Origin of the sequence: Jannaschia sp. R86511, from assembly GCF_042466345.1 — a bacterium.
Taxonomy (GTDB): Bacteria; Actinomycetota; Actinomycetes; order Actinomycetales; family JBBAYJ01; genus Aquipuribacter.
In genome coordinates, this window is sequence record NZ_JAXHCD010000001.1 from 2280422 (window position 1) to 3203167 (window position 922746).

At 74.4% G+C, this 922746-nt stretch carries 837 protein-coding genes, 13 tRNA genes, 1 other RNA gene, 6 pseudogenes and 4 riboswitches (2 of these 861 only partly in view); of the genes and pseudogenes, 436 read left to right on the top strand and 421 right to left on the bottom strand.

Going from position 1 to position 922746, the window contains the following annotated elements; genetic code table 11:
- Positions 1-779, bottom strand: the beginning of a protein-coding gene (locus SJY06_RS10765; RefSeq protein ID WP_380167389.1) for a biotin carboxylase N-terminal domain-containing protein. 1024 nt of this gene lie to the left of the window's left edge; only the first 779 of its 1803 coding nucleotides appear in the window; it begins with the start codon at positions 777-779; its stop codon lies off the left edge, out of view.
- Positions 780-1096: 317 nt separating this feature from the next.
- Here SJY06_RS10765 and SJY06_RS10770 point away from each other — a divergent pair, with 317 nt between their 5' ends.
- From SJY06_RS10770 to SJY06_RS10785, 4 genes and pseudogenes are all read left to right on the top strand, one after another.
- Positions 1097-2368, top strand: coding sequence for an extracellular solute-binding protein (locus SJY06_RS10770; protein ID WP_380167390.1), 1272 nt, complete (start codon positions 1097-1099; stop codon positions 2366-2368).
- Positions 2365-3312 carry a carbohydrate ABC transporter permease gene (locus tag SJY06_RS10775; protein ID WP_380167392.1) on the top strand — a complete coding sequence of 316 codons (948 nt, stop codon included), beginning with the start codon at positions 2365-2367 and terminating at the stop codon, positions 3310-3312. Before SJY06_RS10770 ends, SJY06_RS10775 begins: the two co-directional genes overlap by 4 nt.
- Before the next feature lie 4 nt (positions 3313-3316).
- A complete protein-coding gene (locus SJY06_RS10780; RefSeq protein WP_380167394.1) occupies positions 3317-4159 on the top strand; it encodes a carbohydrate ABC transporter permease in 843 nt (280 codons plus the stop codon).
- 12 nt (positions 4160-4171) lie between these two features.
- Positions 4172-5317, top strand: a pseudogene (locus tag SJY06_RS10785) (ABC transporter ATP-binding protein); the annotation flags it as partial.
- Between the two features lie 192 nt (positions 5318-5509).
- Here SJY06_RS10785 and SJY06_RS10790 read toward each other — a convergent pair.
- Genes SJY06_RS10790 through pta form a run of 4 tightly spaced genes read right to left on the bottom strand, consistent with a single transcriptional unit; the run spans position 5510 to position 9731 of the window.
- A complete protein-coding gene (locus SJY06_RS10790; protein WP_380167396.1) occupies positions 5510-5854 on the bottom strand; it encodes a winged helix-turn-helix domain-containing protein in 345 nt (114 codons plus the stop codon).
- The gene (locus tag SJY06_RS10795) at positions 5851-6354 is read right to left on the bottom strand and encodes a hypothetical protein (RefSeq protein WP_380167398.1); all 504 of its coding nucleotides are present in this window, start codon (positions 6352-6354) and stop codon (positions 5851-5853) included. The genes SJY06_RS10790 and SJY06_RS10795 overlap by 4 nt, the downstream gene beginning before the upstream one ends.
- 54 nt (positions 6355-6408) lie before the next feature.
- Complete coding sequence (locus SJY06_RS10800; RefSeq protein ID WP_380167400.1) at positions 6409-7623, bottom strand: acetate/propionate family kinase; 1215 nt, start codon at positions 7621-7623, stop codon at positions 6409-6411.
- Positions 7620-9731, bottom strand: a complete 2112-nt coding sequence (gene pta, locus SJY06_RS10805) for a phosphate acetyltransferase (protein WP_380167402.1) — start codon at positions 9729-9731, stop codon at positions 7620-7622. Before pta ends, SJY06_RS10800 begins: the two co-directional genes overlap by 4 nt.
- Positions 9732-9814: 83 nt before the next feature.
- On the opposite strand from pta, the gene SJY06_RS10810 reads away from it, so the two are divergent.
- From SJY06_RS10810 to SJY06_RS10820, 3 genes are all read left to right on the top strand, one after another.
- A complete protein-coding gene (locus SJY06_RS10810) occupies positions 9815-10993 on the top strand; it encodes an acyl-CoA dehydrogenase family protein (protein WP_380167404.1) in 1179 nt (392 codons plus the stop codon).
- Complete coding sequence (locus SJY06_RS10815; protein WP_380167406.1) at positions 10990-12546, top strand: acyl-CoA carboxylase subunit beta; 1557 nt, start codon at positions 10990-10992, stop codon at positions 12544-12546. Before SJY06_RS10810 ends, SJY06_RS10815 begins: the two co-directional genes overlap by 4 nt.
- Before the next feature lie 109 nt (positions 12547-12655).
- Positions 12656-13024 carry a VOC family protein gene (locus SJY06_RS10820; protein WP_380167408.1) on the top strand — a complete coding sequence of 123 codons (369 nt, stop codon included), beginning with the start codon at positions 12656-12658 and terminating at the stop codon, positions 13022-13024.
- Positions 13025-13079: 55 nt separating this feature from the next.
- On the opposite strand, the gene SJY06_RS10825 is transcribed toward SJY06_RS10820, so the two are convergent.
- From SJY06_RS10825 to SJY06_RS10855, 7 genes are all read right to left on the bottom strand, one after another.
- Positions 13080-14567 (bottom strand): DUF222 domain-containing protein, encoded by a 1488-nt coding sequence (locus SJY06_RS10825; RefSeq protein WP_380167410.1) that lies wholly within the window; start codon positions 14565-14567, stop codon positions 13080-13082.
- Between the two features lie 61 nt (positions 14568-14628).
- Entirely contained in the window at positions 14629-16779 is a 2151-nt protein-coding gene (locus SJY06_RS10830) for a methyl-accepting chemotaxis protein (RefSeq protein ID WP_380167412.1), read from the bottom strand.
- Positions 16780-16811: 32 nt separating this feature from the next.
- On the bottom strand, positions 16812-17453 hold the full coding sequence (locus tag SJY06_RS10835) for a Maf family protein (RefSeq protein ID WP_380167414.1): 642 nt from the start codon (positions 17451-17453) through the stop codon (positions 16812-16814).
- Positions 17450-19381, bottom strand: coding sequence for a DUF885 domain-containing protein (locus tag SJY06_RS10840; RefSeq protein ID WP_380167416.1), 1932 nt, complete (start codon positions 19379-19381; stop codon positions 17450-17452). Before SJY06_RS10840 ends, SJY06_RS10835 begins: the two co-directional genes overlap by 4 nt.
- Positions 19378-20106, bottom strand: a complete 729-nt coding sequence (locus SJY06_RS10845; RefSeq protein WP_380167418.1) for a PspA/IM30 family protein — start codon at positions 20104-20106, stop codon at positions 19378-19380. Before SJY06_RS10845 ends, SJY06_RS10840 begins: the two co-directional genes overlap by 4 nt.
- A gap of 62 nt (positions 20107-20168) precedes the next feature.
- Complete coding sequence (locus SJY06_RS10850) at positions 20169-22190, bottom strand: TPM domain-containing protein (RefSeq protein ID WP_380167420.1); 2022 nt, start codon at positions 22188-22190, stop codon at positions 20169-20171.
- A 97-nt stretch (positions 22191-22287) separates the two neighbouring features.
- Positions 22288-23868, bottom strand: coding sequence for an acyl-CoA carboxylase subunit beta (locus SJY06_RS10855; protein ID WP_380169697.1), 1581 nt, complete (start codon positions 23866-23868; stop codon positions 22288-22290).
- A gap of 112 nt (positions 23869-23980) precedes the next feature.
- Here SJY06_RS10855 and SJY06_RS10860 point away from each other — a divergent pair, with 112 nt between their 5' ends.
- From SJY06_RS10860 to SJY06_RS10885, 6 genes are all read left to right on the top strand, one after another.
- Positions 23981-24622 carry a TetR family transcriptional regulator gene (locus SJY06_RS10860; protein ID WP_380167422.1) on the top strand — a complete coding sequence of 214 codons (642 nt, stop codon included), beginning with the start codon at positions 23981-23983 and terminating at the stop codon, positions 24620-24622.
- A 51-nt stretch (positions 24623-24673) separates the two neighbouring features.
- Positions 24674-25399 (top strand): ABC transporter ATP-binding protein, encoded by a 726-nt coding sequence (locus SJY06_RS10865; protein WP_380167424.1) that lies wholly within the window; start codon positions 24674-24676, stop codon positions 25397-25399.
- Complete coding sequence (locus SJY06_RS10870) at positions 25399-26115, top strand: ABC transporter permease (protein ID WP_380167426.1); 717 nt, start codon at positions 25399-25401, stop codon at positions 26113-26115. The genes SJY06_RS10865 and SJY06_RS10870 overlap by 1 nt, the downstream gene beginning before the upstream one ends.
- A gap of 68 nt (positions 26116-26183) precedes the next feature.
- On the top strand, positions 26184-26999 hold the full coding sequence (locus SJY06_RS10875; RefSeq protein WP_380167428.1) for a biotin--[acetyl-CoA-carboxylase] ligase: 816 nt from the start codon (positions 26184-26186) through the stop codon (positions 26997-26999).
- Positions 26996-27985, top strand: a complete 990-nt coding sequence (locus SJY06_RS10880; protein ID WP_380167430.1) for an adenylate/guanylate cyclase domain-containing protein — start codon at positions 26996-26998, stop codon at positions 27983-27985. Before SJY06_RS10875 ends, SJY06_RS10880 begins: the two co-directional genes overlap by 4 nt.
- A gap of 80 nt (positions 27986-28065) precedes the next feature.
- Positions 28066-28884 (top strand): enoyl-CoA hydratase/isomerase family protein, encoded by an 819-nt coding sequence (locus SJY06_RS10885; protein ID WP_380167432.1) that lies wholly within the window; start codon positions 28066-28068, stop codon positions 28882-28884.
- Here SJY06_RS10885 and SJY06_RS10890 read toward each other — a convergent pair.
- Positions 28851-29417 (bottom strand): GtrA family protein, encoded by a 567-nt coding sequence (locus SJY06_RS10890; protein WP_380167434.1) that lies wholly within the window; start codon positions 29415-29417, stop codon positions 28851-28853. The genes SJY06_RS10885 and SJY06_RS10890 overlap by 34 nt on opposite strands.
- A gap of 63 nt (positions 29418-29480) precedes the next feature.
- On the opposite strand from SJY06_RS10890, the gene SJY06_RS10895 reads away from it, so the two are divergent.
- Together SJY06_RS10895 and purE are read left to right on the top strand one after the other, a co-directional pair.
- Positions 29481-30698, top strand: coding sequence for a 5-(carboxyamino)imidazole ribonucleotide synthase (locus SJY06_RS10895; RefSeq protein ID WP_380167436.1), 1218 nt, complete (start codon positions 29481-29483; stop codon positions 30696-30698).
- Positions 30695-31225, top strand: a complete 531-nt coding sequence (gene purE, locus SJY06_RS10900) for a 5-(carboxyamino)imidazole ribonucleotide mutase (RefSeq protein ID WP_380167438.1) — start codon at positions 30695-30697, stop codon at positions 31223-31225. The genes SJY06_RS10895 and purE overlap by 4 nt, the downstream gene beginning before the upstream one ends.
- A 15-nt stretch (positions 31226-31240) precedes the next feature.
- Here the strand turns inward: purE and SJY06_RS10905 are convergent, their stop codons facing one another.
- Positions 31241-32560, bottom strand: a complete 1320-nt coding sequence (locus SJY06_RS10905; protein ID WP_380167440.1) for an LCP family protein — start codon at positions 32558-32560, stop codon at positions 31241-31243.
- A gap of 73 nt (positions 32561-32633) precedes the next feature.
- Positions 32634-33974, bottom strand: a complete 1341-nt coding sequence (locus tag SJY06_RS10910; RefSeq protein WP_380167442.1) for a UDP-glucose dehydrogenase family protein — start codon at positions 33972-33974, stop codon at positions 32634-32636.
- Positions 33975-34136: 162 nt separating this feature from the next.
- Here SJY06_RS10910 and SJY06_RS10915 point away from each other — a divergent pair, with 162 nt between their 5' ends.
- The 3 genes from SJY06_RS10915 (at position 34137) to SJY06_RS10925 (ending at position 39843) form a co-directional block, all read left to right on the top strand.
- Entirely contained in the window at positions 34137-35285 is a 1149-nt protein-coding gene (locus SJY06_RS10915) for an acyl-CoA dehydrogenase family protein (protein WP_380167444.1), read from the top strand.
- A gap of 200 nt (positions 35286-35485) precedes the next feature.
- Positions 35486-37717 carry an N-acetylmuramoyl-L-alanine amidase gene (locus SJY06_RS10920; protein WP_380167446.1) on the top strand — a complete coding sequence of 744 codons (2232 nt, stop codon included), beginning with the start codon at positions 35486-35488 and terminating at the stop codon, positions 37715-37717.
- Between the two features lie 23 nt (positions 37718-37740).
- Entirely contained in the window at positions 37741-39843 is a 2103-nt protein-coding gene (locus SJY06_RS10925) for a SpoIID/LytB domain-containing protein (RefSeq protein ID WP_380167448.1), read from the top strand.
- A gap of 49 nt (positions 39844-39892) precedes the next feature.
- Here the strand turns inward: SJY06_RS10925 and rfbA are convergent, their stop codons facing one another.
- From rfbA to rffA, 3 genes are read right to left on the bottom strand one after another with little or no spacing between them, the layout of a single operon-like run.
- Positions 39893-40768, bottom strand: a complete 876-nt coding sequence (rfbA, locus tag SJY06_RS10930) for a glucose-1-phosphate thymidylyltransferase RfbA (RefSeq protein WP_380167450.1) — start codon at positions 40766-40768, stop codon at positions 39893-39895.
- An 11-nt stretch (positions 40769-40779) separates the two neighbouring features.
- Positions 40780-41619, bottom strand: a complete 840-nt coding sequence (locus SJY06_RS10935) for a GNAT family N-acetyltransferase (protein WP_380167452.1) — start codon at positions 41617-41619, stop codon at positions 40780-40782.
- The gene (gene rffA, locus SJY06_RS10940; RefSeq protein WP_380167454.1) at positions 41616-42782 is read right to left on the bottom strand and encodes a dTDP-4-amino-4,6-dideoxygalactose transaminase; all 1167 of its coding nucleotides are present in this window, start codon (positions 42780-42782) and stop codon (positions 41616-41618) included. The genes SJY06_RS10935 and rffA overlap by 4 nt, the downstream gene beginning before the upstream one ends.
- Positions 42783-42821: 39 nt before the next feature.
- Between rffA and SJY06_RS10945 the strand changes: the two genes are divergently transcribed.
- Both SJY06_RS10945 and SJY06_RS10950 read left to right on the top strand, forming a co-directional pair.
- Positions 42822-43259, top strand: a complete 438-nt coding sequence (locus tag SJY06_RS10945) for a GtrA family protein (RefSeq protein ID WP_380167456.1) — start codon at positions 42822-42824, stop codon at positions 43257-43259.
- Positions 43256-44278 (top strand): glycosyltransferase, encoded by a 1023-nt coding sequence (locus SJY06_RS10950; protein WP_380167458.1) that lies wholly within the window; start codon positions 43256-43258, stop codon positions 44276-44278. Before SJY06_RS10945 ends, SJY06_RS10950 begins: the two co-directional genes overlap by 4 nt.
- On the opposite strand, the gene SJY06_RS10955 is transcribed toward SJY06_RS10950, so the two are convergent.
- Complete coding sequence (locus tag SJY06_RS10955; RefSeq protein WP_380167460.1) at positions 44227-45996, bottom strand: hypothetical protein; 1770 nt, start codon at positions 45994-45996, stop codon at positions 44227-44229. The genes SJY06_RS10950 and SJY06_RS10955 overlap by 52 nt on opposite strands.
- A 93-nt stretch (positions 45997-46089) precedes the next feature.
- Between SJY06_RS10955 and SJY06_RS10960 the strand changes: the two genes are divergently transcribed.
- The 4 genes from SJY06_RS10960 to SJY06_RS10975 all read left to right on the top strand — a co-directional run bounded on the left by SJY06_RS10960 (position 46090) and on the right by SJY06_RS10975 (position 49715).
- Entirely contained in the window at positions 46090-47073 is a 984-nt protein-coding gene (locus SJY06_RS10960; protein WP_380167462.1) for a GDP-mannose 4,6-dehydratase, read from the top strand.
- Positions 47074-47081: 8 nt separating this feature from the next.
- Positions 47082-48041 carry a GDP-mannose 4,6-dehydratase gene (locus SJY06_RS10965; protein WP_380167464.1) on the top strand — a complete coding sequence of 320 codons (960 nt, stop codon included), beginning with the start codon at positions 47082-47084 and terminating at the stop codon, positions 48039-48041.
- A 93-nt stretch (positions 48042-48134) separates the two neighbouring features.
- A complete protein-coding gene (gene rfbB, locus SJY06_RS10970) occupies positions 48135-49124 on the top strand; it encodes a dTDP-glucose 4,6-dehydratase (RefSeq protein WP_380167466.1) in 990 nt (329 codons plus the stop codon).
- A gap of 3 nt (positions 49125-49127) precedes the next feature.
- Positions 49128-49715 carry a dTDP-4-dehydrorhamnose 3,5-epimerase family protein gene (locus tag SJY06_RS10975; RefSeq protein ID WP_380167468.1) on the top strand — a complete coding sequence of 196 codons (588 nt, stop codon included), beginning with the start codon at positions 49128-49130 and terminating at the stop codon, positions 49713-49715.
- Here the strand turns inward: SJY06_RS10975 and SJY06_RS10980 are convergent.
- The 6 genes from SJY06_RS10980 to SJY06_RS11005 all read right to left on the bottom strand — a co-directional run bounded on the left by SJY06_RS10980 (position 49670) and on the right by SJY06_RS11005 (position 55193).
- Positions 49670-50710: a lysylphosphatidylglycerol synthase domain-containing protein gene (locus tag SJY06_RS10980; protein ID WP_380167470.1), complete on the bottom strand. Its 1041-nt coding sequence runs from the start codon at positions 50708-50710 to the stop codon at positions 49670-49672. The genes SJY06_RS10975 and SJY06_RS10980 overlap by 46 nt on opposite strands.
- On the bottom strand, positions 50707-51471 hold the full coding sequence (locus tag SJY06_RS10985; RefSeq protein WP_380167472.1) for a class I SAM-dependent methyltransferase: 765 nt from the start codon (positions 51469-51471) through the stop codon (positions 50707-50709). The genes SJY06_RS10980 and SJY06_RS10985 overlap by 4 nt, the downstream gene beginning before the upstream one ends.
- 125 nt (positions 51472-51596) lie before the next feature.
- A complete protein-coding gene (gene galE / locus SJY06_RS10990; RefSeq protein WP_380167474.1) occupies positions 51597-52556 on the bottom strand; it encodes a UDP-glucose 4-epimerase GalE in 960 nt (319 codons plus the stop codon).
- A gap of 9 nt (positions 52557-52565) precedes the next feature.
- Entirely contained in the window at positions 52566-53222 is a 657-nt protein-coding gene (locus SJY06_RS10995; protein ID WP_380169698.1) for a 3-oxoacid CoA-transferase subunit B, read from the bottom strand.
- A gap of 41 nt (positions 53223-53263) precedes the next feature.
- Positions 53264-54052 carry a CoA transferase subunit A gene (locus tag SJY06_RS11000; RefSeq protein WP_380167476.1) on the bottom strand — a complete coding sequence of 263 codons (789 nt, stop codon included), beginning with the start codon at positions 54050-54052 and terminating at the stop codon, positions 53264-53266.
- A gap of 22 nt (positions 54053-54074) precedes the next feature.
- Positions 54075-55193, bottom strand: coding sequence for a glycosyltransferase family 4 protein (locus SJY06_RS11005; RefSeq protein ID WP_380167478.1), 1119 nt, complete (start codon positions 55191-55193; stop codon positions 54075-54077).
- Positions 55194-55266: 73 nt separating this feature from the next.
- Between SJY06_RS11005 and rfbD the strand changes: the two genes are divergently transcribed.
- Positions 55267-56121 (top strand): dTDP-4-dehydrorhamnose reductase, encoded by an 855-nt coding sequence (gene rfbD, locus SJY06_RS11010; protein ID WP_380167480.1) that lies wholly within the window; start codon positions 55267-55269, stop codon positions 56119-56121.
- Positions 56122-56132: 11 nt separating this feature from the next.
- Here the strand turns inward: rfbD and SJY06_RS11015 are convergent, their stop codons facing one another.
- Positions 56133-56849, bottom strand: coding sequence for a TIGR03089 family protein (locus tag SJY06_RS11015; RefSeq protein WP_380167482.1), 717 nt, complete (start codon positions 56847-56849; stop codon positions 56133-56135).
- Between the two features lie 108 nt (positions 56850-56957).
- Here SJY06_RS11015 and SJY06_RS11020 point away from each other — a divergent pair, with 108 nt between their 5' ends.
- From SJY06_RS11020 to SJY06_RS11030, 3 genes are read left to right on the top strand one after another with little or no spacing between them, the layout of a single operon-like run.
- The gene (locus SJY06_RS11020) at positions 56958-57986 is read left to right on the top strand and encodes a glycosyltransferase family 2 protein (protein ID WP_380167484.1); all 1029 of its coding nucleotides are present in this window, start codon (positions 56958-56960) and stop codon (positions 57984-57986) included.
- A gap of 41 nt (positions 57987-58027) precedes the next feature.
- On the top strand, positions 58028-59197 hold the full coding sequence (locus SJY06_RS11025) for a lysylphosphatidylglycerol synthase domain-containing protein (protein ID WP_380167486.1): 1170 nt from the start codon (positions 58028-58030) through the stop codon (positions 59195-59197).
- On the top strand, positions 59194-60165 hold the full coding sequence (locus SJY06_RS11030) for a DNA-3-methyladenine glycosylase family protein (protein WP_380167488.1): 972 nt from the start codon (positions 59194-59196) through the stop codon (positions 60163-60165). Before SJY06_RS11025 ends, SJY06_RS11030 begins: the two co-directional genes overlap by 4 nt.
- A gap of 9 nt (positions 60166-60174) precedes the next feature.
- Here the strand turns inward: SJY06_RS11030 and SJY06_RS11035 are convergent, their stop codons facing one another.
- Both SJY06_RS11035 and cofD read right to left on the bottom strand, forming a co-directional pair.
- The gene (locus SJY06_RS11035; RefSeq protein ID WP_380167490.1) at positions 60175-61311 is read right to left on the bottom strand and encodes a coenzyme F420-0:L-glutamate ligase; all 1137 of its coding nucleotides are present in this window, start codon (positions 61309-61311) and stop codon (positions 60175-60177) included.
- The gene (cofD, locus tag SJY06_RS11040; RefSeq protein ID WP_380167492.1) at positions 61308-62354 is read right to left on the bottom strand and encodes a 2-phospho-L-lactate transferase; all 1047 of its coding nucleotides are present in this window, start codon (positions 62352-62354) and stop codon (positions 61308-61310) included. Before cofD ends, SJY06_RS11035 begins: the two co-directional genes overlap by 4 nt.
- A 507-nt stretch (positions 62355-62861) precedes the next feature.
- Between cofD and SJY06_RS11045 the strand changes: the two genes are divergently transcribed.
- Both SJY06_RS11045 and SJY06_RS11050 read left to right on the top strand, forming a co-directional pair.
- Positions 62862-63104, top strand: a complete 243-nt coding sequence (locus SJY06_RS11045; protein WP_380169699.1) for a WhiB family transcriptional regulator — start codon at positions 62862-62864, stop codon at positions 63102-63104.
- Positions 63105-63150: 46 nt separating this feature from the next.
- Complete coding sequence (locus SJY06_RS11050) at positions 63151-68148, top strand: DUF5719 family protein (protein WP_380167494.1); 4998 nt, start codon at positions 63151-63153, stop codon at positions 68146-68148.
- Positions 68149-68186: 38 nt separating this feature from the next.
- On the opposite strand, the gene SJY06_RS11055 is transcribed toward SJY06_RS11050, so the two are convergent.
- Positions 68187-68603, bottom strand: a complete 417-nt coding sequence (locus SJY06_RS11055) for a metallopeptidase family protein (RefSeq protein WP_380167496.1) — start codon at positions 68601-68603, stop codon at positions 68187-68189.
- A gap of 613 nt (positions 68604-69216) precedes the next feature.
- Between SJY06_RS11055 and SJY06_RS11060 the strand changes: the two genes are divergently transcribed.
- The 5 genes from SJY06_RS11060 to SJY06_RS11080 all read left to right on the top strand — a co-directional run bounded on the left by SJY06_RS11060 (position 69217) and on the right by SJY06_RS11080 (position 73009).
- Positions 69217-69684, top strand: a complete 468-nt coding sequence (locus tag SJY06_RS11060) for a DUF3499 domain-containing protein (RefSeq protein ID WP_380167498.1) — start codon at positions 69217-69219, stop codon at positions 69682-69684.
- Between the two features lie 92 nt (positions 69685-69776).
- Positions 69777-70082: a hypothetical protein gene (locus SJY06_RS11065; RefSeq protein WP_380167500.1), complete on the top strand. Its 306-nt coding sequence runs from the start codon at positions 69777-69779 to the stop codon at positions 70080-70082.
- 31 nt (positions 70083-70113) lie between these two features.
- The gene (locus SJY06_RS11070) at positions 70114-71571 is read left to right on the top strand and encodes a phosphomannomutase/phosphoglucomutase (protein WP_380167502.1); all 1458 of its coding nucleotides are present in this window, start codon (positions 70114-70116) and stop codon (positions 71569-71571) included.
- Positions 71568-71831: a Trm112 family protein gene (locus SJY06_RS11075; protein ID WP_380167504.1), complete on the top strand. Its 264-nt coding sequence runs from the start codon at positions 71568-71570 to the stop codon at positions 71829-71831. Before SJY06_RS11070 ends, SJY06_RS11075 begins: the two co-directional genes overlap by 4 nt.
- Positions 71828-73009, top strand: a complete 1182-nt coding sequence (locus tag SJY06_RS11080; protein WP_380167506.1) for an SIS domain-containing protein — start codon at positions 71828-71830, stop codon at positions 73007-73009. The genes SJY06_RS11075 and SJY06_RS11080 overlap by 4 nt, the downstream gene beginning before the upstream one ends.
- A 42-nt stretch (positions 73010-73051) precedes the next feature.
- Here SJY06_RS11080 and SJY06_RS11085 read toward each other — a convergent pair whose 3' ends face one another.
- A complete protein-coding gene (locus SJY06_RS11085; protein ID WP_380167508.1) occupies positions 73052-74644 on the bottom strand; it encodes a DUF222 domain-containing protein in 1593 nt (530 codons plus the stop codon).
- 250 nt (positions 74645-74894) lie between these two features.
- Here SJY06_RS11085 and ahcY point away from each other — a divergent pair, with 250 nt between their 5' ends.
- Positions 74895-76409: an adenosylhomocysteinase gene (gene ahcY / locus SJY06_RS11090; RefSeq protein ID WP_380167510.1), complete on the top strand. Its 1515-nt coding sequence runs from the start codon at positions 74895-74897 to the stop codon at positions 76407-76409.
- Positions 76410-76539: 130 nt separating this feature from the next.
- Here ahcY and SJY06_RS11095 read toward each other — a convergent pair whose 3' ends face one another.
- Together SJY06_RS11095 and SJY06_RS11100 are read right to left on the bottom strand one after the other, a co-directional pair.
- Positions 76540-77115, bottom strand: coding sequence for a hypothetical protein (locus SJY06_RS11095; RefSeq protein ID WP_380167512.1), 576 nt, complete (start codon positions 77113-77115; stop codon positions 76540-76542).
- 346 nt (positions 77116-77461) lie between these two features.
- Positions 77462-78253 carry an RDD family protein gene (locus tag SJY06_RS11100; RefSeq protein WP_380169700.1) on the bottom strand — a complete coding sequence of 264 codons (792 nt, stop codon included), beginning with the start codon at positions 78251-78253 and terminating at the stop codon, positions 77462-77464.
- Between the two features lie 90 nt (positions 78254-78343).
- Here SJY06_RS11100 and SJY06_RS11105 point away from each other — a divergent pair, with 90 nt between their 5' ends.
- The gene (locus SJY06_RS11105; RefSeq protein ID WP_380167514.1) at positions 78344-79339 is read left to right on the top strand and encodes a stage II sporulation protein M; all 996 of its coding nucleotides are present in this window, start codon (positions 78344-78346) and stop codon (positions 79337-79339) included.
- A gap of 7 nt (positions 79340-79346) precedes the next feature.
- On the opposite strand, the gene SJY06_RS11110 is transcribed toward SJY06_RS11105, so the two are convergent.
- The 5 genes from SJY06_RS11110 to SJY06_RS11130 are packed head-to-tail and all read right to left on the bottom strand — an operon-like array spanning position 79347 to position 84714.
- Positions 79347-80639: a DUF58 domain-containing protein gene (locus tag SJY06_RS11110; RefSeq protein ID WP_380167516.1), complete on the bottom strand. Its 1293-nt coding sequence runs from the start codon at positions 80637-80639 to the stop codon at positions 79347-79349.
- 1 nt (position 80640) lies between these two features.
- The gene (locus tag SJY06_RS11115; protein ID WP_380167518.1) at positions 80641-81651 is read right to left on the bottom strand and encodes an AAA family ATPase; all 1011 of its coding nucleotides are present in this window, start codon (positions 81649-81651) and stop codon (positions 80641-80643) included.
- Entirely contained in the window at positions 81648-82934 is a 1287-nt protein-coding gene (locus SJY06_RS11120; protein WP_380167520.1) for a DUF4350 domain-containing protein, read from the bottom strand. Before SJY06_RS11120 ends, SJY06_RS11115 begins: the two co-directional genes overlap by 4 nt.
- On the bottom strand, positions 82931-83602 hold the full coding sequence (locus SJY06_RS11125) for a DUF4129 domain-containing protein (RefSeq protein WP_380167522.1): 672 nt from the start codon (positions 83600-83602) through the stop codon (positions 82931-82933). The genes SJY06_RS11120 and SJY06_RS11125 overlap by 4 nt, the downstream gene beginning before the upstream one ends.
- A complete protein-coding gene (locus SJY06_RS11130; RefSeq protein WP_380167524.1) occupies positions 83599-84714 on the bottom strand; it encodes a hypothetical protein in 1116 nt (371 codons plus the stop codon). Before SJY06_RS11130 ends, SJY06_RS11125 begins: the two co-directional genes overlap by 4 nt.
- A 134-nt stretch (positions 84715-84848) precedes the next feature.
- Here SJY06_RS11130 and mtrA point away from each other — a divergent pair.
- The 7 genes and pseudogenes from mtrA to secA form a co-directional block, all read left to right on the top strand.
- Positions 84849-85517: pseudogene (gene mtrA / locus SJY06_RS11135) on the top strand (MtrAB system response regulator MtrA); the annotation flags it as partial.
- Positions 85518-85666: 149 nt separating this feature from the next.
- Complete coding sequence (gene mtrB / locus SJY06_RS11140; protein WP_380169701.1) at positions 85667-87313, top strand: MtrAB system histidine kinase MtrB; 1647 nt, start codon at positions 85667-85669, stop codon at positions 87311-87313.
- Positions 87310-89184: an LpqB family beta-propeller domain-containing protein gene (locus tag SJY06_RS11145; protein ID WP_380167526.1), complete on the top strand. Its 1875-nt coding sequence runs from the start codon at positions 87310-87312 to the stop codon at positions 89182-89184. The genes mtrB and SJY06_RS11145 overlap by 4 nt, the downstream gene beginning before the upstream one ends.
- A gap of 100 nt (positions 89185-89284) precedes the next feature.
- Complete coding sequence (locus SJY06_RS11150; RefSeq protein WP_380167528.1) at positions 89285-89989, top strand: ComF family protein; 705 nt, start codon at positions 89285-89287, stop codon at positions 89987-89989.
- Positions 89990-90245: 256 nt separating this feature from the next.
- Complete coding sequence (gene hpf, locus SJY06_RS11155) at positions 90246-90974, top strand: ribosome hibernation-promoting factor, HPF/YfiA family (RefSeq protein ID WP_380167530.1); 729 nt, start codon at positions 90246-90248, stop codon at positions 90972-90974.
- 118 nt (positions 90975-91092) lie between these two features.
- Complete coding sequence (locus tag SJY06_RS11160; protein ID WP_380167532.1) at positions 91093-92364, top strand: winged helix-turn-helix domain-containing protein; 1272 nt, start codon at positions 91093-91095, stop codon at positions 92362-92364.
- 46 nt (positions 92365-92410) lie between these two features.
- Positions 92411-95332 carry a preprotein translocase subunit SecA gene (gene secA, locus SJY06_RS11165; protein WP_380167534.1) on the top strand — a complete coding sequence of 974 codons (2922 nt, stop codon included), beginning with the start codon at positions 92411-92413 and terminating at the stop codon, positions 95330-95332.
- A 54-nt stretch (positions 95333-95386) separates the two neighbouring features.
- On the opposite strand, the gene SJY06_RS11170 is transcribed toward secA, so the two are convergent.
- Both SJY06_RS11170 and SJY06_RS11175 read right to left on the bottom strand, forming a co-directional pair.
- The gene (locus SJY06_RS11170; protein ID WP_380167536.1) at positions 95387-95989 is read right to left on the bottom strand and encodes an Rv3235 family protein; all 603 of its coding nucleotides are present in this window, start codon (positions 95987-95989) and stop codon (positions 95387-95389) included.
- A gap of 119 nt (positions 95990-96108) precedes the next feature.
- Positions 96109-97077 (bottom strand): LysM peptidoglycan-binding domain-containing protein, encoded by a 969-nt coding sequence (locus tag SJY06_RS11175; protein ID WP_380167538.1) that lies wholly within the window; start codon positions 97075-97077, stop codon positions 96109-96111.
- 111 nt (positions 97078-97188) lie between these two features.
- On the opposite strand from SJY06_RS11175, the gene SJY06_RS11180 reads away from it, so the two are divergent.
- The gene (locus SJY06_RS11180) at positions 97189-97722 is read left to right on the top strand and encodes a hypothetical protein (RefSeq protein WP_380167540.1); all 534 of its coding nucleotides are present in this window, start codon (positions 97189-97191) and stop codon (positions 97720-97722) included.
- A 30-nt stretch (positions 97723-97752) separates the two neighbouring features.
- On the opposite strand, the gene SJY06_RS11185 is transcribed toward SJY06_RS11180, so the two are convergent.
- The gene (locus SJY06_RS11185) at positions 97753-97989 is read right to left on the bottom strand and encodes a helix-turn-helix domain-containing protein (RefSeq protein WP_380167542.1); all 237 of its coding nucleotides are present in this window, start codon (positions 97987-97989) and stop codon (positions 97753-97755) included.
- Positions 97990-98092: 103 nt separating this feature from the next.
- Here SJY06_RS11185 and SJY06_RS11190 point away from each other — a divergent pair, with 103 nt between their 5' ends.
- From SJY06_RS11190 to SJY06_RS11215, 6 genes are all read left to right on the top strand, one after another.
- Positions 98093-98752: a hypothetical protein gene (locus SJY06_RS11190; protein ID WP_380167544.1), complete on the top strand. Its 660-nt coding sequence runs from the start codon at positions 98093-98095 to the stop codon at positions 98750-98752.
- Entirely contained in the window at positions 98749-100374 is a 1626-nt protein-coding gene (locus SJY06_RS11195; protein ID WP_380167546.1) for a CpaE family protein, read from the top strand. Before SJY06_RS11190 ends, SJY06_RS11195 begins: the two co-directional genes overlap by 4 nt.
- Positions 100375-100405: 31 nt before the next feature.
- Complete coding sequence (locus SJY06_RS11200) at positions 100406-101836, top strand: wax ester/triacylglycerol synthase family O-acyltransferase (protein ID WP_380167548.1); 1431 nt, start codon at positions 100406-100408, stop codon at positions 101834-101836.
- Positions 101833-102960 (top strand): patatin-like phospholipase family protein, encoded by a 1128-nt coding sequence (locus SJY06_RS11205; protein WP_380167550.1) that lies wholly within the window; start codon positions 101833-101835, stop codon positions 102958-102960. Before SJY06_RS11200 ends, SJY06_RS11205 begins: the two co-directional genes overlap by 4 nt.
- Positions 102957-103442: a DUF6912 family protein gene (locus SJY06_RS11210; protein ID WP_380167552.1), complete on the top strand. Its 486-nt coding sequence runs from the start codon at positions 102957-102959 to the stop codon at positions 103440-103442. The genes SJY06_RS11205 and SJY06_RS11210 overlap by 4 nt, the downstream gene beginning before the upstream one ends.
- 71 nt (positions 103443-103513) lie before the next feature.
- Complete coding sequence (locus tag SJY06_RS11215) at positions 103514-105436, top strand: alpha-amylase family protein (protein WP_380167554.1); 1923 nt, start codon at positions 103514-103516, stop codon at positions 105434-105436.
- Here the strand turns inward: SJY06_RS11215 and SJY06_RS11220 are convergent.
- From SJY06_RS11220 to SJY06_RS11230, 3 genes are read right to left on the bottom strand one after another with little or no spacing between them, the layout of a single operon-like run.
- Positions 105406-106935, bottom strand: coding sequence for an SDR family oxidoreductase (locus tag SJY06_RS11220; RefSeq protein WP_380167556.1), 1530 nt, complete (start codon positions 106933-106935; stop codon positions 105406-105408). The two genes, SJY06_RS11215 and SJY06_RS11220, sit on opposite strands and share 31 nt — an antisense overlap.
- 56 nt (positions 106936-106991) lie before the next feature.
- Complete coding sequence (locus tag SJY06_RS11225; RefSeq protein ID WP_380167558.1) at positions 106992-108290, bottom strand: mechanosensitive ion channel domain-containing protein; 1299 nt, start codon at positions 108288-108290, stop codon at positions 106992-106994.
- Between the two features lie 22 nt (positions 108291-108312).
- Entirely contained in the window at positions 108313-110562 is a 2250-nt protein-coding gene (locus tag SJY06_RS11230) for a prolyl oligopeptidase family protein (RefSeq protein WP_380167561.1), read from the bottom strand.
- Between the two features lie 250 nt (positions 110563-110812).
- Here SJY06_RS11230 and malQ point away from each other — a divergent pair, with 250 nt between their 5' ends.
- Entirely contained in the window at positions 110813-112975 is a 2163-nt protein-coding gene (malQ, locus tag SJY06_RS11235; RefSeq protein ID WP_380167563.1) for a 4-alpha-glucanotransferase, read from the top strand.
- Positions 112976-112983: 8 nt separating this feature from the next.
- On the opposite strand, the gene pepN is transcribed toward malQ, so the two are convergent.
- A complete protein-coding gene (gene pepN, locus SJY06_RS11240; RefSeq protein ID WP_380167565.1) occupies positions 112984-115560 on the bottom strand; it encodes an aminopeptidase N in 2577 nt (858 codons plus the stop codon).
- A gap of 75 nt (positions 115561-115635) precedes the next feature.
- Here pepN and SJY06_RS11245 point away from each other — a divergent pair, with 75 nt between their 5' ends.
- On the top strand, positions 115636-116313 hold the full coding sequence (locus tag SJY06_RS11245) for a DsbA family protein (protein WP_380167567.1): 678 nt from the start codon (positions 115636-115638) through the stop codon (positions 116311-116313).
- 15 nt (positions 116314-116328) lie between these two features.
- On the opposite strand, the gene SJY06_RS11250 is transcribed toward SJY06_RS11245, so the two are convergent.
- Positions 116329-117132: a DUF429 domain-containing protein gene (locus SJY06_RS11250; protein ID WP_380167569.1), complete on the bottom strand. Its 804-nt coding sequence runs from the start codon at positions 117130-117132 to the stop codon at positions 116329-116331.
- Positions 117133-117141: 9 nt separating this feature from the next.
- On the opposite strand from SJY06_RS11250, the gene SJY06_RS11255 reads away from it, so the two are divergent.
- From SJY06_RS11255 to SJY06_RS11280, 6 genes are all read left to right on the top strand, one after another.
- Complete coding sequence (locus SJY06_RS11255; RefSeq protein WP_380167571.1) at positions 117142-117618, top strand: ribose-5-phosphate isomerase; 477 nt, start codon at positions 117142-117144, stop codon at positions 117616-117618.
- Positions 117618-118460 carry an Fpg/Nei family DNA glycosylase gene (locus SJY06_RS11260; RefSeq protein WP_380167573.1) on the top strand — a complete coding sequence of 281 codons (843 nt, stop codon included), beginning with the start codon at positions 117618-117620 and terminating at the stop codon, positions 118458-118460. Before SJY06_RS11255 ends, SJY06_RS11260 begins: the two co-directional genes overlap by 1 nt.
- Before the next feature lie 122 nt (positions 118461-118582).
- The gene (locus tag SJY06_RS11265; RefSeq protein ID WP_380167575.1) at positions 118583-119695 is read left to right on the top strand and encodes a PP2C family protein-serine/threonine phosphatase; all 1113 of its coding nucleotides are present in this window, start codon (positions 118583-118585) and stop codon (positions 119693-119695) included.
- A gap of 101 nt (positions 119696-119796) precedes the next feature.
- Positions 119797-119985, top strand: coding sequence for a hypothetical protein (locus SJY06_RS11270; RefSeq protein WP_380167577.1), 189 nt, complete (start codon positions 119797-119799; stop codon positions 119983-119985).
- A gap of 108 nt (positions 119986-120093) precedes the next feature.
- A complete protein-coding gene (locus SJY06_RS11275; RefSeq protein ID WP_380167579.1) occupies positions 120094-120312 on the top strand; it encodes a hypothetical protein in 219 nt (72 codons plus the stop codon).
- Between the two features lie 40 nt (positions 120313-120352).
- Positions 120353-121900 carry a hypothetical protein gene (locus tag SJY06_RS11280; RefSeq protein WP_380167581.1) on the top strand — a complete coding sequence of 516 codons (1548 nt, stop codon included), beginning with the start codon at positions 120353-120355 and terminating at the stop codon, positions 121898-121900.
- A 53-nt stretch (positions 121901-121953) separates the two neighbouring features.
- On the opposite strand, the gene SJY06_RS11285 is transcribed toward SJY06_RS11280, so the two are convergent.
- Positions 121954-122409 (bottom strand): hypothetical protein, encoded by a 456-nt coding sequence (locus SJY06_RS11285; RefSeq protein ID WP_380167583.1) that lies wholly within the window; start codon positions 122407-122409, stop codon positions 121954-121956.
- Positions 122410-122451: 42 nt separating this feature from the next.
- On the opposite strand from SJY06_RS11285, the gene SJY06_RS11290 reads away from it, so the two are divergent.
- The 7 genes from SJY06_RS11290 to SJY06_RS11320 all read left to right on the top strand — a co-directional run bounded on the left by SJY06_RS11290 (position 122452) and on the right by SJY06_RS11320 (position 129067).
- Positions 122452-122940 (top strand): hypothetical protein, encoded by a 489-nt coding sequence (locus SJY06_RS11290; protein ID WP_380167585.1) that lies wholly within the window; start codon positions 122452-122454, stop codon positions 122938-122940.
- Positions 122941-122979: 39 nt separating this feature from the next.
- On the top strand, positions 122980-123801 hold the full coding sequence (locus SJY06_RS11295; protein WP_380167587.1) for a L,D-transpeptidase: 822 nt from the start codon (positions 122980-122982) through the stop codon (positions 123799-123801).
- An 18-nt stretch (positions 123802-123819) separates the two neighbouring features.
- Complete coding sequence (locus tag SJY06_RS11300) at positions 123820-125535, top strand: RNA polymerase sigma factor (protein ID WP_380167589.1); 1716 nt, start codon at positions 123820-123822, stop codon at positions 125533-125535.
- Between the two features lie 25 nt (positions 125536-125560).
- A complete protein-coding gene (locus SJY06_RS11305; protein ID WP_380167591.1) occupies positions 125561-126475 on the top strand; it encodes a helix-turn-helix transcriptional regulator in 915 nt (304 codons plus the stop codon).
- A gap of 65 nt (positions 126476-126540) precedes the next feature.
- A complete protein-coding gene (locus SJY06_RS11310) occupies positions 126541-127050 on the top strand; it encodes a nuclear transport factor 2 family protein (RefSeq protein ID WP_380167593.1) in 510 nt (169 codons plus the stop codon).
- Between the two features lie 45 nt (positions 127051-127095).
- A complete protein-coding gene (locus SJY06_RS11315) occupies positions 127096-128322 on the top strand; it encodes an MFS transporter (RefSeq protein ID WP_380167595.1) in 1227 nt (408 codons plus the stop codon).
- Complete coding sequence (locus SJY06_RS11320) at positions 128315-129067, top strand: MerR family transcriptional regulator (protein WP_380167597.1); 753 nt, start codon at positions 128315-128317, stop codon at positions 129065-129067. Before SJY06_RS11315 ends, SJY06_RS11320 begins: the two co-directional genes overlap by 8 nt.
- 21 nt (positions 129068-129088) lie before the next feature.
- On the opposite strand, the gene SJY06_RS11325 is transcribed toward SJY06_RS11320, so the two are convergent.
- From SJY06_RS11325 to SJY06_RS11335, 3 genes are all read right to left on the bottom strand, one after another.
- On the bottom strand, positions 129089-130795 hold the full coding sequence (locus tag SJY06_RS11325) for a metallophosphoesterase family protein (protein WP_380167599.1): 1707 nt from the start codon (positions 130793-130795) through the stop codon (positions 129089-129091).
- Between the two features lie 69 nt (positions 130796-130864).
- A complete protein-coding gene (locus SJY06_RS11330) occupies positions 130865-131989 on the bottom strand; it encodes a DUF418 domain-containing protein (RefSeq protein WP_380167601.1) in 1125 nt (374 codons plus the stop codon).
- Between the two features lie 505 nt (positions 131990-132494).
- On the bottom strand, positions 132495-133025 hold the full coding sequence (locus SJY06_RS11335) for a hypothetical protein (protein ID WP_380167603.1): 531 nt from the start codon (positions 133023-133025) through the stop codon (positions 132495-132497).
- A 314-nt stretch (positions 133026-133339) separates the two neighbouring features.
- Between SJY06_RS11335 and SJY06_RS11340 the strand changes: the two genes are divergently transcribed.
- Entirely contained in the window at positions 133340-137572 is a 4233-nt protein-coding gene (locus tag SJY06_RS11340; protein ID WP_380167605.1) for a BTAD domain-containing putative transcriptional regulator, read from the top strand.
- A 1424-nt stretch (positions 137573-138996) separates the two neighbouring features.
- The gene (locus SJY06_RS11345; RefSeq protein WP_380167607.1) at positions 138997-139272 is read left to right on the top strand and encodes a hypothetical protein; all 276 of its coding nucleotides are present in this window, start codon (positions 138997-138999) and stop codon (positions 139270-139272) included.
- Positions 139273-139451: 179 nt separating this feature from the next.
- Here the strand turns inward: SJY06_RS11345 and SJY06_RS11350 are convergent, their stop codons facing one another.
- The 5 genes from SJY06_RS11350 to SJY06_RS11370 form a co-directional block, all read right to left on the bottom strand.
- Entirely contained in the window at positions 139452-139913 is a 462-nt protein-coding gene (locus SJY06_RS11350) for a hypothetical protein (protein ID WP_380167609.1), read from the bottom strand.
- A gap of 516 nt (positions 139914-140429) precedes the next feature.
- Positions 140430-140500: transfer RNA gene (locus tag SJY06_RS11355), tRNA-Gly, on the bottom strand.
- Positions 140501-140600: 100 nt separating this feature from the next.
- Positions 140601-140729, bottom strand: coding sequence for a hypothetical protein (locus SJY06_RS11360; protein ID WP_380167611.1), 129 nt, complete (start codon positions 140727-140729; stop codon positions 140601-140603).
- Positions 140730-140783: 54 nt separating this feature from the next.
- The gene (locus SJY06_RS11365; RefSeq protein ID WP_380167613.1) at positions 140784-142190 is read right to left on the bottom strand and encodes an ATP-binding protein; all 1407 of its coding nucleotides are present in this window, start codon (positions 142188-142190) and stop codon (positions 140784-140786) included.
- 82 nt (positions 142191-142272) lie between these two features.
- Positions 142273-142764 (bottom strand): DUF6789 family protein, encoded by a 492-nt coding sequence (locus tag SJY06_RS11370; RefSeq protein ID WP_380167615.1) that lies wholly within the window; start codon positions 142762-142764, stop codon positions 142273-142275.
- Between the two features lie 78 nt (positions 142765-142842).
- Here SJY06_RS11370 and SJY06_RS11375 point away from each other — a divergent pair, with 78 nt between their 5' ends.
- The 7 genes and pseudogenes from SJY06_RS11375 (at position 142843) to clpX (ending at position 148744) form a co-directional block, all read left to right on the top strand.
- Positions 142843-143583: a YqjF family protein gene (locus tag SJY06_RS11375; protein ID WP_380167617.1), complete on the top strand. Its 741-nt coding sequence runs from the start codon at positions 142843-142845 to the stop codon at positions 143581-143583.
- Complete coding sequence (locus SJY06_RS11380) at positions 143580-144068, top strand: nitroreductase/quinone reductase family protein (protein WP_380167619.1); 489 nt, start codon at positions 143580-143582, stop codon at positions 144066-144068. The genes SJY06_RS11375 and SJY06_RS11380 overlap by 4 nt, the downstream gene beginning before the upstream one ends.
- A gap of 71 nt (positions 144069-144139) precedes the next feature.
- Positions 144140-144213 (top strand) — tRNA-Pro (locus SJY06_RS11385).
- Between the two features lie 158 nt (positions 144214-144371).
- Positions 144372-145820, top strand: a complete 1449-nt coding sequence (gene tig, locus SJY06_RS11390) for a trigger factor (RefSeq protein ID WP_380167621.1) — start codon at positions 144372-144374, stop codon at positions 145818-145820.
- Between the two features lie 254 nt (positions 145821-146074).
- A complete protein-coding gene (locus tag SJY06_RS11395; RefSeq protein ID WP_380169702.1) occupies positions 146075-146629 on the top strand; it encodes an ATP-dependent Clp protease proteolytic subunit in 555 nt (184 codons plus the stop codon).
- Positions 146630-146679: 50 nt separating this feature from the next.
- Positions 146680-147333 (top strand): ATP-dependent Clp protease proteolytic subunit, encoded by a 654-nt coding sequence (locus SJY06_RS11400; protein WP_380167623.1) that lies wholly within the window; start codon positions 146680-146682, stop codon positions 147331-147333.
- A gap of 129 nt (positions 147334-147462) precedes the next feature.
- Positions 147463-148744 (top strand): annotated as a pseudogene (clpX, locus tag SJY06_RS11405) (ATP-dependent Clp protease ATP-binding subunit ClpX).
- 58 nt (positions 148745-148802) lie between these two features.
- Here clpX and SJY06_RS11410 read toward each other — a convergent pair.
- Positions 148803-149411 (bottom strand): hypothetical protein, encoded by a 609-nt coding sequence (locus SJY06_RS11410; RefSeq protein WP_380167625.1) that lies wholly within the window; start codon positions 149409-149411, stop codon positions 148803-148805.
- An 85-nt stretch (positions 149412-149496) separates the two neighbouring features.
- On the bottom strand, positions 149497-152088 hold the full coding sequence (gene valS / locus SJY06_RS11415; RefSeq protein WP_380167627.1) for a valine--tRNA ligase: 2592 nt from the start codon (positions 152086-152088) through the stop codon (positions 149497-149499).
- A gap of 136 nt (positions 152089-152224) precedes the next feature.
- Between valS and SJY06_RS11420 the strand changes: the two genes are divergently transcribed.
- Together SJY06_RS11420 and SJY06_RS11425 are read left to right on the top strand one after the other, a co-directional pair.
- Entirely contained in the window at positions 152225-152728 is a 504-nt protein-coding gene (locus SJY06_RS11420; RefSeq protein ID WP_380167629.1) for an OsmC family protein, read from the top strand.
- Between the two features lie 83 nt (positions 152729-152811).
- Positions 152812-154428 (top strand): multicopper oxidase family protein, encoded by a 1617-nt coding sequence (locus tag SJY06_RS11425; RefSeq protein ID WP_380167631.1) that lies wholly within the window; start codon positions 152812-152814, stop codon positions 154426-154428.
- On the opposite strand, the gene SJY06_RS11430 is transcribed toward SJY06_RS11425, so the two are convergent.
- On the bottom strand, positions 154399-155493 hold the full coding sequence (locus SJY06_RS11430) for a hypothetical protein (protein WP_380167633.1): 1095 nt from the start codon (positions 155491-155493) through the stop codon (positions 154399-154401). The two genes, SJY06_RS11425 and SJY06_RS11430, sit on opposite strands and share 30 nt — an antisense overlap.
- A gap of 342 nt (positions 155494-155835) precedes the next feature.
- Between SJY06_RS11430 and ileS the strand changes: the two genes are divergently transcribed.
- On the top strand, positions 155836-159003 hold the full coding sequence (gene ileS / locus SJY06_RS11435) for an isoleucine--tRNA ligase (RefSeq protein ID WP_380167635.1): 3168 nt from the start codon (positions 155836-155838) through the stop codon (positions 159001-159003).
- A gap of 12 nt (positions 159004-159015) precedes the next feature.
- Here the strand turns inward: ileS and SJY06_RS11440 are convergent, their stop codons facing one another.
- From SJY06_RS11440 to SJY06_RS11450, 3 genes are all read right to left on the bottom strand, one after another.
- Complete coding sequence (locus SJY06_RS11440; RefSeq protein ID WP_380169703.1) at positions 159016-159444, bottom strand: roadblock/LC7 domain-containing protein; 429 nt, start codon at positions 159442-159444, stop codon at positions 159016-159018.
- Positions 159441-159809: a roadblock/LC7 domain-containing protein gene (locus SJY06_RS11445; RefSeq protein ID WP_380167637.1), complete on the bottom strand. Its 369-nt coding sequence runs from the start codon at positions 159807-159809 to the stop codon at positions 159441-159443. The genes SJY06_RS11440 and SJY06_RS11445 overlap by 4 nt, the downstream gene beginning before the upstream one ends.
- 237 nt (positions 159810-160046) lie before the next feature.
- Complete coding sequence (locus SJY06_RS11450; protein ID WP_380167639.1) at positions 160047-160187, bottom strand: hypothetical protein; 141 nt, start codon at positions 160185-160187, stop codon at positions 160047-160049.
- A 164-nt stretch (positions 160188-160351) separates the two neighbouring features.
- On the opposite strand from SJY06_RS11450, the gene SJY06_RS11455 reads away from it, so the two are divergent.
- From SJY06_RS11455 to SJY06_RS11535, 17 genes are all read left to right on the top strand, one after another.
- The gene (locus SJY06_RS11455) at positions 160352-161689 is read left to right on the top strand and encodes a helix-turn-helix domain-containing protein (RefSeq protein ID WP_380167641.1); all 1338 of its coding nucleotides are present in this window, start codon (positions 160352-160354) and stop codon (positions 161687-161689) included.
- A gap of 153 nt (positions 161690-161842) precedes the next feature.
- The gene (locus SJY06_RS11460; RefSeq protein WP_380167643.1) at positions 161843-162505 is read left to right on the top strand and encodes a hypothetical protein; all 663 of its coding nucleotides are present in this window, start codon (positions 161843-161845) and stop codon (positions 162503-162505) included.
- Positions 162506-162515: 10 nt separating this feature from the next.
- Positions 162516-164225: a bifunctional folylpolyglutamate synthase/dihydrofolate synthase gene (locus tag SJY06_RS11465; RefSeq protein WP_380167645.1), complete on the top strand. Its 1710-nt coding sequence runs from the start codon at positions 162516-162518 to the stop codon at positions 164223-164225.
- Complete coding sequence (locus tag SJY06_RS11470) at positions 164218-164565, top strand: DUF4233 domain-containing protein (RefSeq protein ID WP_380167647.1); 348 nt, start codon at positions 164218-164220, stop codon at positions 164563-164565. Before SJY06_RS11465 ends, SJY06_RS11470 begins: the two co-directional genes overlap by 8 nt.
- Before the next feature lie 9 nt (positions 164566-164574).
- A complete protein-coding gene (gene ndk / locus SJY06_RS11475; RefSeq protein ID WP_380167649.1) occupies positions 164575-165018 on the top strand; it encodes a nucleoside-diphosphate kinase in 444 nt (147 codons plus the stop codon).
- A gap of 242 nt (positions 165019-165260) precedes the next feature.
- Positions 165261-168056, top strand: coding sequence for a ribonuclease E/G (locus tag SJY06_RS11480; RefSeq protein WP_380167651.1), 2796 nt, complete (start codon positions 165261-165263; stop codon positions 168054-168056).
- Positions 168057-168240: 184 nt separating this feature from the next.
- Positions 168241-168549 (top strand): 50S ribosomal protein L21, encoded by a 309-nt coding sequence (rplU, locus tag SJY06_RS11485; RefSeq protein WP_380167653.1) that lies wholly within the window; start codon positions 168241-168243, stop codon positions 168547-168549.
- A 6-nt stretch (positions 168550-168555) separates the two neighbouring features.
- On the top strand, positions 168556-168813 hold the full coding sequence (gene rpmA / locus SJY06_RS11490) for a 50S ribosomal protein L27 (RefSeq protein ID WP_380167655.1): 258 nt from the start codon (positions 168556-168558) through the stop codon (positions 168811-168813).
- Between the two features lie 119 nt (positions 168814-168932).
- Positions 168933-170471, top strand: coding sequence for a GTPase ObgE (gene obgE / locus SJY06_RS11495; RefSeq protein WP_380167657.1), 1539 nt, complete (start codon positions 168933-168935; stop codon positions 170469-170471).
- Positions 170468-171634 (top strand): glutamate 5-kinase, encoded by a 1167-nt coding sequence (gene proB / locus SJY06_RS11500; protein ID WP_380167659.1) that lies wholly within the window; start codon positions 170468-170470, stop codon positions 171632-171634. The genes obgE and proB overlap by 4 nt, the downstream gene beginning before the upstream one ends.
- A 4-nt stretch (positions 171635-171638) precedes the next feature.
- Positions 171639-173003: a glutamate-5-semialdehyde dehydrogenase gene (locus tag SJY06_RS11505; protein WP_380167661.1), complete on the top strand. Its 1365-nt coding sequence runs from the start codon at positions 171639-171641 to the stop codon at positions 173001-173003.
- Between the two features lie 100 nt (positions 173004-173103).
- Complete coding sequence (locus tag SJY06_RS11510) at positions 173104-173277, top strand: hypothetical protein (RefSeq protein ID WP_380167663.1); 174 nt, start codon at positions 173104-173106, stop codon at positions 173275-173277.
- Positions 173274-173930, top strand: coding sequence for a nicotinate-nucleotide adenylyltransferase (gene nadD / locus SJY06_RS11515; protein WP_380167665.1), 657 nt, complete (start codon positions 173274-173276; stop codon positions 173928-173930). The genes SJY06_RS11510 and nadD overlap by 4 nt, the downstream gene beginning before the upstream one ends.
- Complete coding sequence (locus SJY06_RS11520) at positions 173930-175888, top strand: LytR C-terminal domain-containing protein (RefSeq protein ID WP_380167667.1); 1959 nt, start codon at positions 173930-173932, stop codon at positions 175886-175888. Before nadD ends, SJY06_RS11520 begins: the two co-directional genes overlap by 1 nt.
- Positions 175885-176310 (top strand): ribosome silencing factor, encoded by a 426-nt coding sequence (gene rsfS, locus SJY06_RS11525; protein ID WP_380167669.1) that lies wholly within the window; start codon positions 175885-175887, stop codon positions 176308-176310. The genes SJY06_RS11520 and rsfS overlap by 4 nt, the downstream gene beginning before the upstream one ends.
- On the top strand, positions 176307-176987 hold the full coding sequence (locus tag SJY06_RS11530) for a histidine phosphatase family protein (protein WP_380167671.1): 681 nt from the start codon (positions 176307-176309) through the stop codon (positions 176985-176987). Before rsfS ends, SJY06_RS11530 begins: the two co-directional genes overlap by 4 nt.
- Before the next feature lie 57 nt (positions 176988-177044).
- A tRNA-Ala gene (locus tag SJY06_RS11535) sits at positions 177045-177117 on the top strand.
- 110 nt (positions 177118-177227) lie between these two features.
- Here the strand turns inward: SJY06_RS11535 and SJY06_RS11540 are convergent.
- Entirely contained in the window at positions 177228-177686 is a 459-nt protein-coding gene (locus SJY06_RS11540) for a DUF1990 family protein (RefSeq protein WP_380167673.1), read from the bottom strand.
- Between the two features lie 228 nt (positions 177687-177914).
- On the opposite strand from SJY06_RS11540, the gene leuS reads away from it, so the two are divergent.
- The 5 genes from leuS (at position 177915) to holA (ending at position 186288) form a co-directional block, all read left to right on the top strand.
- Complete coding sequence (gene leuS / locus SJY06_RS11545) at positions 177915-180440, top strand: leucine--tRNA ligase (protein WP_380167675.1); 2526 nt, start codon at positions 177915-177917, stop codon at positions 180438-180440.
- A 2-nt stretch (positions 180441-180442) separates the two neighbouring features.
- Complete coding sequence (locus SJY06_RS11550) at positions 180443-181312, top strand: DegV family protein (protein WP_380167677.1); 870 nt, start codon at positions 180443-180445, stop codon at positions 181310-181312.
- Between the two features lie 110 nt (positions 181313-181422).
- On the top strand, positions 181423-182535 hold the full coding sequence (locus SJY06_RS11555) for a helix-hairpin-helix domain-containing protein (protein WP_380167679.1): 1113 nt from the start codon (positions 181423-181425) through the stop codon (positions 182533-182535).
- Positions 182532-185240, top strand: a complete 2709-nt coding sequence (locus SJY06_RS11560; RefSeq protein ID WP_380167681.1) for a ComEC/Rec2 family competence protein — start codon at positions 182532-182534, stop codon at positions 185238-185240. The genes SJY06_RS11555 and SJY06_RS11560 overlap by 4 nt, the downstream gene beginning before the upstream one ends.
- Before the next feature lie 4 nt (positions 185241-185244).
- Positions 185245-186288, top strand: coding sequence for a DNA polymerase III subunit delta (holA, locus tag SJY06_RS11565; protein ID WP_380167683.1), 1044 nt, complete (start codon positions 185245-185247; stop codon positions 186286-186288).
- Positions 186289-186768: 480 nt separating this feature from the next.
- Here the strand turns inward: holA and rpsT are convergent, their stop codons facing one another.
- Complete coding sequence (rpsT, locus tag SJY06_RS11570; RefSeq protein WP_380167684.1) at positions 186769-187029, bottom strand: 30S ribosomal protein S20; 261 nt, start codon at positions 187027-187029, stop codon at positions 186769-186771.
- 201 nt (positions 187030-187230) lie between these two features.
- On the opposite strand from rpsT, the gene SJY06_RS11575 reads away from it, so the two are divergent.
- The 6 genes from SJY06_RS11575 (at position 187231) to hemW (ending at position 194531) form a co-directional block, all read left to right on the top strand.
- Positions 187231-188859, top strand: a complete 1629-nt coding sequence (locus tag SJY06_RS11575; protein WP_380167685.1) for a circularly permuted type 2 ATP-grasp protein — start codon at positions 187231-187233, stop codon at positions 188857-188859.
- Complete coding sequence (locus tag SJY06_RS11580) at positions 188853-189791, top strand: alpha-E domain-containing protein (RefSeq protein ID WP_380167686.1); 939 nt, start codon at positions 188853-188855, stop codon at positions 189789-189791. The genes SJY06_RS11575 and SJY06_RS11580 overlap by 7 nt, the downstream gene beginning before the upstream one ends.
- Entirely contained in the window at positions 189788-190714 is a 927-nt protein-coding gene (locus SJY06_RS11585; protein WP_380167687.1) for a transglutaminase domain-containing protein, read from the top strand. Before SJY06_RS11580 ends, SJY06_RS11585 begins: the two co-directional genes overlap by 4 nt.
- Positions 190715-190793: 79 nt before the next feature.
- On the top strand, positions 190794-192647 hold the full coding sequence (lepA, locus tag SJY06_RS11590; protein ID WP_380169704.1) for a translation elongation factor 4: 1854 nt from the start codon (positions 190794-190796) through the stop codon (positions 192645-192647).
- Positions 192644-193294, top strand: a complete 651-nt coding sequence (locus SJY06_RS11595) for an MOSC domain-containing protein (RefSeq protein WP_380167688.1) — start codon at positions 192644-192646, stop codon at positions 193292-193294. The genes lepA and SJY06_RS11595 overlap by 4 nt, the downstream gene beginning before the upstream one ends.
- Before the next feature lies 1 nt (position 193295).
- Positions 193296-194531 carry a radical SAM family heme chaperone HemW gene (gene hemW, locus SJY06_RS11600; RefSeq protein ID WP_380167689.1) on the top strand — a complete coding sequence of 412 codons (1236 nt, stop codon included), beginning with the start codon at positions 193296-193298 and terminating at the stop codon, positions 194529-194531.
- A 21-nt stretch (positions 194532-194552) separates the two neighbouring features.
- Here the strand turns inward: hemW and SJY06_RS11605 are convergent, their stop codons facing one another.
- Positions 194553-195125 (bottom strand): DUF4870 domain-containing protein, encoded by a 573-nt coding sequence (locus tag SJY06_RS11605; protein WP_380167690.1) that lies wholly within the window; start codon positions 195123-195125, stop codon positions 194553-194555.
- Positions 195126-195265: 140 nt separating this feature from the next.
- Positions 195266-195757 (bottom strand): DUF4870 domain-containing protein, encoded by a 492-nt coding sequence (locus SJY06_RS11610; protein WP_380167691.1) that lies wholly within the window; start codon positions 195755-195757, stop codon positions 195266-195268.
- 129 nt (positions 195758-195886) lie between these two features.
- Here SJY06_RS11610 and SJY06_RS11615 point away from each other — a divergent pair, with 129 nt between their 5' ends.
- The 6 genes from SJY06_RS11615 (at position 195887) to SJY06_RS11640 (ending at position 202740) form a co-directional block, all read left to right on the top strand.
- A complete protein-coding gene (locus SJY06_RS11615; protein WP_380167692.1) occupies positions 195887-196753 on the top strand; it encodes an NAD-dependent epimerase/dehydratase family protein in 867 nt (288 codons plus the stop codon).
- A gap of 120 nt (positions 196754-196873) precedes the next feature.
- Positions 196874-197899 carry a heat-inducible transcriptional repressor HrcA gene (gene hrcA / locus SJY06_RS11620; RefSeq protein ID WP_380167693.1) on the top strand — a complete coding sequence of 342 codons (1026 nt, stop codon included), beginning with the start codon at positions 196874-196876 and terminating at the stop codon, positions 197897-197899.
- Between the two features lie 36 nt (positions 197900-197935).
- Positions 197936-199057, top strand: coding sequence for a molecular chaperone DnaJ (gene dnaJ, locus SJY06_RS11625; protein ID WP_380167694.1), 1122 nt, complete (start codon positions 197936-197938; stop codon positions 199055-199057).
- A 57-nt stretch (positions 199058-199114) separates the two neighbouring features.
- Entirely contained in the window at positions 199115-200158 is a 1044-nt protein-coding gene (locus tag SJY06_RS11630; RefSeq protein WP_380167695.1) for an alcohol dehydrogenase catalytic domain-containing protein, read from the top strand.
- A 127-nt stretch (positions 200159-200285) separates the two neighbouring features.
- Positions 200286-202097: a DUF222 domain-containing protein gene (locus SJY06_RS11635; protein WP_380167696.1), complete on the top strand. Its 1812-nt coding sequence runs from the start codon at positions 200286-200288 to the stop codon at positions 202095-202097.
- 70 nt (positions 202098-202167) lie between these two features.
- Complete coding sequence (locus SJY06_RS11640) at positions 202168-202740, top strand: VOC family protein (protein ID WP_380167697.1); 573 nt, start codon at positions 202168-202170, stop codon at positions 202738-202740.
- On the opposite strand, the gene SJY06_RS11645 is transcribed toward SJY06_RS11640, so the two are convergent.
- Together SJY06_RS11645 and SJY06_RS11650 are read right to left on the bottom strand one after the other, a co-directional pair.
- Positions 202727-203272 (bottom strand): GerMN domain-containing protein, encoded by a 546-nt coding sequence (locus SJY06_RS11645; protein ID WP_380167698.1) that lies wholly within the window; start codon positions 203270-203272, stop codon positions 202727-202729. The genes SJY06_RS11640 and SJY06_RS11645 overlap by 14 nt on opposite strands.
- Positions 203262-203408, bottom strand: a complete 147-nt coding sequence (locus SJY06_RS11650) for a hypothetical protein (protein ID WP_380167699.1) — start codon at positions 203406-203408, stop codon at positions 203262-203264. The genes SJY06_RS11645 and SJY06_RS11650 overlap by 11 nt, the downstream gene beginning before the upstream one ends.
- 468 nt (positions 203409-203876) lie before the next feature.
- On the opposite strand from SJY06_RS11650, the gene SJY06_RS11655 reads away from it, so the two are divergent.
- From SJY06_RS11655 to era, 7 genes and pseudogenes are all read left to right on the top strand, one after another.
- Positions 203877-204218 (top strand): HIT domain-containing protein, encoded by a 342-nt coding sequence (locus SJY06_RS11655; protein ID WP_380167700.1) that lies wholly within the window; start codon positions 203877-203879, stop codon positions 204216-204218.
- 318 nt (positions 204219-204536) lie between these two features.
- Positions 204537-205001, top strand: a pseudogene (locus SJY06_RS11660) (PhoH family protein); the annotation flags it as partial.
- A 118-nt stretch (positions 205002-205119) separates the two neighbouring features.
- Positions 205120-205305 carry a PhoH family protein gene (locus tag SJY06_RS11665; RefSeq protein WP_380169705.1) on the top strand — a complete coding sequence of 62 codons (186 nt, stop codon included), beginning with the start codon at positions 205120-205122 and terminating at the stop codon, positions 205303-205305.
- A gap of 4 nt (positions 205306-205309) precedes the next feature.
- Entirely contained in the window at positions 205310-205786 is a 477-nt protein-coding gene (ybeY, locus tag SJY06_RS11670) for an rRNA maturation RNase YbeY (RefSeq protein WP_380167701.1), read from the top strand.
- Positions 205783-207162 (top strand): hemolysin family protein, encoded by a 1380-nt coding sequence (locus SJY06_RS11675; protein WP_380167702.1) that lies wholly within the window; start codon positions 205783-205785, stop codon positions 207160-207162. The genes ybeY and SJY06_RS11675 overlap by 4 nt, the downstream gene beginning before the upstream one ends.
- The gene (locus SJY06_RS11680; RefSeq protein WP_380167703.1) at positions 207149-207448 is read left to right on the top strand and encodes a hypothetical protein; all 300 of its coding nucleotides are present in this window, start codon (positions 207149-207151) and stop codon (positions 207446-207448) included. The genes SJY06_RS11675 and SJY06_RS11680 overlap by 14 nt, the downstream gene beginning before the upstream one ends.
- Positions 207445-208404: a GTPase Era gene (era, locus tag SJY06_RS11685; RefSeq protein ID WP_380167704.1), complete on the top strand. Its 960-nt coding sequence runs from the start codon at positions 207445-207447 to the stop codon at positions 208402-208404. The genes SJY06_RS11680 and era overlap by 4 nt, the downstream gene beginning before the upstream one ends.
- A gap of 6 nt (positions 208405-208410) precedes the next feature.
- Here era and SJY06_RS11690 read toward each other — a convergent pair whose 3' ends face one another.
- On the bottom strand, positions 208411-208887 hold the full coding sequence (locus tag SJY06_RS11690; protein WP_380167705.1) for a pyridoxamine 5'-phosphate oxidase family protein: 477 nt from the start codon (positions 208885-208887) through the stop codon (positions 208411-208413).
- 172 nt (positions 208888-209059) lie between these two features.
- Here SJY06_RS11690 and leuA point away from each other — a divergent pair, with 172 nt between their 5' ends.
- From leuA to SJY06_RS11730, 8 genes are all read left to right on the top strand, one after another.
- Entirely contained in the window at positions 209060-210799 is a 1740-nt protein-coding gene (gene leuA, locus SJY06_RS11695) for a 2-isopropylmalate synthase (protein ID WP_380167706.1), read from the top strand.
- 492 nt (positions 210800-211291) lie between these two features.
- Entirely contained in the window at positions 211292-212023 is a 732-nt protein-coding gene (gene recO, locus SJY06_RS11700) for a DNA repair protein RecO (protein WP_380167707.1), read from the top strand.
- A 50-nt stretch (positions 212024-212073) separates the two neighbouring features.
- A complete protein-coding gene (locus tag SJY06_RS11705; protein ID WP_380167708.1) occupies positions 212074-212820 on the top strand; it encodes an isoprenyl transferase in 747 nt (248 codons plus the stop codon).
- Between the two features lie 79 nt (positions 212821-212899).
- The gene (locus SJY06_RS11710; protein WP_380167709.1) at positions 212900-213925 is read left to right on the top strand and encodes a permease; all 1026 of its coding nucleotides are present in this window, start codon (positions 212900-212902) and stop codon (positions 213923-213925) included.
- Positions 213922-214674 carry a DUF1980 domain-containing protein gene (locus SJY06_RS11715; RefSeq protein ID WP_380167710.1) on the top strand — a complete coding sequence of 251 codons (753 nt, stop codon included), beginning with the start codon at positions 213922-213924 and terminating at the stop codon, positions 214672-214674. Before SJY06_RS11710 ends, SJY06_RS11715 begins: the two co-directional genes overlap by 4 nt.
- A gap of 157 nt (positions 214675-214831) precedes the next feature.
- Positions 214832-215698: a hypothetical protein gene (locus SJY06_RS11720; protein WP_380167711.1), complete on the top strand. Its 867-nt coding sequence runs from the start codon at positions 214832-214834 to the stop codon at positions 215696-215698.
- Positions 215655-216257 carry a hypothetical protein gene (locus tag SJY06_RS11725; protein ID WP_380167712.1) on the top strand — a complete coding sequence of 201 codons (603 nt, stop codon included), beginning with the start codon at positions 215655-215657 and terminating at the stop codon, positions 216255-216257. The genes SJY06_RS11720 and SJY06_RS11725 overlap by 44 nt, the downstream gene beginning before the upstream one ends.
- A gap of 67 nt (positions 216258-216324) precedes the next feature.
- Positions 216325-217239 carry a metal ABC transporter substrate-binding protein gene (locus SJY06_RS11730; protein ID WP_380167713.1) on the top strand — a complete coding sequence of 305 codons (915 nt, stop codon included), beginning with the start codon at positions 216325-216327 and terminating at the stop codon, positions 217237-217239.
- A gap of 12 nt (positions 217240-217251) precedes the next feature.
- On the opposite strand, the gene SJY06_RS11735 is transcribed toward SJY06_RS11730, so the two are convergent.
- The 5 genes from SJY06_RS11735 to SJY06_RS11755 are packed head-to-tail and all read right to left on the bottom strand — an operon-like array spanning position 217252 to position 220896.
- The gene (locus tag SJY06_RS11735) at positions 217252-217656 is read right to left on the bottom strand and encodes a Fur family transcriptional regulator (protein WP_380167714.1); all 405 of its coding nucleotides are present in this window, start codon (positions 217654-217656) and stop codon (positions 217252-217254) included.
- Between the two features lie 37 nt (positions 217657-217693).
- The gene (locus SJY06_RS11740) at positions 217694-218080 is read right to left on the bottom strand and encodes an ArsR/SmtB family transcription factor (RefSeq protein ID WP_380167715.1); all 387 of its coding nucleotides are present in this window, start codon (positions 218078-218080) and stop codon (positions 217694-217696) included.
- 7 nt (positions 218081-218087) lie between these two features.
- Positions 218088-219092 carry a metal ABC transporter permease gene (locus tag SJY06_RS11745; RefSeq protein WP_380167716.1) on the bottom strand — a complete coding sequence of 335 codons (1005 nt, stop codon included), beginning with the start codon at positions 219090-219092 and terminating at the stop codon, positions 218088-218090.
- Positions 219093-219094: 2 nt separating this feature from the next.
- On the bottom strand, positions 219095-219856 hold the full coding sequence (locus SJY06_RS11750; protein WP_380167717.1) for a metal ABC transporter ATP-binding protein: 762 nt from the start codon (positions 219854-219856) through the stop codon (positions 219095-219097).
- Positions 219847-220896, bottom strand: coding sequence for a metal ABC transporter substrate-binding protein (locus tag SJY06_RS11755; protein ID WP_380167718.1), 1050 nt, complete (start codon positions 220894-220896; stop codon positions 219847-219849). Before SJY06_RS11755 ends, SJY06_RS11750 begins: the two co-directional genes overlap by 10 nt.
- Before the next feature lie 117 nt (positions 220897-221013).
- Between SJY06_RS11755 and SJY06_RS11760 the strand changes: the two genes are divergently transcribed.
- The 3 genes from SJY06_RS11760 (at position 221014) to SJY06_RS11770 (ending at position 224369) form a co-directional block, all read left to right on the top strand.
- Complete coding sequence (locus tag SJY06_RS11760; protein WP_380167719.1) at positions 221014-221379, top strand: antibiotic biosynthesis monooxygenase; 366 nt, start codon at positions 221014-221016, stop codon at positions 221377-221379.
- A 40-nt stretch (positions 221380-221419) separates the two neighbouring features.
- Positions 221420-222895 carry a hypothetical protein gene (locus SJY06_RS11765; protein ID WP_380167720.1) on the top strand — a complete coding sequence of 492 codons (1476 nt, stop codon included), beginning with the start codon at positions 221420-221422 and terminating at the stop codon, positions 222893-222895.
- Positions 222896-222977: 82 nt separating this feature from the next.
- The gene (locus SJY06_RS11770) at positions 222978-224369 is read left to right on the top strand and encodes a glycine--tRNA ligase (RefSeq protein ID WP_380167721.1); all 1392 of its coding nucleotides are present in this window, start codon (positions 222978-222980) and stop codon (positions 224367-224369) included.
- A gap of 454 nt (positions 224370-224823) precedes the next feature.
- Here SJY06_RS11770 and SJY06_RS11775 read toward each other — a convergent pair whose 3' ends face one another.
- The 5 genes from SJY06_RS11775 to SJY06_RS11795 form a co-directional block, all read right to left on the bottom strand.
- Complete coding sequence (locus SJY06_RS11775) at positions 224824-225318, bottom strand: hypothetical protein (RefSeq protein ID WP_380167722.1); 495 nt, start codon at positions 225316-225318, stop codon at positions 224824-224826.
- Between the two features lie 704 nt (positions 225319-226022).
- Positions 226023-228047 carry a choline BCCT transporter BetT gene (gene betT / locus SJY06_RS11780; RefSeq protein ID WP_380167723.1) on the bottom strand — a complete coding sequence of 675 codons (2025 nt, stop codon included), beginning with the start codon at positions 228045-228047 and terminating at the stop codon, positions 226023-226025.
- Complete coding sequence (locus tag SJY06_RS11785) at positions 228044-229654, bottom strand: GMC family oxidoreductase (RefSeq protein WP_380167724.1); 1611 nt, start codon at positions 229652-229654, stop codon at positions 228044-228046. The genes betT and SJY06_RS11785 overlap by 4 nt, the downstream gene beginning before the upstream one ends.
- 58 nt (positions 229655-229712) lie before the next feature.
- A complete protein-coding gene (locus SJY06_RS11790) occupies positions 229713-231182 on the bottom strand; it encodes an aldehyde dehydrogenase family protein (protein ID WP_380167725.1) in 1470 nt (489 codons plus the stop codon).
- Between the two features lie 169 nt (positions 231183-231351).
- Entirely contained in the window at positions 231352-232251 is a 900-nt protein-coding gene (locus tag SJY06_RS11795) for an oxidoreductase (protein ID WP_380167726.1), read from the bottom strand.
- Between the two features lie 73 nt (positions 232252-232324).
- Between SJY06_RS11795 and SJY06_RS11800 the strand changes: the two genes are divergently transcribed.
- The 11 genes from SJY06_RS11800 to SJY06_RS11850 all read left to right on the top strand — a co-directional run bounded on the left by SJY06_RS11800 (position 232325) and on the right by SJY06_RS11850 (position 241547).
- The gene (locus SJY06_RS11800; RefSeq protein WP_380167727.1) at positions 232325-233086 is read left to right on the top strand and encodes an SDR family NAD(P)-dependent oxidoreductase; all 762 of its coding nucleotides are present in this window, start codon (positions 232325-232327) and stop codon (positions 233084-233086) included.
- 55 nt (positions 233087-233141) lie between these two features.
- The gene (dusB, locus tag SJY06_RS11805) at positions 233142-234317 is read left to right on the top strand and encodes a tRNA dihydrouridine synthase DusB (protein WP_380167728.1); all 1176 of its coding nucleotides are present in this window, start codon (positions 233142-233144) and stop codon (positions 234315-234317) included.
- Between the two features lie 52 nt (positions 234318-234369).
- A complete protein-coding gene (locus SJY06_RS11810; RefSeq protein ID WP_380167729.1) occupies positions 234370-235020 on the top strand; it encodes a YdcF family protein in 651 nt (216 codons plus the stop codon).
- Between the two features lie 10 nt (positions 235021-235030).
- On the top strand, positions 235031-236272 hold the full coding sequence (locus SJY06_RS11815; RefSeq protein ID WP_380167730.1) for a deoxyguanosinetriphosphate triphosphohydrolase: 1242 nt from the start codon (positions 235031-235033) through the stop codon (positions 236270-236272).
- Positions 236273-236379: 107 nt separating this feature from the next.
- Positions 236380-236820 (top strand): OsmC family protein, encoded by a 441-nt coding sequence (locus SJY06_RS11820; protein WP_380167731.1) that lies wholly within the window; start codon positions 236380-236382, stop codon positions 236818-236820.
- Positions 236821-236922: 102 nt separating this feature from the next.
- Positions 236923-238167, top strand: coding sequence for an NAD(P)/FAD-dependent oxidoreductase (locus SJY06_RS11825; protein WP_380167732.1), 1245 nt, complete (start codon positions 236923-236925; stop codon positions 238165-238167).
- A 69-nt stretch (positions 238168-238236) separates the two neighbouring features.
- A complete protein-coding gene (dnaG, locus tag SJY06_RS11830; RefSeq protein ID WP_380167733.1) occupies positions 238237-240123 on the top strand; it encodes a DNA primase in 1887 nt (628 codons plus the stop codon).
- Positions 240120-240653, top strand: a complete 534-nt coding sequence (locus SJY06_RS11835) for a hypothetical protein (RefSeq protein ID WP_380167734.1) — start codon at positions 240120-240122, stop codon at positions 240651-240653. Before dnaG ends, SJY06_RS11835 begins: the two co-directional genes overlap by 4 nt.
- A 70-nt stretch (positions 240654-240723) precedes the next feature.
- Positions 240724-240796, top strand: a tRNA-Asn gene (locus tag SJY06_RS11840).
- A gap of 122 nt (positions 240797-240918) precedes the next feature.
- A complete protein-coding gene (locus SJY06_RS11845) occupies positions 240919-241107 on the top strand; it encodes a hypothetical protein (protein ID WP_380167735.1) in 189 nt (62 codons plus the stop codon).
- A gap of 366 nt (positions 241108-241473) precedes the next feature.
- A tRNA-Ile gene (locus tag SJY06_RS11850) sits at positions 241474-241547 on the top strand.
- On the opposite strand, the gene SJY06_RS11855 is transcribed toward SJY06_RS11850, so the two are convergent.
- The 13 genes from SJY06_RS11855 to SJY06_RS11915 all read right to left on the bottom strand — a co-directional run bounded on the left by SJY06_RS11855 (position 241507) and on the right by SJY06_RS11915 (position 252080).
- Complete coding sequence (locus SJY06_RS11855) at positions 241507-242694, bottom strand: tyrosine-type recombinase/integrase (RefSeq protein ID WP_380169706.1); 1188 nt, start codon at positions 242692-242694, stop codon at positions 241507-241509. The two genes, SJY06_RS11850 and SJY06_RS11855, sit on opposite strands and share 41 nt — an antisense overlap.
- Complete coding sequence (locus SJY06_RS11860) at positions 242681-242917, bottom strand: helix-turn-helix transcriptional regulator (protein ID WP_380167736.1); 237 nt, start codon at positions 242915-242917, stop codon at positions 242681-242683. Before SJY06_RS11860 ends, SJY06_RS11855 begins: the two co-directional genes overlap by 14 nt.
- A 15-nt stretch (positions 242918-242932) precedes the next feature.
- Entirely contained in the window at positions 242933-244654 is a 1722-nt protein-coding gene (locus tag SJY06_RS11865) for a replication initiator (RefSeq protein ID WP_380167737.1), read from the bottom strand.
- Positions 244651-245019, bottom strand: coding sequence for a WhiB family transcriptional regulator (locus tag SJY06_RS11870; protein WP_380167738.1), 369 nt, complete (start codon positions 245017-245019; stop codon positions 244651-244653). The genes SJY06_RS11865 and SJY06_RS11870 overlap by 4 nt, the downstream gene beginning before the upstream one ends.
- Positions 245019-246011, bottom strand: a complete 993-nt coding sequence (locus SJY06_RS11875) for an FtsK/SpoIIIE domain-containing protein (protein ID WP_380167739.1) — start codon at positions 246009-246011, stop codon at positions 245019-245021. The genes SJY06_RS11870 and SJY06_RS11875 overlap by 1 nt, the downstream gene beginning before the upstream one ends.
- A gap of 744 nt (positions 246012-246755) precedes the next feature.
- Complete coding sequence (locus SJY06_RS11880) at positions 246756-247019, bottom strand: hypothetical protein (protein WP_380167740.1); 264 nt, start codon at positions 247017-247019, stop codon at positions 246756-246758.
- Entirely contained in the window at positions 247016-247354 is a 339-nt protein-coding gene (locus tag SJY06_RS11885; RefSeq protein ID WP_380167741.1) for a hypothetical protein, read from the bottom strand. Before SJY06_RS11885 ends, SJY06_RS11880 begins: the two co-directional genes overlap by 4 nt.
- 1 nt (position 247355) lies before the next feature.
- On the bottom strand, positions 247356-247757 hold the full coding sequence (locus SJY06_RS11890; protein WP_380167742.1) for a hypothetical protein: 402 nt from the start codon (positions 247755-247757) through the stop codon (positions 247356-247358).
- A 118-nt stretch (positions 247758-247875) separates the two neighbouring features.
- Entirely contained in the window at positions 247876-248421 is a 546-nt protein-coding gene (locus SJY06_RS11895) for a flavoprotein (protein WP_380167743.1), read from the bottom strand.
- Between the two features lie 5 nt (positions 248422-248426).
- Positions 248427-249635, bottom strand: coding sequence for a helix-turn-helix domain-containing protein (locus SJY06_RS11900; RefSeq protein ID WP_380167744.1), 1209 nt, complete (start codon positions 249633-249635; stop codon positions 248427-248429).
- 189 nt (positions 249636-249824) lie between these two features.
- A complete protein-coding gene (locus tag SJY06_RS11905; protein ID WP_380167745.1) occupies positions 249825-250697 on the bottom strand; it encodes a DUF4231 domain-containing protein in 873 nt (290 codons plus the stop codon).
- Between the two features lie 17 nt (positions 250698-250714).
- Positions 250715-251299 (bottom strand): TIR domain-containing protein, encoded by a 585-nt coding sequence (locus tag SJY06_RS11910; RefSeq protein ID WP_380167746.1) that lies wholly within the window; start codon positions 251297-251299, stop codon positions 250715-250717.
- A gap of 73 nt (positions 251300-251372) precedes the next feature.
- On the bottom strand, positions 251373-252080 hold the full coding sequence (locus SJY06_RS11915; protein WP_380167747.1) for a hypothetical protein: 708 nt from the start codon (positions 252078-252080) through the stop codon (positions 251373-251375).
- A 339-nt stretch (positions 252081-252419) separates the two neighbouring features.
- On the opposite strand from SJY06_RS11915, the gene SJY06_RS11920 reads away from it, so the two are divergent.
- Positions 252420-253448, top strand: coding sequence for a hypothetical protein (locus SJY06_RS11920; protein WP_380167748.1), 1029 nt, complete (start codon positions 252420-252422; stop codon positions 253446-253448).
- A 418-nt stretch (positions 253449-253866) separates the two neighbouring features.
- Positions 253867-255264: a hypothetical protein gene (locus tag SJY06_RS11925; protein WP_380167749.1), complete on the top strand. Its 1398-nt coding sequence runs from the start codon at positions 253867-253869 to the stop codon at positions 255262-255264.
- A 412-nt stretch (positions 255265-255676) separates the two neighbouring features.
- Here the strand turns inward: SJY06_RS11925 and SJY06_RS11930 are convergent, their stop codons facing one another.
- Positions 255677-256228, bottom strand: coding sequence for a hypothetical protein (locus tag SJY06_RS11930; protein WP_380167750.1), 552 nt, complete (start codon positions 256226-256228; stop codon positions 255677-255679).
- Positions 256206-258050 carry a glycoside hydrolase family 10 protein gene (locus tag SJY06_RS11935; protein WP_380167751.1) on the bottom strand — a complete coding sequence of 615 codons (1845 nt, stop codon included), beginning with the start codon at positions 258048-258050 and terminating at the stop codon, positions 256206-256208. Before SJY06_RS11935 ends, SJY06_RS11930 begins: the two co-directional genes overlap by 23 nt.
- Before the next feature lie 301 nt (positions 258051-258351).
- Here SJY06_RS11935 and SJY06_RS11940 point away from each other — a divergent pair, with 301 nt between their 5' ends.
- From SJY06_RS11940 to nagB, 11 genes are all read left to right on the top strand, one after another.
- The gene (locus tag SJY06_RS11940; RefSeq protein WP_380167752.1) at positions 258352-259632 is read left to right on the top strand and encodes an ABC transporter substrate-binding protein; all 1281 of its coding nucleotides are present in this window, start codon (positions 258352-258354) and stop codon (positions 259630-259632) included.
- 97 nt (positions 259633-259729) lie between these two features.
- Positions 259730-260605 (top strand): carbohydrate ABC transporter permease, encoded by an 876-nt coding sequence (locus tag SJY06_RS11945; protein ID WP_380167753.1) that lies wholly within the window; start codon positions 259730-259732, stop codon positions 260603-260605.
- Positions 260602-261516: a carbohydrate ABC transporter permease gene (locus SJY06_RS11950; RefSeq protein WP_380167754.1), complete on the top strand. Its 915-nt coding sequence runs from the start codon at positions 260602-260604 to the stop codon at positions 261514-261516. The genes SJY06_RS11945 and SJY06_RS11950 overlap by 4 nt, the downstream gene beginning before the upstream one ends.
- On the top strand, positions 261513-262268 hold the full coding sequence (locus tag SJY06_RS11955; RefSeq protein WP_380167755.1) for a GntR family transcriptional regulator: 756 nt from the start codon (positions 261513-261515) through the stop codon (positions 262266-262268). Before SJY06_RS11950 ends, SJY06_RS11955 begins: the two co-directional genes overlap by 4 nt.
- The gene (locus SJY06_RS11960) at positions 262265-263239 is read left to right on the top strand and encodes an ROK family protein (RefSeq protein WP_380167756.1); all 975 of its coding nucleotides are present in this window, start codon (positions 262265-262267) and stop codon (positions 263237-263239) included. Before SJY06_RS11955 ends, SJY06_RS11960 begins: the two co-directional genes overlap by 4 nt.
- Positions 263239-264726, top strand: a complete 1488-nt coding sequence (locus tag SJY06_RS11965; RefSeq protein WP_380167757.1) for a DUF4127 family protein — start codon at positions 263239-263241, stop codon at positions 264724-264726. The genes SJY06_RS11960 and SJY06_RS11965 overlap by 1 nt, the downstream gene beginning before the upstream one ends.
- On the top strand, positions 264723-266570 hold the full coding sequence (locus SJY06_RS11970) for an FAD-dependent oxidoreductase (RefSeq protein ID WP_380167758.1): 1848 nt from the start codon (positions 264723-264725) through the stop codon (positions 266568-266570). The genes SJY06_RS11965 and SJY06_RS11970 overlap by 4 nt, the downstream gene beginning before the upstream one ends.
- 165 nt (positions 266571-266735) lie before the next feature.
- Positions 266736-267281, top strand: a complete 546-nt coding sequence (locus SJY06_RS11975; protein ID WP_380167759.1) for a putative N-acetylmannosamine-6-phosphate 2-epimerase — start codon at positions 266736-266738, stop codon at positions 267279-267281.
- A gap of 35 nt (positions 267282-267316) precedes the next feature.
- The gene (locus SJY06_RS11980; protein WP_380167760.1) at positions 267317-270238 is read left to right on the top strand and encodes a hypothetical protein; all 2922 of its coding nucleotides are present in this window, start codon (positions 267317-267319) and stop codon (positions 270236-270238) included.
- 61 nt (positions 270239-270299) lie between these two features.
- The gene (locus SJY06_RS11985; protein WP_380167761.1) at positions 270300-271499 is read left to right on the top strand and encodes an N-acetylglucosamine-6-phosphate deacetylase; all 1200 of its coding nucleotides are present in this window, start codon (positions 270300-270302) and stop codon (positions 271497-271499) included.
- A complete protein-coding gene (gene nagB, locus SJY06_RS11990) occupies positions 271490-272275 on the top strand; it encodes a glucosamine-6-phosphate deaminase (RefSeq protein WP_380167762.1) in 786 nt (261 codons plus the stop codon). The genes SJY06_RS11985 and nagB overlap by 10 nt, the downstream gene beginning before the upstream one ends.
- Before the next feature lie 98 nt (positions 272276-272373).
- Here nagB and SJY06_RS11995 read toward each other — a convergent pair whose 3' ends face one another.
- On the bottom strand, positions 272374-272913 hold the full coding sequence (locus SJY06_RS11995) for a helix-turn-helix domain-containing protein (RefSeq protein ID WP_380167763.1): 540 nt from the start codon (positions 272911-272913) through the stop codon (positions 272374-272376).
- 89 nt (positions 272914-273002) lie between these two features.
- Between SJY06_RS11995 and SJY06_RS12000 the strand changes: the two genes are divergently transcribed.
- From SJY06_RS12000 to SJY06_RS12015, 4 genes are all read left to right on the top strand, one after another.
- Complete coding sequence (locus tag SJY06_RS12000; protein ID WP_380167764.1) at positions 273003-273356, top strand: hypothetical protein; 354 nt, start codon at positions 273003-273005, stop codon at positions 273354-273356.
- Entirely contained in the window at positions 273353-274336 is a 984-nt protein-coding gene (locus SJY06_RS12005; protein ID WP_380167765.1) for an alpha/beta hydrolase, read from the top strand. The genes SJY06_RS12000 and SJY06_RS12005 overlap by 4 nt, the downstream gene beginning before the upstream one ends.
- Positions 274337-274457: 121 nt before the next feature.
- Entirely contained in the window at positions 274458-276206 is a 1749-nt protein-coding gene (locus SJY06_RS12010) for a CocE/NonD family hydrolase (protein WP_380167766.1), read from the top strand.
- Between the two features lie 129 nt (positions 276207-276335).
- On the top strand, positions 276336-277277 hold the full coding sequence (locus SJY06_RS12015; protein ID WP_380167767.1) for a CPBP family intramembrane glutamic endopeptidase: 942 nt from the start codon (positions 276336-276338) through the stop codon (positions 277275-277277).
- 69 nt (positions 277278-277346) lie between these two features.
- Here SJY06_RS12015 and SJY06_RS12020 read toward each other — a convergent pair whose 3' ends face one another.
- Positions 277347-277676, bottom strand: coding sequence for a hypothetical protein (locus tag SJY06_RS12020; RefSeq protein WP_380167768.1), 330 nt, complete (start codon positions 277674-277676; stop codon positions 277347-277349).
- Between the two features lie 168 nt (positions 277677-277844).
- Here SJY06_RS12020 and SJY06_RS12025 point away from each other — a divergent pair, with 168 nt between their 5' ends.
- Positions 277845-278216, top strand: coding sequence for a hypothetical protein (locus SJY06_RS12025; protein WP_380167769.1), 372 nt, complete (start codon positions 277845-277847; stop codon positions 278214-278216).
- Positions 278217-278234: 18 nt separating this feature from the next.
- Here SJY06_RS12025 and SJY06_RS12030 read toward each other — a convergent pair whose 3' ends face one another.
- On the bottom strand, positions 278235-279890 hold the full coding sequence (locus SJY06_RS12030) for an alpha/beta hydrolase domain-containing protein (protein ID WP_380167770.1): 1656 nt from the start codon (positions 279888-279890) through the stop codon (positions 278235-278237).
- A gap of 203 nt (positions 279891-280093) precedes the next feature.
- Between SJY06_RS12030 and SJY06_RS12035 the strand changes: the two genes are divergently transcribed.
- The 4 genes from SJY06_RS12035 to SJY06_RS12050 all read left to right on the top strand — a co-directional run bounded on the left by SJY06_RS12035 (position 280094) and on the right by SJY06_RS12050 (position 282898).
- The gene (locus SJY06_RS12035; protein ID WP_380167771.1) at positions 280094-280669 is read left to right on the top strand and encodes a dihydrofolate reductase family protein; all 576 of its coding nucleotides are present in this window, start codon (positions 280094-280096) and stop codon (positions 280667-280669) included.
- An 87-nt stretch (positions 280670-280756) separates the two neighbouring features.
- Positions 280757-281623: an aldo/keto reductase gene (locus SJY06_RS12040; RefSeq protein ID WP_380167772.1), complete on the top strand. Its 867-nt coding sequence runs from the start codon at positions 280757-280759 to the stop codon at positions 281621-281623.
- An 85-nt stretch (positions 281624-281708) separates the two neighbouring features.
- Entirely contained in the window at positions 281709-282641 is a 933-nt protein-coding gene (locus SJY06_RS12045; RefSeq protein WP_380167773.1) for a trypsin-like serine peptidase, read from the top strand.
- Entirely contained in the window at positions 282641-282898 is a 258-nt protein-coding gene (locus SJY06_RS12050; RefSeq protein ID WP_380167774.1) for a carboxypeptidase-like regulatory domain-containing protein, read from the top strand. Before SJY06_RS12045 ends, SJY06_RS12050 begins: the two co-directional genes overlap by 1 nt.
- Positions 282899-282921: 23 nt before the next feature.
- Here SJY06_RS12050 and SJY06_RS12055 read toward each other — a convergent pair whose 3' ends face one another.
- The 5 genes from SJY06_RS12055 to SJY06_RS12075 all read right to left on the bottom strand — a co-directional run bounded on the left by SJY06_RS12055 (position 282922) and on the right by SJY06_RS12075 (position 289491).
- Positions 282922-284352, bottom strand: a complete 1431-nt coding sequence (locus SJY06_RS12055; protein ID WP_380167775.1) for a trypsin-like serine peptidase — start codon at positions 284350-284352, stop codon at positions 282922-282924.
- Between the two features lie 40 nt (positions 284353-284392).
- Positions 284393-287266 carry a response regulator gene (locus SJY06_RS12060; protein WP_380167776.1) on the bottom strand — a complete coding sequence of 958 codons (2874 nt, stop codon included), beginning with the start codon at positions 287264-287266 and terminating at the stop codon, positions 284393-284395.
- 7 nt (positions 287267-287273) lie between these two features.
- Positions 287274-287663: a response regulator gene (locus SJY06_RS12065; protein WP_380167777.1), complete on the bottom strand. Its 390-nt coding sequence runs from the start codon at positions 287661-287663 to the stop codon at positions 287274-287276.
- Between the two features lie 154 nt (positions 287664-287817).
- Positions 287818-288216 (bottom strand): hypothetical protein, encoded by a 399-nt coding sequence (locus tag SJY06_RS12070; protein WP_380167778.1) that lies wholly within the window; start codon positions 288214-288216, stop codon positions 287818-287820.
- 63 nt (positions 288217-288279) lie between these two features.
- A complete protein-coding gene (locus SJY06_RS12075; RefSeq protein WP_380167779.1) occupies positions 288280-289491 on the bottom strand; it encodes a trans-sulfuration enzyme family protein in 1212 nt (403 codons plus the stop codon).
- Between the two features lie 99 nt (positions 289492-289590).
- Between SJY06_RS12075 and SJY06_RS12080 the strand changes: the two genes are divergently transcribed.
- The 4 genes from SJY06_RS12080 (at position 289591) to SJY06_RS12095 (ending at position 292178) form a co-directional block, all read left to right on the top strand.
- Positions 289591-290133: an Lrp/AsnC family transcriptional regulator gene (locus SJY06_RS12080; RefSeq protein ID WP_380167780.1), complete on the top strand. Its 543-nt coding sequence runs from the start codon at positions 289591-289593 to the stop codon at positions 290131-290133.
- A gap of 88 nt (positions 290134-290221) precedes the next feature.
- Complete coding sequence (locus tag SJY06_RS12085; RefSeq protein WP_380167781.1) at positions 290222-290581, top strand: GntR family transcriptional regulator; 360 nt, start codon at positions 290222-290224, stop codon at positions 290579-290581.
- Positions 290578-291507 carry an ATP-binding cassette domain-containing protein gene (locus SJY06_RS12090; protein WP_380167782.1) on the top strand — a complete coding sequence of 310 codons (930 nt, stop codon included), beginning with the start codon at positions 290578-290580 and terminating at the stop codon, positions 291505-291507. The genes SJY06_RS12085 and SJY06_RS12090 overlap by 4 nt, the downstream gene beginning before the upstream one ends.
- The gene (locus tag SJY06_RS12095) at positions 291504-292178 is read left to right on the top strand and encodes a hypothetical protein (RefSeq protein ID WP_380167783.1); all 675 of its coding nucleotides are present in this window, start codon (positions 291504-291506) and stop codon (positions 292176-292178) included. Before SJY06_RS12090 ends, SJY06_RS12095 begins: the two co-directional genes overlap by 4 nt.
- Before the next feature lie 213 nt (positions 292179-292391).
- On the opposite strand, the gene SJY06_RS12100 is transcribed toward SJY06_RS12095, so the two are convergent.
- From SJY06_RS12100 to SJY06_RS12110, 3 genes are read right to left on the bottom strand one after another with little or no spacing between them, the layout of a single operon-like run.
- Entirely contained in the window at positions 292392-293060 is a 669-nt protein-coding gene (locus SJY06_RS12100) for a hypothetical protein (RefSeq protein WP_380167784.1), read from the bottom strand.
- A complete protein-coding gene (locus SJY06_RS12105) occupies positions 293057-294433 on the bottom strand; it encodes a hypothetical protein (RefSeq protein WP_380167785.1) in 1377 nt (458 codons plus the stop codon). Before SJY06_RS12105 ends, SJY06_RS12100 begins: the two co-directional genes overlap by 4 nt.
- A 47-nt stretch (positions 294434-294480) precedes the next feature.
- A complete protein-coding gene (locus tag SJY06_RS12110; RefSeq protein WP_380167786.1) occupies positions 294481-294906 on the bottom strand; it encodes a hypothetical protein in 426 nt (141 codons plus the stop codon).
- A 236-nt stretch (positions 294907-295142) separates the two neighbouring features.
- On the opposite strand from SJY06_RS12110, the gene SJY06_RS12115 reads away from it, so the two are divergent.
- Positions 295143-295637 carry a DUF3145 domain-containing protein gene (locus SJY06_RS12115; RefSeq protein WP_380167787.1) on the top strand — a complete coding sequence of 165 codons (495 nt, stop codon included), beginning with the start codon at positions 295143-295145 and terminating at the stop codon, positions 295635-295637.
- Between the two features lie 63 nt (positions 295638-295700).
- Here SJY06_RS12115 and SJY06_RS12120 read toward each other — a convergent pair whose 3' ends face one another.
- Complete coding sequence (locus SJY06_RS12120; protein WP_380167788.1) at positions 295701-296123, bottom strand: DUF6069 family protein; 423 nt, start codon at positions 296121-296123, stop codon at positions 295701-295703.
- Between the two features lie 106 nt (positions 296124-296229).
- Here SJY06_RS12120 and SJY06_RS12125 point away from each other — a divergent pair, with 106 nt between their 5' ends.
- The gene (locus tag SJY06_RS12125) at positions 296230-296760 is read left to right on the top strand and encodes a YbaK/EbsC family protein (protein ID WP_380167789.1); all 531 of its coding nucleotides are present in this window, start codon (positions 296230-296232) and stop codon (positions 296758-296760) included.
- 16 nt (positions 296761-296776) lie between these two features.
- On the opposite strand, the gene SJY06_RS12130 is transcribed toward SJY06_RS12125, so the two are convergent.
- The 7 genes from SJY06_RS12130 to SJY06_RS12160 all read right to left on the bottom strand — a co-directional run bounded on the left by SJY06_RS12130 (position 296777) and on the right by SJY06_RS12160 (position 304013).
- On the bottom strand, positions 296777-297358 hold the full coding sequence (locus tag SJY06_RS12130; RefSeq protein ID WP_380167790.1) for a GNAT family N-acetyltransferase: 582 nt from the start codon (positions 297356-297358) through the stop codon (positions 296777-296779).
- Positions 297359-297395: 37 nt separating this feature from the next.
- A complete protein-coding gene (locus tag SJY06_RS12135) occupies positions 297396-298814 on the bottom strand; it encodes an acyl-CoA carboxylase subunit beta (protein WP_380167791.1) in 1419 nt (472 codons plus the stop codon).
- Positions 298811-300058, bottom strand: a complete 1248-nt coding sequence (fabF, locus tag SJY06_RS12140) for a beta-ketoacyl-ACP synthase II (RefSeq protein ID WP_380167792.1) — start codon at positions 300056-300058, stop codon at positions 298811-298813. The genes SJY06_RS12135 and fabF overlap by 4 nt, the downstream gene beginning before the upstream one ends.
- A gap of 153 nt (positions 300059-300211) precedes the next feature.
- Positions 300212-300457: an acyl carrier protein gene (locus tag SJY06_RS12145; RefSeq protein WP_380167793.1), complete on the bottom strand. Its 246-nt coding sequence runs from the start codon at positions 300455-300457 to the stop codon at positions 300212-300214.
- A gap of 73 nt (positions 300458-300530) precedes the next feature.
- Complete coding sequence (locus tag SJY06_RS12150) at positions 300531-301550, bottom strand: beta-ketoacyl-ACP synthase III (RefSeq protein ID WP_380167794.1); 1020 nt, start codon at positions 301548-301550, stop codon at positions 300531-300533.
- Positions 301547-302746: an acyltransferase domain-containing protein gene (locus SJY06_RS12155; protein WP_380167795.1), complete on the bottom strand. Its 1200-nt coding sequence runs from the start codon at positions 302744-302746 to the stop codon at positions 301547-301549. The genes SJY06_RS12150 and SJY06_RS12155 overlap by 4 nt, the downstream gene beginning before the upstream one ends.
- Before the next feature lie 79 nt (positions 302747-302825).
- Positions 302826-304013, bottom strand: a complete 1188-nt coding sequence (locus tag SJY06_RS12160) for a PucR family transcriptional regulator (protein WP_380167796.1) — start codon at positions 304011-304013, stop codon at positions 302826-302828.
- 145 nt (positions 304014-304158) lie between these two features.
- Here SJY06_RS12160 and SJY06_RS12165 point away from each other — a divergent pair, with 145 nt between their 5' ends.
- Positions 304159-304872 carry a hypothetical protein gene (locus tag SJY06_RS12165; protein WP_380167797.1) on the top strand — a complete coding sequence of 238 codons (714 nt, stop codon included), beginning with the start codon at positions 304159-304161 and terminating at the stop codon, positions 304870-304872.
- 302 nt (positions 304873-305174) lie between these two features.
- Here SJY06_RS12165 and aceE read toward each other — a convergent pair whose 3' ends face one another.
- Entirely contained in the window at positions 305175-307907 is a 2733-nt protein-coding gene (aceE, locus tag SJY06_RS12170; protein ID WP_380169707.1) for a pyruvate dehydrogenase (acetyl-transferring), homodimeric type, read from the bottom strand.
- 236 nt (positions 307908-308143) lie between these two features.
- Here aceE and SJY06_RS12175 point away from each other — a divergent pair, with 236 nt between their 5' ends.
- From SJY06_RS12175 to SJY06_RS12210, 8 genes are all read left to right on the top strand, one after another.
- Positions 308144-308569, top strand: coding sequence for a DUF3052 domain-containing protein (locus tag SJY06_RS12175; protein WP_380167798.1), 426 nt, complete (start codon positions 308144-308146; stop codon positions 308567-308569).
- The gene (locus SJY06_RS12180; RefSeq protein WP_380167799.1) at positions 308566-309075 is read left to right on the top strand and encodes a peroxiredoxin; all 510 of its coding nucleotides are present in this window, start codon (positions 308566-308568) and stop codon (positions 309073-309075) included. Before SJY06_RS12175 ends, SJY06_RS12180 begins: the two co-directional genes overlap by 4 nt.
- Positions 309076-309132: 57 nt before the next feature.
- A tRNA-Val gene (locus tag SJY06_RS12185) sits at positions 309133-309206 on the top strand.
- 40 nt (positions 309207-309246) lie between these two features.
- A complete protein-coding gene (locus SJY06_RS12190) occupies positions 309247-310377 on the top strand; it encodes a Nif3-like dinuclear metal center hexameric protein (RefSeq protein ID WP_380167800.1) in 1131 nt (376 codons plus the stop codon).
- Positions 310378-310447: 70 nt separating this feature from the next.
- Complete coding sequence (locus SJY06_RS12195) at positions 310448-311188, top strand: zinc ribbon domain-containing protein (protein WP_380167801.1); 741 nt, start codon at positions 310448-310450, stop codon at positions 311186-311188.
- A complete protein-coding gene (locus SJY06_RS12200) occupies positions 311185-312405 on the top strand; it encodes a bifunctional RNase H/acid phosphatase (protein WP_380167802.1) in 1221 nt (406 codons plus the stop codon). Before SJY06_RS12195 ends, SJY06_RS12200 begins: the two co-directional genes overlap by 4 nt.
- A gap of 53 nt (positions 312406-312458) precedes the next feature.
- An RNA gene (rnpB, locus tag SJY06_RS12205) (RNase P RNA component class A) lies at positions 312459-312833 on the top strand.
- Between the two features lie 142 nt (positions 312834-312975).
- A complete protein-coding gene (locus tag SJY06_RS12210; protein ID WP_380167803.1) occupies positions 312976-313716 on the top strand; it encodes a hypothetical protein in 741 nt (246 codons plus the stop codon).
- Positions 313717-313752: 36 nt separating this feature from the next.
- On the opposite strand, the gene SJY06_RS12215 is transcribed toward SJY06_RS12210, so the two are convergent.
- Positions 313753-315648, bottom strand: a complete 1896-nt coding sequence (locus SJY06_RS12215; protein WP_380167804.1) for a Xaa-Pro dipeptidyl-peptidase — start codon at positions 315646-315648, stop codon at positions 313753-313755.
- Between the two features lie 145 nt (positions 315649-315793).
- Between SJY06_RS12215 and SJY06_RS12220 the strand changes: the two genes are divergently transcribed.
- Both SJY06_RS12220 and SJY06_RS12225 read left to right on the top strand, forming a co-directional pair.
- A complete protein-coding gene (locus SJY06_RS12220; RefSeq protein WP_380167805.1) occupies positions 315794-316126 on the top strand; it encodes a hypothetical protein in 333 nt (110 codons plus the stop codon).
- Between the two features lie 3 nt (positions 316127-316129).
- A complete protein-coding gene (locus SJY06_RS12225; RefSeq protein WP_380167806.1) occupies positions 316130-316999 on the top strand; it encodes a YihY/virulence factor BrkB family protein in 870 nt (289 codons plus the stop codon).
- Between the two features lie 18 nt (positions 317000-317017).
- On the opposite strand, the gene ppk2 is transcribed toward SJY06_RS12225, so the two are convergent.
- The 11 genes from ppk2 to SJY06_RS12280 all read right to left on the bottom strand — a co-directional run bounded on the left by ppk2 (position 317018) and on the right by SJY06_RS12280 (position 330033).
- Positions 317018-317821, bottom strand: a complete 804-nt coding sequence (gene ppk2, locus SJY06_RS12230; protein ID WP_380167807.1) for a polyphosphate kinase 2 — start codon at positions 317819-317821, stop codon at positions 317018-317020.
- Between the two features lie 9 nt (positions 317822-317830).
- A complete protein-coding gene (locus SJY06_RS12235) occupies positions 317831-319993 on the bottom strand; it encodes an acyltransferase family protein (RefSeq protein WP_380167808.1) in 2163 nt (720 codons plus the stop codon).
- Positions 319986-320636, bottom strand: coding sequence for a GNAT family N-acetyltransferase (locus SJY06_RS12240; protein WP_380167809.1), 651 nt, complete (start codon positions 320634-320636; stop codon positions 319986-319988). The genes SJY06_RS12235 and SJY06_RS12240 overlap by 8 nt, the downstream gene beginning before the upstream one ends.
- Before the next feature lie 44 nt (positions 320637-320680).
- Entirely contained in the window at positions 320681-322807 is a 2127-nt protein-coding gene (locus SJY06_RS12245; protein WP_380167810.1) for a M3 family metallopeptidase, read from the bottom strand.
- A gap of 55 nt (positions 322808-322862) precedes the next feature.
- Positions 322863-324995: a putative bifunctional diguanylate cyclase/phosphodiesterase gene (locus tag SJY06_RS12250; protein WP_380167811.1), complete on the bottom strand. Its 2133-nt coding sequence runs from the start codon at positions 324993-324995 to the stop codon at positions 322863-322865.
- Between the two features lie 81 nt (positions 324996-325076).
- Positions 325077-325352 (bottom strand): DUF3467 domain-containing protein, encoded by a 276-nt coding sequence (locus SJY06_RS12255; protein ID WP_380167812.1) that lies wholly within the window; start codon positions 325350-325352, stop codon positions 325077-325079.
- The gene (gene ppgK / locus SJY06_RS12260) at positions 325349-326131 is read right to left on the bottom strand and encodes a polyphosphate--glucose phosphotransferase (RefSeq protein ID WP_380167813.1); all 783 of its coding nucleotides are present in this window, start codon (positions 326129-326131) and stop codon (positions 325349-325351) included. The genes SJY06_RS12255 and ppgK overlap by 4 nt, the downstream gene beginning before the upstream one ends.
- A complete protein-coding gene (map, locus tag SJY06_RS12265) occupies positions 326128-327042 on the bottom strand; it encodes a type I methionyl aminopeptidase (RefSeq protein ID WP_380167814.1) in 915 nt (304 codons plus the stop codon). Before map ends, ppgK begins: the two co-directional genes overlap by 4 nt.
- Before the next feature lie 62 nt (positions 327043-327104).
- Entirely contained in the window at positions 327105-327299 is a 195-nt protein-coding gene (locus SJY06_RS12270; protein ID WP_380167815.1) for a hypothetical protein, read from the bottom strand.
- A gap of 51 nt (positions 327300-327350) precedes the next feature.
- Positions 327351-328184, bottom strand: a complete 834-nt coding sequence (panB, locus tag SJY06_RS12275) for a 3-methyl-2-oxobutanoate hydroxymethyltransferase (protein WP_380167816.1) — start codon at positions 328182-328184, stop codon at positions 327351-327353.
- 67 nt (positions 328185-328251) lie between these two features.
- Complete coding sequence (locus SJY06_RS12280) at positions 328252-330033, bottom strand: NAD+ synthase (protein WP_380167817.1); 1782 nt, start codon at positions 330031-330033, stop codon at positions 328252-328254.
- A gap of 96 nt (positions 330034-330129) precedes the next feature.
- On the opposite strand from SJY06_RS12280, the gene SJY06_RS12285 reads away from it, so the two are divergent.
- From SJY06_RS12285 to SJY06_RS12300, 4 genes are all read left to right on the top strand, one after another.
- Positions 330130-331476 carry a glutamine synthetase family protein gene (locus tag SJY06_RS12285; RefSeq protein WP_380167818.1) on the top strand — a complete coding sequence of 449 codons (1347 nt, stop codon included), beginning with the start codon at positions 330130-330132 and terminating at the stop codon, positions 331474-331476.
- Positions 331477-331531: 55 nt separating this feature from the next.
- Entirely contained in the window at positions 331532-334594 is a 3063-nt protein-coding gene (locus SJY06_RS12290) for a bifunctional [glutamine synthetase] adenylyltransferase/[glutamine synthetase]-adenylyl-L-tyrosine phosphorylase (RefSeq protein WP_380167819.1), read from the top strand.
- Between the two features lie 79 nt (positions 334595-334673).
- On the top strand, positions 334674-335192 hold the full coding sequence (locus SJY06_RS12295) for a DUF6194 family protein (protein ID WP_380167820.1): 519 nt from the start codon (positions 334674-334676) through the stop codon (positions 335190-335192).
- A complete protein-coding gene (locus SJY06_RS12300) occupies positions 335193-336035 on the top strand; it encodes a MerR family transcriptional regulator (protein WP_380167821.1) in 843 nt (280 codons plus the stop codon).
- Between the two features lie 343 nt (positions 336036-336378).
- Here SJY06_RS12300 and SJY06_RS12305 read toward each other — a convergent pair whose 3' ends face one another.
- The 3 genes from SJY06_RS12305 to SJY06_RS12315 form a co-directional block, all read right to left on the bottom strand.
- A complete protein-coding gene (locus SJY06_RS12305; protein WP_380167822.1) occupies positions 336379-337896 on the bottom strand; it encodes a M23 family metallopeptidase in 1518 nt (505 codons plus the stop codon).
- 262 nt (positions 337897-338158) lie between these two features.
- Positions 338159-338725 (bottom strand): dihydrofolate reductase family protein, encoded by a 567-nt coding sequence (locus SJY06_RS12310; protein ID WP_380167823.1) that lies wholly within the window; start codon positions 338723-338725, stop codon positions 338159-338161.
- 80 nt (positions 338726-338805) lie between these two features.
- Positions 338806-339231 (bottom strand): hypothetical protein, encoded by a 426-nt coding sequence (locus SJY06_RS12315; protein ID WP_380167824.1) that lies wholly within the window; start codon positions 339229-339231, stop codon positions 338806-338808.
- 125 nt (positions 339232-339356) lie between these two features.
- Between SJY06_RS12315 and SJY06_RS12320 the strand changes: the two genes are divergently transcribed.
- A complete protein-coding gene (locus SJY06_RS12320; protein ID WP_380167825.1) occupies positions 339357-339971 on the top strand; it encodes a helix-turn-helix domain-containing protein in 615 nt (204 codons plus the stop codon).
- Positions 339968-341263: an MFS transporter gene (locus tag SJY06_RS12325; protein WP_380167826.1), complete on the top strand. Its 1296-nt coding sequence runs from the start codon at positions 339968-339970 to the stop codon at positions 341261-341263. Before SJY06_RS12320 ends, SJY06_RS12325 begins: the two co-directional genes overlap by 4 nt.
- A gap of 58 nt (positions 341264-341321) precedes the next feature.
- Here SJY06_RS12325 and SJY06_RS12330 read toward each other — a convergent pair whose 3' ends face one another.
- On the bottom strand, positions 341322-341918 hold the full coding sequence (locus SJY06_RS12330) for a GNAT family N-acetyltransferase (RefSeq protein ID WP_380167827.1): 597 nt from the start codon (positions 341916-341918) through the stop codon (positions 341322-341324).
- Positions 341919-342087: 169 nt separating this feature from the next.
- Between SJY06_RS12330 and SJY06_RS12335 the strand changes: the two genes are divergently transcribed.
- Together SJY06_RS12335 and SJY06_RS12340 are read left to right on the top strand one after the other, a co-directional pair.
- Entirely contained in the window at positions 342088-342780 is a 693-nt protein-coding gene (locus tag SJY06_RS12335; protein WP_380167828.1) for a GH25 family lysozyme, read from the top strand.
- 91 nt (positions 342781-342871) lie between these two features.
- A complete protein-coding gene (locus SJY06_RS12340) occupies positions 342872-343264 on the top strand; it encodes a hypothetical protein (RefSeq protein WP_380167829.1) in 393 nt (130 codons plus the stop codon).
- Between the two features lie 18 nt (positions 343265-343282).
- Here the strand turns inward: SJY06_RS12340 and SJY06_RS12345 are convergent, their stop codons facing one another.
- Positions 343283-344104 carry a GNAT family N-acetyltransferase gene (locus tag SJY06_RS12345; RefSeq protein WP_380167830.1) on the bottom strand — a complete coding sequence of 274 codons (822 nt, stop codon included), beginning with the start codon at positions 344102-344104 and terminating at the stop codon, positions 343283-343285.
- Between the two features lie 24 nt (positions 344105-344128).
- Here SJY06_RS12345 and SJY06_RS12350 point away from each other — a divergent pair, with 24 nt between their 5' ends.
- Positions 344129-344536 (top strand): VOC family protein, encoded by a 408-nt coding sequence (locus SJY06_RS12350; RefSeq protein WP_380167831.1) that lies wholly within the window; start codon positions 344129-344131, stop codon positions 344534-344536.
- 18 nt (positions 344537-344554) lie between these two features.
- Here the strand turns inward: SJY06_RS12350 and SJY06_RS12355 are convergent, their stop codons facing one another.
- The 3 genes from SJY06_RS12355 to SJY06_RS12365 form a co-directional block, all read right to left on the bottom strand.
- Entirely contained in the window at positions 344555-345280 is a 726-nt protein-coding gene (locus SJY06_RS12355; protein ID WP_380167832.1) for a class I SAM-dependent methyltransferase, read from the bottom strand.
- A gap of 69 nt (positions 345281-345349) precedes the next feature.
- The gene (locus tag SJY06_RS12360) at positions 345350-345763 is read right to left on the bottom strand and encodes a four-helix bundle copper-binding protein (RefSeq protein ID WP_380167833.1); all 414 of its coding nucleotides are present in this window, start codon (positions 345761-345763) and stop codon (positions 345350-345352) included.
- 45 nt (positions 345764-345808) lie between these two features.
- Positions 345809-346717, bottom strand: a complete 909-nt coding sequence (locus SJY06_RS12365) for an oxidoreductase (protein ID WP_380167834.1) — start codon at positions 346715-346717, stop codon at positions 345809-345811.
- Between the two features lie 124 nt (positions 346718-346841).
- Between SJY06_RS12365 and SJY06_RS12370 the strand changes: the two genes are divergently transcribed.
- From SJY06_RS12370 to SJY06_RS12390, 5 genes are all read left to right on the top strand, one after another.
- A complete protein-coding gene (locus SJY06_RS12370) occupies positions 346842-347279 on the top strand; it encodes a winged helix-turn-helix transcriptional regulator (protein ID WP_380167835.1) in 438 nt (145 codons plus the stop codon).
- Positions 347276-347992, top strand: a complete 717-nt coding sequence (locus tag SJY06_RS12375) for an HAD family hydrolase (protein ID WP_380167836.1) — start codon at positions 347276-347278, stop codon at positions 347990-347992. The genes SJY06_RS12370 and SJY06_RS12375 overlap by 4 nt, the downstream gene beginning before the upstream one ends.
- An 83-nt stretch (positions 347993-348075) precedes the next feature.
- Positions 348076-348594, top strand: coding sequence for a DUF1697 domain-containing protein (locus SJY06_RS12380; protein WP_380167837.1), 519 nt, complete (start codon positions 348076-348078; stop codon positions 348592-348594).
- A gap of 105 nt (positions 348595-348699) precedes the next feature.
- A complete protein-coding gene (locus SJY06_RS12385; RefSeq protein WP_380167838.1) occupies positions 348700-350217 on the top strand; it encodes an alpha/beta hydrolase in 1518 nt (505 codons plus the stop codon).
- 41 nt (positions 350218-350258) lie between these two features.
- On the top strand, positions 350259-350855 hold the full coding sequence (locus tag SJY06_RS12390) for a shikimate kinase (RefSeq protein WP_380167839.1): 597 nt from the start codon (positions 350259-350261) through the stop codon (positions 350853-350855).
- A gap of 29 nt (positions 350856-350884) precedes the next feature.
- Here SJY06_RS12390 and SJY06_RS12395 read toward each other — a convergent pair whose 3' ends face one another.
- The 5 genes from SJY06_RS12395 to SJY06_RS12415 all read right to left on the bottom strand — a co-directional run bounded on the left by SJY06_RS12395 (position 350885) and on the right by SJY06_RS12415 (position 353005).
- Entirely contained in the window at positions 350885-351331 is a 447-nt protein-coding gene (locus tag SJY06_RS12395) for a YdeI/OmpD-associated family protein (protein WP_380167840.1), read from the bottom strand.
- A gap of 64 nt (positions 351332-351395) precedes the next feature.
- Positions 351396-351992, bottom strand: coding sequence for a GNAT family N-acetyltransferase (locus SJY06_RS12400; RefSeq protein WP_380167841.1), 597 nt, complete (start codon positions 351990-351992; stop codon positions 351396-351398).
- A gap of 320 nt (positions 351993-352312) precedes the next feature.
- A complete protein-coding gene (locus SJY06_RS12405) occupies positions 352313-352516 on the bottom strand; it encodes a DUF3105 domain-containing protein (RefSeq protein WP_380169708.1) in 204 nt (67 codons plus the stop codon).
- 3 nt (positions 352517-352519) lie between these two features.
- Positions 352520-352675 carry a hypothetical protein gene (locus SJY06_RS12410; RefSeq protein ID WP_380167842.1) on the bottom strand — a complete coding sequence of 52 codons (156 nt, stop codon included), beginning with the start codon at positions 352673-352675 and terminating at the stop codon, positions 352520-352522.
- 129 nt (positions 352676-352804) lie between these two features.
- Complete coding sequence (locus SJY06_RS12415) at positions 352805-353005, bottom strand: hypothetical protein (RefSeq protein ID WP_380167843.1); 201 nt, start codon at positions 353003-353005, stop codon at positions 352805-352807.
- Positions 353006-353166: 161 nt separating this feature from the next.
- On the opposite strand from SJY06_RS12415, the gene SJY06_RS12420 reads away from it, so the two are divergent.
- The 3 genes from SJY06_RS12420 (at position 353167) to SJY06_RS12430 (ending at position 355197) form a co-directional block, all read left to right on the top strand.
- Positions 353167-353925, top strand: coding sequence for a TipAS antibiotic-recognition domain-containing protein (locus SJY06_RS12420; RefSeq protein WP_380167844.1), 759 nt, complete (start codon positions 353167-353169; stop codon positions 353923-353925).
- 66 nt (positions 353926-353991) lie between these two features.
- Positions 353992-354198: a hypothetical protein gene (locus SJY06_RS12425; RefSeq protein WP_380167845.1), complete on the top strand. Its 207-nt coding sequence runs from the start codon at positions 353992-353994 to the stop codon at positions 354196-354198.
- Between the two features lie 141 nt (positions 354199-354339).
- Complete coding sequence (locus tag SJY06_RS12430) at positions 354340-355197, top strand: GNAT family N-acetyltransferase (RefSeq protein ID WP_380167846.1); 858 nt, start codon at positions 354340-354342, stop codon at positions 355195-355197.
- A gap of 89 nt (positions 355198-355286) precedes the next feature.
- On the opposite strand, the gene SJY06_RS12435 is transcribed toward SJY06_RS12430, so the two are convergent.
- Positions 355287-356492, bottom strand: coding sequence for an MFS transporter (locus SJY06_RS12435; RefSeq protein WP_380167847.1), 1206 nt, complete (start codon positions 356490-356492; stop codon positions 355287-355289).
- Between the two features lie 32 nt (positions 356493-356524).
- On the opposite strand from SJY06_RS12435, the gene SJY06_RS12440 reads away from it, so the two are divergent.
- From SJY06_RS12440 to SJY06_RS12450, 3 genes are all read left to right on the top strand, one after another.
- The gene (locus SJY06_RS12440) at positions 356525-357577 is read left to right on the top strand and encodes a LacI family DNA-binding transcriptional regulator (protein WP_380167848.1); all 1053 of its coding nucleotides are present in this window, start codon (positions 356525-356527) and stop codon (positions 357575-357577) included.
- A 186-nt stretch (positions 357578-357763) separates the two neighbouring features.
- The gene (locus SJY06_RS12445; protein WP_380167849.1) at positions 357764-358099 is read left to right on the top strand and encodes a DUF4287 domain-containing protein; all 336 of its coding nucleotides are present in this window, start codon (positions 357764-357766) and stop codon (positions 358097-358099) included.
- The gene (locus tag SJY06_RS12450) at positions 358096-358683 is read left to right on the top strand and encodes a GNAT family N-acetyltransferase (RefSeq protein ID WP_380167850.1); all 588 of its coding nucleotides are present in this window, start codon (positions 358096-358098) and stop codon (positions 358681-358683) included. Before SJY06_RS12445 ends, SJY06_RS12450 begins: the two co-directional genes overlap by 4 nt.
- 304 nt (positions 358684-358987) lie before the next feature.
- On the opposite strand, the gene SJY06_RS12455 is transcribed toward SJY06_RS12450, so the two are convergent.
- Positions 358988-359608 (bottom strand): hypothetical protein, encoded by a 621-nt coding sequence (locus tag SJY06_RS12455; protein WP_380167851.1) that lies wholly within the window; start codon positions 359606-359608, stop codon positions 358988-358990.
- A 64-nt stretch (positions 359609-359672) separates the two neighbouring features.
- Positions 359673-360920: an EAL domain-containing protein gene (locus SJY06_RS12460; protein ID WP_380167852.1), complete on the bottom strand. Its 1248-nt coding sequence runs from the start codon at positions 360918-360920 to the stop codon at positions 359673-359675.
- A 56-nt stretch (positions 360921-360976) separates the two neighbouring features.
- On the opposite strand from SJY06_RS12460, the gene SJY06_RS12465 reads away from it, so the two are divergent.
- Positions 360977-361378, top strand: a complete 402-nt coding sequence (locus SJY06_RS12465; RefSeq protein ID WP_380167853.1) for a YjbQ family protein — start codon at positions 360977-360979, stop codon at positions 361376-361378.
- Here the strand turns inward: SJY06_RS12465 and SJY06_RS12470 are convergent.
- The 7 genes from SJY06_RS12470 to hutH all read right to left on the bottom strand — a co-directional run bounded on the left by SJY06_RS12470 (position 361359) and on the right by hutH (position 371167).
- Complete coding sequence (locus SJY06_RS12470) at positions 361359-363056, bottom strand: long-chain-fatty-acid--CoA ligase (protein WP_380167854.1); 1698 nt, start codon at positions 363054-363056, stop codon at positions 361359-361361. The genes SJY06_RS12465 and SJY06_RS12470 overlap by 20 nt on opposite strands.
- A gap of 41 nt (positions 363057-363097) precedes the next feature.
- Positions 363098-364135, bottom strand: a complete 1038-nt coding sequence (locus SJY06_RS12475; protein WP_380167855.1) for a 1-aminocyclopropane-1-carboxylate deaminase — start codon at positions 364133-364135, stop codon at positions 363098-363100.
- Between the two features lie 88 nt (positions 364136-364223).
- Positions 364224-365378, bottom strand: a complete 1155-nt coding sequence (hutI, locus tag SJY06_RS12480) for an imidazolonepropionase (protein WP_380167856.1) — start codon at positions 365376-365378, stop codon at positions 364224-364226.
- Entirely contained in the window at positions 365375-366712 is a 1338-nt protein-coding gene (locus SJY06_RS12485; RefSeq protein WP_380167857.1) for a formimidoylglutamate deiminase, read from the bottom strand. The genes hutI and SJY06_RS12485 overlap by 4 nt, the downstream gene beginning before the upstream one ends.
- Positions 366709-367938, bottom strand: a complete 1230-nt coding sequence (locus tag SJY06_RS12490) for an allantoate amidohydrolase (protein WP_380167858.1) — start codon at positions 367936-367938, stop codon at positions 366709-366711. Before SJY06_RS12490 ends, SJY06_RS12485 begins: the two co-directional genes overlap by 4 nt.
- Before the next feature lie 3 nt (positions 367939-367941).
- Positions 367942-369597, bottom strand: a complete 1656-nt coding sequence (gene hutU, locus SJY06_RS12495) for a urocanate hydratase (protein WP_380167859.1) — start codon at positions 369595-369597, stop codon at positions 367942-367944.
- Between the two features lie 31 nt (positions 369598-369628).
- Positions 369629-371167 (bottom strand): histidine ammonia-lyase, encoded by a 1539-nt coding sequence (hutH, locus tag SJY06_RS12500; protein WP_380167860.1) that lies wholly within the window; start codon positions 371165-371167, stop codon positions 369629-369631.
- A gap of 91 nt (positions 371168-371258) precedes the next feature.
- On the opposite strand from hutH, the gene SJY06_RS12505 reads away from it, so the two are divergent.
- From SJY06_RS12505 to SJY06_RS12515, 3 genes are all read left to right on the top strand, one after another.
- Positions 371259-372077 carry an IclR family transcriptional regulator gene (locus SJY06_RS12505; protein WP_380167861.1) on the top strand — a complete coding sequence of 273 codons (819 nt, stop codon included), beginning with the start codon at positions 371259-371261 and terminating at the stop codon, positions 372075-372077.
- Positions 372078-372172: 95 nt separating this feature from the next.
- On the top strand, positions 372173-373555 hold the full coding sequence (locus SJY06_RS12510; protein WP_380167862.1) for a hemolysin family protein: 1383 nt from the start codon (positions 372173-372175) through the stop codon (positions 373553-373555).
- The gene (locus SJY06_RS12515; RefSeq protein WP_380167863.1) at positions 373552-374607 is read left to right on the top strand and encodes a hemolysin family protein; all 1056 of its coding nucleotides are present in this window, start codon (positions 373552-373554) and stop codon (positions 374605-374607) included. The genes SJY06_RS12510 and SJY06_RS12515 overlap by 4 nt, the downstream gene beginning before the upstream one ends.
- Here SJY06_RS12515 and SJY06_RS12520 read toward each other — a convergent pair.
- Entirely contained in the window at positions 374585-375415 is an 831-nt protein-coding gene (locus SJY06_RS12520; RefSeq protein WP_380167864.1) for a sulfurtransferase, read from the bottom strand. The two genes, SJY06_RS12515 and SJY06_RS12520, sit on opposite strands and share 23 nt — an antisense overlap.
- Positions 375416-375506: 91 nt before the next feature.
- Here SJY06_RS12520 and SJY06_RS12525 point away from each other — a divergent pair, with 91 nt between their 5' ends.
- The 4 genes from SJY06_RS12525 (at position 375507) to SJY06_RS12540 (ending at position 381999) form a co-directional block, all read left to right on the top strand.
- Complete coding sequence (locus tag SJY06_RS12525; RefSeq protein WP_380167865.1) at positions 375507-376124, top strand: TetR/AcrR family transcriptional regulator; 618 nt, start codon at positions 375507-375509, stop codon at positions 376122-376124.
- 52 nt (positions 376125-376176) lie between these two features.
- The gene (locus SJY06_RS12530; protein ID WP_380167866.1) at positions 376177-379002 is read left to right on the top strand and encodes an MMPL family transporter; all 2826 of its coding nucleotides are present in this window, start codon (positions 376177-376179) and stop codon (positions 379000-379002) included.
- Positions 378999-381254 carry a hypothetical protein gene (locus tag SJY06_RS12535; RefSeq protein WP_380167867.1) on the top strand — a complete coding sequence of 752 codons (2256 nt, stop codon included), beginning with the start codon at positions 378999-379001 and terminating at the stop codon, positions 381252-381254. The genes SJY06_RS12530 and SJY06_RS12535 overlap by 4 nt, the downstream gene beginning before the upstream one ends.
- A gap of 67 nt (positions 381255-381321) precedes the next feature.
- Positions 381322-381999 (top strand): DUF3105 domain-containing protein, encoded by a 678-nt coding sequence (locus tag SJY06_RS12540; RefSeq protein ID WP_380167868.1) that lies wholly within the window; start codon positions 381322-381324, stop codon positions 381997-381999.
- A gap of 31 nt (positions 382000-382030) precedes the next feature.
- On the opposite strand, the gene SJY06_RS12545 is transcribed toward SJY06_RS12540, so the two are convergent.
- Entirely contained in the window at positions 382031-382888 is an 858-nt protein-coding gene (locus tag SJY06_RS12545) for an IclR family transcriptional regulator (RefSeq protein WP_380167869.1), read from the bottom strand.
- 78 nt (positions 382889-382966) lie between these two features.
- Between SJY06_RS12545 and SJY06_RS12550 the strand changes: the two genes are divergently transcribed.
- The 4 genes from SJY06_RS12550 to SJY06_RS12565 all read left to right on the top strand — a co-directional run bounded on the left by SJY06_RS12550 (position 382967) and on the right by SJY06_RS12565 (position 387275).
- Positions 382967-383743, top strand: coding sequence for an SDR family oxidoreductase (locus tag SJY06_RS12550; RefSeq protein ID WP_380167870.1), 777 nt, complete (start codon positions 382967-382969; stop codon positions 383741-383743).
- A 73-nt stretch (positions 383744-383816) separates the two neighbouring features.
- Positions 383817-385358, top strand: a complete 1542-nt coding sequence (locus tag SJY06_RS12555; protein ID WP_380167871.1) for an FAD-binding oxidoreductase — start codon at positions 383817-383819, stop codon at positions 385356-385358.
- The gene (locus SJY06_RS12560) at positions 385355-386776 is read left to right on the top strand and encodes an FGGY-family carbohydrate kinase (protein ID WP_380167872.1); all 1422 of its coding nucleotides are present in this window, start codon (positions 385355-385357) and stop codon (positions 386774-386776) included. The genes SJY06_RS12555 and SJY06_RS12560 overlap by 4 nt, the downstream gene beginning before the upstream one ends.
- 19 nt (positions 386777-386795) lie before the next feature.
- Positions 386796-387275 carry an aminoacyl-tRNA deacylase gene (locus SJY06_RS12565; RefSeq protein WP_380167873.1) on the top strand — a complete coding sequence of 160 codons (480 nt, stop codon included), beginning with the start codon at positions 386796-386798 and terminating at the stop codon, positions 387273-387275.
- A gap of 125 nt (positions 387276-387400) precedes the next feature.
- On the opposite strand, the gene SJY06_RS12570 is transcribed toward SJY06_RS12565, so the two are convergent.
- Both SJY06_RS12570 and SJY06_RS12575 read right to left on the bottom strand, forming a co-directional pair.
- Entirely contained in the window at positions 387401-390505 is a 3105-nt protein-coding gene (locus SJY06_RS12570) for a DUF4157 domain-containing protein (protein WP_380167874.1), read from the bottom strand.
- Positions 390506-390741: 236 nt separating this feature from the next.
- Complete coding sequence (locus tag SJY06_RS12575; RefSeq protein WP_380167875.1) at positions 390742-391230, bottom strand: hypothetical protein; 489 nt, start codon at positions 391228-391230, stop codon at positions 390742-390744.
- 1134 nt (positions 391231-392364) lie between these two features.
- Here SJY06_RS12575 and SJY06_RS12580 point away from each other — a divergent pair.
- The 7 genes from SJY06_RS12580 (at position 392365) to SJY06_RS12610 (ending at position 398062) form a co-directional block, all read left to right on the top strand.
- Positions 392365-392865, top strand: coding sequence for a hypothetical protein (locus SJY06_RS12580; protein WP_380167876.1), 501 nt, complete (start codon positions 392365-392367; stop codon positions 392863-392865).
- Between the two features lie 66 nt (positions 392866-392931).
- A complete protein-coding gene (locus SJY06_RS12585; RefSeq protein WP_380167877.1) occupies positions 392932-393588 on the top strand; it encodes a DUF305 domain-containing protein in 657 nt (218 codons plus the stop codon).
- Between the two features lie 155 nt (positions 393589-393743).
- Positions 393744-394499, top strand: a complete 756-nt coding sequence (locus SJY06_RS12590; RefSeq protein ID WP_380167878.1) for a WD40/YVTN/BNR-like repeat-containing protein — start codon at positions 393744-393746, stop codon at positions 394497-394499.
- Positions 394500-394573: 74 nt separating this feature from the next.
- A complete protein-coding gene (locus SJY06_RS12595; RefSeq protein WP_380167879.1) occupies positions 394574-395113 on the top strand; it encodes a hypothetical protein in 540 nt (179 codons plus the stop codon).
- Positions 395110-395610 (top strand): hypothetical protein, encoded by a 501-nt coding sequence (locus SJY06_RS12600; RefSeq protein WP_380167880.1) that lies wholly within the window; start codon positions 395110-395112, stop codon positions 395608-395610. The genes SJY06_RS12595 and SJY06_RS12600 overlap by 4 nt, the downstream gene beginning before the upstream one ends.
- Positions 395607-396614: a prolipoprotein diacylglyceryl transferase gene (lgt, locus tag SJY06_RS12605; protein WP_380167881.1), complete on the top strand. Its 1008-nt coding sequence runs from the start codon at positions 395607-395609 to the stop codon at positions 396612-396614. The genes SJY06_RS12600 and lgt overlap by 4 nt, the downstream gene beginning before the upstream one ends.
- Before the next feature lie 146 nt (positions 396615-396760).
- A complete protein-coding gene (locus tag SJY06_RS12610; protein WP_380167882.1) occupies positions 396761-398062 on the top strand; it encodes an APC family permease in 1302 nt (433 codons plus the stop codon).
- Positions 398063-398128: 66 nt separating this feature from the next.
- Here the strand turns inward: SJY06_RS12610 and SJY06_RS12615 are convergent, their stop codons facing one another.
- From SJY06_RS12615 to SJY06_RS12625, 3 genes are all read right to left on the bottom strand, one after another.
- Positions 398129-398902 carry an SGNH/GDSL hydrolase family protein gene (locus SJY06_RS12615; RefSeq protein ID WP_380167883.1) on the bottom strand — a complete coding sequence of 258 codons (774 nt, stop codon included), beginning with the start codon at positions 398900-398902 and terminating at the stop codon, positions 398129-398131.
- A gap of 20 nt (positions 398903-398922) precedes the next feature.
- On the bottom strand, positions 398923-400962 hold the full coding sequence (locus SJY06_RS12620; RefSeq protein ID WP_380167884.1) for a heavy metal translocating P-type ATPase: 2040 nt from the start codon (positions 400960-400962) through the stop codon (positions 398923-398925).
- A gap of 297 nt (positions 400963-401259) precedes the next feature.
- Positions 401260-402096 carry a class I SAM-dependent methyltransferase gene (locus SJY06_RS12625; protein WP_380167885.1) on the bottom strand — a complete coding sequence of 279 codons (837 nt, stop codon included), beginning with the start codon at positions 402094-402096 and terminating at the stop codon, positions 401260-401262.
- 224 nt (positions 402097-402320) lie between these two features.
- Between SJY06_RS12625 and SJY06_RS12630 the strand changes: the two genes are divergently transcribed.
- Positions 402321-402896, top strand: coding sequence for a dihydrofolate reductase family protein (locus SJY06_RS12630; RefSeq protein WP_380167886.1), 576 nt, complete (start codon positions 402321-402323; stop codon positions 402894-402896).
- Between the two features lie 737 nt (positions 402897-403633).
- Here the strand turns inward: SJY06_RS12630 and SJY06_RS12635 are convergent.
- Positions 403634-404065, bottom strand: coding sequence for a hypothetical protein (locus SJY06_RS12635; RefSeq protein WP_380167887.1), 432 nt, complete (start codon positions 404063-404065; stop codon positions 403634-403636).
- Positions 404066-404408: 343 nt separating this feature from the next.
- On the opposite strand from SJY06_RS12635, the gene SJY06_RS12640 reads away from it, so the two are divergent.
- Positions 404409-404726, top strand: coding sequence for a helix-turn-helix transcriptional regulator (locus SJY06_RS12640; RefSeq protein ID WP_380167888.1), 318 nt, complete (start codon positions 404409-404411; stop codon positions 404724-404726).
- Between the two features lie 131 nt (positions 404727-404857).
- A complete protein-coding gene (locus tag SJY06_RS12645) occupies positions 404858-405082 on the top strand; it encodes a hypothetical protein (RefSeq protein ID WP_380167889.1) in 225 nt (74 codons plus the stop codon).
- A 23-nt stretch (positions 405083-405105) separates the two neighbouring features.
- Here the strand turns inward: SJY06_RS12645 and SJY06_RS12650 are convergent, their stop codons facing one another.
- A complete protein-coding gene (locus tag SJY06_RS12650) occupies positions 405106-405321 on the bottom strand; it encodes a hypothetical protein (RefSeq protein WP_380167890.1) in 216 nt (71 codons plus the stop codon).
- A gap of 98 nt (positions 405322-405419) precedes the next feature.
- On the opposite strand from SJY06_RS12650, the gene SJY06_RS12655 reads away from it, so the two are divergent.
- Positions 405420-406571: a tyrosine-type recombinase/integrase gene (locus tag SJY06_RS12655; protein WP_380167891.1), complete on the top strand. Its 1152-nt coding sequence runs from the start codon at positions 405420-405422 to the stop codon at positions 406569-406571.
- Between the two features lie 94 nt (positions 406572-406665).
- Here the strand turns inward: SJY06_RS12655 and glnA are convergent, their stop codons facing one another.
- Positions 406666-408090, bottom strand: coding sequence for a type I glutamate--ammonia ligase (gene glnA, locus SJY06_RS12660; protein WP_380167892.1), 1425 nt, complete (start codon positions 408088-408090; stop codon positions 406666-406668).
- A gap of 209 nt (positions 408091-408299) precedes the next feature.
- Between glnA and SJY06_RS12665 the strand changes: the two genes are divergently transcribed.
- The gene (locus SJY06_RS12665; RefSeq protein ID WP_380167893.1) at positions 408300-408755 is read left to right on the top strand and encodes an RDD family protein; all 456 of its coding nucleotides are present in this window, start codon (positions 408300-408302) and stop codon (positions 408753-408755) included.
- 19 nt (positions 408756-408774) lie between these two features.
- Here SJY06_RS12665 and SJY06_RS12670 read toward each other — a convergent pair whose 3' ends face one another.
- On the bottom strand, positions 408775-409497 hold the full coding sequence (locus tag SJY06_RS12670) for a DUF4191 domain-containing protein (RefSeq protein WP_380167894.1): 723 nt from the start codon (positions 409495-409497) through the stop codon (positions 408775-408777).
- A 40-nt stretch (positions 409498-409537) separates the two neighbouring features.
- Here SJY06_RS12670 and SJY06_RS12675 point away from each other — a divergent pair, with 40 nt between their 5' ends.
- Entirely contained in the window at positions 409538-410005 is a 468-nt protein-coding gene (locus SJY06_RS12675; protein ID WP_380167895.1) for a helix-turn-helix domain-containing protein, read from the top strand.
- The gene (locus SJY06_RS12680) at positions 410002-411093 is read left to right on the top strand and encodes a protein kinase (protein WP_380167896.1); all 1092 of its coding nucleotides are present in this window, start codon (positions 410002-410004) and stop codon (positions 411091-411093) included. Before SJY06_RS12675 ends, SJY06_RS12680 begins: the two co-directional genes overlap by 4 nt.
- 51 nt (positions 411094-411144) lie before the next feature.
- On the opposite strand, the gene SJY06_RS12685 is transcribed toward SJY06_RS12680, so the two are convergent.
- From SJY06_RS12685 to lipA, 3 genes are all read right to left on the bottom strand, one after another.
- Positions 411145-413106 carry a VWA domain-containing protein gene (locus SJY06_RS12685; protein ID WP_380167897.1) on the bottom strand — a complete coding sequence of 654 codons (1962 nt, stop codon included), beginning with the start codon at positions 413104-413106 and terminating at the stop codon, positions 411145-411147.
- 102 nt (positions 413107-413208) lie between these two features.
- Positions 413209-415197 carry a VWA domain-containing protein gene (locus tag SJY06_RS12690; protein WP_380167898.1) on the bottom strand — a complete coding sequence of 663 codons (1989 nt, stop codon included), beginning with the start codon at positions 415195-415197 and terminating at the stop codon, positions 413209-413211.
- Positions 415198-415293: 96 nt separating this feature from the next.
- Entirely contained in the window at positions 415294-416226 is a 933-nt protein-coding gene (gene lipA / locus SJY06_RS12695) for a lipoyl synthase (RefSeq protein WP_380167899.1), read from the bottom strand.
- 88 nt (positions 416227-416314) lie between these two features.
- On the opposite strand from lipA, the gene SJY06_RS12700 reads away from it, so the two are divergent.
- From SJY06_RS12700 to SJY06_RS12715, 4 genes are all read left to right on the top strand, one after another.
- Complete coding sequence (locus SJY06_RS12700) at positions 416315-417247, top strand: LLM class F420-dependent oxidoreductase (protein WP_380167900.1); 933 nt, start codon at positions 416315-416317, stop codon at positions 417245-417247.
- A complete protein-coding gene (locus tag SJY06_RS12705) occupies positions 417244-418251 on the top strand; it encodes a nucleoside hydrolase (protein ID WP_380167901.1) in 1008 nt (335 codons plus the stop codon). The genes SJY06_RS12700 and SJY06_RS12705 overlap by 4 nt, the downstream gene beginning before the upstream one ends.
- 115 nt (positions 418252-418366) lie before the next feature.
- The gene (locus SJY06_RS12710; RefSeq protein ID WP_380167902.1) at positions 418367-419290 is read left to right on the top strand and encodes an alpha/beta fold hydrolase; all 924 of its coding nucleotides are present in this window, start codon (positions 418367-418369) and stop codon (positions 419288-419290) included.
- Positions 419291-419465: 175 nt separating this feature from the next.
- Positions 419466-420566 (top strand): phosphatase PAP2 family protein, encoded by a 1101-nt coding sequence (locus tag SJY06_RS12715; RefSeq protein WP_380167903.1) that lies wholly within the window; start codon positions 419466-419468, stop codon positions 420564-420566.
- On the opposite strand, the gene lipB is transcribed toward SJY06_RS12715, so the two are convergent.
- Positions 420563-421231: a lipoyl(octanoyl) transferase LipB gene (lipB, locus tag SJY06_RS12720; RefSeq protein WP_380167904.1), complete on the bottom strand. Its 669-nt coding sequence runs from the start codon at positions 421229-421231 to the stop codon at positions 420563-420565. The genes SJY06_RS12715 and lipB overlap by 4 nt on opposite strands.
- On the bottom strand, positions 421228-421722 hold the full coding sequence (locus tag SJY06_RS12725) for a MarR family winged helix-turn-helix transcriptional regulator (protein WP_380167905.1): 495 nt from the start codon (positions 421720-421722) through the stop codon (positions 421228-421230). Before SJY06_RS12725 ends, lipB begins: the two co-directional genes overlap by 4 nt.
- A gap of 112 nt (positions 421723-421834) precedes the next feature.
- On the opposite strand from SJY06_RS12725, the gene SJY06_RS12730 reads away from it, so the two are divergent.
- Entirely contained in the window at positions 421835-424348 is a 2514-nt protein-coding gene (locus SJY06_RS12730; RefSeq protein ID WP_380167906.1) for an MMPL family transporter, read from the top strand.
- 51 nt (positions 424349-424399) lie between these two features.
- Here the strand turns inward: SJY06_RS12730 and SJY06_RS12735 are convergent, their stop codons facing one another.
- Genes SJY06_RS12735 through SJY06_RS12750 form a run of 4 tightly spaced genes read right to left on the bottom strand, consistent with a single transcriptional unit; the run spans position 424400 to position 428391 of the window.
- Complete coding sequence (locus SJY06_RS12735; RefSeq protein ID WP_380167907.1) at positions 424400-425170, bottom strand: adenosylcobinamide-GDP ribazoletransferase; 771 nt, start codon at positions 425168-425170, stop codon at positions 424400-424402.
- Positions 425170-426213 carry a nicotinate-nucleotide--dimethylbenzimidazole phosphoribosyltransferase gene (cobT, locus tag SJY06_RS12740; RefSeq protein WP_380167908.1) on the bottom strand — a complete coding sequence of 348 codons (1044 nt, stop codon included), beginning with the start codon at positions 426211-426213 and terminating at the stop codon, positions 425170-425172. The genes SJY06_RS12735 and cobT overlap by 1 nt, the downstream gene beginning before the upstream one ends.
- The gene (locus SJY06_RS12745) at positions 426210-426944 is read right to left on the bottom strand and encodes a Type 1 glutamine amidotransferase-like domain-containing protein (RefSeq protein WP_380167909.1); all 735 of its coding nucleotides are present in this window, start codon (positions 426942-426944) and stop codon (positions 426210-426212) included. The genes cobT and SJY06_RS12745 overlap by 4 nt, the downstream gene beginning before the upstream one ends.
- Positions 426934-428391, bottom strand: coding sequence for an FAD-dependent oxidoreductase (locus SJY06_RS12750; RefSeq protein ID WP_380167910.1), 1458 nt, complete (start codon positions 428389-428391; stop codon positions 426934-426936). Before SJY06_RS12750 ends, SJY06_RS12745 begins: the two co-directional genes overlap by 11 nt.
- Positions 428392-428461: 70 nt before the next feature.
- Between SJY06_RS12750 and SJY06_RS12755 the strand changes: the two genes are divergently transcribed.
- Positions 428462-429931 (top strand): protein kinase, encoded by a 1470-nt coding sequence (locus SJY06_RS12755; protein ID WP_380167911.1) that lies wholly within the window; start codon positions 428462-428464, stop codon positions 429929-429931.
- Positions 429932-429986: 55 nt separating this feature from the next.
- On the opposite strand, the gene SJY06_RS12760 is transcribed toward SJY06_RS12755, so the two are convergent.
- From SJY06_RS12760 to SJY06_RS12775, 4 genes are all read right to left on the bottom strand, one after another.
- A complete protein-coding gene (locus SJY06_RS12760; RefSeq protein WP_380167912.1) occupies positions 429987-430877 on the bottom strand; it encodes a TIGR01777 family oxidoreductase in 891 nt (296 codons plus the stop codon).
- A 4-nt stretch (positions 430878-430881) separates the two neighbouring features.
- Positions 430882-432921 (bottom strand): 2-oxoglutarate dehydrogenase, E2 component, dihydrolipoamide succinyltransferase, encoded by a 2040-nt coding sequence (gene sucB / locus SJY06_RS12765; RefSeq protein WP_380167913.1) that lies wholly within the window; start codon positions 432919-432921, stop codon positions 430882-430884.
- 83 nt (positions 432922-433004) lie between these two features.
- A complete protein-coding gene (gene lpdA, locus SJY06_RS12770; protein WP_380167914.1) occupies positions 433005-434384 on the bottom strand; it encodes a dihydrolipoyl dehydrogenase in 1380 nt (459 codons plus the stop codon).
- 81 nt (positions 434385-434465) lie between these two features.
- The gene (locus SJY06_RS12775; protein WP_380167915.1) at positions 434466-435986 is read right to left on the bottom strand and encodes a leucyl aminopeptidase; all 1521 of its coding nucleotides are present in this window, start codon (positions 435984-435986) and stop codon (positions 434466-434468) included.
- A 94-nt stretch (positions 435987-436080) separates the two neighbouring features.
- On the opposite strand from SJY06_RS12775, the gene gcvT reads away from it, so the two are divergent.
- Complete coding sequence (gene gcvT / locus SJY06_RS12780) at positions 436081-437235, top strand: glycine cleavage system aminomethyltransferase GcvT (protein ID WP_380167916.1); 1155 nt, start codon at positions 436081-436083, stop codon at positions 437233-437235.
- Between the two features lie 4 nt (positions 437236-437239).
- Here the strand turns inward: gcvT and SJY06_RS12785 are convergent, their stop codons facing one another.
- Positions 437240-438373 carry a nicotinate-nucleotide--dimethylbenzimidazole phosphoribosyltransferase gene (locus tag SJY06_RS12785; protein ID WP_380167917.1) on the bottom strand — a complete coding sequence of 378 codons (1134 nt, stop codon included), beginning with the start codon at positions 438371-438373 and terminating at the stop codon, positions 437240-437242.
- A 229-nt stretch (positions 438374-438602) separates the two neighbouring features.
- On the opposite strand from SJY06_RS12785, the gene SJY06_RS12790 reads away from it, so the two are divergent.
- Positions 438603-438818, top strand: a complete 216-nt coding sequence (locus SJY06_RS12790) for a hypothetical protein (RefSeq protein ID WP_380167918.1) — start codon at positions 438603-438605, stop codon at positions 438816-438818.
- Positions 438819-438909: 91 nt separating this feature from the next.
- Positions 438910-439140, top strand: a complete 231-nt coding sequence (locus SJY06_RS12795) for a hypothetical protein (RefSeq protein WP_380167919.1) — start codon at positions 438910-438912, stop codon at positions 439138-439140.
- Between the two features lie 69 nt (positions 439141-439209).
- Here SJY06_RS12795 and SJY06_RS12800 read toward each other — a convergent pair whose 3' ends face one another.
- Together SJY06_RS12800 and SJY06_RS12805 are read right to left on the bottom strand one after the other, a co-directional pair.
- On the bottom strand, positions 439210-440223 hold the full coding sequence (locus SJY06_RS12800) for an aldo/keto reductase family protein (protein ID WP_380167920.1): 1014 nt from the start codon (positions 440221-440223) through the stop codon (positions 439210-439212).
- Positions 440224-440268: 45 nt separating this feature from the next.
- Complete coding sequence (locus tag SJY06_RS12805) at positions 440269-440853, bottom strand: DUF3043 domain-containing protein (protein ID WP_380167921.1); 585 nt, start codon at positions 440851-440853, stop codon at positions 440269-440271.
- A 35-nt stretch (positions 440854-440888) separates the two neighbouring features.
- Between SJY06_RS12805 and SJY06_RS12810 the strand changes: the two genes are divergently transcribed.
- Positions 440889-442367, top strand: coding sequence for a dipeptidase (locus tag SJY06_RS12810; protein ID WP_380167922.1), 1479 nt, complete (start codon positions 440889-440891; stop codon positions 442365-442367).
- 33 nt (positions 442368-442400) lie between these two features.
- Here SJY06_RS12810 and nadA read toward each other — a convergent pair whose 3' ends face one another.
- Positions 442401-443609 (bottom strand): quinolinate synthase NadA, encoded by a 1209-nt coding sequence (gene nadA / locus SJY06_RS12815; protein ID WP_380167923.1) that lies wholly within the window; start codon positions 443607-443609, stop codon positions 442401-442403.
- A gap of 76 nt (positions 443610-443685) precedes the next feature.
- Between nadA and SJY06_RS12820 the strand changes: the two genes are divergently transcribed.
- From SJY06_RS12820 to aat, 3 genes are all read left to right on the top strand, one after another.
- Entirely contained in the window at positions 443686-444849 is a 1164-nt protein-coding gene (locus tag SJY06_RS12820; RefSeq protein WP_380167924.1) for a glycerate kinase, read from the top strand.
- A 145-nt stretch (positions 444850-444994) separates the two neighbouring features.
- Positions 444995-445393: a HesB/IscA family protein gene (locus SJY06_RS12825; protein WP_380167925.1), complete on the top strand. Its 399-nt coding sequence runs from the start codon at positions 444995-444997 to the stop codon at positions 445391-445393.
- Between the two features lie 116 nt (positions 445394-445509).
- Positions 445510-446088 (top strand): leucyl/phenylalanyl-tRNA--protein transferase, encoded by a 579-nt coding sequence (aat, locus tag SJY06_RS12830; RefSeq protein ID WP_380169709.1) that lies wholly within the window; start codon positions 445510-445512, stop codon positions 446086-446088.
- Here the strand turns inward: aat and SJY06_RS12835 are convergent.
- A complete protein-coding gene (locus tag SJY06_RS12835; protein WP_380167926.1) occupies positions 446036-446290 on the bottom strand; it encodes a sulfurtransferase TusA family protein in 255 nt (84 codons plus the stop codon). The two genes, aat and SJY06_RS12835, sit on opposite strands and share 53 nt — an antisense overlap.
- Positions 446291-446352: 62 nt before the next feature.
- On the bottom strand, positions 446353-447534 hold the full coding sequence (locus SJY06_RS12840) for an aminotransferase class V-fold PLP-dependent enzyme (protein ID WP_380167927.1): 1182 nt from the start codon (positions 447532-447534) through the stop codon (positions 446353-446355).
- A 131-nt stretch (positions 447535-447665) separates the two neighbouring features.
- Here SJY06_RS12840 and coxB point away from each other — a divergent pair, with 131 nt between their 5' ends.
- From coxB to SJY06_RS12855, 3 genes are read left to right on the top strand one after another with little or no spacing between them, the layout of a single operon-like run.
- Positions 447666-448610 (top strand): cytochrome c oxidase subunit II, encoded by a 945-nt coding sequence (coxB, locus tag SJY06_RS12845; RefSeq protein ID WP_380167928.1) that lies wholly within the window; start codon positions 447666-447668, stop codon positions 448608-448610.
- Entirely contained in the window at positions 448610-450382 is a 1773-nt protein-coding gene (ctaD, locus tag SJY06_RS12850) for a cytochrome c oxidase subunit I (protein ID WP_380167929.1), read from the top strand. Before coxB ends, ctaD begins: the two co-directional genes overlap by 1 nt.
- A gap of 1 nt (position 450383) precedes the next feature.
- On the top strand, positions 450384-450782 hold the full coding sequence (locus tag SJY06_RS12855) for a cytochrome c oxidase subunit 4 (RefSeq protein ID WP_380167930.1): 399 nt from the start codon (positions 450384-450386) through the stop codon (positions 450780-450782).
- A gap of 85 nt (positions 450783-450867) precedes the next feature.
- On the opposite strand, the gene SJY06_RS12860 is transcribed toward SJY06_RS12855, so the two are convergent.
- Complete coding sequence (locus SJY06_RS12860) at positions 450868-451557, bottom strand: HAD-IA family hydrolase (RefSeq protein ID WP_380167931.1); 690 nt, start codon at positions 451555-451557, stop codon at positions 450868-450870.
- An 89-nt stretch (positions 451558-451646) separates the two neighbouring features.
- Here SJY06_RS12860 and thyX point away from each other — a divergent pair, with 89 nt between their 5' ends.
- The 5 genes from thyX (at position 451647) to SJY06_RS12885 (ending at position 458893) form a co-directional block, all read left to right on the top strand.
- Positions 451647-452381, top strand: coding sequence for an FAD-dependent thymidylate synthase (gene thyX, locus SJY06_RS12865; RefSeq protein WP_380167932.1), 735 nt, complete (start codon positions 451647-451649; stop codon positions 452379-452381).
- Positions 452382-452585: 204 nt separating this feature from the next.
- The gene (gene dapA / locus SJY06_RS12870; RefSeq protein WP_380167933.1) at positions 452586-453473 is read left to right on the top strand and encodes a 4-hydroxy-tetrahydrodipicolinate synthase; all 888 of its coding nucleotides are present in this window, start codon (positions 452586-452588) and stop codon (positions 453471-453473) included.
- A 10-nt stretch (positions 453474-453483) separates the two neighbouring features.
- A complete protein-coding gene (locus tag SJY06_RS12875) occupies positions 453484-455169 on the top strand; it encodes a ribonuclease J (protein WP_380167934.1) in 1686 nt (561 codons plus the stop codon).
- Positions 455170-455232: 63 nt separating this feature from the next.
- Positions 455233-458130 carry a DNA translocase FtsK 4TM domain-containing protein gene (locus SJY06_RS12880; RefSeq protein ID WP_380167935.1) on the top strand — a complete coding sequence of 966 codons (2898 nt, stop codon included), beginning with the start codon at positions 455233-455235 and terminating at the stop codon, positions 458128-458130.
- Positions 458123-458893, top strand: a complete 771-nt coding sequence (locus tag SJY06_RS12885) for an NYN domain-containing protein (protein WP_380167936.1) — start codon at positions 458123-458125, stop codon at positions 458891-458893. Before SJY06_RS12880 ends, SJY06_RS12885 begins: the two co-directional genes overlap by 8 nt.
- 34 nt (positions 458894-458927) lie before the next feature.
- Here SJY06_RS12885 and SJY06_RS12890 read toward each other — a convergent pair whose 3' ends face one another.
- Complete coding sequence (locus SJY06_RS12890; RefSeq protein WP_380167937.1) at positions 458928-460448, bottom strand: CHAD domain-containing protein; 1521 nt, start codon at positions 460446-460448, stop codon at positions 458928-458930.
- Positions 460449-460550: 102 nt separating this feature from the next.
- Here SJY06_RS12890 and SJY06_RS12895 point away from each other — a divergent pair, with 102 nt between their 5' ends.
- From SJY06_RS12895 to SJY06_RS12905, 3 genes are all read left to right on the top strand, one after another.
- The gene (locus tag SJY06_RS12895) at positions 460551-462167 is read left to right on the top strand and encodes a MiaB/RimO family radical SAM methylthiotransferase (protein ID WP_380167938.1); all 1617 of its coding nucleotides are present in this window, start codon (positions 460551-460553) and stop codon (positions 462165-462167) included.
- Complete coding sequence (gene pgsA / locus SJY06_RS12900) at positions 462167-462757, top strand: CDP-diacylglycerol--glycerol-3-phosphate 3-phosphatidyltransferase (RefSeq protein WP_380167939.1); 591 nt, start codon at positions 462167-462169, stop codon at positions 462755-462757. Before SJY06_RS12895 ends, pgsA begins: the two co-directional genes overlap by 1 nt.
- A gap of 290 nt (positions 462758-463047) precedes the next feature.
- The gene (locus SJY06_RS12905; protein WP_380167940.1) at positions 463048-463422 is read left to right on the top strand and encodes a helix-turn-helix domain-containing protein; all 375 of its coding nucleotides are present in this window, start codon (positions 463048-463050) and stop codon (positions 463420-463422) included.
- An 81-nt stretch (positions 463423-463503) separates the two neighbouring features.
- Here the strand turns inward: SJY06_RS12905 and SJY06_RS12910 are convergent, their stop codons facing one another.
- Positions 463504-464376, bottom strand: a complete 873-nt coding sequence (locus SJY06_RS12910; RefSeq protein WP_380167941.1) for a DNA-formamidopyrimidine glycosylase family protein — start codon at positions 464374-464376, stop codon at positions 463504-463506.
- Positions 464376-469283: a DEAD/DEAH box helicase gene (locus SJY06_RS12915; protein ID WP_380167942.1), complete on the bottom strand. Its 4908-nt coding sequence runs from the start codon at positions 469281-469283 to the stop codon at positions 464376-464378. Before SJY06_RS12915 ends, SJY06_RS12910 begins: the two co-directional genes overlap by 1 nt.
- Before the next feature lie 55 nt (positions 469284-469338).
- On the opposite strand from SJY06_RS12915, the gene SJY06_RS12920 reads away from it, so the two are divergent.
- From SJY06_RS12920 to SJY06_RS12930, 3 genes are read left to right on the top strand one after another with little or no spacing between them, the layout of a single operon-like run.
- On the top strand, positions 469339-469590 hold the full coding sequence (locus tag SJY06_RS12920; RefSeq protein WP_380167943.1) for a DUF3046 domain-containing protein: 252 nt from the start codon (positions 469339-469341) through the stop codon (positions 469588-469590).
- Positions 469587-470696: an App1 family protein gene (locus tag SJY06_RS12925; RefSeq protein WP_380167944.1), complete on the top strand. Its 1110-nt coding sequence runs from the start codon at positions 469587-469589 to the stop codon at positions 470694-470696. The genes SJY06_RS12920 and SJY06_RS12925 overlap by 4 nt, the downstream gene beginning before the upstream one ends.
- Positions 470693-471679 carry an ABC transporter ATP-binding protein gene (locus SJY06_RS12930; RefSeq protein ID WP_380167945.1) on the top strand — a complete coding sequence of 329 codons (987 nt, stop codon included), beginning with the start codon at positions 470693-470695 and terminating at the stop codon, positions 471677-471679. The genes SJY06_RS12925 and SJY06_RS12930 overlap by 4 nt, the downstream gene beginning before the upstream one ends.
- A gap of 30 nt (positions 471680-471709) precedes the next feature.
- On the opposite strand, the gene SJY06_RS12935 is transcribed toward SJY06_RS12930, so the two are convergent.
- The gene (locus tag SJY06_RS12935) at positions 471710-472753 is read right to left on the bottom strand and encodes an ABC transporter substrate-binding protein (RefSeq protein ID WP_380167946.1); all 1044 of its coding nucleotides are present in this window, start codon (positions 472751-472753) and stop codon (positions 471710-471712) included.
- Between the two features lie 124 nt (positions 472754-472877).
- On the opposite strand from SJY06_RS12935, the gene SJY06_RS12940 reads away from it, so the two are divergent.
- The 4 genes from SJY06_RS12940 (at position 472878) to SJY06_RS12955 (ending at position 476452) form a co-directional block, all read left to right on the top strand.
- Entirely contained in the window at positions 472878-473702 is an 825-nt protein-coding gene (locus tag SJY06_RS12940; protein ID WP_380167947.1) for an ABC transporter permease, read from the top strand.
- Positions 473699-474562 carry an ABC transporter permease gene (locus tag SJY06_RS12945; protein ID WP_380167948.1) on the top strand — a complete coding sequence of 288 codons (864 nt, stop codon included), beginning with the start codon at positions 473699-473701 and terminating at the stop codon, positions 474560-474562. Before SJY06_RS12940 ends, SJY06_RS12945 begins: the two co-directional genes overlap by 4 nt.
- Before the next feature lie 241 nt (positions 474563-474803).
- On the top strand, positions 474804-475859 hold the full coding sequence (recA, locus tag SJY06_RS12950; RefSeq protein WP_380167949.1) for a recombinase RecA: 1056 nt from the start codon (positions 474804-474806) through the stop codon (positions 475857-475859).
- A 125-nt stretch (positions 475860-475984) separates the two neighbouring features.
- Positions 475985-476452, top strand: coding sequence for a regulatory protein RecX (locus SJY06_RS12955; RefSeq protein ID WP_380167950.1), 468 nt, complete (start codon positions 475985-475987; stop codon positions 476450-476452).
- A gap of 52 nt (positions 476453-476504) precedes the next feature.
- On the opposite strand, the gene SJY06_RS12960 is transcribed toward SJY06_RS12955, so the two are convergent.
- From SJY06_RS12960 to SJY06_RS12975, 4 genes are all read right to left on the bottom strand, one after another.
- Positions 476505-477428, bottom strand: a complete 924-nt coding sequence (locus tag SJY06_RS12960; protein WP_380167951.1) for an amino acid ABC transporter permease — start codon at positions 477426-477428, stop codon at positions 476505-476507.
- Entirely contained in the window at positions 477425-478075 is a 651-nt protein-coding gene (locus tag SJY06_RS12965; protein ID WP_380167952.1) for an amino acid ABC transporter permease, read from the bottom strand. The genes SJY06_RS12960 and SJY06_RS12965 overlap by 4 nt, the downstream gene beginning before the upstream one ends.
- An 87-nt stretch (positions 478076-478162) precedes the next feature.
- Positions 478163-479083, bottom strand: a complete 921-nt coding sequence (locus tag SJY06_RS12970) for a transporter substrate-binding domain-containing protein (protein WP_380167953.1) — start codon at positions 479081-479083, stop codon at positions 478163-478165.
- 80 nt (positions 479084-479163) lie between these two features.
- Entirely contained in the window at positions 479164-479883 is a 720-nt protein-coding gene (locus tag SJY06_RS12975; RefSeq protein ID WP_380169710.1) for an amino acid ABC transporter ATP-binding protein, read from the bottom strand.
- 226 nt (positions 479884-480109) lie between these two features.
- Here SJY06_RS12975 and SJY06_RS12980 point away from each other — a divergent pair, with 226 nt between their 5' ends.
- The 4 genes from SJY06_RS12980 (at position 480110) to SJY06_RS12995 (ending at position 486720) form a co-directional block, all read left to right on the top strand.
- Positions 480110-481528 (top strand): M28 family peptidase, encoded by a 1419-nt coding sequence (locus SJY06_RS12980; RefSeq protein WP_380167954.1) that lies wholly within the window; start codon positions 480110-480112, stop codon positions 481526-481528.
- Between the two features lie 67 nt (positions 481529-481595).
- Complete coding sequence (gene miaB / locus SJY06_RS12985; protein ID WP_380167955.1) at positions 481596-483113, top strand: tRNA (N6-isopentenyl adenosine(37)-C2)-methylthiotransferase MiaB; 1518 nt, start codon at positions 481596-481598, stop codon at positions 483111-483113.
- Between the two features lie 232 nt (positions 483114-483345).
- Positions 483346-483513 (top strand): hypothetical protein, encoded by a 168-nt coding sequence (locus SJY06_RS12990; RefSeq protein ID WP_380167956.1) that lies wholly within the window; start codon positions 483346-483348, stop codon positions 483511-483513.
- Positions 483514-483591: 78 nt separating this feature from the next.
- Positions 483592-486720, top strand: a complete 3129-nt coding sequence (locus SJY06_RS12995; protein ID WP_380167957.1) for an AAA family ATPase — start codon at positions 483592-483594, stop codon at positions 486718-486720.
- Positions 486721-486762: 42 nt separating this feature from the next.
- On the opposite strand, the gene SJY06_RS13000 is transcribed toward SJY06_RS12995, so the two are convergent.
- The gene (locus SJY06_RS13000) at positions 486763-488058 is read right to left on the bottom strand and encodes an endonuclease/exonuclease/phosphatase family protein (protein ID WP_380167958.1); all 1296 of its coding nucleotides are present in this window, start codon (positions 488056-488058) and stop codon (positions 486763-486765) included.
- Between the two features lie 94 nt (positions 488059-488152).
- Between SJY06_RS13000 and SJY06_RS13005 the strand changes: the two genes are divergently transcribed.
- From SJY06_RS13005 to dapF, 3 genes are read left to right on the top strand one after another with little or no spacing between them, the layout of a single operon-like run.
- On the top strand, positions 488153-488857 hold the full coding sequence (locus SJY06_RS13005; protein ID WP_380167959.1) for a hypothetical protein: 705 nt from the start codon (positions 488153-488155) through the stop codon (positions 488855-488857).
- Positions 488854-489783 (top strand): tRNA (adenosine(37)-N6)-dimethylallyltransferase MiaA, encoded by a 930-nt coding sequence (miaA, locus tag SJY06_RS13010; protein ID WP_380167960.1) that lies wholly within the window; start codon positions 488854-488856, stop codon positions 489781-489783. The genes SJY06_RS13005 and miaA overlap by 4 nt, the downstream gene beginning before the upstream one ends.
- Positions 489780-490703 (top strand): diaminopimelate epimerase, encoded by a 924-nt coding sequence (dapF, locus tag SJY06_RS13015; protein WP_380167961.1) that lies wholly within the window; start codon positions 489780-489782, stop codon positions 490701-490703. Before miaA ends, dapF begins: the two co-directional genes overlap by 4 nt.
- On the opposite strand, the gene SJY06_RS13020 is transcribed toward dapF, so the two are convergent.
- Positions 490693-491313, bottom strand: coding sequence for a class I SAM-dependent methyltransferase (locus SJY06_RS13020; RefSeq protein WP_380167962.1), 621 nt, complete (start codon positions 491311-491313; stop codon positions 490693-490695). The two genes, dapF and SJY06_RS13020, sit on opposite strands and share 11 nt — an antisense overlap.
- On the bottom strand, positions 491310-492437 hold the full coding sequence (locus SJY06_RS13025; RefSeq protein WP_380167963.1) for a calcium/sodium antiporter: 1128 nt from the start codon (positions 492435-492437) through the stop codon (positions 491310-491312). The genes SJY06_RS13020 and SJY06_RS13025 overlap by 4 nt, the downstream gene beginning before the upstream one ends.
- 114 nt (positions 492438-492551) lie before the next feature.
- Between SJY06_RS13025 and hflX the strand changes: the two genes are divergently transcribed.
- Complete coding sequence (gene hflX / locus SJY06_RS13030) at positions 492552-494024, top strand: GTPase HflX (RefSeq protein ID WP_380167964.1); 1473 nt, start codon at positions 492552-492554, stop codon at positions 494022-494024.
- A gap of 64 nt (positions 494025-494088) precedes the next feature.
- Positions 494089-496179 carry an ATP-dependent DNA helicase gene (locus tag SJY06_RS13035; RefSeq protein ID WP_380167965.1) on the top strand — a complete coding sequence of 697 codons (2091 nt, stop codon included), beginning with the start codon at positions 494089-494091 and terminating at the stop codon, positions 496177-496179.
- Between the two features lie 12 nt (positions 496180-496191).
- On the opposite strand, the gene SJY06_RS13040 is transcribed toward SJY06_RS13035, so the two are convergent.
- The 3 genes from SJY06_RS13040 to SJY06_RS13050 all read right to left on the bottom strand — a co-directional run bounded on the left by SJY06_RS13040 (position 496192) and on the right by SJY06_RS13050 (position 498517).
- Positions 496192-496584 (bottom strand): hypothetical protein, encoded by a 393-nt coding sequence (locus SJY06_RS13040; RefSeq protein ID WP_380167966.1) that lies wholly within the window; start codon positions 496582-496584, stop codon positions 496192-496194.
- Between the two features lie 54 nt (positions 496585-496638).
- Positions 496639-497496: an FHA domain-containing protein gene (locus SJY06_RS13045; protein WP_380167967.1), complete on the bottom strand. Its 858-nt coding sequence runs from the start codon at positions 497494-497496 to the stop codon at positions 496639-496641.
- A 112-nt stretch (positions 497497-497608) separates the two neighbouring features.
- Positions 497609-498517 (bottom strand): LysR family transcriptional regulator, encoded by a 909-nt coding sequence (locus SJY06_RS13050; protein WP_380167968.1) that lies wholly within the window; start codon positions 498515-498517, stop codon positions 497609-497611.
- Positions 498518-498611: 94 nt separating this feature from the next.
- Between SJY06_RS13050 and SJY06_RS13055 the strand changes: the two genes are divergently transcribed.
- Together SJY06_RS13055 and rlmC are read left to right on the top strand one after the other, a co-directional pair.
- Positions 498612-499673, top strand: a complete 1062-nt coding sequence (locus SJY06_RS13055; RefSeq protein WP_380167969.1) for an aminotransferase class V-fold PLP-dependent enzyme — start codon at positions 498612-498614, stop codon at positions 499671-499673.
- Between the two features lie 38 nt (positions 499674-499711).
- Positions 499712-500833, top strand: a complete 1122-nt coding sequence (gene rlmC / locus SJY06_RS13060) for a 23S rRNA (uracil(747)-C(5))-methyltransferase RlmC (RefSeq protein WP_380167970.1) — start codon at positions 499712-499714, stop codon at positions 500831-500833.
- 30 nt (positions 500834-500863) lie between these two features.
- Here the strand turns inward: rlmC and lexA are convergent, their stop codons facing one another.
- Positions 500864-501595: a transcriptional repressor LexA gene (lexA, locus tag SJY06_RS13065; protein ID WP_380167971.1), complete on the bottom strand. Its 732-nt coding sequence runs from the start codon at positions 501593-501595 to the stop codon at positions 500864-500866.
- A 271-nt stretch (positions 501596-501866) separates the two neighbouring features.
- Here lexA and SJY06_RS13070 point away from each other — a divergent pair, with 271 nt between their 5' ends.
- The 5 genes from SJY06_RS13070 (at position 501867) to SJY06_RS13090 (ending at position 507827) form a co-directional block, all read left to right on the top strand.
- Positions 501867-502361 carry a LysM peptidoglycan-binding domain-containing protein gene (locus SJY06_RS13070; RefSeq protein WP_380167972.1) on the top strand — a complete coding sequence of 165 codons (495 nt, stop codon included), beginning with the start codon at positions 501867-501869 and terminating at the stop codon, positions 502359-502361.
- A 289-nt stretch (positions 502362-502650) separates the two neighbouring features.
- Positions 502651-503112, top strand: a complete 462-nt coding sequence (gene nrdR / locus SJY06_RS13075; RefSeq protein ID WP_380167973.1) for a transcriptional regulator NrdR — start codon at positions 502651-502653, stop codon at positions 503110-503112.
- Between the two features lie 125 nt (positions 503113-503237).
- On the top strand, positions 503238-506105 hold the full coding sequence (locus SJY06_RS13080) for a vitamin B12-dependent ribonucleotide reductase (protein WP_380167974.1): 2868 nt from the start codon (positions 503238-503240) through the stop codon (positions 506103-506105).
- A 175-nt stretch (positions 506106-506280) separates the two neighbouring features.
- On the top strand, positions 506281-506673 hold the full coding sequence (locus tag SJY06_RS13085; RefSeq protein ID WP_380167975.1) for a VOC family protein: 393 nt from the start codon (positions 506281-506283) through the stop codon (positions 506671-506673).
- 110 nt (positions 506674-506783) lie between these two features.
- Positions 506784-507827: an NAD(P)-dependent alcohol dehydrogenase gene (locus tag SJY06_RS13090; RefSeq protein ID WP_380167976.1), complete on the top strand. Its 1044-nt coding sequence runs from the start codon at positions 506784-506786 to the stop codon at positions 507825-507827.
- A gap of 101 nt (positions 507828-507928) precedes the next feature.
- Here the strand turns inward: SJY06_RS13090 and SJY06_RS13095 are convergent, their stop codons facing one another.
- The 7 genes from SJY06_RS13095 to SJY06_RS13125 all read right to left on the bottom strand — a co-directional run bounded on the left by SJY06_RS13095 (position 507929) and on the right by SJY06_RS13125 (position 514265).
- Complete coding sequence (locus tag SJY06_RS13095) at positions 507929-508501, bottom strand: TIGR03086 family metal-binding protein (protein ID WP_380167977.1); 573 nt, start codon at positions 508499-508501, stop codon at positions 507929-507931.
- The gene (locus tag SJY06_RS13100; protein WP_380167978.1) at positions 508501-509004 is read right to left on the bottom strand and encodes an SRPBCC family protein; all 504 of its coding nucleotides are present in this window, start codon (positions 509002-509004) and stop codon (positions 508501-508503) included. Before SJY06_RS13100 ends, SJY06_RS13095 begins: the two co-directional genes overlap by 1 nt.
- Positions 509001-509372 carry an ArsR/SmtB family transcription factor gene (locus SJY06_RS13105; RefSeq protein WP_380167979.1) on the bottom strand — a complete coding sequence of 124 codons (372 nt, stop codon included), beginning with the start codon at positions 509370-509372 and terminating at the stop codon, positions 509001-509003. Before SJY06_RS13105 ends, SJY06_RS13100 begins: the two co-directional genes overlap by 4 nt.
- A 90-nt stretch (positions 509373-509462) precedes the next feature.
- Positions 509463-511541, bottom strand: a complete 2079-nt coding sequence (locus SJY06_RS13110) for a hypothetical protein (protein WP_380167980.1) — start codon at positions 511539-511541, stop codon at positions 509463-509465.
- A 112-nt stretch (positions 511542-511653) separates the two neighbouring features.
- Entirely contained in the window at positions 511654-512556 is a 903-nt protein-coding gene (locus SJY06_RS13115) for an oxygenase MpaB family protein (RefSeq protein WP_380167981.1), read from the bottom strand.
- A gap of 91 nt (positions 512557-512647) precedes the next feature.
- A complete protein-coding gene (locus SJY06_RS13120) occupies positions 512648-514063 on the bottom strand; it encodes a dicarboxylate/amino acid:cation symporter (protein ID WP_380167982.1) in 1416 nt (471 codons plus the stop codon).
- Positions 514064-514115: 52 nt separating this feature from the next.
- On the bottom strand, positions 514116-514265 hold the full coding sequence (locus SJY06_RS13125) for a putative leader peptide (protein ID WP_380167983.1): 150 nt from the start codon (positions 514263-514265) through the stop codon (positions 514116-514118).
- Between the two features lie 252 nt (positions 514266-514517).
- Between SJY06_RS13125 and SJY06_RS13130 the strand changes: the two genes are divergently transcribed.
- Entirely contained in the window at positions 514518-515264 is a 747-nt protein-coding gene (locus SJY06_RS13130) for a hypothetical protein (RefSeq protein WP_380167984.1), read from the top strand.
- Positions 515265-515273: 9 nt separating this feature from the next.
- On the opposite strand, the gene SJY06_RS13135 is transcribed toward SJY06_RS13130, so the two are convergent.
- Positions 515274-516092 carry an SDR family oxidoreductase gene (locus SJY06_RS13135; RefSeq protein ID WP_380167985.1) on the bottom strand — a complete coding sequence of 273 codons (819 nt, stop codon included), beginning with the start codon at positions 516090-516092 and terminating at the stop codon, positions 515274-515276.
- The gene (locus tag SJY06_RS13140; RefSeq protein ID WP_380167986.1) at positions 516089-516274 is read right to left on the bottom strand and encodes a PspC domain-containing protein; all 186 of its coding nucleotides are present in this window, start codon (positions 516272-516274) and stop codon (positions 516089-516091) included. The genes SJY06_RS13135 and SJY06_RS13140 overlap by 4 nt, the downstream gene beginning before the upstream one ends.
- A gap of 170 nt (positions 516275-516444) precedes the next feature.
- Between SJY06_RS13140 and SJY06_RS13145 the strand changes: the two genes are divergently transcribed.
- A complete protein-coding gene (locus SJY06_RS13145) occupies positions 516445-516831 on the top strand; it encodes an ATP-binding protein (RefSeq protein WP_380167987.1) in 387 nt (128 codons plus the stop codon).
- A gap of 92 nt (positions 516832-516923) precedes the next feature.
- Here SJY06_RS13145 and SJY06_RS13150 read toward each other — a convergent pair whose 3' ends face one another.
- The gene (locus tag SJY06_RS13150; protein WP_380167988.1) at positions 516924-518609 is read right to left on the bottom strand and encodes a ribonuclease J; all 1686 of its coding nucleotides are present in this window, start codon (positions 518607-518609) and stop codon (positions 516924-516926) included.
- Between the two features lie 128 nt (positions 518610-518737).
- Positions 518738-519427 carry an SDR family oxidoreductase gene (locus tag SJY06_RS13155; protein ID WP_380167989.1) on the bottom strand — a complete coding sequence of 230 codons (690 nt, stop codon included), beginning with the start codon at positions 519425-519427 and terminating at the stop codon, positions 518738-518740.
- 163 nt (positions 519428-519590) lie between these two features.
- Here SJY06_RS13155 and SJY06_RS13160 point away from each other — a divergent pair, with 163 nt between their 5' ends.
- Together SJY06_RS13160 and SJY06_RS13165 are read left to right on the top strand one after the other, a co-directional pair.
- Entirely contained in the window at positions 519591-520670 is a 1080-nt protein-coding gene (locus tag SJY06_RS13160) for a WD40/YVTN/BNR-like repeat-containing protein (protein ID WP_380167990.1), read from the top strand.
- The gene (locus SJY06_RS13165; RefSeq protein WP_380167991.1) at positions 520670-520996 is read left to right on the top strand and encodes a MoaD/ThiS family protein; all 327 of its coding nucleotides are present in this window, start codon (positions 520670-520672) and stop codon (positions 520994-520996) included. Before SJY06_RS13160 ends, SJY06_RS13165 begins: the two co-directional genes overlap by 1 nt.
- A 22-nt stretch (positions 520997-521018) precedes the next feature.
- On the opposite strand, the gene SJY06_RS13170 is transcribed toward SJY06_RS13165, so the two are convergent.
- The 5 genes from SJY06_RS13170 to SJY06_RS13190 form a co-directional block, all read right to left on the bottom strand.
- Positions 521019-523613, bottom strand: coding sequence for a M14 family zinc carboxypeptidase (locus tag SJY06_RS13170; protein ID WP_380167992.1), 2595 nt, complete (start codon positions 523611-523613; stop codon positions 521019-521021).
- Positions 523614-523761: 148 nt separating this feature from the next.
- A complete protein-coding gene (locus SJY06_RS13175) occupies positions 523762-525903 on the bottom strand; it encodes a peptidoglycan recognition protein (RefSeq protein ID WP_380167993.1) in 2142 nt (713 codons plus the stop codon).
- Between the two features lie 94 nt (positions 525904-525997).
- Entirely contained in the window at positions 525998-527011 is a 1014-nt protein-coding gene (locus SJY06_RS13180) for a YeiH family protein (protein WP_380167994.1), read from the bottom strand.
- On the bottom strand, positions 527008-528036 hold the full coding sequence (locus SJY06_RS13185; protein WP_380167995.1) for an alpha/beta hydrolase: 1029 nt from the start codon (positions 528034-528036) through the stop codon (positions 527008-527010). Before SJY06_RS13185 ends, SJY06_RS13180 begins: the two co-directional genes overlap by 4 nt.
- Positions 528037-528052: 16 nt before the next feature.
- Positions 528053-529261: a pyrophosphate--fructose-6-phosphate 1-phosphotransferase gene (locus tag SJY06_RS13190; protein ID WP_380167996.1), complete on the bottom strand. Its 1209-nt coding sequence runs from the start codon at positions 529259-529261 to the stop codon at positions 528053-528055.
- Between the two features lie 177 nt (positions 529262-529438).
- Between SJY06_RS13190 and SJY06_RS13195 the strand changes: the two genes are divergently transcribed.
- The 12 genes from SJY06_RS13195 to SJY06_RS13250 all read left to right on the top strand — a co-directional run bounded on the left by SJY06_RS13195 (position 529439) and on the right by SJY06_RS13250 (position 541668).
- Positions 529439-529675 carry a hypothetical protein gene (locus tag SJY06_RS13195; RefSeq protein ID WP_380167997.1) on the top strand — a complete coding sequence of 79 codons (237 nt, stop codon included), beginning with the start codon at positions 529439-529441 and terminating at the stop codon, positions 529673-529675.
- On the top strand, positions 529672-530103 hold the full coding sequence (locus SJY06_RS13200) for a hypothetical protein (RefSeq protein WP_380167998.1): 432 nt from the start codon (positions 529672-529674) through the stop codon (positions 530101-530103). The genes SJY06_RS13195 and SJY06_RS13200 overlap by 4 nt, the downstream gene beginning before the upstream one ends.
- 126 nt (positions 530104-530229) lie before the next feature.
- Positions 530230-531186 (top strand): proteasome assembly chaperone family protein, encoded by a 957-nt coding sequence (locus SJY06_RS13205; RefSeq protein WP_380167999.1) that lies wholly within the window; start codon positions 530230-530232, stop codon positions 531184-531186.
- Positions 531187-531188: 2 nt separating this feature from the next.
- Entirely contained in the window at positions 531189-531629 is a 441-nt protein-coding gene (locus SJY06_RS13210; protein ID WP_380168000.1) for a hypothetical protein, read from the top strand.
- 115 nt (positions 531630-531744) lie between these two features.
- Positions 531745-533946: a PAS domain-containing protein gene (locus SJY06_RS13215; protein ID WP_380168001.1), complete on the top strand. Its 2202-nt coding sequence runs from the start codon at positions 531745-531747 to the stop codon at positions 533944-533946.
- 46 nt (positions 533947-533992) lie between these two features.
- A complete protein-coding gene (locus SJY06_RS13220; protein ID WP_380168002.1) occupies positions 533993-535747 on the top strand; it encodes a DUF885 domain-containing protein in 1755 nt (584 codons plus the stop codon).
- Positions 535748-535872: 125 nt separating this feature from the next.
- Positions 535873-536220, top strand: a complete 348-nt coding sequence (locus SJY06_RS13225; RefSeq protein ID WP_380168003.1) for a YkvA family protein — start codon at positions 535873-535875, stop codon at positions 536218-536220.
- Between the two features lie 81 nt (positions 536221-536301).
- Positions 536302-537579, top strand: a complete 1278-nt coding sequence (locus SJY06_RS13230) for a DUF4192 domain-containing protein (RefSeq protein WP_380168004.1) — start codon at positions 536302-536304, stop codon at positions 537577-537579.
- Between the two features lie 128 nt (positions 537580-537707).
- Positions 537708-538403, top strand: a complete 696-nt coding sequence (locus SJY06_RS13235; protein WP_380168005.1) for an RNA polymerase sigma factor — start codon at positions 537708-537710, stop codon at positions 538401-538403.
- Positions 538388-538966 carry a hypothetical protein gene (locus SJY06_RS13240; protein ID WP_380168006.1) on the top strand — a complete coding sequence of 193 codons (579 nt, stop codon included), beginning with the start codon at positions 538388-538390 and terminating at the stop codon, positions 538964-538966. The genes SJY06_RS13235 and SJY06_RS13240 overlap by 16 nt, the downstream gene beginning before the upstream one ends.
- A gap of 86 nt (positions 538967-539052) precedes the next feature.
- A riboswitch (SAM riboswitch) is annotated at positions 539053-539165 on the top strand.
- A gap of 36 nt (positions 539166-539201) precedes the next feature.
- Positions 539202-540518 (top strand): bifunctional o-acetylhomoserine/o-acetylserine sulfhydrylase, encoded by a 1317-nt coding sequence (locus tag SJY06_RS13245; protein ID WP_380168007.1) that lies wholly within the window; start codon positions 539202-539204, stop codon positions 540516-540518.
- Between the two features lie 28 nt (positions 540519-540546).
- On the top strand, positions 540547-541668 hold the full coding sequence (locus SJY06_RS13250; protein WP_380168008.1) for a homoserine O-acetyltransferase: 1122 nt from the start codon (positions 540547-540549) through the stop codon (positions 541666-541668).
- Here the strand turns inward: SJY06_RS13250 and SJY06_RS13255 are convergent, their stop codons facing one another.
- Positions 541669-542148 (bottom strand): NUDIX domain-containing protein, encoded by a 480-nt coding sequence (locus SJY06_RS13255; protein ID WP_380168009.1) that lies wholly within the window; start codon positions 542146-542148, stop codon positions 541669-541671.
- A gap of 91 nt (positions 542149-542239) precedes the next feature.
- On the opposite strand from SJY06_RS13255, the gene SJY06_RS13260 reads away from it, so the two are divergent.
- The 6 genes from SJY06_RS13260 to SJY06_RS13285 all read left to right on the top strand — a co-directional run bounded on the left by SJY06_RS13260 (position 542240) and on the right by SJY06_RS13285 (position 548986).
- A complete protein-coding gene (locus SJY06_RS13260; RefSeq protein WP_380168010.1) occupies positions 542240-542623 on the top strand; it encodes a universal stress protein in 384 nt (127 codons plus the stop codon).
- Positions 542624-542625: 2 nt separating this feature from the next.
- The gene (locus tag SJY06_RS13265) at positions 542626-543225 is read left to right on the top strand and encodes an HhH-GPD-type base excision DNA repair protein (RefSeq protein ID WP_380168011.1); all 600 of its coding nucleotides are present in this window, start codon (positions 542626-542628) and stop codon (positions 543223-543225) included.
- Between the two features lie 265 nt (positions 543226-543490).
- A complete protein-coding gene (locus SJY06_RS13270) occupies positions 543491-545125 on the top strand; it encodes an RNA polymerase sigma factor (protein ID WP_380168012.1) in 1635 nt (544 codons plus the stop codon).
- A gap of 177 nt (positions 545126-545302) precedes the next feature.
- Complete coding sequence (locus SJY06_RS13275) at positions 545303-546460, top strand: hypothetical protein (RefSeq protein ID WP_380168013.1); 1158 nt, start codon at positions 545303-545305, stop codon at positions 546458-546460.
- 94 nt (positions 546461-546554) lie between these two features.
- The gene (locus SJY06_RS13280) at positions 546555-547763 is read left to right on the top strand and encodes a hypothetical protein (protein ID WP_380168014.1); all 1209 of its coding nucleotides are present in this window, start codon (positions 546555-546557) and stop codon (positions 547761-547763) included.
- A 74-nt stretch (positions 547764-547837) separates the two neighbouring features.
- Complete coding sequence (locus SJY06_RS13285) at positions 547838-548986, top strand: hypothetical protein (protein ID WP_380168015.1); 1149 nt, start codon at positions 547838-547840, stop codon at positions 548984-548986.
- A 41-nt stretch (positions 548987-549027) separates the two neighbouring features.
- On the opposite strand, the gene SJY06_RS13290 is transcribed toward SJY06_RS13285, so the two are convergent.
- Together SJY06_RS13290 and SJY06_RS13295 are read right to left on the bottom strand one after the other, a co-directional pair.
- Positions 549028-549522, bottom strand: a complete 495-nt coding sequence (locus SJY06_RS13290; protein ID WP_380168016.1) for a DUF456 domain-containing protein — start codon at positions 549520-549522, stop codon at positions 549028-549030.
- 101 nt (positions 549523-549623) lie between these two features.
- Positions 549624-549833: a hypothetical protein gene (locus tag SJY06_RS13295; protein WP_380168017.1), complete on the bottom strand. Its 210-nt coding sequence runs from the start codon at positions 549831-549833 to the stop codon at positions 549624-549626.
- 238 nt (positions 549834-550071) lie between these two features.
- On the opposite strand from SJY06_RS13295, the gene SJY06_RS13300 reads away from it, so the two are divergent.
- Genes SJY06_RS13300 through SJY06_RS13310 form a run of 3 tightly spaced genes read left to right on the top strand, consistent with a single transcriptional unit; the run spans position 550072 to position 553946 of the window.
- Positions 550072-552198, top strand: coding sequence for a type IIA DNA topoisomerase subunit B (locus SJY06_RS13300; RefSeq protein ID WP_380168018.1), 2127 nt, complete (start codon positions 550072-550074; stop codon positions 552196-552198).
- Positions 552199-552244: 46 nt separating this feature from the next.
- Positions 552245-552511, top strand: a complete 267-nt coding sequence (locus SJY06_RS13305) for a hypothetical protein (RefSeq protein ID WP_380168019.1) — start codon at positions 552245-552247, stop codon at positions 552509-552511.
- Positions 552512-552521: 10 nt separating this feature from the next.
- Entirely contained in the window at positions 552522-553946 is a 1425-nt protein-coding gene (locus tag SJY06_RS13310) for an AIPR family protein (protein WP_380168020.1), read from the top strand.
- 151 nt (positions 553947-554097) lie between these two features.
- Here SJY06_RS13310 and SJY06_RS13315 read toward each other — a convergent pair whose 3' ends face one another.
- Positions 554098-555021: an SMP-30/gluconolactonase/LRE family protein gene (locus tag SJY06_RS13315; RefSeq protein ID WP_380168021.1), complete on the bottom strand. Its 924-nt coding sequence runs from the start codon at positions 555019-555021 to the stop codon at positions 554098-554100.
- Between the two features lie 94 nt (positions 555022-555115).
- On the opposite strand from SJY06_RS13315, the gene SJY06_RS13320 reads away from it, so the two are divergent.
- Positions 555116-556138: a GNAT family N-acetyltransferase gene (locus SJY06_RS13320; protein WP_380168022.1), complete on the top strand. Its 1023-nt coding sequence runs from the start codon at positions 555116-555118 to the stop codon at positions 556136-556138.
- On the opposite strand, the gene SJY06_RS13325 is transcribed toward SJY06_RS13320, so the two are convergent.
- Positions 556123-557109, bottom strand: a complete 987-nt coding sequence (locus SJY06_RS13325; RefSeq protein WP_380168023.1) for a hypothetical protein — start codon at positions 557107-557109, stop codon at positions 556123-556125. The genes SJY06_RS13320 and SJY06_RS13325 overlap by 16 nt on opposite strands.
- Positions 557106-559628: a DNA topoisomerase (ATP-hydrolyzing) subunit A gene (locus SJY06_RS13330; protein ID WP_380168024.1), complete on the bottom strand. Its 2523-nt coding sequence runs from the start codon at positions 559626-559628 to the stop codon at positions 557106-557108. The genes SJY06_RS13325 and SJY06_RS13330 overlap by 4 nt, the downstream gene beginning before the upstream one ends.
- Before the next feature lie 86 nt (positions 559629-559714).
- Between SJY06_RS13330 and SJY06_RS13335 the strand changes: the two genes are divergently transcribed.
- From SJY06_RS13335 to SJY06_RS13350, 4 genes are all read left to right on the top strand, one after another.
- Positions 559715-562387: a GNAT family N-acetyltransferase gene (locus SJY06_RS13335; RefSeq protein WP_380168025.1), complete on the top strand. Its 2673-nt coding sequence runs from the start codon at positions 559715-559717 to the stop codon at positions 562385-562387.
- Between the two features lie 138 nt (positions 562388-562525).
- Positions 562526-563191: a DUF5998 family protein gene (locus tag SJY06_RS13340; RefSeq protein WP_380168026.1), complete on the top strand. Its 666-nt coding sequence runs from the start codon at positions 562526-562528 to the stop codon at positions 563189-563191.
- On the top strand, positions 563188-564414 hold the full coding sequence (locus SJY06_RS13345) for an alkaline phosphatase family protein (protein ID WP_380168027.1): 1227 nt from the start codon (positions 563188-563190) through the stop codon (positions 564412-564414). The genes SJY06_RS13340 and SJY06_RS13345 overlap by 4 nt, the downstream gene beginning before the upstream one ends.
- A 22-nt stretch (positions 564415-564436) precedes the next feature.
- Positions 564437-565156, top strand: a complete 720-nt coding sequence (locus SJY06_RS13350; protein ID WP_380168028.1) for a thymidine kinase — start codon at positions 564437-564439, stop codon at positions 565154-565156.
- A 48-nt stretch (positions 565157-565204) separates the two neighbouring features.
- On the opposite strand, the gene sepH is transcribed toward SJY06_RS13350, so the two are convergent.
- Entirely contained in the window at positions 565205-566437 is a 1233-nt protein-coding gene (gene sepH, locus SJY06_RS13355; RefSeq protein ID WP_380168029.1) for a septation protein SepH, read from the bottom strand.
- A 156-nt stretch (positions 566438-566593) separates the two neighbouring features.
- Here sepH and SJY06_RS13360 point away from each other — a divergent pair, with 156 nt between their 5' ends.
- From SJY06_RS13360 to SJY06_RS13370, 3 genes are all read left to right on the top strand, one after another.
- Positions 566594-567739, top strand: a complete 1146-nt coding sequence (locus SJY06_RS13360; protein ID WP_380168030.1) for a ferrochelatase — start codon at positions 566594-566596, stop codon at positions 567737-567739.
- Positions 567717-568529, top strand: a complete 813-nt coding sequence (locus SJY06_RS13365; RefSeq protein WP_380168031.1) for an inositol monophosphatase family protein — start codon at positions 567717-567719, stop codon at positions 568527-568529. Before SJY06_RS13360 ends, SJY06_RS13365 begins: the two co-directional genes overlap by 23 nt.
- A gap of 181 nt (positions 568530-568710) precedes the next feature.
- Positions 568711-569004, top strand: coding sequence for a DUF4193 domain-containing protein (locus SJY06_RS13370; protein ID WP_380169711.1), 294 nt, complete (start codon positions 568711-568713; stop codon positions 569002-569004).
- Positions 569005-569091: 87 nt separating this feature from the next.
- On the opposite strand, the gene SJY06_RS13375 is transcribed toward SJY06_RS13370, so the two are convergent.
- Entirely contained in the window at positions 569092-569571 is a 480-nt protein-coding gene (locus tag SJY06_RS13375; protein WP_380168032.1) for a DUF3093 domain-containing protein, read from the bottom strand.
- A gap of 37 nt (positions 569572-569608) precedes the next feature.
- Here SJY06_RS13375 and dut point away from each other — a divergent pair, with 37 nt between their 5' ends.
- Genes dut through SJY06_RS13395 form a run of 4 tightly spaced genes read left to right on the top strand, consistent with a single transcriptional unit; the run spans position 569609 to position 572088 of the window.
- A complete protein-coding gene (gene dut / locus SJY06_RS13380) occupies positions 569609-570193 on the top strand; it encodes a dUTP diphosphatase (protein WP_380168033.1) in 585 nt (194 codons plus the stop codon).
- Positions 570190-570942 (top strand): DUF3710 domain-containing protein, encoded by a 753-nt coding sequence (locus SJY06_RS13385; protein ID WP_380168034.1) that lies wholly within the window; start codon positions 570190-570192, stop codon positions 570940-570942. The genes dut and SJY06_RS13385 overlap by 4 nt, the downstream gene beginning before the upstream one ends.
- A 52-nt stretch (positions 570943-570994) precedes the next feature.
- Entirely contained in the window at positions 570995-571369 is a 375-nt protein-coding gene (locus SJY06_RS13390) for an OB-fold nucleic acid binding domain-containing protein (RefSeq protein ID WP_380168035.1), read from the top strand.
- The gene (locus SJY06_RS13395) at positions 571366-572088 is read left to right on the top strand and encodes a DUF3159 domain-containing protein (protein ID WP_380168036.1); all 723 of its coding nucleotides are present in this window, start codon (positions 571366-571368) and stop codon (positions 572086-572088) included. Before SJY06_RS13390 ends, SJY06_RS13395 begins: the two co-directional genes overlap by 4 nt.
- Here the strand turns inward: SJY06_RS13395 and SJY06_RS13400 are convergent.
- Both SJY06_RS13400 and SJY06_RS13405 read right to left on the bottom strand, forming a co-directional pair.
- Positions 572085-572777, bottom strand: a complete 693-nt coding sequence (locus SJY06_RS13400; protein WP_380168037.1) for a potassium channel family protein — start codon at positions 572775-572777, stop codon at positions 572085-572087. The genes SJY06_RS13395 and SJY06_RS13400 overlap by 4 nt on opposite strands.
- Positions 572777-573439 carry a potassium channel family protein gene (locus SJY06_RS13405; protein WP_380168038.1) on the bottom strand — a complete coding sequence of 221 codons (663 nt, stop codon included), beginning with the start codon at positions 573437-573439 and terminating at the stop codon, positions 572777-572779. The genes SJY06_RS13400 and SJY06_RS13405 overlap by 1 nt, the downstream gene beginning before the upstream one ends.
- 57 nt (positions 573440-573496) lie before the next feature.
- Between SJY06_RS13405 and SJY06_RS13410 the strand changes: the two genes are divergently transcribed.
- The 15 genes from SJY06_RS13410 to SJY06_RS13480 all read left to right on the top strand — a co-directional run bounded on the left by SJY06_RS13410 (position 573497) and on the right by SJY06_RS13480 (position 591844).
- A complete protein-coding gene (locus SJY06_RS13410; RefSeq protein ID WP_380168039.1) occupies positions 573497-575524 on the top strand; it encodes an APC family permease in 2028 nt (675 codons plus the stop codon).
- Positions 575521-576828, top strand: coding sequence for a class I SAM-dependent RNA methyltransferase (locus SJY06_RS13415; protein WP_380168040.1), 1308 nt, complete (start codon positions 575521-575523; stop codon positions 576826-576828). Before SJY06_RS13410 ends, SJY06_RS13415 begins: the two co-directional genes overlap by 4 nt.
- Positions 576829-576940: 112 nt before the next feature.
- Entirely contained in the window at positions 576941-579790 is a 2850-nt protein-coding gene (locus SJY06_RS13420) for an aconitate hydratase (protein ID WP_380168041.1), read from the top strand.
- A gap of 232 nt (positions 579791-580022) precedes the next feature.
- A complete protein-coding gene (locus SJY06_RS13425) occupies positions 580023-581156 on the top strand; it encodes a sugar ABC transporter substrate-binding protein (protein WP_380168042.1) in 1134 nt (377 codons plus the stop codon).
- A 115-nt stretch (positions 581157-581271) separates the two neighbouring features.
- Positions 581272-582054 (top strand): ATP-binding cassette domain-containing protein, encoded by a 783-nt coding sequence (locus tag SJY06_RS13430; protein WP_380168043.1) that lies wholly within the window; start codon positions 581272-581274, stop codon positions 582052-582054.
- The gene (locus SJY06_RS13435) at positions 582051-583313 is read left to right on the top strand and encodes a sugar ABC transporter permease (protein WP_380168044.1); all 1263 of its coding nucleotides are present in this window, start codon (positions 582051-582053) and stop codon (positions 583311-583313) included. Before SJY06_RS13430 ends, SJY06_RS13435 begins: the two co-directional genes overlap by 4 nt.
- Before the next feature lie 122 nt (positions 583314-583435).
- Positions 583436-583565: riboswitch (FMN riboswitch) on the top strand.
- A gap of 85 nt (positions 583566-583650) precedes the next feature.
- Positions 583651-584748, top strand: a complete 1098-nt coding sequence (gene ribD, locus SJY06_RS13440) for a bifunctional diaminohydroxyphosphoribosylaminopyrimidine deaminase/5-amino-6-(5-phosphoribosylamino)uracil reductase RibD (RefSeq protein ID WP_380168045.1) — start codon at positions 583651-583653, stop codon at positions 584746-584748.
- Positions 584748-585347, top strand: a complete 600-nt coding sequence (locus SJY06_RS13445; protein WP_380168046.1) for a riboflavin synthase — start codon at positions 584748-584750, stop codon at positions 585345-585347. Before ribD ends, SJY06_RS13445 begins: the two co-directional genes overlap by 1 nt.
- Complete coding sequence (ribA, locus tag SJY06_RS13450) at positions 585344-586744, top strand: GTP cyclohydrolase II (RefSeq protein WP_380168047.1); 1401 nt, start codon at positions 585344-585346, stop codon at positions 586742-586744. Before SJY06_RS13445 ends, ribA begins: the two co-directional genes overlap by 4 nt.
- Complete coding sequence (gene ribH, locus SJY06_RS13455; protein WP_380168048.1) at positions 586741-587250, top strand: 6,7-dimethyl-8-ribityllumazine synthase; 510 nt, start codon at positions 586741-586743, stop codon at positions 587248-587250. The genes ribA and ribH overlap by 4 nt, the downstream gene beginning before the upstream one ends.
- Positions 587251-587395: 145 nt before the next feature.
- Positions 587396-587563 (top strand): hypothetical protein, encoded by a 168-nt coding sequence (locus SJY06_RS13460; protein ID WP_380168049.1) that lies wholly within the window; start codon positions 587396-587398, stop codon positions 587561-587563.
- 88 nt (positions 587564-587651) lie between these two features.
- Entirely contained in the window at positions 587652-590192 is a 2541-nt protein-coding gene (locus SJY06_RS13465) for a bifunctional FO biosynthesis protein CofGH (RefSeq protein ID WP_380168050.1), read from the top strand.
- Positions 590193-590203: 11 nt separating this feature from the next.
- On the top strand, positions 590204-590467 hold the full coding sequence (locus SJY06_RS13470) for a phosphoribosyl-ATP diphosphatase (protein WP_380168051.1): 264 nt from the start codon (positions 590204-590206) through the stop codon (positions 590465-590467).
- Complete coding sequence (gene hisG / locus SJY06_RS13475) at positions 590467-591357, top strand: ATP phosphoribosyltransferase (RefSeq protein ID WP_380168052.1); 891 nt, start codon at positions 590467-590469, stop codon at positions 591355-591357. The genes SJY06_RS13470 and hisG overlap by 1 nt, the downstream gene beginning before the upstream one ends.
- 7 nt (positions 591358-591364) lie before the next feature.
- Positions 591365-591844: a PH domain-containing protein gene (locus SJY06_RS13480; RefSeq protein WP_380168053.1), complete on the top strand. Its 480-nt coding sequence runs from the start codon at positions 591365-591367 to the stop codon at positions 591842-591844.
- A gap of 91 nt (positions 591845-591935) precedes the next feature.
- Here the strand turns inward: SJY06_RS13480 and SJY06_RS13485 are convergent, their stop codons facing one another.
- Positions 591936-593147 carry an osmoprotectant NAGGN system M42 family peptidase gene (locus SJY06_RS13485; RefSeq protein WP_380168054.1) on the bottom strand — a complete coding sequence of 404 codons (1212 nt, stop codon included), beginning with the start codon at positions 593145-593147 and terminating at the stop codon, positions 591936-591938.
- Positions 593148-593259: 112 nt separating this feature from the next.
- Between SJY06_RS13485 and SJY06_RS13490 the strand changes: the two genes are divergently transcribed.
- Complete coding sequence (locus SJY06_RS13490) at positions 593260-593412, top strand: hypothetical protein (protein ID WP_380168055.1); 153 nt, start codon at positions 593260-593262, stop codon at positions 593410-593412.
- A gap of 21 nt (positions 593413-593433) precedes the next feature.
- On the opposite strand, the gene ngg is transcribed toward SJY06_RS13490, so the two are convergent.
- The 5 genes from ngg to SJY06_RS13515 all read right to left on the bottom strand — a co-directional run bounded on the left by ngg (position 593434) and on the right by SJY06_RS13515 (position 599649).
- Positions 593434-595212: an N-acetylglutaminylglutamine synthetase gene (gene ngg, locus SJY06_RS13495; protein ID WP_380169712.1), complete on the bottom strand. Its 1779-nt coding sequence runs from the start codon at positions 595210-595212 to the stop codon at positions 593434-593436.
- Between the two features lie 5 nt (positions 595213-595217).
- Positions 595218-597029, bottom strand: coding sequence for an N-acetylglutaminylglutamine amidotransferase (locus tag SJY06_RS13500; RefSeq protein ID WP_380168056.1), 1812 nt, complete (start codon positions 597027-597029; stop codon positions 595218-595220).
- A gap of 105 nt (positions 597030-597134) precedes the next feature.
- On the bottom strand, positions 597135-597698 hold the full coding sequence (locus SJY06_RS13505) for a hypothetical protein (protein WP_380168057.1): 564 nt from the start codon (positions 597696-597698) through the stop codon (positions 597135-597137).
- Between the two features lie 12 nt (positions 597699-597710).
- Entirely contained in the window at positions 597711-599000 is a 1290-nt protein-coding gene (locus tag SJY06_RS13510; RefSeq protein WP_380168058.1) for a GNAT family N-acetyltransferase, read from the bottom strand.
- A gap of 10 nt (positions 599001-599010) precedes the next feature.
- The gene (locus tag SJY06_RS13515; RefSeq protein ID WP_380168059.1) at positions 599011-599649 is read right to left on the bottom strand and encodes an AAA family ATPase; all 639 of its coding nucleotides are present in this window, start codon (positions 599647-599649) and stop codon (positions 599011-599013) included.
- Positions 599650-599739: 90 nt separating this feature from the next.
- Here SJY06_RS13515 and SJY06_RS13520 point away from each other — a divergent pair, with 90 nt between their 5' ends.
- A complete protein-coding gene (locus SJY06_RS13520) occupies positions 599740-600126 on the top strand; it encodes a hypothetical protein (RefSeq protein WP_380168060.1) in 387 nt (128 codons plus the stop codon).
- Positions 600127-600136: 10 nt separating this feature from the next.
- Here the strand turns inward: SJY06_RS13520 and SJY06_RS13525 are convergent, their stop codons facing one another.
- Positions 600137-600541, bottom strand: a complete 405-nt coding sequence (locus SJY06_RS13525) for a PPOX class F420-dependent oxidoreductase (RefSeq protein WP_380168061.1) — start codon at positions 600539-600541, stop codon at positions 600137-600139.
- Positions 600542-600561: 20 nt separating this feature from the next.
- Between SJY06_RS13525 and SJY06_RS13530 the strand changes: the two genes are divergently transcribed.
- The 7 genes from SJY06_RS13530 to argG all read left to right on the top strand — a co-directional run bounded on the left by SJY06_RS13530 (position 600562) and on the right by argG (position 607344).
- Entirely contained in the window at positions 600562-600981 is a 420-nt protein-coding gene (locus SJY06_RS13530) for a hypothetical protein (protein WP_380168062.1), read from the top strand.
- Positions 600978-602237, top strand: a complete 1260-nt coding sequence (locus SJY06_RS13535) for an MFS transporter (RefSeq protein ID WP_380168063.1) — start codon at positions 600978-600980, stop codon at positions 602235-602237. The genes SJY06_RS13530 and SJY06_RS13535 overlap by 4 nt, the downstream gene beginning before the upstream one ends.
- A gap of 40 nt (positions 602238-602277) precedes the next feature.
- Positions 602278-602706, top strand: coding sequence for an ArsR/SmtB family transcription factor (locus SJY06_RS13540; RefSeq protein ID WP_380168064.1), 429 nt, complete (start codon positions 602278-602280; stop codon positions 602704-602706).
- Positions 602703-603212 carry an SRPBCC domain-containing protein gene (locus tag SJY06_RS13545; RefSeq protein ID WP_380168065.1) on the top strand — a complete coding sequence of 170 codons (510 nt, stop codon included), beginning with the start codon at positions 602703-602705 and terminating at the stop codon, positions 603210-603212. The genes SJY06_RS13540 and SJY06_RS13545 overlap by 4 nt, the downstream gene beginning before the upstream one ends.
- Before the next feature lie 70 nt (positions 603213-603282).
- On the top strand, positions 603283-605250 hold the full coding sequence (locus SJY06_RS13550) for a family 43 glycosylhydrolase (protein WP_380168066.1): 1968 nt from the start codon (positions 603283-603285) through the stop codon (positions 605248-605250).
- On the top strand, positions 605247-605852 hold the full coding sequence (locus SJY06_RS13555; protein ID WP_380168067.1) for a DinB family protein: 606 nt from the start codon (positions 605247-605249) through the stop codon (positions 605850-605852). The genes SJY06_RS13550 and SJY06_RS13555 overlap by 4 nt, the downstream gene beginning before the upstream one ends.
- A gap of 43 nt (positions 605853-605895) precedes the next feature.
- On the top strand, positions 605896-607344 hold the full coding sequence (gene argG, locus SJY06_RS13560; protein WP_380168068.1) for an argininosuccinate synthase: 1449 nt from the start codon (positions 605896-605898) through the stop codon (positions 607342-607344).
- Positions 607345-607369: 25 nt separating this feature from the next.
- Here the strand turns inward: argG and SJY06_RS13565 are convergent, their stop codons facing one another.
- Positions 607370-607783, bottom strand: coding sequence for a hypothetical protein (locus tag SJY06_RS13565; protein WP_380168069.1), 414 nt, complete (start codon positions 607781-607783; stop codon positions 607370-607372).
- Between the two features lie 169 nt (positions 607784-607952).
- Between SJY06_RS13565 and SJY06_RS13570 the strand changes: the two genes are divergently transcribed.
- The 3 genes from SJY06_RS13570 (at position 607953) to SJY06_RS13580 (ending at position 609814) form a co-directional block, all read left to right on the top strand.
- Positions 607953-608282 (top strand): VOC family protein, encoded by a 330-nt coding sequence (locus SJY06_RS13570; RefSeq protein ID WP_380168070.1) that lies wholly within the window; start codon positions 607953-607955, stop codon positions 608280-608282.
- Between the two features lie 107 nt (positions 608283-608389).
- A complete protein-coding gene (locus SJY06_RS13575) occupies positions 608390-609028 on the top strand; it encodes a GyrI-like domain-containing protein (RefSeq protein ID WP_380168071.1) in 639 nt (212 codons plus the stop codon).
- A 363-nt stretch (positions 609029-609391) separates the two neighbouring features.
- Complete coding sequence (locus SJY06_RS13580; protein WP_380168072.1) at positions 609392-609814, top strand: hypothetical protein; 423 nt, start codon at positions 609392-609394, stop codon at positions 609812-609814.
- 189 nt (positions 609815-610003) lie between these two features.
- On the opposite strand, the gene SJY06_RS13585 is transcribed toward SJY06_RS13580, so the two are convergent.
- From SJY06_RS13585 to SJY06_RS13595, 3 genes are all read right to left on the bottom strand, one after another.
- Complete coding sequence (locus tag SJY06_RS13585; RefSeq protein ID WP_380168073.1) at positions 610004-610138, bottom strand: hypothetical protein; 135 nt, start codon at positions 610136-610138, stop codon at positions 610004-610006.
- A gap of 559 nt (positions 610139-610697) precedes the next feature.
- Positions 610698-611072, bottom strand: coding sequence for a DUF1801 domain-containing protein (locus SJY06_RS13590; RefSeq protein ID WP_380168074.1), 375 nt, complete (start codon positions 611070-611072; stop codon positions 610698-610700).
- Between the two features lie 78 nt (positions 611073-611150).
- The gene (locus SJY06_RS13595) at positions 611151-611534 is read right to left on the bottom strand and encodes a hypothetical protein (protein WP_380168075.1); all 384 of its coding nucleotides are present in this window, start codon (positions 611532-611534) and stop codon (positions 611151-611153) included.
- Between the two features lie 121 nt (positions 611535-611655).
- Here SJY06_RS13595 and SJY06_RS13600 point away from each other — a divergent pair, with 121 nt between their 5' ends.
- Positions 611656-612486 carry a hypothetical protein gene (locus tag SJY06_RS13600; protein ID WP_380168076.1) on the top strand — a complete coding sequence of 277 codons (831 nt, stop codon included), beginning with the start codon at positions 611656-611658 and terminating at the stop codon, positions 612484-612486.
- A gap of 189 nt (positions 612487-612675) precedes the next feature.
- On the opposite strand, the gene SJY06_RS13605 is transcribed toward SJY06_RS13600, so the two are convergent.
- Positions 612676-613743, bottom strand: a complete 1068-nt coding sequence (locus tag SJY06_RS13605; RefSeq protein ID WP_380168077.1) for an arginase family protein — start codon at positions 613741-613743, stop codon at positions 612676-612678.
- Positions 613715-614116, bottom strand: coding sequence for a hypothetical protein (locus SJY06_RS13610; RefSeq protein ID WP_380168078.1), 402 nt, complete (start codon positions 614114-614116; stop codon positions 613715-613717). The genes SJY06_RS13605 and SJY06_RS13610 overlap by 29 nt, the downstream gene beginning before the upstream one ends.
- Positions 614117-614469: 353 nt before the next feature.
- Here SJY06_RS13610 and SJY06_RS13615 point away from each other — a divergent pair, with 353 nt between their 5' ends.
- The 3 genes from SJY06_RS13615 to SJY06_RS13625 all read left to right on the top strand — a co-directional run bounded on the left by SJY06_RS13615 (position 614470) and on the right by SJY06_RS13625 (position 616794).
- Positions 614470-615219 carry a hypothetical protein gene (locus SJY06_RS13615; protein WP_380168079.1) on the top strand — a complete coding sequence of 250 codons (750 nt, stop codon included), beginning with the start codon at positions 614470-614472 and terminating at the stop codon, positions 615217-615219.
- A complete protein-coding gene (locus SJY06_RS13620; RefSeq protein WP_380168080.1) occupies positions 615216-616058 on the top strand; it encodes a N5-glutamine methyltransferase family protein in 843 nt (280 codons plus the stop codon). The genes SJY06_RS13615 and SJY06_RS13620 overlap by 4 nt, the downstream gene beginning before the upstream one ends.
- Before the next feature lie 118 nt (positions 616059-616176).
- Positions 616177-616794: an HAD family hydrolase gene (locus SJY06_RS13625; protein WP_380168081.1), complete on the top strand. Its 618-nt coding sequence runs from the start codon at positions 616177-616179 to the stop codon at positions 616792-616794.
- Positions 616795-616845: 51 nt separating this feature from the next.
- On the opposite strand, the gene SJY06_RS13630 is transcribed toward SJY06_RS13625, so the two are convergent.
- The 4 genes from SJY06_RS13630 to SJY06_RS13645 form a co-directional block, all read right to left on the bottom strand.
- The gene (locus SJY06_RS13630; RefSeq protein WP_380168082.1) at positions 616846-618396 is read right to left on the bottom strand and encodes an alpha/beta fold hydrolase; all 1551 of its coding nucleotides are present in this window, start codon (positions 618394-618396) and stop codon (positions 616846-616848) included.
- A 130-nt stretch (positions 618397-618526) separates the two neighbouring features.
- Complete coding sequence (locus SJY06_RS13635) at positions 618527-620911, bottom strand: ATP-binding cassette domain-containing protein (protein WP_380168083.1); 2385 nt, start codon at positions 620909-620911, stop codon at positions 618527-618529.
- A gap of 67 nt (positions 620912-620978) precedes the next feature.
- Entirely contained in the window at positions 620979-621389 is a 411-nt protein-coding gene (locus SJY06_RS13640) for a VOC family protein (protein ID WP_380168084.1), read from the bottom strand.
- A 5-nt stretch (positions 621390-621394) separates the two neighbouring features.
- Positions 621395-621856 (bottom strand): helix-turn-helix transcriptional regulator, encoded by a 462-nt coding sequence (locus SJY06_RS13645; RefSeq protein WP_380168085.1) that lies wholly within the window; start codon positions 621854-621856, stop codon positions 621395-621397.
- A gap of 114 nt (positions 621857-621970) precedes the next feature.
- Between SJY06_RS13645 and SJY06_RS13650 the strand changes: the two genes are divergently transcribed.
- Entirely contained in the window at positions 621971-622666 is a 696-nt protein-coding gene (locus SJY06_RS13650; RefSeq protein WP_380168086.1) for a class I SAM-dependent methyltransferase, read from the top strand.
- 4 nt (positions 622667-622670) lie between these two features.
- On the opposite strand, the gene SJY06_RS13655 is transcribed toward SJY06_RS13650, so the two are convergent.
- From SJY06_RS13655 to SJY06_RS13665, 3 genes are read right to left on the bottom strand one after another with little or no spacing between them, the layout of a single operon-like run.
- A complete protein-coding gene (locus SJY06_RS13655) occupies positions 622671-623363 on the bottom strand; it encodes a hypothetical protein (RefSeq protein WP_380168087.1) in 693 nt (230 codons plus the stop codon).
- Positions 623360-623980, bottom strand: a complete 621-nt coding sequence (locus SJY06_RS13660; RefSeq protein ID WP_380168088.1) for a hypothetical protein — start codon at positions 623978-623980, stop codon at positions 623360-623362. Before SJY06_RS13660 ends, SJY06_RS13655 begins: the two co-directional genes overlap by 4 nt.
- Positions 623973-624953, bottom strand: coding sequence for an aldo/keto reductase (locus SJY06_RS13665; protein WP_380168089.1), 981 nt, complete (start codon positions 624951-624953; stop codon positions 623973-623975). Before SJY06_RS13665 ends, SJY06_RS13660 begins: the two co-directional genes overlap by 8 nt.
- A gap of 107 nt (positions 624954-625060) precedes the next feature.
- Here SJY06_RS13665 and SJY06_RS13670 point away from each other — a divergent pair, with 107 nt between their 5' ends.
- The 4 genes from SJY06_RS13670 to SJY06_RS13685 all read left to right on the top strand — a co-directional run bounded on the left by SJY06_RS13670 (position 625061) and on the right by SJY06_RS13685 (position 628533).
- Complete coding sequence (locus SJY06_RS13670) at positions 625061-625804, top strand: SGNH/GDSL hydrolase family protein (protein WP_380168090.1); 744 nt, start codon at positions 625061-625063, stop codon at positions 625802-625804.
- Positions 625801-626613, top strand: a complete 813-nt coding sequence (locus SJY06_RS13675) for a glycerophosphodiester phosphodiesterase family protein (RefSeq protein ID WP_380168091.1) — start codon at positions 625801-625803, stop codon at positions 626611-626613. The genes SJY06_RS13670 and SJY06_RS13675 overlap by 4 nt, the downstream gene beginning before the upstream one ends.
- A 6-nt stretch (positions 626614-626619) precedes the next feature.
- Positions 626620-628029, top strand: coding sequence for an MFS transporter (locus tag SJY06_RS13680; RefSeq protein WP_380168092.1), 1410 nt, complete (start codon positions 626620-626622; stop codon positions 628027-628029).
- Between the two features lie 156 nt (positions 628030-628185).
- Positions 628186-628533 (top strand): RNA polymerase-binding protein RbpA, encoded by a 348-nt coding sequence (locus SJY06_RS13685; protein WP_380168093.1) that lies wholly within the window; start codon positions 628186-628188, stop codon positions 628531-628533.
- Between the two features lie 9 nt (positions 628534-628542).
- Here the strand turns inward: SJY06_RS13685 and SJY06_RS13690 are convergent, their stop codons facing one another.
- The 8 genes from SJY06_RS13690 to SJY06_RS13725 are packed head-to-tail and all read right to left on the bottom strand — an operon-like array spanning position 628543 to position 637540.
- The gene (locus SJY06_RS13690) at positions 628543-629313 is read right to left on the bottom strand and encodes a polyprenol monophosphomannose synthase (RefSeq protein WP_380168094.1); all 771 of its coding nucleotides are present in this window, start codon (positions 629311-629313) and stop codon (positions 628543-628545) included.
- Positions 629310-631004, bottom strand: coding sequence for an apolipoprotein N-acyltransferase (gene lnt, locus SJY06_RS13695; RefSeq protein ID WP_380168095.1), 1695 nt, complete (start codon positions 631002-631004; stop codon positions 629310-629312). Before lnt ends, SJY06_RS13690 begins: the two co-directional genes overlap by 4 nt.
- Positions 631001-631960, bottom strand: a complete 960-nt coding sequence (locus SJY06_RS13700) for a RimK family alpha-L-glutamate ligase (RefSeq protein ID WP_380168096.1) — start codon at positions 631958-631960, stop codon at positions 631001-631003. Before SJY06_RS13700 ends, lnt begins: the two co-directional genes overlap by 4 nt.
- On the bottom strand, positions 631957-632364 hold the full coding sequence (locus SJY06_RS13705; protein ID WP_380168097.1) for a hotdog domain-containing protein: 408 nt from the start codon (positions 632362-632364) through the stop codon (positions 631957-631959). The genes SJY06_RS13700 and SJY06_RS13705 overlap by 4 nt, the downstream gene beginning before the upstream one ends.
- Positions 632361-633212, bottom strand: a complete 852-nt coding sequence (locus SJY06_RS13710; protein WP_380168098.1) for an OAM dimerization domain-containing protein — start codon at positions 633210-633212, stop codon at positions 632361-632363. The genes SJY06_RS13705 and SJY06_RS13710 overlap by 4 nt, the downstream gene beginning before the upstream one ends.
- Positions 633209-634786 carry a lysine 5,6-aminomutase subunit alpha TIM-barrel domain-containing protein gene (locus SJY06_RS13715; RefSeq protein WP_380168099.1) on the bottom strand — a complete coding sequence of 526 codons (1578 nt, stop codon included), beginning with the start codon at positions 634784-634786 and terminating at the stop codon, positions 633209-633211. Before SJY06_RS13715 ends, SJY06_RS13710 begins: the two co-directional genes overlap by 4 nt.
- Before the next feature lie 10 nt (positions 634787-634796).
- A complete protein-coding gene (locus tag SJY06_RS13720; protein WP_380168100.1) occupies positions 634797-636458 on the bottom strand; it encodes an amidohydrolase in 1662 nt (553 codons plus the stop codon).
- Positions 636455-637540 (bottom strand): L-erythro-3,5-diaminohexanoate dehydrogenase, encoded by a 1086-nt coding sequence (locus SJY06_RS13725; protein WP_380168101.1) that lies wholly within the window; start codon positions 637538-637540, stop codon positions 636455-636457. Before SJY06_RS13725 ends, SJY06_RS13720 begins: the two co-directional genes overlap by 4 nt.
- Before the next feature lie 72 nt (positions 637541-637612).
- Here SJY06_RS13725 and SJY06_RS13730 point away from each other — a divergent pair, with 72 nt between their 5' ends.
- Both SJY06_RS13730 and SJY06_RS13735 read left to right on the top strand, forming a co-directional pair.
- Positions 637613-639025 carry a KamA family radical SAM protein gene (locus SJY06_RS13730; RefSeq protein WP_380168102.1) on the top strand — a complete coding sequence of 471 codons (1413 nt, stop codon included), beginning with the start codon at positions 637613-637615 and terminating at the stop codon, positions 639023-639025.
- Positions 639026-639074: 49 nt separating this feature from the next.
- Positions 639075-641270 (top strand): diguanylate cyclase domain-containing protein, encoded by a 2196-nt coding sequence (locus tag SJY06_RS13735; RefSeq protein WP_380168103.1) that lies wholly within the window; start codon positions 639075-639077, stop codon positions 641268-641270.
- Here SJY06_RS13735 and SJY06_RS13740 read toward each other — a convergent pair.
- Both SJY06_RS13740 and SJY06_RS13745 read right to left on the bottom strand, forming a co-directional pair.
- Positions 641243-641710 carry an Lrp/AsnC family transcriptional regulator gene (locus tag SJY06_RS13740; protein WP_380168104.1) on the bottom strand — a complete coding sequence of 156 codons (468 nt, stop codon included), beginning with the start codon at positions 641708-641710 and terminating at the stop codon, positions 641243-641245. The genes SJY06_RS13735 and SJY06_RS13740 overlap by 28 nt on opposite strands.
- Positions 641711-641800: 90 nt before the next feature.
- Positions 641801-643018 carry an acyl-CoA dehydrogenase family protein gene (locus SJY06_RS13745; protein ID WP_380168105.1) on the bottom strand — a complete coding sequence of 406 codons (1218 nt, stop codon included), beginning with the start codon at positions 643016-643018 and terminating at the stop codon, positions 641801-641803.
- A gap of 114 nt (positions 643019-643132) precedes the next feature.
- Between SJY06_RS13745 and SJY06_RS13750 the strand changes: the two genes are divergently transcribed.
- Positions 643133-644068 (top strand): 5'-3' exonuclease H3TH domain-containing protein, encoded by a 936-nt coding sequence (locus SJY06_RS13750; RefSeq protein WP_380168106.1) that lies wholly within the window; start codon positions 643133-643135, stop codon positions 644066-644068.
- Positions 644069-644125: 57 nt separating this feature from the next.
- Here SJY06_RS13750 and SJY06_RS13755 read toward each other — a convergent pair whose 3' ends face one another.
- The 26 genes from SJY06_RS13755 to SJY06_RS13880 all read right to left on the bottom strand — a co-directional run bounded on the left by SJY06_RS13755 (position 644126) and on the right by SJY06_RS13880 (position 672187).
- Positions 644126-644797 carry an ATP-binding cassette domain-containing protein gene (locus tag SJY06_RS13755; protein WP_380168107.1) on the bottom strand — a complete coding sequence of 224 codons (672 nt, stop codon included), beginning with the start codon at positions 644795-644797 and terminating at the stop codon, positions 644126-644128.
- Positions 644794-645624, bottom strand: a complete 831-nt coding sequence (locus SJY06_RS13760; protein WP_380168108.1) for an ABC transporter ATP-binding protein — start codon at positions 645622-645624, stop codon at positions 644794-644796. The genes SJY06_RS13755 and SJY06_RS13760 overlap by 4 nt, the downstream gene beginning before the upstream one ends.
- Positions 645611-648559 carry a hypothetical protein gene (locus SJY06_RS13765; protein WP_380168109.1) on the bottom strand — a complete coding sequence of 983 codons (2949 nt, stop codon included), beginning with the start codon at positions 648557-648559 and terminating at the stop codon, positions 645611-645613. Before SJY06_RS13765 ends, SJY06_RS13760 begins: the two co-directional genes overlap by 14 nt.
- Positions 648560-648619: 60 nt before the next feature.
- Positions 648620-649435 carry an energy-coupling factor transporter transmembrane component T family protein gene (locus SJY06_RS13770; protein ID WP_380168110.1) on the bottom strand — a complete coding sequence of 272 codons (816 nt, stop codon included), beginning with the start codon at positions 649433-649435 and terminating at the stop codon, positions 648620-648622.
- Positions 649432-651201 (bottom strand): ABC transporter ATP-binding protein, encoded by a 1770-nt coding sequence (locus SJY06_RS13775; RefSeq protein ID WP_380168111.1) that lies wholly within the window; start codon positions 651199-651201, stop codon positions 649432-649434. Before SJY06_RS13775 ends, SJY06_RS13770 begins: the two co-directional genes overlap by 4 nt.
- Positions 651194-651808 carry an ECF transporter S component gene (locus SJY06_RS13780; RefSeq protein WP_380168112.1) on the bottom strand — a complete coding sequence of 205 codons (615 nt, stop codon included), beginning with the start codon at positions 651806-651808 and terminating at the stop codon, positions 651194-651196. The genes SJY06_RS13775 and SJY06_RS13780 overlap by 8 nt, the downstream gene beginning before the upstream one ends.
- Positions 651805-652479: a YkoF family thiamine/hydroxymethylpyrimidine-binding protein gene (locus tag SJY06_RS13785; RefSeq protein WP_380168113.1), complete on the bottom strand. Its 675-nt coding sequence runs from the start codon at positions 652477-652479 to the stop codon at positions 651805-651807. The genes SJY06_RS13780 and SJY06_RS13785 overlap by 4 nt, the downstream gene beginning before the upstream one ends.
- 55 nt (positions 652480-652534) lie before the next feature.
- Positions 652535-652639, bottom strand: a riboswitch (TPP riboswitch).
- A 50-nt stretch (positions 652640-652689) separates the two neighbouring features.
- On the bottom strand, positions 652690-655476 hold the full coding sequence (locus SJY06_RS13790) for a DEAD/DEAH box helicase (protein WP_380168114.1): 2787 nt from the start codon (positions 655474-655476) through the stop codon (positions 652690-652692).
- 10 nt (positions 655477-655486) lie between these two features.
- Positions 655487-656491 (bottom strand): diacylglycerol kinase family protein, encoded by a 1005-nt coding sequence (locus SJY06_RS13795; protein WP_380168115.1) that lies wholly within the window; start codon positions 656489-656491, stop codon positions 655487-655489.
- A gap of 56 nt (positions 656492-656547) precedes the next feature.
- Positions 656548-657390 carry a twin-arginine translocase subunit TatC gene (gene tatC, locus SJY06_RS13800; RefSeq protein ID WP_380168116.1) on the bottom strand — a complete coding sequence of 281 codons (843 nt, stop codon included), beginning with the start codon at positions 657388-657390 and terminating at the stop codon, positions 656548-656550.
- A 35-nt stretch (positions 657391-657425) separates the two neighbouring features.
- Positions 657426-657734, bottom strand: a complete 309-nt coding sequence (gene tatA / locus SJY06_RS13805; RefSeq protein WP_380168117.1) for a Sec-independent protein translocase subunit TatA — start codon at positions 657732-657734, stop codon at positions 657426-657428.
- Positions 657735-657766: 32 nt separating this feature from the next.
- A complete protein-coding gene (locus SJY06_RS13810; RefSeq protein ID WP_380168118.1) occupies positions 657767-657946 on the bottom strand; it encodes a hypothetical protein in 180 nt (59 codons plus the stop codon).
- Between the two features lie 100 nt (positions 657947-658046).
- Positions 658047-658406: a hypothetical protein gene (locus SJY06_RS13815; RefSeq protein WP_380168119.1), complete on the bottom strand. Its 360-nt coding sequence runs from the start codon at positions 658404-658406 to the stop codon at positions 658047-658049.
- 129 nt (positions 658407-658535) lie between these two features.
- Entirely contained in the window at positions 658536-660617 is a 2082-nt protein-coding gene (locus SJY06_RS13820) for a helix-turn-helix transcriptional regulator (RefSeq protein ID WP_380168120.1), read from the bottom strand.
- 46 nt (positions 660618-660663) lie between these two features.
- On the bottom strand, positions 660664-661656 hold the full coding sequence (locus SJY06_RS13825; RefSeq protein ID WP_380168121.1) for an FKBP-type peptidyl-prolyl cis-trans isomerase: 993 nt from the start codon (positions 661654-661656) through the stop codon (positions 660664-660666).
- A gap of 136 nt (positions 661657-661792) precedes the next feature.
- Entirely contained in the window at positions 661793-663172 is a 1380-nt protein-coding gene (pafA, locus tag SJY06_RS13830; RefSeq protein WP_380168122.1) for a Pup--protein ligase, read from the bottom strand.
- Between the two features lie 22 nt (positions 663173-663194).
- On the bottom strand, positions 663195-663902 hold the full coding sequence (gene prcA / locus SJY06_RS13835; protein ID WP_380168123.1) for a proteasome subunit alpha: 708 nt from the start codon (positions 663900-663902) through the stop codon (positions 663195-663197).
- Positions 663899-664762, bottom strand: a complete 864-nt coding sequence (gene prcB / locus SJY06_RS13840) for a proteasome subunit beta (protein ID WP_380168124.1) — start codon at positions 664760-664762, stop codon at positions 663899-663901. Before prcB ends, prcA begins: the two co-directional genes overlap by 4 nt.
- Positions 664759-664956, bottom strand: a complete 198-nt coding sequence (locus tag SJY06_RS13845; RefSeq protein WP_380168125.1) for a ubiquitin-like protein Pup — start codon at positions 664954-664956, stop codon at positions 664759-664761. The genes prcB and SJY06_RS13845 overlap by 4 nt, the downstream gene beginning before the upstream one ends.
- Before the next feature lie 62 nt (positions 664957-665018).
- Positions 665019-666584 (bottom strand): depupylase/deamidase Dop, encoded by a 1566-nt coding sequence (gene dop, locus SJY06_RS13850; protein ID WP_380168126.1) that lies wholly within the window; start codon positions 666582-666584, stop codon positions 665019-665021.
- 71 nt (positions 666585-666655) lie between these two features.
- A complete protein-coding gene (locus SJY06_RS13855) occupies positions 666656-667177 on the bottom strand; it encodes a DUF421 domain-containing protein (protein WP_380168127.1) in 522 nt (173 codons plus the stop codon).
- Positions 667178-667413: 236 nt separating this feature from the next.
- Complete coding sequence (locus SJY06_RS13860) at positions 667414-667698, bottom strand: hypothetical protein (protein ID WP_380168128.1); 285 nt, start codon at positions 667696-667698, stop codon at positions 667414-667416.
- Between the two features lie 100 nt (positions 667699-667798).
- The gene (gene arc / locus SJY06_RS13865; protein ID WP_380168129.1) at positions 667799-669463 is read right to left on the bottom strand and encodes a proteasome ATPase; all 1665 of its coding nucleotides are present in this window, start codon (positions 669461-669463) and stop codon (positions 667799-667801) included.
- 84 nt (positions 669464-669547) lie between these two features.
- Positions 669548-670015, bottom strand: coding sequence for a group II truncated hemoglobin (locus SJY06_RS13870; protein ID WP_380168130.1), 468 nt, complete (start codon positions 670013-670015; stop codon positions 669548-669550).
- A gap of 52 nt (positions 670016-670067) precedes the next feature.
- Complete coding sequence (locus tag SJY06_RS13875) at positions 670068-670988, bottom strand: tRNA (adenine-N1)-methyltransferase (protein WP_380168131.1); 921 nt, start codon at positions 670986-670988, stop codon at positions 670068-670070.
- Positions 670985-672187, bottom strand: a complete 1203-nt coding sequence (locus tag SJY06_RS13880) for a site-2 protease family protein (protein ID WP_380168132.1) — start codon at positions 672185-672187, stop codon at positions 670985-670987. Before SJY06_RS13880 ends, SJY06_RS13875 begins: the two co-directional genes overlap by 4 nt.
- Positions 672188-672278: 91 nt before the next feature.
- Here SJY06_RS13880 and SJY06_RS13885 point away from each other — a divergent pair, with 91 nt between their 5' ends.
- From SJY06_RS13885 to SJY06_RS13900, 4 genes are all read left to right on the top strand, one after another.
- Positions 672279-673199 carry a RecB family exonuclease gene (locus SJY06_RS13885; RefSeq protein WP_380168133.1) on the top strand — a complete coding sequence of 307 codons (921 nt, stop codon included), beginning with the start codon at positions 672279-672281 and terminating at the stop codon, positions 673197-673199.
- 359 nt (positions 673200-673558) lie between these two features.
- Entirely contained in the window at positions 673559-674260 is a 702-nt protein-coding gene (locus SJY06_RS13890) for an ABC transporter ATP-binding protein (RefSeq protein ID WP_380169713.1), read from the top strand.
- A complete protein-coding gene (locus tag SJY06_RS13895; protein WP_380168134.1) occupies positions 674260-676761 on the top strand; it encodes an ABC transporter permease in 2502 nt (833 codons plus the stop codon). Before SJY06_RS13890 ends, SJY06_RS13895 begins: the two co-directional genes overlap by 1 nt.
- Positions 676762-676971: 210 nt before the next feature.
- Positions 676972-678120, top strand: coding sequence for an NAD(P)/FAD-dependent oxidoreductase (locus tag SJY06_RS13900; RefSeq protein ID WP_380168135.1), 1149 nt, complete (start codon positions 676972-676974; stop codon positions 678118-678120).
- Positions 678121-678202: 82 nt separating this feature from the next.
- On the opposite strand, the gene ppc is transcribed toward SJY06_RS13900, so the two are convergent.
- A complete protein-coding gene (gene ppc, locus SJY06_RS13905; protein WP_380168136.1) occupies positions 678203-681046 on the bottom strand; it encodes a phosphoenolpyruvate carboxylase in 2844 nt (947 codons plus the stop codon).
- A gap of 97 nt (positions 681047-681143) precedes the next feature.
- Between ppc and SJY06_RS13910 the strand changes: the two genes are divergently transcribed.
- From SJY06_RS13910 to SJY06_RS13920, 3 genes are all read left to right on the top strand, one after another.
- A complete protein-coding gene (locus tag SJY06_RS13910) occupies positions 681144-681392 on the top strand; it encodes an AbrB/MazE/SpoVT family DNA-binding domain-containing protein (RefSeq protein WP_380168137.1) in 249 nt (82 codons plus the stop codon).
- On the top strand, positions 681380-681793 hold the full coding sequence (locus SJY06_RS13915; protein ID WP_380168138.1) for a PIN domain-containing protein: 414 nt from the start codon (positions 681380-681382) through the stop codon (positions 681791-681793). Before SJY06_RS13910 ends, SJY06_RS13915 begins: the two co-directional genes overlap by 13 nt.
- Before the next feature lie 85 nt (positions 681794-681878).
- Positions 681879-682538: a class I SAM-dependent methyltransferase gene (locus SJY06_RS13920; protein WP_380168139.1), complete on the top strand. Its 660-nt coding sequence runs from the start codon at positions 681879-681881 to the stop codon at positions 682536-682538.
- A 167-nt stretch (positions 682539-682705) separates the two neighbouring features.
- Here SJY06_RS13920 and SJY06_RS13925 read toward each other — a convergent pair whose 3' ends face one another.
- The 8 genes and pseudogenes from SJY06_RS13925 to metH all read right to left on the bottom strand — a co-directional run bounded on the left by SJY06_RS13925 (position 682706) and on the right by metH (position 693040).
- Entirely contained in the window at positions 682706-683761 is a 1056-nt protein-coding gene (locus tag SJY06_RS13925) for an ABC transporter ATP-binding protein (protein WP_380168140.1), read from the bottom strand.
- A complete protein-coding gene (locus tag SJY06_RS13930; protein WP_380168141.1) occupies positions 683758-684822 on the bottom strand; it encodes an ABC transporter ATP-binding protein in 1065 nt (354 codons plus the stop codon). The genes SJY06_RS13925 and SJY06_RS13930 overlap by 4 nt, the downstream gene beginning before the upstream one ends.
- 5 nt (positions 684823-684827) lie before the next feature.
- Positions 684828-685826, bottom strand: coding sequence for an ABC transporter permease (locus SJY06_RS13935; protein ID WP_380168142.1), 999 nt, complete (start codon positions 685824-685826; stop codon positions 684828-684830).
- The gene (locus tag SJY06_RS13940; RefSeq protein WP_380168143.1) at positions 685819-686868 is read right to left on the bottom strand and encodes an ABC transporter permease; all 1050 of its coding nucleotides are present in this window, start codon (positions 686866-686868) and stop codon (positions 685819-685821) included. Before SJY06_RS13940 ends, SJY06_RS13935 begins: the two co-directional genes overlap by 8 nt.
- Positions 686869-686963: 95 nt before the next feature.
- Positions 686964-687410, bottom strand: a complete 447-nt coding sequence (locus SJY06_RS13945) for an ABC transporter substrate-binding protein (RefSeq protein ID WP_380169714.1) — start codon at positions 687408-687410, stop codon at positions 686964-686966.
- Positions 687411-687462: 52 nt separating this feature from the next.
- A pseudogene (locus tag SJY06_RS13950) lies at positions 687463-688656 on the bottom strand (ABC transporter substrate-binding protein); the annotation flags it as partial.
- A gap of 152 nt (positions 688657-688808) precedes the next feature.
- A complete protein-coding gene (locus SJY06_RS13955; RefSeq protein WP_380168144.1) occupies positions 688809-689504 on the bottom strand; it encodes an HAD family hydrolase in 696 nt (231 codons plus the stop codon).
- Between the two features lie 38 nt (positions 689505-689542).
- Positions 689543-693040, bottom strand: coding sequence for a methionine synthase (gene metH / locus SJY06_RS13960; protein WP_380168145.1), 3498 nt, complete (start codon positions 693038-693040; stop codon positions 689543-689545).
- 56 nt (positions 693041-693096) lie between these two features.
- Here metH and SJY06_RS13965 point away from each other — a divergent pair, with 56 nt between their 5' ends.
- Positions 693097-693966 carry a PAC2 family protein gene (locus tag SJY06_RS13965; protein ID WP_380168146.1) on the top strand — a complete coding sequence of 290 codons (870 nt, stop codon included), beginning with the start codon at positions 693097-693099 and terminating at the stop codon, positions 693964-693966.
- Between the two features lie 239 nt (positions 693967-694205).
- On the opposite strand, the gene mshC is transcribed toward SJY06_RS13965, so the two are convergent.
- Genes mshC through SJY06_RS13995 form a run of 6 tightly spaced genes read right to left on the bottom strand, consistent with a single transcriptional unit; the run spans position 694206 to position 699621 of the window.
- Positions 694206-695459 carry a cysteine--1-D-myo-inosityl 2-amino-2-deoxy-alpha-D-glucopyranoside ligase gene (mshC, locus tag SJY06_RS13970; protein WP_380168147.1) on the bottom strand — a complete coding sequence of 418 codons (1254 nt, stop codon included), beginning with the start codon at positions 695457-695459 and terminating at the stop codon, positions 694206-694208.
- 51 nt (positions 695460-695510) lie between these two features.
- Positions 695511-696386 (bottom strand): SCO1664 family protein, encoded by an 876-nt coding sequence (locus tag SJY06_RS13975; RefSeq protein WP_380168148.1) that lies wholly within the window; start codon positions 696384-696386, stop codon positions 695511-695513.
- Between the two features lie 10 nt (positions 696387-696396).
- Entirely contained in the window at positions 696397-696954 is a 558-nt protein-coding gene (locus tag SJY06_RS13980; protein WP_380168149.1) for a DUF3090 domain-containing protein, read from the bottom strand.
- 9 nt (positions 696955-696963) lie between these two features.
- A complete protein-coding gene (locus SJY06_RS13985) occupies positions 696964-697710 on the bottom strand; it encodes an MSMEG_4193 family putative phosphomutase (RefSeq protein ID WP_380168150.1) in 747 nt (248 codons plus the stop codon).
- 25 nt (positions 697711-697735) lie between these two features.
- Positions 697736-698554: an undecaprenyl-diphosphate phosphatase gene (locus SJY06_RS13990; protein WP_380168151.1), complete on the bottom strand. Its 819-nt coding sequence runs from the start codon at positions 698552-698554 to the stop codon at positions 697736-697738.
- Entirely contained in the window at positions 698551-699621 is a 1071-nt protein-coding gene (locus tag SJY06_RS13995) for an LLM class F420-dependent oxidoreductase (protein ID WP_380168152.1), read from the bottom strand. The genes SJY06_RS13990 and SJY06_RS13995 overlap by 4 nt, the downstream gene beginning before the upstream one ends.
- Before the next feature lie 34 nt (positions 699622-699655).
- On the opposite strand from SJY06_RS13995, the gene SJY06_RS14000 reads away from it, so the two are divergent.
- Positions 699656-700588 (top strand): aldo/keto reductase, encoded by a 933-nt coding sequence (locus tag SJY06_RS14000; protein ID WP_380168153.1) that lies wholly within the window; start codon positions 699656-699658, stop codon positions 700586-700588.
- Between the two features lie 22 nt (positions 700589-700610).
- On the opposite strand, the gene SJY06_RS14005 is transcribed toward SJY06_RS14000, so the two are convergent.
- The gene (locus SJY06_RS14005; protein WP_380168154.1) at positions 700611-700937 is read right to left on the bottom strand and encodes a DNA primase; all 327 of its coding nucleotides are present in this window, start codon (positions 700935-700937) and stop codon (positions 700611-700613) included.
- A 93-nt stretch (positions 700938-701030) separates the two neighbouring features.
- Here SJY06_RS14005 and SJY06_RS14010 point away from each other — a divergent pair, with 93 nt between their 5' ends.
- Complete coding sequence (locus tag SJY06_RS14010; protein WP_380168155.1) at positions 701031-701237, top strand: DUF5703 family protein; 207 nt, start codon at positions 701031-701033, stop codon at positions 701235-701237.
- Between the two features lie 42 nt (positions 701238-701279).
- Here the strand turns inward: SJY06_RS14010 and SJY06_RS14015 are convergent, their stop codons facing one another.
- Positions 701280-702593, bottom strand: a complete 1314-nt coding sequence (locus SJY06_RS14015; protein WP_380168156.1) for a M20/M25/M40 family metallo-hydrolase — start codon at positions 702591-702593, stop codon at positions 701280-701282.
- A gap of 49 nt (positions 702594-702642) precedes the next feature.
- Positions 702643-703428, bottom strand: coding sequence for a hypothetical protein (locus SJY06_RS14020; RefSeq protein ID WP_380168157.1), 786 nt, complete (start codon positions 703426-703428; stop codon positions 702643-702645).
- A 140-nt stretch (positions 703429-703568) separates the two neighbouring features.
- Here SJY06_RS14020 and SJY06_RS14025 point away from each other — a divergent pair.
- Positions 703569-703652 (top strand) — tRNA-Leu (locus SJY06_RS14025).
- Between the two features lie 89 nt (positions 703653-703741).
- Here SJY06_RS14025 and SJY06_RS14030 read toward each other — a convergent pair.
- Entirely contained in the window at positions 703742-704446 is a 705-nt protein-coding gene (locus SJY06_RS14030) for a GNAT family N-acetyltransferase (protein ID WP_380168158.1), read from the bottom strand.
- Positions 704447-704538: 92 nt separating this feature from the next.
- Between SJY06_RS14030 and SJY06_RS14035 the strand changes: the two genes are divergently transcribed.
- Positions 704539-704946, top strand: coding sequence for a PPOX class F420-dependent oxidoreductase (locus tag SJY06_RS14035; RefSeq protein ID WP_380168159.1), 408 nt, complete (start codon positions 704539-704541; stop codon positions 704944-704946).
- A 12-nt stretch (positions 704947-704958) separates the two neighbouring features.
- On the opposite strand, the gene SJY06_RS14040 is transcribed toward SJY06_RS14035, so the two are convergent.
- Positions 704959-705855: a LysR substrate-binding domain-containing protein gene (locus SJY06_RS14040; protein WP_380168160.1), complete on the bottom strand. Its 897-nt coding sequence runs from the start codon at positions 705853-705855 to the stop codon at positions 704959-704961.
- A gap of 75 nt (positions 705856-705930) precedes the next feature.
- Here SJY06_RS14040 and SJY06_RS14045 point away from each other — a divergent pair, with 75 nt between their 5' ends.
- On the top strand, positions 705931-706140 hold the full coding sequence (locus SJY06_RS14045) for a hypothetical protein (RefSeq protein WP_380168161.1): 210 nt from the start codon (positions 705931-705933) through the stop codon (positions 706138-706140).
- 30 nt (positions 706141-706170) lie between these two features.
- Here the strand turns inward: SJY06_RS14045 and SJY06_RS14050 are convergent, their stop codons facing one another.
- Positions 706171-707736, bottom strand: a complete 1566-nt coding sequence (locus SJY06_RS14050; RefSeq protein WP_380168162.1) for an AMP-binding protein — start codon at positions 707734-707736, stop codon at positions 706171-706173.
- Positions 707737-707868: 132 nt separating this feature from the next.
- Between SJY06_RS14050 and SJY06_RS14055 the strand changes: the two genes are divergently transcribed.
- Positions 707869-708528, top strand: coding sequence for a class I SAM-dependent methyltransferase (locus tag SJY06_RS14055; RefSeq protein WP_380168163.1), 660 nt, complete (start codon positions 707869-707871; stop codon positions 708526-708528).
- Complete coding sequence (locus SJY06_RS14060) at positions 708525-708911, top strand: SRPBCC family protein (protein WP_380168164.1); 387 nt, start codon at positions 708525-708527, stop codon at positions 708909-708911. The genes SJY06_RS14055 and SJY06_RS14060 overlap by 4 nt, the downstream gene beginning before the upstream one ends.
- Before the next feature lie 147 nt (positions 708912-709058).
- Here SJY06_RS14060 and SJY06_RS14065 read toward each other — a convergent pair whose 3' ends face one another.
- Genes SJY06_RS14065 through SJY06_RS14090 form a run of 6 tightly spaced genes read right to left on the bottom strand, consistent with a single transcriptional unit; the run spans position 709059 to position 714885 of the window.
- Positions 709059-709883: a TrmH family RNA methyltransferase gene (locus tag SJY06_RS14065; protein ID WP_380168165.1), complete on the bottom strand. Its 825-nt coding sequence runs from the start codon at positions 709881-709883 to the stop codon at positions 709059-709061.
- Positions 709884-709888: 5 nt separating this feature from the next.
- Positions 709889-710680 (bottom strand): sulfite exporter TauE/SafE family protein, encoded by a 792-nt coding sequence (locus tag SJY06_RS14070; protein WP_380168166.1) that lies wholly within the window; start codon positions 710678-710680, stop codon positions 709889-709891.
- 30 nt (positions 710681-710710) lie between these two features.
- The gene (locus SJY06_RS14075; RefSeq protein ID WP_380168167.1) at positions 710711-712300 is read right to left on the bottom strand and encodes a cryptochrome/photolyase family protein; all 1590 of its coding nucleotides are present in this window, start codon (positions 712298-712300) and stop codon (positions 710711-710713) included.
- Positions 712293-713537, bottom strand: a complete 1245-nt coding sequence (locus SJY06_RS14080) for an SPFH domain-containing protein (protein WP_380168168.1) — start codon at positions 713535-713537, stop codon at positions 712293-712295. The genes SJY06_RS14075 and SJY06_RS14080 overlap by 8 nt, the downstream gene beginning before the upstream one ends.
- A 2-nt stretch (positions 713538-713539) precedes the next feature.
- Positions 713540-714082 carry an NfeD family protein gene (locus SJY06_RS14085; RefSeq protein WP_380168169.1) on the bottom strand — a complete coding sequence of 181 codons (543 nt, stop codon included), beginning with the start codon at positions 714080-714082 and terminating at the stop codon, positions 713540-713542.
- Between the two features lie 14 nt (positions 714083-714096).
- Positions 714097-714885 carry an ABC transporter ATP-binding protein gene (locus SJY06_RS14090; protein WP_380168170.1) on the bottom strand — a complete coding sequence of 263 codons (789 nt, stop codon included), beginning with the start codon at positions 714883-714885 and terminating at the stop codon, positions 714097-714099.
- 35 nt (positions 714886-714920) lie between these two features.
- Here SJY06_RS14090 and SJY06_RS14095 point away from each other — a divergent pair, with 35 nt between their 5' ends.
- Positions 714921-715721, top strand: a complete 801-nt coding sequence (locus SJY06_RS14095) for a hypothetical protein (RefSeq protein ID WP_380168171.1) — start codon at positions 714921-714923, stop codon at positions 715719-715721.
- Positions 715722-715734: 13 nt separating this feature from the next.
- On the opposite strand, the gene SJY06_RS14100 is transcribed toward SJY06_RS14095, so the two are convergent.
- A complete protein-coding gene (locus SJY06_RS14100) occupies positions 715735-716673 on the bottom strand; it encodes an exopolyphosphatase (RefSeq protein WP_380168172.1) in 939 nt (312 codons plus the stop codon).
- 109 nt (positions 716674-716782) lie between these two features.
- Positions 716783-717991, bottom strand: coding sequence for a glycogen synthase (gene glgA / locus SJY06_RS14105; protein ID WP_380168173.1), 1209 nt, complete (start codon positions 717989-717991; stop codon positions 716783-716785).
- A gap of 36 nt (positions 717992-718027) precedes the next feature.
- On the opposite strand from glgA, the gene glgC reads away from it, so the two are divergent.
- Genes glgC through serB form a run of 3 tightly spaced genes read left to right on the top strand, consistent with a single transcriptional unit; the run spans position 718028 to position 721351 of the window.
- Positions 718028-719278 (top strand): glucose-1-phosphate adenylyltransferase, encoded by a 1251-nt coding sequence (gene glgC / locus SJY06_RS14110; RefSeq protein ID WP_380168174.1) that lies wholly within the window; start codon positions 718028-718030, stop codon positions 719276-719278.
- Complete coding sequence (locus SJY06_RS14115; protein ID WP_380168175.1) at positions 719275-720123, top strand: LLM class F420-dependent oxidoreductase; 849 nt, start codon at positions 719275-719277, stop codon at positions 720121-720123. The genes glgC and SJY06_RS14115 overlap by 4 nt, the downstream gene beginning before the upstream one ends.
- 25 nt (positions 720124-720148) lie before the next feature.
- Complete coding sequence (serB, locus tag SJY06_RS14120) at positions 720149-721351, top strand: phosphoserine phosphatase SerB (protein WP_380168176.1); 1203 nt, start codon at positions 720149-720151, stop codon at positions 721349-721351.
- Here serB and SJY06_RS14125 read toward each other — a convergent pair whose 3' ends face one another.
- Genes SJY06_RS14125 through fabG form a run of 3 tightly spaced genes read right to left on the bottom strand, consistent with a single transcriptional unit; the run spans position 721352 to position 723417 of the window.
- On the bottom strand, positions 721352-721888 hold the full coding sequence (locus SJY06_RS14125; RefSeq protein ID WP_380168177.1) for a SixA phosphatase family protein: 537 nt from the start codon (positions 721886-721888) through the stop codon (positions 721352-721354).
- 1 nt (position 721889) lies between these two features.
- Positions 721890-722657 carry an enoyl-ACP reductase FabI gene (gene fabI, locus SJY06_RS14130; protein WP_380168178.1) on the bottom strand — a complete coding sequence of 256 codons (768 nt, stop codon included), beginning with the start codon at positions 722655-722657 and terminating at the stop codon, positions 721890-721892.
- Between the two features lie 34 nt (positions 722658-722691).
- Positions 722692-723417, bottom strand: a complete 726-nt coding sequence (gene fabG / locus SJY06_RS14135) for a 3-oxoacyl-ACP reductase FabG (protein WP_380168179.1) — start codon at positions 723415-723417, stop codon at positions 722692-722694.
- A gap of 91 nt (positions 723418-723508) precedes the next feature.
- Here fabG and SJY06_RS14140 point away from each other — a divergent pair, with 91 nt between their 5' ends.
- From SJY06_RS14140 to SJY06_RS14170, 7 genes are all read left to right on the top strand, one after another.
- Positions 723509-724504, top strand: a complete 996-nt coding sequence (locus SJY06_RS14140; protein ID WP_380168180.1) for a zinc-binding alcohol dehydrogenase family protein — start codon at positions 723509-723511, stop codon at positions 724502-724504.
- 35 nt (positions 724505-724539) lie between these two features.
- Positions 724540-726036, top strand: coding sequence for a TldD/PmbA family protein (locus SJY06_RS14145; protein ID WP_380168181.1), 1497 nt, complete (start codon positions 724540-724542; stop codon positions 726034-726036).
- Positions 726033-727421 (top strand): metallopeptidase TldD-related protein, encoded by a 1389-nt coding sequence (locus SJY06_RS14150; protein ID WP_380168182.1) that lies wholly within the window; start codon positions 726033-726035, stop codon positions 727419-727421. The genes SJY06_RS14145 and SJY06_RS14150 overlap by 4 nt, the downstream gene beginning before the upstream one ends.
- A gap of 14 nt (positions 727422-727435) precedes the next feature.
- Positions 727436-727780, top strand: a complete 345-nt coding sequence (locus SJY06_RS14155; RefSeq protein WP_380168183.1) for a DUF3099 domain-containing protein — start codon at positions 727436-727438, stop codon at positions 727778-727780.
- 2 nt (positions 727781-727782) lie between these two features.
- Entirely contained in the window at positions 727783-728016 is a 234-nt protein-coding gene (locus tag SJY06_RS14160) for a hypothetical protein (protein ID WP_380168184.1), read from the top strand.
- The gene (locus SJY06_RS14165; protein ID WP_380168185.1) at positions 728013-728921 is read left to right on the top strand and encodes an SURF1 family protein; all 909 of its coding nucleotides are present in this window, start codon (positions 728013-728015) and stop codon (positions 728919-728921) included. Before SJY06_RS14160 ends, SJY06_RS14165 begins: the two co-directional genes overlap by 4 nt.
- Positions 728922-728987: 66 nt before the next feature.
- On the top strand, positions 728988-729728 hold the full coding sequence (locus SJY06_RS14170) for an SDR family oxidoreductase (protein WP_380168186.1): 741 nt from the start codon (positions 728988-728990) through the stop codon (positions 729726-729728).
- On the opposite strand, the gene SJY06_RS14175 is transcribed toward SJY06_RS14170, so the two are convergent.
- The 4 genes from SJY06_RS14175 to abc-f all read right to left on the bottom strand — a co-directional run bounded on the left by SJY06_RS14175 (position 729712) and on the right by abc-f (position 734401).
- A complete protein-coding gene (locus tag SJY06_RS14175) occupies positions 729712-731613 on the bottom strand; it encodes an ABC transporter ATP-binding protein (protein ID WP_380168187.1) in 1902 nt (633 codons plus the stop codon). The two genes, SJY06_RS14170 and SJY06_RS14175, sit on opposite strands and share 17 nt — an antisense overlap.
- Positions 731614-731621: 8 nt before the next feature.
- Positions 731622-732404 (bottom strand): enoyl-CoA hydratase/isomerase family protein, encoded by a 783-nt coding sequence (locus SJY06_RS14180; RefSeq protein WP_380168188.1) that lies wholly within the window; start codon positions 732402-732404, stop codon positions 731622-731624.
- 59 nt (positions 732405-732463) lie between these two features.
- Positions 732464-732685, bottom strand: coding sequence for a helix-turn-helix domain-containing protein (locus SJY06_RS14185; RefSeq protein WP_380168189.1), 222 nt, complete (start codon positions 732683-732685; stop codon positions 732464-732466).
- 117 nt (positions 732686-732802) lie between these two features.
- Positions 732803-734401 (bottom strand): ribosomal protection-like ABC-F family protein, encoded by a 1599-nt coding sequence (gene abc-f / locus SJY06_RS14190; protein ID WP_380168190.1) that lies wholly within the window; start codon positions 734399-734401, stop codon positions 732803-732805.
- Positions 734402-734509: 108 nt separating this feature from the next.
- Here abc-f and SJY06_RS14195 point away from each other — a divergent pair, with 108 nt between their 5' ends.
- The 3 genes from SJY06_RS14195 (at position 734510) to SJY06_RS14205 (ending at position 736606) form a co-directional block, all read left to right on the top strand.
- A complete protein-coding gene (locus SJY06_RS14195; protein ID WP_380168191.1) occupies positions 734510-735148 on the top strand; it encodes a biotin transporter BioY in 639 nt (212 codons plus the stop codon).
- A 92-nt stretch (positions 735149-735240) separates the two neighbouring features.
- Entirely contained in the window at positions 735241-735912 is a 672-nt protein-coding gene (locus tag SJY06_RS14200; protein WP_380168192.1) for an energy-coupling factor ABC transporter ATP-binding protein, read from the top strand.
- A 43-nt stretch (positions 735913-735955) separates the two neighbouring features.
- Entirely contained in the window at positions 735956-736606 is a 651-nt protein-coding gene (locus SJY06_RS14205) for a CbiQ family ECF transporter T component (RefSeq protein WP_380168193.1), read from the top strand.
- A 12-nt stretch (positions 736607-736618) separates the two neighbouring features.
- Here SJY06_RS14205 and SJY06_RS14210 read toward each other — a convergent pair whose 3' ends face one another.
- From SJY06_RS14210 to SJY06_RS14225, 4 genes are all read right to left on the bottom strand, one after another.
- Positions 736619-737455, bottom strand: a complete 837-nt coding sequence (locus tag SJY06_RS14210) for an FAD:protein FMN transferase (RefSeq protein WP_380168194.1) — start codon at positions 737453-737455, stop codon at positions 736619-736621.
- On the bottom strand, positions 737439-737984 hold the full coding sequence (locus SJY06_RS14215) for a DUF2231 domain-containing protein (protein ID WP_380168195.1): 546 nt from the start codon (positions 737982-737984) through the stop codon (positions 737439-737441). The genes SJY06_RS14210 and SJY06_RS14215 overlap by 17 nt, the downstream gene beginning before the upstream one ends.
- 99 nt (positions 737985-738083) lie before the next feature.
- Positions 738084-739319 carry a sensor histidine kinase gene (locus SJY06_RS14220; protein WP_380168196.1) on the bottom strand — a complete coding sequence of 412 codons (1236 nt, stop codon included), beginning with the start codon at positions 739317-739319 and terminating at the stop codon, positions 738084-738086.
- A gap of 19 nt (positions 739320-739338) precedes the next feature.
- The gene (locus SJY06_RS14225; RefSeq protein WP_380168197.1) at positions 739339-740037 is read right to left on the bottom strand and encodes a response regulator transcription factor; all 699 of its coding nucleotides are present in this window, start codon (positions 740035-740037) and stop codon (positions 739339-739341) included.
- Positions 740038-740194: 157 nt separating this feature from the next.
- On the opposite strand from SJY06_RS14225, the gene SJY06_RS14230 reads away from it, so the two are divergent.
- Together SJY06_RS14230 and SJY06_RS14235 are read left to right on the top strand one after the other, a co-directional pair.
- Positions 740195-741706 (top strand): ferric reductase-like transmembrane domain-containing protein, encoded by a 1512-nt coding sequence (locus SJY06_RS14230; RefSeq protein ID WP_380168198.1) that lies wholly within the window; start codon positions 740195-740197, stop codon positions 741704-741706.
- On the top strand, positions 741703-742332 hold the full coding sequence (locus tag SJY06_RS14235) for an FMN-binding protein (RefSeq protein ID WP_380168199.1): 630 nt from the start codon (positions 741703-741705) through the stop codon (positions 742330-742332). Before SJY06_RS14230 ends, SJY06_RS14235 begins: the two co-directional genes overlap by 4 nt.
- A gap of 85 nt (positions 742333-742417) precedes the next feature.
- Here the strand turns inward: SJY06_RS14235 and SJY06_RS14240 are convergent, their stop codons facing one another.
- From SJY06_RS14240 to SJY06_RS14265, 6 genes are read right to left on the bottom strand one after another with little or no spacing between them, the layout of a single operon-like run.
- Positions 742418-743089 (bottom strand): acVLRF1 family peptidyl-tRNA hydrolase, encoded by a 672-nt coding sequence (locus SJY06_RS14240; RefSeq protein WP_380168200.1) that lies wholly within the window; start codon positions 743087-743089, stop codon positions 742418-742420.
- A 21-nt stretch (positions 743090-743110) separates the two neighbouring features.
- A complete protein-coding gene (locus tag SJY06_RS14245) occupies positions 743111-743548 on the bottom strand; it encodes a metal-sulfur cluster assembly factor (RefSeq protein ID WP_380168201.1) in 438 nt (145 codons plus the stop codon).
- Positions 743549-743558: 10 nt separating this feature from the next.
- Complete coding sequence (sufC, locus tag SJY06_RS14250; RefSeq protein WP_380168202.1) at positions 743559-744317, bottom strand: Fe-S cluster assembly ATPase SufC; 759 nt, start codon at positions 744315-744317, stop codon at positions 743559-743561.
- Positions 744314-745597 carry a Fe-S cluster assembly protein SufD gene (gene sufD / locus SJY06_RS14255; protein ID WP_380168203.1) on the bottom strand — a complete coding sequence of 428 codons (1284 nt, stop codon included), beginning with the start codon at positions 745595-745597 and terminating at the stop codon, positions 744314-744316. The genes sufC and sufD overlap by 4 nt, the downstream gene beginning before the upstream one ends.
- Positions 745594-747030 carry a Fe-S cluster assembly protein SufB gene (gene sufB, locus SJY06_RS14260; RefSeq protein ID WP_380168204.1) on the bottom strand — a complete coding sequence of 479 codons (1437 nt, stop codon included), beginning with the start codon at positions 747028-747030 and terminating at the stop codon, positions 745594-745596. The genes sufD and sufB overlap by 4 nt, the downstream gene beginning before the upstream one ends.
- On the bottom strand, positions 747027-747866 hold the full coding sequence (locus SJY06_RS14265) for a helix-turn-helix transcriptional regulator (protein WP_380168205.1): 840 nt from the start codon (positions 747864-747866) through the stop codon (positions 747027-747029). The genes sufB and SJY06_RS14265 overlap by 4 nt, the downstream gene beginning before the upstream one ends.
- Before the next feature lie 63 nt (positions 747867-747929).
- On the opposite strand from SJY06_RS14265, the gene SJY06_RS14270 reads away from it, so the two are divergent.
- The 14 genes from SJY06_RS14270 (at position 747930) to pgl (ending at position 763691) form a co-directional block, all read left to right on the top strand.
- Positions 747930-748865 carry an ABC transporter ATP-binding protein gene (locus SJY06_RS14270; protein WP_380168206.1) on the top strand — a complete coding sequence of 312 codons (936 nt, stop codon included), beginning with the start codon at positions 747930-747932 and terminating at the stop codon, positions 748863-748865.
- A complete protein-coding gene (locus tag SJY06_RS14275) occupies positions 748862-749659 on the top strand; it encodes an ABC transporter permease (protein WP_380168207.1) in 798 nt (265 codons plus the stop codon). Before SJY06_RS14270 ends, SJY06_RS14275 begins: the two co-directional genes overlap by 4 nt.
- A gap of 172 nt (positions 749660-749831) precedes the next feature.
- On the top strand, positions 749832-750638 hold the full coding sequence (locus SJY06_RS14280; RefSeq protein ID WP_380168208.1) for a DUF4397 domain-containing protein: 807 nt from the start codon (positions 749832-749834) through the stop codon (positions 750636-750638).
- A 151-nt stretch (positions 750639-750789) separates the two neighbouring features.
- Positions 750790-751563, top strand: a complete 774-nt coding sequence (locus SJY06_RS14285) for a class F sortase (RefSeq protein WP_380168209.1) — start codon at positions 750790-750792, stop codon at positions 751561-751563.
- Positions 751564-751703: 140 nt separating this feature from the next.
- Positions 751704-752297 (top strand): RNA polymerase sigma factor, encoded by a 594-nt coding sequence (locus SJY06_RS14290; protein WP_380168210.1) that lies wholly within the window; start codon positions 751704-751706, stop codon positions 752295-752297.
- A complete protein-coding gene (locus tag SJY06_RS14295) occupies positions 752281-753321 on the top strand; it encodes a hypothetical protein (protein WP_380168211.1) in 1041 nt (346 codons plus the stop codon). The genes SJY06_RS14290 and SJY06_RS14295 overlap by 17 nt, the downstream gene beginning before the upstream one ends.
- 80 nt (positions 753322-753401) lie before the next feature.
- On the top strand, positions 753402-754343 hold the full coding sequence (locus SJY06_RS14300) for a heme A synthase (protein ID WP_380168212.1): 942 nt from the start codon (positions 753402-753404) through the stop codon (positions 754341-754343).
- Positions 754340-755263 carry a heme o synthase gene (locus SJY06_RS14305; RefSeq protein WP_380168213.1) on the top strand — a complete coding sequence of 308 codons (924 nt, stop codon included), beginning with the start codon at positions 754340-754342 and terminating at the stop codon, positions 755261-755263. Before SJY06_RS14300 ends, SJY06_RS14305 begins: the two co-directional genes overlap by 4 nt.
- A gap of 151 nt (positions 755264-755414) precedes the next feature.
- Positions 755415-757565 (top strand): transketolase, encoded by a 2151-nt coding sequence (tkt, locus tag SJY06_RS14310; protein ID WP_380168214.1) that lies wholly within the window; start codon positions 755415-755417, stop codon positions 757563-757565.
- 56 nt (positions 757566-757621) lie between these two features.
- Positions 757622-758773, top strand: coding sequence for a transaldolase (gene tal / locus SJY06_RS14315; protein WP_380168215.1), 1152 nt, complete (start codon positions 757622-757624; stop codon positions 758771-758773).
- Positions 758770-760455, top strand: a complete 1686-nt coding sequence (locus tag SJY06_RS14320; protein ID WP_380168216.1) for a glucose-6-phosphate isomerase — start codon at positions 758770-758772, stop codon at positions 760453-760455. The genes tal and SJY06_RS14320 overlap by 4 nt, the downstream gene beginning before the upstream one ends.
- On the top strand, positions 760452-761993 hold the full coding sequence (zwf, locus tag SJY06_RS14325; protein WP_380168217.1) for a glucose-6-phosphate dehydrogenase: 1542 nt from the start codon (positions 760452-760454) through the stop codon (positions 761991-761993). Before SJY06_RS14320 ends, zwf begins: the two co-directional genes overlap by 4 nt.
- 7 nt (positions 761994-762000) lie before the next feature.
- On the top strand, positions 762001-762912 hold the full coding sequence (gene opcA, locus SJY06_RS14330; protein WP_380168218.1) for a glucose-6-phosphate dehydrogenase assembly protein OpcA: 912 nt from the start codon (positions 762001-762003) through the stop codon (positions 762910-762912).
- The gene (gene pgl / locus SJY06_RS14335; protein WP_380168219.1) at positions 762909-763691 is read left to right on the top strand and encodes a 6-phosphogluconolactonase; all 783 of its coding nucleotides are present in this window, start codon (positions 762909-762911) and stop codon (positions 763689-763691) included. The genes opcA and pgl overlap by 4 nt, the downstream gene beginning before the upstream one ends.
- 89 nt (positions 763692-763780) lie before the next feature.
- Here the strand turns inward: pgl and SJY06_RS14340 are convergent, their stop codons facing one another.
- The 11 genes from SJY06_RS14340 to uvrA all read right to left on the bottom strand — a co-directional run bounded on the left by SJY06_RS14340 (position 763781) and on the right by uvrA (position 776800).
- Positions 763781-764131 (bottom strand): RNA polymerase-binding protein RbpA, encoded by a 351-nt coding sequence (locus SJY06_RS14340; protein ID WP_340291960.1) that lies wholly within the window; start codon positions 764129-764131, stop codon positions 763781-763783.
- 78 nt (positions 764132-764209) lie between these two features.
- Positions 764210-764458 (bottom strand): preprotein translocase subunit SecG, encoded by a 249-nt coding sequence (gene secG, locus SJY06_RS14345; RefSeq protein ID WP_380168220.1) that lies wholly within the window; start codon positions 764456-764458, stop codon positions 764210-764212.
- Between the two features lie 91 nt (positions 764459-764549).
- Positions 764550-765341, bottom strand: a complete 792-nt coding sequence (gene tpiA, locus SJY06_RS14350; protein ID WP_380168221.1) for a triose-phosphate isomerase — start codon at positions 765339-765341, stop codon at positions 764550-764552.
- A gap of 78 nt (positions 765342-765419) precedes the next feature.
- Entirely contained in the window at positions 765420-766643 is a 1224-nt protein-coding gene (locus SJY06_RS14355; protein ID WP_380168222.1) for a phosphoglycerate kinase, read from the bottom strand.
- Positions 766644-766648: 5 nt separating this feature from the next.
- A complete protein-coding gene (gap, locus tag SJY06_RS14360) occupies positions 766649-767644 on the bottom strand; it encodes a type I glyceraldehyde-3-phosphate dehydrogenase (RefSeq protein ID WP_380168223.1) in 996 nt (331 codons plus the stop codon).
- Between the two features lie 201 nt (positions 767645-767845).
- A complete protein-coding gene (whiA, locus tag SJY06_RS14365; RefSeq protein WP_380168224.1) occupies positions 767846-768826 on the bottom strand; it encodes a DNA-binding protein WhiA in 981 nt (326 codons plus the stop codon).
- A 160-nt stretch (positions 768827-768986) separates the two neighbouring features.
- Complete coding sequence (gene yvcK, locus SJY06_RS14370) at positions 768987-770003, bottom strand: uridine diphosphate-N-acetylglucosamine-binding protein YvcK (RefSeq protein ID WP_380168225.1); 1017 nt, start codon at positions 770001-770003, stop codon at positions 768987-768989.
- A 3-nt stretch (positions 770004-770006) separates the two neighbouring features.
- Positions 770007-770894 (bottom strand): RNase adapter RapZ, encoded by an 888-nt coding sequence (gene rapZ, locus SJY06_RS14375; protein WP_380168226.1) that lies wholly within the window; start codon positions 770892-770894, stop codon positions 770007-770009.
- A gap of 190 nt (positions 770895-771084) precedes the next feature.
- Positions 771085-773133: an excinuclease ABC subunit UvrC gene (gene uvrC, locus SJY06_RS14380; RefSeq protein WP_380168227.1), complete on the bottom strand. Its 2049-nt coding sequence runs from the start codon at positions 773131-773133 to the stop codon at positions 771085-771087.
- Between the two features lie 18 nt (positions 773134-773151).
- Positions 773152-773772, bottom strand: coding sequence for a ubiquinol-cytochrome c reductase iron-sulfur subunit (locus SJY06_RS14385; RefSeq protein ID WP_380168228.1), 621 nt, complete (start codon positions 773770-773772; stop codon positions 773152-773154).
- Positions 773773-773872: 100 nt separating this feature from the next.
- Positions 773873-776800 (bottom strand): excinuclease ABC subunit UvrA, encoded by a 2928-nt coding sequence (gene uvrA, locus SJY06_RS14390; RefSeq protein WP_380168229.1) that lies wholly within the window; start codon positions 776798-776800, stop codon positions 773873-773875.
- A 114-nt stretch (positions 776801-776914) separates the two neighbouring features.
- On the opposite strand from uvrA, the gene SJY06_RS14395 reads away from it, so the two are divergent.
- From SJY06_RS14395 to SJY06_RS14410, 4 genes are all read left to right on the top strand, one after another.
- Positions 776915-778732 carry an HD domain-containing phosphohydrolase gene (locus SJY06_RS14395; RefSeq protein ID WP_380168230.1) on the top strand — a complete coding sequence of 606 codons (1818 nt, stop codon included), beginning with the start codon at positions 776915-776917 and terminating at the stop codon, positions 778730-778732.
- A gap of 289 nt (positions 778733-779021) precedes the next feature.
- Positions 779022-780941, top strand: coding sequence for a glycoside hydrolase family 15 protein (locus SJY06_RS14400; RefSeq protein ID WP_380168231.1), 1920 nt, complete (start codon positions 779022-779024; stop codon positions 780939-780941).
- Entirely contained in the window at positions 780938-781660 is a 723-nt protein-coding gene (locus SJY06_RS14405; protein ID WP_380168232.1) for an MBL fold metallo-hydrolase, read from the top strand. Before SJY06_RS14400 ends, SJY06_RS14405 begins: the two co-directional genes overlap by 4 nt.
- Before the next feature lie 66 nt (positions 781661-781726).
- Entirely contained in the window at positions 781727-783142 is a 1416-nt protein-coding gene (locus SJY06_RS14410) for a pyridoxal phosphate-dependent decarboxylase family protein (RefSeq protein ID WP_380168233.1), read from the top strand.
- A gap of 7 nt (positions 783143-783149) precedes the next feature.
- Here the strand turns inward: SJY06_RS14410 and uvrB are convergent, their stop codons facing one another.
- From uvrB to rpsA, 5 genes are all read right to left on the bottom strand, one after another.
- A complete protein-coding gene (gene uvrB, locus SJY06_RS14415; RefSeq protein ID WP_380168234.1) occupies positions 783150-785243 on the bottom strand; it encodes an excinuclease ABC subunit UvrB in 2094 nt (697 codons plus the stop codon).
- 187 nt (positions 785244-785430) lie between these two features.
- Positions 785431-785868: an alternative ribosome rescue aminoacyl-tRNA hydrolase ArfB gene (gene arfB / locus SJY06_RS14420; RefSeq protein ID WP_380168235.1), complete on the bottom strand. Its 438-nt coding sequence runs from the start codon at positions 785866-785868 to the stop codon at positions 785431-785433.
- A gap of 155 nt (positions 785869-786023) precedes the next feature.
- Positions 786024-788264 (bottom strand): hypothetical protein, encoded by a 2241-nt coding sequence (locus tag SJY06_RS14425; protein WP_380168236.1) that lies wholly within the window; start codon positions 788262-788264, stop codon positions 786024-786026.
- Positions 788265-788355: 91 nt separating this feature from the next.
- A complete protein-coding gene (gene coaE, locus SJY06_RS14430) occupies positions 788356-789546 on the bottom strand; it encodes a dephospho-CoA kinase (RefSeq protein ID WP_380168237.1) in 1191 nt (396 codons plus the stop codon).
- A 108-nt stretch (positions 789547-789654) separates the two neighbouring features.
- On the bottom strand, positions 789655-791172 hold the full coding sequence (rpsA, locus tag SJY06_RS14435; RefSeq protein ID WP_380168238.1) for a 30S ribosomal protein S1: 1518 nt from the start codon (positions 791170-791172) through the stop codon (positions 789655-789657).
- Positions 791173-791289: 117 nt separating this feature from the next.
- Between rpsA and SJY06_RS14440 the strand changes: the two genes are divergently transcribed.
- Complete coding sequence (locus SJY06_RS14440) at positions 791290-792186, top strand: class I SAM-dependent methyltransferase (RefSeq protein WP_380168239.1); 897 nt, start codon at positions 791290-791292, stop codon at positions 792184-792186.
- A gap of 19 nt (positions 792187-792205) precedes the next feature.
- Here SJY06_RS14440 and SJY06_RS14445 read toward each other — a convergent pair whose 3' ends face one another.
- On the bottom strand, positions 792206-795094 hold the full coding sequence (locus SJY06_RS14445) for a DNA polymerase I (protein WP_380168240.1): 2889 nt from the start codon (positions 795092-795094) through the stop codon (positions 792206-792208).
- A gap of 24 nt (positions 795095-795118) precedes the next feature.
- On the opposite strand from SJY06_RS14445, the gene SJY06_RS14450 reads away from it, so the two are divergent.
- From SJY06_RS14450 to SJY06_RS14475, 6 genes are all read left to right on the top strand, one after another.
- Positions 795119-795559: a hotdog fold thioesterase gene (locus SJY06_RS14450; protein WP_380168241.1), complete on the top strand. Its 441-nt coding sequence runs from the start codon at positions 795119-795121 to the stop codon at positions 795557-795559.
- A 7-nt stretch (positions 795560-795566) separates the two neighbouring features.
- Entirely contained in the window at positions 795567-796370 is an 804-nt protein-coding gene (locus SJY06_RS14455) for a DUF554 family protein (RefSeq protein ID WP_380168242.1), read from the top strand.
- A 187-nt stretch (positions 796371-796557) separates the two neighbouring features.
- Positions 796558-797907, top strand: a complete 1350-nt coding sequence (locus SJY06_RS14460) for a hypothetical protein (protein WP_380168243.1) — start codon at positions 796558-796560, stop codon at positions 797905-797907.
- 13 nt (positions 797908-797920) lie between these two features.
- Positions 797921-798913: a branched-chain amino acid ABC transporter permease gene (locus tag SJY06_RS14465; protein WP_380168244.1), complete on the top strand. Its 993-nt coding sequence runs from the start codon at positions 797921-797923 to the stop codon at positions 798911-798913.
- The gene (locus SJY06_RS14470; protein ID WP_380168245.1) at positions 798903-799940 is read left to right on the top strand and encodes an ABC transporter ATP-binding protein; all 1038 of its coding nucleotides are present in this window, start codon (positions 798903-798905) and stop codon (positions 799938-799940) included. Before SJY06_RS14465 ends, SJY06_RS14470 begins: the two co-directional genes overlap by 11 nt.
- The gene (locus tag SJY06_RS14475; protein WP_380168246.1) at positions 799937-800734 is read left to right on the top strand and encodes an ABC transporter ATP-binding protein; all 798 of its coding nucleotides are present in this window, start codon (positions 799937-799939) and stop codon (positions 800732-800734) included. The genes SJY06_RS14470 and SJY06_RS14475 overlap by 4 nt, the downstream gene beginning before the upstream one ends.
- 429 nt (positions 800735-801163) lie before the next feature.
- Here SJY06_RS14475 and SJY06_RS14480 read toward each other — a convergent pair whose 3' ends face one another.
- Together SJY06_RS14480 and SJY06_RS14485 are read right to left on the bottom strand one after the other, a co-directional pair.
- A complete protein-coding gene (locus SJY06_RS14480; protein ID WP_380168247.1) occupies positions 801164-802342 on the bottom strand; it encodes an ABC transporter substrate-binding protein in 1179 nt (392 codons plus the stop codon).
- 323 nt (positions 802343-802665) lie between these two features.
- Complete coding sequence (locus SJY06_RS14485; RefSeq protein ID WP_380168248.1) at positions 802666-803355, bottom strand: ANTAR domain-containing response regulator; 690 nt, start codon at positions 803353-803355, stop codon at positions 802666-802668.
- 56 nt (positions 803356-803411) lie between these two features.
- On the opposite strand from SJY06_RS14485, the gene SJY06_RS14490 reads away from it, so the two are divergent.
- A tRNA-Leu gene (locus SJY06_RS14490) sits at positions 803412-803494 on the top strand.
- A gap of 115 nt (positions 803495-803609) precedes the next feature.
- On the opposite strand, the gene pyk is transcribed toward SJY06_RS14490, so the two are convergent.
- From pyk to SJY06_RS14555, 13 genes are all read right to left on the bottom strand, one after another.
- The gene (gene pyk / locus SJY06_RS14495; protein WP_380168249.1) at positions 803610-805052 is read right to left on the bottom strand and encodes a pyruvate kinase; all 1443 of its coding nucleotides are present in this window, start codon (positions 805050-805052) and stop codon (positions 803610-803612) included.
- A gap of 102 nt (positions 805053-805154) precedes the next feature.
- On the bottom strand, positions 805155-809714 hold the full coding sequence (gene gltB, locus SJY06_RS14500; RefSeq protein WP_380168250.1) for a glutamate synthase large subunit: 4560 nt from the start codon (positions 809712-809714) through the stop codon (positions 805155-805157).
- A gap of 184 nt (positions 809715-809898) precedes the next feature.
- Entirely contained in the window at positions 809899-810705 is an 807-nt protein-coding gene (gene trpA / locus SJY06_RS14505) for a tryptophan synthase subunit alpha (protein WP_380168251.1), read from the bottom strand.
- On the bottom strand, positions 810702-811883 hold the full coding sequence (trpB, locus tag SJY06_RS14510) for a tryptophan synthase subunit beta (RefSeq protein ID WP_380169715.1): 1182 nt from the start codon (positions 811881-811883) through the stop codon (positions 810702-810704). The genes trpA and trpB overlap by 4 nt, the downstream gene beginning before the upstream one ends.
- Positions 811884-811969: 86 nt before the next feature.
- Positions 811970-812782: an indole-3-glycerol phosphate synthase TrpC gene (gene trpC / locus SJY06_RS14515; protein WP_380168252.1), complete on the bottom strand. Its 813-nt coding sequence runs from the start codon at positions 812780-812782 to the stop codon at positions 811970-811972.
- Between the two features lie 117 nt (positions 812783-812899).
- Positions 812900-813091, bottom strand: a complete 192-nt coding sequence (locus tag SJY06_RS14520) for a hypothetical protein (RefSeq protein WP_380169750.1) — start codon at positions 813089-813091, stop codon at positions 812900-812902.
- A 344-nt stretch (positions 813092-813435) separates the two neighbouring features.
- Entirely contained in the window at positions 813436-813750 is a 315-nt protein-coding gene (locus SJY06_RS14525) for a CD225/dispanin family protein (RefSeq protein WP_380168253.1), read from the bottom strand.
- A 97-nt stretch (positions 813751-813847) separates the two neighbouring features.
- Positions 813848-814141, bottom strand: coding sequence for an HGxxPAAW family protein (locus SJY06_RS14530; RefSeq protein ID WP_380168254.1), 294 nt, complete (start codon positions 814139-814141; stop codon positions 813848-813850).
- Positions 814142-814304: 163 nt separating this feature from the next.
- A complete protein-coding gene (locus tag SJY06_RS14535; RefSeq protein ID WP_380168255.1) occupies positions 814305-814937 on the bottom strand; it encodes a Trp biosynthesis-associated membrane protein in 633 nt (210 codons plus the stop codon).
- Entirely contained in the window at positions 814934-816505 is a 1572-nt protein-coding gene (locus tag SJY06_RS14540; RefSeq protein WP_380168256.1) for an anthranilate synthase component I, read from the bottom strand. Before SJY06_RS14540 ends, SJY06_RS14535 begins: the two co-directional genes overlap by 4 nt.
- The gene (gene hisI / locus SJY06_RS14545) at positions 816502-816942 is read right to left on the bottom strand and encodes a phosphoribosyl-AMP cyclohydrolase (RefSeq protein WP_380168257.1); all 441 of its coding nucleotides are present in this window, start codon (positions 816940-816942) and stop codon (positions 816502-816504) included. Before hisI ends, SJY06_RS14540 begins: the two co-directional genes overlap by 4 nt.
- Entirely contained in the window at positions 816939-818831 is a 1893-nt protein-coding gene (locus SJY06_RS14550; RefSeq protein WP_380168258.1) for an ABC transporter ATP-binding protein, read from the bottom strand. Before SJY06_RS14550 ends, hisI begins: the two co-directional genes overlap by 4 nt.
- Positions 818828-820645, bottom strand: coding sequence for an ABC transporter ATP-binding protein (locus SJY06_RS14555; RefSeq protein ID WP_380168259.1), 1818 nt, complete (start codon positions 820643-820645; stop codon positions 818828-818830). Before SJY06_RS14555 ends, SJY06_RS14550 begins: the two co-directional genes overlap by 4 nt.
- A 65-nt stretch (positions 820646-820710) precedes the next feature.
- On the opposite strand from SJY06_RS14555, the gene SJY06_RS14560 reads away from it, so the two are divergent.
- The gene (locus SJY06_RS14560) at positions 820711-821361 is read left to right on the top strand and encodes a TIGR03085 family metal-binding protein (protein WP_380168260.1); all 651 of its coding nucleotides are present in this window, start codon (positions 820711-820713) and stop codon (positions 821359-821361) included.
- Here the strand turns inward: SJY06_RS14560 and hisF are convergent.
- Complete coding sequence (hisF, locus tag SJY06_RS14565; RefSeq protein WP_380168261.1) at positions 821327-822130, bottom strand: imidazole glycerol phosphate synthase subunit HisF; 804 nt, start codon at positions 822128-822130, stop codon at positions 821327-821329. The two genes, SJY06_RS14560 and hisF, sit on opposite strands and share 35 nt — an antisense overlap.
- Positions 822131-822236: 106 nt before the next feature.
- Here hisF and SJY06_RS14570 point away from each other — a divergent pair, with 106 nt between their 5' ends.
- Positions 822237-824162 carry a VWA domain-containing protein gene (locus tag SJY06_RS14570; protein ID WP_380168262.1) on the top strand — a complete coding sequence of 642 codons (1926 nt, stop codon included), beginning with the start codon at positions 822237-822239 and terminating at the stop codon, positions 824160-824162.
- Positions 824163-824198: 36 nt separating this feature from the next.
- On the opposite strand, the gene SJY06_RS14575 is transcribed toward SJY06_RS14570, so the two are convergent.
- The 5 genes from SJY06_RS14575 to gcvP all read right to left on the bottom strand — a co-directional run bounded on the left by SJY06_RS14575 (position 824199) and on the right by gcvP (position 833446).
- Positions 824199-827603, bottom strand: a complete 3405-nt coding sequence (locus SJY06_RS14575; RefSeq protein ID WP_380168263.1) for a pyruvate carboxylase — start codon at positions 827601-827603, stop codon at positions 824199-824201.
- Positions 827604-827681: 78 nt separating this feature from the next.
- Positions 827682-828941, bottom strand: coding sequence for an O-succinylhomoserine sulfhydrylase (locus SJY06_RS14580; protein WP_380168264.1), 1260 nt, complete (start codon positions 828939-828941; stop codon positions 827682-827684).
- A gap of 3 nt (positions 828942-828944) precedes the next feature.
- Positions 828945-829418 (bottom strand): PPOX class F420-dependent oxidoreductase, encoded by a 474-nt coding sequence (locus SJY06_RS14585; protein ID WP_380168265.1) that lies wholly within the window; start codon positions 829416-829418, stop codon positions 828945-828947.
- Positions 829415-830425 (bottom strand): hypothetical protein, encoded by a 1011-nt coding sequence (locus SJY06_RS14590; RefSeq protein WP_380168266.1) that lies wholly within the window; start codon positions 830423-830425, stop codon positions 829415-829417. Before SJY06_RS14590 ends, SJY06_RS14585 begins: the two co-directional genes overlap by 4 nt.
- A gap of 9 nt (positions 830426-830434) precedes the next feature.
- Positions 830435-833446 (bottom strand): aminomethyl-transferring glycine dehydrogenase, encoded by a 3012-nt coding sequence (gene gcvP, locus SJY06_RS14595; RefSeq protein WP_380168267.1) that lies wholly within the window; start codon positions 833444-833446, stop codon positions 830435-830437.
- Between the two features lie 80 nt (positions 833447-833526).
- A riboswitch (glycine riboswitch) is annotated at positions 833527-833632 on the bottom strand.
- A gap of 40 nt (positions 833633-833672) precedes the next feature.
- On the opposite strand from gcvP, the gene SJY06_RS14600 reads away from it, so the two are divergent.
- Positions 833673-834467, top strand: coding sequence for a ParA family protein (locus tag SJY06_RS14600; RefSeq protein WP_380168268.1), 795 nt, complete (start codon positions 833673-833675; stop codon positions 834465-834467).
- 13 nt (positions 834468-834480) lie between these two features.
- On the opposite strand, the gene SJY06_RS14605 is transcribed toward SJY06_RS14600, so the two are convergent.
- The 21 genes from SJY06_RS14605 to ald all read right to left on the bottom strand — a co-directional run bounded on the left by SJY06_RS14605 (position 834481) and on the right by ald (position 850533).
- A complete protein-coding gene (locus SJY06_RS14605; RefSeq protein ID WP_380168269.1) occupies positions 834481-835077 on the bottom strand; it encodes a MerR family transcriptional regulator in 597 nt (198 codons plus the stop codon).
- Positions 835078-835166: 89 nt separating this feature from the next.
- Entirely contained in the window at positions 835167-835772 is a 606-nt protein-coding gene (locus tag SJY06_RS14610; RefSeq protein ID WP_380168270.1) for a bifunctional nuclease family protein, read from the bottom strand.
- 82 nt (positions 835773-835854) lie between these two features.
- Positions 835855-836571, bottom strand: a complete 717-nt coding sequence (locus SJY06_RS14615; RefSeq protein ID WP_380168271.1) for a MerR family transcriptional regulator — start codon at positions 836569-836571, stop codon at positions 835855-835857.
- Positions 836568-837065 (bottom strand): FHA domain-containing protein, encoded by a 498-nt coding sequence (locus SJY06_RS14620; protein WP_380168272.1) that lies wholly within the window; start codon positions 837063-837065, stop codon positions 836568-836570. Before SJY06_RS14620 ends, SJY06_RS14615 begins: the two co-directional genes overlap by 4 nt.
- A gap of 79 nt (positions 837066-837144) precedes the next feature.
- Positions 837145-837528, bottom strand: coding sequence for a glycine cleavage system protein GcvH (gene gcvH, locus SJY06_RS14625; protein ID WP_380168273.1), 384 nt, complete (start codon positions 837526-837528; stop codon positions 837145-837147).
- Between the two features lie 76 nt (positions 837529-837604).
- Positions 837605-838363 (bottom strand): DUF881 domain-containing protein, encoded by a 759-nt coding sequence (locus SJY06_RS14630; protein WP_380168274.1) that lies wholly within the window; start codon positions 838361-838363, stop codon positions 837605-837607.
- A 30-nt stretch (positions 838364-838393) separates the two neighbouring features.
- On the bottom strand, positions 838394-838726 hold the full coding sequence (locus SJY06_RS14635; protein WP_380168275.1) for a small basic family protein: 333 nt from the start codon (positions 838724-838726) through the stop codon (positions 838394-838396).
- The gene (locus SJY06_RS14640; RefSeq protein WP_380168276.1) at positions 838723-839637 is read right to left on the bottom strand and encodes a DUF881 domain-containing protein; all 915 of its coding nucleotides are present in this window, start codon (positions 839635-839637) and stop codon (positions 838723-838725) included. Before SJY06_RS14640 ends, SJY06_RS14635 begins: the two co-directional genes overlap by 4 nt.
- Positions 839630-840211 carry a CDP-alcohol phosphatidyltransferase family protein gene (locus tag SJY06_RS14645; RefSeq protein ID WP_380168277.1) on the bottom strand — a complete coding sequence of 194 codons (582 nt, stop codon included), beginning with the start codon at positions 840209-840211 and terminating at the stop codon, positions 839630-839632. The genes SJY06_RS14640 and SJY06_RS14645 overlap by 8 nt, the downstream gene beginning before the upstream one ends.
- Before the next feature lie 92 nt (positions 840212-840303).
- A tRNA-Pro gene (locus SJY06_RS14650) sits at positions 840304-840377 on the bottom strand.
- A 45-nt stretch (positions 840378-840422) separates the two neighbouring features.
- Positions 840423-841964, bottom strand: coding sequence for a ribosome biogenesis GTPase Der (gene der / locus SJY06_RS14655; protein WP_380168278.1), 1542 nt, complete (start codon positions 841962-841964; stop codon positions 840423-840425).
- Positions 841961-842698 carry a lysophospholipid acyltransferase family protein gene (locus SJY06_RS14660; protein ID WP_380168279.1) on the bottom strand — a complete coding sequence of 246 codons (738 nt, stop codon included), beginning with the start codon at positions 842696-842698 and terminating at the stop codon, positions 841961-841963. The genes der and SJY06_RS14660 overlap by 4 nt, the downstream gene beginning before the upstream one ends.
- Positions 842695-843456 carry a (d)CMP kinase gene (cmk, locus tag SJY06_RS14665; RefSeq protein WP_380168280.1) on the bottom strand — a complete coding sequence of 254 codons (762 nt, stop codon included), beginning with the start codon at positions 843454-843456 and terminating at the stop codon, positions 842695-842697. The genes SJY06_RS14660 and cmk overlap by 4 nt, the downstream gene beginning before the upstream one ends.
- A gap of 81 nt (positions 843457-843537) precedes the next feature.
- Positions 843538-844761 carry a prephenate dehydrogenase gene (locus SJY06_RS14670; protein WP_380168281.1) on the bottom strand — a complete coding sequence of 408 codons (1224 nt, stop codon included), beginning with the start codon at positions 844759-844761 and terminating at the stop codon, positions 843538-843540.
- Positions 844758-845120 carry a chorismate mutase gene (aroH, locus tag SJY06_RS14675; RefSeq protein ID WP_380168282.1) on the bottom strand — a complete coding sequence of 121 codons (363 nt, stop codon included), beginning with the start codon at positions 845118-845120 and terminating at the stop codon, positions 844758-844760. Before aroH ends, SJY06_RS14670 begins: the two co-directional genes overlap by 4 nt.
- Before the next feature lie 35 nt (positions 845121-845155).
- Positions 845156-846049: a pseudouridine synthase gene (locus SJY06_RS14680; RefSeq protein ID WP_380168283.1), complete on the bottom strand. Its 894-nt coding sequence runs from the start codon at positions 846047-846049 to the stop codon at positions 845156-845158.
- Positions 846046-846630, bottom strand: a complete 585-nt coding sequence (scpB, locus tag SJY06_RS14685; RefSeq protein ID WP_380168284.1) for an SMC-Scp complex subunit ScpB — start codon at positions 846628-846630, stop codon at positions 846046-846048. The genes SJY06_RS14680 and scpB overlap by 4 nt, the downstream gene beginning before the upstream one ends.
- Positions 846627-847481, bottom strand: a complete 855-nt coding sequence (locus SJY06_RS14690) for a segregation and condensation protein A (protein WP_380168285.1) — start codon at positions 847479-847481, stop codon at positions 846627-846629. Before SJY06_RS14690 ends, scpB begins: the two co-directional genes overlap by 4 nt.
- 5 nt (positions 847482-847486) lie before the next feature.
- On the bottom strand, positions 847487-848323 hold the full coding sequence (locus tag SJY06_RS14695) for a ParA family protein (RefSeq protein ID WP_380169716.1): 837 nt from the start codon (positions 848321-848323) through the stop codon (positions 847487-847489).
- A gap of 94 nt (positions 848324-848417) precedes the next feature.
- Entirely contained in the window at positions 848418-849401 is a 984-nt protein-coding gene (locus tag SJY06_RS14700) for a site-specific tyrosine recombinase XerD (RefSeq protein WP_380168286.1), read from the bottom strand.
- A 1-nt stretch (position 849402) separates the two neighbouring features.
- Positions 849403-850533 (bottom strand): alanine dehydrogenase, encoded by a 1131-nt coding sequence (gene ald / locus SJY06_RS14705; protein WP_380168287.1) that lies wholly within the window; start codon positions 850531-850533, stop codon positions 849403-849405.
- A gap of 30 nt (positions 850534-850563) precedes the next feature.
- On the opposite strand from ald, the gene SJY06_RS14710 reads away from it, so the two are divergent.
- Entirely contained in the window at positions 850564-851301 is a 738-nt protein-coding gene (locus SJY06_RS14710) for a hypothetical protein (protein WP_380168288.1), read from the top strand.
- A 69-nt stretch (positions 851302-851370) separates the two neighbouring features.
- Here the strand turns inward: SJY06_RS14710 and hisS are convergent, their stop codons facing one another.
- The gene (gene hisS / locus SJY06_RS14715) at positions 851371-852720 is read right to left on the bottom strand and encodes a histidine--tRNA ligase (RefSeq protein ID WP_380168289.1); all 1350 of its coding nucleotides are present in this window, start codon (positions 852718-852720) and stop codon (positions 851371-851373) included.
- A complete protein-coding gene (locus tag SJY06_RS14720) occupies positions 852720-853439 on the bottom strand; it encodes an MBL fold metallo-hydrolase (RefSeq protein ID WP_380168290.1) in 720 nt (239 codons plus the stop codon). The genes hisS and SJY06_RS14720 overlap by 1 nt, the downstream gene beginning before the upstream one ends.
- 98 nt (positions 853440-853537) lie before the next feature.
- Between SJY06_RS14720 and SJY06_RS14725 the strand changes: the two genes are divergently transcribed.
- The 3 genes from SJY06_RS14725 to SJY06_RS14735 all read left to right on the top strand — a co-directional run bounded on the left by SJY06_RS14725 (position 853538) and on the right by SJY06_RS14735 (position 856983).
- A complete protein-coding gene (locus tag SJY06_RS14725; RefSeq protein ID WP_380168291.1) occupies positions 853538-854404 on the top strand; it encodes a peptidylprolyl isomerase in 867 nt (288 codons plus the stop codon).
- Complete coding sequence (locus SJY06_RS14730) at positions 854401-856221, top strand: DUF349 domain-containing protein (RefSeq protein WP_380168292.1); 1821 nt, start codon at positions 854401-854403, stop codon at positions 856219-856221. The genes SJY06_RS14725 and SJY06_RS14730 overlap by 4 nt, the downstream gene beginning before the upstream one ends.
- A gap of 177 nt (positions 856222-856398) precedes the next feature.
- Positions 856399-856983 carry a hypothetical protein gene (locus SJY06_RS14735; protein WP_380168293.1) on the top strand — a complete coding sequence of 195 codons (585 nt, stop codon included), beginning with the start codon at positions 856399-856401 and terminating at the stop codon, positions 856981-856983.
- Here the strand turns inward: SJY06_RS14735 and SJY06_RS14740 are convergent.
- The 10 genes from SJY06_RS14740 to pdxT form a co-directional block, all read right to left on the bottom strand.
- Entirely contained in the window at positions 856938-859325 is a 2388-nt protein-coding gene (locus SJY06_RS14740; RefSeq protein ID WP_380168294.1) for a RelA/SpoT family protein, read from the bottom strand. The genes SJY06_RS14735 and SJY06_RS14740 overlap by 46 nt on opposite strands.
- Before the next feature lie 185 nt (positions 859326-859510).
- Positions 859511-859855, bottom strand: a complete 345-nt coding sequence (locus SJY06_RS14745; protein WP_380168295.1) for a hypothetical protein — start codon at positions 859853-859855, stop codon at positions 859511-859513.
- A gap of 92 nt (positions 859856-859947) precedes the next feature.
- Positions 859948-861057, bottom strand: coding sequence for a protein translocase subunit SecF (secF, locus tag SJY06_RS14750; protein WP_380168296.1), 1110 nt, complete (start codon positions 861055-861057; stop codon positions 859948-859950).
- A complete protein-coding gene (gene secD, locus SJY06_RS14755) occupies positions 861054-863036 on the bottom strand; it encodes a protein translocase subunit SecD (protein WP_380168297.1) in 1983 nt (660 codons plus the stop codon). The genes secF and secD overlap by 4 nt, the downstream gene beginning before the upstream one ends.
- 7 nt (positions 863037-863043) lie before the next feature.
- Positions 863044-863409, bottom strand: a complete 366-nt coding sequence (yajC, locus tag SJY06_RS14760; protein WP_380168298.1) for a preprotein translocase subunit YajC — start codon at positions 863407-863409, stop codon at positions 863044-863046.
- 77 nt (positions 863410-863486) lie between these two features.
- Positions 863487-864539 (bottom strand): Holliday junction branch migration DNA helicase RuvB, encoded by a 1053-nt coding sequence (gene ruvB, locus SJY06_RS14765; RefSeq protein ID WP_380169717.1) that lies wholly within the window; start codon positions 864537-864539, stop codon positions 863487-863489.
- Between the two features lie 89 nt (positions 864540-864628).
- Positions 864629-865312, bottom strand: a complete 684-nt coding sequence (ruvA, locus tag SJY06_RS14770; RefSeq protein ID WP_380168299.1) for a Holliday junction branch migration protein RuvA — start codon at positions 865310-865312, stop codon at positions 864629-864631.
- A 51-nt stretch (positions 865313-865363) separates the two neighbouring features.
- Complete coding sequence (gene ruvC / locus SJY06_RS14775; RefSeq protein ID WP_380168300.1) at positions 865364-865885, bottom strand: crossover junction endodeoxyribonuclease RuvC; 522 nt, start codon at positions 865883-865885, stop codon at positions 865364-865366.
- Positions 865886-865946: 61 nt separating this feature from the next.
- Positions 865947-866714 (bottom strand): YebC/PmpR family DNA-binding transcriptional regulator, encoded by a 768-nt coding sequence (locus SJY06_RS14780; RefSeq protein ID WP_380168301.1) that lies wholly within the window; start codon positions 866712-866714, stop codon positions 865947-865949.
- A 29-nt stretch (positions 866715-866743) separates the two neighbouring features.
- Entirely contained in the window at positions 866744-867430 is a 687-nt protein-coding gene (pdxT, locus tag SJY06_RS14785; RefSeq protein ID WP_380168302.1) for a pyridoxal 5'-phosphate synthase glutaminase subunit PdxT, read from the bottom strand.
- On the opposite strand from pdxT, the gene SJY06_RS14790 reads away from it, so the two are divergent.
- The gene (locus SJY06_RS14790; RefSeq protein ID WP_380168303.1) at positions 867420-867854 is read left to right on the top strand and encodes a hypothetical protein; all 435 of its coding nucleotides are present in this window, start codon (positions 867420-867422) and stop codon (positions 867852-867854) included. The two genes, pdxT and SJY06_RS14790, sit on opposite strands and share 11 nt — an antisense overlap.
- Here SJY06_RS14790 and pdxS read toward each other — a convergent pair.
- From pdxS to thrS, 7 genes are all read right to left on the bottom strand, one after another.
- Positions 867802-868719 (bottom strand): pyridoxal 5'-phosphate synthase lyase subunit PdxS, encoded by a 918-nt coding sequence (pdxS, locus tag SJY06_RS14795; protein ID WP_380168304.1) that lies wholly within the window; start codon positions 868717-868719, stop codon positions 867802-867804. The genes SJY06_RS14790 and pdxS overlap by 53 nt on opposite strands.
- A gap of 72 nt (positions 868720-868791) precedes the next feature.
- Entirely contained in the window at positions 868792-869931 is a 1140-nt protein-coding gene (locus SJY06_RS14800) for a DUF3048 domain-containing protein (RefSeq protein ID WP_380168305.1), read from the bottom strand.
- A complete protein-coding gene (locus tag SJY06_RS14805; RefSeq protein ID WP_380168306.1) occupies positions 869889-871466 on the bottom strand; it encodes a glycosyltransferase family 4 protein in 1578 nt (525 codons plus the stop codon). Before SJY06_RS14805 ends, SJY06_RS14800 begins: the two co-directional genes overlap by 43 nt.
- A 48-nt stretch (positions 871467-871514) precedes the next feature.
- A complete protein-coding gene (locus SJY06_RS14810) occupies positions 871515-872474 on the bottom strand; it encodes a phosphatidylinositol mannoside acyltransferase (RefSeq protein ID WP_380168307.1) in 960 nt (319 codons plus the stop codon).
- The gene (locus SJY06_RS14815) at positions 872471-873067 is read right to left on the bottom strand and encodes a CDP-alcohol phosphatidyltransferase family protein (protein ID WP_380168308.1); all 597 of its coding nucleotides are present in this window, start codon (positions 873065-873067) and stop codon (positions 872471-872473) included. Before SJY06_RS14815 ends, SJY06_RS14810 begins: the two co-directional genes overlap by 4 nt.
- A gap of 48 nt (positions 873068-873115) precedes the next feature.
- A complete protein-coding gene (locus SJY06_RS14820; RefSeq protein WP_380168309.1) occupies positions 873116-873688 on the bottom strand; it encodes an HIT family protein in 573 nt (190 codons plus the stop codon).
- Positions 873685-875760, bottom strand: coding sequence for a threonine--tRNA ligase (gene thrS, locus SJY06_RS14825; RefSeq protein ID WP_380168310.1), 2076 nt, complete (start codon positions 875758-875760; stop codon positions 873685-873687). The genes SJY06_RS14820 and thrS overlap by 4 nt, the downstream gene beginning before the upstream one ends.
- A gap of 203 nt (positions 875761-875963) precedes the next feature.
- Between thrS and SJY06_RS14830 the strand changes: the two genes are divergently transcribed.
- Entirely contained in the window at positions 875964-877568 is a 1605-nt protein-coding gene (locus SJY06_RS14830) for an amidase family protein (protein WP_380168311.1), read from the top strand.
- 82 nt (positions 877569-877650) lie between these two features.
- Here SJY06_RS14830 and recQ read toward each other — a convergent pair whose 3' ends face one another.
- A complete protein-coding gene (gene recQ, locus SJY06_RS14835) occupies positions 877651-879504 on the bottom strand; it encodes a DNA helicase RecQ (RefSeq protein WP_380168312.1) in 1854 nt (617 codons plus the stop codon).
- A 99-nt stretch (positions 879505-879603) separates the two neighbouring features.
- On the opposite strand from recQ, the gene SJY06_RS14840 reads away from it, so the two are divergent.
- On the top strand, positions 879604-880353 hold the full coding sequence (locus SJY06_RS14840; RefSeq protein WP_380168313.1) for a hypothetical protein: 750 nt from the start codon (positions 879604-879606) through the stop codon (positions 880351-880353).
- A gap of 19 nt (positions 880354-880372) precedes the next feature.
- Here the strand turns inward: SJY06_RS14840 and SJY06_RS14845 are convergent, their stop codons facing one another.
- The 7 genes and pseudogenes from SJY06_RS14845 to SJY06_RS14875 form a co-directional block, all read right to left on the bottom strand.
- On the bottom strand, positions 880373-881842 hold the full coding sequence (locus SJY06_RS14845; RefSeq protein WP_380168314.1) for a GH1 family beta-glucosidase: 1470 nt from the start codon (positions 881840-881842) through the stop codon (positions 880373-880375).
- Positions 881839-884193, bottom strand: a complete 2355-nt coding sequence (yicI, locus tag SJY06_RS14850) for an alpha-xylosidase (protein ID WP_380168315.1) — start codon at positions 884191-884193, stop codon at positions 881839-881841. The genes SJY06_RS14845 and yicI overlap by 4 nt, the downstream gene beginning before the upstream one ends.
- Positions 884193-885095, bottom strand: coding sequence for a carbohydrate ABC transporter permease (locus SJY06_RS14855; protein WP_380168316.1), 903 nt, complete (start codon positions 885093-885095; stop codon positions 884193-884195). The genes yicI and SJY06_RS14855 overlap by 1 nt, the downstream gene beginning before the upstream one ends.
- The gene (locus tag SJY06_RS14860; protein ID WP_380168317.1) at positions 885092-886057 is read right to left on the bottom strand and encodes a carbohydrate ABC transporter permease; all 966 of its coding nucleotides are present in this window, start codon (positions 886055-886057) and stop codon (positions 885092-885094) included. Before SJY06_RS14860 ends, SJY06_RS14855 begins: the two co-directional genes overlap by 4 nt.
- A gap of 14 nt (positions 886058-886071) precedes the next feature.
- Positions 886072-887377: pseudogene (locus tag SJY06_RS14865) on the bottom strand (ABC transporter substrate-binding protein).
- Positions 887378-887497: 120 nt separating this feature from the next.
- Positions 887498-888511: a LacI family DNA-binding transcriptional regulator gene (locus SJY06_RS14870; protein ID WP_380168318.1), complete on the bottom strand. Its 1014-nt coding sequence runs from the start codon at positions 888509-888511 to the stop codon at positions 887498-887500.
- A 106-nt stretch (positions 888512-888617) separates the two neighbouring features.
- The gene (locus SJY06_RS14875; RefSeq protein ID WP_380168319.1) at positions 888618-890030 is read right to left on the bottom strand and encodes an EAL domain-containing protein; all 1413 of its coding nucleotides are present in this window, start codon (positions 890028-890030) and stop codon (positions 888618-888620) included.
- A gap of 396 nt (positions 890031-890426) precedes the next feature.
- Here SJY06_RS14875 and SJY06_RS14880 point away from each other — a divergent pair, with 396 nt between their 5' ends.
- The 7 genes from SJY06_RS14880 (at position 890427) to SJY06_RS14910 (ending at position 899389) form a co-directional block, all read left to right on the top strand.
- Positions 890427-890903, top strand: coding sequence for a hypothetical protein (locus tag SJY06_RS14880; RefSeq protein WP_380168320.1), 477 nt, complete (start codon positions 890427-890429; stop codon positions 890901-890903).
- Positions 890904-891281: 378 nt separating this feature from the next.
- Positions 891282-891647: a hypothetical protein gene (locus SJY06_RS14885; RefSeq protein WP_380168321.1), complete on the top strand. Its 366-nt coding sequence runs from the start codon at positions 891282-891284 to the stop codon at positions 891645-891647.
- Between the two features lie 400 nt (positions 891648-892047).
- Positions 892048-892473, top strand: coding sequence for a hypothetical protein (locus tag SJY06_RS14890; protein WP_380168322.1), 426 nt, complete (start codon positions 892048-892050; stop codon positions 892471-892473).
- A 97-nt stretch (positions 892474-892570) separates the two neighbouring features.
- Complete coding sequence (locus tag SJY06_RS14895) at positions 892571-892924, top strand: hypothetical protein (protein ID WP_380168323.1); 354 nt, start codon at positions 892571-892573, stop codon at positions 892922-892924.
- A 967-nt stretch (positions 892925-893891) separates the two neighbouring features.
- Positions 893892-894731, top strand: coding sequence for an Ltp family lipoprotein (locus SJY06_RS14900; RefSeq protein WP_380168324.1), 840 nt, complete (start codon positions 893892-893894; stop codon positions 894729-894731).
- A gap of 354 nt (positions 894732-895085) precedes the next feature.
- Entirely contained in the window at positions 895086-895769 is a 684-nt protein-coding gene (locus tag SJY06_RS14905) for a hypothetical protein (RefSeq protein ID WP_380168325.1), read from the top strand.
- 1478 nt (positions 895770-897247) lie between these two features.
- Positions 897248-899389: an AAA family ATPase gene (locus tag SJY06_RS14910; RefSeq protein ID WP_380168326.1), complete on the top strand. Its 2142-nt coding sequence runs from the start codon at positions 897248-897250 to the stop codon at positions 899387-899389.
- Positions 899390-899435: 46 nt separating this feature from the next.
- Here SJY06_RS14910 and SJY06_RS14915 read toward each other — a convergent pair whose 3' ends face one another.
- Positions 899436-900323: a DMT family transporter gene (locus SJY06_RS14915; RefSeq protein ID WP_380168327.1), complete on the bottom strand. Its 888-nt coding sequence runs from the start codon at positions 900321-900323 to the stop codon at positions 899436-899438.
- Positions 900320-901105 (bottom strand): GntR family transcriptional regulator, encoded by a 786-nt coding sequence (locus tag SJY06_RS14920; protein WP_380168328.1) that lies wholly within the window; start codon positions 901103-901105, stop codon positions 900320-900322. Before SJY06_RS14920 ends, SJY06_RS14915 begins: the two co-directional genes overlap by 4 nt.
- A 129-nt stretch (positions 901106-901234) precedes the next feature.
- Between SJY06_RS14920 and SJY06_RS14925 the strand changes: the two genes are divergently transcribed.
- From SJY06_RS14925 to SJY06_RS14955, 7 genes are read left to right on the top strand one after another with little or no spacing between them, the layout of a single operon-like run.
- Positions 901235-901645: a hypothetical protein gene (locus SJY06_RS14925; RefSeq protein WP_380168329.1), complete on the top strand. Its 411-nt coding sequence runs from the start codon at positions 901235-901237 to the stop codon at positions 901643-901645.
- Between the two features lies 1 nt (position 901646).
- Positions 901647-901949 carry a hypothetical protein gene (locus SJY06_RS14930; RefSeq protein WP_380168330.1) on the top strand — a complete coding sequence of 101 codons (303 nt, stop codon included), beginning with the start codon at positions 901647-901649 and terminating at the stop codon, positions 901947-901949.
- Positions 901949-903664 carry an FtsK/SpoIIIE domain-containing protein gene (locus SJY06_RS14935; protein ID WP_380168331.1) on the top strand — a complete coding sequence of 572 codons (1716 nt, stop codon included), beginning with the start codon at positions 901949-901951 and terminating at the stop codon, positions 903662-903664. The genes SJY06_RS14930 and SJY06_RS14935 overlap by 1 nt, the downstream gene beginning before the upstream one ends.
- Positions 903661-904029 carry a WhiB family transcriptional regulator gene (locus tag SJY06_RS14940; protein ID WP_380168332.1) on the top strand — a complete coding sequence of 123 codons (369 nt, stop codon included), beginning with the start codon at positions 903661-903663 and terminating at the stop codon, positions 904027-904029. Before SJY06_RS14935 ends, SJY06_RS14940 begins: the two co-directional genes overlap by 4 nt.
- Positions 904026-905744, top strand: coding sequence for a replication initiator (locus tag SJY06_RS14945; RefSeq protein WP_380168333.1), 1719 nt, complete (start codon positions 904026-904028; stop codon positions 905742-905744). Before SJY06_RS14940 ends, SJY06_RS14945 begins: the two co-directional genes overlap by 4 nt.
- A 32-nt stretch (positions 905745-905776) precedes the next feature.
- Positions 905777-905989, top strand: coding sequence for a helix-turn-helix domain-containing protein (locus tag SJY06_RS14950; protein WP_380168334.1), 213 nt, complete (start codon positions 905777-905779; stop codon positions 905987-905989).
- Positions 905989-907188: a tyrosine-type recombinase/integrase gene (locus SJY06_RS14955; protein WP_380168335.1), complete on the top strand. Its 1200-nt coding sequence runs from the start codon at positions 905989-905991 to the stop codon at positions 907186-907188. Before SJY06_RS14950 ends, SJY06_RS14955 begins: the two co-directional genes overlap by 1 nt.
- Positions 907189-907250: 62 nt before the next feature.
- On the opposite strand, the gene SJY06_RS14960 is transcribed toward SJY06_RS14955, so the two are convergent.
- Together SJY06_RS14960 and SJY06_RS14965 are read right to left on the bottom strand one after the other, a co-directional pair.
- Positions 907251-907325: transfer RNA gene (locus SJY06_RS14960), tRNA-Val, on the bottom strand.
- A 43-nt stretch (positions 907326-907368) separates the two neighbouring features.
- Positions 907369-907860: a TIGR02611 family protein gene (locus tag SJY06_RS14965; protein WP_380168336.1), complete on the bottom strand. Its 492-nt coding sequence runs from the start codon at positions 907858-907860 to the stop codon at positions 907369-907371.
- 178 nt (positions 907861-908038) lie between these two features.
- Between SJY06_RS14965 and SJY06_RS14970 the strand changes: the two genes are divergently transcribed.
- From SJY06_RS14970 to SJY06_RS14985, 4 genes are all read left to right on the top strand, one after another.
- The gene (locus tag SJY06_RS14970) at positions 908039-908461 is read left to right on the top strand and encodes an SsgA family sporulation/cell division regulator (protein ID WP_380168337.1); all 423 of its coding nucleotides are present in this window, start codon (positions 908039-908041) and stop codon (positions 908459-908461) included.
- A 102-nt stretch (positions 908462-908563) separates the two neighbouring features.
- Positions 908564-908635 (top strand) — tRNA-Gly (locus tag SJY06_RS14975).
- A 44-nt stretch (positions 908636-908679) separates the two neighbouring features.
- Positions 908680-908750: transfer RNA gene (locus tag SJY06_RS14980), tRNA-Cys, on the top strand.
- An 11-nt stretch (positions 908751-908761) separates the two neighbouring features.
- A tRNA-Val gene (locus SJY06_RS14985) sits at positions 908762-908833 on the top strand.
- Positions 908834-908902: 69 nt separating this feature from the next.
- Here the strand turns inward: SJY06_RS14985 and xerC are convergent.
- From xerC to SJY06_RS15020, 7 genes are all read right to left on the bottom strand, one after another.
- The gene (gene xerC, locus SJY06_RS14990) at positions 908903-909991 is read right to left on the bottom strand and encodes a tyrosine recombinase XerC (RefSeq protein WP_380168338.1); all 1089 of its coding nucleotides are present in this window, start codon (positions 909989-909991) and stop codon (positions 908903-908905) included.
- A 62-nt stretch (positions 909992-910053) separates the two neighbouring features.
- Complete coding sequence (locus SJY06_RS14995) at positions 910054-910290, bottom strand: excisionase family DNA-binding protein (protein ID WP_380168339.1); 237 nt, start codon at positions 910288-910290, stop codon at positions 910054-910056.
- A 463-nt stretch (positions 910291-910753) separates the two neighbouring features.
- Positions 910754-911512: a DDE-type integrase/transposase/recombinase gene (locus SJY06_RS15000; RefSeq protein ID WP_380168340.1), complete on the bottom strand. Its 759-nt coding sequence runs from the start codon at positions 911510-911512 to the stop codon at positions 910754-910756.
- Positions 911509-911811 carry a transposase gene (locus SJY06_RS15005; RefSeq protein WP_380168341.1) on the bottom strand — a complete coding sequence of 101 codons (303 nt, stop codon included), beginning with the start codon at positions 911809-911811 and terminating at the stop codon, positions 911509-911511. Before SJY06_RS15005 ends, SJY06_RS15000 begins: the two co-directional genes overlap by 4 nt.
- 291 nt (positions 911812-912102) lie before the next feature.
- Complete coding sequence (locus tag SJY06_RS15010; protein WP_380168342.1) at positions 912103-912582, bottom strand: hypothetical protein; 480 nt, start codon at positions 912580-912582, stop codon at positions 912103-912105.
- A 47-nt stretch (positions 912583-912629) separates the two neighbouring features.
- Positions 912630-916673 carry a hypothetical protein gene (locus tag SJY06_RS15015; protein ID WP_380168343.1) on the bottom strand — a complete coding sequence of 1348 codons (4044 nt, stop codon included), beginning with the start codon at positions 916671-916673 and terminating at the stop codon, positions 912630-912632.
- Positions 916674-916801: 128 nt separating this feature from the next.
- Positions 916802-918310 (bottom strand): penicillin-binding transpeptidase domain-containing protein, encoded by a 1509-nt coding sequence (locus SJY06_RS15020; RefSeq protein WP_380168344.1) that lies wholly within the window; start codon positions 918308-918310, stop codon positions 916802-916804.
- 120 nt (positions 918311-918430) lie between these two features.
- Here SJY06_RS15020 and SJY06_RS15025 point away from each other — a divergent pair, with 120 nt between their 5' ends.
- Together SJY06_RS15025 and SJY06_RS15030 are read left to right on the top strand one after the other, a co-directional pair.
- Positions 918431-918781 carry a hypothetical protein gene (locus tag SJY06_RS15025; RefSeq protein ID WP_380168345.1) on the top strand — a complete coding sequence of 117 codons (351 nt, stop codon included), beginning with the start codon at positions 918431-918433 and terminating at the stop codon, positions 918779-918781.
- Positions 918765-920225, top strand: coding sequence for a LysR family transcriptional regulator (locus SJY06_RS15030; protein ID WP_380168346.1), 1461 nt, complete (start codon positions 918765-918767; stop codon positions 920223-920225). Before SJY06_RS15025 ends, SJY06_RS15030 begins: the two co-directional genes overlap by 17 nt.
- Here the strand turns inward: SJY06_RS15030 and argJ are convergent.
- The 3 genes in view from argJ to SJY06_RS15045 are tightly spaced (each overlapping or abutting the next) and all read right to left on the bottom strand, a layout consistent with a single transcriptional unit that may run on beyond the window.
- The gene (gene argJ / locus SJY06_RS15035) at positions 920106-921275 is read right to left on the bottom strand and encodes a bifunctional glutamate N-acetyltransferase/amino-acid acetyltransferase ArgJ (RefSeq protein ID WP_380168347.1); all 1170 of its coding nucleotides are present in this window, start codon (positions 921273-921275) and stop codon (positions 920106-920108) included. The two genes, SJY06_RS15030 and argJ, sit on opposite strands and share 120 nt — an antisense overlap.
- Complete coding sequence (locus tag SJY06_RS15040; protein ID WP_380168348.1) at positions 921253-922203, bottom strand: GNAT family N-acetyltransferase; 951 nt, start codon at positions 922201-922203, stop codon at positions 921253-921255. The genes argJ and SJY06_RS15040 overlap by 23 nt, the downstream gene beginning before the upstream one ends.
- A protein-coding gene (locus SJY06_RS15045) for an ABC transporter substrate-binding protein (protein WP_380168349.1) crosses the window boundary here: on the bottom strand, positions 922200-922746 show its final stretch. The gene runs 1088 nt beyond the window's last position; the window shows 547 of its 1635 coding nt (coding positions 1089-1635); the start codon falls outside the window, past its right edge; its stop codon occupies positions 922200-922202. Before SJY06_RS15045 ends, SJY06_RS15040 begins: the two co-directional genes overlap by 4 nt.

The following is a 922746-nucleotide window of genomic DNA, read 5'->3' on the forward strand; positions in this document are numbered from 1 at the left end:
CTCAGGAACGGCGCCGGGGCCTCCTCGACCAGCTTCTGGTGCCGGCGCTGCAGCGAGCAGTCGCGGGTGGACACCACGACCACGCCGCCGTGGGCGTCGGCCAGGCACTGCGTCTCGACGTGGCGCGGTCGGTCCAGGTACCGCTCGACGAAGCACTCGCCGCGGCCGAACGCGCCGACGGCCTCGCGGGTGGCCGACTCGAACAGCTCGGGCACCTCCTCCAGGGTGCGGGCGACTTTGAGGCCGCGCCCGCCGCCCCCGAAGGCGGCCTTGATGGCCACGGGCAGGCCGTGCTCGCGGGCGAAGGCCACCACCTCCTCGGCGTCGGCCACCGGGTCGGCGGTGCCGGCCACCAGCGGGGCGCCCGCCCGGGCGGCGATGTGCCGGGCCGACACCTTGTCGCCGAGGTCGCGGATGGCCTGCGGCGGCGGGCCGATCCACACCAGCCCGGCGTCGATGACGGCCTGGGCGAACTCGGCGTTCTCCGCCAGGAACCCGTAGCCGGGGTGGACCGCGTCGGCGTCGGCCTTGGCCGCGACGGCGAGCAGCTTGTCGATGTCGAGGTACGTCTCGGCCGACGTCGAGCCACCCAGGGCGAAAGCCTCGTCGGCGACGCGGACGTGCAGCGCGTCCGCGTCCGGGTCGGCGTAGACCGCCACGGAGCGCAGGCCGTGGTCGGCGCAGGCCCGGGCCACGCGGACGGCGATCTCGCCCCGGTTGGCGATGAGGACGGTGCGCAGCGGACGGGGGGACTCGGAGGTGGACATCGTCGTAGACATCGCTGCGGAGCCTAGTCCTGAACGGGGCTGGTCCGGCTCCGGCACGAGCCCGTCAGGTGGGGGGGTCGCCCCGAGTTGCGGCGGTACGGCCCGGGGACGAAGGTGGCCGACCACCGGGGTGGGTGCCCGCGACGAGGCGACGTCCCCGCGCCGGTGCAGCGAAGACGTCCCGACGACGAGGTCGGGCGGGGAGGAGTCTGCGGATGGCTGTCGGCGACCCACGGCACAACGGTGCGCCACGACCGGCGGGTGAGCCGACGCCGGGCGGTGCGAGACGGTCGGGGCGACGACGACGGCGACGCGCCGCCCTGGGCGCGGTGGTCCTGCTGCCCGGGCTGCTCGTGGCCTGCGGCGACGGCGACGCCTCGTCGGCCACGACCCTGACCTGGTACACGATCCCCGACAACGGCGGGCAGGGTCAGGTCGCGGCGGCGTGCAGCGAGGCCTCCGGCGGGGCCTACTCGATCCGGACCGCGAGCCTGCCGAGCGACGCCGACGCCCAGCGCGAGCAGCTCATCCGCCGGCTGGCCGCCAACGACAGCTCGATCGACCTGATGAGCCTGGACCCGCCGTTCATCCCCGAGTTCTCCGAGGCCGGGTTCATCGCCGACCTGCCGGACGACCTGGCGGACACCCTCACCGAGGACGTCTTCGACGCCGCGGTCGAGAGCGCGACCTGGAAGGACCAGCTCGTCGCGGCGCCGATGTGGACCAACACGCAGCTGCTCTGGTACCGCACGTCGGTGGCCGAGGAGGCCCGGCTCGACCTGGATGCGCTGGAGGCGGGCGAGGTCACCTGGGAGCAGGTCATCACCGCCGCGGAGGACACCGGCACCACGATCTCGGTGCAGGCCAACCGCTACGAGGGCTACACGGTGTGGATCAACGCCCTGATCGAGGGCGCGGGCGGGCAGGTGCTCACCAACCCGGAGGCCGACGTCGACGACCTCGAGCTGGGGCTGGAGAGCGAGGCGGTGACCGCCGCCGCCCAGGTCATCCGCGACAGCGTGGACGCCGGCGTCGTCGGCCCGGCCGTGTCGACCTCGACGGAGGAGGAGGCGCTGGCCCTGTTCCAGCAGGACGCCAGCGGCTTCATGGTCAACTGGCCGTACGTCTACGAGGCGTTCAACGGCGCCGTCGAGTCGGGGGCGCTGGAGCAGGAGTTCCTCGACGACCTGGCGTGGACCACGTACCCCCGCACGGTGGAGGGCGAGGAGTCCGCACCGCCGTTCGGCGGTGGCGCGGTCGGCGTGGGCGCCTTCGCCGAGGACCCCGAGCTGGCCCTCGAGGCGCTGCAGTGCCTGGTCAGCCCCGAGAGCCAGCAGCTGCTGTGGTCGGTCAACGGCGTCCCGGCGGCGACGCGGTCGGTGTACGAGGACCCCGAGATCCAGGAGCAGTTCCCGGCCGCCGAGGCCATCGGCGAGTCGATGGAGAACGCCCGGCCGCGGCCCCTGACGCCGTACTACGGCGAGGTGTCGCAGTCCCTGCAGCGCACCTGGCACCCGCCGGGCGACATCGACCCGGCCTCGGCCCCGCAGGAGGCCGCCGACCTGATCCGGGGCGTGCTCGCGAAGGAGGACCTGCTGTGACCGCCGTGGAGACCCGCCCCGCGCCGACCGGTGCCGACGACGTCGTCGACAAGGGCCGGGCGCGGGCCAGCGACCGGGTGCGGGCCGAGCGACGGCTGGGCTGGATGCTCGCCGGGCCCGCGTTCTTCGTGATGCTGGCCGTCACCCTGTACCCGATCCTGCAGGCCACCTACGACTCGCTCTTCGACTACCGGCTCACCGACCCGGACAACCGGTCGTTCGTCGGCCTGCGCAACTACTGGGTCATCCTCACCGACCAGATCTGGTGGCAGGCCTTCGCCGTCACGGTCCTCATCACGGTGGTCACGGTGGTCGTCGAGCTGGTGCTCGGCTTCGCGCTCGCGATGGTCATGCACAAGGTGCTGACGCGGCTGCGGCCGTTCGTGCGGGCCGCGATCCTCATCCCCTACGCGATCATCACGGTGGTCTCGGCCTTCGCGTGGCAGTACGCGTTCGCCATCGAGACCGGGTTCGTCAACACCTGGCTCGGGCTGGGCAACGTGGACTGGTTCGGGGAGTTCGGCACGGCGATCGTCGTCATCTGCCTGTCGGAGATCTGGAAGACGACGCCGTTCATCTCGCTGCTGCTGCTGGCCGGGCTCGCCCAGGTGCCGGAGGACATGCAGGAGGCGGCCAAGGTCGACGGCGCCACCTGGTGGGAACGCTTCCGCCGGGTGACGGTGCCGGCCATGAAGGCCTCGATCATGGTGGCGCTGCTGTTCCGCACCCTCGACGCGTTCCGGGTCTTCGACAACATCTTCATCATGACCAACGGGGCCCAGGGCACCGCGTCGGTGTCGATCCTCGCCTACCGCCAGACCATCAGCCGGGTCGAGATCGGCCTGGGCAGCGCGGTCTCGGTCCTGCTGTTCCTGTCGGTGCTGCTGATCGCGATCGGGTTCATCAAGGGCTTCAAGGTCGACCTGGCCCGAGGGAAGGGGTGAGGAGATGACCAAGCTGTCCACCCGCGAGCGGGTGCTCTGGTACGTCGCGGCCGCGGTGATCATGCTGTACGCGCTGTTCCCCGTGGCCTGGATCGTGTCGCTGTCGCTCAAGGCGCCGAACGACCTGACCAACCAGCAGTTCCTGCCGACGGACGTGTCGTTCGAGAACTACGAGCAGATCCTGCTCGGCGACGCCCGCGACCTGTTCCTGCCGGCGCTGCGCAACTCCGTCGTGGTGGCGGGGCTGGCCACGCTGCTGGCGGTCGTGCTGGCCACGTTCTGCGCCTACGCCATCGCCCGGCTCGACTTCCCGGGCAAGAAGCTGATCCTCGCCTCGGCGCTGGGGGTGTCGATCTTCCCCGTCATCAGCCTGGTGACGCCGCTGTTCAACGTGTGGCGGACGATCGGGCTCTACGACACCATCCCCGGCCTGGTCATCCCGTACATGGCGCTGACCCTGCCGCTGTCGATCTGGGTGCTGTCCGCGTTCTTCCGCGAGATCCCGTGGGAGCTCGAGCAGGCCGCCCAGATGGACGGGGCGACGACGTGGCAGGCGTTCCGCCGCGTCATCGTGCCGCTGGCCGCGCCGGGGGTGTTCACCACCGCGATCATCGCGTTCTTCATCGCGTGGAACGACTTCGTCTTCGGCATCTCGCTGACGTCGACCAACGCGGCCCGACCCGTGCCCGCCGCCCTGGCGTTCTTCACGGGCGAGTCGCAGTTCGTCGAGCCGACCGGGGCGGTGTCCGCGGCCGCCGTCGTGGTGACCGTGCCCGTCGTCGTGCTCGTGCTCGTCTTCCAGCGCCGGATCGTGTCCGGCCTCACGTCCGGCGCCGTCAAGGGATAGGTAGGAGACACCATGGCTGAGATCACGCTCAACAAGATCGTCAAGGTCTACGGCGACGGGTTCAAGGCCGTCAGCGACGTCGACCTCGACATCCGCGACGGCGAGTTCGTCATCCTCGTGGGGCCGTCCGGGTCCGGGAAGTCCACGCTGCTGCGGATGATCGCCGGGCTGGAGGACATCACCGACGGCGACCTGACCATCGGTGGCCAGCGCGTCAACGACAAGGCCCCGCGCGAGCGCGGCCTGGCGATGGTGTTCCAGAACTACGCGCTGTACCCGCACCTGACGGTGTTCGAGAACATGGCCTTCCCGCTGCGCCTGGCGAAGCACAAGCGCAAGGAGGCCGACGTCAAGGCGGCGGTGGACAAGGCCGCGGCGCTGCTGGAGCTCACCGAGCACCTGGACCGCAAGCCGGCCAACCTGTCCGGCGGGCAGCGCCAGCGCGTCGCCATGGGCCGCGCCCTGGTCCGCGAGGCCAACGCGTTCCTGTTCGACGAGCCGCTGTCCAACCTCGACGCCAAGCTGCGCGGGCAGATGCGCACCGAGATCGCCCGCATCCAGCGCCAGCTGGGCACCACCACGGTGTACGTCACCCACGACCAGACCGAGGCGATGACCCTGGGCGACCGGGTCGCGGTCCTGCGCCGCGGCGTGCTGCAGCAGGTGGCCAGCCCGCGCGAGCTCTACGAGCAGCCGGTCAACCTGTTCGTGGCCGGGTTCATCGGCTCACCGCCGATGAACTTCCTGCCCGGCACCCTCGAGGGCCGCACGCTCAAGCTGCCCTTCTTCGACCTCGAGCTGTCCGAGGAGGTCGTGGCCAAGGTGCAGGGCCGGGACGTCCTCATCGCCGGGGTGCGGCCGGAGTACTTCGAGGACGCCTCGCAGGCCGAGCGCGAGGGCGGGGCCACGTTCTCCGCCGACGTCGACGTCACCGAGTGGCTCGGCGACGAGCTGTACGCCTACCTGCCCTTCGCCGCCGACGGGGCGGTCCGCGACCAGCTGGAGGAGCTCGACCGCGAGCTGGACGGCGAGGGGATGCGGACCCAGCTGGTGGTCGCCCTGGACGGGCAGAGCCGGATCCGGGACGGGCAGCGCGCCGACCTGTGGCTGGACACCTCGCGGATCCACGTCTTCGACCCCGAGACCGGCGAGAACCTGACGCGTGACGCCGAGGCCGCCAAGCGGCTGGGGGAGGAGTCGGAGCAGGCCCGGCAGGCGTCCCTGGAGCGGGAGCAGGAGCGGGCCGGCGGCGGGTCGTCCGGGCCGCGCGGGGCCTCCGGGCCGGCCGGCGCGGACAGCGTCGACCTGCGCGAGCAGGAGCGCAGCCGGGCCTGAGCCGGCGGGCTCGGCTCAGGGCCCGTCGGCGATGGCGGCGAGCGCGGCCCGGTGCCGGGCGAACGCCTCCCGGCCCGCGTCGGTGGCACGGACCCAGGTGCGTGCGCGCCGGCCCTCGGCCACCTTGTCGATGCGCAGGTAGCCCGCCTCGTCCAGCGAGGTCAGCTGCTTGCTGAGCACGGAGTCGCTGACCTGCAGCGCGTCCCGCACGTAGGCGAACGCCACCTTCTCCACCGACACCGCGACGGCCAGCACCGAGAACCGCACGCCGTGCAGGAGCAGCGGGTCCAGGTCGTGGCGCGGGTGCGGGGCGGTCGCCTCGTCCGTGCCCGGCGGGGTCTGGCCTCCGGCGCCGCTCACGCCAGCGACCGGTGGACGCGCAGCGCCGAGAGCAGCAGCGGCAGCGGCACCACCAGCGCCGCCAGCACCCAGGCCGCCACCGGCAGCCCCAGGCCCAGGCCGAGGAACAGCGCCGCGGCGTACAGCAGCCCGGTGCCGACCCAGCCCGGCACGTAGGTCCGACCCCGCAGCGCACCCTGCACCGGGCGGCGGGTCGCCCACACGACCATGACCACCACGAACACCGCCCAGGCGGCGATCAGAGCCAGCGTCCACCACAGGCTCTCGGCGCCGTCCTGCGGGCCCAGGCCCAGCAGCAGGGTCATGGCGCCGAACCCGACGCCGAAGACGGCCATGTAGCGGGCGTACCAACGGCCGGCGTGCCGGGTGCGGGAGGCCAGCTCGTCCGCCTGGCGCAGGGTGTCCCCGGCGTCGCGACTGGTCGTCGGGCTGGTGGTGGGACTCGTGGTGGGGTCCGTCTCGGGGCTGGTCTCGGTCGGGGTGCGTCGCTCGTCTCTCATGACCTCACCATGGCACATGGTTTCCAAATTGGAAACCATGTGCGCGACAGCCCGTCAGCCGGTGAGCAGCTCGACCGCCTGCCGGGCGATCTCACCCTCCTCGTCGGTGGGCACCACCAGCGCGGCCACCGCGCTGTCGTCCCGGCTCACCGGCTGCACCGGCGGCCCTGCGGGGGTGACAGCCCCGTTCCGGTCGACGTCCAGCCGGACACCGAGCACCTCGAGCCCGTCGAGGACGCTCGCGCGCATGTCGACGTCGTGCTCACCGACCCCGGCCGTCAGGACGACGGCGTCCAGCCCGCCCAGGGCCACGGCGTAGGCCCCGACGAAGGACCTGATCCGGTAGGCGTACAGCTCGAGCGCCCCGGCCGCGGCCGCGTCACCGGCCCGGGCCAGGCGACGCACGTCGCGCAGGTCGGACTCGCCCGTCAGCCCGAGCAGGCCGGAGGCCCGGTTGAGCTGCTCCTCGACCACGTCCCCGGTCAGGTCCGCCACCCGGTGCAGGTGCCCGGCCAGGGCCGGGTCCACGTCCCCGCTGCGCGTGCCCATGACCAGGCCCGCGAGGGGCGTCAGGCCCATCGAGGTGTCGATGCTGCGCCCGCCCAGCACCGCGCAGGCGCTGGCCCCGTTGCCCAGGTGCAGCACCACGACGCGGGAGGCGGCGGGGTCGACCCCGCGCTCACGCGTCAGCCACGCCGCCGCCGTGCGCGAGACGTAGGCGTGGGACGTGCCGTGGAAGCCGTAGCGGCGCACGCCGTGCTCCTCGCGCCAGCGCCTCGGCACGGCGTAGGTGCGGGCGACGTCGGGCAGGTCGGCGTGGAACGCGGTGTCGAACACCGCGACGTGCGGCACGTCGCCGAAGCGCTCCTGCGCCGCGCGGATGCCGGCGACGTTGACCGGGTTGTGCAGCGGGGCGAGCACCGACAGCCGCTCGACCTCCGCCAGCACGGCCTCGTCGACGACCACGGGGCCGGAGAACGACTCCCCGCCGTGCACCACCCGGTGCCCGACCGCCTGCAGGTCCGCACGGACGTCGGGGCCGTGCGCGGCGAACGCGTCGGCGACCGCGACCAGGGCCTGGGTGTGGTCGGCGGCGGCGACGGCCCCCTCGTGGCTGTCGCCGTCCACCACGTGCCGCAGCGTCGCGGCGCCCGAGCCGACGCGCTCGACGACACCGTGGGCCAGCACCGTGGCGGGGCCGTCGCCGTGCGGGTCGACGAGGGCGTACTTGACCGACGAGGAGCCGGCGTTGACGACCAGCACGCTCACGAGGACTCCTCGGTGGCCCGCACCTGCGCCTGCACCGCGGTCACCGCGACCGTGGTGGCGATGTCCTCGACCGTGGCGCCCCGGGACAGGTCGTTGACCGGCTTGTTGAGGCCCTGCAGGACGGGCCCAACGGCGGTCGCGCCGGCCGAGCGCTGCACGGCCTTGTAGGTGTTGTTGCCGGTGTTCAGGTCGGGGAAGACGAGGACGGTGGCGCGGCCGGCGACGTCGGAGCCCGGCAGCTTGCTCGCCGCCACCGCCGGGTCGACCGCGGCGTCGTACTGCAGCGGCCCCTCCACCAGCAGGTCGGGTCGCCGTTCGCGCACCAGCTCGGTGGCCTCCCGGACCCGGTCGACGTCGGCACCGCTGCCGGAGCTGCCGGTGGAGTACGACAGCATCGCGACGCGGGCCTGCACCCCGAAGGCCTCGGCGGTCCCGGCCGAGCTGATGGCGATGTCGGCCAGCTGCTCGGCGTCGGGGCTGGGGACGACGGCGCAGTCGCCGTAGACCAGCACCTTGTCGGGCAGCAGCATGAAGAACACGCTGGACACCACCGACGTGCCGGGCCGGGTGCGGATGATCTCGAACGCCGGGCGGATGGTGTGGGCCGTGGTGTGGGCCGCGCCGGACACCATGCCGTCGGCCTCGTCGAGGTGCACCATCAGCGTGCCGAAGTACGACACGTCGGCGACGGTGTCGTGGGCCATGGCCGGCGTGACGCCGCGGTGGGCCCGCAGCTCGGCGTAGACCTCCGCGTAGCGCTCGCGGCGCTCGTCGGTGGACGGGTCCACGACCTGGGCCTCGCCGATGTCCGCCCCCGCGGCGGTGGCCGCCGCCGCGACTTCGTCCACGTCGCCCAGCAGCACGACGTCGGCGACCCCGCGCCGCAGCACGGTGGCCGCGGCGCGGAGCACGCGCGGGTCGGTGCCCTCGGGCAGCACGATCCGACGGCGGTCGGACCGGGCCCGCTCGTACAGGTCGTGGGTGAACATCACGGGGGTCACGATGTCCGTCGGCGACAGCGCCAGCCGGTCCAGCCACGCCTCGGCCGGGACGTGCTCGCCGGCCAGGTGCAGGGCGGCCTCGATCTTGCGGTGCGAGCCCGCGCGCATCCGCCCGCGCAGCCCGGCGGCGACCGTGGCGACCTCGAAGGTCGAGCCCTGGGCCAGCACCACCGGGGGAGCGGGGCTGAACCCGGCCATCAGGCGGGCGGTCACCGGGTCGGGGGCGAACCCGCCGGTGAGCACCAGGCCGGACGGGCTGGGGAAGGTGTCGGCGCGGGCGGCGGCGAGCGTGCCGACCAGGACGTCGGAGCGGTCGCCGGGGACGATGACGACGGCCTGGTCGACGAGCCGCTCCAGCAGGTGCGGCAGGGTCATGGCGGCCACCATCACGTCGACCGCGGCCCGGTCCAGCTCCTCGTCGGCCCCGCTCAGCAGCCGCGCGCCGACCGCCTCGGCGATCTGGCGCAGGGTGGGGGCGGCCAGCAGCGGCAGCTCCGGCACGACCGCCACCGGCACGTCCAGGTCGCGCGAGGCGACCACGTCGTCGGCCACGGCCCGGACGGCGTCCAGGTCGTCGGGGTCGCAGCGGTTGGCGACGAGGCCGATGACCGGGGTGTGCCGGGCGAGCAACGAGTCCAGCGCGTGCTCGGCGGCGGCCCGCACGGCCTCCACCGGGCGCACGCCGTCGCGGTCGCGGCCGGTGACCACGGCCACGACCGGGGCGGCCAGGTCCTGGGCCAGGTCGATGTTGCGGGCCAGCTCGCTGGCCGCGCCGACGTCGGTGAAGTCGCTGCCGACCACCAGCACGGCGTCGTGCTCGGCCGCCAGGCGCCGGAAGCGGCCGACGATGGTGGCCCGCGTGGCGTCCGGGTCGGCGTGGTGCTCCTCGTAGGTCACGCCCACGCACTCCGACGCGGCCGGGCGCGCGCCCTCGGGCAGGCGCGAGAGCAGCAGGTCGACGATGAAGTCGCTCTCGCCGTCACGGGTCACGGGACGGAAGACCGCCGGGCGGGGGACCCGTCGGGCCATGGCGTCGAACAACGCCAGCGCCAGCGCGGACTTGCCGCTGTCGGCCTCGGTGCTCATCAGGAACAGGGCGCTGGACATGCCCCCACGCTAACGACGTGCGGGCCGGTTAGGCTCCCTGGCGGAGCGGCCACCACCCCTCGGCCGCCCAGGAGGAGCGACCGATGACGTTCGCGCTTGCGGATCACCACGAGGATCTGCGTGCTGTCGTCCGAGACTTCGCAGCGGCCGAGATCGCGCCGCACATCGCGAAGTGGGACGAGACCCACCACTTCCCCGCCCACCTCGTCCCCAAGATGGGCGAGCTGGGCCTGTTCTCGCTCGTCGTGCCCGAGGCCTACGGCGGCGCGGGCGGTGACTTCACCAGCCTGTGCGTGGCCATCGAGGAGCTCGGCTACGTCGACCAGTCCGCCGGCATCACGCTGAGCGCAGGGGTCGGCCTGGGCATCAACCCGATCCTCACGTACGGCACCGACGCCCAGCGCGAGCGGTGGCTGCCGGACCTGGTCGAGGGCCGCGCGCTGGCCGCGTTCGGCCTGACCGAGCCCGAGGCCGGCTCCGACGCCGGGGCCACCCGGACCAAGGCGCAGCTGGTCGACGGCGAGTGGGTCGTCGACGGGGCCAAGAGCTACATCACCAACTCCGGCACGGAGCTGACCAGCGTGGTCACCGTGACCGCGCGCACCGGCACCCGTGAGGACGGCAGCCCGGAGATCAGCGCCATCACGATCCCGGCCGGCACCGACGGCTTCGTGGTCGAGCAGGCCTACCGCAAGCTCGGCTGGAACTCCTCCGACACCCACGGCTTGGCCTTCAAGGGCTGCCGCGTGCCCGAGGACCACCTGCTCGGTGAGCGGGGCGCGGGGTTCAAGCAGTTCCTGGCCATCCTCGACGACGGCCGCATCGCCATCAGCGCGCTGGCACTGGGCTCGGCGCGGGCCTGCCTCGACCTCGCGACGGAGTACGCCAAGACGCGCGTCGCGTTCGGCTCGCCCATCGGGCGCAACCAGGGCGTGGCGTTCCCGCTCGCCGACCTGTCGGTGGCGGTCGAGGCCGGGCACCTGCTGACCTACCGGGCCGCGTGGCTCAAGGACGAGCAGGCCGCCGGTCGGGCGACGGCGAAGCAGGTCAAGGCCGCCGCGGCCAAGGCCAAGCTCCACACCTCGACCGTGGCCATGGACGCCGCGCGGGTCGCGACCCAGGTGTTCGGCGGCGCGGGCTTCATGGAGGAGTACCCGGTGGCCCGGTTCTACCGCGACGCCAAGATCCTCGAGATCGGGGAGGGCACCAGCGAGGTCCAGCGCCTCGTGCTGGCCCGCGGCCTCGGCCTGCCGGTGGCATGAGCGAGGGCTTCTCCGACTGGCTCGAGCAGGCCCAGCAGGCCACGGCCGCCCCCGACGACAAGGGGGCGGCCCGGCTCGCCGCTGCGGGCAAGCTGGCCGTGCGGGAGCGCGTCGACCTGCTGTGCGACCCGGGCTCGTTCGTCGAGGACGGCCGGCTGGCCAACGCGGTGACGACGGTGGCCAAGCGGGAGGCGGGCGGCAGCGGGCTGCCGGCCGACGGTGTGGTCACCGGCCGCGGCACCGTCGACGGCCGCCCCGTGGTGGTCGTGGCCAACGACCCGACCGTCAAGGCCGGCTCCTGGGGGGCGCGGACGGTCGAGAAGATGGTCCGCGCCACCGAGACCGCGCTGCGCGAGGAGCTGCCGATCGTCTGGCTGGTCGACTCCGCCGGCGCCCGGATCACCGACCAGGTCGAGCTGTTCCCGGGCCGGCGCGGCGCGGGGCGGATCTTCCACAACCAGGTGGCGCTGTCGGGGCGCGTGCCGCAGGTCTGCTGCCTGTTCGGTCCGTCCGCCGCGGGCGGGGCCTACGTGCCGTCGTTCTGCGACATCGTGATCATGGTCGAGGGGAACGCCAGCATGTACCTGGGCTCGCCCCGCATGGCCGAGATGGTCGTGGGCGAGAAGGTCGACCTGGAGCAGATGGGCGGCGCCCGGATGCACTGCACGGTGTCCGGCTGCGGCGACGTGCTGGCCTCCGACGACGCCGACGCCATCGAGCAGGCCCGGCTGTACCTGTCGTACCTGCCGCGCACCTGGCGCGAGGACCCGCCCACCTACACCGCCGAGCCGCCCGCGCGGGAGCTCCGCACCGGGGACGTGCCGGCGCGGGAGTCCGAGCCGTTCGACGTGCACGGCGTGATCGACGCCCTGGTCGACGGGGACAGCTTCTTCGAGGTGAAGGAGCTGTTCGCGCCGGAGCTCGTCGTGGGGTTCGGACGGCTCGACGGGCGCAGCGTCGGGATCGTGGCCAACAACTCCGCCGTCAAGGGCGGGGTGCTGTTCGGGGACAGCGCCGACAAGGCGGCGCGGTTCATCCTGCTGTGCGACGCGTTCAACGTGCCGCTGGTCTACCTGGCCGACGTGCCCGGGTTCATGATCGGCAGCGACGTGGAGCGCGCCGGCATCATCCGCCACGGCGCCAAGATGGTGGCCGCGGTGTCCGAGGCCACGGTGCCGCAGGTGAGCGTCGTGCTCCGCAAGGCCTACGGGGCGGGGCTCTACGCCATGGCCGGCCCCGGTTTCGCCCCCAACGCGTGCGTCGCGCTGCCCACGGCGGCCATCGCCGTGATGGGCCCGGAGGCCGCGGTCAACGCCGTCTACGCCAACCGGATCGCGGCCATCGAGGACGAGGCGGAGCGAGAGGCGTTCGTCGCGGCCCGCAGGGCGGAGTACCTGGCCGACGTCGACCTGCGCCGGCTCGCCTCCGACCTGGTGATCGATGCCGTGGTCGAGCCGGAGGACCTGCGGGACGACCTGGTGCGGCGGCTGGCCTACGGCTCACGGAGCCGGCGGGAGTTCTCGGACCGGCGCCACGCCGTCTGGCCCGTCTGAGGCGACCCCGGGGGCGAGCCGGGAGCCAGGCCGAGCCGGGAGCAGGCCGAGCGCGGCGCTGCGCCGGTCGTACGCCGGGTCGTGCGGTCCCTGGTCTGCCGGGTGACCGATGAGTACGACGGTCGGGAGCCGTCAGCACCGCATGACGTTCACGTACGTGCTCGCCGGTCAGGTCGTCACCGACCTGGCCTTGGCCGAGCCCTGGTACCGGTCGCTGTTCGACCGGGAGCCCGACGCCCGCCCCATGGCCGGGCTGCTGGAGTGGCACCTGTCCGGCGGGTCCGGGGTGCAGGTGTGGCAGGACCCCGACCGCGCCGGTCACTCGTCCGTGGTGCTGGGCAGCGACGACCTCGACACCGAGGCCCTGCGCCTCACCGCGGGGGGACTGGAGCACGGCGGACCCGAGCCGGGAGGCGGGGCCCGCCTGCTGCGACTCATGGACCCCGACGGCAACAGCGTCGTCCTCCTGGGGGAGTAGCCCCACCGACCCGCCGGGCCGACCAGCGCAGGACGATCGGACACGTCGCGTCCGCTCAGGCGGCGTGGCGGGTGCGTCGGGCTCGTTGGTGCCAGGCGGGGCGGGGTTGTCGACATCGGTCGACCCAACCGGGTGGGGTGGTCCACACCTGACCCTCGTGGTCCATGGTGACGGCCCAGGTGCCGGCGTGGACGGCGGTGTGGTGGGCGGGGCAGAGCAGGCAGAGGTTGCACAGGTCGGTGGGTCCGCCGTCGGCCCAGTGGGTGATGTGGTGGGCGTCGCAGGCCTGAGGCGGGGCGGTGCAGCCGGGGACGACGCAGCCGCCGTCGCGCACGGCCAGCGCGCGGCGTTGGGCGAGGCTGGCCAGACGCACTGTGCGGCCGAGTTGCAGAGGGGCCTCGGTGGGGGAGAGGACCAGGCGTTGCAGCACGGCGTCGCAGGCCAGGGTGCGGGCGGCCCAGGTCGGGACGGGGCCGCCGCCTTCGACCTCCGGCAGGCCGACGACCAGGGTCCGGTCGGTCGTCGTGGCCCGTCGGGTCCGCTGCTGCTCGAGCTGCTGGAGCTGGTCGAGGGTCATGGTGAGCACGACCCGGGGTCGTTCGCCGCGGTGCGGGTCCTGGACGCCGAGGGCGACCTGGACGAGGTGACCGAGCGCGTCGGCACGGCGCTGCCGGGGCTGACGGCGGTCCGGCTGTCCGGGGGCCTGGCAGTCCGCGCCCCAGCCATCGGCCTGCTCCCCGCGAAGCAGGCCGAGGTCCGGGTCCGCCGGGTCGGTCCCCGTCCGGTCGGTCCCCGCCTGAGGCGTGCCGGCGGCCTCGGGCGCGGACCAGCGTTGCAGGGCGGTGCGCAGGGCGGCACCGGCGACGGGATCGAGCTGGAACCGCCCGACCGTCATGCCGGTCGCGTCGGTGGCCAGGTCGAGGAAGCGGCGTTCGTGGGAGCGCTCGTCGTGGCGGTCCTCTCGGGCGGGGACCAGGCTGGCGAGCAGGTGCTTCGCGGCGACGTCGACGTCGGTGGGCGTCCCGGCCTCGGTGGCGAGCAGGAGGTAGTCGACGGCCCGTTCGGCGCAGCCGGGCTGCTGGAGCACGGTGGTAGGGATCTTCTCGAGGCAGCGGACGGCGGTGTCGACGTGAGCGCGCGAGACGTCGCCGCGGGCCAGCAGGACGGCGAACGGGTGCAGGGGTGTGTCGGGGGCGGTGGCGCGGGCTGCGGCGACGTCGCTGCGGGCCTGCCCGGCGCTGATGAGGCACGCGGTGCGCAGGAACCCTTCGGGGGTGGTCGCGACGGGGGAGGCCTCGGCGACACCGCGGGTGTCGACCTCGCGGACCAGACGCAGGTGGGCCTCGTCCAGGCCGGCGCGGACCCGGGCCAGGTCGCCGACCGCGGCCAGGACGGCGCGGTCGGTGCTCTGCCAGAGCGCGCCGTCGCCGAGCTGGGCCCGCAGCGTCGACACGGCGTCACGGACGGCGTCGACGGCCTGCAGCAGGGGCGTGCCGGAGACGTCGGTCTGCTCGTCCCCTGCCGCGCCGGCCCCCCAGGTCATGCCGGCAGTCTATCGAACACATGTTCGAACGACAACCCCCTGGACCGTCAGGACCAGGGTCCTACCGGCGCCCGTGGACCACGGCCTCCAGCTCGTCCGAGGTGGTGGTCATCCCCGCTGCGGCGCGCGCGACCTCGTCCGAGACCTGGGTGGTGCGCACGGCCAGGGCCGCGACCGCATCGACCTCGGCGGCGATCCGGTCCGAGGCGTGCGCGATCCGGGCCGCGGCCTCGGCCACGTGGGCCATGGCCGTCGACTGCTCGGCCAGGGCGGAGTCCACGGCCTTCTGGCTGTCGCTCAGCTCGTGCGTCCCCTCGGCCTGCTCGTGCGTGGCGGAGGTGATGACCTGCTGCAGGTCGCGGATGCGGCTGACGGTCTCCTGGATGCGGGCCATGGACTCCTTGGCCTCGGCCATCTCCGTACGCATGGCCTCGACGCTGCCCTGGATGCTGAGGCTCGCGGTGCCCGACTGCTCGGCGAGCTGCTTGACGTCGGTGGCCACCACGGCGAACCCGCGGCCGGCCTCCCCGGCGCGGGCGGCCTCGATGCCGGCGTTGAGCGCGAGCAGCTTGGTCTGCGCCGCTATGCCCGAGATGGCGTCGACGCTGACCGCGACCTGGTCCCCGGCGCGGTCGAGCCGGTCGACGACCTCGCTGGTGGCCCGCGCGGCGGCGTCGGCGGCCTCGGCGATGGTGCTGACCTCCACCGCGGACCGGCGCACCTGCTCGACGTTGCTGGACAGCCGCTGCACCACGTCGGCCAGCGGGGTGCGGGCCCGGGTGATCTCGGCGTTGGCGCTGGTCAGCTGCTCGACGGCCGCCGCGGTGGCCTCGGCGTCGCCACGGACCTCGCCCGCGGAGCCCGAGACGGACCGGGCCCGCTCCGCGGTGTCCCGAGAGGCCACGGCCAGGTCCCGGCTGGCGCCCGTCATGCCACCCGTGCGCCCACCCGTGCCGGTGGCGCCGTGCTCCTCGCCGTGGGCCAGCCGCCCGACGGCGCGGGCGGCCGCGGCGACCGGCCGGGTCGCCCGCCCGGCCAGGTGGGCCCCGACCCCGACGGCGACCAGGGCCGACACCAGGGCGGCCAGGGCGATGGCCCCGAACGTCTGTCGCTCCACGGCGGCCAGGCGCTCGGCGGTGGCGGCGAAGTCGTCGTGCGACACGACGCTGACCACGGCCCAGTCCCACGGCGCGTAGTACGAGTAGCCGACCGTCACGGTCTCGGTACCGCCGCCGGGCGCGTCACGCTCCAGGGTCACGACCTCGGCCTCGCCCTCGGTCAGCTCGGGGGCCCGCTCCAGCACCGGCGCCAACCACGGCTGCCCGTCGGCGTCGAGCTCCGCCTCCAGGGCCGACGTACCGACCGCCGCGGAGTCGGCCGCCAGGTCGTACACCCCGGCGCGGGTGCCGGCGGTGCCCACCACGAACGTCTCGCCCCGCTCGCCCAGGGCGGCCTGCAGCACCGCGTCGGACAGCTCGGGGACGGCCTGCTGCTGGATGCCGACGTACAGGGCGCCGACCACGACGCCGTCGGCGACGATCGGCTGGTAGGCCGACTCGAACCACGCGTTCACGACGAAGGCGTTGCCCAGGTAGGTCTCCTGCGCCAGCAGGGCCGCGACCACCGGGTTGGCGGTGCCGTCGGCGCCCGCGGCCGGGATGTACGTGCCGATGGCCCGGGTGTCCTCGGCCGTGCGGACGCTGGTGGCCACGCGCAGCATGTCGCCCTGCTCGTTCATGCGCTGGAACAGCGTCACGGTCGCCCCGGTCAGGGCGTTCACGTCGTCGATGACCGGGACCCGGTCGTCGAAGCTGGTGGTGGGGCGCAGCCAGGTGTCGCCGACCAGCACCTGCGGCAGGCTCACCGCGGTCTCCTCGCGCGACAGCTGGTCGATCGCGGTCCAAGCCACCGGGGTGGCGCCGGTCGACGTGCCGCCCGCGCGCGCCAGCTGGTCCTCCGCGACCCGCAGCGCGGTGGTGATCTCGCCGCTGGTCTTCTGCCCGACCGCGCTGACGGTGCCGTAGAGGGCCTCGGCGCTCGCGCGGGCGCGCTCGGTGATGAACGCCTCGCTCTCCTGCTGGGCCACGTCCGAGGCGCGCGCGGACTGCGTCACGGTCACGGTCGCGACGGCGCCGGTGGACACCGCCACCGCCACCAGGCAGATGACGACGACGCGGGCGCGCAGGGAACGACGACGGTCAGGAGCGGTCATACCCCCACGCATCGGCCGCTGCGGCCAGGACCTTAGTCCTGGTCGGCGACCTGCCACAGGTCGCTCCACCGGACGCCCACCTGGCCCAGCAGCCGGCGCAGCGTGGGCAGGCCCACGCCGACCACGGCGTGGGGGTCGCCCTCGACGCCCTCGACGAAGGCGCCGCCCAGCCCGTCCAGGGTGAACGCGCCCGCCACCTGCAGCGGCTCGCCCGTGGCGACGTAGGCGGCGACCTCGTGGTCGTCGAGGTCGGCGAAGCGGACCCCGGTGCTGCTCAGCTCGCCCACGCTGGCCCCGGTGCCCCCGTTCCCGGCCGTGCGGGTGTCGACGAGCCAGTGCCCCGTCCGCAGCACCCCGCTGCGCCCGCGCATCGCGCGCCACCGCTCGACGGCGTCCGCCGCGTCGCGCGGCCGGCCGTGGGCGACCCCGTCGAGGTCGAGCACCGAGTCGCAGCCCAGGACCAGGACGTCCTCGACGTGCCGGGCGACGTCCTCGGCCTTGGCCCGGGCCAGCAGCAGCGCGACCTCGGACGGGTCGCTGACGCCGTACGCCGCGACCACGGCGTCCTCGTCGACCTCGCTGACCCTGACCTGCGGTCGGACGCCCGCCGAGCGCAGGGTCGTCAGACGGGCGGGGGAGCGCGAGGCCAGCAGCAGCGCGGGGGCGGGGCTCATGCCAGCGCCCGGCGCAGCGTGTCCAGGCCCACCGAGCCCAGGTCGAGCGCGCGACGGTGCCACGCGGGCAGGTCGAAGGCGGCACCCTCGCGGGCCCGGGCCTCCTCGCGCAGCTGCAGCCACGTGCGCTCGCCGACCTTGTACGACGGGGCCTGACCCGGGTGGCCCAGGTAGCGGTCCAGCTCGAAGCGCAGCGTCGCCTCGGGCTCCGGCACGTTGCCCGTCAGGTAGGCCCACGCCTTGTCGTAGGTCCAGGCCCCGCCGCCAGCGGCCGCCGGCGCCTCGAAGCCGCAGTGGACGCCGATGTCGAGCACGACGCGCACCGAGCGCAGCAGCTGCGAGGCCACCAGTCCCAGCCGGTCGCCCGGGTCGTCGAGGAACCCCAGCTCGGCCATCAGCTGCTCGGCGTACAGCGCCCAGCCCTCGCCGTGGCCCGACACCCACACGCCCAGGCGGCGGTAGCGGTTCAGCGTGTCCGCCCGGAGCACGGTCTGGCCGAGCTGGAGGTGGTGGCCCGGGACGCCCTCGTGGTAGACGGTCGTGCGCTGCTGCCAGGTGCTGAACGAGGTCATCCCCTTGGGCACCGACCACCACATCGACCCGGCGCGGCTCAGGTCCTCGCTGGGGGCGGTGTAGTACACGACGCCGGTGCTGGTCGGGGCGATCCGGCAGTCCAGCGTGCGGATGGCGTCCGGCACGTCGAAGTGGGTCCCCGCGAGGGCGGTGACGGCCTCGTCCGAGGTCGCCTGCATCCAGTCGCGGAAGGCCTCCGCGCCGTGGACGAGCCGGGCGGGGTCGTGCTCGAGCAGCTCGACGGCCTCGTCGATCCCGGTGGCGCCCAGCCGGCGGGCCACCGCGGCCCCCTCGGCTCGCAGTCGCTCGACCTCGGAGATCCCCCAGGCGTAGGTCTCGCGCAGGTCGACCTCGGCGCCCAGGTAGTACTGCAGCCGCAGGGCGTACCGCTCCTCGCCCACGGCGTCCGCGTCGGTGGCCGCGGCCAGCAGGTCGGAGCGGAGCGCGTCGGCCAGCTCCGCGTAGGCGCCGGACGCTCCGAGGGCGGCCTCGTCCAGCTCGTCCAGCAGCTCCTCCGGCAGCGGCTCCGCCCCCGGCCCCGGGGCGACGCGGGCCCGGGTGGCGGTGGCCAGGAAGAACCCGTCGGGGCCGACGTTGTCGTCGCACTGCGCCGCGCAGGCCAGCACCTGGCGGCGGGCGGCGGGCCGGCCCTGCGCGGCGGAGTCCCGCAGCGCGGACAGGTAGCCGGTCACGGCCTCGGGCACGGCCCGCAGCCGCTCGGCGAGGACCGCCCAGTCCGCCTCGTCGGCGGTGGGCATCAGGTCGAAGACCTCGCGGATGCCCTGCACGGGGGAGCCGAGCACGTCCAGGGCGCGGGCGTGCTCACCGGTCTCGCCCATCCGGACCTGCACCTGCGCGCGCTCGCGGACGACGTCCGCGGTGACCACGTCGGTCGCGTCCGTGGGCTCGATGCCCTCCAGCCGGCGCAGCACGTCGCGGTACAGGCCCGTCCGCTCGGCCACCCCGGTCACGGAGTGGTCGGTCAGCCGGTGGTCGTGCCCGGCGAGCCCGGACTGGGTGGCGGACTCCGGGTCGAGGGCGGCCTGGGCGTCCAGGAGCTCCTCGGCGAGGATGTCGACGGGCGTCGGGCGGCGGGTCGGGTCACTCACCCGCGCAACGTAGCCGACGCCCCGCCCCAGCCCGCGGGCCGTCCGCCGCCGCCCCTGACCAGCGTCGCCGGGGCGCCCCAGAAGCCCTGGGGCGCGGGCCCCGCCCCCCGGGCCGGCGGCCTGCGCGGCGCCGGCCCGGGAGAGCAGCACGGTGACCAGCGCCGCCAGCTCGCGGTCGTCGGGTCGTCCGGAGACGACCTGGACCACGGGCGGCGGCACCTCGGTCGGGCCGGTGGGCTCGCTCACGCCCCGGCCGGGGGCTGGCCGGACTTGAGCGCGGCGAGCCGGGACTCGACCTCGATGGTGGTGCCGGCGTCCTCGAGCTCGGCGAACTGGTTGTCCAGGCTGGACGCGGCCAGCTCGGCGTTGCCCAGCGCGCGGGCCTCCTCGCGCCGGATCTTGTCCTCGAAGCGGCTCAGCTCGCTGGTCGGGTCGGCCAGGTTGATGCTCTTGATCGAGTCGTGCATCTGGTTCTGCGCCGAGGCGATCTTCTGCCGCGACACCAGCTGGTCGCGCTTGGACTTGAGCTCGGTGAGCTTGCCCTTCATGCCCTCCAGGCCGGTGCGCAGCTTGTCGACCACGGCCTGCTGGGAGGTGATCTGGGTGGACAGGCCGGACGCGTCGCCCTCGGCCTTGATCTGGCGCTCGATGGCGATCTTGGCCAGGTTGTCCAGGCGGTCGGCCTCGGACGCGTTGCCCTGGGTGCGCAGCTGGTCGGCGCGGCCGCTGGCGGCGATCGCCTTGCTGCCCCAGTCGCGCGCGGCCGCAGCGTCCTCGTCCCGGTCGGCCTCCATGAGCCGCAGGTTGCCGATGGTCTGGGCCACCGCCTGCTCGGCCTCGGTGATGTTCGCGGTGTAGTCGCGGATCATCTGGTCGAGCATCTTCTGCGGGTCCTCGGCGTTGTCGATGGCCGAGTTGATGTTGGCCCGGGCCAGCTGGGCGATGCGACCGAAGATGGACTGCTGGGACATGTGCTCTCCTCCGTTGGTGTGACTGGACCTGCCGTACCCGTTCCGGTTCCGGCCTGCTGCGCCTAGAAGTCGCCGCCGAAGCCGCCGCCGTCGCCGAACCCGCCGCCGCCGAAGCCCCCGCCGAAGCCGCCGCCGCCGAAGCCGCCACCGCCCCCTCCCCAGGAGCCGCCGCCCCCGCCGCCGCCCCCGCCCAGCACGCTGCCGAGCAGGACGCCCAGGGCCATGGTGCCGACGTCGACCCCGCCCTGGCGGCGCTGGCCGCCGGTGAACGGGCCGCGGTAGTCGTCGTCGGGGTCGGAGTACCGGTCGACCTCGCGGCGGGCGTCCAGCAGGGCCTGGTCGGCCTCGGCGTCCGCGGCGCGGGCGGCCTGCAGCGCGGCCACCGGGTCGCTGCCGCCCTGCTGCTCGGCCGTGGTCAGCAGGTTCCGGGCGTGCGCGGCGCGCGTGCGCGGGCCGTTGCCGACCGCCCCGCGGCGCGTGGCGATGAACCGCTCGACCTCCTCGACGTCCGCGCGGGCCGCGGCGACGGCGTGCTGCAGCGCGGCCGCGGCCTGGGCCCGGGTCCGGCCCGCCTCGGACGTGGCCTCCAGCGCCTTGTCGAGGCCGGCGTCGGCGGCCTCGACCCGGCGCAGCACGCCCAGCGGGTCACCGCCCTGACCGGCCGCGAGGTGGGCCTCGGCCTCGGCCACGGCGGCCCGGGCCCGACCGGCCGCACCGGCGAGGTCGTCGTTGCCGCCGCGGGCCAGCACGGCGTCGGCCTGGGCCAGGTCGGCGCGCAGGTCGGCGGCCGCACCGGGCAGCTGGACGACGGCCTCGTGGATGTGGCGCTCGATGTCCTGCACGGCCTGCGCCTGGTCCTCGGCGCGGGCCAGGGCGGCCTCCGCCTCGTGGGCGGCCAGCGCCCCCTCGCCGGCGGTGCCCGCGTCGATCTGCTCGCGCGCCTGCACCAGCCGCTGCTCGGCGAAGTCGACGAGCTCGCGGGCGTGGCGGACGTTGTCGCGCACCGGCTCCACGGCGGCCGCGGCGTAGCCGGTCGACAGCCCCACCAACGTGCGCTCGGCGGCGTCGATGCGGCTGCGGACCGTGCCGGTCCGGGTGCCGAGGGCGGGCAGCAGGGTGGGCAGGGAGCGCTCGAGGTCACGCAGCCGGGTCATGGACTCCGCCTGCGACTGCAGGGCCTCGTCGGCCTCCTGCGTGCGGCTCAGCACCGTGACGAGCAGACGGCGCCGCTCGACCTCCGGCACCTCGCCGGCGGTCAGGCGCTCGTCCAGCTGGTGACGGGCCTCGAACGCCTGCGTCAGCGACGCCTTGGCGGTGGCCAGCGCCTGCTGGAACTCCTCGGTGCCGTCCTCGCCGAACTGCGCGCGGGCGAAGGCGAGCTCCTGCTCGGACTCGCGCAGCGCCTCGTCGCCGGCCAGCAGGGCCGAGCCGGCCCGTTGCTCGAGCTCGGGCGTCGGCAGGGTCTCCCAGCCGGTCTGCCCCCGGCGCTCGGCCACCACGTGCGCCGGCAGGGCCGGCTTGCGCCGGTTGGCCACGGCCAGCAGGCCGAGGATCACCACCAGCCCGATGACGCCGATGACCACGAACACCAGGATGGTGCCCAACCCGCTACCTCCGTCGCTGTCGCTGTCGCTGTCCTGCTGGACCGTGCCGCCCGCGGTGCCGCCGTCGGCCTGCACCACCTCGATGAGCTGGTCGCCCGCCGCCTCCACCGCACCGTTCCAGTCCTCGTCCGACAGCGACGCGCGCGCCGCATCCGTGACGTCCTGGACCTCGGCCACGCTGATGTTCCCCGGCGGCTCGAACCAGAACCCGCGCTCACCCTGCTCGCCCACCGGCTGGACCGCCATCACGGCGTCCGAGGGGCCGAGGCCGGACAGCTCGCCGGTCTCCAGGACCCAGGCCTCGGGCTCCATGCCGTCGAAGTCGTCCACGAACACGACGTACAGGTCGACGCCGGCCTCGTCCGCGACGTCCGCGACGACGGCCTCGGCCGCCGGCACGTCGAGCAGGCCGGTGGAGTCCCGGACGGACTCCGTCAACGGCGTCGGTGGTTCCGCGGGGATCCCCCTGAGCGCACTCACGCGACCGATCCTCCCAGCACGACGAACCAACGTCGCTGGGGGTGCCTGTAGTGCCCGAGGGCGTCCCGAAGGCCCCGTCGACGTCCGGCGCGGACCGTCACAGCGGGATGTTGCCGTGCTTCTTGGGGGGCAGGGTCTCGCGCTTGGTGCGCAGCAGCCGCAGCGCCTTCGTGATCTCGACCCGGGTCGCCGACGGCTCGACCACGGCGTCCACGTAGCCCCGCTCGGCCGCGACGTAGGGGTTGGCCAGGGTGTCCTCGTACTCGGTGATCTTCTGCGCCCGGACGGCGTCGACGTCCTCGCCGTTCGCCGCAGCCTCGGCCAGCACGTTGCGGTAGAGGATGTTGGCCGCGCCCTGCGCGCCCATCACCGCGATCTGCGCCGTGGGCCAGGCCAGGTTGAGGTCCGCACCCAGGTGCTTGGAGCCCATGACGCAGTACGCCCCGCCGTAGGCCTTGCGCGTGATGACGGTAAGCAGCGGCACCGTGGCCTCGGCGTAGGCGTACAGCAGCTTGGCGCCGCGGCGGATGATGCCGTTCCACTCCTGGTCGGTGCCGGGCAGGAACCCGGGCACGTCGACGAAGGTCAGCACCGGCACGTTGAACGCGTCGCAGGTGCGCACGAACCGGGCCGCCTTCTCGCTGGCGTCGATGTCCAGCGTGCCGGCCAGCTGCATCGGCTGGTTGGCGACGATGCCGACCGGGTGCCCGTCGACCCGGGCGAAGCCGCACAGGATGTTGGGGGCGAACAGCGGCTGCGTCTCCAGGAAGTGCCCGTCGTCGACCACCGTCTCGATGACCGTGTGCATGTCGTAGGGCTGGTTGGCCGAGTCCGGCACCAGCGTGTCGAGCACCAGGTCCTCGTCGCGACGCTCCGTCGCGGCGGGGTCGTCGGCCGGCTCGGCCACCGGCGGGGTCTCGAGGTTGTTGGCCGGCAGGAACGACAGCAGGTCCTTGACGTACTCGATCGCGTCGTCCTCGTCGGTGCCCATGTAGTGGGCGTTGCCGGAGCGGCTGTTGTGGGTGCGCGCGCCCCCCAGCTCCTCCATGCCGACGTCCTCACCCGTGACGGTCTTGATCACGTCCGGGCCGGTGATGAACATGTGCGAGGTCTGGTCGACCATGACGGTGAAGTCGGTGATGGCGGGGGAGTAGACCGCCCCGCCGGCGCACGGGCCGAGCACCAGGCTGATCTGGGGCACGACGCCCGAGGCGTGGACGTTGCGGCGGAAGATCTCGGCGTACAGGCCCAGCGCGACGACGCCCTCCTGGATCCGGGCGCCGCCGGAGTCGTTGATGCCGACGACGGGGCAGCCGACCCGGGCGGCCAGGTCCATGACCTTGACGATCTTCTCGCCGAAGACCTGGCCGAGGCTGCCGCCGAACACGGTGAAGTCCTGGGCGAACACGCACACCTGACGCCCGTCGACCGTGCCGTAGCCGGTGACCACGCCGTCGCCGTAGGGCCGGTTGGCCTCCATTCCGAAGGTGGTGCTGCGGTGCCGCGCCAGCTCGTCCAGCTCGGTGAACGAGCCCGGGTCCAGCAGGGCGTCGATGCGCTCGCGGGCCGTCTTCTTGCCCTTGGCGTGCTGCTTGTCCACCGCCCGGGCCGAGCCGGCGTGGGTCGCCTCCTCCGTGCGTCGCCGCAGGTCGGCGAGCTTGCCCGCCGTGGTGTGGATGTCCGGGTCCCCGGTGGTCGCACCGGTGTCCGGACCCGTGGTCGGGACCGTGGTGGTGGCTTCGTCGCGCTGCACGAGGACGGAGCCTAGCGAGGGCTGGGACCATCGGGGCGTGAGCAGCAGGGCGCCCGGACGGCGCGGGCGACGCACGGACGGTTCGGACACCCGCGCGGAGATCGTCGCCGCCGCCGGGGAGGAGTTCGGCGAGAAGGGGTTCCACGGCGCGTCGCTGCGGGGCATCGCGCGGCGGGCGGGGGTCGACCCGGCGCTGGTCCACCACTACTTCGACGGCAAGGAGGACCTGTTCGTCGCGGTCGTGGGCCTGCCGGCCCGCCCGGCCGACGTCGTGGCCCGCGTGCTCGCCGCCGGACGGGAGGGCGCCGCGGAGCAGCTGGTGCTCACGCTGCTGTCGGTGTGGGGGGAGCTGGCGGCCCGGCGACGGCTGGTCGCTCTGCTCGCGGCCCTGACCGGCTCCGAGCTCACGCGCCGGACGCTGCGGGAGTTCGTCCTCGCCCAGCTGCTGCTCCCGATCGCCGAAGGGTTCGGCGTCGACCAGCCCCACCGTCGCGCCTCGCTGGTGGCCTCGCAGGTGGTCGGGCTGGGCGTGGCGCGGTACGTGGTCGCCATCGAGCCGCTGGCCGGTGCCCCGGTGTCCCAGGTCGTGGCCGACGTGGCGCCCACCGTTCACCGGTACCTGTTCGACCCCCTGCCGGAACCCACGGAACCTCCCCCCGACGTCGCCCCCGACGGGTGACACGCCCGCACGACCCTTGACCGGCAGCCTCACCAGGTCGATATTCATCACATGGTGAATGACTGGGCGGTGGAGGTGGCCGACCTCGGCGTCGAACGCGGTGGGGCCCGGGTGCTGGACGCGGTGTCGCTGCGGGTGCCGGCCGGGTCGGTCGTGGGGCTGCTGGGGCCGAGCGGGTGCGGCAAGACCACGCTCATGCGGGCCGTGGTCGGGGTGCAGCAGCGGGTCACGGGCACGCTGCGCGTCCTGGGCCGACCGGCCGGTGACCCGGAGCTGCGGCGCCGCGTCGGCTACGTCACGCAGGGGGCCAGCGTTTACCCCGACCTGACGGTGCGGCAGAACCTGCTGTACGCGGCCGCGGTCGCCGGGCTCGACCGGCGTCGGGCGGCCACGGCGGTGGAGCGCACCCTGGCGGAGGTCGACCTGCAGGCGCAGGCCGGCTCGCTCACCGCGCGGCTTTCCGGGGGCCAGCGCTCCCGGGTCGGGCTGGGCGCGGCGCTGCTGCCCGGCCCGGAGCTGCTGGTCCTCGACGAGCCCACCGTCGGCCTCGACCCCGTCCTGCGGCGTGAGCTGTGGCAGCTGTTCCACCGGCTGGCCGCGGCCGGCACCACGCTGCTGGTCTCCAGCCACGTCATGGACGAGGCCGACCGGTGCGACGACCTGGTCCTGCTGCGGGCGGGGCGGGTCGTCGCGCAGGACAGCCCCGCCGGGCTGCGGGAACGCACGGGCGCGGCCGACGTCGAGACGGCGTTCCTGGCCCTGGTCGGGGCGCTCTGATGCGCGCCACGGCGGTGCGGGTGCTGCGCCAGGTGCGCCACGACCCGCGCACGGTGGGGCTGGTGGTCGTCGTCCCGGCGGCCCTGGTGGCCCTGATGGCCTGGGTCTACTCCGGGACACCCGTGTTCGACCGGGTCGGTGCACCGATGCTCGCGCTCTTCCCGTTCACGGTGATGTTCCTGGTGACGAGCCTGACCACGCTGCGCGAGCGGCAGAGCGGCACGCTGGAGCGGCTGCTGACCACGCCGCTGAGCCGGGGCGCGCTCATCGGCGGATACGCGCTCGCCTTCGGCCTGCTCGCCGCCGTGCAGGCCGCGGCCGCTACCGCGGTGGCCCTGGCCGTGGGGCTCGACGTCGAGGGGTCGCTGCCGGCACTGCTCGGCGTGGCCGTGCTGGTCGCGGTGCTCGGCACCGCGCTGGGCCTGCTGGCCAGCGCTTTCGCCACCACCGAGCTGCAGGCGGTGCAGTTCATGCCGGCGTTCGTGCTGCCGCAGCTGCTGCTCTGCGGCCTGCTGCGGCCGCGGGAGGACCTGCCGACCGGGCTGCGCGAGCTGTCCTCGCTGCTGCCGCTGAGCCACGCCGTGGACGCGGTCACCACCCTGACGGCCGCCGGGGCGAGCGCGGCCCAGACGCTCGGCCCGGTCGCCGTGGTGCTCGGGTTCACCGTGGCGGCGCTCGCGGGCGGGTCGCTCACCCTGCGCCGCCGCACGCCCTGAACGACGGCCCGCGACCGGTCGACCCGTGGGCCGGCCGGAGCAGCGGAGGCGGCCGGTAGCGTGCCGCCATGGGCTGGCCGGTGCAGGTGGTGGACTCCACCGGCTCGACCAACGCCGACCTCGTGGCCCGCGCCGCGGCGGGGGAGCAGGGGCCCACGGTCCTGGTGGCCCGGGCGCAGACCGCCGGGCGCGGCCGGCTGGGCCGCTCCTGGCAGAGCCCGCCGGGGGCGTCGCTGGCGATGTCGGTGCTGTGGCGACCGGTGCCGCCCCGGACCGCGTGGACCTGGCTGCCCATGGTCGTCGGCCTCGGCGTGCTGGACGCGCTGGCGCAGCTGGGCGTGGACGCCGCCCGGCTCAAGTGGCCCAACGACGTGGTCGTGCCGGTCAGTCCCGGCCCTGACGACCCCGCGACCGGCCCCGGCGAGGGCACCCCCGACGGGGCCCTCACCGGCCTGGCCAAGCTCGCCGGCATCCTGCTGGAGGTCGCCCCGGGCCCGGCAGGACCCCAGGCGGTGGCCGGGGTCGGCGTCAACCTGCGTCCGGCCGCGACCGGTCCGGGCGTGCGGGCCGCGGCGCTCACGGACCTGCTGCCGGGTCGCCGGGACGGGGACGGTCCGGACCTCGATGCCGTGGCGCCCGTGCTGGCCGGGGCCCTACGGGGACGACTCGATCGCTGGGACCGGGCGGCGGACGCGGACGCGGGCCGGCTGCGGCAGGAGTACCGCGAGGCCTGCTCGACGCTGGGTCGTCGGGTGCGGGTGACGACCCCGTCCGGGGACGTCACGGGCGAGGCGGTCGACGTGGCCGAGGACGGCGCCCTGGTGCTGCGCGGGCCGGTGGGCCCGGTCCGGGTGTCGGCGGGCGACGTGGAGCACGTCCGGTGACGGCGGCCGGCCCCGACGGGCTGCCGCCGAGCAGCCCGTTCGACCCCGCGCCCGCCGCGGGACGGCTCACCCCGCGCGAGGCCGCCCGGGCGGCCGGGGTGTCGCAGCTGAGCGCGCGCAAGCTGTTCCGGGCCCTGGGCTACGCGGACTCCGAGGACCTGCCGGCGGTCGGCGACGCCGAGCTGCAGGCCCTGCGGCTGGCCTCGGGCCTGGTGCGCGACGGCGTGCTCGACGAGCAGACCGTCCTGGACCTGAGCCGGGCCGTGGGCCGGTCGATGGACCGGCTCGCCACCTGGCAGGTGGAGACGGTCGCCGAGCGCGTCGCCGGCGACCGGGCCGCCACGGTGGACCTGCTGCGGCGCGCGGCGCCGAACCTGGAGGCCCTGGTGGTCCTCGTCTGGCGCCGGCTGCTGGACGACGCCGTGGACCGGGTGCTCGTGCCCGCCGGCGAGGTGTTCGAGCGGGCGGTGGGCTTCGCCGACGTGGTCGGCTGGACCCAGGTGGTGCAGAGCCTGGACGAGCCCGAGCTCGCCGACCTGGTGCGACGCTTCGGCGACGTGGCCGGGGACGCGGTGGCCGACCACGGCGGGCGCATCATCAAGACCGTCGGCGACGAGGTGATGTTCTCCGCCCGCAGCCCGGCCGACGCGGCCCTGACCGCGTTGGACCTGACCACGGCCTTCGCCGACGACGCGCTGGTGCCCGGCGTCCGGGTCGGCTTCGCCCACGGCCAGGTGGTGGCACGGCTCGGGGACCTGTTCGGCACCACCGTCAACCTGGCCGCACGCGTGTCACGGCTGGCGGGTGCCGGCGAGGTGCTCACCGACGCCTCGACCGCTGCGTTCCTGACGGGGACGGAGGGCCTGCGGCTGCGCACGCTGGGCACCCGGCCCGTCCGCGGCGTCGGCACCGTCCCGCTGGTCGCGGTCGAGTCCTCCACCCGGCGCGAGGGCGGCACCGGGTACGCACCGGGCGAGCACGGCTGACCGGGCCCCGGAAGCACCAGCACCGGCACCAGAGGATGGGAACGACCCGCAGGAGCACGGTCGGGACGACCGACGAGCAGATGGAGGCAGCAGTGAACGAGCAGTGGGTCCGGTGCGTCGACGAGGACGCGGACGGGCACGTGGTGTCCCTGGTCCTGGACCGGCCGGAGGCGCGCAACGCCATCTCGAGGGCGCTCGCGCAGCAGGTCGCGACCGCGACCGCCGAGCTGGCCGTCCGGCCGGGGCTGCGGGCCGTGGTGCTGCGTTCCAGCCGGTCGGACGCCTTCTGCGTCGGGGCCGACCTGAAGGAGCGGGCCGGGGCCGGCACCGAGGACCTGCTGCAGGCCCGGGCCACCAACCGCGCCTGCTACCGCGGCGTGCTGGACCTGCCCGTGCCCGTGGTGGCGGCCGTCGCGGGCTACGCGCTGGGCGGCGGCTGCGAGCTGGCGCTGTCGTGCGACCTGCTCGTCGGCGACGCGACGGCCGTCGTCGGCCTGCCCGAGGTCGGCGTCGGCCTGCTCCCGGGCGGCGGGGGCACCCAGCTGGCCACCCGCCGGCTGGGTTCGGGCCGCGCGGCCGACCTGGTGCTCACGGGCCGTCGGGTCGAGGCCGAGGAGGCCTACCGGATGGGGCTGCTGGACCGGCTGGTCGCGGCGGGCACCGCCACCGAGGCGGCGCTGGAGCTGGCGCGCACGGTCGCGCAGCGCTCACCCTCGGCCGTCCGCGAGGCCAAGGCGGCCATGCGGGCGGGCTGGTCGCTGCCGCTGGCGGACGCGCTGGAGGTCGAGGACGCGGCCTGGCGGCGGGTGGTCGCCGGTCCCGACCGGGCCGAGGGGATCGCTGCGTTCGTGGCCAAGCGGCCGCCTCAGTGGCGCGACGCCGGCTCCGCGTCGTTCTGAGACCCGTCGGTCCGGGCGTCGGCGGGGCCGTCGCCGGGGTGGGGGTGGGCGACACCCTCGTTGAACACGTAGGTGCGGTACATGACGAAGCGGAAGATCGTGCCGAGCGCCAGCCCGACGACGTTCGCAGCGATGTTGTCGGCGACCGCCGACTCCAGGCCCAGCACGTAGCGCGAGACCCCGAGGGGCACCAGGGCCAGCGCCAGCCCGCCCACGTTGACCACCGCGAACAGCACCAGCTCGCGCGGCACGGCCGAGCGCCGGCGGCGGCGGAACGTCCAGTAGCGGTTGCCCAGCCAGGCCACCAGCGTGGCCACGGCGACCGAGATCACCTTGGCCGTCAGCGGCTTCTCCTCCAGCACGGGCGACTCGCCCACGTGCAGCAGCAGGTTGAACAGGCCCGTGTCGACGACGAACGCGACCGCGCCGACCACGCCGAACTTGAGCGCCTCGCGCACGACGAGGGCCATGAGGTCACGGAGCCGGCCGACGAGGCCGCGCCGGGGCCCGGGGGCCGGGGTGCTGGGGGTCACGGACTGCTCCTGGGAGGACGACGGGCTGAGGCGAACGGTACGGCACGGCGATATGGTGCGGATGTGTCCGCACTCGGCTTCCCCACGGTCGGCGTCGTCGGAGGCGGGCAGCTCGCCCGGATGATGGCACCCCCCGCGGTCGGGCTGGGGGTGAGGCTGCTCGTGCTGGCGGCCGACCCCGACGACAGCGCGTGCGCCGTGGCCCCGAGCCGCCCCGGCCGCCACGACGACCTGACCGCGCTGCTGGACCTGGCGGGCGCGTCCGACGTCGTCACCTTCGACCACGAGCACGTCCCGCAGGAGGCCCTGCAGCGGATGGTGGCCGACGGGGCCGTGGTCCGGCCCGCACCGGCGGCCCTGCGGCACGCGCAGGACAAGCTGCACATGCGCCGGGCGCTGACCGACCTGGGCCTGCCCGTGCCCGCCTGGGCGGAGGTCCACGACGTCGCGGCGCTGCGCGCGTTCGCCGCCGAGCACGGCGGGCGGGCGGTGCTCAAGACCCCCCGCGGTGGCTACGACGGCAAGGGCGTCCTGGTCGTCGGCAGCGGCAGCGGCAGCACCAGCAGTGACGGCGACGGCGCCGACGAAGGGGTCGAGGACCGCTGGGCGACCGCGGCGGCCTGGTTCGACCGCGCCGGCGGGACGCCGCTGCTGGCCGAGGAGCTGGTCCCGTTCGTCCGCGAGCTGGCGGTGCTGGTGGCCCGCAGCCCGTCCGGCCAGGTCGCGCTGTGGCCGGTGGCCCAGACGCTGCAGGTGGACGGGGTCTGCCGTGAGGTGGTCGCCCCCGCGCCCGGGCTGGACGAGGACCTGGCCGGCGCGGCCGCGACGACGGCCGCGACCATCGCCGGGGCGCTGGACGTCACGGGCGTGATGGCCGTGGAGGGCTTCGAGGTGGCCGTACCGGGCGGCACGCCCCGGTTCGTGGTCAACGAGCTGGCCATGCGGCCGCACAACTCGGGGCACTGGACCATCGACGGCTCGACGACCAGCCAGTTCGAGCAGCACCTGCGGGCCGTGCTGGACCTGCCGCTGGGTGACGTCCGGGCCCGGGCGCCGTGGACGGTGATGGTCAACGTGCTGGGTGGGGACCACCCGGACCTGTACGCCTCGTACCTGCACGTCATGGCCCACGACCCCGGCGTCAAGGTCCACCTGTACGGCAAGGCGGTCCGGCCGGGTCGCAAGGTGGGCCACGTGACCGTCCACGGCGACGACCTGGACGACCTGCTGGAGCGCGCCCGGCACGCGGCGGGCTACATCTGCGGGACGATCACGTCATGAGCGACAGCACCCCCGTGGTCGGGCTGGTCATGGGGTCGGACTCCGACTGGCGCGTCATGTCGGCCGCCGCCGACGCCCTCACCGAGTTCGGGGTCGCCCACGAGGTCGACGTCGTCTCCGCCCACCGGATGCCGCACGACATGGTCGCCTGGGGGGCCGAGGCCGCCGGGCGCGGGCTGCGGGTCGTCGTGGCCGGCGCCGGGGGAGCGGCCCACCTGCCGGGCATGCTGGCCTCGGTCACCGCGCTGCCGGTGATCGGCGTCCCGGTCCCGCTGGCGCACCTGGACGGGCTGGACTCGCTGCTGTCGATCGTGCAGATGCCGGCCGGGGTGCCCGTGGCCACCGTCGGGGTCGGCGCGGCGCGCAACGCGGGCCTGCTGGCGGTCCGGGTGCTGGCGGCCGGCGAGGGCCCGGAGGCCGCCCGGCTCCGCCGCGCCCTGACCGAGCACGCCGAGGGGCTGCGGGCCACCGCGGTCGACAAGGGCACCCGGCTCCGGGAGCAGGTGCGGCGGGACCGCGAGGCCTGAGCGGCCCGCGTCGGGTCAGCCCTCGAGCTCGGCGGTCCAGGTGTCGACGAGGTCCGCGACCGCGGCCGTGTCGTCCTCGCGCAGGGCGGCCCACAGCTGCTCCGAGCGCTCCGCGTCCCACTCCACCGCCGAACCGACCGACGTCGACAGGTTGGGGTCGCTGACCGGCACGGTCAGCTGCACCCCGTCCGAGGCCGTCACCGCACGCATGGCCAGCAGGAACCGGACCAGGCCCGTGGGGCCCGAGCCCTCGTCGACCGTCAGGGCCTGACCGCCGGCCTCGGCCGCGGGGAAGGAGCGCCGCGGGTCGAGCAGGACCGCGGGGGAGGCCGTGCGCTCGACGATGGCGCCGAGCAGCTGCCGCTGCCGCTGGACCCGGGCCAGGTCACCCGTGGCGTCGGTCTTGCGGGTGCGCACCAGGCCCAGTGCGTCCTGGCCGTCGAGCACCTGGGGCCCCGCGGGCAGGTCGATGTCGGCGAAGGAGTCCTCGATGGCCTCCGGCAGGTCGACCTCGACGCCGCCCAGGGCGTCGACGATGGACGAGAAGCCTCCGAAGCCGGTCTCGACGTAGCCGTCCACCCCCAGGCCGGTCGCGGCCTCCACGGTGTCGACGAGCAGCTCGGGCCCGCCGATGGCGTAGGAGGCGTTGAACTTGTTCATGCCGCTGCCCGGCACCTCGACGTAGCTGTCGCGCGGCAGGCTGACCATGACGGTCGGCCCGCCGCCGGACGGCGTGTGCAGCAGCAGGATGGTGTCGGTGCGGCTGCCGGTGGTGTCCGTCGTGGTGCGGCCCTCGTCGTCGGTCTCCTCGGCGCGGGAGTCGCTGCCGACCAGCAGGAACGTCGTCCCCGGGGTGCCGCCCGCGGTGTCCAGGCCGGGGATCTTGCCCACGTTGCTCCAGGCGGTCCAGCCCAGCGCCAGCGGGTAGGCCACCAGCAGGGCCACGAGCACCAGCACCACCGCCAGGACCCCGCGGCCGCGGCGGCGCCGCCGGGCCGGGCGGGGACCGCCCGCGGTCGGGGACCCGCCGCGCCCGCGGGGCGGGCCCTGCTCGCCGCCGGAGCGCCCGCGCCCGGGGCCCGACGGCGCTCCCGCGCCGCGGCCGGGCGTGTACGAGTCCTCGGCGCTGGAGCGCGCGGCCGGCTGCGGCCGGGTCGCCGCCGGGGCGGGCCGCCGCATCACCCGGGTCTCGTCGACCGCCGGGGCGACCGGGGCCGCGTCGGCGGGGCGGCCGAGCCGCGGTGCCGCCGGGCGGCCGGTCAAGGGAGAGCGCAACGGCGCCGGGCGCCGCATCTGGCGCGTCGGGTCGTCGTCACGGTATGGCGAGTCGGGCACCAGGACACGGTAGAGCGCCCCGGCGGGTGCTGGGGCCGTCGGCCCGCGCGAGTCGCTCAGGCCGGACGGGCGCTCAGGCCCGGGGCCGGCCCATGGCGCGGTAGGTCCAGCCCGCCGCGCGCCAGGCCGCGGGGTCCAGCGCGTTGCGCCCGTCCAGGATGCGCCGGTTGCGGACCTGCCGGCCGGTCTCCTCCGGGTCCAGGGCCAGGAACTGCTCCCACTCGGTCAGCATCAGCACCACGTCGGCGCCCTCGATGGTCTCGGCGACGTCCTCGCCGAAGCGCAGGTCGGGCCAGGCGCGGCGGGCGTTGTCCATCGCCTCGGGGTCGAAGACGGTGACGTGCGCGCCCTGCAGCCGCAGCTGCGCCGACACGCTCAGCGCGGGGGAGTCGCGGATGTCGTCGCTGTTGGGCTTGAAGGCCGCGCCGAGCACCGCGACCCGGCGGCCGAGCAGCGAGCCCTCGCACACCTCGCGGGTCATCTCGACCATGCGCTGCCGACGACGCATGTTGATGTCGTCGACCTCGCGCAGGAACGTCAGGGCCTGGTCCGCGCCGAGCTCGCCCGCCCGGGCCATGAACGCCCGGATGTCCTTGGGCAGGCAGCCGCCGCCGAAGCCGACCCCGGCGTTGAGGAACTTGCGCCCGATCCGGGCGTCGTGGCCGATCGCGTCGGCCAGGGCGACCACGTCGGCGTCGACCTTCTCGCACACCTCGGCCATGGCGTTGATGAACGAGATCTTGGTGGCCAGGAACGAGTTCGCCGCGACCTTGACCAGCTCGGCCGTCGCGTAGTCCGTCGTGACCAGCGGCGTGCCGGTGCCCAGGGGGGTGGCGTACACCTCGTCCAGCAGCGCCTTGGCGGTCGCGCCGGCCTCGCCCTCGGGCAGGCCGTAGACGAAGCGGTCGGGGGTGAGCGTGTCCTTGACCGCGAAGCCCTCGCGCAGGAACTCCGGGTTCCAGGCCAGCACCGTGGTGACGTCCGCGGGGGCCAGCTCGGCCACCCGCTCGGCCAGCCGCGCCGCGGTGCCGACCGGGACCGTCGACTTGCCGACGACCAGGGCCGGGGCGTCCGCGGTGCCGGTGAGGTGCGGGGCGAGAGAGTCGACGGCGGCGTCGACGTAGCGCAGGTCCGCGGCGTACTCGCCCTTGCGCTGCGGGGTGCCGACGCACACGAAGTGGACCTGCGCGCCGGCCACCTCGGACATGTCCGTGGTGAAGCGCAGCCGCCCCGTCGGCATGACCTTGGCCAGCAGCTCGGGCAGCCCGGGCTCGTAGAACGGCGCCTTGCCGTCGCGCAGCAGCGCCACCTTGGCCTCGTCGACGTCGACCCCGACCACGTCGTGGCCGAGCTCGGCCATGCAGGCGGCGTGGACGGCGCCGAGGTAGCCACATCCGATCACAGAGATACGCACGAGCGAGGACGCTACCGTCCAGCCGGACCGGCGACGGCGCCCCGGGTGAGACCACGGTGAGACCACGCTGAGACGGACCTCACACGACCGGGCGACGGTCGGTCGGCGTCGGCGGGTTACCGACCGGTAACGACCGCGTGACCACGGCGTAGCATCCCGGGCGTGAGCAACGACGCCTTCGCCCTGACCGACGACCAGCGCGACCTCGTCGAGGCGGTCCGCGCGGTGGCCACCGACAAGATCGCCCCCTTCGCCGCCGAGGTGGACCGGGACGCCCGGTTCCCGCAGGAGGCCAACGACGCGCTGGTCGCGGCCGACTTCCACGCCCCGCACGTGCCCGAGCAGTACGACGGGGTCGGCGCGGGCGCGCTGGAGGTCTGCCTGGTCATCGAGGAGGTCGCCCGCGTGTGCGCCTCGAGCTCCCTGATCCCGGCCGTCAACAAGCTGGGCTCGATGCCCGTCCTGCTCGGCGGGTCCGACGACATCAAGGCCCGGTACCTGCCGCGCCTGGCCGCCGGCGAGGGCTTCAGCTACGGCCTGAGCGAGCGCGAGGCGGGCTCCGACACCGCGTCCATGCGCACCCGGGCCCGCCCCGACGGCGACGACTGGGTGCTGGACGGGCAGAAGTCCTGGATCACCAACGCCGGGGTCAGCGAGTTCTACACCGTCATGGCCGTCACCGACCCGGACGCCGGCAGCAAGGGCATCAGCGCGTTCGTCGTGGAGAAGGGCGACGAGGGTCTGACCTTCGGCGCCAAGGAGAAGAAGCTCGGGATCAAGGGCTCGCCGACCCGCGAGATGGTCTTCGAGCGCTGCCGGATCCCCGGTGACCGGATGGTCGGCGAGCCCGGTGAGGGCCTCAAGATCGCCCTGCGGACCCTGGACCACACCCGCATCACCATCGGCGCCCAGGCCGTCGGCATCGCCCAGGGGGCCTTGGACTACGCCCGCGACTACGTCAAGGAGCGCAAGCAGTTCGGTCGGGCCGTCGCGGAGTTCCAGGGGATCCAGTTCATGCTCGCCGACATGGCCATGCAGCTGGAGGCCGCCCGCCAGCTGGTCTACGTGGCCGCCGCCAGGAGCGAGCGCGGCGACGCCGACCTGACGTTCTTCGGTGCCGCGGCCAAGTGCTTCGCGTCCGACGTCGCGATGGCCGTCACCACCGACGCGGTGCAGCTGCTGGGCGGGGCGGGGTACGTCAGCGACCACCCGGTGGAGCGGATGATGCGCGACGCCAAGATCACCCAGATCTACGAGGGCACGAACCAGATCCAGCGGCTGGTGATGGGGCGCCAGGTCCTCAGGGGCTGAGCCACCGATGCCCCCCGGGCGCTCAAGCGGACGGCGGGAGGCGCCGACAGTAGGTCACGTAACGGGGTGGGCCGGTACCTGTACGTGACCGTGTGACCTGTGTGACGATTCGGACAATTGCCCCACCGCTCGCCCCCGTCGCCCAGGCCGCGCCGTATCTGCCGAGGATGTTCATGAGCTTTGCCCGACGTGCCGTAGCAGTGACCGCAACCGTCTCGATGGTGGGGGCGGGCCTGATGTTCGACGTCGTGACGCCGCCGGGGGTCGAGGCCACCCCGGTCGAGCCCGTGGTCCAGACCCTGGCGCTGACCGGCGCGGCCGCGGCCGTGGCCGGCCCGGCCGAGGGCGCGACCGCCCCGGTCGAGCCGACCGCCGACGCGTCCCCGGACGGGAAGCCGGCCGAGCCGGAGCCTGTCGCGTCGGTGCCGGTGGCGTCCACGCCCGCCGAGACGCCCGCCCAGGCCCCGGAGGACGAGGCCCCCGCGGACGTCCCGGCCGAGCAGGACGCGGCGGACGAGGCCCCGGCCGAGCCGTCCGTGGCGCCGTCCGCCCCCGGGCTGTTCGCGCCGCCGGCCGAGGGCCGGCTGCTGACCGACGTGGTCGAGGCCGACCAGGACTTCTCGATGGTCGGGGTGACCTGGGACGCCGACGCCGAGGCCGGCACCGACGTCCGCGTCGAGGTGCGGGTCCGGGAGGGCGACGGCTGGTCGGACTGGGTCCTGCTCGAGCTCAACGACGCCGGGCCCGACGACGGCACCGAGGAGGCCGCCCTGGCGGCCGACGTCATCAGCACCGAGCCGCTCGTGACCGACACCGCCGACGCCGTGCAGGTGCGGGTGCAGGCCGACGGCGAGGTCCCCGACGACCTCAGCGCCGTGGTCATCGACCCCGGCACCTCGCCCGCCGACGCCGTCGAGACCTCGGACGCGCCGCTGAGCGCGGCCGACGCGAGCATCGCCCGGCCCGCCGTGGTCACCCGCGCCCAGTGGGGCGCCGTGGAGTCCCAGCGCCGCTGCAACCCGTCGTACTCCTCCCGCGTGGTCGCGGCCGGGGTGCACCACACCGCCGGCAGCAACACCTACTCGGCGTCCCAGGGGGCCGCGGTGGTCCGGGGCATCTACGCCTACCACACGGGCAGCCTGGGCTGGTGCGACATCGGCTACAACTTCCTCGTCGACAAGTACGGCAAGGTCTACGAGGGCCGCTACGGCGGCATGGACCGTGCGGTCCGGGGCGCCCACAGCGGCGGCTTCAACGACCGGACCTTCGGGGTCGCGGCGCTGGGCAACTACCAGACCGCGTCGGCCCCGACCGCCATGGTCAGCGCCATCGGGCGCATCATCGGCTGGAAGCTGGGCGTGCACGGTGCGTCCGCGACGGCCAAGGTCACCCTGACCTCGGCCGGTGGCGGCACCTCCCGCTACCCGAGCGGCCGCTCCGTCACGCAGGACGCGATCTTCGCCCACAGCGACGTCGGCTACACCGCGTGCCCCGGCACCAACCTGCGCGCCCGGCTGGGCACCATCCGCTCCACGGCCGCGCTGTGGACGGTCGGTGACATGAAGGGCAACCTCGTCACGCCGGTGCGCTACCCCGGTGCCCCCCGCACCGACCTGCTGACCTACGACCGCGGCAACGGGGCGAGGTTCGTCTTCGGCCAGCGCGGCAACGCCCTGCTGGACCCCAAGACCCGGTCCACCTGGTCGAAGGGCTGGACCCACCTGGTCGAGGCCGAGGTCGACGGCTCCTCCGGCACCGAGGTCGTGGCCTACGACCGCAGCACCGGTCGGGTCGTCGTCCTGGACGTCCGGGCCGACGGCAGCACCCCGACCCTGCTGACGACCCAGTGGTCGGCGGGCTGGACCGACGTGGTCGCCGTCGAGACCGACGGGACGACCCGCTCCGAGCTGGTCGTCTACAACCGCTCCACCGGTCGCCAGCTCGTGATCGAGATCGACCTGGGCCGCAAGCTGACCCGGACGCTGACCCAGAGCCAGTGGTCGAGGAGCTGGACGCACCTGTCGGGCATGACCGTCGGGGGCAAGCCGGGGTCGGCCATGTCTGTCTACAACCGCTCCACCGGGCGCCACCTGGTGCTGGGCGTGTCCGGCAACCGCTTCTCCCGCACGCTGTCGGAGTCGGCGTTCTCGCCGGGCTGGGACGTCGTGCGGCCGCTCGAGGTCGACACGACCAGCCGCTCGGAGCTGCTGACCTACAAGAGCTCGAACGGGCGCATGGTGCTGTCGGACCTGGGCTCCACCGGGCGGACCTCCACCATGACCATCTCGTCCTGGTCACCGGGGTGGACGGACATTATGGTGGTGTCGGTCGACGGCACCGCCGGTGACGAGGTCCTGACCTACAACGCCTCCTCGGGGCGCATGGTCACCACCGACCTCGACAGGGCTGGTCGGCCGCGAACGATCGGTTGAGGGTGATGCTGACGATGGCCCGGATGGCTCGTCGCTCGTCCACCCGCTCGGTGCTGCTGGCCGTGGCCCTGGGCCTGGCCGCGGCCGGCCTCGTCGGTCCGGCCGCGGCGCCCGCCGCGGCAGCGACCACGGACGTCGTGCTCGAGGGCGGCGGCTGGGGGCACGGCCGGGGCATGAGCCAGTGGGGCGCCCAGGGGCGCGCGCTGGCCGGCCGCAGCGCCGCCGACACCCTGGCCTTCTACTATCCGGGGACGACGCAGGCCGTGCGGCCGCGTGCCGACATCCGGGTCCAGGTCGGGGTGGCGCTGAGCACGGCCGAGCTGGCCGTGTCGGGCGGGGCGCAGCTGCGCCACGTCACCTCCGGGGCCACCGCCGGCGTGTCCGGCGACGGCGTCCGGTTCGCGCGGACGAGCACCGGGCGGACGCAGGTGCAGGTCCGCTCGGGGTCCGGCTGGCAGGTACTCGACGTCGCGGGCTTCCCGGCGACCGGGGTGACCGGCTCGGTGCTGCTCACCTCGCCCCAGCAGCTCGGCCTGCGGCTGTCCGGGGGGGCGGTGCAGCGCTACCGCGGCTCGATGACCCTGGTGCCCGTGTCGGGCAACCGGCTCGACGTGGTGAACACCCTGCCCCGGGAGCAGTACCTCTACAGCGTGGTCGCCGCGGAGATGCCGTCCTGGTTCGAGCCGGCCGCCCTGCAGGCGCAGGCCGTGGCCGCCCGGTCCTACGCCTGGTCGAACTGCTCCGCAGGGGCCACGCACTTCGACGTGCGCCCCACCACGACCTGCCAGGTCTACCGCGGCACCTCGCTGACCTCCGCGGGTGGGTCGGTCACCGCGTACGAGAGCACCCGCGTGCGGGCGGCGGTCGACGCGACCGCCGAGCGGGTGCTGCAGGTGGGCACGACGGTGGTGCGGACGGAGTTCAGCTCGAGCAACGGCGGCTGGACCGCCGGCGGCGACGGTCCCTCCCGCGCCGACGACTTCGACGGGCGTGACCCGCGCAACGCCAACCACCGCTGGACGCAGACCGTCCCGGCCGCGACCGTCGAGCGGGCCTGGCCCCGGATCGGCGACCTGCGGTCGATGAGGGTGCTGCGCGACGAGGGCGCCGGTCCGTTCGGGGGGCGGGTCGCCGAGCTGCGCGTGGTGGGCTCGGCGGGCACCGTCGACGTCAGCGGCGAGCAGGCCCGGACGGCCCTCGGGCTCAAGAGCACCCTGTTCGACGTCCAGGGGGCGCGAGCCTCCGACGTGCTGACCTACGACCAGCAGACGGGTCGTCGGGTGGTCTCCCGGGTGCAGCCGGGGGGCGCCGCGACCTACCTGGCCGGGGGCACCTGGCCCCGCGGCCTGGACGACGTGGTCTCGGTCGACCTGCCCGACGGGCGGGACGGTGTGCTCACCTACGACCGGGGGACGGGCGCGGCCACCCTCAGCGCCGTCGGCGAGGCCGGCACCCCCAGCCAGCTGTGGACCGCCACCTGGTCACCCGGCTGGGACACCGTGATCGCGGTCGAGGGCGACGGCACGGCGGGCAGCGAGGTGCTGACCTACCGCTCCGGCACGGGGCGGGCCGTGCTGTCCGACCTGCCCACGGCCGGCTCGTCGTCGGCCACGCTGTGGCAGGCCTCGTGGTCACCCGGCTGGGACACCATCATCGCGGCCGAGGGCGACGGTGACGCGGGCTCGGAGGTGCTGACCTACCGCTCGGTCAGCGGGCGCGCGGTGCTGTCCGACCTGCCGGTCGGCGGCGGGTCCTCCAGCACGGTCTGGATGCGGTCCTGGTCGCCCGGCTGGCGCACGGTGGCCGCGCTCGAGGGCGACGGCAGCCCCGGCAGCGAGGTCCTCACCTACCGGCCCGACACGGGGCGGGCCGTGCTGTCCGACCTGGAGACGGGCGGGTCGACGCGCACCCTGTGGCTGGCGGGCTGGTCGAAGGGCTGGGACCACGTGGTCCCGGTGGAGGCGGACGGCACGAACCTGGCCGAGGTCCTCACGTACGACGACCGGACCGGTCGCGCCGTGATCAGCGACCTGCCGGGGGCCGGTCAGTCGCCCGCCACGCTGTGGCTGGGGTCGTGGACCCCGGGCTGGGACAGCGTGGTCGACCTGCGGCCCACACGTCCCTGACCCACGCGGCCCTGACCCCGCGGACCTGACCCCGGCCCGCGGGCCGGGGTCAGGTCCGTCGCTCCTCGCGCAGCACCTGCAGCAGGTACTCGCCGTAGCCGCTCTTGGCCAGCGGCTCGGCGAGCGCCTCCAGCTCGGTGTCGGAGACCCAGCCCTCGCGCCAGGCGATCTCCTCGATGCAGCCGATCTTGTAGCCCTGCCGCGCCTCGACGACGTGGACGAACTCCGCCGCGTGGCGCAGGTCGGCGAACGTGCCGGTGTCCAGCCAGGCCGTGCCGCGGTCGAGCACCGTGACGCTCAGCGTGCCCCGGTCCAGGTAGGCCTGGTTGACGGCGGTGATCTCCAGCTCGCCCCGGGCGCTGGGCCGGACCTGGGACGCGATCTCGACGACGTCGTTGTCGTAGAAGTACAGACCCGGGACCGCGAAGCTGGTGGCCGGCTGCTCGGGCTTCTCCACGATGGAGCGCACCGTGCCGTCGGGCGAGAAGTCGACCACGGCGTAGGCCCGCGGGTCCTTGGCGTGGTAGGCGAAGACGTGCCCGCCCTCGACGTCGGTGCGCGACTTCAGCGCCCCGCCCAGGCCGCTGCCGTAGAAGATGTTGTCGCCGAGGATGAGCGCGACCTTCTCGCCGCCGATGAACTCCCGGCCGATGAGGAACGCCTGGGCCAGGCCCTCGGGGGCGGGCTGGGCCGCGTAGCTGATCGAGATGCCCAGCCGCGACCCGTCACCGAGCAGGTTGCGGAACTGCGCCTGCTCGTGGGGGGTGGTGATGACCAGGACCTCGCGGATGCCGGCCAGCATGAGCGTCGACAGCGGGTAGTAGATCATCGGCTTGTCGTAGACGGGCATCAGCTGCTTGCTCGCGGCCAGCGTCGCCGGGTAGAGCCTGCTGCCGGTCCCCCCGGCCAGGATGATCCCTCGCATGGTCGGCGAGCCTACCGGCGCGCGGGCAGCAGGCCCGGTGCCACGCAGTGGACCGTCTCCACCGCGGCGAACGGCTCGAAGCCGGCCCGGGCCCAGGCCCGCTGCACCCGGGTGTTGTGCGCCTGCGTGGAGATCACCACCCGCCCGAGGCCGGCGTCCACCGCCCGGTCGAGCACGCCCTGCAGCAGGTGCCCGTACAGGCCCTGGCCCTGCGAGCCGGGCACCAGCCCGGCCAGCAGGATCTCCAGGTGCTCGCCCGGGCGCCCGTCGGTCGAGGGGGCCGAACCCCGGCTGGTGGTCGCGAGACCCGCCACGCGGCCCGCGTGGCGCAGCAGGTGCACGTCGTCGCCGCCCTGGGCCACGGAGGCCTGCGCCCACTCCACGTACCCGGCCAGGGCCAGGTCGTCGGGCATCAGGGGGTCGACGCTGTAGTGGTTGCCGTAACCGGTGAACGACGCGGTCACGACGGCCTCGACCGTGCCGGGCAGGTCGGCGGCCGTGGCCGGGTCCAGCTGCGAGCCGGCGAGCACCTCGACGTCCTCGCGCGCAGCCGGGCCCGGGGCCCCTCGCCCGGCCACGTGCTCCCAGTAGACGAGCGTCCCGGCGGGCAGGGCCGTCCGCGGCCCCGTGGCCACGGCGGCGGCCAGGTCGGCCGCGTCGGCGGGCAGGCGCACCACGACCACGTCGGCCTCCGACGCGTCCAGCAGCGCCGCCACGTCCTCGGCCCGCCCGGGCCCGGCCGGAGCGGCCACCCCCACGGTGAGCCGTTCCACCGTCAGGCCGAACCGGGCGGACTCGGCCGGGCTGGCGGACAGGGTGGTCCCCCCGCCCGCGAGCCCCTCCCAGCTCACGTCAGGACGGCCCGGGCGGGCACCGCGGCGACCGTCCGGTAGGAGGTGACCAGGTCGACCACGCGCTGCACGTCCGCCTCCGTCATTCCGGGGTGCAGCGGCAGGCGGACCAGCGTCTCGGCGGCACGGTCGGTGACCGGACAGCCCGCGGCACCGGTGCGGCCCAGCGCGCGGCCGGCCGGCGAGGAGTGCAGCGGCTGGTAGTGGAAGGTCGCCGTGACGCCGTCGGCCTTGAGCGCCGAGATGAGCCCGCCCTGGTCCTCGTGGCTGGGCATCTGCAGGTAGAACAGGTGGGCCGGGTGCTTGACGCCGTCGGGCACGTGCATGAGCCGGACGCCGTTGTCGGCGGCCCAGCCCGGCAGCGCCTCGGCGTAGCCGTCCCAGACCCGGTGGCGCAGCGCCTGGATGCTGTCGAAGGCGTCCAGCTGGGCCAGCAGGAGCGCGGCCTGCAGCTCGCTCGGCAGGTAGCTGGAGCCGACGTCGACCCAGGTGTACTTGTCCACCTGACCACGCAGGAACTTGACCCGGTTGGTGCCCTTCTCGCGGATGATCTCCGCCCGCTCGGCGAACCGCTCGTCGTTGACCAGCAGGGCGCCGCCCTCGCCGCACTGGACGTTCTTGGTGTCGTGGAAGCTCTGCGCGGCCAGCGGGGCGAGGCTGCCGAGCAGCCGCCCGTCGACGCTGGCGCCCAGCCCGTGGGCGTTGTCCTCCACCACGACCACGTCGTCCCCGGCCGCGGCCCGGACGGCGGGCACGTCGACCGCCACGCCGCCGTAGTGCACGACGTACACCGCCCGGGTCCGGTCGGTGACGGCGGCGGCGACCTGCGCCGGGTCGACGTTGAGCGTCAGCGGGTCGACGTCGACGAACACCGGGGTCGCGCCCCGGATCGCCACGGCGGCGGCGGTGGAGGAGAACGTGAAGCTGGGCACGACGACCTCGTCGCCCGGCTGCAGGTCCAGCAGCAGGCCGGCCAGCTCCAGGGCGTGCGTGCAGGACGAGGTCAGCAGCGCCTTGCCCGTGCCGGTCAGGTCCCGCAGCCGCTGCGAGGCGGCGGCGGTGAAGGGGCCGTCCCCGTGCAGGTGCCCCGAGGCGAGCGCCCGGGTGAGGTTGTCCAGCTCGCCGGGAGCGGACCAGGGCTTGCTGAACCTTATGTCGGACATGTTGCCAGCGTGCCACAGCGGCCCCCGTACGCTGACGCCATGAGTGGTGAGACGGTGACGCGCCGTGGCGGGCCCGTCGTCGGCCGGGCCCGGGCGCTGCTGGGCACCCACCAGGTGCGGTACCTGCTCGTGGCCGGCACCACGACGCTGTTCTACCTGGGTGCGGTGGCCGCGGGCCTGGCCCTGGACCTGCCGTACATGCTGGCCATCGCCCTGGCGCACGCGGTCACCATCGCCCTGGCCTTCCCGGCCTACCGGACGCTGGTGTTCCGGTCCTCCCGCCGCTGGCAGGCCGACTTCTGGCGGTTCCTGTCGGTGTGGTCCAGCGGCATGGTCGCCGGTTTCGTCGCGACCCCGCTGCTGGTCGAGCTGGCCGGGGTCGACCCGTTCGTCGCGCAGGTCGTGGCCATCGTGGTGGTGGCCGTCGCGTCGTACCTGGGTCACCGGTTCTTCAGCTTCAGGAGGTCGCAGCCATGAGGCTGTCCGTGGTCGTGCCCTGCTACCGCTCCGTCGAGACCCTGGCCGGGCTGGTCGAGGGGGTGCACGCCGAGCTGGGTCGACCGGGCTCCGGGGTCGACGACTTCGAGCTGGTGCTGGTCGTGGACGGCAGCCCGGACTCGACGTTCGCGCTGGCCAACGACCTGGCGCGGCGCTTCCCCCGGGTCCGCGTGCTCATGCTGAGCCGCAACTACGGCCAGCACAACGCCCTGCTGGCCGGGATCGAGCGGGCGTCGTTCGAGGTGGTCGTGACCATGGACGACGACCTGCAGCACCGGCCGGACCAGATCACCCGGCTCGTCGAGCCGCTGCAGGACCCTCTGGTGGACCTGGTCTACGGCGTGGCCGTCACCGAGGAGCACGCCTTCTGGCGCTCGCTGGCCTCGCGGGCGGTCAAGCGCGGCCTGGCGCTGGCCGGGGTCGACAACGCCTCCGACGTGTCGGCGTTCCGGGCGTTCCGGACCGAGCTGCGCCACGGCTTCCCCGAGGCGGCCGACGCGTTCGCGTCGGTCGACGTGCTGCTGTCGTGGACCACGGTGGCGGTGACCCGGGTCGACGTCCAGATGGACCAGCGCGAGGCGGGGGAGTCGGCCTACGGGCTGCGCAAGCTCATGCGGCACACCCTGAACATGGTGACCGGCTACGGGACGCTGCCGCTGCGGCTGGTCACGGTTCTCGGGGTGGTCTGCGCCGTGCTGGGTGCCGTGCTGCTCGCGACCGTGCTGGTGGGCTACTTCGTCGGGTCGACCACCGTGAGCGGGTTCACCACGCTCGCCTCGATGATCGCGCTGTTCTCGGCCGCGCAGATGCTGTCGATCGGGGTGCTGGGGGAGTACGTCGGCCGGCTGCACTTCCGCAGCATGCACAAGCCGACCTACGTGGTCCGGCTCGACAGCACGGCCGACCCGGTGGCGGCCGAGGCGACCGCCCGGGCCATGCGGCAGCGCTACCCGTCGGCCCCCTCGTCCCTCGGGTCCTCGGTGCCCAGGGAGCAGTAGGGCTCGCCGAAGTACAGCCGGAACGACTCGTCGGCGCCGCGCAGCAGCGGGGTGCGGGTCGACGTCGCCGTGACGTCCCGGTGGGCGAGCGCGACCGTGTCGCAGCGGCGGATGTCGCCCGCGCGGGACAGGTCGCCGCGGGCGAGCTCGCCGTGCACGGCGACGACCGCTGCGCTGCCGGGCAGGTTGCGGGCGGTCCGGGTCGCGGCGACGTTGCTGGGGAAGGTGACGGCGACGAGCGTGCCCAGCACGACGGCGGAGGCGAGCACCAGCAGGCCGGCGCGGGCCGGGTGCAGCAGCACCAGGGCACGCACCGCGAGCAGGCCGGCCAGGGCCAGGCAGAACCAGGCGAGGACCGTGTGCCGGTAGGGCAGGCCGAGGCTGGCCACCAGCTCCTGGGCCTGGACCGACAGCGACATGATCCCGGCCGCCCCGAGCGCCACCAGCAGCACCACGACGGCCGCGCGCAGCAGCACCCCGACCTCACCGGTACCGCCCGGGCGGGGGTCGTCGCCCGCGACGGCCGCCGGGCCCGGGCGCAGGCGCCACAGCACGACCAGGCAGCCGGCCAGGAGCAGGCCCAGCAGCAGCGACGCGGGGCTGACCAGGGCCGGGACCACCGGGTCGTCGGACAGCGCCGTCATGTCCTCGAGCAGCTCGGTCCGCCCGAACACCGGCAGGCTGCCCAGCAGGTTGCGGAACCCGGTGACCAGGACGCCGGTGCCCAGGCTGGGGTCGGTGCCGACGTAGCACGGCTCCTGCTCGCCGGGGATGCCGTCGATCCGCTCGATCGTCCCCTGGCACGCGGCGGCGATGCCGGCGCGGATCGCCACCAGGACGACGACGAACGAGACCAGGAACGGGGTCAGGGTCAGGACCTTGGCCCGGACCTCGTCCCGCAGCCGGCCCCCCGCGGTGACCGGCATCAGCAGCAGCAGCACGACCCCCGCGGGCACGGCCACCACGTACAGCTCGTAGGTGGTGTTGAGCACGACGCCCAGCACGACGCCCACCAGCAGCGCGAGGAGCACCGCCCGTGCCCCGCCCCGGCCGACGGCACGGGCCAGGACGAGCAGCAGCGCCAGGGTCCCCAGCACGACCACCACGGCGCCCACCGTCAGCAGCGGGTAGGCGACCCAGCCGTTGCGGGCCGGCACCTGCGTCTGGGCCCCGGCGGCCGCCGCCGCCACCGTGCCGGCCAGCAGGAAGGTCCGGGTGCCGCGGGACAGCGGCTCCAGGCCCTCCGGCCCGCGTCGGCGCAGCGAGGACACGAACGCGTGGACGGCCGCCACCGCGGCCAGCAGGGTGAGCAGCTTGACCAGGGCGTGCCACACGGCCACGGGCACGCCGGTGGCCACGGCGAGGTCCAGGACGGTGACCGCCGCCAGCCGGCGCACCGCGAAGGCCAGCGGCGTGACCCGGCCGTTGGCCGGGTCCGCGTCCTGGGCCACCTGGGCGAGCACGGCCAGCAGCGAGCCGTCGAAGTCCGCGGCGGAGATCAGGTACCAGTACCGGTCGTCGGACTGAACCGGTGACGCCCACACCGGCAGCAGCGCCACCAGCACCGCGGTCACCAGCAGCACCCACACCCAGGCGCGGGTCAGCACGGACCTCCGGGGGGCGGGGGCGTCGGCCCCGGGCGGGGCCGCGGTGACGGCCTGGTCCTGGTGGCGGCGCGTCCCGTGCCGGCGACGTTCGGTGGCGACGGGACCGGGCATGCGGGCCAGCCTAGATGGCGGGCCCGCCCGTCTCGTCCCCCTCGTCCCGGTCGTGGGTCCGACACGGGGTGCGGCCCGTGGCAGGCTCTGCGCATGCCTCGCGCGCTCATCACGGGAATCACCGGTCAGGACGGGATGTACCTGTCGGAGCTGCTGCTCGGCAAGGGCTACGAGGTGTACGGGCTCGTCCGGGGCCAGAACAACCCCAAGGCCGCGACGCTGGCCGAGGAGCTGCCGGACGTGAAGCAGCTGACCGGCGACCTGACCGACCTGTCGAGCCTGCTGCGGGCGCTGTCGACCGCCTCGCCCGACGAGGTCTACAACCTCGGGGCCATCTCCTACGTGGCCTACTCCTGGCAGAACGCCCACCTGACCACCGAGGTCACCGCCCAGGGCGTGCTCAACGCCCTGGAGGCCGTGCGGCTGCACTGCGGCGACGACCTGTCGCAGGTGCGCTTCTACCAGGCGTCCAGCTCGGAGATGTTCGGCCGCGTGCAGGAGGTGCCGCAGCGCGAGACCACCCTGCTGTGGCCGCGCAGCCCGTACGGGGTGGCCAAGGTCTTCGGGCACTACATGACCATCAACTACCGCGAGTCCTACGGCATGCACGCCTCCAGCGGCATCCTGTTCAACCACGAGTCGCCGCGGCGCGGGCCCGAGTTCGTCACCCGCAAGGTGACCCAGGCGGTGGCCCGGATCGCGCTGGGCCAGCAGGACCGGATCACGCTGGGCAACCTCGAGGCGCGGCGGGACTGGGGCTTCGCCGGGGACTACGTCGAGGCGATGTGGCGGATGCTGCAGCAGGACGAGGCCGACGACTACGTCGTGGCCACGGGGGAGGCGCACTCCATCCGCGAGCTGCTCGACGTCGCCTTCGCCCACGTCGGGGTGGACGACTGGTCGGACAAGGTGGTCCAGGACCCCGCGTTCTTCCGGCCCGCCGAGGTGGACGAGCTGGTGGGCGACCCGGCCAAGGCCAAGGAGCGGTTGGGCTGGACCCCGACGGTCGGGTTCGCCGACCTGGTCCGGATGATGGTCGACAGCGACCTCGAGCAGCAGCGCCAGCTGCTGCCCTGAGGCTGCCGGTGACGGGCCGCGCCCTCATCACGGGGGTGACCGGGCAGGACGGCAGCTACCTGGCCGAGCGCCTGCTGGCGGACGGCTGGACGGTGCACGGCCTCGTGCACGGGGCCGGCGAGCGGGCCGTGGCCGGGGTGCACGTGCACCCCGGTGACGTGGCCGAGGCCGGCACGTTCGAGCGGCTGCTGCCCGAGGTGGCCCCCGACGTGGTCTTCCACCTGGCCGGGATGTCGTCGGTGGCGCAGTCGTGGCGCGAGGCCGCCCGGTGCGCGGAGGTGACGGGCACCGCCGTGGCCCGGCTGCTCGAGGCCTGCTTCGGCGACGGCTCGTCGCCCGGCCAGGGGCCCCGCGTCGTGCTGGCCTCCAGCGCCGAGGTGTTCGGGGCCGCGACCAGCTCGCCGCAGGACGAGACCACGCCGGTGCGGCCCACCTCGCCCTACGGCGCGGCCAAGGCCTTCGCGCTGCACCTGGGCGGGGTGTACCGGCAGGCGGGGCACCACGTCGGCGCGGCCATCCTGTACAACCACGAGTCGCCGCGGCGGCCGCACACGTTCGTCACGCGCAAGATCACCACCACGGTGGCCGGGATCGTCGCCGGCACCGCCTCGACGCTGCGGGTGGGCAACCTGGAGGCGCGGCGCGACTGGGGCTGGGCGCCGGACCACGTCGACGCGCTGGTGCGCATGGCCGCGGCCGACACGCCCGACGACTACGTGGTCGCCACCGGGGTGGGGCACAGCGTGCGCGAGCTGGTCGCGGCCGCGTTCGCGGCGGCGGGGGTCGAGGACTGGGAGCAGCTGGTCCAGGTGGACCCGGCCCTGGTGCGGCCCGTCGACGCCGTCGACCTCGTGGGCGACGCGCGCCGGATCCGGGACCGGCTCGGCTGGGCGCCCACGGTGCCGTTCGAGGAGGTCGTGGCCCGGATGGTGCGGGCCGACCTGCACGGCGGACCCGGCGGGGCCTGAGCGCCGGAGCCGCGGCCCGCGGCCGAACCGCCTCGGGGCGCGCACCGTCGCCACTAGGCTCACGGGCGTCGTCCCGAGTCCCAAGGAGTTCCCATGCGTCTGCTCGTCACCGGGGGTGCCGGCTTCATCGGCAGCCACTACGTCCGGACCGTCCTGCAGGGCGGGTACGACGGGTACGCGCCCGACGAGGTGGTGGTCCTGGACGCCCTCACCTACGCCGGTAACCGCGACAACCTGGCACCGGTGCTGGACGACCCGCGGCTGCGCCTGGCCGTGGCCGACATCCGCGACGCGGCCGCGGTGGACGGGCTCGTGGCCGGGGCGGACCACGTCGTGCACTTCGCCGCCGAGTCGCACGTGGACCGCTCGATCGGCGGGGCGGCGGACTTCGTCACGACCAACGTCGTCGGCACCCAGGTGCTGCTGGACGCCGCCCTGCGCCACGACGTCGCCCGCTTCGTCCACGTGTCCACCGACGAGGTCTACGGCTCGGTCGAGAGCGGCTCCTGGTCGGAGGAGGCGCCGCTGCAGCCCAACAGCCCGTACTCGGCGTCCAAGGCCGGCAGCGACCTGCTCGCCCGCGCCTTCCACCGCACCCACGGCCTGCCGGTCTGCATCACGCGCTGCAGCAACAACTACGGGCCGTACCAGTTCCCCGAGAAGGTCATCCCGCTGTTCGTCAGCAACCTGCTCGACGGCGGCACCGTGCCGCTGTACGGCGACGGGCTGAACGTCCGGGACTGGCTGCACGTGGACGACCACTGCCGCGGCATCCAGCTGGTGCTGCAGGACGGCCGGGCCGGTGAGGTCTACAACATCGGCGGCGGCACGGAGCTGACCAACCGGGAGCTGACCGAGCGGCTGCTGGCCGCGACCGGGCGGGAGTGGGACGCCGTCGTCCCGGTGGCCGACCGGCTCGGCCACGACCGCCGCTACTCCGTCGACATCGCCAAGGCCCGGGAGGAGCTGGGCTACCAGCCGCGGGTCCGTTTCGACGAGGGCCTGGCGGACACCGTGCGCTGGTACGAGCAGAACCGCGCCTGGTGGGAGCCGCTCAAGCAGCGCGCCGGGCTGGGGGTCTGAGCCGTGCAGGTGCGTGAGCTGGCCGTGCAGGGGGCCCTGGAGGTCACCCCGCGCCAGTTCGGCGACTCCCGCGGGCTGGTCCTCGAGTGGTTCCGCGACGACGTCTTCACCCGGGCCACCGGCCAGCGCTTCGACCTGCAGCAGGCCAACTGCTCGGTCTCGGCCGCGGGCGCGCTGCGCGGCATCCACTTCGCCGACGTGCCCCCCGGGCAGGCCAAGTACGTGACCTGCCTGTCCGGGTCGGTCATGGACGTCGTCGTCGACCTGCGGGTCGGCAGCCCGACGTTCGGCCGCTGGGACTCGGTGCTGCTGGACGACGTGGACCGGCGGGCCGCGTACCTGCCGGTCGGGGTCGGGCACGCGTTCCTGTCGCTGGCCGACGGCTCCACCGTGGCCTACCTCTGCTCGGCGCCCTACACGCCCGAGCGTGAGCACGGGGTGCACCCGCTGGACGCCGACGTCGGCATCCGGTGGCCCGAGGTCGGGCGGGACGGCACGCCGCTGACGCTGGAGCTGTCGGCCAAGGACCAGGTCGCGCCCACGCTTCAGGAGGCGCTGGACTCGGGGCTGCTGCCGCGCTGGACCGGCTGACCCGGCTGGCCCGGCGCGTCCGGCCCGGCCGGGGTCACCGCGCCCGCAGGACGGCGCAGCACCCCGGCGGACGCCGCGGCCAGGCCCAGGTCGGCCACCGTGAGCGCGACCCGGGAGACCAGGGCCACCGACAGCGCCTCCGACACCCCGACGACCGGGCCGAGCACAGCCACCAGCACCGCCTCGCGGGCGCCCACCCCGGCCGGTGCGGCGACGGCGAGGAACCCGACCACCCAGGCCAGCGCGTAGCCGCCGACCGCGGCGGGCAGCGTGCCCGCGGCGGCGCCCAGCGGCTGAAGCAGCACCCAGGTGGCGGTGCCGTAGCAGGCCCAGGCCAGCCCCATCAACGCCGCGGCCCGGCCGGTGGCCGACCAGCCCGGTGACGCCGTCGCCAGCGCGGGACGCCACCGGGCCAGCGCGCGCAGCAGCCGGCCCAGCACCGGGGGCAGCAGCACGACGAGCCCGGCCACGGCCACCGGCAGCACCAGCCAGGCCCACCGCGACGCCAGACCCGCCCCCACCCCGACGACCCCGACGACGACGCCGGTCACGGTGTGCAGCAGCAGGAACAGCGTCGCCGCCCCCACCATGGCCGGCCGCGCGACCCCGTAGCGACGGGCCAGCACCGCCTGGGCCAGCACGGGCCACAGCGACCCGGGCACGTACTTGCCCGCCTGCGTGACGTAGAAGACGCGGTGCGCCACCCAGGGCGACGGGCCGCCTCCCAGGGCGCGCAGCCAGACCCGCCAGCACTCACCCGTGGCCAGCACCCCCGCCGTGGTCAGCAGCAGGCACAGCAGCGCCGGTCCCCAGCCGATGGCGGTCAGGGCCTCCGACACCTCGTCCCACCGGTCGACCACCACGACGGTGCCGAGCACGAGCACGCCCACGCCGACCAGCACCGACAGCCAGGTGAGCAGCCGTGCCCGGGACCCGGGGCCGGCCGGGCCGCCGACGGTCGGGCCGTCGACGGCCGGTGGCCCGGGCGTGCTCACCCGCCCAGGGCGGCGGGCTCGCGCGACAGCAGCACGGTCTCGCGCGGGACCGGCTGGCACGGGGTCGCGCCCCGGGTCCGGCGGACCAGCCAGCCGCGCCGGGCGGCCTCGTCGACCGCGGGGGAGTAGCGGGTGCGCTGGGCGTCGTCCAGCAGCACCAGCCCGCCCGGGGCCACCCGGTCCAGCACGTGCAGCAGCACCTCGCCCCGGGCCCGGCCGTCGACCAGCACCAGGTCGAAGTCGCCCGGCACGTCGTCGATCGCCTTCACGTAGTCGGCGAAGTCCAGGCCCTGCCCGCTGGGCGCGCCCGAGGCGACCACCGGCGAGGTGCTCGTGGGCACCGCCGGCACGTGGACGGTCGGCGTGCAGCGCAGGCCCGGCGTCGTCGCCAGCAGCTCGCGCACCCGCTCGGCCCATTCGGCCTCGTGCTCCACCGCGTCGACCGAGCCGGCCCGCCGGGCCAGCCACAGCGTGCTGGCCCCGGAGCCGTACTCGAAGACCCGGCCGGCCCCGTCGTGGCGGGCCAGGAACGCGTCCACGGCGTCCACCGCCTGGTAGGTCCACCAGGGCAGGTCCATCCGGACCAGGTCCTCGGCGTTGTGCACCGCGAGCAGCGTCCGCAGGTGCGCGGAGACCGACCGCGGGTTGGCGGCCACCTGCCGGTCCCACATGTTCAGCAACCGCGTCCGGTCCAACCCGCGCCGGGCGCCGGTCATGACCCCCAGGTACACGTCGCGCAGCAGGCCCTGGTCCCTCGACATCCGTTCTCCGTCTCCGGCGGGCCCCGCGGCCCGCCCGTCGCAGGGTAGTCGCGCAGGGGCCGTGCCACGGCCACCGCTCGGCGACCCGTCGGTCCGGTGGCGGGCGCCCCCGGCCGTGGTGGGGCTCAGGCGCGGGCGGGCACCACGGAGGCGCAGATGTCGTCCAGGTCCCGGGCGGCGCGCCAGCCCAGGACCTCGCTGATGCGCTCGACCGAGGCGACCAGGCGGGGCGGGTCGCCGGCCCGGCGCGGCTCCACCACGGTGGGGACCGGGTGCCCCAGCGCCCGCGACAGCGAGGCGACGACGTCCAGGACGGACGCACCGTGCCCGGTGCCGACGTTCAGCACGTCGTAGGGGCGGTCGTCCTGCTCCAGGTAGCCCAGCGCCGCCACGTGGGCGTCGGCCAGGTCCGCGACGTGCACGTAGTCGCGCACGCAGGTGCCGTCGGGCGTCGGGTAGTCGTCGCCGAACACCGCGGCCGGCAGGCCCTCGGCGACGCGGGCCAGCAGGATCGGCACCAGGTTGGCCACCGACGTGTCGGCCAGCTCCGGCCGGCCGGTGCCCGCGACGTTGAAGTAGCGCAGGCTCACGGCACGCAGCCCCGTGGCGCGGGCGGCGGCCCGCACGAGCCACTCCCCGACGAGCTTGGTCTCGCCGTAGGGGTTGATCGGCGCGCAGGCCATGGCCTCGTCGACCACGTCGACGTCGGGCATGCCGTACGCGGCCGCCGACGACGAGAACACCAGCCGGTCCACGCCCGAGGACTGCATCGCGGTCAGCAGGTTGGCCAGCCCCGCGACGTTCTGGTGGTAGTAGCGGGTGGGCTGCTCCACGGACTCCCCGACGGCCTTGCGTGCGGCCAGGTGCACCACGGCCTGCACCTGGTGCTGGGCGAACGCGGCCCGCAGCACGCCGGGCGCCTCGTCGCGGGCCAGGTCGAGCTCGACCAGCGGGAACGCGTCGATCCGGGACCCCACCCCGGAGGACATGTCGTCCACGGCGAGGACGTGCACCCCGGTCTCGGCGAGCAGGTGGGCGACGTGGGACCCGATGTAGCCGGCTGCTCCGGTGACCGCGACTGTCATGGCAGGACGCTACTGCCGGGCACCGGTCCCGGCCCCGAGGTCGTCCGGCACCCGGACCAGGGTGCCCGTGGCGGCCAGCACGGCCTCCAGGGCCACCCCGGGGGCGAGCTCGCGCAGCACGAAGCCACCCGCGGGGTCGGCGCGGTCGACGTCCAGCACGGCCAGGTCGGTGATGACGCGGTCCACGACGCCGCGGCCGGTCAGCGGCAGCGTGCACTCGCCCACCAGCTTGGCGGAGCCGTCGCGGGCCACGTGCTCCATGATCACCACCACGCGACGGGCGCCGTGGACCAGGTCCATCGCCCCGCCCATGCCCTTGACCATCTTGCCGGGGACCAGCCAGTTGGCGATGTCCCCGGCCGGGGACACCTGCATGGCGCCCAGCAGGGCGATGTCGATCTTGCCGCCCCGGATCATCGCGAAGCTGGTCGCGGAGTCGAAGTAGCTCGCCCCGGGCAGGACCGTGACGGTCTCCTTGCCCGCGTTGATGAGGTCGGGGTCCACCTCCGCCTCGGCCGGGTAGGGGCCGACGCCGAGGATGCCGTTCTCGCTCTGCAGCACGACCTCCACCCCGGCGGGGACGTGGTTGGCGACCAGGGTTGGCAGGCCGATGCCCAGGTTGACGTAGTCGCCGTCGCTCAGCTCGCGCGCGGCGCGCGCCGCCATCTCCTCCCGGCTCAGGCCGGCGGGTCGCGTCCCCTGCTCGCTCACGAGGCCTCCTGTCGCAGCGTCCGGCGCTCGACGAGCTTGTCGGCCGCCTGGTCCGGACTGAGCACGACCACCCGGTGCACGAAGGCCCCCGGCAGGTGCACGGCATCCGGGTCGATCTCGCCGGGCTCCACCAGCTCCTCGACCTCGGCCACGCACAGCCGGCCGGACATGGCCACCAGCGGGTTGAAGTTGCGGGCCGAGGCGTGGAACTGCAGGTTGCCCAGCCGGTCGCCCCGGGCGGCCCGCACCAGGGCCACGTCGGCGACGATCGCGGTCTCCAGGACGTGGTCGACCGGCTCGGCGTCGGGGTCGGCCGTGGCGGGGAAGCGCTCCACCCGCTTGGCGGGCGAGGCCACCGCGACCGAGCCGTCGGCGGCGTAGCGCCAGGGCAGGCCGCCGTCGGCGACCACGGTGCCCACCCCGGTCCGGGTGAAGAACGCCGGGATGCCGGACCCGCCGGCCCGCAGCCGCTCGGCCAGCGTGCCCTGCGGGGTCAGCTCGACCTCGAGCTCGCCGGACAGGTACTGCCGGGCGAACTCCCTGTTCTCGCCGACGTAGCTGGCCACGACGCGGCGGACCCGGCCGGCCTCGAGCAGCAGCCCGAGCCCGGCGCCGTCCACGCCGCAGTTGTTCGACACGACCTCGAGGTCGCGGGTGCCGGCGTCGAGCACGGCCTGGATGAGGACCCGGGGGATGCCGCACAGGCCGAAGCCGCCCACGGCGACGGTGGCCCCGTCGCGCAGGTCGGCGACGGCGGTGCGCGCGTCGGGGACGACGATGTCCATGGTCACGAACCTAGCGCCGCGCTCACTTGTTGCGCGCGGCGTGCAGCTCGACCGCGGTGGTCCCGCCCGTGGCCACCTGCTGCAGCATGTCGTGCAGGGTCCGGGCGAAGCGCTGCGGCGAGTACAGCTCGCGGGCCGTGTCGCCGAACGTCTTGCCGGTGGCCTGCAGGGCGTCCAGGTCGGCGAGCACCTCGTCGAGTCGGGCCCGCCAGCGGGGGGCGTCCTGCGAGGTGACCAGCCAGCCGGTCTCGCCGTCGACGACGGCGTCGGGGATGCCCTCGATGTCGGCGGCCAGCACCGGCAGGTCCCGGACGGCGGCCTCGACGTTGACCAGGCCGAAGCCCTCCATGTCGCCGTAGACGTGGATGTTGGGCTGCACGAACAGGTCCGCGCCGCGCAGCAGCAGCTCGCGGTCGGCGCTGCTCACCCGGCCCAGCAGGCGCACGGAGTCCTGCAGGCCCTTGCTGCGGGCCACCCGGCGGATCCGGTCCTCGGCCGGGCCGGCCCCGGCCACCAGGTGGACCACGTCGCGCCGGGCGTGCGGCAGCACCTGCGCGACGAACCAGGCGACGCCCTTGCGCCGGACCAGGCGGCCCAGGGTGACGAGGACCGCGGTGCCGGGCCCCACCCCCAGCCGCTCGCGCAGCTCGGCCCGCGCCTGCTCGCGCGGCGCCATGTCGGGCGGCGGCTCCACCGACAGCCGCAGCACGGTCAGGTGGTCCTCCTCGACCCCGGCCGCCCGGACCGCGGTCGCGGTGGCGTTGCTGATGGCGATGATCAGCGGGGCCGCCCGCAGGTGCCGGACCACGATCTTGCGGTAGACCGAGGAGTCGAAGGTCACGTCCAGGCCCATGACCATGGTGGCGTGCGGCACGTGGAAGACCCGCAGCAGCTTGGTGGCCACGGCGTTCATCAGCGCGTCGCCCAGCAGGACCACGTCGGGGCGGTCGGTGCGGATCACGCGGGCCATCCGCCACAGGGTCAGCGGCAGCCACCACCACGACGCCCAGTCGCTGCGGACGTTGCGCAGCAGGGTGACGCGGGAGCCGCCGGCCAGCAGGGCGTCGTAGGTGTCCTTGGCCAGGGTCTCCATGCCGCCGGTCTGCGGCGGGAACTTGCGGGTGACGAACAGGACGTGCACGGGGTGAACCTACTGGGCGTCGCGGCCTGCGGTGCCACGGCACGCAGCCGACACCGGCGCTAGCCTGCGCGCCATGGACGTCCTCGTCACCGGCGCAGCCGGCATGCTCGGCACGGACCTGGTCACGGCGCTGCTCGAGGCCGACCACGAGGTGACCGGGCTGGACCGCTCCGACCTCGACGTCACCGACGCCGAGGCGGTCGCCACCGCGGTCTCCGGCCACGACGTGGTGGTCAACTGCGCGGCCTGGACGGCGGTCGACGACGCCGAGGCCCACGAGGCCGACGCCCTCGCGGTCAACGCGACCGCGGCGGGGACGCTGGCCCGCGCCTGCGCCGCCGCCGGCGTCCGGCTGGTGCACCTGTCCACCGACTACGCGGTCGGCGGGCACCCGGCCGGTACGCCCGTCCCCGCGGACGCGCCGCTCAGCCCGGTCGGCGCCTACGGGCGCACCAAGGCCGCCGGCGAGGAGGCGGTGCGGGCGTCGGGGGCCGACGCCCTCGTGCTGCGCACGGCCTGGCTGTACGGCGCCCACGGGTCGTGCTTCCCGCGGACGATGGCCCGCCTGGCCCGCGAGCGTGACGTCCTGCGGGTGGTCGACGACCAGCTCGGGCAGCCCACCTGGACCGTCGACGTGGCCGACCTCGTGGTGCGGCTGCTGGCCGCGGGGGCCCCGGCCGGGACCTACCACGCGACGTCGGCCGGCTGGACGTCCTGGTACGAGCTGGCGATGGAGGTGGTCCGCTCCGTGGGCCGCGACCCCGACATGGTCGAGCCCATCGCCAGCGAGGAGCTGGACCGGCCGGCGCCGCGCCCCGCCTGGTCGGTGCTGGCGCACGACTCGCTCAAGGCCGTCGGCGTCGCCCCGATCGGGCCGTGGCGGCTGCGCTGGGCCGAGGCCGCCGACGAGGTGCTGGCCGGCGTCTGAGACCGGCTGTCCTACCGGTCCACGTCCGGCTGGTCCACGTCCGGCTGGTCCACGTCCGGGTCCACGTTCTCCTGGGCCGCCACCCGCTGCAGCGCCTGCGGGTCCAGGCCGGTGTGCAGCACGACCGACCCGCCGCCCGCCCACACGGCCACGGCGTGCTGCGGCGGGCGCTCTGGGCCGAGCAGGACCCGGCGGGCGTCGGTGAGGGCCAGGCGCAGGACCGTGGCCGGTCCGGGGGCCGGCGGCTGGTCGGGCTGCGCCGACACCTCGGCGCCGTAGTCGACGGCCCCCGCGGGCAGGTCCCGCACCGGGCCGGGCAGCGCGGCCGCCGCGACCACGACCACGACGGCGCCGGCCCGGGCCTCGCGGTCTGCGTCGTCCTCGCGCACGACGACGACGTCCGGGGTCCTGTCGTCGTCGTCCGACGCCTCGTCCACCTGCGCCCCCAGGTACCAGGCGGCGAGCCGGAGCACGGGGGCGCGCCAGTCGGCGCCGAGGCGGACCGCCACCCGGGAGCCGGGGACCACGTCGGCCTCCTCCGCCAGCAGGTGGGCCGTCTTGGCCACCCACTGGGCCAGGACGCGACCGGTCAGCTCGACCCGGCTGCCGCCCTCGCCGTACCAGGTCAGGCGGGGCCGCGGGTCGGCCTGCAACGAGGCCACGAGGCGGGCCACGTCGACCGCGGCGGGGCCGGGGGACGAGGACGGGGGAGGGGCGCCGATCTGCACGGGGACCACGGTGGCACACCTCCGTCGACCACCCCGCGCCGCCCGCGCGGGGCCCGGTCGCGCGGGTGCGCCGGAGCACCCAGGTCCGGCGGATACCCTGAGCAGGCCATGAACGAAGCCAGCGCATCCACCGCAGCGGTGTCCCCGGGGGTCCTTCCCGTCACGGGCGACCCGGTCTCCGTCGCCCCCGACGCCCCCGGCCCCGTGCTGCGGCCGATGCGGGAGCCGCTCGTCACCGACGACCGGCCCCGGCTCACCGCGACCGTGGTGCTGCCCTGCTACAACGAGCAGGACCACGTCCTGGCCGAGGTCGACCGCATCACCCGGGCCATGGACGCCGACGGCATGTCCTACGAGCTGCTCGTCATCGACGACGCCTCCACCGACGCGACGCTGCAGGTCCTCAAGGACGCCCAGCACCTGTACCCCCGGATGCGGCTGATGCCGTTCCGCCGCAACGGCGGCGCGGGCACGGCGCGCCGCATCGGCACGCGCGAGGCCTACGGCGACATCGTGGTGTGGACCGACGCCGACATGACGTACCCCAACGAGCGCATCCCGGAGTTCGTCCGGATGCTGCTGGAGGACCCGACCTTCGACCACGTGGTCGGGGCCCGCCTCACCGAGGAGGGCACCCACAAGTGGGCCCGGATGCCCGCCAAGTGGGTCATCCGCAAGTTCGCCGAGGTGCTGACCAAGCAGAAGATCCCGGACCTCAACTCCGGCCTGCGCGCGTTCCGTCGCGACGTGTCGTTGCCCTACCTGCGCCTGCTGCCGCCCGGCTTCTCGTGCGTGACGACGCTGACGATCTCGTTCCTGTCCAACCAGCACGACATCCGCTACGAGCCCATCACGTACGGCAAGCGGGCCGGGGTGTCGAAGTTCAAGTTCTTCAAGGACGCCTACCGCTACATCCTGCAGATCCTGCGGATGGTCATGTACTTCGACCCGCTGCGGATCCTGCTGCCCATCTCGCTCACGCTGCTGCTGGTGGGCGGGGCCAAGCTGGTCTACGACCAGTTCCAGGCGCTGTTCTCCCTCGCCGACAACACGGTCCTGCTGCTCGTCACCGGTCTGCTCATCGGCATGATGGGGCTGCTCGCGGACCTCATCGTGAGGTCCAGGGACAGCTCCTGACCCGAGCGCACCCGGCCCCGCGGCCGGGAGGGGAGGACCGGGTGGGCCGAGCGCCGACCGCACGAGGCGCTTCGCTGGTCGAGCGCGGCCAGGCCCTGGTCCGCTCGCGCGGCTTCCGTTACGGGTTCCTGCTGCTGACCGTCGCGCTGGCGGCCCTCGCCCTCGCCCTGGACGGCGCCGAGTTCCTCGAGGGCGTGCGCCGGCTGGGCCCGGCCAGCCTGGTGCTCGCGCTGGTGTTCACCTCGGCCAACATCCTGCTGTCGGCGGCCGCCTGGCGCTCGGTCCTGGCCGACCTGGGCAGCCGGCTGTCGGTCCGGGCCACGGGGCACGTGTTCCTCGTCGGCCAGCTGGGCAAGTACCTGCCCGGCAGCCTGTGGCACGTCGTCGCCCAGGTCGAGCTCGCGGCCGACCAGGGCGTCTCGCGCCGGCGGTCCGCCTCGGCCACCGTGGTCCACGTCGTCATCGTGTTCGCCACGGCCCTGCTGCTCGGGGTGTCGGGGTTCGCCCTGGTGCCGGACCTGCTGCCCGGCGGCTACACGTGGCTGGCGCTGGGGGTGCTGCCGCTGCTGGTGCTGCTGTGGCCGCCCGTGCTCAACCGGGTGCTCGGGCGGGTGCTGGCGCTGGCCCGGCGGCCCTCGCTGGAGCACACCATCAGCTTCGCAGGGGCGTTCCGGACCACGGCCTGGGCGTTCGCGTCCTGGCTCGCCATCGGCGCCCAGACGCTCGTGCTGGTCTCGCGGGTCGGTGACATCGCGCTGTCGCCGCGGCTGGTCGTGCTGTCGGTGACGGCGTTCGCGCTCGCCTGGTGCGTCGGGTTCGTCACCTTCGTGAGCCCGGCCGGCGCGGGGGCCCGTGAGGCGGCGCTGGTGCTGATGCTCTCGGGGGTGATGTCTCCGGGCCGGGCCCTGCTGGTGGCCGTGGTGTCGCGCGTGCTGATGAGCGCGGCGGACCTGGGCCTGGCCGGGCTGGCCCTGCTGCTGGAACGGGGCCGGGTCCGTCGGCTGCGCGCCGCCCGCACGGACGGGACCGGCCCCGGTGCCGAACCGCCGGACGGGACGGCGCCGGACGGGACGGGGCCGGACGGGACGGGGCCGGACGGGACGGGGCCGGACGGGACGGGGCCGGACGGGACGGGGCCGGACGGGACGGGGCCGGACGGGACGGGGCCGGACGGGACGACGGGGGACGCCGCGGGGTCGGGCCGGCCGTGAGCGAGCGGGCGCGCACCTGGCGACCGGGACGGCCCGTCGACCTGCCGGGCACGCTCGGCACGCTGGTGCGGGGCCGGGGCGACCCCTGCCACCGCTGGGAGGGCCGGACCGGCCTCTGGCGGGCCACGCAGACCCCGGCCGGCCCGGGGCTGCTGCTGCTGCGCACCCGGGCCGCCGACGGCGAGGTCGACGCCCGCGCGTGGGGCCCGGGGGCCGACTGGCTGCTGGACGGGGTGCCCGAGCTGCTGGGCGGGCACGACGACGCGGACGGGACCGGCTGGGCCGGGTTCCGGCCCCGGCCGGAGCACCCCCTGCTGGTGGACGCCTGGCGGGCCCGGCCGGGTGTGCGCACCCCCCGCAGCCGGGCCGTGCTGGAGGCGCTGGTCGGCGCGGCCGTCGAGCAGGTCGTCACCGGCAAGGAGTCCCGGCGGTCGCTGCGTGACCTCGCCCTGCGGTTCGGCTCGCCCGCGCCCGGTGCGCCGGCCCAGGCGGGTGGGCCGGTCGAGGGGCTGCGCGTGCCGCCCACGCCGCAGCAGTGGCTGCGGGTGCCCAGCTGGGAGTGGCTGCGGGCGGGGGTCGAGGGCCGCCGCAGCGCCGTCGTGCTGCGGGCGGCCGGGGCCGCGGGCCGGCTGGAGGCGACGCTCGAGCGGGAGCCGGCACAGGTGGAGCCGCTGCTGCGGACCCTGCCCGGGGTGGGGCGCTGGAGCGCGGCGGAGGTGCGCCAGCGCGCCCACGGCGACCCGGACGCGTTCAGCTTCGACGACTACCACGTGGGCAAGAACGTGTCCTGGGCCCTGACCGGCGAGGTGCTCGACGAGGACGGCTGCGCCGAGGTCATCGCCTGCTACTCCGGTCACCGGTACCGGGTGCAGCGGCTGCTGGAGCTGGCGGGCGTCGCCCGACCGCGACGGGGCCCCCGGATGACCCTGCCGACGCACACGCCCTCGGCGACCTCCGGCCGGTCCTGAGCGCCCGGGTCAGACCGGGCGGACGACGAGCCTCACCTCGGGCGGGCGACCGTCGCGGCCGTCGCCACCGGCGTGGCCGTCGCGGCCGGGGTGACCGTGCTGTCCTTCGGGCAGCTGCTCCACCGTGGTCACCAGCCGCTCGGCCCGGGCGCAGACCGACACCCGCTCGGCCAGCCGGGCGGCGGCCACGACCGTGCCCGTGACCAGGACCCGGTCGCCGTCGGCCCGCAGCCCGACCGCGGCCAGGGCGGGCTCGTGCAGGCAGCCGCGCCGCACCACCTCCACCGCGCGGCGCAGCACGCCGACGGCGTCGTCCTCCGGCACGGCCGGCGCGGGCTCCACCCCGGGCGTGCCGGGCGGGCAGCCCAGCGCGGCACGGACCGACTCGACCGTGCCGGTCGCGAACCAGTCGGCGGCGTCGAAGCGGACCAGCGGGGCGGCCCCCGCACCGTGCTCCCGCATGACGAGGTCCCCGCAGCCGTGCACCAGGGCGGCCGGCACGCCGTCCGCCTTGCCCTTGACCAGCTCGGCCGCCCCGGCCAGCTCGTCGGCGACGGCGCGGACCGTGACCGACAGGGCCGCCCCGTCGGCGTCGACGCCGCCGCGCAGGTCGTCGGTCGGGCGCAGCCCGGCGCAGCCCAGGGCGAAGTCCGTCTGGCCCACGCGCCACGGCCGACCGGACGTGTCGGTCAGCAGCACCGCGGGGCTCGCGCCGCAGCGGGCGGCCACGGCCTCCCGCAGCCGGACGGCCTCGACGTCCGGGTCGTGCGGCAGCACCAGGACCCGGCCGTGCGCCTCGGGCCCGGTGTTGGAGGCGTCCACCCCGGCCGCGGCCATGACGGGCCCCGCGGCGGCCCGCACGATGCGGGTGACCCCGTTGGGGGTGCGTCGCTCGGCCACGACGGCGCGCGTCTCGGCCGCGACGGCCTCGTCGCGGTCCGGCCGCCACAACCCCATGGCCTTGGCCACCACCTTGCTGCTGACGACCAGGACGTCGTCGTCGACGGGTCCTCGGCCCGCCCGGCGGCAGGCGGCCACGAGCAGCCCCGCGAGGTCGTCCCCGGTCCGCACCTCGCCGAGGTCGTGCAGCGGGACGACCGTGACGGGACCGGAGCGACGCGGCGGCCGGGTCTGGCGCGCGCTCACGACCGACCCCGTGGCGGTGCGGCGGCGGGCTCCGACGCCAGGTCCAGCGCCAGGTCCAGCGCCGTCCCGGCCAGCCGGGCGGCCCCGGCCACGTCGCGCATCAGCAGGTCGGTGGCCACGACCCGAAGCCCGTCGGTCGTCGCCCCGTCGGTCGTCGCCCCGTCGGTCGTCGCCCCGTCGGTCGTCGACCCGTGCGCCCCGGGGGCGTCCACGTCGTCGACCAGCCAGCCGTCGAGCACGTCGGCCAGCAGCCCGGCGACCCCCGCGGCCGTGCAGGGGACGTCGAGGGCGGCCAGGCACTGCGCCGCCATGCCGCGCACGGTGCGCCCGCCGATCACCGGGCTGACCCCCACCACGGGGGCCCGCGTCCCGCGCAGCACGTCCCGGACCCCCGGGACCGACAGCACCGGGCCGAGCGACACCACCGGGTTGCTGGGCGGCAGCAGCACCACGTCCGCCTCGCGCAGCGCGTCCAGGACCCCGGGGGCGGGGCGGGCCCGGTCCAGGCCCACGAGCGGGAAGCCGTGCGCCGGCACCCCGGCCCGCATCCGGACCCACCACTCCTGCAGGTGCACCGCGCGCCGGTCGGGGTCCTCGACCAGGACGTGGGTCTCCACCGCCTGCTCGGTCATGGGCAGCAGCCGCACCCCGGGCTGCCAGCGCTGGCACAGCGCCTCGGTCACGGCGGCCAGGCCGTAGCCCGCCGCCAGCATCTGGGTGCGGACCAGGTGCGTGGCGATGTCGCGGTCGCCCAGGGTGAACCAGTCGGGGCCGACGCCGTAGCGGGCCAGCTCCTCGGCCACGGTGCCGGACTCGTCCCGCCGGCCCCAGCCCTGCTCCTCGTGCACGGCGTCGCCGAGGGTGTACATGACGGTGTCCAGGTCGGGGCACACGCGCAGGCCGTGCAGGGTGATGTCGTCACCGGTGTTGGCCACGACGGTCACCTCGTGGCGGGCGTCGGGGTCGCTGTCGTGCAGATGCCGCAGCAGGCCCCGCAGGAACCGGGCCCCGCCGACCCCGCCCGACAGGACGGCGATCCTCACGAGGTCGGCCCCCCGGGCCGGGGACCGTGGCAGGCAGTCGTCATGGAGGCATTGTGTCGTCTGGCGCGCCGTCGCGGAGCGCGTCGAGATGGGCACTATCCGTGACGAACCCGTCACGGATAGCACGGACCGGCTTGACTTCCGGCGGATGACACGCGTGTAATTTCACTGTCGTCGTTCTGTCCGGCTCGGTCCTCCGGCCGGCAGGACCCCGGCGGCCGGACGAGACACTGGGGCGAGGAGAACGTCATGGCACTGCCGCTGCACACCCGAACGACGGTCGAGGACCTGCCGGAGGACCTCCACCGTCGCACGCTGGACGACCTGGACGGTGCGCTGCGCGGGGCCGAGGGTCGCGCCACCCCGCCGGAGCTGGCGCCGCTGGACGACGAGCCCGACGAGGTCGACGACGAGCCCGACGGGCTGCTCGACGAGTCCTGGGGGGACCTGGCGGGGCTCGACCTGCCGCCGGGCGTGCTGGTCGAGGGCGGCGCCGTCGTCCTCCCGCTGCGGCCCGGCGGTCGCCCGCCGTCCCCGGACTGGAAGGACCGCGCCCTGTGCGCGGAGACCGACCCGGAGGCGTTCTTCCCGGAGAAGGGCGGCTCGACCCGCGAGGCCAAGCGGGTGTGCGTCTCCTGCGACGTCCGGGCCGAGTGCCTCGACTTCGCCCTCGGCAACGACGAGCGCTTCGGCATCTGGGGCGGCCTGTCCGAGCGGGAGCGCCGCCGGCTGAAGAAGCGCGTGGTCTGAGCGTGCCGTCCCGCCTCTGGGCGGTCGCGTCCGTCAGGCTCGGGGTGTGAGCGTCGACGTCGAGGCACCCACCGGCCCCGGAGCCCTGTCGGGCCCGGGGCCCCGTCCTGTCCGGGTGACGGCCGTGCTCGTGGTGCACGACGGCGCCGAGTGGCTGCCGCGCACCCTGGCCGCCCTGGCCGGGTCCCACCGCCGTCCCGACCTGGTGGTCGCCATCGACGCGGGGTCCACGGACCGCAGCGGCGTCCTGCTGGACACCGCGGTGGGTCCCACCCCCGGGCACGTGGTGGACGCGGTCGTGACCGGTGGGGCCCGGGCCGGCTTCGGGGAGTCCGTCGCGCACGGCCTGTCCGTGGCCGACGGCCTGGTCGCGGAGGCCGGTGGGGGCACCGGGACCGGACCCGACGGCACGCGGGCGCCCGAGGAGTGGGTGTGGCTGCTGCACGACGACAGCGCGCCGGAGCCCGAGGCCCTGGACGAGCTGCTCGCGGTGGTGCGGGCCTCGCCCACGCTGGCCGTGGCCGGCTGCAAGCAGCTGGAGTGGGACGACCGCAGCCGCCTGGTCGAGGTGGGCGCCACGGTGTCGCGTGGCGGTCGCCGGTTGACCGACGTCGCCGTCGGTGACATCGACCAGGGCCAGCACGACAGCCGTGGCGACGTCCTGCTGGTGTCCACCGCGGGCATGCTCGTGCGCCGCAGCGTCCTGGACCACGTGGGCGGCTTCGACGCGGCCATCCCGCTGGTGGGTGACGACGTCGACCTGTGCATGCGGGTCCGTCGGGCCGGGCACCGGGTGGCCGTCGTGCCGACCGCCGCGGTGCGTCACGTGGCGGCGCTGGAGCGGGGCCGCCGGCCGGCCGACGCCCTGCACGGGGTCCTCGCTCGGCGCGTCGGGCTGCGCCCGCCACGGGCGGGCGGTCGGGCCGGCGGGCTGGAGAGCGCCCGCCGCCGGCACTGGCTGCACGCCCGGCTGGTGCAGGCCCCGCTGCTGCTGCTGCCGCTGGTGTGGCTGTGGGTGCTGCTGGCCGCCCCGGCCCGGGCCGGCGTCTGGCTGCTGCGCGGCCGTCCCGGCCGGGCCTGGGCCGAGCTGGACGCCGCCGGCCGGCTGCTCGCCCGCGGCTGGCGGGTCACGTCCTCGCGCTGGCGCTCGCGCCGGGCGCGCGTGGTGCCGGCCTCGGCGCTGCGGCCGCTGCAGCGCTCGCGCGCGCAGATGCTGCGCGACGACCTCGACGCCTGGCGGGCCCGCCGCTCGCTGCGACGCGAGGACGACGCCGACGCCGAGTCCGGGGGCGTCCCGCTGGAGGCCGTGGAGTCCGGACCGGTCGACGAGGACCTCATCGACCTGGACCTGGGCGCCGGCGGCCCGGTTCGCCGGCTGCTGGGGCACCCGCTGACCTACCTCGTCCCGCTGCTGGCCCTGCTCGGCGCGGTGCCGGTGGTGCGGGAGCTGCTGCGCCCGGTGACGGTCGACGCCGCCGGGGCCGAGGTCACCGTGGCCGATCCCACCGCCGGGCTGAACGCGGCCGAGCTCGCGGCGCGCGCCCTGACCGGCTGGCGCGACGTCGGCCTCGGGGTCGTCGGCGTCGCGGACCCCGCCACCGCCGTGTGGGCGGGCCTGACCGCGCTCACGTCCGTGCTCACCCGGTTCGACCCGGGCCTGGCCACGCTGGGCGACGCCCGTTCCGCCGTCGTGCTGCTCGCCCCGCTGGCCGGGCTGGTGCTGGCCTACCCCGTGCTGCGTCGGCTGGTCCGGTCCCGCGCCGCGGCCGCGGCGGGGGCCACCGCCTGGGCCCTGCTGCCCGCCACGGGGCTGCTGGGGGCGCTGCACGCGGGCGACCTGGTCGTCCACGTCCTCCTCCCGGTGCTGCTGGCCGCACTGGCGGGGTGCCTGGGCCGTCGTCCCGTCCGCAGCGCGGCCGGGACCGGTCTGCTGTCCGCGGTCGTGGTGGCCCTGTCCCCGGCGACGTGGCCCGTGCTGGTGGTGGTCGCCGTCCTGCTGGGCGTCGTGGGCGGGGCCCGCAGCCTGGCGCCGTGGCGCGCCTGCCTGCCGCTGCTCGGGGTGGCGGCCCCGGCCCTGGTGTGGCTGCCCTGGCTGCCCTCGCTGCGCCGTGACCCGCGGGTGCTGCTGCTGGACCCGGCCGGGGTCGACCCGAGCGCGACGACGCTGCCCGCCCTGGGTGCCCTGCTGCGGCGGGCCGCCGATCCGACCGACCTGCTGGCCGGTCGGGTCCCGGTGCTGGCCGACCCGGTGCCGGTCGTGGCCCTCGGGCTGCTCGCGCTGCTCGTCGTGGCCGGCGTGGTCGCCCTGCTGCTCCTGGTCGCCTCCCTGGCCCGGGCCCGCGTGCCCGCGGCCTGGTGCGCCCTGGTCGTCGCGGCGGCGGCGGCCGTCACGGGGGTCGCCGCGGTGCTGGTCGAGCGGGCCACCGGGGCGCCCGCGTCCGTGCCCGCCTCGGCGGCCGTGCTGGCCCTGCTGGTCGTGGTCGGCCTGCTGGTGCGTGACCTGCACGACCCCGACCGGGCCGACCCGCGCCACGACGTCCGGGGCCGCCGGGTGCTGGCCGCCGGGACCCGGTTCGCCGGGCCGGTCGTCGCCGCCTCGCTGGTCGCCGCGTCGCTGGCCGTCGGGCTGCTCGTCGCCCCCGTCCAGGCGCCGGCCGGCCTGCCGGCCCCGGCCCTGGTCGGTGCCCAGTCGCCGCAGGCGACCCGGACGCTGCTGCTGGACGGGTCGGTGTCCGACCCCGAGTCGGTCGTGCGCTGGCAGGTCACCGCGGGGCAGCGCGGTCCGGGGCAGGCGTCGGTGGCCACCGACCTGGCCCGGCCCGACCAGCCCGTGCGGGCCGGGGAGCGACGCCTGGCCGACGCCGTGGCCTCGCTGCTGGGCGACGGTTCCGTCCCCGGGGACGAGGTGGCCGCCCGGCTGGCGCGCCTCGGCATCGGCTGGGTGGTCGTCGACGGCTCGGCCGACGTGGACACCGCGCTGGCCCAGCGGGCCGGGCTGGTGCGCACGTCGGTGGAGGACAGCCGGACCACCTGGCGGGTGGACAGCGCCGACGTCGGCGACGGCGTCGTGCCGGCCCGGGCGCGCCTGCTCGGCCCGGAGGGGGAGGAGCTCGGGCCGCTGGACCTGCGCGGTGCGCTGGGCAGCCGTCCGGCCGCGGCCTCGGACCCTGCGGTCGACCCCGCCACCGACCCTGCCATCGACCCTGCCACCGACCCGGCGACGGAGCCCGTCGATGCCGGGTCGCAGCAGGCGCCACCGGGCGTGGTCCGGGTGCCCGACGGCGGACCGGGGCGGTTGCTCGTGCTGGCCGACAACGCCCGCGCCGGCTGGAGCGCCACCGCGGCCGGCACCCAGCTCACCCCGACCGTGGTGAACGGCTGGGCGCAGGGCTTCCTGCTGCCCGCCGGTGCCTCGGACGTCGAGCTCACGGCTCCGATGTCGCCGCCGGCCACCACGACGGTGGCCGTCCTGGCCGTGCTGGCCCTGGCGCTGCTCCTGCTGTGGCCGGGCCGGCGGCCCAGCCGCCGGCTCGACGGGGGCCGACGGCCGGTCGTCCCGCCGCCGACGCGTTCCGCCCGGGTGCTGCGGCGCACGGCGAGGACCGCCGTCGCCGGGGTGGTGACCGTGGCGACCGTGGTCGTGCTGCTGGTCGCCGGCGGTGTGGGTGTGGGAGCCGGGCCGCTGCAGCTGGACCGCGACGTCCGGACCGTGCTGGCAGGTACCGCGCCCGGGACCGCGCTGGTGGACGACGCCGACGACCTGCTGACGTCGCTGCCGGTGCCGAGCGACCCGCTGGCCGTCTCGCCCGCGGTCACGCTGGCCTCGGCGGGCTCCGTGTCCAGCTGCGCCGCGCCCGGGGACGAGGACGCGGGCGCCCCCGCGGAGCCGGCCGCCGACGGCGGGGCCGCGGTGCGCGGCCTGACCGCCCGGGCGGTGGCCGAGGGCGACGGCCGTGGCCTGGGCCTGTCGGCGTGCCCCACCACGGCCACGTCGTCCTGGACGCTGCTGGGAGGCACCGGGGTCGGGCAGCAGGCCACGCTGCTGCTGGCCAACCCCGGCGAGACCGGTGCGGTGGTCGACGTGTCGGTGGGTGGGCCGGACGGTCCCGTCCAGACGCCATCGTCCACCGGGATCCTGGTCCCGCCGGGGGAGCGGACCGAGGTCCGCCTCGACGCGCTGGCCCCCGACCTGACGGCCGTGCTGGCCCGTGTGCAGGCCCGGCAGGGCAGCGTCGCCGTCACCGCCACCGACACCGCCCTGTCCGGCCTGGTGCCGCAGGGCGGGGACAGTCAGCCCGCCCAGGTCGTGCCGAGCACCGAGCTGGTCCTGCCGGGGGTGCTGGTGCCGCCCGACGGCGACGCGCGGCTGCTCGTCGGCGCGGTCGGTGACAGCCCGGCCGTGGTGCGGCTCCGGGCCGTGCCGGCCGGTGGTGGCGATCCCGTCGACGTGACGGCCGACGAGCTGCTCGTGGCCCCGGCCGGCGGGGTCGTCGAGGCGGACCTGTCCGGCCTGCCCGACGGCGGCTGGGCGGTCCACGTGTCCGCCGACGTGCCCGTCGTGGCCTCGGCGACGTGGACGCGGCAGCGGGACGGCGAGCCCGCCGAGGGCCTGACCGGGGTCCCGGTCGACCGTGCGTGGACCCAGGCCGTGCCGGCCGGTCCCGCGTGGACCAGCCCGGTTCGGCTGCCGCTGGCCGGCTTCGCCGAGGGCCCGCTGGCCTCCGCCGGCCTGGTGCTGAGCCTGCTGGCCGGGGACGACGAGACGGGGGAGGCCCGGCTGCAGCTGCTCGACGCCGAGGGTCAGGAGCTGAGCTCGGTGCCGGTGGAGCTCCCGGCCGACGGCCGCCCGGCCGCCGTCGACCTGACCGGCCTGCTGGAGCAGCCCGAGGCGGAGGGGGCCGACGCCCTCGTCGTCCGCTCGGCGACGGGCGTGCACATCGGGCTGCGGGCCACCGTCGCCGACGCCGACGGTCCGCTCACGGCGGGCACGACGGTGCCGGGGGCCCCGCCACCGGCCCTGACCGTCCGCCTGGTGCGCGACTGAAGCGAGGCGCCCCGGGACTTCGCGCCCGACCGGTCGGGTCAGTCGTCGGCGACGGAGGGGTCGATGTCCTCCGGCGACCGGGACAGCAGCGTGGCCACCTGCTCCACCACGACCTCGTGGACGAGCCGCGGCAGGTCCTCGTCGGCCCGTGCCTCGACCGGGCGCCGGTAGACGACGAGCCGCGCCCTGCGGTCGGCCTCGGCGGGGAAGACGCGGCCCAGCGGGGCGACGTCCTCCTCCCACGGTGACGGGTCGCTGGGCGGGACCAGCTCCACGGCCAGGTCGACCTGCGCCAGCGCCTCGCCCCAGCGGGGTTCCAGCCTCGCCACCGCCTCGAGGACGAGCGCGTCGAAGCGCTGCGACCTGGTCCGGGCCGCCGGCAGCGAGGCGGGCAGCAGCGGACCCCGCGGGCCGTGGCCCCGACGGTCACGGCGGCGCCCGCTGCCGGGCGTCACGCCCGCCCCGCCGGGGACGTCCTCGGGTCCTCACTCACGCGGGCCACGGTAGACCGACGAGCCTTGCCCGGCCCCGACGAGCACGGCCCGGCCCCGACGAGCACGGCCCGGCCCCGACGAGCCCGGCCCGGCCCCGACGAGCCCGGCCCAGCCCCGACGAGCCCGGCCCAGCCCCGACGGGCCCGGCCCAGCCCTCACCAGCCCGGCCCAGCCCCCACGGGCCCGGCCGACGACGGGCCCGGCCCCCCGTCACGGCTGGTCCGTGGCGCGCGGCGGCGTACCGACCAGCGACACGACACGCGGTCATGGCGGGCGAGACCGCGCATGGGGTCCTCCGGCGTCGCTGGTCGGTACGCCCGACGGCGCACGCCCGGCGCCCGACCGGCGTCCGCCCGACCGCCGTCCGCCCGACCGGCGTCCGCCCGACCGGCGTCCGCCCGACCGCCGTCCGCCCGACCGCCGTCCGCCCGACCGGCGGGCGACCGGCGGCGGGCGACCGGCGGCGGGCACGCCACCGCGGCGCCGCCTGTCGGCCCCTGACGGCCACGGCGTGCTCGCCGCCGTCGGCACGCCGCCGCCGCCCGTGGCGCCGGCCGGGGCTACGGTTGGCCCCGTGAGATCCGGACGACGCTGCTCCCGCTCCGGCTGCGGTGAGGACTCGGTGGCCACGCTCACCTACGTCTACTCGGACTCCACGGCCGTGCTGGGGCCGCTGGCCACGTACGCCGAGCCGCACTCCTACGACCTGTGCGAGCGCCACGCCGCCCGGCTCACGGCGCCACGGGGGTGGGAGGTCGTGCGCTTGGCCGTCGACGACCACGGCCCGGCCGGGCCGAGCGACGACGACCTGCTCGCCCTGGTCGAGGCCGTGCGCGAGGCGGCGCGTCCCCGTCCCGACCAGCGCGGCCGGGCGGCTGCGGTGCCCGGCGGGCCGGACGTCGACGACACCGGTCCGGACGGACGGGGCGAGGGAGCCGGCCGAACCGGTCGGCACGCCGGCCCGGGGCGCGAGCTGGGGCGCCGGGGGCACCTGAGGGTGCTCGGACCCACCGACGGGGCGCCTCCGACGGAAGGCCCCTGACCAGCGCTTTCCTCGCGACACGCCGATGGGCTCAAGGATTTCGGGCCTACGGCCGACACCTGGTGCAGCCCAGCAGCCACCGAGGAGTCCCCATGAACGCCACCGCCACCGCCACCAGCCGCACCGCCCGCCCCGCCGCCGGCGCCGTCGTCCCGCGCCAGCGTCGCCCCCGGGCCGACGAGCACCTGCCCCTGGGCTCGCTCACCCAGCGCGAGAACCGCGCCTCCGGGGGCTGCGTGTCCTGCGGCAGCACCCGGCTCACCCGGCTCACCATGAGCCTGGCCGACGGGGCCAGCGTCGACTTCGTCGCCTGCCACCACTGCGAGCACCGTCGCTGGGAAGAGGCCGGCGTGGACGTGCCCGTCGCCGACGTCCTCACCCGGACCGCGAAGCGCTGATCCGAGCGGCCGCACCCCTACTGTGAGGGGCGTGCAGCAGCCCTCCCCGCACCACCCCCTGCAGGACATCGTCAAGGCCTACGACATCCGCGGTCTGGTGGGTGAGCAGCTGGACGCCGGCACCTGCCGGGCGCTCGGCTCCGCCTTCGCCACCGAGGTGGTTCTGCCCGAGTCCGACGGCGAGCCGCGGCTGGCGGTCGGTCACGACATGCGGCCGTCCTCGCCCGAGCTCGCCGAGGCGTTCGCCCTCGGTGCGGCCGAGGCCGGGGCCGTGGTGGAGGTCGTCGGCCTCACCTCGACCGACCAGCTGTACCTGGTGTCCGGCTCGCGCGACGCCGCCGGCGTCATGTTCACCGCCAGCCACAACCCCGCCGCCTACAACGGGCTCAAGCTCTGCCGCCGGGGGGCGCGACCCGTCAGCCTTGACACCGGCCTGGCCCAGGTCCGGGACACCGCGGTGGCCCTGCTGCAGGGCCGGGCGGCGCCCGCCGTGGCGCCCGGGGGGTCGGTGTCGCGGCGGGACACGCTGGCCGAGTACGCCGCCCACCTGCGCGCCCTGGTGCCGCTGGACGGGATCCGGCCGCTGCGCGTCGTGGTCGACGCCGGCAACGGCATGGGCGGTCTGACCGTGCCGGCCGTGCTGGGTGAGGCGGCCGGTCTGCCGGCGCTGCCGGTGACGGTCGAGCCGCTGTACTTCGAGCTGGACGGCACCTTCCCCAACCACGACGCGAACCCGCTCGACCTGACGACCCTGGTCGACCTGCAGGCCGCGGTGCGCGCGTCGGGCGCCGACCTGGGGCTGGCCACCGACGGCGACGCCGACCGCTGCTTCGTCATCGACGAGCGCGGCGAGGTCGTCGACCCGAGCACCGTGACGGCCCTCGTGGCCGTCAACGAGGTCGCGCGGGCCCGCGCGGACGGCGAGGCCGCACCCACGGTCCTGTACAACCTCATCACCAGCCGCGCCGTGCCGGACGTGGTCACCGAGGCCGGCGGCCGGGCGGTGCGGACCCGCGTGGGCCACTCCTACATCAAGGCCGAGATGGCCGCGACGGACGCCGTGTTCGGCGGAGAGCACTCCGCGCACTTCTACTTCCGCGACTTCTACGGGGCGGACTCCGGCATGCTCGCGGCCCTGCACGTGCTGCAGGCGCTGGGGCGCACGCCGGTCGGGACCACGCTGTCGCAGCTGGTCGGCGGATACGCCCGCTACGCCCGCAGCGGCGAGGTCAACTCCACCGTGGGCGACGCCGCCCGGGCCACGGAGCGGGTCCTCGAGGCCGTCGCCGCCGGTCCCGAGCCCGTCGAGCTGGACCACCTGGACGGCGTGACCGTGTCCGCGGTCGACGGCTCGTGGTGGTTCAACCTGCGTCCCAGCAACACCGAGCCGTTGCTGCGGCTCAACGTGGAGGCGGTCGACGAGACGACCCTGGCCCGTGTGCGAGACCATGTCCTGTCGTTGGTCCGCTCGGAGGAGGCACCCGCATGACCGCACCCGTGGAGGCCTGGCTGCGTGAGGTGCTGCGCTGCCCCGCCTGCCGCAGCACGCTGCTGGACGTCCAGGACCCGGCGGGGGCCACGGCGCTGCGCTGCGCCGCCGACGTGGCGCCCGGCTGCGGCCGCACCTACCGCTACGACCGCGGCGTGCCCGTCCTGCTCGTCGACGAGGGCGTCCTGCCCGGGCCCGGCGGGTCGGTCCCGGGGGAGCCGGGCGCGGGCCTGCCGGCGCGGGACGACGTCCGGCCATGATCGACGAGGCGGTCCTCGACGACGCCGACGCGCTCGCGCGCGTCGACCGCGAGGGCTCGCTGCGGGTGCTGGCCAGCGCCGGGGCGCAGGTGCGCGCCGCGCTGTCCGCCGAGCACGACCTCGAACGGGTCCGTGACGACGGTCGGCCGCGCTCGGTCCTGGTCGCGGGCCTCGGTGGCAGCGCCGTCGTCGGGGACGTCGTGGCCGCGCTCGCGGGGGCCGGGTCCTCGGTGCCCGTCCAGCGCCGCAAGGGTGGCCCGCTGCCCGGCTGGGTGGGTCCGCTGGACCTGGTGCTGGCCGTGTCCATGTCCGGCCGGGCGCCGGAGCCGCTGCAGATCGCGGCGGAGGCGGCCCGGCGGGGAGCGCGGCTGGTGTCCGTGTGCCGGGAGGGCTCGCCGCTGGCCGACGTGACGGCCAGGGCCCGGGGGACGGTCCTGGCCGTGCCGCGCAACGGCGTCCCCGGGGTGCCGGCTGCGGGTTCCCGCACGGGTCTGTGGTCGCTGCTGGCGCCGGTGCTGCTGGCGTGCGGGGCGGCAGACGTCCTGGACCTCGACGCGCACGACCTCGGTCTGGCGGCGGACCGCCTGGACGAGGAGGCCGAGACCTGCCGGCCCGCCTCGCCCGGGTTCGTCAACCCGGCCAAGGTGCTGGCCCTCGAGCTCGACGGCGTGGTGCCGGTGGTGCTGAGCGACGGCGACGCCGCGGAGGCCGCCGCCGCGCGGGTGGTGTCGATGCTGGCCCGAACCGCCCGGGTGCCCGCGGTCCGCGGCACGCTGCCGGACGACGCCGGGGACGTGGTGTCGCTGTTCGACGGGCAGTTCGTCGGGGGCGCGGGCAGCGCCGGGGGACCGGGCGGGGGCGCGGGCGTCGACCCGATCTTCGCCGACCCGTTCCTCGACGGGCCGCCCGGCCCGCAGCTGCGTCTGCTGCTGCTGTCGGACACCGAGGACGTCCCGCACGCCGGCCCCGTCCGGGCCGTGGCCTCCCACGCGGGGGTCCGGGTCAGCGAGCTGGCGGCGCCCCCGGGGCGCCCGCTGCAGCGGCTGGCCACGCTGGTGGCCCGGACCGACTTCGCCGCCACCTACCTGGCCCTGGGGGGCAGCATCGACCCGTCGCGGTCGGTGCACCTCGCCGACCTGCGTGAGGTGTGGGCCTCCGGCGACGGCGCGACGCCTTAGCCGGACGGCGTCCCGACCCGCAGGCAGCTTTCCGGTGCGCGCTCAGGCGGCGTGGCGGGTTCGTCGGGCGCGTTGGTGCCAGGCTGGTCGGGGTTGTCGTCGGGGGTCGACGTGGCGCGGGGGTGTGATCCAGATCTGGCCTTCGTGGTCGGTGGTGAGGGTCCAGGTGCCGGTGTGGACGGCGGCGTGGTGGGCGGGGCAGAGCAGGCAGAGGTTGCACAGGTCGGTGGGTCCGCCGTCGGCCCAGTGGGTGAGGTGGTGGGCGTCGCAGACCTGGGGTGGGGCGGTGCAGCCGGGGATGACGCAGCCGCCGTCGCGGACGGCGAGGGCGCGGCGTTGGGAGAGGGAGGCGAGGCGGACGGTGCGGCCGAGCTGCAGGGGGGTGTCGGTGGGGGAGAGCACGAGGCGTTGCAGGACCGCGTCGCAGGCGAGCGTGCGTGCGGCCCAGGTGGGGATCGGGCCTGCGCCGTCGACCTCGGGCAGGCCGATGACGGTGGGGCCGCCGCCGGCGGCGCGGTTGCCGGTGGGGCCGCCGTCGTGGGCGCAGCCGTCGTGGTCGAGGTTGTCGTGGGTGTTGCCGTCGTGGGTACCGGGTCGGCGCGACTGCTCGAGCTGCTGGAGCTGGTCGAGGCTCATGGTGACGACGACGCGGGGCCGCTCGCCGCGGTGTGGAGCCTCGACGCCGAGGGCGACCTGGAGGAGGTGTCCGAGGGCGTCGGCGCGTCGTTGGCGGGGCTGGCGGCGGTCGGGTTGCCCCGCCGCCTTGCTGTCGCTGCCCCAGGCGTCGGTCTGCTCGCCGCGCAGCTGGCCGAGGTCCCCGGGCGTGTCTGTGGCGCCGTTCGTCGGGCGCCGGCCTGGAGCACCGGCGTCACCCTGGCTCGCGGTTGTGGTGGTGCTGCCGGCGGGGTCGGGGGCGGACCAGCGTTGCAGGGCGGTGCGTAGGGCGGCGCCGGCGACGGGGTCGAGCTGGAAGCGGCCGACGGTCATGCCGCTGGCGTCGGTGGCGAGGTCGAGGAAGCGTCGGTCGAAGGAGCGTTCGTCGTGGCGGTCCTCGCGGTCCGGGACGAGGCTGGCGAGCAGGTGCTTCGCGGCGACGTTCATGTCGGTCGGGGTGCCGCCGTCGGCGGCGAGCAGGAGGTAGGCGACGGCTTCGTCGGTGAAGCCGGGCTGCTGCTGGACCTTGGTGGGGATCGTGTCGAGGCAGACGACGGCGGCGTCGACGTGGGCGCGGGACACCTCGCCGCCGGCCAGCAGCGCGGCGAAGGGGTGCAGGGGGGCGTCGGGGGTGAGGGCGCGGGCGGCGGCGACGTCGGCGCGGGCACGGGCGGCGCTCATCAGGCAGGCCGTGCGGAGGAACCCCTCGGGTGTGGTCGCGACGGGGGAGGCCTCGGCGACGCCGCGGGTGTCGACCTCGCGGACCAGGCGCAGGTGGGCCTCCTCCAACGCGGCCCGGACCCGGGCGAGGTCGCCGACGGCGGTGAGGACCGTCCGGTCGCTGCTCTGCCAGACCACGTCGTCACCGAGCTGGGCCCGCAAGCCCGATACGGCGTCGCGGACGGCGTCGACGGCCTGCAGCAGGGGCGTGCCGGAGACGTCGGTCTGCTCGTCCCCTGCCTCGCCGGCCCCCAAGGTCATGCCGGCAGTCTATCGAACAGGTGTTCGAACAACAACCCCTCGACCGACCGTTGGGGTGCACTGTCGGGTCACGTGGCGCCCGCGCCCTCCCGGAACGACCAGGGCGGGTTAACCTGGGACCCGCACGGCGTCGGTGATGCCGAAGGGCCCAGAGGGGTCACGCCGGGGCGAGGAGACACCCGACCGCGCCGTGCGCGAGCGCCACGCGGTCCCTGACGTACGCGGTCAACCCGCGGGAAGGAACCACCCCATGTCCTCCATCACCCCTCCGGGCCGCGCCGCCGCGCTGGCCGCGAGCCACACCACCGCCGACGGCCGGGTCATCGACCACGCCGTCGCCGACCTGTCCCTGGCCGAGACCGGCCGCCACCAGCTGCGCCTGGCCGAGCACGAGATGCCCGGCCTGATGTCGCTGCGCGAGGAGTACGCCGGCAAGGCGCCCCTGGCCGGCGCGCGCATCACCGGCTCCCTGCACATGACCGTGCAGACCGCCGTCCTCATCGAGACCCTGGTCTCGCTCGGCGCCGACGTGCGCTGGGCCTCCTGCAACATCTTCTCCACCGACGACGCCGCGGCCGCCGCGATCGTGGTCGGCCCCGAGGGCACCCCCGAGGCGCCCACCGGCATCCCGGTCTACGCCTGGAAGGGCGAGACGCTGGAGGAGTACTGGTGGTGCACCGACGCCGTGCTGCGCTGGCCCGCGGACGGCAACGGCTCGACCGGCCCGAACATGATCCTCGACGACGGCGGCGACGCCACGATGCTGGTGCACAAGGGTGTCGAGTTCGAGGGCGCCGGGGCCGTGCCCGCGACCACCGAGGACGACAACGAGGAGTACGCGGTCGTCCTGGAGACGCTGCGCCGCACCCTCGCCGCCGAGCCGGGCCGCTGGACCGCCGTCGCCAAGGGCATCAAGGGCGTCACCGAGGAGACCACCACCGGTGTCCTGCGGCTGTACGACCGCATGCGCGACGGCACCCTGCTGTTCACCGCCATCAACGTCAACGACTCGGTGACCAAGTCCAAGTTCGACAACAAGTACGGCACCCGCCACTCGATCATCGACGGCATCAACCGGGCCACCGACGTGCTCATCGGCGGCAAGGTGGCCGTGGTCTGCGGCTACGGCGACGTCGGCAAGGGGTCCGCGGAGTCGCTGCGCGGCCAGGGCGCCCGGGTCATCGTCACCGAGATCGACCCCATCAACGCCCTGCAGGCCGCGATGGACGGCTACCAGGTCGCCACCCTCGACGAGGTCATCGGCTCCGCCGACATCGTCATCACGGCGACCGGCAACAAGGACGTCGTGACCGCCGAGCAGATCGGCCGGATGAAGAACAAGGCCATCCTCGGCAACATCGGCCACTTCGACAACGAGATCGACATGGCCGGCCTGGCGCGCACCCCCGGCGTCACCCGGACCGAGATCAAGCCGCAGGTGCACGAGTGGACGTTCCCCGACGGCACCAGCGTCATCGTGCTGTCCGAGGGCCGCCTGCTCAACCTGGGCAACGCCACCGGCCACCCCAGCTTCGTGATGAGCAACTCCTTCACCAACCAGGTGATGGCGCAGATCGAGCTGTTCACCCGCGGTGAGGAGTACCCCCTCGGCGTGCACGTGCTGCCGAAGGTCCTGGACGAGAAGGTCGCCCGGCTGCACCTTGACGCCCTCGGCGTCCGGCTCACCGAGCTGACCAAGTCCCAGGCCGAGTACCTGGGCGTGGACGTCGCCGGCCCCTACAAGACCGACGCCTACCGCTACTGACCCACCCCGCACCCCCGCGTCCCACCGCGTTCCGACGCAACGGCACCCTCCGTCGATCTGCTCGACGCAGGGTGCCGTTGTGTCGTCGGGGACCCGACTCAGGGTGCCGTCGTGCGCAACCGGCCCCGGGTCAGCCGGTGTAGCTGGCGCGGGCGGTGACCGGGGTGGCGGCGGGTGCGCTGGGGGCCACCACGGCCGGGGCCGGTGCGCCGGCGTCCTCGGCGAACCAGTCGCACGCGTCGGCAGCGGCCTGGACGAGACCGGCGTACTCGTCGAGCCCGAGCGCCCGCAGGTCGGCCAGGTGGTCGGCCAGGCTCTGCTCGGTCTCGAAGTCGCGCCCCAGGGCGGCCTCGATCAGCAGGTTCCGCTCTCCGCGGGCCTGGTCGAGCTCGAGCAGCAGGTCGTCGGCGGCCAGCTCGGCGGCCGTCAGCGCCTCCTGCGCCTCCTGCACGGCGGCGGCGTCGTCGTCGCGGGCCTGCTCCGCCTCGGCCAGGGCCTGCTCCGCCGCCTCGATCTCGTCGGCGTCCCCGCCGTCGCGGGCCGCGGCCAGCTCGTCCTCGGCGGTGGTCACAGCGGCCTCGGTCGCAGCCAGGTCCTCCTGGGCCGAGGCCAGGGCCGCGGCGAGGTCGGCCACGTCGGCCTCGCTCTCGGCCGACGACTCCTCCAGCCCGGTCACGGACGCCTCGGCGGCCTCCAGCAGCGGCACGACGGAGTCGACGCGGTAGGCGTCCTGGGCAGCGCGCGCGGAGGTGCAGTCCGCGGCGGTGGTGGACGCGCTCGGGAGGGCCCGCGGGGTGTGGTGCCGGCGACCGCGGGCAGCGCCGCCGCGGACACGAGCAGGCCGGCCGCGAGGGCGCCGAACAGGCCGGCACGACGTCGAGTGATCATGGTGTTCCCCCAGGTGAGAGTGTGGTTGTGGGGGTCCCGTGCGGACCCTTGGCCGAAGCGTGGCAGCAGGCGGGGTGCGCCGTCCGGCGAACGTCGTGCCCGGTTCTGTAACGATCTGGTACCGGCCGACGGTGCGGTCACCGAGCCACGGGGCCCGCGGGTCCTCAGACGCCGCGGGCGTGCTCCGCCATCGCCCGCAGCCGCTGCAGCTGGGCCTGCTCCGAGGCGATCCGGCGCCCGTCGCGGGCGCGGCGCTCGGCCAGCACCGCCGCGATGAAACGCTCCTGCGACGTGCCGGCGGGGGGCGGCGGCGACACCAGCGCCGACAGCTCACCGGCCAGCCGGTCGCCGAGCTGCGCGCGCGCCTGCGGCGACAGCCCGTCCAGGCGCGACAGGTAGGACCGGGCGGCCAGGCCGAGCGATCCCGGCACCTGGCCCAGGTCGGCCGTCGCGGCCCAGCCGGCCAGCTCCGGCGGCATCTGCACCATGGGCGAGCTCAGCAGCGCGGTCCGCTCGTTGACCACGTACGTGCCCGCCACCAGGTCGCCGAGCCGCTTGGCCCGGTGGGTGCCCAGCACGAACGGTGCGGACAGGGCCCCGAGGGCCAGGTAGATCTCGCCGAAGCCCACCAGGGCCCGCGCGATGGCGTGCCGGCTGCGGATCGGGCCGCCGTCGTCGCGCACCACCCGCAGCCCCAGGGCGAGCTTGCCCAGCGAGCGGCCGTGCGTGAGCGTCTCGACCGTGGCCGGCACCACCACCAGCGCGAGCACCACCAGACCGAGGGCCACGGCGGCGAACCCCGCCGCGTCGAGGGAGAAGACGAAGCTGCCGAACAGCCACAGCAGGCCGACCAGGACGACGACCTGCACGACGACGTCGATGATGATCCCCAGCAGCCGGGTGCCGAGCCCGGCGGGCGGCAGCTCCAGGACGACGGCGTCCCCGGTCACCAGCATGCTCACGGCAGCAGGCTATCCGGGTGGTGCGCGGGGTCGTCGTCCCGACGTGCCGACCGGACCCGGACGGCCCCGTACTAGGGTCGCGGGGTGGACGTCGACGCCTTCGTGCAGGCGCACTCGGGGGAGTGGGCGCGGTTGGAGCAGCTGCTGAAGCGCGGCCGGCTGGACGCGGCCGAGGCCGACGAGCTGGTGTCGCTCTACCAGCGGGTGGCCACCCACCTGTCGGTGGTGCGGTCCTCCGCCCCGGACCCGTCGCTGGTGGCTCGGCTGTCCACGCTGGTCAACCGGGCCCGGCAGGCCGTCGCGGGCTCGCGCGAACCGGTCTGGCGCGACGTGGCCCGCTTCTTCGTCGTCGAGTTCCCCGCCGCCCTGCACCGCGCCGGCCGGCTGACCGTCGCCGTCGCCGTCGCCTTCGTCCTGATCGGGGGCGTGTCGGGCTGGTGGGTGGCCGCCAACCCGGACGTGCAGGCCTCCCTCGCCTCCGACGCGGACATCCGGGCCCTGTGCGAGGTGCAGTTCGAGGCCTACTACTCCGAGAACCCGGCGGCGTCGTTCGCCGGCCAGGTCTGGACCAACAACGCCTGGATCGCCGCGCAGTCCATCGCGTTCGGCATCACGGGCATCTTCCCGGTGTACGTGTTCGTGACCAACGCCATCGGCGTCGGCTCGACCGGCGGCCTGATGGCCTCCTGCGACCGGCTCGACCTGTTCTTCGGCCTCATCACCCCCCACGGCCTGCTGGAGCTGACCGCGGTGTTCGTGGCGCTGGCGGCGGGGCTGCGCGTGTTCTGGGCCTGGGTCGACCCGGGCCCGCGCTCCCGCGTCGAGGCGCTGGGGCAGGAGGGGCGCGCCATGATCGGCATCGCCGTCGGCCTGGTGCCCGTGCTGCTGGTGTCGGGCGTCGTCGAGGCCTACGTGACGCCGTCGCCCCTGCCCACGTGGGCGCGCATCGCGGTGGGGGCCGTGGTGTGGGGGGCGTTCGTCGCCTACGTCGTGGTCCTGGGCGGGCGGGCCGTGCGCGCCGGCGAGACCGGGGACCTGCGCAAGGAGCTGCGCGGCGACCGGGACCTGGTCTCCGGCTGAGCCCGGATCAGAGCCGGCCGGCGGCCTTCATCGCCAGGTAGCGGTCGGCCAGGGCCGGCGGCAGCGAGTCGGGGTCGCCGCGCACGACCTCCACACCCAGCCGGTTGACCCAGCCCGTCACGGTCTCGGCCTCCAGCTGCGAGCGGGTGGCGGCCACGGCGTCGTACACGGCGGTCGCGTCACCGCGCCGGGACGCCATCTCGGTGAGCTCCGGGTCGGTCACCGACGCCACCACCACGGCGTGCCGACGGCTGATCTGGGCCAGCACGGGCAGCAGGCCGGAGTCGACGCTGCCCGCCTCCAGGGGGGTCAGCAGCACGACGAGGCTGCGGCGGCTCAACCGGCCCCGCACCTGCGCGGCGACCATCGACCAGTCGGACTCCACCAGGGCCGGGTCTACCGGGGCCATGACGTCGACCATGCGCTGCAGCAGGTCGCTGCGCGAGGCGCCCTCGACCCGCCCGACCACGCGGCGGTCGTGCAGCAGCAGGTCGACGCGGTCACCGGCGCGGGACGCGAGGGCGGCCAGCAGCAGGGCGGCGTCCATCGCGGCGTCCAGGCGGGGCTCGTCGCCGACCCGGGCCGCGGCCGTCCGGCCGGCGTCGACGACCAGCAGCACCCGCCGGTCGCGCTCCGGGCGCCAGGTGCGCACCACCACGGTCTGCCGCCGGGCGGTGGCCCGCCAGTCGATGGACCGGACGTCGTCGCCGTCCACGTACTCGCGCAACGAGTCGAACTCGGTGCCCTGCCCGCGCAGCTGCACGGCGGACTTGCCGTCGATCTCGCGCAGCTGGGCCAGCCGGCTGGGCAGGTGCCGACGGGACCGGAACGGGGGCAGCACGCGCAGCCGGCCGGGCAGGTCCAGGCTCCGCTGCCGGGCCGCGACCCCGAGGGGGCCGAGGCTGCGCACCGCCAGACCGGGGCTCAGCCGGTCCCCGCGCCGGGTGGGCACCAGGGCCGTGGTCACCCGCCGCCGCTCACCACCGGGCACTACGACGCGTTGCCGGGCCGGGCTGGCCCCGGCCGACGGCTGCCAGGCGTCGCGGACCACGGCCCGCAGCCGCCGGCGCCCGGGGTTGCCGATGACGACGCTGCTCTCGGTCGGCTCCTGCTGCCGGACGGAGCCCAGGGGCTCGCGCTCCAGCACCAGGGCGCGCGGGGAGGCCGCGAGCAGCAGGTCGAACCCCACGAGCAGCACGAGGACGCCGAGCCACCCGAGGAACGTGGTCCACCCCGGGACCAGCGCCACCGGCACCAGCCCCAGCAGCGCCACCACGACGGCCCGCCCGGTCACCGTCATGTCAGCGGGGCACCGGGGTCGAGGCCAGCACGGAGTCCAGCACCGACTCCACCGACACGCCCTCGAGCTCCGCCTCGGGCCGCAGCTGGACGCGGTGGCGCAGGGTGGCCCGGGCCATGGCCTTGACGTCGTCCGGGGTCACGTAGTCGCGCCCGGTCAGCCAGGCCCAGGCCCGCGCCGTGGACATGAGCGCCGTGGAGCCGCGGGGCGAGACGCCCAGCGACAGCGACGGGGAGGTGCGGGTGGCGCGGGCGATGTCGACCACGTAGGCCAGCACCTCACGGCCCACCTGCACCCGGGCCACGGCCTCCTGGCCGGCCTTGAGGTCCTCGGGCCCGGCCACCTGCTGCAGCCCGGCCGCGGCCAGGTCGCGCGGGTCGAAGCCGTGCGCGTGCCGGTGCAGCACCTCGACCTCCGCGTCGCGCTCCGGCAGGGGCATGGTGAGCTTGAGCAGGAACCGGTCCAGCTGGGCCTCGGGCAGGGAGTAGGTGCCCTCGTACTCCACCGGGTTCTGGGTCGCGGCCACGATGAACGGGTCCGGCAGCAGGCGCGCCTTGCCGTCGACGCTGACCTGCCGCTCCTCCATGGCCTCGAGCAGGGAGGCCTGCGTCTTGGGCGGCGTCCGGTTGATCTCGTCGGCCAGCAGGATGTTGGTGAACACCGGCCCCTCGCGGAAGCTGAACTCACCGGTGCGGCTGTCGTACACCAGCGACCCGGTGACGTCGCCGGGCATCAGGTCGGGGGTGAACTGCACCCGGCTGGTGTCCAGGCGCAGCGCGGCGGACAGCGCCCGGACCGTGAGGGTCTTGGCCACGCCGGGGACGCCCTCCAGCAGCACGTGGCCGCGGCACAGCAGGGCGATGACGAGGCCCGTGACGACGGCCTGCTGCCCCACGACCGCCTTGCCGACCTCGACGGGGACCCGCTGCAGGGCCTCGCGCGGGTCGGTGGGGGGTGCGGAGCCCCAGGACGCGGCTGCGTCGGTGCTCGGACGTTCCGGCTGTTCGCTCACCGGTGGGTCACCTCTCGTTCGAGTCGGTCAAGGTCGTCCGCCAGCCTGACCAGGCCGGCGTCGTCGGTGGGTGGGGGGCCGTCGAGCAGCAGCCCGACCGACACCGGGTCGCGGCCGCTGGCGGCCGCGGCCAGCCGGGCCACGGTGGCCGGGTCGGACACCGAGCCGGTGGACAGCCGGGCAGCCAGGCGCCGCGAGGTGGCCGCGCGCAGCACCTGGGCCCCGGCGACCCGGGCCCCGGCGGCGCGGTACAGCCGGGCCCGGCCCTCGGTGGTCTCGGCGGAGCGGACCACGGCGGGCAGCCGCTCGGGCACGAGCCGGCCCAGGCGACGGAACCGCCACAGCACGGCCACCGCGGTCACCAGCAGCAGCTGCCAGCCGGCCCAGCCGACCCAGCGGGGCAGCAGCTCGACCGCGGTGGGGGCGGGGCCGTCGCCGGCGTCCAGGGCGACGTCGAGGGGGTCGACGCGGTACCAGAGCAGCGTGTCCTGCCGGCCGAGGCTGCGCAGCGCCAGGGCGGCGTTGCCCTCCTCCGCCAGCCAGCGGTTGCTCAGCACGTCGGGCTGGCCGTGGACCACGACCCGGCGCTGCTCCTGGGCGTCGTCGACGACGGCGTAGGAGCCCGCGTCGGGGTTCGTGCCGCTGCCGGGCGGGTAGCAGACGGCCACCCGGGCCGTGGCCGACGGGGCCTCGCGCTCCACGCCGGGCACCGGCGCCGAACCGCTGGCCACGTACCGGCTGCCGCCGCCGCGCGCCTCCCCGGCCGCCACCGCGTCGGGGTCGTCGCAGCCCGGGGCGGCGGTGTAGGACCCGGCGGTCCCGCCGATGCTCAGCTCCGGGGCGAGCACCTGCAGCACCGGCAGCGACGGGTCCACCAGGACCAGGTCCGCGCCCGTGGCCCGCAGCCCCCGCAGCTGGTCGGGGGCCAAGAGGTCGGCCTGGAGCACCAGCAGCGTGGTGCCGGCGGTCGCGGTGTCGCGCACCTCCTGCAGGTCGGTCGGCTCCCGCACGTCGACGCCCTGCCGGCCGAGCACCTGGGCCACGGCCCGGGCTCCTTCCGGGGCGGGGTTGTCCGGCGCCAGCGGCTCCCCGCTGCCCCGCGGGGTCAGGGCGACGGTGAGGACGACGCCCAGCAGCACGACCAGGACCACGGCGACGAGGCCGCGGTTGCGCCGCCACCAAGGCCCCCAGCCACGCCGGGCGGCCGGGTCGGTGCCGGGCTCGGCGTCGTCGGGACCCTCGAAGGCCAGGTCGGTCCGCTCGTCCAGGCCCGGGCCGCTCACGAGCCCGACCCCCCGACCGCGAGCAGGCCCGCGGGTCGGGCCCGGCCGACGGCCTCGTCGGCCGCCACGCAGGCGTCGTAGCCCGCCTCGTCCCCGTCCCGTCCGCCGTACGTGACGTCGTCGAACACCCGCGCGGCCCGGGTCAGGGACTCGGCGGCGGGGGGCAGCAGGGCGCCGGCCTCGACGGCGACCTCGTCGGCCGTCCGGCCCGGGCGGCGGTCCAGCACCACCCGCTCCTCCAGGGCCCGGGCCGTGGCCCGGAACCGCTCCTGCACCGCGGCTCCCCACCGGCCGGCGGCCGCGGCCTGCTCGGCGGCGGAGCGGTGCTGCGCCGCGGTCAGCAGCGTGCTGCCGAACACCCCGCCCGGGGTCGGGCCGCGGCGCGCGGCGCGGCGGCGCACGGGCCCGGCCACCAGCAGGGCCAGCACGACCAGCAGGACGAGCAGGCCGAGTCCGATGACCAGGCCCAGGCCGCCGCCGGCGACCCCGGCCACGGTGAGCAGGTCGTCCAGCCGCTCCAGCAGCCAGGCGATGGCCTCCTGCAGCAGGTTGGGCTGGGCGGCGGCGTAGGCCTGGTCGGTCAGCTCCTCCACCGCCCACCGGCGGGCCGTGGCGCGGTCGGGGTCGACGACGGCCAGGGGGACGCCGGGCAGCAGGGCGGGGCTCACGCCTGCTCGGTGGCCAGGGTGCGTGCGAGCGCGACGTCCAGGCCCTCCAGGCGGATCCGGCGGTCCACGTAGAGCAGGGCGATGACGGCGGCCAGGAAGGGGATGGCCAGCACCAGGCCCACGGTGGTGCCCAGGCTGACCGACGCGGCGTAGATGCCCCCCGCCAGGACGGGGTCGCTCTCCAGCAGCACCAGGCCCACCGAGCCGGCGATGGCGAAGGGGGTCGCGAGCAGCTGCGACACCACCGAGGCGAGGATGCCGGTGAGCAGCAGCACCAGCAGCGTGCGCCAGAACGCCCCCTTGACCAGGGCGACCGAGCGCTTGACCGAGGCGATGATGCTGAGCCGCTCGACGACGATGAGGACCGGGACGAAGGTCAGCAGGACGTACAGCCAGGCCGCCAGCACGAGGCCGCCCAGGCCGAGCACCACGAGCGCCACGGCGCCGCCGGCGACCTCCTCCAGCACGAGCAGGACGATCCCCGGCGCCAGCGCGAGGGCGACGATCAGCGACCCGCCGATCGACTGCAGCAGCGACCAGCCGATGAGCGGCCAGACCCGGCCGCGTGCACGGCGCCACAGCTCGCCGACCCGCAGCCGCCGGTCCACCACGCTCTGGGTGACCGACAGGATGAGCATCCCGGTCAGCACGATGACGGCGATGCTCTGCAGGAAGCCGGTGGGGATGAGGGCCAGGAAGCTGCCCCCGACCGCCAGGGCCTGGTCGTCGGTCAGCTCGGCCGTCGGGTCCGTGAACGCCGACGTGCTGAACACGCCGACCAGGGGGAGCGAGACCAGGATGCTGGTGACGCCGAGGACCAGGGCCGACAGCCCGATCATGGCGCGCGGGTTGTGCCGGATGGCGCGGAAGGCACCGTCGAAGAAGTCGCCGAAGCCCAGCGGCTTGAGGGCGATGATGCCGCGGCGGGTGAGCACGCTGCCGTAGGGCTGCTGGTCCGGGCCCGTCATCTGCTGCCAGCCCTGGCCCGACCGCACACCCGGTCCGGCCGGCGCTGCGGCGGGCGGGCCCTGCGGCACGCCCCACCCCGTCGTCGCGCCGGTCTCGGGGGCGGACCAGCCGCTGCCGGTCCCGCCCGTCGGTGGTGTGCTCACAGCTGTCGTCCTCCCCGGTCGGCTCACCGGCGCACCCCGTCGGGCCGCACCAGGTGCGCCTCATCGTGCCACGTTCGGCCTGCGCCCCGGCCGCGCCTGGCCCGCGTGTGGCCCGGATGCCGCATGATGGGCGGATGCGAGGTCGAGTGCTGGTGGTCGACGACGATCCCGCCCTGTCGGAGATGCTGGGCATCGTGCTGCGGGGCGAGGGCCTCGACGCCGTGTTCTGCGCCGACGGCGCCAAGGCGCTGGAGGAGTTCCGGGCGCGCAAGCCGGACGTGGTCCTGCTCGACGTCATGCTGCCCGGTCTGGACGGCATAGCGGTGGCGCAGCAGATCCGGGCCGAGTCCGGCACGCCGATCGTCATGCTCACGGCGCGCTCGGACACCGTGGACGTCGTGCTGGGCCTGGAGTCCGGCGCCGACGACTACGTCGTCAAGCCGTTCAAGCCGAAGGAGCTGGTGGCCCGGGTCCGGGCCCGGCTGCGCCGGACGGACTCGGTGACGCCGGAGGTGCTGCGGATCGGGGAGCTCGTGGTCGACGTCCCCGGCCACAGCGTCACCCGGGCGGGCGAGCCGGTGTCGTTGACGCCGCTGGAGTTCGACCTGCTGGTCGCCCTGGCCCGCAAGCCGTGGCAGGTGTTCAGCCGTGAGGCCCTGCTCGAGCAGGTCTGGGGCTACCAGCACGCCGCCGACACGCGCCTGGTCAACGTCCACGTGCAGCGGCTGCGCGCCAAGATCGAGCGCGACCCGGAGAACCCGCGGTTCGTGCTCACGGTGCGCGGGGTCGGCTACCGCGCCGGTGCGGCCGACCCGGCGCCGGAGGACCCGGCACCGGCCGGCGAGCAGCCCGGTGGGTCCGTCGGGGCGGGCGGGTCGCCCGTCGACACGGGCCGGGGCACCTGAACCTCACGAGCCCCGCCGGCGCCCTCGCGAGGCAGTGGCGCCGGTCGCTGCACGTCCGGGTGGTGCTGCTGACGGTCGCCCTGGGGACCGTCGTCGTGGTGGGCCTGAGCCAGTTCGTGCTGCAGGACGTGGCCAGCGGCCTGTCGGAGCAGCGTCGGCAGTTCGCGCTCGTGGAGTCGCAGGCGCAGGTGGCCCGGACCCAGGAGCTGTTCGACCAGGCGTCGGCGCAGGACGCGGAGGCCGAGCAGCTGCTGGTCAACGACCTGCTGACCCGGCTGGAGGGCTCGGAGACGACGCGGCTGCGCGAGGTCGTGCTGCTGCGGGCCACCGGCAACCAGCGCGCGGTCAGCCTGCGGGAGACGTTCAGCGACGGTCTGCTGCCGAGCACCATCACCCCCGAGCTGCGCCAGGCCGTGGCCGAGGACCCGGCCCGCCAGCAGTCGCAGCCGGTCGAGGTCCGCTCGAACAACGAGACCGACGACGGCTCCCCGGCGATCGCGGTCGGCTCCCGCGTCGTGCTGCCGTTGTCGGGGGAGTACGACCTGTACCTGATCTACCGGATGGACCAGGAGCAGCGGAACCTGCTGGTGGTGGAGCGGGCGTTCCTGCTGGGCCAGCTGGTGCTGGTGCTGCTGGTCGCGGGGATCGCCTGGCTGGTCACGCGGCTGGTGGTCGAACCCGTCCGGGAGGCGGCCGGGACGGCTCAGCGGCTGTCCGCCGGGGCGCTGGACGAGCGGATGACCGAGCGCGGCGAGGACGACCTGGCCCTGCTGTCGCGCAGCTTCAACGCGATGGCCGACAGCCTGCAGCGGCAGATCGTGCAGCTGGAGGAGCTGTCACAGCTGCAGCAGCGGTTCGTCAGCGACGTCAGCCACGAGCTGCGGACCCCGCTGACCACCATCCGGATGGCCGCGGACCTGCTGCACGACCAGCGCCACCAGTTCGACCCCGACACCGCCCGCAGCGTCGAGCTCCTGCAGGGGCAGATCGACCGGTTCGAGTCGCTGCTGGCCGACCTGCTGGAGGTCAGCCGCTTCGACGCCGGAGCCGCGGAGCTCGACGTCGAGGCGGTCGACGTCGCGGCCGTGGTGCGTCAGGCCGTCGACGTCTGCGTCCCGCTCGCGCAGTCCCGCCAGGTCGGCCTGCGGACCGACGCCCCGCAGCAGCCGGTGATGGGCCAGGTGGACCGGCGGCGCGTGGCCCGGGTCGTCCGGAACCTGGTGTCCAACGCGGTCGAGCACGCCGAGGGCAGCGACGTGACCGTCACGGTGGCCGCCGACGCCCAGTCCGTGGCCGTCGGCGTCCGCGACCACGGCGTCGGCCTGGACCCGGCCGAGCTGGAGCGGGTGTTCGACCGGTTCTGGCGCGCCGACCCGGCCCGGGCCCGCACCAGCGGGGGCACCGGGCTCGGCCTGGCCATCTCGTTGGAGGACGCGCGGCTGCACGGCGGGCGGATCGACGTGTGGGGCAGCCCGGGGGAGGGCGCCCACTTCGTGCTCACCGTGCCCCGGCGGGACGGGGCCGATCCCGGCCTCGGCCCCATCCGGGCCCGGCCCGACGGCCTCGAGGCCGGCTCCACGGCGCAGCCGGTACCGGTCGACGAGGTCGCCCTCGGCCACCCCACGTCCATCCCCGTGCCCCCGGAGGACGTGCTCACCTCCGCCCCGCCCGCGTCCACGGAGGTGCTGCGATGACGCGCCGCGCGCTGCCCGCCCTGCTGGCCGCGCTGCTGCTGGCCCTGACCGGCTGCGTGTCCGTACCCACGTCCGGTCGGGTGGAGGCGGGCGGCGACGTCAACCAGCAGGGTGCCCGCTCGGCGCTGCGCGTCACCGCCGCCGGGCCCGCCGCCGGCGCCGACGAGCGGCAGCTGGTGGAGGGGTTCCTGGCCGCGGTCGCCGGTCTGGACGACTTCACCGTGGCGCGGGAGTTCCTCGCGCCCGAGGCCGCCGACTGGCGGCCCACCGAGCGGACCGTGGTCTACGAGGACCTGCCGACCTTCTCGCCCGCGGTGACCGACGGCGACGGCGCGACCGTGTCGGTACGGGCCGGCGTGGTCGCCCGGATCGACGAGTCCGGCCGCTACGTCGAGCAGCGCCCGGCCGTGGAGGAGCTGACCTTCCGGCTGACCCGGGTGGCCGGCGAGTGGCGCATCGCGGAGCTGCCGCCCGGCGTGCTGGTCAGCGAGGTGGACCGGGACCGGGTGCTGAGCCCGTTCGGGGTCTACTTCACCGACCCGACGCAGACCTACCTGGTGCCCGACGTGCGGTGGTTCCCGCAGCTCACGTCCTCGGCGACCTCGCTCACCCGGGCGCTGCTGGCCGGGCCCAGCGAGCCCTACCTCGGGGCGCTGCAGTCCGCGGCCCCGGCCGGGACCCGACTGGACCTGTCCAGCGTCCAGGTCGAGAACGGCGTGGCGACGGTCGACCTGACCGACGAGGTACGCCTGGCCGACCCGCAGGACCGCGCGGTCCTGCTGGCCCAGCTGCGGCAGACCCTGCGGGCCGTGCCGGGCGTGCAGAGCGTGCGGGTGACCGTCGACGGGGCCGAGCTCGACGAGCCCGAGCAGCCCGACGCGGTCGGCGTCCCCTCCCTGGTCGTCGACCCCGGGGTCGACACCCGGCCGCTGGTCCTGGCCGTGCCCCCCGAGGAGGACGGGGCCACGGGCGGGGCGTCGGGGGACCCCTCCGTCCCCGCGGACGGCGCGGACGGCGAGCCCGGGACCGAGGCGGGCGACGACGGCGCGGCGGACGCACCGGCGCTCGAGCTGGACCCTGCCGGCCGGCCGCTGGCCCCGGAGGCGGCGGCCGTGCTGGAGCTGGACCTGGACGGGGCCTCGGTCGTCCCCGGTACCGAGGCGCTGTCGGAGCAGGTCCGCACCGGGCTGGCCGTGTCGCACGACGGCGGGTCGGTGGCGGGTCTCGTCGCCGACCGCAGCGCCCTGTGGCTGCAGCAGCCGGGCTCCTCGGCGGTGGAGCTGGTGACCGGCCAGGGGCTGACCACGCCGTCGTTCGACCCGCCCGGCCTGTCCTGGGTGTGGACCGTGAGCCAGGGGGCCGGCGGCACCGCCGACGTGCCGCAGGTGCTGGCGGCCGCGGCGGACGTGGTCGAGGTGGAGGCCCGCTGGCTCAGCGCCGGGGACCGGGTGCGGGCGCTGCGGGTGAGCCGTGACGGCACCCGGGTCCTCGTGGTGCTGGCCCGGGCCGACGGGACGGTGGTGGTCCAGGTGCGGGGGATCCGCCGGGACACCGCGTCGCGCCCGCTGTCGCTGTCGCAGGCCTCCTTCGACGTCGCCCCCGAGCTGGCCGACGCGGTGGACGCCGCCTGGGTCAACGACGACCAGGTCGTCGTGCTGGGCCGCAGCGGCGAGGAGCCGCTGCGCCCGGTCGTCAGCCAGGTCGGCGGCCTGACCGAGCCCCTGGCCCCGACCCCGGGGGCGGTGACCGTCAGCGCGGCGCTGGGGGAGCGGACCGTGGTGGTGGGGACGGTCGAGGGCAGGGTCCTGCGTCGCTCGGGCAGCCTGTGGCTCGACGGGCCCGCGGGGGTCTCGCCCGCGCACGGCGGCTGAACGCACCACCCGGTACCGGCCGGCCTTCACCGGCGCGCGCGGTCGTCCACAGCCGGACGTGGCCCCGCCGGCGGGCCGGTCGGGGCCGCAGGCTGGGCGGGTGGTCGGGGACACGACAGGTCGACGCCGGCACCGCTGGAGCGGGCTGCTGGTCCCGCTCGCGTGCCCGGGATGCGACGCCTTCGACGAGGTGGTGTGCCGGGACTGCCGGGCGGGGCTGCTGCAGGGACCGCTGCTGCCGCGCGAGCTGGCCGACGGCACCACGGCCGTCGCGTCGGCGCCCTGGCGGGGCCCGGCCCGGCGGCTCGTGGTGGCCGCCAAGGAGTCCGGTCGGCACGACGTGGCCGCCGTGCTGGCCCGCGGCCTGGCCCGGGGGGTCGTCGAGGTCGTGTGGGGGCCCGCGGCCGGTGCCGCCGGGGTCACCGGACCGGTGCTGCTCGTCCCCCCGCCCGTGCGGCTGACGGCGGTGCTGCGTCGCGGCGCCCGCCCGACCGGGGACCTGGCCCACGGCGCCGCCCGGCTGCTGCGGGCGGCCGGGGCCGACGTGCGGGTGGCCGATGTCCTGCGGCACACCCGGTGGGTGCGCGACCAGGGCGACCTGGACCGCGACGGTCGGGCGGCCAACCTGGCCGGCGCCGTGCGGGTCGCCGCCTCGCGCGCGGCGGCGGCCGGGCTGGGCCCGGGGCGGGCGGTCGTGGTGGTCGACGACGTGCTGACGACCGGGGCCACGGTCCAGGCCTGCGCGCACGCCCTGCGGCAGGCCGGCGCGCAGGTGCTGGGCGCCGCGGTCGTGGCCGCCGTCTGAGCCGGACGGGTCGCACGGGGCCCGACACGCCCCCCCGACTTCACCCGACCGTCGCTCGGTACTAACGTTCCGTCATGGAGCAAGCCGCGGTCCCCAGGGGACCGCGGCTTTCTGCGTCCACGGCCCGGGGGGAGGTGGTCGACCGGTCCTGACGGCGTCGTCCGCACCCCTGCGGCGAGCGAGGACCACCCCCAGACCGGCACGGGCCGCGCGACGACCCGTGCGTCGCAACTGTCACCCGAACCCAGGAGGCTCCATGGACGTCACCGTGACCGCCCGGCACACCACAGTGCCCGACCGGTTCCGTCGTCACCTCGAGGAGAAGGTCGAGAAGGTCGAGCAGCTGTGCCCCGGATGCCACCGCATAGACGCGGTGGTCAGCGAGGAGAAGAACCCTCGCCAGACGTCGGCTGCGCACCGGATCGAGCTCACCGTCCACAGCAGGGGACCCGTGGTCAGGGGTGAGGCGAACGCGGGAGACCCGTACGCCGCGCTCGACCTGGCGCTGGCCAAGCTGTACGAACGGCTCAGGCGCGCGAGGGACCGTCGCAAGGTGCATCACGGTAGGCACGCCCCCGAGTCGCTGACCCACGCCAGCGCGCGCTGGGAGGGCATGGACCTGGAGGCGCCGCGGGAGCTGCTGCCCAGCGCCCCGGGCCTGAACGGGTCCGTCCCCTCCTCCGCCCCGTCGGCAGCGGCCGACGCGGACGCCGACGGTGCCGGCGAGGCCCCCGACCCGCTGGACGGCTCGCCGGTGGAGATCCGGGAGAAGGTGCACCCCGCGGTGCCGATGACGGTGGAGCAGGCCCTGTACGAGATGGAGCTCGTCGGGCACGACTTCTACCTGTTCGTCGACGCCGCGAACGGCAGCCCCAGCGCCATGTACCGGCGCAAGGGCTGGAGCTACGGGGTCATCCGGCTCAGCGACCACGAGGCCGCGGTGGACGACCGGGCCGCCGACGTCCCGGTGAGCGCGGGCAGCTGACCCGACGTCCGGCCGGGCCCTCGCCGGGTCCGGCCGGACGGCCGCGTCGCGCGCAAGGGCTCCCGCGACCCGGCCCCCTGCCACCCCGGTGTCGGGGCCAGGGGCCAGACTGCCGCCGGTGCGCCCCCAGCAGACCCTGTCCGCCTCCGCCGCCGTCCGGCTGGCCGTGTCGGCCACCGGCCTCGCGGGCCCGCCCGGCCCCGGCCCGCTGACCGACCGCGGCCACCTGCGCCGCCTGGTCGAGCGCCTCGGCGCGCTGCAGATCGACTCCGTCAACGTGGTGGCCCGGGCCCACCTGCTGCCCGTGCGCTCCCGGCTGGGCGGCTACGACCGGGCCGTGCTCGACGCGGCCACCTCGCGTCGCGGGGCGCGGCGACCGGTCGCCTGGGAGTACTGGGGCCACGAGGCGTCCTTCGTGGGGGCCGAGGCCCTCCAGGCGCTGCGGTGGCGGATGCACCGGGCCGAGGAGGGCGCCTGGGCGGGCATGGTCGAGGTGTCGCGCCGTCGGCCGGAGCTGACCGACGCGGTGGTGGGCGCGCTGGTCGACGGCCCGCTGACCGCCCGGCAGCTGCAGCAGCACCTCGAGCCCGGTCACACCCGGCGCACCGAGCACTGGGGCTGGAACTGGAGCGACGTCAAGCGGGCGGTGGAGTTCGCGTTCTGGTCCGGCCGCGTCACCAGCGCCGGCCGCACCGAGCAGTTCGAGCGCCGCTACGACCTGACCGAGCGGGTGTGGCCCGAGCAGGTGCTCGGCGCGCCGCGACCGTCGGAGCAGGAGGCGGCCCGGTCGCTGGTGGACCTGGCCGCCCGGGCGCAGGGCGTCGGCACGCTGGACGACCTGCGCGACCACTTCCGGCTGGGTCCGGCCGTGGCCCGCGGCGCCGTCGCGGACCTGGTCGAGGCCGGTCGGCTGCTCCCGGTGCACGTGCGGGGCTGGGGCGGCGACGCGACCGCCGTCAACGCCTGGCGCCACGTCGACGCCGTCGTGCCCCGGGCCGGCTCGGGCTGGGACCGGGCGGCCACGCTGCTGGCCCCGTTCGACCCGCTGGTGTGGCACCGGCCCCGGGTGGAACGGCTGTTCGGCTTCCGCTACCGGCTGGAGATCTACGTGCCGGCCGCCCGCCGGGTGCACGGCTACTACGTGCTGCCGTTCCTGCACCGCGGCCGGCTGGTGGCCCGGGTCGACCTCAAGGCCGACCGGGCCCGGGGTGTGCTGCGGGTGCGCTCGGCCTGGGCCGAGCCGGGGGCCGACGGTGACGACGTCCGGGCCCTGGCCGCCGAGTGCCACCGGCTGGCCCGGTGGTTGGGGGGCGACCGGGTCGAGGTCGAGCCGGTCGGTGACGCGGCGACGGTGCTGGCGGCCGCGGTGCGGGAGGGCCCGCCGGGCTGATCCCGGGTGTGAGACGTCCCCAGGGTCGGCGTCTACCATGCAGCGCGTGGGAATCATCGACCGGATGCTCAGGGTGGGCGAGGGCAAGATCGTCAAGCGCCTTGCCAAGACCGCCGACCAGGTCAACGCCATCGAGGACGACTTCGTCGCGATGAGCGATGCCGAGCTCCGGGAGGAGACCGACCGCTTCCGGGCCCGGCTGGCGGACGGCGAGACGCTCGACCGGCTGCTGCCGGAGGCGTTCGCCACCATCCGCGAGGGCGCGCGCCGCACGCTGGGCTTCCGGGCCTTCGACGTGCAGCTCATGGGCGGGGCCGCGCTGCACCTGGGCAACATCGCCGAGATGAAGACCGGTGAGGGCAAGACGCTGGCGGCCACGCTGCCGGCCTACCTCAACGCGCTGACCGGCAAGGGCGTGCACGTCGTCACCGTCAACGACTACCTGGCCCGCTACCAGAGCGACCTGATGGGCCGCGTGTTCCGGTTCGTCGGCATGGACACCGCGGTGATCCTCAACGGCCAGACCCCGGCCGAGCGGCGCACGGCGTACGCCGCGGACATCACCTACGGCACCAACAACGAGTTCGGCTTCGACTACCTGCGCGACAACATGGCGAGCAGCCTGCAGAACCTCGTCCAGCGCGACCACTACTTCGCCATCGTCGACGAGGTGGACTCCATCCTCATCGACGAGGCCCGCACGCCGCTGATCATCTCCGGCCCCGTCGAGCAGCCGCAGAAGTGGTACACCGAGTTCTCCCGCATCGCGAAGAAGATGGAGCGCGACGTCCACTACGAGGTGGACGAGAAGAAGCGCACCGTCGGCATCAGCGAGGAGGGCATCAGCCTCGTCGAGGACCACCTGGGCGTGGACAACCTGTACGAGGCGGAGAACACCCCGCTTATCGGGTTCCTCAACAACGCCGTCAAGGCCAAGGAGCTGTACCGCCGCGACAAGGACTACGTCGTGGTGGAGGGCGAGGTCAACATCGTCGACGAGCACACCGGGCGCATGCTCGCCGGGCGTCGCTACTCCGAGGGCATGCACCAGGCCATCGAGGCCAAGGAGGGCGTGGTCATCCAGCGGGAGAACCAGACGCTGGCCTCGATCACGCTGCAGAACTACTTCCGCATGTACGACAAGCTCGGCGGCATGACCGGTACGGCCCAGACCGAGGCCACCGAGTTCAGCCAGATCTACGGCATGGGCGTCGTGGAGATCCCGACGAACAAGCCGATGGTCCGCGCCGACCAGCCCGACCTGGTCTACAAGACCGAGGACGCCAAGTACACGGCGGTCATCGAGGACATCGTCGCGCGGCACGAGGCGGGCCAGCCGGTGCTGGTCGGCACCACCAGCGTCGAGAAGTCCGAGCGCCTGTCCAAGGAGCTGTCGCGGGTCGGCATCGACCACGAGGTCCTCAACGCCAAGCAGCACGCCCGGGAGGCGCAGGTCGTCGCCATGGCCGGGCGTCCCGGCGCGGTGACCGTGGCCACCAACATGGCCGGCCGCGGCACCGACATCATGCTGGGCGGCAACGCCGAGTTCATGGCGGTCACGGCGATGGCGGACCGCGGCCTGGACCCCAACGAGGACCCGGAGGCCTACGAGGCCGCCTGGCCGGAGGAGCTCAAGCGCGCCGAGGACGCCGTGCGGGCCGACGGCGAGAAGGTCCTGGCCGTCGGCGGGCTCTACGTGCTGGGCACCGAGCGGCACGAGTCCCGCCGCATCGACAACCAGCTGCGGGGCCGGTCCGGGCGCCAGGGCGACGACGGCGAGAGCCGGTTCTACCTCGCGCTGACCGACGACCTGATGCGGATGTTCAACTCCGGCCTGGTCGAGAACTTCCTCAACGCGGCCGGGATCCCCGACGACACCCCCATCGAGTCCAAGATGGTGTCGCGGTCGATCGCCAACGCGCAGCAGCAGGTCGAGAGCCGCAACTTCGAGATCCGCAAGAACGTCCTCAAGTACGACGACGTGCTCAACATGCAGCGCACCGTGATCTACAAGGAGCGTCGCCGGGTCCTGGAGCACGCGGACCTGGGCGACGAGGTGCGCCAATTCGCCGCGGACGTCGTCGAGGGCTACGTCCGCGCGGCGACCTTGGGCTCGCACTCGGAGGAGTGGGACCTGGAGCAGCTGTGGCAGCAGCTGCGCGCCCTGTACCCCGTCGGGGTGGAGGCCTTGGAGCTGGAGGCCGAGCACGGCAGCGCGCTGAGCACCGAGGTGCTGGTGCAGGAGCTCGTGGCCGACGTGCGCCTGGCCTACGACACCCGCGAGGAGGAGATGAGCCCCGCGCTGATGCGCCAGCTGGAGCGGCGGGTCGTGCTGGGCGTCATCGACCGCAAGTGGCGCGAGCACCTGTACGAGATGGACTACCTGCAGGACGGCATCGGCCTGCGCGCCATGGCCCAGCGCAACCCGCTCGTGGAGTACCAGCGCGAGGGCTACGACATGTTCCAGGCGATGACCGAGGGGATCAAGGAGGAGACCGTCCGTCTGGTCTTCGCCGCGCAGCTGACCGCTGCGGCCCCGCGGCCCCCGGCCGGCGTCGAGGTGGTCGGTGCCGGTGCGGCCGAGCCCGTCGCCGCGCCGGCCGGAGCCGCTGCGGCGGGGTCCGCACCGACCGGGGCGACCGCCGGTGCCTCGAGCGCCGGTGCGTCGGCCGCCGGTGCGTCGGCCGCCGGTGCCGGGGCGGCGGCGGGCGCGGCGGCCGACCCGCAGCCGGCCGCGGCCGACGGTGCGGCGCCTGGTTCGCCCGCCGAGGAGGCGGCCGCGTTCGAGGTGCCCGGCCTGGAGCAGAAGGTGGGCGACCTGAGCTACTCCGCGCCGACGCTGGACGGCGAGGGCGGCCAGTCCCGCTCCCGTGGTGGCCGGGGTTCCGGTGCGGGCGGGGACAGCGCCAACCGCGCCCAGCGCCGCGCGGCGGCCAAGCGCGATCAGAAGGACCGCGACCGGGGCTGAGCCCAGGTGCCGGCGGGCCCGGGGACGGCCCCGTGCCCGCCGGGGTCCGTCCGGTCAGCCGATGACCAGGGCGGTGAGGCGCCAGCGTGAGTCCTCGCCGTCGAGCCGGGCGGCGACGGCGCGGGCTCGTGGTCCGTCCAGCACCACCGCCGACACCTCGACGCCGCGCTCGCCGCAGGGGCTGAGGCGCAGCGACCGAACCACCGGACGGCGGGCCCCGCCCCTCGCCGTCATCTGCTCCAGGCGGGCCCGCTGGCGCAGGTGCGAGTAGACCTCGGGCGTGGTCCAGCGCAGCAGCTGGGTCGCCGGGCGGTGGCCGCGGACCACGTCGACCGCCGCCTGCACCAGCCGGCGGGCCAGCTGGTCGGGGCAGGGCAGGTCGCCGGCGGGGGTGGGGACGGGGTCCTCGAACGCGGGGTCGGCCGTCGCGCGGGGCAGGCCGTGCAGGACGAACGCCTGCTGCCCGGTCGCCCCGGCCGAGTCCAGGGCGTCGGTGGCCCGGCGGCGGCGGACCGGTGACGGCGTGGGACCCGCGTCATCGGCGGGGGACCAGGCCACCGGCTGCGGCTGCGGGAGCACACGCAGCCGCAGGGCCGGCGGTCGGGCGCGGCCGACGCCGGTGGCCGGGTCGCTGGTCCTGGTCGTGAGGACGGTCATGTCGTCTCCCGGTCGTGGGTGGTGGGGCTGCCCGCCCGGCACGGCACCGGCGGGTCGGGTCACGCGGTCGTCGGGTGCCACCGGTCGGACGGCGACGGGGGCCCGGAGGCGCTGCGGGGTCACGGGGCGGGCACCACGAGGCGCTGCCCGGGGAGCAGGTGGTCGGGGTCGTCGCCGACCGTCGACCGGTTGGCCTGCCACCACGCGGGCCAGGCGTCGGCCACCTCGGCGTCGGTCGCTCCCGGTCCCAGGTGCGCGGCCGCCAGGCTCCACAGGCTGTCGCCGGACCGGACGACCACCTCGCGCTCGGGGGTGAGGCGGTCGGGTTGGCCGGTCACCAGGGCCACCGTCGCGGGGTCGGTGACCTGCGGCGCGCGGAACGGCGTCGAGGTCGGGTGGGTCCGGTCGGGGGCCTCCGCGCCGGGGTCCTGGGTCGTGTCGTCACCCGTGTCGTCACCCGTGTCGCCACCCGTGCCGTCACCTGCGTCGTCGCTGCCGTCGTCTCCCGGGTGCCCGGCGTCCGGAGCGGCCGTCGCGGCGCCACCGGCCGCGGGCGGTCCGGGGTCGGCCAGCGCGGCCCAGCTGCCCGGCCGTGGTCCGTCGCCGGCGTCGGGACGGCCCGTGTCGGCCAGGCCCGTGTCGGCGGGGTCCGTGTCGGCGGGGCTCGCGTCGGCGGTGCTGGTGGCGACCACGGTCGCCTGGGGGGTCCCCACGGTCGCGGTGGCCGGCCCGGCCGAGAGCGCCGCCAGCACCATCGCAGCGACCGTGGTGGTGACGACGCCGCCCGCGCGCGAGCCGACGGACCGCGCCGGCCGCCGGACCGGTGCGGCCCCACCGGCGGCGACCGAGCGGGCCAGCCGCCAGCCCTCGGCCACCCCGGCCGCGGCGGCGGCCGCGGCCCACAGCAGGGCGGCGGAGGTCGCCGCGCAGACCAGCAGCAGCAGCGCTTCGCTCGCGTCGGTGCCCGCGCGGCCCGGGGCCAGCAGCGCGACCGCCTGCCACGCGGCGGCCACGGCGCCGCCACCGGGCAGGGTGACGACGGCCACCGACCCCAGCACCACGACCGGTCGTCCGGCTCGAACCCCCACGACATCCCCCTCACGTTGGTGTGTCTAGAGCATCTTTGATGTCGTTTGACGTTGTCAAGGCTTTTTGATGCTCCTGAAGGGGTCTGGCCTGCCGGCCCTTAGGGTGGGCCGATGCGGTGGGACGACCTGTTCGGGGACCTCGAGGCACAGCTGGCCGGCGAGGAGCGCGACGCCCTCGACGCCGAGGTGGCCGAACGCGTCCGCATCGAGCGGGGTGCGGTCACGCTCGCCGACCGCCTGCGGGCCCACGTCGGCGTCGCCCTGCGCCTGGACGTCGGACCGGTCGTGGTGCGGGGCCCGGTCCGTGAGGTGGGGGCCGACTTCGTCCTGGTCGACGACGAGGGCCTGGGGCAGAGCGTGGTGCCTCTGCCCGCCCTGGTGTCGGTGACCGGCCTCGGTCGCGCCGTCGCCCCGGCGCCGGGTGCGGTGCTGCGGCGCCTGGGTCTGACGGCCGCGCTGCGCGGCCTGGTCCGGGACCGGGCCGAGGTCAGGGTCGTCACCGACCGCGCCGAGCTGCGCGGCACGCCCTCGTTCGTCGCGGCCGACCACCTCGACCTGGTGCCGTTGAGCGCAGGCAGCCCGGAGGGGGCCGGCGTGGCCCAGGCGGTGCCGCTGTCGGCGGTGCGGGTGGTGCGGAGCCGCTGACCCCGGGCCGGTTCCGGGGCCGGCCGCTCGTCAGGCCGAGCCGACGTCCTGGCTGTCGGCCTCCTGCTGCTCGCGGGTGTGGCGCTCGGTCTCGGCGTAGGCCCGGTCGATGTAGGCCTCGAGCTCGCTGACCTCGACCCGCCACTGGCCGCGCCCGCCCACCTGGATCGCCCGGAGCTCACCGCGCCGGACCAGGGCGTAGGCCTGGGCGGCCGAGATGCTCAGGGTCTCCGCCACGTCGGTGAGGGGCATGAATCGAGCGACCATGGCCCCGATGGTGGCAGACCCCTCGGCTCCTCGGCCCCCCGTCGTCCACAGCCGTGCCGGAGGTCGTCCCGGTCCCGGCCTCGGCTTGCTAGCGTGCCCGGGCATGGGGGTGTCGACCGAGCCGACCGCGTACCCGACCGTGCCGGCACGCCGGGTCCGGCGGCCGTCCTGGCGGGACCCACGGCTGCTCGTGGGCCTGGTGCTGGTGCTGGGGGCCACGGCGCTGGGGGGTGTGCTCGTGGCGCAGGCCGACGACACGGTCCCCGTGCTCGCGGCCGGCTCGACCGTGGTCCGGGGCGACACGCTGGAGCAGGCCGACCTGCAGGTCGTTCGCGTCCGCCTCGGCGACGCCGGAGCCGCCTACGTCGCCGCTGCCGACGCCCTGCCCGCGGACTCGGTGGCGCTGCGGACCGTTCCGGCCGGTGAGCTGGTGCCCGCCTCGGCCGTGGGCCGGGCCGACGAGCTCGAGGCCCGCCCGGTCGCCCTGCCCTGGCAGGGGCCGCGCCCGGAGGGCCTCGTGCGGGGGGCTGCGGTGGACCTGTGGGTGGCGCCCCGCGAGGGCACGTCGGAGTTCGGCGAGCCGGACCTGCTGGTGGCCTCCGCCGACGTGTTCGCCGTGGTCGAGGGCTCCACCGGTCTCGGGGCCACCGGCGGGGCGCAGGTCCAGGTGATGCTGGAGCCTGACGGGGTGCGGGCGCTGCTGGCCGCGCTCGCCGCCGAGGACCGGATCGACCTGGTCCTCGTCCCCGGGCCCCGCGGGTGAACCCGCCCGCCGGCGGGCCGTCCCGGGGCGGGCCCGTCGCGGTGGTCTCGGCCGTGGCCGGCGCCACCGAGAGCGCCGTGGCCTCCGCCCTGTCGGGCCGTCGCGACCTGGTGCTGGTGCGCCGCTGCGCCGACGTGGCCGAGCTGCTGAGCGTCGTCGAGGCGGGGCTGGCGGGCGTGGCGGTGCTCAGCGAGTCGTTCCCCCAGCTGGACGCCGACGTGGTCGACCGGCTGCGCCACCACGGCTGCGCGGTCGTCGGGGTGGTCGACCCGCAGCGCGAGAGCTCGGAGCGGCTGCGGGCGTGGGGGGTCGTCGTCGTGGACGTGGACCCCGGTGCCGGGCCGGCGACCGGGACGTCGGAGCCCTCGGACGCCGCCCTGGCCCTGGCGCGGGCGGTGCTGACGGCGGGCCCACGCGCGGCGGGGCCGGCGGCCGGCCCGGGCTCGCCGGCCGGCCCGGGTTCCGGCGCCGCCGCGACCGGCCGGGCGACGACCGGAGGCGCGGGTGCCGCGGGCGGTCCAGGTCGTGCGGCAGGTGCGGGCGCCTCAGGGGGCGCGGACGGCGCGCAGGTCCCGCACGCCTCCGGCTACAGCTGGCCGGCGGGCACGCCTCGGCCCGCCCACGCCGGTCCCGGGGCCCCGCCGGGACCCGTGGACCCGGACGACCCGACGGCCGCCCGGTCGGCCGAGCCGGCGGACGTCGTCACCCGACGAGGCCGCCTGGTGGCCGTGTGGGGACCGGCCGGCGCGCCGGGCCGCACCACCGTCGCCGTGGGCGTCGCGGCCGAGCTGGCGGCCGCGGGCGCCGAGGTGCTGCTGGTGGACGCGGACACCTACGCGGCGTCGGTGGCCCAGGTGCTGGGGCTGCTGGACGAGTCGCCGGGGCTGGTCGCGGCGGTCCGCGCCGGCCTGGACGGTCGGCTCGACCCGGACCGGCTGGCCCGGCTGGCGCCGGTGGTCGCGCCGCGGTTGCGGGTGCTGACCGGGCTGACCCGCTCGGCGCGCTGGAGCGAGCTGCGCCCGGCCGGGCTGCAGGCCGTGTGGTCCAGCGCGCGCCGGCTGGTGGACCACGTGGTGGTGGACCTGGCCACGCCCCTGGAGGAGGACGACGAGCTGTCGTACGACACCGCGGCCCCGCGCCGCAACGGTGCGGCGCTGGACGTGCTGCGCGCGGCCGACGACGTGCTGGTCGTGGGCTCGGCCGACCCGGTGGGGCTGCAGCGGCTGGTGCGTGGGCTGCAGGACCTGGCCCTCGCCGTGCCCGGGGTGTCCCCGCAGGTGGTCGTCAACCGGGTCCGCTCCGACGCGGTCGGGCGCAACCCGCGGCTGCGGGTCCGGGAGGCCCTGGACCGCTTCGCGGGGGTCAGGGACCTGCGGCTGGTCCCCGACGACCGGCCGGCCACCGACCGCGCGCTGCTGGCGGGCCGGACGCTGCACGAGGCCGCGCCCGACAGCCCCGCCAGCCTTGCGCTGCGGGCCACCGCCGCCGGTCTGCCCCGGCCGGAGGGGCCCGACCCGGACCGGTCGGAGCACCCGGCCGGGGAGCCCGCCGCGGTCGGGGCGCAGCCGGTGGCGCTCGCGCCGGGCCGTCGGGTGCGGCGCCGTCGGGCTACCGGCGGGTAACCAGGGGGCGGGGGTGGGTAGCATCGCCACGATGTCCGACCGCCTGAGCGCTCTGGACGCCTCGTTCCTCTACGCCGAGGAACCGGGCGCCCCCCAGCACGTCGGCACCGTCATGGTCTTCGAGGGCCCGATCGACTACCCCCGGCTGCAGCGCCACCTGGCCGGGCGCATCGCGTTCGTGCCGCGGTACCGCAAGCGGGTGACCCAGGTGCCGGGCCGGCTGGCCAACCCGGTCTGGGTGGACGACCCCCGCTTCGACCTGGGCTTCCACGTCCGCCGCTCGGCCCTGCCGCGGCCGGGCAGCATGGACCAGCTCCGTGAGCTGGTCGCGCGGGTGCACCCGCGCGAGCTGGACCGCAGCCGCCCGCTGTGGGAGCTGTACGTGGTCGAGGGCCTGGAGAAGGACCGCTTCGCCCTGATCAGCAAGGCGCACCACGCCCTGGTCGACGGCGTGAACGGCCTCGACCTGGCCCAGGTGGTCCTGGACGGCTCGCCCGACGTCAGCGAGGCCCCGCCGGAGGCGTGGCGCCCCGGCCCGCAGCCGTCGGCCCTGGATCTGGTCACCGGGGCGGTGCTGGAGGCCGCGCAGCGTCCCGCCGAGGCGGTGTCGACGCTGCGGCGCCAGGCGGCCGACCTGCAGCACGCGGCCTCGCGCGTGGCGGGTTCGCTGGGCCGGCTGGCCGTGGCCCGGCGCGCGCCGGACAGCCCGCTGGACGTCGAGCTGTCCCAGCAGCGGCTGTTCGCCGTGGCCGAGGCGAAGCTGTCCGACTACCGCGCCGTCGCCCGCCGGCACGGCCGGCCGCGGCCGGGAGCCGTGGCCGCCGTGCGCCCGACGGTGAACGACGTCGTGCTGGCCGTCCTCGCCGGCGCCATGCGCACCTGGTTGCAGGCCCGGGGCCTGCCGGTCTCGCCGACCACGCGGATGCGGGCGCTCGTGCCGGTGAGCGTCCGCCCCAACGACGCGGACCCCGACGACGACGCGCTGACCATCGACGAGGTGTCCTACGGCACGTCGGTGGACGGCCAGCTGGTCGACCTGCCGGTGGGCGAGCCGAACCCCGTCATGCGGCTGCACCAGGTGGCCTACCAGCTCAGCCCGCACCGCGAGGGCGGTCGGGCCATCCCGGCCCGTGACCTGGCCGAGCTGGCCGGGTTCGCGCCGCCGACCCTGCACAGCCTCGGGGTGCGCGTGGCCGGAGGGCTGTCGCGGCGCTACTTCAACCTGCTGGTGACCAACGTGCCGGGCCCGCAGGAGCCGGTCTACTGCGCCGGGGCGCGGCTGGCGGCGACGTACCCGGTGATCCCGCTGTCCCAGGGCCACGCCCTGGCCGTCGGGGTCACCTCCTACGACGGGCGGGTCTTCGTCGGGTTCAACGCCGACCGGGACGCGCTCGCCGACGTCGCGGACCTGCCCACGTACCTGCACGAGGCCCTGGTCGAGCTCAAGGCGGCGGCGCAGTGACCGCCTCGCCGCCCGCCGGGTCGCCGGCGCGGACCAGCGGGGCCCGGCGGCGCGCCGCCGGGCGGGGCGGACCGGCCCGGGACCGGCCCCGCTGGGGTCTGGTGCTCGGCGGTGGTGGTGTGCTGGGCGGGGCCTGGATGGTCGGGGCGCTCAGCGCCTACGAGGAGGTGTCCGGGCGCGACTGCCGCGACGCCGACGTCCTGCTGGGCACCTCGGTCGGGGCGTTCGCCGCGGCCCTTCTCGGCAGCGGCGCCTCGGTGGCGGACTGGCGGGCCCACCAGGAGGGTCGGCGCGTCCGGCGGGGCCCGATGGCCGGGCTCGACTGGGACTACGACATCGACTCCGGCGGGGCCACCCCGCCGGTGCCCGGCCGGCGTCCCGGCTCGCCGCGGCTGGTCACGGGAAACCTGCGGCGGCTGCGCCGGCTGCCGCCCACGGCGGTCGTGTCCGCGCTGGTCCCCGAGGGGCGCGGGTCGCTGGCGCGCATCGGCGAGACCGTGGCCGGGCTCAGCGGGGGTCGAGGCTGGGTGCCGCACCCCGGCGTCCGCGTCGTGGCGCTGGACTACGACAGCGGCCACCGCACCGTCTTCACCGGTCCCCACGACGAGCCCGGCGCCGACGAGCACCGTCGCCACACCTCGGTGGCCGCCCCCGTGGACCGCGCCGTCATGGCCTCGTGCGCCATCCCGGGCTGGTACGCGCCGGTCACCATCGACGAGCACCGCTACGTGGACGGCGGGGCGTGGTCGAGCACCAACGTCGACCTGCTGGCCGGGGACCGGCTGGACGAGGTCGTCGTCGTCGCGCCCATGGTGTCGTTCGCGCCGGACCGGCCCCGGTCGTTCGCCCAGATCGTCGACCGGCAGTGGCGGGCCTGGGTGACGGCGCGCTGCCTGCGCGAGGTGGCGGCCGTGCACGCGGCGGGCACCGCGGTGACGGTGCTGGGCCCGGGGGCCGCCGACCTGGCTGCGCTGGGCACGAACGTCATGGACCCGCAGCGCCGCCTGGACGTGCTGCGCACGTCGCTGGTGACCAGCCGGGAGGCCCTGCTGGACCCGGAGACCATCCTGGCGGACCCGCCCGCCGACACGCCCACCGGTCCCGCGGAAGGGGTCCACGCATGAGGGTCTACCTCGCCACCACACCGGCCCGGGTGGCCGCGCTGCGCCGGGACGGCGTACCCGTCGGCACCGAGGCCTACGCGGCCACGCCGGCGCTCGCGCAGGCGCTCGACCTGCCCGCCCCGGGCGAGGAGGACGCCGACGACGACCTGGCCGAGGTGGCCGTGGCCACGGCGGCCGAGGCCTCCCTGCTCCTGCTCGCCGACGACGCCGCCGCGGGTGCCGACGGGCCGGCGCCCGTGCGGCGCGTGGTGCTGGCGGCCGACGCGCGGGCCCGCCCGCTCGGCGGTGACGCCCACCCGGCCACCGTGGTGCTGACCGCCCCGCTTCGCTTCGCCGCGGTGGACACCGTGATGGCCGACGACGACGTGGTCGCCGAGCGGGTGGGCCGCGCCGTGGCCTCGGTGGAGACCGACCACGAGCGGGCGGTCCGGCTGCTGGAGAACACGCCGCTCAGCTGGTTCCACCCCTCCGAGCTCGACTGAGCCCCGGCTCGCGGCCCGGTGACGGCCCGGGGCGGCCCCGACCCGGCCACCGGTCGCACTAGGGTCGAGCGGTGGCCGCACACCCCGTCCCGGACGCCCACGACGAGCTGTTCGAGCTGCGGCTCGAGCGCTGGCTGCCCGACTGCGAGGCCGGGCTGCGCGCCGTGTACGGCTCGGACGAGGTGCCCGACCTGCTGGCGGCGGTGGTCGGGGTGCTGCGCACCGCCCACGCGGCCCGCAGGCCCGCGCTGCGCGTGCACGACCAGCGCCGGCTGCTGCGACCGGACTGGTTCCAGCAGCCGGGCATGCTGGGCTACGCCGCGTACACCGAGCGGTTCGCCGGGGACCTGGCCGGGGTCGACGACGCGCTGGGCTACCTGGAGGAGCTGGGCGTCACCTACCTGCACCTGCTGCCGCTGCTCACCCCGCGCGAGGGCGACAGCGACGGCGGGTACGCCGTGGCCGACTACCGCCGGGTCCGCCCGGACCTGGGCCGCAACGAGGACCTGTCCCGGCTGGCCGACACCCTGCACGAGCGCGGCATGAGCCTGTGCGTCGACCTGGTGCTCAACCACGTGGCCCGGGAGCACGAGTGGGCCCGACGGGCCCGGGCCGGCGAGGAGCGCTACCGCCGCTTCTTCCGCCTGTTCGACGACCGCACCGGGCCCGACGCCTACGAGGCCACGCTGCCGGAGGTGTTCCCCGACTTCGCCCCGGGCAGCTTCACCTTCGACGACGAGCTCGACGCCTGGGTGTGGACGACGTTCAACTCCTTCCAGTGGGACGTCGACTGGTCCAACCCGGACGTGTTCGTCGCCTACCTCGAGGTGGTCTGCCACCTGGCCAACCTGGGGGTGGACGTGCTGCGCCTGGACGCCATCGCGTTCCTGTGGAAGCGCCTGGGCACGGCCTGCCAGAACGAGCCCGAGGTGCACGCCATCACCCAGGCGCTGCGCGCGGCGCTGCGGGTCGCGGCCCCGGCGGTCGTGCTCAAGGCCGAGGCCATCGTCGGCCCGCGCGACCTGGTGCCGTACCTGGGCACGGGCCGGCACCACGGCAAGGTGAGCGACCTCGCGTACCACAACAGCCTCATGGTGCAGGTGTGGTCGATGCTGGCCAGCCGCGACGTCCGGCTGACGGTGCACGCCCTGCGCCAGTTCGACCCCGTGCCGACGACGACGTCGTGGCTGACCTACGTCCGCTGCCACGACGACATCGGCTGGGCGGTCGACGACGGCGACGCGGCCGCCGTCGGGCTCGACGGGCACGCCCACCGGGGGTTCCTGTCCGACTTCTACTCCGGCGGCTTCCCGGGGTCGTTCGGCCGCGGGCTGGTCTTCCAGCACAACGAGGAGACCGGCGACCGCCGCATCTCCGGCACGGCGGCCAGCCTGGCGGGGCTGGACGCGGCCCTGTCGCTGCCCGAGGGCCCCGCGCGCTCGGCGGCGCTGGACGCCGTGGTCGACCGGCTGCTGCTGGCCCACGCCGTCGTCATGGGCTTCGGGGGGATCCCCGTGCTGTGGTCCGGTGACGAGCTCGCGCTGCGCAACGACCCGGGGTGGGCCGAGGAGCCGGGCCACGCCGGCGACAACCGCTGGGCCCACCGGCCCCGGCTGCCCTGGCGGCGCAACGACCTGGGGGAGTCGGCCGAGGACCGGCACGACCCCTCCACCGTGACCGGGCGGGTGTTCCAGGGCCTGCGGCGGCTGACCGCGGCGCGCCGGGGGGTCGCCCAGCTGCACGCCGCGACCGGCACCGAGGTCCTGGACCCGCCCGACCCGGGCGTGCTGGCGCTGCTGCGGCGCCACCCGGAGGGTCCGATGCTGGGGCTGTACAACGTCACCGAGCGGACGGTCCACGTCACGGGCTGGCTGCTGGGCCTGCACGGGCTGCACGACTGCGTCGACCGGGTGAGCGGCGAGCGGGTGCTCGTCGACGACGCGGGCCAGGTCGAGCTGGCCCCCTACGCGGTGCGCTGGCTCGTGGCCGGCTGAGCCGGCTCGGTCCGGTCCGCCTGGTCGCGCTCCAGCCGTTCCGCGGCCAGGGCGACGTTGGCCTGCATGCCGCCGAACACGAACGCGTGGAACGGGGTGACGCCCGCCCAGTAGGCGTGCCCCGCCAGGCCGCGGGGGTGGAACAGGGCGCGCTGGCGGAAGATCGTGCGACCGACCGGGTCCTGCTCGACGAGCAGCTCGAGCCAGGCCAGACCCGGGGCCTTCATCTCGGCCCGCAGCCGGAGCAGGCGCAGCGGGTGGACCTCCTCGACCCGCCACCAGTCCAGCGCGTCGCCCACGGCCACCCGGCTGGGGTCGCGGCGGCCGCGGCTCAGGCCCGGCCCGCCGGAGAACCGGTCCAACCAGCCCCGTACCGACCACGCCAGCGGCCAGGAGTACCAGCCGTTCTCGCCGCCGATGCCCTGGATCACGGTCCACAGCTGCTCCGGCGACGCGCGCACCGGGGTGGCCCGCTCGTCGACGTACAGCGACCCGCCGGCCCAGTCCGGGTCGCTCGGCAGCGGGTCGCTGGCCGCCCCCGGCACGCTGGCCGAGGACCAGCGGGTCGCCACGGCCGTCTCCTTGATGCGCTGCAGGGCCAGGCCGACGGCCCGGTCGAAGCCGATGCGACCCTCCGGCGGGTCGGGCACGTAGCGCTGGATGTCGTCCTCGCCGCACACCACCTCGTGCACCAGGCCGGCGACCAGGGGCCGGGCCAGGCCGTGGGGGACCGGGGTGACCAGACCCACCCAGTGCGCGCTCAGCCGGGGGGTCAGCACGTTAACGGGCAGGATGACCCGTCGGGGCAGCCCCGCCACCGCGGCGTAGCGCTGCATCATGTCGCGGTAGGTCAGCACGTCCGGCCCGCCGACGTCGAAGGATCGGTTGACCTGCGGCGGCAGGGCGGCCACCCCGACCAGGTAGCGCAGCACGTCGCGGATGGCGATGGGCTGGACCCGGTTGCGCAGCCAGCGCGGCGTCACCATCACCGGCAGCCGCTCGGTCAGGTAGCGGAGCATCTCGAACGACGCCGAGCCGGAGCCGATGATCACGGCGGCCCGCAGCACCGCCGTGGGCACGCCGGAGCCCAGCAGGATCTCGCCGACCTCGCGGCGGGACTCCAGGTGCGGCGCCAGGTCCTCGCCCTCCGGGTACAGCCCGCCGAGGTAGACGATCCGGCCCACGTCGTTCTCCCGCGCCGCGCGGGCGAACACCCGGGCGGCGGTCCGGTCGGTGCGCTCCGACCGGCGCCCCGAGCCCAGGGAGTGGATCAGGTAGTACGCCACGTCGACCCCCGCCAGGGCCTCACCGACCACGTCGGGGTCCAGGGCGTCGCCGCGGACCACCTCCACGCGCCCGGACCAGGCGTGGCCCCGCAGGCTCTCGGGGTGCCGGGTCAGCGTCCGCACCCGGTAGCCGGCGTCCAGCAGCTCCGGCACCAGCCGCCCGCCGATGTAGCCGGTCGCGCCGGTGACGAGGACGAGCGGGGGCGGGGTCATGCCCCCAGTGTCCGTTCGCGTCCCCGGGCGCGCACACCCGGGGTGGCCGGTCGCGGCTACCGGCGGCGGTCCGGGGCCGGCTCGTCCGAGGCGCCGAACGGCTCACCGGACCCCGGCTCGGGGGCGTCCTCGGCCGCGACGTGCGCCTCGCCGCGGGTGGACTGCGGCGCCGGCGGGATGTCGCTGCCGGGGCCGTCACCGGTCGTGGGCACCGGGCCGGTCGGGCGACGGGGCGGTCGGCCGGCAGGTGCGCTGCCCACCGGGGTGGCCTCGGGGACGTCGTCCTCCGACCCCGGCCCGTCGGTGCGCATCCAGACCGTCCGCTGCGGGAACGGGATCTCGATGCCCAGGGAGTCGAAGCGGTACTTGATCCGCCGGCGCATCTCGCGGGCCACCACCCACTGCTCCAGCGGCACGGTCTTGATGATCATGCGGACGGTGATGCCGTCCGCGGCCAGGGCCTCCACGCCCCACACCTCGGGCTCGTCGAGGAACTTGTCGCCCCAGTCGGGGTCGGAGCGCATGTCGTGGCCGAGCTCCTTGAGCGTCTCCATCACCTGGGTGAGGTCCTCGCCGTAGGCGACGTCCACGTCGAGGACGGCCCGGGACCAGCCCTGGCTCATGTTGCCGACCCGGACGACCTCGCCGTTGCGGACGTGCCAGACCGTGCCGTCGACGGCCCGCAGCCGGGTGGTGCGCAGCCCGACGGCCTCGACCACACCGGTCGCCTCGCCCATGTCGATGACGTCGCCGACGCCGTACTGGTCCTCGGCGATCATGAAGATGCCGGAGACGAAGTCCTGCACCAGGGTCTGGGCGCCGAAGCCGAGGGCGACCCCGATGATGCCGGCGCCGGCCACCAGGCCGGTGATGTTGACCCCGACGGTCGGCAGGATGACGAACACCGCGGCCGTGAACACCGCGATCGACACCACGGCCTGCAGGATCGAGCCGATGGCCTTGGCCCGCTGCACCTTGCGGGCCCGGCTGATCGGGTCGGTGGGCTCGAACAGGTCCAGCCGACCGCGCCGGGCCGGGTCGTCGGCCTTGATCCGGTCGACGAAGCGGCGGATGAGCCGGTGCAGCAGGTAGCGCACCACCAGCGCCACCAGGACGACGGCCAGGACGAACAGCGGGATGCTGATCAGGCCCGACACGAACCGGGCCTGCTCGATGTCGCCGATCACGTTGTTGAGCAGCCCGCACAGGGTCGCGTCCTGGGTGCCGCAGTTCTGGTCCGTGACGCCGGACCCGAGGTCGTCCAGGGCACCGCCGACCCCGCTGCTCGGGGTGTCGCTGGGCTCGGGCTCGGTGGTGGAGGTCAGGGGGTTCGCAAGCAGGTTCGCAGATGCCATCGCGGGTCAGGGTAGCGACGGATCATGAGTGCGACCTGGGTGTCCCGTCGGGCCAGACCAGGCCCGTGTGGTGGGCCAGGAACAGCAGCCCGTCGGTGGCCAGGCCGACGGTCCGGCTGAGCGACCGGGCGCCGTGACCGACGTCCGCCTCGCGACGCACCAGCACCGGTCGTTGCTCGAGCGGGCTGCTGGTCGCGTGCTGGAGCGCGGCCGCGAGCTTGCGCGCGTGCAGCGGGTCGACCCGGCTGTCGCCGTCGAAGACGGTGAACAGCACCGCGGGGTAGGCGGTGCCCGCGCGGACCTGGTGGTACGGCGAGTACGACAGGAGCCAGCCCAGCTCGGTCGGGTCGGCCGCGGTGCCGTACTCGTCGTTCCAGGTCACCCCCAGCCCGTGCTGCTCGTAGCGGACCATGTCCAGCAGCGGGGCGGAGCAGAGCACCGCGGCGTACGCCTGCGGCCGCTGGGTCAGGGCCGCGCCCACCAGCAGGCCGCCGTTGGAACCGCCCGACACCGCCAGCTGCTGCGGGGTGGTCCAGCCGTCGGCGACCAGCCGGTCGGCCGCGGCGTGGAAGTCGTCGAAGACGTTCTGCTTGCGGTCGCGGTAGCCGTCCCGGTGCCACTGCTCGCCCTCCTCGCCGCCGCCGCGCAGGTTGGCCACGACGTACACGCCGCCGGCCCGCACCCAGGTCAGCGTGGTGGCGGAGTAGCCCGGGTTGAGGCTGATGCCGAAGCCGCCGTAGCCGTACAGCACGGTCGGGGCCGGTGCGGCCGGGCGGCCGTCGAGCAGGCTGTCGGTGCGGGCCACGACCACCATGCGCACCGTGGTGCCGTCGGCGGAGCGGTACTCCACCTGCTGGGCCGTGACGTCGGGGCCCGCGGGCGGCTCGCCCGGCGGCAGCTCCCAGGTCCGCAGGCCCAGGGTGCGGCCGTCCAGCAGGAGCACGCGTCCCGGGGTGGTGTGGTCGGTGTAGGTGAACCAGGCCCGGTCGCGCTCGGTCAGCGGCGGCACCAGGGCGCCGACCGACCCGACCCCCGGCAGCGTGACGTCGCGCAGGTGGCGGCCGTCCAGCAGCCGGTGCACGGCGACCTCGCCCACGGCGTGCCGGGTGCGCGAGACCAGCAGCAGGGGCTCGGCCAGGTCGTCGTGGTCGAGGACGGCGACGTCGGCCAGCACGGCCTCGTCGTCCTCCCCGACCAGGTCCACCCAGTGCTCCGGCGTCGGGGTCGCCGGGTCGGCCACGCACAGCCGCCCCCGCGGGGCGTCCAGGTCGGTGTGCACGTACAGCCGCCCGTCGCGGCCCACCCAGGCGCCGTGCTCGGCGTCCAGTCCCACCGCCACGGCGCGCAGTTCCGGCCGCGCCGGCCCGGACGCGGTCAGGTCCGCCAGCCACACGTCGGTGCGGGGAGCCGTGCCGGCCGACGCCGACACCACGAGCCAGCGGCCGTCGTGGCTGGTGCCGACGCCGTAGTAGTTGGTCATGTCCAGGCCCTCGCCGAACACCTCGACGTCGGTGTCGACCCCGGCGCCGACCTCGTGCAGGTAGACGCGGCGGTGGTACTGCTTCTCGCCCTCCGGCAGCAGGTCGCCCGGCAGCCGGCGCACGTAGAAGAACCGGCGCGGGCCGTCGGCCGTGCCGGGCAGCCAGGCCACGGGCGAGTAGCGCGCCCGGTCGACGGGCCCGTCGACGTCCTGGCCGGTGTCGACGTCCATGACCCGCAGGACGCTCTCCTCCGAGCCGCCCTCGCTGACCTGGTAGGCCAGCAGGTCGCCCTCGCGCGACAGCGACCACGAGTCGAGCGTGGTCGCCCCGCTGGGGTCCAGCGCGGCCGGGTCGACCAGCACCCGCTCGGTGCGGGTGCCGTCCGCGGCGGTGCTGCGCAGCAGCAGGACGGCGTGCTCGGCGGCGGGCTCGCGCCGCACCAGGACCTGCTGCTCGACGTCACCGCGGCGGCGCACGGCCGGCACCCCCACCGAGCCCGTGGCCAGCAGGGACGTCACGCTCGCCGACACGTGGTCCCGGCCCGGCCAGCGGGCGGCGTGCGCTGCGAGCAGCTGGTCCTGCGCGGCCGCCCAGGCGGTCGTCGCGGGGGAGCCCGCGTCCTCCAGCCAGCGGTAGGGGTCGGCGACCGCGGTGCCGTGCAGGACGTCGACGACGTCGGTGCGCTCGGCGGCCGGGTAGCGGACCTGCGGGACGCCGGGCTCGGCGCCGTCGTCGGGGCCGGAGCCGGGGCCGGGGCGGTGGACGTGGGTGCTGCTGGTCTGCTCGGGCACCAGCCGAGGGTAGGCGTCCCGGCAGGCCGAGGCCGGAGGGCCTGTGGACCGCGACCCTGCCGGCCCCACCGGCCGTCGACCTCACCGACCTGGTCGAGCTGGTCCGGACCCTCGTGACCGCGGCGGGGACGCCCACCGCGGCGGGTCCAGGTCGTGACCCGGCGGTCGGGTCTGGAAGACTCGGTCCGGCGTACGACGGCCGTACGAGCAGCAGCGGGGCGGTCCGGCCGCCCGGGGACGGAGCACCCAGGTGGACGACGGGGCCCAGCAGGAGCACGGTCCGGACCCGGACCTGACCCGGCTCGCCGAGGCCTACGGGGTCGCCACGGACTACTGGGACTGGCAGGGCAACCACGTCACGGTGCCCCGCAGCACCGTGCTGGCGGTGCTGGCGGCCCTGGAGGTCGACGCGTCGACGCCGGAGCTGCTCCGCGAGGCGCTGCGCGACGCGGACCTGCGCGGCTGGCGCCACGCCGTGCCCGCGACCACGGTGACCCGCAGCGGCCGTGAGGCGACGGTGCTCGTGCACGTGCCCGACGGCTGGGCGGCCCGGCTGGTGGCCGACCTGGAGGACGGCGGCCAGGTCGTGCTGAGCCAGGTCGACCACGGCGTCGGGCCCCGCGAGGTCGACGGCGAGCGGCTGGGCGAGGCGGCCTTCGAGGTGCCGACGGACCTGCCGCTGGGCTGGCACGAGCTGCACCTGGTGGCCGAGGACCCGACCGGCGCGACCCCGGCGCGCGAGGACAGCGGCGTCCTGGTCGTCTCGCCCGACCGGCTCGAGCTGCCCGCGGCGCTGGCGGAGCACCGGCAGTGGGGCTTCATGACCATGCTGTTCCAGGTGCGCTCGGAGGACTCGTGGGCCTTCGGCGACCTGGCCGACCTGGGCGAGGTGGCCAGCTGGTCGGCGCGCGAGCACGGTGCGGGCTTCGTGCTGCTCAACCCGCTGCACGCGCCGGACCCGGTGCCGCCGGTGGAGGCCTCGCCCTACCTGCCGGCGACGCGACGCTTCATGAACCCGTCCTACCTGCGGGTGGAGGACGTGCGCGAGACCGCGTACCTGTCGGCCGCCGACCGCGCCGTGGTGGAGTGGCACGCGGAGGAGCTGCGCGAGCTCAACCGGGACGACGTCATGATCGACCGCGACCTGGTCTGGGAGGCCAAGCGCGCCGCGCTGGAGCGGGTGTTCGCGGTGCGGCGCTCGCCCGGGCGCGAGGCCGACTTCCAGGCGTTCCGGGAGCGCGAGGGGCAGGGCCTGGTCGACTGGGCCACCTGGTGCGCGCTGCGCGAGTTCTACGGCACGCCGTCGTCGCAGTGGCCGGCCCACGCCGGCAGCCCCTACACCGACGCGGTGGCCCAGCTGCGCGAGGAGCTGTCCGCGCGGGTGGACTTCCACTGCTGGCTGCAGTGGCAGATGGACATCCAGCTGGCCACCGCGCAGCGCACCGCCGTCGAGGCGGGCATGGGGCTGGGCATCGTCCACGACCTGGCCGTGGGGGTGCACCCCGACGGCGCCGACGCGTGGGCGCTGCAGCACGCCATGGCGCGGGGCGTCAGCGTGGGCGCACCGCCGGACGCGTTCAACCAGCAGGGCCAGGACTGGTCCCAGCCGCCCTGGCGGCCCGACGCCCTGGCCGAGGCGGGCTACGCACCGCTGCGCGACATGCTGCGGGCGGTGCTGCGGCACGGCGGCGGCATCCGGATCGACCACATCATCGGGCTCTTCCGGCTGTGGTGGATCCCGGCCGGGGCGGGCCCGGGGGCGGGCACCTACGTGCGCTTCGACCACGAGGCGATGATCGGCGTGCTGGCCCTGGAGGCCCACCGCGCCGGTGCCGTCGTGGTGGGCGAGGACCTGGGCAACGTCGAGCCCTGGGTGCGCGACTACCTGCTGGAGCGGGGCGTGCTGGGCACGTCCATCCTGTGGTTCGAGAAGGACGCCGACGGGGCGCCGCTCAAGCCGCAGCAGTGGCGTGAGCTGTGCCTGGCCACCGTGACCACCCACGACCTGCCGCCCACCGCCGGGTACCTGGCCGGTGAGCACATCGAGGTCCGGGAGCGGCTCGGCCTGCTGACCCGGGACGTGGACGAGGAGCGGGCGGCGGACACGGCCGACCGCGCCGCCTACCTGTCGATGCTGTCCGAGCTGGGGCTGCTGCCGGACCAGCCGCTGGAGCGGCAGACGGTGGAGGCGCTGCACCGGCTGCTGACCTGGACCCCGAGCATCCTGCTCGGCGTGGCGCTGCCCGACGCCGTCGGTGACCGCCGGGCCATCAACCAGCCCGGCACGTACCTGGAGTACCCCAACTGGCGCCTGCCCATGGCCGACGGCGTCGGGGTGCCGGTGCTGCTGGAGGACCTGGTCCGCTCCCCGCGGGCGGCCAGCCTCGGCCGGGTGCTGCGCGAAGGGGTCTGAGGGGGCCCTCAGCCCCCGGCGAGGTCCCGCTCGTGGGCCCGCAGGGCGCGGGCCGTGCCGTCCCGGTTCTCCAGCACCAGCCGCCGCAGCCCGGCCGGGGCGTCGGGGTTCCCGGCCAGCCACGCGTCGCCCCGGGCCAGCACGTCGGTGCTCACCAGGGCGGCCGGGTACATCCCGGTGACGAACTGCTGGGCCATCTCGTTGGTCCGCTCGTGCCACTGCGGCAGCAGGGAGTCGAAGTACCGGTCGACGAAACGCTCGAGCAGCTCCGGCTCCGGGGTCCGGGCGAACCCGGCGATGGTGGCCGCCGACACCGCGTTCGGCAGCTCGCCGGACAGCACCCGCGCCCACGCCTCCTCCTTGGCCTGCACGGTGGGCCGGGCGGCCAGCGCGCCGGCGGCCGCCCGCTGCCCGGAGGCGGTGTCGTCGCGGGCCAGCTCGGCCGCGACCAGCTCGTCGGCGCGCAGCGACCCGTCCTCGTCCGCCCCGGCCACGGCGCCCACCAGGTCCCAGCGCAGGTCGGTGTCCACCGTGAGGCCCGGCAGCTCGAGCACCCCGCCCAGCAGGCCGCGCACCACCTCGACGTGCTCGGCCCGGCGGACGAAGCCGCAGAACGCCCGCACGGCCTGCAGCTGGATGTCGCTGCCCGGGGGCGCCTGCCGGGCCAGGTCCCACAGCCCGTCGGCCACCCGCTCGGCGGTGGCGGCCCGGTTGGGCGGGGCCGTGTACAGCCGCGCGGCGACGGACAGCTGGCGCACCAGGGTCAGCACGACCGACGACTCGGTCTCGGCGGCCACGTTGCCCAGCACCAGGTCGACGAACCGGCCGGCGCCGGTCTCGGCGTCGCGCAGCATGTCCCACGCGCCACCCCACACGACGCTGCGGGCCATCGACGAGCCCAGCGCCGACAGGTGCGCCGTGGCCGTGGCCAGCGACACGGGGTCGAGGCGGACCTTGGCGTAGGCCAGGTCGTCGTCGTTCAGCAGCAGCAGCGCGGGGCGGGGACGCCCGGCCAGACCGGGCACGTCGGTCTGCTCGCCGTCCACGTCGAGCTCGAGCCGGTGGGTGCGCACGAGCGCGCCGTCGACCAGCTCGTAGCAGCCGACCGCGAGGCGGTGCGGGCGCAGCACGGGGTGCTCCGCGGGTGCGCTCTGCCGCAGCGTGACCCGCTCCATGGTGCCGTCGGCCGCCTCGTCGATCCGGGCCCCGAGCGTGGTGACGCCCGAGGTGAGCAGCCAGCGCTGCACCCAGTCGTCCAGGTCGCGGCCGCTGGCGGTCGACAGCTCGCTCAGCAGGTCCGAGAAGACGGTGTTGCCCCACGCGTGGGCGCGGAAGTAGGCGCGCAGCCCGGCGAAGAACTGCTCGCGCCCCACCCAGGCCACCAGCTGCTTGAGCACGCTGGCGCCCTTGGCGTAGGTGATGCCGTCGAAGTTGACCTCGACGTCCTCCAGGTCGCGGATGTCGGCGATGACCGGGTGCGTCGTGGGCAGCTGGTCCTGCCGGTAGGCCCAGGACTTCTCCATGGCGGAGAAGGTGGTCCAGGCCTGGTCCCAGCGGGTGGCCTCGGCGGTGGCCAGGGTGGAGGCGAACTCGGCGAACGACTCGTTGAGCCACAGGTCGTCCCACCAGCGCATGGTCACCAGGTCGCCGAACCACATGTGGGCCAGCTCGTGCAGCACGGTGACGGCGCGGCGCTCGTGGAAGGCCTCGGCGGTCTTGGACCGGAAGACGTAGGTCTCGGTGAACGTGACGCAGCCCGCGTTCTCCATCGCCCCGGCGTTGAACTCCGGCACGAACAGCTGGTCGTACTTCTCGAACGGGTAGGCCTGGTCGAACGCCTCCTCGTAGTAGGCGAAGCCGCGCCGCGTGGTGTCGAGGATCTCCTCGGCGTCCAGGTGCTCGGCCAGCGAGGCCCGGCAGAACACCCCCAGCGGCACCGTCCGGCCGTCGCGGCTCACGAGCTCGTCGCGCACGACGTGGTAGGGCCCGGCGACCAGCGCCGTGACGTAGGACGACAGCCGCGGCGTGGGGGCGAAGCGCCACGTGGCGGTGCCGTCGGCGGCGGGCTGCGGGGTCGGAGTGGGGGAGACCGAGGTCACCTGCCAGTGCGCGGGGGCCGTGACGGTGAAGGCGAACGTGGCCTTGAGGTCGGGCTGCTCGAGCACCGCCAGCACCCGGCGCGAGTCGGCGACCTCGAACTGCGTGTACAGGTAGGTCTCGGAGTCCACCGGGTCCACGAAGCGGTGCAGCCCCTCACCGGTGTTCATGTACGGGCAGCGGGCCTGCACGGTGACCTCGACGTCGCCCGCGGGCAGGTCGTGCAGCCACAGCCGGGAGTCGTGGTGCACGTGCGCGGGGTCCAGGGAGTACGCGCGGCCGGCGGCGCGGACCTCGACCCGCTCGACGTGGTCGGCCACCAGGTCGAGCCAGGTGGTCCCGGGCTCGCGCAGCCGGAAGCGGGCCACCGTGCGGGACGCGAAGTGCTCCTCGCCGAGGGTCAGGTCCAGGTCGACGTCGTAGCTGTGGGACTCGACGAGAGCGGCACGGGCCTGCGCCTCGTCGCGCGTGAGGTTGGTTCCGGGCACGGGACGATCCTGTCACGTCGTGACCGCGACGGGCGGGTGCGGAATGAGGGGCGGCAGCGCCCGGTTGCCCCGGACGTGACCACCGACGCGAGCAGCACCGACCGTAGCGACCGCAGCATCGACCCCGCCGCCGCCGGCGGCGGCCCGGCGAAGACCGCCGTGGCCGACTTCTGGTTCGACCCCGTGTGCCCGTGGGCCTGGATGACGTCCCGGTGGATGGGCGAGGTGGAGCAGGTCCGCGACGTGACCGTCCGCTGGCACGTGATGAGCCTGGCCGTGCTCAACGAGGGCCGGGACCTGTCCGAGGAGTACCGCGACATGATGACGCGGGCCTGGGGCCCGGTCCGCGTGGTCGTGGCCGCGCAGCAGGCCCACGGCGACGACGTGATCAAGGCGCTGTACGACGCCATCGGCACCCGCATCCACCCCGGCGGCCGCCAGGACTGGGACGCCGTCGTGGTCGAGGCGCTGGCCGAGGTGGGCCTGCCCGCCGGGCTCGCGGAGGCCGCGACCAGCAACGCCCACGACGACGCGCTGCGCGAGAGCCACGCCGCCGGCATCGGGCTGGTCGGTGAGGACGTCGGCACACCGGTCGTCGCCTTCGACGGCACGGCCTTCTTCGGCCCCGTCGTCACCCCGGCCCCCAAGGGCGAGGCCGCCGGTCGGCTGTGGGACGGCACGCTGCTCGTCGCCGCGACGCCCGGCTTCTACGAGCTCAAGCGCAGCCGCTCGCAGGGACCCGTCTTCGACTGAGCCGCCCGGTCGGGCTCAGACCACGATGACGGCGCGCCCGGGGGCGGGCGCGCCGTCGGACCACACCGCGTCGGTGCCGGCGCCCAGAACCTGCGCCTGGCCGTAGGCGTGGCGCAGGGCCGAGCAGGCCCCGGCCAGCGCGTCCAGGGCGTCGTCGACGGGCACGCGTTCGCGGGCCGAGGTCCCCACGGGCACCTCGGCCAGCGCCGTCAGCACGTCGAGGCCGGGCAGGGTGCGCTCCAGCAGCCGCACGCGCAGCGCCACCCCGGGCGCGGACAGCTTGGACGGCACCGGGCCCAGCCCGAAGTGGCGGGCCATCACGGCGTAGGAGGTCTCGGGGTGGACCTCGACGACCCGCTCGCCGGCGGGGCCGAGCGCGCGGACCGCGTCCTCGACCTCGAGCACCTTGGCCGCGATCATCCAGGACTGGGTCGACACGCCCCCTCCGCCGCTCGCCCGTGACGCCGCGTCGGCCTCCGCCCGGGACGCCAGGTCCAGGCCGCCGTGCGCGCGCAGCCGGGTCCGGGCGACGCGGAACGCCGCCACGGGGGCGGTGGTGAAGATGCTGCTGGCGCCCCGGCCGAGCCGCTCGCGCGCCGCCGCCTCGCAGGAGCGCAGCCCCCGCTCGACCAGCCCGACCGGCATGTCGACGCCCGCGGCGACGACGTCGGGCTCGGCCACCGGGGCCAGGACCTCCGCGGCGGGGCCCACCGTCCACGCCACCGCGGGGGCGCTGCCGCCGTCCGGGTCCAGCGTGAGCGTGGCGGCGACCCAGCGCTCGCGCACCCCGTCGACCCCGATGACGCGCACATCGGCCACAATGCCACCGTGCGCGTCCACATCGGTTCCGACCACGCAGGCTTCGAGCTCAAGACCCACCTGGCGACGACCCTGGCCGCCGACGGCCACGAGGTCGTCGACCACGGTCCGGTCGAGCTCGACCCGCTCGACGACTACCCGGCGTTCTGCCTGCGGGCCGCCCTGGCCGTGGCCGGTGACCCGGGCAGCCTGGGCGTCGTGGTCGGCGGCTCGGGCAACGGCGAGCAGATCGCGGCCAACAAGGTCCCGGGGGTGCGGGCCGTGCTGGCCTGGAGCCAGGACACGGCCCGGCTCGGCCGGCAGCACAACGACGCCAACGTCATCTCCGTCGGGGGCCGGATGCACGAGGCCGAGGAGGCCACCGGCTTCGTCCGCACGTTCCTGGCCGAGCCCTTCAGCGGCGACGAGCGCCACCAGCGCCGCATCGACCAGCTGACCCGCTGGGAGTCCGACGGCGAGCTGCCCCCGCTGCCCGACGGCAGCTGATGCCGGAGGGCCACACCGTCCACCGCCACGCCCGCCAGCTGGCGGCCCGCTTCGCCGGGGCCCCGGTGGCGCTGGCCAGCCCGCAGGGCCGGTTCAGCGCCGGGGCCGCGGCCCTGGACGGGCAGGTGCTGCGGTCGACGGAGGCGTGGGGCAAGCACCTGCTGCTGCGCTTCGACGCCCCGCCCGGGGCCGACCGCTGGGTGCACGTGCACCTGGGCCTGTTCGGCAAGTGGGCCATGGGCAGCGGCGAGCCGCCCGAGCCGCGGGGCGCGCTGCGGCTGCGCCTGGTCGGGCCCGGCACCGACACCGACACCGGCTCCGGCTCCGGCCCGGTGTGGGCGGAGCTGCGGGGCCCCACGGCGTGCGAGCTGCTGGACGACGTCGGCCGGGCGGCTCTGCTGGCGCGGCTGGGGCCGGACCCGCTGCGCCCGGACGCCGACCCCGGACGGGCCGCCGCGCGGCTGTCGCGCTCGCGGCAGGGAGTCGCGGCCCTGCTGATGGACCAGTCGGTGGTCGCGGGCGTGGGCAACGTGTACCGCGCCGAGGTGCTGTTCCGGGCCGGGCTCGCCCCCCGCACCCCGGGCTCGGCCGTCACGGCGCAGCAGTGGACGGCGGTCTGGGACGACCTCGTCGTGCTGATGCGGGCGGGTGCCCGCTCGGGCCGGATCATCACGACGGAGCGCGAGCACCGGGAACGGCGCAGCGGACCCGCCCGGCGCGAGGACGCCCACTACGTCTACCGGCGGCACGGCCGCCCGTGCCGGCTGTGCGGGACCACGGTCGAGGTCGCCGACCTCCTCGGGCGCCGGCTGTACTGGTGCCCGACCTGCCAGGCCGGCTGAGGTGCGCCGCCCGGGTGCAGACGGCCTGCACGTCGTGTGACCAGCACCGTTGACACCCGGGGGTGCGGTCGGGGTGGGGACGGTGTCGCCCTGCCCCGTCCGGACCCCTACGCTCAGCCACCATGGTCCGCTCCCGCTACGCGACGGTGCGGGGCTGGATGGGCGGGTGGCCGCGCAACCAGCCCGCCGTGCTCATCGTGTTCGCGGCGGCGGCGATCGTGTTCGCCCTGGCCAGCGGCATGTACACCCGGTGGGTGCCGGCCGCGTCGGCCGTGCTGCTCATCCTGCTCGCGGCCTACTTCATGCAGCTGCGGTACCTGCTCGTCTACTACCTGGTCCTGATCGGCTCGGTGGTGCTGTCCGCGGTGCTGCGCGACGACGACATCTCGCCGGGCGTGGTGCTGGTCCTGGTGCTCACGGCCGCGCTGCTGGCCTTCTTCGTCCGCACCCGCGAGGTGCTGGGCGTGCAGGGCAACACCGGCCAGGACATGCTCGTCGACCTGCGGGACCGGCTGCGTGCGCAGTCCCTGCCGGCGCGGATGCCCGAGGGCGTCCGCATGGAGGTGGCGCAGCGCTCGGCCAACGGCGAGGGCTTCTCGGGTGACTTCGTGCTCGCCTCGGTGCGCGAGCAGTCCGACGTCGCCCACCCGGTGGGGGGTCGCGCCCCGGACTGGCCGGGTGCGCTGGAGGTGGCCGTGGTCGACGTGTCCGGCAAGGGGCAGGCGGCGGGCACCCGGGCGCTGCTGCTGTCCGGCGGGCTGAGCGGCCTGATGTCGGGGTCGCGGGCGGAGGAGTTCCTGCCCGCGGCCAACGCCTACCTGCTGCGGCAGGAGTGGGCCGAGGGCTTCGCCACGGCCGTGCACCTGGTGCTGGACCCCTGCACCGGGGCCTTCACGGTCCGCAGCGCCGGGCACCCGCCGCCGGTGCAGCACCGGGCGGGCTCCGGCACCTGGCGGGTGCTGGCCACCAGCCCCGAGCCCGCGCTCGGCCTGCTGGTCAACGGCTCCTACGCCGAGGTGAGCGGTCGGCTCGACCGGGGGGACGCGCTCGTGGTCTACACCGACGGCGTGGTGGAGGCCCGGGGCCGGGACCTGAGCTACGGCGTGGACCGGCTGACGGGCCAGCTCGCCCGCCACGTGCGCAAGGGCTACCGGGGGGCGGCCGCGGCCGGGGTCGACGCGCCACGGGGCAACGGCGACGACGACCGCACGGTCGTGGTCCTCTGGCGCGACTGACGGCGCAGGCACCACGGCACGAGAGCACGACGGCGCACGGGACGACGGCACACGGGACGACGGCACACGACGCACGGGCGCGACCGGACAGGAGGACGACGGTGGGACGAGAGCGGACGGCGGGCGGCGGCTCGGTCGGGTTCTGGTACCGGGTGCGGTGGAACATCCGGTACGCCCTGCTGACGGTGGCCGGGCCCGCGCACCTGGACGAGGCCCACGACCCCCGGACGCGGATGCGCGCCGAGCGGGCCGAGCGCGAGCGGCGCGCGGGCGAGGGCCGCGGCTCCTGAGGGCGGGTGCGGCGGCCACCGGCCCGGGTGGTCCTGCTCGCCGGCCCGCCGCTGCCGGGCGCGACGCCCGGTTCCGACGCCGGTCGGCCGGTCGCTACCGTGGCTGTCGTGGCCGGGGGGAGGAGCACGCCGTGGTGGCAGCTGACGCGCACGTCGCGACAGGGCTTCGGGCTGACGGGCCTGATCGGTCTGGTCGCGGTCCTCAGCTGGCTGTGGCCGGCCGCCGACGGCCGGACCTTCGAGGTGGTGCTGGCGTGCTTCTGGACCGTCCTGGCCGTGGGCCTGCTGGCGTCGTCGCTGGCGCTGCGCCGGCGGGAGCAGGGCTGAGCGCCTGGTGGGCGCTGCGTGAGCACGCTGTGAGCACCCGGTGAGCAGCGCCGTGCTGCTGGCCGAGGACCCGCAGCCCGCCCCGGCCGGCGCAGGCCCGTCGCGGCACCCGCGGTCGCGGCGCCGGGGGTTCGTCGCGTGGGTCGCGGTCCTCGCCGGGCTGGCCGTCGTGGCCCGGCTGCCGCTGCTCGGCAGCCCGCCGAGCCGGGACGAGGCCGGGTACCTGATGATCGCCTCCCAGCTGGGCCCCGGGCTGTCGCTGTACGGCGACTACTGGGTGGACCGCCCGCCCCTGCTGCTCGCGTTCTTCGCCGTCGCGGACCGCCTCGGCGGGCCGGAGGGGCTCCGGGCGCTCGGCCTGCTGGTCGTCGCGACCGCCGTGGTGGCCGCCGCCGCGCTGGGCTGGCTCGTCGCCGCGGGACGTTCGCGCCCGCGCGCCGGGCTGGCGTGCGGCGGTACCGCCGCCGTGTTCCTGTCCACGCCCCTGTTCGGCACGGCCGAGGTCAACGGCGAGCTGATCGCGGCCCCGCTCGTGCTGGGCGGGGCGGCGCTGGTGCTCGCGGCGGTCCGCGCCCCGGCGTCGGGTCCGCGCGCGGCGCTGCTGGCCTCGGCCGGCGCCGCGGGGGCCGCCGCCGTCCTGGTCAAGCAGAACCAGTGGGACGTCGTGGTGCTCGTGGTCGCGCTGCTGCTGGTGGGGCGGCGCTCGCACCGGGTGCACCACCTGCGCCCCCGGGACCTGGGCCCCTTCACCGGCGGGTTCCTGCTCGCCGTGGTCGCGGCCGTCACCTGGGCGGCCCGGCTGGGGACGGACCCGCGCGGGCTGTGGGACGCGGTCGTGGTGTTCCGGGTGCAGGCGGCCGCGGTCATCGGCTCCTCGGCGAGCTCGGCGACCAGCGACCGGCTGGTCGACCTGGTCGTGGCCTTCCTGCTCAGCGGGGCGCCCCTGCTGCTTCTGCTGGCGGCCGTCGCGGCCCGCCGCCCCGCCGCCGAGGGCGCGGTGGACCTCCGCGTGCCCTTGCTGGCGGTGCTGGCCTGGGAGTCCTTCGCCGTGCTGGGCGGTGCGAGCTACTGGCCGCCGTACCTGATCTGCTTCACCACCGGGCTGGTGCTGGCCATGGCCGTGGTGCAGACCCGCGAGGGCTCGCGCCCCCGGGACCGGTGGGCGGCGCTGCTGCCCCTGGGCTGGGCCGCAGTCGCCGCCGTGGTGGCGTTGGTCACCGTGGTGGCCGACCCGCCCGCCCGGCCCCAGGACGCGGTCATCAGCTGGCTGCGGGCCAACGCGTCACCGGGCGACGACGCCGTGATCGCCTACGGCCACCCGGACATCCTGCACGGCGCGGGTCTCGCCAGCCCGTACCCGGACCTGTGGAGCCTGCCCGTGCGGGCCCGGGACCCCCGGCTGCAGGAGCTCAGCCGCCTGCTGAGCGGCCCGCGGGCGCCGGACTGGGTCCTGCTGACCGGGTCGTCGCTGGCGACCTGGGGCATCGACGACCGGGCCGGCACGCGGGCGCTGCGCGAGCACTACGTGGAGGAGACGGTCGTCGGCCGGTACACGGTGCTCCGGCTCCGGTCCGACCCCGACGAGTAGGCCGGCCCCGGTCCGCCGGCACCGGCAGCAGCCGCAGCGACCTGGTCCCCTGATCAGGGCGGCCGCCACACCGCCGCCCAGCGCGCGGCGCCGGCGGCCTGGTAGCCGGCGACCGCGGCGGTCCGGAACCCGTCCGCGACGGCCTCCTGCCAGGCCGCCCGGTACTGGGCCGAGGTCGGGCAGGAGGTGCTGCACGGTGGTGGCCTCGTACCACTCGACCGGCGTGCCCGTCGCCGCGGCGCCGGCCGCGATGTCGTCGTCGGACGGGGTGCCGGCCTCGGCGTCGGCGTAGCCGTAGCCGCGCGAGACGACGAGCCGGCCGTCCGGGCTGACGGCTGCGCCGAGGGCGGACCGGGCGGTGGGTGACGTGCTGGACATGAGGTGCCTCCTGCTGGTGCCGCGGCGTTCGCGGTCACACGGAGGGGACGCCGCCGGGCAGCGGTTCCTGACTGTCCCCGCCCGCCCTCGCAGAAAGTGTCAGGAACACCGGCCCGGACCGTCCTGACCATCGAGCCCGGCGCACGGCCGGGCCACCGACACCGGAGGACACCATGGACAGGACCAGCCACAGGACCGGCACCACCACCCTGGCGACCCGCCGCCCGACCGCCCTGGCCGCCGCGCTGCTGCTCACCCTGGCCGCGGCCGGGCTGACGTCGGGCGCGGCCGTGGCCGCGACCACGGCACCGACCGGCCCCGGCGACCTGGCCCCGGTCACCACGGCCCCGGACGACCCGTTCCCCACCGACCCCGACGACGACCCGGAGCCGCAGGTCCCGCCCGGGCCGGGCAACCTGGCCCCCTGCACGGGCCACGACGCCGAGGGCCAGGTGGTCGACAACTGCGAGCACCCGGAGCCCACGGGCGAGCCGAGCCGCGGTACGGAGGTGCCCACCGACCCGTGCCTGGACGAGCCCGGCACCGAGGAGCCGCCCGCGACGCTGCGGATCCCGCTGCCCGGTGGGGCCGACGTCGTCATCGACGCCGAACCGGCGGAGTGCGAGCCCCCCGACGACGACACCCCGTCGTTCACCGGCTGAGCGCCGACGTCGACCGACCGGCCCGAGGAGACGACCACCATGAGAACCCCCCTCGCCCTCGTCCTGGCGGGAGCCCTCGCCTCCACCCTCGCCCTGACGGCCTGCGGCAGCGACCGCGCGGCCGCACCCGCCCCCGTGCCCGCAGTCGCCGTCGCCTCGCCGGCCGGGACGAGCGGGCCCCCCGCGGGCCCCACGACTCCCGGGACCACCGGGGCTCCCGCGACCACCGGAGCCCCCGGGGCCTCCGACGCCGCCGAGCAACCCGCCCACGCCGTGGCGGTGGCCACCACGGCCGTGACCGTCCACCCGTCCCCGGACGGCACGACCCCCGGCCTGGAGGTCCCGGCGGAGACGTCCTACGGCAGCCGGCGCACCTTCCGGGTGCTGCAGGCCAGCCCGGACGGCCGCTGGCTGCAGGTCGTCGTCCCGGTCCGCGCCGACACCCGGCAGGGCTGGGTCCGCGCGGACGACGTGAGCATCGAGGCCGTCCGGCACCACATCGCCGTCGACCTGAGCGAGCGCACCCTGGTGCTCAGCGAGGACGGCGTCCCGGTGCTCACCGTGACGGTGGCGGTCGGCTCGCCGGAGAACCCGACGCCCACCGGTCGGTTCGCCGTCACCGACAAGCTCCGGGCGCCCGACGGCGGCGTCTACGGGCCGTACGCGTTCGGCCTGTCGGCCTGGTCGCCGACCCTGACCGAGTTCGCCGGCGGCGACGGCCAGATCGGCCTGCACGGCACCGACCGGCCCGACCTGCTGGGCCAGGCGGTGTCCCACGGCTGCATCCGGGTGCCCGACGACGTGGTCCGCGAGCTCGCCTCGGTCCTCCCGCTGGGCGTACCCGTGGACATCCGGGCCTGAGGGGATGAGTCTCGGACCATGCCGACGGACCAGCCCCCGGGCCCTGGTGCCGGTGGCCGCCGCGACGCCGACCTGGCGCTCGCGGCGGCCGCGGGGGACCGGGAGGCGCTCGGCGAGATCTACGACCGCTACGCCCCCCGGGTCCACGCGCTCGCGCTGCGGCTGCTGCGCGACCGGGACGCCACCGCCGACGTCACCCAGGACACGTTCCTGGCCGCCGCGCAACGGCTGGACGGCCTGCGCGAGCCCGCGAACCTTCGCGCCTGGTTGTTCGCCGTGGCCCGTCACGAGGTCGTGAACCACGTGCGCCGGGCGTCCCGGACCGTCCTGACCGACGCCGTCGAGGACCTCGAGACCGCGGCTCCCGCGGTGGAGGGCTACGAGCGGGTGCGGGGCGAGGAGCTGCGCGTGCTCATGGCCGACACCCGCGCGGGGCTGGACGACCGGGACCGTCTGGTGCTGGAGCTGGCCTACGGGGAGGAGCTGTCGGGGGCCGCCGTGGCCGCCGCCCTGGGCGTGCAGGAGGACAACGCCCACCAGCTGCTCAGCCGGGCCCGCCAGCGGCTGCGCGCCTCGCTGGGGGCGCTGCTGGTGGCTCGGCGCGGCCGGGACGGCTGCGCCGGGCTCGACGGGCTGCTCGCGGGTTGGGACGGCACGTTCTCGACGCTGTGGCGCAAGCGGGTCGTGCGGCACGTCCGCTCCTGCCCGGACTGCGAGGCCACGGAGCGGGCCGCGCTGTCCCCGGCCGCGCTGGCCACGGCGTTCCCGCTCGTGCTCCTGCCCGCGGACCTGCGGGACCGGGTGCTGGAGCGGTTCGACCTGGTCGGCTCCGGCGCCCCGGTGACCGGGGCCGGCGGGGCCTGGCCCGACGACGGCTGGCCGCCCGCCGGCGAGGCGGACCTGGCGGTGCTCGGCGCCCGGCCGGCGGGCCCCGACGGGGCCGACGGGGCCGAGGGGACCGACGGGATGTCGTCCGACCGCCCGTCCGGCGTCGCCGTCCCCCGCGCGACCGTGGTGACGGTCGTCGGTCTCGTGGTCGCCGCCCTGCTGCTGGGCGTCGGTCTGGCGGCCGGCACCGGTCTGCTCCGCCCCGCCCCGTCGTCGCCCGACCCGCTGCAGGCCGTCGCCCCCCCGGCCGTGGTGCCGACGTCGGTCGACGCACGGACCGGGCCGACGGTCGCGGACGTGGCCGTCCGCCGGCCCACCGCGACCCGGGCCGTCGGGACGCCCACGACGCCATCGCCGCCGCCGACGACGCCGACGCCGGACCCGGACCCGGACCCGGACCCGGACCCGGACCCGGTCCCGTCGGACCCGGTGACCCCGGTGCGCACGCCGGTGATCCCCACCCCGTCGCCGCCGGTCCCGAGCACGCCCGACGCCGATCCGGAGCCGGTGGAGGTCGTGCGGCTCGTCGTCCGTCCCGGTGGCGACGGGGCGGACGTGACGCTCGGCCCCGCACCGGGGTCGTCGGTGACCCTGTCGGTGGCGCAGACCGGCGGAGGGCCGCTCGAGGTGCGCGTCGTCCCCTCGGCCGGGCTGACGGCCGCCCCCGACGTCCTGCTCGTCCCCGCCGGTGGGCGGACGGAGGTGCAGGTGAGCCGGCTCACGGCGGGCCGGGGCGGTGGGGTGACCTTCCGCGCCCCCGGGGCCGACGAGGTCACCGTCCGCCTGGTCGCTCCCGTCACGCGGGCCCCGACCGGGCCTGCCACGCTCGCCCCGCCACCGGCGTGAGGTCCCTGGTCCCGGGTCGTGCCGGGTGGCCGCCGCGCTCATCATGGTCGACGAGACCGACGGGAGAGGGGGCGCCGTGGCGCGGGACGTCGAGCACGGGCCGGGTGCCTTCCTGCGGTCCCGGCGGGAGCGCCTCGACCCGGGCGTGCTGGGCCTGCCGAGCACCGGTCGGCGGCGCACGCCCGGTCTGCGGCGCGAGGAGGTCGCGGCCCGGGCCGGGATCAGCGTGGAGTGGTACACCCGCCTGGAGCAGGGGCGCGGTGGGTCGCCGTCGGCCGCCGTGCTCCAGGCCCTCGCGCGGGCGCTGCTGCTGACCCCCGCCGAGCACGAGCACCTGCTGCTCCTGTCGCGCGGCGACGATCCCGCCCCGTCCGCCGGGCCGCTGTCGCCGCAGTACGCGCGGCTGCTGGCCGGGCTGCCGCTCAGCCCGGCCTACGTGAAGTCCGCGGCCTGGGACGTGCTGGCCTGGAACGACGCCGCCCGCGCCGTGCTCACCGACTACCCGGCCCTGGCGCCGGGGGAGCGCAACGTGCTGCGCATCCTGTTCTGCACGCCCGCCGCCCGGTCGCTGCTGGTCGACTGGGAGCACGAGGCCCGGCTCGCGGTCGCGACGTTCCGGCTCGAGCTGAGCCGCTGGGGCGGGGAGCAGGCGCGGGCGACGGTCGAGCGGCTGCGGTCCGACTGCGCGGACTTCGCCCGGCTGTGGGACGACCGTGACGTCGGCACCCTGGGGCAGGGGACCAAGCACCTGCAGCACCCCGAGGCGGGCCGGCTGGCCCTCTGGTACTCCTCCTACGCCGTCGACGACGCACCCGGACTGGGTCTGGTGGTCTACACGCCCGAGACCGACGCGGACGCGGACCGGGTCCGGCGCCTGCTCGACGAGGACCACGGCGGGCCTGCCGGCAGCGGCACGGGGGTAGCGCCGGTACCCGGATGATCCCGGCCTGGTGGCGCGTGCCGCGCGTGGCGAGCCTGGTGCTCCCACGAGACCAGGAGGTCACCATGACCACGACCGGGCAGAGCACCGGGCAGAGCACCGGGCAGAGGACCGGGACGAGGAGTCCCGACGAGGCCACCGTCGAGCAGCAGGTGCTGGCGCGGATGGCGCAGTGGCGGGCGACGTTCGAGGCCAAGGACGTCGACGGCATGATGACCTTCTACGCCGACGGCGACGCCTTCAGCGCCTTCGACCTGATGCCCCCGCTGGAGTTCCGGGGCGGAGCGGGCTGGCGGGCCAACTGGGTGTCGTTCTTCGCCGCGTGGCAGGGCGTCCCCCACCTCGAGCTCACCGACGTCGAGGTCCACGGGGCCGGCGACCTCGCGGTCGTCCGGGCGATGGTGCGCCTGCACGGCACCATGTCCGGGCAGGCCACGGACCTGTGGGTGCGTCAGACCAACGTCTTCCGACACCTCGGCGGGCAGTGGCTGATGGTGCACGACCACGTGTCCGTGCCCACCGACTTCGCCACCGGTCGCAGCCTGACGGACCTGTCCCCGCACCCGGCCCGCTGAGCAGGGCTTGACCCCGACGCGACGTCGTGGTTTCGGATGGAGGGCATGGACAGATCCGTGCTCGTCTACCTCGCCTCGTACGCGCTCTCCTCCCTCGGCAACTCGATGGCCGCGGTCGTGCTGCCGCTGGTGGTGCTGAGCACCACGGGCAGCGCGCTGGACGCCGGCATCGTGGCGGCGGCCACCGCCGTCCCGGCCGTGCTGGCGGGGCTGCTGATGGGCGGTCTGATCGACCGCTACGACCGTCGGACCATGTCGGTCGTCACCGACCTGGTCGCGGCGGTCGCCATCGCCGCCCTGCCGGTGGTGGACCTGGTGACGGGGCTGTCGCTGGGCTGGTTCGTGCTGTTCGGCGTCCTGGCCTCCTTCGGCGACGTCCCCGGCATCACCGCCCGCGAGACGCTCGTGCCGGCGGTCCAGCGCCGCAGCGGCCTGCCCGCTGAGCGCATCATCGGGCTGCGGGAGAGCGTCGCCGCCGTCACGATGATGGTCGGCCCGGCCGCCGCGGCCTCGGTCGTCGTCCTGCTGGGCGGGCCGGGCGCGCTGTGGGTGACCGCGGGGTTGGCTCTGCTCGCCGCCCTGACCACGCTGCTGCTGCCGGCCGGGATCGGGCGGCGGCCTGAGTCCGCCCCGCGGCGCTCGGCGCGGCAGGGCGTGGGGGAGGCGGTGGCCGGCCTGGTGTGGCTGACGCGGCGCAGCCCGCTGGTCCTGTCGGTGACCCTGGTCAACCTGGCGCTGGTCGTCGTCCTGGTCGCCCTGCAGGGCCTGGTCCTGCCCGTGCACTTCACCCTGCTCGGCGAGGAGGGCCGGCTCGGTCTGGTCCTGACCTGCCTGGCGGCCGGGATGCTGGTGGGCTCCGGGACCTACGCGCTGGCGGCGGCCCGGCTGCGCCGACGGACGTGGCTGGCCGTGTCGCTGCTGGGGTCCCTGGTCGGGGTGGGGACCATCGGCGCCCTGCCGGGCGTCGCCTGGATCCTGGCGGGCGCGGCGGTCCTCGGGCTGTTCGGGGGTGCGCTCGGTGCCCTGTTCGGCGTCGTCATGATCGAGACCATCCCGGACGACCTTCGTGGTCGGGTGATGAGCGCGCAGAACGCCCTGGTCACGCTGGCGCCCGCGGTGGGCGTGCTGGGGGCCGGGGTGCTGGTCGAGCAGGTGTCGTTGGGTGCGGCCGGCGCCGTCGCCGCCGGGGTGTGGTTCGCTGCGGTGCTGGGGGCGGTGGCGCTGCGGCCGCTGCGCCGGATCGACGTCGCGCCGGAGGTGCAGCATGCGTAGCCAGCACGTGGCCGAGCTCGCCGGGGTCACCGTGCGGACGTTGCGGCACTACCACCAGATCGGCGTCCTGCCCGAGCCGGCCCGTGGGTCCAACGGCTACCGCAGCTACGACCTGGCCACCATCGCGCGGCTGCTGCGCATCCGGCGGCTGACCGAGCTGGGTGTCCCGCTGCACCAGGTCGAGCGGATGCTGGACACCACTCCGGACGAGGACCTGCTCGACGAGATCGACCGCCAGCTGCTCGCCGCCATCGAGCGGCTGCAGGGGCAGCGGCGCCAGATCTCGCGCCTGCGCCGGACCGGGGAGCGGGCCGACCTGCCCGAGGGCCTGGCCGAGCTGCTGTCCTTCGGTCCGACCGAGCAGGCCGCCGGCGTGCTGAGCCGGCTCGACCAGGACACGCTGCTGGTCATCGCGCGGGTCGTCGGGCCCGACAACCTGAACCAGCAGGCGCTGAGCGACCTCGCCGAGACGCTGCGGCCCTGGAAGGACGACCCCGGCCTGGTCGCCGCCTCGCAGGACTTCGACCGGCTCGCCCCCGCCGCGCCCCCGGCAGAGGTCGACCGCGTGGCGGACCGGCTGGTCGCCGTGCTCCGGCCGATGACCGCCCGGCTGGAGCAGACGCCCACCGGACGGGCCCTGGCGCGGGTCCCGGTGGGCCGCTGGCCGGACCCGGTCGAGGACGGTCGGCTGAACCCGGCCCAGGCCCGGGCCCTGGCGCGGGTGGTCGCGCAGCTCGGCGGGTAGGCGCGACCCACCGACCCCGGCCTAGCGCCCGTAGCGGCGGGCGAGGAACGGGCTGGGGATCTCGACCTCGCGGACGACCTCGTTGACCAGGTTGCCGCCGTCGGGACCGGCCACGCCGAAGTCCCGGGCCTGCACGACGAGCCGGTCGGGGTAGGCGTCGATCGTCAGCCCGCGGTTGACGTCCCGGGTGACGACCTCGCGGATGCCCACCGTGCTCTCACCGCGGGCGTCCCACTCCACGTGCATCGCGCCGGTGTTGACCGCCCAGAAGCCGTCGGGGTGCCCGCCGGCGGTGCGCCGCTGCACGGCCCAGTCGCCCAGCTCCAGCGGGTAGTGGGTGTGCCCGCTGAGCAGGACCACGTTGGGGTGGCGCCCGAGCAGCTCGGTGAGCTCGTCGTTGCGCTGGTGGTGCTCGGAGTACCAGGGGATCCAGCTGCCCGACACGGTGTCCCCGAGCGGGAAGTGGGTCGCGACCACGACCTGCCGGCGCTGCTGGGTCCAGTGCTGCAGCCGCTCCCGGAACCAGGCCATCTGCTCGTCGCCGATCGGGACGTCGGTGGGCCCGGCCGCGTCCTGCCCGAGCACCAGTACGGGGACGTCACCGCCGGACCCGCGCACGACGTACTCGCCCCACACCCGGTCGCGGTCGGCGAAGTCGAGGAAGCGCTGCTGCAGCACGGGCCAGCCGCCGGGGGCGTAGCGCTCGTGGTTGCCGATCGCGGCGATGGTCTGCGGCGGGCGGATGCCGGCCCGCTCGGCCATCACCTGGTCGACCTCGTCCCACTCCGGTTGCGCGCCGGAGTCGACCAGGTCGCCGACCATCAGCAGGGCGGCGGCGTCGGGCCGTGCCGCGTGCAGGTCGACCAGGCCGTGGGACAGGTCCCGGGGGTGGCCCTGGACGTCGCTGACCACCCACATCGACGTCGGGTCCCCGGTGACCGCCGGCTGGGCCCGCTGCAGGCGGACGTTGTCCACGGCCCAGTACCAGCTGTTGCGCTCCGCGGTGAAGCGCCAGCGGAACACGGCCCGACGGGCCCCTTCCGGCACGTCGAACGTGACGGCCTCGTGCGCGTTGGCGAGCCTGCCGTCGTAGTCGTCGGCGACCGTGGTGGAGTCGTAGGACACGAGCTCGACGTGCTCCCCGTCGCCGTCGAACTCGACGGTCACCGTCGCGCTCTGCCCGGCCCACTGCCGGTAGTGGCTGTCGAAGCCGAGCCGGAGGCTGCTCTGGCGGTGGACCCGGACCTGGGGCGAGACCAGGGTCGTGTCGTAGGTGTGGTCCGGGGCCGGCACGTCGTCGAACTCGTCGGAGTCCGCGACCGCGATGACGTCCTGGGCGCGGCCGAACCGGCCCCGCATCTGGTCCTCCGCGTCGGTCCAGAACTCCCGGGTGGTGAAGCTCCACCCGCGCCACTCCTCGACCCCGCCCCCGGCCAGCGACGCGTCGTTCTCCACCCGCCAGCCGGTCGGGCCCTCGTGCGTCCAGCCCACGGCACCCGGCGCGATGCCGGGGTCGGACACCCGGGGCCGGAGCGCGTCGCCGACGCCGTCGAAGCCCTCCCGCCACTCCACCGGCGGTGTCGCGGGGGAGGGGCCTGCGGCGGCGAGGGCCCCCGCGCCCGCGGTCGGCACCAGGCCTGCCGTGGCGACGAGGACCAGGGCCAGGAGCAGGACGGCCCGGGCACCTCGGTCAGGACGGCTGGGGCGGCTGGGACGCGTGGGACGCATGGCGGTACTCCTCGGGACGACGGCTGGCCCCGAGCCCACCGCTCCCGCGTGACCCCCCGGGGTACGCAGTCAGGCCGCCGGGTGAACACCGGTCGAACCGTCGCTGACCCGCTGCCGTTCGGCGGACGTCCGTCGCAGGGGCGGCAGCTGCGCCCACGTGGCGGCCCGCCACAGCCACTCCAGCGGTCCCTGGTGGTAGCGGCGCAGCCACAGCACGGCGAACACCCACTGCAGCGCGAGGACGGCCGCACCGACGAGGAGCAGCTGGGTCCAGGAGTCGCTGTTCCGCCAGTCCAGCAGGTGCCCGGCCAGGAGCATGACAGGGGTCGCGGCCACGTAGCAGGTCAACGCGGTCCGCCCCAGGGGGACGAAGAGCACCCCCAGCCCCCGCCGCAGCGGGGTGCGCAGGAGCAGCAGCACTCCGGTGACGTACACGCCGGCCAGGGTCAGCCCGGCGACGGCCGAGGCGGTGGTGAAGCCTGAGCCCGTCAGGTCGGCGAGCTGCCACGCCACGGCGGGCACCGAGGCCGCCGTGAAGGCTGCGAGGAGGACGAGGAGCACGACGGGGGCGCGGGGGGAGGTGTCCAGCTGCGGCACCACGCCGTAGCGCACCAGGGCCGAGCCGAGCAGGAACAGCGAGGGGGTCAGGACCGACCCGCCGCCGACCAGCAGCACCGTGACCGGCAGGAGCACCACCGCTGCCGCCGCCACCGCCCACCGCGGCAGCCAGCTGGACGGCAGCAGCACCACCAGCCCGACGACGGAGTAGACCGCCAGCGCCTCACCGGGGTGGACGAGCTGGTGCAGGACGCCGAGCGGCAGCAGCACCAGCAGACGACGCAGCAGCAGCCGCCGCGGTCGAGCCGTCCGGCGCGCCGCCGAGGCCAGGAGCAGCGAGAACCCCATCCCGAACAGCACGGAGAAGATGGGGAAGAACCGTTGCTGGACCAGCAGCTGCAACCACCCGCTGGGGTCGGACAGGTTGGGCGACGGGCGCGGCACGTCGTAGCCGAACGACGTCAGCGGCGCGATGTTGACCAGGAGGATCCCGCACAGGGCGAAGCCCCTCAGCACGTCCAGCGCGACGACCCGAGCCCCCCGGTCGGGGGTCGGGACGGCTTCTGCCGCCGGGGGAGGGCGGGTGGTCGCCGTGGTGCTCAGGTCGGTGGGCACGGGTGCCCTGCGGGTGTCCACGGCCGGCAGTGGACACCCGGCCCCCACGGCACACTCAAGCGGGTGCCTCCCGCGTGCAGCGCGGCTTCCGCGAGCTCGCCGCGGGATCCCTCGCCGTTCATCCACCTCAGCGGCTCGGGGCAGCGGTGCTGCGGAGCGGGTGACGGGAACGGAACCCGCACGACCAGCTCGGGAGTGTGGTCGGCGTCCGCTGGTTCTTCGCGGCTGTGGCCTGCATGGAGGCGGACCTGCAGCCCCGGGCTGCCGGATCCGTCGCGTCTACCACTCGGGTGGCGGACCAGACCGCGCCACCAGCGCCCGCGATCTGACGCGAGTCGCCGTCACCCTTCTGCCTCGCACCTACGGCAGACCCGACCCCGGCCCTCCCGCCTCGGGAGCCTCAGGTGGGCACTGACTCCGACCTGTCGTCGACCGAGCCGGGGCGGACGACGCAGAGGACCCTGGTTCCCCGACCGTGCCACCTGCAAGTCGCCCGCCTGGCGCTGCGTCGTCATCCCCACACGGGTCAGCCGGCGGCGGCGACCGCCTCGCAGACCGTGCTCACGAACAGGTCCTCGCTGAAGAAGGTCGACAGGGGGGCGTCGCTGTAGCGCGTCCTGACCGCGTCGACGGTCACCTGACCGGTGAACGTGGGCTCGGCGTCGGGTGGCTCGACCAGCGTGCCGACGACGAGGAACAGGGACCGCCCGGTGGCCGTCCGGATGTCCCAGATGGTCCCGGTGCTGATGACGGTGATCGTGGAGTCGTCGCCCGGGACCGCGAACGGCTCGGTGAACCGGACCCTGGAGGTGATGGTCGCGGCGTCGCGGCCGTCCGGGAAGCGACTGAGGTGGTCGACGTCGTGGCTGCGGAACCGGCGGTCGTAGTTCAGGTAGTCGAGGTCGTAGAACCTCGTGCTCCGACGGGACGACACGTAGCGGCCGTAGACCGGGACGTCGCACGGCCAGTCGGCCGGCTCCCACCCCGTGTCGACGAAGCGGTCACCCGTGCAGACGGGACCGGTTGCCCGGAGCCTGCAGTCCCACGGGGCGAACACCGAGTCGAGGGTCGTCGGTACGAGCTCGGTCTGGTCGACGGACCTGTGGTCGGACGCCGTCGCCGTCGGCGCGCCGGTGAAGGCGCGACGGACAGGGCGACGGACAGGGCGACGGACAGGGCGAGGGCGGAGGTGATGGCTGAGGTGCGAGCACGTGGGCTCATGGGGGTCTCCCTGGTCGGGGCCGGGTTGCCGGCGACGGACGACCACCCTGCCGAGGACCGGTATCCAGGCACCTTCCACCCGGTATCCGGTCGGTATCCGGTCGCGATCCGGGCCGTTGACCGCCGTCGCCCCTGGTCGGACACTCGACCATGAGCCTGCGGCTGCTCGGCCCGGTGATGCTCGACCCGACCGAGCCGTCCGAGGCCTCCCTGACGCCACGGCACCGTCTGGTCCTCACCGCACTCGCTGTGCGGCGGGGGCACGTCGTGCCTCCTGGCGAGATCGCCGAGGCGGTCTGGGCCGGCGTGCCACCGCCGTCGTGGTCCAAGCAGGTGCAGATCTGCGTGGTGCGGCTGCGCAAGGCGCTGGGTCACGATGCCATCGAGACGGCACAGGGCGGCTACCGGCTCGTCGCGGAGGTGCTCGGCCTCGACGTCGACGCCTTCGAGCAGCTCGTCCGACGCGGTCGGGAGCTGGCGCGCGACGGTCAGCCCGACCGGGCCGCGACCACGTTGGCGCGGGCCGTGGCGGTGTGGGGCGGCGACCCCTTCACCCTGCTCGGCGGCTGGCCGCCGGCCGTGGCGGAGTCCGCGAGGCTGCGGGAGCTCCACGCCGGCGCGCAGGAGGACCTGCTCGAGTGCCGTCTCGCCGTCGGCGAGCACCGCGAGGTGGCCGCGCAGGCCGAGGTCCTGGTCGCGCAGGAGCCGCTGCGGGAGCGGCGGTGGGCCCTCCTCGCCCTGGCCAGGTACCGCTGCGGCCGACAGGCCGAGGCCCTGGGCTCCCTGCAGCGGGCCAGGCGCCTGCTGCGCGACGAGCTCGGCATCGACCCGGGGGAGGAGCTGGTCCGCCTCGAGACGTCGATCCTGCACCAGGACCCCACCCTGCGACCGGTGCCCCGACCTCGGGTGGTGTCGCAGGACTGCCCGTACAAGGGCCTGTCCCACCACGACGTCGGCGACCCTCTCTTCGGGCGCGACGCCGACGTCGCCTCCTGCCTGGCACGGCTCCGCACCTCCCCGCTGGTCGTCGTCGCGGGGCCGTCCGGCTGCGGCAAGTCGTCGCTCGTCCGAGCCGGCGTCGTCCCCGCCCTCGTCCGCACCGGCCGCGACGTCGTGGTCGTCGTGCCGGGCCTGGACGGGACGTTCACCATCCCGGTCAGCGGGACCTCGGCCCCGGTGCTGGTCGTCGACCAGCTGGAGGAGGCCGTGGCGGGGACCTCCCCGCCCGCCGACACGCTCGCCCGGCTCGCGGCCTACGCCCTCGACGTCGCGCCCGTCGTCGTGACGGTCCGGGCGGACCGGCTCGCGGCGCTGACCGCCGACACCGCGTTCAGCCGCCTCGCGGAGCGAGGGCTCTACCTGCTGCCCCCGCTCGACGGGGACGCCCTGCGGGAGGTGGTCGAACGCCCGGCGGTCGACGCCGGTCTGCGGGTCGAGCCCGGCTTGGTCGAGCTCCTGGTCCGGGACGTGGAGGGGCAGCCGGGGGCCCTGCCGCTGCTCTCGCACGCCCTGGTGGAGACCTGGCAGCGCCGGGACGGGTCGGTGCTGACGATCGAGGGCTACCGGGCGAGCGGCGGTATCCGGGGGGCCGTGGCCCGTTCGGCCGACCGGCTCTTCGACGGTCTCTCCCCGCACCGGCGAGCCACCCTGCGCTGGCTCCTGCTCAGGCTGGTCGTACCGTCCCCGGACGGGGACCCCGTCCGCTGCCGCGTCGCGATGCGCAGCCTGAGGGGCGACGCCGACCTGGAGGTCGTGCTGGGGCTGCTGGTCCGGGCCCGGCTGCTCACCGTCGAGGACGACAGCGTGCAGATGTCCCACGAGTCGCTCGCCCGGGCGTGGCCGCGCCTGCGGGCCTGGCTCGAGGAGGAGGGGGCGGGGCGGCGCACCCTGCGCCACCTGACCGTCGCCGCGGAGGGCTGGGAGTCGCTCGGTCGACCGGTCACCGAGCTGTACCGCGGCGGCCGGTTGGAGACCGCGCTGGACTACTGCGAGTCGGCGGGACCGGTGCTGACGGCGGTGGAGACGCAGTTCCTGACCGCCTCACGCGAGCACGCCGGGTCCGAGCGCCGTGCCCTGGAGGGCCGGGTCCTCGAGGAGTCCCGACGCGCCCGGCGGCTGCGGGTGCTCCTGGTCAGCATGGCTGCCCTGCTGGTCGTGGCCCTCGTCTCGGGTGCGCTCGCGGTGGCGCAGGCCCGGGAAGCCCGCGACCAGCGGGACGTGGCCCGCGAGGCGCTGGACGAGGCGGCCCTGGAAGGGCTGGTCGCCGCGGCGCGTGAGCTCCGCGGCTCCGAGCGGGACGTCGCCGCCCTCCTGGCGGTGGAGGCGGTACGGCGGTGGCCCGACGACGCGAGGACCAGGAGCGCGCTGCTCGGGGTGTTCACCACCGATCCCGGGTTCCTGGGCCATCGCTACCTGCCAGGTGCTCGATGGGTGACGGGCGACGTGGTCCCCGGTTCGGTCACGGCGGTGGTGTCCGTCGACGGTGGGCCTCCGGCGCTCCTGGACCTGGACGGCGGGGGTCTCGACGCCCGGTTCGGGCGCTCGTCCGTAGGCGCCGGGACGACGGCGCGCATCCGGGTCAGCCGCGACGGTTCCCGTGTGGTCACGCTGGCCGTGCCGGACCCGGCCGACCCGTGCGACCTGCCCGCGGGCGCCCTGGCGGGTTGCGCCAGCATCACCGTCCACGACGTGGGGAGCGGTCGGCGCGTCATGGGACCCACGGTGGTCCCGTTCACGGCCGGCGACGTCGCCATCGACGACGACGGTTCGCGGGTCGCGGTCGCGGGCGGTGAGGCCGGGGACGTCGTGGTGCACCGGACCAGCGACGGCGCCCTCGTCGGCCGGTTGGCCGGGGTGCCGCAGCCGGTCGGTGACGACCGTTGGATCCGCAGCTCGGCGGCGGTCGCGTTCGGCCCTGACGGCCTCCTGCGGGTCGGTTCGCTCGCCGAGGTCCTGCGGGTGGTGGATCCGGTCACCCTGCAGGTCGTACGCAGCGTGGACGTGCCGGCGCGATCGACCAACCAGCACCTGGTCGTCCTGACCGACGAGGTGGTCGGCGCAGGGAACAACGGGCTGGTGGCCGTGGACGAGGACGGCGTCCGGTGGGCTCGCGACCTGCGCGAGACCCACCCCGACCCGTGCCCTGCGTTCGCGGTCTCGGCCGAGGCAGGGGCGCTGTGGTGCGGCAACAACTACGGGCAGGTCCAGCAGCACGACCTGCTGACGGGGGCTCCCACCTCGGTGGAGCTGGATCCCCAGCTCGGCCGTGTCGGGTCGCTCGCGGTCACCGCCGACGGCCGCGAGCTGGTGTCCTTCGGCGGGGAGGCCCCGGTGGTGTCCCGGTGGCGCCTGGACGGCAGCGGGCCCGTGACCTCCCTGACGGCCGAGGGGTACGCGCTCGCCGACGGCTACGACACCGACCACGGCTCGACCCTCGTGGTGGCCGCGCGCGACACCGTCACCACGAGCGCCGCGCAGTTCGCGGACTACGCCCTGTGGGACCCGGTCGCCGACCGGGAGGTCGACGCCCTGGACGAGGTGAGCGAGGCCGGCATCGAGGGCGTCGGATGGGCCGGGCGGGACACGCTCGTGGGCATGCGCGCGCAGCAGCAGCAGTTCGCCTGGTTCGACGTGGACAGCAGCCGGGTCGTCGCCGGCGAACGGATCGGGCCCGAGTGCGACCACGTCTGGGCGTCCGCCGACGGCGACCGTGCCTACTGCGGCCTGCTCGACGGCCAGGTCTGGACCATCGACGCCACGACGCGGCGCCGTGGCGGACCCGCCATCGACGCCGGCGGGGCCGCCAGCTCCGTCTCGGCCACGGCCGGTGGTCGGAGGGTCGTGGTCACGGCCCGCACCCAGGACGGCAGCGTGACCACGGTCCACGACGGCCGCACCGGCGCGCTCCTGGTCGGTCCGATGACCGGGGCCGACATCACGAGCGTGAGCCTGGACGGAGTCCTCGTCGGAGCGACCGGAGGAGAGGTGACACGCTACGACCTGGGCACGCTCGAGCCCCTGCAGGACCTCCCCGGGGCGCGGGGTGAGGTCAGCTCCCTCCAGTTCAGCGACGACAGCAGCGTCCTGATCGCCGCGTCCCACGACCAGACCGTGTCGGTCTACGACGTGCCCAGCGGCAGGCGACTGGGCGACCCCGTCCTGTCGTCGGCGCCGCTCAGCTTCTCCGCCTACCTCCGCCCGGACGGCAAGGCCCTCGCCGTCACCGACGAGCACGGCGTCGCGGTCTGGGACCTCGACCCCGCCCACCAGCTCGAGGCCGCCTGCAGGCTTGCAGGTCGCAACCTCACCGGGACGGAGTGGACCACGCATCTCGGCTCCCTGGGCCCCGTCCGCCCCACCTGCCCGGAGCTGCCGGCCCCCTGAGCCCAGCCGTGGACGACGGTGCCGAACCCGGCGGAGACGAGGCCGCCGGCCGGAGAGGCGCCACGAGCGCGAGAGCGGGTGACGGGAATCGAACCCGCACGACCAGCTTGGAAGCGAGGTCAGCGTCCGCCGACGCGTTGCGGCTGCAACCTGCACGCACGCTGATCTGCACCCCAGCGGAGCCGACTGCGCCTTGTTGCTCTTCAGACGGGGCGGTTGTGCCGTTCATCGGGCACGCAGCGGGCACGCGCTGAGGGTCGACGATGTGTGCCCCCGGCTGAGCGCCCACAGATCTGGCCGCGCACGGTCTCATCCCGCCCCGGGCCGGACTCGGGCGCCTCGTCGCTGTCACCGAACAGCTACCGGGTGCCCTACGGGAGTTCTGACCCGGGAGTGGAGTACGCGCCTGCCTATAGTGGAGAACTTCGTCCTCCGCGCCTGTCCCGTCATCCTGCCCATCAACCCGCGCGGAGCTCACGAATCTTCGCAGTGACATTGCCCTCCTGAGGTAGGTCCTGAACTACGTCGGTTCAGTCCTATCCGCCGCATGAAGCGGAGAGGTCAGTAACAGAGACTGGCGAGGGAGTAAAGTCATCCAAGGTTGACGTTCGCTGCAGTTCTCGACGTACTTTTGAGTCCACAAGATCCGGGCGTGTTTTATCGAGGGTGACGATACCTGACCACGTCTCTCTTCCCTCAGTCCAAACCCGAAGGCTGGCAGTCCGAGATGGCATATCAGTCGGATCTAATGTCACCAGCCACATGGCCGTTTCGTTATCCAGGCCGACTTGTATGGTGTTGGCCGCTGTGGACAACTCCGCACGCTCCTCTTCGTCTGGTGTTTTTCCGGTCCGAACCAGTACGAGTTCCGGGGGGTAGTCAGTCTCTCCGCATGTTGGCAAGAACAGCGTGACAGTGTTTGCTTGTTCGAAGCGATACGCGAGGGGCAGCGTGCCAGGGTCACTGGGAACGCAACTGGTCAGAAACAGCATCGTCGCAAGAGCTGCTCCGAGCGGCAGGGTCTTGGCGGCTAAGGTCACAGGAGGGAGGGTAAGGGTTGCCGGAGATGTAAGGCACCGGAAGTCATCATTACCTAGCCGCCGCAACCTGTCACGCCACTGGCAGTTCGGGTCGAATAGCCCCCCTGAATAAGCCCTGCCTCAATCTCAGAGGCATTTCCGCAGGGACTCAGGGGTGGCCAAGCAAGGGGGTACCGGACTAGCATTCCGACCGCCCCGATGTCGCGGCGCTGCTGTGAATGGATATCTTCGCGAAGAGAGAGTTTCCTGTCGACATCGATCCGTTCCAATTCCTTGAGGGGTGTTTTTGATATGAATGTGTCCCCATTGACTGTGCCACCCCTAGCGGCCATGGCGCTTGCAGATCCTGTGACACCTCCGCACGCCCGGGTTCCGTATTGGGTGATGGTCCCCGAGATCTGGTGCGAGATCGCCGCCCGCGTCGCCGACCTGACCGCCTGGCTACAGCTGCTCGGCTGCACCGACCCCGCCGATCAGACCGCGCATCCGGCCCGGCGCTGGGAACCGAAACGACTCCGCCTACGCCTGCTCGCCACCGCCGGTCGGCTCGCCGTCAGCGCCCGCCGCACCGTCCTGTACCTCGCGGCCAGCGACCATTGGACCGGCGTCGTCCTGGCCATCCTGACCCGGCTCCGAGCCCTCCCGGCACCCAGCGGCTGACCCCAGGGCCACCACCCACAGCCTTTTGACCAGGCCCGTCGACGGACCCGAGCCCATCCGAGCAGCATCGGGCCACTGTCCGACCCCTGTTTCAGAATTAGTGCTCAGCGAGGGCCACGACGCCCCGCTCCACCGTCACCCCTGGACCACGAAAGATCCGGGCTAGAGACCCCAGGAGTTCAGTCATCGCAAGCGTCAGCAAGTTCAGCAGACGATACCGGAGCAGGAGAGTAGTCGACACGCTCAGGTAGTCCTTCATAATCCCCTCGGGCGGTGACAAAGACGTCGACGGGACGGACCTGATCCAGGATAATCACTCCGAGCCAGGATACTTCTTCATTCTCAGAGAATACGCGCATTGTGGTTCTGTCTGGATTGATGATGTCCGAGGAAGCTAGGGGGATTCGCCAGAGCGGACGGTCGAAATCTCTTTGCACCTCAAAGTCGCCGTCTTCGACCGACATAAGGGTGGGTGGGCCGTCATTCGACGAAGCGCTATCGCGCAGTTCGAGCGAGTATGGTGGTGGCGGATGGTCCCCACAGGCCGGCAACAGGACCTCGACAGTGTTCTCCTCTGCAAAATTGTACGCCAAATCGAAGGGAACGGGGTCACCAGCAATGCAGCCGGTCAGACCAAACATCGTGCAGGCTCCCAGGCATGTGCGTAAGGCAATCCCGAGTGCTTTCCGTCCTGCGTCAATTGGGTTAGGCGTGCGTTGATGTGCGGGCGCGACGCTGGGCATCCTCGTTAGTAGCACTGTTCGTACCCTCCCTGCATGAGGCCTGCCTGTACTTCATAAGCGTGTCCGCACAAGCCGCGACGTTCTTCCTACATCCAGTATTGCAGAATCATCTGACCCGTTCCGAGGTCGCGGTACTGTTGTGTGTGAATATACTTATGCAAGAAGAGGTCGAAAGTCTTATCGTCCTCCGTGAGCGAGGGCAGACTCCGGTCTGAGATAGAGATCTCGCCAATGGCTGTCCCTCCTCTACCCATCGACCACGACGCAGGTCCGCGTACGTCACCGCAGACGATAGTCCCGTACTGTGAGCGGCCGCCCTCAACGAGCACGTCCGCTGGCCGATCGGGCACATAGCGGGCACGCGGACCGAGACGCCGGGGGAGGGGGAGGACCAAAAGGGGCCCTGACCTGCGGAGCGGGTGACGGGAATCGAACCCGCACGACCAGCTTGGAAGGCTGGAGTTCTACCATTGAACTACACCCGCGGACGGCCCGGCCGAGGTCGTCGCGACCCGGTGGACGTCGGCACCACCGTACCCGCCGACGCGCGGCCGGCGGAGCAAGGACGGCTCGGCCCCGTCCCGGTCAGGGCCGCGGCTGCAGCCAGCCGGTCGGCAGGTCCCCGCCGCCCTCCGGGGTCAGGCGGTCGCGTACCTGCAGCAGGACCGGGTCGCCGGCCAGCGGTCCGGCGACGACCGCCTGGCCCTGCGACAACGACGGGGCGAGCGCGACCAGGCCGGCCGGGACGTGGCTGAACGACTCCCGCAGCTAGGCGGCGTCATGCTCGCCGTTCAGGCGCATCAGGACCAGGTTGTCGCACTGGGACACCACGTCGGGGTGGACCTTGGCCGGACGCTGGGTGACCACAAGCAGGTGCAGCCCGTACTTGCGGCCCTCACCGGCCAGCCACACCAGGTGCCGGGTGGTCTCCGCGACGACCGGGTCGGGGCTGGTGGGCGGGCAGAAGGTGTGCGCCTCGTCCACCACCAGCAGGACGGGACGGCGGGTCGGTCGCCGGCGCAGCCGGCCCAGCAGCATCAGGGCGGCCACGGCGCGCTCCCGCGGCTCCGTCAGGCTGCCCAGGTCCAGCACGAGCGCCCGCCAGCCCTCGGTCAGGTCGGTGAGGGAGTCCTCGTCCGGAGCCGCCCACAGCGACCACCCCGCCAGGCCCAGGTTGTCGATGCGCAGGGCCAGGCGACGGCCCTCCTGGGTGGCGGTCGCCAGCGCGGCCTCCCGGACGTCACTGACCCCGTGACGGGGCGGCAGGTCCACCGCCACCCGGAGCAGGGCATGGTGCTCCTCCAGGTCGGCGACAGGGTCCAGCCCCAGCACGAGGGCCTGCTCGGACGGGGTCAGGTCGCCGAAGTGCCCGCGCAGGGCGGGGGCCCCGCCGTGCCGCGCGACGACGACCCGGGGCGCCTGGGAGGCGTGCCGGTCGCGGTCGGCCGAGTCCACGGCCGCGTCGTCGCGCAGCCGGCCCAGGTGGACGTGGTCGGAGTTCGGGTCGAGCACGAGCAGCGGCAGGTCGGTCTGCAGCAGCAGTCGCTCCAGGAGCACGCCCGTGGCGTACGTCTTGCCGGACCCGGACTGCCCGCAGAGGAAGGTGTGGCGCGTGACGCCCTTGGCGCGCAGGTGCGCCGTCCGTCCCGGCGCCGTCACCAGGCGGCCGAGGGCCAGCGTGGGCGCCTCGCCGCGGCGGGCGCCGAGGACCTGCTCGACGAGCTCCTCGGGCGCCACCGACAGGTCGGCGTCGGCGAAGCCCTCGTCCGGCGGCGAGGCCACGACCTCGCCCGCCACGACCTCGGCGAGCACCGCGCCGGACCCGACGACGACCCGCATGGGCAGGCCGACCTCGACGCCCTGCACCACCCCCGCCAGGTCGTCGCCCGGCGCCTCGCCGAGGGCGGCCCAGTCCAGCGTGAAGCGACCCACCTGGGCCGTCTGCTCGCGGCGTTCGTGCACCTGCCCCACGAACCGGCGGACCCCCGTGGGCGTCGTCGCGTCCACGACCACGTAGCCCCCGGTCGGCAGGTGGTCGTCGTGCGACGCGCGGAAGGCGAACGCCCGTCCGTCCACGGACCACGCCGTGGGGGCGAGCCGCATCCGCTCCACGAGGCGCCGGCGCAGCTGCTCCGCCGAGGGGAGCGGGGCGGGGACGGGCTCGGAGGTGGGCACGGTGACACCCCACCGCACGGGCCCGGACCACCGCCTCACCTGCGCCGGGTGAGGCCGCCGGCCCCGGGCCGAGGGGCCCGGCTCAGCCGCGGGGTCGCAGCCGGCGCAGCCCGGCGCCCAGCGCGGCGCCGTAGACCAGGTGGGCCGCGACCATGCTCACCGGCCGGTCGGGCCGGTCCCGGTCGGCGCGCGGCATGATCCCCAGGGCCGGGACCCAGCCCAGGTAGGCCGACGCCCACACCCCGACGGCGTAGGCCGCGCCGACCGCCTCGGACGGCACCCGGGCCGGCAGCCGTCGGTGCAGCAGGGCGAACGGCACGCCCGCCGCGGCGCCGAAGCCCAGGTGGGTCAGCGTCGTCAGGACCCGGCGGGTGGGCTCGGGCGGGTCCACGGTGCCGCTGGTGGTGCGGTCCACCCCGGCCAGCGCCGCGTCGGTGACCCGGCGCGGCGGTTGCGTCCCCAGCAGACCGGCCCGCTGCGCCGTCAGCATCAGCACGCTCATGGGCACGGTGGCACCGGCGCCCAGGGCGGCGCCGGCGGCCACGTCGACGAGGGCGCCCTTGAGCCGAGTCATGATCACGGGCTACCCGGCGGGCGGTACCCGAAACACCCCGCCGGGCCGGGGGCACGCCGACCCGGTTACGTTCGACCGGTGCAGCCCGTGCCCGTCAGCCGCCGAGCCCCCGCGCTGAGCGGGTCGACGCTGATGAACCAGCGCTGGCGCGACCTGGTGTTCCTGCACTGGCGGGTCCCGGTGGCCCACGCCGGGGCCCTGGTGCCGGTCGGCACCGAGCCGGACACCTTCGACGGCCACGCCTGGGTCGGGCTGATCCCGTTCCGCCTGCTCGACGCCGCGCCGGGCCGCCTGCCCGGGGTCCCGTGGCTGGGGTCGTTCGCGGAGACCAACGTGCGCACGTACACCGTGGACGCGCAGGGCCGCCGCGGCGTGGCCTTCTGCTCCCTGGAGGCGCAGCGCCTGGCCGTGGTGCTGGGCGCGCGCGTCGCGTTCGGTCTGCCCTACACCTGGGCCCGGATGAGCGCCCGCCGCGAGGGCGACGAGCTCGACTACCGCACCCGCCGACGCTGGCCCTCGCCCCGGGGTGCCGGTGGCTCGGTGCGGGTCCGCCTCGGCCCGCCGCTGCCGGGCCCGGACCCCCTGGCCGACTTCCTGACCGCCCGCTGGGGCCTGCACACCCGGGTGGGGGGTCGGCTGCGCTACGTCCCCAACGACCACGAGACCTGGCCGTTGCACCACGCCGAGCTGCTGCACCTGGACGACTCGCTGGTGGCGGCGGCCGGCCTGCCCGGTCTGGTCGACCGTGCCCCGGACTCCGTGCTCGCCTCGCCCGGGGTCAGCACGCGCTTCGGGTGGCCGTTCCGGGTGCCCGCGTGACGCCGACCGGGCCGACGGGGCCGACCGATCCGGACCCGAACCGGCGCCGCTGGGTCGACGCCGCCGAGCACGTCGCCACCTACCGGGCCACTGGCGGTGCGGTGGGCCACACCTGGGCCGACCGGCCGCACCTGCTGCTGGGCACGACGGGACGGCGCACGGGGCGCGAGCACACCGTCCCCCTGGTCTACGCCCGGCTGCCCGGCCCGGCCGGCCCCTCCCGCCTGGTGGTGGCGGCCAGCGCCGGGGGAGCGGAGCAGCACCCCGCCTGGTACCTCAACCTGGTGGCCCACCCCGGTGTCGACGTGCAGCTGTGGGACCGGCGCTGGCGCACCTCGGCCACGGTCGCCGAGGGCGCCGAGGAGGAGGCCGGCTGGCTCGCGATGACGACGACCTGGGACGGCTTCCGTCGCTACCGCGAGGCGACGACGCGACGGATCCCGCTGGTGCTGCTGCCGGCGGAGCCGCTCCGACCCCCGTCCTGACGGGCCGGGCGGGACCGCCGGACCCTGCGGAGCACTACCCTGACGAGGTCGGCCGGGCGTGCGGTCGGTGACGGGGTGTGGCGCAGTGTGGTAGCGCGTCCGCTTTGGGAGCGGAAGGCCCCCGGTTCGAATCCGGGTACCCCGACGGTAGGCACCACCGGGCGACGGCGCCCACGCGACCGCTGACGGGCCTGCCCGACCGGCGGCCCGGACAGCCCGTGCCCGGTGGTCGCGTACCCTGGCACGTCGCGCCTGCCGGGCGCGTCCCCGTCCGTCCGTCCCCGTCCGTGTGGAGCCCTGCCCGTGAAGAGCACCGTCGAGTCCCTCGCCCCGACCCGCGTCAAGCTGAGCGTCGAGGTCCCCTACGAGGAGCTCAAGCCGAGCATCGAGGCCGCCTACAAGACGATCGGGCAGCAGGTCCAGGTCCCCGGCTTCCGCAAGGGCAAGGTCCCCGCGCGCATCATCGACCAGCGGGTCGGCCGCGGCGCCGTGCTGCAGGAGGCCATCAACGACGCCCTGCCGTCGTTCTACCAGCAGGCCGTCACCGAGAACTCGGTCCGCGTCCTGGGCCGGCCCGAGGTCGACATCTCCGAGGTGCCCGACCCCACCGCCACCGACGGCGAGCTCAAGTTCACCGCCGAGGTCGACGTCCGCCCCGACATCACCGTCCCGGACCTGACCACGCTCGAGGTCACCGTCGACGACATCGAGGTCAGCGACGCCGAGGTCGACGAGCGCCTGGACGACCTGCGCACGCGCTTCGGCACGCTGGAGAGCGTCGACCGTCCCGCCGAGACCGGTGACTTCCTCACCATCGACCTGGTGGCCCGGGTGGACGGCGAGGAGATCGACTCCGCCAGCGGCGTCAGCTACGAGGTCGGCTCCGGGCAGATGCTCGAGGGGACCGACGAGGCCGTGGTCGGGCTGTCCGCCGACGAGGAGGCCATCTTCACCTCCACCCTGCGCGGCGGCGAGCAGGCCGGCGCCGACGCCGAGATCACCGTCAAGGTGTCGGCGGTCAAGCACCGCGTCCTGCCCGAGGCGGACGACGACTTCGCCCAGCTGGCCAGCGAGTTCGACACCGTCGAGGAGCTCCGCGCCGACCTGCGTTCGCAGGTCGAGGTCACCAAGCGCGTCGAGCAGGGCGTGCAGGCCCGCGAGAAGGTCATCGAGGCCCTGCTGGCCGCGGTCGAGGTCCCCGTCCCGACCGGGCTGGTCGACGAGGAGGTCCAGCGCCACCTCGAGGGCGAGGGCAAGGAGTCCGACGACCCGCACGGCGACGAGATCCGGCCCGACGCCGAGAAGGCGCTGCAGGGCCAGCTGCTGCTGGACACCATCGCCGAGGCCGAGAACGTCCAGGTCTCCCGCGAGGAGCTCATCCAGTTCCTCGTCTCCAGCTCGCGCCAGTACGGCATGGAGCCCAACGAGTTCGCCAAGGCCGTGGACGAGGCCGGCCAGGTGCCGGCCATGGTGCAGGAGGTCGGGCGCCGCAAGGCCCTGGCCATCGCCATGGAGCGGGCCACGGTCACCGACGCCTCGGGCAACACCGTCGACCTGGAGGAGAGCCTGTCGCGTCAGGCCGCCGGGGTCCCGGGCGTGCCGGAGACCGTGCAGGCCGAGCAGGCCGGCGCCGGGGACGACGCCAGCGGCGCCGACAGCCCGGACAGCCCCGACTCGCCCGACAGCCCGGACTCGCCGGACAGCCCCGACTCGCCCGACAGCCCCGCCGAGGCCGACGAGAAGAAGGCCTGACCCGGCCCTGCCGTAGCACCGTCGGCCGTGGCGCGGACCCCCGTCTGCCCACGGCCGACGTACCTGCGCTGACAGCGAAACGCCGTACAGCCGGGGAGTGGCGCGTCCGAGGACGGCGTTAGTGTCCGTACGCACTTGACGACGTGAGGAGCAACGACGTGACGGCCCAGTCCCACCTGACCAGCCCCGGCAACTCCGGGCTCGAGGTCCCGACGGCGAAGTCGCCCGGCGGCCAGTTCGGCCTCGACGACAACGTGTACCAGCGGCTGCTGTCGCAGCGGATCATCTTCCTCGGCTCCGAGGTCCGCGACGAGAACGCCAACGCCATCTGCGCGCAGCTGCTCCTGCTGGCCGCGGAGGACCCCGACAAGGACATCATGCTGTACATCAACAGCCCTGGTGGTTCCGTGTCGGCCGGCATGGCGCTGTACGACACCATGCAGTTCATCGAGCCGGACGTCGGCACGGTGGCGATGGGCCTGGCCGCCTCCATGGGCCAGTTCCTGCTCGCGGCCGGGGCCAAGGGCAAGCGCTACGCGCTGCCGCACAGCCGGATCATGATGCACCAGCCGCTCGGCGGCGTGGGCGGCACCGCCTCGGACATCAAGATCCAGGCCGAGCAGATCGTCCACATCAAGAAGCAGATGGCCGAGCTCATCGCCTTCCACACCGGGCAGGACGAGGCGACCATCACGCGGGACTCCGACCGCGACCGCTGGTTCACCGCCGACGAGGCGCTGGCCTACGGCCAGGTCGACCACGTGGTCCGTTCCGCGCGCGAGGTCCCCGGCGGGGGTGCTCCGGCATGACCTGGACCGACCCCGCCCGACCGTCGTCCATGATCCCCCAGGAGGGCCGCATGCCCCAGGTACCCGCCCCCAGCAGCCGCTACATCCTGCCCCAGTTCACCGAGCGCACCACCTACGGCTCCCGCACGCTCGACCCCTACGCCAAGCTGTTCGAGGACCGGATCATCTTCCTCGGCGTGCAGGTCGACGACGCGAGCGCCGACGACGTGATGGCGCAGCTGATCGTGCTGGAGTCCCAGGACCCCGACCGCGACATCATCTTCTACATCAACAGCCCCGGCGGCTCGTTCACGGCGCTGACGGCGATCTACGACACGATGCAGTACATCAAGCCGGACGTGCAGACGTACTGCCTCGGGCAGGCCGCCAGCGCGGCGGCCGTGCTGCTGGCCGCCGGCAGCCCCGGCAAGCGGTTCGCCCTGCCGAACGCGCGCGTGCTCATCCACCAGCCGGCCATGTCCGGCGGGGAGTACGGGCAGGCCTCCGACCTGGAGATCCAGGCCAACGAGGTCCAGCGCATGCGCACCTGGCTGGAGGAGACGGTCGCCCTGCACACGGGCAAGGAGGCCGAGGAGATCCGCAAGGACATCGAGCGCGACAAGATCCTCACCGCGCAGCAGGCGCTGGAGTACGGCCTGATCGACCAGGTGCTGGAGCCGCGCAAGCCCACGGCCAGCCGCGGTCTGCCCGCCGCCGGTCGCTGACCCTCGCCCGCGCGCCCGGGGGAATCGCACGATCCCGGGCGCGCCGGGTGGCGTGGGGGACTGCACCCCGGTGATGCTGGGGGGTAGCGTCATCGGAACGCACCGTCCGGTGCGCAACTGGAAGGACACGTGGTGGCACGACTCGGAGACGGCAGCGACCTCCTCAAGTGCTCCTTCTGCGGCAAGAGCCAGAAGCAGGTCAAGAAGCTCATCGCAGGGCCCGGGGTCTACATCTGCGACGAGTGCATCGACCTGTGCAACGAGATCATCGAGGAGGAGCTGGCCGACGCCGGCGACCTCGGTTCTGACCGAGCTGCCCAAGCCGCGCGAGATCTTCGAGTTCCTCGAGAACTACGTCGTCGGCCAGGAGCCCGCGAAGCGCGCCCTGTCGGTGGCGGTCTACAACCACTACAAGCGGGTCCAGGCCGGCGCCTCCGGACCCAAGCGCGACGACCAGGTCGAGATCGCCAAGTCCAACATCCTGCTGATCGGGCCGACCGGCTGCGGCAAGACGTACCTGGCGCAGACCTTGGCCCGCATGCTCAACGTCCCCTTCGCCATCGCGGACGCCACGGCCCTGACCGAGGCCGGCTACGTGGGCGAGGACGTGGAGAACATCCTCCTCAAGCTCATCCAGGCCGCCGACTACGACGTCAAGAAGGCCGAGACGGGCATCATCTACATCGACGAGGTCGACAAGATCGCCCGCAAGAGCGAGAACCCGTCGATCACGCGCGACGTGTCGGGCGAGGGCGTCCAGCAGGCGCTGCTCAAGATCCTCGAGGGCACGTCGGCGTCGGTGCCGCCGCAGGGCGGCCGCAAGCACCCGCACCAGGAGTTCATCCAGATCGACACCACCAACGTGCTGTTCATCGTGGGTGGGGCCTTCGCCGGCCTGGAGAAGATGGTCGAGCAGCGCGCCGGCAAGCGCGGGCTGGGCTTCGGCGCGGAGCTCGCCGACAAGGTCGACGAGACCCAGGCCATGCTCGACGTCATGCCCGAGGACCTGATCAAGTTCGGGCTGATCCCCGAGTTCATCGGCCGGCTCCCGGTGCTGGCGACCGTGACGCACCTGGACCAGGACGCCCTGGTGCAGATCCTCACCGGACCCAAGAACGCCCTCGTCAAGCAGTACCAGCGCATGTTCGAGATCGACAACGTCGAGCTGGAGTTCACCCCCGAGGCGCTCGAGGCGGTCGCCGACCAGGCCATCCTGCGCGGCACCGGGGCCCGTGGGCTGCGCGCCATCGTCGAGGAGGTCCTCATGCCCGTCATGTTCGACCTGCCGAGCCGCGACGACGTGGCCCGTGTGGTCATCACGCGCGAGGTCGTGCTGGAGAACGTGCTGCCGACCCTGGTCCCGCGCGAGGAGTCCCCGCGCAAGCGCGAGCGGCGCGACAAGAGCGCCTGAGCACGGCTGAGCCCGACCGCCTGACCCGTTCCCCGGCCCCGGTCGGGGCGAGGTTGTCTCAGCCCGCCTGGACGGCGTCCCGGACCCGGGCGGTGAGCGCGACGGGGTCGGCGACCTCGCCCGAGGTGATGACCAGCAGCGCCTCGTCGGACTGCACCGCGACGCAGGTCGCCGACGTCGCGGTCGCCGGGGTGCAGCTGATCAGCGCCTCACCGTCCGCGCTGGTCGACCGCGAGGCCGGCTCGGACCCCGCGGTGGCGCCGAGCACCTCCGCGGTCAGCCGTCCGGCGGTCACGTCGTCGAACGGCCGGCGCGGCGACAGCCGCAGCAGCACCAGCGACAGCCCGTCCCCGTCGTAGGCCCGGACCGCGACCCCGGCCACGGCGGGGTCGTCGCGCAGCCGCTCGGCCAGGGCGTCGGCGCCGTCCCGGGAGGGGCCGTCGGCGCGCGCGTCCAGGCCGGCCACCGACCCGGGCAGGTCCAGGGCGACCCCGCCCGGCGCCCCCAGCGAGGGCCCCCAGGGCGACAGCAGCGTGGCGACCAGGGCCACGACGCAGGCCGACGGCACCGCCAGCAGCAGCCAGGTCCGGACCGACCAGGTGCGGGCGGTGCCGCGGGCGCGGCCCGCCGCGGTCGACGCGGCCGCGGGCGGTGGGGCAGCGGCCACGTCGTCCTCCTGGCGCTCGGGCCGCCGCCCGGGCGGCGGCGGACCCTCGGCGCTCATCGGCCGGACCGCCCCCGCCCTTGAGCTCTCACCCCGCCGGGGCGAGCTCGACGTCACGGACGGCGAGCTCGTCGCCCCCCTCCTGCAACGACAGCTCGACCACCCGGCCCGCGCCGCGCAGGTCGTCGGCGGCGGCCCGCAGCAGCAGCAGCTCGGCCGACGGGGCCGTGACCACGGCCGAGGTGACCTCGGTGCGCTGGGACACCTTGGCCTCGCTCTTGGCCTTGCGGACCCCGGCCAGGGCGCGACCGACCACGGCGAGCATGCCCGGCTCCGCGTCACCGGCCAGCTGCCGCAGCGGCGCCGAGGTGGGCCACGGCTGGGCGTGGACCGAGCCCTCCTGCCACCAGGACCAGACCTCCTCGGTCGCGAAGGGCAGGAACGGCGCCAGCAGCCGCAGCTGCACCGACAGCGCCTCGCGGAGCGCCGCCACGGCCGAGGCGCGCGCGGCGTCGTCACCGCGGTAGGCCCGCTCCTTGACCAGCTCGACGTGGTCGTCGCAGAAGTCCCAGAAGAACTGCTCGGCCGCCTCCAGCGCGCGGGTGTAGTCGTAGGCCTCGAACGCGCTCGTCGCGGTGTCGACGACGTCGGCCAACCGGGACAGCAGGGCCCGGTCCAGCGGCTCGGCCACGTCGCTCGCGCTGGTGCCCTGCGCGTCGTTCATCAGCACGAACTTGCTGGCGTTGAGCACCTTCATGGCCAGGCGCCGGCCGACCTTCATCTGGCCCGGGTCGAAGGCGGTGTCGACGCCGGGGCGCCCGCTGGCGGCCCAGTAGCGGACCCCGTCGGAGCCGTGCTCCTCCAGCAGCCCCATCGGCGTCACGACGTTGCCCTTGGACTTGCTCATCTTCTTGCGGTCCGGGTCGAGGATCCAGCCCGACATGGCCGCGTGCGCCCAGGGCAGGCTGCCGTGCTCGGCGTCGGCCCGGACCACGGTGGAGAAGAGCCAGGTGCGGATGATGTCGTGGCCCTGCGGGCGCAGGTCCATCGGGAACACCCGGTCGAACAGGTCGGGGTCGCGCTCCCAGCCGCCGGCGATCTGCGGGCTGAGCGAGCTGGTGGCCCAGGTGTCCATCACGTCCGGGTCGGCCATGAACCCGCCCGGCACGCCGCGCTGCTCGGCGGTGAACCCCGCCGGGGCGTCGCTGGCGGGGTCGACGGGCAGGTCGGCCTCGTCGGGCAGGAGCGGGGCGTCGTAGACCGGGTCGCCCGCGTCGTCGAGGCGGTACCAGACGGGGAACGGGACGCCGAAGAAGCGCTGCCGGGACACCAGCCAGTCGCCGTTGAGCCCGCCGACCCAGTTCTCGTAGCGGTGGCGCATGTGGTCGGGGTGCCAGACCAGCTCCGAGCCGCGGGCCACGAGCCGGTCGCGCAGCGCGGCGTCGCGGCCGCCGTTGCGGATGTACCACTGCCGGCTGGCCACGATCTCCAGCGGCTTGTCGCCCTTCTCGTAGAACTTGACCGGGTGGGTGATGGCCCGGGGCTCGCCGACCAGGTGCTTGCCCTCGACCAGGGCCGCGACCAGCGCCTCGCGGGCGCTGTGGACCGTCTTGGTGGCCATCTGGGCGTACAGCGCCGTGCCGGCGGGCGAGGTGACCCACTCCGGGGTCTCGGCCAGGAACCGGCCGTCGCGCCCGATCAGGGCCCGCGTCGGCAGGTCCAGCTCCCGCCACCAGGTGACGTCGGTGGTGTCGCCGAAGGTGCAGATCATCGCGATGCCGGAGCCCTTGTCGGGCTCGGCGAGCGGGTGGGCGCGGACCGGGACCTCGACGCCGAACACCGGGGTGCGGACCGTGCTGCCGAACAGCGCCTGGTAGCGCTCGTCGTCGGGGTGCGCGACCAGGGCCACGCAGGACGGGATGAGCTCGGGGCGCGTGGTCTCGATGAACACCGGCTCGCCGCCGTCGGCGCGGGGGAAGCCGATCCGGTGGTACGCGCCGGGGCGCTCCCGGTCCTCGAGCTCGGCCTGGGCCACGGCGGTACGGAAGGTGACGTCCCACAGCGTCGGGGCCTCGGCCGCGTAGGCCTCGCCCCGGGCCAGCCCGCGCAGGAACGCGCGCTGGGAGGCGGCCTGGGCGTTGCGGTCGATGGTCTGGTAGGTCAGGTCCCAGTCCACGGACAGCCCGAGCCGTCGCCAGAGCGCCTCGAAGACCTTCTCGTCCTCGACGGTCAGCCGCTCGCACAGCTCGACGAAGTTGCGCCGCGACACGTTGACGAAGTCGCGGTCGTTCTTCGGGGCGGCCTCCGGCGGCGTGAAGGCCGGGTCGTAGGGCAGCGACGGGTCGCACCGGACGCCGTAGTAGTTCTGCACCCGGCGCTCGGTGGGCAGGCCGTTGTCGTCCCAGCCCATCGGGTAGAACACCGAGTACCCCTGCATCCGCTTGTAGCGGGCGATGCAGTCGGTGTGGGTGTAGCTGAACACGTGGCCCACGTGCAGCGAGCCGGACACGGTCGGCGGCGGGGTGTCGATGGCGTAGACCCGCTCGCGCGGGGTCGTCCGGTCGAAGGTGTAGGTGCCCTGCTCGGACCACACCGGGACCCAGCGCTCCTCCAGGCCGTCGACGGTGGGCCGGTCGGGGACACGGGAGACGGCGTCGGTCGCGGGGGAGGGCGTGGTCATGGGGCCATTGTGCCGAAGCGCGGCCGGGCGGCCGACCGGGATCCGGTCGCCGGGACCCCCGTGACCCGTGCCGGTCCCGACCTGGGCGAGACTGGGCCCCCGCGAAGCGGCCCCGCCGACCCAGGAGGACCCACCGATGGACGCCAGCACCCTGCGCGAGCTGCAGGCCCCCCTCAAGCAGCGCTACAAGGACGACCCCGCGACGGCGGCCACGCCGCTGCACGCCCGCGGCAGCACCGCCGACGACGGGGTGACGTTCACCGTCGACGGCTGGGGCAGCCCGGTGCGCGCCGGCCTGCACTCCGCCACGGGCGGCGACGGCAGCGACGCCTGCTCCGGCGACATGCTGCTGGAGGCGGTCCTGGGCTGCGCCGGCGTCACGCTGCGCAGCGTGGCCACGGCCATGGGGCTGGGCCTGCGCTCGGCGAGCGGCGAGGCCACGGGCAGCTTCGACGCGCGCGGCACGCTGGGCCTGGACCGTGAGGTGCCGGTCGGCGTCACCGACCTGCGGCTGGTGTTCACCGTCGACGCGGACGCCGACGACGCCCAGCTGGCCAAGCTGGCGCAGCTGACGGAGCGCTACTGCGTGGTGGCCAAGAGCCTGGCGACCCCGCCGGTCATCGAGGTGGTCCGCGCCTGACGTTGACTTTCGTCGTCGCAAGATCATAAGTTGCGATCCGGACCCCAGAAGCACGACGCCGTGCGGGGGATGGGAGAGCACCGGTGCTGGACCTGCCGTTCGACGACGACGATCGACGCCTCGACCGACGCCCGAGCCGCCGCCCGAGCCGCCGCCAGGTCATGGGCCTGGCCGCGGTCGGCGCGGCCGGCGCCCTGCTGGTCCCGGCCGCCCGCGCGGCCGTGGCCGGGGGCGGCGGACCGGGCGAGCCGCTGCGGGAGCCGCCGGTGCTCCGCAGCCGGGACGGCGCGCTGGACCTGACGCTGCGGGCCGCGCCCACCACCGCCACGGTGGCGGGCCGGACCTGGCACGTGCTCGGCTACGAGGCCGAGGTCAGCGGCGGGGACCACGGCGGGGACCACGGCGGGGACCACGGCGGGGACCACGGCGGCGCCCCGGTGCAGTGGCACCCGGGCGGCTTCCCCGGTCCCACCCTGGTCGTCTCCCCGGGCGACACCATGCGGGTCCGCTTCGTCAACGAGCTGGACCAGCCCACCAACATCCACACCCACGGGCTGCAAGTGTCGGGGGAGGGCGACGCCGACAACGTGTTCCGGATGGCCGAGCCCGGGGACGAGCTGCACTACCGGATCGACATCCGCCCCGACCACCACGCGGGCACCAACTGGTACCACCCGCACCTGCACGGCCGGGGGGCGGAGCAGCTGTTCGGCGGGCTGGCCGGGGCGCTGCTGGTGCAGTCCCCCAGGGAGGTGCGCGGGGTGCGGGGCGTCTCGCGTGACCGCGTCATGCTGCTGTCGTCCATCCAGGTCGACGCCGACGGCCAGGTGCTCGACCCGCTGGCGGCCCGGCAGAACCAGCACACCCGCCTGGTCAACGGCCAGCTGGAGCCCGTGGTCGACATCGCACCCGGCGAGACGCAGCGCTGGCGCCTGGTCAACACCTCGGTCAACGACGTGTACCGGCTGCGCCTGGACGGCCTCGACGTGGTCCGGGTGGGGGCCGACGGCAGCCCCTACCGCCGTCCGCAGCCGCTGACAGAGCTGGTGCTGGCCGCCGGGCAGCGGGCCGACCTGCTGGTCACCGGGCGTGGTGAGGGGACGTTCGCGTTCGAGACGCTGACCTTCGACGTCGGCTTCGGCGTGGTCCTGCCTGCGGCGCGCCTGGCCACGGTGCGGGTGCAGGGGCGCCGGGTCGTGCCCCGGCCGGTGGAGCTGCCCGCCCTGGTCGAGCCGTTCGACGACCTGCGCGGCCAGCGGGTCAACGTCCGTCGCGAGCTGTCGATGACGATGGCCGGGGGCTTCGGCTTCGACGGGTCGCCGTACACCGCGGGCCGGATCGACCAGGTGGTGCGCCTGGGCGACCTGGAGGAGTGGACGGTCCGCAACCCGACGGGCCTGGTCCACCCGTTCCACATCCACGTCAACCCGTTCATCGTCACCCACGTCGACGGGGTCCCGGTGGACCGGCCCTCCTACGAGGACAACGTGCTGATCAACAAGAACGGCGGCAGCGTCACGTTCCTCACCCGGTTCCGCGACTTCACCGGGCGGGCGGTGTACCACTGCCACTTCTCCACCCACCACGACCTCGGGATGATGGGCGTCGCGGAGATTCTCGGTCCGGGTGAGGAGCCGGGGACCTACGAGGGGTACGAGGACGAGTCCCACTCACCCGGCGCCCACCACGCCGGCGGCTGAGTAGTCCGGTCCGGCGTGGTCGGCCACCGCCTGCGCGCACGAGCGGGCCTGACCCCGCAGCGCCACCTCGGCCGGTGGTGACCCCGGGATGCCGAGGCAGGGGAACGGCCGCGTACCGAAGGACGTCAGGGCGGCCACCGGACGGCCGGTGGCGTCGAGGCCCACCGCTCCGGGGAAGCCGCCGTCTCCACCGGTGCCTAGCACGAGGGCGTCCCACACGGGGCCCGGCCGGTCGACGGGTCCCGCGGCGGCGGACGGCGCCGCCGTCGTCCGGTAGGCCCAGCAGTTGACGGTCCAGCGGTAGGACTCCTCGATCTCGGAGAACGACTCGTCCCAGGACCGGACCGCGGCGAGCCGCTCCACCGCGGCGGCACCGCCGACACCGCCGACACCGCCGTCGGTGCCGAAACCCAGCTCGAACCGTTCCTCCCACCGGACCGGCTCGACGCCCTCGACGAGGACCACCACCACGACCTCCACGCGGGACCACGGACCGTCCGGCCCCGTCCGCTGCGTGCTCACCCCCAGCACGCGGGCGGCGCCCGAGGCCGGCACGGCGAGGGTCGGCAGCGGCTCGACCTCCTCGACGTCCTCACCGATCGCGATGGTGTTTCCGTCCTGCCAGCCGAGACGGCCGTCCGACAGGTCGAGGTGGCCGAGCTCGACGACGGCCTGCCCGGTCATCCGGTCGACGTCCCGCTCGAGGTCGGTGATCGGGACCGGGGACAGCCACGTGCTCCCGGGGTCGACCTCGGCCCGCCCGCAGGGGTGCAGCTCGTACCCCGCGTAGTCCAGGTGCTCGCCCGGGACCGGCTCGGTGGGGGTCGGTGCCGCTGACGGGCTCGGCGTCGGGCTCGGGGCGGGCACGGGCGTCGGGCGCGCGGTGGGCGGGGCGAGGAGCGTCGCGTCGACCGGGGCCCCGACGGGGGACGGCACCGGGCCGGGCCACGGGCCGGGGGCCGTGAGGTCGGGCGCGAGCTGCGTCAGCCCGAGGCCGATGACCGTGACGTACGCGGCGGCAGCCACCCACGCCCGCCACTGGGGCGGCTCGTCCCCCGCAGCCACCCGTCGATCGTCCACCGCCCGTGGGACACGGGTGCCCCGGACGACCCCGGACCACCCCTGCGGCCCAGCGGCGGGGTACGGGATCCGACGGCGGCCGCCGTGGGGGCCTACACTCGTACGCGAAGGCGTCGATCCGGCCATCACCGGGGAGCCGTCGGGAGAAAGGGTGCCGTGAGCCGGCGGCACCGGAGTAGATCCGACCGGGTAGGCCCGTCACAGCCGTCACGAGAGGTCGTCGGGCCGGGACCACCGGTACGGCGGCAACCGAGGTGGTACCGCGGTGACCGGGCAGCCGGGCGTCGTCCTCGTCGCAGCAGACGTCGGCGACGAGAGGCACCCGCGATGAGCACCGAGGACACGAGCACCCGGCCCAACGGCTACCCGCGGCACGGCGGCGAGGTCCCCGCGAGCCCGCGCTTCCCCGAGATCGAGCAGCGGGTGCTGCGCTACTGGGACGACGACGGCACCTTCGCCGCCTCGGTGCAGGCCCGGGACGCCGGCACCGACGGCGACAACGAGTTCGTGTTCTACGACGGCCCGCCCTTCGCCAACGGTCTGCCCCACTACGGCCACCTGCTGACCGGGTACGTCAAGGACGTCGTGCCGCGCTTCCGCACCATGCAGGGCCGCCGGGTGGAGCGCCGGTTCGGCTGGGACTGCCACGGCCTGCCCGCCGAGGTCGAGGCCGAGAAGCAGCTCGGCATCAGCCACAAGTCCGAGATCCTCGACATGGGCCTGGCCCGGTTCAACGACGCCTGCCGTACGTCGGTGCTCAAGTACACCGACGAGTGGGAGTCCTACGTCACCCGCCAGGCCCGCTGGGTCGACTTCGACAACGACTACAAGACCCTCGACCTGGACTACATGGAGTCGGTCATGTGGGCGTTCAAGACGCTCCACGACAAGGGCCTGGTCTACGAGGGCTTCCGTGTGCTGGCGTACTGCTGGCGCTGCGAGACGCCGCTGTCCAACACCGAGACCCGGATGGACGACGTCTACCGGCAGCGGCAGGACCCGGCCGTCACGGTCGGCCTGCGCCTGGAGACCGGCGAGCTCGCGCTGGTCTGGACCACGACGCCGTGGACCCTGCCCAGCAACCTGGCCGCGGCGGTCAACCCCGCCGTGGACTACGTCGTGGTCGTGCCGCGCGAGGGCGACTGGGCCGGTGAGCGCCTGGTGCTGGCCGAGGCCCGCGTCGGCGCCTACGCCCGCGAGCTGGGCGAGTCCCCCGAGGTCGTCGAGCGGCTCAAGGGCACCGACCTGCTCGGCCGCCGCTACACCCCGCCGTTCGACTACTTCGCCGGTCACCCGAACGCCCACGTGGTGCTGGCCGCGGACTACGTCACCACCGAGGACGGGACCGGCCTGGTCCACATCGCCCCCGCGTTCGGCGAGGAGGACAAGGTCGTCACCGACGCCGCCGGCATCGAGGTCGTCGTCCCGGTCGACGCCAAGGGCGAGTTCACGGCCGAGGTCCGCGACTTCGTCGGGATGCACGTGTTCGAGGCCAACACGCCCATCACCCGGGCCCTGCGCGAGAAGCACCTGCTGGTGCGGCACGAGTCCTACGACCACCCGTACCCGCACTGCTGGCGCTGCGACAACCCGCTGATCTACCGGGCCGTCAGCAGCTGGTTCGTGCAGGTCACGGCGATCAAGGAGCGGATGGTCGAGCTCAACCAGGACATCACCTGGGTGCCCGACCACGTCAAGGACGGCTCGTTCGGGCAGTGGCTGGCCAACGCCCGCGACTGGTCGATCAGCCGCAACCGGTTCTGGGGCTCGCCCATCCCGGTGTGGGTCTCCGACGACCCCGCGTACCCGCGCACCGACGTCTACGGCTCCCTGGACGACATGGAGCGGGACTTCGGCGTGCGGCCCACCGACCTGCACCGGCCCTTCGTCGACGAGCTCACCCGGCCCAACCCCGACGACCCGACCGGGCGCTCCACCATGCGCCGGGTGCCCGAGGTGCTCGACTGCTGGTTCGAGTCCGGGTCGATGCCGTTCGCGCAGGTGCACTACCCGTTCGAGAACGCCGACTGGTTCGAGCACCACTACCCGGGCGACTTCATCGTCGAGTACAACGGCCAGGTCAGGGGCTGGTTCTACACCCTGCACGTGCTGGCGACCGCGCTGTTCGACCGGCCTGCGTTCCGCACCTGCCTGGTGCACGGCATCCTGCTGGGCGACGACGGTCGCAAGATGAGCAAGTCGCTGCGCAACTACCCCGACGTCAACGAGGTCTTCGACCGCGACGGCGCCGACGCCATGCGCTGGTTCCTGATGAGCAGCCCCGTGCTGCGCGGCGGCAACCTGGTCGTCACCGAGCAGGGCATCCGCGACACCGTCCGGCAGGTGCTGCTGCCGCTGTGGAGCACCTGGTACTTCCTGCAGCTGTACGCCGGCGCGGCCGGCGTGGTGGGGGAGCGGTCCACGGCCTCGACGCACGTGCTCGACCGGTACCTGCTGGCCACGGTCCGCCGGGCGGTCGCCCGGGTGACGGACGCGCTGGAGGCCAACGAGCTGGCCGTGGCCGCCGGGGCGTTCCGCGACACGCTGGACGCGGTGACCAACTGGTACGTGCGTCGCTCGCGCGACCGCTTCTGGGCGGCCGAGGCGCCGGAGGGCCGGGCCGCGGTCGACACCCTGCACACGGCCCTGGAGGTGCTGACCCGCCTCGGCGCGCCGCTGCTGCCGCTGCTGGGCGAGGAGATCTGGCGCGGCCTGACCGGGGGCCGCTCGGTCCACCTCGAGCCGTGGCCGACGGTGGCCGAGCTGCCGGCCGACGACGACCTCGTCGCGGCCATGGACACCGTGCGCGCTGCGGCGTCGACGGCGCTCAGCCTGCGCAAGGCCGCCGGGATCCGCGTCCGGCAGCCGCTGTCGCGGTTGACCCTGGTCCTGCCCGAGCCCGAGCCGGTGGCCGACCTGCTCCCCCTGCTGGCCGAGGAGCTCAACGTCCACGACGTGCGGCTGCTGTCGGTGGAGCGCGCCCACGAGGTCGGCGTGGACGTCGAGCAGCGGCTGACCGTCAACGCCCGCGCCGCCGGGCCGCGGCTGGGCCGGGCCGTGCAGCAGGTGATCGGCGCCGCCCGGGCCGGCGACTGGTCGGCGGACGCGGCGGGCGAGGTGCGCTGCGGCGGCGTGCCGCTGCAGCCGGGCGAGTTCGAGCTGAGCACCGAGGTCAGCGGGGCGGGCGACCACGACGCCGTCGCACCGCTGGCCGGCGGCGGGTTCGTCATGCTCGACACCACCGTCGACGAGGCCCTGGCGGCGGAGGGCTGGGCCCGCGACGTCGTCCGCCTGGTGCAGGAGGCCCGCCGCGAGGCGGACCTGCACGTGTCGGACCGGATCGAGCTGGGCCTGACCGTGGCCGCGGTCCGCGAGGAGGCCGCGACCCGGCACCGGGACCTGATCGCCCGGGAGACCCTCGCCACGCGCGTGGACGTCGTCGTCGGGGCGGACGTGTCGGCCGACGGTGCGGGGGTGCAGCTGCGGCGGGCCTGACCCGCGGCCGCCTCAGAGGTGCTGGGGGGCGCGGGGCCTGGTGATGCCGTTGCTCTCCACCGTCGCGAGCTCGTCCACCAGGCGCGAGGCGAGCCGGTCGAGCAGCACCGTGTTGACCGTGGGGTCGGTGACGACGGCCAGCAGGTGGGACTGGTCGATGCCGTACACGACGAGGCAGCCGTTGGCGCCCCGGACGTTCGTGGACACGAACGTGCCCAGGGACCCGGTGCTCGTGGCGAACTGCGCGACGCTCAGGACGGTGGACACGACGGCCGCCATGGCCTCGTCGTTGCCGTCCGGTCCCTCGTCCTCGAACGCCAGCCCGTCCGGCCCGGCGATCACGACCCGGCGCACCCCGGGGATGTCGCGCCGGAGCGCGTTCGCGGCGCGGGTCGCGTGGAACTGGTGCGGTGATGGGCCAGTCGGCCCGGACGCGCTCAGACGTCGAGCTGGCGCTCCAGCGTGGTCAGCTGACGACGGGCGAGCGCGAGGTTGGCCTGGTGGCGGTTGAGCACCAGGTACAGGAACAGCCCCTGGCCGTTGCTGCCCTGGATCATGCGGATCATATGGATCTGCGTGCCGAGGGTGATGAGGATGTCCTCGATGCCCTCCTGCAGGCCGAGCCGCTCCATGGTGCGGAGCTTGGCCTTGACGACGTCGGTGTTGCCGGCCGCAGCCACGTCCAGGTCGAGGGTGCCGCCCCCCACCTGGCCCAGGGACATGCCGCTCTCGTAGTCCACGAGCGCCGCGGCGGACGCGCCGTCGATCTCGAGGCATGCCTTCAGGGTCAGGTCGACGTTGCTCATGTGGGAAGGGTCCTTCCGTCGCAGGGCCGGACGGCGGTCCTCCGCGGTCCGTGCGTGTAACGACGGTGGGCATCGGCAGCAGGTGCCGGTCTGCTGAGCCCCCGGACGCAGGTCAGGCTCCCTGTCCCCCGTGCGGCGGAGACGGATACTGGTTGAAACCTCTACCAAATCGGTCGAACAGACGGTCCGGACGCCCGGCCGAGGCGTCCGGCCGGGCGTCCGCGGTCGCGGGCCGGCTCAGCTGGCGCAGCAGGACGGGCCGGGGCCGAAGGTCTCCCCGGCCGAGGTGGACGCGGCGGCCGTGGCGGTCCAGGCGCCGACCGCGACGGCGGCGGCGAGAGCGATGGCGGTCAGGGCGCGGACGGGCTTGGAGCTCATTGTCGCCTCTTTCGGTGATCGTCGGTGCTCGGACGGACACGGTGCGAAGTGGCCTGGTGGCGTTCGGGGGAAGCATGTCCTAGTCACAGGTCGGGGCGCTACTGTCACAGCACAATTGCCACTGCCGGGCGTCCGGCCGCGACTCACGAGCACCAGGAGGGGCCATGACCGACGAGGCGACGAACGACCTGGGTGAGCGGCTGCGCGCCGTCCGCGAGGACCGGCGCATCTCGCAGACCGAGCTCGCCGGCGACGACCTGTCGCCGAGCTACCTGTCCCTGATCGAGTCGGGCAAGCGGACGCCCAGCGACGCCGTCCTGGCCCGCCTGGCCGAGCGCCTGGACGTGTCGGCGCACTTCCTCCGCTACGGCAGCGCCGCCCCGGAGGAGCGGGTCCCCGAGCTCGAGCTGGAGCACGCCCGCCACGCCCTGGTCGTCAACGACCTGCCCGAGGCCGAGACCCGGGCCCGCGCCGTCATCGCCACCCGCGGCGCGCCGCGGCGGCTGCACGACGAGGCGCTGCTGGTGCTGGCCCTGGCCCAGGAGCGGGCCGGCGACCTGGAGGGGGCCTTCGGCACCCTGCTGCCGCTGCACACCCGCGCGGCGACGGGCGACGCCGCGGTGGCGGTCGCCCAGACCGGCATCCTGCTGCTGCGCTGCCTGAGCGAGGCGGGCGACCTCAACCAGGCCGCCGACACCGGGGCGACGGCCCTGGCGGCCTCCGGCCGGCTGGGGGCGACGGGGACCGACGACCACCTGCGGCTGGCGGCGACGCTCGTCGCGGTCCACATCGACCGCGGTGACCTGCTGTACGCCCAGCACCTGGCCGAGGAGATGCTGACCGACGCCGAGAAGATCGGCAGCCGGGTCGGGCAGGGCAGCCTGCACTGGAACGCGGCGATCGCGGCGGAGGAGAGCGGGCACGTCGAGCGGGCCCTGCACCACGCCCGCCGGGCGGTGGCGTTCCTGTCGGAGGGGCCGGACAACCGCGACTTCTACCGGCTCAAGCTGCTGCTGGCGTCGCTGCTGCTCATGTCGGAGCCGCCCCAGACCGACGAGGCCGTCCAGTCGCTCCAGGCGCTGCGCCAGCCCTTGGAGCAGCTCGGCAGCGAGGTCGACCTCGCCTACTGGCACCGGATCCGCGCCTCGGCGCACCTGCGGGCCGACGAGGCCGAGGACGCCCGCGAGGCGGCGCAGACCGCGCTGACCGTGCTGGGCGACACGCCGCGGATCGAGGCCTGCACGGCCCGCACCGTGCTCGGTGACGCGCTGGCCGCAGCGGGTGACCACGACGGGGCCGAGGCCGAGTACCGGCGCGCGGCCGACACCCTGGCCATGATGTCGGCCAGCCGGTACGCCGCGCAGGCGTGGCGAGACCTCGGCGACCGCCTGATGGACCTGGGACGCACCGAGGACGCGCTGCAGGCCTTCCAGCGCGCGTTCGACGCCATGGGGCTGCGGCGCTCCCTGGTCCGGGCCGAGGCGGCCACCGGGCGGGGCTGAGCACCCACCCGCTCCGACGCGACCGTCCGCCCCCTCGGGGTCGGGCGGTCGCGTCGCGTCCGGGCCGGGGCCCACCGGGCCGTGCCCCGAGCGGTCCGTGCGCCGCCCGGTGCGTGCGGGCCTACCGTGAGGGCCGACGTCGAGGAGGTGCGTGTGGCCGGCAAGCGGGAGCCCGCCGTGGTCTACCACCGTCCGCGTACACGCCGGCGGTGGCCACCGGTCGCGGTGGGCGTGGTCTCCTGCGGCCTGCTGCTGGCGGGCCAGCTCGCCGTGACCGACCTCGACGAGCGCGAGAGCACCGAGGCGGTGGACCGCGCCGCGGTGCAGAGCCCGTCGGCGCCCGCGCGGACCGCGGCGCCGTCGACCGAGCCGGCGCCGTCGACCGAGCCGGCGCCGTCGACCGAGCCGGTGCCGTCGACCGAGCCGGTGCCGTCGACCGAGCCGGCGCCGTCGACCGAGCCCACGCCGTCGACCGAGCCGGTGCCGCCCGAGCCGGTGCCGTCGACCGAGCGGGTGCCGGTCCCCGAGGTCACGGTGCCGTTCGCGGTGGGCGCCGTCCTCGACGAGCCGGCCCGCGAGGCCCTGGCGCCGGCGCTCGACGCCCTGCGCACCCCCGGCGCGGGGCCTGTCGTGGTGGTCGGGGCGGCCGAGCCCGGGGCCGACGGCGACCCCGCCACCGACCTCGCCCGCCGTCGCGCGGCCGTCGTGGCCGAGGCGCTGGTCGAGGGCGGAGCCCCTGCGGGCCTGGTCCGGGTGGCCGACGGCGCCGACCCGCGGGCGGACCGCGTCGTCGTCGTGGCCCCCGACGTCCCCTGATACTGGAGGGGTGACTGCAGTCCCCCCTGGCCCCCACCACCCCCGCTTCCTGCAGGTGCAGGCCGAGATCCTCGACCGGGCGCCGGAGCACACCCCGCAGCCCTCGCTGGAACGCGTCCGCTCGGTGCTGGAGGTGCTCGGCGACCCGCAGCGGAGCTACCCGGTCGTGCACGTGACCGGGACCAACGGCAAGACCTCCACCGCCCGCATGATCGACCGGCTGCTGCGCGAGCACGGCCTGCGCACCGGGCGGTTCACCTCGCCGCACCTGAGCCACGTCGGTGAGCGCATCACCGTCGACGGGCTGCGTCTGGACGACGAGCGGTTCGTCGCGGCCTGGGACGACGTGGCGCCCTACGTGCAGCTGGTGGACGAGCGGTCGCAGGCCGAGGGCGGGCCCCGGCTGTCGTTCTTCGAGGTGCTGACGGTCATGGCGTTCGCCGTCTTCGCCGACGCCCCGGTCGACGTGGCCGTGGTCGAGGTGGGCCTGGGCGGGCTGTGGGACTCGACCAACGTCGCCGACGCCGCCGTGGCGGTGGTGACGCCCGTGGCGCTGGACCACGAGCGCTGGCTCGGCCACGGTCTCGCCGCCATCGCCGAGCAGAAGTCCGGCATCGTCAAGGAGGGCTCCGTCCTGGTCACCGCCGAGCAGCCCCTGGAGGTCGCCGAGGTGCTCATGCGCCGGTCGGTGGCCACCGGGTCCGTGGTGGCCCGCGAGGGCATCGAGTTCGGCGTGCTGTCCCGCGACGTGGCCGTGGGCGGCCAGCGGCTCACCCTGAAGGGGCTCGTGGGCGGCGCCGAGGACGTCTACCTGCCGCTGCACGGGGCGCACCAGGCCCGCAACGCGGCCGTGGCGGCGGCCGCGGTCGAGGCGTTCCTGGGCTCGGGCGGGCACGCCGGCACGGGCCTGGACGCCGACCTGGTCCGCGACGCGTTCGCGCACGTCGACTCCCCGGGCCGGCTGGAGGCGGTGCGCCGGGGGCCGCTGGTCGTCGTGGACGCCGCGCACAACCCCGCCGGGGCGGCGGCCGCGGCCGACGGCCTGCGCGAGGCGTTCCCCGGCACCCGGCTGGTCGGTGTGGTCGGCGTGATGGCCGACAAGGACGCCGAGGCCATCCTCACCGAGCTCGAGCCCGTGCTGACCGAGGTGGTCGTCACGGCCCCCCGTACCCCGCGGGCCATGCCGGCGTCCGAGCTCGCGGACGTGGCGCTCGGCGTGTTCGGCGAGGGACGCGTGCACGAGCGACCCGACCTGGCCGACGCGGTGGACACGGCCCTGGCCGCCGCGGAGACCGGCACCAGCGGGGACGACGTGGCGGTCGGCGTGGTCGTGACGGGCTCGATCTACCTGGTCGCCGAGGCCCGCACGCTGCTGGGGGCCCAGGCGCCGGACTCGCTGGCGGTCGACACGACGAGCCGCGGCGTGTCCGCCGTGGCCGAGGACACGGCGCGCCGGGTGCTGGGCGAGGACGCCGAGGGCCTGGACGACGAGCTGGACGAGCTGGCCCGGCTCGGCGTGCGGGACGACCTGCACGACGAGCGGGACGAGCGCCCGGTCGCGGCCGACCCGTACGCGCCGCCGGAGGACAGCGCCCTGCTCGACGACCCGTGGCTGGTCCGCGAGGAGCACGACGACTACTGGGACGACGACACCGACACCGATGCGGCCGACGAAGGGGACGGCGACGGGTCGGACGGAGGGGCGGGGCCCCGTGCGTGACCCCAAGCGGGCCATGGCCGCGACGGTCCTGCTGTTCGAGGCCCTCGTCGTCCTCTTCGCCTCGCTGGTCGCCAAGGACCTGTCGGGGCTGAGCACGGCGCAGGCCGTCGGCGGCGGCGTGGTGCTGGCGGTGGTCCTGGTGCTGGCCTCGGGGCTGCTGGGTCGACCGGGCGGCTACTGGTTCGGGTCGCTGCTGCAGGTCGCGGTGGTGGCCACGGGCGTCTTCGTCCCGACCATGATCGGGGTCGGACTGCTGTTCGCCGGGCTGTGGGTCGCCGCGGTCGTCATCGGGACCCGGATCGAGCGGGAGCGTGCCGGGGGACCGGTGACGGGTGGTTAGGCTGCCCGCGTGAGCCAGCCGGAGACCACCGCCCCCGACCGCACCCTCGTGATCGTCAAGCCGGACGGCGTCAGGCGGGGCCTGACGGGCGAGGTGCTGCGCCGCGTCGAGGCCAAGGGGTACCGGGTCGTCGAGCTGCGGCTGCTCACCGCCCGGTCCGAGCAGCTGGCCGCGCACTACGCCGAGCACGAGGGCAAGCCGTTCTACGGCCCGCTGGTCGAGTTCATGTCCTCCGGGCCTCTGGTGGCCGCGGTCGTCGAGGGCCACGGCGTGGTCCAGGGCTTCCGCAGCCTGGCCGGGGCCACCGACCCGACGGCCGCCGCGCCCGGCACCATCCGGGGCGACCTGGGCCGCGACTGGGGGCTCAAGGTGCAGCAGAACATCGTCCACGGCAGCGACTCGGCGGCCTCCGCCGAGCGCGAGATCGACATCTGGTTCGGCGCCGGGGCCTGAGCCTGCGGTCCGGTGGCCCCGGACCGTGACATACTCGCCAGTCGGAGAGGCGCGCCCCGCATCGGGTCGCCCCACCGCGTCGCCCGTCCCGATCGGGCGCGACCCGTCCGGGCGTGAGTCGCCGGCAGGTCTGCGCCGACCAGGACCGAGGCGACGACCACGGACTTCCGTGCAGGCCCGCGGGTCGCACGACAACCGCTCCACCCGGGGATGCGAACGGGAGGGGTCGAAGAGGAGCACCAGTGCTCGAGGACGACCAGACCACGCCCCCCGGCGACGCGCAGGCCCCGACGGCTGCGGCCCGACCCCGTCGTCGTCGGGCCGCCACCCGCCCGGCCGGCCCGCCCGAGCCCGTCGCGGTCGAGCCGGCCCAGCCGGAGCCCGAGGCCGAGCCCGAGGCCGCAGCCAAACCGCAGCCCGAGCCCGACGCCGAGCCCGAGGCCACGAGCGAGGCCGTCGAGCCGACGTCGGAGGCCACCGGGCCGCTGTTCACCACCGCCGGCGCCGAGGCCGGCGCGGCCCCCGCCGGTGGTCGTCGACCGCGTCGCCGGGCGACCGCCGCCGCCGGCCCGCCCGCGGCCGACATCTTCACCGCGCCCGCGGTGCCCGACTTCGACGAGCTCCTGCCGCCGCCCGTGCGCCCGGCCGCCGAGGACGACGCCGCGGCTCCCCGCGCCCGCGGCGGCCGCACCCGCCGAGGGCGCAAGACGGCTGACGAGCCGGTCGACGGACCCGTGCTGCCTGACCTGCCCGTGATCGACCAGGCCACCGCGGACCCGGGTCCGACGGCGCCCGACGCGGCAGAGGCCGACGCCCCCGCGAAGCCCGCCCGCCGCTCCCGCAGCCGGGCCCGGGCCAAGGCGGCGCCGGACGAGGCGGCCGGCGAGGGCACCGCGAGCCAGGAGGGCACGCCCGGCGGGGCCCAGGCCGAGAGCGCCGGTCAGGGCGCCACCGACGAGGGCACCACCCGCAGGCGTACCGGTCGGCGCACCTCCGGCAGGAGCGCCGGCGACGAGCGCGCCACCGACGAGGCCACGACCGACGAGGCCACGACCGACCGGCTCTCCGACGACCGGGGCACGGGTGACCAGGACGCCACGGACCAGGACGCCACGGACCAGGACGCCACGGACCAGGACCGCGGTGACCGTCTCGACGGCAGCGACGACGACGGCGACCGGCCGCGTCGCGGCGGTCGTTCCCGCCGTCGCCGTGGCGGGCGCGGGCGCAGCTCGGCCGGCGACCAGGACAGCCAGGACAGCCAGGACAGCCAGGACAGCCAGGACCACCAGGACCAGGACGGCCGGGACAGCCAGGACGGCCGCGACAGCCAGGACGGCAGGGGCGAGCAGGACGCCCAGGACGACGACGACCGCGGTGACGACCAGGACGACCAGGACGGCGGCGAGGAGTCGGGTGGTTCGCGGTCCTCGCGCCGGCGCCGCCGGCGCCGTCGCCGCTCCGGCGGGGGTGACGCCGACCTGAGCGTCGACCCCGACGACCCGCCCGGCACCGTGGTCCGCATCCGCGAGTCCCGCGCCGACGAGGTGACCAAGCTCAAGGGCTCGACGCGGCTGGAGGCCAAGCGCCAGCGGCGCAAGGACGGCCGCAGCACGTCCCGCAAGCGCACCGTCATCACCGAGGCGGAGTTCCTGACCCGGCGCGAGAGCGTCGACCGGACCCTGCTGGTCCGCGAGGGCGACGACCGGACCGAGATCGCCGTGCTCGAGGACGGCGTGCTGGTCGAGCACCACGTCACCCGGGCCAGCCAGCAGTCGATGATCGGCAACGTGCACCTGGGCAAGGTGCAGAACGTGCTGCCGAGCATGGAGGCGGCCTTCGTCGACATCGGCCGCGGCCGCAACGCCGTGCTGTACGCCGGCGAGGTCAACTGGGACGCGTTCGGCATGACGGGCGGCTCCTCGCGCAAGATCGAGGACGCCCTCAAGCCGGGCGACCCCGTGCTGGCCCAGGTGTCCAAGGACCCGGTCGGGCACAAGGGTGCGCGGCTGACCGCGCAGATCTCCCTGCCCGGCCGCTACCTGGTCTACGTGCCGGGCTCGTCGATGACCGGCATCAGCCGCAAGCTGCCCGAGAACGAGCGCACCCGGCTCAAGAAGGTGCTGCGCCGCGTCGTCCCCGAGGACGCGGGCGTCATCGTGCGGACCGCCGCCGAGGGCGCCAGCGAGGCCGAGCTCGAGCGCGACGTCGCCCGGCTGAAGGCCCAGTGGGAGGACATCGAGGCCAAGTCCAAGGCCGTCCAGGCCCCGGCCCGGCTCTACAGCGAGCCCGACCTGGCCATCAAGGTCGTCCGGGACGTCTTCAACGAGGACTTCACCCGGCTGCTCGTCTCCGGCGACGACACCTGGGACACCCTGGACGGCTACGTCCGCCACGTCGCGCCCGACCTCGCCGAGCGGATGACCCGCTGGGCGCCCGAGCCCGGCGCCGAGCAGGACCTGTTCGTCCACCACCGCATCGACGAGCAGATCGCCAAGGCGCTCGACCGCAAGGTGTGGCTGCCCTCGGGCGGCTCGCTGGTGATCGACCGCACCGAGGCCATGACGGTCGTCGACGTCAACACCGGCAAGTACACCGGCAACGGCGGCAACCTCGAGGAGACCGTCACCCGCAACAACCTCGAGGCCGCCGAGGAGATCGTCCGCCAGCTCCGGCTGCGCGACATCGGCGGCATCATCGTCGTGGACTTCATCGACATGGTGCTGGAGAGCAACCGCAACCTCGTCCTGCGCCGGCTGGTGGAGTGCCTGGGCCGCGACCGCACCAAGCACCAGGTCGCGGAGGTGACCTCGCTCGGGCTGGTGCAGCTGACCCGCAAGCGCGTCGGCTCGGGCCTGCTGGAGTCCTTCAGCACCCCGTGCGAGCACTGCCAGGGCCGTGGCCTCGTCACGCACGCCGAGCCGCTCGGCGCCGGCAGCGAGGCCCCGGCGGCCCCCGGCGGCGGGTCCGGCGAGGGCGGCGGTCGCAGCGGTGGTCGCGGCGGTGGTCGCGGCCGCGGCGGCCGGCAGGGCGGCTGAGCCCCGGCCACCGCGCCCGGCGTCCTGCCGGTTTGGTCGCACGGCGTGAGCCGCGTACCCTAGGACGCTGGCCGGTGGCGCGTCCGTTGCTGCGCCACCCAAGCGGTCCGACCACCACCGTCCACGTACGGTGAGCCGGTCAGGGACGCTGGTCCACTCGGCCCGACAGAAAGAGAGTCACGACGTGTACGCGATCGTCCGCGCCGGTGGGCGCCAGGAGAAGGTCGCCGTCGGCGACGTCCTTGTCGTCGACCGCCTCACCGGTGCCCCCGGTGACGAAACCCGGTTCACCCCGGTCCTGCTCGTCGACGGCGCCACCGTCACCTCCGACGCCGACGCGCTGTCCAAGCTCGTCGTGGCGGGGAAGATCGTCGAGGACCTCAAGGGCCCCAAGATCAACATCCTCAAGTACAAGAACAAGACCGGCTACAAGAAGCGCCAGGGTCACCGCAGCCACCTGACCCGGGTCGAGATCACCAAGATCGGGAAGTGAGCTGACATGGCACACAAGAAGGGCGCGTCCTCGACCCGCAACGGTCGCGACTCCAACGCGCAGCGTCTCGGCGTCAAGCGCTTCGGCGGCCAGGTCGTCGGTGCGGGCGAGATCATCGTCCGCCAGCGCGGCACCCACTTCCACCCGGGCGACAACGTCGGCCGCGGTGGCGACGACACCCTGTTCGCCCTGCAGCCCGGCGCCGTGACGTTCGGCACCCGTCGTGGTCGTCGCACCGTCAGCATCACGCTGGCCGACGCCTGAGGCACCAGGTCTGACCCACGGCCGGGCGGTCAGCCCGGCTCCCAGCTCGACGACGCGCCGGCCGCCCCCGACGGGGGCGACCGGCGCGTCGCGTTCCACCCGAGGACCCGGAGGTTCCCGTGAGCCAGTTCGTCGACCGAGTGGTCCTGCACGTGACCGGCGGGGACGGCGGCAACGGCTGCGCCTCCGTGCACAGCGAGAAGTTCAAGCCGCTGGGCGGACCCGACGGCGGGGACGGCGGCCACGGCGGCGACGTGGTCCTGGTGGTCGACGACCAGGTCACCACCCTGCTGGAGTACCACCGCTCGCCGCACCGCGAGGCCGTCAAGGGCGGCGTCGGCAAGGGCGGTCACAAGAGCGGCGCCGACGGCGCGGACGTCGAGCTGCGCGTGCCCGACGGCACCGTCGTGTCCACCTCCTCCGGCGAGGTGCTCACCGACCTGCTCGGTCACGGCACCCGGTTCGTGGTCGCGGCCGGCGGGCGTGGCGGTCTGGGCAACGCCTCCCTGGCCAGCGCCCGGCGCAAGGCCCCCGGCTTCGCGCTGCTGGGGGAGCCCGGCGAGAGCCGCGACATCGTCCTGGAGCTCAAGACCGTCGCCGACGTGGCCCTGGTCGGCTACCCGAGCGCCGGCAAGTCCAGCCTGGTGGCGGCCATGTCGGCCGCCCGGCCCAAGATCGCCGACTACCCCTTCACCACCCTGACCCCCAACCTGGGCGTGATCGAGGCCGGGGACGTCCGCTACACCATGGCCGACGTGCCCGGGCTCATCGAGGGGGCCAGCGAGGGCCGTGGCCTGGGGCTGGAGTTCCTGCGCCACGTCGAGCGCTGCTCGGTCCTGGCCCACGTGCTGGACACCGCGACGCTGGAGCCGGACCGCGACCCCGTGCGCGACCTCGACGTCATCCTCACCGAGCTGGGCCGCTACCAGGCCGACGCAGAGACCATCCCGCTGTCGGAGCGCCCCGCCGTGGTCGTGCTCAACAAAATCGACACGACCGACGGGCGTGACATGGCGGAGTACGTCGCCCCGCAGCTGCGCGAGCGGGGCTACGAGGTCTTCGTCGTGTCGGCCGTGAGCCACGAGGGCCTGCGGGAGCTGTCCTTCGCCCTGGCCCGCTACGTCCGCGCCGACCGCGAGGCACGCGCTCGGCCCAGCGCCCCCCAGCGCGTCGTGCTGCGCCCCGTGGCCACCGACGACGCCGGCTTCCGGGTCACCGTCGAGCAGTTCGAGGGCCGGACCATCTACCGCGTCGCCGGCGGCCGCCCCGAGCGCTGGGTCCGGCAGACGGACTTCGCCAACGAGGAGGCCATCGGCTACCTGGCCGACCGGCTGGCCCGCGCCGGGGTCGAGGACGCGCTGTACAAGGCCGGTGCCCTGGCCGGCGCCGAGGTGGTCATCGGCTCCAGCGACGACGCGGTCGTCTTCGACTGGGAGCCCACGGTCGGGGTCGGGGCCCCGGTCGGCGGTCCCCGCGGCACGGACCTGCGGGTCACCGGCGAGGCCAAGCGGGCCAGCCGCGCCGAGCGCCGCCTCGAGCACGGCCGCCGGATGGACGCCAAGATCGCCGCACGCACCGAGCTGGCCGCCGAGCGCGCCTCCGGCCGGTGGACCGCCCCGGACGACGAGGTGGTCGAGGGCACGGACGGGCGCGGGTGAACCACGGCGCCGGGGTGGGCGACGTCGGGCGCGACCGGCTGCACGCGCTGCTGTCCGGGCCGGGGACGCTCGTCGTCAAGGTCGGCTCCTCCAGCCTGGCCACGGGCTCCGGGATCGACGGCGGGGCCATCGACGCCCTGGTCGACCGGCTCGCCGAACGGGCGGCGCTGGGGTCGGACCGTCGCCTCGTGGTGGTGACCAGCGGGGCCATCGCGGCCGGCCTGCCCGCCCTGGGCCTGGCCCGGCGTCCGGCGGACCTGGCCGGGCTGCAGGCCGCCGCCAGCGTGGGCCAGGGTCGGCTGCTGGCGCGCTGGTCGTCCTCCTTCGCCCGCCACGACCTCGTCACCGGCCAGGTGCTGCTCGACCTGGACGACCTCGTCCGGCGCAACCACTACCTGAACGCCCGCTCGACCCTGGCCCGGCTGCTGAGCCTGGGCGCCGTGCCGGTGGTCAACGAGAACGACACGGTGGCCACCGACGAGATCCGCTTCGGCGACAACGACCGGCTGGCCGCGTTCGTCGCGCACCTGGTCGGGGCCAGCGCCCTGGTGCTGCTGACCGACGTCGACGCCCTCTACGACCGCCCGCCGAGCCGCCCGGGCGCCCGCCGGATCGGGCTGGTGGCCGACGCCTCCCGGGTGGGGGCCGACCTCGGCAGCGCCGGCAGCGACGTCGGCACCGGCGGGATGCGGACCAAGGTCGACGCCGCCTCCATCGCCGCCGACGCCGCCGTGCCGACCCTGGTGACCGCCACGGCCCGGTTCTCCGACGCCATGGCCGGCGCCGACGTGGGCACCTGGTTCGCCGCCGCGGAGCGGGCCCTGCCCGCCCGGACGCTGTGGCTGTCGCACGTCGCCTCGCCCCGCGGCCGGCTGCTCCTGGACGCCGGGGCGGTCCAGGCCGTCCTGGGCCGGGGCGCCTCGCTGCTGCCCGCCGGCATCACGGCGGTCGAGGGCGTGTTCGACGTGGGGGCCGTGGTCGACCTGTGCCACCCGGACGGCCGTGCGGTCGCCCGGGGTCTGTGCGGCTACGCCGCGGCCGAGCTGCCCCAGCTGCTGGGTCGCTCCACCCACGAGCTGCGTGAGGTCCTGGGACCCGACTACGGCCGGGAGGTCGTCCACCGGGACGACCTCGTGGTGCTCGGGGCCGCCGCCGTACCCTGAGGTCATGGCCGACCTCCTCGACGAGACGCCCGCGACCCAGGTCCACGACGGGACTCGCACGCCGCCGGCCGCCGGTGGGGTCGTCGCCGGGGGGCGGCCGGAGCCGCAGGACCCGGTCGTCGAGGCCGTCCACGCGGTGGCCGCCGCCGCGCAGGAGGCCTCCCGGGCGCTCGTGACCGCGACGAGCGCGGTCAAGGACGCGGCCCTGCTGCGCATCGCCGACGACCTGGTCGCCGCCACGGACGCGGTCGTGGCCGCCAACGGCGAGGACCTGGCCCGGGCCCGTGAGCAGGGCGTGTCCACCTCGATGCAGGACCGGCTCCGCCTGGACGCCGACCGGGTCGCCGCCATCGCGGCGGCGGTGCGCGAGGTCGTGGCCCTGCCCGACCCGGTGGGTCAGGTGGTACGCGGCTCGACGCTGCCGAACGGGCTGCGGGTCCGGCAGGTGCGTCGCCCGCTGGGCGTCGTCGGCATGGTCTACGAGGCCCGGCCCAACGTGACGGTCGACGCCGCCGCGCTCGCGCTCAAGAGCGGGAACGCCGTCGTGCTGCGCGGCGGTTCCGCTGCGGCCGCCAGCAACGCGGCGATCGTCGAGGTCGTCCGGGGGGCGCTGACCGCGGTCGGTCTGCCGGCCGACCTGGTCGCGACCATCGACGCGCACGGCCGCGCGGGGGTGCGGGCCCTGCTGCGGGCGCGAGGGCTGGTCGACGTCGTCATCCCGCGCGGCGGGGCCGACCTGATCCGCACGGTCGTGGAGACCGCGACGGTGCCGACCATCGAGACGGGCACGGGCAACTGCCACGTCTACGTCGACGCCGCCGCCGACCTGGACGAGGCCCTCGCCATCTGCCTCAACGCCAAGGTGCAGCGGCCGAGCGTCTGCAACTCCGCCGAGACGGTCCTCGTGCACGCCGAGGTGGCCGACGAGTTCGTCCCGCGGCTGGTGCAGGCCATGCAGGCCGCCGACGTCGTCGTGCACGGCGACGCACGCACGCGGGGCCTGGCCGGCCCCGGCGTCCTCGAGGCCACGGACCACGACTGGGCCACGGAGTACATCGGCCTGGAGCTGGCGGTGGCGGTGGTCGACGACCTCGACGCGGCCCTGGCCCACATCCGGCGCTGGTCGACCCGGCACACCGAGGCCATCTGCACCCGCGACACCCGGGCCGCCGAGCGCTTCGTCGCCGAGGTGGACGCCGCCGGGGTCGCGGTCAACGCCTCCACCCGGTTCACCGACGGCGGCGAGCTCGGCCTGGGCGCCGAGATCGGCATCTCGACGCAGAAGCTGCACGCCCGGGGCCCGATGGGTCTGACCGAGCTGACCACGACGACCTGGGTGGTCACCGGCGACGGGCACGTCCGCACCTGAGCGGCGCGCGCCCCGCGCACGGCCGCCGCCCCGGCCACGTGCCAGACTGGGCCCCGGCACCACCCCCGTCGGACGGACGGGGGCCCGCGGAGGAGGTCACATGAGCAGCAGCATCGTCGCCGGCGTCCTGGCCGCGGCCGGCGAGACCGGCACCGAGATGGCGGAGGTCGAGCTGCCCATCCCGGCGATCGGCTTCGGGATCATCACCCTGGTGCTGTTCCTCGTGCTGCTGGGCATCACCTACTCGTTCAAGAACGTGGCCGCCCGACGGTGACGTCCGCGCCGACCCGGCGGCCCCGGCTCGGGGTCATGGGCGGCACCTTCGACCCGCTCCACCACGGTCACCTGGTGGCTGCCAGCGAGGTGGCGGCCCGCTTCGGCCTCGACGAGGTCGTCTTCGTGCCCACGGGCCAGCCCTGGCAGAAGGCCGACCGTGACGTCAGCCCCGCCGAGGACCGGTACCTGATGACGGTGGTGGCCACCGCGGCCGACCCCCGATTCACGGTGTCCCGCGTCGACGTCGACCGACCGGGGCCCACGTTCACGGCCGACACGCTCCGGGACCTGGCCGCGGCCCGGCCGGGGGCGGAGCTGTTCTTCATCACCGGGGCCGACGCGCTGGAGCAGATCGTGTCCTGGAAGGACGTCGCGGGGCTGTGGGAGCTGGCCCACTTCGTCGCGGTCAGCCGTCCCGGCCACACCCTGGACGTCTCGGGGCTGCCCGAGGGCGTCGTGAGCGTCGTCGAGATCCCCGCCCTGGCCATCAGCAGCTCCGACATCCGGCGCCGGGTCCACGAGGGCCGGCCCATCCGGTACCTGGTGCCGACGGGTGTGCTCCAGTACATCGCCAAGTCCGGCCTCTACCGTGACGAGGACGAGCCGCGGCCCGCGGGCTCGCTCGCCCACGCCCAGGCGGAGGTGTCCTGATGCCCGACGACCAGCCGGCCGTGCCCGACGCCGGTGACTCCGGCGTGCAGCGCGCCCTCGGCGAGCGCCGGCGCCGGCGGCTCGCCGAGCGGGCCGGCCAGGTGGACCTGGACGCCACCATGTCGCACTGGCCCGTGACGGAGCCGCCCTCGACGCCGCGACCGGTGGTGCGCCCCGCCCGCCCCGTCGTCGACGGTGCGGCCACGGCGCCCGTGCTGCCGCAGCCGGGCCAGACCGTGGTCGGCCCGCTGCTGGAGGCCCGCCGGGCCGGCAGCGGCGCCGACACCGTCGCGCCGGCCGGTGGTCGGCGGTCCCGGCGCCGGGCCACCGCCGCGGCCCCGGAGGGCCCCGCGACCACCGGGGCGGCGCGTGTGCTGCCGGGCGCGACGACCGGTGCCGGGCAGCGGCCCGCTGCCGCGTCGGGGGAGCCCGCGCCCGGCGCCGGGCCCCTCCCCGTCGACCCGCCCGCCCCCGTCGACCCGCAGGCCCCCGTCACCGAGCCCGCCGCCACCGCCCAGCCGTCCGGCGGGGCCCAGCCGCCCGCCGGGACGACCGGGCGCCCCCTGGACCGTCCGGCACCCGTGGACCCGTTCGAGCCCGGGTCGTCCGCACCGGCGGTCGCCCCCGCCGGGACCGAGGCGCCGGGCCGCCGCCGGGTCGCGACCGGTTCGCCCACCCCGGTGCCGACGCCGGTGCCCGAGGCCGGGCGCGAGCGCTCGGCCGCCACGGTGCTCGGGCGCCGCGGCCGAGCGGGCGGTGGCTGGCTGACGTGGCCCCCGGGCCGTCGCCAGGTCGTCGTGGCCGTCGCGGTGGTGGCGGTCGTCGCCCTCGTGGTCGCGCTGCTCGTCGGCCTGCTGGGAGGTGACGACGACGCCGGGGCCGCGCCGCAGGCCGACGGCGCCGATGCCCAGCGGACCGTGGCGATGGCGTTGGCGGACGCCGAGGGGGTGGTGACGTCGGCGGCCCTGCTGGGGGCGGACGCCGACCGGCTGTCGACGCTGCTGCTGCCCGGTGAGGTGCTGCTGACCGTGGCCGACGCGGGCGACCGCACGCTGGCCCAGGCCGCGGTGCTGGGACCTGAGGCGGTGCGCCGCGGGCTGGAGGACACGTTGCTGCTGCGCGTGGACACCGCGGTCCTGCTCGAGCCGCAGCAGCTGGCCACGCTGGTCGACGGCGTCGGGGGGGTCGTGGTCGACGTGGCGACGCAGGTGGTGACCGACTCCGTCGTGGTGGGGGCCGGGGAGGACCAGCGGCTGACGGGCGCCCAGGCCGTCGCCTACGCGGGTCTGCAGGTGGACGGTGAGCCGCCCGAGGCCGCCCTCGCCCGCTTCGGCGCCGTCCTGGGGGCGCTGGTCGCGGCGCTGCCGCCCGACGCCGAGGCCGCCGGTGAGGCGTTGGCGGCGGCCTCCGTCACGGCGGCGGGCGAGCCCGGCACGCTGGCCCCGGCCGTCGCGGCCGCCGCCGAGCGCGCGGCCGCCGGCAGCACCGAGGCCGTGGTGCTGCCCACCACCGAGCTGACGGCGGGGCAGGCCGACCAGCGCGGGGTCGCGGAGGACGAGGCCGCCGAGCTGCTGTCGAGCCGCTTCGCGGGGGCGGAGCTGCCCGTGGCCGCCGTCGGCGAGGTCAGGGTCGTGGTCCGCAACGGCGTCGGGCAGGAAGGGCTGGTCGGGCGGGCCCGCGACCTGCTCGTGGCCGCCGGGCTGCGCTACACCGGGGGCGGCAACGCCGCGTCGTTCGACGTCGCGGACAGCGTCGTGCTGGTCGCCTCCCAGGAGCAGGACGACCGTGAGCAGGGCGAGGCGGTGGCCCGTGCGCTCGGTCTGCCCGGTGACGCCCTGCAGGTCAACAACGAGGCCATGGTGGACACCGACGTCGTCGTGGTCCTCGGCCAGGACTTCACCGCCGCCACGGCGGAGGACGGCTCGACGCCACCCACCACCCCAGGAGACCTCCCATGACAGCCAGCGACCACGCAGTCCAGCTCGCCACCGCCGCCGCGGAGGCCGCCGCGGACAAGCTCGCCACCGACGTCGTCGCCCTCGACGTCAGCGGCCAGCTCGTCATCACCGACGTGTTCGTCGTCGCCTCCGCCCCCAACGACCGGCAGGTCCGCGCCATCGTCGACGGCGTCGAGGACCGGCTGCGGGAGCTCGGCGCCAAGCCGGTGCGCCGCGAGGGCGAGAAGGACGGCCGGTGGGTCCTGCTGGACTACGCCGAGATCGTCGTGCACGTGCAGCACAGCGAGGAGCGCGAGTACTACGCGCTGGAGCGGCTGTGGAAGGACTGCCCGGTCGTCCCGCTGCCCGAGCACGCCCGCGGCCGCCGCGCCGCCGACGCGCTGCGTGACGCCTCCGACGCCTCGGCGGACGACCGGGCGTGAGCGGCGAGGCCACCGGTCCGCTCGTCGTCCTCGTGCGCCACGGCGAGACCGCCTGGAACGTGGAGCACCGGTTCCAGGGTCAGCACGACACCGACCTGACCGACGCGGGCCGCGGCCAGGCCGTCGAGGCCGCCGCGGCCGTGGCGGACGCCGTGGCCGGTCGGTCGGTGCGGCTGGTCACCAGCGACCTGTCCCGGGCCCGGGAGACCGCGGCGGCGATCGGGGCGGCGCTGGGCGTGCCCGCGCGGTCGGACGCCCGGCTGCGGGAGGTGGCGGCGGGTCGCTGGCAGGGTCTGCTGCAGCCCGAGATCGAGGCGCTGGACCCCGAGGCCTTCGCCGCCTGGCGGGCGGGTGAGGACGTGGTCCTGGGCGGTGCGGAGCGACCCGGCGAGGCGGGGGAGCGGGTACGGCAGGCCGTGACCGAGCACGCCACCGACGCCGAGGGCGTGCTGGTCGTGGTCGGGCACGGGGCGAGCATCCGGGCCGGCCTGGCGGCCCTGCTCGGCCAGCCGGAGCTGCGGCGCGTGCTGGTGCCGCTGGGCAACACCGCGACCGCGCTGCTCAGCCCCGCGGCGGGTCCCGGGCGCACGTGGCGGCTGCACGGCTGGAACCTGCCGGCGGCCGCCCTGGCCGAGGTGCTGCACCGGCCGCGCACAGCCTCCGCAGCGGTCACATAGGCCCTCTGAGCAGCGGTTTCGTCGCTACGGCCGATTCCGTCTAGACTCTCCCACCGCGGGGCTGTGGCGCAGCTGGTAGCGCACCTCCATGGCATGGAGGGGGTCAGGGGTTCGAGTCCCCTCAGCTCCACCCGCACGGCAGGCGGTCCACCTCGGTGGGCCGCCTTCGTCGTTCTCAGGCGCCGGGTCCGACCGGCCGTCGACGGGTCAGCGACGGGTCAGCGACGGGTCAGCGACGGGTCAGCGGCGCGGGCCGAGCGCCCGCAGGTACCGGTCGGTCTGACGCCGCTGCAGGGCGGTCGTCACCGGCCCGCCCGCCCGGGCCAGCCGGCTCGCGGGCCGCGACTCGGCGTGGATCACGGCCCGGACGCCGCCGTCCGGGGCCAGGCTGACCCGGAAGTGCTCGACGCCGTCCTCCGGGTGCCCGGGCAGGGTCTCGTAGCTGAAGCCGCGCTCGGTCTCCTCGGCGACCACCCCGATCACCAGGCACGGCGCCGCGACCACCAGCGGTCCCAGCCGCAGCCGCAGCACCACCCGCGACCCCGGCACGGCGCGGTCGGTCTCGGCTGCCACCCGCAGACCGGCGTCCCGGTGCACCTGCCAGGTCATGAGCCGCTCGGCGGCCTCCTCGAACACCGCACGGCCCGAGCCCACGTCGATGCCTCGGGTCAGGGTCCGTCGTCCGTCGGTCGTGGCCATGTCCCCAGGGTGCCCCGGCCGGGCGGCGACGACCACGACCCACGCCGGACCCACCCGGGCCCCGGCCGCGCGGTATCGTGCACGGGTGCAGCACCGCGACCTCCTCCTCGCCGGGCCGCGCTGAGCAGACCGCCACGACCGGCGGACCAGCGCGGCGGCCCCTCCTCGTCGAGGGGCTTTTTCGTGCCCGGATCGTGGCCCGCACCACTCGACAGCAGGAGCAGACCGATGACGACGCAGGACGACACCACCACCGTGGACGCCACGGAGCCCGAGCGCTGGGACCCGCACGCGATCGAGGCCCGGTGGCTGCCGGTGTGGGACGAGGCCAAGCCGTTCGCGGCGGGCGCCTCCGGTGACGGCCGCCCCGGCAAGTACGTCCTCGACATGTTCCCCTACCCCTCCGGCGACCTGCACATGGGTCACGCGGAGGCGTACGCGCTGGGCGACGTGATCGCGCGGTACTGGGTCCAGCAGGGCTTCGATGTGCTGCACCCGATCGGCTGGGACGCCTTCGGCCTGCCGGCCGAGAACGCGGCCATCAAGCGCGGCGTCGACCCCGGCACCTGGACGCGCGAGAACATCGCCCAGCAGAAGGCCTCGATGCAGCGCTACGCCTGCAGCTTCGACTGGGACCGGGTGCTGGCGACCTGCGAGCCGGAGTACTACCGCTGGAACCAGTGGCTGTTCCTGCGCATGCACGAGCAGGGCCTGGCCTACCGCCGTCCCAGCCAGGTCAACTGGTGCCCGAAGGACCAGACGGTCCTGGCCAACGAGCAGGTCGTGCAGGGCCGGTGCGAGCGCTGCGGCACTGCGGTCACCAAGAAGAAGCTGACCCAGTGGTACCTGAAGATCACCGACTACGCCGACCGGCTGCTGGACGACATGGAGCAGCTGCAGGGCGCCTGGCCGGACAAGGTCCTGGCCATGCAGCGCAACTGGATCGGCCGCTCCAGCGGGGCCGACGTGCGCTTCGTCGTGGAGGGCCGGGACGAGCCCGTCACGGTGTACACGACCCGCCCGGACACCCTGCACGGGGCGACGTTCTTCGTCGTGGCCGTGGACTCCGACCTGGCCGAGGAGCTGGTCGCCGACGCCGCGCCCGACGTGCGCGAGGCCTTCACCACCTACCTGGAGCAGGTGCGGGGCACGACCGAGATCGAGCGGCTGTCCTCCGACCGGCCCAAGACCGGCGTGTTCCTGCACCGGTACGCCGTCAACCCCGTCAACGGGGAGCGGATGCCGGTCTGGGCCGCGGACTACGTGCTGGCCGACTACGGCCACGGCGCCGTGATGGCCGTGCCGGCCCACGACCAGCGGGACCTGGACTTCGCCCGCGCCCACGACCTGCCGGTGCGGGTGGTCGTGGACGTCCGCGACGAGGCCGGTGAGGCGCTGCCCGACCCCGCCACGAGCGGGGTCGCGACCGCCGGGGACGGCGTCCTGGTCAACTCCGGGTCGCTGGACGGCCTGCGCAAGGCCGAGGCCATTGAGCGGATCGGCGCGCAGCTGGAGGCCGACGGCCTGGGCGGTCCCACCGTCACCTACCGGCTGCGGGACTGGCTGATCTCGCGGCAGCGGTACTGGGGCACCCCGTTCCCGATCGTCCACTGCCCCGGCTGCGGCGAGGTCCGCGTGCCCGACGACCAGCTGCCGGTCGAGCTGCCCCCCTCGGAGGGGCTGGACCTGAGCCCCAAGGGCCGTTCGCCGCTGGCGGCGGCCACGGACTGGGTGAGCACCACGTGCCCGTCCTGCGGCGGGCCCGCCGAGCGGGACACCGACACCATGGACACGTTCGTGGACTCGTCCTGGTACTTCCTGCGGTTCCTGTCCCCGCAGCTGCAGAGCGCGCCGTTCGACCGGGCCGAGGCCGACCGGTGGATGCCCGTCGAGCAGTACGTCGGCGGCGTGACCCACGCGATCCTGCACCTGCTGTACGCGCGGTTCTTCACCAAGGTCCTGCACGACATGGACATGCTGACCCCGACCGAGCCGTTCACCCGGCTGCTGAACCAGGGCATGGTCCAGATGGACGGCTCGGCGATGAGCAAGTCCAAGGGCAACCTGGTGCGCCTGGGCGAGCAGCTGGACTCCCACGGCGTCGACGCGATCCGGCTGACCATGGTCTTCGCGGGCCCGCCGGAGGACGACGTGGACTGGGCCGACGTGTCGCCCGCCGGGTCCGCCCGGTTCCTGGCCCGGGCCTGGCGGCTGGCCCGGGACGTCACCTCCGAGGTCTCCTCGGACCCCGCCACGGGCTCGGAGGCGGTGCGCCGGGTCACCCACAAGGTGGTGGCCGACGCGGCCCAGCTGGTCGAGTCGCTGCGCTTCAACGTGGCGGTGGCCCGGACCATGGAGCTGGTCAACGCCCTGCGCAAGGCCGTCGACGACCCCGCCGTGGGTCCGGCCGACCCCGCCGTCCGCGAGGGCGTCGAGGCCGTGGCGGTGCTGCTGAGCCTGGTCGCGCCCTACACCGCGGAGGACATGTGGGCCACGCTGGGCCACGAGCCGTGCGTGGCGCGCGCCGGCTGGCCCGCGGTCGACGAGGCCCTGCTGGTGGAGGACACCGTGACCGCCGTCGTCCAGGTCAAGGGCAAGGTGCGGGACCGGCTGGAGGTGCCCCCCGACATCGGCGAGGACGAGCTGCGCGAGCTGGCCATGGCCAGCGAGAAGGTCATCGCCTCCATCGCCGGGGCCCCGGTGCGCCGGGTGATCGTCCGGGCCCCCGGTCTGGTGAACGTGGTCACGGGCTGAGGATGCCGAGGACGGCGGTCGTCACCGACTCCACCGCGCGGCCCGTGCCGCACGGGGTGTCGGTGGTCGACCTCGACGTCGTCGTCGACTCCCGGCCGGTGCCCGAGCCCGGCACCACCACGGCCGCCGTCCTGGCCGCCGTGCTGGCCGGCTCCGCCGTCGGCACCAGTCGGCCCTCGCCGGACGGGTTCGCCCGGGCCTACGCCGCCGCTGAGGCCGCGGGCGCCTCGGCCGTGGTGTCGGTGCACCTGTCGGGTGCGCTGTCGGGCACGGTGGAGGCGGCCCGGCTGGCCGCGGCGGGTGCGCCGCTGCGGGTGGAGGTCGTCGACACCGCGTCGGTCGGGGCCGTGCTGACCACGGCGGTCCGGTGTGCCGCCGCAGCCGCGCAGGACGGGGCGGACGCCGGGCGGCTGGTCACGCTGGTGCAGCAGGTCGCGTCCCGCTCGCGCACCTGGTTCTCGCCCGCGTCCGCCGAACAGCTGCAGCGGGGCGGACGCGGCGCCGGGTCCGTACGCGGCGAGGGCCGCCCGGGCCTGCAGGCTCGGCCGGTCCTGCTCGTCGACGAAGGACGGCTGGTCCCGGTGGACCGGACCCGCACCACCGCCCGGGCCCTGGACCGGCTGGCCGAGCTGGCCCAGGGGCGACTGGGCGAGGTGTGGTCCGACCCGTCCGCCGAGCTGCTGGAGCTGGTGGTCCAGCACGCCGGGGCGGAGCCGGCCGCGGCGGACCTGGTGGCACGCCTCACGGGCGCCCTGGACCCCGAACTGGTCCGGGTGCAGGAGCTGAGCCCCGTGCTGGCCGCGCACGTCGGCCCGGGGACGGTGGGACTCGCCGTGGTGGCCGGCCCCCGGCAGGCGCGCCCACGCCGCTGACCGGTCCGTCGACCGACGCCGCTGTGTCCACAGGTGGCGCGAGGGCACCCGGTCCACAGGGCACGGACGACCGTGGTGGGCCCAGGGGGCCGGCTGCCTAGCGTCGGGACGTGGGCAGGGGAGCAGGAGACGACGCCGAGCGGTTGCTGAGGCGGTTGCGCGGCCTGCCGGTGACGCCCACCGGTGGCTGGACGGACGGGGACCGGGACGGGGACCAGCCGGACCCGCGCCGGCCCGACCTGCACGGGGCGGACCCCGACCCCGACCCCGACCCGGACCCGTTCCCGGTGCCGCCGGCCGACGGTGGGCGCCGCCGGGGTGCCGGTCGCCACGCCGGCCGCGACGAGGCCAGGGCTCCCGGGTGGCGCCTGGTGGGGGTGCCGCCCGGCCTGGCGGTGCTGCTGCTGGTCGGGGCCGTGGTGGCCGTGGTGGTGCTGGGCCGGGGCGGAGGGGGCGAGGAGCTGGTGGTGGGTCCCGCGGGCGCCGAGGCCGTGGCGTCCTCGGGCGCCACGGACCCGGACCTCGGGGGTGAGGACCCGGGAGGCGCGGAGCTGGGGGGTGCGGACCTGGGGGGTGCTGGCCTCGCGGGTGCCGCAGAGGAGGGCGCCGGTGGCGGTCCGGGGGACGGTGCCGCGGCTGATGGTGCTCCGGTCGGCGGTGACCCGGCTGACGGTGCTCCGGAGGGCGGTGACCCGGCGGACGGCGCGGCACCCGTGCCGTCCGTGCCGGCCGCGCCGCAGGAGATCGTGGTGCACGTCGACGGGGCCGTCCTGCGCCCCGGCCTGGTGCGGCTGCCCGCCGGGGCCCGGGTCGCCGACGCCGTGACCGCGGCCGGCGGGGCGGGGGAGGACGCCGACACCCGCCTGGTCAACCTCGCACGGCCCCTGGCGGACGGTGAGCTCGTCGTCGTCCCCCGGCCGGGGGAGCAGGTGCCCGCGCCACCGGGTCCACCGGCGGCGGGCGGGCCGGGGGACGGGGCGGCCGGTGGCCCGGCCGCCGGGTCGCAGGACGCGGGCGGGACGGCCCCGGGGGCGCTGGTCGACCTGAACCGCGCCGACGTCGCCGCGCTGGACGCGCTGCCCGGTATCGGCCCGGCGCTGGCGGGACGCATCGTCGCCTTCCGGGAGGAGCAGGGCCCGTTCGTCAGCGTCGACGACGTGACGTCCGTCAGCGGGATCGGACCGGCGGTGCTGGCGGACATCCGCGACCTGGTCACGGTGTGAGGACCCGGGGCGCCGTCCACGACGTACGCCTGGTGCCGGCCGCGCTGCTCTGCTGGGCGGCCGCGTGGTGGGCCGTGGCTGCGGACCCGGCGGGCAGCCGTGCGGCGGCCCTGGCCCTGCTCGGCGTCGGCGCGGCCGCCGCCCTGGCGCTGGCGACCTGGTGGGCCTCGTCGGCCGGGTGGTTCCGGCGGTCGGCCCGGTCGGCCCGGTGGTTGGGGCCAGCCGCCGCGTCGCTCGTCCTGGCCACGGCCCTGCCGGCGGTGGTCCTGGGCCTGGCCTCGTGGCAGGCCGAGCGGCGGGCACCGGCCGCCCTCGTCGACGTCGCGGAGCGGTCGGGCTCGGTGCTGGTGGAGCTCGTGGTGGCCGGTGACCCCGTCGCGGGTTCGGGCGAGCAGGCCTGGCACCGGGAGCAGGTGCGGGTGCGCGTCGTGGTGACCTCGTTCCAGCCGCCGGGTCATGGCAGGGGCACGGGCACCCGGACCGGGACCGGGACCGGCGCCAGCGCCAGCACCGGGACCGGGACCGGCACCGGGACCGGTCACGCCGTCACCGTGCGGGTCCCGGCCTCGCTGAGCGGGGACCCGTCGTGGCAGGACGCCCGCTGGGGCGAACGGCTGCGGGTGCGGCTGTCGCTCGAGCCGGCCCCGGCGGGGGCGCCCTACACGTTCTTCGCCCGCCCCAGCGGTCCGGTCGAGCGGTTGTCCGGGCCCGCCTGGTGGTGGCAGTGGGCCGAGCAGCTGCGGGCGGGACTGGTCACGGCGGCCGGCGCCGACGGTGGGGCGGGTGACGGCGGGGCGGGTGCGGACGCCGCCGCCGGCGCGGGGCCGGCCGTGACCGACGGCGCCGCGCTGCTGCCGGGCTTGGTCGTCGGGGACACGAGCGCGCAGCCGGCCGACCTGGTGGCGGACATGCGGACGGCCGGTCTGACGCACCTGACCGCCGTCAGCGGGGCCAACGTCAGCATCGTCTGCGGCGGGGTCCTGCTCGTCTGCGTCCTGGGCCGTCTGGGCGTGCGTACCGGGGTCGTGCTGGCTGCCGTGGCCCTGCTGGGGCTCGTGGTCGTGGCCCGCCCGGAGCCCAGCGTGCTCCGGGCGGCGGTCATGGGGTCGGTCGGCCTGCTGGGGCTGCTGCTAGGCCGGCGCGGCGGCGGGGTGTCCGCACTGGCCCTCGCGGTCTTGGTCGTCCTGCTCGTCGACCCGTGGCTGTCCCGGGCACCCGGCTTCCGGCTCAGCGTCCTGGCCACCGGGGCGCTGGTGCTGTGCAGCCTGCCGTGGGCCCGTTCGCTCGGGCGGGTCCTGCCCCGGCCGATGGCATTCGTGCTGGCGGTGCCCGCGGCGGCCCAGGCCGCCGTCACCCCGTCGCTGGTCGGCCTCGAGCCGGTGCTCAGCCTCTACGCGCTGCCGGCGAACGTCCTGGCCGCCCCGGCCGTGGCCCCGGCCACCGTCATCGGCGTGGTGGCGGCGCTGCTGGCCCCCCTGCACCCGGCCCTGGCAGCGGTGGTCGCCACGCCTGCGCGCTGGTGCGCCGCCTGGATCGCCGTGGTGGCGCGCACGGCGGCCGACCTTCCCGCGGCGAGCCTGCCCTGGCCGTCGGGGGCGGCAGGGTCCGTGCTGGCCGGTCTCGCCACGCTCACCGCGCTCGTCCTGGCCGCGTGGCTGCTGCGCCGTCTGCCGGACCGACGGGCGGGGGCCGCGTGGGCGCCCTGGCCGGACGTCCGGTCCTGGCCCCGGGCGTGGACCGGTCGTGACGGCCCGCCCGACCCGGCCGGCCGCAGTCGCAGCCGTCGCTTCGTCACCGTCGCCCTGCCGGGCGTCACGGCCCTCGCGCTCGCCCTGGCCCTGCTGCTGCCCCCGGCCGGTGACCGGTGGCCCGGGGCCGGCTGGCAGGTGGTGGTGTGCGACGTCGGCCAGGGGGAGGCGCTGCTGGTCCGCGCCGGGCCCGCGGCCGCCGTCGTGGTCGACACCGGCCCGGCGCCAGAGCTCGTGGCCGGCTGCCTGCGCCGCAGCGGGGTCCGCGAGGTGCCCCTGCTCGTGCTCACGCACCTGCACGCCGACCACGTGGGCGGGCTCGACGGCGTGGCGGGGGTGGCGAGCGTCGGCACGGTCTGGTCCGCGGGCGCCGGCATGCCCGAACCGGCCGCGGACGCACTCAGCAACTGGTCCTCGCGCCACGGGGCCGTGCTGCGCCACCCGGTTCGCGGGGACGCCGCCACCGTCGGCGACGTGGACCTGCAGGTGCTGTCCCCGGTGGCCGGACGGGCACGGCCGGGTGACTCCCAGGACGTCAACGACGCCGGTCTCGTGGTGCGAGCGAGCACGGGCGGCCTGACGCTGCTGGCCGCGGGCGACGTCGGGTCGCCGGTCCAGCAGCGGCTGCTGGCCGCCCCCGAGGACCTGCGCGCCCACGTCACCACCGTCGCCCACCACGGCTCCGCCGACCAGCTGCCCGCGTTCTACGCGGCGGTCGGGGCCCGCGTCGGCGTGGCCAGCGCGGGACGTGGCAACGGCTACGGCCACCCCAGCCCGCGCGCCCTGTCCGTGGTCGGGGCGAGCGGCACGCTGGCGCTGTCGACCCTGCAGCACGGCGGCGTCGCCCTGCGGCTGGCCGCCCCCGACGTCCCCGACGCCCCCGACGCACCCGACGCCTCTGTGGCCGTCCGGACGAGCAGGGCGGGCGCCCGCCGTCGGGCGGCCGTGCCAGCATGAGCCCGTGGCGACCCGACGAACCGGCCGAGGCCGACCGGCAGCCCCCGCCGGACCCAGCGCCTTCGAGGTGGGCCCGTCCCCCGTGGTGCTGCTCGTCGGCACGGAGCAGGCCCTGGCGGACGTGGCCCTGCGACGCCTGATCGCGGCCGTGCGGGAGCAGACGCCCGACGTCGAGCGCCACGAGCTCGGTCCCGCCCGTTTCACGGTGGGCGAGGTAAGCGCCGCCGTGGCGCCGTCGCTGTTCGGGGGCCGCCGCCTGGTGGTGCTCGAGGGCCTGGAGGCGGCGGCGGGCGGCTACTCCGACGAGGTCACGGCCGTCGCCCACGAGCTCGCCGCCGAGCCCGACGACGAGCTGGTCCTCATCGGCCGGCACGGTGGTGGCAACGGTGGCAAGGCCGTCCTGGCCGCGCTGCAGAAGGTGCCCGGTGCCGTCACCGTCACGTGCGCCCCCGTGGCGGGCGACCGGGAGCGCAGCGAGCTGGTGGTGTCGCGGCTGCGGACCGCGGGGCGCCGGGCGGACCCCGACGCGGTCGAGGTGCTCGTGGAGGCGCTCGGCGGCGACCTCGCCGAGCTGATGGCGGTGACCGGGCAGCTCGCGGACACCGTGACGGGCCAGGTCGGCGTCGACGACGTCCGGGCGCTGGTCGGCGGCCGCCGGGAGGCCAGGGGTTTCGACATCGCCGACGCGGCGGTGGCGGGCCGGGCGGGGGAGGCCTTGTCCCTGCTGCGCCACGCCCTGTCGCAGCGGGTCGAGCCGGTGCTCGTGGTGGGCGCGCTCGGGTCCAAGCTGCGGTCGATGGCCAAGGTCGCCGGGGCGGGACGCGGCCCCGCCGCCGCGCTGGCCAAGGAGCTGTCGATGGCGCCCTGGCAGATCGACCGGGCCCGCCGCGACCTGCAGGGCTGGGACCCGGCCGGCCTGCGGACCGCGATCGTCGCGGTCGCCGACGCCGACGCGGCCGTCAAGGGCGAGGTGCCGGGGGTGGCCTCGGCCTACGCCCTCGAGCGGGCCGTGGTCGCCGTCACCGACGCCCGCGGCCGCCACCGCTGACGAGCCGTCCCGCCGGCCGTCCGGGCTGCGCCCGTCGGACCGGACGGCGACCGGACAGGCCCGCTCGAAAGGCCCCAAGCCGCCGGGGGAGTCGGCGTGCGGGACGAAACGCGACGCCTGGGGCCCGGTTGGCGTGCGGAACGTCCCACAACGGTGGGGGGCGATGGCGTGTGGGACGAAACGCAACGCCTGGGGCCCGGTTGGCGTGCGGAACGTCCCACAACGGTGGGGGCCGACGGCGTGGAACGGAACGCGACGGCGTGTGGGACGAAACGTGACGTCTGGGGCCCGATCCGCGCAGGGAACGTCCCACGACTGTGGGAGAGGCCGGCCGGAACGTCCCACACGGTGCCGCCCGGACGCGACGGAACCCCCGGGGGTGGTCCCGGGGGTTCCGGAGTGCGGACCGAGCGGCAGCGAGGACGGCTGGGCCGTCAGCCGGCCGACCAGGGCCCCGGCGCGGCGGCCGGGGCGGTCGGCTCAGACCGCCGAGGCGGCCGAGGCCAGCGCGGACTTGCGGTTCGCGGCCTGGTTCTTGTGGATGACGCCCTTGGAGGCCGCCTTGTCGAGCCCACGGGTGGCCTTGCGCAGGGCCTCCTCCGTGGCGGCCTTGTCGCCGGAGGCCGCGGCCTCCCGGAACTGGCGCACCAGGGTGCGCAGCTCCGACTTGGCTGCCTTGTTGCGCAGGCGGGCCTTCTCGTTGGTCTTGATGCGCTTGATCTGGGACTTGATGTTCGCCACGCGTGCTCACTCCGTGCTCGTCTGAGGCGCGTCGCCTCGCGCGACGCGGTCGTGCCTGTCTCTGGGCTGCTGCAGGTGCTCGGCCCTGCCGGCCCACGGCCAACCCCGCACGATACGTCACCGGGGCGCCGGGGCGGAAATGCGCCGTCACCGGGTGGTCGGCCCGCTGGCGTGGCGAGGCCCTCGCACTAGGGTCGGATCATGCAGCAGGGCGACGTGCAGCACCTTCCCGGGGTCTTCGACGGGTACTCCGCCAAGCCCACCGCCGGCCCCGCCTGGGACGAGATGATCGCCCCCGACGGCAGCGTGCGTCCGCCTGCCCGCGCCGTCCACGGCGCCGTGGCCTCGATGTCGGTCGACGACCTGCGGGCCCGGTCTGACTCCCTGGCCGCGACGTTTCTGGACCGGGGGGTGACCTTCGACCTGGCGGGGGAGGAGCGTCCGTTCCCGATCGACGTCGTGCCGCGGGTCCTGGCGGCGCACGAGTGGGCCACGGTCGAGGCCGGGGTCCGGCAGCGGGTGCGGGTGCTCGAGCGGTTCCTGGCCGACGTGTACGGGCCGATGCGGGCCGTGGCCGACGGCGTCGTGCCCCGGTACGTCATCACCTCCAGCTCGCACTTCCACCGCGAGGCCGCCGGTATCGACCCCGCCAACGGCGTGCGCGTCCACGTGTCGGGCATCGACCTGGTCCGCGACGCGGCGGGCCGGTTCTGCGTCCTGGAGGACAACGTCCGCGTGCCCAGCGGCGTGTCCTACGTGCTGGAGAACCGCCGGGCCATGACCCAGGCCCTGCCGGACCTGTTCGCCTCGATGCGGGTCCGCCCGGTCTCCGACTACCCCGAGCGGCTGCTGGCGGCCCTGCAGATGGCCGCCCCGGCCGGCGTCGACGACCCGACCGTGGTCGTGCTGACCCCGGGCGTCTACAACAGCGCCTACTTCGAGCACGCCCTGCTGGCCCGCTCCATGGGCGTGGAGCTGGTCGAGGGCCGTGACCTGGTCTGCTCCGGCAACCGGGTGCGCATGCTCACCACCGAGGGCGAGCGCCGGGTCGACGTCATCTACCGGCGGGTCGACGACGACTTCCTCGACCCCGTCCAGTTCCGCAGCGACTCGATGCTGGGCTGCGCCGGCCTGCTCAACGCCGCGCGGGCCGGCAGCGTGACCATCGCCAACGCCGTGGGCAACGGCGTGGCCGACGACAAGCTCGTCTACACCTACATGCCCGACCTGACCCGCTACTACCTGGGCGAGGACCCGGTCCTGGCCAACGTCGACACCTGGCGCTGCGAGGAGCCCGACCACCTGGCCGAGGTGCTCGACCGCCTCGACGAGCTCGTCGTCAAGCCGGTCGACGGCTCCGGTGGCAAGGGCATCGTCATCGGTCCGCAGGCCTCGGCCCCCCAGCTGGACGCGCTGCGGGAGCGGCTGCGGGCGGACCCCCGCGGCTGGATCGCCCAGCCGGTCGTCGCGCTGTCGACCGTGCCGACCCTGGTGGGCGAGGAGCTCGCCCCGCGTCACGTGGACCTGCGCCCGTTCGCGGTGCACGACGGCGAGGACGTCTGGGTGCTGCCGGGCGGGCTGACCCGGGTCGCGCTGCAGGAGTCGACGCTGGTGGTCAACTCCAGCCAGGGCGGCGGGTCCAAGGACACCTGGGTGCTGTCGGACCGCGCCGAGCGCGACACGACCGAGCTGGGCCGCCTCGGCGGCACCACCGAGCTGGAGATCGTGCGCTCGTCCCCGCCGGACGCGGGACCGGCCGGCGACGGCGACAACCGCCAGCAGGAGCAGCAGCAGCAGCAGACACCCACTATCGGGAGGCCGTCGTGCTGAGCCGGATCGCCGAGTCCCTGTTCTGGATCGGCCGCTACGTCGAGCGCGCCGACGACACCGCCCGCATCGTGGACGCCCAGGTCCAGCGCATCCTCGAGGACCCCTGGCTGGACGAGGCCGAGGCCTGCGGGTCGCTGATGGCCGTCATGGGCACGCCGACCGACCGGGTCGCGGGCCCCCTCAACCGCCGCGTGCTGCTGGACACGCTCGCCTACGACCCCGTCGCCCCGAGCTCCATCGCCGGGTCGCTGGCCGCGGCGCGCGAGAACGCCCGGCGGGCCCGCGAGGTCGTGTCCAGCGAGATGTGGGAGGTCCTCAACACCACCTACTACGCGATCCCGACCCGGGTCCGGGCCGCCTCGGCCCACCGGTTCGCGGGGTGGGTGCGGGAACGTGCCGCCGTGGTGACCGGCATCGCCGACTCCACGATGAGCCGTGACGCGGGCTACCAGTTCCTGGTGCTCGGGCGCAGCCTCGAGCGGGCCGACATGACCGCCCGCCTGCTGGCCACGACGGTCCTCGAGGCCGGCCCCACCTGGCAGACGATCCTGCACAGCTGCGGCGCGTACGAGGCGTTCCTGCGGACCTACCGGGGCGGTCGTTCCGGCGGGCGCTCGGACACCCAGGCGGCGGAGTTCCTGCTGCTGGACCGGCTGTTCCCGCGCTCGGTCGTCAACGCCCTGGCCACGGCCGAACGGTGCCTGGAGGACCTCGACCCCGACGCGGGCCGGGTCGGGTACGCCGACGACGCCCGCCGCACCCTGGCCTGGACCCGCGGGCAGCTGGAGTTCCGCAGCCCGGCCGAGCTGCTGGAGGACCTGCCGGTCGAGATGGAGCGGGTGCAGCAGGCCGTGTCCCGCGTCTCGGACGCGGTCAGCCGCCGGTACTTCCCGATGGGGGCCGGCGTCGAGTGGGTACCGGAGGCGATGTGAGCGACCAGACGCAGGGCCAGTCCCAGTCCCAGTTTCAGGGCCAGTCCCAGGGCATGGCGACGTCGCGCAGCGGTCGGTCGGTCAACCGGCTGCGCATCGTGCACACCACGAGCATCGAGTACGACCGGCCCGTCCGGACGTCCTACAACGAGCTGCGGATGACGCCCGCGACGCTGCCCGGCCAGACGGCGCTCGAGGCGCGGATGGAGGTGTCCCCGCGGGCGTCGGCCTTCCGGTACCGCGACTACTGGGGCAGCGAGGTCGTCGCCTTCGACACCCAGGTCCCGCACACCCGCCTCGACGTGGTGGCCAACAGCCTGGTCGAGGTCGAGCAGGCCGACGACGCCGTCCCCGCCGGCCTGACCTGGCAGGAGCTGGCCGACGACCAGGTCCGCGACGACCACGTGGAGTGGCTCGGGCCGCGCCCGGTCACCCGGCTCGGGCCGGACCTGGTCCAGGCCAGCCGCGAGGTCGCCGGCGGGCTGGAGCCGCACCAGGCGGCGCTGGCCGTGAGCGCCTGGGTCGGCGAGCACATGCAGTACGTGTCCGGCGTCACCGGGGTCAAGACCTCCGCGGAGGAGGCGTGGGCCGAGGGCCGGGGTGTCTGCCAGGACTTCGTCCACATCGCCCTGGGGGCGCTGCGGGGCCTGGGCATCCCCGCCCGGTACGTGTCGGGCTACCTGCACCCGGACCCCGGCGCCGAGGTGGGCCGCACGGTCACGGGGCAGAGCCACGCCTGGCTGGAGTGGTGGGTGGGACGGTGGTTCCCCTTCGACCCGACCAACGGCCGCACGGCCGGGCTGGACCACGTCGTGGTCGCCCACGGTCGGGACTACGGAGACGTGTCGCCGTTCCGGGGGGTCGTGTCGGGCGGGGCCGGGTCGCGGATGGACGTCCGGGTCGAGCTGACCCGCCAGCGGTAGCCGGCGCACCGGCCGGGGCCGCGGACGTGGGAAACTGCCACTGCCCCACGTCCCCCACGAGGTAGGTCGAGTGCCCCCGATTCCCGCGTCCCCGCTCCCGGTCGCCGCGACCCCGCCGTCGCAGCTGCGCAACTTCTGCATCATCGCGCACATCGACCACGGCAAGTCCACGCTGGCCGACCGCATGCTCCAGCTGACCGGTGTCGTCGAGGCCCGGCAGGCCCGGGCCCAGTACCTGGACCGGATGGACATCGAGCGCGAGCGCGGCATCACCATCAAGAGCCAGGCCGTTCGCATGCCGTGGCAGGTGGGTGACGACGTGGTCGCGCTCAACATGATCGACACGCCCGGCCACGTCGACTTCTCCTACGAGGTCTCGCGGTCCCTGGCGGCCTGCGAGGGCGCCGTGCTGCTGGTGGACGCCGCGCAGGGCATCGAGGCGCAGACCCTGGCCAACCTCTACATGGCCATGGAGAACGACCTCGAGATCATCCCGGTGCTCAACAAGATCGACCTGCCGGCGGCCCAGCCCGAGAAGTACGCCGCCGAGCTGGCCAAGCTCGTGGGCTGCGAGCCGGAGGAGGTGCTGCGGACCTCCGGCAAGACCGGCATGGGCGTGCAGGAGCTGCTGGACAGCATCGTCAAGCGGGTCCCGGCCCCGGTCGGCGACCCCGACGCACCGGCCCGCGCCATGATCTTCGACTCCGTCTACGACACCTACCGCGGGGTCGTCACCTACGTCCGGGTCATCGACGGCCGGCTCAGCCCGCGCGAGAAGATCCAGATGATGTCCACCCGGGCGGTGCACGACCTGCTCGAGATCGGCGTCATCTCGCCCGAGCCGCTGCCGGGCCAGGGGCTGGGGGTCGGCGAGGTCGGCTACCTGATCACCGGGGTCAAGGACGTCCGCCAGTCCAAGGTGGGCGACACCGTCACCAGCGCCGCCAAGGGCGCCACCGAGGCCCTGGGCGGCTACACCGACCCCAAGCCCATGGTGTTCTCGGGCCTGTTCCCGATCGACGGCTCCGACTACCCGGACCTGCGCGACGCCCTGGACAAGCTCAAGCTCAACGACGCGGCCCTGGTCTACGAGCCCGAGACGTCCGCGGCGCTCGGCTTCGGCTTCCGGATCGGGTTCCTCGGCCTGCTGCACCTGGAGATCGTCGCCGAGCGGCTCAGCCGCGAGTTCGACCTCGACCTCATCTCGACCGCCCCCAGCGTCATCTACACCGTGACCATGGAGGACGGCAGCCAGCAGGTCGTCATGAACCCCTCGGAGTTCCCGCACGGCAAGGTCAAGGAGATCGTCGAGCCGGTCATCAAGGCCACGATCATCACCCCGAGCGAGTACATCGGGACGATCATGGAGCTGGCGCAGTCGCGGCGGGGCACGCTCGAGGGCATGGACTACCTGTCCGAGGAGCGCGTCGAGATCCGGTACACCCTGCCGCTGGCCGAGATCGTGTTCGACTTCTTCGACGCGCTCAAGTCCCGCACCCGCGGCTACGCCTCGCTGGACTACGACCTGGCCGGGGAGCAGGCCGCGGACCTGGTCAAGGTCGACGTGCTGCTGCAGGGCGAGGTCGTCGACGCGTTCAGCGCCATCGTCCACCGCGACAAGGCCTACGCCTACGGCGTCAAGATGACCGAGCGGCTCAAGGAGCTCATCCCGCGCCAGCAGTTCGAGGTGCCGATCCAGGCCGCCATCGGCAGCCGGATCATCGCCCGGGAGTCCATCCGCGCCATCCGCAAGGACGTCCTGGCCAAGTGCTACGGCGGCGACATCTCCCGCAAGCGCAAGCTGTTGGAGAAGCAGAAGGAGGGCAAGAAGCGGATGAAGATGGTCGGCCGCGTCGAGGTCCCCCAGGAGGCGTTCATCGCCGCGCTGTCCTCCGAGGTCGGCGACAAGGCCAAGGCCGAGGCCAAGAAGTGACGCCCGGTCCCACCGGGACCGTCGAGGCCGTCAGCGTCACCTGGGCGGTCAAGGCGGACCTGCCCACCGACACCACGGGCATCGACAAGCGCGAGGTGCCCGTCGTGACGCTGACCCCCGCGGGAGTCGAGGGGGACCGGGTCCAGGACACCCGACACCACGGCGGCCGGGACAAGGCGGTGTACGCCTACGCCGGCGAGGACGCCGACCACTGGGCGGCCGAGCTGGGCCGGGACGTCCCGCCGGGCTGGTTCGGCGACAACCTGCGGCTGCGGGGCGTGGCGGTGTCCGAGGCGCTCATCGGTGAGCGGTGGCGCTTGGGCGACGACGTCCTGGTCGAGGTGACCCAGCCTCGCGTGCCGTGCATGACCTTCCAGCGGCACGTCGACGAGCCCCGCTGGGTCAAGCGGTTCGCCCAGGCCAACCGGGTCGGCGCCTACCTGAGGGTGCTCCAGCCCGGCCAGGTCCGGGCCGGCGACGCCGTCCGCGTCATGCACCGCCCGGCGCACGGCGTCAGCGCCGCCCGCTGGTTCGGCGAGCAGGACCCGGCCGACGCCCGACGGCTGCTGGACGCCCAGGAGCGCGACGGCCTGGAGCTGGCCCCGTCGCTGCTCGCGTACGTCGAGCGCGCGCTGACGCGGGCCTGACGTGCCGGGTCCGGCTCCGGAGGGCACGGCGACGGTGCCCGTCGACGGCTCCCTGCCCCCGCAGGTCCGCGACGGCGCGGCCGGGCGTCGGCTCGGCGTCTACGTCCACGTCCCGTTCTGCCGGGTGCGCTGCGGCTACTGCGACTTCACCACCTACACCGCCGAGGAGCTCGGCCCGCAGGCCGGCGCCAGCCGCGCCGGCTACCCCCGAGGCGTCGCCGACGAGCTGGCCCTGGCCGCCCGCGTCCTGGGCGACGCGGACCTGCCCGAGCGGGCCGTGTCCACCGTCTTCCTCGGCGGCGGCACCCCGACGCTGCTGCCGGCCACGGACGTCCTGGCCCTGGTGGGCTCCGTCCGCGACACGTTCGGCCTGGCCGACGACGCGGAGGTGACCACCGAGGCCAACCCCGACTCCGTCGACCGGGACTACCTGCTCGCCCTGGCCGAGGGCGGCGTCACCCGGGTGTCCTTCGGGGTGCAGTCGGCCGTGCCGCACGTGCTGGCCACCCTCGACCGCACCCACGACCCCGAGCGGGTGCCGCAGGTGGTGGCCTGGGCCCGCGAGGCCGGGCTCGGCGTCAGCGTCGACCTGATCTACGGCACACCGGGGGAGACCCTGGCCGACTGGCGCACCAGCCTGGACGCGGCCGTCGCGATGGCCCCCGACCACGTCTCGGCCTACGCCCTGGTCGTCGAGCCCGGCACCCGGCTGGCCGGCCGGGTCCGACGCGGCCAGGTCCCCTCGCCGGACGACGACGACCTGGCCGACAAGTACGAGCTGGCCGAGGACGTCCTGACGGCGGCAGGCTACGGCTGGTACGAGGTGAGCAACTGGGCGCGCGAGCCGTCCCACGCCTGCCGGCACAACCTGGGCTACTGGCGCGGGGACGACTGGTGGGGCGTCGGCCCCGGGGCCCACAGCCACGTCGGCGGGGTCCGCTGGTGGAACGTCCGGCACCCCGCGGCCTGGGCCGACGCCGTGCACGCCGGTCGCAGCCCCGCGCAGGGCCGCGAGGTGCTCGACGGGCCGACCCGGGCGCTGGAGGACGTGCTGCTGCGCAGCCGGCTGGCCGAGGGGATCGACCTGGCCACGCTGGCGCCGGCCACCCGCGCGCAGGTGCAGCGGCTGGTGGCGGACGGGCTGCTGGACGACGCAGCCGCCCGCGCGGGCCGGGTGGTCCCGACGCTGCGCGGACGGCTGCTGGCCGACGTGGTGGCGCGCGCCCTCACGGGGTGAGGTCGCGGCGCCCTCCCGACGTCACTTCACCAGGCGGATGGCGAACGGGTAGCGGTAGTTCTCGTGGCGGTTGGCCGCCAGGCCGGCGAGGATGCCGAAGACGATCTGGACCACCCACACGACGAACGGCAGGAAGAACAGGATCCCCAGGCTGACCGCGGTCAGGATGCTGGCCGCGATGGCCGCGATGACGATGGTGATCTGGAAGTTGAGCGCCTCGGCGCCCTGCTCCTTGAGGTACTGCGAGCGGTCCTTGTAGATCAGGTAGACGACGAGACCGGCGATGAAGCCGATCACGATGCCGCCCAGGTGGCCGAGCATGCCCCAGAGCTTCTCGTCCGCCTGGCTGACCGGGGCCTGCTGGTAGGCGCCGGGCTGGGGGGCGCCGGGCGGCGGGTAGGCGCCGGGCTGCTGGTAGCCGCCGGGCTGGCCGGGCTGCTGGTAACCGCCGGGCTGGTCGTACGACCCGGGCTGCGCGGGCTGGCTGTAGCCGCCCGGCTGGCTGTACGGGCCGGGCTGGGCGGGACCCGGCTCACCGGCCGGCTGACCGGACGGCGGCTGGTCGGGGTCTGCGGGGGTGTTCGGGTCAGTCATGTCTGGGTCCTTCGCAGAGGGACAGGGCGGGACGAACCTACTGGTAGCGGGGCCGGACCGGGTCGGTTCCGGGCGTCACGGACCCCGCGTGTCCGGGTCGAGGACCCCGTGACTGGCCGGCCGTCACCCCCGACCGGTCCTCAGCGGACGAACCGGATGGTCAGCGGGTAGCGGTACCACTGGCCGCGGGAGGACGCGATCGCCGCCAGGACGGTGAACACCGCCCCGACGACGACGAGGGCCCCGCCCGCTACGGCCCACAGCGGGACCAGCACGCCGAGCGTCACCACGCTGAGCAGCCCGCCCACCACGGTGACCCCCAGCCCGTACACCAGCAGCGACAGCTGGAAGCTCAGGGCCTCCGCGGTGTGGTGCCGGACGAACGGGCCGCGGTCCTTGAGGACGAGGAACAGGACCAGCGGCGCCAGGAACGGCAGCGCCACGAAGCTGCCCGCGATCCAGGACAGGTGCGTGACGGTCGACCAGGTGGTCTCGTCGGACGGGGTCATGGGCGCGGGGCCGGCACCACCGGGGTACGGCTGCCCGTAGGCGGGTGCGCCTCGCTCCGGGGCGGGACCCAGGGCCTCGGGTCCGGTGCTCGTCGGGCCGGTGGGGTAGGGCTGCTGCGTCATGCCCCGACGGTAGGCCCGCCCGAGGTCGCGGGTCAGTGGTGCTGCCTGCAGGATCGGGGATCGGGAGGGCCCGAGCGACGGGCCCCGGCGACCCGCCGGTGACGGCGGGGGTGGACGAGGAGGAACCAGATGGCACGTGTCGCGGTGACCGGTGGCAGCGGCAAGCTCGGACGCCACGTGGTGGCGGACCTCGTCCGGCACGGGCACGACGTGGTGGTGCTGGACCGGGTCGTCCCGGACGACCTGCCGCACGGGGGCGGCTCGGCCGTGGCGGTGCGGGTGGACCTGTCGGACCCGGGGCAGGTGCTCGGCGCGATGGCCGGCGTCGAGGAGCGCCACAGCGGCCTGGACGCCGTGGTCCACCTGGCCGCCGTGCCCGCGCCCGGTCTGACCACCAACTCCGCCACGTTCACCAACAACGTGCCCACCACGTGGGGGGTGTTCGAGGCGGCCCGGGTGCTGTCGGTGCCCCGGGTGGTGTGGGCGAGCAGCGAGACCGTGCTGGGCCTGCCGTTCCAGACCCCGCCGCCGTACGCCCCGGTCGACGAGGCCTACACCCCCCGCCCGGAGTCCACCTACTCCCTGGGCAAGACCCTGGAGGAGGAGATGGCCCGGCAGTTCGCCCGCTGGACCGGCACCACGTTCGTCGGGTTGCGCTTCTCCAACGTCATGGACGTGGCCGACTACGCCGGGTTCGAGGCCTTCCAGGACGACCCGTCGCTGCGCCGCTGGAACCTGTGGGGCTACATCGACGGCCGCGACGGCGCCCAGGCGGCCCGTCGGGCCCTGACCGCCGAGGTCAATGGCGCGGAGGTCTGCATCGTGGCCAACGCGGACACCGTCATGCGGCGGTCCTCGGTCGACCTCATGGCCGCCGAGTTCCCCGGGGTCGAGGTCCGGGGCGACCTGGGGGAGCACGGGACCCTGCTGTCCATCGACCGGGCCCGTGACCTGCTGGGCTACGTCCCGGAGCACTCCTGGCGCGAGCACGTCTGACCCGGTTCCCGGACCCGGCACCGCCCGGTCGGGGGCGGGCCCGGGCGGCCGGACGGACCGTCGGCGGCTAGGATTGGCAGTCGGACCCCGACAGTGCCAACGCCCCCGGGAGGTGACTCCGTGGCCGACGACCGCCGCCTGGAGGTCCTCCGCGCCATCGTGGAGGACTTCGTCACGACCAGGGAGCCCGTGGGCTCCAAGTCGCTGGTGGAGCGTCACGCGCTGGGCGTGAGCCCGGCCACCATCCGCAACGACATGGCGGTGCTGGAGGAGCAGGGCTACATCGCCCAGCCCCACACCAGCGCCGGCCGGATCCCCACCGACAAGGGGTACCGGATGTTCGTCGACCGGTTGAGCGAGGTCCGGCCGATGACCCCGCCGGAGCGCCGCGCCATCCGCGCGTTCCTCGACGGCGCGGTGGGCCTGGACGACGTCGTCGACCGCACGGTGCGCCTGCTCAGCCAGATCACCCGGCAGACCGCGGTGGTCCAGTACCCCTCGCTGTCGCGGGCCACCGTCCGCCACGTCGACCTCGTGCCGCTGCCGCCCGAGCGGGTGCTGCTGGTCCTCATCGTCTCCACCGGACGGGTCGAGCAGCGCCTGGTCGACGCGCCGGGCCACGACGGCGGCACGCTCGAGGAGCTCCGCAACCGCGTCAACGGGGCCGTCGTCGGGCGCCGGCTGGACCTGGCCGCCACCTCGGTGCGGGCCGTCCTCGACCACCCGCCGTACGCCGGCACCGACGGTGCGGCGGCGACCGCGGTCGCGGTCGTGGGTGCCCTGGCCGACCTGCTCGCCGAGGAGCGCGAGGATCGCATCGTCGTGGCCGGCACCAGCCACCTGGTCCGCCGCGGCACCGAGTTCCCCGGCGAGCTGTCCAGCGTCCTGGAGGCGCTGGAGGAGCAGGTCGTCCTGCTGCGGCTGATGCACGACATGGCCGAGGAGCACCCCGACATCGCGGTCCGGATCGGTCGCGAGACCGCGCACGAGAGCCTGGCCCAGACCGCGGTCGTGACCAGCGGCTACGGCAGCGGCGACGTCATCGCCCGGCTCGGCGTCCTGGGTCCGACGCGCATGGACTACCCCACCACGATCGCCGCCGTGCGGGCAGTCGCCCGCTACGCCTCGCGGGCTCTCGAGCAGTGAGCCCGGCACCCCAGACGACGGAAGGCACCGCCCCCTGTGACTGACCACTACGAGACCCTCGGGGTCTCCCGGGACGCATCCCCCGAGGACATCAAGAAGGCCTACCGCCGCCTAGCCCGCACCCTGCACCCCGACGTCAACAGCGGCGACGGGGCCGAGGAGCGCTTCAAGGAGGTCTCCCGCGCCTACGACGTGCTGAGCAGCCCCGAGAAGCGGTCGGCCTACGACGCCGGGGGCGACTCCGGCTTCGGCGGGCAGGGCGCCGGGTTCGGGTTCTCGGACATCTTCGAGACCTTCTTCGGCGGTGCCGGCGGCGGGGGCGGCGCCCGCGGGCCCGCCTCGCGCCAGCGCCGTGGCCAGGACGCCCTGGTCCGGCTGGAGATCGACCTGGAGGAGGCCGTCTTCGGCGGCACCCGGGAGATCCGGGTGGAGAGCGCCGAGGTCTGCACCCGCTGCCAGGGCACCTGCTGCGAGCCCGGGACCTCGCCCGAGACCTGCGACGTCTGCGCCGGCCGCGGTCAGGTCCAGCGCGTGGCCCGGTCGTTCCTCGGTCAGGTGATGACCACGAGCGCCTGCCCCCGCTGCGGCGGCTACGGCACCGTGCTGCCCGCCCCCTGCCACGAGTGCTCCGGCGAGGGCAGGGTCCGCACCCGCCGCACCCTGACCATCAAGGTGCCGCCGGGCGTCGACACCGGCACCCGGATCCAGCTGTCCGGCCAGGGCGAGGTCGGCCCCGGTGGTGGCCCCGCCGGCGACCTGTACGTCGAGGTCCAGGAGCGTCGCCACCCGCGGCTGCGGCGCGAGGGCGACGACCTGCACACCGTCCTCGAGGTCCCCATGACGGCCGCGGCCCTCGGCGCGACCATGAGCGTCCCCACCCTGGACGGCGACCGCGACGTCGAGCTGCAGCCCGGCACCCAGCACGGCCAGACCCTGACCCTCGGCGGGCTGGGCGCGGCTCACCTGCGCTCGCCCGGCCGGGGTGACCTGCACGTCCACGTGGACGTGCAGGTGCCCACCCGCCTGGACGAGGAGCAGCGGGACCTGCTGCAGCGGCTCGCCGTGGCCCGGGGCGAGCAGCACCCGACCGGACGCACCACCAACGGCAGCCCGCAGGGCCTGTTCGGCCGGCTCAAGGACCGCATCGTCAACGGCTGACGCCCGTCGGACGGCCCCTGGGGCCGTCGGGCCGCGCCGGCTGGCACGATCACGCCCGTGCGAGCCGTGGTGGTCGAGCAGTTCGAGCAGGAGCCGACGGTCCAGGTGGTCCCCGACCCCGACCCGCCGCCCGGCGGGGTGGTGGTCGCGGTCGAGGTCACGGGGTTGTGCCGCAGCGACTGGCACGCCTGGGCCGGCCACGACCCGGACGTCGTCCTGCCCCACGTGCCCGGCCACGAGCTGGCCGGGACCGTCGTCGCCCTGGGGACGGGGGTCGGGACGGTCCGGGTCGGGCAGCGGGTGACGACCCCGTTCGTCATGGCCTGCGGCACGTGCGACCCCTGCCGGGCCGGTCAGCAGCAGGTGTGCCTGCGCCAGCAGCAGCCCGGCTTCACCCGGTGGGGATCCTTCGCGGAGCAGGTGGTCGTCGAGCACGCCGCGGTCAACCTGGTCCCGCTGCCCGACGAGGTGGGCAGCGACGTCGCCGCGCTGCTGGGCTGCCGCTTCGCCACCGCATTCCGGGCCGTCCACGCCGTGGGCCGGTTGCGGGCGGGGGAGCGGGTCGCCGTGCACGGCTGCGGCGGGGTGGGGCTCTCGGCCGTCATGGTGGCCGTCGCGGCCGGGGCGCGGGTGGTGGCCGTCGACCCGTCCCCCGTGGCGCGGGAGCTCGCCCGGTCGATGGGCGCGGAGGTGGCGGTCGACCCCGGGGCGGACCCGTGGCAGCAGGTGGCCGAGCAGGTCAGGGACGCCAGCGGCGGCGGCGTCCACCTGTCCCTGGACGCCCTGGGCAGCGAGGCGACCTGCGCCGCCTCGCTGGCAGGGCTGCGGGTGCGGGGCCGTCACGTGCAGGTGGGCCTGCTGCCGTCGGTGCTGGGGGCCCCGCGGGTGCCGCTGCACCTGGTGGTGGGCGGTGAGCTGGAGCTGCTCGGCAGCCACGGCATGGCCGCCCACGACTACCCGCAGCTGCTGTCGTTGGTGACGGCAGGACTACTGCGTCCCGAGCGGCTGGTCACCCGCACCATCGGCCTCGACGAGGCGGGTGCCGCGCTGGCGGCGATGGGTGATGCGGCGGGGTCGGGTGTGACGCTCGTCCGGCCCTGAACGACGGGGACCTGGTCCCTCGGGTGGCGTCCCTCGCGGATGTCCACAGGCGACCCGGAAAGGGTTGAGCCGCGGGTGGCTGGCGGGTAGGATTCGAACACACGTTCGAGTTGGGGGAGTGGTGGGGATGCCGGTCAGCTCCGAGGCCGTCGGGCCTCGCCCCGCGCCGACGCCCGAGGGTGATGTCGTCGTCTGGCTCGGGCATGTGTCGGCCTCGCTGGAACAGGTGCACGACGACGTGGCTGCGGACGCCGTGCGGATCGACGTGATCCGTGGGTTGGAGGAGCTGAAGGCGGCGGCCGCGGCGGTGCAGGCGCGGTTGGCGGTGGACCTGGAGGCCAGTCAGCGGCGGGTGCAGGCCGAGGCGGGCGTGCCGGTGGCGCAGCGGGGTGCCGGGGTGGCGGCCCAGGTGGCGTTGGCACGGCGGGACTCCCCGCACCGGGGTGGGCGTCACCTGGGCCTGGCCAAGGCGCTGGTGCACGAGATGCCGCACGCCTTGGCGGCCTTGCAGTCGGGTCGGATCAGCGAGTGGCGGGCGACGATCCTGGTCCGGGAGACCGCCGTGCTGAGCGCGGCGAACCGGACGGCGGTGGACGCCGAGCTGGTCGGTGACGCGTCGCGGCTGCTGGTGCTGGAGCAGCTGGGTGACCGCGCACTGGTGGCGCGGGTGCGGCAGGTGGCCTACCGGTTGGACCCGTCCGGGGTGGTGGAGCGGGCCCGGCGGGCGGTGGCCGAGCGGTGCGTGAGCGTGCGGCCCGCTCCGGACACCATGGCCTACCTGAGCGCGTTGCTGCCCGCGCGGGACGCGATCGCCGCGCACGTGGCGCTGGGGCGGGTGGCGGAGCAGGCCCGCAACGGCGGTGACCCGCGGGGGCGGGGCCAGCTCATGGCCGACGCCCTCGTCGACCGGCTCACCGCGCCCCCTCCGGTTCAGGCATCCCCGGGGACCGTCACAGGTGCCGCGGGTGCAGCAGGTGGCACGGATGCAGCTGGCGCCCCGGGTGCCGGTGCCGCGGGTGGCACGCGTGCCGGTGCGACTGGTGCCGCTGGTGCCGCTGGTGCCGCGGGTCCGACCGGTTGGGCGGCCACGGTGGCCGCGACCACGTGGGACGCGCCCGCACCGGTGCCGCCCCCGTCCACGCCCCGCACCCGCCCGGGCGACGTCGCGGTGCGCCTGGTCATGACCGACCGGACCCTGCTGGACGGCGACGAACCCGCCCACCTGGACGGCTACGGCCCCGTGCCCGCGGCTTGGGCCCGCGCCCTGCTCGCCGACGCCCTCGACCCGCCCGACGCTGTCGACCCCACCGGAACCCGTGACGCCCTGTCCGTTGCCGACGGCCGATGCGCCGGTGGGGACGAGGCGGCCCGGGTGTTCATCACCCGGGTGCTCACCGACCGCCAGGGTGCGTTGGTCGGGATGGAGTCACGCGCCCGCCTGGCCCCACGGGGCCTGGCCGACCTGATCCGCGTCCGCGACGGCGGCACCTGCCGCACCCCCTGGTGCGACGCCCCCGTCCGCCACATCGACCACGTCCACCCCCACGCCGCCGGCGGACCCACGAACGAGCAGAACCTCCAGGGCCTCTGCGAACGGTGCAACCACATCCGCCAGGTCCTCGGCTGGCACTCCCACCCCGTACCCGGCACTCCAGACTCGGCCGAACCACCAGCGACCGCCAGCCGCGCCGGCCCGCCCGGATCCAGGCACACCGTCGTGACCACCACACCCACCGGTCATACCTACGTGTCCGTGGCGCCGCCGCTGCCCGGTACCGAGACGACGGTGCCGCCCGGTTCCGCGGCCGAGCCTTGCGCAGAGGGAGGCCTGTGCCCAGCGGGAGACCTGTGCCCGGCGGGAGACCTGTGCCCGGTCGACGACCCCGGCGCGAGCGTGGTGGAGGACTGGTTGCAGCGCTACCTGGCACTGGCCGTCTGATCCCGGCAGGCTCGGGTGGCACGGCAGCAGCTGGCACGGCAGCGGGTCACGGACGATCGGAGGACCGACGATGGTGAGCTGGGTCTGGCTGTTCCTCGACCTGCCTGACGGCCCCCGCGACGACCCGACAACGAGCGAGGTGGAAGTCGCTCTCGAGTTCTGGTGCGCGGTCACCGGCAGCACGGCCAGCCCGTGGCGAGGCGCGCACGGCGAGTTCACCACCCTCCAGCCGGCGCAGGGCGACCCCTGGGTCAAGGTCCAGCGGGTCGGTGGACCGGGCGGGATGCACCTGGACCTGGACGTCGACGAGCCCCTGACCGACGCGGCGGCCCGCGCGGTCGACCTCGGGGCCACCGTCGCCGCGCGCTCCGACGACGTCGTGGTCTGCGCGTCGCCGGGCGGCCTGTCCTTCTGCCTGACCCCCGCCCGCCGGGACGGTGGCCCCAGGCAGCAGGCGGGGCGAAACGGCGACCGGCTGCTCGACCAGGTCTGCCTCGACATCCCCGACGACCGCTACGACACGGAGGTGGACTTCTGGGCCCGGTTCACCGGGTGGGGCGTCGACCCGGGCCGGGTGCGGGGCGGGTCGCGCCACTGCGTCACGGACCGGGTCCCGGGCCAGGACCCCGTCAGCCGATGGTGACGACCTTGTCGTCGTAGGAGACCCACGTCGACCCGTCACCGTTCTCGTCCCGGTCGGCCACGACCAGCCGGTACGTACCCGGGTCCAGCCGCAGCTCCACCGCGTAGTCGCTGCGCAGCGGGCGCCCCTCGTCGTCCAGCCGTGCGCCCTCGCTGACCGCGACGAACGTCTCCTCGACGACCTCTCCGGTCTCCTCGTCCAGGGCCAGAACGTCGAGCTCTCCCTCGAAGCCGAACCCCACCCCCGAGAGGGTGACGGGCGAGCCGGCCGTGGCGCCGTCCGGCAGCGAGGTGATGGACGCCGATGTCCAGACCTGCTCATCCAGCTCGTACGCCGGCTCCAGCGTCACCGCGCCCCACACCTCGGCGCCGGCCTGCCCGTCCACGGTGATGGTCACCGGCGCCGGCCCGCCGTTGGACAGCACCGTGTTGACCACCTGCTGCACCCCCAGCTCCGCGTAGGCGCTGCCGACGCCCAGCTCGAACGCCGCCGCGGGCAGGTCGACCACCGTGCCGGACGCGTCACCGGACACCGTCGCGGTCGCCGGGGTGCGCCCGGAGGACCCGCTCTCCTCGTCCCAGAAACGCGTTGCCGTAGTCGGGGTCCTGCGGGGTGGTGGACAGCAGGGCGTCCAGCGCCGCCTGCACGGCCGTCTGCCCCTGGGGCACCTGCACCTGGCTGGGCTCCGGGTAAAGCGCGGGGTCCTGGACGGTGTCCTCGTGCTCGCCCGCGAACCAGAAGCGTCAGCACCTCGGTGGGACCGGTCGGCCCCGTGGGCCCGTCCGTCGGCTCCTCGGACGGTCCTGACGTCGGGTCCGCGGACCCCGGGGCCGACGGCTCGGCGGTGCCCGCGGTCGTCTCGCCGGGCGTCGCCGTCCCGGACGGCGGGGCGGCCGAGCCGGCGTCGTCGCCCAGCAGCACCCGGACCACGAGCAGCCACACCAGGACCAGGACCACCGCCACCGCCAGGGCGGCGGCCAGGACGCCGGGCCAGCGCCGTCGCGGGGCAGGGGTGGGGGTGGTGGTCATGACGGTGGTCCTCCCGTTCGCCGGCCTCGGACCCGCCATGATCCCCGTGGGCGGCCCGGTCGGCGGGACCTCGGCCGGGGTGTGGCGGCTCGGATACGGTCGTCCGCATGAGCGCCGAGTGCATCTTCTGTCGCATCGTCGCGGGCGAGGTCCCCGCCGACGTGGTCCACCGGGACGACGACGTGGTGGCGTTCCGCGACCTGTCGCCCAAGGCGGAGGTCCACGTCCTGGTGGTGCCTGTGAGGCACGTGCCCGACGTGGTGGCCCTGGGGGCGGCTGACCCGCAGCTGCTGGCCTCGCTCGTCCGGGTGGCCGGGGAGGTCGCGGCCGAGCAGGGCGACGGGCAGTTCCGCCTGGTGTTCAACACCGGTGCGGCCGCCGGGCAGACCGTCTTCCACGCCCACGGGCACGTCCTGGCCGGTGCGGGGGCCGCCGACGTCGGGCTCTGAGCCGACCGGGCGGTAACCTGGGACCTCTTCTCGAGGAAGGACCAGGCCCGCCAGCCCATGCCTGACATCACCGGCGCCACCGCCGAGGACCCCACCGGTCCCGCAGCCCAGACCCCCGGATTCGGCACCGGGGCCGCCACCCGCACCTACACGGTGCCGCAGGGCACCGACCCGGTCGCGCTCCTCGGGGCCCGCGACGAGCACCTGCGCACCCTGGAGCGGGGCCTGCCCCGCGTCGATGTCCTGGCCCGCGGCGACGAGGTCACCGTGTCCGGCCCGGCCTCCGACGTGGCCCTGGCCATGCGCCTGCTGGAGGAGATGGGCGGCGTGCTGGCCGGCGGCCAGCCGCTCAGCGCGGACGCGGTCGAGCGGTCCTTGCGCATCCTGCGCGACAGCGACGGCGGGGTCCGACCGGCCCAGGTCCTCACCGCGAACATCCTGTCCAACCGCGGCCGGACGATCCGACCCAAGACGCTGAACCAGAAGCGCTACGTCGACGCGATCGACGCCAACACGATCACGTTCGGCATCGGTCCCGCCGGTACGGGCAAGACGTACCTGGCCATGGCCAAGGCCGTCCAGGCGCTGCAGGCCAAGCTGGTCAACCGCATCGTGCTGACCCGGCCGGCCGTCGAGGCGGGCGAGCGGCTCGGGTTCCTGCCCGGGACGCTGACCGACAAGATCGACCCGTACCTGCGGCCCCTGTACGACGCGCTGCACGACATGGTCGACCCCGACTCGATCCCGCGCCTGATCACGGCCGGGACCATCGAGGTCGCCCCGCTGGCGTACATGCGCGGGCGGACCCTGAACGACGCCTACATCATCCTCGACGAGGCCCAGAAACACCTCACCCGAGCAGATGAAGATGTTCCTGACCCGGCTGGGCTTCGGCTCCAAGATGGTCGTCACCGGCGACATCACCCAGGTCGACCTGCCCGGCGGGACGTCATCGGGCCTGCGGGTCGTGCGCGACATCCTGGCCGGCGTCGGCGACGTGCACTTCGCCTACCTGGAGAGCACCGACGTCGTCCGGCACCGGCTCATCACCGACATCGTCGAGGCCTACGACCGGTACCAGGGCTGAGCGCGTGATCGACGTCGCCGACGAGTCCGGCACCACGGTCCCCGGTCTGACCGAGACCGAGATCGGTGAGTGCGCCCGGCACGTGCTCGACGCCATGCACGTGCACCCGCAGGCCGAGCTCGCGGTGCTGCTGGTGGACCCCGACACCATCGCCGTGCTGCACGAGAAGTGGCTCGACCTGCCCGGCCCGACCGACGTCATGAGTTTCCCGATGGACGAGCTGCGCCCCGGCAGCGAGGGCTCGCCGTCGGGCCCGGGGCTGGTCGGCGACGTCGTGGTCTGCCCGCAGGTCGCCACCACGCAGGCCGAGGCCGCAGGTCACAGCGCGGCCGAGGAGGTCCTGCTGCTGGTCGTCCACGGCGTGCTCCACCTGCTCGGCTACGACCACGCCGAGCCGGCGGAGGAGAAGGAGATGTTCGCCCTGCAGCGCGCCCTGCTGCTGGAGTTCCTGGCCCGGCCCCGGCCGGACGGGACCGCGTGAGCCCCGACACCCTGATCTGGCTCGTCGCGGGCCTGCTCCTGGTGCTGCTGGCCGGCTGGTTCGCCGCGGTCGAGGCGGCCCTGGCCCGGGTCACCCGCGGGCGGGCCGAGGCCCTGCAGGCCGAGGGCCGCAGCCGGGCGCCCGCGCTGCGGCGGCTGCTGGAGGACACCCCGGCCGCGGTGAACACGGCGACCTTCGGCCGGATCGTCAGCGAGACCGCCGCCGTGGCGGCCGTGGTCGTGGCCCTGACGCACCTGCTGGGACCCGACTGGGTGGTCGTCCTGCTGGCCGGGACCGTCCTGGCGGCCCTGCTGTTCGTCCTGGTCGGGGCGTCCGGACGGACCGTGGGCCAGCAGCACGCCGACGGCGTCGCCCTCGGCGCGGCGTCCACCCTGACCCGGTTGGGGCGGGTGACCGGTCTCCTGGTCCGGGGTCTGGTGCGCCTGGCCGACCTGCTCGTCCCGGGCCAGGGCCTGCCGGGTGGGCCGTTCGCGTCCGAGGCCGCCCTGATCGAGCTGGTCGAGCAGGCCGAGGCGGACGCCGTCATCGGCCGCGGCAAGAGCCTGATGCTGCAGCGCGTCGTCCACCTCGGCGACACCGCCGCCCGCGAGGTGCAGGTGCCGCGCACCGACATGGTCACGCTGGACTCCGGGTCCGGGCTGGAGCGGTCGCTGCGCCTGCACCTGGAGTCGGGCTTCAGCCGCATCCCCGTCACCGGGCGCGACGTCGACGACGTGCTCGGCGTGTCGTACCTCAAGGACGTCGCCGCCCGGCTGCAGGACCTGCGGGCACCGGGCGGGGGTGCGGTCGGGGCCGCCGACGTGGGCGCCGAGGCCGTGACCGCCGACGACGTGATGCGGCCCGCGGTGTTCGTGCCCGAGAGCACGCCGGCCGACGACCTGCTCAGCCGCATGCAGGCCGGCTCGGTCCACCTGGCCGTCGTGGTCGACGAGTACGGCGGCGTGTCCGGGCTGGTGACCATCGAGGACCTGCTCGAGGAGATCGTCGGCCAGATCTCCGACGAGTACGACGACGAGGAGCGCGACGTCGAGCTGCTCGGGCCCGGGCGGTACCGGCTGAGCGCCCGGACGCACCTGGCGGCCCTCAGCGAGATCACCGACCGCGACGTCGACGACGACGACGTGGACACGGTGGCGGGGCTGCTGGCCAAGCACCTGGGCCAGGTCCCGATCCGGGGCAGCAGCGTCGAGGTCGCCGGGCTGCGCATCACCGCCGACCGCCGCGGCCGGCGCAACCGGCTGCTGTCGGTGGTGGTGGACGTGCTGCTCGACCCGCACGACGATGACGACCGGGCCCAGCGGGCCGGGGCACGGACCGGGTACGACGACGAGAGGCGCACCGATGGACGCGACTGACCCCACGGACCTGCCGACGGAGAACGCCAAGCTGCTGGTGCTCGCCCGTTCCGCCGCCGCCCGGGTCTCGGGCGCCGGTGCGGCGGTGCGGGACGACATCGGGCGGACCTACCTGGCCGGCGCCGTCGCCGTCGGTCCGCTCCACCTCGGGGCGGTGGAGGCGGCCGTGGCCCAGGCCGTGGGCAGCGGGGCCACCCGGTTGGAGGCCGTCGCGGTCGTCGGTGACGAGGACCCGGACCCCGATCTGCTCAGCGCGCTCGGTGACCCCCTGGTGGTGCGAGGGTGAGCGGCGAAGGGACGGCGCCGGCGTACCGGTCGGGCTTCGCCTGCCTGGTCGGGCGGCCCAACGTCGGCAAGTCCACCCTGCTCAACGCCCTGGTGGGCGAGAAGGTCGCCATCACCAGCGACAAGCCGCAGACCACGCGCCGCAGCATCCGTGGCGTCGTCCGGCGGGAGACCCCCCAGGGCGGCCAGGCCGAGCTGGTCATGGTCGACACCCCCGGCGTGCACCGGCCCAAGACCCTGCTGGGGGAGCGGCTCAACGACCTGGTGCGCGACAGCATCGCGGAGGTCGACGTCGTCACCCTCTGCCTGCCCGCCGACGCGCAGGTGGGCCCGGGCGACCGGCGCCTGGCCGCGCAGGTGGCCGAGCAGGTCAACCGCGGCCGGACCAAGGTCGTCGTCGCCATCACGCGGACCGACCTCGGTCGCGGCGACGACACCCCGCAGCGCCTGCTCCAGGCCCAGCAGCTGGCCACGAACGTCGGCCTCGAGGTGGCGGACTTCGTGCCGACGTCGGGGGAGACCAACGACGGCATCGACACCCTGGCGGACGTCCTGGTCTCGCACTTGCCGGCCGGCCCGCCGCTGTTCCCCCTCGAGCAGGTGCACGACGTGCCGATCGAGGTGCTCATCGCCGAGCTGGTCCGCGAGGCCGCCCTGGACGGGGTGCGGGACGAGCTGCCCCACTCCCTGGCCGTGGTCACCGAGGAGATCGTCCCGCGCGAGGAGCGGCCCGAGTCCCGGCCGCTGACCGACGTCCGGGTCCTGGTCTACGTCGAGCGCGACAGCCAGAAGGCGATCGTCATCGGCAAGAAGGGCGAGCGGCTCAAGTACGTCGGCACCCGCGCCCGCCGCGGCATCGAGGGGGCCCTCGGCGTGCCCGTGCACCTCGACCTGCGGGTCAAGGTGGCCAAGGACTGGCAGCGCGACCCCAAGCAGCTGCGACGTCTCGGGTTCTGAGCCCTCTCAGGCCCGCACGGCCTGGGTGAGCCCGCGCCCGGGCCGCCACGACTCCACGACGATCGCGTCGCCGCCCTCGGACAACCTGATCGCCACGACCTCGGTCAGGTCGATCCGGAACAGCTCGAAAGGCCCCGGCGGGGGCTCCGGCCCGGACCCGGCGACCAGGGCCAGCGCCGCCGGGTCGGTCGTCTCGTGCGCGGTGCCGGACAGCCGGGCGTCCCCGGTCCAGCCGGGCACGTCGTCGGAGCCGGAGTGCACGGCGACCCGGGCGTCGCGGCGCAGGTCGGTGAACCGGCGGGCCCCGACCATCCCGGCGAGCCACAGGTCGTCGCCGGCGAACACCACCTCGGTGCCGCACAGGCGCGGCGAGCCGTCGGCCCGCAGCGTGGCCATCACCTTGTGCACGTGGGCGTCGAGCCGACCGCGCACCTCGCGCGCCAGGTCGGGCTGCTCCGCCGCGAACTCGCTCCAGCTGCTCACCGGGGCACTCCAGCACGAGGCACCGACAGCCATGCCCTCCGTGTACCGTGGCGGCGTGCGGATGAGCCTCCTCCTTGGTCGCCGCGCCGGGGCCCACTGACAGGTCGGCTGCCCTTGCGCGGAGGCTCTGCCCTGCCGGCCACCAGGCCCACCAACCAGGCGAGGAACTCCGATGTCCCCCACGATCCACCCCCAGCAGCCCTCCGGCATGCCCTTCGAGCGCTACGTGCCCTTCCACGAGCAGCTGCGCGTCGAGCTGCCGGACCGCACCTGGCCGGACAAGCGGCTGCAGGCCGCGCCGCGCTGGTGCGCCGTCGACCTGCGTGACGGCAACCAGGCCCTGATCGACCCGATGAACGTCGAGCGCAAGATGCGCATGTTCGACCTGCTGGTCCAGCTCGGCTACAAGGAGATCGAGGTCGGCTTCCCGTCGGCCAGCCAGACGGACTTCGACTTCGTCCGGGCCCTGGTCGAGACCAACCGGATCCCTGACGACGTGACGATCCAGGTCCTGACCCAGGCCCGCGAGCACCTGATCGCGCGGACCTACGAGTCCCTGGTCGGGGCGAAGCAGGCCATCGTCCACTTCTACAACTCGACCTCCACCCTGCAGCGGCGCGTGGTGTTCGGCATGGACATGGACGGCATCGCCGACATCGCCACGTCGGCCGCGCGGTTGTGCCGCAAGTACGCCGAGGACATGGGCGACACCCAGATCCGGTTCGAGTACTCGCCGGAGTCCTACACCGGGACCGAGCTGGAGTTCGCGGCCCGGGTCTGCAACGAGGTCGCGGAGGTGCTCGAGCCGACGCCCGAGAACCCGCTGATCGTCAACCTGCCGGCCACGGTCGAGATGGCCACGCCCAACGTCTACGCCGACTCCATCGAGTGGATGCACCGCAACCTGCGTGGGCGGGACTCCCTGGTGCTGAGCCTGCACCCGCACAACGACCGGGGGACCGGCGTCGCGGCCGCCGAGCTGGGGGTGCTGGCCGGGGCGGACCGGGTCGAGGGCTGCCTGTTCGGCAACGGGGAGCGCACCGGCAACGTCGACCTGGTGACCCTGGCGCTCAACCTGTTCAGCCAGGGCATCGACCCGATGGTCGACCTGTCGGACATCGACCACGTGCGTCGCACGGTCGAGCACTGCAACCAGCTGCCGGTGGCCGAGCGCCACCCCTACGGCGGGGACCTGGTCTTCACGGCCTTCTCCGGCTCGCACCAGGACGCGATCAAGAAGGGCTTCGACCACCTGGAGAAGGACGCCCGCGCCGCCGGCGTGCCGGTGGACGAGTTCGCCTGGGCCGTGCCGTACCTGCCGGTGGACCCCAAGGACCTGGGCCGCAGCTACGAGGCCGTCATCCGGGTCAACAGCCAGTCGGGCAAGGGCGGCGTCGCCTACCTGATGAAGACCGAGCACCACCTGGACCTGCCGCGTCGGCTGCAGATCGAGCTGAGTCACGCCGTGCAGCTGCAGGCGGACCTGGGCGGCGGCGAGATCACGCCCGGTGAGCTCTGGGACGTCTTCGCCGACGAGTACCTGCCGGCCGGGCAGGACTCCGGTCGCTGGGGCCGGTTCGAGCTGCGGTCCCTGGAGGCCAAGGGCAACGTCGACGAGGACGACACCCTGACGGTGCGGATGCGGGACGGTGACTCGGAGGTCTCGCTGACCGGCACCGGCAACGGCCCGATCGCCGCGTTCACCACCGCCCTGGAGCAGGTCGGGGTGGACGTGCGGGTGCTGGACTACGCCGAGCACGCCATGAGCGCCGGCGGCGACGCGACCGCGGCCGCCTACGTCGAGTGCGCCGTCGGCGGCCAGGTGCTGTGGGGGGTCGGGGTCGATCCCAACATCGTCACGGCCTCGCTCAAGGCCGTCGTGTCGGCCGTCAACCGGGCGCTGCGCGGATGAGCGTCCCCCCGGGCGGTCCGGCCGTCCCCCCAGGAGCGGGACAGGTGCCGCCGGGCTACGGCCTGCCGCCCGGGTACGGCCCGCCACCCGGGTACGGCCCGCCGCCCGGGTACGGCCCGCCGCCGGGATACGGGCCCCCGCCTCCGGGGTACGGGCCGCCGCCCGGGTACGGCCTGCCGCCGGGGTACGGGCCGCCGGCGCGACCGACCAGCGCCCTGGCCGTCGTCGCGATGGTGTGCGCAGTGATCCTGCCCCCGGTGGGCCTGCTGCTGGCCTGGCTGGCCCGGAAGGAGACCGACCCGGTCACGGGTACGCGTTCCGGTCGGGACCTGGCCACGGTCGCGCTTCTGGCTCAACCTGGCCTTCACGGCGCTGATGCTGGCGCTGATCGGGTCCTTCGTGCTGCAGCTGGTGGGCATGGCCGTGTCGTTCCTGCCCGTGCTCGTCGGTGCGTCCGCCGGCTAGGACGCCGGGGCAGGGCAGACTGTGCCCGTGGGTCTGTACCGGGACAGCGGAGTGGTGCTGCGCAGCCACCTGCTCGGTGAGGCCGACAAGATCGTCACCCTGCTGACGTACGACAACGGCCTGCTGCGCGCCGTGGCCAAGGGCGTGCGGCGCACCCGGTCCAAGTTCGGTGCACGGCTGGAGCCCATGTCGCACGTGGACCTCCAGCTGCACACCGGCCGGTCCCTGGACATCGTCACCCAGGCCGAGGCGCTGCACCCGTTCGCCCAGTACGTGGGCGCGGACTACGCTCGCTACACCGCCGGCACGGCCATCGTCGAGACCGCCATGCGCCTGCTGCCGGTCGAGCGGGAGCCGTCGCCGGCGCTGTACCACCTGCTGGTCGGCGGCCTGCACGCGCTCACCGTGACGCGCCGCGAGCCGGGGCTGGTGCTGGACGCGTTCGCGCTGCGCTCTCTGGCGGTGGCCGGGTACGGACCGGGCTTCGACTCCTGCACCCGCTGCGGGGCGCCGGGGCCGCACTCGGCGGTCGCGCTGGACGCCGGCGGCGTCGTCTGCCCGCTGTGCCGCACCCCGGGCGTGGCCCACGTGCCGCCGGAGTCCGTCGCGCTGCTGGGCCACCTGCTGAGCGGGGACTGGGAGGCCGCCGAGGCCAGCGAGGACTGGGCCCGCCGGCGGGCCAGCGGCGTCGTCACCTCGCTGCTGCAGTGGCACCTGGAGCAGGGCGTCCGTTCGCTGCGACTCGTGGAGCGCCCGTGAGCCCCGCACCACCGACGCCCCCGACCCCGCCGCCGCCGCACCCCAGCGGCGTGCGACCCCCCGCCATCCCCGCCGAGCTGGTCCCCGGCCACGTCGCCGTGGTGATGGACGGCAACGGCCGGTGGGCCAACAGCCGTGGTCTGCCGCGCACGAAGGGACACGAGGCGGGGGAGGCGGCCCTGCTCGACGTCGTGGCGGGGGCGATCGAGCTCGGCGTCGGCCACGTCTCGGCCTACGCGTTCAGCACCGAGAACTGGAAGCGCTCGCCGGAGGAGGTGGCGTTCCTCATGGGGTTCAACCGGGACGTCATCCGCCGTCGCCGCGACCAGATGCACGCCTGGGGGGTGCGGGTGCGGTGGGCCGGTCGACGGCCCCGGCTGTGGCGCAGCGTGGTCGACGAGCTGCAGCGGGCCGAGGAGCTGACGGCGGACAACTCCGTCTGCACCCTGACCATGTGCGTCAACTACGGCGGCCGGGCCGAGATCGTCGACGCGGTCGCCGCCATCGCCGCCGAGGTCAAGGCCGGTCGCCTCGACCCCCGCAAGATCGACGAGGACCTGCTGGCCAAGCACCTGGACGAACCCGACATGCCCGATGTGGACATGTTCTGGCGGGTGTCCGGTGAGCAGCGGACGAGCAACTTCCTGCTGTGGCAGTCCGCGTACGCGGAGATGGTGTTCACCGACGAGCTCTGGCCCGACGTGGACCGCCGCTCCCTGTGGGCCGCCTGCGAGACCTACGCCCGCCGCGACCGTCGGTGGGGCGCGGCCGTGGACCAGGTGGGCAGCGGGACCTGACGCCGAGCCGGGGCTCGTCCGCGACACGTGCGGACAACGGCACTACTCAGAACAGACCGTCGCGGCTACCGTCCCCTCCGTGACGACAGGTCAGGTGGACGACGACGTCCAGTCCGCCCCCAGCCGCTCCCGGAGGTGGCGCGACGGCCTGGGCGGCGACGGGATCATCGGGGCGGCCGCGGTCAGCCTGGCGTTCATCGTCGTGCTGCTGCTGCGCGAGCAGATCGCCGACCTGGTCGACCGGCCCGGGGTCACCACCTGGTCGACGGTCTTCGTGTCCCTGGTCATCCAGGCCGTGCCGTTCCTCGTGCTCGGCGTGCTGCTGTCGGCCCTGCTGGTGGTCTACGTCCCGCAGCCCTGGATCACGGCCGCCGTGCCCAAGCAGACCGGTCCCGCCATCGGCGTCGCCGGGCTCTCCGGGGCCGTGCTGCCCGGGTGCGAGTGCGCGTCGGTGCCGCTGGCCGCCGGGCTCGTCCGGCGCGGCGTGCCGCAGGCGGCGGCGCTGGCGTTCCTGCTGTCCGCGCCGGCCATCAACCCGGTGGTGCTGGTCGCGACGGCCGTGGCGTTCCCCGGACGGCCCGAGGTCGTGCTCGCCCGGTTCCTGGCCTCGCTGGGCGTGGCCGTGATCGTGGCTTCGGTGTGGGCCCGCTTCGGCAACGCCAAGCTGCTCAAGCTGCCCTTCCGGGCCGACGACAGCGACCAGCCCAAGTTCGTCCGGTTCCGGGCCGCGCTGCAGCACGACCTGCTGCACGCCGGCGGGTTCCTGGTCCTCGGTGGGGCCATCGCGGCCACCGTCAACACGGCCGTGCCCACCGACTGGATCGACGCGCTGGCCGACAACCTGCTGCTGGCCATCCTGTTCATGGGCCTGCTGGCCGTCGCGGTCAGCATCTGCTCCGAGGCGGACGCGTTCGTCGCGGCCAGCTTCGCGCCGCTGCCGCTGCCCGCGCTGCTGGCGTTCATGGTGGTGGGGCCCGCGGTCGACATCAAGCTCGTCGCCATGCAGACCGGGTGGTTCGGACGGGCGTTCACCGTCCGGTTCGCGCCGCTGACGTTCGCGGTGGCGCTGGTGGCCTCGTTGGTCGTGGGGGTGATCCTGCTGTGACTCGTGCGGTGGGTGCGGCGGTGATGATGATGCTGGGCGGGGCCTGCCTGCGCCTGGTGATCGGCGGGGGGTACGTCGACTACGTCAAGGAGGTCATGTACCTGCCGCTGCTGGCCAGCGGGGTGATCCTGTTCGGGCTCGGCCTGGTCGGGCTGCTGCGCGAGACCGCCCCGGGGGTGGTCGGGGGCCACGTCGGGCACGGCCACGGCCACGGCGAGCCCCGGGTCGCGTGGCTGCTGCTGGTCCCCGTGCTCGCCGTCTACCTCGTCCCGCCGCCCGCCCTGGGCGCCGACAGCATCGACCGCGGTGGTTCGCGGGTGACCGAGCCCATCTCGCCCTACGGCCCGCTGCCCGACGGCGACGTGGTCGAGCTGACCATGCGCGAGTTCGTCGAGCGCTCGGTCTACGACACCACCAACGCCCTGGAGGGGCGCACGGTGCGCCTGACCGGGTTCGCGGTACCCGCGGGCGAGGAGGCCCAGGGTGGTCCGTCCGCCGAGGACGTCCCGGTCGGGGACGGCGACGCGGCGTTCACGCTGGCCCGGGTGAGCATGTTCTGCTGCGCCGCCGACGGGTACGCGTTCACCACCGACATCAGCGGGACCGACGAGCAGCCGCCGCCGGACACCTGGGTCACGGTCACCGGGCAGATGGTGCCGTTCGAGGGCGAGGTCGACGTGTACAGCGTCCCGACCCTCGAGGTGGAGTCGTTGGAGTACATCGAGCGACCGGCCAACGTCTACGAGTAGACGCGTGGCGCCGGCGGCCGGCCGGCCGAGGGCCGGGCCTCTCCCGCGGTCGCCGCCGCAGTCGGTGGCCGCCGCAGCCGGTGGTGGCCGCCGTTCGTCCGGTCATGCAGATGTAGGCATTATGCGAATCATTCTCATCTGACCAACGTTCGGCGGCATGTCGAGCCCACCCAGTCCTGTTCGCCGTCCGTCCGTCCTCACGGTCTCCGCCCTCCTCGTGCCGTCCCTGCTGCTGGCCGCCTGCGGGACCGGCGACCCGGCCGACGACGCGTCGGTCGTCCCCGGTGCCGCCCCGGTCGCGGGCTCGCCCGCCCCGAGCCCGGAGCCGAGCCCGGAGCCGACCGTCGACCCCGACCCCTGGGGCGGCGCCGAGCCCGAGGCCACCGAGGCCGAGGCCAGCGCCCCCCGCCTCGCCGTCACCCACGCGGAGGGCATCCTCGTGCTCGACGCCTCCTCCCTGGAGACGGTCGCCGAGCTCGACCTCGAGGGGTTCACCCGCCTCAACCCGGCCGGCGACGGCCGCCACGTCGTGGTCTCGACCACCGGCGGGTTCGCCGTGCTCGACACCGGCACCTGGGCCCGCCCCCACGGTGACCACGACCACTACTACACGGCCGAACCGCGGCTGAGCAGCGTGATGTTCCCCGCCGAGGAGCCGGGCCACGTCGTGTCGCACGCCGGACGGACCGTGCTGTTCGACGACGGCACCGGCGGCATCGTGTCGATCGCCTCCGGTGACGTGGACGACCCGGACGCGTCGCGCGTCGAGAACGCCACGGCCGACCCGCACCACGGCGTGGCGGTCGAGCTGGCGGACGGGTCGATGGTGGTGACCGAGGGCACGGCCGACGCCCGGTCCACCGTGCGGGTCCTGGACCCGGACGGCGACGAGCTGGCCCGGACCGACGACTGCCCCGGGGTGCACGGCGAGGCCACGGCCGCGGACGAGGCCGTCGTGGTCGGCTGCGAGGACGGTTCTGGTGATGTGGACCGGCGGCGAGCTGACCAAGGTCACCAGCCCTGACCCCTACGGCCGCATCGGCAACCAGGCCGGGTCGGAGGCGTCGTCGGTCGTGCTGGGCGACTACAAGTCCGACCCCGACGCCGAGCTGGAGCGACCCACCCGGGTCTCCCTCACCGACACGGCCACCGGCGGTCTGCGCCTGGTCGACCTGCCCGCGTCGTACTCGTTCCGCTCGCTGGGCCGCGGCGACGCGGGGGAGGCGCTCGTGCTGGGGACCGACGGCGCCCTGCACGTCATCGACCCCTCGACCGGCGAGCTCACCCGTTCCGTCCCGGTCGTCGCGGCCTGGGAGGAGCCCGAGGAGTGGCAGCAGCCTCGTCCCACCCTGTTCGTGCACGACGGCACCGCCTACGTCTCCGAGCCCGCCACGGACCAGCTGCACGCCGTCGACGTGGAGACCGGCGAGGTCTTCGCCAGCGCGGACCTGGGGGTGACGCCCAACGAGGTCTCGGGGGCCTCCGGGGACGTCGAGGCCGGCAGCGAGGAGCTGTCCGAGGGTGAGGAGGGCCACGACCACGAGGACCACGACCACGTCGAGCCGTCGACGGACGATGCCTGAGTCGACCTCCACCGCAGGGGCGTCCGCTGTCGCGGGCGCCCCTGCGGCGTGCGGCCGGCGCGCCCCGGTGTCCCGACCGCCCCGCCTGGCCCCCGTCGTCGTGGCCCTGCTGGCGGGGCTCGGCCTCGCCGCCTGCTCGACCGGCACGCCACCGACGGCGGCCCCCGCCGCGCCGCCGGAGGAGCAGGTCGAGGTGCTCGCCTCGTTCTACCCGCTGCAGTACGTGGCCGAGCAGGTGGGCGGGGACGCCGTGGCCGTCAGCAACCTCACCCCGCCGGGCGCCGACGGGCACGACGTCGAGCTCACCCCTTCCCAGGTCGCCCGCCTGGGCGAGGTCGACCTGGTCGTGCACCTCTCGGGCGGTCTGCAGCCGGCCACGGACGACGCGTTGGAGGTGGTGCCGCCCGCGGCCCTGGTGGACGCGGCGGACGTCGTCGACCTGGCACCGACGCGTGGGTCTGACGGTGCTGCCGACCCCCACTTCTGGTTGGACCCGCTGCTGCTGGCCGACCTGGGGGACCGGGTGGCGGCGACGCTGGGCCAGGTCGACCCGGACCGGACCCGGGACTGGGACTGGCGGGCCGCCGACCTGCGGGCGCGGCTCGAGACGCTCGACGTCGAGCTGACCGAGGCCCTGGCCCCGTGCGACGGGGCGGCGCTCGTGGTCTCCCACGAGGCGTTCGGCTACCTGGCCGACCGGCACGGCATCGAGCAGGTCGGGCTCACCGGCATCGACCCCGAGGTGCCCCCCACCCCGGCCCGGCTGCGACGGGCGGTGGAGGTGGTCGAGGGTCGTGACGTCGGCACCGTCTTCTTCGAGCGCTCGGCCGGCCCGCGGGTGACCGAGGCGCTGGCCGACGACCTGGGGCTGGCGACCGGGGTGCTCGACCCGCTCGAGCAGCACCCCGGCGCCGGTGAGGACTACGAGAGCGTCATGCGGGCGAACCTGGTGGCGCTGACCGACGGGCTGTCGTGCGGGTGAGTCGGAGGCGCCTCAGCCGTCGGCGCAGCCCGGGCAGGTACCGGTGATCTCGACGGTGTGCACGGCGTCGACGAACCCGCTGTCCCGGGCGACGCCGGCGGCCCAGCGCTCGACCACGCGGGACTCGACCTCGACCGTCCGCCCGCACACCCGGCAGACCAGGTGGTGGTGGTGCCCCGTGCTGCAGCGGCGGTAGGTTACCTCGCCGTCCTCGCCCCGGCGCACGTCGACGGCGCCGTCCTCCGCCAGGGTCTGCAGCGACCGGTACACGGTGGCCAGGCCGATCCGGTCCCCGCCCGCGCGCAGCGCGGCGTGCAGGTCCTGGGCGCTGAGGAACTCGTCGGTCGCCTCCAGCGCAGCCGCCACCGCGGCCCGCTGGCGGGTGTGCCGTCGGACCGGCTGCGTCTCGGTGCTCACGACGACCAGCCTGCCATCACCGGGCGGACGGCCGTGCTCAGCGGGACGTCCCCGACTCGTGCTCGGCCTGCGCGTCGTCGTCGGCGGCGGGCTCGACCGGGGCCTCGCCGCTGTGCGACCGGGCGTCGGCCACGATGTGCGCCACGTGCTCGTCGGCCAGGACGTAGGCCACCTCACGACCGCGCCGGGTGCGGGTCACCAGGTCCGCGTCGCGCAGGATCCGCAGGTGCTGGGAGACCAGCGGCTGCGGCAGGCCGAGCGCGTCGACCAGCTCGTGGACGCACATCTCGCCGTCGGTCAGCAGGCTCACCAGGGCGATGCGTACCGGCGAGCTCAGGGCGCGGAACAGCTCGCTGACGTCCTCGTAGTCCTCGAGGACGTTGGTCGTCCTCGGCGGGCCGGCGTGGTCGCGTTCGTCGGTCATCGGTCCCTCAGTGCTCGTCGTAGCCCACGCCGTGACGCGTGAGGCGGGGGGAGTGGCGGTGCCCGTCGTGCACGTAGTCCACGTGGTCGCGGTGCACCACGGCCGGGTGGTCGCACCCGGCCTCGCCGTGCACGTGCTCACCGTGGTGCACGTGGTCGCCGTGCACCTCGTCGTGGTGGCGGCGTCGGTGCACGACCGCGCGGACCTGGTTCAGCACCGCCCTGACCACGGCCGTCACCACGAACGCGGCCACCGTGAGCAGGACGATGGTGCCGCCCGACGGCGTGTCGGCGTAGAAGCTGATGGTGGTGCCGGCCAGGGACGCGACCAGCCCGGTGGCGCAGGCGACGACCACGGTCTGGGCGAAGCTGCGGGCGACGAGCTGCGCGAGCGCCACGGGGACCACCATGAGGGCGCTGATCAGCAGCAGGCCCACCACGCGCATGCTCAGCACCACCGTGGCCGCGACGAGCACGGCCAGGACGATGTTGACCGCCAGCACCGGCAGCCCGGACGCGCGGGCGAACTCCTCGTCGTCGCTGACCGCGTACAGGGTCCGGCCCAGCACGGCCACCGTCACGACGACCAGCAGGGCGAGACCCGCGAACAGCACCAGGTCGTCCCCGGTCGTGGTGGTGATGGAGCCGAACAGGTAGGCAACGAGGCCGGCGGGACTGCCCTCCGGCGACAGGCTGACCAGGACCACGCCGGCGGCGATGCCGGCGTAGAACAGCATGGCGAGGGCCAGGTCGCCGCTGGTCCGGCCCGAGGCCCGCACCAGCTCCAGCGCGACCGCCGCCAGCACCGCCGCCACCAGGGCGACCCAGGTGGGGGAGCTGCCGGTCAGCAGGCCGATCGCGACGCCGGCCAGGGCGACGTGACCGATCCCGTCGCCGATCAGCGACAGCCGTCGCTGCACGACGAAGACACCGACGGCCGGGGCGACCGTGCCGACCATCAGGGCGGCCAGCAGCGCGCGGCGCATGAAGTCGTAGTCGAGCAGGGCCAGCACGGTCAGGTCCTCCGCAGGTCGACGGCGGGGACGCGGAGGTCGGAGACCACGGACCCGTCCTGGAGCGTGACGGCCCGGTCGGGCACGTCGACGAGCTCACCCAGGTCGTGGGTGACGATCAGCAGGGCGCGCCCGGTGGCCTTGACCTGCCCGAGCGTCTGGATGAGGGCCTCCGTGCTGACGCGGTCGACGCCGGCGGTCGGCTCGTCGAGCACGAGCAGCCGCGGACCGGACACGATGGCGCGGGCGATCAGCACCCGGCGCTGCTGGCCACCGGACAGCTCGGCGACACGGGAACGGGCCCGGTCGGCCAGACCGACCTCGTCCAGCGCGGCCAGCACGCGGTCGCGGTCCCCCCGCCGCGGTGGCCGCCAGAAGCCGCGGGAGGCCAGCAGCCCTGACCCGACGACCTCGGCCGCGGTGCTGGGCACGGCCCCGGACACGCTGTGGCGCTGCGGCACGTAGCCGACCAGGGACGCGGCCGCGGACGCGCCGTGCTCGACGTGCTCGCCCAGCACGTCGACGTGACCGCTCAGGATGTCCGCCAGGCCGAGGATGCCCCGGACCAGCGTGGACTTGCCGGAGCCGTTGGCCCCGAGCAGCGCGACGGCCTCACCGGGCGCGACGTCCAGGTCGGCGTGGTGGACCACCGGGCGACGGCCGTAGCCGATGGTGGCGTCACGCACCCACAGGGCAGGGGTCGCGGACGGGGCGATGACCTCGTCGGCGACCTCCGGCCGGGACCCGGTGCCGCTCAGGTGCACGCCTGCCCGGAACGGACGGCGTCGATGTTGGCGCGCATGACCTCAAGGTAGTCCTGGCCCGCCGACTCGTCGGTGAGCCCTTCGAGCGGGTCCAGGACCATGACGTCCACGCCGGCCTCGGCTGCCACGGTCTCGGCGATCGCCGCGGACACCAGGGTCTCGGTGTAGACGGTCCGGATGCCGCTGTCGGCGACGAAGTCGGAGATCTCCGCCTGGGCGCGGGCGTCGGGCTCCTGGTCCGGGGTGATGCCGTTGATGGACCGGATCTCGAAGCCGTACCGGTCGGCGAAGTACCCGAACGCGTCGTGGGCCGTGACGAGGGTTTCCACCTCGCAGGAGGCGAACGCGGTCTGCGCCTCCTCGTCCAGCGTGGTCAGCTCGGCCACCAGCGCATCGGCGTTGGCGGTGTAGGTGTCGGCGCCGTCGGGGTCGGCCTCGGACATGGCGGCGGCGACGTGCTGGGCGGCCTCGGCCATGTGGGTGGGGTCGGTCCAGAAGTGGGGGTCGGTCTCGCCGTGGTCGTGGTCGTCCTCGGCGGCACCCTCCTCGTCCGCGTGCTCGTCGTCGGCGTGCTCGTCCGCGTCCTCGTCGTGCGAGTGGTCGTGAGGCTCGGCGTCCTCGCCCAGCTCGCGGTCCGCGACGTCGGCCAGGTCGACGACGGGGACCTGGGTGCCGGCCAGCGCCTCGTCGACCGCCGGCTGGAACCCGCCGAGGGCCACGACGAGGTCGGACTCCGTCAGACCCACCAGCGACTGGGGGCTGAGCTCCAGGTCGTGGGCCTCCGCACCGGGCGGGGTGAGCCCGGTGACGTCCGCCCGGTCCCCGCCCACCTGCTGCGCCAGGAACTGCAGCGGGTAGAACGCGGCCACCACCGACAGCGCCGGAGCGGCCACGTCGCCTGCCCCGGTGGACTCGACCGCGGTCACCGGCGCCGCCGCAGGGCCGGCTCCGTCGCCGCCCGTCCCGCCGCCGCAGGCGGCCAGTACGAGGGCGGCGGCCAGCGCGGTACCGAGCAGGGCAGGTCGAGGAGCGGAGGTCATGCGGATCATTCTGAGAATCATTCGCCTCAAGGACAACTGCACCCGGCTGCATGCGTGCCCCGCCCCGTCCTCCGAAGCCCTCGAGCCGGTCGTCGGGCGGTCCGTTACCGTCGCCACGTGCTCGCGATCACCCGCTACCGCGTCCCCGTCGACCAGTCGGAGGGCTTCCGGGAGCGGGCCCGGACGGCGCTGGCCGCCCTGGCCGCGCGACCCGGCCACGAATGGGGCACAGTCGCCCGCTCCACCGACGACCCGACCACGTGGACCATGACGACCCGCTGGCAGAGCGTCGGGGCCTACCGGCGGGCGCTGGGTGCCTACGAGGTCAAGCTGCACGCCCACCCGTTGATGTACCTGGCCGTGGACGAGCCGAGCGCGTTCGAGGAGCTGCTGGTCAGCGACGCGTCGGGCCAGGTGGTCGAGCACAGCAGCGACCGGGCCCCGGACGCGGACACCTTCGACCTCGGTGACGCCCTGGGGTGAGGGGGCTCAGGTGCGGTCCGGTGCCGCCGATACTGCGGCGGTGACTCATGAGGGACCGCGCCCCGACACCCCGGTGACGACCCGCCACGGAGTGCCGCACGTCGTGGTGCCGGCGCCCGGGCCTGTGCGGGCCCGCCTGCTGTTCCGGGTCGGCATCGCCGACGAGCCGCTGTACCGACGTGGCATCACGCACCTGGTGGAGCACCTGACGATGCGTGCGGTGTTCCGGCGTCCGGTGCAGGTCGAGGCCCACGTGGGTGCCTGGTCGACGGCGTTCGAGGCCACCGGGGCCCTGGAGGCGGTGACGGCGTTCCTGGAGGACGTGTGGCGCACCCTGTCGGACCTGCCGCTGGACGCGCTGGACGTCGAGAGGGAGGTGCTGCGCCTCGAAGGCCGCGACCGCGGCGCGTCACCCGCCGTCGAGTCGGCCCACCACCGCTACGGTCTCACCGGTCCTGGCCTCGTGTACGCCGACGAGCTCGGGCTGCCGGGGCTGACCGCCGAGGACGTCCGGGCCTGGGTGGCGGAGCGGTTCGTTCGCGGGGCGGCGGTCGTCGCCGCCACCGCCGACGTCCGGCCCGACCTCTCGGGCGGTCTGCCCGACGGCCCGGCGAGAGACCTGACGGTGACCGTCCTGGCGCGTCCGGCCCGGGGCCCCGTGTGGGTCGGGGACACGGGTGGCACAGCCGTCAGCCTCCTCCTCCCGGTGCGCGACGGGCTCGATCTCGCGGTCGGTCGCCTGCTCCGGACGGCGGCGGAGCAGGTGGTCCGCCACGAGAAGGGCTTGGCCTACGAGGTGGGGATGGACGTCGTGGAGGTCGGTCCCGACCTCACGGAGGTCGCCGTGCACGCCGACTGCGACGAGGAGCGCCACGCCGAGGTGGCAGACCTGCTGGTGGGCGTGCTGCGGCGGTTCCGCGACCACGGGCCCAGCGAGGCGGACGTGGCGCTGGAGCGGGACACGACGGTCGCGGTGTGGCAGGACGCACCCGACGCGCTGGAGGTCGCCACCGAGTCGGCCGTGGCGCTGCTGCTCGGTCAGGAGCCGCGCTCCCTGGCCGTCCGGGTCCACGACGCGCAGCAGCTGACCGCCTCGGCGGTGCGGGACGTCGTGTCCCGGGCCTGGCCGTCGCTGCAGGTGCTGCTGCCCGTCGAGGAGGAGCCGGGCGTCGAGGGGGTGCACGAGTGCGTCCACACCGACGAGGCCCTGCCCGGGCGGGTGCACTGCGGCAACCCGTTGGCGTTCGCGCTGCCCGGCGCCCGGTTGCCTGCTTCGCCGTCGGTCACGGTGACTGCGGGGGAGCGGGGCCTGACGCTCCGGATGGACGACGAGGTCGTCAGCATCGCCTGGGAAGAGGTCGCGGCCGTGGTCGACGAGGGTGACGGGCTGCTGGTCATCAGCAGCCGGGGAGAGGCGATCTCGCTGCCGGACGGCACCTTCTGGCGCTCCGGCCGGCTGCGCCGGACGGTGGAGGACCGGGTCGATCGCTCCCGGTTCGTGCCGCGGCGGGCCTGACCCCGGACGCGTGCGCGACCTCGCACGCGGACGCCCTAGCCTGAGCGGGCTCGCCGACACCCCAGCCGGACGGAGAACCGACATGGCAAGCAAGGCCCCCAACCGCATCGACGACGTCGTCAGCCTCAGCAAGCGCCGCGGGTTCGTGTACCCCAGCGGCGAGATCTACGGCGGCACCCGCTCCGCCTGGGACTACGGCCCCCTCGGCGTCGAGCTCAAGGAGAACATCAAGCGCCAGTGGTGGCGCTACATGGTGACCAGCCGCGACGACGTCGTCGGCCTGGACTCCTCCGTCATCCTGCCCCGCCAGGTCTGGGTGGCCTCCGGCCACGTCGGGGCGTTCAGCGACCCGCTGACCGAGTGCACCAGCTGCCACAAGCGCTACCGCGCCGACCAGCTGCTGGAGGAGTTCGAGGAGAAGAAGGGCCGCGCGCCCGAGAACGGCCTCGCCGACATCGTCTGCGTCAACTGCGGGACCCGCGGTGCCTGGACGGAGCCGCGCGACTTCAACGGCCTGCTCAAGACCCACCTGGGCCCCGTCGAGGACGAGTCCGGCCTGCACTACCTGCGCCCGGAGACCGCCCAGGGCATCTTCGTGAACTTCGCCAACGTCATGGGCTCCGCGCGCAAGAAGCCGCCGTTCGGCATCGGCCAGATGGGCAAGAGCTTCCGCAATGAGATCACCCCCGGCAACTTCATCTTCCGCACCCGCGAGTTCGAGCAGATGGAGATGGAGTTCTTCGTCGTGCCCGGCACCGACGAGCAGTGGCACCAGTACTGGATCGACCACCGGACCGACTGGTACGTCGACCTGGGCATCAGCCGCGACAACCTGCGCCACTTCGAGCACCCGCAGGAGAAGCTGTCGCACTACTCCAAGCGGACCGTCGACATCGAGTACAAGTTCCACTTCGCGGGCAGCGAGTGGGGCGAGCTCGAGGGCATCGCCAACCGGACCGACTTCGACCTGAAGACGCACTCGGAGCACTCCGGGCAGGACCTGTCGTACTTCGACCAGACCACCAACGAGCGCTGGGTGCCGTACGTCATCGAGCCCGCGGCCGGCGTCGGCCGTCCGATGATGGCGTTCCTGCTCGAGGCCTACACCGAGGACGAGGCCCCCAACGCCAAGGGCGGGGTCGACAAGCGCCTGGTGCTCAAGCTCGACCGTCGCCTGGCCCCGGTCAAGGTCGCCGTGCTGCCGCTGTCGCGCAACACGGACCTGTCGCCCAAGGCCAAGGACCTCGCGGCGCAGCTGCGGAAGTCGTGGAACGTCGAGTTCGACGACGCCGGCGCGATCGGGCGCCGCTACCGCCGCCAGGACGAGATCGGCACGCCCTTCTGCATCACGGTCGACTTCGACACCCTCGAGGACCAGGCGGTGACCATCCGCGAGCGCGACACCATGACCCAGGAGCGGGTCGGCCTCGACGCCGTCGAGGGCTGGCTCGCCGCCCGCCTGATCGGCTGCTGAGCCACCCACCCATTCCGACGCAACGGCACACACCGTCGGCCTATCCGACGCAACGGCACTCTGCATCGCCTCGGTAGCGACGTGGTGTGCCGTTGCGTCGGGATAGTGACGGGCCAGGGGTGGGCGCAGGGCAGCGCGTCGAGCACCTCGGGGTGCGGCCACCGTCCGCTCAGCACGCGCGCCGTCAGCGCGTCGGTGCTGCCGGTGACATAGGGCGTCTCGTCAGGGTCGAGACCGGGCGCGGTCGCCGGTCCGGCGAGCAGGCCCCACGGCGGTACCTCGTCGGCGAGGTCACCCTCCGGGACGAGGTCCAGGTAGGTCGGGGCCCGAACCGGATGTCGCGGGTGTGCGCGACGAGCAGCCGGCCGCACGTGCGCAGGTGGCTGTCATGCTCGTCGCGACCCCGTTCTGCAGGGGGCGGGTCGAGATGATGGCTCGTGCAAGAAGGCGCAGGTCAGGCGGCCTGCGAACGCATGACAGCCAGGACGTCGGGACGAGGACGGGTGCGCGCCCACGCCAACGTGTCCAGCAGCTCGGCGACGATCTCGCGTGGTTGTTGACGGACCCGACTCGGGGTCCAGGGCACGGTGGTGATTCCGAAGCTGGCGAAGCGAGCCCGCTTGGCCTGCGTCCGCTCCCAACCCTGGGGGTCCAGGTGCCACTCGCGTGAGTCGATCTCCACGGCCACGCCCTCCTCGTCGAACCAGGCGTCGGGGCAGCCGACGAGCTCGCCGGCCGGGGTGACGACGTCGTGGTTCCAGAGCGCGAGGGGTGCGCCGCCCTGTTGCATCAGCATCCGGGCCTCGGCCTCGGCGACCGAACGGATGCCCCCGACGATCTCCTCGGCCACCACCCTGACGCGAGCGGTCCCGCGACGCTGAGCCAGGCGGACCTCCTGCAGCAGGTCGGCCTGCGCGCACAGCCGGCGTTGGACGGCCTCTGCCACCATGGCCTGCACGGCATCCAGCCGTGGGGTCCGCCGTGCGGCGTCGACGAGCGCCCTCGCGACGGGTGCGCACGGGAGCTCTCCGGCCGGTACGGCCCGGGGCAGCCGTCGGGTTCGCTCGCAGACGACGAACCCGACAGAGACCCGTCGCCGCTCCGCGGGCACGAGGACGTGAACCACCTCCCCGGCGGGAAGGCGACGCAGGCCCTGGCGTCTCAGGCTCTCCAGGCCGGTGAGGACGACCCGATCGCGACCCGCGTACAGCAGGGCCGCGAAAGCGCGTTCGTCCGCCGTCGGCGTCCCCCGGTGCAGCAGCACGACTCCGGGCAGGACCCGCGTCCAGTACCCGCCACGGGGCCGCGTGCGGTGGGCGATGGACGCCGACGACATCCCGACCTCGCTCAGCTGGGAGAGGGTGACACAGCGGTTCTGCGAGGCTGACAGCGCTTCCAGCGCCTCGGGGTTCGTCGCGGGTCGTCTCGGCATCCTTCACGGTCGGCGCGTCGTCCCCGGCGGCGGGGCAGCCGAGCGGCGATCTGGGGACGACGAGGGCGCAACGGGCCTGTGGACCACGCACGCAACGCTCGCCTCCGCGCCGTCTCCCGACGGTGTGTGCCGTTGCGTCAGCTTCATGACGACGCAACGGCACACACCGTCGGATAGGTCGACGGAGGGTGCCGTTGCGTCGAGTCGGGGGGCGGGGCGCGTCAGGCGCGGGCGGGGGGCTGGTCGCCCGTTTCCAGGGCGCCCTGGTACTGCTCGATGACGTCGTCGACGAGCTGGGCGTGGGTGTAGCCCATGACGTCGTAGCCGGTGTGCGAGCTGCCGTCGACGTCCAGGCGGGAGTAGGTGTCGCCCAGGCCCTCGGCCGGCCGCAGGTAGGCCGGCACCGGGGCCTGGTTCGGCTCGACGCGGTACCGGAAGTCCTCGCCGTCCTGGACCTCCGCCCGCAGCTCGACCGCGGGGCGGCCGCCGTCGTCGTGGCGGTGCGCGGAGGCGGTCACGCCGTCGTCGCGCAGCCCGGCGGCCACCTGCTCCAGCGCGGGGAAGCAGATCTCGTCGAGGTAGGCCTCGGCGGCCTGCTCGTCGGGGTAGGCCGCGGCCGGCTCGACCCGGCGCCGCCAGCTCTCGGAGCCGTGCCGGTCCGCCGCGCCCGGGCCCCGGATGGGCTGGTCGCCGGGCACGGTGCCGCGCAGCATCTCCGCCCGCAGCGCCTTGTACAGCCCGGCCATCACCAGCACCATGACGAACGCGAACGGCAGCCCCATGACGATCGTCGCGCTCTGCAGGGTGGGCACGCCGCCGACGAACAGCATGGCGATGGTCAGCAGGCCGGTCACGACGCCCCAGAAGATCCGGACGCCGGCGCCGGCGTCGTCCTCCGGCGTGGGCAGCCGGGACGACAGGTTGGCCATAACCAGGGCGCCGGAGTCGGCCGAGGTGACGTAGAACAGCAGCCCGATGACGGTGGCCAGCCCGGCGACGAACGTGAACGCCGGGTAGTCCATCAGCAGGGTGTAGAAGCCCCGCTCCGGCGTGTTCATGGCCAGCTCGCCGAAGGCCGCGTCACCGGAGCGGACCGCGTCGATGGCGCTGTTCCCGAAGATCGAGATCCACATCAGGATGTAGCTGAAGGGGATCACGAGCGTGCCGAGCACGAACTGCCGGATGGTGCGCCCGCGCGAGATCCGGGCCAGGAACAGCCCGACGAAGGACGCCCAGGCGATCCACCACGCCCAGAAGAACAGCGTCCAGTCCGCCAGCCAGTCCACGGGCGGGTCGAAGGCGAAGGTCTGCAGGGTGCGCCCGGGGAACGTGGACACGAAGTCGCCGACGTTGAGCACGAGCCCGTTGAGCAGGAACGCCGTCCGGCCCGTGAGCAGGATGAACCCGGCCAGGCCCAGCGCCAGCAGCACGTTGAGCTGCGACAGCCGCTTGATGCCCTTGTCGACGCCGCTGACCGCGGACACGATCGCCACGGCGACCGCGATGGCGACCAGGGCGATCTGGGTGCCTTGGCCCTCCGGCACGCCCAGCAGCAGGTACAGGCCGTAGTTGAGCTGCACGACCCCGATGCCCAGCGACGTCGCGACCCCGAAGATCGTGCCGAGCACGGCGGCGAGGTCGACGGCGTCACCGACGGGTCCGTGGATCCGCTTGCCGAAGATGGGGTAGAGCACCGACCGGACGGCCAGCGGCATGTTCATCCGGTAGGAGAAGTACGCCAGCGCGATGCCCATCAGGGCGTACATGCCCCAGCCGTTGATGCCGTAGTGGAACAGGGTCCAGGCCGTCGCCTCGCCGGCGGCCTCGACCGTGCTGCCCTCACCGGTCGGCGGCGCCAAGTACTGCGTGACGGGCTCGGCCACGGCGAAGAACATCAGGTCCGTGCCGATGCCGGCCGCGAACAGCATGGACGCCCAGGCGAAGGTGCTGAACTGCGGTGTCGAGTTCTGCGGGCCGAGCTTGACGTGGCCGTAGCGCGACAGCGCGAGGAACACCACGAAGACCAGCACCACGGTGGCCAGCAGGATGTAGAACCAGCCGAACCAGCCGCTGATCCAGCCGACCAGGGACCCGATGGTCCCGGCGGCGGCGTCGGGCACGACCATGGCCCAGAGCGCGACCAGGACGACCCCGACGGCGGAGCCGACGAAGACGGGCCGCTTGAGCCGGGGCCGGGGGGGACCGGCGCCGGCCATGGTGGCGGTGGTGGTGACCCCTTCGCTCATGCGTCCTCCTTCAGCAGGTCGGCGCACTTCTCGCCGATCGCCATCGTCGTGATGTTCGGGTTGACCGCGCCCAGGAACGGCATGACCGAGCCGTCGGCGATGCGCAGGCCGCGCACGCCCCGGACCCGCAGCCGCGGGTCGCACACCGCCATCGGGTCGCCGTCGGGGCCCATCCGGGCCGTGCAGGCGGGGTGGTAGACGGTGTTGTGGGTCTTGGTCACGTAGTCGGCGATCTCGTCGTCGGTGACCACGTCGGGCCCGGGGGCGAGCTCGGCGCCGGCCCAGCCGGCCATCGGGGACTGGGCGACGACCTCCCGGGCCAGCCGGATGCCGGCCGTCATGACGCGCATGTCGTGCCCGTCGGGGTCGGTGAAGTAGCGCGGGTCGACCTTGGGTCGGTCACGGAAGTCGCGCGAGCGCAGCCGGACCGTGCCGCGGCTGCGGCCCTGGGTGACGTTGGGCGTGAGGCAGAAGCCGTTGTCGGTGGTGGGGTAGCCCCAGCGCACGGTGTTCAGGTCGAACGGCACCGAGCCGTAGTGCATCATCAGGTCGGGCAGGTCCAGGCCGTCCTGGGTGGTGGCGAACAGCCCGATCTCCCAGAACTGGCTCGACGCGGTGACCATCGGCTGCTTCGCGTCCCACATCACCAGGCCCTCGACGTGGTCGTCGAGGTTCTCACCCACGCCGGGGGAGTCGACCAGGACGTCCAGGCCGTGCTCGCGCAGCTGCTCGGCCGGACCGATGCCGGACAGCATCAGCAGCTTGGGCGTGTCGATCGCGCCGGTGGACACGATGACCTCGCGACGGGCGGTGACCACGCCGTGGTGCACGAGGTCGGGGGCCATGTACTGCACGCCGGTGGCCCGCAGGGCGCCGTCGGTGTCGGGGGTGACGACGACCTTCTCTACCCAGTGCCCGGTGCGGATCTCCAGGTTGGGCCGCTGGTCGATGATCGGGTGCAGGTAGGCGTGCGAGGAGGACATCCGGTCCCCGGCCTCACCGGCGTTGATCTGGAACCAGCCCGCGCCGTTGCGGACGGTCGCTCCCTCGTTGAACTCCACCGTCGGCAGGCCCGCCTGGGCCGCGGCCTCGAGCAGAGCGACGCCGCAGGGGTCGACGGCGGGGACGGTGCGCATCCGGACCGGGCCGGTGCGACCGTGGTGCTCACCGGGTCCGGTGTTGCTCTCCAGGCGCCGGACCAGGGGGAGCACGTCGTCCGCGCCCCAGCCGGTGCAGCCCATCGCCTCCCAGGCGTCCAGGCCCTCGCGCGGCGGGTGGAACGCGATGCACGAGTTGTGCGACGAGCAGCCGCCCAGCACCTTGGCCCGGGCGTGGCGCAAGAGGCTGTTGCCGTGGGCCTGCGGCTCGACGGGGTAGTCCCAGTCGTAGCCGGAGTCCAGCAGGTGCATCCAGTCCGCCAGGACGAGGATGTTGTCGTCGCCCACGTCGCTGGGTCCGGCCTCCAGCAGGCAGACGGTGACGTCGGGGTCCTCGCTAAGGCGGGCCGCCACCACGCACCCGGCGGTGCCGCCGCCGGCGATGACGTAGTCGAACTCGTCGGTGGTGCGGACGGGGGTGGTGCCGGTCTCGGGGGCCGTTCCGGCCATCTGTCCTCCTGGGTGTCGTGGTGGTCGCTCGGCCCCCCGGCCCCTGCGGTCCGCGTCGTCAGCCGGTGAACTGCCCGACCGGTCCCGGCCGGGTGCTGCGCCAGACGTGCTTGGTCTCCAGGTACTCGTGCAGCCCGGCCGGGCCGAGCTCGCGGCCGTTGCCGGACATCCCCATCCCGCCCCACTCCGCCTGCGGCACGTAGGGCCCGAAGTCGTTGATCCAGACGGTGCCGTGCCGCATGGCCGCCGCCACCCGCTCGCCGCGCTCGACGTCGGCGGTCTGGACGCCCCCGGCCAGGCCGTAGGCGGTGTCGTTGGCCAGCTCGACCGCCTCGGCCTCGGTCGTGAACCGCTCGACGGTGAGGATGGGCCCGAAGGTCTCCTCCTGCACGATCCGCATCGACCGGTCGCAGCTGTCTAAGACCGTGGGGGAGTAGAAGAACCCGCGCTGCAGGTCGTCACCGTCGGGGCGCTTCCCGCCGGTGACCAGGCGCGCGCCCTCCGACAGGCCGAGCGCCACGTAGGCCTCCACCTTGTCGCGGTGCTCGGCGGAGACCAGCGGCCCCGACTCCACGCCCTCGTCGAAGCCGTTGCCCAGCCGGATCCGCCCGGCCCGCTCGGCGACCCCGGCGACGAGCGCGTCGGCGATCGAGTCCTCGACGATCAGCCGGGTGCCCGCGGAGCACACCTGCCCGGCGTGCAGGAACACCCCGGTGAGCACAACGTCGACGGCGGTGTCCAGGTCGACGTCGGCGAAGACGACCTGCGGGTTCTTGCCGCCCAGCTCGACCGTCGTCCGCTTCACGGTCTCGGCGGCGGTCCGGATGATCGCGCGGCCGGTGTCCAGGCCTCCCGTGAACGACACCAGGTCGACGGCCGGGTGCCCGGTCAGGACCGGCCCGACCGCGCCGCCGCCGCCCAGCAGCAGGTTGACCGACCCGGCCGGGTAGCCCGCCTCGGCCAGCAGCCGCACCAGGTGCACGGTGGACAGCGGGGTGACCTCGCTGGGCTTGAGCACGACGGTGTTGCCGGCCGCGAGCGCGGGCGCCACCTTCCAGCACATCTGCAGCAGCGGGTAGTTCCAGGGCGCGATGAGCGAGCAGACCCCGACCGGCTGGTGCACGACCTTGCTGACGACGTCGTCGCGGCCCACGTCGACCGTGCGGTCCAGGTCGACCAGCACCTGCTCGGCGTAGTAGCGGAACACCGCGGTCACGTCGTCGACGTCCACCCGGCTCTCCGGCAGCGTCTTGCCGGTGTCCTGGGTCTCGGTGCGGGCGATCTCCTCGCGGTCGCGCTGCAGCAGGTCCGCCGTGCGGGCCAGCAGCGCGGCGCGCTCGGCGACCGGGGTGGCGGGCCAGGTGCCGGCGTCGAAGCAGCGCCGGGCGGCCAGGACCGCGGCCTCGGCGTCGGCCTCGGCGGCCTCGTCCACGGTCCGCAAGACCCGGCCGTCGTAGGGGTTGACGACGTCACGGGTGCCGCCGGCGAGGGCGGCGCGCCAGGTGCCGTCGATGAACAGCTCGGGCATGAATGACCTCCACGGCGCGATGCCGCGATCTCGTGGGTTCTGTCAGCTCGTCCAAGATCACCGTATGGCAATGATCATGGAACGGCACGGCCGCAGACCGCCGCAGAGCCCGCTGAGAGCGTCGCCGCCGCTGGTCAGGCCCCAATCGAGAAAAAGTTCCCGGCCCGGCTCAGCCGAGGTCGAAGCGGGTGCCCGTCAGCTCCTCCGAGCGGGTCCAGAGCGCCTCGGCCGTGGCGCGGTCCCGGGCCGCGGGCGGCACGGTGGCCAGGGCGACCGTCCGGCCGCGCACCTCGCCGGGGCCCTTGGGGCCGTAGTACTCCCCGCCGGAGGCCGCCGTGGCGGTGGCGGCGTACAGCTGGGGCCGGGCGGACTGGTCGGGACCGGCCAGCAGCAGCTTGGACACGCGCTCGGCGACCCGGGGCAGCTGCATGGTCGACATCAGGTTGGTCCCGCTGACGCCCGGGTGGGCGGCCAGCGAGGCCGTGCCGGTCCCGGCGGCCCGCAGCCGCCGCTCCAGCTCGAACGCGAACAGCAGGTTGGCCAGCTTGCTCGCGCCGTAGGCGGGCTGGCGGTCGTAGGGCCGGCTCTGCCACTGCAGGTCGGCCAGGTCCACGGCGCCGGCGCGGGCGGCCAGGCTGGACACCGTCACCACCCGGGAGCCGGCGACCGGCAGCAGCAGCGGCAGCAGCCGGGCGGCCAGGGCGAAGTGGCCCAGGTGGTTGGTGCCGAGCTGCAGCTCGAAGCCGTCGGCGGTCTCCCGGCGCTCCGGCGGCATCATCACGCCGGCGTTCAGCAGCAGGACGTCCAGGCTGTCGGCGCGGCTGCGCACGTCGTCCGCCGCGGCGGCGACGCGGCCCAGATCGGCCAGGTCGAGCGGCACGACCTCCGCCTGCGCGGCGGGCACGGCCTCCCGGACCGTCGCCAGCGCCCGTTCGCCCTTCTCGGCGTCGCGGCTGGTCATGAGCACGCGGGCGCCGGCGCGGGCCAGCGCGGTGGCCGAGGCCAGGCCGAGGCCGTCGCTGGCTCCGGTCACCAGGACGGTGCGGCCGCGCATGTCGGGGATCTGCATGTCGCCCACGGTGGCACGTGCTGCCGCCCCCGGCACACGCAGGCCGTTCGCGGGCAGCCCTAGAGTGCTGCGGGTGAAGATCGACGACAGCGCTGTCCTGGTCACCGGTGCCGCCTCCGGGCTCGGCCTCGCCACCGCCCGCCGGCTCGCCGCCGACGGCGCGCGGGTCGTGCTGGTCGACCTGCCGGGGGAGCGGCTGGACGCCGCCGCCGCCGAGCTGGGCGAGGCGGGCACCGCCGTCGCCGCGGACGTCACCGACCCCGACCAGCTGGCGGCCGCCATGGCCGCCGCCGTCGAGCACGGTCCGCTGCGCGTGGCGGTCGCCTGCGCGGGCATCGCCCCGCCCACCAAGACCTTCGGCAAGCGGGGTGTCGCGCCGCTCGAGGGCTTCACCCAGGTGGTCATGGTCAACCTCGTCGGCACGTTCAACCTGTTCCGCCTGGCGGCGCAGGCCATGGCCGGCAACGAGCCCGTCGACGGCGACCGGGGCGTGCTCATCGGCACGGCGTCGGTGGCGGCGTTCGACGGCCAGGTCGGCCAGGCCGCCTACTCCGCGTCCAAGGGCGGGGTCGCGGCCATGACCCTGCCGGTCGCCCGTGACCTGGCCGAGCACGCCATCCGGGTCATGACCATCGCGCCGGGGATCATGGACACCCCGATGCTGGCCGGTCTGCCCGAGGCGGCCCGGGAGTCGCTCGGGCACCAGGTGCCCCACCCCGCGCGCCTCGGCCGGCCCGAGGAGTACGCCGACCTCGTCGCCCACGTCGTGGCCAACGGCCTGCTCAACGGCGAGACCATCCGCCTGGACGGCGCGATCCGGATGGCGCCGCGCTGAGCCACCCCTGACCCGACGGACCGCCGCACCTCTGCCCGGTCCGTACCCTGGGCCGGTGAGCACCACGACCCTGCGCCCCACGGCGCCCGCCGGCCTGCGCCTGGGCGAGCGTCGGCTGCAGGCGCCCGTCGTGCTGGCCCCCATGGCCGGCATCACCAACTCCGCGTTCCGCCGGCTGTGCCGCGAGCTGGGCGGCGGGGCCGGCCTGTACGTGTCGGAGATGGTCACCAGCCGCGCCCTGGTCGAGCGGACGCCGGAGTCGCTGCGGCTGACCGAGCACCACCCGGACGAGCCGGTCAAGAGCGTCCAGCTGTACGCCACCGACCCCGCGACGGCCGCCGCTGCGGTGCGGATGCTGCTGGCCGAGGACCGGGCCGAGCACGTGGACCTGAACTTCGGCTGCCCCGTGCCCAAGGTGACCCGCAAGGGCGGGGGCGCGGCGCTGCCGTGGAAGACCGACCTGTTCGCCGCGGTGGTCCGCTCCGTGGTGCGGGCCGCGGACGGGCAGGTGCCGGTCACGGTCAAGATGCGCAAGGGGATCGACGAGGACCACCTGACCTACCTCGAGGCCGGCCGGATCGCCGTCGACGAGGGCGCGGCCTGGGTGGCGCTGCACGGGCGCACCGCGGCGCAGCTGTACGCGCCGTCGGCCGACTGGGACGCCATCGCCCGGCTGCGCGACGCGCTGCCCGCCGAGGTGCCGGTCCTGGGCAACGGCGACATCTTCTCCGCCGAGGACGCCGTGGCCATGGTCGCCCGTACTGGCTGCGACGGCGTCGTGGTGGGCCGGGGCTGCCTGGGTCGACCCTGGCTGTTCGCCGACATCGCCGCCGCGCTGGCCGGCAGCGACCAACGCACCCGCCCCGGCCTGGCCCAGGTGCTGGCCGCGTTCCGCCGCCACGCCGAGCTGCTGGCCGAGAACATGGCCGACGAGGCCCGCGCCTGCCGCGACATCCGCAAGCACGTGTCCTGGTACCTCAAGGGCTACCCGGTCGGGCACGAGTCGCGGGTGCGGCTCGCGCTGGTCGACAGCCTGGCCGAGATCGACGAGGTGGTGGCCGGCCTGCCGCAGGACGCGCCGTACCCCGGCGAGGCGGCCGAGGGCCACCGCGGCCGGGCGGGCAGCGCGCGCCCGGTGTCGCTGCCCGAGGGCTGGCTCGACAGCCGCGACCTGGACGCCGAGACGGCCGCCCGGGTCGCGGCGGCCGAGGCGTCGGTCTCCGGTGGTTGAGCGCCCGCCGGGGCTCAGGGACCACCCAGGAGGGCCTGCCACCATGGCGCCCGTGACCCGACGCGCCCCCCGACGACGCCGGGCCCCCCGTCTCGTCGCGGGCCTGCTGGTGCTCACCCTGCTGGCGGTGCTCGCCCTGCCCGCCTTCGTGGCGCTGCGGGTGGTGCAGGTCGCCGGCCGGGACGAGCGGGTCCCCGCCGACGCTGTCGTCGTGCTCGGCGCCGCCCAGCTCGACGGCGAGCCCGGCGCGGTGCTCGAGGCCAGGCTGGAGCAGGCGTTGTCGCTGTACGAGGAGGGCCTGGCGCCGGTGGTGGTCACGACGGGCGGCAACCAGGAGGGCGACCGCACCACCGAGGCCGAGGCCGGTCGCGCCTGGCTGCTGGAGCGGGGTGTGCCCGAGGACGCGGTGGTGGCCGTCGCCGAGGGCGGGGACACCTACGACAGCCTGGTCCCCGTGGCGGCGCTGGCCCGGGACCGCGGCTGGGACGGGGTCCTGCTGGTCAGCGACCCCTGGCACGTCTACCGGACCCGCACCATGGCCGACACGCTCGCGCTGCCCGTGGCCGGCGCCAGCCCGACACGCAGCGGCCCCAGCACCGACGACTCCTCGCGCAAGGTGTCCTACGTCGTGCGGGAGACCGGCGGCGTGCTGGTGCACCAGGCCCGCGTCGTGCTGGACCGCGCCCGCGGCCTGGTCGGCTGAGGGGACCGCCGTGGACGCCGAGGGCTACGACGCGCACGCCAGCGCCCGCTGGGTGGACGAGCCGGCCAAGAACACGCGCCGCACCCCGTTCGCCCGCGACCGGGCCCGGGTGCTGCACGCCTCGGCGCTGCGCCGGCTGGCGGCCAAGACGCAGGTCGTCGGCCCCGACAGCGACGACTTCGTCCGCAACCGGCTGACCCACTCCCTCGAGGTCGCCCAGGTCGGCCGGGAGCTCGGGGCGGGCCTGGGCTGCGACCCCGACGTCGTGGACACCGCCTGCCTGGCGCACGACCTGGGCCACCCGCCGTTCGGGCACAACGGCGAGACCGTCCTGGACGCCGTGGCCGCCGACATCGGCGGGTTCGAGGGCAACGCGCAGACGCTGCGGGTGCTGACCCGGCTCGAGCCCAAGGTGGTCGACGCCGACGGGCGCAGCGCCGGTCTCAACCTGACGCGGGCCAGCCTGGACGCGACCACCAAGTACCCGTGGCTGCGCGGCGAGGGCCCGGCGGGGCCGGAGGCGACCAAGTTCGGCGTCTACGCCGAGGACCTGGACGTGTTCGCCTGGCTGCGCGAGGGCACGCAGCCGGGGCGCCGCAGCCTGGAGGCGCAGGTCATGGACCTGGCCGACGACATCGCGTACAGCGTCCACGACGTCGAGGACGGCGTGGTGGCCGGTCGGCTCGACCTGGGCGTGCTGGCCGACGCCGGCGCGCGGGACGAGGTGTCGGCCACGGCCACCCGCTGGTACCACCCCGACCTGCCGGACGGGGCGGTGCCCGCGGCGCTGGACCGCCTGCGGGCGCTCCCGGAGTGGGTCGAGGGCTTCGACGGCAGCCGTCGGGCGCTGGCGGCGCTGAAGACCATGACCAGCGGCCTGATCGGCCGGTTCGTGCGGGCCGCGGACGAGGCCACCCGGGCGCGTTCCGGCGACGGGCCGCTCACGCGCCACGGGGCGGACCTGGTCGTGCCGGACGGCACCCTGGCCGAGGTCGTCGCGCTCAAGGCCGTCGCCGCGCACTACGTGATGAGCGCCGACGAGCGGCTGCCGGTGTACGCCCAGCAGCAGGAGCTGCTCGCCGAGCTGGTCGACGCGCTGCTGGTGGCCGGCGGCGAGGTGCTCCAGCCGCCGTACGCCGCCGACCTGGCCGAGGCGGCCGACGACGACGCGGTGCTGCGGGTGGTGGTCGACCAGGTCGCCGCGCTCACCGACACCAGCGCCGTGGTCTGGCACCGCAGCCTCGTCGGCTGAGCGGCTCCCGCGAGCGGGAACGTCCAGCGCCTCGGCGTGGTTGGCGGGGTGGGGCCGCAACGGTCCCGAGGCGGTACGCCCGCCCCACCCGACACCACGGAGGACTCATGCCCACGCGCACCGCTCGCACCGCCTGGGACGGCGGCCTGCAGGACGGCTCCGGCCAGGTGGAGCTGTCGAGCTCCAAGGTCGGTACCTACCACGTCTCGTTCCCCAAGCGGGCGGCCGACGACGCCGGCGGCACCACGAGCCCCGAGGAGCTCGTCGCCGCGGCGCACTCCTCCTGCTACGCCATGCAGCTGTCCGCGCTGGTCGCCGAGGCCGGCGGCACGCCGAAGCACCTCGACGTCTCCGCCGACGTGAGCCTCGGCCCGGACCCCGCCGGCGGGTTCCGGCTCACCGGCATCACGCTGACCGTGCGCGGGCAGGTCGACGGCCTGGACGCGGACGGGTTCGCCGCCGCGGCGCAGAAGGCCAAGGAGGGCTGCCCCATCAGCAAGGCCCTCACCGGCGTGGAGATCACCCTGGACGCCGCCCTCGCCTCCTGAGCGGGCGGTACGCCGCCGGCCTGCACGTCGCGGGCGTGCAGGCCGGACCGGTCGTGAGCGACGACGGGGTGCAGGCCGCGGCCGGGCGTGCTCGACTGGGCCATGAGCGAACACGGGACCCGGTACGTCGTCGTCGGAGCCGGGCTGGCGGGGGCGTCAGCCGCCGCCGCGGTCCGCGAGTCGGACCCGGACGCGGTGATCACCGTGCTGGGCGAGGAGCCCCATCTGCCCTACGAGCGGCCGGGCCTGTCCAAGGACTACCTGCAGGGTGACAGCGACGCCGCGGGCCTGGCCGTGCACGACGCCGGGTTCTACGACGACCAGCGCATCACGGTGCGCCCGCAGGTGCGTGTCACCGAGCTCGACCGCGCCGCCCACGAGGTCGTGACCGCCGACGGCGAGCGGATCGGCTACGACCGGTTGCTGCTGGCCACCGGGTCCGCCCCCCGCCGGCTGCCCGTGCCCGGCGCGGACCTGGCCGGGGTGCTCACCCTGCGCACGCTGGAGGACTCAGACGCGGTCAAGGACGCCATCGCCGCCGGCGGGCCCCTGGTCGTCGTCGGGGCGGGCTGGATCGGTCTCGAGGTCGCCTCCGCGGCCCGGTCCGCCGGGGTCGACGTCACGGTGGTCCACGACGCGGCCGTGCCGCTGGAGCGCGTGCTGGGCGAGGCCGTCGGTCGCCGGTTCGCCGACCTGGTCACCGCCGCGGGGGTGACCCTGATCGGCCAGGCCGAGGTCGCCGGCCTCACCGGCACCGGGCACGTGGACGGCGTGCAGCTGGCCGACGGTCGCACCCTGCCCGCCGCGACGGTCGTGCTGGGGGTCGGCGTCAACCCCCGCACCGAGCTGGCCGAGGCGGCCGGGCTGCAGGTGGACGACGGGGTCGTCGTCGACGCGACGTTCCGCACCGCCGACGAGGCCGTCTTCGCGGTGGGTGACGTCGCGCGGGCGCACAACGAGTGGATCGGGGAGGCCGTCCGGCTGGAGCACTTCGCCGCGGCCAGCGACGGCGGGCCCGTGGCCGGTCGGGCCATGGCCGGCCGGGAGGGCGCCCGCTGGGCCGTCCCGCCGTTCTTCTGGAGCGACCAGTTCGGCGTGGGCCTGGAGTACCGGGGCTGGGCGGACCCGGCCCGGCACCACGTCGTCGTCCGCGCCGGCGCCCCGGCGTCGCAGACGGGCACGCCGTGGTTCGCGTTCTGGCACGAGGCGGGCCGGCTGGTGGCGGGCCTGCACGTCGACGGCTGGGACGACGCCGACACGGTCAAGGACCTCGTCAGCAGCCACGCCGTGGTCGACGTGGCCCGGCTGGCCGACCCGGGCGTGCCGCTGGCGGACGTGCGCGCCTAGCACCTGTGGACGACCGCGACCGGTGCACCGGCCGCGTCGACGAGCCCGGCCGGCGCCTAGACTCACCGGGTGGCTGGGCGGATCAAGGACGAGGACGTCGCCACGGTCAAGGAACGCGTCCACCTCGACGAGCTGGTCGGTGACCACGTCGCCCTGCGCCGGGCCGGGTCGGGGTCGCTGAAGGGCCTGTGCCCGTTCCACGACGAGAAGACGCCGTCGTTCCAGGTCCGCCCGCAGGTGGGCCTGTGGCACTGCTTCGGCTGCGACGAGGGCGGCGACGCGATCGCCTTCGTCATGAAGATCGACCACCTGGACTTCGCCGACGCCGTCGAGCGGCTGGCGGCCAAGGTGGGCCTGCAGCTGCGCTACGACGAGACGCCCGGCCGCGGCGGCGGCGCGCCCCGCCCGCCCGCGGGTCAGCGCCAGCGCCTGGTCGACGCCAACGCCGCGGCGGCCCAGTGGTACGCGGAGCAGCTGATGACCCCCGACGCCGCCGTCGGTCGGACCTTGCTGGCCGAGCGCGGCTTCGACCGGGCCGCGGCCGAGCACTTCGGCGTCGGGTTCAGCCCGCGCGGCGGCGAGGAGCTGCTGCGCCACCTGCGGGGCCGGGGGTTCACCGAGGACGAGCTGATGACGTCCGGGCTGGCCGGGCGCAACAGCTCCGGTCGGCTGTACGACCGGTTCCGCGGCCGGCTGATGTGGCCCATCCGCGACGTGACGGGTGACGTGGTCGGCTTCGGGGCGCGTCGGCTGTTCGACGACGACCGGATCGAGGCCAAGTACCTGAACACGGCCGAGACGCCGCTGTACAAGAAGTCCCAGGTCCTCTACGGCGTCGACCTGGCCAAGAAGGACATCGCCCGGGAGCGGCGCCTGGTCGTGGTCGAGGGCTACACCGACGTCATGGCCGCGCACCTGGCCGGGGTGACGACCGCGGTCGCGACCTGCGGCACGGCCTTCGGTGACGAGCACGCCCGCACGACCCGTCGGCTGATCGGCGACGTCAACGCCACCGGCGAGATCATCTTCACCTTCGACGGCGACTCCGCCGGCCAGAAGGCCGCCATGCGGGCGTTCGCGTCGGACCAGCAGTTCGTGGCCCGCACGTTCGTCGCGGTGGAGCCGTCCGGCAAGGACCCGTGCGAGCTGCGCCAGCTCGAGGGCGACGCCGCGGTCCGGGCGCTGGTCGACCGCCGGGTGCCGATGTTCGAGTTCGCCATCCGGTCGACCTTCGCCGCGTTCGACCTGGACACCGAGGAGGGGCGCCTGGCCGGGCTGGACGCGGCGGCGCCCATCGTGGCGGCCATCAAGGACCGGGAGCTGCGCTACCGGTACGCGGTCAACCTCGACCGCTGGTTGGGGTTCCTGGACGAGAAGTTCGTCGTCGGCCGGGTGTCCCGGGTCAGCCGCAACGGCGGCCCGCCCGGGGCAGGTGGACCGCCCGCGGGACCCACCCGGCGCCCGCAGACCCGCGTCGACGCCGACGACCCGGTCGCCACCACCGAGCGGTTCGCGCTGGCCTGCGCCCTGCAGGTGCCCGACCACGTCGGTGCCCAGGTGGACGCCCTCGGCGACGACGCGTTCACCGTGCCGGCCCACCGGGTGGTGCACGAGGCGATCATGGCCGTGGGCGGGGCCACGGGCCGGACCGGCTCGGAGCTGGTGGGCGCCGTGCGTGACGTCGCGCCCAGCGCCGTGGAGCAGCTGATCACGCGGCTGGCGGTCATGGACCTGCCGGCGGGGGAGAAGGAGCTGCCCCGCTTCGCGGTCGGGATGGTGGCCAAGGTCGCCGAGGTCGAGGCCAACCGTTCGGTCATGGACGCGATGAGACGGCTCAACCGGCTCTCGCGCGAGGACGACGTCGAGGCCTACCAGCAGGCCCAGACCGTGCTGGCGCAGGCGCAGGCCCGGCAGCGCTCGCTGCGCGACCGGGCGCAAGGAGGTACGGGACCATGAGGTTGCGAGCGGTGCGTCTGCCGGGCGCGGTGCAGCAGGCGGCCGACCTGCACGACGGTGAGCGGGTGCTGGCGGCGTCGGCGGTCGAGGGTGGCTGGACGTTCGCCACGACGCACGCCCTGCACGTGGTGACCACGCTGGCCGAGGGCGGGGCGCCCGACACCGCGCGGCGGGTGGCCTGGACCGATGTCCGCTCCGCGACCACGGTGCCGAGCGAGCGGCTGCTGGACGTCCGGCTGGTCGACGGCGCCCGGTGGAGCGTCCCGGTCGGCACCCGACCGGGACGGCTGCCGGAGACCGTGCGCGAGCGGGTGCAGAACAGCGTCGTCCACTCGCGCTTCGTCGAGGTGCGGCGGGGCAAGGGCGTGCACGTGGTGGCCCGGCGCACCCCGGAGGAGGACGTGTCGGTCCAGGTGGCCGTGGACGACGGGGTCGACGGGACCACGGAGGACGTCCAGGCCCAGGTGGAGCAGGTGCGGCGCGAGCTGCGGGCCGAGCTGCGGCTGGACGAGCGACGGCGCCCCTCCTGACTGGAGCACGTCCGGCACGGTGCTAATCTCGTTCCCGCCTTGCGTTGCTCGCAGCGCCGGGCACGTTCGATCCCGCCTAGCTCAATTGGCAGAGCATTCGGCTGTTAACCGGAGGGTTACTGGTTCGAGTCCAGTGGCGGGAGCACGACAGGACGGCCCCTTCACCTGCGGAGACGCGGGGGAGGGGCCGTCGTCGTCGGCGGTCCGGACGGGTGAACGGAGCGGGGGCCATGACACAGCGCGGTGCGGCACCTACCGTGTGCGTGTGCCCAGCCTGACCATGCACTTCAGCGGGGGTGACGTGCTCACCCTCAACCTGCTCCAGGACCGTGACGTCGAGGAGATGGCCGAACGGCTGCGCGCTCCCGGGCGCTGGGTCGCGCTGTCGCGCCAGCGCTACGTCCAGACGACGCAGATCGCCTACCTGGACATCCACCTGTCCACCGACGTCTGACGCCGCCCTGAGGCTCGAGCCGGCCGGGCCGCCCGCCGGCGCGGCGGTTCAGCGCTCGGCCGGGACCGGCTCCGCGGGGGTGACGGCGGTCGACAGGCTCGTCAGCTCGCGCGGCACGCCCGGGTCGTGGGCCTTCAGCCGGTGGAAGCAGTGGGGGCACGGCTGGTCGAACCACTGCGCGGGACTGGGCCACCCCTGCCGTGCGCCCCGGCCGGCAGCAGGATCGCAATACCGGCAGTCCGGGCAAGTCCTCACGTGCCGTGACGCTAGTCCTACGCGCGGTTCCGGTCGAGGGTCTGAGGGCCCAGTTGTGGATGGGTCCCCCGGGAGGGTCGGTAGGTTGGTTCGGACGGCTCGCGCCGTCGCGGGGCAGTAGCTCAGTCGGTTAGAGCAGCGGACTCATAATCCGTCGGTCGTGGGTTCAAGCCCCACCTGCCCTACAGGGTGTTTGTCCTGGTCAGAGGCTTGATCAACTTCGGATTCGACGGCCGTTGCGTCCGTTTTGGGGTCCTGGGGGCACATCGGGGGCACAAGCAGGTCCAGGCCGTCGGCCACCGCGTCGAGGTCCGCGTCGAACAGCGCGGCGTACACGTCGAGCGTCATGGCGGCCGAGGCGTGTCCCAGCATCCGCTGCACAGCCTTGACGTTGGCTCCCGCGGAGACCGCCAGCGAGGCCGCGGTGTGGCGAAGGTCGTGCGGGGTGACACCCGTGATGCCAGCCCGTTCGCACGCCGGGTCGAACACCCGCCGCCGCCAATTCCCGATCCGTACCGGCCCACCACGAGGCGAAGTCAGCAGCAGCTCGTCCGCCGCCCGCCCCTCGCAAGCAGCGGCTATAGCCGGGATGACGCTGGACGGGACCGGCACGGTGCGGGTCTGGTGCGTCTTGGGCGAGGAGAAGACCAGCCGGCCCCCGACCTCGGTCACCGACTCCGAGATTGTCAGCCGTCGGCGCGCCAGGTCGATCCGCCCCACCCGCAGCGCCGCGAGCTCACCGAACCGCAGCCCGGTCAGCGCCAGCAGCCGGATGCTCAGCCCGTCGGGGCCGGCGGCCTGGACCAGCTGCACCACCTGCTCGGGCGACAGGAACCGGGGGGTCGTCCGGCGCATCCGGGGGAGTGCGACCTTCAGAGCCGGGTTCCGGTGCAGCCGTCCGTCCCGGACCGCGACCTCGAGAACCAGCGACAGCACCCGGTATGCCTGCCGGACCGTGCCCGCGCCGTGGCCCGCGTCGCTCATGCCCGACACCCAGGCCGCGACGTCCGCGTGCCGGATGGACGACAGCGGCCGGCGACCCCACTTCGGTAGGACGTGCCGGCGCAGCAAGCCCGCGTACCGTTCCCGCGTGGTCGCCTTGAGGTGCCCGAGGCTGTCGAGCCACTGCGTCGACCAGGCCCCGAACGTGATTTGACCCGCTCGCGGGTCGAGGTAGTTCCCCGCGAGCAGGTCGTGCTGGACCGTCGTCAGGTACCGCTCGGCATCCACCCGGCGGCGAAAGGACTTCTTGCGCTGCACCCCGTCGAGGTCGCGGTAGCGGGCCTGCCAGGAAACCACCCCGTCACGGGCGCGCTTCTCAATGCTGGGCACCGTCGTCGCAGTCCTCGCGCAGCCACCGGGCGATCTCCGACGGCCGGTACCGGACGTGGTTGCCCACCCGCAGCCCCACCGGACCCATGCGACGGCTCCGCCACTGGTACAGCGTCCCCACCGGCACGCCGAGGTACGTCGACACCTCCGTGATGCTCCAGAGCCGTTCCGACAGCACCAGCACCTCGTCGGGCTTCTCGACAGTCGTTCTGCCTCGTCCCATGTCCTCGCCTCCTCCCTATGCAGCCTGACCGCTCGGCGGGTTGCTCTGCGGGTTGTCCACAGCCCTGCCCGGTGGCCCTGAGCCGCCGGTGGCGTCGAGCTGCTGTTTCGCGTGCTCGTACTGGGCGCGCCACCGGTTCCGCTCCTGGACGGCGGCGAGGATGGCGCCGGCGTAGTCGGCTTCGGGCATGGGGACGTCTTCCCAGGTGAACCGTGGGGAGCCGTCGTCGAGGACGTGCTCGACGCCGAGCCGGTCGACGTCGGGGGCGTCGATGCCGGCGGCGAGGAGGGTTTCGCGGACGACGGTGGCGCGGTCGGCGCGGTGCTCGGTGAGGGTCTTGCCGGACCACTGCTTGGAGACCTGGACGCGGCGGCCGCCGTAGCCGAGGTTGTCCCGCTCGTGCGCCCGCTTCTCACACGCGCCGGGTTCGAGGCCGGGTAGGCAGTCCTTGGGCTGGATGCCGTAGCGGAGCCAGTTGGCGCATTCCGGGGAGCACGGCAGCCAGCGGACTTCCTCGTGTAGCCGGTCGACGTGCGCCTCGTATGCGGCCCGGCGCGCAGCGGTACGGGCTCGGGCTCGCACGGCCAGGGGGTTCCACTCGTCTCCGTCGTCGAGGTCGGGGTCGTCGGGGGTGAAGGTGTCGGACAGGCTCTTGGTCAGGTACTTGGTCAGGTACCGGATCGTGCGGTCGGCGTCGTCGGACGTGCCGAGGATGCCCTTCACGTCGGCCTGAGCACCGAACCGCATCGTGTGGGCGGCCGGCTGGCCCGGATCGGCGTCGAGCTGGGCGTCGAGGTCGTTCATCGCCTGCTCCCACGTCGGCAGGGCCGTACCGGTCTGGGGGTCGCGGTAGGCGCCGTCGTCCCAGACGGGCAGCCCGGTGCGTTCGTCGTAGACGACGTGGTCGAAGGCGGGCGACCACACCTGCACGTACGTCGCCTTCGTCACCTGGCGCAGCACGTGGCGGGGGATGGCGCCGCGGATGGCGACGTGGATGTGGGGAGCGAGACGCTTCTGTGGCTCGATCGCGGCGAAGTACTGGACTCGGTAGCCCGCGCAGCGGCGGAGGTTCTGGACCCACCGCGCGAACAGCCGGGGCAGGTGGATCGCGTCGAGCGCGGCCCGCCGGTAGTCGTAGGACTCCGGGTCGACCGGCGTCCCCGTGCCGGGAGTGATGCGCCCGTAGGACGGCAGGGTCAGGGTGACGAACATGCTCGGCCTGTAGACCTGCCCGGCGTTGCCGGTGAACGCGCGACCGACGGTGCGGTCCTCCTGCGGGACCCGGGGCAGGTCGGCGGCATCGTCACGGCGGCGGGTCGACCGCACCCGACGCTCACTGTCCCCGGCGGGCAGCTGCGGGTCGTCGATCTCCTCACCCTCGTCAAGGACCGGGTCGTCCTGCCCGTCGGCGGGATCGGTGTCGGGTTCGTCGTCGCGGTGCCAGCCTTCGCGGCACTGTTGCTGCCGTAGCCGGCGGGCCTTGTCCGCACAGGGTGGGCAGACCCGTTCCCGGGTGGACTTGCACGGGATCGGCACCTTGGTCGTGTCGCCGGTCTCGTGATCGACGACCAGGCGCAGCAGGGGGCGGACGCAGACGCCGGCGTGCTCGGCCCACTCCCGCACCATCCGCGAGTCCACCCGCAGGCTCGGGTCATCCGCGACCCGCCGGTCACCGGTAGTCCATACACCCCCGGCGCGCTCGACCGTCGTGGCTCGGGTGAGGGTGGTGGCGCTCATGACGCCAGCGCCTTGCGGTGGACGTGGCGGGCTCTACGGGCCTGCGGTTCGTAGTTCGCGTCGACCTCGGTGTCGTCGAGCTCGGCCAGCAGCTCGATCAGGTCTCCCGTGTAGGCGCCGCCGCGAAACCCGCCGGCCCAGAACCCCGCGCTGGCGTGGGTGTCGTTGGCGTAGCGGCGGCAGTACCCCCGCACCGGGCAGGCGCGGCAGACGCGGGCCATGACCTCGCGGATCTCGTCCTCCACCCGGTGCGGGTCCTCCGTCCACGGCAGATCCGGCCGACGGGCGCACAGGGCTTGGGTCATCCAGCCGTGGTAGATCCCGGCCAGGGCCTGCGGGGTGACCGTGCGTGCAGCGGCACTCATTAGGGCACCGCCGTTCCGGTGCTGGCGCCTGTACGGCTGGTGGAGCCTGGCCGGCCGGGCGTAGCGTCATCAGTCGGGTCGGGTCCCCCCATCCGGCCCTGCTGCCCGTCTTCGCCTGGCTTGCCGGAGCGCCCTTCATTGCGACCGGTCCCCCCATCGGTCGAAGGGCCCGCGAAGACGGGCAGCCCCCTGTCAGCCCCACCGAGCGATGGCGCCGGGTAAGTGCGGCCCAGCTGATCGATCAGCTCGTCCGGCACGTAGGCCGCGCGGGCGCGTTGGGGGTCGGGGATGCCGTCGAGGCGGACGAAGCAGACCCCGGGGGTAGCGAGCGGGATGCGGTCGCAGGCTGCGCCGCGGTGCAGGGCGCCGTCGCCGAGGACCATGTCGACCTGGATCGGCTCGTCCAGGCGAAAGGCGACCCTGACGGCGTGCAGACCGCGCCAGCGCACGACCTCCTTGGACGGGTCGACGGTGGTAGTGATGACGGTGAACCCGACCGCCCGACCACGGGACAGCAGGGCACCAAGTGCGGCCTCAACCCGACGCGCGGTCTTGGAGTCCGCCAGCGCGGTCAAGGTGGCCAGCTCGTCCACGACTACGACCCGGTGGGGGCTGGCCACGGTGGGGGTGTGCTGCCGCGACGTCCCCGCCAGTGCCGCGGCGCGGTGGTCGAGCTCGTCTACGAGCTGGTCGAGGGTGTCGGCCATGTCGTCGATCCGGTCCACCACGTCCGCCAGCGGTCGGGCCGGGGTGGCTTCCATGCCGCCCTTCGGGTCCAGCCACGTCACCCGCACCAGCCCGGCGTGGATCGCGGTTGACAGGCCGGCGACGATCGCCCACAGCAGCGACGACTTCCCCGATCCGGTGGTGCCGGCGATCAGGACGTGGGCGCCACGCAGCTTCAGCCGCCACGAGGACCCGTCCTCGAGAACCCCGACCGACAGCCCCGCCAGCCCTGCGACCACGCCGGCCGGGTCCGTCAGGGTCGGCACGGCGCCGAGGACGAGGGGCCGGCAAAGGGTGTCGGCGCGGGTGATGTCCAACCACACCCACCCCGGCCCCGCCGGCCGCACCCGCACCGCCAGAAGCCCGCCACGCATGAGCGAGGGAGTCACAGGCCGACGCGACGGTGTCCGGGGTGATGCCGGCGGGTAGGGCGATGAGGAGGTGGTCAGTGGCGCCGCTAAACCGGACCCGCCGCAGGTGGGCCACCTCGACCGCCTGTCCCTGCTGGCGCAGCGCGCGGGGGGTGTCGGCCCACGCCAGGACGAGGGAGCCGACGACGCCGGGGTCCTGGCGGCGGTCGGTCACGTACAGCTGGTGCCGCAACGCCAGCGTCTGCCACGACGGGCCGTAGCGGTAGCGGCGACGCCACCAACATCCCCACCAGCGGCCCACCGTCCGGGCGTACGAACGCGGCGCCCGCCACCGCCACAACGAGAGCGTGGCCACGAGCAGCAGGACGGCGACGGCGAGGGCGGCGCGGTCCTGCCAGCGGGACGAGTCCCACCAGATGTAGACCCCGAACGCCAGCAGCCCGCCACCCACGAACGTGCGGAACGGGCGGCGCAGCACGTCGGCCAGGAGCAGCCGGAACACCCACCAGCCGTCCAGCACTAGGCGGACGGCTACGCGCCACGACCGCCCGGCCAACCTGCTGAGGTCGACACCCGGTCGCGCTCCACCGGTTGAGCCGTTCACCGGGCTCGTGGCGGGGGTGGTCGTCTGGCCGGTCATCAGTCGGTGTGGGTTGCTCGGGCGATGTCGAGCAGGTGCTCCCCGACACCCTCGATGAGCTTGAACGCCGACAGCAGGTCCGCGGACATGCCGTCGTCCGGGTAGTCCGAGACCCGACCCATCAGATACGCCACCGCATCCATGACCCGGGACACCTCGGCCGCGGACTTGATGACGTGGTCCCACACCTCCTCGCTCGTGCGGACCCCGAGGTGGCGGGCGAACTCCACCACGTCGGTACGGCCGACCGGCTGCGCGCTCACCGCGCACCACCCGACACGGACCCGGCAGTAGCGATCGCACCGACAGCGCCGTCGGTGGCGGCGCTGACCTGACGTCGTGCGGTGTCCAGAAGCGCGTGCAAAGCGGCCAGGGCCACCCACGCGCGGACCGCGGCCTCGGACAGCTCCGGACACGGCAGGTCGGCCAGCTCGGCGTCCAGCTGCCGCACCCGCTCAGCCAGCTCGTCCGCGTCCCGACAACACACACCCAGCCACCCGGCCAGGTCATCCGTCGAGCCGGCCCCGACCGCGTCGGCCCAGGCGACCGGGTCGACCCGGACCCCGAACGCCTGCGCCATCACCCCCGCCCCGGCCACCTCACGCCGCCTCAGACGACGACTGGCCCGGGCGGCGGACGCCCTGTCCGGCCACCGGGGCGGCAATGGCGTCAGCGAACCAGTTCTCCACGAGCCCACCCGTCTTCGGCGATCGCACCTCGACCCGCAGGCCGTCGAAGCCGATCGGGCCCAGGGCGGTCACGTTGGGCTGGTCCAGGGCCGGCACCGTCACCGACGCCACCACCGACGCCGTCCGGCCGTAGGTGGTCTGCTGGTACATCACCTCCACCCCCCACAGCGGCATCCCCGTCGCCTCGTCCCGCGCCTGCTGCTCCGACGGACGACGACCCCCACCCGGCGCCTCCACCCAGTCGAACCGGGCGTCCACCACCCCCGTCGCCACCATCGGCTGCTTGCTGCTGTCCACCGCATAAGCCGGCATGACCCGCTCCTCTCACTCGCGACCGATCTGGTCGAGTGAGACGGTGAGGCCGTTCGGCGGACATGCCCCGTATACGAGTACTACCCGCACGAAAGTGCGGGTGCGGGCGAGCGCCTGCTCAGTCCGTTGAAGGCTCGGACGACCAGCGCATTGCCCAGGAGGGTGCCGTGACGGCCCGGACGAGAACATCGACATCGAAGTCCTCCGCCAAGTCGAGACCAGTTCCCGAAAGCACAGGCTCGAACACATCGGTACCCGACTGCGGGTCGACGAAGGTCAGCCCACGCTCCCGAAGGCGCCTAACGTGCTCGGCTAGCGCGGGGTGACCGAACAAGTCCTCGTTGATCATGGGGACGGCGACGACCTGCGCTCTGGTGCCGACAGCTTCGCAGAGCAGCCCATGGGCGTAGGTGTCCGCGATCCCCAGGGCCATCTTCGCCGTGCTGTTGAACGTCAGGGGAGCAATGACCCAAGTGTCGGCACGACGGGGATCGGGTTGATGAGGGGACGGTTTCGGGATGTCCCACCCGGAGGCGTTGTCGGTCAGAACCACCGAGACCGTGTAACCAACGGCGGACAGAGCAGCGGCGATGTCCGGCCAACGATGGGCGAGCGGCGCAGCGCACACCACGAGAGTGCAGGACCCGGTCACCGCACCCGTCATGCAAGTCAGTGAAGCAGACCGGCTCGTCCAGCCAGATCTGCCAGGGCTCGGGTCTGACCCTTCGTGCCCCGAGCCAACATCTCCCGGACCATCTCCTGGGTGATCACGTTGAAACGGATGGCGCCCGGCGCGATCCGCTCTGCGTCTAGAAGGTGCAGGGTGGCCTCAGCATCGCGACGTCGCTGTGCGTTCGCCCAGGCCAGGTCGAGATGAACCTGCGCGCGCCGGCTGGCCAGAGCCAGCGGCAAACGTGACGCATCGACGTTCGCCGCCGCCTCGAGAGCACCCCTGGCGTCCCCTAATTCAGCTGAAACGCTAACCCGATGGATCGCGACGTTGGTGGGACCAAAAGCCGTGAAGCCGTAGTTGGCGTCCTGCCCCAGAAGATCCGCGAGAGCTGCAGACCGCGCCAGACGCGACTCCGCCTCAGGGCGGTCGGTTCGTCGGGCCGCGATGACCGCGCCGAGGAGCCACAGGGCGCCGACTGCCGACACCAGTGCGGGGTGGTCGGAGCGCAAGTCCCGGTCCGCGCGATCAGCCATCGCCATGACGACCCGTTCCGCGTCAGCGACACGGTCTCCCCGCAGCAGAGCCGCTGCGACCTGGTACATGGCGAGCGACACGGCCACCTGCGAACCCGTGACGACGGCGACGTTGACGCATCGGTCAGCCGCGACGGTGGCCAGTTCTCCGTCCCCGAGCTTGGTCACAAGTTTCGCAGCCAAGACATAGGCCTCGACGTAGACGAGGGCCGCTTCTCGATCCTCGGGAGGGCTGGCGGCGTGCAGCCGATCTACATCCGTGAGCAGCGATGGCAGGCCTGCTGCCACGTCGGTGTAGTCGGCGGCCTGGTAACTCGCATGAAGGTGGGCGACCGCAGTTCGAAGAGAACCGACCCGAATTGCGGCGCCAGGCGAAACACCGACAGCCGCCTGGTAGCTCGTGAACGCCCTTCGGACGTCATCGAGCGACGTACCTATGTCTGCGCCGTTGGGAGCGTGTCGCCAGGGCGTACCCGTCAAGGAGGCCACGTCGACACCGAGGACCCGCGACAAGTCGAGCAGCACGGTCATGCGATCGACGGAGCGAATACCGCGCTCGACCTGAGACAGCCAAGATTCCGAGCGGCCGACCAGTCCAGCCAACGCGGCCTGGCTCAGTCCGCGGCGACGCCTGTACGTGGCGATCCGACACCCGACGGTTCCTCCGACCATGAGCTAACGATGACACCGACGGCCGACAGTGTCACCGATCGCAGCCAGAGCTGTGCAGAACCGGGGCCTCCGGCGGCGGGGCCCCGACGTCAGGTGGGTAGCATTTATGCGACTGTGAGCGCAACAGAGGCGCCGGCCGATGCGTACTTGTACACCGATTGCTTGTGTCCGCGAGAGCGCCACTCGGCGTCAATTGGCCTGAAGACTCTGACGCCTGGCAAGCCACAGTGTGTGCTCACGTGAAAACGCGGCCTCGGCGTCGTGAACGCTTTGAGCCCAAATCTGTTCTGAGACATCTGCGCGCACAGCTCCAGAGACCAGTGCAACTTCGTGGCTGGTGACGGCGTAGGACTCCGAGAGTTGCGTGTAATTCTTTGCTTGCACCCAAGCCAAGAGACCCGCACTAGCAGCACCGAAAACACCCAGTAGGTCCACATCGATCATTCCATTGACCCGGGCTATACCCGCAGCGACCGCACTTAACTCGATGACAACGACCGCATACGACCACGCGCGAGACCGACGCTTATTCCACTTCGCTTTCCTTGCGTACCAGTCCACCTGATCGTCGATCCTTGCAAGTTGATAGTGACGACAGCGTTCGTCTCTACTTGCAGTTCGCAGCGAGCGCATCACGTCTGTGACTGCCCCCACGTCGGCGGACCTGGGCGCGGGCACGTCAAGATGTGGAACGGCGGCCCTGAGGATTTGACGTAGTTGACTGGTGAAAGCGCCCTCAGGGTCAGGATCCCCCGCGCGGAAAGCCTCTCCCGCGACTGCGTACTGCCAAGATAGCGATTTAATGGATTCGGCTGCTGCGCGGGCGTCGTACCATCGTTTTTCGGCAGTCTCACCCGCGCGAGATAGTCGAATCGCAACGGCAGCCACAAAGCAGAGGACCGCGAAGATTCCCGGAACACCCGACAAAGTCTGGACACCGAACGTGCCTGCTAGAGCCCCAAGCCCAAGGGCAAGCAGCTCGACTGCCTTGAAGGTGAAGAACCGCTTCTGTTGCTCGCCAGCGGCGCTGTCGACCGAAATGAACAGTCCTGGATACTGCAAGTCCCACCCCGACTCCTTCAAGGACGGACCTTTGTCTGGGACGCGATCGGAGAGTCGCGCTTATCGAAGGCGGCGTCGATCCAGGCGTTCGGCGCATTCACGAACTTGTCCCAGCTCGTCATCACGCAGTAGCGGTCTTCCTCCATGTGTGAGCATCGCCCGTTGGGCAGGTAGTAGTTGTAACTGAACTCGCGAATAGTCGTCGAGTCGTTGACTCGGACTAATGAATGAGACGCATTACAGCGCCAACACTCATAAGATCCCCCGTAGACCGTGTCGCTCATCGAGGGGAGAACCACGCCGAGAATACCGCTCTTGTAGTGCGCGGACGTGGTGTACAAGGAGGCTTGTAGTTCCTTCTTGATGAAGTACTGCTCCGTGACGCCGAGGTTTTCGTTGGACCTATTGCCAATAAGAAACACGGTAACAGTTGAGTCGTACAAGTAGTCCGATCGGATCTTGCTCATGATGTAATCTTGGTCAAGCGAGTCGATTGGCTCCTTCAGAGACTTGTCAACGTAATCAATCCCACCAATGTCACCAATGGCGTCCTTGAACGCCATGTCTTCAGCCTTGAATGAGATGAAAACCTTGTGTCCCATACCTTTACCTCCTACGAGTTGAACTGCGATGGTTTGCGTTCGCGTGGGGTGGCGCCCTTGCCTTGGCGCGCTACTACGTCGCAGTTTCTTGTGACTCCGCCTGGAAATACCTCATCCCCCGACGCTGACCCTCCGTGCGCAAGGTGTCACCCACTAGCGGCCGCACCACAACCTGCGCGAGCGACGTGCTGATACCAAGAGCGGTGGCGATATCACCAATCTTGAGTCCGTCGACCGGCGACGTGACATTCAGGACCTGCCGACGAAGGTCGACAATCTGATTTTCGGCTTCGTGGGTCCGGGGAATGGGGAGCTCTTGCCCGAGGAGCGTTGTCAAAACGTTTTCGAGCTCATGATACGACCCATATTGAAGTCTATCGATGCCTTGCAGATCGGATGGGACCTGCTGAGAATCAGTCTTGCTGGGGTCGATTGCAATGTAGGCCCGCTCGCCACGGCCAAGTGCCAGGCCCAACTCCAGTGTTACGTTAGCATTCCAGCCGGATATGTCGTAAATGCCGAACTGGGACTCTTCAATGTAACCCTGAATTTTGTCGAGGATATGTAACGTGGTGATCTGCTCGTCAGCAAACACAAATTTGACCTGAAATGCCCTGCTCAGATTAGTATATACGCGTCGATAGTCAGCGGCCGGGTACGCCCGATACGGATAGGCGACGAAGACTTGGCGGGGTTGCTTCTTTGACAAAGCGACCGCCTTGAAGCCGCCCGAACTTGCGGAGCCTCTAGGGTCACTACCAGATGATTGCAGCGGCGACATGACACTCCTCGATAGGGGCGGTCTGCAGGGCGGAGACCGACCGTAGCGCCCCAAGGGGATCGAAGTGTGACTATCAGTCCATGTTGGTCAAGCTATAGCGCTGACCTCCTGAGCCGGGCCCCGCGCCAGGGGCACCGACCGGTCTGCAGCCCTGCCACTCGGCTGCTCTTCGACGCCGCTGCTGCATTGACCTCTAGTGGATCAAGGCGCCGCGCTCCGCGCGGCGCGGGTCGGGCGGCTTGCGCGTGCGGCGCAGGCGCCGTTCGCGCCGCCCGACCCCCGCAGACCGACCGATCCACCTGTGCGCCCTGGGGGTCGCGCAAGTGTTAGATCGCTAGCGTGGACGAGGACTACGAACTCGCGGAAGCAAGGGCTGAGCTCCAAGCGGCGATAGGAGAGTTGCCGGCTGAGTTCGTGGCCCGGTTGCCCACTGACGCCCAGGGCGAACCAGTCCTGGAGATCGTCTGGGGCCTGTACCGGCATGAGCGGCTTGCTCCACGCGAAGTGTCATGGACGGAGTTGCGCACACTCAGTCGCGAAGAGGGGCATGCGGTAGCTGAGGCCCACGACGAGGTTTACAGGGCGACCCGTGGGATCGACGGCTACTTGGCCTTCGCGTGGGGCGACCTGCGGAACGCGCGGGACGAGGTGTTGAGGCAGATGCACCAAGACTCGAGGCCTCACGAATGGATGCCTCCCCTGATCAATTATCGCATCATCAACTTCAGCGCGGCCCTAAAGATGTACTACGAGTACACTGTCGCTCGCGTAAATCGAACCAAAGACACTGACCTCAAGACCAAGGTGTTAGCAGAGTTCTCCGACACTTACGACAGCAGCTTCCAGTACCGCCTAGCATTTTCTCTGCGTAACGCTCTGCAACACGGAGAGCCCAACCTGGTGAGCCTCACCATGACGACACGGGTCGCAGGAGATGGCGAGACGACGGAAGCCGAGGTGCAAGCCCACCTAAACAAGGACGCCTTCATCGCGACGAGGGCCAATGCAGCCGTACGGCGGGAGGTAGGTGACACTCGCTCCGAGATCGATCTCTTCGAGTGTGCGGAGAATGCCTACGCCCGCTTCGAAGACCTTCATAGTCGCTTAGTGCCAATGCTGCATCCGTCAGCTGCTGCGGCGGCTGCCCTGATTGCGCGCTACGTTCGAGAGAACAACGGGGAGCGACCCCATTTTCACGAGTACATCCGAGGCCTGCCCACGCGTGGCCTCTTGCAAACCAAAACTCTAGACACCGCGGGGTTCGAGTACGTGGCCAGCCAGGCTGGGCGGGAGGTCGCATCGAGCGAATCACCTGCAGTCGACGCCAGCTCAGCTCTCCCGACGTACTTTCCCGATCGTGCGGACTAGACCCGGCGAACACCGACTCAGCGCGCGCTCAAACGTCGGTCGTCTTTGCAGGTTGCCTTGATCGCGTCTTGTTGCGGGGCTCCGCCCCGGACCCCGACCTCGGCTCCGGGATGCGTGTAGGGCACCAGGGCGGTGATCCCGTCGCGTCGACCGTCCGAGGTCAGCCACCCCGGGGTCGGGTTGGCAAGGACCTACGGCCGCTGCGCGGTGACTACGTCATCCCTGCCAACCCGACCCCGGGGCAGCTAAACGACCGCCGGCCGACGCGACGGGATCACCACCCAGTCGATCGGTGGCGGGGGAGACCCCGGACCCCTCAGCGTGCGGCGGGCAGGAAAGGGTGGGTTGTCCAAAGTCGTCACCGTCCACCTAGGCCACCGGTAACGTGCGGTGACCGTCGATCACGTTGGGGTGGAGCATGTCGGAAGACACTTGGCACGATGCACGTCTAATCCCCACCTCGGGGATCAACGGAGCCGAGGAGCAGGAGCGACGCGCCACATCGGCCCTCCTCGCCGTCATGACCGCCGTCCGCGAGTTCGGCCGGACACTCACCAAGCCATACGGCGCTCCCGCCGGCACCGTGGGGACCTACATCGAGGTGCCCTTCCAGCACGGTGAGAAGCGGCTCTACCCGGACGGCCTGATCCGAGTCAGCCGCGGCTCCAAGACCTGGACCGCCCTCGTCGAGGTCAAGACCGCGGGCAACACCCTCGACGTCGAGCAGATCGAGAACTACCTCGACATCGCCAAGGACCAGGGATTCGACGCCGTCATCACCATCTCCAACGAGATCCCCGCCATCGTCGGGCAGCACCCCACGAAGGTCGACAAGCGGAAGCTACGCAAGGTCGACCTCCACCACCTGTCATGGACGCACGTGCTCGCTGAAGCCGTCATGCAGAAGGAGTTCCGCGGCGTCGCAGACCCGGACCAGGCCTGGATCCTGGGCGAGCTCATTCGCTACCTCGAGCACCCACGCTCCGGAGCGATGGAGTTCGAAGACATGAGCGACAGCTGGGTAAGCACCCGCGACGCCGTCACCGCGGGCACGCTCCGCAGGACCGACAAGGGCGTGCAGGAGGTCGCCGCCCGCTTCGACGCCCTCCTCCGGTTCGTGAGTCTCCAGCTGGGCCGTCAGCTCGGGACCGAGGTCACGCCGGTCCTCAGCCGCAAGGAGCTCGCCGAACCAGCACTACGGACCGAGGCCTTGGTCGACCAGCTGGTCCAGGACGGCCGGCTCAGCGGCTCCATCCGCATCCCCGACACCATCGGACCCCTCATCGTCACTGCCGACCTCCGAGCCAAAACGGTCACGTGTCACGTCGACATCGACGCGCCCCGAGAGGGTCGCCCCACCACCCGCGTCAACTGGCTCATCCGGCAGCTCAAGAATGCCCCCGAGGGCGTCCGCGTCGAGGCGACCGCCGCCCACTCCCGGGGACCAGGAGCCGCCGAGCTACTTCGAGTCGCCCGAGAGAACCCGGCCGCGCTCATCGCCGACCCCACCAAGGACCTTCGGTCGTTCCGCGTCGCCGACACGCACGCCATGGGCAGCAAGCGTGGCCGCGGCCGAGGCGCCTTCATCGACTCCGTTCTCGACAGCGTCGACACGTTCTACGCCGACGTCATCCAAAACCTCAAGGCATGGTCCGCAGCGCCGCCGAGACTGCGCGCAGAGCCGCCGCCCGCGAACCCCGACAGCCCGGCGGCACTGAACTCGACCGCCCTCTCGTCCCAGGACGACCCGGTCGTCGGACCAGAAGTGACGTGTTCCCAAGAAGCCGAGCAGGAGTCACCCAGCGAGCCCTCGTAGGGGGAGTCGGGCCGCCGGGGGCACATCCGGGGCACGAGAGACCTGAGATTGACGTCAGGAAGCGTCAAGGCCCGTCAGGCGTTCCTGCAGGTCAAGGGCACATTGGTGTCTCTTTCGCGGGGCGCAAGAACACGCTACCTCCGCCTCATAATCCGTCGGTCGTGGGTTCAAGCCCCACCTGCCCTACAGGACGTCACCGTCCGAGCCCGTGGGTCTCGGACGTGGGATCGAACCGGTGCCGCTTCCGTGTCAGGGGCATCGACGGGTCCGCCCACACCCGCGGTGCCAGGAGCGAGTGCACTCAGGTGAGGGCACACGGACGGCGGCTCGATCTGGAAAGCCTGGGCCCCCTCCGCCCAGGCGGTCACGGCCGGACCAGGACGACGCCTCGGTCCGGCCGTGACCGCGACGGTCAGCCGTTGAGCTCCGTGTGTCGGGCGACCCACCGGTCGAACATATCGAGGTCCCTGAGGAGACGCTCCTGCATCTCGGTCTGGATCGGCGCCTCCGTCACCATGTCGACTGCCTGCTCCAGCGAGGACCGGGCACGGTCGGTGCGGCCCAGCTCCAGAGACCTCTCGACCTGACGCAGCCGCGAGTCGAGCCGACCTGCCACTGCGGCCGAGACGCACGTCCCCTGGGCGGTGTCGACGTTCGCGCGCCAGGCGGCCGTTCCTGTCTGCACGGCAGCGAGAAGGTCGGCGTGGGGGACCGCTGCGGGCTCGCGGAACACGCCCTCACGGAGGGCCAGGGCCTGCCCGGCGGACAGCTGGTTCCATGCGAACAGGGCCGCGCCGTCGGACCGGGCGTCACGGACCGCGTCCACCTGCTCGACCACCACGTCAGGGGTGCTGCCGCGGAAGGGGCCGTACGTAGCGGTGTAGAGCAGGTTCCGGTCCCCGACGCGGTCGCGCATCAGGGCCGTCTCGCGGGCCACCGACTCACCCGAGGTGCCGAACGACATCCCGGTCAGGAAGTCGACGTAGCCGGCGTCGACCCACGCCCCCCAGTTTCTGGAACTTCTTCTCCAGGCCGTCCGACGGGTCGGGGAACACGGCCGCCGACAGCTGGGTGTCGGGAGCGACGTCCGTCTGCATCTCGCGGATCTCGGCCACGAAGGAAGTGACCTGCTCCTCGCGCCAGAGGGTCCAGGTGCGCCAGAGCGCATCGGTCGGGGTCAGCTCGTAGGGGTCGACGCCGTGCTCGTCCTGGAAGGCCTGGCGCGAGTAGTCGGAGTAGCTGTAGGCGGCGGTCTCCCACGGGGTGCTCACCGGGTACCGGATGTAGTCCAGGTGCAGTCCGTCCACCTCGTAGTCGGTGAGGATCTCCTGCAGGACGTCGCGGACGTAGGCGCGGGGCTCGGGCATCGCGGCGTCGACGAAGTAGTAGCCGGGCTCCTGGGAGGACGGCATCGGCGTGTCGGCGCCGACGTCCTCGCGCTCGACCGCGGCCCAGTCAGGGTTGGCGGTGAGGACCGGCCCGGCGCCGCCCTGGCCGTCACCGGACCCGACGTAGAAGGTGTGGATCCAGGCGTGGAGCTCGATGTCACGCTCCTCGGCCTCCTCGACCCAGATCTGGAGCGGGTCGAAGCCGACCATCTCGGGGCGCTGACCCTCGATTCCGTACGACTCGGCGGCCGCGCTCGGGAAGATGGTCCAGCCCTGCCAGACGGTCTCGAGCATCACGATGTTGAGGCCGGCCTCGTCGATCGCGTCCAGGGTGGCCTCGATGGCTTCCGGGGTCGTCTCGGTGGGACGGACCCAGACGCCACGGCCCTCTGCGGGTCGGGACTCGGCCGTGCGGTAGGAGGCCAGCTCGGCCGCGTCGCGGGCCTGCTCGGCCAGAGCCACTGCCGTGTCGGGGTCGTCCTCGGTCCGTGCCCTGGCGAGGAGGTCGCTGGCCTGCGCGGCGGCGTCATGAGCCTGGGGCAGCGGGGCGTCCAGGCAGCTTCGCTCGGCCCCGGCGATCTGTGCGAGTGCGGTCTCGAGGGCCTGCTCGGCCCCGAGGACGAAGGTCTGGGCGTCCACCGTCACGGTCACCACCGAGCCCTCTACCGTCACCCGGGCGCCGAGGACGGCGTTCGTGGACAGCCACGACCCTCGTCCCCCGTGCCCGGACAGCACGAAGCCCCCGTCCGGGACGGTGCGGTCGTTGCCGCCGCGAGCGGCGACCCGGCCGTCCACGACGTCGACCTCGAAGCCGAAGTCGTTGGTCCCGGTGCTCGTGCCCCAGGCGGACGTGTAGACGATGAGCTGCTCGGCCCCACGACAACCGGGGAAGCACTGGCCGCTGGCGGGGTCGACCCCAGCCGGGTTGCTGGCCGGCGTGGGGTCCGTCGCGTCCAGCGTGGAGCTCACGGTACGCAGCGTGAGCCCTTCGACGTCCACGACGTTACCCACGGCCAGCTCGTCACGCACCACGAGCCGCACGTCCGGGTCGCCGCCAGGAGACGCCGACACCACGTACCCGTCGTCGGGGATGGCGTTGTCCCCGGGACGATCACAGCTGTCGAACACGGTGCACACCGACGTGACCTCGTAACCCCCGTCCTCGACCGGCTCAAGGACGGCCTCGGCGCCGAACGCGTTTGTACGGGTGCTGGCCCCGAAGGCCGGGGTGTAGAGCGCCAGCATCCCCGCGGTCCGGCTGGACGGGTCCACCGCGTCGAAGGGCAGGACGTCGCCGTCCGCCGTGACCAACCGCGGGCCCGTGGGTGCCACGACCGCGTCGGTCAGGACGTCACCGGGGGTGGCGTCGGCCGCGACGGCGGAGGTGCCTGTGGTCATCAGGCCGGCCAGCAGCCCGAACCCGGCTAGGACGGCGGTTGCGGTTTGTCTCGATAGCACGACATGTCCTGTCTCTCGGCGTTGAGACGGCTCACAACAGCAGACTGGTCCGTACCTGTCAACGAATTGGCTGACCGTCGACTGGAGCAGACGCTGACTGGTACGGACCGATAGAAAGTCTAGGTGGGGCACCACTGTTGACACGAAGGTGGTCCGTACCAATACTGCCGGTGGTACGGACCACTACGAGGAGGTAGTCATGCAGGTTGTTCGCCGTTCGGCGCTTGCTGTCGCAGGTCTGGTGAGCGCGGGTCTCGCCCTGTCCGCGTGCGGGCTGGGCGGGGGGAGCGGCGGCACCGAGTCGCAGGCCGCCGGACCCGTCGAGGGCGACGTGGAGGGCAGCATCACCTTCGCGACCCTCCAGCTGCAGCCCACCTTCACCGAGTACATCGAGGGCGTGATCACGGACTTCGAGGAGGAGTACCCGGGCACCGACGTCGAGTGGATCGACGTCCCCTTCGAGGGCGCGCAGGAGAAGTTCGTCGCCGACGCGGCGGCCGGGACCCTCGCCGACGTCGTCAACCTGAACCCCAACTTCGCCCAGCCGCTGGTGGCCGACGGCGCCTTCGTCGACCTCGACGAGGCGGCACCCGAGGTGCAGGAGCTCTACGTCCCCGGAGCCTACGAGGCGTTCGCCGTCCCCGGCGAGGACGGTCACTTCGGCTTCCCCTGGTACCTGACCAGCGAGGTCACGATGTACAACCAGGCCCTGTTCGAGCAGGCGGGCCTGGATGCCGACAGCCCGCCGACCACGTTCGAGGAGATGTACGAGGAGGCGCGGACCCTCACCGAGGCCGGTGGGGGCAGCTTCTACGGCATCCACCCCGCCCTGGAGAACCGCGTCGCGACCGACCTGGCCAAGCTCGACGTCCCGCTCCTGAACGACGACCAGACCGAGTGGACGTTCAACACCCCCGAGGCCGTGGAGCACGTCGAGACGCTCGCCGCGCTGTACCAGGAGGGCGTCATGCCCCCCGACTCCATCACCCAGACCCACGCGCAGGAGATCGAGGCCTACCAGGCCGAGCAGATCGCCCTCTTCCCGTCCGGGCCCAACTTCCTGACCATCGTGCGGGAGAACGCTCCGGCGGTCGCCGACAGCACCGCCGTCGCACCGCAGATCACCGGCGAGCGTGGGGCGGCCAACATGGCCGTCATGGGACTGCTGGTCCCGCGCACCAGCGAGAACCAGGCCACCGCGCTGGAGTTCAGCCGGTTCATGACCAACGCCGAGAACCAGCTGGCGTTCTCGCAGATCGTCACCGTGCTGCCGAGCGTCACCGAGGCTCTGGAGGACCCCTACTTCACCGACACCTCCGACGGGACGGTGGACTCCCTCGCCCGGAGCATCTCCGCCGAGCAGATCGCCACGGCCGAGAACCTCGTGCCGGTCCAGTTCGACGACCGGGTCAAGAACGCCCTGGTCGGCCAGGTGCAGCTGGCGATGCAGGGTGAGATCACGGCCCAGGAGGCGCTGGACCAGGCGGTCGCCGAGGCCAACCAGATCACGTTCGGGAGCTGAGCAGCATCCGGGTGACCTGGGCGGCGTCCCCTGGACGCCGTCCAGGAGCCCGGGACACGCCCCGCACCTACGCCGCCCCCACCCAGCAGGAGGAGCTGTGACCGCACGTCGTTGGTTCACGCCGTGGTTGTTCGTCGCCCCTGGTCTGGCCGTGGCCGTCGTGTTCTACGTCGTGCCGTTCGTCAACACGATCGTCCTGAGCTTCACGAACGCCCGCCCGCTGGGTGGAGGGTCGTTCACCGGTCTCGAGAACTACGTCCGGCTCGCCGCGGACGAGACGTTCTGGCGGGCCGCCGGCAACACCGCGCTGTACGCGGTGGTCGTCGTCCCGCTCCTGGTGATCCTGCCTCTGCTGCTGGCCGTCCTCGTCCAGCCCCAGCTACCGGGGATCGGCGTGTTCCGCTCGATCTTCTACACCCCGGTCATCGCCAGCATGGTCGTCGTCGGCCTCATCTGGTCCTGGCTCCTGCGCAGCGACGGCCTCGTGAACTACGTCCTGCGATCGCTGCGCCTGATCACCGAGCCGCTGCCCTTCCTGACCGACTCCTGGCTCCTGCTCTTCAGCGCCATGTTCGTCACGGTGTGGAAGGGGCTCGGCTACTACATGGTCATCTACCTCGCGGCCCTGGCGAACGTCCCCCGGGAGCTGCACGAGGCCGCCGCAGTCGACGGGGCCGGCGCGGTCCGCCGGTTCGTGTCGGTGACCGTCCCGACCCTGCGTCCCACCATGCTGCTCATCGGCATCCTGTCGACCATCGCGGCCGCCAAGGTGTTCGCCGAGGTCTACGTGCTGAGCGGGGGCAGCGCCGGCCCGGGCGGCCGCGCGGCCACGATCGTCTACCAGATCCGTGAGGTCGGTCTCGGGCTCGGCGGCGAGATCGGCTACGCCTCCGCGATGAGCCTGGTCCTGTTCGTGGCGACCATAGGATTCACGCTCGCCTACGTGCGACTCAACCGGGAGTCCCAGTCATGAGCATCAACGCACCCGACCTGGCCCAGGCCGCCGCAGTCGAGCAGGTGAGCACCGGGACGAGGCGTCGCCGGCCGAGGACCGTGGGCGGGGAGCGGCTGTGGCCCGTCGGGCTGCGCTACGGCCTCCTGCTGGCGATGGTCGTGCTGATGGCGGGACCGTTCCTCTACCAGCTGTCGACCTCGCTCAAGGGTCCCGGGGAGAACATCTTCGCCTACCCGCCGGTGCTCGTCCCGCTGGAGCCGACACTGACCAACTTCGTCCGCGTCGCCGAGACCATCCCGGTGTGGCGGTACATCGGGAACTCGCTCGTGGTGGCCGGGATCTCCATGGTGACCAACGTGGCCTTCGGCGCGACGGCCGGCTATGCGCTCGCGCGGCTGAGGTTCAGGTTCAGCCGGCTCGTCCTGCTCGCGTTCGTCGCCACGATCATCATCCCGTTCGAGGTCATCCTCGTCTCGGTCTTCCTGACCGTGCGGGGCATGGGGCTGGTGGACACGCTCGCCGGTGTCATCGTGCCCACGGCGGTGACGGGGCTGTCCGTGCTCCTGCTCCGCAACGCGTTCGCCGCGTTGCCGCGTGAGGTGGAGGAGGCCGCTGTCATCGACGGCGCGACGGAGTGGCAGCGGTTCCGCCACATCGCCCTTCCCGCGGTGCGGGGGACGCTCACCGTCGTGGCCATCTTCAGCTTCATGTTCGCCTGGGACGAGTTCCTCTGGCCGCTCGTGGTCCTCAAGACCCCGGACAACTTCACCCTCACCGTCGGCATCCAGTACCTGTCGGGCACCTTCACCTCCGACCAGCGGGTCATCGCAGCAGGCACCATGATCGCGGTGCTCCCTCTGCTGGTCGGCTTCTTCGCCTTCCAACGGCACTTCTTCCGGGGCGTCGGGGAGGGGGCGGTGAAGGGATGAGCCAGGACCAGCTGGCGGCAGAGGTCCAGGGGCACCACGCGCCCAAGTACGAGGAGCTGCGGGCGGCGCTCGCCGACGACATCAACCGCCGTCTGCGACCGCACGAGGCCCTCCCGAGCGAGCGAGACCTGATGCGGGCCTACGGCGTGAGTCGGATGACCGTCCGGGAGGCCCTGACCCGCCTGGTCGACGACGGCCTGGTCTACCGGGTCCACGGGGCGGGCACGTTCGTGGCCGACCCCGCCACGATCTCGAAGTCGCTGCACCTCACGTCCTTCAGCGAGGACATCCGTGCCCGGGACATGACACCGGGCTCGAGGACGGTGAGCGCCGAGCGGGTGCCGGTCCCCGAGGTCGTCTCCACGCACCTCGGTCTGACGACCGGGCAGATGGTCGTGCACCTCGAGCGCGTCCGCACCGCGGACGGGGTCCCCATGGCGCTCGAGCACGTGTGGCTGCCCGCGGGTCTCTTCGTCGCGATTGTCGACGTCGACGACCTCGCCGCCGGATCGGTGTACGACCGGTTGGTGGAGGCCGGCGCCGCCCCGGAGCGGGCCGAGCAGTCCATCCGGGCCGGTGTGCTGCCGGCGCGTGAGGCGGCGCTGCTGGACGTGGCCCCCGGATCGCCGGCGCTCGTCGTGAGCCGCACCACCTACGACCTGCGCGGCCGCGCCGTCGAGCGGGCCGAGTCCTCCTACCGGGCCGACCGCTACGACTTCCAGCTGACCGTGCACCGGCGGCGGGGGACGTGACCCGCAGCGGACGGCAGGACGAGACGCGGGGGGTTCCGCGCACCGGTTTCGCGGTCGGTGTGGACGTCGGGGGCACGACCACCAGTGCCGTCCTCCTCGGTCCCGACCGGACGGTCCTGGCCAGGGTGCAGGCCCGCACACCGGCGGCCGACGGCGGACGGGCCGTGGTGACCTGCGTGGCCGACCTGGTCCGGCGCGTCGACCCCGGCGCCCAGGCAGACGTCCTCGGCGTGGGTGCCACGGGCGTGGTGGACGTCGAGGACGGTCGGGTGGCGGCAGCGACGTCGGCCATGCCGGGCTGGGTGGGGACCGTGCTGCCGGACCGGCTCCGCGAGTGCCTGCCGGAGCGACGTTGGCGCGATGTCGGCGCGCTGAACGACGTGCACGCGTTCGTGCTGGCCGAGGCCTGGCTGGGGGCCGGTGGCGGGGTGAGCGAAGTGCTCGGCGTCACGGTGGGCACCGGCGTGGGCGGGGGGTTCCTCGCGAGCGGCAGGCTGGTCCGCGGGGCCCGGGGCGTCGCGGGTCACCTGGGGCACGTGCCGGTCCCCGCGGCATCCGGTCGCCGCTGCCCCTGCGGGGCGCTCGGCCACGTCGAGGCCGTCAGTGCGGCCCCCGCGATGCTCGCCGAGTACCGACTTCTGGCGGGCGCGGGCGGCGAGCACGTCCCGGACCTCGCGGCGGTGGGCCGCCGAGCGGTCGACGGTGACGTGCTCGGTCGGGAGGTCCTGGCCCACGGCGGCCGGGCCCTGGGGGAGGCGCTGGCGGGCGTCGTGGCGGTGTGCGACCCGGCCGTCGTCGTGATCGGCGGCGGCGTTCTCGACGCCGGGGCCCTCTTCCTCGAGCCGTTGCAGGATGCGCTACGCGCCCACGCGCACCCCGTCGTCGCGACCGTCCCGGTCCGACGCGCCGCCCTGGGTCAGGACGCCGTGGGCGTCGGCGCTGCCCTCCACGTCCTGACGGGAGCCACCTGATGCTCGTCGGCTGCGTTCCCCTGGACGACCGTCCGGTCTCCACCCAGCTGCCCGCGCTGGTCTGCGCGGTCGCGGGGGCACGTCTGCTCCTGCCGCCCCCGGCCGGCAGGGGCGTGCAGCGCGTCCCCGGGGACGTGACCGTCACCTCGGACTGGCTCGACGGGTTGCGCTGCGACGCCCTGGTCGTGTCGCTGGAGGGTCTGACGAGTGGCGGCCTCATCGCGTCCAGGACGGGTGACGAGTCGCTCGCCGAGCTGCTCGACCGGCTCGCGCCCCTGCAGCGGGTGCGGCCGCCCGTGCACGCGGCGGTCGTCGTGCCCCGGACGCCCGACACCGACGACGCCGCCGAGGAGCCGGCGTACTGGGCCACGCACGGCCGCGCGCTGCACGCGCTGTCGGCCGCCCTGCACACGCGCGCCGGCGTGGCCGCGGCTCGGGCCGGGGTGCCCGCCGACGTCCGGCTCGACTGGCTGCGGCGGCGGTTGCGTCAGCACCTGCTCGCCCTGGCCGCCGTCGACCTCGTGGCCGACAGGTCCCTGGCGAGTCTCGTCGTCGGGGTCGACGACGCGGCCACGAGGAGCCTCTCGGTGCCCGACGCGACACACCTCGCGGAGCACGCGGACCGGTTGGAGGTCGGGGCCCGGGTGAGCGTGGGGCACGGCGCGGACGAGACCTCGACGGTGCTCTGCGCGCGGGCCGTGCTGGGCCTGTCCGGGTTGAGCGGTCCGCGCGTCGCGGTGGTGTGCGCCGATCCCGGTGGCCTCGCGCGGACGGCGGCCTATGAGAGCAGCCCGGTGCTGGACACGGCGTTCGAGCAGCTGCGCGCGGCCGGCGCGCACCCGCAGGAGGGTCCGGTCCTGGACCACCAGGACGCAGCGGACGTCGTCCTCGTCGTCCACCCGCCCGACGGAGCCGGGGACTGGGCCGTCCACCCACCGGGGCGCACCGACACCCAGGCGGCGGCAGCCACCGCCGACCTCGTCGCCGACCATCTGGCTGCAGGGCGACGGGTCGCCGTGGCCGACGTGGCCCAGCCCAACGGAGCCGACCCCGCCCTGGTCGCCGCGCTCGGTGGTCGGGGCCTGCTGGGTCGGCTCGACGGCTGGGCCGCCTGGAACACGGCGGGCAACTCGCTGGGCACCGTGGCCGCCCACCTGGTCGCCGGACACGTCGGCCGCGCGACGGGCACCTGGGACGGCGCCGCCCACCGTCGCCTGCTGGCTGCGCGTCTGGTCGAGGACTGGGCCTGGATGTGCGTGGTCCGGCACGAGGTCAGGGCTCGCACCGGGGGCGACCCCCACCTGCACGACCACGTGACCGCCGACCACCCCGCCCTGACCGGTGTGGCGGCCCGGCTGCAGGAGCTCCTCGCGGGCGTGGCGCCCGACCTGGGCTGGCACGTCGTCGACAGCTCGGTGCGACTGCCGTGGAACCGCACCTTCGAGGTGCACATCGACCTCGCGCCCACCCCCGGGGGACGCCCATGACCCGGCAGCCGACGGCGGAGGGGACGGAGCTCCGCTGCGACGTCCTCGTGGTGGGCGGTGGGCTCGGGGGCGTGGCGGCTGCGTTGGCCGCGACCGACCTCGGCGCAGCCGTCGTCCTGACCGAGGTGGAGGACCTCCTGGGCGGTCAGCTCACCACCCAGCTCGTGGCGTGCCCGGACGAGCACCCGCTGGTGGAGTCCGTCGGACGCACCCGCAGCTACGCACGGCTGCGGGACTCGGTGCGCCGGGCGCACCGAGGAGAGGCCAACCCCGGCGGAGGCTGGGTGAGCCGGCTCTGCGCCGGCCCGGCGGACTACCTGCGGGGGATCGAGGACCTGCTCGAGCCCGCCGTACGCGGCGGGCGCCTCGTCGTTCTCACCGGCCATCGCCCGGTCGCGCTGCTGCCTGCGGCGCGCCCCGTCGAGGCCGTCGCAGGAGCCCAGCTCGTCGACCATGAGGGTCGCTGCACGACCGTGCGGGCCGAGGTCACGCTCGACGCGACCGAGACGGGGGACCTGCTCGGCCTGGCCGGGGGCTGGGTCATAGGTTCCGAGGGCTCGCGCCCGCACGGCGAGGAGCACGCCGTCGGTCCCGAGCCCGACCCGCTGGCCGAGCAGGCGGTGACCTGGTGCGCCGCCGTTCGTCTGGAGCACCTCGCCCCCTGGTCGGACGACGAGGAGGCGGCAGCGACCGACTCCGCTGACCGGCGCTTCTCCCTGGACCTCGACGGCTGGGACGGGACGCGCCACGCGTACCGCTTCTTCACCGACGGTCCGGACGGCCGCCCGCCGTTCTGGTCCTACCGCCGCCTCGTCCGGGGGACCGGCGCCGCGGTGCCCGGCAGCGATGCCCGGATCGGTGACGTCATCTGCCTCAACTGGGCGGGCAACGACTACGCAGGCAGCGGTCTCGTCGCCGACCCGGACGACACCCGACGCCTCTCGCGTGAACTCACCCTCGACTTCGTCGAGTGGCTGCGCACCCGCTGCCCCCGCGACGACGGCGGTGTCGGCTACCCCGGCCTCACCCTCGCCCCGGACGTCGCGCTGAGCGAGGACGGCCTCGCGCTCGCCCCCTACGTCCGCGAGTCACGTCGGCTCGTGCGCCCCGACGCCCTCACGCTGCACGACCTGGCCCCCGTCCCCGGTTCGCAGCGGGCGCGTCTTCAATCCGATGCCGTCGCCCTGGTCTGGTACCACGCGGACCTGCACGCCCGGGTGGGCCATCCCGGTTCCGTGTACGCCCCGACGGCTCCTGCCCAGGTGCCCCTGCGGTCGCTGGTCCACCCGGGACGGGACGGTCTGCTCGCTGCGGGCAAGGGGATCGCGGCCACCCAGGTCGCGGCGGCCGCGACCAGGGTCCACCCGGCCGAGTGGGCGGTGGGCGAGGCCGCCGGCGCCTGCGCCGTCGTCGCGATCGCGCGAGGTGTGAGCCCTGGCGTCCTCGCCGGCGATGCACTCGGCGTGGTCCAGGTGCAGCGAGCGCTCCTCGAGCGAGGCTCGCCCGTGGCGTGGACGGCCGATGTCGCCGACGACGACCCCGATCACGACCTCCTCCAGCTGCTGCTGGTCCATGGCGGTTGTGCCGGTGCCCGACGGCTGAGTCTCGACCTGCGTCCCGACGACCCGCTGCATCCCGACGACCTCCGAGGGCTCCAACCTGCCGCGGTCGTGCTCGGCATCGATCCGGTCTCCGCGTCGAAGGCGCTCGAAGCCCTGGGCCCGACCGCCACGCCGCGGGAGGCGGCCGTGGCGCTCAGGCCGTACCTGCCCGACCAGCCGAGGCTGCCCGAGACCACCGATCACCAGCGCTCGCACGACACGGACCACGAGGAGACTGAATGACCGTGCACAACCGGGCCACCCGCGCAGGCGCCCGCGTCCTGGACGACCTGAGGGGAGGCCTCGTCGTCTCCTGCCAGGCGCGTGCCGGCGAGCCCCTGCATGGCCCCCAGCACATGAGGGCCATGGCTTCTGGCGGTCCTGGCCGGGGGAGCGGTCGGCGTCCGGGTGGAAGGTCTCGAGGACGTCAGCGCGGTCCGGGCGGCCGTCGCCGTGCCCGTCATCGGGTTGCGCAAGGTCGGCAACGACGGGGTCTACATCACCCCGTCGGTTGCCGACGCCCGGGCGGTGGCCCGGGCAGGCGCGGACCTGGTGGCCGTCGACGCCACCGACCGGGAACGACCGGACGGGTCCGGCCTGCAGCAGCTGGTGGCGGCCGTGCACGAGGAGGGCCGGTTGCTGCTGGCTGATGTCGCCACCTTCTCGCAGGGCGAGGCGGCCGTGGCAGCGGGCGCGGACGCAGTGAGCACGACCCTGTCCGGGTACGTCGGTCCGGGTGTCGTTCCGGACGGTCCCGACCTGGACCTGGTCGAGCAGCTGGCGTCGTTGGCGGTCCCCGTGCTCGCCGAAGGGCGGATCCGGACGCCGACCGAGGCCGGCGAGGCGCTCGACCGCGGGGCCTGGGCGGTGGTGGTCGGTTCGGCCATCACCCGCCCCACGGTGATCACCGAAGGGTTCAGCGCAGCCGTCGCCCGGACGTGGGCGGCCCGGTGAGCGGGTCGACCCGCCCGGTCCTGACGTGCCACGTCGTGACCCACGTCCACTGGGACCGTGAGTGGTACCGCCCCTTCGAGTCGTTCCGCGCTCGGCTGGTCGGCCTGGTGGAGACCGTGTGCGACCAGCTCGACAGCGGACGCATGGATCGGTTCCACCTGGACGGGCAGACCGCCACCGTGGCGGACGTCGTCGACGTCCGGCCCGACCTGGAGGTCAGGGTCGCAGGGCACGTGCGGGCCGGACGGCTGACGATCGGGCCGTGGCACGTGCTGGCCGACAACCAGCTCGTCAGCGCCGAGACCCTGGTGCGCAACCTCGAGCTCGGCGGCCGCTGGGTGCGTCGGCTGGGTGGCCAGACGGGGGTGGGGTACTCCCCGGACGCCTTCGGGCACCCGGCGGACCTGCCTCGGGTCCTCGCCGGGTTCGGGGCCGGCTCGGCGGTCGTCTGGCGCGGCGCGCCGCGCGACGCCCGGTTCCGTTGGCGTTCCCCGGACGGCAGCGAGGTGCTGACCGTCAACCAGGGCTACCACGAGGCGCAGGTCCTGTGGCGGGACAGCGACGCCGTCGCCGCGGCCTCGACCGGGGCAGCGGCAGCTCGCGAGGACGAGCAGCGCCCGCAGGACGGGGCGACCTGGGCCGGAGGTGGACGCGCGGGCCGACCCGACGAGGACTGGGTGACCGCGACCCTCGACCGTCTCGCCGACTTCGTCGAGCGCGAGCGGGGTCGCGCACCGCAGGGACCGCTGCTGCTGCTCGACGGAGGGGACCACATCCTCCCGCTCGACCCCGTCGGCCGGCTGGACGCCTTGCGCGCCGCCGCGCGCGAGCGTTGCGGCGTGGACCTCCTGGGCTCGGACCTGGACACGTTCGTCGACACCTTGGGTGACGGCCAGGAGCTGCCCGTCGTCGATGGCGAGCTCCGTCGACCCGGCGGCTGGCTGACCTTCGTGCTTGCGGGGACGCTGTCCACCCGTTCATGGCTCAAGCAGGCGAACGACGCCGCGCAGGCGGTGCTCGAGCGGTTCGTCGAGCCCGGGCTGGCCTCTGCGGCTCTCGCCGGACGGGCCGGCGCCACCGAGCTCGCCCAGCTCGACCGTGCCTGGGAGCTCGTCCTGCACAACGTCCCGCACGACTCGGTCTGCGGCTGCAGCGTCGACGAGGTGCACCGGGAGAACGCCACCCGGGCCGAACGCGTGCAGCAGATCGCGGCCGACCTGACCCGGCGGCAGCTGCTCGACGAAGGGGTCGACACCCGACTGCACGGGCTCCCCGAGACGGACCATGTCGATCTGCTCGTCCGAAACCCCCACGCCCGTCCTCACACCGGCCCGGTCGAGGTGGAGGTCGTCCTCGCCCCGGGGCAGCGCGTCGTCGCCCTGCTCGACCCCGACGGCCACGAACAGCCCGTCGACGTCGTGCCGGGGGCCGACGCCGGATCCGGGCCCCTGCACTTCGAGGCCGACGTCGACCTGCTGCCCGACTCCTACCCCGTCGACCGGGCCAGCGTCGCGTTCGTCGCGCGCGAGGTCCCGGCCCTGGGGTGGTCGGTGTACCGGCTCCGGTGCACGCCTGCGGTCGAAGACGCTGACGGACCCATGGCCTGTGCGCCCGTCCGCCCCGCGGTGCTCGACCGGGCCGACGACCTGGTCGACGTGGCCGACGGGCGACGCCTTGCCGTTGCGGACGACGGCTCGTTGCGAGTGGTGCGCGACGGCGTCGACCGACAGCACCTGCTGCGCCTGCTGGACGACGGCGACCGCGGCGACAGCTACACCCACGACCCGCTGCCCGACCCGCCCAGGCGCGCCCGGGTCCTGTCGCGCTCGGCCACCGTGAGCCGGGTACGCACCCGGGTGGTCGCCGAGGCCGTCCTCGAGCTGCCGGCAGGACTCGTGGCGGACCGGACCGCTCGAGACCGGCGCACGGTCACCTGCCCGGTCCGGATCACGGCCACGGCGTGGGCCGGTCTGCCGGGTGTTCAGGTGCGACTCGAGGTCGACAACCGGGCGGAGGACCACCGTCTGCGGGTGGTGACGCCCGCACCGGGGGCCACCAGCTGGTCGGGACTCAGCCACTGGTCCATGGTCCAGCGACCGATGGTCCCCGAGTACGGCCCGAGGCCCGAGGCTCGTGGCCACGAGGCGGCGTGCGGTGTCGCTCCCGTGCACGGTCTGCTCCTGGCCGGCCGCGGTGAGCAGGCGACGGCCGTGCTCGCGCGCGGCCTGCCCGAGGGGGCCGGGCTGCTCGAGGACGCCGTGACGGGTCCGGATCCGGTGCTGGCCGTCACGCTGCTGCGGGGGGTGGGATGGCTGTCGCGCCCCGACCTCCGCGTACGCACGGCGGCGGCAGGTCCGATGCTGGCCACCCCTGACGCGCAGGTCCAGGGCCCGCTGGTCGCGGACCTGGCGGTCCTGGTCGGTGACGAGACGCTCGCACCCGGCCCCGACGGGACCTGCCCCGACGACCTCGACCCAGGTGCCGCTCTCGTCCTGGCGGCCCAGGCCCACCGCACCCCGCTGGTCGCCCGTCAGCTGCGGTCGGGGACGAGGCCATCGCAGACACAAGGTCCGGGTCACGGCTGGCCCGCGCCCGAGCTCCGCGGCGCCCTGCTCTCGGCGTTCGCCCCTGTACCGAGCGCAGCGTCCGGGTCGACGGTGGCCGGGGCCGCGCGGCTGCGGATCTGGAACCCGACCCCGCTGACGGTCCGGGCCGACCTGATCGTGCCGTCAGGCACGCGGGTGGTCCCGGTCCGTCTCGACGGCACCGCGGAGACGAGCGAGCCGACGGAGCAGGTGGGGACGGCGGAGCGGGCGGAGACCGCGGACGTCGTCCCCGTCGACGGCCACGCACCCGAGGGGGAGCCGACCGACCGTGGGTCGACGGTCGTTGCTCCTGTCCTGGGGCCGTGGCAGGTCCGCACCTTCACGCTCGCGCGGGACGGGCGCGCGCCGTGACGAGCCCAGCGTCGTCGCTCCTGCCACGCAGGCCTCCGGGGACCGTCAGGAGCCCGACCCGATGCCGAGCCGACCGATGACCGCCCGCGACGGGGAGCTGGTCAGCTCCCCGCAGGTGCTGTTCCCGGACGACGTCCTCCGACCCGGCTGGGTGCGGTTGGAGGCCGGCGAGGTCGGCGAGGTGGGTTCCGGCCGACCACCAGGCACCGCAGACCTGGAGTGCGCCTATCTGACCCCTGGCTTCGTCGACGTCCACTGCCACGGCGGGGGAGGCCACAGCTTCGCCACCACCGACCCCGACGAGGCCGTGATGGCGGCGGCGGCCCACCGCGGGCACGGCAGCATCGCCGTCATGGCCTCCCTGGTCACGGCCTCCATCGACGAGCTCGAGACCCAGGTCGCGACGCTGGCGCCGCTCGCCCGCGACGGCGTGGTCGCCGGGATCCACCTCGAGGGCCCCTGGCTGAGCCCTGCGCACCGGGGCGCGCACGACCCTCACCTGCTTAAGGACCCGCTCCCTGCCGACATCGACCGGCTGCTGGCGGTCGCGGACGGTCAGCTGCGGATGGTGACTCTTGCCCCCGAGCTGCCGGGCGCGCACCTCGCCATCGAGCAGCTCACCCGTCAGGGGGTCGTGGTCGCGGTCGGCCACACGGACGCGGACCACGTCCAGCTGCGCGCCGCTGTCGATGCGGGCGCCCGGGTGGTCACGCACGTCTGCAACGCCATGCGTCCCATCCACCACCGGCAGCCCGGTCCCGTCGCCGCGGCGCTCAACGACCGTCGGGTCGCGGTCGAGCTGGTCGTCGACGGCGTCCACGTGCACCCGGAGACGGTCGCCCTCGTCACGCGCGCTGCGCTGGGGGAGGTCCTGCTGGTGACCGACGCGATGGCAGCGGCCGGGGCCGACGACGGGCCCTATCGGTTGGGGTCGCTCGACGTGGACGTGGTCGACGGCGTCGCCAGGCTCCGCGCCGGTGGCGCCATCGCGGGGAGCACGCTGACGATGGACCGCGCAGTTCGTACCGCCGTGTCCTGCGGCATGCCCCCCGAGCGCGCACTCGCCTCGGCGACGCGGCTGCCCGCCCACGCTGTCGGGCTGCCGCGGGCCGCGCTCGTCACGGGCGGGTCCGGTCCCGTGCTCGGGCTGGACGAGGAGTTCGAGCCGCTCTTCGTGTGGCCGTTCGCGCCAGGTGTGGGTCGACCCGGCGGCCCTCCGGGGGACGCCACCCTCGCCGAAGGAGCCCGACCGTGGAAGTAGTCATCCAGCCCACCGCCGACGCGCTCGCCGGACTGGCCGCGGCGGTCGTCGAAGGCCTCGCGCGCACCAAGCCCGACCTCGTCATCGGTCTCGCCACCGGCTCCAGCCCCTTGGCGGTCTACCGTGCGCTGGTCCGCGCGCACCGGTCCGGCACGGTGTCGTTCGACCAGGCACGGGCCTTCACGCTCGACGAGTACGTCGGCCTGCCGGACGACCACCCCGAGCGGTACCGCAACGTCATCAGGCGCGACTTCGCGGCTCACGTCGACTTCGCACCGGGGGCGGTGCAGGGACCCGCCGGCAACGCCGCCGACCTGCCGGGCGCCTGCGAGGCCTACGAGGCCGCCATCCGTCGCGCGGGCGGGGTGGACGTGCAGCTCCTGGGCATCGGGACGGACGGCCACATCGCGTTCAACGAGCCGGGCTCGTCCTTCGCGTCGCGCACCCGGATCAAGACGCTGACGGAACAGACGCGCCGCGACAACGCCCGCTTCTTCCAGGGACACGTCGACGCCGTCCCACGACACTGCATCACGCAGGGACTGGGCACCATCATGGAGGCCCGGCACGTCCTGCTGCTGGCCTGCGGCTCGGCCAAGGCCGAAGCGGTGCGTCAGCTCGTGGAGGGCCCCGTGAGCGCGATGTGGCCGGCCACCATCCTGCAGCATCACCCGCACACCACCGTCCTCCTGGACAAGGCCGCTGCGTCGCACCTGCAGCTGGCGGCCTACTACCGGCAGGTCTACGAAGCCAAGCCCGCGTGGCAAGGGCTGTGACGCAGCGCCATCGCCCGTGAGCACGAAGCCCGCCCCGGGTCGCAGCAGCCCCAGGGCACCCGCCGTTCACGGCGACCTCGACGAACGGGTCGAGGCCGTCAGCCCTTGAGCAGCACGGTGCTCAGCGCCCGACGCGAGCGCCCCGGACCAGGCGGTGTCGCGCGGTACCGCGCCAGCACCCCCCCGAGCTCGGCGAGCATCTCGTCGACCTCGTCGTCGGACAGGTGCATCACGGCCTGGCGGTAGCCGATGCGGTCCTGCTGCGGGTCCACCCTGCCGTCAGGGCGGTCGGTGTCGGCGAGGTAGCGGTCGAAGTCGCCGACCAGCCCGGCGACGAACGTGAGGAAGTGACGTCGGTGCTGCTCCGGGCTCAGGTCCCGCAGCTCGGCCGGGTCCACCGTGGCCGCCGCCGGCACCAGCCGGTAGGTGCGCTCCACCGCCCCGCGCACCGGACGTCGCTCGTTGACGACCTGGAGCACGCCGCCGTCGACCAGGGCCGCGACCTGGCGGTACAGCGTGGCCACGGGCACATCGGGCAGCAGCTCGCGCAGCTGCGTCGTCGTGAGGTCGCGATCCCCCAGCAGCGCCTGCACGACCCGCATGCGCACGGGGTGCAGCAGTAGTTCGGTCGACCGCATGAGCAGAAGCTATCAAGATTGACATCGTTATTAAAATTGATAACGTCGGCGACGTGACCGCCTTGCTCCTCTCTCATGACCGCCTGCTCGTGAGGCTCCCCCTGCGCACGAAGATCGCCGGGTTGCTTCCTGATGTGGCCGTGCCGCTGTGGTGCGTCCTGGGTGCGCGCGTGGTGCCCGACGGGCTGTCCGCGCTGCGTGGGCTCGGCTCGGTCCGAGCACCGGGGCTCGTGCTGCCGAGGCGTCGGGCGGTCGGGACATGGCGCGGGTCGCGCGGGCGGACCCTCGCCGACGTGCGGCGCGGTACCCCCGCCGTGCTCGTCGAGCTGCAGGAGCAGGACGGACAGCCCTGGCGGCGCCTTCTCGTCACCGTGGACGACCCGGCGGCCACCGCCGACGCCGTGACGCAGGCGGCGGACCGGGCCCACGGAGGACTCAGGTGAACGCGTGGTCCGGCAACGGTGACCGCGTCGCAGCCGGCCGGGCGCTCGACCTGGCCGTCGACCGGCCCGCCGGGCCCCTCGCCGGCACGCTGCTGACGCCCCAGGGGCCGGGGCCGTGGGCCACCGCCCTGCTGCTGCCGGGGTCCGGGCCGGTGGACCGGGACTCCGACGCCCGTCGGCTGCCGCTGGGTATCACCCGAGCGCTCGCTGAGGCGCTCGCCGCTGCCGGGGTGGCCAGCTACCGCTACGACAAGCGCGGCGTCGGCGCGAGCCCCGGTGACTGGCGCCGCCCCGGCCTGCACGACGGCGCCGACGACGCCCGGGCCGCCCTGCGTCTGCTCGCGAGCCGCCCCGAGGTGGATCCCGAGCGGCTGCTCCTCGTCGGGCACAGCGAGGGCGCGATCCTCGCCGCCGCGGTGGCGGCTGACAGCCAGGCGCGCGGCGGGCTCGCCGTCGCCGGGGTCTGCCTGCTCGGCCCCACCGCGCGCGCGGGCGAGGATGTCCTGCTCTGGCAGGCCGAACGGCTCGCACCCAGCCTGCCCGCACCGGTCCGGCTGGCCTACAAGGTCCTTCGCACCGACGTCGTCACGCAGGTACGCGCGAACCACGCTCGACTGAAGGCGACCACCTCCGACGTCGCCCGCCTCGGCGGTGTGCGGACCAACGCCCGCTGGCACCGCGAGTTCATGGCCCACGACCCCACCCGCGACCTCCGTCGCCTCACCTCGCCCGTCCTCGCCATCACCGGCAGCAAGGACCTGCAGACCCCGCCCGAGGACCTGAGAGCGCTCGGTGACCTCGTCCCCGGCCTCCTCGAGGCGCACCTCGTGCCCGACGTCAGTCACACCCTGCGCCACCAACCGGGCGAGCCGTCGCTGCGGCAGTACCGCACCGAGGTCGCAGCACCCGTCGACGACCGCGTCCTGAGCCTGGTCACGTGCTGGGCTCGGCGCGTCCTCGGCACCACGTCATCGCACTGACGGTTCGGGTGTGACCTGGATCACGTGCGGCCGCGGTTGAGTGTGTCCTTGGGGCCGGGTGTTGCCTCATGCCGGACACGCCCACGAGGCCACCAGCCCGACCACGCTCCTGGAGAACCACATGAGAAGCACGATGGCCGTCCTCGCCGCCTCAGCCCTCACGTCGGCCACCATGGCGACCGCCGCCGTCATCGGCCCCGCCGTCGCGGTGTCCCCTGAGGGGCGCGCGGCCGGCGGCGGCACGGAGCCCGTCACCCACGAGCAGAACGACCGCGTACCGCAGGGTGCGCGGTGGACCCAGCACTACTTCCCGTCATCCGACGACTCCGGCACCGAGCTGCACGCCGACGTCCTGCTGCCCGAGGACCTCGCCGACGGCGAGCAGGTCCCCGTCATCCTCTCCGTCGGTCCGTACTTCTCCCACGCCGGGCAGACGTTCCCCGAGGGCTTCGAGCAGACCGGTCCTTCCGCCCGGTTCGCCGACCTGATCGAGGGCGCCGACCTGTTCGAGCGCGGGTACGCCTTCGTCATGGTCGACTCGCGCGGCTTCGGCGGGTCCAGCGGCTGTCTGCAGTTCGCCGGTCCCGGTGACCAGGCGGACGTCCGGGCTGCCGTCGACTGGGCGGCCGCCCAGCCCTGGTCCACCGGCGCCGTCGGCATGTACGGCAAGTCCGCCGACGCGATCACGGGCCTCATCGGCAACAACGAGGACCAGGACGCGCTCAAGGCCGTCGTCGCGCAGGAGCCCATCTGGGACCTGTACCGCAACGTCCACTCCTACGGGGTCCCGCGCACCACCGCCGTGCAGATCCCGGGCAGCTACGGCGCCATCGCCCAGATCCCCCCGCTGCCGGACGACGACCCCCGATACCAGGCCAACGCCGCCTACGAGGCCGAGCACCCGGAGTGCACCACCCGAGAGGCGAGCGGCTACCTGATCGGCGACCCGGAGTCGGAGTTCTGGCGGGCCCGTGACATCGCCGCGCTCGCCGAGGGCAGCGACACCCCGCTGCTGTTCACCCAGGGCTTCCTGGAGTGGAACACCGAGGCCGAGGGCATGGAGGAGTTCCTGGCCCACCACGAGGGCCCGCAGCGCGCCTGGCTCGGCCAGTGGGACCACGTGCGAGGTAACGACCGGCTGGAGGACGGGACCCTGGCGATGGGCCGCGAGGGCTGGTTCGAGGAGACCATGTCCTTCTACGACGAGCACCTGAGGGGCATCACGCCGTCGGTGCAGTACCCGGTCTACGCCATCCAGGACAGCACTGGCTCCTGGCGGGCGCAGGACACCTGGCCGGTCGTCGGCCGCTCCGCCGTCGTGCGCCTGGGCGGCGGCAGGTACGTCGACGACGGTTACGCCGCCAGCGAGGCGAACCGCTACGTCACGAGGTCCGAGCCGCTCGAGCGCCCGACCCGGATCACGGGCACGCCGAGGGTGGCCCTGCGCGCCGAGGGGCGCGGCAACGTGATGGTGAGGCTGTTCGACGTCGACCCGGACGGAACGGCGGTCATGTTCGACGAGCAGGTGGGCGTGCTGCGGTCCGGTCAGACCCGGCTGGACCTGAAGTCGACCGACTGGACGTTGGCCGCCGGGCACACGCTGGCCGTCGAGATCGGCACGGTCCAGCCCGAGACGCAGGACCTGGACCCGCTGGGGTTCGGGCCCGGGAGCGACTGGATCGACTCGCCGTCCGGGGAGCAGGTCCGGGTCACCTCGGCTCGCCTCGACCTGGCCCTGGACAACCCCGCGGACGATGTCCCGACCGACGGCGCCCGCGCGCCCTACCTCGACGTCTACCTGGGGGTGCGGACCACGACCGACCTGCCGAGCGGACCCCCGGCCTTTCGGGTGCCGACCGTCATCCGCTGACGCGAGCGCGCAGCCGGGGCGTCGGCCTCGCCTCCACCCTGCTCGTCCTCGACGGGCTGTTCCCGGCCGTCCCGCACATCGTGCAGGAGATCCCCCAGGCCCCTCCCGTCACCGATCCCGAGGAGAACCGTGCCCGACGCCACCCAGGACCCGCTGCTGCACATCGACGAAACGGCCCGCTCATCCGGTGTGCCGGCCGCCGTCGAGTACCACCGCGTGTACGCGGGCGATCGACGCCGCATCCCACGCGGCCTGCTCGCCGTCGTGCTGCTGCTCGCCGGACTCGTCGGCTTCGCGCAGCTGTTCCTGTTCGTCGCGTCCCTCGTCGAGACGCACCTGCTGGGAGGAGAGGGGTCCGCCCCGCTCCAGCAGGCCGCAGGCACCCTGTCCCTCGCGCTGCTGATCCCCTACTCCATGCTGCTGCAGCGCTGGCTCTACGGACTGTCCGCCCGGTCGCTGCACTCCGTGGTCGGACGCTTCCGGTACGGGCTCCTGGCCCGGTCGCTGCTGGTCCACGGTCCGCTGCTGCTCGTCGCGGTCTCCGTCAGCTCGCTGCTGGAGGCCGGTGAGCAGGTCGCGTGGACGACCGCTGACCTGGTCGCGTACTTCGTGATCGGCATGCTGCTGACGCCCTTGGCCGCCGCCGGCGAGGAGTACGGGATCCGTGGCCTGATGTTCCGTGTGGTCGGCGGGTGGACCCGGGGTGCCCGTTCGGGCGCCGTGCTGGGCGTCGTCGTCACGACCGTCCTCTTCTCGCTGCTCCACGGCTCGCTCGACCCGTACATCCTCACCTCCTACCTCGTGCTGTTCGGGTCCATGGCCGTCATCACCTGGCGCACCGGTGGGCTCGAGGTCGCCGTCGCGCTCCACACGGTCTACAACGTCACGGGGCTCGTGCTCGCCACCACCCTGCACACCGACGTCAGCGGGGCGCTGAGCAGCCGGGCGGAGACCGCCGGCTCGATCACCTACCTCGTCCCGAGCGCGGCACTGGTCGTCATCACCACCGTCATCTGGTGGACGACGCGGAGCGCCGGCCCCGCACGCACCCCCTCGAGCCAGCTGTGCTGAGGCGCACCGGGTTCTCGGCCGCATCGTTCCGAGTCGGCAGGACGACCAGCGCGGTTCTCCGGTCGTCGGTCACAACCCACCTGCCTCACGGGAACCCGTCCGGGTGGTCGCCCGGACGCGAACCGGCCTGCGGCCGGGGACGAACGACTCGAGCACGCCCAGGAACGTCAGCGAGACCTCGACCACGAGGTCCTCGTCGTCCTGGACCTCGCACACGAGCACGGGGCTCCTCGCCCAGTCCATCCGACCCACGACCTCGTAGCGGCCCGCCGGCACCCTGACGGCCCAGGAGTACCCCGGCAGGAGGCCGACGACGTACTCACCGTCCAGAAGCACCTGGAGGTCACGGAAGAGGCCGCCGGAGTCTCCTCCCGGTCGTCGGAACGTCAGCATCGCCATCCGATCCCCCCTCGCGCCGGTGTCCGGGCGACCCGCCTCGCCCGCTCAGCAGTCTCACCGTCCGACCGGCGTGACGCCAGCGCCCGGGGCCCTGCAGGCCTCCTGACCAGCCTCGACACCGTCGTCGAGCCGTGTCATGGTGGCGGCACGACACGTCGGGGAGGACGCATGGCACTGCCGCCGTACTACGTCCCACGGGTGCCTGGGCTGCCCCAGGAGGGCCTGGGGCCGGTCCAGGTGCCGCCCGGGGAGCGGCGGCTGCGCCGAGCCGGCGCCGTGGGTCTGGCCGTCCTCGGCGTCCTGGTCGCGGTCGGCCTGCTGGCGGTCGGGCTGGGGTTGCTGCGAGAAGGGATCCTGGCCACCGCCCTGGCGGCCGGCTTCGGTGCCTTCCTCTCCGGCGGGCTCGTCGTCGACCTGCTCGCCGGCCTGCGCCGTCCCCGCCGTGCGCCCCAGGAGACCCCGGGCCTGCGCCCGGCGTCGTTCCTGTACCTGGCCGCCGCCCTGTGCATGGTGGCGGCGTTCGCCTTCCTGGCGACCTGACGCCCGGCCGGCCGGCGCTCAGCCCGTCGCCTCGATGACACCCACCACCGCGGCGGTCGAGCGCGCGACGGTGGCCCGGGCGTCCTCGTCGCCGCGCAGCTGGCGCTCGGCCACCGCGTCGGCCAGACGCATCCAGCGGGCCGCGGCGCGCAGGTTGCCGGCGTCGGCGGCGTCGGCGGCCTGCTCGACCCGCTCGACGAGCCGGTCGGCGGCGGGCCGGGCGAGGCGACCGTCGGCCGTGCGGGCCTCGACCAGCTCCACCACGTCGCTGTACCAGGCCGGGTCCTGCGCCAACCCGGCGTGCAGGTACCCGGCGGCGACGGCCCCCCGCGTGGCCGCGACGACCTGCGCGACGTAGGCGTCCTCGTCCGGGTACCAGGAGGCCAGGGTGGCGTCGTCGACCGGGACGGACCCCCCGTCCAGGAAGCAGAAGCCGAGACCGGTGTTCAGGCCGGAGTTGAGCCGCTGCGGCACGTCCTGCTGCGCCAGCCGGATGCCGCCGAGGCCCAGCCCGAGCTCGTCCCGGGCCACCGTGCCCCCGGTCAGCTGGATGGGCGGGGCCGACGGCGGCGCGGTCCCGTCGGCCAGCCACGCCGCGACGTGGTCGTACAGCGTCGACTGGACCATGTGCTGCGGGATCCGGGAGCCCGACGGGGCGGCGCAGGTCTGCGGCGTGCCCGGGTACCCGCCCGGCGCCGTCCCGACGTCGCGGATGCGGAGCCGGCCGTAGTCCGTGATCAGCTTCCAGTCGCCGTGCGAGGCGCCGGAGACCTCCCAGGTGCGCAGAACGTCGCTGTCCTGCTGCCGCTGGGCGGCGCCGAGCAGGTCGATGGCCACGTCGGTCTCGCTGTTGATCTTGAAGACGGGGGTCTCGAGGTCGGTCCGCATCGTGCCACCACCCCCGTGCAGGACGACGGCGTCCACGACGTCGGCCTGCGGGTCGACCGAGTTGACGTAGCTCCACAGCCGGCCCGCGGACTGCGAGTGCCCGGTCGCGACCACGCGCTGCGCGGACAACGGGCCCAGGGGAGCGGTCCCGGCCGGGTCGCGGACCGCCTGGACGGCCTGGGAGAAGATGTCCCACGACAGGGTGTCGTCGAGGACCGTGCCGCCGTCGGTGACGTCGAGCTCGCCGTAGCGGCCGGGGCTCCAGGCCCGCAGCCCGGTGGCCGAGTGCACGCCCGCCCGCTGGGCCGAGACCCCCACCCAGGCGTAGCCCTCCCGGACGAGGTGCTCGTGGGTCTGGAACCAGTCGACCTCCTGGTCCCACTGGTTCGACACGTTGTACCACTCGGCGACCACGGTGCCGTTGAAGTCCTCGGCCGCCACCGGACGGCGCACGACGATGCGGGTCGTGTAGTCGTGACCGGTGCTGCGCACGGTGGCGTCGACCCGCCCGTCGGCCGTGTAGCGGGTGGCCTCGCCGGAGACGAGGAACTCCTCCTCGACGTACCCCCGTCCGGCCAGGTCGTAGTCGGTGGCCAGGAACGGGTACCCGTGGGCCGGGTCGCCCGCCGGGGACGTCCACGGCACCGGGCCCGAGACCTCGGGGTCCGGCACGGCGGCCGACGCGGGACCAGGGCTGCTGACGAGCAGGGACGCCGTCAGCGCCAGGGTGAGCAGGACGGGGCGCACGGCCCCGCCCACCCGGGCTCGGGTCACGGTCGGGGTCATGGGCGGGCCTCTCCTCGTCGTCGACGGGTGCGCGGTCACGACGTCGAAGCGGGGCGGACGACGGCGGCCGGCTCGACCGTAGACCGGAGCGCCAATTTATGTCGAGGGTTGAAGAAAATTCGGTCCGGCGGTCTGTCACGCCCCGTCAGTAGGCTGCGACCTTCGTCGGAGGCGTCCGGCGACCGAGTTGGGAGGTCCGCGGCGTGGGACGACTGGTCTACACCGGCATCGGCTCGCTCGACGGCTTCGTGGCGGACGAGAGCGGGGACTTCGACTGGAGCGCCCCGGACGAGGAGGTCCACGCCCACCTGAACGCGCGGGACAGCCGCGTCGTGGCCGAGCTCTACGGCCGGCGGCTGTACGACGTCATGCACGTGTGGCAGACCTACGGCACGGGGCCGGACGCCACCGACGTCGAGCGGCAGTACGGCGAGCAGTGGCGCGGTCGGCCCAAGCGCGTCTGGTCCCGCAGCCTGGCCGCCGTCACGACGCCGCTCACCACGCTGCACCGCGACTTCGACGCCACGCAGGTGCGAGCCCTGGTCGAGCGGGCCGACGGCGACGTGAGCATCGGTGGTCCCGACCTCGCGGCCCAGGCGCTGCGGGCGGGCCTCGTGGCCGCCGTCGAGTACTACGCGTGCCCTGTCGTCGTCGGCGGTGGCACGCCCTGGCTGCCGTCCGGGCTGCGCCTGACTCTGCGCCTGGTCGAGCAGCACCGCTTCGGTAACGGCGTCGTGCACCTGTCCTACGACATCAGTCCTACGACATCAGTCCGCTGACACCACTCCGCTGACACCACTCCGCTGACACCGTGGGCTGACGCGTCAGCCCGTGCCGCTTGGGCGGGCCGGTGGTAGACCAGCGTCATGGAGACCCGACGACTCGGCCGCCTGGAGCACCGCAGCTCGGTGCTGGTCTACGGCGCTGCGGCGCTCAGCGACGTCACGCAGGACGTCGCCGACCGCGCGGTGCAGCAGCTGCTCGAGGCCGGCATCAACCACGTCGACGTGGCGGCCGACTACGGCGACGCGGAGGTCCGCCTCGGCGCCTGCATGGCCGAGCTCCGCCCGCGCGTCCTGCTGGCCACCAAGACCGGTCTGCGGGACGCCGAGCCGGCCCGGCGGCAGATCGAGGCGTCGCTGGAACGGCTGCGGACCGACCGGGTCGACCTGCTCCAGCTGCACGCGGTGGGCGACCTCGCCGAGCTCGACCTCGTGACCCGCCCCGGCGGGGCGCTGGCGGCCGCGGTGCAGGCGCAGGAGGAGGGGCTGGTGGGGGCCGTGGGGATCACCGGCCACGGTCCGCAGGCCGCCGCCACCCACCTGGAGGCGCTGCGCCGGTACCCCTTCGCCACCGTCCTGACGCCGCTCAACCCCTTGCTCTGGCGCGAGGCCGCGTTCCGGGACGCCTTCGGCGCGCTGCGGGACGAGGTCGCCCGGCAGGACGCCGGGCTCATGGTCATCAAGGCCGTCGCCCACCGGCCGTGGCCGTCCGGCGAGCAGGACGGGCAGGCGTTCACCACCTGGTACGAGCCCTTCGCCGACCCGGGCCGCGTCAAGGCCGCCGTGTCGTGGGTGCTCGACCAGCCGGGCGTCACCGCCCTGGCCACCCCGGGCGACGTCCGCCTGCTGGGCGACGTCGTGGCCGCCGAGCGGGACCGCTCGAGCGCGGCCGAGGCCGAGGCGGCGCTGGTCGACGTGGCGGGCTACGCGTCGCCGTTCGTCGACGCCTGACCCGGGCGGGCCGCCCGCTCGTATCGGCGGCCCCGCCCCCGCCTCCTGGCCTCGTCGGACCGACCCCACGAGTCCAGGAGCAGCCATGAGCGAGGACGCCACCCCCGACCCGCACACCCCCGTCGGCAACGAGCCGCCGGGCAGCGACCACGCCCTGCAGGAGGGCCCCTCCGAGCCGCCCGCCACCGGGGACGCGGCGGGGGTCGCGGACCCCACGGGTGACGTCGAGCAGGTGGCGGGCCTGGTCGTACCGCCGCCCGCCGTCGAGCGGGTGCAGGAGTCCGCCGCACCGGACACGGCCGCGCTGCAGGACGTCGCCGCCGCGTCGTTCGGGGCGGCGCGGGAGTCCGTGCTCGGGACGGACGACCGGGTCCGGGTCGAGGACACCGCCGCCTACCCGTGGCGCGTGCACGCGTCCCTGCTCATCACCGCCGCCGACGGCTCCAGCTGGGTGGGGACGGGTTGGTTCATCGGCCCGCGGACCCTGGTGACGGCCGGGCACTGCGTGTACATCACCGGCAGCAACGTCCCCGGGCGGGACGGCTGGGCCCGCAGCATCCAGGTCATGCCCGGTCGGCAGGGGAGCACGCTGCCCTACGGCAGCGTGACCAGCACGTCGTTCCGGTCCGTGCGGGGCTGGACCGTCGACGGCAGCGAGCACTTCGACTACGGCGCCATCGTGCTGCCGACGCCGCTGGGCAGCACCGTGGGCTGGTTCGGCTACGGCGTGTACTCCGACGCGCAGCTGCAGGACAGCACCGTCAACGTCTCGGGCTACCCGGGCGACAAGCCGGCCGGGACGCAGTGGTACCACGCCAACCGGGTCAGCGGCGTCAACGCGACCAAGGTGTTCTACACCGCCGACACCATGGGCGGGCAGAGCGGCAGCGCCGTCTACCAGCTGCGTGACGGCGCCCGGTACGCGGTGGCGGTCCACGCCTACGGCGGGGCCAGCGCCAACTCGGGCACCCGCATCAACCGGCAGGTCTTCGACAACCTGGGCCGCTGGCGGGCCTGATGGCGGAGCTGCTGCAGGGCACGGTCAGCGACGCCGGCGGCCCGGTGGCCCAGGCCGCGGTGTCGCTGCTGGGCGGACCCGGACCGCTGCCGGACATCGCCGCGCTCACCGACGCCGACGGCGGCTTCCGGCTGGGCGTGCCCGCCGCGGGCCGCTACACGGTGGTGTGCACCGCCCCTGACGGCCGCAGCGCCCGGCGCGAGGTGACGGTGCACGCCGGGCGGGGCGGGCAGGTCGACGTCGAGCTGCCGGGCTGAGCGGCCGTCGCGCCGCGGCTGCCTCAGGGCCGTGGCGCGACGCGGGTCACGGGCTCGACGGGGGTCGGCAGCTCGACGCGGGTCACCGGCTCGACGTCGGCCACGGGCTCGACCGACGCCAGGCGGACCACCGTCCCGGGCGGCGCGTCGACGTCGAGCCGCAGCCGCAGGGTCACCTCGACCGACGGCCCCTCGCCGGCGGCAGCCGCCGGGGTGGGGGTCGACGCCTGGTCGTCGGGGCGCACGGCGGTCATCGCCTCGCGCGGGTCGCCATGCCGCCGCCAGCCGGCCACGGCCGCGTCGCGGACCAGCGCCGGCGCCGCGGGCAGGTCGGCCGCGACGACCGCGGCCACCACGCGTGACACCCGGATGCCCTCGTTGGCCACCCAGACCCAGCCGGTCGGGTCCGCCGCCGCTACCGGTCGCCCCGTCGCATCGACCAGACGACCCTGCGCGTCCGTGGCCGGCACCGCGCTGTGGTGCAGGGCCACCACCTCCCAGAAGTCGTTGAGCACGGGAGAGCCCGACGAACCCTTGTCGGTGTCCGCCTCGTAGTGGAAGAAGGCGTCCAGGTCCTGGCCCTCCGGCAGGTCGACCAGCCGGTTGTCGCGGATGGCGACCTGCTTGGGTCCGCCCCCGGGGTGCTGGATGACGTTGACGGCCTCGCCGATGCGCACCTTGCCCTCCTCGCCGATCAGCGGCAGCACGGGGTACGCGGCCAGCGGTGACCCGGTGGTGGACGTCGGCGTCACCGCGACCAGCGCGAAGTCCAGCGTGCGGTGGGCCAGGAAGAACCGGTCGGGGTCCAGCGCGAACGCCTGGACCGGCCGCGTACCGCCGCCCGTCGGGTCCGTCCCGTCCAGCTCCAGTCGGCTCGACCGGGCCTCGCCCGGGGTGCGCAGCACGTGCTCGTTGGTCAGCATCAGGCCGGCAGCCACGAGGAACCCCGTGCCGTTGGCCGCGTCGCGCGTGACGACCCGCCCGACGGAGCGCGCCGCCGCGAGGCCCAGCTCGAGGAACTCCACCGACAGCAGGTCCCGGGTGGCCCCGATGACCCGCTCGACCAGGGCGTCGTCGACGTCCTGCCGCCGTAGCCCTGGCTCGGACGGCCCGGCCGGCTCGGACGGCCCGGCCGGTCCCGCCGGCCCCACGTCGTCGCGGTCGCCGTCGACCGGGTCGGCACCACGGTCCAGCGCGTCCAGCCACCGGCGATGACGCTCGACCCAGCGGGCCAGCCGCTCGGGGGAGTCGGCCCCCAGGTAGTTGCGACGCTCCAGCGCCCGGCGCTTGCGCTCCCGCGGCGCCGTCCGTTGCTGCCAGCGACGGGCGGCCGCGACCGCACGCCGGGCCTCGGCGTCGAGCCCCGGGGCAGCCGTCGCACCCGGCGCCTCGGGTGCCTCTGGGCCCTCTGGTGCATCAAGGGGACCGGACGGGGTGGTCGGGGCCTGGCTCACACGGCCAGGAGTGCCGCGGGAGGCGGCTGGTACGTCCCGCTCAGGACGTGGTGGTCCCTATGGCCACGGCCGGACGGTCGCCCAGCTCGTCGGCCAGCCGGACCAGCAGCGGTTCGAGCTCGGCCAGCTCCGCGCGGGCGGCGACGAGGGTCGCGGCCGCGACCGCCAGCCGGGAGCCCCGACCGCAGGCCTCCAGCTCGGCGCACAGCGCGCCCAGACCGTCGGCCCCGACGTTGAGCGAGGCGCCCTTGAGCGTGTGCGCGAGCCGTTCCACGTCTCCGTCCTGCCGGTCCCGCACCGCGTCCTGCAGCCGGTCGAGCAGCTCCGGGGCACGCGCCAGGTAGGAGCGCAGCAGGCCGGCGACCAGCTCGTCGTCCTCGTGCGAGGTGGGGTCGAGCAGGTCGGCCAGGCGGCGACGCAGCAGCACCTCGCGGCCGTCGGTCGCCTGGGGCGCCGACCGGGGAGCCGGCACCGCATCCGAGCCGGGGTGGTCGGTGCCCGCCGGTGCGTCCTGCGGCGCGGGCCGGTCGCGCTCGCCCAGCAAGTGGGCCGACGTCAGCACGGCGAGCAGGTCGGTGCTGCGCACCGGCTTGGACAGGTAGTCGTCCATGCCCGCGGCCGTGCAGGCGGCCCGGTCCTCGGTCATGGCGTTCGCGGTCACGGCCACCACGTACGGCTGCCGGTCGGCCGGCAGCTCGGCACGGATCCGTCGCGTGGCGCCGATCCCGTCCAGGCGGGGCATCTGCATGTCCATCAGCACCACGTCGTAGTGCTCGCGCGAGACCGCGGCCACCGCGGCCAGGCCGTCGTCGACGATGTCCACCGCGCAGCCGAGCCGGTCCAGCAGCAGCTGGGTGACGCGCTGGTTGGTGGCGTTGTCCTCCGCCAGCAGGATGCGCAGGTCGGCCACGGGGCCGGGGGCCTCCCCGCCACGGCGCCCGACGGCGCCCTCGACCGGCAGCGCCGCCGTCTGCGCCGGCGCCAGCACGTCCAGCAGCCGCCGGTGCAGCACCGCGGTGCGGGCCGGCTTGGTCAGCACGGCCGCGAACAGGTCCTCCTGGCCCGGGGCCGCGCGCCACGGCAGGCTGGTCAGCAGCACGGCCGGCAGATCGCGCCCGGCCGGCAGCGCCCGGATGCCCACGGCCAGCTGGACGCCGTCCATGACCGGCATCTGCAGGTCGAGGACGGCCACGTCGAAGCTCCGCCCCGCGGCCACCAGGGCCAGCGCCTCCTGCGGGGTCCCGACGTCGGTGCACGTCATGCCCCAGCCGGTCAGCTTGAGCCGCAGCACCCGGCGGTTGTTGGCGTTGTCGTCCACGACCAGCGCGGAGCGGCCGGACAGCAGCACCTCGGTGGTGGGCGCGTCGGGGGCTCGACGGTCGAGGCAGCCGTGCAGGCCCGCCCGCAGCACGAACGTGGAGCCGTGCGAGACCTCGCTGACCACGTCGATGTCCCCGCCCATGGCCCGGGCGAGGCGTCGGCTGATGGCCAGGCCCAGACCGGTGCCGCCGTAGCGGCGGGTGGTGGAGCTGTCGGCCTGGCTGAACGGCTGGAACAGCCGGTTCATCACGTCCTGCGACATGCCGATGCCCGTGTCGCGCACGGCCACCACCAGCACGAGCGGGCCGTGGACCCGGTCCGTGGTGTGGCGCACGGCGGCCGTGACGACGACCTCGCCCTCGTTGGTGAACTTGACGGCGTTGTTGAGCAGGTTGACCAGGATCTGCCGCAGCCGGGTGACGTCGCCGCGCACCAGCCGGGGGCAGTCCTCGGCCACGTCCAGGACCAGCTCGAGACCCTTGAGGCCCGCGGGCACCGCGACCAGGCGCAACGCGCTCTCGATGCAGTCGCGCAGGTCGAACGGGGTGTCGTCCAGGTCGAGACGGCCGGACTCGATCTTGGAGAAGTCGAGGATGTCGTTGATGACCACCAGCAGCGCGTCGCTGCTGTCGTGGACCGTCTGGGTGTAGTCGCGCTGCTCGGGGTCCAGGTCGGTGTCCAGCAGCAGCTCGGTCATGCCGATGACGGCGTTCATCGGGGTGCGGATCTCGTGGCTCATGGCGGCCAGGAACGCGGACTTCGCCTGCGTCGCCGACAGGGCCTGGTCGCGCGCGCTGGCGATGGTGGCGACCGACGCGTTGACCGCGGTGGCCATCTGGGCGATCTCCCGCGGGCCCGACACCACGGCCGGCGCGGTGAGGTCACCGTCGTCGATGCGCAGCGCGGCCGCCGTGACCCGCTCGACCGGCACGATGACCAGGCGCTCCACGGTGTAGCCGGCGACGGCGACCAGCAGGGCGCTGGCCAGGACCAGCTGGATGATGAGCGAGCGCGTGGCCGACGCCTCCTCGGCCGTGTCCGCGGTGCGCACGTCGAGCAGGCGGTGCTCCTCGGCCTGCATCTGGTCGAGCAGGTCGAGGATGCGGAAGGTCTGGCGAGTGCCGTTCCCGCTCGCCACCAGGTCCTGGGCCGCGGAGAACCCGTCGGTCCCACGGGTGTCCGCGGTGTCGCCGAGCGACGTCAGCCGCTCCTGGATCGGGGCCTCGAGGTCGGCCAGCAGGTCCTGCTGGCGGGGGTTGTCCGCGGTCAGCCGCTGCAGGGTGTCCAGCGTCTGGCCGATCGCCGGCCGGGCCATCTCGTAGCGCTGCAGGTAGCCGGCCTGGCCCGTCAGCAGGTAGCCGCGCTGGTCGGACTCGGCGGCGCTCAGCTGCGCGCGCACGGTGCCCAGCTCGTCGAGCACCTCGTAGGTGTGCAGGACCGGTTCGTACTGCCGGGACAGTTGGCCGAGCTGGACGAACGAGATGCCGCCCACCAGCAGCAGGCCCACCAGGGACAGCGCGAAGCCGACGGTCAGCAGGCTGCGGACGGTCAGCGGCAAACCGTCCTCGCCCCGGCCGGGGACGGTCCTTCTCACCGGCCGGTCACCAGGTGCCGGTGCCGACGGCCTCGAGCTCGAGCACCTTGTCGATCGTCGTCGCCAGGGCGGACAGCACGACCGGCTTGGTCAGGTAGGTGGCGCCCAGCGCCCGGCCCGCCTCGATGTCGGTCTCCAGCACCCGGCCGCTCAGGAACACCGCAGGCACGTCGGCCAGGTCGGGGTCCTGGCGGATGGTCGTCAGCAGCTCCAGTCCGCTGATGCCGGGCATCAGCACGTCGAGCACGACGACGTCGGGGGCGCCCTTCTCGGCCAGCACCGTGAGCGCCTCCTCGCCGGAGCCCGCGGACACGACACGGTGCCCGAGCCGGCGCAGCCGGTTCTCGACGAGGGCGCGGATGTCGACGTCGTCGTCCACCACGAGGATCTTGGCCATGGTCGTTACCTCCAGGAGCGGTCCACCCGGCAGGGGTCCGGGTCAGGGGTCGGGCGGCCCTCGACGGGTCGCGTCCTGGTGTTCGGCCGGTCGGGGGCCCGCCTTGAGCCGTCCGGGGGAACGTGTCACGCAGCGGTGGCCCACGAGGCCCCGTTCAGCCGGGGGTGGCGCGCACCAGCTGCCAGGCGGGTACCCAGGCCTCGACCAGCGTGGCCTCGCCCTCGACGGCCACGACGTAGGCGACCCGGCCCTGCCACGCCCCGGCCAGCTGGCGCCACTCCACCAGCAGCCCGGGGGCGCGCACGTCCGGGGTGGCGCCGTCCAGCACCCAGCAGTGCCGCTGCGGGGTACTGGTCCCGGTGGAGGCGACGTCGGCCCGGGCGCCTGCTGCGGCGGTGCCGGTTGCGGCGGTGCCGGTCGCGGCGGTGCCGGTCGCGGAGCTGGTCGCGGTGCCGACCGCGGCGCTGGGGTGCGGGCTCGTCCCGCTGCGGCCGCGGGTGCGCTCGGCCAGGCTGGGGGAGCGCTGGGGTCGTCTGTCCATCCCGCCGGCCATGCCGCCCAGGGTGACACAGTTCGAACACCTGTTCGACCGGATCGGGCGACCTGATCGGTGCCCTCAGGCCAGGGCGGTCTCCCGTCGGGCCGGCGGCCCGGTGCGGCTCGCACCGGCCAGCGCGCGGTCGAGGTCGGCGATCAGGTCCAGCGGGTCCTCCAGCCCGATCGACAGCCGGACCACGCCCTCCGCGGGCCGGGCGTGCTCGGCCACCGGGCGGTGGGTGAGGCCCGCCGGGTGCTGCACCAGCGAGTCGACCCCGCCCAGCGACACCGCGTGGGTGAACAGGCGCACCGCGGAGGTGAGCCGGGCCGCCTGGGCGTGGCCGCCGTGCAGGTCGACCGCCACCATGGCACCGGGTCCCCGCATCTGCCGGCCCACCAGGCCCGACGCGTCCAGTCCCGGGTAGAACACGCGTCGCACCGCGGGGTGCTCGCCCAGCCACGCCGCGACCTGCTGCGCACCGGCCTGCTGGGCCCGGACCCGCACCGGCAGGGTGGCCAGGCCGCGGTGCAGCAGGTACGCCCCCAGGGGGTGCAGGACGCCGCCGGTGACCGCCCGGACCCGGCGCAGCCCCTCGGCGCGCGCCTCGTCGCAGGCCACGACGCCGCCGACCACGTCGCCGTGCCCGCCCAGGTACTTGGTGGCGCTGTGCAGCACCAGGGCGGCGCCGTGGTCGAGCGGGTTCTGCAGCACCGGGGTGGCGAACGTGTTGTCCACCAGGACCGGGACGTCTCCTGCGGCGGCCACCAGGGCCCGCAGGTCGACCAGCTCCAGCGTCGGGTTGGCCGGCGTCTCCACCACCACCAGCGCGGTGTCGGGCCGCACCCGGGCCGCGACCTCCGTCGCGTCGCAGTAGGTGACCTCGGTGCCCAGCAGCCCGGAGGCCAGCAGGTGGTCGGTCCCGCCGTACAGCGGCCGCACCGCCAGCACGTGCCGCCGGCCGCTGTCGTGGCTCGTGGCCAGCAGGGTGGCGGCGAACGCCGCCATGCCGGAGGCGAACGCCACCGCGGCCTCGGCGCGCTCGAGCCGGGCCAGGGCCTGCTCGAAGCGGGCGACCGTCGGGTTCCACAGCCGGGCGTAGACGTTGCCGCCGGCCGCCGTGGGGCGGCCCCCGCCCGCCATCACCTCGTAGGACTCGCCGCCGGCCAGCAGGTCGGGCAGCGGGCTGGTGGAGGACAGGTCCAGGGGCAGCGCGTGCACGCCCAGTCCGTCGAGGTCGTCCCGGCCCGCGTGCACCGCGACCGAGTCCGGGTGCAGGTCGTCGTCGATCATGTCCGGCAGGCTGGTGGAGTCCGCAGCAGGAGGCAATATCCTCCGCAGGACCCGTCGGGCAACGCCGCTCACGGTGCAGGATCCACAGGAGGTGCTGTCGTGGCCGAGTCGTCACCGAAGGATCTGCAGCCGCCCCGGACGGGGCTGGACGGCACCGACCTGGCCCTGCTGGCCGAGCTGGTCGCCGACGGTCGGATCACCAACGCCGCCCTGGCGGGGCGGGTGGGGGTCGCGGAGTCCACCTGCGCCTACCGGGTGCGGGCGCTGCGGGCCGCCGGCGTGCTGCGGCAGGTGACGGCGCGCCTGGACCTGGCCGCGCTGGGCTGCCCGCTGCAGGCCGTGGTCAAGGTGAGGCTGGGCAGCCACGACCGCCAGCAGGTGAACGACCTGCACGACCACCTGGTGACGGTGCCCGGGGTGCTGACGGTGCTGCACACGGCGGGGGAGGACGACTTCCACCTGCACGTGGCGGTGGCCTCGCCCGAGCGGCTGCGCACCCTGGTGCTCGAGCACGTGACCAGCCACCCCGTGGTCCGGCAGGTCGAGACCCAGCTGGTCTTCGAGGCGCGGGAGGGCCCGGGGGTGCTGCCCCCGGCCGGCAGCGGGGCGCTGCGGCGTCGTGGTGGTCGCGCCGACGGCTAGGTCGGTGTCCCAGATCGGTGCTTGACAGCGGACCGACGGGCCTCCATGGTTAGTTACATGAGTAATGAACCAGGGAGGTGGGGCGGACGTGGACGCTGACCGCCCGATCTTCCGGCAGGTGGCCGCCCTGGTGGAGCAGTCGATCGTCGACGGCTCCCTGGCGGAGGACGCCCAGGCCCCCTCGACCAACGAGCTGGCGGCCTTCCACCGCATCAACCCGGCGACCGCGGCCAAGGGGCTGCACCAGCTCCTGGCCGACGGGATCCTGACCAAGAGACGAGGTATCGGCATGTTCGTCGTCCCCGGAGCCCGCGAGAAGGTGATCCAGCGCCGCCGCGACGAGTTCGTCGCCGACTACCTCCGCCCGCTCGTGGCCGAGGCGGAGACCCTCGGCATCGACCGGACCCAGCTGCACCGCATGCTGGACGACGTCGGCGGCGCCGCGTGAGCGCCCCCGCGGCCGAGCTGGTGGGGGTGTCGCGCTCCTTCGGCGGCACGCCCGCCCTGCAGGACGTGGACGTGGCGCTGCCGAGCGGGGCGATCGTCGGGCTGCTCGGGCGCAACGGCGCGGGCAAGACGACGATCATGCGCCTGCTCACCGGCCACGTCCGGCCCGGCTCCGGCCGCGTGCGGCTCGACGGCCGGGACCCGTGGGAGGACGCAGCCGTGCTGTCGCGCACCTGCTTCGTCCGCGAGGCCCAGAAGTACCCCGACGGCATCCGCGTCGCCCAGGTGCTGCGCAGCGCCTCCTACGTGCTGCCCGGCTGGGACGACGCCTACGCCCGCGAGCTGGCGGCCGACTTCGGCCTGCCGGGACGCCGCGCGGTGTCCAAGCTGTCCCGGGGCATGCTGTCCGCCGTCGGCGTCGTGGTCGGGCTGGCCTCCCGGGCGCCGGTGACGTTCTTCGACGAGCCCTACCTGGGCCTGGACGCCACGGCGCGCCAGCTGTTCTACGACCGGCTGCTCGCCGACTACGCCGAGCACCCGCGCACCGTGGTGCTGTCGACGCACCTGATCGACGAGGTCGCCGACCTGCTGGGCCACGTCGTGGTCGTCGACTCCGGCCGGGTGGTGCTCGACGAGGACGCCGAGGACCTGCGGGGGCGCGGCGCCGTGCTGGTCGGGCCCGAGCCGGCGGTGTCGTCGCTGCTGGCCGACCGGCCCGTGCTGGGCCGCGAGCGGCTCGGCGGCACCGTTCGGGTGGCCGTCGCGTGGCCGCTCACGGAGCCCGACCGCGCGGGCGCCGACCGGGCGGGCGTCGCGGTGGAGCCCCTGTCGCTGCAGCAGCTCGTGGTGCGGACCACCGCGCCCTCCCCCCGGGCGGGCGCCGTCGGCGCCGCCCGCACCGACCTGGTGGAAGGAGCACGACGATGACCGCCGTCCTGGACGTGGCCCGGCTGCAGCTGGGCGCCTGGCGCTGGCTCGTGTTCGGCTGGGTGATCCTCGCCCTGTCGTTCGGCATCAACCTGGCCATCGCCACCCTGGGCGACGCGTCGTTCACCAGCGGCGGCGTGGCCGTCGTCCCCATCTTCGGGACGGTGCTGGCCAGTGCGCTGGTGAGCCAGTGGTGGCCTTTCGCCGCCGGGCTCAGCGTCACCCGCACCCGGTTCCTGCAGGCCAACCTGCTCCTGGCCGTGGCGGTCGCGGCCGGCACCGGGCTGGTGCTGCTCGCCCTGACGGCGCTGGAGTCCGCCACGGACGGCTGGGGGCGGTCGCTGGTCTACTTCGGGGTCTTCACCGCGGCGGACGGGCCGGGGCAGGAGTGGGCCGCCCTGACGAGCCTGTACCTGCTGGCCTGGGCCGTCGGCGTGCTGTTCGCCGCCGTCCAGAAGCGCTGGGGCGGCACGGGGACGGCGGTGGGCATCGGCCTGGCCGTCGTGGTGCCGGGCGCCGTGGTGGCGCTCGCGACCGTGCTGGACTGGTGGCCGGCGATCGGCCGCTGGGTCGAGGCGCAGACCGTGACGGGGGCGGTGCTGGGCGGGGTGCTGCTGGCCGGGCTGCTGTTCGGCTCCGGGTGGCTGGTGCTGCGCCGCGCCGCCCCCTGACGGCACCCGGCCGCGCTCCGAGGCGTCCCCCGGCCAGGCGTCGGGGGCGTCCGGGTGGCACCGGCCGCCGGGGAACACGAGGCGCCCGGAGTCGGTTACGGTGGGCGTGGGTGTCGGGTCGCGAAAGCCCCGGGCTCCATTTAATGCCGCTTCGAGCGGCCACACGCCGAGAGGCGCTTCCGGCCCGGCACCCACCTACCGACCGGCCCTGGATCAGTCCAGGGCGTGACGCCGCCACCGGCGGGCGCAGGCCTCCAGGTCCTCGGCGGTCTGCACCAGGGCCGAGGCGGAGCGGGTCAGCCGCGTGGCGTCGAGCTCGGCGTCCAGCCGGTCGATCTCGTCCACCGGGGCCTCGACGGCCGTCGCGGTCGTGCCCGCGCCGTCGGCCAGCACGGCCCGGCCCACGGAGCAGACCCGGGCGAAGGCCGCCGCCCGCTCGAACGTCACGTCCAGGTCGCCGTCGCCGACCCCCCGCAGCACGGCGTCGACCATGGCCGAGACCTCGTCGGGCCCCGGCGGCTGGGCCACCCCGGCCACGACCTCGGCCACCGGCAGCCGGGTCCGGCCGGCGTCGAACTCGCGGGCCGCCTGGGACGGCGCCTGCCGTACCCCGGCCCGCAGGGCCACCAGCCGCCACAGGGCGCCGGGCAGGCTCACGGCCGAGGCCACGGCCCACAGCCGGGCCGCGGCGTCCAGGCCCTCGTCGGTGTCGACGGCCGCGACCATCCGCTCGCCCGCCGCGGGGTCGGACCCGTCCCGCAGCCGCGCCACGACCGCCTGGGCGCTCATGTGGGCCGCCTCCAGCCGCTCGGCGGGGTCCCGGTCGGGCATGGCGTTGGCCGCGGCCAGCGACAGCGACGCCGGCCGCCGGTGCTGGCTCACGAGGACCCCACCCGGGTGCGCCCGCCCAGCAGCTGGCGCGCCGCGGCGGCGACCACGTCGGCCGCCTGGGCCAGCCGGGTCCGCCCGTCCGGGGCGTGCGCGGTGGCGCTCAGGTACCCGCCGCGCCCGATGTGCGTGGCCCAGTCGTGCCGACGGACGACCACGGTGCCGGCGCGCTTGGCGCGGCTCCACGCCCCCACGCCCAGCGCGGTCCAGCGGGAGGGGAAGAGCAGGACGGGCAGCAGCTCGGCCGGGTCGCCCCACGACACCACGGCGTGCACCCGGCGGACCCCGCCGAGGTCGGCCGAGCCGTCGGCGAACGCGCCGAACGTCACGACGTCGACCGGCGCCCCGCCCAGGGAGCGGGCGACCTCGGAGGCGACCCGCAGGCCGGTCTGCGCGCCCCCGCTCAGCCCGACCAGGACCACGGGCACCCCGCTGCCGACCCGGTACCCCGCGGCGACCAGGTGCGCCACCACCTGCGTGGTGTGTTCCTCGGCCAGCCGGTCCCGGTACCGCGGGTCGACCGCGACCACGGCCTCCCAGACGCCCCGGGCCACGGTCCAGGCCGGGTCGGCCCGGTGCAGGGCCCGCCACAGCCGCCCCGTCACGGGACGCAGCCACGCGGGCTCCTGGGTGACGTCGTTGGGCATCAGCGACATGACGACGGTCCAGCGGGGCAGGCGCTCGGCCACGGCCCCGGCCATCGCCCGGCCCAGCGGGGTGGTGCGGCGCTCGCACCGGCCCACCCCGTCCAGGTAGACGACGTAGCCGTCGGGCCCGGCGCCGGTGTCACCCACGTCGGGGCCGACGACGTTGAGCCGGCTGGCGGGCGGCGCGGCGGCGGGGCGCGGCGGCGTCGGCAGCGCCGCGTCGAGCAGCCGCTCGACGGCGGTGCTGACCAGCCCGTGGACCAGCCCGAACGCCGCGACCCCGACCCCGGTGCGCACCGCCGCGGTGCGCACGGCGGCGCGGCCGGCGCCCGGGCTGCCCTCCCGGGCGCAGCGCCACGCGACCGAGGCCTCGAGGTAGGCGCCCAACGCGGGGCCGAGCAGCGGCAGCGGGACCAGGCCGGCGGCCGTCGCCGGGGCCACGGCCCGGGCCGTCCGCGCGGCCGGCACCCCGGTCAGGGCCGTCAGCACCGACCCGGCGGTCGCGGTGGCGAGCAGGCCGCCGGCGACCGACCCGGCCACGGCCAGCGCCGTGCGCGACGGGTCCACGGCGGGGGAGCGGAACGGCATGCCGGTCCGGCGCAGCACCTGCTGCCAGTCCACCGTGCCCAGGCCGTAGCCGAGCAGGGGCAGCAGCAGCGCCGCCGGGGGCCGGCGGGTCTGGTCGACGGGGTCGTGGTGGTCCTGGGTCGGGTGGGTCATCGGGGCACCTCCGCTCGGGCGTGCGAGCGAGTATCGCCCCAGCGGGGTCAGAACCGGAAAGGCTTGGGCGGCGCGTTGAGGGCGGCCCGCGGGCACTCCGCCAGCGTGAGGCCGCCGTAGCCCAGCGCCTCGTCGCTCAGCAGCTCGACCGACCAGCCGTTGCTCTGGCCGAACCGGGTGATCGTGACCCGGTACAGCGTGATCTCGTACTTGGTCGGTGTGCCGTAGGCGACCTGGATGTTGCCGATCAGCTCGGCGCCGGTCGAGGCCGGGGTGCCGTTCCAGGGCCGGTCGTAGCGCGACCACATGGTGGTGGTCGAGTGCCAGACCCCGCCGCTGGAGACGTCGCCGAGGCTCAGCTCGACGAGGATGGCCCGGGCCGCGCCCTCGGGGACGATGGCGGCGGGACGGATCACCTCGGTGATGACGCCCTCGTCGTAGGCCTGTGCCGCGAGCAGGTCGGCGCCGTCCATGCCTGTTCCTCCGTGGTCGTCCGGGCTGGTGGGTCCTCCCCGGTCCTGGGTCTGATCGGCAGGAGCGCCGCCGGACTTGACCTGCCCCGGGGAGAGACACGTCACAGCGGCGGCGCCGACCCGCAGCGGGCGGGGGTGGCCCCGGGCGACCGGGTAGGCCACACTGGTCCCCGTCAGGGCACCTGCTCCGCTCGAGGCCGTTGGGGAAGACGACCCTCGGATGTGGAGGAGAGACCATGGCAGTCGTCACTCGCGGTGTGCTGTACGTGCACTCCGCTGCACGCGCTCTGTGCCCGCACGTCGAATGGGCCGCCGGGCGCGCCCTGGGCGTGCGCGTGGACCTTCAGTGGACGCCCCAGCCGCTCGGCCCGGGGCTGTTCCGCACCGACCTGTCGTGGCAGGGGGAGCAGGGCACGGGCGCCCGGTTGGCCAGCGCCCTGCGGGGCTGGGCCGACCTGCGCTACGAGGTCACCGAGGAGCCGAGCCGCGGCAGCGACGGCGCCCGGTTCAGCCACGTGCCGGACCTGGGCCTGTTCCACGCGGTCGTCGACGTGCACGGCAACACCGTGGTCCCCGAGGACCGGGTCCGGGCCGCGCTGGCCGAGACCGACCCCGTCGAGGTCCGGCACCGGCTGTCCCTGGCGCTGGGCGAGGCCTGGGACCGTGAGCTCGAGCCCTTCCGCCACGCCGGCGACGACGCGCAGGTCCGCTGGCTGCACCGGGTCGGCTGAGGGGCGTCTGCCCGCGGCCGGGCCTGCCCCGGCCCCCGGTCCCGACGGCTCGTCCCGAGCCGGTCAGCGCCGCAGCGCGCGGACGGCCAGGAAGCTGATCGGGGCCAGGGTCAGGTGGCAGCCGGCCAGCGTCAGGGTGCTGACGGTGTCCAGGTCTGCGGGGACCGTCATGACGACGATCGTCACCACGGCCAGGAGCGGGGCCACGACCGCGGCCGTCGTGGTCACCCAGCGGTGCCGGGCCAGCAGGGCGACCACCACGAGCCCCACCCCGAGCGGGACGGCCGAGAACCCGGCGACCGTGACGGCACCGACCTCCGTCAGCTGCTCGGCCGCGGTGAACTCGAAGCTGCCGCCCGCGGCGCGCCCGACCGCGTACAGGACCAGGTTGGCCACGACGGCGACCGCGACGGCGGCAGCGACCACGACCGGGCGGGAGAGGCGGTGCGCGCTGACGTCGGTCCGGACGTCCTTGTGGTCAACCATGCGGTTGAGCATGACCCTCCCGCGGGCGGGGGTCAACCGGTCCGACCGGTCGTCTCCCGATCCGCGTCGGCACGACGCCGCGACCCGGACCGCCTAGCCTGCCGACATGCTCGGATCCCTCGTCACGACCCCGGCCGTCGACCGCCCGGAGCTGCTCGCGACCCCGGTGGCGGCCGCGGTGGCAGGGCTGCCGCGCGAGCAGGTGCTGGTGGCCGAGATCGACGCCGACCTGGCCGACACCGCGGCCTTCTGCGAGCACTACGGCGTCACCCTGGAGCAGTCGGCCAACTGCGTGGTGGTCGCCGGGCGCCGGGGCGACGTGACGACGCTCGCGGCGTGCGTGGTGCTGGCCACCACCCGCTGCGACGTCAACGGCGTGGTCCGCAGGCGTCTGGACGCCCGCAAGGCGTCGTTCGCGCCGACCGACGTGGCCACCGAGGCGACCGGGATGGCCTACGGCGGCATCACGCCGGTGGGCCTGCCGGCGGACTGGCCGGTCCTGCTCGTCGACGCGGCCGTGGTGGCACAGCCCTGGGTCGTGGTCGGCTCCGGGGTCCGGCACTCCAAGCTCGTCCTGCCCGGCGCCCTGCTGGCCCGGCTGCCGGGGGCGGAGGTCGTCGAGGGCCTGGCCGGCTGACCGTGCCCGTGACGGCCTAGGCCTGCGAGGCCAGCCACCGCTCGCGCGGCAGGCGGTAGAGCACGTGGGGTCGCACCGGGTGGCCCTCGGGGACCGCCGGGTGCTCGAAGTCGCCCTCGGGCTCGCGCAGCAGCCCGATCCGCTCCATCACCCGCCAGGACCGCTCGTTGCCGACGGCCGTGAACGACACGATCTCCGCGAGCCCGGCGTCCTCGAAGCCGAACCGCAGGGCCTCCCGGGCCGCCTCGCTGGCGAAGCCGTGGCCCCAGTGCGCGCGGGCCAGCCGCCAGCCGACCTCGACGGCCGGCGTGAACGGCGCGTCGAACTCGGCCGGCCACAGCCCGGTGTAGCCGATGAACTCCCCGGTGTCCTGCCGCTCCAGCGCCCACAGGCCCCAGCCGCGCTCGGCCCAGCGATGCAGGATGCGGTCGACGAACGCGTCGGACCGGGCCCGGTCGTGGACCTCGACGAAGTGCTCCATCACGACCGGGTCCGTGTTCAGCGCGAGGAACGGCTCCCGGTCGGCGTCGGTGAACGCCCGCATCACCAGCCGCTCCGTCCGCAGCACGGGGACCAGGGGCTGCGACGGCACGGACATCCGGCGAGGGTAGCCCCGCCGTCGGTCCCGTCCGGCCCTACAGCGGGATGTTGCCGTGCAGGCCGCGCGTCGCTGGGGCGGCCGCCACGGCGCCGGCGAGCGCCGAGCGGGTCCGGGCCGTGGCGATGACCTCGTCCACGACGCCGATCTCCATGGCCCGGGGGATGCCGCCGGCCAGCCGCTCGTGCTCCGCGGCCAGCTCGGCCTCGACCTGCGCGCGCGACTCGTCCGGCACCTCGGCCAGCCGCCGACGGTGCAGGATGCGGACCGCGGCGACGGCGCCCATGACCGCCACCTCGCCGGTGGGCCAGGCGAAGACCCGCGTGGCGCCCAGCGACCGCGAGTTCATGGCGATGTAGGCCCCGCCGTAGGCCTTGCGGATCACCAGCGTGACCCGCGGGACGGTGGCCTCGGCGAACGCGTGCAGCAGCTTGGCGCCGCGGCGCACGACGCCGTCCCACTCCTGGCCGACGCCCGGCAGGTAGCCCGGGACGTCCACCAGCACCAGCAGCGGGATGCCGAACGCGTCGCACATCCGCACGAAGCGCGCGGCCTTCTCGGCCGAGCTGGAGTCCAGGCAGCCGCCGAGCCGCATCGGGTTGTTGGCGATGACGCCGACCGTGCCGCCGCCCAGTCGGCCGAGGGTGGTGATGACGTTGGGCGCCCAGCGCGCGTGCAGCTCCAGCTGCTCGTGGTCCTCGTCGAGCAGGTCGGCGACGACGGGGTGCATGTCGTAGGCCCGCTTGGGGTTCTCCGGCAGGTGCCGGCCCAGGTCGCGGTCGGCGACGCCGTCGGGGCCCACCCGGCCGGGGGCGCCGAGCAGGGTCACGAGCTCGCGCCCGCGCAGGTAGGCGTCCTCGGTGGTCTCGGTGGTGACGTGGACGACGCCGGAGCGGCGCCCGTGCGGCTCGGGCCCGCCCAGGCGCAGCGCGTCGACCTTCTCGCCCGTCACGCTGCGGACGACGTCCGGGCCGGTGACGAACACGCGGCCGTCGGGGCCGAGCACCACGACGTCGGTCAGGGCCGGGCCGTAGGCGGCGCCGCCGGCGGCCGCGCCGATGACCACGCTGATCTGGGGGATCTTCCCCGAGGCGCGCGTCATGATCGCGAAGACCTCGCCGACTGCGTGCAGGCTGACCACGCCCTCGGCCAGGCGGGCGCCGCCGGAGTGCCACAGGCCCACGACGGGGACCTGGTCGGCCAGCGCGCGCTCGTAGGCGAGCAGGACGACCTTGCAGCCGGCCTCGCCCATCGCCCCGCCCATGGTGCGGGCGTCGGAGACGAAGACGACGGCGGGCGTGCCGTCGACGCGGACGGTGGCCGCGACCATGCCGGAATCGTCGGGCGGGGTGAGCAGCTCGACGCTGTCGGGGTCGGCGAAGGCCTGCAGCCGCAGCATCGGGTCTCGCGGGTCGACCTCGACGGTCAGGTCGCCCGTGCTGGTGGTGGCCGTCATGAGTGGCTCCGGAAGGTCAGGGCGACGTTGTGGCCGCCGAAGCCGAAGGAGTTGTTGAGGGCGACGACGGGTCGGGTGCCGTCACCGATGGTGGCCGCGGTGTCCCGGACCACCTGGAGGTCGACCTCGGGGTCGATCTCGGTGATGTTGATGCTGGGCGGGGCCAGCCGGTCGCGGACGGCGCAGATGCTGAACACGGCCTCGACCGCCCCGGCGGCGCCGAGCAGGTGGCCCGTCATGGACTTGGTCGCCGAGACCAGGATGTCGTCGGCGGCCGAGCCGAGGGCGCGCCGGATGGCCTTGGCCTCGGCCTTGTCGCCCACCGGGGTCGACGTGGCGTGGGCGTTGATGTGGTCGATGTCGCCGGGCTCCAGGCCGGACACCCGCAGGGCCTGCTCCACGGCCCGGGCGGCGCCCATGCCCTCGGGCTCGGGGGCGGCGATGTGGTGGGCGTCGGAGCTCATGCCGGCGCCGAGCACCTCGGCGTGGATCCGGGCGCCGCGCGCCTGCGCGTGCTCCAGGGACTCCAGCACCACGACCCCGGCGCCCTCGCCGAGCACGAAGCCGTCGCGGCCGACGTCGTAGGGCCGCGAGGCGGTGGCCGGGTCGTCGTTACGGGTCGACAGCGCCTGCATGGCGGCGAACGCAGCCACGGGCAGCGGGTGCACGACGGCCTCGGTGCCGCCGGCGACGACGATGTCGGCGCGGCCCAGGCGGATCATGTCGATGGCCATCGCGATGGCCTCGGCGCCCGACGCGCAGGCGCTGACCGGGGTGTGGGCGCCGGCGCGGGCCCCCACCTCGAGGCTGACGGTGGCGGCCGGGGCGTTCGGCATGAGCATCGGGATCGACAGCGGGAACACCTTGCGGGGACCGGAGGCCTTCATGGCGTCCCAGTTGTCCAGCAGGGTCCACAGCCCGCCGATGCCGCTGGCCAGGCACACGCCCAGGCGCGTCGGCTCCGGCTCGGGCGACCCGGCGTCGGCCCAGGCGTCGCGGGCGGCGATCAGCGCGTACTGCGAGCTCGGGTCGAGCCGGCGCAGCTGCACCTTGGTCAGCACGTCGGCGGCGGGGACGCTGAGCTGCGCGCCGAAGCGCACGGGCAGCTCGAAGTCGTCCACCCACGGCCCGTGCCAGGGGGCGGCACCGGAGGTGCCCTTGAGGGCGGCCTGCCAGGTGGCGGCCGCGTCCCCGCCGATGGGTGTGGTGGCGCCGAGGCCGGTGACGACGACGGTGGTGCTCATTGGCTCTCCCGGATCTCGTGCGGGGGCACCCGCGGGGTGGGGGGTGGCGCTGCGGGGCGGGCCCGACGCGGGTGGCGTCGTCGCCGGCTCCTGGGTGGGGCTGGTGGTGCGAGGGGGTGCCGGCCGGGCGCCTGGTGGGCGCCCGGCCGTCCCTCAGCCCTGGGCCTGGGCGATGTAGCTGACGGCGTCGCGCACGGTGGCGAGGTTCTTGACGTCCTCGTCGGGGATGCGGATGCCGAACTTCTCCTCGGCGTTCACGACGATCGTCATCATCGACAGCGAGTCGATGTCGAGGTCGTCGGTGAACGACTTGTCCATCTCGACGGCGTCGGCCGGCAGGCCGGTCTCCTCGTTGACGATCTCGGCGAGGCCGCTCAGGATCTCCTGCTCGCTTGCCATGGTGGTGCTCCTCTGCTGCTTCGTGGGTGGTGCGGGTCGGGTCTGGCGGGTCGTGCGTTCGGTGCCGGGCTGCTCAGGGCAGCTCGACGACCTGTGCGGCGTAGACGAGGCCTGCGCCGAAACCGATGAGCAGCGCGAGGCCGCCGTGGGGCGCGGTGCCGTCGCTCAGCATCCGCTCCATGGCCAGCGGCACCGAGGCCGCCGACGTGTTGCCCATGTGCTCGATGTCCCGGGCCACGGGCAGGTCCGGGGGCAGGCCGAGCTGCTTGACCATCGCGTCGATGATCCGCACGTTGGCCTGGTGGGGGATGAACGCGGCCAGGTCGGAGGCCCGGACCCCGGCGGCGTCCATGGCCTTCTGCGCCACGGGCGCCATCTGCCACACCGCCCAGCGGAACACCGTCTGCCCGGCCATGGCCAGCGACGGCCAGTCCCCGGAGATGGTGCGGCCGTCCTCGCTGCGCATCGCCGTCCACGGCTCGGTCTGGCTGATGACGTCGGCCTGGGCGCCGTCGCTGCCCCACAGGGTCGGGCCGATGCCCGGGCGGTCGGACGGGCCGACGACCACCGCGCCGGCGCCGTCGCCGAACAGGAACGCGGTCTTGCGGTCGCGCAGGTCGGTGAAGTCGGACAGCTTCTCGACGCCGACGACCAGCACGTGGCGGGCGGAGCCGGCGCGCACCATGTCCGAGGCGAGCCCGACGCCGTGGCAGAACCCGGCGCAGGCGGCCGACAGGTCGAACGCCGCGGCCGGGGTGGCCCCCAGCCGCTCGGCGAGGACCGCCGCGGCCGACGGCGTCTGCAGGTACCAGGTGACGGTGGACACCACGACGGCGTCGATGTCGGACGGGCTGACGCCGGCCATGGCGAGCGCGTCCTGGCAGGCGGGCAGAGCCAGGTCGACCACGGTCTGCTCGGGCCGGGCGAAGCGGCGGGTCGCGATGCCGCTGCGCTCCCGGATCCACTGGTCGGAGGAGTCGATCCAGGTGCAGACCTCGTCGTTGGTCACGACGCGCTCGGGCCGCATGGCGCCGACCCCCATGATGCGGGTGTGCGCGGCCCCGGTGGACTGCGTGATGGTCGCTGCGGTCATGGGCGGCCTCCTGCGGCCTGCGGGCTGGTCGGGTGCAGCCGGACCAGGGGCTGGCCGGGGGAGACGGGGTCGCCGTCGTGGACGATCCACTCCACGACGGTGCCGCCGTGGGGGGCCGTGACGTCGTAGGAGTCGCGCAGGCCCTCGACCCGGGCGACGACGTCCCCCGGCTCCACGTGGGCGCCCTCGGGCAGCGCGCCCATGCTGACGACGCCCTTGGCGGGGGCCACGACCAGGCGCCAGGTCGGGTTGAGCGCCACCGGGCTCGCCTGGCCGTGCTCGCGCACCAGCGCCCGGGCGGCGGGCAGGTCGTCCGGCGTCCGCAGCGCCACCACGTCGACGCCCTTGAGCGCCCGCTTGGCCAGGTTGGCCAGGGTGCCGGCGGGCGGGATCTCGACGATGCCGGTGACCCCGAGGTCGCGGAAGGTCTCCATGCACAGGTCCCAGCGCACCGGGCGGGCCACCTGCGACACGAGCCGGCCCAGCACCTCGCGGCCGTCGTGCACGACCGTGCCGTCGGCGTTGGACACCAGCCGGCTGCGCGGGTCGTGGGTGGTGATGGCGCGGGCGTGGCGGGCGAGCACGTCGACGGCCGGGGCCATGTGCTCGGTGTGGAACGCCCCGGCGACCTGGAGCGGGATGACCCGGGCCTTGGCGGGCGGGTCGGCGGTGAGGGCGGCCAGCTGCTCCATCGTGCCGGCGGCCACGACCTGCCCGGCGCCGTTGTTGTTGGCGGCGGTGAGGCCGTGGCGGGCCAGGACCTGCTCGACCTCGGCCGGGTCGCCCCCGACCACGGCGCTCATGCCCGTCGGGGTGACGGCGCTGGCCCGGGCCATGGCGTTGCCGCGCTCGCGCACGAACACCATGGCCTGCTCGGCCGTCATGACCCCGGCGGCGGAGGCCGCGGTGATCTCGCCGACGGAGTGCCCGGCGCCGGCGGCGGTCAGCCGGAACGCGTCGGAGGGGTGCGGGAACAGCTCCAGCAGCGACACCAGCCCGGCGCCGACGATGAGCGGCTGCGCGACGGCGGTGTCGCGGATGGTGTCGGCGTCCGATGTCGTGCCGTGCGCCACCAGGTCGACGGCGGCCACGGCCGACAGCCACGACAGCCGCTCCTCGAACCCCGGCAGCTCGAGCCACGGGGCGAGGAATCCGGGGGACTGGGACCCCTGGCCGGGGCAGACGACGATCAGCACGGGCCCCACACTGGACCAGTCCGGGCGTCGGACGCGGCTCCGTCCGGTACGAGGTTTGCCGTGTCGTCTTGTAGGAGTCCTACAACCGGGGTCCGCGCGGTGACTCGGCCAGGCGACCCAGCGCCAGGCCCAGCTGCAGGGTCCAGCGCTCCCGCGGGTCGGTGGCCAGCAGGCCGGTCAGCTGCTCGACCCGGTTGAGCCGGTAGCGGACCGTGTTGGCGTGCACGAACAGCAGCCGGGCGGCCGCCTCCAGCGCCCCGCCGGTGTCCACGTAGGCCTGCACGGTGTCGAGCAGGTCGTTGCCGGCCGCGAGCAGGGGGGTGTGCACGAGGTCCACCAGGGCGCGTCGCGCCGTGACGTCGCCGGACAGCACCCGTTCGGGCAGCAGGGCCGTGGCCAGCACCGGACGCGGGGCGCCGGGCCAGGCCCGGGCCGCGGTCGCCCCGGCCAGGGCGGCCCGGGCCGAGCGGGGCGCGGACGGCAGGCCGGTCCGGGTCGGACCGACCACGACGGGCCCGTCGCCGACGAGGTCGAGCATGTCGGTGACCACGGCGACGGCCTCCGCGGCGCCGCCCAGCACCAGCACGAGGCGGTCGTTCTGATGCCCGACGAGCAGCTCGACCCGGTGGGCCCGGGCGACCCGGCGCAGCGCCTGGGGCTCGGTCGTGCTGTCGCCCGTGGCCACCACCACGGTGGTCGGGGTGTCCAGCGGCCAGGACAGGGCCGAGGCCTGCGAGGCGAGCGCGTCCTCGGAGTCGCCGCGCACCAGCGAGTCGACCACGAGGGCCTCCAGCCGGGCGTCCCAGGCGCCGCGGGTCTCGGCCGCCCGGGCGTAGACCTCGGCCGCGGCGAAGGCGACCTCGCGGGCGTAGCGCAGCAGCAGCAGCCGGGCGCTGGGCAGGTCCGCCTCGGGCAGCGTGTCCTCCAGCAGCCGCTCGGAGGTGTCGATGGCGGTCCGGACCAGGGTGACCGTCTGGTGCAGGCTGATCAGCCGGGTCAGGTCGCGGGGGGCGGCGCCGAACAGGTCCACGCTGCGGACGCTGGGGCCCACCGGGGCGCCCGCCCGGCACCAGCGCACGAACCCCGACACGCCGGTCTGGGCCACCAGCCCGACGGACGAGCGGGCCTCGGGCGGCAGCCCGGGGAACCAGTCCAGCTCCTCGTCCATCCGGGCCAGCGCCCGGGACGAGATCGTCGCGCTGGCCCACTCCAGCGCCCGCAGCGAGTCCTCCGACAACGCCGTCGTGACGGTGGCGTCGCTGCTCATGGGCCAACGGTAGTCGCCGGCGCCGCGCCCGCCGCCGGGGCCGCCCGACCGGCCGCGCGGAGTCCCGCGTCGCCGGGTCCGGCCGCGAGCGGGGGCCGCGTGCCGGGGCCTTCGTTACTGTGGCCGGGAACCGAGGGGAGGCACCGTGCCTGGGATCAGAACGTGGCGTGACCGCCTACGACGCAAGGACGACCGGAGCCGGCCCGAGCTGGTGTCGCCGGTGATGCAGCCCGCGGGCGCCCGTGCCGGGGACGGCACCGCCCGGCAGGCCCACGAGCCGGAGCCGGTGTCCAGCGTCCACGAGTCCGTGGACGAGGAGCGGCTGCACGAGCTCCTCCGCGAGGACCCGAACAACGAGGGCCGGTTCAACGAGCTGGCCGGGGTGGTGCGTCGCCGCGCCGCCGAGGGCCACGCGGCCGGGGACCCCGTCCAGGCCCAGGAGAACGCCGTCTGGGCGCTGGCCGAGGAGCTGGCCCACGACCAGCGCGCCTGGTACCCGCTGGTCGAGCTGGCCCGGCTGTCGCTGGCCGACGACCGCGAGGCGGCCCTGCGCCGCCTCGGCATCGCCGCCGAGCGCGACCCGTCCGGCTCGGCGCTGTCCTACGGCCTGGACCTGCTGCGGGAGGCCGGCGACAACGACGGCGCCCTGTCGCTGGGCATGGGCCACTGGCGCCCGACCGATCACCCGCTGGCCGCCGGCCGCGCGATGGTCGCCGCGGCGGTGGACGCCCACCGCCTGGCCGAGGCCCGGCGCCACCTGGACGTCCTGGGCGAGCACCCCGACGCCACCGGCGTGGCGGCCATGCGCCGCGACATGGAGCGCGCCATCTCGCAGGCGGAGCGCGCCCGCCGCCCCTGAGCGACCGCCGTCCCTGAGCCCGCCCGCCGCTGAGCGGGTGGTTGTGGGTGCCGAGGCGCGTGCTGGCTGCCACATCGGCACCGACCGTGTCGTCGTGGTGGCCGGAACGCGTCCCTGGGCGCCGTAGCGGCACTCGCCGTGTCGTTGTGGCGGCCGGAACGCGTCCCTGGGGCCCCTAACGGCTCCGGCAGTGTCGTTGTGGTGGTCGGCGTCCGCCCCACGGCGCCGTCAGGGCCCCAGCAGCACGAACGCGCCCGGCGGTCAGGCCGCCGGGCGCGTTCTGCATTGCTGGGTGCGGTCGGTCAGGCGTCCCCGCCCGCGTTGCCGGTCGTGCCGGCGTTGACGTCGCTGATCGAGTACTTGTCGTAGGCCTGCTTGGCCAGGTCGCGGTCGACGGCGCCGGTCCGGCCGAGCGAGGCCAGGGCCTGCACCGCGACGGACGGACCGTCCACCTTGAAGAACCGGCGGGCCGCGGCGCGGGTGTCGGAGAACCCGAACCCGTCCGTGCCCAGCGAGACGAACCGGCCCTGCTCGCCCGGCACGTACTGGGCGATCTGGTCGGGCACGGCCCGCATGTAGTCCGACACCGCGACGACGGGGCCCTCGGCCTCGCCGAGCTTCTGGGTGACGAACGGCACGCGGCGCTCCTGGTCGGGGGCGTCGAAGGCGTCGCTGTCGGCGGCCATGGCGTCGCGGCGGAGCTCCGCCCACGACGTCACCGACCACACGTCGGCCACCACGCCCCAGTCGTCGGCCAGCAGCTGCTGGGCCTCCAGGGCCCACGGCACGCCGACGCCGGAGGCGAGCAGCTGCACCCGCGGGCCGTCGCCGGAGCCCGGGTGGGCCAGGTACATGCCCTTGATGACGCCCTCGACGTCCAGGCCCTCGGGCTCGGCCGGCTGCACGTAGGGCTCGTTGTACAGGGTGATGTAGTACATGACGTTCTCGCCCGTGCCGTCCGGGCCGCCCTCGCCGTACATGCGCTGCAGGCCGTCGCGGACGATGTGGCCGATCTCGTACACGTACGCCGGGTCGTAGGACACGATCGCCGGGTTGGTGGCCGCCAGCAGCGGGGAGTGCCCGTCGGCGTGCTGCAGCCCCTCGCCGGTCAGCGTGGTCCGCCCGGCCGTGGCCCCCAGGAAGAACCCGCGCGCCATCTGGTCCGCGGCCGCCCACATGGCGTCACCGGTGCGCTGGAAGCCGAACATCGAGTAGAAGATGTAGATCGGCACCATGGGCTCGCCGTGGGTGGAGTACGACGACCCGACCGCGGTGAACGCGGCCACCGAGCCGGCCTCGTTGATGCCGACGTGCAGGATCTGCCCGTCCTTGGCCTCCTTGTAGGACAGCATCAGGTCGCGGTCGACCGACACGTACTTCTGGCCCGACGGGTTGTAGATCTTGGCGGTCGGGAAGAACGAGTCCATGCCGAACGTGCGCGCCTCGTCGGGGATGATCGGCACGACCCGCTTGCCGAACTCCTTGTCGCGCATCAGGTCCCGCAGCACCCGGACGAAGCCCATGGTGGTGGCGACCTGCTGCTTGCCGGAGCCGCGCTTGGCCACGGCGTACGCCTCGTCGCCGGGCAGCGTGATGGCGCCGCGGCTGCCCTTGCGCGAGGGCAGCCCGCCACCCAGGCGGCGGCGACGCTCGCGCAGGTACTCCATGGTCTCGTCGTCGTCGGCGGGCTTGTAGTACGGCGGGTGGTACGGGTCGGCCTCGAGCTGGCTGTCCTCGACGGGGATGCGCAGCCCGTCGCGGAAGTTCTTGAGGTCGTCCAGGGCCAGCTTCTTCATCTGGTGGGTCGCGTTGCGCCCGGCGAAGTTGGTGCCGAGGCCCCAGCCCTTGACCGTCTTGGCCAGGATGACCGTGGGCTGGCCCGTGTGCTCGGTCGCGGCCTTGTAGGCGGCGAACACCTTGCGGTAGTCGTGCCCGCCGCGGCGCAGGTTCCAGATGTCGGCGTCGGACAGCGGCTGGGCCAGCTTCTTGGTCCGCGGGTCGCGGTTGAAGAAGTGCTCGCGGATGAACTCGCCGCTCTCGGCCCGGTAGGTCTGGTAGTCGCCGTCCAGGGTGTCGTTCATGAGCTTGACCAGCGCGCCGTCGCGGTCCGCGGCCAGCAGCGGGTCCCAGTCCCGGCCCCAGACGACCTTGATGACGTTCCAGCCCGCCCCGCGGAAGAACGACTCCAGCTCCTGGATGATCTTGCCGTTGCCCCGGACCGGGCCGTCGAGGCGCTGCAGGTTGCAGTTGATGACGAAGGTCAGGTTGTCGAGGTTCTCGGCCGCCGCGATCTGCAGGGCGCCGCGGCTCTCGGGCTCGTCCATCTCGCCGTCGCCCAGGAACGCCCAGGTGTGCTGCTGCGACGTGTCCTTGATCCCGCGGTTGTGCAGGTACTTGTCGAACTGCGCCTGCCAGATCGCGTTGATCGGGCCCAGGCCCATGGACACGGTCGGGAACTCCCAGAAGTCCGGCATCAGGCGCGGGTGCGGGTAGCTGGACAGCCCGCCCGTGGCCGACGACTTCTCCTGCCGGAAGCCGTCCATCTGCTCCTCGCTGAGGCGGCCCTCCAGGTAGGCCCGGGCGTAGATCCCCGGGCTGGCGTGGCCCTGGACGAAGATGTTGTCGCCGCCGCCCTCGTGGTCGCGGCCCTTCCAGAAGTGGTTGAAGCCCACCTCGTACAGCGTCGCCGACGACGCGTAGGTCGAGATGTGACCGCCCACGCCGATGCCGGGCGCCTGGGCCCGGTGCACCATGACGGCCGCGTTCCAGCGGATCCAGCGGCGGTAGCGGCGCTCGACCTCCTCGTCGCCCGGGAAGAGCGGCTCGGACTCCGGCGGGATGGTGTTGATGTAGTCCGTCGACATCAGGCTGGGTACGCCCAGGTGCTGCTCACGGGCGGACTGCAGCATCTGCAGCATCAGGTAGCGGGCGCGCTGCTTGCCGCCGGCCTCCACGGCCGCGGCGAGCGACTGGCGCCACTCCGCGGTCTCCTCGGGGTCGACGTCCGGCAGCTGGGCGAGCAGGCCGTCCAGCATCGGTGCGTCGTCGGCGTGTGCCACGTGTCCTCCAGCGGGTCCTCGGCAGGTGCGTTGCGTGGGCTGTCCGGGGGTCGCCCGGGTCCTGGGACCATCCTGGCCCCCTGAGGCCGACCGGCCAACACGAGGGTCTCTGCTTGCGCCGGTCGGCAGGGGTGGGGTGGACTGTCGTCCGCGACGTCGTGCACCGACGTCTACCGCAGGCCGAACCGGCCCATGACGAGGGAGCTCACTGCATGTCAGCCACCGCCGACAGACCGGCGGACACCGATCTGGCCCGCCGCTTGGGGATCACCGCGGGGCAGGTCGTCCAGGAGTTCGGGTGGGACGACGACGTCGACGAGGATCTGCGCCTGCAGGTCGAGTCGGTCTCGGGCGAGCCCTTGGAGGACGAGGACTCGATCGAGGTCGCGGACGTCGTCCTGGTCTGGTTCCGCGACGGTGACGGCGACCTCGTCGACACCCTCGTGGACGCCCTGACCAACCTCGGGGAGGGCGGCGCCGTCTGGCTGCTCACCCCCAAGCTCGGCCGGCCCGACCACGTCGAGCCCGGCGACATCGAGGAGGCAGCGCCCACCGCGGGCCTGCACGCCACCAGCAGCATCAGCGCGTGCCCGGACTGGTCCGGCACGCGGCTGGCCAGCCCGAAGGGACGCAAGTGACGGGTACCGGGGCACGGGCAGACATCGGCATCCCCACCGAGGGCGACCTGCCCGAGGTGGGCCGGCCGGCGCCGGAGTTCACGCTGAAGGACCAGCACGGCCAGGAGGTCAGCCTGGCCTCGCTGACCGGCGGGGGACAGGCGGTGCTGCTGGTCTTCTACCCGTTCGCGTTCTCGGGCACCTGCACCGGTGAGCTGTGCGAGATCCGCGACGACCTGTCGAGCTTCGCCAACGACGACGTTCAGGTGGTGGGGGTCTCCTGCGACCCGGGTCACGCGCTGCGGGCCTGGGGGGACGCCGAGGGCTACCGGTTCCCGCTGCTGAGCGACTTCTGGCCGCACGGCGAGACCGCGAAGGCGTACGGGGTGTTCATGCCCGGCCTCGGCTTCGCGGCGCGCGGCTCGTTCCTGGTCGACGCGACCGGCGTGCTGCGCTGGAGCCTGGTCCAGGGACCGGGCGAGGCGCGGGACCCGCAGGCCTACAAGACGGCGCTCGCCGCGCTCTGAGCGTGTCAGTCGCCGACGGGTCCGCGGACCCGTCGGCGGTATCGTTCCCGCGCACAGGGGCCTGTAGCTCAGTTGGTCAGAGCACCGCGCTTACACCGCGGGTGTCGTCGGTTCGAGCCCGGCCGGGCCCACGGCGTCGTCCCGGCGGCAGCTCGACTAGGGTTCTCTGACATGGCCGTCACTCTGCGCGACGTCGTCTCCGCCCTCGACGAGGCCTACCCCCGGCACCTGGCGGAGGACTGGGACGCGGTCGGCCTGGTCTGCGGCGACACCGAGGCGCCCGTGGCCTCGGTCCTGCTGACCGTCGACGTCACCGAGGCCGTGGTCGACGAGGCGCTGGCCGCCGGGGCGGACCTGCTGGTGGCCCACCACCCCCTGCTGCTGCGCGCCGTGCACGGCGTGGGCACCGACACCGTCAAGGGCCGGCTGCTGCACCGCCTGGTCACCGGTGGCTGCGGGCTGTTCACCGCCCACACGAACGCCGACGTCGCGGCGCCGGGGGTGTCGGACGCGCTGGCCCGCACCATCGGGCTGACCGGCCTGGTGCCGCTGGACGCCCGCGACGAGGACCCGGTGGACCAGGTCGTCGTCCAGGTGCCGCCGGCCTCCCGCGAGGCCGTGGTCGACGCCCTCGCCGCGGCCGGGGCCGGCCGGCTGGGCGACTACGCGCGCTGCGCATGGACGGCCACGGGCGTGGGCACCTTCGAGCCGGGTCCGGGCAGCACGCCCACGACGGGACGGGCGGGGGAGCGCAGCAGCGTCGAGGAGGACCAGGTCGCGATGGTCGCGCCGCGCGCGGACCGCGAGCGCGTCCTGGCCGCGCTGCGACGTGCCCACCCCTACGAGGAGCCTGCGTTCCAGGTGCTCGAGCTGGCGTCCTGGTCGGGCCCGCGCGGCCTGGGCCGGGTGGGTCGCCTGCCGCAGCCGATGGGCCTGCAGGCCTTCGCCGAGCACGTCGCCCGGGTGCTGCCGCGCACCAACGCGGGCATCCGGATCGCCGGCCCGGTCCACGCCCAGGTGGAGCGCGTCGCGGTCTGCGGCGGCTCGGGCGACTCGCTCATCGGGGCCGCGCGCGCCGCCGGCGCCGACGTGTTCGTCACCGCGGACCTGCGCCACCACCCCGCCTCCGACTGCCTCGAGGTCGGCGGGCCGTGGCTGGTGGACGTGCCGCACTGGGCCAGCGAGTGGCCCTGGCTCATGGGGGCCCGCGAGCGGATCCTGTCGGCGCTGGACCCGCTGGGCGAGCACCTGGACGTCGTCGTGTCGCGTACCGTGACCGACCCGTGGACCTCGCGCGCCTGAGGCGCCGGGCCACGGTCGCGGCCGGCACGCCACAACAGCAGAAGCGCCAGACCTCCCGAGGAGCCCACCCATGGTGACCGTCGACCCCGCCGACCAGCGCAGGCTGCTGGAGGTGCAGGCCCTCGACACCCGCCTGGACCAGGTGGCCCACACCCGCGAGACCCTGCCCGAGGCCGCCCGCGCCGCCGAGCTGCAGAGCCTCGTCGGCACGCTGCGCGACGACGTCGTCCTGCTGCAGACCAAGGTGTCCGACCTGGACCGCGAGGTCACCCGGGCCGAGAACGACGTCCAGGCCGTCCGGGCCCGCGCCGAGCGCGACCGCGCACGGCTCGAGTCCGGCCAGGGCAGCTCCAAGGACCTGATGGGCATCCAGCACGAGCTGGAGAGCCTCGCCCGGCGCCAGTCGGACCTGGAGGACGTCGAGCTCGAGGTGATGGAGCGGCGCGAGGAGCAGGCCGCGCTGCTGGCCGGCGTGGAGCAGCGGCTCGCCGCGGCCCGGACCGAGCTGGAGACCGTGACCGCCGCCCGCGACGCCCGCTTCGCCGAGCTCGACTCGCAGCGGACCGCGCTGGAGGACGACCGGAAGGCCGCGGCGACGGGCCTGGCCGAGCCCATGATGAAGGTCTACGAGCGGCTGCGCGGCCGGCTGGGCAGCGGCGCCGCCCTGCTCGAGGCGGGGCGCTGCGAGGGCTGCCGCATGCCGATCTCGCCGACCGAGGTGCACGCCCTGCTGGCCCGCCCGGCCGACGAGATGCTCCGCTGCCCCGAGTGCGAGCGCATCCTGGTGCGGCCCGCGAAGCCGGACGCGTGAGCCCGGCGGCGGGCGCGCGCAGGCTGGTCGTCGAGGCCGACGGCGGCTCCCGGGGCAACCCGGGCCCGTCCGGCTTCGGCGCGCTGGTCCGCGACCCGGCCGGGCGCGTCCTGGCCGAGGCGGGCGAGCGGTGCGGCGTGACGACCAACAACGTCGCCGAGTACTCCGGCCTGCTGGCCGGGCTGCGGATGGCCCACGCCATCGACCCCGACGCCCAGGTCGAGGTGCGGATGGACTCCAAGCTGGTCGTGGAGCAGATGTCCGGGCGGTGGAAGATCAAGGACCGTCGGCTGGCGGGCATCGCCAAGCAGGCCCACGACGCGTTCGACGCCGGCCGGGTCCGCTACACCTGGGTGCCGCGGGCCCAGAACGGCAAGGCCGACAAGCTCGCCAACGACGCCATGGACGGGGTCGAGCGCACCGTCGAGGACATGATCGCCATGGTTGCGTCCGACCCGGACCCGACCGACCCGGACGACACCACCGACCCCGTCGCCCCCGGTGACCCGGCCCCCGACCCCCGGCCGTCCCGCGCCGCCACGGCCGTGCCGCAGGGGGCCAGCCAGGGTGACCTGGGCGAGGCGACCACGGTCCTGGTGGTCCGCCACGGCCGGACCCGGCTGACGCAGGAGCGCCGCTTCTCGGGGATCCGCGGCGAGGACGCCCCGCTGACCGACGTCGGCCGGCTCGACGCCGTCGGGGCGGCGCCTTTCCTGGTCGACGTGCCGGTCGACGCGGTCGTCGTGTCGCCGCTGCTGCGGGCCCGGCAGACCGCCGAGCTGCTGGGCGGACGGCTGGGCTGGCCGACGCCGACCGTCGACGACCGCTGGGCCGAGGTCGCCTTCGGGCAGTGGGACGGCCTGACCGCGGCCGAGGTGGTGGCCCGCGACAAGGACCTGTTCGGGGCCTGGCTGACCCGCGCCGACGTCCGGCCGCCCGACGGGGAGTCGATGCTCGACCTGGAGGAGCGGGTGCACGACGGGCTCGCCGACCTGCTGCAGCAGCACCGCGGCGGCACCGTGGTCGTCGTCTGCCACATGACGCCGGTCCGCTCGGTGGTCCGACGCCTGCTGGGCGCGGGGGAGCAGGCGCTGTGGCGGCTGCGCGTGGCCCCGGGCAGCCTGACCACGACGCGGCACTGGGCCGACGGCGGCGCCGAGGTGGACGGCGTCGGCCTGTTCGTCCCGCCGGAGACGTCGGCCGGCACGCTGTTCTGAGGCGGCCGCGGGTCGCACTGCCGTAGTGCGGCAGGCACTAGCCTGACCGCGGACGAGTCGGCCGGGCGGCCACGTCGGGCCTCCGGGCCCGCCGAGGAAAGTCCGGGCTCCACAGGGCGAGGTGGTGGGTAACGCCCACCCGGGGTGACCCGCGGGACAGTGCCACAGAGAGAAGACCGCCTCCGGACCGGGTGACCGGGCCGGCGGTAAGGGTGAAAGGGTGGTGCAAGAGACCACCAGCGTGCCGGGTGACCGGTGCGGCTAGGTAAACCCCACCTGGAGCAAGGTCAGACAGGACGCGTTCGAGGGCGGCCCGCCCGAGCGTCCGGGTAGACCGCAGGAGGGCGTCGGCAACGGCGCTCGTAGATGGATGGTCGCCACCGCTGCTCGCAGCGGTACAGAACCCGGCTTACAGGCCGGCTCGTCCCCCCGATCCGGCGCCGAGATCCGTCGTCCGACGGCGACACACCGACGTGGGCCGTCGCCCGACGGATCTCGTTCGCGACGCAGCCGGGAGGTGCGGCGCGGTAGCGTCACGGCGACGGTCGGGGCGGTGGCGAGGGGGAGAGCATGGTGGGTGCTACGGGCGCGCGCGGACGGCGTGGGGCGCCGGTCCGGCGAGGGCTGGCGGTGGGGCTCGTGGTGGGCCTCGGGCTGCTCGGCTCGGGCTGCGGGGCGCTCGACCGGGCCCTGGTCGACGACGGTGACGAGGCCCTGGTCGACGACGGTGACGAGGCCCTGGTCGACGACGGTGACGAGGCCCTGGTCGCGGACGCGTCGGTGCGGGCGGCGGGACCCACGGTGGACCCGGCCGAGAGCACGGTGCGACCGGTCCGGTTCGTCTTCGCCGAGGAGTCGGGCCGGGCGCCCGTGGCGACGTCCTCCGACGCCGGGCGCTGCGGCTGGGAGGGGGAGGTGTGGCAGGCCGGCCTCGGCAACGGGGGAGTGACGCTGGGCAGTGACGACCTGGGACGCACCTGGTCGAGGCTCGCCGTCACCGCCTCGGCCGGGGCCGATCCGGTCGAGCCCGGCGCGGACGGCAGCCGGGAGCTGGACGCGGTCCTCGACGCTGGGTGGGAGCGCTACCCCGACGACGACGGGCTGGTCGAGCAGGGTGGGGTCCGGCAGGCGGGCCGCCTGCAGGTGGATGAGTCGGGGCTGTCGGCCCGGTTCGTGCCCGACGGACCGGGGACGATGACCACCCAGGGCGGGGCCGCGTCCGGGGGGACCGCGGCGAGCACGGAGCCCGCCCTGCCCGGTGACGTGCTCACCGTGACGTGCGGGGCGCCCCGCGACCCCGACGCCGGCTGAGCGGAGGGCCCGGCCGGCGTCGAGGGCGTCGGGCGGTCAGGGGGCCAGGGTGCCCCCGACCACCGGCAGCGTCAGCGTGCTGCTGCCGGGCTGCAGCGACAGCCGCGTGCCGGGGTCCGGTCGCAGCGTGAAGTCCCGGTCGGTGGAGAAGACCACCAGCCCGACCCGGTGCCCCGGCGCGAACACGTAGTCGTCCGGGTGCAGGTCCCAGCGCAGCCGGTAGTCGCGGCCCGGGGTGACGGCCGAGGTCCACCCCCGGCTCTGCCGGTTCTGCACGTCCATCCAGCCGCGGGTGACCATGGTGGCGGCGCCGGTGGGCGAGTAGTCGACCAGGTAGGCGGTCAGGTTGGCGGCGTCGTCGTTGTCGACGGAGCCGAACAGGTCGACCGACGGCGTGCCCGACAGGTGCACCGGGGCCGACAGCGGGTCGGTGGTGTAGCCGAGCCGGTTGTCATCGGCGGTGTCCGGTCCCGCGATCAGCGAGGTGCCGTTGCGGTTGCGGCCGTCGTCGGTGAACGACTGCTCGACCGAGCGGGCGCGGGTGCTGCCCAGACCGCCCGGGGCGGTGGCCGAGGTGGCGTTCAGGCTGAGCCGGACGTCCGCGCTGCCCGGCACCGGCCAGTCGGCGTAGGTGACGTTGCCGACCCCGGCGGCCTCGCGCTGCACGATGGCGCGCGGCTCGGTCATGATCCCGTTGTCCACTCCCCACAGCTCGTGGTCGAACCAGCGGTGCACGGTCTGCTGGTAGGTCCACCGCTGACCGTCGGCCAGCGTGTACGCCGCGGCGTTGCCGGGGGTGCCGTGCCCGCCGTTGTGCAGCCAGATCTTGCGCTCCACGCCGGCCTCGGCCAGGGCGTCCCACCAGCGGGACCACTGCAGCGGCTTGACGTTCCAGTCGTTGCGGCCGTCGACGACGAACACGCTCGCGGTGACGTCGTCGGCCCCGTCGAGGTGGTTGCGGTCGTCCCAGAAGTCGTTGTAGTCACCCGTCACGCGGTCCTGCTCGACCTCGATGCGGGCGATCTCGTCGGCGCACTCGCCCGTCGCCCGCGCCTCGCCGGCGACGAAGTCGGCCAGCACCTCGGCGTCCTCGCCCTGGTAGCCACCGGGGGCCACGACCAGGCCGTTCTCGCGGTAGTAGCCGTACCAGTCGCTGATGGCGACCACGGGGACGATGGTCTTGAGGTTGGGCACCTCGTCGCCGTAGGTGGCGAGCTGGTTGGGGATGGTGCCGTTGTAGCTGGCGCCGGTCATGCCGACCGCACCGTTGGTCCAGCCCGCCTCGACCTCGGCGCCGCCCTCGACCGCGTCGAAGGCCCGGGCCCGCCCGTCCAGCCAGTCCACGACGGCCTTGGCGCTGCGGGTCTCGGCGTCGTCGCCGGTGGTGGGGCAGCCGGTGGACTGGCCGGTGCCGATGCTCTGGGCCAGCACGACGCCGTAGCCGCGCGGCACGTAGTAGTTGTCCAGGGACCCCGGCAGGTCGACGGCCTTCGGCTGGGCCGACAGCACCGAGAAGGACTGCGACCGCAGCGCGGCCGCCGGCGTCGCGAACCGGGACTGCGGCAGCCGGGTCGGGTCGAGGTCGGTGTGGTACGGCGCATCGCCCCAGGTGCCGGAGCGGTAGGGGCTGGCCTCCAGCACGACGGGCACCTCGAGCCCGTCGGCGGTGGGGGCGGGCCGCGACAGGTCGACCAGGACCCGGTCCAGGACGCCGTCGGAGTCGGTGTCGAGGTCCGTCTCGACCCACACCCGCTCGGTGATGGCGGCGGCGAAGTCGTGGATGGGCTGGGTCAGCCCGTCGCGCACCTCGATCCCCGGCGGGTCCTGCGGGGCCGGGGTGGTGGCGGACGCGGCGCCCATGGGCAGGGTCAGGGCCAGCGCGGACGTGGTCGCGATCGCGACCGTGAGCGCGCGGCGGTGGGTGCGGGCCATCGGTTTCCCCTCGGAGGCGGCCTGGGTGTGGCCGGACCGGCGCAGCCAAGCAGCACAGTCAGGACCTGTCAACAGATCTGGTCGCGGTGCCGCTCCCGCGCGGGCCCCGGCGGCGGGGTGGGGCCCCGTCGCCTACGGTGGCGCCGTGCCCGACACCCGCTGCGACTTCTGCGACGCCTCGGACCCGGTGGGGGAGTACCCCGTGAGCGCCCCGGTCGCCACCACGTCGCCGGTCAGCGGCCGCACCGACGACCGTGGCGACCGGCCGTGGGCGGCGTGCCAGGCCTGCGCGGACCTGGTCGACGCCGACCGGTTCGGCGACCTGCTCGAGCGGAGCCTGGCGTTCGCCCCGGAACCGGCCGCCGACCGCTCCGACCCGCTCTACGGCTTCGCCAAGGCGTCGCTGCGCGAGCAGCGGGCCGACCTCTTCGCCCAGGTCGCCCTGGTCCACGGGCCCCGACGCCCGCTGACGCGCTGACCCGTGCGGGTCCTCCGGGAGCTGGCAGCACGGACCGCAGCCAACCGGCTGCTGGGCCTGGCCGCCGAGACGGCGTTCTTCGTCGTCCTCGGGGTGTTCCCGGCGCTGCTGGTGTCCGCCGGCCTGCTGGGCGTGCTGGACGTGGTGGTCGGGGCGGACCTGGCCGTGGAGGTGCAGCAGCGGGTGGTCACGGCGCTGCGCCTGGTCCTGACGGACGACGCCTCCGGGGCCGTGGCCTCGGTGGAGGACCTGTTCGAGGGCGGCCGGGGCCAGCTGCTCACCGTGGCCGGGATCGGGGGCGTGGTCACCCTTTCGACGGCGTTCGCCGTGCTGATCAACGCCCTCAACCTGTCCTACGCCACCACGGAGAGCCGGCCGTGGTGGCGCCGCCGGCTGCTGGGCCTCGGCCTGGCCCTGGGGACCCTGCTCATGCTGGTGCTGTCGCTGACGGTGCTGGTGGTCGGGCCGCTGTTCGGGCGGGGCGAGGGCCTGGCCGACCTGGTCGGCCTGGGCTCGACGTTCAGCTTCCTCTGGGACGTGGTCCGGCTGCCCGTGCTGGGGCTGGCGGTGGTCGCCTGGACCACGGTGCTGCTGCGCGCGGCCCCCAACGCCCGCACCCGGTGGCGCGACGCCCTGCCCGGGGCGGTGCTGACCACGTCGCTGTGGCTGCTGGGCAGCGCGGGCTTCCACCTGTACCTGGTGCTCGTCGCGGACGGCAACCCGATCCTGGGCGCGTTCGGCGGCGGCGTCATCGTGATGGTCTGGGTGTACCTGCTGAGCCTGTCCCTGCTTCTGGGTGGGCAGCTGAACTCGGTGCTGCTGAGCCGCCCCGCCGCCACCTCGGCGACCGCCGCGGCGGCCCGGGACCGCTGACCGGCGGCAGCGGCGCGGCTAGTGCAGCGTCGCGGCGTGGTCCGGCACGTACTTCTGGGTGTCGCGGGGCGGTCGCTCGTACCCGGTGGACGGCGGCCGGCCGGGCAGCTCCAGCCGGGGCGCCTCGGCGCCGTCGTGCGGGATGCTGCCCAGCAGGTGGCTGATCATGTTCAGCCGCGAGCGGCGCTTGTCGTCGGAGTCCACCACCCACCACGGCGCCTCCGGGATGTCGGTGTGGACCATCATCTGGTCCTTCGCGCGGGAGTAGTCCTCCCAGCGGGTGATCGACTCCAGGTCCATGCCCGACAGCTTCCACCGTCGCATCGGGTCCTCCAGCCGGGACCGGAACCGGGCCTCCTGCTCGCTGTCGCTCACCGAGAACCAGTACTTGCGCAGCAGGATGCCGTCCTCGACGAGCAGCCGCTCGAAGATGGGGCACTGGTGCAGGAACCGGCGGTACTCGTCGTCGGTGCAGAAGCCCATGACCCGCTCGACGCCGGCCCGGTTGTACCAGGACCGGTCGAACAGGACGATCTCGCCCGCGGCGGGCAGCTCGGCCACGTAGCGCTGGAAGTACCACTGGCCCCGCTCCCGGTCGTTGGGCGCGGGCAGCGCGGCGATCCGGGCCACCCGGGGGTTCAGGTACTGCGTGATCCGCTTGATGGTGCTGCCCTTGCCCGCGGCGTCCCGCCCCTCGAAGACCACCACCACCCGCTGGCCGGTGGTGCGGACCCACTCCTGCATGGTGACCAGCTCGGCCTGCAGCCGCAGCAGCTCGGTCTCGTAGACCTTGCGGGGGACACGGGCCGGGTGCTTCGCCATCGCAGGAGCCTAGGCCGCGCGGCCCGCCCTGCGAAGGGCGTTGGTCAGCCCGGCCTTGAGCAGCGGGGCCAGCTGCGTGGCGTAGGTCGCGCTGATGTGGTCCCCGTCGTGGTAGGCGAGGGTGTTGCCGATGATGGGCGGGCACACCTCGTCGCAGAACCAGGGCACGGGGTCGATGACCGTCGCGCCGGCCCGGGTCGCCGCCTGCGCGGTCAGGTCGCGCCGATCCTGGTCGGTCATGGCCTGCTCGAGCGGGGCGCTGCACGCCTGCACGTCGTCCAGGTTCTCGGCCAGGCAGCGGGGCACGTCGCCCCCGGGGATCGGGGTGTCCTGCAGCGACACCACGACCGCGCCGGTCCGCTCCCGCAGCGCCGTCGTCGACTCGCCGACGCCGTCGGCCCAGCGCCGGGCGAATTCGTCGCCGCGGGACGAGAACACCGCAGCGGACAGCACCACCAGGTCCGGCTGCTCGGCCTCGATGCGCGTCATGGCCGAGGCGCGCCACTGGTCGCACTCGGTGTACTCGCGGTTGAACGTGTTGTTGAACAGCGACACGTCGTACAGCGGGCAGCCGGCCTTGGTCATGACCACGAGCCGCCAGCGCTCCTGCTCGGCGATGCGCTGCACGGCCGGGTACCACTGGTAGGCGTGGGAGTCGCCGGTCAGCACGACCGTGCGGGTCGCGTCGGGCGGGTCGGCGAAGACGCACGAGCCGCCCGGTTCGCGGGACACGTCGACGTGCTCGGCGGCGACCATGCACGAGATGCCGTCCTCGCTGCGGGCGCGGGCGGTGTCGTCCTCCGCCCGGTCCAGGACGGGGCGCAGGTCGGCCGGTACCGTCCGCAGCCGCTGCGACTCCGCGACGGCGCGGCGGACCTCGGGCTCGCCGCCGCCGCCGGCCTGCACCGAGCCCACCATCGGCCCGTCGCCGCGCACCGGGGGCAGCAGGGCCGGGGTGGCCAGGCCCACGGCCGCCGCGACGGCCACGCAGGCCGCCCCGACCGCCAGCGAGCGGGGCGGGCTGGCGACCAGGGCGCGCTGCCGGCGGACGGGGTCCTCCAGCAGGGCGTAGGTCAGGGCGGCCAGCCCCAGCGACAGCGCGGCCAGGCCCAGCCGCAGCGCCAGCCCGGGGTCGTCCCCGACCAGCCGGGGCCCGAGCAGCAGCACCGGCCAGTGCCACAGGTACCAGCCGTAGGACAGCTTGCCCAGCGTCAGCAGCGGTCCGACGGACAGCGCCCGGCCCAGCACGCTCGAGCCACCGGTGCCCGCGGCGACGACGGCGGCCGTGCCCAGCACCGGCAGCAGCGCGGCCGTGCCGGGGAACGGCGTGGACCCGTCCAGCAGCACGCAGGCCAGCAGCACGGCGGCCAGGCCCGCGACGGCCAGCCCGGCGCGCATCAGCTGCGGCAGCCGGGCCAGGTGGACCGCGGCCATGGCCAGCAGGGCCCCCACCCCCAGCTCCCAGACCCGGGTCCAGGGCAGGAAGTAGGCCAGCGGCTGCGACTGGGCGGTCAGCAACACCCCGTAGACGAAGGACGCCGCGACGAGCACCCCGGTCACGACGGCCAGCACCGGCACGAGCGGCACCGCCGGCACCGACCCCGGCGCGGGCCGGGGGCCCGACCCGCGGGGGCGCAGCCGCAGGGCCAGGACCAGGGCCACCACCAGCACGGGCCAGACCAGGTAGAACTGCTCCTCCACCGCCAGGGACCAGTAGTGCTGGTAGGGCGTCGCGGCGTCGTCGCCCATGTAGTCGACGCCCTCGCGGGCCAGGTGCCAGTTCATGGCGAACAGGCCGCTCCACACCGCGTCCCGGGCCACGTCGCGCAGCTCCAGGGGGGACATCACCAGCCACGACACCGCCAGGGTGACGACCGACACCAGGGTGGCCAGCGGCAGCAGCCGGCGGGCCCGGCGGGCCCAGAACCGGCGCAGCGACACCGTGCCGGTGCGCCGGACCTCGTCCAGCAGCAGGCCCGTGATCAGGAAACCCGACAGGACGAAGAACACGTCGACCCCGACGAAACCGCCGTCCAGCCCGGGCAGGTCGGCGTGGTAGAGCACCACGGCCAGGACGGCGACGGCCCGCAGCCCCTCGACGTCCCCGCGGAAGCCCCGGCCGGCCGCGCGGGGGCGCGGGGTGGGGGCGGTGCGGGTGTCCGTGTCAGCCACGTCGGGGTAGGTACCCATCCAGGCGGGCGACCAAGCCCGCCCGCACCCGCGGCCAGTCCTCGGCCGTCACCGAGAACACGGCCGTGTCCCGCACGGTGCCGTCGGCCCGGCGCTGGTAGCGGCGCAGCACCCCCTCGGGCGTGGCCCCCAGGCGGGCGATGGCGCGCTGCGAGCGCAGGTTGCGGACGTCGGTCTTGAGCTGCACCCGACCGGCGCGCAGCGTGTCGAAGGCCAGGCCGAGCAGGGCGGCCTTGGTGGCGGGGTTGACCGGGCCGGCCCAGACGTCCGGGGCGTAGGCCGTCGCACCGACCTCCAGCCGCGCGTCGGGCACCGACACGTCCAGGTAGCTCGACGTGCCGACCACCCGGCCGTCGCGCGCGTCACGGACCACCCACGGGAACCAGCCCAGCCGGTCGCGGCGCTCGTGAACGGTGCGCACCAGGTCCTCGGCGTGGGCGGGCCGGCCCGGCACGTGGGCCCAGACCGCGTCGTGGTCGAGGGCGGCGAACAGCGCCTCGGCGTCCCGGTCGGCGTCGAAGGCCGTCAGGCTCACCCACGCGTCGCCGAGCCGGGTGCCCGCGGGGACCGGCCAGACCAGCGCGGGCCAGGCGACGTCGTCCGGGCGGGCGTCCGGGAACGGCACGAAGGGCGTCCCCGTCCCCGTCGCCGGCCCGGACGACGGTCCGGTCACCGCGGTCCGGCCGGGTCCGCGGGGGCCAGGGGGTCCACCGGCGCCACCGGGTCCACCAGCAGGCCGCGGCGACGCAGCAGCGGTTCCGGGCGCGGCTCCCGACCCCGGACGGCCACGAACGCGGCCATCGGGTCCACCGACCCGCCCCGGGACAGCAGCTCGCGGCGGAACGTGTCGCCGAGCTCGCGCCGCAGCCCGCCGTTCTCGGTGAACCAGTCCACCAGCTCGGCGTCCAGGACCTCGCTCCAGATGTAGCCGTAGTAGCCGGCGCTGTAGCCGCCGGCGAACACGTGCGCGAAGTAGGTGCTGCGGTACCGCGGCGGCACGCTCGGCACGTCGAGGCCCTGACCGGCCAGGACGTCGGCCTCGAAGGCCTCCACGTCGTCGGGGGCGATCTGCGCGCCCGCCGGCAGGGCGTGCCAGGCCAGGTCCAGCAGCGTGGCGCCGAGGTACTCCGTGGTCCGGAACCCCTCGCCGTAGGCCAGCGCCTGCTGCAGCGCGCCCAGCAGGTCCGCCGGCAGCGGCTCGCCCGTCTCGTGGTGGCGGGCGTAGTGCGGCAGCACCTCGGGGTGCCAGGCCCACATCTCGTTGACCTGCGAGGGGAACTCGACGTAGTCGCGCGGTACGGACGTGCCCGAGAAGCGCGGGTGGCGCACGTCGGACAGCAGGCCGTGCAGGGCGTGGCCGAACTCGTGGAACGCGGTGTCGACCTCGTCCGGGCTGAGCAGGGCGGGGCTGCCCTCGGGCGGGCGCGGCACGTTGAGGCAGACCGTGACCACGGGCTGCTGCTGCAGCAGGTGGGACTGGTCGACGAACGTCGTCATCCACGCCCCGCCGCGCTTGGTGGGCCGGGCGAACCAGTCGCACACGAACAGGCCCAGCCCGGACCCGTCGACGTCGTGCACCTCGAACACCCGCACGTCGCGGTGGTAGCCGGGCAGGTCGGGTCGCTCGGTGAAGGTCAGCCCGTACAGCAGCTCGGCCGCGCGCAGCACGCCGTCGCGCAGCACCCGGTCCAGCTCCAGGTACGGCCGCAGGTCGTCGGCGTCGACGCTGAACCGCTGCCGCCGCACCTGCTCGGAGTAGTAGGCGTGGTCCCAGGGCTGCAGCGGGCCCTCGTGGCCGTCGGCGTGCAGGGCGGCCTCGAGGTCGACGGCCTCGGCACGCGCGTTGGCGGCCGCGACCGGGGTCATGCCCTGCAGCACGGCGTCGACGGCGGCCACGCTGCCGGCGGTCTGGTCGTCCAGGACGTAGTCGGCGTGGGTCGCGAAGCCGAACAGGCCCGCCCGCTCGGCCCGCAGCGCGGCCATCCGGGTCAGCAGGGGCCGGGTGTCGGTGGCGCCGTGCAGGCCGCGCGTGGTGGCCGCCTCCAGCAGCCGGCGGCGCACGTCGCGGTCGGCCAGCGAGGCCAGGGCCGGCTGGGGGGTGGGCAGCACCAGGGTGATGAGCCAGCCGTCGACGCCGCGCTCGGCCGCGGCCGCCCGCGCCGCGGCGACGGCCGCCTCGCCCAGCCCGGCCAGCTCGGCCTCGTCGCTGAGGTGCAGCGCCGCCGCGTTGGAGGCGTCGGTGACCAGGGTGTCGAAGCGCTGCTGCAACGTGGACAGCTCGGTGTTGAGCTCGCGCAGCCGCTGCTTGCCGGGCTCGTCCAGCGCGGCGCCGGAGCGGACGAAGTCGCGGTGGTAGCGCTCGAGCAGCCGCAACGAGGCCGGGTCGAGCCCCAGGTCGTGGCGGCGGGCGTGCAGGTCGTCCACCTGGGCGAAGATGCGCCCGTCCAGCGGCAGCGCGTCGTGGTGGGCGGCCAGCAGGGGGGTGAACTCGGTGTCGACGGCGCGGATGCCGGCCGTGGCGTGCGCGCTGGTCAGCGGGTCCAGGTAGGAGCGGGCGCGGGTCAGCAGCGCCCCGCTGCGCTCCAGCGCCTCCACGGTGCCCGCGAAGGTGAACGGCGGGGCCTGGGTGGCCACGGCCTCCCACTCGGCGCGCTGCTGGGCCATGCCGGCCCGCAGCGCCGGGGCCACGTGCTCCTCGCGGATGCGGTCGAACGGGGGCAGCCCGTACGGCAGGTCGCTCGGGGCGGCGAACGGGTTGTCGGCGGGCAGCTGGTCGGGCGCGGTGGAGTCGGTCACGAGGGCCGAGCCTGTCACGGCCGGCCCGTCGGTGCAGGGCCGGTGCGGGGCCGGCTCAGTCCGCGGCGACCACCGCGGGACGGCCGAACAGCCAGCCCTGGCCCGCCTCGCAGCCCATCGCCCGCAGGGTCTCCGCCTGCTCGGCCGTCTCCACGCCCTCGGCGACCACGCGCAGCTCGTGGGCGTGGGCGAGCTCGATGATGGCTGCCACGATGGCGTCGGCGCGGCGCGTGGTGCCCAGCCGCCGCACGAACGACATGTCGATCTTGAGGAAGCTCAGCGGGAAGCGCGGCAGGTACGCCAGGGCGGAGTAGCCCGTGCCGAAGTCGTCGATGCCGACCTCGACGCCCAGCCCGACCAGCTGCTCGACGGCCTCCTCGACCATGCCGCTGTCGTGCAGCAGCGAAGTCTCGGTCAGCTCGACCGAGAACCGGTGCGCCGGGACGCCGGTAGCTTCCAGCACGGCCCGCACCCGGGCCGCGAAGTCCCCGTCCTCGATGGTGCGGCCCGACACGTTGACCGCCACGCGTCGCGGCAGCCGCGGCGTCCCGCCCGCCTCGGCGCGGCGGCAGTCGGCGGCCAGCAGCCGGGCCACCTCGCCCAGCACCCACAGGTCCAGCCCGACCACCAGGCCGGTGTCCTCGGCCATGCGCACCAGGTCACCGGTGTGCACGACCCCGCCCTCGCCGTCGTCCAGGCGCACCAGCGCCTCGGCGCCGACCACGGCGCCCCCGGCCAGCGCCACGACGGGCTGCAGCTCCACCCGCAGGCCGCCGTCGCGCAGGGCCGCCCGCAGCAGCGACTCCGAGCGGACCCGGGTCTCGTTGCGGCGGCGCAGCCGGTCGTCGAAGCGGACGACCCGGTTGCGGCCCACGTCCTTGGCCTCGTACAGGGCCAGGTCGGCCTCCTTGAGCAGGTCCCCGGTGCCCCCCGCGGCCGCCACGGTGGCCACGCCGACGCTGGTGGTCAGCACCACGCGCTCGCCCCCGGGCAGGTCGAAGGGGTCGCGCAGGGCCTGCACGACGGTCTCGGCGACGGTGCAGGGCTCCTCGGGGGCCAGGCCGGCCCCGGCGTGCACGACCACCACGAACTCGTCCCCGCCCAGGCGGGCCACGGTGTGGCGCGGGGAGACCGCCCCGCGCAGCCGACGGGCCACCTGCACCAGCAGCGCGTCGCCGACGGGGTGGCCCTGGCTGTCGTTGATCAGCTTGAACCGGTCGAGGTCGGTGAGCAGCAGGCCGGTGACGGCACCGTTGGCGGCGGGCAGCGGGGCCGACAGCTCCTGGTCCACGACCGTCCGGTTGGCCAGGCCGGTCAGGGCGTCGGTGTGCGCGATGCGCTCGAGCTCGCGTACGTGGCGGCGGCGCTCGGTGTCGTCGATGCAGTGCGCGATCGCGAACTGGGGGACGCCGGCCTCGTCGTCGACGACGGCCGTGGTCACCCAGGCGTGCACGGTGCTGCCGTCGCGGCGCAGGTACTGCCGGGAGTAGGAGCCGCCCCGGGACCGGCCGGCGGCCATCGCCGCGAACCGGGCGCGCGAGGCCCGGACCTCGGCCGCCGGGGTGCGTCCGGCCAGGCTGAGGCCGACCAGGTCGGCGGGGTCCTCCCAGCCCAGCAGGCGCGCGAACGCCTCGTTGGCGCGCATCAGCTCCCCGGCCCGGTCCTGCTGCAGCCAGATCATGGCCATGCCGTGGGGGGCGTGGTCGAACACGACCTGGAAGTGGGTCTCGCTGGCCTGCGACGCCCGCTGGGCCGCCTCGCGGTCCGACACGTCCAGGGTGGCCCCGCGCAGCCCGACGACGTCGCCGGCGGCGTCGCGCAGCGGGCCGGTCCAGGACTCCAGGTAGCGCAGCTCACCGGCGGGGGTGCGGATCCGGAAGACGTGGCGGTAGGGCGTGCCCTCGGTGAGCGCGCGCCGCTCCAGCGCCGAGCTGGCGGCGGTGTCGTCGGGGTGCAGCAGCGGGGCCCAGTCCGCCACCGTCGGCTCGTGGTCCAGGTGCTCGAGGCCGGCGAGGCGGCGCATGCCCTCCGACCAGCTCAGCCGGCCGGTCCCCACGTCCCACTCCCACCAGGCCAGCCCGGTCAGGGCGTAGGCCTCCTGCAGCCGGCGACGGTCCACGGCCGAGGCGGGGTCGCCGTCGGCGTGGTGGGTCGCCTGCCGGGGCAGGGTCGGGGGGCGCGGCAGCACGTGGGTCCTTCCGTCCGGGGAGGGGGCTGCCATGGTGATCGGCAGGGGGCCGCCTGGTCTGAGTCCCCCGGACGGGTGGGCTCAGGCGCCCTGGCCGTGCTCCTTCTCCCAGGCGGTGAGCGAGCGCTCCAGCGCCTTCATGATCTCGAAGACCTGGCTGGGGGGGATCCGCACCCGCGACACGACCCGGGCCGTGGTGCCCTCGGGGCTCATCGGGGCGACCAGCGCCGCGAAGTCGAGGGTGAAGATGTCCTTGCCGTGCCAGACCCGGACGAAGTCGGCGTAGTCGCCACCGGCCAGGTCGTCAGGCATGTTGACCCGGATCTGCCCGGGGCCGGGGGTGGGCTGCTCGCTCATGTCTGGTCCTTCGTGTCGCTCTCGGCCGCCATGACGGCGGCGCCGATGATCCCGGCCTCGTTGCGGAGCTCGGCGGGGACGATCGTCGTGCCCAGCTCCAGCAGGGGAAGGAACTTGTCGTGCTTCTTGCTGACGCCGCCGCCGACGATGATCAGGTCGGGCTGCAGCAGCAGCTCCAGCTGGGAGTAGTAGCGCTGGAGCCGCTTGGCCCAGTCCTTCCACGACAGGTCCTCGCGCTCGCGGGCGCTGTCCGCGGCCCGGGACTCGGCGTCCTCGCCGTCCAGCTCGAGGTGGCCGAACTCCGTGTTCGGGACCAGCACCCCGTCGACGAACAGCGCGCTGCCGATGCCGGTGCCGAGCGTGGTGACGACCACGACGCCGGACACGTCGCGCCCGGCGCCGAAGCGGACCTCGGCCAGTCCTGCCACGTCGGCGTCGTTGGCCAGGACGCAGGGCCGCTCGACGGCCGCGGTGAGCATGTCGCGGGCCGGGGCGCCGATCCAGTCCTCGTGGACGTTGGCCGCGGTCGTGGTGACGCCGTGGTGGACCACGGCGGGGAACCCGACCCCCACGGTGTCCACGGTGGGCGTGGGGCCGCTCAGGACCACCTTGGCCACGACGGCCGAGGCGACCAGGACGACCTCGTCGGGCTTGCCGCCCTCGGGGGTGGGGATGCGGACCCGCTCGGCGGCGAGCTCGCCGGCCTCGACGTCGACGACGGCGGCCTTGATGCCGGAGCCGCCGATGTCCAGGCCCACGGCCAGGCGCGCCGCGCTCACGCGAGCTGCCCGTCGGTGGGCACGGTCAGCAGCTCGGGGCCGGACTCGGTGATGAGCAGGGTGTGCTCGAACTGCGCGGTCCAGGACCCGTCCACGGTCACCGCCGTCCAGCCGTCGTCCCACATCCGGTGCTGCGAGGCGCCCAGGGTGATCATGGGCTCGACGGTGAACGTCATCCCCGGCTCGATGACGGTGTCGTAGTCCGGCGCTGCGTCGTAGTGGGGCACGACCAGGCCGGAGTGGAACGCGGTGCCGATGCCGTGCCCGGTGAACGCGGCGACGTCGCCGTAGCCGAACCGGGCGGCGTACTTCTCGATGACCCGGCCGATCACGTTGACCTGGCGACCGGGCAGGGCGGCCTTGATGCCGCGCATGGTCGCCTCGCGGGTGCGCTCGACCAGCAGGCGCACCTCCTCGCTGACCTCGCCCACGCAGAAGGTGGCGTTGGTGTCGCCGTGCACGGCGAGACCGTCGACGTCCAGGTAGGCGGTGATGTCGACGTTGACGATGTCCCCCTCGACCAGCACCTGGTCGTCGGGGACGCCGTGGCAGATGACCTCGTTGACCGACGTGCACAGCGACTTGGCGAACGGCGGGGCGCCGTGGCCCGGGTAGCCGAGCGTCGAGGGGTAGGCGCCGCGGTCGACGAGGAACTCGTGGCCGACGCGGTCCAGCTCGTCGGTGGTGACGCCCGGGGCCACGGCGCGGCCGACGGCCTGCAGCGCGTCGGCGGCCAGGCGGCCCGCCTCGCGCATGGCGGCGATGGTCGTGGCGTCCTTAACCTCGGGGCCGGTGTAGCGCTCGGCCCGGGGCCGGTCCACGTACTCCGGGCGACGGATGTGGGCGGGCACCGGGCGGCGCGGCCTCACCGCACCTGGCCGGACGGGCGGGCGTTCGGTCGTCGTCGGCATGCGGGGAGTCTAGGTGGACGGCCCGGAAGCGCCCGTTGCCGCCGACGACCGGGTGCTCGGGCTCAGCCCTGGGCGCCGCCCTTGTCCCACTTCTCGTCCTCGTCGTCCCAGGCCTCGCTGCGGGCCGCCGCGGTCTCCAGCGCCCGCGAGGCGGCCTCGGCGGTGGGGTAGGGGCCCATCCGGTTGGTGTAGTGCGACTGCGGGCCCTGCTCGACCTGCTTGGTCTCGGTGTTGAACCAGAACTGCGTGTCGCTCACGGGGGCTCCTCGTCTCGGTCGGGTCGGTCGGGTGCTGCGGGAGGCGGGCGGTCAGGCGCCGAAGCTGTGGGCCGCGTCGGGGTAGCTGCCGTCCTCGACCTCGCGGGCGAAGGCCGCCGCGGCGCCGCGCAGCACGCCGCGCAGGTCGGCGTACTGCTTGACGAACGACAGCCGGCCGTCGTCGTTCAGCCCGGCCATGTCCTGCCAGACCAGCACCTGCGCGTCGCAGTCCGACCCGGAGCCGATGCCGATGGTGGGCACGTCGACGGCCTCGTGGATGCGGGCGGCCACGGGCGCGGTGACCATCTCCAGCACCATGGCGAACGCGCCGGCCTCGGCCACGGCGGCGGCGTCGGCCAGGGTCCGCTCGGCGGCGGCGTCGTCGCGGCCGGCCACCCGGTAGCCGCCGATGGCGTGCTCGGCCTGCGGCGTGAACCCGATGTGCCCCATCACGGGGATGCCCGCGGCGACGACGGCCTCGATCCGGCTGCGGGTGCGGACGCCGCCCTCGAGCTTGACCGCGTGGGCGCCGGCCTTCATCAGGGCGACGGCCGACGCGACGGCCTGGGCGTCGGAGGCCTCGTACGCGCCGAACGGCAGGTCGGCGACCACGAGCGGGCGGCGGGTGGCGCGGGCGACGCCGGCGACCAGCGGCAGCATCTCCTCCAGGGTCACCGGCAGCGACGAGCCGTAGCCGTAGACCACGTTGGCGGCGGAGTCACCGACGAGCAGGACGGGGATGCCGGCCTCCTCGAGCACCGCGGCGGTGGTGGCGTCGTAGGCGGTGAGCATGGCCCAACGCCGACCCTCGGCCTTCCAGCGCAGCAGGTGGGGGACCCGCACCCGAGCCGGCCGCCTCGTCGCGTTCTCGTCGGTGACGCTCATGACGGCCATGCTGGCAGACCGGACCCCGTCGGCCGACCGGGCCCGGTCGCCGGGCCCGGCCACCCGGTCAGGCGTCGGGCTCCAGCCAGCGGCTGGTCACGGGCAGGCGCCGGTCGCGGCCGAACGCCTTGGGGCTGATCTTGGTGCCGGGCGGGTACTGCCGGCGCTTCCACTCCGCCCGGTCGACCAGGCGGACCACCTGGTCCACGACGTGGCTGTCGAAGCCACGCGAGCGCAGGTCGGCCCGGCCCAGGTCGCCCACCACGTAGCCGTCGACGACCGCGTCCAGCAGCTCGTAGTCCGGCAGGGAGTCGGAGTCGACCTGGCCGGGGGCCAGCTCCGCCGAGGGCGGCTTGTCGATGCTGCTGGGCGGGACCGGCTCGGTCTCGCCCCGGGACCGGGCGTGCTCGTTGCGCCAGCGGGCCAGGCGCCAGACCAGCGTCTTGGGCACGTCCTTGATCGGGCCGAACCCGCCGACCGCGTCGCCGTAGATGGTCGAGTACCCGGTCGCCAGCTCGCTCTTGTTGCCCGGCGCGAGCACCAGGTGGCCCTCGCTGTTGCTGATGCCCATGAGCACGACCCCGCGGACCCGGGACTGGACGTTCTCCTCGGCCAGGCCGGTCAGGTCCAGGGCGGTCACGAACGCGTCGACCATGGGCTGCACCGGCACCACCCGGTGGTGGGTGCCCTGCCGGGCCGCCAGGTCGGCCGCGTCGGCCAGGGAGTGCTCGGAGGAGTACCGGCTGGGCATGGCCACCGTGTGCACGGCGTCCGCGCCCAGCGCGTCCACGGCCAGCGTGGCGACCAGTGCGGAGTCGATGCCGCCCGACAGCCCCAGCACCACCGAGGCGAACCCGTTCTTGGTCGCGTAGCCGCGCAGCCCCAGGACCAGGGCGCGGTACACCTCCTCGCACTCGCCCAGCGGGACGGCGGGCGCGGGGCGCAGCGGGTCGACGGGGGAGCCGGACCGGGCCTCGGCCCCGCTCTCGTCCTCGACGGGCACCGTCACGCGGTCGTAGAGCCGTCCCGGGCCCGCCTCGTCCGCGCCCGCGGGCAGGTCGAGGTCGACCACCAGCACGTGCTCGACGAACTGCGGCGCCCGCGCCAGCAGCGAGCCGTCCGGGCCGACGACCATGGAGTCACCGTCGAACACCAGCTCGTCCTGGCCACCGACCAGGTTGACGTAGGCCACGGCGCAGCCGGTCTCGACGGCGCGGGAACGGCACAGCTCGTAGCGGACGTCGTCCTTGCCGCGCTCGTACGGGCTGGCGTTGACGACCAGCACCAGGCCCGGGTCGTGCTCGGCCGCCGCCAGCTGGGCCGTGACGCCGCCGTCGCGCCACAGGTCCTCGCAGACCAGCAGGGCGACGTCGACGCCGCGCACGTTGACCCGCTGCCCGTGGGTGCCGGGGGCGAAGATGCGCCGCTCGTCGAACACGCCGTAGGTGGGCAGGTGGTTCTTGGCGTACGAGGCGAGCACCCGCCCGCCGTGCAGCACGCCCGCGCAGTTCTGGCTGGCCAGCGGCGGCACCCCGGTGCGGTTGACGTCGCGGCCCGCCGCGTCCACGTCCTGGTCGAGGTAGCCGACCACCACCACCACGTCGCCGTGGCCGTCCTCGGCCAACCCGGCCGCCAGCGAGGCCAGCGCGGTCCGGGACGCCGCCACGAAGGCCGGGCGCAGGGCCAGGTCCTCCACCGGGTAGCCCGTCAGGGCCATCTCGGGCAGGGCCACCAGGTGGGCGCCCTGCTCGGCGGCCTCGGCCACGGCCGAGCGGATCCGGGCGACGTTGTGCGACAGGTCGCCGACGACGGTGTCCACCTGGGCGAGCGCGAGACGCAGTCGGGGCACACGGCCAGGCTAGCCACCGGGGCCCGCGTCCCCGCGACGGACCACCCTGCGGCGGGCGCGAGGGCCCCGGCAGCCCTCACGCACTACCGTGCAGCCATGGACCGTCAGCAGGAGTTCGTCCTCCGTACCGTCGAGGAACGAGACGTCCGGTTCGTCCGGCTCTGGTTCACCGACGTGCTCGGCTCGCTCAAGTCCGTCGCGGTCGCCCCGGCCGAGCTGGAGGCCGCGTTCACCGAGGGCATCGGCTTCGACGGCTCGACCATCGAGGGCCTGGCCCGGGTGGTGGAGTCCGACATGCTGGTCCGCCCGGACCCGTCGACCTTCGCGGTGCTGCCCTGGCGGGGCGGGCCGGACGGCCGGCAGGGCACGGCCCGGATGTTCTGCGACGTGCTCACCCCCGACGGCGAGCCGGCGGGGCAGGACCCGCGGTTCGTGCTCAAGCGGACGCTGGCCAAGGCCGCCGAGGCGGGGTTCGCGTTCTACACGCACCCCGAGATCGAGTTCTACCTGTTCGAGAAGGACCTGGACTCCCAGGGCGTGCCGATCCCGGTCGACCAGGCCGGCTACTTCGACCACGTACCGGCGGGCGTGGCCCACGACTTCCGGCGCGAGGCCATCACGATGCTGGAGGCGCTCGGCATCTCGGTCGAGTACTCCCACCACGAGAACGGCCCGGGCCAGAACGAGATCGACCTGCGCTACGCCGACGCGCTCAGCACGGCCGACAACATCATGACCTTCCGCACCGTGGTCAAGGAGGTCGCCTACAGCCAGGGCATGCAGGCGTCGTTCATGCCGCGCCCGCTGGCGGGGCTGCCCGGCTCCGGGATGCACACCCACCTGTCGCTGTTCTCGGGGGAGTCCAACGCGTTCCACGCCGACGGTGCGGAGTACCAGCTGTCGACCACGGGCCGCTCGTTCATCGCCGGCCTGCTGCGCCACGCCCGCGAGATCACGGCCGTCACCAACCAGTGGGTCAACTCCTACAAGCGGCTGTGGGGCGGCAGCGAGGCGCCGTCCTACGTCAGCTGGGGGCACAACAACCGCTCGGCGCTGGTCCGGGTGCCGATGTACAAGCCGAGCAAGGGCCAGTCCACGCGCGTGGAGTACCGCGCCCTGGACCCGGCGACCAACCCCTACCTGGCCTTCGCGCTCATGCTCGCCGCCGGGCTCAAGGGCGTGGAGGAGGGCCTGGAGCTGCCGCCGGGGGCCGAGGACGACGTCTGGAGCCTGACCGACGCCGAGCGCCGCGCGCTGGGCATCGAGCCGCTGCCGGGCAGCCTGGCCGAGGCCGTGGCGGTCATGGAGGGCTCGGAGCTGGTCGCGGAGACGCTCGGCGAGGGCGTGTTCGACTTCTTCCTGCGCAACAAGCGCGCCGAGTGGGACGACTACCGCCGGGAGATCACCCCGTTCGAGCGGCGTCGCTACCTGCCGCTGCTGTGAGCCGGGAGCCGACCCGCACCGCCACCACCCGGTTCGCCACGACCTGCGGGTCCGCATGAGCCCGACGTCGGACCGGGTGGCCGGCGAGCGTGTCGACGGGGGGCGCTCGGCGTCCTCGCGGGCCCGGGTGGCCCGGCAGGGGTTCACCGACGTGGACGTCGCCCTGCCGCGCCTGCTCGACCTGGCCCGCTCCGAGGCCGGCGCCCTGGCCCTGGCCGAGCTGCTGGGCGACACGGCCGATCCCGACGCGGCCCTGCTGGGCCTGGTGCGCCTGGTCGAGTGCGTCGACGAGGCCGACGACCTGCCCCACCGGCTGCGTGACGTCGTCGTGGACGACCGCGACCCGTGCGAGGGGCCGGGCCCGATCCGGCGGCTGGTGCGCGTGCTGGGCGCCAGCCGGGCCCTGACCGACCACGTCGTCCGACACCCGTCGTCGTGGCGGCGGGTGGCCCGCGACGGCCTGGCCGTGACGGCCGACCAGCGCCGCGACCTGCTGCTGCAGGCCGTCACCGACCACGAGGGCACGCCCGCCCGCGACGCGCTCAAGGTGGCCTACCGCGACCAGCTGCTGGCGGTCGCCGCGACGGACCTGTGCGCCGAGGACGCCGCCGCGGTGCTGCCCCGGGTGGGCGCGGCGCTGGCCGACCTGGCCGACGCGGCGCTGGCGGCGGCCTGCGCGCTGGCCGCGCGGGAGGTCCCCGGCGCCGACCAGGTGCGTCTGGCCGTCATCGCGCTGGGCAAGACGGGGGCGCAGGAGCTCAACTACATCAGCGACGTCGACGTTCTGTACGTGTGCGAGCCGGTCGAGGGCGCGGTCGACGACTCCCGCGCGCAGGCCGTCGGGTCCCGGCTGGCCGCCGCGATCGGGCAGATCTGCGGCGGGCGGACGCCCGAGGGGTCGTTGTGGCAGGTGGACGCGGCGCTGCGGCCCGAGGGCAAGGGCGGCCCACTCACCCGGTCCCTGGCCAGCCACCTCGCCTACTACGAGCGCTGGGCCGAGCCGTGGGAGTTCCAGGCCATGCTCAAGGCCCGGGTGGCCGCCGGCGACGCCGAGCTGGGGCGGGAGTGGCACGACGCGATCTGGCCGATGGTCTGGCAGGTGACCGAGCGCGACGGGTTCGTCGAGTCCTCCCGGGCCATGCGCCGCCGCGTGGTCGAGCACATCCCGGCCAAGGAGGCCGACCGGCAGCTCAAGCTGGGCCGCGGCGGGCTGCGCGACGTGGAGTTCAGCGTGCAGCTGCTGCAGCTGGTCCACGGCCGCATCGACACCCGGCTGCGGGCCCCCAGCACCCTGGTCGCGCTGGAGGCGCTGACCGCGCACGGCTACATCGGCCGCGACGACGGGGCCGAGCTGGACCGGGCCTACCGGTTCCTGCGGGTGCTGGAGCACCGGCTGCAGCTGCAGCGGATGGCCCGCACCCACGTGCTGCCCGACCGGCCCGAGGGCTGGCGCCGGCTGGCCCGGCTCGTGCTGCGGCCGGGTGCCGACACCGACGACCTGCGCACCGCCTGGCGCGAGACCGTCCGGGTCGTCACCCGGCTGCACGAGAAGCTGTTCTACCGGCCGCTGCTCACGGCGATCGCCTCGCTGTCGACCGACGAGGTGCGGCTCACCAGCTCGGCGGCCACCGAGCGGCTGCAGGCCCTCGGCTACCGGGACCCGGCCGGGGCGCTGCGGCACATGGAGGCGCTGTCGGGCGGGGTGAGCCGACGCGCGGCGATCCAGCGCACCCTGCTGCCGGCCATGCTCGGCATGTTCGCCGACGCGGCCGACCCCGACGCGGGGCTGCTGGCGTTCCGGCGCATCTCCGACGAGCTGGGCTCGACGCACTGGTACCTCAAGATGCTGCGCGACTCCGCCGGGGCGGCCGAGCGGTTCGCCCTGGTGCTGGCCTCCGGCCGGCTGGTGCCCGGGCTGATCGAGCGCGCCCCGAACACGACGGCGCTGTTCGACTCCGACGACCGGCTGGTGCCGCCCACCCACGAGTCGCTGCTGGCCGAGGCCCTGGCCGTCGCTCGGCGCAGCGCGGACGCCGAGGAGGCGGTCTGGGCGCTGCGGGCCATCCGGCGCCGCGAGGTCGTCCGGACCGGGATCGCCGACGTCACGGGGCTGATCGACGGCGAGACCGCCGGTCGGGCGCTGGCCACCAGCGCGGCCGTCGTCACCATCGTGGCGCTGCAGGCCGTGGCCCGGGACGTGGCCGCCGAGCGCGGGGAGACCGCCGACCTGACCGAGGCGATGGACCGGTTGCCGACCCGGCTGCTGGTGCTGGTGCTGGGCCGGCTGGCGGGCGGGGAGTCCAGCTACTCCAGCGACGTCGACGTGGTCCTGGTGCACGAGCCGCACGAGGGCGTCGACCGGGAGCAGGCCACCCAGGTGGCCCGCGACGTGGTGACGCGCGCCCGGGAGCTGCTGCGCCGCTCCGGCGCCGAGCCGCCCGTGGAGCTGGACGCCGGGCTGCGGCCGGAGGGTCGCAACGGCGAGCTCGTCCGGACGCTGGAGGCCATGCGGTCCTACTACGGCCGCTGGTCGGTGCCCTCGGAGCACCAGGCCCTGCTGCGGGCCAACGTGCTGGTGGGCGACGCCGGCCTGGCCGAGCGGTTCGCCGAGGTCATCGACCCGCTGCGCTACCCCGACGGCGGGCCCGGCAAGGACGCCGTGGTCGAGATCCGTCGCATCAAGGCGCGGATCGAGTCCGAGCGGCTGCCGCGCGGGGTCGACGCCCGCCGTCACATCAAGCTGGGGCGCGGCGGGCTCACCGACGTGGAGTGGACCCTGCAGCTGTTGCAGCTGCAGCACGCCCACGCCCACCCGCAGCTGCGGACGGCCTCGACGCTGGAGGCGCTGGCCGGGGCCCGCGAGGTAGGCCTGCTGGACGACGCCGACGCCGACACCCTGGAGGGGGCCTGGCGGATGGGGTCCCGGCTGCGTGACGCCCTGACGCTCTGGCGGGGCCGGGCCACCGAGGTGCTGCCCACCGACCGCGGCGACCTGGACGGCATCGCGCGGCTGATGGGCTACGGCCCGGGTCAGGCCTCGCACCTGGAGGACGACTGGCTGCGCACCGCCCGCCACGCCCGCGCGGTGGTGGAGCGGGTCTTCTTCGGCTGGGAGTGACGGGTCCGCCGTGCCGGGCCCGTCGTGCGCGCCGCTGCGGCTTGAACCTGACGTAGGGGAGGGTCCTAGCGTCCGGGGTGTGACGCAGCCAGAGGACGGGACCGGTCGGGACGACGAGCCGACGCAGCCGCAGGTGGACGACGTCCTCGCGTGGGTGCGGGCGCTGACGGGGGTGGTGGTGACCACGGCCCGCGAGGGCGACGGGTCCCCGCCGAGCGCCTGGGGCGACTCCTTCGTCAGCCACGACCCCGACGGGAGCGCGGACCAGGGCCGGTGGCAGCCGTTCGCGACCGTCGTGACGTCGGACTACCCGGGCTTCGACACCGCGTCCCGGCTGGACCGCCCGGGCGTCTACCGGGTCAACGTCGCCGCGGGACGCGAGCTGTTCGCCGAGCTGCTCGGCTACCCGCCGGCCGCGGCCGAGGCCCACCAGGACGAGGTGGACCACGCCGCCGCCGACGTGTGGCTGCCGCACCCGGTCTACGCCGCCCAGGGCTGGGTGTGCGTCGTGCGCCCCGGCCCGGTGACGACGCCGCGGCTGCGCCGCCTGCTCGAGCAGGCCCACGCCCGGGCCGCCGCCCGGTACCGCGAGGCCTAGGTGGTCGAGCAGGGCGCGGACGGTGACGGCGCGGCGGGCCACGGCGCGGCGGGCGCCGGCGCGGCCTGGACGGTCGGGCAGGTCGCGGCCGCTGCGGGGACGTCGGTACGGGCGCTGCACCACTACGACCGCCTCGGCCTGCTGCGACCGTCGGGACGCAGCCCGGGCGGGCACCGGTGGTACGGCCCGGAGGACCTGGTGCGGCTCAGGCGGGTGCTGTTCTACCGCGAGCTGGACCTGCCGCTGCCGGTGATCGCCCGCCTGCTCGACGACCCGGACGGCGTGGACCACCTGCGCCACCAGCACGCGCTGCTCCGCGCCCGGCTGGAGCGCACCCGCGCGCTGCTGCGGGCCGTCGAGGACGAGCTGGACGCCCGGCGGGCCGGCGTCTCGCTCACCCCGGAGCAGCAGCTGGCGGTCTTCGGCACCGACACGTTCGCCGAGCGCCTCGCGCGGGCCGACGTGCCCCCGCGCGACGGCGCCGCCCCGACGCCGGGTGAGTCGGACGTCGACGACGCCGAGCGGCTGGCCCGGCGCACGGCGGCCTACACCGAGGCGGACTGGCGACGCATCAGGGCCGAGGCCCACGCCGCCGTCGACGCCTTCGCCACCGCCCTGGCCGCCGGTGAGCCGCCGGACGGGCCCCGGGCCGCGGCCGCCGTGGAGCAGCACCGCCGCCACCTGGACGACTGGTTCTTCGACTGCGACCGGGCTCGGCACCTGCGCGTCGCCGACGGCTACCTGGCGGACCCCACCGCCGCGCAGCAGTGGGACGCCGTCGCCCTCGGCTTCGCCCGGTACGTGCACGCCGCGGTCGCGGCCGCCCTGGAGCAGGGCCGCTGAGGTCGCTGTTCCACTCAGCCTCAGCGTCCTGCGACTCGGGGGGCTCCGATCCATGAGGTGAAGTCCGTTGAGATGAGGACCTCGCACGAACCGCAGGTCCGCTACGTCTGACGGTCGGCACCTGCACCGGCATCGTGGCGTTCTCAGTGGCAGATGGACGTCCAGCCAGTACGTGCGTCCGCCATGCTCGGCAACGCCCCGGGCACGGGTTCTTCGCTGGCCTGGTCCACAAGTGCGGGCGGCGCCGCCGACGTCGACGACAGGACCCTTGACCAGCGCGCATGTCCGCCCCGAGCCGGCGGCTGGGTGCCGACCTGCAGTCGGCACCCAGCCGCCGGGCGGACTACTCCATCAGTCCCAGGTGGGAGAAGAAGACGGCCGCTTCGTAGCGCTGGACCTCGTCGCTCCACGAGACGTTGGGGCTCAGGACACCCCTTGCCACCGCCTTGCCGACGGCCGGTCGCGCCCAGGACGGGATACCCGTCGACCATGCACCGTTCGGCGCGGGTGCGCCGTCGCCGAGGAGTCCCAGCCTGTCGGCGACCACCGCGAAGTCCGCACGCTCCACGGTCGCGTCGCCTCGAGCGTTGGGCGAGAACAGCCCCTGAGCGACGGCGATACCCATGCTCGCCCTTGCCCACTCCGGCACGCCGCTGGACCAGGTCCCCGACGAGGCGGGCTCCAGCGACTCGTCCAGCAGGCCGGAGCGGCCGAGCATGACCGCGTACGTGTACCGGGTGACGTCATCGCCACCCGCGACACCGGGGGAGACCAAACCGCCGTACACGGCAGAACGCATCGTCGGGATGGCGTAGTCGGGCGTGCCCTCCAGCCACTTCCCCAGCACTCCGACGTGCCCGAGGATTATGGCGGCCTCGAACCGCTGGACGTGGTCGTCCCAGGGAACGGCGCCGGACATGGCACCCGACCGGACCGCGCGCCCCATCGCTTGCTCCGCGTGGGCGGGGACGCCTTGGCTCCACTCGCCGGGGGGCGCTGGGGCGGCGGTGCCGAGCAGCCCCAGCCGGTCGAGGAAGACGGCCAGGTCGGCCCTGGTCACGACTGTGTCTCCTGGGACCGACGACGAGAACAGGTAGGACGCGACAGCTGTCCCCATCTGGTCCTCGGCCCAGCCCGGGGTCCCGTTCGTCCACGGGCCGGAGGTGCTCGCCGTCGTGGCGGGCAGAAGGCCGAGCTTGTCCAGGGTCACGGCGATCTCGTAACGCCGCGTGTCGGCGTCGCCACGCACGCTCGTGGACCAGACGCCGAGGTCAGCAGCGAGGTCCATGGCATCCCTCCCGTAGGAGGGCACCCCTGTGAGGTGGTCGACGGCGGGGATCGCGGGGTCGGTTGCGCAGTTTCTGCTGACGAAGGCGGGGCCGTTGTACTTGAATATGTAGTTCACCCTCGAGCCGTCGAACGCGATGTGCTGCAGCACGCCGTCAAGACGCTGCTCGTAGTGGAGGTGGTAGGCGCCAGGCGAGCCCACGTCGTCGACGAAGCCTATGAGCTGTCCGGCACGGACGGACTGCCCCACCTGGACCTGGAGTCCGCTCATGTGCAGGTAGCGCGTGCTCCATCCCCCGGCGTGATCGATGTGAACGCTGCCGTAGGCCCCACCTCGTGACGTGACCGTGCCGGCGGCGCTGGCAACCACCTCCTCTCCCCGATCGTCCGAGCCGCTGCCCTTGTTGAAGTCGAGCGCGTAGTAGCTGGTCGTGCTCGACGGGTGCTGCGGCCTCGTTGCCCCGTTCCAGACCTCACCGCATGGGAAGGGCATCTGCAGCAACGGGTCGCTCTCGGCCGCTGTGGCTGGCGACACCACCAGTAGTCCTGTGACGGCCAAGGCGCCGGCCGTCATGGCGGCAGCCAGTTTCCGTGTTCTCACGATTGGTCCCTTCTCCGTTCTCGCGGCCTCCCCACGAGATGACGGGGCGCCGTGCTCACGCCGAGCGGCGTCGACCCCCGGCCTCAAGCTATGAGCCTGTCAGGCGGCTGTCAGACAATTGGGAAAGGCGTAGTCACGCATGAAGTCAGTTCACCTATTCGGCGCAACGTCGCGGGAACTGATGCCCGGTGACTCGGTCCGAGGTGTTCAAGCTCTGCGAGGTGGCCCCGGCCGCTCAGCCCCGGCCCGTGCGGTAGCGCAGGTAGAGGATGCCCGAGGCGAGTGCTCGGCTCTCGACGGGCTCGAGCCTCACCAGGCGCTGGTGCTGGGCGAAGTAGGGGCTCCCGCCGCCGACCAGCACGGGGTACACGCGGATCCGGTACTCGTCGATCAGTCCTAGGTCGGCCGCATGCGAGGCGAGCCGCGGACCGCCGATCGCGATGTCGCTGTCGCCGGGCTCGGCCCGCAGCCGTGCCACCTCGTCGGCCAGCCCGGCCGTGGCCAGCCGTGCGCCGGGTCCGGTCACGGACGTCAGGGTGGTCGAGAAGACGATCTTCGGGAGCGCGTTCCACAGGTCGGCGAACTCCTGCTGCGCAGGGGTGAGGCGGCGGTCGGCGGCGGACTCCCAGAAGAGCATGGCCTCGTAGAGGTGACGGCCGAGCAGGTGGACGCCGGCCCTGCGCACCTCGTCGGTGGCCAGCTCGAACACCTCGGGGTCCGGCTCGGACCAGTTGAAGTCCCCGTCCGGCCCGCTGATGTAGGCGTCCAGCGACATGCTCATCGAGTAGGTGACGTCACGCACGCGCTGCTCCTCGGGTCGAGTGGGGACGGGGCTGTTGGGGTCGACCACGCGGCGGTCGCCGAATCATCGCTCCGGGCGGCTCACGGCGGTGGGCTCACGACGACCGCCAGCGGAGCGGCCGAGTCCGCGGACAGCGTGGCCTCGCCCGGGACGGCGTCCGGCGGCACGGTCACGACGACGACGAACGCTCCGGCGCCGTCCACGTCGGCCACGGTCACCAGGTCCACGACCGCGCCGTCCTGCTCCCAGGTCAGCGTCACCGCGGGGAACGGCGTCCGGGACTCGCCCCGTCCCTGGTCGTCGCAGCCGTCGAGGAAGAGCTCGCCCCGCACCTGCACCTGCTGGCCCGGCCGCACGGTGGACTCGTCCAGCAGCAGGGCCGGCGAGTCGCACGCGTCGCCGACGCTGCCGCCGCAGCCACCCAGCAGCAGGGCGGCCGTCACGAGCGGGGCGACGGCGAGCACGCGACCGGTCGGCCCTCGTCGGCGTGGAGGGCGGGTCCTCATCGTTGCCTCCACGGTGGGGTGCGGCCCGTCATCCGGGCGGGGTCGGCGACCGTCGCCGACGAAGGCTCCCACTGACTTACGCAAAGAGTCTTTGCAAACTGGCTTTGCGGTTCTACGCTGACGAGGTGGACACGCCGTACAGCCGCATCAGCGGCAAGCCGGTCTCGGTCATCAGCACCTCCGACGCGCTGCGGGCCGTCGCGCACCCGCTGCGCATGAGACTCATCGCGCTGCTGCGTCGACACGGCCCGTCGACCGCGAGCCGGCTGGGCCGCGAGGTGGGGGAGTCCAGCGGGTCGACCAGCTACCACCTGCGCCAGCTGGCCCGCTACGGCCTGGTCGAGCTGGACCCGGAGCAGCCCAACCGGCGCGACAAGCTCTGGCGGGCAACCACCGACAGCACGGACGTCGACGTGCGGGACCTCGCTGAGGACCCCGCGGGCCGGGCGGCGCTGGGCCGGGTCGTCCGGATGCAGGTGGAACGGTTCGGTCGGCACGCCGCGGCCGCCACCCAGCTGCCCGGGGACGAGCTGGCGGTCTGGGGCCCGGTGATGGGCTCCAGCGACGCGACCACCCGGCTGACGCCGCAGATGCTGCAGGAGCTGCGCGACGACCTGCTCCGCGTGCTGTCGACGTGGGTCGACCGGGGGGACGCCCTGCCCGAGGACGACCCGGAGGCGCGGCGTGTCAGCGTGTACCTCGGCGCGGTCCCGATCCAGGACGACGGGACGGACTGGTGAGCGAGCGCCGCTACGTCCGAGCCTTCACCGCCCTGTCGGCGCTGCAGTACCTGCCGCTGGGCCTGGTCGTCCCCGTCGAGATCCTGATCATGCAGGCGCGGGGTCTGGGCGCCGGCGAGATCGGGATCGTGGTCGCCGTCATCGGCCTGACCACCGCGCTGCTGGAGCTGCCCACCGGCGGGCTGGCGGACGTGGTCGGTCGACGAACCGTGCTGGTGGCCGGCGCCGTGGTGACCCTGGGCTCGCTGCTGCTGTTCGCCACGGCCTCCGACCTGGGGCTGTTCCTGCTCGCGGGGGCCGCGTTCGCCGTCGGCAAGGCGCTGGAGTCCGGTCCGCTGGAGTCCTGGTTCGTCGACGCCGTGCACGACATCCACCCGCCGGGCGAGCGCCGCGACGCGACCCTGACCCTGGGGCTCGGCCGGGCCGGGACGGCGACCGGGTTGGCGCTGGCCGCCGGGGCCGTCGGCGGCGGGCTCGTCGCCGAGCTCGCCCGGCGGGGCGGCCTGCCCTCGGACGGCATCACCGCGCTCGTGGCCCTGTCGGTGCCGCTGCTGGTGGGTGCCCTGCTCCTGGTCGTCCACGTCGTCGCGCTCCTGGTCCTGATGGACCCCCACCCGTTCCCGCGGCAAGGGCTCGGAGCGGTCCTGCGTGGCGTCGGCCCGGCCGTCGCCGACGGCGGCCGGCTCGTCGTCGGCGACGGGGTGCTGCGCTGGTTCGGGCTGCGCTGGCTGCTCATCCCGGCCGGCTTCCTCGCCTTCGAGGTCGTCACCCCCGTCCGGCTGTCGGGCCTGCTGTCGGACCCGGCCACGGCCGCGGCCGTGCTCGGACCCCTGGTCGCGGTCTGCTTCGTCGCGCAGGGGCTGACCGCCGCCCTGGCCCCGGTGCTGCGTCGTCGCCTGGGTGGCCTGCTGGCGGCCGGCCTCGCCACGGCGTCCGCCGGCGCCTCGTTCGTCCTGGCGGGGGCCGGCGGGCTCGGTGTCCTCGTCGCCGCCCTCGTGGTCGCCCACCTGGTCATCGGTCCCGTCAACGCGCTCAACGGACCCTTCCTGCACGCCCGCGTCCCGAGCAACCGCCGGGCCACCATGCTCAGCTTCGAGTCCGTCGTGGCCAACCTGTCCGTGGCGGCGGGTGCGATCGCCCTCGGTTGGAGCGTCGACGTCGGCGGGACACCGGCCGCGTTCGTCGTCGCCGGGGTCCTGACCGCGCTGGCCGCGCTGCCGCTGCTCGGTGTCGCGGCGGTCCTGCGGCGCGAAGCCGCGACGGTGGGGCCGCGTCAGGCCGTGACCACCTGACCTCGGGCGCGCCACGGGCGACCGAGCGCTGCAGGGAGGCCCGCCCCGCAGAGGCCCGTCACCCGGCGGGATCGACCTGCCGCCGCATGACCCAGCGCCACTTGGCGATCCGGCGGTGCCGGACGAAGCCGAGGCTCTCGTAGAGGGACTCGGGCCCGGTGTGGAGGTACGCGCCCCGTTGGGGCTTCCGGTCGACGACCTGCTCCGGGTAGGCCTCGAGCAGGCCTCCGCCCGCGGCCGCGACCTCGGCCAGGACGGCGGTGACCGCCGCCCGGGCGACCCCACGGCCGCGGTGCCTGCTGCCGGTGAAGATGCACCCGATGCGCCAGGTGGGCAGCACGTCCAGCTCCGCGGCGTAGGCCTTGGGGTTCTTGATGCTGGGCAGCTCGTCGGGCGTGCCGTACTGGCACCAGCCGACGCAGTCGTCACCGTCGTAGACCAGCACCTGGCGGACGGCTCCGGCGTCGACCAGCGCGCGCTTGAGGTCCCGGTTGCCGTCGTAGCTGCCTGTGAACGGCTCGGCGTGGAAGCCCACGCACCAGCACCCGCCCCACACGCCCCGGTTCGCCTCGACCAGCGCGGCGAAGTCCGACCAGGTCTGCGGGGTCAGGGCCCGGGCCGAGTAGCCGTCGGACGCCGTCTCGGTGGCTGCCACGGGGACGATCCTGCGCCGCCGAACGCCGTTGCGCCAGGTCCGTCGCCGGATGCGCCCGGTGCCCGGGGCGGGGCCGCACGAGCCCGGGCGGACCCGCACGCTGCGTACCGCGTTCACGTAGCCTGCCCCGGTGCAGTGGTGGGGGACGGGGGTCCTGAGGTCCGGACGCGTGCGTGGTGTGCTGGGCGTAGCGCTGGCGGTGGCGATGCTGGCCGCCGCCGCGGCGGCGTGGTGGTTCCTCTGGTACCCGAACGACCGTCCGTCGCTGCGGGCGGGGGAGTCGTACGGCCTGGACGTCAGCAACCACCAGGGCCCCATCGACTGGCCGACCGTGGCCGCCGACGACGACGACCTCGCGTTCGCGTACATCAAGGCGACCGAGGGCGAGACCTTCGTCGACGCGCGGTTCGCCGAGAACTGGGCCGGGGCGGAGCAGGCCGGGCTGCAGCGGGGGGCCTACCACTTCTTCACCCTGTGCCGGCCGGGGCTGGAGCAGGCCGAGAACTTCCTGCGCACCGCGCCGCCGGTCGCCTCGGCGCTGCCGCCCGCGGTGGACCTGGAGCTGGCCGGCAACTGCAGCCGTCGCCCGAGCACCGCGGCGGTCGACGCCGAGCTCGACGCGTTCCTGGCCGAGGTGGAGGCCGCCTGGGGCCGCGACGTGCTGCTGTACGTCGGTGAGGACTGGGAGGACCGCTACCCCGTGCTGGAGCGCTCGCAGCGCCCCCGGTGGCTGGTCAGCCACGTCGGGCGCCCGGACACGACCTGGACGGTGTGGCAGTTCCTGTGGGTGGGCCGCGTGGACGGCATCGACGGCCGGGTCGACGTGAACGTGGCCCGGCTGGACGACCTCGACGCTCGCTGACCTGCTTGCGCCACGTCGCCGGGCGCGGGAGGGTCCAGGCATGTCAGCCGGAGCCGGTTCGCGCGTACGGACCTCGGCCAGGGCGGCCGCTGTGCTCCTCTTCTCGGTCGCCGGCTTCCAGGTCGCCGTGGCGGCCGGTGCGCCCTGGGGGCGGTGGACCCAGGGCGGCACCGCGCCCGGCGTGCTGCCGCAGCCGCAGCGGGTGGCCGCCGTGGCCTCGGCCGGCCTGCTCGTCACCTGGGGCGGGGCGCTGCTGGGGCGGGTCGGGGAAGGGCCGATGCGGGACGCCCACCCGCGACTGGTGGCCGGACTGTCCTACTCCGCCGCGGCCTACGCCGTCCTGGGCACGGTGGTGAACGCCCTGTCCCGCTCGCCGCACGAGCGCGCCCTGTGGACCCCCGTGAGCGCCGTCATCGCGGGGCTGTCGATCGTGACCGTCCGCGGCAGCCGCCGCGGGGGCTCGGCCGAGGCGCCGACCCGCTGACGGCCGGGCCTGCCTCGGTCAGGACCGCTGGACCACCCACTGCTCCTGCACCAGCACGAAGCCGCAGCGACCCAGGACGCGCGTCGACGTCGACCCGACCGAGGTCGTGGCTCCGACGAGGTCGCACCCGGCCTCGGCGGCCAGCCGGAGCCGGTGTCGGACCAGCGCGGTCTGGACACCGTTCCCCCGGGCCTGCGGGACGGTCGCGGCGGCACCGAGCCATCCGGTCCGGTACCCACCGGCCGCGACGACCGACAGGGACCCGCAGCCCACGGGCTCCCCGTCGAGCAGGGCCAGCAGCTGGGTCGTGCCGTTCGCGCGGCGGTCCGCGGCCATGAACTCGTCGCTGGCCGTACGACCAGCACCGCGGCCCAGCGCCTCGGCGGCCATCACGTCGGCGGCTCCAACCGCCCGTGCGGCGTCGTCACCCACCGCGACGACCTCGACCCCGGGGTTCGGCGCGGGGGACCGTGGCGCCGTCACGACGGCGGCGTCGGCCACGAGCACGGACCGGCACCAGACAGGGACGAAGCCCGCCGCGCCCAGGGCGGAGACGGTGGCGGCCGGCGCCCAGGACGACAGCTGGACCGCAGCGGGCAGACCGGCGTCCGCGTAGTGGCGCACGACGGTGCTGACGTCTTCGGCTCTCAGCTCGGCGAGGGTCACCCCCACCGCGCGGTTCACGTACCGTCCGCCGCCCGTGACCACCATCAGACCCCCGGCCAGCGGCACGGCCGTGGGGACGGGGTCCGTGGACCCGCCCGCGACCAGCGCGTCGACCAGCGCCTGGACCGTCGCGGTCTCGGCCGCTTCGAGCCGTGCGACCGTCTCGATGTCCATCCCCGCTCCTCCCTACACTGCGCCGTGACCTCACGATCCGCCGAGCGCGGCCTGCTGCACCACGTCGAGCTGTGGGTACCCGACCTCGCCGCCGCCCAGACCCCGTGGGGATGGCTGCTCACCGAGCTCGGCTACGAGCCGTTCCAGTCCTGGGCGCACGGCGTGAGCTACCGCCTCGGACCGGCCTACGTCGTGCTGGAGCAGTCGCCGGCGATGACCGGGGGACGCCACGAGCGCCGCCGTCCCGGCCTGAATCACCTCGCCTTCCACGGTGGCTCCCGCAGCCAGGTCGATGACCTCGCGAGCCGCTGCCCCGAGCACGGCTGGCAGCTCATGTTCGTCGACCGGCACCCGTTCGCGGGTGGTCCGGAGCACTACGCCGCCTACCTGCAGGACGGCGCGGGCTACGAGGTGGAGCTGGTCGCGGCCTGAGGACCGCCGCGCGTCTGCTCAGCCGGCATCGAGCACGAAGAAGAGGAAGCACACGAACGCGGTCCGGTCGGCCAGGTCTGGCGGCAGCAGCTCGCGCGGGGTGTCGGCGACGAAGGGGGGTTCGCTGACGACGGAGATCGTGAACCCGGCCCGGGTGAACGCGTCCGTCATCGCGTGCAGCGGGCGGTGCCAGTAGGTCAGGACCGCCTGCTGCCCCGCGAACTCGAACTCCTCGGAGTACCGGACGGTGTCGAAGTAGGTGCTGCCCCCGTAGTTGACGAGGTAGACGCTGGGGTGGGGCACCGACAGGACCAGCCGACCGCCTGGGCGCAGCACGCGGCGCAGCTCGGTGAGGGGTCCGACCCAGTCCTGCAGGTAGTGCAGGACCAGTGAGGCGACGACCAGGTCGAAGACGTCGTCGCCGAACGGCAGCGGGCGTCCGAGGTTCGCGACCTGGACGTCGGCGTCGGCGCCCAGTCGCTCCCGCGCCAGCTCGACCATCTGCCGGCTGGAGTCGAACCCGGCGACGACCGCGCCCCGCTCCCGCAGGGCCGCGGTCAGGGGACCGGAGCCGCAGCCGGCGTCCAGGACCCGCAGCCCCTCCACGTCACCGGCCAGCCCGAGCATGGCCGGCCGCTCGTAGAACGCGTTCAGCAGGTTGGACTCGTTGGCGCGCGAGTACGCCCGCGCGAAGGAGTCGTAGTCCCCGGCCGTGACCGGCTCACCCTCATCCGTACCGGACATGGGTGCCTGACTACCGGGACGGTGGGCGGGCGATGACGCGACACGCCGCGCCGCGCGGCCGAGGTCCTGTCACCCGATGGCGGCGAGCAGGTCCTCGCAGGCCTGCAGGCAGTCCTGGCAGGCCTGGGCGCACACCTTGCAGTGCTCGTGCACGTCGCCGTGCGAGGCGCACTCGTCGGCACAGGCCCGGCAGACGACGACGCACGCCTGCAGCACCGCGCGGGTGACGTCGGCGTCGTAGGCGGTCTGGCGGGACAGCACGCGCGCGGCGGCGGTGCACACGTCGGCGCAGTCCAGGTCCGTGCGGATGCACGTGCGCATGTCCTCGACGTGCTCCTCGGCCAGGCACGCGTCGGCGCACACGGTGCAGGCGGCGCTGCAGGCCAGGAGCAGGTCGACGACCCGGGCCAGCTGGGCCCGGTCGACGCCGGTCGTGGCGGGGTGGGAACGGATCATGGTCTGGACGGTCTGCATCGTCGGCATGCCGCAGGGGTACCCGCGCGCTCGCCGGGCAACCGCCGCGCGGGTCTATCGGCCGATGGTGTCCAGCTCGGCGACGTCGACGGCGGACAGCCGTACGCCCGCGCCCGTGATGTTGTCGTGCAGGTGGCTCACCGAGCTGGTGCCGGGGATGAGCAGGATGTTGGGGGACCGCTGCAGCAACCAGGCCAGGGCGACGGCCGTCGGAGTGGAGCCGACCCGCCGGGCCACGGCCGACAGGGCGGCCGACTGCAGCGGGGTGAACCCGCCGAGGGGGAAGAACGGCACGTAGGCGATGCCGTCGCGGGCCAGGTCGTCGACCAGGTCGTCGTCCTGCCGGACCGCGAGGTTGTACATGTTCTGCACGCAGACGATCGGCGCGATCGAGCGGGCCTCGGCGACCTGCGCGGCGGTGGCGTTGCTCAGGCCGAGACGCCGGACCAGGCCCTGCTGCTGCAGGTCGACGAGCGCGCCGAAGGCCTCGCCGACGCTCTCGGGGACGGGGCCGTCCGCGTCGCCGAGACGCAGGTTGACCAGGTCGAGGACGTCCACGTCGAGGGCGGCCAGGTTGTCGTGGACCTGCCGCCGGAGGTCGTCGGGGGTACGGGCCGCGGGCCAGCCGCCCTGGGCGTCCCGGGTGGCGCCGACCTTGGTGGCCACCAGCAGCGAGGCCGGGTAGGGGTGCAGGGCCCGCCGGATCAGGTCGTTGGTGACGCGCGGGCCGTAGGCGTCGCTGGTGTCGATGTGGGTGATGCCCGCGGCGACGGCCGCACGCAGGACGGCCACGGCGCCGTCGGGGTCGGCGGGCGGTCCCACCACCCCGGGCCCCGCGAGCTGCATCGCGCCGTAGCCGACGCGGCTGACGGTCGTGCCGGCCAGGTCCCAGGTCCCGCCGGGGAGCGTGGCCGTTGCGGCAGTCGTTGCCGTGGTCGTGGAACCGGTGGTCGGGGGAGTCATCGGGTCTGCTGCCTCTCGAGGGACGGTGGTGCGGCCGGTCGACCGCCCGTGAGAGTCTGCTCAGGCCGCTTTCCGACAGGAAGTAGGCACCTGAAAGTGCGTTACCCACCAGGAGGAGATGGCCATGGCCGTGACGGCCGCTCAGCGTCGGGCCCGGGCGAAGGTCGAGTACGACGCCTTCCTGGCGGTGTGCCCGAGCCGACAGCTCCTGGACCGGATCTCCGACAAGTGGGTCACCCTGGTGCTGTGCGCCCTCGGGGGCGACGGACCGGTGCAGCCGGCGGAGGGTCACGGCCGGCGGGTGCTGCGGTACTCGCAGCTGTCCCGACAGCTGGCTGGGGTCAGCCAGAAGATGCTCACCCAGACCCTGAGGACCCTCGAGCGCGACGGCCTGGTGACCCGCACTGTCACCCCCACCGTGCCGGTCACCGTCACCTACGAGCTGACCGAGCTCGGGGTGTCCCTGGCCGAGGCGGTCCGCACCATCAAGGCATGGGCGGAGAGCCACATGGACGACGTCCTCGCCCACCGCGCGGCCCACGACGAGGAGCCGACCGCGTGACGCCGCCGCACGCCACCGCTCGCCACGCACCCCGCTTCGCCGGCGTCCTGCTCGACTGGCGCGGCACCCTGGTGGTCGCGCCGACGTACGCCGGGCTGGTGGAGCGGGCGCTGCGCGGCCTGCAGCGGGCCTGCGACCCGGCCGCGGTCGAGGCCGTCCTGGTGCGGTTGCGCACGGCGGACGCCACCGAGGTGGAGTCCTCTGCGGTCGACGTCGACGCCGGGCTGCACCGCCGGGCTCATGCGGCGTGGTTCGCCGCGGCCGGCGTGGACGACGAGCTCGCCGCTGCGCTGTACGCCGCCGAGAGCGACGTCGCCGCCGACCCCTTCGCCGGTGACGTCGGACCGCTGCTGGAGACGTTGCACCGCAGCGGCGTCCGCGTCGGGGTCCTCAGCGACATCCACGTCGACCTGCGCCCCGTCTTCGCCGCCCGAACCCGGCGCGGCGGGGGTACCTGGGCCGACCTGGTCCACGCCTGGACGCTGTCCTACGAGGTCGGTGCGGCCAAGCCCGACCCGGTGGTCTTCGAGCACGCGCTGCAGCAGATGGGTCTGGCCGCGGCTGAGGTGCTGATGGTCGGTGACCGCGGCACCCACGACGGCGCCGCCGCCGCGGTCGGCATCACCACCCTGCTGCTGCCGCCGCTTCGCTCGACCGAGGAGCACCGGCTCCAGCGGGTCGTCGACCTGCTGCTGCCGGGGACCGACCTCTGACTGACGGTCACGGGTCGTCGGGCCTACCGTCGACCCCATGTACGCAATCTCGACACGCGCCCGCTGAGGGACCGGCCGGCGACGTGGAGCAGCGCTGCGCCGTCCTGCTGCGGGGCATCAACGTCGGCAAGGGCAACCGGCTGGCCATGACGGACCTGCGCGCCGTGCTGCAGGGTGTCGGCTGCCTGGACGTGAGCACGTACCTGAACAGCGGCAACGCCATCGTGACCGCCGACCCCGACGGGCTGGCCGAGCGGGTCGAGGCGGCCCTTCCGCTGGCTGTGCGGGTCGTGGTCTTCACCGCCGCCGAGCTCGCCGAGGCGGTCGACGGCTGCCCCTGGCCCGACCGTGCGGAGGCGTCCCCCAAGCTGGTGCACGTGGGCTACCTGGACCGGCAGCCGTCCCCGGCGGAGCTGGCGACGCTCGGGTCACGGCACGGTGGCGACGAGGTCGCAGCGGGCCCGCGGGTGCTCTACCTGTCGTACGAGAGCACCTCCGTGCGCTCGCCGCTGGAACGGGCTTTCGCCCGGGCGCGGCTCGATGTCGTCATGACCACCCGCAACTGGACGACGGCGACCAGGCTCGTGCAGCTGACCGGGTAGGCCCTGGGTCCTCGGGACGCGCGGGTTGACCCGGCCTCGACGGCACGGTTGAGGGTGGGCCGCGTTCGTCGACCGGCGGACGACCGGACGGACCACGGGAGAGACATGCTCCGCAGAACTGCCCTGACCCTGGCGGGACTGGCACCGGTGCTCGCGATCAGCGCCTGTGGCGGCGCGTCCGAGCCGCTCGCCGAGTTCCACGACCAGCAGGTCGACTTCGAGTCGTGCGCGCCCTACGCGATGAACGCGGCCGACGAGCAGACCTTCGCCGACGACCGCTTCGACTGCGCCCGGGTCGAGGTGCCGCTGGACTACGCGGACCCGGACGGCGAGCGTGGCAGCGTCGCGCTGCTGCGCGCCGAGGCGCGAGGCGACAAGATCGGGTCGCTGCTGATCAACCCGGGTGGCCCCGGGGTGTCGGGGATGAGCTTCGCGGCCGCCCTCGGTCCGGTCTGGGACAACACCGTCATCGGTGAGCGGTTCGACATCATCGGGTGGGACACCCGTGGGGTCGGTGCGTCCACCCCGCTCGTGCAGTGCCACACCGACGAGCAGCTGGACCGGAACGAGTCACCGTGGCCGTACCTGTTCTCGTTCACCAGCGAGCAGCAGGCCGACGACCTCGCCCAGCGTTGCGTCGACGGCACCGGTGGGGTGGCGGAGCTGACCAGTGTCGGCAGCGCCAACGTGGTGCAGGAGATGGACGTGCTGCGCGAGGTGCTGGGCGACGACCAGCTCAGCTACCTCGGGTACAGCTATGGCAGCGAGCTCGGCGCGATGTACGCCGAGACCTTCCCCGACAACGTCCGGGCCATCGTGCTGGACGGCGCGGTGCACCCCGAGCTGACCGAGCCGGAGTTCCGGCAGACCCAGTTCACGGCGTTCCAGGAGGTCTTCGACGGCATGGCCGCCTTGTGCGCGCAGGACGCCGACTGCCCGCTCGGGACCGACCCGGCTGGCGCCTCCGCCGCGTTCCAGGAGCTCATCGACCCCCTGCGTGAGGAGCCGCTGGCGGTCTCCCGTGGTCGCGAGCTGACCTACGAGGACGTGCTGCGGGTCGTGCCGACGTCGCTGTTCAACTCGAGCCACTGGCCGGCCGTCATCGAGGGCTTGGCGGACCTCGCCGAGGGCGACGGCACCGCGCTGCTGCAGCAGCGGGACAGCACGCTCGGACGCGGACCGGACGGCCGGTACGGCGGCGCGCTCAACGTCGACGCGAACCTGGCGATCCGGTGCATGGACAACCCACGCAGCCCCCAGGAGCAGGACGCGCTGCTCGAGCACGCCCGCGAGGCGGCCCCGTTCACGGCCCCGGGGTTCCCGGAGGGGTCCAGCGTGTACGAGTGCGCCGGCTGGCCGGAGCCGGTGAGCCGGGACCTGCCGTGGGTCACCGGGGACGTCGACCTGCCGCCCACGCTCACCGTGTCCTTGACCGGCGACCCGGGGACCCCGCACGACGGCGGCATCAGCATGGCCCGCGTGCTGGGTGGGAGCCTGGTGAGCGTCGAAGGCATCCAGCACGGCGTCTCGCTCTACTTCGGCAACACCTGCGTCGACGACGCCGTCACCGACTACCTGGTGGACCTTCAGACGCCGGCGGACGACCTGACCTGCACGCTGTAGGTCCCGGCTCGACGGATCGAGCGGTCTGCGACGCTGTCCGGGTGCCCGATGCCCCGGTCCTGGTCCTCGTCGGACCGGCAGCCGCGGGCAAGTCCACGCTGGGGACCCTGGTCGCCGCCCGGCTGGGTGTCCCGTTCGTCGATCTGGACGCGGTCGGGGACCAGTACTACGCCGAGGTCGGCTGGACGGTCGACAGGCTGGTCGCGCGAACCGGCCAGATCGGTCGGGTCCCGGCGGAGCGGGAGTGGGAGCCCGCGCGGGCGCACGCGGTGCGCCGCGTGCTGCAGGACCACCCCGGGGCGGTTGTGGCGCTGGGTGCCGGCCACACGAGCTACGACGACCCCACTCTTGCCCACGAGGTCGGTCGCGCGCTGTCGACCGTGCCGCACGTGCTCCTGGTCCGGCCTTCCGAGGACCGGACCGAGGCGCTCGCGGAGCTGCGCGAGCGAGCGATCGCCAGCAAGGGCACCGACTGGGTGGCCGGCGGGCACGACTTCCTTGCGCACTGGCTCGACGACCAGAACAGTCGGACGATGGCGACCGCCGTGGTGCTCACGGGCCGGGAGACACCCGAGCAGACGGCAGCCCGCATCGTGGACCTGGTCCGCAGTCACCACCCCGTGAGCGGTTCGAGGTGACCCGCCAAAGTGACGGGCCGGCGTGGTGCTCAGCCGGACGTGGGGGAGAGCAGTTCGAGGACCTTTCCGATGCGGCGCTCACGCGTGCTGTCGGTCTTCGCCTCGGCCACCTGCCGGGCCAGCTCCTTCCGTCTGGAGTAAGAGAGCGCCGCGAACCGGTCCGATAACCCCTCCCGGTCCAGCGCTGCGCTCAGCGGAGCCGGCACCTGCACCTCGCGGGGACCTTCGTCGAGCACGAGCGTGACGTCGACCGTGTCACCCGCCGCGAGGCCGGCCGCATCACGGTGGGCCTTGGACAGCGAGACGAGGCTCCGCCCGTTCATGGCCCCGACCGTGCTCCTGTAGTCGTAGCCGGCCACCGTGACGAGGACCGGTGGCCGCTTGCCGGCGCCGAGCTCGCGCAGGCTCGCCTCCGGCACCTCGATCCCGGTGTTGTTGCCGAACCCGAGGATGACTGTGCGGAAGCTGGTGCGCATCGTTCCTCCGTCGATCGTTTGCGTCACCCGTGGGACTGACAGCAGCCCAGGAAGTCATCGGTGGCTACGGAGTCGGACCCTCGCTCGGCTCGGGCGCTGCCGTCGTCGGCCAGCGCTCGCTCGTGATGCTGTAGACCACCTCGCCCTGATCCGCCCCGGGCAGGGGTTCGTCCCACGAGCGGTGCTCGGTGCGCACATGTCGCATGCCCAGCTTGGTCATCACGCGCCGGCTCGCTTCGTTGACCGCCATCGTCTCCGCCCGGACCTCGCCCAGACCCACGGTCCCGAACCCGTGGGCCAGGAGGGCTCGAGCTCCCTCGGTGGCGTATCCCTGCCGCCAGTGCCGACGCCCGATCCTCCAGCCCGCCTCGGCCCTCGTCGGCCGGTCCGGCACGGGCCGGTCCGGCGAGAGGGCCCACCAGCCGAGGAAGGCGTCGTCGGCAGTGGTCCATCCCACCCACCAGCCGAGACCCACCGCGTCCGCGCCGAGGTCGTCACAGACCGGCGCCCAGTGGTCCTGCGCCTCCTGGACGGTGCGGGCTCGGCCGATGATGTACCGAAGGACCTCGGCGTCGGTGTCCAGCTCGACCAACCGCGGCAGGTGCTGGCCGGTCATGGGCTCCAGCTGGATGCGCGAGGTGGTCAGCACCGGCCGGTTCATCCGGTCATTGTCGGTCTGGGGATGGCGGGTCGCCCGTTGCTACCGTCCCGGGATGAAACGGACTCTCCTCGGCGGTCTGGTCGGCGGTGTTCTGGGGGTTCTCCTGTCCCAGCTCCTGGTGGCACAGGGCCTGTGGCCCGACTCCACGCTGAGCCGAGTGCTACTCGTCGCTGCGGCTGGCGTGGTGATCATCGGCGTGGGGGCCATCAGTCGTCGGCGTCACGATCAGAGGGTGCCGATCGATGACCCCGACGCCGTCGAGGGGCCGCGGCAGCCGTAGGGGGTCGCCCCGCCGGCGGGTGCGGGTCGTCTCGCGGTGGTCAAGGGGTGGTGTCGATGCCGCCGGAGCACGGGGCGCCGGGCTCCTGGGTCTGCTCGCCCTGCAGGTGCCTGACGAGGAACTCCGGGAGCCGCCCGTCGTCGACGGAGTCGAGCTGCAGCTGCAGGCCCCACGCGTTGGCCACGACGGGGCGCGGCAGCCCAGCCATCGGTGAGACCAGCAGGTAGCTGTTCTCGGCGGCCAGGCCCTAGAGGTCGGTGACCTGCTCGGCGGTCTGCTCGCCGAGAGTCTCGAGGCCCTCTACGGCTCCGCCGGTCTTCTGCTCGAGCGTCGTCCGCGTGGCCTCGATCCGGGCGATGACATCGACGACGACGACGCCGATCAGGACCAGAGCCAGGGTCACGGCGATCCCGACGATCAGCAACGGCGTCCGCGCCCGCCCTCCTGAGCGGCCCGCAGCCTCGCCGCGCCGCCTCGTCGGTCGTCAGGGGTCGTCATGGCACGGGACGGGCTCCTCGTGTCGGTCCGAGTCTCACATGTGCTCGGTGTCCTGGAAGCTGCCTTCCGAAGTGGCCACGCCCAGGCCCGCCACGACGACCGCGACCGCTGCGAGGACCACGCCGAGCCAGACGACCCCGAAGCTGAGCGCCACCGCGGCACCGCCGGCGAGGACGGATGCACCCAGCCAGCAGCGCAGGATGTGGATGATCGCCGTCCCTTGCTCCCTCGTCATGTGGTCAGGATGCAGCATCGTCGGCTCCGGCAGAAGGCGGACCTGGTCGGGCATCTGAGATCCCGCCTTGCGGTTGACGCGGCGTCAGCTCCTACCGTCGTGCAGGCCGGTGGGATGGTCCTTCCGGCACCGTGGTGAACGGGAACGGACAGGGGTGGACCGTGGCGTGGACGACGGCCGAGGTGGCGCGGATGTCGGGGACGACGGCGCGCACGCTGCGGCACTACGACGCCGTCGGTCTGCTCGTGCCTGCCGGCACCGGGGCGGGCGGGGTCCGGCTCTACGAGCGGGAGCACCTGCTGCGCCTGCAGAGGATCCTCCTGCTCCGCGAGCTCGGGGTGCCCCTGGCCGTCGTCGGGCAGGTCCTCGCCGGTCAGCGCGACCAGGTCGCGGCCCTGCGCGCCCACGCCGACGAGCTCCAGGCCGAAGGGGGCCGTCTGGCCCGCCTCGCCGAGACGGCCCGTCGCACCGCGGCCCACCTGGAAGGAGAGGACGACATGACCGAGCAGCAGTTCTTCGAGGGGTTGGCCCGCGACCGCGACCGCTACGAGGAGGACCTCGTCGCCCAGCACGGCGAAGGCGTCCGGACCGCGTCCGCGCAGTCACGCGAGCGGACGGCCGGCTGGAGCCGGGCGGACTTCGAGCGCGCCGGGCAGGAGCACCGCGAGCTGGCCGAGCGCATGGGCGCGGCCAAGCGAGGGGGCGCGGCACCGGGCGACGAGGCCGTCCAGGTGCTCGTCGCCGAGCACCACGCCGCCGTGGCCGCGCACTGGACGCCGGACCGCACCGCCTACCGCGGGCTCGCGGACACCTACGTCGAGGACCAGCGGTTCCGCTCCTTCTACGACGACGTGGAGACGGGTCTCGCCGCCTGGCTACGGGACGCCATGGGCATCTGGGCCGACGCCCACCTCGCCTAGCACCGGGACGGCGGCACGGGGACCTGCCTGCCCCGTCCCGCCCGAGGTGACGCCTACGCTCCGAGGGTGCTCACCCGCCTCGCGACCGCGTCGAACGACATGTTGCTGCCGGCTTCGTACGACCTGCTGTGGTCCCTGGCGCTGGTCGTGATGGTGCTCTCTCCCGTCGTCCTCGCTCTCATCGGCTACGGCGTGGTCCGGCTGGCGGTGCGCCACGAGCTCGCCCGGCGGGACCGCAGCCGCGCGCGGACGTCGCTGTCGGTCCACGACTAGGGGTGAGAACCGCCGGTTCTAGACGCTGGTGACCTCGAGAAGGTCCTCGAGGCCGCTGAGGTCGGCGGCGTTGCGGGTGTAGAGCCGTGCGTCGTGGAGGGCGCTGGTGTCGCCGGGGTCCTGACGGGCACGCTTGTCGTCGTGGAGGTCCGCCGAGGTTCCCCGTCAGAGCTGCTCGACCGGTGCGCCTCCCTGCTCGTCGCCGACGCAGTGAGCACCAACGTCGTGGCCACGGTGGCCACCGCCGAGGCCGCCCGCGGAGAGGCGCTCTCGGCGTACCTGTGGCTCGAGCGCGACGGGGAGCCGACTGCGGTAGCCGTGGTCACGCCGGGCCTGCCCGTGGCGCTGTCACGCTGCGACGACGACGAAGCAGCAGCGTTCGCCGACGCGCTGCACGACTCCGGCGACGACGTGGTGGGCGCCGCGGGACCGGACGGCAGCGCCCGCGCGTTCGTGCGTCGCTGGACCGGGAGGACGGGAACCGTCGTGACCCGGGAGATGCGGCAGGGCGTCTACGTCTGCGACGAGATCCAGCGGCCAGCCGGGGTCCTGGGCGCGTCCAGGCTCGCGGCGTCCACCGACGCGGCCCTCGTCACCGGCTGGCTGCGGGACTTCGCCGTCGAGGCCGGCCTGGACCCGGCGCCGCCTCACCTGGTCACCACCATGCTCGCGGGGCGGCGTGCGCACCTGTGGACCGTCCCGGCGGCGCACGTCGCCGGTGCGAAGGTAGTCAGCGAGAACGTCGCCGACGACACGGTCGCGTTGCTCGCCGTGCGGACCTCGCGCGCAGGCATGGCTCGGGTGGGTCCGGTGTGGACCCCGCCGGACCAGCGGCGGAGGGGGTACGCCTCGGCGCTGACCGCGGAGGTCACCGCGCAGGTGCTCGCCCGCGGTCACCGCGCCATGCTCTTCACCGACCTCGACAACCCCACGTCGAACGGGATCTACCAGGCCATCGGCTACCGACGGGTCGGGGACGCGGCGATGCTGCGCTTCTGAGGTCCCGCGTGGCGGCCTGCCGCGGTCGCTGACTCTCGGCCCGGTGTCGGGGGCAGGTCGCGCCGGAGGAGGGTCGCCCGTCAGGACGTCTACGGCTTGCGCGTGGAGGTCACCGAGGCGCAGTGGCCTGTCCGGAGGACGAGGGGGGTGAGTGCCGCCATGACCGCGGTGAGCGCGGCGACGGCGATCATGGCGCCGCGCAGGCCCACGGCCTCGGAGGTGAGGCCGACGTAGGCGGGGCCGGCGAGGAAGCCGACGTAGGCGATGACGGTGATGGTGGCCGTGGCGCGGGCTCGGCGGTGCTCGGGGACGGTCCGGGAGGCCACGCCGAGCAGCGTCGGGAAGAGCACGGCCGTGCCGGCCGCGGCCAGGGCCAGCGCTGCCAGTGCCGTGGGCAGGGTCGGGGCCTGGGAGAGCAGCACGGCGCCGGTTGTGGCGGCCACGGCACCGGTGAGCACGAGAGCGCGGGCATGGCGGGGGTCCAGCCGAGCGACGGCAAAGCGGGTGGTGGCCACCACGGCGGCGAAGACGGCCGGTCCGAGGGCGCTGAGGCTGGAGGGGGCGGCGAGCTCGTCCTCCAGGTACACCGCGCTCCAGCTCTGGTGCGCGTTCTCGCTGGCGAAGGCCAGCGCCCCCAGGGCGCCGACCCCGACCAGCAGCGCGTACGGGGTCCCGGAGCCCCGAGCCAGCAAGGTCGGAGGTGCTGGCGAGAACGGCGTCGGGGTGGTCTCTGTCCGCGTGGGGGCGCCGAGGCTGCGCACGATCGCCCCACAGGTCACCGCGGCCGTGAGCAGCACCAGGCCGAAGGGCAGCAGCAGTGGCGCGCCGACTGCGCCCAGCGCGCCGGTGCCCAGGCTGGCGATGACCACGACGGCCGAGAAGGTCGCGTGCACGGGCGTGATCACCGGGCGAGCGGCAGCTTGTTCGACGCGACCGGCGAGGGAGTTCAGCGCCACGTCGGCTGCACCGCTGGTTGCACCCATGAGCGCCAGGCCGGCGCTGAGGGTGAGCAGACCGCCGCCGGCGGTCAAGGCTACGACGGTGCCGGCCAGGCCGAGCGACAGCAGGAGTGGTCCAGTCAGCCACAGCCCCCAGCGGTCCACGGCCCGCCCGGCGAGCAGCATCGCGGGCAGCGCGCCGGCGCCGACGAACAGGAGGGCGACGCCGAGCTCGGCGTCGGTGACACCGGCCTGTTCGCGTATCCGCGGGATGGCCGCGCCCCACACCCCCCAGAAGGCACCGAAGGTGGCGAAGCCCAGGAAAGGCGAGCGGGTCGAGGCGGGGCTCGTCTGCATCTGTGTAACGCTACACACGTACAGTGGGAGGCATGACAGCGAACCGACGACGCGTGACGTTGGATGCCGTCGCCGCCGCGGCCGGGGTCTCGCGAATGACGGCCTCCTACGCCTACAACCAGCCCACCCGCGTCGCCGCGACCACCCGCCAGCGGGTCCTCGCCGCGGCCGAGGAGCTCGGTTTTCTCGGCCCCGACCCATCCGGCCGGTTCCTGCGCCAGGGGGCGCTGCGGTCGCTGGGCCTGGTCCTGGGTGAGAGCTTGAGCTACGTCTTCGAGGACCCGCAGGCGACCAGGTTCGTCGCCGGTCTGGCGCAGGTCTGCACGAGCAACGGGTACGCACTCACGATCATCCCGACCACCGGTGGACCACAGGACGGCGAGCGGATCGCCGCGGCCGCCGTCGACGCCTTCGTGGTGTGGACCACCACGGCCGACGACCCCGTCCTGGACGCCGTGCGTGCCACCCACCGTCGCGCGGTCATCCACGGCGGACCACCGGTCGACGGGTTCACTCTCGTGGGCATCGACAACCGCGCTGCCGCGCGGGCCCTGGCCGCCGAGGTGTGGGCCACCTCCAGCGCGCCCGCGGTGCTCTCGTTCCCGCTGGACCGCGACCGCCGCGCCGGTGTCCACGTCGGCCTGGACCTGCAGCGGGTCGCCTACCCCGTCACCCTTGACCGGCTCGCCGGTTTCCGTGACGCGGCAGGCGACCTCGGCCTCGACTGGTCGACCGTGCCCGTCGCCGTCTGCTCCCTGAACCACGCCGGCCACGCCCGAGCGGCCATCACGGAGCTGCTCGCGGCCGGTCACCAGTTCGACGGTCTCGCCGCGATGAGCGACCAGCAGGCCCTCGGTGCCCGAGACGCCATCCTGGTCACCGGTCGAACCATCCCCGCCGACGTCACCCTCGGGGGTTTCGACGACTCACCCGAGGCAGCCGTCGCCGACCTGACGAGCGTCCACCAGTCGCTGCTCGATCAGGGCGCCCGTGCCGCCACCCTCGCCCTCCGCTACGCAGGAGCAGCCACCGGCACGGTCGACGACTGGCAGCTCAGCCGCCGCGCCAGTACCTCGGGCCGGTAGTCGGACAACCCTGGAATCGCGGAGGAGGCCTCGGACCACGCCGACGAAGGCTGCACGACCGACCCTGCGCTCCCTGGACAAGGGTCCGAACAGGCGTCGCCAAGTGGGAGCGACTCTGGGGGACGGCGGTTAGTCCTGGTGTCGGGATCGGTCGTAGTCGGTGAACCCATCTCCGTTGGAGGAGCGATGTCGTACCAGGCCTACCTCGACGCGGTCGAGGCCAAGACCGGCAAGGCGCCCCGTGAGCTGCTGGACCTAACGGCCGAGCGAGGATTCGGCCCCACCACCAAGGCCGGGGAGGTCGTCACCTGGCTGAAGGACGAGTACGGCATCGGACGCGGTCACGCGATGGCCTTTCACGGGGTGCTCAAGAACGGTCCCATGATCAGCGACGCCTACGTCGGCTCGGGCGGGAGCCACAGCGACCCCTCGACAGAGCTGCATCTGGACGGAGTCGCCGCGCGGAAGCCGATCAGGACGATCCCAGCTCCTCCGACCGGCACCGGGGGTGAGGTGGCGTGACGACCTCGCACGTGATCAGGCCGCTCACTCTTGAGACCTACCCGGCGTGGCTGGCGCTGGCCCAGAAGCACAACGGGGTCTGGGGTGGCTGCTGGTGCTCCTACTTCCACGGCGACACCGAGCGCACCGTCAAGAACGAGCACGACGGGCCGACCTTCAAGCAGCGGCTCGTGGCGGAGGGCGTCGCCCACGCGGCGCTGGTCTTCGACGGAGACCAGGCGATCGCGTGGTGCGAGTACGGCAGTCCGCTGGAGCTGCCGAACATCTACCACCGCAAGCAGTACGACGCGGGCGAGACCAGGCCGGCGCCGTGGCGCATCACCTGCTTCTTCGTCGACCGCGACCACCGGCGCTCGGGCGTGGCCCGGGAGGCGCTCGACGGTGCGCTGGCGCTCATCGCCCAGGCCGGCGGGGGCGAGGTGGTCTCGTTCCCGAACGAGCTGGTCCCGGACAAGAAGACGTCGTCCTCGTTCCTGCACAACGGCACGCGGGCGATGTTCGAGAAGGCGGGGTTCACGTTCGAGCGCCACATCGGCAAGCGCAAGACCGTCATGCGCAAGACGGTCATGCCGGCTCGCGGGTAGCGGCCGGCACCGCCCGTCCACCGCTGACGGTCGGATCCAGGTGCAGACGGTTCTCGACCAGCGTGGCCTCGGGCAGCACGGGCAACGGGACCCCGGGAGTCAGACCCCTCGGGTCGACGACGGCGAGTCCGTCGACCCACTCCGCTCGCGAGCCGTTCATCGCGGTCAGCCGGGCCCCCCAGCGGTCGAAGCCTTCCAGAGCTGGGGCATGGACGTAGCCGACCGCGGCTGGCCAGAACGCACAGGCCCACCGTTGATCGGCGCGCCACCGCAGCAGGTCTCGACGGAGCAGCGTCCCATCGCCTCAGGCGCCGCCGCCCGGGTCGCCTGGACGCACAGGCACCTCGTAGAGCGCGGCCCGGCGGGACATGACGCTGGGATAGCCGTAGTCGGCTGGTGAGAGCTCGCGACCGCCACCGCACGGATCGCTGACCCGCACGAGCCTGTTGGGCCACTCCAGGCTCGATTCGAGAACCAGGCACGCCTCGGTCGCCACCCGCAGGGCGGCCTCAACCTCGTCCGGTTGCAGGTGCACCGGCTGCGCCTTCGTGCGCAGTATCGTGTAGACGGACGTGCCCAGCTCCTCGATCGTGAAGACCACGAGGCCGCCGTTCGTGAGGCGGGGGACGCCCCACCGGTCGACCGCCGGATCTCCGACGTGGGCCGGTTTCCTGGCAGGCCGCCATTCGAGGCCGTCCAGCTCACTGGTCTCCCTGCGCACGGTACGGGCGTGCAGCGGCAGGGTTCTTCCGTTCCACCTGAGCAGGTACTGCTGCCCGCTCTGGTCGCGTCCGAGCCCGCCGGCGGCGGCGAGCACCTCGCCGGTCGCGATGTCCTCGACGTACAACCCCTCGACCAGCTCGACGCCCGGGCCGAAGAACGCGGCCACGTCCTGGGCCGACAACTCGTCGTGGAACTCGAACATGCTGCTCCGTTCGTCCGTGTCGAGGCCCGGTGGCCCGACCCCTCGCCGGCCTACCGGACGTGCGTCAGACCTCGACGGGCGCGACGGCGTCGACCGGCCCGGCCTGGGCGGGGATCAGCTCGGCGGGGGCGACGGCGGTGAACTGGTCCTCCAGCAGGTCGGCCGGCACGGCCCGGCCCCAGAACCAGCCCTGGCCGTAGCCCACGCGCAGGTCGTGCAGGGCGCGGGCGTCCTCGGCGGTCTCCACGCCCTCCGCGACCACGAGGGCGCCCAGGCCGGCGCCGAAGTCCACGAGCGAGCGCACCAGGCTGTGCAGCACCCGGTCGCCGGCCAGCCCGTCGACGATGCTGCGGTCGAGCTTGATGACGTCGGGCTCGGTCACCACGATGTGGCGCAGCGACGAGAAGCCCGCCCCCACGTCGTCGATGGCCAGGCGCATGCCCTCGGCGCGCAGCGGCGCCAGCGCGGCGCGCAACGTGTCGTAGTCCTCGACCTGGTCGTGCTCGGACAGCTCGAGCAGGATGCGGGGCAGCGGCAGCGCGGCCAGGAACGCGGCGGTGTCGGGGTGCAGCAGGGTGGCGGGCGAGACGTTCATCGACACGTAGCCGTCCACCCGGTCCAGCAGGCCGGCCGCGCGCTGCAGCGCCATCAGCTCCAGCCGGTCGCCGCGGCCCACGCTGTGGGCCTCGGCGAAGACCACGTCGGGGGCCTTGCCCCACTCCTGCGGGAACCGGCTGAGCGCCTCGGCGCCGACCCGGCGCCCGGTGACCACGTCGACGATGGGCTGCAGCAGCACCCGGGGACCGCCGGCGCGCTCGAGCGGGTCGAGGCGGGCGTCGATGTCCTCGCGGCGGGCGCGCTCACGCACCTCGGGCTCGATGACCACCGAGGCGGCGTGGGCCAGCACGTCCATCAGGCCCTTGTCCCGGTCGGCGAGGCCCTTGTCGGTGGTCAGCCCGGCCGCGCAGAACGTGCCGTACAGCGACCCGTCGCTGAGCACGACGGGCACCGAGACGTAGCTGCGGATGCGCGGGAACCTGGCCGCGGGCAGCTTCATGGCGTTGGGGTGGGCCTTGAGGTCGGGGATCACCGGCGGCAGGTCACCGTCGAGGATCGCCTGGCACAGGGTGGTCTCCTGCCGCTGCGTCACGCCCTCCTGGAACAGGAACGGCACGGACGACTCGACGACCTCCAGGTGCTGCGTGGTGCCGTCGAGGCGGGACAGGAACGCCACCGACAGGTGCAGCGACTCCTTGGCGGTGCGCAGCAGGTCGGCGATCTGCTCGTCGGTGTCGCTGCGCTTACGGCCCATGGGGTGCTCATCGGCAGGACCTGCCCGTCACCTGAGGCGGCGCTAGCGTGACGGGCGTGCTGTCCACCGAGCTCACCGTCCGCACCGGCTCGCAGGTCGTCACCGACCTGACCGACCGGGCCGCCCGCTTCTGCGCCGACGCCGGTGACGGCCTGCTGAACGTGTTCGTGCCGCACGCCACGGCCGGCGTCGCCCTGATCGAGACCGGCGCCGGCAGCGACGACGACCTGGTCGCCGCGCTGGCCGCCCTGCTGCCCGCCGACGACCGGTGGCGCCACCGCCACGGCTCCCACGGGCACGGCCGCGACCACGTCCTGCCCGCCTTCGTCGCCCCGTCCGTCACCGTGCCGGTGCTGGGCGGGGTCATGCAGCTGGGCGTGTGGCAGTCGGTCGTGCTCGTCGACACCAACGTCGACAACCCGGAGCGCCGGGTGCGGCTCAGCCTGCTGGCCGGCTGAGCAGCTCCTCGCGGACCTGGCGGCGCAGCACCTTGCCGATGACCGAGCGCGGCAGCTCGTCGACCACGACCACGCGCCGGGGCACCTTGTAGCCGGCCAGGTGCTCGCGGCCGGCGCTGCGGACCTGCTCGGGGTCCAGCTCGGCCCCCGCCTCGGCGACCACCGCGGCCACGACCTGCTCCCCGCCGTCGTCGGTGGGCAGGCCCACCACGGCGGCGTCGGCCACCCCGGGCACGCGCCGCAGCGCGTCCTCGACCTCCGAGGGGTAGACGTTGAACCCGCCCGTGATGATGAGCTCCTTGATCCGGTCGACCACGGTGACGAAGCCGTCGTCGGACATGACGACGACGTCACCGGTGCGCAGCCAGCCGTCGGGCAGCAGCACGGCCGCGGTCTCCGCGTCGCGCCCCCAGTAGCCGGAGAACACCTGCGGGCCGCGCACCAGCAGCTCGCCGGGCTCGCCCTGGGCCCGGTCGCGGGAGGTGTCCTCCGGGTCGACGATGCGGATCTCCGTGGACGGGAACGGCACCCCCACGGTGCCGGGACGCCGGGCCGCGGACACCGGGTTGCCCAGGGTGATGGGCGAGGTCTCCGTCATGCCGTAGCCCTCCACCAGCAGGCCGCCGCTGACCTGCTCCCAGTCGGTGACGACCGCCGGCGGCAGGGCCATCGCCCCGGAGATGCCGTACCGGACCGACGTCAGGTCGACCCCGCGCTCGCGGGCCCGGCGCGCCAGCGCGGCGTACACCGGGGGCACGGCGGGCAGGAACGTCGGCGCCCGACGACCGACGGCGTCCAGGACCTGGTCGGCGTCGAAGCGCGGGAACAGCACCAGGGTGGCGCCGATCGACACGGCGAACGTGAGGCACAGGGTGAGCCCGTAGGCGTGGAACAGCGGCAGCACGGCGTAGACCGTCTCCTGCCCGTCGCGCAGCCCGGGCACCCAGGCCCGGCCCTGGGTGGCGTTGGCCAGCAGGTTGCGGTGGGTGAGCACGGCGCCCTTGGGGGCGCCGGTCGTGCCGCCGGTGTACTGCAGCAGCGCGACGTCGTCACCGCCGGGTCGGGGGTGGCTCGCCGGCAGCGGCCGGGCGGCGGCGACCAGCCGGTCCCAGCCCGTCGTGGCCGGGGCCGGGGCCGTCATCGCCGCGCGGGTCGCGCGGGACCGGGCCAGGGGCAGGCGCAGCGCCAGCCGCTTGACCCGGGGCAGCGCCGTGGTCAGGTCGACCGACACCACGGTCTCGACCGCGGTGCGCGGCTGCGAGGCGAGCACGGCCGGGGCGGCCTTGTCCCAGGCCACGACCACCCGGGCGCCGTGGTCGGCCAGCTGCTGCTCGAGCTCCGCCGCGGTGTACAGCGGGTTGTGCTCCACGACGACGGCGCCCAGGCGCAGCACGGCGTAGAACGCCACGACGTGCTGCGGGCAGTTGGGCAGCACCAGGGCCACCCGGTCACCGACGCGCACGCCGAGCCCGGCCAGCGCCGCCGCGGCCCGGTCGACCCGGTCCAGGAGGTCGGTGAACGTGGTCCTCGCGCCGTAGAAGTCCAGGGCGACCGCCGGGCCGAAGCGCTCGGCCGAGCGCTGGAGCAGGTCGACGAGCGAGCCGTCGGGCACGGTGACGTCGGCCGGGACGTCCGGGGCGTAGCTGCTGAGCCAGGGCCGTCCCGAGGTCGCCGTCATGGCCGCGACCCTAACCTACGGTGCCGTAGGTTCCGGTCGGCTCAGGCGCTCGTCGGGTCGTCGCCCGACCCGGTGAACAGGGCGCTGTAGGCGTTGAGCGCGGGCTGCCCGCCCAGGTGGGCGTACAGCACGTTGGAGCCCGGCCCGATGTCGCCGCTGCGGACCAGGTCGATGAGCCCGGCCATCGACTTGCCCTCGTAGACGGGGTCGATGATGACGCCCTCGAGCCGGCCGAGCAGCCGGATGGCGTCCAGCGTGGACTGCACCGGGATGCCGTACAGGTCGCCGGCCCAGCCCTGCAGGACGGTGATCTCGTCGTCGCGCAGGTCCCGGCCCAGGTCGATCAGGTCGGCGGTGTGCCGGGCGATGCGCCCGACCTGCTCGCGGGTGGCGTCGATCTTCGCCGAGGCGTCGATGCCGATGACCCGGCGGGGGCGGTCCTGACCGGCGAACCCAGCGATCATGCCGGCGTGGGTGGACCCGGTGACTGAGCAGACCACGACCGTGTCGAAGAAGACGCCCAGCTCGGCCTCCTGCTGCTGCACCTCGTAGGCCCACTGCGCGAAGCCGAGCCCGCCGAGCGGGTGCTCCGACGCCCCGGCCGGGATGCCGTAGGGGACCCCGCCCCGGTCGCGGACGTCCTGCATGGCCTGCTCGTAGCTGTCCTTGATCCCGATGCCGAAGCCCGACGGGTCCAGGCGCACCTCGGCGCCCATGATGCGCGACAACATGATGTTGCCGACCCGGTCGTTGACGGAGTCGGGCCAGTCCACCCAGCGCTCCTGCACCAGCACGGCCTTGAGCCCCAGGTGCGCGGCGACGGCCGCGACCTGCCGGGTGTGGTTGGACTGGAAGCCGCCGATGCTCACCAGGGTGTCGGCGCCGGAGGCCAGCACGTCCGGGACGATGTACTCCAGCTTGCGGGTCTTGTTGCCGCCGTAGGCCAGGCCGCCGTTGCAGTCCTCCCGCTTGGCCCAGATGCTCGCCCCGCCCAGGTGCGCGCTCAGCCGTTCGAGGCGGTGGACCGGGCTGGGCCCGAAGGTGAGCGGGTGCCGAGGGTGGTCCTGCAGCGCGGTCATCGGTGTCTCCTCACGGGGGCGGGGGCGTGCGGGACAGCCTGGCCCACCCGGGGCGCGGCGCGGCGTGGCGCCCGGGGACCGGGACCGCTCACAGGTCGAGCGCGCGGGCGGTGGGCATGCCGGGGCGGTAGGCCAGGTGCACGTGGCTGGGCCCGTCGACGACGGTGACGTCGGCGCGCGCCCCCACGCCGAGGCGGCCGACGTCGTCGCGACGCAGCGAGGCGGCGGCCCCGGCCGTGGCCGCGTGCAGCGCCTCGGCCGGGCTCAGGCCGCACTCGCGCACGGCCAGGGCGATGACGAACGGTACCGAGCTGGTGGCGCAGGTGCCCGGGTTGCAGTCCGAGCCCAGGGCGAGCCGGACGCCCGCGTCCAGCAGCCGGCGTCCGTCGGGGTACGGCGTGCGGGTGGAGAACTCGACGCCCGGCAGCAGCGTCGCCACGGTGGCGGACCCGGCCAGGGCGGCCACGTCGTCACCGGTGAGGAACGTGCAGTGGTCGACGCTGGCCGCGCCCAGCTCCACCGCCAGGCGCACCCCGGGGCCGGGTGCGAGCTGGTTGCCGTGCACCCGCAGCCCGAGCCCGGCCGCCCGCCCGGCCAGCAGGACGGCGCGGGCCTCGTCGGCGTCGAAGGCGTGCGGGCTGGCCGGCTCGCAGAACACGTCGACCCAGCGGGCCAGCGGAGCGCAGGCGGTGAGCATGGCGCCGGTGACCAGGTCGAGGTAGTCGTCCCGGTCGGCGCCGGCCGGGACGACGTGCGCGCCCAGGAACGTCGTCTCGGTCGTCACCTCGCCCGCGAGCCGCAGGGCGCGGACCTCCGAGGCGACGTCCAGGCCGTACCCGCTCTTGACCTCCAGCGTCGTGGTGCCCGCGGCCCGGGCCTGCGCCACCCGCCGGGCCAGCAGGGCCCGGAGCTCGTCGTCGCCCGCCGCGGCCGTCGCGGCCACGGTGGCGGCGATGCCCCCGCCGTCGTAGCGCTGCCCGGCGGCCCGCGCCGCGAACTCCGCCGCCCGGTCCCCGGCGTGCACGAGGTGGGTGTGCGGGTCCACGAACCCGGGCACCACGGCGCGACCACCCAGGTCGCGCGCGCCGTCGCAGGACGGCGCGGACGCCGCCGGGCCGACCCAGGCGACCCGGCCGGCGTGGACCACCAGGGCCGCGTCGGCCAGCAGCCCCAGCGCCGAGCCGTCGCCCAGGCCGGGGTCGTTGGTGACCAGCTCGGTGATGCCGTGCAGCAGCGTGCTCATCCGCGGCCTCCGACGGGGCCGACGTCGAGCGCGGCGATCGCGTCGCCGAGCAGGCGGGCGACGTCACCCAGGACGTGCCGGCCGTCGGAGACGACGGTCCGGCCCTGGACGACGACGGTGTCGACGTCGCCGGCCCCGGCCACCAGCGGCACCTGCTCGGGCCGGCAGCCGGCGGTGCGGACGGTGTCCAGCCGCACGGCCACCAGGTCCGCGAGCGCCCCCACCGCCAGCCGGCCCGCCTCGGGCCAGCCGATCCGGTCGTGGCCGGTGGCGGTGGCCAGCAGCTCGGCCGGGGTGAAGCAGCCGCGGCGCCCGCCGGCCAGCCGCTCGTGCATCTCCACCCCGCGGGCCTCGCCCAGCAGGTCGGCCACGGCGTGCTGGTCGGAGCCGACCGACAGCGGTGAGCCCGCCCGCCGCAGCGCGAGGGCCGGACCGATCCCGTCGGCCAGGTCCTGCTCGGTGCTCGGGCACAGGCACACGCCGGTGCCGCCGGCGCCGAGCAGCCGGACGTCGGCGGCGTCCACGTGGGTGGCGTGCACGGCCGTCGTCGCGGGTCCGAGCACGCCCTCGGCGTCCAGCAGGGCCACGGGGGACAGGCCGTGCGCCTGCCGGCAGGCGGTGTTCTCGGCCGGCTGCTCCGACACGTGCACGTGCAGCGGACGGCCGGCGGCGACCTCGACCACCCGGCGCAGCGCCGGCCGCGGCACGGCGCGGACCGAGTGCGCGGCGACCCCGACCCGCGTGCCCGCCGACGGGCGCAGCGCGTCGACCCGCTCGGCCCAGGCGTCGACGTCGGCGTCGGCGAAGCGCCGCTGCGTGCCCGTCACCGGCTGCGGGCCGTCGACCCCGAGGCCGCCGGCCAGGTAGCAGGTGTCCAGCAGCGTGAGCCGCAGCCCGGCGTCGGCCGCCGCCTGCCGCAGCGCCTCGGCCATCGCGTTGGGCTCGGCGTAGGGCCGCCCGTCGGGGCCGTGGTGCAGGTAGTGGAACTCACCGACCCCGGTCACCCCGGCCAGCACCAGCTCGGCGTACGCCGCCCGGGCCAGGGCGAGGTAGGTGTCGGGGTCCAGCCGGTCGGCCACGGCGTAGGCCTGCTCGCGCCAGGTCCAGAACGACCCGCCCCCGGCGTGGGTGCGCCCGCGCAGGGCCCGGTGGAACGCGTGGCTGTGACCGTCGGCCAGCCCGGGCAGCACCACCCCGGGCAGCCGCACGGCGCCCGCGGGGGACCCGCCCGGGACCACCGCGCTGAACATCCCGCCCGTGACCTCCAGACGCACGTCGGTGGCCATGCCCCCGGGCAGCCAGGCGTGCTCGGCGAACCACGCCGACGTGCTCACCGGTGCTCCGCCGCGACCGGGGCCGCGCCGACGAGGTCGGTCAGGACCGCGGTCAGCGCCGCCACCCCGGCCAGGCAGTCGTCGCGCTCGGCGTGCTCGTGCGGGGAGTGCGACACCCCGGTCGGGTTGCGCACCAGCAGCATCGTCGTCGGCACGCCGGCCGCGGCCAGGACCCCCGCGTCGTGGCCCGCCCCCGTGCCCAGGACGGGGGCGTCGCCGAGCAGGGCGGCCGCGCGGGCCGTCAGGGCGGGGTCGAAGCGGGTGGCGGCCGTGAGCGACTCCGGCTCGGGCTCGACCCCGGCGGCCCGCGTCACGTCCGCCACCACGGCCTCGACCGCGGCGGCGTCCTCGCTGCGGACGTCGAGCCAGGCCCGGGCCGCCGAGGCGATCGCGTTGGTGCCGTTGGGGGTGACGTCGAGGCGCCCGACCGTGGCCAGGGCCCCGTGCCGCTCCGCGGCCGCCCGCGCCGTGAGGACCAGGTGGGCCAGGCGCAGCACGGCGTCGTCGCGGTCCGGCAGCGGCGTGGTGCCGGCGTGGTCGGCGCGCCCGGGCAGGTCGAAGCGCCAGCGCCCGTGCGGCCAGATCGACGCGCCCACCCCGACGGGCCGGTCGTGGTGCACCAGCCCCCGGCCCTGCTCCACGTGCAGCTCCACGAACGCCCCCACCCGGGACAGGGCGCGCGGGTCGGCACCGAGGGAGCCCGGGTCGTGCCCGGCGGCCTCGTAGGCCTCGGCCAGCGTGGTGCCCTCGTCGTCCCGCAGCGCCCGCGCCCGGTCGGGGTCCAGCGCCCCGGTCAGCAGCCGGGTGCCAGCACAGGCCACGCCGAAGCGGGCCCCCTCCTCGTCGGCGCTGACCAGCACCCCGACCGGTCGGGTCAGGGCCACCCCGGCCGCCCGCAGCGCGTCGAGCGCCGCCAGGGCCGACACCACCCCCAACGGGCCGTCGAACGGCCCGCCGGAGGGCACGGAGTCCAGGTGCGACCCGACGACGACCCCGGGGTCCCCGGTCCGGACCGCGGCGTCGGGGTCGCCCCACCAGGCCCACAGGTTGCCCGCGCGGTCCTGGTCCACGTCGAGCCCACGGGAGCCGGCCGCGGCGACGAACCACTCCCGCAGGTCGCTGTCGGTCCGGGTCCACGCGAACCGGTCGTACCCGCCGCGGCGGGAGCGGCCCAGCGGCGCCAGCTCGGCCCACATGGCGTCGAACGAGGCGGGGGAACCGCTCACGCCTCAGCCCTCCCGCATCGGCACGCGCACCCGCTGGGCCTCGGCGGTCCGGTCGGCGACGTCGTAGCCGGCGTCGACGTGACGGATGACGCCCATGGCCGGGTCGTTGGTCAGCACCCGGCGCAGCTTCTGCCCGGCCAGGTCCGTGCCGTCGGCCACGCAGACCTGACCGGCGTGCAGCGAGCGGCCGATGCCGACCCCGCCGCCGTGGTGCAGCGACACCCACGACGCGCCGCTGGCCGTGCTGACCAGCGCGTTGAGCAGCGGCCAGTCCGCGATCGCGTCGGAGCCGTCGGCCATGCCCTCGGTCTCGCGGAAGGGCGAGGCGACGCTGCCGCAGTCCAGGTGGTCCCGCCCGATGGCCAGCGGGGCGCTCAGCTCGCCCGAGGCGACCATGTCGTTGAACCGCTCGCCCGCGGCGGCGCGCTCGCCCAGGCCCAGCCAGCAGATCCGCGCGGGCAGGCCCTGGAACGCGATCCGCTCCTGCGCCCCGCGCAGCCAGGTGCGGAGCCGGTCGTCGTCCGGGAACAGGTCGAGCATCGCGGCGTCGGTGGCGGCGATGTCGGCCGGGTCGCCCGACAGCGCCGCCCAGCGGAACGGCCCCCGGCCCTCGCAGAACAGGGGACGGATGTACTCCGGCACGAAGCCCGGCACCTCGAAGGCCCGGGTGCAGCCGCCGAGGCGGGCCTCCTCGCGGATGGAGTTGCCGTAGTCGAACGCCTGGGCGCCGGCGTCGCGGAAGCCGACCATGGCCTCCACGTGGCGGGCCATCGACTCACGGGACCGGTCGGTGAACCCGTCGGGGTCCTTGGCGGCCAGGTCGGCCCAGTCGGCCAGGTCCACGCCGCTCGGCAGGTACGACAGCGGGTCGTGGGCGCTGGTCTGGTCGGTGACCACGTCGACGTCCACGCCGCGGCGCAGCAGCTCCGGCAGGATGTCGGCGCAGTTGCCGACCAGCCCGACCGACAGCGCCCGCCGCTCGCGGCGAGCGGCCAGGCAGCGGGTCAGCGCGTCGTCCAGGTCGTCGCCCACCTCGTCCAGGTAGCGGTGCTCGACGCGCCGGTGCAGCCGGCCGGGGTCGACGTCGACCACCAGGCAGACCCCGCCGTTGAGGGTCACCGCCAGCGGCTGCGCCCCGCCCATCCCGCCGCAGCCGCCCGTCACGGTCAGCGTCCCCGCCAGCGTCCCGCCGAAGTGCCGGTCGGCGACGGCGGCGAAGGTCTCGAACGTGCCCTGCACGATGCCCTGGGTGCCGATGTAGATCCACGAGCCGGCCGTCATCTGGCCGTACATCGTGAGCCCGAGCGCCTCCAGGCGGCGGAACTCCGGCCAGGTCGCCCACTGCGGGACCAGGTTGGAGTTGGCGATCAGCACGCGCGGGGCCCACTCGTGGGTCTGCATGACGCCCACGGGCTTGCCCGACTGCACCAGCAGCGTCTCGTCGTCGGCCAGCGTGGTCAGGGTGCGGACGATGCCGTCGTAGCTGGCCCAGTCCCGCGCGGCGCGGCCGGTGCCGCCGTAGACGACCAGGTCGTCCGGGCGCTCGGCCACCTCGGGGTCGAGGTTGTTCATGAGCATCCGCAGCGGCGCCTCGGTCTGCCAGGACCGGGCGGTCAGCGTGGTGCCGCGCGCGGCGCGGACGGGACGGGCTCCGATCACGGGGTGCCTCCGGGGTGGGGGGTGGTGGGGGTCATCGCAGGTCGCCCACGACCTGCTCGGCGTCACGGAGCACGGCCCCGGACCGGACGTGGGCGACTGCGGCCTCGATCTCGGGGGACAGGAACCGGTCCGGGCCCGGACCGGGCACGTGCGCCCGCAGCCCCGCCACCACCGCGGCGGTGGCCGGGGCGGGGGTGAGCGGGCCGCGCAGCTCCAGGGCCCGGCCGGCCACCAGCAGCTCGACACCGAGGACGCGGGTCAGCCCGTCCAGCGCGCGGCGCAGCGACCGGGCCGCCGACCACCCCATCGACACGTGGTCCTCCTGCATGGCGCTGGAGGGGATCGAGTCCACCGACGCCGGGGCCGCGAGCCGCTTGAGCTCGCTGACCACGGCGGCCTGCGTGTACTGGGCGATCATCAGCCCCGAGTCCACGCCGGGGTCGTCGGCCAGGAACGGCGGCAGGCCGTGGCTGCGGGCCGGGTCCAGCATCCGGTCGGTGCGCCGCTCGGCCATGCTCGCGACGTCGGCGACGACCACGGCCAGGAAGTCCAGGACGTAGCCGACCGGGGCGCCGTGGAAGCTGCCGTTGCTCTCGACCCGGCCGTCGTCGGTCAGGACGGGGTTGTCCACCGTGGCGGCCAGCTCGCGCCCGGCGACGGTCTCGGCGTGGGCGAGGGTGTCCCTGGCCGCCCCGTGGACCTGCGGGGCGCAGCGCAGCGAGTAGGCGTCCTGGACCCGGGTGCACGCCGGGCCGCGGTGGCTGGCCATCACGCCGGACCCGGCGAGCAGGGCGCGCAGGTTGGCGGCGCTGTCGGCGATCCCGGGGTGGGGGCGCAGCGCGGCCAGGTCCGCGGCGAAGGCGCTGTCGGTGCCCAGCAGCGCCTCCACCGACAGCGCGGCGGTCACGTCGGCCGTGCGCAGCAGGACGCGCAGGTCCTCGCACGCCAGCAGCAGCATGCCGAGCATGCCGTCGGTGCCGTTGAGCAGGGCCAGGCCCTCCTTCTCGCGCAGCTCCAGCGGCTCGATCCCGGCGGCGGCCAGCGCCTCGCCCGCCGGGAGCAGCCGGTCGTCGGCGTCGCGGACCTCGCCCTCGCCCATGGCCGCCAGGGCGCAGTGCGCCAGCGGGGCCAGGTCGCCGGAGCAGCCCAGCGACCCGTGCTCGCGGACCACCGCGGTCAGGCCGGCGTCCAGCAGCGCCGCGTAGGTCGTCGCCGTGACGGGACGGACCCCGGTGCGCCCGGTCGCCAGGGTGGCCAGGCGCAGCAGCATGAGCGCCCGGACCACCTCGCGCTCCACCTCGGGCCCGGTGCAGGCGGCGTGGGAGCGGACCAGGCTGCGCTGCAGCCGGCTGCGCTGCTCCACCGGGATGTGGAGGGTGGCCAGCGCGCCGAAGCCCGTGGAGATGCCGTAGTGCGGCTGCGGGTCGTCCGCGAGGGCCTCCACCACGGCCCGGCCCCGGGCCAGCGCGGCCAGGGCGTCGGGGCCGACCCGTACGCCGGCGCCGTGGCGGGCCACCGCGACGACCTCGCGGGCGGTGAGCGGGCCGGTGCCGACCTCGACGACGTCCATGCCCCCATGTCAGCGCTCCGCCGGGCCCGCCCGCCACGGTCGCGCGGCAGGTACCGTCCGGGATCACAGACACCGACGGACGGGGGAGCGCGTGGAGCGGGTGCAGGTGCCGGCCGGTGCGCAGGTGCCGGCCGCCGCGCAGGTCCTCGCGGTGCTGCGCTGGCTGGCCGGCCAGGCCGCACCCGTGCCGGCGGCGGCGGTCGCCCGCGCCCTGGACCTGCCGCGCTCGACGACCTACCACCTGCTGGCCGAGCTGGTCGGGCAGGGCTTCGTCGTGCACGTGGCCGAGCAGCGGCGCTACGCGCTGGGCGTGGCCGCCTACGAGATCGGTCACGGCTACACCCGGCAGGCGTCGCTGCAGCGGCTGGCCCGGGTGCCCATGGACGACCTGGTGGCCCGGACGGGGCACACGGCGCACCTGGCCGTGCTGGCCGGTCGCGAGGTCGTCTACGTCATCGAGGACCGGGCCCCGGGCCGGGCCCCGCTGGTCAGCGACGTCGGCGTGCGGCTGCCGGCGCACCTGACCGCGACGGGCCGGGCCCTGCTGGCGGCGCTGCCGGCCGCGCACGTGCGGGCGCTGTTCGGCGACCGGTCGGCCTTCGTGCTGCGGCACGAGGCGGGACCCACGTCGGCGTCGCAGCTGCGGGCGCTGCTGGCCGGCACCCGTCGGCGGGGCTGGGCGGAGGAGGCCGACGAGGTGACGCCGGGGTTCGCGTCGGTGGCCGCGGCGGTGCTCGACGCGGCCGGCCACCCGGTCGCGGCGGTGGCGGTCACGTTCCCGGCGGGCGAGGTCGACGGGCCCGCCCGGGCGGGCCTGGCCGCGGCCGTGACCGCCGTCGCGCGGCGGCTGAGCCGTCGGGTGGGTGGCGCGCCGCCCGTGGGTCGCAGAAGTCCCACCACGGGGGGATGAGCCGTACCATCGACCCTCATGGATCCTGCGTCACATAGCCATCCCCGCCCCGACGAGCGAAGTACCGGCGCGACGACGGGTGGGGCCATCATCTGATGGAGATCGCGCTCTCGCTCCTGCTCGGGTTCGTCGTCGTCCTGCTCATCACCGCCGCCACGGGCTACTTCGTGGCCCAGGAGTTCGCCTACGTCGCCGTGGACCGGTCGTCGCTGGCCGCCAAGGCCGCCGCCGGGGACACCACCGCCAAGCGGACGCTGTCCATCACGCGCCGCACCTCGTTCATGCTGTCCGGGGCCCAGCTGGGCATCACCGTGACGGCCCTGCTCGTCGGCTACGTGGCCGAGCCGCTCATCGGGCAGTCGCTCGGCACCATCCTGGGCGGCGTCGGCGTGCCGACCGGGATCGGCGTGGCCGTCGGCACCGTCCTGGCCCTGGTCGTCTCCACGCTGGTCCAGATGCTGTTCGGCGAGCTGTTCCCCAAGAACCTGGCCATCGCCCGGCCCGAGCCGGTGGCCCGCTGGCTGTCCCGCTCCACCGTCGCCTACCTGACGGTGTTCGGCTGGCTGATCTGGGTCTTCGACCAGGCCTCCAACCTGCTGCTGAAGGCCCTGCGGATCGAGCCCGTCCACGACGTCGAGCACTCGGCGACCGCCCGCGACCTCGAGCACATCGTCGAGGAGTCCCGCGAGAGCGGTGACCTGCCCGAGGAGCTGTCGCTGCTGCTGGACCGCATCCTCGACTTCCCGCACCAGGACGTCGAGCACGCCATGATCCCGCGGCACCGGGTCGACGTGGTCGGCACGGACGAGCCGCTGCACGAGGTCCGCGTGCGCATGAGCGCGGGACACTCGCGCTACCCCGTCCTGGACGACGAGGGCGAGGTCGTGGGTGTCGTGCACCTGGACGACGTGCTGGCCCACGGCGGCGCCCCGGGCACCGCCGGGCAGATCATGCGCGAGGCGCTGGTCCTGCCCACCCTGATGGCGCTGCCGGACGCCCTGCGCGAGCTGGGCCGGACCCGCAACCAGCTGGCCTGCGTGGTGGACGAGTACGGCGGCTTCGACGGCGTGCTGACCATGGAGGACGTGGCCGAGGAGCTGGTCGGGGAGATCACCGACGAGCACGACGACGAGGACGGCCCGAGCGGCGAGTCCTCCGACGACGGCCGCTGGCTGGTGGACGGCGAGGCCCACGTGGACGAGGTCGAGCGCCTGCTCGGCACCGACCTGCCGCAGGGCGACTACGAGACGCTGGCCGGCCTGGTCATCGCCACGCACGGCGGCCTGCCCGCCGTCGGCACGGTCCTGGACGTGGAGCTGCCGCCGGACCCCGCGGACCTGGTCAACGACGGCGACCCCGTGGCGCGGTACCTGCGCGCCGAGGTCGTCGAGGTCGAGCACCACGTGCCCGCGTCCGTCCGGTTGGAGCTGGTGCCGGTCGAGGAGCACGCCCCCGAGCCCGAGGAGGCCCGGCGATGACCGACAACCCGTGGCTGCTCGCCCTCATCACCGCCGCCATCATCGCCGCGAGCGCGTTCTTCGTGGCCGTCGAGTTCGCCCTGCTGGCGGCCCGCCGCAGCCGGCTGGAGGACGCCGCGCCCAACAGCGCGGCCGCCCGCGCGGCCCTGCGCTCCTCCTCCGAGCTGACGGTCCTGCTGGCCGGGTCGCAGCTGGGCATCACGGTGTGCGCCCTGGCGCTCGGTGCCATCACCAAGCCCGCCGTGCAGTACTCCCTCACCCCGTGGATCGCCTCCTTCGGCGGGCCCGACTGGATCGCGGGCGTGGCCGGGTTCGCCCTGGCCCTGGTCGTCGTCACGTTCCTGCACCTGGTCGTGGGCGAGATGGCGCCCAAGTCCTGGGCCATCGCCCACCCCGAGAAGTCCGCGATCATGCTGTCGATCCCGATGCGCGGGTTCATGTGGCTCACCCGGCCGCTGCTGACCGCCCTCAACGAGGCCGCCAACTGGTGCCTGCGCCGGGTGGGTGTGGACCCCGCCAACTCGGTGGCGACCGGTCACACGCCGGACTCGCTGCGCCAGCTGGTCGAGCACTCCGTCGACGCGGGCGTGCTGACCGAGGAGTACTCCACACAGCTGCGCGGGGCGCTGGAGCTGCAGGAGCTGCAGGTGCGCGACCTGCTCCGCCCGGACGCGCGGGCCACCTCGGTGCCGCCGGGGGCCACGGTGGCCGACGTCCAGGCCGCCACCCAGGCGTCCGGTCACCTGCGCATCCTGGTCGGCGACGAGCAGACCGTGGCGGGCGTGGTGCACGTGCGCGACACCCTGGCCATGGCGCCGGAGGAGCCGGTGACCGACCTGGTCCGGGAGCCGTTCGAGCTGCACCCGGACCTGCCGGTGCACGAGGCGCTGGCGCAGATGCGCGCGACCAGCACCCACCTCGCGGTGGTGCGGGAGGACGGTCGGCTGCTGGGCGTGGTGACGCTGGCCGACGTGCTTCGCCGGCTCGTGCCCCAGGTGGAGGTCCTCGCGGCCTCGCCGGCCGGGCGGCTCAGCGCGGCCGGTCGCCGGTGACCACGGGCCGGTCCGCCGCCGCGGTCCAGCCGGAGTAGGAGCCGGGCCACAGCCGGCCGGGCGGCAGGCCGGCGTGCTGGCGCACCAGCAGGGTGAAGCAGGCCGTCACCCCGGAGCCGCACGAGGCGACCACGTCGGCCGCCGCTCCCGCCCCGACGGCGTCGAACCCCGCCCGCAGCCGGTCGGGCGGGAGCAGGCGGCCGTCGGGGCCGAGCGCGGTGGTGGCCGGCAGGTTGACCGCGCCCGGCACGTGGCCGGGGCGGGGGTCGACCGGTTCGTGCTCACCGCGGTACCGGGCGGCCTCGCGGGCGTCCAGCAGCACCGACTCCGGGGCGGTGGCCGCCGTCAGGTCCACCAGCAGCCCGCCCGGCCAGGGCCGGACCTCGGGGGTCGTGCGGGCTCGGTGCACGGGGCCGTGCGCCCAGGGCCCGGGCCAGGCGTCGGTGCCGCCGTCCAGCAGCGACGCGCGCCGGCCGGTGACCCGCAGCAGCCACACCAGCCGGGCGGCGACGCGACCGCCGGCGTCGTCGTAGGCCACGACGTGGTCGTCGTCGGCGACGCCCGCGCGGGCCAGCCCTTCCGTGAAGCGCTCCGGGCTCGGCAGGGGGTGCCGGCCGTCGTCGGGGCCGCCCGACGGGCCGGTGAGCCACGCGTCCAGGTCCAGGAACACCGCGCCGGGCAGGTGGGCCCGGTCGTGCGCGTCGGCGCCCGAGCGCCCGTCCAGGTACCAGCGGACGTCCACGAGCACGGGCGCGGGGGACAGCGCGGCCAGGTCGGCCACGGCCACGACGGGCGGTGGTGGGGTCACGCCCCCGACGCTAGGCCGTCGTGACGCCGGGCGGGTGGTTCGGACCGGCGGATTTGCCACCCGGACCAGATCGGTCCACCCTGAGACCATCATGGTCGCAAACGACATCGGGACGGTCCGCGCCCCCAGCCGCACGGCCCGCCCGTCGGCCGACGAGATCGACGCCGCCATCCTGGACACGGCGGCCGAGGTGTTCGCCCGGCACGGTTTCGCCGGCACGTCGGTGCAGCAGGTGGCCGACGCCGTCGGCTACTCCAAGACCGGCCTGCTGCGGCGGTTCCCGTCCAAGCAGGCGCTCTACGACGCCGTCGTGGAGCACGTGAGCGACCAGCTCGGCGTCCTGCGCGAGCAGACCGTCGGGGCGCGTCGCCCGGGCGGCGGGGCGCAGATCGTCCGCACGGCCGCCTCGGCCGCCTTCGCCCACCCCGGCGCCGTCCTGCTCATGCTCGAGGCGATGCGCTCGGTCACCGACCTGCCGCACGCCGACCGGCTGGGCGAGCTGGCCCACCTGCTGGTCCAGGACCTGACCCTGGACCTCGCCGACGGCCGCGACCAGCTCCGCGCCGTGCTCGCCGTCCAGCTGGTGGCCAACGCCGCCCTGCTGACCATCACCCCGGAGGCCCAGGCCTTCGGGGTCACCCCCGCGCAGGTGCACGACCTCGCGGTCGAGCTCGCCAGCGACGTGCTCGGCGCCCCCGGCGCCCCCTGACCCTGCACGCCCCACCCGTCGCCCCCGGCGACCCGTTCCTCCGAGGACAGCCATGTCGTCGCTCCTGTACTCCTTCGGTCGCCTGGCCCACCGGCGCTGGCGTGCCGTGCTCCTGGTGTGGCTGCTCGTGCTCATCGGTGCCGGCACCGCCGCGCTGACCCTCAACCAGGGCACGAGCGACTCCTTCTCCATCCCGGGGACCGAGTCCCAGGAGGCCCTCGACCGGCTCGACGCGACGTTCCCGCAGGTCGCGGGCTCGTCGGTGCAGCTGGTCGCGCGGGCCGAGGGCGGTCTGGACGACGAGGCCGTGCTGGCCTCCGTCGCCGACGTCGTGGCCCAGGTGGAGGACCTCGACGAGGTGAGCGCGGTGCTCAGCCCGCTGGGCTCCGACGGCGGGCTCGGCCCGGACGCGCAGGTCTCCGACGACGGCGACACCCTGCTGGTCAACGCCCAGCTGGACGTGGGCCGGGACGACGTCACCGAGCAGCTGCGGGACGAGGTGTCGGCCATCGTGGCCGACGCCTCCGACGCGGACGTCACCTGGGTCGCGGGCGGGGACGCGTTCGCCGTGCAGACCGTGGCGCTCAGCTGGGTCGAGCTGGTCGGCCTGGCGGTGGCCGCGGTCGTGCTCACGCTCACCCTGGGCTCGCTGCTGGCCGCGGGCATGCCCATCGTCGTCGCCCTGGTGGGGGTGGGCGTGGCCATGGCCGTGGTGTTCGCCTCGACGGTGGTGGTCGAGCTGTCGAGCACGGCGCCGCTGCTGGCCGTCATGATCGGCATCGCGGTCGGCATCGACTACTCGCTGTTCGTGCTGGCCCGGCACCGGGACCAGCTGGGCGAGGGCATGGACCCCGAGGAGTCGACGGGACGGTCGGTGGCCACCGCCGGCTCCGCGGTCGTGTTCGCCGGCCTGACCGTCATGATCGCCCTGGCCGGGCTGTCGGTCGCGGGCATCCCGTTCCTGACCGTGATGGGGATCTCGGCCGCCCTCGCGGTCGCCGTCGCCGTGCTGGTCGCGCTGACGCTGCTGCCCGGGTTCATGGGTCTGGCCGGGCACCGCCTGGCGCCCCGGGCCCGGCGCTCCCGCCGACCGGCCCGCACCGCCGGCGGCCCGGCCGGCCGCTGGCTGGCCGTCGTCACCTGGCGGCCGCTGGTCACCGTCGTCGTCCTCACCGCCGGTCTGCTGGTCGCGGCGCTGCCCGCCCTGGACCTGCGCCTGGCCCTGCCGGACGCCGGCACCGCGGCCGCGGACACCCCGGCCCGCACCACCTACGACCTGCTGAGCGAGGAGTTCGGCGCCGGCTTCAACGGCCCGCTCATCGTCACCGGCGACATCGTGGCCAGCACCGACCCGCTCGGCCTGGTCGACGACGTCGCCGAGGAGATCCGCGCCCTGGACGGCGTGGCCGCGGTGCCGCTGGCGACGCCCAACCAGGGCGCCGACACGATGATCGTCCAGGTCGTGCCCGAGGGCGGCCCGGCCTCGGACGAGACCCGGCAGCTGGTCCAGGACATCCGCGACCTGCGCGAGCCGATCTCCGACGAGCTCGGCGTCGACATCGCCGTGACCGGGGCCACGGCCGTGGCCATCGACATCTCCGACCTGCTGCTGCGGGCGCTGCTGCCGTTCGTCCTGCTGGTCGTCGGGCTGTCGCTGGTGCTGCTGGCCATGGTGTTCCGATCGGTCTGGGTGCCGGTCACGGCGGCGGTGGGCTACCTGCTGTCCATCGGGGCGGCGCTCGGCGCGGTCGTCGCGGTCTACCAGTGGGGCTGGCTGGAGGGCCCGCTGCACACCGTCGCCCTGGGCCCGGTGATCAGCTTCATGCCGATCCTGCTGCTGGGCATCCTGTTCGGGCTGGCCATGGACTACCAGGTGTTCCTGGTGTCCCGGATGCGGGAGCACTGGGTGCACGGCGAGGACGCGCGCGACGCGGTCCGCACCGGGTTCACCTCGGCGGCCAAGGTCGTCGCGGCCGCCGCCGTCATCATGTTCGCCGTCTTCGCGGCCTTCGTGCCCGAGGGCGACGCCACCCTGCAGCCCATCGCCCTCGGCCTGGCGGTCGGCGTGTTCGTCGACGCGTTCGTGGTCCGGATGACCCTGATCCCGGCCGTCATGACGCTGCTGGGGGAGCGGGCCTGGTGGCTGCCCGCCTGGCTGGACCGGCTGCTGCCGAGCTTCGACGTCGAGGGCGAGGGCCTGACCCGCCAGCTCGCCCTGGCCGACTGGCCCGTCCCGGACGCGGGGCCGGGGGTCTACCTGGGCGAGGCCGAGGTCGCCGCGGGGGAGCGGGACGCCCTGCGCACCGGCCAGGCCCTGCTGCTGGGACCGGTGTCGGTTGTCGCGCCGCCCGGGCACCTGGTGCTGGCCGAGGGCGGTGACCGCACCGCCCGGACCGCCCTGGCCATGCTGCTGGCCGGGCGCACCGCGCCGAGCCACGGCGCGGTCAAGGTCGCCGGGGCCGTCCTGCCGCAGCAGGCGGTCCGCGCCCGCCGCGCCGTCGCCCTGGTCCGGGCGGTCGAGGAGGCCGACCTGCCGGGCGCCGTGCGTCGCGCGGTCGCCGGCCCCCGGCCCGCCACGGTGGTCGTGGTGGAGAACCTCGAGCGGGCCGACTCGCCCGAGGTCCGCCAGGAGGTGCTCGACCTGCTCGCCCAGGACTGCCTGACCCGGGGCGTCACGGCCGTGCTGACGGTCGCCTCGCACGAGGGCCGCTCCCTGGTCCTGCCGGTGGACGTGCCCGTCGTCCACCTCGACCTGGACGCCGTCGCGCCGTCCCAGGACGCCTGGGTCACCGACCAGGACCCCGCCCCGGGGCCCGACCCCGCCGGACCGGTCGACGACCACGCCTACGCCCAGACCGTCGGAGGGCCCCGCTCATGAGCCGCACCACCAGCTGGACCGCACCGTCCCGACGCCGCCGGGCCGCCGTCGTCGCAGGCCTGGGCCTGGTGCCCGCCCTGGTCGCGGGCGCCCTGGCCTGGGGCCTGTACGACCCCGTCGACGACCTGGACCGGATCGAGGCCGCGGTCGTCAGCCTCGACGAGCCCGTCGAGGTGGACGGCGACCTGGTGCCCCTGGGCCGGCAGGTCGTGGCCGCCCTGACCGCGGGCGTCGGCCTGGACGGCGAGCCGATCGACGTCGAGGGGGCCCCGACCGGGATCACCTGGACCCTGACCGACACCGACGGCGCCCAGGACGGCCTGACCACCGGTCGCTACGCCGCCGTGGTCACCATCCCGGAGGACTTCTCGGCCGCCGCCACGTCCCTGTCGGCCAAGGACCCCGACGACGCCGGCTCGGCCACCATCGACGTGGCCACGGCCGACGACGGCCCGGTCGCCGACAGCGCCGTCGCGGCGGCCGTGGGTGACGTCGTCGCCGCCACCCTGGGCGGGGAGCTGACCACCACCTACGTGGAGAACCTGTACGTCGGCTTCAGCGACGTCGCGGGGTCGCTGAGCGACGCCGCCGACGGGGCGACCGAGCTGCGGGACGGCTCCGGCCAGCTCGCCGACGGGCTGGCCGCCAGCGGCGACGGCGCGCAGGACCTGGCCACGGGTCTGGGCGAGCTGAGCAGCGGCACGTCGCAGCTGGCCGACGGCACGGGTGATCTGGCCGACGGGGCCGGCGCGGGCGCCGACGGGGCCGACGCCCTCGCCGACGGCCTCGCCCGGCTCAGCGAGGGCAGCCGCAGCCTGCCCGCGGACACCCGGTCGCTGGCCGACGGCGCCCAGGAGGTGGCCGGCGGCACGGGTGAGCTGGCCTCGCAGCTCGGCCTGCTCGCCGACGGCCTCGACGAGGCCGCCACCGGTGCGGCCGCCCTGCCCGAGGGCACGGGCACGCTGGCCGGGCTCGCGGGCCAGGTCGACGACGGCGTGGCGGGGCTGGCCGGCGGTACGGCCGGGGTGTCCGACCTGGCCGGGCAGTCCCTGGCCGCCTGCCAGGACGGCGGCGGCGAGGCGTGCACGACGCTGCTGCAGCAGCTGGTGGGCACGGCCGACGGGGTCGCGGGCGGCGCGGCGGACCTGACGGCCGCGTCGGCCGGTCTGGCCGGCGGGCTGGCCGAGCTGGACGAGCAGGCCGCCGAGGTGCCCGCCGGGATCCGGGAGGCCGCCGACGGGGCCCGCGCCGCCGCCGACGGCACGTCGCAGCTGGCCGATGGCGCGCAGCAGCTCGCCGACGGCAGCGACGCCCTGGCCGACGGGCTGCCCGCCCTGACCTCCGGGATCGCGGCCTCGGCTGACGGGGCGCGTGAGCTGGCCGACGGCACGTCGCAGCTGGCGGCGGGGGTGCGGGAGCTCGACTCGGCCGCGGGCCAGCTGGCCGACGGGGCCGGCAGCGCCGCGTCCGGGGCGGGCGAGCTCGCCGACGGCACCGCCCAGCTGGGCGAGGGCGCGACGGGCCTGACCGACGGGGCGGACCAGCTCGCGAGCGGGCTGGCCGAGGGCGCCGAGCAGGTGCCGACCTACGACGAGTCCCAGCGCCGGCGCCTGGCCGACGTGGTCGCGGCCCCGGTCGCCACCACCAGCGCCGACGTGAGCACGACCGGCCAGCGGGGCATCGCCTACCTCGCCGTCCTGGCCGCGGGTATCGGCGCGCTGGCCACGTTCCTGGTGCTGCGGGCCGTGCCCCGCCGGGCGGTGAGCAGCCGGTCCGGCTCGCTGCGGCTCGCGCTGCAGGCCTTCGCCCCCGCGGTGGCGGTGGTGCTGCTGCAGGCGGTCCTGGTGACGCTCGTGCTGGCCGTGACGCTCGACCTGACCTTGGGCCGGACGCTGGCCGTGGCCGGGGTGCTCCTGGTCGTCGGGCTGGCCCTGGCGGCCACCAACCAGGCGCTGGTCGCCTGGCTGGGCGGCGCGGGGCGGCTGGTGTCGGTGGCGGTGCTGGCGCTGAGCGTGCCCGCCGCCCTGGTCGGCACGGCCCCGGAGGTCGTCCGCGCCGTGGTCGGCTGGACGCCGTTGGCGGCGGCGACCGACGCGCTGCGGGCGGCCGTCCTGGCCGACGGGGCCGGCGGCGCCGTCGCGACGCTGCTGGTGTGGACCGTGGCCGCGCTGGCGCTCAGCGTGCTGGCGGTGCGGCGGGTGCGATCGGTGGGCCCGGCCCGGATCGGTCGGCTGTCCACCCGCCCGGCGTGAGGGCGGGCGCCTGCGCGACACTGCTGCCCGGGGCCGGCGGTCGGCCCCGGACGGCGGAGGAGACGGTGTGAGCACGGCGACGAGCGAGCAGGCCCCACGGGGCGTCACGACCTGGGGGCCGCTGCGCACCGTGTCGTTCATCCTCGTCACGTCGCTGGCGGGGGCCCTGCTGGTCGGCGGCGCCGCCTTCGCCGCGCTCACGTTCGTCGTCGGCCCCGGTGGCCTGGCCGGACCCGGTGGTCTGGCCGGGCTCGGTGGCACCGACGGGTCGGGCGTGCGGGCCGACGGGTCCATCGAGGGCGTCCGCACGTTCGAGGGCCTGACCAACCGGCACCAGGACGAGCCGGTCGACTACGCGCAGCACCCGCCGGTGGGCGGGGACCACCTGGCGGTCTGGCAGGACTGCGGGTTCTACGACGCGCCGGTCGTCACCGAGGCGGCCGTGCACTCGCTGGAGCACGGTGCGGTCTGGCTGACCTACGACCCCGACCTGGGCCCCGAGCAGGTCGAGCGGCTGCAGCAGCTGGCCGCGAGCAACCCCTACCTGCTGGTCTCACCCGTGCGGGACCTGCCCTCGCCGCTGGTGGCCAGCGCCTGGGGGCTGCAGCTGCAGCTCGACGACGTCGCCGACCCCCGGCTGCCGGCGTTCCTCGTCGCCTACCAGCAGGGGCCCCAGAACCCCGAGCCCGGGGCGCCGTGCTCCGGCGGGCTGGCCGGCACCGCGTCGCAGCTGTCCCAGGTCTGAGGCCGCCCCGGGCACCGGGCACCGGGCCCCGTCAGCCGCCGGGGGCGGGGGCGCCGAGCTGGGTCGACAACGTGGCCGCGCAGCGGGCGAGGTAGGAACCCAGCTCGTCGAGCCGCTCGCCCAGACGGGTCCGCGGCGCGCTGACGTTCAGGGCCGCGACGACCGAGCCGGTGGCGTCGCGGACCGGCGACGACGCGGCCACGACCCCGGTCTCCAGCTCCTCGTCCGAGACGGCCCAGCCCCGCCGCCGGACGCGGGCCAGCTCGGCGTGCAGGCTCAGCAGGTCACGCACCACCACGCGGGCGGGGTCCGGCGCCGCCGGGACCGAGAAGGCGCCGAGCGCGGGCGGGGTCGGGTGGTCGACGAGCCCGGCGTCCTGGCCGTGCGCCGCGTACCAGGAGTCGACCGACGCCCGGTCCCAGTCGCTGATCAGCACCCGTCCCGACGGGGTGAGCCAGGCGGCCGTCGTCGACCCGGCCCAGGCGAGCGTGCCCACCTGCTGAGGGCTGACCTCGCTGACGAGCGTCAGGACGTTGCCGCCGCGCAGCACGCACAGGTGGGTGGTCTCGCGCAGCTGGTGGACCATCTGCCGCAGCACCGGTCGCGCCTGGCGCGCCAGCGACGACTCGGCGGTCAGGGCCGCCAGGGCGTACAGCCGCGGGCCGAGGGAGTAGGTGAGCCGGTGCGGGTCGCGGCTCACCAGCCCCGCGTCGGCCAGCGTGGCCAGGGCGCGGGACACGGCCGCCTTGTCCCGGCCGAGGGCCGCCGCGACCCGCAGGACGCCCAGCCCGCCCTCGCCGGTGCGCTCGGCGTCGGCCAGCAGGTCGAGCACCGCCACGTCACGGGCGAGACCGGAGGTGTTGCGGCGGACCGTCGGCGGCTGCGGCATCGGGACAGCCTGGCACGCGCGTTGACATATGGACAACACGCGTTGCGTCGAATCACCCGGACCTGTCACGTTCCTGGGGTGGACATCACGGACTTCGGCCTCGACACGTTCTCGCTGGCCGGGCGCCGGGCCATGGTCACCGGGGGGAACACCGGCCTGGGCCGGGCCTTCACCGTCGCGCTCGCCCGGGCCGGGGCCGACGTCTACGTGCCCACGGTCGCCGACGACGACGGCGTCACCGAGCGCCTCGTCACCGGAGCCGGCCGCCGCTACGTGCAGGCGCGCCGCGACCTCGCCGCCCCGGGCGAGCCGGCCCGCGCGGTGGCCGACTGCGTTACCGCGCTCGGCGGGATCGACGTGCTCGTCAACTCCGCCGGCATCTGCCTGCTGGCCGACGTGGAGGACTTCGACCGGGACGCCTGGGACCCGATGGTGGCGCTCAACCTGACGGCCGCCTTCGAGACGGCGCACCACGCCGGTCGGCACATGACCGCCCAGGGCGCCGGCAAGATCATCAACGTCGCCTCGCTGTTCGCCTACCTCGGCGGGCGCCGCTCCCCGGCCTACGCGGCCACCAAGGCCGGGGTGGTCGGCTTCACCAAGGCCTACTGCGACGAGCTGGCCGGTCGGGGGGTCCAGGTCAACGCCATCGCCCCCGGGTACTTCGCCACCGCCATGACCGAGGCCGCCCGGGCCGACGTCGACGCCGACCGCCGGGTGGTCGAGCACATCCCGGCCGGCCGCTGGGGGGACCCGGGCGACCTGATGGGCGCCACGGTCTTCCTGGCCTCGCGCGCGTCGGACTACGTCAACGGCCACGTCCTCGTCGTCGACGGCGGCTACCTCGTCCGCTGAACCGCACCGTCCGCTGAACCGCACCGCTCGCTGAACCGCACCCCGCACCCTCCGACAGGAAGGCCCCACCCCCATGGTCAGCTCCCGATCCCGCCTCGACCGCGCCGAGGTCGTGGCCGCCGTGACGGCCCTGCTGCGCCCGGACCAGGTCGACACCGACGAGGCCCGGCTGCGGGCCAGCAGCGTGGACCGGTTCCGCAAGTACACCGCGGCGCACGGCATCTACGACGGCCCGTTGCCCGCGGCGGTGGTCTACCCCGAGTCCACCGAGGAGGTGTCCCGGCTGCTGGACCTGGCCCAGCGCGAACGCATCGCCGTCGTGCCCCGCACCGGCGGCACCAGCACCGAGGGCGGTCTGGAGACCGTCGTCGAGGACTCGCTGGTCGTGGACGGCTCGCGGCTGGACCGCGTCCTGGGCGTCGACGTCGACAACATGATGGTCACCGTCCAGTGCGGCGTCCCGCTGCAGGCGCTGGAGGACTCCCTGCGCGCCCAGGGCCTCACCACGGGCCACTCGCCGCAGTCCAAGCCGGTCGCGCAGCTGGGCGGTCTGGTCGCCACGCGCTCCATCGGCCAGTTCTCGACGCTGTACGGGGCGATCGAGGACATGGTGGTCGGCCTGGAGGCCGTGCTCCCCGGCGGCGACGTCGTGCGGGTCAAGAACGTCCCCCGCCGCGCGGCCGGGCCGGACGTCCGGCACGTGCTCATCGGCAACGAGGGGGCGCTGGCGTACGTCACCGAGGTCACCGTCAAGCTGTTCCGCCACCACCCCGGCACGACCAGGTACCGGGGGTTCCTGCTGCCGGACTTCGCCGACGGGGTGCGTCTGCTCCGGGAGGTCGTCACCACGGGCTACCGGCCGTCGGTGGCGCGGCTGTACTCCCCGGAGGACGCCCGCCAGCACTTCGCCGACCACCCGGGTGACATGAACCTGGTCGTCCTGAGCGCCGAGGGCCCCGAGCCCCTGGTGCACGCCACGACCGGGGCGATCGAGCAGATGGCGGCCGAGCTCGGCGCCCGGCCGCTGCCCGAGGAGCGCATCCGCAGCTGGTTCGAGGGTCTCAACTGGGGCCAGGACAAGATCGACGCCGAGCGGGCGAGCATGGTCGAGCACGCCCACCTGGGCTTCACGACCGAGGTGTCCGTCGACTGGTCCCGCACGGCCGAGCTGTACGAGGCCGTCATGACCCGGGTGCGGACGACGTTCCCGCGCGCGGCCGACCTGACCCTGCTCGGGGCCCACTCCTCGCACTCGTACCAGACGGGTACCAACCTGTACGTGGTCTACGACTACGAGATCCGCTGCGACCCCCGCGACGAGATCGACCTGTACCACCGGCCGATCAACGCCATCGTGGTGGAGGAGGCGCTGCGGCTGGGCGGCTCGATGGTGCACCACCACGGGGTCGGCAAGTACCGCACGCCCTGGGTTCAGCAGGAGCACGGTAGCGCCTACCGGCTGCTGGCCGGGCTCAAGCGCGAGCTCGACCCGCGCAACGTGATGAACCCCGGCTCGGTCTTCCCCGTCGACGCGGCCGGCGACGCCGTCCTGGACGTCCTGGACGCGGCGGACCTCCCGCCGGCCGACGGCCACCCGGCCCCGGCGGCGCCGTGACCGCCTACCTGCTGGCCGTCGACGGCGGCTCGCAGAGCACCAAGGTGTCGGTCGTCGACACGGCGGGGCGGGTGCACGCCACGGCCCAGGTGCCGCTGCGTCCCTACGAGCTCGGTCCCGGCGGGCGGGCCGTGCACCCCGACGACGACCTGTGGGACAGCCTGGTGCTGGCGTGCCGCCGCGCGCTGGCGGCCTTCGACGGCGACCCGGGCGACCTGGTGGCCGTCGGGCTGTGCGGGATCCGGTTCTGCCGGGCCCTGCTGCGCGCCGACGGCCGGCTCGCCGAACCCGTACTCAGCTGGATGGACGCCCGCGTCTCGCAGCCCATGGGCCCAATCGGCCCCGACGTCGCGACGGTGACCAGCGCCGGCGGGTACCTGGCCGTGCGGCTGACCGGTCGCCGGCGCGACAGCGCGGCGGCCTTCCGCGGCATGTGGCCCCTCGACCCGACCACCGGCCGCTGGTCGCCGGACCCGGCCGAGCACGAGCGGACCGGCATGCCCGCGCACCTGCTGCCGGAGCTCGTCGACCCCGCCGGCCTGCTCGGTCGGGTCACGGCCGAGGCGTCGGCGCAGACGGGTCTGCCGGTGGGCCTGCCCGTCCACGCCACCGCCAACGACAAGGCCGTCGAGGCGCTCGGCTGCGGCCTGCTCGAGGCCGGGCCGGTGCTGCTGTCGCTCGGGACCTACGTCGCGGCCATGACGGTGGGGGAGGGTCCTCGCCCCGACGACGACCGCTGCTGGGTCAACGCCGCGGCGGTCCCCGGTCGCTACCTGTACGAGAGCGCCGGGATCCGCCGCGGCATGTGGACGGTGTCGTGGCTGCGCCGGCTGGTGAGCGCGGCGGCCCCCGACGCGGTCGGGACCGAGGCCGTGCAGCAGTGGCTCGACGCGGGTGCGGCGGACGTGCCGCCCGGCTGCGGCGGCCTGGTGACGCTGCCGGACTGGTTGGCCCCGGGGCACGCCCCGCACCGGCGGGGCGCCGTCATCGGCTTGGACGGCTCGCACGGGCCGCACCACCTGCACCGCTCGGTCCTCGAGGGCATCGTCATGACGATGCGCGGGCACACCGAGGCGATGGAGCAGGCCCTGGGGCGTGCGCCCGGTCGACTGCTGGTGTCCGGCGGCGGGTCGCGTTCGGACCTGATGGCCCAGCTCGTGGCCGACGTGTTCGGCCGACCGGTGGAGCGGGCCGCGGTCGCCGACGCCGCCGGGCTCGGGGCGGCGGTCTGCGCCGCGGTGGGGCACGGGGTCCACGACGGGTTCGAGGCCGCGGTCGCGGCGATGTGCCGGGCGGGGGACCCGATCCAGCCGGACCCGGACGCGAGCGCCGCCTACGACGCGCTCGTGCCGGCCTACCTCGACCTGACCCGGCACACCGACCCGGTGATGGAGCAGCTGGCGGCGCTGCGAGCGTGACCGGACGTAGGGTCGGACGATGGACGCCCGGAGCGACGACGACACCCCCGCCCTGCGCGCCCTGGCCGGCTCCGGGCTGGCGTACACCGTCACCCGGCACGGCCCCGTGCGGTCGCTGGCCGAGGCGGCCGAGGCGCGCGGCGTGCCGCCCCACTCGCTCGTCAAGACCATGGTCGTCCGCCGCGCCGCGGGCGACCACCTGTTCGTCCTCGTCCCCGGCGACCGCGAGATCTCGTGGCCGAAGCTGCGCGCCCTGCTCGGGGTCAACCGGATCTCGATGCCCGACGCCGCCGCCGCACGCGATGTGACGGGCTACGAGCGGGGCACGATCACCCCGTTCGGCTCCGCCGCTGTCCTGCCCGTCCTGGCCGACGAGCGGCTGGTCGGGCGCACGGTGTCCATCGGCGCCGGAGCCCACGGCGTCGCCGTCACGGTGTCCGCCGACGACGTCGTCGCCCACCTGGGCGCCCAGGTCGCGGACGTCACCGACCCCGCCTGACCGCCCGCCCGTACCGACCAGCGACACCGGACGGGGCCCCGCCGGGCCACCGGCCCCCTGCCGGGCATCCGTTTCGCTGGTCGGTACGCGGTCACGCCGAGGTGAGGCGGCCCTGCTTAAGCCGGTCAGTGAGGGCGCGCCGGGTCGTCGATGTCGGGGGACCAGCTGATGCGGCGGATACCTGCCTTGGCGCCGTTGTAGTCGTCCGTCAGCGTATGGCGGTCGTGGAGCCAGAACTGCTTGCGCTCGACGAAGCCACCCTCGTCCTCGAAGAAGAGGTACAACGACCCGGAGCCCACACCGGTCGGCCCCTGGCCGTCGATGAACAACGTGTAGTTGAAGCCGACGAGGGCCGAGCGGTCGAGCCGGATGGAGTACACCCGGGCGCCGCTGTTGCCCACGACCACCCCGCTCAGGTCGGTGGAGCCGTTGACGGCGACCTGCTCACCCTGGAACAGCGACCCGCCCGTCGCGCGGGCCGTGCCCTGCACCTTGCCGGCGTCACCGGTCGAGAACTCGGCCGTGGCGGTCTGCCCCGGGATCAGCAGGTAGGTGTCGTGCTGGTTGAGGACCCACGGCCGGTTGTCCGGACCGCCCGCCGCGACGCGCTGGGCCACACCGCCCATGTCCTCCCAGTCCAGCTCCAGCCGCGTGCCCGTGGCCGGCCGGTCGGCCCCGCGCCCGTTCCAGACCATGACCCCGGTCCCGGTCGTGATCCAGACGCACGTCCGCGACCCGGTCCCGACCCCGATGTCCGTGGCCTTCCGACCCGCCGGCGTGGCGTCGACCCAGGTCGCCCCGTCGCCGACGGCGGGGTCGGGCCCGTTGCCGGGGACGAGCCTGAGCACGGAACCGGCCTCGTTGACGACCCAGGGGAGTCCGTCCGGGCCGACCGACACGGCGGTGGCCCCACCGGCGACGGGCTGCCACGAGTGGCTGCCGGTGCCCTGCACGCAGCGCATCAGCTGGTGCCCGCCGGGCACGGGTGCCTTGGCCAGCGCCCACACCGACCCGTCGGTGCCGGCGGCGATGTCGACCAGGCCCTCGACGCCGGACACGACGGCACGCTTGCCCTTCTGCCAGGCGACCTTCTGCTTCGGGGTGTAGAAGGAGTCGCCGGCCGCGTTCACGAGCCACGCGCCGCCGTCACCGTCCGCCGCGATCCGGACACCGGCCCCATCGGCGTCGACCCACCTCGCCCGGGTCAGCTGGTCCCGGTACCGGACCCGTCCGTTCCCCTGCGCGTCCAGCCGGTCGGCGTCCAGCGCCCACGCCACCCCGTCGGCCCCCACGGCCACGTCGAGGGCCTCCCCCTCGACCCCTGCCCATCTCCAGCCGCCGGTGCTGTCGATGGTGATGGGGGCCAGTCGGGTACGGAGGAAGCCGACCAGACGGTTCTTCACCCCGTCGAACACGGCACCCGCCTGCTGCTGGTAGCCGTAGGCCCACTCCTCCAGGCTCTGGCTGACGGCCGGGGACCCCGCGTCGTGCACCCGGCTGGGGAACCGTCGGGCGATGTCGGAGGCCGTGACGGTGGTCGTGCCCCCGGCCAGCAGCTCGGTGATGGACCGCTGCGAGAGCTGGGCGGTCGCGCTGGCGACCTGGTACCCGTCGCCACCCTTGATCATCGTGTTGTCCCCGTACAGCTGGAAGGCCTGCGGGTGGTCCTCCGACGACACCCACAGCGAGGAGGAGTTGAAGTGGTCGTGGACGGTGTTGCTGGCCAGCTGCACCACCCCGACGCTGAGGAACGCCAGCCACCGCTTGTACGAGCTGCCCAGCGGGCTGCCGTCCGCCCGGACGCCGGACACCGCCGTCCGTCGGGCCAGGGACCAGTGCTCCGACGCGGTCTGCGGGTCGCGCACCTCGCCCCGCCGGTTCGGGTCGTGGAACGCCGAGTACAGCGGCCGTCCGGCCAGGTCGGGCTGGTGGGCCAGCGTCATGAACTGCAAGAGGTCCCAGTCCGGCACCGAGGAGAACGTGCCGACCCAGTCCAGGTACCACTGCATCACCAGGGTCTTGTTGACCAGGTGACCGGCTGCGAACGAGTCGTGCAGGAAGTGGTCGGCGTACCCGTGGTTGATCCACGCGAGGTTGGTCAGCCGGTCCTTGCGGTGCCCGGTCGCGTGGGCGGCCTGGACCGCGAAGGCCCGGGCCTGCAGGTAGAACTGCTCCCAGCGGTACCAGGAGTGGGGCGCGAAGTGGCAGGCGTTGCGGGCCAGCAGCGAGGAGTAGGCGTTGATGCCCCGGGGGCCGAAGGTGGTGGTGAAGCCGTCCAGCCTGTAGGTCTCCCACAGCGCGTCGGCGGTGTCGGACCCCGTGGTGTCGGCGACGGAGCCGACGAAGCCGCCGAACACGAGGTCCTTGTCGAGCCACTGGTCCTCCAGCACCCAGCTGACCCAGGCGAAGCCCTCCTGCCGTACCTGCTGCAGCAGCGGCAGGAGCAGGTTCTTCGGCATGCTGTCCAGCTCGGCTGGCGAGGCCAGGTAGTCCGCCAGGGTGTTGAGCTCGCCGTAGGTCACCACCAGCCCGCTCACCCGCAAGGTCAGGGGGCGGATCTCGGGGAACCGCTCGGTGATGCTCGCGGCGCTGACGTCCGGGTCCGTCGACCAGAGCAGCAGGAAGTCCCTGACCCGGCGCAGGTAGTCCTTGCGGCCCTCGCCGCCGGCGGCGATCGCGGCGAAGTCGGCGGTGCGGACGTCACCCAGCATCCGGTGCTCCCAGGAGGAGTGCCGCTGCACCACCACCGGACCGGCGTCCGCGGGGCGTGCGGCCCGGTGGCGACGGGTACCAGCCGGCAGCGTTTCCGCGGTGAACGCCCGGGCCGCGGCGACGGCCTCGTCCTCAGCCCGCAGCCAGCCCTCGGGCTCGACCGGGTCGGGCCGGTCCGTGGACTGCTGTGGGTCAGCGGACTGCTGGAGCACGTGGGCGACCTCGTGCGCGAGCAGCTCGACCCCGGCGTCGGAGTCCGGGCGCGGTGCGCCTGCGCGCAGGTAGATGTCCGTGCCGGAGGTGAACGCGTCCGCGTCGAGCGTCCGGGCCAGCGAGTCGGCCTCGGCGTCCTCGTGCAGCCGGATCTGCCTCAGGTCGGCGCGGTACGCCCGCTCGAGCGCGGCCAGCAGCCCGTCGGGCAGGCGTCGTCCCTGGCCACGCCGCGCCCGGATGCGCCGGCCCGCGCACTCGGGGACGGGTCCGTCGGCTGATGGGTGGGGATGTGGTCGTGCGCTCATGGCGTTCCCTCCTGGACGCGGGGAGGGAGGAGGCGACGTCCGGCCAGGGGGTGCGTCGGACCGTGACGGCGGACCTCACCCTCCTGGGGCCTGGGCGGCCCGGTCGACCGAACCTAGTCAAGAAGGCAGGTCACGATCCGCGATACGACTCTGACTCACCCTGTGCGGGTGAGGGCGGGACGCCGCGGACGGACGCGGGTCCCGAGAGGACCTCCCTGCGTCGACGGAGGTTGCGGCTACGGCGTGCCCTGGCGTCTCGCCGGGCGGCCGGCCCTGCGTCGTTCGCGCCGTTCGCGCCGGGCGCGGAGGTGGTCGGCCCGTTCTCGGTGCAGGGCCTCGTCATGGTCGTTCCGCGAGGCCAGCATCCCGGTGGCCCCCCACAGGTCCCAGGCGTTGGCGGTGTTCAGGTGCCCGTACCGGGCGCGCCACGCCCTGCGCGCCGAGGGCCGGCTCAGCCTCACGCTGCGCCAGAGCCGGCGCCAGACGCGCGCTGTGGGGGCGAGGCTGAGCAGGTCCAAGGGGACGAGGGCGGTGAGCACGGCGAGCACCGGGGCGGCCGTACCGAGGGCGAGGACCTGTCGCCAGCTGTTGGGTCCGTCGATGACGGGGCCGAGGGCAACAGCGGACCAGATGAGCAGGACCACAACGACGATGCCGACGGAGTGCAGCGCCCACGACAGCAGAGCCCGCCGCAGTCGTGCCCCCTTGGATCTGCGTGCTCGCACCTCGGGGGCGTCCGCCCGGCGACGCTGCCGTTCGCGCTGCGGTTCCGCCGCTTCACCCGCGAGCCCGCGACCGGGTGGTCGTCGCATGGGGATGATGGTGCCGCAGGTGGGCAGGCTGCGCTGGTGCTTCCTCAGCGGCCAAGCGAACGTGCCTCACCCGGCGCCTGCGTACTCGACGCGCGTCAACCACGCCGAACTCGGTTCGAGCGGGGTGCTGGACGTCCCCGGGGTCGGCCAGGTCAGGCGCGCGGAGGCCTGCCGTGCAGACGGTCCCGATCATGTCGAGCCATGCGAAAGCGGGTCCCCCGGACGGGGACCCGCTCCGCGAACGCGCCGGTCAGCGCGTGGTTGCGGTCACGAGGACCGCAGTGGATCAGATGTCGTAGTACAGCTCGAACTGTTCTTGCGGAAACGGCCAGTCGTCGTCATTGACCGAAAGGCGGTCTGACCTGCGGAAACGTCTATCGTGGCTTGCGGTCCCCGGCGAGGGTTTTCCGACCTCTTGCGGACTGTCTGCGGACTGCGGTCGGGTATCGCGGGCAGCGCAGCCGCCGTGGACAGCTCGGCGTGGCGGTCCCCGGCGGCAGCACGTGACGCCCCTTCGTCGCGCATCTGGTCACCGATACCGTCAGGCACTCTGCCCATGACAACTCGGTGAGTGTGGGGGGCGGGATGGCCAGCGGTCATCACAATCCTGGCTAGCGGAGCTCAGCCACCGAGAGTTGCATCCCATGCAAGAACACTGGACCCACCGCGATTGACGTTGGGCTGGGGTCAGTCAGCACCCTCGACGGTCGACCAGCGGTCGACGGTAGGCGACTGCGGTCCGAGACGCCTCGGTCGCCGGCTCCGTGCACTGGACAGACAATTCCACCGCCGCGTCGTTCAGCGCACCTGAGCGGGACGGTCGGCCGGACGGGTCTGGCGGGGGACCGTAAGCCCTGGGTACTCCCCTCCCGCCTGGCGGCCTGGGCGACCCAGCCGGCGGTCGGCTACCGGAACAGCTCACGCCACAGGCTGGATGTCACCTACTCGTGCAGCAGTCCCTATGGCAGTGGCGTGGCCTTGAGCGGGGGGTCCGCTGCGGGCCCTCCGGTGCGGGTCTGCGCTTGTCGCTCCCCGTACCCTGATGGGGTGCAGTGCCGTGAGGTCCGTAGCGGGCAGGTGAGCCGGTGGGCCCACCTGGGCGTGCTGCTGGTCTTCGCCGCGGGCTTCTTCACGATGCACGGGTTCCTCGCGATATCGGCCCATGCGGACATCCACGGTCAGCAGCACCAGGTCGCCACAACCTTCCCCGCGAACACGGCCGCCCACACCGAGGTCCAACCCGGCCCTCAGACCGGTGGTGCGGAGTTCGGCCCGTCCGCGGCCATCGAGGCGCACGTTGGGGCGGGGAGCACCGATCTTGGGCATGCCCCGGACCGGCCGACGCCTGCGGAGCACCACGACCTGGCTGCGGGCTGTGTGGTCGCCCTGGTCGGGGTTGCCCTGGCCGGGGTTGCCCTGCTGCTCCTACGCCGTTCTACGACGGTCGAGCACCTACGCATCTGTGTCTGCGATGTGATGCAGGGCGTCAGCGTCCTGGCGTCGCGGTGGTCTCCACCACGCGTCGCTCTCTGCGTCATCCGGGTGTAGCCGGGCTCGGCGTCCGCGCCGGCACGGCCCTTTCACACACCCGTACATGACGACAGGAGTTCCACCATGACCACGCCGCGACGCGGCGCGGCAGCCTTTGCGGCTGCCGCGACCCTGACCCTCGTTCTCGCTGCCTGCGGGGACGACACCACCTCGGCCTCGGCCGGGGACGCCCCGACCGCGGCCACCGAGGTGGCCGAGGCCCACAACGACGCCGACATCGCCTTCGCGCAGGGCATGATCCCCCACCACCGGCAGGCGGTGATGATGTCCGAGCTGGCCGAGGACCGCACCGACAACCCCGACGTCCTCGAGCTGACGGAGGAGATCTCCGCCGCGCAGGAGCCGGAGATCCAGACCATGACCGCGTTCCTGGACGCATGGGGCGCCGACGCGCCGATGGGCGACGCCTCCGAGATGCCCATGGACGACATGGAGGGCATGGACCACAGCACCATGGACGCCGACGACATGGCCGGTATGGAGGGCATGTCCGGGATGATGACGCCGCAGCAGATGGCCGACCTCGAGGCCGCCCAGGGCGCCGAGTTCGACCAGATGTTCCTGACCATGATGATCGAGCACCACGAGGGTGCGGTCGAGATGGCGAACACCCAGCTCGACGAGGGCGAGAACCCCGACACCCGCGCCCTGGCCGAGGACATCATCACCGCCCAGGAGTCCGAGATCACTCGGATGCAGGACCTGCTCGACGCGTCATGACCCGCCGGCGGGTATCGCGCGTCCTGCGTGCGGTGGCCCCGTCGCTGCTGGGTTCGTTCGTCCTGCTGCTCGCCGGTTGTGCCGGCGGGCAGGAGGGCGGCGACCCGGCGGCGGGTTTCACCGATCCCGGGATGGGTCATGTCCACGGTCTCGGCGTGGACGCGACGTCGGGGGACGTCTTGGTGGCCACGCACACCGGCCTGTTCCGCCTGAGCCAGGACGAGCCGGACGAGTCGCCGGTTCGGGTCGCGGACCGGTGGCAGGACACGATGGGGTTCACCGTGGACGAGGGGCGCCTGCTGGGCAGCGGGCACCCCGACCTGCGCGAGGACCTCCCGGCCCACCTCGGTCTGATCGAGAGCACCGACGCGGGTCAGACGTGGACGTCGGTGTCGTTGCTGGGCGAGGCGGACCTGCACGCGCTCACCGCGGAAGGTTCGGACGTGTTCGGGTGGGACTCCGTGAGCGGTGCCGTCCTGGCCAGCGACGACGGCGGCAGCACCTGGCAGGACGGTCAGACGTTCGAGGCCGTCACCGACCTCGCCGTCGACACCGGGTCGACCCGCGGGACCGCGCTGCTGGCCACCACCGTGGAGGGCCTGCTCGCGAGCCCGGACCACGGGACCACGTTCACGCAGTTCGACCCGCAGCCGCCGGTCCTGCTGTCCCAGGTCGAGACCACGTCCGTAAGCCCGAGCAGACTGGTCGGGGCAGCCGTCGACGGCACGATCTGGCAACTCACCACGGACTCCTGGACCCGAGTCGGTGCGCTGCCCGCCGCGCCGGCCGCCTTCGCGGTCACCTCAGATGGCCGCTACCTCGCGGCCACCGAGGAGGAGGTCCTACGTTCCGACGACCAGGGACAGACCTGGGACCGGCTCGCTCTTCTGAGTGCCGGCGGCCCGTCGTGACGCGGCCGGGCTCACCCCGGTCCGGTGACCGGGTCCGGCCGCCGGCCGGGACAGCGGTACTGGTCGCCGGGTTCGTGACGTGCCTGCTGCTCGTCGGAGCGGTCCTGCTGGGCTCACGCGGTCCCGGCCCGCTGGACCAGCCGGACGCCGCACAGCAGCGGGACGGCCTGGTCCTGGACGGCCCGACCGTGGCAGCAGACGTTGCGGGCGTGCACCTGCGCGACGTACCGAACGTGCTGCTCTTCGTACGGGACGCACCCGATCCTGACGTGCTCGACACCTGGCGCCACTCCCTCCCAGCCGCCGTGCAGGTCACCGTCGTGGTCCAAGGCCCCCCGCGCGAGGACGACGCTCAGGGCCAGGACGACAGCAACCGCCGCCCCGAGGACCGCACCGAGGACCGTCCCGAGGACAGCCCCCGCCTGGTGGACGTGGTCGAGGACCCGCAGGAGTCGCTCGCCGCGGCGGTCCGACTGCCGCGGCCTGTCGACGAGGGCCCGGGGATCGGCTACGCGGTGGTCGACGCCGCCGGGGTGGTCCGCTACTCCACCCTGGACCCGTCATGGCCGGACAACGCGTTCGAGGTCACCACCATCCTGGAGTCCACCCCATGACCACCAACCTCCCGCCGGCCCTCCCGCCGGCCCTCCCGCCGGGCCTCCCGCCGGGCCCCCCGCCGGCCCTGCGGCCGCTGACCCTGGCCGTTCAGGCGGTCGTGCTCGTGGTGGCCGAGGTGGTCCTGTACCGGACCTACACCGGTCACGACGCGGCGTTCCACTGGTCCACGCACTTCCTCGTCGCGGTCATCGTCACCGTCGCCTGGCACGCGTTGCACCTGCGATGGCGCGCCCGGCCCGCCCCGGCCCAGCTGCTGAGCGTGCTCGGCTTCCACCTGGTCGCGATGGCCCCGGACCTGCTGTTCCGCGCCGGCGTGGCCCACGAGCGGTGGATGGACGTGTTCCTCGGCCACATCAGCAGCCACTACATCCCCGGCGGAGACCGCACCTGGCTGGCCCTGGCCGTCCTCGCCGTCCTGGCCTACACCTGGCAGCTGCGATCCGGGCTCACCCCCGCCCCGGCCTCCCGACCCACCGCTGGAGGGGCCAGGTGAGCGTCCTGCCCTTCGTGAGCGACCTGTCTCAGGTGGTCTCCGCAGCCTCCCCCGGGATCCCTAGCCCCTCGCAGGGCACCTGGTATCTGTGGGTCATCCCGGTCCGGCCCTACGCCCTGCTCATCCTCACCGGCATCGTGGTCGGCGGCTGGCTCGCGAACCGGCGCTGGATCGCCCGCGGCGGGCAGTCCGGCACCGTCGTCGACGTCCTGATGTGGGCCGTGCCGGGCGGCATCATCGGCGCCCGCGCCTACCACGTGCTGTCCCGGCTGCAGGACTACGTCGGAGCGGGCCGGGACCCCTGGGACATCCTCCGGATCTGGGAGGGCGGCCTAGCCATCTTCGGCGGCCTGATCGGCGGCGGCCTCGCCGCCTGGTACGCCTGCCACCGCCTCGGCATCCCCCTGCCCGCCTTCGCCGACGCCCTCGCCCCCGGCATCGCCATCGGTCAGGCCTTCGGCCGCTGGGGCAACTACGTCAACCAGGAGATCTACGGCCGACCCACCAGCCTTCCCTGGGGGCTGCGGATCGACCCCGAGAACCGGCCCGCCGCCTACCCCGACGCCGAGACGTTCCACCCGACGTTCCTGTACGAGTCGCTGTGGAGCCTGCTCACCGCGGCCGTGGTGATCTGGGCCGACCGGCGCTACCGCCTCGGGCACGGCCGGGCGTTCGCGCTGTACCTGGCCATGTACGGCACCGCACGGGCCGTCCTGGAGCTGCTGCGAGTCGACGAGGCCAACCTCGTCCTCGGGGTCCGCGTGAACCAGCTCACCGCCCTGCTCGTCGTCGTGCTGGCCGTGGGCTACATCCTCATCAGCAGCCGACGACGACCCGGACGCGAGACGCACGTCGAAGGCGGCACGGCCGCAGCCGCCGAGGACGTGGATGAGACGACACGCGCAAGCGAGTTCCCCAGGACAACCCCGACCCGAGCCCCGACGGGCACCTCCGCCGCCAACGGCCGCGGCTCGCCGCCCCGGCGACGACATCCGAGTCCGTAGGCAGGGAGCAGGACCTCGACACCCCGACATCCCCTCTCGGCCGAGACAGGGCGCCTGTCCAGCCAAGCTCGCGAGAAAGCGACCACCCCACCCGTACGCGTCGAGACCACGCACGCGACGACGAGATCCCTAGGAAAGGCCCGACGATGGTTCGCACGAACGACAAGATCTCTCTCACCGGGTCGATATCACTCGGTACCGGCGTGATGATCGGCGCGGGGATCTTCGCCCTGATCGGCCAGGTCGCCGGACTGGCCGGCGACTGGTTCCCGGTGGCGTTCCTGCTCGGAGCGATCGTGGCGGGAGTCAGCTCCTACTCCTACGTCCGCTACTCCAGCGTCAATCCTTCTTCCGGCGGCATCGCGATGCTGCTGAAGGACGCCTACGGTCCGGGCGTCGCCGCGGGGTCGTTCTCCCTGTTCATGTACGTGTCGATGGTGGTCGCCGAGAGCCTGCTCGCGCGCACGTTCGGCACCTACCTGCTGCGCCCGTTCGGGCTGCAGGACTCGCAGGTCCTCGTCCCCCTCCTGGGTGTGACGGCGATCGTCGCCGCGGCCGCGGTGAACCTCGTGGGCAACACCCTGGTGGAACGGTCGGCGACCACGACGGCGGTGCTGAAGATCGTCGGCATCGCGGTCCTGGCGATCGCCGGGCTGATCGGCGTCGCCTCGACCGGTGACGGGTTCGGCGCACAGGCGTCGGGCAGCGGGTTCGACGTGGTGGGGCTGCTCGCCGGGACCACGTTGTGCGTGCTGGCCTACAAGGGCTTCACCACCATCACCAACCAGGGTGACGACCTCCAGGACCCCAAGAAGAACATCGCACGATCCATCATCGGCTCCCTGCTCATCTGCACGGTGCTGTACCTGCTGATCACCGTCTCCGTCGAAGCCAGCATCGGAGCCGAGGGTGCGGTCGAGGCCCGCGACTACGCCCTCGCCCAGGCCGCGGAACCGCTCTTCGGCGCCTGGGGCGTCGGGATCACGGTCGCGGTCGCCGTCATCGCCACCCTGTCAGGGCTGCTCGCCAGCCTCTACTCCGTCTCGCGCCTGTACGCGATGCTGCAGGACATGGGGCAGGCGCCGTCGCTGCCGAAGACAATCACCCACCAGCCGATGGTCATCACCGCCGGCCTGGCCATCCTGGCCACCGCGTTCCTCGACCTCACCCAGATCGCGTCCATGGGTGCGTTCCTCTACCTCGCCATGGACATCGCCGTGCAGTGGGGCACCATCCGCCACCTCCGAGACAAGACCGGCGCGACGCCCTGGATACCGGGGCTCACGGTCGTGCTGGACCTCGCCATCCTCGTCCCCTTCACCGTCCTGAAGGTCCAGGACGACCCCTTGACGGTCGTCGTCGCCGCGGCCGTCGCCGCCACCATCGTCATCGCCCAGACCATCGCCACCAGGAGCCACGGGACACCCGCGCCGCAGGCCCACTCCTAGGCCACCCGCTGGTGACGGGCTGAGCGCAGGGGTGGGTGATCGGCTCGACGCGACGGCACTGGACGATCACCCGGCACCGTGTACCGGGCTCTGGTCGACCGGGGGTGAACCCGACGTGCTTATGGTGCGCCAGAACGCCCGGGCCCAGACGGCGTGGCCGTGGTCGTTCGGGTGGAACGCGTCGGCCGCGGTCTGCGTCAGCATCGCCGACCACCCCTGGCCACGGAGCTCGTCGTTCAGCGGCACCACGACCAGGCCCGCCTCGCGGGCGGCGTCCCGGATGATGCCGGCCGCCTCGGCGGAGTCGGTCTCCCAGTGTCCGTGCATGAAGTACGGCACGTCCGCGACGAACGTGCCCTCGGGCAGACCTGCGACGAGGCGGGCCACGTCGGCCTCGAACCGGGCGCGGTCATAGCCGATGACGTCGTTGCCGCCGATGGCCACCGTCACCAGATCCGGAACCAGGCCCGGGACCAGGTCCGGATCCAGGTCCGCGAGGCGGGGCAGCTGCCGTTCGGTGACGTCGGCCACCTTCGCCCCGGACACGCTGAGATTGATCACCAGCACCGGTTTCCCGCTGCCCTGGCGGAGCGTCTCGGCGAGCTGCCCGACGTAGCCGTTCCATGGTCGGCTCGCGCCGACACCCTGCGCGGCCGAATCACCCAGGGCCACGTAGACCAGACCCCCCACGTCCCCGCGGGGTCGCGACCAGTAGACGCGGGCCCGGTCCACGCCCCGCCGCACGCGCACCACCCGCCCCAGCCACACCATCAGCGCCACCCCGACCAACCCCGCAACGACCAGCCCGCCGATCGGCTCGCCGGCCGATCCGCTGGCCATCCCGCCGGTTGATGCTCGCCTCATGCGTCAGCGGGCTCTGCCGTCCGCGCCGCCACAGGTTCCTCATGCTCCAGACCCTCCAGCCGGACCCGGCGCAGCAGCTGCGCGTTCAGAGCGACCACGACGGTGGACGCGCTCATCAGGACGGCCCCCAGGGCCATGGGCAGCACGAACCCGACGGGGGCGAGGACGCCGGCCGCGAGCGGGATGGCGAGGATGTTGTAGCCGGCGGCCCACCACAGGTTCTGCATCATCTTCCGGTACGTCGCGGCCGACAGGGTCCGGATGGCGAGCACGGCCCGGGGGTCGTCGGAGGCCAGCACGATCCCGGCGGACTGCACCGCGACCGCGGTCCCGGCGCCGATGGCGATGCCGACGTCGGCACGCGACAGCGCGGGGGCGTCGTTGACCCCATCACCCACCATGGCCACGCTCAACCCGCGGGCCTGCAGCTCGGTGACCTTGGCGTCCTTGTCCTGCGGCAGGACCTCCGCGAACACCTCGTCGATGCCGAGCTCGCGCCCGACGGCCTCGGCGACGGAACGGGCATCGCCGGTCACCATCGCGACGGTGACCCCGCTGTCCTGCAGGGCCCGGACGGCCTCGCGGGACACGTCGCGCACCTCGTCCTCCAGCGCCACGGCCCCGACGACCGTCTCGTCGGCCACCACGTGCAGCACGGCGGCCCCACGCTCGGTCCAGGGCCGCGCCCAGGCGGCCAGCTCGTCGGGGACGTTGACGTCCAGCTCACGCAGCAGCGCCGGGCCCCCGACCGACACCGTGCGACCTCCCACGTCGGCCTGGACCCCGCGGCCGGTCAGCGACCGGAACCCGGTCGCGGTCGGCAGGGTTGCAGACGCCTCGACGGCGTGGGCGTGGATGGCCCGCGCGAGCGGGTGCTCGGAGTCCGCCTCGACCGCACCGGCCAGGCGCAGCACCTCGGTCTCGTCGTGCCCGGGGGCCGTGCCTACGGCCGCGACGACGTGCTGGCCGCGGGTCAGGGTTCCGGTCTTGTCGAACAGGACCGCGTCGATGGTCCGCATCCGCTCCAACGCGATCCGGTCGGTGACGAGGATCCCGGACCGCGAGGCCTTCGCGGTCGAGATGGCCGTCACCAGCGGGATCGCCAGCCCCAGGGCGTGGGGGCAGGCGATCACCAGGACCGTGACCGTGCGGTCGACGGCGAACGCCGGCTGACCCAGCAGCGTCCACACCAGCGCCGTCAGGACCCCCGAGGCCAAGGCCACGTAGAACAGCAGCGCGGCCGCCCGGTCCGCCAGGGCCTGGGCGCGGGAGCGGGACGACTGCGCCTGCTCGATCAGGCGCCGGATCCCCGCCAGGGAGGTGTCGTCGCCGGTGGCGGTCACGCGCACCCGCAGGCTGGAGTCGGCGACGACCGTGCCCGCGACCACTGTGTCGCCGGTGGACCGGCTGACCGGGGTGGACTCCCCGGTGATCATCGACTCGTCGACGTCCGCGGTGCCCTCGGCCACCACGCCGTCGGCAGGGACCCGGGCCCCGGGCCGGACCAGGACCAGGTCGTCGGTCTGCAGGTCGCTGCTGCGCACCGTCTCCGTGCTGCCGTCGGGCATGACCCGGTCCGCCTCGTCGGGCAGCAGATCCTCCAGCGCGGCCAGCGCGCCCTGGGCCTGGCCGATGGCCCGCATCTCGATCCAGTGCCCCAGCAGCATGATCGCGATCAGCAGCGCCAGCTCCCACCAGAGCTCCTGGTCGAACACCCCCAGCGCGGTGGCCATCGAGGCCACGTAGGCCACGGTGATGGCCAGGCTGATCAGCAGCATCATCCCGGGGGTGCGGGACCGCAGCTCGCTCGAGCCTCCGGTGAGGAACGGCCACCCGCCGTAGAAGAAGATCACCGACCCCAGGACCGGGCCGATCAGGTCCTGGCCCGGCACCTGCGGCGCGGCATACCCGAGCAGCATCTGCACGTGCTGCGACCAGACGACCACCGGCACCGCGAGGACCAGCGTCAACCAGAACCGGTCACGGAACTGCGCGGCATGGTCCCCGTGCCCACCGTGCCCGCCGCGTCCGTCCACCTCATGAGCCGAACTCGATTCGGCGTCGGGGGCGGTGTGCTCCTGATGAGCACTGGCGTCCTGTCCGTGCGAAGCAGGTTCGCTGTGCAGGTTAGTCACGATGTCTCCGTTCGCAGGTACCCCTAGGGGGTATGCACAGGCTAGTCCTCATCCGCTAGATCACAACCTCCACGCGGCGAGTCGCGCTAGGGCGACGAGACCTGCTGCGCCCCCGAAATACCCCACGCGTGCCGTCCCAGTAGAGGGCCGGCTAGCGGCCCCAGCGCATGCGGACCTCGTCGCCGACGCCGAAATCGGTCAACGGGACGCTGCGTTCGGGCCGTCCGGCAGGGGGGATGGTTCAGCGGGGACCCGGGCCACGGCGCATCTCGCGAGTGCCCCGAGCCTCAGCGGCCCGTCGGGCGAGCCGCACCGTTGGAACAGCGCCGCCCGTAGCCGCTCCCGGTCCTCGTCGTCCAGAGAGACGCAGTACGCGCCGGCGGGTCCGATGCCCGCAAGGAAACCGTTCCACAGCTCGTCGAAGGACGCGTACGTCGACGCGACGCTGAGCGTCGACTCGGCGACATCCTCCAGCGCTACGGAGGCAAAGAGTTCGGCGATCTCACCCGGTCGCCCGAACCTAAGCGTTCGGGCTTCGTCGGGAGCATGCGGGTCCACGCTGAGGGCGGCGTCCCAGAACGCGCGCAGCATCTCCATGCCGTCCGCGAAGTCCCAGACGCACGCGGCGACGGTTCCACCGGGTCGGGTGACGCGAGCCATCTCAGTGGCAGCCCGGCTCGGGTCGGACACGAAATGCAGCACCAACTGCGCCAACGCATGGTCGACGGTGTCGTCCGCGAAGGGGATCGCCTCGGCTCGGCCCAGCGTCACGACCACTCCCGGAAGCCTGGCCGCGCAGGCGTCGCGGAACGGCGGGGAGGGATCACATGCGTAGACGGCGTCAGGCCCGAGGCGCGACGCGAGGACTTCGGTGAGCGCCCCCGGACCACAGCCGAGGTCGAGCGCCGTGGCACCGGCTGCCACGCCCGCCTCGTCGGCAAACAGCTCGCCGAGCGGGACGGAGTAGCGACCCATGAACGAGTCGTACGCGGAGCCCGCGACGGAGAAGGTGCGAGCGCCCTCGACGTGGTCCATCGGCACCTCCATTAGGTCGTGACGAGACGCTACGCCCTTAGGGCCCCCGTCGTGGTGAGCAGCGCAGAGAACGACCCGGGGGTGGGCTGCCGGCCGCCCTTCCCGATCGCGGATCGCCCTCTGAACCGGTCCGGTTCCAGTCCTGATACACCGGAGTATCGCAACTCGACCGATGAGTCCGGCGTCTGCAGCCGGTCAGAGCCACAACTACCCACGGAGGACACATGGCACGCGAGCTCGTCTGGACCGGCTTCACTACTATCGACGGCAAGGTCGACTCACCCGGCGGCACCGAGGAGGGGCATCATGGCGGCGGCTGGGTCATGCAGACCGAGTTCCTCCCCGAAGCGTTCGCCCTCAAGGGCGAGGAGCTGGCCGAAACCTCGGCGCTGATGTTCGGCAGGCGCAGCTACGAGGCGTTCGCCCCCATTTGGAGCAAGTCCTCCGACCACGCCGCGTACCAGGAACTGCCCAAGTACGTCGTCTCCAGCGGCATCGCCAACGATGACCTCGCCGACAACTGGGGTCCGACCACGGTCCTGCGCTCCACCGACGAGGTCGCAGCGCTGAGGGAGGAGCAGGGTGGTGCGATCTTCATCCACGGCAGCGCCGAGCTGGCCCGCCGACTTGGCGAGGCGGGTCTGATCGATCGCTACCACCTTCTGGTCTTCCCCTACGTGCTCGGCGGGGGCAAGTCGCTGTTCCCCGAGGGCGGTCAGCGACAGTCGCTGCGGCTACTGGCGTCGGAGACCTATCCCAACGGCGTCATGAAGGCGGTCTACGAAGTGTCGCGTCCCTAACGGACGACTCTCGGGTCCGTCTGAGCCGCGAGCGGCACAGGCAATCGGCCGCAGAGCCCGCCCGTCACCGGCAACCGACCCTCTACCGGTGCGACCCCGCCAAAGGTCGCGCTGCGAGCCCTTGAATCGGCCGCGGCGCCGCACAAACCCCTCTTCCCGGCTGACGATCCGCCTGCGGGACGCCCTGCGCAGCACCCTCCTCGACCTCACGGCCGTCTGGAGCCTTGGGGGGCAGCGCCACCGGCGGGTTGGGCCGAGGAAGGTCGGGGCACGGGTCAGGAATCGCCGGTTCCGCGCGGCGGGTTTGAGCGAAGGGCCCATCCTCGCGGAGTTGGCACCCGCGTACAGGCGGAGCAAGAGTCAGCCGGACGACGCCAAGCCGAGCCGGCGACCGGTGAGCTCTTCACCCGCGGCGACCCCACTCTCAGGACTTCCTCGATGCCGCTCTCTCAGCACCATGAGAGGCCGCCACACGGCAGCGTTCCCCCTGTGCCGGATGCTCAAGATCATCTGGCACACACCTCTTGCATCTCCGGTTCGGTTCTGGCGGGCGAAATTCAGCGGACCCCCGAGGCGGCAACACGGTTGGGCTGACTGGCGTCGGCACCTTGGGTGGCCCACCCCGTCCCTCAGTTGAGCGCACCGCCGCGCCCTGAGGCAGGGGATGACTCCGGCAGGCGGGTTCGGGGTCGATGGAGGTAGGCCTCCGGCGATGGGGCGGCGCGCCCGCATGGCGCCTACATCGCCTGCTCGGCCGCCTCGAGCAGACGCTGGTTGATGGCGCCGGTGGCCACGCCGCAGGCGACGTGGAAGCTCCACCCCGGGGGTACCGGGATCGAGAGGGCAGCCCCCTTGAGGAGGTCGGCCAGTTCTCGTGCCGAGTTGCGGTCGTCGCCGAGGCGAACCGCCATGAACTGACCGCCGCTGACCCGGTACACCTCTACGTCCGGAGGGGCAGCGGTCTGCAGAGCCGTGGCCAGGCGGATGAGCAGCAGGTCTCCAGCGACGGGGCTGAAGTCCATGTTGAACCGCAACATGCTGGCCGGGTTGAGGAACACGGCCGTGCCGGGGCGGTCCCTGTGGCCCGCCACCCATGCGTCAAGGGCAGGCCTGCTACCCAGCAGGGTCATGCCGTCCAGGCCCCACGGGGGGCGCAGGTCAGCGCGCACCCGATCCCGCCTGCCGCAGCGGGCGCACCTAAGCGCAGACCAATGCTCCTGGGCGTTCCAGCCGTCAAACCGCCAGTCGTGCTTCGGGCAGTGCCGCTCCTCGGTCACGCCGAAGCATGGCAGTCCGAGCATGTACCCCGACGCTGCATCGCTGGGTCCTGGGCGGGGTCCGTCAGCCGTGTCGTCCTCGAGCCCGCCGGGGGAGCGGCGGCGGCGTCATCAGTCCGCCATCGGAGGGGACCGGCCGCAAATTGCTCCGGTCCGAGGTGATCGCCAAGGCGCTCGGATGGCCCTTCTCGAGTGACAGGCAGTGTCGGCCAACCACTCACGAGGAGACGAGCACATGGAGAACAACGCGGACGGCGAGCGCCAGCCGGCGCTCTGGGAGGGCGCTGACATCAGGCGAGACAGGACGCACGCGGGCATCCGCCCGTCGAGGGTGGCGGCGGCACCGGTACGCCCGGGAGCGTCGACGCCGAAGGACGTCGGCGACCTCTGGACCATCAACGAGGTCGCGAGCTACCTCGGGGTGCCCAAGCAGACCGTGTACTGCTGGCGCACGACCGGCTACGGGCCCCACGGCTTCCGCGTCGGCAAGCACCTGCGGTGGAGGGCCGCAACCGTGATCGCCTGGACCGTCGAGATGGAGCGCCAACAGTGATCGTCGAGCGCGCCTGCCCCAGGTGCGGCGCGGCCATCCACGACGTCGTGGATCCGCGCCCCGCCGGTCGGCCGCGGCGGTGGTGCTCGCCACGCTGCCGTCGGGCGGCGTCGGAGGAGCGACGCGCGGCAGTGAACGGGGCGATCGCGATCGAGTACGTCACGGTGGAGGCCGACCTGGACGAGCACGTGCGCGCGGTCCTCGACTCACCCACCGCCTGCCGTCGGGTGCTCCGCGACGTCCGGGAGCGGGCCGAGGCCGGCCTGCTCGAGGGCGCACGCTGGAGCAGCGTGCACTCTGAGATCGAGCGCTTCCGACCCCGAGCCACATCACCCATGAGGTGGCGACTGCGGTGACGAGGCAGGACGACCGGCAGCGACTACGCCACGACCGCATAGAACGCCGGCTCCACGCGCTGGAGAAGCGTGAGCGAGAGGCGGAACTGCTCGTCGCGCAGGTTCACGACGCCCTCGCCCAGCGTGCTGCCCTTACCGCGGAGATGGAGCGACGAGCGGGCCGCCTCCTGGTCGAGATCAAGGCGCTCGGGTGGCCGCCGGTCCGTGCCACCGCCCACCACTGCGGCGTCAGTGTCCACGAGCTGCTCCGCCTCCGTCGCCTGGCTGAGGCTGTGGACGAGCCGGATGGCCGTCCGGCTGGTCTGCCTACCCTGGACGGCCACGAAGCAGGTGAGTGATGGCCAGCATCAACAAGCGCCCGAACGGCACGTGGCGTGCCCGGTACCGCGACGACACCGGCCGCGAGCACGCCCGGCACTTCGGCCGTAGGGCCACCGCGCAGGCGTGGCTCGACGAGCAGACCGCCAAGCTCGTCGCCGGCACCCACGTCACGCCGCGGCAGGCGCGGACGACCGTGGGGGAGTGGTGCGACACCTGGCTCGAGGGCTACCGCGGTCACCGACCCACGACGGTGCGGCAGGCCGAGGTGCACATCGCCCGTATCCGCGCCGAGTTCGGCGGCAAGCGGCTGTCCGACATCCGCCCGTCGCACGTCCGGACCTGGTGCGCCGACCTCAGCGCCGAGGGCCTGGCCGACTCCTACGTGTACGCCCTCCACGCCCGGCTCGCCCAGCTCTTCGCCGACGCGGTGCACGACGGACTCGTGGCGAAGTCGCCGTGCTCACGGCGCACGTCCCCGGCGGCCGGCAAGCAGCGGGCGTACGTCGCCACCACCGAGCAGGTGTGGGCGCTGCACGACGCGGTGCCCGAGCACCTGCGCGCCGCAGTCCTGCTTGGCGCCTTCGCCGGCCTCCGCCTGGCCGAGGCGTGCGGCCTGCGGGTGAGCGACGTCGACTTCATGCGGGGCGTCGTCTCGCCCGCGGTGCAGTACCCGGCGGAGCCGCTGAAGAGCGAGACGTCGCGGGCGAGCATCCCTGTCGGGCAGTCGATGGCGCTCGAGCTCGCCGGGCACGTCGGACGTCATCCGTCAGCCCACGGGTCGCTGCTGATCGACCAGCTCGGTCGGCAGCTGGCGCCCTGGACGCTCGAGCGGGCAATTCGTCGGGCCCGGTCCAGCCACGTCGCCGGCCTCGGCACCGCCCACGCGAAGAAGTGCACCGGCTGCCTCGTGCCGGGCCTGCCGCCCGACTTCCGGTTCCACGACCTCCGGCACTACTTCGCGTCGCTGCTCATCGCCAGCGGTGCCGACGTGAAGGTCGTCCAGGCGCGTCTGCGGCACGCGAGCGCCAAGACGACGCTGGACACCTACGGCCACCTGTGGCCCGACTCCGAGGAGCGGACCGCGGCGGCCATCGACGCCGCCCTCGCCTCGCGGACCAGAACGTCGAACGGGGTACCGCCACCGACGACAAGGGTCCGCCGACGGTGACGTCGGCGGACCCTCGTGCGGACTTCTTGCGGACTCCCTGCGGACTGCAGGTGGGTGCAGCGCCTATAACCCCAGGTCAGACGGGGTGCAAGGATCAGATGTCGTAGTACAGCTCGAACTCGTGCGGGTGGGGCCGGCTCTGGATCGGCAGGACCTCGTTCTGCGTCTTCCAGTCGATCCACGTCTCGATGAGGTCGGGGGTGAACACGTCGCCCTCGGTCAGGAAGTCGTGGTCGGCCTCGAGGGCCTTGAGGACCTCGGGCAGCGTGGTCGGGACCTGCTGGATGTTGGCGTGCTCCTCCGGCGGGAGCTCGTACAGGTCCTTGTCGACCGGTGCCGGCGGCTCGATCCGGTTCTGGATGCCGTCGAGCCCGGCCATGAGCATCGCCGAGAAGGCCAGGTACGGGTTGCTCGAGGGGTCCGGCGCGCGGAACTCGATGCGCTTGGCCTTGGGCGAGGTGCCCGTGATGGGGATGCGGATGGCGGCGGAGCGGTTGCGGGCGGAGTACACCAGGTTGACCGGCGCCTCGAAGCCCGGCACCAGCCGGTGGTAGCTGTTGACGGTCGGGTTGGTGAACGCCAGCACCGCCGGGGCGTGGGCGAGCAGGCCGCCGATGTACCAGCGGGCCATGTCCGACAGGCCGCCGTAGCCGGCCTCGTCGTAGAACAGCGGCTCGCCGTCCTTCCACAGCGACTGGTGGGCGTGCATGCCCGAGCCGTTGTCGCCGAAGACGGGCTTCGGCATGAAGGTCGCGGTCTTGCCGTTCTTCCACGCGGTGTTCTTGACGACGTACTTGAACTTCATCAGGTCGTCGCCGGCGTGCAGCAGCGTGTTGAACTTGTAGTTGATCTCGGCCTGGCCGGCGGCGCCCACCTCGTGGTGCGCGCGCTCCATCTCCAACCCGACGGCCTGCAGCGTCTTGACCATCTCGTCACGCAGGTCGGCCTGGTGGTCGGTGGGGGAGACGGGGAAGTAGCCGCTCTTGTAGCGGGTCTTGTACCCCCGGTTGCCGCCCTCCTCCTGGCGCGCGGTGTTCCACTGCGCCTCGATGGAGTCGATCTCGTAGTAGCCGGTGTTGGGCTTGGTCTCGAAGCGCACGTCGTCGAAGACGTAGAACTCCGCCTCGGGGCCGAAGAACGCCGTGTCGGCGATGCCGGTGCCCTTGAGGTACAGCTCGGCCTTGGCGGCGACCTGGCGCGGGTCGCGGCTGTACGGCTCGGAGGTGAACGGGTCCACGATCGAGTGCGTGATGACCAGCGTCTTGGCCACGCGGTACGGGTCGATGTACGCGGTGGCCGGGTCCGGGATGAGCTTCATGTCGGACTCGTGGATGGCCTGGAAGCCGCGGATCGAGGAGCCGTCGAACATCTGCCCGTCCTCGAAGGCGGACATGTCGAACGCGGCCGCCGGCAGCGTGAAGTGCTGCATGACGCCGGGGAGGTCGATGAAGCGGACGTCGACGAACTCCACGCCCTCGTCGGCGATGTACTTCAGTACCTCTTCCGGGGAGCTGAACATCGGTTCTCCTGTCGCTCGGGGTGCTGGGCTCTTCACGCTGCCGCAGGGGCGGACGTGCGGTCGGTACCGCACGGTACGGAGCGGTGCGTCCGACGGCACGCTAGGCCGTGGCCGTGTCGGGTCGGTGTCTCGATTGTTTCGCCCATGTGACGACGCGGGCCGTCAGGTGACAGGAAGATGTCCGGCGGGGTGGCACGTACGCTCTGTGCGTGAGCGACGACAGCGGGAGGCCGGCCCTCGGCGGCTGGATGTACGGCCCCGGCGGGCCCCGGGAGCCCACCCAGGACTTCCCCGGCCAGCGGCTGGGACGCCCGCAGCACGGCCCCGGCTCCGTGGCCCCCATGATGCGCCGCGTGCTCGCGCTGGTCGTCGACTGGCTGCTGGCCGTCCTGGTGGGCGGCACGCTGCTGACCGGGCTGTCGTCGTTCGGCCCCCTGGTCGTCTTCGGCGTGGTGCAGGTGCTGCTGGTCGGCACGATCGGGTTCTCGGTCGGTCACCGGGTCATCGGCCTGGCCGTCACCCGCCTGGACAGCGGCCCGTTGGGGCCGCTGGGCGCGCTGGTCCGCACGGCGCTGCTGCTGCTGGTGATCCCCGCGCTGGTGATGGACGAGGACGGGCGCGGCCTGCACGACCGCGCCGCCGGCAGCGTGGTCGTCCGCCGCTGACGGATCCGCCGCTGACGGATCAGCGCCCGCGCATGGCCTTGCGGTCGGCCCGCGCCCGGAACGGGTCGATGCCCTTGGGCACCGGTGCGCGCAGGCCGCCCAGGGCCTGCATGCGCTTGACCACCGCGCTCACCTCGGCGCCGGTCAGGCTGCGGGGCAGGCGCATCATGCGGCGCGACACCTTGCGCAGCGGCGTCTGGTCCGGGCCGTTGCCCACGTAGAGCAGGTGCACCGGCACCCCGGAGGCCACCCGCGAGTGGCGCTTCTTCTCGTTCTCGCCCAGGCGCAGCGCGCGGGGCAGCGGGCCCTCGACCAGCAGCACGATGCCGGGCTTGCCGACGGCGCGGAACACCAGGTCGCCGCTGCGCGGGTCGGCCGCGACGGGCTCCTCCGACGTGGTCCAGCCGCGGCGCAGCTGCTGCATGACGATGGCGGTGCTGCCCTGGCGGCCGTCGACCTGGGCGAACAGGGCCCGGTCGGCCCGCCGGGTCAGGATGGCCAGGCCCACCAGCAGCGCCGCCATGAGCGTGGTGACGACACCCAGGATGCGGCTGAACACGCCGTCGGTCAGCAGGAACGTCAGCGCGAGCCCGACGGCCAGCACGAGCAGCGCGGAGCCGAACACCCACAGCGGGGCGGGCTTGTCGTACTGCGCGGTCAGCTTGTAGACCTGCGCGAACTGCTTGAGCCTGCCCTGCTTCTTGGGTGCGTCTGCTGCCGGTGCGGTGTCTTTGCGGGCCATGGGCACGAGGATACGGGGGCGGCCAACTACGGTTGCGCGCGTGGAGACCGACGTCGCGCGCACCCTGCAGCAGCAGCGGGACTGGTACGGGGCGCCGCTGGGCGAGGTGTTCGAGGGCCTGTGCGGGTCCCTCGGCGTGTCGCAGGCCGCGCTGGCCCGGCTGCTGGGGCTGTCCCCGGCCATGGTGTCGCAGCTGCGCAACGGGCAGCGCGCCAAGATCGCCAACCCGGCCGCCGCGCACCGGCTGTCCCGGCTGATCGACCTGGTCGCCCAGGTCGACGCGGGGGCCACGACCCCGCAGGAGGCCCTGGCCCAGGCCGAGGTCTCGCGCGAGGACACGACGGCGTTCGGCCGCCTCGACGAGCCCGCCGCCGCGGACCAGGACGCCGCGGCCCGCGCCCTGCGCGCCGCCGCCCCCGCCGACGTGCTGGTGCGCCTGGCCGAGACCGCCGACCCCGACGCTCCCGACCTGGCCCGGCTGCTGCGTCACGCCGCCCGCGACGCGTGAGCGGGTCCCACCCCGACCTGCCGGCCGGGACGTCGCTGCTGGCCGGCCGGTACGCGTTCGTCGACGTGCTGGGCAGCGGCGGCATGGGTGCGGTGTGGCGGGTCTGGGACGTCCGCGAGAGCCGCTACCGCGCCGCCAAGCTGCTGCGCCAGCAGCGGGCGGACCTGCTGCTGCGTTTCGTGGCCGAGCAGGGCACCCGGATCGAGCACCCGCACGTGCTGGCCCCGGAGTCGTGGGCCGCGGAGGACGACCGCGTCGTGTTCGCCATGCAGCTGGTGGACGGTGGCTCCGTGGCCGACCTGCTCGGCGACCACGGCGCCCTGCCGCTCGCGGTCACGGTCGAGCTCGTCGACCAGCTGCTGCAGGGGCTCGTCGCCGTCCACGACGCCGGCGTGGTCCACCGCGACGTCAAGCCCGCGAACCTGCTGCTGCGCGCCACCGGGCGCGGCCGGCCGCACCTGCTGCTGTCGGACTTCGGCATCGCCGTGCGCGAGGACCTGCCGCGGCTCACGTCCCGGGACGACCGGTTGCTCACGCTGGGGTACTCGGCGCCGGAGCTGGACCGGGGGGCGGACCCGCACACCAGCGCGGACGTGTGGTCCGCCGGTGTGGTCGCCCTGGAGCTGGCCACCGGGGTGCGGCCCGCGACCACCGCGGGCTCGTCGCCGACGCCCCCCGCCGGGGTGCTGCCGGCCGGTCTGCGGGACGTGGTCCTGGCCATGACCTCGGCGGCGCCCGAGGCGCGCCCCGGCGCCGCGGAGGCCCTGGACCGCTGGCGGGCGGCCACGTCCGCGCTCACCCTGCCGGCCCCCGTGGACGCCGGCGGGGAGCCGTTCGAGGTCTTGGCCCAGCTGCCGCCGCTGCCCGCGGCTTGGGGGACGGACGGCCCGGCGCCGGCGGGTCCGGTCGGGGGAGAAGGGGTGGCGCCCACCGAGGACATCCCCGGTGCCGGTCCGGCCGCGACGTCTACGGGCGTCGTGGCGGACCCGCCGTCGGGACCGCCGGCCTGGTGGCGACCGGCGGTCCTGAGCGTCGCCGCTGCGCTCGGGATGGTGCTGGTCGCCATCGCGGCCCTCGCCTGGGCCTGACCGGCCCGGCTTGACCGGCCCTGCCGCCCGGGGCGGCGTCGGCGGCGGCGGTCAGCCCTCGCCCGTCGGTCGCCGTCGCGTGGACACGACGCCGAAGGCCATCAGGCCCACCAGGACGATCAGCAGCAGGGCGGCCACGCCCACCAGCACGGGCAGCAGGGCACCCAGCCCGCTGTCGGCGGACGCGGCGGCCGCCTCCAGCTGGGCCGGCTCGCTGGGGTCGACGGCCGTCGGCTCGGCGGCGGGCGACGCCGACGCGGGTGTCGACGCCTGGGTCGACGACGACGGCTCGTCGACCTCGGAGGTCGTCGCGTAGTCCGGCCCCGCGGTCTCCTCTCCCAGCAGGTCGACGGTCAGCTGCACCGGTATCGTCCCGGCGAGCTCGTCGCTGCTGGTGCTGTCCCGCTGGACCGTCAGCTGCACGTAGTAGGTGCCCGGACGGGCCACGTGTCGCTGCTCGGGGTACACGGTCTCCCCGCGGTTGGTCCAGGCCACCGGGTGCGTCGTGCTCCACAGGGACCCGCCGTTCCGGTCGACGAACTCCAGCGGGCTGGAGCTGTCGCCGAAGGGAGCGACGCTCTTGCGGACCGGGTTGTAGACGGCGAGGTTCGTGATGGTCTGCCGGCCCAGGAGCTGGTCCAGCTCGGAGCCGTCGGCGGACTCCGGGAAGTCCGCCCGGACCGCGAGCTGCTGTCCCCAACCGACCTCGATCGCGTAGTAGGACGTCTCACCCTTGCGCAGCCCGTCCTCGTAGGCGCCGGGGGTCAGCAGGGGGGCGGTCGCGAAGTCACCGCTGCCCTGGACGGTGCCGCTGGGCTCGACGGGCTCCAGCGCCGGGTACACCTCGTCCCGGTCGGCCACGGGTGTCACCTCGGCGGGCGCGCCCCTGACGGCGTCCTCGGTCTGGATGAGCAGCTCCAGGGGGTGGTCGTCTCCCTCGCTGCCGGCAGACCTCCAGTCCACCTCGAGCAGGACGGTGCCCACCCCGTCGCAGCCGGCGTCGAGCCCGCCCCCCACCTCGTCGGACGGGCCGTGGAGCAGGGCACCGGTGAGCGGGGTGGGACCCACGGCTGTTCCTCCCTGCTCGAGGAAGCACCGGTCGCCCGTGAGGGGGTCGTAGGTCGCCATGATCAGGAAGCCGCTGACCCCTCCCCGCTCGGCGCCCGGGGCTCGGACGATGGTGGCCCCCACGTGGAGGCTCTGGCCGGGCGGGAGGTCGACGAGGTAGTGGTTGGTGCCGCTGACGGGGATGGTGTCCAGGTACTGCCCGGGGCCGACGGTCGGAGCCCCCTCGCTCGTGGGCGTGCCCTCGACGGGTTCGCCCGTGGTGACGTAGCCGCGGAACGAGCGCCGGGCGCTGGTGTCGAGGGCGGTGGTGAGCTCGGCGGCGTCGGTGGCGTCGACGTAGGTGCCGTTGCCGGCGTCGGCGATGCACTGCAGGACGTCGCGGGCGGCGTCGTCGACGAGGAGGCCGATGACGTCGATGCGGAGGTCGATGCCTTGGTCGGCGAGCTGGGCGGCGACGGGGCAGGGGTCGGGGTCGCAGGTGGGTTCGCCGTCGGAGACGAGGACGACGGACTGGGGGCCGGTGCCGGTGAAGTCGGTGGCGGCGGCGAGCAGGGCGGTGCCGATGGGGGTGTCGCCGCGGGGGGTGAGGTCGTCGACCTGGGTGGTGAGGGCGTCGCGGTCGACGGGTCCGACGGGTACGCGCAGGGTGGTGTCCTCGCAGGAGCCGGGGGCTTGGGAGTCGACGCCGTCGCCGTAGGTGCGTAGTCCGATGCGGGTGGTGTCGGGGGTGCTGGTGGCGAGGTCGGTGACGGCCTGCTTGGCGGCGTCCATGCGGGTCTGGCCGTTGCCGGCATCGGTCTCGGCCATGGAGCCGGAGGAGTCGAGCACCACCACCAGCTCCGGGGCCTCCGACGTGGCGGGTGAGGCGGCGGCGGTGACGGTCGAGGCGATGGTCAGCGCGACCGCAGCAGCGAGTGCGGTCGAGGTGGCGAAGAACCGAGACATGGTGTCCCCCTGGGTCGGACGGGCGTCGGAACGGTCATGAGGGCCGGGCGGCACGCGCCCCGGCGGCGCGGCGCGGCGCGTCCGGGCCGGGAGCGGCGCGGACTACGGGGAGGCCTGGGCCCGGCCCCGGCGTGTGGAGCGGGCGCCGTAGACGAACAGGGCGACCAGCGCGGCGGTGAGCAGCACGGCGATGACGACCAGCGTGACGACGAGCGGGCCGGTGTCCTGCGAGGCCGGGGCCGCGTCGTCGAGGGCGACGGGCGGTGACGCAGGCTCCGACGTCGGCGCGCTCGTCCCGGCCGGTGCGGGGTCGTCGGGCTCCGCCGTCGCGCTCGGCGCGGGGGCGGCCGCGGCCTGGTAGGCCGGTGCGTCCACGACCTCGCCCGTCACCCCGACGCTGAGCACGAAGGGGATGGCGACCCCGACCTCGTCCGGGTCCTGCGCCTCGGAGCGGCCCAGCGTGAAGGCGACGTAGTGCTCCCCGGCCAGCGAGGCCGCCGCGATCCTGTCGTCCACGGCCTCCGTGCGGTTGGCGAACAGCACCGGGACGGTGCCGGCGCCGACGTCGGAGGGCAGGCCGGGGACCACGAACGAGGTCGCGCTGGCCCCGGCGTCCGGGCGTGCGCCGATCACGGCGGCGCGCGCCGGGCCGAACAGCTCCATGCTCAGCCACGGGCCCCTGACGGAGTCGCCCAGGGCCTCGCCCTCCGCCGAGTCGCGGTCGATGGCCGCGATGTCCGCCCGCGCGCTGAGCTGCTGGCCCCAGCCGACGTCGACCTTGTAGAACAGCGTCTCGCCGGGGCGGATCGTGTCCTCGTACCCGCCGGGCCGTACCGGCTTGGCGGTCACGAACGACGCGCCGCCCTCGACCGGGCCGACGACCTCGCCCGCGGGCTCGGCGCTGACCGCGTCGGTGTCCTCGGCCACGGCCGTCCCGGGGTCGGCCCCCGGCGCCAGCGGGTCCTCGACCAGGACGAGCAGCTCCATCTCGGTGGGCGGGTCGCCCTCGGTGCCGGTCCACTCCACGGCCAGGACCACCGGCCCGCCGGCGTCGCAGGCCACGTCCCGCTCGCCGATGGCCTGGCCCACGTACGGGCCGTGCCGCAGGGCCGCGGTGACCGGTCCCTCGACGCCGCTCGTGCCCCCGGTGGAGAAGGCGTCGCTGCAGCGGGCCTCGCCGGCCGTGGTCTGCAGCTCCAGCTGCCCCCGCCCGGCCCGGATGTCGGCGCCGTCCCCGTCTCGCACCGCGGTGGCGGCCAGGTGGGCGGTGGCGCCGGCCGGGACGTCGACGACGTAGTGGCGGGTCTCGTCGGGCGCGAACGCGTCGCGGTACAGGCCGGGCTCCAGCTGAGGGGCGCCGGCCGGGGTGGCCGAGCCCTCGACCGGGGCGCCCTCCGCCTCGTACACGCGCGACGAGCGCTCGGCGGCGGTGTCGAGGGCGGTGGTGAGCTCGGCGGCGTCGGTGGCGTCGACGTAGGTGCCGTTGCCGGCGTCGGCGATGCACTGCAGGACGTCGCGGGCGGTGTCGTCGACGAGGAGGCCGATGACGTCGATGCGCAGGTCGATGCCTTGGTCGGCGAGCTGGGCGGCGACGGGGCAGGGGTCGGGGTCGCAGGTGGGTTCGCCGTCGGAGACGAGGACGACGGACTGGGGGCCGGTGCCGGTGAAGTCGGTGGCGGCGGCGAGCAGGGCGGTGCCGATGGGGGTGTCGCCGCGGGGGGTGAGGTCGTCGACCTGGGTGGTGAGGGCGTCGCGGTCGACGGGTCCGACGGGTACGCGCAGGGTGGTGTCCTCGCAGGAGCCGGGGGCTTGGGAGTCGACGCCGTCGCCGTAGGTGCGTAGTCCGATGCGGGTGGTGTCGGGGGTGCTGGTGGCGAGGTCGGTGACGGCCTGCTTGGCGGCGTCCATGCGGGTCTGGCCGTTGCCGGCGTCGGTCTCGGCCATGGAGCCGGAGGAGTCGAGCACGACCACCAGCTCCGGCGTCTCCGACGTCGCGGGGGCCGTGGCGGCCGCGGCCGGCGCCGCGAGCCCGGCGGCCAGCACGGCCAGGGCGAGGACGGGCACGAGGCCGGTCGGACGGGTTCGGGTCATCAGGTCCCCCACGTGTTTACGGATGCGAACGTTCGCTACTGTAAACACGTCCCGACCCGCCGCGCAAGCGGTTCGCGCGACCGGCCCCCGTACGTCTCAGCGGGCGGCCGAGCGAGCCGCCAGGGCCTCCCGGTACAACCGGCCCGCCCGGTAGCTGGAGCGCACCAGCGGACCGGACATGACCCCGGCGAAGCCGATCTCCTGGGCCTCGGCCTCGAGCTCGACGAACTCCTCGGGCTTCACCCAGCGCTCGACCGGGTGGTGACGGGGGGTGGGGCGCAGGTACTGGGTGATCGTGATCAGGTCGGTGCCCGCCTCGTGCAGGTCGACCAGGGCCTGGTGGACCTCCTCGCGGGTCTCGCCCATGCCCAGGATGAGGTTGGACTTGGTGACCAGGCCGGCGTCACGGCCCTGGGTGATGACGTCCAGCGAGCGCTCGTAGGTGAACGCGGGGCGGATGGCCTTGAAGATGCGGGGGACCGTCTCGACGTTGTGCGCGAAGACCTCGGGCGCGGCGTCGAACACCTGCTGCAGCAGCTCGGGCACGCCGTTGAAGTCGGGCACGAGGATCTCGACCCCGGTGCCGGGGTTCAGGTCGTGGATCTGCCGGATGGTCTCGGCGTACAGCCAGGCGCCCCCGTCGGGCTGGTCGTCCCGGGCGACGCCGGTGACGGTGGCGTAGCGCAGGCCCATCTTCTGCACGCTCTCGGCGACCCGGCGCGGCTCGTCGCGGTCCAGCGGCTCCGGCTTGCCCGTGTCGATCTGGCAGAAGTCGCAGCGCCGGGTGCACTGCCCGCCGCCGATGAGGAACGTGGCCTCCTTGTCCTCCCAGCACTCGAAGATGTTGGGGCAGCCCGCCTCCTGGCACACGGTGTGCAGTCCCTCGGACTTCACCAGCTTCTGCAGGGCCGTGTACTCCGGGCCCGTGCGCACCCTCGTCTTGATCCACGAGGGCTTCTTCTCGATCGGGACCGAGGCGTTGCGGGCCTCGATACGCAGCATCCGGCGGCCGTCAGGAGCGAGAGTCACGCGGACCACGGTACGCCCGGTGACCTGCGGGCACCGCACGGGTGGCTCGGCCTGCCGGGCACGGTGCCCGGGCCTAGGGTCGAGGCCCATGGAGCTCCGCGTCTTCACCGAACCGCAGCAGGGGGCGAGCTACGACGACCTGCTCGCCGTGGCCCGGACGGCGGAGGAGTGCGGATACGGCGCGTTCTTCCGCTCCGACCACTACATGCTGATGGGCGACGGCGGCGGCCTGCCGGGGCCCACGGACGCCTGGGTCACCCTGGCCGGCCTGGCCCGGGAGACCGCCACGATCCGGCTCGGCACGCTGGTCACCGCCGCGACGTTCCGCCACCCGGGCCCGCTGGCCATCGCCGTGGCCACGGTGGACGCGATGTCGGGCGGGCGGGTCGAGCTGGGGCTCGGGTCGGGCTGGTTCGAGCAGGAGCACCGGGCCTACGGCATCCCGTTCCCGGAGCTGGGGGAGCGCTTCGACCGCTACGAGGAGCAGCTGGCGATCGTCACGGGCCTGTGGTCCACGCCGGTCGGCGCCCGGTTCGGCTTCGAGGGCCGGCACCACACGCTGGTGGACTCCCCGGCCCTGCCCAAGCCCGTGCAGGACCACGTGCCCGTCCTCGTCGGGGGCACGGGGCGGCGACGCACGCCGCGCCTGGCTGCCACGTACGCCGACGAGTTCAACGTGCCGTTCGCCTCGACGCCGGACGCGGCCGCGCAGTTCGGCCGGGTCCGCGACGCCTGCGAGGCGGCGGACCGCGACCCCGCGAGCATGGTCTTCTCCGCGGCGCTGGCCACCTGCGTCGGCGCCGACGAGGCCGAGGTGTCGCGGCGCGCGGCGGCCATCGGCCGCGCCCCCGACGAGCTGCGCGAGAACGGTCTGGCGGGCACCCCCGCCGAGGTGCTGGACACCCTCGGCCGGTGGGCCGAGGCCGGGTGCGAGCGCGTCTACCTGCAGGTCATGGACCTGCACGACCTGGACCACCTGCGCCTGGTGGCCGACGAGGTCATGCCCCACCTGCCGTCGTGACGGCGGTCGGGCCCGGGCAGCCGGTCGTGCTGGACGTCGACACCGGCGTCGACGACGCGCTGGCCCTGCTGTACGCCCTGGCCTGCGACCGGCTCGACCTGCGGGCCGTGACCTGCGTCGGCGGCAACGCGCCGCTGCCGGAGGTGCTGGCCAACACCCTCGCCGTCATGACGGTCGGTGGCGGGGGCGACGTCCCCGTCCTGGCCGGTCACGCCCACCCGGCCACCGGCCCGCGCGCGGCCGCGGAGGCGTGGCACGGGGCCGACGGGTTGATGGGCTGCCGACCGGACCCGGCCGAGCCGCCCGGCCGCCCCGCGGGTGGGCCCCCGGCGGCGCCCTCGGACGCGCCCGCCGTCGCCCGGGCGTCGACCGAGCACGCCGTCGCCGGGCTGGCCGCGCTGCTGCGATCGGGCCAGGAGCCCGTCACGCTGGTCCCGCTGGGGCCGCACACCAACGTGGCCGACCTGCTGCTGCGCCACCCCGACGAGGCGGCCCGCCTGCGGGCGGTGCACTTCATGGGGGGCAGCGGGGTCGGCGGCAACGTCACCGCGGCGGCGGAGTTCAACGTCCACCACGACCCGGAGGCCACGGCCGTCGTGCTCGCGGCGCCCGTCCCCGTGAGCATGTACGGCCTGGACGTCTTCGAGCAGGTCCGCCTGCCGCGGGCCGACGTCGAGCGGCTGCGGGCCAGCGTCCGGCCCGCCCTGGCCCTGGCCGGTCGGCTGTGCGCGGCCTCCGCCGCCCGCAGCGGCACCGACGACGCCGGGCTGGGGGACGCCGGGGCCGTGGCGGCCCTCGTCCGGCCCGACCTGGTGGGGGCCGTCCGGCGTCCGGTGGCGGTCCAGGTGGGGGAGGGCCCGGGCCGCGGGGCGACCGTCGTCGACCGCCGGCCCCGGACCGGTGACGACCCGGACGGTGCCCACCTGGTCGACGTCGTCGAGACCGTGGACGGGCCCGCCCTCGCCCGGCACTGGCTCGACACCCTGCTCGCCGCGTACGGCTGAGCGGGGGGCCGGGCGCGCCGGCGCCGCCGCTGGGGCACACTCGGGCCCTGCCCGGCGGTCGACGCCGGGCCTGCTCCGGCGGTCCCTGCCGGTCGAGGAGCCCAGGAGGACGTCGATGAGGTCGTCCCGGCTGCGACGGCGCCTGCGTCCGCTGCTGCCGCTGGCCGCCGCCGGACTGGTGCTGTCCGCCCTGGCCACGACGCTGTGGTGGTTGGTGACTCGGCGCCGGCCCGTGGGCGCCGACGTCGTGGGGGCGATGTGGCACCGCGAGGCGTCGCCGGCCAACGACGCCGAGCCGGAGGCCGTGGTCGCGGCCGAGGCGGACCCGGGGCGGGAGGCACCGCACGAGCCGGTGCCGGTGGTCCTGCTCCACGGCCTGGGCATGTCCAGCCGGTCGATGTCCGCCCTGCTGCGGGCCCTGGGTCGGCACACCCGCGCCCTGGCCCCCGACCTGCCGGGCTACGGCCTGAGCCCCCAGCCCCGCGCGGGCATGCTCGGGATCGACGAGCTGGCCCGGGCCGTGCTGGCCTGGATGGACGAGGTCGAGCTCGACGAGGTCCTGCTGGTCGGCCACTCCCTGGGCGGTCAGGTGGCCGGCGAGGTGGCCCTGCGGGCGCCGCACCGGGTGCGCCGCCTGGTGGTGGTCGCGCCCACGGGTGACCCCGCGCGGCGCAGCGTCGGTCGGCTGGCGCTGCACCTGCTGCAGGACGCCCGGCTCGAGCCGCCGTCCCTGCTGCTGCTGGCCGTGGGTGACTACCTGCGGGCGGGCCCGGGGCAGATGGTGACCCTGATGGGCCGGGCCATCCGACGCGCCGTCGAGCGGCTCGACGTGACGGTGGAGGTCCCCCTGCTGGTCGTCCGCGGGGAGCGCGACCCGGTGGTGCGGCAGGAGTGGTGCGAGAGCGTGGTGGCCGGCACCGCGGGGTCGCGCCTGGTCGTCGTCCCCCGCGCCGCCCACGGGGTCGCCTTCAGCGCCCCGCCGGAGCTGGTCCGGGTGCTGCTGGACGAGCTGCGCCGTGCGGGTCCGACCGGTCGGTGACCGCAGCGGGCGGAGCCGGCGACCGGGGGACGGAACCTGTTGTCCATGTGTCGTTCGGCCCTCGTTCACTCGTGGTATCCGCACTGGTCAGCGCGTTGCGTTACGCGTCCGAGCCCGGAGGGCTGTACTTTTCGACACGATGGAGACGATTTTGGGGGAGCGTCAGGGCTCTCGCGTGCAGAGCCCGACGTGGCGCCGGCTGTACCTGGGCGGCGTCGTCGTCGCCCTGGCCTTCGGTGCCCTCACCCTCATCACGGCCGCGCTGGCCGATCTCCCGCTCCGGGACCCGGACGGGTTCCTCGGGCCGAGCTACGTCCGGCTGCCGCTGATCGGTCTGGCGATGGTCGCGCTGGACGTGGTGCCGCGCGTCGTGGCCCGGTTCGCCCGCGAACGGGACCTGGTCGCGGTCGTCCGGGACGTGCTGCGTGAGCGCCTGGCGCCGCGGCGGGTCGGGCTGATCTCGCTCGGCTTCGGCGTGTTCTACGTCTGCTACGTGTCCTACCGCAACCTCAAGAGCTTCCTGCCGTTCCTGCGCGACGAGCTGCACGACCCGTGGCTGGTCGAGTCGGACCGCTGGCTCGCCTTCGGCAGCCACCCGGGCGACATGCTCCACGAGCTGCTGGGCACCGGCGCCAGCGCGGGCCTGCTGTCGTTCGTCTACATGGCCTTCCTGCCTCTGGTGCCGCTGTCGCTGGCCGCGGCGCTGGTCTGGGGCGACAACGTCACGCGGGGCGCCTGGTACGCGCTGGCGCTCAGCCTGAACTGGGTGCTGGGCACCCTGACGTACTACCTCCTGCCGGCCCTCGGTCCCATCTACGTCGAGGCGTACCGGTTCACCGACCTGCCCGACACCGCGGTGGCGTCGCTGCAGGACGGGCTGTGGCGCAACCGGGTCGAGGTGATGGCGGACCCGTTCGCCACCTCGTCCGTGCACGGGGTCGCCGCCTTCGCCTCGCTGCACACCTCGATCACCCTGACCGCGGCGCTGCTGGTGACCATGACCCGCATGAACACGCTGGTGCAGTGGGTGACCTGGGGGTTCTTCGGCCTCACGGCCGTCGCGACCGTCTACTTCGGCTGGCACTACGTGCTCGACCTGTTCGCCGGTGCCCTGGTCGCCGTCGCGTCCGTGGCCCTGGCTCGGATGATGGTGGGCCGGGCCTCGGCGGCGTCCGCCGCGACCGGTCCGCCCCGGACGCGCGGACGGGCCGTGGACGCCTTCGGCGCCGACGGCACCGCGGTGAGCGCGACGACGGAGACCGGGGCGACCCGCTAGTCGCCGCGCGGCAGCGCCGCCAGGACCTCGCGCTCGACCAGGTCGAGCACGTCGGCGACGCGGACGGGCCGACCCAGCTCGGCCGTCAGCGACGTGACGCCCGCATCCGGGATGCCGCACGGCACGATCTGTGCGGCCCACGCCAGGTCGCAGTCGCAGTTGAGCGCGAAGCCGTGCATCGTCACGCCGCGGGCCACCCGGATGCCGATCGCCGCGACCTTGCGGTCCGTCCCGGACGGGCCGGCGGAGCCGTCGCCCCGGACCCAGACGCCCGAGCGGCCCTCGACGCGCTCGGTGGCCAGGCCCAGCTCGGCGCACACGGTGATGAGCGCACCTTCCAGCGCGCGGACGTAGGCGACCACGTCGATCGGGTCGGGCAGGCGCACCAGCGGGTAGCCCACCAGCTGGCCGGGACCGTGCCACGTGATGCGACCGCCCCGGTCCACGTCGACCACGGGCGTGCCGTCGGTGGGCCGGTCGTCCGGGTGCGTCCGCCGGCCCGCCGTGTACACGGCCTCGTGCTGCAGCAGCAGCAGCCGGCCCGCGCCGCCGTCGGCGACGAGCGCGTGCTCCTGCCGCTGCCGCTCCCAGCCGTCCAGGTAGGGCACCAGACCGGGCAGGCGGGTCACGGTGACCGGCTCGTGCTGCACCCCGGTGCCGCTCACGCCTGGTCCTCCCGCTCCAGCAGGGCCAGCAGGGCGGCGCGGAACGACGGCAGGTCGCAGTGCCGGGCGATGCGCTCGTCGACCAGCTCGAGGTCCAGCTGGGACTGCGCCACGGTGGTGAACGCCTCGCGGCCGCTGCCGGTCACGGACACGATGCGGCGGCGTCGGTCGGTGGCGTCCCGGGCGCGTTCGATGTGGCCCTGGCGCTCCAGCCGGTCCAGGGTCCGCGAGATGGTCTGGTCCTCGACCTTGGTCCGGCCGGCAATCTCGTGCTGGGACAGCGGCCCCGTCATCAGGTGGGCGATCACCCCGAAGCCCGCGTGGGTCAGGCCGTGGGCGGCCAGCCCCTCGTTCCAGCGCTGCTCGACCAGGCGTGCCGCGGTGGACAGCAGCCGCCCGGTGGCCCAGCGTCGGGGGTCGTCCCCGCTCTCGGCTGCGGTGTCCCGGGGCCGGGCGGTCGGCATCAGCTGCTCCGGTCGGCGTCGAACCACCCGGTCAACGGTAGTCCGTGGCTCCGGAGATGACGTGGGGGGTGCACGCGTCATACCCTACGCCTGCTGATGGTTCGTGTACGAACAACCAACGAGAACGAGGTAGGTCACCGTGCCCGTCGACCCCCACACCCACCGGGCCGAGCCCGTGCAGGACCGGGACCGGACCAGGGGCCGGCTGCGCTGGCTCCTGCCCGCCGTCCTGCTCGTCGTGTGGCTGGCCGTCGCGGCCGTGGGCGGGCCGTTCCAGGGCCGCCTGGCCGAGGTGCAGGAGAACGACGCCGCGGCGTTCCTGCCCGACGGCGTGGAGTCCACCGAGGTGAGCGAGCTCGCCGCCGGGTTCAGCGACGACGAGACGTTCCCCGCCTTCGTCGTCGTCGAGTCCGAGGACGGGCCGCTCACCCCGGAGCAGCTGGAGGGGGTCGCCGGCTTCGCCGCCTCGCTGCCCGACCTGACCGTGCCGGTCGGCACCGCCGAGCAGGACCTGCCCGACGTCGTGCTCGGAGACTTCCTCGTAGAGCCCGACCCGGCGGCGGCGCAGGGTCCCGGCGGCGGCGGTCCGGTGGCGGTCGTGCCCTCGGAGGACGGCGAGGCCGTCCTGCTGCTGCTGCCCTTCGACGCGGCCGCGGTCGAGGAGCCGCTGGCCGACGGCGAGACGGCCGTCGGGGTCCTGGTCGAGGCGGTGCGCGACGCGGACGGCGAGGGCCTGCCGGACGGGCTCCGGAGCTACGTGGCCGGGCCCGCGGGCGCCAGCGCCGACTTCGTCGAGGCCTTCGGCGAGATCGACGGGATCCTGCTCGGCGTCGCGCTGGCGGCGGTGCTGGTCATCCTGCTGCTGGTGTACCGCAGCCCTGCGCTGCCGTTCCTGGTCATCTTCTCCTCGGTGTTCGCCCTCGCCGCGGCCAGCGTCGTCGTGTACTTCCTCGCCCGGGAGGGGGTCGTCGACCTCAACGGGCAGTCGCAGGGGATCCTCTTCATCCTCGTCGTGGGGGCGGCCACCGACTACGCCCTGCTGCTGGTCGCCCGCTACCGCGAGGAGCTGCGCCGCCACGACGACCGCTACCGCGCCATGCGGATCGCCTGGCGACGGGCGTTCGAGCCCATCGTGGCCTCCGGCAGCACCGTCGTCCTCGGTCTGCTGTGCCTGCTGCTGTCCGACCTGGGCAGCAACCGGGGCCTGGGGCCCGTGGCCTCGGTCGGCATCGTCACCGCGATGCTGTCCGCGCTCACCTTCCTGCCCGCCGCGCTGCTGCTGCCGGGCCCGCTGGTGGCCCTGCTCGCCGTGGGGGCGGGCGCCGGCGTGCCGGCCCTGGCTGGGCTGCTGCTGGGGGCCGACACCCCGGTGGTGCTCGCGCTGGCCCTGGTGGGCGGCCTGGCCGGGCTGGCGCTCACCGTGCTGGTGGGCCTGCGGCTGCGGGCGCGGGGGCGCCGTCGGGCGGCGGCGGGGGAGCCGGTCGAGCAGGGCCGCTGGGTGTTCTGGCCCTCCGAGCCGCACCTGGGCAGCCCCGACAGCAGCTCGACGGGCGTGTGGGCCCGGCTGGCCCGCACCATCGGGCGTCGGCCCCGCCGGGTCTGGGTGTCCACCGTGGTCGTGCTGGGGGCCCTGGCGGCGTTCCTGCCGCTGCTGGACGCCGACGGCGTGGCGCAGTCCGACGTGTTCCTCGTCGAGGTGGAGTCGGTGTCCGGTGGCGAGGTGCTGGCCGAGCACTTCCCGGCCGGGTCGGACCAGCCCACCCTGGTCGTGGCCCCCGAGGCCGACGCCGACGCGGTGCTGGAGCTCGTCGCGGCCCGCAACGGGGTGGAGTCCGCCGACCTGACGCGGGAGCCGGGTCCCGACCCGGCGAGCCCCGGGGACCCCGTCGTCGTCGACGGGCTGGTGCAGGTCGAGGCCGTGCTCGCCGACCCCTCGGACTCCCTGGCCGCGCAGGCCACGGTGGAGCAGCTGCGGGCGGACCTGGACCAGGTCAGCCCGGACGCCCTGGTGGGCGGGGCGACGGCGCAGCAGCTGGACGTGCTCGACGTGTCCACCGCCGACCTCTACCGGATCATCCCCGTGGTCCTGGTCGTGATCTTCGTGGTCCTGGCGCTGCTGCTGCGCAGCATCGTGGCCCCGGCGCTGATCCTGGCCGCCAACATCCTGTCCTTCGCGGCGACGCTGGGGGCCTCGGCGCTGGTCTTCCGCTACGTCTTCGACTTCCCGGGCGCGGACCCGGCGGTGCCGCTGTTCGGCTTCGTGTTCCTGGTCGCGCTGGGGATCGACTACTCGATCTTCCTGATGACCCGGGTGCGCGAGGAGTCGCAGCGGATCGGGACCCGACCGGGGATCCTGGCGGGGCTGTCGGTGACGGGCGGGGTCATCACCTCGGCGGGCATCGTGCTCGCGGCCACCTTCGCCGCCCTCGGCGTGCTGCCGATCCTGTTCCTGGCCCAGATCGCGTTCATCGTGTCCTTCGGGGTGCTGCTGGACACGTTCGTGGTCCGGTCGCTGCTCGTGCCCGCCCTGGGCTACGAGATCGGCCGCCGGATCTGGTGGCCGCACCGGATGTCGCGGGCGGACGCCCCGGGCGAGCTCGCGGCGCAGGCCCACGGCCGCCACGTCGAGGCGCAGCCGGCCGCGACCGGCTGAGGCCACCGGACGGGCGGGGGGTTGCGGACCCCCGCCCGGCCCCGGGCGGTGTCAGAGGGCCGTGAGCACGGCCAGCGCCGCGAGCAGGGCCACCTCGACGCCGGCACCCAGCACGTCACCGGTCAGCCCGCCGAGGCGGCGGTGCGCGTGGACCGCGAGCCCGGCGGCGGCGACGAGCCCGGCGACGACGGCCAGGGCGGCCGGCCAGCCGGCGCCCAGCAGACCCAGCGCGCCCAGCAGGGCCGCGGGCGCCCAGCAGACCGAGCGGGGGACCGAGCCCAGCACGCCTGCGCCCAGCCCGCTGCGCTGGGCCGGCCGGGTGCCGACCGCGGTCAGCAGGGCCAGCACGGCCCGCGAGCCGGCCCAGGCCAGGGTCAGCAGGCCGACCACCGCCCACCACGGGTGCCCGGCACCGGCCACGGCGGCGACGGCCGTGGCCTGACCCGCCAGCACCAGGACCAGCACGGTGGCCCCGGCCGGTCCGACGTCGCCCCGGTGCATCACCTCCAGGGCCCGCTCCGGGGTGTGCCCCGCGGTCAGGCCGTCGGCGGTGTCGGCGAGCCCGTCCAGGTGCAGGAACCGGGTCAGCAGCACCCCCACCCCCACGGCCACGAAGCCCACCGGCAGCGGGGCCAGGCCGAGCGCCAGCAGCAGCGCGGTCGTGGCCCCGACCGCCAGGCCGAGCAGGGCGCCGGGCAGCAGGGCGGCCGTCATGGCCACCGCGGCCGCGTCCCGGTCCACCACCGTCGGGGCCCGGACCGGCAGCAGCGTCAGGGTGCCGAAGGACAGCCGCAGCCCGTCCCGCAGCGCGCCGGGCCGCATCAGCCCGGCAGCAGGTCGGCCAGCAGCGCGGTCTCCGCCAGCAGCGTGGCGGCCGCCCCCAGCAGCGGCAGCGCCAGCAGCGCCCCGCTGCCCTCGCCCAGGCGCATCCCCAGGTCCAGCAGGGGCTCCAGGCCCAGGGCGGCCAGCGCCGGGGCGTGGGCCGGCTCGGCCGAGCGGTGACCCGCCGCGAACCAGGCCGCGGTGCCGGGGGCGAGACGCTCGGCGACCAGGGCCGCAGCGGTGACGACGACCCCGTCGAGCAGCACCGGGGTGCGCCGGGCCGCGGCCTGCAGCTGGATGCCGGCCATGCAGGCCAGGTCGGCGCCGCCGAGCGCACCCAGCAGGGCCCGGGGGTCGGTGCCGTACCGGGTCAGGGCCCGGTCCACGGCCGCGGCGACGACGTCGGCCTTGCGGTGCAGCCCCGAGTCGTCCACGCCCGTGCCCCGGCCGGTGGCGGCCCGGGGGTCCAGGCCCAGCATCGCCGCCACCAGGGCGGCCGACGGCGTGGTGTTGCCGATGCCCATGTCGCCCACGACGAGCAGGTCGGCCCCGGCGTCGACTGACTCGTCGGCGATCCGGCGCCCGGCCGCCAGCGCCGCGTCCAGCTCATCCGTCGACAGGGCGTCCTCGGTGTCGATCGACCCCGACGAGCGGCGCACCTTGTGCTCGGTCAGGCGGGCGTCCGTGCCCGCGGGCCAGTCGACGTCGACGGCCAGGTCGTGGGTGCGCACGTGCACGCCCTGCTGCCGGGCCAGCACGGTCGCCGCGGCGCCGCCGTCGACGAAAGCGCCGACCATCAGCGGCGTGACGGCGGCCGGGAAGGCGGACACGCCCCGCGCCGTCACCCCGTGGTCCCCGGCCACCACGTGCAGGTGCACCGCGCTCGGCGGGGCGGGGCAGGCCTGACCGCGGACCCCGGCCCACCAGACGGCCAGGGCGCCGACCCGACCGAGGGCGCCCGGCGGGGTGGCCAGCGCGGCCAGCCGCGCCGCGGCGGTCGCGGTGGCGTCGGCGTCGGGGCGCGGGGGAGCGGCCCAGGTCACCGCCGGACGTCCCGGACGTCGAGGCGCTCCTCGACCGCGGCGCCCGAGCCGTCCCGCTCGACCACGTAGGCCCCGGCGCCGTCCCGCTCCACGACGGCCTCGACCAGCTCGGTGCCGCGGTAGACCAGCCCGGCGCCGTCGTCGGTGCAGTACGTGCGGCCCAGGGTGCCGTCCGCCACCAGGGCGTGCACCAGCGGCCGCCGGCGGGCCTCGGAGTCGTAGTGGACGCCGTTGTCGTAGGGGATCAGCCCCAGCCCGTTCGTCACCGGGTCCAGGCCGGGACCGAAGGAGTCGGTCGTCCCGCCGGTGTGCCAGCAGATCGAGCCGGCGCTGACCCCGCCGAGCACGACCCCCGCCTCCCAGACCTGACGCATGACGCGGTCCAGGCCGTGGGCCCGCCAGACGGCCAGCAGGTTGACCACGGAACCGCCGTTGACCCACACGACGTCGGCGTCCAGCAGGTGCCCGGCCACGTCGTCGACGCTGGGCATCGGGAACAGCGACAGGTTGGTCGTCTCCACCCCGGCCGCGCGACCGGCCTCCAGCACCCAGGCGTTCCAGTGGCCCTGGTCGCCGCCGGCCGTGCCCAGGTGGGTCAGCCGGGGCGTGCGGCCGTGCACGCCGGACAGGTCCAGGCAGTGCTGGATCAGCGGGCCGAACGCGATCCGGGTGCGGTGCCCGGGGACCCACCCCCCGGACGTCGCGACGATGGTCGGTGCGTCAGCGGGCACGGCTGGCCTCCGGGTCGGTGCTGGTGGGGGCGGGTCGGTCCGCGGCGCCGGGTCGCCCGGCCGCGGCCGGGTGCAGGCCGAGGTGCGCGAGCACGGCCCGGGCCCCGCGCCGGCCGGACACCAGCGCCCCCTGGATGGACGGGGTGTCGCGGTGGTCGCCGACGACGAATCGGCCGTCGGTCAGGTCGACGGGGCGCCGCACGTCCAGCGGGGGGACGGTGCGCGGCAGGGCGTGCGGGATCTCGTGGACGGCCACCACCCGGCCCAGGGCGGCGGCGTCGGTGCCCACGGCGCGGGCGGCCTGGGCGCGCACCTGCGTGAGCGCCGCGTCCCGCTCGTCCCCCAGGGTGCCCAGCACGGTGGTGGCGACGAGGTCGCTGCGGCCGTGCAGGGACGTGGGCAGGTAGCCCGGGGCGCTGCGGTTGACCACGACGGTGTTGACCAGGCCGTGGCGGCGCAGGTGGGACCGGTCGCCGTCCACGTGCAGGTAGGGGCCACGCCGACCGACGTCGAGCGGCTCGTCGCTGAGGTGCCAGACGGTGGTCAGGCCCTTGTCGGGGGCGGCGGGACGGTCGAGCAGGGCGGCGGCCGACCGGGCCTCGCCGGCCACCACCACGGTGGCGGCCACCAGCTGGAAGTCCCCCTCGGCGTGCGTGCCGTGCACCGCCCAGCGGTCCCCGGTCGGGGTCAGGGACTGCACCCGGGCCCGGGTGCGCACGGACCCGGCCGGCAGGGGCACGGCGACCGCGTCGGAGAACGCCTGCATGCCGCCGGTGGGCAGGCCCGGGGCCGCCCCCAGCCCGGCCCGGGCGAACGAGCGGAGCAGCAGGTCGACGTAGCGTCGCGAGGTGGTGCCCGCCGCGTCGGCCAGCGTCCCGGTCAGGAACGGCTCCACCACGTGCCGGCGCAGCGGCCCGTCCAGCCCGGCCGCGTCGAAGGCCGCGTGCCAGCCGGTGTCGGGGGCCTGCTCCAGCCGCCGTGCGGGCAGCAGCAGGGCCCTGGTCACCAGGCGCAGCAGCCCCAGCAGGTCCCCGGCGTCCAGCAGCCCCGAGCGCAGGATGCCCGGCAGCGCGTCGGGCCGGCGCAGCGGGTCGGCGAGCAGGGTCCGGGTCGTCGGGGCGTCCCCCCGCGCGACGACGACCCCGGCGCCCAGGGCCTGCAGGCGCAGCGCGTCCACGTCGACGAACCACGGCAGCACCGGGTAGGTGGGGTTGAGCAGCTGGAAGCCGCGGTCGACCAGCACGCCGTCGACGTCGTCGGTGCGCACCCGGCCACCCACGCCGTCGTCGGCCTCGAGGACCACGACGTCCAGGCCGCTGCCCATCAGCCCGCGGGCGCAGGCCAGGCCGGCCAGGCCCGCCCCCACGACCACGACGTCGGCGGTCCGCGGGACCCCGGAGGCGTCGACGGGGCCGGGGCGGGCGGGGGGCGTGTCGCGGTCGGGCACGACAGCACCGTAGCCGCCTGCCTGTGGACGGCGCCTGCGGGCGGGGGGCCGGCCGTGGTGGCATCGGGGGATGACGCAGCGTGCGGGGTACGACGAGCCGTCGGCACCGGCGGCCGAGGCGGGGCGCGTGGTCGCGGGGGTGCGGCTGCGCGAGCTGGTGGGCCGAGGGTCGACGGGGCAGGTCTGGGCGGGCACGGACCTGTCCGACGGCTGCCGGGTCGCGGTCAAGCTGCTCGACGCCGGGCCGGAGCCGGCCGACGTCGCCCTCGCCCAGGGGCTGCGGCACCCGCACGTGCTGGCGGTGCTGCGGGTGCAGCAGGACCCGCCGGCCGTGGTGACGCCCCTGGCCGGTGGCGGGTCGCTGGCCGCGCAGGTGGCCGCGCGCGGCGGCCTGGGCCCGGGGGAGGTGGTCACGGTCCTGGCCCCGCTGGCCGACGCCCTGGCGTGGCTGCACGCCCGCGGGGTCGTGCACGGCGACGTCAGCGCGACCAACGTGCTGTTCGTGGAACGGGGTCGCCCGGTGCTCGCCGACCTGGGCTCGGCCCGTCTGGCCGGTACCGGCCACGCGGTGGCCACCCCGGGGTTCGCGGCCCCCGAGGTCGTGGCGGGCGCCGAGCCCACGCCGGCCTCCGACGTGCACGGCCTGGCCGCGGTGGGCTGGCTCGCCCTGACCGGGCACCTGCCGGTCCACGCCGAGGACCGGCTGCCGTTGCGGCTGCTGGTCCCGGACTGCCCCGAGGCGCTCGTCGAGGCGGTGCTGCGGGGCCTGGACCCCGACCCGGCCGCCCGGCCCGGGCCGGCAGAGCTGGCCGCGCTGGTCCGTTCGGCCGCCCGGCCCGAGCCGGTCGGGCTGGTGCCGTCGGCCGCGGTGGGCGTCCGACCGGAGGAGGCGGTCACCTACCGGGTGCGCCAGGCGGCCCGCGCCGACGACGCCCGTCCCCGTCGCGGGCGGGTGCGGTTGCGGGTGCGGTTGCGGGGGCGGTTGCGGTTGCGGTCGCGGGTCGTCGCGACGGCCGTGGGTGCTGCCACGGCGGTGGCCGCGGCGGTGGTGCTGGTGCTGGCCGTCGGCGGTGGCTCGTCCGGGGTGCTGCCGGGCGGTGGGGATACGCCGGGACCACCGGGCGCCGACGACGTGGTGGCCGCGGGCGACCGGTCGGCGGCGGGCACCGGGGCCGTTGGGGCGGCCTCGCCGACGCCGGAGCTGGTGGCCGGACTGGTGGCCGCGCGGCAGGCGGCGCTGCGCAGCGGTGACGTCACCCGCCTCGATCGGGTCCACCACCCGGACGGCCGCACGCTGGGCGCCGACCGCGCCCTGCTGGCGGCCGGTCCCGTGGCCGTCACCTACCGCGTGCTGGCCGTCGACCCCGTCCCGGCCGACCCCGTGGGCACGTCCGGGGCCGCGGCGCCGGACGAGCCGTGGCGGGCGTCGGTGCGGCTCAGCACCGCCCTGGGCCTCGACCCGGCCGTGACGGAGGAGGTCGTGGTGGAGCTGGGGCGCCATGAGGGTCGCTGGCTGCTCCGTGCGGTCGACGACGGCTGAGACCGGCCGGGCGGTGCGAGGAGCCCCGGTCGGCGCTGCGACCGGGGCGGGGCGGCTACTGCTCGGCGAGCCAGCCGGCCGCGTGGTCGAGGTCGGCGTGGACGAAGTCGAACCCGGCCTCGGACAGCGTCTGCGGCACCATCCGCTGGCTGGAGGTGACGTCGTCGGCGAACTCACCGAGCACCACCCGCAGCGCGAACCCGGGCACGGGGACCAGGGCCGGACGGCCCAGGGCGCGGGCCACCGCCTTGGTGACGTCGACGTTGCGCGCCGGGTGGGGGGTGCCGAGGTTGACCGGGCCGGACACGTCGGCGTCGAGCAGGAACTCGATGGCCCGCACCTCGTCCACCAGGGTGATCCACGGCCACCACATCCGGCCGTCACCGATCGGGCCGCCCAGCCCGGCCTTGATGATGGGCAGCAGCCGGCCGAAGGCCCCGCCCCCGGGTGCCATCACCAGGCCGGTGCGCAGCAGGGCGGTCCGGATGCCGGCGTCGGCCGCGGGCTGCGCCTCGGCCTCCCAGGCCACCACCACGTCGGACAGGAACCCCTCGCCGCGGGCGCTGCTCTCCAGCAGCACCTCCTCGCCCCGGTCGCCGTAGTAGCCGACGGCCGACCCGGACAGCAGCACGGACGGCCGAGGATCCAGCTGGAGCATGGCCTGGACGATGGTGCGGGTGCTGTCGACGCGGGAGCGCACGATGGTCTGCTTGTAGGCGTCGGTCCAGCGCTTGTCGCCCACGCCGGCCCCGGCCAGGTGGACCACCGCGTCGGTGCCCGCCAGCCCGGCGAGGTCGACCGTGCCCTCGGTCGGGTCCCAGGTCACCTCGTCCTCGGCCGTCGCCGGGCGCCGGACCAGCCGGACCACGTCGTGCCCCGCCGCACACAGCGACGGCACCAGCGCGGACCCGATCAGCCCGGACGCACCGGTGACGGCGACCTTCACCGGCTCAGAGCCCCAGGGCGGACTCGAAGGCGCCGTCCTCGAGCCGCTGCTTCATCGCGGACAGGAACCGGGCGGCGTCCGCCCCGTCGACGATGCGGTGGTCGTAGGACAGGGCCAGGTACACCATCGACCGCACCGCGATCGACTCGTTGCCCTCGCTGTCGGTGACCACCGTGGGCCGCTTGACGACCGCGCCCGTGCCCAGGATGGCGACCTGGGGCTGGTTGAGGATGGGCGTGTCGAACAGGGCGCCCCGGCTGCCGGTGTTGGTCAGCGTGAAGGTGCCGCCGCTGAGGTCGTCCGGGCTGATGGAGTTGGTGCGGGTCCGCTCCGCCAGCTCGGCGATCTTGCGCGCGAGCCCGGCGATGTTCAGGTCGCCGGCGTCCTTGATGACGGGCACCAGCAGGCCGCGCTCGGTGTCCACGGCCATGCCCAGGTGCTCCGCACCGTGGTAGACGATCTCGTCGCCGTCGATGCTGGAGTTCACCACCGGGTAGGCCTTGAGCGCCTCGACGGCGGCCAGGGCGAAGAACGGCAGGAACGACAGCTTGACGCCCTCGCGCTCGAGGAACCGACCCTTGGCGCGCTGCCGCAGGGCCGCGACGCGGGTGACGTCGACCTCGACCACGGTGGTCAGCTGGGCCGACACCTGCAGGGACTCGACCATGCGCTGGGCGATGACCTTGCGCAGCCGGGACATCTTCTCCCGGGTGCCGCGCTTGGGGGAGACCTCGGTCCGGGGGGCCGCAGCCGCCGGGGCGGCCGGGGCCTGCGCCGGCGTCTCGGGGGCCGGGGCCGACGGCTCCGGCTGCGCGGCGGCCTTCTCGGCGGCCTCGGCCGCGGCGAGCACGTCCTGACGGCGGATCCGACCGCCCACCCCGGAGCCGGACAGCGAGGAGAGGTCGACGCCCTTCTCCGCGGCCAGCTTGCGGACGATGGGGGTGATGTAGCCGCTGCTGTCGCCGCCGGACACGGCCGCCATGCCGGTCGAGGAGCCCGACGACTGTGTGCCCTCGTCACCCTGGCCCTGCTCGCTGCCGGTGGTGGTCGGGGAGGTGTCCAGCGCCGTGGGCTGGGGCACCTGCGCCTCGGGCGAGGAGTACTGCCCCGCGGAGCTCTGCTCGGCGTCGGTCGCGTCGCCGCCCTGGTCCTGGCTCGACTGCTCGTCCTGGCCGGACGGCTCGTCCTTCGTGGGGGGCTGCTCGGCAGCCGCGTCCTCGGCGTCGGCCGCGGGGGCGTCCTCGGTCGAGCCGGTGTCCTCCGCCGAGCCCGTGTCCTGGGCCGGCGCGGAGCCGGCGGCGGACGGGTCGCCCACGACCACGAGCGGGGCGCCGACCTCGGCGGTCTCGTCCTCGGCCACGATGATCCGCAGCACGGTGCCGGCCACGGGGGACGGGATCTCGGTGTCGACCTTGTCGGTCGCGACCTCGACGATGGGCTCGTCGACCTCGACCGTGTCACCCTCGGCCTTGAGCCAGCGGGTGATGGTGCCCTCGGTGACGGACTCGCCGAGCGCCGGCATGACGATCTCGGTGCCGGCGTCGCCCTGCTGGGTGTCGGCGGACGGCTTCTCGGCCGGCGCGTCGGCAGCGGTGCTGGGCGTCTCGGACGGCTCGTCGGCGTCCTCGGCCTTCACCTCGTCCTGGCCCGCGTCGGAGCCCTCGGACCCGTCGGAGCCCTCGGACCCGTCGCTGCCGGAGTCCTGCTGGGCCGGCAGGTCGGACCCGGAGGCCTCGCCGGAGGACTCGGCCTCGTCGGAGCTGCCGGAGTCGTCGGACCCGGAGTCGCCGGACCCGCCCGCCTCGGACTCCTCGCCGATGACGGCCAGCTGGGAGCCGACCTCGGCGGTCTCGTCCTCGTCGACGCTGATCTCCAGGAGGGTCCCCGCGAACGGGGACGGGATCTCGGTGTCGACCTTGTCGGTCGCGATCTCGACCAGGGGCTCGTCCTGCTCCACCCGGTCACCGACCTGCTTGAGCCATCGGGTGACCGTGCCTTCGGTGACGCTCTCACCGAGGGGCGGCATGTTGACCGGGTTCGCCATGTCTGGTCGTCCTCCGTCGTTCGTGCGGTGCGGGAGTGGGCTGGCTCCTGCGGAGCCGTGGGTCGGGCCGGGGCCCGGGTGGGTCAGGAGTGCGCGTGCAGGGGCTTGCCGGCCAGGGCCAGGTGGGCCTCGCCCATCGCCTCGTTCTGGGTCGGGTGCGCGTGGATCAGGGCGGCCACGTCCTCGGGGTAGGCCTCCCAGTTGACGATCAGCTGGCCCTCGCCGATCTGCTCGCCCATCCGGGCGCCGACGGCGTGGACCCCGATGACCGGGCCGTCGACCTCGCGCACCAGCTTGATGAAGCCGGCCGTGCCGAGGATCTGGCTCTTGCCGTTGCCGCCGAGGTTGTACTCGTAGGTGGACACCTTGTCCTCGCCGAGCTTCTCCTTGGCCTGCGCCTCGGTGAGGCCGACCGAGGCGATCTCGGGCTCGGAGTAGGTGACCCGGGGCACCATCGAGTCGATGACCGGCTGGGGGTTCAGGCCCGCGATCTCCTCGGCCACGAAGATGCCGTGGGCGAAGCCGCGGTGGGCCAGCTGCAGGCCGGGGACGATGTCGCCGACCGCGAACACGCCGTCGACGCCGGTGCGGAGCCGCTCGTCGGTGGGGACGAAGCCGCGGTCGACCGTCACGCCCGCCTCCTCGTAGCCGAGGCCCTCGGTGACGGGCCCGCGGCCCACGGCGACCATCAGGTAGTCGGCGCGCAGCTCCTCGCCGGACTCCAGCGTCACGGTCACGCCGTCGTCGTCCTGCGTTGCCCCGGTGAACCGGACCCCGGTCTTGAAGGCGATCCCGCGCTTGCGGTAGGCGCGCTCGAAGGCCTTGGAGATGGCCTCGTCCTCGGCGGCCACGAGCCGCGGCAGGGCCTCGACGATGGTGACGTCGGCGCCGAAGGAGCGCCAGACGCTGGCGAACTCGACGCCGATGACGCCGCCGCCCAGCACGATGACGCTGCCCGGGACGTGGTCCAGGGCCAGGGCGCCGTCGCTGTTGAGGACGCGGCCACCGACCTCCAGGCCCGGCAGGGTGCGGGGGTAGGAGCCGGTGGCCAGGACGACGTTCTTGCCGGCCAGCCGGCGGCCCTCGACCTCGACGACCTTGGGCTCGACCAGGCGGCCGGTGCCCTCGACGTAGGTGACCTTGCGGCTCTTCACCAGGCCCTGCAGGCCCTTGTAGAGCCGGCCCACGACGCCCTCGCGGTACTTGGTCACCGCGGGGACGTCGACGCCCTCGAGGGTGGCCTTGACGCCGTAGCTCTCGCTGTCACGGGCGGAGTCCGCCACCTCCGCCGCGTGCAGCAGCGCCTTGGTGGGGATGCAGCCGCGGTGCAGGCAGGTGCCGCCCAGCTTGTCCTTCTCGACCAGGGCCACCGAGAGCCCCAGCTCGGCGCCGCGCAGGGCGGCCGCGTAGCCACCGCTGCCCCCGCCGAGGATGACGACGTCGAACTCTTCCTGCTCAGCCACGTGCTGCTCCTCGTACCTCGCTGCGTCGCGTGCTCACGGTCGCGTCTGCCCGCGTCCCGCTCGGTCTGTCATCCAACCACCTCAACGGGCGCGTGCCTCGAGCAGGCGCACCAGCGTGGCGACGGCGGCCCCGGTGCCGCCCTTGTGGACGTGGTCGTAGGCGCCGGACTCGTTGAACGCCGGGCCCGCGATGTCGACGTGGGCCCAGGGCAGCGGGGCGCCGTCGCGCTCGGCCACGAACTCCTGCAGGAACAGCCCTGCGGTGAGCATCCCGCCGTCGCGCGAGCTCGCCACGTTGGCGATGTCGGCGACGGTGGAGTCCAGGCCGCGGCGCAGGTGCGCGGGCAGCGGCATGGGCCACATCTGCTCGCCCGCCTCGCCCGCGCCGTGCAGCAGCTCGCTGCGCAGCGACTCGTCGTTGCCCATCACGCCGGACACCCGACCGCCGAGCGCGACGACCTGCGCGCCGGTCAGGGTCGCGACGTCGATGACGGCGTCGGGCGACACCTCGGCCGCCGTGACCAGCGCGTCGGCGAGGACCAGCCGACCCTCGGCGTCGGTGTTGAGCACTTCGACCGTGGTGCCGCCGTACATCGTGATGACGTCGCTGGGCCGCTGCGCGGACCCGGACGGCATGTTCTCGGCCAGGGCGAGGTAGCCCGTCACGGCCACGGGCAGACCGAGCCGGGCGGCGGCGACCACGGTGGCCAGCACGGCGGCCGCCCCGGCCATGTCGGCCTTCATGCCGGGCATGCCGGCCGGCGGCTTGAGGGACAGCCCGCCGGAGTCGAAGGTGATGCCCTTGCCGACCAGGGCGACGTGGCCCTTGGCGCGGCTGGGGGCGTAGGTGAGGGTGACCAGGCGCGGCGGGCGGGTCGAACCCATGCCGACGGCGAGGATGCCGCCGTAGCCCTTGCGGGCCAGCTGCTTCTCGTCCAGCACCGACACCTTGAAGGGCAGCTGCTTGGCCAGCTCCTGGGCGCGGTCGGCCACGGCGGCGGGGGTCAGGTCCAGCGGGGAGGTGTTGACCAGGTCGCGGCACAGCCCGACGGCGTCGGCCAGGACGGCGCCGGTGTCGACGGCGGCCTTGGTCGCCTTGTCGCGGCGGCCGGCGGCGTGGACCAGGACCTCGTCGACCAGGGTGGGGGTCTCACCGGTCTTGTAGGTGCGGAAGCGGTAGGCACCCAGCAGGGCCCCCTCGGTCGCCGCCCGCACCTGCTCGTCGTCGTCGGCGGGCAGCACGAGCAGGACCGTGGCGGCCTTGGTGACCGCCCGCAGCGCCGCGCCCGCGGCCCGGCGCACCACGTCGGGGTCGACGGCGCCGTCGTCGGTCTCGCCGAGCCCGACCAGGACGACCTGCTCGACCTCGAGGCCCTCGACCCCGGGCAGGCGCAGCGTGTGCGAGGCCTTGCCGGTGAAGTCCAGCGCCTCGGCGGCGGCCTCGAGGGCGTGCACGCTGTCGGCCGGCAGGTCGTCCACCGCCACGGCGGCACCGTCGGGTCCGCTCACCATCCCGACGACGGCGGCGTCGGCGCGGACCGACGACAGCTTCTTGCTGCTCAGCGTGGCGCTGGGGACGGGGGTGTGGTCAGCAGTGCTCACAGGGCTCCTCGGTCGGCCCGCCTCGAGGGCGGGCGGGTACACGGTCGGCGCGGGAGCCGGGCACCCGCGCGCGCCACGAGACTACGGTGCTCGGGTGGCCGACACCTCTTCTCGACAGCCCGGCGGCGACGAGCTGCGCCGCTCGCCCCTGCACGACGCGCACACCGCGGCCGGGGCCCGGTTCGCGTCCTTCGGCGGCTGGGCGATGCCGGTGGAGTACGACGGCGGGGGGACCCTGGCCGAGCACGCCGCCGTGCGCGAGCGGGTCGGTCTGTTCGACGTCTCGCACCTGGGGACGGTGCTCGTGCGGGGCGAGGGGGCGCTGGACCACGTCGACTCCGTGCTCAGCAACGCCCTGGACCGCGTGGCCGACTCCCAGGCCCAGTACACCCTGTGCCTGGCCCCGGACGGCGGCATCGTCGACGACCTGATCGTGTACCGGGTCTCGCCGGAGGACCTGGTGCTGGTCCCCAACGCCGCGAACGCCGCCGCGGTGGTCGCGGCCCTGCGGGAGCGGGCCCCGGCGGGGGTGGTGGTGGACGACGTGCACGGCGACGTGGCCGTGCTGGCCGTGCAGGGCCCGCGCGCCGACGCGGTGATGGCCGCGGCCGGGCTGGCCCACGGCCACGGCTACATGTCGTTCGTGCTGGCCGGGGAGACCGGACCGCGCGAGCGCACCGTGGTCTGCCGGACCGGGTACACCGGGGAGCGGGGCTACGAGGTGCTGGTCCCGGCCGACCGGGCGGCGGAGCTGTGGCGGACGCTGCACGAGGCGGTGCTCGCCGAGGGCGGTCGCCCCGCCGGGCTGGGCGCGCGCGACACGCTGCGCACCGAGATGGGCTACCCGCTGCACGGCAACGACATCGGGGCCGACGTCACCCCCGTGCAGGCCGGCCTGGGCTTCGCCGTGGGGTGGGCCAAGCCGGAGTTCGTGGGGCGCGACGCGGTGGTCGCGGAGAAGGAGGCCGGTCCCGCCCGCCGGGCCACCGGGCTGCTGTCGCTGGGCCGCGGCGTGCCGCGGGCCGGGATGGCCGTGCACCGGGCGGACGGCGACGGCCTGGGCGAGCGGGTCGGGACGACCACGTCGGGGACGTTCTCGCCCACGCTGCGGGCCGGGGTCGCCCTGGCTCTGCTGGACACCGCGGCCGGCCTGAAGGCCGACGACGAGGTGGCGGTCGACGTGCGGGGGCGGGCGCTGCGCTGCCGTGTCACCCGACCGCCCTTCGTCGCCTCGCACGTGCGGGACTGACGACCTAGGGCCTGGGGCCGAGGTCCGCGTCCGGCTCGCCGGTCCCGGCCGGCTCGCCGGTCCCGGCCGGCTCGCCGGGCTCGGTCTGGTCGCTCGGGTCGGGCTCGGTCCGGTCGGTCGGCCAGTACGTCGCCCGCGTGGCCGAGCCGGTGGCCAGGGCGACGGCGGCCCGCAGCGTGCCCAGCGCCAGCAGCCCCGGGACCGCGAGCCCCGTCCGCGTGCCCAGGTCGTGCACGGGCTGCATGCCGAGCGCGTCCTGCACCAGGTGGACTGCGGGCTCGTCCCCGCGCTCGGCGAACAGCCACCACTGCCGCGACGTGGGGGAGACCCGGTGCGCGAGCACCGCCGCGGCGGTCGTGACGGGGCCGTCCAGCACGACGGGCAGGCCCCGCGCGGCGCAGCGCAGCAGCAGGGCCGTGGCGGTGGCCACGTCGGCCGAGCCCACCGCGGCCAGGATGCTGGGCACGTCCCGGGGCCGGGTGCGCGCGCGCCGCAGGCCCTCGCGGACCGCGGCGGCCTTGCGCATCCAGGCCGTGTCGTCGACGCCGCTGCCGCGCCCCACCACCTCCAGGACGCGGCGGCGCTGCGCGGCCCCCACCACGGCGGCGGCGGTGGTGGACCCGCCGACGTTGAGCTCGCCGAGCACCAGCAGGTCCAGGCCCTCGTCGGCCAGCTCGTCGGCCAGGGCCACGCCGCGCGCCACCGACTCCGCCAGCAGCGCCTCGTCCAGGGCGTCCCCGACGTCGAACGGCTGCGCGCGCGGCCCGGCGGGCCCGGCCACGTCCGCCAGCTCGGTGCGTACCGCCACCCCCAGGCCGGCCGCCACGGCGTGCGTGGCCGACGTCCCCTCGCGCAGCGTCCGGGTGGTGACCGCGGTGTGGCCCAGCGGCGAGGCCGAGACGCCCCGCACGGCGATGCCGTGGTCGCCGGCGAGCACCAGGGCGGTGACGGCGGTGGGCGCGGCGGCCTCGGCGTCCCGGCGGACCCCGGCCCACCACACGGCCAGGCGGTGCAGCGAGCCCGTCGCGCCGACCGGCAGCAGCAGGTCCTCCAGCCCCTGGCGGGCCCGCTGCTCGGCCGCGCGGCCGGTGGGGCGCACGTCGCGTGCGATCTCCTGCAGGTCGGCGGGTGTGGTCACGCGAGGAGTCTGCCCGCTGCGGCGACCGGTGGCCGCCCCGCCCCGGGCGGACGCCTGGTCGGGCGCTGACCTGGGCGTATTAGCGCATGACCAGACGGGCGTCCAGCCAAACGTCGGGTTTGTCACACTGTGTCAGCGTGCGTGGCGGTACGTGCCGCTCATATGGTCCTGAGCGCCGTCGAACGACGGATCCGGGGAGACCCGGGCACCTGAACTCTCAGGAGGAACCATGCGCAGGACCATCTCCGGTGCGGCCATCGCCGTTCTCGCCAGCGCCACCCTGCTCGCCGGCTGCGCCGACGACTCGGCGGACACCACCGACCCCGCGGTCGACGACCCGGCGGTCGAGGACACCATGGCCCCCATGGAGGAGGACACCATGGCCCCCATGGACGACACCATGGCCCCCATGGACGAGAGCACGATGGCTCCGACCGACGGCTGACAGGCCGCACACGCGGGCGAGGGCCGGTCGGGGGAGACCCCGGCCGGCCCTCGCTGCGCGTCCGCCCGACCCTGCGTCCTACGGTGGCCGGGTGAGCCAGACGTGGAGCGAGACCTGGACGTGGCGCTACGAGGACTCCTCCGGCGAGGTGGTGAGTGCGGGTGGCCTGCCCACCGGGTCGTTCCCGTCGCAGGCCGACGCGGAGTCCTGGGTGGGTGAGGCCTGGCGGGAGCTGCTGGACGGCGGCGTCGACGCCGTCACGCTGCTGCGCGACTCCGACGTCGTCTACGGCCCGATGAGCCTGCACCCGCCCGAGGCCTGAGCGCACGGGAGCCCGCGCCGGACTCGGCGCGGGCTCCCGTGGTGGCTCGTGGGCCGGGTGGACCCGGCCTCAGGCCACCGCGCGCTTGCGGGGCATGTCCTGCTTGGTGCGGGCCGGGTCGCGCTCCACGACGTCACCGAGGACCTCGTCGATGCGCGCCATGGCCTCGGCGGGGATGCGGACCCCCGCCGCCTTGACGTTCTCCGTGACCTGCTCCGGCCGCGAGGCACCGATGATGGCGCCGGAGACGTTGTCGTTCTGCAGCACCCAGGCCACGGCCAGCTGGGCCATGGACAGGCCGAGCTCGTCGGCGACGGGTGTGAGGCCCTGGACCCGCTCGAGCACGTCGTCGCGCATCCAGCGGGCGATCATGTTGGAGCCGCCCTTGTCGTCGGTCGCGCGCGAGCCCTCGGGCAGCGGCTGGCCCGGCTTGTACTTGCCGGTCAGCACGCCCTGGGCGATGGGCGACCACACGATCTGCCCCAGGCCCAGCTCGGCGGAGGCCGGCACGACCTCCTCCTCGATGACGCGCCAGAGCATGGAGTACTGGGGCTGGCTGGAGACGAACGGGATCTTGAGCTCGCGCGCCAGGGCGGCCCCGGCGCGGATCTGGTCGGCGGTCCACTCGCTCACGCCGATGTAGTGCGCCTTGCCCGAGTGCACGACGTCGGCGAAGGCGCTCATCGTCTCCTCGAGCGGGGTCGTGACGTCGAAGCGGTGCGCCTGGTACAGGTCGACGTAGTCGGTCTGCAGCCGCTGCAGGGAGCCGTCGATCGCCTCCATGATGTGCTTGCGGCCCAGGCCGGTGTCGTTGTGACCCTTGGGCCCGGTCGGCCAGTAGACCTTGGTGAGGATCTCGAGGCTCTCGCGGCGCTGGCCCGCCAGCGCCTCGCCGAGGACCGTCTCCGCCGCCGTGTTGGCGTAGACGTCCGCGGTGTCGAACGTGGTGATGCCGGCGTCGAGGGCGGCGTGGACGCACGCCGTGGCGGCGTCGTTCTCGACCTGCGAGCCGTGGGTGAGCCAGTTGCCGTAGATGATCTCGCTGATGACGAGACCGCTGCGTCCTAGGTGTCGGTAGTCCATCCCTCAATCAGACACCGCCGGACGGGGGCCGCGCGAGTCAGCGGGTCAGGGGCGGGGCACGCCGCCGTGCTTGACCTTGGCCGTGGGCCGGCGCATGCGGCGCATCTGGGTGGCCCGCATGACCGCGTACCAGCGCAGGCCCTTCTCCTCGGCCGCGGCCTGGCCGAAGCGCTCGGCCACGGCGCCCTTGACGGTGCGGGACAGCAGGATGCAGTCCAGGACGAGCACGCCCAGCATGGTGTACATCGCCACGGCGGAGACGAGGATCGCGGTCTGGTTGGGGATGACGGCCAGGAACAGCACCGCGAACGCCACCGGCAGGAAGTACTGCCCGACGTTGCGCCGGCGGTCCACCAGGTCGCGGACGTAGCGACGGACCTCGCCGCGGTCCCGGGCCGGCAGGAACCGCTGGTCCTCGGTCTCGTAGGCCTGCACGACCTTGGCCTGGTTGGCCCGGCGCTCGTCCCGCGCCTTGCGCCCGGCCGCCTTGCGGTCGTCCGGCACCAGCGGCTGGCGCTTGGCGGCCTGCGCCGCCGAGCGCTTCGGGGTCGGGCGGCCCTTGCCCGGCCCGTGCTCCTGGACGACGACGGGGTCGGTGGTGGTGCTGCTGCGTGAGCCTCGGCCGAACATGAGCACAGGGTAGCCGCGGCGGTAGCGTCCCCGGCATGCCAGCCGATCCGACCGCCCAGCCCACCGACGCCCCGACCGACCCGGGGACTCCGTCGCCGACCTCGGGGCGCCGACCCGGCCCGGACGTCGTGGCCGCGACCCGGTCGCGCGTCGAGCAGGAGCTGCCCGAGGTGCTCCGCACCCTGACCCGGCTGGTGGCCATCCCCAGCGTCGGCGCGGCCGCGTTCGACCAGCAGACCGTCGAGACGTCCGCGCAGGCCGTGGCCGAGCTGTTCCGCACCGCAGGGATGCCCGAGGTCGAGGTGCTCCGCTCGCCGCGCCCCGACGGCACCCCCGGCGCGCCGGCGGTGCTGGCCCGACGCCCCGCCCCGCCCGGCGCCCCGACCGTGCTGCTGTACGCCCACCACGACGTCCAGCCGCCGGGGGACGCCGCGCTGTGGTCGTCGCCGCCGTTCGAGGCGACCGAGCGCGACGGCCGGCTCTACGGCCGCGGTGCGGCCGACGACAAGGCCGGGGTGTGCGCCCACCTGGCGGCCGTGCGCGCCCACCTGGCCGCGCACGACGCGGGCAGCGGGGTCGGCATCACGGTGTTCGTCGAGGGCGAGGAGGAGATCGGGTCGCCGTCCTTCCAGGCGTTCCTGCACGAGCACGGCGACCGGCTGCGCTCCGACGTCCTGGTCGTCGCGGACTCGACGAACGCCGCGGTCGGGGTGCCCGCCCTGACCACCACGCTGCGGGGCATGGTGCAGGCGGTCGTGTCGGTCGCGACGCTGGACCACACGCTGCACTCCGGCATGTACGGCGGCGCGGCCCCCGACCCGATGACGGTGCTCCTGCGCCTGCTCGCCTCGCTGCACGGCGCGGACGGCTCGGTGGCGGTGCCCGGTCTGGACGACATGCCGGAGCACGCGCGCCGCGCGGCGGCCGCCCAGCAGGACTGGCCCGAGCCGCAGTACCGCGACGAGGCGGGCGTGCTGCCCGGGGTCGACCTGCCCGGGACCGGCTCGGTGGCCGAGCGGGTGTGGGCGGGGCCCGCCATCACGGTCATCGGCGTCGACGGGCCCGACGTGGCCCACGCGTCCAACACCCTGCAGCCCACGGCCCGGGCCCGGCTGTCGGTCCGTATCCCGCCCGGGGCCGACCCGGACGCGGCGTTCGAGGTGCTGCGGGAGCACCTGCTGGCCCAGCCGGCGGGCGGGGCCGAGGTCACGGTCCTGGCCGAGGAGGGTGGCCACGGGTTCGCGGCCGACACGTCGTCGGCGGCCTTCGGCGCGGCCCGCTGGGCCCTGGCCACGGCCTGGGGCCGCGACGCCGTCGACATCGGGGTCGGTGGGTCGATCCCGTTCATCGCCGACCTCGACCGGGTCATGCCCGGCGCGACGGTGCTCGTCACCGGGGTCGAGGACCCCGACAGCCGCGCCCACGGCACCGACGAGTCGCTCCACCTGGGCGAGTTCGCGAAGGCCTGCGTCGCGGAGGCGCTGCTGCTGGAGGCCTTGGCCGCCGAGGCCTGAGCGCACGCCCCGCCCGGTCGCCCGGGCGGGGCCTCAGTCGCGGGCGGTGGGCCCGGGGAGGGCGAGCATGCGGTCCAGGGCGACCCGGGCCCAGTGGGCCGTCTCGTCGTCGACCCGGATCCGGTTGACCACCCGGCCGTCGGCCAGCGACTCCAGCGCCCAGACCAGGTGCGGCAGGTCGATCCGGTTCATGGTCGAGCAGTAGCAGACGTCCCGGTCCAGGAAGTGGACCTGCTTGTCCGGGTGGGCGGCGGCGAGGCGCTTGACCAGGTTGAGCTCGGTCCCGATCACCCACTGCGAGCCGGGCTCGGCCGCCTCCAGGGTCTTGACGATCAGCTCGGTGGAGCCGACGACGTCGGCCCGGGTGACGACCTCGTGGCGGCACTCCGGGTGCACGATCACGTTCACCCCGGGGATGCGCTCCCGGTAGCCGTCGACCGCCTCGGCGCTGAACCGCCCGTGCACCGAGCAGTGGCCGCGCCACAGCACCATCCGGGCCGTGGCCAGCGCGTCGGGGTCGACCCCGCCGCCCGGCTGCCACGGGTCGAACACGACGCAGTCGTCCAGCGACAGGCCCAGCTCCAGGACGGCGGTGTTGCGGCCCAGGTGCTGGTCGGGCAGGAACAGCACCCGCCCGCCGGCGTCCAGCCCGCCGGTCTGCTCGAACGCCCAGCGCAGCGCCTGCTCGGCGTTGCTGGACGTGCAGACGGTGCCGCCGTGGCGCCCGGTGAACGCCTTGATGGCGGCCGAGGAGTTCATGTACGTCACCGGGACGGTGGTCTCGGCCAGCCCGGCGTCGGCCAGCACCTGCCAGGCGTCCTCCACCTGGCCGATGGCGGCCATGTCGGCCATGGAGCAGCCCGCGGCCAGGTCCGGCAGCACCACCTGCTGGTCGTCGGAGGTGAGGATGTCGGCGCTCTCGGCCATGAAGTGCACGCCGCAGAACACGATGAACTCCGCCTCGGGGCGGGCCGCGGCCTCGCGCGCCAGCTTGAAGCTGTCACCCGTGACGTCGGCCAGGGCGATGACCTCGTCGCGCTGGTAGTGGTGGCCCAGCACGAACGCCCGGGAGCCCAGCCGCTCGCGGGCCCGGTGGGCGCGGGCGAGCAGGTCGAGGTCCGAGGGCTGGGGCAGGTCGCCCGGGCACTCCACGCCCCGCTCGCTGGCCATGTCGTCGGTGCGGCCGAGCAGCAGCAGGGCCGGGGGGACCACGGGGGCCGGTAGACCGACCGGTGCACTCATCCGAGAAGTCCATCACACCCGGACACCGTCCGGGTCCCCGGTCCCCGGTGCGCCGGCGGCCCGGCAGACTGCCGCCATGCGCGTCGTCGTGGCCCCTGACTGCTTCACCGGCACCCTGACCGCCCGGCAGGCCGCCGCGGCCATGGCCGCGGGGTGGTCGGCCTGGGCGCCCGACGACGAGGTGACCCCGGTGGCGCTGTCCGACGGCGGCCCCGGGTTCGTCGACGCCCTGGCCGGGTCGCTGCCCGGTCAGCTGCTGACGGTGACCGTCGGCGGGCCGACCGGGCAGCCGACCCCGGCGACCGTGCTGCTGGTCGAGGCCGGCGACGACCCCTCGGGCCTGCGGAGCGCCTACGTCGAGAGCGCGCAGGCCTGCGGCTCGCACCTCGTGCCCGCGGCGGAGCGGGACCCCGGCGCCGCGACCTCCTACGGGGTGGGCGAGCTGCTGCTGGTGGCGCTGGAGGAGGGCGCCCAGCGCGTCGTCGTCGGTCTCGGCGGGTCGGTGACGGTCGACGGCGGGGCGGGGCTGCTCGCCGCGCTCGGGGTGGCCGCGACCGGGGCCGACCTCGCGCACGGGCCCCGGGGTCTGGCCGGTCTGCCGGTCGACGGCCTGGGCGGGTTGCACGCGGCCCGCGAGCGCTTCGCCGGGGTCGAGCTGGTGGCGGCCTCCGACGTGGACGTGCCCCTGCTGGGCCGCCACGGCGCCGTGCACGGCTTCGCCCGGCAGAAGGGCGCCACCGCCGAGCAGCTGCCCGGCCTGGAGGCGGTCATGACGGCCTGGGCGTCGGCCGTCGTCGAGGCGGCCGGGCACGCGGGGGCGCCCGACCCGGGTCGCCTGGTCGCGCTGCCCGGCGCGGGCGCCGCCGGCGGTCTGGGGTTCGGCCTGCTCGCGCTGGGCGCCGTCCGCCGGTCGGGGGCCGAGGCCGTCACGGCGGCCGTGCGCCTGGCCGAGCGGCTCGACGGCGCCGACCTGGTGCTGACCGGGGAGGGCAGCTTCGACTGGCAGAGCCTGCGCGGCAAGGTGGTGGCCGGCGTGGCCCACGTGGCCGGCGGGCTCGGGGTGCCGGTGGTCGTCGTCGCGGGCCAGGTGGCCGTGGGCCGCCGCGAGCTGGCCGTGGCCGGGGTCGAGTCGGCCTACGCCGTGGCCGACACGCCCGAGCAGGTCGCGGCATCCCTGGCCGCCCCGGCCGCGGCGCTGAGCGCCCGGACCGAGCGGGTCGCACGCACCTGGCACCGCTGAGCGGGTCCCCCTCCCGGGGCCGCCCCGCGGTGGGTCGGGGGAGGGGCGGCACGGGAATCCCCGGGCCGGACGTAGCATTGACGTCCACGGGAGCGGGTGGACCGCCTGCTCCGGACCAGTGCCCCCGGCGATCCAGGAGCCGAACATGACCGACACGACCACGACGCCCGAGACGACCGGCACCACCGTCGACACCTCGGCCGACACGGCCAAGGCCCCGCACGAGGTGACGCTCACCGCCGTCGCCGCCGACAAGGTCAAGGCCCTGCTCGCCCAGGAGGGTCGTGACGACCTGCGGCTGCGCCTGGCCGTGCAGCCCGGTGGCTGCTCCGGCCTGATCTACCAGCTGTACTTCGACGACCGCACCATGGACGGCGACGCCGTGCGCGACTTCGACGGCGTCGAGCTCGTCGTGGACCGGATGAGCGTTCCCTACCTGGCCGGCGCCACCGTCGACTTCGCGGACACCATCGAGAAGCAGGGCTTCCAGATCGACAACCCCAACGCGGGTGGCTCCTGCGCCTGCGGCGACTCCTTCCACTGATCGCCCCGCACCCACCTCGCACCACGACGGAGGGCCAGCTCGAGCTGGCCGTCCAGCGCGCCCCCGACGGCCAGGACCTGGTCTGCGTCGGGGGCGCGCTGTCGTCGGACCTGCTGCTGGCCGGCTACCGGGCCGGCGCGTTCGCCATGTCGGTCCGGGTCAGGAGGCGCGAGGTGCTGGGCTGGTTCTCGCCCGACCCGCGCGGCGTGCTCCGGCCGGAGCAGGCCCACGAGTCCCGCTCGCTGCGCCGTCGCCGCCGTGACTTCGAGACCCGGGTCGACACGGCCTTCGACGAGGTCGTCGCCGGCTGCGCGGACCCCGGGCGCGACGGCGCCTGGATCGACCGTGACTACGTGGCCGCGTACCGCGACCTGCACGCGCTGGGCCACGCCCACTCCGTGGAGACCTGGCAGGACGGCCGGCTGGTCGGGGGTCTGTTCGGCGTGGCCGTGGGCGGGCTGTTCTGCGCGGAGTCCAAGTTCCACCGCGAGACCGGGGCGTCCAAGGCGGCCGTGCTGGCCCTGGCCGAGCTGCTGGCCGACGAGCCCGGACCGCCCCGCCTCGTCGACGTGCAGTGGGCCACGCCCCACCTCGCCTCGCTCGGCGTGGTCGAGCTGACCCGCACGCAGTACCTGGCCGGGCTCAGCGACCTGGTGCGCCGGCCGCCGCCGCGCTGCTTCGACCGCCCGTCCTGACCCGCACGCACCAGACCCCGGCGTCCTCGGCCACCAGCAGCACCTCGTGCCCACGCATCCCGGCCCAGGCCGGCACGTCGTGCTGCACGGCGGGGTCGGTGGCCAGCACCTCGGCCGTGGTCCCGGCGGGCAGGTCGCGGACCGCCCGAGCGAGCCGGAGCACCGGCACGGGGCAGCGCGCGCCCCGGGCGTCGACCTGCACCTGAGGCGTCGAGCCTCGGGCGACCCCGTCCGCGTCCCCGTCCGCACCCGCACCCGTGCCCGTCACAGCCCGTCCGCCCCGAGCTCGCGGCGCAGCCAGGCCACGACCCCGGGCAGGACGGCGCAGAACCGGTCGACCTCGGCGGCCGGCACCCCGCGGGGCAGGCCGAGCCGCACGTTGCCGTGGGTGAGGGCCCCCACCGCGGCCAGCACGTGGCTGGGCCGCAGCGTGTCCGCGGTGCACGCCGACCCGGACGCCACCGAGAACCCCTCGGCGTCCAGGCCACGCACCAGCTCCTCGCCCGGCACGAACAGCGCCGACATCGTCAGCACGTGCGGCAGCCGTGCCTCCGGGTCGCCGACCACGACGGTGTCGGGGACCGCCCGGACCGCGGCCCGCACCTGCTCGATCAGGCCGTGGCGCGGGTCGGCCCGGCCCAGCGGCCCGGCCAGCACCTGCTGCAGGGACACCGCCGCCGCCAGCGCCGCGGGCACGTCCACCGTCCCGGGCTGCTCACCGGGGCGACGGGACGCCCCGGCCTCACCGGGCTCGTGGGCCCGCCAGCGCACCCCGGGCCGCAGCGCCAGCAGCCCGACCCCGGCCACCGAGCCCCAGGCGCGGGGGGAGCCCACCAGCACGTCCCAGTCGGCCGGGACCGGCACGTGCCCGAGCGAGGCGCCCGCGTCGACCAGCAGCGGCACCCCGGCCGCCCGGCACACCGCGTGCACGGCCGGCAGGTCCTGCACCGTGCCGATCTCCACGTTGGCGTGCTGCACGCACACCAGCCGGGCCCCGGCCGAGGCCTCCGCCAGCGCCGCCAGGTCCACGTGGCCCAGGTGGTCGACCCCGACCTGGCGCACCGGGGCCCCGTCCCGGGCCGCCGCCCACGCCGCGGCGTGGTGCACCGCGGAGTGCTCGACCGCCGAGACCACGACCGGCGCCCCCGCGCGGGCCGCGCCCCCGGCCGGGCCGCAGCCCAGCACGGCGGCGTGCAGGGCCCGGACGTGGTCCGGCGGCAGCGACACCGCCTCGGGTGCGACCCCGACCGCCCCGGCCAGGGCCGCCCGCGCGGCGTCCAGCAGGCGCCGGGCGGTGGCTGCCGTCGCGTGCAGCCCGCGGGCGTCCGCCCAGCCGTCCGGACCGGCGCTGCGCCAGGCCTCCAGGGCCGCGGCCGACGGGGGCGCGGCGGCCGCGGTGTCCAGCTCCACCCGGTGCGGCCCGGGCCCGGCGGACGAGGTGCTCATGCGGGCACGCTAGCCGGGCGAGCCCACCCGGTGACCGGCCGGAGGGCAGGGGTAAGGTTCGGCGCAGCACCACCGCACACGGCATCGGGCTCGTCAGCGCCCTCGACAGACTCATCGGGAAGGGCTCAGTGGTGACAACTCGCTCCGCGGCCACCAGGTTCCGGTTCGCACGCGCCGGCCTCGCGGCCCTCGCGCTGCTCGCCCTCAGCGGCTGCTCGGCCGACCAGCTCGCGCGCGGGTACCTGCCCGCCGAGTCCGTGGGGGCCACCAACCAGACCCCGGTGATCCAGCAGCTGTGGAACGGGTCCTGGATCGCCGCCCTCGCGGTCGGCGTCCTGGTCTGGGGCCTGACGATCTGGTGCGTCATCGCCTACCGGCGCCGGGCGGGCGACCCCGACGTGCCGCCGCAGTTCCGGTACCACCTCCCGCTGGAGGTCATGTACACGGCCGTCCCGCTGATGATGGTGGCGGTGCTCTTCTACTACACGGCCGTGTCGCAGGCCGACATCCTCAGCCTGGAGGAGGAGCCCGACCACGTCGTCGAGGTCATCGGCAAGCAGTGGTCCTGGGACTTCAACTACGTGGACGAGGACGTCTACGAGACCGGCGTGCAGGCCGGCCTCGACGGCACCGAGGGGGCCGAGGAGCGCATCCCGACGCTGTGGCTGCCCGTCGACGAGCGGGTCGAGTTCCACCTGTTCGCCCGTGACGTCAACCACTCGTTCTGGATCCCCGCCTTCCTGTTCAAGATGGACAACATCCCGGGCCGCGAGAACCGCTTCCAGGTCGTGCCGACCAAGGAGGGCGTGTTCAAGGGCAAGTGCGCCGAGCTCTGCGGCGAGTACCACTCCGAGATGCTGTTCAACGTCAACGTCGTCAGCCGCGACGAGTACGACGACTACATCGCCTCGCTCGAGGCGGCCGGCCAGACCGGGGCGCTGCCCAACGACCTCAACCGCAGCGGCGTGATCGAGAACGACCGCCGCCTCGGTGGCACCGTGACCGGCACCGGCCGCACGGGCGAGACCGGCAGCACCACCGCGGACCAGGACGACATCCAGGAGGGTGACAGCTGATGGCCACCGTCGAGAGGTCCGACAGCCGGGTCACCGAGCGGGCGGACGACGTCACCACCGCGATCCGCACCCGCTCGGCCGGGCAGGTCCTGGCCGACTACCTGACCACGACCGACCACAAGAAGATCGGGACGCTGTACCTGATCTCGTCCTTCTTCTTCTTCATCATCGCCGGCGCCATGGCGCTCGTGATCCGGGCCGAGCTCTTCGCGCCCGGTCTGCAGGTCGTCGAGAGCCGCGAGTCGTACAACCAGCTGTTCACGATGCACGGCACGATCATGCTGCTGCTGTTCGCGACGCCGCTGTTCGCCGGTTTCGCCAACTGGCTGCTGCCGCTGCAGATCGGCGCCCCCGACGTGGCGTTCCCGCGGCTCAACGCCTTCGCCTACTGGCTGTACCTGTTCGGCGGGCTCATCGCCGTGGCCGGGTTCTTCACCCCGCAGGGCGCGGCCGGCTTCGGCTGGTTCGCCTACGCGCCGCTGTCGACCGAGGCCTACTCGCCCGGTCTGGGCGCGGACCTGTGGATCTTCGGCCTGGCCCTGGGTGGTTTCGGCACGATCCTCGGTGCCGTCAACTTCATCACCACGGTGATCGGCATGCGCGCCCCGGGCATGGTCATGTTCCGGATGCCGATCTTCGCCTGGAGCACGCTGATCACCAGCGTGCTCGTGCTGATGGCCTTCCCGCCGCTGGCCGCCGCCCTGCTCGTGCTGGGCGCGGACCGTCGGCTGGGCTCGGTGGTGTTCGAGGCCGAGAACGGCGGCGCCATCCTGTGGCAGCACCTGTTCTGGTTCTTCGGCCACCCCGAGGTGTACATCATCGCGCTGCCGTTCTTCGGCATCATCAGCGAGGTCATCCCGGTCTTCAGCCGCAAGCCGCTGTTCGGCTACAAGGGCATGGTCTTCGCGATCATCGCCATCGCCGGCCTGTCGGTCGCGGTGTGGGCCCACCACATGTACGTCACCGGCGCGGTCCTGCTGCCGTTCTTCGCCTTCATGACGATGCTGATCGCGGTGCCCACCGGGGTGAAGTTCTTCAACTGGATAGGCACGATGTGGCGGGGGTCGTTGACCTTCGAGAGCCCGATGCTGTGGTCCATCGGGTTCCTCATCACGTTCCTGTTCGGCGGCCTGACCGGCATCATCCTCAGCTCGCCCACGCTGGACTTCCAGCTGTCCGACAGCTACTTCGTGGTGGCGCACTTCCACTACGTCGTGTTCGGCACCGTGGTGTTCGCGATGTTCGCGGGCTTCTACTTCTGGTGGCCCAAGTTCACCGGCCGGATGCTCAACGACAACCTGGGCAAGCTGCACTTCTGGATGACGTTCGTCGGGTTCCACACCACGTTCCTGATCCAGCACTGGCTGGGGGTCGAGGGCATGAGCCGGCGCTACGCCGACTACCTGCCCGAGGACGGCTTCACGCTGCTCAACCAGATCTCCACCGTCGGGGCGTTCGTCCTGGGCGCGGCGACCCTGCCGTTCCTGTGGAACGTCTACGTCACCGCGACCAGGGGCCAGAAGGTCACCCAGGACGACCCCTGGGGATGGGGCGGGTCGCTGGAGTGGGCCACGTCGTGCCCGCCGCCGCGGCACAACTTCGCCAGCCTGCCCCGCATCCGCTCGGAGCGGCCGGCGTTCGACCTGCACCACCCGGAGGTGGCGGCCGCCGACCAGGCCTTCGCCGACAAGACGGTCCTGGAGCAGGTGCTCGGCGACGCCGACATCCGCCGGGAGCCGGGTGTGCCCACCGACGAGCGGAAGGGCCGCTGACATGAGGGTCGAGACCTGGGTCCTGGGATCGGGCGCGTTCTTCTTCGTGCCGCTGGCGTTCGTCTACGGGCTGCTGTCCGGCTGGGAGTACGTCGGCTTCATCGCCATCCTGCTCACCGGCGGGCTGTCGGCCATGATCGGGCTGTACCTGTACCTGGTGTCGCTGCGGGTCGACGCGCGCCCCGAGGACGACCCCGTGGGCGAGATCGCCCAGGGCGCCGGTGACCTCGGGTTCTTCAACCCCCGCAGCGTCTGGCCCATCGGGGTCGCCGCCGGCGGCGCCGTGATCTTCGCGGGCATGGCCGTCGGGGTGTGGATGTTCCTGATCGGCCTGGGCATCCTGGCCGTGACGTCGATCGGGCTGCTGTTCGAGCACTACGTCGGCGACTTCGAGCACTGACCGAGCCGCACACCAGGGGTCGGCCCGCACCGACCCCGCGCCTCACCCGAGCACCGACGCCCACGGGCGCCGGTGCTCGCGTGCGTCAGCGGACCGTGACCGCCACGCCGTCGCCGGTTCGGGTCATGGTGACCCCCGCCAGGTCGCCCACCACGCGGTCCGCGTCCAGCTCGGCCGCGCTGTGCGTCGTGGTCACCGCGAGCGTGGTCATGCCGGCGGCCCGGCCGGCGCTCAGGCCCGCGGGGGCGTCCTCCACGACCAGGCAGCGGGCGGGCTCGACCCCCAGCACGCGGGCGGCGAGCAGGAACGGCTCGGGGTCGGGCTTGCCGCGGGTCACGTCGTCGGCGGTGACGACCACCTGCGGCACCGGGATCCCCGCCGCCTGCTGACGGGCCACGGCCAGGTCCGCGGCGCACGAGGTGACGATGGCCGCGACGGAGCCGACGGCCCGCAGGGCGGACTCGGCGCCCGGCAGGGCCACCACGCCCTCGACGTCGTCGATCTCCAGCGCGGTGATGCGCTCCAGCGCCGCGGCCCGACCGGCGGGCGGGAACAGGTCGGCGACGATGTCGCGCGCCGGTCGGCCGTGCCCGGCCGCGGCCTGGAGGGTCTCGACACTGATCCCGTTCTCCTCGGCCAGGCGCACCCAGGAGCGGACCACCGACGGCGTGGAGTCGACCAGGGTGCCGTCCATGTCGAACAGGACGGCGGCGAAGGTGGTGCCGTGCACGGGCCGGGGGCCCTGGGCGCGGGGGGCGGTCGTCGACAGGCTCACCGGCCCAGTGTCCCAGCCGCCGCGCGGTGGTCCCGGTCGTGCCGGTGGCCGGCCGGTCGTGGTGGGTGCCGCCCGCTAGCGTGGGGCGGGTGAGCAGCGACGCCCCCGACACGACCCCGCGGTTCCGTTCCGACATGGACGTGGAGCTGGTCAAGCACAGCGCCCGCGACGCGGACGTGCTGTTCGCGGCCCGGGTGTCGACCAAGGGGGAGGCGAGCCTCGCCGACGTCGAGGCGGACGCCAACGCCTCGGCGGGCCTCATCCGCTACCTGATGCGCGACCGCCACGGCAGCCCGTTCGAGCACGCCGTCATGACGTTCTACGTGTCGGCCCCGCTGTTCGTGTTCCGCGAGTTCCAGCGCCACCGGGTCGCCTCGTACAACGAGGAGTCGGGCCGCTACCGCCAGATGCGGCCGGTGTTCTACGTCCCGGGTCCCGAGCGGCGGCTGCGCCAGGTCGGCAAGCCCGGCGCCTACGACTTCGTCGAGGGCACCGCGGAGCAGCACGAGCTCGTGGGCCGCCGCAGCCGCGAGGCCGCGCTGGCGGCGTGGCAGGCCTACCAGGACATGCTCCAGGCCGGCGTGGCGCGGGAGGTGGCCCGCATCGTGCTCCCGCTGTCGCTGTACTCGTCGATGTACGTGACGCTGAACGCGCGGGCGCTGATGAACTTCCTGAGCCTGCGCACCAAGCGGGAGGACTCGACCTTCCCGTCGTACCCGCAGCGCGAGATCGAGCTGGTGGCCGAGCAGATGGAGACGGCCTGGGCCGGCCTGATGCCGGTCACCCACGCCGCGTTCGACGGCAACGGTCGCGTCGCCCCCTGACCACCCGGAGCGTAGGCAAGGTGTGACGTACGTCACGCCCAGCCCCTCGTCATGGGGTGTAACGAATGTCCGTCCCGCCACGATGCAGCCGGTGAACCGCGGTGCCAGCCGGACCCCCCGAGCGACTGGTGCCGCGGTTTCCTCGTCCCGGCGCGCCCGGGCCGGCGACCGCCGGCGGTCGCCCCGGTCGGTACCCTCGCCCGCATGTCGCATCGCCCCTTCGGAGCCGTCCTCACGGCGATGACCACCCCCATGACCGCGGACGGCGCGGTCGACCTGGCCGCAGCCGCGGCGCTGGCCGACACGCTGCTGGCCGACGGCCACGACGGCCTGGTGGTCAGCGGCACCACGGGCGAGTCGCCCACCACCTCCGACGCCGAGAAGGACGCGCTGCTGCGTGCCGTCGTGGCGGCCGTCGCGGGCCGGGGCCCCGTGCTCGCCGGCGTGGGGACCAACGACACCGCGCACAGCCAGCAGCTCGCCCGGGCCGCCGCAGCCGCGGGTGCCGACGGCCTGCTGGTGGTGGCGCCGTACTACTCCCGGCCGAGCCAGGCGGGCCTGCAGGCCCACGTCGAGGCGGTCGCGGACACCACCGAGCTGCCCGTGATGCTCTACGACATCCCCGCCCGCTCGGCCGTGGCCTTCGACACCGAGACGCTGCTGCGCCTGGGCGAGCACCCCCGTGTCGTGGCGGTCAAGGACGCCAAGGGCGACCTGCAGGCGGCCACCCGGGTGATGAGCGGCAGCGACCTGGCGTTCTACTCCGGCGAAGACGGCATGACCCTGGCCTACCTCGCCCTGGGCGGGGCCGGCGTGGTGGGCGTCACCACCCACCTGCTCGGTTCCGCCTTCGCCCGGCTGGTCGCCGCCGTCGACGCCGGTGACCTGGCCACCGCCGTCGCCGAGCACCGCCGCGCCCAGCCGCTCGTGGACGCCGTCATGGGGCGGATGCCGGGGGTCGTGTCGGTCAAGGCCGCGCTGCACCTGCTGGGCCGGGTGCCGAGCCCCGCCGTCCGGCTGCCGCTGCTGCCCGCCGACGACGCCCAGACCGCCGACCTGCGGGCCGCGCTGGTCGCGGCGGGGCTGCTCTAGGCCCGCCGCCGTGCTGCCCGCGAGGACCGAGCTCGGCCCGCCGCCGCCGCTGCGCCCCGGGGTCCTGCGGGTCCTGCCGCTGGGCGGGCTCGGCGAGATCGGCCGCAACATGGCCGTGCTCGAGCAGGACGGCAAGCTGCTGGTCGTCGACTGCGGCGTGCTGTTCCCCGAGGACGACCAGCCCGGGGTCGACCTGATCCTGCCCGACTTCGGACCCATCGCCGACCGGCTGGACGACGTAGTCGCGGTGGTGCTGACGCACGGCCACGAAGACCACATCGGTGCCGTGCCGTACCTGCTGCGGCTGCGCCCCGACATCCCGCTCGTGGGCTCGCGGCTGACGCTGGCCTTCGTCGAGGCCAAGCTGCGCGAGCACCGCCTGACGCCGTACAGCCTGACGGTGAAGGAGGGGACGACCGAACAGCTCGGACCGTTCTCCTGCGAGTTCCTGGCCGTCAGCCACTCCATCCCCGACGCCCTCGCGGTCGCCGTCACCACCAGCGCCGGCACCGTCCTGCACACGGGTGACTTCAAGCTCGACCAGGTGCCGCTGGACCGCCGGATCACCGACCTGCGGGCGTTCGGCCGGGTGGCCGACCGCGGCGTCGACCTGCTGATGATCGACTCCACCAGCGCCGACGTGCCGGGCTTCACCCTGCCCGAGCGGGACATCGGCCCGGTGCTGTCCGGGATCTTCGCCCGGGCGCGCAAGCGGGTCGTCGTGGCCAGCTTCGCCAGCCACGTGCACCGGGTGCAGCAGGTGCTGGACGCGGCGGCCGAGCACGGCCGCACCGTCGCGTTCGTCGGCCGGTCGATGGTCCGCAACATGGCCGTGGCCCGCGACCTCGGCTACCTGCAGGTGCCCGACGGCGTCCTGGGCGACATCAAGGCCGTGGAGCGGCTGCCCGACGAGCGCGTGGTCATCATGTCGACCGGCTCGCAGGGCGAGCCCATGGCCGCGCTGTCCCGGATGGCCAACGGCGACCACCGGGTCCAGGTCGGCCCGGGCGACACCGTGGTGCTGGCCTCCAGCCTGATCCCGGGCAACGAGAACGCCGTGTTCCGGGTCATCAACGGGCTGACCCGGCTCGGGGCGGACGTGGTGCACAAGGGCGTGGCCCGGGTCCACACCGGTGGTCACGCCACGGCCGGCGAGCTGATGTACGTCTACAACCTGGTGCGCCCCGGCAACGTCATGCCGGTGCACGGCGAGCCGCGCCACCTGCGCGCCAACGCGGCGATCGCCGTGGCCTCCGGCCTGGACCCGGAACGGGTCGTCGTCGTCGAGGACGGCCACGTCGTCGACCTGGAGGACGGGGTGGCCCGGGTGGTGGGCGCCGTCGAGGTCGGCCTGGTCTACGTCGACGGCGCCACGGTGGGGGAGCTCACCGAGGCCGACCTCAAGGACCGTCGGATCCTGTCGGAGGAGGGGTTCGTGTCCTGCTTCGTCGTCGTCGACCACGACACCGGCCGCGTCGTGGCCGGACCGCACCTGCACGCGCGTGGCTTCGCCGAGGACGACACCGGCTTCGACGACGTCACCCCCCGGATCGAGGCCGCGCTGCTGGAGGCCGTGGCGGGCGGGGCCACCGACCAGCACCAGCTGCAGCAGGTCGTCCGGCGCGTGGTGGGCCGTTTCGTCAACGAGCGGTTCCGCCGCCGACCCATGATCATCCCGGTCGTGCTCAGCGCCTGAGCAGGCCCGGCGGCCCGGCGTGGGAACCGACCCGGGGCCGCGGGGCGCGCGTACGGTGGCCGCGTGACCCGATCGTCGTCCTCGCGCCCCGCCGGCGCCTCCCGCGGTGCCGCCCGCCCCGCCGGGCGCTCGGGCGGCTCGTCGCGGGGCGGCACCGCCACCACCAAGGTCACCACGACGAAGGCGGCCGGCAAGGGCGGCAGCCCGCGGTCGGGCGGGGCGAAGACCGCCACCACCGGTCGCTCCGCAGGCGGTCGCTCCGCAGGCGGTCGCTCCGCCTCCGGCGGGCCCGGCAGCCGCGGCGGCAAGGTGCCCGCCCGCCAGGCCCAGCGCTCCGGCGGGGCCGGGCGGCTCCTGCTGGCGCTGCTCACCCTGCCCGGTCGACTGGTCGGCTCCGTGGTCCGCTCCGTGCACCGCAGCGCGAGCGAGCTGGACCCGGCCCACCGCCGTGACGGGATCGGGTTCCTGCTGCTGGCCGCGGCGGCCGTCGTCGCCGCGGGCGAGTGGTTCCGCCTCGACGGCGTGGTCATCGAGTGGGTCCACCTGGGCGCCGCCGGCCTGCTGGGGCGGGCGGCCCTGGCCCTGCCGGTGGTGCTGCTGGCCCTGAGCCTGCGCCTGTTCCGGCGCCCGGACGCCGAGCGGGAGAACGGCCGCATCGGCATCGGCCTGCTGGCCCTCGGGGCCGCCAGCGCCGGCGTGCTGCAGGTGGCGGCCGGCTTCCCCGCCCCGCCCGAGGGCGGCCCCGCGCTGCGGGCCGGGGGAGGCGTGCTGGGCTTCCTGGTCGCCAACCCGCTCGAGGCGGCCGTGTCGGTGTGGCTGACCGTGCCGGTCCTGGTCCTGCTCGGCTGCTTCGGGGTGCTGGTGGTCACCGCCACGCCCCTGCACGAGGTCACCGACCGCGTGCGGGACGGCCTGGTCTGGTTGACCGGGGGCGCGGCACGCCCCGACGAGCTCGACGACGACCTCGACGACGACCGTGCCGACGACGACCCGGTCGCCACGGGCCGGCACGGCGAGGAGATCGTCCCCCGCCGCAAGGGCCTGCGCGGTCGCAAGGCGCGCGCCCTGGCCCGGGCGGAGGCCGACGAGCTCGCCGAGACCGAGAGCACCGAGGTGCCCTACGACTCCGCCGCCGTGGTGTGGCACGAGGACGACCCGCTGGGCCCGGACGCCGGTCCCGCTCCCGCCGGAGCGGGTCGCGGTCGCGGCCGGGGCACGACCGGGACCGCCGCCGACGTCGCGGCCGGCGGGCCCCCGCCGTCCGCCGTCGTCCAGCCCGAGCCCGAGCCGGTGGTCACCCCGATGCCGGAGCTGCCCGACCTGCCGGGCCGGGTGGAGCAGCTGACGCTCACCGGCGACATCGTCTACACGCTGCCCGACGTCCACCAGCTGCACGCCGGCACCCCGCACAAGACCCGGAGCCCGGTCAACGACGGCATCGTCGAGGCCCTCACCGACGTGCTCACCCAGTTCGGCATCGACGCGGCCGTGACCGGCTACACCCGGGGCCCGACGGTCACCCGGTACGAGGTCGAGCTCGGCCAGGGCGTCAAGGTCGAGCGGGTCACGGCGCTGTCGCGCAACATCAGCTACGCGGTGGCCAGCGCCGAGGTCCGCATCCTGTCCCCGATCCCCGGCAAGTCCGCCATCGGCATCGAGATCCCGAACGCCGACAAGGAGACCGTCGCCCTGGGCGACGTGCTGCGCTCCGAGGTCGCCCGCCGCAGCACGCACCCGATGACCATCGGCGTGGGCAAGGACGTCGAGGGCGGCTACGTGGTGGCCAACCTGGCGAAGATGCCGCACCTGCTGGTGGCCGGGGCCACCGGGGCGGGCAAGTCGTCGTTCATCAACTCCATGATCACGTCGGTGCTGGTCCGGTCCACCCCGGACGAGGTGCGGATGATCCTCGTCGACCCCAAGCGGGTCGAGCTGACCAGCTACGAGGGCGTGCCCCACCTGATCACCCCGATCATCACCAACGCCAAGAAGGCGGCCGAGGCGCTGCAGTGGGTCGTGGCCGAGATGGACCACCGCTACGACGACCTGGCCGCGTTCGGCTTCCGGCACGTGGACGACTTCAACAAGGCCGTCCGCAAGGGCGAGGTCAACCTGCCCCCGGACTCCAAGCGCACCCTGGCGCCCTACCCGTACCTGCTGGTCATCGTCGACGAGCTGGCCGACCTCATGATGGTCGCGCCCCGCGACGTCGAGGACTCCGTCGTGCGGATCACCCAGCTGGCCCGCGCGGCCGGCATCCACCTGGTGCTGGCCACCCAGCGGCCCAGCGTCGACGTGGTCACCGGTCTGATCAAGGCCAACGTGCCGAGCCGGCTCGCGTTCGCCACCAGCTCGTTGGCCGACTCCCGCGTCGTGCTCGACCAGCCCGGCGCCGAGAAGCTGATCGGGCAGGGCGACGCGCTGTTCCTGCCCATGGGGGCGAGCAAGCCCATGCGCGTGCAGGGCGCCTGGATCAACGAGTCCGAGATCGCCCAGGTCGTCAGCCACGTCAAGGAGCAGCTCCAGCCGTCCTACCGCGAGGACGTCACGGCCCCCGTGGCGAAGAAGCAGATCGACGAGGACATCGGGGACGACCTCGACGTGCTGCTGCAGGCGGCCGAGCTGGTCGTCACGACCCAGTTCGGCTCCACGTCCATGCTGCAGCGCAAGCTGCGGGTCGGCTTCGCCAAGGCGGGCCGGCTGATGGACCTGCTGGAGTCGCGCGAGATCGTCGGGCCGAGCGAGGGCTCCAAGGCGCGCGACGTCATGGTCCGCCCCGACGACCTGCCCGAGGTGCTCGCCCGGCTGCGTGGGGACGGACCCGTGGCGGGCGCGGCCCCGACGGCGGGCGAGACGACGGGTGCGGCGACGGGTGGTGCCGGCCACGGTGCCGCCCCGGTGTACGACGAGTCGGACGAGGACGTGGCCGAGGACGCATGGGAGCTGACCGGACGTGGCTGACCGCTGGACCGACGTGACGGGCGCGGCGCACGGCGCCGACCCCGCCGACGTGTACGACGTGGACGAGGACGCCCTGGACAGCGCCGACGACGGCTACGAGGACGCCCCGGCCACGGGGCACCCCGCGAGCCAGCGGCCGACGCCGGAGTACCCGATGCCCCCGGGCGACGGCCCCGTCGACCTGATGGTGTGGGACGCGCCCAACATCGACGCGACCCTGGCCCAGGTCATCGGGGCCAAGCCGACCGCGGCCAACCGGCCGCGCTACGACGCCATCGCCCGCTGGCTGGTCGAGCGCTCCCGCGGCCACGAGGTCGAGGCCGCCGTGTTCGCCAACGTCCCGCCGATGCTGGCCGGGCAGATGCGGGGCTGGGTGGAGGCCGTACGGTCCCTCGGCTTCGCCGTCTTCGCCCGCCCGAAGCTGGCCGACCGCGACGACGTCGACCTCGACATGCTCGAGCACGTCCACCACCGCGCCCGGTCGGGCCGGCTCAAGCGGCTGGTGGTGGCCAGCGGGGACGGTCGCAACTTCCTGGAGCCGCTGGAGGTCCTGGCCCGCGAGGGCGTCGAGGTCACGGTGCTGTCGTTCTTCGAGGTGGCCGGCTACGCCGCGGAGTCGCCGCACATCCGGTTCCTCGACCTGGAGGAGGTGCCGGGGGCGTTCCTGCAGCCGCTGGACCGCACCCGGTTGGACTCGCTGCCCGTGCACGGCGCCTGGCTGCGGCCGACCAAGACCCTGCGCGAGGTCGCCGCGGAGGGCTGAGCCACCGCACGGCTCGGTCGAACCACCGGACGGCTCAGTCGAACCACCTCGCGGCCGCCCGGTGCAGCCGGCGGACGGGGCGGTCCAGGTCGGCCAGCACGGCGCGGGCGGACGCGAGCTCCAGCCCCGCCAGGGTCCCGAGCAGGAACGTCTCGTCGCGGTCGTCGGTCCGCCCCGCCGCGCCGCGCAGCACGTCGCGGGCCAGCACGGAGTCCTGGTGCTCGCCCAGCCGCTCCTGCAGCGCCTCGGCCCGGCGGGCCAGGCGACGGGCGGGGGCGCCGTGGACCGTCGTGACGGCCTCGCAGGTGTAGCGCAGCCGCTCGGTGGCCTTGCGAACCTCGTGCCAGGCGGTGTCCTGCTCCGGACCGGGGGCGGCGGGTACGGCGGCCAGCGCCCGGGCCACGCGCCGGTAGGCGTGCCGGGCGGCGCGGCGGGTGCCGCGGCGCCGACCCCGGTGGGCCACCACCGGGGGGTCGGCCACGAAGCCGTCGAGCGCGGCGAGCAGCTGCAGGTACCGCGCCCCGTCCAGCGCGGCCACCGCACCCGGCGCGGCCGGGGGAGCCGGCCACACCCGGTCGCCGCCGCCGGCCGGCAGCTCGCCCAGGCGGGTCGCGAGCCGGGCCCGCACCACCTCCGCGTCGCGGGGCCCGCCCAGCACCTGGCCCAGCCAGCGCAGCTCCTCACGCAGCGGCTCGCTGACGGCCGGGTCCAGCTGCGGCCGGAACGCGGCCAGCAGGCTGCGCAGCCGACGGCAGGCCACCCGCATGCTGTGCACGGCGTCCGGGGCGTCCAGGCGCACCAGCGGGTCCTGCACCAGCAGGGTCTCCCGGTGCCGGACCACCGCGGCCAGCAGCACCGCCGCGGCGCCGTCACCGCCGGAGGCGCCCGGCGTCCCCGGCCCGGGCGGCGCGAGCCGGGGGCCGGCGCCCGCGGCCGCCAGGGCCCGGCCGACCTTCGAGGGGTGCGTCGAGGTCGTCGCCCCGGCGGCGAGGAGCACGTCCACCGCCGCCCGGCGCAGGTCGTCGTCGCCGGCCACGAGCTCGACCTCCAGCTCGCGCCAGCCCGGTCGGGCGGTCCCGCCGTCGGCGGCCACGGCCGGGGGCACCTCGGCGGCCACCGTGTCGTCGGCCACCTCGGCCAGGACCGTGCCGTCGGCCGCCGTCAGCAGCACCGTGCGGCGCTCGGTCCGCAGCTGCGCGACCACGACCAGCGGGAGGTCCCGGTGCCGCGACCGGGACAGCCCGAGCAGCGGGGCGGGCACGGGGCCGTCGACGGCGGTGAGGGGCGCGTGCTGCTCGAGGCGGCCGCCCTCGGCAGGAAGCTTGAGGTGCCAGCCGGCGTCGGCGCCGCCCTCACGGCGCCGCAGCGTCAGCCCCGCCCGCAGCAGCGCCAGGCCCGTGGTGTCGTGGTAGCGGGCCCGCAGGGTGACGGGGGGCGGCTCGACGACCCGGTCCACGCCGGGCAGGTCCCGCAGCCGGTCCACCGGCAGGGCCCAGGTGGGGTCGGCCTCCGGTGGCTCGAGGGTGGTCTCGACCTCCAGGTGCGACGCCGTCATCGGGCCATCCTGCTCGCCGCACGCGGCCACCGACAGCCCGTGCGCGGGAGCGCCGGGGCGCGGGCGGACCGACCGCGGCCCCACGGCCCGTACCCTTCTGGTGTGCCTGCCCCCAGCCCGACCCCGACCCGCCGGGTCGCGATCACCAGCCTCGGCTGCGCCCGCAACGACGTGGACTCCGAGGAGCTGGCGGGTCGCCTGCAGGCCAACGGCTGGGAGCTCGTGGCCGACGCCGCCGATGCCGACGTGGCCGTGGTCAACACCTGCGGCTTCGTCGAGCAGGCCAAGAAGGACTCGGTCGACACCCTGCTGGAGGCGGCGGAGCTCAAGGACGGCGGCCACGACGGCGCCAGCCGGACCCGGGCCGTGGTGGCCGTGGGCTGCCTGGCCGAGCGCTACGGCAACGAGCTCGCCGAGTCCCTGCCCGAGGCGGACGCCGTGCTCGGCTTCGACTCCTACGCCGACCTGCACACCCACCTGCAGGGCATCCTCGCCGGCGAGCGCCCGGCCAGCCACACCCCCCGCGACCGCCGGCTCCTGCTGCCGCTGAGCCCCGTGGACCGGCAGGCCGCCCGCGCCGGCACCGCGGTCCCGGGCATGGGTGGTGCCCCGGCCGCCCCGTCGGTGGCACCGACCGGGCCGGGGACCGTGTCGACCGCGCCGGCCCCGGGGCAGGTGGCCGAGCAGGCCGGCCTGGCCGCAGTGGCCCCCGCCTCCGGCCCGCCCGTGGTCCGGGCCCGGCTCGGCACGGCCCCCTGGTCGCCCCTCAAGCTCGCCTCCGGCTGCGACCGGCGGTGCACGTTCTGCGCCATCCCCGCCTTCCGCGGCTCGTTCGTCTCCCGCCGCCCCACCGAGGTGCTGGACGAGGCCCGCTGGCTCGGTGAGCGGGGCGTGCGCGAGGTGTTCCTGGTCAGCGAGAACACGACCAGCTACGGCAAGGACCTGGGCGACCTGGACCTGCTGCAGAACCTGCTGCCGGCCGTGGCCGCCGTCGACTGCGTCGAGCGGGTGCGGGTGTCCTACCTGCAGCCCGCCGAGCTGCGGCCCGGGCTGCTGGAGGCCATCGCCACCACCCCCGGCGTGGCGCCGTACTTCGACCTGTCCTTCCAGCACGCGGCCCCCGCGCTGCTGCGGCGGATGCGCCGCTTCGGCGGCACCGCCGACTTCCTGTCCCTGGTGGAGCGGGTCCGGGCGCTGGCGCCGACGGCCGGCATCCGGTCCAACGTGATCGTCGGGTTCCCGGGCGAGACCGAGGCCGACGTCGAGGAGCTCGTGCAGTTCCTGGCCTCGGCCCGCCTCGACGTCGTGGGCGTGTTCGGCTACTCCGACGAGGACGGCACGGAGGCGGCGGGCTACGACGGCAAGCACGACGCCGACGAGGTCGCCGCCCGGGTGGAGCACGTGACCGCGGTCGTGGACGAGCTGGTCGCCCAGCGGGCCGAGGACCGCATGGACGAGGAGGTCGTCGTGCTGGTCGAGGACCTGCTGGACGAGCAGTCCGCCGCCGAGGTGCTGGCGCTGCTGCCCGGGCCCACCCGGTCCGGTGACGCCGTGGTGGTGTCCGGCCGCGCCGCGCACCAGGGCCCGGACGTGGACGGCAGCACGTCGGTCGTCCTCCCCGGCGGCACCGGCGCCGGGGTCGGCGCGTTCGTGACGGCGCGGGTCGTCGGCTCCGACGGCGCCGACCTGCTGGCCCTGGCGCCCGGGCGGGAGCGCTGATGGACGCCGGCTCCTGGCGGCGCAACGCCAACGTCCCCAACGCGCTGACGTTGCTGCGCATCTTCATGGTGCCCGTGTTCCTGTGGCTGCTGCTGGCCGAGGGCGGGCAGAACGACGGTCTGCGGTGGTGGGCGGCGGGCGTGTTCGCCGGGGCCGCGGCCACCGACCGCCTCGACGGCTACCTGGCCCGGCGCAACGGCACGGTGACCACCTTCGGCATCGTCGCCGACCCGATCGCCGACAAGGCCCTGACCGGGTCGGGCTTCGTGGCCCTGAGCGCGCTCGGGCTGCTGCCGTGGTGGGTGACGGTCCTGGTCCTGGGCCGCGAGATCGGCGTGACCGCGCTGCGGGCCGCCGTCATCCGGCACACCGTGGTGCCGGCGTCCAAGGGCGGCAAGCTCAAGACCGTCCTGCAGACCGTGGCGCTGACCGCCCTGGTGGCCCCGCTGCCGCCCGCGCTGACCGCGATCGGCTACGTGATCATGGCGGCCGCCGTCGTGGTGACCGTGGTGACGGGCGTGCAGTACGCCGTGGCGATCCTGGGCGCAGCCCGCCGGCACCGGGCCGGGGTCGGCCGCGACCAGGCCTGACGGGCCGACCCGGGTCGACGTCGTCCGGCCCGGTCGGGACACCGGCGCGGGTGGGAAGGCCGGCAGGGTGGGAAGGCCGGAGCCGTCCCGGGCGTTGACCCCTGCAGCACGGTCCCTCCGGGTCCGCTCGGGTGGCTTTACGTGATCGCAACCTCCCCGCGAGGTGCCCGGGCCGGGCTCGGGGTACCGTGGAGCGACCATCCGCTGCAGCGGATCCTCCCCGGGGAACGCCGCGGGGTGGACGCACCGCATCGAAGGCCGGCCAGATCCGGTCGGGAAGGGAGGTCGTCATGGTCCTGCTGAGAGAAGAGATCGGCGACGTCCTGCGCGGTGCCCGCCAGCGGCAGGGGCGCACGCTGCGGGACGTCTCCTCCACGGCACGCGTGTCGCTCGGCTACCTGAGCGAGGTCGAGCGTGGTCAGAAGGAGGCCTCGTCGGAGCTGCTGCTCAGCATCTGCGAGGCGCTCGACGTGCCCATGTCAAGCGTGCTGCGCTCCGTCAGCGACCGCGTCGCCGTGTCCGAGTCGCTCGCGGCCCGGCTGAGCGAGCCCGCGGGTGCTCCGGCCCGAGCCGGTCGTGCGCCGGCACGCCCCGTGGACGCGATCCACAAGACCGTCATCCCGGCCCCGGTGGCCTCCGAGGACGACCTCGCCCCCGTCGCCTGACCCGCGCACGTCGCCTGACCCGCGCACGTCCCGAGCGGGCACGTCCCGACAGGGCCGGGCCCGGACCGGGTGCCGTCCCGCTCAGGGGCGGTAGCGCGTCCGGCCGACCGTCCGGGGCAGCAGCTCACGGACGGGCACGGGCTCCGGCGCGGGACCCTGCTGGCAGGACGGGCACCACCAGGCCACGCGCTCGACCCCGGCCCGCCCCGTGTGCGCGGTCAGCACGCGGGTGCCGCAGCGCAGGCAGGCGCGCCGCTCGAACACCCAGTGGTTGCGTCCCTTGCGCAGGTCGCCCGTCGTCGCCTGCACGTAGCGGTCCTTGTTGGCGTCCAGCAGCCGCTGCCCGACGGTGACGACGCGGGCGAGGTCGGTGCCGTGCTCCGCCAGGGCGCCCACCGGGGTGAACGGCGTCACCCCCACCAGGAAGCAGGTCTCGGTCCGGTAGATGTTGCCCAGGCCGGCGATCAGCCGCTGGTCCAGCAGCGCGTCGCCGATCATCCGGTCGGGGTCCTCGGCGAGGCGTCGCACCGCCTCGTCCGGGTCCCAGCCCGGCCCGAGCACGTCGGGGCCCAGGTGGCCGACGACGCTGTCCTCGTCGTCGGTGCGGACCAGGTCGACCACTGGCAGCCGGTAGCCGACGGCCGTGGTGCCGGGCACCCTCAGGACCGCCCGGACCTGCCAGTCGGCGCCGCCGCGCCAGGCCTCGCCGTCGGGGTACAGGTGCCAGGTGCCGTCCATCCGGAAGTGGGTGTGCAGCGTCAGCCCGTCGCCCGGGCCGCCCTCGAACCGGGTCAGCAGGTGCTTGCCCCGCGGCACGACGGCCGCGACGGTGCTGCCGGTCAGGTCCGTCGTGGCCAGCTGAGGCACCCGCAGGTCGAAGCCGACCAGCTCCTTGCCCGCCAGCGCCCGGTCCAGCCGCTTGGCCGCCAGCCAGACGGTGTCGCCCTCCGGCATCAGCCCGCCCGCAGCCCGCGCGGCGTGGCGCGGAACCCCGCGGCCTCCAGCACCTGCGCGACGGTGCCGGAGGCGTCCAGCACCCCGGCGCCGTCGGCCTTGGTCACGGTGACCCGGCCCAGCCGACCGGCCCGGACCGTGTGGGCCAGGGCCTGGGCGGCCGACGTCAGGACGGTCTCGTCCTCGGAGTAGGTCAGCAGGGACCGCGCGCCCCGCTCCACGTACATGGCCAGGTCGCCGTCGACCAGCACGACGAGCGCACCGGCCTTGCGTCCTGCCCGGTGGCCCTCGCGCTCGGGCCACGGCAGCGCCGCGCCGTACGGGTTGGCCGGGTCGGTGGCGGCGAGCACCAGGCCGGGGCCGGCGGGAGGCCGCCCGGTCCCGTCGAGCGGCTCGTCGCCGGGCTCGGGCTCCGCGTCGGGCCCGGCCGCGCCGGCCCGCAGCCGGTCGACGGCGCCGACGGTCGCGAACTGCGCGGCACCCAGGCCCTCGACGAAGTAGCCGCGGCGCACCCGACCCGTCTCCTCCATCGCGGCCAGCACCCGGTAGACCCCGGCGAACCCGCCGACGACCTCCTCGGCCACCACCGAGCCCCGGGTGACCACGCCGTAGCGGTCCAGCAGCACCTCGGCCGTGGCCGCGGCCCTCACCGTCGCGTCGGTCTCGACGTCCGGCACCAGCGACCAGCGCCCCGCGGTGGTGGGGGGACCGGAGCGGGCCGCGGCGCCCAGCAGGCCGCCGGCCCCGGACGGCCGCATCCGCGGCGCGCGCCGGTACCGGGACCGGGGCGCCTTGGCCGGGGTGCGGTGGGTGGCGCCGCCGGACACCAGGGCCCGCAGCGGGGCCAGCGTGTCGTTGGTGACCCGGCCCGACCAGACCAGGTCCCACAGCACCCGGACCAGGTCGGCCTCGGACACCCCGCCGGGCGCGACGGCCGTGGCGAGGCGGTTGAAGAAGAACGCCCCGCCGGAGCCCAGCAGCTCCAGCACCCGGGCGGCGACCTCCGGGTCGGCCTCGCCGGGGGACCCGCTCGCGGCCACCTCGGCCGGGTCGGCGTCGGGGTCGGCGTCGGCGGCCGGTCCGGGCGGGGGCACGGGTGCCGGGGCGAGCCCCGGCACGGGCAGGGTCAGGTGGGCCGTGTGCGCGGCGTGCAGCGACACCCAGCCGTCGCCCCCGGCCAGCGGGCCGTGCCCGACCCAGACGACCTCGCCGGCCGCGGTCAGCTCGTCCAGCAGGGCCGGCTGGTAGTCGGTGACCCGGGCCGGCAGCACCAGGGACTCCAGCGCGCTGGCCGGCACGCGGGCCCCCGCCAGCTGCTCGACGGCGCGCAGCAGCCCGTCCGCGCCCCGCAGGCCGACGGCCCGCCCGGACCCGCCGGGCGCGGTCACCGACTGCCACGACGGCACGAACCGGGCGAGGTCGCGGGCCGTCACCGGCTCGACCTCCTGCCGCAGCGCCGCCAGCGAACGGCGGCGCAGCACGCGCAGCACGCCGGCGTCGCACCAGTCGAGGCCCTCACCGCCGCCACCGACCGACAGCGGCCGGATGGCGCCCGACGTCAGCCGTCCGGCCTGCTCCAGCCGGCGCAGCGCCGTCTCGACGACGGCCACCCCGAGGCCGAAGCGGGTGGCGACCTCGGCGGCGGAGAACGGGCCGTGGGTGCGGGCGTGCCGGCTCACCAGGTCCCCGACGGGGTCCGGCACCGGCACGAGGAAGGCCTCGGGCAGCCCCACGGGCAGGGCGGCGCCCAGCGCGTCCCGGAGCCGGGCGGCGTCCTCGACGGCCGCGACGCAGGCCTGCCCGCCGATGCGCACGTCGACCACGCGCCGTTCGGTCCGCAGCCGCTCGACGTGGGCGCCGGCCTGGTCCGGCTCGACGCAGCGGCGGGCGATCTCGGTCAGGGGCAGCGGGCCCAGCACGCGCAGCAGGTCCGCGACGTCCTCGGCCCCGCGGGCGCGCCGCTCGGGCACGAGCCGCTGCAGCTCCTCCTCGGTCGTGGTGACGGAGTCGGGGTCCAGCAGGTCGCGCAGCGACGCGCCGTCGCCGCGGCCCAGCAGCTCGGCCAACAGCTGCGGGTCCAGCGAGAGCGCCGCCGCCCGGCGCTCGGCCAGGGGGGAGTCGCCCTCGTAGAGGAACTGCGCGACGTAGCCGAACAGCAGCGAGCGGGCGAACGGCGACGGCGAGGCCGTCTCGACCTCCACGACCCGCACCTCGCCGGAGGCGATCTCGCGCATCAGCCCGACCAGGCCGGGGACGTCGAACACGTCCTGCAGGCACTCCCGCACCGTCTCCAGCACGATCGGGAAGGCCGGGTAGCGGCGGGCCACGTCCAGCAGCGACGCGGCGCGCTGGCGCTGCTGCCACAGCGGCTGCCGGCGCCCGGGTGTGCGGCGGGGCAGCAGCAGGGCCCGGGCCGCGCACTCCCGGAACCGGGAGGCGAACAGGGCCGAGCCGCCGATCTCCTGCGTGACCAGGTCCTCGACGTCGTCGGCCTCCAGGACGACGATGTCGGGCACGTCGATGCCGGCGACCTGGGCGGCCCCCGGCCAGGCGGGCCCGTCCCCGGGCGGCGTCTGCCACGGGTCGGGCTCCCGGTCCGCGCCACCGCCGTCGTCGCCCCAGCCGCTCACCTCGACGTCGGGCAGGCGCAGCACGATCCCGTCGTCACCGTGCATGGCCTGCACGTCCACGCCGTGCCGCTCCCGGAACCGCGCGCCCAGCGCCAGCGCCCACGGCGCGTGGACCTGCCCGCCGAAGGGGGAGTGCACGCACACCCGCCAGTCGCCCAGCTCGTCCCGGAAGCGCTCCACGACGATGGTGCGGTCGTCGGGGACGTGCCCGGTGGCCTCCTTCTGCTCGCCGAGGTAGGCGAGCAGGTTGTCGGCGGCCCACTCGTCCAGCCCGGCGGACATGGCCCGGGTGCGGGCCTTGGCCGGGCTGGCGCGGACCAGCTCGCGGACGAACGCGCCGACCGCGTGGCCCAGCTCGGCGGGACGGCCCAGGGCGTCGCCGTGCCAGAACGGCAGCTTGCCGGCCCGGCCCGGGGCCGGGGTGACGAGGACCTGGTCGCGGGTGATGTCCTGGACCTGCCAGGAGCTGGCCCCCAGGGTGATGACGTCGCCCACCCGGGTCTCGTAGACCATCTCCTCGTCGAGCTCGCCCACCCGGCGCCCGGCGCCCTCGGAACCGGCCAGGAACACCCCGAACAGGCCCCGGTCGGGGATGGTGCCGCCGCTGGTCACGGCCAGCCGCTGCGCCCCGGGACGACCGGTGACGGTGTCGGTGACCCGGTCCCAGACCAGCCGTGGCCGCAGCTCGGCGAAGTCCTCGCTGGGGTAGCGGCCGGCCAGCATGTCCAGCGTCGCCTCGAACGGGCCGCGGTGCAGGTCGGCGAACGACGCCGTCCGGCGCACCAGGGCGTACAGGTCGTCGACGGCCCAGTCGTCCATGGCGCACATCGCGACGACCTGCTGGGCCAGGACGTCCAACGGTGACGTCAGCACCCGCAGCGCCTCGATCTGCCCGGCGACCATCCGCTCGACCACCACGGCGGACTGCACGAGGTCGGCCCGGTGCTTGGGGAAGACCACGCCTCGCGACACCGCACCGACCTGGTGCCCGGCGCGGCCGATCCGCTGCAGGCCGGAGGCCACGCTGGGCGGGGACTCCACCTGCACGACCAGGTCGACCGCGCCCATGTCGATGCCCAGCTCGAGGCTGCTGGTGGCGACGACGGCGGGCAGCCTGCCGGTCTTGAGGTCGTCCTCGATCAGGGCGCGCTGCTCCTTGCTGACCGAGCCGTGGTGGGCCCGGGCCAGCACCGGGTCCGCACCGGACGAGGTGCCGGCCTGCGCCATCACCTGGGCGGGCGGGCGCCGCTCGGCGGGCCGCACCGGCGCACCGGCCCCGTCGGCCCCGTCGGACGGGTCGGATCCGTCGGCCTCCGCCGCCGCGGCGTCCTGGCGGTCCTGCCAGGTCTCGTTGAGCTGGGCGGTGAAGCGCTCGGCCAGCCGCCGGGAGTTGGTGAACACCAGGGTGGACGTGTGGGCCGCGACGAGGTCGACGACGCGGGAGTTGACGTGCGGCCAGATGGAGCGGCGCTCCTCCTCGCCGGCGGCGCTGCCGACCACCTCGCCCGTCGGGGTGCCCAGGTCGGACAGGTCGGGCACCGGGACCACGACCGAGACGTCGAACTGCTTGTCCGACGGCGGCTGCACCACCCGGACCGGGCGGCCGCCGGACAGGAACCGGGCCACCTCCTGCACCGGGCGCACGGTGGCCGACAGCCCCACCCGCTGCGCCGGGCGGTCCAGCAGCGCGTCGAGCCGCTCCAGCGTCAGGGCCAGGTGGGCGCCGCGCTTGGTCCCGGCCACGGCGTGTATCTCGTCGAGGATCACCGTCTGCACCCCGAGCAGGGACTCCCGGGCCCGGGAGGTGACGAGCAGGAACAGCGACTCCGGGGTCGTGATCAGGACGTCCGGCGGGCGCAGGGCGAGCGTGCGCCGCTCCTGCGGCGAGGTGTCGCCGGAGCGCACCCCCACCGTCGTGGTCGGCTCGGGCAGCCCCAGCCGCTGGGCGCTGGCGCGGATGCCGGTCAGGGGCGAGCGCAGGTTGCGCTCGACGTCGACCGCCAGCGCCTTGAGCGGGGACACGTACAGCACCCGGCAGCGACGCTGCGGCTCCTCGGGCACCGGCTCGGCCGCCAGCCGGTCCAGCGACCACAGGAACGCGGCCAGCGTCTTGCCGGACCCGGTGGGGGCGACCACGAGCGCGTCCTCGCCGCTGCTCACCGCGTCCCAGGCCCCCACCTGCGCCGGCGTCGGGGCCGGGAACGCCCCGTCGAACCAGTCCCGCGTGGCGGGGGAGAACCGCTGCAGCACCGAGGCGGCGGAGGGGGTACGGCTCACCGGCTCATCATGGTGCCAAGGACCGACATCCGGCCTGTCGTGGTAGACCTCTGGCGTGAGGATCAGCGAGTTCAGGACGCTCACCCACGAGGAGTTCGGGCGTGCCCTGGGGGACACGCTGGTCGCAGACCTGGTGCTGGCGCCGCTGGACGCGACGGCGGCCCAGGCGATCGAGGCCGGGACCGACCCGAGGACGGTCTGGCTCGCGCTGTGCGACGCGATGGACGTGCCGCCGGAGCGGCGGCTGGGGCGCGACCGCCGGCGTCGGGGCCGGCAGGGCTCCGACGGGCAGGCGGCGCGCACGTGAACGCCCCCGCGGACACCCCCGCCGACCAGCTGGCCGCCGCGGCGGAGGACGCCGGCCGCCACATGGCCGCGATCGCCGAGGACGTGGTCAACCGGTTCTCGGTGCGGGTGCTGCGTCGCCGGGGCTGGGTGGCCCGCGTCCAGGTCAACCGCGGCTACGGCGCCACGGTGGACGTGCCGGCCGTGCACCGCCCGGGCTGGGTCCGGGTGTTCGGCCGGGTGCTCATGGCCCGCCCGGAGACGCCCTACCGGGCCTGGGTCAAGCGGCGCGGCTGGCGCAGCTTCCTGACCGCGCAGGTGGAGTACTGCCCCGTGACGGTCGAGGTCGCCGGGCACGCCTACCAGGTGCGGGCCGACCGGGCCGGCCTGGTGGACGCCGTCCTGCAGATCGACCTGCCGGCCGGGCGGCACCCGGTCACCATGACCCCCGCCGGCGGCGAGCCCGGCGTGGGCGAGGTGGTCGTGGTCGGCGCCGACACCGACGCGGGCCTGGTCAGCGACATCGACGACACCGTCATGGTGACGTGGCTGCCCCGGCCGTTCATCGCGGCGTGGAACACGTTCGTCCGGCAGGAGACCGCCCGGGCGGAGGTGCCCGGCATGCAGGAGCTGTACCGGCAGTTCCAGCAGGCGCACCCGGGCGCGTTCGTGCTGTACCTGTCCACGGGCGCGTGGAACACGGCGCCGTTCCTGCGCCGGTTCCTGCGCCGCCACGGCTTCCCGGTGGGCCCGTTGCTGCTCACCGACTGGGGCCCGACCAACACCGGCTGGTTCCGGTCCGGCCGGGAGCACAAGCTGGCCTCGTTGCGCCGGCTGCGGGTGGAGCTGCCGCACCTGCGCTGGCTGCTCGTCGGCGACGACGGCCAGCACGACCCCGACATCTACTCCACGGTCGCCCGCGAGGCGCCGGACCGCATCCGGGCGGTGCTGCTGCGCGAGCTCTCGCCCGCCGAGCAGGTGCTGGCCCGGGGTCTGGCCGTGCCGGACACCGACGAGGGGGCGGGCCCGGTGCCGGTCCTGCACGGCGGCGACGGCCACCGCCTGGCCGAGCGGCTGCGCGCCATCGGCCAGCTGCCCGCCCCCGAGCCGGCGCCGGACCGGGCGTGAGCGGGGCCGCCGGTCCGCTGCTCGAACCGTCGGCGGGGGAGCAGCCGGGTCCCTCGGGGCCCGTCCTGGTGCACGCGCGCGGGCTGCGCAAGGTCTACGGCGGGTTCACGGCCGTAGACGGCATCGACCTGGACGTCCGGCAGGGCGAGTCGTTCGGGATCCTGGGGCCCAACGGAGCGGGCAAGTCCACCACCATGCGGCTGGTGGGCTGCGTCTCGGACCCGACCGAGGGCGAGCTGAGCATCCTGGGGCTGGACCCCCGCCACGACGGGCCCAGCATCCGGGCCCGCCTCGGCGTGGTGCCGCAGAAGGACACCCTGGACGAGGACCTGACGGTCCGGGAGAACGTGGTCGTCTACGGCCGCTACTTCGGCATGAGCCGGGCCGCGGTGCGGGCCAAGGCGGACGAGCTGCTGGAGTTCGTGCAGCTGTCCGACCGCGCGGACTCCGTGGTCGAGCCCCTGTCCGGGGGCATGAAGCGACGGCTGACCATCGCCCGCGCGCTGGTCAACGACCCGGACATCCTGCTGCTCGACGAGCCGACCACGGGCCTGGACCCGCAGGCGCGCCACGTGCTGTGGGACCGGCTGTACCGGCTCAAGCGCGAGGGCGTGACCCTGGTGCTGACCACGCACTACTTGGACGAGGCCGAGCAGCTGTGCGACCGCCTCGTGGTCATGGACGGCGGGCGGTACGTGGCCGAGGGCAGCCCGGCCGACCTGATCCGGGAGCACTCCACCCGCGAGGTCCTCGAGGTGCGCTACCGGACCGACGACCACGAGCCCTACGCCGAGGCGCTGCAGCGGCTGGCGCAGCGCGTGGAGGTGCTGCCGGACCGGGTTCTGCTGTACGTGCAGGACGCGGACGAGACCGCCACGGCCGTGCTGGCGCTGGGCGGGGAGCGGCCGATGTCGCTGCTGCCGCGCCGCTCGACCCTGGAGGACGTGTTCCTGCGCCTGACCGGCCGGACGCTCGTCGACTGACCCGGGTCGACGGGCGTCCGGCCGCCGGGCTCAGCCGGCGTTGGCGACGGCCGCGGACAGCTCCTCGACGTAGGTGTCGAGGCCGTAGGTCAGCGACAGGGCGGTCGGCGGGCTGACCGAGGAGACCAGGGCCTGGCCCTCGATCGACGCGACGGCCCCGGCCTGCACCTGGGGCAGCGTGGCCGCGTAGGGCTTGGCCAGGAACGCCTCGGCCGCCTCGGGGGTGTCGGAGTACGACAGCAGCACGTCGGAGGTCAGGCCGCCGACCAGCTCCGGGCTCAGCGTGTAGAAGAACGTCGACTCGCCCGTGGACAGCTCGCTCACGCTGGGCGCGACCTCCATGCCCAGGTCGGTGAGGAACTCCACGCGCGGGTCGGCCTCCTCGTACACGTAGAACGCGTCGGCGGTGTCGGCCACCGCGGCGACGGTCCGCCCGGCGAGCTCGGGGTTGGCCTCGGCGGCCGCGGCCACCTCGGCGTCGGCGTCGGCGACGACCTGCGCGGCCTCCTCGGGCGCGCCCAGCGCCTCGCCCACGGTCAGCACCACGTCGCGCCACGGCGTCGACCAGGCCTGGTCCGGGTAGGCGACGGTCGGCGCGATCTGGCTCAGCGTCTCGTAGTCCTCGGCCGTGATGCCGGAGTAGACGGCCAGGATGACGTCCGGCTGCTGCGCCGCGACCTGCTCGAACGGGATGCCGTCGGTGTCCGGGATCAGCTCGGGGGTCTCGGCGCCCTGCTCGTCCAGCGCGTCGGCGACCCAGGGCAGCAGGCCGTCCTCGTCGGCGCCGTAGGTGGCCAGCGGGATCGCCACCGGGACGACGCCGAGGGCGATGGCCGCGTCGGTGCTGCCCCAGCCCAGCGTGACGACGCGCTCGGGCGTCTCGTCGATGGTGGTCTCACCGAAGGCGTGCTCGATGGTCACCGGCAGCGTCCCGCCGCCCTCGGCAGCAGCGCTCGCGGGCGCCGCGGCCGGGCTGGCCTCGGAGCCGCTGTCGGCGGAGCCGCAGGCGGCGGCCAGGAGGGCGGTGGCGACGGCACCGGCCAGGAGAGCCGCGCGGCGGGAGGGTGTGGTCACGTTTAGGTCCTTCGGGGCGGAGGAATAAAGCAAGGCGAGCCTAACCATACCCATGGTCCCGGTGTCAGGGCGTCCGGGTCCGACGGCGGGCTACTCTCGCCCCCGGCGAACGGGGGAGGTGGCCGTGGACGGGTCGGGAGCGGGATCGGTGCGTGCCGTGGTCGCTCCGGTGCACCCCCGTGGCCTGCTGTGGTGGCGCGGCGCCGGGCTGTGGTTCGTGGTCGCCCGCCGCTGGTGGCGCTCCCTGGTGCTGCGGTCCTTCCTGGAACCGCTGCTGTACCTGTTCGGGCTCGGGTTCGGGCTCGGCACCCTGGTGGACGCCGGCGGGGACGCGCCGGGCGGGGTGCCGTACGCGGCGTTCGTGGCCGCGGGGGTGCTGGCCGCCTCGGCCATGCAGTCGGCCTTCAGCGAGGCGTCGTGGCCGGTGCTGGGCGCGATCAAGTGGCAGCGGCAGTACCACGCCCAGCTCGCCTCGCCCCTGCGCGTGGTCGACGTGCTGCTCGGTCACCTGGTGTTCATGCTGCTGCGCCTGCTCGTCAGCGTGGTGCCGTTCTGGCTGGTCATGGTCGCGTTCGGGCTGGTGTCCTGGCCGAGCGCCCCCTGGGCCGTGCTGAGCGCGGTGCTGTGCGGGATGGCCTTCGCGGTCCCCGTCGCCGCGTTCGCCGCCGTCACGGAGAACGACACGTCGTTCGCCCTGCTGCTGCGCTTCGGGATCATCCCGATGTTCCTGTTCTCGGGCGTCTTCTACCCCGTGGCCGACCTGCCCGGCTGGCTGCAGCCCGTCGTCCAGGCCACCCCGCTGTTCCACGGCGTCGAGCTCACCCGGGCGGCGTCGCTGGGCACGGACCTGGGCGCGGTGGCGGTCGCGGGTCACGTCGGGTACCTGCTGCTGCTCGTGCTCGGCGGGCTGGTCGTCGCCCACCGCACGTACACCCGGCGGCTGACGTGAGCGGCCGCGGCACCACGTCCGGGCCCGGCGCCCGGGTCCAGGACGAAGCGCAGGTGCCGGCGTTCGGCCTGCTGGGCCGGCTGCTGCCCGCCGGGTCGGTGTCGCGGCCGATGAGCCTGCTCGAGCGCAACGTCCGGGCCTACCGCCGGGCCTGGCTGCTGCTGCTGTCGGGGTTCGTCGAGCCCGTCATGTACCTCTTCGGCCTCGGCATCGGGCTGGGCTCGCTGGTCGGCGACGTCACGACCGACTCGGGCCGGCAGGTGCCGTACGCGATGTTCGTGGCGCCGGCGCTGATGGCGGCCTCGGCCATGAACGGCGCCGTGTTCGACTCGACCTTCAACGTGTTCTTCAAGCTGCGCTACTCCCGGCTGTACGACTCGGTGCTGGCCACCCCGCTGGGACCCCGCGACGTCGCCGTGGGCGAGATCGGCTGGGCCCTGGTCCGCGGCAGCCTGTACGCGGGCGCGTTCTTCGTGGTCATGGCGCTGGCGGGGCTGGTGCGCACGCCCTGGGCGCTGCTGGCCCTGCCGTCGGCCCTGCTCATCGGCTGGGCCTTCGCGAGCATCGGCATGGCCGTCACGACGTGGATGCGCAGCTGGCAGGACCTGGACCTGGTCCAGCTGGCGGTCGTGCCGCTGTTCCTGTTCTCGGCCACGTTCTACCCGGTGGCGACCTACCCCGACCAGGTGGCCTGGCTGGTGCAGCTGTCACCGCTGTACCACGGCGTCGCCCTGGTCCGGGGGCTCATGCTGGCCGAGGTCGGGCCCGGCCTGCTCGTGCACGTCGGCGTGCTGCTGGGCCTGGGCGTGCTCGGCGTCGTCGTCACCGAGCGCCGGCTGCGCCGCCTGCTGCTGCGCTGACCCTGCCTCCGGCCCCGGCGGCCCTCGGCGGGCGGCACGGCCTGCGAGCGACAGGGCCTGCGGGCGACACGCCGCCCGCGTGTCGCGTCGTGTCGAACACGTGTTCGGGCTAGTGTCCCTCGTGTCCACAGCGCGTCAGGGGCCTCCTCGTCCACAGCTCGGCGAGGCGCCGGACGTTCTGTCGGGGGAGTTGCCTAGCGTCTCCTCCGTGGCCAACAGACGACCCGTACGAGGTGACCAGATGCCCGCTCCAGCCATCAACGGCGGCGACCGCGAGAAGTCGCTCGCGACCGCGCTCGCCCAGATCGACAAGCAGTACGGCAAGGGCTCCGTGATGCGCCTCGGTGACGAGGCCCGCGCCCCGATCGACGTCATCCCGACGGGTTCGATCGCGCTCGACATCGCGCTCGGCATCGGCGGGCTGCCCCGCGGCCGCATCGTCGAGGTCTACGGCCCGGAGTCCAGCGGTAAGACGACGGTGGCCCTGCACGCGGTGGCCAACGCGCAGAAGGCCGGCGGCATCGCGGCCTTCGTCGACGCCGAGCACGCGCTCGACCCGGACTACGCCCGCGCCCTCGGCGTGGACACCGACGCCCTGCTGGTGTCCCAGCCCGACACCGGGGAGCAGGCGCTGGAGATCACGGACATGCTGATCCGTTCCGGGGCGCTCGACATCATCGTCATCGACTCCGTGGCGGCCCTCGTGCCGCGCGCCGAGATCGAGGGCGAGATGGGCGACAGCCACGTCGGCCTGCAGGCCCGGCTCATGTCGCAGGCGCTGCGCAAGATCACCGGTGCGCTGAGCCACTCCAAGACCACGGCCATCTTCATCAACCAGCTGCGCGAGAAGATCGGCGTCATGTTCGGCTCGCCCGAGACCACCACGGGCGGCAAGGCGCTCAAGTTCTACTCCTCGGTCCGTCTGGACGTGCGTCGCATCGAGGCGCTCAAGGACGGCACCGAGGTCGTGGGCAACCGGACCAAGTGCAAGGTGGCCAAGAACAAGCTGGCCGCCCCGTTCAAGATCGCCGAGTTCGACATCATCTACGGCACGGGCATCAGCCGTGAGGGTGGCCTCATCGACATGGGGGTCGAGCAGGGCTTCGTGCGCAAGGCCGGCGCCTGGTACACGTACGAGGGCGACCAGCTGGGCCAGGGCAAGGAGAACGCCCGGGCGTTCCTGCGGGACAACCCCGATCTGGCCGACGAGATCGAGAAGCGCATCAAGGAGAAGCTGGGCATCGGCGCCAGGCTCGACAAGCCGGCCGACCCGGCCGCCGCGGCGGTCGAGTTCTGATGCTGCTCGGCCTCCCGAACCGCTGAACCCGCCCGATGGCCTACGCCAGGGGCAGCCGTTCAGCCACTGACCGCGACGGCGCGCGCCCGTCCGCCGGAGACTCCTCGCCCGAGTCCCCGGAGGACGTGGCACGCGCCGTCGTGCTGCGCCGGCTGTCGTTCGGCCCGCGCACCCGCGCCCAGCTCCACGAGGCCATCCTGGCCAAGGACGTCCCCGCGGACGTCGCCGACGCCGTCCTCGACCGGTTCGTCGAGGTGGGTCTGGTCGACGACGCGGACTTCGCCCGGGAGTGGGTGCGCGTCCGCCACCGCGACAAGGGGCTGTCCCGCCGGGCCCTGGCCGACGAGATGCGCCGCAAGGGCGTCCCGACCGACGACGCCGAGGAGGCCCTGTCGGCGCTCGACGGCGACGACGAGCGCGCGGCGGCCGAGGCCCTGGTGGCCCGCAAGCTGCCGGCCAGCCGCGGCCTGGACTACCCCAAGCGCGTCAACCGGCTGATGGGGATGCTGGCGCGAAAGGGCTACGGCCCGGGACTGGCGGGCGAGGTCGTGCGCCAGGCGCTGGCGGGGGAGGGCGAGGACGACCAGCCCTAGGGTCCCGCGTCGGCTGTCCGGTCCGTCCGACCGGCCGGCCCTCTCGCGGTCGTCAGGTCGAGAAGCCGCCGCCCATGTCGGGCACCTTGGTGCTGGTGACGGTGTGCTTGTCGTTGGCCGGGTCGTCTCTCTCGCCCTTGTCGCGACCCTTGGACCGGCTCAGGCGCTTCTCCACGAACACCGCCAGCCGTCCCAGGATGCTGTTGAGGAAGATGAAGATCAGGGCCACCAGCAGGTAGGCCTGGAGCGGGTTGTCGAAGAACTGGGACAGCCGCTGACCGGTGTTCAGGAGCTCCTGCGGCCCGGTCAGCACCAGCGCGGCCAGCGACGTGTCCTTGACGATGACCACCAGCTGACTGATCAGCGCCGGGAGCATGAGACGGAACGCCTGCGGCATCTGGATCTGCAGCACGGTCTGCTGCCGGGTCAGCCCGATCGCGAGGCCGGCCTCGCGCTGCCCCTTGGGCAGAGCGGCCACACCGGCGCGCAGGATCTCGCCGATGACCACGAAGTTGTAGGCGGTCAGGCCGATCACCAGGTACCACAGCTGTGACAGGTCGACCCCGAACTGGGGAAGCACCCGGGCCGCGAAGAAGATGAGGATGACGACCGGCGCCCCCCGCAGGACCTCGGCGAGGAGGACGACGGGCAGTCGGCTGTACCGGCCCAGGAGCAGGCGCAGCGTGGTGAGCGCCGTCCCCAGCACCAGGCTGAAGGCGATGGCCAGCACGGCCGCCAGCAGCGTGTTGGTCACACCGATCCGGATCTGACCCCAGACCTGCGCGAACGACTCGTCGGTCGGCCAGTACAACGGCGACCACAGGTCGGGGTCGAACTGCCCGGTGGACCGTAGGCGCAGCACGACCCACACCGCTATCGCGAGGAAGACGAGGCTGGAGACGACGGACAGGACCAGCGACCGTCGCCGGGCCTTGGGCCCGGGGGCGTCGTACAGGACGGACGGTGCTGCGCTCATCGCAGGATCGCCACCTTCTCCTCGATGCGGCTCAGGATGGCCGCGGTCGGCAGCGTGATGGCCAGGTAGCCGAGCAGCACGCCGGTCAGGACCGGCAGCGCGGCGAAGCCCTGGGCGCTGGTCAGGCGGGTACCGACCGAGAACAGGTCGCCACCCACGCCGAACGCACCGACCACCGCGGAGTTCTTCATCATGGCGATGACGACGCTGCCCAACGGCGGGACGACCGTCCGGATGGCCTGGGGCATGACGACGCTGCCCAGGGACTGCCCGAACGTGAGGCCGACCGAGCGGGCGGCCTCGGCCTGCCCGGCCGGGACGGCGTTGATGCCGGAACGGACCGCCTCGCAGACGAACGCAGCCGTGTACAGCGTCAGACCCAGGACGCCGAGCCAGAAGAACGGCGCGTTGAAGCCGAGCTCGGGGAGCACGAAGGCGGTGACGAAGAGCATGACCGTCAGCGGGCTGTTGCGGACCACGGACACGTACCCGGATCCGAAGCGCTGCAGGGGAGGGACGGGTGACACCCGCATCATCGCCAGCAGGGTCCCCAGGACGAGGGAACCACCCAACGCGTAGGCGATGATCTCCAACGATCCCAGGAACCCGTTCACGAACAACCCGAAGTTGTCGGTCAGAACGTCCATGCCCACCTCCGGTCGCAGTCAGGCCGACCCACGTGGGTCGGCAGAGGGCTGCGGGCCCGGTCCGAGGACCGGGCCCGCAGCATCAGGTCACTCGCAGGGGGTGAGCTCCGGGAACTCCGGCGCCTCGGCGCCGGCGATGCCACCGGCGGTGGAGTCCCACGCCTCGAGGTAGCGGCCGTCCTCGTTGGCCGCCTCGAGCGTGTCGTTGATGAACTGGCAGAACTCGACGTCCTCGTTCTGGACGCCGATGCCGTAGGGCTCCTCGGTGAACGCCTCGCCGACCAGCGTGAAGGCACCCTCGGAGGCGTCGACCAGGCCGAGGAGGATGACGTTGTCGGTGGTCACGACGTCGACCTGGTTGTTGCCGAGCGAGTCGGCGCAGGCGGAGTAGTCGGCGAACAGCGTCAGCTGGTCCTCGCTGCCGAGGTACTCGCGGATGTTCTCCGACGGGGTGGACCCGTCGACCGAGCAGACCCGGATGGCCGTGTCGGACAGGTCCTCGGGCGCCGTGATCGTCTCGGCGTCCTCCTCGCGGACCATCAGCGCCTGGCCGGCCACGTAGTACGGCCCGGCGAAGTCGATGCGCTCGGCCCGCTCGTCGTTGATCGTGTACGTCGCGGCGACCAGGTCGACCTCGTCGTTGATCAGGACCTCCTCGCGGATGGCGGAGGGGGTCTCCACGTACTCCCGGCCGTCCTCGGGGATGCCCAGCTCGTCGGCGATGATGTTGGCGATCTCGACGTCGAAGCCCTCGGGCACGCCGTCCAGGTTGGCCAGGCCGAAGCCGGGCTGGTCGAACTTGGTGCCGATCCGGATGGTCCCGGCCTCGGCGAGCTCGGCCATGGTGGTGCCCTCGGCGAAGTCCGCCGCGCCACCCTCCATGCTCTCCTCGGCGCCCGCGCCGGCGTCGGTCGCACCGGTGTCGTCGGCGTCGCCACCGCAGGCGGCCAGGACGAGGGCGGCGGAGCTGAGCAGCGCCACGCCCGTCATCAGTCGACGTGTCTTCATGTGGGTCCCTCCCGGGGATGTAGCGGTACGCCCCGGACGGGCGCACCAGGTGGTTCGGGTGGTCGGTGGGGTCGCCTGGCTCAGTGCGTGAGGATCTTGGACAGGAAGTCCTTGGCCCGCGCCGACGTCGGTGCGGTGAAGAACGTCTCCGGGACGGCCTCCTCGACGATCTCGCCGTCGGCCATGAACACGACGCGGTTCGCCGCCTTGCGGGCGAAGCCCATCTCGTGGGTGACGACGATCATCGTCATGCCCTCCTTGGCCAGCGAGGTCATGACGTCGAGGACCTCGTTGATCATCTCGGGGTCCAGGGCGGAGGTCGGCTCGTCGAAGAGCATCACCTTGGGCTGCATGGCCAGGGCGCGGGCGATGGCCACGCGCTGCTGCTGGCCGCCGGACAGCTGGGCGGGGTACTTCTCCGCCTGGTTGGCCACGCCCACGCGCTCGAGCAGCTTCATGCCGAGCTCGTCAGCGTCGCGCTTCTTGAGCTTGCGCACCTTGATCGGGCCCAGAGTCACGTTCTCCAGGACCGTCTTGTGCGCGAACAGGTTGAACGACTGGAACACCATGCCGACGTCGGCTCGCAGCTTCGCGAGCTCCTTGCCCTCCTCGGGCAGGTCCTGGCCGTCGATGGTGATGCGGCCGGACTCGTAGGTCTCCAGCCGGTTGATGGTGCGGCACAGCGTCGACTTGCCGGACCCGGACGGCCCGATGACTACGACGACCTCACCGTGCGCGACGTCGAGGTCGATGTCCTTGAGGACGTGGAGGTCGCCGAAGTGCTTGTTGACCTTGTCCATGACGACGAGGGGCGCCCCGGGGGCCGACTGATCGGGCATGACGGGCAACCTAGACCGGATCACCCCGTGACAGCCACGACGGGCCCGGCCGTTGCCGAGTCGTGACCTGCCGTGCCACTGGCTGTAACACCTCAGGCCACCGACAGGCGACATCTGCTCACCTGTTGTGACCGGCGCATACCGAGTCATACGGTGCCTGCACCGTCACTCACCGGAGGTCATCACCATGACTCGTCCCACCTCGCTCGCCGCTGCCCACCAGGTGTCGCGCCGCGCCGCCCTGGCAGCGATCGGCGGCACCGCAGCCGCCGCCGGCACCGTGCTGGCCGCACCGTCCTGGGCGGCCGACGCCGCCCGCCCGGGCAGCGTCCGCTCGCCCCGCCTGACCGCACGTGATCGCGTGGTGGTCGGCCGGGTCCGCGCCGAGCTCGCCGTCGACCACATCCTCGAGCTGTCCGAGGGCATCGGCCCGCGCATCGGGGGCACCCCTTCCGAGCGCGCCGCCGCCGACTACATGGCCGCCGTGCTCGACGGCTACGGCTACGACGTCGAGCTGGAGACCTTCCCGGTCGCCGACAAGTTCCTGGCCGAGGTGGACGGCGACCCCGTCCTGGACCAGAGCATCTGCTGGCAGATGGGCGCCGCCCCCCTCGGCGGCCTGGACGTCAGCGTCACCGGCCCGGCCGTGCTGGCCGGCGACGGCAGCCAGGGCGAGCTCGGCGGCGCCATCGCGCTGGTCGAGACCCCGGCGGGCGTCTCGACCGCGGTCCGGACCCAGCGGGTCCAGCTGGCCGTCTCCCGGGGCGCCGTCGCCGTCGTCGTCCTGCCGGCCGACGCGGCGGACCCGATCCGCCGCACCCAGGCCTCCTCGCCCGCGCTGAGCACCGCCGTCGCCGTGCCCGTCCTCGGTGCGGCGCAGGTGCAGAAGGCCCGGCTGGTCGCCGCGGTCGGGGCGGGCGCGCTCACGCTGACCGTGGCCACCACCGCCTACCGGGGTCTGACGTCGCAGAACGTCCTGGCCAGCCGGGCCGGCCGCGGTGGCCCGGTCGGGCAGAACGAGGCCGTCATGGTCTGCGGGCACTACGACTCCGTCATCGGCGCCCCGGGTGCCAACGACGACGGCTCCGGCACCGCGCTGACGCTGGAGCTGGCCCGGGTCATGCGGTCCCTGCCGACCCAGCGCGACATCCGGTTCTCGCTGTGGGGCTCGGAGGAGCAGGGCCTGATCGGCTCGCGCTACCACGTGGCCCAGCTCGACCAGGCCGAGCGCGACCGGCTGGTCGGCGTCTACAACAACGACATGGTCGCCACCAGCTGGGACCCCGCCACCCGCTACTGGGTGCTGTCCTGGGACGGGTCGGCCAACGTCGTCAACACCTCGGTCATCGCCGCGGCCGAGCGGCTTGGCTACTCCCCGCACCTGTCGCCCATCACGACCCGCGGGGCCAGCGACCACCAGTCGTTCCAGGAGCGGGGCGTGGCCAGCTCCAACTTCAGCTGGCGCGGCGAGGCCTCACCGGCCCTGCTCGAGCCGCCGTACCACTCCCCGGAGGACACGGTCGCGCTCAACATCTCGATGGAGCGGATGCAGGTCAGCCTCGAGCTGATCGGCGCCGCGATGTACCAGGTGGCCCGCGAGGCCTGACCCGGCGGCACGTCGCGCCGTCGGGCCGCAGGTGACTGCGGCCCGACGGCGTACCCTGGCAGGCGCCATGAGCAGCCCTGACACCCTCACGCCCGCCGCCGCCCGCACCTACCACGTGCGCACGTTCGGCTGCCAGATGAACGTCCACGACTCCGAGCGCCTGACCGGCCTGCTCGAGGCGGCTGGCTACGTGCCCGCCGACCCCGACGACGTGGTCGAGCACGGCGCCGACGTGGTCGTGCTCAACACCTGCGCCGTCCGCGAGAACGCCGACAACAAGCTGTACGGCAACCTCGGGCACCTGGCCCCGGTCAAGACGAAGCGGCCCGGCATGCAGATCGCGGTCGCCGGCTGCCTGGCGCAGAAGGACAAGGGCGAGATCGTCCGCAAGGCGCCCTGGGTGGACGTCGTCATCGGCACCCACAACATCGGCTCGCTGCCGGCCCTGCTCGAGCGCTCCCGGCACAACGGCGAGGCCGAGGTCGAGATCCTCGAGTCCCTCGACGTGTTCCCCTCCACCCTGCCCACCCGGCGCGAGTCCGCCTACGCGGCCTGGGTGTCGGTGAGCGTCGGCTGCAACAACACGTGCACGTTCTGCATCGTGCCGAGCCTGCGCGGCACCGAGAAGGACCGCCGCCCCGGCGACATCCTGGCCGAGGTGGAGGCCCTGGTGGCCGAGGGCGTCGTCGAGGTGACGCTGCTGGGCCAGAACGTCAACACCTACGGCGTGGAGTTCGGCGACCGGCTGGCCTTCGGCAAGCTGCTGCGCGCGGTCGGCGCCGTGCCCGGGCTGGAGCGGGTGCGCTTCACCAGCCCCCACCCGTCCTCGTTCACCGACGACGTCATCGCCGCCATGGCCGAGACGCCCACGGTCATGCCGCAGCTGCACATGCCGCTGCAGTCCGGCTCCGACCGGGTGCTGCGCGCCATGCGCCGGTCGTACCGCTCGGAGCGCTTCCTCGGCATCATCGACAAGGTGCGGGCCGCCATGCCCGACGCGGCGATCAGCACCGACATCATCGTCGGCTTCCCGGGCGAGACCGAGGAGGACTTCCAGGCCACCCTCGACGTGGTCCGGGCCTCCCGCTTCGCCAACGCGTTCACCTTCCAGTACTCCTCGCGCCCGGGCACCCCGGCCGCCGACATGGTCGACCAGGTGCCCAAGGCCGTCGTCCAGGAGCGCTACGTGCGCCTGGTCGCCCTGCAGGAGGAGATCTCCTGGGCGGAGAACCTCACCCAGGTCGGCCGCCGGCTCGAGCTGCTGGTCGCCGAGGGCGAGGGCCGCAAGGACGTCGCCACCGAGCGGCTGTCCGGTCGGGCCCCCGACAACCGCCTCGTGCACTTCGCGCCGCGTCCCGCCGAGGGGGCCGAGGCCTGGGCGGACCCCATCCGGCCCGGTGACGTCGTCGAGGTCGAGGTCACCTACGCCGCCCCCCACCACCTGGTCGCCGACGCCGGCGTCCTGTCGCTGCGGCGCACCCGCGCCGGTGACGCCTGGCAGGCCCGCCAGGACGCCCCGGCCGGAGCCGCGACGGCGCCCCGGGTCGGTCTCGGCATGCCCCGGATCGGCGCCCCGACGGCCTGAGCCGGAAACCGCGGGACACGCGGAGGCCGCTCGGCAGAAGGCTGCTGCGGTGGCCCTCAGGTTGACCTCAGACCGGCGGGCGGACCCCTCAGGCCCGCGCCGTGCGGGCTCAGCCGTACCTCGGTGTCGGCCCCCCGGTAGGGCGCGTGACCGACCGATGTGCCGGCACCCGGCTCAGGCCGAACCTGGTAGGGCCCGGAGGACCGACCACCGGGACCACCTGGAGGTCATCATGATCCACTTCGCTCTGACGCCCGGCCTGCTGGCCGACGCCGAGGTCAGCTACCGCCACGAGCAGGTGGCCCGCGACCTGTCCGGTGGCCCCCGCGCCCGTCGCTGGTGGGACCTCCGCCCGCGCCGCGCCCGGGCCGGCGGCGACGACCTGACCCTGGCCGCCTGAGGCCCGACCCGACCACCACGGACCGGCACGCCGCTCGCCCCCGTCGGGGGTCGCTGCCACGATGACGTGGTGTCCCGGATGAGCATCGACGCCCCCCTCGTCGGCCGGGACCGTGAGCTCGCCGAGCTGCGGGACGCGCTGGGCGCCGCCCGCGGCGGGCGGCCCAACGCGGTGCTGCTGGCCGGCGACGCTGGCGCGGGCAAGACCCGGCTGTTGCAGGCGTTCGCGAGCGCGGCCGCGGCCGAGGGGGTGACGGTCCTGCAGGGCCACTGCGTCGACTTCGGCGCCGCCGGCCTGCCGTACCTGGCCTTCGCCGAGGCCGTCGGGGCCCACCTGTCGGGATCCGGGGCGGCCGTCCCGCCGGCCCTGGCCACCCTGCTCGGCCACAGCGGCCAGGGCGCCGGGCCCGGGCCGACCGCCGACCCGACCGCTGCCCCGACCGCCGGCCCGACCCACGCTCCTTCCGACGACCCGGGCGCGGACCCGGTGGGTGGTCCCGCCGCCGTCGAGGTCGGTCGGATGCGGCTGTTCGAGGCCGTCGCCCGCTACGTGGGCTCGCTGGCCGCCACCGCACCGGTGCTGCTGGTGCTGGAGGACCTGCACTGGGCCGACCCGTCGTCGCGGGACCTGCTGCGCTACCTGCTCGGCCGGATGCGCCGGGAGCAGGTGCTGGTGGTGGCCAGCTACCGCAGCGACGACCTGCACCGCTCGCACCCCGTCCGCGGCCTGCTGGGCGACCTGACCCGGCTCCCGCACGTGCGCCGGGTCGAGCTCACGCCCTTCGGCCCGGCCGCGATGACCGAGTTCCTGTCCGCCCTGGCCGACGGCCACGTGAGCGCGGGGACCGTGCGTCGCGTCCTCGAGCGCTCCGAGGGCAACGCCTACTTCGCCGAGGAGCTGTTCGCGGCCGGTGACCGGCCCGGCGTGCCCGACGGCCTGGCCGAGGTGCTGCTGGACCGGTTGGAGCGGCTGAGCCCGGCGGCGCGCCAGGTGGCCCGCCTCGCCGCGGTGGGCGGGCGACGGGTGGCCGACGAGCTGCTGCTGGCCGTCAGCGGCCTGGACCGGGCCACGCTGGACGAGGCGCTGCGCGAGGCGGTGTCGGCGCAGGTGCTGCGGGCCGAGGGGGAGCGGTACGCCTTCCGCCACGCCCTGCTGCAGGAGGCCGTCTACGCCGACCTGCTGCCGGGGGAGCGCTCGCGCTGGCACGCGGCCTACGTCACGGCCCTGTCCACGCCGGGCCGGCACGCCCCCGGGTCCTGGGCCGAGCTCGCGCACCACGGGCTGGCCGCGCACGACCTGCCCACCGCGCTGCTGGCCTCGGTCCGCGCCGCCGAGGCGGCCACGGACATGCTGGCCCCGCGGGAGGCGCTGCAGCACCTGGAACGCGCCATCGACCTGTACGACAGCGTCCCGGACGCCGAGGCGGCCATCGGCATGGACGCCGTCGACCTGCACCGGCGGGCAGCCGGCTACGCCAGCCGCTGCGGCCGGGTCGAACGGGCGGTCGCGCTGGCCCGGGTGGCCCTGGAGCGCGCCGAGGCGGCGGTCCCGGCCGGGGGCGACCCGCGCCGCCCCGCCCTGCTGCACCACCGTCTGGCCCAGCACCTGATCGCCGCCGAGCGGCTGCCCGAGGCGCTCGGTCACGCCCGGCTGGCCGTCGACGGCTACCGGGCCGTGTCCGGTGACGTGGCCGCGGACCGGGACCACGCCTGGGCCCTGGCCGGTCTGGCCCGTGCGCTCATGCTGTCCGACGGGCCCGGGGCGCTCACGGTGGCCGAGCAGGCGCACCGGGCGGCCGTCGACCTGGGCGCGCCCGACGTCGAGGCCGACACGCTCGCGACGCTCGCCGTCGTGCACTCCGTCGACGGCGAGGTGCCCGACCACGTGGTCGACGCCCGGCTGCTGCAGGCGCTCGAACGGGCCCGGGAGTCGCAGGACGTGCTCACCGAGCTGCGCGCCAGCGTCAACCTGGCCTGGAACCGGTACAGCCGGGCGGACGTCACCGGCGCGCTCACCGTGCTGGAGGCGGCCTGCGACCGGGCCGCGGCCACGGGCCTGACCTGGAGCCCCATGGCCGTCGAGCTGCGGGTGCTGCGCCGGGTCGCCCGCTACGTCGCCGGGCGGTGGGTGCTGCGGCCCGACGGTGACGCCGACCTGGCCCCGGACACCGCGGCGGCGCGGCTGGCGTCGGCCTCGCTGTACGTGCAGGTGGGCCGCGGTGACGACGGGGCCGACGCGGCGCTCCGGCGCCTGGTCCCGCTGCGGGGCCGCGACGTGCAGGTCCAGGTGGCCGTGGACGGCTGCCTGTCCGAGCTGCGCCGCTGGCAGGGCCACCCCGACCAGGCCGCCGACCTGGCACGGGCGGCCACCGACGACCTGGCCCGTTGCCACGGCACGGACTCCCTGGGCGCGATCTGGTTCGGGGCGGTCGAGGTCGCCGCCCTCGCCGACGTGGCCGACGAGGCCGCGCTGCGCCGGGACCCGGACACGGTCGCCAACCTGCAGCGGCGCGCCGAGGAGCGGGTCGAGCAGGCCCAGCGGCTGTACGACACCGTCCTGGCCGCCGCCCCGGACGGTATGCACCGACCCGGCCCGGAGGCGCTGGCCTGGCTGGTCCGGGGCCGGGCCGAGCTGGCCCGGCTGCCCGTGGCGGCCCGGCTGGCCGGCGGCGGCAGCGCCCACGACCTGGCCGAGCAGACCGTCACGCCCTGGCGGGAGGCGCTGGCGGTCTTCGGCTACGGCTACCCGTTCGAGCAGGCCCGGTGCCGGCTCGGGCTGGCGGCGGCGCTGCTGGCCACCTCGTCCCGCGGCGGGCCGGCCTGGCGGGAGGCCGAGGACCTGCTGGGCGCTGCCGCGCGGACGGCGGCTGACCTGGGCGCCCGTCCGCTGGCCGAACGGGTGGCGGCGCTCGGCCGCCGGGCCGGGGTGCCGGTGGCACCGGAGCGCGACGCGGGTGACGGCGCCGCCCCCGGGGCCGGCGACGAGCCCGGCCGTCCCATGCCGGTCGGGCTGACCGCGCGGGAGCAGGACGTGCTGCGCCTGGTGGCGCAGGGCTGGACCAACCGGCAGGTCGGCGCGGCCCTGTTCATCAGCGAGAAGACCGTCTCGGTCCACCTGAGCAACGTCATGGCCAAGCTCGGCGCCTCCGGGCGGACCGAGGCCGTCTCGCTGGCCCACCGCGCGGGCCTGCTGGCCATGGACCGCTGAGACCGGCGCCGATCAGTCAGCCCGACCGGTCGGCCCGACCGGTCAGCCCCGACCCGGGACCGCGACGTCCACCCACACCAGCCGGTGGTCGCTGGAGGGGAACGGGAACGTCCCGGTCAGCCGCGACAGCGGGTCGCCCGTCTCGGGCCAGAAGACCCCGGCGTCGAGCAGGCGCAGGTTGCGCGAAGGCAGCACGTAGTCCACCCGCAGGTTGCCCGGGGCGCCGTCCGCGAAGTCCGCCGTGTCCTGGGCCGGGTCGCCCCGGTGGGTGAGGTTGGCCCCGCCCTGCAGGACGGCGGCCTCGGCGCCGCCGGCCGACGTCGGCGTCAAGCTGGTGTTGACGCGGGGGTGCTCCAGCAGCTGCTGGGCGGCCCCGGCCACGCTGTCACCGTCCAGGGGGTCGGCGTTCAGGTCACCCGCGACGACGAACCGCTCGCCGGGCTTCAGCCCGCCGCGCCGGCCCTGGTCGTCGTACACGTAGCCGGCGGCCCGCGGCGTCACGTAGTCCGCCCAGAACCGGATCTCGTCGTGGTTGCGACGGCCGTTGCGGTCCTCCGGGCCGTCGAAGGTGGGAGGCGTCGGGTGCGAGGCCAGCAGGTGCACCGGGCGCCCGTCCACCAGCACGGGTACGTCCCAGTGGGACTTGCTGGACAGCCGCACCTGCGAGCGGACCTCCTCCGGCCAGAACCCACCCGGCTCACCGGTGGCCGGGTCGTCGGGCAGCAGCGCCCCCGGCATGTCGGCCCAGCGGAACTGCTGGAACGTGCGCACCCCGGCCAGGTCTATGGGGTGCTGCGACAGCACGAGCATCCCGTACTGCCCGGGGAACACCCCGAAGCCCCAGGCGTCGTCCGGTCCGCCGACGGTGCCGTCCTGGTTCAGGTCGAGCCCGCTGGGCACGCCGGTGTTGCTCGGCGCGACGAACGCGTACGGGTACTCGATCGGCTCGGCGCCGTTCTGTCCCACCCCCAGGTAGTTGTCCAGCAGGCCGGCCACCGCCGGGCTCGTGCGCGCGTCGGCGGGGTCGGTCGGGGCGACGTAGTCGAACTCGTTGACCAGCAGCACCTCCGGCCGGGTCCGCTGGACGATCTCGGCGACGGCCGCCGCCTGCGCGTTGCCCGGGGCGGACAGGTCGGTCGTCAGCCGCCCTTCGGCCTCCCGGTTGAGCGAGGCGTTGAACGTGGCCACCCGCAGCTGGGTCGGCCCGACGGCGGGCTGCCCGTCGGCGGACCGGTCCGGTCCCGGTGCCGCGGCGGCCGGGGCGGCGAGGGCGAGGGCGGCGACGGCCGCGACCGTCAGGGCGGCGCGACGGGCACGGGCGGGGTGGGAGACGACCATCGGGCCAGGCTAGGACCGCAGGCGCCCGGACCGGGAGAACCGGGCATGTCGGGCAGGTGGCCGGTCGGTGACGGACCGCTCCTACAGTGGCCCGGTGCCGCTGCTGGTCGTCTGCCTGGTCCCCGCCGCCCCCGCGCTGCTGCCGTGGCTGACGGGCACCCACGTGCCCGAGGTCGAGCCGGTCCGCGAGGCGGTGCGGCGGGTGCTGGCCGACCTGGCCGGGCTGGACCGTGTGGTCGTCGTCAGCGCGGAGGAGCCCGGGACGCTGGCCGGGTTCGGCGCCGTGCCCGCGTCCGCCCCGGGGGCCGCGGCGGGGGAGCGGCCGGGGGGCGGAGCGGTCCAGACGTCCTGGCCGCGCGAGCTGGCCGACGCCCTGCTCGACGGCGCGCTCGACGCCGAGCCGGTGGCGGCCGAGCCGGTGGACGCAGCGAACGGCACCGCCCGCCCGGTCCGGCAGCACCACCGCTGGTCCGCGGTGCCCGACGGGCTGGTGCCGACCCTCGACGGGGCCGGTGACCGCGTGGGCCTGCTGCTGCTCGCCGACGGCAGCCGGACCCGGGGACCACGCGCCCCGGGCGGGGAGGACCCCCGCGGGGACGCCGTCGACGCCGAGCTGGTGGCGGCGCTGCGGCAGGGCCGGCCGGCGGACGTGCCCGACGCCGCGGCGGTGGGCGCGACGGCGGGCCCGGCCGTCGCGCTGCTGGCCGAGGCCCCCGGCGGCGGCACCGAGCTGCTGCACGACGACGCCCCGCTGGGGGTCTGCTACCTGGTCGCCCGGCGCCGCCGGGACCGGTCGTGACCGCGGCCGCGCCCGTCGTCGCCGTCGTCGGGGCGACGGCCACCGGCAAGTCCGACCTGGCGGTGGAGCTGGCCCTGGCGCTGGGCGGCGAGGTCGTCAACGCCGACTCCATGCAGCTGTACCGGGGGATGGACGTGGGCACGGCCAAGGTGACCGACGCCGAGCGGCGCGGGGTGCCGCACCACCTGCTCGACGTCTGGCCGGTCGATCGGGCCGCGGCCGTGGCCGAGTACCAGGGCATGGCGCGGGACCGCTTCGACGCCCTCGCCGCGGCCGGCGCCGTGCCGGTCCTGGTCGGCGGCTCGGGGCTGTACGTCCGGGCGGCGCTGGACGACCTGCGCTTCCCCGGCACCGACCCGGAGGTTCGCGCCCGCTGGCAGGGCGAGGCCGACCGCCTCGGACCGGGCCCGCTGCACGAGCGGCTGCGCGAGGTCGACCCCGCCGCCGCGGCGGCCATCCTGCCCAGCAACACCCGCCGCGTGGTCCGGGCGCTGGAGGTGGTCGAGCTGACCGGCCGACCGTTCTCGGCCTCGATGCCGGCCGCCGGGGCCGAGGCGCGGGTCGTCCCGGCCGTCGTGGTGGGCCTGCGCCGCGACCGCAGCGACGTCGACCGACGGATCGAGGCCCGGGTGGACCGGATGTGGCGCGACGGCCTGGTCGAGGAGGTCCGCGGCCTGCTCGACCAGGGCCTGGAGACCGGCCCCACCGCGTCCCGGGCCGTCGGCTACGCCCAGGTGCTGGACCTGCTGCGGGACCGGTTCACCGAGGCCGAGGCACGCGAGCGGACCGTCGCCGCGACCCGCCGCCTGGTCCGCCGGCAGGAGTCCTGGTTCGGCGCGGACCCGACCGTCACGTGGTTCGACGCCGCCGAGGCGGACCTGCCGGTTCGGGTCCTGGGCCACGTCCGCGCCACACTGGGCGGGTGAGCAGCGCAGCAGCAGGCACCGGACCGCTGCGGGCCGACGGCCTGCACGTCCTCAAGGCGCACGGCACGGGCAACGACTTCGTCGTCCTGCTGGACCCCGACGACACCTACCCCCTGGACCCGGCCGTGGTCGTGGCCCTGTGCGACCGCCGCAGCGGGCTGGGCGCGGACGGCGTCATCCGGGTGGTGGCGGCGGACGTCGACGGCACCGACGGCTGGTTCATGGACCACGTGAACGCCGACGGCAGCAGCGCCCTCATGTGCGGCAACGGGGTCCGGGTGCTGGCCCACAGCCTCGTCGACGCCGGTCTGGTGGACCCCAGGGCCACCGAGGTCCCGGTGCTGTCCCGCTCCGGGCCCCGGCCGGTCCGCCTCGTCGCGGCGGGCTACCCCGTCTACAGCGTGGACATGGGCCCCGTGACCGTGTCCGAGGAGGTCGTCGCGGTGACGGTGCTCAGCGAGGACGGCCGCAGCCGCCGGCTGCCGGGCGTCCCGGTCTCGGTGGGCAACCCGCACGTGGTGGTGGACGTGGGCCCCGGTGACGCCCTGACCGGGGTGGACCTGCTCCGGCGGCCGGCGATCGAGCCCGAGCCGGTCGACGGGGCCAACGTCGAGCTGGTCGGCGACGTCGCCCAGGGCGAGACCCTGGCCTCGGGCCGGCTGCGGATGCGGGTGCACGAGCGGGGCGTCGGCGAGACCCGTTCCTGCGGCACCGGGGCCGTGGCGGCCGCCGCGGCGGCCGCGGCCCGCCGGGCGGGCTCGCCGAAGGAGTGGACCGTCGACGTGCCCGGGGGGCGGCTGCGGGTGCGGCTGCGCCGGCGCGAGGGCGAGGGCGTGGTGGGCTCCGAGCTGTCGGGCCCGGCCGAGGTCGTGGCCCGGGCCGTCGTCGACCCGGGCTGGCTGGAGCGCGTCAGGGGCTGAGCGGCCGCTCGAGCACCAGCACCCGGTAGCCCTTGCTGCTGGCGCTGCGGTGCACCGGCAGCTCGGGCAGCGACTCCTCCAGCCACCGGTGCAGGGAGTCCGCCCCCAGGTTGCGCTGGACCACCAGCTCGGCCCGCCCACCGGGCGTGAGCCGGGGCAACCAGCGCAGCAGCAGCGCGTGCAGGGCGTCCTTGCCGATCCGGATCGGCGGGTTGGACCAGATCCGGTCGAAGGCCAGCTCCGGGTCGACGTCGTCGGGGGCCAGCACGCGGACCCCGTCCAGGCCGTTGTCCCGTGCGTTGGCCGCGGTCAGCTCCCGGGCCCGCTCGTTGACGTCGACGGCCCAGACCCGGGCCCTCGGCGCGGCCGCCGCGAGCGCCAGGGTCAGGGGACCCCAGCCGCAGCCCAGGTCCAGCAGGTCGCCCTGCTCGGGCACGGGGGCGGTGTGGCGCAGCAGCACCTGGGTGCCCAGGTCCAGGCGGTCGCCGCTGAAGACGCCGGCCGCGGTGCGCACCTCCATGGTGCGGCCCTGCAGCTCGACGGTCCGTCGTCGCCGGGTGCCGTCGGTCGCGGGCTGCGCGTCGAAGTAGTGCGACCCCTCGCCGCTCATGCGTCCACCGGCCCCGGCGTCGGGTGTCCCCGCCCGTCACGGGCCGCGCGCCGCCGGCGCAGCTCGCCGGTCAGGAGCACCAGCAGGATGATGCCGGTCAGCGGGAGCAGGAACCCTAGCACCACGCCGCTGAAGGTGCCCAGGGCGTCGTGACCGGTCGAGTCCAGCACCAGGTAGGCGACGTAGACCCCGTAGTAGCCCACGAACACGAGGCCCTCCGGGCGTGACACCGCGGCGCCGGTGATCGCCACCGGCAGCAGGGCCACCGCGACCAGGATCATCACCGGCAGGTCGAGGGCGACGGCGCCGGGCTCCAGCCGGATGCCCTCGGGGCTGATCGCGCCGGACAGCCCGAGGACGGCCCCGATGTTGAAGATGTTGCTGCCGACCACGTTGCCGACCGCCAGGTCGCGCTGCCCGCGCACGGCCGCGATCACCGAGGTGGCCAGCTCCGGCAACGACGTGCCCACCGCCACGACCGTCAGGCCGATCACCAGCTCGCTGACCCCGAGCGCCTCGCCGATGGTGGTGGCCGAGCCCACCAGCAGGTCCGCGCCCAGGACCAGCAGCCCCACGCCTGCCACGACCAGGACGACGTCCAGCACGGTGCGCCGACCGTCCCGCACCGGCCGGGCGTCCGGTGCGTCGGCGGCCGCCGCCGCACGGCGCTCCTGCCGACGCGACACCAGGACGGAGCGCGTCACGTAGACCACGAGCAGCACGACGAGCAGGACCCCGTCCAGCCGGCCGATGCTGCCGTCCAGGGCCAGCAGCAGGGTGAGCAGCGACAGGCCGATCATCACCGGCACGTCGGTGCGGACCAGCTGCGTCCGCACCACCATCGGCAGCACGGCCGCGGACAGGCCCAGCACCAGCAGCACGTTGGCGATGTTGCTGCCCACGACGTTGCCGATGGCCAGGCCCGGGTTGCCCGACAGGGTCGCGTCCAGGCTCACCGCCAGCTCGGGGGCCGACGTGGCGAAGGACACCACCGTCAGCCCGACCAGCAGGGGCGACAGCCCGAGCGCCGCGGCCAGGCCGCCGGCGCCGCGGACCAGCAGCTCACCCCCGCCCACGAGGGTGACGAACCCGGCGAGGAGGAGCACGACCGTCAGCACGTCCACGCGAAGAAACTAGCGCCGGGAGCGCGGCCCGCCCGCCGTGGCTGCGGGGGCCTGCTGCGCGCAGGGCGAAATCCGATCGAGCCCGGGGCGCCTGCGTGCGATCCTGGGACGACGATGACAGCAGCAGACAGCAGCCCCCGTACCGGTCACGGATCCGCCGACGCCCCCGCCGCGACGACGCGCGACGCCGCGGAGACCCGGGCCGGTTACGACGGGGAGCAGTACGACCTCGCCGACCGCCAGGCCCTGCGCCGGGTCGCGGGCCTGTCCACCGAGCTGACGGACGTCACCGAGGTCGAGTACCGGCAGCTCCGGCTGGAGCGGGTGGTGCTGGCGGGGCTGTCCACCTCGCGCGACCCGCACGAGGCCGAGGTGTCCCTGGCCGAGCTGGCGGCGCTGGCCGAGACCGCCGGCTCGCAGGTGCTCGACGCGCTGCTGCAGCCGCGCGAGAAGCCGGACCCGGCGACGTTCCTCGGCTCCGGCAAGGCGGCGGAGCTGCGCGACGTGGTGAGCGAGACCGGCGCGGACACCGTCATCTGCGACGGCGAGCTCAGCCCCTCGCAGCGGCGCGGCCTGGAGGACGTCGTCAAGGTCAAGGTCGTCGACCGGACGGCGCTGATCCTCGACATCTTCGCCCAGCACGCCAAGTCCCGGGAGGGCAAGGCCCAGGTCGAGTTGGCGCAGCTGGAGTACCTGCTGCCGCGGCTGCGCGGCTGGGGCGAGTCGATGTCCCGGCAGGCCGGTGGCCGGGTGGCGGGTGGGGCCGGGATCGGCTCCCGCGGACCGGGTGAGACCAAGATCGAGCTCGACCGGCGCCGGATCCGGACCCGGATGGCCAAGCTGCGCCGCCAGATCGCCGACATGCGGACCTCGCGCGACACCAAGCGCTCCGAGCGCCGCCGCGGCCCCGTCCCCTCGATCGCCATCGCCGGCTACACCAACGCGGGCAAGTCCAGCCTGCTCAACCGCATGACCGGGGCGGGCGTGCTGGTCGAGGACGCGCTGTTCGCGACCCTGGACCCCACGGTCCGGAAGGCCGAGCTGCCGGACGGGCGCGCGGTCACCCTGACCGACACCGTCGGCTTCGTGCGCCGGCTGCCGCACCAGCTGGTCGAGGCGTTCCGCTCCACCCTGGAGGAGGTCGCCGACGCCGACCTCGTCGTCCACGTGGTCGACGTGTCCCACCCCGACCCCGAGGGCCAGCTGAGCGCCGTGCGCGAGGTCATGGCCGACGTGGGGGCGCACGCGGTCCCCGAGGTGGTGGCGCTGAACAAGGCCGACGTGGCCGACCCGGAGGTCGTCGACCGGCTGCTGCGGCGCGAGCGCAACGCCGTCGCGGTCTCGGCCCGGACCGGGCAGGGCCTGGCCGACCTGCTGGAACGGGTGGCGCAGGACCTGCCCCACCCGGAGGTCGAGGTCGACCTGGTCGTGCCGTTCGCCCGGGGGGACCTGATCAGCCGGACCCACGACGACGGCGAGGTCCTGGACGTCGAGCACGTCGCCGAGGGCACCCGCATCCACGCCCGGGTCGACCAGGCCCTGGCCGCGGCGCTGAGCGACGCCAGCGCGGGCGGCGCCGGGTCCTGAGCCCGTCCCCAGGCGCCCGCCCGCACGTCCGGGTCGGCCGTCGCGGACCACTACTGTCCTACCGGTGAGCCGGGCAGCCCAGGAGCAGGTCGAGGGCACCGGCACGGGTGACGCGGGTGAGGGCGAGGCGGTCGGCACGGGTGCCACCGGCCCGGGGCCCGAGGCCGTGGCCCTGCTGGGGCAGGTCGTCGCCGCGACCGGCGGGACCCGACGGACCGGCCAGGACGAGATGGCCGCCGCCGTCGCCGACGCCGTCGAGGACGGTCGCCACCTGCTGGTGCAGGCCGGCACCGGCACCGGCAAGTCGTGGGGCTACCTCGTGCCTGCCGTGGCCGCGGCCGTCCGGCGCGACCGGGGGGTCGTGGTCGCGACCAGCACGCTCGCGCTGCAGGGGCAGCTGGTGCGCCACGACCTGCCCCGCCTGGCCGACGCGGTCGAGAAGACGCTCGGCCGTCGCCCCACGTGGCAGCTGGTCAAGGGCCGCAACAACTACGTCTGCGCCCACCGCCTGGCCGGGGGCAGCGCGGCGGAGGAGGACTCGATGTCCTTCTTCGAGGAGGAGGCCACGGGCGGGGCCCGGACGTCGCTGGAGCTGCAGGTGGCCCGGGTGCGGGAGTGGGCCGAGGGGACCACCTCCGGGGACCGGGACGAGCTGGTGCCCGGGGTGTCCGACCGGGCCTGGCGCGCGGTGTCGGTCACCGCCCGCGAGTGCCTGGGCGCGGCGCGCTGCCCCGTGGCGGCCGAGTGCTTCAGCGAGCAGGCCCGCGCCCGCGCCCGCGAGGTCGACGTCGTGGTGACCAACCACGCCATGCTCGCCATCGACGCGACCGACAACCGCAAGACCCTGCCCCAGCACGACGTCGTGGTCGTGGACGAGGCGCACGACCTGCTGGACCGGGTGACGGCCGCGCTGTCGCGCGAGGTGACCGTGGCGTCGGTGCGCGCCCTGGCCACGGCCGCTCGCCGCGCCGGCTGCTCGCAGGCCGACGTCGCCGACCTCGACCGCTGCGCGGACGGTCTCGAGGTCGCGCTGGAGGACCTGCCGCCCGGCCGGCTGACGGACGGCGCCCCGCCGGCACTGCAGGACGCGCTGCTGCTGCTGGCCACCGCGAGCCGGTCGGCCCTGCGGAGCCTGCCCAAGGACCCCGACGCGGCCTCCGCCGCCGGCGTGCAGACCGCCCGGGCCGGGCTGCTGGAGCACGCGGGTGTGGCCGAGCGGCTCGGCGGCGTGCCGGTCCCCGCCGACGGCGAGGCGCTGGAGGGCGGGGTCGAGGCGGTCGACGAGACCGAGGAGGCGCCGATCGGCGAGGACGTGGTGTGGCTGGAGTCCGACGAGCGGCGGGGCCGGGTGCTGCGCGCCGCGCCGTTGAACGTCGCCGGGCTGCTGCGCTCCCGGCTGTTCGACGCCCGCACGGTGGTGGCCACCTCGGCGACCCTGACCGGCCCCGGCGGCTTCGACGCCCTGGCCCGGCGGCTCGGCCTCGGCCGGGGCGGCTGGCGCGGTTTGGACGTCGGCAGCCCGTTCGACTACGGCCGCCAGGCCATCCTGTACGTCGCCGCCCACCTGCCCGCGCCCGGGCGCGACGGGCACGGCGACCCGCTGCACGACGAGCTGGTGGCCCTGGTGGAGGCGGCCGGGGGCCGCACGCTGGGGCTGTTCTCGTCCCGGCGGGCCGCCACCGCGGCGGCGGAGGTGGTGCGGGCCCGCACGGACCTGCCCGTCCTGCTGCAGGGCGAGGACGTCGTGCCCACCCTGGTCCGGCAGTTCGCCGAGGACCCCCGGACCTGCCTGTTCGGCACGCTGGGCCTGTGGCAGGGCGTGGACGTGCCCGGCCCGTCGTGCAGCCTCGTGGTGCTGGACCGGGTGCCGTTCCCCCGCCCGGACGACCCGCTGTCGCAGGCCCGCAGCGAGGCCGTGGACCGGTCCGGCGGCAGCGGGTTCATGACCGTGTCGGTGGCGCACGCCGCGACCCTGCTGGCCCAGGGGGCCGGGCGGCTGGTCCGCAGCGGCGAGGACCGGGGCGTGGTGGCCGTCCTGGACCCGCGGGTGGCCACCAAGCGTTACGGCTCCGCGCTGCTGGCCGCGCTGCCGCCGTTCTGGCGGACCACGGACCGCGAGGTCGTGCTCGGCGCCCTGAGGCGGCTGCGCGGCTGAGCCGGCCGCGGTTCAGGCCAGGGCGCCCAGCAGGCCCAGGACCGGGCCCCCCATCGTGCCGAGCCAGGCCGCCAGCGTCTGGATCGGCCCGACGAGGACCGCTCCGGCGGTGGCGAGGGAGCCCGTGGCCACCAGCACCCGCGTCAGGCGTTCCAGCGTCACCGCGACGGCCGACCGGTCGGGATGCGCCGCGGCCAGGTCGTCGTCCAGGTCGTCCAGCAGCTCGCCCGTCTCGGTCGCCGTCGGCTCGGGGACCGGTTGCGCGGTGATCCCGTCCCGCAGCGAGTGCGCGGCTGCTCGCGCCTGGTCGTCGCTCACGGATCCGTGCTGCCCGCCGGTGATCCGCTGGTCCCGGCCGACGTTGTTGATGACCCCCGCCTGCTGGTTGCCGATGTTGAAGGTCATGTCACGTCTCCCGTTCGTTCGTCCCGGATGGCGGTGTCGGACGGTCGTGCCCCGTCAGTCCGTGGCCCGTCGGGCCCGCGGGGGGCCGTAGGACCCACCCGGCCCGGGCAGCGGTGGCAGGGGCAGCTCGCGGTCGACCCGCCGGGCCCGGGCCGTGGCGGTGACGTGCAGCACGATCCCGACCAGCATCAGCGCGCCCCCGACCCCGGCCATCGAGAACCCCCAGACGAACAGGGGCAGGCCCAGCGGCTCGGGTCCGGTCAGGTCCGGCCCGAAGACGTCGGGCGGCTGCGACGTGGGGCCGTCGGCCAGGACGTCGGAGATCGCGACCAGGAAGCGCAGGACGAAGCCGGCGAAAAGCGCGAACCCGGCCAGCTGCAGCCCGAGCCCGAGCCACACCAGCACCCGAGCCCGGCTCCGGGTCGCGGCCACCTGCTGGAGGAAGCCGTCCCGCTGCTGCATCACGTGCAGCACGTGCTGGTTGTACACCTGCTGGTTGTACTGGTCCCGCTGGACGTTGTGGATGACGCCCGCCTGCTGGGCCTGGACGTCGAAGCGCGTGCCCGTGGTCGGTTCCCCGGCGGTCGGGCTCGTGGGGCCGGGGGCGACGAAACGCAGCGCGGTCCCGGCGAGGCGGAGCACGTCCCCGTCGTGCAGGGGACGGCTCTGCGTGACCGCCGACTCGTTGACGAACGTGCCGTGCGTCGAGCCCATGTCCGTGACCCACACCCCGCCCGTCTCCTGCCGCAGCTCCGCGTGGTGCCGGCTGACGTCGGGATCCGGCAGCCGGACGTCGTTGGAGGGGGCTCGCCCCACCCGCGTGGTGGCCTTGTCGAGCGGGATGCGTCGCCCCGGCCCGCCCGTCGGGTCGGGCAGGACCAGGTAGGCCGCGTCGGTCCCTGCTCTCGACATGTGCGCCTCCTCGGCCGGGTCGCCGTCGAGCAGGAGCCGGTCGTCGAGCCGTTGATACCGTCCGGGCCGGGGGCAGGTCACGGCCGCCCGGCGCCGGCGGCCGGTGGTGCCCTCAGACGGCGGCGGCGGTGACGCGGAGCGCGTCCAGCACCGCGGCGACGCTGGGCACGCGGGCCAGGTCCGGCGTGGTGACGCCCAGCACCTGACGGCGGGCCGGCGGCGACAACGAGACGGTCCTGACCCCCGCCACCGGTGCGTCGGCCTCCGCGAGGGAGGGCAGCAGGGCGACGCCGAGGCCCTCGCGGACCAGGCCGAGGACGGCCACGTGGTCGTCGGTCTCGTAGCGGATCCGGGGTGCGAACCCGGCGGCGGCGGCCAGGTCGACCAGGTGGCCGCGGCAGCGCGGGCACCCGGCGATCCAGTCCTGGTCGGCCAGCCCGGCCAGCGTCACCGGCGCGCCGTCGCCCCAGGGACCGCTGCTCGGCAGGACCAGCCGCACCTCGTCGGCCAGCAGCGGGACCGCGAGCAGCCCGTCCCGGTCCGGCGGCCAGGATTGGCCGGGCACGACGTGGTCGAAGGTGACGACCACGTCCGCGCGGCCCTGGCGCAGCAGCTCCAGCGAGCCGGGCGGTTCCACCTCGGCCAGCGACACCCGCAGGCCCGGGTGGCTGAGGCGCAGCGCGGCCAGGGCCCGCGGCACCAGCCGCGCCGACGCCGAGGGGAAGGCGACCAGGCGGACCGTGCCCGCGGCCAGGCCCGCCACGGCCATGACCTCGCTCTCGGCCGCCTGGAGCAGGTTGTCCACGGCGACCGCGTGCCGCGCCAGCACCCGGCCCGGCTCGGTCAGCCGGCTGGTGCGGCCGTTGCGCTCCACCAGCGCCGTGCCCAGGCGCCGCTCGGCCCGGCGCAGCTGCTGGCTGGCTGCGGGCTGGCTGACGCCGAGGCGGCGGGCCGCGGCGGAGATGGAGCCCTCCTCGTTCACCGCCCGCAGCAGGCGCAGCAGGTCGACGTCCAGGGCCACGCGGTCAGCCTAGGTCCCGTCCATAACCCCAGGCAATGGGACTACGGGCAAGCCGTGCCTTGTCGGATGGGTCGGCGACCGGGACGCTGGTCGCATGACGACCGACGCGTGGGCCCCGGCCCCGGGCTACCTGAACGCCAGCACCCTCGGGCTGCCGCCCCGGCGTGCCGCCGAGGCCCTGCACGCCGCCGTCGACGACTGGCAGGGCGGGCGGGCCTGCGCCGTCGGCTACGGGGCCGAGGTCGAGGCCGCCCGCGAGCTGTACGCCGGCCTGGCCCACGTGCCGACCGGGTGGGTGTCCGTGGGCTCGCAGGCCTCGGTCATGGTCGCCGAGGTGGCGGCGGCCCTGCCCGACGGGGCGCTGGTCCTCGGCGTGCAGGGGGAGTTCACGTCGGTGACCGGGCCCTTCGAGGCGCAGGCGCACCGGGGCGTCCGCATCGACGTCGTGCCGCTGGACGACCTGGCCGCCGCCGTGCGGGCCCGCCGCCCGGCCGTCGTCGCCTTCTCGCTCGCCCAGTCGGCCGACGGTCGGCTGGCCGACGCCGACGCGGTGGCCGAGGCCGCCCGCCGCGTGGGCGCCCTGACCGTGTGCGACACCACCCAGGCGCTGGGCTGGCTGGACGTGGACGCGACGCGCTGGGACGTCACCGTCTGCTCGGCCTACAAGTGGCTGTGCGCCCCGCGCGGCAGCGCGTTCCTCACCGTGCGGCCGGAGGCGGTGGACCGCTTGGCTGGTCACAACCGCGGCTGGTACGCCGGGGCCGACGTCTGGGCCTCGGTGTACGGCCTCGGCTTCCCGGCGGCATCGGACGCCCGTCGCTTCGACGTCAGCCCGGCCTGGCTGGCCTGGGTCGGTGCCCGTCGGTCGCTGGAGGTGCTGACCGGGCTGGGCGCGGAGCACCGTCGCCGTCACGGCAGCGACCTCGCCGACGGGCTGCGGGAACGGCTCGGGCTGCCGCCGCAGGACCGTCCGGTGCTGACGCTGCCCGACCCGGACGGTGCGGTGCTCGCCGCGCTGCAGGGGGCCGGCTGCAGCGCGGTGGCGCGGGCGGGCCGGGTGCGCCTGGCCTTCCACCTGTGGAACGACGCGGCCGACGTCGACCGGGTCGTCGACGCCCTGGCCGCGCACCGCGGCCGTCCCCTCGCCCGGGCCTGAGCCCGGGCCCGACCCGGGACGCCTACCCTGGGGCGGTCATGCGCTGCTCCTACTTCGACGCCGGCGCCTGCCGGTCCTGCCGGCTCATGGGCGTGCCCCACGCCCAGCAGGTGGCCGACAAGGAGCACCGCTGCCGGGAGCTGCTCTCGGGGCACCCCGACCTGCGGTGGGCGCCGGCCGTGGTCGGCGAGGAGGCCGGCTACCGCAACAAGGCCAAGATGGTCGTCGGTGGCACGGTCGACCGGCCCACGCTGGGGATCCTGGACGCGGACGGCGCCGGGGTCGACCTGCGGGGCTGCGGCATCTGCAGCCCGGGTCTGCGCCAGGTGCTGCCCGCCCTGGCGGACTTCGTCACCCGGGCGCGGCTGACGCCCTACGACGTCCCGGCCCGGGCGGGCGAGCTCAAGCACCTGCTGGTCACGGAGTCGGCCCGGGGCGAGCTCATGGTCCGCTTCGTCCTGCGCTCCCAGGAGCCTCTCGCCCGGATCCGCAAGCACCTGCCCGACCTGCAGGCGGCGCTGCCCCGGCTGGTGGTGGCCTCGGTCAACCTGCAGCCGGCCCACGCGGCCGTCCTGGAGGGCGAGCGGGAGATCCTGCTCACGGCGGCCGGGTCCCTGCGGATGCCGGTCGGAGGGCTGGTGCTGCACCTGCCGCCGCAGAGCTTCTTCCAGACCAACACCGAGGTGGCCGGCCGGTTGTACCGGCAGGTGGGCGACTGGGTGGCGGAGCTGGACCCGGGCACGCTGTGGGACCTGTACTGCGGGGTCGGGGGCTTCGCGCTCACCTGCGCCGCCCCCGGGCGCGACGTCGTCGGGGTGGAGACGAGCGCCGAGGCGGTCGCCGGTGCCCGCCGCAGCGCCCAGGAGGCGGGGCTGGCGGAGGTGCGCTTCGAGGCGGCCGACGCGACGGCGTGGGCGACCGCGGCCGGGCAGGTCCCCGACGTCGTCGTCGTCAACCCGCCGCGGCGGGGGATCGGGGCCGAGCTGGCCGGTTGGCTCGAGGCCAGCGGGGTCCGGAACGTCGTCTACTCCAGCTGCAACGCCGAATCCATGGCCCGGGACCTGCGGGCCATGCCGTCCCTGCGACCGCGGCGCGCCCGCGTGCTGGACATGTTCCCCCAGACCCCGCACTACGAGGTGGTCGCCCTGCTCGAGCGCTGAGGCCGGGCCGTCGGGGACGGCCCGGCCTGCTCAGACGCGGCGCAGGACCGCGGTGACCTTGCCCAGCAGGGTGGCGTCGTCGCCCGGGATCGGCGTGTACGCCGGGTTGTGCGGCATCAGCCACACGTGGCCGTCGCGACGCCGGTACGTCTTGACCGTGGCCTCGCCGTCGATCATTGCGGCCACGATCTCGCCGTTCTCGGCCACCGGCTGCTGCCGCACGACCACCCAGTCGCCGTCGCAGATCGCCGCGTCGATCATGGAGTCGCCGACCACCTGCAGCAGGAACAGGGTGCCGTCGCCGACCACCTGGCGGGGGAGCGGGAACACGTCCTCGACGACCTGCTCGGCCAGCAGCGGGCCGCCGGCGGCGATCCGTCCCACCAGCGGCACCATGCTGGCGTCCGGGACCGTCATGGCCTCGCTGTCGTGCTCGCCCGAGCGGAACCGCAACGTGCCGGTGGCCGCGGCGGCCGCCGTCCCGGCGTCAGCGTCGACCACCCGGGACGGGGTGCGGGCCCGGCGGCCGTCGTCGGGGTGCACGACCTCGATCGCCCGGGGCCGGTTGGGGTCACGGCGCAGGTACCCCTTCTTCTCCAGCGTGGCGAGCTGGTGGGCGACGCTGCTGGGGGAGGTCAGCCCGACCGCCTCGCCGATCTCGCGCATGGACGGCGGGTAGCCACGGGTCTCGACCGCGTCCCGGATGGTGTCCAGGACGTGCCGCTGGCGGGGGGTGAGGCCGTCCAGGTCGGTGGTGGTCATGGCGGGCTCCTTCGCGTGGGCCGAGGTGGGCGACCTCGGTGCTCCGGGGGTTGTGTCCGGCCCCCCGTGTTGTCTCTCGATCATGAAGTTAGGCCGTCGAACACCTGTCCACAAGCACATCGGTCGGTGTGTCCCAGTCATGTCGAGCCCTGGACCTGCACCGATGTGGTCCCGTTCGAACAGGTGCTCGACAAAGTCTCGACCTGAGGTTAACGTACAGGTGTTCGACCGGGCCGCCCTGGCCTCGAACACGCGTCTGGAGGAGATCGACATGAGCACCGCCGCACTCGCCACCGCACCCGTCGTCACCCGCACGACCAACCGGTCCATCGCACGTTCCGGCGTGCGCACCCCGGACGTGGTCGTCCCGGCCGCACGGGAGGACCGCACGGCCCCCGGTGGGAGCCGTGGCGGCCTCGTGCTGACCCGGCGCGGTCGCCGACTGCTCCGTGCGGCGGTGCTGACGGCGGCGGCCTCGGTGCTCGCGGCCGGGCTCGTGCTGCTGTGGCTCGCCGTCGCGGCCGTCGTCGCGCCGGGTGCGGTCGCCGGTGACGGCGGCGAGGGGGTGCGCTCCGGTGCGGAGGTGAGCGAGGCCGTCGTCACGACCTCGGTCGTCGTGGGGCCCGGCGACACGCTGTGGCAGATCGCCCGCACCCACGCGCCCGAGCGCGACCCGCGGTCGGTCGTCGACCAGGTGGTCGCCCTCAACTCGCTGGACAGCACAGGCGTGCAGGCGGGGGCCACGCTGCTGGTACCCACCAGCTGAGCACCGCTGCCGGACCCCGTCGCGATCGATGCGGCGGGGTCTTGTCGTCTGCGTTCGCCGGTGGGTCGACCGGCGCCACGCGGGGGCGGGGTGGGGCTTGCGTTCCTGTGGTCCCCTGTTACGGTTGGCACAACATCTAGTAGTTACACAGATGTCGTTCGTCCACATCTGGTCCACAGCCCGTCCACACCGACACGCCGGTGCGTCAACAGGTTGCCCACAGGTGGATCCACAGGCCAGGCGGCACGGTCGCCCCGGTCGCCCCTCAGCAGGAGAGTAGAGGTCAGCCATGCGGTGTCCGTTCTGTCGGCACGGTGACTCCCGGGTCGTGGACTCGCGGGTGACCGAGGACGGTGCGGCCATCCGCCGTCGGCGGCAGTGCCAGGACTGCGACCGCCGCTTCACCACGCTGGAGTCCGCGAGCCTGACGGTGGTCAAGCGCTCCGGCGCGACCGAGCCCTTCTCGCGGGCCAAGGTCGTCTCGGGGGTCCGCAAGGCCTGCCAGGGCCGGCCGGTCTCCGAGGACGACCTCGCGCTGCTGGCCCAGCGCGTGGAGGAGCAGGTCCGCCAGACCGGCGCGGCCGAGATCGAGGCCCACGAGATCGGCCTGAGCATCCTGCCGCCGCTGCGCGAGCTGGACGAGGTGGCCTACCTCCGCTTCGCCAGCGTCTACCGCGCCTTCGACTCCCTCGAGGACTTCGAGGCGGCCATCACGCTGCTGCGCGTCGAGCGCGAGCAGCAGACCACCTGACTGTCAGCCGTCGCCGGGAGGATCCTCCTGGCCGGCCCGGACCCCCGCACGCAGCACCCGACCCATCACCTCAGCACCGCAGCACGAGCCAGCACAGCCGACCGACGAATGATCAGGGGAAGCACATGACCGAGACCACCAGCAAGCGCACCGGCAAGGCGTCGGGGGGCATGCACGTCGAGCGGGTCTGGACCACGCCGGGGGTGCACCCCTACGACCAGGTCACCTGGGAGTCGCGCGACGTCGTCCAGACCAACTGGAAGTCCGGCGAGACGATCTTCGAGCAGCGGGGCGTCGAGTTCCCCGACTTCTGGTCGGTGAACGCCTCCTCCATCGTCACCACCAAGTACTTCCGCGGGGCGGTCGGCGCCGACAACCGCGAGCGGAGCCTGCGCCAGCTGATCGACCGGGTCGTGCTGACCTACACCAAGGCGGGCAAGGAGCACGGCTACTTCGCCACGCCGGACGACGCCGAGGTCTTCGAGCACGAGCTGACCTGGATGCTCCTGCACCAGGTGTTCAGCTTCAACTCACCCGTCTGGTTCAACGTCGGCACGCCGGCCCCGCAGCAGGTCAGCGCCTGCTTCATCCTCGCCGTCGACGACACGATGGACTCGATCCTCAACTGGTACCGCGAGGAGGGGCGCATCTTCAAGGGCGGCTCCGGCGCGGGCCTCAACCTGTCGCGCATCCGCTCCAGCAAGGAGCTGCTGTCCTCCGGCGGCACCGCCTCGGGCCCGGTCTCGTTCATGCGGGGTGCGGACGCCAGCGCCGGCACCATCAAGTCCGGTGGTGCGACCCGTCGCGCCGCCAAGATGGTCGTGCTCGACATCGACCACCCGGACATCGAGGAGTTCGTCGAGACCAAGATGCGCGAGGAGGACAAGATCCGCGCGCTGCGCGACGCCGGGTACGACATGGACCTCGGCGGCAAGGACATCACCAGCGTCCAGTACCAGAACGCCAACAACTCCGTCCGCGTGTCCGACGAGTTCATGCGGGCCGTGGAGTCGGGCACCGACTTCGGGCTGCGTTCGCGCAGCACCGGCGAGGTCATCGAGTCCGTCGACGCCAAGGAGCTGTGGGGCAAGGTGGCCGAGGCCGCCTGGGCCTGCGCCGACCCCGGCATCCAGTACGACGACACCATCAACGACTGGCACACCACGCCGGAGTCGGGTCGCATCAACGCGTCCAACCCCTGCAGCGAGTACATGCACCTCGACAACTCCAGCTGCAACCTGGCCAGCCTCAACCTGCTCAAGTTCCTCAAGGACGACGGCAGCTTCGACGCCGTGCAGTTCGCCAAGAGCGTCGAGCTGGTCATCACGGCGATGGACATCTCGATCTGCTTCGCCGACTTCCCGACCGAGCCCATCGGCGAGACCACCCGCGCGTTCCGCCAGCTCGGCATCGGCTACGCCAACCTGGGCGCCCTGCTGATGGCCTCGGGCCTGGCCTACGACTCCGACGGCGGCCGGGCGCTGGCCGCGTCCATCACCAGCCTGATGACGGGCGTGTCCTACAAGCGCAGCGCCGAGCTGGCCGCGGTCGTCGGCCCCTACGACGGCTACGCCCGCAACGCCGACGCCCACAAGCGCGTCATGCGCAAGCACGCCGCGGCCAACGACTCCATCCGCACCATGCACGCCCTGGACAAGGACGTGCACGCGCTGGCGGTCAAGGTCTGGGACGAGGGCAACAAGCTGGGCGAGGTCAACGGCTGGCGCAACAGCCAGGCCAGCGTGCTGGCCCCCACCGGCACCATCGGCTTCATGATGGACTGCGACACCACCGGCATCGAGCCGGACTTCTCGCTGGTCAAGTTCAAGAAGATGGTCGGCGGCGGGTCCATGCAGATCGTCAACCAGACGATCCCGCGCGCGCTGCGCAAGTTCGGCTACACCGAGGAGACCATCGAGGCGATCGTCGCCTACATCGGCGAGAAGGGGCACGTCACCGACGCCCCCGGTCTCAAGCCGGAGCACTACGAGGTCTTCGACTGCGCCATCGGCGCCCGCTCCATCAAGCCGATGGGCCACGTCCGGATGATGGCCGCGGTCCAGCCGTTCCTGTCCGGCGCCATCTCCAAGACGGTCAACATGCCCGAGGAGGCCACCGTCGAGGAGGTCGCCGAGGTCTACTTCGAGGGCTGGAAGTCCGGCCTCAAGGCGCTGGCCGTCTACCGCGACAACTGCAAGGTCGGCCAGCCGCTGTCCAGCGGGTCCAAGGCCACGACCAGCGGGGGCGCGTCGGCCGCCGACAAGGCCGCGGCCGCCGAGGTCAAGGTCGAGTACCGCCCGGTCCGGCGTCGTCTGCCCAAGAAGCGTCCCGCCAGCACCACGTCGTTCACCGTGGGCGGAGCGCAGGGCTACATGATCAGCTCGTCCTACCCGGACGAGGGCCTGGGTGAGCTCTTCCTCAAGATGAGCAAGCAGGGCTCGACGCTCGCCGGGATGATGGACGCCTTCTCGGTCGCGGTGTCCATCGGCCTGCAGTACGGCGTGCCGCTGGAGACCTACGTCGAGAAGTTCACCAACATGCGCTTCGAGCCCGCCGGCCTGACCGACGACCCGGACGTGCGGATGAGCGCCTCGATCATGGACTACGTGTTCCGGCGCCTCGCGCTGGACTACCTGCCCTTCGAGACCCGCTCCGCGCTGGGGATCTTCACCGCCGACGAGCGGCAGCGCCAGCTCGAGACGGGCTCCTACGAGGAGGTCGCCACCGACGAGGACGGGGACCTCGGCGACAGCCACTACGACGCCGACACCCTGGCCCAGTCCGCCCCGGCGCAGCCGGCTCCGGTCCAGGCGGCCACCCCGGCCAGCACCAAGGCCGTCCCGGCCCAGGTGCACTCCTCGGCCGAGCTGATGGAGGCCATCCAGGGCCGCACCCAGGACAGCCCGATGTGCATGACCTGCGGGGTCAAGATGCGCCCCGCCGGGTCCTGCTACGTCTGCGAGGGCTGCGGCTCCACCAGCGGCTGCAGCTGATGCTCTTCTGACCGAGCCCGTCCGACCGGTGCCCCGGCTCCTCCTGAGGAGCCGGGGCACCGGCCGTCCCGGGGGGCATCACGGGGGGCGGCGACCGATGACTTGCCTGGGGCCCGGACGTCCTAGGCAGCAGAGGCGCCCGTACCGGACGGCGCCACCGCCCCGAGGAGCCAGCATGCCCCGCTTGATCTTCGTCAACCTGCCCGTCGCCGACCTGCAGGCCTCCGTCGCCTTCTACACCGCGCTCGGGTTCACGACCAACCCCGACTTCAGCGACGACACCGCGGCGTGCGTCGTGGTGGACGAGAACATCTTCGTCATGCTGCTGACCGAGCCCAAGTTCAAGGGGTTCATCACCGGCGACATCGCCCAGAGGGACACCACCGAGGTCCTGACCTGCATCTCCGCGAGCAGCCGGGCTGAGGTCGACCGGATGCTGGCCGCCGCGCTGGCCGCAGGGGGCTCGCCCTGGTTGCCATCGGTCGACGCCGACGGCATGTACTACTCGACGTTCGCGGACCCCGACGGCCACGTCTGGGAGGTCATGGCCATGGAGGGCATGGGCTGAGGTGCCGGCCGTGGAACATCTCGTCATGCGCATGGGTTGGCACCAGACGTGCCTGCGGGCGGACCTGGTCACCCGGGTCCGTACCGCGCCCCCCAGCCACGAGGAGCCCCATGACCACCACCGTGAACGCCTACACCGCCACGTCCGCCACCGACCCGCTGGTGCCCACCACCATCGAGCGTCGTGAGGTCGGCCCGCAGGACGTGCGCATCGACATCAAGTTCGCCGGCATCTGCCACTCCGACATCCACACCGCGCGCAGCGAGTGGGGCGAGACCACCTACCCGGTGGTCGTCGGTCACGAGATCGCCGGGATCGTGGCCGAGGTCGGCTCCGAGGTCACCAAGCACGCCGTGGGCGACCGCGTGGGCGTCGGCTGCATGGTCGACTCCTGCGGTGAGTGCGTGAACTGCGCCAAGGGCGAGGAGCAGTACTGCGTCAAGGGCAACGTCGGCACCTACGGCGGGGTCGACGCGGACGGCCCGACCCAGGGCGGCTACGCGACCGGCATCGTCGTCACCGAGGACTTCGTCCTGCGCATCCCGGACGGCATCGAGCTCGACGTCGCCGCGCCCCTGCTGTGCGCGGGCATCACGACGTACTCCCCGCTGCACCACTGGGGCGTCGGCAAGGGCACCAAGGTCGCCGTCGTCGGCCTCGGCGGGCTCGGCCACGTGGCCGTCAAGATCGCCCACGCCATGGGCGCCGAGGTCACCGTCCTGTCGCAGTCGCTGAAGAAGCAGGAGGACGGCCTGCGCCTGGGGGCCCAGCACTACTACGCCACCAGCGACCCGGCCACGTTCGAGCAGCTGGCCGGGTCCTTCGACCTGGTCCTCAACACCGTCAGCGCGAAGATCGACGTCGACGCCTACCTGTCGCTGCTCGCCGTGGGTGGCTCGATGGTCAACGTCGGGGCGCCGGCCGAGCCGCTGTCGCTCAACGTGTTCTCGCTCATCGGCGGCCGTCGTTCGTTCGCCGGCTCGATGATCGGTGGCATCCGCGAGACCCAGGAGATGCTGGACTTCTGCGCCGAGCACGGCCTGGGCGCCGAGGTCGAGGTCATCCCCGCCGAGAAGATCAACGAGGCCTACGAGCGGGTCCTGGCCTCCGACGTCCGCTACCGGTTCGTCATCGACACGGCCACGCTGGCCTGAGCCCGGGCCGGGGCCCCCTGCGGGCCCCGGTGACCCTGCCACGTGAGACGCCCCGGCCCCCTGGTGGGACCGGGGCGTCGTCGTCCCCGCCGGCGCCGGCCTCAGGTGGGCGGGGCGGACCAGGCCGGGTCGCGGCCGACGAACGCGACCAGCCGCGTCTGCGGGTCGGCGTCCTCGGGCACGGCCACGCGGGGGCCGTACTGGCCCGACGACCGCATCATCTGCTCCGCTGGCTCCATCCCGGCCAGCAGCTCGAGGCAGTGCTCCGGGTCCAGCCCCGGTTCCTGCCCGGTGGCCCGGGCCAGGTCCCAGCTGTGCAGGAACACGTCGGTCGTCCACAGCCGGTCCACGACCTGGGTGAGGGACATGGGCGGGAAGTGCGGGTCCTGCACGAGCCGGTCACGTGAGGCCGGGTCGGCCAGCAGGTCCCGGACCGCGACCGCGTGCGCCTCCCACCGCGCCACCGGTCCGGCGTCCACCGGTGCCGCCCCGAGCTGGACCCCGTGGGCACCCAGCAGTCCCGGGAGCCAGGTGACGAGGTGCTCGACGACGTCCCGGGCGACCCAGCCGTCGACCGGGGCCGGGGCGGACCAGTCGGTCGTGCCCCGGACCAGCCCGCAGAAGCGGGCCGCGACGACGTCGAACCGGGCGACCTCGTCGGTCGGCAGACCCATCAGCCCACGCGGCCGGCGTCCAGCAGGGCGTCGAGCTCGGCGTAGCCGTCGTTCACGCCCACCTCCATGCCGCTGGCCAGCCAGCCGTCGCGACCCTCGAAGCTGTCGCACAGCGACGTCGCGTGCAGCCGGGTGCGGCCGTCACCCAGGTCCTCGAACGTCATGGTCTCCAGGGACACCGCCTCCGGCATGCCCTCCCACGTGAACGTCTGCACCAGCCGGTCGCTGACCTCGTGGAAGCAGCCCCGGAACGAGTACTCCTCCTCGCCGTCGGCGCCGTCGCGGATGTTGGTGAAGCGCCAGCTGCCGCCCGAGCGGGCGTCCCAGTGGTCGATCCGGGTCCGGACGTCCCGCGGCCCGACCCAGGCGGCGTAGAGCTCCGGGTCGGTGTGCGCGCGCAGGAGCTGGGCGGGTGTGGCGGCGAAGTCGCGGGTGATGCGGATGGCGGGGACGGTCGGGTCGGCCTCGATCGTCGCCTCGGTGCGGGTGGTGGTGCCGGTCATGATGCTTCTCCTCGGGCTGAAGGGCGTTCGGGGTCGAGCAGGTCGCCGTGCTCGTCGAGCCGGGCCAGCACGTCGTCCAAGCGGCGGAAGCGCTGCTCGGCCTGGCGCCGGTAGCGCTCGATCCACCCCGTCATCAGGTCGAGCACCTCCGCCTCGAGGTGCACGGGTCGGGTCTGCTGCTCCCGGCTGCGGGACACCAGGCCGGCCCGCTGGAGCACCTGCACGTGCTTGGAGACCGCCTGGAGGCTGACGTCGTAGGGGGCGGCCAGCTCGCTGACCGTGGCGTCGGACGTGGTGAGCCGCGCGACGATGTCGCGTCGGGTGGGGTCCGCCAAAGCGGCGAAGACCCGTGAGAGGTCGTCGGTCACATCGGTTCCTCAACTGATCGGTTGAGTAATCGTGCGCCCGGTCGCCCAGTGTTGTCAACCCACAGGTTGAGTACAGCCGAGCGATCGTCGTCAGGCCGGCTGCCGCGAGGTCGGGAAGGTGGCCCGGTAGGTGGGGTGCCCGCGGAGCCCCGACAGCTGGGGGTCGTGCCTTCGCCAGGCGCGTAGCGCGGGTGCGACCGAGGCCAGCTCGAGGTGCCGCACCGCGGCGGTCACCTCCGTGTCGTGGAGGCTGCCGTCCTTGCGTTCCGCCTCGGTCACGACCGACGCGTAGTAGCAGCCCAGGGCGTAGTTGGCCGCGGGGCCGAGGTTCTCCGGGTGGGGGTGCCCGGCGACGCTCCCCGGCCTGGGGTGCAGCTCGAAGGCCGCGAGCGACATCACCAGGTACCGCGCGGTGCGACGCATCTCCGACCACTGCACCGGCTGGGGCCCCGAGTGGTCGACGGGGCGGTCGGCCTCGTCCAGCAGCTCTCGGGCCCGTTCCGCCAGGCCGTCCGTGTCGTGGGCGTCCAGGCACCGCAGGTTGATGCCGACGGCCACCCGGGAGAACAGCAGCCGCAGGCGCAGGGCCGCCTCCTTCCGGTCCAGGCGGCCCGGGGCCACCGCGGCGGACCGGGCGGGCGCACCTTCCTCGTCCCATGGTCCGAGCAGGTCGTCCAGCAGGCTGCGGTAGCGCTGCAGGGTGGGGGCGTCCACCGCGTCGCGGTACAGGGCGTGCCAGTAGCTGGTGCGGGCCAGCAGGTTGCCCGGGTCGATCTCGACCGCCCGCGCGAAGACCGTCCGCTGCGTATCGCGGTCGTCGTCCGCGCACAGCGCCCCCAGGAACTGCATCCCCACGCTCTGCCAGGAGACGGCCCCCGCCAGGCCGGGGTCCTGCCGCTCGCGGCCCATGGTCACCACCGCGAACGCGGCCGGGAAGGTGGCGAGGTCGACCGCGGCCCGCTCGTCGTCCGACATCACCTCGCGCAGCGGCCGCAGCAGCGTCCCGCGGTGGACGGTGTCGGTCTTGATGCGCTCGCCGTTGCGGGTCAGCACCATCGACAGCAGGTCGGCCGAGGCCACGGTCACGACGAGCAGCCACGGCGTGGGCGGCCGGGACAGCTTCCACAGCCGGTCGACGGCGGCGAGCACGGCGTTGGCGGGCAGGCTGTCCAGCGACACCGGGGCCAGGAAGCTGGCGTCGGTGCCCAGCGGCACCTCCAGCCCGCGGGGCGGCGCGGACCCGAGCCGGCCGGCGACCAGACGGATCTGCTCCGCCGAGATCCCGGAACCCTCCACCGCGCCGTCGAGCCGGATGGTCAGCCGCGTGCCGCCTCCCCACGCGGCGGCGAAGGCCGCCGCCGCGCCCAGACCCACCAGGGTTGCCGGACCCAGGGCCGGGACGGGCACCGGGTCGTTGGCGATCATGAGCACCAGCAGGGTTGAAGCCGGTACGACACCCGCTGCGGCGACTGTGAGCACCGACGCCACGACGGCGCTCGAGCCTTCGTTCCGGCTGCCGCGCCACCAGGTGGCCGACAGCACGAGCAGGACGAATGTCATCAACGCGAGGGTGCCCCAACGGTTGGTCCATTCGCCTGGCGCGATCACGACGACGTGAAGGAGCCCCGTGGCGAGGAGCCCGCTGACCAGCAGGGCCGCCCACGCGACGACGAGGAGCACCGGCGCGAACCAGCCGCGCGTCGACACCAGCCGGGCCCAGTCGTTGCCGACCAGCCGGGGCGTGAGCAGCAGCAGCCGGGCGGCCGCGAGCACGAGGGCCGACCACGCCAACAGGGCGAGGGCGGGGACCAGCCACGGCGTGACGTGGTCGTCGAGGAAGCTGGTCCAGGTGTCCTCGACCCGGTTCGCCAGCGTCGGTTCCTGGGGCGTCGTGAGCCCGATGAGCGCGTCGAGGTACTCCGTGGTGCACGCGGGGGCCGCGTCGTCCGGGGCGGCCTCGCGCAGACCGGTGATCAGGGTGACGGCGTCGTCGTGGCGCTCGTCGGCCACCAGCTGCCGGGCCCGCTCGCACCCGTCCTGCACGGTCGTCGTGGGGGTGAGGCCCGACGCCCAGGCCGGACCGGGCGGCAGCAGCAGCAGCCAGGCCACGGCGACGAGGAGCAGCCACGACGTCCGGGGGACCCGATCTCCAGCGTGCGTCCAGCCCATGGCCGACCCTCCGTCGCGGATGAGCAGACGCTACTGACCCGGTGCTCCGGCCGGCGGTGGTTCGCCGGAACCCGTGGGCGACGTCTGCGGCCGCGTCGGCCGCGCGGCCTCGTCAGGCGATGCCGAGCCGACGCCGGGCCGCGTTCTCCATCGGGCTTCGCCGGAGCGCGGGCACGACGGCCCGGACGCCCTGACCGGTCAGCCGGATGGTGCGCAGGGCGGCCGACACGGCCTGCGGCGGCACGGCCGAGGGGCCAGCGCGGAACGCGGCGGGGAACAGGGCCAGCACGGCCGGCGGCAGCGTGGCGAAGGTGATGCCGGCCAGGGTCGACCAGCCGAGCCGGGCGGGGGTGGCGAGCTCCACCACCGGCCGCAGCGGCGGGGCGAGCAGGCTGCTGATCGCCTCCTTGCCGGCGGCGTCCAGGCGCAGCACGGGCGCCATGTCCTGCATGTAGTCGGCCAGGGCGGCCTCGCTGTCGGGCACGGTCGTCGGGTCCAGCCCGACCAGCTCGGCGAAGCGGACCTGCTCGGCGAGGTAGGTGTCGGCGTCGCGGCCGGTCAGCTCCAGACCCGAGCGGCGGGCCACGTGCACGATGGAGTCCACCAGCGCGCAGTGCACCCACAGCAGCAGCTCCGGCTCGTCCAGCCGGCGCTCCCGGCCGTCGTCGGCGTCGGTGAAGCGGAAGGTCGCGTGGGCGTAGCGGACCCGGCGGGCCACGGCGTCGATCTCCGCCCGGGTGCCGAACGTCGTCAGGCCGACGTACTCCGCGGTGCGGTTGAGCCGGCCCCACCAGTCCTGCTGGTAGCCGGAGTTCTGGACGAAACCCAGCACGACGTCCGGGTGCATGGACTGCAGCATCAGGGCCCGCAGCCCGCCCATGACCAGCACCGGGTCGCCGTGCAGCCGCCAGGAGACGCTGCCCGGGCCGAACAGCCCGGGGTCGGGCACGGGGCGCGGGCCGGGCCAGGGGGAGCGGTGGGCGCTCGTCGGCCGGGGACGGGCGGGGGAGGTCATGACCCCATGCTCACCCGGGGCGGCCCGACGCACGACCCGACGCGCGACCCGGGACCACCGACGTGGTGGTCCCGGGTCGCAGCCGGTCGCCTCAGCGGCGCCCGGCCGCCGACACGGTGCGCCCGGCGGGCTCCGGGGAGCCGTCGGCCGGGGTCGGGCCGTCGGGGTCGGTGGACGTCGTCGACTCCACCACGGTCGGCTCGACCGCCTCGTCGTCGGAGAACGGGTCGGCGGCGTTGCTGCTGTTGTAGGTGTCGACGTCGAGGATGCCCTCGCGCTTGGCCACCACCGTCGGCACGAGCGCCTGACCGGCGACGTTCACCGCGGTGCGGCCCATGTCGAGGATCGGGTCCACGGCCAGCAGCAGCCCGACGCCCTCCAGCGGCAGTCCCAGGGTGGACAGCGTCAGCGTGAGCATGACCACCGCACCCGTCAGGCCCGCGGTAGCGGCGGAGCCCACGACCGACACGAACGCGATGAGCAGGTAGTCGGTCAGCCCGAGGTCGATGCCGTAGAACTGCGCGACGAAGATCGCGGCCAGCGCGGGGTAGATCGCGGCGCAGCCGTCCATCTTGGTCGTCGCACCCAGAGGCACGGCGAAGGACGAGTACGCCCGGGGGACCCCCAGGTTGCGCTCGGTGACCCGCTGCGTCACCGGCAGGGTCCCGATCGAGGACCGGGACACGAAGGCGAGCTGGATGGCCGGCCACGCCCCCGCGAAGAACCGCAGCGGGTTCAGGCCGTTGAGCCGCAGCACGACGGGGTAGAGCACGAGCAGCACGATCAGCAGCCCGACGTAGACGTCGACGACGAACACCCCGAGCGGGGCGAGGGCGTCCCAGCCGTACTGGGCCACGGCGTTGCCGAGCAGGCCGACCGTGCCGATCGGGGACAGCCGGATGATCCACCACAGGACCTTTTGGACCACGGCCAGGGCGGAGCGGGTGAAGCCCAGGAAGGGCTCGGCCGCGTGGCCGCTGCGCAGGGCGGCGATGCCGACCACGATGGCCACGACGATGATCTGCAGCACGTTGAACGACAGCCCGGTGCTGATGGCGCCGTCGTCACCGGTGGAGGACGCCGCCTCGAGGCCCAGCACGTTGGCCGGCACGATCCCGGTGAGGAAGTCCAGCCAGGACCCTGTGCGGCCCGGGTCGGTGGCGGCGGTCGCGTCGACCGAGGTGTTCAGGCCGGGGTTGGTGAGCAGGCCGATGGTCAGGCCGATGCCCACCGAGACGAGCGCCGTGATGGCGAACCACAGCAGGGTCTGACCGGCCAGGCGGGCCGCGTCGGTGACCTGCCTCAGGTTGGCGATGCTGGCCACGATGGCCAGGAACACCAGGGGCGGCACGACGGCCCGGAGCAGCGTGACGAAGGTGGACCCGATGGTGTCCAGGGTGACGGCCAGCCAGCTGGGGTCCTCGGCGGATCCCCCCATCTGGCGGGCGACGACGCCCAGGACGACACCGAGGACCAGGCCGACGAGGACCTGGACGGCGAAGGGCACGCGTGAGACGGCACGGATCATTGGGTTGGGACCTCTCGGGAGGGCGGTACGGCTACGGGCAGGACTGACGGGTCGAGCGCGGGGCTCGACCCGGACAGACGCTGCTGGCCAGCCGGCCCAGGTCCACGTGCCGACGTCGCGTCAACCACTCGCGGCGCAACGGGAGGCCGTCGCAGCGGGGGCAGGCGCAGAGGAGTCGCACGGATGGCGGCAACGTCGTCGGCGCGGTTTCATTCCCGGGCCGACCGTGGGCCCGCGCGCGGCCGGCGGGGAGGCCGTCCGGTCGGCCGTCCCCGGCGTTCGGGTACGAGGACGCTCCCCGGCTGCAGGTGGGGGTGCCGGCCGTCGATGGTCCCGGAGGACGACGACGCCGCCCCGCGGTGTCGAGCCCGCCCCGCCGGCACGCGCCGGCCGGGACCCATTCCCCGTCGAACGGGGAGACCGGAGCCGGACCGTGACCCGTCAGCTAGTCGTCAGAACCCTCGCCGCGTCCGCCCTGCTGCTGGCCGGAGCCGTGGTCGCCGTCCCCAGCGCGACCGCCGCCACCGGCAGCACCGTGCACGCCTGCATCTCGCAGTCCGACCGCTACGTGACCAACTACTTCCGTCAGCGCGTCACCGTCATCCCCGTCGGCGCCACCCGGGTGGTCCCGGCCGGCCAGGCGTGCAAGTCCTTCGAGAAGGCGACGTCCTGGGCGCTCAAGGGTGCGACCGGCGCCAAGGGGGCCACCGGGACCAAGGGCACGACCGGCGCCAAGGGTGCCACCGGCGCCAAGGGTGCGACCGGCGCGACCGGCGCCAGGGGCGCCACCGGGACGACGGGCGCCACCGGGACGACGGGCGTCGCCGGGGAGGAGGGCCCGGCCGGCCCCGAGGGCACGGCCGGACCGGAGGGTCCTCAGGGACCGGTCGGCCCCGGGGGCGCCGGCACCGGGCAGGGCACGAACTGGGCGATCGACTACCCCATGCAGTTCGACATGGACTGCGTCACGGGCGAGATCCGCCTCACGGGCGGCGACACGGCGCTGGGGATGGTCGCCGACGGCCGGCTGCTGGACGTGAACGAGTACCACCGGCTGTTCGAGGAGTACGGCTACCACCACGGCGGTGAGGACGGGCTGTTCGCGCTGCCGGACCTGTCGGCGTCGACGCCGGACGGGCTGACGGCCTCCGTCTGCGTGGACGGCTGGCGCCACCCCTGACCGTGCAGCTCAGCCGCCGTCGCTGAACTCCGGGTACGTCGTCATGCCGCCGTCGACGTACAGGGTGGTCCCCGTGACGTAGTCCGCCGCGTCGGAGGCCAGCCACAGCGCCGCGGCGGCGACGTCGTCGACCTCGCCGACCCGGCCGTAGGGGATCAGCTGCAGCAGCTCGGCCTCCGCCTCGGGCGTGGACCAGGCCTCGGTGTTGATCGGGGTCTTGATCGCGCCGGGCGAGATCGAGTTGACCCGGATCCGTCGGGGCGCCCACTCCTGAGCCAGGGTGCGCATGAGCATGTCGATGCCGCCCTTGGAGGCCGCGTAGTTGGCGTGACCCGCCCACGGGATGCGGTCGTGGACGCTGGACATGCAGATGATCGAGCCGGCGGCGCGGGCGGGTCGCTCATCGCTCTGGGCGACGAACTGCCGGGCCGCAGCCTGGCAGCACAGGAACTGCCCCGTCAGGTTCACGTCCACCACGGTGCGCCAGTCCTCGACCGACATCTCCAGCGCCGGGGCGTCCTTCTGCAGCCCGGCGTTGGCCACCAGCACGTCCAGACCACCGAGCTCGGCCACGGTGCGCTCGAACAGGTCGCCGACCTGGTCGGGGTCGCTGACGTCGGCCTTGAGCGCGACGGCGGTGCCTCCGGCCTCCGTTATCGCGCGCACGGCGTCGTCGGCGCCCTCGTCGTCGGAGCGGTAGTTGACGGCCACGGCCGCGCCGGCCCGCCCGAACGCCACGGCCACCCCCTGGCCGATGCCGCTGCTGGCCCCCGTGACCAGGACGCGGTAGCCGCTCAGGTCGGGGCCGTTCGGGTCGGGGCCGCTCACGCGGGGGCCTTCGGGATGATGATCCACAGCGCGATGTAGGCGATCTCGCCGACGCCGAACAGGCCGAAGAGGATGAAGCCGAGCCGGACGAGGAACTTGGGGATGCCGAACCGCTCGGACAGGGCGGCGCAGACGCCGGCCAGGATCTTGCCGCGGCGGGGACGGGTCAGGGTGTGAGCCATGGGGTCTGGGTACCCGCGGCACGGTGAGGCCAACCCGCCCGCCGCTGACCTCGGTCGACGCCGCCGGCCACGTTGCCGGGCCGCGGTCCCGGCCCTAACCTTCGAGCAGCGCAGCACGCCGACCCTGACCCCGCAGGGAGGCAGCCCTCGACTGCGTCGCCGAGGTGGGCATGGTCATAGCAGCGCACGAGCAGCGCCTGGCGCTGGCTCCTGACCTGTCGGCGGTCCGGACCGCCCGGTCGTTCCTGCGCTCCTGCTGCGCCGACCTGGCGCTGCCGGAGCAGCTGGTGGGTACGGCGGCCCTGCTCACCAGCGAGCTGGTCAGCAACGCGGTGCGCCACGCCGGCAGCGGGGCCCGGCTGACGGTGACCTCGCTGCCGGGCGGGGTGCGGGTCGAGGTGGCCGACACCAGTCCCGTGCGTCCGACGGCGTCGATGCCCGCGCCCGAGGCCGACCACGGTCGCGGCCTCATGTTCGTCGACCTGATGGCGACCCGGTGGGGCGTGCGCGAGGACGAGCCCGGCAAGGTCGTCTGGTTCGAGCTCGTCGCGGGCTGAGGCCCTCGACCGGCCAGGCCCACGACCGGCCAGGCCCACGACCGACCGGCCCACGACCGGCCGACCCGCGACGCGGGCCGGCCGGGCGTGCGTCAGGCGTCGACGACGACCGGGATCACCAGCGGGCTGCGGCGGTACGTGCGGTGGGCCCACTGCGACACCGTGCGGGCGATGAGCTGCTCGAGCTGGTGGGCGTCGCCGATGCCTTCCGACGCAGCCTTGGCCAGCGTCTTGCGGAGCATCGGCACCACGGCGTCGAAGGTCGTCACGTCGGCCGCGAAGCCACGCGCGATGAAGTCCGGCTCCTCGGTGAGCTCGCCGGTGTCGGTGTCGATCAGGGCGACCACGGTGATGACGCCTTCCTCGGCCAGCGTGCGGCGGTCCTTCAGCGAGGCCTCGGTGGCGCCGCCCACGTTGCCCCCGTCGACGTAGACGTAGCCCGCGCGGACCTTGCCGACGACCTTCGACACGCCCTTGACCATGTCGACGACGAAACCGTCCTCGGCGATGACCACGTTGCGCTCCGGCACGCCGGTGCGGATGGCCAGGTCGGCGTTGGCGCGCAGGTGACGCCACTCGCCGTGCACCGGCATGACACCGCGGGGCTTGATCAGGTTGTAGCAGTAGACGAGCTCGCCCGCGCTGGCGTGCCCGGACACGTGCACCTTGGCGTTGCCCTTGTGCACGACGTTGGCCCCCCAGCGGGTGAGGCCGTTGATCACCCGGTAGATGGCGTTCTCGTTGCCGGGGATGAGCGAGCTGGCCAGCAGCACCGTGTCGCCCTCGCCGATCCGGATGACGTGGTCACGGGTGGCCATCCGGGACAGGGCCGCCATCGGCTCACCCTGCGAGCCCGTGCAGACCAGGCAGATCTTGTTGTCCGGCAGCTTCTCCAGCTGCTTGAGGTCCACGACCAGGCCCTTGGGCACGTCCAGGTAGCCGAGCTCCTGGGCGATGCCCATGTTGCGGACCATGGAGCGGCCGACGAAGGCGACCTTGCGGCCGTGGGCGTGGGCGGCGTTGAGCACCTGCTGGATGCGGTGCACGTGGCTGGCGAAGCTGGACACGATGACCCGGCGGGGCGCGGTCCGGAAGACCTGCTCGATGGCGGGGTTCAGGTCCGCCTCGGCCACGGTGAACCCGGGCACCTCGGCGTTGGTGGAGTCGACGAGGAACAGGTCGACCCCCTCCTCGCCGAGCCGGGCGAAGGTCCGCAGGTCGGTGATGCGGTGGTCGAGCGGGAACTGGTCCATCTTGAAGTCGCCGGTGTGCAGCACCATGCCGGCGTCGGTGCGGATGGCCACGGCGAGGCCGTCGGGGATGGAGTGGTTGACGGCGACGAACTCCAGGTCGAAGGGCCCGAAGTCGAGCCGCTGCCCCTCCTTGACCTCCTGGGTGACCGGGGCGATCCGGTGCTCCTTGAGCTTGGCCCGGATGAACGCCAGGGTCAGCTTGGAGCCGATGACGGGGATGTCGGCGCGCTCGCGCAGCAGGTAGGGCACCCCGCCGATGTGGTCCTCGTGGCCGTGGGTCAGCACGATGCCGACGACGTCGGCCAGCCGGTCCCGGATGTAGGTGAAGTCCGGGAGGATGACGTCGACGCCGGGCTGGGTCTCCTCGGGGAACAGGACGCCGCAGTCGACGACGAGCAGCTTGCCCTTGTGCTCGAAGACCGTCATGTTGCGGCCGATCTCGCCCAGGCCGCCGAGGGCGACGATGCGCATGCCCCCGCGGGGGAGGGCCGGAGGGGTTCCGAGCTCGGGGGAGGGGTGGCTCACGGGCATGCTCCTAGGTGGTGGGACCGGGGTAGATCAGGTCGGTGGGGCGCGTCGTCGGGGGCCGCCCGTGGGCGGCCGCGCCGGGTCGCGCGACCCCAGGACCGTATCGTGCCCCGGTCCCGGGCCCGTCAGGCCGGGCCGAGGGCGCCCGAGACGGCGTCGGCCACGGCCGTCTCGCCGGCCACGCACTCCACCACCAGCCGGGCCGGTACGCGCCCGCCCTCGGCCGCGCCCAGCAGCTCCACCAGAACGGCGGCCACGTCCTCGCGCGGCACCTCGCCCGAGGGCACCGAGCGCTCCAGCCGGACGCGGCCCGTGGCGGGGTCGTCGGTCAGGCCGCCGGGGCGGAGCACCGCCGTCACCAGGGCGGAGCGGGCCAGCACGTCCTCCTCGGCGGCCAGCTTGGCCCGCAGGTAGGCGACGAACACCTCGTCGACGCCCTCCGGTGTCGCCCCGTCCCGCACGGAGTCCACGCCCATGCTCGACAGCAGCAGGTACGTCGGCACCGACGCCAGCTCGGCCGCGTCGGCCAGGAGCACCGCGGCGCCCCGGTCCACGCTGTCCTTGCGGGCGGTGCCGCTGCCCGGACCCGCGCCGGCCGCGAACACCACGGCGTCGGCGCCGCCGAGCGCGGTGGCGACCTCGCTGGTGCGGGCCTGCTCGAGGTCCACGACCACGGCGCCCGCGCCGTCGGCGGTCAGGTCCGCGACGTGGTCCGGGTTGCGCACCAGGCCCACCACCTCGTGGCCGTCCGCGACCAGGCGCCTGGTCGTGAGGCGGGCGATCGCGCCGTGCCCACCTGCGATGACGACCTTCATGCGTGTGTCCTCCTCCTGCGCGGCCCGTCCGCGGCGTCGGGACCCATCCCACCGCGCCCGCGCCGCGGGCGCGAACCGGGACCGATGAGTCCCGACCGCCGCGGGGGTCCACCCCCCGGGCCCGGTACCGCACCGGGCCGTCCACGAGCCCGCAGGAGGAGCCATGGGCACCACCGTCCTGGCCATCGGTACCCGCAAGGGGCTGTGGCTGGCCACCAGCACCGACCGGACGACCTGGCAGCTGTCGCCGCCGCACTTCCTCATGGACGAGGTGCCGGCCGTGGCCGTCGACACCCGGGGCGGGCGGACCCGGGTCCTGCTCGGCGTCCGCTCGGAGCACTGGGGCCCGACCGTGCGCCACTCCGACGACCTGGGGGCGACGTGGAGCGAGCCCGAGCAGGGCGCGATCCGCTTCGGCCCGGACGACGGGGCCGCCCTGGAGCGCGTCTGGCAGCTGCAGCCGGACCACGAGGACCGCCCCGGGGTGGTCTGGGCGGGCTGCGAGCCGATCTCGGTGTGGCGGTCCACCGACCACGGCGAGCACTTCGAGCTCGTCCGCGGCCTGTGGGACCACCCGCACCGGGAGCACTGGGGGGCCGGATACGGCGGGGCCGCCGCCCACACCGTGCTGCCGAGCCCCGTCGACGACACGGTCCACGTCGCCATGAGCACCGGCGGCGTGTACCGCAGCGACGACGCCGGGGCCACGTGGCGCCCCCGCAACCAGGGCATCTCCGCGTACTTCGTGCCCGGGCCCGCGCCGGAGTACGGCCAGTGCGTGCACAAGGTGGCCCGCGACGCCGGGGACCCGCGCCGGCTGTACGCCCAGAACCACCACGGCGTCTACCGCAGCGACGACTCCGGCGACACCTGGACGTCGATCGCCGACGGGCTGCCCGCGGACTTCGGGTTCGTCGTGCTCGCCCACCCGCGCACGGCCGGGACGCTGTGGGTGGTGCCGCTGGTCGCGGACGGCGAACGCGTCCCGCCGGGGGCGCGGCTGGCGGTGCACCGCAGCACCGACGCCGGCCGGACCTGGACGGCCCTGACCGACGGGCTGCCGGAGCGGTGCTTCAACGCGGTGCTGCGCGACGCCGCCTGCGTCGACACCGACGACCCGGCGGGGGTGTACCTGGGCACCCGCGGCGGCGACGTGTACGCCTCCAGCGGCGACGGCTTCGTGACGGTCGCCGACGGGCTGCCCGACGTGCTCAGCCTGCGGGCCGGCGTGGTCGGACCCTGATGCCGGGGGGCGGACCGGCCGCCACGACCGGGCCCGACCGGGACGGCGTCCGGCTGCGCGTGCCCCGGGCGCTGGCCGGCGACGTCGGCGGCGGGCGCGAGGTGGTGCTGCCCGCGCCGGCCGGTGGCGACCTGCGGGCGCTGCTGGGCGAGGTCGACGCCGCCCACCCGGCGCTGGGCCGACGGCTGCGCGACGAGACCGGTCGGCTGCGCCGTTTCGTCAACGTCTACGTCGACGGGGTGGACGTGAGACGCGACGACGGCCTGGCCACCCCGGTGCGGGGCGGCCAGACCGTCGAGGTGATCCAGTCGGTGGCCGGGGGCTGAGCCCCGGCCACCGACCTGCGGGTCAGTCCTGCCAGAGCGCCTCGGCGACCTGGGTGAACATGCCCTCGGGGTGGCCGCGGTACAGCGGCTCCGTGCCGAACAGGGTCACCTGGGCGCCGCGGGCGGTGCCGCTGACGACCACGGGCTGACCCGCGGCCGCCTCCTGACCGATCCAGTGCCCGGCCAGGAAGAAGTCCCCGCCGGCCAGGCGCTGGTCGACCCGGACCCCGGCACCCACCGTGCTGAACCAGCGCGGCGAGCTGACGAACGACTCCTCGATGGCGTCGCCCGTGACGGGCGAGGCGGGGTCGTTGACGACCGCCGCGATGCCGTTGGCGTCGCCCCGACCGGCCGTGGCGGTGACCGGGAGCAGGGCGGCGCGCGAGTTGAAGGTCACGCCGCTGGAACCCCGTCCGACGACCGCGTGGCCCTCGGCGAGCCACGCCTCGAAGGCCGCAGCGGCCTCGGGGGTGAACGACAGCGGGTTCAGCGCCGTGGACGACACGTACATCGCGTCCAGGTCGTCGAACGACACGGTGCCGTCGTTGACGGCGGCCGTGCTGACGACCGTGACCTGGAAGCCCATCCGGCGCAGCGCGAACAGCTCGTCGGCGGGGCCGGAGAAACCGACCTGCCGCGCGTCGACCGGCTCCGCCGCGGGCAGCTGCCCGGGCCGGACGGCCGTGAAGTCGACCCCGAGGTCGCCGGCGACGGCCCGGACCACGGCGTAGTCGGCCAGCACCACGAACTCGCCGCTCGGGGTGCGCGAGACCGCGACGCCCTCCGCCTGCAGCCGGTTGACCGCCTGCACCCCGGCGACGCTGTCGACGTCCAGGACATAGGCGGGACGGCGCCCGGTGGGGGCGCTGCCGGTGGGACCGACCTCGGACACCTCCGCGAGCCGGTTGCCGGGCAGGTCACCGTCCTCGACGGTCACCACGTCCGCGCCCCACAGCGACGCCAGGCTCCAGGCCGAGATGTCGTACATCGTCGGGTAGAAGGTCGTCACGTCGGTGCCGACGTCGAGGATGACGTTGGCCATGCCGCGCTTGGCCTGGTGCATGTCGACCACGTAGGAGCCCGCCGCGTAGCGGGTGCCGTCGATGGTCACGGGGGCCGTGGTGCGGTCCACCTCGACGTCGTTGTCCAGCAGGAACTCCACGACGCGGGCGGTCGCGGTCTCGCTGCGCTGGGCGTCACCGGCCGGCAGGACGTAGGCGCGCGGGTAGTCCTTGTCGAGGGTGCCCGTGTTGTCGATCCCACGCTCCGGGTCGACGCCGAGCTCGAGCGCCAGCGGGTCGTCGATCGGGCGGGACGACTCACCGGCGGCGCCGCGACGGAACAGCTCGATCTGGTCCGCGAGCAGCGTCGCCTTGTTCTCGGTGGCCCAGGCCAGGTTGGCCTGCATGGTGTCGTGGGCGATGTTGGTGTTGATCCGGGTGCGGTTGTGGCGCTCCTGCACCGACAGCTGCGTGCTGCGCGGGTTGAGCGGGAACTCGATGGTGTGGCCGATGGCGCCGTGGAACATGGCGTACATCGGGGTGAAGATCGGGGGCCAGTCGTCCCAGCCGTCCGTGTCGTCGCGGTAGGGGATGACCACCGAGTCGTAGTCGGGGTAGTACGGCAGCAGGTCGGCCGTGTTCTCGGCGACGACCTTGGCCTCCATGGCCAGCCCGTTGCGCAGGGCGTTGCGGATGTACAGGTCGTACTCGTAGTTCTCGCCGTGCGGGCCCGTGGTGGGCTCGATCAGGGTCCGGCCCACGTAGCCGTGCAGGTCGAGCATGGTCAGCGGGTCGTAGCGGATCAGCTGGTCCCGCATGACCTGGACCTCGGGCTGGGACTGGGTGATGAAGTCCCGGTTCATGTCGAAGCTGTTGGCGTTGGCGCGGGTGGCGGCGACCCGTCCGTCGGGGTTCATCGACACCACGACGGCGATGACGTTGCGGTCCAGCAGGTCGTCGGTGGTGTCGTCCTCGGCGAAGGCCAACTCGTCGAGCAGCCGGAAGGCCGCGTCGGTGCCCTCCCACTCGTTGCCGTGGATGTTGTTGTTGATGAACAGCGGGGACTTCCAGTCGTCGTACTCCCCGGCCTCCAGCGCCGCCGCCGCGGCGACGGGGTCGGCGGTGCGCAGGTCGGACAGCCGCTGCCACTCCGCCCACTCCGCGTCGGTCATCGGGTTGGTGACCACGACCATGTGCAGGTCGCGGCCCAGGGTCGACTGCCCGACGATCTCCACGCTGATGCGGGGGCTGGCCTGCAGGGCCCGCAGGCGCGGGGCGAACTCGTGGTACGGGATCAGGTTGAGCGGGATCGAGGCGTCCGCGGGGTTGACCGGCACGTCGACGATGACGTCGTTGCGCGGCTTGCCGGGCAGCTGGCCCGCCGCCGCGGCAGCGAGGGCGGTCGACTGCGGCGCGGCGCTGCGGGCCGCGGTCGCGGGCCCGGCCTGACGGGCGGCCGCGCGCTGCGCGACCGGTGGCGCGACGGTGCCGCGGTCCTCGGCGACACGCGTGCTGGGGGACTCCTCGGGTTCGGCGGGGGCCGCGCTGGCGGCGGGGACGAGCGAGAGCGCGAGTGCGGACGCGACAGCGGCCGGCACCCAACGGCGTCGGTTCATCGGGACCTTTCCGGGACGGAGCCCGGCGGCGGCGGCGCCGCCGGGGGCAGGGGCGGGGGTCCCGGCTCACTATGGTCCGAACGGGTGACGCCGACAAGGGTTGCGTGACCAACCGGTCGGGAATTGACACCGCGGTTACACGACCGACTCAGCCCAGCTGCTTCATGCCCCCCGTGGTCGTCGCGTCCAGCAGCAGCATCCGGCCCGAGGCCGCGTTGTGCACCACCACCTCGTCCCCGGTGGTGCCGTCGACCTCGAGGGCCTGCACGGTCGTCCACCCGGTGCTCCAGGCGTGGCTGGCCAGCGACCTGGCCTTGCCGTCGGCGGCGAGGTCGAGGACCAGGGCGCGGCCGGTGCGGCCGTCGTAGGTGAGCAGCTCGGAGCGCGCGCTGCGGTCGACCTCGACGGCGGTGACGACGCTCAGGCCCTTGGCCCAGGTGTGCTGGGCGATCGTGCGGCTGCTGCTGCCGTTGCCGAGGTCCACCAGCAGGTGGCGCCCGCCGGTCGCGGAGTAGACCGAGACCTCCGAGCCCGCGGTGCCGTCGGCCTCCACGGCGGACACGTGGGTCCAGCCCTTCGACCAGGTGCCGCGGTGGATGTTGCGCAGGCTGCCGTCGACGGCCAGCTTGACCACCGCGTAGGCACCGGTCGCCTTGTTGTACAGCAGCAGCTCCGAGCCGGCGCGGCCGTCGACCTCGACCTGGACCACGCTCGTCCAGCCGCGGGACCAGGTGCGGTCCAGCAGCATGGGGGTGGCCCCGGCCGTGGTGGTGTCGACCGCGACCGCACGGCCCGTGCCGGCGTTGTACAGCAGGACCTCGTGACCGGCGGTGCCGTCGAGCTCGAGGGGTACGACGTGCCCCCAGCCCAGCGTCCAGGTGGAACGGGAGCGGGCCGTGACCTTGCCCTTGGTGGTGGTGTCCAGCACGGTGCGGGCGCCGGACCCGGAGGGGGCGTAGGCGAGCAGCTCGGCGCCCGTGGTGCGGTCGACCTCCAGCGGGACGACCATGCTGCCGCGCAGCTCGGCCGCGGTGACCGGCGAGCTGGTGGGTGGGGGCGTCGGCGTCGGCGTCGGCGTGGGGGTCGGGGTGGGCGTCGGGGTCGGGGCGGGGGCCGTCGCGGCCTTGGCCGCGGCCCGGATCGTCGGCATCTTGGCCACGAGGTTCACCCCGGGGCAGGCGGTGGAGCCGACGTCGCGGTGGGCGAAGACGGTGGGCAGGCTGACCGAGCGGCCCGCCGGGTAGCGAGAGGTCGACCCGCCCGCCGAGGTCAGCGTCACCGAACCGGTGGGGTTGCGGCCGGTCAGCGACAGCTTCCAGCCGATGACGTCGCCGATGGCCTCGACCATGGCCTGCGGCGCGGCGGCGGTCTCGTAGTTGCCCATGGCGGACACGCCGAAGGTCCGGTCGTTGAACCCGCCGGCGTGGGCGCCCCGGACGGCCCGGGTGATGCCGCCGTAGCGGCCCTCGTAGACCGTGCCGAACCGGTCGACCAGGAAGTTGTAGCCGACGTCGCACCAGCCCAGCGTGCCCGTGTGGTAGGCGTAGATGCCGCGCACGATGCCCGGGCTCTCGGAGCGGCTGTAGCCGTTGGTCCCCGCCGTGTGGTGGACCGTGGCGGCCAGCACGGTGCTGGAGTAGCTGGGCGAGCAGCGCCGGCGGGACTCGTCCGCGCCCCAGGACGCACGGCTCACGATCGCCGGGGTGCCGGCGGCGGCACCCGACAGCGGCTCGGTGCTCACGGCGTCGTCGGCGGGGCTCGTCCCGGGGTCGATGACCACGGCCGACATGCCGTCGGGCAGGGCGCCGTCGGTCCCGGCCACCCGCACCTGCAGCGCGTCGGCGGACGGGGTGACCAGCGGCTCGGTCGACCCGACGTGGGCCGCCAGCGCGGCTTCCTCCGTCCCGGGGTGGGGCGCGGCGTCGTTGGTGTCCAGCGGGGTCCACGCCGTCCAGCCGTCGGTCTCGCGCACGCGGACCTCGACCTGGACGTCGGGGTCGGCCCCCTCGTCCCAGGTGACGCCCATGACGGTGAAGTCCTGGGTGGGCACCGGCTGCGTCAGCACGGCTGCGGCCTCGGACCCGGTGGCCGGCACGGCCAGCGACGCGGCGGCCGCCGACAGCGGGACGACCGACTCCGTGGCGGGCACGGCCTCGCGGGCGCCGGGGCCGGTGCCGACCACGTCGAACACGAGCAGGGCGCCTACGAGGCTGACGGCACAGGTGCTGGCCAGGGCACGACGCATCAGGGGGACCTCCAGGAGGCGCCCGACGTGGCCGGTCCGCGTCACGCTGCCTCGTTGTCGTCCCCGGTGTTCGACCTGCTCGGGACCAGGCTTGACCTGTGCCGGGGCATCCGGGGCCCGACTCGCCCGGATGGCCCCGTCAGGCCAGGCCGACCACGAACAGGGTCGTCAGCGTGGTCGCGGCGACCAGGCTCCAGACTCCCGCGGCCAGCAGCGCGGGGGCCCAGCCGGCCCGGGACACGTCCCGCAACCGGGTCGAGCAGCCGACGGCCGCCAGGGCGCAGGTGATGAGGACGTCGACCGCCCGCGCCGCGCCGTCCACCGCGGCCGCGGGCAGCAGACCCGTGGCGGCGACCGCCACCGCGAGGACGAAGAGCAGCAGGAAGCCGGGCGGGCGGCTGCGGCCGGGGCCGCCGGCCGACCGGTACCGGGCCAGCAGCAGGGTCACCGGCACCAGCGCGAGCACGCGGGTCAGCTTGACCACCACCGCCACCGTGAGCGCCGCGCCGCCCCAGCCGCCCGCGAGGGCGACCACGGCGCTGGTGTCGTTGACCGTCGCGCCCACCCAGGCGCCGAACGCCGCGTCCCCCAGACCCAGGTGGCGGGCGAGCGGGGGCAGCAGCCCGATGGCCACCAGGTTCATGGTGACCACGACCGACAGCGCGTAGGACACGTCGGCCGGTCGGGCTCGCAGCACCCCGGCGGTGGCCGCGATGGCCGAGGCCCCGCAGATGCCGGTCCCGGCCCCGACCAGGGTGCGCAGCTCGGGCCCCACCCCCAGCAGGCGGCCGAGGACCGCGGCGGCGCCGAAGGCGGTCAGCACGGCGACGGCCACGACCGGCAGCGCCCGCGGGCCGACCTCCGCCACGCCGGCCAGCGGCACCGTCAGACCCAGCAGCACGATCCCGGTCTGCAGCAGCCGGGACGCCGACCAGGCCAGGCCCGGTGCCGTGGACGGTCCCGGGGCGCGGACCGCGGTGGTCACCACCCCCAGGACGAGGGCCAGCACCGCGGGTCCCGGCGACCCGGTGCGCGGCAGCAGCACGGCGTGCAGCGCCGTGGCCAGCAGCGCGACGACCGCGGTCAGCGCCAGCCCCGGCCCGAGGACCCGCAGTCGGCCGGCGGTCGGCGGCCCGGCCGGCGCGTGGCTCACCGCGGGGGAGCCGCCGCGGGCAGGTCGGCCCGCAGGGCGGCGGCCAGCTCGGCCACGGCGTGCCGGCTGCGGACCCGGTCCAGCCCGGCCAGGGTCAGGAAGCCGTGGACGGCCCCGGGGTAGTCGCTCAGCCGCACCGGCACACCCGCGGCGCGCAGCGCGGCCGCGAACCGCGTCCCGTCGTCACGCAGCGGGTCGTGCTCGGCGGTCAGGACCGTCGTCGGCGGCAGCCCGGCCAGGTCCGCCGCGTGCAGCGGTGACAGCCAGGGGTCGCGGACCTCGACCCCCGTGCCCTCGGTGTACAGCTGCAGGAACCGTTCCATGTCGGCCCGGGTCAGGATCGGGGCGTCGGCGTTCGTCGTGACCGACGGCGAGGACAGCGTGGCGTCGACCGCGGGGTAGACCAGCGCCTGGTGGGCGACCGCGGGGTCGCCCGGCCGCGGCTCGTCCCGCAGCCGGGCGGTGGTGACGGCCACCAGGTTGGCGCCGGCGCTGTCGCCGACCAGGCCGAGGCGGTCGGTGCGGACCCGGGCCTGGGCCCCGACGTGCTCCGGGTGCGCCGCCACCCAGCGCACGGCCTCCAGGCAGTCGTGCACGGCCGCCGGGTACGGGTGCTCGGGCGCGAGCCGGTAGTCGACGGACACGACGACGGCGGGCACGGCGAGCGCCAGGGCCGCGACCCACCACGGGGTGTCCTCGACGCCCCCCAGCACCCAGCCCCCGCCGTGCACGTGCACGACGACCGGCAGCACGGTCCCGACCGGGGCTGGTGGGGTGTGCACCACGAGCGCCACGCCCGAGGGGGTGCGCGCCGAACTGCGCCGGACCCTCGGGTCGGGCCGGCCGAGGACCCGGTCGGCCACCCGGCCCAGCGCCGGCGGCGGGGGACGTCGCCGCGAGGCCACGACCTGCTCGGCCGAGGCCCCGCTGATGCCCACCGCGCCGAGGCGACGGCCCACCACCGACAGCAGCCGCACCGACGCCGGCACCGGCAGCGACACCCCCGCCGGGCGCACGGCGGTCACCGGGGCACCGGCGGTCTCAGTCCTGGCCGAGGTCGGCCAGCAGGCCGGTGAACCACGGGGTCGAGGTGTCGAAGGCCTTGCCCCCGGCGATCCGGTCGAACTCGACCGCCCGCAGCCGGCCGCCGTGGCCCTCGTCGTGGCCGATGACCCCGCCCTCGCGCCGCAGGGCGCACTCCACGGCCAGGTCGGTGCAGGACTTGATCAGGCGCAGGTCGTCGCGGTTGGCCGCGGCCGAGCGCGAGAAGTAGCCCGACTTCTGGACCATGGTCTTCTCCGCGCCGATGCCGGCGGCGAACTGCTTGGCGAACCAGGCGCCGGGGTTGATCGTGTCGATCTTGACGTGGCCGAAGGGGTCGCGCCCGACCTCCTCACCCGCCTTCTCCAGCTCGGCGACGATGGTCTGCACGCCCGCGCCCTCGGAGACGAACAGGTTGACGCAGCCCGTCTCGTCCATGACGGTGCGCAGCCGGGCCGACTCCGCGGCCACGTCGAACTCCCGCTCCGGCAGGTAGACCCCGTGCACGTCCCAGCGACGGGGGTTGTTGCCGAAGGCCGGCAGGAACTCCTGCTGCTGCACCCAGCGGTGGTGCTCCAGCGCCGTGGCGGCGGTCAGCCAGCCGCAGCCGCGCCCCATGACCTCGTGGACGATCAGCATGCGGGGGTTCGAGGAGTGCTCGGCGATGATGTTGCGGGCGAACACCGCCCCCTGCTCCGCGGCGCTCCAGGCCCCGAGGGACTGCCGGATCGGGACGACGTCGTTGTCGACCGTCTTGGGCAGGCCGACGACCGTGAGCTCGTAGTCGTTGCGGGCCAGGAACGCGGCCAGGTCGGCGGCCGTGGTGTTGGTGTCGTCGCCGCCGATGGTGTGCAGCACGTCGACGCCGTCGGCGGTCAGCTGGTCCGCGGCCACCTGCAGGGCGTCCTGCCCCTCGGCGATCAGGCCGCGGGAGACCAGGTCCGCGGTGTTCGTCAGCTTGACGCGGCTGTTGCCGAGCGGGCTGCCGCCGAAGCGGTGCAGCAGGTGGGCCCCGGCGCGCACCTCGTCGGTCACGGCGATCGAGCGGCCCGACAGCAGGCCCGCGTACCCGTCGAGGTAGCCGATGATCTCGATGTCGGGGGAGATCTCGGTGTAGCGCTCGATCAGCCCGCCCACCGCGGACGACAGGCAGGGGGCCAGACCCCCGGCGGTGAGCATCGCGACCTTGCGGACGGGGCGGTCGGACATGCGTTCCTCCTGCGTGAGCGGGCTGGCCCGGGGGTGGGCGGGACGTCGCGGGCCACCCTAATGTCCTTGCCGGACCGCCCCCGCCCATGATCGACGGGCGGGCGCGCGGTCCCGGGCGCACCCTGGGGGCAGACGTCCCGCCCGGCCGTCGCCCACCGACCAGCAGGGAGCCCGACCATGACCGACAGCACCGACGTGCGAGGCGCCGGAACCACGAACATCGCCGACTTCGGCCGCGAGATGTGGTCCTTCCTCACCGGCAAGGGCGCCGTCATCGACTACACGTTCGTCGACATGACGATCGAGGTCCCGCGCGAGACCGGCCCCGACTCCCCGCGCGCGACCTGGAAGGTCGACGGGACCGTCCGGATCACCACCACCGACCGCGACGCCACCGGGGCCGTCTCCTCGTGACCGGGGCCGGGGGGCCCCGGCTCGTCGTCGACGCCGACCTGCGCGTGCGGGTGACGGACCCCCGGGGCCGCACCGCCGACGTCGTCGTCGACGACCACGACGGCGCGCTGCGGGTGCGCCTGGACCGCGCCGGCGACCTGGCCGTCCTGGTGGCCTCGCTGCCCGCACCGCCGCTGGCCGCGGCCCTGGCAGCCCCCCTGCGGGGACTGCGGTCCGGCTCGGGCCCTGTGCCCGCCCGCTGGGACCAGGACGTCGAGGTCGTGCTCGGCTCGCGGCTGCTGCTGCGACGCCGCGCCGGTCGCTGGCGACCCGCCGGCGCGGCCCTGGTGCCGGTCGCCGGGGCCGCGACGCTGCTGGCGGGCCTGCTGGTGCTGCTCGTGGCCCTGGTGCGGTCGCGACGGGAGCGGCGGGACCGGTCCGGCCGCTGAGCCCGGGCGCGGCCGCGGGCCCGACCGGGGGCGCGGGGGATCATCGGGGCGCGTCGTAGCGTTGCTTCGGAAGGCGGACCGTCCGCGGGCCCGCCGTCCTGACCCCACCGACCCCGGAGGCCCCCCGTGCACCGTCCCGACAGCGACCCGCTCGTCCGGCTCGTCGACGACGTTGACGTACCCGACGGGCTGGTGCTGGCCCACCACCTGACGGGCTTCTCGGACGCCGGCTCGGCCGCGAGCGGCGCGCTCACCGCCCTGCTCACCGACCACCAGCGGGTGGACGTGGCCCACTTCGACGCCGACGTCCTCGTCGACCACCGCAGCCGCCGCCCGACCATGCACTTCGACACCGACCGGTGGGTCTCCTACGAGGAGCCCCGCATCACGGTGTCCCTGCTGCGGCGCCACGACGACCCGGGCCAGGCCCTGCTGCTGCTGCACGGCCTGGAGCCCGACGTCCGCTGGGAGGCGTTCACCCAGTCGGTGATCGGCCTCGTCCGCCGGCTCGGCGTCCGCCTGGTCGTCGGGCTCAACGCCATCCCGATGGGGGTGCCCCACACCCGCCCGGCCGGCGTCATCACCCACGGCACGAGCGCCGAGCTGGTGCGCGGCCGCCGGGCCTGGATCGGCCAGGTGCGGGTGCCGGGCAGCATCGGCAGCCTGCTGGAGCTGAGGCTCGGCGAGGCCGGTCTGGACGCCATCGCGTTCACGGTGAACGTGCCCCACTACGTGGCCTCCTCCGAGTACCCCGACGCCGCCGCGGTGCTGCTGGAGCACCTGTCCGGGATCAGCGGGGTGCCGATCGACGTCGACGGGCTGCGGGTGCGGGCCGTGCAGACCCGGGGGGAGATAGACGCCGAGGTGGCCAAGAGCCCCGAGGTCGCCGCGGTCGTCCAGGCCCTGGAGGAGCAGTACGACAACCTGGCCGAGACCGCAGCGTCCGACCTGCGCAACGACCTGCCGGACGGGGACGAGCTGGGCGCCGAGCTGGAGCGCTTCCTGGCCGAGAACGACCGGGAGACCGGGGCCGGGGGTTCCGGCCCGACCGGTCCGGGCGGCCCCGGGGGCACCGGGCTGTGAGCGTGCGCGCGCTCGACGCGGCCGAGGTGCTGCCGCTGCGCCTGGCGCGGGGCCTGCGGGAGGCCGGCCTGGCCTGGCGGCCCACGGCCGGTGACCGGTTCGTGCTGGCCGACCGGGACATGGACGCCGAGGTGTTCGTCGTCTCCGACATGGTCGCCGACGTCCACGAGTTCCCCTCCGGCACCGTCATCGGGTTCAACGGCACGGTGGAGTGGGCCCTGGACAGCGTCGGTACCGAGCAGGCGGTCTGGCTGCCCGCGGAGGACCAGCTGCGGCGGCTGCTGGGAGGGACCTTCCGCGCGCTGCAGGCGACCGACGACGGCGCGTTCACGGTGCGGCTGCGGCTGCCCGGGGACCCGGCGGACTCCGAGACGGCCGGCGGCACCGCGGCCGAGGCCTACGCCGAGGCGGTCCTGCTGCTGCTGCGCCGCGCCACCGACTGAGCCGCGCCACCGACTGAGCCGCCCGGGCGGCCACGGGCCGCCCCCGCGCGACGCTCACCCGGATGCGCCGTCGCCTCGCCTCAAGCAGGCGGACCGGCGAGCCGAGGTGGACAGGGTGAGCGACCCTGCCGTGCCGATGGTCCGTCCGCGCCGCTCGGCCCTCCTGCCGCCGACCGGGGCCGCCGACGTCGCCCCCGGTGCCCGCCCGGCCGTCACGGCCGAGCTGCCCGGCCCGGTGCCCGCCGCCGCCCCGGCCGACCTGGTCCTGCCGACCACCGCCTCGGCGGCCCCGGGGGTCGCCGCCATGGTGTCCGCGCTCGGCCAGGGCGTCCTGCTGCACGACAGCGTGGGTCGGCTGACCGACGTCGACGCCACGGCCGCCGCCGTGCTGGGCCTGGCCGCGGCCGACCTGCTCGGCCGGACCTGGCACGACCCGTCCTGGTCCGCCGTGCGCGAGGACGGTCGCCCGCTGGCCGGGCACGAGCACCCCGTCATGCAGGTGCTCGCCGACGGCCGGACCCGCCACGGCGCCGTCGTCGGCCTGGGCACCTCCGGCGGGGTGCGCTGGCTGCGCTTCGACGTCGCCCTGCTCGAGCAGCCCGACGGGCCCCCGGTGGTGGGCGCCCTGGTCGGCGACGTCACCCGCGAGGTCCACGCCGGGTACGCCATGGCCGTGGAGAGCGTCCGCTCGCGCCGGCTGCTGGCGCCCGAGCGGGACGTGCTGCTGCGGGTTTCCCGCTGGGGTCGCGTGGTCGGTGCGGGCCAGGCCGTGGAGGACGTGCTGGGGCGGACCGTGGACGAGGCCGTCGGCTGCTCCGTGGTCGAGTTCGTGTCGCCGGCCGACCGACCGGCCGTCAAGGCGCGGCTGGAGTCGTTGGCCTACGACGAGACCGCCGTGCTGCAGGTGCGCGTCCGTCGTCGCGGCGGCGAGCGGCGCTGGACGCGGCTGGGCATGCGCTGGGTCGACCCCGACATGTCCGAGGCGCACGTCGTGCTGGCCGACGAGCACGACGCGGTGGTGGCGGCGGGCGAGGCCGGTGAGCTGCGGTCCCGGCTGCGCACCGTCAGCCTGCTCGCGCACGACACGGTCGCGCTGCACGGCGCCGACGGGACGTACACCTGGGTCTCCGACCGGTGCGCGCTCGACCTCGGCTGGGAGCCCGAGGACCTGCTGGGCCGCCCGCTGCACTCGCTGGTCCACCCGGAGGACGTGGCCCGGGTCGACGCCGCGCACTCCGCCGCCGCCGCGGGCGACACCGTCCAGGTGCGCTACCGCTTCCGCGGCGCCGACGACGTGCACCGCCTGGTCGAGACCTCGCTGTCGGGCACGCTGGAGTCCACCACCGGCCGGCTCGTGGAGCTCCGCTCCGCCACCCGCCCCGCCGAGGAGCTGCTGCGCGGCGAGCGGCGGCTCGACGTCGCCGAGGAGCTGCTGCGCCGCTGCGTGGACCAGTCCCCGGTGGGCACGGTCGTGCTGGGCCCGGACCGGTCCTGGCGCCGGGTCAACGACGCCCTGCTGCGGGTCCTCGGCCACGCCCGCGGGTCGCTGCTGCGCCGCCACCACGACGAGCTGCTGGTCGGGGCGAGCCGCTCCGACGTGCTGGCGGGGATCGACGCCGTGGCCGGTGGGCAGCGCGACGTCTGGCAGGGCCCGGCCGAGTACGCCGGTGCCGACGGCACGGGGGTCGAGGTCCAGCTCGGCGTGTCGGCCGTGCGCACGGCCGAGCACGAGCTGGTCGACCTCGTCCTGCACGTGCAGCCGCGCGCCGGGGCCGGCGGCGCCCCGCTGCCGGCGGGCCGGGCTGCGGGCGTGGACGAGCTCACCGGCATGTCACCGGCCGACCTCGCGGTCGACCGGCTGGTCAACGCCCTGCAGCGCTCCACCCGGACCGGACGGTCGGTGGGCGTGGTCTGGATCGTGCTGGACGGCCTGGACGACGTCGTGGCCCAGCACGGTCAGGCGGCCGGCGACTCCGTCCTGGTCGAGGTGTCCTCCCGGCTGCGCCGGACCCTGCGCCTGGGGGACACGCTGGCCCGGGCGGGTGACGACGCGTTCGTCGGCGTCTTCGAGGACGTCCACGAGCTCGAGATGTCCCGGGTCGCGGCCCGGGCCGGCGGCTGCGTCGACGTGCAGGCCCCGGGGACGCCCCGCGGTCGGGTGACCGCCAGCGTGGGCTCGGCCGCCCGGCCCTGCTCGGGCACCGAGGACCCGGAGGAGGTGGCCGAGGAGCTGCTGGCGGCCGCCGACGCCGCGGCCCGCCAGGTCCGGCTGCGCGGCGGCGCGGGGTGGCACCACAGCAAGCACACCTTCCGCTGAGCGTCGGCGGGCGGGGCCCCGGCGGGCCGTGCTTGCATGGCTCCCCGTGACCGAAGCCGACACCGCCCGCCCCGTCCGCCGCGTCGCCGACGACCACGTCCGCGCGTGCACCCTGCTCAACCCCGCCCTGGCCACGCAGCTGGGCACCGACCCGCTCGCGGACGGCCTGCCCGACCTGACGCCGCAGGGGGCGGACACCCTGGCCGCGCTGCAGCGCAGCACGCTGGCGGACCTGGCCACGCTGGAGGCCGCGGGGCAGGTCGGCGACGAGCCCGCCGAGCGCCGCTGCGCCACGTTGCTGCGTGAGCGGCTCGGGGCCGAGCTGGCCGCCCACGACGCCGGTGAGCACCTGCGCTCGCTGGGCAACCTGTTCAGCCCGGTGCAGCAGGTCCGCTCGGCCCTGCTCGTCATGCCCACGGGGTCGCCGGAGTCGGCCGCGGCGGCGGTCCGGCGGGTGGCGCGCGTCGGCGAGGCCTACGACCAGTACGCGCAGACCCTGCGCGAAGGGCTGAGCCGGGGCCTGCCGGGCGGGCCGGCTCAGGTCACGGCGGTGCTGGAGCAGCTGGACGCCTGGTCGGCGGTCGGGGACGGCCGGGGCTGGTTCGCGGCGCACCTGGACGGTCTGCTCGACGGGCTGGCGGGGGGCGGCGGCCCTGACGGCGTGACGCCCGGGCTGCGCCGGGACGCCGACGCGGCCGGCACCGCTGCCGCGGCCGGGGTGGCCCGGCTGCGGCGCTTCCTCGCCGAGGAGTACCTGCCCGCGGTCGCGACGGCGCCCGACGCGGTCGGTCGCGAGCGCTACCTGCTGGGGGCGCGTCGGTGGACGGGCTCCGACATCGACCCGGTGGAGGCCTACGACTGGGGCTGGCGGGAGCTGGCCGCGATCCACGCCGAGATGGTCGACGTCGCCGAGCAGGTGCTGCCCGGCGCGAGCCCGGCCGAGGCGATGGCGCACCTGGACCGGCACGGCGAGGCCGTGACCGGGGTGGAGGCCGTGCGCGAGCGGCTGCAGCTGATGATGGACACCGCGATGGCGCAGCTGCACGGCACCCACTTCGACATCGCCGAGCCCATCCGTGTCGTCGAGGCGCGCATCGCCCCGCCCGGCTCGGCCGCGGCGCCGTACTACACCCGGCCCAGCCTCGACCTGGTCCGTCCTGGCCGGACCTGGCTGCCCACCCTGGGGCGGGAGCGGTTCCCGCTGTGGGACCTGGTCTCGACCTGGTACCACGAAGGCGTGCCCGGCCATCACCTGCAGCTGGCCCAGTGGGCCCTGCTGTCCGACGAGCTGTCGATGTTCCAGACCAGCACGGGGTCGGTCTCGGCGGCCACGGAGGGCTGGGCGCTGTACGCCGAGCGGCTGATGGCCGAGCTGGGCTACCTGGAGGACCCCGGGCACCGGATGGGGTACCTGAACGCGCAGGCGCTGCGGGCGGCGAGGGTCGTGGTCGACATCGGCATGCACCTGGGGCTGACCGTCCCGGACGACCAGCACGGGCTGCCGGTCATCGCGCCCGGCGAGCGCTGGACCCCGGCGCTGGCCGGCCGCTTCCTGGCCGCGCGCACGGGGCTGGACGAGGCGTTCCGGTCGTCGGAGGTCGTGCGCTACCTGGGGATGCCGGGGCAGGCCATCAGCTACAAGCTGGGGGAGCGGGCCTGGCTGGCCGGACGCGAGGCGGCGCGGGCCCGGGCCGCCTCGCGCGGGGCCGAGCTGGACCTCAAGCGGTGGCACACCGCCGCCCTGGGCACGGGGTCGCTGGGGCTGGACGACCTGGCCCGGGAGCTGGCCGAGCTGGGCTGAGCGGGGCCGGACCGGTCGTCACGCCCCTGGTCCCGGCGGCGCCGCGGGCTGCGGGCACCGGCACGGGCCGCGTACCGTTGGACAGTCGTGGGGCACCGCCGCGGGGCCCGGACGGGAGGACGACCATGAGACCGGGACGGGTGGCGGCACTGCGCGTGCTCATCGACGCCCTGCGCGGGGACGGCCCCTACGGCCTGGCCCAGCGGCTGGCGGCCCTGCCCCGGCTGGTGGTGGGCGCGGCCCGGGGCGCCTACGGCGGCTGGGACCGGCGCCGGGTGCTCGGCGTCGTGCTGGGGCTCGCCTACGTCGTGTCCCCGGTCGACGTGGTCCCCGAGCTGTTCCTGGGGGTCTTCGGGCTCGCGGACGACGCGCTGGTCGCGGCCTGGCTGGCCGGTGCCGTGCTGTCGGAGGTCGACCACTTCCTGGACTGGGAGCGGGCCCGGGACCGGGTCGTCCGCGGCACCGTCGCCTGAGCGGTCCTCCACAGGTTGCTCGGGCGGTCCACAGCCCCAGGTGCCCCGTCGCGGACCGGTGGGTGGCCGCACGCTCGTCCGATGACGAGTCGAGCCGTGCCGGCCCCGCCCCCCGACGACCCCGCACCCGAGGTGCGGCTGCGCGACCCCGCCGGCGTGGTGGCGGCCGTGCCCTACCTGCTGGGCTTCGCCCCGCGCCGTTCCCTGGTGGTGGTGGGGCTGGACCGGCAGCGCTCGGTGGGACCGACGATGCGGGTGGACTGGTCGCCCGACCGGCCCGTGGGCACCACCCGGCCCGTGTGGCAGCAGCTGGCGAGGGTGGCCGTGCGCAACGACTGCACGGCCGCGCTGGTGGTGGTCTACGTGGACACGCCCCTGCTCGACCTGCCCGCGGCCTGGGACGACGACCTGCGCGAGGCCGTGCTCGGGCCCTGCGACCTGCCCGGGCCGGCGGGGTCGCTCGAACCGGACGGGACGGCCGGGCCGGACGTCCTCGACCTGCTCGTGGTCGGCCCCGACCGCTTCCGGTCCCTGCTGTGCGGCGACCCGTCGTGCTGCCCGGGGGAGGGGACGGCGGTGGCCGGCACGTCGTCGCACCCGGTGGCGGCCGGGTTCGTCCTCGCCGGCCGCAGCCCCGCACCCGACCGTGAGGCCCTCGTGGTCGAGGCGGTGGTGACGTCCCGGGACCGGCTACGGGCCCGGGACGCGGCCCGGGCGGCGCGCACCACCTCGGGGCGGGGTTCCCGCCCCGAGGTCGGGTCGGCGGACCTCGACCTGTTCGAGCGGTGGGCCGGGTCCCTGCCCGACGGTCCGGACCCCGAGCTGGCCGGGACGCTCGCGGCCGCCTGGGTGACCGCCCCGAGGCTGCGGGACGCCTGCCTGGCCCTGCTGCTGCCCGGCGGACGGGACTGCGCCCTGGCCGTGCTGGCCCCCCACGCCCAGGCGGGCTCGGCGCTGGGGCGGGTGCTCGCCGACCCGGCCTGCTCCCGGGCCACCCGGGTGGGCACACCGGTGCTGCGTCGCCTGGCGGCGCTGACCGAGGGCCCCGAGCGGGCCACGGTCCTGGCCGCGCACGCCTGGCTGTGCTGGGTCGCGGGCGAGGGGACCGCGGCGGTCGTGCTGGCGGAACGGTCGCTGGACCTCGACCCGGCCCAGTCCCTGGCCCGGCTGGTCCTGCAGTGCCTGGGTCACGGTCTCGGCGCCGCCTGGACGACGGCCGGCCCCCGGCCCGGGCCCGGCGGGCGCGGGGGCAGCGGAGCCCGGGGCCGACCGGGTGAACGACGGGTGGACGCCCGCCGGGGGTATCAGGACGGGCCCCGACCGGCTCCTCGGGACATGTCCGGAGGCTGGTGGGGATGATCGGGGAGCGGGTACGGTCCGTGCGGACCCGGGTGCCGACGACCGTCCGCACCCTGCCCGGCGCCAGGTCGTCCCCGGTCCCGGGGCGTGCGCCCGCCGGGTCGACGCCGCACCCGACAGGAGGAGCGATGGCCAGCAACGCGAGCGGTCGCCCTGCGGGCGCCCGGGCCGGTGCGGCGGACGCCGCCGCGACCGGCCCGCGCGCGCCGGGCGACCCGCTGCCGGACCTGGCCGTGCTCACGACCTCGCCGCGCCGCCACGACCTGGCCGACCGGTCGGCCGCGTGCTTCCGGCGCTGGTGCGACGGGGACCCGCTGGCCAGCGCCGAGCTGGTCGCGCTGCTCACCCCGACCCTGTGGCACACGGCCCGGGCGTACCGCGTCGACGCGGCCACCGCCGAGGACGTGGTGCAGAACGCCTGGATGGCCCTGGCGCGACGCCGGGACCAGGTCCGCGACCCGCAGGCCGTCCTGGCCTGGCTGCTGGTCACCGTGCGCCGGGACGCCGCCCGCACCGCCGCCGCGGCCCGGGTCTCGGTCGCCGACCCCGAGCCGCTGCTGTCGGTGCGGGCCGACCCCGCGCCCGGCCCGGCCGCCACGGTCCTGGACGACGACCGCGCCCGACGGCTGTGGGACGCGGTGGGGCGGTTGTCCGAGCGCTGCCAGCGGCTGCTGCGGGTGGTGGCCTTCTCCGACCGGCCGGACTACGCGTCCCTGTCCGTCGACCTGGGCATGCCCATGGGAAGCATCGGGCCCACCCGCGGCCGGTGCCTCAAGAAGCTCCGCGAGCACCTGGGGGAGGAGTCGCAGTGGTCGACGACCTGAACCACGAGGTGGACCACGGGGGCGGAGGGGACCCCGAGGAGCGTGGTGGCGCCAGCGCCGTGCCCGACCAGGCCCGGCGGGTCGACGGCCCGGGCGCCCCGGAGCAGCTGGCCGGTGAGCTGCGGCAGATGTGGGAGCGGCTGGACCCGGTGCCGGCCGGTCTGGCCGAGCGGGCGGTCTTCGCCCTCGAGGTCGGGTCGTTCGGCCCGGACGACCTGGACACCGAGCTGGAGCTCATGCGGCTGCAGCAGAGCGACCTCGCCGGCGCGGGGGCCCGCGGCGACGACGCGGTCCGCACGGTGACCTTCGGCAGCGAGTCCATGACGGTGATGCTCGCCATCAGCGACGTCGACGGCGGGCACCGGATCGACGGCTGGGTGGCGCCCGGCGGGCGACGGGGCATCGAGGTCCGCACGGCCGGCGGCTCCAGCCGTGAGGAGTGCGACGAGACGGGGCGGTTCGCGCTGGCCTTCGTCCCGCCGGGGCACTTCCAGCTGGTGCTCGTCGGCGAGGGCACGGGTGAGGCCGCCCGGGCCGTCGTCACGCCCGCTCTGACCCTCTAGGCGTCGGCCCACCGGCTGGGCCTTCCAGGGGTCCCGTCATCCGGACGCCTGGCGGGCCGACGACGCCGTGTCGTAGTCTCACGGCAGGTCATGAGCACCAGCGTCAAGCCCCGGCTCGCTGGTCGGCAACCCTCCTCCGCGGTGGGGTGCCCCGGGTGAGGACCTGGTCGTCACCGACCGGTGGCGGCAAGCGCGGGCCCCTCGGGGCCCCGGTGACCACGGGAGGTCCACCCCAGTGAACGACGCCTGGTCCTTCGAGACCCGCCAGATCCACGCCGGCCAGCAGCCCGACCCCACCACCGGGGCCCGGGCGCTGCCCATCTACGCCACCACGTCGTACACGTTCTCGAGCACCCAGCACGCGGAGGACCTCTTCGCGCTCAAGGAGTTCGGGAACATCTACACCCGGATCATGAACCCGACCCAGGACGCGGTCGAGCAGCGCATCGCGAGCCTGGAGGGCGGCGTGGGGGCGCTGCTGCTGTCCAGCGGGCAGGCCGCGGAGACCGTCGCGCTGCTCAACGTGGCCGAGGCGGGCGACCACGTCGTGTCCAGCCCCCGGCTGTACGGCGGGACGTACAACCTCTTCCACTACACCTTCCCCAAGCTGGGCATCGAGGTCTCGTTCGTCGAGGACCCCGACGACCTGGACAGCTGGCGGGCCGCGGTCCGGCCCAACACCAAGGCGTTCTTCGGCGAGACGATCTCCAACCCCTACCAGGACGTGCTCGACATCGAGGGCGTGGCCGCGGTGGCCCACGAGGCCGGTGTCCCGCTGGTGGTGGACAACACCGTCGCGACCCCGTTCCTGATCCGCCCGCTGGAGTGGGGCGCCGACGTCGTCGTGCACTCCGCGACCAAGTTCCTCGGCGGGCACGGCACGGCCGTGGCCGGCGTGATCGTCGACGGCGGCCGCTTCGACTACACGGCCCAGCCCGAGCGGTTCCCCGGCTTCAACACCCCCGACCCCAGCTACAACGGCCTGGTCTACGGCCGGGACCTCGGGGTCGGCAGCCCGCTGGGGGCCAACCTGTCCTACGTCCTCAAGGCCCGGGTCCAGCTGCTGCGCGACATGGGTTCGGCCGTGAGCCCGTTCAACGCGTTCCTCGTCGCCCAGGGCCTGGAGACGCTGAGCCTGCGGATGGAACGGCACGTGCAGAACGCGCGCGCCGTGGCCGAGTGGCTGCAGGGCCGGGACGAGGTCGAGCGGGTGGCCTACGCCAGCCTGCCCGGCAACCGCTGGCACGAGCGCGCCGAGCGCTACGCGCCGCGCGGGTCCGGCTCCGTGCTCGCCTTCGAGATCGTCGGTGGGGTGGACGCGGGCCGGCGGTTCGTGGAGGCCCTCGAGCTGCACAGCCACGTGGCCAACATCGGCGACGTCCGCAGCCTGGTCATCCACCCCGCCTCGACCACGCACAGCCAGCTCAGCGTGGCCGAGCAGCTGGCCAGCGGGGTCACCCCGGGCCTGGTGCGGCTGTCGGTCGGCCTGGAGCACGTGGACGACATCCTCGCCGACCTCGAGGCGGGCTTCCGGGCGGCCAAGGGCGCCTGAGGTGGTCGTGTGGCGTGAGGGGGACCCGGTGGGCGGGCGCAGGTTCGTCGCGCTCGGCCCGCTGCCCACCGAGTCCGGCGTCGTGCTGCCGGACGTCAAGGTGGCGTACGAGTGCTGGGGCACGCCCCGGACCGGACCGGACGGCAGCATCAGCAACGCGGTGCTCGTCCTGCACGCCCTGACGGGTGACTCCCACGTCGTCGGCCCGGCCGGCCCGGCCCACCCCTCGCCCGGTTGGTGGGGCGGCGTGGTCGGCGACGGCCTCGCCCTGGACACGCGGCGCTGGTTCGTGGTGGCGCCGAACGTGCTCGGCGGCTGCCAGGGCACGACGGGTCCCGGCAGCCCCGCCCCGGACGGCCGGGCCTGGGGCAGCCGGTTCCCGCACGTCACCGTCCGCGACCAGGTGGCCGTCGAGGCGGCGCTGGCCGACCGGCTCGGCGTCCGCCGCTGGGCGCTGGTGGCCGGCGGGTCGATGGGGGGCATGCGGGCGCTGGAGTGGGCGGTGGGCCGACCGGACCGGGTGGCCGCCCTCACGGTCCTGGCCAGCACGGCCGCCGCGACCGGCGACCAGATCGCGTGGTGCGCCCCGCAGATCGCGGCCGTCACCGCCGACCCGGCCTGGCAGGGCGGCGACTACTACGACCGGCCCGGGCCGGGGCCGGTGGACGGCCTCGGCGTGGCCCGACGCATCGCTCACGTCACCTACCGGTCGCGCTGGGAGATGGACACCCGGTTCGGCCGGGACCCCCAGCCGGGGGAGGACCCGGGCACGGGCGGCCGGTACGCGGTCGAGTCCTACCTCGAGCACCAGGCGGGCAAGCTGGCCGGGCGGTTCGACGCCGGCTCCTACGTCACGCTCACGCGCTCCATGAACAGCCACGACGTCGGGCGGGGGCGCGGCGGCACCGCCGCGGCGCTGGCCACCGTGACCGCGCGCACCACGGTGGTCGCGGTGGACTCCGACCGGCTCTACCCCCCGGAGCAGCAGCAGCACGTGGTCGACCACGTCCCCGGGGCGCGGCTGGTCCTGGTGCGCTCCCGGTACGGCCACGACGGGTTCCTCGTGGAGACCGCGGCCGTGTCCGCGGCGCTGTCGCAGACCCTGGCCGAGGTCGCCGCCCCGGAGGACGGGGCCCGCTGCGGCGCCTGATCAGGCGTCGGACGCGGTCCTGACCCGGTCCGCCAACCGGTCCCAGTCGCGGGCCAGCCCGGCGTGCAGCGGCAGCCCCGGCACCCGGGCCACGGGCACCCAGCTCAGGTCCGCCGTCTCGGCGTTGGCGGCGTGCACCCGGGTCTGCGGCGTGGTGCTGGCCAGGACGTAGTCGTAGCGCCAGTCCTCGTGGTCGGTGCCGGTGACGGTGCCGCGGACCTGCACGTGACCCGCCGCGAGGCCCACCTCCTCGTCGGCCTCCCGCAGCGCGGCCTGCACCGGGTCCTCGTGGGAGTCGCGCGCCCCGCCGGGGACCGCCCAGGTGCCGCCGTCGTGGACCCAGCTCGCGCGGTGCTGGAGCAGCACCTCCGGCCCGTCGTCACCCGGCCGGAAGAGCACCAGCCCGGCGGCGCCGTTCAGACCCCAGTGGCGGTGGCCGCAGCGGCAGGCCACCCAGCCGTCGCCGTCCCTGCTCGCCACCCTCCCAGCCTACGAGGCGGCGACCTGAGCGATACGGTGGCCCCGCGGACCCGCTCCGACGACGGAGGGGGCGGCGCGACCAGGAGGTGCCATGGCCGTCGTGGTGGGCTACCTGCCCAGCCGGGAGGGACGTGCGGCGCTCGCCCACGGGGTGGACGCCGCGATCCGACGACACGTCGGGCTCGTCGTGGTCAGCAGCAAGGAGGACACGGCCGAGGCCGTGGAGGCGGACCTGGCCCCGTTCACCGACCAGCTGCGCGAGCACGGCCTGACCTACGAGGTCCGGCACCTGCCCCGCAGCAGCGACCCGGCCGACGACCTGCTCGGCGTCGCCGACGAGGTGGACGCGGACGTCATCGTCATCGGCCTGCGTCGCCGTTCGCCGGTCGGCAAGCTCATCCTGGGCAGCAACGCGCAGCGGATCCTGCTGGACGCGACCTGCCCGGTGCTGGCCGTCAAGGGCGAGGGCGCCTGAGCGTGGCCGGGGACGCCGAGCCCGGCCCGTCGATCCGGATCGCCCAGGACCAGCGGGCCGACGAGGTCCTCAGCCAGGACCCCTTCGCCCTGCTCGTGGGCATGCTGCTCGACCAGCAGTTCCCCATGGAGCGGGCGTTCGCCGCCCCGGCCACGGTGCTGGAGCGGTTCGGCACGCTCGACCCGGCCGCGGTGGCGGCCGCCGACCCCGAGGAGTTCGCGCGGCTCTGCTCCGTCCCGCCCGCGATCCACCGCTTCCCGGGGTCGATGGCCGGCCGGATCCAGGACGTCGCCCGCATCGTGGTCGAGCGCTACGACGGGGACGCCGCACGCATCTGGACCGGGGCCGCGGACGGGGCGGACCTGCTGCGGCGGCTGCAGGCGCTGCCCGGCTTCGGCCGGCAGAAGGCGCAGATCTTCACGGCGCTGGTGGCCAAGCAGCTGGGGGTCACGCCGGACGGCTGGCAGCAGGCGGCCGGCGACTACGCACTGACCGGCTTCCGCTCCGTCGCCGACGTGGTGGACCCCGACTCGCTGCAGCAGGTGCGGGCCCACAAGCAGCAGCTCAAGCGGGCGGCGAAGGCCGCCACGGCCGACGGCTGACCCCCGCCGCGACGGGGCCCCGACGGAACAGCACCGCCGGACCGGGCGTTGTCACCGGTGTCGGCAGGTGGCGCGTGCGGCTGCGCTCGCGCAGGACAGCCTGTCGGGCCGGAGGCCGCGATGGCACTACAATGGTACTCGCTGGTCGTCGCGTTGACGGACGACGCCAGTCCCCCTGACCGTAGTCGACGAAGGGCTGTGCGTGTCGTCGGAGCACGAATCTCGTACCTTGCAGGACATCCTCTCCCACCCCGCTCTCACGCGGATGCGTGAGCGCATCGGGAGCGGTGCGGCGGTCTCCGCGGTGGACCTCCGGCAGGTGGTGACCGACGCGGACGTCCCGGCGGCCCGGATGAAGGCCGTCATGGCGGACCTGGTGGGAGCCGGCCTGGACATGGGCTCCATCGGACTGCCCCAGACCACGGCACGACGCACCGTGGCGGCGGCGCGCACCCGGATGCCGGCGGCCACGGCCACGATCGACGACGGGAGTGTGGCGACGATGACGACGACGACGCGCAAGAAGACGGCGAGCAAGGCCGGGGCGACGGTGGTCGACGCCGAGCCGGGTACGGACGCGCCGGTGGCCCCCACGAAGGCGGCCGCCAAGAAGACCGCGGCGAAGAAGGCCGCGGCCACCAAGACGCCGGCCAAGACGCCAGCCAAGAAGACGGCGAAGAAGACGACCGCCAAGGGCGCCAAGGCGACGGACACCGCTGCTGCGGCCGGTGACGTCGACTCCCCGGAGGACGTCGAGGTCGAGCCCGACCTGACCGAGGTCGCCGACGTCGTCGTGGACCCGGCGGCGGAGGTGGCCGAGGTGGCGGTGGTCGTGGAGACCCCCGCGGCGGCGGACGCCGACGAGGACGACGACGAGGACTCCGACAAGCCCGTGACCCCCGTGGTCAAGGGCAAGGGCGCCTCCGAGTCGTTCGTCCTGACCAACAAGGACGACGACGACCCCGCGCCGACCGTGGTTCAGGCCGGCGCCACCGCCGACCCGGTCAAGGACTACCTCAAGCAGATCGGCAAGGTCGCCCTGCTGAACGCCGAGCAGGAGGTCGAGCTGGCCAAGCGGATCGAGGCCGGTCTGTTCGCCGAGGAGCGGCTCAGCGCCGAGGGCGACACGATCGACCCCAAGGCCAAGCGCGAGCTCTGGTGGATCTCCGAGGACGGTCGGCGGGCCAAGAACCACCTGCTCGAGGCCAACTTGCGCCTGGTCGTCAGCCTGGCCAAGCGCTACACCGGCCGCGGCATGCTGTTCCTGGACCTGATCCAGGAGGGCAACCTCGGTCTGATCCGCGCGGTCGAGAAGTTCGACTACACCAAGGGCTACAAGTTCTCGACCTACGCCACGTGGTGGATCCGGCAGGCCATCACCCGCGCCATGGCCGACCAGGCCCGCACCATCCGCATCCCGGTGCACATGGTCGAGGTCATCAACAAGCTGGCCCGCGTGCAGCGGCAGATGCTCCAGGACCTGGGCCGCGAGCCCACCCCGGAGGAGCTGGCCGTCGAGCTGGACATGACGCCCGAGAAGGTCGTCGAGGTCCAGAAGTACGGTCGCGAGCCCATCTCGCTGCACACGCCCCTGGGCGAGGACGGCGACAGCGAGTTCGGCGACCTGATCGAGGACTCCGAGGCCGTCGTGCCCGCCGACGCGGTCAGCTTCACGCTGCTGCAGGAGCAGCTGCACTCGGTGCTGGACACCCTGAGCGAGCGTGAGGCCGGCGTGGTGAGCATGCGGTTCGGCCTGACCGACGGGCAGCCCAAGACGCTGGACGAGATCGGCAAGGTCTACGGCGTCACGCGCGAGCGGATCCGGCAGATCGAGTCCAAGACGATGTCCAAGCTGCGTCACCCCAGCCGGTCGCAGGTGCTGCGCGACTACCTGGACTGAGCTCCTACGCACCTCAGCACCTCAGCACCTCAGCACCTCAGCACCACGCACGACCCGCAGGCCCGTCACCCCACCGGTGGCGGGCCTGCGGGCGTTCTCCGGCGCGCTCTCGGGCGCACCCGGCACGTAGGCTCGGGCCGGCCGGGCGGACGCGACCCGGACGGCAGAGGGAGCGACGTGCGGCGAAGCGCGGTGGTGGCGGTGGTGACCGGGGTGGCCCTGCTGCTCGCGGTGGTGGCGGTGCGGGACGGCACGGCGGCCCAGGAGGCCGACCTGGCCGGCCCGCAGGAGCCGTTGCCGCCGGCCCCGCCCCCGGAGGGCCCGGTCGCGCTGTCGGCCAACGGCGTCCCCGGGCTCCGGCTGGGGGCCGCTCCGCCGGCCACCGGCGCCGGTGAGGTGCGGACGCCGTCCGGCTGCCGGATGGTGTGGGTGCCGCTGGGGGAGGGGGACGCTCCGTTCGGCCCCACCGTCCCGGTGTCCTGGGAGACCTCCGGCTGGGTCGTCGACGACGAGGTCGTGGCGGTCGTGCTCGGGGCGTGGTCGGACGGCGCCGACGTGTCGGCCGACCTCGAGACCTGGTTGGGCCCGACGTTCGGCTCCCCGATCGAGGCGGCCCAGGAGCTGCCCGGGGCGCGCACCACCACCGAGCGGCCGCACGGGCCCGACGGGCCGGCGGTCCAGGTCGTCACCGTCCCCGCGAACGGGGTCGAGGTCGTGCTGAGCGACGTCCCGACGTTCGGCGGGACGGACCTCGCCGTGACGGGGTCCGGTCGCATCACGACGATGGAGGTCCGCAAGCCGGCGGCCCGCGCCTGCGCCCTGGCGGATGCGGCCGGGGCCGAGGGCCGGGGCTGGACCGTCGACCTGGACGGCATCGGGCCGCTGCGGCTGGGGGCGGCTGCGGCCGGGTTGCGACGGGCGGAGGGCGTCACGGTCGACGGGCCTCCGGGCGTCGACCCGGCCCCCGCCACCCCGTGCCAGTCGTTCAGCCTCAGCGGGTCCCCCGGGCTCACGGGGGTGGCGAGGGCGGTCGCGGTCGACGGCGTCGTCACCGAGGTGCAGGTCTACGACAGCGGCGTGGGCACCTCGTTCGGGCTGCCCGCCGGGGCCGACGCCGACGACGTGCGCGCCCGCTTCCCCGAGACGGCGAACCGGCCCGGCGACACCATGGGCTCGGGCTCGGTCCAGGTGGTCGTCGACGGGGTCACCGTCGAGCTGCAGCTGGCCGACCGGTCCGCGTGGGTCCCCGACGTCGAGCGTCCCGTCCAGGGCGGCGTGCCCACCCTGGCCGCCGTGGTGGTCCGGGCCCCCGGGGCGCCCTGGTACCCCTGCTGACGGGCTCGGCGCCGACCGCAGACGCGACGCCCCGGTAGCCGGCCGGGGCCGGGCCGCGGGGCCGTGTGGCAGCATCGGGGCCGGGGGGTGCGACGTGAGACGCAGCAGGATCGTGGTCGCGGCGACGGGGGTGGCGCTGCTCGGGGCGGTGCTGGCGGTCCGGGGCGGCACCGCGGCCGAGGACGCCGACCTGGCGGGCCCGGTGCAGCCGTCGCCGGCGCCGTCGGAGGACACCGGGCCGGAGCCGGTCCTGCTGGCCGCCAACGGGCTGCCGGGGCTTCGGCTGGGGACGCGACCGGACCGCCGGCAGGTCCCGATGGAGGAGCTCGCCAACGGCTGCCAGATCGTGTGGGAGCCCGGCGGCACGGAGTGGGTCGACGTCTCGTCCGACGGGGTCTCCGCCTGGGAGACGGCCGCCTGGGTGGTGGACGACGAGGTGGTGTCGGTCGTGCTGGGCACCTGGTTCCACGCGACCGAGGTCTCCGCCGGGCTGCGGACGTGGCTCGGTCCCGGCTTCGGCTCGCCCGTGCAGGCCGCGCAGGAGCTGCCGGGGGCCCGCACCGCCGTCGAGCGTCCCTACGGCAGCACCGGACCCGTCGTCAACGTCGTCACGGTGCCCGCGCGCGGCGTCGAGGTGGTGTTCTCCGACGCGCCCCCGCCGGGGCCGCCGGGTCCCGGCGGGCCGGACGACGACGGCCGCATCACGACCATCGAGGTCCGCAAGCCGGCGGCCCGGTCGTGCGCGCTCGCCGACACCTACGGCAGCGCCGCCACCGGCGGTGACAGCCTGCCCGGGTCGACGGTGGACGTCGACGGGGTCGGGCCGCTCCGGCTGGGGGCCACGAGCGAGCAGCTCGTCGACGCCGCCGACGTCGTGGCCGAGCCGACCGTGACCGGGGGGCGGCTCGCGGGTGGTGATCTCGCCGACGAGGCCGACGCCGACGTGGTCTGCCAGTCCTTCACCCTGGCCGTGCCGCCGGGGGCCGACGGCTACGTCCGGGCGGTGGCGCTGGACGGGGTCGTGACCGAGGTCTGGGTGTCCGGTCAGGCCCTCACCACGTCCTTCGGGCTGGCGCCGGGCGCCGACGTCGACGACGTCCGCGCCCGGTTCCCGGAGCTGGCCGACGTGTCGGACCAGCTGCTGGACGTCGCCTACGTGGAGGTGGACGGGGTGCCGGTACGCCTGGAGCTGCAGCGGGAGCTGGTGTGGCTGCCGGACCTGGAGCGGCCGGTCGAGGGGGGCACGCTGCGCGTGGCCGGCATGGTGCTGCGTACCCCGGGCACCCCGGAGTTCGCCTGCTGACCCGGGGCCGGTGGAAGCAGCACGGCCGCCGCCGTCGGCGTCGCCGTCGCGGCCCTGCCGTGCGACGCTGAGGCGTGGACCGCCCGCCCCCCACCCGGTTGCTGCTGGTCGCCGGTGCCGTGGCGGTGCTGGGCGTGCTGGCCGTCCTGGTCCGACCCGGGACGGCGGTCGACGAGCAGGCCGTCTCCCGGGCCGTGGCCTCGCCGGCCCCGGCGTCGGCCCCGGCGACCCCCTCGCTCCCGGTCGCGGGCGCGGGTCCGCTGGTCGTCCGGGCCGACGGGGTGGACGGGTTGCGGCTGGGGATGGCGGCCGACGAGGTCGTCGCGGCCGGGTTCTCGGTGCAGCCGGGGTCCTACGGCGGCTGCCGCCGGGTCCTGCCGGGCCTGGCCGACGCGGGACCCGGCCCCGGCACCGCGGCCTGGCTCGTGGACGGTGTGGTCGAGGTCGTCACGGTGGACGAGCGGGCCGGGAACGGCCCGTCGTTCCTGGGACCGGGGCTGGGTGACCCGGTGGACGACTGGGCGGCGCTGGCCGGGGCGGAGGTGGTGACCCTGACCACCGAGGTGCCGTGGCAGGCGGCGCCGGTGGCCCGCGAGGTCGTGCTCGTCGTCCCGTCCCGCGGCCGTCGGGCGGCCTTCGCCGACCTCACCGGCGACGGAGTCGTCGACCACGTCCAGCTGCGCACGGACCGCGGCGCCCGCTGCGGCGCGGCCCAGGGACGTCTGCTCGAGGCGCAGCGGACCGGGTTGCCCCCGCTCACCACCGAGGGCTGGGGCGAGCTGCGGGTGGGGACCCCGCTGGCCGAGGCGGACGCGCTGGTGGGCCTGCAGCCGGGTCGCGAGGACGTGGCGACCCCGCTGGGCCGCTGCCGACTGGTGCTGGCCGATCGCGAGCCCGGCCTGGTGTACGTCGTCGTCGGGCCGGACCCGGCGCGGCCGGACGCGGGCCCGGTCGTGCGCTCCGTAGCGGTCGACGCCGGCCGCACTGGGACCGGGCTGGCCGTGGGGGCGCCGGCCGACCGCGTCCAGGACGCCTACCCGGGGGTGACGAGCGCGTTCCTGGAGGACCGCTGGGACCAGGGCCTGGTCGCGGAGTGGCAGCTGCCGGACGGTGTCCTGCGGCTGGCACCCACCCGCGAGCAGGTGCGGGTCGACGAGGTCGACGGGGTGCTGCGCGGACCGCGCAACGTCGTGGGGATGGTCCAGCTGGGCCAGGGCTGCTGAGCCGGGGTCAGCGGTCGACCCGGCTCAGCGGTCGACCTGGCTCAGCGGTTGGCCAGGGTCCAGGCGATGACGTAGGTCACCACGCACAGCATCCCGCCGGTCAGCTCGATCAGCTGGGAGATCCCCACGGCGATCACGGCCTGCCAGGTCGAGCCGACGGAGCGCCCCAGGTGTCGGGCCCGCAGCGACTGGACGAGGTAGATGGCCCCCACGAAGAACAGGGGCAGGCCCAGCACGGGGACCACGAAGAACCCCACGACACCGGCCAGACCGGCGACGACGATCACCCAGGTCGGCACACCGGCGTCGACCAGGCGCTTGCCGGGGACCAGGTACTGCAGCGCGAAGGCCGCGCCCCACAGCGCCAGGCAGACCCCGAGCGCGGTCCAGCCGTAGGGGCTCTGCTCCAGCAGCGCCCACACCAGCACGGCGGCGTTGATCAGGCCCAGCCCGGGCAGCACGGGGATGATGATGCCGGCGATGCCGACCAGCATGACCAGCAGCAGCAGCGTGCCGGTGAGCACCTCGGTGGTCATGCGGGAACCCTAGGCCCGGCACGACGACGGCCCGGCACGACGAAGGCCCCCGGCAGGTGCCGGGGGCCTTCGGGGTCGGTGGGGCTGCGCGCCCCGCGGACTCAGCTGGTGGCTGCGTCCTCGGTGAGGCGGACCGTCTCGTCGACGACGTCCGCGCCCTGCGCCTCGAGGGTGGGGGCGAACTCGCGGCCGTGGTGGCCGCAGAAGAGCAGCTCACCCCCGCCGGGGAGAACAGCCTTGACGTAGGCCTGGGCGCCGCAGCGGTCGCAGCGGTCGGCGGCGTTCAGTGCCGGAGCCGTCAGAGTCGTCATGATGCGGTTACCGCCTTTCCGGGCAGTTCGGATGCACCTGTGGTGCTCGGGGGGGTGCGAGGGGACTGGGGGATCTCGGGCGCTGTCATGTCGATCGGTACAACCATGCCCGGTCAGGAGTCGTTCCCGTCGGACATTCGTTCCGCTCGCCGCGAAACCGCTGTGGTGAACCCCACTGGCCCAGCCGCTGCGGCGAGGCCTGCCGGGTCCGGGCGGCCCGGCTGGGTACCGTGACGGCGTGCCCGACACCACCACCGCCCGACGACGCGCCGCCGGCGCCGGCGACGCCTCCTACACCGCACGGCACCTGTCGGTCCTGGAGGGGCTGGAGGCCGTCCGCAAGCGACCGGGGATGTACATCGGCTCCACGGACACGCGCGGGCTCATGCACTGCCTGTGGGAGCTGATCGACAACTCCGTGGACGAGGCCCTGGCCGGGCACGCGAGCGTGGTCGACGTCACGCTGCACCCGGACGGCTCCGCCGAGGTCCACGACGACGGCCGCGGCGTGCCGGTGGACACCGAGCCCCGCACCGGGCTCAGCGGCGTCGAGGTCGTGTTCACCAAGCTGCACGCGGGCGGCAAGTTCGGCGGGGCGTCCTACGCCGCCTCGGGCGGGCTGCACGGCGTCGGGGCCAGCGTGGTCAACGCGCTGTCGGCCCGGCTCGACGTGGAGGTCGACCGGGGCGGGCGCACCCACGCCATGAGCTTCCGCCGCGGTGAGCCGGGCGAGTTCGACGACCCGGACGCCCCCGCCCCCGGCTCGCCCTTCGCCGCCTTCACCGACGACTCACGGCTGCGGGTGCAGGGCAAGGTGCGCAAGGGCGTCAGCGGCACCCGGGTCCGGTTCTGGCCGGACGCCCAGGTGTTCGTCAAGGGGGCGTCGTTCGAGCGTGACGACCTGGTGGCCCGGCTGCGGCAGACCGCGCACATCGTCCCGGGCCTGACCCTGACCGTCACCGACCGCCGCGGCGAGGAGCCCGTGCGGGAGGAGTTCCGCTACGACGGCGGCATCGCCGAGTTCGTCGACTACCTCGCCACCGGCGAGGCCGTCGCCGGGACGTGGCGGCTGCAGGGCAGCGGCACCTTCACCGAGACCGTCCCCGTGCTGGACGCGACCGGGCACCTGGAGTCGCGCGAGGTGGAGCGCACCTGCGAGGTCGACGTCGCCGTGCAGTGGGGGACCGGCTACGAGACGGTCGTCCGCTCCTTCGTCAACGTCGTGGCCACACCGCACGGCGGCAGCCACCTGACCGGTTTCGAGCAGGCCATGCTCAAGACGCTGCGCGCCCAGGTGCACGCCAACGCCCGCAAGCTCAAGGTCGCGGCCAAGGACGGCTCCGACCGGGTCGAGAAGGACGACGTGCTGGCCGGGCTCACCGCCGTGGTGGCGGTCCGGCTGCCCGAGCCGCAGTTCGAGGGCCAGACCAAGGAGGTCCTCGGCACCCCCGCGGTCCGCCAGATCGTGGCCCGGGTGGTGGAGACCGAGCTGACGGGCCTTCTGACCTCGACCCGGCGCGAGGACAAGGCCCCGGCCTCGGCGCTGCTGGAGAAGGTCGTCGGCGAGATGCGGGCCCGGGTCGCCGCGCGGCTGCAGCGCGACACCCAGCGCCGCAAGAACGCCCTGGAGTCCAGCTCCCTGCCGGCCAAGCTCAAGGACTGCCGCAGCAACGACGTCGAGCGCAGCGAGCTGTTCATCGTCGAGGGCGACAGCGCCCTGGGCACGGCCATGAGCGCCCGCAACTCCGAGTTCCAGGCCCTGCTGCCCATCCGCGGCAAGATCCTCAACGTCCAGAAGGCCTCGGTGACGGACATGCTCCGCAACGCCGAGTGCGCCTCGATCATCCAGGTGATCGGCGGCGGGTCGGGCCGCACGTTCGACCTGGACGCCGTCCGCTACGGCCGCATCGTGATCATGACCGACGCCGACGTCGACGGGGCCCACATCCGCACGCTGCTGCTGACGCTGTTCTTCCGCTACATGCGGCCGCTGGTCGACGGGGGCCGGGTGTACGCCGCCGTGCCGCCCCTGCACCGAATCGACATCGGCTCGGGCGCGTCCAAGGAGGTCGTCTACACCTACTCCGACGCCGAGCTGGCCAAGGCGCTCAAGGACGCCCAGCGGCGCAACCGAGCGGTCAAGCAGCCGATCCAGCGCTACAAGGGCCTGGGCGAGATGGACGCCGACCAGCTCGCGGAGACCACGATGGACGTGAGCCGGCGCACCCTGCGCCGGGTCCGGGTCAGCGACGCGGCCGCCGCCGAGCGGGTGTTCGAGCTGCTCATGGGCTCCGACGTGGCGCCCCGCAAGGACTTCATCGTCGAGCGCTCCGACCACCTGGACCGGGACCGCATCGACGCATAGTCAGAGATTCGTCCCCCTGGGACAGCATCATGTCTAGGCTTAGCGCATGACAGCCAACGACGTTGTGATGATTCAAACGATGCTTGATCGCAGTCGGCTTCAGGTCGCGAGTCTATTGCCCACTGAACATCACAACTTCTGGGTTGCAGAGCAATATCTGAAGCACTACAACCTGTCGCACGAGGAGTTGTTGGCTGGCATTGTTGACGGCGAGAGGGATTGTGGTATTGATGCCATCTATCTTTTCGTCAACGGGGTTCACGTGTCGAGACGACACTCCTGTTGCGGCTCTCGGAAAGCGCCCGAATGTTGAGCTTGTCATCTTGCAGGTTAAGGATGCCAAGGGTTTCGGGGAGGACGCCATCGACAAAATGATGATCAACGTTCCAAGATTACTCGTCTTTGATCGGAATGAGAAGGCACTCTCAGCGTCCGTCAACTCGCGTCTCCTGGAGATTACCCGACGCTTTCTGGCGACCTATCAGGCGCTGGAGATGCCCGAGATGGCGGTATACGTTGCATTTGCCTCCCTCAAGGCCGGGCAGGTGCATCCCAACGTCGTGCTCAAGGGTAATCAACTGTCTCAGGCTATTGGACACATGCTGGGCGAATGTCCCGTGCAGGTCGACTTTCTCGACGCCGCTGCACTGTGCGCCTCTGCACGTGAATCACGCGTGACTCATCGAAAGCTGCGTCTTGCTGAGAACGCAATCTCAACCGATACTTCAGGGGGCTACGTTGGCGTGGTCCGCCTGGAGGAGTACGAACGCTTCATAACCACAGAGTCGGGCGAGATAGACAGTTCATTGTTTGAAGCCAATGTCCGCGACTATGAGGGCGAGACAGACGTAAACCGATCGATCCAGTTGACCTTGATGACCTCGGAGCCGGGGGTGGACTTTTGGTGGCTCAACAATGGTGTGACCATTGTCGCTCAAGAGGTGCGCCTCGCCAATAAGCTGCTTGAGTTGGAGTCTCCGCAGATCGTCAATGGCTTGCAGACGTCTACAGAGATCTTTAAGCGTAAGGAGGGAGCGGCCCAGAGTGGAGACACTCGCTCCGTTCTGGTGAAGGTCATAGAGGCAAAAGATGCCGCCATTCGTGAGCGAATCATCCGTGCAACGAATTCGCAAACTGCTTTCGGTCCAAGCGTGCTGCGCGCGACGGACAAGGTGCAGCGGGAGATCGAAGAGTTCCTCCTGGGCCGAGATCTCTTTTACGAGCGACGCCGTCGGCAGCACTTCAACGAGGGGCGACCAATCAACCAAATCGTATCAATCGATGCCATGGGTCAAGCCATCCTGTCTATTCTGGCTCAGAAGCCTCATATATCGAGGGCCACGCTGACCGAAATTTTCAGCGCGGATATATACGACAGCATCTTTTCGCCAGAGTATCCAGTCGAAATGTACGCCGGTGCGATTAACATCCAACGACAGTGTGACGACTTTCTTCGTCGAGGCATGCCCCCCGTCTGGGAAGACTACCGTTTTCAACTGTCCATGGCTGTTGCGATGCGGCTGACGCGGCGCCACCAGCCGTCGGCCGCAGAGGTCGCCGCCCACGCGGACTCCTCTATCGATGCTCTCCTGCTGTCGGACAGTCTTGAAGTTGTTCAGGCGGCCTTCGCAAGTGTTGGCGCGCATAAGGGACTTCTTCTCATGGATCAGATAGCTAAGCACGCGAACACTACGGCTGAGGTCCAGACTGCTGTCCGAAAGCGATTGGCTGGAACGGGCCGCGGCTAAACCCGCTTGCTGTCGATGCGCGTCGCCGCGTGAAGGATCCTAACAACCTGGTTCATTGGGTTTGGAGTGCAGCCAGCCCGCGCCACATGCGCGCTGGCAATCAGACCAAGTTGCCCTGCCAACGCGGCGGTACTCCTCCGACCCCGACGGCTCAGACCGGGGGGCCGGCGGGCACCAGGACCGGGTGCGAGACGGCGTCCCAGCCCGGCACCTCCGCGCCCTGGACCCCGACGTCGGCGGTGAACAGCCGACCGGAGTCCGGGTGCGCGGCGGCCTGCTCGGGCGTCAGCTGGGAGCTGCCGGTGGTGACGACCAGCACGTCCAGGTCCGGACCGGCGAAGGCGACGCTCGAGGTGTGCGGGGCGTCCACGGACACGGTGGCCAGCAGCGAGCCGTCCGCCGCGGCGTGGCAGCGCACCTCGCCCGCGCCCCAGACCGCCACCCACAGGTCCCCGTTCGCGTCCAGGCACATGCCGTCCGGGCTGCCGTCGGTCACCTGCAGCTGCACCGACCGGGGCCCGGCGGTCCCGGTGGCCGGGTCGTAGTCGCGGACGTAGATCGTCCCGGACGTGGTGTCGGTGCTGTAGAGCCGACGCCCGTCCGCGGTCCAGGCCAGCCCGTTCGACAGCGTCAGGTCCTCGTCCAACGGGCGCAGGTCGGTGGCGTCGTGGACCACGACCAGCCGCTCCTGCCCGGTCCGGTCGTCCAGGGCCATGCTGCCGACCACGAAGCGGCCGGCGGGGTCGCAGGCGCCGTCGTTCAGCCGGCTGCGCACCCCGTCGGGCAGCACGTGCACCGCCGGGCGGACCCGGCCGTCCGTCTCCACGACGTGCAGCGCCCGGGTGCCGGCGACCAGCAGCCGGCCCTGCGCGTCCGGCACCACGGCCCCGACGGTCCGGTCCACCTCGACGGCACCGGTCTCGTGGACGGTGCCGCCGGTCAAGGACCCCTGGTGGACCCGGCCCGCGTCGACGTCCACCCACAGCAGACGGTGCCGGGCGGCGTCCCAGAACGGTCCCTCCGCCAGCTGGTGGACGGTCTCGGACGCGGGTACGGCGACGTGGTGGGCGGTCACGGTGGGCTCCTCCTGCGTGGACGGTGGCGGCGCCGTTGGTCCGAGAGGGTCAAACCCGTGGCACCGCGGGTGCGCATACTGCCAGGATCCGGGCATGGTCGACGTCCCGTCCCCGGTCGAGGGGGTGCGCCTGCGCCCGCCCACGCCCGCCGACGCCCCGGCCGTGCACGCCCTGCTCGAGGCCTGCTACGCCGAGGACGACGCCCAGGAACGGGACACCCTCGAGGACGTGCAGGAGCAGTTCGCCACGCCGTGGTGGGACCACGCCCGCCAGGGGCTGCTGGCGGTGACCGACGACGGCCAGGTCGTCGGCCACGCGCAGGTGATGCTTCGGCCCGGGCAGCTGCGCACCCGCCAGGTGCTCCTGTTCGGCGGCGTCCACCCCCGGCTGCGGCGGCGCGGCCTGGGCCGGGTGCTGCTCGACTGGCAGGTGGCCCGCGCGCAGGAGGTGCTGGCGGGTGTGCAGGCCGGCCCCGACGTGCCGCGGATGCTGCGGACCTACGTCGAGGACCACGTCACCGACCGGCCGCGGCTGCTGCGCTCGGCGGGCTTCGAGCCGCGCCGGTTCTCGGCCACCATGGGTCGGGAGGTGTCGGGGCCCCTGCCCGAGGTGCCGCTGCCGGCCGACGTGCGGCTGGTCCGCCTCGACTCGGCCGGCCCCGAGGCCCACGAGCAGGCCCGGAGGGCCCACAACGAGGCCTTCGCCGACCACTGGGGGAGCGAGCCCATCGAGCCCGACGACTGGCGGCGCGCCGCGGTCGAGGGTCCCGGCGCCCGGCCCGACCTGTCCTTCGTGGCCCTGGACGGCGACGGGACGACGGTCGGCTACCTCATCAGCGGCACCTATCCGCAGGACTGGCAGCCGCAGGGCTTCTCGGAGGGCTGGACCAACCTGCTGGGCGTCGCCCCGGCGCGACGGGGCCAGGGCCTGGCCCGCGCGCTGCTGCTGCGGGCCGTGGCCGCGTACGCCGAGGCGGGGCTGGACCGGGCCGGGCTCGCCGTCGACGTGGAGAACCCCCGTGCCCTGGAGCTCTACACCGGGCTGGGCTACGTCGAGCGTGGCCGGGAGACCAGCTGGGTCCGCGACGTGCCGGTGGCGCCCTACCCGGAGAAGTAGAAGCCGGGGACGCCGTCCGGGACGACCTCGCTCGCCCAGACCAGCACGGGGGTCGGCTCGGCCCCCGGGGACGCGGCCCGCAGCAGCTCGGTCTCGACGGGTTCGACCAGGACGGTGAACGTGCGCCCGCCGCTGTGCCGGACCAGGACGCGCCGGCCGGGGCCGTCGTCGCGGTCCTCCCCGCCGTCGACCCGGACGTCGTCGGGCCACGCGCTGACCCCGACGACCGCCAGGTGACGCCGCACGGCGGTCTCGGCGGCCTGCTCCGCCGGCAGGTACGTCGAGCGGCCGCGGTAGCCCGTCAGGACGGGACGCCCCTCCAGCAGCGCCTGCACGGCGTCGGGCAGCGCGGCCGGGTCGGGGCCCAGGCCACCCAGCACCATGCCCGAGGGCAGCAGCACCGCCGAGGGCTCCAGGGCCGGCCCGCCCAGCGGGCCTGCCCCCCAGACGTCGGCCCGCGGCTCGGCCCGCCCCAGCAGCCGGCGACGCGGGGCCCCCAGCCGACGCACGAGCTCCACGGCGGCGTCGCCGCCCGGACCGTCGGTGCACACCAGCACGGCCGGACGAGGGCTCAGGGTGCCCAGGCCGGGGTCCCGGCCGGCGGCCAGCCGCCGGGCGGCCTCGCCCGCCGGGTCGGCCAGGCGGTCCAGGACGGCGACCACCTGGTCCGCGGCCACCAGGCGCAGCCAGGACCGGCCGGGCACCGTACCGGCCAGCACCAGACCGACCGGTCCGTCCCCGGCCGACGCCGACGGGGCACCGCCGTCCACCGGGTGCAGCCGGACGACCCGGACGCCGGGCAGCTCCGGGGCCACCGGCGCGCTCCCCGGGGCGGCGGGGCCGTCGGGTCCGAACAGGCCGAGCCAGGACACCGCGTGGGGGGCGGTGGCCTCGACCGGCTCCTCGGCCTCGGCCTCGGGCTCGGTCTCGGGCCAGGAGCCGGGGTCGTCCGGCGCTGCGGGCGTGCTCACCGGGGCACGCCGCCCAGCACGGCGACCGTCCCGGCCGGGCGAGCACCCGAGCCGTCGCGCCGGGCGTCGGGCGGCGGCATCGGCACGGGGGCCCCGGTGGCACCCGCCGCCAGCACCGGGCCGAGGCCGACCCAGGCCGCGACGAGCACGTCCTCCCCCTTGAGGAACCGGTGGGCCCGGACCCCGCCCGTGCCCCGGCCCTTGGCCGGGTAGAGCGAGAAGGGGGTGACCTTGACCGACGAGGCGGGGCTGCCGGGCAGCTGGCCCGCCCCGCCCGCCGCGGTGGCCAGGACGACCTCGGCGGACCCGGCACCCGGGTCGCCGGACCCGTCGGCGTCCGGGTCGGGCGGCCGCACGGCGCCGGCGAACAGCACCCGGGCGCCCGGGGCCAACCGCACGCCGGCCATGCCGCCGGCCGGGCGGCCCTGCGGCCGGACCGCCGTGGCGGCGAAGCGCAGCAGGCTGGCGTCGTCGGTCACGATGACCAGCTCGTCGTCGTCGGCCACGTCGAAGGCCGCCACGACCTCGTCGCCGTCGGCCAGCCGCACCACCTCCCACTCGTCCCGACCGGGCGGCACGTCCGGCACGACGCGCTTGACCACGCCGCGGGCGGTCACCAGGCCCGGACCCGCCCCGGGCCGGTCGCCCGCGGTCAGGTCGACCATGCCCACGACCCGCTCGCCCGCCGCGAGCCCGGCCGCCTCGCTGACCGACACGCCGCCGGACAGCGACACCGGTGAGGCGGTGGAGGGAAGCGCGGGCAGGTCGACGACGGGCAGGCGGACAAGCCGGCCGGTGCTCGTCACCACGCCGACGTGCGCCCGTGACGTCGTGGTCACCGCGGCCAGCATCACGTCGTGGCGGCTGCGGTCGCGTGCGGTCAGCGGCAGGGTCAGCGGGCTGAGGTCGGCCGTGCGGGCCAGCAGCCCGGTGGCGCCCCACAGCACCCGGCACGGCTCGTCGGCGATCTCCAGCGAGACGTCGGCGGCCCGGCCGCGCTGGACCGGGACGTCACCCTCCAGCAGGACGGTCCGTCGCGGGGTGCCGTGCTCGGCCACGACCTCGTCGAGCTCGTCGGCGACCTGGTCCCGGAGCCGCTCCTCGCTGCCCAGCAGCGCCCGCAGGCCGTCGATCCGCTCGCGCAGCTCGTCGCGGCGGGCCTCCAGCTCGATGGTGGAGAACCGGGTCAGCCGGCGCAGCCGCATCTCCAGGATGTGCTCGGCCTGGACCTGGGACAGCTCGAAGACGGTCATCAGCCGGTCCCGGGCGGTGCCGGAGTCGTCGCTGGTGCGGATCAGCTGGATGACCTCGTCGATGTCCAGCACCGCGACCAGCAGGCCCTCGACCAGGTGCAGGTCGCGCTCGGCCACCTGCAGCCGGTGGGCGGTGCGGCGACGCACGACGTCCAGGCGGAAGTCGACGTAGACCCGCAGCAGCTCCCGCAGGCCCAGCGTGCGGGGCTGGCCGTCGACCAGGGCCACGGCGTTGACGCTGAAGGCCTCCTCCAGCGGGGTGAGCCGGTACAGCTGCTGCAGCACGGCGTCCGGGTCGAAGCCGGACTTGAGCTCCACGACCACGCGCATCCCGCGGGTGCGGTCCGACAGGTCGGTCAGGGCCGCGATGCCGTCCAGCTTCTTGGCCTGCACGGCGTCCTTGATCTTCTCGATCAGGCGCTCGGGGCCCACGCCGTAGGGCAGCTCGGTGACCACGAGGCCCTTGCGGCGGGCGGTGACGGCCTCGACCTCGACCCGGCCCCGCACCCGGAACGACCCGCGCCCGGTCTCGTAGGCCTCCCGGACGCCGTCCAGGCCGACCACGATGCCCCCGGTCGGGAAGTCGGGGCCCGGCACGTACCGGCCCAGGTCGGCCGTGGTGGCCTCCGGGTGGCGCACCAGGTGCCGGGCCGCCGCGACGACCTCGGCCAGGTTGTGCGGCGCCATGTTGGTCGCCATCCCGACCGCGATGCCGCTGGCCCCGTTGACCAGCAGGTTCGGGTAGGCGGCGGGCAGCACCTCGGGCTGCTGCAGCGAGCCGTCGTAGTTGTCGACCGTGTCGACGACGTCCTCGTCGAGGGCCGCGGTCAGCAGCGCGGCGGCCGGCGCCGGGCGGGCCTCGGTGTAGCGGGCGGCGGCGGGGCCGGCGTCCAGGGACCCGAAGTTGCCGTGCCCGTCCACCAGGGGAAGCCGCATCGTGAACGGCTGGGCCATCCGGACCAGGGCGTCGTAGATCGCGCCGTCGCCGTGCGGGTGCAGCTTGCCCATCACCTCGCCGACCACGCGGGCGCTCTTGACGTGGCCCCGGTCGGGCCGCAGGCCCATGTCGGCCATCTGGTAGACGATGCGTCGCTGCACCGGCTTGAGGCCGTCGCGGGCGTCGGGCAGCGCGCGGGAGTAGATGACCGAGTACGCGTACTCCAGGAACGCGCCCTGCATCTCCTCCTCGACGTCGATGTCGACGACGTGCCCGCCGTCCAGCGAGCCGTCCGGGGCGTCCTCGGGGCGTCGTCGTGTGGGGCTCACCCCCCGATTGTGGCGGAGCGGGCCCGGGTCCCCGGCCACCGGAGGGGGCGGCGCGTCGCGGCGGGGTCGCCGGTAGCGTCAGGACCGTGAGCGACAGCGGGCCCGTCGCGGCGTACCCCTCGCACTGGGAGGCCGACGTCGTCCTGCGGGACGGCGGGGTGGCGCACGTGCGCCCGATCCGGCCCGACGACGCCGCCCGGATCGAGCGCTTCCACGCCGCGCAGAGCCCGGAGAGCATCTACTTCCGCTTCTTCGCCCCGATGCCGCGGATCAGCGCCGCCGACATGCGGCGCTTCGTCCACGTCGACCACAGCCGCCGGGTGGCCCTGGTCACCACGGTGCGCGACGAGATCGTCGGGATCGGCCGCTACGAGGGCACCTGGCGCGAGGGGGCGCCCCCCGGTGGGCACCGCGAGGCGGAGGTCGCGTTCAACATCGCCGACTCCCACCGGGGGCGGGGGATCGGCTCGGTGCTGCTGGAGCACCTGGCCGCCGCGGCCCTCGAGAACGGCGTGTCCCGGTTCACGGCGGACGTGCTGCCGTCCAACCAGCGCATGCTCGGGGTGTTCCGGGAGGCCGGCTACGAGGTCACCCACCACCTCGACGACGGCATCATCGAGGTCGGCTTCGCCATCGACCCCACCGAGCGCTCCATCGCGGTGATGGCCGCCCGCGAGCACCGGGCGGAGTCGCTGAGCATGCAGGCGCTGCTCAACGCCCGCTCGGTGGTGGTGGTGGGGGCCAGCCGGGACGCGTCGTCGTTCGGGGCCCGGGTGCTCCAGGCCGTCACCGAGGGGCGCTTCGCCGGGCCCGTGCACGTGGTCAACCGCGAGGCGCTGGAGGTGGGCGGCTCCCGGTCGTTCGCGTCGGTGGACGAGGTGCCCGGCCCGGTTGACCTCGCCGTGGTCACCGTGCCGGCCGCGTCGGTGCCGGAGGTGCTGGGCCAGTGCATCGACCTGGGCGTCAAGGGTGCCGTGGTCGTCTCCAGCGGGTTCGCCGAGGCCGGGCCGGAGGGGGTCGCGCTGCAGCACGAGGTGGTCCGGCTGGCCCGCGCCAACGGCATCCGGGTGATCGGGCCCAACAGCTTCGGGATCATCAACACCGACCCGATGGTCAGCCTCAACGCCTCCGTGGCCCCCGTGATGCCGACGGCGGGCCACCTGGCCCTGTTCAGCCAGTCCGGCGGCCTGGGCGTGGCGGTGCTGTCCAGCGCCGAGCGCCGGGCCCTGGGGCTGTCCTCGTTCCTGTCGGCGGGCAACCGGGCCGACGTGTCCGGCAACGACGCCATGCAGTACTGGCTCGACGACCCGCGCACGTCCGTCGTCGGGCTGTACCTGGAGAGCGTGGGCAACCCGCGCAAGTTCTCCCGGATCGCGCGGCGGCTGGCCCGGGTCAAGCCGACCATCGTCGTCAAGTCCGGGGTCAGCGAGTACGGCGTGCCGCCGGGGCACGAGGTGCGGGAGTCGGCGGCCCCGCCCGAGGCCTTCGACGCGATGCTCCGCCAGGCCGGGGTGATCCGGACCGAGAACCTGCACCAGCTGTTCGACGTGGCCCAGGTGGTGCTGCACCAGCCGCTGCCCGCCGGGGACCGGGTGGCGGTGGTCGGCAACTCGCCGGCGCTGAGCGCGCTGGCCGCCGACGCCTGCGCCTCGTGGGGGCTGCGGGTCGTGGGCGAGCCGCTGTCGGTCCGCTCCGAGGCCGACGCCGCGGAGTTCGACGCCGCGCTGCGCCAGGTCTACGACCGGGACGACGTCGACGCCGTCGTGGCCAGCTTCATCCCGCCGCTGCAGGCCGACACCGACCAGATCCAGCTCGCCCTGCAGGAGCGCGCGCACGGCTCCGGCCGGACCACCGTGGCCTGCTTCATCGGCCCGCGCCTGGTGGGCTCGGCGACCGGGGACCGGGCCCCCGTGCCCGCTTACCCGCTGCCGGAGGACGCCGTGCGGGCGCTGGCGTCGGTGGTGCGCTACGCCGAGTGGCGCCGGCGCGACACCGGCCCGCCGGTCGACCCGCCGGACCTGGACCTGCACCGGGCCCGCAGCCTGGTGGACGACGTGCTGGCCGAGCAGCCGCAGGGCCGGGACCTGACCCGCGACGAGGTCCGCCGGCTGCTGGCCTGCTACGGCGTCGAGGTCTGGGCGAGCCACGAGGTGCACGACGCCGACGAGGCGGCCGCCGCGGCGACCGCCATCGGCTACCCCGTGGTGCTCAAGGCCGAGCGGCTGCGGCACCGCCTGGACACCGGCGGCATCCGGATGAGCATCGACGACGAGCAGGAGCTGCGGGTCGACGTCGACGGCATGCAGGCCGAGCTCGGGCGGGAGGACGCCGGCACGCTGCTGGTGCAGCGGATGGCCCCGCGCGGGGTGTCGACCGTGCTCACCACCACCGAGGACCCGCTGTTCGGCCCCATCGTGTCCTTCGGGCTGGCCGGTGACGCCATCGACCTGCTGGGGGACGTCTCCCACCGCATCCCGCCGCTGACCACCACCGACGTCCACGACCTGGTCCGGGGCGTCAAGGCGGCCCCGCGGCTGTTCGGGCACGGCGGCCGGGTCGCGGTCGACGTGGCCGCCCTGGAGGACGTGGTGGCCCGGGTGTCCCGCCTGGCCGAGGACCTGCCGCAGGTGGCCCGGCTGCGGCTGCAGCCCGTGCACGTGCACCCCGAGGGCGTGGCCGTGCTGGACGCCTCCGCCCGGGTCGCCCCGCCGCCCACCCGGGCCGACGGCGCCCGCCGCGCCCTGCCCGCACCGCCGTGACCTGCGCCGGGCCGGCCACGACGACCGGGCCGACGACGAGGCCGACCACGACCGGACCGACCGGGCCCGGCAGCGCCGTAGGGGTGGGCCTGTGGGTGGCGGTGCACGGCCGCCCCGCCCCGGTGGGAGGATCGCCACGTGCGTGAGACCAGGCCCGGCGCCCGCAGCGCCCACGACGCCCAGCTGCCCCCCCTGCTGGTGCGCGCGATCGAACGAGCGGGGTACTACCCGGCCGTGGTGGCGGACGTCGTCCGCACGTCGGTCGCGGGCGAGGAGTGCGTCGACCACTTCGTGCACCCGGAGACGACCTTCGACGAGGGTGACCAGGTGCGACGCCACGTCACGGTGCTCGTCCTGACCCCGACCCGGCTGATCATCGCCCACGCCGACGACCACAGCGAGTCCGACGGGCACGCGCCGGGGGAGCCGGGGCACCCCGACGGGGTCCGGGCCGTCGACGCCGGCCGGACGTACGCCGCGGCCAGCACCGAGGCCGTGCCGCTGGACCGGGTGACCGCCGTGGTCGTCACCCACGTCATCGACCGTCCCGAGCGCTACCGGCCGGGCGGCATGCCGCGCGAGGTGACGCTGGGCGTGGCGTGGGGGATCGCCAGCCGGGTCGACCTCGAGCCGGCCGGCTGCGCCGACCCCGAGTGCGAGGCCGACCACGGCTACACCGGCAGCGTCACCGGCGACGACCTGTCGCTGCGGGTCAGCGCCGAGGCCGAGGGCCACGCGGCCGTGGAGGACGCGCTCCGCTTCGCCCGGGCCCTGTCGGCCGCGACCTCCCGGCCCCGGGTGTGACGGGCTCCTCGCCGTCCGCCCCCGCGCCGGGGGCACCGCCCCGGGTCCCGCACGGCGGGGCCGGGGAAGCCGCGCTGCCCGACTACGCGACCGGGTCCCTGGCCCAGCTGCTGCCCTCCGTCGCCGGCGCCATTGGCGTCCCCGGCCACACCGACACCGTCGGCCTGGGCGAGCACCAGCGGGTCTGCACCGTGCTCGTCGACGGCCTGGGCGCCCGGCTGCTGGCCGAGCGGGGCGGGCACGCGCCGTTCCTGCGCCGGGCGGCGGCGTCCCAGCCGTCCGGCGTCCCCACCGAGCTGCGCACGGCGGTGCCGTCCACCACGGCCACCGCCCTGGCCACCCTGGGCACGGGCTGCGAACCCGGCCGGCACGGCGTCATCGGCTACCGGGCGTTCGAGCCCGGCGGGCTGCGTGTGGTCAACCACCTGACCTGGCCCGCCGACCTGGACGCCGAGACCTACCAGCCCTGCCGGACGGTGTTCGAGCGCGTGGCGGACGCGGGCGTCCCGGCCACGATGGTGGGCCCGGCCGCCTTCGAGGGCTCCGGCCTGACCCGGGCCGCGCTGCGAGGCCCGGCCTACGTGCGTGCGGAGTCGCTGGAGGCCCGGGTCGACGCGGCCGTCGCCGTGCTCGCGGCCACGCCGCGCGCCATGGTCAACGTCTACTGGGGCGACGTGGACAAGACCGGGCACGCGAAGGGCTGGCTGTCCCACGCCTGGGCGCAGGAGCTCGAGCGGGTCGACGCGGCGCTGGCCGACCTGCGCCGCCGCGCCCCCCGCGACGCCCTGGTCGTGGTGACCGCCGACCACGGCATGGTGGACTGCCCGCCGGAGGCCCTGTTCGACGTGGCCGACCGCCCCGGCCTGCGCACCGACGTCCTGGCGACGGCGGGCGAGCCCCGGCTGCTGCAGCTGCGGGTCCGGCCGGGTCGGGCCGAGCAGGTCGCCGACCGCTGGCGCGAGGCGCTGGGCGAACGGGCCTGGGTGCTGACCAGCACCGAGGCCGTCGCGGCCGGGTGGTTCGGCGACACCACCGCCCCGGCCGGGGCCGACCCCCGGGACGCCGTGATGGAACGCGTCGGCGAGGTGCTGGTCGCCGCGCGCGGCGACCTGGCCGTCGTGGACAGCGAGCGGGACGACCGGGCCGCGCTGTCGATGGTGGGCCAGCACGGCTCGCTCACCGACGACGAGACCGCGGTGCCGCTCGTGCGTCTGCTCGCCTAGGTCCCCGGTAGCGTCAGCCCTCATGGCCGAGCTGGTGTTCTTCTGCGGGACCATGGACTCCGGCAAGTCCACGCTGGCGCTGCAGGTCGACCACACCCGCGCCGCCCGCGGTCTGGTCGGGCTGCTGTTCACCCGCCGGGACCGGGCCGGGCGCGGCCTGCTGTCGAGCCGCCTGGGCCTGGAGCGACCGGCCCGGGAGGTGGACGACGGCGACGACCTGTGGCAGGCCGTGGTCGACGAGCGGCTCGCCGGGCGCCGCACCGACTACCTGGTCTGCGACGAGGCGCAGTTCTACACCCCGGCGCAGGTCGACCAGCTGGCCCGGGTGGTCGACGAGCTGGGGGTGGACGTGTTCACGTTCGGGATCACCAGCGACTTCCGCGCCAAGCTGTTCCCGGGCTCGCAGCGCCTGGTGGAGCTGGCCGACCGGGTCGAGGCCCTGCAGGTGGCGGCGCTGTGCTGGTGCGGCGTCCGGGGCACCCACAACGCCCGCACGGTCGACGGGCGGATGGTGGTCGACGGCGCCCAGGTGGTGGTCGGTGACGTCACCGCGGCGGACGAGGACGCCGAGGCGCCCGCCGAGGTCGCCTACGAGGTGCTGTGCCGCCGGCACTTCATGCGCCGGATGACGGCGGCTGCGGCCCGCGCCGCCAGCCTGTCGCCCGACGTGCTGCCCTGGGCGCCGGACCAGTGCCCGATCGACCCGCAGGCCCAGCTGGCCGTGCTGCTCGACGAGGCCTGAGCCACCGCCTTCACCGGCGTCCCGCGGGGGCGGCGTCCGGGCGGCGGGTCAGCCGTCCTCGCGCTTGGCCCCGAACACGATCTCGTCCCAGCTGGGGACCGCGGCCCGGCGCCGGCGGGAACGACGCTCGCCCGCGACCCCCGGGGCCGGCGGCGGCACGCGGGGCGGGCCGGTGAGGGCGGTCGGACGGGACGACCCGGCCGACGACGGGGCGGGCGCGGACCGGGCGGAGGGCGACCCGCCGGCCGGACCGGTCGAGGGGTCCAGATCGAGCTCGCTCAGCAGGTCCGGCTCGATGCTCGCCACCGACGCGGAGACGTCCCGGTCGTCGGGCGGGGTCGGCGCGGTGCGCAGACCGGGGCCCGCCGGGTCGCCCGCGGCGTCGGTCCCTGCGGTCGTCTGCCCGGGGGCGGGACCGTCGTGGTCCGTCGTGCCGGCTCGGTCGGCGTCGCTGTCGGTGCCGTCGCTGTCGGTGTCCCGGCCCTGGTCACCGTGGTCGCGGCTCTCGGTGGCGTGGTCAACGCCCTCGCGAGGTCGACCGGCCTCGCCGGAGTCACCGGGGTCGGCGGTCCCACCGGCGTGGCCGGCGGCGGGCGGGGTGGGACGTCGGCCACGCTGCCGGGCCAGGGCGTCGAGCAGGTCGACCGTGCCGCCCCGGGGGGCGGTCGCCGCGGGCCGCTCGACGTCGAAGACCGTGTCGCGCACCGCGCTGAGCCGGCGGCGGCGCTCGACGCCGGTGAGCCGCTCGGCCTCGGCGTCGACGGGCTCCAGCGACCGCGTCCCCGTGTCGAAGGACCAGGTGGCCTCGCTGCGCGCCGAGGCGGTACCGGTCACCACGAGCACCTCCCAGCGGGTGCCGTCGCTGCGCCGCGAGTCCCAGGCGATGTCGTCGACGTCGTGGCCCTCGCCGGTGAGGACCTCCAGCACCACCCGCTCCAGGGTCAGGCCCGGGTCGCCGCCGCGGTCGACCGCGGTGCCACGCGCCAGCTCGGCGACGTGGGCCCGCTCGGCCAGGACCGGTCCCTCGAAGCGCCGCACGTAGTCCACGTCGAGCCCGGTCTGCTGGGCCACCTGCTGCGCGTCGGCGCCGGAGCGGATGCGGGACTGGACCTCACGGGGGCCGGGGCGGTCCGACGCGGGCGTGACGTGGGTGCCGTTGCGGGAACGGCGCACGGCGGAGCGCACCTGCTCGTCGACCGCGAGGGAGAAGCGGCGACCGTCACCGGTCATCAGCACCAGGTCACCGTCACCGGTGACCTCCACCAGTCGCAGGGTGTCCATCCGTGGTCCTCCGTCCCGACGCCGACGACCTGCAGGCCGCAGGGGCATCCGTCCCTGCACTGTGCCACCGCCCGGCACCCCGGCCGCGCAGGCCGGGCCGTGTGTCGGGCGCCGCCCGGGGTGCCGGGCCGGCGGGGCCCGGGTGAGAATGGCCGGGTGACCGATGCCGACCTGAGGCCCTACGACGCCCTGCTCCTGATGTCCTTCGGTGGGCCCGAGGGCCCCGACGACGTCATGCCGTTCCTGGAGAACGTCACCCGCGGGCGGGGCATCCCCCGCGAGCGGCTGACCGACGTTGCCGAGCACTACCTGCACTTCGGCGGGCGCAGCCCGATCAACGACCAGAACCGCGCGCTGCTGGAGGCCCTGCGGGCCGAGCTGGACGCCCGTGGCGTCGACCTCCCGCTGCACTGGGGCAACCGCAACTGGGACCCGTTCCTGACCGACACGCTGCGCCAGGCCCACGAGGCCGGGGCCCGGCGCGTGCTGGCCGTCGTCACGTCGGCCTACTCCTCGTACTCCGGCTGCCGGCAGTACCGCGAGGACTTCGCGGCGTCGGTGCTGGAGCTCGCCGGGGAGGGACGCACCGTCGCGGTGGACAAGATCCGCCACTACTTCAACACCCCCGGCTTCGTCGGGGCCAACGCCGACGGGGTGGTCGCCGCCTACCGCCGCCTCGCCCCCGACCTGCGGGACGGCGCCCGGCTGGTGTTCGTCACCCACTCGGTGCCCGACGCCATGGAGGACGCCTCCGGTCCCGACGGCGGCGCCTACAGCGAGCAGCACCGGCAGACCTGCGTCGAGGTGGCCCGCGCCGCCGGGGCCGAGCTGGGCACCGAGCCGGCCTGGGACCTGGTCTACTGCTCGCGCTCCGGCCCGCCCACGCAGCCCTGGCTCGAGCCGGACGTCAACGACCACCTGCGGGCCCTGAAGGACGCGGGCGTGCCCGCCGTCGTGGTGTCACCGGTCGGGTTCGTGTCCGACCACATGGAGGTCAAGTTCGACATCGACACCGAGGCGGAGGAGACCGCGACCGAGATCGGGCTGCCGTTCCAGCGGGCCGCCACGGTCGGGGTCGCCCCGCAGTTCGTCCGTCAGCTGGTCGAGCTGATGGTCGAGCGGGCCGAGGTCGCCCGCGGCGGCTCGCCCGAGCAGCCGGCCCTCGGCCCCTGGGGGCCCAGCCACGCGGTCTGCCCGGTCGGCTGCTGCGCCAACCTGCGCAGCCCCGACCGGCCCGCCGCCTGCGGCGAGGACTGGCAGCAGCCGGAGGTGCCGGGCCGTGACGGCGTCACCGTCGCCTGAGCAGCTGCGGGCCCTGGCCCGCGAGGTCGCCCGGGCGGCGGGGGAGGTGCTGCGGCAGCACCGCCGCGGCGCCGTCACCGTGGCCCGGACCAAGTCGAGTGCCACCGACGTGGTCACGGCGGCCGACCTGGCCTCCGAGCGCGAGCTCCGTCGTCTGCTGGGCGCGGCCCGGCCCGACGACGGGGTGCTGGGCGAGGAGGAGGGGGTCGTGGAGGGCCGCAGCGGTCTCACCTGGGTGGTGGACCCGCTCGACGGCACCGTCAACTACCTGTACGACACCGGGACCTGGTCGGTCAGCGTGGCCGTGGTGTCCGGTTCGCCCGACCCCGAGCACTGGCAGGTGCTGGCGGGCGCGGTGTACGACGTGGAGCGCGACCAGATGTACTCCGCCGCGGCCGGCGGTGGCGCGGACCTCGACGGGGCGCCGCTGCGGGCCTCCGGCTGCACCGAGCTGGCCGCCTGCCTGCTGAGCACGGGGTTCGGCTACGACCCGGTGCAGCGGGCGGAGCAGGCGGCGGCCGTGGCGGTGCTGCTGCCCCAGGTGCGCGACCTGCGCCGGATCGGGTCGGCCGCGGTCGACCTGTGCCTGGTGGCGGCCGGCCGGCTGGACGCCCACGTCGAGCGGGGCCTCAAGCCCTGGGACCACGCGGCGGGTGCCCTGGTGGCCGCCGAGGCGGGCGCCGTCGTCGTGGGCCGTGACGGCGGCCGTCCCGGGGCGGGGCTCCTGATCGCCGCGGCCCCGGGGGTCGCGGGCGCGCTGCAGGCCGCCGTGACGGCCTCCGGCTACTGACGGGAACGGCCTGCTCACGGTCCGCTGGTCGACCCCGGCGTGGTGCGCGGCGCCGAGGTAGGGCACAATCCGCGCCGCACCACCGTTGCGGGCATCAATCGAGGCCCACCGACGTTGGCGTGACAGCCCCAACGGGACCGGTGGGGCAGACGACTTCCAGACGTGGAGTGTGACGACGCCAGTGGCGACCGACTACGACGCACCGCGCAAGACCGACGAGGACTCCGAGGACTCGATCGAGGAGCTGAAGGCTCGCCGCGGCGACGCCAAGACCGGACAGGTCGACGAGGACGAGACCGATGCGGCGGAGGGCTTCGAGCTCCCCGGCGCTGACCTGTCCAACGAGGACCTGTCGGTGCAGGTCCTCCCCGCCCAGCAGGACGAGTTCACGTGCGGCTCGTGCTTCCTGGTCCACCACCGCAGCCAGCTGGCCGGCGAGAAGGACGGCCTGCCGATCTGCTCCGAGTGCGCCTGAGCCATCGGTGAGGCCCGCCCGGGCAGCCCCGGACGGACCAGGCGCGGCCCGGACGGGCGGTGGCACCCCGTGGGTGCCGCCGCCCGTTCAGCCGTCGTGGCCCACGGCCCGCCCGGCGTCGAGCGCGGCGGCCAGCCGGGCGGGGGATCGGGTGCTGACCAGCCAGTAGGGGACCGGGTCGCGGGGGTCCGTGACCGGCAGCCGCACGCCGCTGCCCACCCAGCCGCGGGTGACACGGTGCGACCGGGCGTCCAGGGCCGGGCCCAGCGCGGCCCGCATCCCGTCCTCGTCGAGCTCCACGGGCTCGCCGAGCGCGGCGAGCGGGATCCGCGACTGCCCGGCCTGCAGCCACAGCCCGGCGTCCGGGGTGGGCTCGACCACGCGGACCACGGGGCTCCAGGACCGCAGCAGCAGGAACACCCCGACCAGGGCGAGGGCGCCGACCACGACCGCGACGGGGATGCTGGTGGCGGGGACGAAGACGACACCCAGCGTCAGGGCCACGAGCACGCCGCCGGCCCAGACCCAGGCCGCCGGCCACAGCCGTTCGGAGTAGACGGTAGGCACGGGAACAGCCTGCCACGGCCGTGGCTAGAGTCGTCGGGTGCACCCGAGCGACGACGACACCGGCACCCCGCCCCACGGCGGGGGCGACGACGCCGACGTCGACGTCCTGGTGCGACGCGCGGCCGGGGCGGCCATGCCCGCCCGGGCGCGACCCGGGGACGCAGGCCTCGACCTGGCCACCACCGAGCAGGTGACCCTGGCCCCCGGGGCCCGCGCCACGGTGGGCACCGGGGTGGCGGTGGCCCTGCCCGCGGGGACCGCCGCGTTCGTGCTGCCCCGGTCGGGGCTGGCGGCCCGGCACGGCGTCACGGTGCTCAACGCGCCGGGCACCGTCGACGCCGGTTACCGCGGCGAGATCCGCGTCACCCTGCTCAACACCGACCCGGACACCCCGGTCACGCTGCAGGTCGGGGACCGGGTCGCCCAGCTCGTCGTGATGCCGCTGCCGTCGGTGCGCCTGGTCGAGGTCGACCGGCTGCCGGGCTCCGACCGGGGCGAGGGCGGCTTCGGCAGCACCGGCACCTCCCCGTTGAGCGGCACGGCCCCGTTGACCAGCACGACCACGCACCTCAGCGCACCGGGCGGACCCCCGTCGGGCGCAGGACACGGAGGACACCAGTGAGCCCCTTCTGGAGCGGCAGGACCCGCCCCGACCCCAGCCAGCCCGACCCCGCGTCGCAGGAGCAGGTCGTCTCGCCCGAGACCGGCCCGATGGACTCGCGCGACCCGGCCGCCCCGACCGAGGGCGTGCTCGACCTGGGCGCCCTGCGGCTCCCGGCGCGCAAGGACCTCAAGATCCGGCTCGACGTGGACAAGACGTCGGGCAACGTCGCGGCCGTCACCGTCCAGGCCGACGCGTCGTCGGTGCAGCTCACGGCCTTCGCCGCGCCCCGCAGCGCCGGGGTGTGGGACGAGGTGCGCCCGGAGATCGCCAAGGCCGTCGCCGGTGGCGGCGGGTCGACCGAGGAGCGCGAGGGCAGCTTCGGCACCGAGCTGGTCGCCCGCGTCCCCACCACGCTGCCGGACGGCCGCAAGGTGCTGCAGGTGCAGCGGTTCTGCGGCGTGGACGGCCCCCGCTGGTTCGTCCGTGCGGTGTTCAGCGGGCCGGAGGTGCTGCAGTCCGTGGGCGCCACCCTGCCCGACGAGCTCGCCTCCCGGGCCCGGGGCACCGACCTGGAGGACCTGGTCCGCGGCACCGTGGTGGTCCGGGGCACCGACCCCATGGCCCCTCGCGAGCCGCTGCCGCTGCGGGTGCCGGAGTCCGCGCGCCGGGTCCAGCCGGCGGCGGCCCCCGCCGCGCCGCCCGCGGCCTCCGACGGCCCGGCCGCCGGCGCGCCGGGCCTGGACGCAACGGGACCGACGGACGGGTGAGACTCCGGCACCGCGTCCCCGAGCACCCTCGGTCCGGTCGTACCCTCGAGCCATGAACGATCGCAGCTGGCGGAGCGCGCTGTCGTCCCTGACGCGCAGCGACGACGAGGTGGCCGCCCGGCGGCAGGCCGAGACGTCGGGGCGCCTCGGTGGCACCCCGGTGACCTCGCTGCCCGATCGGTGCCGGGCCACGCTGTGCGGCACGCTGCGCTCGGTCACCGTCGAGCCCGCGGCGACGTCCTGCACGATCGAGGCGGAGCTGTACGACGGCTCCGGCACGGTCCGGCTGCGCTGGATCGGCCGCAGCGCCATCGCCGGCATCGAGCCCGGCCGGCAGATCAAGGTGACCGGCACCGTGAGCCACTGCAGCGGCGGCACCCGGGTCATCTACAACCCGTCCTACGAGCTGCTCCCGCTGCGCGCGTGACCACGGACCCCGGTCCGGACGAGGCCCTGCCCCCGGCCGCGCCCGCCGCCCCGACCACGGTCGAGGAGGTCGTCCGCACCGAGCTGCTCAAGGCCCTCGGCGGCTGGCGCGGCACGCTGGAGGCGGCCGTGCCGATCCTGCTGTTCGTCGTCACCTGGAGCCTGAGCGACCAGCTGCGCACCTCGCTGGTCGTGGCCGGGGCCGGCATGGCGGTGTTCGTGCTGCTGCGGCTGCTGCAGCGCCAGACCCTGGTGCACGTCATGTCGGGCGTGCTGGGGCTCGTCATAGCCGCGGTCGTGGCGACCCGTACCGGCAACGCCAGCGACTTCTTCCTGCCGGGCATCCTCTACAACGCCGCCCTGGCCGTCGTGTTCGGCGTGTCCATGGTCACGGGCTGGCCGGTCGTCGGGTTCCTGTTCGGGGCCGTGACGGGCGACCCGACCGGCTGGCGCCGGCGGCGCGGGGTGCGGCTGCTGTTCCAGAAGCTGACCGCCGTGCTGCTGGCCAACTACGTGATCCGGGTCGTGGTCCAGCTCCCGCTCTACCTGGCCGGGTCCGTCGTGGCCCTCGGGGTCAGCAAGATCGTGCTCGGCTGGCCCCTGCTCGGCGTGTCCGTCCTGGTCATCGGGGCCCTGCTGGCCGCCGGCCGGACGCCGCTGACCGAGGCGGACGACCTGCCCGCACCGGCGGCGCCGCAGCCGCTGCCCGAGAGCTCCTAGCCCCGCCCGGCCTGGCGCGCCTCGGACCGCCAGGAGGCCAGCAGCCCGGCCAGCTCCTGCTCCTGGTCCGGGGTGGTCAGCAGCATGAGCTCGTCGCCGGCCTCGACCGTGTCGTCCGGGGTGGGTGCGATGGGCCGGTGGTCGCGGACGATGCAGGTCAGCACCGTGTCCTGGGGCAGCGTGATGGCCCGGATGGCGGTGCCGGCCACCGGGGAGGCCGCCGGCACGGTGAACTCGAACAGCGACGCCGAGCTCTGCTGCAGCTGGAACAGCCGGACCATCTCGCCGACCTCGACCGCCTCCTCCACCAGCGCGGTCATCAGGCGCGGTGTGGACACGGCCACGTCGACGCCCCAGGCGTCGTCGAACAGCCACTCGTTGCGCGGGTTGTTGACCCGGGCGACCACGCGGGGGACCCCGTACTCGGTCTTGGCCAGCAGCGAGACGACCAGGTTGACCTTGTCGTCGCCCGTGGCGGCGACCAGCACGTCGCAGGTGTCGAGGCGGCCCTCGTCGAGGGTCTCGATCTCGCAGGCGTCGGCGTACAGGAACTCCGCCTGCTCGAGGGCGTCCTTCATCCGCGCGGCCTTGGACAGCCGGTCGATGAGCAGGACCTGGTGGCCGTTGCCGATCAGCTCGCGCGCGATGGAGCGGCCCACGCTGCCGGCGCCGGCGATGACGACGCGCATCAGGAGCGCTCCGCCGGGGCGGCGGCGGCGTCGACGGCGGCCCGGCGGCGGGCGGCCTCGACGACCACGAAGACCCGGTCGCCGTCCTGCAGGACGGTCTCCGAGCGCGGGATGACGGCGTGCCCGAGCCGGGTCAGGTAGGCGACCCGCACCTCGGTGGCGGCCTCGAGCTCGCGCACGGGACGACCGAGCCAGCCGTGGTCGGGCGACAGCTCGACCATCGCCACCCGGGTGGCCTCGTCGGTCCACATCGGGGCGGAGTCGGTCGGCAGCAGCTCGGCGATCATCTCCCGCGAGGTCCACGGCACCGTGGCCACGGTGGCGATGCCCAGACGGCGGTACACCTCGGCGCGGCCGGGGTCGTAGATCCGGGCCACCACCCGGGCCACGGAGTAGGTCTCGCGGGCCACGCGGGCGGAGATGATGTTGGAGTTGTCGCCGCTGCTGACCGCGGCGAAGGCGTAGGCCTCCTCGATGCCGGCGCGCAGCAGGGTGTCGCGGTCGAAGCCGATGCCGGCGACCGTGCGGCCGGAGAAGTCCGGGCCGAGGCGCCGGAACGAGTCAGGGTCCATGTCGATCACGGCGACCGAGTGCCCCTGCTCCTCGACGTCGTGCGCCAGCCGGGCGCCGACCCGTCCGCATCCCATCACCACGAAGTGCACGACGTCACGGTAGCGCCGCGGCCACCGAGGGGGAGGGCACGGGCCTAGCATCGGCGCGTGACGTCGCTGCTCGCCGTGCCCAAACGCCTGCTTCTTGGCCGGGCCCGTCCCAGCAGCCGCGAGGAGGACACGCTGCTGCCCAAGCGGCTGGCGCTGCCGGTGTTCGCCGCGGACCCCGTCTCGTCGGTGGCCTACGCCACCCAGGAGCTGCTGGTCATCCTCGCCCTGGGCGGGGTGGCCACGCTCGTGCTGGCGCCCGAGGTGGCGCTGGCCGTGTGCGTGGTCGTCGCCGTGGTCGTCATCTCCTACGGGCCGCTGGTGCGGGCCTACCCCGGCGGCGGGGGGTCCTTCGCCGTCGCCTCGCGCAACCTGGGCCCGCGTGCGGGCCTGGTCGCGGCGGCGGCGCTGCTGGTCGACTACACGCTCACGGTGGCGGTGAGCGCGGCGGCCGCGATCGACAACCTCGTCTCGGTGCTGCCGGTGCTGGACTCGGCCCGGATCCCGCTGGCGGTGGCCGCCGTGCTGCTGGTCATGGTGGTCAACCTGCGCGGCCGGCGGGAGGCGGGCTGGTCGGCCATGCTGCCGGTCTACGGGTTCGTCCTGGTCATCGGCGTCCTGGTCGTCACCGGCCTGCTGCGCTGGGCGGGCGGGGACGCCCCGGTCGCGGCCAGCGCCGGCTACGAGGTGGTGCGCGACACCGACCTGACCACCGTGGCGCTGGGGCTCATCGTGCTGCGCGCCTTCGCCGGCGGCGGCGCCGCCCTGGCCGGGGTGGACGCCATCGCCAACGGCGGGCCGGCGTTCCGTCGCCCCAAGGGGCGCAACGCGGCGGTGACCCTGCTCGGCGTGGGCGGGATGACGATCGCCCTGATCGGCGGCGTGGTGGCGCTGGCCGTGATCAGCGGCGTGACGGTGACGCGCGACGCCTGCGACCTCGGCGGCCTGCCCGAGCCGTGCGAGACGTTCACCCAGCAGACGGTGCTGGCCCAGCTGGCCGAGGCCGTGTTCGGGCCCGGCAGCGTCGGGGCGGTCCTGGTGGCCGTGGTCACCGTGGCCGTCCTGCTGGCCGCGGCCAACAGCGCGTTCAACGGCTTCCCGCTGCTCGCCGCCACGCTGGCCGACTCCGGCTACCTGCCGCGCCAGCTGGCCCGCCGCGGCGACCGGCTGGCCCACAGCAACGGCATCCTCGTGCTGGGCCTCGGCGCGGTGGCGGTGCTGCTGGTGCTGGAGGCCCGGGTCGGCCCGCTGCTGGACCTGTACCTGGTCGGGCTGTTCACGTCGTTCACGCTGGCCCAGGTGGGCATGGCCCGGCACTGGTCGCTGCGGACCCGTCCCGGCTGGCGCGGCCCGCGGGCCGGGCCCCGGGCGGGCATGGCGCTGGCCGTGGTGGCGGCGGTCTGCACGGGCACGGTGCTGGTCGTGCTGCTGCTGACCAAGGTGCCCAACGGCGCCTGGGCCTCGGTCCTGGTGATGGTGGTGGTCGGCGTGGGCATGCAACGCATCCACGGGCACTACGCGCTGGTGGCCGACGAGGTCGCCCTGCCCGACGACGACGCCACCGAGGCCATGCCGGCCCGGGTGCACGCCGTGGTGCTGGTCTCGCGCCTGCATCGCCCGGTCACCCGCGCACTGGCCTACGCCCGCGCGACCCGCCCTTCGACGCTCGAGGCGGTCACGGTGGCCTCCGACCCGGCCCTGGCCCAGGAGCTGGCCGAGGAGTGGGCCCGCCGTCGCATCACGGTGCCGCTGCGGGTGCTGGACTCGCCGTACCGCGAGATCACCCGCCCGCTCGTCGAGCACGTCCGCAGCCTGCGGGCCCGCGGCCCCCGCGACGCCGTCACGGTGTTCCTGCCGGAGTACGTGGTCGCGCACTGGTGGGAGGCCGTGCTGCACAACCGGTCGAACATCTGGCTGCGGGCCCGGCTGGCCGCCACCCCGGGGGTCATGGTCGTCAGCGTGCCGTGGCAGCTGGCCTCCACGCTGGCCGACGGCGACCTGGCCGCCCGGGCCGCGGGGGAGCGCAGCCTGGTCCAGGAGGCCACCCGCGCGGGCGCCGCCGACAGCGACCGGGACCCGCTGGGATGAGCGAGGAGCTGCTGGAGCTGACCACGGGGCCCGTGGCCCACGGCGGGCACGTGGTGGCCCGGGTCGGGGACGTGCCGGACGGTCGGGTGGTGTTCGTGCGCCACGCCCTGCCGGGGGAGCGGGTGCTGGCGCGGCTGACCGACGCGCCGGAGGGGGCGAGCTTCTGGCGCGCCGAGGCGGTGGAGGTGCTCGCGGCCTCCCCGGACCGGGTCGAGCCGCCCTGCCCCCACGCGCGCCCGGGTGGTTGCGGCGGCTGCGACCTGCAGCACGCGTCCCTGCCGGCGCAGCGGCGGCTCAAGGCGCAGGTCGTCACCGAGCAGCTGGTCCGGCTCGGTGGAGTCGACCCCGAGACGCTGCCGGGCGGGCCGCTGCAGGTCCAGGCGCTGCCCGAGCCCGGCCGGGCCCCGGGGCAGGAGACCGGGCTGGGCTGGCGCACCCGGGTGCGCTACGCCGTGGACGCGCAGGGGCGGACCGGGTTCCACCGGCACCGCAGCCACGCGGTCCTGCCGGTCGAGCGCTGCCCCCTGGTCACCGACGCCGTCGACGCGACCGGGGTCACCCGGCTGCCGTGGCCCGGGGTGGCGTCGGTGTCGGTGTCCACCGGGGACGACGGGGCCGTGGTCCGCGCCGAGCAGGGCCCGCGCCGCGGCCGGCTGCCGCGGGTCGACGCGCTGGGCCTGGTGGGCGGACCCGCCGGCCGGCCGGCCCGCGTGGCGGGGCGGACCTGGGTGCGTCACGACGTGCCGGGGGCCGGCCGGCTGCGGGTCGGGGTCGACGGCTTCTGGCAGGTGCACCCCGCCGCGGCCGAGACCTTCGTCAGCACGGTGCGCCGGTACGCCGGTGCGGGCCCCGGTGACACGGTGCTCGACCTGTACGCCGGGGCCGGGCTGTTCACCCTGGCGCTGGCGGACGACCTGGCGGGCCGGGGCGAGCTCGTCGCCGTGGAGTCCGACCGCGGGGCCGTGTCCGACCTGCGCCGCAACGTGCACGACCGGGCCACGGTCCGGGTGGTGGCCGACCGGGTCGAGCGGGCGCTGCGCTCCCCGGAGGTCCCGGCCCGGGCGGACGTCGTGGTGCTCGACCCGCCGCGGGTCGGCGCCCGCTCGGCCGTGGTGGACCAGGTGGTGGCCCGAGGTCCCCGCGCGGTGGTGCTCGTGGCGTGCGACCCGGCCTCGCTGGGCCGCGACACGGCGCTGCTGCGGGACCGGGGCTACGGCCTGCGCGCGCTGGAGGCGTTCGACGCGTTCCCGATGACGCACCACGTCGAGTGCGTCGCGCTCTACACCCCCGAGGCTCCCGCCTGATATCTTGACGTCAAGAGACTTTGGCTGTCCGTCGCGTCCCACCTGGGGCAGGATGGACGGCCGGGAGCCCGTACTGACCCGATGCACTGACTCGACGCCGAGAGGGACGCCCATGAGCGCAGGACAGCACCCGAACACCTTCGACAGCCGTGACAGCCTGGAGGTCGGCGGCCGCTCCTACGAGTACTACCGGCTCGACGCCGTCGAGGGCTCCGCGGACCTGCCGTTCAGCCTCAAGGTGCTGCTGGAGAACCTGCTGCGCACCGAGGACGGCGTCAACGTGACCGCGGACGCGGTCCGGGCGCTCGGGTCCTGGCGGGCCGACGCCGAGCCGGACACCGAGATCCAGTTCAGCCCGGCCCGCGTGGTGATGCAGGACTTCACCGGTGTGCCCTGCATCGTCGACCTGGCCACCATGCGCGAGGCCGTCGTCGACCTGGGCGGTGACCCGGGGCGGATCAACCCGCTGGCCCCGGCCGAGCTGGTCATCGACCACTCCGTCATCGTCGACAGCTTCGGCCAGGCGGACTCGCTCGAGCTCAACATGGCCATCGAGTACGAGCGGAACCGCGAGCGGTACCAGTTCCTGCGCTGGGGCCAGACGGCCTTCAGCGACTTCGTCGTCGTCCCGCCCGGCGTGGGCATCGTCCACCAGGTCAACCTGGAGCGGCTCGCCCGCGGCGTCATGACCCGCGAGGTGGACGGCCGCACGGTGGCCTACCCCGACACGCTGGTCGGCACCGACTCCCACACCACCATGATCAACGGCATCGGCGTGCTCGGCTGGGGCGTCGGCGGGATCGAGGCCGAGGCGGCCATGCTCGGCCAGCCCGTCTCGATGCTCATCCCGCGCGTGGTCGGCTTCAAGCTGTCCGGCCAGATCCCCGTGGGCGTGACCGCCACCGACGTCGTGCTCACCATCACCGAGCGGCTGCGCCAGCACGGCGTGGTCGGCAAGTTCGTCGAGTTCTACGGCGACGCCGTCTCGGCGGTGCCGCTGGCCAACCGCGCCACCATCGGCAACATGAGCCCGGAGTTCGGGTCCACCTGCGCGATCTTCCCCGTCGACTCCGTCACCACGGAGTACCTGCGCCTGACCGGGCGCAGCGAGGAGCAGGTCGCCCTGGTCGAGGCCTACGCCAGGGCGCAGGGGATGTGGCACGACCCGGAAGCCGCCGACTACGTCGAGCCGCGCTTCAGCGAGTACCTCGAGCTCGACCTGTCCGAGGTGGTCCCCAGCATCGCCGGGCCCAAGCGGCCGCAGGACCGGATCGCCCTGTCCGAGGCGCGCGAGAAGTTCCTCGCCGTGCTGCCGGACTACGCCGGCTCCGACGGCACGGCCGACGGCGGCGTCAGCACCCTGACCGACGCCTCCTCGGCCGAGAGCTTCCCGGCCTCCGACGCGCCCGCGGTCAGCCCCGGCGCGGCCGACGACGAGCCCGCCCCCGGTGCGGGCGTCGGCTCGGTCCCGGCGCAGCACCGCGCCAGCCGGCCCACCGCCGTGACGATGGCCGACGGCACCGCGACCGAGATCGACCACGGGGCGGTCGTCATCGCGGCCATCACGTCCTGCACCAACACCTCGAACCCGACCGTCATGGTCGCGGCCGCCCTGCTGGCCAAGAAGGCCGTCGAGCGCGGCCTGGCCCGCAAGCCCTGGGTCAAGACCTCGCTCGCCCCCGGCAGCAAGGTCGTCATGGACTACTACGACGCCGCCGGCCTGACCCCGTACCTGGACAAGCTGGGGTTCAACCTCGTTGGGTACGGCTGCACCACCTGCATCGGCAACTCCGGCCCGCTGCCGACCGAGGTGAGCGAGGCCATCCAGGCCAGCGACCTGGCCGTGACCAGCGTGCTGTCCGGCAACCGCAACTTCGAGGGCCGGATCAACCCGGACGTCAAGATGAACTACCTGGCCAGCCCGCCCCTGGTGGTGGCGTACTCGCTGGTCGGCAGCATGGACTTCGACTTCGCGACCCAGCCGCTGGGCACCGACCCGGACGGCAACGACGTCATGCTCGCCGACGTGTGGCCGAGCGCGGAGGAGATCCAGGGGGTCATCGACTCCACCATCACCGAGGGCATGTTCACGGCCGGGTACACCGACGTGTTCGCGGGCGACGAGCGCTGGCAGGCCCTGCCCACGCCCGAGGGCGACACCTTCGCCTGGGACAGCGAGTCGACCTACGTCCGCAAGCCCCCGTACTTCGACGGCATGACGATGGAGACCTCCCCGGTCGCCGACGTCACCGGGGCGCGGGTGCTGGCCCTGCTGGGCGACTCGGTCACCACCGACCACATCAGCCCCGCCGGGGCCATCAAGGCCGGCACGCCCGCGGCGGCCTACCTGGAGGCCAACGGCGTCGAGCGCAAGGACTACAACTCCTTCGGCTCGCGGCGCGGCAACCACGAGGTCATGATCCGCGGCACCTTCGCCAACATCCGGCTGCGCAACCTGCTGCTGGACGGGGTCAGCGGCGGCTACACCCGCGACTTCACCGCCGACGGCGAGCAGGCGTTCATCTACGACGCCGCGCAGCACTACGCCGAGGCCGGCACGCCGCTGGTCGTGCTGGCCGGCAAGGAGTACGGCTCGGGCTCCAGCCGCGACTGGGCGGCCAAGGGCACGGCCCTGCTGGGCGTGAAGGTCGTCGTGGCCGAGAGCTTCGAGCGGATCCACCGCTCCAACCTGATCGGGATGGGCGTCCTGCCGCTGCAGTTCCCGGCGGGGGAGTCGGCGGCGTCGCTCGGCCTGGACGGCACCGAGACCTACGCCGTGACGGGGGTGACGGCCCTGAACGAGGGCACGACGCCGCGCACGGTCCGGGTCGTGGCCACCCGCACCGACGGGGCCGAGGTCGCCTTCGACGCCGTCGTCCGGATCGACACGCCGGGCGAGGCGCACTACTACCGCAACGGCGGGATCCTCCCGTACGTCCTGCGCAGCCTGGTTCGCGGCTGATGTCCGTGGGCTGATCGGGGCCCCTCCGACTACGCAGCGGTACGCCCGGGAGCCAATTAGTTGCGTGTCCGAACCGTGACCAGGAAGTGCTGGTCAGGGACGGTTTCCCGGGCCTACCGTCGGTCCACCCCGTAGGGGCCCCGAGGGCTGTTCGACTGCTCCCTGCAGCACGAGCCCAGAGGTGCACTGTCGCATCCAGGAGGCTTCACCCATGAGAACAAATCGTGCTGTCGTGGCAGCGACCGGCGTCGTGCTCGCCCTCGCGGTCGCCGCGTGCGGCGACTCCGGTACCGCCGACACCGACACCGACGCAGGTGCCGCTGGCTCCGAGGCGCCCGCCGACGACGCGAGCGACCCGGCGACCGACGAGGCCGCCGGTGGCAGCGCGGAGGGGGGCACCGTCGGTGTCATCCTCCCCGACTCCGCCAGCTCGGCCCGGTGGGAGACCGCCGACCGGCCCTTCCTGCAGGAGGCCTTCGAGGCCGCCGGCGTGACGGCCGACATCCAGAACGCCAACGGCGACACCGCCGCCTTCCAGACGATCGCCGACGGCATGATCAACGCCGGCGTCGACGCCCTGCTGATCGTGAACCTCGACTCCGAGACCGGCACGGCCGTCATCTCCGACGCCGCGGCCGCGGGCATCCCCGTGATCGACTACGACCGCCTTACCGTGGGCGGCGGCGCCGACTACTACGTGTCCTTCGACAACGTGGCCGTCGGCACCACCATCGGGGAGGGCCTGGTGACCTGCCTGCAGGACGCCGGCACCACCGAGGGCGACGTCGTCCTGCTCAACGGCTCGCCGACCGACAACAACGCCACCCTGTTCAAGGAGGGCTACCAGGCCGCCATCGAGGCCGCCGGCTACGGCATCGCCGACGACCAGTCGGTCCCGGACTGGGACAACACCCAGGCCGGCACCATCTTCGAGCAGATCGACACCAACACCAACGGCGAGTACGTGGGTGTGGCGTCGGCCAACGACGGCCTCGGCGGGGCCGTCATCTCCGTCCTGGAGCGCAACGGCACGGCGGGCACCATCCCCGTCACCGGTCAGGACGCCACCGACGAGGGCCTGCAGCGCGTGCTGCTGGGCACCCAGTGCATGACGGTCTACAAGGCCGTCCGCGCCGAGGCCGAGGCGGCCGCCGAGCTGGCCATCGCGGTCATCTCCGGAGACACCGCCGCGGCCGACGGCCTGGCCACCCAGGACGTCGACGGCACGCCGTCGCTGCTGCTGGAGCCCGTGGCCATCTTCCGCGACAACGTCCAGGACGTCGTCGCGGACGGCTACACCACGGCCGAGAACCTCTGCACCACGCCGGAGCTCCAGGCGGCGTGCGACGAGGTCGGCGTCGAGTAGTCGCGACGCACCGGTGACGGGGGTCGTGGCATCACGCCACGGCCCCCGTCACCGTCCCGCGACCCGCTCACCCGTCCCGCCGTACCGCTACGACCCGTGGCGGAGAGGAACAGACATGGCAGATCCGCAGCCCGTGCTGCAGCTGAAGAAGGTGGACAAGCACTTCGGTGCCGTCCACGTGCTCAAGGGCGTCGACTTCGAGGCCTACCCGGGCGAGGTCACCGCCCTGGTCGGCGACAACGGCGCCGGCAAGTCCACCCTGGTCAAGTCCATCGCCGGCATCCACGCCTTCGACGCCGGCGAGTACCTGTTCGAGGGCCGGCCGGTCACGGTCGAGTCCCCCAAGCAGGCCAACGCGCTGGGCATCGAGGTCGTCTACCAGGACCTCGCGCTGTGCGACAACCTCGACGTCGTGGCCAACATGTACCTGGGCCGCGAGTCCACCTCCGGCGGCGTCCTGGACGAGATCGCCATGGAGCGCTCGGCCACCGAGACGCTCAAGGGCCTGTCGGTGCGGACGCTGAAGTCCGTCCGGGCCCCCGTCTCGGCCCTGTCGGGCGGGCAGCGGCAGACCGTCGCCATCGCGCGCGCCGTGCTGTGGAACAGCAAGATCGTCATCCTCGACGAGCCCACCGCGGCGCTCGGCGTGGCCCAGACCGAGCAGGTGCTGCAGCTGGTGCGCCGGCTGGCCGACCGCGGCCTGGCCGTGGTGCTGATCAGCCACAACATGAACGACGTCATCCGGGTGGCCGACCGGGTCGTGGCGCTGTACCTGGGTCGCACCGCCGCGCAGGTCAAGGCGTCGGAGTCCAGCACCAGCCAGATCGTCGAGCTGATCACCAGCGGACGCAGCGGCGACATCGGCCTGACGGCCGAGGAGAGCGGGGCCGTCGCATGACCGCCGCCGGCACCACCAGCGTCGCCCCGGCGCCGACCCACGACGAGGGCCCGCGCGGGTCGCTCGGCCAGGCCGTCTCGGACTACGTCGCCAAGGTCAAGTCCGGCGACATCGGCTCGCTGAGCTCGGTGCTGGGCGTGATCGTGCTCGTCGTGCTGTTCTCGGTGCTGCGACCGGGCGTGTTCAACACCCCGGCCAACTTCGCCAACCTGCTCAACCAGTCCGCCGCGGTCATCTTCATCGCCATGGGCCTGGTCTTCGTCCTGCTGCTGGGCGAGATCGACCTGAGCGCCGGCTTCACGGCGGGGACGGCCGCGGCGGTCCTCGCGGTGGCGCTCGGCAGCTGGGGGGCGCCCTGGTACGTCGCCATAGTGCTGTGCGTGCTCACGGGGACGCTCGTCGGCCTGCTCATCGGCCTCCTCGTGGCCATGCTCGGCATCCCGTCGTTCGTGGTCACCCTGGCCGCGTTCCTCGGTCTGCAGGGGGTCATGCTGCTGGTCATCGGCACCGGCGGCACCATCCCGGTCCGCGACTCCGCCGTCCTGCGGGTGATGAACACCAACCTCCCGGACTGGGCCGGCTGGGCGTTCTGGGCCGTGGTCGTCGTCGCGTTCGTCGCCGTCGGCCTGCTCAACCAGGCCCGGCGCCGGCGGGCCGGCCTCGCCGTCGGCAACCAGACGCTGTTCTGGGCCAGCGTGGTCGGTCTCGCGGTGCTGCTCGGCGCCGCGGTGTTCGTGCTCAACCTCGAGCGGGCCCGTCCCAACGCGCCCGTCTCGCTGTCGGGCGTGCCGTTCATCGTGCCGGTCGCCGTCGTGTTCCTGGTCGGCCTCACGTTCCTGCTCACCCGGACCACCTTCGGTCGGCACGTGTACGCGGTCGGCGGCAACGCCGAGGCCGCCCGACGTTCCGGCATCAGCGTGGCCCGGGTCCGGATCACCTGCTTCATGATCTGCTCGTCCATGGCCGCGGTGGCGGGCATCCTGTTCGCCTCCCGCGACAACAGCGTCTCCCCGACCACGGGTGGCGCCCAGACCCTGCTGTTCGCGGTCGGGGCGGCCGTGATCGGCGGCGTGTCGCTGTTCGGCGGCCGCGGCAAGGTCCAGAACGCCATCCTCGGTGGCCTGGTCATCGCGGTCATCGCCAACGGGCTGCCGCTGGTCACCAGCGCAGCCGGCATCCAGTTCGTGGTCACCGGCCTGGTCCTGCTCCTGGCGGCCAGCGTCGACGCGATCTCGCGCCGCAAGTCGCTGGTGACCTAGCGCCGTCCTGCACCACACCACGAGCGCGGGCCCGTCGACCACGGCGGGCCCGCAGCCGTGCCCGGGGGCCGTACGTGCGACGGCGGAATCCCCGGGCGTGGCATGCTGTTGGCACGAGAGCAACGCGTGCTCCGGGGTCGGTGAAATTCCGAGCCGGCGGTGACAGTCCGCGACCCGACCGCAGCCAGCGGCCGGTTGACCTGGTGGAAATCCAGGACCGACGGTGAGAGTCCGGATGAGAGGCGCACGCGACGGCCCGGGCACCCGCCCGCGGCCGGTGCCTGGGTAGGCCTGTACCCGACCCCCCGGAGCGCCCTGACGAAGGAGCGCAGACGGGGTGGACACCGGTTCGCACGACCGCGGGGCCACGGCCCACGGGGTGACGGCCCACGGGGTGACCCCTCGGGAGACCGAGGCGATGCTGCGCGCCCTCGACCTGGCTGCCCGCGCCGCCCCCCACGGACCCAACCCCCGCGTCGGCTGCGTCCTGCTCGCCCCGGACGGCCGGGTGCTGGCCGAGGGCCACCACACGGGTGCCGGCGCCCCGCACGCCGAGGCCGAGGCCGTGGCCGCCGGAAAGGCCGCCGGGGTCGACCTGACCGGGGCCACCGCCGTGGTCACCCTGGAACCCTGCTCGCACACCGGACGCACCCCGCCGTGCGCCCGCGCCCTGCTCGAGGCCGGGGTCAGCCGCGTGGTGGTCGGCGCGCAGGACCCGAACCCCGTCGCCGCCGGGGGCACGGCCGTGCTGCGGGCCGGGGGCGTCGACGTCGTCACGGGCGTGCTGGCCAGCGAGTCCACGTCGCTCAACCGCTACTGGACCCACGCCGTCACCCGGGGCCGACCGTTCGTCACGCTCAAGTGGGCGGCGACGCTGGACGGGCGGGTCGCCGCCGCCGACGGCACCAGCCGCTGGCTCACCGGGTCGGCCGCGCGCGCCGACGTCCACGACCGGCGCGCCTGCGCCGACGCCGTCCTGGTCGGCACGGGCACCGCGCTGGCCGACGACCCCTGGCTGACCACGCGCCGGACCGCCGCCGACGGGCGCACCGAGCTGGCCGCCCACCAGCCGCTGCGCGTCGTGCTGGGTGAGCGGGACCTGCCCGCGGGGGCCCGGCTGCGCGACGACGCCGCCGAGACCCTGCAGCTGCGCACCCGTGACGTCGAGCAGGCCCTGACCGAGCTCGCCGCGCGCGAGGTGCGCCACCTGTGGGTCGAGGGCGGGCCCACGGTCGCCGCCGCGTTCCTGCGCAGCGGCGCCGTCGACGAGCTCGTCACCTACGTCGCCCCGGCCGTCCTGGGCGCCGGCGCCCCCGCCGTCGGGGACGTCGGGGTCGGCACGGTCGACGACACCCTCCGCTTCCGCCTGTCCGACGTCACCCGCCTGGGTGGCGACGTGGTCCTGGTCAGCACCCCCGAGAAGGAGCCCGTCTGATGTTCACAGGGATCGTCGAGGAGCTGGGCGACGTCGTCGCCGTCGAGCACGGCGCGGACTCGGCCCGGCTCACGGTGCGCGGGCCGCTGGTCACCTCCGACGCCGTGCTGGGCGCCTCGATCTCCGTCAACGGCGTCTGCCTGACCGTCACCGACGTCGGCGACGACGTGTTCGCCGTCGACGTCATGGCCGAGACGCTGCGGCGCAGCTCGTTGGCGGCGCTGGCCCCGGGGGAGCAGGTCAACCTGGAACGGGCCATGCCCGCGAACGGCCGGTTCGGCGGCCACGTCGTGCAGGGCCACGTCGACGGGGTGGGCGAGGTGCTGGCCCGCGTGCCCGGGGACCGCTGGGAGGTCGTCCGGGTGTCGCTGCCCGAGGCCCTGCGCCGCTACGTGGTCGAGAAGGGGTCGGTCGCGGTCGACGGCACGTCCCTGACGGTGTCCTCGCTGCTGCCGGACGCCTTCGAGGTCTCGCTCATCCCCACCACGCTGGCCGCGACCACGCTGGGGCACCGCGCCGTGGGTGAGCGCGTCAACCTCGAGGTGGACGTGCTGGCCAAGTACGTCGAGGCGCAGCTGGCCCACGGCGGTGCCCGGTGAGCGCCGGGCAGGCCGTCGGCGGGCCCGGGCCGGCCTCGGCCCTGGCGAGCGTCGCGGACGCGGTCGAGCAGGTCCGGCTGGGTCGCCCGGTCATCGTGGTCGACGACGAGGACCGCGAGAACGAGGGCGACGTCATCATGGCTGCGGCCGCGGCCACGCCGCACTGGGTCGGCTGGACCGTGCGGCACTCGTCGGGCTACATCTGCGCCCCGATGCCCGACGAGCTCGCCGACGCGCTGCAGCTGCCGCTGATGGTCGGCGAGGGCCAGGACCCGCTGCGGACCGCCTACACCGTCAGCGTCGACGCCCGCAGCGGCGTGACGACGGGGATCTCCGCGACCGACCGCTCGCGGACGCTGCGGCTGCTGGCCGACCCCGCGACCGTGCCCGCCGACCTGGTGCGCCCCGGTCACGTGCTGCCGCTGCGCGCCCGCCCGGGCGGCGTGCTGGAGCGCAACGGGCACACCGAGGCGGCGGTCGACCTGTGCCGGGCCGCCGGCCTGCCGCCGGTCGGCATGATCTGCGAGCTGGTCGACGACGTCGGCGAGCCGCTGCGGCTGCCCGAGCTGCTCGAGCTGGGCGCGCGCGACGGGCTGCTGGTGCTGTCCATCGCCGACCTGGTGGCGTGGCGCCGGGCCCAGCAGGAGGGTCCCGACGCGGGGTCGACCGGCAGCCGCGGGGCCGTCGACGGGTCCGGCGGCCGGTCCGCGCCGGACGTCCGGCCCCGGGTGCGCCACGTGGCCTCCGCCGACCTTCCCACCGTCGCCGGGTCGTTCCGGGTGCACGCCTACGTCGACAACGTGACCGGGGCCGAGCACCTGGCGATCGCCGCGGCCGGCCCGTCAGGCCCCGCGGGGCCCGGGGACACCCCCGGCCACCGGTCGGTGCTGACCCGGGTGCACTCGGAGTGCCTGACGGGGGACGCCCTGTCCTCGCTGCGCTGCGACTGCGGGCCGCAGCTGGACGCGGCCCTGGCCCGGATCGCGACCGAGGGCGGCGTCGTGGTCTACCTGCGCGGGCACGAGGGCCGGGGCATCGGCCTGGCGGCCAAGGTGGCCGCCTACTCCCTGCAGGACGCCGGCCTGGACACCGTGGACGCCAACACGGCCCAGGGCCTGCCGGCCGACGCCCGCGAGTACGGCGCCGCCGCGGCGGTGCTGGCCGACCTGGGCGTGCAGCGGGTCCGGCTGCTGACCAACAACACCGACAAGGTGACCGACCTCGAGGCCCACGGCGTCCACGTCGACGAGCGCGCGCCGCTGGTCGTCGGCACCGGACCGGACAACATCGGTTACCTCGCGGTCAAGCGCGACAGGATGGGCCACGTGCTCCCGGGCGACCTGCCCGGCAGCGCCCCCGCACGACGCGGGACCACAGGACCTGGGAGGACCGCATGAGCGGCGACGGAGCACCGGCAGTCATCGTGGAACCCGGCTCGGGGGCGGGCCTCAAGGTCGCCGTCGTGGCCGCCAGCTGGCACCCGGAGGTGATGGGCGGGCTGCTCGCGGGTGCGCGTCGGGCGCTGGAGCAGGCGGGCGTGAGCGACGTCGTCGAGGTCCACATCGCCGGGTCGTTCGAGCTGCCCGTGGCCGCGGCCGCGCTGGCGCCGCAGGTCGACGCCGTGATCGCGCTGGGCGTGGTCGTCCGGGGCGGCACCCCGCACTTCGAGTACGTCTGCCAGGCCGCCACCCAGGGCCTGACCGACGTGGCCGTGCGCACCGCGACCCCGGTCGGCTTCGGCCTGCTGACCGTCGACACGGTCGAGCAGGCCCTGGACCGCGCCGGGCTCGAGGGCTCGACAGAAGACAAGGGCGCCGAGGCGGCCGAGGCCGCCGTCAGCACCGTCCTCGGCCTGCGCGCCGCCCTCAAGCGCGGTGGCGCCGTCGGCTTCGGCGTGCGCTGAGCGACCCGCCGGGACGGCGTGCTGGACGTTCCGCGCGGTCCACGCGGGGGCACGACGGCCCCGGGGGCTCGCGCCCGGGGCGGCATGGTCGGACGGATGCGGGGCACGGGGAGGGCACGCACGTCCCACCGACGAGAGGCACCTCATGCATGAGCCCGTCACCCCCGTCGCCGCCGCCGTCCTGGCCGCTCTGCTGCTGGCCGGCTGCGGCGGGAGCACCGACGACCCCGTCCCCACCGGCGGGGAGGTCACCGGTGACACGTCCGTGATCGAGACGCCGACCGGCGCCGCCACCGAGCCGACCACGGGCTGACCCGGCCGGCCGGTGTCGCCCGACCGTGCCGGTCGGGTGCCCCCCGGTACGGACCGACGCACCCCCCCCGCGCGCGTAGGCTCGACCCGTGACCGACCTCCCCGTGCCGCCGGTCCCCGCCCCCGCCCCCACCACCCGTCAGGTCGAGCGCGCGGTCGCCCGGGCCCGGGCCGGCAAGGCGCTGGACGCCGCCGAGGCGACGGTGCTGCTGCACGCCCGCGGCGAGCACCTGGCCGCCCTGGCCGAGCCCGCCGGCCGGGTGCGCGACGAGGCCATGGCCCGCGCGGGCCGGCCCGGCACCATCACCTACTCCCGCAAGGTGTTCGTGCCGCTGACCCGGTTGTGCCGGGACCGCTGCCACTACTGCACCTTCGTCACCGTGCCCCACCGGGTGCCCTCGGCCTTCCTCGAGATGGAGGAGGTGCTGCAGATCGCCCGTGACGGCGCCGCGGCCGGTTGCAAGGAGGCGCTGTTCACCCTGGGCGACCGGCCCGAGGACCGGTGGCCGGCGGCCCGGCAGTGGCTGGACGAGCGCGGCTTCGACGACACGCTGTCCTACGTCCGCGCCTGCGCGATCGCCGTGCTGGAGGAGACCGGCCTGCTGCCGCACCTCAACCCCGGCGTGATGAGCTGGCAGGAGATCCAGCGGCTCAAGCCCGTCGCGCCGTCCATGGGGATGATGCTGGAGACCACGGCCACTCGGCTGTGGTCGGAGCCGTCCGGTCCGCACTACGGCAGCCCCGACAAGGACCCCGCCGTACGGCTGCGGGTGCTGGAGGACGCCGGCCGCCTGGCGGTGCCGTTCACCACGGGCATCCTGGTCGGCATCGGCGAGACCCCGGCCGAGCGGGTCGACTCCCTGCTGGCGATCCGACGGGTCTCGCGCGAGCTGGGCGGGATCCAGGAGGTCATCGTCCAGAACTTCCGGGCCAAGGACGACACCGCGATGCGCGGGACGCAGGACCTGGACCGGGACAGCTACCTGGCCACCCTGACCGTGGCCCGGCTGCTGCTGGGGCCCACGGTCACCCTGCAGGCCCCGCCCAACCTGAGCGACGACGACGACCTGACCGCCTTGCTGGCCGCCGGGGTGGACGACTGGGGCGGCGTGTCGCCCGTGACGCCGGACCACGTCAACCCCGAGCGGCCCTGGCCCCACCTGGACGACCTGACCGCCCGCACCGAGCAGGCCGGGTTCCGCCTGGCGGAGCGACTCACCATCCACCCCGGCTACGCCCGGGCGGCGTTCGGCGAGGCGCCGGGCTGGCTGGACGCGCGGCTGCGCGGCCACGTGGCGGCCCTGATGGACCCGGCGACCGGCCTGGCCCGTGAGGGCGCGATGCCGCAGCCGCTGGTCTGGCAGGAGCCCGACGGCGGCCTGGTGAGCTCCGGGCGGACCGACCTGCACGCGAGCGTCGACACCACGGGTCGCACCGACGACCGTCGCAGCGACTTCGCGGACGTCTACGGCGACTGGGACGCGGTGGGGGAGCGGCGCCACGCCGAGGCCCCGGCCGTGCTCGGCACCGACGACCTGGCCGTGGCCCTGCGCAGGGTGGCCGAGGACCCCGCGGGGCTCAGCGACGAGCAGTACCTCGCCCTGCTGACCGCCGACGGCGCCGACCTGGACGCGGTCACCGGCATCGCTGACGCCGTCCGCCGCGACGTGGTCGGTGACGACGTGACGTACGTGGTCAACCGCAACATCAACGTGACCAACGTCTGCTACGTCGGCTGCCGGTTCTGCGCCTTCGCCCAGCGGGCGAGCGACCCGGACGCCTACACCCTGGACCTGGACGAGGTGGGCCGCCGCGCGGCCGAGGCCCAGGCCCTGGGCGCCACCGAGGTCTGCATCCAGTCCGGCATCAGCCCCGACCTGGGCCCGGGCGCGTACGCCGACATCGTCCGCGCGGTCCTGCAGGCCGCCCCGGGGATGCACGTGCACGCGTTCAGCCCCATGGAGGTGGTCAGCGCGGCCGCCCGCGCCGGCGTCAGCATCGCCGAATGGCTCACCGAGGTCCGCGACGCCGGCCTGGGGTCCATCCCCGGCACCGCGGCGGAGATCCTCGACGACGACGTCCGCTGGGTGCTCACGAAGGGCAAGCTGCCGACCAGCGCCTGGATCGAGGTCGTCGAGACCGCCCACCGCCTCGGCATCCCCAGCAGCTCGACGATGATGTACGGCCACGTCGACCACCCGCGGCACTGGGTCGGGCACCTGCGCACCCTGGCGGCGCTGCAGGACCGGACCGGCGGGTTCACGGAGTTCGTGCCGCTGCCGTTCGTGCACACCAGCTCACCGATCTACCTGGCCGGCCTGGCCCGGCCCGGGCCGACCATGCGGGACAACCGGGCCGTGCACGCCGTGGCCCGGCTGATGCTGCACGGGCGCATCGACCACATCCAGACCTCGTGGGTGAAGCTGGGCGTCGACGGCACCCGGGCCATGCTCACCGGCGGCGCCGACGACCTGGGCGGCACCCTGATGGAGGAGACCATCAGCCGGATGGCGGGCTCGGCCCACGGCTCGGCCAAGACGGTCGAGGACCTGACGGCGATCGCGGCGGGGATCGGTCGCCCGGTGCGCGAGCGCGGGACCACGTACGGGCGGGTCGCTCGGGCCGCTTAGGCTCTACCCACGTGAAGACCTTCGAAGAGCTGTTCGCCGAGGTGTCCGAGCGGGCCGTGACCCGCCCGGCGGGCTCGGGCACCGTCGCCGCCCTCGACGCGGGCGTCCACGCCATCGGCAAGAAGGTCGTCGAGGAGGCCGCCGAGGTCTGGATGGCCGCCGAGCACGAGGGCGACGACCGGACCGCCGAGGAGATCAGCCAGCTGCTGTACCACCTGCAGGTCCTGATGGTCGCGAAGGGCCTCACGCTCGCCGACGTCTACCGTCACCTGTGATGAGCACCGAGGCGATGACCAGCGGACCGAACGGCCAGGCCATGCTGCGCGTCGCCGTCCCCAACAAGGGGGCGCTGTCCGACGCCGCGCACGACATCCTGTCCGAGGCCGGTTACCGCCGACGCCGCGACCCGAAGCAGCTGCGCCTGGTCGACGAGGCCAACGGCGTCGAGCTGTTCTTCCTGCGCCCGCGCGACATCGCCGTCTACGTCGGCAGCGGCACGCTGCACGTCGGCATCACGGGCCGCGACCTGATGATCGACTCCGGCGCCCCCGCCCAGGAGCTGCTGGCCCTCGGGTTCGCGAGGTCGACGTTCCGGTTCGCCGCCCCGGTGGACAGCGGCGTCGCCGACACCGCCGACCTGGCCGGTCGGCGCATCGCGGCCGCCTACCCCGGGCTGGTCCGTTCCTGGCTGGACGAGCAGGGTCTCGACGCGACGGTCGTCGGCCTGGACGGGGCGGTGGAGTCCGCCGTGTCGCTGGGCATCGCCGACGTGATCGCCGACGTCGTCGAGACCGGCACCACGCTGCGCCAGGCGGGGCTGCAGGTGTTCGGCGAGCCGCTGCTGCGCTCCGAGGCGGTGCTGGTGGTGCCCGAGGGCGGGACGACCCACCCCGGGGTCGAGGTGCTGGCCCGGCGGCTGACCGGGGTCATCACCGCCCGGCAGTACGTCCTCATCGACTACGACGTGCGCAACGACCTGGTCGAGGCCGCCGCGGCGGTCACCCCCGGCCTGGAGTCGCCCACGGTGTCCCCGCTGCGCGACTCCGGCTGGTCGGCGGTGCGCGCCATGGTGCCCCGCGCCGACACCAACCGGGTGATGGACGAGCTGTGGGAGGTGGGCGCCCGCGCCATCCTCGTCACGGAGATCCACGCCTGCCGGCTGTGAGCGCGCGGTGACCGAGCGCAAAAACCGGCGCCAGGAGCTGCACCGACCGATCCGGCCGCGCGCCGGGCGCTGGGTGCCGCTGGTGCTGGCCGCCGTCTGGCTGCTGGTCTTCGGCGCCCTGGCGGCGGGCTACCCGCCGTACCCCGGCATCGGCACCGGCGACCGCGTCGGCTTCACGCTGGTGGCCCTGGTCGGGGCCTGGGTGCTGTACCGGTTCGGGTCGGTGGCCCTGCTGCCGGACGAGGACGGCCTGGTCGTGCGCAACGTGCTCGGCCGGCGGCGGCTGACCTGGGCCGAGGTGGTCGGCGTGCGCTACGGCCGCGACTCCACCTGGGCCCACCTGGACCTGTCCGACGGCACCAACGTGGCCGCGCTCGGCGTGCAGACCGCCGACGGGGCCTGGGCCCAGGCGTCCGCGGTCAGGCTGGCGACCCTGGTCGAGCTGCACGCCCGCGAGCTCGGCGGCCAGGACCCCGACCGCGGCTGAGCGCCCCGGCGCCGGGCGGTGTGAGCGCTCCGGTGACGGGTCCCGCCGGCGTGTCGCCGTCAGCTAGCCGCTCTCACCGCCGACCCAGGGCTCAGCCCTGGCCCCGGCCGACGTCGCTGCGGCGGTCGACCTCGGTCGGCTCGACCGGGGTCGGCTGGTCGGCGGTGGGGAAGTCGTCCAGCGTCCCGGTCTCCTGGCTGTCCCAGTCCGCGAAGGTCAGGTCGGTCTGCAGGTAGACCGCCAGCAGCTCGGCCAGGTGCAGCAGGCCGTCCAGGTGCGTCCGCTCGTGGCCGTGGCTGGAGTCCAGACCGAAGCCGAGCAGGGCGGTCCGTGCCTCCACCCCAGACTCCACGGCCGGCGCGGCGTCGGAGCGGTAGACCCGGTACACGTCGCGGACGGCCGGGACGGCGAACTCGTCGGCCAGGGCCAGCAGCCGCCGCGTCAGGTGGTAGTCGTGCGGCCCGGTCGAGTCCATCATGCCGACGGCGACGGCCTCCTCCCGCGACTCCTGGCCCGGGGCGACGACGCCGTTGTCGACGGCCACGATCTCGGCGGTCCCGGCGTCGAAGCCGTGGGTCGCGCCGTGGCCGACCTCCTCGCCGATGGTCACGAGCAGCCGGGCCGTGACCGGCGGGGTGATGCCCGACTCGACCAGGGCCTTGAACGCGGCCAGGCAGGCGGCCAGACCGGCCTTGTCGTCCAGGTGCCGGCTCTTGACGTAGCCCAGCGGGGTGATCTGCGGCGCGGCGTCGAGGGCGACGAAGTCCCCGACCTGGATGCCCAGGGCGGTGAGGCCGGTGACGTCGTACACGGGGGCGTCGATCCGGATCTCGACCTGGTCCCAGCCGATCGCGGCCGTGTCGATCTCGTCGCCGTAGGCGTGCCCGCTGGACTTCAGCGGCAGGACCGTCCCGGTGTAGGTCTTGTCGGGGTCGTCGGTGAGGATCGTCACGTGCGCGCCCTCGGCGAAGCGCGCGGAGTGGGTGCCCACCTGCACCACCTCGAGCCGGCCGTTGTCCTTGAGGCGCTTGACCATGGTCCCGATGGTGTCGGCGTGCACGACCACGGCCCGGTTCACGTCCTCGCGGTGCCCCGGCACGGTCGCCCGCAGCACGCCCCGGCGGGTCAGGTCGAGGGTGACGCCCAGCTCGGCCAGCAGGTCACCGACCCGCTGCATCACCGAGTCGGTGCGCCCGGACGGGCTGGGGATCCGCAGCAGCTCGAGCATGACGTCACGCAGGTAGTCGGCGTCGATGGGCAGGCGGGTGGGCGTGGTCGCGGAGCGGGGGTGCGGGGGAGTCACCCCAGCATCGTGGCAGAGTCCGAGACCCCCCTCGACCGTCCCGGCACGGGCGGTCGCGGGACGGCCCGGACGGGGTCACCATGGAGGCAGCGACGAGGAGGTCGGAGGGGCGATGGGTCGGTTGTCGTGCTGGCTGGGATGGCACCTGTGGCGTCGGCACCACGCGACCGAAGCCGATGGCAACGGCATCTTCTACCTGTGCGACCGGTGCGGTCACGAACGGACGCTGCCCAAGGCCGAGGGCGTCTGGGGCAACTACTCCTGACCCCGAACCCGACGTGGCGGATCAGTCGCCGCGGGCGGAGGAGCGGGGCGAGCGACCCGCCGTGGCGGGGAACAGCAGGTCGACGAAACGGGCCGCGGTGGGGCGCGGCTCGTGGTTGGCCAGCCCGGGCCGCTCGTTGGCCTCGACGAACGTGAACTCCTCGCCGCGCAGGTCCGGGACCAGGAAGTCGACGCCGGTGACGGGGATGCCGATCGTGCGGGCCGTGCGCAGGGCGGCGTCGCGCAGCGACAGCGAGATCTCGTCCGTGCAGTCCTCGATCGTGCCGCCCGTGTGCACGTTGGCCGTGCGCCGGACCTCGAGCCGCCGACCGTCCGGCAGCACGTCCGCCAGGTCGTGCCCGGCGGCCCTGACCACGGCGGTGGTCGTCTCGTCCAGCGGGATGGTCGACTCCCCGCCGGTCGCCCGCTCGCGACGACGCGACTGCGCCCGCACCAGGTCGGCGATGCTGTCCCGGCCGTTGCCGACCACGGTGGCCGGGCGGCGCACCGCCGCCGCCACCACGGCGTCGTCGATGACCAGGACCCGTACGTCCGCGCCGTGCACCCGCTCCTCGAGCAGCACGTCGGGGCAGTGGTGGTACGCCTCGGCCACGGCGCGGCGCAGCTCGTCCAGGTCCGAGACGCCCACCGTGATCCCGCGGCCCTGCTCACCGCGGGCGGGCTTGACCACCAGGTCGCCGACCGCGGCCAGGAACTCCTCCTCGGCCGGGCCCACCTCGCCGGCCCGGACCTCGTGACCGCGGGCGACGGGCACCCCGGCGCGCTGGAGCAGGCTGCGGGTGACCCGCTTGTCGTCGCAGCGGCTCATGGCCACGGCGCTGGTCAGCTCGGACAACGACTCGCGGGTCAGCACCGTGCGCCCGCCGTGGGTCAGCCGCATCTCGCCCCAGCGGCCGTCGGTGACCTCGACCCGCACCCCGCGCCGCAGCGCCTCCTCGGCGATGATGCGGGCGTAGGGGTTGAGGTCGTCCAGCTGGTCCGGGCGCGGCGCGAACAGCGGCTCGTTGATGGGGTTCTTGCGCTTGACGCAGACCGTCGCGGTGCGGACGAAGCCGAGCTTGTCGTACAGCGACAGCGCCCCGGAGTTGGTGGCCAGGACCGACAGGTCCATCCAGGAGCGGCCGCGGGCCTGGTAGCGCTGGGCCAGGGTGCGGGTCAGCGCCTCACCCACCCCGGGCACGCGCGACTGCGGGTCCACGGCCAGCGCCCACAGGCTGCTGCCGCCGTCGGGGTCGTCGAAGGCCAGCACGTGGTCCACGCCGGTGACCGTGCCGACGATGTCGCCCGTGGACGTGTCCTGCGCGACCAGGTAGGTGAACGTGCGCGTGCGCTGGTTGGCCCACAGCGTGTCCACGTCGCCGGTGACCATGCCGACCGAGGCGCAGATGCGGTTGGCCTCCAGCAGCTCGTCGCGCGCCCCGACCGTGCGCACCAGCAGGCCGCGGGTCGGGGTGGTCTGGCGGCGGTAGCGGTGCAGCGGCAGCCGCAGCGTGTAGCTGGGGTCGATGAACAGCTCGCTGGGGGCGAGCCCGACCAGCACCTGGGGGTCCGGCGGGTAGATGCAGATGTCCCGCTGGCCGCTGCCCTCGGCCCGGAGGACGTCGAGGATGTTGCCGTGCTCCCGGAACGTCTGGCCGAACACGAGCCGTCCCCAGCCCATGTCGACGACCACGTCGCCCTGCATGTCGCGGCGCAGGTGCTCGGGGACCTTGGACCAGGGCTGGGACGTGATGGTCGGCCGGCTGCGGAGGCCGGCGACGCGGGGTCGACGCGGGGCCACCCTGCTCAACCCACCTCGTGCGACTGCAGCCACCACTCGAGCAGGCCCAGCTGCCAAAGCTTGTTGCCCCGCAGCGGGGTCAGGCCCGAGTTGGGCTCGCGCAGCAGCTGCTGGACGTAGTCGTCGGCGAACAGCCCTCGCTGCCGGGCGGCCGGCGCGAGCAGGGCGTCGCGGACGACGTCGAGCACCTTGCCCTGCAGGTGGGTGATGGCCGGCACCGGGAAGTAGCCCTTGGGCCGGTCGATGACCTCACGGGGCACGACGCGCCGGGCGGCCGCCTTGAGGACGCCCTTGCCGCCGTCGGCCAGCTTGTGCTCCGGCGGGATCCGGGCGGCGAGCTCGACCAGCTCGTGGTCCAGGAACGGCACCCGGGCCTCCAGGCCCCAGGCCATCGTCATGTTGTCGACCCGCTTGACCGGGTCGTCGACCAGCATGACCTCGGTGTCCAGGCGCAGCGCGGCGTCCACGGCGGTGTCGGCCCGGCCCTGCGTCAGGTGGTCGCGGACGTAGGCGTAGGACGGGCCCGCGGGGTCGTGCGCGCTCATCGCGGCGTAGACCTCGGGGCTGACGACGCGGGCCATCTCGGCGTGGTCGCGGTCGAAGAAGGCCTTGGCGTAGGCGTCGGGGGCGTCCTCGACGCGCAGCCCGTCCAGCGGCGGGTACCAGTGGTAGCCCGCGAACACCTCGTCGGCGCCCTGGCCGGACTGCACGACCTTGATGTGCTTGGACACCTCGCGGCTGAGCAGGTCGAACGCGACGACGTCGTGGCTGACCATGGGCTCGGACATGTTGGCCACGGCGTGCTCGATCGACCCGACGAGCTCGTCGGAGCCGACCCGGAGCCGGTGGTGGTCGGTGCCGAAGCGCTCGGAGACCATGTCGGAGTAGACGAACTCGTCGCCCTCGCGCCCGGCCACGGCGTCGAAGCCGATGCTGAACGTGGCCAGGCCGGCCTGGCCCTGCTCGGCCAGCAGACCGACGACCAGGCTGGAGTCGACACCGCCGGACAGCAGGACGCCGACGGGCACGTCGGCCACCATGCGCCGCTTGACCGCGGTGCGCAGGCTGTCCAGCGTGGCGTCGGTCCAGTCCTCGAAGCTCATGCCCTCGTGCTCGGGCAGGCGCTCGTAGGCCGGGCTCCAGTAGCGGACGTCGGTGTGGCTGCCGTCGCGCTCGTAGGTGCGCACCGTGGCCGGCGGCATCTTCCGGACGCCGTTGAGGATCGTGTACGGCGCGGGGACGACCGCGTGCCAGGACAGGTAGTGGTGCAGCGCGACCGGGTCGATGCTGGTGTCCACGTCGCCGCCGGCCAGCAGGGCGGGCACCGTGGAGGCGAAGCGCAGCCGACGGGCGCCGCCGGTGCCCTCCGACAGGTAGAGCGGCTTGATGCCGAGGCGGTCGCGGGCGACGACGACCCGGCCGGTGTCCCGGTGGCTGATGACGCAGGCGAACATGCCGAGCAGCCGCTCCACCCAGGACGGGCCCCACTCGGCGTAGCCCTTGAGGACGACCTCGGTGTCGGAGGTCGAGAAGAACCGGTGGCCCAGGCCCTCGAGCTCGGTGCGCAGCTCGCGGTAGTTGTAGATCATCCCGTTGAACACGATGGACAGGCCGAGGTCGTTGTCGACCATGGGCTGGGCGCCGCACTCGGACAGGTCGACGATCTTGAGCCGACGGTGACCGAAGGCGACTTGGCCCTGGGACCAGACCCCCGAGCCGTCCGGACCCCGGGGGGTCATGACGTCGGTCATCCGTGACACGGCGGCCACGTCCGCCCGCGTCCCGTCGAAGGTGACTTCTCCACAGATGCCGCACATGGCCCCTAGCCTTCCAAAGATCGGGGCCGGAGGCAGGACCTGACCGATCCCGCGCGGGTCACGTGGTCCGGGACGGGCCCGACCGGGCCTCGAGCGGGCCCTGCGTCAGGCCTGGGAGAGCCGCCGCGCCTGGGCCGCCCAGCTGGACAGCGTGGGGGAGCGGCGCAGCCCGGCGGCTTCCAGGGCGGCGAGGACCGCCGCGTCGTCGCTGGTCGCGAGCACGGCCAGGGAGTCGATGCCGGCCGCCACGAGTGCGTCGGCGCTGCGGCGGCCGATGCCCTGCACCCGCAGCAGGTCCTCACCGGTGCGCACGGAGGCGTCGGGCGGCTCGGGGACGGCAGTCGGCTCGGGCGCGGCGAGGGACGGCTCGGGCTCAGCGGCCGCCGGGGCGACGGACGGCGCGGCGGCAGGCACCGGCGTGCCCGCCGACGCCTCGGCCGCTTCGGGAACGGCAGCGTCAGGCGACTGTGCGGGGACGGGCCGGGACGTCGTGCCCGTACCGGTGCTCGGCCGCGCCTCGTCGACGAAGGCGGGCAGCGCCGGGTCCCGACGTCGCAGCGTGAACCACAGCCCGACGCCGACCACGAGCACCGCCGCCAGCAGCGAGGCCAGCGCGCCGCGACGTCGTCCGGGTGCGGGCTCGGGCGCCTGGGGCGTGGACGGGGCCATGGCCGAAGCCTGTCAGAAGCCCTGCAGGGTGCCCAGCGAGACCGGGCTCACCCGGGACATGGCATCCAGCCGGCGGACGCCGCCGGGGGTGTGCTCGTCCAGCCGGCCGGCGGAGTGCAGCAGCGGCAGGTCGAGGACACCCGTCAGCACGGCCGGCAGGGTCTGCACCGGCAGCGTGACGTCGGCGGACCGGGTGGTCGCCGTCACCTCCGCCCGGCCGCTGCCGTCGGCCGCGACGGCCCACCGGCCCGCGGCGTAGCCGTCGGGGTCGACCACCTCGAGCACCACCTCGCCCGGCGCCGACCAGCTGCGTGCGCCCAGGGCCGCCGGCGCGTCCAGGACCCGCCACCAGTGCCCGTCGTTGCTGGCGGTCACGCGGACGGCGCGGGTGTCCAGCGGCAGGTGGGCCAGGAGCTCACCGTGCCCCCGGTCGGGCAGCACGAGCGTGGTGACCAGGTCCAGGTCGGTGCAGAAGCGGAGCAGGGACGCCACGACCGCCGGCGTGGTGCCGACCAGGTCCTGCGCCGTGGCCTTGTTGCGGGGGGCGCCGTCGGTCCACACCATCTCCAGGCGCAGCCGGACGTAGCCGTCCACGGTGCCGTCGGGGGCGACGTGCACCGCGCGCATCCGGGGCCCGTCCGGCTTGGGGGTGGGGGCCACGCGCTCCAGGGCCCGCAGCCAGCTGACGTCGTTGCGGCCCACGGCACCGGGCATGTGGCGCCGGGCCCGGTCGAACAGCCCAGGGCCGAGGGCGGCGATCTCGTCGTCGTCGGACAGCCGGACGGTGCCGGCGGCGACCGGGACGCCGGCCGGCCAGTCACGGGCGGCCCGGGTGTCGGCGGTCAGGTCCTGCGCCCGGGTGGCGACGCCGTAGCCGAAGCGGCCGTAGATGGCGGCCTCGCTGGCGAACAGGCTCGACACGACCGCGCCGGACTCCGCGGCGTGGCGCAGGCTGTCGGTCATCAGCCGCCGCAGCAGGCCGCGGCGGCGGTGGGTAGGGGCCACGCAGACCGAGCTGACCAGGTCCGTGGCCACCGTGCGGGTGTCGTCGGGGTCGTGACCGGTCAGGGCGCCCCCGGGGACCGTGCTGTCGCCGGCCCAGGTCCGGAAGGTGGCCACCCACCGGCCGTCGTCCCGCACCCCGGTCAGGCGCTGCTCCCGGTAGAGGGCACGGACCGCGTCGACCTCCTCCTCGGTCGCCTCGCGCATCGCGAAGACGGTGGCGAAGGTGTTGCGCCACGCGCGCAGGTCGTCGGTCTCGACGTCGGGGGACTGGATGGGCAGGCCGGAGGTGTCGGTCACGCCCGCGAGGCTAGGGGGCGGCACCGACACCGCACGACGGGTTTCCCGCCGTGCGGACCACCACGTCGGCGGCGCCGGCCGGACCCTCGTGGGCCAGGTACTGCTCCTCCTGGTCGGCCCAGCGCCGCCAGTGCGGCGCGTACCCGTCGCCGTCCCGCGCCATCGCGCGGTCGTGCCGGACCGCCTCGGGCGCCTCCAGCCACACCAGCAGGTCCGCGCAGGCCCGCGCGGCGCGGCTGCCCGCACCCACGCCCTCGATCAGGACGACCCGCGCGGGGGTGACGGTGACGTCGGGGCCGGGCCGGTCCCGCACCCAGCTCCACGCCGGGTACGTCGCGGGTCGGCCGTCCCGCAGGAGCGGCAGCAGCTGCTCACCGACCAGGCGGCTGGCCGCGGCCAGGCCGTCCCAGCCGGGGTAGACGTGGTCGAGGTGGAGCACCGTCACCGACCAACCCGCCTCCCGGAGGGCCCGGGTGAGTCGCCGGGCCAGCGTGGTCTTGCCGCTGCCGCTGCGCCCGTCCAGCAGGACGAGCACCGGCCGGCCGGCCTCGCGCTGCGCCACCAGGTCCCCGACCCGACCGGTGAGCCACGCCACGGCCTGCTCCTGGGGCAGGGGCAGGGGCAGCGGTGCGGGCGCGTCGTCGCTCACGTGCCGCACCGTGGCGGCGGGCCCGGCCGCAGCGGCCCGCCGGGATCACCCGGCGACCGGCCGGGGTCGCCACCCGGAGATACTGGGGCCGTGATCGATGCCGTCGTCCTGGTGCTGTCGGTCGGGGCGACCGTCCTGACGGTCTGGGGCCTGGTGGCCGCCCGGCGCGGCCGGGCCCCCGGTCGGGCGATGCTGTGGACCGGCGCCGGCCTGGAGCTGCTGCTGCTCGGGCAGGCGGCGGTGGCCGTGGTGCTCATGGCCACCGGGAGCGGACCGGTCGGCTCGACCGTGCTGTTCGTGTCGTACCTGGCCACCGTGGTCTGCGTGCTGCCGCTGGCGGTGTGGTGGGCCTCCGCCGAGCGGGACCGCTGGTCGTCGGCCGTCGTCGCCGTGGCCGCGTTCACCGTGGCGGCCATGGTGCTGCGGCTGTGGGACGTCTGGCGCGGCGGGGTGCAGATCGGGGGCCCCGGTGGCTGAGCCGGTGTCCTCAGGCGGCGGGCAGGTCGCGCACGACCAGACCCGCCCGGGGTGCCGCCCGCGGCCGGAACCGGGACCCCAGGTCGAGCAGCGCCATCTTCCAGCCGTACTTGCGCCGCAGGGCGGCCTCCACCCGACGCACCAGGTCGCCGTCGACGACCACGGCCACCCCCTCGACCGGTCCGCCGCGCGGGTTGCCGCGCACGTCGCAGGCCGACAGGGTCACCTGCGGCTGGTGGCGCACCCGGCGGACCTTCCACGCGTCCGCGTCGCTCACCGCGACCAGGGCGTCGCCGTCACGGGCCGCCCACACCGGGGTCGGCTTGGCCCGCCCGTCCTGGGTGTACGTGGTCAGCAGCACGTACTCGCAGTCGGCGAGGTCGTGGACCGACGTGGGGTTGCTGTGCTCCGCCATGTCGCCAGGGTAGGTGCGTCGTGAGCGCCCCGTCACGGCCGGTCCGGACCGGGGCGCGGGCCACGCGCAGCGGCTTCGGCAAGGTGCTCGTCACGCTCTACGCCGTGTTCGCCGTCGGTGCCACCAGCCGCGCCCTGTTCCAGATCCTCACCAAGTACGACGAGGCCCCGCTGGCCTACGGGCTGTCGGCGGCGGCGGCGGTGGTCTACGTCGTCGCGACCCTCGCCCTGGTGGTGGACCGCGGCTGGGCCCGGCGGCTCGCGTGGGCGGCCGTGTCGTTCGAGGCCGTCGGGGTGCTGGTCGTCGGGACGTTCAGCCTGCTGCGCCCCGAGCACTTCCCCGAGCCGACCGTCTGGTCCGACTACGGCCTCGGCTACCTGCTGATCCCGCTGTTCCTGCCGTTCCTCGGGTTGTGGTGGCTGCGCCGGACCCGCGGGTGAGCGGGGCCGCGGGCCGCGACCCCCGGGTGCAGCGGGCGCGGTGGGCGGTCGGGACGCTGTTCCTGACCAACGGCGCCCTCATCGCCAACGTCGTGCCCCGCTACCCCGACCTGGTGGCGCGGCTGGACCTGAGCCGCACCGAGCTGGGCGGGGCGGTCGCGGCCTACGGCGTCGGCGCCCTCGTGCTCGGGCTGACCGGGGGCGTCCTGGTGCACCGGTTCGGTTCCGCCCGGGTCGCGCTGGGTGCGGTCCTGCTGGCCTCGGCCAACCTGGCCCTGGTCGGGGTGGCGGGCACGTGGCTGGTGCTGGCGGGCGCCCTGCTGCTGGCCGGGGCCGTCGACGCGGTCGCCGACGTGGCCGAGAACACCCACGGCCTGCGGGTGGAGCGGCTGCTGGGCCGCTCCGTGCTCAACACCATGCACGCGATGTGGAGCGTGGGCGCCGTGCTCGGCGGGTCGCTGGGCAGCCTCGCGGCCGCCCTCGACGTGCCGGTGCAGGTCCACCTGCCCGTGGCGGGCGCGCTGGTGGCCGCGGTGGGCCTGCTGGCCTACCGCCGGCTGCTGCCCGGTCCGGACCGGGACGTCGCCCCGGTGGCCGCACCCGGGGCGGTCGCCGCAGGCCCGGCGGACGGCGCGCCGGGGTCGAGGGCCGGCCGGCGGCGCGAGACCGCCTCGACCTGGTCGGCGGCTCTGCCCCTGCTGGTGGCGCTGGGGCTGGTGGCCTCCTCCGCCCAGCTGATGGAGGAGACGACCGCGACCTGGAGCGCGCTGTACCTGCGCGGGGACCTGGCCGCGGGCGCCGGCGCGGCCGGGCTGGGCTTCGTGGCGCTGCAGGGCGCGCAGTTCGTGGGCCGGCTGCTGGGGGACCCGGCGGTCACCCGGTGGGGAGACGTCGCCGTCGCCCGGGTCGGCGGTCTGCTCGCGCTGGTCGCCATGGGGACCGGCCTCGCCCTGGCCGACCAGGTCCAGGTGACCGGCACGGTGGTGGCCTTCGCGCTGGTCGGGCTGGGCATCGGCACCGTGATCCCGTCGGCGATGCGCCGGGCCGACGAGGTGCCGGGGCTGCGGCCGGGCACCGGGCTCACCCTGGCCAGCACGGTGCTGCGGGTCGTGGTGACGGTGGCCCCGCTCGCGCTGGGCGTGGTCGCCGACGCCTTCGGGGAGCGGGCGGCGCTCACGGCGGTGCCGCTGTCCGCCCTGCTGCTGGTGCTCATGGCCGGCGTGCTGGCCCCGCCGCGCCCGGTCGGGGGACGCTGACCGCTTCCCCCGACCCGTAACGCTGTGGTTACATGTTGGCGTGGACGTCTTCGACGGGCTCGCGGACCCGGTCCGGCGGGACCTGCTGCGGCGCCTGACGTCCGGCCCCCGGCGCGCCGGCGACCTGGTGGCCGGGCACGGCATCAGCCGGCCCGCGGTCAGCCGTCACCTGCGGGTGCTGGCCCAGGCCGGTCTGGTCGAGGCGTCCAGCGTCGGCCGGGAGCGCTGGTTCCGGCTGCGCGAGGAGGGGGTCGAGCCGGTGCACCGGTTCCTGACGGAGCTCCGGGCCGCCGGGCCGCGTCGCGCGGCACCCGTCACCGAGGAGCAGCTGCTCGCGCTCGACACCGAGGTGCGCCGGACCGTGCGCGAACGGGCCGGGAGCAGTCAGGCCACCGGCCACCCCGACCGCACCGACACGTCCGATCACCCCGAACGCACCCGACCCGCCGAGCACCAGGAGAGCGCATGAGCCCACGACCCACCGGCCGCCTGGAGGACCGCGAGTTCGGGGAGGCCGTCGTCCTCGAGCGGTCGTTCCGTGCCCCCGTCGACGACGTCTGGGCGGCGGTGACCGAGCCGGCCCGCCTGCAGCGCTGGATCGGGACGTGGACCGGCGACCCGACCTCCGGCGAGGTGGTGTTCCGGATGACGGCGGAGGGCGAGGACGCCGGGCCCGAGCCCGTGACCATCCACGAGTGCTCGCCGCCCCACCGGTTGCGGGCCACGGTCCGCACCGACGGCGACGACGCCGAGTGGCACTGGGACCTGAGCCTTGCCCAGACCGGTGACGTCACCACGTTGACCTTCGCCCAGTCCACGGCCGGGGGCGTCCCGGTCGACAGCGTCGGGCCGGGGTGGGAGTACTACCTCGACCGGCTGGCCGCCGACATGTCCGACCAGGACGTCGCGGCCGTCGACTGGGACCGGCACTACTACCCGGCCATGCAGCAGTACTACCGCGACCTGCGCAGATGATGGCCGCGCGTCCGATTCGTCGGTAACGTCCGGGTCCCACCGCACGCCCGGATCGGCGAAGGGTCCCCGCATGACGACGACGCCGTCGTTCGGCCGCAGCACGCCCGGAGCTCCCGTAACGCCCGGAACGCCTCACCGGGGGCCCCACCCGGTCGTCGCCGCGGTCACGCCGTCCGTCCGGACCGTCCGCAGGCGCCGCAACGGCGTCGTCGCGGGGCTGGCCTGGGGGCTCGTGCTCGCGCTGGTGGCCCTGCTCGTGCCGGCGGGCGCCGCGGTCGGTCCGGACGGGGTCGGGCCCCGGTTCCCGTCGTCACCCGCACCGGTGGTCGACGCCAACTTCCCCGACCCCGACGTGGTCCGCGTCGACGGCGTCTATCACGCGTACGCGACCAACTCGGGGGGCCGGAACGTGCAGCACCGGACGTCCACGGACCTGCTGAGCTGGACGGAGCGTCCCGACGCCGCGCCGCAGCTGGGGGCCTGGGTGGGGGAGTGCAGCTTCGCCCCCGGCGGGGCGACGGACCGCTGCGTCTGGGCCCCGGAGGTCACTGAGGTCGAGGGCGGGTACGCGCTGTACTACACCGCGCGCGACCGGGCCTCGCAGCGGCAGTGCATCGGGTTGTCGCTGGCCGACACCCCGGACGGGCCGTTCGTCCCGGTGGGGGAGGACCCGCTGGTCTGCCCGACCGCGCTGGACCCGCCCGACCTCGGTGGCGCGATCGACGCCGCCACCTTCGCCGAGGACGGTCGGCTGTGGCTGCTGTGGAAGGCCGACGGCAACTGCTGCGACCGTGCCGCCATCCTGTTCGCGCAGGAGCTGTCGGCCGACGGGACCACGCTGACCGGACAGCCGGTGGAGCTGCTGCGCAACACCGAGCCGTGGGAGGGCGCCGTGGTCGAGGCCCCGACCGTCGTCGAGCGCGACGGCACGTACTACCTGTTCTACTCCGCGAACGACTTCGCGGGCGGCGGCTACCGGACCGGGTACGCGACGGCGCCCGCGCTGACGGGGCCGTGGACCCGCGGCGACGCCGAGCTGCTGACGACCGACCTGCTGCAGGGCGGGGTACGCGGCCCGGGGGGCCAGGACGTCGTCGAAGGGCCCGACGGTGGGCTGCGGATCGTGTTCCACGGCTGGGACCCGACCTACAGCTACCGGGCCATGTACGACAGCCGGCTCGACCTGCCCGCCGACGGCGTCCCGCACGTCGCGCTGGCCCCGACGCGGTACCAGGCCGAGGACGCCGTGATCCGGGACGCCCGGGTCGTCCCGGACGCGAGCGCGTCCGGCGGGGCCGCGGTGGGTGGGCTGGACGAGCCGAGCAGCTCGGTCACGTTCCAGGTGCACGCCGAGCGCACCGGTCCCGCCACCCTGGCCGTCCGCTTCGCCAACGGCACCCTCGACGACCAGGGGCGCGCGCGGCCCGCGGTGCACCGCATGAGCATCGGCGGGCGGACGGTCGGCACCGTCACCTACGCCCACACCACGTGGGGCAACTGGCAGACCGTGACCCAGCACGTCCGGCTGCGGGCGGGCTGGAACACCGTCACCCTGACCAGGGTCGAGGGCTTCGTCGAGGTGGACGCGCTCGACCTGCTGGCCGCGGACCGGGAACGTGCGCCCGCGCTCACCACGCCGCCCACGGTGCCCGGTGACGCCGTCCGGTACGAGGCCGAGGCCGGGGTCGTCGTCGACGCCCGGGTGCGCCCCGACGCCGGCGCCTCCGGTGGCTCGGTCGTGGGCGGGCTGGACCTGCCGACCAGCTCCGTCACGGTGCGCGTGCGGGCCGAACGGGCGGGGCCGGCCACCCTGGGCATCCGGTTCGCCAACGGTTCCGACCGCGGGGGCTACCCGGTGGAGGCCACCCACGACGTCACGGTGGCCGGGCGGGACGCCGGGACGGTGACGTACTGGCACACCCGCTGGGGCAACTGGACCACCGTCACCCACCCGGTCGTGCTGGCCGAGGGCTGGAACGACGTCACCCTGACCCGGGCCACGTTCTTCGCCGAGGTGGACGCGGTGGACGTCTGGTGAGCGGGGTCCCCACGACCGAGGTCGTGCTGCTGCGCTACCTGCAGGCCGGCCGGGAGGCCGCCCTCTGGAAGCTGGAGGGGGTGTCCGAGCACGACGCCCGACGGCCGCTCACCCCGACCGGGACCAACCTGCTGGGGGTCGTCAAGCACCTGGCCGGGACGGAGGCGGGGTATCTCGGCTCGGTGTTCGGGCGGCCGTTCCCGGAGCCCCTGCCCTGGATGTCGGACGACGCCGAGCCCAACTCCGACATGTACGCCGCCGCCTCGGAGTCGCGCGAGGACGTGGTGGGTCTCTACCGGCGGGTGTGGGCGGCCTCGGACGTGACCGTGGCGGCGCTGGACCTCGACGCCCTCGGCCACGTGCCGTGGTGGCCGCCCGAGGCCAACCCGGTGACCCTGCACCGCGTCCTGATCCACCTGATCGCGGAGACGCACCGTCACGCCGGGCACCTCGACATCCTGCGCGAGGAGCTCGACGGGACCGCCGGGATGCGGGCCGAGGCGCCGAACCTGCCCGGCGGCGACGCCGAGTGGTGGGCGGCCTACTGGCGTCGCGTGTCGGAGGCCGCCGACCGGTACCGGGCGGACCCCACGCACCCCTGAGCAGGTTTTGCATATCTATGCATGGACCTGGATACTGCTCCTCATGTCCAAGGTGCTGAACTCCCTCCCCGTCGGCGAACGCGTCGGCATCGCCTTCTCCGGCGGCCTCGACACCTCCGTGGCCGTGGCCTGGATGCGCGACAAGGGCGCGGTGCCCTGCACGTACACCGCCCACCTGGGCCAGTACGACGAGGACGACATCGAGTCGGTCCCGGGCCGTGCCACCGCCTACGGCGCCGAGGTGGCCCGCCTGGTCGACTGCCGCGAGGCGCTGGTGGAGGAGGGGTTCGCCGCGCTGACGTGCGGGGCGTTCCACATCCGCTCCGGCGGTCGCACCTACTTCAACACCACCCCGCTGGGCCGCGCGGTCACGGGCACCCTGCTGGTGCGGGCGATGCTCGAGGACGACGTGCAGATCTGGGGCGACGGCTCGACCTACAAGGGCAACGACATCGAGCGGTTCTACCGCTACGGCCTGCTGGCCAACCCGTCGCTGCGCATCTACAAGCCCTGGCTGGACGCGGACTTCGTCCACGAGCTGGGTGGGCGCAAGGAGATGTCGGAGTGGCTGCAGGCCCACGACCTGCCCTACCGCGACAGCACCGAGAAGGCGTACTCCACCGACGCCAACATCTGGGGCGCCACGCACGAGGCCAAGGCGCTGGAGCACCTGGACGCGAGCATGGAGACCGTCTCGCCGATCATGGGCGTGGCCCACTGGGACCCGACGGTCGACATCGCCCCGGAGGACGTGACCATCGGCTTCGCCCAGGGTCGCCCGGTGTCGATCAACGGGCAGACGTTCGCCTCGCCGGTCGACCTGGTCATGCAGGCCAACGCGGTCGGCGGCCGGCACGGGCTGGGCATGTCCGACCAGATCGAGAACCGGATCATCGAGGCCAAGAGCCGCGGAATCTACGAGGCCCCGGGCATGGCGCTGCTGCACGTGGCCTACGAGCGGCTGGTCGCGGCCATCCACAACGAGGACACGGTCGCCAGCTACCACAACGAGGGCCGGCGCCTCGGCCGGCTGATGTACGAGGGTCGCTGGCTGGACCCGCAGTCGCTGATGCTGCGCGAGTCGCTGCAGCGCTGGGTCGGCATGGCCGTCACCGGGGAGGTGACGCTGCGGCTACGTCGCGGCGAGGACTACTCGATCCTCGACACCTCCGGCACCTCGTTCAGCTACCACCCGGACAAGCTGTCTATGGAGCGCACCGGCGACTCGGCGTTCGGCCCCGTCGACCGGATCGGCCAGCTGACCATGCGCAACCTCGACATCGCCGACTCCCGGGCCAAGCTCGAGCAGTACGCCGCGCTGGGCATGGTGGGCGGGGCGCAGCCGGCGGCCGCGGGGGCGCCGGTGACGGCCGGCACCGGCCTGATCGGGTCCCTGACCGCGGGCGGGGCCGAGGCCATCGCGTCGCGCGGGAAGGTGTCTGAGGAGGACGCGGCCCTGGACCGCGCCGCCATGGAGTCGGGCACCGACTGAGGAGGAAGCGTCCCGGTCGGGGCGGTCAGTCCGCCTCGTCCGGGCGCCCGAGCACCGAGACCGGCGCCAGCGGCACCAGGCCCTCGGCGCGGGCCGCCATGGCCGGGTCGACGGTGACCAGGGCGTCCGCCTGCAGCCGGGCCACCGCCAGGTACTCGGCGTGCTCGAGGGAGTCCCATCCCTGCTCCCTCGCGATCCGCCAGGCGGTGCGCCGGGACACCCGGTCGCCCAGCAGCCGGATCTTCAGGGCGGTCATGGCCTCGTGCTGGTCCATCGCGTCGACCTCGGTCAGCTCGCCACGCTCGACGGCGCCCAGCAGCAGGGTCAGGGCCTGGGTCCGGACGGCGTTGGGCGCCACGAGGCGCTGGCTCGGGTCGACGAGCACACCCGTGCCGACCAGGTGCAGCAGGGTCGGGGCGTCGACGACGTAGCGGGCCACCCGCGTCACGGTACGCACGGGCTCCGACAGCCCCGCTGGTGGCGCTCTTCAGCCCGGTCCCGCCGGCAGCCGCAGCAGCAGCCGCAGGCTCTGTCGGCCGGGCACGGGGCCGTGACGACCACCCCGGACTAGCCTCGGCTGGGACACCCAGTCGAGCAGGAGCCGCCTCATGAAGCTCACCTACCTGTACCTGCCTGTGACCGACCTCGGGGCCGCCGTCGCGTTCTACCGGGACCAGCTCGGGCTGCAGGAGGTGTGGCGCGAGGGGGAGACCACCGTCGCCTTCGCCGCCGCCGACGGCTCGGTGGAGCTCATGGTGGACACCGAGGACTACCCACCGGGTCCGATGTACCTGGTCGACGACGTGCTGGCCTGGCGCGAGGCCCACGCAGGAGTCCCGGTCCGGGTGCCCCGCTACGACATCCCGGGCGGGACGGTCGAGGGCTACGAGGACCCCGCGGGCAACGTGTTCTACGTCTTCGACCTCGCCGAGGCATAGCCGTTGTCCAGGCTCGGCAGGTCGGCCGGAATGGTCGTGACGGCGCCGGGGGAGCGGTGGGCCGCCCGGACGCCGCGCCGACGGCCCGTCGGCCCGGTGGGACGGTCATGACCGTCAAGCCGGACCTCCGTCGCACCCTCGACGGCTACCGAGCCCGGTCGGGGGAGCTGCGTCTGCTCGACGTCCCGCCGCAGCAGTACCTGGCGATCGACGGCCACGGTGACCCCAACGGGCCCGGGTTCGTTGTGGCCGTGCGCGCCCTGTACCCGATGGCCTACGCCGTGAAGTTCGACAGCAAGCAGCGCGGCCGTGATTATGTCGTCCCGCCGCTCGAGGGTCTGTGGTGGGCCGAGGACATGGCCGCGTTCACCGCGGCGCGCGACAAGTCGCGGTGGTCCTGGACGCTGCTGATCCTGCTGCCGGACTGGCTCGGTGGGGTCGACGTCGAGGCCGCCCGCGCGAGGCTCACCAGCACGCGCCGGCCGGAGCGGCTGGCGGACGTCCGCCTGGAGACGCTGTCCGAGGGACGCTGCGTCCAGACGCTGCACGTCGGGACCTTCGACGACGAGGCCGGTGTGCTGCACCGCCTGCACCACAAGTTCCTGCCCGCGCAGGGCCTCCGGCCGACCGGGCGGCACCACGAGATCTACCTGAGCGACTTCCGGCGGGTCGCTCCCGAGCGACGCCGGACGATCCTGCGCCAGCCGGTGGTCAGGGAGGGGCCACCCCGTCGTGATCTGACATAACGCACGTTATCGGCGTTAGGCTACCGGGGCGTTGCAGCAGGCGAGAGCGTCTCACAGCAGCTGGTCGTCAGTTGGGGATTCCTTGCGAAACGCTGACCGGGCAGCGACTGGTGACTGGCTTGCCCCGGCGCCCGGGAGCTCGGCTCGATGGTCCGGCCCGGCGTGGGGGCGAGGGGCAGCAGATGGCATTCTCCGACCCAATGCCGCTGCACGCGCAATCCCGCCTTCATCGCGACTTGAACAAGCCCCCATTCGTGACCTAAGGAGAAGACGGTGAGAGAAAGAGTCCTAATTGATCGGTATCTGCACACTATCGGGCAGCGCCGTCCGCGACTTTCAGTTGGTCTCGCTACAGGTCTGCCCGTGTCTGAGATCGTAGACGGTCTGGCGTCAATGCAAATCGAAGTAACCGATGATGTGGTTGCGGTCTTTTCTGCGATTAATGGGGTCGATGTCAGTGCGGGCGGACGGAGAAGCGATATGGAAGTCGCACGAGACCTCGTCCCCGTTGATCTCGAAACGGCGCTCGCTGTGCCCTACGGCCTGTACTGGGGCGACAGTAATCGAGAGGTCGAAGTTCCGTTTGTGCGACTGATGTCCACGAACGGTTGGGGCTCGATAGGGGTGACTGTAGATGCAGACGCCCCGCCCAATCCCGTTTACTTTGCCTCACATAGTGGTGAGATAGTTTCACAACTTTCCGAAAGTGTCGAGGCAATGCTATTGACATGGCTTGATCAAGTACACGCGGGCGCCGACGTGGGTTGGTTGAACCTGCCGCGATGAGCTTTGCATCGGCGGCCCGTCCCCATGACTCTGTCGTCGGTGGCCCGGTCGCAGTTGGCGTTGGCTCAGACTAGTGGGGCTGCCCTGAGAGTCCCCAGCGACGTCTGCACCGGTTGACGATCCAAACCTGGGGACTCTCGCCCGGCCTCCGGGCACTTCCCCACTCGAGGATGGTTCAGTTGCGGTCTTCTACTGGATGGTGCTGAAGGAGTCGTGGGCGGTGCCGAGGGCGGCGTGCTGCCAGCCCCACCATCGGCGCCTGGAGACGGTCCAACCGCCCAGGGTGACCTCCGTGATGCCGGCTGCACGCGCCGCGGCCTGCATGCGTTCATCCCATTGTGCAAGGACAGTCGCGACGTCGGGGGCTCGCCTGACGAGTCGGACCGTTGCGGTGGGACCTACAACGCTGAGGCCATCTCCCCAGGCTTCGGACAAGGTCCGCGCGACGTCAGCGGCAGTCGGGCACTGCGCAGGGTCGAGGGCGGGGACGTACCAGCCAAGCACGCCCCGCCAGCGCGGCTGGCGTCGGCTGTCATGCGACGCCGCACCGTCGTCCTCCGCTACCACCGTCTTCATCGTCCGATGGTCCAGCACGACGGCCCGTGTCCGCCAGACGACCCCTGAGCGGCACTTCCGACCGTCGGAACGGGCCGACGACGCCAAATCGGGGGTCGAGGGCCCTGGGACGCTCCGTCCGGCTTCAGGCTGCCCGCCGCCGGGCTGGGTGACCGAAGAGTCAGGGCGGCTTCAGCGGCGCCGGAAGCTCGGCTGCGCCCAGGACTCGACGCCCAGCAGACGTCCTTGACGGTCGAAGTCGAGGACGACCTCGGGCCCACCCTCCACGGGGTTCTTCACGATCTCCTGGTGCTGTGGCGATGGGCGGCTAGCTCGCGACCCAGCGCTTCACCATGTCGACGACTTCCGCCAGGCGCTGGTCCAGGACACCCGAGTCCGTCAGGTCGACCACGCCCCGGTCGGGTGACGCCCGGATCAACCCAGTGGTGTCGTGGAAGTGGAAGTCAGCGGTGTCGTCACGGACCCGGCTGCCACGGTGCAGGACCAGCTGGAAGGCGTCGTGGGGGGCCAACCGCATCGTCACCCGGTCCTCACAGCGGAAGCGGAAGCTCGGGGCGTTCCACTTGATGTGCTCGCTCATCCCGGCGTCGACAGCGAGGATGGCCTCGCGAAGCGCCAGGACGCCCACCTTGTGGGAATGCTCGAGGCCGTTCAAGTACCTGTCCAGGTCCTCGGTATCCATGCTGGTTCGACTGCTTCGGCCCGGCCGACTCATCGGTGTCGTAGTGATTTGCCCGCCGCACCCCACTGCAGCAGTCCGCTACCGCGGTTGTGACCCTGGGCCCCAGGTGAGCCACAGCTCCTCGGCGATGGAGTCGTAGCGCGCCTCAGGCCCTGCGATCTCTAGGTCGAACCACCGCACGAACTCTTGGTGCATCATCGTCCGGAGCGCGTCCACCGAGTGGACCTCATGTCTGCGGAGGGTGATCGTCTCGGCCTCTGGCCGGTACTCGTCGGTGTTGTCCTTGAAGGCTATGCCGACAGGATCATGTCGGAACAGCAGGGCCTCCAGATCGAAGACATCTGCCTCCTGGCCGGCAAGCAGCTCACGTCGCTCGTCTCCCTCAGCCTTGACGGCGGCGGCGCGCCTCGTCCACTGGTGGTCCCGGCGGCGGCGCCGTAATGCGTCGATCCACTTGAGCACCGGGTGATCTTGGCAGGCAATCCTCGGCAGCCCTGCCCAGCAGCCGATCAGTTGGTGGCAGGGCCCCGGGGGGCACGTCGGCAGGCTCAGGGCCCGGGCCATTTGTGCCGACATCAGGCCGGTGGAGGAACCGTTCGTCGAGCCGCAGCTGCGCGTCGTGCGGGAGGTCGTCTCGAGCGTGCTCGGGCGTGACCGTCACGGCGGTCCCCAGACCTTGGACCGGGTCGTCGGTGAAGCCGCGGGGCGCCTTCTCGGGTCGGGCCCGGACAACGGTCGTACGGGCACGCTGCAAGCTGCCGCGCATCTGGTGCAGCGTGGCGATGAGCCCGGGGCGCGGCTGCTGCTGCGCACCGCCTTCCGGGTTGCTCCCGACCCCGCCGTCGCTGAGGCGGCCAGGCGGCTTCGACCCGTTGGTGCGCTGAGGCGGCTGACTGTGGTCGCCGTCGCCGTGACGTCCTGCGTCGGGCTGCTCTTCGGAGGACTGGTGGTCGCGGTGCTCGCCGGCGCCGAAGCCGTGGCCTCCGGACTGCTCCTGGGCAGTTTCGTTCCCATCCTGGCGGCTCGTCTGGCGTGGATACGCTTCATACGGCTACCAGGGCTGACGTTGCAGGAGAGCCAGGTCTGGCGCGCACTGGGGGTGCTACGTCGTGGCGACGTCAGCGACCTCGCGGTACTCGGCAACGGGCGCCTGCGGGGGGCCATGACCGACCTCAACTCACCCCGAGGGCAGCGCCTGCCGTCAGCGTTCGGAAGACCGGACGTCTCCGGGTGGGTCGGATTGGCCGGCGTCACGGGCGCCGTGCTCTGCCTCATCGCCGGCTCTACCTTCCCGGGGTTGCCTCCCGGCGCGTTCTTGGCGGCCATGCCGATCGGCGCTGCCGTGGCAGCCGTAGCGGTGCGGGCTGCCCTCATCCGGGCCAGGGCACGAACAGAGCACTACTTGGAGCCGTGACCGCGGGGCCAGTTGGATCGCCGGCCAGGGATCGGTGGCCGGACAGGATCTCGGCGAGCTCGTCCTTGGTGCTGAGGCGAGCAGTGTGAAGCCCTCTCGTGGCATGCGTTGCTGCTCCGGCCGGTAGCCCAGGGATGAGGTGACGATCGCTGATGGGACCAGGGTCAGCATGCCCGGCCACCGCCCCGCTCAGGTGGCGGCCGCCCCCGCCCCGAGCCCGCGCAACCCCGTGGCGAGCACGTCGGCGAGGAGCCGGGCGTGGCGGCCGTCCGGATCGAGGTCGGGGTCGGGGTCGAAGACGGTGACCTGCGCGCCGACGGCACCCGGCGCAAGAGCTTCGAGGAGCGTGACGAGCTGCTCGGGGTCCAGGCCACCGTCGTCGGGGCTGTCCACCGCCGGCATGTGCCGGGGGTCGAGCACGTCGACGTCCAGGTGCAGCCAGAAGCCGGCACCGCTCGAACCGCCTGCCACGCGGAGGGCCGTGGCGGCTGCCACCTGTGCGCCGACGGCGTCCACCCGGCCCGCCGGGAGTACAGCCCCGAGGAGCCGCTGGACCTCGGGCAGGTGCTCGTCGTCATCGCGGCACCCCAGGTGCGCGGTCCGGCCGGCGGAGAAGTAGGGCCGGTGCCCGTCGATGTCGGCGACGGCGTCCCAGTGGTGGCCGACAGCGGCCGCGAGGTCCTCCCCCGCCAGGCTCACGCACTGGTCGCTGTTGCCGGGGTGGCGGAAGTCGGTGTGCCCATCGAGATGGACCAGCCCCGCGCCGCCGCGGCGGGCCAGGGCGAGCCCGGCTCCGACCAGCAGGCTGCAGTCCCCTCCGAGCACCAGCGGTACGCGCCCGTCGTCCAGCAGAGACCCGAGGCGGTCGGCCAGCCGCCGGCTGTGGTCGACGATCGCGTCCTGGTTGCGTAGCCGATGCGACCCGGGGTCTCCGTCATCGACGTAGCGGCCGGGCAGCACGACGCCGGCGTCCACCGCGCCGGCTGCGGCCAGGCGGGCGTGCAACCCGGCCTCGCGCAGCGCCTCGGGGGCCTTGGCGCACCCCGGCACGCTTGACGGTCGAGGCGGACGAAGCCCGAGGTTGCTAGGGGCAGCCAGCAGAGCGATCACGGCTGCAGTCTCCTCCGGCGCCCGTGGACGTCCGTCAGCAGCGGCCGCGGCGGCTTGCTCCGCACGGCCAACGCTGTCGGAACGCCAGCGGCACCGAGCCGCCCGCGGGGCTCTGAGTTCAGCGGTCCCCCGCCGAGCCCGAATCACGTCCGTCCCGCTTCGCCCGACGCATCTCTTCTTGCCGCGTCTTCGATATGAGGAAGCGCGGCCGGTTGAAGAGCACCGTCGGAACCATGATCAACACAAGCACGGCGAGGGAGCTGGCCACGGCTATACCGGCGGTCGGATACGAGGGAAGAACACCCCCCGCAGTCAGTAGTGCGGCCCAGACAACGGCTGTGGCATTGGTCAGCACGAGGGCTGCAGAAAGTACCCACTGGGGCGGAACCGGGAACGAACGCCTCTTCCGGTAGAACGCTGGAGCTGCATCCAGGTGGAACTCCCAGTACGCGTAGGACCAGTACAGAACCGCGAGCGCGGTCACCACGACACCGGTGAGCACTTCCTCCAGCACGACCACTTCTCCCACGTTCGCGGTAGTCCGACGGCTTCACGCCGCCGAGGGAGGCGCCCTCAGCATCCTGCAGGCTAGAGGTGGCCCGCCGCTGCTGCTGTCAGCGGCGACTCGACCCGTTCGCCGCCGCCGCCCGCTCCCCCGCCGGTCAGGATCTCGGCGCTTCACCGCCTGGTCGGGTGGATCGCTGTCGTTCCCTGTCGCCGCGTGGCACCATCGGGTGGTCGGCGCAGGACTCCGGGACCCCGGGGGCACCCGCCGACCCGATGCGCACGTGCCCGTCATCGTGACGAGAGCCGGCAGCCCGCTGCCGAGCCCGTCCGCCGGCCGGCTCGGGCGTGGGAGGCACCATGGACGTGATGACGACGGGACGTCGACCGCTGGGGCCGTCACCGTGGCCGGGCTCCCGGCACGAGGACCGGCACCGCTGGCAGCTGGACCGCTCGCGCGACCTGGCCGAGGCCGCCTCGATCCTGCGGCTGATGGCGGGCGAGCTCGTGGCCGCGCACCGGGCGGGGTGGTGGTTGGTCGAGCCGATGCGCAACGGGCACCTGCTGGCCCAGCGCGCCTCTCGTCGGACGCGACGTGACGCCGACCCTCCAGCACCGGACACCACGCCCGTCCCACCGCCCGGACTGCCGCCGTGGCGGCTCCGGGTCGTCGACGACCCGCCCGCCGCCGGGGAGCCGGTCCTGCGCCTGGGGACGGCCGAGACCATGGGGACCCCGGTGATCCGTCGCGACGGTGACGGCTGGGCCCAGACCAGCGGTCCCGGGTTGTCCCCCGAGGTCGTCGGGGCGTTGGGCCCGCGCCTGGACGACGTGGACCTCCGGGACCTGTCCTGGGCGGTCGTCCCGGCCCGGGTCGGACCGTTGCACGACCTCGTCGCCGACGGGTCCGGCCTGCGGGTGCACTCGGTACGGGACGGGGTGCTCGTCCGCACCATGGAGGTGCTCCCGGTCCAGCACGCCGCCGACGGAGCGGCGTCGCTACCGGTCGCCGCGGCCGCCTACGGACGCGTCGCCGACATCGCCGACGCCATGGCCGCCGCGGGCGGTCGGCTGTCCGGGGTCGACGACGGTCTGATCCTCGTCGGCTACGACCGGTGAGCGCACCGGCCACCGCCGCGCCGCACGGCCGGACCACCCACGCGCAGCACGTCGTGCTCGCGGCCCGTCTCCGCCGGGCCGGGTGCGTGTTCGCCGAGGAGGAGGCGGCCCTGCTCCTGCGCACCGCCTCCGGGGCCGGCGACGACCCGGACCGGCTGGAGCAGCTGGTCCGGCGACGCGAGCAGGGCGAACCGCTCGAGCACCTGCTGGGCACGGTGCGCTTCGACGGCGTGGACCTCGCCGTCGGACGAGGCGTCTTCGTCCCTCGCGTGCGGACCCTGACGCTGGCGCACCGGGCGATAGCTCTCGCCCGCCACCGGTCGGTCGTCGTCGAGGCGTTCGCCGGGGTGGCGCCGGTGGCGGCCCTGGTCGCCCGGACCGTCCCCGGCACCCTGGTCCACGCCACCGACGTGTGCCCGGCGGCCCGGGCCCTGGCCCGGGACAACCTGCCGCCGGACGCGGCCGTGCACGGCGGCGACGTGCTGACCGGGCTGCCGGCAGCGCTGCGAGGCGACGTCGACGTGCTGGCCGCGGTGCCGCCCTACGTACCCCTCGGCGCTGAGTCGCTGCTCAGCCACGAGGCACGCGACCACGAACCGGCCCGCGCGCTGTACGGCGGAGTCGACGGCCTGGACCTGGTGCGGCGGCTGCTGCGGGAGTCCGTGCCGTGGCTCGCGCCAGGGGGTCGGCTGCTCGTCGAGATCCACCGGTCGCAGGTGCCGGACGCCCTCGGTCATGCGGCCGCGGTGGGCCTGACGGGGTCCGCCCGTCGGGCCGACGACGGCCAGACCGCCGTCCTGGAGCTGCTCGCGTCCCAGGGGGTCCACTCCTCGCGGTAGCGGCCCGGCGGCGAGATCCGCCCCGTGACGGCGAACCGCCGCCGGGTGGCGTCGTCGGGCCGATCTCGACCGCGCACGGACGGCGCCTGGGCGGCGGACGGCCCGTAGGGTGCGGCAGGTGGGACCTGACCGTCGGCCGACCTGGTACCTGTTCGACTACGGCATGGTCGTCTCCACGGCCCCGCAGCCGGCGGACTGGGCACGGTTGGAGCAGGTGGTCGGGCGCGACCTCGCACCGCCCGGCAGCCCCTACTGGACCAACCGGCTCCGGTTCGACGCGGCCGCGCTGAGCCCGCTGGAGTACTGGTCCGAGGCCGCGGGCCGACCGCTGGACCTGCAGCTGGTCGACACCCTGGAGGCGCTGGACACCGCCCAGTGGTCTCACCTGGACCCGGTCACGCTGCAGGTCCTGCGCGACCTGCGGGACAGCGGCGCCCCGATGGCGTTGCTGTCCAACATGCCCCTGGGCATGTCGCACCGGCTGGGTCGCGCGGACTGGCTGGAGCCGTTCGCGCACGCGTTCTTCAGCGGTCGGCTCGGCCTGGTCAAGCCCGACCCGCGCGTGTACCGGCACGTGCTGGCCGAGCTCGGCGCCGAACCGCAGCAGGTGGTGTTCGTCGACGACAGCCCCGTGAACATCGCCGCAGCCCGCGAGCTGGGCCTGCGCACCGTGCTGCACACCACCTCGACCGACCTCGCCGCGGAGCTCTCCCGGGTCCGGCCGGCGACGCCGTAGCGGGCGCGACCCGTCAGCCGCCCGGGTCCGGCCGCGGCCAGGTGGGCCGGGTCAGGCGGAGCAGTCGGGCATCTCCGCGGGCAGCTCGAGGTCGATGAGGTAGTCGGCCGCTACGTCGACGACGCAGGGGTTCGTCCCCGCGCTCACGATCGTGTGCTCCGCGCCCTGCAGCGTCAGCAGCGAGCTGCCGAGCGCGTCGGCGAGCGCGATGCCGCCGGTGTGCGGCGTGGTGGGGTCACCGGTGAACGAGACGACGAGCGTCTCGGGCAGCCCGTCGACGTCCTGCGCGTACGGGAACCCGAGCGTCGGCGGTTCCGGCCACTGCTCGCAGGCGTCCCGCGCGCCGACGACCTCCTCGCCGCGATCCATGAACGGCGCCGCCTCGTAGGTCAGCTCGCGCAGCCGTGCGACGTCGTCGGGGCTGAGGCGCTGCTCGTCCATGCAGTTGATCGCGAAGAGCGCCTCGGGCTGGTTGCCGTTCACCGCGGCGGCGGGGTCCTCGCTGCCGGAGGTCGCGTCGAGCGCGAGCTGCTGCAGGATGTCACCCCGACCCTGCTCCACCTCGGCGATGCCGTCGATGATCGTGGGCCACTGCTCGGCCGAGTAGAGCCCGAGGATGACGGCACCGATCGCGCCGTCGAAGTCCAGCTCCGTGTCGAGCGCCGGCACAGGCTCGTCGGCGAGCGGCTGCATGATCGCCTGGAACTCGGCGGTCGCGGCGGCGGGATCGTCGCCGAGGGGGCAGGTGGAGTCCTGCGTGCACTGCGCGGCCATCGCCTCGAACGCGGCCTGGAACCCGGAGTAGGTCGTCGAGAAGCGGTCGACCGTGGCGAGCGTCGGGTCGAAGGCGCCGTCGAGGATCATCGCGCGCACCCGCTCGGGGAACTCCTCGGCGTAGACCGCTCCCAGGCGGGTGCCGTAGCTCTGGCCGAGGAAGGTGAGCTGCTCCTCGCCCAGGGCCGCGCGCAGGACGTCCATGTCCCTGGCCGACGTGCGGGTGCCCAGCTGCACCAGCACCTCGGCGCCGCCGGAGCCCTCCGCGCACCGCTCGAAGACCGCGCGGGTGTCGGCCTCGGTCAGCTCCGGACGGACGGCGAGGGACGGGAAGAGCTCGTCGCCACGCGTCGTGCCGTCCGGGGAGTAGCAGTCGGCGGGTGTGGTGACGCCGACTCCGCGCGGGTCGAAGCCCACCAGGTCGAACGCCTCGCCGATGCGGGTCTCGCCGACGCCGACGCTCAGCGCGAGAGCCCCCAGGACGCCGGAGCCCCCGGGCCCGCCCGGGTTGAACACCAACGACCCCGTCGCCTCGCCGGCCGAGGCCATGCGGCTCACGGCGACCGAGGCGGTCTCGCCGTCGGGCTGGGCGTAGTCGAGCGGCACCGTCAGGAAGGCGCACTCCGCGGGACTCGCGGCCAGGATCTCGGCCTCGCGCTCACTCGTGGCGAAGTCGTCGTCGCAGGCGCCCCAGGCCAGCTCCTGGTCGTAGAACTGGGCCAGCGCGGCGTCGTCCCCGGGGTCGGCCGTGCTGGCGGCGTCGTCGGGTGCGCCCGACGCGCACGCCGCGAGCAGCAGCATGGCCGCGGCACCGGCAGCGACGGCCACGACCGTCGTGGGCCGTCGTCGTCGCCCGTCGCTGCCGGCCGACGTCGTGCTGGTCCTCGTACCGGCCGTTCGGCGCCACCCACCACTCATGCCGGCAGCACAAGCCGTGCCGTAGGGACCAGGTCAAGCCCTACTCCCCCACGTACGCCGCCAGGTGCTGACCGGTCAGCGTCGAGCGGTCGGCCACGAGGTCCGCAGGGGTGCCCTCGAAGACCACCAGCCCGCCGTCGTGACCGGCGCCCGGGCCCAGGTCGATGATCCAGTCCGCGTGGGCCATGACCGCCTGGTGGTGCTCGATGACGATGACGGACGTGCCGGAGTCGACGAGGCGGTCGAGCAGCCCCAGCAGGTTGTCGACGTCGGCCAGGTGCAGGCCCGTGGTGGGCTCGTCGAGGACGTAGACCGCGCCCTTCTCGCCCATCCGGGTGGCAAGCTTGATGCGCTGCCGCTCCCCGCCGGACAGCGTGGTCAGCGGCTGGCCGAGCTTCAGGTAGCCCAGGCCGACGTCCACCAGCCGGGTCAGGACCTTGTGCGCGGCGGGCAGCCGGGCCTCGCCCTCGGCGAAGAACTCGGTGGCCTCGGCCACGGGCATGGCCAGCACCTCGGCGATGTTCCGGCCCCCGAGGGTGTACTCCAGCACCTCGGCCTGGAACCGCTTGCCCTCGCAGGCCTCGCAGGTCGAGGCGACCCCGGCCATCATGCCCAGGTCGGTGTAGATGACGCCGGCCCCGTTGCAGGCCGGGCAGGCGCCCTCGGAGTTGGCGCTGAACAGGGCGGGCTTGACGCCGTTGGCCTTGGCGAACGCCTTGCGGACGGGTTCGAGCAGCCCGGTGTAGGTGGCCGGGTTGCTGCGCCGGGAGCCCTTGATGCCGCCCTGGTCGATGGCCACGACGCCGTCTCGACCGGCCACGGAGCCGTGGATCAGCGAGCTCTTGCCGGAGCCGGCCACCCCTGTGACGACGACCAGCACACCGAGCGGGACGTCGACGTCCACCCCGCGCAGGTTGTGCGTCGCGGCCCCGCGCACCTCCATCGTGCCGGTGGCGCGGCGCACCGTGGGCTTGACCCCGACCCGGTGGTCCAGGTGCCGCCCGGTCAGGGTGCCGCTCGTGCGCAGCCCGTCCAGGGAGCCCTGGTAGACCACCTCTCCCCCGGCGCTGCCGGCGCCGGGCCCCAGGTCGACGACGTGGTCGGCGATGGCGATGGCCTCGGGCTTGTGCTCGACCACCAGCACTGTGTTGCCCTTGTCGCGCAGCTGGAGCAGCAGCTCGTTCATCCGCTGGATGTCGTGCGGGTGCAGCCCGATGGTCGGCTCGTCGAACACGTACGTCACGTCGGTCAGCGACGAGCCCAGGTGGCGGATCATCTTGGTCCGCTGCGCCTCTCCCCCGGACAGCGTCCCCGACGGCCGCTCGAGCGACAGGTAGCCCAGCCCGATCGAGACGAACGAGTCCAGCAGGTGCTGCAACCCGCCCAGCAACGGCGCCACCGACGGCTCGTCCAGGGCCCGGACCCACTCGGCCAGGTCGCTGATCTGCATGGCGCACAGGTCGGCGATGTTCACCCCGTCGATCCGGGACCCCAGCGCCTCCGGCGACAGCCGGGTCCCGGCGCAGTCGGGGCAGGTGGTGAACGTGACGGCCCGCTCGACGAACGCGCGGACGTGGGGCTGCATGGCCTCGACGTCCTTGGACAGGTACGACTTCTGGATCGACGGGATGAGCCCGCTGTAGGTGAGGTTGATGCCGTCGATCTTGATCTTCGTCGGCTCCTTGTGGAGCAGGTCGTGCAGCTCGCGCTCGGAGTAGTCGCGGATGGGCTTGTCCGGGTCGAAGAACCCGCAGCCGCGGAAGATCCGGCCGTACCAGCCCTCCATCGTGTAGCCGGGGATGGTCAGGGCGTTCTCGTTGAGCGACTTGTCCGCGTCGTACAGGGCGGTCAGGTCGATGTCGGTGACCGACCCCCGGCCCTCGCAGCGAGGACACATGCCGCCCAGGCGGTTGAACGTGGCCTTCTCCGTCGTGGTCTTCCCGGGGCCGCGCTGGACCGTGATCGCGCCGCTGGCCTTCACCGACGGCACGTTGAAGGAGTAGGCGTTGGGCGGACCGATCTGCGGGTCGCCGAGCCGGCTGAACAGGATCCGCAGCATGGCGTTGGCGTCGGTGACGGTGCCGACGGTCGAGCGGGGGTTGGCCCCCATCCGCTCCTGGTCGACGATGATCGCGGTGGTCAGCCCGTCCAGGACGTCGACCTCCGGCCGCGCCAGGGTCGGCATGAACCCCTGCACGAAGGCGCTGTAGGTCTCGTTGATGAGCCGCTGCGACTCCGCGGCGATGGTCGCGAACACCAGCGAGCTCTTGCCCGAGCCGGACACCCCCGTGAAGACCGTCAACCGCCGCTTGGGCAGCTCGACGCTGACGTCCTTGAGGTTGTTCTCGCGCGCCCCCTGCACCCGGATCAGGTCGTGGCTGTCCGCGGTGTGCGTCGCCGTGCTGCGCTCGTCGGTCGTGGTCATGCTCGTCCGCCTCCAAGGGGTCGCCGGCGCCCGAGTGTGGCGCACACCCCCGACACCTGGGGCGGGTTCACGCGCGCTGCTGGATCCGGAGCAGGTTGCCGGCCGGGTCGCGCAGGGCGCCGTCGCGGATCCCGTACGGCTGGTCGACGGGCTCCTGCACGATCTCGACGTCGCGGGAGCGCAGCCGCTCGAACAGCCCGTCCAGGTCGTCGCTCGCCAGCAGCAGGCCCGCGTACGTGCCCTTGGCCATCATGTCGGCGACGGTGGCGGCCTCCGCCTCCGTCACCCCGGGGTCGGACACCGGCGGCTGGAGCACGATCGACGTGCCGGGCTGGCCGGCCGGGCCGACCGTGATCCAGCGCATCCCGCCGTAGCCGACGTCGTTGCGGACCTCGAAGCCGAGCACGTCGCGGTAGAAGACCAGCGAGGCCTCGGCGTCGACGTGGGGCAGGAAGCTGGCGGCGATGGTGATGTCCATGCCGGTCACGCTAGGCGCGCACCCGGTGCGCCTGCTTCTCCGTTCCTGACCGGTCGGGCCACCCAAGAGACCACGCAGGACGGCAGACCCGCCGCGGGCCCTGCCGCCCCGGCCGCGGCTCGGCGCCGGTACTCGCTCGGGGGGACGCCGACCAGCTCGGTGAAGCGGGTGCTGAAGCTGCCGAGGGACGAGCAGCCGACCGCGACGCACACCTCGGTGACGCCCAGGTCCCCGCGGCGCAGCAGCGCCATCGCGCGCTCGATCCGGCGCGTCATCAGGTAGGCGTGGGGCGGTTCGCCGTAGGCCCGCCGGAACGCCCGGCTCAGGTGCCCGGTGGACATGTGGGCCTCGCGCGCCAGGGTCGGCAGGTCCAGCGGCTGCGCGTGGTCGCGGTCGATCCGGTCGCGGACCCGGCGCAGCCGGACCAGGTCCTCCCGCCGCTGCTGCGACGCCGTCCGGCCGGCCACCCGTCGATGGTGCCACGCGGTACGCCCAGCGGTACGCCCCGCACTGCGGTCCCGACTTTGCTGGTCCCGCAACAGGACTTGTCGTGCCCGCACCCCCGGCGGCACAGTCGGACCATGACTCAGCCGACCGCACCGCACGTCCACGGCGTCCGCAACGGGCACACCGCCGCCGAGGGCGACACCGACACCACCTACTGGGAGGCCCGCTACGCCGAGCAGGACCGGGTCTGGTCGGGCCGGCCCAACGACCTGCTGGTGCGCGAGGTGGCCGACCTGCCGCCGGGTGCGGCGCTGGAGATCGGCTGCGGCGAGGGCGCGGACTCGATCTGGCTGGCGACGCGGGGCTGGACCGTGACGGCGGTCGACATCGCGGCCACGGCGCTGCAGCGGGGGGCGTTCCACGCGGTCGAGGCCGGCGTGCAGGACCGGATCGACTTCCAGCAGGTCGACGTCACCGCGGCCGAGCTGCCGGCCGGGGCCTACGACCTGGTCTGCGCGCAGTACTACCACTCCCCCGCAGCCACGGCCGAGGCCCGGCAGGCCGTCCTTGACCAGGCCGCGACCCGGGTCGGGCCCGGTGGCCGGCTGCTCGTGGTGGGCCACGCCGAGTTCCCCGACTGGCTGCCGCAGGAGGACCGGCCCGACGTTCACTTCCCCACCACCGCCGAGGTGCTGGCGTCGCTGCGCCTGCCCGCCGGCTGGGTGGTCGAGACCGACGAGCTGGTCCCGCGGGAGGCGGTGTCCCCCGAGGGCGTCGTCGGCACCCGCGCCGACAACGTCCTGCTGGTGCGCCGGGGCAGCGAGGCCTGACCGCTCAGGGGCCGAGCAGGTCCGCCAGCGGCCGGGGCGTCGGGCCCAGGTGCTGCTGGGCGCCGTCGAGCAGCAGCCGGGTCCGGCCCCGACCGACCGCACGCACGGTGCCGTCGACCAGCAGCACCCCACCCGCCTCCGGCAGGCCCCACCGGGGGCCGTCCGGGTCGCCCGGGTCGGCCCAGCGGGCGTCGCCACCGTCGTCGTGGACCAGGGCCAGGCCCGGCAGCAGGCCGAGCCCGTCCACCACGGCCGGCCCCGCGGGGCCCCGGCGTCCGGGCAGCACGGTCCGCGCGCACAGCACCATCGCCCCGGCCGACGCACCGGACAGGGCCACCCCCTCCTGGTGCAGCCGCAGCAGCTCCCCGCCCAGCCGCGCGTCGTCCTCGTCCAGGCCGGCGTGCAGCCGGTCCGGCGACCCGCCCGGCAGCACCACGGCCCCCGCGTCGGCCAGCGCGGCCACGCAGGCCGCGAGGTCCTGCTGGGGGTGGGCGGTGACCACGACCCGCCGGGCCGTCAGCGCGCCGTAGTACGACCCGGCCCGCCGAGCGGCGCGGTCGTGGTCCGCCCCCGGCGTCGGCGCCCCCAGGACCACGACCACGTCACCGGCGGGCGCCCGGTCGAGCAGGTCGGCGTCCATCGCCCGGCACGCCGGCTGCATCTCGGCCCCGCCCTGGAGCAGGACGGCGCCGGTCATCGCCGTTCCCCTGCTGCGGCCGACGGCCCGAAACCCACCGCGCCCGGGACCGCGGCGTCCCGCCGCAACCGCACGCTGCCGCCCACGTGCCCGGTCCGTTCCGGCGCACCGGGCAGCACCTCGAAGCCGTGCCGCGAGGCGAGCCGCACCAGGTGCGGGTCGCGGGCCGGCAGCCGCAGGCCCACCTCGCCGACGTCGGGCAGCGCGCCGAGCAGGGTCGCGAACGCCGACCGGCCGCGCCGGGTGCCCGGCACGACCACCCGCACCACCTCCAGGACGCCGTCGTGCTCCACCCAGCCCAGCATGGCCAGCACCGCCTCGACCGGGGCGCCGAGCCAGACCGCCCGCCGCTCGGCCCGGGCCTGCGCGGCCGGGTCGTGCTCCCCCGCGGCGACGTCGACGTGCATGGGCACGACGTCCGGACCGGTGAGCCGGCCGACCTCGGCCCGGGCGTGGTCGAGCCGGTCGGCGCCGAGCCGGTCGGCGTCCTCGGCCCGCTCGAGCAGGGCCATGGCCGTCCGGGCGGCCACCAGGGCGCGGTCGCGCCGTCCGCTGGTCTCGAGCCGGAGCGCGACGCCCAGCCAGCCCTCGGCCTCGGCGCTGCGGCGGTCAGTCACGACCGCTGATGTCCTCCAGCTCGGCCAGGTCCTCGGCGGTCGGCTCCCACAGCCCGGCCCGGACGTTGGCCCGCACCTGCTCGGCGCTGGTGGCACCCGCGATGACGCTGCCCACGGCCGGCTGTGCGGCGAGCCCTCCGACGGCCACGGTCAGCAGGTCCAGGCCCCGCTCGGCCGCGAAGCGCTCGAGCGCCTCGATGGTGTCGAAGTCCGCCTGCTCCAGCCGCGACGCCATGCGCGGCGAGGCCAGCCGGGACCCCTCGGGGGCGGCCTGGCCGCGGCGGTACTTGCCGCTCAGCAGCCCCGAGGCCAGCGGGTAGTACGGCAGGATCCCGACCCCCACGTGCTCGCAGGCCGGGACCAGCTCGGCCTCGGCGGAGCGGTCCAGCAGGTTGTAGGCGTTCTGCGCCGACACGAACCGCTCCGTGCCGATGGCCTCGGCCGCCCGGTCGGCGTCCACGACCTGCCACGCGGCGAAGTTCGACGACCCGAGGTAGCGGACCTTGCCCTCGCGGACCAGGTCGTCCAGCGCCGTCAGGGTCTCCTCCACCGGGGTCATGGGGTCCGGCGTGTGCATCTGGAACAGGTCCACGTGGTCGGTGCCGAGCCGTCGCAGCGAGCCCTCCAGGGCTCGGCGGACCGCGCTGCGGGAGCCGTGCGCCTCCCACGCGGGTGCGTCCACGCGGCCCGCGGGGTGGCCGAACTTGGTGGCCAGCACCACCTGGTCGCGGCGGCCGCGCAGGGCCGCACCCAGCAGCTCCTCGCTCTCCCCCGGACGGGTGCCGTACAGCTCGGCGCAGTCCAGGAACGTGACCCCGGCGTCCAGGGCGGCGTGGACGACCTCCCGGGTGGCGGCCGCGTCGATGCGGGCGCCGAAGGTGTTGCCACCCAGGCCCACCGTGGACACGACCAGGCCGGAGTCACCCAGGTGGCGGTAGGTCATCTCGGGCACGGCGCTGGTGGGCTCGGGCATGGCCCCGACGCTACGACAGCACCGCCCGGGCCGCCGCGCGGAGGACGGCCGTGCCCACGACGGCCACCGGGCGCAGGACCAGCGTCCCCCGGGCCTAGGGTGGCGCCGTGACCGACGGACGACGGTGGTGGCGGCGTCGGCGGGTGCTGGCGGTGACGACCGGCGTGGCGGTGCTGCTGCTCGCGGTGGTCGCCGTCCTGGCCGCCCGGGCGCTGCTGGTGGTGGCCTCGATCGACCCCCGGGCCGACTACTGGGCGCAGCGGGCGCAGCAGCCGGGGGACGTGGCCTACCTCGCCCTGGGCGACTCGCTGAGCCAGGGCATCGGGTCCTCCTCCCCCGAGACGTCGTTCGTGGCCGTCCTGGCCGACGACCTGGCCGAGCGGGAGGACGCGGACGTGCGGGTGGTCAACCTGTCGGTGACCGGGGCCACCACCGCCGAGCTGGTCCGCGACCAGCTGCCGGCGCTGGAGCGGACGCTGGCCGAGCTGGAGCAGGCCGGGACCCCGGTCGGGCTCGTGACCCTGTGCATCGGCGCCAACGACGCCGGGACCACGACGCCGGAGGACTACCGGCGCGACCTGGGCACCGTGCTCGACGCCCTGCCGCCCGGCAGCTACGTCAGCGACGTGCCCGACTTCAACGGCGGGCCCCGGCAGGAGCCGGCGGCCGAGCTCGCCGCCGTGGCGCGCGAGGAGGTCGCCGCCCGGCCGGACCTGGTCCTGGTCCCGCTGGAGGCCGCCACGGGCGAGCAGTCGGTCACGGAGTACGCCGCCGACTTCTTCCACCCCTCCGACGAGGGGTACCTGCGCTACGTCGACGTCTTCCGCGACACCATCGAGGCGTCGGCGTGAGCCCGCGACCCACCCACCCCGCGCTGCGGGGCACGCCGCTGGGGTTCGCCCACCGGGGCTTCACCCCGCCCGGTGAGGCGGGCACCGAGGTCCCGCACGCCTGGGAGAACACGCTGGCGGCGTTCGGGCACGCCCTCGACCTGGGGCTGCGGCACCTGGAGACCGACGTGCACGCCACGGCCGACGGGGTCGCGGTGGTGCTCCACGACCCGGACCTGGCCCGCACGACCGGGCGCAGCGTCCCGGTGGGGCGCGTCACCTGGGCGGAGCTGGCCGAGGTCCGGGTGGCGGGTCTGCACCGGGTCCCCCGCGTGGAGGAGGTCCTCGAGGCCTTCCCGCAGGCGGTGCTCAACATCGACGTCAAGGACCCCCGCGCCGTCCGACCGCTGGCCGAGGCCGTGCTCGCGGCCGGTGCGGGCGACCGGGTGGTGGTGGCGTCCTTCGACGGCCGACGGGCCCGGGCCGTGCAGCACCTGGCACCGGGGGTGGCCCGTTCGGCCGGCATGGCCGGCAGCGCCGGGGCCCGGCTGGCCGCCTCGCTGGAACGCGTGTCGTCCCGGCTGGGTCGCGGCCTGCTGCTGCGCACCGCGGCCGGCGCCGACGCCCTGCAGCTGCCCGAGCGCGCCGGCCGGGTGAGGGTGGTGACCCCCCGACTGGTCCACCTGGCCCACGAGGCCGGGCTGCAGGTGCACGTCTGGACCGTGGACGACCCCGCCGACATGGACCGGCTGCTCGACCTGGGCGTCGACGGCCTGATGAGTGATCGTGCCGATCTGCTCTCCGCCGTGCTCGCCCGACGGGCAGGATGAGGCCTCGTGACGTCGTCGAGGTCCCGCACGGCCCCGCCCGGACCGCTCGCCGACCCCGCCGCCCGGCGGCGTGAGCAACGCTCCTGGTACGTGTACGACTGGGCGAACTCCGCGTTCGTCACCACGGTGGGCACCGTCCTCATCGGGCCCTACCTGACCGCTGTCGCCACGGCGTCCGCGTGCCCCGACCTGGCCGAGGGCGACGAGTGCACCGGCACCGTGGCCCTGCTGGGCCTGTTCGACGTCAGCCCCGGCAGCCTGGTGCCGTTCCTGATCAGCATCTCCACGGTCGTCATCGCCCTGCTGCTGCCGTTCGTCGGCGCGGTGGCGGACCGCTCGTCGCGCAAGCGCGTGCTGATGGCCCGGTTCGGCTGGGCCGGCGCCGCCTTCGCCACGGCCCTGTTCCTGGTGACCGGCTCCGACTGGGCCCTCGGTGCGACGCTGCTCGTGCTGGCCAACGCCTGCCTGGCGGCGTCGCTGACCGTCTACGACGCGATCCTGGTGGACGTCGCCACGATGGACGAGCGGGACGGCGTCTCCAGCCGCGGCTGGGCGCTGGGCTACCTGGGCGGGTTCCTGCTGCTGCTGGTCAACCTGGGCATCGTCCTGGGGGCGGAGACCCTGGGCCTGTCGGAGTCGACGGCCGTGCGCATCAGCCTGGCCATGGCCGGGCTGTGGTGGGCCGGGTTCACCCTCGTGCCGTACCTCGGTCTGCGTGACCGGCCGGCGACCGACGTGGTCGGCGGGCCCGACCGCGGCGTGTCCGGGCTCGTGGGGGGCACGTTCCGGCAGCTGGCCGACACGTTCCGGGAGGCCCGCAACTACCCGCAGACCCTGCTGTTCCTGCTGGCCTACGTGCTGTTCAACGACGGCGTCCAGACCGTGATCGCCGTGTCCAGCATCTACGGCTCGCTCGAGCTGGGCTTCGCCACGGACCAGCTGATCATCGCCATCGTCGTCGTCCAGGCCGTCGCGTTCGGCGGCGCGCTGCTGTTCGGCCGGGTCGCCCGGGTCCTCGGCGCCAAGCGGACGATCCTGCTCAGCCTGGTCATCTGGACGGTCGTGGTCGGCACCGCGTACCTGCTGCCGGCGGGTGAGTTCGGCCTGTTCGTGGGCCTGGCGGCCGGCATCGGGCTCGTGCTGGGCGGGACGCAGGCCCTGAGCCGGTCGCTGTTCAGCCAGCTGGTGCCCTTCGGCAAGCAGGCGGAGTACTTCAGCCTCTACCAGGCGGCCGAGCGGGGGACGTCGTGGTTCGGCACGTTCACCTTCGGCGTCGTGCAGATGGTCACGGGGTCCTTCCGGCTCAGCATCCTGGCCGTCGTCGCCTTCTTCGTCCTGGGCGGCCTGCTGCTGCTGCGCGTGGACGTGCGCAAGGGCATCACCGACGCGGGCAACGAGCTGCCGGCCGTGCTTTGAGCCTCCCGGGGCGCTCCGAGCCCCCCGGGTGTGACCGCTGACACCTGGTAACGCGCCTCCCACCCTGGAACACCCTGCATCCGCCCTGCGTTTCTGGTGACGTAGTACTGGTAGCGCACCGCCCGGGTGCGCCGCACGGCGAGACGGAGGTGTGTGGTGGCTGAACGAAGCAGTCTGCGAGGTTCCCGGCTCGGTGGGGTGAGCATGGAGTCCGACACGGCCGTGGCGCCCGCGCCGCGGCGCGTGGCGGAGTACCTGTGCCCCAACGGGCACACCGTGGTCATCCCCTTCTCGGTCGAGGCCGAGGTCCCGGCGCTGTGGGAGTGCCGGTGCGGGGCCGAGGCCCTGCTGCGGGACGCGACGCGTCCCGACCCCAAGCCCACCCGGCCGCAGCGCACCCACTGGGACATGCTGCTCGAGCGGCGCACGATCGCCGAGCTCGAGGTGCTCCTGGAGGAGCGCCTGGCCCTGCTGCGCGAGGGCAAGCTGCCCCGCTCGGCCTGAGGCGTCCGCTCAGCCCCGGGGTGCGGTCCTCGTGACCCGGTCCCGGGGCCGCAGCAGGCCGGCGAGCTGGCGGGCGCGGTGCCGGGCGCCCCAGACCGTGACGCGCCAGAGCGCCTCCCGGACGATGCCGGAGGACATCTTGGACGCGCCGGCCTCGCGCTCGACGAACGTGATCGGCACCTCGACGATCCGCAGGCCCGCGCGGTCGGCCCGCCAGGCCAGGTCGACCTGGAAGCAGTAACCCGCGGAGGCGACGTCGGCCAGCGGGATGGTCCGCAGCGCGTGGGCGGTGAACGCCCGGTAGCCGGCGGTGGCGTCGTTGACGGCCAGGCCGAGCGCGAGCCGGGTGTAGGCGTTGCCGCCCCGGCTCAGCAGCCGCCGGGACGAGGGCCAGTTGACGACCTCGCCGCCGCTGACCCAGCGTGAGCCGATGGCGAGGTCCGCGCCCTCGGCGACCGCGGCCAGCAGCCGGTGCAGCTGCTCCGGGGAGTGGGAGCCGTCGGCGTCCATCTCGCACACGACGTCGTAGCCGTGCTGCAGGCCCCAGTCGAACGCCGCCAGGTAGGCCGCCCCCAGGCCCTGCTTGCCGGCCCGGTGCAGCACGTGCAGCCGGGGCTCGTCGGCGGCCCGGGCGGCGGCGTACTCCCCCGTGCCGTCCGGGCTGCTGTCGTCCACCACGAGCACGTCGACGTCGTCGTGCGCCGACAGCAACCGGTCCAGCAGCCGGGGCAGGGACTCGATCTCGTCGTAGGTCGGGACGCAGACCAGGGTTCGGGTCACGGCTGCTGCTCGCTCTCGTCGTCGTCGTCGCCGGCGTGTTCAGCGGCGGCGGCGCCGTCGCGGCGCACCGACACCACCCCGTGGCCCAGCACGAGCAGCAGCGCCACGCCCGTCAGCGCCAGCTCCGGCGCCGCGCCCAGCACGGTCGCCGGGGTGCGGCCGCTGCGCAGCTGGACGGCGTCGACGAGCACGTCCGGCTCGAACAGCGCCGTGCGCCGACCGGTGCTGCCGTCCGGCGCGACCAGGGCACTGGTGCCGACGTTGCTGATGTGCACGACGCTGCGGCCGTGCTCCACGGCCCGCACCCGCGACATGGCCAGCTGCTGGACGTTCTCGTCGGTCAGGCCGAACGTGGCGTTGTTGGTGGGGACGACCAGCAGGTCCGCCCCGGCCAGCACCTGCCGCCGGACCACGTCGTCGTCGACCACCTCGAAGCAGATCGCCGGCCCGACGAGGGCGCCGCCCATCTCGAGGACGGCGGCCCGCTCGCCCGGGGCGAAGTCGGTCACCTGGTCGACGAACGGGGAGAACCTGCGGAAGAAGTCGCGGTACGGGATGTACTCCGCGAACGGGGCGATGGCCTGCTTCGCGTAGTAGCCGTTCTCGGCCTGGTCGTCGCTGCGGCCGCGGTAGCCGGTCTGCGGGTCCCACAGCAGCATGGCGTTGGTGATGTTCTCGCCCGGGCCCTGCAGCACCGCGCCGAGCAGCACCGGAGCCGCCACGGCGTCGGTGGCGCGGCCGATCTCGGTCGCGGCGTCGTCGTTGGTCAGCGGGTCGATGTCGGACGCGTTCTCCGGCCACAGCACCAGGTCGACGGGCTCCTCCTCGCCGGCCTCGATCCGGGCGGCCAGGTCGAGGGTCCCCGTCACGTGGTTGTCCAGCACCGCGCGGCGCTGGGCGTTGAAGTCCAGCCCGGCCCGCGGCACGTCGCCCTGCACCGCCGCCACCCGCACCGTGGTGTCGGTGGCCTCGTCGAGCGTGCCGGCGTTGCGCTGGGCGCCGGAGGCCGCGGGCAGCAGCAGGAGCGCCAGGGCCACGAACGGCACCGTCGCCCGGACCGGCCGGCCCGGCCGGGGACCGACCAGCAGGCGCCGCACCTCCAGCACGGAGCAGACGCCGACCGCCGCCAGCGCCACGACGCCGAAGCCCACCAGCGGCACCCCGCCCAGCGCGGCCAGGAACACCAGGGGGCTGTCGGCCTGCGAGAACGCCAGCCGCCCCCAGCCGAAGCCGTCGAACGGCCAGCGCGAACGCAGCGCCTCCGAAGCCACCCACACCGCGCCCGCGGTGACCGGCAGCGTCCACAGCAGCCGGCCGCCGGAGCGGTCGGCCAGCCGCCAGGCCACCGCGAACCCCGGCAGGACCAGCGCCAGCAGCAGCCCCTCCAGCGTGGCCAGGGCCAGCCACGGCACGGCACCCACGTAGATCCCGGACCACTGCAGCTGCGGCACCATGAACCCGAGCCCGAAGAGGACCCCGTAGCCGTACGAGGCGACGACGCCGCGACCGCGGGCCAGCAGCAGGACGACCGCCACGGCGACGTAGGCCAGGCCCCAGGCCCCCACCGAGGGGAACGCGGCGTCCAGGAGCACTCCGGAGACGACGGCCAGGGGCACCGCGACCGTCCACGGCACCAGCGGCCGGGAGACGTCTCGCGGGACCTCGGGTGCAGGTGCAGCGAGCGCGGTCACCCCCTCAGGGTACGCAGCCGGCGGCGGTGGACCTGCGCCCACTCCTGCCCCGCACCGGGGTCGGCCACCAGCCACAGCGACGGCTCCGTCAGCTCGAGCTCCAGCAGCAGCGGGTGCCCGTCCGGACCGGGCACGGTGTCCACCCGCGCGTACAGCAGCGGCGCGTGCTCCGGGAAGCGCCGCAGCAGGAACTCGGTGACCGACCGGGCCACCTCGAGCTGCTCGGCGGTCGCCGTCGTCGCCGCGATGTCCTCCTCGGCGTAGAGCCCGTCGGTGGCCTCGGCGTCGGCGTGCAGCAGCTGGCCCTTGCGGAAGGCGTGGGACACCGTCCCGTCCAGGACCACCATGCCGGTCTCCCCCAGGGTGTCGACCCCGTCCAGGTACGGCTGGACCAGGACCGGGCGCCCGGCGCGCAGCAGCTGCTCGGCGTGCGCCAGGGCCTGGGCGGCGTCGCCGTGGCGACGGGTGTCCTTGGACCCGGCGGACACCGTGGGCTTGACCACCACCTCGGCGGCGCCGGCGAACGCCTCGGCCACGGCCCCGGCCACGTCCTCGCCGGGTCGCACGGTGCGGGTCGGCACCACGGGCAGACCGGCCTGCACCAGCTCGTCGAGGTAGACCTTGTCCGTGTTCCAGGCGATCACCTCGGCCGGGTTGGCCAGGTGGGGCACGGACGCCGCCCAGGCCAGGAACTCCTCGCGGCGCAGGGTGTAGTCCCAGGTGCTGCGGACCACCACCAGCGACGAGCGGACCTCCGGGTCCTGCCACGCCTGCTCGTCGTCCCAGGCGAGGTAGCGCACGTCCAGACCCGCCGAGGCCATCGCGGGCAGGGCCAGGTGGTCGTCCGGGTCGCCGTCGGGCAGGTCCGCGCAGGTCACCCAGACCACCGTGGCCGGGTCGTCGGCGGGGGCGCCGACGTCGTGGACCAGCTCGTCGAGGAGCTGCTCGCCGCTCACCCGCGCACCGGGACGACGACGGTGCCGCGGGCGCTGGTGGCCAGCAGCGGCGGGTCGAGGACCTGCGCGGCGGACGCGGACACCTCGGGCCGGGCCCGGCAGACCACGCGGGCCTCGAAGGCCACGTCACGGCTGCGGCGGCCGACCCGGACCAGCTCCGCGGACACCTCGACCACGTCGCCGGCGCGGACGGCGGCGTGGAAGGCGACCTCGCCGTAGCCCGCGAACAGGCCCTCGTCGCCGTCGGTGCGGATGCACAGCTCGGTGGCGACGTCGCCGAACAGGGCCAGGCTGAACGCGCCGTCGACCAGCGCCCCGCCGTAGTGCGCGTCCGCGTGGGACACGTAACGGCGGTGGACGACGACGGTGCCGACCTGCGGCCCGTCGTCGGGGGTGGTGCTCACGTGGCTTCTCCTCCGGGGCTGGTGGGGCTGGTGGGGCTGGTGCGGGCGGCGACGGCGTGGACCAGGTAGCTGGCGACCTCGCCCGGGGTGGTCCCCCGGCCGAAGATCCGGTCGACGCCCAGCGCCGCCGTGGCGTTCTCGTCGAAGCGGGGCCCGCCCACCACGAGCAGGGGACGCCGGTCGGCCGGGAACGCCTCGCGGAAGGCGGCGCTCATGGTCGTGGTGTTGTGCACGTGGGCGTCCCGCTGGGTGACGACCTGGCTGACCAGGACGGCGTCGGCCCGTTCCTCGCGGGCGCGCTCGACCAGGTCCGGCACCGACACCTGCGCCCCCAGGTTCACGACCTTCATCTCCCGGTAGTACTCCAGGCCCTTCTCCCCGGCCCAGCCCTTGACGTTGAGGATGGCGTCGATGCCGACGGTGTGCGCGTCGGTGCCGATGCAGGCCCCGACCACGACGAGCTTGCGCTGCAGGGTCTCGCGGACCGCCGCGTTGGTCTCCTTGGGGCTGAGCAGCGGGTACTCCCGCTCGACGACCTCGACCGCGGCCACGTCGACGACGTGGGACACCGGCCCGTACACGACGAAGAACGTGAAGGAGTCGCTGATGGCCTTGGCGTGGACCACCATCGGCGCGTCCATGCCCATCCGCCGGGCCAGCTGGGCGGCGGCGCCCTCGGCCCGCTTGCCCGCGGGCAGCGGCAGCGTGAACGACACCTGGACCATGCCGTCGCCGGTGGTGTCGCCGTAGGGCCTGACCACCGGCGGCAGCCCGTCGGGCAGCCGGGCCGGGCCGGGGGCGGCGGCGGGGCCGTCGCCCGCCGTGCCGGCGACGTCCGAGGCGCTCACGCCCCCACCCCCTCGAGGATCTCGCTCACCGGGTTGACGTACTGCTCGTCGCGGACGACCACGCCGTCCAGGCCGCGGCCGCCGTCGGCGGGGCGCTTCATGCCACCGAAGGTGCCGTGCGCGATGGCGCTCAGCAGCCCGCCCTCGCTGTCGACGATGGTCTGCAGCAGGTCGACCGCCTCGCCGAGCACGTGCTGGGCGCGGGTGGCGATCAGGCCGTCGGGGGCGGGCACGAAGTCCTCGGCCAGGTTGCCCGCGGCGCGCTGCACGTAGCGGACGTTCTGCAGGGCCAGGTCGCGGTCGCTCAGCCACGGCGTGACCACGGCCTCGGTCATCATGCCGACCAGCAGGATGTCCTGGTCGGTGAGCGAGCCGACCAGGTTGAAGAACCCGTCGAGCAGGTAGCCCTTGAACACGTCGCCGGTCATGTGCCGGGTCGGCGGCATCCACTTCAGCGGCGCGTCCGGGAACAGCGTCCGGGCCAGCAGGGCGTGGGCCAGCTCGAGGCGGAACGACTGCGGCACCTCGGGGTCGATCTCGAACGCGTGCCCCAGGCCGAGCAGGTGGTCCGGCAGGCCCGCCTCGTGGGCGAAGGTCTCGTTGAGCAGCTGCGACACCGTGACGGTGTGGGCGGCGTCGACCGCGTCGGCGGTGGTGAGGTAGTTGTCCTCGCCGGTGTTGATGATGATCCCGGCGCGGGCGTGGACCTGGCGGCTGAACCGCTGGTCGACGAAGGTCCGCACCGGGTTGATGTCGCGGAACAGGATCCCGTACATCGAGTCGTTGAGCATCATGTCCAGCCGCTGCAGCCCGGCCAGGGTGGCGATCTCGGGCATGCAGAGCCCGGAGGCGTAGTTGGTGAGCCGGACGTAGCGGCCCACCTCGTGCGACACCTCGTCCAGCGCGGCCCGCATCAGCCGGAAGTTCTCCGCCGTGGCGTACGTGCCGGCGAAGCCCTCGCGGGTGGCGCCCTCGGGGACGTAGTCCAGCAGCGACTGCCCGGTCGAGCGGATGACGGCGATGACGTCGGCGCCGGCGCGGGCGGCGGCCTGGGCCTGCGGGATGTCCTCGTAGATGTCGCCCGTGGCCACGATCAGGTAGATCCACGGCCGCTGCGGCGGGTCGCCGATCCGACGGACGAGCGCCTCGCGCTCGGCCCGGGCGGCGTCGATGCCGGCCACGCCGCGGGCGGCGGCGGCGCGGGCGCCGACCAGGGCGTGGTCCCGGGCGGCACCGGTCGGCAGCGTGAACCCGGCGGCGTCGACCGCCGCCTTCTGGGCCAGCACGGTCAGGTCGGGGGCCTCGGCGCGGGCCAGCGCGTCCCAGACCGGCACCGCGATGCCCTGCTCGAGGCCGACCTGACGGCGCACGGCGTCCACCAGGTGGTTGACCCACGGGATGCCGTCCGCGTCGGCGCCCGCCAGGCCCGCCGCCCGCAGCACCGCCCGCTCGACGCTCACGGTGGTGCGGGTGCGCGCCAGGTCGACGACGGGGCCCGAGGCGGCGTCGGCCAGGGCTCGGGCGCGGACCACCAGGTCGGGGTCCAGGTGCAGGCGGGGTCGGCGCCGGGTCACGGGGTGCTCCTCATCGGCTCGTGCTGGTCAGCTCGTCGGTGTCGTGGACCACGCGGCCGGCCGCGACGGTGCGCAGGCAGCGCGGCCGGGGCGCGCCGGGGGCGACGTCCGGCAGGGCCGGCACGCGGGAGCGCGGGTCGGTGCTCCACGCCTGGATCCGGTCGTCCGGGGCCTGCACCACCAGCTCGCCCGCCTCCCAGACCGCGAGGTCGGCCGGGGCCCCCGGCACCAGCACCCCGGCCTGCTCGTGGACGTGGACGTCGTCGCGGGCGGCCCGGTGCGCCCCGCGGGTGTGGGCGGCGAACGCGGCCCGGGCGCTGATCCGCTGCTCGTCGTCGTGGTGGAACGCCGCCGCGGAGATCGCCCCCCACGGGTCGAGGGCGGTGACGGGCGAGTCGGAACCGAAGGCCAGCGGGATGCCGGCGGCCGCGATCGTGCCGAGCCGGTTCAGCCGCCGGTCGCCCAGACGCCGCTGGTACAGGCCCTCTCCCCCGCCCCACAGGGCGTCGAACACCGGCTGCATGCTGGCGACCACGCCCAGCTCGGCCAGAGCCGCGACCTGCGCGTCGTCGGCGGTCTCCACGTGCTCCAGGCGCAGCCGCGCCGTCCGGAGCCGCGACCCGCCGAGGCGCTCGGCCGCCTCCCGGCAGCCCTCGACGACCGTGTCCAGCGCGGCGTCGCCGATGACGTGGAAGCCGGGCTGCACCCCCGCCTCGACGCAGGCGGTGACGTGCGCGGCGATGGTGGCGGCGTCGAGGTAGGCGTGGCCGCGGTGCCCGGCGTCGTCGGCGTCGTTGTCGGCGTACGGCTCCCGGAAGGCGGCGGTGCGGGAGCCGATGGACCCGTCGGCGGACAGGTCACCGGCCAGACCGGCCAGACGCACGCCCTCGGGCAGGTCGAGCGCGGCGACGACGCGGCGTACGTCGTCGGGGTCGGTGGCGGCCTCGCCCCAGTACGGCACCACGCGCACGCCGACCCGCTCGGCCACCCCCAGCAGCACCCGCAGGTCGTCCGGCCCGCCGATGAACGGGCCGGACATCTCGTGCAGGGTGGCCACGCCGCGTCGCGCCGCCTGCCGCAGGGCGGCCTCGTGGGCGGCCGCCCGCTCGGCCTCGGGCACCTGGCGGGCGTGGTGCCGGGCCCGGTGGTGGGCCTCACGCTCGACCCGGGCGGTGCCGTCCCAGTCGGTCGCCGCCGCGCAGCCCGCGGCCTCGGCCAGCGCCGGGCTGACGAGCGCGGAGTGCACGTCGACCCGCGACAGGTACACCGGCGCGCCACCCGCGGCCCGGTCGAGCTCGGCCGGGGTGGGCAGCCGGCCCTCGGCCAGCAGGGTCTCGTCCCAGCCGTGGCCCAGCACGGTGCGCCCGGGATGGGTCGTCGCCCAGGCCGCCACCGCGTCCAGCAGCTCGACGACCGAGCGGGCGGCCGTCACGTCGACGCCGGTGACCAGCAGACCGGTGTCGAAGGCGTGGACGTGGCCGTCGACGAACGCGGGGGTCACCAGCGCACCGGCCAGGTCGACGACCACGTCGGCGCTGCCGTCGGCCGCCATCGCGTCGGCGGTCTCGTCACCTCCGACCCAGGCGACGGTGCCGTCGCTGACCAGCAGCGCCTGCGCGTAGGGGTCGGCCGGGGAGTAGACCGCGCCGTGGCGGTAGAGGACGTTGCTCACGCGTCCATCCTGGCCCCGTGCCGACCGCCGAACAGCGCCCGCACCCCGTCGGTACGGCGGAACAGGTCCAGGGCCAGGTCGGCGTGACCCGGGGTGTAGCCGTTGCCCACGAGCATGGTGACGTCGGCCGCCAGGCCCTCCGCCCCGAGCGCGGCGGCGCTGAACGACGTCGCCATCGAGAAGAACACCACGGTCCCGCCGTCGTCGGTGGCCAGCACGGCACCGTGCTCGCAGCCGGGCACGTCCACGCAGACCACCGTGACGTCGGCGCCGTGGCCCAGCGCGCCCCGGATCGCGTCGGCGGTCGCCACGGGGTCGGTCGCGTCGGCCAGCACCACGTCGTCGGCCAGGCCCGCCCGGCCGAGCGACTCGGCCTCGTGCGCGACGGGCACCAGGCCCACGAGGCGGCCGGCGCCGGCCGCACGCGCCGCGGCCAGCGACAGCGAGCCGGACTTGCCCGCGGCGCCCAGGACGGCCACGTCGGCCCGCAGGCCCCGCGCCACGCGGTCGGTGACCACGCGGCGGACCAGGGCGGGGGCGCCGCACACGTCCATCACCGCCAGCACGTCGTCCTCGGCGAGGTCGTCCGGCACCACGGCGGCGATGCTGCGGGAGAAGAGGACGGCGTGCCCGCTGGTCGGCACCTGCTCCGAGCGGCCGTCCCAGCGCTGCAGGTCGTCGTCCAGCCGCAGCGGCGTCAGCGTGAGGCTGACCAGGGTGGCCACCCGCTGCCCGACCCGCAGGCCCAGACCGCTCTGCGGCCCGACCTCGGCCACGGTGCCCAGGAGCATCCCGCCGGAGCCCGTGACGGGGTTGTGCATCTTGCCGCGCCGCCGCACGATCCCCGCCACGGCGGCCCGGACCCGGTCGGGGTCGCCGTCGTGGGCCTCGCGCAGCTGGCGGGCGCTGGCGGCGTCGAGGTTGAGCCGGTCGACCGCGACCAGGGTCTCCCCCGGCCACAGCTCCGGCCTGGTGTCGAGGACCTCGGCGGCCTGGGGCAGCACCCCGACCGGCGCGACGACCCGGTGCAGGCCGACGGGGGACTCCGTGGCGCGGGCAGCAGACGGCGACAACTGGGGCACAGGAGGAGCCTACGCACAAGGTTTGTGCATGGGAAGCGTGACAGGCGCAAAGATCCTCCGTACGCTGCTCCTGTGAGCGATGCCCGTGCCCTCCAGCCGTACACCTACGCCCGTCGTGAGCTCGTCGAGCCGGACTGGCGCCGCATGCCCGGCTGGGCCGACGTCACCGAGGAGCAGTGGCGCGACGTGCAGTGGCAGCGCAGCCACTGCCTCAAGAACGTGCAGCAGCTGCGCGAGGTGATGGGCGGCCTGCTCGCCGACGACGTCTACGACGACCTGGTCGCCGACCAGCAGCAGCGGGCCACCATGTCGATGCTGCTGCCGCCGCAGATGATGAACACGATCGTGCCCAGCACGGGTCCGGACGGCATGCCGGCCGCCGGCGCCGCCTACTCCGCGGCGTTCCGGGCCGACCCGGTGCGCCGCTACATGCTGCCCCTGCTGAGCGACCGGTTCACCGAGTGGGCCTCGCACCCGTTCTCCAGCCGGGACTCCCTGCACGAGCACGACATGTGGGCCGTCGAGGGCCTCACCCACCGCTACCCGACCAAGGTGCTGGCGGAGATCCTGCCCACCTGCCCGCAGTACTGCGGGCACTGCACCCGGATGGACCTGGTCGGCAACTCCACCCCCCAGGTCGAGAAGCTCAAGTTCACGCTCAAGCCCAACGACCGGCTGCAGGACATGCTCGACTACCTGCGGCGCACCCCCACGGTGCGCGACGTCGTGGTCTCCGGCGGCGACGTGGCGAACATGCCCTGGCCGCGGCTGGAGCAGTTCCTGTCCGCGCTGCTGGAGATCGACAACATCCGCGACGTCCGCCTGGCCACCAAGGCCCTGATGGGCCTGCCCCAGCACTGGCTGTCCGCCCCCGTGGTCGAGGGCATGACCCGGGTGGCCGGTGCGGCCCGTACCCGCGGCGTGGCCCTGGCCATCCACACCCACGTCAACGCGGTGGGCTCGCTCACCCCGCTGGTGGCCGAGGCGGCCCGCACCATGCACGAGGCGGGCGTCCGCGACGTCCGCAACCAGGGCGTGCTGATGCGTGGCGTCAACGACACCCCCGAGGCCCTGCTCGACCTGTGCTTCGGCCTGCAGGACGAGGCGTCGATCACGCCGTACTACTTCTACATGTGCGACATGATCCCGGCCGCGGAGCACTGGCGGACGTCGCTGGCCACGGCCCAGGACCTGCAGCACGCGATCATGGGTTACCTGCCGGGCTTCGCCACCCCGCGGATCGTCTGCGACGTGCCGTTCGTGGGCAAGCGCTGGGTGCACCAGGTCCACGCCTACGACACCGTCCGGGGCATCAGCGAGTGGACCAAGAACTACCGGACGTCGGTCGAGGGCGACGACGCCGACGCCCTGAGCCGCACCTACCCGTACTACGACCCGATCGACACGCTCCCCGAGGAGGGGCGGCGCTGGTGGGCGGACCGTGCCCGCCTGGAGGCCGGGTTGGGGACGCTCGTCAGCGGCTGACCCCGCCGGCCGGCTCAGGTCGGCCCGCCGCGCGGCCGATGTGACACCCATGCCGGTCCACCCCGCGCCGCGGGACCTCGCCGGGGGTCGCGTGCGGGCCGACCGCCGCGCGCAGACCTCCGACGCCGTGCTGCCGGCCCTGACGGCGGCCGCGGTGCTGCTCGCCCTGTTCGGGGTGCTGCGGCTGCTGGTGGCGCCGCCGCAGGAGCTGCTGGTGGCCGTCGTGCTGCTCGTGACGGCCGCGGTGATCGGCGGGGTCCGGCTGGCCTGCCTGCGGCCCCGCACGCGCGCGTGGGTGGGCCGTCACGCCGACGAGGTGGCCCTCGGCGCCTGCCTGCTGGCCTCGACCACGTCGTTCGCCGAGCTGGTCGTCACCGGCCGGCCGGCGACGGCCGGGGGGCTGATGGTGTTCCTGCTGGCGACCGGGGCCATCCTCAACCACCGGCGCTACTCCCTCGTGGTCACCCTGGTGTGCCTGGTCCAGTGGCTGGCGGTCGCGACGGCCCACGGCCTGCGCGACGAGTGGGCCGCCATGACGGCCCTCGTGGTGTGCGCGGCCGTGCTCGCCCGCGTGCTCAACGCCCTGCGGTGCCGGGCCGCCGACCGGCTCGCGACGGCGGAGGCGGCGGTCGTCGCGGCCGCGGTCACCGACGAGCTGAGCGGCCTGGCCAACCGGCGTGGCCTGCTGGCCGCCGGCACGGCCGTGGTCCGGGCGGCCGACCGGGCCTCCCCCGTCAGCTGCCTGTACCTGGACATCGACGGGCTCAAGGCGACCAACGACCGGTTCGGGCACGACCGCGGCGACGACCTGGTGCGGGCGACGGCGGCGGCCCTGCGGTCGCGGCTGCGGCCCGGGGACGTGGCCGCCCGGCTGGGCGGCGACGAGTTCGCGCTGCTGCTGCCGGGCACGTCCGCCGCCGAGGCGGCCGGGCTCGCCGAGCGGCTGCAGGCGGACCTGCTGGGCCAGGGCGTCACGGCGAGCACGGGCTGCTCCGTCGGCACCGGTGAGAGCTCGGTGGCCGAGCTGCTGGACGCCGCCGACGCCGCCATGTACGCCGGCCGTCACGTCCGCCGCGCGGTGCCCTCCCCCCGCGGTCCGACGTCGGCGGACCCCGCGGCCCCGGAGCCGACCGCCGCGCCCCCGGACCTGCCCGCCGCGCTCCCGGCGACCGGCCCCGACGGTTCGCCGCGGCCGGGTCCGGTCCCGCCCCCGGCCTGGGTCGAGCCCCCGGCGTCCCGGACCGACGCCGCGGCGCTGACCCGGGTCGGGGTGTGGCTGCACCTGGCGCTGGTGCCGGTGCACCTGCTCCTGCCCGACGCGCCCCGGGGGCCGGCCACCGCCGCGCTCAGCTTGGCCGTCGCCGCGGTGCTGGCCGTGCTGCACCGCCTCGCGGCCTCCCGGAGGACACGTCGGTGGTCGCCGCGCCGGGCGGAGGTGCTGACGGCCCTGACCGTGCTGCTGGTCTGCGCCGAGGTCCTGCTGTACGCCCGCCTGGTGGCCGAGCCCTGGGCGACGCTCCCGGTGGTCCTCGCCGTGGCGGCCGCCGGCGGCATCCTGGCCTCCCGCGGGCTGGCGGTGCTGGTCTGCTCGCTCACGCTGGCCGGCTGGGCCACGCTGGCCCTGGCCCAGCCGGGGACATGGACCTGGTCGGGCTCGTCGGTGCTGTCCTCGGTGCTCGTCGCGCTCCTCCTGCACGTCACCCACCAGCGCACGCTGGACCGGCTGACCGCGGCGCAGGCCCGGGTCCGGCAGGTGTCGCTGACCGACGAGCTCACCGGCCTGCCCAACCGGCGCGGCTTCCAGACGCGCGCCCGGCCGCTGGTCGAGGTCACGTCACGGCGCGGTGGGCACCTCAGCCTGCTGTACCTGGACCTGGACGGGCTCAAGCAGGTCATCGACGCCCGGGGTCACGCCGCGGGTGACGACCTGATCATGGCCACGGCGGACGTGCTCGAGCGCAGCAGCGGCCCCACGGACGTCTGCGCCCGCCTGGGCGGTGACGAGTTCGCCGTTCTGCTGCACGACTGCCCCGTGGCCGAGGTCGGTGACCGGGTGCGCTGGCTGCAGGACGCGCTGGCCTCGGCGCAGGTCCGGGCCAGCGTCGGCGCGGCCCACCTGCCCGAGGACGCCACGACGCTGGACGGCCTGCTCCGCCACGCCGACCAGGCGATGCTGCGGGCCAAGCAGGCCGGGCGGGCCGGGCAGCCCGGGCGGGCTCAGATCCTGGGCGGCCGGTCCTCGTAGGGCGTGCTGAGCACCACCGTGGTCCGCGTCGACACCCCGGCCTTCTGCCGGATCGTGGTCAGCAGGTCCTCGAGGATGGCGGGCGAGGCCACCCGCACCTTGATCATGTAGTTGGCCTCCCCGGCGACCGCGTGGATGGCCTCGACCTCGACCAGGTCCTCCAGCCGGACCGGCACGTCGTCGGGGGCGGACTGGTCGAGCGGGGTGAGCGAGATGAACGCCGTCAGCGGCAGCCCCAGCGACGTCGCGTCGACGACCGCCCGGTAGCCGCGCAGCACGCCGCGCTGCTCGAGCCGGCGCACCCGGTGGTGCACCGCCGACGTCGACAGGCCCGTCAGCTTGCCGAGGTCGGTGTACGACATCCGGCCGTCGCTGGACAGCGCCCGGACGATCGCCCGGTCGAGGTCGTCGACGAAGGCCCTGCCGTCGATCGTGGTCATCGCCGCAGACTAGCCAGACGGAGATAACGACGGTGCAACGATCTGCGCACCAACCGGACGAGGACCGCAAAAGCCCGTCAGGACGGCGGATCAGCCCCGGGCCAGCGCGCCGGCGACGACCACCCGTTGGACCTGGTTGGTGCCCTCGACGATCTGCAGCAGCTTCGCCTCGCGCATCAGCCGCTCCACCCGGTGGTCGGTGACGTAGCCCGCGCCGCCGAGCACCTGGACGGCGTCGGTCGTCACCCGGACCGCGCTGTCGCTGCAGAAGGTCTTGGCCATGGCCGCCGCGGCCCGTACCCGCGTCGCCTCCTGCGCCCCGCCGGCGCCCGCGTCGAGCAGCCGGGCCCCGTCCAGGTACAGCGCCCGCGAGGCGGCCACCGCGGTCGCCATGTCGGCGAGCATGAACCCCAGCCCCTGGAAGTCGATGATGCGCCGGCCGAACTGCTCGCGCTGCCGGGCGTAGGCCACGGCGTCCTCCAGGGCCGCCTGGGCGAGCCCGGTGGCCACGGCGGCGATGCCCAGCCGGCCGGCGTCCAGCGCGGACTTGGCCAGCGCGAAGCCCGCTCCCTCGGTGCCCAGCAGCCGGTCGCCGTCGACCCGCACGCCGTCGAAGGTCACCTGCGCCGTGCGGGACGCCGCGAAGCCCATCTTGTGCTCGGGGGCCGCGACGGACAGGCCGTCGGCGTCGGCGGGGACGAGGAACGCGGAGATCCCCGCGCTGGGCGGGCCGTCGGCGGGGGCGGGCGACGTGCGGGCGAACACCGTGTAGCTGTCCGCCATGCCACCGTGGGTGATCCAGGCCTTGGTGCCGTGCAGCCGCCAGCCGTCGCCGTCGCGCTCGGCCCGGGTGCGCATGGCCGCGGCGTCGGAGCCGGACTCCGGCTCCGACAGGCAGTAGGCCGCGAGCAGGTCCCCGGCCACCAGGTCGGGCAGCCAGCGGCCGACCTGCTCGGCCGTGCCGGCGTGGGCGAGGCCGTGGCAGGCCAGGACGTGCACGCTCGTGCCCATGGCCACGGTCCCCCAGCAGCGGGCGAGCTCCTCCAGCACCTGCAGGTAGACCGCGTAGGGCTGGCCGCCGCCGCCGTGCTCCGGGTCGTAGGGCAGGCCCAGCAGCCCGGCCTTGCCCAGCAGGCGGTAGGTGTCGCGCGGGTACTCCTGGCTGCGGGCGGCCCGCTCCTCGGCCTCGGCGGCCACGGGGGCCAGCTCGGCCTCGGCGATGTCCCGCACCAGGGCCAGCAGCTCGACGGCCTCGTCGGTGGGCAGGTCCCGGGCGGGGGTGGGGAAGGGTCGTCGTCGACCGGTCACGGGGGTTCCTCGGGGTGTGAGGGGCGGTGGGGTGCCGCGGGTGGCGGCTGGGCCAACGATAACCGGGTGGTCGCGGCCCTGCCTCGGGTCCGACCCGCCTGCCAGCATGGGCGCGTGAGCAGACTGCTGGCCGTCGACGCCGCCACGCTGTACTTCCGGGCCTTCTACGGGGTGCCGTCCTCGGTCCGGGCCCCGGACGGCGCCCCGGTCAACGCCCTGCGGGGCTACCTGGACATGACGTCGATGCTGCTGGAGCGCTTCTCCCCCGCCGCCTACGCGGCCTGCTGGGACGCCGACTGGCGTCCGGCCTGGCGCACGGACCTGATCCCGTCCTACAAGGCCCACCGCGTCGCCGAGGGCCAGGCGGAGGAGGTCCCCGACGAGCTGTCGCCCCAGGTGCCGCTCATCGCGGAGGCCCTGGCGCTGCTGGGCCTGCCGCGCGTGGAGGCGACCGGCATGGAGGCCGACGACGTCTGCGCCACCCTGGCGCGGCGGTGGACCGACGCCGGGCTGGGCCCGGTGGACGTGGTCAGCGGTGACCGGGACCTGCTGCAGCTGGTCGACGACGAGGCCGGCGTGCGGGTGGTCTACGTGGCCAAGGGGGTGCGTGACGCCCCCGCCATGACCGCCGCGGACCTGCAGGAGCGCTACGGGGTGGCCGACGGCCGGGCCTACCTGCACATGTCGGTGCTGCGGGGGGACCCCTCCGACGGGCTGCCGGGCATCGCCGGCATCGGCGAGAAGTCCGCCGCGGACCTGGTGCGCCAGCACGGCGACCTGCACGCCGTGATGGCTGCGGCGGCCGACCCGGCCCGGCCGATGACCCCGGCCCGGCGCGCCCGGCTGGTCGGCTCGCTGACCTACGTGCTGGCCGCGCTGCAGGTGGTCGGCGCGGTGACCGACGCCGACGTAGTGCCGGCCGGCCCGGACGACTGGCTGGTCCGCGGCCCGGCCGACGACGACGCGGTCGCGGCCTTCGGCGAGCGCTGGGGCTGCGCCCGGCAGATGGCCCGCACCGCCGAGCTGGCCCGCGCGGCCGCGGGGCGCTGAGCCACCGGGGGCCGGCCCCGGGAGCCTGCGCGGTGCGCACCACCTCCGACCGGCGGGTCAACCTCCGGTCGTGAGGAGCCGCCCGGCCTCGAGCCGCACGACCCGGTCCGCCACGGCCAGCAGCCGCTCGTCGTGCGTGGCGACCACGACCGCGGTCCCCGGGGTGCGGGCGACGATCGCGTCCACCACCCGGTCGGCGTTGCCGTCGTCCTGGTGGCCGGTCGGTTCGTCGAGCACGGCGCAGCCCGGTGAGGTCGCCAGGGCGCGCGCCAGCGCGGTCCGCTGCTGCTCACCGAGCGACGACTCGCCGGTCAGCCGGTCGGCGATGTGGTCCAGGGCCAGGGCCTCCAGCAGCCCGGGGCGGGGCGTGGCGCCCGCGAGCCAGCAGGGCCAGGCCACGTTCTCGGCCACCGACAGCTCGGCGGTCAGGGCCAGCCGCTGCGGCAGGAGCGTCACGCGGGTCCAGTCGGCCCAGTCGTGCGCGGACCGACCCAGCACCACGACCGTGCCCCGCGTCGGCCGCCCCACGCCGGCGACGAGGTGGCACAGGCTGCTCTTGCCGCTGCCCGAGCGGCCCGACAGCACCACCAGCTCACCCGGGGCCACGTGCAGCGACACGTCGTGCAGGACACCCGGCCGGCCGGGCACGTCCAGCCCCACCCGGTCGACCCGGACCGCCGGGCCGTCGGGCGGCCGGAGATCCGCCGTGCCGTCCGCGACGCCGCTCACGGGTCCTGCCGGGGGTCGAGACGGACGTGGTCCTCGTGGACGCTCACCACGGCCCGGCCGCCGCTCAGCAGGTCCAGGGCGGCCTGCGGCAGCTGCAGCCGACCCGCGGAGTCGATGACGGCGCTGTCCCCGCCCCCGGCGGCCCGGTCGGTCGACAGCACCCCGTGTCGCAGCAGGAGCACCCGGTCGGCCCCCGCGACCAGACGGGCGTCGTGGGTCGTGACCACGACGCAGCTGCCCCGCTGCGCCGCCTCGGACAGCGCGTCCAGGACGAGGCCGGCGGAGTCGTCGTCGAGCTCGGCGGTGGGCTCGTCGGCCAGCACGACGGGCGGGCGCCCGGCCAGCGCGCACGCCACGGCCAGCCGTTGCTGCTCCCCGCCCGACAGCTGCACCGGTAGGGAGTCCGCCCGGTGGGCGAGGCCGACCCCGGTGAGGGCCTCGACCGGGTCCAGGGCCGCGCGTCGCAGCCGGGCGGCCAGTCGCAGGTGCTCCACCGCGCTCAGGTGCGGGAACAGGCTGTGGGTGGGGCGCTGGGCGATCCAGGCGATCGACGAACGTCGCTGCGCCCGCAACCGCGACGAGCCGGCTTCCGTCGTGCTGGTCCCCAGCACCTGCAGGGTGCCGCCGTCGGGCCGGTCGCGCAGGGCCAGCAGGGCCAGCAGGCTGCTCTTGCCGCTGCCGGAGGGACCCAGCACCCCGGTGAACCGACCGGCGTGGAACTGGGCGTCGACCCCGCGCAGGGCGTGGGTCTCCCCGGTCGCGGCCCGGTAGATGCGCACCAGGCCCTGGCACCGCACCGGCACGTCGGTCACGTCAACGGTCGTCACGCAGCAGCACCTCCTCCTTGACCTGCCGCAGCCGCAGCCGGGTCGTACCGGCGGCGACGGCCAGCGGCACCAGGCCGGTCACGAGGACGGCGACCGTCCCGGTCAGCACCGACTCCGGGCGGACGAGCAACCCGGGCAGCAGCGCGGGGTCGGGATCCAGCAGCTGCCCCATGATCGGCACGAGCAGCAGCACCGACACCAGCGCCGCCGCGGTCGCGACCCCGACGAGAGCGGCCTGCTCCAGCACGAGGGCCCGTCGGATCCCCCGCCCGCCCAGCGGGGTGCGGCGCAGCACGACCGCGGCGGTCAGGCTGCGGTCCGCGGCCCGGTCGGCCTGCACCGCCAGCCCCACCACCCCGATCAGGACGAGGGCGACCGCCAGGGCCAGCTGGTACTCCCGCACCAGGGCGGTGGCCACGAACGCGGGCCTGACGCCCTCCTCCGCCAGGCCCTGCAGCTGCAGCAGCGGGACGTCGGCGGCGGCCAGCGTCTCGGCCACCGCCGCCGGGTCGTCCCGCGACAGGTAGGTGCCCTGCAGGTCGAGCCGGGCCAGCTCGGGTTCGCCCTCGGGCGCCTCGTAGCGAGGGTCGTTCAGCTGCAGCAGCGGCAGGTACGTCTCGCTGTCGGCGATCACCAGGGTCTGCTCCGTGCCCTGGCCGGGGAACGCGGGCACGTGCGCCACCGGTCGTACGGCGAGCTGCTTGCGGATCTCGCTGCGCAACCTGGACACCTCACCGACGCGCGTGCCGAGGGGGTCGCCCGCGATGACCACGGGCACCGGCGCCGGGACGCCGAGCGCCTCGTCCCGGGGCGGGACGACGGGGGGCGGTGGGTCGCTCACGTGGTCCTCGGCCGCCGCGCGGAGCGTCTCCAACGCCACCCGGGCGGGGGCGAGGGCCCCGTCCGAGGGTCCCCACGCCAAGGCCCCGTCGGCCGTGCCGGGGTCCAGCACCAGCAGCCGGACGGGTCGCTGGGAGTCGACCCGGACCGCGTCCGACCACACCACGGTGGAGCCGGGCGCGGTCCGGAGGTCCCGGGCCGGCGGGAGGTCGGGCAGGTTGTGGAACACCTGCACGCTGTCGGGGTCCTGGCGCAGGGCGTCCGAGTCGTACCCGTCGGGCAGCCGCGGCAGGGCCACGGCTTCGGGGTCCAGCCGGGGACCGACCGGTCCGTCCAGCCGTACCGCCGTCTCGGCCCCGGCCAGGACGGCGGACTTGTCGCGCACGGCCTCCTGGACGCCTCGGTCGGCGACGGCGACGAACCCGACGGTGCCCAGCCCGGCGGCCACGAGGACCACGACCAGGTCGTGGCCCACCGGCGCGGCCGCGAGGCGGCGCAGCACCAGCGCGTCCACGGCCCGGCCGACCGGCAGCCCGCCGTGCGCCGGGGTGCGCCGCCGGCTGCGGGCCACGCGGCGGCGCAGCACGGGCTTCAGCACCGACACCGCCACGGCGCCCGCGCTGGCCGCGACGAGGATCGGCACGACGACGTCCGCGCCGCCCGTCTCCGTCCGTCCCGGCAGGCCCAGCACGCCGGCCGCGGTCGCGACGAGCAGCACCGTCCGCCAGGGCAGCCGTCGGGACACCGACGACCGACCGGGGTCACGGGCCGACCGTGCGGTCACCCAGGCCCAGGTCGCCCCGATGACCCCGACCAGCAGCAGCGCCCCCGCCGCGGCGATCGCCCCGTCCAGCAGGGCGGCGCGCACCCCCTGGCCCGACACGGCGCCGTCGGGCCCCGCCACCCGCACCCCGACCCAGGCCAGGCCCGTGCCCAGCCCCACCGCCACGACCGCGACGGGCAGCAGCTCGACCACTCGGAGCCCACCGACTCCGGCCGGGTGCAGGCCCAGCCCGGTCTCCAGCTCGCGCTCACGGCGGCGCCGCGCCTCCCCGGCGACGGCCACGAGCAGCGTGGCCAGCCCCGCCAGGGCGATCCCGCTCCAGGCCGCGGCCCGGGTCCGTTCCACCGACGCCAGGGCGATGCCCTCGGCGCGGTCGGCTATGGCCGGCAGACCGGACACCACCTCGTACTCCGGCAGGAGACCGGCCGAACCGACCTGCGGGGGCAGGTCGCGGCCGAGGCCCTGCACCACGTCCGCGGCCCCCCGCACCTCGCGCAACGTCGTCCCGTCGTCGGCCAGCGACGCCTCGACCGACCACAGGACGACCTCGTCCAGCGGGATCGCGGCGGAGGCGAGCGTGGAGGCGCTGGTGATCAGCACCGGCGGACGGCGTCCGATCAGGTCCGTCGACAGCGGCAGCGCGGCTCCGCGCCGGTCCCAGAACGACGAGCCGTCACGGTCGACGGGTCGGTTGCCGGTGCGCACCTCGTAGACCCCCGCGACCGGGAGCCGGGTCCGGGTCGGCGCCTGCTCCCCGGGGATGGTGAGGGAGACCGTCACCTGGTCGTCGGCGACGACCCCGAGGGTGGTGGCGGTCACCTCGTCCACCCACACCCCACGGGGGGTCTCGCCCTGCCCACCGACCGCGACCAGCTCGGCGGCCGGGTCGTCCACCGCGACCAGGCGGGCCTCCACGGGGGCCTGCCCCGGTACCGACACCTCCGAGCGCCACCGCCGGGCGTCGGACGACACCTCGGCGCCGAACGAGGCCCCGAACAGCTCGGGCTCAGCCAGCCCCGGCGCCTCCTCCAGCAGCCTGCGCGTCGGCGAACCCGGCAACGGCGGGCCCCCGCCGGTGATGCGGACGACGGGGGCCACCGCGGCGGACGACCCCTCGGGGACGGTCTCCAGCACCCGGACCACGGCCGCGTTCTGCGCGGCCTCGGTGACCATCGGCACCGCCGCCGTGCTCGCGACCAGCAGCAGCAGCGCACCGGCGACCAACGCCGACCACAACCGGTCGGCACGCCAGCGCCGGGGCGCGCGAAGCAGCAACGGCGACACCCCTGCCCCGGTCGCCCGACCCCCCATGACCGGACCCTACGCCCGCGAGGACGGGCGGCACAGGGGCCACCACCGGGCGGCATCCGCTCACCCGGTCAGCGCACCGGGACCGTCCAGCAGGTCGAGGTGGGCGCCGAGCAGCAGCACGAGCGCCAGCGCCGCGAGCACGGCGGCGGCGGCCCAGCCGTCGCGCGCGTGCAGCCGGGCCGGGCGCCAGGTGGTCCGTGGCCGCAGGCCCAGGCCCCGGGACTCCAGCGACTGGGCCAGCCGCTCGCCTCGCCGCACCGAGACCACCAGCAGCGTGAACACGACCCCGGCCAGGAACCGCGGTGAGCGCGGCAGGGTGCCGTCGGCCCGCAGCGGGGCGCGGACGGCGTGGGCCTGCCGGATGGTCTGCCACTCCTGCGGCATCTGCTGCAGCATCCGGTAGCCGGCCAGCAGCGCGTGCGACACGCGCGCGTCCAGCCGGGCGTGCCGGTGCAGGCTCGTCACCAGCGCCACCGGCCCGGTCGAGGCGACGAAGCCGATGGCCAGCACCCCGACCAGCAGGGTCCGGGCGGCCAGCGCCGTGCCCACCTCCAGGCCCTCGACGGTCACGCGCAGCACCCCGGCCCGCCAGAGCACCTCACCCGGCCGGCTCAGGGCGTTGACCACCAGCAGCCCGGTGGCGAAGGCGACGAAGGGCAGGTGGGCCAGGGCCAGGGTCCGGGCGGGCAGCCGGGTCCCCGCCGCCACCGCGAGAAGCCCGAGCAGGTACAGCACGGTGGGCACGAACGGGTGCAGCACGAACAGCATGACGGCGGACACGACGACGAGCAGGGCGAGCGTGACGGTGGGGTCGAGCCGGCCGAGCGGGCTGGGCTCGGCCCGCTCGTCGGGGGCCAGGGCGGCGGTGACGCTCATGCGTCCACCGCCACGGGCAGCTCGTCCAGACCGCGCAGGACCCGGTGCAGCGCGCGGGGATCCTGCGGGTCGAGCCCGGCCAGCAGCCAGGCGAGCAGCGCGGGCAGGGCGAGCCCGGCGGCGCGCAGGACGTCGCTGCGGCGCAGCACCTGCTCGGTGGGGCCCTGGAGCAGGACCCCGTCACCGGCCAGCACGACCAGCCGGTCGGCGACAGTGGCCGCGCTGCGCAGGTCGTGGCTGACCAGCAGCACCGACCGGCCGGCGGCGGCCTCGCGGCGCAGGGCGGCCAGGGTGGCCACGGCGTCCCGGCGGTCCAGGCCCAGGGTCGGCTCGTCCAGCAGCAGGCACGGCCGGTCGTGGGCGAGCATGGCGGCCAGCGTCACCCGCCGCTTCTCCCCGCCCGAGAGCCGGTACGGGCTCTGCTCGGCCAGGTGCGTCAGGCGGTGGGTGCGCAGGGCGCGGTCCACCACCTCGCCCGCGGTCGCCGGGTCCAGGCCGTGGGCCACCTCCTGCGCCACGGTGGTGGCGAGGAGCTGGTGCTCGGCGTGCTGGAAGACGAGGCCCGGTCGGGGTCCCACGACCCGGCCGGCGGCCGGGGCGAGCAGCCCGGCCAGGGTGAGCAGCAGCGAGGACTTGCCGACGCCGTTCGCCCCGAGCACCGCTACTGTCTCGCCGGCGCGCAGGGTCAGGTCGACGTCGCGCAGCAGCGCGGGCGGCGGGGCGACCGGCTGACGACGTCGACCGAACCCGACCCGGCGGCGCTGGCCACCGGCGCGACCGGCGCGGCCGGGGCCGCCCTGACCGCGGTCGGCCACCGCCAGCCCCGTGGCCCGCAGGACCACCTCCCCCGGTGGTGCCGGGACCGTCGTCGCGGTCGCGGCCAGCCCGCGCAGCAGCGTCCGGTTCGCCTCGGCGGCCAGGCCACCGGCCACCCCGGTCAGGGCGTGCATCTCGGCCTCCAGCGGCAGCCAGCAGCCGCCGGCGCGCAGCTCGGCGGAGCGGCCGAGCAGCACCTCGCGGGTGGGCCCGTCGGCGACGACGCGCCCCTGCTCGGACAGCACCACGGAGCGCCCGGGCAGCCCGGCCGTGCCGGCCTCGCCCGCCAGCTCGTCGAGGCGGTGCTCGACCATGACCACGGCCGGGCGGTGGTGGGCCACCACGGCGGCCAGGGCCGTGCGGACGGCGGCGACCCCGGCCGGGTCGAGCATCGACGTGGGCTCGTCCAGCAGCAGCACCTCGGGCCCGGTGACCAGGGCGGCGGCCAGCGCCACCCGCTGCGCCTCGCCGCCGGACAGCCACGCCGTGGGCCGCTCCTGCAGGTGGCCGGCCCCGACCAGCGCCAGGGCCCGCTCGACCCGGGCCCCCACCAGCTCCGGTGCGACGGCCTGGTTCTCCAGCGGCAGGGCCACCTCGGTGTCGACGTGGGGCAGGCAGACCGCGGCCACCGGGTCCTGCGCGAGCACCCCGACCCGGCGCGACAGCTCGACCACCGACGTGGCCGCGGTGTCGACCCCGGCCACCTCGACCCGGCCGGACAGCCGCGCGGTCAGGGTGTGGGGCACCACCCCGGTGACGGTCTGCAGCAGGGTGGACTTTCCGCAGCCGGATGCCCCGACCAGCAGCACCTGCTCCCCCGCGGCCAGCTGCAGGTCGACGTCGACGAGCACGTCCCGCCCGCGTCGCGGGAACCCGACGCCCACCCCCCGGAGCCGGACGACCGGCCCGGCGGGCGCCGCGTCGGCGCCCGCCGTCACGGCCTCAGCCACGTCCGCCGGCCAGCTCGGCCCGTCCGACGGCGAAGTTGTCCAGCACGCCGGTGCGGGCGAGCCGGTCGACGACCACCTTGGCCAGCAGCCCGCCCAGCACGACGCCGGAGACCAGCTGGACGACGAGTCGCAGCACGAAGACGTCCTGGCCGTACCAGCCGAACCGGAACGCCGACCAGAAGAACACCAGCCCGGCCCCCAGCAGCCCGGACACCGCGAACACCGCCCAGCCGTAGGAGCGGTACCGGGTCGCGGCGAAGGCCATCTCGCTGCCGAGGCCCTGGATGGCGGCGGCGACCACCAGCAGCGGACCCACCGGGGAGCCGAGGAACACCACCTCGACCACCGACGCGAGAACCTCGGCCACGATCCCCGCGCCGGCCCGGCGGACGATGGCGATGGTGATGGGGGCGACCATGAGCCAGCCGCCGAACACGACGTGCTGGGCCAGGTCCCCGGCCGGGCCCATCAGGATCGCGAGCCCGGTCCAGGCCTGCACCAGCGCCCAGTAGACGAACCCGAACACCACGGCCAGCACGACCATGAGCACGATGTCGCGCAGCTGCCAGCGCAGCAGCCGGGGGGCCCCGGTGACGGGGGTGCTCACCGGGGCACCGCCGTGGGCGAGCCGACGGACAGCGTCAGGTGGCTGACCACGTGGGCCACGGCGGAGCCGACGTCGCCCCAGGCGTCGGCCACGGTGGCGAGCACCTCGGCCACGTCCCCGGACAGCCGGGTGGCGTAGTGCGCCGCGCCCCGGGTCGTGCCCCGCTCGACGGCCTGGGCGATGGCCCGCTCGATGTGGGCCATGTGCGCCCCGTCGTCGGAGCCGCCGTCCAGCAAGGGGTACAGCGACCACTGCGCGGCCGCCGCCACCCCGGTCGCCGGCACGCGCACCGGCTCGGGCCGCGGCAGGCCGGTCACCGACAGGTCGCAGCCGACCTCGCCGGGGCAGCCGCGCGACAGCAGCACGTGGGCCACCACGTGCCCGCCGTCGCTTCGCCGGTGCGCCGCGGCCACGACCGCGGCCAGGTAGGCGACCAGCCGCTGCTCCGCGGGCTCGTCGACGGCGCCCACCCAGGTGCTGACGTCGTCGGTCTCGATCGTCAGGCCGGCGGTCAGACCCGCGCGCTCGGCGTCGTCGAGCGCGCCGAGGATGACGGCGACGAAGTCGTCGCAGTGCGGGTGCAGGCTGAACCGCATCCCGATGCCCCGCTCCCGCGGCGTGGCGGTGGGGCTCCCCGTGGTGGGGCTGGTGGTGGTGCCGGGCGTGGTCATGCGTCCTCGCTGTCCCGCCCACGGGTCGAGGCAGACGACCGGCGTGCCGGACGCACGTCGGTACCTGGCCCTGCTCCCTACGCCGGTGCTAACCGGATCAGGTGACGGGTCTGCGGACGTTCCGCACTCTCAGCGCTGCTGCGCTCCCCGGGGGTCGCCGCCGACCCTACGCAGCCGCCACCACCCCTGTCGAGGCGGCGCACGTCGCGGTCAGGACGCCGGGCCGAGGCTGTACGCGACGACCCCGCGCCGGACCCGCTTGACGGCGTCGCCGGCGGCTGCGCGCAGCAGGCTGCCGCGGGGGGCGGAGGCCTGCACCTGGTCCAGCAGGTCGAGGGTCTGCCGGCACCAGCGGACGAAGTCGCCCGGGCTCAGGTCGCTCTCCCGCAGCACGGTCTCCAGCGGCTGACCCTGGGCCCAGCGCCAGACCGGCGCGGCGAACCCGGGATCGGGCTCGCGGGTGGAGGCCACCTTGTGCCGGGCCTCGACGTCGGTCAGGGCGGACCAGGCCCGCACGGTCTCCGCCCAGGCCTGGGCGGTGCCGCGGCCGGGCAGTCGGGGGTCGACGCCCTCGACCTCGCGCCGCGCCTCGAACACCAGCGTCGACACCACCGCGGCCAGGCCCGGCCCGTCCAGGTCCTCCCAGACGCCGGTCCGCAGGCACTCGGCCACCAGCAGGTCGGACTGGGTGTAGATCGTCCGCAACGCGTCCCCGGCCTCGGTGACCGTCTCGCCGTCGAGGTAGCCGAGCTCGTCCAGCACGTCGCACACCCGGTCGAAGGTGCGGGCGATGACGGCCGTGCGCCCCTGGATGCGTCGCTGCAGGCCCCGGTGGTCGCGCTCGAGGTCGTCGCGGCGCTGGGCCCAGCGGGCGTGCTCCTCCCGCTCGGCGCAGCCGTGGCACGGGTGGGCCTGCAGCTCGCGGCGCAGCTGGACCAGCTGCAGCTCGCCGGCGTCCTGCCCGGCGGCGGGGCCGCGACCGGATGCCGTCTCGTCCTGGTGCGGCGGGACCACCTCGCCGCCGCCGACCGCGGCCAGGGCGTTGCGCATGCTGCTGGCCAGGTCCTTGCGGGCCCGGGCGTCCCCGGCGTCGAAGTTCTTGGGCACGCGCACGGTCGTGGCGACCCGGACGGCGGACGGGAACGCGACCGTCTCCAGCCGACGCACCTGCCGCTCCGCGGTCAGCACCGTGGGTCGGGGGCCCGGGCCGTTCAGGCCCGGGTCGAGCACGACCGCCCAGCCCCGGCGCTTGCCGGCCGGGACGTTGATGACGTCGCCGCGGCGCAGCCGCTCCAGGGTGGCGGCGGCGTCGGCGCGACGGTCCGCCGACGCCCGCCGGGACAGGTCCTTCTCCAGGGCCGAGATGCGGCCACGCAGCCGGTGGTAGGCCTCGAAGTCGCCCAGGTGGCAGGTCATGGCCTCGCCGTAGCCGGCCAGCGCCTCCTCCTGCTTGCGCAGCTGCGTGGCCAGGCCCACGACGCCCCGGTCGGCCTGGAACTGCGCGAACGAGGTCTCCAGGATGGCGCGGGCCTCGTCACGGCCCACCCGCTGCACGAGGTTGACCGCCATCGAGTAGGTCGGCGCGAAGCTGGAGCGCAGCGGGTAGGTGCGCGTGGACGCGAGGCCCGCGACGTGGTCGGGCTGCAGGCCGTCGCTCCACAGCACGACCGCGTGGCCCTCGACGTCGATGCCGCGCCGGCCCGCGCGCCCGGTCAGCTGGGTGTACTCCCCCGCCGTGATGTCGACGTGCTGCTCGCCGTTCCACTTGACCAGCTTCTCCAGCACGACCGAGCGGGCGGGCATGTTGACGCCGAGGGCCAGGGTCTCGGTGGCGAAGACCACCTTGACCAGGCCGCGGCGGAACAGCTCCTCGACGGTCTCCTTGAACGCGGGCAGCAGCCCGGCGTGGTGGGCGGCCACCCCCCGCTCCAGGCCCTCGACCCACTCCGACCAGCCCAGCACGCCCAGGTCGGCGTCGGGCAGCGACGCCGTGCGCTCCTCGGCGAGCAGCCGGATCTCGTGCCGCTCGGCGGGCGTGGTGAGCCGCACCCCCCAGGCCAGGCACTGCCGGACCGCGGCGTCGCAGCCGTTGCGGCTGAAGATGAAGTGGATCGCCGGCAGCAGGCCGTCGGCGTCCAGCGCCTCGACCACGGTGGCCCGGCTGGGCGCGCCGCGACGGCGGGGTCGGCTGCCGCCGCGCTGCGGCCGTCCCTTGTAGCGCCGCTCGAACCGGGACTCCTCGCGCGCCAGGGCGACCAGCTCGGGGTTGACCAGACCCGGGTCGTCGCCGGGCAGGCCCAGGACCGGGTCGCCGTCGGGGTCGACGAACAGGTCGTGCAGCCGCTTGTCGACCAGGACGTGCTGCCACAGCGGCACCGGCCGGTGCTCGCTGACCACCACCCGGGTGTCGCCGCGCACCGTGGCCAGCCAGTCGCCGAACTCCTCGGCGTTGCTGACGGTGGCCGACAGCGACACCAGCTGGACGTCGTCGGCCAGGTGGATGATGACCTCCTCCCAGACCGCGCCCCGGAACCGGTCGGCGAGGTAGTGCACCTCGTCCATGACCACGAACCCGAGCCCGGCCAGGGTCGAGGAGCCCGCGTAGATCATGTTGCGCAGCACCTCGGTGGTCATCACCACCACCGGGGCCTCGCCGTTGACCGACACGTCGCCGGTCAGCAGGCCCACCGCGTCGGGGCCGTGGACCGCGACCAGGTCGTTGTACTTCTGGTTGCTGAGCGCCTTGATCGGCGTGGTGTAGAACGCCTTGCGCCCGGTGCGCAGGGCCAGGTCGACGGCGAACTCCCCGACGACGGTCTTGCCCGCACCGGTCGGGGCGGCCACGAGCACGCCGTGCCCGTCGGCGACGGCCTGCATGGCCTCGACCTGGAACTCGTCCGGCTCGAACGGCAGCCCCGCCACGAAGCGACCGAGCGGTGAGCGTTCCTGCTGCTGCCTGGCGCGTGCCGCAGCGAACCGTTCGGCGGGGCTGGACATGCCCTCCAGGTTACGTCCGCGCGGGTGACAGCACCGCCACCGCCCCGCCGTGGACGGTGAACGTCCGCGGCAGCGGGCCCAGCCGCTCGCCGTCGCCGTAGGCGACGATGGGCCGCGGCCGACGGCCCGCGGGGTCCACGTGGACCTCCACCCGGCGGGCGCGCCGGACCTCCACCGCGTCGATGTCCACGTGGGTGCCTTCGTAGACCCGCGGGAACAGCCGGACGAAGCGGTGCAGCGGTACGGGGGTGACCACGACGACGTCGAGCAGGCCGTCGGTGGGGTCGGCCGCGGGCGCGATCTGCATGCCGCCGCCGTAGGACGCGGTGTTGGCCACGGCCACGAGCAGGCCCTCCGTGCGCCACTCGACCCCGTCCAGCACCAGCCGGTACGGCACGGGGCGGAACAGCGGCAGCTCGCGGGCGATGGCCAGGTTGTACCGGGCCGCCCCCCGCGGCCAGCGCCAGCCGTTGGCCCGCTCGTTGACGACGGCGTCGAAGCCGGCCGCGACCACCCCGGCGACCCAGACCGCCAGGTCCCCGGCCTGGCCGTCCGGCTGCTCCACGCGGACGGCGTCGAAGCGGCGCACCGAGCCCAGCCGCAGGCAGCCGTCGATGCTGTCGACGGCGGCGACGGGGTCCGAGGGCAGGCCCCAGGCCCGGGCGATGTCGTTGCCGGTGCCGGCGGGGACGACGCCCAGCGGGACGTCGCTGCCGGCCAGCACCTGGACCCCCAGGTGCACGACGCCGTCGCCGCCCACGACCACGAGCGCGTCGCAGCGCCCGGCGCCGTCGCGGGTCACGGCCTCGCGGGCGAGCCGGGCGGCTCCGACCGCGTCCGGCGCGAGCACCGGGTGCACGTCGTGGCCCAGGCCGCGCAGCCGCGCCAGGGCGGCGTCGCCGACCACCGCCCCTCGCCCGGCCCCTGAGCTGGGGTTGACCAGCAGGACGATGCGGAGCCCGGAGCCCCCGGACCCGACGGCTGCGTCCGCGTCGTCGCGGTCCCGGTCGATCACGCCCGGAGGCTACCTGCCGCTCGGTGGGGCGCCCGACAGGCGCTCCGGGCCACGGCTCAGTCGAGCGTCGAGGGCTCCTCGTCCAGGGCCGAGGGCTCCTCGTCCAGCGTCGAGGCCTCGTCGTCGGCCAGGCCGGCCGTGCCGTCCCGGCGACGGCGGCGCCAGTCGTTGACGCACGACACGCCCACGGCGACCCAGTACAGGCCGACGATGGGGATCGCCAGGGTGAACATGACGATGATGTCGGGGGTGGGGCTGGCGATGGCCGCGAACACGAACGACGCGACGATGGCGATGCGCCAGCCCTTGAGCAGGGCGCGACCGCTGGCCAGGCCGGCGAAGTTCAGGGCGACCATGACCACGGGCAGCAGGAACGCGATGCCGAAGCCGAGCGCGACCCGCGTGACGAACGACAGGTACAGGCTGAAGTCGAAGATGCTGCCGACCTCCTCCGGGTTGAGCCCCGTGAGGAAGATGAACGCGTTCGGCAGGACCAGCCAGGCCAGGGCCACGCCGGCCAGGAACAGCGGGACCGACGCCCCGAGGAACCCGATCGAGTACCAGCGTTCCTTCTTGGTGAGCCCGGGCGTGATGAACGCCCAGATCTGGTAGATCCACACCGGGCTGGAGCCGATCAGGCCGATCCACAGCGACAGCTTGATCTGCTGGTCGAACGCCTCGGTCGGCGACGCGAACCGCAGGTCGAGCTCCATGTCGTTGGCGGCGGAGGCGACCTGGATCGGGTTGACGAGCTCGGCGATCAGGTACGGGTAGACGAACCAGCCGCCGATGGCGCCCAGGACGATGAACGCCGCGGCGACGAAGAAGCGGTTCCGCAGCTCGATCAGGTGCGCCCGCAACGGCATGCGGCCGTCAGGGGTGCGGGCCTTGCGGAGCACGGGAGCCTCCCGGCGTCAGGAGCGGTCGGGACGGGTCAGGCGTCGTGCCGGGCCGGGTCGGTGCGGCGCGGCTCGTCGAGCGGGTCGACGCGGGGGGCGTGGTCGTCGGTGATCACGCGGCCCTCGAGCGGCTCGGTCTCGTCGTCGGCGGGACCCGGCTTGGGGGCGGCCTTGGACTTGTCGCCGCCCTCGTCCTTCATGGTCTTGACCTCGCTCTTGAAGATGCGCATCGAGCGACCGATCTGGCGGGCCGCGTCGGGCAGACGCTTGTACCCGAACAGGACCACGACGGCGAGGATGATGATGACGAGCGCGAACGGCTGGTCGATCAGGTTGCGGAACATGCGCCTACCTCCATAGGTCGATGGCGGGGAGTCTACGTCCGAACCGGTCCGGCGGGGTGCGAGGTCGGCTGCGACGCCGCCTCGGCCCGTGCCGCCGCCGCCTCGACCTCGCCGAGCAGCAGCCGCGCCTTGCGCCAGACCTCCCGGGCCTGCAGGAACAGGTAGACCAGACCCACGAGCGCGATCAGCACGCACGCGATGACCCAACCCACGCGCGCCACGGTAGCCGGTCGCGGCCGGGGTGGGGAGCACCTCGGCTGTGCGTTGCCTGGCAGTCCCGCCGCGGTCCCGCGGCGGGCCGTCAGAGCGCCGTCAGAGCGTGGCGGACTCCCCCGCGGGCCGGCCGCGGTCACGGCCCTGGGCGGCGGCGGACACGAGGTCGGCCTGCTCCAGCCAGAGGCAGAAGTCCAGCAGGTCGTCGTGCGACAGCGCGGGGCCGTCGTGGGTCTCCAGCGCCTCCGCCGGGATCACCCAGCGCTCGGGCAGCACGCCCCCGGTGCGCAGCAGCGCGACCACGTCCCCGCCCGCGGGCTTCTTGACCTCGTCCCCGCACTCGGAGCACGAGAAGCTGTAGAAGCTCCGGTCCTCGACCGAGCACACGACGAGCCGGACCTGTCGCGGGGTGAGCTCGACATCACCGCACGACGGGCACGACGCCTTGATGACCGTCATCTCACCCTCCTCGCTGTCCGGCCCTTCCTGGGCCTTCGGGGGAGCCTCCTCGGCTCCTCGTGAGGAACGGTTCGGCAGCAACCGCCGGGAACTTGAACGTGCGGCGGGCGATCGGTCCGGTTCGTCGTGCTAGCGGGGTCCCTCGGCCCCCGCCACGTCCCCGGGACCACCCGAACGGTCCAGCGCGGCGCCCGCGGCCGCGGCCACGGCCGCCCGCACCTCGGGCGGCGACAGGACCTCCGCCCGCCCGCCGAGGCCCAGGACGAGCCGCACCACCCGCGCCGGGTCGCCCACCCGCATGAGCACGTCGCGCGCGCCGTCGTGGCCGGCGACCTCCTCCACGGGGTAGCTCTCGGCCACCCACTGGGCCCCGCGGTGCAGCCGCAGCAGCACGGCGGCGTCGTCCGGGTCGGTCGGCACCCGGCCGTGGCCCCCGTCCGGACCGGCGGCCCGCGGCGGCGGCACCGCGGTGGGCGCCACCACGTCGAGCACCTCGGCCCGGACCACCCGGTCCAGCCGGAACAGCCGTACCGCCCCGGCGCGGTGGCAGTGGCCCTGGAGGTAGTGCCGGCCCTGCTCGGACACGACGCGCTGCGGGTCGACCTCGCGCCAGGCCAGCTCGTCCCGACCGGCGGACAGGTACAGCAGCCGCAGCCGGCGGTGACCCAGCAGGGCGCGCGTGACGGTGTCCGCGTGGCGCGGTGGTCCCCAGGGGTCCGGGACCAGGCCCACGTGGGCCTCCTGGCCGGCCGTCAGCGCCTCCAGCGTCGCCGTGGCGGACGTGAGGGCGTCCCGGTCGTGCGGGCCGGGCACGTCGACCAGCAGGCGCAGGCCCAGCAGCAGCACGACGGCCTCCTCGCCCGTCAGCCGCAGCGGCCGGCTGATGGGCTCGGCGTTGCCGATCCGGACCACCCCGCCCTCCCAGTCCGCCTCGATCAGGTCGTCCGGCAGGTGACCGGGGGTGCCGCAGACGAACAGCAGCTCCAGGTCCTTGACGACCTGCTTCTCGCTCACCTCGAAGTGCCCGGCGAGCTCGGTCAGCGTGACGCCCTCGCGCCGCAGCACGAACGGCACCATGGCCAGCAGCCGCGACAGCCGCTCGGTGGCGCCCGGGCCGTGCGCCGCCGGGACCGTGCCCGCCGGCGGGGCCACGGCGGCCCCGCGGGTCTCGACCGGCGTGCCGTGGCGCTCGCGCACACCGCGCCACACCTCGTCCACGGCGCGGACCAGCTCGGCCGGCTCCAGGACCTGCACGTCGGGGCCGGTCGCCGCGACGGCCTCGACGACGAAGGTCGGCAGGTGGTCGCTCCGGTCCGGGTCCCCGCCGTGCAGCCTCACCCGGACCTCGTCGGAGGTGCCGGGGTCGCCCGAGCGGACGGCCATCGCCCGCAGCCGGCCGCCGCGGCCGGGGGCCAGGCGCAGCACGGCCGTGCGCTCCGGGCCGCTCGGGGCGGGACCGGGGCCCTCGCCCGCGCTGAGCACGTGCAGCGCGTCGGCCACGGCCGCCTCCGACGGGGCGCCCTGGGCCCGGCGGCCGCGCACCACGGTCACGGGGCCGTCGATCCGGCTGAGCCGGAACACCCGGGCCGCCGCGCGGTCGTCGTCGCGCCCGACCAGGTACCAGGTACCCGAGCGCAGCACCAGGCGCCACGGCTCCACGGTCCGGACCGCCCGCTGGCCGTCGGGGCGGCGGTAGCCGAAGCGCACGACGTGCCCCTGCCGCAGCGCCTCGTGCAGCGGCGAGAACGACCGCTCCACGGTGCGCACCACGGGGTCGACGAGGTCGGCCAGGTCACGGCCCGCGTCCACGGCCCCCTGCGGGTCGTCCGAGGCCCCGACCGCCTTGAGCTTGGTCAGCGCCCGGGCCGCGGGCACCGCCAGGGCGGCCTGCTGCCAGACGTGCGCGGCCAGGCCCAGCACCGCCACCTCGGCCGGGGTGAACGTGACGGCCGGCAGCTCGTAGGCGCCGGCGTCGATCCGGTAGGCGTCGTCGGCGTCCACCAGGACGTCGGAGCGCACCGTGACGATCGGCACCCCGATCTGGCGCAGGTCCTCCTTGTCGCGCTCGAACATCCGCTCGAAGGCGGTCTCGTTCGGCGACGCGGCGTACTGCGGCACGGCCCGGCGCAGGTCGTCGCGCCGCAGGCCACGACGGGTGGCCCGCAGCGCGATGACGAGGTTGAGCAGCCGTTCGGTGCGTGAACCCGACATGACCGCCCCACCTCCTGCTGCGCCCGGACCGCGCAGGAGGTTACTGCTACTCCGACGACTCCGGGGCGGGCTCGGCCGGCGCCTCGGGGGCGGCGGCGGTGTCGAGCACGTCGATGACGAAGACCAGCGGCGCGTCGGCGGGGATGGTGGGAGGGCTCCCGGCCTCGCCGTAGCCCAGCTCGGCGGGCACCTGCAGCACGACGCGGCTGCCGACCGGCACGCCGGTGAGGCCCTGCTGCCAGCCCTGGATCAGGTTGCTCAGCGGGAACGACGTGGGGGCGCCGCGGTCCCACGAGGAGTCGAACGGGGTGCCGTCCGCGGCGAGCACGCCGGAGTAGTGGATGGTCACGGTGTCCGTGGCCTGCACCTCGTCGCCGTCGCCCTCGATGACGGGGGTGACCACGAGCTCGGTGGGAGGCTCGATGCCCTCGACCGTGATCCCCGTGACGTCACCCTCCTCGCTGGTCTCGACGGTCGGGACGCCGTCGACCGGGTCGACCGGGGTGCCGTCCGCCCGCTCGGGCACGACCTCGAGCATGTCGATGACGAAGATGATGGTGTCCTGCGCCTGCTGCGGGGCGGCGGACGCGTCCGCGCCCTCCGGCGGCGCCTCGGGCGCCACGGCGACCAGCACGCGCGAGCCCAGGTTCTGCCCCACCAGCGCCTCGATCAGGGCGGGCGTGGTCTGGCCCTCGGCCAGGGGCAGGCTGATGGTGGTGGCGCCGAAGCTGGTCTCCAGCTCGGTACCGTCGGTGCCGGAGGCGATCGAGTAGTCGATCGTCACCGTGTCACCCGCCTCGACCTCCTCGCCGTCGCCCTCGGCCAGGACCTGGCTGTCGGACTCCTCCAGGTCGAAGGGCGCCTCGAAGTCGATGGTCGGCGGCTCGCCGAAGCCGCCCTCGACCGAGATCCCCTCCAGGGAGCCCGTCGCGGCGACGCTGCTGTCACCACCGCTCTCGCCGTCGCCGCAGGCCGCGAGGCCCAGCACGACGGCCGCACCGACGGCGGCGGCACGCACGCCGGAGCGGGTCCTGGGCACCGCCTGGCGGTACGTGGGGTGGACACTGGCCCGGAGGGGTGAGAGCACCCGGTTAGACGACATCACGGCAGAGCCTATGCGCCGTTCCTGGGTGCTGGCTGACAACGGCCGTGACCGGCCCTCGCCCGCCCGGGCCTCACATGCCGGCGATGAGGCGCTCCACCCGGTCGTCGACGGAGCGGAAGGGGTCCTTGCACAGCACGGTCCGCTGGGCCTGGTCGTTGAGCTTCAGGTGCACCCAGTCGACCGTGAAGTCCCGGTGGCGCTCCTGGGCCGCGCGGACGAAGTCGCCGCGCAGCTTGGCCCGGGTGGTCTGCGGCGGCACCACGGTGGCCTCGAAGACCTCCAGGTCTCGGCTGACCCGCTCCACCAGCCCGCGCCGGGCCATGAGGAAGTACAGCCCGCGGTTGCGGTTGATGTCGTGGTAGGCCAGGTCGAGCCGGGCGATGCGCGGGTCGTCCAGGTCCATGCCGTTCTTGGCCATGTACCGCTGCAGCAGCCGGTACTTGATGACCCAGTCGATCTCGCGCTCGACCAGGGACAGGTCGTCGGTCTCCACGGCCCGCAGCGCCCGCTCCCACAGGTCCAGCACCTGCTTGAACGTGCCCTGCGAGGTGCCGACCGCGTCCGCGGTGCCCCCGGCCTCGACGAACGCCTTGGCCCGTTGCAGGTACTCCCCCTGGATGTCCAGCGCGGAGGCCGTGCGGCCGCTGGCCAGGCGGACCGTGCGCCGACCGGTCAGGTCGTGGCTGATCTCGCGGATGGCCCGGATCGGGTTCTCCAGGGTCAGGTCCCGCACCGGGTGCCCGGCCTCGACCATCCGCAGCACCAGGTCCGCCGCGCCCACCTTGAGCAGCGTCGTGGTCTCCGACATCGACGAGTCGCCGACGATCACGTGCAGCCGGCGGTAGTGCTCGGCGTCGGCGTGCGGCTCGTCGCGAGTGTTGATGATCGGCCGACTGCGGGTGGTGGCGCTGCTGACGCCCTCCCAGATGTGGTCGGCCCGCTGCGACAGCGAGTAGACGGCGCCGCGGGGCGTCTGGGTGACCTTGCCCGCCCCGGCCACCAGCTGCCGGGACACCAGGAACGGGATCAGGGTGTCGGACAGCCGGCTGAACTCGCCGTGCCGGCTGACCAGGTAGTTCTCGTGGCAGCCGTAGGAGTTGCCGGCGGAGTCCGTGTTGTTCTTGAACAGGAAGACCTCGCCCTTGACGCCCTCCTCCTTGAGCCGCTGCTCGGCGTCGGTGGCCAGGCCCTCGAGGATGCGCTCCCCCGCCCGGTCGTGGACCACCAGGCTGCGCACGTCGTCGCACTCGGCGGTCGCGTACTCCGGGTGCGAGCCGACGTCCAGGTACAGGCGCGAGCCGTTGCGCAGGAACACGTTGCTGGACCGGCCCCACGACACGACCTTGCGGAACAGGTAGCGGGCCACCTCGTCCGGGCTGAGGCGCCGGGTGCCCTCGAACGCGCACGTGACGCCGTACTCCGTCTCGAGCCCGAGGATCCGTCGGTCCATGGCACGACGGTACGCGAACGACCTACCCCTGCTGCAGGGCCTCGCGGACCTCGTCGACGTCGGGGCGGCGGAACGCGCGCCGCGGCCGGCCCCGCACGAGGGTGGCGACCTCCAGGGCCTCCGCCTCGACGCTGCGGGCGGCCCCGTCGGCGCCGGCGGGCGCCCCGGCGGCCAGCGCCGCCACGGCCAGGCGCAGCGCGGCCGCGTGGTCGAGGCCGGCGTCCCAGTGCTCCCGGAGGTAGGCGCTGATCTGCTCGGCACCGGCGCCCATGGCGACGAACCCGTGCTCCTCGACCACGGACCCGTCGTAGGTGAGCCGGTACAGCTGGTCGGTCTCGGCGGTGGGTCCCACCTCGGCGACGACCAGCTCGACCTCGTACGGCTTGGACTCCTGCGTGAACACCGCGCCGAGGGTCTGGGCGTAGGCGTTGGCCAGCCCGCGCGCGGTGACGTCGGAGCGGTCGTAGGAGTAGCCCCGCAGGTCGGCGTAGCGCACGCCGGCCACGCGGAGGTTCTCGAACTCGTTGTACTTGCCGACCGCGGCGAAGGCGATCCGGTCGTAGATCTCGCTGACCTTGTGCAGCGCCCGCGACGGGTTCTCCCCGGCGAAGCTGATCCCGTCGGCGTGGGCGATCGTGACCACGGCCCGGCCGCGGGCGACACCCTTGCGGGCGAAGTCCGCCCGGTCCTTCATCAGCTGCTCGGGCGAGACGTAGAACGGCTGGCTCATGCGGGTGTCCCCCCGACCTCGGGCACGGCCCCACCGGGGCTGTCGTCGTCGCTGCGGCGTCCCAGCAGGTCCCTGACCAGGGCCTCGACCTCGACGTCGTCCAGCTCGCGGTACCCGGCGGCGTCGACCACGGCCACCACGGGCCAGATCCGGCGCACCACGTCCGGTCCGCCGGTGGCGGAGTCGTCGTCGGCTGCGTCGAACAGCGCCTCGACCGCGACCGCGGCGGCGTCGGCGGTGGTGATGCCGTGGCGCCAGCGCTTCTTCATCGAGCCGCGGGCGAAGTAGCTGCCGGAGCCGATCGAGTGGTGGTCGGACTCGGTGTAGCGACCGCCCGTGGCGTCGAAGCTGAAGATCCGGCCGCGGGAGTGGGTCAGGTCCCAGCCCGCGAACAGCGGCACGGCCGCCAGGCCCTGCAGCGCCATGCCCAGGTTGCCGCGGACCATGGCCGCGAGCCGGGTGGCCTTGCCCTCCAGGCTCAGCGTGGCGCCCTCGATCTTCTCGAAGTGCTCGAGCTCGACCTGGAACAGCCGGATCATCTCCAGGCCGATCCCCGCGGCCCCGGCGATGCCGATGGCGGAGTGGGTGTCGGCCGGGTGGACCTTGACGATGTCGCGGCTGGCGATGACGCTGCCGGCCGTGGCGCGCCGGTCACCGGCCATCACCACGCCGTCGGCGCAGGCCAGCGCGACGATGGTGGTCGCGTGCGGGGTCAGCGGCGTACCGGCCGTGCCCGGCGGGGGCGCCAGCTGGGCCAGCGTGTCGGGGGCGTGCCGGCCGAGGAACTCGACGAAGGAGGACGTGTCGGCCGCCAGGAAGGCTGCGGGCAGCCGGCCGGTGCCGTCGTGGCGGTGGCTCACTGACCACCCTTCTGCACGAAGCCGCGGACGAACTCCTCGGAGTTGGTCTCCAGCACGTCGTCGATCTCGTCCAGGAGGGAGTCCACCTCCGACGCCGCCGGCGCCTCGGACGTGGTCGCGGGCACCACGACCTCGTCGGTCTCCTCGGGCGCGTCGCTGCGCCGCTGGGGGCGCTGCTGCTCCTGACCGGCCATCGCCGTCACCTCCGTGCGTCGTGCCGCGGCCCGGGGGCCGTCGGCAGCGGTTCTCCTCCAGCCTACGACCCGGGACGGGTCAGGGCCTCGACCAGGGCCGTGGCGGTGGGGTTCGCGTCGAGCAGCGCCCCTACGTGCTCGCGGGTGCCGCGCAGCGGCTCGGTCGTCGGCACCCGCTGCAGCGCGCCCCGGCCGGGCACGTCGAAGATCACCGAGTCCCAGCTGGCGGCGGCCACGGCGCTGCCGTAACGCGACAGGCACTGCCCCCGGAACCAGGCGCGGGTGTCCTCCGGTGGGTGCTCGACGGCCGCGCGGACCTCGTCGTCGCTCACCAGCCGGTCCACCTGGTCGCGGGCCACCAGGCGGTGGTACAGCCCGCGGTCGGGCCGCACGTCGGACCACTGCACGTCGATGGCGGCCAGCCGGGGGCTGTCCCAGGCCAGGCCGTCCCGCTCGCGGTAGGACTGCAGCAGGCGCAGCTTGGCCGCCCACTCCACGTCGCGGTGGGTGCCGGCCGGGTCGGCCTGGAGCCGGTCGAGCACGTCGCCCCAGCGGTCCAGGACGTCGCGGGTCTCGGTCGCGGTGACCACGTCGGTGTCGTCCCGGCGCGCCTTGACGTGCTTCTCGGCGGCCTCCAGGTAGGCCCGCTGCACGTCGATGGCGCTCAGCTGCCGGCCGTCCAGCGTCCGCACCAGGGTGCGCAGCGTGGGGTCGTGGCTGACCGCGTGCAGGGCGTGCACCGGGTTGGCCAGGGCGAGGCCGGCGGGCAGGGTGCGGGCCTCGATCATGTCCAGCACCAGGGCCGTGGTGCCGACCTTGAGGTAGGTGGCGGTCTCGAGCAGGTTGGCGTCGCCCAGGATCACGTGCAGGCGCCGGTAGCGGTCGGCGCTGGCGTGCGGCTCGTCGCGCGTGTTGACGATGGGCCGCTTGAGGGTGGTCTCCAGGCCGACCTCGACCTCGATGTAGTCCGCCCGCTGCGACAGCTGGAACCCCGGCGTGGCGCCGTCCGGGCCGATCGACACCCGGCCCGCGCCGGTGAACACCTGCCGGGTGACGAAGAACGGGATCAGCCCGGAGACCACGTCGGCGAACGGGGTGGCCCGGCTGAGCAGGTAGTTCTCGTGCGTGCCGTAGCTGGCGCCCTTGGAGTCGGTGTTGTTCTTGTACAGCCGCACCTCGCCCAGGCCGGGGGTCGCCGCCACCCGCTCGGCGGCCTCCCGCATCACCAGCTCGCCGGCCTTGTCCCACACGACCGCCGCGCGCGGCCCGGTGACCTCCGGCGAGGAGTACTCCGGGTGGGCGTGGTCGACGTACAGCCGCGCCCCGTTGGTCAGCACGACGTTGGCGGTGGCGGGGTCCTCCAGGTCGGGCATGGCCCCGCCTTCGGCGGCCGGCACGTCGGTCAGCTGGCTGCGGTGGGCGCCGGCCCGGGGCTGCTCGCCGCCGCGGGCGTCCCGCAGCGGGGCCTCGTCCTCGTAGTCCCAGCGGGCCCGGCCGACCTTGCTGCCCGGGCGGTGGGCGAAGGCGTTGACCACCTGGCTGGACAGCAGCATGGGGTTGCTGTCCGGGCGTCCCGGCGCCGTGATGCCGTACTCGGTCTCGATCCCCATCACCCGGCGCGTCGTCACGCCTCGCAGGCTACGGGTGGGGGCGGTCACCCGGTCACCGGGTGGGGCGACGCGGCGGCGTGGCGTCCGGTTCAGCGGTGGGCGTGCGGCTCGACGGCGCTGCCGTCGCCCCAGCCGTCCGGCCCGACCACGGCGAGCTGGCCGTCGGACTGCAGCAGGACCGCGCGCACCTGGTCGAGGGAGCCCCAGCCCTTCTCGCGGACCGCGCTGGCCAGGTCCTTGTCGGTCATCCGGTGCCGGCGCAGCGCCCGGGTCACGGGCTCGCCGTCCAGGAACAGCACGGTCGGCTCGACGTCGACCAACGACGCGACGCGCCGGGACCTCGCCCGGGCCGCGGCCAGCAGCCACTGCAGCAGGACCAGCACGCCGAAGGTCACGACGGCGTCGACCAGGCCCACCTCGGCCGCGGTCAGGGTGCGCCCGAACGCCGAACCCAGCGTGACCGTGATGACGAAGTCGAACGGCGTCATCTTGGCCATGGTCCGCGCGCCCGACACCCGCAGCAGCAGCACCAGCCACAGGTAGCCGACGGTGGCGACCACCACGATGCGCAGCAGGTACTCCCAGCCGCTGGAGAGGAAGACGACGTCCACGGAGCTCCTTACCGCGGTCGACCCTCGACCGCCGACGCCCACACTCCCGCACCCGACGGACCCGCCCGACCACCCGCCCCGCTGCCCGGTGCGGCGCGCCACCTCGGGTGGCCTGCCCGTGCCGTCGCTGCCTCTTGGCGGCGTACCGAGCAGCGACAGGAAGCGGCCCCCACGCGTCCTCGCCCCGCCGACACCCCGACTTGGGTCGCTGTCCGGTACGCGGGGACCGCTCCACGTCAGCGGGCGCGCCAGGCCTGGACCCCGGCCACCACCACGCAACCGACCAGCCCAGCGAGGCCCAGGTACGGCGAGGCGAAGAAGGCCAGGAGCAGCACGATGTCGGCCTGCGACATGCAGCCGAACACGGTGGGCTGGCACTCATCCGGGGGGACGTGGTGCGGCAGCACCAGGTACAGCACGAGCACGGTCACGAGCGGCAGGAGCCAGAGCACCCCCGTCACCCACAGGTAGGGCCGGACGGAGGACGAGCCGCGTGGAGCCGTGGGCGTGGTCGAGGTCATGACCCGAGCGTCGCCCGGACCTGGACCGCCGCGACAGAGCAGAACTACCTACCCGACCTGCCGTCGCTACCCGTCTTCGGCTGACGGGGCACCGGTCCGCCTACAGGTACTGCCCGGTCGGGCCCACGTTGTCGATGCTGCGACCGGGCTCGGTGCCCTGCTTGGACTGGATGAGCGTGCGGATGAAGACGATCCGCTCGCCCTTCTTGCCCGAGATGCGCGCCCAGTCGTCCGGGTTGGTGGTGTTGGGCAGGTCCTCGTTCTCCTTGAACTCGTCGACCACGGCCGAGAACAGGTGGTCCATCCGGATGCCCCGCTGGCCCGTGGTCAGCAGGTCCTTGATGGCCATCTTCTTGGCCCGGTCGACGATGTTCTGGATCATCGCGCCGGAGTTGAAGTCCTTGAAGTACAGGACCTCCTTGTCGCCGTTGGCGTAGGTCACCTCGAGGAACTGGTTCTCCTCGGTCTCGGCGTACATCCGCTCGACGATGCGCACGATCATGTCCTCGACGCAGGCGTCGGCGTTGCCGCCGTGGGCGCCCAGGTCGTCGGCGTGCAGCGGCAGCCCGGCCAGCAGGTACTTGCTGAACACGTCCTTGGCGCCCTCGGCGTCGGGCCGCTCGATCTTGATCTTCACGTCCAGGCGTCCCGGGCGCAGGATGGCCGGGTCGATCATGTCCTCGCGGTTGGAGGCGCCGATGACGATGACGTTCTCGAGCCGTTCCACGCCGTCGATCTCGGCCAGCAGCTGCGGCACGATCGTGTTCTCGACGTCGCTGGAGACCCCCGACCCGCGGGTGCGGAACAGCGACTCCATCTCGTCGAAGAACACGACGACGGGCGTGCCCTCGCTGGCCTTCTCGCGCGCCCGCTGGAACACGAGCCGGATGTGGCGCTCGGTCTCGCCGACGTACTTGTTGAGCAGCTCCGGGCCCTTGATGTTCAGGAAGTAGCTGCGCGCGGTGCTGCCGTCCTCGCCGCGGGTCCGGGCGACCTGCTTGGCCAGGCCGTTCGCGACGGCCTTGGCGATCAGGGTCTTGCCGCAGCCGGGCGGGCCGTACAGCAGGACGCCCTTGGGCGCCTTGAGGCCGTGCTCGGCGAACAGGTCCGGGTGCAGGAACGGCAGCTCGACGGCGTCGCGGATGGTCTCGATCTGCGAGCCCAGGCCCCCGATGTCGGCGTAGTCGATGTCGGGCACCTCCTCCAGGACCAGGTCCTCGACCTCGGCCTTGGCGATGTGCTCGTAGGCGAACCCGGTCCGGGTGTCCACGGTCAGCGAGTCACCGATGCGCAGCGTCACGCCCAGCAGCGGGGTGGCCAGGCGGACCACGCGCTCCTCGTCGGCGTGCGCGCCGACCAGGGCCCGGTCCGGCGGCAGCAGCTGCTTGAGGGTCACGAGCTCGCCCACGCGCTCGAACGCCGTCACGGCCACCACGTTCATCGCCTCGTTGAGCATGACCTCGCGGCCGGGCTGAAGGTCCCCCGGCGGGACGGCCGGGGTCACGGCGACGCGGAGCTTGCGCCCGCCGGTGGTGATGTCCGCCGTCGTGCCGTCGTCGCCCACCGCGACCAGCGTCCCGTACGAGGCCGGGGGCTGCGCGAGACGCTCGACCTCGCCGCGCAGGCTGACGATCTGCTCGCGGGCCTCGCGCAGGGTCTCGGCCAGCCGCTCGTTCTGCATCGCCACCCGGCCGGCCTCGGCCCGCGCGCGCGTCACCTCGTCGGTGAGCCTGTCGATCCTGATGCGTTCGCCGGACTCGTCCACGTGTGGCCTCCCGCTGGTGTCGAGGTGCCCGCTCACGGTAACCCCGCACCCGTCGTCACGAGAGGTGGAGGGGGGTGTCGTCCGTCACCCGGCCCACGGCGGCGCCTCGCCCCAGCCCCAGCGCGGCACCGGGGCGGCCGGCGGCGGCGAGGCCCCCGGGGCGGAGTTGGCCATGGCCAACCGGGTGCCCCACTCGACGTAGGCCACGAAGGCGGACCGGAACTCGGGGTCGTCCGGCAGGCCGGCCGCGTCGGCGCTCCCGGCGACGAGCTGCGCCCACCGGACCCGCTGCGCCTCGCTGATCGCCAGGCCCAGGTGGTGGGCGAGCATCGCCGGGTAGCCCCCGTGCCGGTCGGTGTAGACGGCCGGCCCGCCGAGCACCTCGCCCAGCCAGTCGGCGACGTGCGCCCGGTGGTGCGGGCCCATGTGGCGGAACACCGGTTCGAGCACCTCGTCGGCCAGGACCCGGTCGTAGAAGACCTCGGTCAGGCGGTGCAGGGCCGGGGCACCACCGGCCCAGTCGTACAGCGTGGGTACGGGGTCGTCGGCCATGGGCACCTCCGGTCAGGACGGTAGCCCCGGGCCCGGGACGTGCGACAGGGCCTCAGCGGCCCCAGCCCGGGTCCTCCTCGGTGAACTGCGAGGGGGCCGGACGGCGGCGGCGGCGCGGCGCCTCGACCCCGTCGGCCATCCGGCGCGCGCTGATCAGGAAGCCGGTGTGCCCGACCATGCGGTGCTGCGGGCGGACGGCGAGGCCCTCCAGGTGCCAGCCGCGCGACATGGACTCCCACGCGTTGGGCTCGGTCCAGCAGCCGGCCTCCTTGGCGGTCTCCGCCACGCGCGACAGCTGGGTGGCGGTCGCGACGTAGCAGACCAGGACCCCACCGGGCTCCAGGGCTCGGGACACGGCGTCCAGGCACTCCCAGGGCGCCAGCATGTCCAGCACGCACCGGTTGACGCGGACCGGGTCGCCCGCGGCCTCACGGGCCTCCAGCGTCTGGACCAGGTCGCCGACCTCGAGCTGCCAGGCCGGGTGCTCGGCCCCGAAGAAGGTCTCGACGTTGGTGCGGGCGATGGTGGCGAAGTCCTGCCGCCGCTCGACGGAGTGGACCAGGCCGGTCTCCCCCACCGCACGCAGCAGCGACATGGTCAGCGCGCCCGAGCCCACGCCGGCCTCGAGCACGCGGGCGCCGGGGTGGATGTCGCCCATGTGGACGATCTGGGCGGAGTCCTTGGGGTATATGACGGCCGCCCCGCGCGGCATCGACATGACGTAGTCGCTGAGCAGCGGTCGCAGCGCGAGGTACTGCAGGTCGGCGGTGCTCCTGACGACGGAGCCCTCGGGCTGCCCGATCAGGTCGTCGTGGGCGATGGCACCGCGGTGGGTGTGGAAGACCTTGCCCTCGGCCAGCGTGATGGTGTGCAGCCGGCCCTTCGGGTCGGTCAGCTGGACGCGGTCACCGACGTGCAGCGGTCCGGTCCGGTGGCTCTCCAGCGGCTGGGTCTGCCCGGTCTGCTCGGTCACGACAGGCCCATCGCGGTGGCGAAGTCGTCGGGCCGGACCCGGCCCGCGGGCCGGCCCGCCCCGTCGACGAGGACGATGCCCTGCTCGCCGGAGCGGGCCAGGCCCTCGACCGCACCGAGGGCACCGCCCGCAACGGGCACGACCGATCCGGGGGGCAGGGTGCGCGCGAGCGCGGAGGCGGGGGTGGTGGTTCGCAGGTCGTCGGGCACGGCCGCGACGCTACCGCCCGGGACGAGGGCCACAGGCCGCCCGGCCGCATCGACCAGGACGACGTCGAGGGCCCCGCCCAGGTCCCCCTGGTGACCGACCAGCTCGGCCACGGTGGCCGTGGCGGCGGCGACGGCGGCGGGCCGGGTCACCGAGGCGAGGTCGACCCGGGCGGCCCGCCGACGGAACGTGCCCACCTTGAGCGCGGCCGAGGCCCCCCGCCACAGGAAGAGCCCGACCAGCCCGCCCCACACCAGCGTGAACGTCGACGGGACCCGTCCGGCCAGCAGCGGCGGGAGCACGAGCCAGGCGACCAGGGCCACGGCGACGACCCGGCCGGCCCAGCCCGCCACGACGCCGGCGGTGTCCTGGTCCCCGGTGACCTTCCAGACCAGCGCCTCCAGCACCCGGCCGCCGTCCAGCGGCAGGCCGGGCACGAGGTTGAACACGCCGACCAGCGCGTTGGTCAGGGCCACGCCCAGCAGCAGGAACGCCACGACCGCGGCGGCCGAGCCCGGCACCGTGGCCGGCAGCTGCCGGCGGACCGCCTCGGCGAGGACGGCCAGCGCGATGTTCACCAACGGCCCCACCACCGACACCACGGCCGACGCGCCGGGGCTCTGCGGCCGACCGAGGGACGTGTGGCCGCCCCACAGGTTGACGACCACCTCGGTGACGGGCAGGCCGTAGGCCCGGGCGGCGACGGCGTGGCCGGCCTCGTGCAGCAGCACCGACACCGCGAGCAGGACCGCGAGCACGAACGCGATCAGGTACGCGCCGATCCCCGGCACGCCGGTCGCGCTGGACGCGGTGCCCGCGAACAGGAACGTGATGACGGCCGCGATGATCAGCCACGACGCCGACAGCCTGACCGGTACCCCGCCCACCCGGGCGAGCGTGACGTCCTTGATGGTGACGGGCGCCGGGCCGGGGCGACGGTCCGGACCGCGCCGGGGGCGCCCCGGGGACGGGCGGGGACCCGGGCTGCTCACCGGCCGATCGTACGGGGCGGGTGCCGGGCCGACGCGGGCACGCCCCCGGGGCTGCCGGGTTCTGTCCGAGCCCCGACCTACCGTGGGCCCCATGTCGACGAGTCCGAGCGTGACGGGACCGAGCACGACGCTGTCGGGGTTCAGCACCGACGAGCGCTCGGGCAGCCTGTCGCCGTCGCGGGCCGGCGATTTCAAGCAGTGCCCGCTGCTGTTCCGGTTCCGGGTCGTCGACCGGTTGGCCGAACGGCCGTCGTCCGCCGCGGTCCGTGGCACGGTCGTGCACCGGGCCCTGGAGCAGGTGTTCGACGTCCCGGCGCCCCGCCGCACGGTGGAGCACGCCCGGTCCCTGCTGGCCCCGGCCCTGGCCGAGGTGGTCGAGCGCTGGCCGGAGGTGGCGGACCTGTTCGGCGCCCCCGAGGCCGGGGCGGAGTCGGAGCAGGCCTGGCTCGCCGAGGCCGAACGCCTGGTGGGGCGCTGGTTCGAGCTGGAGGACCCGACCCGGCTGGAACCCGACGGCCGAGAGGTCCGGGTCGAGCACCGGGTCGCCGACGACCTGGTGCTGCGGGGCATCGTCGACCGGGTCGACGTGGCCCCGGACGGCCGGATCCGGATCGTGGACTACAAGACCGGCCGCGCCCCGAGCGAGGCGTTCGAGGCCCGGGCCCTGTTCCAGATGAAGTTCTACGCCCTGCTGCTGTGGCGCACCCGGGGCCGGGTGCCGACCCGGGTCCAGCTGGTCTACGTCGGCGGCCGCGGCCAGACCCTGCCGCTGGACGTGGACGAGACCCAGCTGGCGGCCTTCGAGCGGACGGTGCTGCAGCTGTGGCAGGCCATCCGCCAGGCCGCCCTGACGGGTGACTGGCGGCCCAGCCCCAGCCGGATGTGCGGCTGGTGCGACCACCAGGCGCTCTGCCCGGCCAAGGGCGGTACTCCCCCGCCGCTGCCGGCCGACGCGCTGGACCGGGTGCTGCGCCCGGTGCCGGTCGAGGAGCCGGGCGCCGACGAGGGCTGAGCACCGGCGGCTGGGCAGCCTCCCGTTACTCCCCCACCCTACGGAGCACCCGCGTCGCGTCCCCCGTTGCGCCTCGGGTCCGTCCGCTCCACCGGTAGGTGGACCCCGAGGTCCCTCAGGGAGGTCCCTGACGTCCACCACCCGCAGGATCGGGGGCAATCCCCCTGGACGCTGACGTAGGGGGAGGTGGTTCGCTAGTCGTATCGGAACGTCCGCCGACACCCCCTGCAGCACACAGCCCGGCCCATCCCTGACACAGAGACGGAACGCCCGTGAGCGAGCCCACCACGTCCACCGACACCATCCGCCACGGCCGGCACGAGGCCGGCTCCGCCGACGCGGTCGCCACCGCGCGCGGGCTGACCAAGGTCTACGGCAAGGACGAGGCCGCCGTTCACGCGCTGGCCGGCGTCGACATCGACTTCGCCCGCGGCGAGTTCACCGCCATCATGGGGCCGTCCGGCTCCGGCAAGTCCACGCTCATGCACTGCATGGCCGCGCTCGACACCCCCACCGCAGGCACCGTGGTGGTCGACGGCATCGACGTGTCCACGTTGGGCGACAAGGCCCTGACCCGGCTGCGCCGCGACCGCATCGGCTTCGTCTTCCAGTCCTTCAACCTGGTCCCCACGCTGAACGCGGCCGAGAACATCACGCTGCCGCTGGACATCGCCGGCCGCAAGGTCGACAAGGACTGGTACGACACCGTCATCGGCATCCTGGGGCTGGGCCCGCGGCTGTCCCACCGGCCCAACGAGCTGTCCGGCGGCCAGCAGCAGCGCGTGGCCGCCGCCCGGGCCCTGGTCGGCAAGCCGGCGATCGTGTTCGCCGACGAGCCCACCGGCAACCTGGACTCCCGGTCGTCGGCGGAGGTGCTGGGGTTCCTGCGGCGCAGCGTCGACGAGTTCGGGCAGAGCATCGTCATGGTCACCCACGAGCCGTCCGCGGCCGCCTACGCCGACCGGGTGGTGTTCATGGCCGACGGCCGCTTCGTGGACGAGATGCGCGACCCGACCGCGGAGTCCGTGCTGGACCGGATGAAGACCATGGGTGACGTCTGATGCTCAAGGTCACGCTCGCCAACGTGCGCGGGCACCTGGTGCGGCTGCTGCTGACCGGCATGGCGGTCATGCTCGGCACGGCGTTCGTCGCCGGGTCGTTCGTGCTCACCGACTCCATCGACGACACCTTCTCGGCCATCTTCGCCACGTCGGACTCCACCGACGCCGTCGTGCGGCTCACGGAGGACACCGAGGTGCCCGGCCTGGAGCTGGCCGTCGGCGACGAGATCCAGGACGTCGACGGCGTCGAGCGGGTCGTCCCCAACCTGACGGGCACGGCCGTCATGCAGGGCGAGGACGGGACCGCCGTGCGCAGCGGCGGCGCCCCGTCGCTGGGTTTCGCCTACGACCCCGACGACCCCACGATCACCCTGCTGGACGGCCGCGGGCCCGAGGCGGCCGACGAGATCGTCGTCGAGACCAGCACCCTCGAGATGTCGGGGCTGTCGGTCGGCGACGAGACCGTGGTCATCGTCAACGGCACGCCCCTGGACGTCACGGTGGTGGGCGAGGCGACCAACGACACCCCGACCGCCGGCGCCACCATCGTCCTGCTCGAGCAGGGCGTGGCCTCGGAGCAGTTCGCCCCGACCGGGCTGGTGTCCGGCTTCACCGTCACCGGGGCCGACGGCGTGGCGCAGCAGGCCCTGGTCGACGACATCGCCCCGCTCCTGCCCGACGGCACCGAGGTGGTGACCGGTGAGCAGCAGGCCGACGAGACGCAGGAGGTCCTCAGCCAGGCCCTCGGGTTCGTGTCGACGTTCCTACTCGTGTTCGCCGGGGTCGCCCTGTTCGTCGGCGCGTTCATCATCTTCAACACCTTCTCGATGCTCGTGGCCCAGCGGACCCGCGAGCTGGCCCTGCTGCGGGCCATCGGCGCGTCCCGGGCGCAGGTCACCCGGTCGGTGCTCGGCGAGTCGGTGCTGGTGGGCCTCGTCGGCTCGATCGCGGGCCTGGGCGTCGGGATCGGCCTGGCGGCCGCGCTGCAGCTGGTCCTCGGCTCTCTCTTCGGCCTCGACCTGGAGGGCCTGCCCGTCAATCCCCGCACCGTCGTCGCGACCCTGCTCATCGGCGTGGTGGTCACCGCTGTCGCGGCCGTCCTGCCCGCCCGTCGGGCCTCGGGCATCGCCCCGGTCGCCGCGATGCGCGACGACCAGGCGCTGCCGAAGTCGACCGTCCGGGTCCGCGCGGCCCTGGGCCTCGGCCTGGCCGCCCTCGGGGCCGTCGCCATGGCGCTCGTGCTCACCGACACCGTCACCGAGCAGGCGCTGGCCATCCTCGGGGCGGGCGTCGCGGCGGTGTTCGTCGGCGTCGCCGTCGCCAGCCCCGCGGTCTCCAAGCCCGTCGTCTGGCTGGTCAGCGCCCCGTTCGCCGGCGGCGCCGTCGGCCGCCTCGCCCAGCGCAACGGCCTGCGCAACCCGCGCCGCACCGCCGCCACGGCCAGCGCCCTGATGATCGGCCTGGCCCTGGTGGGAGCGGCGTCGGTGCTGTCCAGCTCCGCCTCGGCCAGCGTGTCCGACATCGTCGAGGACCAGTTCGTGGGCGACCTGGTCGTCAGCGACGGCGGCCAGCCGACGATCCCGGTCACCGTCGTCGAGGAGGTCCGCGGCGTCGACGGTGTCGAGGCGGTCCTGCCGCTGCCGTTCACGCCGGGTCAGGTCGACGGCGAGGACGGGTTCGTCATGTCGGTCGACCCGCAGACGCTGCCCGGCCTGATCGAGCTCACCGCCGTCGACGGCTCCCTCGAAGAGCTCGGTGACGGGGTCTGGCTGAACGAGACGGAGGCCGAGGACCGCGGCGTGGGGGTCGGCGACACCGTCGAGGTCCAGGTCGCCACCAGCGAGACCGCCGAGCGCGAGGTGCTCGCGGTGTTCGAGGACTCCCAGCTGCTGGCCGCGAACGTCGTCGTGTCCGACGAGGTCTACGCCGCGGCCACCGAGACGCCGCAGGAGACCGGCCTGCAGTTCGTGCTCGTCGACGTGGCCGACGACGCCGACCTGGCGGCGGTGCAGGACGACGTCACCGAGGTCGCGGCGCAGTACCTGACCCTGTCGGTGCTGGACGCCGACGAGTTCACCTCCGAGCAGACCGCCCAGATCAACACCCTGCTGGGTCTGCTCTACGCGCTGCTCGGCCTGAGCCTGGTCATCGCCACCCTGGGCGTGGTCAACACGCTGGCGCTGTCGGTGGTGGAACGCACGCGCGAGATCGGGCTGCTGCGCGCCATCGGCCTGACCCGCGGCCAGCTGCGCCGGGTGGTGACGATCGAGTCGGTCGCCACGACCGTGTTCGGGGCGCTGCTGGGCATTGCGCTCGGCCTGGCCTTCGGCATCGCGTTCCAGCGGGCCATCGCCGACGACGGGCTGGAGGTGCTCGCGGTCCCGTGGGCCACCGTGGTCGTCGTCCTGGTCGGCTCGGCGGTCGTCGGGGTGGTCGCGGCGGTCCTGCCCGCCTGGCGCGCCACCCGCATCGACACGCTGCGCGCCATCACCACCGAGTAGCCCGCCTGCCTCGGCGCCCGCCGTCGCCGCCGCCGCCGTCGCCGAGAGGGCCGGATCATCACGCCGCAGACCTCTGCGCGTGCCGATCGGGCCTTCTCGCTGGCGGTGCGGGCGCAGGTGGGCGACGGGGTGTGGAGGGTCGGTGGGGGTTCGGTGGGGGTCTGCGGCTCGGGCCGCGCCGGCCCGGTACCGGCTCCTAGCGTCGCGGGCATGCAGACCACGGACGTCCTCGTCGTCGGCGCCGGCCTGGCCGGGCTGCGCACCGCCACCCGGCTCGCGGAGCGCGGTCACGACGTGCTGCTGGTCGACCGACGCGAGCAGCTGCGCACCGCGATCCGGACCACCGGCATCTTCGTCCGCCGCACCCTGGAGGACTTCGCCCTGCCGGAGGACTGCCTGGGTCCGCCGATCCGACGGGTCGTCCTGTACCCGCCCAGCCTGCGGCGTCCCGTGCGCCTGGACAGCGGCCACGACGAGTTCCGGGTCGCCGACATGGCCGCGCTGTACGAGGCGTCGGTCGAGGGTGCCGCAGCGGCCGGGGTGCGCGTCGCGCTGGGCACCCGGTACGCCGGGCGGCACGACGGTGAGTCGCTGCTGGTCGGTCCCGACGGGCCCCGGGCCGTCCGGGCCCGCTTCGTGGTCGGCGCCGACGGCGCGCACTCCCGGGTCGCCCGGGACCTCGGCCTGGACCGCAACCACCACCTGCTGTCCGGCGCCGAGGAGGTGTTCCCCCTCGCCCGGCCCACCACCGGGCCGCCCACGTTCCACTGCGTGGTCGATCCCTGCCTGGCGCCCGGCTACCTGGCCTGGGTCGTCGACGACGGTCGGCACGCCCACGTCGGGGTCGCCGGATACCCCCACCGGTTCCCGAACGGCATGCGCGCGGCGCTGCGTGAGCTCGCGGCCCGGGCGCCCGGTCTGGTGCCCGACGCGCCGGCGGAGCAGGTCGAACGGCGGGGCGGTCCGATCCCCGTGGGCGGGCTGCTGCGGCGGATCGGGTGCGCCGAGGGCCTGCTGGTCGGCGACGCCGCGGGCGCCGTGTCCCCGCTGACCGCCGGCGGACTGGACCCCTGCCTGCGGCTGTCGGACCACGCCGTCGACGTCCTGGACGCCGCCCTGCGGCACGGCCACGCGCAGCGGGTGGCCGGCGCCTACGAGGGGGCGACGCTGCGGGCCCGGTTCCGGGGTCGGCTGCTGATGCGGCACGGCCTGGCGCAGGTCCGCTCCCGCGCCGTGGCCGAGGCCGCCTTCACCGTGCTCCGGACCCCGCCCGGGCGGACCGCGGCCGCCCGGGTGCTGTTCGGCCACGGCTCGTTCCCCGACCCCGCCCCCGCCGGGCTGGCCCGCACCGGAACCTGACGCCCCCCCGAAGTCGAGAAGGCCGGATGGTCACGCCGCGGTCCGCTGCGGGTGACGATCCGGCCTTCTCGGCGGGCGGGGGTCAGCCGGTGTTGCGCAGGCCGGCGGCGATGCCGTTGATCGTGAGCAGCAGCGCCCGCTGGAGCTCGGCGGGCACCTCGGCGTCCTCCGGCAGGGCCCGCGCCCGGGCCAGCAGGGACACCTGCATGGCGTGCAGGGGCGCCAGGTAGGCGTCGCGCAGCTCGAGGGTCTGCCGCAGCACCGGGGCGGACTCCAGCAGCTGCGACTGGCCCGTCACTGCCAGCACCTCGGTGACGGTCCGCTCGTGCTCGGCGCGGATCGCGTCGAACAGCCCGGCCGCGTCCCCGGGGACGAGCTCCTTGACGTAGCGGGCGGCGATGTCCAGGTCGGTCTTGGCCAGCGACATCTGCACGTTGGACAGGAACGTCCGGAAGAACTTCCACTCGGCGTACATCGCGCGCAGGTCGTCGGCGCGCCCGTCCTCCCGGGCCGCGGCCAGGCCGCTGCCGACGCCGAACCAGCCGGGCAGGATCATCCGGGACTGGGTCCAGCCGAACACCCACGGGATGGCGCGCAGGTCGTCCAGGCCACCGGGGCCGCCGGGGCGCTTGGAGGGCCGGGAGCCGATGTTCATCTTGCCGAGCTCCTCGACCGGGGTGGCCGAGACGAAGAACGGGACCAGCGCGTCGTCGCGGACCACGGCCCGGTAGGCGTCCTGACCGGCCCGGGCGACCCGGTCCATCGTCGCGTCCCACCCGTCGAGGACGTCCTGCGGCAGGCTCGGCCCGCGGTGCAGCACCGACGCCTCGACCACCGCGGCCAGGGCGCTCTCCAGGTTCCACCGGCCCAGGCCGGACAGGATGTACTTGTCGGAGATGACCTCGCCCTGCTCGGTGATCTTGATGGGCCCGTCGAGGCTGCCCCAGGGCTGGCTGAGGATGGCCTCGGCCGTCGGGCCGCCGCCGCGACCGACCGACCCGCCGCGGCCGTGGAACAGCCGCAGCCGGACGCCGTGCCTCGCGGCGACGTCGCGCAGCGACCGCTGGGCGCGCTGGATCTGCCACTGCGAGGCCGCGATCCCGGCGTCCTTGGAGGAGTCGGAGTAGCCGAGCATGATCTCCTGCAGGTCGCCGCGGGCGGTCACCACCCGCCGGTAGGACGGGTCGCTCAGCAGGGCGTCGAGCAGGTCACCGGCGATCTCGAGCTCGGCCACGGTCTCGAACAGCGGGGCGAAGCCGATGCGCGACGTGGCGGGCTCGGTGTCCGAGCCCAGGTCGACCAGGCCGACCTCCCGGGCGAGAACCACCACGGCGAAGATGTCGTCGACGTCGTGGGTCATCGACACGATGTAGGTCTCCACCACGTCCGGGCCGTAGGCGTCGAGGACGGTGCGGATGGTCGTGAGCAGCCCGAGCGAGGCGGCGGCCGGGCCGTCCTCGGCTACGTTGCCCTGCCCGACGATCGGGCGACGGCCGGCCATCTCGCGCGACAGCAGCGTGATGCGCTCCTTGCGGTCCAGGTCGCCGTAGGGGGTCTCGAGCTCGCCGAGGCGGTCGTACAGCTCGGCGAGGGCGGCGTGGTGCTTGCCGCTGTGCTCGCGCACGTCGAGGGTGGCCAGGCCCATGCTCATCGCGGTCGCGGTGCGGATCAGGCGCAGGATGACGCCGTCGCCGGTCAGCTTGTCGCCCCCGGCCAGCATGGAGTCGCGGACCAGGACGAGGTCGGCGAGCAGCTCGTCCAGGCCCAGGTAGTCGCGGCCGGGCTCGTGCGGGGTGCCCTCGAGCAGCCGCTCGCGGGTCCGCTGCAGCCGGACCCGGACGAAGCTCAGCTTGAGCCGGTAGGGCTCCTCGGAGTTGAGCCGGGCGATCCGGGAGTGCGTGATCGGCAGCGCCTCGGCGTCGGCCTCCAGCGACGCGACCAGGGCGTCCGAGGCGGTGACGACCCGGCTGGACGACGACATCTCGGTCAGGGCGTCCTCGACCTGGCGGATCAGCTCGCGCAAGCCGGCGTCGTGCTGCAGGGCCAGCACCTCGACCGTGACCTCGGGGGTGACGTTGGGGTTGCCGTCCCGGTCGCCGCCGGCCCAGCTGCCGAAGCGCAGCGGGCGGGCGTCGGCGGGCAGCTCCACGCCGATGCCGCCGAGCTGGCGGTCCAGCTCCTCCATCAGGTCCGGCACCACGTCCGCGGCGATGGAGGTCAGGTAGTACATCGCCGTGCGGGCCTCGTCCTTGGGGTCCGGCTTGGCGATGCGCAGCTCGTCGGTCTGCCAGAGCAGGTCCACCAGCTCGGCCAGGCGGCGCTCCTGCTGGTCGGCCTGGGCGGGGGTGCGGCGCGGGTCCTCGGCCGCGTCGACGATGCCCGCGATGCGCTGCAGCAGCCGCAGGACGGTGCGTCGGCTGGCCTCGGTCGGGTGGGCCGTGAAGACCGGCCGGTACTCGATCCGGTTCATCACGTCGCGGACCAGGTCCGCCTCGACGGTCCCCGCCTCCACCGCCGCACCGATCCGGGACACCGTGGCCGACAGCGGGCCGGCGGTGTCGGTGGTGACCTCGCGCCAGCGGTGAAGCTGCTCGGTGACGTTGACCAGCTGGAAGTAGCCGGTGAACGCCCGGGCCAGGACGACGGCCGTCGCGTCGTCCACCCCGGCCAGCAGCTCGTGCAGCGCGCCGTCGTCGGGCTCACGGGCCATCTTGCGGACCTGCTCGACCAGGGCCAGCAGCTCCGGGCCCTCGTGGCGGGTCAGCGCCTCGCCGAGCAGGGTCGCCAGCTGACGGACCGACGCCCGCAGCGCCGTGTGCTGGGTGGTGGACGAGACGCCGGCGGCGAACCGCGCGACGTCGTCGTCGCGACCGCCGCCGTCGGTCTCGTCGGGGGTGGGGGCCGTGGGGTCCTCGGCTGTGCGCATGGTCGCAGTCTGGCAAGAGACTGTGTCGCGGGTGTGACGGGTGCGGCGTGGTCCCGAGGTCTGGACAGGGAACTAGGCCGAGACGCATCCTTTACTCATGCGTGCTCGGGTAAAGCGTCGCCGGGGACTGACCCGCGTCTCCTCGAAGAACCAGGTGACCCTGCCCGTGGACAGCCTCCGTGCGGCCGGGCTGGACGTGGGCGACGAGCTCGAGGTGACGGTCGACGGGCGGGGTCGACTTCTGCTCACCGCCACGGCTGACCCACTGACCGCGTTGATCGGCGCGGCGCCAGGGTTGTCCGAACGGGTCGACCTCCAGCGACTGCGGGACGAATGGGAGCGGTAGTCCTGGACGCGAGCGTCGTCATCGCCTTGCTCGACCCCGCTGACGCCCTCCACACGGCAGCGGCGCTGGCCGTCTCGGCTGCACGCGACGACAAGGCCGACTTCGTCCTCCCGGCGAGCGTCCTGGCCGAGGTGCTCGTCGGCGCAGTCGCCGACGAGGACGTCGACCGGGTGCGGACGCTGGTTCTGGACGCCTTCGGCCCGGTCCGACCGCTCGACGAGCGCGTCGCTGTGGCCGCCGCGGCCCGCCGGGCTCGGCACCCCGGTCTGCGTCTGCCTGACGCCCTGGTACTGGCAACCGCAGACGTGGACGACGCGGACGCCGTGCTGACGGGAGACCGGCGTTGGCCGCCTCTGGACGAGCGGGTCCGCCTGGTCGTCGCAGGGGGAAGAACAGACTGAGGTTCCTCGGGGCCGTGTGCCCTCGGTGTCGCGGGAGGCAGGACCTCCTCGCGCGGCCGACGCCCCGCGCCCGCAGACTTGCTTCGTGCCGAACTCCGACGACCACGGCTTCCCGCCCGGCTTCTTCGACCGGGACGACCCCACGCCGGACGACCGCTTCTACGCCCCGCCCCGGCTCGTCACCCACATCGACGACGGAGCGATCGCCGCGGTGGGGGCGTTGTACGCCGAGCTCGGTATCGACGGGTCCGCTCCGGAGCCCCGGCACGTGCTCGACCTGATGTCGTCGTGGGTGTCTCACTTCCGGACCCCGCCGGCGGAGCTGACCGTGCTGGGGATGAACGAGGTCGAGCTGGCCGCCAACGAGGCCGCCACCACCCGGGTCGTCCGCGACCTGAACGTCGACCCGGCCCTGCCGTTCGACGGCGCGACGTTCGACGCGGTGGTCTGCTGCGTGTCGGTCGACTACCTGACGCGCCCCGTCGAGGTGCTGCGTGAGGCGGCGCGGGTGCTGCGGCCCGGTGGCGTCGTCGCGCTGACGTTCTCCAACCGGTGCTTCCCGACCAAGGCGGTGCACGGCTGGCTGGCCACCGACGACGAGGGCCGGTGCGCCGTCGTCGCGGAGTACCTGCGCCGGGCCGGCGGGTTCACCGAGCCCGAGGTGTCGCTGCGGACCTCGCCCCGGTCGTGGGGCGACCCGCTCTACGCCGTGGTGGCGCGGGTGGACCGCCCCCACGACCACTGAGAGGTACCGACTCCACGTCGTCAACCGCCGGGATCAAGGCGGTATCGATCGGATCAGGCCGGATCGGGTCGACAACCGCTGTGATCAAGGCGCTGTCGATCGGCTCGGGCCGGATCCCGTCGACAACCGCTCTGATCAAGGCGCAATCGATCGACCCGGGCTCGGACTCAGGCGGCGCGCCTGACTCGTCCCGCCTTGATCTCCTCCGCGTAGTGGCAGGCCACCTTGTGCCCCGGGGCGACCTCGCGCAGCGCGGGGCGCTCGGTGGTGCAGCGGCCGGGCTGCACCCACGGGCAGCGGGTGGAGAACCGGCAGCCCGTCGGCGGGTCGGCCGGGCTCGGCAGGTCGCCGGTCAGCAGGATCCGCTCGCGGGTGGCCTCGATCACCGGGTCCGGCACGGGGATGGCCGACATCAGGGCCAGGGTGTACGGGTGCATCGGCGCGTCGTACAGGGTGTCGCTGTCGGCCTCCTCGACCAGGCCGCCCAGGTACATCACGCCGACCACGTCGGACACGTGCCGGACCACGGCCAGGTCGTGGGCGATGACCACGTAGGTCAGGCCCAGGGAGTCCTGCAGCTCCTCGAGCAGGTTGACCACCTGCGCCTGCACCGACACGTCCAGGGCCGACACGGGTTCGTCGGCCACGACCAGCTCCGGGCGCAGCGCGACGGCGCGGGCGATGCCGATGCGCTGGCGCTGCCCGCCGGAGAACTCGTGCGGGAACCGTGACGCGGCCGAGGCGGGCATGCCGACCTGGTTGAGCAGCTCCTTGACCTTGGCGCCGAACCCGCCGGCGCCCGGGTCGACGCCGTGGGCGCGCATCGGCTCGGCCAGTGCGGCCTCCACCGACTGGCGCGGGTCCAGGCTGGACATCGGGTCCTGGAAGATCATCTGCATCCGGGACCGGGCCCGGCGCAGCTGCTCGCCCTTGAGGGTGGCGACGTCGGTGCCGTCGAACCACACCTGTCCCCGCGACGGGGTGAGCAGGCGCAGGACGGCCCGGCCCAGCGTGCTCTTGCCGCAGCCGGACTCCCCCACCAGGCCGTACGTGCTGCCGCGCCGGACGTCGAGCGAGACGCCGTCGACGGCCTTGACGTGGCCGACCACCCGGTCGCGGATGATCCCCTTGGTGATCGGGAAGTGCACGGCGACGTCCTGCACGGACAGCAGGACGTCCTGCGCCCGGCCCCCGGCGTCGGTGGTCTCGGAGGTGACGGTCATGCTCGCTCCCCGTTCGGGTCGACGACGGACGCGGGCCCGGGCGCCCCGTACGGGTACAGGCAGCGCACGGCGTGACCGTGCTGGGCCTCCATCGCCGGGGCAGAACCGAGGCAGTCCGGCTGGGCGCGGGTGCACCGCGGCTCGAACGCGCAGCCCGTGCTCCACGGCCGGGTCAGGGTGGGCGAGCCCGGGATGGGCGTCAGCGGCTCGCCTCGGGGCGAGTCCAGGCGCGGCACCGAGGCCAGCAGGCCGTGGGTGTACGGGTGCTCGGGCCGGGCGAACAGCTCGTGGCGGTCCGCGGACTCCACCAGCCGCCCGCCGTACATCACGTGGACGTCGTCGCACATGCCGGCGACCACGCCCAGGTCGTGGGTGATGAGGACCAGCGCCGTTCCGGTCTCGGCCACCAGGCCGCGCAGCAGGTCCAGGATCTGCGCCTGGATGGTCACGTCCAGGGCGGTCGTGGGCTCGTCGGCCACCAGCAGCCGCGGCGAGCAGGCCAGGGCGATCGCGATGAGCGCCCGCTGCCGCATGCCGCCGGACAGCTGGTGCGGGTAGTCCTTGAGCCGGCGCTGGGCCTCGGGGATGCCGACGCGTCGCAGCAGGTCGACGGCCTCGTCGCGGGCCTCGGCCTTGTTCATGTCGCGGTGGCGGCGCAGCACCTCGGTGACCTGCACCCCGATCGGCACGACCGGGTTGAGCGAGGACATCGGGTCCTGGAACACCATGGCCATCTCGGCCCCGCGCAGCGAGCGGCGCCGGTCGTCGGACATCCCCAGCAGCTGCTCGCCGTCGAAGGTGACGCTGCCGGCGACGTCGACGCCCCGCTTGGGCAGCAGGCCCATGATCGCCAGGGACGTCACGGACTTGCCGGAGCCGGACTCCCCCACGATGCCGACGCTGCGCCCGGCCGCGACCTCGAAGCTGACGCTGTCGACGGCGGTGACGGGCGCGCGGCCCTTGCGGGTGAACCGGACGGACAGGTCACGGACCTGCAGCAGGGGCCCGTCGCCCGACGGACGTCGGCCGCCGGCGTGGCCCGTGACGGGGGTGGTGGTCACGCCGCTCACCTCCGGTACTTGGGGTCGAGGGCCTCGCGCATGGACTCGCCCAGCAGGGTGAAGCCGAGCGCGGCGAGCACGATGGCCGCACCGGGGAAGAACGCCAGGTGCGGGGCCGAGGCCAGGAACCGCTGGGTCTCCGCCAGCATCCGTCCCCACTCCGGGATGGCGGGGTTCTCGCCCGACAGGCCGAGGAAGGCCAGCGCGGCCGCGTCGACGATGGCCGTGGCCAGGGTCAGCGTGCCCTGGACGATGACGGGCGACAGGCTGTTGGGCAGCACGTGGCCGAGCACCACCTGCCGGTCGCGCACCCCCAGGCTGCGCACGGCCACCACGTAGTCGCTGTTGCGCTGGGCCAGCATCGACCCGCGCAGCAGCCGGACGAAGATCGGCACGTTGACCACCGCGATGGCGATCATCACCGACAGCAGCGAGCGGCCCAGGACCGCGGCGATGCCGATCGCGAACAGCAGGCCCGGGATGGACAGCATGATGTCGGTGACCCGCATGACGAGCGTGTCGACCCAGCCGCCGAACGCCCCGGCCAGCAGGCCGATCGAGATGCCGACGGTCGCGCCCAGGAGCAGGGACACCACGCCGACGAGCAGGGACTGCCGGGCGCCGTAGACGACTCGGCTGAACTCGTCCCGGCCCAGGTTGTCCAGGCCGAACCAGTGCTCGGCCGACGGGCCGGGGATGTTGGTCGGGGTCACGCTGCCGACCGGGGTGGTCGGCGAGTACGGCGCGATCCACGGGGCGAAGGCGGCCACCACGACGAAGGTGAGCACGAGGAACGCGCCGAACAGGGCCAGCGGGTCGCGGACCACGCGGCGGACGGCCTCGCGACCGAGCGACGTGCCCGCCTCGCCGGGGGGCAGCTCGGTCGCGGTGCGCGAGGCCAGCGCCTCGGCGCTGCCGGGGGCGCCGGGGACCGCGGCGTCGGTGGACGTCGCCTCGTCCCGGGCGGGCTCGGTGGGGTCGTGGGGTCGCATGGGCTCAGACACCTGCACCTACGTTGGAAGCGGTCGGGGCCTGCGTCATGGTCGAGGCCCGGACCCGCGGGTCGATCAGGCCGTAGGAGATGTCGACGAGCAGGTTGACGACGACGATGATCACCGCGATCACCAGGATGAACCCCTGGACCACGGCGAAGTCGCGGTTGGTGATGGCGTCGACCAGGAACGAGCCGACCCCGGGGAACGCGAACACCGTCTCGGTGAGCACCGCCCCGGACAGCAGCAGGCCGATCTGCAGGCCGATCACCGTGACCACCGGCAGCAGGGCGTTGCGCAGCACGTGCCGGCCGCGGATGGTCGCCCGCGACAGGCCCTTGGCGTCGGCGGTGCGGACGTAGTCCTCGTTGACCACGTCGAGCACGCTGGCCCGGGTGATGCGGGCGATGATCGCCAGCGGGATCGTCGCCAGCGCGGCCGCCGGCAGGATCAGGTGCAGGAACGCGTCCCAGGCCGCGTCGGGGCGGCCGACCAGGAACCCGTCCAGGACGAAGAACCCGGTGGGGTGCTCGGAGAACAGCCTCGGGTCCTGCCGGCCGGACGACGGCAACCAGCCCAGCTGCACGGAGAAGACGTACTTGAGGATGAACCCGAGGAAGAACACCGGGATCGTCACGCCGATCAGCGAGGCCAGCACGGCGGTGGAGTCCACCCAGGTCAGGTGACGGCGCGCGGCGACGTAGCCGAGCGGGATGCCGAGGCCGACCGCCAGCAGCAGGGCGAAGGAGGCCAGCTCGATGGTGGCCGGGAACAGTCGGACCAGCTCCTCGGTGACCGGCTGCCGGGTCGTCGTCGACACCCCCAGGTCACCCTGCAGGACCCGGCCCATGTAGGCGAAGTACTGCTCGATGACCGGCCGGTCGAAGCCGTACAGCCGCTCGAGCTCGGCGACCGCCTCCGGGGTGGCCCGCTCCCCCAGCAGGGCCTGCGCGGGCCCGCCCGGCAGGGCGCGCACCCAGGTGAACAGCAGCAGGCTGAGCCCGAGCAGGATCGGCACCAGCAGCAGCAGGCGCCGCACGACGAAACGGAGCACCGGGGGTCCTCGTCTGTTGGGGGGCGTGGGGGGTGGTGACGTGCCTGCGTGGGCGGCGGTCGGTGACCGCCGCCCACGCAGGCGGGTGGATCAGGTCAGCTGTCGGAGACCGTCAGCAGGTTGAACACCTCGTTGGAGACCGGGCTGGGCGTGAAGCCCTCGATACCCGGACGCAGCGCGAGCGCCGCCTCGGTGGTGGCGTAGGGCAGGCCCGGCAGCAGGTCCATGATCTGCCGGTTGGCGTCCTCGTACAGGGCCGTGCGGGCGTCGACGTCGGTCTCGGCCTCGGCCTGGTCGAGCAGGTCGAAGATGGCCTGGTCCTCGAAGCCCCAGGCGGGGTCGGGGCCCTGGAAGAACGTGCCCAGGAAGTTGTCCGGGTCGCCGAAGTCGCCCGTCCAGCCGAGCAGGTAGATCGGGGCGCCACCGCTCTGGGCGGCGTCCAGGAAGTCCGGCGTCCAGGGGGCGCCGGTCGCCTCGACGGTGAACCCGACCTCCTCGAGGTCGGCCGCCATCAGCTGGAAGTTGGCGGCGGGGTCCGGCATGTAGGGCCGGGAGACCTCGGTCGGGTACCAGAAACTCGAGCGTGAGGTCGGTGACGCCGGACTCCGCGATGAGCTCGCGGGCGCGCTCCGGGTCGTACTCGTAGGTCGTCACGTCGTCCGCGTAGCCGAACAGCGACTCCGGCATGAACTGCGTCGGGACCGACGAGCCCTCCGGGTAGTTGGTCGAGATGATGTTCTCGCGGTCGATCGCGTGCGCGATGGCCTGCCGGATCTGCAGGTTGTCCAGCGGCGGCGCGGCCTGGTTGAAGCCGATGTAGCCCACGGTGAACGCCGGACGACGCAGGATCGTGTAGCCCTCGGACTCCAGGACGTCGACGTCGGCCGGGTCGACCAGGTCGTAGGCGTCGATGCCGCCGGACTGCAGCTCCTGCGCCCGGGCGGGGCCGTCGGCGATGGGCCGGAAGACGAGGTTCTGGATGTCGGCCGTCTGGCCCCAGTAGTCGTCGTTGCGCTCCAGCACCAGCTGGTTGCCGCGCTCCCAGGAGACGAACCGGAACGGGCCGGTGCCCGTGGGGTTCTCGGTGCCGTAGGTGCCCGTGAACTGGGGCTCCTCACCGCTGCCGGTGATCTCGTCGGCGCCGAACTCCTCCAGCGCGGCCGGGCTGCCGATGCTGAACGCGGGCAGCGACAGCGCCGACAGGAACGTCGACGACGGCCGCGTCAGGGTGATGGTCGCGGTCAGCTCGTCGGTCGCCTCGCAGGAGGAGTACAGGCTCTCCGGCGCGGCCGGGTCCTCGTTCTCGGCGAAGCCGCCCATGACGGTCGACCAGTAGTACGACACGTTGCTGGCCTGCTGGATGCCGGTGAAGTTGTACCAGCGGTCGAAGTTGAAGCAGACCGCCTCGGCGTCGAAGGCCTCGCCGTCGTGGAAGGTCACGCCCTCGCGCAGGTCGAAGACCCACTCCAGGCCGTCCTCGCTGGGCGTCCACTCCTCGGCGAGCTGCGGCACGATCTCGGTGCCGCCCTCCTCGGTGGTGACCAGGCCCTCGAAGATGGACCGGATGACCCGCAGCGACTCGCCGTCGCTGACGTAGGCGCCGTCCAGGATGACCGGGTCGGCGCTGGCGCCGAACACGAACGTCGCGTCGGAGGCGGAACCGTCCCCGCCGGCCGCGCCGGACTCCTCGTCGGTGCTGGCGGTGTCGCCGCCGCAGGCGCTGAGGGCCAGGGCGGCGGCAGCTGTGACCGCCGCGACCCTGAGGCCGCGCTTGGTTGTTGACCGCATGTGACTCCCCTGTAGGTGCGACCCGTGGGGCGGGTCGGATCGTGCGAACCTACGACCTCCGGGCGCAAATTTTGTGAGGCAGGCGTCACGGTTCCATCACGAATCGCGCGGACGGTCCGGTTTGCGGAGTCATCCGCACCGCCCCGTGGAACTCAGCGGACGAGGTCGACCACCGAGCCGGAGGCCAGCCGGCCGAGCATCTGGACGTCCAGGCCCTCGAAGCCCGGCAGCCGGCTGCGGCCGACCTTGGCGGGGATCGCCACGTGCAGCGGGACGGCCAGCACCCGGCACCCGGCCGCCTCGGCCGAGGCGACGCCGGGCGGGGAGTCCTCGATGGCCACGCACCGGCCCGGGTCGACGCCCAGGCGTTCCGCCGCGGTCAGGTACGGCTCGGGGTGGGGCTTGCCGTGGGTGACGGCGTCCCCGGTGACCACGGTGGCGAACGTGCCCGCGGGCAGCGCGTCCACGATCGCCCCGGCGAGGTTGGCGTACGACATGGTCACCAGCGCCTGCGGGACCCCGGCGGCCGCGCAGGCCTCCAGCAGCTCGCGCGCGCCGGCGCGGAACGGCGGGTCCTCTCTCACCCGGACCACCATGCGCTCCAGCAGCGCGTCCACCACCTGCTCCGAGGTCAGGTCGATCCCGCTGCGCTCGACCAGGATCTGGCCGCTGACCGGCAGGGCGTTGCCCACCAGGGCCAGGCCGTCCTCGTGGGTCCAGGTGCCCCCGTGCGCGGTGACCAGCTCGGTCTCGGCCTCGATCCAGTAGGGCTCGGTGTCGACCAGGGTGCCGTCCATGTCCCACAGGACGGCGGCGGGCAGGGCGTCGCGGGTGGTGCTCGGGCTCACGGGGCTCCTGTCGGATCGGGTGCCGTTGGGATGGACGCTCAGGTCGCGTTGAAGTACTTGGCCTCGGGGTGGTGGACGACGATGGCGTCGGTGGACTGCTCGGGGTGCAGCTGCAGCTCCTCCGACAGGTCCACGCCGATCCGCTGCGGCTCCAGCAGCCGGACCAGGTCCCTGCGGTGCTCCAGGTCCGGGCAGGCCGGGTAGCCGAAGGAGTAGCGCGAGCCGCGGTAGCCCTGGCCCAGGATGCCGTCGATGTCGGGCGCGTCCTCGGCGACGACGTCCAGCTCCTCGCGGATCCGGGCGTGCCAGCGCTCGGCCAGCGCCTCGGTCAGCTGCACGGACAGCCCGTGCAGCTCCAGGTAGTCGCGGTAGGCGTCGCGCTCGAACAGCTCGGCGGTCACTGTGGCGACCTGCGAGCCCATCGTCACCAGCTGCAGACCGAGCACGTCGGGCCGGCCGTTGGCCTGCACCCACTCGCGCGACTTGTGGAAGTCGGCCAGGCACAGCCGGCGGTCGCGGCGCTGGCGCGGGAAGGTCCAGCGGGCCACGACCTCCTCGGAGTCCGGGCCGGCCAGGACGCACAGGTCGTCGCCCTCGGACCAGACCGGGACGTAGCCGTAGACCACGGCCGCCTCGAGCACGCCGTCGGTCCGGACGCGGTCCAGCCAGTGCCGCAGCCGGGGTCGGCCCTCGGTCTCCACCAGCTCCTCGTAGGACGGGCCGCCGTCGGCCCGCGAGCCGCGCAGGCCCCACTGGCCCAGGAACGTGGCGCGCTCGTCCAGGTAGCCGACGTACTCGGCCAGCGGGATGCCCTTGACCACGCGCGTGCCCCAGAACGGCGGGGTGGGCACGGGCGCGTCCGGGTCGACGTCGCTGCGACCGGTCGGCGCGTCCTTCTCGGCCTCGACCAGCGCGGCCGGGCGCTGCTTGACCCGGCGGGCCCGCAGCGCGGGCAGCGCCTCCCGCTCCCCGCGCTTGACCTGCATGATCGCGTCCATCAGCCGCAGGCCCTCGAACGCGTCGCGGGCGTAGCGGACCTCGCCCTGGTAGATCTCCGCCAGGTCGCCCTCGACGTAGGCCCGGGTCAGCGCCGCGCCGCCCAGCAGGACGGGCATGTCGGCGGCGATCCCCCGGGAGTTCATCTCCTCGAGGTTCTCCTTCATGACCACGGTGCTCTTGACCAGCAGCCCGGACATGCCGACCGCGTCGGCCCGGTGCTCGGTGGCGGCGCGCAGGATCTCCGACACCGGCTGCTTGATGCCGATGTTGACCACGGTGTAGCCGTTGTTGGTCAGGATGATGTCGACGAGGTTCTTGCCGATGTCGTGCACGTCGCCCTTGACGGTGGCCAGCACGATGGTGCCGCGGCCGTCGTCGTCGGTCTTCTCGATGTGGGGCTCCAGGTGCGCCACGGCCGTCTTCATCACCTCGGCGGAGGTCAGCACGAAGGGCAGCTGCATCTCGCCCTTGCCGAACAGCTCGCCGACGACCTTCATCCCGGCCAGCAGGTTGTCGTTGATGATGTCCAGCGCGCTCTGCCCGCCCGCGATGGCCTCGTCGAGGTCGGCCTCCAGGCCGTTGCGCTCGCCGTCGACGATGCGCCGGGCCAGCCGCTCGCCCAGCGGCAGGGCCAGCAGCTCCGCCTGCCGCTCGGCCTTGACGCCCGCGGTGTCGACGCCGGAGAACACCTCCAGCAGCTTCTCCAACGGGTCGTAGCCGGGCCGGCGCCGGTCGTGGATCAGGTCCATCGCCACGTCGAGCTGCTCGGCGGGGATCCGGGACAGCGGGACGATCCGGGCCGCGTGGACGATGGCGGAGTCCAGGCCCGCCTTGACCGCCTCGTGCAGGAACACCGAGTTGAGCACGACGCGGGTGGCCGGGCTGAGCCCGAAGCTCACGTTGGACACGCCCAGGGTGGTGTTGACGGTGGGGTGGCGCTGCTTGAGGACGCGGATCGCCTCCAGCGTCTCCACCGCGTCGCGACGCGTCTCCTCCTGACCGGTCCCGATCGGGAAGGTCAGGGTGTCGACGACGATGTCCTCCTCGCGCATCCCCCAGTCCTGGGTGAGCGCGGTGATGAGCCGCTCGGCGATGGCCACCTTGTGCTCGGCGGTGCGGGCCTGGCCGGTCTCGTCGATGGTCAGCGCCACGACCGCCGCCCCGTGCTCGACGACCACGGGCATCACGCGGGCGAACCGGCTGCCCGGGCCGTCGCCGTCCTCGTAGTTGACGCTGTTGACCACACCGCGCCCGCCGGACAGCTCCAGGCCCCGCTCGACGACCTCCGGCTCGGTGGAGTCGATGACCAGGGGCAGGGTGGAGGCGGTGGCCAGTCGGCCGACGACCTCGGTGACGTCGCCGACGCCGTCCCGGCCGACGTAGTCGACGCAGACGTCCAGCAGGTGGGCGCCGTCGCGGGTCTGGCCGCGGGCGATGTCGACCAGGTCGTCCCAGCGGGACTCCAGCATGGCCTCGCGGAACGCCTTGGAGCCGTTGGCGTTGGTGCGCTCCCCGATCGACAGGTAGCTGACGTCCTGCTTGAACGGCACGTGGGTGTACAGGCTGGCCACGCCCGGCTCGGGGCGGGGCCGCCGACGCGCGGGGGTGCGTCCCCCGACCCGGTCGACGACGGCGGCGACGTGCTCCGGGGTGGTGCCGCAGCAGCCGCCGACCAGGGCGAAGCCGAGCTCGGCGGTGAACTGCTCGTGGGCGTCGGCGAGCTCGGTCGGCGTGAGCGGGTAGTGCGCCCCGCCCTTGGACAGCACCGGCAGGCCGGCGTTGGGCATCACCGACAGGCCCGTGTCGGCGTGGCGGGACAGGTGGCGCAGGTGCTCGCCCATCTCGGCGGGGCCCGTGGCGCAGTTGAGCCCGACCCCGTCCACCCGCAGCCCCCGCAGCACCGTGAGCGCGGCGGGCGTCTCGCTGCCCAGCAGCATGGTGCCGGTGGTCTCGACCGTGACCTGGACGTAGACCGGCAGGCTGAGCCCGGCCTCGGTCATGGCGCGGCGGGCGCCCACGACCGCGGCCTTGGCCTGCAGCAGGTCCTGGACGGTCTCGACCAGCAGCAGGTCGACCCCGCCGGCCAGCATGCCCGCGACCTGCTCGGCGTACCCGTCGCGCAGCGAGGCGTAGGTGGCGTGGCCCAGGCTGGGCAGCTTGGTGCCCGGCCCGATCGACCCGATCACCCAGCGCGGCCTCGCCGGGGTCGACCACGCCTCGGCCGCCTCCCGGGCGATCCGGGCGCCGGCCTCGGCCAGCTCGCGGACCCGGTGCTCGATGCCGTACTCGCCGAGGTTGCCGACGTTGGCCCCGAACGTGTTGGTCTCCACCAGGTCGGAGCCGGCCTCGAAGTAGGCGTCGTGGACCGAGCGCACGATGTCGGGGCGGGTGACGTTGAGGACCTCGTTGCAGCCCTCGTGGCCCTGCATGTCCTCCAGGGACGGGTCGGCCGCCTGGAGCATGGTGCCCATCGCCCCGTCGGCGACGACCACCCGGGTGGCCAGGGCCTCGACCAGCGAGGCGGCGCGCGAGGTCATGGCCGCGAGTGTAGGTGCGTAGGCTTGCCGCCGGTCCGAGGAACCCAGGAGGTGACATGACGGACGACCCAGCAGGCGGCAGGGCCCACCCCGACGGTGACGGCCCCGCCGGCGCGGCGGGCGCACCGCTGCTCGTGGCGGCGTTCCGCGGCTGGAACGACGCCGCCGACAGCGCGAGCGACGCCGTCACCCACCTGGCCGAGTCCTGGGGGGCCGACGTGCTGGCCGAGCTGGACCCGGAGCCGTACTACGACTTCCAGGTCAACCGGCCCGAGGCGGTCATCGGGGAGGACGGCTCCCGTGAGCTGGTGTGGCCGGGCACCCGGGTGCTGCGCGCCGAGGTCCACGGCCGGACGGTGCTGCTGGTCGACGGCACGGAGCCGTCCACCCGCTGGCGCTCGTTCTGCGGCGAGATCCTGGCCCTGGCCGCCGCCCACGGCGTGCAGCGCGTGTTCACGCTGGCCGCGCTGCTGACCGACGTGCCCCACACCCGGCCCATCCCGGTGAGCGTGACCACGCAGGACGTGGCCACCGCCGAGCGCTGGGGCCTGGAGGTGTCGACCTACGAGGGCCCGACCGGCATCGTGGGCGTGCTGCAGCACGAGGCGGCCCGGCTGGGCGTCGGCGGGGTGTCGCTGTGGGCCGCCGTGCCGCACTACGTGGCCCAGCCGCCCAACCCCAAGGCGAGCCTGGCCCTGCTGAGCCGGCTGGAGGACCTGACGGGCCTCGCCAGCCCGTCCGCCGACCTCGGCGAGGAGGCCGAGGCGTGGCAGCGCGGGGTCGACGAGCTGGCCGCCGACGACGAGGAGATCGCCGAGTACGTCGAGCAGCTGGAGCAGGCGCGCGACACCGCCGACCTGCCCGAGGCCTCCGGCGAGGCCATCGCCCGGGAGTTCGAGAAGTACCTGCGCCGCCGGGAGCGCTGAGCCCCGCTAGCGGCCCGGCGCGGCCCGGCGTCCGGTCGCAGCGAGCCCGATCGACGACGCCTTGATCCACGCCCCCGTCGACCGGGCCCCGGGCCGGCTCGATCGACGACGCCTTGATCCTCGCCCCTGTCGACCGGGCTCCGGGCCGGCTCGATCGACGACGCCTTGATCCACGTCCTCGTCGACCCTGTGGGCCCTGTGGAGCGCGCCGAACCCGCGCCCACGGCCCGCCGGGCGGGCTAGAGCCGGACGCCCAGCAGGGCGTCGACGGCGCGGGACACGAGGCCCGGGGCGCCGAGGTCGTGGGGCTCGGCGTGCTCGCCGGCCTCTTGCCGGGTGCACCAGTCGTCCACGGCCCGCAGGGCGGTCGGGGCGTCCAGGTCGTCGGCCAGCGCGGCGCGGACCGCGGCCAGGGTCGACCCCGCCTCGGGGCCGCCCTCGCGCGAGACGGCCGAGCGCCAGCGGTCGGCGCGGGCGGCGGCGGACTCGACCTCGGCCGCGCGCCACGTCCAGTCGCTGCGGTAGTGGTGGGACAGCAGGGCGAGCCGGACGACGTGGGCGGGCACCCCGGCGGCGGTCAGCCGGTGGACGAACTCCAGGTTGCCCTTGGACTTGCTCATCTTCTCGCCGTCCAGCCCCACCATGCCGGTGTGGGCGTAGGTCCGGGCGTACGGGCGCAGGCCGAGGGCGTGGCTGTGGGCGGCGCCCATCTCGTGGTGGGGGAAGGCCAGGTCCGACCCGCCGCCCTGCACCGCGAACCCGTGGCCCAGCTCGGCCAGGGCGATGGCGACGCACTCCACGTGCCAGCCGGGCCGCCCGTCCGGCAGGCCGTCGGCGGGCCAGGACGGCTCGCCCTCGCGGCGGCCGCGCCACAGCAGCGGGTCCAGCGCATCGCGCTTGCCGGCCCGGTCGGGGTCGCCGCCGCGCTCCGCCGCCAGGCGCAGCATGTGCTCGCGGTCCAGGCCGGACACCGCCCCCAGGTCGGCCACGGCCGCCACGTCGAAGTAGACGTCGTGGGTGTCGCTGCCCTCGACGGGCAGCCGGTAGGCGGCACCGGCCTCCTCCAGCCGGCTGACCAGGGCCCCGACCTCGGCGACGACCTCGGTGACGCCGACGAACGCGTGCGGCGGGATGACGGCCAGGGCCGCCATGTCGTCGCGGAACACCTCGGTCTGGCTGTGGGCCAGGTCGCGCCAGTCGACCCCCGTCGCGGTGGCCCGCTCCAGCAGGGGGTCGTCGACGTCGGTGACGTTCTGCACGTACCGGACCCGGTGGCCGGAGTCGAGCCAGGCGCGGTGCAGCAGGTCGAAGGCGACGTAGGTGGCCGCGTGGCCCAGGTGGGCGGCGTCGTAGGGGGTGATCCCGCAGACGTACATGCCGGCCCCGCCCGAGACGGGCACGTCGACGACCCGCTGCAGCGAGGTGTCGAACAGGCGGACCTCGTCACCGGTGCCGGGCAGGTGCGGGATGGACGGCTCCGGCCAGGACTTCACGGCGGGCAGCCTACGACGACGGCCGGGTCGGTCCGGCCACCGGGACCGGGCTCAGATCGCGGGCCACGGGATGGACGGCCAGCCGCCCGACGGCTCGGGCATGACCCCGGCGTCGAGCAGCTCGGCCACCCGCTCCCGGGTGCGGTCGAGCTCGTCCAGGCGCAGCAGCCGCTCCAGCATGTCGCTGAGCGGGGCCCCGTCGGCCAGGGCGTCGGCCAGGTGCGCCAGCTCGGCCCGCTCCCCCGCCTGCAACGGCTCGCCCGCCCAGCCCCACAGCACGGTGCGCAGCTTGTCGTCGGTGTTGAAGGTCAGGCCGTGGTCGACCCCGCGCACCTGACCGACCGGCCCGCGCAGCACGTGCCCGCCCTTGCGGTCGGCGTTGTTGGCCACCGCGTCCAGCAGGGCCATCCGCCGCAGCCGGGGGTCGTCGCGGTGCACGAGCAGCAGCGGGTCGCCCGCGGCGGACTCCGCCTCCAGCACCGTCAACCAGCCCTCGCCCAGGGCCGTCGGCTCGACGACGTCCACCAGCGGCTCGCCGTCGGTCTCCTCCACCCACAGCTGGACGCTGCCGGGCCCGAACGGTCCGTCCGGGCGCGGGACGGTCAGCGGCACCGTGTCCCAGCCGGCCGCGTCGCACAGCAGGTACGTGGCCACCTCGCGGTCGGCCAGGGTGCCGTGCGGGAAGTCCCACAGCGGGCGCTCACCGCGCACCGGCTTGTAGACCGCGCGTGTGGCGAGCCCGTCCAGGGACACCTCGACCAGCAGGGTGGCGTTGGACGCCTGCACCAGCCGACCCACCACCTCGACCGCGCCGTTCATCAGCACGACGGCCATGGCGGCGGGGTCGGCCAGGCGGGGGTCGGCCGGGCGCGGGTCGGGGGCCGGGTCCGTGGCCGGACGTCGGGGGCTGGTGCGACCGGGGCTCACGCGACCAGTGTCAGCGGCGGTAGCCGTTGGCGCGCGGGCAGACGTGCCCCTGCGGGTCCAGCGGGTCCCCGCAGAACGGGCACGAGGGCCGGCCGGCCTGCACGACGGCCTCGGCCCGGACGACGAACGCGCGGGCGGCGGCCCCGTCCAGGCTGACCCGGAGCATGCCGAGGGTGGGGTCGGCCTCGACGGCCTCGGCCGGGTCGCTGACGCCCTCCGTCTCGGTCACCTGCAGGGCCTCGATGACGACCCGGTCCCGGTCGGAGTCCCAGGCCAGGCTCATGATGCCGACCCGGAAGTCCTCCTCGATGGGGGTGGTCAGCGGGTCGGTGTCGACGCTGCCGTCCGGCGCGAGGGCGGGCACGGGCGCCGTGCCGCCGCTACGGCTGACGACGAGGTCGAGCAGCTCGTCGATCCGCTGGGCCAGCACCTGCACCTGGGCCTTCTCCACGGCCACCGAGGTGACGCGGCCACGGTCGCTGGCCTGCAGGAAGAAGGTCCGCTGCCCGGGGTCGCCGACGGTGCCGACGACGAATCGCCGGGGCGGGTCGTAGTCGTAGACGGGCACCGGAGCACCCTATCCGCGACCGTCGGTGCCCGAGCCCGATCCCCCGCCCACCACGGCGTCGGAGCTGTCAGCCGTGCGCGAACGCCCCCGCCGGGGCTTGGTCCCGGTGAACCCCGACAGGTCGCCGCCGGTGTCGTTGAGCCGGAGCAGGAACGGCCGGGTGGCGGTGTAGCGGATGGCCGTGACCGAGGCCGGGTCGGCGACGATCCGCTGGAACGTGTCCAGGTGCGAGCCCACCGCGTCGGCCACGACCGCCTTGATGACGTCGCCGTGGGTGACCGCGACCCACACGGCGTGCTCGCCGACCTCGGCGCGCAGCCGGGCGTCGGTGTCGCGCACCGCGGCCACGGCCCGGGCCTGCACGTCGCGCAGCGCCTCGCCGCCGGGGAACTGCGCGGCCGAGGGGTGCTGCTGGACCACGGCCCAGTGCGGCTCCTTGGCCAGCTCCTTGAGGGCTCGGTTGGTCCAGTCGCCGTAGTCGCACTCGCTGAGCCGCTCGTCCAGCACCAGATCGGGCCGGTTCCGGAGCCGGCCCCGCGGGCCGTGGACGGCGCGGACGGCCTCGGCGGTGTCCACGCAGCGCTGGACCGGGCTGGACACCACGGCCGACAGCGCGACGGGGGCGAGCCGGGTGGCCACCGCCTGCACCTGGGCGCGCCCCACGTCGTCCAGCAGCACCCCCGGGGTCCGACCGGCGAGGACGCCGGCGGTGTTGGCGGTGCTCCGACCGTGGCGCAGCAGCAGGACCGTGGGCACGAGGCGAGGGTACGTCCCCGCCGGGTCAGGCCTGGACGGTGCCGGTGATCAGCAGCAGGTAGATGACGGCCGCCAACCCGATCCGGTACCAGACGAACACCCCGAACCCGCGGGTCGAGACGAAGCGCAGGAACCAGTGGATGACCGCCAGCGCCACGACGAAGCCGATGGCCGTCGCCAGGATCGTCGGGCCCCACGCGACCGGACCGTCGCCGATCTCCCGCAGCTCGAACAGCCCGGAGGCGTAGACGGCCGGGATGGCCAGCAGGAACGCGTACCGGGCCGCGGCCGCGCGGCTGTAGCCCAGCAGCAGCCCGGCGGTGATGGTGCCGCCGGAGCGGGAGACGCCGGGGATCAGGGCCATGGCCTGGGCGAAGCCGTAGAGGATGCCGTCGCGCCAGGTCAGGTCGCGCAGCTCCTTGACCTCGCTGGCCTTCTTGTCGGCGTAGCCCAGCAGCAGGGCGAAGACCCACAGCATGGTGGCCACGATCCACAGGCTGCGCAGGTCATCCCGGATGAAGTCCTGGAACACGAACCCAAGCACCCCGATGGGCAGGGAGCCCAGGATGATGAGCCAGCCCATCCGGGCGTCGGGGTCGTCGCGCGGCCGCTTGCCCACCAGGGACAGCGACCAGGCGGTGACGATCCGGACGATGTCGCGGAAGAAGTAGACGACGACGGCGGTCTCGGTGCCGATCTGCGTGACGGCCGTGAACGAGGCGCCGGGGTCGGTGCCCATGAGCTCGCCCACGACGCGCAGGTGCGCGCTGGAGCTGATCGGGAGGAACTCCGTCAGCCCCTGGACGAGACCGAGGACGGCACCCTCGAGGTAGCCGACGCTCATCCCGCGCGACCCGAGGCGTCCAGCGCCTCGGCGGCCGAGCGGAGCATCTGCAGACGACCGGGCAGGTCGGGGGCGAAAGGCACGACGTTGAGGGTAGTGACCCCGGCGACGGCCAGCGCCGCCATCCGCTCCGCGACACGCGCGGGCGGGCCGAGCAGGCTCGTGCGGTCCACGAACTCGGTGGGGACCGCCGCCGCGGCGTCGCGGGGACGACGGTCCAGGTAGGCGTCCTGGACCTGCTCGGCGGCCTCCTCGTAGCCCATCCGCCGCGCCAGCGCGTTGTAGAAGTTCTGCTTCCGGCTGCCCATGCCGCCGACGTACAGCGCCGCGTAGCCCCGGACGGGGTCCGCGGCCGCCTCGACGAGCCGGGACTCCGGGCCGTCCGGGGTGATCACCAGCGGGCTGGTCGCGCACACGTCGAAGCCCGACAGGTCGGTGAGGCCCGAGGCCCGACGGCCGGCCAGGAGCCGGTCGAGTGAGTCGCCGACGTGCTCGGCGGAGACGAACAGCCCGAGCCAGCCGTCGGCCACCTCCCCCGTGAGCTCCAGGTTCTTCGGCCCCAGGGAGGCCAGGTACACCGGGATCCGGTCGCGGACCGGGACGACGGTCAGCCGCAGCGCCTTGCCCGGCCCGTCCGGCAGCGGCAGCACGTGGTGGCGGCCGTCGTAGGCCACCGGCTGCCGCGACAGGGCGAGGCGGACCACGTCGACGTACTCCCGGGTCCGACCGAGCGGGGCGTCGAAGCGCACCCCGTGCCAGCCCTCGGACACCTGCGGCCCGGACACCCCGAGCCCCAGCCGGAACCGGCCGCCGGACAGCGTGTCCAGCGTCGCCGCGGTCATAGCGGTCATGGCCGGTGTGCGGGCGGGGATCTGCATGATCGCGCTGCCGACGTCCACCGACGTGGTCTGCGCCGCGATCCACGCCAGCACGGTCGGCGCGTCGGAGCCGTAGGCCTCCGCCACCCACACCACGGCGTAGCCCAGCCGGTCCGCCTCACGGGCCAGCTCCAGGTTGTCGGCGTCGTTCCCGCCACCCCAGTACCCGAGGTTCAGCCCTAGTCGCATCGGACCAACCTAGCCACCCCCCTAGGCTGGAACCGTGGAGCACAGACCGGTCGGCAGCAGCGGCCTGACGACCTCGGCGCTCGGTCTGGGGACGCTGCACTGGGGCGCGGACACCGACGAGCACGAGGCCGGCGAGATCCTCGAGGTGTTCCTGGACGCGGGCGGGACCACGGTCGACACCACGGCCGGCATCGGCGCCGGCGAGGAGGTGCTGGGCGCGCTGGTCGGCTCGACCGTGCCCCGCGAGGCCCTGACGATCGTGGCCAAGGCCGGGGTCGACGGGGAGCTGAGCAGCCCGCGGGTGGACGTCTCGCGGGGGCGGCTGATGGCCTCGTTGGACCGCTCGCTGCGTCGGCTGGGAACCGACCACGTCGACCTGTGGCTGGTGCAGGCCTGGAGCCCGCACGTGCCGCTGGCCGAGACCCTGTCGGCGCTGCAGTGGGCGCAGCGGACGGGCCGGGCCCGCTACGTGGGCGTCAGCAACTACAGCGGCTGGCAGACGGCCCGCGCCGCGACCCTGGAGCCCGACCTGGTCGCCACCAGCGTCGAGTGGTCCCTGGTGGCGCGCGGGCCCGAGCGCGAGGTCGAGCCCGCCGCCCTGGCCCTGGGCCTGGGCGTGCTGGCCTGGAGCCCGCTGGGGCGGGGCGTGCTGACCGGCAAGTACCGGGTCGGCACCCCGGCCGACTCACGCGCGGCCGCGGCGCACCTGAGCAGCTTCGTGTCCCCGCACCTGACCTCCGGCGCACGCCGCGTCGTGGAGGCCGTGGTCACGGCCGCGGACGGCCTGGGCTGCTCCCCGCAGGCGCTGGCGCTGGCGTGGCTGCTCGACAAGGACGTGGTGGCCTCGGCCGTGACCGGTCCGCGGACCGCCGCGCAGCTGCGGGGCGCGCTGCCGGCGCTGGACGTCGAGCTGCCCGAGCAGATCGTCGGCGTGCTGGACGAGGTCTCGGACCCCCTCGCCCGCTGAGCGACGGTCGGCCCCGCCCGGCTCAGAGCCGGGGCGCCGGCTCCTCGTCCTGGTCGTCCTCGTCGTCGTCGTCCTCGTCGTCCTCGTCGTCCTCGTCCTCGTCGTCGTCGTCGTCGTCGTAGTCGTCGTCGTCCTCGTCCTCGTCGTCCTCGTCGGTGAGGTCGAACGGGGTGACCTCGTCGAAGGCGTCGAAGAGGGCGTCGTCGTAGGCGACGAAGGCCACGGCGAGCTCGTCGTAGGCGGCGACCACGCTCGGGTCCAGCTCGGACCGGCGGCCGGACGCGGCCTCGAAGTGACGCTGCAGGGCGACGACGAACTGGTCGAGTGCGGCGCGCGGGTCGGAGGCCATGACGGAACCGTAGCGCCGCAGGTCCCCCGGACGGCAGCCGGTTCTGGCGTGCCGTCCGATCCGGCCCGCCGGGAGGTGGCACCATCGACGGCGATGACCACCGTGACGCGTCCCCCGGCGGAGTTCGAGTACCGCGTCCTGGTCGTCGGCCGGGGCGCCGACCGCAGCCGGTTGCGCCAGGAGCTGACCGACGCGGCGGAGTACGGCAAGTGGGAGCTGGCCCGTACCCGCGTCTACGTCGGCGGCGCGCGCAAGATGTGGCTGCGCCGCCGCATCATCCGGGCCGCGCGCACCTTCTGACGCCGGCGCCCGGTCGCCGCCGCCGTGGGTCCGCGCTGCCGTTCAGCAGGTCCGGATGAACCGCCCCAGCGTGCGGGCGCCGAACTCCAGCGACGCCACGGGGACCCGCTCGTCGGTGCCGTGGAACAGCGACGCGAAGTCGAACCCGGCGGGCAGGCGGAGCGGCGCGAAGCCGAAGCCGCGGATGCCGAGGCGGTCGAAGTGCTTGTTGTCGGTGCCGCCGGACAGGCAGTAGGGCAGCACGGCGGACCCCGGGTCCTCCGCCTGCAGCGCCGCGGTCATGGCGTCGACCAGGGTCCCGTCCGCGGTCGTCTCCAGGGCGCGGTCCTCGTGGACGACCTCGATCTCGATGCCCTCGCCGGCCAGCTCGTGCACGGTGCGCATGACGTGGTCCCGGTCCCCCGGCAGGAACCGGCAGTCGACGAGCGCGCCGGCGCGGGCGGGGACGACGTTGTGCTTGTAGCCGGCCTGCAGCACGGTCGGCGTGGCGGTGTTCTGCGTCGTGGCCCGGATCCACCGGGCCGTGGTGCCCAGCTCGGCCTCCAGCGCCTCGGGGTCGTGCAGCGGCAGGGGCGAGCCGGACAGCTGTGCGTAGCCGTCGGCGAAGGCCTGCACGGACGCCGGCATCGCGGTGGGCCAGCGGTGCGCGCCGATGCGGGCCACGGCCGCCGCGAGCCGGGTGACGGCGTTGGCGTCGTGGACCTGCGAGCCGTGGCCCGGGCGCCCGGTCGCCGTGAGCCGCAGCCACAGCAGGCCCTTCTCGGCCACCTGGAGCAGGTAGGCGCGGTTGCCGGCCACCTCGACGCTGAAGCCACCGACCTCGCTGACGGCCTCGGTGACGCCCTCGAACAGCTCCGGCCGGTGCTCGACCAGGTGGCGGGCCCCCTTCATGCCGCCGGCCTCCTCGTCGGCCAGGAACGCCAGCACGACGTCGCGCGGCGGGCGCCGCCCGGCGCGGGTCATGGCCAGCACGTTGGCCAGGATCATCGCGTCCATGTCCTTCATGTCGACCGCGCCGCGGCCCCACAGCTCGCCGTCGACGACCTCGCCCGAGAACGGCGGCACCGCCCAGTCGCCGGCCTCCGGGGGCACGACGTCCAGGTGGCCGTGCAGCAGCAGCGCGTCGCGGGCCGGGTCCTCGCCCGACCAGCGGGCCACGACGCTGGCCCGGCCCGGCTCGCTCTCGACGAGCTCCGGCTCCAGCCCGGCGTCGCTCAGCAGGCCGGCCACGTGCTCGGCGGCCGCACGCTCCCCCGGCCCGGAGCCGTCACCGTAGTTGGACGTGTCGATCCGGAGCAGGTCGGCGCAGATGCCGGTCACGAGCTCGTCGGCGGTCGGGGCGGTCTGCTCGCTCATGCCTCGCACCCTACGTGCCGCCCAGGGTGGCCCCCGGTGGCCCCGGCGGTCAGCGGGTGCGCTCGGTGACGGTGCGGCGCAGCTCGTCGCGGGCGTCGGCCACCGTCTGCGCGGCGTCGGGCAGACCGGGCTGCTCCACGCCGCCGGTCCGCAGCGACACCTCGGTGTCGAGGGAGTCGCGCAGCCGCAGCAGCGCCTCGGACAGGGCGTTGAGGTCGGCCGCGCGGGCGGGGCGCCGCTCCTCGTTCGCCGCGGCCCACACCCGGCGGTCCAGGTCGTCGAAGCGTCGCGCGCCGTCCTGCCAGCGCGCGGCCAGCGTCACCGGGTCCAGGGCCCGGTCCTGCACCGCGGGCACCACCCGCTCGTCGAGCCAGCGGGCCTCTCCCGTGAGCTCGTGCCACAGCGCCGCCCAGGCCAGCTCGACCGCCTTGGCCCGGCGCAGCGCCACCGCGGCCGCGACCAGGCCGACGACGGCCAGCAGCACCAGCAGCCAGCCCCACCACGGGACGCCACCGGCGGCCGCCGCGACGTCGTCGACCAGGCCGGGCTCGGTGGAGGCCCCCGGCGAGGCCGGCTCGGACGCCGGCGTCGTGGGGACGGGCGCGGCCAGCTCGTCGCTGGGCTCCTCACCGGGCGGGGCCGCCGTCTCGTCCGGGCTGACGGGCGCGGCGCTGGGCAGCTCGGTCGGGACGCCCTCCGGCAGCTGGGTGGGCACCGTGACGGGCAGGTCCGAGGGCACCTCCGACGGCACCCCGCCGGGCAAGCCGTCGCACCCTCCGGCCGAGGCCATGACCACGGTGGTCATGACGGCGAGGGCGAGCAGCTTGGGCGACATTGGGACCTCCTGGACGGGCGGTGTACCCACCCAACCTGCCATGGACGGCGGGGACCAGCAGGTGTGCCCGGCGATTCGCCTGCGTGCTATCTTTCCGGTCGCGCTCGTCCCGGCAGAAGCATGCCCGGGGCGGTCCACTCGTCCGGGTGGCGGAATTGGCAGACGCGCTAGCTTGAGGTGCTAGTCCCCTAACGGGGGTGGGGGTTCAAGTCCCCCCTCGGACACACGAGGCAAGACGCACGGGAGCAGCCGTGCGAGCACGGTCGGGCCGGGTCCTCAGGACCCGGCCCTCGTCGTCTCCCGGCTGACCGCCTCACCTGTTGCCGCGCACCTCGGGCCAGCGGTCGACGTCCCACCACACGTCCTCGCCCAGGCCGGCCGCCTGCCGCAGCAGGCCGACGACCTCGGGGTCCTCCGCGGCGCCCGGCCCCTCGTAGGTGGCGTAGTAGTCGCGCAGGAACTCCGCCGGCGCCACGGGCTCGCCCGCCCCGCGTCGCAGCCGGAGCAGCAGCATCCCCGTGCCGCGGCCGGGCCCGCCCGGCAGGGACGGCTGGACGTAGGGCAGCCCGGCGAGCCGGGCGCCGTGGCGGGCGTAGAAGCGCAGCCTGGCCCGCGGGTCCCCGCCCAGGGCGTCGGCCGGCCACACGGCGGGGTCGTCGACCTCCGCCAGCACCGTGGGCTCCGGCTCGTCGCCCCACCACGTGGGCAGGGCCTGCTCGAGCAGCCGGGTGCCCAGACCCGCGCCGCGGACCGTGTCGGACACCGACAGGTAGGACAGCAGCAGCGCCCGCCGCCGGCAGAACCACTCGCCCAGCATCACGGCCACGGGCCGGTCCCCGGCCAGCAGCACCGTCGACGGCGAGCTCCCCCCGGGCCCGTGGCCGGCGCGCAGGTCTGCCGGCGACAGCAGCTCCTCGGGGCGGAACACCGGCGCCAGGAGCGTCGCGTGGACCGCGGCCACCGTCGCCTCGTCGAGGTCGCCGACCGTGACGGTGGCGTACTGCTGGTCCGGCTGCATCTGCTCGCCCCTCCCGCCGGGGCGGCTCCCTGCGCCCTCGGGTGGGTGGACACTAGCCAGACCCGACCGACCGTCCCCACCTGGAGGCCGCCGTGCCCGTCCCCCCGATGCCCGACGACGTGGCGGAGCTGTTCGCCCGGCCCAACCCCGCCGTGATGGCCACGATCGCCGCCGACGGGCGCCCGGTCACCGTGGCCACCTGGTACCTGGTGGAGGACGACGGCACGGTGCTGCTGGGCCTGGACGCCGGCCGCGCCCGCCTCAAGCACCTGGCGAAGGACCCGCGGGTCTCGCTCACCGCGCTGGCCGGGGACGACTGGTACACCCACGTCAGCGTCCAGGGCCGGGTCGTCTCCACCCGCCCCGACGAGGGCCTGGCCGACATCGACCGGCTGGCCCGCCACTACACCGGCCAGGCGTACGCCAACCGCGACTCGCCCCGCGTCAGCGTGCACGTGCAGGTCGAGCGCTGGCACGGCTGGGGCGCCGCGAAGGACTGAGCCCGGCCGTGCTCAGGCGAACGGAGCGGCCACGTGGCCGGCCCGTGCCTGCTCCAGGACGTGGTCTCGGAACAGCACCGCCGAGGGCAGCATCCGGCGCGACTCCGACCACACCAGCCCGAGCTCGCGGGTCGCACCCCGGTCGGTGAGGCCCACCACGTCGCAGCGGTCCCCGACGCCCGAGGCCGGCACCAGCGCCACGCCGAGCCCGGCGGCCACGAAACCCTGCACGGTGGCCAGGTCGTCGGCCTCGAACGCCACCTCCGGCTCGACGCCAGCCGCGGCCAGCAGCTCGTCGTGCGAGCGTCGGAACGGTGAGGGGCCCCGCATGACGACGAAGTGCTCGTCACCCGCCGCGGCCAGCGCCACCGCGCCGCCGCCGGCCAGCCGGTGCCCGACCGGCACGACCAGCACGAGCGGCTCGCTGAGCAGGCGGGCCCAGCGTAGACCGGGCGCGCCGGGCCGGCGGCTGGCCAGCTGCAGGTCCACCGGGCCACCCTCGGGCTGCGGGCCGTCCAGCACGGCGGTGCTGCGTAGCAGCCGCACCCTGACCCCGGGGTGGTCGACCCGGAAGCCCCGCACCAGCTGCGGCAGCAGCCAGGTGCCCATCGAGCGTTCGAAGGCCACGCCGACCACGCCGGTCTCCGGGTCGAGCAGCTGCTCGACCGCGGCCAGGCCGTCGTCCAGCTCGTGCAGCGCGACGTCGACGTGCCGCTTGAACGCGGCACCGGCCTCCGTCAGGCGCAGCGTGCGGCCCTGCTTGCGCAGCAGCGGGGTGCCGACCTCGGCCTCCAGGCGGGCCAGGGCGCGGGACAGGCCGGGCTGGCTGATGTGCTCCACCTGGCTCACCTCGGTCACGGTCACCCCGTCGGCGACCTGCTGGAACCAGCGCAACGCCTCCGTCTCCATCCCATGACGCTAGCGCATCGATCCTGTCCGTAACAGTCATTGGACGCATCGGGCCAGGTCACGGACACTTACGGCATGACGAACCTGACGACCATCTGGACCGCCACCCGCGACGACCTGCGTTCGCGCCGTGAGCGCCGCGCCGAGGACCGTCGGCTGCAGCGCGAGCTCGCGGCCTACAGCTCGCCGTCCGACCGGGCCGAGCTGGACGCGATCCTCGCCCGCCACCCGGCCGACGCCGTCGCCCCGCTCGAGGACATCCTCAACCGCCAGCGCGCCGCCTGAGCCGACCTGCCCCCGGCGGCGCGCCACGCGTCAGGCCGGGTCCGCGAGCTCCTGCCGCAGCACCCGACGCAGGATCTTGCCCGAGGCGGACTTCGGGATCGCCTCGACCACCAGCAGCCGGTGCAGGTGCTTGTACGTCGCCGTCCGCTCCGCGACGAAGGCCATGACGTCCTCGGCCGTGGCCTGCGCGCCCGCCTTGAGCACGACGTGCCCGACCGGCAGCTCGCCCGCCTGCTCGTCGACCACCCCCACCACCGCGGCGTCGGCGACGTCGGGGTGGGTGAGCAGCAGCGCCTCCAGCTCCGCCGGCGCCACCTGGAACCCCTTGACCTTGATCAGCTCCTTGAGCCGGTCCACCACGAACAGGTACCCGTCGGCGTCCACGTGGCCGATGTCCCCGGTGCGCAGCCAGCCGTCGGCCGTGAGCGTCGCCGCCGTCGCCTCGACGTTGTTCAGGTAGCCCGCCATCACCTGCGGGCCCCGCACCCACAGCTCGCCGTCGGCGTCCACGCCCAGGTCCTCCCTCGTGGCGGGGTCCACCACCCGGTGCTCGGTCCCGGCCACCGCGACCCCGACGGACCCGGCCCGGTACTGCCCGGGCCGCGTGAAGTGCGAGACCGGTGACATCTCCGTCATGCCGTAGCCCTGCACGATCTCGACCCCCAGCCGGGCGGACGCCTCGGCCGCGAGCTCGGCCGACAGCGGCGCGGCGCCGGACACCACCTGCACCAGCGAGGACAGGTCCACCCCGTCCACGGCCGGGTGCTTGGCCAGCGCGACCACGATGGGCGGCGCCACGAACGAGCGCGTCACCCGGTGCGTCTCGTGCAGCTGCAGGAACTGCTGCAGGTCGAAACGCGGCATGGTGACGATGGTCGCCCCGGCGACCAGGCCGACGTTCATGACGACGTTCATGCCGTAGATGTGGAAGAACGGCAGCACGCCCATGAACACCTCGCCCTCGCCCGTGCCGAGGATGTCCGCGGTCTGGGCGACGTTGGCGACCAGGTTGCGGTGGGTGAGCATGACGCCCTTGGGCAGGCCCTGCGTGCCCGAGGAGTAGGGCAGCGCGACGACCGCGTCCGTGCCCACGGCCACCTGCTCGGCCAGCGGCTCGGCCATGAGCGAGGTCAGCGGGACCGCGTCGGCGCCCTCGGGGACCTCGCCCATGACGACCACCTGCTCGACCGCGGTGCCGTGCGCGGCGGCGGTGGCCGTGGCCAGGAACGCGGGGACCGTGACGAGCAGGCGCGCGCCGGAGTCCCGCAGCTGCTGGCCTACCTCGTGGGCGGTGTAGGTCGGGTTGATGGTCGAGATCGTGCCCCCGGCGAAGGCCACGCCGTGGAACACCACCGCGTACTCCGGCACGTTGGGCGCCATCAGGGCCACGGCGTCGCCGGGCGCGTGGCCTCGGGCCAGCAGGCCACCGGCCAGCGACCGGACGCCGGCGTCGAGGTCGGCGTAGGTCAGCACCCGCCCGGTCGGGCCGTCGACCAGCGCGGGGCGGTCGGCCAGCTCGGCGGCCCGGCCCAGCACGTACGGCGTGAGCAGGACGTCGGGGACGTCGACGGCGGGGACGGGCGTGGGCAGGTTCACGGGCGGGCTCCTCGTCGAGCGACCGGACGACCGGGTGTCCCCGGCCGTGGGCACCCATGTAACCCCACCCGTGCGCCCGCGGCACGGCGCACGCGGGCGGCGGCGCAGCCGGACGGGTGCCACCATGGCCAGGTGCCAGCCACCGACGCCGCGACCGCCCGCCGGGTGAGCCCTCCCGACCCGTGGGGCGCGGCCGCGGCCCGCTACCGCTGGCAGGAGCCGCTGGAACGACGCAGCCTGCGGGCCATGCTGGCCGTGCTGGCCCCGCGCTCGTCGGAGACCGTGCTGGACCTGGGCAGCGGGGTGGGCCACGTGCCGCGGCTCCTGGCCCGGGACGCCGCCGCCCCCACGCTGGTGGTGGAGCGCAGCCACCGCATGCTGGCCGCGGGCGACTTCGCCGGGGCCGTGCCGCTGCGCGCCGACGTGACCCGGCTGCCCCTGGACGACGGCTCGGTCGACGTCGTCACCGCCGCGTGGGTGCTGCACGTGCTCCCGCCGGCCGACCGCGAGCAGGCCGTGGCCGAGGTGGCGCGGGTGCTGCGGCCCGGGGGCCGGCTCGGCGCGGTCGTGCCCGCCGTGCCGCGCACCGGCGCGCAGGTCCTGGCCCGGCGCCTGGCCCGCGCCGGCGCCCGGGCGGGCGGGCTGGCCGCGTTCGCGGTGCCGCACGACCTGCCCGCCCTGCTGACCGACCACGGCCTGCAGGTGCGCCACCACCGCCGGACCGGGCGCGGCTACCTGGCCGACGTCGTCGTCTGCACCCGCGCCGCGTCCGCCCCGGGCCGGCCCGGGTGAGGCCCGCGGTCGCCCGCGCCAGCGGCCCCGTGCACCCCGACGAGGCCTGGGACCGCTACGCCCGCCCCGACCGGTGGTCGCAGTGGTCGCCCCAGGTCCGCCAGGTGCACACGGACTCCGACGTGATCGTGGCCGGCTCGGCCGGAACGGTCCGCACCCTGGGCGGGGCCGAGGTGCGCTTCGTGGTGCTCGACGTCGACCCGCGTGCCCGGTCCTGGAGCTGGCGGGTGCGCGTCGGGCCCGTGGCCATGGTGCTCGAGCACCACCTGCAGGCCCGGCCCGAGGGCGGCACCCGGGCCGAGGTCGTCATCCACGGCGCGTGGGCCGTGGCCCGGCTCTACCGGCTGCCCGCCACCCTGGCCCTGCACCGGCTCGTGCACTGACGGCGCCCCCCACGCCCGCACGCCGCCCCCGAACGCCGCCCCGCACGCCGTCGCCGTACCGACCAGCGACACCCGAGGCGCCCAGGGCGGTCCCCGCCCGCCCGGCCGGCGTGTCGTGTCGCCGGCCGGTACGCGAAGGCGGCCGGCTCAGCGGACCCGCGTCGCCCAGAACGCCACCGCGGCGGCGCTGGCCACGTTGAGCGAGTCGACCCCGCCCGCCATCGGGATGCGTACGACCCGGTCCACCGCGGCGACCGTGCCCGCGCGCAGGCCGTGCCCCTCGGTGCCGAGCACCCAGGCCAGCCGCTCGGGCGGGTCCGCGGCGAAGTCGTCGAGGTCCTCCGCCCGGTCGTCCAGGGCCAGCGCGGCGACGGTGAACCCGGCCGAGCGCAGGTCCGCGAGCCCACCCGGCCACGGCTCGATGCGGGTCCACGGCACCTGGAACACCGTGCCCATCGACACCCGCACGCTGCGGCGGTACAGCGGGTCCGCGCAGCGGGGCGTGACCAGGACGGCCTCCACCCCCAGGGCCGCGCAGCTGCGGAACACCGCGCCGACATTGGTGTGGTCGACCACGTCCTCCAGCACCACCAGGCGGCGGACGCCGGCGACCACGTCGGACACCGGCGGCGGCACCGGGCGGTGCATCGAGGCCAGCGCCCCGCGGTGCAGGTGGAAGCCGGTGATCTGCTCCAGCAGCGGCTCCTCGGCCACCAGCACCGGCGCCCCCTGCTGCTCGGCGGCGGTGAGGACGTCGGGGATCTCGGGCAGCCAGCGCGGGGCCACCAGCACCGAGCGGAAGCGGTGCCCGGCGGCCAGCGCCCGCCGGATCACCTGCGTGCTCTCGGCCATGAAGAGGCCCTCGGCGGGCTCCCGGACGCTGCGCAGGCGGACGTCGGTCAGCTGGGTGTAGTCCCGCAGCCGCGGGTCGTCCGCGCTGGTCAGCACCTCCGGGAGGGCGTCGTCGCTCACGGCCCTCAGCCCGCCACGAGCGACACGATGGCCACCACCCCGACGACGACGATGACCCCGCGCAGCAGCACGGACGGCAGCCGCCGACCGATCCTGGCCCCGATCAGACCACCGAGGACGGAGCCGACCGCGACGGCGGCCACGACCGGCCACACCACCCGCTCGGGCGCGACGAGCACGAACACGACGGCAGCCACGGCGTTGACCGAGCCCGACAGCAGGTTCTTGAGCCCGTTGAGCCGCTGCAGGTCCTCGTCCAGCACCGCGCCGAGCCCACCCATCAGCAGGACACCCTGCGCGGCGCCGAAGTAGCCGCCGTAGACGCCGGTGGCGGCGGTGATCGGGACGGCCGCCAGGTAGCGGTCGTGGTGCCGGCCGCGGGCGTCCAGCGCGGCCCCGTCGGCAGCGGCGGCCTCCCGCCGCCGCCGCAAGCCCGCCTGCAGCCGGGGCTGCACGACGACCAGGATGAGGGCGACGGCGATCAGCACGGGCACCACGGCCTGGAACGCGGACTCCGGCAGCACCAGCAGCAGCACGGCCCCGACGAGCCCGCCGACCACGCTGGCCGGCAGGAGCCGCATGATGCGGCCCCGCTGCCCGACCAGCTCGCGCCGGTAGCCCCAGGCCCCGGTGAACGACCCGGGCACCAGGCCCAGGTTGTTGGTGATGTTGGCCGTCAGCGGCGGCAGCCCGATGGCCAGCAGCAGCGGGAACGAGATCAGGGTGCCGCTGCCGACGATGGTGTTGATGGTGCCGGCGGCGATGCCGGCCAGCGCGGCGATCAGCAGGTCCGGCACGTGCGGCGACGCTACTGCACCGCGCCGGCCTCAGGGCGCGGCGTCACCCCGCTCGGCCTCCTGGGCCAGCAGGGCGTCGCGGTCGGTCAGCCGGTCGAGCCCGGACACGGCCCGCGAGGTGCGCGGGTTGCGGCCCATCCGGTCCCGGTGCCGGTCGACGAAGGCCCAGTAGCCGGCCGTGAACGGGCAGGCCTTCTCGCCCACCCGCACCTTGGGGTCGTAGACGCAGCCCTTGCAGTGGTCGCTCATCCGGTCGATGTACGCCCCGCCCGCGGCGTAGGGCTTGGTCGCCATCACGCCGCCGTCGGCGTGCAGGGCCATGCCGACCACGTTGGGCACCATCACCCAGTCGTAGCCGTCCACGAAGCTGCGGTGGAACCAGTCGGTCGTGGCCTGCGGGTCGTAGCCGTGCTGCAGGGCCCAGTTGCCCAGCAGCATCAAGCGCGGGATGTGGTGCGCCCAGCCGTCCTCGCGGACCGAGGCCAGCACGTCGGACAGGCACGCCGCCCTGACGGTCCCGTCGGCGTCCAGGTCGGCGAACCAGGCGGGCAGCGGCGTCGTGGCGCGCAGGTCGTTGCGGTCGCGGTAGTCCTCGCCCTGCTGCCAGTACAGGTGCCAGACGTAGTCGCGCCAGCCCACCACCTGCCGGACGAAGCCCTCGACGCTGGCCAGCCGGGCGCCCTCCGACAGCCGGTCCGTCGCGGCCCGGGCGACGTCGACGGGGTCCAGCAGGCCCAGGTTGATCGGCACCGACAGCAGCGAGTGGGCCATCCACCGGTCGCCGTGCAGCATGGCGTCCTCGTACGGGCCGAACGCCTCCAGCCGGTGCTCGAGGAAGTGCGCCAGAGCGGCCCGCGCCTCGGTGGCCGTGACGGCGAACCGGCGCGGGCCGTCCTCGCCCACGAAGCGCACCCCGTCGGCGGCCATGGCGTCCAGGTCGTGGCGGACCTGCGCGTCGACGTCGTCCTCCTCCGGCCACCACGGCTCGGCCAGGTCCACGGCGTCCGACAGCTGCGCGGCCTTGCGCGGGGGCCGCTCGCGGTTGTCCTCGTCGAAGGACCACTGCCCGCCCACGGGGCCGCCGTCGGGCTCGACCAGCAGGCCGAGGCGGCGCCGCTGCCGGCGGTACCAGTCGTCCTGCAGCAGCCGGCGCCGGCCGCGCTCGTCGACCCAGCGGGCGAACTCGTCGTGCCCGGCGGCGAAGCCCCGGGCCTGCACCGGCACGACCGAGCCGGCCCCGGGACCGACGTCGCCCGCGGCCAGGCGCCGGACGAGCCGGCGCGCGGGCCACGTCGTGGGGTCGCAGACCGACACCGGGTCGGCCGGGCCGACCCCGGCCTGCGCGAGGCCCTCGACGTAGGTGTCGGCCCGGACCAGCCGGGCCCGGTCCCCCAGCTCCTGGGCCCGGTGGCGCAACGCCGACAGGACGAGGTGGGCCTTGCGGCGGTGGAACGGCCGACGCCGGAAGACCGACGCGGCCTCCACCAGCAGGACCTGGGCGTCGCCGTCGTCGAGGAAGTGGTCGCCGAGCTGGTCGGCGAAGCACCAGCGGGTCGAGCCGGGGTCGCGGTGGGGCAGGTCCAGCCCCAGCAGGTCGGCCCCGCGGTCGGCCTCAGCCAACCGGTCCGCCGGACGGCGGGGTGCCCGGGCCCTGCGGCTGCCCCGGCTCGGGGTAGCCCTGCTGGGGGTAGCCCTGCTGGGGGTAGCCCTGCTGGGGGTCCTCCGGCAGCGTCGGCGGGGCCTGCGGCGCGGCCGCCGGGGCGGGCGGTTCGGCCGGGGCGTCGGCGGCCGGGCGCGCGGCCCGACGCGCGCTGGTCTTCTCCTCGGCGAGCCGGGCCTCACGGGAGGCGTCGGCGGCCTCGGCCTTGGCCCGCTCCAGCGCGGCCTGCGGGTCCTCCAGCTCCGGCACGTCCATGTCGTCGTCGTTGCCCGGGGTGCCCACCGTCGGCTGGCCCAGGAAGCCGCCGGTGTCCTCGGCCCGGCCGCCGATGGCGCGACCGATGCCGCCGAGGGCCTCGGTCAGCTCGCTGGGGATGATCCACATCTTGTTGGACTGGCCGCGGGCGATCTGGGGCAGCATCTGCAGGTACTGGTAGGCCAGCAGCTTGTCGTCCGGGTTGCCCTTGTGGATGGCCTCGAACACCTGGAGGATCGCGCGGCTCTCGCCCTGCGCCTTGAGGATGGCGGACTGGGCCTGGCCCTCGGCGGTGAGGATGGCCGACTGCTTCTCGCCCTCGGCGGTGAGGATGGCCGACTGCTTGACGCCCTCCGCGGTGAGGATCGTGGCGCGGCGGTCGCGCTCGGCGCGCATCTGCTTCTCCATCGAGTCCTGCACGCTGGCGGGCGGGTCGATGGCCTTGAGCTCGACGCGGTTGACGCGGATGCCCCACTTGCCGGTCGCCTCGTCCAGCACGCCGCGCAGCTGGCCGTTGATCTGGTCGCGGCTGGTCAGGGTCTGCTCGAGGTCGAGCGAGCCGATGACGTTGCGCAGCGTGGTGACGGTCAGCTGCTCGATGCCCTGAATGAAGTTGGCGATCTCGTAGGTGGCCGACTTGGCGTCGTTGACCTGGAAGTAGATGACCGTGTCGATGCTGACGACGAGGTTGTCGGACGTGATCACCGGCTGGGGCGGGAAGCTGACGACCTGCTCGCGCAGGTCGACCGTGGCCCGGGGCCGGTCGATGAACGGCACCAGGAAGTGCAGGCCGGCGCCGAGCGTCTTCTGGTACTTGCCCAGGCGCTCGATGATCACCTCGGTGGCCTGCTGCACGATGCGGACCGCCCGGATCACGGTGACCGCCGCGACGACGATCAGCAGGATCAGGACGATCGTGGTCAGTACCTGTGTGAATCCCACGCTCATTGCTCCATCGGTGGTGGTGTCCGGCCCGGCTCGTCACCGGCGCCCGGGTCGTGCTGCTGGGGGTGGGGCTCCGCGGGCCGCTCGGCGGGCTGCTCGGCCCGGACCAGCGCGGTCGCCCCCTCGATCCGCACCACGACGACGTCGACGTCGGCGTCGATGCGGCTGCCGCGGTCGGCGGTGCGCGCGGTCCAGGTCTCGCCGCTCAGCTTGACCTGCCCGCCCCGGTCGTCCACCACGCTCAGGGTCAGCGCGGGTCGACCGGTCAGCGCGTCGACGTTGGTGGGCTGGTCGGGGTTGGACCGCATCGCCCAGCGCTTGAGGTAGGGCCGCACCAGCAGCAGCCCGAGCAGGCTCACCCCGGTGAAGACGAAGGCCTGCACGGTGAACGAGAAGCCGAGCCCGGCGGCCAGGGCCGCGGCCAGGGCGCCCGCGACCAGCATCGAGAACACGAAGTCCAGGGCCGTGAGCTCGAGCAGCCCGAGCACCAGCGCACCGGCCACCCAGAGCAGCCACTGCGACTCCCGCAGGAACTCCTGCACGGCGTCCCCCTCCGTCAGCGGACCGCGCGTGCGGCCCAGCGCCCCTCGTCGACCTGCAGGTCGAGCGCGATGCCGAAGGTATCCGACAGCGCGGTCGCCGTCAGCACCAGATCGAGCGGACCCGCGACGACGACCTCGCCGCCGCGCAGCAGCAGGACGTGGTCGAAGCCCGGCGGGATCTCCTCCACGTGGTGGGTCACGAGCACGGTCGTCGGGGCGGCCGCGTCGCGGGCCAGGACCGACAGACCGGCCACCAGGTCCTCCCGGCCGCGCAGGTCGAGCCCGGCGGCGGGCTCGTCGAGCAGCAGCAGCTCGGGGTCGGTCATCACCGCCCGCGCCACCAGGACCCGCTTGCGCTCGCCCTCCGACAGCGTCCCGAACGTCCGCTCGCCGAGACCGGTCACGCCGAAGGCGGCCAGCAGGGCGTCGGCCCGCTCGACGTCGACGCTCTCGTAGTCCTCGCGCCAGCGACCGAGGACGCCGTGGGCGGCGGTGAGCACCACGTCGCGCACGCGCTCGCGGCCGGGGACCTGGGCGGCCAGCGACGCGCTGCTCAGCCCGATCCGCGGGCGCAGGTCGGCCACGTCGGTCTCGCCCAGGGTCTCCCCCAGCACGGTGGCCCGGCCCTCGCTGGGGAAGGTGCGGGCGGCCATGACGTCGAAGAGCGTGGTCTTGCCCGCGCCGTTGGGCCCGAGCACCACCCACCGCTCGCCCTCGCCCACGGCCAGGTCCACGTCACGCAGCAGGTGGTTGCCGCTGCGGACGACCCCGACGGCATCAAGGTCGACGACGGCGTCCGGCATGCGAGCAACCGTAGCGGGGCGCCTACCCTGCTCGCGTGACCATCCCCCGCTCGGCGTTGCTCGCGGCCTGGGCCGGGGCCGTGGCCGCGGGCCGGGCCCGCGTGGGCGACGCCCTGGAGGCCGTGGCCGGCGACGACGAGCCGCACGAGGTGCAGCCGGCCCCCGGGTTCGTGGCCCCGCCGTCCCTGCCCGTGCCCGACCCGGGCTACCTGTCGGACCTGCTCGTGCTGCTGGGCGCGGCCGGGGAGCGCTCCCCCGTGACGGTGCGCTGCGTCCTGCCGGTGCCCGGGGACGTGCTGGGGGTGCCGGGGCCGGGCGACCTGCAGGCGGCGGCCGTGACGGCCGGCGAGTGCGTGGTGCTGGCCGGGCTGCCCGACGGCGACGGGTCGCTGGCCCTGGTGCCCGAGGTCGAGGAGTTCGGCCCCGCCGACGACGTCGGTGTGCACGTCCGCTGGCAGGCCCACCGCGCCGAGCCGCTGCCGGGCACACCGCTGGCCAGCAGCGTCGCCGAGGCCGACATGGCCTTCCGGCTCGCGCTGGCCGAGGCGACGACCGCGCTGGAGGGCCTCGACCTGTCCAGCTGGCGCCCCGACGCGACGGCGGGCCTGCGGGGGCGGCGAGACGACGACGGGCAGCCGCTGCCGCCGACCCTGGGCCCGCGGTCGCTGCGGCTGCTGACCCGCGCCGAGCGGGTGCTGGCCATCCTGGCCGTGGCCGAGGCCGACCACGGCGGCGTCGTCACCGGCTGGGAGGCCGGTCGGCGCAGCGAGCAGCTGACGGCGCTGTCACGGGCCACGCGGGCCGCGGTGGTCGCCGCCGTCAGCCTGCCCGGCTGAGGTCGGTCGCGCCTCAGACCAGGGCGGCGCGCTCCGAGCGGACCGCGTCGACGACCTCGCCCAGCACGCGCTCGGCGTCCTCGTGCGCGACCTGGCAGGTGCCGGCGGCGTGGTGCCCGCCGCCGCCGTAGGACAGCGCCACCGCGCCCACGTCGACCGGCGAGGTCCGGTCCAGGATGGACTTGCCGATGGCCAGGACGGTGTTCTGCTTGCCCTTGCCCCACAGCACGTGGACCGACACCCGGGCCTGCGGGAACAGGGCGTAGACCATGAACCGGTTGCCCGCGTGGATGACGTCCTCCTCGCGCAGGTCGACCACGGCCACGTCGCCGTGCAGCGTGGTCACCCGGCGAAGCCGCTCGACGAACAGCGTCTCCTGCGCGCGGTAGAGCTCGGCGCGCTCGGCGACGTCCGGCAGGGCGAGGATCTCCTCGACGTCCTGGTGCTCGGTGCACCAGTCGATCAGCTGCATCATCAGCTGGTAGTTGCTGATCCGGAAGTCGCGGAAGCGGCCCAGCCCGGTGCGGCTGTCCATGAGGAAGTTGAGCAGGGTCCAGCCCTGCGGGTGCAGCACGTCGTCCAGCTCGTACTGCGCGGAGTCGGCCTGGTCCACGGCCCGCATCAGCCCGTAGGACACGTGCTGGAAGCGCTCGGGACCGCCGTAGTGGTCGAAGACCACGCGCGCCGCCGACGGCGCCGAGGCGATGATCACGTGGTTGTCGGCCGTGCCCCCGGTCCGCAGCTCCTCCGAGTGGTGGTGGTCGAAGACCAGGTGCGCGGCCGGGGCGTACGGCAGGTTGGTGAGGATGTCGCCGGGGCCCACCTCGACCAGGCCGTCCTGCACGTCCTTGGGGTGCACGAACAGGACGTCGTCGATCAGGTCGAGCTGACGCAGCAGGACGGCGCACACCAGGCCGTCGAAGTCGCTTCGGGTGACGAGTCGGTAGCGCACGGTGGTCCTGTCCGTCGGGTCGCGTCCCGGCGGGCACCGGGTCGTGACCCTCCATCGGCCGCCCGGACCGCCGCCTTGAGCCCCCGGACGGGCGAGGCCGCCGGCGCCGTCAGCCGCGAGGCGCCAGCGCCCGCTCGTAGACCGCGAGCGTGCGCTGCGCGACGGTCGTCCACGAGAACTCCTCGGTGGCCCGCCGCCGTCCCGCCTCGCCGTAGGCCCGGGCGCGGGCCGGGTCGCTGACCGCCTCGCGCAGGGTCGCGGCGAGGTCGGCCACGTAGCGGTCCGGGTCCACGGGGGTGCCCGTGCCGTCGCCCAGCTGCTCGATCGGGACCAGCCACCCGGTGACCTCGTGCTGGACGACCTCGGGGATGCCGCCGGTCGCGGTGCCGACCACCGCGGCCCCGCACGCCATGGCCTCGAGGTTGACGATGCCGAGCGGCTCGTAGACCGAGGGGCAGACGAAGACGGTGGCGTGGCTGAGCACCTGGCACACCTGCGCGCGCGGAAGCATGTCCTCGACCCACACCACGCCGTCGCGCCCGGCGCGCAGGTCGGCGACCAGCTGCTTGACCTCGGCCATGATCTCCGCGGTGTCCGGCGCCCCGGCGAGCAGCACGACCTGGACCTCCGGCGGCAGCGCCGCGCAGGCGCGCAGCAGGTAGGGCAGGCCCTTCTGCCGGGTGATCCGGCCGACGAACACGACGGCCGGCCGGGCGGGGTCGATGCCCAGGCGCGTGACGACGTCGGTGCCCTCGTCCCGCACCCAGTCGGTGGTGTCGATGCCGTTGTGGACCACCTCGACCGCCGCCGGGTCCAGGAACTCGTAGCTGCGCAGGATGTCGTCACGCATGGCGCTGCTGACCGCGATGATCCGGGCCGCGTCGCGGTAGGACGACGACTCGGCCCAGCCCGACACCTTGTACCCGCCGCCGAGCTGTTCGGCCTTCCACGGCCGCAGCGGCTCCAGGCTGTGCGCCGTGATCACGTGGGGTGCCCCGGTCAGCTTGGAGGCCAGGTCGCCGGCCAGGTTGGCGTACCAGGTGTGGGAGTGCAGCACGTCCGGCGCCGGGTCCTGCTCGGCCAGCGCCGCCGCGATGCGCAGGTCCACCCCGAGCGTGCGCAGCGCCGCGTTGGCGCCGGCCAGCTCGACGGGTTCGGTGTGCCCGTGCACGCCCGGGGCCGGCTCGGGCTCGCCGAACGCGTGGACGGACACGTCGACGCCCGAGGCCCGCAGCGCCCGGGTCAGCTCCACCGCGTGCACGCCCGCACCGCCGTAGACCGCCGGTGGCCACTCCTTCGTGATCACTGTGATCTTCACTCGGCACACGCTAGGGCAGGCCACTAGGGTCGGGCCATGCCACGACGGACCGGTGCAAAGGTGCTCGCGATCGTCCTCGCCGGCGGAGAGGGGAAGCGGCTGATGCCGCTCACCGCCGACCGGGCCAAGCCTGCGGTGCCCTTCGCGGGCAACTACCGCCTCATCGACTTCGCGCTGTCGAACGTCGTCAACTCCGGCTACCGCAAGGTCGTCGTCCTCACCCAGTACAAGTCGCACTCCCTCGACCGCCACATCGCCCAGACCTGGCGGCTGACCACGCTGTTCGGCAACTACGTGGCGCCGGTGCCGGCCCAGCAGCGGATGGGCAAGCACTGGTACCTGGGCAGCGCCGACGCCATCCTGCAGAGCCTCAACCTGGTCCGTGACGAGCGCCCCGACTACGTGGTCGTGGCGGGCTCGGACAACGTGTTCCGGATGGACTTCTCGCAGATGCTCGACGCGCACATCGACACGGGCGTCGGCTGCACGGTCGCGGCGATCCGCCAGCCGCTGGGCCTGGCCGACCAGTTCGGCGTCATCGAGAACACCCCGGAGCGCCCGGACCGCATCGCCCGCTGGCGCGAGAAGCCGACCGACGCCGTGGGCCTGGCGGACTCCCCCGACGAGGTCCTGGCGTCGATGGGCAACTACATCTTCACGACCAAGGCGCTGATCGACGCCGTCACCGCCGACGCCGACGTCGAGGGCAGCAAGCACGACATGGGCGGCGACATCGTGCCCCGCTTCGTCGACGCCGACGACTGCGGCGTGTACGACTTCATCCGCAACGACGTGCCCGGCTCCACCGACCGCGACCGCGACTACTGGCGCGACGTGGGCTCCATCGACGCCTACTACGAGGCGCACATGGACCTGATCTCGGTGCACCCGGTGTTCAACCTCTACAACTACGACTGGCCGATCATCACGGCCCAGACGTACTACCCGCCGGCCAAGTTCGTGCACGGCTGGCAGGGCCGGATCGGGCACGCGGTCAACTCGATCGTCAGCCCGGGCTCGGTGGTCTCGGGGGCCTTCGTCGAGAACTCGGTGCTGAGCCCCAACGTCTACGTCCACTCCTGGGCCACGCTCAGCGACTCCGTCGTCATGGACAACGTGCAGATCGGCCGGCACGCCGTGGTGCGCCGGGCCATCATCGACAAGGACTGCGAGATCGGTGAGGGCGTGCGGATCGGCATCGACGCCGAGGAGGACCGGGCCCGCGGGCTGGTGGTCACCGAGTCCGGCCTGACGATCCTGCCCAAGGGCATGGTGCTCAACCGGTGAGCGCGACGGAGCCGACGGGCGCCCCCGGCTACGACGGGTCCCGGGCCGCGGCCGGCCGGCCGGTCCGGGTCGGGGTGCAGCTTCAGCCCCAGCACGCCACCTACGACCAGGTCCGGCACGCCGTGGACGCCGCCGAGGCCGCCGGCGTCGACGTCATCTTCAACTGGGACCACTTCTTCCCGCTGTACGGCGAGCCCGACGGCGCGCACTTCGAGTGCTGGACCATGCTCGGCGCCTGGGCCGAGCAGACCGGCCGCGCCGAGATCGGCGCGCTGGTCACCTGCAACAGCTACCGCAACCCGGAGCTGCTGGCCGACATGGCCCGCACCGTCGACCACATCAGCGGCGGCCGACTGATCCTCGGCATCGGGGCGGGCTGGTTCGAGCGGGACTACACCGAGTACGGCTACGAGTTCGGCACGGCCGGGCAGCGGCTCGCGTCCCTGGGCGACGCGCTGCCCCGCATCGAGGCCCGCTGGTCGGTGCTCAACCCGGCGCCCACCCGCAAGATCCCGGTCCTGGTGGGCGGCGGCGGCGAGAAGAAGACGCTGCGCATGACCGCGCGCCACGCGGACATCTGGCACGGCTTCGGTGACGCGGACGTCATCGCCCGCAAGCACCAGGTGCTCGACGAGTGGTGCGACTCCGAGGAGCGCGAGCCCTCGGCGGTCGAGCGCTCGGCCGGGGTCGAGGGCGCGCCCGACCAGCGCGCCGAGCGGCTGCTGGCCCTGGGCACCAGGCTGTTCACCGTCGGCACGGACGGCCCCGACTTCGACCTGACCACGGCGGTGCAGTGGCTGCGCTGGCGGGACCAGGTCAACGAGCGGGACGGCCTCGGCGGCTGAGCCGCGTCCCACCTAGGCTGGGGCGGTGACCAGCGGCCACGCACCCACCACCCTCCTGGTCACGGTGACCGGCCTCGACCGGCCCGGCGTGACCGCGGCCGTGTTCGCGGCGACCTCGGTCGCCGGGGTCGACGTGCTCGACGTGGAGCAGGTCGTGGTGCGCGGCCACCTGACCCTGGGCGTGCTGCTGGGCACCGCCGACGTGGCCCCGGCCGACCTGGACGGGCTGCGCGCGCGCCTGGCCGTGGCGGGGCAGGAGCTCGGGGTGTCGGTGGACACCGAGCCGGGCACGGGCGAGACGCCCGGACGGCGCGGCGGCCGGCTGCACGTCACCATGCTCGGCCGCCCGCTCGCCCCGACCGCCGTGCAGGCCGTGACCGCCGAGCTGGCCGCCCGCGGCGCCAACGTCGACCGGATCCGCCGGCTGGCGTCCGAGCCCGTGACGGCGCTCGAGCTGGACGTGTCCGGGGTGCCGGACCTGGGCGAGCTGCGCTCCAGCCTGACCCGGGCCGCGGTGGGCCACGGCGCCGACGTCGCCGTGTCACCGGCCGGCATCGTGCGCCACGGCCGCCGGCTGGTGGTCATGGACGTGGACTCGACCCTGATCCAGGACGAGGTCATCGAGCTGCTGGCCGCCGAGGCCGGCCGCGAGGCGGACGTGGCCGCGGTGACCGAGCGGGCCATGCGCGGCGAGCTGGACTTCGCCGCGTCCCTGCACGAGCGCTGCGCCGCCCTGGCCGGACTGCCGGTGTCGGTCTTCGGGGCCGTGCAGCAGCGGGTGCGCCTCACCCCCGGCGCCCGCACCCTGGTGCGCACCCTGCACGAGCTGGGCTTCACCGTCGCGCTGGTCTCCGGCGGGTTCATGGAGGTGGTCGGCCCGCTGGCCCGCTCGCTCGGCATCCGCGACGCCCGGGCCAACCGCCTCGAGGTCGCCGACGGCCGGCTGACCGGCCGGGTGCTCGGCACGGTCATGGACCGCCCGGGCAAGGCGACGGCGCTGCGCGACTTCGCCCGGGCCGAGGGGCTGACGATGGACCGCACCGTGGCCATCGGCGACGGCGCCAACGACCTCGACATGCTGGGCGCCGCAGGGCTCGGCGTGGCTTTCAACGCCAAGCCCGTGGTCCGCGAGCAGGCCGACGCGTCGTTGACGGGCCCCTACCTGGACTCGGTGCTGTTCCTGCTCGGGCTGTCGGCCGACGAGATCGCGGACGTGCAGACGTCCTGATCAGGTGCGCGGCACGACCACCCGGGACAGCACGACCCCACCCAGCGCGGTGTCGGCCCACTCGCTCCGCTGCCGCATCACGACGACCCCGGCGGTGGGGAACCGGTCGCTCAGCCCCGCCAGCTCCTGCGGGTCGGAGGTGTCGGGGTCGGCGAGCGTGCGGGCCAGGGTCGACAGGCCCGGCTCGTGGCCGAACACCGCGACCGTGTGCGCGTCGCCGCCGTGCTCCCGCACCAGCTCCAGGACCGTGTCGGCGTCGGCGTTGTACAGCCGCCGCTCGACGTGCACCTCGACCTCGGCGTCGGCCAGCGCACCCGAGGCCAGCTGCCAGGTCCCCGAGGCCCGCGCCGCGGTGGAGACCAGCGCCACGTCCGGCACCAGCCGCTCGGCGGCCAGCCAGGCCCCCAGCGCCACGGCGTCGCGCTCCCCGCGCTCGGTCAGCGGCCGGTCGTGGTCGGTGACGCCGTCCGGGTAGCCCGCCTTGGCGTGGCGCACGATGAGCAGCCGGCGCGACCCGCGGCGCGCGGTGGCGGCCACGTCAGACGCCCATGGCGTGGACGCCGCCGTCGACGTGGACGATCTCGGCCGTCGTGGCGGGGAACCAGTCCGACAGCAGCACGCAGCAGGCCCGGGCCGTGGGCTCCGGGTCCGACACGTCCCAGCCCAGCGGCGCCCGCTCGGCCCAGGTCGACTCGACGGCCTCCAGGCCGGGGATGGACGTGGCGGCCGTGGTGCGCAGCGGGCCGGCCGCGACCAGGTTGACCCGGATGCCGTCCGGTCCGAGGTCGCGGGCCAGGTAGCGCGAGGTCGACTCGAACGCGGCCTTGGCCACGCCCATCCAGTCGTACACCGGCCAGGCCACGCTGGCGTCGAAGGTCAGCCCCACGACGCTCGCCCCGGGGCCCAGGAGCGGCCGCGCGGCCATGGTGAGCGACTTCAGCGAGTAGGCCGACACCTGCACGGCCGTGGCCACGTCCTCCCACGGCGTGTGCAGGAAGTTGCCGCCCAGCGCGGTCTGCGGGGCGAAGCCGATCGAGTGCAGCACGCCGTCCAGGCCGTCCACGTGCTCGCCCACCCGCTCGGCCAGGGAGTCCAGGTGGTCGGTGTCGGTGACGTCCAGCTCGACCACCGGGGCCGGGGCCGGCAGGCGCCGGGCGATGGCCTGGGTGATCTTCATCATCCGCCCGAACGACGACAGCACCACGGTGGCGCCCTCGTCCTGGGCCAGGCGGGCCACGTGGAACGCGATCGAGTTGTCCTTGAGGACCCCCGTGACCAGCAGTCGCTTGCCCTCGAGCAGACCCATCAGTGATTCCTTCCGTAGGCGCGCACGCGCTGGTTCAGTGACCCATGCCCAGGCCGCCGTCCACGGGGACGACGGCACCGCTGACGTAGCCTGCCTGCTCGGCGACCAGGAAGGCGACCGCCGCGGCGACGTCGTCGACCGCGCCGAACCGGCCCGCCGGGATGGCGGACAGGTAGCGCTGGCTGGTGGCCTCGTCCAGGGCCGCCGTCATGTCGGTGTCGATGAAGCCCGGCGCCACGACGTTGACCGTGATGCCGCGCCCGCCCAGCTCGCGGGTGACGGAGCGGGCCAGACCGACCAGCCCCGCCTTGCTGGCGGAGTAGTTCGCCTGGCCGGGCCCGCCGTAGAGCCCGACCACGGAGCCGATCAGCACGACCCGGCCGTAGCGGGCCCGGATCATGCCCTTGCTGGCGCGTTTGAGGACCCGCCAGGAACCACCGAGGTTGGTGTCGACGACCGAGGCGAACTCGTCCTCCGACATCCGCATGAGCAGCTGGTCGGACGTGATGCCGGCGTTGGCGACGAGCACCTCGACGGGGCCTGCGGCCGCCTCGGCCTGCGTGAACGCCGCGTCCACCGACGCCGCGTCGGTGACGTCGCAGGCGACCACGCGCAGGCCGGCCGGGGCGTCCTCGCCCAGCGCGCCGCTGCGCGAGGTCACGGTGACGTCGTAGCCGTCGGCGAGCAGGCGGGTGGCGACACCGAGGCCGATCCCCCGGTTGCCGCCCGTGACGAGTGCGTGACGGGACCCTTCGGACATGCCGACGACGCTAGCCGATCGGCGGGGTCCGCCCGAGCGCCCGCCTGGACACCGAGCCCGGCGACCCGGCCGCCCGGCTAGGGTCCTGCCCGTGCGAGCCGTCGTGGTCCAGAGCTTCGGCGGTCCGGAGGTCCTCGTCGTGCACGAGGTCCCCGACCCGGTCCCGGGCGAGGGCGAGATGCTGGTCCGGGTGGAGGTCAGCGGCGTCAACTACGCCGACACCCACACCACCGAGAACACCTACCTGGCGCCGCAGCAGCTGCCCCTGGTGCCGGGCGCGGAGGTCGTGGGCCGGGTGGTCCGCACCGGCCCCGGCACCGACGAGTCGATGCTCGGTCGGCGCGTCGTCGCCCTGGTGCCCTCGGGCGGGTACGCGGAGCTGGCCGTCGTGCCGGTGGCCACGACCGTCGAGATCGGCGAGGACCTGCCCGGCCCGGAGGCCTGCGCCCTGGTGCTGCAGGGGGTCACGGCCTGGCACCTGCTGCGCTCCTCCACCCGGATGGCCACGGGCGAGGCCGTCGTGGTCCACAGCGCGGCCGGCGGCGTCGGCACCGTGGCGCTGCAGCTGGCCCGGCAGTGGAACGCCGGCCGGGTGATCGCCTCCGCGTCCACCCCCGACAAGCGCGCCGTGGTCGCCGACCTGGGCGCCGACGTCGTGGTGGACGTGAACGCCGCGGCCGACGCCGGGGGCGCCGGCGCCGTGCGCGACGTGCTGATGTCGGCCAACCACGGCGCCGGGGTGGACGTCGTCCTGGAGATGACCGGCGGGGACGTCTTCAACGGCTCCTACCTGGCGCTGGCCCCGCTGGGCCGCCTCGTGGTGTTCGGGCTGGCCTCGCGCCGAGCCGGGCGCAGCATCGCGCCGGTGGACCTGATGGCCTCATCCCGCACGGTCGCCGGGTTCTGGCTGCAGCACGCGCTGGCCCGGGGCGGGCTGGCCGCAGCCATGGACGAGCTGCTGTCCATGACCCGCTCCGGGCTGCTCCGCCCCGTGCTGGGCGGGGAGTACGCGCTGGCCGACGCGGCGCTGGCCCACGGCGACCTGCGCTCGCGCCGCACCACGGGCAAGGTCGTCCTGCGGGCGTGACCGCCAGGGTCCGGCCCGCCCGATACGGTCCGGGGGTGACCGGCACCCACGAGGTCGACAGCGACTTCCTCGCCCTGCCCCTGGACGCCCTCGCCGACGCCGCCCTGCAGGTGGCCCGCGACGCGGGCGCCAGCTACGCCGCCGTGCGGGTGCAGCGGGTCCGTGACGTCGTGGTCCGGGTGCGCGACCACGCCGTCGAGGGCACCAGCGACGAGACCGACGCGGGGCTCAGCGTCCGCGTGGTCCTCGACGGCGCCTGGGGCTTCGCCGCCACGGGCGAGCTGAGCACCACGGCGGCGGCGGCCACGGCCGCGCTGGCCCTGCGCTCGGCCGCGGTGGCCCGGCCGCTGGTGCGCCGCCGGGTCGAGCTGGCCCCCGTCCCCCGGCAGCAGGGCACCTGGGTGTCGGACTACGACGTCGACCCCACGACCGTCCCCGCCCACGAGCAGGCCGCCCTGCTGCAGGGCTGGACCGAGCAGGTGCTGCGGGCCGGGGCCACCCACGCCGACGCCACGGTGATGTCGGTCAAGGAGCAGAAGCTCTACGCCGACCTCGACGGCAGCCGCACGGTCCAGCAGCGCGTCCGGATGCACCCCGAGGTGACGGCCGTCGTGGCCGCCGACGGCGACGTCGACACGGTGCGAAGCCTGGCGCCGCCCGTGGGCCGCGGCTGGGAGTACCTGACCGCGCCGGGGGCGCCGCTGCCGGCGGAGGTGCCCGGCCTGGCCGAGGCCGCGCGGGAGAAGCTGGCCGCCCCGTCGGTGGCACCGGGCCGCTACGACCTGGTCATCGACCCCAGCCAGCTGTGGCTGACCATCCACGAGTCGGTCGCCCACGCCACCGAGCTCGACCGGGCGCTCGGCTACGAGGCCGCCTACGCCGGCACCTCGTTCGCCACGCCCGAGAAGCTGGGCACGCGCCGCTACGGCAGCCCGCTCATGCACGTGACCGGCGACCGGAGCGAGCCGCACGGGCTGTCGACGGTCGGCTGGGACGACGAGGGCGTGCCCGCCCAGCGCTGGGACATCGTCCGTGACGGCGTCCACGTCGGCTACCAGCTGGACCGGGCGATGGCCGCCGAGCGCGGCGAGCCGTCCAACGGCTGCGCCTACGCCGACACCGCCGTGCACGCCCCGCTGCAGCGCATGCCCAACGTGAGCCTGGCCGCCGACCCCGACGGGCCGGACCTGGCGGGCCTGGTCGCCGGGGTCGAGGACGGCATCCTCGTGCTGGGCGACCGGTCGTGGTCGATCGACATGCAGCGGTACAACTTCCAGTTCACCGGCCAGCAGTTCCACCGGATCAAGGGCGGCCGGCTGGCCGGGATGCTGCGCGACGTCGCCTACCAGGGCAGCACGCCGACGTTCTGGGCCGGGCTCAGCGCCGTCGGGGGCCCGTCGACCTGGTCCCTGCAGGGTGCGCTCAACTGCGGCAAGGGCCAGCCCGGGCAGGCCGCGCCCGTCAGCCACGGCTGCCCCGCCGTCGTCGTGTCGCAGGTCTCCGTGCTGAACACCGAGGAGGAGGGCGCATGACGCCGGAGCAGGTCGTCGAGCAGGCGCTGGCCGCCGGCCGCGCCGCAGGGGCCGACGACGTCGTGGTGGTCGTGGAGCGCCACGACGCGACCAACCTGCGCTGGGCCGCCAACCAGCTGACCACCACGGGCACCACCGGCACCACCTCGGTGGGGGTCGTGGCCGTCCAGGACTCGGCCGGCGGACGCGCCTACGGCAGCCTGACCCGCCAGGTGGCCGACGCCGCCCAGCTGGAGGCGCTGGTCGCCGACGCCGTCGCCGCGGCCCGCCGGGCGGCACCGGCCGAGGACGCGGCGCCGCTGCCGCCCGGGACGGCCCACGACGACTTCGCCGGGCAGCCCGAGCCCGCCTCGCCCGAGCGGCTGTCGGGCACCGCGGCGGCGCTGGGCCGGCTGTTCGATGTCGCCGAGGCCGAGGACCGCGAGCTGTTCGGCTTCGCCGAGCACGTCGTGACCACCACCTGGACCGGGACCAGCACCGGCACCCGGCACCGGGCCGTTGAGCCTTACGGCACCGTCGACCTCAACGGCAAGAGCCACGACCGGTCACGGTCCGCCTGGGCGGGCGCGGGCACCCGCGACTTCGCCGACGTGGACGTCGACGCCCTGGCCGCGCAGGTCGAGCAGGGCCTGGCCTGGCAGGCGCGCCGGGTCGACGTGACCCCGGGCCGGCACCGCGTGCTGCTGCCGCCCTCGGCCGTGGCCGACCTGATGGGCGAGTGGCTGTGGTCCGGTGACGCCCGCACGGCCTCGGAGGGCCGCGGTGTGTTCGCCCGCCCGGGCGGCGGCACCCGGGTCGGCGAACGGCTCACCGAGGTCCCCGTCACCGTCCGCGACGACCCGCACCACCCGGTCCTCGGCACCAGCGACCGGCTCTCGACCACCAGCACCGGACCGACGGCCAGCGTGTTCGACAACGGGCTGCCCGTTCCGGGCACCCGCTACCTCGACGAGGGCGTGCTGCGGGCGCTGCCCTCGACCCGGCACACCGCGGCGCTGGCCGGGGTGCCGCTGGCCCCCCTGGCGGGCAACCTGCTGGTGGAGGTGGCCGGTGGCCACGGCGACCTGGCCGACGTCGCCGCGCGGATGGGCGACGGCCTGCTGCTGACCTGCGTCTGGTACGTCCGCACCGTCGACGAGCAGACCATGCTGCTGACCGGCCTGACCCGCGACGGCGTGTACGTCGTGCGCGGCGGCGAGGTGGTCGGCGCGGCGGGCAACTTCCGGTTCAACGACTCCCCCGCGGCGCTGCTCGGGCGGGTGGCCGACGCGGGCGCGAGCCGCGTCTGCCTGCCCCGCGAGCTCGGCGACTACCTGCCACGGGCCTCGGCCCCGCCCCTGGTCGTGGAGGACTTCCACCTGTCGTCGGCGAGCGAGGCGTCCTGACGTACCGTTGCACCGTGGACAACGAGCCGCACCAGCCGGGACCGGCCCCGCGCGTCATCGAGGTCGAGCCGCTCCAGCGCATCACCAGCGCCCGCTCCTCGCACACGGCCGACGTGTCGCGCCGGATGCGCAACTACGCCTTCAGCATGGGCATCCGCACGCTGTGCGTCATCGGGTTCATCCTGCTCATCCCCCACTGGACGGCCTGGCTGTTCGTGCCCGGCGCCGTCGTCCTGCCCTACGTCGCGGTCCTGCTGGCCAACGCCGGGCCGGAGCGGACGCTGCGCTCGGTGGCCCCCGTCAGCCCGCTCGACGTCCAGGTCCAGGCCCTGCCGCCGCGACGCGACGACGCCGCCTGACCGTGGTCCTGCCGCCCGACGACGAACCGGCACGCTGCAGCGCCAAGGGCTGCCGGGCCGACGCGGTGTGGGCGCTGCGCTGGAACAACCCCGCCCTGCACACGCCCGAGCGGCGCAAGCTGTGGGCGGCGTGCGAGGAGCACCGTGACCACCTGGCCGGCTTCCTGACCGCCCGCGGCTTCCTGCGTGACGTGGTGCCGCTGGCCGAGGCCGAGCCCGACCCGGGACCCGCGTGAGGGCCGCGCTGCGCGACCCGCGCTGGCTGGCCGGGCTCGCGGTCGCGGTCGTCTTCGCGCTGGCGTGCGTGTGGCTGGCGCAGTGGCAGCTGGACCGCCGGGTGGCCCGGGCCGAGCGCAACGCGGCCGTGCTGGAGAACTACGACGCGGCCCCCGCGCCGCTGGCCGACGTCCTGACGGACCCCGCGGCCGAGCTGGGGGTGGCCGGTGAGTGGCAGCCGGTGGCGCTGCGCGGGCGCTACGACGACGAGCGCACCGTGCTGGTGCGCAACCGGCCGCAGGGGGGCAGCAACGGCTACCTGGTGACGACGCCGTTCGTCGTGGCCGACCCGGGCACGACCGTGCTGCTGGTGCGGGGCTGGCTGCCCTCGGGGGCGGACGCCTCCTCGCCCGGGGCGGTGCCCCCGGCCCCCGCCGGGCAGGTCGACGTGCTGGCCCGGCTCCGGGCGGCCGAGCCGACCACGACGCGGCAGGCGCCCGCGGGCCAGGCCTACCGGGTGGCCCCCGTCGAGCTGCTGGCCGGGGCGTCGGACCCCGCGGCGGGCACGGCGGGAGGAGCCACCGTGACCGGCGCCTACGGCGTGGTGGCCACCGAGGCCGGTGGCGCGCCCGCCGGCCTGGCCCCGGTGCCGCGCCCCGACACCGACCCCGGCCCGCACCTGGCCTACGGCGTGCAGTGGTACCTGTTCGCGCTGGCCGGGCTCGGCATCTGGGTGGTCCTGGCCCGCCGCCACGCCGGCGAGCAGGCCGAGCGCGCGACGGCTTCCGGGGCCGGCGGGCCGGACCGCGGCGACGGCACGGGGCCCGACGGCCCACCGGACGGGGCCGGCCCGGGCGGGCCGCGGGCCCGGGGCGGGAGCGGCCGCGGCGCCCGCGAGGACTGGGTGTACGAACCCGGCCGGTGAAGCGCGGGACCCGGGGGCCCGGGGTGCGCCACTATGGGGCGTATGGACTGTGGGCTCGAGGGTCGCGTGTACGTCGTCACCGGTGGCTCCAGCGGCCTGGGCCTGGCCACGGCCCGGCAGCTCATGGCCGACGGCGCCAAGGTGGTCCTGTGCGGTCGTGACGAGGCCCGGCTCGAGGCGGCGGTGACCGACCTGGGCGACGGCGACGGCGTCATGGCCATCCCCGGCGACCTGGCCGACCCCTCCACCTCGGGCCGGCTGGTGGCCAGCGCCAACGCCCGCTTCGGCCGCCTCGACGGCGCCGTGGTCAGCGTCGGCGGGCCGCCGGCCGTCCGCACCTACGAGGCGACGGACGAGCAGTGGCGCTCGGCCTTCGAGTCGGTGTTCCTCGGGGCGGTCCGCCTGACCACGGCCGTCGCCCGCAGCGCGGGGTTCGAGGGCGGGTCCGTCGTGCTGGTGCTGTCCACCTCGGTCCGCCAGCCCATCAGCGGCCTGGGCATCAGCAACGGCCTGCGGCCGGGGCTGGCGATGGTGGCCAAGGAGCTCGCCGACGAGCTCGGCCCGGTGGGGCTGCGCGTCAACGCGATCCTGCCGGGCCGGTTCGACACCGAGCGGGTGCGCGAGATCGAGCAGGCCACGGGCGACGCGGCCTCGGCCCGGGCGGAGTTCGAGGCGTCCGTCCCGCTGCGCCGCATCGGCATGCCGGAGGAGTTCGCCCGGGTGGCCGCGTTCCTCGTCTCCCCCGCGGCGTCCTACGTCACGGGCACCTCGGTCACGGTGGACGGCGGGCTCACCCGCTCGCCGTGAGCGCCCCGTCCCCCAGCTCCTGGTGCCCGTCGAGCAGCTGGGTCCGGTACAGCCGCGCGTAGGCGCCGTCGGCCGCCAGCAGCTCCTCGTGCGTGCCCTGCTCCACGAGCCGGCCGGCCGCCACGACCACCACCAGGTCCGCGTCGCGCACCGTGCTCAGCCGGTGCGCCACCACGATCGCGGTCCGGCCGGCCAGGGTGCGGCGCAGCGCCTCCTGCACCGCGGCCTCCGAGGCCGAGTCCAGGTGGGCGGTCGCCTCGTCCAGGACGACGACGCCGGGGTCGCGCAGCAGCAGCCTCGCGATGGCGATGCGCTGCTTCTCCCCGCCCGACAGCCGGTGCCCCCGGTCGCCGACCACCGTGTCCAGGCCGTCGGGCAGCGAGCGCACCAGGGTCGCCACCTGGGCGTCGGCCAGCGCCTGCCACAGCCGCTCGTCGTCGGCCGTGGGGTCGGCGTAGAGCAGGTTGGCGCGCAGCGAGTCGTGGAACAGGTGGGCGTCCTGCGACACCACCCCCACGGACTGGCGCATCGACGTGGTGGCCACGTCGCGGACGTCGTGGCCGCCCAGCAGCACGCGCCCGGTGCTGACGTCGTGCAGCCGGGACACCAGCCCCGTCAGGGTGGTCTTGCCCGCACCCGACGGCCCGACCAGGGCCACGGTCCGCCCGGCCGGCACGACGAGGTCGACCCCGGCCAGCGCCGGCGCGTCACCCCTGGTGTCGGGGGCCCCGGGCGTCTCCAGGGACGGCAGCGACACCAGCGACGCGCTCGGGTAGGTGAACGACACGTCCTCCAGCCGCACCTCCAGCGGTCCCGCGGGCAGCCGCACCGGGTCGTCGGCCTCGCGGACCAGCGGCGGCAGGTCGAGGACCTCGAAGACCCGCTCGAACGACACCACCGCGGTCATCACGTCGATGCGGACGTTGGACAGCGCCGTCAGGGGCCCGTACAGCCGCCCCAGCAGGGTGGCCAGCGCCAGCAGCGTTCCGACCGTGAGCGTGCCGGAGATGGCCAGCAGGCCGCCCACGCCGTAGGTGAGGGCCGTGGCCACGGCGGCGACGAGCCCGAGGGCCACCACGAAGAACCGGTTCGCCATGGCGATCCGGATGCCCACGTCGCGGACCCGCGCCGCCCGCTCCGCGTACTCGTGGCTCTCGGTCGCCGGCACACCCAGCAGGCGGACCAGGAGCGCGCCACCGACGTTGAACCGCTCGGTCATCCGGTTGCCCAGGTCGGCGTTGAGGGCGAACGACTCCCGGGTCAGCAGCTGCAGCCGCCGGCCGACGTAGCGGGCCGGGACCAGGAACACCGGGACCAGCAGCAGCGAGGCCAGCGTGATCTGCCAGGACAGGGTGAGCATGACCACGACGACCGCGACCACGCTGACCACGTTGCTCACCACGCCGGACAGCACCGTGGTGAACGCCCGCTGCGCGCCGATGACGTCGGTGTTCAGCCGGGTGACCAGCGAGCCGGTCTGGGTCCGGGTGAAGAACGCGATGGGCTGGGACTGCACGTGGTCGAAGACCTCGGTCCGCAGGTCGTAGATCAGGCCCTCGCCGATCTTCGCGCTCAGCCAGCGCAGCACGAGCGTGACCACGGCCTCGGCCAGCGCCACCCCCAGGGCCACCCCGGCCAGGACGAGGACCAGCTGCCGGTCCCCCTGGTTCACGCCGTCGTCGACCAGGCGCTGCAGCAGCAGCGGGGTGACCACCACCAGGCCGGCGGACAGGCCCGTCAGCAGCAGGAACACCGCCACGGCCCGCTTGTACTGGCCGGCGTAGGAGGCGATGCGCCGCCAGGTGGCCCGGTCGACGTCGCGCCCGGCGACGCTGCGGTCCAGGCGGTAGCTGCGGGCGGCGCGACCGCCGGAGAATGTGCTCATCAGCGGCGTCAACGCCGCGCCGGCCCGGGACCTTCCGCGCCGTCCGCCGGGCCGGTCCCGGGCGGGGTCCCGGTCGGACCGTCCGGCGCCCCGGGGGCGCCCACCAGGCCCCGCAGCAGCCTCACCTGGGCGGTGCGCTCCCGCTGCCGCTGCTCGACGTCGGCCCGTCCCGCAGCCCCGCGCAGCAGGTCGAGCGTGGCCGCGGTCGCCGCCGCAGGGGCCGCCAGCACGGCCTGCACCAGGTCGTCGGTGGCCTGCTCGAGCTCGGCCTCCGGCACCCGGGCCCGGGCCAGCCCCAGCCGGACCGCCTCCTCGGCACCGACCGGGCGGCCCGTCAGGCAGATCTCGATCGCCGCGGCCTCGCCGACGGCCCGGACCAGCGGGGCGGTGCCGGCCAGGTCGGGCACCAGCCCCAGCGACGTCTCCGCCATCCGGAACGACGCGGTGTCCGCGACCAGGCGGAGGTCGCAGGCCAGCGCGAGCTGGAAGCCCGCCCCGACGGCCGGCCCGTGGACCGCGGCCACCGACAGCACCCCGGCCGCCCGCCAGCAGGTGAACGCCTCCTGGTAGCCGGCGACCTGGGCCGCGGCCTCCTCCGCGGGGCGGGCACCGAGCTCGGCCAGCAAGGGCATGGCCGCCCGGTCCAGGCCGGAGGAGAACGCCCGGCCGGCACCGCGCAGCACCACCACCCGGGTCCCCGGGGGCAGCGACCGCCCGGCCGCGGCCAGGGCGGCCCACGTGCCGGGACCCTGCGCGTTGAGGGTGCGGGGGCCGTCGAGCACGACGTGCACGACACCGTCACCGCGGGGCTCGACCCGGACGGCCGTCCCAGCGCCCGCCCCGGCGGACGTCAGGAGCCGGACGCCTTCGCGCGGCCCCGGGTGGCGCCACCACGCCCGCGCAGGGTCACGTCGGACTCGCTGAGCACCCGGTGCACGAAGCCGTACGACCGGCCCGTGTCCTCGGCGAGGGAACGGATGCTCGCCCCCTGCTCGTACTGGGCCACCAACCGGGTGGCCAACGCCTCCCGCTCCGCCCCCGTCAGCCGGACACCCTTCTTGATCTCCACCACGAACCCTCCAGTCGTCGTCGGCCCATCGTGGAGGCCATGGCCTCCTCCCGCCAATCGATGTGAGCGTTCGCCGCCGGCCCCCCGCGCCGCGGGTGCCGGCTCACGGGCCCGGACCGCTCAGGCGAGGGCGACCAGCTCGCGGTAGTCGGCGCCCCACATGTCCTCGTCGCCGTCGGGCAGCAGCAGGACCCGTTCGGGCTCCAGGGCGTCCACGGCGCCCTCGTCGTGGGTGACCAGGACCACCGCACCGGCGTAGCCGCGCAGCGCGGTCAGCACCTCGTCGCGGCTGGCGGGGTCCAGGTTGTTCGTGGGCTCGTCCAGCAGCAGCACGTTGGCCCCGGACACCACCAGGGTCGCCAGCGCCAGCCGCGTCTTCTCGCCGCCGGACAGCACGTGGGCCGGCTTGGAGACGTCGTCGCCGGAGAACAGGAACGAGCCGAGGACCGTGCGCACCTTGGTGTCGTCCAGGTCCGGGGCGGCCGAGCGCATGTTCTCCAGCACCGTGCGGTCCGGGTCCAGCGTGTCGTGCTCCTGGGCGTAGTACCCGAGCCGCAGGCCGTGGCCCGGGACGACCTCGCCGGAGTCCGGCGTCTCCGTGCCGGACAGCAGCCGCAGCAGCGTCGTCTTGCCCGCACCGTTCAGTCCCAGCACGACGACCCGGCTGCCCCGGTCGATGGCCAGCGACACGTCGGTGAACACCTCGAGCGAGCCGTAGGAGCGGCTCAGCCCCTCCGCGGTCAGCGGCACCCGCCCGCAGGGCACCGGGTCGGGGAAGCGCAGCGCGGCGACCTTGTCGGCCTTGCGGGTCTCCTCCAGGCCGTCGAGCAGCCGCTCGGCGCGCTTGGCCATGTTCTGCGCGGCCACGGCCTTGGTCGCGGTGGCCTTCATCTTCAAGGCCTGGGCGTGCAGGTGGGAGGCCTTCTTCTCGGCGTTCTGCCGTTCGCGCCGGCGGCGGCGCTCGTCCTGCTCGCGCTGGGCGAGGTACGTCTTCCAGCCCATGGCGTAGACGTCGAGGACGGAGCGGTTGGCGTCCAGGTGGACGACCTGGGTGACGGTGGCCTCGAGCAGCGCCGTGTCGTGGCTGATGACCACGAACCCGCCGGGCCAGGTGGCCAGCCGCTCCCGCAGCCAGACGATCGAGTCGTGGTCGAGGTGGTTGGTCGGCTCGTCCAGCAGCAGGGTGTCGGCCCCGGAGAACAGGATCCGGGCCAGCTCGACGCGGCGGCGCTGACCACCGGACAGCGTGCCGATGGGCTGGCCGAGGACGCGCTCGTCCAGGCCCAGGTTGCCGGCGATCCGCTCGGCCTCGGACTCCGCGGCCCAGCCGCCGAGCGCCTCGAAGTCGGCGTCGGCGCGGGCGTAGCGGTCCATCGCCTTCTCGCGGACGGCCTCGTCGCCCTCGGCCATGTCCCGCTCGGCCTTGCGCAGCCGCGCCGCGACCGTGTCCATGCCGCGCGCGGCCAGGATGCGGGCCCGGGCCAGCTGCTCCAGGTCGCCGGTGCGAGGGTCCTGCGGCAGGTAGCCGATGGAGCCCGTGCGGGTCACGGTGCCGGCGGCCGGCGCGGCCTCGCCGGCGATGACCTTGGTCAGGGTGGTCTTGCCGGCCCCGTTGCGGCCGACCAGGCCGACCCGGTCACCGTCGCCGACGCGGAAGGTGGCGCCCGAGACCAGCAGCCGGGCGCCCGCGCGCAGCTCGACGTCCTGGACGGAGATCACGCGGGGCTCCCCATCGTCTGGGACTGGTGGGACAGGGCACGGGGGGTGGGGGCAAGTCTGATCACGGCTACTCGATGGTACCGGCGCGGGCCCGGTACCTTCACCGCTGTGACCGCCCCCACCCCTGCCCCGGGCGTCGAGCCCGCACGTCCCGGCCCGGGCGCCGGCCGCGACGTCGCCCTGGTGTCGGTGTTCGCCGCCCTGGTCGTCGTGCTGTCCCTCGTGCCCGCCATCCCGGTGGGGGTCGCCGGGGTGCCCATCACCCTCCAGGGCCTGGGCATCATGCTCGCCGGGCTGGTGCTGGGTCCCGGTCGCGGCGTCGCGGCCGTGGGGGTGTTCGTGGCGCTCGGCCTCGCCGGCCTGCCGATCTTCGCCGGCGGCAACGCGGGGCTGGGGGTGCTGGCCGGACCGACCGCCGGCTACATCGTCGCCTGGCTGCCCGGCACGGTCGTGACCGGCGTCGTGGCGGTGCTCGCGCTGCGCCGCCGCCGGGGACGGCTGCCGATGCTCATGCTCGCGGCGTTCCTCGGCGGCATGGTCGTCACCTACCTGGGGGGCTGGCTGGGCCTGATGCTGGTGGCCGGGCTCGACCCGTGGGCCGCGTTCCTCGGGGGCGTGCTGCCGTTCCTGCCGCTGGACGGGGTCAAGGTGGTCGTGGCGGCCTTCGTCGCCGCCAGCGTCCACCGCGCCTTCCCCGACCTGCTGGCCCGCCGCGTGCCCGTCTCCGCGCCGGCGGCGACGAGCTGAGGCCCCACGACGACGCCCCGCCCGAGCCCTCCGGTGGGGGGTCGGCCAGGCCCTACCTCACGCTCGACGACGTCCACCTGCGCGTCGACGCCGTGTCGGTCCTGCGGGGGGTGTCCTTCGCGCTCACCGAGCGCCGGGTCGCGCTGGTCGGCGCCAACGGCTCGGGCAAGTCCACGGTGCTGCGCTGCCTGAACGCCCTGGTGACCCCCACCGCCGGCCGGGTCCTGCTGGACCTGCCGGGCGCCGACGGCTCGCCCGGTGGGACGGTCGACCCCGCCCGCTCCCCCGCGGTGGCCCGGTCCATGGTCGGGTTCGTCTTCACCGACCCCGACGCCCAGGTGGTCATGCCCACCCCGGCCGAGGACGTCGCCCTGTCGTTGCGCCGGCTGCGGCTGCCCCGGGCCGAGCGCGACGCCCGGGTGGCGGCCGCCCTGGACCACGTCGGGCTGGCGGACCGGGCCGACGTCCCCGTCCACGACCTGAGCAGCGGGCAGCGGCAGCTGCTGGCGGTCGCGGCCGTGCTGGCCACCGGCCCGCGGCTGCTGGTCCTCGACGAGCCGACCACGTTGCTGGACCGCCGCAACACGCGGCTGGTCCGGCGCACCGTGGACGAGGTCCGGGTGCCGGTGGTGCTGGCCACGCACGACCTGGAGCTGGCCGCGTCCTGCGACCGCGTCCTGGTGGTCGAGGACGGCCGCGTGGTGGCCGACGGGGCGCCGGGACCGACGCTGACCGCCTACCGCGACCTGATGGACGCGACGTGACCCGCCTCGGCCACCGCGGGGCGGACGACCGCGGGCCGACCCCGTGAGACGCCCCTCGCTGGTCCCCCCGCACCGGGACGGCACGACGTGGCTGCACCGCGCGGGCCCCGGCGTCAAGCTGCTGGGGGTGGCCGTGGCCGCGCTCCTGGTGGTGCTGCTGCGCACCACCGGACCACTCGGCGAGGCCGCGCTGCTGCCCGGTGCCCTGGTGCTCGCTCTGGCCCTGGTGGGTCACGTCCACGTCGGCACCCCCGCCAGGGTGGTCCTCGGGATGCTGCGTCGGCTCGCGCTGCCGCTGCTCGTCCTCGCCGGCTACCAGGCGGTCAGCCGCGGCCCGGTCCAGGGGCTGGAGGTGCTGCTGGACCTGTCCGGGCTGGTCCTGCTGGCCGGGCTGGTCACCGTGACCACGCCCATGGACCGGGTGCTCGACACCGTGGCCGCGGCGGTCGGTCCGCTGCGCCGGGTCCCGGGCCTGCGCGCGCACCTGCACCCTGACCGCGTGGCCCTGACGTTCGCGCTGGCCCTGCGCAGCGTCGACGTGCTGTGGGACGTGGCCTCGCAGGCCCGCGACGCCGCCCGGGCCCGCGGCCGGGGCCGCGACGTCCGGGCCCTGGTGACCCCGACCGTCATCCGGGCGGTGGCCCACGCCCGCGCCACGGGCGACGCCCTGGCGGCTCGCGGCCTGGTCGACTGACACGGTCACCGCTCAGACCGGCTCCAGCGCCATGCCCGCCGTGCTCCGCACCCGCCCGTCACGGCTCACCACGGTGGCCTCGTAGCCCGGGTGGTCCGCCAGCAGGGCCAAGGCGTCGTCGCCCGCCACGAACGCCGCGGTCGCGAGCACGTCGGCCCACAGCAGGGTGGGCCCCCGCACGGTGACCTGCGTCGACGCCGAGGGCGCCCCACCGTCCCGCGGGTCGCGGATGTGGGCGCCCCGGGCGGCGGTGCCCGACGTCGCGACGGCCCCGGACCGCAGCCTGACCACGCCTAGCAGCCCTCCGCCGACCGGGTCGGTGACGGCGACCCCCCACGACCGCCCGGCGGTGCGGGTCCCCACCACGACGTCGCCCCCGGCGTTCAGGCACACGTCGAGGTCGCCGGCCGCCATCAGCCGGGCGAACACCCGCTGCGCGGCCCAGCCCTTGACCACGCCGGACGGGTCGAACCGGGTGCGTCCCTGCCCGTCGGGCAGGTGCGCCGAGAACCGGCCGCCCGTCCGGGCCTGCGCCACGTCGGCCAGGCGGAGCACCTCCGCGACGTCGGGGTGGGCGTCGGACACCAGGAGCAGGCCGGCGTCGATGCGGCTCACGTCGCTGTCCGGGCGGTAGGTGCTGAACACCTCGTCGACTCGGACGAGCTCCTCGTGCGCCTGCTGGACCAACCGGACGGTCTCGGCGCTGCGGGCGCCCGGGCCGCGCAGGTGGAGGCTGAACGGCAGACCCATGACGTGCAGGACGTGCACGGCGGTCCCTGCCGCCCACGGGTCGTGACCGGTGGCCGACGGCGCAGGACCCAGGACCCGGCCCTCAGTCGTCGTCCCCACCGCCCGACGGGGCCGCCACGTCGCCCCAGGCGGCCTCGGCCCCGCTGTGGCCGATCAGCACGGTCTGCACCAGCGTCCCGCCGACCCCGGCCACCACCAGGAGCAGGGCCGCCGCGCTCAGCAGCAGCACCCCGGGGCCGCGGCGGGCGGGGGTGCCGGCGACAGCGGCGTCGCGGCGGTCGGCGACGCTCGGGGTGCGTCGGGCGACGTACCGGTCCCTCACCCGCAGGGCCACCGCCGCCAGCACCAGCACCGCGACCCAGACCAGCAGGCCCTCGCCGAGCTCCGCGTGCCGCTCCACCAGGGCACCCTCGCCCACCCGCTCCTCGAGGGACTCCCCCGAGGACGTGGACAGCGGCACGAGCACGAGTGCGGCCAGGGCGAGTGCGAGCGGCCCCCAGCCCGCCCAGCGGCGCACCCGTGACGACAGCGCGGTGACGGCGACCGCGAGCGCCGCGGCGGGCACCACGACCACGGTGGCGTGCACCACGAGGGGGTGGATCGGGAGTCCGGCGATGGTGTCCAGCACGGTCTGCTCCTGGTGGCAGGGGGTGGGGCGGACGGTCGTCCGGCCGCTCCCGAGCGTGCGGCAGGTTTCTGGGAACGTTCTCAGAGCCGTCGTCGTGGCTCAGCCGGTGACCGGCAGGCGCAGGGTGAACGCCGCACCCCCGCCGTGCGCCCGCGCCACGGACAGCTGACCGTGGTGGGCCCGGGCCACCTCGTCCACCAGGGCGAGCCCCAGGCCGAACCGGCGGCCGTCGCCCTGCGTCGTGCCGCGGGCGAACCGCTCCAGCAGCGGCCCCAGCTGCTCGGGGTCCAGGCCCGGGCCCTCGTCGGTCACCACCAGGCAGACGTCGCGCGCGGGCGCGGGTCCAGCCGGCTCGGGCAGGACCTGGAGCACCACCTCGCTGCCCCGGGGGCCGTGCCGCAGGGCGTTGTCGACCAGCGCCGTCAGGGCCCGACGGAGCGCCGTGGCCGTCCCCTGCACCACGACCGGTCCACCCCCGGGCGGGGCCTGGAGGCGGAGCCGGAGGCCGAGGTCCGCGGCGAGCGGCTGCAGGCTGGTCACCACCTGCCCGGCCAGGACCCCGACGTCCACCGGGCCGTGGGGCCGCTCGGCGTCCTCCAGCTGCGCGGCCAGCAGCAGGTCGTCGACGACGTCGGCCATGGCGCGAGCGTCCGCCACCAGCTGGTCCAGCTCCTCCCGGGAGGCGGAGTCCAGACCGGGGCCCGCTCGACGCCGCAGCAGCTGCGCCCGCGTCAGCACCACGGACAGGGGCGTCCGCAGCTCGTGGCTGGCGTCCGCGACGAACCGTCGCTGCAGCGCCAGCGCGGCCCCCAGCGGACGGACCGCCCGCCGCGCCACCGCGGCCCCGACGCCGGCGGCCCCGACCGCCCCCAGGACCACCGAGACCAGGACGGACACCCGGACCCGGCGTTCGCGCAGCTCCAGCGGCCCCATGTCGTAGGCGGCGCTCACCCGGCCGATCGGCCGGTCGCCCGTCCAGACGGCGAACCCGCGCTGGTCGGGACCCGCCTCGCTCGGCCCGTCCGGCAGGGCCGCGGGGTCCAGCCGCCGCACCGCGTCCGGGGCCCCGGGCGTGACCACGGTGCCGTCCGGTCCCGCGACCACCAGCCAGGTGCCCGGCGCGGGGTCGTCGACGTCGTCCGCGGACTCCCAGACGGCCCGGCTCGCGTCCTGCGCCGTGCGGCTCTCCTGCGCGTCCCCCACCAGGACGACCACGACGCCCACCGCCCCCAGGACCAGGGCGACCGCGGCCGCGATGAGCAGCGCCACGTCCCGGGCCGCGCGGCGCAGCATCCGCTCGTCCGCCCCCGCCGCGCCGCGCCGGGCGGGGCTCACAGCGACATCACAGGCGAGATCACAGCGACCCCAGCCGGTAGCCGACCCCCCGGACGGTGCGGACGACGTCGCGGCCGAGCTTGCGGCGCAGGTAGTGCACGTAGGTGTCGACCGACCCCGGCGTGTCGGCGGCGTCGAACACCCGCTCCAGCAGCTCGTCCCGGGAGAACACCTGACGCGGGCGCCGGGCCAGCACCGCGAGCAGGTCCGACTCGGTGCGGGACAGCTCGACCGTGCTGCAGTCGGCCCGCTCGACCAGACGCCGCCGGGTGTCCAGCGTCCCGCCCGGAGCGGCGAGCACGTCGGTGGCGTCGGCGTGCCGGCGCAGCAGCGCCCGCAGCCTCGCCAGCAGCTCGTCGACGTCGAACGGCTTGACCAGGTAGTCCTCGGCGCCGGCGTCCAGCCCGTCCACCCGGTCGCGCACGGTGCCCTGCGCGGTCAGGACGAGGACCGGGGCGAGGACGCCCTTGGCCCGCAGCCGCCGCAGCAGCTCCAGCCCCTCGACCACGGGCAGGCCGCGGTCGACGACCAGCAGGTCGTAGGCGCGGCTGAGCCCGAGGTGCAGCCCCCGCTGCCCGTCGCGCGCGACGTCGACGTCGTAGCCCTCCTCGCGCAGCAGGCCGGCCAGCATCTCCGACAGCGCCCGGTCGTCCTCCACCAGCAGGACCGTGGCGCGCGCCGGGACCGCCCGGGGCCGGTCGCCGTCGTCGCTGGTCACGGCCCGATGGTGGCACGCGTCACGGGTCCGGCTCCGTGACGTAGGTCGGGGGCCGGCTCCGCGGCCACGGCGGGAGCCGCGCTCTGAGACTCCTCTGAGACCGGGCCGTCACCGTGGCACCAGCGTCCGGGCCGACCGGGCGCCCAGGGAGGGAACCATGAGCGCAGGCACCACCGCGCGGCGCGGACCGCGGCAGGACCGCCCGCCGGCCCCTCGGCCGCAGCCGAGCCTCGCCCGGGCCGCGGCCGCGTCCCCCTTCGAGGCGCGTCCGGACGTCGTGCGGCGTCGCCGGTCCCGCGCCGGCCGGGCGGACGTGCTCGAGGCCGCTGCCGTCCTGCTGCTGGTCGGCGTCCTGGCGCTGTTCCTGCGCGGCGGGGGCGGCAGCGACCTCGTCGGCGGGGGCGCCCCGGGCGCGCTGGTGGCCCTGGGTCGGCTGACGGGCCTGCTGGGCACTGCGCTGCTGCTGCTGCAGCTGCTGCTCGCCGCGCGGCTGCCCTGGGTGGACCGCACCTACGGCCAGGACCGGGCCCTGGCCGCGCACCGGCGGCTGAGCACCATCGCCCTGCCGCTGCTGCTGGCCCACGCCGCGGCCCTGCTGGTGGGCTACGCCGTGCTGGACGGCCTGGGCTGGACCAGCGGCTGGGTGGTCGAGCTGTGGCGGCTGTGGCAGGGGGCGATGCCGGACATGGTGACCGCGTCGCTGGCCCTGGCCGGGCTCGTCGTGGTCGCCGTGACGTCGGTCCGGGCGGCCCGCCGCCGGGTCCGGCACGAGACCTGGCACCTGGTGCACCTGCTCGCCTACGCGGCGGTGGTGCTGTCGGTACCGCACCAGCTGAGCACCGGCACCGACATCGCCGGCAGCCGGCCGGCCCAGGGCGTGTGGCTCGGTGCGTACCTGCTCACCGCGGGGGCCGTCGTGCTGTTCCGGGTCCTCCTGCCGGTCGCGCGCTCCCTGCGTCACCGGCTCGTCGTCGAGCGGGTCGAGGACCTCGGTGACGGCGTGGTGTCGGTGGTGATGACCGGCCGGGCGCTGGACCGGCTGCCGCTGCGGGCGGGGCAGTACCTGAACTGGCGGTTCCTCACGCCCGGGCTCTGGGCCGCGGCCCACCCGTGGTCGGTCTCGGCCGCCCCCGACGGCCGGCGGGTGCGCATCACCGTGGCCACCGGCCTCGGCGACCACTCGGCGCGCCTGGCCCGGTTGCGTCCTGGCACCGCGGTCGCCGTCGAGGGCCCGTACGGGGCGTTCACCACCGAGCGACGCACCCGTCGACAGGTCCTGCTGGTCGCCGCCGGCATCGGCGTGACCCCGGTCCGGGCCCTGCTCGAGGAGCTGGTCACCGGCCCCGACCACGTCGCCGCGGACGTCACGGTCCTGCTGCGGGTGCCCGCCTCGGGGTCGGCGCCGTTGCGCGCGGAGGTCGAGCAGCTGCACCGGCGCCACGGGTTCCGGCTGCTCGTGGCCGCGGGCGCCCGGGCCCGCGGCTCGTGGCTGCCCGCAGGGGCGGCGCACGGCGGTGACGCCCGCACGCTGCGGCAGCTCGTCCCCGACGTGCGCGACCATGACGTCTACGTCTGCGGCCCGACCGCGTGGACGGACCTGGTCCGGCGCTCCCTGGAGCGCAACGGCGTGCCGGCGGCCCAGGTCCACGACGAGCGGTTCTCCTGGTGAGGGTGCCCGCGGCGGCCGTGACCGCGGCGGCCTCCTTCGCGCTGCTGGGGTCCGCCTGGCACCTGGGGGCCTCCCCCACGCTGCTGGCCCCCCCGGTCGCGGTCGGGACGGTGTCCGCCGCCCCGGTCACGACCGAGCCGGCCCCCAGCGAACCCGTGAGGACCGAACCCGTGGCGACCGAACCCGTGGCGACCGAACCCGTGGCGACCGAACCCGTGGCGACCGAACCCGTGGCGACCGAACCCGTGGCGACCGAACCCGTGGCGACCGAACCCGTGGCGACCGAACCCGTCGTCGTGACCGCGCCGACGCCGAGCACCACCCCGACCCCACCGCCGCCGCCCGCACCGGTGACCGTCGACGGGGCCGTGGTCCCCACCCGCTTCGGCGACGTGCAGGTGCAGGTGGTGGTCCAGGACGGCGTGCTGCTGGACGTGGTGCCCCTGCAGCTGACCGACGCCGACGACCGGTCCCGCGGGATCAGCGCCGCCGCGGCGCCACGGCTGCGGCAGGCGGTCCTGCAGGCCCAGTCGGCCCAGGTCGACACCGTGAGCAGCGCCACCTACACCAGCGAGGCCTACCTGCAGTCCCTCCAGTCGGCCCTCGACGCCGCGGCCGGAGCCTGAGGGCACCGACGGCCGACGAGGGCACACGTCGTGGGGCCGGGCGTCGTGCGGCCGGGCGTCGTGGGGCTGGGCGTCGCGGCCCCGGTCACGGGGCGTCGTGCACGGTCACCCGCACCGACAGGACGCGGGCAGCCGCGGCGTCCAGGTCGGCCCGGCGCGGCTCGCCGACCTCGATCGGGCCGAGCACGGGCAGGGCGTGCGCCGGCGTGCCGGCCAGGACGGACTCCGCCAGACGCCGGTCCCCGCCCACGACGACCCCGGTCGCCCCGGGGGCCTGCGCCATCATCCGGGTCAGCGCCGACGAGGCGTCGTCGGCCAGCTTGTCGGTCTGCCCGCCCCGGCGGCGGGCGAAGCGCTGCTGGCTCCAGCCACCGGCGGCGGTCGTGCCCTGCACGTAGCGACGGCCGGTCTTGCCGGTCAGCACCCTCCCGTCGCGCACCACCCCCACGCTCCAGCCGCCCCGGCGCACCAGGCACACGAGCAGGGTGCGGCTGCGGCCGGCCTCGTCGGCCAGCCGCGCGGCCAGCGGCTCCGGAGCCACCTGGGACGCGCCCTCGACCGCCGCCTCGGGGACGTCCGCGTCCCAGCCCCCGGCCTCCAGCAGCCCCAGCGACGCGAGCGAGCCGTCGTCACCCACCAGGTCGAACCCGGTGGACGTGACGACGGCTCGGACGGCGCCGGGGCGGGCCGCGACGTAGCGCGCGACCCAGCCCGGCAGCCGGGGCGGCGAGACCTCGAGGAAGCGGCTACCGCTCACCCGAGGCCCGGACCGACCCGCTCAGACGTTGAACGACAGCGCGCGCAGCTGCTCGCGACCGTCGTCGGTGATCTTCTCGGGACCCCACGGCGGCATCCAGACCCAGTTGATGGTCGCCGACGCGGACAGCGGGGCCAGCGCGTTGCGGGTCTGGTCCTCGATGACGTCGGTCAGCGGGCAGGCCGCGCTGGTGAGCGTCATGTCGAGCACCACGTTGCTCTGGGCGTCAACGTGGATGCCGTAGACCAGGCCGAGGTCGACGACGTTGATGCCGAGCTCGGGGTCGACCACGTCGCGCATGGCCTCCTCGACGTCGGCCGCGTCCACCGGCGTCGCCGACGGCGCCGCCGAGGGGGTGCTCACGTCGACCTGGCCGGTCGGCGCGTCCACGGGGCCCGGCGAGGCCGCAGGGGTGGGCGAGGCCTGCGGGGCCACGGGGGTCTGCGGGGTCTCGGTCATGTCGTCCTCCTCAGGCGCCGGCGGTGACGTAGCGGTCGTAGCCCTCGTTCTCGAGCCGGTCGGCCAGCTCCGAGCCGCCCTGCTCCGCGACCCGGCCGTCGACGAACACGTGGACGAAGTCGGGCGTGATGTAGCGCAGGATGCGGGTGTAGTGGGTGATGAGCAGCACACCCAGGCCGGTCTCGGCCTTGACCTCGTTGACGCCCTCGCTGACCACGCGCAGCGCGTCGACGTCCAGGCCCGAGTCGGTCTCGTCGAGGATCGCGAGCTTGGGCTGCAGCAGCTTCATCTGCAGGATCTCGTGCCGCTTCTTCTCCCCGCCCGAGAAGCCCTCGTTGACGTTGCGGGAGGCGAAGTCGGGGTCCATCTTGAGCCCGGACATGGCCGACTTGAGGTCCTTGACCCAGTGGCGCAGGACGGGGGCCTCGCCGGAGACCTCGGTCTTGGCGGTGCGCAGGAAGTTGCTGACGCTCACGCCGGGGATCTCGACCGGGTACTGCATGGCCAGGAACAGCCCCGCCCGGGCGCGCTCGTCGACGCTCATGGCCAGGACGTCCTCGCCGTCCAGCGTGACGCTGCCGCTGGTCACCTCGTACTTGGGGTGCCCGGCGATCGAGTAGGCCAGGGTCGACTTGCCGGAGCCGTTGGGCCCCATGATCGCGTGGGTCTCCCCCGAGCGGATCGTCAGGTCGACGCCCTTGAGGATCTCCTTGGCCTCGCCGTCGGCGGTCACGCTGACGTGCAGGTCGCGGATCTCGAGTGTGGTCATGACGTGAACTCCTGGAGGTGTGCGGAACGGTCGGTGGCGAGGTCGACGGTCGTCTCGTCGGGGCGGTCGAGCAGCGCCGCGTCCTGCAGCCGCTGCTCGACGACACCGAGGAGGCGCTCCTGGACCGACTCGATGCCGATCTGCTGGAGGACCTCGGCGAAGAAGCCGAGGACGACGAGGCGTCGGGCCTGCAGCGGCGGGATGCCCCGGGCCTGCAGGTAGAACAGCTGCTCGTCGTCGAACCGGCCGGTGGCGCTGGCGTGGCCGGCGCCCTCGATCTGGCCGGTCTCGATCTCGAGGTTGGGCACGGAGTCGGCCCGCGCGCCCTCGGTCAGGACGAGGTTGCGGTTGAGCTCGTAGGTGTTGATCCCCTCGGCCTCCTTGCGGATCAGCACGTCGCCGATCCACACGGTGTGCGCGTCCTTGCCCTGCAGCGCGCCCTTGTAGACGACGTTGCTGGTGCAGGTGGGCGCCGAGTGGTCGACGAACAGCCGGTGCTCGAGGTGCTGGCCGGAGTCGGCGAAGTACAGCCCGAAGCACTCCGAGGACGCGCCGGGGCCGGTGAACTCCACGTTGACGTCGAGGCGCACCAGGTCCCCGCCGAGGCTGACGGCGACGTGGCGGAAGGTGGCGTCGCGGCCGAGGACCGCGTCGTGCTGGCCGACGTGGGTGGCCGTGCCGTCCCAGGACTGCAGCGACACCACGGTCACGTTGGCGCCGTCGCCCACCCGGATGCCGACCGTGCCGGCGAAGACGGCGTCACCGGTGTGGTCGAGGACCACGGTGGCCTTGCTGAACGCGCCCACGTCGACCACCAGGTCGACGGCGCCACGGCCGCCGGTCCCGCTGAGGTCGACGAGGACCGGCTCGGCCACCTCGTGCTCGGCGGGCACGCGGACGGTGCGCCGCACCGGGGCCGTGCGCTGCGCGACGGCCGCGACGCGGTCGCCGGGCCGGGCGAGGGCGTGCGCCGCGTCGTGGTCGGAGACCTCGACCGCCTCGTCCTGGGTGCGGACGGTGACCGACACGGCGTCCTGACCGGCCGGGGCCGGCTCGAAGAGTTCGCGCACCCGGTGCATCGGGGTGAAGCGCCACTCCTCCTCGCGCCCGGTCGGCACGGCGAAGTCGGCCGGGTCGCCGGAGCGGACCCGGTCGGCCCGGCTGACGTCCGGCACGGTCGAGTCCGTGTAGGACCGGACCGCCGCCAGGGCGGCCTCGACGGCCTCACCGTCCGTACCGGTGGTGCTGGTGGTGCTGTGGTCAGTGGTGCTGGTCGTCACCCGACGGCCCCTTCCATCTGCAGCTCGATGAGCTTGTTCAGCTCGAGGGCGTACTCCATGGGCAGCTCGCGGGCGACCGGCTCGATGAAGCCACGGACGATCATCGCCATGGCCTCGCTCTCCGGCATGCCGCGCGACATGAGGTAGAACAGCTGGTCCTCGGACACCTTGGAGACCGTGGCCTCGTGGCCCATCCGGACGTCGTCCTCGCGGACGTCGACGTAGGGGTAGGTGTCGGAGCGGCTGATGGTGTCCACGAGCAGGGCGTCGCACAGCACGTTGCTCGCGCTGTGGTGGGCGCCCTCGAGCACCTGGACCAGGCCGCGGTAGGACGTGCGCCCACCACCGCGCGCGATCGACTTGGAGACGATCGAGCTGGAGGTGTGCGGCGCGGCGTGCACCATCTTGGCGCCGGCGTCCTGGTGCTGGCCCTCGCCGGCCATGGCGATCGACAGCGTCTCGCCCCGGGCGTGCTCGCCCATGAGGAACACGGCGGGGTACTTCATCGTGACCTTGGAGCCGATGTTGCCGTCGATCCACTCCATGGTGGCGCCGGCCTCGGCCACGGCCCGCTTGGTGACGAGGTTGTAGACGTTGTTCGACCAGTTCTGGATGGTCGTGTACCGGACGCGGGCGCCCTTCTTCACGACGATCTCCACGACCGCGGAGTGCAGCGAGTCGGACTGGTAGATCGGGGCGGTGCAGCCCTCGACGTAGTGCACGTAGGAGCCCTCGTCGGCGATGATCAGCGTCCGCTCGAACTGGCCCATGTTCTCGGTGTTGATCCGGAAGTAGGCCTGGAGCGGGATGTCGACGTGCACGCCCGGGGGCACGTAGATGAACGACCCGCCGGACCACACGGCCGTGTTCAGCGCGGCGAACTTGTTGTCGCCCACCGGGATGACCGAGGCGAAGTACTCCTTGAACAGCTCCGGGTGCTCCTTGAGCGCCGTGTCGGTGTCCAGGAACAGGACGCCCTTCTCCTCCAGGTCCTCGCGGATCTGGTGGTAGACGACCTCGGACTCGTACTGGGCCGCCACGCCGGAGACCAGGCGCTGCTTCTCGGCCTCGGGGATGCCGAGGCGGTCGTAGGTGGCCCGGATGTCCTCGGGCAGGTCGTCCCAGGAGGCGGCCTGCTTCTCCGTCGAGCGCACGAAGTACTTGATGTTGTCGAAGTCGATGCCGGTGAGGTCCGAGCCCCAGGTCGGCATGGGCTTGCGACCGAACAGGGACAGGCCCTTGAGGCGGGTCTTGAGCATCCACTCGGGCTCGTCCTTCAGCGCCGAGATGTTGCGCACGACGTCCTCGCTCAGGCCGCGGCGGGCGGTGCTGCCCGCCACGTCGGAGTCGGACCAGCCGAACTGGTAGCGCCCCAGGCTCTCGAGCTGCTCGGCCTGGGTGGGGGCCGTGGTGGTCTCGGGGGACGTCGTCATGGGAGGTCCTTCCTGACGGTGCTGCTCGTGGTGGTCGTGCTCGTACCGGTCGTGGTGCCCGCAGCCGTGGTGCCCGCGGTTCTCGTGCGCCGCTCCCCTGCGGCAAGACGCGAGGGCCGGGATGTGTTCCGGACCGGCACGTCGGGGGTGGGGACGAACGTGGTGCAGACGTGCTCGCCGTGGGCGATGGTCGCCAGCCGCTGGACGTGGACGCCCAGCAGGCGGGAGAAGACGCGGGTCTCGGCCTCGCACAGCTGTGGGAACCGGGCCGCCACGGCGTGCACCGGACAGTGTCCCTGACACAGCTGGACGCCGCCGACCGGGGACCCGCCGGGCCTGGCGGCCAGGGGGGACACGGCGACCGTGCGGGCGCTGGCGGCGAAGCCGTCGGCCGACAGCTGCCCGGCCAGGGCCTTGGCCCGTTCGCGCGGGTCGGGCCCGGCCGCCTCGACCACCGGGGCGTAGCGACGCTCCAGGTCGCCGAAGCGCTGCTCGGCGAAGTCGCGGACCGCGTCCGGGCCGACGTGGGCGTCCAGGTACTCCAGCGCCGCGACCGCCAGCAGGTCGTAGTCGCCCCGGGCGGCGCCCTGGCCGCGCTCCGTGGCCACGAACACCCGGGCCGGCCGGCCCCGGCGCCCCGTGGTCGGGGCGGACCGGGGCTCGATCAGCCCCTCGTCGCTCAGCGTCTCCAGGTGGCGGCGCACCGCAGCCGGGGTCACGCCCAGCCGACCGGCGACGGACGCCGCGGACACGGGTCCGTGCTCCAGGACCGCGGCGAAGACGCGGTCGCGCGGCGCGTCGGTGGCCTCTCGCCTCGTCTCGCCCTCAATTTGCACACGTGCAGCATGACGTAAATGCCGACGGATCTCCACTCGGGCCGCGGCTCGTACCATCGGCGCGTGCCCCACGCCCCCGCCGCACCGCCGGTCGTCGTCCGCGACCTCCGTCGGGTGCACTCCTCCCGGCGCGGTCGCGTCGTCGCCGTCGACGGGGTCGACCTGCAGGTCGACCCGGGCGAGGTGGTCGCGCTGTGCGGCCCCAACGGGGCGGGCAAGACCTCGTTGCTGGACTGCGTGACGGGCATGCGGCGCCCCGACGGCGGCACCGTCCGGGTGGTGGGCAGCGACCCCTGGCGCGCCACCCCGGCCGACCGGGCCCGGGTCGGGGTCGTGCTGGCCGACCTGGGCCTGCCCCTGGCCGCCCCGGCGCGGGCGGTGCTGGAGCACCACGCGGGCCTGCACCGCGCGCCGCGGGCCACCGACGACCTGGTGGCGCGGCTGCAGCTGGGCCACGTGGGCCGGACCGCGGTGCGCCGGCTGTCCTCCGGTGAGCGGCAGCGCCTGGCCGTGGCCTGCGCGCTGGTCGGCGACCCCGACGTGCTCGTCATGGACGAGCCGACCGCGGCGCTGGACCCCGAGGGCCGTCGGTCGGTGCTGGACCTGGTGCAGGAGGCCGCCCACGACGGCTGCGCCGTGCTGTGGTCCTCGCACACCCTCGTCGACGTCGAGCGCGCCGCGGACCGCGTGGTCGTGCTGCACGAGGGCCGGGTGCTGGCCGACGGCCCGCCGGACCGGGTGACCGGTGAGGAGGTCGTCCGCTTCGAGGCGCCGCCCGGCAGCCCGGCCGACGACCTGCGGGCGGCGCTGGGCCCGGCCACGGTGCTGGTCGAGAAGCAGCCCGGCCGGTTCGAGCTGCACGGCTCCCACGGGCCGCAGGACCTGGTGAGCATCGCCTCCTGGCAGGCCGGCGCCGGGGCGCGCGGGGGCATCACCGTCGGCCGGCCCAGCCTGGAGGAGCTCGTCCTGCGCCTGGGCGACGAACGGCGGGTGTCGTGAGCAGCGCGGCCGGGACCCGCCCCGGGCAGGTCGGCCGGGCCTCCGGTCCCGCGCCGTGGTGGCGACGCGTGCTGCGTCAGGCCGGCTGGGACCTGCGCGCCGTGCTGCGCAACGGCGAGCAGCTGCTGGTGACGTTCCTGCTGCCGGTGGCGGTGCTCGTCGGCGTGGTGCGGACCGGGGTGCCGGACCTCTCGCCCCTGCCGCAGCCGCAGGCGGCCCTGGCCGGGGCGCTCGGCGTGGCCGTGGTGTCGTCGGCGTTCACCGGTCAGGCCATCGCCCTGGCCTTCGACCGCCGCGCGGGGGTGCTGCGGCTGCTGGCCACCACCCCGCTCGGCCGGGGCGGTCTGGTCGCGGCGCGGGTGCTGGCGGTGACCGCCGTGGTGGCCCTGCAGGTCGTCCTGCTGCTCCTGGCCGGGGCGGTCCTCGGTGTGCCGCTCGACCCGGCGGGGGTGGCGGCGGCGCTGCCGGCCCTGCTGCTGGGGACCGCCGCGATGCTGTCGGCGGGCCTGCTGCTGGCCGGCACGGTGCGCCCCGAGGGCGTGCTCGGCCTGGCCAACCTCGTCTGGGTGGCGGTGCTGGTCGGCGGTGGCCTGGTGCTGCCCGTCGCCGCGACGGGGGCCGGCGCGGTCCCCGGGCTGGAGACCGGGCTGGGCCTGCTGCCGACCGCGGCCCTCGGCGAGGCGCTGCGGGCGGCGCTGGTCGACGGCCGGCTCGCACCGGGCGCCCTGCTCCTGCTCCTGGGGTGGACCGCGGTGCTGGCGGCGCTGGCCGGGCGCACCCTGCGCTGGGACTGACCCGGCCCACGGCGTCCCGGCACCGGGTCCGGCGCGCAGCCCAGGACGAGCACGTCGCGCGGGGCTGCATCCGTTCCGCCTGGCCCGTCGGTAGTGGGGGTGTCAGTGACCAGATGGTCACCGGGTCGCGCCTCCGGGCCGCCCGACCGACACACCGACCGAAGGGACCACCATGCGGACCATCCTCGCTGTCACCGGTGCAGCGCTGCTCCCGATCGCCTTCGCCGCCCCCGCCGCGGCCGCCGACTCCGACGCCCAGGTCTCCGTCTTCCACGGCGTGCCCGACCTGGTCGTCGACGTCTACGCCAACGGTGACGTCATCCTCGAGGACTTCGAGCCCGGCACCATCACCGACCCGCTGACCCTGCCGGCCGGCGACTACGACCTCCAGGTGTTCCCCGCCGGCGCCGACCCCGAGGCCGACGACGCCGCCATCGAGGCCAGCGCCACGGTCCCGGCCGGCGCCAACATCACCGTCGCGGCCCACCTCGGCGAGGACGGCACACCCACCCTGACCCCGTTCGTCAACGACGTGTCGGAGATCGCGGCCGGCGAGGGCCGGCTGACGGCGCGCCACACCGCCGCGGCCCCGGCCGTGGACGTCCGCGCCGGCGGCGAGCCCGTGTTCGAGGGCGTCACCAACCCGAACGAGGGCACGGTCGACCTGCCGGCCGGCACGGTGAGCGCCGACGTGGCGCTGGCCGGCACCGACACCGTCGCCATCGGCCCGGCCGACGTCGACGTGGCCGAGGGCGTCAACACCATCGTCTTCGCCTGGGGCTCGGCCGAGGACGAGAACCTCGCCCTGGCCGTGCAGACCATCGACGGCCTGCACAGCGGCCCCGACGGCGTGCCGTCCGGTACCGGTGGCCTGGTCTCGGACGCGCTGCCCTGGCAGCTCGCGCTCGTCGGCCTCGCCGGCGCCGGCGCCCTGGTCCTGCTGGGTGGGCGCGCCGTGGCCGCCCGCTCGCGCGACTGAGCACCAGCACCGCAGCACCACCAGCACCACCAGCACCAGCTCGGGCCGGGGGGTCGCACCAGACCCCCCGGCCCGCGTCACCCTGTCCCACCGCGTCACCCTGTCCCACCGCAGCACCCGCCCTCGAACCCCCGACCCGGAGGACCGCCCCGTGACCGCGACGCCGCCGCCCGACCAGACCCGGCCGCCCCGCCGGGGACCGTCGCGCTGGACCGTGCTGCTGACCGCGGTCGCCGTCGCCGCCGTGCTGTCACCGGCGGCGTGGTTCCTCACCCGGCCCGCGCCGGACGCCGGGGTCCCCCTGGAGCAGGCCCTGGCCCGTCCCGCGGCGGTGCCCACGGCCGAGGGTTCCCCCGCCGCGTCGTCCGCCCCGGTCCCCCCGACGGCGCCGGCGGAGCCGCCCGCCGCGTCCCCCTACGGCGAGGTCGGCGTGCGGGACGCGTCCCTGGACGCCGTGGCGCGCGAGGCCGACCCCACGCCCACCCGGCTGGTCGTCGACGAGCTCGGCGTGGACGCGGTCGTGGACGCCGTGGGCGTGGAGGACGACGGCTCGATGGTCGTGCCGGCCGAGATCGACCGGGTCGGCTGGTACCGCTACGGCCCCGCCGCGGGCGCCGACCGGGGCAACGCCGTCATCGCCGGCCACGTCGACGCCGCGGGCGAGGGCCCGGGGGCGCTGTTCGAGCTGCGCGAGGTCGAGGTGGGCACCGTCGTCACGGTCGTCGACGAGACCGGCGCCGAGCACGACTACGAGGTCGTGGGCCGCGAGACCGTGGTCAAGGACGTGCTGCCGGTCGACGACATCTTCGCCCGCGACGGCGAGCACCGGCTGGTCGTCGTGACCTGCGGCGGGCCGTTCCAGCCCGAGCTCGGCAGCTACCGCGACAACGTCGTGGTCACCGCGGTCCCCGTGGACCGGGCATGAGCCTGGCCGCCACCGCACCCGGACGGCTCCACGGCCGTCGGGGCCCCGAGGTGTCGGCCACCCCCTCCCGCCCTAGCCTGAGACTCGTGGAACCCGCTCATCCCCTGGCGCCCGCCCGCGCCGCCGGTACGGTCGAACCCGTGCCTGACCTGCCCCCGGGACTCGCCCGACCCCACGACCGGGTCGACGACGCCGTCCTGGCGCAGGCGTTCTGCGCCGGGCAGGAGTGGGCGCTGGCCGAGGCGTACGAGCGCTGGGCGGGCCTGGTGCACGGCATCAGCCTGCGCGCGCTCGCCGACACCGGCGACGCCGAGGACGCCACGCAGCAGGTGTTCATCCGGGCCTGGCGCGGTCGCGCCACCTTCGACCACACCCGGGGGGGCCTGGCCGGCTGGCTCGTCGGCATCGCCCGGCACGTCTGCGCCGACACCTGGCACCAGCGGGCCCGCCAGGCCAAGCAGGTCGACGCCGCCCGCGCCGTGATGCCGCCCGAGCAGGCGCCCGCCGCCGACGCGCCGGAGCAGACCGTCGAGCGGCTCACCCTGCTGGACGCGCTGGACGACATCGACCAGCCCGCGCGCGGCATCGTCGAGCTGGCGTTCTTCCACGACCTCACCCACACCCAGATCGCCGAGCGGACGGGTCTGCCGCTCGGCACGGTCAAGAGCCACATCCGCCGCACCCTGCTGCGGCTGCGCGACAGCCTGGAGGTGGGTCGTGCAGCAACATCCTGACCCCGACCTGCTCGCGCTGCAGGCCCTGGGTGAGCCCGTGCTCGACCACGAGGCCGCGCTGCACGTCGTGGTCTGCGCCGAGTGCTCCGCAACCGTGCAGGACCTGGCCCGGACCGTCCGCACCGTGCGCGGCCCGCGCGACGACGCGGACGCCGCCGTCGCGGCCGTCCCGTCCGCCGGCACGGCCGGTCTGCCGACGGGAGCCGCGACGGCCACCGCCCCCGTGCCGGCGCACGTGTGGCAGGGCATAGCCGCCGAGCTGGGCCTGGACCCCGCGGTCCGGCCCGCCTCCGTCGGACCGTCCATCGTCCCGTCGACCCCCCGACCCGAGGCGCACCGCGGCCAGACGTCCGGGCCCGTCTCCGCGGTCGTCCGGCCGGTGCGCGCCCTGCCCCCCGAGCGCACGCCGTCCCGGGACGACGCCGACACCACCGCCGCACCTGACGGCACCGCCGCACCCGACGGCGCCGCCGCACCCGACGACGTCGCGCGTCGGCGCCGGTCCCGCGCGTCGGGCCGGCGACGGGCCGCCCCGCTGCTGGCGGTCGCGGCCGCCGGGCTGGCGGTCGGCGTCGCCGGCACCGCCCTGGTCACCTCGCTCACCTCCCCCGCGCCGCCGGAGGGTCCGCTGGTGCTGGCCGCGGCCGACCTGGACGCGTTCGGCCTCGGTGCCGGCACCCCCGTCACCGGCTCGGCCCGGCTGGCAGAGCTGCCCGCGACCGCCGCGGACGGGGTGCCCGCCGAGGGTGCGTCGGACCGGGTGCTGCAGGTGTGGCTCGACCAGCTGCCCGACCGCGGGACGGAGGGCTTCCTCGAGGCGTGGCTGATCGACCCGGTGACGGGCGCGATGGTCTCGCTCGGTCCGGTCGACGACCGCGGCGAGGGCGCCGTCACCGTGGAGCTGACCGTGCCCCGCGGGCTCGACGTGGGCACCTACTCCCTGGTCGACGTGTCGGCGGAGCCGCTGGACGGCGACCCGACGCACTCCGGCGAGAGCCTGCTGCGCGGGACCCTGTCCACCTGAGCCCGACGAGCGGCCGACCCGCCCCGACCGGCGCCACCCCGCGGGCCGCGGCACCCGGGCCGCGCCCTATCCTGGACGGCATGGCCGCACCTGCAGCCCGGCTCCCCCGGGTCCTGTCCGTCGCGGTGCTGGTGAACCTCGTGGTCCAGGTCGGCATCGTCATCACCGGGGGCTGGGTCCGGCTCACCGGCTCCGGCCTCGGCTGCCCCACCTGGCCCGAGTGCGTCCCCGGCTCCTTCACCCCCGTCACCGAGCAGGAGGAGGGGCTGCGCGCCGCGATCGAGTTCGGCAACCGGCTGCTGACCTTCGTGGTCGCGCTCGCCGCGGTCGCCGTCGTCGTGCTGCTCTGGCGCCACCGCCGTCGGCTGCTGGGCTACGGCCTCGCCGTGCTGCTCGGCACCGTGGCCCAGGCCGTCATCGGCGGCTTCACGGTCCTGCTGGGCCTGCATCCGGCGACCGTGGCGGTGCACTTCCTGGTCTCGGCCGGGCTCATCGCCGTGTCCGCCGCCCTGGTGCTGCGGGTGCGCGAGCCGGACGGACCCGGGCAGCGGCTGCTCCCCCGCCCGCTGCGTGCGCTGCTGGCCGGCCTGGTCGTGACCGGGGCGGCGACCCTGGTGCTCGGCACCGTGGTGACGGGCTCGGGCCCGCACTCCGGCGACGCCGAGGTGCCGATCCGCTTCGACCTGGACTTCGCCGCGGTGTCCGTGCTGCACGCCGAGGCGGTGGTGCTGTTCGTCGGCCTGCTGCTCGGCCTGCTCGCGGGCCTGCACGCCGTGTCGGCGCCCCGTCGGCTGCTCGGCCGCACCTGGCTGCTGCTGGGCGTCACCCTCGCCCAGGGCGGCGTCGGCTGGCTGCAGTACTTCACCGGGCTGCCGCGGGCGCTGGTCAGCCTGCACATGCTCGGCGCCTGCCTGCTCGTCGTGGCCCTGGTCGCCGTGGTCCTGGCCACGCGTGAGCGCGGCCCCCGCACCCCGGACCTCGCGCCGCGGCGCTCCACCGCGGGCGAGCTGGTGGGCTCGTGACCCACAGCCCCACGACCACGCCCCCCGGCACCACCGAGCCACCCCCGACCCGCAGCCTCGCCGCGGCGTACCTGGCCCTGACCAAGCCGCGCATCATCGAGCTGCTGCTGGTCACCACGGTGCCCACCATGGTCCTGGCCGCGGGCGGCCTGCCGGGCTGGGGCACGACGCTCGCCACGCTGGTCGGCGGCAGCCTGGCCGCAGGCAGCGCCAACACCCTGAACCAGGTCGCCGACCGGGACATCGACGCCGTCATGCGCCGCACCCGCGGTCGGCCGATCGTCACCGGCGAGATCAGCCCGCGGGCGGCCCTGCTGTTCGGCCTGGGCCTCGGGGTGGCGGCGGTCGTCGTGCTCTGGGCGTTCACCACCGTGCTGGCCGCCGTGCTGGCCGTGGTCGCCGTGTTCTTCTACGCCGTCGTCTACACGCTGCTGCTCAAGCGGCGCACCTCGCAGAACATCGTCTGGGGCGGCGCCGCCGGGTTCATGCCCGTGCTCATCGGCTGGGCGGCGGTGACCGGGGACCTGTCCTGGGCGCCCGTCGTGCTGTCCGCCGTGATCTTCTTCTGGACCCCGCCGCACTACTGGCCGCTGTCGATCCGCTACCGCGACGACTACGCCGCCGCCAACGTGCCCATGCTCCCGGTGGTGGGCTCGCCGGCGTCGCTGGCCTGGCAGACGCTCGCCCACACCCTGGCCATGGTCGCCTGCACCCTGCTGCTGGTGCCGGTCGCCGGCATGGGCGTGGTCTACACCGTGACCGTGGTCGTGGCGGGGGCCGTGTTCACCGCCGCCGTCGTGCGGCTGTGGCAGCAGCTGCGCCGAGGTGGCGCCCTGCAGCCGATGCGGGTGTTCCACCTGTCGATCAGCTACCTGTCGGTGGTGTTCCTCGCCGTGGCGGTCGACCCGTTCCTGCTCTGAGCCGGCCGGGGGCCGTCCGTCCGGTCGGCGGACCGGTCGGGCGCACCCCGTCGCACTCACTAGGCTGTCAGCAGGACGTGGCAGTCCACGTCAAGCACGCTGCACGAGCACTGCCTCGAGGGGTCGGATGCGGCCCGGATGGAGTCCCGTTGTGACCGACACCGCCAGGAGCACCACTGCCACCGACGCGCTCGAGTGGGGTGAGCTCGACCGCAGGGCCGTCGACTCGGCCCGAGCCCTGGCGATGGACGCGGTGCAGAAGGTCGGCAACGGCCACCCCGGCACGGCCATGAGCCTCGCCCCGGTGGCCTACCTGCTGTACCAGCGCATGATGCGCCACGACCCCGCCGACACCGCCTGGACCGGCCGCGACCGCTTCGTGCTGAGCGCGGGCCACTCCAGCATCACCCAGTACGTCCAGCTGTACCTGTCGGGCGCGGGCCTCGAGCTCGACGACCTCAAGGCGCTGCGGACCTGGGGCTCCCGCACCCCGGGCCACCCGGAGTACCGCCACACCGCCGGCGTGGAGACCACCACCGGGCCGCTGGGCCAGGGCCTGGCCACCGCGGTCGGCATGGCCATGGCCGCCCGGCGCGAGCGGGGCCTGCTCGACCCCGACACGCCGGCCGGCGAGTCCCCCTTCGACCACACCATCTGGGTCATCGCCTCCGACGGCGACATCCAGGAGGGCGTGACGGCCGAGGCGTCGTCGCTGGCCGGGCACCAGGAGCTCGGCAACCTGGTCGTCGTCTACGACCAGAACCAGATCTCGATCGAGGACGACACCGACATCGCGCTGTCGGAGGACACCGCCAAGCGGTACGAGTCCTACGGCTGGCACGTGCAGACCGTCGACTGGCGCGGCACCCGGGAGTCCGAGGGCGGCTACACCGAGGACATGGTGGCGCTGCACGACGCGCTGCAGGCCGCGAAGCAGGACCCGCGGCCGTCCTTCGTGGTGCTGCGCACCGTGATCGCCTGGCCCGCGCCCAACGCCCAGGACACCGGCGCCTCGCACGGTTCGGCCCTCGGCGTCGACGAGATCCGGGCCACCAAGCACATCATGGGCATGGACCCGGACGCCGACTTCGCCGTCGCCGACGAGGTGCTGGCCCACGCCCGCCAGGTGGGTCGCCGCGGCGCCGAGGCGCACGCGGCGTGGAGCGAGGCGTTCACCTCCTGGCGCGCCAGCAACCCCGAGCGCGCTGCGCTGCTGGACCGGATGTCGGGCGGCCAGCTGCCCGACGGCTGGACCGACGCGCTGCCCACGTTCCCGGCCGGCAAGGCCGTGGCGACCCGCGCGGCCTCCGGCGAGGTGCTGACCGCGCTGGCCGGCGTGCTGCCCGAGCTGTGGGGCGGCTCCGCCGACCTGGCCGGCAGCAACAACACGACCATGAAGGGCGAGCCCAGCTTCGTGCCCGCCCGGCGCGCCACCGAGTCCTTCCCGGGCGACGTGTACGGCCGGACGCTGCACTTCGGCATCCGCGAGCACGCGATGGGCTCGATCCTCAACGGCATCGCCGTGCACGGCGGCACCCGGCCCTACGGCGGCACGTTCCTGGTCTTCAGCGACTACATGCGTCCGGCGGTCCGGATGGCGGCGATCATGGGCCTGCCCGTCACCTACGTGTGGACCCACGACTCCATCGGCCTCGGCGAGGACGGCCCGACGCACCAGCCGATCGAGCACCTGGCCGCGCTGCGGGCCATCCCGGGCCTGTCCGTGGTCCGTCCCGCCGACGCCAACGAGACCGCGGTGGCGTGGCGGACCGTGCTCGAGCGGGCCCAGCCCGCCGGCCTGGCGCTGTCCCGGCAGGGCCTGCCCGTGGTGGACCGGGCCGAGGGCACGGGCTTCGCGTCGGCCGACGGGGTCGCCCGCGGCGGCTACGTGCTGCGCGAGGCCGACGGTCTGGCCGACGGTGCGCTGCCCGACGTCGTGCTGGTCGCCACCGGCTCGGAGGTCCAGCTCGCCGTGACCGCGCAGGAGCAGCTGGCCGAGCAGGGCGTGTCCGCCCGGGTGGTCTCGATGCCGTGCCTGGAGTGGTTCGCCGAGCAGGACGCGGCCTACCGCGACGCCGTCCTGCCGCCCGCGGTCCGCGCCCGGGTCGCCGTCGAGGCCGGGGTCTCCATGCCGTGGCACGGTGTGGTGGGCGAGTCCGGCCGGATCGTCTCCATCGAGCACTTCGGCGCCAGCGCCGACGCCAAGACCCTGTTCGCCGAGTTCGGCTTCACCCCCGAGGCCGTGACCGCCGCCGCGCTGGACAGCGTGTCCACCGCGCGCAGCGGTGCGGTGGCCCGCTGAGCCCCGGGCCGCCCACCGCCAGCCACTCCAGCACCCCGACCAGCCAGGAGCCGCACGTGAGCACACAGCCCACCGAGTCCGACGCCGTGTCCGCCCTCGCCCGCCACGGCGTGTCCGTGTGGCTGGACGACCTGTCCCGCGAGCTCGTCCGGGGCGGGGAGCTCGCGTCCCTGCTGGCCCGCGGCGTCGTCGGGGTCACCAGCAACCCGACGATCTTCGCCTCGGCGCTGGCCAAGGGCGACGCCTACGACGAGCAGGTGGCCGAGCTGGTCGGCCAGGGCGCGGACGTCGAGGCCGTGGTCACGGCCATCACCACCACCGACGTCCGCGAGGCCTGCGACGTGCTGCGCCCGGTGCACGACGCGACCGACGGCGTCGACGGCCGGGTCAGCCTCGAGGTCGACCCCCGGCTGGCCCACGACACGGCCGGCACGATCGCCCAGGCGCGGTCGCTGTGGGCCACGGTCGACCGGCCCAACCTGATGATCAAGATCCCGGCCACCGTCGAGGGCCTGCCGGCGATCACGACGGTCCTGGCCGAGGGCATCAGCGTCAACGTGACCCTGATCTTCTCCCTCGACCGGTACCGCGCCGTCCTCAACGCCTGGCTCGACGGGCTCGAGCGGGCGGTCGAGGCCGGCGTCGACGTGTCCCGGATCCACTCGGTGGCGTCGTTCTTCGTCAGCCGGGTGGACGCCACGGTCGACAAGCGGCTCGACCAGGTCGGCACCGACGAGGCCCTCGCCCTGCGGGGCAAGGCGGCCGTGGCCAACGCCCGGCTCGCCTACCAGGCCTTCGAGGAGATGCTGGCCTCCACGCGGTGGACCGACCTGACGGCCGCCGGGGCCCACCCGCAGCGTCCGCTCTGGGCCTCCACGGGGGTCAAGGACCCCGCCTACCCCGACACCAAGTACGTCGTCGACCTGGTGGCGCCCGACACGGTCAACACCATGCCCGGGGCCACCCTGGAGGCCACCGAGGACCACGCCGAGGTCGCCGGCGACACGGTGCGCGACACCTACACCGACGCCGCCGACACGCTGGACGCCGTGGAGCGCCTGGGCATCGGCTACGTCGACGTCGTCACCGCCCTGGAGAAGGAGGGCGTGCAGAAGTTCGCCACCAGCTGGGACGAGCTGCTGACCACGGTGCAGGGGGCCATGGACGAGCAGGGCGCCCGCCGCGCGGGCGACGGGCAGGACCGGTGAGCGGCCCGGTCACCGCGCGGGTCACGGTCTCCGGGCCCGCCGAGGCCGGCGTCCGGGCCGGCCTGGACCGGCTGGTGCAGGCCCGGGTCGCCTCCCGCGTCAGCGCCGGCGACGCCGACGTCTGGGGCCCCGAAGCCCGGGACGAGGCGTCGGTGCGGCTGGCCTGGACCACGCTGCCGAGCACCTCGCGGGAGCTGCTGGAGCCGCTGCTGGCCCTGCGCGACGAGCTGCGGGCCGAGGGCGTGGACCGCGTCGTGCTGGCCGGCATGGGCGGTTCGTCGCTGGCCCCCGAGGTGGTGTGCGCCGCGCACGGCGTGCCGCTGGTCACCCTGGACGCCACCGACCCGGGCCAGGTCCGGGCCGCCCTGGTCGACCTCGAGCGGACCGTGCTGGTCGTGTCCAGCAAGTCCGGCTCGACCGTGGAGACCGACAGCCAGCGCCGCGCGTTCGAGGCGGCGTTCACCGCGGCCGGCATCGACCCCCGCACCCGGGTCGTCGTGGTCACCGACCCGGGCTCGCCGCTGGAGGCCACGGCCCGCGAGGCGGGCTACCGCGCCGTGTTCCGGGCCGACCCGCACGTCGGCGGGCGCTACAGCGCCCTGACCGCCTTCGGACTCGTGCCCTCGGCCCTGGCCGGGGCCGACGTGACCGCGCTGCTGGACGAGGCCCTGGCCGTGGTCGGGCAGTGCGCCGCCGACAGCCCGGACAACCCGGCGCTGGTCCTGGCCGCGGCCGTGAGCACCAGCCCCGCCCCCGACGGCGGTGACCGCGACAAGCTGGTCCTGGTCGACGTGCCCGGCTCCGGCCTGCCCGGTCTGGGCGACTGGGCCGAGCAGCTGGTGGCCGAGTCGACCGGCAAGCAGCAGACCGGGCTGCTGCCGGTGGTCGTCGGCACCGACGCCGCCGAGGTCACCCACCCCCTGCCGGACGCGGTCCGCGTGGCCGTGACCAACGGCGCCGACGTGCCCGCCCAGGTGGCCGACGTCGTCGTCACCGCGTCCCTGGGGGCGCAGCTGCTGCTGTGGGAGCACGCCACGGCCGCGGCCGGGTTCCTGCTGGGCATCAACCCCTTCGACCAGCCCGACGTCGAGAGCGCCAAGAACGCGGCGCGGGGCCTGCTGGACGCCACCCCGGAGCCGGCACCGGCGCGGTTCGTCGACCGGGGCGTCGAGGTCGTCGCCGACGACCGCACCCTGCCCGAGTCGCTGCCCGAGGGCCTCGACACGGCGGTGCAGGGCCTGCTGAGCCACCTCCACGACACCGGTGACCGCGGCTACGTGGCGGTCATGGTGTACCTGGACCGGGTGGCCAACGCCGACCTGTCGCACGTCCGCGACAGCCTCGCGGCCCGCACCGGCCGGCCGGTGACGTTCGGCTGGGGGCCGCGGTTCCTGCACTCCACGGGCCAGTTCCACAAGGGCGGCCCGCGCTCCGGCGTCTACCTGCAGGTGGTCGGTGACGTCGGCGAGGACCTCGCGGTCCCCGGCCGCGAGTTCACGTTCGGCCGGCTCAAGGCGGCCCAGGCCGACGGCGACGCGACCGTGCTGCGCGACCTCGGTCGACCGGTGCTGACGCTGCGGGTGGCCGACGAGGCCGGGCTGGCGGCCGTGGCCGAGGTGCTCGACGCGGGCGGTCCCGCCCGCAGCGGGGCCCACGCGGCGGATCCCGGCGGCGAGGGGTGAGCCTGCAGGGCGAGGGCGTCGCCGACAACCCGCTGCGCGACCCGCGCGACCGGCGGCTGTCGCGCATCGCCGGCCCGGGCGGCCTCGTGATGTTCGGCGTCACGGGCGACCTGGCCAAGCGCAAGCTGATGCCGGCCATCTACGACCTGATGCAGCGCGGGCTGCTGCCGCCCGGCTTCGCGCTGGTCGGCTTCGCCCGCCGGGACTGGGACCGGCAGGACTTCATGGCCGTCGTGCACGACGCGGTCAAGGAGAACGCCCGGACCCCGTTCTCGGAGGAGGTCTGGCAGCAGCTGGCCGACGGGCTCCGCTTCGTCCAGGGCACGTTCGACGACGACGCCGCCTTCGACGAGCTCGCCCGCACGGTCGCCGAGCTCGACGAGCAGCGGGGCACCCGCGGCAACCACGCGTTCTACCTGTCGGTGCCGCCCAGCTCGTTCCCCGTCGTGGTGCGGCAGCTGGCCCGCAGCGGGCTGTCCGACAGCGAGGCCGACGCCTGGCGCCGGGTCGTGGTGGAGAAGCCGTTCGGCCACGACCTGGCCAGCGCCCGTGAGCTCAACGAGGTCGTCGAGTCCGTCTTCCCGCCGGACTCCGTGTTCCGGATCGACCACTACCTGGGCAAGGAGACGGTGCAGAACCTGCTGGCGCTGCGCTTCGCCAACCAGCTGTTCGAACCGGTGTGGAACGGCAACTACGTCGACCACGTCCAGATCACCATGGCCGAGGACATCGGCATCGGCAGCCGGGCCGGCTACTACGACGGCATCGGCGCCGCCCGCGACGTCATCCAGAACCACCTGCTGCAGCTCTTCGCCCTGACCGCGATGGAGGAGCCGGTGTCCTTCGGCGCCGACGACCTGCGGCTGGAGAAGGAGAAGATCCTCTCGGCGGTCCGGCTGCCCGACGACCTGTCGCTGGCCACCGCCCGCGGGCAGTACGCCGAGGGCTGGCAGGGCGGCAGCAAGGTCAAGGGGTTCCTGCAGGAGGACGGCATCCCCGCCGACTCCCGCACCGAGACCTACGCCGCGATCCGGCTCGACGTCGACACGCGCCGCTGGGCCGGGGTGCCGTTCTACCTGCGGGCCGGCAAGCGTCTCGGCCGGCGCGTCACCGAGATCGCCGTGGTGTTCAAGCGCGCCCCGCACCTGCCGTTCGAGCAGACCGCGGCGGGCGGGCTCGGAAAGAACGCCATCGTCATCCGGGTCCAGCCCGACGAGGGCGTCACGCTGCGCTTCGGCTCCAAGGTGCCGGGCACGGCCATGGAGGTCCGCGACGTGACGATGGACTTCGGCTACGGGCACTCCTTCACCGAGTCCTCGCCCGAGGCCTACGAGCGGCTGATCCTCGACGTCATGCTGGGCGACCCGCCGCTGTTCCCCCGCCACGCGGAGGTCGAGCTGTCCTGGAAGATCCTCGACCCGATCGAGCGGTACTGGGCCGAGAACGGCACGCCCGAGCAGTACCCGTCGGGCACGTGGGGCCCCGCCGGGGCCGACGAGATGATGGCCCGCGACGGAAGGACCTGGCGCCTGCCATGAGCCGACGATGATCCTCGACCTGCCCTCGACCACGACGTCGGGCATCAACCGGCGCCTGGTCGAGCTGCGTGCCAGTGCGGGCGCGGTCGCGCTCGGCCGCGTGCTCACCCTCGTGGTGCTGACCCGCTCGGAGGACGCGGAGGACGCCATCGGCGCCGCCACCGACGCCAGCCGCGAGCACCCGAGCAGGGTGCTGGTCGTGGTGTCCGGCGACCCCGACGGCGAGACGGGCCTGGACGCCCAGATCCGGGTCGGCGGGGACGCCGGGGCCGGCGAGATCGTCGTCCTGGGGCTGCGGGGCGAGCTCGCCGACCAGGGCGCGTCCGTCGTCGTGCCCCTGCTGCTGCCGGACGCCCCGATCGTGGCCTGGTGGCCCGGCGAGGCACCCCACCGCCTCGCCGAGGACCCGATCGGCCGGCTGGCCCAGCGCCGGATCACGGACGCCGCGGCCTGCGCCGACCCGCTCGACGCGCTGCGCCGCCGGGCCCACCACCACAGCGACGGCGACACCGACATGGCGTGGACCCGGATCACCCGGTGGCGGGCGCTGCTCGCGGCCGCGCTGGACCTGCCGCCGTTCCAGCCCGTCACCGGGGCCGTGGTCCGGGGGGCCGCCGACAGCCCGTCGACGGACCTGCTGGCCGCCTGGCTGCGGGGCCGGCTGGACTGCCCCGTCGAGCGCGAGGTGGCCGGTGACGCCGGCATGCACTCCGTCGAGCTGCACCGCGAGGCGGGCACGGTGAGCCTGTCCCGCCCCGAGGGCGCCCAGGCCGTGCTCAGCCAGCCAGGGGAGCCCGACCACCGGCTCGGCCTGGCCCGGCGCTCGGTGGCCGAGTGCCTGGCCGAGGAGCTGCGCCGGCTCGACCCCGACGTCACCTACGCCGAGGTCGTCCGGTCCCTCGACGAGGACGCGGCGTGAGCTCGCCCACCTCGGTCGTGGTCCACGCCGACAAGGCCACCCTGGCCGCGGCCGCGGCGGCCCGGTTCCTGACCACCGTCACGGACCTGCAGTCCTCGGGCCAGGTGCCCCACGTGGTCCTGACCGGTGGCTCGGTCGGCATCGCGGTGCTGGCCGAGCTGCGGGACTCCCCCGCGCGCGCCGCGGTCGACTGGGCGCGGCTGCACGTGTGGTGGGGCGACGAACGGTTCCTGCCCGCCGGTGACCCGGAGCGCAACGAGACGCAGGCCCGCGAGGCGCTGCTCGACCACGTCGACGTCGACGAGTCGCTCGTGCACGCCGTGCCGGCCGCGGGCAGCCCGGACGGCGCCACCGCGGAGGCGGCCGCGGACGCCTACGCGGCCACGCTGCGCGCGCACCGCCGACCGGGCGACCGCGTCGAGGTGCCCCGCTTCGACGTGCTGATGCTCGGCATGGGGCCCGACGGGCACATGGCCTCGCTGTTCCCCGAGCACCCGGCCCTGCACAGCGGCGGCACCGTCACCGGGGTCCGGGGCTCGCCCAAGCCCCCGCCCGAGCGGGTCAGCCTGACCTTCGAGGCGATCCGGGCGGCCGTGGAGGTCTGGTTCGTCGTCGCCGGTGAGGACAAGGCGCCCGCGGCGGCCATGGCCCTGGGCGGCGCGGGCCGCCGGCAGATCCCCGCGGCCGGCGGCCAGGGGACGCGCCGCACCCTGTGGCTGCTGGACCGCGCGGCCGCCTCGCGCCTGCCCGACGGCCTCGCGCGACCGTCCTCGCCCTGACGCGCAGGGAGCCCCCGCTCCGACCGTGAGACGCAGCGAGCCCCGGTCCAGCAGGACCGGGGCTCGTGACGTCGAGCGGGTGACGTCGCTCAGACGATGATCTTGCGCTCGCGCAGCCGGGTGAGGGCCTCGTCGAGGATGGCCGCGCCGTCGGCGTCGCTGCGCCGCTCCTTCACGTAGGCCAGGTGCGTCTTGTACGGCTCGACCTTGTGCGGGGCCGGCGGGTTCTCCGGGTCGCGGCCCGCGGGGAAGCCGCAGCGGGGGCAGTCCCACTGCTCCGGCACCTCGCTGCCGCTCTCCTCGGCGAAGGAGGGGCGCACGGTGTGACCGTTCGCGCAGTAGTACGTGACGTTGACACGAGGGGCCGCGTCGCCGCGCTCCGCCTCGCCCATCGGGCCTGCCCCGACCCTGCTACCGCGGATCGCGCTACCGCCTGCCATGGGTGTCCTTCCTGCCGTGCTGCCGTGTGGTGCCTGGACCGCCCCGCCGGCTGCCGGCGGGGACCGGGTGGTGCGTCGTCAGATGTCGAAGCGGGTGAGCAGGTTGAGCAGCACGATCACGGTGAACCAGATGAGGCCGACCGAGATGGTGAGCCGGTCGAGGTTCCGCTCGGCGATGCTGCTGCCGCCCATGGCCCCGGAGGCGCCGCCACCGAACATGTCCGACATGCCGCCGCCCCGACCCTTGTGGAGCAGGATGAGCAGGATCAGGATGAGGCTCGTCACGGCGAGGATCACCTGGAGCGCGATGGTGAGGACGTCGGTCACGGGTGCGTCGGTCTCCGTCGTTCGTGGTCACCGTCCGGCGGGGACCACTGGGTGGGCATGAGGGCGTGCGGCCTGCAGAGGCGAGGATACGTCACGCCGTCGGGTGCTCCCGGAACCTGACGATCCCGGCGAAGTCCTCGGCCTTGAGCGAGGCGCCGCCGACCAGGGCGCCGTCGATGTCGGGGTGGCTCATGATGCCGGCCACGTTGGACGGCTTGACCGAGCCGCCGTACAGGACCCGGACGCGGTCGGCGACCGCGTCGCCGTGCGTGGCGGCGATCCGCTGCCGGATGGCGCCGCACACCTCCTGGGCGTCCTCGGCGTCGCAGGTCTTGCCGGTGCCGATGGCCCAGACGGGCTCGTAGGCCACGACGCTGCTCGCCACCTGCTCGGCGTCGAGCCCGGCCAGGGACCCGTCGAGCTGCGCGAGCGTGTACGCCACGTGCTCGCTCGCCTCGCGGACGTCCAGCGGCTCGCCGACGCACACGATCGGGACCAGCCCGTTGCGGTGGGCGGCCGCGGCCTTGGCGGCCACGGTCGCGTCGTCCTCGCCGTGGTACTCGCGCCGCTCGCTGTGCCCGACGCAGACGTAGGTGGCACCGAGCCGGGCGAGCATGGAACCCGCGACCTCGCCGGTGCGGGCGCCGCTGTCCTCGGTGGACAGGTCCTGCCCGCCGGTGCGGACCGGCAGGTCGTCGGCCTCGACCAGCGTCTGCACGCTGCGCAGGGCCGTGGCGGGGGGCAGCACGGCGACCTCGACGCTGCTGTGGTCGTGCCCGGCGTCGCGCAGCAGCCACGAGAGCTTCTGCACCAGGTGGGTGGCCTCGAGGTGGTCGAGGTTCATCTTCCAGTTGCCGGCCATCAGCGGGGTACGGGTCGCCATGCTGCTCCTCATCCGTGCGGGGGGCGCGTTCGTCACGCGCGGTGGGTGGTGCGGGCGGGGTGCCCGGTGCGGTGGGGCTCAGTCCTCCAGGACGGTCAGGCCCGGCAGGGCCTTGCCCTCGAGGTACTCCAGGCTCGCGCCGCCACCGGTGGACACGTGGCCGAAGTCGTCGTCGGCGAACCCGAGCGCCCGGACGGCCGCGGCCGTGTCGCCGCCGCCCACGACGCCGAGGGCGCCGAGGTCGTCCAGCGCGGCCAGGGACGTGGCCACGGCACGGGTGCCGTGGCTGAACGGCTCCATCTCGAACACGCCCATGGGCCCGTTCCAGAACACGGTCCGGCACGTGGCCAGCTCGGCGGAGAAGGTCGCCGCCGCGTCGGGGCCGATGTCCAGGCCGATCCGGTCCGCGGGGATCGCGTCGACCTGGACCACCTCGTGCTCGGCGTCGGCCGCGAAGGCCGTTGCCGCCACGATGTCGCTGGGCAGCACGATGGTGACGCCGCGCTCGTCGGCGGTGGCCAGGTAGCCCTTGACGGTCTCGACCTGGTCCTCCTCCAGCAGGCTGTTCCCGACCTCGTAGCCCATGGCCTTGAGGAACGTGAACACCATGCCGCCGCCGACGAGGATCCGGTCGGCGGTGCCGAGCAGGTTCTCGATGACCGCGAGCTTGTCGGACACCTTGGCCCCGCCGAGCACGACGGCGTAGGGCCGCTCGACGTCCTCGGTCAGGCGCTTGAGCACCTCGACCTCGCGCAGGACGAGGCCACCGACGGCGTGCGGCAGGCGACGGGCCACGTCGTAGACCGACGCCTGCTTGCGGTGCACGACGCCGAAGCCGTCGGAGACGAACGCGTCCGCCAGCCGGACGAGCTCGTCGGCGAACGCGCCGCGCTCCCCGTCGTCCTTGCTGGTCTCCCCCGCGTTGAAGCGCAGGTTCTCCAGCAGCAGGACGTCACCGGGCGAGGCCGCCGCGACGGCGGCCTCGGTGTCGGCGCCGACGGTCTGCGGCACGAACGTGACGTCGCGCTCCAGCAGCTCCGACAGCCGGGTGGCGACCGGGGCCAGGGAGTACTTGTCCTCCGGGACGCCCTTGGGCCGGCCCAGGTGGGCGCAGACGACCACCACGGCCCCGGCCTCGGACAGCTGCCGGATGGTGGGCACGGAGGCCCGCACCCGGCCGTCGTCGGTGATCACGGGGGTGTCGCCGGAGTGGTCCAGCGGCACGTTGAGGTCGCTGCGGACGAGCACCCGGCGGCCGGAGAAGCCGCCGAGCGCCGTCCCGAGCTGGTCGACGTCCTGCACGGGGCTCAGAGCGAGCGGCCGACGAGGGCGACGAGGTCGACGAGGCGGTTGGAGTAGCCCCACTCGTTGTCGTACCAGCCGACGACCTTGACCTGGTTGCCGATGACCTTGGTCAGGCCGGCGTCGAAGATGCAGGACGCCGGGTCGGTGACGATGTCGGAGGACACCAGCGGGTCCTCGGTGTACTTGAGGTGCACGCCGTCGGCGGCCTTCTTGACGGCCGCGTTGACCTCCTCGACGGTGACGTCGCGGCTGAGCTCGACCGTCAGGTCGGTGGCCGAGCCGGTGGGGATCGGGACGCGGACCGCGTAGCCGTCGAGCTTGCCCTTGAGCTGCGGCAGCACCAGCGCGATGGCCTTGGCCGCACCGGTGGAGGTGGGGACCAGGTTCACGGCGGCGGCGCGGGCGCGGCGCATGTCCTTGTGGGGGGCGTCCTGCAGGTTCTGGTCCTGCGTGTACGCGTGGATGGTCGTCATCAGGCCCTTGACGATGCCGAACTCGTCGTCGATGGCCTTGGCCATCGGGGCGAGGCAGTTCGTCGTGCAGGAGGCGTTGCTGATGATGTGGTGGTTCGCGGGGTCGTAGTCGCCGTCGTTGACGCCCATGACGACCGTGAAGTCCTCGTTCTTGGCGGGCGCGGAGATGATGACCTTCTTCGCCCCGGCGTCGATGTGGGCCTTGGCCTTGGTGCCGTCGACGAAGATGCCGGTCGACTCGATGACGACGTCGGCGCCCAGCTCGCCCCACGGCAGGGCCGCCGGGTCGCGCTCGGCGAGGGCCTTGAAGGTGTGCCCGCCGACGGTGATGGAGCCCTCGTCGAAGGAGACGTCCGCGGGGAGGCGGCCGAGGATGCTGTCGTACTTGAGCAGGTGCGCCAGCGTCGCGTTGTCGGTGAGGTCGTTGACCCCGACGATCTCGATGTCTGCGCCTGCGGCCAGAGCCGCCCGGAAGAAGTTCCGGCCGATGCGCCCGAACCCGTTGATGCCGACCCGTACGGTCACGTCGTTCCTCCACTGTCGTTCGGTCACGGCCCGCGTTGCAGGAGCCGTGCTGTGCTGGGCAGGAGTGTCGTCCTCGTCACACCAGCGACGACCCTACAAGTGCGGTGCGCCGGGCGAGTAATCGCGTCCGGGCTGCGGGCAGCCCCGCGCGGGGCGGACGGGTGGGGCCGGCGCGGCCGACGGGCAGGGCTGGCGCGGCGCTCAGACCTCGAGCATGTCGGGGGTCAGGTTGGCGTCGGTGCCCGGCAGCCCCAGGTCCGAGGCCTTCTTGTCCGCCAGGGCCAGCAGGCGGCGGATCCGGCCCGCCACGGCGTCCTTGGTCATCGGCGGGTCGGCCAGCTGGCCGAGCTCCTCGAGGCTGGCCTGCTTGTGGGCCAGGCGCAGGTGGCCGGCCTCGCGCAGGTGCTCCGGCACGTCCTCGCCCAGCAGCTCCAGGGCACGCTCCACCCGGGCCCCGGCCGCGACGGCCGCCCGGGCCGAACGACGCAGGTTGGCGTCGTCGAAGTTGGCCAGCCGGTTGGCGGTGGCCCGCACCTCGCGGCGCATCCGCCGCTCCTCCCACACCATCACGGCGTCGTGGGCACCGAGCCGGGTGAGCAGGGCGCTGATGGCCTCCGCGTCGCGCACGACCACACGGTCGACGCCGCGGACCTCGCGCGCCTTCGCCTGGATGCCCAGCCGACGCCCCGCGCCGACCAGGGCCAGCGCCGCCTCCGGACCGGGGGCGGTGACCTCCAGCGAGCTGGAGCGGCCGGGCTCGGTCAGCGACCCGTGGGCCAGGAACGCCCCGCGCCAGGCGGCCTCGGCGTCGCACACGGCGCCGCCCACGACCTGCGGCGGCATACCGCGCACGGGTCGGCTGCGGGCGTCCAGCAGCCCGGTCTGCCGCGCCAGGGTCTCGCCCTCGCGGCTGACGCGGACGACGTAGCGGGTGGCCCGGCGCAGCCCGCCCGGCTGCAGGACGAGCAGCTCGCTGGGGTGGCCGTAGACCTCGCCGATCTCGCGGCGCAGCCGGCGGGCGGCCTGGGCGGTGTCGAACTCGGCCTCGACGACCACCCGGCCCGCGACGATGTGCAGGGCGTTGGAGAACCGGAGCATGGCGGTGACCTCGGCCTTGCGGCAGCACACCCGGGTGACGGGCAGCCGGCTCAGCTCGTCCTTGACCGATGCCGTGAGCGCCATGGCCTCATCCTGCCAAACGAACCGGCCCGCGTCCGACGGTCCGGGCCACCGAGGTGGCCCGCTGCGGCCCGGTTCCCGCCCGCCACCTGCGACGGGACCGGCGCGACGGACCCGACAATCCGCCCGGGCCGGGCCCCCCGACGGCCGCCTGCGCCCGCGGTCAGCCCGCGACGTCCCCGGTCACGCCGGAGAACACGTCCGCGTAGGCGGCGGCCAGCCGGAGCGGGTGGTGCACGGCGCTGCCGTCGGCCTCGGCCACCTGCCGCATCACCAGGACCGCCCCGAACCGGGCGGCCGCCGCGGACAGGGCGTCCACGTCCTCGACCGCCGACGGGTCCGCGACCACGGCGTCGAGCGTCAGGTCCGGCGCGTACCGGCCGAGGGTCTCCAGCAGCTGCTCCGGCCGGTAGCCGGCGGTCTCGCTGGCGCCCGCGTCCAGGTTCAGGGTGACGCAGCGGCGGGCGGGGGTGGCCTGCAGGGCCCGGGCCAGCTCGGGGACCAGCAGGTGGGTGCAGACCGACGTGAACCACGACCCGGGCCCGAGCACCACCCAGTCGGCGTCCATCACGGCCTGCACGGCCTCCGGGTTGGCCGGCGGGTCGGCGGGGACGAGCCGCACGGTCCCCACCCGGCCGGTGGTCGCGGCCACCTGGTTCTGCCCGACCAGGACCTCGGGCCGGCCGGTCGCCGCGTCGTCGACGTCCGCCTCGATCGTCAGCGGCTGCAGCGACATGGGCAGGACCCGCCCGCGGGCGCCGAGCAGCTCACCGACGACGGACAGGCCGTCCGAGGGGTCGTCGAGCAGCTGCCACAGGGCCACGATGAGCAGGTTGCCGACGGCGTGGCCCGCCAGCGGCCCCTCGCCGGAGAAGCGGTGCTGGAGCACGTCACGCCACAGGTGCCCCCACCCGGAGTCGTTGCACAGCGCCGACAGGGCCATCCGCAGGTCCCCCGGCGGCAGCACGCCGAACTCGTCGCGCAACCGGCCCGACGACCCGCCGTCGTCGGCCACCGTCACCACGGCGGTCAGGTCCCCCGTGACGTGGCGCAGCGCCTGCAGGGAGGCCGACAGGCCGTGGCCGCCACCCAGGGCGACCACCTTGAGCGGCACGGGCGAGGCCCGGCGCAGACCGCGTCGCGCCGGCCCCCGACCCGACGACGTCGTCGGTCCGGCCACGGCTCACTCCCTCCCGAGGTCGCGGTGCACGGCGTGGGTGACCACGCCCTCCCCGGCCAGCCGCGCCACCAGCGCCTCGGCCACGGCGACGCTGCGGTGCTTGCCCCCGGTGCAGCCCACCGCCACCACGGCGAACCGCTTGTTCTCCTCGCGGTAGCCCTTGGTGATGACCTCCAGGCAGCGGCTGTACGCGTCGACGAACTGCTGCGCGGCGGGGTCGGCGAACACGTACTCGGCGACGTCGGCGTCCATGCCGTTGCGGGGGCGCAGCTCGGGCACCCAGTGCGGGTTGGGCAGGAAGCGGACGTCGGCGATGTTCTCGGCGTCCACCGGGATGCCGTGCTTGAACCCGAACGACAGCACGGTCAGGTGCAGGTCGGCGGAGGAGGCCTCGTGCGGGCGCAGCGCGCCACGCACCTTGGCCGCCAGCTGGTGCACGTTGGTCTCGCTGGTGTCGATGTACAGGTCCGCCATGTCGCGCACGGGCTGCAGCAGCTTCCGCTCGGCCGCGATGGCGTCGAGGATCGTGCCGGGCGGCTGCATGGGGTGGGGCCGGCGCACCGACTCGAACCGGCGCACCAGCACGCGGTCGGCCGCGTCCAGGAACAGCACGACGGGCGTCATGCCCTTGGCCCGGACGTCGTCCAGGGCCCGGCTCAGGTCCGGGGTGAAGGTGCGGCCGCGCACGTCGATGGCCACCGCCAGGCGGGGCACCGCGCCGGCGGCCCGCAGCGTCAGCTCCGCCAGCGGGGGCAGCATCTGCGGCGGCAGGTTGTCCACGACGAACCAGCCGTCGTCCTCCAGCACGTTGGACACGGTGGAGTGCCCCGCGCCGGACAAACCGGTGATGATGAGGACCTCGGAGTCGTCGCCGGGCTGCTGCTCGGTCACGGTGGTGGCTCCTGCCGGTTCGCGGGCGGTCGGTGGTCTCGTGCCGGTCGGGTGGTGCCGGTCGGGTGGTGCCGGTCGGTTGGTGCCGGTCGGTTGGTGCCGGTCGGTTGGTGCTCGTCGGGCTGCGCCGGCGGCGGGTGCCGCTCGGTGCCGCTCGGTGCCGCTCGGTGCCGGCCACCAGCATGCCCGCTCAGGCGCCCAGGATCTCCCCGGTCGCCATGTCCACGCCCTGCCCGGCACCTGGGCCGTCGCCCTCGCCGGCCTTCGCCTCGCCCGGCGCCGGCACCCGCCCGGCCGGGGCCAGGGCGCTCACCACGGCCTGGGCCAGGGCCGGACCGATGCCCTTGACCTCGGCGATGGCGTCGGCGTCGGCCTGGCGCACGGCCCGGACCGAGCCGAACGCGTCCAGCAGGGCCTTGCGGCGGGCGGGACCGAGGCCGGGCACCGCGTCCAGCTCGCTGGCCGTCATGCCCTTGGTGCGCCGGCTGCGGTGGCGGCTGATGGCGAAGCGGTGGGCCTCGTCGCGCAGCCGCTGCAGCAGGTACAGGCCCTGAGAGGTGCGGGGCAGCACGAGCGGGTGGTCGTCGTCGGGCAGCCAGACCTCCTCCAGGCGCTTGGCCAGGCCGACCACGGCGACGTCGGCCACGCCCAGGTCGGCCAGCGCCGCCCCGGCCGCCGCCACCTGGGGCGCCCCGCCGTCGACGACCACGAGCTGGGGCGGGTAGGCGAAGCGCCGGGGCCGGCCCGTGGTCGGGTCGATCGCCCCGGGCCCGACGACGGCGTCCTCGTCCTCGGGGTCGGGGCCCATCTCCAGGTCACCGGCCTGCTCGCGGTCCTCCAGGTAGCGCCGGAACCGACGCTGGAGCACCTCGCGCATGGCGGCCGTGTCGTCCTCGCCGTGGTCGCCGCGCACGTTGAAGGTGCGGTACTCCCCCTTGCGCGGCAGGCCGTCCTCGAAGACGACCATCGACGCGACCCGGTCGCTGCCCTGCAGGTGGGACACGTCGTAGCACTCGATCCGCAGCGGGGCCTCGGGCAGGGCGAGGGCCTCCTGCAGCTCCTGCAGGGCCAGGCCCCGGGTGGTCAGGTCGCCGGCCCGACGGGTCTTGTGAAGCGCGAGGGCCTGCTTGGCGTTGCCCGCGACGGTGTCCATCAGGGAGCGCTTGTCACCGCGCTGCGGCACCCGGACGTCGACCCGGGAGCCGCGGCGGGCGGTGAGCCACTGGACGACCTCGGGCAGGTCGGTCGGCTCGGTCGGCACGAGGACCTCGCGCGGCACCGTGCCGGTGGCGGCACCGGCGTCCTCGCCGCCGTAGACCTGCTGCAGCAGGCGTTCGACTAGGTCGGGGGTCGAGACGTCCTCGACCTTCTCGACCACCCAGCCGCGCTGGCCCCGGATGCGCCCGCCGCGGACGTGGAACACCTGCACGGCCGCCTCCAGCTCGTCCTCGGCCAGGGCGAAGACGTCGGCGTCGGTGGCGTCGGGCAGCACGACCGCGTTGCGCTCCAGCGCCTTCTGCAGCGCGCCGATGTCGTCGCGCAGCCGGGCGGCCCGCTCGTAGTCCTGGGTCTTGGCCGCGTCCCGCATCCGGCCCTCGAGCCGGCGGACGAAGCGCGCCGCGTCTCCGGCCATGAAGTCGACGAAGTCGTCGACCACGGCGCGGTGCTCGTCGGCGCTGACCCGGCCCACGCAGGGCGCGGAGCACTTGTCGATGTAGCCCAGCAGGCACGGCCGACCGACCTGGCCGGCGCGCTTGAACACCCCGGCGCTGCAGGTGCGCACCGGGAACACCCGCAGCAGCAGGTCGACGGTCTCGCGGATGGCCCAGGCGTGGGAGTACGGGCCGAAGTAGCGGGTGCCCTTGCGCTTGGGCCCGCGCAGCACCTGCACCCGGGGGAACTCCTCGCCCACGGTGACCGCCAGCCAGGGGTAGGACTTGTCGTCCCGGTACTTGACGTTGAAGCGAGGGTCGAACTCCTTGATCCAGGTGTACTCCAGCTGGAGCGCCTCGACCTCGGTCGCCACGGTCGTCCACTGCACGGAGGCGGCCGTGAACACCATCTGCTGCGTGCGCGGGTGCAGGCCGGCGGGATCGGCGAAGTAGCTGTTGAGCCGCTGCCGGAGGCTCTTGGCCTTGCCGACGTAGATGACCCGGCCGTGCGGGTCGGAGAACCGGTAGACCCCCGGCTGCTCGGGGATCTCCCCCGTGCGGGGACGGTAGGTCGAAGGGTCCGCCACGCCGTCGAGGGTAGGACGTCAGGCCGACAGCAGGACGAGGTCCCCCTCGATGCGCGCCTGGACCTGCCCCAGCGGCGCCGAGGCGGGCCCGTTCAGCACGGCCCCGGCGTCCCCGGCGTCGAACCGGCTGCCGTGGTTGGGGCACAGCAGCTCCAGGCCGCCCGCCGCCTCGACCGCGGTGCCCTGGTGGGTGCACGCGGCGGAGAAGGCGACGACCTCGCCCGCGGTGGGCTGGGCCACGACGAAGCGCGACCCGAGCGCGTCGACGACCACGGCCTCGCCGACGGGGACGTCGGCCAGCGGCACCGACGCCTCGTCCGCGCCCGCCGCGTCACCGCCGGCCGCGTCACCGCCCGTCGCGCCGTCGCCGGCCGTGCCACCGCCCGTCGCGCCGTCGCCGGCCGTGCCACCGCCCGTCGCGCCGTCATCGCCGGCCGTGCCACCGCCCGTCGCGCCGTCATCGCCGGTGTCGTCACCCGCCGCGCCGCCGCTCGTGTTCTCGCCCGCGGCGTCGTCCGCAGCGGTGCCGCCGCCGGTGCCGCAGGCGACCAGCACGCCGGCGGCGATGGTGGTCACGCCGATGCCGGCCAGGGAGCGCAGCACGCCGCGGCGGGAGGGGCAGTCGAGGATGTCGTCCACGTCACGATCATGCACGCCAGGGGTACGGCGCGCGCACCCGGCCCGGATGGGCCGGCCGGCCGGACGGCCCACCGCACGCGTCGGTGGACCGTCCCGTGCCTCAGCCCGCCTTGCGCCGACCGCCGCGACGGGCCGGCGCGGGGGTCACGAGCCCGGCCAGGAACTGACCCGTGAAGCTGCTCTCCACGGCCGCCACCTGCTCCGGCGTGCCCTGCGCGACGACCTGGCCGCCGCCGGACCCGCCCTCGGGGCCCATGTCGATCACCCAGTCCGCGGACTTGATGACGTCCAGGTTGTGCTCGATGACGATCACGGTGTTGCCCTTGTCCACCAGGCCCTGCAGCACCTCGAGCAGCTTGCGGATGTCCTCGAAGTGCAGACCCGTCGTGGGCTCGTCCAGCACGTAGACCGTCCGGCCCGCCGAACGCCGCTGCAGCTCGGTGGCCAGCTTGACGCGCTGCGCCTCGCCCCCGGACAGCGTCGGGGCGGGCTGCCCGAGCCGGACGTAGCCGAGACCGACGTCGACCAGGGTGTTCAGGTGCCGGGCGATCGCCGGGACCGCCGCGAAGAACTCGGCCGCCTCCTCGATCGGGGAGTCCAGCACGTCGGCGACGGTCTTGCCCTTGAAGTGCACCTCGAGGGTCTCGCGGTTGTACCGCGCTCCCCCGCACACCTCGCACGGGACGTAGACGTCCGGCAGGAAGTTCATCTCGATCTTCAGCGTGCCGTCACCCTGGCAGTGCTCGCAGCGACCGCCCTTGACGTTGAAGCTGAACCGGCCGGGCTGGTAGCCGCGGATCTTGGCCTCCGGGGCGGAGGCGAACAGCTTGCGGACGTGGTCCCACACCCCGGTGTAGGTCGCGGGGTTGGACCGCGGGGTGCGGCCGATCGGGCCCTGGTCGACGTGCACGACCTTGTCCAGGTGCTCCAGCCCCGTGACCGTCTTGTGCCGGCCGGGCACCTGGCGGGCGCCGTTGAGCTTGTTGGCCATCACCGTGTAGAGGATGTCGTTGACCAGGGTCGACTTGCCCGACCCGGACACACCGGTGACGGCGCAGAGCACGCCCAGCGGGAAGTCCACGTCGATACCGGTCAGGTTGTGCTCGCGGGCGCCCTTGACGCCGACCATCCGGGCCCGGTCGACCGGGCGCCGCTTCGCCGGGGTCGGGATGGAGCGACGGCCCGACAGGTAGGCGCCCGTGATGGACGCGCTGTTGGTCAGCAGGTCCGCCAGCGGCCCGGAGTGCACGACCTTGCCGCCGTGCTCACCGGCGCCGGGGCCGATGTCGACGACCCAGTCCGAGGCGTTGATGGTGTCCTCGTCGTGCTCCACCACGATCAGCGTGTTGCCGAGGTCCCGCAGCCGGGTCAGCGTGCCGATCAGGCGCTGGTTGTCGCGCTGGTGCAGGCCGATGGACGGCTCGTCGAGGACGTACAGGACGCCCACCAGGCCGGCCCCGATCTGGGTGGCCAGCCGGATCCGCTGCGCCTCGCCGCCGGACAGCGTGCCCGCGGCCCGGTCCAGGCTCAGGTAGTCCAGGCCGACGTCGAGCAGGAACCCCAGGCGGGCGTGGATCTCGCGCAGCACCTGGTCGGCGATGGCGTGCTCGCGGCCCGACAGCTCCAGGTCGGACAGGAAGCCGGCCGCCTCGCCGATGGTCAGCGACGACACCTGGGCGATGTTCCGGCCCGCGACGGTGACGGCCAGGACCTCGGGACGCAGCCGCGCCCCGCCGCAGACGCCGCAGGGCACCTCGCGCATGTATGCGCCGTAGCGGTCGCGGGCCCACTCGGAATCGGTCTCCGTGTGGCGCCGGTTGATGAACGGGACCACGCCCTCGAAGCCGGCGCGGTAGGCCCGCTGCCGACCGTGACGGGTGCGGTAGCGCACGTCCAGCTGGCCGTCCAGGCCGTGCAGCACCGCCTCGCGGGCCCGCTCCGGCAGGGCGCGCCAGGGCGTGTCCATCGAGAACCCGAGCGCGTCGGCCAGGCTGGCCAGCAGCTTCTGGAAGTAGTCGACCGACTGGGTCCCGGAGCTCCAGGGCGCGACGGCGCCCTCGGCCAGCGACAGGTCGTCGTCGGGGATGACCAGCTCGGGGTCGACCTCGAGCCGGGTCCCCAGCCCGCTGCACTCCGGGCACGCGCCGTAGGGGGCGTTGAACGAGAACGTGCGCGGCTCGATCTCCTCCAGCGCCACCGGGTGGTTGTTGGGGCAGGCGAGCCGCTCGCTGAACCGGCGCTCACGGGGGGCCAGGTCGTCCTGGTCCGGGTCCGCGTCCGCCGGCACGTCGACCAGCTCGACGATGACGATGCCCTCGGCCAGGCCCAACGCGGTCTCGACCGAGTCGGTGAGGCGGCGCTTCGTGCTGCGCTGCTTCTCCTCGTCGCCCTCGGTCCGGGAGACGAGCCGGTCCACGACCACGTCGACGTCGTGCTTCTTGCGCTTGTCCAGGGCGGGCGGCTCGGCCAGCGACACGATCTCGCCGTCGACGCGGGCCCGGGAGTAGCCCTTGCCCTGCAGCTCGCGGAACATCTCGAGGTTCTCGCCCTTGCGCCCGCGCACCACGGGGGCCAGGACCTGGAACCGGGTGCCGTCGGGCAGCTCGAGCAGGCGGTCGACGATGGCCTGCGGGGTCTGCCGGCCGATGGGCTCGCCGCACTGCACGCAGTGGGGGCGACCGGCGCGGGCGTAGAGCAGCCGCAGGTAGTCGTGGATCTCGGTGATGGTGCCGACGGTCGAGCGGGGGTTGCGGTTCGTCGACTTCTGGTCGATGGAGACCGCGGGCGACAGGCCCTCGATGAAGTCGACGTCGGGCTTGTCCATCTGGCCGAGGAACTGCCGGGCGTAGGCGCTCAGCGACTCCACGTAGCGGCGCTGGCCCTCGGCGAAGATCGTGTCGAAGGCGAGCGACGACTTGCCCGACCCGGACAGGCCCGTGAACACGACGAGCGAGTCCCGTGGGAGGTCCACCCCGATGTCCTTGAGGTTGTGCTCACGTGCACCACGAACGACGAGACGGTCTGCCACCCCCCCATCGTAGGTCGGCCGTCCGACAACGCCGTCCGCCCCGCGTCAGCCGCCGAGAGGGTGACCCTCCCCGCCGCCCCTCAGCCCCTGGCCGTGGCGTGCCGAAACCCCGGCGTGACCTCCGCGCCCGGTGCGACCGGCCCGACGACCGAGCAGGGCGACCGGTGGGCCTCCCGACCGGCCCTGGCCGTGCTGCTGCGCCTGACCATCCTGCTGACGCCCGTGGCCGTGTCGGTCGCGGTGGGGCTGACCGTCTCCCGGCAGCTCGCCGGCGCGTCCCTCTGGCTGCTGGTGCCGGTCCTGGCGGTCGCCTGCCTGGTCGCGGCCCTGGGCACGGAGCGGCTGGTGCGTCGGTGGCTGCCCCTGGAGGCCCTGCTGCGCATGACCATGCTGTTCCCCGGGCGGGCGCCCTCCCGACTCGCCGTGGCCCGGCTGGGCCGCGACCGGGAGCAGCTCACCCGGCGCCTCATGGCCCCGCAGGGCGCCGAGGACATGGCCCACCTCATGCTGGCCCTGGTCACCTCGCTCGGCGACCACGACAAGCGGTCGCGCGGGCACAGCGAGCGGGTGCGGATGCTCGTGGAGCTCCTGGCGGACCACGTGTCCCTCACCACCGGTGATCGTGACCGGTTGCGGTGGGCGGCCCTCCTGCACGACATCGGCAAGCTGGACGTGGCCTCGTCCATCCTGAGCAAGCCGGGCCCCCTGAACGACGCCGAGTGGCACGAGATGAGGCGGCACCCGGTCCACGGCGCCCGGATCGCCGGGCCGTTCGCGGACTGGCTCGGTGAGTGGCAGGGCGGCATCCTGCACCACCACGAGCGTTGGGACGGTGGTGGCTACCCGGCCGGTCTGGCGGGCGAGCAGATCAGCCGCGCCGGGAGGCTGGTGGCGGTCGTCGACACCTTCGAGACGATCACCGCGGCCCGTTCCTACAAGAAGGCGGGTGGCACCAAGGCGGCCCTCGCCGAGCTGACCCGGTGCGCGGGGTCGCAGTTCGACCCGGCGGTGGTGAGGGCGTTCCTGGCCATCCCCCTGCCCCGGCTGTGGTGGGCCACGGGTCCCCTGGGTCTGCTCGTGCAGGTCCCCGTCATCGGCTCCGCGCAGCAGTCGGCCGTCCAGCTGACCGCCGGGGTGGTCTCGAGCGCGAGCACGTCGGCCGCCGCCGCGGGGACGGCAGCCGTGATCGGTGTCGGCAGCGCGATCGGGGCCGCGCCCGCGCAGGTCCCCGTCCCCGTCACGACCCAGGTGGTCGAGTCGGTCGGGGCCGTCGGGGTGGACCCGACCGTCGACCCGACCCTGGACCCGACCCCGTGGGGCGCCCGGCCGGTCACCGGCCCGTGGGCGCCCGGTCCGCACCCCACGGGATCCGGCACGACCGACGAGGTGCCGTCTCCCGCTGCCGGCGGATCGAGCCCGACGACCGGGGCCCCCGGGGTCACGGCCCCGGTCGGCACGCGGGCCCCGACGGGCGACGCGGGGGCCGGTGCGACGACGACGCCTGACCCGGCGCCGACCCCTGCCGACTCCCCGTCCGCCCCCTCGCCGGGCCGTGGGTCCGCCCCGGGACCCGAGGCCGCCCCCGCCGGGAGGTCGGCCCCGCCGGCCGAGCGACAGGGTGTGGAACGTCCTGCCCCGCCCTCGGAGCGGCAGACCTCCGCCCCACCCGGCGGCAGCGGCAAGCCCACCAAGCCCGCCAAGCCAGCAGACAAGGGCAAGGACAAGCCCGCAAAGCCCACCGACGCACCCGCCGACAAGGGCAAACCCGCCAAGCCCACCGACCCACCTGCCGGCAAGGGCAGGGGCACACCCGCCGACAAGACCAAGCCCACCAAGCCCACCAAGCCCACCAAGCCCGCCAAGCCCGCCGACCCACCCGGCGAGGCCGACGACACACCCGCCGGCAAGAAGAAGCCCGACCGCACCGGATGAGCCGGCAGCCATGACGGCCGCGCAGCCAGGACGCCGCAACCAGACGCCGGCGTCGTTCCGCGTCTCGCCGTACCCCGCCGTACCCCGCCGTACCCCGCCGCGCCCGGCCGCGTGGTGCGGCGTCGTGCCGCGCCGCGTCCGGCCGCACCGGCCCGTGCCGTGCCGGGCCGGACCGCGCCAACCGGTGAGGCGGACGCGTCCTGCCGGGCACGACCCCTGATGGCGCCGGTCACCGCCGTCCGCGGGGCGGTGCCCGGCTCGGGGCCCCGGCACGGGTAGCGTCCCGACCATGAACACGCCCGCCCCTGCGGTGCCGATCGAGCAGTACGCCCTCCTGGGGGACCTGCACTCGGCCGCCCTGGTATCCGAGCGCGGCAGCGTCGACTGGCTCTGCTTCCCCCGGTTCGACTCTCCCGCCTGCTTCGCCGCCCTGCTGGGCGATCCCGACAACGGCCGCTGGCTGCTGGCCCCCACCGACCCGGACGCCGTGGTCGAGGAGCGCGGCTACCGCGAGGACACGCTGACCCTGGAGACGGTCTGGCGGACCGCGGCGGGGCGGGTGCGCGTCGTGGAGACCATGCCCGTCGGTGGCCGTCGCGCCGACCTGGTGCGCCGGGTCGAGGGCGTCGAGGGCACCGTCCGGATGCGGCAGGAGCTGGTGATCCGCTTCGGCTACGGCCGCGACGTGCCGTGGGTCCGGCGGATCCGGGACGACGGGTCGGCGGTCGACGCCGCCTTCGCGCTGCCCGCCCCGCGCCCGCAGCGGGTCCGGGGCGTGGGTTCCGGCCCGAACGCCGCCACGTCGGCCACCGACGAGGGCGGGGCGCAGGCGCTGCTCGCCGTGTCCGGTCCCGACGCCCTGCTGCTGCGCTGCGACCCGCTCCCGGTCCCGGTGGACCACCGTCACGTGGGCGAGTTCGACGTGGTGGCCGGCGGTCGTCACGACCTGGTGCTGACCTGGTACCCGTCGCACCGGACGCCGCCCGAGCCGGTCTACGTCACCGCGGCCATCGACCGCACCGAGCAGTGGTGGCGGGAGTGGGCGGTCCGCTGCGACCACGACGGCCGTTACGCCGGGCCCGTCAAGCGCTCGCTGCTGACGCTGCGGGCGCTGAGCCACGAGGACACCGGCGGGATCGTCGCGGCGCCGACGACGTCGTTGCCGGAGGAGATCGGCGGGGTCCGCAACTGGGACTACCGCTACTGCTGGCTGCGGGACGCGGCGCTGACCCTGGAGGCGCTGCTGGCCCACGGCTACCTCGACATCGCCGACAGCTGGCGGCAGTGGCTGCTCCGTGCGGTCGCCGGGGCGCCGGAGGACGTGCAGATCATGTACGGCGTCGGCGGCGAGCGGCGCCTGGAGGAGTACGAGCTGGACCACCTGGCCGGCTACGAGGGCTCCCGGCCCGTGCGGGTGGGCAACGCCGCGGCGTCCCAGCTCCAGGTCGACGTCATCGGCGAGGTCATGGTCGCGCTGCACGCCGCGCGCTGCGCCGGTGCCTCGACCGACGTGTTCAGCTGGTCGCTGCAGGCGGCCCTGCTGGACCACCTGGCCGAGATCTGGGACAGCCTGGACAACGGCATCTGGGAGATCCGGGGTGACCTCAAGCCGTTCACCCACTCCCGGATCATGGCCTGGGCCGCCTTCGACCGCGGGGTCCGGGCGGTGGAGGACTACGGCCGTCCCGGGCACGCCGACCTGTGGCGCGAGACCGCCGAGACGATCCGGGCGCAGGTGCTCCAGCGCGGGGTGGACCCCGAGCGGGGCAACCTCGTGCAGTACCTGGGCGGGAGCAGCGTGGACGCCGCCCTGCTGCAGGCCGCCCAGGTGGGCTTCCTCGACTGGGACGACCCCGTGATGCTGGCGACCGTCAAGGCCGTCGAGAGCGACCTGATGCGGGACGGGCTGGTGCTGCGGTACCGCGCCGAGTCCGGCGTCGACGGCCTGGCCGGGGACGAGCACCCGTTCCTGGCCTGCTCGTTCTGGCTGGTCGAGCACTGGGCCCGCACCGGACGCCGCGACGAGGCCATCGCGTTCATGGACCGGCTGTGCGGGCTGGCCACGCCCGGGATCGGCCTGCTGGCCGAGGAGTACGACCCGGCGGCCCGGCGCTTCACCGGCAACTACCCGCAGGCGTTCAGCCACCTGGCGCTGGTCCGGGCCGCCGAGGCGCTGGACCACGTGCACGAGGTGCGGGACGAGTGGTGACGGTCCTCGCCGTCGGCGACCCGCGGCTGCCCGCGCTGCACGTGGACCGCTCGGACGCGCCCGTCCACGTCGACCTGGGGGCGGCGCTGCTCAGCAAGGCGTCCGTCAGCGAGCAGGACAACACCGCCTACGTGCTGACCTGCCGCGCGACCGGGGCCCAGCTGCTCGTCGACGCGGCCGACGACCCGGAGGCCGTGCTCGGGCTGGTGGGCGCCGCGGCCGCGGCGGCGGGCCCGGACGTCGCCGGAGCCCCTGACGTCGTGGCGGTCGTCACCACGCACGGGCACTGGGACCACCACCGGGCCCTGCCGGCGGTGGCGGCCGCGGTGGCTGCCCCCGTCCTGTGCGGCCGGGACGACGCCGGTGACCTGCCGGTGGCCGTCGACCGGTTGCTCGACCACGGCGACGTCGTCGTGGTCGGCGACCTGCGGCTGGACGTCGTGCACCTGCGCGGCCACACCCCGGGGTCGGTGGCGCTGGTGCTGCCGGCGTCGGGGGCGGTCCCCGCCGTGGCCCTGACCGGTGACTCGCTGTTCCCCGGCGGGGTGGGCAACACCTGGCAGGACCCGGAGCGGTTCGTGTCCCTGCTCGGGGACGTGGAGGAGCGGCTGTTCGCGCGGTTCGGCGACGACACGCTGGTCCTCCCCGGCCACGGGGACGGCACGACCCTGGGGGCGGAGCGGCCGGCGCTGCCCGTCTGGCGCGAACGCGGCTGGTGACCTGATCCGGTCGCGGCCAGGACCTCCGTCCTGTCCAGCGGCCCCGCGCGGGCGTAGCGTGCGTGGATGCCCCGCTACGACGACTGGCCACGACTGCTGGAACGGGTGCGCGGGCACGCCGAGGCGTACCTGATGTCGCTACCGGCCCGGCGCGTGCCGTCGCCGGTGCGGCGACCGGAGGACCTGCCCGGCCTCGGCGGCGACCTGCCCGACGGACCCTCGGACCCCGTCGAGGTGCTGGACGCGCTGGTCGCCGGGGCCGAGGACGGCATCACGGCCACGGGCAGCGGCCGGTTCTTCGGCTTCGTCATCGGTGGCGCGCTGCCCGCGGCGGTGGCGGCGGACATGCTGGCGACGACCTGGGACCAGAACGTCGGGATGCGGGCCCTTACCCCGGCGGCCTGCGCGGCCGAGGACGCCGTGGAGCGGTGGGCCCTCGACCTGCTCGGCCTGCCGGGGACGGCGGTCGTGGGCCTGGTCCCCGGCGGGATGTCGGCCAACTTCACCTGCCTGGCCGCGGCCCGGGGCGAGGTGCTGCGGCGGGCGGGCTGGGACCTGGACGCCCACGGCCTGCAGGGGGCGCCGAAGGTGCACGTGCTGGCCAACGCCGACCGCCACGAGACCGTCGACCGGGCGCTGCGTTTCCTGGGCCTGGGCCGACCGGTGCCGGTGGCCACGGACGAGCACGGCCGGATGCGGCCCGAGGCGCTGGTTGCGGCGCTGGCCGAGGTGCCCGAGGACGCCCCGCTGGTGGTCTCGACCTACGCCGGGCACATCAACACCGGCGCCTACGACCCGTTCGCCGAGCTGGTGCCGCTCGTCCGGGCCCGGGGCGGCTGGGTCCACGTCGACGGCGCCATCGGCCTGTGGGCGGGCGCGTCGGAGCGGCTGAAGGACCGGGTGGCCGGGGTCGAGGCCGCCGACAGCTGGGCGACGGACGCGCACAAGACCCTCAACGTGCCCTACGACTGCGGCCTGGCCGTCGTGGCCGACCCGCAGGCCCTGCAGGCGGCGATGTCCATGCACGCCGACTACCTGATCACCGAGGACTCCTCGCCGCTGGAGCCGTGGTCCCGCACCCCCGAGTGGTCGCGGCGCGCCCGCGGCTTCCCGGTCTGGGCGGCGCTGCGGTCGCTGGGGCGCAGCGGGGTCGCCGACCTGGTCGACCGGCTGCACGACAACGCCCTCGCCATGGCGGACGGGCTGGCGGGCATCGACGGGCTCGAGGTGGTCAACCAGGTCTGGTCCACGCAGGTCTGCGCGCGCATGGCGACCGACGAGCAGACCCGCGCGCTGGTGGACGTCGTCCTCGCGGACGGCCGCACCTGGATCTCCGGGTCCCGCTGGCACGACCGGGCCGTGATCCGGGTGTCGATGAGCAACTGGATGACCGGTCCCGGCGACCTCGAGGCCGCCCTCGACGTCGTGCGGGGCGCGGTCACCGCCGTGCGTGGTCGGCCCCTGCCCGCCGGGGCGGGCTGAAGGGCGGTCAGACGCCGGCGGCCTGCATCCCCCGCAGCTCCTTCTTCAGGTCGCGGATCTCGTCGCGCAGCCGGGCCGCCACCTCGAACTGCAGCTCGGTCGCCGAGACGTGCATCTGGTCGGTGAGCTGCTGGATCAGGTCCGCGAGCTCGGACTGGGGCATGCCCTCGTGTCGTGACACCGGCAGCGGGGCCACCGCGCCGTTGACGCCCTTGCCCCGCGACTGCCGTTGACCCGACCCGCCGAGCAGGGCCTTGGTGTCCTCGTCCTCGCGCTGGATCAGGTCGGTGATGTCGGCGATCTTCTTGCGCAGCGGCGTCGGGTCGATGCCGTTGGCCAGGTTGTGGGCCACCTGGATCTCGCGGCGGCGGTTGGTCTCGTCGATCGCCTGCTCCATCGACGGGGTGATCCGGTCGGCGTACATGTGGACCGCGCCGGACACGTTGCGGGCCGCGCGGCCGATCGTCTGGATGAGCGACGTGGCCGAGCGCAGGAAGCCCTCCTTGTCGGCGTCGAGGATCGCGACCAGCGACACCTCGGGCAGGTCGAGACCCTCGCGCAGCAGGTTGATGCCGACCAGGACGTCGTACTCCCCCATGCGCAGCTCGCGGAGCAGCTCCACCCGCCGCAGGGTGTCGACCTCGGAGTGCAGGTACCGGACCCGTTCCCCCTGCTCCAGCAGGTAGTCGGTCAGGTCCTCGGCCATCTTCTTGGTCAGGGTGGTGACGAGGATGCGCTCGTTCTTGACGGTCCGCTCGCGGATCTCGGCCAGCAGGTCGTCGATCTGGCCCTTGGTCTGCTTGACGACGACCTGGGGGTCGACCAGACCGGTCGGCCGGATGATCTGCTGCACGACGTCACCCTTGACCCGACCGAGCTCGTACGGCCCGGGGGTGGCCGAGAGGTAGACGGTCTGGCCGATGCGCTCGGTGAACTCCTCCCACCGCAGCGGCCGGTTGTCCATGGCCGACGGCAGCCGGAAGCCGTGGTCCACCAGCGTGCGCTTGCGGGACATGTCCCCCTCGTACATGCCGCCGATCTGCGGCACGGTGACGTGCGACTCGTCGATGACCAGCAGGAAGTCCTCGGGGAAGTAGTCCAGCAGGGTGTTGGACGCCGACCCAGGCGCGCGTCCGTCGAAGTGACGGGAGTAGTTCTCCACCCCGGCACAGGTCCCGACCTGGCGCAGCATCTCGATGTCGTAGGTGGTGCGCATCCGCAGCCGCTGGGCCTCCAGCAGCTTGTTCTGCTTCTCCAGCTCGGCCAGGCGGCCGTGCAGCTCGGCCTCGATCGTGCCGACGGCGCGCTCGAGCCGTTCGGGCCCGGCGACGTAGTGGGAGGCGGGGAAGATGTACATCTCCTCCTCCTCGCGGACGATCTCGCCCGTGAGGGGGTGCAGCGTGTAGAGCCGCTCGATCTCGTCGCCGAACAGCTCGATGCGGACGGCGAGCTCCTCGTACTGCGGGATGATCTCGACGGTGTCGCCCCGGACGCGGAAGGTACCGCGGGTGAAGGACAGGTCGTTGCGCGTGTACTGCATGGTGACGAACCGGCGCAGCAGGTCGTCGCGGTTGACGGTCTGGCCGACCTTGAGCCGGGCCATCCGGTCGACGTACTCCTGCGGGGTGCCCAGGCCGTAGATGCAGGACACGGTCGAGACCACGATGACGTCGCGCCTGGTCAGCAGCGAGTTGGTGGCCGAGTGCCGGAGCCGCTCGACCTCGTCGTTGATCGACGAGTCCTTCTCGATGTAGGTGTCGGTCTGGGGGACGTAGGCCTCGGGCTGGTAGTAGTCGTAGTACGAGACGAAGTACTCGACCGCGTTGTTCGGCAGGAGCTCGCGGAACTCGTTGGCCAGCTGGGCGGCCAGCGTCTTGTTCTGCACCATCACCAGGGTCGGGCGCTGGACCTGCTCGACCAGCCAGGCTGTGGTGGCCGACTTGCCCGTGCCGGTGGCCCCCAGCAGGACGGAGTCCTTGTCGCCGCGGTTGACGCGCTTCGTCAGCTCGGCGATGGCGGCCGGCTGGTCCCCGCTGGGGGTGAACGGGCTGATGACCTCGAAGGGGGCGACGCGGCGGGTGATGTCGGAGACGGGGCGCACGTACCTACGGTAAGCCGCAGGTCCGACAACGCCATCCCGTGGGGCGGCCGGCGGCGGGGCACCGCGGATCGGCTTCGCAGGTCCTCGGACGGGGCTGCCGCCGGTTCCGGGATCCGCGCTGCCGCAGGTCCTGGGAAGGGGCTGCTGACGATCCCGGGACAGGGCTGCCGCGGGTCGGACGTGCCGGTCAGTCCCAGCGGCCGCGCAGCTGCTTGAGCTGTGAGCGCTGCTTCTTGGCCGTGATGCGCCTCTCCTTCGAGCCCCGGGTGGGCCTCGTGGGCCGACGTGCCCGCCCTGGCGGGGCCAGGGCCTCGCGGAGCGCCGCGGCCATCCGGGCCCGGGCCGCCGAACGGTTGCGCAGCTGCTGACGGTGCTCCGACGCGGCCACGGTGAGGACCCCGTCCACCAGTCGGCCCCGCAACCGGTCCTGCAGCCGGGCACGCTGCTGCTCCCCCAGCCCCGGCAGGTCGAGCGGGCGGACCGACAGCTCGACCCGGCTGTCGGCCGTGTTGACGCCCTGACCACCAGGGCCCGACGACCGGCTGAACCGCCACGAGAGCATGGCCGCGGGTACGACGACCCGTCCACTGACCGGCAGGTCGCCGGACGGGTCGTCGCTGGGCACGGTGCAGTCTCCCGTGCTTCCCGCTGCGCTGTCTCGTGAGTTACCGCCCGACGCTCACGCCCCGAGCCCGACGCCGCGCCAGCCGCCGACGCACGCGCCAGCCGTTGACGCGCGCACCCGCCGCCGGCGTCGGGGTCCTGACGTGTCTGCCACCCCTAGAACGGCGGCGGGTCGTCGTCGGGCGACTCGGCCGCAGCGTCGTCGGGGTGCATGTCGGTGGTGGGTGGTGGTCGTCCCCAGCTGGGTGGGTGGGTGACGTGCTGGTGGCCGGTGGGGGTGGTCCAGGTGGTGGTGCCGTCGGGGGTGATGGTGAGGGTGTAGCCGGCTTGGTGCTTGCAGGTGTGGTGCAGGCGGCACTCGCTGGCCATGGTGGTGTGGCAGGTGGGGCCGTGGGGGAAGGGGGTGACGTGGTCGAGGTCGCAGGCGGCGGCGCGGCGGCGGCAGGTGGGGAAGCGGCAGGTCTGGTCGCGGGCGCGGATGAGGGCGGCGACGGCGGTGCTGGGTCGGTAGGTGCGGTGGCGGGTGTCGGCCAGCCCGCAGCCGCAGGGGGTGCCGGGCGCGGAGCCGGCGCCGGATGCGGGAGCTGAACCGGAGCTGGGCGAGGACGCGGAGCTGGGCGAGGACGCGGAGCTGGGCGAGGACGCGGCGCCGGGCGAGGGCGCGGAGGCGGGCGCGGGTGCGGAGCCGGGCGCGGGTGCCGGCGCTGATCGGGAGCCGGGCGAGGACGCGGCGCCGGGTGCGGACGCGGCGCCGGGTGCGGACGCGGGTTCGGTTGCGGGGGACGCCTCGGGTCCTGAGGTGCCAGGTCCGGTCTCGGCTCCGCCGGGTCCGTGCGGGCCGCCAGCGGCGCCAGGGCTGGCAGGGCTGTTGGTGGTGCAGCCGCAGCTGCTCTTGCTGGTGTGGGTGAGGTGGCCGGTGGTGGGGTCGCTGGTCCAGCGGCGCCAGCGGGCGTCGGCGGCCAGGGCGCGGGTCAGGGGGGCGGGGACGGGGCCGTAGCCGTCGAGGTCGCCGGGTTCGTCGCCGCCGGCCAGGACGGTGCCGGCGGTGGCGACGAGGGCCAGGTCGATGCGGACGTTGTGGGCTCGGGTCAGGTCGTGGGAGTCACCGAGCAGGGTCGCGAGGAACACGTCGACCCGGGTCTGGTCCAACGTCCGCGCCGCGTCGTAGCCGGACGCGCCTGCGAGTGAAGGGTGCGGCACCAGCGCCCGCGCCTCTCCGCCTGTCGCCGTCTCGACGGTCTCGGACGTCCCGGTCCCGGTCCCGTCGCTGACAGCAGGCTGCGTGCTGGTGCTGGTGCTGGTGCTGGTGCTGGTGCTGGTCCCGGTGCTGGTGCAGGCGATGCTGTTGGTGCTGCTCCTGGTGCTGGTGCGGTCGGCGCGCAGCAGCTCGCGGGCGGTGCCGTCGAGCCGGGCGAACGCAGCTCCGAGCAGCTCCGCGCGCCCGGTGATCGACAGCAGCGCCATGCCGTCAGGCAGGGCCCGGTAGGTGCAGGCGCGGCGGGCGTCGGCGGTGGTCGTCCGTTCGGTCGCGTGGTGGGGGTCGGCGCGCAGGACCAGGCGCGTGAGGCGGGCGGTGAGCTGGGCCGGGGTCAAGGCCCCCGCGGCGCGGGCGGGTCGCAGGTCGGTCAGGGCGGCCACGCTGCCCGGGTAGAGCACCTCGGCCTCGACCGCCGCCGCCAACCGGTCCGCACCAGCCGTCCCACCGGCCGTGACACCCGCGGCGTCAGCTCCGGCGCCCGCCTGGTCCCTCACCGCCCCGTCAGCTGCCTCGTCCGCCCCAGCCCCGTCACCCCCGTCACCCCCGTCGGCCCCGTCACCCCCGTCGGCCCCGTCGGCCCCGTCGGCCCCGTCGGCCCCGTCGGCCCCGTCGGCCCCGTCGGCCCCGAGGGGCGGGCGTGCCCCGTCGGTCTCGTCGGCCGTCGGTGAGGCGGTGTCGTCGAGGCGATGGCGCGGCAGGCTGCGGACGGCGTCACAGATCCGCCGCGCCCGCACCAGGTCGATCTCACCGCGCCGCAGCGCCTCGAACGTCACCGGCCGTCGCAGCACCAGCTCGACCGCCAGCTCCAGACGCTCCCGGGCGACGACCGGGGACAGCGTCAACGCGAGCGACACCTCCTGCGCGGTGAACCGGTCCACCCGGTCCACGTCCACCCGCCGTACCTGCGTCGTGCCCGGCACCACGCCACGCGCGTCGTCGCTCTCCCGGGCCGCGGCCCGGGCCTCGGCCACCGCCTCGCGGCGGCGCACCTGGACCAGGGTCGCGATGGCCTGCAGCTCCATGGCGTCCGCCGCCGCCCGCACGAACCCCGTCGAGGACATCGCCACCACCGCCGCCGCGGCCAGGTCCGCACCGGCACCACCGGCCCCGCCCGGCACCGACACCACGCTCGACGACATGCCGCAGACGGTAGGCAGCACCCCGGACACAACCCCCCGGCTGCCGCGTGACCACCGTCGGACCGACCGTCGGCGGGGGTTGGACGCCTCGTCAGACCCGAGCGACCCACCCCGTGGCGGCGGCCCAGGTCTGCATGCGCGGCCACGCGACGTCCGTGAACCACGGCTCCTTGGCGGTGGCGTAGTCCGCCCTGACCGGGTGCAGGAGCGCCAGCCGGCGCTTCTCGCCCTCGTACTCCCGCCGCGCGGCCGCCTCGGATCGCAGCCAGTCCCGGAACATCACGGCGTAGGACGCCGCCCCCGACCCGGTTACGCGGACGTGCAGGTTGACAGGGCGAGCGGGGTCCGCGCTGCCGTGCAGCCGCTTGCCCCAGGGGCCGGCCGCGCCCGGCTTGGGGGTGTCGGTCCACTCCCCCGGCCGGGCCGGGAAGCCGGCCTCGGCCAGGGCGGGGGCCAGGGCGTCCGCCACGGCCAGGTCGTCGACGACCAGCTGCAGGTCCACCACGTCCTTGGCCGCCAGCCCGGGGACCGCCGTCGACCCGACGTGCTCCACCGAGCGCGCCCGGTCCCCGGCGGCGCGTCGGACCCGGGCGGCCAGCCGGCGACCGGTGTCCGCCCAGGTGGGGTCGGGCGCGACCAGGTCGGTCAGGCGGGCGGGCGCCGACGACCGCCCGTGACGCACGTTCGACTCGAACGGCAGCAGCCGGTCCCGCCACAGGCCGTCCACGGAGGCCGGCAGGTCGTCCTCGGCCGCCGTGTTGTCCAGCCAGACGTCGGCGGCGGCGCGTCGCGCCCGGTCGTCGGCCTGGGAGGCGACCCGGGCACGCGCCTCCACCTCGCTGCTCCCCCGTTCGGAGACCAGCCGACGGACCCGCTCCTCGACGTCGGCGTGGACGACGACGGTCAGGTGGTAGCGGTCCTCGTACCCGAGCTCGACCAGCAGCGGCACGTCGTGCACCACGACCGCGTCGGACCGCGCCGCCTGGAAACGCTCCTCGGTCAGGGCCCGGATCCGTGGGTGCGTGACGGCCTCCAGGTCGCGCCGGGCGTCGGGGTCGGTGAACACGACCCGACCGAGCGCAGGCCGGTCCAGCGCGCCGTCGGCCGTCAGCACCTGCGGCCCGAACCGGGCCACCACCTCGGCCAGCCCGTCGCTGCCGGGGGCGACGACCTCACGGGCCAGGACGTCGGCGTCGACCAGCACCGCCCCGTGCGCGGCCAGCCGCCGGGCGACGGTCGACTTGCCGGACGCGATCCCACCCGTCAGACCCACCCTGAGCACGGCGGCAGTCTGGCACGACGGAGGCCCGCCCCCCGGCTGGGGGACGGGCCTCCGTCGACGTGCCGTCAGGCGGCGCTGACGCCGCTCAGACGTTGGTGCTGGTGCCGGTCAGCGGCCGGTGAGCTTCTCGCGCAGCGCGGCCAGGGCCTCGTCCGAGGCGAGCGTGCCGCCGCCGGACTCGCTGTCGTCGTCGCCGCCGGAGCTGAACGACGAGGCGCTCGAGCTTCCGGAGCTGGGCGTGCTGGAGCTGGTCGCCGCCGTGGCGGAACCGGCCTCGAGCTCGGCCTTCTGAGCCGACACGACCTGCTCCTTGTGGGCCTCCCAGCGCTTCTGCGCCTCGGCGTACTGCTTCTCCCACTCGGCCTGCTGGGTCTCGTAGCCCGGGAGCCACTCGCCCGTCTCGGGGTCGAAGCCGTCCGGGTACTTGTAGTTGCCCTGCTCGTCGTACTCCGCGGCCATGCCGTAGAGCGTCGGGTCGAACTCGGCCGACTCGTCGGCGATGCCGCCGTCGTTGGCCTGCTTGAGCGACAGCGAGATCCGGCGACGCTCGAGGTCGACGTCGATGACCTTGACGAAGATGTCGTCGCCGACCTGGACGACCTGCTCCGGGATCTCCACGTGGCGCTCGGCCAGCTCGGAGATGTGGACCAGGCCCTCGATGCCGTCCTCGACGCGGACGAACGCGCCGAAGGGGACCAGCTTGGTGACCTTGCCGGGCACGACCTGGCCGAGGCCGTGCGTGCGGGCGAAGTGCTGCCACGGGTCTTCCTGGGTGGCCTTCAGCGACAGGGAGACGCGCTCGCGCTCCATGTCGATGTCGAGCACCTCGACCGTGACCTCCTGGCCGATCTCGACGACCTCGGTGGGGTGGTCGATGTGCTTCCAGGACAGCTCGGAGACGTGCACCAGGCCGTCGACACCGCCGAGGTCGACGAACGCGCCGAAGTTGACGGTCGAGGACACGACACCGGTGCGGATCTGGCCCCGGGCCAGCTGCTTGAGGAACGAGGTGCGGACCTCGGACTGGGTCTGCTCGAGCCAGGCGCGGCGGGACAGGACCACGTTGTTGCGGTTCTTGTCCAGCTCGATGATCTTGGCCTCGAGCTCCTTGCCCACGTAGGGCTGGAGGTCGCGGACGCGACGCATCTCGACCAGGGAGGCAGGCAGGAAGCCGCGCAGGCCGATGTCGAGGATGAGCCCACCCTTGACGACCTCGATGACGGTGCCGGAGACGACGCCGTCCTCTTCCTTGATCGTCTCGATCTTGCCCCAGGCACGCTCGTACTGCGCGCGCTTCTTGGACAGGATCAGACGGCCTTCCTTGTCCTCCTTCTGGAGGACCAGGGCCTCGACCTCGTCGCCGACGCTGACGACCTCGTTGGGGTCGACGTCGTGCTTGATCGAGAGCTCGCGGCTGGGGATGACACCCTCGGTCTTGTAACCGATGTCGAGGAGGACCTCGTCGCGGTCGACCTTGACGATGGTGCCGGAGACGAGGTCGCCGTCCCCGAAGTACTTGATGGTCTCGTCGACCGCTGCGAGGAAGTCCTCGGCGCTGCCGATGTCGTTGACGGCGACGATCGCGACGCGGGAGCTGCTCGCAGGTGCAGTCGTGGTGGTGGTCATGAAGTAGGGGCTCCGGCTGATGGATTAGGTGGGATCGATAGCGCACGGGCGCGCGCGCCGACAGTCTATCGATCCCCGTCGGGCAGGGTCAACGCGGCCCTCTGGCACCCTGACCGGGTGCACGACACCTCCGCCGGCCTGTCCGACGACGTCGACCCCGCCGACGCGGTCCGCGCCAACCGGACCTGGTGGGACCGGGAGGCCGCCGGCTACCAGGCCGAGCACGCCGCGTTCCTGGCCGGCCGGCCCGGTGGGACGGGACCGGGCAGCACCGACCCGGCCAGCACCGATGCGTCCACCGACGAGGCAGCCAGCACCCACCCGGCCGCGCTCCCGGCCCGGCTCATCTGGTGCCCGGAGGGCCTGGACGAGGCCGACGCGGGCCTGCTGGGCCGGCCGGAGGACCTGGCCGGCACCCGGGTCCTGGAGGTCGGCGCGGGTGCGGCCCAGGGCAGCCGGTGGCTGGCCGAGCAGGGGGCCCGCGTGGTGGCCCTCGACCTGTCGACGGCCATGCTCGCCATGCGGGGCCCGGTCGTGCCCGCCCTGCAGGCCGACGCCTGCGCGCTCCCCCTGGCCGACGGCTGCGTCGACCACGCGTTCTCCGCCTACGGGGCGCTGCCCTTCGTCGCCGACGCCGGCGCGGTGCTGCGCGAGGTCGCACGCGTGCTGCGCCCGGGGGGCCGGTTCGTGGCCAGCGTCACGCACCCCTTCCGCTGGGCGCTGCCCGACGACCCGGGCTGGGACGGCCTGCGGGTGTCGCTGTCGTACTTCGACCGGCGCCCCTACGTGGAGCACGCCCCCGACGGCCGACTGGACTACGCGGAGTACCACCGCACGGTGGGCGACTGGGTGCGACTGGTCCGGGCCGCGGGGCTCGTCCTGGACGACCTGGTGGAGCCGGAGTGGCCCGAGAGGCTCACCGACACCTGGGGTGGCTGGTCGCCGCTGCGCGGGCAGTACCTGCCCGGCACCGCGATCCTCGTCACCCGTCGCCCGGCCGCGACCGTCGGGTAGGGCCCGGTGCGGCCGGCGCTCAGTGGGCCGCGTCGAACCACGACCGGCCGAGGCCCACGGACACCTCGAGCGGCACCCGCAGGTCCGCGGCGCCGCCCATCTGGGCCACGACCAGCTCCTGCACCTGCTCGAGCTCACCGGCCGCGACCTCCAGCACGAGCTCGTCGTGCACCTGCAGCAGCATCCGCGAGCGCAGGCCGGCGGCGTCCAGGCCTTCCTGCACCCGCAGCATCGCCACCTTGATCAGGTCGGCCGCCGAGCCCTGGATCGGCGCGTTGAGCGCCATCCGCTCGGCCGCCTCGCGCCGCTGCCGGTTGTCGCTGGTCAGGTCGGGCAGGTAGCGGCGACGACCCAGCAGCGTCGCCGTCCAGCCGTCCTTGCGCGCCTCGTCGACCACGCTGCGCAGGTAGTCGCGCACCCCGCCGAAGCGCTCGAAGTACTCGTCCATGAGCCCTCGCGACTCCTCGACCGAGGTCCGCAGCTGCCGCGACAGGCCGAACGCGCTCAGCCCGTAGGCGAGCCCGTAGCTCATGGCCTTGACCTTGGAGCGCATCTCGGGCGTCACGTCGGCCGGCTCGACCTGGAACACCCGGGAACCCACGAACCGGTGCAGGTCCTCCCCCGCCGTGAAGGCCTCGATCAGGCCCTCGTCGCCCGACAGGTGGGCCATGATCCGCATCTCGATCTGGGAGTAGTCCGCGCTCATCAGGCACTCCAGCGGCCCGTCCGCGTCGGCCCCCACGACGAAACCGCTGCGGATCCGCCGCCCCTCCTCGGTCCGGATGGGGATGTTCTGCAGGTTGGGCTCGGTCGAGGACAGCCGGCCCGTCGCGGCGATGGTCTGCTGGAACGTGGTCCGGATCCGGCCGTCGTCGGCCACCGAGGCCAGCAGCCCCTCGACCGTCTGCCGCAGCCTGATCGCGTCGCGGTGCTCCAGCAGGTGCAGCAGGAACGGGTGCTCGGTCGACTCGTAGAGGTCCTGCAGCGCCTCGGCGTCGGTGGTCCAGCCCGTCTTGGTCCGCTTGGTCTTGGGCATCTCGAGCTTCTCGAACAGCACCCGCTGCAGCTGCTTGGGCGAGCCCAGGTTGATCTGCTCGTCGATCTCGGCGAACGCCAGCCGGGCGGCCTCCGAGACCCGCATGTCGTAGTGCTCCCGCAGGCCCTGCAGGTGCTCGACGTCCACGGCGATGCCGGTGCTCTCCATGCGGACCAGCACCCGCTCCAGCGGCAGCTCGAGGTCGGCCAGCAGGGCGGTGCCCTCCCGCTGCTCCAGCTCGGCCAGCAGCACGGCGTCCAGCTCGGCCACGGCCGCGGCCCGGATGCCCGCGCGCATGTCGCGCCGCGCCCGTGCCGCCAGGACGAGGTCCTCGGGGCTGTCCTCGGCGTCGGCGGCCTCGGACCCGTCGAACCCCAGGCTCAGCTGCTCCTCGGCGGGGACGTCCTCGGTGGCCGGCTCGGCCGTGACCAGCGTCCGCCCCAGGTGGCGCACGGACAGGTCGGCGAGGTCGTAGGAGCGCTGGTCGGGCCGGCACAGGTACGCCGCGAGCGACGTGTCGCCCGCCGGCAGCCCCGCGATCGCCGACGCCAGCCCCCGGGAACCGGTCGTGCCGTCCTCGCTCACGTGGTCCGGCGCGCCCGCGTCACCACCCGGCGTGCCCTGCCCCGTGGTGGCGGGGTCGTCGTCGGCGGCGTCCTCGGCCACCTGGGCCAGCCCGCGAGCCCAGGCCGCCCGGGCCAGCGCGTGCAGCTGCGGCTTGGCGTCGTGCAGGACCAGGGCCGGGCCGGTGGGCGAGGCGACCCAGTGCAGCAGGTCGGCCACGTCGAGGACCGCCACCGACCCGTCGGGCGCGGCGACCGCGACGCCGTCCAGCGCGGCCGGGCTGGTGGGACTGCCGGGCCCGGACAGGTCGGCGGCCAGCACGACCTCCGCCCCCACCCGCGCCCCGGCGGGGACGGCGCCCGTCCAGGCGGCCACGTCCTCGCCGGTGGGGCGGGCCACCTCGATCGAGAAGCCCCCGGTGACCTCGGGCTCGTCGTTGTCGAGGGTCTCGAACAGCCGCTCGCGCAGGACCCGGAACTCCAGGCCGTCGAACACCCGGTGGATGGCGTCGCGGTCCCAGGCCGGCCGCTCCAGCGCGTCGACCTCGACCCCGAGCGGCAGGTCGTCGACGAGCCGGTTGAGCCGCCGGTTGCGCTCGACGTCGGACAGGTGGGCCCGCAGGTTCTCCCCGGCCTTGCCCTTGATCGTGTCGGCGTTGGCCACGACCCCCGTGAGCCCGTCGTACTGGGTGATCCACTTGGCGGCGGTCTTGGGCCCGACGCCGGGCACGCCCGGCAGGTTGTCGCTGGTCTCGCCGACCAGGGCGGCCAGGTCCGGGTAGCGCTGCGGCGGGACGCCGTACTTGGCCTCCACCGCCGCGGGGGTCATGCGCGTCAGCTCCGACACGCCCCGGACCGGGTAGAGCACGGTGACGTGCTCGTCCACCAGCTGGAACGCGTCACGGTCGCCGGTGACCACGAGCACGTCGTGCCCGGCGGCCCGGGCCTGCTTGGTCAGGGTGCAGATGACGTCGTCGGCCTCGAAGCCCTCGGCGGTGACGATGGACACGCCCATGGCGCCCAGCACCTCGCGGATGAGCGGGATCTGCCCCGGGAACTCCGGCGGGCTGACCGAGCGCCCGGCCTTGTACTCCGGGTACTCCGTGAGCCGGAACGTCTGCTTGGACACGTCGAAGGCGACCGCCAGGTGCGTGGGCGCCTCGTCCCGCAGCACGTTGATCAGCATCGACGTGAAGCCGTACACCGCGTTGGTGGTCTGCCCCGTCGAGGTCGAGAAGTTCTCGGTCGGCAGGGCGTAGAAGGCCCGGTAGGCGAGCGAATGACCGTCGACGAGCAGCAGGCGTCCCACGGCGGCAACCCTAGGCTTCTGGGTGTGACGGACCACGCAGACCACCCGGCCGACGCCCTCGAGACCGTCCTGGCGGCCGTCCCCGGCACGTTGATCGAGCGGCTGGGCATCGAGTTCGTCGAGGTGTCGGCCGAGCGCCTCGTCGCGACCATGCCCGTGGCGGGCAACACCCAGCCCTACGGCCTGCTGCACGGCGGGGCCAGCGTGGCGCTGGCGGAGACGCTCGGCTCGTTCGGGGCCATGCTGGCCGCCGGCGAGGGGCGCGTCGCCGTGGGGGTCGACATCAACGCCACCCACCACCGCGCGGCGCGCTCGGGGGTGGTCACGGCCGTCGCCACCGCGCTGCAGACGGGCCGCACCCTGGCCAGCTACGAGGTCGTGGTGAGCGACGACGCCGGGCGCCGGGTCTGCACCGCGCGCATCACCTGCCTGCTGCGCGACGCCGTCCCCGGCTCGTCCGGCTGAGCCGGCGGTGACGCTGTTCGTCGGCGCGGGGACGGTCCTCAACGTCCTCACCGTGCTGCTCGGCGGCACCATCGGGCTGCTGCTGGGGTCACGGCTGCCGGAGCGCGTGCGGCTCGTGGCCATGGACGCCCTGGGCCTGGGGACGCTGTCCATCGCGGTGCTGTCGATCCTGGACGTCGCCGACCCCGCGCTGAGCGAGGCGGTCGGACCCGGCGCCGCGCTGGTCGTCATCGGCTCGGCCCTGCTGGGCGGCATCATCGGCGCGCTGCTGCGGGTGGAGTCCCGGCTGGAACAGCTCGGGCACGTCCTGCGGCGGGTCCTGCTGCGCGGGAGGACGGAGCCCGCGGGCGACCCCGAGCCGGCCGAGGCGGACGCCGGGTCACGGACCGCCCGCGGCGACTCCCGCTTCGTGGAGGGGTTCGTCACGGCGTCGCTGGTGTTCTGCGTCGGACCGCTCACCGTGCTGGGCTCGATCAACGACGGGCTGGGCCGCGGGATCGACGAGCTGGCCGTCAAGTCGCTGCTGGACGGGGTGGCCGCGGCGGCGTTCGCCTCCGCCCTGGGCTCGGGCGTGCTGCTGAGCGCCCTGTCGGTGGCCGTCGTCCAGGGCACGCTCACCGTGGTGGGGTTCCTGCTCGGCGACCTGCTCGACGCCGCCCAGGTCGCGGCCCTGTCGGCCACGGGCGGCCTGGTGCTGCTGGGTGTCGGCCTGCGGCTGCTGCGCCTGCGTGACGTGCCCGTCGGCGACCTGCTGCCCGCCCTGGTGGTGGCTCCGGTGCTGGTGGCGGCCGTGGGCGCGTTCGTGACGTGACACCCGGCGACCACAGCGTGAGCGCGCAGCAGGACGTTCCGGGCGCCGGGTTACTTTCCGATGTCGTTTCGGCGCCGTGGGGTCCCAACCCGCACTTTCTGTGGCTAGGGTTCGGCGGTCACTCCCGCTGAGACCCAGCGAGGGTGTCCCCTGCCGCAACACCCTGCCGACCAACGGAGGAACGAGGGTGCGTCATATTTTCGCGCTCGTCGGGCTGATCCTGGCCCTGACCATCGCCGGCCCCGCCGCAGCGCTGCAGCCGGTCACCAGCACCGCCCCACCGCCCGACGTGCTCGCCGCGAGCGCACCTCCCGAGGACGGCGAGACCATCAACGTCCGCGTCCGCGACGACGAGACCCGCGAGGACGTGGCCGGTGTCGACGTCACCGTCTCGTTCGAGGGCGAGGTCGTCGGCGAGGGCACCACCGACGCCGAGGGCACCGTGAGCTTCCCGGTCCCGCAGACCGGTGAGTACGAGATCGAGCTCGACCTGGAGACGCTCCCGGAGGAGCTCGCCGACCTGGGCGTCGAGGAGAACCCGTTCACCACGACGGTCCAGCCGGGCACCCCCCGCACCGTCGCGTTCCGGCTGGAGGCCGGTCTGGGTGACGGCTCCGGCGTCGAGGTCCCGGGAGCCGGCTTCTTCGCCGACATCCCCTGGCGGCTCGCGCCCCAGTACGCGGTGTCGGGCCTTCGGTTCGGTCTGATCCTCGCGCTCGCCGCGATCGGCCTGTCGCTGGTGTTCGGCACCACCGGGCTGACCAACTTCGCCCACGGCGAGCTGGTGACCTTCGGCGCCCTGGTGGCCTACGGGCTGCACGTCATCGCCGGGCTGCCCCTGCTGGTGGCCGCCCCGTTGACGATCCTGCTCGCCGGGGCCTTCGGCTGGTTCCAGGAGACCTTCATCTGGCGGAACCTTCGCAAGAAGCAGGTCGGCCTGATCGCCATGATGATCTTCTCGATCGGGTTCAGCTTCTTCCTGCGCTACGGCTTCCTGTACCTGTTCTCGGGCCAGACGTTCTTCTACCGCGACTTCAGCGGCCAGGCCGGCATCCCCATCGGGTCGGTGACGATCCCGCCCTCGCACATCTTCAGCATGGTGCTGTCGGTCGTGGTGCTCCTGGCCTTCGCCTTCTCGCTGCTCTACACCAAGACCGGCAAGGCGACGCGAGCGGTCTCCGACAACCCGGCGCTGGCCGCGGCCAGCGGGATCGACGTCGACGGCGTCATCCGGATCGTGTGGATCGTCGGCACGGCCCTGGCCGCGCTGTCGGGCGTGCTGTTCGGCCTCACCCAGGGCATGAACTACCTGCTCGGGTTCCAGGTGCTGCTGCTGATCTTCGCCGCGGTCGTCCTGGGCGGTCTGGGGACCGCCTTCGGGGCGATGCTCGGCGCCGTCAGCGTCGGCCTCCTGATCGAGCTCAGCACGCTGATCATCCCGGCGGAGCTGAAGAACGTCGGCGCCCTCGCCGTGCTGATCATCATCCTGCTCGTCAGGCCCCAGGGCCTGCTCGGGCGAAGCCAGCGGGTCGGCTGAGGAAGGTACTGACATGGACTTCGGAAGCATCCTCGACACGGCCCTGGGAAACATCCTCGGCATCGACACCATCGTGTTCTGCCTGGCTGCCATCGGGCTCAACATGCACTTCGGCTACACCGGCCTGCTCAACTTCGGCCAGGCCGCGTTCGTGGCCATGGGCGCCTACGGCGTCGGCATCACGGTCACATACCTGGACGCGCCGCTGTTCCTGGGCGTGATCGTCGCCCTGACCGCGGCGACCGTGCTGGCCCTGCTGCTCGGCATCCCGACCCTGCGGCTGCGGGCGGACTACCTGGCCATCGCGACGATCGCCACGGCGGAGATCTTCCGCTTCGTGGTTCGCTCGAGCACCTTCGACGAGGTCACGGGCGGGTCCAACGGCATCAACGGCATGGCGCGGGAGTTCTACGCGATCAACCCGTTCCCCTCGGACACCTACGGCTTCGGCCCGTGGACCTACAGCGAGCGGGGCCTGTGGATCCGCCTGGTCGGCGTCGCGCTGATCGCGCTGTCGCTGCTGGTGACCTGGCTGCTGGTCCGCAGCCCCTGGGGCCGGGTCCTCAAGGGCATCCGCGAGGACGAGGACGCCGTCCGCAGCCTGGGCAAGAACATCTTCGCCTACAAGATGCAGGCGCTGGTCCTCGGTGGCCTCATCGGCGCCCTGGCCGGCATCGTGCTCAGCCTGTCGCGCGGCTCGGTGCAGCCGGACAACTACGCCACCCAGCTGACCTTCCTCGCCTACACCGCCCTGCTGCTGGGCGGCGCGGCGCGGGTATGGGGCCCGGTCCTCGGCGCCGTCATCCTCTGGGTGACGCTGTCGCTGACCGACACCGTCCTGCGCGGCGCCGTGGGCGCCGGCTACATCCCGACCTGGCTGATGGACGGCGTGCAGGTCGGTCAGATGCGATTCATCCTGGTGGGGCTGGCGCTCATGCTGCTCATGACCTACCGCCCACAGGGAATTCTCGGCGACCGGAGGGAGCTGGTGCTCGATGCCCGCTGACCAGACGAACACAGGCCCCGGCGACGCGGGCGCACCCGTGGCCCCGGCCGCGGACACCGCCTCGGGCTCGGCCGTGGCGGTCGACCACGAGGTGGGCGCCGGCACGGAGTTCCGCGACCGGGCCACCGCGGCCCTCGCCGACGTGCCGCGGGTCCCGGGCTCGAAGAAGCCGGACCCCATCCTCGTGGCCGACCACGTGGTGCGCCGCTTCGGCGGCCTCACCGCGGTCGACGTCGAGCACGTCGAGATCCAGCGCAACGCCATCACCGCGCTGATCGGCCCCAACGGGGCGGGCAAGACGACGCTGTTCAACCTGCTGACCGGGTTCGACTCGCCCGACGAGGGGGCCTGGACCTTCGACGGCGAGAAGTTCTCCAAGCTGGCCGCCCACAAGGTGGCCCGCAAGGGCATGGTCCGCACGTTCCAGCTGACCAAGGCGCTGTCGCGCCTGACGGTCATCGAGAACATGCGGCTGGGCTCGCAGAAGCAGCGCGGCGAGGGCATCTTCGCGGCCCTGTTCAAGCCGCTGTGGGCCGGCGAGGAGCGCGAGATCACTGAGCGCGCCGACGACCTGCTCAAGCGGTTCAAGCTCGACGCCAAGCGCGAGGACTTCGCGGGCTCGCTGTCCGGCGGTCAGCGCAAGCTGCTCGAGATGGCCCGGGCGCTCATGAGCAAGCCGCAGATGGTCATGCTCGACGAGCCGATGGCCGGGGTGAACCCGGCGCTGACGCAGTCCCTGCTGGGGCACGTCAAGGACCTGCGCGAGCAGGGCATGACGGTGCTGTTCGTCGAGCACGACATGGACATGGTCCGCGACATCTCCGACTGGGTCATCGTCATGGCGCAGGGCAAGATCGTCGCCGAGGGCCCGCCGGACTCGGTCATGGCGGACCCCGCGGTCATCGACGCCTACCTCGGCGGGCACCACGACGCGTCGCTGGACGTCGCGCCGCTGGAGGAGGTCGACCCCGGTCACCACTACACGCACGAGGAGCCCACGGGCAGCACGGAGGCCGAGAAGGCATGAGCCAGTCCCCCACCGCCCCCACGGGCGGCTCGACGGTCGTCGGGCGTGACGACCACCTCAAGGGCGCCGAGAACGCGGTCCTGCGGGTCGACGAGCTCGTCGCCGGCTACCTGCCCGGGGTCAACATCCTCAACGGCACCGACCTGTACGCCGCCCCCGGCGAGCTGGTCGGGATCATCGGCCCCAACGGCGCCGGCAAGTCCACGCTGCTGAAGGCCATGTTCGGCCTGGTCAAGGTCCGCGAGGGCAGCATCACGCTGCGCGGTGAGGAGATCACCGGCCTCAAGGCCAACAAGCTCGTCAGCAAGGGCGTCGGCTTCGTCCCGCAGAACAACAACGTGTTCCCCTCCCTGACCATCGAGGAGAACATGCAGATGGGCTGCTACCAGGCGCCCAAGAAGTTCAAGGAGCGCTTCGGCGTCGTCACCGACCTGTTCCCGACCCTGGGTGAGCGCCGCTCGCAGCGGGCGGGCTCGTTGTCCGGTGGTGAGCGGCAGATGGTCGCCATGGGCCGCGCGCTCATGATGGACCCCAGCGTCCTGCTGCTCGACGAGCCGTCGGCCGGCCTGTCGCCGGCCAAGCAGGACGAGGTGTTCCTGCGCACCCGCGAGATCAACGCCACGGGCGTGTCCGTGATCATGGTCGAGCAGAACGCCCGGCGCTGCCTGCAGATCTGCGACCGCGGCTACGTCCTGGACCAGGGCCGCAACGCCTACACCGGCGCCGGCCGGGCCCTGGCCAACGACCCCAAGGTCATCGAGCTCTACCTGGGGACGCTGGGCAAGGTCGACTGACCCCGCTCCGCTCCCCTGACGCCCGGTCCTCCCCTCGGAGGGCCGGGCGTCGTCGTACGGGCGGGCGTGTGGGACGAAACTGCACGCCCGGACACCCCGAGCCCGCACGGAACGTCCCACCCCGCCGGCCGGACCACCCCGATCCTCGCGACCCGTCACCCGCGACCCGTGACCCGCGAGATCGGCGCGATGACGTCGACACGCCGCAGGGGCCCGTCGTTCGGCCGATCTCGCCGCAGGCACGGGGGGCACGGGCGCGGGCCCGGGTTGCCCGCGCGCGGGGCCGCGCGCGGTGGTCCTGCCCGGGGCGGCGTGCCCGGACCGCGCGCGATCACCCCCGTCACGTGACGAGGCCCCCCACCCGTTGCCGGGTGGAGGGCCTCGTCGTCGGAGTCAGGCGCTAGGCCCTACCTCCTGCTGTGTCGCGACTCAGATGGTGCCCGAGAGGCTGTCGACACGGCTGATGTTGTTCTCGGCGTCGTACTCGAAGATGCCGATGGTGGCCTCGGTCGGGTCACCGTTGTCGGACATCTCGATGGGGCCGGAGACACCGTCGTAGTCGATGTCCGTGCCCGCGTCGAGCAGCGCGACGCAGTCGGCGAAGGTGGTGCACTTCTCGCCCTCACGCGTCACGTCCGGGATGGCCGCACCGATCGCGGCACCGCTGTCGTCGCCCGCCGCGATGGCCGCGAGGCCGATCACGATGGCCGCGTCGTAGGACTCCGCCGCGTAGGAGAAGTCGTCCAGCGGGCCGTAGGCGTCGACCAGACGGGTCTGGAACTCCTCGGACGCCTCGGCGCCGGGGAGCGTGCCCTTGTTGCCCTCGAGGGTGCCCGCGGGCAGGTCCTCGCTGTAGCCGGCCAGGTTGCCGTCCACGAAGTAGGTGGGCACCTCGGTGGGGTTGACGCCCTGGGCGACCATCTCGTTGATGATCTGGACCGTCTCGGCGAAGCCGATCAGGACCACGCACTCGGCGCCCGCGTCGGCGACCTGGGTCACCTGGGCGGAGAAGTTGCTGGTGCCCTCCGGGTAGAGGATCGGGTCGGCGACGAGACCGCCACCGCCGGCCTCGAGGGAGGCGGTGAAGTTCTCCGCCAGGCCGGTGCCGTACGGGTCGTCGAGGACGATGGCCCCGACGTCGAGGCAGCCGTCCTGGACGAGCAGGTCACCGAGGACGCGGCCCTGGAGGACGTCGGACGGGGCGGTGCGGAAGTACAGCCCGTTGTCGTCGTAGTCCGTGAAGTCCGGGCTGGTGTTGGCCGGGGAGAAGTGGACGACGCCCGCACCGGTGATCTGGTCGATCACGGTGAAGGACACGCCGGAGGAGGCGGCGCCGATGATGGCGTCCACGCCCTCGCCCAGCAGACGCGTGGTGGTCTGCGTGGCGATGTCGGTGGTGGTGTCGCCGGAGTCGCCGTCGATCTTGACGACGTCGTTGTCCAGCACGCCACCGCCCTCGTTCATCTCCTGCACGGCCAGCTCGACGCCGGCGAACTCGGGCGGCCCGAGGAACGCGAGGCTGCCGGTCTCGGGCAGCAGGGTGCCGATGGTCAGGGTGCCGTCACCCTCGCCACCCGCGGCGGGCGCCTCGGACGACGCGTCGTCCATGGGCTCCTCGGAGGCGGCGGTGTCGGCAGGGGCGGCTTCGGAGGTCGCGGGGTCGCTTTCACCGTCGCCGCAGGCGGCGAGGGCGAGACCGGCGATACCGAGGACGGCGACAGACTGCCATCCACGACTGCGTCGGATCATGGGGTGTGCTCCTTCGGACAAAGGACGGCCGGCACCGGACGATGCGGCTCTGGACGCAACGTAGCCGACCGATCGGTCGGCGTCAGTAGTCCGCACTCACCGGTTACCCAGGCGTTGCAGGTTCGTGACCTGCGACGACGCGTGCCGCCGAAGGGTCGGCACCCTGTCGCGACCGGTGACGCTCAGCGACCGCCCGACTTGCCCGCATTGGCCGCCGCGGCCAGCACGCCCGAGGCGACCTCGCGCATCGACAGCCGGCGGTCCATCGACGTCTTCTGGATCCAGCGGAAGGCCTCGGGCTCGCTCATCCCGTACGTGGACTGCAGCGCGGCCTTGGCGCGCTCGACCAGCTTGCGGGTCTCGAGCCGGTCGGCGAGGTCGGCGACCTCGTCCTCCAGCTGCAGCAGCTCGCTGTGGCGGCTGACCGCGATCTCGAGCGCCGGCAGCAGGTCCGCGGCGGTGAACGGCTTCACGACGTAGGCCATGGCCCCGGCGTCGCGGGCGCGCTCCACCAGCTCGGTCTGGCTGAACGCCGTCAGCAGGACCACGGGCGCGATGCGGGCGGCGGCGATCCGCTCGGCCGCGGTGATGCCGTCCAGCTTGGGCATCTTGATGTCGAGGACGACGACGTCCGGTCGCTGCTCCTCGGCCAGGCGCATGGCGCTCTCGCCGTCGCCGGCCTCGCCGACGACGTCGTAGCCCGCCTCGGTCAGCATCTCGACCAGGTCCAGGCGGATCAGCGCCTCGTCCTCCGCGACCACCACCCGACGGCGGCTGGACGTGCTCGTCGGAGCCGGCGCGGGGTCCCCGACGGCCTCCAGCGGAGGGAGGAAGGGGTCGTTCACGCCGGGCGTGTCGTCGCTGTCAGCCACGGCGGTAGCCTAGCGGCCGTCGGAACGAGCGACGTCCGCGCGAGACGGCACCACCCGCCGGCGTGGTGGAACGGCAGACACGGCGCACTCAAAATGCGCTGCTCGAGAGGGCGTGCGGGTTCGAGTCCCGCCGCCGGCACGGAACGAGCCCCGACCGGCTGACCGGTCGGGGCTCGTCTGTCCGTGCGTGGGCTGCTACCGCGCTCCGGCCCGGCCGGTGGACGGCCGGGGCGGAGCGGGCCGGGTGGGCCCGCTCAGCTGTTGTACGCCGGGGCGGCCGAGGCCACCGCGTCGCCGACCCGGTGCACCCGCATCGCGTTGGTCGAGCCCGGGGTGCCGGGGGGCGAGCCGGCCACGATGACGACCTCGTCGCCCACGGCGCCCAGACCGCTCTCCAGCAGCGACGTGTCCACCTGGCGGACCATGTCGTCCGTGTGCTGGACGGTCGGCACCAGCAGCGCCTCGATCCCCCACGACAGCGCGAGCTGGCGGCGCGCCTCGGCCGACGGCGTGAAGACCAGCAGCGGGATGTTGCTGCGCAGCCGGCTCATCCGCTTGGCCGAGTCGCCGGACTGGCTGAAGCAGCACAGGTACTTGACCCCCAGCTGGGCGCCGACCTCGGCCGCGGCGCGGGTGATGGCGCCGCCCTTGGTCCGGGGGGCCGTGCCGAGCGGGGCGATCCGGTCCAGACCGTGCTCCTCGGTGTTCTTGATGATGTCGGCCATGGTGCGGACCGTGTCGAACGGGTAGGCCCCGACGCTGGTCTCACCGGACAGCATCACGGCGTCGGCGCCGTCGAGGACGGCGTTGGCCACGTCGCTGGCCTCGGCCCGGGTCGGGCGCGGGTTGGTGATCATCGACTCGAGCATCTGGGTGGCGACGATGACCGGCTTGGCCTGCCGGCGGGCGAGCTCGACGGCGCGCTTCTGCACCAGCGGCACCTCGTACAGGGGCAGCTCCACCCCCAGGTCGCCGCGCGCGACCATGATGCCGTCGAAGGCGTCGACGACCTCGCGCAGGTGCTCGACCGCCTGGGGCTTCTCGACCTTGGCGATGAGCGGGCGACGGACACCCACCTCCTCCATGATCGCGCGGACGCCCTCGGCGTCGGCCCCGCGGCGGACGAAGGACAGGGCGACGATGTCGACCCCGAGCGAGAGCCCGAAGCGCAGGTCCTCGACGTCCTTCTCGGTCAGGGCCGGCACGCTGACGGCGACCCCGGGCAGGTTGACGCCCTTGTTGTTGGACACCTTGCCGCCCACGACGACCTCGGTCGTCACGCGCGGGCCGTCGACGGACACCGCGCGCAGGGCGAGGCGGCCGTCGTCGATGAGGATGTCGTCGCCGGGCGACACGTCGCCGGGCAGACCCTGGTAGGTCGTCGAGACCTGGTGGACGTCGCCGGGCACGTCCTCGGTGGTGATGACGAAGGTGGCCCCGACCTCGAGGACGACGGAGCCCTCGGTGAAGCGCCCGATCCGGATCTTGGGGCCCTGCAGGTCGAGCAGGACGGCGACGTTGCGCCCGGTGGCCTCGGCCGCCGCGCGCACGTCGGCGAGGTTGGCCTCGTGGTCGGAGTGGTCGCCGTGGCTGAAGTTCATCCGGGCGACGTCCATGCCCGCCTCCACGAGCCGGCGGATGTTGTCCGCTCCGGCGACGGCGGGACCCAGGGTGCAGACGATCTTGGCTCGGCGCATGGTGTCGAGATTAGTGGTCCGGCTCACGTGCCGACGCCCCCGGGTCCGAGGCTCGGACCAGGGGGCGTGGGCGCGTCCCGGCTGTTCACCGGGCGTTCATGATCAGGCCGGGGCGACGATCCGCTGCCAGACCTCGTCGCCACCCGGCTCGAGGCCCTCGGACTCCGCCTGGGCGAGGATGCCGGTCACCCGGCGGTACTCCCGGGGCACCACCTTGCGCATCCGCGCCCGGAGCACGTCGGGCTCGACCACCAGGTCCTCGGCGACCAGCGAGCCGGTCTCCTCGACGTGGTGGCGCAGCAGCGGCAGCAGCAGCTCGACGTCGGCGTCGTCGACCGCCTCGATGTCCACCAGCTCGCGGTTGACGCGGCCCTCGCGCAGGTCGAGGACGTAGGCCACGCCCCCGGACATGCCGGCCGCGAAGTTGCGCCCGGTCCGGCCGAGCACGACCACGGTGCCGCCGGTCATGTACTCGCAGCCGTGGTCACCCACGCCCTCCACCACGACGGTGGCGCCGGAGTTGCGCACGCAGCAGCGCTCCCCCACCTCGCCCTGGATGAGGATCTCGCCGCTGGTGGCGCCGTAGGCGATGACGTTGCCGCCGATGATGTTGCGCTGGGTGTTGAAGCGCGTGCCCCGGTGCGGGCGCACGACGATCCGCCCGCCCGACAGGCCCTTGCCGACGTAGTCGTTGGCGTCGCCCCACAGCCGCAGCGTGACGCCGCGGGGCAGGAACGCCCCGAGCGACTGCCCCGCCGAGCCGGTCAGCGTGACGTCGATGGTGTCCGGCGGCAGGCCCTGCTCGCCGTGGCGGACGGTCACCTCGTGGCCGAGCATCGTGCCCACGGTCCGGTTGATGTTGCGGACCGGGACGCTGATCCGCACCGGCTCGCCCCGCTCCAGCGCGTCGCCCGACATCTGGATCAGGGTCTGGTCGAGGGCCTTCTCCAGGCCGTGGTCCTGCGCGACGGTGCGGTGCCGGGGCGCGTCGGGCTCGATGCCGGTCGGCGCGTGCAGCACCGGCGACAGGTCGAGCCCGTCGGCCTTCCAGTGCTCGACGGCCTTGCGGGTGTCGAGCAGGTCGACGCGGCCGACGGCCTCCTCGACCGAGCGCAGCCCCAGGGAGGCCAGGTGCTCGCGCACCTCGGTGGCCACGTAGCGGAAGAACGTCTCGACGAACTCGGGCTTGCCGGAGAACTTGGCCCGCAGCTCCGGGTTCATGGTCGCCACGCCCACCGGGCAGGTGTTGAGGTGGCAGACCCGCATCATGACGCAGCCGGACACGATCAGCGGGGCGGTCGAGAAGCCGTACTCCTCGGCGCCGAGCAGCGCCGCCACGACCACGTCGCGGCCGGTCTTCATGGCGCCGTCCACCTGCACGGTGATCCGGTCGCGCAGCCCGTTGAGCATCAGGGTCTGCTGCGTCTCGGCGAGGCCGAGCTCCCAGGGGGCGCCGGCGTGCTTGAGGCTGGTCAGCGGCGAGGCCCCCGTGCCGCCGTCGTGCCCGGAGACCAGCACGACGTCCGCGTGGGCCTTGGACACCCCGGCCGCGACCGTACCGACGCCGATCTCGCTGACGAGCTTGACGTGGATGCGCGCCTGCGGGTTGGCGTTCTTGAGGTCGTGGATCAGCTGGGCGAGGTCCTCGATGGAGTAGATGTCGTGGTGCGGCGGCGGGGAGATCAGACCCACGCCCGGGGTGGAGTGCCGGATCTCCGCGATCAGCGGGTAGACCTTGTGCCCCGGCAGCTGGCCGCCCTCGCCGGGCTTGGCCCCCTGCGCCATCTTGATCTGGATGTCGGTGGCGTGGGTCAGGTACATGCTCGTCACGCCGAACCGGCCCGAGGCGACCTGCTTGACCGAGCTGCGCCGCTCCGGGTCCAGCAGCCGCTCGACCGCCTCGCCCCCCTCACCGGTGTTGGAGCGCCCGCCGACCCGGTTCATGCCGATGGCGACGGTCTCGTGCGCCTCCGGGCTGATGGAGCCGAAGCTCATGGCGCCGGTGGCGAAGCGCGTCATGATCGCCTCGACGCTCTCCACCTCCTCCAGCGGGATCGGGCCGCTGCCGGCCGGCTTGAGCTCGAACAGCCCGCGCAGCGTGCCCAGGCGCTGGGACCGCTCGTCGACCGAGCGGGTGTAGTCCCGGTAGACGTCGTAGCGCTGGGCCCGCGTGGCGTGCTGCAGCCGGAAGACGGTGTCGGGGTCGAACAGGTGGATCTCGCCGTCACGGCGCCACTGGTACTCCCCGCCCTGGGCGAGCAGCCGGGGACCGGTCCGGCCCTCCGGCGGGTAGGCCACGGCGTGCCGGCGGGCGACCTCCTCGGCCACCACGTCGATGCCGATCCCGCCCAGCTGGCTCGTGGTCCCGGTGAAGTACCGGTCCACGAGCTCCTGGCCCAGGCCGAGCGCCTCGAACACCTGCGCCCCGCGGTAGGACGCGACGGTGCTGATGCCCATCTTGGACATGACCTTCAGCACGCCCTTGCCCAGCGCCTTGATCAGGTTGCGGACGGCGTCGCGGGGGTCCAGGTCGCCCAGGGTGCCGCGCCGGACCAGGTCCTCGGCGGACTCCATGGCCAGGTACGGGTTGATGGCGGCCGCGCCGTAGCCCACCAGCAGGGCGCAGTGGTGCACCTCGCGCACGTCGCCGGCCTCGACCAGCAGGCCGACCAGCGTGCGGGTGCGGCGCCGGATCAGGTGGTGGTGCACCGCGGCGGTCAGCAGCAGCGACGGGATCGGCGCCAGCTCGGCCGTGGAGTCGCGGTCGGACAGCACGACGAACTGCGCGCCGTCGGCGATGGCCCGGTCGACCTCCTCGCAGATCTCGTCCAGCCGCGCCTCGAGGCCGGGGCCGCCCTCGGCCACCCGGTACAGGCCGCGCACCACGACGGTCGCCGGGCGGCCGTCCTCGGTCTCGATGTGGACGATCTTGGCCAGCTCGTCGTTGTCGACCACGGGGAACGGCAGCACGACCATGCGCGAGTGCTCGGGCGTCGCGGCCAGGATGTTGAGCTCGGGGCCCATCGAGCCGCGCAGGCTGGTGACCAGCTCCTCGCGGATGGCGTCCAGCGGCGGGTTCGTGACCTGGGCGAAGAGCTGGGTGAAGTAGTCGAACAGCAGCCGGGGCCGGGTCGACAGCACCGCGGGCGGGGTGTCGGTGCCCATCGAGCCGATCGGCTCGGCCGCGTTGCCGGCCATCGGGGCCAGCAGCAGCCGCAGCTCCTCCTCGGTGTAGCCGAAGGTCTGCTGGCGCCGGGTGACCGAGGCCGCGGGGTGCACGACGTGGACCCGCTCGGGCAGCTCGGTCAGGTCGATCCGGTTCTCGGCCAGCCAGGTGGCGTACGGCTGCTCGGCGGCCAGCTGGGCCTTGACCTCGGCGTCGTCGATGATCCGGCCCTGGCCGGTGTCGACCAGCAGCATGCGTCCCGGCTGCAGCCGGCCCTTGCGGACGATGCGGTCGGGCTCGATGTCCAGCACACCGGACTCGCTGGCCATGACGACCAGGCCGTCGGTCGTGGTCCAGTAGCGCGCCGGGCGCAGGCCGTTGCGGTCGAGCACGGCGCCGATGACGGTGCCGTCGGTGAAGGTGACCGAGGCGGGGCCGTCCCAGGGCTCCATGATGTCGGAGTGGTAGTCGTAGAACGCCCGGCGTGAGGCGTCCATCTCGGCGTGGTTCTCCCAGGCCTCCGGGATCATCATCAGCACGGCGTGGGGCAGCGTCCGACCGCCCAGGTGCAGCAGCTCGAGCACCTCGTCGAAGCTGGCCGAGTCCGAGGCGCCCACGGAGTTGATCGGGAACAGCCGCTCGAGGTCGCCGGGGATGACGTCGCTGGCCAGCGTGGACTCCCGGGCCCGCATCCAGTTGCGGTTGCCCCGCACGGTGTTGATCTCGCCGTTGTGCGCGATCAGCCGGAACGGGTGGGCCAGCGGCCACGACGGGAACGTGTTGGTGGAGAACCGGCTGTGGACCAGGGCCAGCTCGGTGGCGAAGCGCCGGTCGGACAGGTCGGGGAAGAACGGCTCCAGCTGGCCGGTGGTCAGCATGCCCTTGTAGACCATGGTCCGGCACGACAGCGACGGGAAGTACACGCCGTGGTCGTTCTCCAGCCGCTTGCGGGCGCAGAACGCGAACCGGTCCAGCGCGACCCCGGTCAGCCCGGCGGCGGGGCCGCCCTCGGTCGGGACCAGGAACACCTGCCGGAAGACGGGCATGAACGCGCGCGCCGTCGGGCCGACCAGGTCCGCCGCGACGGGCACGTCGCGCCAGCCCAGGACGGTCAGGCCCTCCTGCTCGGCGACCGTCTCGACCGCGGCGACGGCCAGGGCCTGCTCGTCGTCGTCGGTGGGCAGGTACGCGGTGCCGACGACGTAGGCGCCGGCGGCGGGCAGCCGGACGCCCTGCTCGGCCGCGACCGCGCGCAGGAACGCGTCCGGCACCTGGGTGAGGATCCCGGCGCCGTCACCTGTGTCGGGCTCGGCGCCGACCGCACCGCGGTGGTCGAGGTTGCGCAGCGCCGTCAGGGCGTGCTCGACGATGTCGTGCCCGGCCGTGCCGCGCAGGGTGGCGACGAACGCCACCCCGCAGGCGTCGTGCTCGGCGGCGGGGTCGTACAACCCCTCGTGGGGCCGCGGCGCGAACCGCTGGAAGGCCGACGTGGTCATGCTCACCGTCCGGTCTGTGCTGAAGGGGCTGCCAGGCTGCTGCCAGGTTCTCGGGGCAGTGTGGTGCCGTCAGGGCGGAGGTTCCAGGGTACGCAGGGCGGGACCCCGGGCGTGCTCCTGCCCGACGCTCGGACTCCCGGTCCGGTGCGGCCGTCGGCGGGTGGCCGCACCGGGCCGGGGCCTCTCAGGCGCGCGGGCGGTCGACGCCCTCGGCCAGCCGCGCCGCGAGCTCGCCCGCCGCGGCCGGTCCGCCCGGGCCGCCGTCGGCCCCGCTCAGCGCGCGGACCAGCGCCGAGCCGACGATGACGCCGTCGGCGAAGGCGGCCACTTCACTGGCCTGCTCGGGGGTGGACACGCCGAGACCGACGCAGACCCGCGTGGCCCCGGCCTCGCGGGTGCGCCGGACCAGGTCGGCGGCCCCGCCGCCGACGGTGGTCCGCTCCCCCGTGACGCCCATGGTGGAGGCCGCGTAGGTGAACCCGGTGCTGGCCCGGGCCGTCATCTCGATCCGCTCGGTCGAGCTGGACGGCGCCACCAGGAACACGCGCTCCAGGTCGTGCGCGTCGCTGGCGGCCAGCCAGTCACCGGCCTCGTCGGGAGTCAGGTCGGGCGTGATGACCCCGGTCCCGCCGGCCTCGGCCAGCCGGGTCGCGAAGCTGTCGACCCCGGTGCGGGCCACCGGGTTCCAGTAGGTCATGACCAGCACGGCGGTGTCGGGGCTGGCCTCGGTCACGGCCCGGACGGCGGTGAAGGTGTCGGCCAGGCGGGTGCCCTGGCGCAGCGCCTGGTCGGCCGCGGCCGCGATCACCGGGCCGTCCATGACGGGGTCGGAGTACGGCACGCCGATCTCGAGCACGTCGCAGCCGGCCCGGGCGATCGCGACCATCGCCTCGATCGAGGTGTCCAGGTCGGGGTAGCCGACGGGCAGGTAGCCGACCAGGGCGGCCCGCCCCTGTCCGACCGCCGCGTCGACCGCAGCGGCCGCCCTCACAGCGCGAACCACTCGGCGGCGGTGGCGACGTCCTTGTCCCCGCGTCCGGACAGGTTGACCAGGACCAGGCCGTCGGGGCCGAGCCGCTTGCCCTCGCGCAGCGCCCCGGCCAGGCCGTGGGCGGTCTCGATCGCGGGGATGATGCCTTCGGTCCGGCACAGCAGACGGAACGCCTCCATGGCCTCCGCGTCGGTGACGGGCTCGTAGCGGGCCCGCCCGGTGGCGTGCAGCCAGGCGTGCTCGGGCCCGACGCCCGGGTAGTCCAGGCCGGCGGAGATGGAGTGGCTCTCGGTGGTCTGGCCGTCGGCGTCCTGCAGCAGGTAGCTGCGGGTGCCGTGCAGCACGCCCGGCGCGCCGCCGGAGATCGAGCTGGCGTGGCGGCCCGTGTCGATGCCGTCGCCGCCGGCCTCCAGGCCGAGCAGCTCGACCTGCGGGTCGTCGAGGAACGCGTGGAAGATGCCGATGGCGTTGCTCCCGCCGCCGACGCAGGCCGCGACCACGTCGGGCAGCCGGCCGTGCTCGGCCAGGACCTGCTCGCGGGCCTCGACGCCGATCACGCGGTGCAGGTCGCGGACCAGGGTGGGGAACGGGTGCGGCCCGGCCACGGTGCCCAGCAGGTAGTGGGTGTCGGCGACGTTGGTCACCCAGTCGCGCATGGCCTCGTTGATGGCGTCCTTGAGGGTGCGCGAGCCCGACGTGACCGGCACGACGGTGGCACCGAGCAGGTTCATCCGGGCGACGTTGAGCGACTGCCGCTCGGTGTCCTTCTCGCCCATGTAGACCACGCACTCCAGGCCCATCAGGGCGGCGGCGGTCGCGGTGGCCACGCCGTGCTGGCCGGCCCCGGTCTCGGCGATGACTCGGGTCTTGCCCATGCGCTTGGTGAGCAGGGCCTGGCCCAGCACGTTGTTGATCTTGTGGCTGCCGGTGTGGTTGAGGTCCTCGCGCTTGAGCAGGACCGTCGCCCCGCCCGCGTGCTCGGCGAAGCGCTTGGCGTTCGTGATCGGGCTGGGCCGGCCGGTGTAGCTGCGCTGCAGCTCGTCGAGCTCGGCGGTGAAGGCCGGGTCGACCCGGGCCGAGGCCCAGCCGGCGTCGAGCTCCTCGAGCGCGGCGACCAGCGCCTCGGGCACGAACCGGCCGCCGAACTCGCCGAAGTAGGGGCCGACGACGTCCTGCAGGCGGGCCGGGGCCGTGGCCTGGGCCAGCTCGGAGGCGACCCCGCCGGCGAGGTCACCCGTCACGGCGGAGGCGTCGTGCGTGGTGGTCACGGGCGGGCCACCCGCAGGCTCGGGTGGGAGCCGGCGGCCACCAGGTCGGCGACGGCGCGGCGGGGGTCGGGCTGACGCACGAGGGTCTCCCCGACGAGGACGGCGTCGGCGCCGGCGCGGGCGTAGTCCATGACGTCGTGGGGACCACGGACGCCGGACTCGGCGATGCGCACGATGCCGTCGGGGATGAGCGGGGACAGCCGGGCGAAGTTGGCCCGGTCGACCTCGAGGGTGCGCAGGTCGCGGGCGTTGACCCCGATGACCTTGGCGCCGGCGTCGACGGCGCGGGCGATCTCCTCGCCGTCGTGCACCTCGACCAGCGGGCACATGCCCAGCGACGTGATCCGCTCGACGAGCGACACCAGGGCCGGCTGGGTGAGGGCCATGACCAGCAGCAGCACCATGTCGGCGCCCGCGGCCCGGGCCTCCCACACCTGGTACGGCGTGACGACGAAGTCCTTGCGGATGACGGGGACGTCGACCGCGGCCGAGACCAGCTTCAGGTCGTCGATCGAGCCGCCGAAGCGCCGGCCCTCGGTGAGGACGCTGATGACGCTCGCCCCGCCCGCCGCGTACTCGCTGGCCAGGGCCGCGGGGTCGGCGATGGGGGCGATGTCGCCCTTGCTCGGGCTGGCCCGCTTGACCTCGGCGATGACCTTGACGCCCTGGTGGGCGGTCAGCGCGCCGAGCGCGTTCCGCGCCGAGGGCATGCGCATGGCGCGTTCCTTGACGATCTCCAGAGGCACGTCGGCCTCACGAATGGCGACGTCTTCTCTGACGCCGTCGAGAATGCTGTGGAGCACGCTCACGTCCGCCTCCCTCACCCTGTGCGGTGCGAGCGATCGTACGCGCGCCGAGGTGCTGGTCCTGACCACGGGTGGCCGGACGGGGAACCCGGCGCCCGCCGACGACGTTGGAGGGGCTGCTCAGCCCGGGGCGAGCAGCTCGAGCCCGGGCAGGTTGCGCAGCACCCAGTAGGCCATCACGACCAGCAGGAACGTCCACACCACCCACGAGGCGAGCGGGGCCCCGCGGGGACGGCCCGTGACCACGTGGTAGGTCCACTGCCCCCAGTACGCCAGCAGCACCGGCAGCAGGACGAAGCCGAGCGGGTTCATCCAGAAACGCGTCGGCCACGTCGCCGTCGGTCAGGTGGTGCAGCATGCGCATGGACCCGCACCCCGGGCAGTACAGCCCGGAGAACAGCAGGAACGGGCACGACGGGTAGTGGCCCGGCTCGTTGGGGTCGACCTGGTTGAGCAGCACCAGCCCGGCCACGGCACCCGCCGCGGTCAGGACCGGTCCCACCAGGGTCCGACCCAGGACGTGCTCCAGCCGGCCCGTCCGCGTGGTGGCGGACGGACCGGCCGGGCGGCCGTGGTCGAGCTCGGTCACGCGGACGACCTCGGGCCGTCGACGGACCGGCTCACGGCCGGGTGCGCTTCGGTCACGGGACGTCCGGTCAGGGCGACGTCGTGGTGGCGGTCTCGGGCAGGGCGAGGACGCCGCCGACGAGCAGCGCGATCACCAGGCCGTTGGCGACGAGGCCGAGGATGAGCGCGATCAGGGCCCACAGGCGCGCCTTGCGGCTGGCCTCCTGGGCGCCGGCCTGGTCGCCGACGGCCCACTTGCTGTTGACCTGGGTGGCGAACACGATGCTGACGATGCCCGGGATCAGGCAGCAGAAGACCGTGGTCAGGATGCCGAAGACGAGGTTGGACGACGGCGGCTGGCTGCCGGCGGGGCCGGCCGGGGCGGACTCGTACGGGGTGGACATGGGCTCTCCTGGGTCGGTCGGGCGGACACTTCGGGCCGAAACCTATCGGCGCACGACGTCCGCCGTCCGCTGCGGCGCCCCGTGTCGGGTCCGCAGGTCAGCGGACGGCGCGCGGCCCACCCGTGAACTCGCGGTTGGGGACGTGCTCGCCGTAGCCGGCGCGGACCAGGACCGGGCCGGACACGGCGGCCAGGACGATGACGACGGAGCCGACGACGATGACCGGCACCCACATGAAGATCATGGCCAGGCAGACCAGGAACGCGCCGACGGAGACGCCGATGGTGGCGGTCCAGGCGGCGACGGACGTGCCGTGGCCGCCGTGCACCTCCTGGGGCTCGGCGCCCGTGCCGGGCCGGGGTCCGGGGGCGGGGGTGGGGTCCTGGGGCATGTGCCCTCCTCGGGTCGCGTGGTGCGGGGGTCGCGTGGTGCGGGGGCCTCGTGGTGCCGGGATCGCGTGGTGGCTGGATCGCTGGGGACGCGTCGGCGGCTCGGGTCCCGATTGTGCCAGGCGGGCGGGGGGACGGTCGCGGGGCGCCACCCCGGACGGCCCATCAGGTGGGGTCGCGGCCCTCGTCCAGCTCGCGCCAGAGGTCCGCGGCGGCCGGGGGCTCCTCGGCGCGAGGGTCGTCGGCGCGGGGGTCGTCGGCGCGGGGGTCCTCGGCGCGGGGGCGGTCGGCCGCGGGCTCGTCCCCGGCGGTCCGTCCGGCGCCGGTGGCCGGTGCGGTCGCGGTGAGCCACGCCGCGGCGCCCGCGCACGCCACCACGACCAGGCAGGCCAGCAGGGCCACCGCGGGGACGGCGGTGGTGGTGCCGCCGTCCGGGTCACCGCCGAACGCGAACCGGGCCGCGGCGACGGCGGCGGCGGCCGCGCCCAGGCCGGCGAGCACGAGCGCCGTCACGCGCCAGGCCCCGCGCAGCAGCAGGGCCACGACCACGACGGCGGCCACCCCTGGGACCAGGGCCGCCACGACCGGGGCCACCTCGCGACCGGGCAGCTGCTGCAGCTCGGCCGTGCCGGCGGCCCCCAGCGGGCCCTCGACCGTGCGCGTCACCCAGGTCAGCCCCACGGTCGACAGCGCCAGCAGCGCCGCCGCCGCGCCGAGGCCCGCGGGCAGCGCGACCGGGAGCCGGCGACGCGCGCGGACGGTCGTCCGGGGCCCCCCGGGCGGGGACGTCGGGCTCATCCGGCGTCGAGCGGACGCAGCCCGGCCGCCCGGCGCTGGGCCGCGAGCACGGCGGCCGCCTTGGTGCGCGACTCCTCGTACTCGCCGTCGGGCGTGGAGTCGGCGACCACCCCGCCCCCGGCCTGCACGTGCAGCCGGCCGTCCACCAGCAGGCCGGTGCGGATGGCGATGGCCAGGTCCAGGTCGCCCGCCAGGTCGAAGTAGCCGACCACCCCGCCGTAGACCCCGCGCCGGGTCGGCTCGAGGGCGTCGATGAGCTCCACCGCGCGCACCTTGGGCGCCCCCGACAGAGTGCCCGCGGGGAACGTCGCGGTCAGCACGTCCACCGGGTCGGCGTCCGGGCGCAGCCGCCCGGTCACCGTCGAGACGATGTGCAGGACGTGGCTGAAGCGCTCGATCTGCATGAACTCGACGACGTCGACGCTGCCGGGCTCGCACACCCGGCCCAGGTCGTTGCGGGCCAGGTCCACGAGCATCAGGTGCTCGGCCCGCTCCTTGGGGTCGGTCAGCAGCTCCTCGGCCCGCTGGGCGTCCACGGCCGGGTCGCCGGAGCGGGGCCGGGTGCCGGCGATCGGGTGGGCGATGACCGTGCCGTCCTCCACCGTCACCAGCGCCTCGGGCGAGGACCCGACCACGTCGAACCGGCGCCCGTCCGGGCCCTCGAGCCGCACCAGGTACATGTACGGGCTGGGGTTGGTCAGCCGCAGCGCCCGGTACAGGTCGAGCGCGTCGGCGTCGGTGTCCACGCTGAGCCGCTGCGACAGCACGACCTGGAAGACCTCGCCGTCGCGGATGGCCTGCTTGCCGTGCTCGACCATGTCGTGGAACTGCTCGCGGGTCCGGGTGGACGCGGTCGGCGGCGCCTCGGCCACCCCGCCGACCAGGACCGAGGAGCCCGCCGGGCGGGCGAGGTCGGCCGTCATGGCGTCCAGCCGCGCGACCGCGTCGGCGTAGGCCTCGTCGACCCGCTCGTCGCTGCCGTCGTGGTTGACGGCGTTGGCCACGAGCCACACCGTGGCGTCCCGGTGGTCGAGCACGGCCAGGTCGGTGGCCAGGCACAGCGCGAGCTCGGGCAGGTGCAGGTCGTCCTCGGCCTGCCAGGGCAGCCGCTCCCAGCGGTGGGTGACGTCCCAGCCGAGCATGCCCACCAGGCCGCTGGTCAGCGGCGGCAGGCCGGGCACGCGGGGGGTGGCCAGCACCCGGAGCGTCTCGCGCAGCAGGTGCAGCGGGTCGCCGCTGGTGGGCACCCCGGCGGGCGGCTCACCGATCCAGCAGCCGTCGTCCGGGCCGCGCCCGGTGCTGCTCAGCACGGCCGCCGAGCGGGCCCCGACGATGGACCAGCGCGCCCAGGAGCCGTCGTGCTCGGCCGACTCCAGCAGGAAGCTGCCGGTGCGGTCGGCGGCCAGGCGGCGGTACAGCCCGACCGGCGTCTCGCCGTCGCCCAGGAAGCGTCGCAGCACGGGGATGACGCGCCGGTCGCGCGCGGCCGCCCGGAACTGCGGCAGCGACGGCCAGGTCGCACCGAGCGGGGCCTCCAGCGGACCGGGGACGAGCGGGTCCTCGCTCACGCCGGCACGCCCGGGTCGAGCAGGACGCGGCCGTCGAAGCAGGTGCGGGTGCCGGTGTGGCACGCCGGGCCGACCTGGTCGACCTCGACGAGCAGGGTGTCGCCGTCGCAGTCGCTGGACACCCGGACCACGTGCTGCACGTGCCCGGAGGTCTCGCCCTTGCGCCAGCGCTGCTGCCGGGACCGGCTGAAGTACGTCCCCCGGCGCGAGGTCAGCGTCTCGGTGAGCGCGTCGGCGTCCATCCAGGCCACCATCAGCACCTCGCGGGTGTCGTGCTGCTGCACGACGGCGGTGATGAGCCCGTCGGCACCGAACCTCACCTGGTCGAGCAGCTCGGTGTCCAGGCCGGTGTCGATGCCGGTGTCGGGGTCGCTGGTGTCGCGGTCGACGGGGTCCCGGTCACTGGGGTCGCGGTCGCTGGTGTCCACGGCGCTCATGCTTCCACGCTGCTGCGCTGGGCCACCCAGCTGGCGTGCAGCGCGGCGTAGGCGCCGCCGGCGGCGACGAGCTCCGCGTGCGGGCCCACCTCCACGACGCGGCCCGCGTCGACGACGACCACCAGGTCCGCGGCCTCGGCCGTGGACAGCCGGTGGGCGATGGCGACGCTGGTGCGGCCGCGCGTCAGCCCGTCCAGGGCCCGGTTGAGGCGGACCTCGGTGGCGGGGTCGACCGCGCTCGTCGCCTCGTCCAGGACCAGCAGGTCCGGGTCGGCGAGGTAGGCGCGGGCGACGGCGACCAGCTGCCGCTCCCCGGCCGACAGCGACTCGCCGCGCTGCCCGACCCGGGTGTCCAGCCCGTGCGGCAGCCCCGACACCCACGGCTGCAGGCCCAGCTCGGTGACGACCAGCTCGACGTCCTCGTCGTGCGCCTCGGGCCGGGCCAGGCGGATGTTGTCCCGCAGCGACACGTCGAACAGGAAGCCCTCCTGCGGGACCAGCACCACCCGGCGCCGCAGCGAGGAGAACGGCACGTCGCGCAGGTCGACGCCGTTGAGCAGCACCCGCCCGCCCGCGGGGTCCTGCAGCCGCGTCAGCAGCTTGGCCAGCGTGGTCTTGCCCGAGCCGGTCTCTCCCACGACGGCCACCCGGGTCTGCGCCGGGATCTCCAGGTCGATGCCGCGCAGCACGAGCGGGCCGTCGGGGTAGGCGTAGGACACGTCCTCGAAGCGGGCCGTGACCGGACCGGTCGGGACGGGCGTGGCCCGGTCGAGCCCGTCGGGGTCGGCGACGTCGGCCTCGGTGTCCAGGACGGCGATGACCCGCCGCCAGCCGGCGATGGCGTTCTGCAGCTCGTTGAGGACCTCGGTGGCGATCTGGACCGGCTGGGTGAACAGCTGCACGAGGAACAGGAAGGCGAGCAGCTCGCCGATGGTCAGCGAACCGGGCGCGCCGAACCACACGCCGACCCCGACCACGGCCGCCACGGCCAGCCCGGAGACCAGCGTCCCGGTGGCGAAGATGCTCGAGGCGAACACCCCGGCCCGGGTGGCGGAGGACCGGTGCTCCTCCACGCCGGCGTCGATGCGCCGCTGGGTGCGGGCCTCGGCCCCGTAGGCGCGGATGGTGTCGGCGCCGACGACCGACTCGCTGATGCCGCCCAGCATCAGGCCGACGTTCTCGCGGACGCGGCCGAAGTACACCGACAGCAGCCGCTGCAGCGGGCGCAGGCTCAGGAACAGCGGCAGGAAAGCGCCCCAGACCAGCAGCGCGAGCCACCAGGAGTAGACCGCCATCAGCACGCTGGCCACGACGATCTGGCCCAGCGAGATGAACAGGATGAGCCCGCCGAACTGCACGAACGTCGAGATGGTGTCGACGTCGCTGGTGACCCGGGACACCAGGGCGCCGCGGCGCTCGGTGTTCTGCGTCAGGGTCGACAGGTCGTGGATGCGCCGGAAGGCCTTGATGCGCAGCGTGGCCAGGCCGGCCTCGGTGGCCTTGAACAGCCGCACGTTGACCGCGTAGGAGCACAGCCCCGTCAGCAGGACCGCGACCGTGGCCCCCACGACCAGCAGGACGATCCGCTGGACGTCCGGCCCGCCCTCGGCGTTGATGCCCGTGTCGACGGTCTGCTGGACGCCGACCGGGACGATGACCCGGCCCAGCGTGGACACCGCGGCCAGCGCCAGCGTGACCCAGATGCCGACAAGGATCTCCGGGGACAGCTGCAGGCCGCGCCGCACGGTGGCCCAGGCCCCGCCGGCGGAGGCGACGGCGATCCGGCCCTGCTCGGGGGCGGGGTCCTCCGGCGGCGTCGTCGGCTCCTCGACCGGTTCGGAGCGGGGGTCCGGCTCGACGGGGCCGCGACCCCGGGCCGGCTCGCTCACGACGTCCCCCCGGCGGCCAGCTGCTCGCGCTCGGCGGCGTCGCGGGCGTAGGCCTCGACCAGGTTGCGGTAGGCCTCGTCGCGGGCCATCAGCTCGGTGTGGCTGCCGGTGTCGGTGACCCGGCCGTGCTCGACGTGGACCACGGTGTCGGCCAGCGAGATCGTGGAGCGGCGGTAGGCCACGACCACGACGGTCACCCCGTCGGTGCCACGCAGCCCGGCCAGGATCTGCTGCTCGACCGTGGGGTCGACGGCGCTGGTCGCGTCGTCCAGCACCAGCACGCTCGGCCGACGGACCAGGGCCCGGGCGATGGCCAGGCGCTGCCGCTGCCCGCCGGACAGGCTGGCGCCGCGCTCCCCCACCCGGGTGTCCAGCCCGTCGGGCAGGGCACGGACGAAGGCCTCGGCGCGGGCCGCGCGCAGCGCCGCCCACACCTCGTCGTCACCCACGGCCAGCGGGCCGTCCTCCAGGCCGAGGGTGATGTTGCCGCGGATGGTGTCGTCGAAGACGAAGGTCGACTGCGGCACGTACGCCACGGTCCCGGCCAGGCCGCCCGCGGCGACGTCGCGCACGTCGGTGCCGTCCAGCAGCACCCGGCCCGCGACCGGGTCGACCAGGCGCACCAGGACGGTGGTCAGGGTGGACTTGCCGGAGCCGGTCGAGCCCACGACCGCCACGGTCGAGCCCCGGGGCACGTGCAGGTCCATGCCGTGCAGCAGCCGCTGCGTGCTGCCGTCGGGGTCCACCACGTCGTGGTCGATCCCGGTGGCCCGCACCTCGCGGCCCTCGCGGGTGCCCGGCAGGTCCGTGGCGCCGAAGGTCATCCGGCCCTGGGCGGCCAGCACGGCGCCGACCCGTCGCCAGCCGACCGTCGAGCGCGGCAGCTCCGCCAGCACCCAGCCGATGGCGCGGACGGGGAAGGCGAGCAGCGTCAGCTGGTAGGCGATCTGGACCACCACCCCGGCGGCGATGGCCCCGTCGGCGACCCGGACCGTGCCGACGGCCAGCACGACCAGGGTCCCGATGGTGGGCAGCGCCTCGATGACGGGCTCGAAGGCCCCCCGGGCCCGGCCCACGGACACGTTGGCCTCGCGCAGCTCGTGGGAGCGGGCGGAGAAGCGGGCGGTCTCCTCGGTCTCGCGGCCCAGGGTCTTGACGACCAGGGCGCCCTCGAACGACTCGTGGGCCACGTCGGACACGTCGGCCCGCAGCTGCTGGGCCCGGCTGACCCGCGGCGACATGGCCCGCTGGTAGAACGCGTTGGCCACGACCAGCATGGGCAGCACCGTGAACGCGACGGCGGCCAGCACGGGGTCGGCGTCGAACATGGTGACGCCGGCCACCACGAGCATCACGGCCACGCCGAAGCTGAACGGCAGCGGCGCGAAGATGGCGAAGGCCGCCTCGACGTCGGCGTTGGCGTTGCTCAGCAGCTGACCCGTCGGGTGGCGCCGGTGCCAGGCCAGGGGCAGGCGCAGGTACTGCCGGCTGACGGCGCGGCGGTAGCGGGCCTGCAGCCGGTACTGGGTGACCGTGGCGTAGCCGCGCCGGATGATGACCCCGACCGCGGTGAGGACGCCGACCAGGGCCATAGCACCCGTGGCGGCCCAGGCGTCGGACGCGGACACCGAGCCCAGCTCGAAGGCGGGGACGAGCACGGCGTCGGTGACCTGGCCCAGCACCCAGCCGCTGCCGGCCAGGGCCGCGCCGAACAGCGCGCTGCCCAGCACGGCCAGGGTGAAGGTCCGTGGTTCGTCGCGGATCCCCCGGGCGATGACGCCGAGCCCCTCGCGGAATGTGGGGGAATCGGGCACCGGCCCAGCGTGCCACGCCTCGTCCCCGGTCGCGGACCGGGGACGGGTGGCCGCAGGATGGCGCCATGTCGTCGAACAGCTCGTCGAGCGGGTCCCTGGTCACCGCGGAGCGTCACGCGCTGGCGGACGCGCTGCTGGCCGCCGGCGCCGCCGCGCCCACGCTCTGCGAGGGCTGGGACGTGACGGACCTGGCCGTGCACCTGGTGGTGCGGGAGCGCCGCCCGGACGCCTCGCTGGGCCTGCTGCTGCCGCCGCTGGCCGGGCACACGGCCCGGGTGTCGGCCGGTCAGGCAGCGGCCGGGCTCGACGCCGTGGTGGAGCGGTTCCGCTCGGGGCCGCCGCCGTGGTCGCCGTTCGCGCTGCCCGGCGTCGAGGGCCTGGCCAACCTGGCCGAGTTCGTCGTGCACCACGAGGACGTCCGCCGAGCCGCCGGCGCCGGGCCGCGCCCGGACGTGCCCGAGCTGCAGGAGGCGGTCTGGCAGCGGCTGCCCGGCGTCGCGCTCATGACGCTGGCCCGCACCCGGGTGCCGGTCGTGGCCGTCCACGCCGACGGTCGCCGACGGGTGCTGTGGCGCGGCCCGCACCCGGTGGTGCTGACGGGTGAGCCGATCGAGCTGCTGCTGCTGCTGTTCGGTCGCCGCGCCGTCGCCCAGGTGGACGTCGGTGGACCGTCGCTGTCGGTCACCCGGTTCCGGGCGGCGTCCCAGGGGGTCTGACCCGGACCGGGTGCCCGGCGCTCGCCAGCGCGTCCTTCACGTCGCCGACGGTCATCGTCGCGAAGTGGAACACCGACGCGGCCAGCACGGCGTCGGCTCCGGCCTCGACCGCCGGGGCGAAGTGCTCGACGGCGCCGGCCCCGCCGGAGGCCACCAACGGCACCCCGACCACCGGGCGGACCGCGCGCAGCATCGTCAGGTCGAAGCCCGCCTCCGTGCCGTCGGCGTCCATCGAGTTGAGCAGGATCTCCCCCGCGCCGAGCTCGGCGCCCCGGGCGGCCCAGGCCACGGCGTCCAGGCCCGTGCCCGTGCGACCGCCGTGGGTGGTGACCTCCCAGCCGGACTCGGTCTCGGTGCCCGGCCCGCAGCGGCGGGCGTCCACGCTGAGCACGAGCACCTGGCTGCCGAACCGGTCGGCGATGTCGGCGATGAGCTCGGGCCGGGCCACGGCGGCGCTGTTCACGCCGACCTTGTCGGCCCCGGCGGCCAGCAGCCGCTGCACGTCGTCGGGGCTGCGGACCCCGCCTCCGACCGTCAGCGGGACGAAGACCTGCTCGGCCGTGGCGCGCACCACCTCCAGCGTGGTCTCGCGGCCCGCGGAGCTGGCGCTGACGTCGAGGAACGTGATCTCGTCGGCCCCGGCCGCGTCGTAGCGGCGGGCCAGCTCCACCGGGTCGCCGGCGTCGCGCAGGCCCTGGAAGTTGACGCCCTTGACGACGCGGCCCGCGTCGACGTCCAGGCAGGGGATGACACGGACGGCCAGGCTCACGCCGGTATCCTGGCAGGTCGGTACCGGGGCCGCGGGCGGGCCCCGACCGCACCCGTGCCCGCCCGGGCCCGTCGCCCGCAGCCACGACCCCCTGGAGGACGACCGCATGCCGGCAGCGCAGGACCCGCCCGGTCCGACGCCGCCGACCCCGTCGCCGCAGCCGGCCCCGCCGCGGGTGGCGCCGGGTGCGAGCGGTGGCTGGGGGCGCCGGCTGGCCCGCCGGCACCGCCGGCTCACGGTGCTGTCGGTCGTCGTGGTGACGCTGCTGGTGCTGGCCGCCGGCGCCGTGGTCGTCGGCCTGCTCGCCGAGCGCGAGGAGCCGACCGCCGCCTGCACGGGCGGCCCGACGGTCCGGGTCGTCGTCGACCCCACGCTGGCGCCGTCGCTGCAGCGGGTCGTCGACGAGGCCGAGGGCGACCTGCTGGTCACCGGGGTGTGCGCCCGGGTGGAGCTGACGGCGCGGGCGTCGTCGCAGGCGGCGGCCGACCTGGCGGCGGCCGGCGAGGACGCCGCCGGCGTCCACCTGTGGCTGCCGGACTCCTCGCTGTGGCTGGGTCGCGCGGCCCCCGGTGGCGGCCCGACCGCGGCGACGCCGGCCTCCCCCGCCCCGTCGGCCGCGACCTCCCCCGCGCCGGCGGCCGAGGCGTCGGGCGAGGCGTCGGTCGAGGCGTCGACCGCCCAGGCCCCGGAGACGTCGACCGGACCGTCCACCGCGGCGTCGACCCCGTCGTCGACCCCGACCGGGCCGTTCGCGCTCACCGCGCTGGGGTCGCTGGTCACCACCCCGGTGGTGCTGGCCGCCAGCCCCGAGGTGGCCACCCGTGCGGGCTGGACCGAGGCCCCGCCCAGCTGGGCCGTGGCCATGGCCGCCCCGCAGGGGCTCGCGCTGCCCGAGCTGTCCGGCAGCGCGGCCGGGCTGCAGGCCCTGGTCGCGCTGCGGTCGTCGCTGGCCGACCCGGACGAGGCCCGCGGTGCGCTGACCGCGGCCGCCCTCGCCGTGGAGCGCGGCCGGGTCGAGGACGGCGCGGCCGCCCTGGGCCTGGTGGTCGAGGGCGGCGGCGAGGCACCGCTGGCGCCCACGACCGAGCAGCAGGTGTTCGTCGGCAACCGCGGCGCCGCCACCACCTCGGTGGTGGCGGTCCAGCCCGCCGACGGGCTGACCAGCCTGGACTACCCCCTGGTCCGGCTCGACACCGCCGAGTCCGAGGCCGGGGTCGACGCCGCGGCCATCGAGGGCGTGGTCCGGCTGCTGGAGGGGGCGGGTCGCGACGCCGCGGTGGTCGACGGCTTCCGGCGTCCCGTCGAGGCCGCAGCACCCGCCGGCTCACCGACCGGCGCACCCACCGGGACCCCGGCCGTGGTGCCGGTGCCCACCGTGGCGGACGTGGACGGCCTGCTCGCCCGGCTGAGCGAGCTGAGCCGGCCGAGCCGGGTGCTGGCCGTGATCGACGCGTCGGCGTCCATGCGGGCCGTGACGGACAGCGGGGCCACGCGCGCCCAGATCGCCCAGGACGCGGCCACCGAGTCGCTGGCGCTGTTCCCCGACAGCGCAGCCATCGGGCTGTGGTTCTTCGCCGTGGGGATGGGCGAGGGCGGTGACGACTTCGTCGAGGTGGTCCCGGTCGCACCGCTGGACCCCGACGCCGGCGAGCAGCGCGAGGCCCTGGCCGACGGGGTCTCGACCCTGCCCGACCGGCTGACCCCGGGCGGCACGGGGCTGTACGACACGACCCTGGCGGCCGTGCGGGCGCTGCGGGAGGACTTCGACCCGGGGGCCTCCAACTCCGTCGTCCTGGTGACCGACGGCCGTGAGGAGGACCCGTCGGGCATCAGCCGGCAGGAGCTGCTCGACACCCTGGCCGCCGAGGCCGACCCCGACCGCCCCGTGCGCGTCGTCGCCATCGGGATCAGCGATGACGTGGACGCCGAGGAGCTGACGGCTGTCGCGGAGGCCACGGGCGGCGCGGCCTACCTGGCCGAGCGGCCCGAGGACTTCCGGATGGTGCTGTTCGACGCGCTGCGCCGCCGCTGACCCGGGCGCACGCCGGGGCGCCCGCCGGCCCGGGACTCACTCCAGGACGAGGATCAGGTCGCCGCCCTCGGTCTGCTGCACGTCGCCGACGGCGAGCCGGGCCACCGTGCCCGCCCGGGCGGCGGTGATGGCCGCCTCCATCTTCATGGCCTCGATGCTGGCCACGGTCTGCCCCGCCTCGACCTCGTCGCCCACGGCCACCCGCAGCGTGACCACGCCGGAGAACGGGGCCGCCACGTGCCGGTCGTTGCCGACCTCGGCCTGCTCGGTCGGCTTGGAGTCCACCTCGACCGACCGGTCGCGCACCTGCAGCGGACGCAGCTGGCCGTTGAGGGTGGCCAGCACGGTCCGCATGCCCTTGGCGTCGGCGTCGCCCACGGCCTCCAGCCCGGCGATCAGCTGGACCCCCCGGCCCAGCGAGATCGTGTGCTCGGTCCCGGCCTGCAGCCCGTACAGGTAGTCCAGCGTGTCCAGGACCGACACGTCGCCGTAGGCCTCGCGGACCTCCGCCAGCCGGGCGGTCGGGCCGGGGAACAGCAGCCGGTTGAGCGTGTCGCGGCGGACGGCGGGCTCGGCGTCGGCGGCCAGCGCGGCCTCGTCCGCCGCGCTCACCTCGGCGTCGCGCACCGGGGCCGTGCGCCCGGCCAGCGCCTTGCTGCGGAACGGCTCGGGCCAGCCGCCCGGGGGGTCGCCCAGCTCGCCGGACAGGAAGCCCACGACCGAGTCGGGGATGTCGTAGCGCGAGGGGTCCTCGGCGAAGGCCGCGGGGTCGGCGCCCACGGCCACCAGGTGCAGGGCGAGGTCGCCGACCACCTTGGAGCTGGGGGTCACCTTGACCAGCCGGCCCAGGATCCCGTCCGCGGCGGCGTACATGCGCTCCACCTGCTCGAACCGCTCCCCCAGGCCCAGCGCGATCGCCTGCTGGCGCAGGTTGGACAGCTGGCCGCCGGGGATCTCGTGGTCGTAGACCCGGCCGGTGGGGCTGGTCAGGCCCGACTCGAACGGCCGGTAGGTGCGGCGGACGACCTCCCAGTACGGCTCGAGGTCCTGGGCCGCCCGCAGCGACACCCCGGTGTCCAGCTCGGTGTGGGCGGTGGCGGCGACGAACGCCGACAGTGGCGGCTGGCTGGTGGTGCCGGCCATGGTCGCCGTGGCCACGTCGACGGCGTCGGCCCCCGCCTCCACCGCCGCCAGCAGCGTGGCCAGCTGGCCCCCGGCCGTGTCGTGGGTGTGCACGTGGACCGGCAGGTCGAAGCGGTCCCGCAGCGCCGTGACCAGCCGCCGGGCCGCGGCGGGACGCAGCAGACCGGCCATGTCCTTGATCGCGAGGACGTGCGCCCCGGCGTCGACGATCTGCTCCGCGAGCCTCAGGTAGTAGTCGAGGGTGTAGAGGTCCTCGGCCGGGTCGAGCAGGTCGCCGGTGTAGCAGAGCGCGACCTCGGCCACGGCGGTCCCGGTGGCCCGGACCGCGTCGACGGCCGGCCGCATCTGGGCCACGTCGTTGAGCGCGTCGAAGATCCGGAAGACGTCGATCCCGGTGCGGGTCGCCTCCTCGACGAAGGCCTCGGTGACCCTGGCGGGGTAGGGCGTGTAACCCACGGTGTTGCGCCCGCGCAGCAGCATCTGCAGGGCCAGGTTGGGCATGGCCTCGCGCAGCGCGGCCAGCCGGTCCCACGGGTCCTCCCCCAGGAACCGCAGCGCCACGTCGTAGGTCGCCCCGCCCCAGCACTCCACGCTCAGCAGCCCGGGCATGGTGCGGGCCACGTGCGGGGCGACGGCCAGCAGGTCGGTGGTGCGGACCCGCGTGGCCAGCAACGACTGGTGGGCGTCCCGGAACGTGGTGTCGGTCAGCATCGGCACGGGCGAGCGACGCAGGTCGGCGGCGAAGCCCTCCGGCCCCAGCTCGAGCAGGCGCTGCCGCGAGCCGGGCGCGGGCGGGGCCGACAGGTCCGTCGGGGGCAGCTTGAGGCTCGCGGGCAGCTCGACGGGCGACTCGCCGTGCGGCCGGTTGACGGTGACGTCGGCCAGGTAGGTGAGCAGCCGCGTGCCCCGGTCCGCCCCGGGGCTGGCGGTGACCAGGTGCGGGCGCTGGTCGATGAACGAGGTCGTGAACGCCCCGGCCTGGAAGTCGGGGTCGGCCAGCATGGCCTGCAGGAACGGGATGTTGGTCGCCACCCCGCGGATCCGGAACTCGGCCAGGGCCCGGCGGGCGCGGGCCACCGCGGTGGCGAAGTCGCGTCCCCGGCACACCAGCTTGGTCAGCATGGAGTCGAAGTGCGGGCTGATCTCGGCCCCGGCGTAGGCCGTGCCCCCGTCCAGCCGGATGCCCGCGCCGCCGGGGTTGCGGTAGGTGGTGATGCGGCCGACGTCCGGCCGGAAGCCGTTGGCCGGGTCCTCGGTCGTGATGCGGCACTGGATGGCCGCCCCGTTGACCCGCAGCCGGTCCTGCGTCAGCCCCAGGTCGGCCAGCCGGGCACCGGAGGCGATGAGCAGCTGGGAGGTGACCAGGTCGACGTCGGTGACCTCCTCGGTGATGGTGTGCTCGACCTGGATGCGGGGGTTCATCTCGATGAACACGTGCTCCCCGGCCCGCTCGCCCTCGGTGGCCACCAGGAACTCCACCGTGCCGGCGTTGCGGTAGCCGATGGCGCGGGCGAAGGCCACGGCGTCGCGGTGCAGCGCGTCGCGGGTGGCCGGGTCGAGGTCGGGGGCGGGCGCGACCTCGATGACCTTCTGGTGCCGGCGCTGGATCGAGCAGTCCCGCTCGAACAGGTGCACCACCTCGCCGTCGGCGTCGGCCAGCACCTGCACCTCGATGTGGCGGGGGCTCAGGACGGCGCGCTCGACGAACACCCGGGCGTCGCCGAAGGCCCCCTCGGCCTCCCGCATGGCCGCGGCCAGCGCCTCGGGCAGGGCCCCGGCGTCGTCGACGCGGCGCATGCCCCGCCCGCCGCCGCCGGCGACGGCCTTGACGAAGACGGGGAAGCCGACCTGCTCGGCCCCGGCCAGCAGGGTCTCGGGGTCGTCGGAGGGCTCGGTGGACTCGAGCACCGGCAGCCCGGCGCGCCTCGCCGCGGCGATCGCGGTGACCTTGTTGCCGGCCATCTCCAGCACGGCCGCCGACGGCCCGACGAACGTGATGCCGGCCGCCTCGCACGCGGTGGCCAGCTCCGGGTTCTCCGACAGGAACCCGTAGCCCGGGTACACGGCGTCCGCGCCGCACTCCTGCGCCACCCGGATCACCTCGGCCACGTCGAGGTAGGCGCGCACGGGCGAGCCCCGCTCGCCGATCAGGTACGCCTCGTCGGCCTTGATCCGGTGCACGCCGTTGCGGTCCTCCCACGGGAACACCGCCACGGTGCGCGCCCCCAGCTCGGTGGCGGCGCGGAAGGCGCGGACGGCGATCTCGCCGCGGTTGGCGACCAGGACCTTCTGGAACAACGTGACCCCCGGGGCAGGCGGCGACCGTGCGGACGCGGCGAGGCTATCGGGCGGCTGCCCCACCGGGTCGCGGCGGCCTCAGCGCGTCGCGGCGGCCAGGGCCCGGTCGAGGTCCGCCAGCACGTCCTCGACGTCCTCCAGCCCGACCGACACCCTGACCACGCCGTCGGTGATGCCCTGCGCGCGCCGCACGCTGCCGGACAGCGCCCGGTGGGTGGTGGTGGCGGGGTGGCAGGCCAGCGAGCGGGTGTCGCCCAGGTTGTTGGAGATGTCGACCAGCTCGAGGGCGTCGAGGAACGCGAAGGCGGCGCGGCGGGCACCGGCCGGGCTGCCGTCGCCGGCCAGCTCGAGGGCCAGGACGGTCCCGCCGCCGCTCATCTGGGCCCGGGCCAGGTCGTGCTGCGGGTGCGAGGCCAGGAACGGGTGGCGGACGGCGGCGACGCCCGGCCGGCCCTCGAGCCACCGGGCGCAGCGCAGCGCCGCCTCGGAGCTGTGCCGCACCCGCAGCGGCATCGTCTCCAGGCCCTTGAGCAGGGTCCAGGCGTTGAACGGGCTGAGCGTGGGGCCGGTGTGACGGACCAGGTGCCCGATCTCGCCGTCGACCAGGTCGGCCGGCCCCAGCACCGCGCCGCCCAGCACCCGGCCCTGCCCGTCCATGTGCTTGGTGGCGGAGTAGACGACCACGTCGGCGCCCAGGCCGAGCGGCCGGCACAGCACCGGCGAGGCCAGCACGTTGTCCACGACCACCACGGCGCCGGCCGCGTGGGCCAGCTCCGCCACGGCGGCGACGTCGACCAGGTCGAGCATGGGGTTGGACGGTGACTCCAGGAAGACCGCCTGTGCCGGGGTGGCCAGCGCCTGCGCCCAGGCGTCCAGGTCGGTGCCGTCGACCAGCTCGGTCCGCACGCCCCAGCGGGGCAGCACCTCGGTGACCACGACCGCGCAGGAGCCGAACATGGCCCGCGAGGCCACGAGCCGGTCGCCGGCGGCGAGCAGCCCGCCCAGCGCGGCGAAGACCGCGGCCATGCCGCTGGCGGTGCCCAGGCAGGCCTCGGCCCCCTCGAGCAGGCGCAGCCGCTCGGTGAAGGCCTCGACGGTGGGGTTGCCGTAGCGGGAGTACACGTAGCGGTCGTTGTCGCCCAGGAACGCGTCCTCGGCCTGCTCGGCGTCGTCGAACACGAACCCCGACGTCAGGTGGACGGGTTCGGAGGTCTCCCCCGCCGGGCTGCGTCGCAGCCCGCCCCGCACCGCGGTCGTGTCCGGGCCGGGCCCCGCCCCGCGCCCGCCCGTCGTCCCGGCCCCGCCCGTCGTGCCGCTCTCCCCCCGGCCCCCCGCCACGGCTCAGCCGTCCTGGTCCACCAGCCGGGCCGGGAAGCCGCCGGTGGCCACCGGGCCCCAGCGGCTCGGCGTCACCCGCAGCAGGCACTTGCCCTGCTCCAGCATGGCCGCGCGGTACTCGTCCCAGTCCGGGTGCTCCCGGCCGAAGGACCGGAAGTAGTCGACCAGCGGCTCCAGCGCCTCGGGCAGGTCGAGCACCTCGCACTCGCCGTCGACCTGGACGTAGGGACCGTCCCAGTCGTCGGACAGCACGACCAGCGTGACCCGGGGGTCCCGGCGGGCGTTGTGCACCTTGGCCCGCTCCGGGTAGGTGGAGATGACGAAGCGACCCTGCTCGTCCACGCCGCAGGACACCGGGGAGGCCTGCGGGCTGCCGTCCGCGCGGTGGGTGATCAGCACGACGTGGTGCCGGTCACGGCAGAACGCCAGCAGCTCGTCCCGCTCGGGGCGACGGGCCGTCGCCGCGGTGCGGCTCACTGCTCGGCCCAGACGGCCGAGGCGTCACCGGTCAGGTCGAACGTGGCCCCGATGACGACGACCCCGCCGCCCACCTCGGCCTCCGGGACGTCCAGGCACCAGCTGACCGGCGTGCTGGCCCCGGGCTCGACGTCGGCCAGGGCCACGGCCTGGCCCTCGAACGAGGCGTCGCAGGTGAACTCGTCGTACTCGGTGCCCGACGCCGCCTGGTAGGCGGTGTTGAGCCCGAAGTAGACGCTCTGGGCGTCGGCGGAGGTGTTCGTGACCTCGGCGGTCACCACCACGTACTGCCCGTCCGGCTCGCCGTTGCCCTGCGCGACGAGGACGTCGGTGGCGTCCAGGTCGACCCCGGTCACGGTCACCTCGAACTCGCCGACCTCGGCCGTGCCCCCCAGCGGCAGGGCCGTGGCCGGGTCGACCGGCGCGTCGGAGGGCAGCAGGTCCTCCAGCTGCTCCGTCAGCTCGTCCAGGCCCGCGGGCCCGCTGGCTCCCGGCGACGGGACCGACAGTCCCTCCTCCAGCTGCTCGAGCTCCTCGATGAACGCGGGGTCGTCCAGGCCCGGGGTCACCACGCGCTCCCACCACGCCCCGAAGGCCACCACGGCGACGACGATGCCGGCCGCGACCAGGCTCAGCACGACCGAGACCACGATGCCGGCGATGGCCAGCCCGCGCCCCCGGCGCCGGCCGTCACGGGTGCGGGCGACGCCGACGATGCTGAGGACCAGACCGACGGGCGCCAGCAGGAACGCCAGGACCAGGCCCAGCACGGACACCACGTCCGTACCGGGGCCGGGGTCGGGGCGCACCCCGGTGCCCTGCCCGTAGCCCTGCCCGTACCCCTGCCCGTAGCCCTGGGGCGGGGGGCCGTACGGGTCGGCCCCGGGCGGCGGGCCGCCCTGCCCGGGTGGCGGGCCGCCCTGACCCGGCGGCGGGCCGTACGGCCCCTGGGGCGGCGGACCGTACGGACCCGGGGGCGGCGGGGGCGGGGCGGGCGGCTGGGACATGCTCGAACGCTAGCGCGCGGCCACGGGCTCGCGGTCGCCCCGTCCGGGGTGGGTGCCGGCCGCCGTCCCCGTCCCGGTCGCCGGCTCCGCGCCCGTCTCGGCCGGCTCCTCGCCGAACGCGCTGACCGGGGGGCAGGCGCAGACCAGGTTGCGGTCCCCCCAGGCGCCGTCGACCCGGTTGACGGGCGGCCAGTACTTGCCCCGGGTCGTGCCCGCCGGGTACACCCCGAGCCGGCGCTCGTAGGGCCGCTCCCAGTCACCGACCAGGTCCTCGGCCGTGTGGGGGGCGTGGCGCAGCGGCGAGGTGGCGACGTCCCACTCGCCGGACTCGACCCGGGCCACCTCGGCCCGGATCTCGATCATCGCGTCGCAGAACCGGTCCAGCTCGGCCTGGTCCTCGCTCTCGGTGGGCTCGACCATGAGCGTGCCCGCCACGGGCCAGCTCATGGTCGGGGCGTGGAAGCCGTGGTCGATGAGCCGCTTGGCGATGTCGTCCACCGTCACCCCGGCGCTCTTGAGCACCGGCCGGACGTCGAGGATGCACTCGTGGGCCACCGTGCCGTTGCGGCCGGTGTAGAGGACGTCCCAGTGCCCGCGCAGCCGTCCGGCCACGTAGTTGGCCGCCGCGATGGCGCGGGTGGTCGCCTCCGTCAGGCCCTCGGCCCCCATCATCCGCACGTAGGTCCAGGGGATGGTGAGGATGCCGGCCGAGCCGTACGGCGCCCCCGACACCGGCCCGACGGGGTTGTCGGCCAGCGTGGGCTCCAGCGGGTGCCCGGGCAGGAACCCGGCCAGGTGGGCGCGCACCCCGATCGGGCCCACGCCGGGCCCGCCGCCGCCGTGCGGGATGCAGAACGTCTTGTGCAGGTTGAGGTGGCTGACGTCCGCGCCGAACCGGCCCGGCCGGGCCAGGCCGACCAGGGCGTTCAGGTTGGCCCCGTCCAGGTACACCTGCCCGCCCGCCGCGTGCACCTCGTCGCAGATCTCGGTGACGGTCTCCTCGAACACCCCGTGGGTGGACGGGTAGGTGATCATCAACGCCGCGAGCCGGTCGCCGTGGGTCGCGATCTTGGCGCGCAGGTCGTCGACGTCGACGTTGCCGGCCTCGTCGCAGGCCACGACCTGCACCCGCATGCCCGCCATCACGGCGCTGGCGGCATTGGTGCCGTGGGCGCTGGACGGGATCAGGCAGACGTCGCGCTCGTGGTGGCCCTGGGCGCGGTGGTAGCCGCGGATCGCCAGCAGGCCCGCGAGCTCGCCCTGGGCGCCGGAGTTCGGCTGCATGCTGACCGCGTCGTAGCCGGTGACCTCGGCCAGCCAGCGCTCCAGGTCCGCGACCACCTGCCGGGTGCCGGCGGCCTGCTCGGCCGGGGCGAACGGGTGCAGGTCCGCGAACTCCGACCAGGTGACGGACTCCATCTCGGTCGTCGCGTTGAGCTTCATGGTGCAGGAGCCGAGCGGGATCATGCCCCGGTCCAGGGCGAAGTCCGCGTCGGCCAGGCGGCGCAGGTAGCGCAGCAGGCCGGTCTCGGAGCGGTAGCGGTGGAACACCTCGTTGGTGCAGAAGGCGCTGGTGCGGGCCAAGGCGCCCTCGACCGGGGTGGCCACGACCTCGACCGGCAGGTCGGCGGTGCTGCCCGACACCGTGGCCAGCGCGGCGACCACGGCGTCCACGTGCCCCTGGCGGGTCGTCTCGTCGGTGCTGACCCCCACGTGCGTGGCGTCGACCCGGCGCAGGTTCACGCCCCGGGACAGCGCCTCGGCCACGACGGCGTCGGCGTCGGCCACCTGCAGGGTGACGGTGTCGAAGAACTGCGTCGTCACGACCGTTACCCCTATCGAGGCCGCGGCCGCCGCCACGGCGCCCGCGTGGTCGTGGGCGTGGGCCGCGATCCGACGCAGCCCGTCCGGGCCGTGCCACACCGCGTACATCCCGGCCATCACGGCCAGCAGCACCTGCGCGGTGCAGATGTTGGACGTGGCCTTCTCGCGCCGGATGTGCTGCTCACGGGTCTGCAGGGCCAGGCGCAGCGCCGGGTTGCCGGAGGCGTCCTTGCTGACCCCGACCAGGCGGCCGGGCAGCAGACGCTGCAGCCCGTCCCGCACGGCCATGTAACCCGCGTGCGGGCCGCCGTAGCCCATCGGGACCCCGAAGCGCTGCATGGACCCGACGACGACGTCGGCGCCCCACTCCCCCGGCGGGGTGAGCAGGGTCAGCGCCAGCGGGTCGGTGGCGACCGCGACCCGGCCCCCGGCCGCCACGACGGCCCCGGTGACCGCGCGCAGGTCACGGACCTGGCCGGAGGCACCGGGGTACTGCAGCAGGGCGCCGTACACCGCGCGGTCCCCCAGGGCGCGGGTGACGAGGTCGCCCGACGGTTCACCGCCGTCGCCCAGGTCGAGGTCCACCAGGTCGATGCCCAGCGGCTCGGCGCGGGTGGCCAGCACGGCCCGGGTCTGCGGCAGGACGTCGGTGTCGACGAGGAACACCGCGTCGTCGGCGGCCTTGGCGGCCCGACGCAGCAGGGTCATCGCCTCGGCCGCGGCCGTCGGCTCGTCGAGCAGGCTGGCGTTGGCCACGTCGAGACCGGTCAGGTCCGTGACCAGGGTCTGGAAGGTCAGCAGCGCCTCGAGCCGGCCCTGGCTGATCTCCGGCTGGTAGGGCGTGTAGGCGGTGTACCAGGCCGGGTCCTGCAGCACGTTGCGCCGGACCACCGGCGGGGTGACGGTGCCGTGGTAGCCCAGGCCGATCATGGGCTGGACCACCCGGTTGCGGGCCGCGACGGCGCGCAGCTCGGCCAGCGCGTCCTCCTCGTCCAGCGGGGCCGGCAGGTCCAGCGGCTCCTGCTGCCGGATGCCGGCGGGCACCGTGGCCGCGACCAGCTCGCTCAGCGAGTCGAAGCCGGTCGCCCGGGCGAAGGCCTCCGGGTCCGGCACGTGACCGAGGTGCCGGTCCGGGAAGGCCGTGCGCGGGCTCGGGCTGGGCGTGCTGGGGCTGGGCGTGCTGGGGGTGGTGGGCACGTGGCTCCTCGGCGTCCGTGAGCCCGCACCGGGCTCGTCACATCGGACCCCGACAGTCGGGGCGGACCCCTCCTGCGTGCCTGTGCCCTGCGGTCCTGGTGCCTGAGAGGTTCCGGGGAGGTTGCCCCTTCGGCGCCGACGCGGTGGTTCGAGGACAGTCACGACGGACTCTCCCGCAGGGTGTGTGCAGCGTGGGCCAGGCTATCAGCCGGGTAGCGTCGGGGCCGTGATCGTGCTGAGCGTGGGGAGCCTCAAGGGTGGCGTCGGCAAGACCACCGTGACCCTGGGTCTGGCCTCGGCCGCGCTGGCGCGGGGGGTGCCGACGCTCGTGGTCGACCTGGACCCTCAGGCCGACGCGACCACCGGGCTGGACGTGGCCGCCCGCCGGGACTCGACCGTCGCCGACGTGCTGGCCAACCCGCGCCGCGGCGAGCTGGCCAAGGCCATCGCGCCGTCCGGCTGGGCCGGGGACCAGCCCGGCGTGCTGGACGTGATGCTGGGCTCGGAGGCCAGCACCGACCACGACTACGCGACCCGGCCGCGGGCCATGCGCTCGCTGGCCACGGCGCTGGCCAAGGTCCCCTGGTACGACCTGGTGCTGGTGGACTGCCCGCCGTCGCTGGGCGGGCTCACCCGGACCGGCCTGGTGGCCAGCGACCGGGCCCTCGTGGTCAGCGAGCCGGCGATCTTCTCGGTGGCCGCGGCCGACCGGGCGCTGCGGGCCATCGACGCGCTGCGGCAGAGCGACGCCCCGGACCTGATGCCGCTGGGGATCCTGGTCAACCGGTTCCGGGAGCGCTCGCCGGAGCACCGCTACCGGCTGGAGGAGATGACGAGCCTGTTCGGCCCGCTCGTGCTGCGCCCGCCGCTGCCCGACCGCTCGGCGGTGCAGCAGTCGCAGGGCGCGACGACCCCGGTGCACCGCTGGCACGGCCACGGCGGCAGCGAGCTGGCGGCCGCGTTCGACCTGCACCTGGACCGGGTGCTGCGCGCGGGCACCACCCGGCGCCGCACCCGCTGAGGGCGGGCGGGGCTCAGCCGGCCTCGCGCGCGGCCCGGCGGCGGGCGAGCTCGTCGCCCGGCACGGGGACGGTCTCCTCGTCGCGCTCGGCGGGCAGCTCGGCCAGGGTGCCCTCGACCTCGCGCCAGACCCGGCCCACGGCGATGCCGAACACGCCCTGCCCGCCCTGGACCAGGTCGATGACCTCGTCGGCCGAGGTGCACTCGTAGACGCTGGCGCCGTCGGAGATCAGGGTGATGTTGGCGAGGTCCTCGACGCCGCGGCTGCGCAGCACGTGGGTGGCGGTCCGGATCTGCTGCAGCGAGACGCCGGTGTCCAGGAGCCGCTTGACGATCTTGAGCACGAGGATGTCGCGGAAGCCGTACAGCCGCTGGCTGCCGGAGCCGCTGGCGCCGCGCACGGCGGGCTCGACCAGACCGGTGCGGGCCCAGTAGTCGAGCTGGCGGTAGGTGATGCCCGCGGCCCGCGCCGCGACCGGGCCGCGGTACCCGGCGGACTCGTCCAGGTCGGGCAGGCCGTCGGAGAAGAGCATGCCCTGGTCGCGGTCGGAGCCGGTCACGGAGACGGCGCCCGCTCGTGCGGCGGCGCCGTCTACCTCGTGGTGTGCCATGCCGGGCTCCTCTCGCGCGGGACGGCCGGGCACTGAGGTGCCCGGTACCGCTCCGTCACCTGCGACGGTAGGGATCGCCCGCCCAAGGGTCAACCACCACTGGAGGGTTTGGGCGGCGTGTCGTCGCCGTCGGGTCCGTCGGGGCCTTCGGCGTCGTCCTCGGACAGCTCGTTCTCGAGCTCGTCGAGCTCGTCCATCAGGTCGGCCCCGGTCGACCGGCCCTCGTCGAAGGCGAAGTCCTCCGGGTTGACGTTGTCGAGGAACTCGCGCAGGCGCTCCACCTCCACCTCGCCCTCGTCCTCGTCGGGGACGGGCACGCCGACCTCGTCCAGGACGTCCTCGGCCCCGACGATGCGGCAGCCCGCCCGCAGGGCCAGGGCGACGGCGTCGGAGGTCCGCGAGCCGACCGTGGTGCCGCCGTCCAGCAGCAGCTCGGCGTAGAAGATGTTGTCGCGGTAGGCGGTGATCCGGACCTCCTCCAGCGTGCGACCGAGGGCGGTCAGCACGTCCAGGAGCAGGTCGTGGGTCTGCGGGCGGGGCGGTACCAGGCCCTGCTGGGCGAAGGCGATGGCGCTGGCCTCGGCCGCCCCGATCCAGACCGGCAGGTACCGGTGGCCCTCGCGCTCGCGCAGGAGCACGATCGGGTTGTTGGAGGGCGTCTCCACCCGGATGCCGACCACGTCAAGCTCACGCACGACGCTCACGCTACCCCCGAGCCGGCCGCGCGGCCGTCCCCAGGGCCACCGGCGGGCGAGTCAGCGGCGGGCGCGAGGCGGGTCAGCGCCGGGCGAGCGAGCCCGCGACCAGCGCGGCGTGCAGACGCAGGCAGGACGCCGCGACCTCGCGGGCGGTGTCGGCGACCTCGCCGGCCGCCCCCGACCGGCCCGAGCGGCCCGACCGGCGCAGCGGCGCCACGACCTGCTCGACCAGGTCGACCTCCTTGTCCGCCGCGGTCCGGAACGAGCGCAGGTGGCGCGCCTGCACCCCGTGCGCGGCCAGAGCAGCAGCGGCGCGCACCACCTCGACGTCGTCGGGGCTGAACCAGCCGTCCGCGGCGGGCCGGACCAGGCCGTGGCTGAGCAGGTCGGCGACCAGGGCCGGGTCGGCCTCGGCGGCCCGGGCCAGCGACTCGACGTCGGACGCGCCCTCCACGGGGCCGGAGCCGGGCTCGAGCACCCGGACGAACGGGCCGGGGCGCCCCGTGGGCGACGGCTGCGGCCCGGGGCCCTCACCGTCCAGCTGCTCCCGGATCACGCGCAGCGGCAGGAAGTGGTCGCGCTGCAGCGTGAGCACGTGGCGCAGCCGGTCCACGTGACGGTGCGAGAACTTGCGGTAGCCCGACGGGGTGCGGTCGGGCTCGACCAGACCCTGCTCCTCCAGGAAGCGGATCTTGGAGATGGTGACGTCCGGGAACTCCTCGCGCAGCACGGCGAGGACCTCGCCGATGGTCAGGCCGGACGGCCGGGGACGGCCCGCCAGAGCCGGGCTGCTCACGCCCCGGAGCCCTCACCGTCCGCCGCGACCAGCTGCTGGCGGGACGGGTGGTAGACCAGCCGGTACTTGCCGATCTGGACCTCGTCCCCGGCGTTCAGCACGGCGGACTCGATGCGCTGCCGGTTGACGTAGGTGCCGTTCAGGCTGCCGACGTCGACCACCCGGTAGCCCTCGCCCACGCGGCCGAACTCGGCGTGACGCCGGGAGACCGTGACGTCGTCGAGGAAGATGTCGCTGTCGGCGGCCCGCCCCGCGGTCGTCCGCTCGGAGTCCAGCAGGAACCGGGCGCCGGCGTTGGGGCCGCGCTGCACGACGAGCAGGGCGGAACCCTGCGGCAGCGCCTCGACGGCGCGCTGGTCGTCCCGTGTCAGCCCGCTCGCGGGGTCGGTGTCCGTGGCCTGCGCGTACGTGATGGTCGTGTCCACGCCCTGGCCAGGGGTCACCGGGATCGCAGCCGTGCCGCGCTGGCGGGGTGCGTCCGGGGTCTCCGTCATCGGTTCTCCTCCTCGGTTCCCACCAGCGTAGTGGTCACCCTCATGCTCAGGTAGACGTGCAGACGATCGGGGCCGGAGCTCACCCGTCCGTCAGCGCCCGGTAGGCCGCCGCGTCGTGCAGGGCGTCCACCGCCCCGTCGTCGTCGGGCCGGACCTCGAACATCCAGCCCTCACCGTACGGGTCGCCGTTGACGGTCTCCGGGGCGGCCTCCAGGCCGTCGTTGCGGGCCGTGACCGTGCCGCTCACCGGGGCGAACAGCTCGCTCACCGACTTGGTCGACTCGACCTCGCCGCACGCCTGGCCGGCGACGACCACGGCGCCCGCCTCGGGCAGCTCGACGAACACGATGTCGCCCAGGGCGTCCTGGGCGTAGTCGGTGATGCCGATGCGCACCGAGCCGTCCTCGCCCCGACGCAGCCACTCGTGCTCGTCCGTGTACCGCAGCCCGTCAGGCACGTCCACCGGTCTCACCGCTTCCTTCAGTTCGGGTTGGCCGTCCGTCCCGGGTGCCGAGCGATGACGCCGCGCGAGCAGCCGGTCACTGTTCGGGCTGGGCCGGGCGAGCGTACTCAGGGGGTGCGGCGACCCGCAACGCGTCGACCAAGACGTTCTCCAGCTCGGTGACCGTCACGGCGTCGCCGAAGCGCTCCAGCCGGGGCACCACCCCGCCGGGGATGCGCAGCGCGGGCTCCATGACGTCGGGGTCGCCGATGGCCCGGATGGTGAAGGGCGAGGCGACCACCGTGCCGTCCACGGCGATCCCGCTGCGGTCCGGGGCGTCGACGAAGGACGTGCTGGCCACCACCCGGACGTCGCCGATCTGGATGGCCTCCGCCCCGGCGTCGCGCAGCTCCTGGACGGTGTCGAGCATGAACGCGTCGGTGACGGTCCGCTCCCCCTGGTCGCGGATGACGACCGTGATCCCCGGGCCCTGCGCCGCCGCGGTCCCGGCCAGGATCGAGTAGACGGCGAGCCGCTCGCGGGCCGCCCGCTCGGCCTCGGCGCTGGCGTCGGAGCTGGTCAGCAGGGCCTGCCGCTGCTCCTGCAGCTCGGCGGCCTCGTCCTCCAGCCGCTGCCGGCGCTCGCTCACGCCGTCCAGCAGCCGGACCAGCTCGGTCTCGCGCAGCGTGGACAGGCCCGCCTCGGAGGTCTGCCGGGCCTGGGTGACCACGGCGAAGCCCAGCAGGAACAGCAGCACCGCGGCCAGCACCTGGAAGCGGCCCGGCCGACGGCCCACGCCGTTGCGGAGCCGGCGCCAGGCCGACGTCCGGTCGACGGTGTCCGGGTGGTAGGTCATCGCGGCACGACCGTCGCTCGGCGGGTCACGTCAGGACCCCAGCAGGTGCCGCCGGATGGCCGCGGCGTTGGAGAAGATGCGGATGCCCAGGACGACGACCACGCCGGTGCTCAGCTGCGCGCCGACGCCCAGCTGGTCGCCCAGGAACACGACGAACGCGGCGATGACGACGTTGAACACCAGCGACACCACGAACACGCGGTCGTCGAAGATGCCCTCGATGACCGCGCGGAAGCCGCCGAACAGCGCGTCCAGCGCCGCGACGATGGCGATGGGCAGGTAGGGCTGCAGCGCGGGCGGGACGGTCGGCTCCAGGAACACGCCGACGGCGACGCCGAGCAGCAGGCCGATGATCGCGATCACGTCTGTCCAGCCTCCTCCGGCGGCGTCTGCGGGGCGTCCTCCCCGACCGGGCCGTCCACCCCCTGCGCGTGGCGCAGCGTCAGCCTGGACGCCGCCGGGAGCTCGAGGTCCTCGGCGACCTCCACCGACACGGAGATACCGTAGCTGTCGCGCAGGAACGCGGCCCACTGCCCCGCCGACCCGGTGCGTGCCTCGTCCTCCAGCGTGCCGGGGTCGCCGACCGCCGTGATGGTGTACGGCCGGGCCAGCTGACGCAGGTCCACGACGATGGCGTCGCCGGCGTGCCGGATCGTGCTCAGCGAGGTGAGCCGCTGGTGGTTGACCGCGACCCCCTCGGCCCCGGCGGACCACAGGCCGTTGACGACGGTCTGCACGTCGACGTCGCGGACCCGGCCGTCGTCGGCGATCTGGCTCGGCTCCTCGACGCCGTCGCTGGGGGCGTCGTCCAGCACCACCACGACCCCGTCGCCGACCACCGGCACGGCCCCGGTCACCACGGCCAGGCGCTCGGTGTCCGCCAGCAGCGTGGTGGCACCCTCACCGATGGCTGCGGCCTGGTCGGCCTCGATCTGCAGGCGCAGCTCCGCGTTGGCCTCCGCCACCTCGTCGGCCAGGGCGGTGCGTCGCTCGATCTCCGCCTCCAGGACGGCGCGGTCCTGCGCCTGCAGCGGCCCGGAGCGCAGCTGGGCCACCGCCGCGCCGGCGACCAGGCCCAGCACGACGCCGGCCACGACGACCGAGGTGGTGACGTCCCAGCGCCGGCCGACCCGTCGGCGCCGGGGGGACCCACCGTCGCCCTCCGGGCCGGGCGGCGCCGCGCGGCGGCGGGCCGCCGCCTCGTACCCGGGGTCCAGCGGCCGCTGCATGATGTCGGTCAGCAGCGACGAGGACGAGAAGACCGACCTAGGCACCGGTCACCGCCGTCGTGGGGTCCTCGCCCCGGCGGACCCGGCCGACGAGCACCCAGGTCTGGCGCAGGTAGCCGACGGCGGCCCAGTAGTACAGCGCCACGCCCCACAGCAGGACGGCCCAGGCCAGCGGGCGGACGACCACCGCGACCGGCTCGGCGGTCTGCGCCAGCAGCAGCAGCGGCAGCGCCACCAGCAGGGCGAACGTCGCGGTCTTGCCCACCAGGTGCGGCGGCAGGGACGACAGCCCGTGGCGGCGCAGCACGAGCACGTTCAGGGTCAGCACCAGGTCGCGGCCGACGATGGCCCCGACCAGCCACCACGGCAGCACCTCGCGCCAGCCCAGGCCCAGCAGGGCCACCGTGACGTACAGCCGGTCCGCGGCCGGGTCCAGCAGCTGCCCGAGCCGCGTGACCTGGTCCCAGCGGCGGGCCAGGACGCCGTCGACGTAGTCGCTGACCCCGGCCACCAGCAGGACCACCAGGGCCGCCGCGTCCTGCCCGGTCAGGATGAGGACCGCGAACAGGGGCACGCACAGCAGCCGGGCGAGGCTGATGCCGTTGGGGATGGTGAGCACCCGGTCGCTGACGGCGGTGGTCGTGGCGGCCTCCCCTGGCTACGGGCCCGAGCCGGTCGACCGGCTCCGGTCGACCGGGCCTGTCGACCCTGTCGGGACGGCGGGATTCGAACCCACGACCCCTTGACCCCCAGTCAAGTGCGCTACCAAGCTGCGCCACGTCCCGGTCGGCCGCGTTCCCGCGACCGCCGGGCGGAATCGTATCGCAGCCTCAGGTGCGCTTCCGACGCTCCCGCGCCCGGACGGTCACCTCGATGGGCGTGCCCTCGAAACCGAACTCCTCGCGCAGCCGCCGCTCGACGAACCGGCGGTAGCCCGCCTCCAGGAACCCGGTCGTGAACAGCACGAACGTGGGCGGGCGGACCCCCGCCTGGGTGGCGTACAGGATGCGGGGCTGCTTGCCCCCGCGCACCGGGTGCGGGTGCGCGGCGACGATCTCCGCGATCAGCGCGTTCAGCCGGCCCGTCGGTACCCGGGACTCCCAGGACGCCAGCGCACGGTCCATGGCCGGCACCAGCCGGTCCAGGTGGCGTCCGGTGCGGGCGGACAGGTTGACCCGGGGGGCCCACGGCACCTGCACCAGCTCGGTCTCCAGCTCGCGCTCCAGGTAGCGGCGGCGCTCGTCGTCGACCAGGTCCCACTTGTTGATCGCCAGCACCACCGCGCGGCCGGCGTCGACGGCGTTCTGGACCACGCGGACGTCCTGCTCGCTGAGGATCTCGGAGGCGTCGACCAGGACCACGGCGACCTCGGCCCGCTCGATGGCGGCCTGGGTGCGCAGCCCGGCGTAGAAGTCGGCCCCGACGCTGCTGCGGTGCTTGCGGCGGATGCCGGCGGTGTCCACGACCCGCCAGGTGCGCCCGCCGAGCTCGACCATCTCGTCGACCGGGTCGCGCGTGGTGCCGGCGACGGAGTCGACGACGACGCGCTCGCTGCCCACCAGCGCGTTGAGCAGGCTGGACTTGCCGACGTTGGGCCGGCCGACCAGGGCGACGCGACGCACGGCGGAGGACTCCGCGGTGGCTGCGGTCCGCTCGGGCAGGACCTCCAGGACCGCGTCGAGCATGTCGCCGCTGCCGCGCCCGTGCAGGGCGGACACCGGGTAGGGCTGGCCCAGGCCCAGGGACCACAGGGCGGTCGCGTCGGCCTCGCCGCGGGCGTCGTCGACCTTGTTGGCCACCAGGACGACGGGCTTGCCCGCCCGGCGCAGCATCTTCACGACCGCCTCGTCGACGGCCGTGGCGCCCACGGTGCCGTCGACCACGAAGACCACGGCGTCGGCCAGCCCGACGGCGACCTCGGCCTGCTCCGCGACCTGCGCGGCCAGGCCCTCGACGCGGGCGTCCCAGCCGCCGGTGTCCACCAGGGTGAAGCTGCGCCCGGCCCAGTCGACCGGGTAGCTGACCCGGTCGCGGGTGACGCCGGGGACGTCCTGGACCACGGCCTCGCGCCGGCCGAGGATGCGGTTGACCAGCGTCGACTTGCCGACGTTGGGCCGGCCGACGACGGCGACGACCGGACGGACGTCCTCGTGCTCGAGGTCGCCGTCGGCCAGGTCGCCGCCCAGGACCGCCAGGTCCTCCTCGGCCAGGTCGTAGTCGGCGAGCTGGCTGCGCAGGACGCGCTCCGCGGCCTCGTCGGGCACGCCCGTCCCGGCCTCGGGGGTCGAGGGCTCGTCGTGGTCCCCGCCGCCGGCCGCGTCGAGGGGCTGGTCGAGGGTCTGGTCGTCGGTGGTGCCGTCGGTTCCGGTCACGGTGTGCTGCCTGCCTGTCCTGGGTCCTGGTTCGGGGTGGTGGTGCCGGGGTCGTCCGGCAGCGGCTCACCGGTCAGCGCGACCGCGGCCTCGACGTGCTGGCCCAGCCGGACCCGCACCTGCTCGGCCGCCATGGCCAGGGCCTGCTTGCCCGGTACGCCGTCGGGCCGCAGCAGCTGGAACGGCTCGCCGTGGACCACCCGCAGCCGCCGGCGCAACCGGGGCAGCCCGCCCGACCTCTCACCGGTGCGACGGGTGCCGAGCACCGCGACGGGCACCACGGGGGCGCCGGACTGCAGCGCGATCCACGCGATGCCGGTCCGCACCGCCGCCACGTCGCCGCGGCCCCGCGAGCCCTCGGGGAAGATGCCGGCCACGCCGCCGTCGCGCAGCACGGCCACCGCGGAGACCAGCGCCGCCCGGTCGCCGCCGGAGCGGTCGACGGGGATCTGGCCGACCTGGTGCAGCACCCAGCCGAAGAAGCCGCGGAACATCTCCTTCTTGACCAGGAAGTGCGCGCCGCGACGCCAGTTGCTGGAGTACACGAGCGGGCCGTCGAGGACGCTGACGTGGTTGACCGCCAGCAGCACGGGGCCGGTGGCGACGTGCTCGAGGCCCCTCACGTCGGTCCGCCAGATGACGTGCGCGACCAGGAAGCCCACGATGCGGCCCCACCACCGGCCCGGGGCGGTCGGGGCGGTCGGGCTGGCCGGGGCGGTCGCGGCGGCGCTCACGTGCGCTCCCCCGCCAGCGCCCCGACGGCGCGCTGCCGGGCGGAGACCACGAGGCGGAGCACGACGGCGACCGTCTGCTCGAGGTCCAGCTCGGAGGAGTCCAGCTCCAGCACCCCGTCGGCGGCGGTCCGGAAGGACGTGACGAGCGAGTCCGCCGCGTCACGACCGAGGACGGCCTCGCGCACGTCGACCTCGGTCCGGGGCCCGTCCGTGCCGCTGCCGGCCTCACCCGTGGCCGGCTCGCCCAGCTGCAGGGCCCGGCGGCGGACCCGGGCGTCGGGGTCGGCGGTCAGCAGGATCCGGACGTCGGCGTCGGGGGCGACGACCGTGGTGATGTCGCGGCCCTCGGCGATGCAGCCGTGCGGCGCGGCGACCATGGCCGCCCGCTGGGCCAGGCGCAGCTCCTCGCGCACGGCCGGGTGCGAGGCGAAGCGCGAGACTGCGGCCGTCACCGCGGCGCCCCGGATGTCGGCCGTGACGTCGGTGCCGTCGACCCGGACCAGGGCGGAGTCCGGGTCGGTACCCACCTCGACGTCGGCCGCGCGGACGACGGCGGCGCTGGCCTCGGGGTCGGCCACGTCGACGCCGTCGCGCAGGGCCGCCCAGCAGTACGCCCGGTACATCGCCCCGGTGTCGAGGTAGGCCAGCCCGGTGCGGCGGGCGACCTCGCGCGAGACCGACGACTTGCCCGACCCGGAGGGGCCGTCGACGGCCACGAGGACCCGGGCGGACGGCTCGGACCGGGACGGCACAGGCACGGAGGGGCTCCCGGGAGGTCGGTGGCGGCGGGCGGGCCCTGACCGGGGCGACGGCGGGCGACCCCCCAGGTTACCGGCTGCCTAGTCGGGCACCGACCAGCCGCGTTCGGTCAGCGCCTCCACCAGCCGGTCCCGGGCCGCCGGCACCACCGAGACCTCGGCCACGCCCGCGAGCCGGCCGGGGCTGTGCTCGATGCGCAGGTCCTCGATGTTGACGCCGACCTCGCCGATGGTCCCGATCAGGGCCGCGAGTGACCCGGGGCGGTCGGGCACCAGCACGGGGACCACGGCGTAGACCGTCGGGGCGCTGCCGTGCTTGCCGGGCACCATCGCGCGGCCGGCGTTGCCGTCGGCCACCAGGCGGGCCAGCGTCCCCACCGGGCCAGCCACCCGGACGGGCGGGCCGTCGGCGCGGCCCGCGCCACCGTCCAGGCCGTCGGCGACCGTCCCGCCAGCGGCCGGGCCGTCGGCGCGGTCGGGGTCCAGCTGCTCCAGCGCGGCCAGCGTGCGGTCCAGGTCGTCGCGCAGCAGCCGCAGCTGGTGGGCCAGCGGGGCCGCGTTGCCGGCCAGGATCTGCGCCCACAGGACGGGGTCGCTGGCGGCGATCCGGGTGACGTCGCGCAGGCCCTGCCCGGCCAGGGCCACCGCCGAGTCGGACGCGCCCACCAGCCGGGCCGCGACCAGGCTGGCCGCCACCTGCGGCAGGTGCGACACCAGGGCGACGGAATCGTCGTGCGTGGCCGGGTCCAGCTCGACCACCACGGCCCCGAGCCGGGCGGCGGTCTCGCGCACCAGGGCGGTGGCGGCGGGCGAGGTGCCCGGCGCCGGGGTCAGCACCCACGGCCGACCGACGAACAGGTCGCCCCGGGCCGCCATGGGCCCGGAGCGCTCCCGCCCCGCCATCGGGTGCCCGCCGACGTAGCGGTGGGCGTCGGCCCCGGCCCGCGCGACCACCTCGGCCACCACGGCGGCCTTGGTGCTGGCCACGTCGGTGACCACGGCGTCGGGGTAGCGGCCCAGGTAGGCCACGACCAGTCCGGCGGTGACGTCCGGCGGGGCCGCGACGACCACCAGGTCGGGCCCGGCGTCGTCGTCGCGCCGGTCCGGCAACCGGCCCGCCCCCAGGTCGGCCGCGACCGCGGCCACGGTGGGCGAGGCGTCGTGCAGCACGACGTCGGTGCCGGTCGGACGCAGCCCCAGGCCGATGCTGGCGCCGACCAGGCCCGCCCCCACCACCAGCACGGTGCCGGGCGAAGCGCCGGCCGAGGAGTGGGCGGGCGACGGGACGGGTCCGGTGGTGCTCACTGCGCGATGTCGCGCCGCAGCGCCGCGGCACCGCGCAGGTACACGTGCTGCACCTGCTCGCGGGGCAGCTCGGTGTCGGCGTGCGCCATGAGCCGGACCACGCGGGGCAGGGCACCGGGCACGTCGATCTCCACGGTGCACAGCAGCGGCACCGACCCCAGCCCCACCTCGCGGGCGGCCACGGCCGGGAACTCGCTGGTCAGGTCCGGGGTCGCGGTGAACACGATGCTGATCAGGTCCTCGGGCGTCAGGCCGTTGGCCGACATGACGGCCGAGACCAGCTCCCGGGTCGAGTCGAGCAGGTGCTCGCGCTCGTCCTGGTCGAGCTGGACCGCACCCCGGATCGCCCTGACCGCCATGGCAGGACGTTAGCGAGCGGGCCGGGGGCCGCGGCTCACAGGCCCACGTCGCGGAACAGCCCGGCGACCTCGCCGGCGTTGAGCCGGCGGGTGTGCCCGGGCGGCAGCTCGCCGAGGCGGATCGACCCGATCCGGGTCCGGACCAGCCGCTCCACCGGGTGGCCGACCTGCTCGAGCATGCGCCGCACGACGTGCTTGCGGCCCTCGTGGATGACGATCTCCAGCAGCGCCTTGCCGGGCGCGGAGTCGACGACGGCGAACTCGTCGACCTTGACCGGGCCGTCGTCGAGCTCGATGCCCTCCTTGAGGGTCCGGCCGACGTCGCGCCCGATCGGGCCGGGGACCTCGGCCAGGTACCACTTCTGCACGCCGTAGCTGGGGTGCTGCAACCGGTGGGCCAGGTCGCCGTCGTTGGTCAGCAGCAGCAGGCCCTCGGACTCCATGTCGAGGCGACCGACGTGGAACAGGCGCTCGTCCCGGTCGCGGGTCAGGTCGCCCAGGTTGGGCCGGCCCTCCTCGTCCTCCATGGCCGACAGCATCCCGACGGGCTTGTTGACCGCCAGGTACACGCGGGTGTCGTCGACCTGCACCCGCATCCCGTCGACGTGGACGACCTGCTCGGGGTTGACCCGGGTGCCCAGCTCGGTGACGACCTGGTCGTCGACGGTGACCCGACCCAGGGCGATCAGCTGCTCGGCCCGGCGGCGCGAGGCGACGCCGGCCTTGGCCAGCACCTTCTGCAGCCGCTCGCCGCCCGGGTCGTGGACGTCGGCGCCCGGCTGCTGGGCCGCGTTGGCCGCGCGCTGGTCCTCGCCGCGCTGCTGGCGCATCTTGCGTCGGTCGGCAGGGCCCGGGCGGAACCCGCCGTTGCCGCCGGGTGCGGTGCGGGCGGGCTGCTTGCGGCCGCCGCGGGAGCTGGTGGGGCTCATCGGGAAGCCCCTGCGATGTCGTCGAGCACGTCGGCCTCCGGCAGGTAGGGGGCGAGGGGCGGCAGCTCGTCGACGCTCGTCAGCCCGAGCCGCTCGCAGAACTCACCCGTCGTCACGTACAGGATCGCACCGTTCGGGGACTCGTCCCCGCTCTCGGCCACCAGACCCCGCTGCACCAGGGTGCGGATGGTCGCGTCGGCGCTGACCCCGCGGATGCTGGAGACCGTGCTGCGGGCCACCGGCTGGCGGTAGGCGATGATCGCGAGGGTCTCCAGCGACGCCCGGGACAGCCGCGCCGTGGCCCCGTCGCGGACGAACCGCTCGACCACGTCGGAGAACTCCTGCCGGGAGTACACCCGCCAGCCCGACGCGCTCTCGCGCAGCTCGAAGCCGCGCCCGCCGGCGTCGTAGTCCTCGGCCAGCTCGTGCAGCAGCTGCTCGACGCGTTCCAGCGGCAGCGCGAGGGCCGCGGCCAGGACCAGCGCGGGGACCGGCTCGTCGGCGACCATGACCACGGCCTCGACCGCCGCGCGGGCACCACCGGGCAGGGCGTCGACGTCCAGGCCCTCCTGCAGGCTCATGCGGTCTCCTCCGGGGTCTCGGGCTGGTCGGGCTGGTCTGGTTGGTCGGGCACGCGGTGCAGCGTGGCGCGCTGCTCGGGCCGGATCAGCCGGATGCTCAGCTCCGCCAGCGGGCCCGCCTGCTCCAGCGCCACCAGCTCCTCACGGTAGAGGTCCAGCACGGCCAGGAACCGGGCCACCACGGTCGGGCGGCCGTCGGCGTCGGCCACCAGGGTGCGGAAGGACACCGCGCGACCGGTCTGCAGCCGGCGCAGCAGCTCGGACTTCTGCTCGGCGACGCTGACCTCGGGCGCGTGCAGGTGCTCCAGGCCCACGGTCGGCACCGGCTTGGGCCGCAGCGCCTCGGCGGCGACCCGGGCGAACGCCTGCGGGTCCGAGGTCCACACCAGGTCCGGCAGCAGCCCGACCGCGGCGGGGTCGTCGCCGCGTCGGCGCGGGTGCCGCCCGGCGTAGGTCTCCAGCCGGCGCTCGACGTCGGCGGCGGCGGTGCGGAACGCGCGGTACTGCAGCAGCCGGGCGAACAGCAGGTCGCGGGCCTCGAGCAGGGCCAGGTCCTGCTCGTCCTCGACCACGGCGCCGGGCAGCAGCCGGGCCGACTTGAGGTCCAGCAGGGTGGCCGCGACCAGCACGAAGCCCGTGACCTCGTCGAGGTCCCAGTGGTCCATGGCCCGGATGTGGGCGACGAACTCGTCGGTGACCTCGGCCAGGGCGACCTCGGTGACGTCGAGCCGGTGCTTGGCGATCAGGCCGAGCAGCAGGTCGAACGGGCCGGTGAAGACGTCGAGGTGGACCTCGAAGGACGACGTCGGGCCCTCGCCGTCGGGGGCGGGCTCGGTGGCCGGGGCGCCCACGTGGCTCAGGCGACCAGGCCCCGGGAGACCAGCTCTCGCGCCAGCTGCCGGTAGGCCTGGGTGCCCGGGTGCGTCGGCGCGTAGGTGGTCATGGGCTGGCTCGCGGCGGAGGAGTCGGGGAACTTGACGGTGCGCGCGATGACGGTGTGGAACACCTTGTCGCCGAAGACGTCGACCAGGCGGGCGACCACCTCGCGGGAGTGCAGCGTGCGCGGGTCGTACATGGTGGGCAGGACCCCGTCGATCTCCAGGCCGAAGTTGAGCCGGTCGGTGACCTTCTCGATGGTCTGCTGCAGCAGCGCCACCCCGCGCAGGGCGAAGTACTCGCACTCCACGGGGATCAGCACGCCGTGCGCGGCGGTCAGCGCGTTGACCGCGAGCAGGCCCAGGCTGGGCTGGCAGTCGATGAGCACGACGTCGTAGTCGTCCTGCACGGGGCGCAGCAGCCGCTTCAGCACCATCTCGCGCGCCACCTCCGAGACCAGGTGCACCTCGGCCGCGGACAGGTGGATGTCGGTGGGCAGGACGTCCACGCCGGGCACGTCGGTGCCGCGGATGACCTCGCGGACGTCGGCGTCCCGGTCGACGAGCAGCTGGTACAGCGACGGCTCGTCCTCCTCCGGGCGCACGTTGAACCCGGCCGACAGCGCGCCCTGCGGGTCGAAGTCGACGAGCAGCACCTTGCGGCCGTACTCGGCCAGCGCCGCGCCCAGGTTCATCGTGGTCGTCGTCTTGCCGACGCCGCCCTTCTGGTTGCACAGGGCGATGATCCGGGCGGGGCCGTGGGAGCCCAGCACGGGCGGGACGCCGAAGTCGGGCAGGGGCCGACCGGTCGGGCCCAGCTCGCCGGACCCGTCGCCGGTCGCGGCGTCGGTCGCAGAAGTCACGGCCCCGACCCTAGTCCGGCCGCCGGGGTGCCCCGCCCCACCACGCCGCTCAGCGGGCGCGCGGGTGGCTGGTGGCGTAGACCTCGCGCAGGGCGTCGACCGACACGTGCGTGTACACCTGGGTGGTCGACACCGAGGCGTGGCCCAGCAGCTCCTGCACGACCCGGACGTCGGCGCCGCCCTCGAGCAGGTGGGTGGCGAAGGAGTGGCGCAGCAGGTGCGGGCCCACGGCCGGACCGCCCGGCTCGGGCAGGCCCGCCACGGCGGCGGCCCGCTGCAGCACCACCCAGGCCGACTGCCGGCTCAGCCGCCCGCCGCGGGAGTTGCGGAACAGCGCGCGGGGGTCGGCGCTGCGGCCCAGCAGCCCCGGCCGGGCCCGCACCAGGTACGCCTGCAGCGCCGTGCGGGCGTGGCTGCCGACGGGCACCTCGCGCTGCTTGCCGCCCTTGCCGGTCAGGCGCAGCACCGCGACCAGCTCGCCGTCGGAGCCGACGACGTCGTCGACGTCGAGGCGGACGAGCTCGGAGATCCGGGCCCCGGTGGCGTAGAGCAGCTCCAGCAGGGCGCGGTCGCGCAGCCCCAGCGGTGTGGCGGTGTCGGGGGCGTGCAGCAGCCGCTCGACCGCGGCGACCCCCAGGGCCTTGGGCAGGCGGCGCGGCAGCTGCGGCGAACGCACCTCGCGCGTGACGTCGACCGCGACCAGGCCCTCCGCCAGCCAGAACCGGTGCAGGCCCCGGACGGCCGCCAGCGCGCGGGCGGTCGAGGCGGCCGACAGCGGGGCGGTGCCCGCCGCGGGGGCGCGCAGGGCGACCACGAACCCCGACACGTCGTCCTCGGTGACCTCGTCGGGGCGGCTGCGGCCCTGCGCGTGCAGGTAGGCCGTCCAGCGGGCGATGTCGCGCCGGTAGGCCGCCAGGGTGTTCGTCGCCGCGCCGCGCTCGACCGCCAGGTGGGTCAGCCAGGTGCCGGCCGCCACGTCCAGCGGACCGGGTGCGCCCCGCTGTCGCGGTGGGACGTGCGGCTGGTCGGCCACGTCAGGCGAGCACGTCCGCCAGCGGGGTGTGGTCCATCCCGTGGGCCACGGCGACCGGCTCGTTGACCACGGCGCCGGCGTGGGTGTTGAGCCCCAGCGCCAGGGCCGGGTCGGCCTGCAGCGCCTCGCGCCAGCCCCGCGTGGCCACCGCCGAGGCGTACGGCAGGGTGACGTTGGTCAGCGCGTAGGTCGAGGTGTTGGGCACCGCCCCGGGCATGTTGGCCACGCAGTAGAAGACCGAGTCGTGCACGGGGAACGTCGGCTCGGCGTGGGTCGTCGGCCGGGTGTCCGCGAAGCAGCCGCCCTGGTCGACGGAGATGTCGACGAGGACGCTGCCGGGCCGCATCCGGGAGACCAGCTCGTTGCTGACCAGCTTGGGGGCCTTCGCGCCGGCGACCAGGACGGCCCCGATGACCAGGTCGGCGCCCAGCACGGCCCGCTCGAGCTCCAGCGGGTTGCTGGCCACCGTCTGCACCCGGCCCTGGTAGATCCGGTCGGCGGCCCGCAGCCGCGACACGTCGCGGTCCATCAGGACCACCTCGGCCTGCATGCCGACGGCGGTCGCGGTGGCGTTGAGCCCGGACACCCCGGCGCCGATCACGACGACCTTGGCCGCGTAGGTGCCGGACACCCCGCCCATCAGCACGCCACGCCCGCCCTCGGCGCGCATCAGGGTGTGCGCGCCGACCATGGGGGCCAGCCGGCCGGCCACCTCGCTCATCGGGTACAGCAGCGGCAGCGACCCGTCGCGGGTCTGCACCGTCTCGTAGGCGACGGCCGTGACCTCCTTGGCCACCAGCTCCTCGGTCAGGCGGCGGTCCGCGGCCAGGTGCAGGTAGGTGAACAGGGTCAGGCCGGGACGCAGCCGGTGGTACTCCTGCTCGACCGGCTCCTTGACCTTGAGGACGACGTCGGCACGGCCCCAGACCTCGTCGGGGTCGTCGAGGACCACGGCGCCCTCGGCGCGGTAGTCGTCGTCGGTGATCGACGAGCCCGCACCCGCACCGGCCTGCACCAGGACCTCGTGCCCGTGCGTGCGCAGCTCGTGCACGCCGGAGGGGGTCAGCGCCACCCGGTACTCGTGGTTCTTGACCTCGGACGGGACCCCGACGACGGTGGCGGTAGCAGTCACGACCGCACTCTAGGGCCGTACGGTGGGACGGTGGACGAGGTGGTACCGGACGTGTCGCGTGTCACCCCTGCTCAGGGGCCGGTCGGGCCGGGTCCGGACCCGTTCGGGGGCACCCGGACGCTGCCGGCCGGGCGTCGCCTGCTCTGGTACGCGCAGACGCCGGGCCGGCGCTCGCGGCAGGTCGCCGCCGACGTCGCGGTGCTGCTGTGGTGCCTGGCGTGGGCGCTGGCCGGCTGGGCCGCGTACCGCGCCGTCCGGCTGCTGGTGGCTCCCACCCTCGACCTGGCCGGCGGCGCCGACCGCACCGCGGAGCAGCTGCGGCGCGGCGGCGACGGCGTGGCCGGGCTGCCGCTGGTGGGCGAGGACGCGGCGTCGCCGCTGCGTTCGGCGGCCGACGCCGTGGCGGACATCTCGGCCTCGACCACCCGGCTGGCCGACCTGGTCGGCGACCTGGCGGTGGCGGTGGGGCTGCTGGTCCCGCTGGCCCCGGTCGCGGTCGTGCTGCTGGTGTGGCTGGCCCTCAGGCTGCGCTTCGCCCGCCGGGCGGGCGCGGCGAGCGCCATGCTGGCCGTCGGGGCCGACCCGCAGCTGTTCGCCCTGCGCGCCCTGACCACCCAGCCCCTCCCCCGGCTGGCGGCCGTGTCCGCCGACCCTGTGGGTGACTGGCGCCGGGGCGACCCCGAGGTGACGGCACGCCTGGCCGGCCTGGAGCTGGACCGGCTCGGCCTGCGCCCGCCGGGCGACCGCGCCGCCCTGCCGCGCCGCTGACCCGAGGCGCCACGGCACCGAGCTGAACTGCCCCGGCACCGTACGGACGGGTCGGGACGGCCGGGACGCTCAGGCCTCGGTGCGGACCACCCGGACCCGGCGGTCGGCCTCCGGCGGGGACCAGGTGCGGGCGTCCGCGTCCACCTGCTCGCCGGAGCGGATGTCCTTGGCCTGCCCGAGGAGGTCGTCCTCGCCGTCACCGGGGAAGAAGACGAACGGGATGCCGTTGCGGTCGGCGTGCTTGATCTGCCGACCGAACTTGGCGGCCGTCGGGGCGGTGTCGGTGGGGATGCCCCTGGCGCGCAGGGTCCGGGCGACCGCGTCGCTGCGCGAGCGAGCCTCCTCAGCGGTGACAGCCACCAGGACGGCCGTCGGCGTCGGCCGCGTCGCGGCCACCGAGCCGTCGCGCAGCAGCCGCGACACCAGCCGGCTGACGCCGATGCTGAGCCCGACCCCGGGGTGACGGGTGGAGCCCTCGCTCACCAGGTCGTCGTAGCGACCGCCGGAGCAGACCGAGCCGAGGTCCTCGTGGCCGACCAGCTCGGTCTCGTAGACGCTGCCGGTGTAGTAGTCCAGGCCGCGCACCACCGCCAGGTCGGCGACCACGACGCCGGGGGCCACCTGGCCGGCCGCGTCGAGCAGGTGCTGCAGGTCGGGCAGGGCGGCGTCCAGCTCCGGCGAGCCCGCGCCCAGCCGGGCGGCGGCCGTCGCGACGACGGACAGGTCGGTGCCCGTGACCCCGGCCACCTCGAGCACGGCGGCCGCCTGCTGCTGGCTCGCGCCGGCCCGCTCGACCAGCAGCCGACCGACCGCCTCGGGGCCGATCTTGGCCAGCTTGTCGACGGCGGCGAGCACGGCGGGCACGTCCGTCAGCCCGAGCCCGCGCACCAGGGCCTCGACGACGCGCCGGTCGTTGACCCGCATCCGCACCTCGCCCACGTCGAGCGCCCGCAGCGCCTCGACCATGACCAGGGGCAGGTCGACCTCGTAGTGCCGCGGCAGGGTGTCGACGCCGACCACGTCGACGTCGGCCTGGACGAACTCGCGGAACCGGCCGTCCTGCGGCCGCTCCCCGCGCCAGGACCGCTGGATCTGGTACCGCTTGAACGGGAACGACAGGTGCCCGCCGTGCTGCAGCACGTACCGCGCGAACGGCACCGTCAGGTCGAAGTGCAGGCCGAGGGTGTCGGGGTCGGTGCTCCCGTCGTCCTCGGCGTGCAGGCGCCGGACGACGTAGACCTCCTTGTCGATCTCGCCCTTGCGCAGCAGCTGCGACAGCGGCTCGACCGACCGGGTCTCGAGCGAGGCGAAGCCGTGCAGCTCGAACGTCTCGCGCAGGGTGTCGAGCACGTGCAGCTCGACGGCTCGCTGGGCGGGCAGCCACTCGGGGAAGCCCGACAGCGGCGCGATCCTCGCCATCAGCGACCACCCACCGTCAGCGACGTCAGGTAGGGGTTCGTGGCCCGCTCCCGCGCCATGGTGGTCGTGGGTCCGTGACCGGGCAGCACGAGCGTCTCGTCGGCGAAGCGGGGCAGCACGTCGCGCAGCGAGGTGGTCATGGCCGCCGGGTCGCCGCCGGCCAGGTCGCTGCGTCCCACCGACCCGGCGAAGAGCAGGTCCCCGCTGAGCAGCAGCGGGCCGTCGTCACCGGCCAGCGCGAACACGACGGAGCCCTCCGTGTGCCCGGGGGTGTGGTGGACGGTCAGGTCGAGCCCGGCCGCCTGCAGCGGGACCGGGGCGCTTACCGGGCCCGCGGGTGCCCCGACGGGCAGCTCCACCACGCGGTCCGGCTCCTGCCAGCGCTCCGAGGGCCCGAACTGCTGCCGGAGCATGTCCAGCAGCGCGGGGGAGAACGTGGCCAGCGGGTCGCGCAGCCGGTAGCGGTCGTCCGGGTGGACGTGCACCGCGACCGGGTCGCCCGCGCTGCGGCAGACCGGGGTCACGGTCCAGACGTGGTCGGCGTGGCCGTGCGTGGCCAGCACGGCGGCCGGCCTCAGCCGGTGCTCGGCCAGCAGCTCCCGCAGCGGCTCCACCACCCCGAACCCGGGGTCGACGACGAGGCACTCCTCGCCCGGTCCTGCGGCCAGCACCCAGCAGTTGGTGCCGAACGCCGAGGCCTCGACCGCGTGCACCAGCATGTTCGGCAGGGTACTTGCCTATGCTGTCGTCCCTGCCCGCAGGCGGACGGCAGGAGCGTCGCTCCTCGCCGTCGTCACCCAGGAAGGACCCAGCCCCCGTGACGTCCAAGCGTGAGCGCGAGTACGCCCGCCGCCGGCAGGAGAAGTTCGAGCAGAAGATCGCCGGCAAGGAGGCCGTGCGGGGTCGCTCCCGGGTGCGCAACGCCGTGGTCGCGGGGGTCGCCGTGCTGGCCGTGGTCGGGGCCGTGGTGGCCGCGACGGTGTGGGGCGGACCGGGCGACGGGACGGACGGGGAGCTCGCGGCCGATGCCGTCGCCAGCACCCTCCCGGAGGAGGTCGAGGACACCCCGGCCGCCGCCGACGCGGCGACAGGCGAGGCGGCTCCCCCGGCCGACGACACCTGCCCGCCGGGTTCGGAGGTCGACCCTGCCCCCGCCCAGTTCGACGCCGCGCCCGAGCCGGTGTCCGGGTCGTGGACGGTCACCCTGGCCACCACGTGCGGCGACGTGACCCTCCAGCTGGACGCCGACGCCGCGCCGCAGGGCGTCGGCAACCTCGTGTTCCTGGCCCAGGAGGGCTGGTACGACGGCACCCCGTGCCACCGGCTGACCACCCAGGGCATCTTCGTGCTCCAGTGCGGCGACCCCACCGGCACCGGCACGGGTGGCCCCGGCTACGCCTTCGGGCCGATCGAGAACGCACCGGCCGACGACGTGTACCCGGCCGGGACCGTCGCGATGGCACGTGTGGGTGGCGACGGTGAGAGCATGGGCAGCCAGTTCTTCCTCGTGTACGAGGACTCGACCATCCCGTCCGACGGCGCCGGGGGGTACACGGTCCTCGGTCGCGTGACCGAAGGGCTCGACATCGTCCGGCTGGTCGCCGAGGGTGGACTGGCCGCGGACGGGGTCGCCCCCGCCCGCAGCATCGGAATCGACAGCGTCACCGCGGAGGAGACAGCGTGAGCACCGAGCCCAGCCCGTCCGGTCCCGACCAGCAGGAGCCGGTGGACGTGGCGCCGGCGGCCGTGCCTGCGTCCGAGCCCGACGCGGCGCCCGAGGCCCAGGCGGCCACCGAGCCCGAGACGTCGAGCGAGGTGGAGGCAACCACGGAGGCCACGGCCGACGCGGAGCCCGAGACGGCCGAGGAGTCCCAGACCGTCGCGGAGCCCGAGACGTCGAGCGAGGTGGAGGCAACCGCGGAGGCCACGGCCGCCGCGGAGCCCGAGACGGCCGAGGAGTCCGAGACCGTCGCGGAGCCCGAGACCGCCGCAGAGCCCGAGACCGCCGCGGCGACGGAGACGACGCAGCCGATGGACGTGGCAACCCTCGCTGACGCCACGCAGCCGACCGACGCCACGCAGCCGACCGACTCGGCCGGGGCCACCCCGGCGCCGGCGCCGACCCCCACCGAGGCCCCCGCCCCGGTGCCCTCCGCGCCGTCGCACGACGCACCGCGGCCTTCGGACGTCATGCCCGCGCGCGCCCACGCACCGGCGCCGGTCGCGGCGGTCACCCCGCCCCTGGCGGTCGGCGCGGCCGGCTTCGGCCGCGTGGACGAGGCCGGCGTGGTCCACGTGCGCGACGGCGACGAGGAGCGCGAGGTCGGCCAGTACCCCGACGTCCCGCACAGCGAGGCGCTCGCGTTCTACGTGCGCAAGTTCGAGGACCTGGCCGCCCAGGTGCACCTGCTCGGCCAGCGCCTGGACAACGGCACCGTCCCCGCCAAGGAGGCGCGCTCGTCCCTGGCCACGCTGCGCGAGTCGGCCACCGAGGCCAAGGTCGTCGGAGACCTGCCGGCCCTGCGCACCGAGCTCGACCGCCTCGACGGCCTGGTGGCCGAGCGGACCAAGGTCGAGGACGCCCAGCGCGCCCAGGCCCGCGCGGCCGCCCTGGCCGAGCGGGAGGCCATCGTCGCCGAGGCCGAGCAGATCGCCGCCACCCCGGCAGCGAGCATGCACTTCAAGAACGCCGGTGAGCGCATGCAGGCGCTGCTCGACACCTGGAAGACCGCCCAGCGCTCCGGCACGCGCCTGGACAAGCGCAGCGAGGACCCGCTGTGGAAGCGGTTCGCGGCCGCCCGCTCCACCGTGGACCGGATGCGCCGGGCCCACTTCGCCCAGGTCAGCGAGCAGCGCAACAGCACCAAGGCGACCAAGGAGCAGCTGATCGCCCGGGCCGAGGAGCTGCAGACCTCGACCGACTGGCGCGCCGCCAGCGACGAGTACCGCAGCCTGATGGACCGCTGGAAGTCCGCCGGGCGGCTGTCCCGCAAGGACGACGACGCGCTCTGGGCCCGCTTCCGCGCCGCCCAGGACGTCTTCTTCGCCGCCCGCACCACGGCCAACAGCGCCCAGGACGAGGAGTACCGGGCCAACCTGGCGGTCAAGGAGCAGCTGCTCGCGGAGGCCCAGGGGCTGCTGCCGGTCACGGACGTCGACCGGGCCAAGAAGGCGCTGGCGTCGGTCCAGGACCGCTGGGACGACGCCGGCCGGGTGCCGCGCGGCGACCTGGACCGGATCGAGAACGCCCTGCGGGCGGTCATCGACACCATCCGCGAGGCCGACTCGGCCAAGTGGGGCAAGGGCAAGCCGGAGGTCGTCGCCCGCGGTTCGGGCCTGGTCTCCACCCTGCGTCAGCAGGTCGCCGACCTCGACGCCAAGGCCGCCGAGGCGGAGGCCCGCGGTGACAGCCGCACCGCCTCGCGGGCGGCCAAGGAGCGGGCGACGAAGCAGGCCTGGCTGGACCAGGCCGAGGCGTCGCTGGACGACATCTCCCGCTGAGCGTCGCGATCGGGCTCGCGGCCCCCGGTGTCCACAGGGACCCGGGGGCCGCGGCCGTCCACACCGGTGCCGCCGGCCGCTGCCCACCGGCACCACGCCGGGCACGCTGACCGGGTGCGCGACCGTCATCCCACCCCGCTTCCCTGGCTGTCCGACCCGTGCCCGCGGGCTCCGCTCGTGCTGGCTCGGGAGGTGGCGCTGCCCGCCGGTCGTCGGCTGCCCGCCCCGCGGCTGGTGGGTGACGTCCACGTCACGGCTGCGGTGGTCGGCGCCCGGGACCGGGCGCTGGCCCTCGCGCTGTGCGCCCGTGCCGGCCACGGCGTCCTGGTCCGGCGCAGCGCCGCCTGGGTGTGGTCGGGCGAGGCCGAGCTCCGCCCGGAGCACGTCGACCTGGCCCGGCCGCCGGACGGACCACCCCTGCCGGGTCGACGGCCGGACGTCGGTCCCGGCCTGCCGGTCCGGCTGACCCGCTGGGAGCCGGCCGGGACCTGGACCCTGCTGGACGGCGTGCCGCTCACCGACCCGGGACGCACGGCGGTGGAGTGCGCCCGGTCGTTGCCGCTGCGGCTGGCCCGTACCTGCGTCGAGGCCCTGGCCGCGGCACCGGGCTTCGACGTCGCCGCGGCCCTGACCGAGGTACGGGCCGGCGGGGCGCGGCCAGGCCGTCGGCAGGCCGAGGACCTGCTGGGGTCGCTGCCGGACCAGCCCCTGCCGGGTCAGCCCTCGACGACGTCCCGCTGCACGCCGCTGGTGACGCGGTAGACGTCGAACACGCCCTCGATCCGGCGCACCGCGGCCAGCACGTGGTCCAGGTGCTGGGTGTCGCCCATCTCAAAGGTGAACTTGGACAGCGCCACGCGCTTGTCCGACGTGGACACCGAGGCCGACAGGATGTTCACGTGGGCGTCGGACAGCACCCGCGTGACGTCGGACAGCAGGCGGCTGCGGTCCAGCGCCTCGACCTGGATCTGCACCAGGAACACGCTGGCCGACGTGGGCGCCCACTCGACCTCGAGCATGCGCTCGGGCTCGCGCTGCAGCGTGGAGATGTTGCCGCAGTCCGTGCGGTGAACCGACACCCCCTGGCCCTTGGTCACGAACCCGACGATCTCGTCACCGGGCACCGGCGTGCAGCAGCGGGCGAGCTTGACCCAGACGTCGTCGGCGCCCTTGACCACCACACCGGACTCGTTGAACCGGGGCCGGGCCACGCGGCGGCTCGGGGTGGTGACCTCGGCCAGGTCCTCCTCCGTGCCGTCGGCCCCGCCGAGCGCGGCCACCAGCTTCTGCACCACGGCCTGGGCGCTGACGTGGCCCTCGCCCACCGCGGCGTACAGGCCCGACACGTCGGGGTAGCGCATCTCCTGCGCCAGGGCGACCAGGGCCTCGTGGGACAGCACCCGCTGGATGGGCAGGTTCTGCTTGCGCATGACCCGGGCCAGGGCGTCGCGGCCGGCGTCGATCGCCTCCTCGCGGCGTTCCTTGGAGAACCACTGCCGGATCTTGTTCCGGGCCCGGGGCGAGGCGACGAACCCGGCCCAGTCGCGGCTGGGCCCCGCCCCGGCGGCCTTGGAGGTGAAGATCTCGACGACGTCGCCGTTCTGCAGCGTGCTCTCCAGCGGCACGAGCCGGCCGTTGACGCGGGCCCCCATGCAGCGGTGGCCCACCTCGGTGTGCACGGCGTAGGCGAAGTCGACCGGCGTGGCGCCCGACGGCAGCGACATCACGTCGCCGCGCGGGGTGAAGACGAACACCTCCTGGGCGGACACCTCGAAGCGGAGCCCGTCGAGGAACTCCTCGGGGTCGCCGGTCTCGGCCTGCCAGTCCAGCAGCTGGCGCAGCCACGACATGTCGGTCGGGTCGGCCATGACCCCGGCCGAGGCCGTCTTGGCGCCCTTGCCGCCCTGACCGCCCTTGTACTTCCAGTGCGCCGCGACGCCGTACTCCGCCCGCCGGTGCATCTCGAAGGTGCGGATCTGCACCTCCACGGGCTTGCCGCCGGGCCCGATGACCGTCGTGTGCAGCGACTGGTACATGTTGAACTTGGGCATCGCGATGTAGTCCTTGAACCGCCCCGGCACGGGGGTCCAGCGGGCGTGCAGCGCCCCGAGCACCGCGTAGCAGTCACGCAGCGTGTCGACCAGGACCCGGGCGGCCACCAGGTCGTAGATGTCGGCGAAGTCGCGGCCCCGCACGATCATCTTCTGGTAGATCGAGTAGTAGTGCTTGGGCCGGCCGGTCACGCTGGCGTGGATCTTGGCCTCGCGCAGGTCGCCGGCGATCTGCTCGCGCACCTTGACCAGGTACTCCTCGCGGGCCGGTGCGCGCTCGGCCACCATCCGGACGATCTCGTCGTAGACCTTGGGGTACAGGGCCGCGAACGACAGGTCCTCCAGCTCCCACTTGATGGTGTTCATGCCCAGGCGGTGCGCCAGCGGGGCGTAGATCTCCAGCGTCTCGCGGGCCTTGCGCTGCGCCGAGCCGGCCGAGACGAACTTCCAGGTGCGGGCGTTGTGCAGCCGGTCGGCCAGCTTGATGACCAGCACCCGGATGTCGCGGGCCATGGCCACGACCATCTTGCGGACGGTCTCGGCCTGCGCGGCGTCGCCGTAGTGGACCTTGTCGAGCTTGGTGACCCCGTCGACAAGCAGGGCGACCTCGTCGCCGAAGTCCCCGCGCAGGTCGTCAAGGGAGTAGTCGGTGTCCTCGACCGTGTCGTGCAGCAGCGCCGCGGCCAGCGTCGAGGTCGGCATGCCCAGCTCGGCCAGGATCGTGGCCACCGCGACGGGGTGGGTGATGTACGGGTCGCCGCTCTTGCGCAGCTGCCCCTCGTGCGCGCGCTCGGCGACCAGGTACGCGCGCTCCAGCAGCGAGGTGTCCGCCTTGGGGTCGGCCGCACGCACGGTGACCAGCAGCGGCTCGAGGATCGGGCTGACCGGGGGGCGCGCCGGACCCCGGCGGGACCAGCGCGACAGCAACCGCCCGGACGGCGTCGTCGCCCCGACGGCGGGGTCGGGGCGCGGCTCGGTGGCGGTGGGTCCCGGGACGGGCCCGGGCGCAGCGACGGGCGCGACCTCGGTTCCCTGCCTGGTCTGCTCGTCCACAGCACCTCCCTGCCCCAGAGTCTAGGCGTGCGGCGTCGAGCGACCACCCGGACCGGCCGGTGGTCACGGAGGGTAGGCACCAACCGGTCCCGGCACTACGACCGCTCGGCGCTGCACCGAGACGACCTGCCCCCGCACCGCCCCGACGTCTGAGGCCGCGGCCCGCGCCGGTCACGGGCACCGCGTCAGCCCGGCGCCGGGTCCTCGCCGTCGCGCCGGGCGAGCCACTCGGCCAGCTCGTCGACGGGCACCCGCCGGGGCAGCGGGGCGGTCGTGCCGTCGCCCAGGCGCAGCACGGGACGCGACCGGCCGAACCGGCCCCGCTGCTGCTCCAGGCCGGTCACCGCCGCCCACGGCCGGCTGGTGGTGACCCCGCGCACCCGGGTGACGACGCCGTCGGGACCAGCCACGAGGAAGTCCCGCGGACGCAGGCCCCGCCACAGGTCGGCCAGCAGGGCGGCGGCGACGACGACGGCGACGACCGCGAGGTCCCAGTTGCGCGCGACCAGCGACGTGGCCCCCACGACCACGCAGGCGCCGAGCCCGCCCGCCAGCAGCAGCAGGGACGTCCGGGACGGGTCCGGCTCGTGCCAGCTGCGCAGGGGCGGGTCGGCGCCCGTGGTCAGCGGCGCCGGCGCGGCGGCCGCTTGGGCTGCGTGCGCTGCCCCAGCTGCTTGTCCGCGAGCAGCGTGCGTCGGTCGGCGAGGTCGGTCTCGTCGTCCTGCTCGGCCAGGGCGACGCCGCCCGCGGGGACCGGGTGCGCCGCCCGACGGGCCTCGACCTTGCGGGCGTGCTTGACCAGCGGCTCCTCGCGCTCGCGCAGGTGCACCAGCAGCGGGGTGGCCAGGAAGATCGAGGAGTAGGTGCCGACCGCGATGCCGATGAACAGCGCGAGGCTCAGGTCCAGCAGCGTGCCCGCCCCCAGCAGCAGGGCCCCGATGAACAGGATGGACGCCACCGGGAGCAGGGCCACGATGCTGGTGTTGATCGACCGCACCATGGTCTGGTTGACGGCGCGGTTGGCCGCCTCGGAGTAGGTCTCGGTGGTGGAGTCGGTGACGTCCTCGGTGTTCTCGCGCACCTTGTCGAACACGACGACCGTGTCGTAGAGCGAGTAGCCGAGGATGGTGAGGAAGCCGATGATCGTGGACGGCGTGACCTCCAGGCCGATCAGCGCGTAGATGCCGACCGTGATGACCAGGTCGTGGGCCAGCGCGACCAGCGCGGCCACGGCCATCTTCCAGGTGCGGAAGTACACCGCGATGACCAGGCCGACGAGCACGAGGAACACCACCAGGCTCTGCAGCGCCCGCTGGGACACCTGCTCGCCCCAGGTCGGGCCGATGAAGCTGCTGGTGATCTCGCCCGGGTCTACCTCGTAGGCCTGCGCGAGGGAGTCGACGATCTCCTGCGACTGCGCGGTCGTGACCTCTCCGGTGCGCACCCGCAGCGAGTCCCCGCCGATGGTGGTGGCCTGGACCTCGCTCGCCCCGATGACGTCGGTCACGGCGGCGTCGGCGAGGCTCTCGTCGACGTCCCCGCCGATGTTGCTGATCTGGAACGACGCGCCACCGGTGAAGTCGATACCGAGGTTGAGACCCCGGATCCCGAGCGCGCCGATGCTGATGAGCAGCACGACGGCGGCGATGACGTACCAGGTGCGGCGCCGGCCGACGACGTCGTAGGAGGTCTCGCCGGTGTAGAGGCGGTTGCCCCAGCGGTCGAACTTCACAGCACTGCTCCTTCGTTGGCGGCGCGCTCGGCGTCACGGGCGGCGCGCTTGCGCTCGGCGAGCGTCAGCCCGTCGGGGTCGACCGGCCTGGCCCCGGAGCGCACGGCGCGCCGGGCGACGGTGGAGCCCAGGTGCTCGGGGTCGAAGCCGGACAGCTTGTGGCCGCCGCCGAAGAACTTGGTCCGGGCCAGCAGGGTGACCAGCGGCTTGGTGAACAGGAACACGACCAGCAGGTCGACGATCGTGGTCAGGCCGAGGGTGAACGCGAAGCCGCGCACCCCGCCGACGGCCAGCAGGTAGAGCGTGGCCGCGGCCAGGAACGACACGGCGTCGGAGGCCAGGATCGTGCGGCGGGCCCGCTCCCAGCCGCGCTCCACGGCGACCTCGAGGCTGCGACCGTCGCGGATCTCGTCGCGGATGCGTTCGAAGAACACGATGAACGAGTCGGCGGTGATGCCGATCGCCACGATCAGGCCGGCCACACCGGGCAGGCTCAGCCGGTACCCCTGCCGCCAGGACAGCACCAGCAGCAGCCCGTAGGTGATGAGCCCGGCGAGCAGCAGCGAGGCGACGGTGACCAGCCCCAGGGCGCGGTACTGGATCAGCGAGTAGACGACCACCAGCACCAGGCCGATCAGGCCGGCCAGCAGGCCGAGCCGCAGCTGCTCGCTGCCCAGCGTCGGGGAGATGGTCTCGGTGGACTCCACGCTGAACGACAGCGGGAGCGCGCCGAAGCGCAGCTGGTTGGCCAGCGACTCCGCGGTCTGCTCGGTGAAGTTGCCGGAGATCTGCGCCTCGCCGTTGGGGATGATCCCGTTCATGGTCGGGGCGGAGATGACCACGCCGTCCAGCACGATGCCGAACCGGTTCTGGTCACCGGTCAGCCCGAACAGCCGACGGCTGGTCTCGGCGAACTGGCTGGTGCCCTCGCCGTTGAACTGCATGTTGACGACGACCTGGCCGGTGGAGACCCCGGTCTGACCGGTCCCGAACCCCCAGGTCGAGTCCTCGATGTTCTCGCCGGGGACCTCGACCGGGCCCAGGACGTACTTCTCGGTGCCGTCGGAGGAGCAGACGACCAGGGCCTCGTCGGGCTCGCCCTGCTCGACCCGCGTGACGGCGGCCTGCGGGTCCTCCGGGTCGATAGCCGTCGGGTCGATGCAGGTCAGGGCGGCGAAGGCCTCGGAGACCTCGGGGGTGATGTAGGCGAGGTCCGAGGGGCTGGTGGGCTCGACGGCCGGCTCGGCGGAGGGGTCCGCGGGCACGGCGGTGGCCTCGCCGCTGGGGACCGGGACCGCGGTGGGCTCGGCGGCGGGGACCTCGGTGGCGCCGGCCGTGGGCTCGGCGGCGGCGGTGGGCTCGGTCGAGGCGGCCGCGGCCAGGTCCGCCGCGGCCAGGTCGGCCCGGGGCAGGGCGCGTCCCTGGGTGGCGGGGGCGGTGGGCTCGGCGCCCTCGCCCGGGGTGACCGACGGCGGCGCGGACGCCGGGGCGCTGGGGTCGACCGCGGGGGCGCTGGGGTCGCCGGCGGGGGCCGAGGCCCCGTCGCTCGGCTCGGCCGTCGGCTGCAGCAGGCTGGGGTCGAAGCCCGCCCCGGTCAGCAGCACGGGGCGCATCTCCAGCTGGGCGGACTGCCGGACCAGGTCCAGGGTGGCCTCGTCGGCCTGCCCGGGCAGCGCGACGACGATGTTGCTCGCGCCCTGCTGGGTGACCTCGGCCTCGGTGACGCCGGAGCCGTTGACGCGCTGCCGGATGATCTGCACCGCCTGCTCGACGGACTCGGCGGGGATGTCGGCGTCCTCCTCGGCCTCGGGCTCGAGGATGATCTGCGTGCCGCCCTCGAGGTCGAGGGCGAGTCCGGGCGTCCACCGGGCGTCGGAGGCGAGGTAGCCGCCCGTCACGATGCCGAAGATGGTCGCCACGATCACGGCGAGGAGGATGAGGGTGCGCACGGGGCGCGACCGTCGGGTGGTCGTGGTCACGGCTGCATCAGTCCTGGGGTCGAGGGTTGCCGTCGTCGTCGACGGCGTCCGTGGGGGTGGCCGGCTCGGTGCCCGCGGTGGTCCCGGCCGGGGCCTGGTACCGGGAGGAGGCCGGGTCGGTGTCGGGCAGGACGCGGATCACGGCACCCCGGACCCACCGCGACAGGGTCCCGTCGGGACCGCGCAGGGTGAGGGTGGCGTCGTCGACGCTCACCACGGTGGCGACCATGCCCGCTGCCGTCAGGACGTCCGCGCCCACCTCGACCGCCGCCTGCGTCTCCTTGACCACGCGCTGCTGCTTGCGGACCCGGCTGAACTGCATGACGAGGATGAGGGCGAGCCCGCCGACCAGCAGCAGGGAGACGGGATCCAACGGAGCGTCCTTCCGGTCCGGCCGGCGACTCGCGACGGCGCACGTCAGCCCCGGGATCCCGGAGCTCCCGCGGGAGTCTAGGCGAGCCGACCGCCCTCTCCGAACTCCCGCCACAGCGGGGCGTCGTCGACGTCCGCGCCCGGCGGGTTCGACGCGCCACCCACGGACTGCACCGGGGGCGTCAGGCCCAGGTGCTGCCAGGCGGCGGGAAGCGCCACCCGGCCGCGCGGGGTGCGGGCCAGGAAGCCCTGCCGCAGCAGGAACGGCTCGCAGACGGTCTCGACGGTCTCCGGCTCCTCGCCCACGGTCAGGGCCAGGGTCGACAGCCCGACCGGCCCGCCGCCGAACCGGCGGCACAGGGCGTCCAGCACGGCGGTGTCGAGGCGGTCCAGGCCCAGCCGGTCCACGGCGAACAGCTCCAGGGCGGCGCGCGCGTCGCCGAGGGTCACCGCGCCGTCGCCGGACCCGTGCACCTCGCCGAAGTCGCGCACCCGGCGCAGCAGCCGGTTGGCGATGCGGGGGGTGCCGCGGGAGCGGCCGGCGATCTCGCGGGCCGCGTCGGGGGCCAGGTCGACGCCCAGCAGGCGCGAGCTGCGCTCGAGCACCCGGGTCAGGTCGGCCTGGTCGTAGAAGTCGAGGTGCCCGGTGAAGCCGAACCGGTCGCGCAGCGGCGATGGCAGCATGCCGGCCCGCGTGGTGGCGCCGACCAGGGTGAAGCGCGGCAGCGGCAGCGGGATCGCGGTGGCCCCGGGGCCCTTGCCGACGACGACGTCGACCCGGAAGTCCTCCATGGCCAGGTACAGCATCTCCTCGGCCGCCCGCGACATCCGGTGGATCTCGTCGAGGAACAGCACCTCGTGCTCGTCGAGGGAGGACAGGATGGCGGCCAGGTCGCCGGCGTGCTGCAGGGCGGGTCCGCTGGTGACGCGGACGGGGACGCCCAGCTCGACGCCGACGATCATGGCCAGGGTGGTCTTGCCCAGGCCCGGGGGCCCGGCGAGCAGGACGTGGTCCGGGGCGCCGCCGCGCCGCTTGGCGGCCTCGAGGACCAGGCCCAGCTGACGGCGGACGACGGGCTGGCCGACGAACTCGCCCAGCGACCGGGGGCGCAGCGCGGACTCCTCGGCCATCTCTCCCGGCGTCACCTCGGGGTCGACCTCGCGGGCCGGGCCGTCCCCCGGACCGGGGCCGTCGGCGGGGTGCGGACCCGCGTGCGGGCTCACGTGCGGGCCAGCCCGCGCAGCGCCGTGCGCAGCAGGTCGGCCGGCTCGCGACCCACCTCGCCGTCAGCACCGTCGCTGCCGTCGTTGCCGGACCCGGCGTCGGGGCCGTCGGCGCGCTCGGCCCGGTCGGCCGCGATGACGGCGTCCACGGCGTCCTCGGACTGCTTGGCCGCCCAGCCGAGCCCGACCAGGGCGGCGACGACCTGCTCGCGCGTGCCGTCGGCCGCGGTCCCGGCCGGCCCGGGCTGCGGGCGGGGCGCCGGTCCGGCGCTCGAGTGGGGCGGGCCGAGCCGGTCGCCGAGCTCCAGCAGCATGCGCTGGGCGCCCTTGCGGCCGATGCCCGGGACCTTCATGAGGGCGGCCTCGTCACCGGCGGCCACGCCGCGGCGCAGGTCGTCGGGCTCGAGCACGGCCAGCACGGCCAGCGCCAGCCGCGGCCCGACGCCGCTGACGGTCTGCAGCAGCTCGAAGACGTCGCGCTCGTCGTCCTCGGCGAAGCCGAACAGGGTCAGGGAGTCCTCGCGGACCACCAGCGAGGTCGCCAGCCGCGCCTGCGCCCCGGTCCGCAGCCCGGCCAGCGTGCGGGGGGTGGCCCGGACCAGCAGGCCGAGCCCGCCGACCAGGACGACGGCGCCGTCGAGCCGGGTGTGGAGCACCTGGCCGTTGACCTCGGCGAGCATGGGACCTCCGCTGCAGCTCCGAACACGTGTACGACACGCTAGCGGGCGGGCTCAGGCCCTCGGTCGCGGCGCGCCGGTGGCCGCGGCGAGCCGGCTGGCCGCCCGGCCCCGCCACAGCTGGCACAGCGCCAGGGCGACGGCGTCGGCGGCGTCGGCGGGCTTGGGCGCGGCGGGCAGGCCGAGGATGCGGGCCACCATGAACCCGACCTGGGCCTTGTCGGCCCGTCCGGAGCCGGTGACGGCGGCCTTGACCTCCGACGGCGTGTGCATGGCCAGGCGCACCCCGCCCTGCGAGGCGACGAGCATGACGATGCCGGCCGCCTGGGCCGTGCCCATCACGCTGCGGACGTTGTGCTGGGCGAACACCCGCTCCACCGCCACGACGTCCGGGCGGTGCTCGGTCAGCAGGGTGGTGAGCTCGGTGTGCACCTGGGCCAGCCGGTCGCCGGTCTCCAGCTCCAGGGCGGTCCGCACCACCCCGACGTGGACCAGGGACGCCCGGTGCCCGGTGCCGCCGTCGACGACCGCGACCCCGCACCGGGTCAGGCCCGGGTCCACCGCCAGCACACGCACGTCCTCACCCTGCCCCGAGGACCGGTCCCGGCCGCGCAGGCGCGCCCGGGCCGCGCGGCTCTCAGCCGACGAGCTCGAGCTCGGCCAGCACCTCGTCGGAGACGTCGACGTTGGAGTAGACGTTCTGCACGTCGTCGGAGTCCTCGAGCGCGTCGATGAGCCGGAACACCTTGCCGGCGGTGTCCGCGTCGACCGGCACCTGCGTGGCCGGCACGAACGACGCCTCGGCGGAGTCGTAGTCGATGCCCGCGTCCTGCAGGGCGGTCCGCACCGCGACCAGGTCGGTCGCCTCGCTGATGACCTCGTAGGACTCCCCCAGGTCGTTGACCTCCTCGGCGCCCGCGTCGAGCACGGCCGCCAGCACGTCGTCCTCGCCCAGGCCGCCGTTCTGGTCCTTGGCCACCACGACGACGCCCTTGCGGGTGAACAGGAACGACACGCTGCCGGGGTCGGCCATGGTCCCGTTGTTGCGGGTCACGGCGACCCGGACGTCGCTCGCGGCCCGGTTGCGGTTGTCGGTCAGGCACTCGATGAGCACGGCGACCCCGCCCGCGGCGTAGCCCTCGTACATGATCGTCGCGTAGTCCGCGCCGCCGGAGTCCGCGCCCGAGCCGCGCTTGACCGCCCGCTCGATGTTGTCGTTGGGCACCGAGGACTTCTTGGCCTTCTGGATGGCGTCGAACAGCGTCGGGTTGCCCGCGACGTCACCGCCGCCCGTCCGGGCCGCGACCTCGATGTTCTTGATCATCTTGGCGAAGAGCTTGGCTCGCTTGGCGTCGACCGCAGCCTTCTTGTGCTTGGTCGTCGCCCACTTGGAGTGACCCGACATCGTTCACGTCTCCTTCGTCGTCCGGGGCGTCAGGACGGTCCGGACCGCCCGCCCGCCTGCTCGACCAGCTCCAGGAGGAGCCGGTGGAACCGGTCGTCGCCCGACACCTCGGGGTGGAACGCGGTGGCCAGCAGGACCCCCTGCCGCACGGCGACGATGGTATCGCCGCCGCCCACCGGGTCGGGAACGGTCGCGAGCACGTCGACCTCGGGGCCGACCTCGACGGCCACCGGCGCCCGGATGAACACCGCGTGCACGGGCGGGCCGGGCAAGCCCACGGGCTCCAGGTCGGTCTCGAAGCTGTCGACCTGCCGGCCGAAGCCGTTGCGCCGCACCGTCATGTCGATGCCGCCCAGGGTCTGCTGGCCCGCGGCGGGCTCGACGAGCCGGTCGGCGAGCAGGATCATCCCCGCGCACGAGCCGAGCACCGGCAGCCCGGCGGCGATGCGACGCCGCAGCGGGGCCTGCAGGTCGAAGGCCCGCACCAGGCGGTCGATGGCGGTCGACTCGCCGCCCGGCAGCACCAGCGCCTCGACCTGGTCGAGCTCGGCCGGCCGGCGCACCAGGACCACGCGGGCCCCCAGCCGGTGCAGCACGGCGACGTGCTCGCGGACGTCGCCCTGCACGGCGAGCACCCCGACGACGGGGCCGGACACGGCCTCGGGGCGGGCGTCGGCGACCACCGGGACGTGGGACCCTCGGGGGGTGGCGTTCACGACCTTCCTCCTCATCCAGGCTCTGCTCGTCGGGGTCTCGGTCGTGCTGCTCCGCCCCGGTACCGACGTGCTGGCGGCGCGGGTGCTGGGCGGCGAGGTCCGCCGCGGTGACCTGAGGCTCGTCGGCGGCATCGTGGTGACCGCCGCGGTGCTGCTGGTGCTGGGCGCGCTGCTGCTCAACGGGCTGCTGGCCGCGCTGCCGCTGCTGCTGGTGTCCGCCGCGGCGGGGGTCGGCGCGGAGCTGCTGGCCCGCCGGCTGCACCGTCCCGACGTCCAGGCCCGCCTGATGCGGTGGCTGGAGCGGACGCTGCTGCGCACGCAGGACCTGGGCCGGGCGGGTGGCGCGAGGGCCACCCGCCTCGGCCGCGACGTCACCAGCCGCGCTCGGCGAGCCGGTGCGGAGCTGGCAGCTCGTCGACGTTGATCCCGACCATGGCCTCGCCGAGGCCGCGGGAGACCTTGGCGATGACGTCGGGGTCGTCGTGGAACGTGGTGGCCTTGACGATGGCCTCGGCCCGCGCAGCGGGGTCACCGGACTTGAAGATGCCCGAGCCGACGAACACGCCGTCGGCGCCCAGCTGCATCATCATCGCGGCGTCGGCCGGGGTGGCGATGCCGCCGGCGGTGAACAGCACGACGGGCAGCCGGCCCTCGCGGGCGACCTCGCGGACCAGCGGCAGCGGGGCCTGCAGGTCCTTGGCGGCCACGTAGAGCTCGTCCTCGCTGAGCGAGGACAGCCGGCGGATCTCGCCGCCGATGGTCCGCATGTGGGTCGTGGCCTGGCTGACGTCACCGGTCCCGGCCTCGCCCTTGGAGCGGATCATGGCCGCGCCCTCGCTGAGCCGGCGCAACGCCTCGCCCAGGTTGGTCGCCCCGCACACGAACGGCACCGTGAAGGGCCACTTGTCGATGTGGTGGGAGTAGTCGGCCGGGCTCAGCACCTCGGACTCGTCGACGTAGTCCACGCCCAGGCTCTGCAGGACGCGCGCCTCGACGAAGTGCCCGATCCGGGCCTTGGCCATGACGGGGATGGAGACCGCGCCGATGATGGCCTCGATCATGTCCGGGTCGCTCATCCGCGAGATGCCGCCCTCGGCACGGATGTCGGCCGGGACGCGCTCGAGGGCCATGACGGCCACGGCGCCGGCGTCCTCGGCGATCTTGGCCTGCTGGACGTCGACGACGTCCATGATGACGCCGCCCTTGAGCATGTCGGCCATGCCGCGCTTGACCAGGTCGGTGCCGGTGACGGGGCCCGCGACGGGGCCGGAGGTGCTGGGGTCGCTCATGGGGCCATCGTAGGTTCGCCGCCGGCCGGGCCCGTACCCGGTAGGCGCCGGGGTCGGGCGGGGTCCGGGGCGTCAGCCGGTCGTGAGGGTGGGGGCCTGCCCGGCGGTCATGAGCACGACCCAGGTGGTGCCCACGTCGAGCAGCAGGTCCTCGCCGTCGGCGGCCTCGAACCGGGTGGGCTCGGCCGCCGCGCCCCGGGACCAGGTGCCCGGCACGGCCACGCCGTCGCGCAGCAGGGTGACGTCCCCCTCGCCGACCGGGAGCACCTCCGGGCTGCGCGCCCCGTCGGTGTCGACGTACGCGTCCGGCTCGACCGGCACGGCCATGAACAGCACGTTGTCGGCCAGCACCGGCTCGCCGGCCTCGTCCCGGGCCGCCTCGCCGCCCCGCTGCTGCACCCAGGCGTCCTCGTCGCCGGACCACGCGAACTCCACCGCCGAGGCCGGCCACCGGTACTCCCCGGCCCGGGTCGGGCTCCCCCCGTCGACCGGGCCGAAGCGCAGCCCCACGTCGCGGGCCTGCCCGGAGCCCGGCACGCGGGCCAGCAGGGCGGCCGCGTCGCCGACGAGGTCGTGGGGCGCGTCGCGGTCCGGGTCGCGCAGGAACCCCTCGGGCCCGCCGGTCGGCGACACGAGAGTCGGCCCGGCGGCGGCCGACCCCGAGGGCTCGCTGGTCGGCTCGGTGGTCGCCTCGGCGGTCGGCTCGGCGGCCGGGTCCGACCCGCCGCCGGCCGCGACGGCCAGGGCGACGTCGCCGTGGCTGGCCAGGACCGCGGCGTCCCCGGGACGGGCCGGGCCGATCGGGCCCACCCGGTCCGGCAGCTCGGTCTGGAACAGGGCCAGCAGCCGGGTGGCGCCCTCCTCCACCTCGGCCACGTACACCAGGTCGGCCTGGTTGAGCCCGGCCTGGGGCAGCGCGGCGGCCGTGTTGTCGACGGTGACGGCCAGCACCCGGCCGTCCGGCAGCGGCTCCCCCGTCAGCACGTTGCGGGTCCCGCTCGCCCCGACGCGCGCGCCGCTGGCCACCGGCACCGGCAGCTCCGACGGCGCCTGCACGGCCGTCTGGTCGACGGGGGCGTCGGGCTCACCCAGCACGCCGCTGCAGGCCGGCAGCAGCAGCACGGCCGGCACGAGCAGCGCGACGAGGGTGCGGCGCGGCGGGGTCGCCGTCAGCTGTGCCCGCCGACCGGCGGCGCGGTCGAGGCGTCCCACCCGGGCAGGCTAGGGCACCAGGGCCACGTCACCCGGGACGTCCCCGCGCCGCCTGCGTCGTCGTCGAGCTCGGTCGTGCCGAGCCCCCGGCGGCGGGCCGCGTCGTTGGCCAGCGCCCGGACCGCCGCCACCTGGGCCGTGGCCTGCGCCAGCTGCTGCGCGACCGGCCCGGGCAGGGCGCCGGAGCGCACCAGCGCCGTCAGCCGGCTCTGCGCCGGCAGGTCGTGCACGTCGGACGCCGCCCGGGCGGCCTCGGCCAGGGCCGCCACCCACCACGGCCGCGCCCCGGCCGCGGCGGCCAGCGACGTGGCCGTCGCGGCCCGGGCCGCCAGGTCACGGTGCAGCCGGGCCAGGGCGGCGTCGGGTCCGGCGGCGACCTCCAGCGCCAGCTCGTACGTGAGCAGCCAGGCCTGCCCCACGGCGTCCCAGCCGTAGCCGTCGGCCCGGCGGCGGGCGGCGGCCGTCAGCGCCGGCGCCCGGCGGCCCTGCAGCACGTCGAGCACGGCGGCGGCCAGGGCCGCGGGGTCGCCGGCCGGCACCAGCGCACCGGTGCCCCCCAGGACGTCGCGGAAGGCGGGCAGGTCCGAGGCCACCACGGGGGTGCCGGTCGCCATGGCCTCGACCAGCACTATGCCGAAGCTCTCGCCCCCGCGGTGGGGGGCGACCAGGACGTCGGCGCCGGACACCAGGGCGCGCTTGGCGTCCTCCGTCACCCGGCCGACCAGCTGCACCCCGGCCCCGCCGCCCGCGCCGAGGTCCCCCCGCGCGGGGCCCACCACGACCAGCCGGGCCCCCGGCACCGCCTGCCGGACCCGGGGCCAGGCCCGCAGCAGCACGTCCACGCCCTTGCGGGGCTCGTCCGCCCGGCCGAGCACGACCACCACGGGGCCGTCGTGGTCGCGGCGCGGCGCCGCCGCGGCCCAGCCGGTGACGTCCACCCCGTTGGGCACCACCAGCGGCACCCGGCCCAGGTGGTCCACCAGGGTGCGCCGGGCGTGCTCGCTGACCGCGCTCAGCACGTCGACCTCGTCGAGCAGACCGCCGACGTGCCGGGACGCCGTGCGCAGGCTGCGCGAGCGGCCCGCCGGCCACGGCGACATGGCCACGTGGACCGTGGCGACCACCGCGGGGCCGCGACCGCCGGCCGGCCGGGAGGAGCCCCGTCGGGCGGCCGCCAGCCGCCGGAGCACGGTGTGGCCGACCCCCGGCGGGATCGGCTCGTGGACGTGGACGACGTCGAAGTCCCCGTCCAGGGCCCAGTTGGCGGCCCGGTGCCGGGCCCGCGGCCCCAGCCCCAGCCGGGCGGTGGACCCGTTGGTGGGCAGCGGGACCGCCGGGCCCGCGCTGTGGACCAGGACGCCGTCGACCGTGGCCCGGGGCGCGGTGCCGCGGGCCCGCGGCGCGAGCACGCTCGCCTCGTGCCCGGCGCGCAGCATGGTGCGGGCCAGGCCCAGCACCTGCTCGCGGACACCGCCGGGCACGTCGAGGTCGTACGGGCAGACCAGCCCGAGCCGGAGCGGCCGGGTCAGCGCCACGGCCCGCTCACCACGGCCCGCCCGCCACGGCCGCTCACCACGGCCCGCTCACCACGGCCGGGGCTCGCGACCGACGTCGGCCACGAACACGGCCTGCAGCATGTGCCAGTCGGCCGGGTCGCGGCGGATCTGCTCGCCCAGGCCGTCGGCGAGCCGCTGCGTCGCGGCGGCGACCTGCTCGGGCGAGTCGTCGGGCACCTCGAACGGCTCGCCGAAGCGCACCACGGTCCGCCAGCCCGACGGCGAGTCGGCCGCCCGCTCGTAGACGATGCCGATGGCCAGCAGCAGCGACCCGGTCCGCCCGGCCAGCACGGCGGGGCCGGAGGCGACCCGGGCGGGCTCCCCCAGCAGGTCGACGGTGACGCCGCGGCCGGACAGGTCCCGGTCGGCCAGCAGCGGCACGAAGCCGCCCGCCCGCAGCCGCTCCTGCAGCACCTCGGTGACGCCCGGGCCGCCGCCGGGCCCGGGCTCGTCGCGGTGGGGGTGGACGAGGATCTCGATGCCGATCTCGGTGCGGAAGCGCAGGAACCGCCGCAGCACCGCCTCCGGTCGCAGCCGCTCGGCCACGGTCGTGACGGTGGCCAGGCGGTGGTGGGACCACGCGCCGGCGTGGTCCCAGTTGCCCAGGTGCGCCAGCGCGCCGACCACCCCGCGGCCCTGCGCGAGGGCCTCGCGGACCGCGGCGTCGCCCTCGGTCCGGATCGTGCCGACCACCCGCTGCTCGTCCCAGTCCGGCAGCCTGAACGCGTCGACCCAGTAGCGCAGGTAGGACTCGACGCCCCGGGCCGTCCAGCGCCGCAGCTCCTGCGCGTCGGCCTGCGGCAGGGCCCGGGCCAGGTTGTCGCGCAGCCGTCGCACGCCCCGCCCGCCCCGGCGCACCAGCACCCGGGCGACGAGGTCGCCCAGGGCGTAGGCGGTGCGCTCCGGCAGCAGCCGCACGAGACGCCAGCCGGCCAGGTAGCCGACGACCACGACCCGGTCGCGCACCCGGTCCAGCAGCCGGCTCACCGCGGGTCGGTCGCCGGCACGTCCGCGGGGGCCGCCACGGGGGTCCGGCCCACGGCGCGGTGCACCCGCGCCCCCCGCTGGACCGTCGTGATCACGCTGGCGGCCAGCAGCAGGGCCAGCACCACGTGCAGCACCACCACGGGCGCTCCCAGCGCCTGCGTCGACCAGGTGGCGCAGATGCCGACCGCCAGCCGGTCGCCGCGCTCGGCGATGCCGTTGTCGGCCACGACGCCGAAGGACTCGGCCTTGGCCCGGGCGTAGGGCACGAGCGCACCGGCGCCCACGACCAGCACCGACAGCACCAGGCCGAGGGTGTCGCCCTGCAGGTGGAACCAGATGGCCAGCGCGCCGAAGATGCTGGCGTCCGCCACCCGGTCCAGCGTCGAGTCCAGGAACGAGCCCCACTGCGTGGACTTGCCCGACAGCCGGGCCACGGTGCCGTCGAGGGAGTCGAACATCGCGAACAGGAAGATCAGCCACGCCCCGACCTCGAGCCGGCCCGCGGGCCAGAACCGAGAACGCGCTGATGACCACGCCGAGGGTGCCGACCACCGTGACGGCGTTGGGACCGATGCCCAGCGCCACAAGGCCACGGGCCGGGGCCTGCAGCAGCAGCCGGATCGTGCCGCGCAGCCGGCGGGCTAGCACGAGGCCTGCCAGGCGTCGGCCAGCAGCCGGCGGGTCTCGCCCAGCAGCACCGGCACGGCCTTGGTGCGGGCCACGATGGGCAGGAAGTTCGCGTCGCCGCCCCAGCGCGGCACCACGTGCTGGTGCAGGTGCGCCGCGACGCCCGCCCCCGCGACAGGGCCCTGGTTCATGCCCAGGTTGAACCCGTGCGGGTGCGACACGGCGCGCAGCACCCGCATGGCCGAGCGGGTGAGCGAGGCGACCTCGGCCACCTCGGTCTCGTCGAGGTCGGTGTAGTCGGCCACGTGCCGGTGGGGGCAGACCATCAGGTGGCCCGGGTTGTAGGGGTACAGGTTGAGCACGACGAACGCCCGCTCGCCCCGGTGCACGACCAGGCCGTCGGCGTCCGGGACGGTCTGCGCGCGGCAGAACGGGCACTCGCCCTCGCTGTCGTCGGCGGGCTTGTCCTGCCCCGACAGGTAGGCCCAGCGGTGCGGGGTCCACAGCCGCTCGAACACGTCCGGGGCCCCGGCCAGCCGCGCCGGGTCCTCCGGCCCGGCCGGGCCCGGGGTCTGCTCGCCGCTCACACCTGCACGCGCGTGCGCACGGCCTCGACGATGCGGGACACGGCGTCGGCCACCGGCACCGTGTTGTCCTGCCGGCCGTCGCGGTAGCGGAACGACACCGCCCCGGCGGCGACGTCGTCGGCCCCGGCGATCAGCTGGAACGGCACCTTCTGCTTGGTGTGGGTGCGGATCTTCTTGGGCATCCGGTCGTCGGAGGTGTCGACCTGGACCCGGACCCCCTGCTCGCGCAGCAGCCCGGCCACGTGCTGAAGGTGCGGCACGAACTCCTCGGCCACCGGGATGCCGACCACCTGCACGGGCGCCAGCCACGGGGGGAACGCCCCGGCGTAGTGCTCGGTCAGCACCGCGAAGAACCGCTCGATCGACCCGAACAGGGCGCGGTGGATCATGACCGGCCGCTGCCGGGTGCCGTCGGCGGCCTGGTACTCCAGCTCGAAGCGCTCCGGCAGGTTGAAGTCCAGCTGGATCGTCGACATCTGCCAGGTGCGCCCGATGGCGTCACGCGCCTGCACGCTGATCTTGGGCCCGTAGAACGCCGCCCCGCCCGGGTCCGGCTCCAGGTGCAGCCCCGAGGCCTCGGCGACCTCGGCCAGGGTGCGGGTCGCCTCCTCCCAGGTGTCGTCGTCGCCGACGGACTTGTCGGGGTTGCGGGTCGACAGCTCGAGGTAGAAGTCGTCCAGGCCGTAGTCCTTGAGCAGCTGCAGCACGAAGGTGAGCAGGCTGGTCAGCTCGTCCTTCATCTGCTCGCGGGTGCAGAAGATGTGGGCGTCGTCCTGGGTGAAGCCGCGGGCGCGCGTCATGCCGTGCACGACACCGGACTTCTCGTAGCGGTAGACGGTGCCGAACTCGAACATCCGCAGCGGCAGCTCGCGGTAGGACCGGCCTCGGCTGCGGTAGATCAGGTTGTGCATCGGGCAGTTCATGGGCTTGAGGTAGTAGTCCTGGCCCTGCCGGCGCACCTGCCCGTCGGCGCCGCGCTCCTCGTCCAGGTGCATGGGCGGGTACATGCCGTCCGCGTACCAGTCCAGGTGCCCGGAGGTCTCGAACAGCGCGGCCTTGGTGATGTGGGGTGAGTTGACGAAGTCGTAGCCCGCCTCCTCGTGCCGGCGCCGGGAGTAGTCCTCCATCTCGCGCCGGATGATGCCGCCCTTGGGGTGGAACACCGCCAGGCCGGACCCGATCTCCTCCGGGAAGCTGAACAGGTCCAGCTCGCTGCCCAGGCGCCGGTGGTCGCGCTTCTCGGCCTCGGCCAGGCGCTCGGTGTAGGCGGTGAGCTCGTCCTTGGTCGGCCAGGCCGTGCCGTACACCCGCTGCAGCTGGGGGTTGGCGGAGTCGCCGCGCCAGTAGGCGGCCGCGGTGCGCATCAGCTTCCAGCCGTTGGCCAGCAGCCGGGTGCTGGGCACGTGCGGGCCGCGGCACAGGTCCTTCCACGCCACCTCGCCGCCGCGGCGGACGTTGTCGTAGATGGTCAGCTCGCCCGCGCCGACCTCGGCGTCGGCGCCCTCGGCCGCGGCGGCCGCGTCCGGGCCCTTGAGCCCGATCAGCTCGAGCTTGTAGGGCTCGGCCGCCAGCTCGGCCCGGGCCTCGTCCTCGGTGACGACGCGGCGCCGGAAGGTCTGGCCCTCCTTCACGATGCGCTGCATCTGCTTCTCGAGCGCCTTGACGTCCTCGGGCGTGAACGGCTCGGCGACGTCGAAGTCGTAGTAGAAGCCGTCGGTCACGGGCGGGCCGATGCCGAGCCGGGCGTCGGGGCGCACCTGCTGCACGGCCTGGGCCAGCACGTGGGCCGCGGAGTGGCGCAGCACGACCAGGCCCTCGGGGTCGGCGGTGGTGACGGGCTCGACGACCTCGCCACCGGCCAGCACGTGGTCCAGGTCGCGCAGCGTGCCGTCGACCCGGGCCACCACGACGTCGCGGCCCAGCACGCCGGCGGCCTCCAGCGCGTCGGCCGCGCTGCCCCCGGCGGTCACGGCGACGTCCGCGCCGCCGACCGTCACCGTGACGCCGTCCGTGCCGTCGAGGGACGGGGTCGGGGCGGCGGGGTCGGGCGGAACCGGCACGGTCTGGGTCATGGCCGCAACGGTAGAGGTTCGGCGAGGCCGGCCGCCCCGCCCCCGCCGTCCGCGGCCGCGACGCGCCGTGTCACCACGCCGTGACACGGTCGTAACCGCCCGCCACCCAACCGGCGGTGTTCGTGACCTGGGCGACATCCACCTGACGCACGACGTCCATACCGTCACCGCGTCCCCCCACCCCCGTGCCCCAGGAGCCACCGATGAGGCGTTCCCTGTCCACCCGAGCCGCAGCCGCGGCCGGAGCGTTCGTCGCGACGGTCGCGGTGTCGACCGGGGCGGTCGTCGCCGTGCCGGGCGCCGCCCTGCCGTCGCTGACCACCCCGGCCGCCGTCCGCGGCCCGGTCGCCGAGCTCGACCTCGAGACCGCCACCGCGGCCGACCTGCGCGACATGGTCGTCTCCGGCGAGGTGTCCAGCCTCGACCTGACCCGGGCCTACCTGGACCGGATCGCCCTGCTCAACACCGACGGGCCGGGCCTCAACGCCGTCCGGTCCCTGAACCCGAGCGCGGCGGCCGACGCCCGGCTGCGTGACCGCGACCTGCGCATCGGCCGCGAGCCCGGCCCGCTGCACGGGGTGCCCGTCCTGATCAAGGACAACATCGACGTCAAGGGCATGCCCACCACGGCCGGCTCCATCGCCCTGGAGAACAGCTACCCGGCCACCGACGCCCCGCTGGTGACCGCGCTCGAGGCGGCCGGCGCCGTCATCGTCGGCAAGACCAACCTGAGCGAGTTCGCCAACTTCATGACCAGCGGCATGCCCAGCGGCTACAGCTCGCTCGGCGGTCAGGTGCTCAACCCCTACGACGCCAGCGTCACCCCCAGCGGGTCGAGCTCCGGCACCGGCGCCGGCATCGCGGCGGGGATGTCCCCGATCGGCGTCGGCACCGAGACGTCGGGCTCGATCCTGAGCCCCGCGCAGGCCAACTCGCTGGCCGCGGTCAAGCCGACCGTCGGCCTCATCAGCCGCACCGGCGTCATCCCGATCTCGGCCACGCAGGACACCGCCGGCCCGATGACCAAGACGGTGCTGGACTCCGCCCTGCTGCTGGAGGGGCTCGTCTCCGTCGACCCCGAGGACCCGGTGACCGCCGGCGCCGAGCCGTTCGTCGGCTTCTCCTACGCCGACGCGCTGTCGGAGACGTCGCTGGAGGGTGCTCGGCTGGGCTACGTCAACAGCAACAACCCGCTGTTCGCTGCCGCGCTGGAGACGCTGGCGGCCGAGGGCGCGATCCTGGTGCCGGTCACGGTGCCCAACACGTCGGCCCCGGGCATCCTGTTCGACGAGTTCGAGCGGGACCTCAACGCGTACTTCTCGCGGCTGCCGGCCTCGGCCCCGATGGACACCCTCAGCGACGTCATCGCGTTCAACGAGGGCCGGCCGGAGATCAAGTTCGGCCAGACCATCCTCCAGCAGTCCGAGGCGGTCGACCTGACCGACCCGGCCACGCTGGCCACCTACGAGGCCAACCGCGACCGCGGTCTGGCCGAGAGCCGCGGCAACATCGACGCGGTCCTCACCAGCAACGACCTGGACGCCATCGTGTCGCTGTCGGGGACGACCGGTGTCGCGGCCAGGGCGGGCTACCCGAGCGTGTCGGTGCCGGCGGGCTACACGGCCACCAACGGCCGCCCGAGCAACGTCACGTTCATGAGCACGGCGTTCACCGAGGCCACGCTGCTGAGGCTGGCCTACGACTACGAGCAGGCCAGCCTGCTGCGCGAGCCGCCGTCGGTCATCAACCCGACGCTGTTCCGCTGCCTGGAGCCGGTCCGCGAGCGGGCGGCCAGCTGCGCGCCGTGACCCCTCACCACCAGGCCTGACCACGCACCACATGGCCTGACCCCGGACGCCCCCGTCGCATCTCGGCGGGGGCGTCCGTCCGTCAGGGCCCTTCCGCCGACTCGTCGCGCAGGGCCTCGAGCAGCTGCTCGCCGTAGGTGGCGAGCTTGGCCTGGCCGACCCCGCTGACGCCGCCCAGCTCGTCCAGCGTCGTGGGCCGCTCGAGGGCGACCTGCCGCAGCGTGGCGTCGTGGAAGATCACGTACGCGGGCACGCCTCGCTCCTTGGCGGCCGCCGCCCGCCAGGCGCGCAGCCGCTCGAACACCGGGGCCACGTCGGCCGGCAGGTCCTCGACCGCCGCCCGCGCCCTGCGTCCGCCGCGACCCGCGCCCGGCCGCCGCGGCGCCTCCTTGCGCAGCCGCACCTCGGCCCTCCCGCGCAGCACGTCCTCCGCCGCGGCGGTGACCGCCAGCACGCCGTACTCCCCCTGCACGTCCAGCAGCCCCTGCGCGAGCAGCTGCCGGACCACGCCGCGCCACTCCCCCTCGTCCAGGTCGGTGCCGACGCCGAAGACGCTCAGCTCGTCGTGGCGGTGCTGGGTCACCTTGGGCGTGGTCCGCCCCAGCAGGATGTCCACCGACTGCCCCGCCCCGAACGCCTGGCCGCGCTCGCGCTGCAGCCGCAGCACCGTGGACAGCAGCTTCTGCGCCGGCACGGTGCCGTCCCAGGTCTCCGGCGGGACCAGGCAGGTGTCGCAGTTGCCGCACGGCTCGCTGGCCTGGTCGAAGTAGGCCAGCAGCCGCACCCGCCGGCAGGACGCGGTCTCGCACAGCGCGAGCATGGCGTCCAGGTGGGCCGACAGGACCCGGCGGCGGGCCAGGTCGGCGTCGGAGGTGTCGATCATGCGGCGCTGCTGCACGACGTCGGCCAGGCCGTAGGCCAGCCAGGCCGTCGACGGCAGCCCGTCGCGGCCGGCGCGGCCCGTCTCCTGGTAGTAGCCCTCGACGGACTTGGGCAGGTCGAGGTGGGCGACGAAGCGCACGTCGGGCTTGTCGATGCCCATGCCGAAAGCGATGGTCGCCACCATCACCAGGCCGTCCTCGCGCAGGAACCGCTGCTGGTGCGCCAGCCGCGTGCCGGCGTCCAGGCCCGCGTGGTACGGCAGGGCCTCGATGCCGTTGTCGACCAGGAACGCCGCGACCTTCTCGACCGAGGCCCGCGACAGGCAGTAGACGATGCCGGCGTCGCCGGGGTGCTCGGTGCGCAGCAGGTCGAGCAGCTGCCGGCGCGGCTCGGCCTTGGGCACGATCCGGTACTGGATGTTGGGCCGGTCGAAGCTGGCCACGAAGTGGCGGGCGTCGTCGAGCTCCAGCCGGGTGGCGATCTCGGCCCGGGTCTGCGTGGTGGCCGTCGCGGTCAGCGCGATCCGGGGCACGTCGGGCCAGCGCTGGTGCAGCATCGACAGGCCCAGGTAGTCGGGCCGGAAGTCGTGGCCCCACTGGGCCACGCAGTGCGCCTCGTCGATGGCGAACAGCGAGATCCGCCCCCGGTCCAGCAGGGCCTGGGTGGCCGGCGAGCGCAGCGCCTCGGGCGCCAGGTACACCAGGTCCAGCTCGCCGTCGACGTAGCGGCGCTCCATCTCACGCCGGGTGGCCGGGTCCTGGGTGGAGTTGAGGAACCCGGCCCGCACGCCGAGCGTGGTGAGCGCGTCCACCTGGTCCTGCATGAGCGCGATCAAGGGCGAGATCACGACGGCCGTGCCGGGCCGGACCAGGGCGGGCACCTGGTAGCACAGCGACTTGCCGCCCCCGGTGGGCATCAGCACCAGGGCGTCGCCACCGGCGACCACGTGGTCGACGACCTCCTGCTGGCCGGGCCGGAACGAGTCGTAGCCGAAGACCCGCTGCAGGACCCCCGTCGCCGTCTCGTGCTCTCGGGTCGGGGTGGGGGTCGTCACGGGGTCGAGTCTATGGACGGTTCCGCCGGGCGGGGATCGGTGCTGTGATCTGTGCACGCACGCCCCCGTCCGGGGGACGGCGCCCCGGAGGTGGTCGGCGTGGTGGTCGGTCGGGTCGAGGTCGGCGCCGGCGGTCCCGCCGGGCACAGCTACCGCGGGGCGGTCCTGGTCGGCGACCGCGACGCCGTCCTGGCCCACCTGGCCCGGGCCCGGTTCAGCGGCTGGGTGGGCCCGCAGGAGCACGACCACGTCGTGCTGGTGCCGTCGTCGCCGCACCTGCTGGTGGCCTCGGGCGGGCGCGACCTGGAGGCGCTGGGCGTCGACCTGGCCCAGGCGTTCGGCCCGGTGCTGGTGGTCGAGGTGGTCCGGGACCGGCTGCTGTCGCTGGTGCTGCTGGCCGGGGGCGGGCAGGAGCCGCTGCGGTACCTGTCCGACCCGTCGGTGCTGGACCCCGAGGACCTCGACGAACCGCGCGGGGCCCACCACGCGCCGGCCCTGGCCCGGGCCTACGGAGTGCCGGGGGTGGCCCCGACGCTGCGCGACGTGCTGTCGGAGTCGCTGGACCCCGAGCACTACATCGAGTCCGAGCGGGTGGCCCGGGTGCTGGGCCTGCTCGACCTGCCCACCTGGCTCGTGTCGTCGTGGACGCTGCCCCGGCGGGTGTCCTACGGCCCCGAGCCGCGCACGGTGGTGCGGCTCGGGGCCGGGACGCCCGGTCCGGCCGGCTGGCCGCTGCGGTGGGCCAGCCAGCCGGTCCGCCGGGTGCGCCAGCTGCTGTCGCGCCGCCCGGACGGCCCCCGTCCGGACGGCCTGGCCGTGACGGACGTGGACGGGACCGGGCTGTGGTGAGCCGGGCTGTGGTGAGCCGTCAGTCGGGCACGCGCCCGGTGCGGGCCAGCTCGGCGAACCAGTGCGCGCTGTCCTTGGGCAGCCGCTCGAGGGTGTCGTAGTCGACCCGGACGATGCCGAAGCGCTTGGAGTAGCCGTAGCCCCACTCGAAGTTGTCCAGCAACGACCAGACCAGGTACCCGCGCAGGTCGACGCCGCGGGCCAGGGCGCGGTGGCAGGCCGTGACGTGGCGGCGCAGGTAGTCGGTGCGCTCGACGTCGTGGACCGCCCGCCCGCCGGGCCGGGAGTCGTCGACCACGACCTCGTCGCGGAACGCGGCGCCGTTCTCGGTGACCATGAGCGGCACGTCGGGGCAGCGCCGCGACAGGTCGACCAGGACCTCCTCCAGCCCGGCGGGCTCGATGTTCCAGCCCATGTCGGTGTACGGCCCGGGCTGGGGCAGGAACTCCACGTCGTCGGCCCCGGGCCAGGGCGTGCCGCCCATGTCCTTGTGCCCGTCCGCCATCTGCCGGGGCGAGGTGCCGTCCCAGCGGCGCACCCGGGTGGTCGAGTAGTAGTTGACGCCCAGCAGGTCCAGGGGCTGGCGGACCAGCTCGGCGTCGCCGTCCCGGACGAACGACCAGTCGCTGACCGCGGCGGTGTCGGCCAGGACGTCCTCGGGGTAGCCGCCCTCCAGCAGCGGCTGCAGGAACACCCGGTTGGACAGCCCGTCGACCTGCCGGACGGCGTCGGCCGCCCCGTCGCCCTCGCCGCGCCACACGTGCATGTTGAGGGTGATGGACACCTTGGCGTGGGGGCCGAGCACGTCGCGCAGGGCCAGCACGCCCAGGCCGTGGGCCAGGTTCAGGTGGTGCACGGCGGCCAGCGCGGCCGCGGGCTCGGTCCGCCCCGGGGCGTGCGCGCCGGAGCCGTAGCCCAGGTACGCCGAGCACCACGGCTCGTTGAACGTGGTCCACACGTCCACCCGGTCGCCGAGCGCCTGCGCGACGACGCGGGCGTAGTCGGCGAACGCCTCGGCCGTGGCCCGGACGGGCCAGCCGCCCGCGTCCTCCAGCGGCTGCGGCAGGTCCCAGTGGTAGAGCGTGGCGATCGGCGAGATGCCGCGGGCCCGCAGGCCGTCGACCAGGCGGACGTAGTAGTCCAGCCCGGCCTGGTTGACCTCGCCACGCCCGGTTGGCAGGACCCGGGACCACGAGACGGAGAACCGGTAGGCGTGCAGGCCCAGCTCGGCCATCAGGTCCAGGTCGGCCTCGAGCCGGTGGTAGGCGTCGGCGGCCACGTCGCCGGTGTCGCCGTCGGTCACCTTGCCGGGCGTGCGGCTGAAGGTGTCCCAGATGCTGGGGCCCCGGCCGTCCTCGGCCGCTGCGCCCTCGACCTGGTAGGCCGCGGTGGCCGAGCCGAGCACGAACCCCGGCGGCAGGAGCAGCCCGCGGCCGCGGTAGTCGTCGGGGTGGGTCGCGGGGCGGGGGCTGCCCGTGACGACGCTCACGGGACGAGCCTCGCGTGCCCGGCCTCGGCCGCCACCTCGGACGCGCCGGCCAGGCGGGCCCGGAACGGCACGGCGGGCTCGGCGCTGACCGTGGCTCCGGCCCCGTCGCGGACCACGCGGAACGTGGTGACCGCGCCGGTGGTGGGGTGGGTGACCACGACGTCCCGGTCGGTCGAACCCGGGTAGACCGTGACCAGGGCGTCCTGGGCGAAGTCGTACTCGGGGGTGTCGTCGGTGGCCCCGGTGACCAGGACGGCGTCCTCGCGCACCCACAGCGGCAGGGAGTCGAAGCCGTGCCGCTCGCGCCGCCAGGCGCCGCCCGTGGCCACCTCGCCGGTCAGCAGGTGGGTCCAGGTGCCGGCGGGCAGGTAGTAGTCGACGTCACCGGTCGCGGACATGACCGGGGCCACCAGCAGGTCGCGGCCCAGCAGGTACTGCCGGTCCAGGTGGTCCACGGCGGGGTCGCCGGGGAACTCCAGCTGCATGGGCCGCATGAACGGCACGCCGTGCTCGTGGGCGTGCAGGCCCACCTGGTACAGGTACGGCATCAGCCGCAGCTTGAGCCGGGTGAACGCAGCGGTGACCGCCACGGCGCTGGGCCCGTCGGCGTCGGCCCCCTCGGCCTCGTCGAACACCCACGGCACCCGGTAGCTCTGCGAGCCGTGCAGGCGGGAGTGGCTGGACAGCAGGCCGAACGCCAGCCACCGCTTGAACACGGCCGGGTCGGGGGTGCCCTCGAAGCCGCCGATGTCGTGGCTCCAGAAGCCGAACCCGCTCATCGCCAGGCTGAGCCCGCCGCGCAGGCTCTCGGCCATCGACACGAACGACGACGAGCTGTCACCGCCCCAGTGCACCGGCATCCGCTGCCCGCCGGTGGTGGCCGAGCGGGCGAACAGCACGGCCTCGCCCTGGCCGCGGACCTCCTGCAGCACGTCGAACACGGCCTGGTTGTACAGCTGGGCGTACCAGTTGTGCATGACGCCGGGGTCGGACCCGTCGTGCCACACCACGTCGGTGGGCACGCGCTCGCCGAAGTCGGTCTTGATGGCGTCGACGCCCTGGGCGAGCAGGCCGCGCACCTTGTCCTGGAACCAGGCCGTCGCGGCGGGGTTGGTGAAGTCGACCAGGCCCATGCCGGCCTGCCACAGGTCCCACTGCCAGACGCTGCCGTCGGCGCGCCGGAGGAGGTACCCGGCCTCGACGGCCTCGTCGAACAGCGCCGAGCGCTGCGCGACGTAGGGGTTGAGCCAGGCGCTGACCCGCAGGCCGCGCTCGTGCAGCCGCGCGAGCATGCCCTCCGGGTCGGGGAACGTCCGCGGGTCCCACTCGAAGTCGGTCCAGCGGAACTCGCGCATCCAGAAGCAGTCGAAGTGGAAGACGCTCAGCGGAAGGTCGCGCTCGGCCATCCCGTCGATGAACCGGTTGACGGTGGCCTCGTCGTAGTCGGTGGTGAACGACGTCGACAGCCAGAGCCCGTAGGACCAGGCCGGCACCTTGGCCGGTCGCCCGGTCAGGCGGGTGTAGCGCTGCAGCACCTCCGCCGGGGTGGGCCCGGCGATCACCAGGTACTCCAGCGCCTGTCCCGGCACCGAGAACTGGACCTGCTCGACGGCCTCGCTGCCCACCTCGAACGACACGTGCTCGGGGTGGTTGACCAGCAAGCCGTAGCCGCGGTTGGTCAGGTAGAACGGCACGTTCTTGTACGCCTGCTCGCTGGAGGTGCCGCCGTCGGCGTTCCAGACGTCGACGCTCTGCCCGTTCTTGACCAGCGGGCCGAACCGCTCCCCCAGCCCGTAGACCAGCTCGCCCACGCCGAGGCTCAGCTGGGTGCGCACGTAGGAGGCCGCCGGGGCGAGGCCGTCCACGCTCACCCCGGCCACTCCGGCCGGCTCGGCGGTGACGGGCGCGTCGTCGGCCAGGCCGAGCCAGCCCACGGACTTGTCGCCGCTGCGGGTCAGCACCTGACCGTCGGCCTCGAAGCGCAGGTCCCACGGCGCACCGCGGGCCACCCGGGCGCGCAGCGGGCCGGACTCCAGCCAGCCCGCGTCGTCGTCGGTCCAGGCGCTGCCGTGGCCCTTCTCGGCCCCGACCAGGTCGAAGCCGGGGGTGGCGGGGGCGCCGCGGTGGTGCTCGACGCGGACCCGGACGACCCCGTCCATCGGGCTGGACAGCGTGACGGTCAGGACCGGGCGGTTGAGGGTGTCGCCGCGGCCGGTGATGACGCGGGTGGGGGCCTCGACGACCAGCCGGTCGCCCTCGGGCGAACCCACGGTGTCCAGGTCGTGGGCCTCGCGGACGAGCCGCGCGTCGACCCCGGGCCGGTCGTGCCAGAACCCGTCGGTGAACTTCATTACTTGACTGCTCCTGCCGTGATGCCGCGCGTGAGGGTGCGCTGGAAGATGAGGAAGAACACGAGCGTGGGGATCAGGCCGAGCAGGGCCGAGGCGGACGTCGTCGTGACGTCCATCATCCGGTCGCCCTGCAGGACGGTCACCGCCACGGGGACGGTCTGGACCGCGTTGCTGACCAGGAACGTCAGCGGGATCAGGAACTCGTTCCAGGTCCAGATGAAGAAGAAGATGAGCAGCACCGCGAGCGTGGGCCGCGAGATCGGGAACACGATCCGCCACAGGATCTGCCGGCGGTTGGCGCCGTCGAGCGCCGCGGCCTCCAGCATCTCCTTGGGGAACGTGCCGTACACGGCGGCCAGCAGGTAGGTGCCGAACGCGCTCTGGATGACCGTGAAGATGATGATGACCGGCCAGATCGTGTTGTACAGCCCCACCTCCTTGAACATGAAGTAGAGCGGGTACAGCAGCACCTCCTGCGGCAGCATGTTGGCCAGCAGGATGAGCAGCACGATCCACATCCGGCCCTTGATCCGGCCGATGCCGAGGGCGAACGCGTTGAGCACCGACAGCAGCACGGCGAGCACCGCGACGCTGCCGCTGATGACGAAGCTGTTGAGCAGCTTCTGCGGGAAGTCGACCCGCTCCCAGAACGCGACGATGCCGTCGAGGTACAGCGAGGTGGGCAGCGACAGCGGGCCGCCGGTGCTGTAGTCCGCCGGGGACTTGAACGAGTTGACGAGGATCAGCAGGAACGGGACCGCGATGAGCAGCCCGACCAGGCTCGCCACCCCCAGCAGGGTCCAGTCCAGGGCGGTGCGGCGGCGCCGCCGACGGCGGGGCGGGGCCGGTCGCGGACCGGTGGTGGCCGCCGGGGTGTGCCGCTCGGTGGTGGGCGCACTCATGAGCTCCGCTCCTCTGCCTTCTCGAGCCGGCTCTGGACCAGGACGAACACCACCGCCAGCGCCGCGATGACCACCGTCAGGGCGGTCGCGATGGTGGCGCCGTAGCCGACCTGCTGGGACTGGAAGAACTCGCTGTAGGCGTAGTACGCCGGGACGATCGTCGAGGTCCCCGGCCCGCCCCCGGTCAGGGCGTAGACCGGGCCGAACACCTTGAGCGCGGCGATGGCGCAGGTGAGCACCACGACGAAGATCTCCGGGCGGATGATGCTGACGGTGATGGCCCGGAAGCGCTGGAACCAGTTGGCCCCGTCCAGCTCCGCGGCCTCGTACAGCTCGGGGTCCACGCGCTGCAGCGCGGCCATGAAGATGACGACCGGGTAGCCGATCTGCACCCAGACCAGCACCACCATGATGCTGGGCAGGGCGAAGCGCGGGTCGCCGAGCCAGTTGGCCTGCAGCGCGCCCAGACCGACCGCGTCCAGCAGGGTGTTGAGCGCACCGTTCTGCGGGCGCAGGATCCAGCCGATGACGATGGCCGCGATGACCGACGGCAGGATCTGCGGCAGGTAGTAGGTGGCCCGCAGGAAGCTCGCCACCCGGCCGCCGAACTTGCGACCGACCAGGTCGAACAGCATCGCCGCCAGCACCAGGCCGAGCCCGGTGGGCACGACCACCATCGCCACGATCATGGCGATGGAGTTGCGGAACGACTGCCAGAACGTGGCGTCGCCGAACAGCTCGACCCAGTTGTCCAGGCCGATGAACTCCGGCGGGCGGATGCCGCGGTAGGACGTGAACGTCAGGTACACGTTCCACACGAGCGGGACGAGGATGACCACCGTGAGCAGCGTCAGCCCCGGGATCAGGTAGACCCAGTAGGTGTGGCGGCGCAGGCCCGGGATCAGGCTCGGCTGCCCCCGCCGGGGGGCGACGGGCCCCCCGGCGGGCGCGGACGTGGTCACGGTGGCCATCGCGGTCAGCCCGTGATGTCGGAGACGCCGTCGGCGTACTGCTGACCGAGCTGGTCCTGCACGGCCGCGGGCTCCAGGGTGCCGTTGAGCAGCTCCTGCAGTCCGGCGTTCAGGTCGTCGTAGAACGTCGCGGTGGGCCAGTCCGGGTAGAACGCGATGCCGTCGCGCTCGTTGAGGGTGTTGAAGTTGGCGATCAGCTCGGCCGACTTCTCGTCGGTGATGTCGGCCGGGTCGGCCGCGACGGGCACGCCGCCGTTGTTGCCGATCAGGGCCTGGATCTCCGGTCGCATGGTGATGTCGATGAACTCCGCCGCCAGGTCGGGGTTGCGGGCCTCGACGGGGATGACCCACATGTTGCCGGCCGACCCGGGCGACATCTCGGCGCCGGGGAACAGGAACGTGCCGAACTCGAAGCCGGAGATCTCGGTGGTGAACCGGTTGTGCCACCAGCTGCCCGAGAAGAACATCGGGTACTCGCCGTTGATGAACGCCGTGCCGGCGTCCTCGGCGGCCAGGCCGGTGGCGTCGGCGCTGATGTAGCCGGCGTCGGTCCACTCCTTGACCGTCTCGGTGGCGTAGCTGATCTCCTCGCCGCTGAAGTCGACGTCGTCGGTGTACAGCTGGTAGGCGTCGACCCACTCGCGGTCGGCCTGGGTCAGCGCGAGCTGGTACCAGAAGCTGGCCGAGCGGGTACTCCGCGGCGGCCTCGGCCAGCGGCGTGACGCCCGCCTCGGCGAAGGTCGCCATGGCGGCCTCGAGCTCCTCGACCGTGGTCGGGACCTCGACGCCGTACTCGGCGAACATGTCCTCGTTGTAGTAGAACTCGACGAACTCGCCGTAGTTGGGGACGCCGTACCAGCTGCCGGAGCCCATGATCCCGGACTCGTCGTAGCGGGCGGTGGTCTGCAGGGCGGGGGCGAGCATCTCGTCCCAGCCGTACTCCTCGACCTGGTCGTCCATCGGGCTCAGCAGGCCCTGGCTGGCCAGCAGGCCGGCGGTGGCGTTGCCCTTGTTGTACTCGAGGATGTCCGGGGCCTCGCTGGAGTTGAGGACCTGGCTGGCGGTGGTGCGGATCTGCTCGAAGCTGCGCTCCTCGAACTCGACGGTCGCGCCGGTCTCGGACTCGAACGTGGCGATGGCCTCGTCCCAGGCGATGCCCATGGCGCTGGTGTCGGACTCGAAGTGCCACAGCCGCAGCACGTCGCCCTCGCCGCCGGCCTCGGTGTCGCCGGAGCCGCCGCACGCGGCCAGGGCCAGGGCCCCGACGAGTGCTGCCGTGCCCAGTCGGACGGTGCTGGTGGTTCTCCTCATGGTGTGCCTACCTCCTCGTAGGTGGTGCAGATCGATGCGTTTCGAGTTCGAAGCGTTTCGACGTTGATCAGACGGGCCTCCTGCGGCGCTGCGGTCGGGACGTGGGGGTCGGTCGGTGGGTCAGGGTGACGGCGGCGGGGCGAGCGAGCCGTGCCCGACGTAGGTCGGGGCGATCAGCTCGACCCGGGGCTCGACCCGGCTGGTGAGCTGCTCGATTGCCAGCTCGACGGCCCGGTCACAGCTGCGTTCGGGCACCAGCGGGATGACGTCGAGCGGGACCGGCAGGGCCGCGGTGTCGAAGGTCGAGGCGGCCGAGACGACGGACACGTCCCCGGGCACCGACAGGCCTCGCTCGCGCAGCAGCTCCACGGCGGTGGCCTGGATGCCCTGCTCGCAGTGCATCACCAGACCGGTCAGGTCGGCGCGGGGGCCCAGCAGGTCGGTCACCGCGGCCCGCGCGGCCGCGGTGTCGCGCTCGGGCATGGCGAAGCGCGCCTGCAGACCGCGGGAGCGGGCGTGCGTCAGGAACGCGTCGCGGAACCGGGGCGGGAAGTTGGAGCCGCGCTCGTACACCGAGCGGGGCTCGCCCAGCAGGCCGACGGTGCGGTGGCCGGCGTCGGCCAGCCGGTCCACGGCCAGCCGCGCCGCCGCCTCGAAGTCCAGGTCGACGCAGACCAGCCCGTCGGTGTCGTCGGGCACGCCCACGACCACCGACGGCACGGCCAGGCCGCGGACCAGCGCCACGCGGTCGTCGTCCTTGGTCACGTCCAGGACGATGATCCCGTCGACCAGCCGGCTGGAGGTGACCCGCCGCAGCCCGCCGGCGGCCTCGTCCTGCAGCAGCAGCAGGACGTCGTAGTCGTAGCGGCGCGCGGCCGTGGCGGTGGCCAGCACGAAGGCCATGTGGGCCGGGGCGTAGGTGTCGGCGCGCAGCGGCTCGGTGACGGCGAGGATGTAGGTGCGCTTGCCGGCGAGCATGCGGGCGCCGGCGTTGGGCCGGTAGTCGAGGTCGCGGACGGCGGCCTCGACCCGCTGCCGGGTGGCCTCGGTGATCGACCGCTTGCCGGACAGGGCGTAGGACACGGTGCTGATCGAGACCCCGGCGGCACGGGCCACGTCGTGGATGCTCGTCATGTCCTGGACTCCGTCGTCAGGTCCGCGGGCGGCGGACTGGTGAAACGCTTCGACAGTGAGGCGCTGGCGAGAAAGTACGCTCGGACCGACGAATTCGCAAGGGGCGTCAGCCGCGCACCAGGGCCACCACCTCGGCCGCCACGCCCGGACGGTGGTGCAGGTAGCCCTGGCTGATGTCGACCCCCAGGTCCGTGACCATGGCCTGCTGCTGGGCCGTCTCGACGCCCTCGGCCACCACGGTCAGCCCCAGCGAGTGGCCGAGCGCGACGACGGAGCTGGCCACCGCCCGGTCGGTGGGCTCCTGCAGCCCGGACACGAAGCACTGGTCGATCTTGATCTCGTCGAAGGTGAACCGGCGCCGGTAGTCCAGCGAGGCGTACCCGGTGCCGAAGTCGTCCACGGCCAGGCCCACCCCGAGCCGCCGCAGCGCCCGAAGCTCGTCCGCGACGTCGTCCACGCGCCGGGCCAGCTGGCGCTCGGTGACCTCGAGCCCCAGCAGCGACGCGGGCACGCCGTGCGCGGCGAGCCGGTCGGCGACGACGTCGACCAGGTGCCCCCGGCCGAGCTGGTCGCAGGACACGTTGACCCACACCACCGGGGTGTCGGCGCCGAGCTCCCGCTGCCAGGCCTCGGCCTGGGCGCAGGCGGCGTCCACCACCCAGTCGCCCACCAGCTCCAGCAGGTGCGGTCCCTCGGCGGCGACGAGGAAGTCGCGGGGCAGCAGCAGCCCGCGCGTCGGGTGCTGCCAGCGCAGCAGGGCCTCGGCGCCCACCACGGCGCCGCCGTCGACGGCGACCATGGCCTGGTGGTGCAGCGTGAGCTCCTCGCGCGCCACGGCGAGCCGCAGCTCGGTGACCAGCGGGCCGTGACGCAGCGAGTCCACCCGGCGCCGGGCCAGCTCGGCCACCCGCCGGGCTGAGCCCGACGCGACGACCGAGGCGGCCTCGGTCGCCACGCTGGCGTGGGTGGCCCCCAGCGCCCTGCCGTGGGCCCCGACGGCGGCCGCCTCGACGAGCGACGCCGCCGTTCCCGCGGCCAGGGCGGCGGCCTCGGCGGCCAGCCGGACGGCCTCCTCGACCCGGGCGGCGGCCTCCGCGGTCAGCGCGGCCTGGCTGCGGACGTCGGCCGACACCAGGGCCGCGACCTCCGCGGCGAGCCGGCGCGCCTCGTCGGGGCTGACGGTGCCGTCCGCCCGGGCGAGCACGGACTCCCGTGCGACGACGGCGGCGGCCGCGACGTCCTCCGCGCGGGTGCGCGCGCGCTCGTCCACGGCGGTCGCGGCCAGGGAGGCCGTCTCGGCGGCGGCCGAGGCCGTGGCCGCGACCACGTCCGAGGCGGCCCGGCGGGCCTGGGCCAGCACCGCCGACGCGGCCTCGCTGGCGGTCTCGGCCGCCACGACCGTCTCGGCCGCGGACCGGGCGACCGCCTGCGCGTCCTGCGACGCCATCGTCGCCGCGGCCCCGGCGACGATGGCGTCGCTGTGCGCCTGGTTGCCGTCGTGGTCCGTCGTGTCCGTCACCCGCACACCCCGCCCCGTCCGGCGGGCCCGCTCGGCGGGGCTCGTCGTCGCGACGCTAGCGGGTGACCGGCGCCCGTGTCCGCAGAACTTCGCGCCCGCGGCGCCCGGTCGGCGCCGGCCAGCGGCTGCACCAGTGGATGTTCGCCACCCGGTTCTGGGCCGAGCAGACCGGCCCGGACGGCGGCGGCGGGTCGACCGGTGTGGACGACGCGTTCGCCCGCCGGCACGCCGTCGAGGCCGTCCCCTCCCCCCAGCGGGGTCACCCACCTGACCCTGACGCGGCGGACGGGCGCCTGACGGTCGGGCACTCCGACGGGCCTGCCCGGTCGCTCGGAGACCGACGGGATCGCGCCGTTCCGCTCACGCGGGACCAGCCGGCGTGCCAGCATCCCGGACGTGACCGACCCCTTCTCAGCGGCCCGAGCCGGCCGGCGCCTGCCCGACGTGGTGACCGTGCCGGCCGTGCTGGGGCGGTCCATGTCCGGGGCGCTGGCGGCGGTGGTGCTGCTGCTGGCCGCCTCGCTCACGCTCGCCCTCGTCACCGGCTCCGGTGAGGCCTGGTTCGCGGTGGCCGTAGCGGCAGCATTGGCGGTCGCTGTCGGCGCCCTGCTGCTGGGCCGCGGACCACTGGTCCTGTCCCGCGAGGGTGTGAGCGCCCGGACCCTCGGGCGGCGGCGCACCTACGCATGGCAGGACGTCATCGGTGTCCGACCGACGGTCGTGGGTGCGACGCAGATGGTTGCCGTCGACCTGCACGGCGGCACGACGCCCCGGCAGACCCTGCTGGAGACGTACGGCCGGACGCCCACGGAGCTGTGCGAGCTGCTGGCTGCCTACCGGGCGCAGGCGCTGGCCGACGACGCCGGCCCCTGATCGAGACCCAGGCGGGCATGGGGCTGCCCGTCTTCGCGGGCCCTTCGACCGATGGGGGGATCGGTGGGGGTGAAGGACTCTCCGGCAAGCCAGGCGAGGACGGGCAGCGGGGCCGAGTGGGGGAACTCGACCCGGTGATCACAGTACGCCCGCACCGGCCCCGCCGACCAGTCGCCTCCGGGCCGACACCGGTTCGGCGCTGACGTCGCGAACAGCCACGCACACGCTGTCACCAAGGGCCGCGGGGCGAGCCGGACAAACCTGGGTCGACCGGGCCTCTCCTCCCCCGGTGGCGCGCTCGGATGACGTGGACCAGCATCCGACCGAGGGGGCTCAGACCGGTGCGGCCCCGCCCGCCTGCGCCGAGGAGACCATCGAGTGTCCGTCACCGCCGTCGTCCTGCTCGTGGTGGGGACCGTCGTGATCGTCGGAGCCGGCCTCCTGGTCAACCGCACGATCTACCGGGAGTGGTCACGTCCGGGGCGCGCCCCGGACGGGTCCTGGGAGAAGGGTCGCCGCGTCCGGGACATGACAGCGGGCGGAAAGGCGCTGCTGCTCGTGTCCCTGGTCGCGTTCGTCGTAGCGCTGGCCCTGAGAGTCGTGGACCGCTGGCCGGTTGCGCTCTGGGCCTGTGTCGCGGTCGCCATCGTGGCCGCCTTCCTGAGCCACGGCTCGGAGAAGCGGCGACTGAAGCGCGAGGGGATCGAGCCGCGGCCCGACCACCAGACCGGCGCCTCGCAATGACGTGACCCTGCCCGCCCGAGAAGCGTCGCAGCCCGGTCCACCGCCCGGGGTACCTGGCGGCGACGCGGCGCAGGGACGACGCGACCCAACAACGTCCGGCCCAGCTGATTGCGCCGGTGCCGGCGTGCCCCTCTGCGGCCACGCCGTCTGTGGCAGCAGGTGACTGCTCGACTCTGCCGACGTAACCGGCCGAGCTGACGCACCCGGCGCTGCCGCGTGGTCTCGGCCGACGGTGCCAGCGCCCGTGTCAGCATGGCCGCTTCCGACGAACCGGGGAGACGTGGCTGGCAACGAGGCACCGACGGGAAGCGTCACATTCACGTGGCGTGGCGAGCCGAGCGAGGGCGCACGGATGCGGTGGCTGAGGCCTGGGCGCCCGAGGCCGCTCGCGGCGGCACTGGTGGTCCTGTCCGCCGTTGCCACCTTCATCGCGACCGGCAACTGGCTGGAGCGTCGTCTCGACATGCTGCCGACGGGCGAGATCGCCCTCCTGGAGTTCTCGCCGCTGCTGAGTGGCGCGGTCCTCACGCTCGCACTCTCGGCTCTCGTCCTCGGTGGCTCACCGATGTCGCGCGTCGTGGGCATCGCTGCGGCCGGTGCTGGTCTGCTGCCCCTGATGCTCCCGTTGGTGCTCTTCGGGGTCTCACTGGGTGACGTCGGTCCCGTTGCGGTCCCCTGGGCGTTCGCCATCGCGCTCCACTGCGCCACGGCCCTCGCCTTGCTGCTGCCGGCTCGCGGCCTGGGCCGCAGGCGATCCGTTGACGGAGCCGTGAGCGCACGCGGTGGAGCCAGCGGCTTGGCCGACGGGGACACGGCCAAGCGTTGACTGCGGCGCTCGAGCGTCTGTCTCCGCCGGCTCGAGCGTCGTCGGCACCGACGACGATCGACCGGCCACCTGCGGCTGGCACGCTACCGACGTGCACATGACCTACCAGGCGGGGACGTGGCGCGACCCTCGGCAGGTGTCGTTCGGGCTCAGGCAGCGCACTGTCGTCGACCGCCAGGGGGTGACCGTCGAGCGCAGCCTCCGGCAGTGGGTCGTCGTCCCTGCGGTCCACATCGCCGCGGTCACCACGCACCCGTACTTCCGGGGCCACGGGGCGCAAAGGGCTGCGCTCCTGTGCCCCGGCCATAAGCCGATCCTGCTGTGGGCGACGATGGAGCACGACGCGTCTTGGGAGTCCCGGCAGATCGCCAAGGTGCTGAAACGACCGTGGGTGCCTTGGCGCGACCGCCGGCCGTACCTGCACGAGGACTACGAGATCCGGGCTCACTAGGTGGTTCGGGGCCCCCGCCATCTGTCGGTGGCGCGGTGACCGAACAAGCATCCCGGAACCCAGCCGGGGTGCGGAACTGTCTCGGTTGCCAGTTCCTAGCCCGACGTAGGACGTCTCGACGACAGCACGAGGATGGCCACCATCGCGATGACGGTCAGCACACCGCCGAGCATCGACGCCAGGCCGAACCGCAGAGCCTCCACTGGTTCACGTCCGCAAGGGGAGCCTGGCTGGCACGGCGCTGAAGGCGCGGCACCTACCATGAGAGCCAACAGGCCAACGCCGAACATGACGGAGGCGACCAAGGCGAACGCGACCGCAACCACGAACGCAAGTCTCGCCCGACGCGGGCTCGGTTGGCTTTCCGCTTCTGGCATCGCCGGAGGGTATCGCCCCCGCAGGAGCGCCCCCGGGCCCCGACCCTCGACGAGCGGCAGCAATTGCGGGGGTCTGCGGTTCCACGAACTCCGGTATGCCTCCGCGAAGCGCCTTAGCTTCGACAGGGTGCCGGAGCGCGTCGTCCAGCGCGTCGTGGTCACTCGTCCGCGGGCCCCAGATCCAGCACGTCCGGGTACGCCAGCAGCGACCCGATGACGCGGTGAAGACAATCCCCGGACCAGGCCACCTGACCGTGACCCGTGCACGACCTTCGGCCAGGTGGTGTTCGTGCTGGTGGGCGGTACTGGGTTCGAACCAGCGACCCCTTCGGTGTGAACGTCGCCGGGGCACTCCGGCGACGCGCCACACCGCTCTCACCTGCACTTTCATGATGTCGTGTGTTGTCTAGCGCAGGGGTGCCTGCTGACTTTCTGCTGACTTTCTGGGACGGCCCTCCGTTCGGCGGAGGTCTCATCCTCCGCTCGGCCCGTGGTGACCCATCTGACTGCCTGCGTCCGGCCGGCTGACTTACGTTCCGGATCTGCCCTATCCGTCCGGGTAGGCGAGCCCACGACACCCGGGAGGCGTCATGCGCTACAACCCACCCCCGAACTGGCCCCCGCCCCCGGAGGGATGGACGCCTCCTCCTGGATGGGAGCCGGACCCGGCCTGGGGTCCCGCCCCAGACGGCTGGGAGCTCTACACGACGGAGCCCGGCGACCCGCTGGTCGAGACCACCGGTCGGACCCCGCGCCCTTGGTTCAAGAAGAAGCGGTTCGCCATCCCAATCGGCCTCGTCGGGCTGTTCATCGTGCTGGGGCTCGTGGCCCCCGACCCCGCTCCCGACGAGGAGGCGGCCTCCGTCGCTGCGAGTGCGCCGGCCTCACCGTCGGCTGAACCGTCGCCGAGCGCGGAGCCGACGGAACCGACTGCCGAGGAGCTGGCAGCTCAGGAGGAAGCGGATCGAGTGGCCGCGGAAGAAGCGGCGGCCGAGGAGGCGGCGGCAGCAGCGGAGGCCGCCGAGGCTCAGGCAGCGGAAGAGGCGGCTGCTGCTGAAGCGGCTGAGGCAGAAGCGGCAGCAGCTGAAGCCGCAGCCGCGGAAGCCGCTGCCGCCGAGGCCGAGGCCGTGGCGGCTGCCGGCACCGTCTCCCAACAGAACGCACTCGGGTCGGCGGAGAGCTACCTGGACTTCACAGCGTTCTCCCTGACTGGGCTCATCGAACAGCTCGAGTACGAGGGCTTTTCGAACGAGGACGCCACCTGGGCCGTCGAGCGAGTGACGGTCGACTGGAATGAGCAGGCGGCCAAGTCGGCCCAGTCCTACCTGGAGTTCACTTCGTTCTCCCGCTCCGGCCTGATCGAACAGCTGGAGTACGAGGGCTTCACCCCCGAGCAGGCCGAGTACGGCGTGAGCCAGACGGGGCTGTGACGCTCGCGCAACGTTGATGGGGGTCGGGGTCTCGCCCGCTACCCGTCGGCTGGGTGGTGATCCCGTCGCGTCGGCCGGGGGTCGTTTAGCTGCCCCGGGGTCGGCCTGGCAGGGATGACGTAGTCACCGCGTAGCGGCCGTAGGTCCTTGCCAGGCCGGCCCCGGGGTGGCTGACCTCCGGACGGTCGGCGCGACGGGATCACCACCCTGGTGCCCCTCAACGCATCCCGGAGCCGAGGCCGGGGTCCGGGGCGGAGCCCCGCTAGGGTTCCGAGCGTCGTACATCATGGAACTGCCCAGCAGGGACTATGAGGCATGACCTAGCATGCCAACACGCGTGTGAGGGAGAGTGACGTGGCGATTCCGGTTGCGGGCGTGTCCGTGCCTAAGCGAGCTGTCGGGACACTGGAGTACTTGGCTCGGCTGAGTGCTGAGAAGGTGTCTCGTCTTGTTGCTGCGCTCGAAGATATCCCTAACCCCCCATCTGATGATGCCGTCGCCAACAGCATCGATGAGGCTCTGGATGCAGCGGGGGAATCCATAGACGGAGAAGATGTCCTTCGTGAGGCTTTCTCACTGACGGCCCTTATCGGCTCCCATGGCTACCCTGTTGGTGAGATGGCTGCGGCATTGTCGCAGTCGAGTGATCTGGATATCGATGTTGCCGAGCGGGGCTCACTGACTGCAGTCCTCACGCAGGTCTTGGCATCCCCTGCTATTCGCAGTCTGGGCAAGGCGCATGACCTGGCGCAAGAGCATGAACGGCTTGTCCACACCTCTAGAGTAGTCACAGATATTCGGCCGATATTTGAAGAGGCAACCTCCGCCCCACTCGGCGCGATTGTGACACACAAGCTTCGACTAGGTTATTGGAAGAATGGTCGCATTGAGGAAATAGAAGTGACACTTCCGGACAGTCAACTCGAACGTCTTCGAGTTGCGCTCGATCGGGCAAAAGAGAAGGGACGTTCTGTCCAGGCCCTTCTGAGCGATTGGGAAGTTCCCATCTTCACCACCGATGATGAGGACGCCTCATGACCTATGGAAAGAACCTTGCGGCTTCAACGTCCGGGTACGAGATCGACCCCTACAGCCCTACCGGCAAGGCAGAACTTTGGCACGACTGGATGACAGACGTTGATTTTGAGTCACCCGAGCGAACTCATATGGCGGCGCACAGAGTCCACCACCTCGTTATTTTGCCCGCGCGAGGCAGGCAGCCCCGATTTGCGCCACTCCTGATGACGTTGCAAGTCGGTTCGGCAAGTTGCGAGATCTTTGGGAGGAGGAGACTGCTTTCCTTTCCGATGCCTCTCGCCTCTTTATGCACCCTGCCTACCAGCAGATTATCGGGCTTGGGCCCGCAGTTGTCCCTTACCTGATTGACGAACTCCGGCACTCTTCTAAACCGTGGTTCTGGGCACTTGCTTCTATCATCGGGGAGGATCAAGGAGAGGGAGCCGACACGCCGGGCGAGGCAGCGACTAGGTGGGTTGAATGGTTTGACGGGGAAGGCGGAATTTCGGGGTATGGCGTTTGACATCGAGCGCGCGTTCCCTGGCCTGCGTGGTTCGTCCTGGAAAATAACTAGTCCCCCAGATGAGCAGTACAACTGTATAGCCTGGGCGGCAGGGGACGACGAGCGGTGGTGGTGGCCCATCTCTTGGCTAGGGGGAAAGCCGCTGGGCGGGTCTTTTTGGCCTGATGGTGTCGGCGCGGAGACCGTCGAAAGCTTTAAACACGCGTTCGAAACGCTGGGCTATGAGGTGTGCCCTGACGATGTTCTCGAACGCGGTTTCGAGAAGGTGGCGATCTACATGAACGCTGCGGGCTCGCCCACCCACGCAGCACGTCAGCTACCGGACGGGTCTTGGACTAGTAAGTTGGGTCAAAGCCACGACATCGGACACCCCGACGCCGCCTCCATCACGGGCAATGCCTACGGTCAAGTGGCCATCTACATGCGCAGGCGTGTGTAAGCGGCAAGAGCCAGCCCGCGCCGCTGGGCCCGGAACGGCGCTTGCGCCGCACGCCCGGCCCAGCGGCGCGGCCGGCGAAGCCGGCCGGGCCTTGATCCTCTAGAGGTGAATGCAGCAACGCCAGCACCAGGCGACATCGCGAGGCGACCCCCCGCTGTCCCGGGCTGCTGACCCGGATGGTTCGCTCGGACGTCAGCCGCGAGAGGCATGCCACCGCGCCAGCCGTGGGTGGTTCTGTAGCCGAGCGACTTGGGGAACGACCGCATCTGGCGACGATCGGATGCTGTACGCCGTGGCATGTGGTCCGCATCGCGCTGCCGGGCGGATCGGAGCCAAGCACCGATCCGCCAGACACGTCGACGTCCTACAGATGGGTAGTGCCGGATTCTGACCGTCGGGTGACATAGACGACTGCACCACGCACCACTCGCTGGCCGTCGCTGCACCCCGGATGGGAAGAGCGAGCAGGCGCCGCAATCCCGCAGTCGCGCATTTCTCCGGCGCTCGACGCCCAGGATGTGGGAGAGTCACGGCACCATGGCCAATTCATCCGACACCCCTCCGAAGTCGTCGCCAGCGCAGCCCAACGACTACGCCATCACTCTGGAACACTGCAACAGCATCGCTGAAGCGCCACTTACCCTCAGGCGCGGGTCACTCAATATCAAGTACGGACCCAATGGACTCGGGAAGAGCACCATCGCCCGCGCGCTCGTTCTCAATACTCAGGGCGCGGATGCCCTTCAAGAGCTACTTCCTTTTAAGTACCGTCAGGGCGGTAGCGACAAGAAGCCAACAGTGGTTGGCGCGGACGAGATAGAACACGTTCTCGTTTTCGACGAGCACTACGTATCCCAGTTCGTCTTCCAGCCCAACGAAGTAGTCAAGAACAGTTTCGACATCTTCATCAAGACGCCCGAATATCAGGCGGGGATCGAGGAGCTTGAGGCCATCTTCGACGATGTGAAGAAGGTTTTTCTGGAGAATGCGGCACTTGATGCCGCAATTGCCAGCTTCACCGAACTACGAAACGCCTTCACGCTAACGAAGTCCGGTGGGATCTCGAAGACCAGCAAGGGCTTTAAGGCGCTTGGCATGGGCGGGAAGCTTGCCACGATCCCGAAACCTCTCCTGGGTTTTGAGAAGTTCCTCCATAGCGACAATCCAGCGGGATGGCTGTCCTGGCAATCAAAGGGCAAGAGTTTCCTTGAGCTGTCAGATAACTGCCCCTTCTGTTCGGTCTCCCAGGTGAACAAGACGACCGCCGTCTCTGTGTCTGTGGAGTATGAATCTGCCGCGGTGAAGAATCTAAGTGCATTGCGCCTCGTGCTAGATAATCTGGCGGGCTTCTTCGTGCCTGAGCGCCTTCAGCAATTGCGGAAAATCACGTCGAGTCTGGAGGAGCTGTCCCCGGAGCAAGACCACTTCTTGGCAAGCTTGCGGGGTCAGGTCGAGACCCTTTTGAACAAGTTCACTGCACTCAAGGGACTTTCGTTCGTGTCGCTCCGCGACGAACCCGACGTTGACAAGGCACTTAGAAGCCTAAAGATCGATCTCGAACTTCTTGACGCGCTCAATTCTGAGGGCACCCAGGACATCGTCAGGGGGATGAACGAACAGCTAGAGCATGTCGCCGAGCGGATCAACGACATCAAAAGGCGCGTGGGTATACAGAAGTCGCAAGTAGCTTCGTCAATCGAACGAAACCAGGACGAGATTAACGAATACCTTCGGTCGGCTGGCTATAAATATGCCGTACGGATCGAGTCCAGCGGCGACTCCTATCGGATGATACTTGAGCATGAAGATTCGCCAGGGCACCTGGAGGCGGCCGGCAGCCATCTGAGCTTCGGAGAGCGCAACGCCTTCGCGCTTGTCCTGTTCATGCATCAGGTCCGCCGTGACGCCCCTGACCTCGTTGTCCTCGATGATCCCGTGTCGAGCTTCGACAAGACAAAGAAGTTTGCCATCCTCCATAAACTCTTCCACGGCAGACAAAGCCTTCGAGGCTTCACCACGCTTCTCCTGACTCACGACATTGAGCCTGCCATTGACATTGTCCGCACGGCCACCTCGGGGCAGTTCCAAGCGGCCACCCCCGCCGTTCATTTTCTCCGAAGCCGAGCGGGGCAAGTCGAGGAGAAGCCGATCAAGTCATCCGACATCATGACGTTCTCACAGGTCTGCGACGAAAACATTGACTCATCCGCAGACTCCGTAATCAAATGTATCTATCTCCGGCGCCGCTACGAGGTCCATGGCCAACAGGGGGCGGAGTACGACGTCCTCTCAAGCCTTCTCCACGTTCGGGACGAGCCCAGTTCGAAGGGTGAGAGTGGGAACTTCGTTCCCCTCGACGAGCATGACCGCGAACAAGCAATCTCCGAGATTCGGCGAGTCATCCCCGGTTTTGATTACAGCGCGATCCTCGCGCAACTGAAAGACCGCGAGGTTCTGAAAGCCAAGTTCGACCAAACCAAAGTGGGCTACGAGAAAGTCCAGCTCTTTCGCATCGCGTCCGCGCTTGATCCTGACGCGGCTGGAGGGGATCCCGCGTTCAAGAAGTTCGTCAACGAGTCGTATCACATCGAGAATGAGTACGTCATGCAACTCAACCCGCGCGAGTTCGATGCAGTCCCAGAGCATGTCGTCCAAGCGTGCGCGGATCTTCTCGCGTAACGCGAGCCTTCCCTCATTATCGGCTCTTTCGAGACCGACGCGTGAGTCAGGTTGGACGGCGGGTGGCGTTGCGACGTCGCGCCAAAGCGACCCCTGCGAGCACGAGGGCGCTCCCGAGGAGGAGTGTCGGAGTCAGCGGCTCCCGAAGGACCACGGCGCCAAGGATGAAGGCCACGACAGGCAGTAGGTAGGTCACAGTCGAGGCGGCCACGGGGCCGTCGTCCGCGATGATCCGATACAGCAGGAGGTAGGCGAGTCCGGTGCCGCCGATTCCCAAGACGAGGACGGCAACGGCCACTTGTGGCGATAGCGCGACGGGCGTGAGGCCGGCGAACGGCACGGTGATCGACGTGAGAAGGGTGGCTGCGGTCAGTTGTGTGGCGGCCATGCCAGAGTTTGGAAGGCCTGTGGGGGTGAGCCGCGAGGCGATGAAGACGTACCCAGCCCCGTATGACGCGGCGGCCAACAATGCCATCAGAGCGCCGAAGAGGGGGACGCCGCTGCCTCCCGGTGAGAGAATGATCGTGGTTCCGGCCAAACCGATCAGGAGTCCTGCTACCTGGACAGGGGACGTGCGCTTCTGGACGCGGGCTCCCAGAGCGATCAGCAGCGACCAGAAGGGTGTGGTGGCGTTGAGGGCGCCAGCGAGGTTCGAGGGGATGGTCTGCTGCGCCACGGAGAACAGGGTGAACGGGATGGCGTTGGCTAGTAGGGCGGCGATGAAGAGCGGGACGTAGACGTCGCGTCGCGCAAGGACCGTGCCGAGCTCTTGGCGCGCCACGATCAGGAGCAGCGCGGCGCCAAGGGTGAGTCTCGCGACGGTGATCTGTACGGGGCCTAGACCGTCGAGGGCCAGGTCGATCCAGAGGAAGCTGCTGCCCCAAAGGAGGGCTAAGGCGGCAATGCGGAGCGTTCCGGCGAGCGTGGGGTTCATTCGACGGGAGTGTCGTAGTGCAGCCCGGTCAGGTCGGCGCGCATGACGAACCTGGTGATTTCGTACGGGGTGCCGTTCTGGTCGACGCTCGTGTGCCAGACGTCGAGTACGGGAGAGCCCTTGGGCAGGGCGAGTCGGCTGGCCTCATCCGGGGTGGGCATTCGTGCGGTTACGTCCTCGACGATGCGAGTCATGGTGTGGCCGGCCTCTTCGAGGCGACCGTGGATGCCGTACGGGTGGTCGATCACGGGCTCGCGCAGGTCGGTGCCATCGGTCAGTGCCGCCGGCAGAAAGGTGCTCACGCGGTAGACCGGGTCCTCGTCGGCGTAGAAGACGTTCTCGCGGCGGGTGACCTCAACGTCCTCACCGGCTGGTGCCCCGAGTCGGCTTGCGACGTCCCACGACGCGCGTTCCTGGGTGATGGACAGCACCTCGAACTTGCCGGTCTTGCCCTGGCGCTGGCATTCGAGCAGGAACGGAGACAGCCCGAGGTCACGGTGCCGCGGTGAGTACCTGTCGCTGCCGAGGCGGATGAGCGGGTGACGCTGACGAACGAACACCCCCTGGCCATGGTGGGCGATCACCAGGCCCTCGTCGGTGAGGATCCGGACGGCCTCGCGGGCGGTGTTGCGAGCGGCGTCGAACCACGCGGCCAGCTGTCGCTCGGAGGGCAGTTGCCCGCCTTCCGGGAGGTCTCCGCTCTCGATCCGCTCGCGCAGGGCGTCGGCGATGACACGACTGGCGGGGCGCCGGTCGTCGGATCGGTCGTTGGTCGGGGACACCAGCGGATCGTACAACTGGTCCAAGCCAGTTGCTGTCGCGATCTTGCGCCACTGGCTCAAGCCAGTGCATAGTTGGTGGCAACTGGCTCAAGCCAGTCATATCGAGAGGGGAAGGTCATGCCGGCTTACGTGGTGGACAGCAGCAAGCAGCCGATGGTGGCGACGGGGGTGGTGGACGCCCGCTTCGACTGGGTCGAGACGGCCGGCGGTGGCCGCGCGCAGTCGGACGTGCAGACGCGGGATGACGCGACGGGGATGCCGGTGTGGGGGGTGGAGGTGATGTACCAGCAGGTCCAGTACGGCCGGACCAGTTCGGTCATTGCGTCGGTGACGCTCCCGGCCTATGACCGGCCCGACGTGACGGCGCTGGGTCCGATCGGGTTCGAGAACTTGCGGGTGGAGGTCCGGGTCAACAAGAACACCGGGGGCCTGGTCGAGTACTGGTCCGCCGACAGCGTCGCCGCGCCGGTGCCGGGTTCGGCCCGCCGGCCGTCGTCGAGTAGCAGCTCGTCGGGCTCGGCGTCCGCTGAGGCGGCGTGACATGGCCGCCGGCCTCACCTCCACCGGCACCGGTGGCGGAGTAGGTGGTGTTGCGCCCGGTCGGGTCGACGTCGTGGTCTGGGCTCGCGCGCTCGGGGTGCGGAATGCGGATGAGGTGTGGGAGCACGTCATCAAGACCAGCGCTGACATCGGCCGGGTCATGGACGACCTGTCGGCGGTGGTGCAGCGGATGGCGGAGTACCCGGACGACGAGCTGCGGACGGATCTGCTGCGGGCGTTTGGGCTGATCGACAACGTCGGTCACGAGGTGCTGCGGGTCGCACGCTCGACCCACGCCGACTGATGACCACCACCGCCGCCACCGCGACCCCCACGGCCCCTACGGACGCCCGGCGGGGTGTCGGTCTCGGCCGCGTGGCTCGCGGGTCCTGGCGGCTGACGGTGCGGGTGTGGCGCCGGGGCTGGTGGGTGTTCTGGCTCCTGCTCGCCGACGCCCTCCGCCGCCCCTTCCGCACCATGTTCGGCACCGGTCTGCTCGCTTTCGGGATCTACGTCTTGGTGCTGTCGGCCCGGTGGCAGGACCAGGCCGCGATGGCCGCCCTCGCCCTCCTAGCAGGGCTCCTGCTGGTCCTGTGGCGGTGGCGGGCGCGCCGGTCGTATGAGTGGGTGATCGGGCGCCGGTGGGGCTCGTGGTGGCGCCGCAGGTACGTCTACGGCCCGTCGTGGAAGACGCTGGCGTTGCGGCACAACCTGTACGTCACCGACCGCCGCCAGGACCCCGGCCTCGCCCGCGCTCTCGTCCTCGCCTGGGCGGACACCCCTCGGGCGCTCAGGCGGGAGGGGCAGTCGGTGGAAGTCGCCCACCTCAAGCGCGTCCGCTTCACCGGCCCCACCGACCACCTGCTGATCGCGCTACCGGCGGGCATCACCCCGGACACAGTGGCCGCGGCGTGTGACTCCCTCGCTCACGCCTGGCGGGTACTTGCCGTCCGAGTCCGTCCGGCCGGTCCGGGGTGGGTGTGGCTGGACATCACCCGCGCCGACACCCTCGCCCGCCCCCTCGTCCTCGGCGGCGTTCCGCAGCTGACCGACCCCGCCTCGGTCCTCGCGGGGCTCGGTGCCCTGTCGGTGGGGGTGCTCGAGGACGGCACCTCGTGGCGTCTTCGGCTGCGCGGGGCGCACGTTCTCATCGCCGGCACCACCGGCTCGGGCAAGTCGTCGCTGCTGTGGGCCATCGTCGCCGGGTTGTCGACCGCGATTCACGCGGGGCTGGTGCGGGTGACGTGGCTGGACCCGAAGGGCGGGATGGAAGCCACCCCCGCCCGCCCGCTGGCGCACGTCGTTGACCGGATCGACGACATGGCCGACACCCTCGAAGCCCTGGTCGTCGAGCTCGACCAGCGGGCCGCCTCGTTGGCGGGGTCCTCGCGGCAGCACACGCCCTCGGTCAGCAGCCCGCACCGGGTGGTGGTCGTCGACGAGCTGGCCACCCTCACTGCCCTGGCGGACTCCAAGACCACGCGCCGGGTCGAGGCCGCACTCGGTGCGCTCCTGTCCCGGGGTCGGGCGGTGGGCTTCACGGTCATCACCACCACCGTCGACCCGTCCAAGGAGGTCGTCCGCTGGCGGGGTCTGCACGCTGTCCGTGTCGCGTTCCGACTCGATGAGCCGATCCAGGTCGACATGGTCCTCGGCGATGGGGCCCTGCACCGCGGCGCCGCCTGCGACCGCATCCCCCTCGCCACCCCGGGCGTGTGCTTCGTTCGGCTCGACGGCGTTCCTGACCCGCTGCGTGCCCGGGCGGTTTACCTGCCCGACGAGACGATCGAGCAGCTGGGCCGCGCCTACCCGGCCCCGGTGGACGTAGGGCTGCCCGTCTTCGCGGGCCCTTCGACCGATGGGGGGATCGGTGGGGGTGAAGGGCACTCCGGCAAGCCAGGCGAGGACGGGCAGCCGGGCCGAGTGGGGGGACTCGACCCGGACGCTGACGCTACGCCTCGGCGGACCAGGGCCACCAGCCGTCCGGGCGTGGACACCGGTTCGGCGGTGGCCTCGTGAACACCCACGCACGGACCGTCACGCCCGAGACGCTGGGCGAGCTGGACCACTCCTGGATGGCCCGCGCGCTGTGCGCCCGGCGGACGGATCTGCCGTGGACGGAGGACGCGCACCGGGTGGAGGACGAGATCCGGGAGGTCATGGCCCGGATCTGCGCCCGCTGCCCCGTCCGCGGCTATTGCCGCCGCTACGCCACCAAGTCCCACGCCTCCGCCGGGTTCTGGGCCGGCGGCTTCCGCGGCGGCGCCTACACCGGCGACCTCCTCGACCTGCTGGCCGAGCTGCCCGAGGACGAGGTCCAGGCGCACTACGAGCCCAACGCCCACAACGCCCGGGGCGTACACCGCAAGGCACTGGCCTCATGAGCGCCACCACGGTCGAGCGGGCGGGCGCGGTCTGGACGAGCGGGGAGCAGCGCGTCGTCGACGACCCCACCTTGCGGGTGGACGGGCGGATGGTCCGGACGTGGGCCGAGCATGCCGGGGTCTGCGTTCGGCCCCTCCTGCGGCTGGTGGTGGACCACGAGACCGGGGACACGGCCAAGGTCCCGATCCCTTGCAAGTCCACCCGCGAGAACGTCTGCCCACCCTGCGCCACGAAGGCACGGAAGGTGCGCCAGCAGCAGTGCCGCGAGGGCTGGCACCGCGAGGACGAACCCGAGGAGGACGCCGACCCGGTTGACGAGCCAGGCGAGGTCGAGGAACCGGACGACGTCGAACTGCCCGCCGCGGACTCGGACCGTCGGGTGCGGTCGACCCGTCGCCGTGACGACGTGTCAGACCTGCCGCGGGTGCCGCAGGAGAACCGCACCATCGGCCGCACCTTCACCGGCAACCACGGCCAGGTCTACCGACCCTCCATGTTCGTCACCCTCACGCTGCCGTCGTACGGGCGCATCACCCCAGGCACCGGCACCCCGGTCGACTCGAACTCCTACGACTACCGGCGGGCGGCGCTCGACGCGATCCACCTGCCCCGGCTGTTCGCGCGGTGGGTGCAGAACCTGCGCCGCTGCGCCGGTTACAAGGCCCAGTACTTCGCGGCCGTCGAGCCCCAGAAGCGGCTGGCGCCGCACGTGCACGTCGCTATCCGGGGGGCCGTCCCCCGGCAGGTGCTCCGCGAGGTGACGAAGGCGACGTACGTGCAGGTGTGGTGGCCCGCCTTCGACCAGGTCGTCTACGACGAGCAGACCACCGGCCTCCCGGCCTGGTGTGACGGCGCCTACCGCGACCCTCAGACCGGCATGCCACTGCCGACGTGGGAGGAGGCGATGGACGACCTCGACGCCCAGGTCGACGCCGACCCCGCCCAGCCGGCCGCGCACACGATGCGGTTCGGGCAGCAGACCGACGTGAAGGGCATCCTCGGCACCAGCGAAGACGCCGACCGGACCATCCGCTACCTGACGAAGTACCTGACCAAGAGTCTCGCGGACACGTTCACACCGGAGGAGCCGGACGAGCCGGCCGCCGACCACGTCGGGCACCCTGACGACTGGGACGCCAAGAGCGCCCGTGAGCGGGCCCGTGCCGCTGCCCGGCGGGCCGCGTACGAGGCGCACGTCGACCGGTTGCACGAGGAGGTCCGCTGGCTCCCGTGCTCACAGGAGTGCTCGAACTGGCTGCGGTACGGGATCCAGCCGAAGGACTGCCTGCCCGGCCTCGAGCCCGGCGCGTGTGAGAAGCGGGCCCACGAGCGGGACAACCTCGGGTACGGCGGGCGCCGCGTCCAGGTCTCCAAGCAGTGGTCCGGCAAGACCCTCGCCGAGCACCGCGCCGACCGCGCCAACGTCGTCCGCGAAACCCTCCTCGCCGCCGGCATCGAAGCCCCCGAGGTCGACCGGATGGGCGTCGACCACGTCCTCGACGACGGGTCCCCCCGGTTCACCTGGAAAGACGTGCCCATGCCTGAGGCGGACTACGCCTCAGCGATCCTCGCCGCGGTCCAGGAACGGAACCGGTGGCGGGCTCAGTACGAGTCCGCGAAGCAGTTGATGGCGGCCACCGGACCCGGGTCGACCGGGCCACCCGGCGGGGCTGTGGATAACGGTCAGAGCAACGATCCGAGGAGGGCAGCATGACGACAGGGACGAGAACGCAGAGAGGTGAAGAGGTGGCCGCTTTGGTGGCGCGGGGCCGGTTGACCTACACGGTCGACGAGGCGGCCGAGCTGCTGGGCGTGTCCCGTGGGGCGGCGTACGCGGCCGTGCGGGCTGGTCATGTGCCGGCGGAGCGCATCGGGCGTCGGTGGGTGGTGCCGTGCGCGCGGTTCCACGCCTGGCTGGGTGAACCGGTCCGCTCCAGCACCGGGGCTCGCGTTCGCTGATGGGCCACGTCGTGTCGACACCGGCCGGGTCCTTCCGCGCGAACTGGCGGGACCCGACCGGGCGGCAGCGGGCGCAGACGTTTTCGACGAAGCGGGCCGCGCGGGAGCACCTGGCCCGGATGGAGTCGGCGATGGCGGCGGGCAGCTACGTCGACCCGCACGGCGGCCGGATCGCGCTGATCGAGTACGCCGAGCGGTGGGCGATGGGGCACCAGGGCGAGCGGACGACCCGGTCGAGGGACGCGAGCATCCTGCGGGTCCACGTCCTCCCCCGCTGGGGCGACTGGCCGCTGCGGCATATCGACCACCTGTCGGTCCAGCAGTGGGTGAGCGAGCTCGCGGAGACCCGCTCCCCTGCCACCGTCCGGGAGTGCGTCCGGATGCTCCGGCTCATCCTCGCCTCTGCGGTCCGGGACCGGCTCATCCCCCACGACCCGACGGAGGGCGTGAAGGTGCCGCGGCGCCAGCGGGCGGACCGGACCGAGATCCCCCTGACGCGCACGCAGCTGCGGACGGTGCTGCTGCCGGCCGTGACGCCCCGGTACCGGTTCCTGGTGGCGCTGGCAGCCGGCTGTGGCCTGCGCTGGGGTGAGGCAATGGGGCTGGCGATGGACATGGTCGACCCGGACGCCCGGCGGCTGCGGGTCAGCCGGGTGATCGAGGAGGTGGACGGGCAGCTGCGGCTCAAGCCGTACCCCAAGTCGGAGTCCGGCCGCCGGACCGTCCCGCTGCCGCCACTGGTGCTCGAGGTCCTGGCCGAGCACCAGGAGATGGTGAACCCGGCCCGGTGGAACGGGGTCGACCTGGTGTCCTCGACCACGGCCGGGACGCCGCTGAGCCGCAGCGTGTTCCGGCAGCGGGTGTGGCGCCCGGCCCTGGTCCGCGCTGGCCTGCTCGGCACCCTCGTCGAGCTGCCGTCAGGCGGTGTGCGGGCCGAGTGGTCCGACCGGACGGGCCAGGACGTCGGCGGGATCTTCCCGACCCGGCAGGCGGCCGAGGCCGAGCTGGTCCAGCGTGCGGCGGGTGGTCTGCGGTTCCACGACCTGCGGCACGCCTACGCGACCTGGCTGATCTCCGACGGGGTGCCGGTGAACGTGGTCCAGCGGGTCATGGGGCACTCGTCCGCGAGCACCACGCTGAACCTGTACGTCCACGCCAGCAGCGACCACGACGACGCGGTCCGGGCGATCCTCGGATGAGGCGTGCTGACTTTTTGCTGACTTTGGCCCCTGCGGGACCTTCGGTCAGATGGTGTTTGTGCTGGTGGGCGGTACTGGGTTCGAACCAGCGACCCCTTCGGTGTGAACGAAGTGCTCTACCACTGAGCTAACCGCCCGCGGCCGCAGAACGGCCGGGAAGCATCGTAGGACATCCGAGGGTCAGCTCACGCCCGGGAGCCGGGTCAGCACGTCCTCGGCCGTGTCGGGCAGCCAGCCGGGCAGTCCGGTCAGCGCCAGGGAGCCCCACAGCACGGCGAGCAGGATGGCCGTCACGGCGAACACGCCCGCCGTCGCGAGCACCAGACGGGTCCGGGGTCCGCGCCGCTCGTACCAGGCCCGGCCGGCCAGCAGCCGCACCCACAGCCCGTGACGCAGCCGGTGCGCCCACGAGAACTCCGTCGACAGGATCGCCAGGGCGAGGAACACCGTCGCCCAGCCCTGACCGGGTCCCGGGATCATGATCACTCCGGCGACCAGCAGCACGCCGCCGACCACCCCGACCCCGATCCGCCAGCCCAGCCGACCAGCCGGCGTCCGGCGGACCCGCGCCCGCACCGCCCGGGTCCGGGCCCGCGTTCGACGCCACCAGCGGCGGGCCCGCGACGACGTGACCCGGCCGTCGTCGACGGCGACCTGCGAACCGGGATCCACGGCTCCAGAGTAGGTGGGCCGTGACCGAGGGTGCTCATCGGCCGCAGCCGGGTGGTGCGCGTTGGGCCGATGGGGTGACGCGGTGACCCGGGGGATGTTTCGCGGCCCCCCCGACCGGGAATGTCGTCCTCGACGCCAACGGGTGGACCCCGCCGCCCAACGCTCTGAAGGAGACACCGTGGTCGAGAAGCACAAGGTGGACGTGGACGTCGAGGTGACGCTCCGACTCGTCGTCCCCGACGCCGGTCCCGTCCCGCTCCCGGTCTCCCTGCGCTACGTCGCGGCAGACCCCTACGCCATCCGCGCCCTGTTCCGCGGCGGCGACGGCGAGACATCGGTCGAGTGGGTGTTCGCCCGTGACCTGCTGGTCGACGGCCTCGAACGCGCCACCGGTCTGGGTGACGTGCACGTTTGGCCGTCCCGCGGCGCCGAGGGCGACATCGTCGTCATCGCACTGTCCTCCCCCGACGGTCGCGCCGTCCTGCACGCCGACGCCGACGACCTGCGGCTGTTCGTCGGGCGCACGCTCGCCGTCGTCCCGGCCGGTCACGAGGCCCTCCACCTGGACCTCGACGACGTCGTCACGCGCCTCACGGCCTGAGACGACACGGCCCGACCCGGTCGTTTTGGCGCGGGTCGCCGCCTGGGCTAGTCTGCTCCAGCACCGCACGGGGCGATCGGATCGGCCCGGACGGACAGCAATGCGGACGTGGCGCAGTGGTAGCGCATCACCTTGCCAAGGTGAGGGTCGCGGGTTCGAATCCCGTCGTCCGCTCGGAGCCGCTCCGCGCGGTTAGCACTCTCGCGGGTGCGGATCGTGGTGGAGTGGCCGAGAGGCGAGGCAACGGCCTGCAAAGCCGTGTACACGGGTTCGAATCCCGTCTCCACCTCTCAACAGCACGGGCGATTGGCGCAGCGGTAGCGCGCTTCCCTGACACGGAAGAGGTCACTGGTTCGATCCCAGTATCGCCCACACAGGTCAGAGGCTTGATCACGGGTGTGGAAGCACCACCTGAACGGGCCCGGGTGACTAACCGGGTGACTAACTCTCGAACAGTGAGTCCATGACCACCGCGCCGTCCAAGATCACCGGTTGAAGCTGGTGGCGGTAGACGGCCTGAGTGACGCGGCTCCCCCGGTGGCCGAGCAGTTCGGCAATCTGCTCGATGGGCATCCCGTTCGCGGACAGCAGCGACACGAAGCTGTGACGTAGTTCACGTGGCGTCCACGCCGTCGGATCCAGACCCGCCTTGGCCACCACCGCGCGGAACGCTCGACGGATGTTGGCCGCGTCGGGTGGCCCACCGCTCGAGGTGGCGAAGACCAACCCTGTCGGATGCCAAGCCGTCTCAGACGCTGTCGTCGCCTGTTCTTGCTGACGTTGGTGCTGGCGCAGGGCGGCCACACAGACGGCTGGCAGGGCCAGGGTGCGGCGGGACGACTGGGTTTTGGTGTCACCGCCCCGACGGACGGAGCGCCAAACCTGCATGGATGGTGGCCGCGGGTGGACAGCCGCTTCATCCCCCTCGAGATCGACGTGGACCCAGGTGAGCGCGCGCATTTCCTCCGTACGGGCCCCCGTCAGCAGTGACACGGTGATGTACGCGTGCATGGGAGTCTCGGCTGCCGCTGAGAGGAGGGCCTTCGCCTGCTCGAGCGTGAGGGAGCTGGAGGGACGTCCTCGCTGTCCGCGAGGCACCGAGCAGAGCTCGACCACGTTCCGCTTGACGCGGTCTCGAGCCATGGCCTGCTTCACAGCCCGGCTGAGGCCGTTGTGGAGGTTCTGCAGCGTGCTGGTGCTGAGGGTGTTCGCCTTCTCCGCGAGCCAGCGGTCTACCTCTCCGGCCGTGAGGTCCGCCAGCCTTCGCCGGCCCAGGCTCGGCAGGACGTGCGTAGCGGTCAGGTGCTCCCACTTGGCGATCGTGGCTGGCGCACGGCCGACCAGCCCGAACGCGAGCCACTCCCCCACAGCGTCCGAGACGGTGTAGGTGCCGCGAGCGATCGGCAACCCGTCGTCCTGGTCCTTCAGCGCTTCGCGGAGCTTTTCCCGGGCCTCTGTCTTTGTTCGGCCCAGGCGGCGTCGGACTCGACGCTTGCCGGTGGGGCCAAAGCCCACGGTGATCTCTGCCACCCACCGGTTGCGTTGGGTGTCGAAGTATAGCCCACCTTCGCCCCGCCCGCGCCGGCGCTCAGTCACTCCGCCTCACGTTCGAGCAGCCGAACGTAGTCGTCGATTGCGGCGTCCGGCACGAGGCGGGTGCGGCCGACCTTGACCGTTCGGAGACGACCCGATCGGATCTGCTCGTAGATGACGCTGCGGCTCACGTTGAGCAGCGACATCGCTTCCGGTACCCGCCACAGCACGGGACGTGGAGCCGCTCCTGCGGCGGTGCTCGCGACTCGTCTGGCCGGGTCGATGATCGTCTTCACGGCGCTCTCCTCCACGTTGCGCAGGCCCAGTAGGACCGTCGGTCGCCGGGCTCAGGGCAAAATGCTGCTGCACCCGAAGGCTGCGGGCGTCGCCCGCTACCTATACAAGGGCGGACAACGCCGCCCGGTGGTCAACGTCCTCGGACTCGCTTGTTGGCGCCGTGTGCACCTGCGTCGAAGCGTCTCCCTTGGCGTTGCTGAGCCGTACCGTGGCTGGCGTCGGCCGCGCTGCTCCCGCACCCCCCCGACGGTTGAGCGGCGGGGTCGGCTCTACTCACCACCCGCGCGCCAGCACCAGCACCAGCACATCAACGGCCTCTTCGACGCCCGCACTACGCCCTCGACTTTCCTCAGAGCGCCGCGGTCAACCCTTTCCCCCCCGACACCGCGGCCGGCGAGGTCGGGCCTGAGCGCACCACCGACGGATTGTGAGGCGGAGGTAGGGGGCTCCGCGTCTCCCGGTTCAGCGGTCAATCTCTCCGTGACCTGCGAGGACGCTTGACGGGTATTGACGCTCCCTGACGTCGTTCTCGGGCCTCGTGTGCCCCGGATGCGCCCGAAGGCGGCTGGAGACGCTCCCGACCACCCGGCCAGGCGGGGTTCGGGGTCTGAGCCAGGAACTTCCTCGAGCGGAACTGACCGGGCTGCCGCGGTCGGAGTGGACGATGCAGCCGGCCACTTGGTTGACACCGCCGCGGCGGGCGACGGCGCTGCTCAGGGCGTCGACGGCGAGGCGGGACTTCATCCGGTCGGCGATGGAGTAGCCGACGATCCGCCCGGAGTAGACGTCCTTGATGGCGCAGAGGTAGAGCTTGCCTTCGCCGGTCCAGTGTTCGGTGATGTCGGTCAGCCAGAGCGTGTTCGGAGCCGCCGCGACGAAGTTCCGTTGGACGAGGTCGTCGTGGGCAGGCGGGCCGGGCTTCTTGCCGTTGGTGCCGCGCTTCTTGCCGAACGCCGACCACCAGCCGTTGTCGCGACAGACCCGCCAGACCGTCCGGTCGCAGCGGGCCTGGCCCGCGTCGCGGGCCTCGTAGGCCAGATACCGGTAGCCGTACTCGGGGTCGTCGCGGTGGGCCTCGAACAAGGCGTTGGCGAGATACGCCTCGGCCAGCTCTGAGCGGGTGATGGGCGCGGCGAGCCACCGGTAGTAGGGCTGTCTGGCGATGTTCAGGACCCGGCACGTGAGGGCGACGGGGATCCCGTCGGCGGCGAGCTCTCTCACGAGCGGGTAGAGCCTTTTCCCGGCAGGTTCGCCTGGCTCAGGTAGGCCGCGGCGCGGCGGAGGACCTCGTTCTCTTGCTCGAGCAACCGGTTCCGGCGGCGCAGCTCACGCAGCTCCGCAGACTCGGTGGCGGTCAGGCCGGGACGGTTGCCGTCCTCGACGTCGGCGGCACGGAGCCAGTTGCGCAGGCAGGAGTCGGAGATCCCGAAGTCCTTGGCGATCTGCTGCAACGGAGCCTCGCCCTTGCGGGCGACCGCCACGACATCGTCGCGGAACTCTCGGGGGTGGGGCTTGGGCACGGTGAACATCCTTCCAGCGGCGCCCAACAGCGCCACAGGTCAGGTGTCACCTATCCGTGCAGCAGACCCGTCGTCAGAGTCGACCGGCGCGGTGTGTCCTTGCCCGCTCACCCGGGATGCGGAGCTCGCGTTCGGCTTCGACAGCACCGCTGGCGCGTCCCCGCCGACCCCAACGAAGGGGGTGGGCTCCCGATGGGACCGCACTCACCGGCTGACAAGCAGAAGCATCACACCGTCCTTCGACGCCACAACCTGGCACTGACCGGCCTAGGGAGCGACATGCCCCCAAGCTCATTCAAGGCTGACGGTCTCGTCCGCAGGAACGGTGGCGTCGACATCGGCAGGACACGGCGCGTCCTCAACCTCGGTCGCGCCCGAACCGGGCGCGACCGAGTAGCGGAGGCACAGCCGAGCGACGAATCCCTCATACGTGAGTCCCCCGCCAGCGAAACGGTGCTCGCTCAGGGCTCCATCGACCAGAACACCGTCGTCGCCCACCGCGACTTCAAGCATGGTGCCGGCCACAACAGTCCGTACCGCCTCCGCCTGCGCCGGTCCGGAGGTGCCTCGCGCCGCCGCCTCAACGGCCCCCTGCACCGCCCTGGCCTGGGCGCGGACTGCCGTCACCGCCTCGTCCCGTGCGACCTCCCGCGAGCTCGCGCACCCGGAGGCTGACAGCGCAGCCACCACCAGGAGGCCGGCGGCGACCGACCGCGCGACGGGCGAGCCGCTAGGCCAGAGAGGTCGACCGAGCCGCGAGCGCGTGCTCACGCCCCCTCCGGTGCCAACACGTCACGGGTGCGCGAGACCGACCGCACCTAGAGACCCATCCGCCGGAGGGTCTCGTTCATCGCGGTCGCATAGTTCCCCTGCCCGTCGACCTTGGGGTGGAACGACTGCTGAGATGGCTTGGCCCCATCACCCGATGACGGCAACGTCGGCTCGCCGCGGGTGCGGTCCCACGGCGCAACAATCCCATGCACCGTCTCAGGGTCACCGCACACGGCCTCACCGTCGAACGGGGCGCTCGGGTCGGAGAACCAGGCGTAGGTCTCACCTGCTGCCACGTTGGCCCGATCGACCGCCTGCTGCATGTGCTCGAGCAGGAGCTCGCCCATGGCGTTCAGCCATGGTGCCTCTTCCGTGCCGATGCCACCGACGCACTGCCCGTTGTTCTCGAACAGCTTCGGGTAGCCCATGAGCATCACCTTCGCGTTGGGCGCCTTCTTCCGCACCTCCGCCAGCACCGTGACGATCGAGTCCTCCACGTTCCCCTGGATGAGCGCGGGGATTTCTTCCCCCGCAGGGACCGAACTGTCCGGTAGCTGGGCGTCCTGGCACAGCTTGAGTCCAGCCAGGATGACGCACTCGGCGATCACGTCGCCAAAGCGGGAGTCGTTACCGCCGATGGAGAACGTGACGAGGGTGGTGTCCTGGTCGAGGAAGCCCTTGTCCAGCTGCGACAGCTCGCCGTACTGACCACGACCGGTCTGGCCCCAGGCGTTGGAGGGTTTGGCAGCGCCCACCGTGTGGAAGGGGAGCAGGTTCTCGGTCTGAGCGCCGGAACAGGCGATGAGGTGGTGCTCGACCTGGGAGCTCCGGGCGTCCGTCAGTGCACCGATGGCCCCGGACGTGCCGGCGATCACCCCCAGACGTGACCACGCGTGAGGCGATCGGTGACACGCGTTCTGGGCCTCTGGGTCGTTGCCGTTGTTGTCCGTCTCGGGGTAGTAGTCCACGCCGCCGTCAGCGGAGGCACCCTCCCCGGAGGAGTACGAGTCACCCATCGACACGACGATGTTCGTCGGTTTGGCCGCCAGCGGCTGGAATGCGACGGCGTCCCAGGCGATCGCTTCGTTCTCGATCGGGCTCAGGCCGTCGTCACCGTCGAACGTGTTGCTTACCAGGCGGACCTTCGGCGTCCCGTTGAACGGGAAGGAGCCCAGGGACACCCAGGTGTTCGCCATGGTCCGCTGCAGGAGCACACGGGTGCGTGTCCCGTCGCCCAGGTCGACCTCGTACCGGGCCTGCTGGGTATGCGCACCGTGATCAGGAATGTGGACGAACACACGCGCCCACTGGGTGAGCGGTCGGTTCAGCGTCCACGTGCCCGTGATGTCCATCGACCCACCGCGCAGGTCCGGCGTGCGTGTGCGGCTGTACCAGAAGTGCCCGCTGAACCCGGCCCCGAGCTGGTGGAAGTCCGTCTTGGACGGGAACTTGCCGTTGCCGTCGGCAGCGAACTGCAAGGTGAACGTCCCCTGGTTCGTGTGCGGACGTGAGCAGCCGGGCCTGACGATCGGGGCCGAATCGGGCTGGTCGTCCACGATCAGCGCACCGACGGGAAGACCGCTCAGCCCACAGTTGGGTGGGTAGGCCGTGCCGTCCTCCTGGTACGCATAGCCCGGGCTGAACCGTAGGAGCTCGTTGCCGCAGCTGTAGCTGCAGTCGGACTTCCACGTGCTCGGCGTGTGCGCCCAGCACTTCAGGTCGTAGAGGCCAGCGGAGTTCTCGTGTGCGCAGGGACCAGCCGGCTCACCGATGACCTCCGGGGAGTTCGGGGTGTACTTGGCACCGGGCACGCAGTCGTTGCTGCTGTCGCAGAACTGGCTCACGGGGGGCTTGACCGCGGCCCGGTTCGCCGGACCCGTGATCTCGTCACCGTTCCACCAGGCGGGTCTGAAGCCCGAGACGAGGGTCCCGGGTGACTCAAGGATCTCAACGGGGTGCCCCGCCCAGCCCATGACCTTCTCCGGGTAGGGCCATCGCTGCGGATTGCGCGCGTCCTCGTAGCTGAACTCCAGAAACGGCGCACGGTTGGCCGGGTACTTCGGGTTGACCGGGTTGTTCAGCCAGCCGACACCCCAGGCCCCGTTGTTGGAGGACGCCGTCGACTCCGGGTAGAAGCCGGAGTTGTAGGCCCACACGGCGTAGAACCAGTTCTCGATCTTCCGCACGTCCCCGTTGTTGATCGTGAGGCCGGCGTTGCGGGTCTGGTTCCACTTGTCCTGGAGGATCTGGAGGCCACCGGCGACGTTGGCGGTGAAGTCGAGTGCCGCCGCGCGCTGGGTGTCGTAGGGCAGAGCCGTCTCACCAGGCTTGGTACGACCCGCCATACGCATGCCATCAGTGATCTGGGTGACGCCGTAGCCGCAGTCGGCTTGGGTGAAGTCGATGTCCCAGTCGTTGGCCGAGGAGGAGTCGTAGATCTCGAGCCCGTAGTAGTTGCCGATCAGCGGGTTTCCCGTGACCCCGGGCACGACGCTACCCGGCGCCATCCACATGTTCGACTCTTGTGCGATCACGCCGAGCATCACCTGGGACGGCACGTGACCACCCCCCGACAGCGCCCGCGGCGGGAACAGCCCCTGAGCGGTGTACGCCGGCATGCCCAGGTTCTTCCAGTTGGTCGGGCGGGGAGTGGTCAGCACGCCACGAACAGCCTGGTTGACCGCCCACTCGACCTGACGCGGCTTCGGCTGCATGACCTGGTTCTGCACGTCGTTGCGCGGCACGGAGCAGTAGCGCTCCGCCTCCACGGAATTGGTCGGCGACCCGGCGGAGGCGATGCCGACGCCTGCGCTCTCGGCCTCCGCAGCGTCCCGGGAGAGGAGGGCGGGATGCGGGGCGTCGGCCTCGGCGGTGGTGCCCGAGGACGGGGTCACGACGAAGCTGGGGGTCGCACCTGTCGCCGCCACGGTGGTGCGGATCTCAACGGGTCGCAGCAGCTGGGTCGGGTCGTCAGCCGTTCCCCTCGGGGGGCGCCCTGACGCCTGGACGGACTCGATCCGCAGCGCGCCCGTCATCGACACAGCGGTCCGCGTGGTACTGCCCTCGAGGACCGTGAGCGACGCCGGCATCGGCGCGATTGCGTCGACCTCTCCGGTGAGGAAGACGGCGCCGGCCGGGGTGCGGGTGATGCCCACCCTGTCGAGCGGACCGCTGGCCAGCACCCGCGAGGGGGCTAGGCCACCGGCAAGCGCCTGAGGAGCGACCCGGTGGTAGGTCGCGGTGTCGCCACGGCGGTCCATGAAGACCAGACCGCCGTCGGCGTCCGGCGTCAGGTGGAAGGGGCCACTGGTGCCGACCGCGACGATTCGTCGGACCCCCTTCCCGTCCACGCTGACGAGCGCGTTCGCGTCAGCCGCGACGATTCGCTCGCCAACCGGCACGGCGGAGGTGAGCTCGCCAGGTACCTGCACGGGTTCAGAGACCGTCCCGGTGCTCGTGTCGATCCGAAGGACGCGGGTCTGACCGCCGTCATGACCGTCGCGGAACTGGGTGACGACGGCGTCGTCGCCGCTTCCGCAGGACGGGGAGAAGTACGCCAGCGTGCTCGTGACCGGCAGCTTCGTCACCTGCCCGTCGCTCACACGCACGACGGCCACGAAGCCGCCCCGGTCGAACAGCTCTCCGTTGTTGGTCGCCACTCGCGGCGCGTACGCCACGACGACCGAGCGACCGTCCCCCGTCATGCACGAGTTCCCGATCCAGGTGTCGGCGTCGACACCAGGCTCGGCCAGCGTGGCGAGCGTGCGCCAGGCGTACCCCTCGGCAGCGGGTGCCACCAGCAGGTGCAGGCCCTTCCCGTCCCCCGACGTAGTCCAGGCGATGTCTTGCGACGCCTGCCATCGCGGACCGAGAACCCGCTCGCGCCGGTCGTCGGGGACGACCGTCGGGCCGTCTGTGGGAACGGGTGACGGCCGCTCGGCAACCGCAGCCCCTGCGGGGTGGCCGGCCTCTCGGGGCTCCGGCTCGGGCGGTGCCGCGGCCGCACCCTGCCCCCCACCGACGAGCGTCGCCAGCAAGACGGAGGTGCACAGCATGGCGAGCGCGAGGCGTGGCCGTGGGACAGCGCGCATGTGGAGCCCTTCTGTCGGTCGGCAGGTGCCGAGACGGTCAGCGTCACGACCCGGGCAACCGTGGCGAAAGGTCCGCAACCACAGCGGCATAAGCCCGTCCTCATGCGAATACCGCGCAGCGGACCCGGTCAGGTGCCCTCGGGCACCACCCTCGTCAGAAAGTCCTCAAGCACCGGGCCGGCGGTCCTCGACCCGCCCGCACCGCGTTCGACGAATGCCGCGACGGCGAGGTCACCCTGGATCCCGATCATCCACGCGTGCGTCGCCAGGTCACCGGCGCCGTCCGGCTCCCCAAACTCTGCCGTACCGGTCTTTGCGGCCACCGGGTCTCCTGGCACGTCGGCCAGGAACGTGGCGCCGCCCTCGGTGACCACGGCCCGAAGCATGTCGAGCATCTGTCGGTGCTCGTCATCGCTCAGGGCCTGCCCGGGATCAGATGTCTTGGCGTCGTTATCCACGACCAGGACCGGCTGCACCGCGGCACCGCGCTGCAAGCTCGCTGCTACGGTAGCCATTCCGAGCGGGGTTGACAGCACGCGACCCTGCCCGATCATGGCCGCCGCGGCCTCGACGTCGCTGTCCGGCTCGGGCACGCTGCCGAGAGCGACCGGCACCCCGGCGACGGGCTCCGCCGCCAGACCAAGCGCAGCCGCCGCGTCCGACAGGCTCGAGCGCTCGAGCCTGCCCCGCTCCTGCATCAGGGCGGTGTTGCACGAGTTCGCGATCGCCGTCCGCAAGGAGACCTGGCCAAGCGCGGACGCGGGGTAGTCGTCGAAGTTCTTGAAGCGGCGCCCGTCCACGACCACCGTCTGGGGACAGTCGACCTCGCTCTCGTCGGTGAGCCCGGCACGGAGCAGGGCCAGTGCCGACACCGCCTTGAACGTCGAGCCCGGCGCGTACTGTCCAAGGGTGGCCGTGGAATAGCCCTGGCTGCCCGGCCCGCTCGCGGCAGCCAGGACGTGGCCGTCCGACGGGCGGATGGCCACGACCGCACTGGCCGGCTCGACCGCTGCGAGCACGTTCTCGGCCGCTGTCTGGTGAGCCACGCTCAGGGTCAACTGGACGGGTATCCCGTCGCGCGCGGGCACCTCGTGCAAAGCGCGGGCCTCGTCGGTGCCCGTGTCGACCGCCTCGACGACGAAGCCGGGCAACCCGGCCAACGACTCGTCGTACGCCGCCTGCACGCCGCTGAGTCCGACGAGGTCCCCGGCCCGGACACGGCCCTGTGACTCCTCGATGATCTCAGCGGTGGCCTCACCTGCCGTCCCGAGGATCGGGCGGGCGAACGACGACGAAGGGGCCAGCGGCAGCTCGTCGTCGACCCCCACGGCTCCCGTGACGGCTCCCAGCTCCGGTAGCACCGCCGCCAGCTCAGGTGCGTCGACCCGGTAGGTGATCGCCTCCACGAACGCCTGCGGTCCGGAACTCGTCACCTCGGCCACGAACCGAGCAGCATCCACGCCGAGCAGCCCGGCGAGCTGTCCGGCGGAGCGGGCCGCCTCCGCTTCGTCCGGCACGAGGCTCCGGTCGACACCGAGCCGCACGACGTCGCGCATCCGCACCAAGGGCTCGCCGCCCGCCCCGAGGACGTCCGCACGCTGGGCGTTGAGACGGACGGCCCGGATGCGCTCGTCCACGGCCAGACCGTCGACGACGACGTCGGGCGACCAGGTCCCCCGCCACGAGTCCCCCACGCGCTCCAGGGTCATCTCCGTGCGGTAGGTCCAGGGCTCCTTGTCGGGCTGGATCGTCCAGCGGTGGACCAGCTCGACCTCGCCGCTCTCGGCCCGGGCACCCACGGCCACGTCGGTGACCTCCACCTCGTGGGTCAGCGTCCCCATGCCGGCGAGGATCACGTCGAGGTCCACCTGGGCCGCCTCGCGGTCGGCGACCTCGACCATGGGTGGCAGCCGTCCGGCAGCGAGCGCAGCGGCGACCGCATCGGCGTAGGCCGTCGCGGCCTGGAACACCTCCCGCTGCTGCTCACGCCACCACCAGGCGCCGCCCGTAACGGCGGCCGCGCAGAAAGCTCCTACCAGGACCAGGGTCACGAACCGGACAGCGCGTCGTTGCGAGCGCCGTCCGTACCGAGTGCGCGAGGCCGTTGAGACAGTCACTTACTCCTCCTGTTCACAAACGTCGGATCGCGACGTACTCTACCGAAACAATCCGTACAGACGGTTTTTAGGAGGACGTGTGGAGGCGTTGTCACCCACTGAGTGCTCGCTGCTGGCGGCACTGCTGCGTCGACGCAGCATCAGGTCGGCGGCGGGGGTGGTGGAAATGTCGCCGTCGTCGGCGATGCGCCTCATCCAGCGCCTGGAGCGAAAGAACGACGTCCAGCTGGTGACCTCGGGTGCCGCCGGTCCTGCCCTGACCGCGTACGGTCGCCTTCTCCTCCGCGCCTCGGCCGAGCTGCACGAGTGCCTGCGCACCCGAACCACGATCGACCACCCGGACCACCGGCCCGTCCGCCTGGCCTCCGCGCTGGAGAGCAGGATGGACGTGGAACCCCTGGCCCTGCTTTCGCCGCCACTCGTCGTGGACGTCACGGAGACGGACAGTGCACACGCCATCGACCTGTTCGACGGCGGCGCCGCGGACGCGCTCGCCCTGTGGCAATGCTCAGGCGCCGCGTTGCCCGCGCGAGACACCATCACGACGTCGCTGTTCGAGGAGGACCTGTGGGTCGTCGGCAGGGACGTGCCCGCCAGGCCGTGCACGACGTACGAGCTCGCCGAGACCCTCGCGTGGACGACCACCTCCTCCCAGTCCGACCTCTTCCACTCGCTGCTGGGAATGCCCGCAGGGTCCGAGCGGGTCCGGGTCGTCGAGAGCCGGCAGGCGCACCGCATCCTCATTCTCGCCGGGCGCGCGAGCGGCCTCGTCCCGGCGTCGCACCTCGCCGAGTACGAGTGCCGTGGGCTCGGTCGCGCTCGTCCCGAGGGGCTGGTGCGACGAGCTGTGCTGTACACCGACCCCATGTGTCGCCAGCAGGGACGGCTCGACCAGATCCAGGCGATGTTCCGGGACCGCACCCGACGGATGCCTAGCACCGGGACGACCGGGGGCTCCTCGGTCCCGCCACCGACGGCACACGTCACCGGCCTCGAGCTGGACGACGTCGCCCTGCTGCGGGCCATCGGTCGGCACGGCAGCCTCAACCGCGCCGCGTCGGACCTCTGCCTCACCCAGCCTGCCCTCACCCGACGGCTACGCAGGCTCGAGCAGCGCGTCGGCACGGTCTTCGTCCTCCGCACCGCTACCGGGTCGAGCCTCACCCACGAGGCCGAGCAGATCGTGAAGTCCGTCGACACCGCGCTGTGCCGATTTCGCGCGGCGGTGTCGCGGCCCCGTCAGGACCCGCCCCGACCGGGCCCGGACACCGGCCCGACGACCGTCGCAGGCGCCCCTCCCGCAGCTGGGCGTGGCTTAGGTGGTGTAGTCGGAGTTGGACCGCACGTAGCCCTCGGTGAGGTCGCACCCGTACACGGTCCACGACTCCTCCCCGAGGCCGAGGTCGACCTCGAGCAGCACCTCGTCACCTCGTAGGTGCTGCTCGACAAGGGCGAGCGTGTCGCGGTCGGCGGCGCGGGGGAACACCTCGTCGCCGCCGAAGCTGATCCGCAGCCGCTCCGGCGCCAGGTCGGGCTCGTTCACGCACTTGCCCACGGCCATGACCACCCGGCCCCAGTTCGGGTCCGCACCGTGCACCATCGTCTTTACCAACGGGGAGTTGATGACGGATTTCCCCACCGTGCGCGCCTGCCCCGGGGAGCCGGCTCCCGTCACCGTGCAGGTGATCAGCGTGCCGGCGCCCTCGCCGTCGGAGGCGATGTCCCGAACCAGTCCCGTGCACACCTCCGCCAGTGCCCGCTCGAAGGCGTCGTTGTCCACCGGTCCGGCCGTGCCGCTGGCCATCACGAGGGCGGTGTCGCTGGTCGACGTGTCGGTATCCACCGACACCGAGTTGTAGGTCCGCTCGACGACCCGCCGGAACGCCGCGTCGAGGACGTGAGCCGGTACCTGGGCATCGGTCATCACGAACGAGAGCATCGTGGCCATGTCCGGCTCGATCATCCCCACGCCCTTGGCGATGCCCGTGACCTCGAAGCCTGCACCGGGCACCGAACGCACCTTGGGCCGCGTGTCGGTCGTCATGATCGCGGCAGCTGCGGCCTCGATCGAGTCGGACGGGGGCCAGGTCAGCGCGCTCAGGTGCGCCCGGATCGACGCCATCGGGTACCGCCGTCCGATCATCCCGGTCGAGCACACGACCAGCTCGTCCGGATCGGCGCCGACGACGCGGGCGACGGAGCCACGAACCTCAACTGCGTCCCGTAGGCCCTGTTCGCCGGTGGCGACATTCGCGTTCCGAGCGAGCACGACGAACCCACGAACGGCGCCGGCTCGGGCCTGTCGGCTCAGCACCACGCACGGTCCCGCGGTGCGCGAGCGCGTCGTCACGAGGGCACTGGTCGTCCCTGGCGGACCTACGACCACCGCGAGGTCGTCGCGGCCGTCGGGAAGCACCCCGGCCGCGCCGCAGTGGACGCGGAAGTCGCGCGCGACTGACACCTCAGACCTCCCACACCAGGACACGACGGTACTGCCACGGCCGGAAGCCCAGTCGCCGGTTCAGAGCTGACATGGGTCGGTTCTCCTCGTCGTTCGCGGTCCACATCCGCCTGACCCACGGCCTCTCCCGTCGCAGGGCCGCGAAGCTGAGCGACTTGAGAAGCCACCCGTGGCCCCGCCCGCGTGCCGTGGGGTCCACGACCGTCATGCCCTGCTCGACATCCAGGGGCGACGATGCCGGTAGTGAGATGCTGGTGTATCCAACGACCCGACCTCCGCCCTCGTCGACGAGGGCAGTGTGCCGGGCGGTTCGCCCCCTGACGCGACGCATGCGCTCCAGCGAACGCAGCATCTCGAGGTTCCGGTGGCCGTCCAGGGCGGACACGCCCGCCGCCATGTCGTCCGGCGCCTGCGCCTCCCACCGGACGACGGCCAGCCCAGCCGGCACGTGGGGCAGTGTGACGGCAAGGTCCTGCGCAGCGACGTGCATGACCTGGTGCACCTGTCTCGGCCTTCCCCCGTCGTGGCCACCCCATGCCGTCGCCATGGACACCAACGGCTCGGGGACGGCCACCAGCACCTCGCGCCTGCCCTCGGATGCGGCAGCGCGGCGCACGAGGTCGAGCAGGCACCGCCCGACCCCGCAGCCACGGTGTCCCGGGTCGACGACCAACGACTCCACGGTGACCGGTCCGCTCACGTCGACCGGCTCGATCACCCGGGCCCAGCCGGCCACGTGCCCGTCGCGGCGCGCCAGCAGGTCGATCGCCCGAGACCCGGGCGGGTCGACCGCGAGAGAGCCCAGGCAGTCGACGCCGCACACCGGCGGGCCGAGCGAGCCGTCCGCCGTGCGCGCGTCCGCCCGGAGGCGCACCCAGCCACCCAGCGACGGTGACCCTGTCGTCAGCACCTCGACACCGGTCTGCGCCCACCAGGTCCTGGTCGCGGTCACCGGCCCTCCTCGATCCCGAGCGCGTGCACGTCGTAGAGCCCGAACGCCGGGTGGACGTAGACGTTGGTGAGCCGAGGTCCCCGCACGTGCACCGTGCGGTCGTGGACCACGGGCAGCAGTACCGCGTGCTCCATCACACGTTCCTCCACGGCACGCCAGCAGGCCAGCGACGCGGTCGGGTCTGACGTCGCGAGCGCGTCGTCGACCAGCCCGTTCACGACGGGGTCGTCCAGCTCGGGGAGGTTCCAGTTGCCACCATCTCGTCGAATCATCCGACCGTCGACGAGCGGAGCCAGGAAGCCGTGCTCGGTCGGGTAGTCGGCACCCCAGTCGGTCACCGCGAGGCCGAACCCGCCGGCTCGCAGCGTCCCCGGGTTGCCCACGCCCTGGGAGAAGTACGTGGCGATGTCGAGGTCGACGACTTCCAGGTCGATCCCGACCCTGGCCACGGACGCCGCGAGCGATGTTGCGACCTCGTGGAACTTGCCTCGCTGGGCCGCGATTCGACCGCGGATCGGCCCCTGGTGGTGCGAGCGCGCGAGC

What these genes read in the sequence shown, in the direction of transcription:
- SJY06_RS10780 (WP_380167394.1), top strand. Translation starts at nt 3,317, where the DNA reads ATGACCAAGCTGTCCACCCGCGAGCGGGTGCTCTGGTACGTCGCGGCC.
- SJY06_RS10795 (WP_380167398.1), bottom strand. Translation starts at nt 6,354, where the DNA reads ATGAGAGACGAGCGACGCACCCCGACCGAGACCAGCCCCGAGACGGAC.
- pta (WP_380167402.1), bottom strand. Translation starts at nt 9,731, where the DNA reads ATGTCCAGCGCCCTGTTCCTGATGAGCACCGAGGCCGACAGCGGCAAG.
- SJY06_RS10810 (WP_380167404.1), top strand. Translation starts at nt 9,815, where the DNA reads ATGACGTTCGCGCTTGCGGATCACCACGAGGATCTGCGTGCTGTCGTC.
- SJY06_RS10815 (WP_380167406.1), top strand. Translation starts at nt 10,990, where the DNA reads ATGAGCGAGGGCTTCTCCGACTGGCTCGAGCAGGCCCAGCAGGCCACG.
- SJY06_RS10820 (WP_380167408.1), top strand. Translation starts at nt 12,656, where the DNA reads ATGAGTACGACGGTCGGGAGCCGTCAGCACCGCATGACGTTCACGTAC.
- SJY06_RS10825 (WP_380167410.1), bottom strand. Translation starts at nt 14,567, where the DNA reads ATGACCTGGGGGGCCGGCGCGGCAGGGGACGAGCAGACCGACGTCTCC.
- SJY06_RS10830 (WP_380167412.1), bottom strand. Translation starts at nt 16,779, where the DNA reads ATGACCGCTCCTGACCGTCGTCGTTCCCTGCGCGCCCGCGTCGTCGTC.
- SJY06_RS10835 (WP_380167414.1), bottom strand. Translation starts at nt 17,453, where the DNA reads ATGAGCCCCGCCCCCGCGCTGCTGCTGGCCTCGCGCTCCCCCGCCCGT.
- SJY06_RS10845 (WP_380167418.1), bottom strand. Translation starts at nt 20,106, where the DNA reads ATGTCCCAGCAGTCCATCTTCGGTCGCATCGCCCAGCTGGCCCGGGCC.
- SJY06_RS10865 (WP_380167424.1), top strand. Translation starts at nt 24,674, where the DNA reads ATGGTGAATGACTGGGCGGTGGAGGTGGCCGACCTCGGCGTCGAACGC.
- SJY06_RS10870 (WP_380167426.1), top strand. Translation starts at nt 25,399, where the DNA reads ATGCGCGCCACGGCGGTGCGGGTGCTGCGCCAGGTGCGCCACGACCCG.
- SJY06_RS10875 (WP_380167428.1), top strand. Translation starts at nt 26,184, where the DNA reads ATGGGCTGGCCGGTGCAGGTGGTGGACTCCACCGGCTCGACCAACGCC.
- SJY06_RS10885 (WP_380167432.1), top strand. Translation starts at nt 28,066, where the DNA reads ATGGAGGCAGCAGTGAACGAGCAGTGGGTCCGGTGCGTCGACGAGGAC.
- purE (WP_380167438.1), top strand. Translation starts at nt 30,695, where the DNA reads ATGAGCGACAGCACCCCCGTGGTCGGGCTGGTCATGGGGTCGGACTCC.
- SJY06_RS10925 (WP_380167448.1), top strand. Translation starts at nt 37,741, where the DNA reads ATGGCTCGTCGCTCGTCCACCCGCTCGGTGCTGCTGGCCGTGGCCCTG.
- rfbA (WP_380167450.1), bottom strand. Translation starts at nt 40,768, where the DNA reads ATGCGAGGGATCATCCTGGCCGGGGGGACCGGCAGCAGGCTCTACCCG.
- rffA (WP_380167454.1), bottom strand. Translation starts at nt 42,782, where the DNA reads ATGTCCGACATAAGGTTCAGCAAGCCCTGGTCCGCTCCCGGCGAGCTG.
- SJY06_RS10945 (WP_380167456.1), top strand. Translation starts at nt 42,822, where the DNA reads ATGAGTGGTGAGACGGTGACGCGCCGTGGCGGGCCCGTCGTCGGCCGG.
- SJY06_RS10950 (WP_380167458.1), top strand. Translation starts at nt 43,256, where the DNA reads ATGAGGCTGTCCGTGGTCGTGCCCTGCTACCGCTCCGTCGAGACCCTG.
- SJY06_RS10955 (WP_380167460.1), bottom strand. Translation starts at nt 45,996, where the DNA reads ATGCCCGGTCCCGTCGCCACCGAACGTCGCCGGCACGGGACGCGCCGC.
- SJY06_RS10960 (WP_380167462.1), top strand. Translation starts at nt 46,090, where the DNA reads ATGCCTCGCGCGCTCATCACGGGAATCACCGGTCAGGACGGGATGTAC.
- rfbB (WP_380167466.1), top strand. Translation starts at nt 48,135, where the DNA reads ATGCGTCTGCTCGTCACCGGGGGTGCCGGCTTCATCGGCAGCCACTAC.
- SJY06_RS10985 (WP_380167472.1), bottom strand. Translation starts at nt 51,471, where the DNA reads ATGTCGAGGGACCAGGGCCTGCTGCGCGACGTGTACCTGGGGGTCATG.
- galE (WP_380167474.1), bottom strand. Translation starts at nt 52,556, where the DNA reads ATGACAGTCGCGGTCACCGGAGCAGCCGGCTACATCGGGTCCCACGTC.
- SJY06_RS10995 (WP_380169698.1), bottom strand. Translation starts at nt 53,222, where the DNA reads ATGGCGGCGCGCGCCGCGCGCGAGCTGAGCGACGGCGACTACGTCAAC.
- SJY06_RS11000 (WP_380167476.1), bottom strand. Translation starts at nt 54,052, where the DNA reads ATGGACATCGTCGTCCCCGACGCGCGCACCGCCGTCGCCGACCTGCGC.
- rfbD (WP_380167480.1), top strand. Translation starts at nt 55,267, where the DNA reads ATGGACGTCCTCGTCACCGGCGCAGCCGGCATGCTCGGCACGGACCTG.
- SJY06_RS11020 (WP_380167484.1), top strand. Translation starts at nt 56,958, where the DNA reads ATGAACGAAGCCAGCGCATCCACCGCAGCGGTGTCCCCGGGGGTCCTT.
- SJY06_RS11065 (WP_380167500.1), top strand. Translation starts at nt 69,777, where the DNA reads ATGAACGCCACCGCCACCGCCACCAGCCGCACCGCCCGCCCCGCCGCC.
- SJY06_RS11075 (WP_380167504.1), top strand. Translation starts at nt 71,568, where the DNA reads ATGACCGCACCCGTGGAGGCCTGGCTGCGTGAGGTGCTGCGCTGCCCC.
- SJY06_RS11080 (WP_380167506.1), top strand. Translation starts at nt 71,828, where the DNA reads ATGATCGACGAGGCGGTCCTCGACGACGCCGACGCGCTCGCGCGCGTC.
- SJY06_RS11085 (WP_380167508.1), bottom strand. Translation starts at nt 74,644, where the DNA reads ATGACCTTGGGGGCCGGCGAGGCAGGGGACGAGCAGACCGACGTCTCC.
- ahcY (WP_380167510.1), top strand. Translation starts at nt 74,895, where the DNA reads ATGTCCTCCATCACCCCTCCGGGCCGCGCCGCCGCGCTGGCCGCGAGC.
- SJY06_RS11100 (WP_380169700.1), bottom strand. Translation starts at nt 78,253, where the DNA reads ATGCTGGTGACCGGGGACGCCGTCGTCCTGGAGCTGCCGCCCGCCGGG.
- SJY06_RS11110 (WP_380167516.1), bottom strand. Translation starts at nt 80,639, where the DNA reads ATGACGGTGACCGGGCGGGCCGTCGTGGTGGCGCTGCTGGGGCTGGTG.
- SJY06_RS11145 (WP_380167526.1), top strand. Translation starts at nt 87,310, where the DNA reads ATGACGCGCCGCGCGCTGCCCGCCCTGCTGGCCGCGCTGCTGCTGGCC.
- hpf (WP_380167530.1), top strand. Translation starts at nt 90,246, where the DNA reads ATGGACGTCACCGTGACCGCCCGGCACACCACAGTGCCCGACCGGTTC.
- SJY06_RS11170 (WP_380167536.1), bottom strand. Translation starts at nt 95,989, where the DNA reads ATGACCGTCCTCACGACCAGGACCAGCGACCCGGCCACCGGCGTCGGC.
- SJY06_RS11180 (WP_380167540.1), top strand. Translation starts at nt 97,189, where the DNA reads ATGCGGTGGGACGACCTGTTCGGGGACCTCGAGGCACAGCTGGCCGGC.
- SJY06_RS11185 (WP_380167542.1), bottom strand. Translation starts at nt 97,989, where the DNA reads ATGGTCGCTCGATTCATGCCCCTCACCGACGTGGCGGAGACCCTGAGC.
- SJY06_RS11190 (WP_380167544.1), top strand. Translation starts at nt 98,093, where the DNA reads ATGGGGGTGTCGACCGAGCCGACCGCGTACCCGACCGTGCCGGCACGC.
- SJY06_RS11200 (WP_380167548.1), top strand. Translation starts at nt 100,406, where the DNA reads ATGTCCGACCGCCTGAGCGCTCTGGACGCCTCGTTCCTCTACGCCGAG.
- SJY06_RS11210 (WP_380167552.1), top strand. Translation starts at nt 102,957, where the DNA reads ATGAGGGTCTACCTCGCCACCACACCGGCCCGGGTGGCCGCGCTGCGC.
- SJY06_RS11220 (WP_380167556.1), bottom strand. Translation starts at nt 106,935, where the DNA reads ATGACCCCGCCCCCGCTCGTCCTCGTCACCGGCGCGACCGGCTACATC.
- SJY06_RS11225 (WP_380167558.1), bottom strand. Translation starts at nt 108,290, where the DNA reads ATGGCATCTGCGAACCTGCTTGCGAACCCCCTGACCTCCACCACCGAG.
- SJY06_RS11260 (WP_380167573.1), top strand. Translation starts at nt 117,618, where the DNA reads ATGCCGGAGGGCCACACCGTCCACCGCCACGCCCGCCAGCTGGCGGCC.
- SJY06_RS11265 (WP_380167575.1), top strand. Translation starts at nt 118,583, where the DNA reads ATGGTCCGCTCCCGCTACGCGACGGTGCGGGGCTGGATGGGCGGGTGG.
- SJY06_RS11285 (WP_380167583.1), bottom strand. Translation starts at nt 122,409, where the DNA reads ATGGTCAGGACGGTCCGGGCCGGTGTTCCTGACACTTTCTGCGAGGGC.
- SJY06_RS11290 (WP_380167585.1), top strand. Translation starts at nt 122,452, where the DNA reads ATGGACAGGACCAGCCACAGGACCGGCACCACCACCCTGGCGACCCGC.
- SJY06_RS11295 (WP_380167587.1), top strand. Translation starts at nt 122,980, where the DNA reads ATGAGAACCCCCCTCGCCCTCGTCCTGGCGGGAGCCCTCGCCTCCACC.
- SJY06_RS11300 (WP_380167589.1), top strand. Translation starts at nt 123,820, where the DNA reads ATGCCGACGGACCAGCCCCCGGGCCCTGGTGCCGGTGGCCGCCGCGAC.
- SJY06_RS11310 (WP_380167593.1), top strand. Translation starts at nt 126,541, where the DNA reads ATGACCACGACCGGGCAGAGCACCGGGCAGAGCACCGGGCAGAGGACC.
- SJY06_RS11315 (WP_380167595.1), top strand. Translation starts at nt 127,096, where the DNA reads ATGGACAGATCCGTGCTCGTCTACCTCGCCTCGTACGCGCTCTCCTCC.
- SJY06_RS11320 (WP_380167597.1), top strand. Translation starts at nt 128,315, where the DNA reads ATGCGTAGCCAGCACGTGGCCGAGCTCGCCGGGGTCACCGTGCGGACG.
- SJY06_RS11325 (WP_380167599.1), bottom strand. Translation starts at nt 130,795, where the DNA reads ATGCGTCCCACGCGTCCCAGCCGCCCCAGCCGTCCTGACCGAGGTGCC.
- SJY06_RS11340 (WP_380167605.1), top strand. Translation starts at nt 133,340, where the DNA reads ATGAGCCTGCGGCTGCTCGGCCCGGTGATGCTCGACCCGACCGAGCCG.
- SJY06_RS11345 (WP_380167607.1), top strand. Translation starts at nt 138,997, where the DNA reads ATGGTCCCCGAGATCTGGTGCGAGATCGCCGCCCGCGTCGCCGACCTG.
- SJY06_RS11350 (WP_380167609.1), bottom strand. Translation starts at nt 139,913, where the DNA reads ATGTTTGGTCTGACCGGCTGCATTGCTGGTGACCCCGTTCCCTTCGAT.
- SJY06_RS11370 (WP_380167615.1), bottom strand. Translation starts at nt 142,764, where the DNA reads ATGACTCGGCTCAAGGGCGCCCTCGTCGACGTGGCCGCCGGCGCCGCC.
- SJY06_RS11400 (WP_380167623.1), top strand. Translation starts at nt 146,680, where the DNA reads ATGCCCCAGGTACCCGCCCCCAGCAGCCGCTACATCCTGCCCCAGTTC.
- valS (WP_380167627.1), bottom strand. Translation starts at nt 152,088, where the DNA reads ATGACCACGCCCTCCCCCGCGACCGACGCCGTCTCCCGTGTCCCCGAC.
- SJY06_RS11420 (WP_380167629.1), top strand. Translation starts at nt 152,225, where the DNA reads ATGGACGCCAGCACCCTGCGCGAGCTGCAGGCCCCCCTCAAGCAGCGC.
- ileS (WP_380167635.1), top strand. Translation starts at nt 155,836, where the DNA reads ATGAGCACCGAGGACACGAGCACCCGGCCCAACGGCTACCCGCGGCAC.
- SJY06_RS11445 (WP_380167637.1), bottom strand. Translation starts at nt 159,809, where the DNA reads ATGAGCAACGTCGACCTGACCCTGAAGGCATGCCTCGAGATCGACGGC.
- SJY06_RS11450 (WP_380167639.1), bottom strand. Translation starts at nt 160,187, where the DNA reads ATGAGCTCCAAGCCCGTCCGCGCCCTGACCGCCATCGCTCTCGCCGCC.
- SJY06_RS11455 (WP_380167641.1), top strand. Translation starts at nt 160,352, where the DNA reads ATGACCGACGAGGCGACGAACGACCTGGGTGAGCGGCTGCGCGCCGTC.
- rpmA (WP_380167655.1), top strand. Translation starts at nt 168,556, where the DNA reads ATGGCACACAAGAAGGGCGCGTCCTCGACCCGCAACGGTCGCGACTCC.
- SJY06_RS11505 (WP_380167661.1), top strand. Translation starts at nt 171,639, where the DNA reads ATGGCCGACCTCCTCGACGAGACGCCCGCGACCCAGGTCCACGACGGG.
- SJY06_RS11510 (WP_380167663.1), top strand. Translation starts at nt 173,104, where the DNA reads ATGAGCAGCAGCATCGTCGCCGGCGTCCTGGCCGCGGCCGGCGAGACC.
- SJY06_RS11520 (WP_380167667.1), top strand. Translation starts at nt 173,930, where the DNA reads ATGCCCGACGACCAGCCGGCCGTGCCCGACGCCGGTGACTCCGGCGTG.
- rsfS (WP_380167669.1), top strand. Translation starts at nt 175,885, where the DNA reads ATGACAGCCAGCGACCACGCAGTCCAGCTCGCCACCGCCGCCGCGGAG.
- SJY06_RS11540 (WP_380167673.1), bottom strand. Translation starts at nt 177,686, where the DNA reads ATGGCCACGACCGACGGACGACGGACCCTGACCCGAGGCATCGACGTG.
- leuS (WP_380167675.1), top strand. Translation starts at nt 177,915, where the DNA reads ATGACGACGCAGGACGACACCACCACCGTGGACGCCACGGAGCCCGAG.
- SJY06_RS11550 (WP_380167677.1), top strand. Translation starts at nt 180,443, where the DNA reads ATGCCGAGGACGGCGGTCGTCACCGACTCCACCGCGCGGCCCGTGCCG.
- SJY06_RS11575 (WP_380167685.1), top strand. Translation starts at nt 187,231, where the DNA reads ATGCAGCAGGGCGACGTGCAGCACCTTCCCGGGGTCTTCGACGGGTAC.
- SJY06_RS11605 (WP_380167690.1), bottom strand. Translation starts at nt 195,125, where the DNA reads ATGACTGACCCGAACACCCCCGCAGACCCCGACCAGCCGCCGTCCGGT.
- SJY06_RS11610 (WP_380167691.1), bottom strand. Translation starts at nt 195,757, where the DNA reads ATGACGCAGCAGCCCTACCCCACCGGCCCGACGAGCACCGGACCCGAG.
- SJY06_RS11615 (WP_380167692.1), top strand. Translation starts at nt 195,887, where the DNA reads ATGGCACGTGTCGCGGTGACCGGTGGCAGCGGCAAGCTCGGACGCCAC.
- SJY06_RS11635 (WP_380167696.1), top strand. Translation starts at nt 200,286, where the DNA reads ATGCCGGTCAGCTCCGAGGCCGTCGGGCCTCGCCCCGCGCCGACGCCC.
- SJY06_RS11640 (WP_380167697.1), top strand. Translation starts at nt 202,168, where the DNA reads ATGGTGAGCTGGGTCTGGCTGTTCCTCGACCTGCCTGACGGCCCCCGC.
- SJY06_RS11655 (WP_380167700.1), top strand. Translation starts at nt 203,877, where the DNA reads ATGAGCGCCGAGTGCATCTTCTGTCGCATCGTCGCGGGCGAGGTCCCC.
- SJY06_RS11665 (WP_380169705.1), top strand. Translation starts at nt 205,120, where the DNA reads ATGGTCGTCACCGGCGACATCACCCAGGTCGACCTGCCCGGCGGGACG.
- SJY06_RS11680 (WP_380167703.1), top strand. Translation starts at nt 207,149, where the DNA reads ATGGACGCGACTGACCCCACGGACCTGCCGACGGAGAACGCCAAGCTG.
- leuA (WP_380167706.1), top strand. Translation starts at nt 209,060, where the DNA reads ATGTCCCCCACGATCCACCCCCAGCAGCCCTCCGGCATGCCCTTCGAG.
- SJY06_RS11720 (WP_380167711.1), top strand. Translation starts at nt 214,832, where the DNA reads ATGTCGAGCCCACCCAGTCCTGTTCGCCGTCCGTCCGTCCTCACGGTC.
- SJY06_RS11740 (WP_380167715.1), bottom strand. Translation starts at nt 218,080, where the DNA reads ATGACCGACGAACGCGACCACGCCGGCCCGCCGAGGACGACCAACGTC.
- SJY06_RS11755 (WP_380167718.1), bottom strand. Translation starts at nt 220,896, where the DNA reads ATGACCTCCGCTCCTCGACCTGCCCTGCTCGGTACCGCGCTGGCCGCC.
- SJY06_RS11770 (WP_380167721.1), top strand. Translation starts at nt 222,978, where the DNA reads ATGGCAAGCAAGGCCCCCAACCGCATCGACGACGTCGTCAGCCTCAGC.
- SJY06_RS11775 (WP_380167722.1), bottom strand. Translation starts at nt 225,318, where the DNA reads ATGGTGGCAGAGGCCGTCCAACGCCGGCTGTGCGCGCAGGCCGACCTG.
- betT (WP_380167723.1), bottom strand. Translation starts at nt 228,047, where the DNA reads ATGAGCGAAGGGGTCACCACCACCGCCACCATGGCCGGCGCCGGTCCC.
- SJY06_RS11785 (WP_380167724.1), bottom strand. Translation starts at nt 229,654, where the DNA reads ATGGCCGGAACGGCCCCCGAGACCGGCACCACCCCCGTCCGCACCACC.
- SJY06_RS11790 (WP_380167725.1), bottom strand. Translation starts at nt 231,182, where the DNA reads ATGCCCGAGCTGTTCATCGACGGCACCTGGCGCGCCGCCCTCGCCGGC.
- SJY06_RS11795 (WP_380167726.1), bottom strand. Translation starts at nt 232,251, where the DNA reads ATGCAGATCCCCGACATGCGCGGCCGCACCGTCCTGGTGACCGGAGCC.
- SJY06_RS11820 (WP_380167731.1), top strand. Translation starts at nt 236,380, where the DNA reads ATGCCCACGCGCACCGCTCGCACCGCCTGGGACGGCGGCCTGCAGGAC.
- SJY06_RS11825 (WP_380167732.1), top strand. Translation starts at nt 236,923, where the DNA reads ATGAGCGAACACGGGACCCGGTACGTCGTCGTCGGAGCCGGGCTGGCG.
- SJY06_RS11835 (WP_380167734.1), top strand. Translation starts at nt 240,120, where the DNA reads ATGAGGTTGCGAGCGGTGCGTCTGCCGGGCGCGGTGCAGCAGGCGGCC.
- SJY06_RS11860 (WP_380167736.1), bottom strand. Translation starts at nt 242,917, where the DNA reads ATGGGACGAGGCAGAACGACTGTCGAGAAGCCCGACGAGGTGCTGGTG.
- SJY06_RS11865 (WP_380167737.1), bottom strand. Translation starts at nt 244,654, where the DNA reads ATGAGCGCCACCACCCTCACCCGAGCCACGACGGTCGAGCGCGCCGGG.
- SJY06_RS11870 (WP_380167738.1), bottom strand. Translation starts at nt 245,019, where the DNA reads ATGAGTGCCGCTGCACGCACGGTCACCCCGCAGGCCCTGGCCGGGATC.
- SJY06_RS11890 (WP_380167742.1), bottom strand. Translation starts at nt 247,757, where the DNA reads ATGCCGGCTTATGCGGTGGACAGCAGCAAGCAGCCGATGGTGGCGACG.
- SJY06_RS11895 (WP_380167743.1), bottom strand. Translation starts at nt 248,421, where the DNA reads ATGACGGGTGCGGTGACCGGGTCCTGCACTCTCGTGGTGTGCGCTGCG.
- SJY06_RS11900 (WP_380167744.1), bottom strand. Translation starts at nt 249,635, where the DNA reads ATGGTCGGAGGAACCGTCGGGTGTCGGATCGCCACGTACAGGCGTCGC.
- SJY06_RS11910 (WP_380167746.1), bottom strand. Translation starts at nt 251,299, where the DNA reads ATGGGACACAAGGTTTTCATCTCATTCAAGGCTGAAGACATGGCGTTC.
- SJY06_RS11915 (WP_380167747.1), bottom strand. Translation starts at nt 252,080, where the DNA reads ATGTCGCCGCTGCAATCATCTGGTAGTGACCCTAGAGGCTCCGCAAGT.
- SJY06_RS11925 (WP_380167749.1), top strand. Translation starts at nt 253,867, where the DNA reads ATGTCGGAAGACACTTGGCACGATGCACGTCTAATCCCCACCTCGGGG.
- SJY06_RS11930 (WP_380167750.1), bottom strand. Translation starts at nt 256,228, where the DNA reads ATGTCGTTCGGCACCTCGGGTGAGTCGGTGGCCCGCGAGACGGCCCTG.
- SJY06_RS11935 (WP_380167751.1), bottom strand. Translation starts at nt 258,050, where the DNA reads ATGACCACAGGCACCTCCGCCGTCGCGGCCGACGCCACCCCCGGTGAC.
- SJY06_RS11950 (WP_380167754.1), top strand. Translation starts at nt 260,602, where the DNA reads ATGAGCATCAACGCACCCGACCTGGCCCAGGCCGCCGCAGTCGAGCAG.
- SJY06_RS11955 (WP_380167755.1), top strand. Translation starts at nt 261,513, where the DNA reads ATGAGCCAGGACCAGCTGGCGGCAGAGGTCCAGGGGCACCACGCGCCC.
- SJY06_RS11965 (WP_380167757.1), top strand. Translation starts at nt 263,239, where the DNA reads ATGCTCGTCGGCTGCGTTCCCCTGGACGACCGTCCGGTCTCCACCCAG.
- SJY06_RS11970 (WP_380167758.1), top strand. Translation starts at nt 264,723, where the DNA reads ATGACCCGGCAGCCGACGGCGGAGGGGACGGAGCTCCGCTGCGACGTC.
- SJY06_RS11985 (WP_380167761.1), top strand. Translation starts at nt 270,300, where the DNA reads ATGCCGAGCCGACCGATGACCGCCCGCGACGGGGAGCTGGTCAGCTCC.
- SJY06_RS11995 (WP_380167763.1), bottom strand. Translation starts at nt 272,913, where the DNA reads ATGCGGTCGACCGAACTACTGCTGCACCCCGTGCGCATGCGGGTCGTG.
- SJY06_RS12010 (WP_380167766.1), top strand. Translation starts at nt 274,458, where the DNA reads ATGAGAAGCACGATGGCCGTCCTCGCCGCCTCAGCCCTCACGTCGGCC.
- SJY06_RS12020 (WP_380167768.1), bottom strand. Translation starts at nt 277,676, where the DNA reads ATGGCGATGCTGACGTTCCGACGACCGGGAGGAGACTCCGGCGGCCTC.
- SJY06_RS12025 (WP_380167769.1), top strand. Translation starts at nt 277,845, where the DNA reads ATGGCACTGCCGCCGTACTACGTCCCACGGGTGCCTGGGCTGCCCCAG.
- SJY06_RS12030 (WP_380167770.1), bottom strand. Translation starts at nt 279,890, where the DNA reads ATGACCCCGACCGTGACCCGAGCCCGGGTGGGCGGGGCCGTGCGCCCC.
- SJY06_RS12040 (WP_380167772.1), top strand. Translation starts at nt 280,757, where the DNA reads ATGGAGACCCGACGACTCGGCCGCCTGGAGCACCGCAGCTCGGTGCTG.
- SJY06_RS12045 (WP_380167773.1), top strand. Translation starts at nt 281,709, where the DNA reads ATGAGCGAGGACGCCACCCCCGACCCGCACACCCCCGTCGGCAACGAG.
- SJY06_RS12050 (WP_380167774.1), top strand. Translation starts at nt 282,641, where the DNA reads ATGGCGGAGCTGCTGCAGGGCACGGTCAGCGACGCCGGCGGCCCGGTG.
- SJY06_RS12065 (WP_380167777.1), bottom strand. Translation starts at nt 287,663, where the DNA reads ATGGCCAAGATCCTCGTGGTGGACGACGACGTCGACATCCGCGCCCTC.
- SJY06_RS12070 (WP_380167778.1), bottom strand. Translation starts at nt 288,216, where the DNA reads ATGGCCGGCGGGATGGACAGACGACCCCAGCGCTCCCCCAGCCTGGCC.
- SJY06_RS12075 (WP_380167779.1), bottom strand. Translation starts at nt 289,491, where the DNA reads ATGATCGACGACGACCTGCACCCGGACTCGGTCGCGGTGCACGCGGGC.
- SJY06_RS12095 (WP_380167783.1), top strand. Translation starts at nt 291,504, where the DNA reads ATGACCGCCGTCCTGGACGTGGCCCGGCTGCAGCTGGGCGCCTGGCGC.
- SJY06_RS12105 (WP_380167785.1), bottom strand. Translation starts at nt 294,433, where the DNA reads ATGACCCACCCGACCCAGGACCACCACGACCCCGTCGACCAGACCCGC.
- SJY06_RS12110 (WP_380167786.1), bottom strand. Translation starts at nt 294,906, where the DNA reads ATGGACGGCGCCGACCTGCTCGCGGCACAGGCCTACGACGAGGGCGTC.
- SJY06_RS12115 (WP_380167787.1), top strand. Translation starts at nt 295,143, where the DNA reads ATGGCAGTCGTCACTCGCGGTGTGCTGTACGTGCACTCCGCTGCACGC.
- SJY06_RS12120 (WP_380167788.1), bottom strand. Translation starts at nt 296,123, where the DNA reads ATGGTTGACCACAAGGACGTCCGGACCGACGTCAGCGCGCACCGCCTC.
- SJY06_RS12125 (WP_380167789.1), top strand. Translation starts at nt 296,230, where the DNA reads ATGCTCGGATCCCTCGTCACGACCCCGGCCGTCGACCGCCCGGAGCTG.
- SJY06_RS12130 (WP_380167790.1), bottom strand. Translation starts at nt 297,358, where the DNA reads ATGTCCGTGCCGTCGCAGCCCCTGGTCCCCGTGCTGCGGACGGAGCGG.
- SJY06_RS12135 (WP_380167791.1), bottom strand. Translation starts at nt 298,814, where the DNA reads ATGACGGCCACCACCAGCACGGGCGACCTGACCGTCGAGGTCGACCCG.
- fabF (WP_380167792.1), bottom strand. Translation starts at nt 300,058, where the DNA reads ATGAGCACCACCGTCGTCGTCACCGGCCTCGGCGCCACCACACCCATC.
- SJY06_RS12145 (WP_380167793.1), bottom strand. Translation starts at nt 300,457, where the DNA reads ATGGCAAGCGAGCAGGAGATCCTGAGCGGCCTCGCCGAGATCGTCAAC.
- SJY06_RS12150 (WP_380167794.1), bottom strand. Translation starts at nt 301,550, where the DNA reads ATGACCGCAGCGACCATCACGCAGTCCACCGGGGCCGCGCACACCCGC.
- SJY06_RS12160 (WP_380167796.1), bottom strand. Translation starts at nt 304,013, where the DNA reads ATGAGCAGCGACGCCACCGTCACGACGGCGTTGTCGGAGGACTCGCTG.
- aceE (WP_380169707.1), bottom strand. Translation starts at nt 307,907, where the DNA reads ATGCTGGACGGCCTGCTCGCCCAGCTGCCGGACGTCGACCCCGAGGAG.
- SJY06_RS12175 (WP_380167798.1), top strand. Translation starts at nt 308,144, where the DNA reads ATGTCAGCCACCGCCGACAGACCGGCGGACACCGATCTGGCCCGCCGC.
- SJY06_RS12190 (WP_380167800.1), top strand. Translation starts at nt 309,247, where the DNA reads ATGGCCGTCACTCTGCGCGACGTCGTCTCCGCCCTCGACGAGGCCTAC.
- SJY06_RS12195 (WP_380167801.1), top strand. Translation starts at nt 310,448, where the DNA reads ATGGTGACCGTCGACCCCGCCGACCAGCGCAGGCTGCTGGAGGTGCAG.
- SJY06_RS12210 (WP_380167803.1), top strand. Translation starts at nt 312,976, where the DNA reads ATGGTGGGTGCTACGGGCGCGCGCGGACGGCGTGGGGCGCCGGTCCGG.
- SJY06_RS12215 (WP_380167804.1), bottom strand. Translation starts at nt 315,648, where the DNA reads ATGGCCCGCACCCACCGCCGCGCGCTCACGGTCGCGATCGCGACCACG.
- ppk2 (WP_380167807.1), bottom strand. Translation starts at nt 317,821, where the DNA reads ATGGCGAAGCACCCGGCCCGTGTCCCCCGCAAGGTCTACGAGACCGAG.
- SJY06_RS12255 (WP_380167812.1), bottom strand. Translation starts at nt 325,352, where the DNA reads ATGAGCGAGCAGCCCACCCCCGGCCCCGGGCAGATCCGGGTCAACATG.
- map (WP_380167814.1), bottom strand. Translation starts at nt 327,042, where the DNA reads ATGCCGACGACGACCGAACGCCCGCCCGTCCGGCCAGGTGCGGTGAGG.
- panB (WP_380167816.1), bottom strand. Translation starts at nt 328,184, where the DNA reads ATGAGCGTCACCGACGAGAACGCGACGAGGCGGCCGGCTCGGGTGCGG.
- SJY06_RS12285 (WP_380167818.1), top strand. Translation starts at nt 330,130, where the DNA reads ATGGACCGTCAGCAGGAGTTCGTCCTCCGTACCGTCGAGGAACGAGAC.
- SJY06_RS12290 (WP_380167819.1), top strand. Translation starts at nt 331,532, where the DNA reads ATGAGCCCGACGTCGGACCGGGTGGCCGGCGAGCGTGTCGACGGGGGG.
- SJY06_RS12305 (WP_380167822.1), bottom strand. Translation starts at nt 337,896, where the DNA reads ATGACGGCCGGCGCCTTGGCCGTCACAGGACTACTGGTGGTGTCGCCA.
- SJY06_RS12315 (WP_380167824.1), bottom strand. Translation starts at nt 339,231, where the DNA reads ATGAGGACCCGCCCTCCACGCCGACGAGGGCCGACCGGTCGCGTGCTC.
- SJY06_RS12345 (WP_380167830.1), bottom strand. Translation starts at nt 344,104, where the DNA reads ATGGACATCGAGACGGTCGCACGGCTCGAAGCGGCCGAGACCGCGACG.
- SJY06_RS12355 (WP_380167832.1), bottom strand. Translation starts at nt 345,280, where the DNA reads ATGTCCGGTACGGATGAGGGTGAGCCGGTCACGGCCGGGGACTACGAC.
- SJY06_RS12360 (WP_380167833.1), bottom strand. Translation starts at nt 345,763, where the DNA reads ATGCCGACGATGCAGACCGTCCAGACCATGATCCGTTCCCACCCCGCC.
- SJY06_RS12365 (WP_380167834.1), bottom strand. Translation starts at nt 346,717, where the DNA reads ATGACTCCCCCGACCACCGGTTCCACGACCACGGCAACGACTGCCGCA.
- SJY06_RS12370 (WP_380167835.1), top strand. Translation starts at nt 346,842, where the DNA reads ATGGCCGTGACGGCCGCTCAGCGTCGGGCCCGGGCGAAGGTCGAGTAC.
- SJY06_RS12385 (WP_380167838.1), top strand. Translation starts at nt 348,700, where the DNA reads ATGCTCCGCAGAACTGCCCTGACCCTGGCGGGACTGGCACCGGTGCTC.
- SJY06_RS12395 (WP_380167840.1), bottom strand. Translation starts at nt 351,331, where the DNA reads ATGCGCACCAGCTTCCGCACAGTCATCCTCGGGTTCGGCAACAACACC.
- SJY06_RS12400 (WP_380167841.1), bottom strand. Translation starts at nt 351,992, where the DNA reads ATGAACCGGCCGGTGCTGACCACCTCGCGCATCCAGCTGGAGCCCATG.
- SJY06_RS12415 (WP_380167843.1), bottom strand. Translation starts at nt 353,005, where the DNA reads ATGACGAGGGAGCAAGGGACGGCGATCATCCACATCCTGCGCTGCTGG.
- SJY06_RS12435 (WP_380167847.1), bottom strand. Translation starts at nt 356,492, where the DNA reads ATGCAGACGAGCCCCGCCTCGACCCGCTCGCCTTTCCTGGGCTTCGCC.
- SJY06_RS12440 (WP_380167848.1), top strand. Translation starts at nt 356,525, where the DNA reads ATGACAGCGAACCGACGACGCGTGACGTTGGATGCCGTCGCCGCCGCG.
- SJY06_RS12445 (WP_380167849.1), top strand. Translation starts at nt 357,764, where the DNA reads ATGTCGTACCAGGCCTACCTCGACGCGGTCGAGGCCAAGACCGGCAAG.
- SJY06_RS12455 (WP_380167851.1), bottom strand. Translation starts at nt 359,608, where the DNA reads ATGTTCGAGTTCCACGACGAGTTGTCGGCCCAGGACGTGGCCGCGTTC.
- SJY06_RS12460 (WP_380167852.1), bottom strand. Translation starts at nt 360,920, where the DNA reads ATGGGCCGTAAGCGCAGCGACACCGACGAGCAGATCGCCGACCTGCTG.
- SJY06_RS12470 (WP_380167854.1), bottom strand. Translation starts at nt 363,056, where the DNA reads ATGACGGCGACCTCGGGACGGCCCTGGCTCAGCAGCTACGCCCCGGAC.
- SJY06_RS12475 (WP_380167855.1), bottom strand. Translation starts at nt 364,135, where the DNA reads ATGACCGCGCTGCAGGACCACCCTCGGCACCCGCTCACCTTCGGGCCC.
- hutI (WP_380167856.1), bottom strand. Translation starts at nt 365,378, where the DNA reads ATGAGCACGCTGCTGCACGGCATCACCGAGCTGGTCACCAACGACCCC.
- hutH (WP_380167860.1), bottom strand. Translation starts at nt 371,167, where the DNA reads ATGGACGTCGTCGAGGTCGGCACCGGCCCGCTCACCGCCCGCGAGGTC.
- SJY06_RS12510 (WP_380167862.1), top strand. Translation starts at nt 372,173, where the DNA reads ATGGAGATCGCGCTCTCGCTCCTGCTCGGGTTCGTCGTCGTCCTGCTC.
- SJY06_RS12515 (WP_380167863.1), top strand. Translation starts at nt 373,552, where the DNA reads ATGACCGACAACCCGTGGCTGCTCGCCCTCATCACCGCCGCCATCATC.
- SJY06_RS12525 (WP_380167865.1), top strand. Translation starts at nt 375,507, where the DNA reads ATGGTCGCAAACGACATCGGGACGGTCCGCGCCCCCAGCCGCACGGCC.
- SJY06_RS12530 (WP_380167866.1), top strand. Translation starts at nt 376,177, where the DNA reads ATGTCGTCGCTCCTGTACTCCTTCGGTCGCCTGGCCCACCGGCGCTGG.
- SJY06_RS12535 (WP_380167867.1), top strand. Translation starts at nt 378,999, where the DNA reads ATGAGCCGCACCACCAGCTGGACCGCACCGTCCCGACGCCGCCGGGCC.
- SJY06_RS12545 (WP_380167869.1), bottom strand. Translation starts at nt 382,888, where the DNA reads ATGCCGCAGCCGCCGACGGTCCGCCGCAACACCTCCGGTCTCGCCCGT.
- SJY06_RS12555 (WP_380167871.1), top strand. Translation starts at nt 383,817, where the DNA reads ATGGTCAGCTCCCGATCCCGCCTCGACCGCGCCGAGGTCGTGGCCGCC.
- SJY06_RS12565 (WP_380167873.1), top strand. Translation starts at nt 386,796, where the DNA reads ATGGACGCCCGGAGCGACGACGACACCCCCGCCCTGCGCGCCCTGGCC.
- SJY06_RS12570 (WP_380167874.1), bottom strand. Translation starts at nt 390,505, where the DNA reads ATGAGCGCACGACCACATCCCCACCCATCAGCCGACGGACCCGTCCCC.
- SJY06_RS12585 (WP_380167877.1), top strand. Translation starts at nt 392,932, where the DNA reads ATGACCACGCCGCGACGCGGCGCGGCAGCCTTTGCGGCTGCCGCGACC.
- SJY06_RS12600 (WP_380167880.1), top strand. Translation starts at nt 395,110, where the DNA reads ATGACCACCAACCTCCCGCCGGCCCTCCCGCCGGCCCTCCCGCCGGGC.
- SJY06_RS12610 (WP_380167882.1), top strand. Translation starts at nt 396,761, where the DNA reads ATGGTTCGCACGAACGACAAGATCTCTCTCACCGGGTCGATATCACTC.
- SJY06_RS12615 (WP_380167883.1), bottom strand. Translation starts at nt 398,902, where the DNA reads ATGGCCAGCGGATCGGCCGGCGAGCCGATCGGCGGGCTGGTCGTTGCG.
- SJY06_RS12625 (WP_380167885.1), bottom strand. Translation starts at nt 402,096, where the DNA reads ATGGACCACGTCGAGGGCGCTCGCACCTTCTCCGTCGCGGGCTCCGCG.
- SJY06_RS12630 (WP_380167886.1), top strand. Translation starts at nt 402,321, where the DNA reads ATGGCACGCGAGCTCGTCTGGACCGGCTTCACTACTATCGACGGCAAG.
- SJY06_RS12640 (WP_380167888.1), top strand. Translation starts at nt 404,409, where the DNA reads ATGGAGAACAACGCGGACGGCGAGCGCCAGCCGGCGCTCTGGGAGGGC.
- SJY06_RS12655 (WP_380167891.1), top strand. Translation starts at nt 405,420, where the DNA reads ATGGCCAGCATCAACAAGCGCCCGAACGGCACGTGGCGTGCCCGGTAC.
- glnA (WP_380167892.1), bottom strand. Translation starts at nt 408,090, where the DNA reads ATGTTCAGCTCCCCGGAAGAGGTACTGAAGTACATCGCCGACGAGGGC.
- SJY06_RS12670 (WP_380167894.1), bottom strand. Translation starts at nt 409,497, where the DNA reads ATGGCCCGCAAAGACACCGCACCGGCAGCAGACGCACCCAAGAAGCAG.
- SJY06_RS12685 (WP_380167897.1), bottom strand. Translation starts at nt 413,106, where the DNA reads ATGTCTCGGTTCTTCGCCACCTCGACCGCACTCGCTGCTGCGGTCGCG.
- SJY06_RS12690 (WP_380167898.1), bottom strand. Translation starts at nt 415,197, where the DNA reads ATGACCCGAACCCGTCCGACCGGCCTCGTGCCCGTCCTCGCCCTGGCC.
- SJY06_RS12700 (WP_380167900.1), top strand. Translation starts at nt 416,315, where the DNA reads ATGGAGCTCCGCGTCTTCACCGAACCGCAGCAGGGGGCGAGCTACGAC.
- SJY06_RS12710 (WP_380167902.1), top strand. Translation starts at nt 418,367, where the DNA reads ATGAGGTCGTCCCGGCTGCGACGGCGCCTGCGTCCGCTGCTGCCGCTG.
- SJY06_RS12735 (WP_380167907.1), bottom strand. Translation starts at nt 425,170, where the DNA reads ATGCGGCCCGGCGCGCTGCGGGACGGGCTGCGGCTGTCCTTCGGCACC.
- SJY06_RS12755 (WP_380167911.1), top strand. Translation starts at nt 428,462, where the DNA reads ATGACGCAGCGTGCGGGGTACGACGAGCCGTCGGCACCGGCGGCCGAG.
- sucB (WP_380167913.1), bottom strand. Translation starts at nt 432,921, where the DNA reads ATGGCGAACCCGGTCAACATGCCGCCCCTCGGTGAGAGCGTCACCGAA.
- SJY06_RS12790 (WP_380167918.1), top strand. Translation starts at nt 438,603, where the DNA reads ATGCGCAGGACCATCTCCGGTGCGGCCATCGCCGTTCTCGCCAGCGCC.
- SJY06_RS12800 (WP_380167920.1), bottom strand. Translation starts at nt 440,223, where the DNA reads ATGGACTACCGACACCTAGGACGCAGCGGTCTCGTCATCAGCGAGATC.
- SJY06_RS12805 (WP_380167921.1), bottom strand. Translation starts at nt 440,853, where the DNA reads ATGTTCGGCCGAGGCTCACGCAGCAGCACCACCACCGACCCCGTCGTC.
- SJY06_RS12810 (WP_380167922.1), top strand. Translation starts at nt 440,889, where the DNA reads ATGCCAGCCGATCCGACCGCCCAGCCCACCGACGCCCCGACCGACCCG.
- nadA (WP_380167923.1), bottom strand. Translation starts at nt 443,609, where the DNA reads ATGAGTGCACCGGTCGGTCTACCGGCCCCCGTGGTCCCCCCGGCCCTG.
- SJY06_RS12820 (WP_380167924.1), top strand. Translation starts at nt 443,686, where the DNA reads ATGCGCGTCGTCGTGGCCCCTGACTGCTTCACCGGCACCCTGACCGCC.
- SJY06_RS12825 (WP_380167925.1), top strand. Translation starts at nt 444,995, where the DNA reads ATGACCGACACGACCACGACGCCCGAGACGACCGGCACCACCGTCGAC.
- SJY06_RS12840 (WP_380167927.1), bottom strand. Translation starts at nt 447,534, where the DNA reads ATGAGCACCTCGTCCGCCGGGCCCGGGCCGCACCGGGTGGAGCTGGAC.
- ctaD (WP_380167929.1), top strand. Translation starts at nt 448,610, where the DNA reads ATGGCCACCGTCGAGAGGTCCGACAGCCGGGTCACCGAGCGGGCGGAC.
- SJY06_RS12855 (WP_380167930.1), top strand. Translation starts at nt 450,384, where the DNA reads ATGAGGGTCGAGACCTGGGTCCTGGGATCGGGCGCGTTCTTCTTCGTG.
- dapA (WP_380167933.1), top strand. Translation starts at nt 452,586, where the DNA reads ATGTCGCATCGCCCCTTCGGAGCCGTCCTCACGGCGATGACCACCCCC.
- SJY06_RS12890 (WP_380167937.1), bottom strand. Translation starts at nt 460,448, where the DNA reads ATGACGGCGTCGCACCTGGAGGTCGAGACCACCCTCGAGCCACCGGAG.
- pgsA (WP_380167939.1), top strand. Translation starts at nt 462,167, where the DNA reads ATGGACGCCGGCTCCTGGCGGCGCAACGCCAACGTCCCCAACGCGCTG.
- SJY06_RS12905 (WP_380167940.1), top strand. Translation starts at nt 463,048, where the DNA reads ATGGTCCTGCTGAGAGAAGAGATCGGCGACGTCCTGCGCGGTGCCCGC.
- SJY06_RS12910 (WP_380167941.1), bottom strand. Translation starts at nt 464,376, where the DNA reads ATGCCGGAGGGCGACACCGTCTGGCTGGCGGCCAAGCGGCTGGACCGG.
- recA (WP_380167949.1), top strand. Translation starts at nt 474,804, where the DNA reads ATGCCCGCTCCAGCCATCAACGGCGGCGACCGCGAGAAGTCGCTCGCG.
- SJY06_RS12960 (WP_380167951.1), bottom strand. Translation starts at nt 477,428, where the DNA reads ATGAGCGCAGCACCGTCCGTCCTGTACGACGCCCCCGGGCCCAAGGCC.
- SJY06_RS12965 (WP_380167952.1), bottom strand. Translation starts at nt 478,075, where the DNA reads ATGGACGTTCTGACCGACAACTTCGGGTTGTTCGTGAACGGGTTCCTG.
- SJY06_RS12970 (WP_380167953.1), bottom strand. Translation starts at nt 479,083, where the DNA reads ATGAAGACACGTCGACTGATGACGGGCGTGGCGCTGCTCAGCTCCGCC.
- SJY06_RS12975 (WP_380169710.1), bottom strand. Translation starts at nt 479,883, where the DNA reads ATGGACAAGGTCAACAAGCACTTCGGCGACCTCCACGTCCTCAAGGAC.
- SJY06_RS12980 (WP_380167954.1), top strand. Translation starts at nt 480,110, where the DNA reads ATGACTCGTCCCACCTCGCTCGCCGCTGCCCACCAGGTGTCGCGCCGC.
- miaB (WP_380167955.1), top strand. Translation starts at nt 481,596, where the DNA reads ATGAGCAGCCCTGACACCCTCACGCCCGCCGCCGCCCGCACCTACCAC.
- SJY06_RS12990 (WP_380167956.1), top strand. Translation starts at nt 483,346, where the DNA reads ATGATCCACTTCGCTCTGACGCCCGGCCTGCTGGCCGACGCCGAGGTC.
- SJY06_RS12995 (WP_380167957.1), top strand. Translation starts at nt 483,592, where the DNA reads ATGAGCATCGACGCCCCCCTCGTCGGCCGGGACCGTGAGCTCGCCGAG.
- SJY06_RS13000 (WP_380167958.1), bottom strand. Translation starts at nt 488,058, where the DNA reads ATGGTCGTCTCCCACCCCGCCCGTGCCCGTCGCGCCGCCCTGACGGTC.
- SJY06_RS13020 (WP_380167962.1), bottom strand. Translation starts at nt 491,313, where the DNA reads ATGAGCGGCGAGGGGTCGCACTACTTCGACGCGCAGCCCGCGACCGAC.
- hflX (WP_380167964.1), top strand. Translation starts at nt 492,552, where the DNA reads ATGACAGCAGCAGACAGCAGCCCCCGTACCGGTCACGGATCCGCCGAC.
- SJY06_RS13040 (WP_380167966.1), bottom strand. Translation starts at nt 496,584, where the DNA reads ATGACCTTCAACATCGGCAACCAGCAGGCGGGGGTCATCAACAACGTC.
- SJY06_RS13045 (WP_380167967.1), bottom strand. Translation starts at nt 497,496, where the DNA reads ATGTCGAGAGCAGGGACCGACGCGGCCTACCTGGTCCTGCCCGACCCG.
- SJY06_RS13055 (WP_380167969.1), top strand. Translation starts at nt 498,612, where the DNA reads ATGACGACCGACGCGTGGGCCCCGGCCCCGGGCTACCTGAACGCCAGC.
- rlmC (WP_380167970.1), top strand. Translation starts at nt 499,712, where the DNA reads ATGCGCTGCTCCTACTTCGACGCCGGCGCCTGCCGGTCCTGCCGGCTC.
- lexA (WP_380167971.1), bottom strand. Translation starts at nt 501,595, where the DNA reads ATGACCACCACCGACCTGGACGGCCTCACCCCCCGCCAGCGGCACGTC.
- SJY06_RS13070 (WP_380167972.1), top strand. Translation starts at nt 501,867, where the DNA reads ATGAGCACCGCCGCACTCGCCACCGCACCCGTCGTCACCCGCACGACC.
- nrdR (WP_380167973.1), top strand. Translation starts at nt 502,651, where the DNA reads ATGCGGTGTCCGTTCTGTCGGCACGGTGACTCCCGGGTCGTGGACTCG.
- SJY06_RS13080 (WP_380167974.1), top strand. Translation starts at nt 503,238, where the DNA reads ATGACCGAGACCACCAGCAAGCGCACCGGCAAGGCGTCGGGGGGCATG.
- SJY06_RS13085 (WP_380167975.1), top strand. Translation starts at nt 506,281, where the DNA reads ATGCCCCGCTTGATCTTCGTCAACCTGCCCGTCGCCGACCTGCAGGCC.
- SJY06_RS13090 (WP_380167976.1), top strand. Translation starts at nt 506,784, where the DNA reads ATGACCACCACCGTGAACGCCTACACCGCCACGTCCGCCACCGACCCG.
- SJY06_RS13095 (WP_380167977.1), bottom strand. Translation starts at nt 508,501, where the DNA reads ATGGGTCTGCCGACCGACGAGGTCGCCCGGTTCGACGTCGTCGCGGCC.
- SJY06_RS13100 (WP_380167978.1), bottom strand. Translation starts at nt 509,004, where the DNA reads ATGACCGGCACCACCACCCGCACCGAGGCGACGATCGAGGCCGACCCG.
- SJY06_RS13110 (WP_380167980.1), bottom strand. Translation starts at nt 511,541, where the DNA reads ATGGGCTGGACGCACGCTGGAGATCGGGTCCCCCGGACGTCGTGGCTG.
- SJY06_RS13115 (WP_380167981.1), bottom strand. Translation starts at nt 512,556, where the DNA reads ATGACCTCCCCCGCCCGTCCCCGGCCGACGAGCGCCCACCGCTCCCCC.
- SJY06_RS13140 (WP_380167986.1), bottom strand. Translation starts at nt 516,274, where the DNA reads ATGGCTCACACCCTGACCCGTCCCCGCCGCGGCAAGATCCTGGCCGGC.
- SJY06_RS13145 (WP_380167987.1), top strand. Translation starts at nt 516,445, where the DNA reads ATGGTCATAGCAGCGCACGAGCAGCGCCTGGCGCTGGCTCCTGACCTG.
- SJY06_RS13155 (WP_380167989.1), bottom strand. Translation starts at nt 519,427, where the DNA reads ATGAAGGTCGTCATCGCAGGTGGGCACGGCGCGATCGCCCGCCTCACG.
- SJY06_RS13160 (WP_380167990.1), top strand. Translation starts at nt 519,591, where the DNA reads ATGGGCACCACCGTCCTGGCCATCGGTACCCGCAAGGGGCTGTGGCTG.
- SJY06_RS13165 (WP_380167991.1), top strand. Translation starts at nt 520,670, where the DNA reads ATGCCGGGGGGCGGACCGGCCGCCACGACCGGGCCCGACCGGGACGGC.
- SJY06_RS13170 (WP_380167992.1), bottom strand. Translation starts at nt 523,613, where the DNA reads ATGAACCGACGCCGTTGGGTGCCGGCCGCTGTCGCGTCCGCACTCGCG.
- SJY06_RS13190 (WP_380167996.1), bottom strand. Translation starts at nt 529,261, where the DNA reads ATGTCCGACCGCCCCGTCCGCAAGGTCGCGATGCTCACCGCCGGGGGT.
- SJY06_RS13195 (WP_380167997.1), top strand. Translation starts at nt 529,439, where the DNA reads ATGACCGACAGCACCGACGTGCGAGGCGCCGGAACCACGAACATCGCC.
- SJY06_RS13225 (WP_380168003.1), top strand. Translation starts at nt 535,873, where the DNA reads ATGAGACCGGGACGGGTGGCGGCACTGCGCGTGCTCATCGACGCCCTG.
- SJY06_RS13230 (WP_380168004.1), top strand. Translation starts at nt 536,302, where the DNA reads ATGACGAGTCGAGCCGTGCCGGCCCCGCCCCCCGACGACCCCGCACCC.
- SJY06_RS13235 (WP_380168005.1), top strand. Translation starts at nt 537,708, where the DNA reads ATGGCCAGCAACGCGAGCGGTCGCCCTGCGGGCGCCCGGGCCGGTGCG.
- SJY06_RS13260 (WP_380168010.1), top strand. Translation starts at nt 542,240, where the DNA reads ATGGCCGTCGTGGTGGGCTACCTGCCCAGCCGGGAGGGACGTGCGGCG.
- SJY06_RS13270 (WP_380168012.1), top strand. Translation starts at nt 543,491, where the DNA reads ATGCGTGAGCGCATCGGGAGCGGTGCGGCGGTCTCCGCGGTGGACCTC.
- SJY06_RS13290 (WP_380168016.1), bottom strand. Translation starts at nt 549,522, where the DNA reads ATGACCACCGAGGTGCTCACCGGCACGCTGCTGCTGCTGGTCATGCTG.
- SJY06_RS13295 (WP_380168017.1), bottom strand. Translation starts at nt 549,833, where the DNA reads ATGACGACTCTGACGGCTCCGGCACTGAACGCCGCCGACCGCTGCGAC.
- SJY06_RS13305 (WP_380168019.1), top strand. Translation starts at nt 552,245, where the DNA reads ATGACAGCCAACGACGTTGTGATGATTCAAACGATGCTTGATCGCAGT.
- SJY06_RS13320 (WP_380168022.1), top strand. Translation starts at nt 555,116, where the DNA reads ATGGTCGACGTCCCGTCCCCGGTCGAGGGGGTGCGCCTGCGCCCGCCC.
- SJY06_RS13350 (WP_380168028.1), top strand. Translation starts at nt 564,437, where the DNA reads ATGGCCGAGCTGGTGTTCTTCTGCGGGACCATGGACTCCGGCAAGTCC.
- sepH (WP_380168029.1), bottom strand. Translation starts at nt 566,437, where the DNA reads ATGGACACCCTGCGACTGGTGGAGGTCACCGGTGACGGTGACCTGGTG.
- SJY06_RS13390 (WP_380168035.1), top strand. Translation starts at nt 570,995, where the DNA reads ATGAACGATCGCAGCTGGCGGAGCGCGCTGTCGTCCCTGACGCGCAGC.
- SJY06_RS13400 (WP_380168037.1), bottom strand. Translation starts at nt 572,777, where the DNA reads ATGCGCGTCGTCATCGCCGGCGCCGGCAGCGTGGGCCGCTCCATCGCG.
- SJY06_RS13415 (WP_380168040.1), top strand. Translation starts at nt 575,521, where the DNA reads ATGAGCGAGGAGCTGCTGGAGCTGACCACGGGGCCCGTGGCCCACGGC.
- SJY06_RS13420 (WP_380168041.1), top strand. Translation starts at nt 576,941, where the DNA reads ATGAGCGCAGGACAGCACCCGAACACCTTCGACAGCCGTGACAGCCTG.
- SJY06_RS13430 (WP_380168043.1), top strand. Translation starts at nt 581,272, where the DNA reads ATGGCAGATCCGCAGCCCGTGCTGCAGCTGAAGAAGGTGGACAAGCAC.
- SJY06_RS13435 (WP_380168044.1), top strand. Translation starts at nt 582,051, where the DNA reads ATGACCGCCGCCGGCACCACCAGCGTCGCCCCGGCGCCGACCCACGAC.
- SJY06_RS13445 (WP_380168046.1), top strand. Translation starts at nt 584,748, where the DNA reads ATGTTCACAGGGATCGTCGAGGAGCTGGGCGACGTCGTCGCCGTCGAG.
- ribH (WP_380168048.1), top strand. Translation starts at nt 586,741, where the DNA reads ATGAGCGGCGACGGAGCACCGGCAGTCATCGTGGAACCCGGCTCGGGG.
- SJY06_RS13460 (WP_380168049.1), top strand. Translation starts at nt 587,396, where the DNA reads ATGCATGAGCCCGTCACCCCCGTCGCCGCCGCCGTCCTGGCCGCTCTG.
- hisG (WP_380168052.1), top strand. Translation starts at nt 590,467, where the DNA reads ATGAGCACCGAGGCGATGACCAGCGGACCGAACGGCCAGGCCATGCTG.
- SJY06_RS13490 (WP_380168055.1), top strand. Translation starts at nt 593,260, where the DNA reads ATGGGTCGGTTGTCGTGCTGGCTGGGATGGCACCTGTGGCGTCGGCAC.
- SJY06_RS13500 (WP_380168056.1), bottom strand. Translation starts at nt 597,029, where the DNA reads ATGTGCGGCATCTGTGGAGAAGTCACCTTCGACGGGACGCGGGCGGAC.
- SJY06_RS13505 (WP_380168057.1), bottom strand. Translation starts at nt 597,698, where the DNA reads ATGGCCCCGTCCACGCCCCAGGCGCCCGAGCCCGCACCCGGACGACGT.
- SJY06_RS13525 (WP_380168061.1), bottom strand. Translation starts at nt 600,541, where the DNA reads ATGGCGGAGCACAGCAACCCCACGTCGGTCCACGACCTCGCCGACTGC.
- SJY06_RS13545 (WP_380168065.1), top strand. Translation starts at nt 602,703, where the DNA reads ATGAGCCCACGACCCACCGGCCGCCTGGAGGACCGCGAGTTCGGGGAG.
- SJY06_RS13550 (WP_380168066.1), top strand. Translation starts at nt 603,283, where the DNA reads ATGACGACGACGCCGTCGTTCGGCCGCAGCACGCCCGGAGCTCCCGTA.
- argG (WP_380168068.1), top strand. Translation starts at nt 605,896, where the DNA reads ATGTCCAAGGTGCTGAACTCCCTCCCCGTCGGCGAACGCGTCGGCATC.
- SJY06_RS13570 (WP_380168070.1), top strand. Translation starts at nt 607,953, where the DNA reads ATGAAGCTCACCTACCTGTACCTGCCTGTGACCGACCTCGGGGCCGCC.
- SJY06_RS13575 (WP_380168071.1), top strand. Translation starts at nt 608,390, where the DNA reads ATGACCGTCAAGCCGGACCTCCGTCGCACCCTCGACGGCTACCGAGCC.
- SJY06_RS13585 (WP_380168073.1), bottom strand. Translation starts at nt 610,138, where the DNA reads ATGCAGGCCGCGGCGCGTGCAGCCGGCATCACGGAGGTCACCCTGGGC.
- SJY06_RS13590 (WP_380168074.1), bottom strand. Translation starts at nt 611,072, where the DNA reads ATGGATACCGAGGACCTGGACAGGTACTTGAACGGCCTCGAGCATTCC.
- SJY06_RS13615 (WP_380168079.1), top strand. Translation starts at nt 614,470, where the DNA reads ATGACGACGGGACGTCGACCGCTGGGGCCGTCACCGTGGCCGGGCTCC.
- SJY06_RS13635 (WP_380168083.1), bottom strand. Translation starts at nt 620,911, where the DNA reads ATGACCACGACCGACGAGCGCAGCACGGCGACGCACACCGCGGACAGC.
- SJY06_RS13640 (WP_380168084.1), bottom strand. Translation starts at nt 621,389, where the DNA reads ATGGACATCACCATCGCCGCCAGCTTCCTGCCCCACGTCGACGCCGAG.
- SJY06_RS13650 (WP_380168086.1), top strand. Translation starts at nt 621,971, where the DNA reads ATGACTCAGCCGACCGCACCGCACGTCCACGGCGTCCGCAACGGGCAC.
- SJY06_RS13655 (WP_380168087.1), bottom strand. Translation starts at nt 623,363, where the DNA reads ATGACCGGCGCCGTCCTGCTCCAGGGCGGGGCCGAGATGCAGCCGGCG.
- SJY06_RS13665 (WP_380168089.1), bottom strand. Translation starts at nt 624,953, where the DNA reads ATGCCCGAGCCCACCAGCGCCGTGCCCGAGATGACCTACCGCCACCTG.
- SJY06_RS13735 (WP_380168103.1), top strand. Translation starts at nt 639,075, where the DNA reads ATGCCGGTCCACCCCGCGCCGCGGGACCTCGCCGGGGGTCGCGTGCGG.
- SJY06_RS13740 (WP_380168104.1), bottom strand. Translation starts at nt 641,710, where the DNA reads ATGACCACGATCGACGGCAGGGCCTTCGTCGACGACCTCGACCGGGCG.
- SJY06_RS13765 (WP_380168109.1), bottom strand. Translation starts at nt 648,559, where the DNA reads ATGGGGGGTCGGGCGACCGGGGCAGGGGTGTCGCCGTTGCTGCTTCGC.
- SJY06_RS13770 (WP_380168110.1), bottom strand. Translation starts at nt 649,435, where the DNA reads ATGAGCGTCACCGCCGCCCTGGCCCCCGACGAGCGGGCCGAGCCCAGC.
- SJY06_RS13785 (WP_380168113.1), bottom strand. Translation starts at nt 652,479, where the DNA reads ATGACCACGCCCGGCACCACCACCAGCCCCACCACGGGGAGCCCCACC.
- SJY06_RS13790 (WP_380168114.1), bottom strand. Translation starts at nt 655,476, where the DNA reads ATGTCCAGCCCCGCCGAACGGTTCGCTGCGGCACGCGCCAGGCAGCAG.
- tatA (WP_380168117.1), bottom strand. Translation starts at nt 657,734, where the DNA reads ATGTTCCGCAACCTGATCGACCAGCCGTTCGCGCTCGTCATCATCATC.
- SJY06_RS13815 (WP_380168119.1), bottom strand. Translation starts at nt 658,406, where the DNA reads ATGACGGTCATCAAGGCGTCGTGCCCGTCGTGCGGTGATGTCGAGCTC.
- SJY06_RS13820 (WP_380168120.1), bottom strand. Translation starts at nt 660,617, where the DNA reads ATGTCGGGTTCACGCACCGAACGGCTGCTCAACCTCGTCATCGCGCTG.
- pafA (WP_380168122.1), bottom strand. Translation starts at nt 663,172, where the DNA reads ATGGACCGACGGATCCTCGGGCTCGAGACGGAGTACGGCGTCACGTGC.
- prcA (WP_380168123.1), bottom strand. Translation starts at nt 663,902, where the DNA reads ATGAGCCAGCCGTTCTACGTCTCGCCCGAGCAGCTGATGAAGGACCGG.
- SJY06_RS13845 (WP_380168125.1), bottom strand. Translation starts at nt 664,956, where the DNA reads ATGGCCGGTCAGGAGCAGCAGCGCCCCCAGCGGCGCAGCGACGCGCCC.
- SJY06_RS13860 (WP_380168128.1), bottom strand. Translation starts at nt 667,698, where the DNA reads ATGACCTCGACCACGCCCACGGCTCCACGCGGCTCGTCCTCCGTCCGG.
- SJY06_RS13870 (WP_380168130.1), bottom strand. Translation starts at nt 670,015, where the DNA reads ATGGCCGACGACCCCGTACCCACGCTGTACGACTGGGCCGGTGGTGCC.
- SJY06_RS13885 (WP_380168133.1), top strand. Translation starts at nt 672,279, where the DNA reads ATGTCGACGAGTCCGAGCGTGACGGGACCGAGCACGACGCTGTCGGGG.
- SJY06_RS13895 (WP_380168134.1), top strand. Translation starts at nt 674,260, where the DNA reads ATGCTCAAGGTCACGCTCGCCAACGTGCGCGGGCACCTGGTGCGGCTG.
- SJY06_RS13900 (WP_380168135.1), top strand. Translation starts at nt 676,972, where the DNA reads ATGCAGACCACGGACGTCCTCGTCGTCGGCGCCGGCCTGGCCGGGCTG.
- ppc (WP_380168136.1), bottom strand. Translation starts at nt 681,046, where the DNA reads ATGCGCACAGCCGAGGACCCCACGGCCCCCACCCCCGACGAGACCGAC.
- SJY06_RS13910 (WP_380168137.1), top strand. Translation starts at nt 681,144, where the DNA reads ATGCGTGCTCGGGTAAAGCGTCGCCGGGGACTGACCCGCGTCTCCTCG.
- SJY06_RS13915 (WP_380168138.1), top strand. Translation starts at nt 681,380, where the DNA reads ATGGGAGCGGTAGTCCTGGACGCGAGCGTCGTCATCGCCTTGCTCGAC.
- SJY06_RS13925 (WP_380168140.1), bottom strand. Translation starts at nt 683,761, where the DNA reads ATGACCGTCACCTCCGAGACCACCGACGCCGGGGGCCGGGCGCAGGAC.
- SJY06_RS13945 (WP_380169714.1), bottom strand. Translation starts at nt 687,410, where the DNA reads ATGCCGGACCCCGCCGCCAACTTCCAGCTGATGGCGGCCGACCTCGAG.
- metH (WP_380168145.1), bottom strand. Translation starts at nt 693,040, where the DNA reads ATGACCTCGCGCGCCGCCTCGCTGGTCGAGGCCCTGGCCACCCGGGTG.
- SJY06_RS13965 (WP_380168146.1), top strand. Translation starts at nt 693,097, where the DNA reads ATGACGGACGACCCAGCAGGCGGCAGGGCCCACCCCGACGGTGACGGC.
- SJY06_RS13990 (WP_380168151.1), bottom strand. Translation starts at nt 698,554, where the DNA reads ATGAGCGTCGGCTACCTCGAGGGTGCCGTCCTCGGTCTCGTCCAGGGG.
- SJY06_RS13995 (WP_380168152.1), bottom strand. Translation starts at nt 699,621, where the DNA reads ATGCGACTAGGGCTGAACCTCGGGTACTGGGGTGGCGGGAACGACGCC.
- SJY06_RS14005 (WP_380168154.1), bottom strand. Translation starts at nt 700,937, where the DNA reads ATGGCCTCCGACCCGCGCGCCGCACTCGACCAGTTCGTCGTCGCCCTG.
- SJY06_RS14010 (WP_380168155.1), top strand. Translation starts at nt 701,031, where the DNA reads ATGACCACCGTGACGCGTCCCCCGGCGGAGTTCGAGTACCGCGTCCTG.
- SJY06_RS14015 (WP_380168156.1), bottom strand. Translation starts at nt 702,593, where the DNA reads ATGAGCGAGCAGACCGCCCCGACCGCCGACGAGCTCGTGACCGGCATC.
- SJY06_RS14020 (WP_380168157.1), bottom strand. Translation starts at nt 703,428, where the DNA reads ATGTCGCCCAAGCTGCTCGCCCTCGCCGTCATGACCACCGTGGTCATG.
- SJY06_RS14030 (WP_380168158.1), bottom strand. Translation starts at nt 704,446, where the DNA reads ATGCAGCCGGACCAGCAGTACGCCACCGTCACGGTCGGCGACCTCGAC.
- SJY06_RS14040 (WP_380168160.1), bottom strand. Translation starts at nt 705,855, where the DNA reads ATGGAGACGGAGGCGTTGCGCTGGTTCCAGCAGGTCGCCGACGGGGTG.
- SJY06_RS14045 (WP_380168161.1), top strand. Translation starts at nt 705,931, where the DNA reads ATGACGAACCTGACGACCATCTGGACCGCCACCCGCGACGACCTGCGT.
- SJY06_RS14090 (WP_380168170.1), bottom strand. Translation starts at nt 714,885, where the DNA reads ATGCCGGACGCCGTCGTCGACCTTGATGCCGTCGGGGTCGTCCGCAGC.
- glgC (WP_380168174.1), top strand. Translation starts at nt 718,028, where the DNA reads ATGCCACGACGGACCGGTGCAAAGGTGCTCGCGATCGTCCTCGCCGGC.
- fabI (WP_380168178.1), bottom strand. Translation starts at nt 722,657, where the DNA reads ATGGGTCTGCTCGAGGGCAAGCGACTGCTGGTCACGGGGGTCCTCAAG.
- fabG (WP_380168179.1), bottom strand. Translation starts at nt 723,417, where the DNA reads ATGTCCGAAGGGTCCCGTCACGCACTCGTCACGGGCGGCAACCGGGGG.
- SJY06_RS14150 (WP_380168182.1), top strand. Translation starts at nt 726,033, where the DNA reads ATGACGCCGGAGCAGGTCGTCGAGCAGGCGCTGGCCGCCGGCCGCGCC.
- SJY06_RS14175 (WP_380168187.1), bottom strand. Translation starts at nt 731,613, where the DNA reads ATGAGCACATTCTCCGGCGGTCGCGCCGCCCGCAGCTACCGCCTGGAC.
- SJY06_RS14230 (WP_380168198.1), top strand. Translation starts at nt 740,195, where the DNA reads ATGAGCGCAGGCACCACCGCGCGGCGCGGACCGCGGCAGGACCGCCCG.
- SJY06_RS14245 (WP_380168201.1), bottom strand. Translation starts at nt 743,548, where the DNA reads ATGACCGAGACCCCGCAGACCCCCGTGGCCCCGCAGGCCTCGCCCACC.
- sufC (WP_380168202.1), bottom strand. Translation starts at nt 744,317, where the DNA reads ATGACCACACTCGAGATCCGCGACCTGCACGTCAGCGTGACCGCCGAC.
- sufB (WP_380168204.1), bottom strand. Translation starts at nt 747,030, where the DNA reads ATGACGACGTCCCCCGAGACCACCACGGCCCCCACCCAGGCCGAGCAG.
- SJY06_RS14280 (WP_380168208.1), top strand. Translation starts at nt 749,832, where the DNA reads ATGCGGACCATCCTCGCTGTCACCGGTGCAGCGCTGCTCCCGATCGCC.
- SJY06_RS14300 (WP_380168212.1), top strand. Translation starts at nt 753,402, where the DNA reads ATGGCCGCACCTGCAGCCCGGCTCCCCCGGGTCCTGTCCGTCGCGGTG.
- opcA (WP_380168218.1), top strand. Translation starts at nt 762,001, where the DNA reads ATGATCCTCGACCTGCCCTCGACCACGACGTCGGGCATCAACCGGCGC.
- SJY06_RS14340 (WP_340291960.1), bottom strand. Translation starts at nt 764,131, where the DNA reads ATGGCAGGCGGTAGCGCGATCCGCGGTAGCAGGGTCGGGGCAGGCCCG.
- tpiA (WP_380168221.1), bottom strand. Translation starts at nt 765,341, where the DNA reads ATGGCGACCCGTACCCCGCTGATGGCCGGCAACTGGAAGATGAACCTC.
- whiA (WP_380168224.1), bottom strand. Translation starts at nt 768,826, where the DNA reads ATGGCGCTCACGGCATCGGTCAAGGACGAGCTGAGCCGGCTGCCCGTC.
- SJY06_RS14400 (WP_380168231.1), top strand. Translation starts at nt 779,022, where the DNA reads ATGAACACGCCCGCCCCTGCGGTGCCGATCGAGCAGTACGCCCTCCTG.
- SJY06_RS14410 (WP_380168233.1), top strand. Translation starts at nt 781,727, where the DNA reads ATGCCCCGCTACGACGACTGGCCACGACTGCTGGAACGGGTGCGCGGG.
- SJY06_RS14425 (WP_380168236.1), bottom strand. Translation starts at nt 788,264, where the DNA reads ATGTCGTCGAGCGTGGTGTCGGTGCCGGGCGGGGCCGGTGGTGCCGGT.
- rpsA (WP_380168238.1), bottom strand. Translation starts at nt 791,172, where the DNA reads ATGACCACCACCACGACTGCACCTGCGAGCAGCTCCCGCGTCGCGATC.
- SJY06_RS14465 (WP_380168244.1), top strand. Translation starts at nt 797,921, where the DNA reads ATGGACTTCGGAAGCATCCTCGACACGGCCCTGGGAAACATCCTCGGC.
- SJY06_RS14470 (WP_380168245.1), top strand. Translation starts at nt 798,903, where the DNA reads ATGCCCGCTGACCAGACGAACACAGGCCCCGGCGACGCGGGCGCACCC.
- SJY06_RS14475 (WP_380168246.1), top strand. Translation starts at nt 799,937, where the DNA reads ATGAGCCAGTCCCCCACCGCCCCCACGGGCGGCTCGACGGTCGTCGGG.
- SJY06_RS14480 (WP_380168247.1), bottom strand. Translation starts at nt 802,342, where the DNA reads ATGGACGACGCGTCGTCCGAGGCGCCCGCCGCGGGTGGCGAGGGTGAC.
- pyk (WP_380168249.1), bottom strand. Translation starts at nt 805,052, where the DNA reads ATGCGCCGAGCCAAGATCGTCTGCACCCTGGGTCCCGCCGTCGCCGGA.
- gltB (WP_380168250.1), bottom strand. Translation starts at nt 809,714, where the DNA reads ATGACCACGTCGGCCTTCCAGCGGTTCGCGCCGCGGCCCCACGAGGGG.
- SJY06_RS14520 (WP_380169750.1), bottom strand. Translation starts at nt 813,091, where the DNA reads ATGAACCCGCTCGGCTTCGTCCTGCTGCCGGTGCTGCTGGCGTACTGG.
- SJY06_RS14525 (WP_380168253.1), bottom strand. Translation starts at nt 813,750, where the DNA reads ATGTCCACCCCGTACGAGTCCGCCCCGGCCGGCCCCGCCGGCAGCCAG.
- SJY06_RS14530 (WP_380168254.1), bottom strand. Translation starts at nt 814,141, where the DNA reads ATGCCCCAGGACCCCACCCCCGCCCCCGGACCCCGGCCCGGCACGGGC.
- SJY06_RS14535 (WP_380168255.1), bottom strand. Translation starts at nt 814,937, where the DNA reads ATGAGCCCGACGTCCCCGCCCGGGGGGCCCCGGACGACCGTCCGCGCG.
- hisI (WP_380168257.1), bottom strand. Translation starts at nt 816,942, where the DNA reads ATGAGCGCCGTGGACACCAGCGACCGCGACCCCAGTGACCGGGACCCC.
- SJY06_RS14560 (WP_380168260.1), top strand. Translation starts at nt 820,711, where the DNA reads ATGTCGTCGAACAGCTCGTCGAGCGGGTCCCTGGTCACCGCGGAGCGT.
- SJY06_RS14570 (WP_380168262.1), top strand. Translation starts at nt 822,237, where the DNA reads ATGCCGGCAGCGCAGGACCCGCCCGGTCCGACGCCGCCGACCCCGTCG.
- SJY06_RS14590 (WP_380168266.1), bottom strand. Translation starts at nt 830,425, where the DNA reads ATGTCCCAGCCGCCCGCCCCGCCCCCGCCGCCCCCGGGTCCGTACGGT.
- SJY06_RS14605 (WP_380168269.1), bottom strand. Translation starts at nt 835,077, where the DNA reads ATGGCACACCACGAGGTAGACGGCGCCGCCGCACGAGCGGGCGCCGTC.
- SJY06_RS14620 (WP_380168272.1), bottom strand. Translation starts at nt 837,065, where the DNA reads ATGACGGAGACCCCGGACGCACCCCGCCAGCGCGGCACGGCTGCGATC.
- SJY06_RS14630 (WP_380168274.1), bottom strand. Translation starts at nt 838,363, where the DNA reads ATGACCTACCACCCGGACACCGTCGACCGGACGTCGGCCTGGCGCCGG.
- aroH (WP_380168282.1), bottom strand. Translation starts at nt 845,120, where the DNA reads ATGGCGGTCAGGGCGATCCGGGGTGCGGTCCAGCTCGACCAGGACGAG.
- SJY06_RS14680 (WP_380168283.1), bottom strand. Translation starts at nt 846,049, where the DNA reads ATGAGCCCCACCAGCTCCCGCGGCGGCCGCAAGCAGCCCGCCCGCACC.
- scpB (WP_380168284.1), bottom strand. Translation starts at nt 846,630, where the DNA reads ATGAGCCTGCAGGAGGGCCTGGACGTCGACGCCCTGCCCGGTGGTGCC.
- hisS (WP_380168289.1), bottom strand. Translation starts at nt 852,720, where the DNA reads ATGGCGAGGATCGCGCCGCTGTCGGGCTTCCCCGAGTGGCTGCCCGCC.
- SJY06_RS14720 (WP_380168290.1), bottom strand. Translation starts at nt 853,439, where the DNA reads ATGCTGGTGCACGCGGTCGAGGCCTCGGCGTTCGGCACCAACTGCTGG.
- ruvB (WP_380169717.1), bottom strand. Translation starts at nt 864,539, where the DNA reads ATGGCCGAGGAGTCCGCGCTGCGCCCCCGGTCGCTGGGCGAGTTCGTC.
- ruvA (WP_380168299.1), bottom strand. Translation starts at nt 865,312, where the DNA reads ATGCTCGCCGAGGTCAACGGCCAGGTGCTCCACACCCGGCTCGACGGC.
- SJY06_RS14780 (WP_380168301.1), bottom strand. Translation starts at nt 866,714, where the DNA reads ATGTCGGGTCACTCCAAGTGGGCGACGACCAAGCACAAGAAGGCTGCG.
- pdxS (WP_380168304.1), bottom strand. Translation starts at nt 868,719, where the DNA reads ATGAGCGACCCCAGCACCTCCGGCCCCGTCGCGGGCCCCGTCACCGGC.
- thrS (WP_380168310.1), bottom strand. Translation starts at nt 875,760, where the DNA reads ATGACCCAGACCGTGCCGGTTCCGCCCGACCCCGCCGCCCCGACCCCG.
- SJY06_RS14830 (WP_380168311.1), top strand. Translation starts at nt 875,964, where the DNA reads ATGAGGCGTTCCCTGTCCACCCGAGCCGCAGCCGCGGCCGGAGCGTTC.
- yicI (WP_380168315.1), bottom strand. Translation starts at nt 884,193, where the DNA reads ATGAAGTTCACCGACGGGTTCTGGCACGACCGGCCCGGGGTCGACGCG.
- SJY06_RS14855 (WP_380168316.1), bottom strand. Translation starts at nt 885,095, where the DNA reads ATGAGTGCGCCCACCACCGAGCGGCACACCCCGGCGGCCACCACCGGT.
- SJY06_RS14870 (WP_380168318.1), bottom strand. Translation starts at nt 888,511, where the DNA reads ATGACGAGCATCCACGACGTGGCCCGTGCCGCCGGGGTCTCGATCAGC.
- SJY06_RS14895 (WP_380168323.1), top strand. Translation starts at nt 892,571, where the DNA reads ATGACCTACCAGGCGGGGACGTGGCGCGACCCTCGGCAGGTGTCGTTC.
- SJY06_RS14900 (WP_380168324.1), top strand. Translation starts at nt 893,892, where the DNA reads ATGCGCTACAACCCACCCCCGAACTGGCCCCCGCCCCCGGAGGGATGG.
- SJY06_RS14910 (WP_380168326.1), top strand. Translation starts at nt 897,248, where the DNA reads ATGGCCAATTCATCCGACACCCCTCCGAAGTCGTCGCCAGCGCAGCCC.
- SJY06_RS14915 (WP_380168327.1), bottom strand. Translation starts at nt 900,323, where the DNA reads ATGAACCCCACGCTCGCCGGAACGCTCCGCATTGCCGCCTTAGCCCTC.
- SJY06_RS14930 (WP_380168330.1), top strand. Translation starts at nt 901,647, where the DNA reads ATGGCCGCCGGCCTCACCTCCACCGGCACCGGTGGCGGAGTAGGTGGT.
- SJY06_RS14935 (WP_380168331.1), top strand. Translation starts at nt 901,949, where the DNA reads ATGACCACCACCGCCGCCACCGCGACCCCCACGGCCCCTACGGACGCC.
- SJY06_RS14945 (WP_380168333.1), top strand. Translation starts at nt 904,026, where the DNA reads ATGAGCGCCACCACGGTCGAGCGGGCGGGCGCGGTCTGGACGAGCGGG.
- SJY06_RS14955 (WP_380168335.1), top strand. Translation starts at nt 905,989, where the DNA reads ATGGGCCACGTCGTGTCGACACCGGCCGGGTCCTTCCGCGCGAACTGG.
- SJY06_RS15015 (WP_380168343.1), bottom strand. Translation starts at nt 916,673, where the DNA reads ATGCGCGCTGTCCCACGGCCACGCCTCGCGCTCGCCATGCTGTGCACC.